Below are 922746 nucleotides of genomic sequence, written 5' to 3' on the forward strand. Positions count from 1 at the left end.
CCGACGAAACGCTGGACTTTGGTGAAAAATACTACGAAGAAATTATCTATGAAACTCACCAAGTACCAACACGCAGTCAAAATTGGCATGATTTATTTGGCGCGCTTATTTGGTGTTTATTCCCAAAAACAAAAGCACTGTTAAATGCGTTACATATCGAAGAAATAGAACAGTTTGGCTTAAAGCAGAGAAGTAAAAAACGCAATGCCCTTACGTTATTTGATGAATGTGGTTTGGTATTAGCAATAGATGATGACATGTGGCGAGATGCGTTTAAAGCCCACGATTGGCAGCGTGTATTTTATGACAACAAGTCCCAGTGGCCGCAAAGTTTAAAGCCTTTTGTATTTGGTCATGCAAATTATGAAATGCTAACGGATCCCTTTATTGGGTTGACGGGAAAGCTGGTGTGTATCAATGTTGATGCTGCTTTTTGGCAGCTTTCACTTGCTCAGCAATATATTTGGCTCGATACCAAACTGGTTGAACTTATTAGTGACGGTTTACTTGAGGACAATACCAAAATGTCGCCAATTCCACTGCTGGGGATCCCAAATTGGTATGAACCACAAGACCTTGCATTTTATCAAAACACGGACTATTTCAGACCGAAAAGAAGGAAATAGCATGATAGCTATTAGCGGACTAAAAAAACGTTTTGCCCTAACTCGCGAACATAAAAAGAAAAAGAGTCAGACAGATCCTCGAGAGCGAGATGGCTTTTTCCACAGTGTGGAGGAGGTGAACCTACACTGTGGTGAGGGAGAGGTACTGGGTCTACTGGGGCCAAATGGAGCAGGAAAGACCACAACTTTGCGTATGCTCTCTACTGCACTAACCCCAGACGATGGCACTATTTTGGTTGACGGTCAGGATATTGTAAAAAAGCCAGTTGTGGCGCGTAAGGCAATAGGCTTTCTCTCTGGTTCAACGGGGCTATACGGCCGTCTTACAGCCAAAGAAAATGTAGAATACTTTGCTCGACTTCATGGATTAAAAGGAAAAGCGCTAAAAGCCAGATGCGATGCACTGTTTCAACGCTTGGAAATGGAAACTTTTCTAGATAAAAGAGCAGAGCATTTGTCGACTGGAATGAAGCAAAAAACAAATATTGCACGAGCAGTAGTGCATAACCCCAAGGTGGTGGTGTTAGACGAGCCAACTACGGGGCTTGATATTATGACTACGCAAACCGTAATCTCATTTATCCGTGACCTTAAATCAGCTGGCACACCCGTTATATTCTCAACTCATCATTTAGATGAAGTGGCACTGTTGTGTGACCGAGTGTCTGTAATTGACAAGGGGATAACCTGTTTCGATGGCAGCCTTGCAGAATTTAAAACCAAAGGCCAAAGTCACGAGCTAAACCAAGCATTTTTGAATTTATTAACGGGAGCTGCGCATGTTTGAAGTATTTTTGAAAGAGCTCAGGGAGCTTCTGCGCGACCGTAAAACACTATTTTTCGTGATAGCCCTACCCATGCTCGTGTTTCCCGTGATCATGGCATTAGTAGGGTTTATGGCATCACAAGCCGCGATGGAAGCAAAACAGGAAGTGCATACGTACTATATTGTGAACGAGTCCTTTGCCGAAAAGTTTTCAGAACAAGTTTTTTATCATAAAAGTTTTAAAAAATATAATGGAGAACTAGCACTTGATAGTGTTGAAGCGCTCAGTGACGCTGTCCGTAATGGTGTGATTGATGTGGGGATATTTATCCCCGCTGATCCTGCGAAAAACTTAGAGTCGGGCATTAAAAGCGAATGGAAAATAGTGTTCAATGATGCCCAATCGATTAACTTTATTTATGACCGTTTATCTAAACTGGCAATGTCATTTTCCGATGAACTTAGAGCATTGAAATTAGCCGCTTTGGGATTATCTCAAGAGCAGCAAGCTGCTGTTTTACAACCTATTTCAATTACCAAGGTAGATACTGCGGATAAGCGTGAAAACTTAGGTGAAAAGTTAGGTGCATTTATCCCTTACATGCTTATCCCATTAGTGCTGATGGGTGCGAGTTATCCGGCAATAGACTTAGGTGCAGGAGAGAAAGAGCGTGGTACTTTAGAGACGCTATTATTGACCCCAATTTCTCGCACTGAATTGGTATTAGGAAAGTTTTTAACTGTACTGAGTAGTTCAATATTCTGTGCCCTTATTACGGTCTCTAGTATGGCGTTGTGGATTGGGATAGCGAGTCGTTTCGTCGAGCTTGATGTCATTAAAACTGCTTTTTCTTCGGTGGCCATGATGGACTTTGTCTTAATTTTTGCATTGCTACTGCCAGTTGCAGTTATGCTGTCATCACTGACATTGGCTATTTCCATTTACGCAAGAACCTTTAAAGAAGCACAAAACTATATGGGGCCACTGAGTATGGGGATTTTTATTCCCATAGTGATGTCTTTAATGCCAAATATGGAATTGACGGCTAAGACGGCCTTGATCCCCATAACTAATGTTGCGTTGGCCATAAAAGAAATCATTAAAGGCACCGTTGATTATAGCTATGTTGCTCTGATATTTGGTGCATCAGCGGTATTAGCAGCAGGTCTCCTTGTCTGCTGCGTCAAGTGGTTTAATAAAGAAACTGTACTGTTTAGGTAAAGTACAAGGCAGCAGTAATTATTGAGAATTATGGCGTTTTTCTGTACGATTAGCGCCTTAATACATGCCGGAGTTGTAGTTAACTTAAACTCGTCATAATGTTTACCCCGACTTCAGGTTAGTTTCAGGATAGCGGGCGGAAGTTTTAAGCTTCAATATTTGTCACTCAAGGAATGTAAAGATGACATCAACCACAGAACTAAAGTCTGTCAGTGAAACAGTAACTAGCGGCATTGCAATGTTATTGTTGTTATCGTCAGTGCTGCATTTTTTCACTTCAAGTTTCATCGAAGCGCTGGTCTACTTAATCATTGCCTTGGTGCTATTTTCATACTGTCATCGCTTAACGTTTGATCCTTTTAAAAAACAAGTTGTGATCACAAAGCAACTGTCGGTGCTAAGTAGAAACATTTGGACAATACATCAATCTCTAATACCACTTAAAACGGTAACTGACATGTCAGTGGAGGGGAATAAACAGCTCAGTTATTTAGGCATTAGCTACCTTGCTAATGGTAAGCGGCCTGCCATCTATTCGTTTTCGTGTTTGAAGCAAACCAGCCAACTTGACGAGATATTGTCAGGAGTAGGTTTTGATCAAAACAAAGGTCAAACTGGAGCTTCCTATACTGACGGAGCAGCGCGTGAGACCCCAGTAACTCTTGCTGAGTTATTTCCTTCATTTATGAGAAATAATAGAGCGATTGAGGCGTGCTTTCCAGTATTACGATGCGCACTACCAACACCACGGGAGAAGCGCCATATTGCTTGGATGGTAGTAGGGGGCTTTGGTTTTATGACTGGCGCTGTGCTTTACTCATCTCAAAATTATGTAGCGGGTTTAGTATTGTTGGTGCTCACCTATTTGAGCTACTGGTTGACGTGTGTGCTTATCAGTAATAAACACTATTTTGTTTATCATTCTCCCTGTAACGAAATTGAGGTTGAGAAAGACAGCCTATTGCTACCCGCGTTACTGTTTAAAGATAAACAGCCTCGAAAGGTAAACAAGGGCGAAGTTAAAAGTATTAAAGCACACTGGAATACATTCACGGTCAGTGACCTAGATAGATTAGCCGCTTCTACTCGTCGTAATCATATTGTTGAGTTAGTATTTGACACAGAATACGGCACGACGGTCTCACTCTCTGGCATGAGCGTAGAAGCCGAGCCACTTCTGCTAGCGTTAACGCATTGGCAGTATCCGCTGTCGGTAGCGCATACGAATAAAGCGGTTTTCCCAATAGTGAAACACTTTAAATATGGTATCCTTGTCTTTATTTTAGGTATAATTGTTTGGGCAATGACGACATATGTAATACCAATCATCTTAAATAAGTGAGCTATTTTCTATCGCCAAAATAAACACTTTGCTGTTTATTCGTTTTTTCAAACTAAGCAAGCATGAAGACTAATATAATACAGCCAACATGGCAAAAAGCTCAGATAAGTGCAAAAAATGCACTGTGCTAACACTAGGTATAAACACTAAATATGAAACACAATCAGGATTATCCTCAGGCTTTGGCTGAGGAAATGTTGCAAAAGGAAGCGACACTAAGAGAATTTATCTCGCTGCGGCCTAACAATAAACAGCGATTCTATCAAAGTGCAGGTATGCTAACGGCAGTCGTATTTTTGGTATATTGTTATCCAGAAATTATCGAAAAACCTATTTTATACATACTGCTGATCCTGATGATGAGCTTAAACGCTCAGGCATACGTGCAAAATAAGCGTACTAATAAGCGCATCGATTTACTGCATAAGCTATTAAAGGATGAGTGATTAAAAAGAAGCCGCTAATTAAGCGGCTTTAACATTATTGGTTTCCATACTTTCCATTTCAACGACACTGAGGACAGATTGTACGTCTGACCAATGCAGCAACTCGATACGACCAGCTTGGTTTTCTACCAATGCTGTGCAGTTCTCTATCCAATCACCATCATTACAATAAACGATGCCGTCTACGACACGGATCTCAGGCTGGTGGATGTGCCCGCAGATAATACCGTCAACGCCTTGCTTTTTCGCTTCATGAATAGCGGCATTTTCAAAAGCTGCAATAGCTTCTCTCGCCTTATGTACACGTTGTTTAAGCCAAGATGCCAGTGACCAATAATGGCCTCCGTATAACCGTCGTACACGATTGGTCCAACGATTTAAAAACAATAAAAAGTCATAAGCGGTGTCACCAATGAGGCTGATCAGTTTGTTGTAGCGAGTTGCTGAATCAAAGTCATCACCATGTAGCAGTAAAAAGCGTTTACCTGCCGAAGTGGTATGAATGAAGGTTTTGTGTACTTCGACTTTAAAGAGTGTTTGTCCGCCATAATGCCTAAAGGTTTCATCGTGATTACCGGGAATGTAAATAACGCGAGTACCAGCTTCAGCTTTTTTTTGTATACATTCCAATACCTGATAATGAGAGGGATCCCAAAAGAATTGGCGTTTCATTGACCATAGATCAACAATATCACCCACTAGGTATAGTACATCACATTCTGTTTTGTTGAGGAAATCTAACAAGAACTTTGCTTTACAGTCCTTGTAGCCTAAATGGACATCTGAGATCCAAATACTCGGATAGTACGTTGTTTTCATGGCCTGACTCTTTAGCGTAATAATAATAATGCTAAGAGGTAAAGGTGACAGATACAGGGCAATTAGAAGAAGGTAATATGACAAAGGGGCAGACAAAAGAATGCCCCTCTATTGGAAACTCAAGCGTACTTATTTGCTTTTAATTGCATTAACGATAGTGTCTACCGCAGACTCAATATCAAGCATTAACTTTTCGCCAGTATGGCGGTTTTTCAACTCAACCTTATTTTCATCAAGGTTGCGCTCACCTATTACTAAGGTATACGGTACGCCAATAAGCTCCATATCGTTAAACATAACGCCAGGACGCTCCTTACGGTCGTCAAATAATACATCTATACCCTTAGTTTGCAGATCTGTATAGAATTTCTCTGCTATCTCAGGGATACGGTGAGACTTGTGCATGTTCATTGGCACGATAGCAAGTTCGAATGGCGCAATGGCAACAGGCCACTTGATACCGTAGTCGTCATTATTCTGCTCGATTGCCGCGGCAACGATGCGTGAAACACCAATACCATAACAGCCCATGGTCAATGTTTGGTTTTTACCTTCTTCACCGAGGACACCGGCTTTCATCGCTTCTGAGTACTTTGTACCAAGCTGGAATACGTGACCAACTTCTATACCGCGTTTGATCAGGATTTTACCCTTTCCACAAGGGCTTGGATCGCCCTCGACTACGTTACGTATGTCTTCAACAGTATAGTCGTTTACGTCTCTGTCCCAGTTGATACCACTATAATGAACACCATCTTTGTTTGCACCAGCTACAAAGTCTGCCATTACTGCGGCACTGCGATCTACGATAATAGGCATTGAAAGACCAACAGGGCCCAGTGAACCAGGTTTTGCACCAATTGCCTTGACGATATCTTCTTCGCTCGCCATTTCAAGTGGTGAATCGACTAGTGCTAGTTTTTCAGCTTTGAGTTCATTTAATTCATGATCGCCACGAACAATAAGCGCGACAAGACCACGATGACCATCTTCATTTGGTGCCCCATACACAATAAGTGTTTTGACGCCACGGTGCGGTTTCACGCCATGCTTTGCTTTTAGCTCTGCGATGGTGAAAGCTTCCGGCGTGTCAAATTTATTGAGCTCTTTATTTGGGGCTGGACGAGCTTCAGTTGGCGCTAGCGCTTCAGCCTTCTCAATGTTTGCCGCATAATCACTATCGTCACTAAATGCGATAGCATCTTCACCAGACTCTGCAAGTACATGGAACTCGTGCGATAAGTTACCACCAATTGAACCGCTGTCTGCGATAACTGGGCGGTAGTCAACGCCTAAACGATCAAAAATGTTACAGTAAGCTTGGAACATCTTATGATAGGTTTTTTCAAGACATTCATCACTCATATGGAATGAGTAAGCATCTTTCATGGTGAATTCACGTGCACGCATTACGCCAAAGCGTGGACGAACCTCGTCACGCACTTTTGTGCTCACTTGGTAAAGTGTGATTGGAAGTTGTTTATAGCTATTAATTTCGCGACGTACAAGATCCGTGATCACTTCTTCATGTGTTGGGCCCAGCGCAAAAGGGCGGCCGTGACGGTCATTAATACGTAAAAGTTCAGGACCAAACTGCTCCCAACGACCAGACTCTTCCCATAACTCTGCTGGCTGGATCACTGGCATGAGAAGCTCAATCGCTCCCGCTTTGTCCATTTCTTCGCGGACAATTCTTTCGACTTTGCGGAAAACTTTTAAGCCTGATGGCAGCCAAGTATAAAGTCCAGATGCAAGTTTACGGATCATACCCGCTCTAAGCATTAACTGATGGCTTACCACTTCGGCATCAGACGGCGTCTCTTTTTGAGTCGCCAATATATATTCACTTGTACGCATTCTTATTCCAGTATAAGTTACTTATTGTTCTCTTATTAGCGGCTATTCTAGCAGTGCTATTGCCGCTTAAAAAGCTTTAATACCTAAACATTTTCATAATTTAGTAGTTTATTGGTAAGCTGCGGTGTTCACTATTTAGCTGACGAAATCTCAGTGACATGATTGTGCTCACCATCTACGCTCCAGCGGATATTATAATCATATAAACTCATACCATAGCTCTGTTGTGATGCACGTTTTTTCTTGTATGCAGGGCGAGGATCTTGTTTAAGTACGTTCGTAATAAACTGTTTTAGTTCTGGGTATTGTTTTTGCTTTTCGATAAAGGTTGCAGCATCATCTGAAAAACTGACTGACATTTGTGTTTCAGGTCTGGTGTCTGCAAAGCCTGCGGTAGCATCCACCAAGGCATCTGAGTATGGAAGGTATGGCTTGATGTCAATAATGGGTGTACCATCTAATAGGTCAATTCCAGATAATAATAAATCTAGTTGACCATTTTTGTATTCAATACCCTCGAGTTTTACTGCACTCATGCCAATGCCATTAGGTCTAAAAGTTGCCCTAGTCGCAAATACACCTTTGCGTTCATTACCACCTAATCTTGGTGGACGAACGAGAGCAGAATAACCTTTATCAGCCGTTTCATGGAAACGAAATAGCAGCCAAATATGCGTAAACTCGTCAATCCCACGAACAAATTCTTCGCGATTAAATTCGCCGACAAAGCGCAACTTGGCTTTTGCTTCAGGGACAAGCCTTGGTTGTCTTGGAATAGCGAATTTTTGTTTGTAAGGTGATTGAATATAGCCAATGGGCTGAATTTTGACAGGTTCCACCGTTTTCTCTATCTAAATCTAAGTAGCGTGAGTTTACTATCAATTGTGTTTTTCACAAAATCTCAAAAGGGTGCCATCGCTGTAATGTGGTGTAATTATTTTATTTTGATTTTTAGTATAAAGTTGTAAACAAAATAAGATTGATTCTCTCTCTATGGATAAGCAACAGTTATTTTACCAACTTAATGACAATTCACAGCATCAGTGCGATAAAATTCTTGGTACCCGTGCGCACGAATATAAAAAACTCGTCGCTGAGATTAAGCCTATTCAAGGGCTAAAGGAAAAGCTTCGAGCGCAAAAAATAAGAAATGGTATATAGTTGTCATGGAATTTTATAAAAAAGTTCATCAAAGCTGCCAACAAGCCCTATGCCATTCGTCGCCACTCAGACCTATACTGATAAGCGCAATTTCAAATCGTCGCGCATCACTACAAGCTATCGTGTCAAACTTATCCGATGGTGTAGTTAGTCCCAAAGAATTAGATACTTTACTCAGTCAAGAAGCAGAAAAAGTGAGCGTACAACTACTAAAAGAAGGGAATTTAAGTAAGCAAGAGGCTATTGCTGCAAGTGAAAAGGTGATATTTACACTAGCGCGAAATCTACTTTAATACCAAAGGCGGAAGCTACTAGTAGGTTTAATGATCGTTATTGACTTCGTCAGGTGCTTGCTTATCTAAGAAGTCCAACAACGCGTCAACGCTAACTTGAGTTGTCTCTGAAAATGCCTCTAGATCAAATCTAACACCAAAGAGACAGTCCTTTACCCGCTCATCGTTTACTTCAATGCGCACGATAGTGCCGTGTAGAGCGGCTAAATTCAGTAGTGTTAAGCCGGTATCGTGCTCGAATGTAACGTCAAACTTGGTCGTTTGGAATAATTTTAATGCTTCAGAATAGGGAGCTTGTAGCTGCATACCTGTTCGGCTAATGTTTGTAATTTGTCCATTGATAAGAGTGCGTCCCGAGTATATCAGCGCCTTATGTGGAGGTAGCGCTGAGTGTCGAGTAGATTGGCGTTTGCTTGCACTATTCCATGATTTGTTAACAGCTGCTTCTAGTTTTTCAGCTTTGAATGGTTTAACGACAAAATGGCTTACTCCGTTTTGTATTGCTGTAATGACAAAATCGCGGCCGCCGTTGGAGGTCATCATGATGAATGGAATATCTTTTAGCTGGTGATTGTTCCGGACATGATATAGTAGTTCCTCGCCATTCATTTCAGGCATATTCCAATCTGAAATAATAATATCAATCGGGTGAGACTCTAGAATTTGAGTAGCATGCACACCATTTGTCGCTAGGATGACTTTGTCTGAGCCCAAGCGAGTATGGATGATGTTACGTACAAGATTGCGCACTGTTAAACAGTCGTCTACTACTAAAAATTGTACATTTCTCACCACAAACCAACCTAAGCCAAAAAATTCGGCGCGGATCCTACCACAGCTATGACTAATTAGTAAGCATCAAGAACAAAACTTAAGCGTGAATGATGTCAAAAAATAAGCAACTCACTGATACCTATTTAAATAATATGAGCTAAAATATTCTAGTGATTACTCTCTGTGTTGTCCTCGCTCGGGTGTATCAGACTTTATGCCAGTCAACTGTGGGAAGCGACTCTATAACTGGTTTGGCAAAGTAGTAACCTTGGAACAAGGTTAGTCCAGCCTGCTTGAGATACTCGTATTCAGCCCGAGTCTCTACTCCCTCTGCGAGTAGCTTCACATTGAGCATATCACAGGTGACAATCATGCCTTTGAGAATAGCTTGCTTAGCATGATTGTTTTGAATATCAGTGATCAGCGACATATCAAGTTTAATAAGATCAGGTTGAAACCCACTAAGCAAGCTAAGGCCAGCATACCCTTCACCAAAATCATCAATAGCAGTCTTGAATCCATTCTCTCTATATGTTTTGAAAATTGTTGTGAGAAAAGAGCGGCTAATCACTTGCTCTTGCTCGGTTACTTCAAAAATAATCTGTTTCGTTGGAAACTGACATCGTTTGGCACTTTTTATGGTAGTCTCGAGGCAAGCTTGAGGTTCATAAATAGCTTGCGGCATAAAATTAATGTTGAGATTATCCGTTTGGCTCAGCGCTGAAAACGTCTCAATCGCAGTTACTCTGCAACGCTGATCAAAGGCATATAGGTTATCTTCATTGACATTGCTTAATATCTCGAACGCGCTCTCTCCGTTTTTTCCTCTCACTAGTGCTTCATAAGAGAATATCGACTTGGAGTTAATATCAACGATCGGCTGAAAGGCCATGGTGATATCAAAATTAAGCTTTTGCTTACATAAGCAGCGTGTTGCTGAGGTATGTCGCATATAGTTAGCCTTTTTGTTGATGCCTGCCGGCACTAGACTCAGCAAGTACTTGATGCTTTATTGTTGTCTTTTGATCAGAATTATTTGTCGCTCAATGTTTGCTCTAGTAAAGACTCTGTTTGGATAGCGATCTCTTTCATTTTTACCGCATACGCTTCTAACTTTTTATCTTCTTCTGTTTTCGCCTTAAATTGCGGGATCTGAATGGGGTATCCTGCTTGATCCATGGCAATAAAGCTGATGATGCAGTGATTGGTTTCGACCAACCTTTGAGTTTTTGGGTCTCCACAGCGGACTTGTATAAAGATCTGCATGCTCGTATTGCCAGTATGCGCAATGCGCGCGGACACCTCAACGATTTGACCAACTAAAATCGGACGATGAAAACGCATACCTGCCACTGAAACGGTGACACAATAGCTGCCGCTCCAACCAGCGGCGCAAGCGTATCCAGCTTGATCTATCCATTTCATGACCATCCCACCGTGTACTTTGCCGCCAAAGTTGACATCAGTAGGCTCTGCTAAAAATCTGAAGGTGACGGACTGTTGCGACATAGGTTTAGCTCTAGTTCCGATGACTTTAAGCTAAGTATAGGAAAGAAAGGGGCATTTCGCCCCCGCAATTTAGGATAAATTAGTACTACATGTTGGGATAGTTTGGACCTCCAGCGCCTTCTGGCGTCACCCAAGTAATATTTTGGCTCGGATCTTTGATATCGCAGGTTTTACAATGAATACAGTTTTGCGAATTAATGACAAACTGTTTTTCGCCTTGCTCATTTTCATTGACTTCATAAACGCCCGCTGGGCAGTATCGTTGTGCTGGCTCGTCAAACTTCGCTAAATTAACTTTGATTGGAATATCAGAATCTTTTAATTGAAGGTGACATGGTTGTACTTCCTCATGATTGGTATTCGATAAAAATACAGAGGAAAGTTTGTCAAAGCTTAATTTACCATCTGGTTTTGGATAATTTATCTTTTTGGATTTCGATGCCAGCTTAAGCTGCTCATGATCAGCATGTTCATCTTTAATGGTAAATGGTAGTGAGCCTGAAAAAATATTTTGGTCGATCATATTATAGGCTCCGCCCATAATACGGCCTAACTTATGCATTGCTGGACCAAAATTACGAGACTGATAAAGTTCATCGTAAAGCCAACTCGCTTTGAACAGATCTGCAAAGCTTGCGAGATCTGATGGGGCATGCTCTTGCTCTAGGGCGTCAATGATAGCATCAGCAGCCAGCATGCCAGATTTCATTGCAGTGTGGTTACCCTTTATTTTAGCAAAATTGAGAGTACCTGCATCACAACCGATAAGTAATCCGCCTGGGAAGTGCATTTTAGGCAAGCTGTGGAAGCCACCTTTTGCGATGGCACGAGCACCATATGCAACGCGCTCAGCACCCTCAAGAACTTGGGCAAAGGTGTCGTGATGTTTCATACGCTGGAATTCATCAAATGGACTCAAGTGGGGATTTGAGTAATTAAGGTCAATAATGAGTCCGACTACGACTTGGTTATTTTCTCCATGGTACATAAAAGAGCCGCCATGGGTGCTGTTGTCAAGTGGCCAACCTGTGCCATGAACCACAAGGCCTTCTTTGTGTTTGCTTGGGTCAACTTGCCAAATTTCCTTGAAGCCGATGCCATAGTGTTGAGGAGAAGCTTCTTTATCAAGCTCAAATTCTGAGATGAGTGATTTACCTAAATGGCCTCGGCAACCCTCTGCAAAAATCGTGTACTTTGCTCTGAGTTCCATACCTGGCATGTAACTATCTTTTGGCTGACCCTTCCTATCAAGACCCATATCTCCGGTAACTATACCTTTTACTTGCTTGTCCTCAATGATCAATGAATGGGCACTAAAGCCTGGGAATATTTCAATTCCAAGCTGTTCGGCTTGTTCAGCGAGCCAACGGCATACATTCCCCATTGAAACAATATAATTACCTTCATTCTTAAATGTTTTAGGCACAAGTAAATGTGGCAATTTGGTGGCGCTGTGCTCATCTTTGAATAAATAAATATCATCACCGGTGACTTTAGTGGTTATTGGTGCACCTTTTTCAGCCCAATCAGGGATCAGCTCGTCTAGTGCTTTAGTCTCAAATACGGCACCCGATAAAATGTGTGCGCCGACTTCAGAGCCTTTCTCGACTACACAAATCATTAATTCTTTTTGTTTTTCCTGGGCCTGTTGAGCGAGTCGGATAGCGCAGGATAAGCCCGCGGGGCCTGCACCTACTATCACAACATCAAACTCCATGGTTTCTCGTTCGACCATAATTAACCTCACACTATTTGACGGTAGATTAACTAAAGAGAGGCTTTAGTTTGAATTTCGTTAAACTAAGGTTATTTGAGGTTGACGTTTACGTCAACAGGAAGTAGTCTGAATCCAGCAAAATAATTTGTTGACGTAGACGTCAGCTTAGAGAATAACCAGATGATGGAGTAACCATGAAAGTACTTGTGCCAATCAAACGCGTGATTGATTACAACGTAAAGGCAAGAGTCAAACCTGACAACAGTGATGTTGATTTGAGCAACGTAAAAATGGCAATCAACCCGTTTTGTGAAATTGCAGTTGAAGAAGCAGTGCGCTTAAAAGAAGCAGGAACCGCAACTGAAGTTATAGCGGTATCTATCGGTGACAAAGCTTGCCAAGAACAGCTAAGAACAGCACTTGCCCTCGGTGCGGATAAAGCAATTCATATTGAGTCAGATGCAAAACTTGAATCTTTGCACGTCGCAAAACTGCTAGCCAAAATCGTCGAACAAGAGAGCCCAGAACTGGTTATTCTAGGCAAACAGTCTATTGATTCAGACAACAATCAAACGGGACAAATGCTTGCGGCGTTAACTAAGCGTGCTCAGGGCACTTTTGCCTCTAAAGTTGTAGTTGACGGCAATAAGGTGCAAGTGACGCGTGAAGTTGATGGCGGGTTGCAAACAGTGTCGCTATCACTACCAGCTGTGGTGACAACAGACTTGCGTTTGAATGAACCGCGTTATGCTTCACTGCCAAATATTATGAAAGCCAAGCGTAAACCACTAGATGTAATCACTGCGGATTCATTAGGCGTTGATTTAGCTCCCCGTATTGAGCTGGTAAAAGTTGAAGAGCCAGCCAAGCGCTCTGGTGGCGTGATGGTTGAGAGTGTTGAAGAGCTAGTAAACAAGTTAAAAACAGAAGCAAAGGTGATCTCATGAGCGTATTAGTTATTGCTGAGCACGAAAGTGGTGTACTAAAACCGGAAACCGCTAAGGTGGTTGCTGCTGCAACAAAAATCGCAAGCCACGTTACCGTATTAGTTGCAGGTCACAACATTGCCGAGGCTGCGGATCACTCAGCTCAGATTGCAGGTGTACAGAAAGTAGTAGCAGTTGACGATGCGTCATTCGCACACCAATTGGCAGAAAATACATCTGAGTTGGTTGTTGAGTTAGCAAGTGACTTTTCGCACATTTTGTTTTCAGCTTCTACCACAGGTAAAAATATCGCGCCACGTGTTGCGGCGTTATTAGACAAATCGCAGATCTCTGAAATTATCGATGTAATTGATGCTGATACTTTTAAGCGTCCAATTTATGCAGGTAATGCAATTGCGACCGTGAAATCACTAGACTCGCAAAAAGTCATTACTGTACGCGCATCAGCATTTGATGCCGCTGATACGCAAGCTGCATGTGACATTGAAGCGCGCTCGCAAAGTATTGCCTCTCAAGTGAGTGAGTTTGTGAGCATTGAACAAACTGAATCTGAGCGCCCTGAATTAACTGCGGCACCGGTTGTTATTTCAGGCGGCCGTGGTATGCAAAACGGTGAAAACTTTGCTTTGCTAAATGGTATTGCTGACAAACTAGGGGCTGCGATTGGTGCATCGCGTGCTGCTGTTGATGCGGGCTTTGTGCCTAATGATATGCAAGTTGGCCAAACCGGAAAGATTGTGGCGCCTAACTTATATATTGCAGTTGGGATCAGTGGCGCAATTCAGCATCTTGCTGGTATGAAAGATTCTAAGGTCATTGTTGCTATCAACAAAGATCCAGAAGCCCCGATTTTTCAAGTGGCTGACTACGGTCTGGTTGCGGATCTTTTTGATGCGTTACCTGAGCTTGAGCAGGCGCTGTAACGCTTCTTTTTGTAGCTAGCCTACATCAAGAAAAATAATTCTGGTTGTTAAAGCCGTTGTACCTTTGGTCGCGGCTTTTTTCATTTGTAGGGAGATGGACATGCTAACAGGCTTAAATCACATAACAATAGCTGTATCTAACCTCAAGACATCAGTAGACTTTTATTCTGGTTTGTTAGGGTTTGAACTATGGGTATCTTGGGATAAAGGCGCGTATTTAAGTCTCGGTGATGTATGGCTTTGTTTATCTTTGGGAGAGCCCGCTCCGAGCTCAGATTATAGCCATATAGCGTTTAACATTACCGCTGAAGACTTTACGGCTTTTTCTAAAACGATATTAGAAAATGGGGTTGGGGTGTGGAAAGAAAACAGCAGTGAGGGAGATTCTTTGTATTTTTTCGACCCAGATCATCACAAACTTGAGATCCATAGTGGTAGTTTGCAAAGTCGGTTAAAAAGTTTGCAGCAGCAACCATATTCAGGCCTCACTTGGCATAAAGCGGTGTGATTCTATTTTCTAGAATGCTTGTATCTTTAATTGCGCATTTTACTTCTGGTTACTGAGCTCCATAATAAAACAAAACATGATGGAGCAAAGTAATGGCAATTCAACTAAATGGCAAAGCACATGATATCGGTGGTCTTGCAGTAAACCGCGTGCTTCCGCAGCGCGCCAAACGCATGGTAGGTCCTTTTATCTTTTTTGATCAAATGGGACCCGGCATATTCAGTATTGGTGATGGTATCGATGTAAGGCCGCATCCGCATATTGGGCTTGCAACCCTCACTTATTTGTTTGAAGGTAACTTGCTCCATCGTGACTCTCTTGGGAATCAACTTGAGATCCATCCTGGGGATGTAAATTGGATGGTTGCAGGGCGTGGCATTGTGCACTCGGAGAGAGAGTCGTTTGAAACCAAAGCGCAACCCCATGCTATCCATGGTTTGCAATGTTGGGTCGCGCTTCCTGAAGATTATGCTGAAATTGATCCGAGTTTTTCACATGTCAATCGAATGCAGCTACCAACAAGACAACTCGATGGAGTGATGACAAGAGTCATTATAGGGAGTGCTTATGGATTGCATGCGCCTGTACCAACGTTTTCTCCAATGTTTTACGTAGATGTGATGGCAAAGGCTGGCAGCTATCTTGAAAGACCAAATCAATCACAAGAAATCGGCATATATGTGATCTATGGTGAAGTAGAGGTGTCAAATACATCTTATGGATCACAATCGTTTATATTACTTGAAGAGGACGATATAAAATTACACTTTAGTAAAACAGTCGTGTGATATTACTCGGAGGACAAGCTTTTTCGAAAACGCCGTATATAGATTGGAATTTTGTATCATTTAGCAAAGCGCGTATTGAGCAAGCCAAACAAGATTGGCGAGGAGGGAAATTTGCTACGATCCCTGAAGATAAGCTCGAACATATTTCACTGCCTTAGCAAGGAGCGCAGCACCAAGAAGGTGAGCGCCCAAACGTTGCACTTAGTAGTCGTAACTTATGTGTTGAAAGAAACGCACATTGACATCTTGTTTCTCGATATTGATGGGTAGTTGAGCGACGAAGCGTTTTATTGCAGTCTCTACGTGATTCATAAAACGGCCATAGCCCATGTCTTTTTTATCCTTGTCATTGGCGACAATAACAAAACGCAGAGTATCTACCAGGTGTGTTTCATCAAATAGTGAATAAATTTGGTGATCATCTGAGCTGGTATTAAAACTTAACTTTTGCAGTTCTCGGTTAGTATCGGACTTATCGATTTTTGCACTTCTAACAATCGGTAAACGCCCATCTGCTACCATGGCTACCATATTGAGCTGTTTGTCCGCGCAGGCAGATAAAAACGCATCTTCAAGTGTGCGGTAGAATTGTCCGTAATCACCTGAGCGCATTTGGCTTTGAAATTCAGTTTTGATTGCACGAGACACAGGAATATTAAACGTTACATAAGTCATTTCACTGTGTACATCAGGCAAGGCACAGTGCCGAGCTTGATAACGTGGGTACAAGGCTCTTAGCTTATAGCCATAAGACTCCTTGTCACCCTTTGCTTTTGCAAATACGTCGTAGGTCAAGTGTTGATGGTCTCGCACTCTAAACTGTGGCTCTACAGAAGAGAAGCCGTCTTTAAGCGCATCCAGTACTTTTTTTACTTTGTTATGAAAGTGTGCTGCATTGGCACGTAATTCATTACCTGTGGCTAAAAATAGCAAGCGAATTTTGCGTGCTTGATAACCATCACCGAGATAGGTTTGGTGCGCTTCATGAAATTTAGGGTTATAAAAAAACAAAATTTGTTTGTCGGTTTGCATGGTGTAGGCTTCATCATGATATCGAACGACCGGTAACTTATCATTGGCGATAACATGAACATTATGTAATTCATATTCATCACACAGTGCAAATAATTGGCGAGATAAGCGCTCGTAACATGCTGCAACAGAGTCAAAACACGCATAAAATTTATCGTCCGGCTTAAACTCGGCAAGAATATATTGGTTGTTTCTAGCTTTAGTTGAGATGTAAACACGATTTAAATTCATTGAAGCCATTACTTTGTCCTTTCCTAGGTAACGTAATTTAAGCAATACTCGGTGGTTGAGTACTTTAATGGCGCAACTATAGGATGAAGTTGTGAAGGAAATATTGCGCTAGAACAAAATTTGTCACAAAAAGCTGATTAATACTTAACCTAATGAATAAATCCTGATACAGCGCAGATAATTGCTGTAAGTTCGGCTAAGTTTTTGTAATAATGCCGAGGTTAACTTAGAGCATAATTCAGAGGAAAGATTTCCTATGGCGGAAACTGAAAATCGCCCATCAAACTTTATTCGCAACATTATTGATGCGGATCTTGCCAGTGGCAAACATGCGTCTACGCACACACGTTTTCCACCTGAGCCAAATGGCTTTTTGCATATTGGTCATGCAAAATCAATTTGCTTAAATTTTGGTATTGCCCAAGATTATCAAGGTAAGTGTAACCTACGTTTTGATGATACCAATCCAGAAAAAGAAGACATCAACTACGTTAAATCTATTCAAGAGGATGTTCAGTGGCTTGGCTTTGAGTGGGATGGTGAGATTTGTTATTCATCAAACTATTTCGACAAGTTGTACAGCTACGCCGTAGAGCTAATTGAAAACGGTAAAGCGTATGTTTGTTTTTTATCTCCCGAGCAAGCGCGTGAATATCGTGGAACGTTAACTGAGCCGGGCAAAAATAGCCCTTATCGTGATACGTCACCGGAAGAAAACTTAGCCTTATTTGAAAAAATGAGAAATGGCGAGTTTAAAGAGGGTGAATGTGTACTGCGCGCTAAAATTGACATGGCAAGCTCATTCATGGTGCTTCGCGACCCGATTATTTACCGAGTACGTTTTGCCCACCACCATCAAACTGGTGATAAGTGGTGCATTTATCCAATGTATGACTTTACGCACTGTATTTCCGATGCGCTTGAAGGGATCACGCATTCACTATGTACACTAGAATTCCAAGATAACCGCCGTTTGTACGACTGGGTATTGGATAATATCAGCATCGAGTGTCACCCGCAGCAAATTGAGTTTTCTCGCTTAAACCTCGAATATACAGTAATGTCAAAGCGTAAGCTTAATGATCTAGTTGTAAATAATCATGTTGAAGGGTGGGATGACCCACGTATGCCGACGATTGCAGGTCTTCGTCGTCGTGGTTATACACCTGCCGCTATTCGTGAATTTTGTAAGCGCATTGGTGTAACCAAAATGGACAACATGGTTGAAATGGGTATGCTTGAAGCGTGTATTCGTGACGACCTAAACGAAAATGCACCACGTGCTATGGCGGTACTTGACCCTGTTAAGTTAGTGATTGAAAATTTTGACGCAGATAAAGTTGAAATGCTTCGAGCGCCTAATCATCCTACATTAGAGATGGGCGAGCGTGAGTTGCCGTTTACGCGCGAAATCTATATTGAACAAGAAGATTTCCGCGTAGAAGCGAATAAAAAGTTCAAACGTTTGGTGCTAGGTAAAGAAGTACGTCTTCGTAACGCTTATGTGATTAAAGCTGAGCGTATTGAAGAAGACGAAAACGGTAATATTACGACAATTTACTGTAGCTATGACCCTGATACTTTAGGTAAAAACCCGGAAGATGGTCGCAAGGTGAAAGGCGTAATTCACTGGGTATCTGCTTCACATTGTATCGAAGCGCCAGTGCGTCAGTATGACCGTTTGTTTACGGTACCAAACCCTGCTGCAGCTGATGATTTTACGGAAGTATTAAACCCAGACTCTTTGGTGACTATTGCTTATGCTAAACTAGAGCCTGCACTTGCAAACGCAAAACCAGAGCAAGGTTATCAGTTTGAGCGCTTAGGTTACTTCTGCCGTGACAATAAGTCAGAAGCGCTGATGTTTAACCAAACTGTTGGTCTGCGTGATTCGTGGGCTAAGATAGAACAGCAAGGTTAACTCTTGATGAGGTCGACTTATGTCGGCCTTTTTTATAGCCTTTTCGTTATCCGATATTATGTCTGAAAAATCCATCCAGCACTTTTATATCAATGAGCAACAGTCTATTTATCTACTGTCTCATATTGACGCAAAAAAACACCGTCAGTGGCTTAATATTTGTAAAAAGCAACTGAGTCTACTTGGCTATAAAAACGTTGAGGTGATTGGATCTGGTGCATTTGGTTTTGTATTCGCAGGTACAAGTGATATTGGCAAGGAGTGGGTGTTTAAATTTTCTCGGATCACACTTGCCCAAAGTGTTCGCGACAGGCTTGAAGACGAAGGTTACATGTTGTCGCAACTTGACAATCCAATGATCCCTAAGTTTTATGCGTTTGAGCGAGCAAAAAAGCAAGGTATTTTAATGATGGAGCGTGCGCCAGGAGAAGATTTAGAGAAAATCTCGCTCAGGAAAGGCCGCTTTCAAGCGCATGAATTAGTAAGTCTTGCTTTGAAACTGAGAAACGTATTGGTTGACCTACGTGAGCGCCGCAATGGCATGTCTCCTCAGCCTATTGTACACGGAGATATAAAACCATCTAATATTGTCTGGGATGAGGCGACAGATAATTTCTCCTTAGTAGATTGGGGTAGCTCGGTTTATGCGCAAGTCGATATTTTCGGTGAGCCTATCGCGAGTAATATTATGGACTTGATGTCATCTGATGTGAGCACAACCAATGCTAGGATGGGAGATGTTTATTTTATTGGTGATGAGCAAATGTCAGGGGCGCAGTCTTCGCCACGCTTTGATGAGCAAGGAGTAGCATCAACAATTTATGCGCTGGCAAGTGCACAATCATGTCGGTTTGGCGCAAAGGTACTCCCAGCCAGCGCTCTGGGGCTTCCCAAGGTATTTGCCCAAGTGCTGGATGGCATGCTTAGCAAAGACAAAGCAACGAGAGACAGTGCAGGGGATTACTTTGTGCGTAACATGCCTGCAATGGCGAAAATGTATCTGCCAGAGTTAATCCTTTCAGAAAAAAAATCTCGCATCCCATTTTGGACACATGAGACTGAAGTAAAGCCAGAAACGGTAGTATATAGCTCCCGAAAGCAGTTTTTGCGCCGTGCTGACGATAAGCACAATCTAAGAGATGTAAATGATGCGCAGCTCGACAGATACTATAAAGAGTTTTTATTTGATACCGGCGACACCGAGAAAGCGTTTTTGGCGTCTATCAGCCGTTTGGCAAAATATCCTGTAGTAGGTGGCTTGAGTTTTCACTGGAAAGATACTCAAGTATTTGTCGAGTCAAGCCTGATTTTACACGATGAAACATTGAATCTGGCATTTAAAGACGCGTTGAACGCCGCCGTAATGATTGCACAGGGGATAAAACAAAAAGGTTTGTTTAAATGCTGCTTGTTCGACGCGCGTCAAACTATTCAATTGACTCGTGACGGCACTAGTGCTTTTCAATTTGAACAACTTCCTGAGCTCGAATATAGTGTCAGTGACATATCAAGTAATGAAATTACACGGCCACACTCCTATTTTGAAGACGGTAAAGACCCTGATGAGCAGCTTCAGCTTCCAAAACAGATCATCCAATGTGTGTTCGAACTCAATCAAATTCACCATACTGGTTGCATCATTTTTGAATCTTTACAAGATAGGATGAAAATTCACTATTACTACCGACTACTTGACGCCAATAAAGAAGCACAGTTTAAATCGTTATTGACTCGGATCATGCAGTACGCTGTTAGCATTCAAGATTATGGTGTAGCGGGCTTTATGAAGCTTCCTTACAAGAACACACGTGAGTTTGACTTATGCGAGCGCCAACCTGATAGCTTTTTTCCAAAAAACCCAAAAGCATTTATGTCATCAAGCGTGTGATACTAATTGGTATAGTTAAACGAACTGATGCTACACGTTATACCAATTAGACTTAATACTTGCTCAATTTGAAGGAGTAAATCTGACGCTAACAGGTCGCGTTAGCGGAGTTATCGACAAGGTTTTCTCGCCTCAATATAGACCACTCAATTAAGATAATTGGTATTAATTTCCTCTACACAAGAAAATCAATTTTGAATACAAAAAAGCCAGCTTAACGCTGGCCTATTGCTTAAAGAGGCAAAAGATTTGGTTAATTACCATTTTCTTCTGCGTATTTCTTACAAGCTTCTTTATCTTCACATTCACCATATAAATAAAGTGAGTGGTTGGTAAGTTTAATACCATTATCGCTGGCAATTTCTTCTTGTCTTGTTTCGATGACGTCATCTTCAAACTCAACAACTTTGCCGCATTTTAAACATACCAAATGGTCATGGTGTGTGCTACCAGAAAGTTCGAATACAGATTTACCGCCTTCAAAGTGGTGGCGTGTGACAATCCCAGCATCATCAAATTGGTTTAATACTCGATATACTGTAGCGAGTCCAATTTCTTCACCTTTATCTAAAAGGATTTTATATACATCCTCTGCACTGATATGTTGATTATCAGGAGATTGAAGGATTTCTAAAATCTTGATACGTGGCAGTGTTACTTTTAAACCAGCCTTTTTAAGCTCTAAGTTGTGATCAGTCATTAAATCTGTCTCAATCTGTTGGTTATAATTTGTCTTAGGTCAATATTCACGACGCTAAACCTAAGAATAACTTGCTAGGGCAACAAGTGCAAAGCAAATGGATTAATCTTCCAACTCGCTTAGGCACATTTCATCGTATACTTGCGCACACCATTGTTTAACACGCTGCTCTGTCAACTCAGGCTGACGATCTTCATCAATACCAAGGCCAACAAATTTACCGTCTTCTACAACAGCTTTAGATGCTTCAAAATCGTAGCCGTCAGTTGACCAATGGCCAATCACAATAGCGCCACGCTCGGAAACGATGTCGTTGATCATACCCATTGCATCAAGGAAGTACTCGGCATAATCTTCCTGATCACCACAACCGAAGATAGCGACTAGCTTACCTTCAAAATCAATTTCTTCTAACTCAGGGAAAAAGTCATCCCAATCACACTGTGCTTCACCGTAGTACCAAGTCGGGATCCCAAAAAGGAGTAAATCAAATTCAGCAATTTCCTCTTTACTGCTCTTTGCAATGTCCTTTACGTCTACCAGTTTTTTGCCCAGCTCTTTTTGAATCATTTTAGCAACGTGTTCAGTGTTACCAGTATCGCTGCCGAAAAAAATACCTACGCTTGCCATTAATTGCTTACCTTCTATCTATTAACCGCTAACTTTTCTTGTAAGATGGTCTCTATGAGTGCACTTCGACTAATGTTTTGCGACTCAGCCATATCACTTAGCGCTTGATATAACTCTGATGAAACCTTAAATTCTACTCTTTTTAGACCACGAGCACGATCTCTTTTTATTTGATTGCGCTTGTTAACCTTTAACTGCACTTCTCGAGGAAGCGGGTTTGTCTTCGGACGCCCGGGACGTTTTTCATTTTCAAATAAGTCAATGGTCGTTCTATCTGTCTCCGCTTTGGCCATTATCCCACACCTGCGCCTTGCCAAAATACTTGGATCAGACCTTTAGCGATAAAACCTGAACAGCCTAGAAACAGTACGAGCCATACAATATAACGTCCGAACTTTGGTACATCGCCTTTTTTCAGTACGTCTTGAATTGCCATACCGATGAAAAAGAATATACCTGCTAGCGCAAACCATAGCCCTAGCGTTTCAAATTCATTTATAAATTGACTGACCATCTGAGCTCTACTCAATATTTAAACGGCGGCTACTATATCACAATCTACATGCATAAATTAAGTTTATAACGGCAAATCGATTTGTTTTATTGAATAAAATCAATAATTGAACGATTTACCGCATCTGGTTTTTCTGCATGTAGCCAGTGGCCTGCACCTTGTATTATTTTTGCTCGGGCGTTAGGAAAGAGACGCGCGATGCTATCTTTATGTTCTGGAAGGATATAATCTGAATTATTCCCTTTGATAAACAAAGTATCGCACAAACAAGAATGAGATTCATTAATGTTGTCTGTTATTGTGTCGTACTTTTCGGTAATTACATCTAAATTAAAGCGCCATGCAAGCTGTCCAGCTTCATTTTTAGCTAAGCTTTTGAGCAAGAACTGACGTACGCCTGGGGTGTCTATATAGGTAGACATAATGCCATCTGCTTCGCTGCGGCTAGATACTTGGCGTTGTTGTACTTCATTTAATGCGGCAATAATTGCATCATGTCGAGAGTGATAAGCTACAGGGGCGATGTCTAAAACAACCAATTTATCAACTTGCTCAGCAAATAACTGTGCAAACTGCATGGCGACTTTTCCCCCCATAGAGTGACCAACGAGGTGGACTTTGTCTAGCTTTAACTCGTCAAGCAGTATTTTGATGTCATTGGCCATCACAGGATAGGACATATCAGCATCGTGAAATGACCGGCCATGATTTCGCAAATCGACATTGATCACATTAAAATTCGATGCGAGTGCTCTTGCGACGACGTTTAAATTTTCAAGGGACCCAAACAGCCCATGTATAATGATAACGGCAGGGTTTGTTGCGTCACCAGTTTGTTGGTAGTTTACCAGCATGCTTCCTCCAAATTTGCGGGTAATTGTGACATTGAAGAGGAAAAATGCAAAGCCATAGAGTAATAAGCTAAATTTGGATATACTACGTGACAATTGAAATGAGTTGCTCCTAATTAGCATAGATGACAGGAAACGCATGAAAAAGATAGAAATAGATGACGAGCTATATCAATACATTGCAAGTAATACTCAAAGTATTGGAGAAAGTGCTTCGCAAATCTTACGTCGTTTATTAAAACTTAATTCTGGGACAGAATCCAAACCCAACTTACAGCAGGAAGAAGAGCAGGCTCAAACAGCAGAAAAAGAGGCTCAACCAAAAGTGCAAAGCCAGCCTGCAAAACCAGCTGCAAATGTCTTTAATATTCTAAATAAAGAAGAATTAGCGATGCAAAAGGGAGTTGTAGGGCGCTTTTTATTTATACTTTCAGCGCTACATCGCACCCACAAATCTGAGTTTAACAACGTGCTCGAAATTAAAGGTCGAGATCGGATTTATTTTGCAACCAGTAAAGAAGCTTTGCTTGAAAGCGGCAGCAGTATGAATCCAAAAAATATTGTTGATAGTGAATACTGGGTAATGACAAACTCGAATACAACGAGAAAGAAAATGATGCTTCATGAAGTAGCTAAGGTGTTAGGTTACACAGATGAAGCTGCCGAAAAAATCAGAGACTACCTATAAGTAAGGAAATCTTATGGCGATCCATCCGCAAGCAGGTAAGAAGGTAACGCAAGAGCAGTTAGTTAATATTCCTAAGCTGGTTTCTTCATACTATTTGAATGAACCTGATTTAGAAATACATCCGGAGCATTGTGTTGCTTTTGGCACCAGTGGCCACCGAGGTTGTTCACTTCATTTCAAATTTAATGAGTCACACATTCTAGCCGTGACTCAAGCTATTTGTGACTTCCGTAAAAATAACAATATCTTTGGCCCACTGTTTTTAGGTAAAGACACACATGCTTTATCGGAAGCTGCTTTTAATTCGGCTATCGAAGTGTTAGTGGCAAATGAAGTGCAGGTGATCACGCAAGAAAATGATGATTATACGCCGACTCCTGTTATCAGCCATGCAATTGTATCGCACAACTTAACACACCCTCATGAGCTTGCTGATGGTATTGTCGTGACGCCATCACATAATCCGCCAGAAGATGGAGGCTTTAAGTACAATCCACCGAATGGTGGCCCAGCAGACACCGATGTCACAAAGTGGATTGAAGATAGAGCAAATCAATTATTACAAGAAGACCTGGTTGAAGTAGAGTTATTTCCGTTTGCAAAGGCCAAGCGTTCAGGGTTTATAAAATATGAAGATCTGATCACCCCCTATGTTGCGGACTTAGGCAATATTATTGATATGGAGGCGATAGCCAAGGCAGGAGTCAATATAGGTGTAGATCCACTTGGCGGCTCAGGCATTAACTTTTGGCCGGTGATTGCTAAGCACTACGGGTTGAATCTTAGCGTAGTAAATAATGTAGTTGACCCCAGTTTCGCATTTATGCCTCTTGATAAAGACGGCAAAGTGCGTATGGACTGCTCATCACCCTATGCGATGGCCAATTTGATAGCGTTAAAAGATGACTATGATATTGGTATTGGTAACGATCCAGACTTCGACAGGCATGGTATTGTCACGCCAGATGGTCTGATGAACCCAAACCACTTTTTAGCGGTGGCAATTGATTATCTGATCAAGCACAGAACTTGGAATAGCTCGATAAAAATTGGCAAAACTTTGGTATCTAGCGCCATGATTGACAAAGTGTGTGGTGCAAATGGTCGTGAAGTTTACGAAGTGCCTGTTGGGTTTAAGTGGTTTGTAAGTGGGCTTGCAACAGGGGAACTAGCGTTTGGTGGTGAAGAGAGTGCAGGCGCTGCTTTTCTGAGAAAAGATGGTACTACTTGGTGTACAGACAAAGATGGCTTTATCATGGGGTTACTCGCGGCGGAAATTTTAGCCGTAACCGGAAAATCACCATCTGAGCATTATTTGGCATTTGAGCAAGCATTTGGCGCGCCGGTGTATAAACGCATTGATGCACCAGCGAGCAGTGAGCAAAAAGCAAAGTTAAAGGGATTGAGCGCAGATAACATCAAAGCAGATACGTTAGCAGGTGATAAGATTACTCAGGTGTTAACTAATGCACCTGGTAATGGTGCTGCGATTGGTGGTCTAAAAGTCGTCACCGAAAACGGCTGGTTTGCGGCGCGGCCATCGGGCACTGAAGATATTTACAAGATTTATCTTGAATCATTTAAAGGTGATTCACACCTTGCTGAGTTGGAGCAAGCGGCAAAAGCGCTTGTGGATTCGGTAATTAGTTAATAATAAAACTTCTGAAGCCATACAGTTTGTATGGCTTTTTTGTATCCCAGTAAGGGCTACTCAACAAGATCAATTTGGAATTATGACGTACTTAGCAGAATTAAAACAAAACGGTGACTTTCTTACACTCACAAGAAATAACGAATTTACTCTAGAACCTGTCAGTTTCACATTAAACAATGGCACCTTAGTTGAAGTGCTCGATACCGGTGTGATCCAGTTTACTCCAGTGGGTGAAACGACAAAAGACATCGTACTGTCTAGCGCTGTGCACGGAAACGAAACAGCACCGATAGAGATATGTGACGAGCTTATCCAACATATTATCACTGGTAAGCTGACGTTAGCGCAGCGTGTGCTGTTTATTTTCGGTAACCCGAAATCCATAAACATTGGCCAGCGCTTTGTCGATGAGAATTTAAACCGCTTATTTAACGGCGCACATAATCAAGAAATAGATAACCCCGAAAAGGTTAGAGCGCAAAAACTAGAGGGATACGTTCGAGCCTTCTTTGAAAAAGGTGGAAGCGAGCGCTACCGATGTCATTACGATCTTCATACTGCTATTCGGGGTTCGAAAAACGAAAAGTTTGCAGTATACCCCTTCTTACATGGTAAGCCGTGGAAGAAATCACAGCTGCAATTTTTATTGTCATGCGGTGTCAACACCGTGTTAATGATGCGCTCGGCGGCAACGACATTTAGTTACTTTTCTTCTTACCAGTTTGGGGCCGACGCATTTACCATCGAACTTGGGCAGGTAAAACCATTTGGTGAAAATAATATGGCGAGCTTTGCAAAAACCAAAGAAACGCTAAAAGCATTAATTAGCCAAAAAAATGTAGAATATAAAGAATTTAATGCAGATGAGTTTGAGTTATTTATGGTACACCGTACTATCAATCGGACACAGCCTGAATTTTCTTTCCCATTCTCTGATTCTGCGGTGAATTTTACTGGATTTGCGAAAGGCGAACTATTGGCTACTGACGGAGAACAACAATACTTTGCAGAGGTCGACGGTGAGGCAATTATCTTCCCTAATGCCAATGTTGCACTGGGTCAACGTGCATTATTAACGGTAGTACCATTAGAAGTGGATGAAAACTTTATATAAATCAATAATGTAAAAATAAGCCTTCCATCGTATCGAAATCTTTCCAAAAACATTGATGTATTTTGGCGGTTATTCATCTAGGATTAGTTGAATAACCGTTTACGTTAACGTAAAGTTGAATAGCTTTAATTTAATTTACTTACTTAAATCGCAAATATTATTCAGTCTTTGATAAGTTGTTAGACCAGTTACTCACGCTAACCACAAAAGTCATTAAGACCAATTAACACAATCATAAATGCGAGGTGAGTTATGGCTCTTTTCGTCTTACATCAGCTGTACTCTGGTTGTATGTGAGGGGGCAGGGGTTGAGCTCAGTAAGTTTGTTATGACAACAAGAGAAGGTAGGTTATGACTAACCCCAATAATATATCCTTAAATATCAGCCATGCGCTGGAATTTATAGATGGTCATGCACTCAATATCCCTACATTAAAGATTTTAAGTGACCAAGGCGATGTTTTAGACGGTGCAACAGCACCAGAAATTGATAAAGAAACGGCATTAAGAATATATTCCACAATGCGTTTTATTCGTTTACTTGACGAGCGTATGCAAGGTGCTCAGCGTCAAGGGCGTATTAGCTTCTATATGCAGTGTCTTGGCGAAGAAGCAGCCGTTACGGCAAGTGCCGCAGCGCTAAAAGAAGATGACATGATCATGGCTCAATACCGTGAACAAGCCGCAATCCATTATCGTGGTTTTTCATTAGAAGAGTTCATGAATCAGCTATTCTCCAATGAGAAAGATTTAGGTAAAGGTCGTCAAATGCCTGTGCACTACGGATCCAAGGCATTGCATTATTTGACAATCTCATCGCCTTTAGGTACCCAGATCCCGCAGGCTACCGGTTATGCTTATGGCCAAAAGCTGAAGCATATTGATAAAGAGACCGGGGAGTTAACGTCTGAAATAGAAAACGTTACTATTTGCTACTTTGGCGAAGGAGCCGCGTCTGAAGGTGATTTTCACGCAGGTCTAAATATGGCGGCTGTGCATGGCTCACCCGTCATTTTTTATGCTCGCAACAACGGCTATGCTATCTCCACACCAGCGGATGAACAATTTAAAGGCGACGGTATCGCTGCTCGTGGTGTTGGATATGGAATTAAAACGATTCGAGTAGATGGTGCTGACGCTCTTGCAGTATATGCTGCGACACAAGCCGCGCGTAAAATTGCTGTAGAAAATGGTGAGCCTGTGATGATCGAATCTATCGCATATCGTTTGGGTGCTCATTCTACTTCTGATGATCCTTCTGGTTATCGTACAAAAGATGAAGAAGCTGAGTTTAAAAACAGCTGTCCGGTAAATCGGTTTAAGCAATGGCTCCTAAAGCAAGACTGGCTGGATGAAGCGCAGGATGATCTCGAAAAAGAAAAGATCCGCGAAGATATTCTAGCAGCGTTAAAGGTAGCAGAAAAAGTACAAAAACCTGCGCTAGAAGATTTGGTTTCTGATGTCTATGACACCCCAATTCCATCATTACAAAAACAATATGAAGAATTGAAGGCACATATTAAAACCTATCCTGACGCATATCCAGTTACCGCAGGGAGAATAAAATAATGGCTAAAATGAACATGTTACACGCCATTAATTCGGCGTTAGATATCACCATGGCAGAGCACCCACAGGCTTGTATTTTTGGTGAAGATGTTGGCTACTTTGGCGGTGTATTTCGTGCAACTTCTGGTCTACAAGAAAAGTATGGTAAGCACCGTGTTTTTAATACGCCGTTGACCGAACAAGGTATTTTGGGCTTTGCCAATGGCCTAGCGGCATTTGGTGCTCCTGCACTTGCTGAGATCCAGTTTGCTGATTATATCTTTCCTGCGTTTGATCAGATAGTAAACGAGTCTGCAAAATTCCGTTACCGCTCGGGTAATGAGTTCAATGTAGGTAACCTAACGGTTCGCACGCCATACGGTGGCGGAATTGCAGGTGGCTTATATCACTCACAATCACCAGAAGCTTATTTTGCCCATACACCTGGTCTTAAGATTGTCGTGCCTCGTAACCCTTACCAAGCTAAAGGCTTACTACGTGCTGCGATTAAAGACGATAACCCGGTTATTTTCTTTGAGCCGAAGCGCTTGTATCGAGCGTCTGTTGGTGAAGTACCAGAAGAAGATTACAGCATTGAGCTTGGCAAGGCGGAAGTCATAGAGGAAGGATCGGATATTACGCTTCTTGCTTGGGGTGCGCAAATGGAGATCATCGAACAAGCAGCGCAAAAAGCAGCAGAGGCAGGTATTAGCTGTGAAATAATCGACTTAAGAAGCATTCTTCCTTGGGATGTTGAGACGGTAGCAAAATCAGTAATCAAAACCGGCCGTTTAGTTGTGAGCCACGAAGCGCCAATTACTAATGGTTTTGGTGCAGAAATCGCGGCTACCATTCAAAAAGAGTGTTTTTTACATTTAGAGTCGCCAATTGAGCGGGTTTGTGGATTAGATACGCCATATCCTTTAGCACTGGAAAAAGAATATGTGCCAGATGCACTTAAAGTGTTTGCTGCTATTAAACGTTCTATGGAGTTTTAAGGATAAGTTATGGCTAAAGAATTTATCTTACCCGATATTGGTGAAGGCATTGTAGAGTGCGAAATCGTTGAATGGTTAGTGGCTGTTGGTGACGAGGTAAAAGAAGATCAACCAATTTGCGATGTCATGACTGACAAGGCACTAGTGCAGATCCCAGCGGTACATGATGGTGTGATCACAAAGCTACATTACGAAAAAGGCGAAATTGCGAAAGTGCACGAACCTTTGTTTGCAATGGACGTTGCTGGCGAGCAAACATCACCAGCGGAGCAGTCGGCACCTCAGTCTTCATCAGGCACTTCAACAAACTCAGTATTAGAGGATTTTATTCTACCAGATATTGGTGAGGGAATCGTTGAGTGCGAGATTGTTGAATGGCTTGTCGCCGAGGGCGATGAAATCAAAGAAGACCAAGCCGTTTGCGACGTGATGACGGACAAAGCACTGGTGCAAATCCCTGCAAAATACGACGGTATTGTGGAAAAGTTACATTACCAAAAAGGTGAGATTGCACAGGTACATAGCCCATTATTTCAGATGAGGTTGGCATCATCACATGCTGGAAAATCAGATGATCCAGTGGCGGACATCCACAAGCCCAAAGAAAGCAAAGAGCAATCTGCGACGGTAACTGGTGATGCGACGCGAAGTCTTCCAAAAAATGGTAAAGCGATTGCTTCGCCAGCAGTGCGCCGAAAGGCACGTGAAGTAGGCGTTGACCTGTGTGAAGTGCCCGGTTCTGGTAAAAACGGTCGTGTATACAAAGAGGACATCGAGCATTTCCTTGAGCACGGCGTTAATCTTGATACGGCCAAATCTGAGTCAAGTAAAGCAGCACCAGTTGAAACGCCAAAGCCGCTGTCTACCTCAGAAGGTGGAACAAGAGTTGAACCTCTGCGCGGTATGAAAGCCGCAATGGCAAAACAGATGGTGGCTTCGGTATCGACTATCCCGCATTTTACATATTGTGATGAGATTGATCTGACGGATTTAATTGCACTGCGTGGAACCTTAAAAGAGCAATATGCTAAACAAGGTATCAAGCTGACGATGATGCCATTTTTTATCAAGGCGTTATCACTTGCAATCAACGAGTTCCCTATCTTAAATGCAAAAGTAAATGATGATTGCACCGAAGTAACTTACTTCGATGACCACAATATTGGTATGGCTGTAGATAGTAAACTGGGTTTATTGGTGCCGAATATTAAATCATGCCAAAACAAGTCTATTGTGGACGTCGCCCAATCAGTTACTGAGTTGACTGAGGCGGCTAGGGAAGGGCGAGTATCTCCTGATTCACTTAAAGGCGGTACTATCTCTATCTCTAACATAGGCGCAATTGGTGGTACGGTCGCTACACCTATTATTAATAAACCTGAAGTTGCTATTGTTGCACTTGGTAAGGTTCAGCAGCTACCGCGCTTTGATGCCAAAGGGAATGTGGTTGCACGTTCAATTATGCAGGTAAGTTGGTCTGGTGACCACCGTATTATTGATGGTGGTACAATTGCGCGATTCAATAATTTGTGGAAGTCCTTCCTAGAGGAGCCAGCTAAAATGATGATGGCAATGCGCTGATCTTTGTTTTTGCTAGTTTCTACTTGTTGCAAAGGGTCATTATGACCCTTTTTTATTGGCTATCGGTTGATCATTTGTAGCTCTAGAAAGTATAAACTGTCATCATATACCGGTAAGTAATTCTCACGTCATAAAAGATAAGCTATAAAAACAAGCGGATATTAACCTCCATAAGCGCCCGCAGTATCGATGTTTCTGTCAGTTATAACTGCCTTCTTCGGCGCTAAGTTAGTCTGAAGTTGGCTCGCAGCCTGTGCAGTTTCAATACTCATGAATTATATCAGATAGAGTCACCCCGAGCGCGATTATATATCTCAGCCCGTTACTCAATCGTTTACTAGCGGTTTAGTTCGAGTGAAAAATTTGCAGTAGAAAATTTTTAGTGATCCATTGGAAACTTTTTATCGAGAACAGTGTGAAGTAGATTGTTTCTAAAAATAAAACAATTTCTATATCTCATAAAATAGAGTTTAATCCATATTTCAACTTGTTTAGATTTTACCGAATAGGTTTAAGGTCTGGCTATGTCTTAATCAGCCAAAATTATCATTCATAATTAAGCACTTCTATAGCTAGCTCTACAAATTTGACAGTTTGTTAATTTTTACATTTTTACTACAGGCTCTGTGGTGTTTTTAAAAATATCCATTTATTTCATGTGATTAGAAATAGCTCCCATTTTGGTTAATTTGTTTTGATAAGTTTACGGAAGTGAGCGTATATGACACAAAATGTGAGAAAGTGTGCTTTTATTTTGTTTTCAAAAAAGGTAAAAAGAAAGGGTTAGTTTGGTTGTTACCAAGTCTAAACATCGCAAAAACATTATTTAAAATAATAATTAATATCAACAAAGGGAAATTCGATGTTTGCTAAAAATAAAATTCTTAGCTCAATTCAAATGTCTTTTCTTGCTGCGGCAACGTTGTCTGGAACGGCATTAGCCGAGCAGAATGATAACGAAGCCAAGGAGCTTGAAAGAATTCAGATCACAGGTTCGCGTATTGCGCGGTATGAGCTTACTCAGCCTTCACCTACTATTACTTTAACAGGTGAGCAAATCGAACAAGCTGGTATACCTGATTTAGCACAGGTGCTTTCAGAGCTACCAGCAATTGGTGCGACAGGTACGTTAAGAGCTAACACTGGTAGCAGTGAAAATGCGGGTTCAAGTACAATCGACTTACGCCGTTTAGGTACAGATAGAACACTGGTACTTGTAAATGGTAAGCGTCACGTTGCAGGTCAGCAAGGCTCGGCCGTAGTTGATTTATCTACAATCCCAACATCAATGATTAAACGTGTTGAGGTTATCACAGGTGGTGCTTCTGCGATTTACGGTTCTGATGCGGTATCTGGTGTAGTAAACATTATTACCAGAGATGACTTTGAAGGGCTTGAACTAAAAGTTGGCTATAGTGACTCACTGCACGGTATTGGTAATAAAAACAAGACATTTAGCTTAGTGGGCGGCGCATCTACAGCAGACGGTAGAGGTAACGCTACAGTATATATTACTAAGGATTCTGTTGCTGAAGTAATGGAGCGTGATATGCGCCATTATACTGAAAGTAGCATTGCTGATAATCCAGCAGATACTGGAGAAGATGATGGTATTCCTGATAAGGTGTGGGCACCAAATGTCCTATCAGAGTGGATCAGTCAGACTGCGGTTTTAGATTATAATAGAACGAATTACACTTTTGATAACGCAGGCAACGGTCAATTAATGCCTACGAGAGATTTGTCTAATTCGCAAGCTTTTGGTAGTTTTCCTGATGGCTGTGAGCTATGTTTTTCAACATCAAGATATGAAAACTTCCTTCCAGAGCGTGACAAGGTCACAGTAGGGTCGTTCTTTAACTACGAAATCAATGACAACGTTAAGTTTTACTCAGATGTAAAATACGTGCGCTCTGATATTACTCAGCAGGCTCAGCCAGCGTATCGTTTTGGTGATGGTGATACCGTTAACTTATTAGAAAACCCTTTTGTATCGCAAGAAACACTAGACTTCTTCAAGGCTAAAGCGGCGCAAAATGATAAGGTTAACCTAGAAGAAATAAGTATAAATAAGTTTTTTGACGAGATCGGTAACCGAGAAGCTAGAAATAAACGCGAAACATTTAGACTTGTTTCAGGTGTTAAAGGTGATTTTACCATCAGTGACACCCTGTTTGACTATGATGTCTATTACTCTTATGGGCGTACGGAAAATGACCGAATTCAAGCTAATGATCTAATTATAGGTAATTGGGTTGCGGCATTAGATGCAGTGATCAACCCCAAGACTGGTCAAGCAGACTGCCGCGCAAATGTACCATCTATGCAAGGTGACGACTATTCAAGCCCTGCAACCGTTGATGTGAAAAACTGTGTACCGTATAACCCATTTGGTTATGATCAAGTTTCTGATGAGGCGAAAGCTTGGGTGAGTGCTAACGTAACTCGCCAAGATACAATCAAACAAAGATACTTTGGTGGTTCATTGTCATTTGATAGTGCTGAGTGGTTTGAGTTGCCTGGTGGTGCAATGGGAATGGCACTTGGCTATGAAAAACGATGGGAATCATCTGGTTCAGTTACCGACGAATTAACCAAATCAGGTGCATTGAATGAGGTTGCTACACCAGATACATATGGTGAATATGATGTGTCAGAGTGGTTTGTAGAAGTAAACCTACCAATTCTATCAGATGCTTTCTTAGCACATGATTTAAGTATTGACGGTGCGTTTAGACGAGCAGACTACTCACATGCAGGTGAAGTTGATGCGTGGAAGGTTGGCTTTATGTGGTCACCTATTGAAGGGTATAGTCTTCGTGGTACCTACAGTGAAGCGGTACGAGCACCAAACGTAACCGAAGCATTCTCACCTCGTAGCCCTGATTTTGCTCGTGTTTGGGATCCATGTGATAAATCAAGACTGGGAAATAACCCGAATCGTGCAGCAAACTGTGCGGCACTTGGTATACCAGCGGATCATGTCGGTCAAGATAATGCCAGTAAACGGGTAATCCTTGGTGGAAATCCAAACTTGACAACGGAAGAATCTACTTCATTTACAGTCGGGTTTGTTGCAACAGCGTTTGAAGACTTTTCATTTAGTATCGATTACTACGATATTGAAATTGAAGATGCGATTCAGTCAATTAAACCTCAAGCAGTCGTGAATAACTGTGTTGATGGTCCAGCACTTGACCCTATTTACTGCTCGCAAATTACACGAAATCCAAACAACAACTCTGTTACGTTTGTTGAGTCTGGTTACCAGAATACCGCAAAACGCGTTTTATCGGGCGTAGAGGCTGACTTTAGCTATAATCTTGATCTTGCTGATTTCTCGCTTCCGGGTGAAACTAAGTTTAACCTATTTGTAAACCATGTGTTTGAGTATGATACTTACGCGTTCCAAAATAACCCTGATAAGCCAGATCGTCAGGATGGAGAGCTAGGTGATCCATCGTGGCAAGCAACCTTCAGAGCAACATATAGTCTCGATGATTTATCAGTGACTTGGAGCAGCCGCTTTATCGATAGATCTGCTATCATTGACTTGAAAGAAACGTATACGGTGGATGGTAAAAAAGAAGGCGATACGCCTGAAGATGCTGCTTACCCGTATGCACCAAGCACGGTATATCATGATTTATCAGCTCGTTACTTAGCAACAGACGATCTTTCCGTTGAGCTAGGTGTGCGTAACATTTTTGATAAACTTCTACCTGAGTATGTCGGCGGTTCTGGGGTGGACTCAGCAATTTATGACCCGTGGGGAAGAAGAGCATTTGTTAACTTCACCTACAATTTCTAAGTTGAAGCATTAACAAAAAAAGGCCACTTTGATGTGGCCTTATTTTTTCACTGAAAAGGGGTTACCTTTACTCAATCCCTTTTTTTGAATACAGCGTTACTTTATCTGAAAGCAGTGTAACTTTGATATGTTTATCGTCACTTCCCCAAATACAGTTAGTGTGAAGTGTTTTTTCTTCACAGTTATCTGCTGAACCGAGAATTTGCTCTAGTTCAGTTTTGTCCATACCAACTTCTAGTTTATTGTAGTTTTCAACGGTTACTTTAGAACAGCCTGTAAGGCCGAGTAATATCGATGCAAGTACTATTTTTTTCATTATGCTGCCCATCTAATGTTTATATTTTCTTATCTGGAAGATCACACCAAGTTTTGGGTGGTCTAAGTAATGTATATCTCCACTATACACGCGAGTATATTGAGACATTCTTGCGGTACGAGTATCTTGACCTTCTTCGTATCGTAAATCTAAGTTTGTTGTCACGTAAAGGTAATGCCTTACATGGATCTTGATTTGCCCTTCTAGTTGAAAATGCGCTTGAGGATTATGCGCCTCAACATCGAAAGGGCGAGTAAGGGCGGAAAAGCTATCGCCGCTTTGTGTAACAGTATAGCTCAACGGTGGCTTATGTTGCTTACCCGCGATGATTTCAATATTTGGTGCGCGTCGTTTGCTTTGTTCTGGAAAGCGCCACCCTGTATGTAATATGGGGTTTAACCCTTTGCGTTTCAGCTCATTAATCTTGTTTGTAAAATTTAGCTGAGTTTTGTCGAGCAAATAGATAGCATTCATATGCTCTTGTGGTTCAACACGGGGTGTAAGAGGTAACTCGTCAAACTTTGCAACATAGTCTACATCAGGGTTACAGATAGTAGAGTAATTGCCCTGTGTAAGGGCCTTTATCAAGTTCGGTTCTATAAATTGCTCGCTGCCTTGTAAGCATAATTGATGACCGGTGTTATTAAACCCTTCAAGCAATAGCGGTTTAATATTTTTGCGTGGCAGAGGCGTAAGTTCAATACTAAAGTCCTCTTTCAGTGCGTTGGCTGATGCTTGCTCAAACGCGATTATTTCAACCTCAAACCAGCGTACAGCATGAGCATACTGGCTGCTAGCTAGCGCTGCCAATAGGCTTATGCTTTTTATTATTTTCATGCTACCGCCTTTTTCTCAAAGTCATCTATCATGGCTTTTATTAGCTTTAACCTTTCTTGGCCATTCTTTTCTTCAATCATAAACTTCAGTTTATTTGCACCTTCCATCCTATAGGTTGAAGGGCTACTTTGTATCAAGCCAATGATGAATGTTGGGTTAACTTTTGTATGACTACTAAACTCGAAGAAACCACCTTTAGGGTTTGCTTCAACTTTGTTGATGCCAAGTTGAGTTGCTTTTAGCTTAACAGATTGTACAGCAAATAAATTTTTCGCTGCATCCGGCAGTAAGCCAAATCGGTCTATTAGCTCTATTTGCAATTCATCTAATTCTTGTAGAGATTTAGCACTGGCGATCCGCTTATACATGCTTAAACGAATATTAACATCATGAATATAGTCATTAGGAAGTAGGGCTGGGAACTTAAGGTCAACCTCACTTTGTTGTTGAAGTAAGTTATCAAGAGTTGGCTCTTTACCGTTTTTGAGGGCTTCAACGGCTTGTTCCAGCATTTCCATGTAAAGTGTAAATCCAACCGTTTGGATCTGACCACTTTGATCATCACCCAATAGTTCTCCAGCACCACGGATCTCTAAATCATGGGTAGCGAGGGCAAAACCTGCTCCAAGATCTTCTAACTGTTCTATTGCCTGCAAACGTTTTACTGCGTCTTTGGTCAATGCTTGGGAATTTTTTGTTAGTAGGTAGGCATAGGCTTGATGATGGCTTCGGCCAACTCGCCCACGTAGCTGGTGAAGCTGCGCTAAACCAAGCCTATCAGCTCTATCCATAATGATAGTATTAGCTGATGGTATATCTATGCCAGTTTCAATGATGGTGGTACAGACAAGGACATTGTACTTTTGATGATAAAACTCTCCCATCAGGTGTTCTAGTTCTTTTTCACGCATTTGCCCGTGTGCCGTTGTTACATTCGCTTCGGGAACTAGGGCTGAAATGTCAGCACTTATTTTATCGATAGTCTCTACATTGTTGTGTAAAAAGTACACTTGGCCACCGCGCTTGATTTCGCGCAATATTGCCTCGCGGATCAACTCGTCATTTCGTTCGCGGACAAAGGTTTTCACTGCTAACCGCTTTGCCGGTGGCGTAGCAATAATTGATAAATCTCGCATGCCACTCATGGCCATATTCAATGTACGTGGAATAGGGGTTGCTGTGAGCGTTAGAATATCAACATCGGCTCTGAGTTGTTTGATTTTTTCTTTTTGCCTGACCCCAAAACGGTGCTCTTCATCGACAATTAATAAGCCTAAATCAGCGAATTTTATATTTTCTTGAATAAGCTTATGCGTGCCAATAACAATGTCAATTTTGCCTTCTTCGAGCTTTTGCAGAGTCTCTTTTTGCTCTTTTGCTGAGTTAAATCGGGATAATACGCCCACTTCAACAGGTAAATCTGCAAATCTATCTTTGAAGTTCTCAAAATGTTGCTGAGCAAGCAAAGTGGTAGGGACTAAAACCGCGACTTGCTTGCTGTCATTAACCGCAACAAATGCAGCGCGCATCGCAACTTCCGTTTTACCAAAGCCAACATCACCACACACGAGCCTGTCCATTGCAAGACTTGACTGCATATCAGCCAATACCGCGGTGATGGCGTTGCGTTGGTCGTCGGTTTCTTCGAATGGAAAGCTGTCGGAAAAATCTCGGTAGGCGTTTGCATCAACCTTGAAAGCATAACCGGGTTTACTTTGACGCTTTGCGTAAATATCCAGAAGTTCAGCAGCCACGTCTCTCACTTTTTCAGCCGCTTTACGCTTTGCCTTTTCCCACGCGTCATTGCCAAGTTTGTGCAGTGGTGCTGAGGCCTCTTCACCACCAGAGTAGCGACTGAGCATGTGCAGCGATGACACTGGCACGTACAATTTTGCTTCATTGGCATAGGTGATTGTTACAAATTCAGTAGCAACACCGGCGGCATCTATTGTTTCTAGCCCTAAGTAGCGACCGACACCGTGGTCTAGATGTACAATCGGCTGGCCTGCTTTTAATTCAGCTAGGTTTCGGATCAGTGCATCTTGACCTTGTTCATATTTATGCTTTCGGCGGCGTTTTTGTGAAATTTTTACACCAAGCAGCTCTTGCTCGGTGATAATAGAAAGGGAGCGAGTCTCTTGCACTCTGACACTGGTCGCCAGTGGGGTGACGATAATGCCAACATCAGCATCACAGGCTATAAAATCCCCGATCCGTTTGAAGGGAGTTAGTTTTAGGCCTGTGGGCTTGAGTAGAGTTAATAACGACTCTCGTCGTCCTTCAGACTCCACGCTAAATAGTACTCTGGATTTTTGTTTCTTTTGTTTAGTGATGTAATCAAGCACTTTTTGATATGGATTACTCTGCTTGTGCTCAATACGGACATCATCTATCAACTCTGCATTGATGTTATGATGGCCAGCCTTTGTCCCGAGTTTTGCTTGACTTAGCTTTATTCTCGGAAATCGATTTATGCCTTCAAAGAGTGTTTCTATCGGTTGGTATAGCTTGGCAGGTGCCAACAGTGGACGAAGCGGATCTACTTTTCGGTTTTCATAACGTTTTGATACATCTTGCCAAAATGTGTGAGCCGCAGACTCAATATCCCCAAATGGCATAATGACGGCGTCGTTAGGTAAATAATCAAATATAGTAGCGAGTGAATCAAAAAACAGCGGCAAGTAGTATTCTATACCAGCAGGCCAGTTGCCCTTGCTAACCTGCATATAAATACTGTCTTTTTCACTGCTTGCACCAAAAGCTTCACGATAGCTGATCCTAAATCGCTCAATATCTTCGGCATTGGTTGGAAACTCGTGAGCTGGCAACAGATCTATCGCTTCGATTTCGTCATTTGAACGCTGACTTTCAATGTCAAAATGCCTGATTGAGTCAAGCTCGTCATCAAAAAAGTCTAATCGAAAAGGAAGAGGGCTACCCATAGGGTACAAATCTATAATCGAGCCGCGTACTGCAAACTCGCCATGCTCCATAACTTGTTGAACGTGTCGGTAACCTGCTTGTGTAAGCGTCTCACGGAGACTTTGGGCATCAACGGTATCTCCCTTTTTAACCTGCAAGCTCATACCATGAATAAAGCTCGGTGGCGCTGTGCGCAGCATAAGTGTTGACACAGGAATGATCAGCACTGACTGCTTCTCATGCTTTAACGTGTTTAGTGTTGCTAGGCGCTGCGAGATGATATCTTGATGCGGTGAAAAGTGGTCATAGGGCAGAGTTTCCCAGTCTGGAAACATCATCACTGGCGTGTCGTTTAACAGGTACGCCAGCTCATGCTCAAGACGAAGTGCAGAAGGAGTATCAGGAGTAATGAGCACCACGAGGTTATCGTGTTTTTGAATGCTTTCACTTAAACAGAGTGACAGGCTACTACCAACTAGGTTACCCCAAGTGATTTTGTCCTTATTAGATTTTACCCATGGTAAATTATTCCACTGCACGTTCGCCATTGACTACTCCTATTTATTAATCGCGATAGATTTTACAAAGATCTTGGTAGTGATCGATTCGTCTGTCTCTTAAATACGGCCAGATCCGACGAACTGATTCACTACGAGCCAAATCTATGTCTACCACACAGACGGCTTCGTCTTGTTCCGAAGCATGTAATAGCATCTCACCTTGTGGACCTGCCACGAACGAGTTACCCCAGAATTGGATCCCTTCGCTTTGTCCTGAAGGATCCGCTTCGTGACCAACACGGTTAACACTAATCACCGGAACACCATTAGACACGGCGTGAGCGCGTTGAGCAATGATCCAGGCATCGCGTTGGCGTGTTTGCTCAGCTTTGTCGTCTCTTGGATCCCAGCCTATTGCTGTTGGGTAGATAAGAAACTCAGCTCCAGCCATCGCCATCAAACGTGCACCTTCAGGAAACCACTGATCCCAGCACACTAAGACGCCAAGTTTACCCACTGAAGTTTGGATCGGTGTAAAGCCCATGTCGCCAGGCGTAAAGTAAAACTTTTCATAAAAGCCTGGGTCATCGGGAATGTGCATCTTACGGTATTTACCAGCGATAGTACCATCAGACTCAAGTACAACCGCAGTATTGTGGTAAAGCCCTGTTGCACGTTTTTCAAATAACGAGGCAACAATAACTACATTCAACTCTTTGGCTAATGCACCTAAGGTCTCAGTGCTTGGACCTGGGATAGTTTCTGCCAAATCAAATAGATCGGTGTCTTCTGTTTGGCAAAAGTATAAGCTGCGATGTAGTTCTTGCAATACTATTAGTTTTGCGCCTTGCGCCGCTGCGGCTTTGATGCCATCACAAGTCTTAGCAAAGTTGCTTTTTAGATCAGCCGAGTTGCTATGCTGCACAACACCGACTTTTATGTTTTTTTCAGCCATGATACTTACCTTAAAAAACCTTTGGGTAACTGCATAGTAATACAATGCAAGCTACCGAATTGATGAATGATTGGTAAACAGTTTACGCCTATTACTGTTCTTTCAGGGTGGGCAAGGGAGATTTTACCCAGTGCTTCTTGGTCTTTTTCATCACCATAAATTGGCACTAAAACCGTTTTATTTAAAATAAGGTAATTTGCATAAGTGGCAGGTAATCGCTCCCCGTCACTATCATACTTAGCACTAGGCCACGGCAGGTCAATCAGCTTGTAGGGATTGCCGCATGGCGTACGAAACGAGCGTAACTGATGTTCCATTTTATTCAGCGCATCGTAGTGCTCATCACTTTTGTCGTCGCATTTTACATACACTAAAGTGTTGTGTGGTGCAAAGCGCACTAGGGTATCGATATGGCTATCTGTATCATCTCCTGCTAGGTAGCCATGATCAAGCCACAAGAAAGACTCTGCACCGAACTCTTTTTGCAATACCAGCTCTAACTCGGTTTTACTTAAATGTGGGTTACGATTCGGATTCAACAAGCACTCAGATGTTGTCAGTAATACTTTATGCTCGTTTATCTCAATACCGCCGCCTTCAAGTACAATATCCACAGGTTCAAAGGTGCAGTTGGGGTTTAACACTTGTGTGGCAAGCTGTTGATTGATTTTGTTATCGAGTTCAGCGGCAAACTTATCACCCCAACCTGTAAACGTGAAGTCTTTTACACACAGTTCCATGGTGCTATTTTGTGTTGTTAGCGGGCCATGATCACGTGCCCAAGTGTCATTACAGGGCGTAACGACAAACTGGCATTGGGCTATGTCAACATTGGCGTCTGCTAATAAACGTTCAATGTGTTTTCTTAGCGATTCATCATGCGCCACAATAACCACTTTTTGAACTTGAGTAATATGTTGGCAAAGTACGACATAGACAGGCTCTACATCGCTGAGAATATCTCTCCAGTCAGTTTGCGAATGCGGCCAAGTGAGCATCACGGCATCTTGTTCTGCCCATTCAGGGAGTAAAGTAAAACTCATTAAATCATCACCATAGAATAATAAGCCTATAGTTTATCATTAACCTCAGAGGTGTCAGTAAATTTTGACGCGTTTAATTGAGGTTGCTGAGTTTGATTGTGTGATTTTTACTCCTTTTGCTGTTTTTGTTTTAGTTGCCTGGTTTGTGCATGTAAACTGGCGCGAACCAATAACTCTTGATCAGCTTCTCTGATAGCGGTGAACACTAAGGTATACTTTGATTGTTGCTTGGCCAGTACTTGGGAGTAGCAAAAAATAGCACTAGCTTCATTGCGTAAAAATACTTTCGTTCGCAGCGACTGACCTACTTCATACTCGTCTTCTAATGTAACCGTTAAGCCTCCACCACCATAGCTGTCACAGTATAAGCTGCTGTCGTCAGGCTCTTCAGTGGCAAGAATGTGGCTAATGATTAGGTCAATTTTGCGTGATTGTGCTTGTAAGTAGGCCGCGAGTTCATTAGCGGTATCGCCTAGGTTGCGTAGGGGCCTCAGGGCATTAAGGTCCAGTGCATTGATTTCATTGGCAAGCTTGAATAGTGGGGGAATGGCAGCCTCTAATTGGTACTCATTTTCAGGTACCATATTATCGTCTACTGGGTATAGGTTTATTTGAACCTGCTCCGCTACTTGAAAGTACTGTTCAAATAATTCCTGCAAATTTGCTTTCATTTTAATCTCTTGGCACTACGGCGCTTACTGCCTCTATTACCTCTATAGTAACGGTTTAGTTTAGTGATAATCAAACTTTGAATTGCTCAAGTAATTGCTCTTGACCAGTAATTTTATCAACTTGTGACTGCATGGTTGAATCAACACTTCTCGCTTCATTGTATACTGACTCAGAAATTTCTTTTATTGATGCGCTACTATTATTAACGTTGCTTACAATGTCATTTTGCTCGTGTAGCATATCGGCAATACGAGAGTTAAGTTCAACAATATGGCGAATAGCACTTCTCATATCCTCTAGCGCGTGGCGAGTTTGCTCAGCTTTATCTACGGTTTTCTCTACATAATCTTGGCTTTGCTTCATAACGGTAACTGCGTTTTCAGATCCTGATTGCAGTTGGTTTATCATGCCTCTGATCTCGGTTGTGGCCTCTTGAGTGCGCTGAGCAAGCGAGCGTACCTCATCGGCAACAACCGCAAAGCCTCTACCTGACTCGCCAGCTCTTGCGGCTTCAATTGCTGCATTTAAGGCAAGTAGGTTAGTTTGCTCTGCAATACTGTTTATCACAGAAAGGATTTGTTCGATGGCAGTAGATGAACTTTCAAGCTCTGTGACAACATTCATCGCTGAGCTGATTTGATTCGATAATGCTCCAATAGTATTGGTAGTTTCGGCAACGATAGCCTCACCCTGAATAGCAACCTGATCGGTATCTTTTATCGCTTGTGCTGCCTCTTGGGCGCACTTAGTTACTTGATGCTCTGTTGCAGACATATGTGTCGTCGCATTATTTAATACCTTTATCGTTTCTAATTGTGTTTCTATGGCTTGACGAGACTGAGCCGCGACGTGAGATGTGTGCTGAGCATCGCTGAGCACTTCATGCCCTGAGCGTTGAATATTTACAATAAGTGTTCTTAATGTGTTGGTGAAAGCGTTAAAGTTCGTTGCTAAGGCAGAAAACTCGGGTTCATGGTTTGTGTTTAGTCGTACCGTTAAATCGGCATTGCCTTTTGCAATGGCAGCCATTGCAGTGTTGATTTCATCGAGAGGTCTTAATAGCCAACTTATAACGAGCGATAACAACAGTGTTGCCAGCACAACGGAAATAAACGCAAACACAGCTGCATTTCTTCTTAGTTGTGAGAGAGCGGCAAACACGGTGTTTTCGTCTAGTATGACCCCTAAATACCAGTCTAGGTCTGTCACTTCTTTAAATAGCACCAATTTATCTTCGCCATCGACCTTAACGTATTGTAACGACTCCGATGGTTTGATTTGGCCGAGAAATTCTGTTGAAGGCTTACCATTTAGGTTGACATCGGGGTGTGAGATGGTTGAGCCATCTTTGCTCACCATAAACGCATAACCTGCATCGAGCAGGTTAAATGAATTAATCATCTCGCCAAGTTTAGCTAAACTCACATCATAGAAAATAGCACCGCTAAATTGTCCTTGTTTAAAAACAGGCGCGCCTATCGACACAACGATTTCATTGCTGACCGCATCGGCATAAGGGGAGGTAATGATGAGTTCACGTGCATTTTTTGCATCGGTATACCAAGGCCGTTTTCTGGGATCCCAATTAGCACCAGGGTTCCAGCCGGGGTCGCTGGCAACGTATCGACCCGTTTGCTCTTCACCATACCCGATAAGTAGAAAAGCGTCGGTAAGCTGTGGTTGAGAAAGTATGGGAAAAGCGCCTTCTAAAGTATCTGTTGCAGCGACTAGGTTGGTTGTGAGCGCAGCTAAGTCGGTTGCCCCTTTCATTTGCGCTGTGACGGTATTACCAATCCCTTGAATTATCTCATTGATGCTCTGCGCCGTTTGCGTTTTTATTGCTGCACGTACTGATAGGTACTGAATAACAGATAAAACGAGTAACGCGAATAAAAGTACAAACGCAGAGACGGATACAACTTTGTGTTTAAACTTCACAGCCATACTCCAACAGTATTGATACATTAAAGTTATGACAGTTAATGAGAAAATGCCAAAACTTCTGCGCGACATTTGAAGGTATTTCGAATTATTGCGTTTTTATCAGTTATTTATTCATGGTGCATTTCCTATTCTTTAAGACTTACAAGAGGAGAAAGCACCATGTACAAAGCAGTATTGGCAACAATTGTCTCGGCAATGATTCTCGCTGCATGCGGTGGCGGTTCAGGTTCCGACTCAAACGACACCACCACTACGCAACCAACCCAAAAAATCAACTAGCCTTTTAGGCGTATTGCTACACAGTAATAAAACAGGACTTCATTTGAAGCTCTGTTTTATTGTTTAAGGGAGGTAAATACTTCAGTTGATATTACAGGCATGTACATGATTACTTCATCCAGAACTTTGCTACTCACTAATAGCGCTTGAATGAAGAGTTTGACTCTATTTATGACCTTCGATGTTTATTGAATATCGCTCTATACCGCGTGATCTAATCCCTAAATATTCACCAACAGGAATACTTTTATTACGCATCTGATTTATTACTTCTCATGAAGCCTAAAAAGCGAGGCTATTTACCATGAAAGCAAGTGGCGCCTTTTTAACAATAAAGAAATTGGGTGTAATAGGGTGTAATTGACATTATCAAAACAATGCTATTTAATGGGAAAATCAAAATTCCTAATTTTTTATCAACTAATTCATAAGGTTAATGTGGGGGCTTTTAATGTCATTGAATCTTGTTGATACGATATGCTCGCGCTACTTAGAATGAGGTTACTAAAAAGAATTATCGCACATGAAAGTTTATATGGTTTAACTGGCTTTAAATCATAATGCAAGTGTGCCGCCGTGTGTATTGTCATATAGTGTCCACACCTTCACGAAGCTTAGGAAAGCGAATATGAAAAAAAGCAACGAACCATCTCAAACTTGGGGTGAAAAGCAACAGCTCAGTTCTGTTGATCCAAGCTTAGAGCGACTATTTAACCAATCACTGCGTAGTCAACTTACCCGCCAATTAAAAGGCGATGCGTTTGCTAGCAGTAGTGTCTTGATAAAACACTGCTGTAGCGTTGTTGAAACTTTACTTGCTAAAACACAAACACATGATCAGCTGGTGGCGGTTTTTGCTGATTTTTCAGAGTCTCTACTAGAACTTTATCAAGAACTTGCGCTTCCCGAAGAAGAAGTGACACATTCCTACGTCAACGCCACAGGGTTAGTGATGGCTGTTAAAGATGCGGTGTCGACAGTCAATGATATTTATCGGGTCAAAGCGTTTATTCGCGGGCTTGATAAAGTGCTATCAAAGGCTGAAGGACAAAGCCAAGAGCCACTGCATCTGGTTTATCCTGCTTGTGGTCCATTTGCCCCACTTGTTTTACCGCTTCTGTGTTATGTCAATGCACATAATCGTTATCAGCGCCCGTTAAAGATTACATTAATAGACATTCAGCCCGGTGCAAAAAAAGTGTTGGAGCGTACTGTAGAGAATCTGGGTCTGGACACCGACAATATTGAGATACTCTGTATGGATGTAATGGAGTATAAGCCAAGTGAGCCGATTGATATTTTAGTTATAGAGGCGATGCAGCATGGTTTGAGTAAAGAAGGACACATGAGTTTTATGCGCCACCTTGCAACGTTTCTAGCTGATGATGCTTACCTCTTGCCAAACGAAATAGTTGTAGAAGCGCTACTTACTGTGCCACAACGGGAATTTGTTGATCAATGGAAAGAACAAGAGCGCAGTCACTCAAGTTTTATAAACGAACAGATCCGCGCTGAGCGCATCTCCCTTGGTACCATTTTTACACTTAATATTACCACCTTAAAGCAACTTGCCATTATGCCTTTGGGCGATGGTTTTGATTTGATTGAGGCAAATCAAGTGACCATCCCACATAATGTGGAAGATATGCCTAAGCGTATTTTATTGCTCAGCGCCAAGCTGTATGTCGATGGCGAAGAGGTGATTGATCAATATGACTCTGGGATCACGCATCCGTTGGCGGACATGTCGGTGTGTATTGATTTTAAACCCAAGGCGTCTGAACCAGACGATTTACTCGTTAAAGGGGGCGATAAGCTCAAGTTTTATTACAAGCTCTGTGGCATGCCTGGCTTTTTACCTACTTTGGCGTAAGGGATTAATATGGAAAAAGTGATTTTATTGGCCAGTTCACCAGTTGCAACTCCGGCAATTGAATGCTTAGCTCAGATGAATGCTCTTGCTGGTATATTAAGCGTGTATTGCCCTGAGTCAGTTGCTCAACAACATGCTGCGGCGGCGCAGCACTTTGATGTGCCACATGCCTATCATACAAATTTAGATGAAGATGTTTTGGCTTCTGCTCAGCAAACTTGGCAAGGGAGTCGATTCATTAGTTACCATTTACCCTATGAACCTCTATGTAAGTTACAAAGCGCACAGAATATTGTGCAGGTTCAAGTTGCACAAAACAGCAATGCAACTGTTGAACATGCAGTGTTTCATAGTATTTATAGTCAGCAATCTAGCTGCGCGTTGATAGCGGTGTGTGTAAAAAAGCAAACCGTTTTATTGAGCCATGATGTCACGATAGATAGCCACGATACTGCGGGCACCCTACACAAAAAGCTAATCATGCAATTACCTAACCTGTTACAACCGCTTGTTAGTGATGTCGATAGCTTGGAGCAAACTGCGCTTTGCCGACCATTTGTCCCAAAGAATTTGCCCACTCTGAATGAGGCAGATTTGTTTGTTCATTTGCAAACCGACAGTGCAGAGCAAGTTGTTAACTTAGTTCGTGCTGCAAATCCGTATTTTGGTGGCGCACGGTTACGTATTGGCCACGCGGTTTGTCAGTTATTACAAGTGACGATTAGCCCGCAGCCAACTTACGGCGTAAAAGCGGGCACCATTATTACGTTATCAACCTCTGGCGGCCTAGTGCTTGCCCTAACAAATAAACAAGCGGTAAAAGTAGATGTGGTAAGCAGCAGTGAAGGGGTGTTTGATGGATACCGCTTTGCTATGCAGGCCAACTTACAAGCCGGAATGAATTTAAAATAAAAAAGAAGGAATAAAAAATGAGTGATGGTGTATATATTGGTGAGATCGAAATGGTCGGTTACAGCTTTATACCTCGTGGTTATTTCGCTTGCGGGGGTGGAATTATAAGTATCGGCTCTAGTTCGGCCTTATACTCGCTATTGGGCACTATGTATGGTGGTGATGGCCGTGTCAGTTTTGGTTTGCCTGATTTTCGAGGCCGTGGTCCGATTGGGGATGGGGCCGGTCCTGGTTTGACATACAAACCACAAGGGGGGGTATTTGGTTATGAAAATAATTATTTGAATGTCACTCAGCTGCCAGCACACAGTCATACAGCCATAGCCACAGCTGAAGCGACAAGTGTTGCACAGGGTTTTGTTGGCAACTTAACCGTAAACGCGAAAAACGGTTTGGGTAATACAGATGATGCCAATGGGGCTTATTGGGCAACTGGTGAGCTTGTTAATGGTCGAGTAACAACGCCTATTACCAAGGCGTATTCGACTACATCGGATGTGCAAATGGCCGGGGATGCAGTACAAATCAATGGCGGATTTAGTCAGATAAATACTGCTGTTGATGTTAAAGTCGATGTAGGAAGCACTGGCGCATCATCGCCAATACCCAATTACCAACCAAGCATTGTTGTTAAGTTTGTCATTGCCGATATTGGCATTTATCCATCACGAAGCTAGTGGTTTTTAGGGCGCTTAGATATGAGCATGAGCGCCTCATTATTTTTAAGGAATTAGTTATGTATAGCGGCCAAATTAAGGCGAGCTGTCGTCAATCTGCCTTGAAAGGGTATATGCAGTGTTATGGAGATTATCAATGAGCATTGTTAAAATGCTGAATACGCTAGCTGTTTTGCTTATCACATCAACGTCTTTTGCTATTAGTGCAAGTACAGAGCAAACAATCCGCTTCGCTGACATTGGAGGCGTCGATTCTGGCGGCACAGGGTTCAGGACATTAACCAACTATAGTGGCTATTTGATATCAAATAATTTAGCAGACCCAGGTGATGACACTATTAGTCCGGTGAGTGGAGGCTCGCCACAAACCTTTATATTTAAAGCCAATGGAAGCAACGTAACACATTTTGATGTCACTGATATTAAAATACATGCTTATGGTTCAACACAAGTCAAACTGACTACAGCTACTCAGGTCGTTTTTAAAAATGCCAATGGTGATACACTTTCAAATTCAACATTTAAACTGACCGAGCTGACTGAACTTTCAAACAGTACTTCGGCTGGTTTAGCTGACCTTTTTGGTTCTTTCTCTCCTGTTACGGGCGTCTCTTCTATTGAATTTACAGTACATGAAAACGCGGGTGGAGAAGATATTCGTAACGTCTCATTCCTTAGTTTGGTTGTTGACAATGTCAATGCGCAACCCGACACTGACACCACGCCCCCTGTTGTTTCTTCTATCAATCTAAAAGACAGTCCAAGTGAAGGCGACTCATCCGTCACCTATACCGTGGCTTTTGATGAGTCAGCTTCAAATGTCTCAATTGATGACTTTACAGTTACCACCGTATCGGGAAACGCTAGAGGGTTTGTGAACAGTGTGTCGGGCTCTTCTGGCAGCACGATTGATGTCACAGTGGGCAATATCAGCGGTGCAGGCACTTTAAGGCTGGACTTAAACAGTAATACTAATATTGTTGATGGCGATGGTAATGGTAATAACAATAATGGTTATGTGGCCAGCTTTACTGGTGCGGTGCATACGGTAGATAGAGCTGCTCCAAACCTAGATATTGCGCAGTCAAGCCCTCAGGATGGCGCAACCAGTATTTCACGTAGCGCAGATATCACGGTAGCATTTAGCGAAAATATCAAGCTTGGCACGGGTAATATCACCTTATATAACGTTAGCGCAGCCAGCTCAGAAATCTTCTCTGTTACCACAAATTCGGATGGCACAACCACCACTCCTGGCGCAGGCAAGGTGAGTATCAGTGGCAGTAAATTGTATATTAATCCAGCAAGCGATCTTGCCTATAGCACAAATTACGCGGTTAAAATTGATAGCGGTGCCATATTAGACAGCTATAACAATGCCTTTGCGGGCATCAGCGATAACACCACTCTGAACTTTACCACCGAAGCGGCACCTAATGCAGCGCCGACAGTATCTGGCTCGCCGTCAGATATTAGTGTGTTAGAAGATACTGCAAGTAACGTTACTCTATCTGCAGTGCAATTTGCGGATGTCGATAACGATGCCCTCACGGTAACCTTAACGGTCAATAACGGCACATTTGAAAGCTTATCGAGCGCTGGTACGTTAACTAGCCGCGCACTTTCGAGTGATAAAAAAGTGATCACCCTCGCTGGCAGTGCTGCGAATATTAACGCCTTTTTAGATACCGCAAGCAATATCACGTATAAATCAGCAACTGATGCCAGTGGTGACAACCAAGCACTGATCACCATCACCGCCAACGATGGCACTAATAACTTGGCGAGCAACCCAACGGTAAACGTTGATATTACCGAAGTGAATGATGCACCAACGCTGAGCTTGGGTAGCAATATTTCAATTGGCGGAGACGCAGCAGCGGGTAATCAACAAGTGGTTGCTAACTTTGCGTCAATGAGCAGCGATGGTGACGCGAACGCAGTACAATCGGTCACTAGTTACTTGGTGAGTGAACAAAGTGATGCGAATAATGTGGTCACCAATGTAGCAATTAACACAAGTGGTCAGTTATCTTACACGCCAGCATTGAATGTGAATGGCACTGCAACTATCGCGGTGCAAGTACAAGATAATGGCGGTACGGCCAACGGTGGGGTGGATACCTCTGCTGAAAAAACCTTTACCATCACGGTTGATACAATTAAGCCGACGGTAAGCTCGGTTACTACGTCCACGAGTGCAAGCTATAAAGAAAATGACATCATTGATTTTGTGGTTAATGTATCGGAAGCATTGGATGTAACCACAACCTCTGGCACTTCACGTATCGCCCTAAAAGTAGGGAGCACAACGCGCTATGCAAGTTACCATAATAGTAACGGCAGCAAAACCGCGCTGACTTTTAGATACACAGTACAGGCTGGCGATAATGATACAGATGGTCTAGAGCTGGGCAGTATGGTAGATACCAATGGTGGCACAATCCAAGATGCGTCGGGCAATAGTTTAAATGTATCGCTGGCCAATGTGGCTGATTTAACGGGTGTACGTGTTGATACTACACAACCTAAAGTGTCTTCACTGATGCCACCGAGCAATAAAACCTATACAGCGGGTGAAACGCTTGATTTTACCGCGACGTTATCCGAGTCGGTGACGCTAAATACTTCCGCAGGTAAGCCTCAACTTAATCTGACGATTGGTAGCAAAACGGTTGCACTTGATACCAGCACAACCACATCGCCTACTAGCCAATTACAATTCTCTTATACTGTGGTGCAAGGCGATGAAGATTTAGATGGAATCAGTATCACCAGTTTTGCGCTGAACAACGCAACTCTGAACGATACGGCAGGCAATACCTTTGATACCACGCTAAGTAGCGTTAATACTGACAACGTACTGGTTGATACCATTGCCCCTACGGTTTCGAGTGTTTCTTCCTCAAAAGCTGATGGTACTTATAAAGTGGGTGATGAAATTGCGATTCAGGTGACGTTTTCTGAAAATATCACTGTAACAGGCGCACCCACTTTAACGCTTGAAACCGGTGATGTTGATAGAGTTGTACACTTCACGTCGGTATCTGATTCTGTTGTAACCTTTAACTACACCGTGAAAACGGGTGATGTTAGCAGTGACCTTGATTATATTTCAACGACTGCGCTGAGTTTGAACGGTGGCACAATTAAAGATGCGGCGGGCAATGATGCAACATTAACGCTGGCAACACCAAGTGCGGCCAACTCGCTTGCTGCCAGCAAGGCGTTAGTTATTGATGGTGTGGCACCTGCTATTGACACTGCTGGCTCCTCAACTGCCAATGGTGGTTTTGGTGTTTCAGCAACTGGTGACTTAACGCTGAAGTTCACAGAAGCGATGCAACTTGGCACTAGCGGCACTATCACGTTGGTAGATAGTAACGGCAATGTAATTGAAACCTTTGCAGTTGACAGTCCTAAGATCAGCTTATCAGGTGATACCTTAACGATTAACCCAAGTGCTGATCTGTCAGCAGGGTTGCGCTATGCCATCCGTATGGACTCAGGGTTTTTAACCGATGAAAACGGTAATGCCTTTGCAGGTTTCAGTAATAATACCGGCTTTGCCTTTACGGTTGCGCCGAATGTAGAGTTGAGTGTTGATAATACAACGGTCAGTGAAAAAGGCGGCATTGCAACGTTAACGCTTTCTTTGAAAGATTCAGCTGGTAACGCGGTAACAGCAACCAATGCGGTAACGGTCAGTATCAATGTAACAGGCACGGCTACAGGCTCAGGTACTGATTACAGTCTCTCTGACAATATCAGCAGCAGTGTGGCAATTGCCGCAGGCAGCGCCTCTAAAACATTTAAAGTAACTGCGGTGGATGACAGTGTTGTTGATGATAACGAAACTGTGATCATCGACATTGCAGCAATCACAACAAATAATGCTGTTGAGTCTGGTACACAAACCGTGACTATTACGTTGGATGAAAACGATGCGCCAGTCTTTGCTGATCTTGATGGCACCCCTACATTTACTGAAAATGGCTCAGCAGTGATCTTAGATGCTAATGTATCGGTATCGGATACGGAGCTTGATGCTCTGAGCAGTAACAGTGGTAATTATGATGGTGCAAGCCTGACTATCACACGAAGCGGTGCGGCCAATGCCAGCGATGTTTTTGCCAACACAGGTGCGTTAGGCACATTAGTGCAAGGCCAGAATATTGAGTACAGTAGTGTTGCCGTAGGTACGGTTACCACTAATAGCGCTGGTACCTTGAAGTTGACCTTTAACAGCAGCGCCACAACGTCCATTGTTGCAGGTGTATTGCAAAGTATTACTTACTCAAATAGCTCTGAAGCGCCAGATACATCAGTCACACTTGTGTGGGCATTTAACGATGGTATTGCAAGTAGTGCGGGTACAAATCAAACGGTTGTTAGCATTACGGAAGTGAACGATGCACCAACATTGGATGATACCAAAACGCCTGTATTTACATCAATTATTGAAGATGTATCAGATGCCAATAACGTTGGTGTTGATATTGCTACGCTAGTGGTTGATAACTCAATCGGTGATGTTGATGGCAGTGCCGTTGAAGCCATTGCCGTTACCACAGTCGATAATACCAATGGTAAATGGCAATATACTACGGATAACGGTAGCTCTTGGGATGATTTCAGTGTGACATCAGACCAAATTGTTGACCTAACAGCCGTAGCTCGCTTGCTAGATGGGTCGCTCAGTGGCGCAAATACACATAAAGTACGCTTTGTTCCAAATGCAAACTACAACGGTACATCAAGAATGACTTTTGTTGCGTGGGATAAATCGGCGGGTACAGCTAGTGGCACGTTTGATGCTACATCTAAAGGTGGGACTTCCGCATTCTCAAATACCTCAGATACAGCAACAATCACTATCACATCTGTCAATGATGCACCAAAGCAGTTACGCAACTCTGGCTTGAGCATAAGCGAAGGTAGCAAAGGCTTTATCCTAAAAGATAGATTCATGGCTGAGGATGTAGATGATGATAGCGAAAGTTTGACTTATACAGTGACTACATTACCGTCACATGGCGATTTGTATATCGATGCAAATAAAGATAAAAATCCAATTGACAGCGAAAAACTGTCGCTCAACGCAACCTTCACGCAAAAAAATGTCAACGACAAGATGCTAATTTATGTGCATGATGGCAGTGAAACCACATCAGATAGCTTTGTATTCTCGCTTGCTGATGGTGGTGAGGACAATGCGGCACCAGTGACTGGGCAAACCTTCAATTTTACCGTGTATCCAGTTAATGATGCTGTGTCTGTAACGACACCGCCTGCCAATGTTTCTGTAACAGAAGATGCGAGCTCAAGCTTGGATTTATCGGCTATAACGATTATTGACCCAGATAGCGCGAGTGTGACATTGACGATTAAAGTGGATAAGGGGTCATTTGATACACCTGCTGATGGTTCAGCGATTGGTGTAACTGCTACCTTATCATCAGATGGGAAAACCATTACTTTAACAGGAGCACCGAGTGCGATTGATGCCTACCTCAATACGGTTTCAAATCTTACATACACAGGTGAGGCTAATAGCCAAGGTAATGATCAAGCACTGATCACTATCAGCGGCAGTGATGGCAGTAGTTCAGGGCAGCTGGCAACAGTGAATATTGATATTACCGATGTCAACGACGCACCTGTTATCAATAACCTGAATGGTGATCAGTTTGATTACAATGCCTCAGCGCAAAACTTTGTGATTGTTAATCAAAACAGTGCAGTTACTGTTACTGACATTGATACTGACACCTTCAATGGTGGGATGTTAACCGTGTCGATTGCCAGTGGTGCACAAACTGCGGAAGACGTCTTAGCAATTGATGACAGTAGTACTGAAATCTCGCTTAACAATGGCCAAGTTGAATACAACCAAACAAGTGTAGGTAGCTACACAGGTGGTAGTAACGGCAGCGCGCTGACCATTACGTTTAACAACAATGCGACCAATGCGATTGTTGCAACTGTGATTAACGCAATAGAGTATGATAACAGCCAAAACTCAGCAGGTACGGCGGGCGAACGAGTCGTGCGTTTTGTCCTAACTGACGGTGAAGGTGGTACTTCTGCTCACGCTGATGTGACGATTAATGTTTCAGTGAACACTGCGCCTACTTTGGCTTTAGCCGATTCTGTAGAATACACAGAAAATGCTGCGGCAACAGTACTTGACTCTCAAGCAACTGCGGATGACGCAGATGGAGACAATAGCTGGCAGGGCAATGGGGCTAAACTAGTTGCCTCAGTGACAACGAATGGATTGGCGCAAGATAGCTTAAGTATTTCCACAAATGGCGACTTTAGCATCAGCAATGGCAACATTAGTTACCAAAGCACAATCATCGGCGCTATTGAAGAGGCAAGTGGCACCGCGAATGACGGTGTGGTGACTGCGAGTGATAAGTTAACTGTGCACTTAAGCGCAGCGAATAATGCTATCGTACAATCGCTCGTTAGAGCGCTTCGCTATGAGAACACATCAGAGAATCCTTCCACATTGAACAGAAGTGTTACCGTGGAACTGACTGATGTACTCGCAGGTACTGTTTCTGATTCAATCAGTATTGTCATTAAGGCGGTGAACGACGCACCGACGATTACAGGCACCCCAGTGACGACGGTTGCGCAAGGGGCTGCATATTCCTTTACTCCTACCGGACAAGATGTTGACTCAACTCAGCTTACTTACTCTGTTGCTAACCACCCTCAATGGCTAAGCATCGATAAAAACACCGGTACTTTGACAGGTACTCCAAGTAATGCGGATGTTGGTGAGAATAGCGCCATTGTTATTACTGTGTCTGATGGTGAACTAAGCGCTAGTCTGGCGGCATTCAATTTGACTGTCACAAATGTCAACGATGCGCCAACAATTACAGGTTCGCCAAAAGTACAAATCAATGAGCGTCAGTTATATACGTTTACACCTGAAGCGGTAGATATTGACGGTGACAAGCTGACATTCACCATTACCAATAAACCAACCTGGCTTACTATTGATAGTGCGACAGGTACATTGTCTGGAACGCCAGGACAAAGCGATGTAGGTACGACCGGTGAGATGGTGATGACAGTGTCTGATGGTACATTACAAGCAAGCCTTGAAGCCTTCTCTGTGACCGTAATCAATGTCAATGATGCGCCTACGATCTCAGGTCAGCCTCCACGTTCAGTAGTTGAAGGAGACCGTTATAGCTTCACGCCTAGCGCATCGGATATTGATAGCCAGAACTTAACGTTTAGCATCACAAACAGACCGTCATGGGCATCATTTAATCCGCAAACTGGTGAGCTATCAGGCACGCCTACGGGTAGTGATGTTGGTGTGACAGCTAATGTGTTGATCAGTGTATCAGATGGGGCACTGTCAGATTCATTAGCGCCATTTAACCTCACAGTGACTGTACGAAATACAGCGCCAATTGCAGATGACCAAGCAGTACAGGTTAATGAAGACAGCCGTGTGAATATTGTCGCCAAGGCTAGTGATGCACAAAACGATAGTTTGACATTAACGGCGCAAACGCAGCCTCAAAATGGTGTATTAAGCGCAGTTGAAAATGGCTGGATTTATATTCCTAATGCCAACTTCAATGGTCAAGATAGTTTTACATACGTAGCCCGTGATGAAGCGCTTACGTCAAATGTTGCAACGGTCACAATTACAGTTAACCCTGTGAATGACGCACCGACTGCACAAGACGATAGTTTAACACTCAACAAAACGGCTAATGATAACTATACCATTGCGGTATTAGGTAATGACGCCGATATTGATGGTGATGTACTGAAAGTTGAAGGAGTGACAGCAAGTATTGGTGCCGCAACGGTAAGCGGTGCAACAATAAGTTATCAAGCACCTGACGATTTTACAGGCTCAGTGTCACTGTCATATTCGGTAACCGATGGCAATAAAGGTCGCGCGAGTGCAAAAGTTAACTTGGTGATAGAGGGCAATGATAATACTCAAGCACCAACCCTTACAGTACCGGCGGATCTGACGGTAGATGCCACAGCACTTTACACCAAGGTAAACCTAGGTGTTGCCTCAGCAAAAGATGCACAGGGTAATGTACTGCCAGTAGCTTTAGTTGACTCAAAAATGGTATTTGCTCCGGGTAAACATGATGTCTATTGGCGTACTGTGGATAGCTCTGGACTTGAGTCTATTGAACTTCAAAGGCTGAATGTAAACCCGCTTATCTCTTTGAGTAAGGATCAAATTGTATCTGAAGGTTCAGCGGTGACGGTACAGGTACTGCTAAACGGAACTTCACCGACTTATCCACTAGAAATTGGTTATACCATTGGTGGTACTGCATCTTTTGACGACCATACTGCACGAAGTGGAACAGTCGTTATAGATAAGGGAACACAGGCGGAAATCAGTTTTGATGTCGCAGCCGATGGTGCATCAGAGCAAGACGAGACGGTAACGGTTAGCTTGTCATCTGCATTGAACTTGGGCAATAAACATCAAACTACGATTACTATTCGTGAAAGTAATGTGGCACCAACGTTAGATCTCAACGTTTGGCAACAAAACGAAACGAGAATCAAGGTAAGTCAAGCTGGTGGACTTGTAACCATTAAAGCAGCGGCCAAAGATGCTAATAAAACCGATACATTAACGGTAAGTTGGTCATCAGATTTAAGTAACCTCAGTACCGAACCTGCGCAATTTGTGTTTGATCCAACCGCTACAACGCTTGGGGTACACGCGGTGAAATCAATGGTAACTGACAATGGTTCACCTAGCTTAAATACCTCTGAGACAGTCTATGTTGAAGTTGTCGAGCAGTTAGCTGCTTTGAATGATACGGACACAGATGGTGATCTTATCCCGGATAGCGAAGAGGGTTACCAAGATAGTGATGGTGACGGTATTGCCGATTATCTTGATGCGATTAACGAGTGTAATGTCGTACCTGCACAAGTTAATAATCAAACTGCGTTCTTAGCTGAAGGTGAGCCAGGTGTTTGTTTACGTCGTGGAGCGGTTTCGGTACTAAGCAGCAGCGGTGGCTTGCAAGTTGAATCTGGATCGCAAACTGGACTTGTAAATGATACACAAGCGACTAATATAGGTGGTATTTATGACTACATCGCTTATGGGTTACCTGAGCAAGGTCAAAACTATAGCTTGGTGCTACCGCAGCAGTTACCAATTCCAGCAAATGCAGTTTACCGTAAGTTTACCCAAGCCAAAGGCTGGAGCGACTTTGTTGAAGACGAAAACAACCAAGTGTTCAGCTCTGCTGGTGCTATCGGTTACTGTCCTCCACCGGGAGCTACGCAGTGGCAACCGGGTCTAACAGAAGGTCATTGGTGTGTTCAGATTGTCGTACAAGATGGCGGACCAAATGACGCAGATGGAGAAGCTAATGGTACCGTGGTGGATCCAAGTGGTGTTGCGGTTTACCACAGTGATAATGCTAAGCCAGTAGCTAATGCAGACAACGCAAGCTTACCTTGGAATAGCAGCATTGAAATTGATGTGTTAGCGAATGATAGTGATGCTGATAACGATAGTTTATCTCTGTCTCAAGCTTCTGCTCAGTTTGGTGAAGTGACAATTACTGCACAGCAAACACTGATGTATGTTGCAGCAGAGCAGTTTGTTGGCACAGATGTAATTACTTATAGTATTACTGACGGCCAAGGTGGTACTGCGCATAGTCAGGTAGTGGTGGAAGTAATGGGTAACCGAGCGCCTGTTGTACAGGGTGAGCTAGTGACAGCCATGCACCACAAAGCGACAGTGATTGATGTATTAGCAAATGACAGCGACCCAGATGGTGATAGCTTGACCGTTAGCTCAGCTTCAGCGACTAATGGTACAGTAACAATTGTATCGGGTGAGAAGCTCAGCTACTTGTCTAACCTTGGGTTCGCTGGGGTTGATACAGTTAAGTATGTAGTGAGCGATTCGCAAGGAGCAAGTAGCAACGGTACGGTGCAAATTCAGGTAATTGCTAATCGTCTACCAGTTGCAAAACCAGACTTAGCTCAGGTTAATGCTGGTGCTAGCATTAACATTGATGTGCTAGCAAATGACAGTGATGCTGATGGAGACACGCTAACGATTATCGAAGCGTCAGCGGCTCAAGGTACGGTCAGCATTTCTCAAGATGGGGTGTTAACCTATATTGCAAAAGCTGGATTTGTTGGTGTTGACACTATTACATACATGCTTAGTGATGGTTATGGTAACGCTGTTGCTGGTACCGTTAGTGTGACTGTAAAAGCTTCGGACAACCATAATGTTAAAGTGCAAAACAAATCGTCTGGTGCGGTATCGATATGGATATATTTGATCATGCTACTGGCGGTATGTAGAAAGCACTCAACAAACCGCTTTCAAAAGTGGTGAGTAAGACAGTGCGACAAGTAGCTTGAACGGTTAATCGAACAACGTTACTTTCACTGCTAAAAGGCTGCAACTAAGGTTGCAGTCTTTTTTATTGGTGGCGGATCACCATCATCCATTATCTAAAGAGCTTGGGCTTGCGTGTAGTGTGATGACTTTTTAATAAGTAATACCAATTTGCTTAATTAAGTGGTCTATTTTGAGGCGAGAAAATCTTGTCGATAACTCCGCTAACGCATCCTGCTACCGCTAAGGTACCTACATCCATATAGGCAAGGCAAAAATTTTGCTATTTAGTTGTTCTAAATGAAAAATTTTTAACGCTGTTAGCGTCAGATTTACTCCTTCAAATTGAGCAAGTATTAAGTCAAATTGGTATAAGCTTTGCGAGAGGACGTTGGTAATTTAGCAGGTGTGCAAGATTGTGTGCTCTTGTGACTAGTAAAAATAGAAAACCCAGATAAGCACATAGAGCAAGACGCCGGTTAGCTTCTACTTCAAAGTTTTTATTCTTTTAATTGGAACGAATGACAGGGATTGGGAAAATGACAATAAAAAAACACCACAGATCCGAAGATAAGTGGTGTTTTAAGGTGTGTTGTATCAATCGCGATTAAGCGTTTTCAAGTGCCGTACGCGGGTCAACATATTCCATGTTGAAGCCTTCAGCTACTTCTTTACACGTTATCTGACCTTTTAGAACGTTTAAGCCGTCCATGAAGTGCTTGTCATTTAGTAACGCTGCTTTGTAACCCAAGTTTGCAAGCTTGATGATGTAAGGAAGCGTTGCGTTATTTAGCGCGAATGTTGAAGTGCGAGGTACTGCACCAGGCATATTAGCTACACAGTAGTGAACTACGTCATCAACAATATAAGTAGGCTCTGCGTGTGTTGTCGCTTTAGACGTCGCAATACAACCGCCTTGGTCGATAGCTACGTCAACAATTGCTGCACCAGGCTTCATTGCTTTGATGTGTTCAGCAGTCACAAGCTTAGGAGCTGCTGCGCCAGGAATTAGTACGCCACCAATTACAAGGTCAGCTTCTAATACGTGCTTCTCTAGTGCATCAGCAGTAGAATAAATAACTTTAGCTTGGCTACCAAACTGTGCATTTAGTGAACGTAGTACGTCGATGCTACGGTCAAGGATAGTAACGTCTGCACCTAGACCTACCGCCATTTGTGCTGCGTTACGGCCAACCATACCACCGCCGATCACAACAACTTTAGCGGGTTCAACGCCCGGTACACCACCAAGTAGCATACCACGACCTTCACGTGACTTTTCAAGCGCTTGAGCACCAGCTTGGATAGACATACGGCCAGCCACTTCAGACATTGGTGCTAGTAATGGAAGACCACCGCGTGTGTCAGTTACTGTCTCGTAGGCTATACAGATTGCACCGCTCTTAACTAGATCTTCAGTTTGAGGAAGGTCTGGTGCAAGGTGAAGGTAAGTGAATAGAATTTGGTCTTCACGTAACATCGCACGCTCAACAGCTTGAGGTTCTTTAACCTTAACAATCATATCTGCTGTTGCAAATACTTCAGCTGCAGTGCCTAAAATTTTAGCACCAACCTGAACATAATCTTCGTCAGTAAAACCAATGCCGATACCAGCATTGGTTTCAACAACAACTTCGTGACCGTGATTGATTAGTTCACGAACGCTCGCAGGAACCATACCAACGCGGTATTCGTGATTTTTTATCTCTTTAGGTACACCAATAATCATAATATTCGCCTCAAAATAAGAACGGAGTAAAATTTTTGACTATTATATTTACCTATAGCCAGTGTGTCTCACTGTTTTAATATTTAAAGGTAGTGATATACTCTAAAATAACAAACTATTCAGGATAAAAAACTACCTTATGCACCAACAACTAGACAGAATCGACAGAAAGATTTTAGTCGAACTTCAAAAAGATGGCAGAATTTCTAACGTAGAATTAGCAAAACGCATTGGTTTAAGCGCAACACCTTGCCTAGAGCGGGTCAAAAAGTTAGAACGCGAAGGTTTTATACGCGGTTATAAAGCCGTAGTTGATCCTGCTAAACTCGGGCAAGGGCTTTTAGTGTTCGTGGAAGTGACAGTGAATAAAAATTCACCAGATGTGTTTGATAGATTTAATCAAGCGGTGAAGCAACATGACGAGATCATAGAATGTCATTTGGTTTCTGGTAGCTTTGACTACTTACTTAAAACACGCGTAACCGATATGTCTGAATACCGTGGGGTATTAGGTGAGATACTCCTTAAATTGCCAAATATAAGTGAGAGCCGTACTTTTGTAGTGATGGAAGAAGTAAAAGGAGAGGAAGGAGAAGTAATAAAACCTTGTGCACCTTGAGGTATTTCTTGGTAAGGTGTAAGTATATACAGCAATACTAACGCAAATCACTAATTTGCTGACATTTTGGGCTTGATATGCCCAGAAAAGAAACAAAAAAAAGGTTTAATTACAATGCGCTTAAATGGTGTGCAACGCCTCTTAGAGACAGGTCTGATTGTAAGCACGGCAGCAGCAATATTTATGTTGTGTGCGTTGATAAGCTTCGACCCAGCAGATCCTGCTTGGACTCAATCCGGCGAATACGTAAAAGTAAATAATATAACCGGTGCTGCTGGTGCATGGTTAGCAGATATTTTGTTGCTGAGTTTTGGGTGGCTGGCATTTTTGATCCCCGCAGCAGTGCAATTTCTTGGCTATTTACTGTTTAAAAAGCCACATAAGCTCCTTCAGCTAGATTATACAACCCTTGGGCTACGCCTTATTGGTGCGACACTTTTCATCACCTCAGCAAGTGCCATTAGCAGTATTAATTTTGATGATATCTACAACTTTTCATCTGGCGGTGTAGTAGGGGATGTTGTCGCCGGCGCCATGATGCCTGCCTTTAATTTTACGGGGACCTCTATATTACTGTTATGTTTTTTCTTTGCGGGTATGACATTACTTACCGGTGTTTCTTGGGTGGAGTTTGTTGATTATCTTGGAGAAAAAGTCGTCGCTGGGCTACGCTGGTTGGTAAACAAGCTTACCACTAAAGATGAGCAACCAGCAGATAAACTGGATACTGTAAAAGCTGAGCCGGAATTATCAACGGCTAGCGCGCCTGTTGATGAACCGAAATTCAGTGAAGGTCTTGGTGATGCCATGGAGCCTGTCTTAAACGATGACATTATCCACCAGGAGTCAACAAATGATGAAGAGACACCAAGTGGTCTTGGCAAATTAAAAGATAAATTGTTCAGAAAAACCAACGATACAGCGATTCAAACCTCAGCGTCAGACACAGTTACAGAGGCGGCACCTAAGCAAGAGCCATGCGTTTTCGATGAGCTTGACGATATCTTGGAGCAAGAGATTAATTTTTCCGCAATTGAGGATGAACCATTAGATACCGTAGCTGCGCTCAATGCGCTCGACGAAGCGCCGGTTCATGAAACTAAGGTTGTATCCCCAGCACGGCCACTCAGAACAAAAAACAGTGAAACAACGAGCACAAAAGGGTATCAGCCACCACCGAGCGCAAAAGAGCAGTTCGAAGCATTATTAGAAGCCCAGCCTCCGGCAGACCCATTACCGTCACTGGAACTTCTTGATAGGCCCGATAAAGCTAAAAACCCAATATCACAAGAAGAGCTTGATCAGGTTTCACGGTTGGTAGAAACCAAGTTGTTAGACTTTAATGTTCAAGCCAGCGTGGTGGGAGTTTATCCAGGTCCTGTAGTAACGCGCTTTGAACTTGACTTAGCACCAGGTATTAAAGTTGCAAAAATTACTGGTCTTGCCAAAGATCTCGCTCGCTCTTTGTCAGCGGTGAGTGTGCGAGTGGTAGAGGTAATACCAGGTAAGACTTATGTAGGTTTGGAGTTACCTAACAAACACCGTGAAATTGTACGTTTATCTGAAGTGATAGACGCGCCTAAGTTTGAACAAAACCCATCACCGCTGACCATGGTGCTAGGTAAAGATATCGCTGGACAACCCGTAGTGGCAGACTTAGCAAAAATGCCACACCTGTTGGTTGCAGGCACCACTGGCTCTGGTAAGTCAGTGGGCGTTAATGTCATGATCTTAAGCTTGCTATATAAATCTCCTCCAGAAGATGTGCGCATGATCATGATAGACCCAAAAATGCTTGAACTTTCTGTTTATGAAGGGATCCCACATCTATTATGTGAGGTTGTCACTGATATGAAAGAAGCTGCGAATGCGCTACGTTGGTGCGTTGGGGAAATGGAACGTCGCTATAAGCTGATGTCAGCGCTTGGTGTGCGTAATCTAAAGGGTTACAACCAGAAGATTAAAGAAGCAAAAGAAGCGGGACACCCCATTGTTGACCCACTTTTTAAAGACACTGATGGTATGGCGGATGAGCCAGAAATGCTGGATAAGCTCCCGAGCATCGTAGTGGTCATCGATGAATTTGCTGACATGATGATGATTGTTGGTAAAAAAGTGGAAGAGCTAATCGCGCGTATCGCTCAAAAAGCACGAGCTGCTGGGATACATTTGGTGCTGGCAACACAGCGCCCTTCGGTTGATGTAATTACCGGCCTAATTAAAGCAAATATTCCAACGCGAATGGCCTTCCAAGTATCGAGCAAGATTGATTCACGAACTATTTTGGATCAACAAGGCGCTGAAAATTTACTTGGTATGGGGGATATGTTGTATTTGCCTCCAGGTACCAGTGTACCGATACGTGTCCATGGCGCGTTTGTTGATGACCATGAAGTGCACGCGGTAGTTAATGATTGGAAAGCGCGAGGTAAACCTAATTACGTCGAAGAGATCCTATGTGGGGAAGCAACGGAAGACATCTTGTTACCAGGAGAAGCGCCAGAAGGTGGAGATGACGAGTCTGATCCGCTGTACGATGAAGCGGTTGGCTTTGTAATAGAAACAGGTAAAGTGTCAGTGTCGAGTGTTCAGCGTAAGTTACGAGTGGGCTATAACCGTGCTGCTCGACTGGTAGAGCAGATGGAAATGTCTGGTGTCGTGAGTGCACCTGGACATAATGGCGCACGAGAAGTATTGGTAAAAGGCGGAGCCAATTAATGAAGAAGTTTAATAAAATAGCATTACTTGTGATGCTATCTAGCATAACGATGCAACCAGCTTGGGCCGATGAAGCCGCAATGCAGAGCCTAAAGGCCAAGCTTGCTAATTTAACCAGTTTTCAAGGCGAATTTTCGCAAGTAGTTAAAGATCAAGAGGGCAATGAATTACAGTCAGGCACAGGTAGCATTGTACTTGCACAGCCTTTGAAGATCCGATGGCAGCAAGAGATGCCAGACGATACGCTTTTTGTCTCAAGTGGCACAACGACCTATTATTATGATGCCTTTGCAGAACAGGTTACGATTTTAGATACAACTAAACTGATTGATACAACACCTTTTGTTCTGTTAACAACGCAAGATAATAGCCAGTGGTCTAAGTATGCGGTAAAACGCGAAGGCGACGCGTACTTAATCACACCCAAGAACAGAGTTGACTCTCAAGTTGAGCAATTGGCGTTGATGTTTGATGTTACCAATGAGGGGCTCGCACAATTAACGGTGAACGACATTTCAGGCCAAATCTCTACATTTAATTTCAGACAAAGCAAAGTTAATGCGCCCGTCGCTGAGCGCACTTTTGAATTTGTTATCCCTGAGGGAGTGGTCGTGGACGACCAAACAGGCGTTGACTAGTTTAGGCTTTGATTTTACCCCAGATGTTAGACCGTTGGCCGCTAGAATGCGGCCAACCACGTTAGCGCATTATGTTGGCCAGAGCCATATTTTATCAAAAGGCTCTGTATTGTATCGAGCGATCGCCTCAGGTCGCTGCCATAGTCTTATTCTTTGGGGCCCACCAGGTGTTGGTAAGACCACGCTTGCACAAATTATTGCTAATTACGCAGATGCGGAGCTTATTCAACTCTCAGCGGTCAGTGCTGGAGTAAAGGAAGTACGCGAAGCGGTGATTGATGCTAAAAATCGACTTGCTCAATCTGGTAAACGAACATTATTGTTTGTCGATGAGGTTCACCGATTCAATAAGTCGCAGCAAGATGGCTTTTTGCCCCATATTGAAGATGGCACCTTTACTTTTATTGGCGCCACCACTGAAAACCCATCTTTTGCTCTGAATAATGCTATTTTATCGCGAGCACGGGTATATACTTTGCAACCCCTAGATGAAGCCGAATTAATACAGGTACAAAAAGATGCACTAGCCAGAGATGTGCAACTTTCCAAACACGCAATTGAAATCGACCATGATGCGCTAAATCTGATAGCCAAAGCTGCCTCAGGTGATGCCAGGAAAGCACTTAATTTACTGGAGCAAGCGATAGACTTAGGGTTTGACCCAGATATAGATCGCTATGTAGTCAATGAACCAATATTGCAGCAGGTATTGCCAAGTCAACTATCAAACTATGACAACAAAGGCGACCTCTATTACGACCTAATCTCTGCGTTTCATAAGTCCGTTCGCGGCAGTGCTCCTGATGCTGCACTTTATTGGTACTGTAAAATATTAGCGGGAGGGGGCGACCCTTTATATGTTGCCAGACGGCTACTTGCCATTGCCACGGAAGATATTGGCAATGCTGACCCAAGAGCCATGCAAGTTGCGCTCAATGCGTGGGATATTTATCATCGTGTAGGTCCAAGCGAAGGAGAGCGTGCAATAGCACAGGCCACGCTATATCTGGCCAGCGCCCCAAAAAGTAATGCTGTGTATATGGCGTTTAATCAAGCAAAACACGACGCTCAGAGCGACCCTAATTATCCAGTGCCGGAACACCTTAGAAACGCACCGACAAAATTAATGAAGGAAATGGGCTTTGGTGAGGAATACCGCTACGCTCACAACGAGCCTGGTGCCTTTGCAGCAGGAGAAAACTACTTTCCTGAAGCCATTCATGAGCGCCAATACTATCAGCCTACGCAAAGAGGCTTGGAAAAACAAATAGCGGAAAAACTTGAATATTTGAAAGCGCAAGATCTACAAAGCACTAACAAGAGGTACAAGTAAGGATGTTTATTAATTACCTTACAATTGCGCTTGGTGGTGCTTTGGGAGCCATGTTACGGTTTTTTATCAGCGATATATCAATAAAACTCTTAGGTAAGGGATTCCCTTTTGGGACGTTGATCGTTAATATTCTTGGTTCATTATTGATGGGTGTGCTTTACGGTTTAATTGAAAAAGAAGTAATTGCAGCTTCACCCGCTAAAACGCTAATAGGTATTGGCTTTTTAGGGGCGCTGACTACTTTTTCTACATTCTCAATGGATTCCTTGTTGCTACTCCAACAAGGGCAATATGTGAAAATGGCGTTTAACGTCACCCTAAATGTGGTGGCGTGTATCTTTATGGCCTGGGTTGGTCTCTGCCTCATCATGCAAAAAGGTTAAAAAAACAATGTTAGATTCTAAATACTTTCGTCAAGACATCGAGGAAGCCGCTGCGCGTTTGAAAAAGCGTGGTTTCGAACTTGATGTTGCTAAGATCACTGAATTAGAAGAAAAGCGCAAGGCGCTACAAACCAAAACTCAGGAATTACAAAGCGAGCGTAACAGTTCTTCCAAAGCAATTGGTCAAGCCAAAGCGAAAGGTGAAGATGTTCAGCCGTTACTAGATGCTGTTGCTAATCTTGGTGATCAGTTAAGTGCAGCCAAAGAAGAGCAAGATAAAGTATTGGCAGAGCTGAATGATTACGCTATGTCTTTACCAAACCTGCCAGCTGAAGATGTTCCAGCAGGTGCTGATGAATCTGAAAATGTAGAGATCAGCATTTGGGGAGAGCCAAAGCAATTTGATTTTGAAGTAAAAGATCATGTTGACCTAGGTGAAGCGTTGGACAAAGGCCTAGATTTTGAAACGGGTGTTAAGTTAAGTGGCTCACGTTTTACCGTGATGCGCGGTGGCGTTGCGCGTATGCATCGAGCGCTTGTTCAGCTGATGCTAAACACGCACACTGAGCAAAATGGTTATACAGAAATGTATGTACCATATTTGGTAAATAAAGCGAGCTTATTCGGTACGGGTCAACTACCTAAATTTGCAGAAGATCTATTTCATACTGAAGCCTTGTCTGAAGATCAAGATGGCTTTAGCTTGATCCCGACTGCGGAAGTTCCGCTCACAAACTGCGCTCGTGATGTAATATTTGATGAAAAAGAGCTACCTGTAAAAATGACAGCCCACACACCATGCTTTAGAAGTGAAGCTGGTAGCTATGGCCGTGATACTCGTGGACTTATTCGTCAACATCAATTTGATAAAGTTGAGCTTGTGCAGTTAGTTAAGCCTGAAGATTCGATGGCAGCATTAGAAGAGCTTACAGGACACGCAGAACAAATCTTACAGTTATTAGACCTACCATATCGAAAAGTAGTCTTGTGTACTGGCGACATGGGCTTTGGTGCAACTAAGACTTATGATTTAGAGGTGTGGTTACCTGCACAAAACACATATAGAGAAATTTCTTCTTGTTCAAATATGTGGGATTTCCAAGCTCGTCGTATGCAGGCTCGTTTCCGCCGCAGTGGTGAAAAGAAACCAGAACTATTACATACATTAAATGGTTCAGGGCTAGCGGTTGGCAGAACTTTGGTTGCAATCCTTGAAAACTATCAACAAGCAGACGGTTCGATTGTTGTTCCTGACGCATTAAAGCCTTATATGGGCGGGTTGGAAGTGATTAAGGCGAGCTAAGTGCCAAGCACTTAACCGAGCAAATGCTTGCATTGAGATACAAGTTATTGAAAAAAGGCTGGATCTATCTGGCCTTTTTTTATGACTATCTTATGAATGTTTTTTTACAGGAATTACAATAAAAACAAGCCCAGATTAAATGCAAATTTAGCTTGCCTATCCAACTTATGATTAATCTAAAGCAAATTTATGCTTTTTGCTGCTGTACATCCAAGAATTACAATTATGATCATTGCATGACTCCCCTAGATATGATTTATTGAAGGTATGGGTTTGGCCAAATCTCATCGGTAAGTAGCGCATCTGTATTTTTATGATGTGGCTAGTGTTTAACTTTTCTCAATAAAATCTAAGTTTTAGTTTATTAGTTAGATGAGCAAAACCACGTTCGTGGATACTCGGAAAAGTGAGTTTTGTTCTAATCAAGTTTGAACTACGCAGTATCAGTACACTCAAAAGCTGATAGAGAAAAAGGTGAGGATATTACCTATGAAGAGACAGAAAAGAGACCGTTTAGAAAGAGCACATTCACAAGGATTTAAGGCTGGATTAGCCGGACGGTCGAAAGAAAATTGTCCCTATCAACAAGTAGAACACAGATCAGAATGGTTAGGCGGATGGCGAGAAGCGATGGACAATCGCAACATCTTTAAAACCTGATACCGAATTTTAGGAGAACAAAGCCCCGCTAGGGGCTTTGTGCGTTTTACAGAAAATCGTGAGATTATACCAATTTGACTTAATACTTGCTCAATTTTAAGGAGTAAATCTGACGCTAACCGCGTTAAAAATCTCTTATTTAGAACAACTAAAGAGCAAAATTTTTGCTTGCCTACAGGACTTAGGTACCTCGGCGTGAGCAGGACGCGGAAGCGGTGTTATCGACAAAACTTTCTCGCCTCAAAATAGACTACTTAAATAAGAAAATTGGTATTAAAAAGCGCTGGTGTCTTGGAAAAGGCCAACTTTTAAGTCTTTTGCTTCATAAATAACACGACCATCTACTTCAACGATGCCATCAGCAAGTCCCATAAATAGTTTTCGCTTTATTACACGCTTCATTTCAATACGGTAAGTCACTTTTTTCGCTGTCGGTAATATTTGTCCTGTGAATTTTACTTCACCAACACCAAGAGCGCGACCAAGGCCAGGGCCACCAGACCAACCAAGGAAAAAGCCAACTAGCTGCCACATTGCATCTAAACCTAAACAACCAGGCATAACCGGATCACCTTTAAAATGGCAATCGAAGAACCATAAATCTGGATTGATATCTAACTCTGCTATGATTTGGCCTTTGCCGTGTTCACCGCCATCATCGTTAATTTGGACAATGCGATCCATCATGAGCATGTTGTCACTTGGCAGTCGGCAGTTGCCTTCACCAAACATTTCGCCGCGACCACATAAAATAAGTTCTTCTTTTGTATAGCTGTTCTTAGGTTCCATAACTTTTCTTCTTAGCTTGCAAATTGACGCTACTTTAGCGTACAGATGTACGCTAAACAACTCCGAACAGTTAAAAAGCGTACGCTGACTTGTAAACTTTGCGCTAAGGATATGTCTATTTGATTAAATTTCAAAAAATTGAAGAGATTAAATGCAAATCAGTTCTGATTAGGGGCGATTTATAGTGGGAAAATCATTATAATCAACATTGATTTTTTGTAGGCTATTTTGGGTAATTTATGATCCTTTTTGTTGACTCTTTAACCGTGATTGATTTTTCGTACCTTTGCCCTCGTCGTGGTGCGGTAGGGGAAAGTTGGATCACGGATATCGTATTACATGGCGACTTAAACGCTGAGTCTATGGTGCTAGATTTTGCGAAAGTCAAAAAACAAATCAAACAAATTATCGATGAAAAGCTAGATCACAAATTAGCAATACCTAGCGCGCTTAGCGCTAATACCAAACACACAAATGGTCGATTTGAACTTGATCTTCATATTGGTGATAGTCATTTAGCAATGAGTGCGCCAGAGCAAGCTGTGTGTATGATTGAAGGTGAAGAAGTCAACGAAGTAAATACAATTGCCTATCTCAAATCAGTGATCTTGCCTCACTTACCGGATAATGTGAAAGATCTCGATATCACTTTACGACCAGAGGCGACAAGCGGCTTCTATTATCACTATAGTCACGGTCTTAAAAAACATGATGGTAACTGTCAGCGTATTATTCATGGTCACCGTTCACTGATTGGTATCAAGCTAAACGACGTCAGTATGCCGAGATTACAAAAGCAATGGGCAGATAAATGGCAAGATATATATCTCGCAAGTGAGGAAGATTTGATATCCTCAGCTGAGCTCAAACATATCGTAGCGGAAGAGGGAGATTACGCGTTTGCTTATACGTCATCACAAGGCTACTTTGAGCTTGCGATAAGTAAATCGCGCTGTGATATTTTGCCGTGCGATACCACCGTTGAGTGCATTGCCGAATACTTGGCAGGTCAGATAAAAGTGCAGCATCCTAACGATCATGTGCAAGTGCGTGCCTATGAAGGTGTGGGTAAAGGAGCGATTGCTTATGCTTAAAGCGCTCATGTTTGCCGTAATTGCAAGTACAGCACTTTTTACTGAAGCATTAGAACTAAAAGGCAATTTAACCCAAGGTGGTATGGTCATTGGTAAACTGCCACAGGCCAGTAATATAAAGTTAAATGAAAGAGCAATAAAGCGTTCAAAAGAAGGCTACTTTGTTTTTGGATTTGGTCGCGATGCTGAGTTAAGCCATACGTTAAGCTGGCAATCTCAAGACGGCAAAAAACACTCTCAACCTCTGCTTATTACTAAACGTGATTATGATATAGATAAAATTACAGGGGTGGCTAAAAAATATGTTTCACCGCCTGAGTCAGTCCTCAAACGTATTCGTGAAGAAGCGCAAGCTGTGTCGAAAGCCAGACAAGGTGACTCAGATTTATTGTATTTTAAAGAAACAGTATACCGACCTGCCAAAGGCCGAATATCAGGCATATATGGAAGCCAAAGATACTTTAATGGTGAGCCGAGACGCCCTCACTTTGGTTTAGATATAGCGAACAAAACAGGTGAGCCAGTGTATGCACCTGTATCCGGTGTGGTTGTTTTTGCAAATTCAGATCTATACTACAGTGGTGGCACATTAATTATCGACCATGGTCACGGTATTACGTCAACATATATTCACCTCAGTAAGTTAGATGTAAAAGCAGGCGACAAAGTTACAACAGGTGACAAAATTGCTGAGATAGGTGCTACGGGAAGAGTAACCGGCCCTCATTTAGATTGGCGATTTAATTGGTTTGGGGAAAGACTTGACCCAGCTCTACTTATGAAAGAAACATTAGCAAACAAAGCAGTTAAAAAATGACAGAAGAACAAAGAAAGATAATTATAGAGCAGCGTATCGCAAGCTCTATTACTCACGTAACCAAGACAGTGTTTCCTGGACGTACTAATCATCACAACACTTTGTTTGGTGGGGATGCACTAGCGTGGATGGATGAGGTGGCGTTTATTGCAGCCACACGCTTTTGCCGTAAACCGCTTGTAACTATTTCTTCTGATCGTGTTGATTTTAAAGAGGCGATACCAGCCGGCACGTTTGCTGAACTGGTATCAAAAGTAGTGCATGTTGGTAATACAAGTTTGAAAGTAGATGTTGAGATTTATCTCGAGAGAATGCACAAAGACGATAAACACCTAGCAATAACGGGGAGCTTTACCTTTGTTGCAGTAGACGATAACCACAGACCAACCCCAGTGGTATGTGACAAAATGCTAAATGGCTTTTGATGATTTTAACAAGGCATAGTCTTTATATGTCTTGTTAGTCCCTTACAACAAAAAGAACACATCATACAAATTGGTGTTAACTCAATATACGGTACGGTTTTGTGGAACTTAATCTTAATGTGCAAGTAGAAACCTTGAGTGATAGGGTCTATCAGACCGATATTTTCAGAGTTAGCGAACTATGTTAAACGCATTTTTGAATTCAACGGTTGGATAATAAAGCTTAAGAAAGGCACCATGATACAAGGTGCCTTTCATCAGTCAATATTTTGATAATTTATAGCACCATTGCAGCTATCCAACCAAAGCAGAGTAGAGGTATATTAAAATGAATAAATGTAGGTACTACAGAGTCCCAAATATGGTCATGCTGCCCATCAGCATTTAACCCTGATGTCGGACCTAGTGTTGAGTCGGAGGCTGGGGAGCCTGCATCACCCAAGGCACCAGCAGTACCGACCAAAGCTGCCGTTGCCATGGCTGAAAAGCCGACTTCCAATGATAGAGGCACGAACAGCGTCGCTATAATTGGCACTGTTGAAAAGGAGCTACCAATGCCCATCGTGATCAGCAGGCCAACTAATAGTATCATTGCTGCTGCGAGAGGTTTGTTGTCGCCAACAAAGTTTGCGCAACTAGAAACTAGGCTAGCTACATCACCTGTCGCTTTCATCACTGAAGCAAAGCCTTGTGCCGAAATCATAATAAAACCTATCATTGCCATCATGGCAACTCCTTTACTAAAAACGTCAGAGTTTTGCTCCCATTTTACAATACCAAATAAGCTGAAAATCATAACACCAACTAGTCCGCCTAGAATCATCGAGCCACTGATATTTTGCGCAATAAGCGATACAGCTACAGCAACAGCGCCAACTAGCATCACCTTTTTAGCTTCTTTGCCCTCGGGCAAAACAGGTGCTTGCTCGCTTTGCAGTTGACCTACTTGATATTCGCGTTTTTTTCTATAGCTAATGAATAGGGCAATGATCAATCCCAGTAACATACCAAGCGCAGGAATAACCATTGCGTAGGGCACATCAAACTTTGCGAGTGTTAAACCATTATCAATGAGGTTTTTATGTAAAATAGAATATAAATAAATACCTCCAAACCCATATGGAAGCACCATGTAGCTAGTCGCAAGGCCAAACGTCAAGATACAAGCAATGGCGCGGCGATCAAGCTTTAATTTATTCAACACTACAAGCAAAGGTGGGATCAGGATTGGAATAAATGCGATATGAACCGGGATCAGATTTTGCGATGCCACAGAGCAAGCTAAAATAACAACCATAATAAACATACTCAAGTATGTTGAACCTTCATTGCTATTAGCATTAACAAGCTTAAGGAGCCTTTGTGCTAAAATTTGTGTTAAGCCTGATTTCGAGATAGCGACAGCGAAGCCGCCAAGCATTGCATAACTAAGCGCGATCTCTGCACCACCAGATAACCCATCATTGAACGCATTGAGTGTTGTCTTTATGTCTAAACCAGCAACAAGTCCGGCAGCCATAGCACTAATAGTCATTGCAACGATGACATTAATTCTTACAAGGGTTAGCCCCAACATGAGCAACACGCCCAAAATAACAGCATTCATTTACTTCTAGCCTTTCTTTTTTATTTGCCTGTATAAGGTCTTTAATTTTTTTAACTCAGTTTTAGATAGTGGTTTTTGTTGATACTGTGACTTCTCAAATAACGCATAGAACTGCCAAAGTACCTTCTCATTCTCCGGAAGCAATTGTGTTAATTCCTGAATATTCTGTCGAACGCTACCACTGTGTGAGTCCCTATTCAAATAACGCACTATATCATTGTAATAAGCCAACTCGATAGGGGGAGTAGCCCTACGTATATAGTTTACCAAGAAGAAGAGAATGACTGACAGTATCGCAAATATTAGTAATGATATAATCCCAGCCCACAGTGTGCCGTATTTACCAAACCAATTTTTGAACAACCTGCTTTGTTTGTCTCTATCAAAGTTGATGACAACTCTAGTCCACTGATAATCTAGCTCTTCTAGTTTTAATCGCACCCAATTAATTGAATGCCAATTTGAAAAAGCGATTAAGCTGTATCCTAATCCTTGTTGAAACTCATTAGACAATTGCGCTAGCTGTGACAGGCTACCTGTCATGCGTTCTGGTGCTATCCATGCTGTCGGATCTAACCGTTGCCAACCTACTCCAGGCGTAAAATACTCGACCCAAGCGTGAGCATCATATTGATAAACACTATAATAACCTTGGTTTTTGTTTTGCTCACCACCTAAATAACCCGATACCAAGCGCGCTGGAATGTTTGCGCTTCTCAGCAAAAATGCAGCTGCCGAGGCGTAGTGCCCACAAAAACCATTTTGTGTATTAAACAAAAATTCATCAACTCTGTTATCAGACTGACTAGGTGTTGGGGTCAGAGTGTAAATAAATTGATTATTGAGAAAATACAGCCTCATTTTCTCAATAAACTCGCTTGTATTTGACGAACTCATTACCCAAGTTTGAGCTAACTGGGTTGTTTTAGGGTTAAACTCTTTAGGGATCTTTACATTACGTTGATAATACCAAGGTTTTAGCGTGCTTTCAGGTGAAAAGTCGCTAACCATAATTGAGTACTCAATAGGCTTTGATGTGAGACTTTTGAGGTAAACTGTGCCAAATACATTGCTATTTAACTTTGGGTTATTTGAGTATGAGTAGGATAAACCGTATAACCAAGGAATGTGACTTGGTTGAGCAATGATTGTTGCATGCTCGCCTTCATCGAGGGAAGGTGGCTTCATATTCGTTCTTTGATATTCAGATATTTTCCAGCGTTTTCCGTCAAATTCATCATGAATGATGGCTCGCCAGTAGTAAGGCCCTTCAATCTGCTCATTTTCAAAGGTAGCTCGGAATACGAGTTCTTCCGATTGCGATAAGCTAACAATATCAAACGGATCGACATTTTCAGACAGGCCTGTTTTAGCTTCCTTCTGGGGTTGTGGTAGCTGCCAAAATGCCGGTAACTTTGGTAAAAAAACCACTAAAAATGCAGCCACCGGCAACACTATTATCAAACCTTTGATACTTACTTTCAAAGCCGGTTTTAATTTTAAGTTCTGCTCTAGGTTAAGCATAATAGCTAGGTTTACAGCCAGCATGCAAAGCACTAACAAAGCAGCAAACAGGCTTTGTGTGAATAAAAATAAGCACGGATAAGTAAAAAAATTCAAAATACAAATTTGCGTGAACTGGTTTGCCTTTGTGGCATGTATCTGTTTCAGCAAGGAGGCTATTAACATGAGCGCGACGAAAACATTTACGCTATTTTTCAGACCAATTAAGCTTGCAGTTGTAACTGCCCCAAGTAAAGTAACGACATTAATGAATCGCACACTCAATATTGTTGGTGTTGTGAATATGCGAATGGTTTGCCAAAGCATCAGCACGCTTACTAAACCCGTAAAGCCAACCCCAAAGTCATCAATCAGAATGAGGCTAATCAACCAAACAAATACAGAGGTGCTATAGTACCATACTGGAAACTTAGAACTCACTCAGCGCCTCCAAGCATTTTTGCTTATGTGCGTTCCCGCTACCCAGTGGTATACGCAGTTGTTTGAGTTTTAGTGCATAATGAGCTTGCTGTTTATCGGCATCTAAAATTTGTGTGCAAAGCTTACCCAAGCGTTCCTCTTTTGTGCCAAGTAATAAGTCATAATCAACGACGGTTTGATTTGAAAAGTGGCCATTAGAGTTGTGTGTTTTAACTAACATCTGCTCGGTTTTGGCGTAATGTTTCCAAGCGACCCTGCTAAGGCTCATCCCTTTTTGATAAAGGGTAAGGTGGTCAAACTCAGATGCGCTATCCTGCTGTTGTGATAAAGTTTCGTTTTTATCTGGTATATGACTTGGTTGTTGCTCTTTTTCATCTAAAGGTAATGGTGTAGGGTAAATATAAAAGACATCATTTGGTCTTAAATAAGACCATGTCCGGATCAGCCCAAGTGGAAAGTAACTCATTATTTTAATGGTGCCTGTTTCATATTTACCCCGTGATAAGTTGGTAATAGGAAGCGCTATTTGTATCTCATCTTGAGTAATAGGAATATGTGAAGGTGTATGGTTGTATTCACTAGTGAGCCTTAGCGACTGTATCTCTGAGCTTGATGACAACTTTAAATTAAGGGTAGGGTGATAAGGGCTAAAGTTATCCTCAGCGCCCAAATACTGAATTTTAGCATTGTTAAAATTAAAAAAAGCGATAAACAAGGCCACGACCATGATCACGGCCATTATGTATGATGTCGCGAGGATCAGGTTATTTTGATAATTTATCCCCAAAATGAAGTTAATGAGTGCAACTGTGACAAAAAAGAAGCCATCTTTAGATGGCAAGATATAGATATTGCTGTGTGAAAACGTGAGTTCTGAACTTTGGTGCTTTTTATATATGTGCTGTTTGACTTGAGCTCGCAAGCGTTTGAACATATTTAATGTACCGGTACGTTATCAAATATTTGCAATTTGAGCTGGGCTTCATTTGTGCTCGTTACACCCAAACGATGTGCGCAAACAGAGGTAAAAACAGCTTGTACATCATCTGGGATGACAAAGTCTCGACCATTGATAAATGCGTATGCACGGCTTGCTGAAGCCAGTGCAATACTGGCGCGTGGCGATAGTGGATCGCTAAACATGCCTGAGTTTCTCGTATACGTGATCAAACGCAAAATATAGCTAACTACCGCGTCACTTAAAGTAATAAGAGGGATTTTTTGCTGAAATTTCAGTAGGGCGTCACTATCTATTACTTGCTGAGTCTTGACTGAGGCGCGAGGTATGCCAGCTTGGTGAATTAGCTGTACTTCAGCGGCCTCTGATGGGTAACCAAGACTAATCCTCATAAAAAACCTATCCAACTGAGACTCTGGTAATGGGTAAGTTCCAGATTGGTGTTGTGGATTTTGTGTTGCAATTACAAAAAATGGGCTAGGGAGCTTGTGACTCTCACCATCTATGGTCACTTGATGTTCTTCCATTGACTCCAATAACGCACTTTGCGTTTTTGGGCTTGCTCTATTTATCTCGTCCGCGAGTAAAACCTGTGTGAAAACAGGGCCTGGGTGGAATTCAAAAGATTGTTGTTCGCGGTTGAAAATAGAAGTCCCGGTAATGTCTGATGGCAGAAGATCGCTCGTAAATTGGACTCGCCGATAACTTAACCCAAGTACATCTGCCAGTGAATGCGATAAAGTTGTTTTACCCATACCCGGTAAATCCTCGATGAGTAAATGGCCTCGACAGAGCAAGCTACAAATCGCCAGTTTAATTTGCTCAGGTTTTTCCAAAATCACAGCAGAAAGAGAGTCTAAAACATCATTAATGACCTGGTTCATGTTACCAGCTCTAAACGTTTCATTACAGAGTCGACTTTGTGTGCATTGAAGGGTTTTGCAATAAAACCTTTAGCTCCTAACTCCCAAGTGTTTTGAACATTTTCCATACTGTTATGGCCGGAGCACATGATGACATGAGCTGTTGGAAAGTTTTCATTGATGTAAGCTAGAATTTCAGTTCCATCAGTATCTGGAAGCTCAATATCTAGAAAGACTACGTTGGGCTGTTTATGCTTTAGTAGCGGTTTTGCTGAATCGAAGTTTTCACAGCCGTAGACTTCTTCAAAGCCTAAATTTTCTAAAATTTGAGTAAGAAAATCTCGGATTTCAACAGCATCATCAATAATCAAAATGGGTTCTAGCGGTCTTACAAATTCCATATGTCGATACTTCAAATTACAAATTCAATCACATACTATAAAATGCTTATCCATAGCTCAACAGTTATTGTTGTAAACTTTATAGAAATGTCCGATACCGTCTAGTATTGGACATATTGCAGTAACGATAGTGCGTATAATGCAATCCACACATAACAACCCATAATTTATATTATGTTAAATAAGGTGTTTTATACTGCCAGCTGGATTCCTACTTCTCTTTTGCCATCTATGTGTTGCTTTAAAAGAAATACCGCACGCTCTAATGTCACATCATTACCATTTTCGTCCATATCACCTGGCATTATCACTGTCGGTTCGAAATCTTCACGGTAACGACCATCTACGTGATATAAACGTTCAAACCCCAGTTCAATCCAAGCATCGCTTTTGTCGAGTGATAATCGTTTTATGCCGCCCAGTAAATCAGCCATTGGAGTGCCAACCACAGCAATTGCACCAAGCGCGTCTAAACCGATTGTCATTCCTTCGCCTATGCTACCTGTCCATCTCCCAGCCAACGCAATAAATGGTATTTGAATACTTGGCTGCGCTGGTTGAGTGTTTGCTGTCTCAACTTGCGCGCGCTGGTAATGAATAGTCGGAGTTTGTATACGGTACTTTTGATATGCTGCAGCTGTGGTGGAAAAATGACCTAATATAGGCTCTGCAACACCCGTATTTCCACCACTTGGCGTATTGCGTAAGTCTATAATATACCCTTGAACTTGACCAAGTGCTTGCAATGCAGCTTTAAAGTCTGCAACGGTATGACTATTTCCCATGGCATTGTTAAAGCGAATGTAACCAAGTTCTTCAATTTTTTTGTATAAAACAGTATCTCCTTTAGAAAGCGCATTAATGGCGTCATAACTTGCAGGAAGTAGCATCTCAGATGTTCCCTGTTTCGTTATTAGCTTAAACCTTCTAGGTTGATAGCGCTTGCCGCCAAGCGCGATATTCAAAGCGTAATTTTTCTGAGCATCTGTTAGCCTGCTAAGCTCGACCTGCATTACATCTTCAATAGCACTCACTATTGATTGGCCATTCACTGTTGAAATTTTATTTCCTGGTCTTATGCCTTCAATGTCGGCTGCGCTGTCTCGTTTTACGTCCAAGACCACCGCTATATTTTCTTCAAACACGGCAAAAATATCTGCGCCAGTTGGATAAACAATATAGTCATCTTCATTTAGTGGGCCTAAATTGAGGTGTGGGTCGGTGAAGTGGCGTAAATAAGACTGGCTCAAATCGATAAAATCTTGCTTGTTGTAGACACCGTTTAACTTTTTTCTAAACGCTTGCTCAACAGCTTGATGATTTTCTGCATCCTCAAGATAAGCATAATGTGTTGCTAGTACCGTGTTTAGTTGTTTCCACGCGCCATTGACATCAAACGTCTTTGCTAAAGCGGCATTTGTGCTAAACAGCGCAAAGCCAAAACACCAAGCATGTACCGTTCTCATGTAGTGTTATCCTTGTCGTTATTTTTAGTTCCTAAGATAAAGCTTAGTGAAGTGCCGAGGTAAAAGGGATGGACTTACAAATCTCCGCTTCTGCAATTAAAATTTCTTCGAGCCGCTGGTCGATAATATGCTTGTCGAAATATTCATATCCAAGCTCTACAAATAGGTTTTTATGTTTCTCTTCTGACTTGGCAATGGCTACGTAAAACTCTTTCTCTTTGCCTTTAGGTAGTGCTTCAGCAACCAGTGAAAATCGTTCATGTCCCCTCGCCTCTATCACTGCGCCTATTAATAGCCTGTCAATCAGGTATTCATCACTCCCTTGACGAAATAATGCACGCATCTGTTTTATATAGGGATCTTTTTGGTCATTACCTAACAATGTGCCACGTTCTGTGAGTATTTTTAATACTTGCTTAAAATGTATCATTTCTTCTATGGCAAGATCAGCCATCGCTTTCACTAACTTTATTCTATCTGGATAATGTCCAAGCATTGCCATTGCCATGCCTGCTGCTTTCTTTTCCGCCGCAGCGTGATCTTGTAGAAAAGTATCGAAATCAGCTAAGACTGCATCAGTCCAGCTAAATGGAGTGTGATATTTTAGTTCAAACATAACTTCTTTTTAATTTTAAACCTTTAATTACTATTTTTAGATAACGTTATTGTATAGTGTTGCGTCTTTATCTGACTTTCCATTTCTTGTGGAGTCAATCTTATTTGAGTGTTGGAACCACTTCCATGCTGTGACTTTACCGTTAATGTTAACATGCGGGATCCGGATGTTTTGTCCAGGACAATCCATAAACTGTGCTAGTTTAGTCGTTATATCCGCATCAGTTAGCACCACCTCGATGTTTTCTATCTGGTTTGAAGCAACAAAATGACGAACTTTTCTTGTATGCTGGTTATAACATGTTAGCCAGTAATCATCATCTTCAAAGTGTTGCTCAAAATTTGGAAAGGTAGCTAGGTAACAACGTTTGATAGTGTCGTTAAACCCTCCTTGCTGAGAGAGTAAATTTGCACGCATTGATGACATTAACCGTCGAATTGAAGGCAGCCATTGCTCAAATTCTCGCGTTAAATGGATAATCTTAGAGCTTGGATACAAGGTATACAGCTTTTCAAAGTCTGCGAACACTGGCGTATCTGCTAAAAAGTTAGCGTCTTTTATAGCCTGTTTTGTATAGGCTGTGTGAGCTGTTTTATATCCTAAATTGAGGGCTGTAATACATAAGCTCGTGGTGCCAGTTCTAGGAAGTCCAGTGACGAGTATTTTCTGTGTGGCCATTATATTAACTAAATAAAATATAGGTATAAATTGGACAGAGATAAGGTAAGGATAACGCCATAGGTAGTGGCCATTGACACTTTGCGTATAGAGAAGTTATTGCGCTGTAGCGCGATAAAATGAGCAACTCGAGAAAAGACAAATGCCGCACCTAAAATGTGAACAAATAAAGCGCTAATATCTTGTAGTTCGAGCAGTAACATCATAATCAGCACAAACGGCGTATACTCAATGAAATTAGCATGAATTCGAATGGCACTACGCAATGTATCAATATCACCATCACCGAGTGAGATCTTATGTTTGTGCCTCAATGAAATGATATTAAAACTCAATTTAATATATAAAAGCGCCAACAGTGCCGCATATAATCCTGTAATCATAAAAAACCCTCCGATTGGAGGGATAGTTTATAACTTTACGGTATTGGCCGCTAGCTCTACTTGAGTAGATAAACGGCATAAACTTCAGCGTTTAGTGTTATTGAGCCTGTGTTATATGCGTCTTTATACGATCCTCGATCAGCTTCCATCGCCATAGCTGCTGTGCGAACATATGGTTGGATGGGTGTTTGCATAGGTTGGAACGACACAGAGTAAAGCTTGTCTAACTCGACTTCAAACTCGCCTGCTAATTCTTTGGCTGCTTTTTTGGCGTCTTTTATCGCCGCTTTTTTAAGGCTTTGCAGGTATTTACCTTCATTTTCTACACTAAACTCAGTGTTATTAAACTGATTAATACCACTATCTACAAACTCTTGTAAAAGCTTTGGGTATTTCGCAATGTCTTTGAGTTTTACTGTCAAACTGCGGCTGACCCGAAACCCATCAAACTCTTCTTCATTGGTTTGACGGTTATAACGCGTTTGCCTGTAAATGTTTAATTGATCTGCGTGAATATCACTTTCCTGAATGTTGAAATCTTTTGCTATTTCGATAGCTTTTGCCATGACTTTGTCCACATTTTCCTTGGCAGTTGGCAATGACTTGTGATTTTCAGTTATTGCCACGCGAACGGTAGCAACGTCAGGCTGTACTTGTATAAAAGAAGTTCCCTTCACATACAGGTGAGGTGAATCAGGCAAGCTGCTTGCCTTTGTAATGCTACTAAAGATCAAAATTAAGGGGAATAAAAGTAAGCGCTTCATATACACGTCTCGTAATGGTTTGGTCAGTAAAGTTTATTAGACCATAACTGTGTTAATCATTGCTGAACGCTAAACGCATTTTCCAGTGACTGGATTATATAAGGTTCCTCTAATTCAAAGAAAAGTCCTTTGTGAGCATCAATTATTTTTGCTTGCATTCTTGGCTCGGATAGAGCCTGTTGAAACAAACGAATTGCTGCTTTACCCTCGTCGCTTCTTGCGCATGCTATGTACCCAAAAATAGTGAAGTCGGCTTCTGTAATTGCATGAAAGCTATACTGATTGAGCGAATGTGCTGACGGGTGCTCAGCTATAAACACTGAACTGTATTCAATTATGCCATCCAACTTCCCTTGGCTTAGCATCGCTCTTAAGCGATAAGCGCTTTGGTTTCCCTCTGCGAACCAAAACGTGTCTTTGTGTTGTGATATTAAGTTATCTATTTTGTTACCGTACGAGCGGCCATCGGAAACCCCTATGCGCAGGCCTCTGTCTATAACAGTTGCCAGTGAGACAATGTCAGGTATCTCTTTTTGATTTCGCAGTATAAGTCGGTTGGCAGGAAATGACATCAGTGGTAAGTCTGTAAAAACCGCAACTTGCTCTCGCTCTGCTGTTTTTACTTTATTATAGAGGCAAGCGTTGGGGTTTTGGCTCAGCTCTCTCCACTCCCTTGCTCGACTGGCTGCAATAAATGACATTGTCATTGCATTACCCAAGCTTCTTTCCAATTTGATTAAGAGTTGAGTCGCTAAATCGTTTGGTGCGGTTTGCCTGTCGGGGTCGTAATCGGACACCACTTCTATTTTCAAATCAGCGGAGTACACAAATATACTGAAAATAGCTGCAAACAAGGCGACCAAATAGCGCATGCCATTCCCCTTTCAATAAACAACATGCAGTGATGCATATGCTCCTTGACCGAGTAACTGCATTTAAACGCTTAAGTGCTCCTAGCACCGTTGATTATAGAAGTATGGCGCAACTTTAACCATTGCGCCAAAATAAAGCGTTTAAATACTGCAACGCTTGTAGTTTCTGTATTCAGGCGTCCAATAGTTTTTCTCTAATGCTGCCCAAATGGCATCATCATCCATTTCAAGTGCGACGCCCTCTTCCATCGCCTTTTTCGCAACAGCGAATGCGATACGTTTACTCAACGGTTCAATTTCAGTGAGCGCAGGTAAAAGGCTTCCCTTGCCAGTGTTTGCACGTGGCGATGACTCAGCGAGCATTTCACTTGAAACCATCAGCATGCTGTCTGTAATGCGTGTAGCTTTAGCTGCTAACACACCAAGGCCAATACCTGGGAAGATATAGCTGTTGTTACACTGAGGGATAATAATAGTTTCGTCACCGTGTACCACAGGCTCAAAAGGGCTGCCAGTCGCAACGATAGCTTGGCCATCAGTCCACTCAATCACATCTTTTGGATGCGCTTCGACTTGCCTTGACGGATTACTCAATGGGAAGATAATCGGCTGTGCGCAGCCACTGTGCATAGCTCTGATCACTTGCTCAGTAAACAGACCTGCTTGACCCGATACGCCAATCAAGATGTCTGGTTTTGCACAGTGCATAACGTCTAGCAAAGAGGCAAACTCTCCGCTGTACGTCCAGTCATCTAAATTAGCTTTTTGCTGCACAAGGGCTTGTTGGAAGTCTCTTAACCCTTCCATTCCTTCTGTTAATAACCCAAAACGGTCAACCATGAATACTTGGCTTCTCGCTTGCTCATCTGTTATCCCTTCAGAGATCATTTGACTGATAATCTGTTCAGCAATTCCACACCCTGCCGAACCGGCACCAACGAAGACAACTTTTTGTTCAGAAAGCTTAGCGCCTTTCACGCGACAAGCCGCAAGTAGAGAACCCACGGTTACTGCTGCTGTTCCTTGAATGTCATCATTGAAACTACAGATTTCATCGCGGTAACGTTTTAGTAAAGGCATCGCATTAGGCTGAGCAAAATCTTCAAATTGTAGCAATACATTTGGCCAACGACGCTTTACTGCTTTGATAAATAAGTCAAGAAACTCATCATACTCATCTTGGCTAATACGTGGGTGTCTTGCACCCATGTACATCGGGTCGTTGAGTAGTTTTTCGTTATTTGTACCCACATCTAACATTACCGGTAGTGTATAAGCTGGGCTGATCCCACCACACACTGTGTAAAGCGCTAATTTACCAATCGGGATCCCCATACCACCGATACCTTGGTCGCCCAAGCCTAGAATACGTTCACCGTCAGTAACTACAATGACTTTTACTTTACCTTTCGTTGCGTTTCGTAAAATATCGTCAATCTGATGGCGCTCTTCATAAGAGATAAATAAGCCGCGAGAACTTCGGTAGATGTCAGAGAATTTTTCACACGCGTCACCTACTGTAGGCGTGTAAATAATAGGCATCATTTCCTCTAAATGATCACGTACTAGACGGTAGTACAACGTTTCATTGTTATCTTGAATGGCGCGCAGATAAATATGCTTATTAAGGTTATCACTGAAGCTTGAGTACTGCTGGTAGCAACGCTCAACTTGTTCTTCAATGGTTTCATAGCGAGGAGGAAGAAGACCTGCTAAGTTAAAATTTTCCCGCTCACGTTGAGAAAAAGCACTGCCTTTATTTAGTAGTGGCGTTTCTAAAAGTGTAGGTCCTGAATATGGAATGTAGAGATAATTTGGATCGGTTTGTTTAGTCATATTTACAAGCTTGACACGAATTTTTTAGTCTAAGGGTTTATTATTGTCGAAAAGGATTAAATTACAATGAATTTAGTGCTCATCAGACCAATATTAACGCGCTCCAGAGCGCATCGATGAATCGTTTTCTGGAACGCGAAATTATAGCTTAAAAGCACCTATATAACTATGGCTTATTCACTACTTTCACCAAGCGCGATGCCTTCTCTTCTTGGATCGGCACCACCTACTAAATGACCACCTTTAATCTCGATGGCATGCAGCCCTGAGTTTAAGTCACGGATCTGTACCTCGTGTCCCTTTTTTTCAAAAAATTGCACGTGACCTACAAGCTCGGTGCCTTTTTCAAGGGTGGTATATTTATTGCGGTTGGTAATTTTAGGCAAATCAATTGCAGCTTGAGGAGATAAACCCCAATCTAATACACCTACTAAGGTTTGTGCAACGTAGTTGATGATACGGCTTCCGCCAGGAGAACCAACAACGAGTTTTAGTGAGCCATCCTTATTAAACACCATGACCGGTGCCATGGAGCTTCTTGGACGTTTATGGGCTTCAACACGGTTTGCTACCCATTTATCTCCCGATTTAGGAGAGAGTGCAAAGTCCGTTAGTTGATTGTTAAGCAAATAGCCATTGACCATAACAGTTGAGCCAAATGCCATTTCAATCGAGCTAGTCATGGAAATTGCGTTACCGTCAGCATCGACTATTGATACATGGCTTGTAGAAGGTAACTCATAGCTATCATTCATAGCATAAGCCAGCTTCCCAGCAGTTGGATCGCCTACTGGAAAATCATGGTTATCCATCTCACTAATAAGTTTGCTTCTACCTTGTAAATATTGCTCATTGAGTAATTCGTTTGTAGGTACTTTAACAAAGTCAGGATCTGCTACATAAAAGTCCCGATCCGCAAACGCTAGCCTTGAAGCTTGAGTAAACAGGTGAAGCGCTTCAGGGGCATTGGCTTTGTATTTTCCTAATTCGAATGGTTCTAGCAACTTCATCATTTGTAATACAGCAATACCACCGCTACTTGGTGGTGCCATAGAGCACACTTTATAAACTCTATAGCTGGTACAAATTGCCGACCTTGTCTTGCTTTCGTAGTTTGCTAAATCACTTAACGCTAGTGTGCCAGGTGCAATCTCAGACTTTTGTACCGCTTCAATTAGCTGAGTAGCATTTTGCCCTTCATAAAAAGCTTGAATGCCTTGTGTTGCCAGTTTGAAATATAGATTAGCCAAAGGTTGGTTCTTGAGTAAGGTGCCAGTTTTTAGCGCTTCACCATTAGGGTAGAAATATTCTTTCGCAGGGCTTAGCTTTGTCAAACCTGGATTTAGCCTCTTCTCAAGTAACATATTTAATCGTGGTGATACGATAAAACCATCGCGGGCAAGCTCAATTGCCGGTTTAAAAAGCGTTTGCCAGGGTAGCTTTCCGTACTTGTCATGAGCAGACTTAAAAGCATGTAAGATCCCGGGAACACCGACTGAGCGCCCTCCAACAACGGCTTCTATCCATCTAACAGCGTTTCCTGAGTCGTCAAGGAATAGTTCAGGGCTTGCGCCTTTTGGCGCTGTTTCTCTACCATCAAAAGTAATTAATTCTTTGCTCTTCTTATCATAGTGCAAGATAAAAGCACCGCCGCCTATCCCCGAGGATTGCGGCTCTACTAAAGTTAACACCAGTTGCGTGGCTATCATGGCATCGACGGCACTACCGCCTTTTGACAACATCAGTTGTCCAGCTTTACTAGCATATGGATTTGCGGCTACCACCATATACTTTTCAGCAATGCGAGCTTCTTTTGACTGAAAGCCTGTCGCTGCTTCTGGCTCTCTAATTTCGGTTGTTTTTTCTTCAGCTAAGGTGTTTGTTGAAAAGCTGAATGCGGCTATCACGCTGAGTGATGCAAGTGTATGTTTCATAATACCCACTTTGCTAGCTACTAATATTTGGCATCATAAAAGCAATTAGGCACAATATGCAAAAAGAATAATGCGAAATTGTATGTTTGAGCTTCCGACCAACAAAGAATATGTCATAGCACCACTGTCTCTGGCGATTTTATCAACAGTATTAATGCTATTCAATCTTGGTTATTACCTAGATTTTGACCGAACAGCGATTGCCAATGGCGAGGTTTGGCGTTTATTAACAGGGCAATTTACCCACAGCAACTGGTATCATTTGTTACTCAACATATTGGGTATTGTGTTTATATGGTTATTACATGCTGAGTACACAACAATCAAAAAGTATTGGGTCAACGTCGGCCTTTTAGGCGCGTTTACGGGACTTATGATCTGGTTGTTTGCACCAAACATAGTTGTATATACAGGGTTGAGTGGCTTGCTACATGGTTTAATTGTCTGGGGGGCGCTTGAAGATATAAAGCGTAAGCTAACCACTGGATACCTGTTGTTGATTGGTGTTTGGGCAAAGGTTTTATGGGAGCAATATGCTGGCGCAAGTGCTGATGTTGCTATGCTTATAGATTCGAGAGTCGCCATTGAAGCGCATCTATTTGGTGCTATTGGAGGCGTACTGTTAGCCATTATTTATTTATTCTACAAAACAAAAAAGCCAGCTTAAGCTGGCTTTTTATTTGCGAGATATTGTACTAATTTAACTTGATACTTGCTCGAGTTGAAGACGCAAATATGCCGAGAACCGCATTAAATGTTTTTCATTTAGCATAGCTAGATAGCCATCTAACCATATGATTCTCGGCAAAGTTTTCTTGCCTCAATATAACGCTCTTCGTTGAGCAATTGGTATTATAAGTTTTCCTTAAACAGCTTGTATATACGACGGTATTCATCCAACCAACTTGATGGCTGTCTGAAACCATGTGGTTCCACCGGATAAATTGCGGTTTCAAAGTCTTCCTTTTCTAACTCAATCAAACGTTGTACAAGACGCACGACATCTTGGAAAAACACATTATCATCGACCATAGGTGCGTTGATGAGAAGTTTGTTTTTCAACCCTTCAGCATGGTAGATAGGTGAGCTGCGCTCGTATGCTATTGGGTCAACATCCGGTCGGTTAAGAATATTTGACGTGTAAGGGTCATTGTAATAAGCCCAATCGGTTACCGGACGCAGTGCAGCACCTGCTTGGAACAGGTCAGGCTGAGTGAATAACGCCATAAAGGTCATAAAGCCGCCATATGAGCCGCCGTAAGTTCCCACTGCGCCACGGTCAACGTTTGCATTATCAACCATCCACTCTACACCATCTGCCAAATCTTCAATTTCTGGTTTACCCATATGGCGATAGATAGCAGTTCTCCAATCACGTCCGTAGCCTTTCGAGCCACGATAGTCCATATCCATGACAACATAGCCTTCACTAGCTAGGAGTGAGTGGAACATAAACTCTCTAAAGTAGTTGGACCAACCCATATGCGAGTTTTGCAAGTAGCCCGCACCATGGTTGAAGATAACCGCTTTACGATTTTTACCGGTTTCACCTTCTTGATAGTCGGCAGGGTAATATACTTTTGCATAGACAGGCTCACCTTGATGACTAGAAGGTACAGCCACAATTTTTGGTGCGATTAACTTTTTATTTAAAAATGTGTCTGAAACAGTGTTTGTTAATCGAGATACTGAGGCTTTTGGTGCTGCATCTGCAACGTAAAGCTCAGGTGGCATCATGATTTTAGAGTGTGTAAGTAAAAGCTGTTGTTCATTTGGACTTAGCTGATAATCCGTAAGGCCATCTAAATCTGTGATTTGCTCGTCTTGCCCTGTCTCTAAGTTTACACGATAGATTTCATACAAGCCCGGATGCTCTTTATTCGCCTTATAGTAGATAAACTTGTTATCTGAAGTTAAGGTCGGCTCTGAGACTACAAACTTACCAGCAGTCACTGCCTTTGCTTTGCTATTAAGTGGTTTCAGATATAGTTGGCTGTAACCTGACTGTTCAGAAAGGTAATACAGTGTATTTTGATCATTTAGCCAGCCAAAATCATTGTAGGTATAATTGATCCACGCATTGTCATGAAGACGGTGCTGTGAGATGAATTGCTGCTTATCGAAATCCACCGTGGCGATCCAGCGATCTTTATTATCCCATGCGCCTAACATGACAGCTACCTGTGAGCCATCACTGTTCCACCGGATAGCAGATTGATTCCAACCCCAAGTATCTATCAGGTTAATGTCACGAGGTACCTTTTTGCTGTTATAGGTTCCGCCGTTAGCCTCAGCATTTTCACGTTTAACCTCGGCTAATACGTCCTCATCAAAACCAGGTAATGTGTCGTAACTTAGTGTTACTTGCTCAGCACGGTTTAAATCAATGAAAATGACTTCCGAACTCATTGGCTCTGTATCAGCCACTCGACGGCGTGCTTTAACCGGATCGATATCGCCATTTTGACTCACGTAATTAGGCATAATGTCGGTATCTGCACGACTAGGTTTGTTATCGGTTATGACAGCAATAAGCTTATCTCCTGTCGGAGCTAAGCTTACAGACACTAATGCCTTGCCTTTGCCTAAGTAGAATTGGTTGCCTTGAATACTGGCATTATTGGTGTCAATCTCTTGCGCGCGAGCTTCACGGTCTTTACTATTTTTATGCGTTAGTGCCACAAATTGAATAAGCTTGTGCTGTTGCTCAGCAATATAGCCACTGGGCTCTTTCACCCCTTGTGGTTTATCGGCCAAATGTAACTTAACTAGCTCTTTGGTTAGGCCAGTTTTTAAATCCACGGCAAATAACGCATTACCAGCGCGGTAAGCTAAACGATTGTCTGTTAAAAACTGCGGTGCATATTCATAAGCTGATGAGTGAGTAACTTGTGTTAAATCGCCTGACTCTATGTTTTTTACGAATATGTTTCCTTTGAACTCATACGATTGCAATGTTCTATCCGAATTGTAAATCGCATTTTGGGCACCAACCGCGTGTAATTCAGCAAGTGACACCTTTGTACTTTTTTGTTTATTGCTAACTGCAAAAAGATCCCTTAACTCGTTTCCTGCTTGCTTGCGTTTGTAATAAATCGTGTCGCTATCAGCACCCCAGAATGCACTTTCAGGCTGACGTCCTAGCCAGTCAGGATGTGCCATTGCTTGTTTTAAAGTGATCTGCTCACTGCCAAAATCAACAGGAGTCGTTACAACAGGCGAAACGGAATTATTTGTTGCAACATCCTTGGTTTGCTGGCTTACTTCGGTCGTTTGGCAACCTGAAAGAAAAAGGCTTGAGGCTACAGCCACTGAGATAAGAGAGAGTTTTAACATGTGCTTTCTTATAAGTGATTAAATTTGCCTAATTTAAGCAGAAAGCCAGCGGAATATCGAATAATTTAAGATTAAAGACCACATGGGTGGGACAAAAAAAGGCCAGCATGGGATGCTGGCCAAATACTCTCTGCGCTCACATAGTCGTTGATGGACAACGAGTATGAAGTGAGGCCTATCCACGCCTCATTAAAGTAGACAGTACATTTGAAAAAGAGTTCCAAAAAAACAGCAAAAAAGTAAACTTTTTTAATGCTATCAAAAATTGCATTTTTATCAGGGAGCTAGAGCCACTAGCAAGCTTGTGAGAAACTAAGTGCTGAAGGAGTTAATAAAAAAACTTAACTCCTTCTAAAATGTGTTAATTTAAGACTAACTGCTGTGCAGTGTCCATCACACCGGGGTAATGCTGCTCTGGTAAAATGTCGGCCAGCTCAGCCAGTACTTCACCTAATTTATGTAAAGAGTCTGCTGAAACATTAATGTGTCCAACTTTGCGTCCTGGTTTTGCAGATTTACCATACCAGTGGCTAGTGACTCCAGGTATTGCGAGTACTTGTGGTGGGATATGCGCTTGTCCTAACACATTTATCATAGCAGTTGGACGCAGTAGATTTGTATCACCGATAGGTAAACCCGCTACAGCACGAATGTGGTTTTCAAACTGACTTACGTGAGCGCCCTGCTGAGTCCAATGACCTGAGTTGTGAACTCTTGGAGCAATTTCATTAACCAGTAGCTGTCCTTCAACATCAAAGAATTCGATAGCTAAAACACCGACATAATTCAGCTCATTGGCGAGCTTGGAAAATGCTTCTTCTGCTTGAGCTTGAATACTCGCCTTTTCTTTACCTGCAAGAGAAAGCGTCAGTACACCATTTGTGTGCTGATTTTCTGTCAGAGGATATATTTTGCAATCGCCCTCTTTTGTTCGAACACCAATAATTGATACTTCGCGATCAAATGGGATCATTTTTTCCGCAACAATAGAGTGAGGCTGCGCTTGTGTACCTGCTTGCAAAAATGCTGACATTTCATCCCAGATTGCATCGATTTCTGCTTCTGACTTTACTCGCCATTGCCCTTTTCCATCGTATCCCGCTTGGCAAGTTTTAACCACCAATGGCATACCAAGTTCATCAATTGCTTCAAGAAAGTGGGATCTATCTGTGATAATTTTAAACGGTGCACATGGTACTTTGGTCTTGTCCAAAAGTGCTTTTTCTTTTTCTCTGTCTCCACCCGTCGCAATGGCTTCAGCACCGGGATAAAACTTACCACTTTGTTGGCACAAAGCCAGTATATCCAGTGGGATATGTTCAAACTCAGCAGTAATCGCATCGGCACTTTCGATTGCTTGTTGAAGTGACTCTGATGTCGTTGTAAAAGTAACGGGGTTTATTACTGTTTTACTACCAACATCGTAAGCAAGCACTTTGATATCTAGATGAGTTGCTGACAGACTCATCATACGAGCCAACTGGCCCGCACCTAAAACAAGAATATTCATGTTACTTCGCAGGGTCTGGGTTAGCTAATACGGTGTCTGTTTGCTCTTTTCTGAACGCTTCTACCTTTGCAAATATTTCAGGCTGTTGACAACCTAAGATTTGAGCTGCTAACAATCCTGCATTTGCAGCACCGGCATCACCAATTGCAAGCGTGCCTACTGCAACACCTTTTGGCATTTGGCAAATAGAAAGTAATGAATCAACACCGTTTAGGGTCTTCGATTTTACTGGAACTCCAAGTACCGGTAAGCTAGTGAATGCGGCTGCCATACCAGGCAAATGCGCAGCGCCGCCGGCACCGGCAATAATTACTTTGATCCCACGCTCAGCTGCTGTCGAAGCGTAGTCAGCCAGAAGCTGAGGTGTGCGGTGAGCAGAAACCACCTTTGTTTCATACTCGATACCAAACTTTTCCAACATTTCGGCTGCATGCTGCATTGTAGGCCAATCTGATTTTGAACCCATAATGATGCCAACGGTCATAATAATTCCTCGACTAATTTTGAACGATACAGAGCTAAGGCCCTTCATGCCTTAGCTCGGCGCATTATACCTGAGTTCGTCTTTAATGCGAAGAATCAAGTTATTGGAACAATCGGAGCAGTGATTACCAATTCAAAACTTACTTTTTTGCAGTTATTGGACTGCGTAGTAACGTAATTCTATCCGTGTACAGCCTTACGCACTGACTATTCAACATATGGAAACACGAATTTAATGAGTGAAATAAAGTTTGAGCTGTGCCTAACCTCGGACTCTATTATCATTAGTTTGTACTGTTAATTCTAGACCTTTTGCCCTTTTAAGGTGAGCAAAGAAAGATTTTGGCCCCATAATCAAACACAAAACAGCCAACCCCCCTGGCAACAAAACAAGCTTCAATATTGGTCCTAGTACATAGCTATAAAAGCCAATGAACGGCATAAAAAGTATATATCCTATGAATAAATGCAACTGCTGCATGGTCGAGACTCCTATCTTTTTTTGAGCGTGCTCAATTATAATAATGAGCGCGCTCAAAAAATGCAAATTATATCTGAAATTACTTATAACCGTGCTACAATTGCCTGCAAATAAAATGGTAACCTTATGAAAAAAAGAGAAATTACATATAAGAAGATCCTAGAGTCAGGTTGGCTGCTGTTCCAGCAAAAAGGCTTTGAAGAGACCACTACAAGGCAAATTGCTCAACAGGCAGGTGTTGCCACGGGCACGGTATTTGCGCACTTCCCTACTAAGCTAGAGATTTTAAAAGTAGCGATGTACGAACAGATAGAGCAGCTCATAGCACAAGCCCAAAAATCTGATACTCAACACAGCGCCAGCTTGAAGCTTAGGCATTATACTAAATACTTATTTGCCTTTTATCTTGAGAATCGCGCGTTTAGTAAAGAACTAATAACTGGGATAATCTGGCAGAGCCATTTTTTCTCTGCTCAGTTGGACTTATTTAAGCAGCTACTTTTTAGTGAGCAGGAATATGATGAATTAAAAGCTTCGGTAATGATGGATTGCTACTTTATGACGGTAATTGAAGGGTTAAATGATGAGACCTCTTCTGTTGATGATCTTATCTATAGATTATCACAAAAGTTAAAATTAATTAGCCATCAGCATGTATGATGTGTTCCTTTTGAAATATTCATGTAATTTAACTTGTACTTTTGTACAGATGGCCATATAAATGCAGCAAGGGCTGATGTAATAAGCAAGTGCTTGGGAAAAGTTACTTAGTTCCTTACTTTGTCTAATGAGGTCAAAATGAAACGCGTCATCTTATTCTTGATAACTAACTTAGCAGTTATGCTGGTGTTAGGGATCGTGCTATCTATTATAATGTCTGTATTTGGCATATCTAGCCGTAGTTACACTGGCATTATGATTATCGCCGCCGTATTTGGGTTCGGTGGTTCCTTTATTTCATTGTTTATGTCCAAATGGGTGGCTAAAAAGTCCACTGGCGCAGTTGTTATTGAACAGCCACGTAACGAAACTGAACATTGGCTAGTATCAACTGTAACGCAGCAGGCTAAAAAAGCAGGAATTGCTGTGCCTGAAGTTGCAATTTATGATAGTCCTGAAATGAATGCTTTTGCTACAGGCCCTAGTAAAAATAACAGCCTAGTTGCTGTTAGTACAGGCCTGCTGCATAACATGAGTCAAGACCAAGCCGAAGCGGTATTAGCGCATGAAGTATCACATGTCGCCAATGGTGATATGGTTACGCTTACGTTGATCCAAGGCGTGGTTAATACCTTTGTAATCTTCTTTGCCAAAGTATTAGCTGGGATTGTAGATAACTTCTTGAATAGTGATGAAGAAGAGTCAGGCGGTAGTTGGACGTATTTTATCTTCGATATGATCTTCCAAATACTGTTCGGAATTTTAGCCTCTGTCGTCGTTGCCTATTTTAGCCGTAAACGCGAATTTGCAGCTGATAAAGGCGCAGCAGACTTAGTTGGTGCACATAAAATGCGTTCAGCTTTAGAGCGTTTAAAGCATAACCACGAATCGCAGCTTGAAGGCTCAATGATGGCTTTTGGCATTGCATCTGGTAAATCAGTGGCTGATTTCTTTGCATCACATCCACCGCTAGATGAGAGAATCAAAGCATTATCGTGATAGAATGTAGATAGATTACAGGGCAGCGCTTAGCTGCCCTTTTTTATAGCGAAATACGATATAACCCGTCACTTACACAGCAAAACCCTAATCGTGATAATAAGTTAAGCGAGCGATGATTTTTAGGAGATACCCTTGCTAACACTGTAGAACAAGCAAAAGGTAGTTGTTTTGCTTGTTTAAATAGGTGACTGAGCGCTTCAAACATCAACCCACTCCCCCAATACTCAGGTGAAAGTTCGTAGCCTACATAAATGCCATCGGGCTCTTCATGTTCTAGATAAAAGCCAACACACCCAATGATCGTGTTGCTCTTTTTGCAAATAAGGCAAAAACGTCCTCCAATTCGTTCATACAATCGCTCAATATCCATCTGGATCATACACTTTAAATCTACTTCCGTGAGATTATCACCATAATCATTAAAGGCTTTGACTTGTGGTAAATTGAGTAACGGAAGTAATTGACTACAATCTCTATGACGAATTGGTCTAATAACCAGTCTATTGGTTACGAATTCCATTTAAGGCCTACACAAATAAGTGATTGATGCAATAGTAGCACTATTGGTAACGATTGGATCTTTCAATTTTATGATTTATTGGAATGTTTTATAATATCCATTTTTGGGAATAGTATAAATGAGCGAAGAATTCAAAGTCATCCCACCTACAACAAAAGTTTATTGCCCAGAGCGAGGCGAAGGCTGGACATTAACAGGTATTACAGGAATAGATGAAAACGCGTCAGTGATGTTTTCTGGGGTGCGTTACACTATCTCAGCAAAAGAAATCATAGGTTCTTTATTGCCCAATTATGAAGCAAAACACAAAGCCGAATAAATACACCTTAAAAGCGGCTAAAATAAGCCGCTATCAAGTTCACTTAGCTATACCGAAGACGGCAAATTAAACAACGATAGCAGCGAAGCACGCAGTTGTAGTTTTGGCGTACCGTCACTGTATGGTGCAGTTGCAAGTAACGGACAATCTAAACGCTGTTTAAGGCTATCAAGGTTTTCTTCAAACACAGCCATATTAGGATCCACTTGATTGGCAATCCAACCCACCAAATTAAGCCCTTTTTGTTTTATCGACTCCGCGGTTAAAAACGCGTGGTTTAAACATCCAAGCTTCATACCTACCACCAAAATGACCGGAAGCTGGGCTCGCGCAACCCAATCATATAGATATTCTGTGTCATTGATAGGGAGCGCCCAGCCACCTGCGCCTTCACACAATATATATTCGGCCCCTAATTGGCTTAGATCTTCATATCGAGCTTGTAATTTATCAACGGTGATCTCAACATTCACCTGCTTTGCCGCAATGTGAGGAGCAATAGGCGGAGCAAAACAAAACGGATTCACTTGTTCGTAGGTACCATGCACAGTCGCCGCTTCCATTAGACTGATAGCATCAACATTAACTAACTCACCAAACGCCTCTTCTGCATCAGCTGCAATGGGTTTAAAACCGATAGCTTGCTTAGTATGCTTTGCTAATAGCCTTAACAACAAGGTAGAGATGTAGGTCTTACCTACTTCGGTATCTGTTCCGGTTATAAAATATGCGTGTTTCATTTTTGTAGTTCCAAAAAGCCCACTTGATAACTTACATCAAAACCGCAGCCACTTTGCGGATAATGTCCTAATAAACGCCTAAACGCCGTCTTACCCAATAGTCCTTGGCGCTTTGTTGGCGCTTTAACGTCATTGGCACCGATTTTTTTAACTGAGCGCAACGCCTTGAGCGCAGAATCATATCTATCGATTAAGGTTTCTTCTTGTGTCCAAACTACCTTAAACCCTGCTTTTTCAGCAAATTTGCTAAGTTGCGTTAAAGTATGGAACGTATTGACATGACTACACTCATCAATTGCTTGCCAAGCAGTGTTGATTTCGGCTAATGAGCCAGTTAATACCGAGCTAAGTATCACACGCCCCTGATTTTTTAATACTCTATAAAGCTCTTGAAATAGCATTTCAGGTGAATTGGACCATTGAATAGCAAAGTTACTAAACACTAAATCGATGCAGTTTGCTTGCAGCGCTAATTTGTCCATATCGCAGCAAACACTCGCGCTCAAATTTACTTGGCTTGCGAGCATTGTATAGCTTAGATCTGCACCTAGATATTGGGTGGTATACCCTTTGAGTCTGTGGTAGTTTTCATGAGGCCCACACCCCAAATCAAGCAAACAAGGAAACATACGCACTACCCCCGGCTCGCTATTGTTCTGAGCTAAACGAGAGAACAATATGTTTGCGGCTTGCTTTTGTACATTGGCGTGTTGTGAGTACGTTTTCGCGGCTTTAGAAAAACACTTAGCAGTTTGTGTTACTTCTGCTTTTGCTTTACTCATGACACCTCCACTAGAGCAGAAACTAGATATTCAATATCTTGAGTGCTGTGTTCTGCCGTGATTGTTATACGTAAACGCGCTGTATTTTGAGGTACGGTCGGCGGCCTTATCGCCCCTACCCAAATTCCTTTTTGCTTGAGCTTATTTTGTGCTGCTATCACATTTTCGCTCGTGCCGAATACCAGTGGCTGGATGGCTGTGTCGCTTGGAATAGGTGATAGCTTAGTGCCACTAATTAATTTTTTAAAATACGCAATGTTCCTCGACAATTTGTCCCTAGGCTCTGTAGCCAACAGCAATCTATTAAGCTGGTGTAAAGCCACACTGGCCATAATTGGCGATAATGCCGTGGTATAAACAAACTCACGGTTAAATTGCACCAAATATTCGATAACCTGCCGACTGGCTAATACTGCTGCCCCTTGGCTGCCCATTGCTTTACCAAACGTTACCACTAGTATTTCTGGTTTAATACCTGTATCTACTGTTCCTAGGCCATTTTCACCAATCACTCCAAAGGCGTGGGCATCATCAACCATTAGCCATGAAGAATGGGATTGCGCAAGTTTACTTATTTCAACAATAGGTGCGGTATCTCCATCCATAGAAAATACACCTTCCGTAACAATCAATTTATTGTTAGCTTTTGTTTTTTCCAGTCTCGACCTTAAGTGGTTCAGATCATTATGGTTAAAGCGCACAAATTTAGCATTTCCGGCTAATCCACCATCTATTAAGCTGGCATGATTTAATTTATCTTGAAACACCGCTGCACTAAATTGCTTTTCTCCAGAGGTAAATAATGCCTTGAGTGTGCTAGTATTCGCAGCAAAACCACTTGGAAATAACAGCGCAGCTTCATAGCCAAGTGCGTCACACAGTTGACGTTCAAGCTGTTGATGTACGCTCAAATACCCTGTTACCAATGCCGAGCTTCTGCTTCCAGCCTCTATAGAGACCAGCTGAGTAGCATCTAGTTTAGTCGCAAGGCCGAGATAATCATTGCTCGCAAAGTTAAGGTATTGCTCACCGGCAACAGTAATTCGACTTGCACACGCATGCTCTACTAACACGCGCCGCCTAAACAGCCCTTCGGCGCGACGCGTTGCAAGGGCTTGCCTTATATATGAAAATGACATCAATTAGTTTGCTTCGTAGAACAACTCTGACGTCGCTTTATCGGCAATAGCTGAACTTAACGATGCTTCATAGGCTTCATCTGAATAGTCTTCGCGCGTCTCAGGGTTCATGCCCAACTTTTTGATCAGATTCATATCTGCATCTGCTTCTGGATTCTCTGTGGTCAGTAGCTTATCGCCGTAGAATATAGAGTTTGCACCGGCAAAGAAACACATAGACTGCATTTGTTCATTCATTGCAGTTCTACCTGCAGATAAACGCACATAACTATGTGGCATCATAATACGCGCGACGGCAATCGTACGAATAAACTCAAAATGATCTAAGTCATCAACATTTTCAAGTGGCGTGCCCTTAACCTTAACAAGCATATTAATCGGTACACTTTCAGGTTGCTTTGGTAAGTTTGCAAGTTGAATCAACAGACCATAACGATCAGATGCCTGCTCTCCCATTCCAACGATACCACCAGAGCATACCTTCATGCCTGCGTCTCTAACATGATCAAGCGTATCTAAGCGGTCTTGATATGTTCTTGTGGTAATAATTTGTTCGTAATACTCAGGAGAGGTATCCAAATTATGGTTGTAATAATCAAGGCCCGCCTCTCGTAGCGTATGTGCTTTTTGATTATCAAGCTTACCCAAGGTCATACAGGTTTCTAGGCCAAGCTCCTTTACTTCTTTGACCATTTTGGCGATGTAAGGCATATCCCTGTCTTTAGGATCGGACCACGCTGCCCCCATACAAAAGCGCGTCGCCCCTTTTTCTTTCGCCAGCTTTGCTTGAGTTACAACCTTCTCCACTTCCATCAAGCGCTCACGCTCTAGATCTGTTTTATAGTGGCCTGACTGCGGACAGTATTTACAATCTTCAGGGCAAGCTCCCGTTTTGATAGACAGCAAAGTTGAGATCTGTACTTCATTGGGGTTGAAATTTTTGCGGTGAATGCTTGCAGCATAAAAAAGTAAGTCATTAAAAGGCATAGTGAACAGCGTTTTTACTTCTTCATGTGTCCAATCGTGTCTTAGCGCGCCTAATTCCATATTTTCATTCTCTTTTTATTCTTGCCTAAATTTAGCGCACGGATACCGTGTGGTGGTTAAATTTAGAGCATTCAAACTGACGGTGATTGGCTTAGTCTACTTCTTAGCTTAGTATTGTCAACGTTGCATGCGCCCACAAGGTTTACAAATGAACAATAAAAAAACAATTGATATTGAATTTGATCGCCAGCACATTTGGCACCCCTACACCTCAATGATTGACCCTTTACCTGTTTATCCAGCCAAAAGAACGTTTGAAAACAAAATTGAGCTTGAATCTGGTGAAATACTCATTGATGGTATGGCCTCTTGGTGGAGCGCTGTACATGGCTATGGACACCCAGAAATAATCACGGCAATAAAAAACCAAGCCGACACCATGAGTCATGTCATGTTTGGTGGTCTAACCCACCAGCCTGCCGTTGACTTATGCAAATTACTTATAGAGCTAACCCCTGCACCACTTAATCGAGTTTTTCTCGCCGACGGCGGCTCTGTGAGTGTGGAAGTATCAATCAAAATGGCTATTCAATATTGGCTGAGCAAAGGCAAAAAAAATAAGACCCAAATTATGACGGCCAAAAAGGGCTATCACGGTGACACATTCGCAGCCATGAGTGTGTGTGATCCTGTCAACTCCATGCACGCGATGTACCAAGGCTTTTTACCTGAGCAAGTGTTCGTCAACGCTCCTAGTAGCAAATTTGAAGGCACTCAATGTCAAGAAGAGCTCAACCAGCTGGAAGCCGCTTTTGCAACCCACCATGAAAATGTGGCGGCGTTTATTATCGAACCCATTGTGCAAAATGCAGGAGGCATGAACTTTTATCACCCTGATTACCTAAAAGCGCTTAGGAAGCTATGTGATAAATATGAAGTGCTGCTGATTTTAGATGAAATAGCCACTGGGTTTGGCCGTACTGGTAAAATGTTCGCTTGTGAACACGCCGATATTTCACCTGATATCATGTGTGTAGGTAAAGCACTAACCGGTGGTAATATGACACTAGCCGCGACCTTGGCTACAGAGGACGTGGCATTGGGTATTAGCCAAGGTGAAGCTAAGGTATTAATGCACGGCCCGACTTTTATGGGCAACCCACTTGCCTGCGCTGCTGCCGTCGCCAGTTTAACACTCCTAAAGCGTAAAGAGTGCGACGCCAATATTAAACGAGTATCTAAAGCGCTAGAGGCACTCAAGCATTGTGAAAATCTACGTGCAGTAAAAGCAGTCAGAGTGCTTGGTGCAATCGGTGTTGTTGAAGTAGATAGAGTGGTCGATGTCGCCAAAATTCAAAAGTTCTTTATCCAAAAAGGCGTATGGATAAGACCGTTTGGCAAACTTATTTATATCATGCCTGCATATATTTCATCTGATAAAGACATCTTAACGTTAGCTGATGCCATTTATGCAGCAATTGCAGATGATCATTTTTAATTGGTAATTTTAAAGGAGTTAGGTCTAATTAATGAGCTAACTCCATTAAACTAATCCAAAGAGATTACCACAAAGCTGTGAAGTTGCATTTTTTCGAACTTTCCGACATTTGTACCTGAAATGATAATAGCAGCATGTTACCATGCTCGTTTTTATAATTTGCAAGTGAGAAAGAGACAAACTAAATATGCAGCAAACCGTCAAATTGCAGCCAGCTGAAGCTTACCAGCCACCTCGTTTTACCGTTTATCAGCACCGCCAGATCGATAAGATTGAGCAACTAGATAAACTGCCAGAGCATCTGCGCTTTCAAATGAAAGTCGTTGCCAACGTATTTCCTTTTCGCGTTAATAATTTTGTAATTGAAGAGCTTATCGACTGGGACAAAGTGCCTAACGATCCTGTGTTTCAATTAACTTTTCCACAGCGTGGTATGTTGGATGACGAGTCTTACGATAAAATGGCTGCGCTGTTGAGAAAAGAACATACCCCAGAAGAGGTATTTAACCTTGCGACTGAAATTCGCCAAAAGTTAAATCCACACCCTGCTGGGCAAATGGAAAAAAACGTCCCTGAATATGAAGGTGAGCGTGTAGACGGGATCCAGCATAAATATAAAGAAACCGTTTTATTCTTCCCATCTCAAGGTCAATACTGCCATTCATATTGTACATTTTGCTTCCGCTGGGCTCAGTTTGTCGGCAAAGCAACGAGATTCAATAATAATGATGCCGAGCTACTTCATAATTACTTAGCACAGCACACCGAAGTGACGGATCTCTTGATGACTGGTGGCGACCCTATGGTTATGCGCACTGTTAAACTACGAAAATATCTAGAGGCATTGAAAGAGCCAAGGTTTGATCACATTCGTACTATCCGTATCGGTACGAAGTCCCTCACCTTCTGGCCATTTAGATACGTAACTGATCCGGACGCACAAGATTTGCTAAAGTTACTAAAAGAACTTGTTGACGCTGGTAAACACGTATCAATTATGGCGCATGTTAATCACAAGCAAGAACTTCGTACAGAAGTCACCCGCGAAGCAATCAAGCTCATACGTAAGACTGGTGCTCAGATAAGAACACAGGCGCCTCTTTTAAATAATATAAACGTAGATGCAGATATGTGGGCCGAAATGTGGAAAGAGCAAACTCAGCTTGGCATGATCCCATACTACATGTTTATCGAGCGTGATACAGGAGCCAAGCGCTACTTTGAAATTCCACTACATAAAACGTGGGAAACCTTCCGTGAAGCTTACAAACAGGTCTCTGGAGTCAGTCGTACAGTGAGAGGTCCTTCAATGAGTGCAGGCCCTGGTAAAGTTGAAGTGTCAGGTGTGACTGAGATAGCCGGTGAAAAGGTATTTGTGCTGCGCTTTATTCAAGCACGAAACCCTGACTGGGTGCAGCGCCCATTCTTTGCCAAATTTGATGAAAATGCTCACTGGCTAGATGACTTAAAGCCAGCATTTGGAGAAGAAAAATTCTTCTGGCAAGACGAATACGACGCCATGTAAATGTAAAAAAATCAAAAAAGCCAGCAAATTGCTGGCTTTTATTTGGCGCATGGCTTGGATACAAAATGAGTTCACTCATTGCCTTTAAAATCACATTAAAGTATTTCCTTATCTAGCCAGGTAATTTTGCAATAACTGCTTGCTAAAAGCGTTAATTTGATGCTCAACACCGAATTTGCCTTCTATCGTCACATTGTATTGTACAGCAATTTTTTCAACGCCTTCCGACTCAAGAATTACCTTATAAACCTTGTGAGTTAACAACTTTTAATCTTTCGAAGTTTTACAAAGTTCCAATTTTTATTCTTTGGAAATAACGTCCTGATTGATGCGTTTGTCAGCTTGTGTTGCACGAATAAAATCAAGATCACTAGTGATAACTCCAATACCCGATGCCACAACGTCATTGTATGGTTGAGTGATCGGTTCATGTCGAGACCAAAGGTAAACATCCGAACCATAGCTCTGAAGTCTTGATGCTAGGCGTTCAGGATAGCCCCAGAAATACTTTGTCATCGAGGGAGGTATAAAAAGAACAGTGTTCCTACAGGACTCTGGAACTAACCCTGCCCATCCAACTAAAAGATAACCTATTGCGCAATTCTTGACACTATCAACGCTTGCTAACCGCAAAGATGGATCCTTATTTCGAAACCATTCCATACCTTTTGAAGAGGTGATGACAATATGGTTAGGTATTTTTCCTGATAGATACTCATATAGAGTTTCGAATGAACGTATGTCGTTATTCTTTAGGTTTAACCAAAACTCATACTTTGGATATCGTTTATAAAACGCCTCTAACTTGGAAATCTCAAAACCTTTCCCTCTAAATGGGAAGGTCGCACCATCGTCAAACGTGTATCCATATCCTGCATCAATACTTTTCAACTGCTCAAATGATGTTTTATGTACCGGCCCAGAGCCGTTTGTAGCACAATCTAATGTCCAGTCATGAAAAACTACCAGTTGATCATCACTAGTTTTGTGCACATTTAGATGAATTACCTTAGCTCCGGCTGCGATGGAAGAAGCCACAGCTTCTAATGTGTTCTCAACTGAATTGGCCCTTGATGCTTTTATAGAAAGGGAGGTACAGCCAGTTTTATTTAATTCTTCATAGTTAACTGCGCTTCCGCCGCCTCGATAGGCTACAATCTCGCCATGTCGCCGTAGGTCAGGAACGAATACATAAGCATTAATAACCCCTAGAGTAATTATGCAAGTAAGAGGAATCAAAAATATCTTAACTATTTTTATAAACATTTATTATCTGAATCCTTGATAAATAATCGATGAAAGCTAAGGCTCAATTAATAGGGTTAAAAATAGTGGGCTAAAATTTGTAACGCATGAACAAAGCCAACTGTTATTTGTCCGCGTTTACAACTTTGTTAGATGACACTAATTCAGTAATTATTGGAGGCTCATGAGCTAGGATTGATACGCACTCATTCAAACCAATAATTAGATACTCCCGTGCTTCACAAAGCTTGCCTGTCACGAAATGAGCTCGCGTTTTTTCTAAAGAGTTCCAACCACCTTCAATTACTTCAAAACACCAACCTTTAGTCAAATCACATTCGGACCAAAACTCACCCAAGTCACCTTCATCAAGAACCCTAAAGCCCCATGATGCATCAAAATTGGCTTTTATTTTCCAACTCTTTGACTCAACGGTAATATCTAAACCGTTATTAGATAGTTTAACTTCATCAACTATCGTACTGCGATCTGATTTATATGGTGATTCAATTAATAGCACCTTAGGTTCGAATATCATCATAGTCTTCTAACGCCAAATTAAGGTGTGAACAACGCTGACACCTTACCTAAAGCATTGTGCCATAAACACTAAACTGACTTGAAGTGACGGCGCCAAGCGTTGTGAATCACACTTAAATTTCTTGTTAGGTTATTCTGCGCCACTCAGATTTCAATCGACATTCGCTTCGATCTGCTTCGACAAAACGTATAAAGCTGCGGATTCATTGCGAAGGACTCTAGCAATCTCTGCTAGGTCTTTAATTGCTAGCTCTTGGTTTAAGTCACTAAAAAACACATCACTATCCACATGCTCCAACAATTCGTTTAGCGATGAGTTTACTTCTCTTCTACCTACTAAGATTCGCGCAACATGATTTGTAACCACGTCTATCAGATGTTGAGAATTATTATTACCTAACGATTTAGAAATACTTTGATAAAAATGCTCAATCCTTGTGTAGGGGATGCTGTTCTCAGGAATCCACCGACCTGCACCTAGCTTTCGTAAACTCTGCCTGTCAATCTCATTCCCAGCAATAAGCGACTTAACTATTTCCTCCCAAATATTCGCTAAGTCATCAGCTTCGATAGCAATACGCTCAATGAACTGTTGTGCATTCTCATTTTTTCTTCGTCTTCGTGAATCCAAAATATTAATTATTTCTAGAGGGTTAATTGTAATTTCCATATACCATCCTAACCTAACATTTTATTCGTGCGCATGCGCGTTTACCTCGTTGGACCAGTGAAAACGCGCGCAGTTAACTATCAGTATGTAAAGAACTTATCAGCATTCTTCTAAATATACCATCTAGAAAAATGCAAATAACAGTGGGTGTCACTTGTTTCTTTCTTTTGTTTTTGTCCGCCCTTTTTGATTTGCCTTGTTATACGTTTTGTAAACGTTGTTTTACTTGTTCATAAAACTCTGAATATCCTGAGCTACCTGGGCGGCTAAGATCGAGCTCTCTATTTGAATAATAAGTGAAAGTTTGATGAAATTTGCTGTTTTCTGAAACGACTACTTCATTGATACAATCATCGTATTGGTCAGCTGTAATATCAACTATTACAGAGCCATTTACAACTAACCATACATGAGAATCGCTTCCAATTTCACTTGGCTCTCTCTTAGGCCTTTGGTTGAAAGTTGCTATGACATTTTCATAGCCTAATTCGAGTAAATATAAACCCAGCATTTGGCTTGTTACTTCGCAAGAAGCTATCGGAAACGTATCTAGCTCCCCTCCAACATACCCAGATTCGCTTATGGCTTCATTTATTGCGTATCTAAATTCACGCGCAATTCGCTCTATTTGTTCCACATAGCTACCTTAACGTATAACGCCGCCTTAAGCGGTGAGTAATTGTTGGCTAAAATGTGAAGCGAAGCGGAACCGAGCCAACTGTTACGAATCCGACTTTAAGGTCTTGTTAGAGCAACAAACGAAGGATCATACCAAGACCAGATAAGCTTAAACCTGTGAAGAAGAACCATTGTTGCACTCTAGGATGAACTATGCTCGGCGCTTCTTTTGTAAGATAGTCTTTATTCAAAGGAGTAAAAAACATATTAGGAGCGAACCCCATACCTATTAGAATTAGAGTCGCACCTATAGACATTACCAGTTCTGCTGGAACAAACTCAACAATTAAAAAGTCATATGCTCCGCTTACCAGAAGCAAAGCAGCTAATGTAAAGCATACGCAAACAACGACCTTTTCCTTCATAAAAAAACCTCTCATATCTACTAACTCCAACAAGTTTGCTCTAACGCACAAAGCAGCGGTGCGAAGTATCCGCTGGCTTTGCTTGTTAAATTTCATTCCATTTCTTGGTGTATGAACTTAATGTCATAAAAATTACCAGAACTTCCATATTTCTCTATAGCCTCATCACTTGAGTAGAGCAAGAGACAACAAGGTGGATTCGACCTAGCTACAGTTTGAGGCCATTTTTTGAACTTTGTATTTCTCGACTCATTGATGAAACTCATCTCTCTTCTAACACCTAGTATTTCTTTTAATATCCCTTTCCTCATTCCGGTATTTTTACACTCTACACCAAGCCAAATTTGTTGTGGCAGTGGGTAAGAGTCTAAATTCGGGTCAACCATAAGGATATCCAGTTCATGATAGTCGCCATATCGAGGTGTTGTTGAACGATGATATTCAGAGGTGTTTAGGTAACTCTGAGATATAAAGCACACGTCAGTCCAAATTTCAGCCACTAAATCATCATCGCGATAAGCCTCAATACATGGATATGCTCTATTTATAGGCCCTGTACCGCGTTTCAAGTAGACTTTCTCTCCAACACTTAGTACTAGCCTCAGACCTTCCTGACTTTTTAAAGAGCTACAAACAGAGGCTAAGACGTATGCTTCGTAAAGCTTTCCAGCTTTTTCATCGTCTTTTATGACTTGGTAATCAGATTCATCTGGTGCTTCGATATTGTCTTGAAGCATGTTAACTATTTCATTTTTAAGGGAAGCTAGGTCCATTACTTGGCCCTCTTGGTGAATTTTCTGGGGTGTTAGATAGTGTGTAGCTAAAACTCTCTATTCTGGATATTAAAGCTGAATAGTCCCTTCCTTTTCTAATGTTTTCGGAATTTCTGTTATAGCGCCTAGCTTCTTCTTCGGTAAATGATACTTCAATATCTTTGATAGGTTTTCCTGACTTGGTTTCAATTGAGTAATTGAGGAGATCGAGTATAGAGTCACCGATTTTAGTATTTCGTTCTTTAAGCATCTTCAGTAACCACTCAATATATTTTTCAACTGAGTCTTTACCATCTAAGTGACGAGTGAATTCCATATCTATAATTTGATCCAATTGACTGAATCCTGCGGAAGAAACCTCTTGGCGAAGAAAGAGATATAGTTCATTAAATTCATCCTTAGTCAAAATCTACTCCCGTAAATTTAACGCCTTACTAATGGGCGCATAAATACTTGGCTAAAATTAGCGACGAAGGAGCACAAGCCAAGCGTTTTGCGTCCTTTTGAGTAACGTGTTAGCACTACTTTAAATGCTTAAGAACCGACTCTCCAAACTTTACTTTAAATACACTGGTAGTTGTATTTACCGACAAAAATAGATTTTTATAAGAGCCTGAACATCTATTTTTAACATAATCGTTTATATGTTTTTTAAAGTCTGAAGATAAAACGAATGTAGCTTGTTGACCATATGCCAAAGAAACAGGTATCGGTGAGCTTAAATGGGAAAACTGTTGTATGCACATTGCAACTGTTGAATCAGCAGAGTGAATGGTGATTGAATTTATATAACTTGGCTTATTACCAATACTTGTTACATTGACAGCTAAAGCGTCATTTGGCTCACCTTGAATGACAAAAACATCGAAAACACATTTTAATTTTTCACTATTATTTTTCCTTTGTTGCTCAGCAAGCCAAAGCGATGTAAAAACGGCTGCTAAAGTTCCAAAGCCAGCCACCCAGCTCCCCATTGCACTTAGAGAAGGGATCAATACATCTTTTAATGAGTCTTGCTCAAAAGTAACGCCGAAACTAACTCCAATCACAAAGCTAAGGGCTGCAATTAAAACGACCACAACAGCAACTGAAATTAACTTAATATACTTCCAACTCACAAAACCTTCCTTGTAGTGCTAACGCCTTAATAAACGGCGAAAAATAGCAGGCCAGACTAAGCGAAGAATGAGCGCAAGCCTGCTGTTTTGCGTCCACTGTTTAATTAGTTTGTTATACGGCTACTCTTCAAAAATGTTACTGACTAGTTTTTTTAATTCCACCAAGTGGTCTAAGCCTCGTTGTTTACTGTTATAAGTCGGAGTCCAGTAACAATATTGACCGTAATTTAGACCGCTCTTAGGTTTAAAACACCATTTTGAGCCATGAAAGCCAATCACTGTATCATTGTTTAGTCTAAGAACCGCCAGCTCATACTGCGTCTTAATTTTATTTGCCAAGCTATCCGGTAATATTGCAGATTTACTATATTTCATAAAAGTCTCCGATATAGAATCTATAGCCACTGGCTCATATAGTTCGTAAAACAAGTGGCTTTGTTCTGAGTAGCAAAACTTATATACAGCCTTATATATACCATATCTGCCCCAACTTAATTCAAGCTCAAATAGCTTCCCATCAAATAGTTTATCTGTAGCACAATCCTCTTGATTAGCTTCAACACAGGGACTTATCAACATTAATAGTAATAACAGAAATCTCAATATGTTCGCCTTGCTGTATAACGCCGCGTTAAGCGGTAAGTAATAGTTGGCTAAATTTATGGAGCGAAGCGGAACCGAGCCAACTGTTATGAATCCGCCTTTAACGCCTTGTTATGCTTCGCTCTCCCACGGTAGTTGTAGGTAAATTAGTGACGCAGTAACAAAAATTATTGCAACGAAAAACTGAGCTAAGCGTATATTAATATCTGTTGCATCAAGAATGTTTGCGACTATGTATAGAATAATCGTTGAAACAGATATAACTGACCCAAAGATTACAGAGCAAATATATCTATTTAAAGAACAAATTTTAAGTTTTGTATAAGTAAAAACACCTAGAATCATCACAGGTAGAAACACTAAAAAATATAGAGGGAAAAATAGATCTTCCTTACTTTCATCGTGAACAGCATCAAAAATTATCTTAATGCTAATTCCTACAATGACAATGCAAATAAATTTAGAAGTAATTTTTAAATTGGACCAAAACTTATTTTTGAACTCATCTATCAATTAAAACTCCATTCTCTCAAGACGCATAACGCCTCAATAATGGGCGTAAAAATGCTTGGCTACAATTAGCGAAGTATGAGCGCAAGCCAAGCGTTTTGCGTCCATTTCATTGACTTGTTTGGTGTTCTTAGCGCCATACTTTTCGTAAGCAAGATCATTTTCGAACACGTCCAACTGGACAATGAAATCAACTTCATCTGACCAGTCACCATTTTTTAGTTCGTACCATTCATCAGTTGCAGGCTCAAAATGATCATCAGCATATGGCAGGTCAACTTGACCGCCTCCAACTCTATCGACAACAACAGTATTGTCATTGAATGTATTAACCACACCAAAAAAAGTGTCGAATTTTATATTTTCTTCTTCGTCTATATGTTTAAGAGACACTAAGAGAACTTTATTGTGCAGATCTAACATAGACACCTAACGCCTTGCTAAGAGGCGCAAAACGCTTGGCTAAAATTAGCGACGCAGGAGCGCAAGCCAAGCTTTTTACGTCCTACTTGAGCAATTTGTTAGGCTTCGAGCTACGAACCCACTTAAACAACCCAATATTTATAAAACAAGCAATTATAAAAATAAACAAGCTTGACCATAAAAGAAGATTACTAGCGTGATTAAGTTGGAAATAGCTAGAGCTTGGCTTATAGGGTGAACCAAACTCGTTGTCTAAAGCTCTTTCAAGGTAATCGCAGTAATGAAGAAACCAGCTAGTTTCGTGAACAAAATTTTCAGATACGTAATTAGCGAACATTACTTTCTGAGGATACCAGCCTTGAATAAATACATACTCACCAACTTCCCCTTTCCACACGCCCAATACCTTATGTTTACTTACGCGATCTTTTAACTGCTCAATTGGTTCACTAACCTTAATTACAACATCTGATTGTTTGTACAAATTAATAACAAATTCAGACTCTTGATTGTGAAATGCGGCTTGCATACATGGCGGAGGTGAAGAAAGACCATAAGATGATAATGAATATAATGCCAGAATTATTAAAACAAAATATCTCATAGAAGCCTAACATTTTATTCGTGCGCATGCGCGTTTACCTCGTTGGACCAGTGAAAACGCGCGCAGTTAACTATCAGTATGTAAAGAACTTATCAGCATTCTTCTAAATATACCATCTAGAAAAATGCGCATGCGCGTTTCCCAAACCTATTATCTCAAATCGAAAATAAATAACCTCCTGATAAAAATAACATTTTTAATTTATTCATGCGAAAACGCGCAAAAATTTTTTCATTATTTCCCTTGATATCCAAGAACTTTAGATAATACTGTATACATATACAGCACTGTGAAATAAGGAGTTATCATGAGTCTAAAAAGCCCATTTCTGAAAGGTCTTCAGGAAGAAATGCGTATGCGTGGTTACAGCATTAGAACAGAAAAAACCTACCTATATTGGATTAAGGCATTCATTAACTTTCACCACAAGCGTCACCCTGAGACAATGGGAACGGAAGAGGTTACACAATTTTTAACTTTCCTTGCCAACCAACGAAATGTGGCTATCAACACACAAAAAATTGCACTTAACGCGTTAGCCTATTTGTATCAGAAGCATTTGCACCATGAGCTTGGGGATTTAGGCTTTTGCTATGCCACTAAACAAAGACATTTACCTACAGTGTTATCCCCATCAGAAATCTCACTAATACTAAATGAACTTGATGGCCGCGATAGACTAATAATAGAACTACTCTATGGTAGCGGACTAAGAGTTTCAGAATGCCTCAGGTTACGTATCCAAGATATTGATATTGTTAGAGCTTCGCTGACCGTTAGAGACGGAAAAGGGCATAAAGATAGGCAAACCATCCTCAGCAATAGATGCTCAAAAAAGCTCACTACATATATTGAAATGGCTATTAAGATTCAACAGGATGACAACCTTCACGGGATAGGTCCATCTTTGCCAAATGCAGTAGAACGCAAGTATCCCAACGCGTTTAGGCAACATGGGTGGATGTTTATTTTCCCTTCCAGCATTACTTGTATCAATCCTTATACAGGAACACTTTGCAGGCACCATTTACATCAAAGTGTTATTCGTAAAGCGCTCGGGAATGCCGTGCGTAATATTCAAATAAATAAACGCGTCACCTGCCATACGTTTAGGCATAGCTTCGCAACCCATTTGCTTCAAGCTGGTCGTGATATAAGAAGTGTTCAAGAATTACTGGGCCACAATGACGTTAGTACCACACAAATCTATACACATGTACTTGGCCAACATTTTGCAGGTACAACTAGCCCGTTAGACACAATATAAATGTCAGAGCCCTTTCGAAACTCAGTAGCATTACTAAAATTAGGTCAACTGAAGCTAAAAAAGTTGGTTGCACATTCCACTGCTGAAACGAAATTGGGCTGGAATGAGTTGACTAACCGGCCGCTATGTAGAATGAAGCTAACATTGACGACCGTCTCTTGTTTGCTCGAAGGCGAACTCTAAACCCGCTCTTTTTGACTGTAAGATCGGATATTGTACTACCCTGTTTAACTGCACGAGCATTGTTAGCGTTACACTTCCCTAAGCTTTATCACCATTCGAAGAGGTGTGCCATTTTCGAAATCGTTTTCAGCCCAACGCCATGGCTATTTCGTTTGGCGTATAAATGTTGTAGTGACTTATCCCTAATTTCGCCAACGATCACTTCTTTAACTTGATAACCCATCGCAGTAGCCGCAGAGGCGTAAGCAACAAATTCCCACTTTTTAATATTGGTGTTATCAACGACCACAAGCGGGATCCCCTCTGCTAGTGCGTTTATAAAACGGGCAAGATTTAAATTGTGGTACTCGGACAAGCGCTGCTTTTCAAAGTAATACTCACCATTTTCATTAACGAAAAAGTCGTCCGTTGAGCAAATAAAATACTGTGTTTCATCACCAGCAACTAAGTCATCAGCTAGCGTTTGCGCGTAATGCGATTTACCAGAGCCTGGTAGCCCCCTCAAAATAAAAACTTGTTTCATCGAATTTTGAACGTCACTGTTAGTATTATTTAAGTAATTTTTATCATCGAATGTTCATAATGCCACAACATCGGTATTTTTTCATGGTTTTAGTCGTTTAATTGAGTGTAGTTTTTTGCATTTCAGTGTTTTTTTATTTGTTCATCGCAGGTAAGATACGGCTTACATGACGATAAGACATTCTGTCTTTTTAATTTACAAATAAAAAATAAATCATTTGGAGTAAAGATGAGCCACACAGCGATAACGGAGCTACTAGCAGGCACCGTTGCGGTTGACAGCCAAGTTACAGTAAAAGGCTGGATCCGTACACGACGTGATTCAAAAGCAGGTATTTCATTTCTAGCCGTTCATGACGGCTCTTGTTTTGACCCTATTCAAGCCGTAGTCCCTAATTCGCTGAATAATTATGACGAAGTGACTCGTCTTACTGCTGGGTGTTCAGTAGCGGTGACTGGTGTGCTTGTACAATCTCAAGGTCAAGGCCAATCTTTTGAGATCCAAGCTAACAGTGTTGAGGTATTAGGCTGGGTCGAGAATCCTGATTCTTACCCAATGGCGGCAAAGCGCCATAGTATTGAATACTTACGCGAACATGCACACCTTCGCCCGCGCACTAACGTAATGGGCGCAGTGACACGTGTGCGTAACTGTCTTGCACAAGCAATTCACCGCTTCTATCACGAGCGTGGCTACCAGTGGATCAGCACACCTATCATTACCGCGAGTGACTGTGAAGGTGCAGGCGAGATGTTCCGTGTATCTACACTTGATATGAACAACCTACCACGCACAGACAAAGGCGATGTAGACTATTCAGAAGACTTTTTTGGTAAAGAAGCATTCTTGACGGTATCAGGTCAGCTTAACGGTGAAACCTACGCCAGTGCCCTTTCAAAAATCTACACATTTGGCCCGACATTCCGCGCTGAGAACTCAAACACGTCTCGCCACCTAGCTGAGTTTTGGATGGTTGAGCCTGAAGTTGCGTTTGCCGACCTGAACGACATTGCAGCACTTGCAGAAGATATGTTGAAGTATGTGTTTAAAGCAGTACTTGACGAACGTCGTGATGATATGGAATTTTTCGCACAACGCATCGAAAAAGATGCCATTACTCGCCTAGAGTCATTCATCGACAAAGACTTTGCTCAGGTAGATTACACAGATGCTATCGACATTCTTAAAGCATGTGATAAAGAGTTTGAATTCCCTGTTGAATGGGGCGTCGACTTACAGTCTGAGCACGAACGCTACCTAGCTGAAGTACACTTTAACGCACCAGTAGTAATCAAAAACTATCCTCGTGATATTAAAGCGTTCTACATGCGTCAAAACGAAGACGGTAAAACCGTTGCCGCAATGGACGTTGTTGCACCTGGTATTGGTGAAATCATTGGTGGCTCACAACGTGAAGAGCGTTTAGATGTGCTAGATGCGCGTCTTGAAGAAATGGGCTTGAACAAAGAAGATTACAGCTGGTACCGTGACCTACGTAAGTATGGAACAGTGCCTCACTCAGGCTTTGGTCTTGGCTTCGAGCGTTTGGTTGCATATGTAACGGGTATGGGCAACGTACGTGACGTGATTGCGTTCCCACGCACAAAAGGTAGTGCAACGTACTAAGTCTTAGTAATACCAAAGTTGTGCTCTTATCGACTTTGGTTAAATGTAAAAAGGCCTTCATTTAGAAGGCCTTTTTGTTTGTGTAACAAATACTATTTATTACAAAACTTCTAGTAGCTCAACGTCGAAGATTAACGTTGAGAAAGGTGCGATTGATGCACCCGCACCGCGCTCACCGTATGCAAGCTCGTGTGGAATGTATAGACGCCATTTAGAGCCAGCAGGCATCATTTGTAGTGCCTCAGTCCAGCCTTTGATAACACCATTTACAGGGAATTCAGCTGGCTGACCACGCTCGTATGAGCTATCAAACGTTGTACCGTTAATAAGTGTACCGTGGTAATGAACGCGTACTTTTGATTCCGCTTCAGGCTTAGCACCCTCGCCTGTTTCAACAACCTCGTATTGAAGGCCAGACTCAGTTACCGTTACTTCTGCACGCTTTGCATTTTCCTCAAGGAATGCAATGCCCTCAGCAGCCAATACTTTCGCTTCTTCTTCACGACGCTGTTGGATCTCAGCATTGATCTTTTCAAATGCTGCTTGGATTTCAGGGATCTCAACGCGGAAGCTGTCACCAGCATAAGCGTCTTTCATACCTTCGAATACAGAGTTAAGGTTTAAGCCTTCGAAAGGATTCGCTTTTAATTGCTCACCCATCTGTAAGCCAATACCATAGCTCGCTTTATCTGCGTCTGTGTTGAATTGAGACATAGTCTTTCCATATTTTTATTTAACAAGAATTTATGATTGTATCACAGCAAAATTACTCAAGATACCGAAGCTGCTGGAATATCAAGCACTCGAGCTCAGCTGCAAAGACAAAAAAACCGCTAACTAGCGGCTTTTTCTTCGGCGTATTGTTTGAGTTTTTTCATCACAAAGGTTGCAAACGGTAGTAACAAAACTAAGCCAACATTTAGCTCGTCACTGTATTCACCTAAGCTACCAGTAAAATAGTGACCAAAACCAATAACACCACACAATGCAATAACCACACTCGCCAATTGCGGCCAGCTCTTTTCATATTTTGTTATTAAGTGGCCTGCCAGACAATTAAATAAAAACACATGTAATAGTGTCATCGTTATGTCTGGATCTTGTTGCGAGTCAATCGATAGCGTAAGCGCCATGTTGAGACCACTAAGATAAAAATAACTAAATACAATCCAAAGAGAACTATGTTTTATTATTACAATATTACTAGCCGCTGACATGTACGCCTCCAAACGAAAAAAACCGCCAAATAAAGGCGGTTTTGGGAATGAGGTGGCGGAGAGATAGGGATTTGAACCCTAGATACGCTATTAACGTATGCCGGTTTTCAAGACCGGTGCTTTCAACCACTCAGCCATCTCTCCGTTGTTGGCGCGCATTTTATGGATTAAATACCCGCTTGTAAAGCTCTATTTTGATTTTTGCATTTAATCGAGCAAATTACAGTCAATAATATTGTTTTGGTCTCTTAGCTATATAAGCAAACACACTACTAGCCACAACCACTCCAATAATAATGATCCCCGAGTCAATCATACCAACAACGGCATTTTTTGCCGGTAACACCCGCTCAATGATGACAGGTATTGTCGACACTAATACCACGGTACTAAGGACTTTAAATGCTCTAGAAAAGTCGAATCGCTTGGTATAACTCATCCATGTAGTTAATACACCTAATACTATGATCGGTGCAAGTAGGCTCATCCAAATTTGGCTGGTATAGCTTGAAAGCATCACAGTCGCGGAGCATCCTATTAGGCTCCAAATGATCCAGGCAGTCCAATTTTCCCGTTCTTTTAAAAATAAATTACCCATGACACATCTTCTTTCAATTAGCTTATTATTTTTTATTGTTATAGAAAACAGGATTTACTGTCTTAGAGTAGCAAACATAATGGCTATAAAACAACCACATCGACTGAGACAGTTTAATTTGTGGAAAGTTCAAGAAAAAATACCAAAGTATCCGTTACCACAGCATTAATCATTGCACAAAAAAAGCACAGCTATTGCTGTGCTTTTTAGGGGTTATTTTGAAGTGATAAAGTTAACTGTCTGCTTTATCAAGTTCATCTATTAATAACTTGGTTTCATCGGCTCTTGGTTTAGTGAATCTAGCTAACCCAAGATAAACGACAGGTGTGAGGTATAAAGTAAAGAATACAGCTAACCCAAGACCACCAAACACAACCCAGCCAATCGCATTTCTCGACTCAGCACCTGCGCCAACCGATAAAATCAACGGTAATGCACCTAGTAATGTCGACACCAATGTCATCATGATCGGACGTAAACGTATTACCGCAGCCTCTTCTACTGCTTGCCTAACAGTACGTCCTTTGTCACGTAATTGATCCGCGAATTCAACCAATAAAATTGCATTTTTAGCAATTAGCCCTATCAGCATGACTAAACCAATTTGAGAATAGATATTAAGTGAAGTGCCGGTTAGATAAAGTGCGAGTATCGCTGAGGAGATCCCAAACGGCACGGTTATCATCACAACAACCGCACTATTCACGCTTTCAAATTGTGCAGCAAGTACTAGCAATACAATTAAAAAGGCCAACACGTAAGTCAATAACACCTCATTAGCAGTCTCTTCAAACGTTAACGCTTCCCCTTTGAACGCCAAGGTTACGCTATCCGGTAAGCTACGCTCTGCTAGCGTGCGTAACTGTTCAACTACTTCAGCCATTGGTATTGCTTCAGGCTGCTTCATATCAAGCTCAATACTACGACGCTGAGCATGACGCTCAAGCTCAGCCGCAACGCCCTCTTCTACAATTACCGCGAGGCTACTGAGTGGGACTAACGCACCAGAGCGACTACCCACGTAGAGATTGGCCAAGTCACTGGGATCTCGAATAGTATGATTTTGTGCTTGGAGCATGATAGGAATAGATTGATCGCCAACATTAAGGTCGGCAACATCATCTCCATTGATTGCAGCCCTGAGAGTGGTTGAGATGTCACTCAAACTCACACCAAGCTCTTCTGCTCTGCGGCGATCAATGTTAACACGAAGCTGAGGTTGCGAAGGTTGATAAGATATTTGCACAGGAGCCGCATCCGGCATTTCTTTTTCAACTAAAGCAGCAAACGTCTGCGCTGCTTTGAATATTTCAAGGTAGTCATTACCAAGTAACGCAAGTTCAATTCCCCCACCTTGACCTCTTAGGTTTAGGCTATTTGCGCCAAAAGCGCGTGCCGGGGCACCTGGAATATTACCAAGGGGAGCTCGGATTTTGTCAATAATCTCTTGTTGTGAGAAATGCCTTTCATCCCAGTGCTTTAATGGCACAGTAATAAACACGATATTGGGATCCCACTGGCCAACTACAGTGTAAATAGACTCTATCTCGCCACTCTCTACAAACGGTAACAAAATGTCTTCCATTTGCTTGGCTTGCCTATCCATAAAGTTAAGACCAACACCGTCAGGCCCTCTAGCGAATATTCGGATCTTACCTCTGTCTTCTGATGGTAATAGCTCATTGTCTAGCTGTGTATACAGCGCGCCTGATAGTCCAGCGACAATCACAAATATGCCAAACGTAAGCCAAGCATGATCTAGTACCCAATGGATCGTACCACGGTACCAAGTCGCGAGCTTAACTCCCGCTTCAGAGAAAATGTGCTTTTTACCATCTTGTTTTAATTTTAGCTTTGAAGTCAGTGCCGGTACTAACGATAAAGCTACAAACGAGGAAATAATCACAGCACCTGCCAGCACACCACCAAACTCTCTAAATAATCGACCAGCCGTTGAGGGTAAAAAGGCAATGGGCACAAATACCGCAGCCAATACTGCTGTTGTGGCCACCACAGCAAAAAAGACTTCTCGGGTGCCTAATACCGCCGCTGCACGACGGCCAACCCCTTCCCCGCGACGACGCTGGATATTCTCACTGACTACGATGGCATCATCAACAATAAGCCCTGTCGCCAAGACTAATGCCAGCAGAGTAAGAATATTCACTGAAAATCCCAGCGCCCAAATAAGTGCCAGCGAGCCGATCAGCGCAACTGGGATGGCAAAAGCAGGGATCAGCGTTGCACGCCATGAACCGATAAAAACCCACAGTGTGAACACGACTAGTAATATAGTTATCACCAAAGAGCTAAGCACTTCATCCACTGACGAACGAATAAACTGGGCATCATCAGAGGTAACAGAAAGCGCGAGATCAGGAAATCGTGCTTTAGTTTTCTCAACAAGCTGTAGCACTTCATCGGAGATCTCAATGGTGTTGGACTGGGCTTGGCGAATAATTTCAAGACCAATGACAGGTTCACCATCTAGCCGCACCATAGAGCGAGGATCTGCTGGACCGAAATACACAGACGCAATGTCTCCAACGCGTGTATCACCTCGAATGATGATGTCACTGATCTGCTCTGCGGTAATAGAGGTCGCGTCTGCACGAACAATCAGCTGCTGGTCATCTGATTTCAAGCTACCGGCAGGCACATCAAATGGCGCTTGTTTAAGTGCAGCTGCTACATCTGGCACTGTTAAGTTAAAACTCGTCAACTTGAGTGGATCAAGCCTTACCCTAAGCACTCGCTCTCGGTCACCGTTGAGGCGAACATCTGCAACACCTGGAATGGTTAAAAATTGTGGTGCTAAATCTTTCTCAACACGCTCGGTTAGACCTTCAAGTGTCAATGAAGCCGAGCTTACCGTTAAAGACACAACAGCTTCAGCGTCATTATCCGCTTTTATTATCGAAACACGCTCAACTTCTTCAGGCAACTCTCTTTGTACTCGCGATACAGATTCACGGGTTTCGTTTGCCGCATCATCGAGGTTAATCCCAGGACGAAACTCAACAACAATGCGCGCATTATTTTCTTCGCTTTGCGCACGGATGCTTTTGACTCCGCTTACCCGAGCTACTGCGCCCTCTAGCTTACTGGTTACTTCGGTATCGACGGTTTCGGGAGAGCCACCAGGAAAAGAAGCTGAAACAGTTAATCTTGGCCTATCTACATCAGGCAATTCCCGTACTTCTACACCGGCTATTGCCGCAATTCCCGCAATAATGATTAACAAATTTAAAACGACGATAAGTACCGGACGGCGAATGGCCATTGACGGTAAATCTTGTAGTTGTGGTAAATCAGGCTTGGTCACAGTTTATTCCCTCGCCAGCGCATTTGTAATTGCAATCTCTTGACCAGGACGAAGTCGTTGCACCCCTTCAACAACTAATAACTCTCTTGCTGCTAACTCCCCAGACACCAGTAACTTGCCGGGTAAGCGTTGCTGGATTTTCACATCAACCCGTTTAGCTTTACCATTTTCTTCTTTCCATACATAAGGACCTGTTGCCCCCCACAGAAGCGCAGCTTCTGGAATAACTGCAAATTCTTGGCCTAGCAAAGTTAGAGATACTCTAAAGCTCATGCCCGGTAAAAACCGCGCATTTTGATTGTCGAAAATGGCTTTCACTCTCAAGGTTCTTGCTGTCGGGTCTATCCGCGAGTCCATCTGAGCTATATCAGCACTAATGCGGGTGTCATTATCATTCCATGGTGTTAGTAGAACGTTATCAATCGCTTTGAGCATGCTGTAAGCCGATTCAGGTGCGGCAAATTGAACGTAAAGTTTGTCGAAATTATCAATACTGGCAATCGCGGTTTGTGTTGTAATACGGTCGCCCACTTCAACGTCAGTTAACCCCATCACGCCACTAAACGGCGCAATAACGCGGCGATCTTCAAGCTCGTTTTCGGCTTGTACTACTGCAACTTTTGCAAGATCACGCTCTGTTACCGCCTTATCTAACTCATTGATAGGCACGGCTCCGCGCTTTTGGCTGTCGGTCAAACGCTCAACTGTACGTTGTGCATCAGCCAAGCGAATTTGTGCTTCTTTCAGCGCAGCTTTTTGACGGCGTGAATCTAATTCAAGTAACAAGGTGCCTGCTTCTACATGGTCGCCCGGACTAAAATGCACGGCGGTTACCTTGTCTCCTGTTGCGGGATAAAGTATGACTGATTGGATCGCTTCTGCATTGCCTACAGCTTGGATTTGCTCACTGCTACTTTCAAATTGAATTGGCTCTGCAATCACTTGCGAAGGTTTTGCCTGCACGGCGCTGGTTATCAACATGGTAGCTACAATAGCTACCAAGCGCGTTACTTTACACATATTAACCTTATAAACTACCTTTATTTTAGCTGCTTTGAGTGTAACAGTTATTCACTCAAACCAAGATAAACTATTCGATAACACACAGTATAAGTGCGATAAAATGCAGTATGCCTTACAGTGGCCTAAAGAAAAGATAAGCCCATGTAAAGTAAGGTAAAGTTATGTAAAGATAGTGCTCAAAATGAGCGCGATAGGCATTCGCGCTGTGGTGTTTTATTGCGCGGCTGCGCGCATTAGCCTGTCATTCACGTCTCGCCACTTAGGCGTACGTGGAGGTGCTTCCAATAAAATTTCTGTTGCACTAGATTGGTCTAACTGATGCAGGCCGTAATACAGCCCTTGTGCATACTTGGTTTTTTCCGCACCAAGTTTTAGATCCACCAGCTCATTTATATCGCGATGCTCCGAGAGTATTGACTCTATTTCTGAAGAATAATATAAAATTCCCGTATTGGGCGCACATCCTAGCTGCAAGCGAGACGTCAGCGCTTGAGTTGATAGAATAGTAAGACGTTTGCTGGGCTGATAATGCGCTTTTACATTACCAGGCACAGCCACAGTGTGGACATCAGGTTCTTCCACTTCCATATTTAGTACCGCTTCAAGATCAGCTTTGGTAATAGGCCCCGCCCTTAAGATCCTTGGTGTAGGCGATGAAATATCAACAATGGTCGACTCGAGACCCACTTCACAGGAGCCACCATCTAAAACCGCAGCAATTTTACCAGACAAACCAAATAATACTTGCTCGGCAGTGGTCGGACTGATTTTCTTGTAGGGATTCGCTGATGGCGCAGCAAGTCCCGACTGCACTTGTTGTAACAATGCTAACATCGCTGGGTGATTTGGTACTCGGATCCCAACTGTTTTGTGACCGCCAGTAACTACATCGCTGACATGTGCACGCTTTTTAGCAACTATGGTCAACGGTCCTGGCCAAAATGCGTCAGCCAAGGCATCAAAATAATCAGGCAAGGTTTCAGCCCATTGGGTTACCAAAGACTTGTCGGCCACATGAACAATGAGAGGGTGATCAGCTGGGCGCCCTTTTGCTGCAAAAATTTTTTTTACTGCATTTGGCTGATTAGCATCAGCTGCTAAGCCGTAAACGGTCTCAGTTGGAACCGCAACCAGTTGACCATCACGTGCAAGCTCAGCCGCTTGAGTCACCGCGGTTGGATCTGTTGCCAATAAATGTAAGGTAGTTAAGCTCGCTTCACCCACGTTGTCTTCTCACTGTAAAAAATGGACGCGAATTATAACCAATTTAAAATGCAAAGAGCCAGCATTACTGGCTCTGGTATACATCTATAGTCAAAAATACTTAACTTGAGATTTGGATAAGGAATGCTCCAACTCATTGTTGCTATCGCACAACTTAGTTGTTCCCTTGTCTAGCCAGAAAGTTTTAGGGAAGACACCGCTTCCGCGCCCTGCTCTCGCAAAGGTGCCTACATCCTGTAGGCAAGGCGAATTTACGCACCACTAGCTGGCAATTGGAAAGACTGGCTGCTAGAAGGCATTGATTATCCGCGGCTCAAGTTACTTACTGTGCATTTGCAACCATTACCGTTTTCACATTAACAAATTCCTTTATTCCAAAACCACCGTGCTCTCTGCCATAGCCGCTGTCCTTTACCCCACCGAATGGTAAATTGGGCTGTGCAAGAGAATAACCATTTATGTTCACCATACCTGTGTCGAACTCTTTGATGGCAAGCTCCGTTGCATGCTGCGTATCTTTGGAGAAAATCCCACCACCTAAGCCATAGCGCGAATCATTAGCCACCATCATTGCTTCAGCTTCATCTTTTACACGGATCAAAGACGCTACTGGCCCAAATAACTCATCATCATACGCAGGCATACCGGGTTTAACATCTTCTAAAATAGTGACCGGATAATAAAAGCCTTTGTCCTTTGGAATTTTGCCACCAAGTGTGCACCTTGCACCAGCGTCAATAGATGCTTCGACTTGCTGGTGTAACTCGTCACGTAAGTCTTTGCGTGCCATAGGACCAAGATCTGTGTCTGCCGCGCTCGGATCTCCAACTTTTAACTGTTTAAACCATGACACAAAGGCATCTCTAAACTGATCATAAATTTCATCAACAATAATAAAGCGCTTCGCGGCAACGCAGGTTTCACCGTTGTTGACAATACGCCCTTGTATACATGCTGCTACTGACTTTTCGATATCGGCATCCGCCAACACGATAAAAGCATCGTTACTGCCCAGTTCCAGTACTGTCTTTTTGGACAGCTCAGCAGAGCGCTTCGCAACTTGCTTTCCTACTTTGTCACTACCCGTAAAGGTCACACCACGAATGTGGTGATTTTCGATCAGTTCACCTGCTGTCTTTCCGTCAATGAGTAAAGATTGAAAACAGCCTTTTGGAAACCCAGCTTCTAAATATAACTCTTCAATTAGTTTCGCCATCCCAAACACATTAGATGCATGTTTCATGACAGTGGTATTGCCCGCCATCACATTTGAAACACTATACCTAATAACTTGGTACAGCGGAAAATTCCACGGTTGGATCCCTAGAATCACACCAATTGGCTGGTACGTGATAATCGCATGACCCTGTTCAAATACACGATGTTCATCTTGGAGCTCACTTTCTCCTTGCTCCGCTGTATAACGGCAAATCTTTGCACATAATGCGACCTCTTGCTTGCCTTGCTCCGTTACTTTGCCCATTTCCTCGGTCATTAACGCAACTAACTTGGGGGAGTTTGCCTCAATCAAATCAGCCAGTTTATTTAACTTTTGAGCCCGTTGTGTAAAGGTAGTTTTTTCCAAAATTGATAGCAATCATTCGCTAAATCTACCGCTTTATTTGCTTCATGCAAATTCATCAATTGATATTCGTTTACTGGTTGCTCGTTGGCGGGATTAATTGTAGTGACCATATTTGGCATCATGAGACTCCTTCAAAGATTGTAACAACGTAAATCAGTATTAGTGATTTACTGCTATTGCCTTTAGCTGTTGCAAAGAAAGCGCCATCAAGATATAAACATGTAACAGCATGATTTTTAATTAATTTATTTTTATTATGTGTCTTAAGAATAATAATGGGGATAACTTGGTTAGAAAAGACTACACACTGAGTATGAAAAGTTTGCACATCTCATAGCAAAAAGGAGCCATTGGGCTCCTTTTATTCATTTTATTAAAAGCAGCGCTTAAGACTTTTGGCGCTGAGCTTCTTTTTGCGCTAATTTTTCTTCTTTACGCTTTCTAATAGCCTCTTGAGCATCATGGCCAATATGCCCTTCACCACGTTGTTTAGCCAATTCAATCTGCTTTTGACGCTCAGCAAAACGGGCAATTTGCTCTTCTGTTAGATCTTTGTGGCAATGATGGCAAGACACGCCTTCCATATACTCATCACGTTGCTTTTCTTGTTCGGTGATTGGCATACGACAAGCATGACATTGATCATAAGAGCCTTTATTCAAATCGTGATCAACCGCTACACGGTTATCAAAAACGAAGCACTCGCCTTCCCACATCGTTTCTTCTTTAGGCACTTCTTCTAAATATTTTAAAATGCCGCCTTCTAGGTGATAAACCTCTTCGAAACCTTGCTCTTTCATGTATGCTGTTGATTTTTCACAGCGGATCCCGCCAGTACAGAACATCGCTACTTTTTTGTGCTTTTCTGGGTTTAGATTATTTTGCGCCCACTCAGGAAACTCGCGGAACGTCTTAGTCTTTGGGTCGACGGCATTTTTAAACGTACCAATCTCAATTTCATAGTCATTACGCGTATCAACAAGTACCACATCAGGGTCTGAAATCAATGCGTTCCAATCTTGCGGTTTTACGTAGGTGCCAACCACTTCTTTAGGGTCGATACCTTGTACACCCATGGTGACGATTTCTTTTTTAAGCTTTACCTTGGTGCGATAAAATGGGCAGGTTTCGTCGAATGACTCTTTGTAAACAATATTATCAAGGCCAGGTTGCTTGTCTAACCATGCTAGTAGTGCATCAATACCCTCTCGCTTTCCCGCAACAGTACCGTTAATACCCTCTTCGGCAAGTAATAACGTACCACGAACTTCGTTCGCTTCCATGACATCATGAAGGGGTTGTCTTATCTCTTGATAATTAGGTAAAGAGACAAACTTGTACATAGCACAAACAACGTATTGTTCTGACATTGTATTTTCCTAGATTTAAGCTTTGATTCGCTTACACATTAAGCATGACGATGTGTAAAGCATGAAAACCGAGTCGTAAACCCGGCGCTGAGGCGCGTATTCTACGGATTTTTGATTAAAATGCAAAAAACACAAATTCTATATCCGATAGCGTCTATGCTTTGGTATAATCTCGTGTTTTTAAAATTCAAGACTTGGAGAAATTGACTTGAGATTCACTGAACTTGGGATAGATACGCGCCTAGAACAACAATTAGCTCACCAAGGGATCACGGAACCGACCGAGATCCAAGCGCATGCCATCCCAACGGCTTTAGCTGGCCACGATGTTTTTGCGCAGTCTAAAACAGGCTCAGGCAAAACCCTTGCCTTCTTGCTGCCCGCCGTACAGCGTGTAATGAAGCAAAAAGCGCTAAGCAAACGCGATCCACGCGTGGTTATCGTCGCCCCAACTCGTGAACTCGCGACTCAAGTATTCTCTGAATGTCGTGCTTTGTGTGCTGGCACAAATATTCAAGTCTGTAAGGTTTTAGGTGGTGAGAACTACAACGATCAAGTAAAAGCGCTTCGCCGCGATCCACATTTTGTGGTGGGTACACCGGGACGTATTGCCGATCATGTTGAAAATCGCTCTTTGTTTTTGGGCGGCCTTGAACTGCTTATTTTTGATGAAGCAGACCGTATGTTTGACCTTGGCTTTGAGAAACAACTAGACATCATTAATGACTCTGCGGATCATCGACAAAGACAAACCCTTCTGTTTTCAGCCACGCTAGACCATACTCAGGTTGAAGCGTCTTCGCGTCAACTACTGAAATCGCCAAAACGCATTATGCTAAGTAATGCCCACCAGCAACATGAAGACATTAAACAAGCCCTGTACTTTGCCGATCATTTAGATCATAAAGAAGCGCTGCTGAAACACTTCATCACAAAAAGTGAGGTTGGCCAGTGCATTATATTTACTGCAACCCGTGGCGACACAGACAGGTTAAGTAAATTATTAAACGACATGTCGATTAAAGCGGTATCACTCTCAGGCGACATGCCACAAAGCAAACGCTTAGATATCATGGAAAGCTTTAGTCGTGGCATTTATAAAGTGTTAGTAACCACAGATGTCGCTTCCCGCGGATTAGATTTATTGTCAGTAACGCATGTTATTAACTTTGACTTACCTAAGCAGGCTGAAGAATACGTGCACCGTATTGGTCGTACAGGCCGAGCTGGCTTCAAAGGTCATGCGATTTCCCTTGTGGGTCCAAAAGACTGGAATAGTTATGTGGCAATCAAGAACTATCTTGATGAACCATTGCGCTTTGAAGAAGTGGAAGGCCTGGTTGGTAAATTCAAAGGGCTTAAACAAAAACCACAGCATGGTAAAAATCGTCCTGCAAATGTAGCGCCTAGCAAAACGAGTAAACCAAAGAAAAAGCCTGTGAAAAAAGCACAGCCACGAAAAGTGATCCAGCCACCAATTGATATTGATGGCTCAATGCCACTACGTCGCAAACCAAAACCACAAACTGACGAGGAATAATCATGCTAGGTCAAATTAAGATGTTAACCATTGAAGAACTTACCGCTGAAGGTGCGTACTTGAACGGTGGTGAACTTGGCGATGTGTTTCTTCCGCGCACAGAAGTGCCAAAGCACATGGAAGAAGGCGACTCTGTTGAGGTTTTTATTTATCAAGATAACCTTGGGCACGCTACCGCAACGACGAAAAAGCCGTTAGCGCAAGTTGGAGAGTTTGCCCTACTGCGTGTAAAAGAAATCAATAAAGTTGGTGCCTTTTTAGATTTGGGCATAGATAAAGACGTGCTTGCTCCATACAATGAGCAAAAACCGAAAATGCGCGATGGTTACAGCTATTTAGTGAAGTTGTATCTAGATAACGCCAGTAAACGCATTTGTGCATCCAGTGCACTGGGTAAATTTTTGGGTAAATCGAAAGCTCAGTATGATAAGTTTGAAGAAGTAGACTTGATTGTCGCTGCAAAAACTGACTTGGGCTATAAAGTTATTGTCAATGAAAAACACTTTGGCTTGGTTTTTTTCAACGATGTGTTTAAGCGCATGTACATCGGCCAGCGGATGAAAGGCTTTGTTAAAGCAGTTCACGACGAAGATAAGATTGACGTGGTATTAGAGAAACCTGGCATAGGGAAAGTAAAAGACCTAGCAGAGGAAATATACAGTAAACTAGAAGAAAGTGGCGGCTATTTACCATTGGGTGACAAGTCAGATCCTGACGCCATCAAACGCACTTTCTCTACCTCTAAGGCTAACTTTAAAAAAGCCATTGGTGGTTTATTTAAAGATGGCCGAATTGACATTGAAGCGACTTCTATTTCAATTCGCAAGTCTTAACCGATAATCATAGGTAGCAAGTCTCAATCTGAGATTTGCTATTACATCGGGCTGGCTTCAAACATATCACGCCACTTATCTACTGCCTTTAGCCCTAATTCAAAGCCCAATTTATAGTCTGACTTTAAGGTCTCGGAACTTGATCCTAGTACCATCGACTCTAGTGTTCTAGTTGGCGCAATTTGAATGACATTAACGTCCTCTGGCGGAGCCTTCATAAAGTTAACTGCATCGGCGTAGCGACTTTGATAGTGATGATACATTTCAAACATTTTGGGAGATTGGTTAACCCGTCGCATAATTGGTTTTAACCGCTCAAGCACTGGCATTTTGCCATCGTCGTGGGCCTCTATTGTCCTTATCACCCATATATTTTTTGCACCTTTTTGATGCGCCCAGCGAACAGGTAATGGATCGGCAACACCGCCATCCATCAAGCCATGTCCTTGCACATTCACACCAGGGCGATATAAAAATGGAATTGCACTCGACGCTTTAAGGTGCGTAAACATATTGTCATGCCACGTATGCAAATAATGTGGCGCTAGTGATTCAAGATCACTTGCTACCGCATAAAAGTTACTCTTTGGCGTTAAATGATGCGGCTCTGTAGGAAAGCGTACCTTAGTGCTGTGCTCGACTTGATGAAAATACCAATCGAGATCAATAACATTCCCCCCAGTAAAAAAGCGTGCGGGGCGAAAGAATTGCTGCTCTGTCGTTAGTGATTCAATGGCTGTTTGCGCATACTGGCTAGCACGAGCGCAATATGCAGCAAGATTTTGTGCCCCAGCTGATACTCCCACTTTTAAATCAAACGGCGTAAACCTTTTTTCAAGAAAAGCATCAAGCACTCCCGCAGTAAAAATACCTTTTTGACCTCCGCCTTCAGCAATAATTGCGGAGCGTATATTATTTGCCATAGTGTGCTCTTTTGTTATGAAAAACTGTGCTTCACTCTATTTACTGAGGACAAAACCCTGTAAATTCAAGTTTTCATTCGGTAATAAAAATGCCCTGCTGAGCATCAAAGTTCAAGCAAGGCATTTATAGTACTCTCTGAGTGACAAGGATGAGATTAGAGTTTGCTTACTGAACTCTCTAATGGCCTTTTTAAAAAGGTGACCAATAACGCAGGTAAAATGGTGAGTGTTACGATAGTTGCCATAGCAATACCGCAAAGTACTATCATACCCACTCCCCGATAAAGTTCAGAGCCTTCTCCTGGAATAAAGACCAAGGGTGCAAGACCACATAGCGTCGTCATTGTCGACATGACAATCGGTTTTAATCGTGTTTGCAGTGCAGAGATCACAGCTTCATAAACACTCATTGAGGTGTTTTCCAGATTTCTACGACTTTGATCAACGATTAGTATTGGGTTATTTACCACAGTTCCAAGCAAGATTAAAAAGCCAAGCATAGTGATCATGTCAAAAGGCTGATGAAAAGCTCCTGTAACACTTCCAAGACCATTGATAGCAATCAAACCCAGTAAACCGCCAGCCATACCGAGGGGGACTGTTGCCATAATAAATAATGGGTAACCCCAGTGTTTAAAAATAGCGACCAACAATAAATAACAAAGTGCCAATGCAACGATAAAATTACTACCTAACGTTTCTTTTGTTTTGTCTAGTTGGTCGGCTGCCCCACCAATACTCACATTGACACCGGGCAACAGATCGCCTTGTCTCTGAAGCTGTGGTAACAACTCAGTTCTAACCAACTCTTGTGCTTGCTCAAGCGCCACATTTCTTGGTGGAATGATATAAACAGTCACCGTTCTACGACCATCAACTCGGCGTAAACTATCGCTGTCAGCTTTTTCTTGCAGATCCGCTAAGGAGCTTAATGGGATTAGGCCTGCTTTTGTGACAACGGGCGACTGCGCAAGTTGTGACAGGCTTTGCTGATTTCCTGCCTCTGAAAACAAGAAAACATCCACTTTATCGTCGCCTAAAATAAGCTCATCGACATAAGCACCATCACTCAAGGCCGCGACTGTGTAGCCTAATTCATCTGCACTCATACCGACCTCAGCGAGCCGCTGCCACCTAGGTTGAATCTCAATGAGAGGTTGGTCAAGAGTCAGTGAAGAAGGTGCCGAATCTATCTGAGGGTTATCAAACACCTCTCCTGCCAATCGGTAAACCGCATCTGCAGCACGATAAAGTGCTGTTTGATCTGTGCCGCTAATGTCCAAGGCAACAGCTCTAGAACCACCATCATTACTTGAAATGATAGATCCTCTAGAAGAAAATGCACGCATGCCTGGATAGCTTCTGAATTTACTCGTGATCGCATCCATCATCTCGTCAATGTATTCGCCATTATACGGCTCGCTTAATAGCCAAATACTGCCAACACCGACGGACATTGAATAATATTTAAGAGGTGGTAACTGTGTTTTCCCCGCAACAAAATCACTATCGTCATTTTCCAGATGCTTGTTTAAGTAAGGGAGTATTTCGTCACCAATCTTCTGCATATGACTAAGGTTATACCCTGGCGGCGCTATCATCATCGAAAACGCTTTGGGCTCTTCACCTTCTGGTAGATACTCAGCTTTTGGCATAAATAGCCATGCACCACCTAGCAGTAACACACTCCCCAAAACAATACACCCAACACGAGCAGAACTGCTTGATAGCATAGCTGGAACAACTTTTGGCAACGTCAGTGTTGATAGCATGCCGCTGGTAATATTCTTGCACGCGAAATTCGCATTTGCAGCAGGCACGACGAATAACGCAACTAGCATAGAAGCGATGATCGCAGCGGAAATTGCAATAGCGACATCTGAATATAACTGCCCTGCTTCTTGCTGAATAAATAAAATCGGCGCGAACACAAGCACGGTAGTCAGTGTTGACGCCAGTACGGCTGGCCACACTTCTTGTACACCAGAGATAGCCGCTTGCAACTTATCGAGCCCACGACGTCTGGCTTGCTCTATATTTTCAAGCACAACGATAGTGTTATCAACCGTCATCCCAATAGCAAACGCGACTCCAGCTAAAGAAATAACATTAATCGTCCTATCAAAAAGTAGTAATCCCAAAAACGCTGCAATAGTACAAATAGGTACGCCCATTACACCAATGAGTGTAGAGCGTGGGCTTTTTAAAAACCAAAACATCACCAAAGTGGCGAGGAGCGCGCCTAAAATGAGGTTGGTCCATACGTTTTCAACAGATCCTTTGACATAACGAACGTCGTCGCTGAGCAACGTTAGCTGTAAACCATTGTGTGAGAGCATGTCACGATTGATACGCGCCACTACCTGCATCATTTCTTCTTTTATCGCCATCACGTTAGAGCCACTTTCTCGTCTAACCGAAAGCATTAATGCTCGCTCGCCGTTGTTATATGCAACATCTCTGACCTCGTAGTGGTCAAGCTTGACTTCAGCAATATCTTTCAGTTTGATAGTTGTATTCTGGCGTTGACTGACTACCAATTCCTCCAGTGCTTGTGCAGATTGAAAACGACCGACCATCCGCAGTAAATAGCGACGTTTGCCACTGTCTATATCTCCAGCTGACGCATCTTGGTTGCGACTTCTTATCGCATTTCTAACATCAACCAAACTAATTCCGCGACTTGCTAGTTTTTGTTGGTCGACCAAGATTTGCACCTGATAAAGTGCACCACCACGGACGTTAACTTGAGAAACACCGGAAACTCTTTCCATCTCTGGACGAATAAAGTCTTCGGCATAATCACGCAGCATATCAATATCGATGTTAAGCGGATTACCTGATTGTGGCTTTAAGTTAAAGAACATAAACGCATTGCTCGAAAATGAGCTGCTATACAACACTGGTTGATCAACATTTTCAGGATAATTTGGCACTTGAGACAATGCGTTACTGACATTTATCAGTGCTTCATTTACATCAACACCAAAAGGAAACTCTAATTCAATCTCGGCTTCACCAGTACTTGCATAACTCGACATCCGCTTGAGATTGGCAAGGGAGCGTAGGTATCGCTCTTGCTCTATTAATATTTCCTTCTCTACGTCTTGAGGTGTTGCCCCAGGCCAATTGGTAACAACAGAGATTGTTCTTACTTCCAGATCAGGGATCATTTGTACGGGGATCTTAAATGCAGCAACAATACCTAATATTGAACAGATTAATACCGTCACGGCAACGAGAATGGCATGCTTTACACTCGCTTTTAACATGACTACTCCTATAGCCTCGGCACGATATTTAACAGCTGATCGGCTTGTAACAGCTCATTGCCTTCCACTACCACTTGATCACCAACCTGCAAGCCTGAAGTCACTTCAATATATCCGTTTAATCTACTACCTACTTTTATGTGTTGGCGCTTTGCTTTACCGTTATCTACAACGAATACGCTGAAGCCACCATCAGGGTGACGCAGTACTGCATCATTTGGAATAACGACACTTTGTTGTGCATCGACCAGAGGCAGTTGCGCTGTCGCTGAAGCGCCGACTCGCAGCCCGCTATCTGTTGCTACAACCAGTCTAAGTAGAAAAGTCCGGCTAGCTTGGTCGACCACAGGAAGCTTAGCTAATACTTTTGCTTGATGTACCAAAGAAGTATCACCAGCGACATTGAAATTAACTGCGCTGCCAACTTTAACCAGTTGGAAATACTCCTGAGGTACTTGTAAATCAAGCCAAAGTGTTGCTTCGCTTACCAATTCAAAGACCGTTTGGCCTCGGGTTACCCACTCACCTAAGTCAACCGTACGTTTTGCAATAACACCGGAAAAAGGTGCGCGTAATTGGTGTCTATTTAACAATTCTTGTTGATATGTAATATTTGCTCGCGCTTCTAATAACGAGGCCTCTGCTAATTTCAGTCTAGTGTTTCGCTCTGCAAGCTCTGTTTGTGCAAACAATTTTTGTTTTGATAAGGATTTGGCTTCGTTTACGAGCCTTAATGCGTTATTTCGTTCAACTTGAGCTCGCTCTAGAGCCGCTTCTAAACTTTTAAGCTCCGCGTTTATCAATGCGGCATCTAAACCTAGCAGGACAGTTTGTGCAGTAACTATATCACCGGTTTCAGCTAAAATAGTTGTCACCACGCCATCCGTTAAGCTTGATACCTCAGCATGCTGGGCGGCGCTGATCGATCCTGTTAAAGATAATGTTCGTTGAAGTTTCTGTTGTTTCACTTCTGCCACTACCACATTGGCAGCATCAGCAAATAAATAGAAAGGCAACAGGAATAAAATTAAGCAAACGCTTTTCATATTACATTGTTCCAAAATTATTTGACCATAACCCTTTGAGTTCACACTCGAAGAATACAAGCAGATTGACAAACTGTTCCGTCCAATACGTAAAGTTGCCAAAACGAGGACACATTAACACAAATAGCAATCATTACCATCCAAACATGTTAAATGGAATAAAAAGGTAGTTGATATGATGTTAAAGGTAGCAATCAAAAAGCGACTAGCAATAATCTTTTACATATAAAGTTGTGCATAGACAAAGTTTGATTGTATATATCTTGGTTGAAACTGACCCGAAGAGCGTTAAAAATCGATTGTGAACGATAGTCCCTGACTAGTGAGCTAGGAAACGTGTTTAAGCAACAGGCAATCTATTCATTTCATAGTGAACGAAGCCGCCGAAGAAAAGATAATCGGCGGCTTTTATAAAAGTTATAGTGGTTGTGTTAAATCTAACTGATACAACGCAAATCCATTTTCGTTGGTTTTTCCGGTAGGGAGAATATGAATAAACTGCTGGCTATATAACTCTGCATCAGTGCTCGCTGAGCTAAAAAACTCAATATATGCGCCAACCACAGGAGAAAATGACCAGTTCATATCAGCGGATGGATCTAAACCCTTTGCACCATTTTTTTCACTGACATACGTAATATAATCTGCAACGACCTGACGGTTCTCATTTGGTGAATCCACCACTATTTTATCAGCTGATACGTTTGGAAAGTTACCGCCGCCCGAAGCGCGATAGTTATTTGTTGCCACTAAGAAAATTTGCTCATCTGTTACTAGTTCGCCTTGATATTTAAGTGCTTTGATCCGATTGCCGTTAGAGACCTTGTCACCATTTGCTGCGTAACGCGCAGGCTCGGTCACATCAATCTGATAAGTTACGCCATCTAACACGTCGTAATTATAAGAAGGAAAATCGGGGTTGATCAACGCCTGAACCCCCTCAGTGTTTGCTGTGATCTGGTTAAATTGTCCAGCAGACATTTCAAGCCATTCACGAACTTCAGCACCCGACAGCTTCAGTACTTTGAGCACATTTGGATAAATATACATATCAGCTACGTTACGATAAGCAATGTCTCCGGCAGGAATCGCGGTGAAATCATCGGGCCCACCTCGACCTGCGCGAAATGGTGCACCAGCGGAGAGAATAGGCAGACCTTCCAACTCCGTACCTTGGACGATTTTTGCGGTATACCATGCTTGTGCATCAGTAACGATCTGAATAGATGGATCGTCATTAACCAAGGCGAAATAGCTATTAACGGTATTGGTAATTTTTGCGAATGGTTCATTGACCCAAGTCCGCGTTTCATTATGCTCATGACGAATCGCGGCTTCAATAGTTGCATCGCTCTCTACCAAAGAAACAGTATTACGATTATCATCAGTCTCGTAAATTGGCCTGAGCATTGACTGAGAATCGACCACAACCCATTCTCCTGAATTAAACCGAACATCTAAGTCAATTATACCTAAATGATTTCCCCAAAACCCCGGCATCACCGCTGCAACACCATTAATCGTACCCTTTTCGTTATCAATACCATAAGCTTGTAAATCGCCGTAGCCAGATCCGGGAAAATTAGCGTGTGCATGGCCGAACATAATGGCATCAATACCTTCAACTTTCGATAGCGCATAAGAGGCATTCTCAGCCATTGGTTTATCCGCGCTTACATCTAACCCTGAATGTGGAATAGCAACAATGATATCAGCACCCTCAGCTTTCATTTTGGGTATATAATGTTCCGTCATTTTTATAATATCTTTGGCTATCACCTTACCTTCAAGGTTGGCCTTATCCCACTGCATAATTTGCGGTGGCACAAACCCAATAAACCCAACGTTAATCACTTGCTCCTTACCAAGTTCATCAAGAAACCGTTTTTCTTTAACAATGTAAGGGGTAAAAAAAGGGACGTCATTTGATTCGTCTTCGTCGTCATCAACTTTAAACACATTGGCGCTAATATAAGGAAAATTGGCATCATTAATTGCCTCTTCCAAAAACTCTAGGCCGAAATTAAATTCGTGGTTACCAATATTTGCAACGTCATACGCTAATGTATTCATCGCTTTATAAACAGGATGAACGTCACCTTCCTTTAAGTCTTTTATCTTAGCTATATAATCACCAAGTGGGCTGCCTTGGATTAAATCGCCATTATCAACAAGCATGGCGTTTTTCACTTCGCTTCTAGCATGGTGGATCAAAGCTGCGGTTTTAACTAGTCCAACTTTGTCATCTTGCTTGTCAGAAAAGTAGTTGTAGTTCAGCATGTTTGCATGTAGGTCCGTAGTCTCTAATAAGCGTAGAGAAACCAAAGTGCCCTCTTTGGGAAGCTCAGCTACCTTAGGTGTATTTATTTCAACGTCATTATCAGAGTCTGAGCAAGCAGTTATTATACTTGCCACACCTAAAAGCAGTGCTATTGGGAGTCGTGTTGTATTCATAAGTCCTTTCTTAGCGTTATCTGCATACTCACGTATGCTTAAGTGAATTTTATACCAACTTTCTTAATTAAGTGGTCTACTTTGAGGCCAGAAAATCTTGTCGATAACGAGGCAAAAATTTTGCTATTTAGTTGTTCTAAATAAGAAATTTTTAACGTGGTTAGCGTCAGATTTACTCCTTCAAATTGAGCAAGTATTAAGTCAAATTGGTATTAGTATTGCCTATCAATATCAAGCCATTGCATTTTGCATGGCGGATGTCACTATACGAGGTAAAAAAGTCAGAGAAGCTAAAAATTTGTGGCAGTTAAATGCAACAAATATGACGTTACTAAACCTGTTAGTTGATGATGAAAAGAGCCTCTGTATGACAGAGATTTATAAGCTGTTGGACAATTTATCCAACTGACAACATTTGCACACTAAACTGAGTTAATGTTAATTTGGGGCAGCTGAATGAATAATCGTTTTACTCTATTTCAACCTTGTGTAGTAGCAAAAGCAAGCTAGAGTTATTCGCTAGCTTTGAGTGTATATAATTTATTTAATTAGCTTGATGCCATAAGATTTCGATAAATAGTTTGTAACTTTCAGGCTAAGCGTCGATAAGTTAGCCTTCTCAACTCTTCAGGAATTGATGAATTTGACTGTCGCTTGGAAGGTAACAGCTATGGATAGTAATATGAATACTTTAAATAAAAGCAATAAAATTATAAAATAAAAACATAACTGAAAGTTTAAACGGAATAGAATGTATATGGAATTCACTGAAGATAGTAATATCAAATTCAATGTATCTTCCTGCCTTGATGAAAACGCATTACAGCAAATTGAGACAAAGTTTTATGGCGGCGATGCAAAAACCGCATGTAATCAGCAAGTCGAGTTATTTTTTAAACAACCCACACACCTTTCTTTAAGCTTTTCCAGAAATAGCACCCAGTTTTCACATCAGAAATTTATAAACGAAGCTTATGATGTGGCACAAAAGCTTGGCTTTAGGGCAAATTCAATCCCCAACAGAAGTACCTTAATAGTGCTGGGATTGGGTGCTGGCTACCATGTACCACTATTACTTGAGAAGTTAAACTACGTAGATGTAATTGTTATAGAAAATAACAAAGCGCTAGAAACTATTGCACATAACAATATAAATCTCAATTCTTTACGCGAAACATGTATAAAAAGAGGAGGAAATTTAAAAGTTCTACAGTGTCAAAACTACTCATCATTTTTATTTCAGATAAAGCAGTACTTAACCGAGCGGCATTGTGGAATACTTGCTGACATTAGCTTGTATCGACACTACAACAACGAGCTATTTGATGAAATATATGAAAAATTCACAGAGTGGAGGAACTCTCTTGTGAGCATGTGGGGATATGCTGAAGATGAAATCATAGGTATAAGACACACGTTAGCAAATAATGATAGCTTAAGAGTATTTAAAAAATCAGACTTCTCTTGCTTTTCTAACACAACAGCATTAATTGTTGGAAACGGCCCATCATTAGACTTAGTCATCCAAGATATAAAAAGCTTTAAAGGCCTAATCGTTTCCTGCGGTACCTCTTTAGCTAGCTTACTAAAAAATAATATCACTCCGCATATACATGTAGAAATGGAAAGAACTGAAAGTAATCACACGTTGAAAGAGCGTTATCTAAGTGATCCGGCATTAAAAAATACAGTTTTGCTGACATTAAACACTGTTTCACCAAAAACATTATCTTTATTTAAAAATAAACTTGTTTTTTTCAAAGCTAACGATTCAGCATCAGAAATAATAAAGCTAAGCAATAATATTGATCTTTTGCATCACTGTAACCCAACGGTAACAAATGCAGCTGCCGCAGCGTTAATCTACATGGGAGTTGAGAAAATTATATTGTCTGGATGTGACTACGGGTTTATTGATGAAAAAGAACATCATAGTATACATTCTCAATACTACAATGAAAGTGACCGCCTAAGTAAATCCAAATTTAAAGGTAGCTTTTATGTAAAAGGAAATAATACCGATAAAGTACTTACGACAAGAATATTTAATGAGTCAAAGAAATCATTAGAATCATTGTTTAGAGTAAACCCAAAGGTAAAAATTTATAATATAAGCAATGGTGCAAAAATAGATGGTACGTTACCTACTCAGAAGTTTCCATGTGACGTCGCTGAATACAATAATGAATACCTTTTACATACAATATCTACATTTAAAACTGTCAATTCAACTCGTAAAGCTATAAATAAAAATGTCTCATCTATAGTTGAGGTTATTAACAGCCTAAATAGGAAAATATTATCTTCTTTTAGCTATGGGGAGGTTGTTAACGGACTTTCAAAAACTATCAGAGAGTTAGAGGAAAATACCTATGATAGAGCAGCAATGATCCTTCTATCAGGAAGTCTTAAATATATTTTGTTTTCAATACAAAACCACACAAATCACATATCAAAAAATAGTGAGGATATATATATAAGAGAAATAAAGGAACAGCTTGTAAAAGCTATCACACAAATAAAGTTAGAAATTATAAATTTAAATAAGGATAGATAATGAAATTCAACATCTTTGCAGTTCTACCTCTCTCAGTCATATTAGTAAACACAACTCAATCAGTGGCCTCTGCTGCAGACAATATCAGAGAAACCGCGCAGCATAGCGCTGCATATCAAGTAGGTTCTGAATATAGCGCCGATATATTTAGCACAGGCGACTCATTTGGTACAGGTGACTCATTTGGTGCAGGCGACTCATTTGGTGCAGGCGACTCATTTGGTGCAGGCGACTCATTTGGTGCAGGCGACTCATTTGGTACTGGTGATTCATTTGGTACTGGTGATTCATTTGGTACTGGTGATTCATTTGGTACGGGCGATTCATTTGGTACTGGCGATTCATTTGGTACTGGTGATTCATTTGGTACTGGTGATTCATTTGGTACTGGCGATTCAACTGGTAGCTCAACGTTCCCATATTCTAGTACTGAAATAACAAAAGGCGTATTACACGTTGAATATGAGCAATATGGGTTTAGATCCCCTCTTTATGATATTTGTGTCAGAACAAATAAAAACTTAGTTATAGCTAGGGCGACAGAACAAACAGAGATTGATAGGGGTGCAGACTTTATTGCTAGAGGCAATTATAAAGTTAAGAAAAATATTTTAACTTTGAAGATTGGCGCTACCGATGCTCATAAATTAGAGAAGTTCATCTTTAAGACAAGCGAAGATCCAAATTATACCTTTATGGGTGACTGGTACATCAATAAAAATAATAAGACGAGAGTATATGCACAATATCTCTCAGAAGATTATTACTATGCTTATGGCTGTGACTTAAAACTAGGACAATAAAAAAAAGCCAACGCTCATGGAGCGTTGGCTTTTTCTTCGTTATATAACAGTATTTTTTTATGAGGCTACAATACTATCGTTAACCGCTTTTAGTGCTGCTGCAGGATCTTTAGCTTGTGTGATAGGACGACCGATAACAAGATAGTCACTACCAGCTTGCACAGCTTTTTGTGGTGTCATAATTCGCTTTTGATCGCCAGCATCAGTTCCTGCTGGTCGGATCCCTGGTGTAATAAGCTTAAACTCTTCACCAAGTTCGCGTTTCAACAATTCTGCCTCTTGTGCAGAACAAACGACTCCATCAAGACCTGACTCCTTTGCAAGTTTTGCTAAATACAGCACTTGCTCTTGCGGAGTCTTTTCAATTCCAAGTTTAAGCAATTGACCCTGATCCATACTGGTTAAGACTGTAACGGCAATAAGTAGCGGTGCTTTATCACCGTAAACTGTTAAGGCTTCTTTCGCCTTCGACATCATTTCATGACCACCACTTGCATGAACATTCACCATCCATACCCCTAGCTCAGCAGCAGCTGCTACTGCTTTTGCGACTGTATTGGGAATATCGTGAAACTTTAGGTCCAAGAATACATCAAAGTCCATGTCTACAAGTTTTTTTACAAACTGTGGGCCAAAATAGGTAAACATTTCTTTACCCACTTTCAATCGGCATTCGTCAGGTGAAAGTTGAGAAACAAATGATAATGCAGCGTCTTCATTATTATAATCAAGCGCAATCAAAACCTTTTTAAAATCTTGTGTCGACATAGTTACCCTATTTGGCCAAATCAAAAATTTAATAACCGTCTAATCCACGGCTTGGAGCAAGAGACTCCCAGTGTTTACATGAGGGACATAACCAATACATCGTATGGCTTGTAAACCCACAATGACCACATTGATAATTTGGTTTAGTCGCAATATAAGACTTAACCAGTTTATCAATTTCTTGCAATACGTGATCAATTTTAGCATCTTTACCACTTAAAAGTTGTAGCAAATAACTAAAGCCTCTAATTGATGGTTCACGCTTTAAACTATCAGTTAGAAACTCTACGGCCTCTGAGATTTTCCCTTGTCTTACCATACCTTGGCAAAACTTTATTCTAATCAATACCCCACCTTTCTCTAATAACTCAGATATCAACTCAAAGAACTGTTCGTGAATGTTTAATTTAACATAACAAGATTCAAGCTCTTCTAACACTAGAGGAGCCATAAATACAAACTGACTTACAAGTTTACGCCAATAATATATACACTTAACATAGTCATCGTGTTTATACGCATCTTTTCCCATTTCATAAAGAGGTCTAACCGTTTCATGGGCTAGAGAGGTCGCCTTTTCAAATAAGCTTGGATTATTTTCGAGAACGGCAGCTTCACAGTAAAAATTTGCAATCGTTGCACAATGGGAATTTTTTTTGAATAACTCAGAATGCGCCTCATACATATGCATTCCTTTACGCCAGTCTCTAGTTTGAGAGTAGAGGTTTAAAATCGGATCAAGCGCCTCTTTAAAACCCAATTTTACTAGAATAACTAAGTGCTCCTCGGCACTATCTAATAAACCTGCCAATATGTAATCTTGAGCAAGTTCTAAACGGCATGATTTAACAACTTCTTCATCAAGATTTGGCTGTTTAAGTAACAGTTCATGAATTTTGATTGCTCTATCTAGCTCTCCTCGCTTCCTAAATAAAGATGCAAGGGTAAGATAATGATCTACTGAATCTGCAGAGACTTCTAAAAGTTTGGTAAGATGTTCAAGACCTTGATCTTCCTCTCTATCTAATAGGAACTTCAGGCCTTTACTATATTCTGAGGTGATCTGCCTGCTTTGTTCTAGTGCTTGATTTTTAGCACTATTTTTACCCATAACATAACCGTATGCAGCGGCCACAGGTAGTAATAAAAACAGCAGCTCGATCATGACTAGCGTTCGGTTGCTTGGCTAAGCTTACTATTACTTTTTTTTAGGCGATGGTTCTGCCATTTAAGCTTAGATAAAACCGGTGCGGTTACCAATAAGCCAATCATTATTCCAAACGCTAAACAAATGCTCATTAAGGTTGCGAGTGGTAACTCTGCACTTGCAATTACAAAATTGACACCAACTACTTGTGGATTTTGTGTTCCAACTAAAAATGCAATCAGTATGGCAACAACAGCTAATCCCTTTTTCAATACTGCAACCAAGTTTTGCTCCGTTAGACTTAATTATTTAAGCTTTCGTTTACTCTATCGCGCAGTTCTTTGCCTGGCTTAAAGTGCGGGACATATTTACCGTCTAATTCAACTGTTTCGCCAGTCTTAGGATTACGACCAGTACGAGGTGAACGGAAATGAAGCGAGAAACTACCAAAACCGCGGATCTCTATGCGTTCCGAGTCTGATAATGAGCCAGCCATTTGTTCAAGGATTTCTTTTACCGCATTTTCTACATCTTTAACAGGAACATGAGCGTGCTGCAGTGCAAGTTGTTCTATCAATTCAGACTTTGTCATAATGTTTCCTTTAAGGGTATAAGGAAGGGCTAAGCGCCCTTCCTAGTGTAAAGACTTATTAATTAGTCTTTTTGAGCATTTTTGAAAGCTGCAGCCATTGCGTTTTCGAACGCAGGCTCTTCTTTCTTAAGCTTCTCTAGAGCTTCTTTTTCTTCAGCTTCGAAGATAGCTTTAACTGATAGGCTGATAGTACGATTCTTACGATCAACACCTACAAATTTAGCTTCGATTTCGTCACCTTCAGAAACAGCAGCAGTTGCGTCTTCAACACGCTCCTGTGCGATGTCAGCAACACGGATGTAACCTTCAACGCCTTCACCTAGCTCTACAGTTGCGCCTTTAGCGTCAACTTCAGTCACTTTACCTTTAACAATAGCACCTTTTTTGTTGGCGTCTAGGTAGTTAGTGAATGGATCAGCATCGATTTGCTTAACGCCTAGAGAGATACGCTCACGCTCTGGGTCAACTTGTAGAACGATAGCTGTGATTTCGTCACCTTTCTTGTACTCACGTACAGCTTCTTCGCCTGGAGTATTCCAAGAGATGTCAGATAGGTGTACAAGACCGTCAATACCACCGTCAAGACCGATGAAGATACCAAAGTCAGTGATTGACTTGATCTTACCAGAAACTTGGTCGCCTTTATTGTTAAGACGAGCAAATTCTTGCCAAGGGTTAGCTTTACACTGCTTAAGACCTAGAGAAATACGACGACGCTCTTCGTCAATTTCAAGAACCATAACTTCAACAGTATCACCTAGTGAAACTACTTTTGAAGGGTGGATGTTCTTGTTAGTCCAGTCCATTTCTGAAACGTGTACTAGACCTTCAACGCCTTCTTCGATTTCAACGAAACAGCCGTAGTCAGTTAGGTTAGTTACGCGACCAGTAAGCTTTGCACCTTCTGGGTAACGACCAGCGATAGCAGCCCATGGATCTTCGCCAAGTTGCTTAAGACCTAGAGAAACACGAGTCTTCTCTTTGTCGAACTTAAGTACTTTAACGTTGATTTCGTCACCTACGTTCACGATCTCTGAAGGGTGCTTAACACGCTTCCAAGCCATGTCAGTGATGTGTAGAAGACCGTCAACACCACCTAAGTCTACGAATGCACCGTAGTCAGTAAGGTTCTTAACGATACCTTTAACTTCTTGACCTTCAACAAGGTTTTGAAGTAGTTCTTCACGCTCTTGAGAGTTTTCAGACTCGATAACAGCACGACGTGAAACAACAACGTTGTTGCGTTTTTGGTCTAGCTTGATTACTTTGAACTCTAGCTCTTTACCTTCAAGGTGAGCGGTGTCGCGAACTGGACGTACATCAACAAGTGAACCAGGTAGGAATGCACGGATTGAATCAACTTCAACTGTGAAACCGCCTTTAACTTTACCGTTGATAACACCAGTAACAGTCTCTTGCTCTTCACAAGCTTTCTCAAGACGGATCCAAGCTTCGTGACGCTTAGCTTTTTCACGAGAAAGGATAGTCTCACCGAAACCGTCTTCGATTGCATCTAGTGCTACGTCTACTTCGTCGCCTACTGCAACTTCTAGTTCACCAGCAGCATTTTTGAATTGCTCTGCAGGGATTGCACTTTCAGACTTAAGGCCAGCGTCAACAAGAACAACGTTGTTCTCGATAGCGATTACTGTACCTTTAACGATTGAGCCTTGCTCAACTTCAAAACCCTGTAGGCTTTCTTCAAATAACTGCGCAAAATTTTCTGACATACTAAATACGTCTCTATAAAGTTAAATTACCAATTAGCAACCATGCTGCATGGGGTTGTTAAATAAACACTAGCTTCCTGCCTGTGTCATTAAAAAACTACTTCGGCAAGCAACTTTTAGGAAGCTTACCTGCCACAATGGCGTCTTGGATAAAAGACATAACCTGTTCGAACACTTGCTCAGCGTTATGCTCTGTTGTGTCAACAACAATAGCATCACTGGCAGGCACTAATGGGGCAACCTTGCGATTCATATCGCGATCATCGCGAGCTTTAATGTCTTCCAACAGACCACTTAGTGTAACATCATGGCCTTTTTCATTCAACTCAACAAATCGTCTACGAGCACGTTCTTCTGCGCTTGCCGTTAAATAAATTTTGAGCTCTGCGTCAGGGAACACTACCGTTCCCATATCACGTCCATCTGCTATCAAACCTACTTCGCTTCTAAAAGCACGTTGACGACGCAGTAAAGCTTCTCTCACGCGAGGAAGTGCCGCAATTTTTGATGCTGCCGCACCAACTTCTTCATTGCGAATGGTGTTTGTGACGTCTTCACCTTCAAGTACAATTTTGCTTTTTTTAGTTTCTTTATCTATTGAAAATTGTACATCCAAATTGGCAGCGAGTGGGACTAACCCCTCTTCGTTGTCTGTAGCAATTTGGTGGTGTAGTGCAGCCAAAGAAAGTACGCGATAAATCGCACCACTGTCCAACACTTCCCAATTTAATGTTTCAGCTAACAAGCGACAAACAGTTCCTTTGCCTGAACCACTTGGGCCGTCTACGGTGATAACTGGCATAGCTGCCTGCATTTAGACCTCCTAAAAATGCTCACCTGAATTTGACGGCGCACAGTATACGTCAATTTGCTGAATATATCCTTATTTACCTGTCATTTTTTGTTATATGTCAAATTATTAGTGCCATTAAATACCGTAAGACATAAGCTTTTGGCATAAAACCAACCATCAAATTTATACAAATAATTGTTAGAACAAGTTACTTTTTAGCTGAGGTAAACTGAAAGTTGATGCCGAAGAGACTCGGCATCAAGGTAGATCTCAGTACTGGCTAATACTTTCTAGTACTGAAAAATAAGTGGGAAAAGTCTTGGCTGTACATTTAGGGTCGTTAATAGTGATAGATTGCCCTCCTACCGCAACCATAGAGAAACACATCGCGATACGATGATCGTTATATGTGTCCACATCTGTAAAGTTAAAATTAACAGGAGGAGTCACTTCGATATAATCATGCCCTTCAACTACGTGCGCACCAACCTTTTTTAGTTCAGTCGCCATTGCAGCCAACCTATCAGTTTCTTTGACACGCCAGTTGTAAATATTTCGAATCGCCGTTTTACCACTGGCAAATAACGCTACCGTTGCAAGTGTCATTGCCGCATCAGGGATTGCATTGGCATCAATGTCTACACCATTTAACTGGCCTTTACGAACCACAATACGTTCATCATACCACTCGATATGCGCACCAACCTGTTCCATCACTTTGGCAAAACCAATGTCCCCTTGCACACTTTGTTTACCCACTCCATTGATCTCAATTTCCCCCCCTGCAATGGCTGCTGCAGCAATAAAATAGGACGCCGACGACGCATCTCCTTCAACCATGAGTGTACCTGGAGACCGATACTGCTGACCGGCCTTCACAACAAAGTACTGATAATCGTGGTTTTCTACATGAACCCCAAAGTGAGCCATCACGCCAATGGTAATATCAATATAAGGCTTAGATACAAGTTCACCTTTAATCCTGATCTTAGTATCGCCACTGAAAAGTGGCGCTGCCATCAGCAGTGCTGTTAGAAATTGACTTGAAATACTGCCATCAATTTCAACTTCACCACCGCTAAGTTGCTTACCGACAATCTTTAGCGGTGGATAATCTTTGTTTTTGAGATATTGAATATCTGCACCAAGCGTTTGCATGGCATCAACAAGATGGCCAATTGGGCGCTCTTCCATTCGCGGCTCACCAATCAGTTCATAATCACCAGATATAGCAGCAAGCACAGCAGTTAATGGCCGATACGCCGTACCAGCATTGCCTAAAAATAGAGGGGCAGTAGGCGTAGAAAAGTTGCCACCGTTACCCTTTACTATCGCGACAGTGTTGTTTTCTTCAAGCGTTACAGCAACACCAAGTTGAGATAACGCCCCTAGCATATGGCGAATATCATCACTATCTAATAAATTTGTTACTTTTGTTGTGCCTTCGCACAAAGCTGCTAGCAACAAAATACGGTTTGATAGGCTTTTTGAACCAGGTAACGTGACACTGCCACTAACTTTGGTTATAGGCTTAAGCGTTAACTGTTCCATCAACCATTCTCCTTGGCAAACTTGTCCATAAATGCAACTAAGGCTTTAATCCCTTCAATTGGCATTGCATTATAAATACTTGCACGCATGCCACCTACAAAACGATGGCCCTCTAGCGCTATTAAGCCGTTTTGCTCAGCTTCAGCTAAAAATTTGTCGTTGAGACTTTCATCATTTAGCCAAAATGGTACATTCATTAGCGAACGGCAATGTTTAGCCACTTTGTTTGAGTAGAAATCTGAGCTATCAATGTAATCGTAAAGTACAGCAGCTTTCGCTGTATTATGCGCTTCCATTGCTTTCACGCCACCGATACTTTCTAAGTGCTTGAATACTTCAAAGGCAAGATACCAAGCAAATGTAGGGGGTGTGTTGTACATACTTTGCTGTTCAGCTTCAATAGCGTAGTCAAGAATCGCAGGCCTAGGCAAGCCCTCTCGTTTTAGTAATGTTTTACGAACAATTGCAATACTTAATCCTGAAGGGCCAATGTTTTTCTGCGCACCTGCGTAAATCAAATCAAAATCATCCACATTGATTTCGCGTGAAAGGATGTTGGAGGACATATCAGCAACAATTGGTGCTGTAGGATGCTTAGGTACTTCAAATATTTCGATGCCGTCTATAGTTTCATTTGGGCAATAATGAATAAATGACGCTTCCTCCGGTAATTTCCACTTAGATACAGGCAAAATGTCAAACTGACCATTTTCGTCGGCTCGGATATTAACTGCGTGTGTTTGAGTAAACTTCGCGCCCTCTTTTGTCGCGCCGGTTGACCAAATACCATTTTCAACATACACGCCAGGCAAACCATCCACATGCAAATTCAATGGTACTGCTGAAAAGTGACCACGGCCGCCACCGTGCATAAATAACACTTCAAACTCATCAGAGATGTTCATTAAACGACGTAGGCTGGCCTCGCACTGCTTCGCCATCTCCAAATAAGGCGCAGAGCGATGGCTGACTTCCATCACTGATACGCCTAAATTTTGCCAATCTAAAAACTCTTTTTGCGCTTTTTTCATCACTTCAACAGGTAACATCGCAGGACCCGCGCAAAAATTATAAACCGTCATATTTTTCCTCATTCCTAATAAACTAGCCCATCCAAATTATCGATGAATTGTTATCATATTTTTTGAATGAACAGTGAGTTGCCCAAGCAAAAGCCGGATAGTTCGTAGCCTTAATTTATCAGGGTTCGAGCTATTGTCATAGAGGGGGAGATTGAAAAAACTGACATAAAGAAAAAAAGCGACCGAAGTCGCTTTTTATATTAAAGATAAGGTTGTGTTATTCCTCGGTGTCCGAATCAACCGCTGGGGTTGCTTCACCTTCAGCTTCAACAATTTCACCTTCTGGCAAGTCTTCTACTTCAATTTCTTCAATCCGTTGAAGACCGACCACTTTTTCTTCTTCCATCGTACGAATTAGGATAACACCTTGAGTGTTTCTTCCTACCGTCGATACTTCGTTTACACGTGTTCTTACTAGTGTGCCACGATTTGAAATCAACATGATTTCATCGTTATCATCAACTTGAACAGCGCCAACCACCGAACCATTTCTTTCAGTCACTTTGATAGACACAACACCTTGTGTCGCGCGACTCTTCGCTGGATACTCTTCAAGTGGAGTACGCTTACCGTAACCGTTTTCAGTCACGGTCAAGATTGCACCCTCTCCTTGCGGTACAATTAGCGATACAACTTTCACATCGTCTGGCATCTTGATACCACGAACACCTGTAGCGGTACGACCCATAGGACGTAAGGCTAGCAACTCTTCACCTGTTTCAGGGTCACGTTTCACTTCACCCGTTTCCGAGTCACGTTGTTTCTCATTGAAGCGGACAACTTTACCATGCTCTGTAAACAGCATGATGTCATTTTCGCCTGTGGTAATGTTAGCACCGATAAGGCTATCGCCTTCGTTCAAGTTGATGGCAATAATACCACTTGCACGCTGACGGCTGTATGCTGTCAGAGGTGTTTTCTTAACGATACCACTTGCCGTCGCCATGACGATAAACTTATCCTCTTCGTATTCGCGAACCGGTAAAATTGTCGTGATGCGTTCATCGGCTTCTAATGGTAATAAGTTGACGATTGGTTTGCCGCGCGCAGCACGAGACGCAAGTGGCAATTGGTAAACTTTTAACCAATATAAACGGCCAGCGGTTGAGAAACACAAGATTGTATCATGTGTATTTGCCACCAGTAGACGCTCGATGAAGTCTTCATCCTTCATCTTAGTTGCAGAGCGCCCTTTACCACCACGGCGCTGTGCCTCGTAATCACTAAGAGGCTGGTACTTCACGTAGCCTTCGTGAGAAAGTGTAACCACGACGTCTTCTTCGTTGATCAAATCTTCAAGGCTGATGTCATGTGCAGCCGCGGTGATCTCTGTGCGACGCTCATCACCATACGTATCTTTGATTTCAACTAGTTCATCGCGGATAACTTCCATCAAGCGTTCTGGAGAAGATAGGATGTACAGAAGTTCAGCAATGATGTCGAGTAGCTCTTTATACTCAGCTAAAATTTTCTCATGTTCAAGACCGGTTAGCTTGTGTAGCCTTAAGTCAAGAATGGCTTGCGCCTGTTGTTCAGACAAGTAATATTGACCATCGCGGATCCCTAGCTCTTCAGCTAACCAATCTGGACGTGCAACATTCTCTTCTCCAGTGCGCTCAAGCATTGCTTTCACGTTACCGAGGTCCCACCCACGCGCCGTTAATGCTGCTTTCGCCTCAGCTGGTGTTGGTGAGCGACGGATCAGCTCAATAATTGGGTCAATGTTTGCAAGTGCAATTGCTAAACCTTCAAGCGTGTGTGCTCTGTCTCTGGCCTTACGAAGATCAAATACAGTACGACGAGTTACTACTTCACGACGGTGAATAATAAACGCATCGAGCATTTCTTTGAGGTTAAAACATTTAGGCTGGTTGTTGTCTAGCGCAACCATATTGATACCAAACACGGTTTGTAACTGCGTTTGTGCATATAAGTTGTTTAGTACAACCTCACCGACTTCACCGCGCTTAATTTCAATAACAATACGCATACCGTCTTTATCTGACTCGTCGCGCAGCGCACTGATCCCTTCTACTTTTTTGTCTTTTACAAGCTCAGCGATCTTCTCTATTAATCTCGCTTTGTTTACTTGATACGGAATTTCGTGGACGATGATAGTTTCTTTGTTTGTTTTTTCATCGACTTCGATTTCCGCTTTGGCGCGGATATAAATCTTACCACGACCTGTTTTATAAGCTTGTTCGATGCCTTTTTTACCACTGATAATAGCAGCAGTTGGGAAATCTGGACCTGGTATATAGTCAATCAATTCTTCAATGGTAATGTCTGGGTTTTGGATAACAGCCAAACAGCCATTGATCACCTCAGTTAAATTATGAGGTGGAATATTGGTTGCCATACCAACTGCGATACCAGAAGAACCGTTAACCAATAGGTTGGGTATTTTTGTTGGTAAAACATCAGGTATTTGTTCTGTACCATCATAGTTTGGCACATAATCCACGGTTTCTTTTTCAAGATCTGCAAGTAACTCATGTGCAACTTTCGCCATACGAACTTCCGTATAGCGCATTGCAGCAGCAGAGTCACCATCAACAGAACCAAAGTTACCTTGTCCATCTACTAGCATATAGCGCAGAGAGAAAGGTTGAGCCATACGTACAATTGTATCGTACACAGCACTATCACCGTGCGGGTGATATTTACCGATTACATCACCAACTACACGAGCTGATTTCTTATAAGGTTTATTCCAGTCATTTTTCAATTCATTCATCGCGAATAATACACGGCGGTGAACTGGTTTTAGGCCATCACGTACATCAGGTAATGCACGGCCTACAATAACGCTCATCGCATAATCTAGATATGAATTTTTTAATTCATCTTCGATATTGACTGGCAGGATTTCATTGGCGAGATCAGACATTTGACTCCACTTTCCTTCAGTGTCCACCCCTTTTATGTCACACTATTACGTGTGTAGCGCTGTTTGCTGAATATCAAATGGCTTGTTAATTGAAATGCAAAATCAAAGCACTTATTAAAAACCGAATTGCTTCAGCGTATCAGCAAGGGTGTTGTTTATTATAAAATTCGTTAGCCATGCTATCACACTTTTTAGCGTTTTACAGGTGCTATTTTTATCAAATCCCTTTTATAATGCGCTCAATTCGACGAGGAAGTTTTTTATGACCGAACATCAAAATGTAGACCCTAATGAAATAGCAAAATTTGAAGAAATCGCCGAACGCTGGTGGGACAAAGAAGGAGAATTTAAGCCGCTTCATAATGTTAACCCCTTGCGATTAGACTTTATTAACGATAAATGTGGCGGTTTATTTGCTAAAGATGTACTAGATGTTGGCTGCGGTGGCGGAATACTAACGGAAAGTATGGCGAAGATGGGGGCACATGCAACTGGTATTGATATGGGTCAAGAGCCACTAAATGTTGCCAAACTACACGCACTAGAAGCCAATATTCAGGTGAACTACCAAAAAGTGCCAGTTGAAGATTTTGCCCAGCAGCGTGCTGGTACATTTGATGTAGTTACCTGTATGGAGATGCTTGAACACGTACCCGATCCAGAGTCTATCATCCGCGCAGTTGCAAAATTAGTGAAACCTGGTGGACATGCGTTCTTTTCTACCTTAAACAAAACCACTAAAGCTTATTTGCTAGCTATTGTTGCCGCTGAAAAGTTACTGAAGATTGTGCCAGAAGGCACTCACGAACATGACAAATTTATTCGTCCTTCTACTTTAATAAATTGGGCCGAGAGTTATGGCTTAAAAGTAAGAGCAGCAAGCGGTATTCACTACAATCCGATTGGACAGACATTCACTTTAACTAAAGACGTTTCCGTCAACTACGTACTTCATTTTGAGAAGCTAGTATGATTAACGCTGTTTTATTTGACCTAGATGGCACACTGCTCGACACGAGTGAAGACTTGGGTGCTGCGCTAAATCACGTTTTAGCAATGAATAATATGGCTGTGGTTGAAAAAGCCATTTACAGCAGTGCCATATCTGACGGGGTCGCGGCAATGCTAAAAGTGGGGTTTGGCGACACCTTGCATCAATTTGATGTTAATCAACTACGCCAATCTGTACTCGACTATTATGCGGATAACCTTGCCAAACACTCTCATTGTTTTGCAAATATTGGGGCGTTATTGGATAGCCTTCGAAAGCAAAACATAAAGGTAGGGATCATGACCAATAAACCTGAGTTTTTGACGCTACCGTTATTAAAGCAAATACCAGAACTGGCAATGATAGATATTGTGGTTTGTGGCGATACGCTTTCAGTCGCAAAACCACACCCAGAGCCGCTCTTATTGGTTGCCTCAAAATTGGGGGTTGATCCCAGTCAATGTATGTATGTAGGTGATGCAGAGCGTGACATTATTGCTGCAAAATCTGCAAAAATGAAAAGTGCTGTTGCGATGTGGGGATTCATCCCTTCTGAACAAGTTGCTAAGTCTTGGAATGCGGATCTATATCTTACTAACCCGTTGGATGCAATATCGCATATCTAGTGCTATAATTTTTTCAAAGCACAAGATATTGTGCTTTAACGATTATAGAAACGAATTTGTGTAGAAAAAAATCACTTAAACTTTTTTTTTATTTTTACTAAAAAGCACCATCTTTAAGTTGATTTTTCTTTGTGAGCAGATAAGCGGATTGTCGAAGGTGAGTGGGCACTAACATAAATAAATTATCCCAAACTTATCCACAATTCTCCTAAAGTTGTTCTCTTGCAAATTCGCACTAACCCCACTATCTTGTGATCCCTAGCCGCTATAGCACCATATATAGTGGTGGTTTGCTAAACAATTTTTAATTCGTGCGATATCTAAAGCGCGTTCCTAAGGAATACAGGCACATAACATGAACCAACAGCTATCTGTATGCAAAAGAAACGGTCGCAAAGAGCCGTTAGATCTAGACAAGATCCATCGTGTCATTACATGGGCCGCAGAAGGCCTAGATAACGTCTCAGTTTCTCAGGTTGAGTTAAAGTCACACATTCAGTTTTATGACGGTATTCGCACTGGTGATATCCACGAAACGATTATAAAGGCTGCAGCGGATCTTATTTCAAAAGAATCTCCGGACTACCAATACCTTGCAGCTCGACTTGCTATTTTTCACCTACGCAAAAAAGCATATGGATGCTTTGAGCCGCCTCACCTATATCAGCATGTGGTAAAGCTTGTTGAAGACAAACGATATGATCAACACTTGTTGACTGATTACACTGAGGCTGAGTTCAACGAATTAAACGATTATATTGACCATAATCGCGACATGAATTTCAGCTATGCGGCCGTTAAGCAGCTGGAAGGTAAGTACCTCGTACAAAACCGTGTTACAGGTGAAATCTACGAAAGCGCACAGTTTTTGTATGTGTTAGTTGCTGCAAGCTTATTCGCAAATTATCCAAAAGAAACACGCTTAGATTACATCAAGCGCTTTTATGATGCCGTCTCTACGTTCAAAATTTCACTACCAACGCCTATTATGGCTGGTGTTCGTACGCCTACACGCCAGTTTAGTTCATGCGTATTAATTGAATGTGCTGACAGCTTAGATTCAATTAACGCTACTTCATCTGCAATAGTAAAGTACGTAAGCCAACGAGCAGGTATTGGTATCAATGCAGGACGTATCCGAGCGCTAGGTAGCCCAATTAGAAATGGTGAAGCATACCACACAGGATGTATTCCATTTTATAAGCATTTTCAGACTGCAGTTAAAAGCTGTTCTCAAGGCGGTGTACGTGGTGGTGCGGCTACCCTATTCTACCCACTTTGGCATTTAGAGATTGAAAACCTACTTGTACTTAAGAACAACCGCGGTGTTGAAGAAAACCGTGTCCGTCATTTAGATTACGGTGTGCAGTTCAATAAAACCATGTACAGCCGACTGATTAAAGATGACTATATTACCCTGTTTAGTCCATCAGACGTACCTGGGCTCTACGATGCTTTCTTTGAAGATCAGCAAGAATTCGAAGCGCTTTATACAAAATACGAGCAGGATGAATCTATTCGTAAAAAGCGCATCAAAGCAATTGAGCTTTTCTCAATGTTTGCACAAGAGCGCGCAAGTACAGGTCGTATTTACCTACAGAATGTTGACCACTGTAATACTCACAGTCCGTTTGACTCTAAAGTAGCACCAATTCGTCAGTCAAACCTGTGTCTTGAAATTGCATTGCCAACAAAACCGTTGAGTCATGTTAATGACCCTGAAGGCGAAATTGCACTGTGCACGCTTTCTGCATTTAACCTAGGTGCGATCAAATCTTTAGATGAATTAGAGGAGCTTGCTGAGCTGGCAGTTCGTGCGCTTGATAACCTGTTGGATTATCAAGATTACCCAGTACCTGCTGCTTACAACGCAACTATGGGTCGTCGTACTCTAGGCATCGGCGTTATCAACTTTGCTTATTACTTAGCAAAAAATGGTGTGAAGTACTCTGATGGTAGCGCGAATGGTTTAACCCATAAAACATTTGAAGCAATTCAATATTATCTGATGAAAGCCTCGAATGAACTTGCCAAAGAGCGTGGTGCTTGTCCTAAGTTCAACGAGACAACTTACTCACAAGGTATTATGCCTACTGATACGTACAAACGAGATCTAGACAAAGTTTGCGCTGAGCCATTGCACCTTGACTGGGACGCGCTCAGAGAAAGCATCAAAAAGCATGGTATGCGTAACTCTACATTGTCTGCTTTAATGCCTTCTGAAACTTCGTCTCAGATTTCAAACGCTACCAATGGTATCGAGCCACCACGCGGTCACATCAGCGTGAAAGCAAGTAAAGATGGTATCTTGAAGCAAGTAGTACCTGAATATGAAAGACTGAAAGACAGTTACGAGTTACTGTGGGATATTCCTTCAAACGATGGCTACTTGACATTAGTAGGCATCATGCAGAAATTCATTGATCAGACCATTTCTGCAAACACGAATTATGATCCAAGTAAGTTTGAAGCGGGTAAAGTACCTATGAAGCTACTTTTAAAAGACTTACTAACTGCATACAAACTTGGTGTTAAAACCCTTTACTACCATAACACCCGTGATGGTGCGTCAGATGCTCAGGACGAACTAAAACCTGAAGTAGAAGATGATGGCTGTGAAGGCGGCGCTTGTAAGATATAACGTTTTATGCGGGTGTGCTTCACCCGCTTTTTTAGGTATTGAGTAACACATTTATGGCATATTCAACGTTTAGCAGAAATCATAACGATCAACTAAAAGAGCCGATGTTTTTCGGACAGACAGTTAACGTATCTCGCTACGACCAGCAAAAGTACCCGATTTTCGAAAAGCTCATTGAAAAGCAACTTTCTTTCTTTTGGCGCCCTGAAGAGGTTGATGTAAGTAAAGACAGACTTGATTTTCAGGCTCTTCCTGAGCATGAAAGACACATTTTCCTTAGCAATCTTAAATATCAGACGTTGTTAGACAGTGTTCAAGGTCGCTCGCCAAATGTTGCGCTGTTACCCATCGTTTCTATCCCTGAGCTAGAAACGTGGATAGAGACATGGGCTTTCAGTGAAACGATACATAGCCGCTCTTACACGCACATTATTCGTAACGTTACACAAAACCCTGAGATTATATTCGATGATATTGTTGGCAATGACAAAATCGTTGAACGTGCAGATGCGGTTACCAAGTATTATGATGAACTCATTGAAAAAGTTAGCCTGTATAACCAGTATGGTGAAGGCAAGCATGAGATAAATGGTAAAACGGTTGTCATCAATCTGTTCGAGCTTAAAAAGCTACTATACCTTTGCATCATGTCCGTTAACATCCTAGAAGCAATACGTTTTTATGTCAGCTTTGCATGTTCATTTGCTTTTGCAGAGCGTGAGTTAATGGAAGGTAATGCCAAAATCATCAAATTAATTGCGCGCGACGAAGCCCTTCACCTTTCAGGTACTCAGCATATTTTAAATATTATGCAAGAAGGTAAAGACGATCCTGAGATGTCCATTGTTGCGGCCCAATGTCGCGAAGAAGCAATCAAGATGTTTGTAGAGGCCGCTGAACAGGAAAAAGAATGGGCCGAGTACTTATTTAAAGACGGCTCTATGATCGGTCTGAATAAAGATATCTTGTGTCAATATGTCGAGTACATAACCAATATTCGTATGACCGCTGTTGGTTTACCTTCAAAGTTTGAGACCAAGTCAAACCCGATCCCTTGGATCAACGCTTGGTTAGTATCAGATAACGTACAGGTTGCACCACAAGAAGCAGAAATAAGCTCTTATCTAGTTGGTCAGATTGATTCAGAAGTAGACGCTGCTGACTTTGGCGATTTCGATTTGTAATGGTTGAAAAGCCAATATACCTCATTCAGGTTAATAATATTGAGGAGCCACTGAAATATGTGGCTTCTTCATGTTCAATATTAGAGACTTTAGAAAACGCCAATATCCAAGTGTCTTACCAATGTCGAGAAGGGTTTTGTGGCGCTTGCCGTGCAAAATTGCTAAATGGAAGCACGCAATATTCCAATGAACCATTAGCGTTTGTCCGCGAAGGCGAGATCCTGTTATGTTGCAGTAAACCGCTCAGTGACATCACAATTGAATTGCCAGAGTAATATAATTTACTGCGATTACATTAATTTTGTCACCGGTGTTCGAATGTAGTGTTCGCCATCTGTGACGCTTACCGCATTGGTCTCAAATATTACATCCCAATGCAAGCTTCGAGTCAACATATCGCTAAGCTCATCAATAAATCGCTCAGGAATATTAAATACAGAGAGTGAGTCAATAAATTCAAGCTGTGATTTGCGTGCATCAAACCACTGCTGACCTTCTAGGCAGAAAATAACAACCTTAGGAAATAGTTTTTCATACTTAGTAATTTCAGCTACTTCAAAATTGCCAATAAAAAGTGCAACCTCAACGTCATTATTATCATTAACTATCCAGACATCGGGCCAGTTTTTTCTTTCCTGTTTACTCCATTTCACCGGTTTGTTAAACGACAACGCACAGATCCCAATAAGTTTAATAGCAAAGTGTTTACAGCTCTCTTTTGACAACATGGCTGCTGTAAATGCTTCTTCATGATGACTGTGATGAAATAAATCAGCAACTTTAATTCTTGCTTTGAATACAAATGGTTTGTTCATCATGGCATGCCTAGTTATGCGCATCTACTAACTATAGTACCTATATTAATTTCAACAATAACTAAGTTATAGTATAACGTTATTGATCCACCTAAACTGTAGTGTTATATTATAACTCTATTGCCTAAAGGGCTCACTCGTTCAGTAAATAATCTAACTCGTGGTAAAATAAATATGTTTAAGCAGTCTCTTATCGCCAGCGCGTTATTCTCGTTACTAGGCACTTCTCAGGCCTACGCAGGACAATTAACCGGAAAAGTCGTTGATGCCAACAATCAGCCTCTAAGTAATGCGACCGTTCACCTCCATGGTAAAAGTAAAACCGTCAAATCTGACAAAAATGGGCAATTTACAATTGAAGTAGACTCTGATGCTCAATTACACATTACAAAACCAAACTATTTAGACAACCGCGTTAATATCACTGAACAACAAGGGTTTGTACGTGTACAACTTGAGCCAACATCAGTTGAGAGTATCGTTGTTTATTCATCGGCATTACACAAAAATAGTATGGAGATGACCTCTCCTGTTAGTGTATTAAGTGGTGATGAATTAAAAAACCGTGCTAAGCCCACACTAGGGGAAACATTAAAAGGTCAACCGGGTATTAACGCCAGTTACTTTGGCCCAGTTAGCTCAAGCCCAATTATTAGAGGCTTAGATGGACCTCGTGTCAAAATCACACAAAATGGCCTAGACAGCAGCGATGCTTCAAGAGTCGGCCCTGATCACGCAAATACCAATGACTCACTGGCAGCGCAACAAATAGAAGTACTCAGAGGACCTGCAACATTGCTTTACGGCTCTGGTGCTATTGGTGGCGTAGTTAACGTTGTAGATAATCGTATTCCTACAGATGTCATAGATAGCTTGCAAGGCGCTGCGGATTACAGCCATGACACCAATTCGAATACCAACACATTTGCCGTATTACTTGAGTCAGGGTTTGATGGTTTTAATTTCCACTTTGATGGTGTTAAGCGCAAAGGCGGCGATTATGAAACGCCTAATTTTGCACAACCGCACGACGATCATGAGTCACATGACGAACACGAACACGAACACGAACACGAACACGAACACGAAAGTGAATCACATGAAGTCGAATATGCGAATAAAGTAGATAACACTTTCATCGATTCAGAGCAATTTAACTTTGGTACAAGTTACGTTGGCGATCACCTCACTCTTGGTTTGTCTTACGGCCGTATTGATACTGACTATGGGATCCCTGCACACTCGCATGTTGGCCATGACCACGCGCATGATGACCATGACCACGAAGCGCATGATGATCATGACCACGAAGCACATGATGATCATGAGAGTGAAGAGACCCATGCAGAAGAATCAGTCTTTGCCCGAGTTAAGCAAGACCGTTGGCAAGGTCTTATCAACTATGCGGTACACAGCGATTGGCTAGAATCAATAGGATTACGTGTAGGCTACACTGATTATGAACATGCTGAGATCGAACATGGTAATATTGGCACAGTATTTGAAAATGATACTACAGAGCTGCGTTTAACTGCAGAGCACCGCTTGGGTGAGTGGCATGGCACCGTAGGCTATCATTTTTCTGACAGTGATTATTCAGCAAATGGTGAAGAAGCATTTACGCCTTCAACTCAAACTAAAACTCACGCTTTCTATATTCTTGAAGAACGCCGTTTCGGTGATTTTACATTAGAACTTGGTGCAAGAGTCGAAGATTATCAGCTTTCTAGCAAAGGTGATTCATTAGAAGATGACCATGACCATGACCATGACCATGACCATGACCATCATGATAGTGAGATAGAAACTGGATTCATAGCTTATGATCTTGATATGACAAACTTGAGTGTTTCTGTCGGCGGTGTATATGACTATACAGCAGGTAGCAATGTTGCTGTTTCATTATCACGCTCAGAGCGTGCACCTTTAACAGCCGAGCTACTTTCAAATGGTATTCATATCGCTACAAGCACTTATGAGCTTGGCTTAGGCTATGAACTTGAGGGCGATCATTTACATTTTGAACCACAAGATATTGAACAGGAAACATCAACTAATCTAGATGTTAGTTTCAGAAAGTTTTCTGGTGATTTTGGCTATACGGTTAATTTCTTCTACAACGATATAGAAAACTTCTATTATCAAGCACTGACTGATTACATTTTTACTGCTGAACATGGGCTAGAAGTCGCAGATCACGCTCATGATGACGCAATCCCAGTATTTAAATTTGAAAGTAGCGATGCAAAGTTATATGGCCTTGAGTTTGATGCTCACTATAAGCTTAATCGCTTCGCCCGAGTCAAAGTTTTTGGTGATTCAATCACAGCTAAATTAGATAATGACGAATACTTACCTCGTATTCCTAGTAATAAACTAGGTGTGGATTACGAGCACCGTTATGAAAATTTAACGGCAAACTTTACCGTTACTCATTATTTTGACCAAGACAATTTTGCCCGCTATGAGAGCGAAACTAAAGGCTATACTATGGTTGATGTCTCGTTAAATTATGACTTTGAGTTGATGGGCAATGATATGGTTGGTTATCTGAACCTAGACAACCTAACGGATGAATTGGGTTATGTGCATAGCTCATTTATCAAAGAGCAGGCACCATTGCCTGGTCGCAATATTAAGCTTGGGATCAGAGGCTACTTTTAACAGTTCCTTTCTTTTATAGAAACCAAAAAGCTACCTTCTCGGGTAGCTTTTTTATTAGCTAATCACGTGTCTTACTGCTCAACCATTCAAGAATTTGAAACTACTCTGTCCACTCCCCCGTTAGTGAGACACCTGTAAACTAGAGTTTTCCAACTTTGCTCGGTAAGCTGCGGGCGGCAGGTTACCAAGGCTTTCATGTGTGCGTTCTTCGTTGTAATCTAATCGCCAGAACCACACCATTTCTTTTACTTGATTGATACTTTCAAACAAGTAAGCATCTAAAAATTCTCGTCTAAATGAGCCATTAAACCGCTCAACAAACCCGTTTTGCTGTGGCTTCCCTGGCTGGATATAAACTAATTCGATGTTATGCGCTTCGCACCAATCAGTTAAACGTGCTGAGATTAATTCAGGCCCGTTATCTACTCGAATTTGTTTCGGTAAACCGCGCTCTGCTTTCAATTGTTCAAGCGTTCGAACAACTCGTTCTGCTGGTAATGAGGTATCTACTTCAATCGCTAAGCACTCACGAGTGCCTTCATCAACAATATTGAACGTTCTGAATCGTTTTCCGCAGTATAAAGAATCATGCATAAAATCTAAGGCCCACTGATGATTAGCTTGAGCGACAACATCTAATAGCTGTGCAACTCGTTTTGGCAACACGCGTTTCACTCTACGCTTTAAGTTCAAACCCATTTGGCAATACACCCGATAAACGCGCTTATGGTTAAACGGATAACCTTTAAAACGAAGACGCCCATAGCATTTCCAGAATCCAGCTCTGGGGGACTTTTTTAATTCTGCATTGATGGCATCAATGACAGCTGCGTCAGCCTTTCGCCAGTCTCGTTCTGGGCGGTAGTAGGTAGCGCGACCAATACCGACAAACTTGCACGCTTTTAAAATACTTATACCCGCTTGAACCAGTGTGCTGGCGCAACTTCGCTTCTGCGCTGTCACCAACCCTTTTTTGCGAATAACTCCTTTATCGCATGATTTTCCAAATTGACATCTGCGTACATCTTTTTAAGCTTGGCATTCTCTTCTTCGAGCTCTTTCAGGCGCTTAACATCTGACGCTTCCATACCGCCATATTTAGCTTTCCAGTTGTAGTAAGTGGCGCTACTGATCCCATGCTTGCGGCACACTTCTTCAACCTTCATACCCGCATCGGTTTCTTTGAGCACAGCTATGATCTGAGATTCTGTAAAACGTGACTTTTTCATCGTTGTCTCCTTTTTGTGGTATTACAGAAAACTCTAATTAAACATGTCTCATGTTAAGGGAAGTGGACAACTCCCTCACGTTGAGCAAGTATTAACGTATGTTGATGTTATACCAATTTGCTTAATTAAGTGGTCTATTTTGAGGTGAGAAAATCTTGTCGATAACTCCGCTACCGCGTCCTGCTATCGCCAAGGTACCTACATCCGTGTAGGCAAGGCAAAAATTTTGCTATTTAGTTGTTCTAAATAGCAAAATTTTAACGTTGTTAGCGTCAGATTTATTCCTTCAAATTGAGCAAGTATTAAGTCAAATTGGTATTATGCTCTAGTACCAAAAATTTTATCACCAGCATCACCAAGCCCAGGAACAATATACCCCTTTTCATCAAGATGGCTGTCTAGCGATGCGGTATATATCTCAACATCTGGATGTGCTGCCTCAACTAATTTTACGCCCTCAGGTGCAGCAACAAGCACAATCGCTCGGATTTCCTTGCACCCTGCTTTCTTAAGCATATCTATTGTGGCGACTAGAGACCCACCTGTTGCTAACATTGGGTCTATCACTAGTGAGAGTCTAGCATCTATATTACCCACCAATTTTTCAAAATATGGTACTGGCTCTAATGTCTCTTCATTTCTTTGCAGGCCGACAACACTTACCTTAGCAGCTGGAATAAGTTGTAATATGCCATCAAGCATACCAAGACCAGCTCGCAAAATAGGTACTAGTGTAATCTTTTTGCCAGCAAGACGCTTCACAGTCAACTGTTTGCCGTCCCAAGCAGAGACTATCTCATCACCGAGTGTTAAGTCTTTAGTTGCTTCATAAGTCAGTAAGTTTCCAACTTCTGATACAATCTCACGAAAATTCTTGGTCGATACTCCCTGCTCTCGAAGTAACCCAAGTTTATGTTGAACCAACGGGTGGTCAATTACATGTAATGCCATTGGGGGATCCCTTATAAACTACTGAAAAAGTCTTCTGGCTTGTGTCTAACTGGCTTTGTACATAACACTGTTGGCTTACCTAAGTATAAATAGCCAACAATCTCATCTTTTTCATCCAGTCCTAGTTGCTTTTTAACTTCCACACTCTGCGCAAAATAACCGGTTCTCCATACACCTGATAAACCTTGTGCAAAGGCAGCTTGCTGCATCGCTAAAACACTACAACCTGCGCTTTGGATCTGTTCAATACGAGGAACTTTAGGGTGTTCTTGATACGGTGAAACAGCAATAATAAGCATTGGCGCACGCTGAGGTAGCGCCTTCGCCCTATCTATGACTCTTTGTTCTTGCTGCTCCTTTATAGCTGCTTGATAATAAATATCACCCAGCTTTTCACGACCTTGCTCTTCGACCACAATAAACCTAAACGGCGTAAGGCCACCATGATCTGGTACCTTCAAAGCAGCTTTTTTAATTATCTCTAGTTGCTCTGGGTTTGGTCCTGGATAAGAAAGATTGCTATCTGATTGACGTGTCAAAAGTAATTCTATTGCGTCCATTAGTTCGTTCCGTATTGTACCTTCAAAATCGGTATCATTAATATGCGCTTAGTCTACCATTTCAAAGCGCCTGCGACTATGCAGCACGCTTAAGTTTACAGTGCTTTGTTTTATATGATCATCGATACTGTATACTTTTTGATTGGCTGCTCATTAGCAGTTTCAACCAATAGTCGATACTGACGTAACGTCCTCCCCCCATAAAAAATAGCGACAGTAACAACACAAAATAGGTAGCGGCAAATTCGATGCCATTGTTCAATATGACTATGTTTCCTTTTTCGTATAGGTAATCCGGCCGCCCATGCTCTGCAACCAACCCTTTGATTATGTCTAACCTCTGTTTTACCTCTAGGCTATTATCTAAACTATTTTTTGCCTGCTCAACACCCAACCAGTGTACAACCTTAGCTGCACTGGTATCAGGGTTTGATGGCGCAACTGAAAACCAGCCGTTATCAAGGTGCACTGTTACTGCTGCAACCACCATAGTTATCATTAGCGGGATCGTGACTAAACGGGTTAATAAGCCAACCAAAATCAGCCAACCACCTAAAAATTCAGTCCAAGCAGCCATAAATGCTAATAAGTCAGGAACAGGCAGCCCCAACCCCCATTCACTATTACCAAACCACTCTACTACACCAGGGTCTGGAAGCAGTTTTTGGTAAAGTTCGATGTCTTGGTGCTTAAAGTTTAGTTTATTGTACCCAGCGATAATCATCACTGGTGCGAGGAGTAATCGGATGAGTAAAGGGGCAAGCCCTGAGAAGTGTTCCAACGTTAGTTTAGTGTTGTTATAAAACTTTAGCAGGTTTACAAGCATAAGATAGGCAGTCCATAGTTGATAGTTACAATATCAGTATAGACCGCCTAATTCTTAGGGTTATTACATTAAATTTTTCTCGCGACCTGAAGAGCTTCAGCTATCGCTCGTTTTGCATCGATTGCAGCAGCAAGTTTCGCTCCACCAATAACATGATGGTTTTCTGGCAATGTTTCTTTATCAAACAATGTATCGTTGGATACTTGGCCGATACATGCAATAACAGTATCAACGTCAAGTATCTGCTCATCGTCTGCGACTTTGATAGTCAGCCCTTGACCATCAAAACGAATGTACTCACTTTGTGCAATTTGTTTAACGTTATGGTGCTTTGCAACCGCTCTGTGGATCCAACCTGTGGTTTTGCCTAAATCTTTACCAAAGCGACCAGCTGAACGCTTTAACATATAAATTGTTTTTTGCTCTTGGGATGGTTTAGGATCGCATTCGATACCCCACTGTGCCTTAAAGTCTGAAATAGATTGCTCTCGCGGTTCTGTCAGATAGGCAACCATATCAAAACCAATACCACCCGCACCTAAAATCGCGATTTTATCACCGAGTTCTACTTCTCCTTTAATCACTTCATCATAGGCAAACACGCGACGCCCATCAGCACATTCGATTTTGGACATTCGTGGACTTACACCAGTTGCAAAAACGACATCATCAAAAGCATCTGCCATAGACAATTCATAAGATGTGTTTAGACAAAGCTCTACTCCAAGGCGGTTAATTTCGCTCACATAGTATTTTAGCGTGTGTTGAAAGTCTTCTTTTCCAGGTATACGCATCGCTAGGTTAAATTGTCCACCTAGTTCGCTTCCCCTATCAATGAGCTTAACTTGGTGTCCCTTTTTAGCCAAATAATAACTCACTGATAATCCAGCGGGGCCAGCTCCCACCACTAATACCTTTTTCTTTGTAGTTGCTTCTTCTAACGGGTAATCCAGCTCAAACCCTGCTTGAGGATTAACTAAACAAGTAGCCCGTTGCCCTTTAAATACATGATCTAAGCAGCCTTGGTTACAACCGATACAAATATTAATTTGCTCTTCACGTTGTGCTTGGTACTTATTGAAAAACTCAGGATCAGCAAGCAATGGACGCGCCATAGAAATAAGATCAGCGTCGCCTTTAGCTAAAATATCATTTGCTAGCGTCGGGGTATTTATTCGATTGACGGCCACAACGGGTATGTCAACAACCTGTTTTAACCTATTTGACGCTTCTCGATACGCGCCTGGTGGTACCATTGAAGCAATTGTAGGAACTCTAGCTTCATGCCAACCAATTCCAGTATTAAGAATATCAACACCGGCAGACACTAGCGCTTTTGCCTGAAGCGTAACTTCTTCTGCTGTCGAACCATTTGGGATTAGATCCATCACTGACAAACGAAATACGATAATAAACTTATCGCTCACCTTCGCCCTCACCGCTTTTACGATGTCAGTCGCCAAACGCATTCTATTTTCTAGACTACCACCGTATTCGTCAGTACGTTTATTGGTGTGATTCGCCATGAATTCGTTAATTAAATACCCTTCAGAGCCCATGATTTCGACACCATCATATCCGGCCTTCTCAGCTAGCTTTGCTGACTGTGCAAAATCTTTAATGGTACTTTTAATAGCGCCCAAGCTCATCGCTTTTGGCGTATAAGGATTTATTGGTGCTTTGATTGCACTTGGTGCTGTATTAAAAGGGTGGTAAGCGTATCTTCCTGCATGCAGTAGTTGTAAGCAAATTTTTCCACCATTTTGGTGAACCACGTTGGTGTATGCTTTATGCTTTATCACATCATACCGCGAGTTAAAAGAAGACGAAATGGGCGTCAATTTACCGCGTAAATTTGGACTATAGCCACCAGTGATAATTAACCCCACCCCTCCTTTTGCACGTGCTTCATAGAACGCAGCTAAGCGCTTTCGATTGTGCCAACCTTCTTCAAGCCCGGTGTGCATCGATCCCATCACCAAGCGATTTCGCAAACTTGTATGTTTAAGTTTTAGTTCTTTTTCTAACATTTGCCGCCCCACAAAACTGGTCTTACCTGTGAACATTAACGTTTTTTTATTATTTGGCAAGTCTTAAACAGAAAGAAATTAACGAACCTAGACTCATTGCTGATATTTCACGCATGAAAATACTTAGTTACGTTTTTCTATTATCTATGAAACCGACTCTGATATATGATAAATAAATAGTGTTTTATTGATGTTAAGCATAAGGGATCGATTTGAAACTGATAGCGAATATTTTTAAAGGCATATGGGCCACCTTGAACTTTTCTAGACGATTGATTTTAAATCTGTTGTTCTTATTCATTCTGATTGCCATTGTGATTAATATTATATCCGGTGAAGACCAAGTCCAAGTGGAAGATAAAAGTGTCTTACGCTTAGATCTAAATGGCATCATTGTAGAGCAACTAACCTATGTCGATCCGTTTGAAGCGGCAATAAGCGGCAAGTTTGGTGACTCAGAGCAACCTGGTGAGATTTTACTTGATGATATAATTGACGTAGTCAACAAGGCAACGCAAGACCAACAAATATATGCAATGTACCTAGACTTACAACGCATGCACAGCGCACATTTAGATAAACTCCGCGACATTAGAGATGCGCTGGTAAAATTTAAAGCTGCAGGCAAAAAGATCTATGCTCACGGTGCATATTACACTCAAGCACAATATTATTTAGCCTCTATTGCTGATCAAGTAACCTTACACCCATACGGTGGTGTCAACATCACCGGTTTTGGCATGTACCCTCTTTATTTCAAAGAAGCCCTAGATAAGCTAAAAGTGACTCAGCATATTTTCCGTGTTGGTACCTATAAATCTGCCGTTGAGCCTTTCATCCGCAGTGATATGTCACCAGAAGCAAAACAATCTAACCTTGGTTGGATAACACCACTTTGGAGTCAATACAAATCAGAAGTGGCTGAGAACCGAGGTTTCGATGTCACAAATTTTGATGAAACATTCGCTGCATTGACGGATAAAATGGAAGCTGCACAAGGCGACTCTGCTAAATATGCAATTGATAACCAATGGGTGGATGAACTGGTTACAGATCAACAGTTCGTACAAAAGTTGATTGATGAAGTGGGGCTAGATGCTAAAGGCAAATCGTTCAAGCAAGTGTCCTTTGAACAGTATCTGTCAACACTGCCACCAAAAGAATTTGCTGAAAATCCATTTACAGAAAAAGTTGCAGTGATCGTTGCTAAAGGTCAAATATCCGATGGTAAACGTAAGGCTGGTGCCATAGGCGGAGATTCAACAGCTGCACTGCTCAAAAGAGCGCGTCTAAACGATAAAGTAAAAGCGGTTGTTTTAAGGATAGATTCTGGCGGCGGCAGTATGTTTGCTTCAGAAACGATTCGTAATGAAGTATTAGCATTAAAAGCGGCAGGTAAACCCGTTGTCGCATCTATGGGCTCAGTTGCGGCTTCAGGTGGCTATTGGATTGCGGCCTCAGCGAATGAAATTTGGGCCTCGCCGAGCACAATTACTGGGTCAATTGGCGTTTTTGGCATGATAATGACTTTCGAAAACGCGGCTAATTCACTTGGTATTTATTCAGATGGTGTAGCAACGACAGAGCTAAAAGGTCAATCACCATTTAGAGGAATTGAAAGTAATTATAAACATCTTATTCAAATGGGCGTTGAAGATGCCTATGACAAGTTTATCTCTATGGTTGCAACTGAACGAAACCTTGAGAAATCAGCGGTTGATGAAGTAGCGCAAGGCCGTGTATGGCTTGCAACTCAAGCGCTAAATTTTGGTCTCATTGACAAGTTAGGCAATAAGAATGATGCCATTAACGCAGCAGCCAGTCTTGCAAACTTGGAGATGTATGATGTTATCACCATAGAACAAGCGCTAACTGAGCAGGAAAAGCTAGTGCAACAGTTATTTGGTGCTACGATAGTACAAAGTGCTGTTGACGCCATTATGCCTGAGCAATCGATATTTGCAAAAACAGCGTTAAACGCACTAGATGATATAAGTCATACACTAGAAGCTCAGAGCAAAGTACTCGGTCAATTAAATGACCCAAATCATGTTTATACCCTGTGTTTAGTATGTAATGTATCGGCTGAATAACCCTGAATAAGACTGCAATTGCGGATACACAATTGCTATAATAAGCCCAGATTTTATTCTGGGCTTATTTATGAAAAGAAAAAAAATATACATTGCTTATACCGGCGGTACTATTGGTATGAAGCAATCGAGTCGTGGTTATGTTCCTGTTGCCGGCTACCTTACCGATACGGTGAAGAATAACGCTGAGTTTACACGCGATGAGATGCCACTTTTTGATATTCACGAATACAGTCCTTTAATTGACTCATCTGATATGTCTCCCCATCATTGGCAACTAATTGCTGATGATATCCAATCAAAGTATCAGGATTACGACGGCTTTGTCGTACTACATGGCACAGACACAATGGCGTATACCGCTTCAGCGCTGTCTTTCATGTTTGAGAATCTGACCAAGCCTGTGATTGTAACCGGCTCACAAATACCACTATCTCAACTTCGTTCGGATGGTCAAGTAAACCTGCTAAATGCCATGTACTTAGCGGCTAATTATCCCATTGCGGAAGTTAGCTTATTTTTCAATAATAAGTTGTATCGTGGTAACCGAGCAATAAAAGCTCATGCTGACGGGTTTGATGCCTTTGCGTCTCCAAACTTATCACCCTTAGCGCAAGCGGGGATCAACATACAGCTACTAGAAGGAAAGCTCAGCCCTTATGTTGAGCAAAGTTTGCAAGTAACCCAGATTTCCCCACAACCTATCGCTGTGATGCACCTTTATCCCGGAATTTCAACTGAGATCCTTAAGAACCTCATGAAAGGTCAAATGAAGGCATTGATATTATTGAGCTTTGGTGTTGGAAATGCGCCACAAGACGAGCACTTTTTAAGTGAGCTTAAGGCAATAAGTGACAGCGGAGGGGTGATCATTAATCTAACTCAGTGTATCCAAGGTAAAGTGAATATGGGCGGCTACGCTACTGGCAACGCTTTACTCAATTGTGGAGTGATCAGTGGTTATGATATGACTTTGGAAGCATGCTTAACAAAACTACATTATCTATTCAGCCAAAAGCTCGAAATAGAAACTATCCGCCACCTTATGCAAGATAGCCTGCGTGGTGAACTCACTAGGTAAAGAAAGATAGAAGAAAAGAAAAGTAAAAAGCCGCAAGTGGATACTGCGGCTTTGTCATTTCTAGTGTCGACGTGACTATCTTACTTTTGCATCAATCTCGACAAGATCAGTGAGGTGACACGTTTCACCACTGTGCGTCTTAACGCCATGTTCACCAAAGTAATCACGTTGTGCTTGTACTAAGTGACCATTGCTTGGAGTGCTCAACGTCGCAATGTATGTTTGCGTCGCAGCAAGCACAGGGAAAGATAAACCTGTTGCAATCGCTTTACCGGTAGTGCGACGAAGTGCCAGTGCTGGCTCCTCTAATGAATCGATAAACTCAACACCCTGAGCAACATCATCTAGGTAGTCGGCACGAATGATACAACCGGCGCGCCAGGTTTGAAGTGTCTTATTTAAGTCGACTTTCCATTGGTGAGCTCGTGACGCACCTTTAATTAATGCAAGGCCTTGACGATAGCATAGCAAGCTCGCGAAATAGAATGCTTGTTTCAATTCGTCTAAATCAACTTCAACCGACTCGGTAGATTTGGCAGCATACGTCATTTCTTTGGCCGCTGGCGTATCTATCGTATTAGTTAAATGGCGAGCTTGCACCGCTGCGACCAAAGATGGGACGGCAATCCCTAATTCTAACGCATTTTGTGCTGTCCAAAGGCCAGTACCTTTAGCACCTACTTTGTTATCTATAAGGTCAACTAGTGACTCGCCCTGTTCTGTTTCGAGGCTGAGAATATGACTCGAAATAGCGAGTAGGTAGCTATTTAGGTTACCCTCTGACCATGACTCAAAAATTTCAGCGACTTCTTTCGGTGAGCGGCCAGTACCATGACGAAGTAGTTGATACACTTCAGCAATCAGCTGCATTAACGCATATTCAATGCCGTTATGTACCATTTTTACAAAATGGCCACTTGCAGATTGACCCACGCGAGCAAAACATGACTCGTTATTGTAGCTTGCCGCAACTTTCTCAAACCAAGGTTCGATACGTTCCCATCCGCCTTCAGAGCCACTCGCCATCATCGCAGGACCGTGACGCGCCCCTTCAGCTCCGCCAGAGATCCCCATGGTGGCAAACTCAAATTTATTTTGATATTTCAACTTACGAGCAATACCATCTTTGTAGTTACTATTACCACAATCCACAATGATATCTTCTTTCTCAACCCCGGCTTCAACCAAGTCGCTACAAACTTTATCTACTAATTCACCTGCTGGAACCAGTAATAAAATCGAGCGAGGAGTCTCAAGCCTTCTGATCATATCACCGAGATCAGACACTATGTGTAAGCGCTCCGCCATACCTAACGACTGTGCGCAACTTAATAATTCCGCACCTACTTCGGGGTTCTTGTCATATGCGACTAAGGTCATCCCCTTCTCTATTAGATTTAGCGCGAGGTTTTTACCCATCACACCCAAACCAACTAATGCAACCTGCATTTAGTTTCCTCCTCGGTAACATCAAAACTTTATGCGTTCGTGTATGTGCATTATACCTTAGCAACCATGATTGACCAGCGAGACACACTATTCGCTGGCTACTTATCAGTTACAAAAATATGACAGCTAACACAATTCACTGTATAGCAATATAGTGACAGCGGCGCGCATTCACCACTATTTGTGATTAATCACAAATATTCTCTTATCATTAAAAGGTAAAATATTCGAGATTGACGCCCACTGACACCGGTGTCATAATGATGACATATAGATCATATAACTTAATGAGAGTGTTAAAAAGGGTATTTGCATAATTCTTTATGCTCAAGTTAGTTAAATAATGGTTTCACAATGTGTGATGTGTAAAAAGACAGCAAGTTTAATTTATTTTTAACACATTCATAAGTTTTTGCTTACCTTGATAAGCTTACAGGAGAATCTGATGCTTAGACGCACTAAAATCGTTGCAACTCTGGGGCCCGCAACTGATAGAGATAATAATTTAGAAAAAATAATTCGTGCCGGCACCAACGTAGTCAGACTAAACTTTTCACACGGCGTTGCTCAGGATCACAAAAACAGAGCTGAAGCGGTACGCGAAATATCTCAACGCTTAGGTGTGAATGTCGCTATCCTAGCTGATTTGCAAGGACCTAAAATCCGTGTTTCAACCTTCAAAGAAGGTAAAGTATTTTTAGAAGTGGGTGCAAAGTTTACTCTAGACGCAAAAATGGAACCTGGACAGGGTCATGTTGAAGCTGTTGGTATAGATTACAAAGAGCTACCAAATGATGTAAAGCAAGGTGATTTGTTATTGTTAAACGATGGTCTGATCCAACTGGTTGTTGAGCAAGTGCAAGGTCACTTAGTCCATACCAGCGTCAAAGTAGGTGGTGTGCTATCTAATAATAAGGGTATTAACCGTTTAGGTGGTGGGTTAACGGCACCGGCATTCACGGATAAAGACAAAGAAGATTTAATCACGGCAACGGAAATCGGTGTTGACTACATTGCAGTATCTTTCCCTCGAAGCGGTGATGACATGCGTTATGTCAGAAGCTTAGCTGAAAAAGCAGGCTCTAATGCGCAATTGTTAGCAAAAATAGAGCGTGCAGAAGCTGTTGAAACTGTTGAAGCAATTGATGACATTGTGCTTGCTTCTGATGCGGTGATGGTCGCACGTGGCGACTTAGGGGTCGAAATTGGCGACGCTGCGCTTGTGGGTAAACAGAAACAAATTATCAGCCGTGCTCGTTCATTAAACCGTACTGTCATTACAGCAACACAAATGATGGAATCGATGATTGACAACCCAATGCCAACCCGTGCTGAGGTGATGGACGTAGCAAATGCTGTATTGGACGGCACAGACGCGGTTATGCTCTCTGCAGAAACAGCTGCGGGAGATTACCCAGAGCAAACAGTTGCAGCGATGGCTCGCGTTTGTTTAGGCGCTGAGTCGCAACCACAAATTCACATTTCTAAACACCGTCTAGATAGTCGCTTTGCAGACACTTGCGAAACCATTGCGCTTTCGGCCATGTATGCAGCTAACCACTTAGACTCAGTAAAAGCCATTGTTGCATTAACGGAATCCGGCAATACTGCGAAATTAATGTCACGTATTAGTTCCGGTTTACCAATTTATGCCCTGTCTCGCCATCAATCCACACTCGGTCAAGCCTCGTTGTATCGTGGCGTTTATCCGGTAAGGTTTGACTCTACCCAATGTTCTGATGATAGTGCGGTTAGAGAAGCACTAGACACTCTTGTTGCAGCAGGATCTTTAGAAAAAGGCGACACAGTTATCATTACCCATGGCGATAAAATGGAAACTATCGGTGCAAGTAATACACTAAAAATTATTACAGTATAAAAACCACAACGAACTGGGTAGCCACGCTACCTAGTTCTGTTATTTCGCCCGTGTGAGTGCGCGTAAAAGCTGTATCGATAATAAAATGAGGAAACAGCGCTAATCACTTGGCGTTATTTTATACCATTCTCTTGTTGTAACACTTTAATAAAACCAAACTGCCTAATGTGAGGCAGAACGTTTAGCTTAAAACCGAGCAAAGCTTTGTTATCAACAAGTTGCTCTAAATAAGACATTTTATCGCTTGTAGCGCCACAATAGCTTCTTCTAACTGAGCAAGTATTAAGATTAATTGGTATTAGCTTGCTAATGCTGCCTTCACTTTATCTCTGTAGCTTCTGCTTACTTTTAGCTCTTGACCATTTTCAAGCACCAACAAGTATTCACCACTGCTCTGGGTTACTAGCTTACTAATTTGTTTAGTGTTTACGATAGCAGAGCGATGCACGCGTACGAATAATGTTGGGTCCAATTCTTGCTCTAAATCCTTCATTGTTTTTCGTAAGATGTGTGTTTGACCATCACTACAATGTAGGCACATGTAATCTCCAGCAGCATCCACCCACTGAATTGAGCCGGTAGAAACACGAATGATCTCTCCTTGCTCTTTTACCGCAAGTGACTCAGGGAATTTTTTATCTTCGATTGTATCCCCTGTCGCTAACTTCTTTAGGATTTCTTCACAATTGTTACCTGTGATCCCTGCAACAAAGCTGGCTAGCTTTTTCTTATGCGCATTGTCTTGTTGTGTTTTTAAATAGCTTTGCACTTTTTCCACCGCCTGTTTTAATCTGTTGTCATCAACGGGTTTTAAAATGTAATCTAACGCATGGATCTCAAATGCTTTGACAGCATATTGATCAAACGCAGTTACAAAAACGATAGCAGGCAATGGTTTGACACTTTCACTCAAGGCCCTCGCTACTTCAAAGCCATTCATGTTTGGCATTTGAATATCAAGAAAGACTAGATCTATGTCCTCAGACTTACATAAATCAATAGCCTGTTGGCCACTGCCACATAATTCTACAATTTCAATTTCAGGAAAATCTCTTAACCTTACCGCCAAGCCTTTTCTGGCTAGCGGTTCATCATCTACGATTAATGTTCTAATTTTGTTCATTACTTCTTCGCCCTTTCGTATGGCACGCGAATGTTTACCTTTAAACCCGAAGGCTCATTGTTTGACAGCACAAACGAGTAATTGTTTTCATATAATGTTTTTAGGCGATCTTTGGTATTCGCTAAACCCACTCCTTGTGCACTTTTCAACTGCCCATCTTCCAACTCTGCGCCTGGACCGTTATCACCTACTTCCAAGAGTAGCTCATTGGCAAAAACCTGTGCTTTAATCTCAATTTTGCCGCCATGTTCAATATGTGCAATAGCATACTTGATGCTGTTCTCAATCAATGGCTGTAAAATTAAACTTGGCACTAGCGCTTGTTCTGCCTCTTCTGTTACATCTAACTCAATTGACAACCTTTCATCAAAGCGTACTTTCTCAATTTCAAGGTATAACGTTAACGCATGTAACTCTTGCTCTAGTGGTACTTTTTTGATCGGATCTGTATTTAAGGTGTGTCTCAAAAAGTCACTAAGCCTTGATACCATTTGATTTGCATCTTTATTCTCTTCAACGAGAATAAGTGTTGAGATTGCGTTGAGTGTATTGAAGAGGAAGTGAGGATTAAGCTGATACCGAAGCATTTTTAGTTGTGCTTCATGAGCCATCGTATTGGCTTTTAGTGCCTTTTGTCTCTCACTTTGTAATAATTGATAGTACTTTATACCGAAGTATAGTCCGCTCCAGCATAAAACGATATAGACGGAGTCTAGACCTTGCTGCAAATAATAAAACCATTCATCGGGTCGATAACCATGACGGTATATTTCCCAATGATTGAATTTTTGCACCACAGCCCAGAGCGTTCCGGTTAAATATGATGCAGTAAATACGACCAAGATTAAGACAACTGGAGAGGCGTTCCATATCTTACGATACAAATAACGCAGTGGTACTGTCATCAAACAACCGGCATAAGCATTTAATGCAATAACAAATACATAGATGTCGCGCATTTCAAATACTTTCGAGCCAATGTAATTCACCAGCGCATAACCCAACCAGCCGGCTATTTGTAATACCCAGAAAAACCTCTGCCTGTTATCAACCAGTGATTGCCACTTCAAAATGATTATACCTCTTCTATCTTAACTGGATTATATCTCAGCTCGTTGCATTTATTCACTGCTGATGGTCTCAGTTTTTACACGACCTACCGCAAATAAAAAAAGACACCGCAGTGTCTTTTTTAAGATAAATTATAATGACTTATTTAATTTAACCGCTCTGTTTTGGAACACCAAAAAAGTGCTATTAGGTTGTTATGAATAAGAAATATAACAACCCCTTAGCTTCAATCTATGTTCCCTCAGGTTAAGCAGTTCTACACAAATTGCTATAAATGCCTTGTCTTGTAGACTGTATTTACGCCAGCTTATCTGAAGCGACTTTATATGTTGGATCGGCTTGACCATCTAATTCGACTAAGTCTTTAGCCTTTTCGAGTAACACTTTGCAGTCTTGGCTCAAGTGGCGCAGATGAAGTGTTTTTCCAGCTTTTTTGTAGCGTTCTGCTAACGCATCTATCGCTTCAATCGCGCTGTGATCAGCAACTCGGCTATATTTAAATTCTACAATAATGTCGTCGGGGTCATTATTTATATCAAATAATTCAGCAAAGTTTTTTACAGAGCCAAAGAATAGTGGTCCGTGTAATTCATAAACCTTTGAGCCATTTTCATCAATATAATTATTGGTGTAGATATGTTTTGCATGTTCCCAAGCAAACACCAATGCCGATACAATTACACCGACACAAACTGCAATCGCGAGATCTGTGATCACAGTCACACCAGATACCAATACAATCACAAAAGCATCTGATTTGGGGATCTTTCTGATCAGTCTAAAGCTAGACCATTCAAACGTACCTAGAACAACCATAAACATCACACCAACTAGTGCGGCTAATGGGATCATTTCTATTAAGCTAGCAGCAAATAGAATAAAGACCAATAGTAGAAGCGCAGCTGTTATTCCCGACAAACGACTACGGCCACCAGAATTAATGTTGATCATTGACTGGCCTATCATCGCACAGCCGCCCATCGCACCAAATACGCCACAGGTAACATTTGCTGCACCTTGACCGATACACTCACGATTACTATGGCCACGTGTTTCTGTGATCTCATCAATCAAAGTGAGCGTCAACAGCGACTCTATCAAGCCAATTGCTGCCAATACTAACGCATAAGGGAATATGATTTTAAGTGTTTCAAGTGTCCATGGTACATCAGGAATATGAAAAGCAGGGAAACCACCTGCGATAGTCGCATCAGAGTTGCCAGACATGTCTTTAAGATAGTCAAGTACATTCCTCGCATCTAGGTCCAGGCCTATTACGATTCCAGTTACTACAAGGATAGCGGCAAGGCTTGAAGGTACTGCTGTCGTCAACTTAGGGAGAAAATGAATGATAGCCATTGTAAGCGCAACTAGGCCACACATAATATAGAGCGCTTCGCCCTGCATCCACGTCAAGTTACCTTGCTCATCAAGCACCTTGAACTGCCCAAGTTGTGCTAAGAAAATCACAATTGCCAGGCCATTTACAAAGCCGAGCATAACTGGGTGAGGCACCATGCGAATAAACTTGCCGAGTTTAAATATACCGGCCAATATTTGCAAAAAGCCCATCAATAAGACTGTCGCAAACAGATATTCAACACCATGCTCTATCACCAAGCTAACCATAACGACTGCAAGTGCACCAGTTGCACCAGAGATCATACCGGGTCTACCACCGAAGATTGAGGTAATAAGACCTACAATGAATGCCGCATATAAGCCAACCAAAGGGTCTACTTGCGCAACAAAAGCGAAGGCTACAGCTTCTGGCACCAACGCCAGTGCAACTGTAAGTCCTGATAGTACATCGTTTTTAGCAGAGCTAGGCGCTTTGCTGATCAGATTAAACATCTATTTCCTCTGGTCTGAATTGACAATGAACACAAAGGCTGCGGATTCTAGCAAAAAGCAGCAATTTAAACAAATAGCAGACATCTAGCATTTAAAGCAGATTGGTTTGTATGCAATAAATTCTAGTATAGAACAGTGACAGCAGGATGTTAGAAATGCACTATTTCAGCTAAAAGGCAGGCCAGTAATCGTCTGCTCACTATCATTTAACAAGCAGACGATGATGCTGTACTAAAGTGGTAAAGAGGTACTGCGTTTTACGCAAGTCATGGTTACATTTGAATGTACTTCTTGGACAAACTCAAGGTTAAGTAAATTGTCTCGAACAAACTGCTCATAACCTTCAATTCCCTTAGATATAATACGCAGCATGAAGTCCATCGTGCCTGCCATTGAATAACACTCTGTCACTTCGTCGTAGCTCAATATAAGTTTTTCAAACTCAGCGAGGTTATTTCTGCCATGGTTCGACAAGCGAACGTGTGCATAAACCAGCATATCAAATCCGAGCTTTTTCTCGTCTAACAGTGCGACTTTACCTTTGATGTAACCATCTTGCTCCAATTTGGCGATACGTCGCCAGCAAGGAGATTGAGAAAGCCCTACTTTATCTGCAATTTCGGCGGTCGAAAGACTCGCATCTTGTTGTAACAATGCCAAGATTTGGCGATCTACTTGGTTTAATGACATATCTATTCTAGTTTAATTAGCACATTAGCTTACAAAGCCAATGTTGATTATTATTCCCTGACGTATAGTAGACTAACTTATTGTATATGAATACTACTTAGCGCCTACTATTCTACCCAAATCGGCCACTCATAAAGGGGTTTGTAGCCTTTTCATACCCTATCGTGGTATTTTCACCGTGCCCTGAATGCACAACGACTTCGTTAGGTAACGAAAATAACTTACTCTCAATGGAGTGCTTCAGCTTTGCTGCGTCCCCTTTAGGAAAGTCAGTTCGCCCTACTGAACCTTTGAACAAAACATCACCTACCAACACCTGCTGTGAGACAGGTTCATAAAAAACAACATGTCCAGGCGTGTGACCAGGGCAATGCCTAACTTCTAACTTTAGCTTCCCTACCTCAACTGTATCACCATCATTTAGCCATGATGAGGGTAAAAATGCAGCGTGGTTTTCAAAACCAAACATTTGTGATTGCATTGGTAATGCTTCAAGCCAAAATAGGTCATCTTTATGAGGGCCTATGATTTCAATATCATAATACTCCCCCAGTTTCGTACTTGCCCCCACATGATCTAGATGGGCGTGGGTGAGCAAAATCATCTTCGGTTTAAGCCCCTCTTCAGTCAAGCGCGCGATGATCTTTTCCGGCTCGCCACCTGGGTCGACAATTGCGGCGATTCTGCTTGTCGGGCAAACTAATACACGGCAATTTTGCATAAACGGCGTAACAGGTATTGTTAATACTTGCATTGTTAATTTGCTCCAAATGCCATCAAAACAGGATACTTCAAATAAGCGCTGTCATAAAATGGTGTCCGAGCGTACAGCCACTCCATTCTCGCTTTAGAGTCGTTGGCAAACTTTTTGTCTTCACGAATTTTTTTATCAAATGCTAATGCCATTGCTGGATTTTGTTTTAGCATCTTTCTGGCAAACGGTTCAAGCGCATAATTTTCAACATATTCTGTACGTTGAAAAATCGTATTAAACTCACCCCAAGCAAAGAAAGAGTCCGGGGCTTTAGGGTGCAGTAAGTGAGTTGCTAACTCTCCCGAAGGTTGCGCTGTTTCAACTTTATACCAGCCACTTACATCCACTTTTTCTGGCAATACGTTAAAGTTAAATGATGCCTCTACTCTAAAGCGACCTTCAAAAGGCACACTGTCGAACTGATAGTCACTTACCGCTGCCTGACTGACATTGTCAACTACTGACGATGCTGGCAATTTAATGACTTCAACACCATGAAGCTCTAGCTTTTCAACGACTTCGGGATACGCTGGTGGTATATAAAACTGCTCTGGAACATTAACTATCGTTTTTACTTCTTTTTGCCAATAAATCGGTAATTTCTCATAGTCGACTGGCGTACCAAGGTATTTTGCTTCTACATGCCCAGAAAGTGCACTTTCGAATTGCTTGTATTCGATACCTTTAAATTGAATGAAATCAGGAGTTTTAGCGTAGCTACGCTCAACCACTAATTTTTTGGGCAAAAACTCAGCTTCTTTTTTCACAGCTTCTCGTAATATATCTATATTGTTGGCCAGTCCATCAATGACGCCATCCATAAATACATACGTCCCTAAAACACGCTGTTTATACGGTTTTAAAGAGTGATTTTCCACAAGTATTGTTGGTAGCCCTTTTAAGTCGCCCCAACCATTTGAGAATCTTGGTGTTGCTACCCAACCTGCTAAACCCTGCTTAAAATCACGCTTGTCCATGACAAACACCAAAGGTCCGGGAATATGCCCCTGTTTGCGAAGTGCTTTATCTATTTCAGGAGAGAGTTGACTTTCCAATACTTGGGCAATTGCTGGAGATTCACTGGCAAAACTTGGATTAAAGCCGTAGGTCACATCATACTGGTAATCCGCACCGTCAGTAACATGAACATCAATGTATAGGTCTGGCTTATACTCATTGATCACAGACATGATCGCTCTAATACCAGGAGTATCTAGCTTTGTATAATCACGGTTGAGATTAAGATTTTTACCATTCGTCCTAAATCCCATCACCGCTGGGCCGCGCTGATTAATACGGTTATATTCGCTGCGACGCTCATGACCATCGACATTTAAAATCGGTACAACTAGTAAGTTGACTTTCGCTAAAATGTCGCGACGTTTCCCTGTGGCAATATCACGCAGCAACATAAACATGGCATCTTTACCATCAATTTCACCGGCATGAATACCCGCTTGAACTAAAATAGTCGGTTTATCGCTATTAATGACTTTAGATTTGCCACCACCTTGCTCAGTGGCAACAATCATCTTGATAGCGCGATGACTATCACTAGTACCTATAGTTTCAAGCTTAAACTGTGTTGGATTGGCCGCGACTAGACGGTCAACAAACGCCATTGTATCTTCATAATTTGGGGAATCGGTACCATCACTAAGTTCGAAATCAGTCGTCAATGGGCCTTGTTGTTGTAATAGTTGTTCACTGTTACCCTGCCACTCCATTAGCGGTGGCAAATGACTATTCATACCTAGCATTGCAGTAAGCATAATAATGCTGGAACTCATCATAATTCTCTATTCCTCTGCTTTTATCCGTCAATTATATCAATATTTTATCTATCGGCTTACAATGTGCGGTGATTCAACAAAAATTTGCAGTTAATCGCAGATAACTATCACTTTAGGGAACAAATGAGCGTACAAAAATCAATTTTAATCACTGGTTGTTCTACCGGGATTGGTTATTACTGTGCATTGCAGTTGTCAAAAGCCGGATATCAGGTCATCGCATCAGTCAGAAATGCAAAAGACCTGAATAAGTTTGAAGGTACAGGTGTTCATTGCATCGTATTAGATCTAGCTTGTGAGCAAAGTATCAAAGATGGATTTCATCAGGCACTTACAATCGTCAATGGGCAATTGGACGCATTATTTAATAATGGCGCCTACGGTCAACCTGGTGCGGTCGAAGATTTGCCTACAGATATATTAAGAAGGCAGTTTGAAGTTAACTTTTTTGGTTGGCACACACTAACATGCTTGGCTGTCGCGCAGATGCGAAAGCAAGGTTCAGGCCGAATAGTTCACAATTCTTCAGTGCTTGGCCTTGTTGCATTACCCTATCGAGGAGCCTATAACGCTAGTAAATTTGCACTGGAAGGGTTAACCGACACATTACGCATGGAACTCGCCAACACCAATATCCAAGTCAGTTTAATCGAGCCAGGTCCAATCGTATCAAAGTTTAGAGAAAACGCGAAACGCGCATTTTTAACTAACATCAATCATCAACATAGCGCACATCACAACGAGTATCAGGCGCAGCTTAATCGCTTAGGCGCTGAAGACGCACCACAGAAATTTACCTTAGGGCCTGAAGCGGTTTATAAAGCCCTGCATCACGCATTGAGTGCTAAAACTGCGAAGCCAAGGTATTACGTAACGTTCCCTACATACTTGATGGGGTATCTAAAACGAATATTGAGCAGTCGCATGCTAGATAAAATATTGATGAAAAACCGTTAAGGGCTGAGTAATTTATGAGTATAAAACTAAAAAAGGAGCCAACGGCTCCTTTTTAATACAAGATCTAGTCCTAAGACTAAGTCATGCTCTGCTTATTAAGCAGCTAGACCGTCTTTTGCTTTAGCAACTAGTGCTGCGAAAGCTACTTGGTCGTATACTGCGATATCAGCTAGGATCTTACGATCGATTTCAATCGATGACTTTTTAAGGCCATTGATGAAACGGCTGTAAGAAAGACCATTTTGACGTGCAGCTGCGTTGATACGTGCAATCCATAGTTGACGGAAAGTACGTTTCTTAGCACGACGGTCACGGTAAGCATATTGACCAGCTTTTGTTACCGCTTGGAAAGCTACGCGGTAAACGCGTGAACGCGCTCCGTAGTAACCTTTAGCTTGCTTTAATACTTTTTTGTGACGTGCACGTGCAACTACGCCGCGTTTAACTCTTGCCATTTCTGATATCCTCTATTAAGCGAATGGTAACATACGATCGATTAGGCCTAGGTCATTCTTATGAACCATAGACTTAGCACGAAGGTGTAGTTTACGCTTTGAAGACTTCTTAGTCAGAATGTGACGAAGATGCGACTGTTTACGCTTGTAACCGCCTGAAGCAGTCTTTTTGAAGCGCTTTGCAGCACCTCTGTGTGATTTTAGCTTATAAGCCATTTGCAATAACTCCGAATGATATTGCTTAACACTATGTAAGTAGGCGGAGATAAACTCACTTGTAGGCCTAGCTTACTACCTAAAACCGGTGAAGGATCAAGTCCTTACTTTAAAACCGGATAACGCAGGTGGCCGAAGCACTTGAAACCTGCGTTAAATTCGATGCGTATTATGCCGAGATTAAGACTTTTTAGCAATAGGTGCCATCATCATTATCATTTGACGGCCTTCTACTTTCTTCGGGAAAGACTCTACTGAAGCAATCTCTTCCAACTCTGTCTTGATACGATTTAACAGGTCGATACCAATTTCTTGGTGCGCCATCTCACGACCACGGAAGCGAATTGTGACTTTAGCTTTGTCGCCACCTTCCAAAAACTTGCGAAGGCTACGTAGCTTAACTTGGTAATCACCAACATCAGTACCAGGACGGAATTTAACTTCCTTAACCTGAATTTGCTTTTGCTTTTTCTTTTGTTCTTTTTGGATTTTTGCTTTTTCAAAAAGGAACTTACCGTAGTCCATCACTTTACAAACTGGTGGCTCTGCATTTGGGCTGATCTCTACTAGATCTAAGCCTGCTTCATCCGCCATGTTTTGTGCGTCTCTAGTTGAGACAATGCCAGCCTGCTCGCCTTCAGCGTCAATTAAGCGAACCTCTTTCGCTGTAATCTCTTCGTTAATACGATTTTTCTGAGCGTTATTTTGCCCTTTTTTGCCGCCTCTAATGGTACGTTCCTCCAAAAAATTCAAAAGTAGTTGCGTGTACCAGAAAAAGTGAAGTACACGCAAGTTTATATTTATAGTCGATTTTTAATCTCTTCGCTAACTTTCGCGATGAAATCGTCAATCGAGAATTTACCTAAGTCTTCACCAGTGCGAGTTCGAACAGCAACTTCTTGTTGCTCAACTTCTTTGTCACCCACAACTAACAAATAAGGTATACGTTTTAAAGTATGCTCGCGGATTTTAAAACCAATTTTCTCATTTCTCAAGTCAGCGCAAGCTCTTATTCCAAGTTTATTTAACTTTTGTACAACTTCGTGAACATAATCGGCTTGTTTATCCGTAATATTCATGATCACAACTTGCTTAGGCGCAAGCCAAGTTGGGAATTGACCCGCATATTCTTCTGTTAAAATGCCGATAAAGCGCTCTAACGAACCAAGAATTGCACGGTGGATCATAACTGGCGTTTTACGCTCGTTATTTTCCGCAACATAAGTAGCCCCTAAACGCCCTGGTAATGCAAAGTCTAGTTGTACTGTACCACATTGCCATGCACGTTCTAAACAGTCATACAAAGTAAACTCAATCTTCGGACCGTAGAATGCACCTTCACCTGGTAAATATTCAAACTCGATGTCGTTTGCTTTCAACGCATCTGCCAATGCAGCCTCTGCTTTATCCCACATCTCATCTTCGCCGATGCGTTTCTCAGGGCGTGTAGATAATTTAACAACGATCTTTTCAAAGCCAAAGGTTGAGTAAGTATCATACACCATTTTGATACAAGCTGATACTTCGTCCATGATCTGTTCTTCTGTACAGAATACGTGCGCATCGTCTTGTGTAAATCCACGAACACGCATCAAACCATGTAGTGCACCCGACGGCTCATTACGGTGACAACAACCAAACTCAGCCATACGCAGTGGTAGATCACGGTAAGATTTTAAGCCTTGGTTGAAGATTTGAACGTGGCCTGGGCAGTTCATCGGCTTAATAGCATATTCACGCTTTTCAGACTCCGTAGTGAACATCGCATCTGAATACTTGTCCCAGTGACCTGACTTTTCCCACAAACCACGATCCATCATCAGTGGACCTTTTACTTCTTCGTACTGGTACTCGCGTAACTTTTCGCGTACAAAGTCTTCAAGCTCACGGTAAATGCTCCAGCCATCATTATGCCAAAACACCATTCCTGGTGCTTCTTCTTGCCAGTGCCATAAATCTAGTGCTTTACCAATTTTACGGTGGTCGCGCTTTTCAGCTTCTTCTAAACGCTTAAGGTAAGCTTTTAATTGCTTTTTATCTGCCCATGCAGTGCCGTAAATACGTTGCAACATTTTGTTTTCTGAGTTGCCACGCCAGTATGCGCCTGCCACCTTCATAATCTTGAAGTGATGACAGAATTTCATATTTGGTACGTGAGGACCACGACACATATCAACATATTCTTCGTGGTGGTATAAACCTGGCCTATCATCTTTAGCGATATTCTCGTCTAAGATTTCCATCTTGTAGGTTTCACCACGTGCTTCGAATGCGTCGCGGGCTTCTTGCCAGCTTACCTTTTTCTTCACTACATCGTAGTTGGTCTTAGCAAGTTCCAACATACGCTTTTCAATCGCTTCAAGGTCTTCTTGCGTCAATGAGTGGTCAAGATCAACATCGTAGTAAAAGCCATTGTCGATAGTCGGACCGATCGCCATTTTTGCTTCAGGGAACAATTGTTTAACTGCGTGACCAATTAAGTGCGCGCAAGAGTGGCGAATAATCTCAAGGCCATCGTCGTCTTTAGCGGTGATAATCTCAAGCGCAGCATCATTTTCAATGATGTCACACGCATCAACACGCACACCATTGACGCGACCAGCGATAGTTGCTTTTGCAAGTCCTGGACCGATGTCTTGAGCGACGTCTAGAGTAGTTACTGGGTTTTCAAAAATACGCTGACTGCCGTCAGGGAGAGTAATAACTGGCATGATAAATCCTATTTACAGTGGTGACACCTACAATGCGCCACATGTATTTAATTAATTTTAAATGTAAAGTGTGCCTATCAACGCTTTTACGAATAAGCATTGTCTTGCGCGACTTATCGCGGCTCATTCAAGGTCTTTCGTATGAGAGACACTATTCTCGCGTGTAACTTGGCTAAGTGCAAGCCTAGGGCTAAAATTAATCTATTAATTTACAAAAACTATTTCGGGATCCTCTGTGGCCAAAAAGCGATATCGATTTGCAACCTTTAATCTATTGAATTTTACAGCACCACCTTTTTCGTTTTATCAACTTCATGAGCATTATAACGACACCCAATGGCAAACTAAGACCCAGTTCATCACCGGTCTTATTCAACATATCAATCCTGATGTGATTGTATTTCAAGAAGTGTTCACACCCGACGCATTACAGATAATTTGTGAAGATTTAGGGTTAGTTCACTTCGCCACGGTAGACTCACCCAGTCCAGACCACGTTTACCCAAATGTTCTATTTAAACCTGTCGTCGCTATCGCCTCTAAGTTACCTATAAAGTCTTTCGCTCCGCTTGAGCCTTGCCCTGAATTACTTGAATACCTAAATAACCAACATCAGTTCAAGTTCAACCGTACGCCAATAAAATGTAAATTTGATATTCCCGGATTTGGGTTACTCGCATGTTATGCCATACATCTAAAGTCACAACGTGTTCACTCCATGGCGCACATGTTGGGAGAATCACATCAAGATGACCCTCTATTGACGCTATTACATGAAACTGTAGGCACAATGCAATCACAAATATCTCGGTCACTAGAAGCCTCTATTATTTATTACGATGCCTTGAAAACACAACGCGAAAAACAGGCAGCCACATTAGTAATGGGAGATTTTAATGATGCGTTAGAAAACCCTGCCCTGTCTTTTATGACTCAAGCTTTTCCGCCGTTGGCAAATAGCAGTTTTGATAGCGTTGGATTATTTGACAGTTTTTTTTACGCTGATAATAGCAATGGCAAAAAACCACCTAGCCACTACTATCGCGGGGAAGGCAATGTGCTGGACTACATTTTATGCTCCAAAGAGTTTAATCCCAATCGCGCGGAACAAAAAGTGACCTCGCTGAACTACTATAGTTATGATGCTCATCTAGATCCGAGGCGTATAGATGAAGATATTTGTTATTCTGACCATGCAGCAATAGCAATAGAAATAACACTGTGAGATAATTCAATTTTTGCATAATCTGGACACGAAAATGAGAACACTTGGGGTTGAAATTTCTGGCAGCGAAGCGCTTCTTTGTTTGCTAACTAAAGAAGATGATGTTTTTGATATCAGAGATATTCGTCAGCGACGCTTTACTTTGGGCAACCAAGGAGCTGACCTTGAGGAAATGCGCAAATTTCAATTCGACTTTGCAAAACTAATACAAGATTATGGCGTAGACTCTGTTGCCATTCGCCAGCGTCCGCACAAAGGTAAATTTGCAGGTAGCGCCGCAGGGTTTAAGATGGAAGCCGCTATCCAACTTATCTCTGATGTAGATGTGCAACTCCTCGCTGGAACCGAAGTAAAAGAGCAACTAAAAAGAAACCCTATTCCTGTGGACTTTGAAGATACTGGATTAAAAAAGTTCCAAGAGCAGGCTTTTACTAATGCATACGTTTATATCCTTCGTAAAACATACGCAAAAGATGAATAGCTAAAACGATAAAGGTCAGTACGCTGACCTTTATACCCTACTGCGTTACCAACATTTCTCGACAGACCAGACACCTTCATTGCAACTCTCTTCCTAATTAATTCAAGATAGCTAAACTCTGTGCTCGACTGCTAAATAGTATTTTTAGGACACTTGTAATAATGAGTGCTTGCAACACAACGGAGTCATAGTAATTTGCTTCACACACTAACCGGTTTTGAGTTTGTAACACGATAAGTCAACTAGCTCCTTGTCCTAATATCAAATGAATAAATCACAAGCTATTTGTGCAAATTTAGCACCAATCTGTGACTCGCGCATGGCGCACTATCAAGGTAGACTAGCTACTGAACAAATTTAGGGATTATTCATGTATCGAGTTTTTGAACGCTTTACCAACCCATTTCCAGAACAAGAGGTCGGTCAGCCGCCACAAGGTTTACTGGCATTTTGTCGTTTTTATACCCAAGGTATGGGATGGCCGCTTTTCTTTATGTCACTTAGTGCTGCGATATTAGCAGTATTGGAGGTTACACTCTTTGGTTTTATGGGTGACTTAGTTGATTGGTTATCCAGTTATACGCCAGAAACGTTATTCGCTGAAAAACAAACCGAATTGATCAGAATGTCTTTGGTCACCTTAGTTGCTTTACCGTTGATCGTTTTCTTCCATAGCGCAATTTTGCACCAAAGTTTACTGGGTAATTACCCGATGGCGATCCGCTGGCAAGCACACCGCTATTTGCTAAAGCAGTCCATGACATTTTACCAAGACGAGTTTGCTGGGCGTATTGCGACTAAAGTAATGCAAACAGCACTAGCTGTGCGAGAGTCCGTCATGAAGCTACTTGATGTACTGGTATACATATTGGTTTATTTCACCGCTATGCTTGCGCTCGTTGCCAGTAGTGATATGCGTTTGATGATCCCACTTATAGTATGGCTTGGATGCTATATAGGCTTTCAGTTCTATTTTGTACCTAAGCTAAAACAAGTCTCTAGCGAACAAGCTGATGCGCGCTCAGAAATGACAGGCCGAATTGTTGACAGCTACACCAACATCTCGACAGTCAAGCTATTTTCTTACACTAAACGTGAGGAAGAGTATGCCAAAGATAGTATGGATGTATTCATCCAGCCTGTTTATAAACAAATGCGTTTAGCAACTAGCCTTAATGTAAGTATTCAGACGTTAAACTACCTTCTCGTTTTTTCGGTTGCTGCGTTGTCTATTTATCTTTGGTCTTTTAATGCCATTAGCGCTGGTGCAATTGCCATAACTGTTGGCCTAGCGCTGCGGTTAAACGGCATGGCACAGTGGATAATGTGGGAAATTAGCGGCCTATTTGAAAATATAGGTACCGTTGCAGATGGCATGAATACTCTCTCTAGACCACTTGAAATTGTCGATCAAAAGACCGCTGCACCATTGGCTTTTAAAGCAGGAAAAATAGATTTTTGTAACACAACTTTTGCTTATAAACGAAAAGATGCTGCACGTCAGCATAATGTTATTGAAAATCTTAACCTCAATATTAAACCTGGGGAGAAAATAGGTGTTGTTGGACGCTCAGGTGCTGGTAAGTCTACACTCGTCAACCTATTACTAAGATTTTATGATACTGATAATGGTAGCATTAACATTGACGATCAGAATATCGCAGAGGTTAAGCAAGAGAGTTTGAGGCGTTATATCGCCATGGTGACACAAGACACGTCACTGTTGCACCGCAGCGTGCGAGACAATATTCTTTACGGTCGCCCAGATGCCTCAGAAGCAGAATTAATCGCAGCAACAAAAGAAGCTCAAGCGTACGACTTTATTCAAGATTTAGAAGATAGTCATGGAAATACAGGTTTTGATGCTCAAGTCGGTGAACGTGGCGTCAAATTATCAGGAGGACAGCGACAGCGTATCGCTATTGCCAGAGTGTTATTAAAAAATGCGCCTATTTTGATATTAGATGAAGCAACATCGGCGTTAGACTCAGAGGTTGAACAGGCAATTCAAGAAAGCTTAGATGCACTGATGGAAGGCAAAACCGTAATCGCCATAGCTCATCGTCTTTCCACCATAGCGCAAATGGATAGACTAATAGTAATGGACGAAGGCAAGATTGTTGAAGAAGGCAGCCATCAATCCTTGCTAGCCTTGGGTGGCATTTATGCCAAACTTTGGTCCCACCAAACAGGCGGCTTTATTGGCGTTGAGTAACACCGTTACAAAATAATGCCACCGCCTTTTCAACTAATATGTCAAGCTCTGCTTCAGGAAGTGGAGCTTGCCATTTAATCGCCCGCTCCCAGTACCCAAGCTTTTTGAGCGCTCCCCAGAAGTACGCGGCCGCAAGATCTGCATCAAAATCCCCTAAACAGCCTGCATTTGCTGCATCCTCAAACCACTGGATCATTTCAGCTTCACAATGGCTAAATTTGCCATTCAAATTCTGAGCTTGTTCAAAGCTGCGCATAGATTCAATCATCACAATTCGTGATAAGCGCATGTAATCTTCATCATTTAACAACGTCATCGCGCTTTTTGCGAGGTGCTGTAGTTGCACAGAAAAATCATAATTCGGAATAAACTGTATTGCCGTTATAGGTTTTATCCGTTCAATCAACAATTCGACAACAGCATCAAACAATTCATCTTTTGTTGAATAATGTTTATACAGTGTTCGTTTGGATACTTCAGCTGATTGGCTGATCGACTCCATCGTGGTTGCTTGTAAACCTTTTTGCGCAAATTCTTCAATCGCTGCGCATAAAATTGACTGCTGTTTTGGTGAAAGTTGCGTCATCTACTTATTCTGTCTTTAATTAATAGTGGGAAAAGCGAGCCATCTACATAACCTAACGTTTGGATAAGCAAAAGGTCATCACTTAGGATGCCAGTATCTCATGGTTTATTTTGTTAGCCTGTGCATTTTTGACTACTGAATTTTACGAATTATCAATACCAGATAAAACGTAAATGGTAACAGTTGACCTAAAAACTCGCTCAAGCACCGCCCACACCAATGGGCAAAGGTTATTTAGCTGTTAAATCACATGGTAAGTTGTATACCAAGTAAGGCTGATATAGAGATAAGCCCTCTTTGTAATAAATCAACATTCCCTTTATTTTAATCAAAAAAGTCGTTAATAAAAAGTACACATGATCGTATACCTAAACAAAAGAAAAGTACACGGAGTCGTTTACCTTTTATTTCTTTAAGTATACACTAGCGTTTACTTGCTTAATTGTCGATCAAAGTGCCTTAACTTTGGTGTGGTTGAGACATGGAATTGCGTCAGTTGCCTATGTGATTATAGGCAACTGTTTGTTATTAAAGGCAAATTGCAAGATATTCCCAGTAAACCCGCTGGGCAGCATAAAATGATAATATAGGAATTGGAGTGTTCATGTATCCAACATCAATACGTAGTCGTGCAAAACACCTATCTTTTTTAATGCTCACGCTTGGCGCTTTGTCCGCGTGTTCAGAAGCACCAAAACAAGGAGGTGGCCATGCAATGCCTCCTGCAAAAGTGAGCGTGCAGCAAGTTACCACCCAATCGGTTCCATTTGATATCGAGTTACCTGCAACGCTTGCCGGTGATAAGGAAGTAGAGATCCGTTCTCGTGTTTCAGGGATCATCGAGTCGAGAAATTTTGAAGAAGGCCAGTTTGTAAAATCTGGGCAATCGCTATTTACCATAGAGCTTAAGCCTTTTGAGTTAGCCGTAGAAAAATCAAAAGCAGCACTGCAAGCAGCAAAAGCAAACGTAGAGCAAACTAAACGCGAACGTGACAGACTTGAGCGACTAAAAAACGAGCGTTCAGTATCCAAACGCGATTTTGATAACTCTGTTTCAGCATATGATGTTGCGATTGCAAACCTTGAGTCTGCCAAAGTGGCATTAAGAGAAGCTGAGCTGGACTTAGAATACGCAAAAGTTGAGGCTCCGGTTTCGGGTATTGTTGGACGAGAGCTGATGTCTGAGGGCAGTTATGTTTCAGGACCTAGCGTATTGTTAACAGAGCTAACTGATACTAGCACTATCCGCGCTCGTTTTGGCTTTTCAGAGCGCGAGCAATTAGCGATGCGAAAAGACGTGGAAAGTGGCTTATTGTCTTTACCAGAACACAATGAGTTTGATACCACAATTATTCTTCAAGATGGGTCGTTATACGCTCAAGTGGGTAAAGTAAACTTTAGCGATGTTCGCGTAAATCGTTTTACTGGCACCAGTGAACTGCAAGCTCGCATCCCAAACGAAAACGGTGAACTAAGACCGGGGCAATTTGTACGAGTCAAGTTATCTGGAGCCGTGCGAAACAATGCGATTGTGTTGCCACAACGAGCCGTATTGGATAACGGCACTGGTAAGTTTGTATACATTGCAACTAAGAACGAACAAGGTACGACCGTTGCCCTACCCGCACCAGTTAAAGTTGGTGAATGGGTCAAACTTAACAACGAAAATATGTGGGTGATCCGTGAGGGCCTGCAAACAGGTCAACCTGTGATTGTCGAGGGGATGGCTAGAATTTTCTTCCCCGGTATGCCGGTCTCTGTGAGCGAGCAAGGAGAATAACCTGATGTTCTCCAAATATTTCATAAATAGGCCTATTTTCGCCTTTGTTATTTCAATTGTGATAGTACTGGCAGGTCTGGCAGCAATGCGCAGCTTACCAGTCGCTCAGTACCCTGAAATTGCCCCACCTCAAGTCGAGGTTCGAGCAGTGTACCCTGGAGCCTCCGCTGATGTGTTAGAGCAAACTGTCGCGACCCCTATCGAAAATGCCATAACGGGTGTCGAGGGCATGATGTATATGACATCGACAAGCACCAACTCTGGCGTCACAACAATAGCGGTGACATTCGAGATTGGCACAGATGTCGACCAGGCTGCGGTAGACGTAAACAATCGTGTAAAGCAGGTTGAAGCTCGACTACCTGAAGAAACGAGACGTCAAGGCGTGGTTGTTCAAAAAACCTCTTCTAACTTCTTACAGGTTCATGCGTTTTATTCGCCAGATGGCACTCGAGATAGTCTTTGGACATCAAACTACGTAACGATGAATATCCTCGACCGTGTTAAGCGAATTCCTGGAACGACCAACGTACAGATCTTTGGTGCTAAAGATTATGCCATGCGTATTTGGTTGCGCCCAGATATTATGAGTCAGCTTGAAGTTACAGCGGATGAAGTTGCCAGTGCAATTAGAGAGCAAAACTCTCAGTACGCTGCGGGTAGTATCGGTGCAACTCCAACCTCTCAAGACGCGCAGTCTTTGGTATACAGTGTTACCGCAAAAGGTCGCTTATCTACCGCAGAAGAGTTCGAGAATATTATTGTTCGTGCAAACCCTGACGGCTCAACACTTCGCCTTAAAGATGTTGCACGCGTGGAACTAGGCTCAAAAGACTATAACTTCCAAGGTACTATCAACGCTAAAGAGGCTGTATTACTCGGTGTGTTCTTACAACCAGGTGCAAACGCACTGGATGTAGCAAAGGCTGTAGAAGCGGAAATTGAACAGATCAAACCTCAGTTCCCTACCGGTCTTGCTCACGTCAATTCTTATGACACCACAAGATTTGTAGAAGTTTCAATTCGAGAGGTGTTAAAAACACTAGGTGAAGCAATGATCTTGGTATTCTTAGTGGTCTACCTATTCTTGCAAAACTGGCGTGCAACGCTAATTCCAACACTTGCGGTACCAGTATCTTTACTTGGCACATTTGCAGGGCTCTATATGCTCGGTTATTCAATTAACACATTAACCCTGTTTGGCATGGTACTGTCTATTGGTATCGTGGTAGACGATGCCATCGTAGTACTTGAAAACGTTGAGCGTATTATGCACGAGCAGGGCTTACAGGCTAAAGAGGCTGCGGTTAAAGCCATGCAGGAAGTAAGTGGCCCTGTCGTTGCGATTGTGCTGGTGCTATGTTCAGTGTTTGTACCTATCGCCTTTTTAGGTGGCTTAACAGGTGAACTATTCCGCCAATTTGCGATCACTATTTCGATCTCGGTTAGCTTGTCTGGTGTGGTTGCACTGACGATGACGCCTGCGCTTTGTGTGTTGCTGCTTAAGCACGAGCACAAACAAGATGCCAAGTTCTTCCTGTGGTTCAATGACTGGTTCCATCGTGTAACCGGACGCTATGTTGGTGCGGTTAGCTTTATGGTTCGCCGTGGTTTTGTTGGCCTAACATTGATGGCAGCCATGATTGGTGCAACGGTATTTTTGTGGCAAAAAACACCAAGCTCTTTAGTACCTGACGAAGATCAAGGTTACTACATGATTGCTGTATTTTTACCTGATGGCTCTTCACTAGAGCGCACCGCTAAAGTAGCCAATGAAGTCATCGCAGCTGCGAAATCAAACCCAGCTAACGAAAACGTTGTGGCGTTTACGGGAATGGACTTCATCGGCGGAGGTTTCAAAAATAGCGCCGCGACGATGTTTGTGACACAAACACATTGGGATGAGCGAGACGTGTCAGCGAAAGAACTTGTTGGTGAGCTATTTATGAAGACCGCACACATCAACGAAGCATTGGTACTTGCTTTTAATCCACCTCCTATCTTTGGATTGGGTACTACAGGTGGGTTTGAAGTCTTCTTGCAAAATAAAGGCGGCTCTGATCCTGCTAAATTAAAGCAAGGCATGCAGATGATCATGGCTGAAGCCCAGAAGAGTCCAATCCTTACAGGTATTCAAACGCTATGGCGTCCTGATGCGCCGCAGTTGAAAGTGCATATGGATCGTGAACAAGCCCGTGCCATGGGAGTTAATATCAATTCAGCGTTTAACGCTCTGGCAGCTAATTTGGGTAATTACTACGTTAACGATTTCAATAAATTTGGTCGTGCATGGCAAGTTATTATGTCTGCAGAAGCCGAGTTTAGAATGACACCGGAAGATGTTGGACGCATATATGTGAAAAACAATCGTGGCGAAATGGTTCCTATCTCTGCCTTTACAGATATTGAATACAGCCGAGGTCCTGAAACCATGAACCGTTATAATAATTTATCAGCGGTGAAGTTAATGGGTGAAGCCGCGCCAGGTTACAGTTCAGGACAAGCTATTGCTGAATTTGAGCGTATCGCTAATGCAGTACTCCCCCAGATATGACTTACGAATGGACAGGCTCTGCGTTCCAAGAGAAGCAAAACTCTGGTACCACTGGTATTGCCCTAGGTATGGCTGTGATCATGGTATTTTTGATCCTCGCGGCACTTTATGAGCGTTGGTCATTACCGGTCTCTGTGATGCTAGCACTACCATTTGGCACCTTTGGCGCACTAGTATCGATTTGGATTGCAGGACTCACCAACGATGTCTACTTCCAAATTGGTTTAGTGACGCTACTTGGCCTTGCCAGTAAAAATGCTATCTTGATCGTTGAATACGCATTGATGAAATACCAAGAAGGATGGAGTCCTGCCACTGCAGCACTAGAAGCCGCTAGACTACGCTTTAGACCCATCATTATGACTTCTCTTGCTTTCATCCTTGGTGTTGTTCCTTTGGTGATGAGCTCAGGCGCAGGTGCAGGAGCAAGACACAGTGTTGGTACAGGGGTTATGGGTGGGATGCTCTCTGCGACTTTCCTCGCAGTATTTTTCTTACCATTATTCTTCTATTGGCTAATGGCAAGGCGACTATCAGAAAAACGCTCCAAACAAGCGCTTTCAGATGAGATTGCCAAACACCACAAAGAAGAGCATGTAGAAACAGATGAAGGGCTGGTGTAACCCGCCTTAATCGCAAGCCAAAGTAAAACGCCTGAATTTCTCAGGCGTTTTTTATCCTAAGCAATCTGAGCTTCGGATAATTATACCAACCTGCTTAATTAAGTGATCTATTTTGGGCGAGAAAATCTTGTCGATAACTCCGCTAACGCGTCCTGCTATCGCTAAGGTACCTACATCCATATAGGCAAGGCAAAAATTTTGCTATTTAGTTGTTCTAAATGAGAAATTTTTAACGCTGTTAGCGTCAGATTTACTCCTTCAAATTGAGCAAGCATTAAGTCAAATTGGTATTAATACCAATTATCTTAATCAAGTGGTCTATTTTGAGGCGAGAAAATCTTGTCGATAACCCCGCTACCGCGTGCTACTATCCCCAAATCTCTCGGACTAGACAAGGAAAACTAAGTTGCGCTTTAGCAACAATGAGTTGGAATATTCCTTATCCAAACCTCTGGTTAAATAACAAGCTTATTATTATTTTACTCCCATGCTTTATTACTATCCATTAGTCGTAAATTCATGCTTTTCATCCAATTAAACTTGATTTTGTCGACAATTACGTTATCACTGAATGTACATAACGATAATAATACCAATTTGCTTAGCTAAGCGGTCTATTTTGAGTCGAGAAAATCTTGTCGATAACTCCGCTACCGCATCCTGCTATCGCCAAGGTACCTACATCCGTGTAGGCAAGGCAAAAATTTTGCTATTTAGTTGTTCTAAATGAGAAATTTTTAACGCTGTTAGCGTCAGATTTATTCCTTCAAATTGAGCAAGTATTAAGTCAAATTGGTATAATTACCGATCAACAGCAAGGACATGTCATGACTACAGAGAGCAAAGAATTAAATAACTACAAGCTTACAAAAAGTTACTTTACAGGATCTCAAACAACACCATTAACTAATCTGACAATAGGAGAGTACTTCGACAACATTGTCGACAATCATTCACAAAGAGAAGCGATTGTTGTTTCTCATCAATCAATTCGTCTGACTTATCGGCAGTATCTCGATAAGATCAATCAACTGGCCGCTAGCCTATTGGCAGTTGGCATACAACCTGGGGATAGAGTTGGTATTTGGTCTCCCAATAACCTTGAATGGAGCTTGGTACAATTTGCAACAGCCAAAATTGGTGCCATTATGGTTTGCATAAACCCCGCCTATCGACCAAGCGAGCTTGAGTATGTACTCAATAATGTAGAATGCAAGATGCTAGTGATGGCAAAATCGTTTAAGCATAGCCATTATGTCGATATGATAAGAGAGCTAGCACCAGAATCTTATGACTGTATGTTTGGTGAGCTAACCTCCAAACGTCTTCCATCTTTGAAACAAATTGTACTGATTGATGAGGATAGTGAACCTGGGTTCATGAATTTCTCAGCTCTGCTAGAGATGGCAAATGACGCCCACTATTTAGAGGCAAGCGCAATCGCAGCTAACTTAAATGCAGATCAGGCAATCAATATTCAGTTTACTTCTGGCACCACAGGAAACCCAAAAGGCGCCACACTGACACATCGAAACATTCTCAATAATGGACTACTGGTTGCCAATGCCATGAAACTCACAGAGCAAGATAAGCTTTGCATTCCTGTCCCACTTTATCATTGCTTTGGCATGGTACTTGGCAACTTAGTATGTTTAAGTAAAGGCGCTTGCGCTGTATTTCCAAACGATAGTTTCGACCCGTTAAAAACACTTCAGGTTGTCGAGCAGGAGCAGTGTACTGCGCTTCATGGTGTACCAACGATGTTTATTGCTCAATTAGAGCATCCTAATTTTAGCGAATTCAATTTGTCCTCCCTGCGCACAGGCGTGATGGCAGGCTCAACTTGCCCTGAAAAAGTAATGCGCCAAGTACAAATACAAATGCACATGACTGATGTGCTAATTGGCTATGGCCAAACTGAGTGCAGCCCCATTAATAACATTACCGAGATTGACTCTCCCATCGACAAGCGCGTCCAAACTGTCGGTCGGGCCATGCCGCACACCGAAGTTAAAATTATTGATGAACTTGGACATATCGCCCCCATTGGGACGCCCGGAGAAGTATGTGCGAGAGGTTACTGTGTAATGCAAGAATATTGGCAAGACCCTGAAAAAACAGCTGCGACCATTGATGCTGATGGCTGGCTACATTCCGGCGATTTAGCGGTAATGGATGAGCAAGGGTTTGTGAGTATTGTCGGCCGTATTAAAGATATGATTATTCGCGGCGGCGAAAATATCTACCCTCGCGAAATTGAAGAGGTAATGTATCACCACCCAGACATTCAGGATGCCGCAGTATTTGGTATTCAAGATGACAGGTATGGTGAAGAGGTATGCGCCTGGGTGCAACTCAAGCCCGGCCACTACATTTCTGAAGATAATATTCGTGAATTTTTAAAAGAAAAGCTCGCTTACTTTAAAATACCAAAACATATTAGATTGGTAGATGCTTATCCCATGACTGTAACAGGGAAGCTACAGAAATTTAAAATGCGAGATCAGATGGAGCAAGAGCTACACCAAACCGCATAGTCAAAGCGTGAAATAATCAACACCGCTGAGCTATCAATCCTCATGCTAACTGCGCTGTGCTTTTAAATAACCACCTTTAGCGCAGCTAGCCTTCAAATCACTGTTATACCAATAGCCGCTGTAGGAAGTGAATTCAACGCAGTTAGTGCTAAAACTGGCAGCTAGAAAGGCATTAATTATCCGTTGGCTCAGGTTACTTAATTAAGCTTTCTGTGCTGAGGCAAGACAAGCTTTTCGATAACTCCCCCTGCTATCGCCAAGATACCGATATTCGTATAGGCAACAAGGCGGAAAATTTAGCTTATCGCCACCTAGCACTTTTAGGCTGAGTAAGGAAATCATTTAGCCTAATATTTAAAACCATGGGTTAGCTAATTTCTTTTCTGTACAGCAAGTTACTTGATACGTAGCGAGCCAATCCCCCTACCAAGGAACCATTGCGTTATTGCATCAAATTTCAGCTAAAAAGCGAACAATCAGAAATAACACCTAATACCAAACAGTAAAAACCATAAATTATTATCATTTTATTTAAACTGTATCGACATTTGTACCCAAAAGATATAAAACAGTCTTGTTAATACATACAGGAAAATAACAATATGTTTAAATTATCAACAGTAGCCAGCGTTTTGGCATTGAGCTTTACATCGGGTGCAATAGCACAAATTTCTTACCTTGAAGACACGCGTAACCAGATCAGCGTTCAAGATTATAGTTATGAGCAAAAAGCATTAGTCGCTGAGCAAGCAAAACTGCTACTTGACGGTTTATACGTAAATAAATATGCCAAGAACCTGTACTATGGTCTCTCTCCAGCAGGCCACTTAGATCCTGTGGTCGCAATTGATGAGTTAATTAACAACATGGGGAACTTGAGCTCTACTCAATTCCACCAGCAGCTGCAACAAATCTTCTTGTCACAACGAGATTTTCATTTGGACTATAACTACCCAGCGCCAATGAAAAACTTTATTTCGTTTGTACCGGTTCACTTTGCCCAAACAGTCAGCGCAGAAGGTAGTAAAGAAGTACGCGTAAACCGAATTTGGCAAAATTACACCGTACTTGCGCCAGAAATTGCCTCTGTATCTTTAGGTGATAAGGTTGTCGCTTACAATGGCCAGCCGATTATTGAAGCGGTAAACAATAATTTATTTAAAGGTGGCGGTGCCAACCCTGACGGCGGATTTGTTGGGGCTGTCAATACGTTAACTATCAAATCACATAACAAACACTTCCCACCACAACAAGATGCGTTAACGATTACACTTGAGTCCTATGAAACAGGTGAAACATACTCCATTAACGTGCCTTGGTTAGTATTTAATTCAAAACCCAACGCGCCTGCCACAGCACAGGATGAAACGGCACAATTTACTCAAAGTATTAACTATGAGTTTGCGACATTTAAAGAATTGGAAGCGGCAGCGCAAGATGATACCTTTATGTTAGCTGCAAATGGTACCGCAGAGCCGACCGTGACGTGGAATAAAGTACAGGTTGACGGAGAGTCAGTAGGCTACATAAAACTCGCATCATTCTCACCTACAAACGGTGTTAACACTGCGCTCGTCGCTATTATTGATCTTTTAGATAATAAACTTAACGATACCAAAGCGCTTATCATTGATGTTCGAGGTAACCCAGGTGGTAACATTGTATACAACGACTACTTGTTGCAGTTGTTTACACCAAAACGCGTAACGCCTTCACACGCACGTTTTATTAATACAGATGAGAATCACCATATTCTGAATAACTCGCAATTTGGCACCTTTCTTAGCGACAATTGGCGTCAAGTGTTAGCTGATGTTAAAGGTACGACTGAGCAGTATTCAGCTGCCACTTCATTTATCACCAAAGACGCTGCCAACCAAATTGGCCAAGCATACTATGGTAATGTTGGCATTTGGGCCAATGCCAACACTTATTCAGCAGGTGATATGTTTACATGTGGTATGCAGGATAACGGCATCGCGACGGTATTTGGCCAACATGAACGCACAGGTGCTGGTGGCGCGAACGTGCTTGAACACAATGTATTTGTACAATACGTTGGTGCGCCATACCAAGCACTTCCTTATGAGCAAAGTATGCGCGTCTCATGGCGTCAATCTGTACGTCAAGGTCATCATATTAATGCACTCATTGAAGACTATGGCTGTGTCGCAGATGAACTCGTTAGCTATAACGTTGAAGACATCTTTGACGGCGACACGCAAGACTTCAACACTATCGCCCGCAAGTTGCTTGCAAAACCAACCGCTCAGGCAACAGTCGTATTTGAGTCCGATAGATTCGCACCAATTGCGCAGACGAATGGCCTGTATAGTTTTGACGTAACAAATACTGAATATGTAGATGTGTATATTGACGGCACAAAAGTAAAACGTATTCCTGCATTTGTTTATGGCGCACAAGCTAAAACACTGAGTTACACATTACCAGCTGATGTAACCAGCGGCACTGTGCAGTTTGTTGGATTAGATAGTGGTAAAACACGTCTATGGAATTCAACAAGGTTTTTCTAAGCTTTTATACCAATTTGCTTAACTAAGTGGTCTATTTTGAGGCAAGAAAATCTTGTCGATAACGAGGCAAAAATTTTGCTATTTAGTTGTTCTAAATGAGAAATTTTTAACGCTGTTAGCGTCAGATTTACTCCTTCAAATTGAGCAAGTATTAAGTCAAATTGGTATTAGTTAACATTCATTCCTAAACTCGCAGCGGGTAAACCGCTGCATTTCAGACAACTATACAGTATCTTACCCGTATGCAAATCCTACTTCCCTTAACTGGGAAAATAACTTTCACTATGAAAATTTTTCTCTGTAAATTCCTCCATAACGATTAAATTAGAAATATAAGCCAATGATAAGTATGAATTTTTAACCTGGCTTAGTTTTTGCTCCCTTCAGCGCTATATTTTACATACAAGGAAACGAGCAATGACGAAATGTCCATTAACGACCACCGCAGGTAATCCAATCGCCTATAATCAAAATAGTTTGACCGCAGGCCCTCAAGGTCCACTGCTGGTTGAGGATTACCAGTTGATCGAAAAACTGGCGCATCAAAATAGAGAGCGGATTCCAGAGCGTACCGTTCACGCTAAGGGATGGGGTGCATTTGGAACATTTACAGTAACAAACAACATAAGCCAGTATACCAAGGCAAAACTGTTTGCTGAGGTTGGCAAGCAAACCGATATTCTGATGCGCTTTTCAACGGTAGCTGGCGAAAAAGGGGCTGCGGATGCTGAGCGTGACGTAAGAGGTTTCTCGATAAAGTTTTACACTGAAGAAGGTAATTGGGATTTAGTTGGCAATAATACCCCCGTCTTTTTTGTCCGTGATCCGTATAAATTCCCAGATTTTATTCACACCCAAAAGCGTCACCCAAAAACTCACCTGCGCTCTAACACCGCGCAATGGGACTTTTGGTCTCTGTCACCGGAAAGCCTGCATCAAGTATTAATTTTAATGTCTGATCGTGGCTTGCCAACGGATGTGAGACACATGAATGGCTATGGCTCTCACACCTTTAGTTTGATCAATGAAGAGAACCAAAGAGTTTGATCAATGAAGAGAACCAAAGAGTTTGATCAATGAAGAGAACCAAAGAGTTTGGGTAAAGTTCCATATGAAAACCCAGCAAGGCCACCAGTATCATACTGATGAAGAGTCTAAAGCGGTAATTGGCGAAAGCAGGGAGAGTTTTCAAGAGGACTTGCTAGCGGCGATAGAACGCGGAAATTATCCGAAATGGGATATGAAAATTCAGGTGATGACTGAAGCGCAAGCAAAACAGTTCCAACACAATCCGTTTGATCTAACCAAAGTATGGCCACATGGCGACTTTCCCCTCATCGATGTTGGTACACTCGAATTAAATCGCATACCAGACAATTATTTTGCTGATATAGAACAAGCCGCATTTAGTCCGTCTAATGTAGTATCTGGAATTGGATTTTCTCCGGATAAAATGTTGCAAGCACGCATTTTCTCTTATGCTGATGCGCACCGCTACCGACTCGGTACCCATTATGAGGCATTGCCTGTTAATCGCCCAAAATGCCCGGTGCATCATTACCACAAAGACGGTGCAATGCGGTTCTTTAACAATGAACCCGGTGGCAACGAAGATGCTTACTACGAGCCTAACTCAATGGGAGGCCCAAAAGAGAGTCCAGAGTATAAACGCCCAGCTCTTGAACTTTAGGGAATGGCAGATAGATACGACCACCGCGAAGATAATGATGACTTTTCACAGCCTCGTGCTTTATATTGCCTATTTGATGATGCCCAAAAGCAGCGCTTGTACGGCAACATCGTGCGCGCGATGGCGGGTGTACCTGAACATATCATAGAACGCCAACTTGGGTTATTTAAATCTGTTCACGAAGAACTTGAAGCCGGTGTTAGAACAGCACTGGATCAATAAGGTTAGCTCCCCAATCTGAATAAAAGCTAGCACCTGAAGTGCTGGCTTTTAAAACGGCTAAATTTTTGACCAAGCTTTTTTGGTTCCAAGCGCAAAAGCGCCGCCTATGACCAAGCAAATGGAGGAGCTCACCCACCAAAATGTCATGCTGTTATCAGGGATAGTTGGCATGATAAAAACAAAGCCAACTCCTCTTATTAAGAAAATTAAACTTATTACACACAAAGCGGTTTTCATCAAAGGTAATTGCCGGATCAATTTTGCCCCTGAAAACGCATAGCATGACCAGAGCAGTAAAATTGTAGCGATAACGGCAGTGATAAGGTGAGGATAAATAAGCCCTTCCTCGGCCATAGTAGCCATTTCTTCGCCGGCACCAAAAAATCGATACCAAGATGCACCGAAGATAATGCAGCCAATGTGCGCCACTGCGGCAATCGCTGTACACACGCCGGCAAAGAGTAAAAAGTAGTTATTGGTTTGAGTTTGCGCGTTCAAGTTTATATCCCTATATGGTCAATTTGCTTGAGTATCGCTGCTCTGCCTTTGCCTGTCGATAGATATGCGCTCAACAGGAGTTATTTGTAGGTCGTGATTTACCACGACAAAGATTTCCGCCGCTTAGGGTGCGGCATTACAACCTAAAAGATCGCGGGGTGAACCCGCTCCTACCAGATATGAGCTTAACAGAAAGTGAGGCCAGCAGGCTAAACCTGTGAAGCTTGTTATTTGTAGGTCTTGATTTATCCGAGCAAAAAGATTTCCGTGGCATAGGGTGCGGTATTACAACCTAAAAGATCGCGGGGTGAACCCGCTCCTACCAGATATGGGTAAGTGTCATTACAAAGCTATGCTTTTGGTGCGACGAGTGGTAAATCAAACTGCACCATTAAGCCACCTTTTTTGCGATTAAATAGCTTAAGTTGTCCACCGTGGGCAATGGCGACTTCATTACAAATACTCAGCCCTATACCTGTACCACTTGGTTTTGTGGAGAAAAATGGCAGTACTGCATTTGCAAGCTTTTCTTCTTCCATTCCCGCCCCTCTATCCACGACTACAACAATGAGTCGTTGATAATCAACCAGCAGCTTCACGCCTATTTCATCTATCTTAGACCCTGATTCATGCGCATTTTTAACTAAATTAATCAACACCTGCTCTACCTGTATAGGATCGAAAAAGGCACTTTCTACAGGGAGTGGAGCCAGCAAAGTAAAGTCATAAAGTTTGCTAACGGTATCAAGTAAAGGCTGCAAGGGTTGCTCTGTAATATTTGGCGCAGGTAATCTTGCAAATTCGCTATATTTAGCCACAAATTCACTGAGGTTTTCCGTGCGGCGGTTAATCGTCGAGAGCATGTCGGGCAATAGTTGAATAAGGGCGTGGTTTTGCTCTTTGGCGCTGCGCTCTACAATTGTATTTGCCGAGTTGGTCAACGAAGAAATGGGCGCTAATGAATTATTAAGCTCATGACTTATCAGCCGAATGGCGTTTTTCCATAGCTCCACTTCTTGACGGCTCATTTCGCTGGATAAGTTTTGACACATTAACAATACATGTGGCTGGTGGTTGAGCGTTATGCTCTGCCTTGAAAAGTAATAGCTTTGCTTTTCATCATTGGCTTGAAAAGTCACAAATCCGGATTCTTTTTGTAGCAAAATAGTTTGCAGCTTTGGGTCTGCATTTGCAATGGCATGATGAAGCACTAGGCCGCTTAACGACTTATTGTTATTAAGTAATTTTCCGGCTTTGTCGTTAGCGTATATGACTTGGTCAAATTGGTTGAGCAACAAAATAGATACCGGGGACACTTGTAAAATCGTATCGAGTAACAACTCTCGTTGGCTTGTGGCGTGGCGCTGCTTTTTTAGTGTTGTCGATAAACGATTATATTCTAGAATTAAGTCAGCCATTTCTATGCTGTCAAAATGGGTAATTTGAATTGAGAAATCTTGATCTTTAAAGCTACGAAGCCCATTTGTCAAACAATCGATTATTCGCTGCTGGCGTCCAATACAATATTGAACGCTTAATAGTCCCACAAGCGCTGCACTAAGGAGCCCAGCTGACAGCGATAATGTGATAGGCCACAATAAAGCCGAAGCAAAGCCAACAACACTTGCAAATACTAACAATGAGATAAAAACGCATGCAGACACTGCTGCTTGAAGAGATACCGTCATTTTAAACCAAACTTCTCCATTCTGCGGTATAGTGCCTGTCTGCTTAGCCCAAGCTTTCTTGCAGCTTTACTAACAACGCCATCCGCACTGTCTAACGCTGCTTGAATATCTGCTTGTGTGTACTCAAGTACAGTTCCATGCTGCGGCGTTTGAATCGCCAAATGCGCGCATTCAATTTCTTGTCCTGAGCTCAGCAGCACTGCGCGACCTATGGTGTTTTCTAGCTCTCGGACGTTACCCGGCCAAGAATGATGCTTTAACTGCTTCATTGCCGCGTTGCTTATTGTTTTACTGCTAGGTAAAAAGTGTTCTACCAACTCGGCTATATCTTCTTTACGTTCAGACAATGGCGGCAACTTCAGCTCTATCATGTTAATTCGGTAATACAAGTCTTCTCTAAAAGCACCTGCACGGATAGCTTCTGGTAAATTACTATTGGTAGCACTTATTACCCTTACATTGACCTTTTTTGTCACCGTACTGCCAACACGTTCAAACTCACCGCTTTGCAATACTCGCAGTAATTTTTGTTGACCAGCCAAAGACAAGTTACCTATCTCATCCAAAAATAGGGTTCCGCCATCAGCCGCTTCAAAGCGCCCAGCTCTGGCTTTTTGTGCGCCTGTATACGCACCACTTTCAACCCCAAATAATTCGGCCTCAATCAGGTCAGCTGGAATAGCTCCAGCATTTACCTTAATAAAGGGCTTATGTTTATAGCTGCTATTGGCTTGCACGATTTCTGCAATTTTTTCTTTACCTGCCCCGTTTGGTCCTGTGATCAATATTGGTGCATCAGAATGGGCAACCTGAGTTGCCATTTCGAGCAAGCTCAACATGGCAGGATCGGCAACCACCACACCACACAAATCATATTGTGCCTTTAATTTTTGCACTCGCGCATTACGCTGATTTGCCGCGCTACTCACCTGCTCTTGCAATTCACGCATTTCGAGCAAATTTTTCACTGAGGTGATCAACTTATGGTCTTTCCAAGGTTTAGCTAGGTAGTCTGCCGCACCATCTTTAATAAGCTCTACCGCCATTTCTAGGTTTGTCCACGCGGTAAGCAAGATGATAGGCAAGTCAGGCTCTATATCTCGAATCGCTTTATACAGCGCTTTGCCTTCGTCGCCACTTGTGGTATCCCGCGTAAAGTTCATGTCTTGAATGACCAAGTCGAATTGCTTACTGCGCACCATCTCTAACCCTTGCTGAGGAGAAGTGACACCTTCACACTGAATATCGTTAAGCAACAGAAGGACTTTAATGGCTTGAATTACATCTGGATTATCGTCAATTACCAATACACTCATGAACGCTTTTTGATCCTAATTTATAGATTTAGCCCCATACGGGGCTTTGTTGTTTTTATTATTAACTCGATTTGGTTACTTGAGCCGGTGACACTTTAGCCGCCTCTTTGGCTGGCACGTACACCGCAAGAGTGCTTACAAGCCAAGTGAAAATAGCAACCCCGACTAATAACGGGATCTCCACCACACTTTGCACGCGAACGTTGTGCATCAAAAAATAGTAAAGCAAAATCGAGAGGCCAAAGCCTAACACTAAACCGATAAAGACTAAAATTGTATTTTCTTTTATTAAAGACCACATTACTTGACCTTTAGAAGCTCCCAGAGCACGCAGTATGCCGTGATCTTTTTTACGTAAGCTAACAGAAAAGCTAACGAGTGCAACGATGCCAAGTGCTGTTACCACACAAGCAATCAGGCTGATCCCTGCCATGGTGAGCGCAAAGGTGCTCCGGCCATCCCATAAACGTTTTTTAGCTCTGCCTACAAACTCGACTCGGTCAACCATTCGCCCATCTGTATGATAGAGTGCGGTTTCGACGTCTTCGAGCACCCGCTCAGACACTCCAGCTTCGACTCTGACTAAGTAATTTACCCGCTGACGATTGCCCCAAATAACTTCAGGAACAATTCCGGAATGATATGGCTGTTGGCTATACGTTGCACCTTCTCCCAGCATTTTGCCTTTATATACACCAATAACTTGATGCGCGATGCGCTGCCTTGAAATGTACACGGATTGACCGAGCGCAGAGCTATCACCAAATAACGACTTAGCTAGCTCTTCACTTATCATCATAACCCCTGCATTTTTGGTTGTTTCATCTCCTTTAATATATTCACTGGCATAAAATTTACGCCCCTCAACAAGCTCAAGTCCAAGTACATCTGCGCCTTTTTCATCAAGACCAAAATAACCAAATACACGGTAGTCAGTTTCTGGTTGGGTGTCTTTAAAAATAGTCCATCCTGGGCCTAAGCTATTCAATACCAACTCTCGACCAGCATAAGACGCTGCAATAACACCAGGCACTTTTTCAATCGCTTGAATGTCCTTTTCTATTAGGGCTGGGACGTCGGTTGAGGTATCAAATACCCGCGTCGTGACATTGAGTATTTGACGCTCTTCAAGCTTTGATGGGATCAACCAATTTTGTAATGTTGCGTAGCTGATAAATGCGGTATTGCTGACAATCATCACTGTGATAGCTATTTGTAAAATAATTAATAACGCAATACTTTTTTGCTTTAGAATTAAGCTTAGAATGTGTTTAATCGCCATGTTTATCCCCTTAATTCCGATGCTGGTGATACGCGGCTACTGCGGTACACCGGATATAGTCCAAACAGTCCGACTGCCAAGAAAATACCTAGCGTTGTCACAAGCGCCAATTCACTATCGAACTGATAGATTTGCCTTACTTGCTCTGCTATGGCCATATAGTCAGTTTGGTACATGCGTAAATGGAACATCAATTCAAGACCTGCGAACGCCAATATAAACCCAAGGACAATGGCAGCTAGGGTTAACATTAAAATCTCTAAAAAGTGAATGATCATGATCACGCTTTGGTTGGCACCAAGTGCCCTGTATAGGGAAATAAGTTTGCGATTAGCTTGAAATTTAGCCAGCAGAATACCAACGGTATTGACTAAACAAATACCAAATAATAAGTAAGAAAAAGTCAGGTAAATAGCTTCCCATGCCATAAAGCGCTGGATCAAAATATACAACTCGCTCATGCTATAAAAGTCGGTAAGGTTTTTATGTTGAAAACGACCAAGCGCTTGCTGCTGCTTAATATAATTATTCAACCATGTTTTTAATTCGGCCAACTGCACCAATTCTACGTCATTGTGGTACTGAAACCACACCGTCAAATAACCACATTCTGCACTTTTCAGCATATCGATACTGCCACTACGAGGACTGATTGTTGTGTATAAGTCGTCGGTTCTACACGTTACCTGTCCCGTTCTCGGAAAGTTTTGCGCATAAGCATAATTTAGAGGGATAAATACGTCGTGATTATAATTATTACTAAAACTTAAATCTTGAAAGCGACGTTTATAGCGCGTTAGGTCGACTACACCAGCAACTCGTATTTGCTCTCCCTGAACCTGAATAAACTGCCCTACAGAGTCTACTCCACCAAATAAGTGATCGTTGGCATGTTTGCTGATAACAGCGATTGCTTCGCCACTTTTCTCGCTTTGCGCATTCCACGCGGTACCATAGATAAACGGCACATCAAGCACATTAAACATCCCACTATCTGTACCTGACGCCTCAACACTTATTGGCCTAACTGAATTATCTGCAAGCCCCACGATAAATTCAGTGGTATAGTTAAACGATACATATTCATACGGTAAATTCGCTTGTTGAAGGGCCTGAGCATCTTGATACGTCCAACGAGGAAACTGCCTAAAGTCGTTCACGTCTTCATCGACGTCAAAATAGTTGAGGCCAGCTGTGTATAAGCTATCCCCCTTGTAGCCAATTACCTCACTACTGCTTTGTTTCACAATAGCTGACATCGTTAACATTAATGTGATCCCAACTGCTAGGTTGATCACCATCAGTGCACTGAGCTTGGGCTTTTGTTTTAACCCTTGCCAAGCTAAAATTACTAACTCTTTCATTGCCTGCTCCTACACTGCCAGATCAGTTAGCTGAGATTTAGTGATGTCAGTGAGTTCGCCATCAAGAATTTGAATGTTACGACCAGCTCGTCTTGCCAGCTCATTGTCATGCGTTACCATAATCAATGTAGTACCCGCTTGGTTTACTTCTTGTAACAAGTCCATCACTTGCCTTGCCATTAAGCTGTCTAAATTACCTGTTGGCTCATCTGCTAATAAGAACCGAGGTTTTCCAGCTAATGCTCTGGCAATGGCAACACGCTGCTGCTGTCCACCACTTAGCTGTGCCGGGTAGTGTTTCATGCGGCTTGCAAGCCCAACGAGCTCAAGTGCTTCTTCAATGCGCTTTTTGCGCTCACTGGCTTTTATTCCTCTGAAAATAAGGGGAACTTCAACGTTGTTATATAAAGATAAGTCGCTGATAAGATTAAAACCTTGAAAGATAAAACCAATTTTTTCATTTCTTAGCTGTGACAGCTTTTTATCGTTAAGATTGGCAACGTTTTCACCATCTAAATAGTAGTCTCCACGTTCAAAGCGCTCTAATAAACCGGCAATATTCAAAAAAGTCGTTTTGCCTGAACCTGATGGACCGGTAACGGCAATAAACTCCCCCTCATCTATGCTCAAATTCACATTGCTCAGCGCATGGGTCTCAATCAGATCAGTGCGGTAAATTTTGCTTACTTCATTCATTTTTAACATTACTTATTCCTTCTCATTCTTATTTGATGCGCGGCTGACTTACTTACCGAGTAACACTCGCGCTTTGTTATTGAACGGCTCTAAACTTGAGATCACGATTTCTTGCCCCTCACTCAAGCCATCGATAACCTCAACTTCAGAAATACTTTTTACACCAAGCTGAATGGATATTTGATCTGCCTGCTCACCGACAACTGTGTATGTAAAACGCCCAGCGCCTGTTTCAACAAATGCACCTCTTTTTACTTTGAGTACGTCTTGCTTTTGCGACAGAATAATTCTGGTTGATACTTTTTGATTTTGACGAAGACCACTTGGCTGCTCGTCAAATCGCACCCGTGCACTCACGCGGCCAGCTTCAATTTCAGGGGAAATTGCAACTAGCTTAGCGCTGTATTGATATTGATTAATGAATACCTCAGCGGCCATGCCTGCACCTAGGTTTTCTGCATAAATTTCAGGAATTTGTGCTTCCACTTCAAGCTCTGAAAGGTCAACCAATGATATGAGCGCCGCATCTTGCTGCACGAACTGTTTTTGCTGCACATGTACCGTACCAACAATCCCCGACAGCGGCGAAACAATATTAAGTGCAGCAACCTGACGCTGCACTTCTTCTAGAATATGTTGTTGTCGAGTTAGACTGAGTTCGCTACTTTTGAGCTCAAACGCGAGCCGCTCTTGCTCCAGTTTTAAAGACTCAATGGCATGCTGCTCTTGCAATTGTGCGCGCTTTAGCTCGACCATGGACTGCTCAAGCTCTAGCTTTGAGATGATTTGCTTTTCGATACTTTGTTTTGATCGCGCCATTTCCCGCTCAGCGGCTTCCAGTTCTACTTTCGCCATTTCCATGCGTTGTTTGGTATCGAGTAGCTGCTGCTTGATTGAGATCCGCTGGCGCTCAACTTCTGTTTGAAGCCGTTCAAACGTCGCTTCCTCTTGAAGTAGACGATTATCCAACTCAGGACTGTCAATACTGAGTAAAATTTGCCCTGCAACTATGTTATCACCTGGTTTAACGTTGAGTGTTACCGTACCTGATGCAATCGCGTATAAATCAGGGTTATTCGCAGCGAGCGTACGCCCCTCAACACGAATATCTTCGCTGATATCACCTCTTACGACTGTGGCAAGACGTATTTGCTCCCGCGACACCGCCTGCTCGGCAGATAAAATCGTGTTAATGCTTGGCCAAGCACTGGTTAATCCACCTAAGGTGATCCCAAGGGTAAGTAAAGCGATAACTGGCTTTTTTATGGTTCTTTTTTTGGCGACTTGTTTGTCTTGCGCACTTGTATCTTTAATCATGCTACCTCCATGCGGACAAGCTGGTGTCCGCTAATATGATGAATAATTAATAACAAGTAACGTGCCAGAATTTATATTATTGTTTTATATAGATTTTATTAATTTTAACGATGTAAATTAGAGAAGTTGGACGGACACCGGACAGTTTGCGGACAGCGGTTGGTTGTGTTGGGTTGTTGTGATGATGGATTTTTGAGAGAGCTGTATTAAAGATTGCGGGGTGAACCCGCTCCTACTCAACGTCGGTAACCCTCTAAACAAAGTTCACTCTGTTAGCTCAGCAGCATAGGCGACCATGACTTAACGTGATATTAGGTTAAAACGATAACCGTACTCAAAAGATCGCGGGGTGAACCCGCTCATACCTGAGGTATATTTTATCGCGGGATAAACCAGCCACATTAAATATTGAATGTTTGGCATTGGAGTAACCCGCTGACATACAAAACTATTGGTACTGACTCTCGCCCCACAGCTGTTTTAATTCTTCAATAATGACTGGGTCATCAATGGTAGACGGTACGATAATATCTTCTCCATCCACCAGCTGGCGTAAGTTCTTTCTAAGTATTTTACCCGAACGGGTTTTGGGTAAACGCTCAACGACTCTAATAGTTTTAAGACAGGCACAACCCAGCCAATGTCGGATGCTGCCCAAAATACTTCACCGGGCTCCATGCCGTAAACGGTTTTCATACTGTAGTTTAATGCCACAGCGTGACCCCCCTGCTCTCGCACTACTCCTTTGGGTGTGCCTGTGGTGCCAGAGGTATATAAAATATAAAGCGGATGCGTGCTTGGTAAAGGCACAGCATCAAAAGATTCTGGTGTATTTGCCACCACCGTCCAATCTAGATCTCTTGGCGAAGACATCTGTGCTTGGTATGCTTCACGCTGTAGCACAATGCAATGTTCCACTTGATGCTTTGCCAACGATAAAGCTTCATCCAGCATAGGTTTGTATTCAATAGTGCGACCTATTTCAATTCCACAAGAAGCACTGATCACTAGCTTTGGTTTAGCATCATCTATTCTCACCGCAAGCTCATGGGGCGCAAAACCGCCAAACACCACAGAATGAATAGCACCCACGCGCGCGCAGGCAAGCATAGCAACAACCGCCTCAGGCACCATGGGCATATAAATTACCACCCTATCACCTACGCTAACATCAAGTTGATTTAAGCCAGCCGCAAAATGGCTCACTTGAGAGAGCAATTCTCGATAGCTAATTTTGCGTTTGGTATTCGTCACCGGCGAGTCATAAATTAGCGCGGTTTGCTCGCCTTGGCCATGGTGTACATGATGGTCGAGTGCCAAATAACTGGTATTCATCAAACCATCACTAAACCAATGACTTAGCCCCTCTTGGTCTTGGTTATGTCCGATTTGTGGTGGCGTATGCCAATCAAGCCGTGCCGCTTCGTTGAGCCAAAATGCCTCTGGGTCTTGGGAAAATGTGTGGTATACCTGTTGATAGGTTGTTGTTGTCATAATAAGTTACTCAGTTTGGCTGGAACTTAGTAAAGATAGATAAAAAACCGCCAAGTTTTGATGAGACTTTAGTCTTGCGAGGATGATGTGGATCAATGTTGGGGGCGTTAGGTATGATTATGTCTGTGCAATACATGTAATTACAGCGTCCTGAACAACAGTCATGGTAGTAAATATGACTACGGTTCAGAAATCCACTGAGATTTATTTAACCAAATTTACCTATTGCTCGCTTTCAAGCTTTAGTAGCAGCGCTTTAATATCATCTTTTGCGCCAGTGATATGCTTTTTCAAAAAGTCACAGGCACCTTTGGTATTTTTATCGCGGCACAGCTCTAATAACTGGCGATGTTCCTCGGGCGCAGTTTTAATGCCACCGGCAAGAAGGATGTGCATGCGCACGTAGCGCTCAGAGTTTTTACTGTACACATCCACCAACTCGCGAGTTTGTGGGCGCTGTGCTTTGCTGTAGAGTTTACTGTGAAATTCGGCGTTGAGTTTACCCGTTGCCAACTGTGTATCACCAGCGGCAGTGGCTTCTTCAAGTTCAGCTAAGATGGCTTCGGCTTCTAATAGGTCGCGCGCGGTTAACTTTTCGATTGAGTGACGTAATAGCTCGGCTTCTAACAATGCGCGTAAGTCAAATATTTCATCAATTTGTTCGGCACTTAAACGCGTGACTGTCGCACCTTTGTGCGCTTCAAAGTTAACTAAGCCTTCAGCTTCTAGTTGCAGAAGGGCTTCTCTAACTGGGATACGACTGACATTTAACTCATCCGCCAGTGCGGCTTGCCTTAGCGGCTCGCCCGCTTTGATTTCGCCAGTGAGGATTTTTTCACGAATTGCTTCAGCAACTAATTGAGTTCGAGTTTTATGTACAATCGCCATAATCTTTAGTAATTATTGTTTTATGAACCCATTATAAACGTATCTGAATGCAAATTGCATGTTTGTCTTAATTAATTACAGGGTCATGTATTGAGTTATCAGTGGCTACGCAAAATTAGGTTTATGTTTATTGTACCGAGTTTCGCTTTATGGGTTACCTGTAAACGAACAAATATATTTGCTCTTCGTCATTAAGTCGAACCCAGCAATATCGCATTAGGAACGACCCGTATAACGATGACTTTATTAGTGAACACAAGTCTCTAGTGCGTAGTCGAAGCTTCCCCCAGCGTCTAAGCAGTTGTCAACCGCAATAAAATTACTGGTCAGGACAAAAAATACAACAGTACCGACTAGCGCTATGACCCCTAAAACCAGCGCTAGCTTGAACTTGTGCTTATTTGAGTTGATTGGTGAATTAGGCTTTTTATCTGTGTCTTTACAAACCATGGATACTATGACTGTTCCGATTATTGTTATGAAAAGCGCTAACTTATCACTCTATACATATCCACTCAAGCAAAAAAACTCTTAAGTACCAACCTACAGCTCAACCTCGCTATAAGCATGAACACCGCCTTAAGTACAATACAGTAAAAAGCCCATAGCGGTACTATGGGCTTTGTTTGCTTAACTTTGTATACAAATTGGTCTTACGAATCGTTTGAGCGCTTCTAACCCTACCGATGTTGAGCGTACATCGGTTGATGACGGAAACGGCCCACCATGGTTCATGGTGGCACACACTTCAACGCCTGTTGGCATTTGCCCGTAAATCAGTCGACCTACACGGTATTGTAGCGCTTCTATGATGTCTTTAGCTTGATGTAGGTCAGACTCAGTGCCGTGAATGCTGGCGGTGAGCTGCCCATCTAAGTCTGCGATTAAGTCTTCAAGCTGCGCTAAGTTGTCATAGCTCACCACTAAAGCACTTGGCCCAAAGACTTCTTCTTTAAGCCTTGCATCGGTTGCAAAGCTTTCGCTATCCGTCAGGAACAAGTGAGCGCTGGCGTGAAACGGCTGTGCTTGCTCACCAGCGCTCAACAACGTTACTTGAGGGTGTGCTTTTAGCGCCGCGATGCTGTTTTGATAAGCTTTTAAAATGCCCGGAGTCAATAAGGTATCTGAAGGCGCTTCACTAATATGTCGCTTAGTTGTCTCGATAAATGCTTGCGAACTATTACTTGGCACCAACCAAATACCGGGGCTTGTACAAAATTGACCATTACCCATAAGTAAAGACTGGACAAATTGTGCACCAAGCTCTGCGCCTTGTGCCTGTACTTTTTCAGGTAAGACAATTTGCGGGTTCACGCTGCCAAGCTCAGCGTAAAGCGGAATAGGTTCATGGCGCTTCGCGATGGTGTCTTGCAATGCTTTTGCAACGCCAAAGGAGCCTGTAAACCCAACTGCTTTGATAGGCTTAGCTTCCACCAGCCAATGCGCAACATCGTACGCTTTGGCTTGCAGCATTGAAAACACCCCGCTTGGCATATCGCACTTGCTTATTGCTGTGGCGATGGCCTTAGTCATTAGCTCACACGTTGCCGGATGTGCTGGGTGACCTTTATATACCACAGGGCAGCCAGCGGCTAACGCAGCTGCGGTATCGCCTCCGAGCGTAGAAAAGGCATACGGGAAGTTTGACGCGCCAAACACCGCAACAGTGCCAATTGGAATATGCTTAAGCTGTGTTTTTGGCTTAGGCAGCGGAGTGCGATTTGGGTCAGCTTGCTCTTCTCTATCTAAACTGAGCTCTGCTAGGTTATCTCTCAGCGCTGCGGCAAATGCGTTTAATTGGTTGACCGTGCGGCCACGCTCGCCCTCAAGCCTTGCTCGTGGCAGGTTAGTTTCAGCCATCGTGGTAGTTATTAGCTCATCACCTAAGGCGAGAATCTCTTGTGCTATGGTCTCTAGAAACTCTGCACGAGCAGTCATCGACGTTTTACGATAAGCCTTAAAAGCCTGCTCTGCTGCATTAACGGCTTCCTGTACTTGTGCTTCACTGGCGTTAAAAAGTGCTTGCGTTAACGGTTCATTGGTTGCAGGACAAAACGCATAAAATGTTGTTGCATTTTGCGCAGCTTGCCACGCACCGTTAATGTAGCTCTTTCCTGATAAATTCATTGTTAGCTCCTGTTTTCTTTCAGTCTTAATGGCTAGAGCACCTGAAAACCAAATGCGTAAGGATCTTCGTCATCTACTGTAATGCAGTTACTCCCCGTTTGACGTGCCCAACCTTGAATACTTGGTTGAATAGCCACTTTTCCAGCGACCTCAGTTGTGCCTTCGACCTTACCGATAAATTGACTGCCTATGATGCTCTCGTGAACAAATGTATCACCCTCTTTTAGCAGCCCCTTTGTATATAACTGCGCCATTCTTGCACTTGTGCCTGTGCCACAAGGTGACCTATCAAGTGCTTTATCGCCATAAAATACCGCGTTTGCAGCATGACTATCTGGATGTTGTGGCTTGCCTGTCCACAACACATGGGAGGCGCCGCACACGGTAGAGTCTTCAGGGTGGATAGGGTTTATTTGCGCGTTGACTGCCGCGCGCACTTTGGGGCTCCATGCCAGTAATTCAGCGGCGCAACTTTGATCCACGCCAGCAAATAGACTTTGAGGCTCAACAATAATGTAAAAGTTACCGCCGTAAGCGATATCAACAGTAAGCTCTCCTAGTCCATCAATGTGGATAGGCACCGCTTGATACGCCAAAAATGCCGGTACATTATAGAGTCTTACCCAAGTCACTTTACCTGCATTCATTTCATAATAAGCATTCACGCGCCCCGCTGGAGTATCAAGCTTGAGTACACCATGTTCTTTTGGAGTAATAAGGCCACTTTCTAGGCCAAAAGTGACTGTCCCGATAGTGCCATGTCCGCACATCGGCAGACACCCAGAGGTTTCGATAAATAGGATTGCCACATCCCCATCAGCAGTGGTCGGTGGATATAAAAAGGCACCCGACATCATATCATGGCCTCTGGGCTCAAACATCAGTGCGCGCCTTATCCAATCGTAGTCACGTAAAAAGTGTTGGCGCTTTTCACTCATACTCTCACCCAAAAGCGTTGGATGACCGCTTGTGACCAAGCGCACAGGGTTGCCACAGGTATGGCCATCAATACAATAATAGGAGCCCAAAATCATACGCTTAGTCCAAGTTAAATTGGCTTAAGTCAATTCGATTTGCCATTGCTTCATCGAACAAGCGACTTACATAGGCTTTTTCTTCTTGAGTGAGAGGTAATCTTGGCGAGCGAGTTACTTCACTACCTCGTCCAGCTAGCTGCTCGGCATATTTAATGCACTGCACCAGTGTTGGGATTGTATCTAAGCGTAACAAAGGTAAAAACCAACGCCACAGCGCGCGCGCTTCCTCAAAACGACCTTGCTCAGCAAGCCTATAAATAGTCACTGACTCGCGTGGGAATACATTAGTCAATCCCGAGATCCAACCCGTTGCGCCAAGCATCAGGCTTTCCAGTGCGATGTCATCAACACCACCAAATACCACGTAGCGATCGCCAAATGCGCTAAATAGCTCGCTAATACGACGAGTATCTTCCGTTGCTTCTTTTACAGAAACAATATTGGACTCTTCAGCTAAGGTTTTCATGCCTTCGATTGACACGTCGACACCATAGGTCACTGGGTTGTTGTAAATCATAATAGGTAACGCGGTGCTGCGCGCCACCTGTTGGTAATGATGAATAGCTTCGCGCTCGGTTGAACGGTAGACCATTCCCGGCAATACCATCAGCCCATCTATGCCAAGCGCTTCTGCATCCTTGGCAAACTCAATAGCCAGTGCTGTTGTGGTCTCAGCCACACCACTAAGTAGTGGCACTCTATCACCTACCACTTCTGTAGCAGCTTTTAAGACTTGGCGTTTCTCGTCAGCCGTGAGTGAGCAATTTTCACCTACGGTGCCTAATACTATGATGCCATGAACCCCTTCGTTAATCAGGCTATCTATCATCGCTTTGGTGGTATCAAAGTTGATGCTTTCATCATCATGGAATTGAGTGGTTACCGCTGGATATACACCCTGCCAATTTACCTTCATGGTTCTCGCCTTTCATTAAGTTGTTTAGTTATTGTGCTTGTCATCATAGGTATATTGTATACAATAATCAATATTCAACTTGAGATTTTTTAGCCATCCACTCAAATGATTGGCTTAACTCTCTGTAGTCTTATGATTTATATGTAATAAATTTTTCTTCTTGGTATTTAAACGAGGCCTGATTGATGGCTATGTAGAAATACAATTTAAGATGGTGAGGTAAATCGTGGAAAATAATAATAACATTGCAGTGATAGGTGCAGGAATTATTGGGATCACCTCAGCGCTGCAACTAGCTCGACGAGGCCACGCTGTTACCTTGATCGATAAAAATCAGCCCGCAGAGGGTTGCTCTATGGGCAACGCGGGGCATTTTGCCACAGAGCAAATATTTCCCATGGCAGATGCAGATATACTCACAAAGGTGCCTAGCATGTTAGTCAATCCGCTTGGGCCTTTGCGAATTGAGACTACTTCTTTACTCAAAAATATTCCTTGGTTTGTACGATTCTTAAAGCAAATGAAAAGTAGCTGCTTCCATAAAGGTACAATCGCACTTAGAAGTTTAAATGAACGCGCACTCCCCGCATATCAACGTTTGCTTGGTGATAAGTATCATACACTTATATCTAGCAACGGCAGTTTACTGGTATTTGAAGGCGCCGAAAGCGTAGCGCGTCAAAGCTATCACAAATACGCCGAGCAGGACATTTCAGTGAGCTTACTTACCGGTGATCAAGCCCGAGAAATGGAGCCGAGCCTATCAAATACTATTACCTCAGCTCTGTATTTTGATAAAGTCGCGCATAGCACAGATCCCTACGCACTCTGTTTGACGTTATATGAGCAGTTTATGCAGCTAGGCGGTACGTTCAAGCAAGGCTCAATCGATAATATTACCCACACAGGGCATGGCTATACACTTCACTCCAAAAGCCACAAGATAACCTTTAACAAAGTAGTCGTGGCAACAGGTGCTGCAAGTAAAACGCTCTGTGCGTCTTTAGGTTACTCACTGCCCATGATTGCCGAGCGCGGTTATCACAATATGTTGGCAGTGAATAACACGCTTACCAGACCCGTCGCATCAAGTGAACGAGGGTTCATTATGACGCCAATGACAACAGGGTTAAGACTTGCCGGTACAGTAGAATTTGCCACACTGGAGAGTAAACCCAACTACAGCCGTGCTCACGCGTTATTACATCATGCACGCATGCTGTTAAACTCATCGCTGCCACAGGAAAATGATAACTTGTGGGTTGGTTGCCGCCCTTCACTCCCAGATTATTTACCCGTCATCGGACAAGCGCCTAATCATCACAACCTTTATTTTGCACTAGGTCATCAACACCTAGGACTGACCCAAGCCGCAATTTCAAGTGAATGTATCGCAGATCTTATTGACAACAAGCCCAACGACATCGATCTTACTCCTTTTAGTATTGCTCGATTTAATTAAACAAGGAGCACAAAAATGAAAGGTATTGCATACCAAAGTGCGCAGCAAGCGCTAGATAACCTAGAAGATATGACCAAAGGCGTGGCACCGATTGGCGAAAGCGAGTATTTAGCAAGAATAGAAAAAGCTCAACACTATATGCAGCAAAACAACATTGATGCACTCTATTTAAATGCAGGTACAAATTTAAAGTACTTTACCGGTTTACAATGGTACACCAGTGAACGTTTGGTCGGCGCTATTTTACCCGCCACCGGACAGGTCCAGTTTATCGTCCCATTTTTTGAAATTGGTTCTATTAAAGATTATTGGCTGATTGAAGGCCCTATCCATGCTTGGCAAGAAGAAGAATCTCCTTACGAGCTTGTCGCAAACGTACTTAACACACTCAATATTGATAGCACAGGTACACTCGCCATTGACGAAAGCACTGCGTTTTTTGTTGCTGATGGGATCAGACTCGCGGCTCCAAAGCTTTCGCTTATTAATGCAAAGGCAGTAACCGCACATTGCAGAATGCATAAATCGGCAAATGAAATTGCCCTTATTCAACGCGCAATGGACATGACACTTGCCGTACATAAAGCGACGGCATCTATGCTGTATGAAGGGATCACCACAACCGAAGTGGAAGCCTTTGTTAATGAAGCGCACAAAAAAGTGGGCGCACCGGGCAATTATTTTTGTATTGTGTTATTCGGTGTCGCGTCCTCATTCCCACATGGCGTGAAAGATCCGCAAACGTTGAAAAAAGGCGATGTGGTTCTCGTCGACACTGGCTGTAAGTTACACGGCTATCTTAGTGATATCACCCGTACTTATGTTTTTGGCGACCCCAGTGAAAAACAAAAATCCGTTTGGCAAATCGAGAAGCAAGCACAACTTGCAGCATTTAACGCAGCCAAAATTGGTGCGAGCTGCGGCGCTGTTGATAAGGCCGCAAGAGAATATATTGCCAGCAATGGGTTAGGTCCTGACTATCAACTACCAGGTTGCCCGCATCGCACTGGGCATGGTATCGGCTTAGATATCCACGAATGGCCTTATTTAGTTAAAGATAACCCAGAGCCGCTTGCCGCTGGAATGTGCTTTTCAAATGAGCCTATGCTGGTTATTCCTGACGAATTTGGCATTCGCTTGGAAGACCATTTCTATATGACCGACGATGGTCCGCGTTGGTTTACTGAACCTGCGCACAGCATACACAACCCTTTTGGGGTCGAATAGCATTAGCAGTAAATGATGAGTTGTTCTGATGAATAACTCATTATTTATCATGATTGATTTGAGCACAGCTTAATTGGTATAAACTTCACACCTACAATTTACTGCGCCACAACTTATGATTGCAACGACTCCACCACCCCCCTATTACGCCGTAATTTTTACCAATATAAAAAATGAAGACGACGAGGGCTACGCACAAACCGCGTCGAGAATGGTCGAGCTTGCTAAGCTTCAACCCGGATTTTTAGGATTAGAATCAGCACGTGAAGAAATTGGGATCACGGTTTCTTATTGGCGAGACCTTGAGTCAATCAAAGCATGGAAAGCGAATGCTGAGCACATTGAAGCGCAAAAAAGCGGTAATAATAAATGGTATCAAAGCTATACCACCCGTATCGCTAAAGTGGAAAGAGAATACAGCTTGTAACGGCACAGTAACGATGAGCTTGATACATGCTCAATTTTAAGGCGTGAACCTGACGCAAACAGCGTTAAAAATTGCTTATTTACAGCAACCAAATAACCTCAGCTCCGGGTAATTAATACCTTGCCTACATGGAGTTCACTTAATTGAGCGAATTAGTAATATAAGCCATCATCGAGATCAAAAAAAGGCTCCATAAGGAGCCTTTTTAAAACGATGGTATTAACTTACCAACCCGCTTTCTCTTTTAGTGCAGAACCGATTTCTGCAAGAGAGCGAACGGTCTTAACACCCGCAGCTTCAAGTGCTGCGAATTTCTCGTCAGCTGTGCCTTTACCACCTGCGATAATTGCACCAGCGTGACCCATACGCTTACCTGGAGGCGCTGTAACACCAGCAATGTAAGAAACTACTGGCTTAGTTACGTTGTGCTTGATGTACTCAGCCGCTTCTTCTTCAGCTGTACCGCCGATCTCACCGATCATTACGATAGCTTCAGTTTGCGGATCGTTTTGGAACATCTCAAGTACGTCGATGAAGTTAGTACCTGGAATTGGGTCACCACCGATACCAACACAAGTAGATTGACCGAAGCCAGCGTCAGTAGTTTGCTTAACTGCTTCATAAGTCAAAGTACCAGAACGTGACACGATACCTACTTTACCAGGCATGTGGATGTGACCAGGCATGATACCAATCTTAGTTTCACCCGGAGTGATAACACCTGGGCAGTTAGGACCAATCATGCGAACGCCAGTTTCTTCTAGCTTCACTTTAACATCAACCATATCTAGCGTAGGGATGCCTTCAGTGATACATACGATTAGCTCGATACCTGCGTCAATCGCTTCAAGGATAGCGTCTTTACAAAAAGCAGCTGGTACGTAGATAACAGATGCAGTTGCACCAGTTGACTCTACCGCCTCACGTACTGTGTTAAATACAGGTAGACCTAGGTGAGTTGTACCGCCTTTACCAGGAGAAACACCACCAACCATTTGCGTACCGTATTGGATAGCTTGCTCAGAGTGGAAAGTACCCTGACCACCAGTGAAACCTTGACAGATTACTTTAGTATCTTTGTTAATTAGTACAGACATTATTTGCCCTCCGCAGCAGCAACTACTTTCTCAGCAGCGTCAGTTAGTGACTCAGCTGCAATGATGTCAAGGCCTGAGTTAGCTAGTACTTCACGACCAGCTTCAGCGTTAGTACCTTCTAGACGTACAACTACTGGTACGTTTACGCCAACTTCTTTAACCGCACCAATGATACCTTCAGCGATCATGTCACAACGTACGATACCACCGAAGATGTTTACTAGTACTGCTTTAACATTGTCATCAGAAAGGATGATCTTAAACGCTTCAGATACACGCTCTTTAGTTGCGCCGCCACCAACATCTAGGAAGTTAGCTGGCTTACCGCCGTGTAGGTTTACGATGTCCATAGTACCCATTGCAAGGCCTGCACCGTTAACCATACAACCAACGTTACCGTCTAGTGCAACGTAGTTAAGCTCAAAGCTTGCTGCGTGTGCTTCACGTGCGTCTTCTTGTGAAGGATCGTGGAACTCACGGATTTTAGGCTGGCGGAATAACGCGTTACCGTCAACACCAATTTTGCCGTCTAGGCAGTGTAGGTTACCAGCGTCTGTGATTACTAGAGGGTTGATCTCTAGAAGTGCAAAGTCGTGGTTGATAAACATTTGCGCTAGACCCATAAAGATCTTAGTGAACTGCTTAACTTGAGTTGGGTTCAAACCTAGTTTGAACGCTAGCTCACGACCTTGATAAGCTTGAGGACCTACAAGTGGGTCAATCTCAGCTTTATGAATTAGTTCAGGCGTTTCTTCTGCAACTTGTTCAATTTCTACACCACCTTCAGTTGATGCCATGAACACGATCTTACGTGAACCACGGTCAACAACAGCACCTAGGTATAGTTCATTTGCAATATCAGTGCAGCTTTCTACTAAGATTTTAGCAACTGGCTGACCTTTCTCGTCTGTTTGGTAAGTAACTAGGTTTTTACCTAACCAGTTTTCAGCGAATGCGCGGATTTCGTCTTTGCTGTCTGCAAGTTTAACACCGCCAGCTTTACCACGGCCGCCTGCGTGTACTTGACACTTAACAACCCACTTGTCTCCACCGATTTTACCAGCAGCTTCTACTGCTTCTTGAGGTGTATCACAAGCAAAGCCTTCTGATACAGGTAAACCATATTCGGCAAAAAGTTGTTTTGCCTGATACTCATGCAAATTCATGATGCTTTATCCAATTTTTTATACTAAAAAAGCTGAATATTTATGCAAATAGTCAGCTATCCCAAATTGCGCACATAGTATAGATCCCAAGGCTTCTGATGAAAACCCCACTTAGACCAAAGGCGCAAAAAAAAAGCTGTATGCGAGCATACAGCTTATTCTTTAAACAAATATTATACGTCTAGCAGTAGACGTGTTGGATCTTCAAGCAACTCTTTAATTGTCACTAGGAAGCCAACTGACTCTTTACCATCGATTTGACGGTGGTCATAAGAAAGCGCTAGGTACATCATCGGTAAGATTTCAACCTTACCATTTACTGCCATAGGACGCTCTTGGATTTTGTGCATACCCAAGATTGAAGACTGTGGTAAGTTGATGATAGGTGTAGAAAGTAGTGAACCAAACACACCACCGTTGGTGATTGTGAAGTTACCGCCAGTCATATCATCAACTGTTAGTTTACCGTCACGACCTTTGATAGCCAGTTCGCGAATGTTCTTTTCGATTTCAGCAACTGATAGCTTATCGCAGTCACGTAGCACCGGTGTAACCAGACCACGAGGCGTAGATACCGCGATACTGATATCGAAGTAGTTGTGGTAAACGATATCATCACCGTCGATAGATGCGTTCACTTCAGGGAAACGTTTAAGTGCTTCAGTTACCGCTTTCACGTAGAAAGACATGAAACCTAAACGGATACCGTGACGCTTCTCAAACACTTCTTGGTATTGTTTACGAAGATCCATGATTGGCTTCATGTTTACTTCGTTAAACGTTGTCAACATTGCTGTTGAGTTTTTCGCTTCTAGTAGACGGTTAGCAATTGTCTTACGAAGACGTGTCATCGGTACACGTTTTTGTGTACGCTCGCCAACAGGGGCAGCAGGTGCTGATGCAGCTGGCTTAGACTCTGCTTTTGCTGGCGCTTTAAGGAAGGCGTCAACGTCTTCTTTTGTGATACGACCGCCTTTGCCAGAACCTTTGATCTTAGAAGCATCAAGGCCTTTTTCTGCGATAAGGCGACGAACAGATGGTGTTAGTACATCTGAGTTTTCGTCAGAAGATGCTGCTGGTGCTTCTTCTTTTTTCTCGCTAGATGCTGCCGCTGGTGCGCCACCGGCTACAATTTTACCGATCACTTGTTCAGCAAGTACGGTATCGCCTTCAGCGTGAATATGTTCACCCATCACACCGTCTTCAGGTGCAACAACTTCAAGAACCACTTTATCTGTTTCAATATCAACTAAGTTCTGGTCGCGGCTAACCGCTTCACCTGGTTGAACGTGCCAAGTTGCGATAGTAGCATCTGCTACTGACTCAGGAAGTACAGGTACTTTAATGTCCACTTCTTTACCTTCTGATGCTGGCGCCGACTGAGGCGCTGCTGTTTTTTCATTTGATTGTGCAGGCGCTGCTGCTTCATCAGCAGCACCTAATTGTGCAATAACCTGTTCGCCAAGAACGGTTGCGCCTTCTTCTTCTGAAATTGCAACGATAACACCATCTTCAGGTGCTACGACTTCTAAAACGACTTTATCTGTTTCGATGTCAACTAAGTTTTGATCACGAGTCACTTTATCGCCAACGCTTACATGCCATGTAGCAACCGTTGCATCAGCAACAGACTCAGGAAGAACAGGAACCTTAATTTCGGTTGTCATCTCTTATTCCTTATTTCTTGATTGTTAAAGCGTCAGCAATTAACGCGTTTTGTTCTTTAGTATGTGTAGACATGTATCCACATGCTGGAGCAGCTGAGGCCTTGCGACCTGCGTAAGTTAAATTAGCGCCAGATGGAATAGCTTCCCAGAAATGATGCTGTGAACAATACCACGCACCTTGGTTTTGTGGCTCTTCTTGACACCAAACAAAATCTTTCACGTGCTGGTAGCGAGCCATGATCTCGTCCATTTCTTTGTGAGGGAACGGATATAGCTGTTCAACACGAACAATAGCAACGTTGTTCAACTCTTGCTTACGACGTTCTTGTAAAAGTTCGTAGTACACTTTACCGCTACAGAATACGACACGCTCAACATTTTCTGGATTGATATCATCAATCTCGTCGATCATGTTGTTGAACACGCCTTCTGAAAGCTCTTCTAACGTAGACACAGCTAACGGATGGCGTAGTAGTGATTTAGGTGTCATCACAATCAAAGGACGACGCAATGGACGTACCGATTGGCGGCGCAACATTGCATAAACTTGTGCTGGTGTTGATGGCACACATACTTGCATATTGTGGTCAGCACATAGCTGTAAATAACGCTCTAGACGTGATGAACTGTGCTCTGGGCCTTGACCTTCATAACCATGAGGTAGAAGTAGTGTTAGACCGCATAAACGTCCCCACTTTTGCTCACCTGAGCTTAAGAACTGGTCGAATACAACTTGAGCGCCATTTGCAAAGTCACCGAACTGTGCTTCCCACAGTACCAATGACGTAGGTTCTGCTGTGGCATAACCATATTCAAATGCAAGTACCGCTTCTTCAGAAAGCACCGAGTCATAAACCTCAAATACGCCCTGACCTTCACGTACGTTTTGTAGCGGAAGATAAGTAGCGGCATCTTGTTGGTTATGCACGACAGCATGACGGTGGAAAAATGTACCACGACCAGAGTCTTGACCCGTTAAACGAACATCAGTACCTTCGTCAACTAACGTTGCATAAGCTAACGTCTCTGCCATACCCCAATCTAATAGCTTTTCGCCCTTCGCCATTAATTTACGATCGTCGTATATCTTTTTCACACGCGATTGTGCTTTATGCGTTTCTGGGTAATTGGCAATCTTTTCGCCGAGCGCTTTGAGTTTTTCTAACTCAACTTTTGGCTCATATGGCGCGTCCCAGTCATGACCGACATATTTAGACCAATCCGAAGAATGCTTAGTTTCTTTTTGAATTTCTTCTACTACACACACGCCTTTATCTAAGCCGTTACGGTAGTCTTCAGAAATTTGTTTTGCATCTTCTTCAGAGAACACACCTTCACGTACAAGCTGCTCAGCATATAGCTGGCGAGGTACTGGGTGCTTTTTGATCTTTTGATACATCAGCGGCTGTGTTGCATTTGGCTCGTCCGCTTCATTGTGACCGTGACGACGATAACATACTAAGTCAATCACTACGTCACGCTTGAACTTGTTACGGAAATCAAGTGCCACTTGTGTAACGAATGCAACCGCTTCTGGGTCGTCAGCGTTAACATGGAAGATAGGTGCTTGAACCATCTTCGCAATGTCAGTACAGTATTCTGTTGAACGTGTATCTTCACGCTTTGACGTCGTGAAGCCAACTTGGTTGTTCACAACAATACGAATTGAACCACCAACACCGTATGCACGCGTTTGCGACAAGTTGAAAGTTTCTTGAACAACACCTTGTCCAGCGATCGCTGAATCACCATGGATCGTAATAGGTAAAGCCTTTGATCCGCTTTGGCAATTTAATCGGTCAAGACGAGCTCGTACAGACCCCATAACAACAGGGTTCACAATCTCAAGGTGAGATGGGTTAAACGCCAATGCCATGTGGACATTGCCGCCTTTTGTACCAAAGTCTGACGAGAAGCCCATGTGGTATTTAACATCACCAGAACCTGCATGTTCACCGTATTTACCAGCAAACTCATCAAATAGTTCTTGTGGGTTTTTACCCAATACGTTAACCAATACGTTAAGGCGACCACGGTGTGCCATACCAATAACAGCTTCTTGCTGACCGCTCTCACCTGCTCGGTGAATTAATTCTTTCAGCATAGGTACTAAAGAATCACCACCTTCTAACGAGAAACGTTTTGCACCTGGAAATTTTGCCCCCAAGTATTTCTCTAAACCATCAGCGGCAGTAAGGCCTTTGTAGATTCTTAATTTGGTTTCTTTGTCGAATTGTGGCTTAGCGAAGGTCGATTCTAAACGCTGCTGTAACCAACGTTTTTCTTCGGTAGACGTGATGTGCATGTACTCTGCACCGACAGAGCCACAGTATGTCGCTTTTAGTGCAGCGTACAAGTCTTTTAGCTTCATCGTCTCTTTGCCACATGCAAAAGAGCCGACGTTAAATTCTTTTTCTAGATCTGCGTCAGTTAAATCATGAAAAGCGGGGTCTAAATCGCGAACGCGTTCTCGCTCCCAAATCCCAAGTGGATCTAGGTTCGCGTTTTGGTGACCCCTAAAACGAAATGCATTTATTAACTGCAGAACTTTAACTTGCTTGGCGTCAGCAGAACCCTCTGTTGATACCACGACTTCTCTGTGTTTGTTTTTTGCAAGTTCCGCAAATTGCGCTCTTACTTCGGAATGTTTTGTATCAACATCCACACCATCAACTTTAGGTAGTTGATCAAACACCTCTCGCCATTCTTCTGGCACTGAAGCTGCATCATCTAGATACGCCTCATATAGATCTTCTACGTACGCAACGTTGCCGCCGTACAAATGCGAAGATTCTAGCCATGCCTTCATCACACCTTCGTGCATCTATTAGCCCTTTTATCTAGCGCAGAAACTCAAACGAAAACAAGATGGCAAGCGATTGCTTGCCATCTTAGCTAGTAGTATGTGTTATACCGAGCGGTTTAACAACATTGATTTAATTTGTCCAATTGCCTTAGTTGGATTAAGACCTTTAGGACATACGCTAACACAGTTCATAATACTGTGACAGCGGAATACGCTGAACGCGTCATCAAGATCTGCAAGGCGCTCTTCTGTTGCTGTATCACGGCTATCAGCCAAGAAACGATAAGCATGTAAAAGACCCGCAGGACCGATGAACTTGTCTGGGTTCCACCAGAAAGAAGGACAAGACGTTGAACAACATGCACAAAGAATACATTCATACAAGCCATCTAGTTTTTCGCGGTCTTCAATAGACTGAAGACGCTCTTCACCACCAGTTGGCTTGTCGTTGATCAAGAAAGGCTTAACCTTCTCGTATTGCGTATAGAACTGACTCATATCAATTACTAGGTCACGAATTACTGGTAACCCCGGTAATGGACGAATAACGATCTTGCCCTTACCGCCTTTCTGCACTGCAGAAATTGGGGTAATACAGGCGAGGCCGTTCTTACCGTTCATGTTTACACCGTCAGAGCCACAAACGCCCTCACGACATGAACGACGGAAAGATAAAGTTGGATCTTGCTCTTTTAACTGCATCAGAGCATCCAACACCATCATGTCACGACCTTCCTCTACTTCTAGAGTGTAGTCTTGCATACGTGGTGCTGAATCTTCATCAGGGTTATAACGATAAACTGATAATTCTAAAGTAGCCATCGCTGAACTCCTAGTATGTACGTGCTTTTGGTGGGAACGCTTCACGAGTCGTAGGCGCAAAGTTAACCTTACGCTTAGTCATCGAATCAGATTCCGGATGATGAACTGAGTGGCACAACCAATTTTCATCATCACGCTCTGGGAAGTCAAAGCGAGAGTGAGCACCACGACTTTCAGTACGGAAATTAGCAGCTACTGCTGTTGAGTATGCTGTTTCCATCAAGTTATCAAGCTCTAAGCATTCGATACGCTGCGTGTTGAACTCTGATGACTTATCATCAAGGCGTGCAAACTTAAGACGCTCGCGGATTTCTTTAAGCTCTTTAAGTCCTTCTGCCATTGCATCGCCTTCTCTGAATACTGAGAAGTTAAGCTGCATACACTCTTGCAAGTCTTTCTTAATTTGTACTGGGTCTTCACCTTTACCGACCTCAGACGACTCCCAGCGATTGAAACGTGCAAACGCATTATCAACGTCATCTTTAGACGCATCACCTGTAGACTCAAAGTCATTCAAGTAAGTACCTAAGAAGTTACCAGCTGCACGACCAAATACAACGAGGTCAAGTAGTGAGTTACCACCTAGGCGGTTTGCACCATGTACAGATACACATGCAATTTCACCTACTGCGAATAAACCTTCTACAATACGCTCATCGCCATTTTCACTTACGCTAAGCACCTGACCATTAACGTTTGTCGGTACACCACCCATCATATAGTGACAAGTTGGAATAACCGGAATAGGTTCTTTCGCTGGATCAACGTGTGCAAATGTCTTAGATAAGTCACAAACACCAGGAAGACGAAGGTTAAGCATTTCCTCACCTAGGTGATCAAGCTTAAGCTTAATGTGCGTACCCCATGGGCCTTCACAGCCACGGCCTTCACGAATTTCAGTCATCATTGCACGTGCAACAACGTCACGACCAGCAAGGTCTTTGGCGTTAGGCGCGTAACGCTCCATGAAGCGCTCACCGTCTTTATTCAGAAGGTAACCACCTTCACCACGACAACCTTCAGTCACTAGTGTACCAGCGCCAGCAATACCGGTCGGGTGGAACTGCCACATTTCCATGTCTTGCATTGAAATGCCAGCACGAACAGCCATACCTACGCCGTCGCCCGTGTTGATGTGTGCGTTAGTAGTCGATGCGTAGATACGACCTGCACCGCCCGTTGCCAACACAACCGCTTTAGACTTGAAATAAACGACTTCGCCGCTCTCAATGTCAATTGCGGTAACACCGACTACGTCGCCTTTATCATTTTTAACTAAATCAAGCGCGTACCACTCTGAGAACACGTTGGTTTTGTTTTTCACGTTTTGCTGATATAAGCAATGTAGCAGTGCATGACCAGTACGGTCGGCCGCAGCCGCTGTACGTGCAGCCTGTTCACCACCGAAATTCTTAGACTGACCACCGAAAGGACGCTGATATACGCGACCATTTTCAAAACGAGAGAAAGGTAAACCCATATTCTCTAACTCAGTGATAGCTTCAGGACCCGTTTTAGTCATGTATTCGATGGCATCTTGGTCACCAATGTAGTCTGACCCTTTCACCGTATCGTACATGTGCCATTCCCAGTTGTCCTCATGCGAGTTACCTAGCGCAACAGTGATACCACCTTGTGCAGACACTGTGTGAGAACGAGTTGGGAAAACTTTTGAAATAAGAGCACAAGTTTTACCTGATTCTGAAATAGCGAGTGCCGCGCGCATACCCGCGCCACCAGCACCAACTACAACTGCGTCAAATTCGCGTACGTTATATTTCACTTAAACACCCCACAGAACAAACAGGCCAATAGCTACGTAAGCTAGCGCCATAAGGTTTAATACAAAGCTAAGGATAGAGCGGGTTGTTGAGTTCTTAACATAGTCAGTTAGAACCTGCCATAAACCAATACGTGTATGTACCATCATACATACTAGCGTGATCATGGTTGCTGCTTTCACAGCCAAGTTTGAGAACAACCCTGACCATGCTTCATAAGTAAGTTCAGGTGTGATTAACAGATAGCCTACGATGAATACCGCATAAGCTAGGATAATTAACGCAGTCGCGCGCAATGATACGTAGTCTTGTACGCCATCACGCTTCAATGTCGCTTGATTTAAGACCATATCCATACTCCAGCTAAAATTGCTACGATAACCCAAAGTGCTAATGCAATCTTCGCGCTATTGTTGCCTGATTCTAATTCTTCCCAATGTCCCATATCCTGAATCATGTGACGGATACCACCGATAATGTGGTAAGACAATACAGTTAGGGTGCCCCATGCGATGAATTTCGCAATAAAGCCAGACATCAGTTCTTTTACAAACTCGAAGCCTTCAGGAGAAGAAAGAGATTCAGACCAAGCCCAAATCACAAAGGTTAAAGCGAAGAAAAACGCAACACCGGTTACACGATGAAGGATCGACGCTTTAGCCGTTGGTGGCATAGATATAGTCGTAAGATCTAGATTTACAGGTCTTTGCTTTTTCACAGTTACTTGCCCATCTTTGCCCACAAAGGAGCTCATCTACTTGTTTTTATGAAACCCACCTACATATTGCAAATGTAGATGGCACACTCTAGATAAACCAATTAGGACACCAAAAAGTTCACTGGAGTGTAAAAAATTGATGTAAAAATAGGTTTACCCACAGACGATACGGTATAAAACCGTTGACAGTATATAAGGCTACGCGGCCTTTTACAATTCTTGTTTAGATAGAGACGCTTGCGAATTAGCGAATGGTCTAATATTTAATCGCTATAGAATATTTATTATACATTTATGCATAAATCACATAAAAATTGACTTTTAGCCTAGGTTATAAGTTAGAATGATCTGAATTTGCTTAACATTAGTATCACAACATAACAATCAGAATATTGTTATTAAATAGGAGACAAATAGATGGCAGATAAAAAAGCCACAGTCCATATTGATGGTCACGATCCGATTGAGTTACCAATTTACGAAGGTACAGCTGGTCAAGACGTAGTTGACGTTCGTTCATTAGGCGCTCACGGGCTATTTACGTATGACCCAGGATTTATGTCGACTGCCTCTTGTGACTCGTCTATCACTTACATTGACGGTGCCAAAGGAGTACTGCTTCACCGCGGCTACCCTATTGAGCAACTTGCTGAAAATTCTAACTATATTGAACTTTGCTACTTACTACTTAACGGTGAGTTACCAAGCGAAGCACAACTAGCAGAGTTCTCAGATGAGATCACTCGCAACACCATGATGCACGAGAAAATTGCTGCGTTTTTCCAAGGCTTCCGTGTAGACGCTCACCCAATGGCTATGCTGTGTGGTGTTGTTGGTGCATTATCATCGTTTTATCATTCAGACCTTGATATTTCTGATGAAGATCAACGCATGCGTTGTGCGGTTAAGTTGGTTGCAAAACTGCCAACTATCGCTGCAATGGCATACAAATACAACGTTGGCCAGCCGTTCGTGTATCCGCGCAACGACTTAAGCTACGCTGAAAACTTCCTGCACATGATGTTCTCTGTGCCAGCGGAAGATTACAACGTAAGCCCGGTACTTGCTAAAGCAATGGACCGTATTTTCATGCTTCACGCGGATCATGAACAAAACGCGTCAACGTCGACAGTACGTTTAGCAGGTTCTTCAGGTGCAAACCCATACGCATGTATTGCAGCTGGTATTGCATCACTTTGGGGCCCTGCACACGGCGGCGCAAACGAAGCTTGCTTAACGATGCTTGAAGAAATCGGCTCTGTTGACCGTATTGACGAGTATGTTGCCAAAGCAAAAGACAAGAACGATCCGTTCCGTCTAATGGGCTTTGGTCACCGCGTTTATAAAAACTTTGACCCACGTGCAACAGTAATGCGTCAAACGTGTCATGAAGTGCTTAAAGAACTTAACATTCAAGATCCATTGCTTGACGTGGCAATGAAACTTGAACAAATTGCATTGGAAGACCCGTACTTCATCGAGAAGAAACTATACCCTAACGTAGACTTCTACTCAGGTATCATTCTTAAGGCAATTGGTATTCCAACAAGTATGTTCACTGTTATCTTCGCGATGTCTCGTACTGTCGGTTGGATTTCACATTGGAACGAAATGCTTTCTCAGCCAGGTCATAAGATTGGTCGTCCACGTCAGCTTTACAAAGGCTACACAGCACGCGACTATAAATCACAAAGCGACAGATAATACTGACGTTTTATTGCAAAAGGCCGCTTAACGCGGCCTTTTTTGTTTAACTATGAACAGTTATTAGCTAAAATCCCGCTGCCAAATTAACTCAGGTACGTTATGACTGATATACATTCTCTGCGCGACGACTTCCCTATTTTAGGCAAATCACTAAATGGGCAGCCGCTTTGCTACCTCGACTCAGCTGCAACTGCACAAAAACCGAACAAAGTTGTTGATGTCATCAAAACTTTTTATCAAGCTGAGAATTCAAATGTACACAGAGGTTTACATACACTGAGTGAAAACGCGACAAATCGATATGAAGCCGCACGTGAAACTATCGCCAAATTTTTAAATGTTTCTGCAAAAGAAATTGTCTGGACCAGTGGTGCCACAGAATCACTAAACTTTTTGGCTCATGGCCTCAGCCAAGCATTAAATGAAAACAGTAAAATAGCGATCAGCCCATTTGAGCATCATGCTAACATCGTGCCTTGGCAAGAAGCATGTAAGCGTACCGGCGCACAGTTGTTAGTGTTGCCAATGCTTGAAAATGGTGTGCTTGATGAAGCGGGTGCTATTTCGCTATTGCAAACACATAAACCAGATATCTTATCGATAGGACATGCTTCTAATGCGCTTGGTAATATACACCCCATCGAATCTCTTATAAAAGCTTGTAAAACGCTTGGTACGAAGACAGTCATAGATGGCGCACAGTCTTTTATGCACTTACGGCCTGATTTGGTAGCATTGGATTGCGACTTTTATGTTTTTTCTGCTCACAAGGCGTTGGGGCCTACAGGTGTTGGAGGATTATATGGTCGATATAATTTGCTCAATACCCTGCCCGTATATAAAACGGGAGGAGAAATGATCCAAGAGGTAACGTTTGCACACTCCACTTACCGTGATGCTCCTGGTAAATTTGAACCTGGCACGCCTAATATCTCTGGCGTCATAGGATTGGCCGCTGCGGTTGATTACTTGAACAACATTAGCCCGTCGGCACTTCAGCGCTACGAACGAGCCCTCTATCAGTCCCTTTTACAACAGTTAAACCAAATTAAAGGCGTAACCGTGTATGGTGACACGCAGAACAACGTGGGAATTGTCAGTTTTAATTACAAAAATGAGCATCACTATGACCTTGCTACACTACTCAACACCTATGGTGTCGCCGTCAGAAGCGGACATCATTGTGCTCAACCGTTGATGAACATGCTTAATGTCAATGGAACAGTGCGAGCAAGTTTAGCATTTTACAATAACGAAGCTGATGTCGAGCATTTTATTAATGCCTTAAAAGCCACAATTGAATTACTAGATTAAACGATGAATATTGAAAATATCACAAAAAAGTTATCAGAAAGTCATGGCTGGCAAGCCAAGTACCGAGAAATAATGCTTTTTGGTAAACAACTTCCTGAACTTCCAGAGGCACTAAAAGTTGGATCTGCATTAGTATCGGGCTGTGACAGTAAAGTGTGGTTATACGTCGACTTAGACGAAAGTGCACAACAGCTTGTGCTTATTGCAGATTCAGATACGCGGATCGTGAAAGGATTACTTGCAATTATCATCGCAGCATATGCAGGGAAAACACCGGAACAGGCAAGCCAATTTAGTGCTTATACGCTTTTTGAGTCCTTAGGATTAATCAGCCATTTAAGCCCTTCAAGAGGCAATGGTATACGGGCGATTGTCGACCAGATCCAGATGCAAGCGAATAGGTTAGCGTAATACTAACCTGAGCTGCGGACAGTTAACAACATAAGCGTTCAAGGTGCTCATATGAGCACACTTACTTGCTACTTCTGCTTTGCTTATCTAAATACTTTCGTATCGCTTTAGAGGCCGCAAAGAAACCGAAACTCCCCGTTACCATCGTGGCTGAGCCAAACCCTGTGGCACAGTCCATATTTTTTCCACCTTCAGCTTGCTGCTTGGCTTTACATACGGTGCCATCGCTACTTGGATAAACCAGCTGCTCAGTTGAATAGACACAATCTACGCCAAACTTGCGTTTTGGATTATCGCTAAAGTTATATTGCTTTCTGAGAATATAACGAACTTTTGCTAGTAATGGGTCATGCGTAGTCTTTGCAACGTCTGAGTATTGGATCTGACTTGGATCGGTCTGTCCACCTGCACCACCTGTGGTGATCACGGGTATTTTATTGCGTTTACAATGGGCGATTAACGCCGCCTTTTCTTTAACAGCATCAATACAGTCAATAACATAATCAAAATCTTGGATGTAGCTTCTAATATTATCTAACATCAGGAAGTCATCAATAAGGATGACCTCGCAAGCTGGATTAATCGCAATACAACGATCCCGCATCGCCTCAATTTTCTGCATCCCGATACTTTCACTATGAGCATGCAGCTGGCGATTAACATTAGTGATACAAATATCATCCATATCAATAAGCGTTATCTTGCCTACCCCAGTTCGAACTAGCGCTTCAACAGCCCAACTGCCAACACCACCAATACCAATAACACAAAAGTGTGCCTTGCTTAATGCTTCTAACTCTGCGTTACCGTATAGACGAGCAATACCGCCAAACCTAAGTTCTGTATTTGAATCAGTCATGTTACCACTCTAATTGACTTGGCTTTTGCCAAATTGCAAATATTTCATGTGTTAAAAGGTGAGTAAATGCGCCTTCTTCTGGAGGACAAGCTTGGTAGCTCACCAACTTATCATGCCACTCAAACTCCAAACAAAAGGCGTGTAAATATGTTCTGTCCGCAGGTTCCCCACCATACGCAAGATCGCCTAGGATCGGTGCACCAATACTTTTCAGTGCAACGCGGATCTGATGCGTTTTACCTGAAAATGGTTTAATAATACATCCACGCAAATTAACGCCAACGGAGTGAGAATAAAAGCGAGTTATAGCTGGGTTTAGCTTGGTTTTCATTAGCTTAAATGTACCACGCCGAGACTTGGCCATATCACCCTTTATCCAACCTTGCTTTTTTTTGGGTTTGGCTTTAATCATTGCAAGATAATATTTATCTATTTTCCGCGACGTGAACATCTCTGTAAACTGCTTTGCCGCTTGGCTCGATTTAGCCAGTAAAATAAGGCCTGATGTTACCTTATCTAAGCGGTGGACTGGAAATAGTTGATAGCCTAGTTGCGTATTTAGTAACGATACAAAGCCAGGGCCTTCTTCACTGTGGAAGTTAACCCCACACGGCTTATAGGCTACGATATAATCCGCCTCATCAGCAATCAGCTTAAGCTTATCCATTTAGTATCTCTTGGACACGCTGCAAATCTTCAGGCGTATCAACGCCGCTGTGCACAGGCTTTATCGCCTTAGCTACTTTGATTTTATAGCCATGATATAACACACGTAGCTGTTCTAGCGATTCTTGTAACTCTAGTGGTGAAACACTGAGCGACAAATAGGTTTTAATAAAGCCCGCGCGGTAGGCATATATCCCTACATGGCGATTAAAATGATTTACAGGGACATTATTTTTGTCGAGCTTTAACATGCTATCACGCTGAAATGGAATGGACGCGCGTGAAAAATATAGCGCGTTTTCATGAATATCAGACACCACTTTTACTGCATTTGGATTCAGCACTTCTTCTACATCATCAATATCAACACACAATGTCGCCATTGGTGCATCGGAATGATGTAATAAAGTAGCTACTTGCGCGATATTTTCAGGCTCTAGCAGCGGTTCGTCCCCTTGAACATTCACCACTAAAGTTTGCTCATCAAGTTCAAGCAGCTCTACAACTTCAGCTAATCGCTCAGTCCCAGATTGATGATCATCTTTAGTCATAAGTACGTTATCAGTAAATCCTTTTGCTGCATCAAACACCGCGCTGTGATCAGTTGCAATATAAACTGCTGTAGCACCGGATTGACACGCTTGCTCATACACGTGCTGGATCATGGGTTTGCCTGCTATATCAGCTAGGGGTTTACCTGGTAATCGACTAGACGCATATCGAGCAGGAATAATGACTATGAATTCCACTGTTCAACCTCATCACTGCTTAGCTCTCGCGCTTCATTTTCTAGCAACACCGGAATATCTTCTTTTATTGGATAAGCAAGTTTAGCCGCGGTGCTAATGAGCTCTTGGTTTTCTTTGTCATATCTTAATTTACCTTTACACACAGGACAGGCAATTATTTCTAGTAATTTGGTATCAAAGGCCATGATGGATCCCTTTATCTTTAAGTAATTCGAGTATTGCTTTTTCAAGCGCTTGTGTTGGTTTGGCATCCACTCTCAAGTAATACCAATTATCTTTTGCAAAGGTGCGACACTTTACCGCATCTTTCTCTGTCATAAAAATAGAATCACCACTAAACGGTGAAAAGTCCGACGGTTGATAAGGGTGATGATCAGCAAAATGTAGACAATGAGTTAGATCAATGCCCTTCTCTCGTAGTGTATGCTCAAACCTTTTTGGATTGCCGATAGCACATACAGATACACCTTCAGTGTGTACTTCATTTGCCAGCGAATTGTCTGTGACATGGAAAAACCCGGTACCCTCTAAAGCATATGAAAATGCTTCTGAGCCACCGTTATAAACTGTTAAGTCGACGGTTTTCGTTCTACTAGGTAGCTCCCTAAGTGGACCTGCTGGGATCCAATAACCGTTACCAAATTTACGTTCGGCATCTACAATACAAAACTCTATATCTCGCGCCAGTTTGTAGTGTTGTAATCCGTCATCACTGACAATAATATCAATATTATGGTGTTGTAGTAATGATTCAATACTCTTTTGTCGGTCAGCGCCTATCATCACTGGACAAGCTAATCTTTGAGCAAGCAAACAAGGCTCATCACCGCCTTGCTCTGTTGGCGTGTCTTTGGTCACCAAAAATGGCGTAGTCGGAGGATTTGCACCATACCCTCTGCTGATTATCCCCACTTTCAAACCAAGCCGCTCAAGAAAAGGAACCAACCAAAGTACAAACGGTGTTTTACCATTTCCTCCGACACTAATATTACCCACAATAATAACTGGCACTGACGCTTTGTATTGTTTAGTTACACCAAGTGTATAAAGCTTTTTTCGCACAACACTTATTAGGCCAAACAATAATGCCAGCGGCAGTAGTAATAAAGTCAGTAGCCCAGGCTTTTTATACCAGCTTTGTTCGATTCTTGACGCCATTTATTGTTCACCAAATTGCATCTTACAAAGTGCGTGATACATCCCCTGCTGGGCAACGAGCTGTTGGTGTTCTCCTTGCTCAATAACTTTACCTTTATCTAATACGTATATTTGGTCGCAATGCTCGATTGTCGACAGGCGATGGGCAATAACAATACTGGTCTTGTCGTGCATTAACTCTTCTAGGGCTTGCTGAATTAAGCGCTCTGATTCGGTGTCTAATGCTGATGTAGCTTCATCCAATATTAAAATCGGCGCGTCTTTTACAATTGCACGAGCAATTGCAATACGTTGACGCTGACCACCTGAAAGCATCACTCCGTTTTCTCCAACTAGAGTGTTCAAGCCTTCTGGTAAATCCTTAACAAACTCCCAAACATGGGCTTGCTTTGCCACACGCTCTAGCGCTTCATCCGATAACGGACGTTCGAGTGAATACATAATATTATTAGCGATAGTATCGTTAAATAGTACCACTTGCTGAGATACAATTGAGAATTGTGCACGTAAATCCGCCAGCTTGTAATCACTGATATCAACCCCATCAAGTTCAATACTCCCAGAGTCAATATCATAATAACGTGGCAATAAATTTGAAATTGTAGATTTGCCAGAACCACTTCGGCCAACAAAAGCAATGCTTTGCCCTGCCTTTATATCTAAGTTTAATGCGGTAATCACTGGATCATTTTTAGACGGATAAGTGAAAGTCAGATTCTGTATTTTAATATCACCGTTTGCACGCACCAAAGGCTGCGTGCCAGTGTCCTTTTCTTGCTCTAAATCAATCACGGCAAAAACACTTTTTGCTGCCGATATACCTCGTTGTAAATCGCTGTTGACATTAGCGAGCTGCTTGAGTGGGCGAAGCATCATCATCATTGAGGTAATGAGCGTTACAAAGGTGCCTGATGAAATCTTATCCACCATAGAAGGCATGGCGATAATAGCAAGAATAACGGCCATGGCACTTGCTGCAATGAGTTGGATAACCGACACACTCAATGCCTTGGTTGCATCCATTTTTACTCGTTGTTGGCGGTTATGATTATTCACTTTGGCAAAGTGCGAAATGGTTTTATCTTGGCCACCAAAACCATGGATCACCTTGTGACCAGACATCATTTGCTCTGAGCTCTTTGTCACTTCGCCCATAGCATCCTGTATATTCTTCGATATTTTTTTAAAACGTTTTGAAACAATGGTGACAATAACAGCAACGATTGGCACAACAACTAGAAAAATTAGCGACAACTGCCAGCTAGCATAAAACATAGTGATCAGCAGAAAAAAGACAAATGCCCCCTCTCTTATCAAGACTTGCAACGCCTTAGTCACGGCCTGCTGCACCTGCTCCGTATCAAAAGTGATCTTAGAAATCAGCTCACCATTAGAATGTTGATCATGAAAAGATACCGGTAAGTACAACATATGTTCAAACAATTGCTGTCGCAAGCTGCGTACGACTTGTGAACCAACATAAGACAAGCAATAAGAAGCCATATAATTAAATATGCCACGGCCTACCACCAGAGCAATCACAACAAACGGGGCGAGTTTAAGTACTTCTCGGTTTCCAGCAGTCAACCCCTCGTCTATAAATGGATCCATCAGTGCAACGAATGAGGCATCCATGGCTGCATACCCTATCATTCCAATGACAGAAAATATGGCTGCAAGTTTAAAGTCTTTTACGTAACTAAATAATCTAGTGTAGATTTGCTTATCGGTTGGTTGCATTGCCAGCCTCAATTTTTCTATATGGCATTATTGTAACTTTCAAATCACTAAAACTGAATGGATTATCTGAGAAACCAGTAATTTTCAACCAGTCGGCCTCGTTGAATTGCTATTTTTTGGTCAAAAATCAAAATTCTAATATGTCCATCCAACGCTGTATCTAAAAGTGTTGCGCCTATTCGCTTGTATCTATTAACCACCTGCTCATTTGGGATCTTCCATGGCGAATGAAACGCTCTTGAAAATACAGCAAACTTGGGCATAACAGCCTCTACAAATGCTTCGCTTGAGGAACTGGCACTACCGTGGTGTGGCACCAATAAAATATCCGCCTTTAATGACTCGCGCGCTTCATTAATTAATTTTGCTTCTATTCGTTTTTCAATATCTCCCGGTAACAGTACTGAGAACTGCCCGTCACTCACCCGAACCACACAAGAGTTGTTATTATCATTGCCAGACAATTCGCTTGGCCAAATTATTTGTACGTCAAGTCCTGCAAACTGATGCTTACCAAGGTTACAACCAAGCAGTTGCTCATTGTTATGAAATTGCAGTAACGACCGTCCACCATCATAAGCATACAGGTCATCAAGTCCGCCATTGTGGTCGCCATCATCGTGACTGACAATCGTGGCATCCAACTGAATACGTTTGTTGCTAAGGTAAGGCTTAATTACAAATTCAAATATTGAGAAATAACCAAAATATTTTGCACCTAAATCATATAGCAAACCTTTTCGGTTTTTAGATATTAACACGGCCGTTCCATGCCCAACATCAAACACATCAAGCTGCCAGTTTGGTTGTACTTTAGTCAAACTGCTCAGTAGATAAAAGAATAACGGTAGTACACTCAAGTAATGTCTGAAAATAACAAAGAGCAAGACGCTCAGGTAAGTACAAATTAGTAACTCTGCGGATACACTTGAAAGTGCTAACCAGTCAACAGGAAGGTGCTTGAAGCCTAAAAGTGCCATTGTCAACACAGTATCCACCAAATCCAAAGGTAGTTGCCAATCAACATAATCAAATACACAAAAATGAAGTATGAGTAGAGGAAAGACGATTATTGAAATAAAGGGAATGATAATAAGATTCGCGAAGGTTGAGACCACACTAACCCCTGCAAAAAAATACAGGTTAAGTGGCAGTAGGAAGACAAATAATGCTACTTGTAGTTTAACTAAGACAAGCAGTTTCCCAACCACCCCACGCCCTGACTTGGGCAGTAAAGTAAGGATAATGGCAACTGCAAAGAAAGAGTAATATAAACCGGGGTTGAGTAATGCAAATGGGTCGATTATCAGTACCACGACCAATGCCGTCGTAAGGATCTGCACGGCACTCACCCTAAGCGTAAACAGATAGCAAGCAGTCCATGCTGAAGCCATGACCAAAGCTCTTGTCGCTGAGACGCTATAGCCGCATACAAACACATATCCGGCGCATAATAACACCGCAAAAATTAAGCATATTTGATGCAGATTGATATGTTGTGGAATAGTTATGGGACTACAATAGAGCAGCATTTTTAGTGATAAAAACGCTAAGCCAAAGACAATACCAATGTGTAAACCTGAAATTGCCAGTAAATGACTCAGCCCTAGTTGCCTGAACTGCCGTTTGTTATCAAATGTCGCTTTACTAGTGTCACCAGTCAGTAGAATATAATAAAACCAACCATATTCTGTACCTTGTAATTCACTGGCGATATGTTGGCGATACAATGTTCGCCAATCTGGACGACTCTCTATTTGCTGTATACGTAAGATATTGCCTTTAAAATAATGATGCTTTCTGAAAGCATGGAGCTCAGCATTAAAAAGTCCGATATTAATTCGACTACGAAATCGTTTAAGCTTTCCTAATACCTCAACTTTATCACCGATACTAAATACAATGTTGGAGTCATTCTGATAAAGCTTAGCGCGAACACTTCGCCAGCTGTCAATGTCTTCAGAGGCAATTTTTTGCATATCAATTACAACAGCGCCACCACTGGGCGTATTTGAGACCTCAATCACCTCTCCAACAATTATAATGGGGCCGCTGAGCCATTGTTGTGGTATATGTAATTTATAAAAAACGACATAATGACAAAGAACTACAGAAATCCCTAAAATAAATCCTGCCAATATCTGAGAAAAAGGCTTAGAATAACGCCCCATGAAGTAGAGGAATAAGCTTGTTGCGGCAACACGCCAGTTACCAAGAAAAAATACTGCGCAGAAGCTCCCTAGGATTATTCCAAAACATATCAGAATCCAAGTAGACGGCAGCTGCAAATGGCGAAAAAAACGATCCAACGCTTTTTACCTGATCATAATAAAATCAAACAACAGAAATCATTAAAAATCTTCGGTAAATTATTACATGATGCTAACTTGTGGCACCTCAACCGGCGCTCGGCAAGAGGGGCTTTTTCAGTGGGGTTATTTTTCGCTTTCATCCCTGTTCCTTTTCAAATGGTGCTTGCTGCAGCCCTCGCGATCCCTTTTCGCGTTAACTTACCCTTATCTATTGCGTTAGTATGGATCACCAATCCATTAACCATGCCACCCATTTTTTACTGCTCATATCTGGTTGGTGTATTCGCACTCGGGCAAGAGCAGCAACCGTTTCATTTTGAAGCAAGTTGGGAGTGGCTTGCACAAAGCCTAACGACCATCGGCCCTGCTTTTATCGTTGGCTCGTTAATTTGTGCGAGTATCGCTGCAGTTATTGGCTTTTTTGGTATTGATTATTTATGGCGACGCTCAGTCAATAAAGCTTGGCAAAACCGTGGACAAGATTGATTAATCTCATACCACCAGATCTTAATACTAGCTGCGTTAAAAGTTTCTTATTTAGAATAACTACATAGAGTATAGACAAGATCTTCGCTACATTAGTGTTAAATATAAAAAAAAGCCCTTCAGGGCTTTTTTTTATTGGCTAGTACCAGCTTTATTTACGTCTTCTTCTCAGCGCAACCAAAGGTAGAGCTAGCAAACTAAGCCAAGACCAACTTGCTGACTGACGCTCATACGTTTCAGCTTCAGGTGGAGTACAAGTTTCAGGCTCACCAGAGATAGGAGTTAATACAACCGGTAAGGTGACTGACTCATATTCTATTTCACCCTTACTGTCTTTTTCTATCTCGCCTAATGTGTTACGTCTTTCAACGGTTTTCGTTGCAACAGCGTAGATTTTATTATCATCGGTGATTTTGACCGCTTCCGCTATAGTGTAAGGAAAATCATCGCTCTTACATGGAAGAAGAGAGTTTATATTCACCAACTTATCTGCACCAATTTCATATAAGAATGCTTCACGTCGTCGGCTAGAGCCTGACTTTTCAACAACCCCCTGACCAACAACAAAACCATTGTTATTAATATCATTAACTACGGTTACTGAGTTTTCAAAATATGCCGGCATTTCTTTAAATTCGGAGGTATTAGTATCGAAATAAAAACCCGTTGAGTCATTCTCTTTGGAGCCATTCGCTGTCCGACCAAAAGCACCAATAATGATGCCATTGTCATTTACATCAATCGCTTGGCTATATTCATAAAAGCTTTCAACTTCTTTAATACGCTTAATTTCGCCCTCTTTAAAATAAACCGCTTGATCATTCGGAAGCAAATCATCATTGCTTTGTCTTCGTGCACGTGAATCACCTACAGTCAGTCCATTTGCATTGGTCGCAATTGCAATACTTGAATAAGCAATCTCACTGTCTTCATCCGGTGTAAAAGCCAGTCCTAAATCAGTTGCACTGGTTAAATTAAAGTCATTATCGAACGTCCACTTGTATGCTCGAGTATGGTATGGATTAGAAAGCCTTTGAATACAGACCTCAACAGGTTCGTCCACGCCATCACAATTATCTTCAATGCTTTCTATCGTACGTTTTGATAACGATGTTGAACTTTGTCCAACTACCACATACCCACCATCATTGGTTTGCTTTATGTCGGTAGCTAAAGATAAGCCGCCATGCTCAGCAAATGCAGGTTCTAAAGCAATTTTTTCACCGGCTGGCGTAATTAGAACACCCTTATTACGCCAATCCCGAACAAAGTAGGTATCTACTTCTGTTTCACCTTCTTTGGTGAAGGTGATCTTTTTGTAAGGCGCAGAGCCCCACCCAACAATAGTGCCGTCATCTGCAATACCGGTTAAATAATTGCTTACAGAGCGAGTTAACCCTTGATAATCCGGTGATTGCTCATCAAATACAACAAACTCTTCTGCTGTATTATTGTTAAACATAAGCGAAATAGAGCGGTTAACCTGCTGATACTCCAATGATGCTGAACGACTCGCCGACGTGATGTAAGACAACATAAACGCATGCGCTTGTGCATTAGTGTTTGCGGCATTGTTATTTTGAATATCATCTAGTGTAAACGTGATGGGTTCATCAATTTTCTCGTACTGCAGCTTCGCGTTGTCGTAATAGTTTTTTAAATTTGAATCGTCAAAATCAATATAAGATACATCAATTTTTACACCAAATAAGTTTGATGCTTGACCAATAACTTCACCCGCCTCATTCGCGTCCGATACATTGGTATATTTACTGTTTGCGTGTCTTGGTAATTCTGTTAACTGATATGTTGCAGCGACCGCTTGTTGTGAAATGGCAACAGCGATACTCGCGGCTAAAAGTTTAAATTTCATCTTAATCCTTACTGCTGATTCTGTAATGCTTCTAATTCTTCCCAGCGCTCAAACGCGGCTTCCAGCTTCGACTCTAGTTCAGTCAATTGGTTCAATGCCTCGTGGGTGGTTTGCTGATCTTGTTTAAAGAAGTCAGGATCACTGACCAGCGCTTGTTGTTTATTCACTGCCTCTTCAAGTTCCTCTACTTTACTGGGCAATGACTCTAATTCAAGTTTTAATTTGTAACTCAGCTTGTTTGCTCGAGTCGTAGCTGGCGCCTTTTTGAGCGGCGCGGTCTGTTGCTTTTCTTGGTCAACTTTTTGGGCATCTTTTCTTTGTTGGTCGCGCTTTTGCTGATACAGCTCAAAATCGCTGTAACCACCAACTATTTCAGTCACTTGACCTTCGCCTTCAAAAGCCCACACACTGCCACAAGTATTGTCAATAAACTCTCGGTCGTGACTTACCACCAAAACAGTACCTTGATATTGATTTAAAATTTCTTCGAGAAGTTCCAGTGTTTCAATATCCAAATCGTTGGTTGGTTCATCCAGCACTATGATGTTAGAAGGCTTTAAGAAAAGCTTCGCAAGCAATAAGCGGTTCTTTTCTCCGCCTGATAAAGCCTTTACTGGCGTTCTTGCTCGAGCTGGAGGAAACAAGAAGTCTTGAAGATAACCAAGTACATGGCGTGAGCGTCCTCCCATCATGACTTCTTGTTTGCCTTCGGCAACATTATCTTGAACAGTCGCTTCCTCGTCTAGCTTTTCGCGGTATTGATCAAAGTATGCAACTTCTAGGTTAACCCCTTGTTTTACTGAACCAGAATCTGATGAAATATCACCAAATAACATTTTCAATAACGTGGTTTTACCAGCACCATTAGGCCCAACCAATCCAATACGATCGCCACGCATAACCAAAGTAGAAAAGTCCTTTACAATGACTTTTTGTTGGAACGCTTTGTTCAGATGCTTAGCTTCAAACACCAACTTACCTGAGCGCTCAGCAGTCTCGATGTTAAAGTCTGTTTTACCTTGTTGCTCGATACGTTGCTTACGCTCCACACGTAATGCTTTGAGGGCTCGCACACGTCCTTCATTACGTGTACGTCGAGCTTTGATCCCTTGACGGATCCAAGCTTCTTCTTCCGCTAGCTTTTTATCAAATAGCGCATTTTGCTGTTCTTCAACTTTCAAATCATGGGCTTTTTGCTCTAGATACTGTGCGTAGTTTCCAGGGTATGAAACCAGCTGACCACGATCTAAATCTAGGATGCGAGTTGCCATAGAGCGAATGAAGGCACGGTCGTGTGAAATAAACACGATTCCGCCTTTAAATTCTTTTAAAAATTGCTCTAGCCAAATAACACTCTGCATATCGAGATGGTTCGTTGGCTCATCTAAGAGTAATAAATCAGGATCACTAACAAGTGCTTTTGCCAGTGCGACCTTGCGTAACCAGCCTCCTGACAACTCTTCAAGCCGCATATTAGCATCCAGCTGTAACTGACTCAGTACTTGCTTGATCCTTGACTCAAACCGCCAAGCATCCTCGCTTTCTAATCTTTGCGTTAGGCGCTCAAGCGTTGTCATTAATTTATCAGACTGGTTAGTTTGCAGCTTCTCACTAATTTCGTGAAATTCAATCAGCAATTCAGCGACATCGGGTAATCCATTAGCAACGTAGTCAAACACCGAGCCATTTGCCCCTTTTGGAGGGTCTTGCTCCAGCCTTGATACTTTCAGACCACCTACTCGGTTTATCTCACCATCATCAAGTTGAACTTGATCATCGAGTACTTTGAGTAAGGTAGACTTACCTGCACCGTTTCGTCCTACAATACAAACACGCTCCCCTGACTCAATCACTGCATCAGCCTGATCGAGTATAGGGTGCGAGCCAAAAGCCAGTTGTGCTTTAGCGATTCGAATAAGATCCATACTATGCTATAAATTCTTGTAATTGTTGTTGAGAAAAGGGCCAGCCAAGTTCGTGCCCTGTTTCGATTTTTTTGATAACGGGAATACGATATTGATATGTCGTCATCGTTTCTTCGTCATCAACGATATCTATTAATTCAATTTCTGCTTCAGGTAATAGCTGAATGAGCATTGCTAATGCTTCTTCACACAAATGACAACCTTCGGTGTGAAATAATGTGCACTTAATCATGGCGGATCAACCAACTGTTATGAATTTGTTTGTTGCGCTTAAAGTCTGGGGATAGGGTTTGCGTAGAATACTCTTCAGCACTTAACCCCAAGGCCGCGAGTCCAACCTCATCGATTTTAAAGCCACGCTTGTTATTAGAAAACAAGAGTACGCCATTAGGTGCCAAGATTTTTTTAACCCAGCCAAATAATTTTAGGTGATCTCTTTGTACATCAAAGGCATCTGACATTCGTTTTGAATTTGAAAATGTTGGAGGGTCTAAGAAAATAAGATCATATTGACCAACTGCTCGCTCGAGCCATTTTAAACAATCAGCTTGCTCAAATCTGAAACGAGGATTCTTCAAGCCATTAAGCTCAAAGTTCTCTTCCGCCCATTTCAAATAGGTTTTCGACATATCAACCGTAGTGACCGATTTAGCACCACCAACAGCTGCATGTACCGAGGCGCTTCCTGTGTATGCAAACAGGTTCAATACCCGCTTATCTTTTGCATGTTGTTGAATAAATTTACGTGCTAAGCGGTGATCTAGAAATAACCCCGTATCAAGGTAATCAAATAGATTGACTTTAAACTTTGCGCCATATTCTTCTACTATTTCAGTACGATTTTGCTTGTCTAATGCCTTGTATTGGTCTTGACCTTTTTGACGCTTTCTTACTTTTACCGCAATGTTAAGCGGATCAATATTAAGCTGTTCGGCAGTCAGTGTGATCACGTCCTGTAGACGTTTTTGCGCTACCGTATCGTCAATTTCTTTCGGCGCCTTATATTCAAAAATCACCGCACTATCGTTATAAACATCTACCGCAACGTTGTATTCTGGAATATCCGCATCGTAAACTCGATAAGCCTTTACGTTTTCTTTTTTTAACCACGACTTAAGGTTCTGCACATTTTTCTTGAGGCGGTTACCAAATGCGCTAGACCCTTCAAAGTTTAAACCACTACTTTGTTTATTTTGTTGTACCTGCGCATCGTTCATTTCATACAGGTTTAGCAGCACATCTAATGGGCCATTTTTAAACTTATATGATTTTTTACGTGCTAGCTTTAGTACTTTTAGCAAGCTCTCTTCACTGGCCAATAAAGCCAAATCCCAGCCTCTATAATGCTTTTTGAAAGCAATACCCATATTGCGGTAAAGCGTGATTATCTCCGCCATTCCACCTAAGCGCTCACCGTAAGGTAAGTTACTGAGTACTGTACCTGGACGCTTGGCGGCAAGGCTCAGCTGGTTGGCATCTTCAAACTTAAATTTGATATGTGACTCAAGTCCAGCTCGCTTGGCATTGCGCTCTGCTATGGCAAGTACACGTTCATCTATATCGCTACCTATTAACCATAGGTTTTTCTGTTCTGGGGCTACGTTAAGCTGCGCTTTTAACTCGCTAAACTTGCTTTCACGAAAGCTTGGCAAACGTTTAAAAGCAAAATCCTTGTTTGGATTGGCTGGTAATCCAAGCGCCATTGATGCCGCTTCAATCAACAACGTACCCGAGCCGCAACAGGGGTCAAATAGTGGTTTATTGGTATCTTGCAACCAACCACTGCGCTTCACAAGCGCTGCGGCTAAGTGCTCACGGATAGGTGCTTTACCTTGTTTATCACGATAGCCTCTGTCAGACAAACGCGGGCCAGAAAAGTCAATATAAAGCGCACAACCTTGTTTGGTCAGTTTCGCAATTATGCGAATATCTGGTGTTTGCTTATCCACATCGGGGCGCTGTTCGAACAGGTCATTAAAGTAATCAACAATACCGTCTTTTACAACTAAACCAGAGAATTGAGTATTTTTTAGCGCATTGTTGGTGCCATTAAACTCAACAGCAAACGTTTGCTTAGGACTAAACCAGTCTTGCCAAGCTTGAAAACGCACAAATTTATACAGCGAGTCTTTATCGTTTACTTCTGGCTTGTCATCAATCAGCAACATTACGCGTGTTGCAAATCGAGTCATCATACAAAACTTTTGTACGTCTAAATTAGTGCCAGTGAACTTTACAGACCCAACCGTTTGCTTGTTAATTTCAAAACCGAACTCGGTTAATTCTTCTACCAGTAGCTGCTCTACACCAATAGATGTCAATGCGATAAATTGCAATTTGAATACCCTTAAATTTCAACTGAGCGCAGTATAACACACAAGTTATGGTTAGTTATTAGTTGACTTTGATTGAAGACGATAAATAGCAGGAGCACTGTTATTATATGCAAATTAACTTTAGACAAAGCCAATCCGTCTGTTTTTATTGCCAATTTCAAACTCGTTAAGACAATATGTTAAACAAATTAAAAATATCTAGCTTGTCTAAGATACTCGTGTTGCTATTAACGCGTTGGTAATTTTGCAACAGTGCCTGTAACTCCCCTGCTTCAAACCAAATACTGGCACAACACGGACATTCACTAAACGACGCATTATTGAGCTGATACGCAACAAGCTTATGGCCATCATCCGGACATGATTGTACAGCGTTCTGTTTGAGTGGTGTTCGGGTCGCAAGAAAGTCTGCGTATGTAAAATGGTAGGTATGTTTAATCGCTTCTACAAATTTACGAGGAAGCCAAACTGCATCACAAGATGGGCATTGATAACCGCAATAGCCTTCAATGTCGGTGTAGATCAGCTTTAAAGTTTTGTCGCAAAGACAGTTCATAGTTATTCCCTTAATTCATTGCTACAATGATTTAACACCAATTATCTTAATTAAGTGCTCTATGTTGAGGCGAGAAAATCTTGTCGATAACTCAGCCACCGTCTCCTGCTATCGCTAAGGTACCTACGCCCTGTAGGCAAGGAAAAAATTTTGCTATTTAGCTGTTCTAAATAAGAAATTTTTAACGGGTTAGCGTCAGATTTACTCCTTCAAATTGAGCAAGTATTAAGTCTAATTGGTATAAGGTACAAGTTAATACAACATAACGGCTCGGGTCAATTAGACTTTATAAAAGCTAATAGCTACCTTGTGGAGAAGTGCTTTGATTGGGAGCTAGAGTATGGTTATGGGCGAGACATTACGTTGTGTTATTCCTTAACTCAATATCGCTACGCGCTTCGGTGTACTAGGTTCGATAAAACTAGGGGAGATAATCTATCATTCAGTACCTTAATTGCTTGAAATTGCTCAAGTTCAATTCCTTCATCTAAGATAAATTGTTGACTTAGACTTAGACATAGGCTTGCTTGGCCGTCATGCTCTATTATCAAAAACTCGCCTTGGCTTTGTTTTGAACGCAAACAAACCACAGCTTCACTAACGGGCTCGCACCCATTGTACGGTTTGAAAAACCAGCTTTTAGCTTGCATTGGCTGAAGATGGAATTTAGCAGCGGTTGCATTCAAAGCAATTTGACAGCATTGTGGTTCACTCCAGACAGAAAAACCACAAAGGTAATCGAATACGTTTTGATAAAATTCGGCCTCGTTTAGGCTAAAGGTCGGGCTTGATGCAGAGTCGTCGGTCAGGTGTCGAATTCGAAAAGGCGTACAAAGCTGAAGCTCTTCACCTAAGTCAATTAACAGCCTATTTCTTTTCTCGCAGCGTATCCATTGCCACTCTTTTGAAGCTTGCAAAACGACTCTCCCACAAACTAATTAACTATGACCAGTAAGTGGGAGTATAACGCGAAAAGCGCAATGATGAAATTTTTTATAATAACGTTTTGTTTTCGATCATTTTGTTATATGAGCGATCCTTATAAGGACGTAACGATCCTTTTGACCAATTCTGGTCCCTCGTAAATAAAGCCAGTATACACTTGAACAAGATCAGCTCCCGCTGCAAACTTCTCTTTAGCAGACTCAGCACTGTCGATCCCACCAACACCGATAATGGGTAGCTTACCTTCAGTAATACGCTTTAGTTCGCTAACAACGTGCGTTGATTTCTCACGAACCGGTCGACCAGACAGGCCTCCAGCTTCATTTCCATGCTCTAAGTTTTCTACGGCATCACGAGCTAATGTTGTATTTGTTGCAATAACACCATCGATACGATTGTTCACAAGAGACTCAGCAATTTGAGCTAGCTGAATACCATCAACATCAGGGGCGATCTTAACCAGCATAGGCACCGACTTGTTGTGCTTAGCTACCAGATCCATTTGTTCATTTTTCAAGCTTTGTAACAGATCATCTAGTGCTTCACCATATTGCAAATCTCTAAGGCCCGGTGTATTAGGTGAAGAGATATTGACAGTAATATAAGACGCATGCTCAAACACTTTTCTCATACAGTGAATGTAGTCATCTTTACCTTGCTCGTTCGGTGTATCTTTATTTTTACCGATGTTGATCCCAAGGATCCCATCGTATTTTGCCGCTTTAACATTGTTAACTAAGTAATCAACACCCTTGTTATTAAATCCCATGCGATTGATAATCGCATTTGCTTCAGGTAGACGAAAGATCCTAGGTTTATCGTTGCCAGCTTGTGGTCTTGGCGTAACAGTGCCTACCTCGATAAAACCAAAGCCCATTTGTGCGAATGCTTCGATACACTCAGCATTTTTGTCAAGACCCGCAGCGAGCCCTACTGGGTTTTTAAATTCTAATCCCAAAAAGTTAACTGGTTTGTCTTGAACTGATTGAGACCATGCAAGGCTCATTGGCGTATTTGCAAAGCGACGAAGGTTGCCTAGGGCAAAATCGTGTGCCCACTCCGCATCTTTGTTGAACATAAAACGACGCGCAAGATCGTAAAACATGGTAGCTCCTCAGTATTGGTACGTAATCGATTTAGCTAAAACCACCTTTTTGTGATTTTAGCTAAATGGATTATGGCAATGACATTAGACAAAAAAATACCCCAGTCAAAGCTGGGGTATTGTAGCGATTTCTAGATTATTTGGAAGTATCACAGTTATGGCTTAATAACATTAGCTCACGCAGTGCAACCGAGAACTTAGCAAAGTCATGGCTTTGCGACGTTTTAAACTCAGTTAGCATTTGCTGCCAACGGTGTAATAAACCAGCTTGTTTATCCATCCACTGCTCAATCTGTTCATTGATGTCACTATCATCACCGGCAAAGCTATTTAGCACTACCTCAGATAGTGAGCGTTGCTGCCAATCAAGTTCTTCACGATAAGATGCACGAGCAAGTGCTTGCCAGTGGTTTGCCACAGGCTGCGCTGTAATTTGGTCAAGGAACCAATGTAGACCCATGTTTGCACCCAGTGTGAAGTAAGTGTTTGACACAACGCCAATCTTACGACCCGCACTATGAGCTACTTCTGCTAAGTCCATTACCGAGAACAAGCTTGAAAGCGATACGATGCGCAGTGCAATCTCAGCTGGTACACCTTGAGATTCAAGGTCGCGCGCTTTATCTACAATTTGCTCGCTTTCGTTTGCAACCATGTAGTTGTGTAAGTTTGCACTTAAATCTTTGAATGTAGGAGCAAAGAACGCGATAGTTTGCTCGATTGTTTCAGACTTATCACGATGACGTAAGAACCAACGCGTTGCACGACGAACCGTACGACGTAATTGATACAACATTTCCGTTTGGACTGCTGCCGGGATCTTATTATCCAGTGAAGAAATAGCTGACCACGTTTCTTTCATTTCAAAGATAGCGCTTGCAATAGAGTAACAAATCGCAATCTCTGCATCTGTTGCTCCTGTTTCTTCGTGCATACGAACCATAAAGTTAAGACCCATGTCATTAACGATATTGTTCGCAAGTTTAGTTGCAATGATCTCTTTACGTAGCGGGTGGTTATCCATTGCAGCATTAAAACGCTCACGTAGTGGTAACGGGAACGAGTTAACTAAAAGCTGACGGTAATACGGGTTTTCTGAGATCTCATCAACCACTAACGTTTCTTTTAGTACCATCTTGGAGTAAGAGACTAACACTGAAAGCTCTGGACGAGTTAGGTCTTTACCTGCCGCTGCGCGCTCTGCTAGCTCTTCATCTGTTGGTAAGAATTCGATTGCACGATTTAGCTTGCCATCTTTTTCAAGTGCATGGATAAAGCGTACTTTCTCTTTTAGCGTAGCTGGACCTTTAGACTTCGTGATCGAAAGTGTATGCGTCTGACGGTAACAGTCTTTTAATACCAACTCTGATACTTCATCAGTCATCGAGTAAAGTAATTCATCTCGCTGTTTCTTCGTCAAATCGCCTTCAGCGACTAAGCCATTCAGTAGGATCTTAATATTAACTTCATTATCCGAGCACGCTACGCCACCAACATTGTCGATAAAGTCAGTGTTGATACGCCCACCGTTTGAAGCAAACTCTATACGTCCTAACTGAGTAGCACCTAAGTTACCGCCTTCACCAAATATCTTCGCACCAAGTTCACCGCCGTTGATACGCAGTGCATCGTTTGCACGATCCCCAACTTCAGCGTCAGTTTCAGATTTAGACTTGATGTAAGTACCGATACCACCATTCCACAGTAAATCAACTGGCATCTTCAACAATGCTTTGATCAACTCGTTTGGTGTCATGCTAGATTTTTTGGTGCCTATCATCTTCTTCATTTCAGCGCTTAGCGTAATTGCTTTGGCTGCACGAGAGAAGATACCACCGCCTTCAGAAATCAGATCCTTATTATAATCTTCCCAGCTTGAGCGTGGCAGATTAAATAGACGTTCACGCTCTACATATGAGCTTGCTGCATCTGGGTTTGGATCGATAAAGATGTGCATGTGGTTAAACGCAGCTTGCAAACGAATGTGCTTAGAAAGCAGCATCCCATTACCAAATACGTCACCACCCATGTCACCAATACCAACCGCTGTAAAGTCAGTTGTTTGACAATCAATGTCCATCTCACGGAAATGACGCTTAACCGATTCCCACGCACCTTTTGCAGTAATGCCCATCTTCTTATGGTCATAACCGATCGAGCCACCAGAAGCAAACGCATCTCCCAACCAGAAGTTGTAAGACTCTGCGATACCGTTTGCGATATCAGAGAAGGTAGCTGTCCCCTTATCTGCTGCAACAACTAGGTATGGATCGTCTTCATCATGACGAACAACATCGATTGGTGGAACGATGTCACCATGTACAATGTTATCTGTGATGTCGAGTAGACCACGGATAAAGATCTTGTAACACTCTTGGCCTTCTTTGAAGAAAGCTTCACGCTCTGTTGGCAGTTGTTTGCAAACAAAACCACCTTTAGATCCCACAGGCACGATAACCGTATTTTTAACCTGCTGCGCTTTAACTAAACCAAGTACCTCTGTGCGGAAATCTTCGCGACGGTCTGACCAACGTAGGCCACCACGAGCTACTTTTCCACCACGCAGGTGCACACCCTCTACACGTGGTGAATAAACGAAGATTTCAAACGCTGGTAGTGGCAATGGCATATCTGGCACTGCACTTGGCTGGATCTTAAATGACGTGTATGACTTATTCGTACCATCTGCTTCTTTTTGATAGAAGTTAGTACGTAGCGTTGCATTAATCATGTCGACGTATAGACGAATAATACGGTCATCATCAAGATTCGCAACGTTCTCTAGTTCCTGGTAAATAGCATCAATGACTTTAGTCAGTGTTTTTTCTGATGCCGTTTTCTTCGGAGAGAACTTCTTGACGAACAGATCAACGATCATCGCCGCAATGTGCGGGTAGCGGTCGAACGTGTTTTCAATGTAGGATTGCGAGAAAGTCACGCCAATTTGACGCATGTATTTCGCGTACGCTCGTAAAATAGACGCTTCGCGTCCAGTTAAGCCCCCTAACAAAACTAAGCGGTTGAAGCCATCGTTCTCAAGACGATTATTCCAAACATTCGTCAATGCAGCACGGAAACGTGCAGATACTTTGTCAAAGTCGGTGATCCCCTTGCTGTCGATAAGCATAGAGAAGTCCATGATCCAGTTTACTTGACCATCAGTAGTCTTCACTGCATAAGGTGTCTCACCAATAACGCGCAGACCAAAGTTTTCAAGCATTGGCATCACGTCTGATAAGTGAATTGGCTCAGCTTTATGGAATAAACTTAAACGTACTAATTGAGAGGTCGCTTCTTCTTGAGGTCTATAAAACAGCATCTCCAGTTTATTGTCTTCGTTGAGCTGTTCAAGTTTCTCGATATCTACTACCGCAGCACTTGGTAATACTTGGTCTTTATAAGCAGACTGGAACGCATTGGTGTATTTACGGTTTAACTCGTTACCACGAGACTCACCCGCTCTTTCAAGCAATGCACCTTGTAGCTTGTCTTCCCAAGTACGAGCGGCTTCAACCAAGTTATTTTCAATTTCTTTCACGTTATAATCTATATTGTTGTCATCGACACGTACAATGTAATGTGTACGCGCTAGCGTTGATTCTGAGAAGAAAGTAGTGAATTCTACTTTATCACTCGATTTAAATGCACGCGCCAGCAGTTGCTGTGTTTCACGTCTTAATGCAGTGTTGTAACGCTCTCTTGGTACATAGACCATACAAGAGAAGAAACGACCGTAGACATCTTTGCGTACAAAAAATCTACACATGTCGCGTTCTTGTGTTTGTAGTACGCCCATGGCCACTTCTAGTAACTCACTTTCACGTGCTTGTACTAACTCATCACGCGGATAGGTTTCTAGAATATTTAACACGGCTTTGTAAGCATGAGTGCCTTTTGCAAAGTCACACTGCTCCATGATACGGTTAATCTTACTCTTAAGTACCGGAACGTCGGCTGCACTATTGTTGTAGAAGCTCGAAGAGAATAACCCGATAAAACGGTCTTCACCAATCACGTTGCCTTTGGTATCAAATCGCTTGATACCAACATAATCTATGTACGCAGGACGGTGTACACGCGACAGCGAGTTAGTTTTTGTTAAGATTAACAAGTTACTACTGCGAGCTTCTTTTCTAGCTACCTCAGGTAACTCTGAAAGTAAGCGGCTATGATCATCTCCCGAGTTTTTCATCAAACCAAGACTTGTGCCTTCGACTGGTTTTAACTCGTAGTCACCTTGAACTGGTGTAAGGTCATACTGACGATAGCCCATGAAGGTAAAATTATCGCTCACCAGCCAGTCCAAAAACTCAACAGCTTCTGCAACTTCTTCTTTTGAACAACTATAATGACGAGTTGGCAGCTCTTGGCTGACACTCACCAGTTTGTCACGAATGGGCTTCCAATCAGCAACCGCAACAGACACATCATTTAAAACAGATTCAAGCTCAGCTTTAAATTCAGCGATAGCTGAATTATCTGTCTGCCTATCAATTTCAATGAAAAATACGGTTTTAGTAGAGGTTGATTCTTGCTCTGCTTTTAAGTTAGAAAGCGCTGTGATTGCACTATCGTCGTTTCTTTGTATCTTAAGTGGAGCGTGAAGTAATAGGTGAGAGACAATATTTTTGCGATTCATTGCCATACGCACTGAATCAACTAAAAACGGCATATCTTTAGCAATTATCTCAACAATAGTATGCGAAGATTGCCATCCATCTTTTGCCACCTCAGGATTAAAAACGCGAATGACGGCTTCGTCAGACTTATTTTTATCTAGGGCGTTCCAAAGGCTCAATGCTGCGCCGTATAAGTCACTGTCGTTACGATGTGCCAAATCCTCTTTAGACATATTGCTGTACAAGGTTTTGGCAAACGTTTCGACAAGTGACACTTTGTCAGCATGGACTTTTTTGTGGATTAGCTTGCATACGTTATCTAGGATAACAGAAGCCGTGCCTTCATTTTGTGTCATTATGTGTTCCTTAATCTATACCACCTTTGAACGGTAGATTATTTGTACAGCCATTTATTAGCGTGGAGTCAGGTAAATTCTAACCTTTCTTACGCTAATAAACAGCCTTTTTGACGAAAACATTTCAAGCTTTTCAGCTGTTTGCTCAACTATTCACAAAAAATAGATATAAATCGCCAATACCAAATAAAAAGGAGCACAATTATTCACATTATTTTTTCTGGTCAGACCAGAGAAGCGTTCCAATTGCCGGTAAAAGCAACACAGCACCCAGCATATTAACCAAGAACATAAAGGTTAATAAGATACCCATATCAACCTGAAACTTAAGCGCAGAGAAGATCCATGTACTTACTCCGATAGCAAGTGTTATACCCGTAAACAGTACAGCACTACCGCGCTCGGCTAACGCATTACGATAAGCCGCTGACAACGGCATACCTTGCTTAAGCTGTCCCATCATAGAGGATAGAATATAAATGCCGTAATCGACACCTATTCCAACACCAAGAGCAATCACAGGTAGCGTTGACACCGTTAGTCCTATCTCTAATTGCACCATCAGCGCTTGCGCAAGTGTTGATACAATGTACAGTGGCAGCACAACCGCGATGGTCGCTCGCACGCTTCTAAAGCTTACCAAGCACAATAAGATCACAGCACCATAAACATAGATCATCATAGGTACCTGTGCTTGTGACACTGACTCGTTCGTCGCGGCCATCACCCCGATGGGGCCTGATGCTAATCTAAACGCAACATCATCCGTGCCCTCTTCTTGAGCAAAAGCTTTGATCTGAGTAATAACGTGATCTATCGACTCGGCCTTGTGGTCTTCCATAAAAATAATTATAGGCATCACTGAGCAATCGCCGTTTAAAAGCCCTGAGCTAGTCTCAACTCGAGAAGTGGCCTGTACTAAAGAAGCACTATTTCTTGGTAGTGCCTGCCACTTCAAATTACCCTCGTTGTACCCTGCATTCACAGCTTGAGCTACAGAGCTCAAAGAGACCGCTGATTGCACACTAGGGAGGTTTTCGATGCGCCATTGAAAACGGCTAATACGTGCCATCGTATCGTGATCAGTACATGCTGCGGGGAATGCTTCGACTATCACTTTAAGGATGTCTGACGAAATTGCATAGCGGTCTGAAATTAAGAAGGTGTCTTGGTTGTATCTGGCATCTTCGTGTAAAGCAGGTGCGCCAGCATGTAAATCCCCAATGCGCATTTTATCTGATTGCCAGTATCCAAACGCAAAAAGTAATACACTGATGAATAAAATCACACGAGCTACTTTTTTGTCCGTTGTCTTAACAAGTGTCTCTCGTATTGACTCGAACACATCGTGACTCGTACTCTTACCGTCTCCAATTCGTTTGATATTCGCTGATTCGAAAAAAGACGCCATAACTGGCAGTAATACTAAGTTAGTAAAGATAATAACTGCTACACCTAAGCTTGCTGTAATGGCTAGCTCACGAATAATACCTATATCTATCGCAAGTAAGGTTAAAAAGCCCACCGTATCTGATAACAGCGCAATACCACCTGGGATCAACAACGCTTTAAAGCTTGCTTCTGCTGCAACTTTGCTTGATACGCCTTCAGCCACCTTTTTACCAATTGCATTGATCATTTGCACGCCATGGCTTACACCGATTGCAAATACCAAAAATGGTACCAAAATAGACATGGGGTCAACACCAAAGCCTAGTGTGCTTAATAAACCCATCTGCCAAATAACCGCGATAAATGAACACGCTATCGGCAATAAAGTTAGCTTAAAGCTTTTACAAAACATCCAAACCATGATGAACGTAAATGCGATGGCAAGTGCAAAAAATAACACCACACCTTTTGCGCCATCGGCAATATCACCGGCCATTTTCGCAAAGCCAATAATGTGAATGCTAACTTTATCAGTACTCAGTGGTGCTCTGATTTCTGACTCTAGTTTTTGTGCAAATGCCAACGTATCTAGCTTTTCTTGTGTTTGTGGATCAATTTCCATTAACTGTGCTGTGACCATGGCACATGAATAGTCGCTGGCAACCATGCGGCCAACTACTTTAGCTTTTTCAATATTTTGCTTTACAACACTAAGGCCTTTTTCATTTGGTTGAAAATTGGCCGGAATGATAGGTCCGCCTGCAAAGCCATCTTCAACAACTTCAACAAAGCGCGCGCTGGGTGCAAAGATAGAATTTACTAACGGGCGGTTTACCCCAGGAATAAAGTAGAGTTGGTCATGAACCGCTTTTAGCTGGGTAAAAAACGGTTCATTAAAAATATCGCCGTCTCTATCACACACCGAAATCAGAATACTATTTGCACCACCAAATTGCTTCTCGTGCTCTAGGTAGACTTTCATATAGTCATGATTCAATGGAATATTTTTATTAAATGACGCATCTAACTGAATTTGGGTTGCCTTATACCCCAAAAATAACGTGGTCAAAATAAAAAATGTGACAACGGTAATGCGATGCCTAAAGATGACATAAACTAACTGATTTAAAAATGATTGCATTAGTTACCCACCTCTATTTCAGCAATCCCCTGTTCAGTCGCAAGGACTAAGCTCTTGTTTTTAAGCACGCCAGATAAAATTGAGTGGCCATTTTTTAATTGCTTTGAAGTAACTTCACCATTTTTAATACTAAAAATGACACCGCTGTTGGCGAGCATGTAAGTCGTTGAATCATCGACAATAATATTGTTAATTGTGGCAGTTTTATCTGTTTTTAATTGTTGAACTTGCTGCCCACTACCGATAAACGCGTTGCCACGAAGCCCCGCTACGACGAAGTGATTATCTTTGGTTTCGTTGATAGAAAAAAAAGAACCTCGATAAAATGAGTCAAACTTTTGCCATGTTTTGCCCAGATCTTCACTTTGAGCAACCAAGCCCATTTCTCCTGCAAGGTACATGTTATCGTCCGTGATAAGTAAGCGATTAAAGTGCGGTAGAATAAATGCAGTTTCTTGTTCATAACCAGCCGGATCTTGTTCTTTTAAGTCATTTAGGTATTCAACATCATCGGGATGAACAAACTCGCTAATAAACCGCTTATTCCAAGACTCTCCACCATCAAACGTTTCAAAAAACATCCCATAAGCACCTACTGCAAAACCGTGCTGCTGGTTAACAAATTCAATGTCTAGACAAGGCTTTTCGAGCTGTGGCAAATACTGCTTCACTGTCCACGTTTTGCCGCCGTCTGTGGTTTTTAAAATACTGGCATCATGGCCACAGGCCCAACCTATATCATTACCTTTAAATGTCACTGCAGTTAGTAAGGATTGAACTGGCACTGATGCCTGTGTCCATTTTTGCTCTGCCTTTTTATATATAATTGTGCCATGTTTACCCACTGCGACTAATGCTTTACCTGTGTCGGTAATATCTGTAAATAGTGTCTGTTCTGGGTGTGCGACCATTAAGGCTGACTGCGGAGCAATCTGATCGCTGCTTTCGGCCACAGCTAAATGCGCCATAGTTAATATCGAGGCTGCTACTACTTTCTTAATCATGAGAAAACACTCGAGTTGTGAGAGGAAAGGAGGAAGAAGGCTGAAGCGAGATAGCTCCAGCCTGATGTTTCACTAATTAACGACGACCCTCACGGCGCAAAGCACCCTGAGTAAATTCGTTATCATTGAAAGATTGACTGAAGTCATACATGTCTTCTTCATTATCTAAACCAATCGCAAGATAACGACGAGAGTTCAGATCGTAATAAACATCTAACGTACTCCAGTGTGTAGGCACTTCATAATAGTTCAGACCATGTGCCATCGCTACTCGATACATCTGATCACGATTATCGTATATATCAGCTACGTGGATTTGCCAGCTATCCTCATCAATATAAAACACGCGTTTTTTGTAAATATGACGAGTGCCTTCTTTTAGGTTAGCTTCAACTACCCACACGCGATGCTTTTCATAACGAACATGTTCTGGGTTAATATGACCTGCCATCAGAATGTCTTCGTACTTCAATTTATCGCTATGTAGCTTGTAACTGTTATACGGAATATACATTTCTTTTTTGCCTACTAGCTTCCAATCATAGCGATTTGGTGAGCCGTTAAACATGTCAAAATCATCTGTTGTACGTAAGCTGTCTGACGCTGTTCCAGGTGCGTCATAGGCAACGTTTGGCGCGCGTCTAACACGACGCTGGCCGGTGTTGTATGTCCAGGCCTGACGAGGAGTCAAAATTTGGTCCATGGTTTCATGCACCAATAAAGCCGTACCAGCTAGACGCGCAGGTTCGGTTACACGCTGCTTGAACTTAAATAGAATATTTGACTCTTGCAACGCTTCAGGTGTTGCATCCGTCGCTGAATACTTCACCAATAACTGTTCATCGAAACCAATAATATTGTAATCGCCAGACTCTGTTGGCATTGCCTGACCACCATAACGGGCAATAGACAAACCACGGAAGCGCAATAGGTGGTTCCAAATTGCTTCTAAGCCGTTTTTAGGAACAGGAAATGGGATACCAACAGCGGTATTCTTGATCCCGTTACCCCCTTCAATTAGTTCAGCTGTTGTCGCATACTTTTTCGTTGCATCGTAAACAAACTGAGGATAAGACGCGCTTCGTCTCGTCGGGTAGATATTCATTTTGAACGTATCTGGGTACGTTTCAAATAGAGCAATCTGACCTGGACTCAATAACGATTTGTATTTATCGAGGTTCGATTTGTCGATTGTAAATAGCACCTTGTCATCGGCAAATGGATCTGGGTGGTGCATTCCCACCTCATAACCTGCTGGTGGCGCAGTAATACCACCATTCCACGCTGGAATGCTACCATCAGCATTACCTGCCTTCTCAGCACCGATTGGTGTTAAATCTTTTCCTAAACGTGCAACTTCATCTGGGCTCATTTTAGCCATTGCACTACTTGCAGACATCATTGTAATTATTGTTGCTGCGATAAATGTAGGTTTTCTAAACATAACGAAAGCCCTTAAATTGAATACTTAATATTGAATGAGACAAAGTCACGATCTGCGAAGGTATTTGTTTTACCACCACCCCAGAAGGTGTTGTAGCCAAAATCAAATGACCAAGTGTTCAGGTAGTTAAAGTTTAGGTTAATCCCAAGTGATTTACGATCTTCAACAAATAAGAACATTGGATCTGGTGTTATACCATTCACATCATGCGAAAACACAACCTTTGGTGAGAAGTTAACGCCACTAAATAAGTTGTTGTATTCCCCTTTAGCAATCAGTCGATAGCCCCATGCTGATGCAGATGGGAATGGATTTGTTTCAGGTCCATTAGAAACCGCCTGATGTATTAATCCATACTCTCGACCCGATACACCTTCAATTACTCCGCTTCGACCAGTACCGGCCACGTTCAAACGAAGTTCATCATACTCTGGCATATCTTTGATTGTTACGGCACCGACTTCACCGACAACAGCCCAGCTGTCAGCCCCCAAAGATGGGCCAAATAGATGTGTTGCTGTCAACTGTGCTTGGATGGTGTCTCGTAATATATAACCTTGCGCAATTTCTCCAGGGTTTACGAAGGCAATATCATCACCTTGGCTTAACTGTGAGAAACCTTCAAAGTCTTCTCTTATCCCTGCAGCTGCAAGTTGTTCAACCATACCTGCATACAATAACTCAACATCATCAATTTGGAGAGGCTCATCTTCTCGGTACGCAATTTCACCAGATAGCGCAGTTTCACCAAGCGCCGTATTAAAGCTCAAACCATAAAGTTTGATGTCTTCAGGGTATGTGATCTTTGCTTGCGTGAACGCATTTAGATTTGTGATGTTGTCTTCTGTAATAGGATTATTTCTAATGTAATCCAGATCAGCAGCTAGCGCGGCACCAGTAAAGTTAGATGCCTTACCTGAAATAAGCGGTCTACGGCTATGGTAGTTAATGTAATATAGCGCAAATTCAGTATCATTAAGCTCAGGCGAGAATATGCCTAAACGTAGTCCATATTGGCCACCATCATCAGGCTCGCTGATACCACTTGCACCCTTTCCTTTAAGCGCTACTCTCGTTGGATATGCCATGTACATCGCAGCGGCTGTCTGACCTATTGTTTCGGCAGTTGGCACAACCCCTTGTGCAACAAGTGAAGCTGTTGCGTCGGCGTATAAGCTATTAAGTGCATCGGTCAAGTGATACAAATCAATATCAGGGTTTGAGGTAAAACCAAGCTGAACGTTTTGCATGTAGCCGTTTTCAGAAGCAAAGTCATTAGTTGAGAAGTAGCTGCCGGTAGCTGGTAGTCTTGTTTCGTGCCATTGATACTGATAGAAGCCTTCAAGGTTTACGTTTTCAGATAAGCCAATTGACGCCCAAAGCATACCAACAGGGATAAAAGCTTCTTTGACTTCTGAACCTGGTGCTTTGAGTCTATCGATATCAACCGGGTTAACATTGATACCATGTGATATCAGCGTACTCTCACCCCAGTTTACTACCTGCTGGCCTAAACGTATCGATAGTGGGTTTTTACCGTCATTCAGATCAAAATCAGCCCAGATAAAGGCATCAAGTAAACGAAAGTCTGAACAAACTTGTTCTCTTGTATTATCATCTTCACACGGGTCTACTTTCTTACCAGACACCGGGTTGGCATATGCAAAGTCTCCGTCTTCCATCGCAAAATCATAGAAGTACATAAAGCGTGTAAATAAACCAAAGTTGTCTTTGGTTATTGCGAGATCGTGCGTCCCTTTCAATAATTGTGAGAAGGTATCGCCTGAATCAAAATTCAGATTACCAGCATCACCATTATTTGAATAGGCGCCCTGTTGCGACCATATTTGAGACGAAGAGTAGATCGTATTGCCAGTCGTTGCTTTATAACCATCCCAATTAAACTGAGGATGATTACTCTTACCGATGAAGTCAAAATTACGGTCTTCTACACGAATACTTTGACCATAAGAGAACGTTGAGTCGAAAGTGATATCGAACTCACCAACTTCAAAACTAGCAGCTTGTACTGATGTCGCGGCAGCTCCCATGATTGCCGCACTAAGACCGAGCATGATTTTGTTTTTCACAAAGAGCGATCTTTTTATCATTATTTCTCCCCCTTTTGGCGGGTCTTGTCTAGAGCTTAAGCTCTTAGAGTTATTGTTTTTTGTTGTCTAAACGATAGAAGCGAAAGCGAGAAAATACAAATACTACGCCATTAAATCAACGCTTTTTCGCCTCTAGGGGCGCATTTTACTCTTGGTAAGACGTCCTACCAGATAATTTATAACACGTATTTCAAGCTTATAACAAACTCATTTAACAAAAATAAAATATGTTTTTCAGTTTGGCTGATACTAAGTAACTTTTTCTAACGACAGAAACTTGTTGCTATCATCCAAAATTAAGCGGAATCTGCCTCTGATCCCAATCGATGAAATAAATGGACGAATACGCTCAGCGGGAAAGCGTATCGTCTTCCCGCCATCTTCGATCACTTGTACTGAAGTATAGTGCCCATGGTAATAACCAAGGCACTTGTCATAACTCAATTCCATGTAAAAGAAGTACTCTTTCATTTACTGCGCCAACGCCTTTTCTACTTTTTCATATAAATCATCACTTAGCCCTTCTAGGCTCGCCAAACGCTCCAGCTGTGTTCTCATCAGCTTCTGACGCGTCTCATCATAGCGTCGCCAAGACATAAACGGCGTGATCATGCGGGAAGCATTTTGTGGGTTGATGCCATTTAGCTCGATTAGAAGGTCGCCAAGTAGCTCGTAACCTTTGCCGTCAATTCGATGAAATTGAGCCGGGTTACTGCGGGTGAAGCTACCAATGAGTGCTCGTACTCGATTTGGATTGCCTTTTTCAAAACATGGGTGGTCATAAAGTGTATTTATTTTCGTTATCACTTCATCATTTGGCAAGCTTGCGTGTAGTGCCAGCCATTTATCCATTACCAACGCGTCGTGACGCCACTGACTGTCGAACTCGCTGAATAAGGCTTCCATCTTCTCGTGCTCAGCTGATACCACAGCTTTGAGAGATGCAAGTTTAGTGGTCATATTATCTGACGCAAATTGTGTCCTCAGCGCATCTTCAACGAGTGTCGAATCAGTTCTAACCAAGTAGTATAAGGCTTTATTTTTAAATGCCCGAACGGCCACATCCTGCGCATCTAAAGAACCTGACTCGGTTGATGAAGTATAAGCGAGTTCCAAGTCTTGCTGTAGTGCCTGAGCAATCTGTGACTCAAATGCCTTAGATACATTCACTAACGCGTCTACTGGAATTGTCTTAAACTGACTCGCAAGCGTATCAAAAGTAGGTAAACTTAATAACTCTGCAAGCAGTGCAAGATCTCCTTCTAGGTGCTTAACCAATGAAGATAAGGCACCGAGTACCTTACTGTCTAAGCTATAATCACCAGAATCAATCGCAGCTTTGACGGCGATCATAAATATCTGCTGCATCGCTTCCCAGCGAGCATAGTCGCTTCGTGCAAAACGCAAAATATGTAGCAATTCATCAGTGGAATAATTGTATTCCATAATTACCGGTGCAGAGAAATCTTCTAATAGTACAGGTACAGGTTTTGTTGCCACTTGCTCAAATTCAAAGCGTTGTTCAAACTCAGTAATATCGAGTGCTCTTTGAATTTCACCCTTTTGCGTCAATAACGGGATGCTCAGCCCTTGCTCATCAAGCAATTCCAATTTGAATGGAATATGTAACGGCGCTTTTATCGGATCGCTATCTGCATGCTGCTGTGTAACTGTCATTGTATAGCGCTGTGCAGCACTATCGTATTCTGTCACTACATTTAGTCTAGGCGTTCCATGTTGTTCATACCACAGCTTGAACTGCGTTAAATTAACGCCAGAGGCATCCATCATAGCATTGACAAAATCATCACAGGTCACGGCTTGACCATCATGTCGGGTAATGTAAAGCTGCATCCCTTTTTGGAAGTTCTCTTCACCGAGCAAAGTATGCATCATGCGGATCACCTCGGCCCCTTTATTGTATACAGTCACTGTATAGAAATTATTCATTTCTATTACTTTTTCAGGCCTGATTGGATGGGCCATTGGGCCAGAGTCTTCAGCAAATTGATGAGTTCTCATCGCCATTACCGCGTCTATCCGATTTAACCCTCGAGACCCCAGATCGCTACTAAATTCTTGATCTCTAAATACAGTAAGCCCCTCTTTTAAGCTCAACTGAAACCAGTCTCGGCAGGTAATGCGATTACCAGTCCAGTTATGGAAGTACTCATGGCCAACGATTGATTCAATAGTGTGAAAATCTCGGTCTGTTGCAGTTTCTTGGCTTGCAAGTACACAAGCACTATTGAAAACATTGAGGCCTTTGTTTTCCATTGCCCCCATGTTGAAGAAATCTACTGCCACTATCATATAAATATCTAGGTCATATTCTAACCCAAAACGCAGCTCATCCCATGCCATTGCTTTTTTCAATGAAGTCATAGCATGTGGTGCTTTGTGTAAATTACCCTTATCTACAAATAGCGCTAATTTAACTTTCCGCCCAGACTTGGTTTGATAAGTATCTTCTAAAATATCAAAGCTGCCTGCAACCAAAGCAAATAGATAGCTGGGTTTTTTATATGGGTCATGCCACTTGGCAAAATGTCTGCCATCTTCAAGTGTGCCCTCTTCCACTTTATTGCCATTCGACAACAAAAATGGATACTTAGTTTCTGCGATAATAGTCACAGTGTAAGTGGTAAGTACGTCGGGTCTGTCCATAAAGTAGGTGATCTTACGAAAGCCCTCAGCTTCACATTGTGTGCAATAAGCACCATCAGATAAATATAACCCCTCAAGAGAAGTATTAGTCTGTGGAGATATGTGAGTCACAATGGTGAGTTCAAATTCAGCTGGCAGCTCATTCAATATAAGCTTAGCCTCTGTTTGCTCACGAGTGTGCCACTCTTTACCGTTTACTTGACAGGATTGCAGTTCTAAATCAACCCCATCCAATACTAGCTGTGATGCGCCAGCAGCTGCACGAAATTTACTAACAGCAGTCACTATGGTATTTCGTGGACTTAACTCAAAGGTCAAAGACAACTCATCGACTTGATGGCTAGGTGCAATATAGTCCTTACGATATTTAGCTTGTGGTTTTTGAGTCATAGATATTCCTTACAAAAACGCCCCAAATTGGGGCGTGTGATTAAATAAATTCATTTACGCCCATCTTCAATCGTTGTAGGCGATTTTCGCTTTTGGATCTGAGCTACCGTCGATTGTCATCAGTAACCTTGTAGCTTCTTTTCAAATCTCAGCACTTACTTTGATCCTTCAACCTTCATCTCTGGTGGCGTAATTTTCAAAATTTTAATACCAAGATACGCATAGATAACCGCTAATAATGGGTTAATCAAATTAAAAAACGCATACATGGCATAATCAAATGGATTGATCAGAAGTACGCTCTGCATGTAGGCACCACAGGTATTCCATGGAATAAGTGGACTGGTAATAGTACCGCCATCCTCTAACGTACGAGAAAGATTGACACTTTTTAAGCCTCGCTTTTTATATTCTTCTTTGAACATTCGTCCTGGAACAACTATCGCTATGTATTGATCGGCAGCAACCAAGTTTGTGCCAACACAGGTAGCTATTGTTGACGCAATAAGTGAGCCCGTACTCTTCGCTATTTTTAAAATACTGCGTACAAATACATCTAAAAGACCCGTTTTTTCCATTATCGCGCCAAACATCAGTGCAGTCATCACTAACCAAGTTGTGGTAAGCATTGAGGACATTCCACCACCGCTGAGCAAATCATCCATTTTTGCATCGCCAGTTTGTAGGGCAAAACCATCAAAAAAGGTTGCCCATACGAGTTTAATATAGCCAACTAATTCACCTTGGCTGCGATCAATTTGACTCGCAATTAACTCTCCTTGAAACAAAACAGCCCAAACAGCACCGATCACAGCGCCAATCGAAATAGCGGGAAAGGCGGGCATTTTTCTAATCGCAAGTCCCAGAAGCACTAATAGTGGAACTAGCATGAAAATATTTATATTAAAGTTGCTTTGTAATATAGAAACGATCTCATCTATGCGTCCGGCCTCGCTATTTACCTCAGCGTTGAAGCCCATAAAGATAAAAATAATAAGTGCGATGACAAAGCTTGGGACTGTCGTCCACAGCATATGTTGAATATGATCAAACAAATCGCTTCCAGCTACTGCTGGAGCGAGATTAGTCGTTTCAGATAACGGGCTAAGTTTGTCACCAAAGTATGCTCCGGATATAACAGCGCCCGCCGTGACCACCTGGTCTAGCCCTAAACCTGTCGCAACACCAAGCAGTGCAACACCAATAGTGGCAGCCGTTGTCCATGAGCTACCGATACTCATCGCGACCACACCACAGATCAAGCAGCTCGCGGCATAGAACCAGCTTGGATTAATAACCTGCAAACCGTAATAGATTAACGTCGGAACAGTTCCGGATAGTAACCATGTGCCGATTAAGGCACCAACCATCAACAGAATGATAATTGCACCAAGGGAAATCGTGATCCCCTTGATCATCGCTTCTTCCAAAGTTTTCCAAGTGTAGCCATTTTTCAAGCCAATTAATGCAGCTGTGAAAGTAGCAAATAACAATGCTATTTGGTTAGGACCCGACGAAGAACTATCACCATACAGATATACGGCGGCCCCCAGTAAAGTGACAAGCAGCGTAATCGGGATAAGCGCGTCGACAAATGACGGCTGTTTTTGTTGTTTCAAAAGGAATACTCCTATGCACGACGACTCATGCTTATAATTATTTTATTTGTAGTATACCGTTTTGAGCCGTTTTGAATATCCTTGTACGATGTGGACAAACCACATTTAACATTCAAAAAGCCTCAAAAAAGTATTAGCCCAAAAAATTTCGCAGATCATAGCAAAGATTGTAAAATAAAAGTAATACCAATTTCACTAATTAACCTGAGGTTTAGATAAGGAATATTCTAACTCATTGTTGCTAGGACACAACTTCGCTTTCTCCTTGTCTAGACAGAAAGTTTTAGGGGACCCCCTTCCACGTCCTGCTCTCGCTAAGGTAACTGCGCACCAATAGCTAGCATCAATTATCAGCAGCTAAGGTTAGATAGGATGATACAAAGATAAAAGGCGCTTGAAGCGCCTTTTATCAGTTACGAACCTTGTTTGGCTATTCGACCATACGATATGAGATCTTGTGTGATCAGTGCTGCCTCTTCTAGATAGGGATCTAGCTCAGATATGACTTCAGGTGCATCGTCTAAATCTTCGACGGGTTCCAAACCAAGTCGTTTCAAGCGCTCATTTGTACGTTTCAGTACGAGTGCATCTCGCTCTTCACGCTCTTTAATTCGCTCGGCTTCAACCAAAGATATAGATTTATCGTCTTTACGTGCCTTGTATTGTTCAATATCTTGATAGACATAAGTGAACTCAGGCTCTTTTTGAACTCGCTCGTCATGGCGCTTACTTAAATATTGGATCATAGAAGATAAATTATCCAAACTTGAGTATTTGGCCCTAACGATGCTATCCCAAGGTAATGCGTTATCTTCCTGACTTTCCCCCCAATCTTCAGGGTTGACAGCTGAAGGCAATAAAATGTCTGGAATCACGCCTTTGTGCTGCGTACTACCACCATCAATACGATAAAACTTAGCAATGGTATAAGTTACGCTTCCCAAAGGATTTTCAAATAAATCGTAATTCTTACCCAGCCCACGATGTTGCTGAACCGTACCCTTACCAAAGGTTTGCTCACCAATCACAACGGCACGGCCATAATCTTGCATCGCAGCGGCGAAAATTTCAGATGCTGATGCGCTATAACGATCAACAAGTACAGTTAAGGGACCATCGTAAAATGTAATGCCATCTCTATCTTGTTGGCTTTCAACTCGATTATATGCTGTGTGGATCTGAACAACAGGGCCTTGGTCGATAAAGAGACCTGATAGCTGTGTCGCCTCATACAAAGAACCACCACCATTTTGTCGTAAATCGACGATCACACCGTCAACTTCTGCTTCTTTTAATTTGGCAAGTTCAGTTTTTACATCTTGAGAAAGGTTGTTGTAAAAACTTGGAATTTCAATAACTCCAATTTTGCTCTGCAGATCAGAGTACTTAGCTTCAAATACCTCTGACTTTACTGCGCGGTCTTCAAGTTTTACTTTGTCTCGGACAATCTCAACCACTTTTGGTGTACCGTGGCTATCAGCTCCTTTCAAGTACTGTAAACGTACTGTAGTGCCTTTTGGTCCTTTAATGAGATCGACAACGTCATCTAACCGCCAGCCAATCACATCTACAAATTCTTTTTCACCTTGCGCGACACCGATAATTTTATCTTCTGGTTTCAGCTTTTCAGTTTTATCTGCGGGCCCACCAGGCACTAAGCTACGGATAACTGTATAGTCTTCATCATAACTCAACACCGCCCCGATGCCTTCAAGCTCAAGATCCATGTCCATCTTAAATTGCTCGGCTCTTCGAGGGGACAGGTAAGAGGTATGTGCTTCGATGCTACGTGCAAAAGCGTTCATAATGACTTGAAACGCATCTTCACTGTTAGTTTGGGCCAAGCGCTTTTGTGCATTTTTGTATCGCTTGGTGAGTATTTCTTTAATTTCTTCCCAGTTTTTACCAGTCAGTTTCAATCTCAGCGCATCTGATTTAACACGCTGACGCCAATACTCATCAAGCTCAACCATTGAATTTGCGTAGTTATCGTCTTCTCTATCAAAGATGAACTCGTCTTTTTTCTCAAAGTCCATTTCTTTTTCGAGGAGACCTATTGCAAAATCATAACGTTCAAAACGTCGCTTCATACTCAAATTGAACATGTCATAGGCAAACTCGAGTTTGCCTGAAATCAATGCGTCGTCAAAGCGCTTTCTGTATTGCTGAAAGCTTTCGATATCCGACTGCAACAGCAAGGATTTATTAAAATCGATTGCTTCTACATAGCGGTCGAATATCTTATCAGACAACGCATCATTAAAGCTGAAGCGTTTATAGTGTTGTCGAGTAAATAAGTTGGTCACTCGCTTACTAGCCGTTGTATGCTGCGCTTCAGGTTTAAGAACCGGCAAGTCTTTAATGGTGACTGTGCTTGTCGAGGCTAAAGAAACACTCGATACGAACGCTGCGACTAGGGAAATGAGTGGTAACTTTTTACTCATATACAACTCCTTATTGGATAAATAGGCTGTCTGCTTTGGTCTTAACTTGCATTCCTGTTACAAGCTCTACGTGCACTTCGTCATTTTTAACTTCAGTGATAGTAGCATTAACAAGCGCTTGACCAAGCTTAACTTTTACTTTGTTATTAACCTTGACCTGTTCTGCTGGTAAAGGTTCAACTTTACCACTGCGCTTAGGTTTAACTTCAGCAGGTTTATTATTCATTTTAGGGCGTTTTTGGTCTTGACGATCCCTTCCATGTGGTTTCTTTTTGTAAGATTTTGTTTCGCCATCACGATTGTTTGGACGCTGTGGCTTTTTGCGTTTAGCCATTTTAGCGCGGCTCTCAGCAAGTGCCTTTTCCGCATGCTCCACATGTTCCTGCTCAACCTTTTCGGCTTGATTACCATCAAGGTCAATACGGAACTCATTTTTAGTGACAGCTTCTAAATAGCGCCAATTAGATGTGTATTTACGAAGCGCTTGACGTACCTGAGTTTTACTGACTTTGTCAGACCCTTCAATACGCTCTGCGATATCTTTAAAAATACCTACTTTAAGTGGTTTGATCCCTTCCTTTTGCTTAAAGCACTTAGGAAATTCGGAAAATAAGAAGTCTAATACTTCATTTATGTCTTTTAGCTTGTTTGTGGTTTCCATTTTTAAACCTATTAATTACATCTGCTCATCGAGCGACGAGTTTATATAGTGTGTTACCCAGTCAGTTAGCTCTTCTATATCTGCTTCAAGAAGTGCCAAATCACCGCGAAGATGTTCCCAAATGCCTTCGATGAGATTATCAATTGTATCGCAATCTAAATCTTCAGGGAGTAAATCCCAGGCGTGATGAATAAGCTCATTTAAGCGCTCTGCAACCACCTCTTCTTCGCCTTCCCAATCACCAACATCGGCATAGGAAAACAAATAATCTTGTACCTGAAGCATATCCTTCATTAAAGTGTTTCCTCAAAAACTTTAACAAATGCTTCTAAGCCTTTTTTGTCTTGCTCATCAAATCTTGCCAGACTAGGACTGTCGATGTCTAGCACAGCTATCACTTTATTATCTTTGAAGACAGGGATGACGATTTCTGAATTTGATGCCGCGTCGCATGCAATGTGACCCGAAAATGCGTGAACATCTTCAACCAGCTGCGTTTCGCAGCTTGCCGCAGCAGTTCCGCACACCCCTTTTCCTACTGGTATACGGATACAAGCTGGATTACCTTGAAATGGTCCAAGTACAAGTTCATCTGCACTGTCCATAAGATAAAACCCAGCCCAGTTGATATCCTCAAGGGTTGTAAATAAAAGCGCACTCAAGTTAGCCATATTGGCAACCATGTTATGCTCACCACTGATCAAGCCCTGAGCTTGTTTCACTAAAGTTTGATAAAAATCTTGCTTTTGCATTACCATCAAATTCACGAATTGAACGACAAAAGCTAAAGGTACTCTTTCGGAGAAATAATTAAAACCTTTTCGACTGAAAAAGTATTAATTATCTGTAAAAGCTACGCTACTCGGTCAATTATCACTCAGTTTTATGATTGCGTGCCCGCAAACCAAACAAGAAAAGCCCTGCTGCTAGCATTGACATTAAGGCGTTAACAATAAAACCCACTCCCGATTGTGTGGAAAAAAGATAGCTGAATAGCGCACCACCAAGTAAACCCAATGTTAGCAAACCGCTATATTGCACCTTGTTGTACTTAAACATGAGGATATATCCAGGGACAACGAATAGGCACATGGCAAGACCAACGATATAAGCATTCGAAATTGCACTAAGTAGTAAGTTAAAGAACATCTCACTGCGACCGAGTGTAAAGCTGTAGTAGATACCAAGTACACTGCCTACGATCAATGGGGACAATAAAGAAAACCCTACCCCTTTGCCAACTTGTTTCATATTCAACACTCTCTACACATATTATTTATTCAACATGATAGAGTATTGTGCAAGCCAAGACCCTGCACTAGCAGACTTTGGTCTAATAGGGATTTTAATCGAGTATATACGGCTGAAAATATAGCGCGGAAAAACTTGATACTAGGAACAAAAAAGCCCTCGAATTCGAGGGCTTGAAATGTGGCGGAGAGATAGGGATTTGAACCCTAGATACGCTATTAACGTATGCCGGTTTTCAAGACCGGTGCTTTCAACCACTCAGCCATCTCTCCAAAACCTAAAATTTACGCACTATGGCATAAATCAAAAATAAGTGGCGGAGAGATAGGGATTTGAACCCTAGATACGCTATTAACGTATGCCGGTTTTCAAGACCGGTGCTTTCAACCACTCAGCCATCTCTCCGCAGCGGGGCGAATAATAGATAATCCCCCTGCGCTTGTGAAGCTTTTTTTTAAATTTTTTGACTGTTTGCGTAAATTTCGCCCCTTTCGGATAATTAGCAATCAAAATTAAGCTGTTTGCTGTGTTTCTGCGAACTTATCACAATATTCAATGTCTTAAGCTAAAAAGAAACTATGATATATACAATCACATTAACAGCGATATTGATCTAGAAACCATTGCCCCAACATATAACTATTGATACTCTTGTCCGAGTTATTTTTGGGACAGCATGTTTTACTAAGGAGCTTGAATCATGGCATTCAATCATTCATACAACACTGCAAAACCGCTAATGTCGACAATGGAAACCAATAAAGTGTTGAAAAACACTTACTTCCTATTGGCTATGACATTGGCATTTAGCGCCGTAACCGCTGCAATTTCTATGACAATGGCACTTCCGCCAATTACGGGGATTGTATGTTCACTTGTGGCTTTTGGCTTGTTATTCGTAATAGGTAAAAAGGCAAATTCTTCATCCGCGATAGGTTTGGTCTTCTTGTTCACCGGTATTCTGGGTTTTGGTTTAGGTCCGATGCTCAACCATTACGCAGCATTACCAAACGGTGGTATGCTAATCGCACAAGCGCTTGGTACGACCGCACTCATTTTCTTTGGTTTATCCGCTTATGCACTAACAACCAAAAAAGACTTCTCGTTTATGGGTGGCTTTTTAACGGTTGGTTTAATCGTGGTTATTATCTCAAGCCTAGTAAACTTGTTCATTGGATCGAGCATCGCGTTTATGGCAATTAACGCGGCAGTTGTTTTATTAATGTCTGGCTTTATCCTTTATGATACAAGCCGAATTATCAACGGCGGCGAGACAAACTACGTGCTTGCAACTGTGAGCTTGTATTTAAGTATTTATAACTTATTTACCAGTATCCTTGCCCTTTTAGGTTCGTCGGATGACTAACTCAGAATTTCTGATAAAATAAGCCCCATTACGGGGCTTTTTTTATGAGTAAAATTTGAGTCAAATAGCCATATCAGTGCACTTTGGCGTAGCTGCACAATCAAAGTTAACTTTACTAGAGCGGTATGTCGATGCCGCTATTAAAAGTGACCATCAAATCGCGTGTATCTTTCTATACCAAGATGGTGTTTATCACGCCAGTCAAAATATCATACACGCTTCCGACGAATTGCAACTAAACGCACTTTGGCAACGCATCAAAGATAAAGGGATCCCCCTGTTGCTGTGTGTCACCGCTGCGGAAAAGCGCGGCGTTAACATCGAAGACGTTAGCCCTTTCACCGTTGCTGGCCTTGCGGAGTTTGCCATGATCTCGAGTAAGTCTGATAAGTGGGTGCAGTTTAAATGAGTAAAAACGTGTTAATTATTTCTCAAACCAGTCCATTTGACCAAAATAGTCTGAAAGAAGCGCTCGATGTCGCACTAATCTATGCAGCGATTGATCAACAAGTAAGTTGGCTTTTTACCGGTTCTGCTGTGCTATCGCTCCAGAAAGCCCTTAATGCTCCACTACTGGGTTTAAAAGACATGTTTAAGCAATTAAAAACTCTGGAAATTTATGATGTCGAGCGGGTTTATGCCTGTCAGTCAGCGATGGAGGAGTTCAACGTATCGGCACACTCCCTTGCTGTTGCTACTGAAATCAAAAATCAACATGAAATCCTTGCGTTAATCAAACAACATGACTTTGTGGTGACACTATGAGTACGCTACATATTATTTCTAGTATCGAAGCATGCAATCAGCTGCAGTTTGTATCCCATCACGACACAATTTTATTATGTAATGATGGCTGCTTTGGGCAAACGCGTATCTCAGCTGGGGATGCAAATGTGGTGATGCTGCAAACTTGCGCCAGTGCCAGAGGTATTGTCCCAGAAGCCGGAGTAAAGCTTATTTCTGACAAAGACTGGGTTGAGCTGACCATTACGATGAACAATTCAATTACTTGGTAATCATCATGCTAGAATTTAACAACCACACTATAGAGACAGATAAACAAGGCTATTTGCTAGATCATACTCAATGGACTAAAGATTTAGCACCCCTTCTAGCCGCAGAAGAAAATATTGAGCTTTCAGATGCACATTGGGAAGTCATTGAATTTGTAAGAAATTTTTATCTCGAATACAATACCAGCCCCGCGATCCGCATGCTGGTAAAGGCAATGGCTAAAGCACTAGGCGAAGATAAAGGTAATAGCATCTATTTATATAAGCTATTTCCAAAAGGCCCAGCCAAACAAGCAACAAAAATAGCCGGATTGCCAAAACCCGCCAAATGTATTTGATAATACTTGATAAAAAATATGAAGCTTATTACTCCATAAGCTTCATATTTAATCATAATAAGTTAAAATTAGTTTGAAGCAATTACCCCATCAAAAACTTTATCAATCATTACTTGAGCCAACCGTTCATCTATAGACAATGGTTCAGGCACTGCATAATCAATATCCACAACGCCATTGTCCGTCAATACCAACTTAGATGCTATTTGATATTTTGACAAGCTTCGTGAGCTATAGTCATAGACATAAACCTTTTCTCCTAATTGCCCCGTATGCGCTCTAATTGCCTCACTTTGTTTTTTTAAATCGGAGCACATATGACAGCTGGTTAAGACATTATATTTAGCTTGAAAACCACAGTATGCTATAAAGCTCACTAATGAGAGAAATATTAATAATAGCCCTAAAAGATATTTTTTCATATTGGCTCCTAATTAAGCATTTGGAATCAGTTCTCTTAGTACGTTTCCAACACGTTATGCTGGCTATCGTAAGCATTAAGTACTTTAAAATCCTCGCCGTCACTTTGCTCACTTTCAACCGCAAGCACATAACTTCCATCGGTAAACACTAATTTATGAAGGAGCTTTAAATCTACAAGTTCATTGGTATCCATATCCAAAATATCTCTAATTGAAATTAGCAAAGGCTTGATACGACTTTTTAGATTAACAATAATTTCCTTATTTAAGCTACTTCTCATCGCCGATGTTAAGATAAAGTCATTTGCATTCTCCTTGCTCCAATCCCCTTCAACCTGGTGAGCTGCTATCAAGTAGGGTGATTCGCTCAAATAGCTACCATAATTCAAGCTTTCCAGAAATAATGATTCTAGTGGTTCAAGCGCCATTGACTCTTTTTCAGTTAATGAAAGTACTCTGTATTGCGGTATGTAAACTTGCTCACTCTCAACACTCGCTTTATCATGATAAATTTCGACCTTGCTCAAGTTTCTATTTACAAAATCATAAATAAAAACAATGCCATTATTGCCTATGCCTAATATTTCTATTGCAACACTTCTAGCCTCAATATCTTGGCATCCATGGCAACCACCTAATAATCTAAATTGATTACTACTCACTTTCTCTGTGCTTGAATGGCAAATAAAACTGAAAAACAAGATAAATACAAATGAGATCTTAAAGTTAATATTCATAATTATTCCTTTTTATATATAATATTAATGAGTTACAAAGTCACTGACTAACTACAAGACGCTAAGCAGGTCATCCGACTATTGTCAGAGGAAATAGTGCAACTCGTCTTTATTCTCGGGCAAGAGCGAGACAATTCAGCTTGTCGCATTCTTAGGCCTAGCTCTGACACATACTCTTTGAAATTTTCATAACGAGCCCATTGCCTATGCTGATAATACTGTGGTGTATTGGGGGGCGTGACAGGGATGGTGTTGCCGTCTCCATCTTTAACTTCAACTATGTTATAGGTTTGTCTATGTAGGTTAGGTTCAACTTTTACGTATGAGCCATCTGGAAAAATTATATTAAAATCAAATTTCTCTGAAAAGATCGCAAATCTTTTTATGTTAAGAGCAGAAGTAATCCTATTTACTAAGGTTGAAACTCTATTATATCCAAGCCGAAAGTGCGTATCAAATAATTCATCTCGCATTTGTGAACTCCGAACAAAGTCATAAGCGTTGTTACCATAGGAACTTGAGCTAACAACTAAATCAGTATGGAGAGAGCCTCGGTTAACTTCATAGGTTAATGAGCGCTCTTTAAAATCATTAAAGACTTGAACAATATTTTGCCCATACTCTCTTTCTCTAGATGATAATACTTCACCTCTCACTCTTTTTTTGGGACTCGCAGGGTAGGGTCAACTTGGATCCACTCATAATATACATAATACTTTTTAAGTGTTCACGCTGGGTATTTAATACGAAAATAGTGCCACTTTCCCCAGGTTCCCATGCGTCTTTAGCGGCAGATTGACTATAGCTTTCGCTACATCCATGGCAGGCTGTCATATTATGTTTAAGATCAGTGTTTAGTTCAGAATTAGCCTGAGCATTACAGCTGAAGACTAAGGCAAAAGCAAAGTAGATTATAAAATCATTTATTCCAAATGTTCTTTTCATATATTTATCCTTAAATATTTACTTTAAAACCAAACCAAGGGTAGTTTAAAAAACAACCAAAATCAACATTAATAAAAAGAGAGTTTTAAATATTTTAGATTATTATATTTTACACAACAATATAATTAAGATAGAGATTTCAACTCAGTGTGACGGTGCCTGATTAATCTCAACCTAAACTTCGCTATATACTAGTGAAAAAAGAAACAGGCGCCTATATAGTTGCTTTTCGGGCTAATGAAAAAGTGCGCTAACAGGGGAAAGCTTAAGCAAATTGCGCACATAGAACAGGCGCTAAATGCGAGGCCGAGAAAATTCCTAGGGCTTAGGCAATCAGCCGTGATATTTCGATGAATTACGCAAAGCAGCCTAATTTAACGAGAAGTACGCTTCGGGCTTGAATTCACGATTACATAACCTGTTTGAAAAATAGCAACGCTATACAAAGCTATTTATAATTTAAAAAGCCTAAAACCTTAGACTATTTTAGGCTTTTTAAGCTATTCTTAACTATATTACTTCGTATACGCTCTTGGCATATCAGAATCTGTCGTATATCTGTCTCTTAGTTTATCGTGGCGTGACTCGGTAGACACTTCCTCGCCATTGATCCAGATCTTATCAATTGTAGTGCTAAATTCAAAAGGATCTGCGCTCCACATCACAATATCTGCGCGCTTGCCAACTTCTATTACACCACCATCAATACCAAGCGCAGCCGCTGGGTTTGCAGTAATTGCCTTTAATGCGCCAGCATGGCTCATACCATTTGCTACAGCAATACCTGCATCAAAACGCAGCTGGTAAACATTGTGACTTCCATCACCACCAATGGACAAAATAACTTCCACCCCGGCTTTTTCTAGCTTTCCAGCATTATCAAGGCTTGCGTGCATAGAATCAAAACTAGAGGGTAAATTTGACACCGCACTGAGGATAACTGGCACGTTAGCTTTAGCTAACTCGTCAGCGACTAATACAGCATCATTAGCACCTTTAATGATTAGGTCAAGGCCAAACTGCTCCTTAACTTTAATCACTTCTAATATATCTGAAGCTCGTGATACCGAAGCAATAACTGGCATTTCGCCCGCTAACACTTGAGTTAACACCTGCTCTTCAGCGGTTGGTTTAGCTTTGTCTTTATCATCCTTTTTATTTTGCTTTTCTTGGTGCGACGCAAGCTTTTTGACGACATTATCTAATGACTTTGCACGAGACCCTTCGCTTTTGGCACCCAAGTGAATAACTAAAGCGCTTTGCCTATCAGTTACGCTATCAAACGTACCCGATAAATCAACCACAAAGCCAAGCCCTGCGAATTCACTTTTGCCACCCCAGGGCGTAACTAAGTTTTGTGTAACACCACCCTTTCTTGCGTACGCGATCAAGCTACTACGAGGGTTAAATGCAGTACTTGCATCAAAGTCTATACCAGCTGCGTCATCACCGGCGTCCCGAGAGGCTGCGACTGCCCCCACCTCAACCAAACCTAGTTGGTTCATGGAGCCGATAAACCCTGGCGTGATAATTTTACCACTGGCGTCAATCGTCACATCAGCATTTATGTTATTTGGACTAATCGCTTTTATTTTACCGTTTTCAATTAGTAGCGTGGCCCCCTCAATCACCCCTTCAGCCGTCGCGGTGTGTAGAGTGGCATTTGTAATTGCAGTGACTTCTGCAAATGCAGCCGAATGAGCAAGTAAAGCGCTAGTGATCATGGCTAATTTCATGGTTTTCATCTCATCAACTCCTTACTTTTGACCTAACATAAAGTCACTAACTGCTTGGTATTTTTCATCGTTGCGGTCATAAACTTTGCCACCATCTATAAATACCTGCTCTGCTTGAGAATAAACACTAAAAGGATTCGTGTTCCAGATCACCACATCGGCCTGCTTACCCTGCTCAAGCGATCCAGTTTTGTCTTGGATCCCAAGAGATTTTGCTGCATTGGCAGTGATCCATTTGATAGCATGTTGCTCACTAATATTGAAGCCTGACTGATTAGCTGTATTCATCACTTTTGATGCTTCATGATTTAGGCGCTGGATAGTTGTACCTGAATCTGAGTGAACCACTGCACAAGAGTTCTTCACTGCATCAACAATAGCAACATTCTCCTGAACCATATCGTACGCTTCCATTTTGAAGCCCCACCAATCTGGCCAAAGTGCCGCACAGTTACCATTTTCAGCCAAAAGATCAGCAACTTTATATGCTTCAATACCGTGATGGAATGTCCCTGCGTGATAACCAAACTCTTTTGACAAGTCGATCATCATGGCCATTTCTTCAGCTTTATAACAATGGTTATGAATTAAAATCTCGCCGTCTAACACTCCACGTAAGGTATCAAGTTTGATATCACGTTTCGGTGCATCTGGATTCAAGCCAGCAGCATATTCTGCTTCATATTGTTCCCAAGCGCGCTTGTATTCACCGGCTTCAATCCACGCTTCTCGATAGCCAGCCATATTACCCATACGAGTATACGGTGCGACGCCCTTTGATCCATATACGCGCTTAGGGTTTTCACCACATGCCATTTTGAGGCCGTAAGGTGCATCTGGAAACTTCATCGCTTGCATTGTTGGTGCTGGCACATTTTTCAATGTAACCCCTCTACCCCCAAATAAATTGGCTGAGCCTGGTAAGATCTGTAATGTAGTGATCCCCCCTTCCCGAGCTCGGTTAAACCCGGGATCCTGAGGCCAAACAGAATGTTCGACCCAAACTTGTGAGGTATTTGGGTTAACTATCTCGTTACCATCACTGTGTGACTCTACACTTGGGCTAGGGTAAGCACCAAGATGTGAATGCACGTCAATAATGCCGGGCGTGACCCACTTACCTTGTGCATCTATTGTGGTATCAGCTGTGACGGACAAATCTTTGCCAACTTGTTGGATTTTCCCGTCAACAATAAACACATCACCTTGCTCAATCTTATCACCAGTCCCCGTTAACACAGTTGCATTAGTAATTAAAGTGGATCGTGAAGGTACTGCTTTATACGTGCTCGGATAGGGATTTTTTTCTATTGTTACTTTTTCTTTCTGAGGGCCGTTGTCCTGACAACCCATCAGCGCAGCGGCAATACCAGCTACAACTATGGAGGGAGTATATTTAACCATTTTTGTCATCTCTATTGTTTTTTTGTGACTTTAACTTGTACACCACTAATTTACGCAATTATGCGCTTTAGTGACAAGTAATTACGACGAACGCCCCTTATTATAACGTATGTTTTGACATTCGGGAGAGACAAAATCTAACCATTGATCTGGAATGTAAATTAACGTCAGTATTGACACGTTTTGACATATTTCCGTCCATTGGTTAAAAAATCGCATGCTTTTGTGAGATGCCGCATTAATTAAATGTAAATATTCTTATTTTGATAAAAAAACTTTTCCAAATATGACGGAGTGGAGAAAAAAATACCTTTTAAAACAGGGAAGTAAAAAACAAATACACACTTGTAATACTCTATTACATTCCGAATTACTTGATTTACAGCATTCACGAGGATCTTTGGCAATACTAACTAGGTGTCCAAGAGATAGCCAAGGAGCTAATCATGAAACTGTTCAATTTAGTATGTCTTACTTCACTTTTTGCTGCCGCTAGCGCATCAGCTGCTAATTTCAGTCCCGCAGACGACTCGATCGCCACCAAAGTATGTATGTCTGTCGTTAAAGACAACAAGCTACATCTACATAACACACTAAAAAGTAGCCGTTTAGATAAGCGTATCATTGAAGACAAGCTACACTGTAACGATCTTCCTGTCGGCGAATTTGCAGCCACCTATGGCTTCAATACTGTAGCAAAGTATTTAGGTGCTGATGAAAATGTAAAAACGAGCATCAAAGACATAGCAAAAATCTCTGACAAAACCATACATGTCTCCGGCTCAAGGTAATCACTAAGCCGGCGACCCTAAGTTAGCAATTAGTATCCAAGGCGTAGATACCCTGACTACGCCTTTATCATTATCCCCAGAAAACTGCGGTGACTTGAGCATTAACCCATTGAATAGGTCAAACTAACGCTGTTAGTAAACCAAACGATCCACCGAAAACACCACCCCAAACTACGAGCCAGCCTAAGTGTGTTTTAATCATATTTTGTATAATCTCCTTTACCATCTTAGGAGTCAGTTCGTTCAGTCGTTCATCTACTGCCGTTTCAATCGTCTTGTGAATGTCATCTCCCATTAGTCCAGCACTCAAGGCTTCGCTAACAGCAGCGTCAAACTCGGGTTGTTCACCAAGCTCAATAATAGCGACGCGCATTTTCTCAATAAATGGTTCCCTCAGTGGCTGGACGGCTTCTGTACCACCGAACATCTGTAACATTGCACCAAATTGAGAGGCCTCTATCACGTTGAGTAATCTGTCGAATGCAGGGTTTAGGTCAACTTTGTTCGCTATTGGAGTTAAATCGAATTTGGGATGTTCATTACTTAAAAATTTTTCTAACTTTTCTTTGCTGAAAAACTCACTCAAAATAAGTTCTCGAATAGATGCTTTAAACGACTCAAACTTTATCGTGATAATCCCCGATCCGTATAGGAATGGTACCTTTTCGAATAACATATGTATCGCCAACCAATTTGTCATCGCTCCTGATAACGCAAATAGCCCTATTGAAAACACCACATCCTGCTGCCACACCAGGCCGCATACTGTGATGACCGCCGCAGTCAAATTGGTAATGATATTTTTATTCAATGTACTTCCTTTGGATAAAATCGCTTGACCGATATTCTATTTTTTTTATAAAAAAGCCTCAAGTATTTGTGATCTTGAGAATTTCAACCATATTTTAAACTAAGTGGCTCTGTTGGATCTTACTTATGTGGAACAAGGTCAACCAACAAATCTCTGAATCTCTTCATGAAACATTTGAACTGTCTTCAAAACAGACACTTAAAAGCTATGGCTCTAAAAAGCTATACAAAATTTCTAACCAGCATCATCAATTTCTGGTGAAGGTGGCTCCCATACAAGCGCTTGAGCGTTTTGAGTGTGAAGTAAACAACAGAGAGAAGCTCATTCGCGATTCGGACTTTTTAATCGCAGACACCATTACCCTCGGTACCAGTGTAGAATTTTGCTTTTTGGTATTAGAGTGGCTAGAACTTGATCATCGTAACGAAAATTGGCTTGAATGCGGTGAAAACCTAGCAAAACTGCATCAACGTCACGAGCAAGAGATGTATGGACTGGAAGAAGATAACTATATCCATGAGCTACCTCAACCAAATCAGTGGCACAAAAAATGGGAAGTATTTTTCGCCGAGGAAAGAATCGGCTGGCAGCTTCAATTACTCGCTGAAAAAGGCGTTGTATTGACCGATATAGATACGTTTGTAGAGCACCTCAAACCGTTATTGCCACATCATGTCGCGCCCTCATTGGTTCATGGTAACTTTTGGCATGGCAACATTGGTTTCAGTGAGCGCAAGCCAGTGTTATTTTCACCGGCTTGCTATTATGGGGATAGGGAGATCGATATCGCTACGGCTTCTTTATTTGCCCCACTCCCAGAGGCATTTTATCAAGGTTATAGTTCAATCTACCCACTTGCTGACAATGCGTCGCAAAGGTTAGCAATTTATAGGCTATACCCGCTGTTAGTTCAAGCTAACCTATTTGCTGGCAAATACCTACGGGATGCCGCAGAGCAGGTAAATGCAATACTCAAGTAATTGCCATATTTTCGTCATAATGAACTATAATTAGTCGGAGTACATCTTGGCCAATATTTGTGGGGGGCCAATGAAAAATCTATACCAGCAACGTATCGAATGCCCGCACTGCGGGCACCATATTTTCGTTAGCCTAGATACCAGTGAAGGTGATCAAGACTACTATGAGGACTGCGCAGCATGCTGTAGCCCAATACATCTAAATATGCATCTCGATCATTTGCATAACAAACTTGAGTTAAGAGTTGATAGCGACGATGAGCAAATATTCTGAGTAACTTAAAGTGTAGGCTCAAAGATACGGACTCGCTTGCTTAAGATTTCTTTTTTGAAGCGAGAAAGTCTTGTCGACAATACAGCTTTCCCTAAAACTCTCGGGCTAGATAAGAAGGTAAAGCAAGTTGTGCCCTGACAGTAAAGAGGTAGAGCACTCCTTCTCCAAACTTCTGGTTAAATAAATGTTTATCGCAATCCGCGTCAGATTCATTCCTTGATATTGAACAAGTATAAAGCCTAGTTGGTTTCGTATCGTCAGCAAAAGTCAAAAAAGCGAAACACCCACGACACCATTTAATCGCTAACATGCTCCAGCAAGGACTGCTTTTTCATGTAATTTTCTACGGTATTTATTATCGTGTAGGTTTGCTGGTCGACCTCAATATTAACAGTATCATTCTCACTACAAGTACCTAAATTGGTTAGCGCCAATGTTTCTGGTATTAGGTGAAGCCAAAAGCCATGTTTGTCCACTTCCCCTACTGTAAGGCTCGCCCCATTTACTGCAATAAAGCCTTTATACATAACATATTTTCGCCATGCTTGCGGTAGAGCAATGTGCATTTTTACATTGCCAGCACTGCGTTTAATCACGCTAATATGGCCAGAAGTTTGAATGTGCCCTGAGATAATATGTCCGCCAAGCTCTGTGCCAAATGTCATTGAGCGCTCGAAATTAACCTGCTCTCCTCGCGTAATATTGCCTAGGTTTGTTAACGTTAACGTTTCATCAATCACATCGAAGCTAACCTGACCGACCACATCATTGTCTAATCGTTCAAAGTGCACTACGGTGAGGCAACATCCATTAATCGCAATACTTGCACCTAATGTGAGTTTATCTAAATATTTGCTGCCAACAGACACCACTAGCCTGACTAGGTTTTCTTCTCGTTTGGCTGATACAACTGTCGCTTTGGTTTGAACAATTCCAGTAAACATATCTACCCTCATGATTTCAGAAACTGGATTGTAACTAAATCAACTGAAAAGGTGTACTCAATATCCACATGATATTTTACCTCCAGTTAGTTTAACTTGGATCGCAGCCCAGACTAGAAAACAATTAAGCCTTCGGATATAAACCGCATGTATTAAACCGCAAAGTTTTGCTATATGTCTTTTGCTAAAATAAAATAACGTTTTATTCCTCAAGCAGTACCGCATCATGAATTTCTCAACTTGGGAAGCTAGACGTTTGTTACAGTTGGCTATCCCCGTTTTTCTTGCACAAGTAACTTTAGTACTCATGACCGTTGTAGATACTATGATGGCAGGCCAGGTAAGCGCTGAAGACCTCGCCGCTCTTTCCATAGCGACGGGTGTTTGGAACCCTTTAATATTCAGTTTGCAAGGTATTTTGCTGGCATTAACGAGCATAGTGGCACACTGTCATGGTGCTAATGACCAAGCTGGCATAAAACAGTTTTTTCAGCAAAGTATGTATTTATCTTTAGGGCTGTTTTCTATCGGGATCTTAATTGCTAATTATACGCCAGTTGTTTTTAGCAACATCGGTGCTAGTGACAACGTGCAAGGTCTCGCACAAGGTTACATCGATTTTGTTAAATGGGGACTCTTAGGCTTTTTAATATTCACAGTTTATCGCAACGTAACAGAAGGTGTAGGACAGACCAAACCCGCATTCTATATCAGTGTCGTGGGGCTTGGTATCAACATCATTGCGAACTACATATTTATTTACGGAAAATTTGGCGCGCCAGCCCTCGGTAGCGCTGGGTGTGGTTTAGCCACCACAATTGTGCTGTGGTCTATGGCAATCGTTCAGTGGCTTTACAGCCTAAAAAGTAAACATATTCCAGGTAAGGCTCTGATTACTGGGTTTTCCAAGCCAAATCTATCGGTCATGAAGTATATTGCCGCACTTGGCTTTCCCATTGCCCTAGCAACGTTTTTTGAGGTCACGCTGTTCGCTTGTATTCCTTTATTTATTGCGGATTTAGGCTCAATAGCTGTCTCCGGTCATCAGATTGCAGCAAGTGTAACCACCATGTTGTTCATGATGCCTCTTAGTTTATCTATGGCTATCGCTATACGTATTGGAAATTTAACTGGACAAGGAGCAACAGCCAACCTTCGAGTTGCAATAAAAACAGCCTTTACTTTGGCAATCTTAATTGCACTATTTGTCGCGGTGGTGACGTATATAAGTAGAGATAGTATTGTGTGGCTATATACGAAAAATGAGGAAGTTGCTGCTCTTGCGACCAGTATTATGGTTTTAGCCTGTTTGTATCAATTACCAGACGCGTTACAAGTCTCTGCAAACGGCGTGTTAAGGGGATTAAAATACACCAAGCCAATATCGTGGGTAACATTTATATCTTATTGGTTAATTGGATTTTCTCTGGGGTACATATTGGCAAAGACAGACTGGATCACAACAGCGATGGGGCCACAAGGGTTTTGGATTGGTATCATAATCGGGTTGAGTACCGCAGCGGTGTTGCTGGTGACATGCGTGAATAAGAGGGTGAATTTTGAAATTAGCAAAGCAAATACTTAGTCTAATTATCATATTACTTGTGACTGCTTGCTCAAAGCAGCCGTCGGATACGTTTGCAGATTATCAAAGTAGACTTGCTTCAGCCAGTGATATTGAAGTGGTTAAGCCTCAACCACTTCATAACATTGACATACAAACAGTATCTCAGCCGCAAAGCGAGCTGAGCATTTCTGTTTTAGATATTGCCCAAACTGGGCATTGTAAAATAACGAACTTAATTGCAGCTCAGAACAACCAATTAGGGAAAGTAAGTTATCCGAGTGAGCGATTAAAGTATACCATTGAGTTCCTTCAGCATGCTCCCGACTGCATTACTCATCCCAAAACCAAGAAAGAACTCAGCCAAATCTTGATCCAAGCTCTGGCAGAAAAGCGAACGCAACTGCCTTTGTTTTTTCTACATATGATGACTAATGAAAAAGAGCTCGCAAGCCTTGGGTTATTAACTACCTCAGAGATCCCACCAGAACCAACCGCACTAATGGGCGACACATTAGCGGCTGTTAATATACTCGCTGATGTGGCTGTCAATATAAATGATCCCGATCAGATTGCAGCAACCACCATAACGCCTGCATTAAAAACGTTATCTCACCGATTTATATCGTCACTTTTGACCAGTTTACGTAAACAAACACAGTTCAATACCGCTGCCACTTTACAAATGAAAAATCTCAAGCTAGAAGAAGGCGTGTGTCGCAAAGGGAGTAACAGAAAACAGGCACACATTATTAGTAATGTTTTCTCTAAGTACTACCTGAACGATATACAGCCATATCAAGCAATGTTAACATCAATAACACAGCAGCTCATCCGAGACTGGCAACCTATTCAGATAGTGTTTGAAAAACATGGCATTTCTGATCCGCTCATGCTGCAATCGCATTTAGACGAACTCAAAGCTTCTGCTAAAGCGCACGTCATTTGGTGGCAAAATTTTTATAAACTGTGTGAAATAACACCATCATGAGCAAAAAAAAGGCAAACAATCAAAAAATTAGGAAAGGCGCTTGATCCAACCGCTCAGTCACTATATATTACAACGCGTTGACAGGGATTCCCCTGATAAACGTCAGTACGACCGTAGCTCAGTTGGTTAGAGCACCACCTTGACATGGTGGGGGTCGGTGGTTCGAATCCACTCGGTCGTACCAAAAACACCTCAAAAAATTGTACAACCGTAGCTCAGTTGGTTAGAGCACTACCTTGACATGGTAGGGGTCGGTGGTTCGAATCCACTCGGTTGTACCAAAACTCAATAAGTCTTAATATATCCAATACTTCCTTATCTCCATAAAAATTTTTGCAAAATATATGTCTATTAAAATATTTCATTAGCAATATTTTTAAAAAAGGAACAAAGTAATACCAATTTTTTAATTAAGAAGTCGATATAACATCGCTAGGCACTTCAAGGAAAGAAAAATAAATGGATAGGTATACAGTGTATGATGGGTTAAGGGGTTGGCTTCTTATCATTATTACCTGTAATCATTTATATGGTAATTTCATTCCGCAGATCACCCGAGCACCATTAGGACTTGTGTCTGCAGCCGAAGGATTTGTTTTCTTGTCAGGCTTTATTGCTTACTTGGTTTACTCACGATACAGCGAAGACAGCGCTAAACTCAAGACTAAAATTTGGCAGCGTTGTTGGACTATCTATAGCTTTCATATATTAGCTATCACGTTAACCTTTACATTAGTCGGAATATTTCCGATATACGTATCGCAATGGTCAGGATTTTTTAACGCAGCGAACTGGTTTGTCAGCCCCACGCAGAGCTATTTTTTAGCCTTGCTATTGTTAGAGCAACCGGGCTACCACGATATTCTAGTATTGTATTTAGTCCCTATGATCTTACTTCCTTTTGCTATTAGTGCCATCAAACGAGGGAATGCGACTAGGGTTGCAGCCATCACCGTCTTTATTTGGTTGATGTCTCAATTTGTAACTATGCAGTGGTTTACACCGTTGCTTGAGCTATTAGGTTTAGATGTATCAACGAATGTTAGCTACTTTAACCCCTTTTCATGGCAAATTTATTTTTATATGGGTGTCCTCCTTAGCTACTTAAAATATGATAAGAATATAAAGTTTAGCTTTCCCTTGGGCATTAAAGTTTTTCTACTTTCGTTGCTCGGAACTATAGTCGTCATTAAACACACGGCTCCTGAGTTAATGCAGCCGTACGTCTATGGTAGCGGTAGCGCTTCGCTCGTATACCAATTCAACTTATTGCTTGTCATCTATCTCTTTATGTTGTTAATGCGTAGTGTCCCTTTTGTCTTTACGTTGAAATATCCAGTTTTTTTAGGGCAACATGCCCTACCCGTCTTTAGTTTTCATACCATTGTTATTTACTTTTTACAGCCTTTCAGCCAGCCATATACATTAGCATATTGGTATTGGGATCTGCTCACTTGCTTATTTTTTCTGGCGCTACTTGCTCTACCCGCCAAGATGGACCAAATATGGCGGGCAAGCAACCTAAGAAACCAATTTATTCAGTGGTATCGGTTACCAAGTTAACTAACCCACACTTTGGCTATACGATAAAAGCTGATTGATATTAGCATACTCTTACAACGACTTTACCTCGATTCAGATTTTGCTCTAAAAGCTCATGTGCTTGTTCAATATCATCCCAGTGTAGAATTTTGTATATCGGGATCTGCATCTCAGGCTCTGCAAGTCGACTGCTAAACATGGAGGTAAAACTAGCAACTAATTCTGTTTTGTATGCGATTGAACGGTTCCGAAGTGTGCTACCGTGTAGATTAAATCTCTTTGCTAACACTTTTGCGAAGTCTAGCTCTGCGTATCTTCCACCCAGCATTGCCAATAAGATACAACGGCAGTCCATTGCAGCAACTTTTAGGTTGGCTTTAAGATAATCACCAGCTACGGGGTCTAGTATTACGTTTGCCTTTAAATTACGTCTTTTCATTTCTTCAGCAAAGTCAGACTCAGAATAGTTAATCGTATGATCTGCACCTAAGGAGATAGCATACTGGGCTTTCTCTTCACTGCTTTGGGTAGTTACCACTGTAGCACCAATATGTTTGGCGATCCGAATAGCTGCACTGCCAACTCCAGATGCTCCACCATGGCAAAGCAGCACATCATCTGCTTTTAATTGGCCTACTCTTATTAGCGCATCAAATGCCGTCAGGTATATCTCAGCGAGTCCTGCACTATAGCTATGACACATACCTGAGGGGACAGGGATAAGTAAAGCGGCCTCCGCAACCACATATTCTGCATAAGCACCACCTGAGGTTAAACAAAAGACATCTTTCCCCAACAAGTGTTCAAGTGCCCGATCAGCAACTTTAACTACAACACCTGACGCCTCCAAGCCTAATATTTCGCTATCCCCTTGAGGTGGCGGATATTTACCTTGACGTTGAAGAATATCGGCACGATTCACACCAAAAGCATGTACTTTGATTAAAACTTGAGTGCCCATGGGAGCTGGTGTATCCGTGTACTTATTTTGAAATTTGGAAGATGCGTGACAAATGTAACGCATCTTAGCTGGGATTAATCGACTTTTTTCCATACTTCCCTTTCAACAAACTTACCATCTTCATAAAGCTCATGATGCCACAGTTTCCCATCAACTTTATAGTTGAATGACATAGTTCTTCCTAGTAAAGAAGGAATATTCCCATACTCGTACGTTTCAATAAATTGATCGCCTTCTAGCTTATAGCTACCACCCCCCGCATGCTTAAACTCGCCTCGACTTTGAGTGATATAACTATGATGAGTTTCTGTGATAAGTTTGGTCGATGTTAATTCGGGAGCTTTTGCGGTGATACGGCCATTTGGCGTTGCATATTCCCCTTCGACAAATTCCCACGTCCCAAGTAGTGGGTTTGATAAGGCAGCAGTACTAACCATGAGTATAACTAATTTCATTAAATTTCCTTGGTTGATGTTTTGTATAGTTTTACACAATAGACTGTTCAGTTCAGTTGAGATAATCTCAACTGAACTATTCAAGTGAACCTGTGCGTTAGTGCTAACCAAAAAGCGATAAACATGAGATTTTATATTTTATTTGCGCTGGCCTGCATTACAAATAATGTAGGTGCAACACACATTGAATTAATGTATTCAAGCTGGGTAAGTAATACAGATCAGAAGCACATCAACACTTGGGTTTCGCACAGTATAGAGGCCACTGAAAAGACATTGGGCGCTTTGCAGCAAACCAAACTCAACATTACGGTTGAGCCTGTTTTCTTAGCTTCCGAGCCAGTACCTTGGGGGGCAATAAAGCGAGGGGAATATGACTCAGTGGAGTTACATGTTAAACGTTTCACTTCTAGTGAGGTATTACTTAAAGATTGGACTATTTATCATGAAGTTGCCCACCTCTATCATCCATTACTAGATTATCCTGACTTTTGGCTAGCCGAAGGGTTAGCCACTTACTTACAAAATATCATCATGCTTGACAATGCTGTGTTTGACATCGATGAATTTAACTTACGACTACGCTCGGGATTAAAGCGTGGCAGAGACAATACCAAGGCGGCACCAGGCACTTTATCATCTGTCAGCGAAAACATGTGGTCTTTGAACGCGCAGCAGCGAGTATACTGGAGTGGAGTCGCCTTTTTTATAGAGGCAGATTTGGCTCTATCTACAAAGGGGAAATCAGAGTCTGTCAGAACGTTGATTGCACAATTTCAACGCTGCTGCAAAATGACACACCCTTCAGGACAAAGGCACAGTGCTCAACTATTTATTGCACACCTTGATCGGCTATCTAAAACGACTATTTTTTCTAACCTTTATGCCAGTTACAAACTTAGACGCGATTTTCCAATCATAAGTTCATCTCAGCTAAATGCGCTCCAGCCACTGCGCTAGCATGTTCACGCTTGTTCACTTTTTTGTTTCCCAGATTCAATTGCGCGAGTCATCGCACCTAGCAAATCATGTAACTGGGTATCTATATTTTGTAACTGTTTATTTTTCAACTTTTCATCAAGTTGATGGGCAATTTTATGTATATCAATACAGTCAAACATGGCAGCCGTGCCTTTGATTGCATGTACCGTCTTCGCTAAGGCCTCGTAATCTTGATACTTAGCTTGGTTCTTAATTTGTATGATTTGTTCGTGTAATCCCGATACATATTGTTGTTTCAGCTGATTAAACTCAGCTTCTGGCAGGTCAAGCTCTTCTTCTACTTTAATATCCAGATAGTGCGCTATTTTTTGACTAAAGATAAGTCTATCAATTGGCTTTGCAAGGTGATCGCTAAAACCTAACTTCAAATAACGATCGATTTCATGCTGCATGGTGTTGGCGGTAAGTGCAATCACTGGTGTACTGCACCCTGTCGCTTGAATAAAGCTAAACGCTTGTTCACCATCCATAACCGGCATCTGAATATCAAGCAGAATAAGATCAAATTCATTGTCCAGCACCGCTTGTACTGCAAGTTGACCATTTTCCACAGCAGTAACTGATAATCCCATTCTTTCTAAGATCCGTTTGATTAACTTACTGTTATCGGTATTATCCTCCGCGAGTAACACCTCTCCTTTTAATGCCTGAGTAATTTCTTCTGGCACCTTGATATGCTCCCGTACATCCCCAATTTGTGCTAAGCTTTCTACCCACCTAGTTCTCTCCGTCGTATATAGCCCTAACGACAATGTAAATGCTGTGCCCGAGCCGACCTCACTTTCAACAAAAATATCTCCATCTAACTTATTCGCGAGACTCTTTGAAATGTTTAATCCAAGCCCAGTTCCTCCATACTTTCTTGAAGTAGAAGAATCAGCTTGGTAAAACGCACTAAATAACTCCTTTTGTTCATCTGCGGTCATTCCTATCCCAGTGTCACGCACCGTGATCAGTAACCTTTCATTTTGGCACGCAACATCGATTGAGATTTTCCCAACCGTGGTAAACTTCATGGCGTTAGAGGTTAAATTAAGCAAAATTTGGCGCAACCGCGTGGGGTCTATTACAACAAAATCAGGTAATGGGAAATGATAATTTAGTGCAAATTCCAACCCTTTATCTCTTATCTGCTTACCCAGTAGAGAGTCCACATGTGCAATCGCCTGAAAGAGATTAGATTCAACCAATTCAACTTCGAGTTTATTCGCTTCAATTTTAGACATGTCTAAAATATCATTTATCAAGCCTAAAACATGTCTCGAGTTTTGCAAAATAACTGATATTGCATGATTCCGCTCATGAGGTTTTATATCTCCAAGCATAATGCCATCGGCATAACCTATAATGGAAGTCATAGGAGTTCTAATTTCATGGCTCATATTTGCCAGAAAACGGCTTTTTGCCTCACTCGCATCTCTAAGTTCTGCAGCGACCTGTTCTAACTCATAAGTGCGCTTCAGAACTTTTGCTTCTAGGTTTTTGTTTAGCTCAATATTCTCCTCACTGGTGATCCTAAATTTATCAGCAACGGCAAAAGCCAATAAAAGTGCATCTAGTGCCGAGCCTATCAGCCCATACAAATACAAATTGCTTGATGACTCAGGAAGTAAACTGAGATTAGTAAAATTACCAATCATATTTGGCACAGCCATAGCAACATAAGCAAAAACAAAATAGCGTGCGGGTTGAAACCCTTCAGACCACCGCTTTACCCCAACAAATAAACCAAAACACATTGCAAGACCAGTCACTAAGGTTGCCCAAATAAAGCCAAACCCTGGAAAAAGAATGCAAAATGGTAAACCCAATGCAGCTATCACCCCTAACCAAATTGAAATTGAAACATAATTTGGATGGGCATCTTTAAGCTTTAATAGGTGTATGTAAAACAGTGCGTTAGTAAGCGGTGCAAGTGCAAAGCCCAACCAATGAAGATTAGCTGAATAAAACCCAAACAATTGGTCTGGTACGTGAAAAAAATGACTCCATGCAAACACCCAAACACAAGTAAATAGCGCGTAATAAAGGTGGGTAATATCTTTCGATCCGATATAAATAAGTAGATTATATAACCCCAGCACAATGCCAACCCCAAAGCAGAGTGTCATTATTAAGTTTTCATATACGATTTTGCGTTCAAAGTCCCTGAGCGGCTCAATAGTCAGCTTGACGGGTGTATAGAAGAAATCGCTCTCAAATAGAGTAATAATATAATATTCTTGGTTAGGCTCTAGATGAATTTGGTTTCCATAGTGAAATGCAAACTCGTTTTCGACCACACCGCCGGAAAATACACTGATAACAGATTGGGGCGTGTATATCCGAGACTCAATTTTGCTCAGCACGGTGTTGTAGGGGTATAACACAAACTCACTAAGTGGACTTTGATTCTTCACTTTAGTCACTAAAAAATACCGACCTGAAAATAAAGCTCTTTTCTCAAAGGGTTGTTGGGTGGATTCCCAAGTCTGTATCTCATCCCAATTCTGAGGAAACCGGGTGCTAGATGTTGCCTCATAGATGCGCCCAATATTGTGAAGGTTTTGATAATGCCAAGGTTGTGAAAGCGTCAACGATTTTTGATCAGCAAAACAGGCTCCCGAAAACCAAAAAATACAGAGCAAAATAGATAAAAAGCGCATGCTAACGGGCATCCCTTTTCTATGAGCAGCTTTCTTTTCACCTAATTTGCGCAATTTTATACCTCAAAAATCTAATTACTATTTTTCCACGAATTAAAACTTAAAAGTGGTAGGTAACATCAAGTCCAATTCTTCTTCCTTCCCCTTTAAAATCTTCAAGCATGCCTATAAAGCTACTTAAGTCGAAGATTAAATGACTATATTCTTTATCAAGAAGGTTTTTACCCCACACTCCCACTTGCCACTTATCATATTTGAACTGTAAATTAGCATTCCACAGAATATAACTCGGCTGAGAGGCGTATAGCGACTCATTTTGATCGAAATAGTATTCACTTTGATAATCAAAGCCAACTCTCGCTTTTACTCCGACAGAGTTCCAACTAAATTTATGCTCAGCATGGCCTGCAATATTCCATTTGGATGTGAAAGGGAGCCGATTGTCTGTTAAGGCAACTCCGAGTGGGTCCACAAATTCTTCAAAGTTAGCCTCTGGAATATAACCAACATCTAGTGAAACCTGAGTTTGTTTCGACACGCCCCAAGTGTTTTCTAGCTCAACTCCATAAATAGTCGACTTGCCCACGTTTTTTAATAGTTGATAAGGGGGCGCTCCAGGGATCTCTGAAGCTTGATTCATAAAAACCTGTTGATCTTTATAATCATAATAGAAAGCCGCAAAGTTAGTGCGTAGGTCAATCGGTTCGAACATTAACTTTGCGCCCAGCTCATGCGCAATCAGCTTTTCTGGTCCGTAGCTAGCTCGTAAAGCAGCCGAGCGAGACACCAAGAAACCACCATTGTATCCACCACTTTTAACCCCATTTGCAAGGCTATAATACAAGCTTTTAGTTGATTCGAGCTTATGGATCACGGAGAATTTACCTGATAGATTGGTATCCGATGTTTCACCTTGTATGTCGTATGAAGGAACTAAGATCCCAGCAGTGTTGTCGCCAAAAGGGATGTTCATGTAGGAAAAAGTATCGTAGTCGACTTTTTCATCACTATACCTCAAGCCCAATAATAGCGCGGTTTTCTCACTCAGCCTGTACTCATACTGACCAAAAATTGCATGCGAGGAGATCTCTATATCGTTATCATAGTAGAAAGTTGCTGCACTCGAGCCGTTTTCGGTTCCTCGTAAGTCGCGTAAAAGATCATTGTAGTTATCTTGGTAAATACGCTCTTCAAGTTGAAATAAACCCAGCGTTAAAAACCCACGTGAACTGCCTTGCTCATATCGCAGTTCATTAGTTAACTTTTCAGTTTTTAGCCCTAACTCTCCCTCGCATAGTGAAAAAATACTACCATCGCAATTAAACCCATGTATGCGATCCAACCGATTAAAAGCGCTCAAATATACAAGTTGCGACTGTTCAGCCAGTTGATAAGTTAACTCTCCGGTGACCCCTTTGCTCACGCTGTGATGTTGCTGATAGTTATTCACTCTTACAGCCCAAAAATCGTCGCTGCCGCTATTAAAGCCAAATAGATCGACACAATTACTGCTGCCAAGCTGTGAATAGGCACATCTCGTTCCATCAGCAGGGTTTGCGTAAATACCAATGTTACCAACTGGCTGTACCAAACCATTCCAATGACCATAATCAACCTTTATGAAAAGGCTAAAATCGTCAAATTCACCAAAATAACTTAACCGAGCATCATTTTGTTCCATACCAGCTTCAGGAAAGCGATCATCAAGATTGTATGTGGTGTAATCGTACTTTTTGTGGCTTCCGGCAAACCTCATCGCACTATCGTTAGTAAGACTCAGATTGATTACTGTCGAGGCACTTGAAAGTGAGTCAGAGCCAATCCCGGCGGTAAGATAAGCATAATCGCCATCCTCAGGACGCTTAGTCCTTAGCAAAATAGCACCACCTGTCGTGTTGCGCCCAAACAGCGTCCCTTGTGGCCCTTTCAATACCTCTATTTGCTCCATATCAAATAGATTAATGATTTGATTATTTGCAGAGCCAACAGAAATTCCATCAAGATATAAACCAATGGGAGAAGTATTCGCGGTGTTATAATCAACCAGCCCCACCCCTCTTATGTTTATCGCAGGTGGTGTACCCTCTGCCGCGTTTTGGCTAATTTTTACATTAGATACGAGGCTTCCAAGCTCAGTTGTGTCTTTCACCGCGGCATCTTTGATTAGACTGCCAAAAATAGGTTTGACGGCAATCGCAACATCATTAATGGATTGCTTTCTTTTCTGTGCATAGACTTCGATTATTTCGATATTTTCTGCTTTGGCACTTACCTCTGAAGAGATAGCAAAAAGTAACGCAAGAGTAACCGTGTTCATCAGCACATTTGAATGTGGCATAGTTTTAATCCCTAGCTATATCATGCAATTGCACTTTCAGTATAGCTGAATTAAAACGACCCCCAAGTAATTACACTTAATTAACCAGAAGCCTCGGTGTGCAACAAGCTAAGTTATTGTTTTTTAAATAGCTCCTTCCAGCGCTGTCTCATCTAAAAGTTTTACAGCGACCCCAACATCTTGGTATCAAGTACGGTAGTTTCCGTACCCGATAACCAAAGTTAAAACCTCACACTAATATCGTTATTTGAAATATCGAGTGGTCATGGGTCTCATTTTCCACCGCATATCAGTCAAATGGTGCAAACCCTTGCTCACCACTGATTTGCTCTGGATAACCTGTAATTGCTCTACTCGTTTGCATACCCGCCATTACAGCGGCCTCTACACACCCAGCATTCACTCCTGTTTTTATCCAATCCCCCGTCAGATAAAGATTACTAAATACAGTCTCATTCGTTGCTAGGCGGAACTTACTACTGCCAACCACGCTTAATACATATCGCTCACTAGGATCTACATTAACCCGCCAATATTGTGCGTCAAACCTTGTCGCGCCAGAAGTATTACCTCTATCAAACAACACGTTCCAGTCGAAGTCATCTCCATGGTAAGCTTCTGGCCAAAGTGGCTGCATCTGACTGGTTAACTTCTTTAAACCGTTTTCTTTTACTTCAGCTTTCATACGCTCGGGAAAATAATGATCTGATGGTGGCGGATAATTGGCACAGGTAAATGCACTACAAAAGTAAGCTATATTCCTCGGCTTTTGGTCTTGCCAATCCTCAACTTCAAGTAAATTAGACATCGCAGCCCATGTATCAAAAGGCTTCGAGAAAGCACTCAAAATTGGCCTTTCATCGCTTTGTGAAGGGTCATGAAAACCCAATTCACTGTCTGTTTTAGTCAACCATAGCTGCATCGCTTGCGTGGCTACTGTTTTAACATTTGTTGCTTGTTGCTTTAACTTTTCATCTTGATCCAATAAATTTTCACAAAGTGGCGAAAGTCCAGCCACAGATATTCCAAAAATAACTAAATCAAAATCTACAGCACGCTTTAGCGTTTTCCGCGGAAGTGGCTGTCCAAATGTGTGTTGGTATATCGACTCCCAATTGGACCAATAAGATTCCAAGTTCACCTCATGCTGTTGGATCAATTCAACTTGCTGTTGGTCAATTTGCCCCCAAATCGGTTCGCTTGGCCAACATGGCAAGTCTTTCACAGGCATTAATGGAGAATATGACTGCGCTGAATTTAATTTTACCTGTTCAATAATAGTGATTTCATCAACATAATTGCTTTCACCGCAAGTCACGCCTTTGAGCGCTTCAACTTGGTTGAAAAATTCGAATTTTACTCCTCTTGCTTTTAATAATTCGTATATGGGTGCAAAGATAATATCTCCCATACCAGCCTGCATTTTCCACATCACACCGCCGCGGTAACACAGCATAATTCTCAGCATAGCAAGAGAAGCGACTCCAGCTTCAACATTGGGCTTTTCAAAGTCACCATCCTCGTAGCCAAACACGAGGTCATAGAATCCCCTTACCGGAGCGGACTCTACAGACAGTGTTTCATTAGCACCATTACGCCTGAGCCATTGTTTAAAATCATATTTATCAATGTATCCAAAGCCTCTGGAATACACTTTATCGCGCAATAATCCGATAATCATAGCAATACCTAGGTCAAGACATATATATAAACGTCTTATGATCGGATTATCATCAATTAAGTCATTTACCTCTGATTTCAGCCAACGCCTAATTTTACGCACCATGTACCATACTACTAGGTGATCTTTCTTGTTTCCTAAACGATGGTCTGATCCTCTTACTGTTAAAAAAGCATCTAGTTGAGCAATCAATAATTTAGGAGTCGACAGCACTTCCTGAATTTGTTGCTCCGCGTCATCAAACAAACGCTTCGCTTTGTCCTCAATATCATCAAAGAAATTACTGACTTCCTGCCCTAAATGTGCCAATAAACTTTTATCTCTATTTTTTCTTGTTATGAGTTGTGTTGTTTTATGTGTCTTCACGACTTCATCTTCTATATCGTCAACCCATTTATGTAGCCACGCAGCAAGAAGTTTTAAAATCTGCCAAAAATGTAAATCCAATGTACCGTTTGCTGGATTGCCTGGGATAGTTGGAAAGTCAACAGACCAAGTCTGCCACTGCCTATCTATGTATTCTTGAAGTACAACCAAACTATGTGGTTTTAAGGCTTGCTCCCACGTGTGGATGGGCTTGTTACTTGGGCGAGCTAGTTTGTCATACACAGTCTCAATCATTCGAAACGAATTTACATAGGCACCAAACCACACATGTAGACCATGCTCTTCGATGCGCTCACCATGTTTTGGATTGCGTCCACTCGCACCTTTACCTCCTAACCGCCAGCCTTGCTGATATATTGTAATGTCATAGCGTTCTTGCCAGTTTTCTTGCTCTGTCATATATACAGCAGCTGTCATAGCAGAAACGCCGCCCCCAAGGATAGCCACTTTCTGTTTGTTCATAGTTATTCCATTCACGTAACATTAGTTTAATGCACTCAATAATGAGGCTTAGCAATACCGAGAGACCACTTAACAGACGTATATCGCTTTTGAGCTTCGATTATCTGCGTTGAGTTGTTATGCCTGAAGTCGTCGATACAATCTCCTCTACACCCGCTTGATCAAAATCCATTTTTACATAGTACGGAAGTTTTAATTCACTTTTACCGAGTGGGATGCCAAACATCTTGTTTAACGGAAATGAATCTAGGTGTTGAAGATCAAGATGCAGGTCATCCTTTATGAAGCCAATTTTATGAATTTTCTTTACTTCAGACGGTGAGTGTACCACAGCTGAATACACGGCTTTTTCACCATAACCATCAGGAATTTGTTTGAACAGGATTTGATCCATTTGTGGATGTGTGAACCCGGACAGAAACTGCTTCAAAAATTGGCTATCCACATCTAAATCACATACAGAAGCTTTAAAAAGGGTTGCTATTTCGTCACCAACTTCCAACACCTCTTTTAACCAAGATTCACCATCATCTTCTGGATAAATTGATAATAAGTCATGCCAATCCATCTTGGTGCTTGGGTTAAATGTTTTGAAGGTATCTAGAGAAAGAGAAAAGTGCAGTGGCTTGCCAAATTGCTCAGGCATTCGATAACGGCACAAGTATTTGTTGTAACCCCAAATCTCTCTGCCATTGATAAGTGCATTTATGTTATTCACCGCAATAAATGCTGGATACCAATAAAGGTGTTCAGCCTTTCGGGTCTCAAGACTGACCTTGAGTATCGGTAACCAAATAATAATATCCGTTTCCTGCATATATCCATAATCAGAAAACGGTGCCACTTTTGACGCAATATTTTCAATGTCAGTAAACGTTAGCAAACACCAATTAGTTAGTGCCTTGAATGTGAAATCACTACTTGGCACTGTATTTAATGTGCTATCGATATAAGCCTGAATTTTTGCTTTTTCACCTTCAACAAAAAAGCCATACATTTGCGCATTAAGCATTCGACAAGGAGGCTTTGCAATAGGATTACTATAAAAATGTCGATAGTCTGGTAACTCTGGATACATCTTACACTCCTTTAATATAATCAAGAAAAACATATAACTAGTGTCAGGTTTAGTTCCAAATCACCTATGCTTCAAGTCCAGGTAGCATAAAGTTGGCTACTGTGAGGGTGTTAACTCCCCAGTCTTCCAGCTGACTACAAAGTAACAGGTTCAGCCAACACTGGGGTTGAGCTAACCCGTCCTTCCCTTTGGCAAAAATATTGATAATGAGAATATGCGTAAGAATCAAAGTTAGTAGATAGCTTATTCATAAAACCATGTAAATATCTTGTCCTCACGCAACTTACTCCCTTTTTACACCGAAGCGTATCAATAACAGGCTCAACATCAAAATGTGGTTCAACTTGGGCAAAGAATATAGAAACATCACAATTAGGCTTATGCTGTAAGTGATTTCTCAGTTGACTTGGGTAAAAAGCAATCAGATGCTCGACCGAATTGACACTACTGAATTCAGATAAGGCAACCCAAGCAGCTGCGCCGCCTGCACTAAAGCCGATAATTAATTTTGGATTGAGAGCATCAATAGCTGCGACGACTTTTTCGGCAAAACGTTGATGGCCACATTGAGCTAAAAAAAATTGATAGCATTCAGCCTCTGTGACATTCGTTGGCTCCTCAACATAAGGTGAAAGTACCTTTACATCTCTACCAAGGCTATTAGCAAACCGATTAACATGCTCTGTGTGGCCAAATATGTCGGTTACAATCAGAATAGTCATAGATTTTCCTTATAATAATTTATCGTTATTGGTTTGACTGGCTTCCTTACCTTTTTGGTCTCATGATCGTCAAATTAGCTTGCAGTATGCAGAAATGGTTTACTTAAATAGCCCGTGTTGCGCCATAGTAGGCTCGCTACAAAAGCACACTCCCATTAGCTAACTAAAAAACGATTATAAAAACGAGATACTATCTTAGCTTGGTATAATATGCTTTATAAATCAGAACAGTAAAATAGGTCATGTACACAATAGGACATGTTAGCGCTAAACATTTTCAAAAGAGTTCGGCTACTTGCTACAACCATTCTAAAACGTCTATTTTCCCAAAACTAAGACTTTATTTAAAACTAGCACACCCCTCCCTACTGTAAACATTAAATACAAATTAAATATACATTAATTTAATCATCAATAACGCAGGTGATGCTAAGCTTAGTATATGCGCGTTAAGGGCTTTAAAGTTTGATTAAAATCATATTGTTTTTTCTCACAATAACATATGTCAGTATGAGTCATGCTAAGCAAATTACATGGATAGTCATCGACTTTGCGCCTTATTATATCCTTGCCGATCGATTAGAAGGCCAAGGAAGAGATGAATTACTAATTCAACTCATTCAACAATATATGCCTGACTATACCTTCAACTATAAGTTATATCCCGCTTCAAGAGCGATACACGAATTATCAAATGTTAATAACCAGTATTGTGTCATCTCTTTGTATAAAACCGCAGATCGTCAGCAGCACATCGCATTCAGTGACGAGTATTCGACCATCGGATTGTCAACATCAGTTGCGCTGCGCAAAGATGTCGCTCACGCTCTAGGTGTTAAAGATAAGGCCATCAACCTCGCTTCACTGGTGACAAAGCATAAGCTAAATGTAGGCATTGCGGCTAACCGCTCATTTGGTGATGAGCTCGACACATTGCTTACTAATTTACCCAATAAACAAGTGTCAATAAGACCAGGGCGTGATGCTCTGGCGAGCTTAACGGTCATGTTAATTAAAAAGCGCGTTGATGTGATATTGGGTTATCCAAGTGAGCATTACTATCATAAATTACATGTAGACAAACTTGATGAGTTAACTCAGGTTAGGCTTGACCTTACGTCTCAAATAACAACAGGATTTGCTGGGTGCAGTAAAAATGCGAAAGGTCAAGAAGATGCCGCGGCAATTAGTTTGGCTTTAGGGAATGTCCATAAAGACGAGCGCTACAGATTGACAATGTCTCGCTGGCTACCCGAGCAATTTAGACCTCAATTGGCAAGTGTTTTTAATAAGTGAAAACCGCTTAGCGTAGATAGCAAAGCGGTTTATGACATCATTACAAATGAATTAAATAAGACTAGCTCTTAGTTCGTATTATTTGCGGATCCCCTCCAAATGCAGTCCAATAGTCACGTGTGTGGAAGCTGGCCCCAAATCATAGTCAATGCCGTAATCTGCAAGTTTTAGCTGTGTTTCGCCTTCAAAACCAACTCGATAGCCTCCCCATGGATCTTGACCCTCTCCTACTTTTTTAACGTCAAAAGCTATCTCTTTGGTCACCCCATTTAATGTAAAAGTGCCAACAACGTTTGCGTGTGTTTGGTCACTAAACGTGATGGACTCACTTTTAAATATGGCCTTTGGATGTGCTTTCACGTTTAAAAAATCACTGCCTCGTAGGTGTTTATCACGCTCTGCATGATTTGAGTCAATAGAGGCTGTATCAATAACTACATTTATCTTTGAGGTATTTGGGTTTTTGGCATCATAACTAAACTCCCCCTCAAAGTTGTTAAAACGACCATGTAACCAACTATATCCCAAATGCTTAATCTTGAAATTAACAAACGCATGTGCGCCCTTGGTATCAATAGTATAATCAGCAGCACTGGCACTCACGGCCATTGTCAAAGCTGCAATACCAGCAGCTAAATATGGTGTTTTCATGTGTTATTCCTCATGTTTTTTTGGAGTCATAACCTTAATCATGCGCGCTAAGGTCTGATCTTTGTTTATAAAATGATGCTTTAAGGCGCCTAAGATGTGGATTAAAACGACAGCTATTAGCCCCCACGCAACGTATAAGTGAATAGTGCCCGCTATATCGCTTTGACGATCAAATAGCTCACCCGCACTTGCGACGGAAAACCAACCAAACACCTCTATACTTCTGCCATCAGAGGTCGAGATCAGGTATCCAGATAAAAATAAAGTAACTAAACCTAAGTACAAAACTAGATGAACACATCCCGCCAGAATGTTTTGTAGCCTTTGTAGAGGTGTTGCTGCGCTTAAAGGTTTAACCGCGGGATTTAACAACTTCCAGACCAAGCGCAGTAGTATCAATATGGACAGTAATATGCCAACGCTTTTATGAATGTACAGCGCATCCCGATAAAATGGATCATAATAGCTTAGCTCTACCATATATATGCCAAGGCAAAACATGCCGAATACTACAAAAGCACTGAGCCAATGAAATATGATGGCTATTACCCCATATCTTTGACGTGTATTTTTAAACATAATTTAGCTAATAAAACTCATTCTCAATAACATACATAGTAAACGCTAATAGTACGAAGAGAAATAGCGATATTTAGCGATTGGATGTGCATTTATGCACATATAAAAAAGCGCCCTACTAGAGGGCGCATTACGTCGGGGGAGTGTAATACCAGTTCGGCGTAATACAGCATCAGTATAAGAGAGTAAACCTGACTTAACTGGCACTAAAGGCACTCGCTAAAGAAGGACATAGCAAGACTTTTATGTGGCGGTTATAGGATTACTCACCTCAACTAGATTTCTGATTAGTCAAATTGGTATAGGGAAAATCAACACCTTGAGTGATTGTATTAGCCACACTTCGCAAATCTATCTAGCTTGTGTAGCTCATACAATCAGTACTCAATTCATTAAATCGTGCTAGTTTTTATAAAAATAGCTATCTTTTGTAATACTAATCGTTGCATCTTGTTGCGACTCAATCGTAAATTGAATTGGGAGCCGCTTACCTTTTAAGTCATAACCATCAGCTGTCACTGTTACTGGGATCAATGCCATATCTCCACCAGCAATGTGGGTTGTCATCGGTGCGGTCAATTTGGCATTTGGCAATCCTTTTAAACTTACCGTATACGTCAAGTCATGCTGTGTTTTATTTATCACACTCAAGGTATAAGGGTTCTCGACTAACCCTTCATAATTAACACGGTACAGTGCATTACGGTCACGGATCACTGATGCTTCTATCGGTGTACGATTGAATGCCCAAATTACCATAGTAACCATGATCAATACCGTGATCGCACCATAACCAACAATTTTTAGCCTAAATGGATTTGATTTTTTACCTGCTTGCTGGTGTTCGCTTTGATATTTAATCAGATCTGGTTGATAACCAAATTTATTCATCGTTTCATTACACGCGTCAATACACAACCCACAGTTTATACATTCATATTGCAAGCCATTACGAATATCTATACCAGCGGGGCAAACTTCAACACACAGGTTACAATCAACACAGTCACCTAACCCCTTTTGCTTTGGATCATCCTTACGTTTACGACGACCTCTGTTTTCACCACGCCCGCTATCATAAGTTACAACGAGTGTATCTTTATCAAACATAACGGATTGAAAGCGCGAGTATGGACATGCGACGGTACACATTTTTTCACGCAGAAAGCCCGCATTACCATAAGTACAAAATGCAAATAAAAATACCCAAAAGCAGGTAAGGCCACTCCACTGTAATGTAAACATGTCCAGATATAGCTCTTTTGCAGGAATAAAGTAAGCCATAAAGGAGGTGGCAGTGAATACTGAAATGAACAGCCATATAGCATGCTTAGCCGTTTTTTTAGCGATTTTTTTGCTATCCCAATCTGATTTATCAAGTTTTATTCTTTGGTTGCGAGTCCCCTCAACTCGATGTTCAACCCAAGTAAACATGAGCATCCAAATTGTTTGTGGGCATGTATAGCCGCACCAAACGCGTCCAAGCCATGTTGTGACAAAAAATAGCGCAAACGCACCCACCATGAAAATCCATGCCAAAATCATAAAGTCTTGTGGTAGGAAAGTGGCTCCGAAGATCTTAAACTGCTGAGTACCAAAATCGAGCAATATGGCCTGTTGCCCGTTATATGGGATCCAAGGAATAAGAACGAAAGTTAACATTAAGAACCAACCTAGGTTTCTCCTTATTTTTTGAAAAAACCCTTTTTGCTCTCTGACGTAAATTGGCCCCTCTTGCTTGTAGGGCTTAATGATCATGTCTTCTTCTTTGATATCAAACTTCATGTTATTTGCTACATTGGTAATACACAAAGTTCATATTGCAACTTTCAGACCAATCTGAAAGTTTATAAATAATTGATTATTAACAATTTTTAAAATCGAAAAAATATTAAATCGCGAAATATCACGAACAACCGCGAAATATCACGGATCTTTGCTAATTTTCAGCTTTTTCATTTTAGACCTTAGCGTACTTTCCGGTAAACCCAGCTTCTCTGCTGCGCCATTTGTGCCTGATATTTTCCAATTGCACATATCAAGTACCCTTGTAATATGTTCGGCTTCGGCTTGCGCGAGTGTTAATACACCATGCTCTGCTCTTGTTTGCTCAGATAGGTTGAGTGATTGAGATAAATCAAGCAACCGCCCCTTAGATAAAATAGCCTCTCTCTCTAGTATATTTTGTAACTCGCGAATATTTCCCGGCCAATCATAGCCTTGTAACGCATAGAGTGCTTTTTTAGAAATACCTTTTAGTTGCTTACCGAGCTTTTTATTGAGTTGCATAATGAGATTGTTTGCCAATACAGGGATATCTTCAATACGCTCACGTAGTGCAGGTACTCGAATAGGAAAAACATTTAAGCGATAATAGAGATCCATTCTAAAACTCCCCTCTTCAACCATCTGCCGCAGATCGCGGTTAGTCGCAGCAACAATACGGATATCAACTCGAATAGACTTACTCCCACCAACTCTTTCAAACTCGCGCTCTTGCAAAACTCTCAATAACTTACTTTGTGCTTCTAATGGTAATTCACCTATTTCATCTAAAAAGATTGTGCCCTTATCTGCCAGTTCAAACCGCCCTTTTCGTTTTTCATTGGCTCCAGTAAATGCCCCTTTTTCATGACCAAACAGCTCTGATTCTATTAATGTGGGAGAAAATGCAGCGCAATTCACTTTGACAAACGGCTGTGATGATCGCTCACTAAGGCGGTGTAAGTTTCTTGCAACTAGCTCCTTACCAGTACCATTTTCACCCAAAATCAATACTGTACTGTCGGTCTTACTCACTAACTCTAGCTGCGCTAACATAGCTTGAAATATATCGCTGTTACCGACTAATCCAGAGTCTTGCCAATTTTCATTTAAGGTTTCTAACAAGTAAGCATTTTCATCTTTGAGCTGCTCGGTAAGTACTTGAACTTTATTTAATGCCTCGCGTAATGCGTTTTCCGTATTGTGCTGCTGTGAAACATCGCGAAATATCGCGACTGCTCCTATAATTTGTTTATCTTTATATATAGGCGTAGACGTATACTCCACAGGAAAACAACTACCATCCTTTCGCCAAAACACCTCATGCTGTACTTGGCGTGTTTTACCATCAAACATCGTTTTATATATTTTACATTCATCTGCGGGATACTCACTGCCATCAGCGTGACTATGATGATGGTATTGATGGATCTTTTTGCCCAGCAATTCGGCACTTTGCCAGCCCGTCATCCGCTCCGCTGCGGGATTAACAAACACTGCGTTTCCAGATAAATCAAAACCATAGATCCCTTCCCCCACTGCATTCAACAGTAGTTTGGGATCAGCCAAAAAATGTTTAATAATAGACATACAAAACCTCGCGATATTTCGCGAACATTCTATCTCTATTTGCAAGTGATGTCAGCCAGTTGTTCAAAAACGCCTACATAGGTAACAAATCTGCATTTTTCCAAGCTAATTGGTATAAAATAGTGAAAAACTTACAACCTGAGTTTACTCGTGGACAAAACAACTTATATTCCTAACGACTTCATAGATGATGTAAAAACTTATCTTCCTGCGCACCTGAGTATTGATGATTTTATTGCTACCTGTCAGTCACCGCTGCGTCGAGCAATCAGAGTGAACACATTGAAAATGTCTATCACTGAATTTTTGCAATATTGTCGCGAGAACGACTGGCATGCTCAGCCTATCCCATGGTGTGAAGAAGGCTTTTGGATAACAAGAAGTGATATAGAAGAAGCGAAATTGGCGATTGGTAATACAGATATTCATTTGAGTGGTTGTATCTATGTTCAAGAAGCCAGCTCGATGTTACCGCCAACAGCGCTCAAAACCACGATTACTGACAATGATATCAATCTCGATATGGCCTCAGCACCAGGTTCAAAAACGTCACAACTTGCAGCATATATGGGCGGACATGGGGTGTTAGTCGCCAATGAACTATCTTCATCACGTTTAAAAGCGCTTGCGGCCAATATGAAACGCATGGGAATACACAATGTTGCCTTATCTCATTTTGATGGCTGTATTTTCGGTGACTATATGTACGAATGTTTCGACAATATTTTACTGGATGCACCATGCTCAGGTGAAGGGACTGTACGAAAAGACCCTAATGCACTAAAAAATTGGTCTATTGAGTCTAATGTTGAAATTGCGGCCGTACAAAAACAACTGATTGATAGTGCGTTTCAGGCATTAAAGCCAGGTGGTAGTCTTGTCTACTCGACATGCACATTAACGCCCTTAGAAAATCAACAAGTTTGTCAATATCTAGTAGACAGTTACCCCGACGCTGTATCAATAGAGAGTCTAGCAACGTTATTCGAAGGCGCTGAAGATGCTGTGACACCCGAGGGGTATCTGCACGTCTGGCCTCAAGTTTATGATAGCGAAGGTTTCTTTATTGCCAAATTTACGAAGATCATGAGTGTTCCTGCAAAGGATCCGAAACAAAAAAAAGGCGTATTTCCTTTTAACCCCGTTGATAAAAAAACCGCTCAAACCTTTTCCAGTGTTTTAAAGAAGCAATTTGGTATCAGCGAGCTTCAAGGTACATTAATGGCAAGAGACAAAGAAGTATGGCTCTTTCCCAATGGTTTTGATGCAATTCAAGCTCGGATAAAATATGCTCGTATCGGTATTTTAGTGGGTACGACTCACAAAAATGGGATAAGGCTAGAACACGAATTTGCCACCGCATTTGGCCATCTTGCAACGCAAAACATACTTGAACTAACAAAAACTCAAGCCAGAGATTATTTCAACGGCAAAGACATCCGTTTAGATACAACAACAACCCTGACCGGAGAAGTCGTACTAATGCTATGTGGCAGTGCCATTGGACTGGGTAAATGGCAAAAAAACAAAGTGAAAAATAGTTTACCGCGTGATTTGATTAAAGACGACCTGTTAATAACTTGGGTATAACCTGAATATACCCTTTTGATATTTTTAATATCGATTAAGAATATCACAGGTAACACTATGTTTTTTATAAATTTAATAAATAGTTCATTTATTTGTAAAAACGCTGAAAGGTTAACTAAACTTAACGTTACTTTCTACTTCTCCCTAAAGTCTTAGAAGGTGTTTTTAGTTAGCGCACGGCTCAACCTTGAGCCTTTCCCTAAGCCCAGAGCTTGCAGGTAAGTCTCTGGGCGTTTTTTCTAAAAATAAGGTTTCGCTTAGCATAAAACCTTTTCATACCGTGCTTCTTCGAGCTGTGATGGTAGATTTAATTACTACCAAAATAAAGACTATGGAAGGTATGATCCAAGTATAGGGCTTGTAAATTTGACGCTGTCTATATCACGGGATCTAAAGATTATCATAGGTACGTTTGTGAAAGTGACGAGCATAAAACAGCCTAAATAGTTTTGCCTTACTTGCCCGAACATTCAAACTCTAAATCAGATATAGTAACGGAGACTACCAGCCCTGAGTCATATCGTTTATTTTCTATATGAACTGTTCCACCTAAACGGTTTGAAACAGTATTTACTATCGCAAGACCCAATCCAAAGCCACCGCTTGATTTACTTCTGCTAGAATCTAGCCTTGAAAATGGCATTAAAATATGAGCAATTGAGTCTTCTGGGATCCCTGGGCCATCATCCTCGACTACAAAGCTAATCAGGCTGTCTACTTGAGCAAGCGTTACTTTTATCTGAGTCCTAGTGTATCTAATTGCATTGGATATTAGATTATCCACTATCAATTCAAAATAAAGCGGTATGCCCTTTAATTTGATTTCATCTGATATTTTACAGTCAAAGTGGATGTGCTGGTTATTTCCTATAAAAAATCTAATCCTCTCTTTAATGATATTAGAGAAATCACAAATTGAGAGCCGCTCATTACTCTGCGAGCTTGACACACGTGCTAGTGTAAGAATGTTGAGCGACAAACCTTCTAGCTCATTAGCGTAACGCTTTAGTTGAAAGAAAGCAGTATCATCTTCTAGAAAAGCATGTTTACGAGTAATCACCTCTATCGCAAGTGCAAGGCCATTGAGAGGATTTCTCAATTCATGAGACATGGCGTAGGACATTACCTGCTGCTCTTCCATCATCTGCTGAATATCCTCAGCCATTTTATTCATCGTCTGTGCAAGTGAGAAAAGCGGCTCTGGTACTTGAGCTTGAATGCGTGTTTGAAGCTTACCTGCACGCCAGTCATGACTGGCAAGCTCTATTGGCTTAAGTATCCGTTTCAACCATAGCAGTAACAACATAAGTATTAGTGCAAGTGCTGAGATCCCAGCAATCAGTACCGTAAGCTGGAATCTTGCGTAAAGCATTTCTTCTTGTTGATGAAATTCCTCTTCCTTTTTCTGAAACTCAGTAAGTAAATGAGGCTCTTGAGCCGTACTAATTTCTCTAATCACGAGCGAACGATTTGAAATTACTCGTGTTTGAATTGCTACAAGTACGTCCAGCTCATCGCTAGTATATACCTCTACCCCTTCTAGCGTTTCTAAATAGGTCAATTTACGCTTGTACTCTTGCAGATTGTCATCATCAAGAAAACAAACATAAAAACCATGACCATCAATGTCATAGTTCCATTTACTTTGAGAGAACGCGACCGGATCATGCTCTTGTAATACCTCAACTGATATCTTTTGTATGTCGATAACAAAAGCCTTTGTGGCATATTTTTCATCTACACTTGTAAAATAGCAGATGGTAATAAGTAAAATGCTGATCAGAGCCAATAAGATCCAAAAAAAGAAATGCCAGAATATATGTATGCGCCTATTCAACCTAATACACCTTCAATAACGCCAATTAAATTTATTACCCCATAAACTTGAAAGAGGCATATCTAACTTATGGTCTTAACGCTATGTCTTTGCGAGCATATAGCCTTTATTTCTCACTGTAACAATGATCGAATCGCCGATTAGCGCTGTGGAGAGTTTTTTTCTGAGACTTGATACCCGCATGTCTATTGAGCGGTCTTGAGCATCACATTCAATACCTCTTGCCAACATAGAACATTGATCACGAGATACTGTGCTACCAGCATTTTCTGCAAGGAGGTGTAATACATCAAACTCTGCGGAAGTTAAATCGAGTACTTGCCCTGAGCTTAAAGTCACTATTCTTTGATCCGGGAAAATATTCAACCCGCTTACTGAAAGGCACCGACCAACCTCTTTGTTCACCTCGTTTAGCCGCCTTAAAATAGAACTGATACGTGCAATTAAAACAAGAGGCTTTAATGGTTTTAGTATGTAGTCGTCTGCACCGGCTTTGAGTAGCGCAACCTCAGAAATATCATTATCCTGGCCCGTTAGCACTATCACTGCGCCTTGATAAAAGCACCGCAACTCTTTACATATCTCAAGACCTGATTTACCCGGTAACATCAAGTCTAATAAAATCACATTAGGAGTATGCACTCTAGCTTGTGCAATAGCCTCCTCACCATCAGTGCAAATTTTACACTGATATCCTTCTGACTCTAATAACATGGCGGTCAATTCAGCCATTTCAAAGTCATCTTCAACAATCAAGATAGAAGTATTCATAATGTTTCCCGTGTTCTAATTTTCTTGAGGGTCTGTGATGGGCAGCGTGAGCCTTTACCAGGTTGCCGCATAATTGAATTGTTGATAGCACGTTTAGAAATGAGTGAAATATTAGCTATGAGCAAATACAAAGCATTGCAACATTCAGCTAGCCCCTTAAAAATAAATCTCACATCATGCTCAAGACTAATAACCGCTCCCCAAACATCACTCATTTAGTAGCAGACGACCTAAAAACGGTAATGAAAAGATTGGGTTTAAATATCATAGCAAAGCTAATCATTGACTGAAGTACACTTCCTGATATCCAAAAGCTGTCAGCTGCAGTACTCGAAATTGCACTAAAAAACGCAAAGTATATTTCACTTGGTAATGTACTAACACAATCAACTAAGAAATACAGCCCGACAAGCTGGATCAAAAATGCTTCTGCATTTTTATTAAACGGTTTTGCGTCTACATCATCAATATGCTGTGCTATCTTGCCTGAAATCTTAAAAATAAAATAAGCACAGATAAGGCCACTTAAGATAGAGGAAGAAACCACAGCTAAATACGCAAAGCCGTCGTTGCCGGTTACTTCGTCTACTCCACTGGTTAAAAAATAACTAATGATTCCGGGCATGTTCATGCATACCTGGATCAGCATCCATATTGCCACCACCCGCAGTGATAGCGCTGTCAGTTGTTTGGTATTCATATAGTTGTCCACTTTAAAGTGCTAAGTTGAATAGCTTTCTACGAAGGAGTATGACTTTTTATGCTTGAATGTAGGGATAAGATGAGTAACTTAGCGTCAGTGCTCGCGCTTAGCTACTCTTCAATCTCTATCATAGTAAAAGGCTAATCTTTGATTACATGTAAGTACAATCAACTAGCTCTTATCCTATTCAAATCTAAAACTTAGAATGAGTCTTTACTAATGAGTGTACTAATAATGCTGTTCTCGTGGTCTGTTGCCAATAGCAGTGTATAACGGTGATTAAGGATAAATTTATAATCTATCACAACACTATTTGAACCTGACTTTGCAGTTAGCGACACCAGTTCTGAATTATTTTTGCACGAAACAATATGGTGAATATCGGAGTCACCAGGCACTAAGTTTGCACTTTGGCCATCAGCACATTTACCCTCCAAATTCAATGTTGCATTTTCTGATAAATCGAACGCATCTATCACAATAGCGCTTTGTGAGGATGGCTCAAAATTGGTATGAATAAGCGACTGAGATAGCTCGGTTTCACCGTTGTGATACGTGACCAAAAGAGTAGATGTATCATCGATTTGTTCGTTAAAGGCTGTGCTAAAGCCCGACGTGAGTTGCTCTTTATTGTTTGCGTTGTTTGCTGTCACGCTGACTTTATTTTGGCCAGGAAAGCCTAAGGTGAACTTTACTGTTTCATTTACTTTAGGTAAAAACACACCACCTGATGTAACGTATGGCATGATACTATACGTAGTCCGCTTAACTTCAGTATGAGAGCCGCCCACTGACTTCACATAGTGGTAGTTATGGTCTAATTCAATGTTCGTCATATTGATGGCGGTAATACCTAGGATGCTCTCAGTCACGTTCACCGTGTTATCAGTGGTCGTATCAACTCCCGATTTCACATCCACCTCTTCAACTTTTTTATTTTTATCGCTGCCGCCACCGCAGCCTGCAAGAGTAGTAAGTAGTATAAGGCACGACGCAGTAATATGTATTTTCATTAATCCCTCTTTTTGTAATATTTTATCTAATGCAACATTTGCATTAAATCATATTGTAAATAGCACAACTGTTATAAAGTGTTATAAATAGTTTGAATTTAGAGCAAAAAGCTCAATTAAATAATTCAACCAGTTGGTTCTTAATGGAAAGTTAAATTCCCAGCCATGTTAAAAGTGGTAATATTTTATATTTATGATTCAGAGTTCAAAGTAATTCCAGCTATTGAGCACTCAAAGTGTAACTCCCCCAAAAAGTTCACACAGTTCGTGACATACGCTGGATCCATGACGCATACTCTTTACAAGCAATGAGTTATTATGATGTAAAACACCCAAGGAGTAGAGTGTCGGTGCACAACACCCTCAGTCCAAAAGAATGGCAGAGTTAACAGCAGCAGTGTAAGCGAGGTAACGTTAGTCTCCTTAAAGCCATTCGCGGTGTCAAACACTCATCAACTAACGACAACAATGAAAGTATCGTGTAAGCGACCCCAACAGTAAAAGGATAGACCCAGTTATGAGTCTGGGTCTATCACCCCTTTGAAGCCAAAGTGTTTAAGCTTTAGTTGCATATGGCTATGTTACCAGCCGGCATATCCTAGGTTGTCTTCACTGTCACTGGGACTGCCAACAATATTACCAAAGCAATTTACATGGGCACGATAATCATCACTGGCCCACGCTTTTCCGTAACCGAACCCTTGGTCGGCACCACGTACATACACGTCTTGGCGATTATCAATCATGGATTCAATATTACGCCAGACCGTCCCATCTCGTTTACTCACGTTATGCCAACCGGCACCTGGACTTGAAGCTTGAATACGCACCTCTGCATCTGGTGGGAATTGACCGCGCTCAAACTCAACATATTTACCATCACCTATACGGGTATCATTAACCAAAATAATACCGCCAGAACGGACACTGTAACGCAATTGATGGCTTGTACAGAACTTACCGTCAATCCCTCCAGTAGTGGTGTAAGCATCTGTATATGATAAGTAGCCGTCTTTTCCGTCACCTTGGAAGAACACACCAACTCGGCGTTTTAAGCCACCCATGTTGGCTTTAATTGCAGTTTCAACACCTGTACTTGAGGTAAAATCGTCAACACCAAACACGTTTAGTGGATAGCCTCGGGTAACATACCAACGCAGCATGTCATTGATACCTTGATGATGAACCGAAGGCAAAGAAGTATATAAATCATTGTTACGGGAATCCATCCCTTCGCGGTTGGCTTTCTTTGCCATCTCAATCAAGTTGCTCGCCGTACCCTCAAAACTCATTGAGGCCGCAAAAGTGGGCATCGCTGGCGCTGCTAATCCACATACGGCAGCTGCTAATGGCGCTAATGGTCCCGTTGCAAATGCCCCTGCACTACACATACCGGTGATCATGCCGACAGAACCCGGATCTCGCAGTAGGCCACCAATAATATTTGCCGTATCAGGTGTGACAGCAGCGGACATATAGCTCATGGTATCTTGTGGATCTTGTAAATATTCTTGTAACTTACCAAGTCTCTCGTTAAATAGGCCTTCAGGGTTTGTTTCACCTTTAAATTTATATCGAAAGCCATTTGTCCAGAACTTGTCATCATGAGGGTTGTTACTCGTATTACCAGAAATCATCACCATGATATTCTTACCGGTCGACAGTAACTGCGAAACCGTAGGGTTAAAGTTGTTGGCAAGTGAACTTTTGGTCACCATTCTGTCACCCATCACTGACACAACCTTGTCAAAAAACGCTTGTTTTTCAACTTCAGTCATACCATCAACTTTATTACCGCCAGTACCTGGTTTATGAAAACGACTCATTTCTAACAATACAATTTCATCGGGGTTATTACTGGCAAAGTCAGCAATCTGTTGCAGCGATGTAGTTAAATCATTGCTTCCAGCTGCACTGTGAAACCACACATATTTTAGCTTGCCATCAGCTTGAGGCAAGCCGGCAACGCGTAAGTCCAAATACCTAAAACCGGCTTCTAGTTGCGCTTTAAAGTCATCAGTCTGAGTCTTATCCCAGTTAAACACTATTTCTTCAAAACCAAGCTCGTAAGCCTTGGTGAAAATATCCTCTTTTTTCACCAAAGGGTTGCCTTGTTCAATATCATAAGAACCACTATCATGAGTTCCGGGGATCACAATTTGTGAGAGTTTTTTGTCTTTAATATGCTGATATATTTCACTCATCCAGCGTTTTTTATCAATACCAAAAACCCCAGAAACAATTTGGAACGAATCAATTTCATCATTAAAGTGAGACATTTTACTGATAGGATAATCAGTCTCAAAAGTCACGCCTCTAAAGTCATCATAACTAAAGCCCTTTAAGCCAATCCCAGAGCCATGCATCGAAATAGCAGAAGTGCCATTTTTAAAGCGATGCATATTGGACACTTGCTCACCTTCAGCGGCACAAAATGCAGTACCGCGATATTCTGGATGTTCCCACAGACAAATATAATTATTACTCGGGCGGTGTGCTACTTTAAAAGAGTCAACATCATCATCAAACTCACCAAATTCGGCGATATCTTCGTAACTGGTAAAACTTTCGCCACTAAAGTTTGAGTGAGAGTACCCCGTAAACGTCACCTCTCCAGAAAGCCGCAAAGACGAATTAGAATTAATCATGTTAGTCAGGTTACTAACGCTCTCCCCTGCCTCTGCGCATTGTGCAGAGCCACGATAATTTGGATGCTGCCAAATACAGGCGAAGTTATTGCTACTGCGCTTTATTACTTTAAATGAATCTATATCATCGTTAAAGGAACTCATCTCGGCTACAGGTAACATCATAGTCATTGTCGAACTAGAAAAATTAGCTCGTTCATAACCGATAATTTTTACATCGCCATGAATACTCACCGATGAAGTTTCATTCTTAAAGCGATTAAGATTTGATACTGACTGACCCTCCGCGGCACAAAATGCGGTACCGCGTTGATTTGGATGCTGCCAAAGACATGCAAAATGTTGGCTTGGCTTATTAAATACAACAAAAGAATCCATATCATCGTCATACTCCCCAAGCTCTTTAATACTAACAAAACTAGTAAAGTAATCATCCTGCTGATGGGAACGCTCAAAACCAGACATGGCAACATCTTTACCTACTTTTATGGATGACACTTTGTTTTTCTCATTCATATCATTGTAAGCGCCTACACCATAACACCCCATTAAGTTATTAAAACCAGGATCACGGTACAAACAAACTTGATCGTCATTAGCCCAGCTATGTCCAGACATAACGAGTAAATAAAGTGGAACTATTTTTCTCAAGGTTATCCCCTTTAAATTGAAATTCTAAAATCACATGCCCCACTGAAAACTCAAAAAATTAACAAGCAGGCATCTTTTTTTATCATCAAGGCAACGCGAAAAACAGAGCAAAAGACAAAAGCAAACAATTAAAAATATCAGTAGGTTAATGCTTACAATTAACGACAGCAAACGACATAACTTGACAGACGAGCACGGCAAAATTTGGCAACATTAAAACTGAAAATGCTAATAAAAGGTTTATTTTTTGTTATTTAACGAAAGGAGTAGTAAATATGAAAAAACCAATTTTGACATCAGCTATTGCACTTGCATTATCTAATGCAACGCCAGTTATGGCAGATTGGGCAAGTGATGCGCTAAGCCATCAATCACGGTTACAGAAGCAAGTACCGTTAGTTGATGGTATTTATGCTGGTACTCATAATTCGTACAGTTCAAATGCTTATAATTTAAAACTTTATGAAAACCAAGATATCAGTATTACAGCACAGCTTAATGCTGGAGCAAGAATTTTAGAACTCGACATTTATCGCACCCGCGACGTTGAGTACGGTGCATTATATCTATGCCATAGTTCAGGTCGCTGTAGTACAGCAGCCGGTACTCTTAGCGAGTATATCTACTTTGATACCGCACTACGAGAAATCGCAACATGGGCGAAAGCTAATCCAGACCAAGTGCTACTTATTAAGATAGAAAATGGCAATCTAGAAACTGAAGATTGGGTATATTTCCGTGAAGGTATACAGATGCAAATTGGCGATATTGTGTACCGTCCAGAGGGTCGCTATAGCTCAATCCCTTCAGACCTCACACCAAAACATCTATTAGATTTAGGTAAGCAAATATTATTTTTCGGATGGTCAGCGGACAAGAGTGATATCTCAAAAGAATGGATGTTTCAATACAATGGCATAGAAGAAGGTAATGAAGGTCCTTGGAGTAACTGTTCTAAACATGCTGGCGAGGGTAAGTTTTCCTTGTTTTTTGAACAGCGAGACGAAGATAATCCAACACCCGATACTCATATACGCCCAAACGAAGTGAGCGGTAGATCAAAATGTGGTGGCACGTGGTTCGGCTTTGATTGGTTATCGGCGCAAAATGATGCTCGTATGAAGGCAGCAGTTTGGAGTTGGGCGGAAAATCAACCTGATGCTATTGCGGGTACGGGTGGCACTGACAACGTCTCTTGTGCTGTGAGCCATCAAGGTAGATTTTATGATGATAGCTGCGGCTTGAGTTTTAAGTTCGCTTGCGAAAACCCAGAAGGAGAATGGAAAATCACTACTACCACCGGCCCTTGGTCTACAGGTGAATCTCAATGTCAAAGTGAATTTGGTGATGATTTCCGCTTCTCAGTGCCAAAAACGTCTAAGCAAAACGAGTCGTTAAAAATGGCTTCGGCTTTGACCGATCACTGGGTTAACTACTCAAAAGGTCACGGCGAGCACTGGTTAAGTGGAGAAGACCGCATCGCGCTGAGCGACGAGACGCGGCAAGAGTCACTTTTAAAAGCGGCGATTGTCACCGATTATACTTTCAATTATTCAGATGAAGATACGGATGCCGGATTAAACTTAGCCATCTACCGCCCTAAGCTTCCTGGTGCAAATTGGTATATGCTTGGCGATACCCCAGCCTTTGCCGCAGATGGCCCTCACGCCTCTGGATATGCACGCCACCCAGGTCAGTCAATTGTGGTTTATGATGATGGTTCAGGAAAATTGGCAGATCCAATTCGTTATGATTGGAAGTGGAATGATTGGAAAACTGGTGGTAAATACGATACCACCTTTTGGCACCCAGTTGCTCCTAGCGGATATACCTGCCTAGGCGATGTGGCTGTTCGCTCTCACGACAGAAGTCGTCCAAATCTGCCAATCAAATGTGTTCGCGATGATTTATTAGTCGACGGACAAGCACATTTTTATTGGAATGATAACGGTTCAGGTGGTGAATATAATGCCACAGCTTATCTCACCATCGCAAAAGGAGATGCCAATGTTAATCATACTACAGTAGCAAACACCATCAGGTTAAGTGGTGGAACTGCTCATAAAGTGCTTAACTTTGATAAAATTGACATTATAAATGGCCCCAAAGCGATCATTGATAAACAATACACCGAAATAAAGGCACTCGGTAAGTGTATTGAGCCAAGCAATGACGCTTTCTATGACGGCTTGAATGTTCAATTATGGGATTGTAACACCACAGCACGACAAAAATGGGCATATGATGAGGCAACAGGGTTTATCAGAAATCAACATAACCCACTATACTGCCTTGACAGCACAGGTGCCACCGGTGACTTTGATAGTGTTACTATTTATCAATGTACTGACCATATTAACTTGAAGTGGAGTTGGACAGGTGAGCGTATCAAGCCACTAGCCAATTCAGCTTTATCTTTAGATGTACTCGAAGCCAATTCGGCAAATGGTACGGATATTATTCAGTATCAAGATAATAATAGCGCCGCGCAAGTTTTTACTAGAGGCAATTAAAACATAAAATCAAGAGCTACCTTGGGTAGCTCTTACTATCCTGCGCTCGATTACCAAAAGCAAGTAAGACTGACGTAAAACACAGACGACACAATAGCGAGCAAAATACTAACTATACTACAGAAGCCGGTATACTCTCTGGTTACACTAGTACGATTTTAGTTACAGGAGACGAAACCAATTCCTGTCTAGCCTGTTAAACTCTCTAATTCAATAAGGTATGTATACGCATGCTCTTTGTTGTTGAAACAAATGTCTATATCGACATCGAAGTCCAAGCAGACTTTAGGCCTTTCTGGTTTTCCAAATAGCTTACACAAATCATTATTATCTAGCTGAACACATCGAACACCTGAAGGCTTTCCATCGGGCATCCCTGGAATAGGTGTTGTAATGGACGGTGCCACACAGCATGCGCCACACCCTTTTCCCACCTTATCAATACACGGGGAACTATCTGTAGCTATGAATGTACCAACCGGCATACTTGCACCACCTGAGGTTTTTAAAATTGATGTATATTTTAGTACATTCAATTCTTACTCATCAACTCTTTATACGTAACCAACAAACGCCAACCTATAAAATAGTAAATCTGATAATTCAGGTTTCGTCGTAGTAACTCGCTCACCCTTTTATGTTTAAAAATAAAGTATCAAAAAGGAGATGTTATGATTTATCTTACTGATTGATAATCTTAGATTTTCCTTAGAGCCAGAGGCAACGCTGCCTTAGAATGTAACGATTAATTTAGGTACGCAAAGCTTTGTTACATATTCCCGTAGGATTTAAACACCTCGACATAACTATTCGCGTATCCTTAAGCTTATCGATGATCCAGAGCCGTTAATCTGGATTATTAAAAATCATTCAACAGGAAGGATTTTAACGTGGCTAGTAAAAAACAAATCATTCTACCGGTTGCCGTTCTCGCGGTGGGTATTGCAGCGGCTGTTGCCATGTCTGCAATGAAACAGCCTCCAGAAGAAAAACCAGAGGAAATCACTCATCCACTGGTGCAGGTTCAACCAATTGAAGTTGCACCAGTTCGACTCAACGTCTCTTCATACGGTGTCGTCGCACCTAAGTATAGTACCGAGTTAGTCGCTCAAGTAAGCGGCCAAGTTATTGAGCTTGATGAGAAATTTGTAAAAGGCGGTTTTGTCAAAGAAGGTGATATACTGGCGCGTATCGACCCTAATGACTACGAAGCTGCGCTTATTGAGGCCGAGGCTGCACTGGCACAGGCAAGTTCTGCGCTAGAAATAGAACAAGCTCAAGTGCAAGTTGCCAAAGCTGAGTGGCAACGAATAACCGCCAACGCGAACGAAAAAATCCCATCAGAGCTTTATTTGAGAAAGCCACAGCTTGCAGAGAAGCTAGCACGCTTTAAAGCAGCACAAGCTGCGGTAAAACGTGCCAAGCGCAACTTAGAACGTACTTATATCCGCGCCCCTTACGATGCAATTATTGAGTCTCGTACTGTCAGTCTTGGTAGTGTAGTAAACCCAGGTAATGGCTTTGGTAAACTGAATGCAACTTCTGTCGCAGAAGTTAGACTCCCTGTAGCAGACAAAGAGCTACAATACCTACCTCAACAAGGCGTAGGCGCTGAAGTAATGTTAACCGCCGACGTGGCTGGTCAGTCTATGAGCTGGAAAGGACAAATTGTCCGCAGTGAAGGAGTAATAGATAACAAAAGCCGGATGACATACCTTGTGGCTCAAGTTGAGCAACCCTACAGTCATTTGCTAAAACCACTTCGGTTTGGTGCTTACATTAATGCTGAAATTCAAGGTCTATTAATTGAAAATGCAACACTTATCCCTCACCACTTAGTTAAATCTGGGCGCGTAGCGACGCTCGATGACCAAGATAAACTCAGCTATAAAAAACTTAACATCATCCGTGAATATAACGGTATGGTCGTAGTAGATAATGGCGTTAGCGCCGGTCAACAGCTTATCACCTCAGCCCTAGACTACCCTTCAGAGGGAATGCAGCTACGCATAGATGATGCTGTCATGCAAAGTGCCAACACACAGCTGGCACTTAAAGAGGAGTAAGTGATTATGCAAAGCACAGAAAAAGGCCTAATCGCTTGGTTTGCAAGAAACCCTGTCGCTGCCAACCTACTGATGATTTTTATTATCGTAGGAGGACTGCTCACCGCATTCTCAATTCGCAAGCAGATGTTTCCGCAATACGACAGTAATTGGATTAGTGTCCAAGCTATATACCCTGGTGCAGCACCTCAAGAAGTCGAAGAAGGTATCACCATAAAAATCGAGGAATCCATGGAAGGACTCGAAGGAATAAAACGACTAATTACTTACTCAAACCGAGGTTACTCTCAAACATGGATAGAAGTGGATGAACAGTACGACACCAAAGAGGTGCTTGATGAAGTAAAAATGCAAGTTGATGCTGTATCAACATTCCCTTCGGGTATGGAGCGCCCTATTGTTCGCCATGACAAAGCAACACAAGAGGTGATGTGGCTATCATTAAATGGCGATCTCACTCCTCATGATCTCAAAGAACTGGGTAATCGTATTCACGAGGAGATGCTATCACTCCCTGGTGTCAACCTAGTGCGCTTTGATGGCGGGCTGGATTACGAAATATCAATAGAGATAAGCCCCGATAAAATGCGTGAATATGGGCTGAGCTTTAGAGCCGTTGCTGACGCCGTTAAAAACTTTTCAGCAAACATGTCCGCAGGACAAATCCGTTCTGAAAATGGTTACATTTCAATGCGCGTCGAAAATCAAGCATACCGTGGTGATGAATTTAGAAAACTCCCCCTGTTGACTCTACCGGATGGCGCGCAAGTCTATTTAGGTGATGTAGCCATCATTAATGATGGTTTTGAAGAAGGTTTACAGTACTCGAAATACAATGGTAAAAATTCTCTTGTGTTTGAGGTGAGTGCCTCTAAAGATCAGGACATTACCAAAGTCGCCTCTGTGATAAAAAATTATTTGGAGGCTAAAAAAGGCGCTTTACCACAAGGTGTTGAACTAGAACCATTTATTGATTTGACCTACTACCTAAATGGCCGCCTTAACATGATGTTAGAGAATATGGCGCTTGGTGGCGTATTGGTTATGTTAATGCTTGCGCTATTCTTACGTGTTCGTCTAGCATTTTGGGTTATGATGGGGCTGCCAGTGAGTTTTTTGGGGGCATTTTTAATGATGCCTATTGGCTTTTTAGACGTCACAATTAACTTAGCCTCACTGTTTGCATTTATCCTCGTGTTAGGAATAGTAGTCGATGACGCCATTGTTGTTGGTGAATCCGCTCACGCAGAAATCGAAAAGCATGGCCATAGCTTAGATAATGTTGTTCGAGGAGTGAAGCGAGTCGCAATTCCTGCAACGTTTGGAGTACTGACAACAGTTGCTGCATTTTTGCCACAAACCCTAGCAACAGGACCAACAGCTGCATTTTCTAAAGCCATTGGTGGCGTTATTATTCTTTGTTTGTTGTTTTCTTTGGTTGAATCTAAGCTAGTTTTACCTGCCCACTTAGCAGCAATGAAGGACAAACCTAGCAACCCAAAAAACCCGTTTCATCGGTTAAGAGAAAAGATGGATCGTGGCTTACAAAGTCTTATCGAAAACAGCTATCGACCTTTTATTAACCGCTGTATCCATTACCGTTATACCGTCATTGTTGGATTTTTGGCTGTACTTATTGTCAGTGCAGGAATGTTTGCTGGTGGCTTAGTTAAGTTTGTTGCTAACCCTAAAATTCCACACGACTTTCCAAGAATTTCTATTGATATGAACTTATCGTCATCAGAAACAGCAACGTTGAACTCGATCCAAAAGATAGAACAGATGGTGCTTAGTGTTGATAAAGAAATCGAAGCTGAATATGGAAAAAAGATGATCCGTGATTATATGGTCAACATGAATGGCCGTACCAGTGCTAACATCATGGTTATCTTAGTTGAACCAGACGCTCGTCCAATCGACACTTTTGCATTGAGTGCTAAGTGGCGTGATGCAATGCCCACGCTGCCTGGAGTGAAGTCGTTAAACATTCAAGATAGTATTATGAATGGTGGACGTGATGACGGCGATATTAGCTTTAGGTTAGAAGGTAGAGAAAAGGCTGCACTACAAGAAGTCGCAGCTAAATTAAAAGATAAATTAGCCACCATCGAAGGGGTTGGTGACATTAACGACTCGATGCAATCTGCAACCGATGAAGTGCAGTTAGAGCTTAAGCCACTGGCCTACAGTCTTGGGCTCACTTTGGCGGACGTCGCCTCTCAGGTTAACTTCAGTTACTATGGTCTTGAAGCTCAACGTATCTTACGCGATGGTGAAGAGATTAAAGTGATGATCCGTTATCCAAAAGAACATCGTGATACAATTAGTGACATCCAAGATGTTCGCATCTTAACACCACAAGGCGCTGAAGTTCCGCTAGTGGAAGTCGCTGATGTAAAACTCGTCGATGGTGTTAATCGTATCCGTCGCGAGAATGCCAAACGCACTATCAACGTATGGGCTTCAGTAGATACAGAAGTAGCTCAGCCATTTGAAATTGCTAAACAAATTCGTGATGAATACTTACCGAGCTTACTCAAAAATTACCCAAGTGTACAAAGTGCTGTTGCTGGGCGAGTTCAAGAAGAGATGGATAGTGTTGCCGAGCAAATTCGCGATTTTGCGCTCTCGTTGATGATCATCTTTGCCTTACTCGCAATACCACTGCGCTCTTACTCACAACCACTTATTATCATGTCGGTTATCCCATTTGGAGTAGTTGGTGCAGTATTTGGTCATATGGTTTTAGGGATGACCATGAGTAGCCTATCTTTCTTTGGGATCATCGCAGTTGCTGGTGTCGTGGTGAATGATTCCCTCGTTATGGTCGATTTCGTCAATAAAGCACGCGATGCAGGAACTAGCTTGAAAGATGCAGCGGTTGAAGCCGGCTGCAAACGCTTTAGAGCGATTCTCTTAACGTCGCTTACCACGTTTATCGGTTTGGTACCTATCATTATGGAGACTAGTTTACAGGCTAAGATAGTGATCCCGATGGCTGTTTCGCTGGCCTTTGGTGTACTCTTCGCCACAGTGATCACATTGGTGCTTATTCCATGTCAGTATGTTGCGCTGGAGGATGTTAAACGCCTTGGTCGCAAGTGGCTCAAAAAAGACGGGCATGAGCAATCAAAGGTAGCAACTGAGTTGAAATCTAACACCAATTAAACTCTGAGCATTTCGTTTGGATTGGGGTGAACTACCCCTCTTCGAATTTTAGTTCTAAAAATATATTTACATTACTAGCCCACCAAAAAGCTCGGAAACTTTTCCGAGCTTTTTATCGTTTGTAAAATGCGTTCTGCAAAGTATGAGTTAGTTAGCTAATTACCCGAGTCTCAGGTTAAGTAAATAATCTATTTTGAGGCAAAAAAATTGCTTTTTAGTTGTTCTAAATAAGAAATTATTAACACACCTCATGCCAGATTTACTCCTTTAAAATAAGGTGGTATTAACTCACTTCTATGCTTTTACTGACGATAGTGAGCAAAGAAGCGCTTTATTCGCTCCATTGAAGGCACTAAATCGTCTTTATGTGGTAAGAACACCAGTCTAAAATGATCCGCTGTTGGCCAATTAAAAGCTCGCCCATGAACCAGCAAGATTTTTTCTTCTTTTAGTAAATCCAGCACCATACGTTCATCATTTTTAATATTAAAGCGCTGCATGTCTACCTTAGGAAAAGCATACAGTGCGCCTTTGGGCTTCACGCAGCTTATCCCTTCAATGTCATTCAGGCCATTGAACGCAATATCACGCTGTTCATACAATCGCCCCCCGGGTTCTACAAGCTGATCGATAGACTGGATCCCACCTAGCGCCTGCTGAATTGCAAACTGCGCAGGCACATTTGCACAAAGCCGCATGGAGGCCAACATTTCAAGTCCGGTGGTGAGATCTTGCATAACCGAAAGTTTCCCACTTAATACCATCCACCCCATGCGGATCCCCGCAGCTCTATATGTTTTGGCAAGACCATTAAACGTGATCACTGGAATATCGTCACATAAACTAGCTATCGAAAAGTGCTCGGCATTGTCATAAAGAATTTTTTCGTATATTTCATCACTTAGCAGTAAAAGCTTGTGCTCTCTGGCGATATTAATGAGAGATTCAAGAAGCGCCTTATCGTAAACTGCACCTGTGGGATTGTTTGGATTAATAAGGACAAGTGCTTTTGTTTTACTTGTGATTTTACTTTTTATATCTTCAATATCCGGAAACCAATCTTGTTGCTCATCACAAAGGTAGTGAACCGGTTCACCTCCTGATAACTTCACTGCAGCTGTCCAAAGTGGATAGTCTGGTGCAGGAATTAACACTTCATCTGCATCATTAAGTAACGCTTGTGCCGTCATTTGAATTAGCTCACTAACACCGTTACCAATAAAAATATTATCGACGCTTATATTCGGGAAGCTTTTTTGTTGATAGTACTGATAGACAGCCACTCTGGCAGAATATAACCCCTTCGAGTCGCAGTATCCTTGTGCCGAGTAAAGGTTCTTTATAATGTCTCGGTGCATATCCTCTGGCATATCAAAGCCAAACGCAGCAGGGTTACCAATATTTAGCTTGAGCACTTTCATGCCCTCATCTTCCATCTTTTTTGCCTGCTCTAAAACTGGGCCACGAATGTCGTAACTTACCCCGTTTAATTTATTACTTTTTGTTATTTGTAGCATTTATTCCCCCCTCAATTTGCTCAAGCATATATCACAATGCTGTATTAATGCTACGCTGGCAATCACTTTTTGTGCGGTAAAAATTACTACAAGATACGGAGTATTAGACAAGTACTGACTGACGACAATGACCAAAGCTGAGCACTATGTTGTTTCAACCTCAGCAAGCAATATTTAGGATGTAATGGTAATAATCTGACTTGGCGTTGAATGATACCATACGTGGCATTAGTGCTCTGTCGATTTTTAAGCGAAAAATATAACTAAACACGTTGTTTAGAACGACGCGGGATGAACATTCTGACCCAAAAAGGAAAAAGAGGTCGTATCACCGACCTATATTCAGTCTAGCTATGTTTTGACACTCAACCATTGCTCTAGCTTAGATTTTGAACCTACAACTTGGGAAGATAACTCTTGGATCGCATTGTCAACAACGCCCTGATCGTTTTGTATTAGTGCATGTTCTAAGGTTTTTGCTAGGTCGCTCAAGCTAGACGCCCCAAATTGAGCTGCGTTAGATTTTAAGCTATGAGCATGACGAATAGCAGCCTCTTGGTCGTGATTCAAACTTAACATTAATTCCGATGCCAAACGCTCAAATTCCGAACAACAAAAATGAACGGTGTCTTCAAACTGCTCCCCTAGCAACATTTGCATGTTTTCTAAGGCGCTTTCATCTATTACGATGCTCATAATTTTCCTTAAATTTTATATGCTATTACTTATGCTAGCCAAATCTAGTTTCTTGTGCAAAGTAAATACGCAATAGATATGGTAAAATATGCCATCTTTTTTAAAACTTTTTGTCTTTATGAAGCGTAATACTTGTCCTGTTTGTGCCTTTCCCCTTCAAACCTGTGTTTGTTCATACATCAGTGAATTAATAGATAACTCAATTGAAGTGGTTGTTATGCAGCATCCGAGCGAGGCAAAAGTAGCAAAAAACACCGCAAAGTTACTCGCTTTGCAATTACGTAACATACAAATAGTGGTTGGAGAAAATGAACGAGACTTCGATAATCTAAAAGCATATTGCGAACAAAAACACGTCGCGCTGCTTTACCCTAATGACCAAGCTCAATCGCTGGTTCAACAACGCGATGAATACGCTAACTTACATGCTGTTATTGTCCTTGATGGAACCTGGAAAAAAGCGACCAAACTTTATCAATTAAATCCATGGCTACACCATTTGCCAAGTCTCAAATTTGATACGGTTGATGCCAGCGAATACACCATCAGAAAATCAAAGCATAAGTACAGTTTATCAACTTTGGAGGCTACAGCGCATTTTCTTAACCTCATTGACTCCTGTAATGTGGATGCACTTTATACATTACAAAAAGGCATGGTCGAAGAGCAGATGAAATTAATGCCTGTCGACGTAAAAGCGAGATATTGAATTACCGATGAACCAGATCACAAAACGCTCAAGATTGCACCAAGGATATGGTCGTAATGGTCCAGATTATCGCTTTGGCGATCAGGTCGACTTTAGCGAAATAAAGCTGACTTTCGGATTCAAAACCATGACTATTGGCAGCTGGGTAACGCCTGAGGAGTCACGCTTATCTGCAAACTTGATTTATGATTCCCTTGCCGATCTAGCACAAATTCTTGGGGTTCCACCTACAGTAATAGGGCTAAGAGGAACCTTGAACTTTGCCTTTGGAACAGGCGGAAGACCAGGAGTACAAGCACATTACGCCCCAACAGCCAGAACACTTGCACTCGCAAAAAACGCCGGTGGTGGTGCACTTGCCCATGAGTGGTGGCACGCTTTTGACCACTATATTTGTCAACATTTGATCAAACAGCCAACACAGGCTTTTGCATCTTCAGCATGGCTTTTATCCACAAATACAATCGCTCACCCTCTCAATAATATCTTATCTGATTTTTATGCTGCCGTGCTACTGACTGAGAACAAAGCGCAGCCAAATGAGTATTTTCATATCGCTAAGCTTGCTGATAAAGCAAATAAACAAGTCTACTACGCGCTGCCAGAAGAACTCACTGCACGAATGTTTGAAGCGGTGATTGCCTATCATGACGACATTGAAAACTCATTTCTCGCAGGAGGCATAAAAGGCTCTGAGCAAGAGAAATTGGGGATCTACCCACTCCAAAGACACAGAACGCACTGTGCAAAGATAATTCATCGCTACTTTAGCGAATTAGGAACGATTTTATATCAGAAGCAGAGTTAACTTTTTCCAGCCAACTTAAAAACTCATTAAACGGTAACGGCCGAGAAATAAAATAACCTTGAGCGTAGTCACAGCCATAAGCCTGCAAGCGAATATAGCTATTGATATCTTCGACACCTTCAGCCACCACTTTTGACCCCAAACTATGTGCCATATCACACGTTGCTTTACAGATAGTTTGATTGCTTTTTGAGGTTTCTATATCCATTACAAAGCTTTTATCGATTTTTAATTCATCAAAACCCAATTTACTCAAGTAAGCAAGCGATGAGTATCCTGTGCCAAAATCATCTATCGCAACTTTGACTCCTATCGAACGATAATCATCAAGCATACCTTTAAGCTCAGTTTCATTACCAATCGTCACAGACTCTGTAATTTCAATCATTATTTGAGACGGTGCCAGTGATAACTCATTGATAAGCGTGATGAGCTGCACTGATAATTCTCGGCGGCTAAGATCTCGTCCCGAGACATTTATAGAAATTACATGCTCAGGAATTTGCTTCGTGATCTGAGCTTGGTATTTTAACGCCTGCTCCACCACCCATTCGGTGATCTCGTAGATTTGGCCGGATGACTCAGCAATCGGTATAAACTCATCGGGTGGTATATAGCCAAGATCAGGTTGCAACCACCTAATTAACACTTCAGAGCCAAACACTCTTCCTGTTTTAAGGTCAACTTGAGGCTGGAAAAATAAGCTAAACTGTTCTTGTTCTATTGCACTTTTTAAAAAAGAGGTCAATTTTAATTGACGCTCACTAGACATTGAACTTTCAACGTCAAACAAGTGCCATCGTTGGCCATTGTGCGTTTTGGTATTTAGCGCCTGCAAGGCGCGTTGTACCAGCTTTTCAGTTGTTTTGGCGTGCATTGGATAATTTGCTACACCCACATCCAAGCTATCGACAATTTTGGTATCTTTATACCACACCCCTTCCTCAAAAACGGATGATAAAATACAAACATACTGTTCAACTTGACTGACTTCAATTTTACCATCAAGCACTATCGCGAAGACTTGGTCTTCCAGTCGGTAAATATGTGTATCTCCTTTATTTGCAACAGCTGCACTACCATACGTATTAATTTGCTCATGCACTTCTTTAAAGAGTTTACTAATATGTTGATTCGCAAACGTCAGACCAAAATTCAGTCGAATAGATGGTAATATTAACGGTTTAAAAAGCAATAACGTATGGGGCTTATTCTGCTCTTCAAGTTTTGCAAGAGCACCGAAAAGAGCGAACTTATTAGGAAGTGCTGTTTCTTTATCAAACTGTGCATAATGGATATAAATGCGTCTTTTTTCAGCATCATGCCAAATTACAAACAAAAGCAGCAATATCAAGTGTAAAGCAATTAGAATGTCATTCACTATCGACACATGCTCTGTGGTATTGTTGATAGTCTGGCTTGCCGCAAACCCTATTAATACAGCCACTATAGGAGACCAAATCGCCACACAGAAATACACTTCTTTTGCACTGCTTTTATCTTGACTAGCTAAAATAATGGCGCTCAAAACGATCGCCACAATAACCATTGTTGACTGCATCGCAAACGGTAAATCAACGTTGGCAACGGCAGCAGCAATCCCAATCAAAACATATACTCCAGCTATCAACTTGATTCCTGATTTGAACTTTCTTGCTAGCCGATTTTGCGTCAGAAAATAATGAAAGAACAGGAGACAAAATCCAAGTGAGAAGCACATGAAACTATCACTAAAGTGCATAAAATTAGCACTATTTTGATAGCTTATCACAACGTCAGTGAGTCCTTTATGAGCAACATATAATAGTGCCAAAGATAACAGGTACCCACCGACGGCGAGCAAACTGGTGCGCTTTGAAATTATTCCTGTACTCAACATAAAAATACTGATCAGGCACATTACTCCAAAAAACACTCCCATGAAAAACAGCCGTACATTGGTCGTTTTCACGTAGTTGCTGTAAGGTATAATCTCGACCTCTGAGGTAGAAACATAAGGTGAACTTATTTTGGCGAATACAACACGGCTTGACGTGTTCGGCTCAAAGATAAAATGAGGGGAAAGATTGGGTAGCGAGGGCGAATTATTAAGCTCACTCACAGGATATAAACTATCATCTGTCGCCATCAAGTAAAACTCTACACCACCAAGCGAAGGTCGCTCAATAGACACCACTACTTTGCTGTTTAGCATCGACTCGGGAACTTGAACACGAAGCCAAACGTCAACCCCCTTGGGTATTGACACAGTACCCTTTGATGCTGTGAACGTAGCGTCTGAGAAAGCGCCGTAACCCGCTGATATTTCAGGGTTTCCATCTATTGCTTTTAGCGTGTACTGGTTAAGCGTTACAGATGCAGCTGTAAACACACAATATATAGTAGCGAGCATCAGTGCGGCATATCTAGCTACGCTAAGCCACATACTTTTTCTCCTTGCTTCACTTTTATACCGAGTTACGTATTTAACCGGAGGTTTGGATAAGGAATGCGTCAACTCGAATGCGTCAACTCATTGTTTTTGAGACCACATTAAACTACGCTCTTATCTAGCCAGACAGTTTTAGGGACAACAAGGCGAATTTACGCACCAATAGCTGGCTATTGGGAGTCAATTCAACGCAGTTAGCGCTAAAACCGGCAGCTAGAACGACATTAATTAATTATCCGAAGCTCAGGTTGTTTTCTAATCGTTTTGCTGTTCACCATGACGGTGACTACTAACATAAGTATGGTGAGGTTCAGAGTAAATGCAAAAATATTATTGAATTTAAATCGTTATGGAGAGGTTTGAGAGACAGTCTAAGATTAATGTAACTACACAGCTTATCAGCCGGGTATAATTTTATCGCCCTTTCCTAGCACCTTATTTGAGGGCCGTGTTGAGCCTATCATAAGAGCGGGCTGTCGTGTAGCCTTCGCTTAAAATACCCTCGTTGTCTGAAATGTCAGTGTAGTGAAAAACATTTAATACCAACTGTGCAGATAGAGTGATGGCATTGACAGACTATCAAAGAATAGTTGCGCATAGTTAATGGCAGTCATTGATAGCCAGAAAATTTGATAATAACCGAGCTCACGGGAGCTGCGAGTAAGTATTAATTACCAGCAGCTAAAGTTAGTTATTTATCATCACTGATGCGAGACGCAACGGCGCTATTTTGATCTTTATACTTTGCGTCTTTACGTTCATTGTATGGAAACTCAGCGGCGCAGGTCATAGTTTCAAAACTCATCGCACCGATTTTCATGTTTGGTCTAAGTGCCAAAGGCAACTTGCCTGAATTGTAGAACTCTAGAACAATATTGCCTGACCAACCGGGGTCAATACGATGCGCGGTAACGTGAACCATTAAACCAAGCCGTGCCAAAGACGAACGGCCATCAAGCCAGCCAACGAGATCAGCAGGTAGCGTTACTTTTTCAAACGTCATCGCCAGCGCAAGCTCCCCAGGGTGCAAGAAAAAAGCTTGACCATCTTCTAACACAATTTCATCACTCATGATTGACTCCATCGCGGCATTGATCTGATCTTTTGGGCCACTGAGATCTACATAAGGTGCGGCATGATCTTGGAATACTCTAAACTTGTTACCAAGTCTCAAATCTACCGTTACCCCTGAAATCATATCTGGTTCAGGCGTAGGCTCTATAACTATACGCTTTTGTTCTATCGCTTCTCGAATGTGGGTATCCGATAATCTCATTCTTAATCTTCCGTCATCACAATCTCAACGCCCGACGTTGAGTTTGATTGATAATATAACATACTGGCAACCAGTTGGGCACAATCAACATAATGATCGGCTATATCATGATTATCCGTTTCGTTTTGTTGGTTTGGCTGATGAGCCAAAGCAACAATATCTTTACCTTGTTCTGTCGCTACTCTGATTTGGTCATTAAGCGGCACTTCCGCGAGTAAAGGTACACCATATCGACTTGCCAATGCAGTACCACCTGAGTGACCAAAAATTTGGTTGCGGCTGCCACACTGCTCACAATTGAAGTAACTCATATTTTCAACCAGCCCTAAAATAGGCAACTGCACCTTTTCAAACATCGCGATACCCTTTTGCGCATCCGCCAGCGCCAGCGTCTGAGGGGTAGTGACGATCACAGCGCCACTGGCTGGCACTTTTTGCGTCATTGTAAGCTGAATATCCCCGGTGCCAGGCGGCATGTCTACAATCAGATAATCCAGCTCGCCCCACTCTGTTTCATTTAGCAATTGGGTAAGTGCTTGAGAAGCCATTGGACCTCGCCAAACTGTGGCATTTTCTGCTGGAACCAAAAAGCCGATAGACATGGCTTTAATTCCCGCCTTTTCAATTGGTAGTAAGGTTTTATCATCTTTTGCCTGAGGTTTTTCGTCCTCAAGAGCCAGCAAACTTGGTAATGAGGGCCCGTAAATATCGGCATCTAAAACACCCACTTTTGCGCCTTGAGCACGCAGCGCGTAGGCTAGATTAATCGCCGTCGTTGACTTACCCACCCCGCCCTTGCCTGAGGCAACAAGAATAATATGTTTAATGGCTTTAAATTTTGGTCGACCGACAACAATAACGTCAGATATCACCTCAACAGGCTTATTTAGATGTTGCTTCAAGTAGCTAGATATTTCTTGATCACATTGAATAGCAAACGGGAAGTTAATATGTACTTGAATTTGCTTGTTTGACTCTTGTACTTTAATCACCCAATTCGCATCAATTCCCACTGGTAATGCAGCACTGCGATAGCCACTTAAAAGCTCAATTATTGCTTGTTTGGTATTTTTTCCTCTGGCAAACCATTTTTCCAGTCCAAACATACAAATTAAACTCCTCTGGGTGATGAAAATAGCCTCGGAATTATGTAACATTCAACACATTAAAACCAGTCAATTCGCGGTTCATGGTCTGAACAAAGGTAAGTCACCTCACGCACTTGTGCATTCGAGCGCCAATAAGGTGAAAAATAAGCCAATTCAACACCATCAATTAAAAAGATCGCGCTAAATTCATGGAATCGTTATGACGAAGAGAAAAATTCTCATTACCAGTGCATTACCATATGCAAATGGCCCAACACACTTAGGCCACTTGCTTGAATATATTCAAACCGATATTTGGTCTCGCTTCCAAAAGCTACAAGGCCATGAAGCTTATTATGTCTGTGCAGATGATGCGCACGGCACGCCAATCATGCTTAATGCACAGAAGCAAGGTATTACGCCAGAAGAAATGGTTCAGCAGGTAAGCATTGAACGTCAACGTGACTTTGCCGATTTTAATATCGAGTTTGATAACTACCACAGCACACACAGCGACGAGAACCGTGAACTAAGCGAGCTTATTTACACTCGTTTAGACGAAAAAGGTTATATTAAAAAGCGTACAATCTCGCAGCTCTTCGACCCTGAAAAAAGTATATTTCTACCAGATCGCTTTGTTACTGGTACTTGCCCTACCTGTAAGTCTGAAGATCAAAATGGCGACAGCTGTGATGCCTGTGGTGCAACCTATAGCCCGACAGAATTAATTGAGCCTAAATCTGTAATGTCTGGTGCGACGCCAATTTTGAAAGATTCAGAGCATTACTTCTTTGACTTGCCAGCGTTTGAAGACATGTTAAAAACATGGCTGCGTTCAGGTAGTTTACAATCGGAAATGGCAAACAAGCTAGACGAATGGTTTGCAGATGGCCTACAGCAGTGGGACATCAGCCGTGATGCACCGTATTTTGGTTTTGAAATACCTGGTGCCCCTGGCAAGTATTTCTATGTGTGGTTGGATGCGCCAATCGGTTACATGGCAAGCTTTAAAAACCTATGTCAAAAACAGGGCTTGAACTTTGATGAGTTTTGGGGTGAAGGCTCTGATGCTGAGCTATATCACTTTATCGGTAAAGACATCATCTACTTCCACAGCCTATTTTGGCCAGCAATGCTAGATGGTGCTAATTTCCGCAAACCAAATAATGTTTTTGCTCACGGCTTTGTCACCGTAAATGGCGCTAAAATGTCTAAGTCTAAGGGGACTTTTGTAAAAGCTCGCACCTACCTTGAGCACTTAGATCCTGAATATTTACGTTATTATTACGCTGCTAAACTAAACAGTGGTGTTACTGATTTAGACCTAAACCTAGAAGATTTCGCGGCACGCGTGAACTCAGACTTAGTGGGCAAAGTGGTAAACATAGCAAGTCGCTGTGCAGGCTTTATCACCAAAAAGTTTGGTGGCAAACTAAGCGATACTGTCATGGACGAAGCGCTACTAAATAGCTTTGTTGCTGCAAAGGATTCAATTGCGACACACTTTGAAAACCGCGAATACAGCCGCGCTGTACGTGAGATCATGACTCTTGCTGACAAAGCAAACCAGTTTATTGACGCCGAAGCGCCTTGGGTACTTGCAAAGAATGAAGAGACTCTTGAGCGTGCACATCATGTTTGCTCCATGGGTCTTAACCTATTCCGCGTACTGCTTACCTACTTAAAACCTATCCTTCCAGGTATGGCGAAAAATGTAGAAGCTTTCTTAAACACTGAGCTTACTTGGGAGAGCATTGACAGCGCCCTTGTTAATCATGAAATCAATAAGTTTAAAGCGCTAATGCAACGCGTTGAACTTGATAAAGTCAATGCCATGATTGAGTCTTCTAAAGAAAGCCTCGAAAAGAAAGTGGGTGGTCAGTCTGTTGAAGCCGATCCAAATAGTCCGCTTGCCAAAGAGCCAATCGCAGCAGAAATCGAATTTGATGATTTTGCTAAAGTTGACCTGCGTGTCGCGAAAATTGCAAACGCAGAACATGTTGAAGGTGCAGATAAGCTACTTAGGTTAACCCTTGATTTAGGTGGCGAAACACGTCAAGTGTTTGCAGGTATTAAGTCAGCGTATTCACCTGAAGATCTTATCGGCAAGTTAACCGTAATGGTTGCCAACCTCAAGCCTCGTAAGATGCGTTTTGGTATGTCAGAAGGCATGGTGCTAGCGGCAGGTCCTGGTGGTAAAGAGATTTATATCTTGAATCCAGACGAAGGCTCACAGCCTGGTATGCGGGTGATGTAATCACCATATTACTTATATACAAGTAAAGGCTTCTATTTAGAAGCCTTTATTTTTGCTGATACCAGACCTCAGTGCCAAATTTTATTATCGAAAATTAGCCAAACCGCGACAAGATACAAACACCCACCGTAAAATCGTTCCAAGTATTTATTATAAACAGGGTTGTTCGATACTCGCGCCAACAAGTCACCTGCTTTAATCCAGACCAAATGTACTGAAATATTGAGTACCGCGAGCCATAACACCAGAATTAAATTTCCCGCAGCGCCGAAGGCATCATTCGCTTGCTCGCTAAAAAGCGTAAACATAATCAAAACTAATACCCACCCTTTGCTGTTCAATACTTGCAGTAATACTCCATCCATAAAACCTAGTGTTTTGTTATCACTTGCTGAAATGTTCGTAGATGCGCCAAAAAATTTCGTCGCCATATAGATAAGGTAAATAGACCCCATCAGTTGCAGAAAATTCAAAGCCATCGGGTGAGACTCAATCACTTTACCAAGGCCATACCCTACCAAGAGCGACTTGAGGGCGTACACTATGTCAACGCCAGCTAAGAGTCCTAATGAACGTCTCACTCCGACATTGGCACCTGATGCAGCAAATACAATATTTGCAGGACCTGGACTAAAAATTAACGGGAACATGGCACTAAACCAAATGATAAACAAACTCATTGTCAAAACTTCTCCTTTGTGAAAGCACACAAAGTACAAAAATCGAAATGTTTGGTCTTGTACAAAATTGAAAATACGCCTGAAGTGTAGATATCAGCACTTGTAATTAGATGGTGATACCCCGTATGCCCGCTTAAAATTGCGATTAAAATGGCTTTGATCATAAAATCCACAGAATAGCGCGGTATCAACACAAGTCATGCCTTTGGCAAGCAAACTCTTGGCTTTTTGTATTTTGATCTGTAAGAGGAATTGATGCGGGGTCAGGCCAAATGTTGAGTTAAAACTTTTGATTAACTGGAATCGAGTACTGTTCGTTAGCCCCTCTAACTCATCGAGTGAAATATTTTCCTGCCAGTTGTCAAAAAGATAGTCTCTTGCACGAAACACATTATGCGTATCAATAAAAGTGGTGCGTTCAGGGTTGCTTACTTCACCGTACTGGGTAAACACCTGTTCTAAGGTTATCAACAACAGTGATTCCTTCGTCAACGTGAAGCTCGTTTGCTCCATCGCTTGATGAAGCTGTAACAAGCCTAAAAACAGACGTTTATCATCAATAATGGTGCGATTAACAACAGGCTCTAAGTGCACGCTCATTTTGTCAAAAACTTGCTGTAAAAATGCGAGATCAAAATAAAACATCCGATAACGCCACCCACTTGGCACACCGGGGAATCCGGTATGCACCTCAGCGGGGTTGATTGCCACAATGTGATGTTTAGGCACTATCAACTTTTGCCCGCCATAGAGAATACCTTCAGCGCCGTCTTCTATCACACCGATGGCCAATTCATCATGCCAATGTTTGGCAAACTCAAACTTGGTATACTGCGCTGATAAGAGCTCAACCCCTACAACAGACTTGTCTTTCCAAATTTTAGACTTTTCCACGTCCCCCCACCTGGTATATCTTGTTCAGTAACCCAGCACTGATCTACTTCTCGCTAACGATAACTTTCCCAGCTAACCCTAGTAGCAACATGCCCGAAACGCCTTCAAGAGCACGAGAATAGCGTGTTGCATTAGGTCGATTAAACAACCAGCTGCCAGCAACTGCATACGCTAAGTTACAAACCGTAGCCAAAAAACTAAATAGTATCCCTAGTATTAAAATTTGTAGCGACGTTGATGGTGCTGCAAGATCCACAAATTGCGGTAAAAAAGACAAAAAGAACAAGGCTACCTTAGGATTCAGTAAACTGACTAAAATACCTTGTATAAAAACATTACCAGTTTGAGTTTCTGGTTTTTTCGGCTGTAGCAGGCTGTCGCCACGCCACATTGACCGTATTGATTGAACGCCTAAATAAACTAAATAGGCCGCGCCAAGCCATTTCACCACGCTAAATGCAAAAGCCGAACTCAAAATAATTGCCGACAATCCTAAACAAGCAGCGATGGTATGAACAAAATAGCCTGTACCTAAACCAAGTGCAGCCTGCATTCCTGCCGATATTTTGCCTTTCATGGTGTTAGATACAATATAAATAACATCAGGCCCGGGGATCAGGTTAATTGCTAAGCAAGCAATAGCGAATAACGTGAGAGAGTGTAGCTCCATAAAAATTTCCTTTTACATAGTGGTTTTTTTAAAATTTAAGTGCCCGAGTCATATTTTTATCAATTTTATGTTTCGGTTGCTAGTGCTAAGCTATCTGCACCAGCGTTCGCAGTCTCCGATTTCGTTCTTACGTATGCTTTCTATTGAGTTTAAAGGAGTATATTTTTGCACGCCCAACACCTCCGAGGCAATTCCTCTAGTCGGTATATTTTCAAATATTTGTCAGTAAAACTTGCGTATAGGTAAACCTCTTTATAATCACCTAAGTTGTAATTCTCTGTAATAGTCAATCGCAGAAAACTAGACTACATTCTCCTTAGCTCGCGCTATCACCCACTCTTATTAAGGAGAGCACTCAAATGAAAGAAATCATGAATATTTTACGTGTTGTTAGTGAAAGTCGTCAGGCAGAAATTAGCCCTGAGGATAACCATAAGGTTGAGCAAATTGTAAAGTGGCAAAAAGAAACTTTGACTCAAGCTGAACTGGCTTTTTCTGGTAGCTATGAACCCGCAGTTCAGGCACTTTCGGATTACCTTTCATGCACACCGAGTAGCGACAGCACCGCTAGGCGTTTCGCCACCCAGATGTTAACTGAAGTACCCGAGCCATATCGAGCTTTTGAGACTCTGTCGCAATGGCTCGTTGCTATTAACTACGTTATTCAACGTGCCCCTGAGTTCGAAAAAGAAACTTTCCCTATGTCCAAACTGTTTGTTTTCTACATGTTTGTTCCATCAGGGAATAAGCTATTCGTTATGAATGAGTTTAATGCTAGGCTTACACAAGTACTTCAAGCGTGGCAGACTTACTTAGACTCAGAAGAGTCTAAAGTTGTGCTCAATCCTGAAGGCACAATCCCCGCACCGACGGGCTGGCTATCTCAAAGTGCCCAAGAGCAACTTTGTCTATCTCAGGCAAAAAACTATGCAGATAGAGCGCAAACTTACTGGGGCTTTACCTCATATAATGATTTTTTCCATCGAGAGTTAGATCTTGACACTTATCGACCACTTCCTGCCAATGACTCCAATAAAATAGTCGTATCTGCAAATGATGGTACTGTTTATCGCATAGCAAGAGACGTGCAATACTGTAACCAGTTCTGGTTGAAGGGCCAGCCCTACTCATTGTTTGATATGCTCGGCGGTAACGCGATTAGCAAAGAACACGATGTTCCCACCCCTTCTTATCTCATCGAGCCTTTTGTTGGTGGAGATGTGATGCAATCCTTCCTCTCTGGCGCGGATTACCACCGTTGGCATGCACCAATTTCAGGTAAAGTCGTGCGCAAACAAACTATTGAAGGATTTACCTTCAGTGAATTGCGTAGTGAGGGCTTTGATGCCAGTGCTGGCACTGAATCTCAAGGTTATCAAGCTATGGTAAACACGCGTGGTATTGTTTTTATCGAAGATGAATTCGGTAGAGGGCTGGTTGCTGTGATCCCAATTGGGATCACCGAGATTTCATCGGTAGAAATCACAGTTGATGAAGGCCAATACGTCAAAAAAGGTCAAGAGCTGGGTTATTTCAGCTATGGTGGCTCAACCTTAGCATTGGTATTTCAGCGCGGTATGGTAGCGTCATTTATGGCAGAGCCAGCCAGCGATGATGCGCAGTTCCCAGCTTGTAAAAGTGCAGAGAATTGCCCTGCAGAAAAAGGGTGCCTGCGAGTACGCTCTGCGATTGCAAAATTACATGACCCGCAAAAATGTTAAGCTTTATCACTGTGCTACAAAGCGCTATTTAGCTCCTCTGTGGAGGAGCTAACGTGAGCTTGCTGTATTCTATGGTGATACGCCAGATTAAAGAGGCGCATTAGCACCTCTTTAATCGCTCAATTACCTCTTTTGGATACTCAATCACTTCATTGTATTGAATGCCATGTCATCTTGATCGCACGTTAAATAAAAACTGGCACACCTAACACCAACTAAGGAAGAGTCATGGCGCTCATAATTGACAAGACTGAAATATCACAACCGCAACAATTTTCAGATAAGATACAGACATTGCTTCAGCTTATTCACCAGGGTATGCCCTGCACCGAAGCACTCATAAAACAAAAACAAATCGTAAAGTGCAACTCAGAAGAACAATTTATTGAAATGTTATGCCTAAAATTAATGGGATCTACTTTACTTTATTTACACCAACTTCATTTATCGGTGGGCACTGGAAAACTGTTTGAGTTGCATAACCAAGACCTCAGGACACTAGCTGTTTTAAATAGCCACAATTCAGAGAAAGAGCGCATTATTCTCTCGGAGATATTGACTAAATACCACCTAGTTGATAGCAACGCTTTAAATAAAATAGCGCGTTTTTATCACCGTTATAACTTAGACTATCCAGCAATAAATTCGGGCGCATCATTTGATGAAAAGCTGACCTTATATAATGTTATTTGTTATTGTGAACAGGCATTTACATTGTCTGAAGAAACAGTGACTACAGCTTATCATTGGGCGACGCAAAAAGCACAAAACCTGGGTGATTTTGCCCGCTATTTTTGTCTTTATTTAGTATGGGAAAACAGCCAATCAAAAACACTCACCTCACCGGATCATCTCATTGAGACACTGGCACCTATCGTAAATAGTAACTTAAACCACCCAATTGCCAATTACGAACTAGACGTGATTACCCTGCAACAAATGATAAAAAGCTGGTATCAAGATGGAAATAACCTTGGGTTTAGTGGCTTCACGTCAGGACTACTTAGTATTGTCCTGAATATAGATCTTAACTCTGAGGACGTGGTAAAAGATGCTAGTGCTTACCTTGACGCACTGCAAACTACATTACGTAGTACCAGCTGCAACGCCTGCTATATGTCTCAGTCTGGGTTATCCCGTCATTATTCATTCAATTCACAACGTGGTGAAGTCATTCTCAAACTAGACAGGCAGGGTTACCTGAGCCTATTTAGCCACTGGCCAAGCACTTCTATATTTAATCTACACTTATGAACTATTTAGCAAACCGGCTATTTATTGTAATCCCCTGTAATTTCATATATCGGAAAACTTAGCTAATTTGTAATAGTCGATTGTCTTTTCATAAAAGGAACTAGCATGTCAAAAACGATTACATACTACAATTCAGGCGCTATCCCGCTTATTAATGCCAGCGAGCTGCCCTATGACGTGGTTAACCTCGCATTTTTGTCTGCAACAAGTGACAGTCCGTTTACTTTAATACTGAATGGTGCGGTCGCAGCCACTCACTCCAGCTTCACCAACGCAACCGTTGAGGCAATCAAGGCTATGCAGCAAAAAGGGCAGAAAGTGCTTATCTCTTTTGGTGGTGGAGACATGGATTATAATACTTATCGTCTACAATCCACAGATACAGCACAGTTAGCAGAAGCGCTCGCAAAATTTGTAAAAGACAACCATCTCGATGGTGTTGACATTGATTACGAAGACAGTGCGGCATTCATCGGCAAGGCTGGATACGACGGCGCACAGTTTTTGATTGCCTTAACTCAGGAACTCAGAAGGCAACTACCAAGCCCAGACTTTCTTATAACCCATGCACCTCAGCCTCCTTATCTGGAGCAAGGAGGTGCTATGGCAGGATATATTGAGGTAGCAGAACAGGTAGGGCAAGATATAGATTGGTTAAATGTGCAGTTTTATAACAACCCACCTTGGAGCGCCAACCCAGACCAAATAGTTAACTCATATCTTAACTATATTAAGTTGCCGAATATGTCACCTGAAAAGATAGTGTTAGGATTCCCCGTTACCATGCGCGACGCAGGCTCCGGATACATGCCAGCAAGAACCATAGTTAACGAGGTGATTATGCCTATTCAAAACATTGCTAAACTGGGTGGCGTTATGAATTGGCAATTCTCCAGCGACCAAAACGGTGATTGGATCAACACCATTTCAGAAGCACTGAATAGATAAATGTACGCCAGTGAAACAGATAGCAGGCTACCTTTTGTAGCCTGTTTAGAAGAGACATTAATGTCGGTAAAAGGTGTTTGACGAATGCGACACCGGCCTTGGGCTGCTTTATTACCGCTTCTCTACTTTGCCGTCTTTCATAACAAAAGTGACATTTTCCATCACACCAATGTCTTTAAGCGGATTGCCTTTAACCGCAATAATATCAGCAAGTTTCCCCGCCTCAAGCGAGCCTAATTGTGTGTTTTGCTTGAGTAACGTCGCGGAGTTAATGGTAGCGGCCTGCAAAGCCTGTAGTTCAGTCATGCCAAATTTCACCATACGGCTAAACTGCTTGCCATTGTCGCCGTGAGGATAAACCCCAGCATCAGAGCCAAACACCATATTCACGCCCGCTTTTACCGCTTTTGTGAAACTGGCACGCTGAGTAGCCCCAACTTTACGTTCTTTATCTAAGCTCTCTGCTAAAATTCCCGCTTTTTCGCCCTCGCCTAGAATATATTCAGTATTGTAAATGTCCATAGAGAAGTACGTGCCTTTATCTTTGGCCAGCTGAATGGCTTCATCATCAACAAAACTGACATGTTCAACCGAGTTCACACCCGCTTTAATTGCGGACTTGATACCGTCAGTACCATGAGCGTGGGCTGCAACCGTTAAGCCGCGTAGGTGCGCTTCGGTTACTATCGCCGTCATTTCCTCTTGAGAATATTGCTGAGCTCCCACTTTAGTGCCTTTAGACAATACCCCACCCGTTGCACAGAACTTGATTAAGTTAGCACCATATTTAATATTTTCACGTACTTTTTGCCTTACCGCCCAAGGACCATCTGCAACCCCTTCTGAAAAGACTTTATGCTCATGGGTTAAAAGGTTGTTGTCACAATGACCGCCGGTGATCCCAAGAGAAGGGCCTGCTGCATTTACACGCGGGCCTGGTACGTCACCATCAATAATGGCATCTCGCAGCGCGATGTCAGCATAGCCAGCAGCACCGAGGTTACGAACAGAAGTAAAGCCCGCATCCAGTGTGCGCTTGGCGTTTCTAACACCGGTGATCGCTGCTCGAGGTGCGGTACGTTGCAACCTTTTGTAGCCATGAACATGAGCATCTGAAGTTAAGTGGACATGCATATCAAATAGACCGGGTAATAATGTGTGACCGCTTAGGTCTATCACCTCTGCGCCCTTTGGATAGGCTTTACGATTTGACTTTCCGACTGAGGTAATTTTATTGTCTTCAACGACCACAGTGGCAGGTGAGATAAGCTTGCCTGACACCACATCAATCGCAGAGTCAGCGTGTAAAACATACGTTTGCGCATACACACTGCTGGAAACAAAAAGCACTGTGCTCATCCATATTTTTTTATTCATCTTACTTCCTCATTTTTTGCTCGAGTGTAGAAAGAATATGGCTTGCAAACAAACCGATCGCGACCAATAACTGTTCCCATTTCAATAGTGCTATGTTTTTCTGTCTATTATCACTTTGTTGAACCAGAATAATGCAATGGCAGTGATAAACGCGATAGCGGCAAATAGTCCCCACATTAACTCAGGTGCCGCCATTTCTTGTACTAACACTTTATAGCTCCAACCAGATAAAAATCCAGCAAATAAGAAACCCAGCGCCATAGAAACAAAGTAGTATCCCATATACAACGCAGCTTGAGATTGAGGCGCGATACTCGCGACATACTCTTGGCTTTTAGGAGAGGCAAGCATTTCACCCAGCGCGATAAGTAATATGACAGTGACAATGAGCTGACCGCTTAACCAGTCGCTATCGCTAAGTAATGCGATAAACGCAACCGCCATCACCAGTAAACCTGTGACTAGCACATAAAATGGTCTAAATCGCTGACAGACAAAACTCACCAAAATTTGTGCGACCACGATCGCTGCAAAGTCTAAGTTGATGAGATACTCAGGATTGATTTGACGATATTGTACGAGTTGCTTAGCAAGGGCTTGCGCTTGGTGCTGTGAAAGTGTCTGTCCATTATCGTGAAGCGCGTTTAGCGTTTGTAGTATCAACTGTATTTGCTCATGGGGGACATTCACTTTGAGGTGAACCCATTCCAGCCTAATGGTTTCAATGGATACCGTGCCACTTTCCTTAAGCTCATTGAACAGCGTAAAAATAGCAGCAGTTAACTTATCAATATCAACATGCGCTAAAAACGCGACGCCAGAATCGCCAAACCACGCCAATATATCTCGGGTATCTGCATAATCACGGATATACACAGGTAAAGTATAAAACAGCTGATTATAAACAGTCCAAAAGCCTGCAAGGATCAGCAAATATAACGCAAACGGCAGGTTGCTCACCTTCATCGGTTGTTGCCACCATGCTTTAGTCGACGCTCGATTTATAAGCATTCTGTCCCACACCCAGTTAGCTACTAACCAGATTGCAATCCAAGTAAACGCCTGACTGTAGTCAGAAAACCCAACGCCTGCCGACATCAATAGCGCCAGTGCGACAAACAGCGCAAGTGCTAAACGGGTATTACCCAGCACCGACTGTGCCGTTTTTAATACTTGAGTAGGAGATTGCTTGGTTTTAGGTAATGTTTGCGGGTCTTTGTAAAATAACATCAAGGGGATAAAGTTTATGGCAATCCAAATCGCCGACATCATAAATACCGCATCCCAGCTAATGGCGCGCATATACCCAGCAACCAAAGGACCTAAAAACCCACCAATATTCACCATGGTATAAAAAATCCCAAAGCCCAGACCACGATTACCATCGTTTGTGCTGTGGCTGACGGTGCCAACAACCACAGGCTTAAAGCAAGCAGCCCCCAGCGCAACAAAACTCAGCGCTGCAAAAAATGGCCAAAAACTCTGTGCCTGTCCCAGTAAATAATAACTTGGTGTCATAACCAAAAATGCAAAAAAGAACATCTTTTTATACCCGACGCGATCTCCCAGCGCACCAGTTACAACAGGCAAAAGATATAAAAAGAAGGGAATAATTCCCTGCACTGCGCCACGCTCTATATCAGTAAAGCCAATACCACCTTGTGATTTTGGGGTTGTCATATAAATTGATGACACAGCGAAAAAGCCATACCAAGCTAGCCGTTCAAATATTTCCATGATATTCGCAATGTAAAACGTGCGGCCAAACCCAGAAGACGAAGTTGACCGATTTGTCTCATTGAGATCTGGCTCACACCACTGCTGCTGATTTTGCATAATGACAATACCTGTTATCTTTGTTATTTTATATTGCATACAATATACACAAATAATAACGAGAGCAAAGTATCATGTCTTTATTTTATTTATTCCCAACCATTTCCTTTTATAGACGAATACTCTTCCTGCAAAAGCAACAACTTGTATTTGCTCCTTTAATTGCATTACTTGCTTTACTCAGCGGATGCCAAACTACGCGAAGCAATATCGTCGCTATTCCAAGCCCTGCTGATATGCGCTCTGAAGTGAGCGTTAATGGCCGAGTTAGTACACTGAAGCACATCGATATCCAACACGTTGGTAAACAAATTCCGCTCACTTATAGCGAAGGAAAAATAGCTAACTCGCGGGGATATGACTGGTGGGTGAGTAAACATTTTGCACTCAAAAGTGACCTGCCTGAAGACAAAGTAAAACTTTATTTAGAATTACTTGAAATGTCTTATCCTCATTATGTTGAATTGTTTGGGATGGCACCCGCCGCGATTGATAAGAAGAGAATCGCTGTCGTTTATGGCAGTTCACGCCAACGTACAAAAGAAGCCATGCTGGACGATGGCTTTTTGCGCGGCGTACATAAAACAGCTGGCGGCGAAACGATGTTTTATAACCGTGCAGGGTACAACTTTCCGAGTCATCGCCAGCATCACCAACGCTACATCGTGATCCATGAAACTATGCATGCGTTTCATATGGCACTGAACGGTCACTCAACTTGGGCACCGAATTGGATCACTGAGGGGATGGCTGATGCCATTGCAAGCCACGTATATGATCCAAATAAAAAGCAGTTAACTGTGATGGTTTTTGACCGTGCTCCAATGAATTATCTGCACTTGGGTTTACAGCAGTATTATCAAAATGGCCAGCCATCTTTTGAAGCCATCAATGACGACCCATCGCTCAAACGCGGGCTCAACTTCTTTATCGTACATTTTTTATTGAGCGATCCTGAGCGATATCAATATTTTAAACGCTTTATCGGCAAATTAATGGACGCAAATCCTCACTCTGAAAACACCTTGCCAACTGCCAATGCACTCTTAAAACAGACCTTCCCCGATTGGCCTCAGCTTGAACAGCAGTTTGCAGCGTTTGTGCGCTCTGCCACGCCAAGTTTTTATATTGTCGATGGGCCTTGGGAGCAAAACGGTGCCACATATTGGCTCAGAAATACCGAAAGCAAAACACTTAATCGTCTCGATATTCATCCAAACTTTTCCTCTACACATGCCGTGATGGATTTTCCCGCCCCCGATAAAACACCTTTAATCAACTCACTTGATGAGCATAGTGTTGCAGCACTAATCGACTTAGAACCAGAGCAGAGTAAACGAGGGGAAATTGGCTTTGCGTTAATCGCTGATTTAACAATCGAGAGCTTAGATGCGCGTCTCGGACGCGTTAAACCAAAAGAAATTGATTTTAATAAAGACACTCTACTGCAATTTACCCTTCAAGAAGGGATGAAGTTAACAGTTTCTAGCAATCAAGAGTTATTTCCCGCAAAATCCGTCGCACTGCTGCCGCAATTACGCAACGATATTAAGCTATATCATCAAGTGGCGCTCACGCTTTCAAAGCGGGACGATGCACTGATTATTAAAATGAAAACACAACACCATGAGCAACTGGCTAGGCTACCGTTGATCCAAATTGGTGTTTCAGACCTTAGCTTGCAAAAAATAAGCCTTATTGGCCGAAATAACAATCATAGAATAACGCCGTACTTTGCTGCGCATGACTACTTGATCACGAATGAACAAACCACTAACCCTTGGCACTTTAACGATGCAGCGCTACTTCGCAGAGCCTTTAACACTTGTGTGAAATATAGCGCTCAGTTAAGTGGTTGTATGACCCCACTTCGCGAAATCTTTAACAAACAGAAATCAAGAATAGTCACGGAAACTGAGCATAAAACCCTCAATCGCTTACTGCAGCAATGGCAATCAACACTTGGCGACAATGCGCTCTTTACCCTAAGTGGTATCAACATCCAAAGCTATTTTTCTGACGAAAAGCACTATCTGTACGTCAACAACCCTAGTAATCATCATATGACACTAAGTATGGCTAACTACTCTGAAACTCTGGATTTTGGTGAGCACCGTATTGAATTGCCAACACCAAGCGTTAAAAGCTTAGTGATTCATTGGAACGGATTAACACAACAAAAGCCACTTCTAACGCCAAAGATACCTTTTGATGGTGTTCAAATGAAAGTTAGTGTTCGTGATAATATCACTATCACACTTAACGGCCCCTATTCAGGTGCGTCAAGTGGTGTATTGCGTGTTAATTTTATTCCATTTTACTCATTCAAAAATGATGAGCCACTTTGGCAGCTGCCCGTTACCTTTGCACCTTATGAAAGTAAAACTTTTAGCGTAGATAAGTTACGGGGATTAAAAGATGGCGTACTTAAAATAACCGGTGAGTTTGACGTTGATGGTGAACCACTTCAGTTGACTAAAACCATTAACCTGTAATGCTAACCCCTTGTAGCGAGCAGCGTATGTAAAAACGCTACTCGCTCCGATGAGACGCCATTATATTGAAATCTGAAGCCGAAGTTATAGCGCCGATAATGTACGCTTTACAAACGGAGCTTTGGCTTTGCCATAGTCATCTTGTTGAGCAATACCTTGTGTTATGATTTGCCGCTTTTGTTCCTCATATTCTGAGCGAGCTTTGACATTATCAAGCATGTACGCTTTAAATTGCACCTGCTTGCGATGTTCTTCACTGTCCTGTTCGATAATATGAGCATGAATTTGGAACAGTTCACCTTGAAACCGTACCGCAATATCCTTACGTGGCCTAGTAGGAGGAAATGGTTTGTCACTATGCTGATTTTCAAAGCCAAGCTTGGTTAGATAGGCAACTGCTTTTGTTAATTGACCGGGCTGATACAGCACAGATATATCAATGATCCCTTTACCTGCAACTTTAAACGAGCTTGAGCCAAAGTGTAAAAAACGAAGCTCTGGATGTGCAATTTCCTTTATCACTTCATCAGCGACTTCAATAAATATTTCGCGCCATGGATTAAAGCTTGCTGGCATTAACTTGTATGGTACAAATTCAATGACTGACATACACACTCCTACGTTGCCAAGTTTTGAATCGCAGATATCGCTTTACTCGCATCATCTGCTGGTACAAAGATGTGATCATGATAAAAACCCGCGAAAACATTTGCGCTAACATTGACCTCTTTTAACGCATTTGAGAATGCTGCGGTCAGTCCCACCGCTTCAAGGCTAGAGTGGACTTGTAAAGTGATTTTATTCATCACACATGAATAAGCCAGTTCATGAGCATCTGCGACCGATTGTTTAACAACTAATGTTAGCCCTTCGTGTTCAACAAAAGTGGCGATAGGGTCTAGTGTTAGACACTCGAGCAAAGGTTTGTCTACGGTGCAAAAAACATAAGGTGTGCTATCTAACTGTGGTGCGATCTCTTTCAATAACCGCGAAAGTTCATTAATTCCTGCCACTGTTGTCTCCTGATGTTAAAGTTATACCAATTTTCTTAATTAAGTGGTCTATTTTGAGGCGAGAAAATCTTGTCGATAACTCCGCTACCACGCCCTGCTATCGCCAAGGTACCTACCCCCATGTAGTCAAGGCAAAAACTTTGCTATTTAGTTGTTCTAAATAAGAAATTTTTAACGCTGTTAGCGTCAGGTTTACTCCTTCAAATTGAACAAGTATTAAGTCAAGTTGGTATTAAATCTCGATTCGGTTCAAACGCATCATATCGCGGTAAGCAGTCGTCTAAATCATCCCAATTGGCTTTGGAAGAGACAAAATTATGCGACATTGGGCGTTCATTAATATCTGAATCTACAATGCCAAGGCGGAGCCTAATACGGTTAGGGTCTGCATCGTTTGAACTATAGATTGGGCTTGCGCAGTGTACGCAAAAATGGCGCTTTCGTCCCGGTTTGACTGTATATGCCTTGAGCGAATCTTTACCACTTTGCACTATAAATTCGTCTGCTTTAACAAAGCCGTTGGTTGCATAAGCGGTTCCTGTTGACTTTCGACACAACGAACAGTGACAATGGATGATGTCAGAGATAGCACCACGGATTTCAATTTTTACAGTTTGACACAAGCAGCTCGCTTTGTAGCCCATATTTAATCCTTTTTATTTCTGGTGATCCAAGTATCTAATTGATTTGCGAAATTTTGTTTATCAGATTGAGATAATGGCGGAGGACCTTGTGTTTGTACTCCGCTGGCACGCATAGTATCCATAAAATCACGAATGTTTAAACGTGATTTTATATTTTCTTTGGTTAACAACTCACCGCGAGTGTTTAGCGCAGTGCATTTTTTTTCAATAACCTCATCAGCGAGCGGAATATCACCCGTGATCACAAGATCCCCCTTATTGACACGCTTCACTATTTCATTATCAGCAATATCAAAACCCTTTGGGACTTGTAGTTTCTGAATAAAAGGAGATGGCGGGGTCTTTAGGTACTGATTCGCAACCAAAGTGACAGTGGTAGAAGTACGCACTGCCGCTCGAAATAACATTTCTTTGATAACCACGGGGCAAGCATCAGCGTCAACCCATATTTGTTTTGTCATAGTGACTCTTTTTCAATTTAATGCTGAATACCTTTGACACTCAGCTAACCTATTAATTTGAGCAATGGTTCAAGCCCTTACTTGCACTAAAACCTGATATCTACTCGTCATCAATGTCAAACATGCCTTTGGCATATAGTACACCAAACCCAGACACAATCACATTCGCGCCCGTTACCTCACAAAATAACTCTCCACCACGTTTAGAGAGTTGATGCGCATGAAGATTATATTTTCCGAGTACATCTGCCCAATATGGTGCAAGGCCCGCGTGAATTGAACCCGTAACGGGGTCTTCATCACCACCATTGGCGGGCCAAAAATAACGAGATACAAAGTCAACACTATCGCCTTTTGCAGTAACAACAACATCATGTGGTGCAAGCAGTTTCAACGCTTCACTGTCATATTTACAATCACGTACCTGCTGCTCGTTATCTGCAATAACGAAGTAAGCTTGGCGATTTTTGAGTACTTGAGTGGGTGTTATGCTAATTCCTTTGAGTAGCGCATCTGGTACATCCGCTACAATTGGTGCTAGATTCGGAAATTTCATCACAATTCTACCGTCAGCGGATTGTTGGATGACAAGTGTTCCAACCTCCTGAGTATGAAAGAGTATTTCACCAGAGTTTCCTCTACAGTTAAATAATACATAAGCCGCAGCTAAAGTAGCGTGTCCACAGAAATCAATTTCAGTAATGGGTGAAAACCACCTGATCTCATAATTACTTTTATCTAAAGCCTTAACAAACGCGGTTTCAGACAAGTTATTTTCAGTGGCTATTTGCTGCATCAACTTATCACTAAACCACCGCTCAACCTCTACCACTGCGGCGTTGTTACCTCCAAACCGCTTACGAGTGAAAGCGTCTACCACAAAATACTCGAACCGCATCTGTTACTCCTTTTAGAAATATCTGAAAGTAGGATATAATTTACTCCCATTGGGGACGAATACATAATTAAATGCACTGCTGTTCAGGGATCTATATCAATTAGCTTAATAGAGTTGTCTATGTTGAGGTACAAAAACCTTCGTCTAAAACATCGCTTTTGGATGCCCTCATCATCAAGATATTTATATGCTTTGAATCAAATTTACGCCCTAAGATTGATCATGTATTAAGTCGAAACGGTATAACTAGCCTATCGCAAATCAATACGTGCAGTGCCATAACCGTCTGCTAAAAAGACACTAATACCAACCTATAGTCGAGGCTTATATGTTTACAGATGCTGTTTTATCTATCTTATGTTTATACTCTCTAGCTATGTTGATCACGAGCTTATTAATGATAGCAACAACACCCAAAGACAATGAAGAAAAGCGCAAACAATCAATCACTGAATACACCATGTTCGCACTGGCATCCATCGCCACTTTCTTTGTGTCGTTTTATACCCTGTAGATATAGGTTTTATATACCAGCTCACCGTTGGCAATAAAGTTATTTAGAAAAAATGGGGTTATGCTGGTGGTACCAGTGCTGTTTTAGGTATCAGCTTCGATACCTCTACATCTTTTAAGTCAAGTACATACTCGCCAGTAGAGGCTTTATTGGCGAGTATATTGCGAATATTGACACTGTGGTGATGTGATCAGTGAGGTATAAAACCAAACGCGCTTGATTGCATAACATCAGGTTGATAACGATAAGACACTCTCAATATAGGGCTTGGACTAATTAAATTTGGTGATCTCTAAACCTGCAATCCATTGACCGTCTTGTTCTTGACTGCAACGTATCACGGTAGCATGGGCACTCAAAGGCTGGATCATATCACCACTTGAATCAATAAAAATATCAACAACAGTATTTGCTTCTACAGGGTCTGATATTGTTACAGAAAGGCCAGTAGCACTAAGATCATGACACACTCCTTCGTGTGTTTTTCCGGACTCTAGCTCTCTTAATTGTGCCACCGCATCCACAGACATACGCATAAAGCGACGTTTATCTTCATTGATCATGTGTGCTCCTACACCATTGATTTTATTTTTTCTAATAACGACTGCATCGAAAATGGCTTAACTACGTACGCATCACAGCCGGCATCAAAACCTGCTTTTTGTTCTTTTTCAGATTCTAAGCCTGACACCATCAACACTGGAATGTTCTTCGTCTCTGGCGTGTTTTTCAGCATCCGACATGTATCATAGCCATCAAGCCCAGGCATACATACATCTAATAAAATTGCATCGGGAGGATCTGCAATTGCATTAGATAAACAGCTGGTACCTGAATTGGCATAACTAAGCTCAAACACCCCAGACAATGCGACCTCGAGCATTTCATAATTAAAATACTCGTCGTCAACCACTAACAGGTGCGGCGTATTTTTCCTTTTCTCTCGTGTGGACATAACCAATGCCGCTTCCTTCTCACAATCCAAAACTTTACTTCCTCATATAATAAAGTAACTGTCGTACTCTAAAATGCAAGTTTATATTTCACACTCTTTTATTGCGTTAAGAACACGTTTAGCCGAAATAGGATAAGCGGTTCCTAATGTTTGAGCAAACAAAGACACGCGAAGTTCCTGTTGCATCCAAAAAATATCTTTAAGCGATGGTGGTATCGGGAATCCTGATGGGACTTTTGCTAACTTATCTTGATAAGCCGCCGCTACCTTTTCCAATTCTAGTACACATAACCTATCTCTATTTGGATCTACAGCAAGCTTTTCAAGTCTTTTTTCTATGGCTTTCATATAGCGTAAAATGTCTGCGATTTTTTGTGCCCCGTGTGCTGTTACAAAGCCCTTAAAAACAAGATCAGATAGCTGCGATTTAATATCACCATGCGCAGTGATCATGGTTAAATCAACACGTCCTTTCATGCGTTTATTGATACTATGAGCCACGCTGAGCAGTGATTCAACTTGTTTTGCTATCTCAACAACCGTATCACCTAATTCAGCTCGAATGTATTCTTTAGCCTGTTCAAATGCGTTGTCATCCCGCACCTCACCAAATTCGAGCAACAGCTTATCCACTCCAGCAGCAGTACAGTCGTCTATTAAGTCTTGCACTTTACCAAAAGGATTAAAATATAAGCCAAGCTTTGCCCTATTAGGTAAATGTTGCTGTAAGTACTTCACGGGTGAAGGTACATTAAGCAAGATAAGTCGCCGTACACCAGCCTGATGTGCCGCTTGTGCTTTTGTTTCATTATCAAAAAGTTCTATTGCTGCGCTTTGCTTTTTATCAACCAACGCGGGATATGCTTTAATCTCATAGTTCCCTTGTTTTTTGGTGTACTGCTCTGGCAACTCTCCAAAATTCCACTGCTGAATATCGGTTTGCTCAATCCCCTGTTCGGCGACTTGAGAGAGCGTTTGTGTCACTTGCCCCTGCAACTTGGCCTTAAGCGAACTTAAATCAAAACCGTGAGCGATTACTTTTCCGTGTTCATTCACTACTTGAAACTGCATTTTTAAATGTGGTTCAAGCGAACTTGTATCCCAGTCGGTCAGCGCAACTTTCACTCCAGTCATTTTAAGTAGACGATTTGCAACCGCTTCCAAAAATGGACCTTGCATTACCTCCACAGAGGCAAGCACGGCATCAGCATAGTTTGGCGCGGGAACAAAGTTCCGTCGTAAGGCTTTTGGTAAAGATTTAATCAATCCACATACCAGTTCATGCCTAAGTGCAGGAATATGCCAATCAAAACCCTCATCGTTAATTTGGTTTAGTAACGCCAGTGGTATATTAACCACCACGCCATCAAGCGCTTGGCCAGGATCAAAGTGATAACTTAGCGGCAATATCAAGTTATCTTGTTGCCAAGTATCGGGGTAATCTGTGGCATTAATATGATCCGCACCATGCTTCATTAGCAGTTCTCGGGTCATGTGTAAAAAGCGCTTGTCTTTTTGCTTTTTAACTCGCCACCATTTGTTAAATGCAGCGCGGTTATTCACATCCTGTGGAATTCGGTCATGGTAGAATGCCACTACATCTTCTTCGTCAACCAAAATATCGCGACGCCTAGCTTTGTCTTCAAGTGCTTGCACTTCATCAACTAACTTTTGGTTTGCAGTTAAAAAGCCTTCACTTTGCCCAAGTTGCCCATTGGCTAGGGCTTCTCGAATGAAAATTTCACGGCTAACTACAGGGTCTATCTCGCTATATACTGTGCGCTTACGACCTACGATAATCAAACCGTAGAGAGTTTGTTGTTCAAATGCGATTACTGCACCGGCCTTTTTTTCCCAATGCGGTTCACTATAACTGCGATTAACCAAATGCTTGGCTAAAGGCGCTATCCAGTTCACATCGATTTTTGCATTGACCCGTGCATACAGTTTACTGGTCTCTACCAGCTCTGCCGACATCAACCATTTTGGACTTTTTTTGAATAAACTTGAGCCCGGGAAAATATGAAACTGACTATTGCGCGCCCCTTTAAAGACCTGCTTTTGTTTTTCGTCTTTTACCCCTATATGGCTCAACATACCACTGAGTAAGGCTTGGTGAATAGCTTCATCTGCTGCGGGTGTATTATTGACTTTAAAACTCAGCTCTTCACACACCGTTGTGAGCTGATACACAATGTCTTGCCATTCGCGCACTCGCATATAGGCTAAAAAATCTTTTTGACATTGCTTTCTAAACTGATTTCGGGTTAGCGCTTGTTGCTGGGCTTCAATATAGTTCCAAAGATTAAGATAGGCGACAAAATCAGAGTGCTCGCTCTCAAAACGACTATGCTTTTCGTCTGCTACTGCACGCTTATCCTGCGGCCGCTCACGGGGGTCTTGAATGGACAAAGCCGCAGTGATTACAATAGCCTCCCAAAGTGCGCCATTTTGCGCACCAGACATGACCATTTTGGCAAGTCTGGGGTCTATTGGAAGGCGACTTAGCTTACGCCCAGAATCAGTGAGTTGAGCTTTTTCTCTACGTTTTGCAGGTACAATCGCTTCAAGTTCCTCGAGTAGCGACATACCATCTTTTATATTTCGGCTGTCAGGCGCTTGAACAAATGGAAATTGACTAATATCACCAAGTCCAAGTGCAAGCATTTGCAGGATAACTGACGCAAGATTTGTTCTTAAGATTTCAGGGTCAGTAAACTCTGGGCGGCCAAGAAAATCTTGTTCACTATACAAACGAATACAAATACCTGATGCCACCCGCCCACAGCGACCTTTTCGCTGATTGGCACTGGCTTGAGATACAGCCTCAATCGGTAGGCGCTGAACTTTGGTGCGATAACTATAGCGGCTGATCCGCGCAGTACCAGGATCGATAACATAACGTATACCAGGTACAGTCAAAGACGTTTCTGCCACATTTGTCGATAATACGATACGGCGCTGGCTGTGCGGTGCAAAAATACGATTTTGTTCAGCGTTTGAAAGGCGCGCATAGAGGGGTAATACTTCGACTCCTTTTAAATTACGCTTTGCCAAGGCATCAGCGGTATCACGTATTTCACGTTCCCCGTTCATAAATACCAGAATATCACCTGGCCCTTCTGCACACAGCTCATCAACTGCGTCAAAGATCCCTTGTAGCTGATCGTTCTCTGCTTCGCTATTTTGTGGGTCAATATCTTCGACTGGGCGATATCTTACTTCCACCGGATAGGTTCGACCTGAGACTTCAATAATCGGCGCGTCATTAAAATGTTTGGAGAAACGCTCAGGGTCAATCGTTGCAGAAGTAATAATTACTTTTAAATCTGGGCGTTTAGGCAGGAGCTGTTTTAGATAACCTAAAATAAAGTCAATATTAAGGCTACGCTCGTGCGCTTCATCTATGATGATGGTGTCGTATTGATTTAGGAATCTATCTTGCTGAATTTCAGACAGTAAAATACCATCAGTCATTAATTTTACGTAGGTGTTATCGGAAACTTGATCTGAAAACCGAATTTTAAACCCTACTTCTTGCCCCATTTCACAACCAATCTCCTCTGCAATACGAGTCGATACACTTCTAGCGGCAAGCCTTCTAGGCTGAGTGTGGCCAATGTAACCATCCACACCGCGCCCAAGTTCCAAACAAATTTTTGGTAACTGAGTGGTTTTACCAGATCCGGTTTCACCAGCGACAATCACCACTTGGTGACTAGCAATCGCTGCTTTTATATCTTCTTTCTTTTGACTTACTGGTAACTGTTCAGGGTACTCTACTGCCGGGATATTTGCGCTTCTCGTTACCTTTAGTTGCTGGCTTTTTGCAATTGCTGCTGCGATTTTTGCAATAACCTGCTTTTGTTTTTCTTGATCGGTAATTTTTTTTGCACCATGAAGGCGCTTTTTGAGGACGAAGTGATCCTTTTTAAGACATGAATTTAGCTCTTTAAACAGCGAGTCAACCTGCACTACACGACACCTTGTGATTACATAAAACGCCGTGTAGTTTAGCAAATCAAGTAGGACGAACCCAACTAAATTTCATCAGTACGTCTTATTTTGCGCTAATAAATGTATTACTAAAGACGTTATACGTATCGTTGCCCAGACATATAGGTATCATGTAAGTGTTTATCTATTGCGAGTAATACATTCGCCCGGCTGATCACGCCCAGTAAGCGCTTATCTTCGTCAACAACAGGGTAGATTTTGGGCTTATTACAACTCATCATATCTGCGATTTGCACGATACTATCTTCACAATTTACACATAACGGGTCTTTTGTCATCACATCAGACACAACACTATGAGACTCATTTTGATACGTTGCCTCTAACATTTTTTTAAGGCAATCCTGTTCAGACAAAAAGCCGATGACTCGTCGACTTTCATCGATGACAGGGCCACCAGATTGTCCACTTTGAAGCAGTTTTTCAACTGCAGCCTCTATGCGCATATCTTGATTAAATGTTACAGGTCGATGATTTAAGTAGTCTGCGACTTTTATTGATTGCATTGCCCATCTCCATTAAAACGCCAGCTATCATAGTAATAGTAGTTGGCGTTTTAAGAAGTTGCTTAATCTAATATTGTTTTAGTCGCGATAAATACCTACGTACGTTTCGGTGCTTGAGGATTTACTTGCTCGATACATTCCTGCTGTATTAAACGGCATGCTGATATTGCCATTGGGATCTACAATTATCACACCGCCGGTGCCACCAACAGGGTAAAGCGTGTCAAAAATAACCTCTTTGCCTGCTTTTTCTATCGACTTACCCTGATAAGCAACGCGAGCGCAAATATCGGCCGCAACATTATACCGAATAAAATACTCGCCATGGCCCGTTGCAGACACTGCACAGGAGCGGTTATCTGCAAATGTGCCTGCACCAATCACGGGTGAGTCACCTATTCGTCCAAAGCGTTTCGCCGTCATCCCACCTGTCGACGTTCCTGCAGCTAAATTCCCATGCTTATCAAGCGCCACTGCACCGACAGTCCCCATCTTGTATTCGCTCTCTAATTGCTGATGTGCTGCTTGATAGTCTTTCGTGGCGGCTTCTTTCATCTGTAATCGCTTTTTCGCCTTTAAGAGCGACTGGTAACGAGCATCAGTGTCAAAGTAACTATTTTCCACTAACTCAAAACCGCGTCTCTTAGCAAAATCTTCTGCACCATCACCACTTAGCATGACATGTACAGAGTGCTGCATGACTTCTTTTGCCAGATTGATGGGGTTTTTAATGTGCTTTACGCCAGCCACTGCGCCTGCTTGACGGTTACGACCATCCATAATTGATGCGTCTAATTCATGACCTTCATCGTAGGTGTATACGGCACCTTTCCCCGCATTAAAAAATGCAGAGTCTTCAAGAATATTAATGGCTGCCGTTACTGCATCAAGACTTTCTCCACCTTGTGCCAGTACCTTATAGCCAGCCTCAACGGCTTCTTTTAATTTAGCTTTGTATTGTTTTTCTTTTTCCGGCGTGAAGTTACTACGCTCAATTGTGCCCGCCCCGCCATGAATAGCGATTGCAAATGGCTTTGATTGCGCCTCAGCCATCACACCTGTTGTCGTCAACGCTAGCATGAATGCAAACAAAGAAGTTTTATTCATTTTTTTACCTTGGTTCTTTATTGTGCCAACAGCATGTGATGAACTATAGAAGGATGCAAGTATTCACGTTGAAATGTTTGTGCATTATTAAGTTAAAGATGATTTTTTATAACAATTATCTTAATTAAGTGGTCTATTTTGAGGCGAGAAAATTTTGTCGATAACCCCGCTTTTGCGTCCTGCTCCTGCCGAGGTGCCTATGCCCTGTAAGCAAGGAAAAAGATCAATTCGATTAGTTTTATCGCTTGGAGCATCAAGACTTACAAAGAGCAAAGGTGTGACTGTTAGAGCATAAAAAAAGCGCTTCCTCTGGAAGCGCTTCTATCGAATCATTCTATATCTAAAAGCGTTTAGCTAGCTTCGCGCTGTGCTTTAATACGAGCTAGACGCGCCACTTGATGCGTAGAAGTCAAAAATGCGAAGATCGGAGCTAAATAGCCACGTTTACGTAGCTCTAGGAAATCTTCGTCACCTAACTCATTTAACTTGCGCTCATCTACAAGATAGATACCGTTGATGTCTTTCTTCTCACCACGGATCTCTACAGTTAACGTTTGTTGAACTAAAAGCTCTTTGTCAGCAAGATACTGAGTGAATGCTTCAGTTACACGAGCAAACTCAACGTAGCTTACTAACGCTTCTTTACGACGTGCTAAATACTCAGTCTCTTTACCGTCTTCAAAAAGCGCATTGCCTTCTTCTTCACCAACTAACGGGCTTGCTTCATCAATCACAATACCAAACTGATCTTGCTCTGGGTGCTTAACTAAACCAAACGGGTAACGAGCTGCTGCCATTGGTACAAAGCTACCAGTCCACTTGTCGCCTTCAACAAATAGATTTTCGTTTGGCTGAAGACCAAACATAGCAACCGCTTGAAATTGACCAGTTTCTGAATTTTTAACAAAAGCCATTGGGAATTCAGTCGCTACACGTGCAAATTCGTGTGCAACCACTGGCATTAAGTGCTGAGTTTTAAGGAATTCAACATTCACGCCGTTTTTAACTTTAATGTTAGCGTGCTTCTCGTTGTGTAAAGGCTGCACTTGTTGCTCTGCCATAATACTGCTCCATTATTTTACGTATTTGTTACTTTATTTATTGCCCCTAAGGCTAGCGGTTTTCGGGGCAAATTGGAAGTTAAATATTTATTTAACCTGAGCCTTGAATAAGGAGTGAGCTAACGTTGGGATTGTTAAGACTCGCTATATTTAGCTCTCTACCTAATTAAAAAGTTGTATTGTTGCGACCGTCATCTTCTTTTTCTACTAAATATGCAACTTGTTTATTAAGACCATAAAAGGTATCGACTCGAAGTTAAGAATTGGTTGTAAACTCATATTGGTAAGCATCAATACAGGCAATAAAAGAACTCGCTATTAAACGCAAATACGATGTTAATACACGCATACAGGTGCTACCCATAAAGCTCTTCACATTACAGTGTCCCTGCTGGTGTTGAAAATGATTAACAACATAACACGAATAAATCACCTTCCCAATTTAAAAAACATTAACCACATACATATCGAACCTCATTGATGAACAATATTCAACCAAAAAAGACGAACAAAAAAACAACAACCTTAATAATCATTAGGTTACTAAATACACATAAAATAACAACTTGAAAAAACCGAATAACATATTGACACCAATAATTCACATATTAAAAATAACGTATCCAATTTCGGTGCTAACTTTTGCGACGATTGCAAATTCAAAGGAATATAAAAATGAAAGATTGGAGACCAGGGATCAGCGTTATTATTCCCACTTATAACCGCAGCCAATTATTACAACTCACATTACAGAGTTTAGAAAGACAAACTCTTAGTAACGTTTTCTTTGAAGTTATCGTGGTAGATGACGGCTCGAACGATAATACAAAAGACATTGTTGACTCATACACAGATAAGCTACCGATACATTACTACTTTCAAAGTGATCAAGGATTTAGGGTTGCTCGAGCACGAAATATCGGCATATTAGCGGCGCAATTTGAGCATGTATTATTTTTGGACTCAGGTGTCATTGCAGAAGCATCATGTTTAGCCCAACATTTGAAGCAATACCAGTCGAGTAACATTGATGTATTAATTGGACTGTGCTTTGGGTTTGAAGAACTCGAAGAGTCCAGTATACGGGCTTTTAAGCATCGCTTATCCAATAATAATATTTTTGCTGATCACACTTTTTTAGACCAATTTCAAGATTGTCGCGCCCCTTACTTACACACTCATGGGTTGTCACTACAGTATATCGCTGAACCTTGGCTTATCTTTTGGACTTGTCACGCGTCGTGCAAAACACAAGCGCTTTTTGACATCGAAGGCTTTGATGAATATTTCACAAGCTGGGGGGGTGAAGATGTTGAATTAGCACTTAGGCTCCACGGTATAGGTGCTAAATTTGAGCTCATCACTGATGCAAAAGCAATTCATTACCCACACCCTAAAGTAAAAGCTGATACCTATAAAAGTGCAAAAAAAAATATCAACTATATTCACGACAAACACTGTTCGGTTGCAACGTACCTACTACAACAAGGAATGAGTTGGCAAGACATACTAACCGCCCACACTCGCCCCAATGATGCGCTGAAGGGTATTTTATTCAGCCAAGCCCATGCCACATCATTTAGCCAAGCCATGTAAACACCACCGTATTTTGGAGTAATAACAATGAACAACAATCAAGCTGCAACTATGCCAAGCAATGACATCGCTGTCATCGGTGTTTCATGCCGGCTCCCCGGAGACAACAATGCACCTTCTGACTTTCACCAGTTTTTATTGGCTGGCGGTAATGGCATCACCGAAATACCAAAAGAGCGCTGGGATATTAGTGCCTATTATGACAGCGATCGTGAAAAGTCAGGGAAAATGTATGTAAAAAATGGTGGATTCTTATCTGGTTTATCATTATTCGACGCCCCATTTTTTGGCATTTCACCAAAAGAAGCCCCATATATTGACCCTCAACAACGCTGGGTACTTGAAGCAACTTACGAAGCGCTAGAAAACGCAGGGCTAGACATCGAACAATTAAAAGGCAGTGACACCAGCGTATTCATGGGGCAATTTATGCACGACTTTGAGCAACTGCAAACTGCAAGCTGCGCACATGATTACGTTTCAAGTCACTCAGCAACGGGCTCATCGATGACGCTGACGGCAAACCGAGTGTCTTATTGTTTTGATTTCCATGGTACTAGCTTAACTCTCGATACCGCCTGCTCCTCATCACTCGTAGCGCTTGATTTAGCATGTAAGGCAATCCTAAACGGAGATAGCCGTATAGCACTTGCCGGTGGCGTCAATCTGCTGCTTAGACCTGAAATGACAATGTCCATTTGCAAAGCTTCTATGCTTTCACCTGATGGCTTATGTAAAAGTTTTTCGAGTGACGCGAATGGCTATGTTCGAAGTGAAGGCGTTGCAGTCGTGGTATTAAAAAAACTCGCGGATGCAATCAATGATCATGATCCAATCCTAGCTGTTATTAAGGCAAGTGGCACGAATCAAGACGGGCAAACAAATGGGATCACAGTACCAAATGGTCTAGCGCAGCAGCGTTTGTTATCAAAAACATTAGAATTTGCAGGTTTGAGTGGCCAGGATATTGATTATGCCGAAGCACATGGCACTGGCACAGCTGTGGGTGATCCTATCGAGGTCAATGCTTTGGGTAGTGTTTTGGGCATTCGAGATAACAAGTTAATGCCATGCCTAATAGGTTCAGTTAAAAGTAATATCGGCCATACAGAGCCCACCGCAGGATTAGCTGGCTTAATTAAAACAATTAATGCAATGAATAGCGGTGTAATCCCAAAAACACTGCATTGTCACACCATAAATCCAGCCATCAATGAGGCACAGTTAAATATAAAAGTAGTCACGGAAAATACGCCTTGGCCTGATAGAGCCGACGATACACCTCGGCGTGCAATTGTGAATTCATTTGGATTTGGTGGAACAAATGCAAATGTAGTGGTAGAGCAAGCAACTCTAACCCCTACCTCAAACCCCGATCATGCAGGTGTGCTACAACTTTTTGTTAGTGCAAAGTCGGCAGCGGCATTGACAGCGCAAGTCTCAGCGTATTTAGACTATTTAGCGCCTTTAGCAACTCATGAGCTCCCCGACTTCTGCCGTAACTCGGTACTATTGCGCACCGCTTTTAAAAACAGAGTGGTATTCACAGCCAAAGATAAGCAGACTTTGATGGCACAACTTGAAGACTTCATTTTCGAGCGCCCCAATAAAGTCTTTCAAAGTGCAACTTCTCAGCAGAGCGCATCATCTCCTACTGCTTTGGTTTTTTCCGGTATGGGAACTACTTGGCAAACGATGGGCAAAGCCCTGTATTGCAGCAGCAAAATATTTAAACAAGAGATAGATAAAGTTGATAGCGCATTGCAGCACTATGTGTCGTGGTCATTGATCGATAAAATGCACAATGGCGGTGACGAGATCCATGAAACCCAGTATGCACAACCTGCAATATTTGCCTGTCAAATCGCTTTGTTTCAATTGTTAACTTCATACGGTATCAAAGCCGATGCCATCGTTGGCCATAGCGCCGGTGAAGTTGCCGCAAGCTATTGCGCTGGAGTGTACAGCTTCGAAGACGCTATTCGCATCATCTACCATCGTAGTCGGCTACAGCAAACGACCACAGGTGAGGGAAAGATGCTGGCAGTTGGGATTTCGCAAGCACAAGCACAAACGCTTTGTAACGAATATCCAAACAAAGTCTCTATCGCAGCTATCAATAGTAGCACCGCCGTCACACTTGCTGGTGATACCGACACACTTAGTGAAATTGCAGCACAGTTAGATGCCGAGGGCGAGTTTGCAAAGTTTCTCAATGTTGACGTGCCCTATCATAGCCCTGTTATGGATAAGCTAGAGCAACCGTTGTTAGATGCTTTAGCCCTACTGTCTCCATCTGAGCCGAGCATTGCACTGTATTCCACAGTGACAGGCTCACTTACCCAACAGCAAGATTGGCACGCTGAGTACTGGCCGAAGAACGTCCGCGAACCTGTTTATTTTGAAAAAGCGATAAATACACTGCTTGATAACGGAGTAAGAAACTTTATTGAAATAAGCCCTCACGCCGTGCTCTGTAACGTGATCAAGCAAGTTGCTTCAGACCTTTCTGTGTTCACCACACCGCTTATCCTTCGAAATGAAGACGATGAAGTCCAGTTTGCAGCCGCATTAGGCGCATTAGCGGTATCTGGTTTGTTAGCTCCTAAGCTGGCACTCAACGCAATAAACTGCTTTCCAAATCACACTATCAAGCTTCCTAATTATCAATGGCAGCACCAATCATACTGGCTTGAACATCCTGATGTTCAACTCGCACGGGTTGAAAACAAACAAAAACGCGATGCTTTTTCTGACCTCTGTTTACCCACACTGGGTCAACAGTTACTCAGTCATCAACCCATTTTCCAAACCAAAGTTAACGTGAAAAAACAGCCATATTGGTCAGGTCACCAAGTTGGTACTGAGGTGATTTATCCTGGTGCAGCCTATGTTGAAGCGGCACTACAATTTGCCCGCACGCAACAGCCAGAGCCACATGCTCAGTTCACGCTCTGCGACATTGAATTTAATCGGCCTCTGTATCTTGGCGATGAAGATATTACCATAGAGACTCGCTACCATACTCAAAACGGGACAATTTCATTGTCTAGTTTAGAGGCTGATACTTGGCATCAACAATCCCGCTTTACCTTAGATACGCATGAAAGAGACTGCCATCAAGGTGACACTTTAAGCGACACTATACAACAATTTCCACAAGCCATAAGTAAGGCCGACTTCTACGCCCATTGCCACCAGCTTGATATGAATTACCAAGCGCAATTTCAAAGTGTACTACAGTGCTGGAAGTCATCATCACAAGTCATCGTCGAAATACACTGTGAGTCTCAAGATGACTCACAAGTACTGCTAAGCCCAATGTTACTTGATGGCGCTTTTCAGAGCTTTTTTCAACTTGTTAATAAGTCCTACTTACCGGTTAAAATCAGCGAGTTTACCTTTTACAAAAAGCCCACAAATCGTTGCTTTTCAGTGCTTGACATTACCCTTCTCAGCGATCCAATTTGCATTGGCGATCTCCATATTTATACTTTGGACGGCCAGCTCTGTGTTGCCATTAAAGGGATTGAGTTAAAACCTAATACTCAACATCAATTAGACTCATTAAAGGAGCTCAAATATCATTACACTTGGCAACACGCTCCAGTAACGCAGGATGCAGGAGATACTCAGCCAAATACCGTGAGTATTTTAGCTGAAAATACTGATTTCTCGGCTCTTCACGTTCTTAAAAATAACTCAGTGGTGCATATCACGTCAGATGATGACTCAGCGTCACTCATTGAAAAACTACAACCCTATCTCAGTCACACTGAGCGCTTGATTGTTGATGTTCGTCATTTAGCAAATATAGAAATGCGCCATGGTAGCCTCTCACAAACGGTTATTGAACGTGCTTTAGTTGCGCCACTTCATTATTTTCAAGCTATCCAAGCTGTCAATTGGGGTAAGTCATTAGAAATCGTGATTATCACCAAACATTCACAAGGTGCTGGAGACACAGAAATTAACCCGCTGCAAAGCGCAATATGGGGTATGCTGAGAGTATTTTCTACAGAAAACCAACAATTTAAAGTAACCTTACTCGATATTGACGCTAAGCCTTCTAGTGCTGAAACACTTAACCAACTGCTCCTCGCACAACAACTGAACGATACGGAAATGGCTATCCGTCATGGCGATGTTTTCGTACAAAAACTTGCCCACTTAAGCTCCGAGGCCTGCACTGAGTCAAAAGATTTCACCATTTCCACAACGCCCACCGGCCATTACCAGTGGCTCATGGATGACAACTGTTGGGTGGCCTATGCACAAAAGAATGATGACAAAGCCATCACCCCCGTCCGTGCGGTATCAATTAGTCGAGCAGCATTAAGCAATAGACCAAGCTGCTTTATTTATCAGCTTGCGGATCACACAAAACCTAAGCTTGTATTCGCCAATGCTGGTGTAACCAATTATATCGATGACGCTTTGCCGTTTGTGTCACTGCCTGACATAAGTGCGACATGGTTAACTGAGCACTTAGCTGTATTACACCGAGCTTTGGCGTTAGTGCAAACACTGCTTACACAAACCACTGCTGTCAGCTTTTTTAATCCGTCCACCATTGAAAGCTTTGTCGCGATATCTTGTTTAAAGATCGCAGGGCGCGTTGTGCATGTTATTGACTCCACAGACAAGAGTGAGACAACTGAATCAATTGCAACTTTAGTGCTAGATCCGGCCACGAGCATACCAAATTCGATACAGGCGAGACTATGTTATGGTGCCCATATCATCTGTATCACTCCTCCACCAACAACACAGTTAAGTCATGATGACTATACTTTTATCAAGCCAACCATACAGTTAGATAACAGCCAATCTATCCACGCACTACATGGACTGACAGTACAAATCGTTGAATTGCTCAACAATGATGACCGAGTACTGAAACAACCCTCAGACTGCATTTCTGTTAATGCCCTGCCGACTGAGCTAGCAGCGGAATATTTGTCAGTTAAGTTCGACACATTACCGACTTTTGCACGTAAGCGGCATACACCGTCAGAGCAATTTGATAAGAGCAGTTATCTAGTTACTGGAGGGCAAGGAGGGATTGGTCTTGAGATTGTGAACTGGTTATACGAAAAAGGGGCAAAGCATATTTTTGTTTCAGGTAGAAGCGCCCTTAGCGATAGCCTAAACGACACAATCCAAAAAGCTGCACTGTCGGGGTGTATTATTCAATACATTCAAGCTGATATTAGCCAGTACGACGATGTCGTAAAAGTCATCGAGCATATTGCGCATTCAGGTGCGCCACTAAAAGGAGTTTTCCATGCCGCTGGTGTCTTAAAAGATGCAACATTTTCATCCCAAAGTGCAGAACACATGTATTCAGTGCTGGCACCAAAAGTTAATGGTGCATGGTATTTACACCTTGCCACTCACGCCCTGTCATTAGACTACTTTGTTTGTTTTTCTTCTATCGCTGCTATTGTTGGCTGGGCGGGACAAGCAAACTATGCGGCTGCGAATGCCTTTATGGATGGCTTGTGTATCGCAAGAAGACAGCAAGGAAAGTCTGCGCTTAGCTTAAACTGGGGTCCTTGGTTAGAGGCGGGAATGGCGGCACAACTTTCTGAATTAGAACAGCAAGCAATGCAACAAGCTGGCATGTATCCACTCACCTCAAAAGAAGGGATCGAAGAGCTAGAACGCACAATATCCAGTGCGATGTCGCAAATTGGTATTTTTAAAGTTGATTGGCAAGATGCCAAACTGGCGACTGGCAGCACAGTGTTTTCACACTTTCAGACATCAACACCAGAGCAAAACGAAGATCCCATCAAAACCCAATTACACGCTGCAAATTCAGCGGCTCGACAAACATTAATTGAAAGTCGGATAAAGTGTGATTTAGCTACTGTACTTGGGCTACAAGACGCAAATAACATTGAGAGTAGTGCTAGCGTGTTCGACTACGGTCTTAACTCGTTAATGGCAATCGAACTTAAGCAAAGATTACAAGCACTTTGTGATGATCCGTTACCCGCTTCTTTAGTTATGAAGCATGACTCGGTGGCAAAACTGACCAACTTTATTACCACGCTTTACAATGAGCAGCTGTCAGCTATCGATACCGTTACCGATGAGCAAGTTGTAAAGGTCATGTTGTAATGGAACAGTTAATTGAAAAATGCCGTACACTTGGGATTTCATTTTCGCTAAGTGCTGATGAGCAACTTGAGTTACACGCCAAAACTCAACCAAGCGCCGCACTCATTGACGAAATAAAGGCTGAGAAGCAAAACCTTATCTCACTAATTAAGCGTAATAAGCTAAAACAACTGATACAACAGCTGGCGCAGCCTATCTCGTCAAACCATGCTGTTAAACAAGCTGAGGTGTCGTTTCAGCAACAGCGTATGTGGCTGGCAGACTCCCTGCGCGAAGGCGCTACTGAGTATCATCTTACTAAAATATTTGCGCTCAAAGGCGCGCTGAACCAAGTAGCTTTTGAACAGGCGCTGAGGCAAGTTATTGATTGTAATAGTGCGCTCACGACACAATATGAAAAAACAGAGAATACCATAGTGCAACGTCAAGCACCTGCCAGTGCTGACGTCTATCGCCTGCACTTGTGTACAAAATTAAGTGAAGAGGCAATATTTAGCGCAATTCAACAGCGTGTAGAGACCCCCTTTGATTTGCGCCACCAAAGCCCTATTCGTGTCGAAGTTTTTCAAAAAGCTCCTCACGCCTATTACTTTGTGTTTGTGATCCACCATATTGCTGCTGATGGTTGGTCTATTGCACTATTTTGTCAGCAAGTAGCAAAACGATACGAACAATTAATTGATGGGACAGCTTACAAGCCACAGCCGGAGTCAATCAGCTACATTGACTATGCAAGGTGGCAGCGAGCGATATTAACACCAAAGCAGTTAGACTTACTTAGCCAGTGGTGGCAAAAAAAGCTTGAAGGCTGTGCCACGAATGTCACTTTTCCTTGCGATAACAGTCGGCCACTTCACTCTGATCTTCGCGCACATTTTTATACCAGCTCAATAAAGAGAAGTCAGCTTTCAAGTATAAAAGCATTTGCCAAAGCACATGCTTGTACGCCATTTACCGTGGTTTATAGCGTATTTAATGTGCTACTGGCGTTTTACAGTAACGAGTCCGATATTGTCATCGGTACACCCGTTGCCAATCGCGATCATGCTCAATTACAAACACTCATTGGGTTTATCGCCAATACAGTTGTCATGAGACAGCATATTGACTTTAATAAATGTTTTGCTGAGTTGCTGGAGGAAGCAAAACTTCAGACCACAGATGCTTTTGAACACGCCCACCTGCCATTTGAAGTGTTATTGGAGAAGCTACCCATTACTAGGCATCACAATCAGCCTCCTCTATTTAATGTTTTCCTTGCTATGCACAATATGAAGCCGATTGTGCCCACGCTAAAAAATATAGAAATCACCCCAACAAAGACACAATTTCGCAAAGCAAAATTTGACTTAACATTGGATATTTTTGAGCAGCCAGATTCTTTGCTGTTGGAATGGGAATATGCGTGTGATTTATATCATCATCAAACCATCAAACGGCTCGCCGAGAATTTTTCTAATGTTTTAGATACTTTACTTCAAAACGCGACGCAACCTATGTCTGCTATCACACTTATCGCGCCGCAGCAGCAAGCAACTCTGCAACAGGCTTGGCAAGGTGTACAGCGAGATTATAGCCACCGCGATATTTTACCTTTTGCGCTACAGCAATCCTTTGCTCGCCACAAAGATAAAATAGCCATAGTCGACCAATCTGGAGCATACAGTTATCAAATGCTGCAAGCGCTTGTTAAGCAATATTCAGCACTTATCCAAACCCAGTCGCTCGAGGCAAACTGCTTTATTGGTGTATATTGTCATCGTTCAGTACACATGGTTGCTGCCATGTTGGCCATTTTACATAGCGGTCATGCGTATCTACCATTAGACCCTAACTACCCCACCGCCAGAATTGCCCATATGGTAGACGATTCGGATACGCAACTCATCTTGTGCGATCCCGTATTGTTAGAACATTGCCAATCATTCGATGTCACCGTGCAATGCTTGCAGGCAAATTTTGATGTCAATACTGAAAAAAACCTGCCTGCAGTAGGTATTACGGCCAACTCTCTCGCATATATCATCTATACCTCAGGCTCTACTGGCAAACCAAAAGGCGTAACAATATCTCATTTTGCATTACGAAATTTTTTATACGCAATGCAAGAAACATTTGCGCTTGATGAACACACATCAGCCCTAGCAATCACTTCAATTTCCTTTGATATTCATGTGTTGGAACTATATTTACCACTGCTCGTAGGTGGTACCGTGCACTTGGCCACCAACGCTCAAAGCAAAGATCCGCAGCAGCTACAGTCATTAATCAATCGTGCAGGGGTTAACTTTATTCAAGCGACTCCTTCTTCACTAAATATGCTTAAAAGTTTTAATGTGCAATTGCATGAAAACACGACAGTATTAAGTGGTGGAGAAGCACTTCCCTTGGAGTTAAAACAGTACCTGAACATACAGGCTGTTGCTTTGTGGAATATGTACGGGCCGACAGAAACTACGGTGTGGTCTTCAGTTGCATCATTAGGTCATGATGACGACATCCACCTAGGCAAACCGATAGCCAATACACAATTCTATGTTGTTAATCAGCAGCTACAGCTTGTACCACGAGGTGTTACCGGAGAATTATTGATTGCTGGTGATGGTCTCGCTAATGGCTATTTGAACCAAGCTCAGCAAACCTCTGATAAGTTTATCTCATTTGCTCACGATCAGGGTCACATTAGTGCCTACAAAACAGGAGATTTAGTCAAGATAGATAGCTGCGACAGATTAATATATCAAGGACGTATCGACCAACAAATTAAGCTAAATGGTTTTAGAATAGAGATCTCAGAGATTGAGAATACGATTTCTCAATACCCTGATATTGATGCGGCTGCTATCGTGTTAAGCCAAACAGAAAAACTCTCTGCTTTTATCGTTTTGAAGCCAAACACAGAGATAAACCTCGTCGCGTTACGCCAATATATCGCAGAGCGACTACCCTACTTTATGCAACCTGCTGAAATCACAACACTACCTCAGTTGCCACTGACCCCGAACGGCAAAACGGATAAACTTGCTCTGACCAAGCAAAGTAAATACGAGAATCACGAGCAAACTACACAAGGTACGATTCAACACTATCCAAAAGTGCTCGTACAGCTTTGGCAACGTAAGCTAAACGTTGATGTTTTTGATCCGTTTAAGTCATTTTTTGAGCTTGGGGGTAACTCAATTCAAGTGATTGACTTAATTGCAAGCATCAATCATACGTTAGGGATCTCTATTACAATAAAAGCGTTTATCCAAAACCCTTGCTTAGATCACATGGCCGACCTTGTCGAGCAAACCCAGTCTGAGCATTTAGTGACTCTAGATTTGCGCCTTGATGAGCACCATTATCAAGATGAGGAAATTATCCCACTCCCCAGTTTACCAAATCGTCAATATTTACTCGCGATGGGGGGAGAGCATCACCTATGGGTTGTCAATCACTCTATGGCACTTGTGGATGAAGATAACAGACTAACCTTTGATTTGCTCAATCGCGCAATTACTCTACTTATCTCCCACCACCCTGCATTTAGAACAAGGTTTGATGTCAAAAAAAGTAACGAATATATTGAAAGTGTAAAGGTCACCCTATCTCAAAAAATTTGCTTTGATCTATCCCATTTAGCGCTTGATCAAGTCGCGGCCTTTATCACAAAAGAAGTACAAACAATCCGTTTAACATCAAGCTTATTAAGATTATTTTATGTTAAGAAAGGTAACAGTGTATTTGTTACACTGTCACTACATCATTTGATTTTTGATGGCTTTAGTATGGAGGTTTTAGCACGACACTTAGAACGTATTATCACCGCCTTAAAAGCTGGAGCCACAACATGCCAGCTCCAAAAAGATCGTTATATCGACTTTGCTAATGCGTATTATGACTATTTTAGTCAACCCTTTAGTTCGGGTAAGTGGCATGCCGATATTGCCTTTTGGCAGCAGGCCGCAAAGCAGCAAAGCGACAGGCTATTCCCTGTAGAGCAAGTGATGAAAGCCAATCAAGGAGATGCTCAGCGCCATACTGTCTCTACGCTCCCTAAAGGGCTCAGTGCACAAATTAGTGCTAGCGCGAAACAACTTGGAATTTCACAATCCACTATACACACAGCCGCTCTGGCAAACGCGCTGAAAACAACTTTCGAGCTTAACGAAGTTGCCATTGAGCTTTCTCAATTCAATCGCTTCAACCAGTACCTTGGTGTTTCTGCCGAAGCTATCGTGGGCTACTTAATTTCACCGGTGAATTTGCTTCTTGAATCATGCGCATTCGAGTCAATACACAGTACCGCTGTGCATATCGATACCTTTTTGGCATCTGCCCCTCACAACGCGACTGGATACTACGCATTGTCGCACTTAAATCCAGATGACAAAGTCAAATCAGCACTACCAGTATTACAACCTGCTGATTTTAGTTTCAATTACCAAGGTGAACTAAACACCTCAAGTAACCCCCATACTGTCACCAAGCTAGAAGATTGGCACACCAAGCTCAAGCACACAATTCCATTTGTTGTATCTGACGAAACAATGTCAAGCCCTTACAGTTTGTACATATCAACTTATTTCGAGCAAGGCCAGCAACATGTATTTGTCGGTTACAGCGCACTGCTATTTAACGAACAACAAATAACAACACTTATAGAAAAATATATAAACAATCTAAAAGGAATGTAGCAATGAGATATATTTATTTAATGGTATTTGCATTTTGCAATTTCGCACTTGCAAGTAGCAACAATACAGAGTTCAAACTTGAAGCATTTTACGACACTGACTTGTATCATCAGCAATTAGGGCTAACCAAAACTCAGTTTGATGCGGTAAATAGACAACTGAGTACTGTTGTAACACAGCAAAGTAGTCATACCATTGATGATGCAATTCAAATTACCTATTTAGAAAACCCACATGCTGAGCACGTCATCGCACTGGCTGCGATAAGATATTTGTCCAGCTCTCTTATCGCCAGCAAATCCCCTACACCAACATCGCTAGAACATAGCATAGTTGCACTCTATTACCTTGAACGCCTAGAAAAAGTGGCTACCCTTCATACTTGGGCACATCAGGTACGTGAAACGCTTGGCAGGCAAGTAAATCAAGTACTTGCTTACGATAGCCTTAATGTAAATGAGCAGCTTGCATCGCATACTCAGTTCCACCATGCGTTTAATGTCCAACCAGAGCAAGGCGTTGACGCCGGCAACGCACTCGTTGAAAGTTTAATTACAGATCCGGGCAATGTAATGACACTGACCCTTGTCGCTAGTTCAAGGCTTTGGCTAGGTAGTGAGGTATCATACTCTGATCCAAATACACTGTATTATTTCATCCTTACTGGCTTCTACAGTACTAGAGCTATTTTGCTATCTCATGAAATAGAGTTACAAGCCAAGCAACCAACCAGTACCAAAAAAACAATGCGACTTTCTTCAATTCTTGGCGGCTGGACTACCTTAGCTAGGCGCTGGTTAGCTGGAGTACATCAAGATACGCTAAGCCGCTCATTGATAGATCAAGAGCATGAACAGTGGTTTTCAGTAAGCCCCGGATTCCATTCGATAACGCTTGCCTCCAGTTACTTTAATGAGCCTCCTCGATTTTTCAAAGGCTACGGCTATTTAATGCAAGGGTTAGGTATTTGTAACCAAGATCTGCTGTTTAGAAGCTGTGGAGATGATCCTAGATTTTCATTCAATCGCTTAGTTTTTTTAACGACTGTTATGGACTATTCGATAAAAGCTGGTGATTTTGATACTGCAAGAAACTTGCTAGGGGCAAAATTCTGGCCTGATTTTCATTGGCATGAGTGGACTCAAGGTCAAGCACAGTGGCTACTTAGAGAGCAAAACATGGAGCAGTTGTATACGCAGTGGAACAATGACGACCCGTCTGACGATACACCTTTGATCATCAGAACGAATAGGCAATGGAGCGATAATACGATGACTTGCCAGACATGCCATCAAGAACAAAATCGCAGTTGGACAGCTGAAGAAAAAGAGCGGGCACGAACTCCTGCACCAAGTATTGAGTTCTTACAATTTTGGCCTGAAATCTCAACCAGCTGGACTGGGGATCAGAGCACTACACTAAAATGTGACAATATTAACTCGTGGCAAAGCAACAACGTTTACCGAGCGAAACAAAAAGCGGTTTATCAGCATGCGTTATTTGAAGCAAAATGGTGGACTCGTAATGAAGTGCCCGCGAAATCAAAACAATATGATGTGTGGCGCTTTGTTGGTTTTTGCCAATCAGGAAGCATAAAGTAGTATGCCTTCACTATCAAAAAATAGTGAATTTCACCTTCATTGGGTTGGCGTTATGCTAACCCAGATAGGTGCATATTTTACGCTTATCGCCCTGCCATGGTTAACGCTGTCTGTTGCCAATAACAATCCAACAACCCTTGCTGTGATCATGGCGTGCTTTGGTATACCGCATAGTTTGTTTATATTGTTGGGAGGATCAATCGCAGATAAATACTCTCCTCTGCTCGTAATCAAGATATCACGCTTTGGCTTTGCGTTAAGTACACTACTGTTTGCACTAAGCTTATACCTATATGAACCATCGCTCGTGTTACTCATCTCTTTCGCACTTTTTGCGGGAGGCTTTTCCGCCCTTGGTTTTCCTGCAAATCAGTCGTTTATTCCTCGTATCGTATTACCTGAACATATTCTAAAAGCCAACGTACTGACAATGGGTAGCAGTTTTGTGATCCAAGCCTGTGCACCTGTATTAGTGGGGTTTTCCCTGCTAGGCATAAAATCTTATTTAGAAGTTAATGGGCTATTTCGTACAAATATTGAACATCTTATTGTGGCATTCTTTCTAGATGCCATACTGGTGACACTAGCAGCATGCTGTACATTAAAAATCCGTCATCAAGATAAAGAGCAGTCTATGACATCCTCATCTGTCTTTCGATCGATGCTCAAAAGCTTTCAATATAGTTTCACACATCCAAATCTTAAAATTATTCTGTTGTATTTAATGTTGATTTCCATCCTTATTCATGGGCCGCTTTTTATCATGCTTCCTTACCTTGTTAAGGTAACTTTAAATATGGATGAATCGGCATTAAGCTATTTATTGGCAAGCCAAGGGATCGGCACCTTCATCGGTGCCACTTTAGTTGCGATATGTAAGCCAAATATGCAGAATTTAGGAAAATATATCTTAGTACTAGATTTGCTTACTGCGATTGTATTTATCCAGCTTGGTTTTCAGTCTTCACTCCTACTACTTTGCATCAGCTTAGTTGCCATTGGCTGTGCCGCAGGTTTTACTGTTGTTGCTGGTACCACTTGGTATCAGCTAAATGTCCCAATTGAGAAACTATCAGGTGCGATTGCTCTGGTATTATTTGCTATCCATGGCTTGATCCCACTTTCTTCAATGTTGCTTGGTACTTTGTTAGATAGATTTGAAGTGTCACAGATCACAACCTTATTGGGAGTAACCACAACGCTCATCTGTATTATTGGCTTAGCTTCAGTAAAAATTAGAAATATGGGCAAGGTTTCATCAGCGATAGCTAATCAGGCTACAAAATTAAAGGAAGTACCACATAATGCCTAAATTTTTGAACCATACCTTTCCACAGAGCACGGAGTCACACTTGTGGCTCAACCTTATACATGATAGCAATCAAATATTTGCTTCGAAGCCCAACATTTTGGGCAAACCAAAGTTTAGCTATGTCGAAATATATGAGAATACGGCTACTCTTCCTTCAAAGATCAGTGTAGAAGCGTTCACCGACTCGATTAAAATAGGCAAAGACGCACTACTAGATTCCAGTAGTGCAGCCGCATTTCCCAATGATATTGTAAAACTTACCGCGGTAAAACGCCCCGATTACGCCTGCGGCAAAATACGTATTGGTGATAATGCCTGCCTACAAGGAACGGCTATAGTGAGTTATCAAAGTGTTGAAATTGGCGACAATGCTTTATTTGGTCCAAACGTTGTCATCATGGACTGTGATGGACACACCCTAACAAACAGAAACGCCCCAGACGAAGTCTCTAAACTCATCGTTAAACCTGTAAAAGTCGGTCACAATGTTTGGGTAGGCTATGGAGCTATCATCAATAAAGGCGTAACAATTGGAGACAATGCGGTAATCGGAGCTGGAAGTGTTGTAACAAAGGACGTGCCTGCCAACACGATGTTTGCAGGCAACCCGGCTCAGTTTATTCGACAATTAGACTAGCGACTAATTACGCTGTATACCATATAGCTTTAACTTCTCTAGCAGTTCTCTATGTGGTCTCAAATTACTGTTGACCTCTTTTAGCACACTGGTTTGATATTCCTGATAGCCTTTATAAATCTGCATAGAAGCTTCTGATGTCACAACCTGAGTAGGTAAAAACTCCATACCGTATAACACATACAAGTAATTCGAGATATCAAATACCCCGAGCTTATCTGTAAAGTCAAATTTGTGTGGTGCACGTACTTTCCACATTTCAAGCTTTTGTTGAAGTGAATCAGGTATCGTATCGGTACTGCAGTTATCCAACCAAAAAGATGAATCGGTGCGCTTTGACAAGCAATAATGTAACTTAATAAAGTCACTGATGTTCAACCACATTCTCTCAACATCTCTATTAAACTTTTGAGATTCCAACGCAAAGCTAAGCTCCCCACTTGACAGTGCGTGAGCAAGCATTGAAGCTGTTAAGTCGAACACTAACAGCCCTGTCGCTTCTAATGGCTCAACAAAACCTTGCGCAAGCCCCAACGCAACCACATTTTTTACCCAAAACTGCTCTCGATAGCCACAACGCATATCAATTTTTCTAACATTGAGCTCCTGAGGTTCAACATCTAGATATAGTGCTAAGCACCTTTGTGCATCATCGTCCGATGTATGATTACTAGAATAAACATAGCCAACCCCCTTTCTTGATTGCAATTGAATATCCCAGATCCACCCATGTTCTTTAGCTGTTGCAGTAGTATACGGGTTGATTGGTGTACTATTATCCTGGTAGGGTGATTGGACCGCTAACGCCGTGTCGGCAAGCAGAGTGTTAGATAAGCTTTTAAAGCCAACATTCATGGCTCTACCAAGCAAAAGGCTTTCAAACCCAGAGCAATCAACAAAGAAATCTGCATCAAATCGCTCACCATTTGCTATTAAACCCTTGATACTGCCATCTTGGCTAATTTCCACATCATCAATAGTTTTATAGCTCACGTGTACACCAAGCTCATTAACAGCATTGTCTTTCAATAGCTTAGTAAATAAAGCAGCATCAAAGTGATAAGCATAATCAAATACACCATCATATTCTTTTTGAGTGATTGCTTTGGGACTTAAGCCCAACTCCGCAACCGTGGCCTGTGTCGACATAAAGTGTTCGAACTTACAACGGTTTGGGTTACTTAACCAAGCCCGTATTAATTGCTCGTGGCCGCTGGGATATGGCTGAAACGGATGATAGTAATAATGACCATTGTTACTTTCAGGGTTATATAACCAATCAGAAAATTTAATACCATGTTTAAAAGACCCCTCCGCATTTTTAAATATCAATTCTTCGTCAATACCAAAATGCTTAAGTGTTTCCTTCATGAAAGGGACAGTACCTTCGCCAACTCCTACTGCTGGTATACTCTCTGACTCAATCAGCTCAATATGAATATCTAGACTTAGCTCTGCATTCAACCTTTTTGCTAAATGATTGGCGGCCAACCAACCAGCTGTCCCACCACCTAAAATAATGACTTTCTGTAGTTTCATACCATAACTCAAAATATTTCTAGCTATCTAGGATTAACTTATACCAATACACTTAATTAAGCTTGCTATTTTGAGGCAAAAAAAGTTTGTCGATAACACCACTACGCATCCTACTATCGCAAAGATACCTAGCTGTATACAGGTAAGGCGAACATTTTGCTATTTAGTTGTTCTAAATGAGAAATTTTTAATGCAGTAGGCTTCAAATTGGGCAAGTATTAAGACTAATTGGTATTAAATCTTCCGAAATAATAAGAATCTATTTAAAAATAAAAAGGCTCGGTTACCCGAGCCTTTTTACAATTTCAATTAAATTAGAAGCGGAACTGAAGGCCTAAAGAGTATCTCGCCTCACCCTCATAACTATAAGATGGGTAGCCGTAAGATGTTCTTTGTTCAACAGGCAGCTCTCCAATGTCACGACCTACTTGGATACTATCTTCTTCTAGTAAGTTTGTTACGTCAGCAACAACCGTAAAGTTCTCGTTGATTTTATAACTAAAACTCAAGTCTAGCGTACCAAAGTCTTGGTGTTCACGGTTACCATAGAAACCAACTTCACGGATCATGTAATCAGAGCGCCATGAATATGCAGCACGCGCTGAGAAATCATCATTCTCATAAAACGCAACTGCATTGACCGTGTGCTTTGATGAATCAGAGAAGATATCGTTTTTATCTGAGTAGTTCTTTGCATCTGCTTTTGCATCTGCGTAGGTATAGTTAAATACCCCACCAAACCCATTTTCAAACGTATGCTGCCATTGGAATTCTACGCCGCTAATGTCGCCACCTTGGCCATCCTTAAATGACTGAACAGTCCAGCTATCTTCACCTGAGTCAGGGTCAACGATACCAATTTGTTGTCCAGGAATACTTGCAAAAGTTGTGAACGTATCAACTTGCTTGGTGAAATATGAAACTGCAACCAAACTACTTGCGTTGTAGTACCATTCTACACCTAAGTCAGCTTGATTCGCTTTAAACGGGCTTAGTGCTACAGAGCCTTTTTCTACCGATTGGTTTGTTGGAATATTATCACCATAACCTTTCAACGATGAGCTTGTAAACAAGTCATTATAATTAGGTCTAGCGATTACAGTTGCGGCCGAGAAGCGTACGATAATATCTTCACTTACGTCAACAGCGACGTTAAAGCTTGGTAGTAACTCATTATAACTAGACTCTTCAGTTACAATTTCGTTTGAATAACCATTATTTCTATCAATAATCGGGTCAACAAAACCCGGAGATAATGCATATGCGTCTGAAGAAATATCAGTGCTAATATATCTTAAGCCAATATTACCTCTCACGTTTTCGTGCGAGAAGTTAGCCATAACATATGCGGCTAAGTTATCTTCAACAATTGACGAGTATGCTGCGCGCTCTTCTACCCAATCAGATATCAAGCTCTTAGTATGAGCGATCATCGCGCCAGCATCAGGCTCAGGAATTAGGAATCCAGCTTCGCCAGCATCAATGAACTTACCCGTAACCAGCCCAGAAACAGGATCAGCACTAGATAGAAGCGGTCGGTTACCAGACTTTTCTACTTCATGGTGTACCCATCGCACGCCGGTCTTTAATGATGTGAAGAAATCTCCCTCTAGAGGGAAAGTAAAATCGACTTGTGTATAGTCTTCTTCGTCTATATTCGGCGCATTAAGAATTGAGTTCGCACCTACACCCAATTCACTTACCGCATAATTTGGGTTAGCAATATCATACTTGATTCTATCGCCTGTAGCATCAATCGTTCCTATAGTGCCGCTAACATCCGTTAAGGCAGCATAGTTAGTTTCGAAGTTGGTACCACCAGTAGCTTCAGTTGTACCGATTTGGAATTCAATCTTTACATGCTCACCTTGATAAGTCATATCAAAAGCAAATAATTCGGTTTCCATCGTTGCTTGACGTGGTCTAACATCGTAGTATGGCTGTGCCCCACCGGTCTCATCTACCCAAGCTTGAGTAGACGTACATTTGACTGGAACACCTTGTGCGTTTGTAGAGCAATTTTCGAGGTTTTGAGGAATCCAGATTTGAGTGTTTAGATTATTCGCTTTTAGCTCTAAATTCATGTAATGAAAGCCAAAATCTAAGCTATCGGTTGGAGCATATTGAAGCTGAATATCGGTTGCTGTTCTTTCACGTTCTTGCTTAAAGTTAGTTGGTGCAATACGACCGGCCCAAACTGGTAGTCCTTCATCGCCCAAACGCTCTAACGAATACTCAGATCTTGCAATTGCACCTAACACACCAAATGTTTCAGCTTCATTTTTCCAGCTGTATAACGCTGACGCATTAGGGTCTGTCTCATCTGAGATAGAAGACCTTGTAGCTTTCAACGAACCGAATACCGTATTAGCATCCAAATCTAAAGGACGGCGAGTATTCACAATTACTGTACCACCTACGCCACCTTCAACGATGTCAGCTTGCGAAGACTTGTATACTTCCATTGATGCAATCATTTCAGGTGCAAGCATTGAATAGTTGAATGAGCGATCAATTGCTTGCTCAGTATACCAACCCGTAGAAGCGACATTTTGACCATTCAATGAAGTTTTGGTTAGCTGATTTGATGCACCACGGATAGATACAGCCGAGCCTTCACCAAACTGTCTAGAAACGGTAACACCAGGAATACGGCCTAAAGACTCTGCAAGGTTATTATCAGGGAAGTCACCAATGTCTTCTGCTGATACAGCATCAACAACGGAGTTGGCAAATCTTTTTGTGTTCATTGACGCTTCTAAAGAGCGGCGAATACCGCGAACTTCAATGACTTCTACGTTTTCTTGTACTTGATTTTGACTTTCTTCTGCAGCTACAGCACCTGAAAAGCCCGCACCTAGTGCGATGCTGACGTTAACTGCAAGTAAGCTTTTTTTGAAATTATTAGCTAACACAGGATTCCCCTTGAATCATTTTGTTGGTTTTTTAAATCACTTCTGCCCAGTGATGATGACAACGCTGTCATCTAATAACAAACCATACACCGTAAATTACATATTCGCTACAATTTTTTTGGTCTGCTATTCAAAAAATATTCATATAAGAATTTATCTTGTTGATAAATATAGATTTAAATACGGCCAATATATGGTTTGTTACAAAAACAAGCTGAGAATAACATAAAAAAATTTTTTGCTGTAGGTTTTTAGGATGGAATGACGTCAAAATAGGTACGTCAAAATATGGTGAATACACACAAGGGGATGTGTATTCATTTTCCCATTCAGCTTGGGCAGAAGCTACAGATGAGAATAAATATCAATGACAACGCTGTCATTATAGTGTTATGGGTTACTCCTGTCTAGTAATTTTAAGAGAATTTTTTATGACAAATGCCCATAAACTCTGCGATTGACACGTAAGTCATTGCTCTCTTTTGCACAAATTAGAATACCCCATTATGGGACTTGCTGATAAGCTCAATGCTTAATTTTAAATAAGTAAAAACTATTGCTGTTATTCGTAAGAAGTAAGAAGTAAGAAGTAAGAAGTAAGAAGTAAGAAGTAAGAAGTAAGAAGTAAGAAGTAAGAAGTATTGTTTTCGTTTATCTGCTAAATATCCAATGATACTAAATTTTTAGATTCAAGCCACAAATCAAACTATAAAATCGGCTCTCGAGCCGACCTTATAGTCTAGCTATGTATTTGTGCATGCTTGAAGTTAAGGGCACCAAAATACAGTCAAATCAATATCAGGATGAGTTAATACAGCACGCAGTGGAACCGAATACTCTGAGCCTGGTTGCTTTGCAGCTTCATACACTGCCTTTTTCTCCTCACCAGAGATCAATAATACAACGGTTTTAGAATGAGCTATTCCTGCTAATGATAGACTCATACGCTCTGTTATCTCACCTGTGACTTCACTTTGATGCGCATTGATTGCACACACCGTATCGGTAGTTGTTAGTGCATGTTCTAGCCCATCGGCATTAGGAAATAAGCTCGCAGTATGACCATCAGGTCCCATCCCAAGAATCGTTACATCAAAAGGCCGTTTCAATGCAGCATAGTCAGACTCACACACTTGCACGCCCTCTTCTGCCGATGCAGCTCGATTCTTCATTGTTACAAATCGAGCGCCCGCCGCCTTGTCTTGTAACAATGTCGATTTGATAAATGCTTCGTTAGACTTTTCATGCTCAGCGTCTACCCAACGTTCATCAACCATAGCAACCGTGATTTTGTCCCAGCCTAGCTCGACACCACTCAGGTGACGATACGCTGGTGCAGGTGAAGAGCCACCCGAAACCAATAACACCGCTTTACCATCTGTTGCGATCCCCTCCGAGAGAGCTGTTTGCAGCAATTCAGTAAGCGCTGCTGTCATTTCGTCTTTAGAAGCAAATTCTCTTTCTGTGATACTAGCCATTACGCATGCTCTCCTGCATTAAACCAGACATGTTTATTTTCTTCTAGTAATTCGTCTGCATCCTCAGGTCCCCATGAACCAGCGCGATAAAGAGATGGTGCACCTTTACCTTGCCAACGTTCAACAATCGGATCTATCCATTGCCATGCTTGGCGCACCTCATCACGATGGATAAACAGTGCTGGATTATTCGCTGCTGCGTCTAACATTAGACGCTTGTATGCGTCTGAGTGGTAACCATTGTTATACTTTTCACTTAAGGAAATATTGAGCGTTACAGGCTCAAGTTGCATCTCAAGATTATCAAGACGTTTTGACATCAACGTTAGCTGAATACTTTCTTCTGGCTGCAATCGAATAACCAAACGGTTTGGCTGAATAGGGCCTGCCGCGTCACCATACACATTGTGAGAAACCGGCTTATACTCAACCACGATTTCAGCGCAGCGTTTTTTCATGCGTTTACCGGTTCTTAGATAAAAAGGCACGCCTGACCAACGCCAGTTATCTATATGTGCGCGGATAGCTACAAAGGTCTCAGTTTCACTTGAACCTTCACCTAACTCTTCAAGATAACCAGGAACTAACTTACCTTCCAAATCGCCTGGCACATATTGACCTCGTACCACATTATCATCGACCTGCTCACCTACCAGTGGTCGTAGTGCTTCTAACACTTTCAACTTTTCAGCACGGATACTATTGGCATTGAGTTTATGAGGAGACTCCATCGCAACCAAACATAGTAATTGCAGTAAATGGTTTTGTACCATGTCGCGAAGCGCACCTGCTTTGTCATAAAAGCCAGCTCGACTCTCCAAGCCCACAGTTTCTGAAATACTGATCTGAATATTATCAATCGTTTTAGCATCCCACAGGTTTTCAAATAATGCATTTGAAAACCTCAACGCCATCAAGTTTTGTACTGTCTCTTTACCTAAATAGTGGTCGATACGAAACACTTGCTCTTCGGCAAAAAACTCACCAATTTTAGCGTTAATCTCTTCAGCAGATTTGCCGCAATAGCCAATTGGTTTTTCCACCACAACACGAGAGTGTTCAGTGATTAATCCTTTAACTGACAACAGTTCACAACAACGGCCATATACCGCAGGTGGCAGCGATAAATAGAATACACGAGACTTTTCTTCACCATCTGCCAAGATATTTTTTAGTGTATCCCAATATTCATCTTCTTCTGTCACATTCACAACAACAGGAACTAAAAATTGCGAAAATGCAGACCAATCTTTTTTGTTGTATTCACCTTTGCCGAGATGGGTTTGTAACGCACTATGAGTCGTTTCGATAAATTCTTGTTGTTTATTTTGCTCACGAACGGTCGGTAAAATGCGAGTGCCCTCAGGTAGGTTACCTTCTTGATATGCACGATACAAAGCTGGTAGGAGTTTACGAAGTGCTAAATCACCCCCCCCACCAAAAATTACGATGTCAAAAGGATTAAGCATAATTCACTCTCATAGGTTAGGCGCGTGCTTTTTACACGCATTGTTTATTCGATTTGGCGCTACTCCAAAGCCTACCAAATTACTTAGCTAACGGGTGATGTTTCGATTGCAACATACTGTAATACCAATGTTACTTAATATCTACTCAATTTGAGGCTGAGGCCCGACGCTTATTGCATTAGAGGTTCCCAGTTTAAAATAACTAAGCTGTAAAGCATCCGCCTAGCTCCGCGTCTCAAAATAGATATTTAATGCACTTTGGTATAAATGAGCCTTAGAAGCCTGTATTTCCTCTCACAAAAATACAGGCTCTAAGCACTCCAGCGCTACCCGTTCAAAGGTATTCTGTTTACTTTAAGTTCCACTTAAAGTGTTAATTCTTTCTTTTTTGCTTATAGTAAGCCATCAATCCAGCTGTAGAGCTATCGTGAGGGTGAGTGATGCCTTCTTGCGTTAACTCAGCTTCTATATTTGAAGCTAACCCTTTACCCAGCTCAACACCCCACTGGTCAAATGAACACACATTCAAAATAATGCCCTGACAGAAAATTTTGTGCTCATATAGTGCTATTAGACGACCGACCGCTTTGGCATCAATTTTATCAAGGATAAACGAAGAGGTTGGACGGTTGCCTTTATGAATTTTGTGCGGGATCAAATCATCAATTTCAGACTCTGATTTACCTTTAGCAGCTAAATCTGTTCGCACTTGCTCTGCATTTACACCTGCCATCATAGCTTCTGTTTGCGCAAAGAAGTTTGACAGCAAAATTTCATGATGTTTTCCGACTTGCTGTTGAGGCTCAATTGATGCGATGAAGTCAGCTGGCACTATCACATTACCTTGATGTAGGCACTGATAGAACGCATGTTGGCCATTAATCCCTGTCATTCCCCATATAATAGGTACTGTGGTGTAATCAACCTGCTCACCTGTAAAAGTAACATGTTTACCATTACTTTCCATCTCACCTTGCTGCAAATATGCTGGCAGCATATGAAGTGCCTGATCGTATGGTAAAATAGCTTGGGCTTGATAGCCTAAGAAACTGGTATTCCAAACACTTAACAATGCCATAAGCAACGGAATGTTGTCCTGATTACTGGCACTTTTAAAATGCTCATCCACTTCAAATGCACCTTCAAGCACTTCAACAAACACATCAAAGCCTAAATATAACGCAATCGGTAAGCCTATTGCACTCCAAAGCGAAAAGCGTCCACCAACCCAATCCCACATGGTAAATACATTTTCATCGCTGATACCAAATGCACGTGTTTTATCTAGATTCGTGCTTACGGCAACAAAATGCTTTGCTATGGCTGATTTATCTTTCGCTGACTCTAAAAACCATTCGACAGCGGTCTTTGCATTGGTCATGGTCTCAGAAGTCGTAAAGGTTTTTGAAGACACCACAAATAGCGTTGTTTCAGCATCTAGCCCTTTGAGTACCGACGCTATCTGCACACCATCAACATTAGAGACATAATGCACATTAAGAGTATCATCAGCATAAGCTGCCAGTGCATCAGTTACCATTTGCGGGCCAAGGTTTGAGCCACCAACCCCTATCGCAACCACATTTTGTACCGCTTTACCGGTGTAACCTACCCATTCACCAGATCGAACTCGTTGACTAAACGCTTTTAGTTTTTCTAATTCCGCATTTACTTGTTCTGTGACGTTTACGCCATCAACATAAACAGGTGTATTGGCTCTATTTCTCAGGGCGGTATGTAATACGGCTCGATTTTCAGTGATGTTGATCTTTTGGCCAGAAAACATTTTTTCTCGCCAACCGGCAACATCACATTCGTCTGCTAGCTGCATCAATTCAGAAAATGTTTGGTCATCAATACGTTGCTTGGAGAAGTCGAACAATACTCCGGCAATTTGACGAGAAAACTTATCAAACCGTTGGGTATCATTGTCAAACATCGTTTTTAAGTGCTGCTGTTCAACTCGCAGCACCGACTGACGAAGCTTTTGCCAACTATCCAATTCTACACGACCACTCATTACACACTCCCCTAAGATGCGTGTTACTTCCTTATATTTCAGGAAGTAACAACAAAGAAACACTTTTAATTAAGCACATTATGCCAAAATGACAACGCTGTCAAACTGCTTCTTTTCAATTTTACATTGCGAATAATAACCTAAAATTAAATTTTTGACACCGGTATCATTCATTTATTTCTGCGAAATGTAGTGCTAAATTCTGTATATAATAAATAGCCTAAGAAAAATAGATGATCCTTTTATTAAGACGTAATGGCAAATAAGTAATTACAATGGAATACTGTGCGCTAGCTTAAACTTGCATAAAACGCTACTATTCCTCTGCGCTTAATAATGATCTACACACTCCTGTAAATAGAAGAACAACTACATGAAAGTCACTATTAACGATGTCGCCAAATTAGCTGGCGTATCAATGAAAACAGTATCGCGGGTAATCAATAAAGAACCTTCAGTTAGACAAAAGACTTATGACCAAGTGATGCTGGCTGTAAAAGAGTTAAACTATCAGCCAAACATTGCTGCAAGAAACTTAGCCGGTACTTCTTCATTTGCTATCGGGTTAGTGTACGACAATCCCAACGCATATTATGTAATCGATATGCAGAATGGGGTGTTATCTCGTTGTAAAGACGAAGGCTATGAGCTGGTAATACATCCTTGCAGTTTTAGCTCGGAAGATATGGCTGATGAACTAGTAACAATGATCAAGCGCTCGCGCTTGGCAGGGCTTGTTTTAACGCCTCCTTTATCAGAGCAACAAGCTATCATCGACTTGCTAGATGAACTTGGCATTCATTACGTACGACTGCTTTCTGGTCGAGCAAAAGAAGCACAAAGCAGTGCCAAGAATTGTATTTTTGTGGACGATTATGCGGCCGCTTATGAAATTACAGAGCATTTGATTAGCTTAGGGCACAAAAAAATAGCTTTTGTTTTGGGCGATCAGGAGCACAAATCAACCGCCGAGCGTTTAGCTGGCTACAGAGACGCCCTAGCGGCTCATAAGATACAACCAGATGACTCCCTCCTCTACCATGGTACTTACTCTTTTGAGTCTGGTGTTCAAGGTGCAAAATCTTTACTTGCTGATGGTAATCCAAACAGCATCACTGCAATTTTAGGAGGTAATGATGAGGTTGCTGCTGGCGCACTTTTTGCCGCACGCCTGATGAATATAGAGATCCCAAGTCAACTTTCGATCAGTGGCTTCGAGGACTCTCCATTCTCGCGCCAAACTTGGCCCAAACTCACTACAGCTCACCAAGCAAATAATGTCATTTCAGAGCACGCTGCACGACTGCTGTTTTCAAAAACAAGAGGCCACCGCAATAGTGACAAAGATATTTGTCACGTGTTTACACCAAATATGGTAGTCAGAGAAAGTACTGGCAGAGTAGTTCAGTAACAGCTTGGCATAGCTAAAATGCGATATGATTTGTCTTGCGCCTATTTTTAGGCGCCAGACAAATCCCATGATAAGGCGCTTTTGACTCATTCAGTGTCAACGTACGCCCAGATGTTGAACGGTATTAAACTTTCGGTTGGTGACGAAGATCCCGCTACGCCACTTGGCACCATTAATCTTGCTTTGCTATCAGTCCTTGGTTATTGCTTGACCAAGCATTGATGAGTGCTTTTACTAGCGACGCTAAAGGAATAGCGAAAAACACCCCCCAAAAACCCCAAAGGCCACCAAAAAACAGCACAGCAACAATGATGTACACTGGGTTTAAATCTACCGCCTCAGAGAATAACAGTGGTACTAAAACATTGCCATCCAATGCCTGAATAACACCATAAGCTATCACGATAGTCCAAAACTCAGGAGCAAGACCAAATTGGAATAATGCCACTGCAGCAACTGGCAGCGTTACTAACGCGGCCCCGATAAATGGAATTAGAACAGAGAGCCCAACTAACGCCCCCAAGAGCGCTGCATAACGCAAGTCTAAAAACGAAAAGGTTGCATAGCTAACTAATCCTACGATGATAATTTCAAACACTTTCCCGCGAATGTAATTCATTATTTGCTGATCCATCTCATGCCAAACTTGTGAGATAAGTTTGCGATCTTTGGGAATAACTTGTGAAATACCAGACGTCAGCTCTTTTTTGTCTTTGAGCATAAAGAAGGCAAGCAAAGGCACAAGCACTAGGTATATCATCCAAGCCACAACATCCTTTAATGAAGTAAGCGAGGCTGAAACAAGGATCTCCCCTAATTCCAGTATTTTATTCTCGACTGATGTCACAATGGCTTGTACTTGAGTCGTAGAAATCAACGTCGGGTAATATTCCGGTAAGTGTAAAAGGAAGTCCTTACCCTCTTCAATCATTGTTGGACTTTCTTGCAACAGATTACTCAGTTGTTGCCAAAGCACAGGAACGATACCAAATACTAGCCCTAAAGCGATGCTGGCAAATGCTGCCATCACTAAGATAACAGACACCAACCGGCTGCCAGTGATCCGCGCAAGCTTATTAACCGGCCATTCTAATAAGTATGCGATCACAATAGCGACCAATACTGGCATCACATAGCTACCAAAAAAGTACAGTAGCGCCACAGTTGCAACCAAAAGCAACAACAGTGTCACCGAGTGCGGATCAGAAAACTTTTTGATATACCATGCTTTTACTAACTCAAACATCCGCGATCTCCAAATACATCTCGCCGTTTTCCAATTCAATTATTCGGTACTTCACAGCAACTCCGTCTAAATAATGGGTAATATCTGTTAAATCTTGCGCTTGGTTTAACAATAATTTAAGTCTGCCCAGTGTATAATTGTGGTGCTTCAGGCGCCACTTAAATTGTACAAACAGGGCTGGACAAGTTAACCCTCTAAGATCATGAACAGATTTTGGCTCTGGACCGCTACACAATTCAGTCAATACGGTAGCCCTCAAGGCGTTGATGGTTTATTCTTAGTAACATATTCTACTTTTTGGGAATCTTAATGCCAGGCGTTAATAATAAGGCCCAATTGCCAGCCAATCCAACATTAAAAGAAATAAATTGGTACAAAAAACAAATAAATTGGGGCGAGCTTCCACCATTTTATCATCTTGTAGCCTCTGCGGTCAGCGAATGTGAGGGACTGCTCCATCATGGCTTTGATAATGCAGTGAAGCGATTATTAGACAAACGAAATTGGAATCTTGAGCTACTAGGGGGATACGAAGATGATAGTGGGATTATTCAATGTGAAAACAAACCAAAAATAGCTTTGCATCAAGTGTTTACTGACCGTGGTTTTGAACTTTGGGCATATCCAATTGCAAAAGGTACCAAAATTGACGCTTATGTAAAAGATAATCGATTTTTAGAGTTTCGTGTATGGGATCCTCATACCATGAAAAACTTGCTTCGTATCAATCAATTACATAAGTTCATTGCATTTTATTTTGAACGCGGTGACATTGCCGACAAAGCCCTTATCCTGCATGCTCACAAAGTATTGCATATGACCATTAGCTTTTTGCAAAAAGAATTGAACATCACAGGAGTTGATGGGGTCTCAATAAAAGACTTTTACCAACTTTGCGAAAAAGATGCTCGAGCATGCCATGACGAAGTTGACCTCGCTAGAATAATGCTCGGAGAGGACCTTAAAAGGGATTAGAATGCAGTTTAGACCCCTGTTAAACTCAATATTATTAACATGTGCACTCGTAACGACACATTCGAGTGTTGCACAAACCGAATTAAAATTACCCGATCTTGGCACTTCCGCGTTGCAAGTGTTGCCGATTGAAAAAGAACAAGCAATAGGCGAAGTGATGATGATGCAGCTTCGCTCTCGCTCTCCTGTGGTTGGCGATCCGGTGCTGGAAGAGTATTTGACCAGCTTGGGCAACCGCCTTGTTGCCAATGCCAACGATGTCCGCTTCCCGTTTACCTTTTTTTGGATAAACAACAAAGACATCAACGCATTTGCATTTTATGGTGGTCACGTAGGAGTACACACAGGGCTGATTGCACAGTCTGATAACGAGAGTCAGCTGGCCTCCGTCATTGGGCACGAAATTGCACACGTCACTCAACGCCACTTAGCTCGACGAGTACAAAATGCTCAAGACAATAGCGCATTAACAATCGCCGGACTCATTACCGGTATCTTGGCAACCGTAGTAGCTCCCGATGCGGGGATTGCAATTTTATCGGCAAGTCAGACACAGTCGTCGTTAAACCAGCTAACTCATAGCCGCAAAGCTGAGCAAGAAGCTGATCGCTTTGGTATGAATACACTCTACAAAGCGGGTTTTGACCCTAACGCAGCCAGCGAGTTTTTAACCAAACTATCTGACCAAATACGCTTTAAAAATAAGCCTCCAGCTTTTTTACTCACCCACCCACTGCCTGACAGCCGAGTGTCGGATGTGCGCTTGAGGGCTCAGCAGTTTGAAAAGAAACATTATTCTTCAAGTCTTTCCTATGCCCTTGCAAAGACTCGAGTACTGGCTCGCTATTATTATGATGACGACACAGCCGTTGCATTTTTTCAAAATCAACTTCAGCAGTCCCAAAAGTTAGATAAACGTGCTATCAAATATGGTCTTGCCATCGCACTGTTAGACACAAAGCAATATCAAGAGTCAGGTAAGCTGCTAGATGAGTTGTTGGCAAAAGAGCCGAATAACCTGTTTTATTTAGATGTGTATACCGATTACCTTATCGCTACCGATGCCCCGCAAAAAGCAGTTGAAATGCTCAGTGCTCAACATCAACTACGACCTAACAATCAGGTGATCACGCTAAACTATGCAAACGCAGCAATTAAAGCAAAACAGTATGAACTGGCAGAGCAGCTGCTTAAAATTTTCCTGTTAGAGAAACCGGAGCATATTTTAGCAAGGGATCTTCTCACACAAGCCTACGAGTTTTTGGATAACAAAGCGGCATATCATGAGTCAAAAGCCAGTGTATACTCACAGTATGGCGCATTTAGTAAGGCAGCAGATGAAGTACAACGTGCGCTTAACCACGTTCAAGATAATGAGGACATTAAACGGACGCGACTCAAGGCATTACTGAGCCAATATAGAAATATGCAAAAAGAAATTGCCAAGTTGTAATCTTGTCAGCCTTTCATACCATCTCGGCTTTAAAACTGTAGAATTAAAGCCGATTTCCTTTTACTTAGCTTTTCGTCAACTAGACATTACGTTATGATCAGGCAGAGTCCAACATTACTAAAATAGAGCTTAAATAATGTCTATCGAAATATATCATAATCCACGTTGTTCAAAATCACGTGAAACTCTTGCGCTACTAGAGTCTAATGGCATTAGCCCCACAGTAATCGAATACTTAAAAACGCCTATAGATGAAGAAACACTCTCGGCGCTACTTACAAAGCTTGGTTTTAGCTCTGCTCATCAATTGGTGCGTAGCAAAGAGACGTTATACAAAGAGCTAGGGTTGTCTAAAGAAACAGGTGAAGCACAACTTCGTAAAGCGATGCTTGAAAACCCAAAACTCATTGAGCGCCCAATTGTTGTTAATGACAATAAAGCGGCGATTGGTAGACCACCCGAGTCGGTACTTGAAATTCTCTAATGGCTACCGTTCTCGTTTTATATCACTCCAGCCATGGCTCTGTGGCAAACATGGCTCATGAGTTCGCAGACACTATTGTCGCCCAAGGTGGCAACGCTGTGGTGCGGGTATTTGAAAAACGTCAAGAGCATGATGTCGTAGTTTCCAAGCAAGATTTAGTCAGCTGTGATGCGTTAGCCTTTGGTACCCCCACTCGATTTGGAATGATGGCATCTCAAGCAAAAGCATTTTGGGAAACGACCAGTGATTTGTGGCTGAAAGGCGCGTTAATCGATAAACCCGCATGCGTCTTTTCGTCATCAAGCAGCATGCACGGCGGCAACGAAGCTACTTTACTCAACCTATCACTTCCTTTACTGCATCATGGCATGGTGTTACTTGGAGTACCCTATGATGTACCCGAGTTATTAGCAACAGAAAGTGGCGGTACTCCCTATGGTGCAACACATATTTCTGGGAGCCAGAATAGTACCGTGCTTACTCAAACAGAAATTAAAATTTGTCGCGCAGCTGCCTGTCGGTTACTGCGTGTAGCGGAAAAGTTGAAATGAACACTATTGCAAAAAAGCCTATCACAAAACGCTTTCAGCTCTTGGCGCTAATAGGTTACTTTGGGCTATTAATTTTGATGCCATTGTGGCTTTTTGTACTCGCACCAAGAGAAGGTTATAGCTTAGGTTTTGTCTTCGCGGTTTACGTTTTACCACTGTTACTTCCGCTCAAGGGGATACTCCAAGACAAACCATACACATACGCATGGGCTAATTTTATCGTTATGTTTTACTTCATCCACGGATTCACACTCTTGTGGATCTCTCCCGATGAGTTGCTTTTAGTATTACTAGAAATAGCGCTAGCAACATCGATGTTTATCGGTTGTACTTACTATGCAAGGCACAGAGGTCAAGAGTTAGGCTTAAAAATCAGGAAGTTAAAAGAAGATCTAGCGGATGAGAAAGCAGCGCACGAACATAGCCAAGATCAGTGATATATTTTTTGAGGCTGAACTCATCACTTAAGCCCAGCCCCCTGACTGACTTAATACTTGCTCAATGCTGACAAGTATTAAGTCGGTATAAGAAGGTAAAATTGTGACTATGCCATTATCGCAAAGAGAGCACTGCGATTAATACCAAAACAGAGAATAAAACTTGTATTCCAATACTCACCCAAGCCAGTGCGTTTACGCCAAGTAACGACCAAGGCGTCGAGTTATTTGGATATAAAGGATTGCTGCGCTTTCGTCTTGCTATTGCAAATATCCCAATCGATGCTGCCGTAGTTACCAAAGTCGCAATGGTTTTTTCATCGACCTCATCGGTAAAAAAGAGAAATAATTGCAACGGTAACAAAATTGCAGCAAAGGCATAGAGCATGTGAACCGTTTTGATTTTTTGATACTTTGCATCATTGGATAGTTCGATGATCCCACGTTGCTCAAACGTTTGCTTTGACGTTAGCGCCTGTTGTTTCATTGCAACTCGATATGGGGTATCGCCGTAAATATCGGCTAATGTAGGATCGTCTCCATGATCAAAAATCATCTCTATCATAGCCGCTGAGTTAGATGCTGCGGCATAGTGCATAAAGTTTCGTCCACACTCGTCAAGTTCGTTGACATTATGGTACGTCAGCATCGGCTCAACAGCACTTACAAAACCATTTTCAATAGCCAGCATAATTGCTGAGCGCCCTTTGCTATCTTTTGCTACCCCTTTTGCTCCTTGATTAACCAGCGTGAGAATAGCGGATTGTTTAACTTGCTGCTGTGTGAGCTGAAATAACAGTGCTTGCTCCAATTGCTTTGCCACTTCATCTTGGTCGCACATAGCGCATAGTAACTCGAATGTTTGACGGCCATCTAATAAACCATCTGTCGCAAGCTTCGCTGTCTCATCACGGTCACATACACAGGTTTGTAAATTATCAAGCAAAGTAGCATGAATTGCTTCTTCACTGTTACACCAAAGAGATACAACTTCTTCTGGTGCAAACTGAATACCCACTTCTATCAACCATATCAGTGTTTTTTCAAATTGCTTTTCGCACAGCAATTCAATAAAAGACAAGCTCTGGTTTTGGAGCTGCATTTGGATATTTGAATACTGTCCTAAGCGCTGGATAAGTGTCTTGATTAATTCATCTTGTTCAACACCGTTTTCTTCGATATGTCGCGTTACACTATTAACATATTGGCGTTGCTTGTCGTCATAATCGTCAATATGTTGAAAGTAGCAAGCTTCAAAAGGTTCCAACGGCCTGAGCCACGCAAGATAAAACAGCGGAGGAAGTATCGTAGTGGATACCCCCTGCTCGTCTTTTATTTGTTGGCAATTCGGCCATGCCTCTATGGCATCTAGAATGTAAGCACCGTTTTGTTCGATTAACCCTTTCAGTAACATAGGGTATTGGGCAGGCCAAATTAACACTTGTTCCATGAATGCGCTATTATCCTCAGAATGTAAATATATGCAGCATAATTATCGCGAAATGACTAGGTGGTGAATAATATCAACAGTCGAGGTAAAATGCCCACCTATTTCAAAACAAATTTGAAAATTTACTATTTTTAAGGATTTACCATGGGTGAACAGCTCGAGACTTGGCAAGTTGTGTTAATTATCGTCGGTGTGCTGGGCGTCATTTGGAGCAATATCGCTTTACTCAAATACTCGGCAAAGTTTGAAATGAAAAAAAAGATCGATGATCAGCTAAAACCATTTGAGCCAACGTCGCCTGAAAAGGGCAGTCAATCTTCACATAACAAGGACACAAGAAAGCCGTAAAGCGAGTATCCAGATCATAACGATACCAATACTCGCCCAGCAACCGCTCAGTAAGAACGTGTTTGCTTTCTATTTAGTTTGATAAACACCTGGTTGTAAAAGTGATTGTTACTTTAATTCAAGGTCAAGCCACACCAAGCGATGATCTGAGCTAGCATGGCGGCTTTCAACTAATCGATATAGTGGATCCGTGCTACTAGGCCAAAACACGCCGCTGTCTAAAACACGAACGCCATATTTTGAAGGTAAAACATAGTCGACCCGAGCTCCCCAATGAGCAGTGTAACTGCGACTATATTGCGCTTCACTATGCTGCTTGCCCCCTTTACTCACCGGCTCAAAAGCAGAGAACACATAGTGACTTTCTAATAGCTGTTCGATTACACCAGGACGATGTTTATCGCCTTGATCTGCAGCATTTAAGTCGCCCGCAATCACAAATCGTGTTTTCGCTTTTAGGCCACCATTTACACCACTATCATCATAAATATATTCACTCCGTTTTGGGTCTATATAGTCCGCCATCAGTCTAATTTCATCGTGATTTCTGTTGCCATTACGGTCTTCTTCACCATCAAATACTGGAGGGGTTGGGTGCATAGCAAGGAAATGAAATACCTTTCCATTTACATCAATTGGCAGATCCCAATGTGACTTCGAGCTTAATCGTAAGACTTGCCACTCGTCAGCATGATAAAAAGGTGAGTTGCTTTTTGGAGCTATGGTTTTTTTATAATTGGGCATATCCTTCCAAAGGAAATTTTGCAGTGTCCGCACTTGGCTATTTTTTATAGGATACTTAGACAACACAACCATACCGTATTGCCCTTCATAAAGGCCAAAGCCCTGCGCATCTCCAGCATAACGCGACTTTTTACCATCGTTGTCTAAATCAAATCGTGTTGGTAAGCCTGTGTTAACCGGTGCGATATAAAAGTATGGATATGATATCGGCTGCTGACCATGCTGACTTTTGTCCAAGTAGTTGTTCATAAATGCCAGCACGCCCTTCTCTGGTTCAGCAATGTAGTCAAACTCATTAAGCAGAATGACATCTGGACGAACACGTTGAATGATCTCTGCGATGTTTTTTATTTGCTGATGTTGACCGTCTTGAAGTAACTTGCTTAGTTTCTCTGGATCAAGGGGTTCACCTTGCTGTTGATAGTTCGTCGCTTCCATGCTGACATTGAAAGTTGCCACCCGAAGCGTTTGAGCACTCGCAAACGACGCCATAAATAAAAAAGCTATACTGATAAATTTCATCTATTCACCTAAATAGTAGTGATAATCCCGCATCGCTTATTTTATTCATAATCTATTGAAAAACGGAAGTTATCTCGACAAAGTAGCAAGATTTATTGTTGGCAAGTTAGCAAAGAGCAGTTAAAGTTAAAAGATTACCTTAATTACACCAACGATGTGAAATTTGTGAGTATTTTAAAAAGGCTACATCTGATAACAACAAGCCAAGAAACCACATTCGATGAAAAAGTTACCGCACTGCTCAGTCTTGGGCTTGATGTATTCCAGCTCGACATTGCTATCGTAAGTGAAATAAACGCCAATATTTACACAGTAAAACATGTTATTACGCCGGATAATAGTCTGCCTGTTGGTACCACATTTGATTTTTCAGATACCTATTGTTGGCACACTTTTAAAGCAGATAGTGCGCTGGCTTTCTCTCATGCAGGAAACAGCCAGATCGCAACACACCCCTGCTATATACACTTTGGCCTAGAAAGTTACATTGGCGCTCCCATCATTGTTGATGGAAATCGATATGGTACAGTGAACTTTTCTTCCCCTGATGCTAAACCAGATAGTTTCACTCAGGAGCATTTAGATTACGTCAGCTTGTTAGGACAGTGGATTGGCGTTGAGATTTCACGTCAAAAAACATTAAGACAACTACAGCATCGCTCTGAAGCACTTGCAGCAATGAGCCGATTAGCAGATATTGGCTCTTGGGAAGTAGATTTTAAAAAAAATAAAGTCTACTGGAGTCAACAAACCCGAGCAATTCACGGCGTATCAGAAGAGTTTGTACCGACGCTGGATAATGCCATTGCTTTTTATAAGCCGGGCTCCCATCAAAACGATATAAAGCAAGCGATTAATGACGCAATTTCCTCTCGAACAAAGTGGGATATTGAGTCAATTATCATAGACGCACACGGTAATGAAAAGTGGGTTGCCTCTCATGGGCAGGGGGAATATGAAAATGGTGAATGCGTTAGAGTTTTTGGTGCAATTCAAGACATTGATGAGCAAGTTAAACTACGTTTAGCCTTGGATCAACAAAGAAAAGAAGCTGAGCAGCTACTTAAAACTCGTAGTGACTTTATTGCTAAGATAAGCCATGAATTGCGTACTCCGTTGAATGGACTTGTAGGCATGCTTCAAGCTTGCCACAAGGAAAATGATATTGATGCGATACAAAGTAACTTAACAATTGCCCGAAATAGCGCGGATATGTTGATCACCCTGATCAATGATGTATTGGACTTTAGTAAGCTTAATAGCAATAACTTAACGCTGGACAATACGCCGTTTGACTTAACGCAACTGGTTACCCAAGTTGTTGGCTTATATCATCCAGCTAGCCAAGAAAAAGGGCTGGCCATCAATGTACACATGAACAAGCTAGCTAACCTTTGGCTGTACTCTGATCCTACCAGAATAAAACAAATTCTCGCGAATTTGGTCAGTAACGCAATAAAATTCACCCAAGTCGGATGTGTTGATATCTATGCCGACGTCTTAACAGAAAACGAACAACCCGTGCTTCAATTACGTGTCTGCGATACTGGTATTGGGATTTCCGATGAGAACCAAAGTTTGCTTTTCCAGCCTTTTAGCCAAGGTGACCCCAGTATTAGTCGCCGCTTTGGTGGTACAGGGCTTGGTTTATCCATTGTGTTTGAGCTTTGCAATCTATTTGACGGCGATATACAAGTCTCAAGTGAAGTCGATAAAGGCAGTACGTTCACCGTTACTTTTCCCGTCGATTTTGCAAAGCAGCGCGAGAACGATGATACCGAGCCTTGTCCTGTATCGACAGCTAATATTTCCTTAGCCGGATGTAAGATCTTACTGGTTGATGACAATCAGATTAATGTATTAGTGATGGAAAAGTTATTACAACAATTTGGTGCGGCTCAAATTGACATGGCATATGATGGTGTGAAAGCTGTAGAGGCGTGCCGTAAAAATCACTTTGATATTGTTTTTATGGATTGCATTATGCCCAATATGGATGGCTTTGACGCAACTAGAGCCATACGTAAACTCAATAGTAACACACAATCAATACCGCACATTATCGCTTTGACAGCCAATACATCAGAGTCGGATAAGCGAGCATGTCTAGATGCGGGCATGGACAGTTTTTTATCCAAACCAATCCAAATTGACGCGCTAAGAACGGCATTAACAGCAGTTAAAGCTATGAGCACAGAAGAAACACGGTGATTGATTTCATCGTGTTTCTCGAAACACATCTAAACAGTTAATTGTTCACTTTTTGCGTGAGTTGCAGAGGCTTTTTTCACGCCATTGTTATTTTTCGATACTTGGCCTGAGCGGTTGAAGATGCCAAGTCGAATACGAATAAAGTGCAAAATCTCTCTTGCAACATCTATGTCAACAGCCTGCTCAAGGCCTTCAAAACCTGGACTTGAGTTTGCCTCGCATATTTTGAAGTGCTCTTCATCAAACAATAAGTCAATACCCGCTACGTCTAAGTTTAGGATATTAGCCGTCTGCGTCGCTAGCCACTCTATTTCTGGAGTAATAGGATGAGGGCTTCCAGTGGCGCCGAGGCTCACATTGGCTTTGAAATTTTTACCACCTGAATTTCTCTCCATACATGCCACAGCGCGGCCACCAATAGTTAATACTCGTAAGTCTCTACCATGGCTCGATTTGATGAAGCGTTGTAAAATGATATTCGCCTTAGGGTTAGTCGCCTCAATCAGCTGCATCAAATCGTCAAATTCACCTCTTGATTTGGACAAAAACACCCCACTGCCCTGAGAGCCAGATAATGTTTTGATCACCACCGGGAAACCGATTTGCTTCTCGACTAGCTCTATATTAACTGGAAACTTAACCAACATGGTTTTTGGCGTAGGTAGATTCTGTTCAGCTAATATCTGTTGGGCATATAATTTATCTTTAACGGTTTCAATTGATTGTGACGAATTAAAGCAGTGCACACCCAAACGCTCAAGATGACGAATAATAGCAAGGGTAAAGTATGTGGTGCCAGCACCCATTCTGGGTAGCACAAAGTCAGGCAATGCAACAGGTTGCCCATCGATAAGAATGCTTTCTTCGTCTTCCCTAGTAACCAGAAGATCAAACTGATCCGGTGAATACACTTGAAGATCGATACCTTCTTCTTTTGCTACCGCCATCAATCTATCTATCTCGTAGATTTCAGGTTTCACTAAATTGGTAGAGTCTTTATAGATGATCCAACCGCGCATACAAATTACCCCTTGAAAAACAGATAACCAGAGCGACATCTACAATATAATGTAAAAACACCGCTTGGCAGTAAGTGCTATCGCCCTATAAACAAAAGCGCGATTATGTGGATTCACCTAAAAACAGTACAGCAAAAAAAATTTATCGACACAATCTAAAAAACTACTCTCGATTTTCGAAGTAAGACTGTGTCCCATGTGCCTGTAATGCGCTTTGTATTCGCTGTAATGCAAGCTTATACACAGCGTCTCTAATGTCGAGCCCTTCCTCTCGGCTTAGCTCCCATGCTTTATCAAAAGCATCCTGCATGTAATTGGCCAGTTTATCGTTCACAACTTGTTCATCCCATGCTTCTCCTTGGCGATTTTGGCACCACTCAAAGTAGCTTACAATTACCCCTCCAGCATTCGCCAAAATGTCAGGGATCACCATAATGCCGCGATCATTTAAAATGGGATCAGCATCTGCTTCTACCGGACCATTTGCAATTTCAACAATATAATTTGCAGCAATGGAGTCAGCATTTTCTTTTGTTATGGCGCCTGCTAATGCTGCTGGAACAAGTATGTCAACATTCAAGCTCAGCAACTCATCGTTACTAATGACATCATGTTCAACACTTTCACACACAGAGTCTTTACAATAAACCGCTTTGAGCGATTTACTGCGCTGCTTTTCTTGATAAACACTTTCGATATCCAAGCCTTCCTTACAGTAAATTCCTCCCTTAGAGTCACTCACTGCAACCACTTTGTATCCAGATTGCTGTAACAGTCGCGCACAATGATAGCCACCATTACCAAATCCTTGAATTGCAACTGTTTTGTCCGAGTTATCCCAGTTATTTTTATTACTTAACTGTTCAATGGTTAAAAATGCGCCACGACCTGTTGCTGATTCTCGTCCCGCGCTTCCACCAAAAATTAGCGGCTTTCCGGTGATCACCGCTGGACTTTTCTGCCTTGCAATTTTCTCATATTCATCCATCATCCAGCCCATAATTCTTGCATTGGTATAAACATCAGGTGCTGGAATATCTTGCTCCGGGCCAATGAAATCGGCATTAGCCCTAATATAGGCACGTGCTAGGCGCTCTAACTCCATTGGACTTAAGGTTTTAGGATCAACGGTTACAGCACCTTTTGCACCTCCAAACGGAACACCGACCGCCGCGCACTTGAGTGTCATCCACAGTGCTAATGCTTGGACTTCGCTGACGTTGGTGTCTTGGTGAAAGCGGATCCCACCTTTGGTTGGCCCAAGGAGGTCATTATATTGACATCGATGTGCCTCAAAGTAGTCCAACTTACCGTTATCTCTGCGGATAGAGATATTACTAGACAAGGTTCTTTGGGGTTGAGCAAGCGCTTGATACGTTGACTGCTCTATCCCTGTTTTCTCTACGATTGTGTTTACTCTTTTTAACGCGTCTTTTAATAGATCTGTGCTCATCCTTACCTCAACATTGTTAGTGTGATAATAATGGTATGCGTGTAATGTCATAAAAGATCAAGAGTGGATAAACCTTAATCACGCAATTTCTTGTAGAAAATAAGACGGTGACTCATCAGGCTCCAAAAGAAAACACTGCTTTCTTGCTCGAGTTAACGCGACATAAAATAACCGCCTCTCTTCTGCATCTGCATAACTTCCTTTTGCTGGAAGTAACGCCTCTATTATCTCTGGTACTTTTATTTTTGATGGGAATAGACGTGCTTTAAGGCCAAACACTATCGTGAAGTCGGCTTCTGTCCCTTTAGCGCCATGAAATGTATTGGTACTGATCGCCAGCTGCGGAAATAGTCGACGCCAGTTATCCACCTGCGCTTTATCAGGTAAACCCTTATGGTTTCGAGCAAGTAACAAAACTGATACCGCACCTTCGTTACGTTGCTCAATCAAATTAAGGAGTTGTTGAGCATCCATTATTTCGTCACCACTGGGGACTTTTATAACTCCTTGCCCTTTGATACCTAGTTGGTTTGAACTGATATCTTTGGCTATTTGCTCAGGATTTCGACATATAAACTCGCAAGCTGTATCCAGAATACTTTGTGGATAGCGAAAAGTTTTATCTAAATAGGTAGTTGTAGACTTTCCAAAATGTTTGGCAAATTCTGTAGTCAGCCGTATATCACCACCACTAAAGCGGTATATTGCTTGCCAATCATCACCTACCGCAAATAATTGGCTGCCAGTTTTTTTATCCAATAACGCTTGAACTAGCTTTGCTCTGACACGAGAAATATCTTGAAACTCATCAACCAAAATATAACGCCAAGGCACTCTAAATTTGTCATTTTCAACATAATGGATAGCACGTTCTAGCATATCATCAAAATCGATACAGGCCTCATTGGTTAGATACAACTGATATTCAGCAAGTACTGCCAGCGGGACCGTCATTTGATGATTAAATCGCATAATTAATGACTCTACTTCTCCCATTATTTGCGCCTGCTTTATCAACGGCAACATTTGGCTGAGTAGTTCAATGACATGTTGGGCTTGCTTTATACCTTGACCATCCAAAAATTGATGAAAGGCTTGTTCAAAGTGTGTTTCTTGTCGCAAAGACTGGATAGCATCAGAGATAAATAGCTTAAACTGCGCCTTATCTGTTGCTAGCGTTGATAACACGGGTTTTGTTCCTGTTACAGCTTCTATGATCTGCATACTCAATGAGTGAAACGTTGAACAATTCAGAGTATTCGCTATGTCATTACAACGTTCTCGCATTTCAGTTGCAGCATCATTGCCATAAGCAAGTAGTATCACTTGATCTGCATTGGCTAGCTTTCGATGCAGTAAATATCCCAATTTTGCCTTGATAACACTGGTTTTTCCAGTGCCTGCAGCAGCCAATAATAGTTGCCTGTCATCTTGAACAATGCAGGCTTTACGCTGTGCGAGAGTCAAAGGGTTGGATTCAACTTGGTCAAAATAGAGCACATCTTGCCCCAAGTAGTACGTGACAAATGCACACTGAAACTCAGCAATATCATTCTCAGTCCACGATGCAATTTCACGTATCGTCGCCACCATGGGCTCAAGTGCTTTGGGTAATATTCCCTTATCAACCTCTTTCCAACTGCACCATAATGATCCAGCCACATCAAACACTACTTTTTGTATGCTTTGGCTAAGATAGCGACTACTGAGTAGCGTTTCTATTTTTTTCACTTTGGCATGTAAGTGGTGACCATGATGCCTAATCCAGTGTTGCTGTAATGTCTGTATCAACTCATTCGCACCATGATGTTTTATCAATATCAAATACGTCGCTGTTTCAGTCTGTATTTTGAGTTCTTGATATAACCAACGGCGACTAAGAGTTGGAGGCTGACACATATCACGAAATAACACCGATGTATGTGCAGATTTTGCGCTGAGGAACACCTCCTCTTTTGAATATTTAGCGCCACGGATCCCGTGGAACAACCGGCTAAAAATATGTAGTGCAATCAATTGATAAATCAGACAAGTTAGCTCCCTTACCCACATGCTAGCACGAAACTCAAATTCTCTTTCAATGAAATTTCATCACTTTCGTTACTGTTGCCACATATATAGCGTGAAAAATATTAATCTGCTGTTTTATATACTTTTATTTTAACTCCCACGGTTCGTTTTAGGTTGATTAACGAACGCTCAATAAGTCCGCGATGCGTAATTTATAGCCCTTAGCTAAGCTATGAATAAAAAAGTACGAAATAGTACCCACTCAAACGCGCTGACGAGAGAAAGAGAAGCTTGTACCGAGCTTTACACGTGTAAGGGAATGAAATTACAGCAAATTCAAATTTAAGGTCAAGATTAGTAGCACCTAATCACCCCGTCGAGCTGTAGCTCTCTACTTTTACATGCCTTTAATTATTTTTAATATTTTCAATACGCTAGGCATATTTTCATCATAAAAAATCACTACTTTGTCATCTTATTTCGCTGCTTAATCACTTCTTTTTACAAAGGCTGCAGCATGATGAATAGATATTGTGATCAGAGAAAATAACAATGATAAATCTAGTTAATGCTAAACAATGTGTTGCCATAATCACCCTGCTATCAGTCTTTAGCTCGTTTAACGTCCAAGCGAATTGGCAGCAATTTACTCAACCCCCAACCTTTATCCCAAAGGTTACAAAAAAACCCACCATTGACGGTAAGCTTTCAGAACATGAATGGCAGGAGGCACAACACATCAATGACTTCGTTGTGTTTAGACCCAATGTCGGCAATACCCCAGATCATAATATTGAGGCTTATATCAGCTACGATAGTGATTACTTCTACGTTGCGGCGACGATTTATCAGCCTAAAGCCTCGTTAACCGACCGAGTGTTGACGCAAGGCGAATACATGTGGGATGAGGATTATTTTGGACTTATTCTAGACACTAATTTTGACAGAGCAGACGCTTATCTATTCCATGTCACTCCTTCAGGTGTTAAAGAAGATGGTTTAGTTGACGGTACCAATTATATTGCCCAATGGAAAACTCTTTGGTTTGCTAAAACACACATCGAAGAAGATAAATGGTCTGTAGAAATTGCTATTCCAATGCAATCAATTTCGTTTGAGCAAGGTGCTAAACAATGGGGCTTGCAGCTCAGGCACCGCGTAGCCAACCCTAATACACAAATTTATTGGAACCTTAATAACCCGAGTAACTTCGCTTGGCATACTAACCAGCTCGCCCCCATTGAAGGGCTTGAAGGCTTAAAGCAAGGCTTGGGAGTAGAGGTAAAACCGAGCTTGGCACTAAAAGGCAATGACGATGACAGTAAACTCACACCAGCGTTGGACATACTCTACAAAGTGACACCAAATCTCTCTGCGATGCTGACACTCAATACTGACTTCTCAGGCACAGAGGTAGATCAAGTACCGCTCAATATGACTCAATACTCTCAGTACTTCACTGAAAAACGCGATTTCTTTCTACAGGACAGTCAAATTTTTCGATTTGGTGGTATGGGAGATAGCCACGCCAATGGTATGCCTTTTTACTCACGACGTATCGGACAGGGTCGACAATCAGGTATTCTAGATATCAATTGGGGCACCAAATTAACAGGGCAGATTGGTAATACTCGCTTAGGTATTTTAAGCGTAAATCAAGAACAAGATGGTAATCAATCCGAAGAAACACAGCTTAGTGTCGCCCGTGTGACACAGCAAATTGCACAGCAGCATCAAATTGGTGCTATTGTAACCAATGGTAGCCCTGATGGCCAAGCCCAAAGAAGATTAGTAGGCGCAGACTATCGCGTCCAAGGCAATATGCTTGATCAATACCCCTTCGTCACTCACGCTTACTATCAAGAAACGGAAGCCGTTTCAACAGAGGAGATAACCAATGAGGATAACAAGTCTTACGGGGGATCAATAGAGCTGCCAAATGACACATTTTATCTTCGTAGTCGGTATCAATATATAGGTAAAGATTTTAACCCTGCTTTAGGCTTTGTAAATAGGAAGGATCTTCAATTTTACGAGGCGATAAGCCACTATCGAATAAGGCCACAGTCGGGGTGGTTAGCAGATAACATTAACTACTACCAATTTACTGGATTTTATTATCTTTGGGAAGACACCCAAGGCAACCGACAAGGGCAAAGCCTTTTTTTACGACCACTGCAAATTGATTTAAAAAATAATGATCACTTCTTTTTCAGTCATAACCGCTATCAAAGGATCTTAACAAAACCATTCAGGTTTACGGATAAGCTCACTTTTATGCCGCAAGAATATGATTATATTCAAAATGAACTGTACATCAGAAGTGCCAATAACAGGCCCCTTTATGTAACTTCACGATTTTTAACAGGGAGTTTTTATGATGCCGAGTTTGAACGCATTAGCCTAGATTTGAATTATCGTCCAAATAAGCATCTATTTTTAAATGTAAGTCGCAATATGTATTATTATCAAAAAGATGGCATCAATGACCAACTTTTTAATACCAGACTTAGTGTTAATCTAGCCTTTAACAGTGAATGGTCTTGGAATACATTATTACAGCACAATGATCAGACCAATAACTTCTCTATTTTCAGTCGCATACGCTTCGAGCCATCACCAGACGAAGTTTATATAGCCAGTATCAACCGAGGTTATAACATAGAAGATGGCTGGCATGAACGTACTGAAAATACGGATGAAACCGCAATCAAATTAGCATATACCTATAGATGGTAAGAGCAGACTCGCTAACGCGCTTGAGTGGTATATAAGTCGCTACTAAACACCCGAGTGCTCGCATAAATTAACTGACCGTCCTTTACATCGAAACCATAATACCCATCAAATGGGTTTTGACTTAAAAATTGTAGGTGACGGTCATTGAGTTTATAAATTGTTAATTCTGCCTCTATGTGGTCGCTTGCATATAACACGCTATCTTCGACTATACCTTGATGAAAATGCTCAACTTCTCCAAGCTGAACCCCTTTTTGCATTTGCCCATTGAGTAAATCAGCCAATGTAAAGCGGTATACGTTTTTGTCTTGATTATAGACATATATAACTTCTCTATTTGCTCTATCTGGCATAATACGCATCCACGATGGTGGCAACTCTGCCACCAGCTGTAACTGCCGATTATATACTCGCACACTGCGGGACGTTTTCTGTTTTACCGTAACAGCAAATAAAGTGTTATTAATCCAAGACTGAGCAAAACCATAACCATCTAAAGAGGTCTGATGGAGCACATTTTTTCGTTCGCTATCCACTATCCATAGCTGATGATTATTATGATTCACCAGCAATAACTTATCATCTGGAGATACTGCCAACTCTCGCAGCCGCATATGCTCATCCATCATAATCACTTGCGCCGCACGTTGTGCTGGTGCTTGGAAATAAATATGGTTGCCACCGGCACGGTTCGAAGTAAAGTAGATCCCTATTTGCTTATTAGCGAACGCAGGAAGTCTCTCGTTGCCGTTACTATTGTCTAATTCAAAACCGGTAAGTCGCCAATTAAGGTCTATGTTTTTGTCGTATGTTGAGTACACATAATCTTTATTATTTGGATGGCGTGCTAGCTCACAGCAAATTCGATCCGTTAAACTCGCGAGCGTACGTTCAGAACCTTTTTGTACATTAATAGATTGCAGTTGAGTTGGCTTTGATGCAGAAACCACAATCACTTGGTCACTCTCATGTCCCCATATACCAAACTCAATTTGCTGATGAGTGCTCCCCAATGCGGTTAATGTGTGAGAAGTGGTATCAAACGTAAAGAACTGACTTATTCCTTGACTGTTGTGAGCTATAAGTAGTAGCTCACTCGAGTCAGCTTTAAGGTCAAGAGAAATAAACTGCCATCCTTTAGGCAATGTTACATTAATAGGTTCTAAACCTGTCGTGAAGTCAACCTTGTATAACGTGTTTTGATGTTCGTGTTGCTTCGGGTGCCCTAGCAGCCAGATCACGTCCTGCCGCGTATCATAAGTAAATTGATGAGACACTAATTTATTACAACCAAGCAGTTGTGCCTTGCCAGCGGCGAGAGTTCGCGTTCCCTCAGCAAAGGGGACTTTGAACCAACCGCATTGCTCTTCTTGGTATCCCGTAAAAATCAGGTGAGTAGAAGTCTGTGCAACTAAAGCATCAATATAGTATGCGCCACTTGCAACCTGTGTACCGACATCATCATACTGATCATTGAGGCGCTTGACCCAAAGTGTATTCCCCTTACCTCGAGTGTCATTGAGAAAACTAACTGACTCCCCACTAGGTGCTACGACCAGACTCCGTTTAGCCCCCATTACTCTAGTTAACACATTATTTTCATTATAATTTAGCTCTGAAGATGCTCGGCTGTTCAGCATCACCAATACAACAGCCAACAAACAAACTAATAAGCTGGCAAGCCCCTTAACTACGTAGTTTGACTTAACGCTTTTTTGATCAGTATCGAGGTGGGATTTTACACCTTTAAGTACAGACGCCTCAGCAATAAAACGATAGCCTTGCTTGGGTACGGTTTGAATATACTGTGGGGATTTAGGGTCATCATTGAGTGTTTTGCGTAAGTTAGCGACTAATTTATTGATGGCATTATCGGTCACAATTACACCCTGCCAAATCACCGTTTGTAGTTCATCGCGTGTGATTATCCGCTTGGGGTTGTCTAGCAGAAATAGCAATAATGATACCGTTCTGGGATCAAGTACAATCACTTCACCCTCGCACGTTAACTCATATGACCCCGTATCAAACAGAAATTGACCAAATTGAATTCGCTCCAAACTACATCTACTCCATGTAAGGTTTATTATTGTTATTATTACCAACAAACATCAACTGTTCGTTTAGTATCAAATAACTAAAAGTTACTTGAATTATTGAGACGTTTTCTTAGGTGTAGTCTATACCAATTGTATGCAGTAAACGAACTATTATAAAAACTGCAGGCTATCATAAGCCCGCACGTCGATTAAAGTGCTACTGAGTTTAATTCGCGTCAAGTTGCTACGTTAAGCTTATTTGTGAATAGTAAAGTCGCTTTGCCTACCAGCACTAAGATCACAGCACCAGTGATGACTGGCGTAAATAAAAAACTCCACCCTTCCATTGCTAGCATTATCAATATGGGATTTGCCCCAGCTGGCGGATGCGTCGTTTTTGTTGCCAACATACCAAATACTCCAACGCCTGTTGCAGCTGCCAAGGTGAGTTCATTTACACCAATATATTGCGCAAAAATAATTCCAATTGTTGCAGTAATAATATGTCCAAAAATAACGTTTTTAGGCTGCGCTAGTGGGCTTTTTGGCACACCGAACACCAGCACTGCAGTAGCGCCTAAAGGTGCCATTAAAAAAATATACTCAGCACTTATCGTTTGACTAAACGCCAATATTGCAATGGCGATAAACGCGCCCGCTCCAGCAATTAAAGCAAGTTGTATTTCTCTCATTGTATACGTTCCCTTTCAAAGAAGTAGACAAATCTGTCTACCTCTCAAATGATAGACAAGTTGGTCTACTTCTGTCAACCTATAATCACGGTAATAAACATGGCTGACTGATGAGTACAAAAAGACAACAACTGATCGATTGCGCAATGGAACTGTTCTATCAACATGGCATTCATGCCATTGGCATTAACGAAGTATTAAAGTCATCTGGTATCGCTAAAAAGACTCTGTATAACCATTTTGAGAGTAAAGATGCGTTGGTGCTTGCAACACTTGAGCAGCGACATCACCAATTTATATCTTGGTTATCTGGTTGCCTTGAAGATGTCCAGACCAGCGAAATGCTCGAAAAGCAACTGTTCTTGGCGCTAGATCAGTGGATTAATAATAAGGTGGAGGTACTGGGCGAATTCCGTGGTTGTTACTTTATTAACACAGCGGCAGAATTTGGTGAGCTTACCAGTCCAATTAATCAACTATGCCAGCGGCACAAACTTGCGGTAAAAGCGTTACTCAAACAATCGCTCAACGACGCTGATGATGCCGCTGTCGAGCGCCTGTTTCTATTGGGCGAAGGGATTATTTCAACGGCGTATACCTGTCACGATGCTAGCGTGGCCATGCGGGCAGCAGAATTCACGAGCTAAACAGCGTGCTATTTGAAGGTTCCACTTTATGCTTATTGCTCAGGTTTATCGCCTGATTTGGGGGCTTTTTTACGTTGTTCTTGTTTGGCTTTCGCGACATTTTTAAAAACAGGTGGTGGAATAGGAAAAAGAGAAATCAGCGGCATCAATGCCAAAAATAAATAGGCGCCTTTTGGCATTTTTTTGGCCCATAGCACGACCTTAAAAAGTAAAAAGGACGCGATAAAAATCGCCATAAATAACAACAATACCTCAGCTATCCCTAAATCCATTATTATCTTCTCATCTATTCAATAAGCTTGATATGGAGATAAAATGGGTAAAAAGCAAGCGACGTAAAACAAATAAGAACGAAAAAAGGCCCTGCGGGCCTTTGGGTTTTAGTTACTTTGGGATAATCTGCGATCAGTACAGCATCGCAGAAACTGTGCTGTGATTATCAATCGCCATCGCGATACTTAGGACTGTGATATTGACTATTGAGAATGCAAATACTTGCCTCGCCCAACCATGTAAATCTGAGTCTCTTTGGTACCCTTTTAGCGCCATCAATAACCACCAAAAACTGGCTGTACAGGCCACCGCCATAAATGCTACACCGGTGTAGCCGCTAAGCGGTAGTAACATCACCACCAGTGCATAAATGGCGATATACAAAACAATATGATGCTTGGCCTTTTCAACACCTTGCGCGACTGGCAGCACCGGAATATTCGCGGCTCGGTAATCGTCAAAACGGAAAATCGCAATGGCGTAAGAGTGCGGCATTTGCCAAAGACAAAACATCAATAATAAAATGGCAGCGCCAGAGTCAAATACCCCGCTTACTGCGCAGTAACCAACCACAGGAGGCACTGCCCCTGACAGGCTACCAACCACAGTGCCATACACTGAGTTTCGCTTCATGTATAAGCTGTAAACACCGACATAAATAAAAAACCCAAATGCGGCAAAACCCAGCGCAATCCAATTGGTGAAATAGGCTAAGAGCCCAAAGCCAGATAATCCGAGTACCAGACTATGTGACAGTGCAGCAACTGAGGAAATTTCCCCAGTTACTGTCACGCGAGTTTTAGTGCGAGCCATTGCCGCATCGATATCCCTGTCGATGACATTGTTAACTACACAACCTGACGCAACGACTAAAGATAGCCCTAGCAGAGTCAATGTAAATAGCAGCCAATCAACTTCACCTCGAGAGGCCAATAAAAAGCCTCCTGCGACTGAAATCAAGTTTCCCATAATGATCCCAGGTTTTGTCACCTGAAAATAACGACGCAGCATGACTACTCTCCTGTTAATACATCATCATGGCGTTCGATTCGTAGATGATCCAGACCGACAGCCCCACTACCATCACAATAATCAACGCACTAAAGATAAAGGAAAGCGTGCTTGCCTTGCCTTCTTCGGTAACAAAATTCAGGTGTAAAAAGTACTTTAGATGCACCCAAATTTGCACTAACGCCGCTGTCACTAACGTCCAAAATGTCGTGCTAGATGACAAGCTGCCACTCATCACGGCAGCAAAAGGAATGGCTGTCAACATAACGGATAGCACAAAACCAATTAGATACGACTTCACACTACCGTGGCTGTCGTGTTCATGCTTATGAACATCAGTCTGTGCTAACGCTTGAGATCCACTATGGCTCATTACATTGCCCCCATTAAATAAACAACAGTAAATACACAGATCCAAACAATGTCTAAAAAGTGCCAGAACAAGCTTAAGCAGCTCAAACGTGTTACCGTTTGTGGCTTAAGACCACGACGTGTCACTTCAATCATCATCACACTCATCCAAATCAAGCCTGCCGTCACGTGCATGCCGTGCAGACCCACTAATGAGAAGAAAGAAGTCAGAAAAGCACTATTTTGCGGTCCATGACCGTGTACTATTAAATGATGAAATTCATACACTTCCATGCCAATGAACACCGCACCAAAGGCAAATGTCACCGCAAGCCAAGATAAGGTTTGCGACTTTTTCTGTTTGTTTGCCGCTATCATGGCAAAACCAAAAGTAATACTACTTAACAGTAAGGCTGCGGTTTCAACCGCAACAAAACCCAGCTCAAAGATATCTTTGCCAGATACGCCACCTGCGGTGTTCATGTACAACACAGCGTAAGTGGCAAAGAAGGAAGCAAACAACAAACAATCCGTCATCAGATATAGCCAAAAACCAAATACGGTATTTGAACCTGTGTCATGGTCTGCATGCTCGTGAGCATCTTCTAACGCATGCAGCGTAGCGGGAGTTATAGCACTCATGAATTAACCCTCCTGTAATGCACGAGAAAGGTGGGCAGACTCAATCTGCTCAATCTCGTCAACCTGAACATAATAATCAACGTCGCGGGTGTAACAACGCTTAATAAATACCGCGATAGCACTGACTAATCCCACCGCCGCTAACCACCAAATATGCCAAATCATGGCAAAGCAAAACGCGGTCAATGACGCACTGATAAGCACTCCTGCGGGGGTATTTTTTGGCATGTGAATAGGCTGATAGTGTGCAGGTTTTTGGTATGCCTGTCCCTGCTCTTTCATTTCTGTCCAAGCGTCAATATCGTCAACCACAGGAGTTGTCGCGAAGTTGTAGTACTGTGGGGGAGAGTCCGTAGACCACTCAAGCGTATGCCCATTCCACGGATCGCCTGTGGTGTCTTGCAATTGCTCGCGGTTTTTGTAGCTCACCACTAGCTGTACCACTTGGAAAACTATCCCAAACATAATGATAAAGGCACCAATGCACGCGATGTATAGCCAAATGTTCCACTCTGGCGTGTTGGTATGATTAAGGCGACGTGTCATGCCTAAGAAGCCAAGCACATAAAGCGGCATAAAGGCCACAAAAAAGCCAACTAGCCAGCACCAAAATGAGGCTTTACCCCAACGCTCATCAAGCTTGTAACCCATTACTTTAGGGAACCAGTAAGCAAATCCCGCCAGATAACCAAACACTGCCCCACCGATAATGGTGTTATGGAAATGTGCAATTAGGAAAAGACTGTTGTGCAGCACATAGTCCGCGCCAGGAATTGCAAGCAGTACGCCAGTCATCCCACCTACGGTAAAAGTCACCATAAACCCTAACGTCCAAAGGACAGGCACTGTGATCCGTAACCGACCGCGATACATGGTAAATAGCCAGTTAAAGAGTTTTACTCCCGTTGGCACCGCAATGACCATCGTCATGACCCCAAAGAAAGCATTAACATTGGCGCTTGAACCCATAGTAAAGAAGTGATGTAGCCAAACAATAAAGCCCAAAATAGAAATCGCACCGCTGGCATACACCATCGACTTATAGCCAAACAAGCGTTTACCTGTAAAAGTCGAAATAACCTCTGAGAAAATCCCAAACGCAGGCAAGATCAAGATATACACTTCAGGGTGACCCCATGCCCAGAACAGGTTGATATACATCATGGCATTACCACCGGCTTCATTGGTGAAGAAATGGAAGTCCATATAACGGTCAAGCGTTAGCATCGCAAGTAATGCAGTAAGGATTGGGAAAGACGCCGCAACTAGAATATTTGCCCAAGTACAAGTCCAAGTAAAAATAGGCATTTTCATTAGCGTCATGCCAGGTGCACGCATCTTAAATACGGTTACCAAGAAGTTCACGGCGGTGAGCAATGTCCCAAGCCCGGATATTTGCAGTGCCCAAATATAGTAATCAACCCCAACACCCGGACTAAACGACAACTCCGACAAGGGCGGATATGCCACCCAACCGGTTTTTGCAAACTCACCAAATGCCAATGATAAATTGATCAAAATAGCCCCACCCGCTGTCAACCAAAAGCTAAGGTTATTCAAAAACGGAAAGGCAACATCTCTAGCACCAATTTGCAGTGGCAAGATGATATTCATTAAACCAATCATAAATGGCATCGCCATAAAGATGATCATGATCACCCCATGTGCGGTAAAGATCTGGTCATAATGCTCTGGAGGCAGATAACCGGCTGCGCCGCTTGTGGCCATGGCCAGCTGTGTACGCATCATGATGGCGTCGGCAAAACCACGCATTAACATAATTAATGCCAAGATAATGTACATCACGCCTAGGCGTTTATGATCGATTGAAGTGATCCAATCGTGCCACAGCACGCCCCATTTTTTGTATTTTGTGACCATTGCCGCCACGATTAGACCAACAATCGCCACCACGGCTAACGTCACCATAATGATGGGTTCGTGATAGGGGATTGCCTCGATGGATAATTTACCAAACAACGACATAATTACTCCTCAGCCTTGCCGTGATGTGAATGCGCAGCATGCTCTGGTTTGGCGTAATAGTTCATTTCGCCATGACCCTGCATGTACTTCATAACTATGGTGTGAAATAAGCCCTGCTCTACCGAGCCAAAATACTCAACGGGGTGATATTCTGAAGGCTCTGCCAACTGCGCGTAACGATCTGCGGTTAAGGCGTCGCCGTTTGCTTTAACATCGGCAACCCAGTTATCAAAATCTGCTTTGTCTTTGGTGGCAATGGCTTTGAACTTCATTCCAGAAAAACCCGCCCCACTGTAGTTGGCAGAAAAACCGTTGAACGTTCCCGGCTCGTTAGCAATCAGGTGAAGCTGCGTTTCCATCCCTGCCATCGAGTAGATTTGACTACCAAGCTGCGGAATAAAGAAAGAGTTCATGGTGCTTTCGGAAGTGATTTTGTACTCCACCGGGACATTCGCTGGAAACACCAGTTCATTCACGCTGGCAATGCCTTGCTCTGGATAGATAAATAACCACTTCCAGTTTAGCGATACCACTTGAACGGTGAGATGTTCTCCTTTGCCCTCCAACGGCTTGTATGGATCAAGCGATTGTGTAGAGCGCCAGGTGATCACCCCAAGTACAATAATAATCACAATCGGAATGGTCCAAACCACGGCTTCTATTTTGTTAGAGTGGGCCCATTTAGGTGCATAGATTTCGTGGTCACGACCATCTCGGTACTTCCACGCAAAATATAAGGTAAGAATAATAACTGGTACTACAACGAGTAACATCAGTACAGTGGCAATGATGATCAAGGACTTCTCATCCATGCCAATTTGCCCCTTGGGATCCAAAATGCCACCATTACAACCGGTGAGCATTAGCCCCAATGAAGCGAGCGCATAATTCACGACACTACGTTTATTCAATTGATTACCCTTCAACGATAAGCTGCGGCTTATTTATAAAGCACGCTGAGTATCTATTTGTGCGAGCTACGCTGCACAAGTTCGAATTGCACTGTATCTATTAGGAAATATATTAGTGAAGGGAAACGCTTCGTTGATACCAGTCACTAACCTATTTACCAAATAATTGATTGATACAGTAAACGGACAATCACATAACCAAGCCTACAACTCGCTCTAAAAGGACGATAAGTAGCCGATTAATGTAATTGAAAGTGAATTGCTGACTGCTGATCTGCAAAGTGCAAATTGTTCCAATTTGATTAATTAAGTGGTCTATTTTTAAGCGAGAAAATCTTGTCCATAACTCAGCTACCGCGTCCTGCTGTCGCTAAGGTACCTACATCCATATAGGCAAGGCAGAAATTTTACTATTTAGTTGTTCTAAATAAGAAATTTTACGCTGTAGGCGTCAGATTTATGCTTTCAAATTGAGCAAGTATTAAGTCTAATTGGTATAAATATTGCGATTACGCAAACAGACAGCGGTATCTAAAAGGAGGAGCACGACAACCATGTGCGCTGGGCGCCGGTTGAGGGTGTATAGCCTCTGTAGAGGCGAATACCATTTTGCGTAGCACGATGCCAGCGCGTGTAGGCAAAATAGTATGGAAAACTAACCAATAAATACCAACCAGCAAGTGTAATGATAAAATAGGCTGAGCCAAAAACGCTCCGAGCATCACCACAAGAGAGTCTGGTAACGAATTATCTGCAAATAATGCTTCTAATTCAGCTACATCACCTAACATACCACTGAATAATAATACTGAGTTGGCTACCATTAACAGGCTAAGTACCGCAGCAACACGCCCAAATAACCAAACACGCGACGTGGTACTTCCTGAAACGGCAGTATCACTAACGACTGGTTTATCTGTAGCAAAGCTGTGTGAGGGCACGGATAGTCCTGATCTTTAATTGGGCTTAGTTAGTTTTGAACTTTCAGTTTAAACTGAAAATTCGCGTCGAAGTATAACAAAGTCGAAATGTGATTCAAGCGCTTTATGCAATGATCTACATCAATTTATCCTGCTTTAGCTCACTGCTCAGTTTTTTATTGAATAAACTTAACAACCCCTTTTATACTAATTTTCGCAACAGTTAACATTCACAATCCTTTACAAAAAATCATTGTTAACATTTGAGCTATCTATCAAATAGATAGTCACCTCTGTGACTGGATAGATTATTACTTCTTTACTCAGAGTATTTATTTTTGCGCTGTTCTCAGTATGATCGGCCACCAATTGACATCGCTGTCAAAACTATCAAACCATTGTTATTAGGGGATCTCATGAAGCAGATGAATAAATTATTAGGTTTAATGAAAGTGCCCAGTAAACTCAGGCTTAGCCTAATTTTATCTGTTGTCATCATTGCCCTCGTTAAACTTTCTTCAGCGCTTGCTTTACGAGATAGTTTAACTGAAGAACGACGTACTCATGCAAAAAATCTAATAGAGAATACCATTTCGCAACTTAATATGGTTGCCACTGAGACAACTCTTAGCGAAACACAAAGAAAAGAAAAAATCAAAAAGCTCATTAATGCAGCGCGCTATGGTGACTCAGGTTACTTTTTCTTGTTTGACCTACATGGCAACATGGTGACGCATCCTATCAAGCCAACACTCAATGGTGCATCGATGGTACGGCATGACAAGAGCTTTATTCGCGAAGCATTTAGTCAGTTTGTTGTGATTGCTAATCAAAACCAACAGGGGTTTGCACAATATAAATGGCCAAAACCGGGGACTCAAAAGCTGGAGAGTAAGCTTTCTTTTATTGCTAATCTAAACCACTATAACTGGGCTATCGGCACTGGCATTTACCTTGAAGACGTCGAAGCACAGTTTCATGACCAGCTTATTTCCATGACCGCGGAAACCCTCGGCTACGCTATATTGCTTATTTTCCTCTCTAGCTTGATAAGCAAAAATATTACCAAGCCTTTGGACAAGCTTACCCGTACTATGGGGATCATTTCGTCACAAAAAGATCTGACAATTTTACTTAAAAGTGAAGGCAGAGATGAACTTACACAAATGGCCATTGCATTTAACCACATGAATGCACACTTTCGTGATGTGCTTCACGATATTAATGGAAATACGCACTCTTTAGCCTCTCAAGCAGAGGAATTATCCTGTATTACCGAGCAAATCCAAGCCGGAATTGCCCAGCAAAATACTGAAACAGAGTCGGTACAAAATCGGATGCTTTCTTTGAATCAGGTAGCCCAATCGGTCAATCATGAATCTAAACGCGCCCTTGATAAAGTAATGGCAACAACAGAACTTACCACTAAAGGACTGGCGCATGTAGACGAAAACGTATCAGTCATAGCCCATGCCTCTCAGAGCGTCGACTCAGCACAACAAGCAGTGCTAGACCTGCAGCGCTCATCAACGGAGATAGGTGTGGTACTTGATGTCATTAAAAAAGTAGCAGAACAAACCAATTTATTAGCATTAAACGCAGCCATAGAAGCAGCAAGAGCCGGAGAACAAGGCCGTGGTTTTGCCGTGGTTGCTGATGAGGTAAGAACACTCGCTCAACGGACACAACAATCTACCGATGATATTCAAGCCATTATAGATAGCCTGCACCATGGCGTCGCCACGACCGTTGAAGAGATGCAAAACTGTCGTACAGCTTCCGAGAAAAGCCTTAAAGTCAGTTTGGAATGTAAGCAAGCACTAGAGCAAATAAACCACTCTATCGCAACCGTAAATGATATTAACCTCGATATCGCCAAGTGGAGTGAAAAGCAATCTGAAGACATCAATGAGATGACAACCAATATTAGCGGCATTGCAACTATCGCAAACCAAACTGCTCTTGGCGCTGAGCATACTAAAGCATCGAGTCAACAATTAAGCGAAATGTCACAGCGACTATCGCAGATGGTCAGTGAATTTAAGGTATAGTTTGATCTCTGCCCACATACGCGGAAGCACACACTTGCGCGCATAAAATAATTTAACTTGAGGTCTGGATAAGGAATGTTCCAACTCATTGTTGCGAAAGCACAACCATGGTGATGAAATACCCAATCAGAAAAACGGCTCGGCGGATAAACCGCCTATTATCGGATTGGATCCACACCAAAAAAGCTGCTTTGCGCAGCGACCTTAACACTCCATTGCCACCTCACAAAATCTGCGGCAATTAATCAGCATAAGGGTAATGCACGTGACGCTGCTCTTGTAGTGTCATACCTAAATATTCAAATGTACCCACCAGCATCTCAGTAAATGGTGCTGGCGCTTGTGCTTGGCATGAAGTTGATAAGATCGAAAAATGTTTTTCGCGCAAGGCTCTTAATTCTGGTTTAAGCGCTTCAATATCCATAAAGTCCGTGATCCTATCAACAAATGCTTTCATCCTTGGCGTTACGGCATACCAATAAACAGGTGATGCAAAAATAATATGATCAAACCCGAGCACCCATCTAAATAGGTTTATAAAGTCGTCATCGCTGTGAGAATGTTTGTAGCAATATTCCCCTATTTTGTAACGGTCTAGGTAGATAAGCTCAGCACTTTTTTCTTCTGCTAACGCTTTTGCTGATTGGTAAGTATTTCCATTTGGGTTTGAGCTTGAGTAAATAACGATTGTTTTCATAATGTTCAATTCCAGTTGCACTATTAATAAATTGGGTGCTACCTTAAAACCTCACCTTAAGTTGAGGTAAAGTACTATTTTATGAAAACTGAAAAATTATTAAGAGATGAGCCAAACTTGAGTGTTGGTAAGGTTGCAGCCAGAGCAGATGTTGCCGTTTCTGCATTACATTTTTACGAAAACAAAGGATTGATCCGCAGTTGGCGTAACAATGGTAATCAACGTCGCTACAAAAAAGACGTGCTACGTCGTATTGCCATTATTAAAGCTGGGCAGAAAATGGGGATCACCCTTGGTGAAATAAAAGATACGTTAGATACCTTGCCCGATTCAAGAACACCAACCAAAGAAGACTGGGCAAAATTATCAACAGCATGGCAAATGAAACTAGATGAAAAAATCGCCTATATGCAGCGTTTACGTAGCTATGTGGACGGCTGTATTGGTTGTGGCTGTTTATCGATGAAGTCCTGCCCCATCTATAACCCGGGCGATATTGTTGCGACACAGGCCAATGGTGCCGTGTGGTTAGATGAGCCAGACAAAGCAAATAAAGCGAAATCTTGTTATGATAACGAAAACTAATAAATAGGACACAACAATGAAAAAAACTGCCTTGTGTATGGCACTTGCCATGGCAATGGGCCTAGCTGGCTGCACCGCGCCGTCTTCTTCTACAAAGACAGTAGCACTCACGGAAGAACAAACTGTGGTGAAAAACCAACAATTTGCTCAGTTTTCAGAGCAGTTTATTGACGAACTTTGGCAACAATATCCTGAAGCCTCCTTGTGGGCAGGTTTCGGTAAATATGACGACTTAATTACCATACCAACACAGGCTAGCCGCGACGCCAATGTTGCGTTTTCAAAAGCACAGCTGGCAAGATTACAGCAATTCGACCTATCACAGCTTAGCAACAGTCAAAAAATCGACTATCACTTGATTGAAAATCGCCTACAGCGCGATATTTGGCACATCGAAACGTTTAAAAGCTGGCAGTGGAATCCTTCTTCTTACAATGTTTCCTATGGCTTTGCTACTATTTTGAACAGCCGCTTTAAGAGTGACGATGAAAAGTTAAAGCTGGTATTAAAGCGCCTTCAATATGTTCCCGCCTATTATGAAGCTGCACAGAGTAATATTCATAATCCAACCCTTGAATATACCCAACTTGCGATTTCACAAAACCAAGGGGCATTTAGCGTATTAAATGATGAGTTACTTGATAAATTAGCGACTTCATTGCTTAGCGCAGAAGATAAAGCACTATTCAAACAACGCTTTGCAGCTGCCAAATCAGCGATCAACGGCTATGTTTCTTTCCTCACTAACCTTGAAAAAGAGTTAAGTGAAAGCGGCAACGCGCGCTCCTTTAGAATTGGTGAAAAGTTATACGAAGAAAAGTTCGCATTTGATATACAGTCAGGGTATACAGCAAAACAAATGTATGAAAAAGCACTTGCTGATAAAGCCCGCATTACCGAGGAAATGGTGCAGATCACAGATCAGTTGTGGTCGAAATATTTTGCCGATACACCTCGCCCACAGTCAGACAGAGATGCCATTGCAACCCTTATCAAACATCTGTCAGTCAAACACGTCAAACGTGAGGATTTTGTCTCTGAAATTAAGGCACAAATTCCAGAGCTTGAGCAGTTCGTGAAAGAAAAAGATTTAATCACGCTCGATCCTGAAAAGCCATTGGTTGTGCGTGAAACACCAGAATATATGCGTGGTTATGCTGGCGCCTCGATCAGTGCACCAGGACCGTATGACAAAAAAGAAAACACTTATTATAACGTCACTCCCCTTGACTCAATGAGTGAAGAACAAGCTGAGTCATACTTGCGTGAGTACAACCATTGGATCCTACAGATCCTCAATATTCATGAGGCAATACCAGGTCACTATACTCAGTTAGTTTACGCTAACGAATCCCCTTCTTTGATCAAGAGCCTTTTAGGTAATGGTGCCATGGTCGAAGGCTGGGCAGTTTATACTGAGCGAATGATGTTAGAAGAAGGCTATGGCAATTTCGAGCCTGAAATGTGGTTAATGTACTACAAATGGAATCTGCGCGTTATCTGTAACACTATTTTAGATTATGACATTCAAGTCAATGGCATAGACAAAGAAGCGGGCTTAGACCTGTTAATGAATGGCGCTTTCCAAGAGCGCGCTGAAGCAGAAGGTAAATGGCGTCGCGCAACATTAAGTCAAGTGCAGCTGACCAGCTATTACTCTGGCTATCGTGAGATTTACGACTTCCGTGAAGCACAGAAAAAGGAGCTTGGTGAAGCATTCGACCTTAAGGCGTTTCATGAAGAGTTTTTAAGCTTTGGCAGTGCCCCGGTGAAGTATATTCGTCAACTTATGACAAAATAATACCAATTTTCTTAATTAAGTGGTCTATTTTGAGGTGAGAAAATCTTGTCGATAACCCCGCTACCGCGTCCTGCTATCGCCAAGGTACCTACATCCGTGTAGGCAAGGCAAAAACTTTGCTATTTAGTTGTTCTAAATAAGAAGTTTTTAACGCCGTTAGCGTCAGATTTACTCCTTCAAATTGAACGAGTATTAAGTCAAATTGGTATAATTTCACCCAATAACACAAAAAATGCCGACCTCTCGGTCGGCATTTTTGTGTATCAATACAAATTAAACCTGCAGACTACTTCACTATTTTCATTTCATCTAATAGGTTTTGTGCATTGTCGACTTTGTCCATTACCCAAAGCATGTAACGCGAGTCAACGTGAATCGAACGGTTCAGGTTTTTATCATAATCCCAATCGCCAATAATGCTTTCATAAACACCATCAAACAATAAACCAACCAGTTCAGCTTTGCCATTTAACGTCGGCGAACCAGAGTTACCACCCGTTGTGTCAACATTAGAAAGGAAGTTTACCGGTACCGTGTTCATACCACCTGTATACTGGCCATACACTTTATCGCGGATCAACTGCTGCTGTTTTTTAGGTGCATTGAAAGGATCAACATCGGTGTTTTTAGCTAGCAGCCCCTCTAGAGAGGTAAACGGTGTAGCAACTAATCCATCTTGAGGTGAGTATCCACCTACTGTGCCGTAGGTAACTCTCAATGTGCTATTAGCATCAGCATAGACAGGCTTATTTTGAGACTTGTTGTAAGCAATGATTGCTTCCATAAGCGCAGGACGTGCAGCTTGCTGCTTACCGGCTAGCTCTTTTCCTTCATCTTCAATTTGCTTCATCACAGCAAAAATCGCTTTAGCATACTGCATAAATGGATCAGCGCTTTGATTGAGTTGTTCAAGATCTAAATCTAGCATCCATAGACGAACTTTCTCATCTGCCAACTTAGAGTTTGCATACATTTGATCAAGCAGTGCTTGATGATTTGCCTTATCGAAGCCTTCTTCCAGTTGTAGTTGCTTGTCTACCTCTGCAATGCGTTTTTCTTTAGGAAGCGCAGCATACAGCTCCATAAAGTAAAGCATAATTGCTTTGTCTACGGTTTCGTCGTAACGACGTGTCATGCGCTCAAGACCTGCTTTGAGCTTTGGCATATCACGTTCTTGATAACCGCGCTCGCGCTCGGCATCAGGCTTTTGCTTTTCAACGGCAAGACGATATAACTTCCTTGCCGTCGCAATCATTTGTGAGCGGTGAATATACCCCACCATCATATCGCGCACATAGTTTTCTTGTGCTTGTGATACCAGTTGGCTCAGCTCAGTCAACACATCGCCGTATTTTGCTTTGCGCTCAGCATCGGCATTGATCCACGCGATAAGGTCACGCTCAAATTGTTGCTTAGCACTATACATACTGCCCTTTTTAAAACTCTCAATCATAGAGCCAAAGTTTTTGATGTAATTGTTATAGCTAGCAATCGTACTTTCATAAGCGATTAATGCTTGAGAGCCTTCTGGCGCGTTCTCTTTGATAAGCTCCACATACTTTGCGTTGTGTTTGCGCACCATTGGATAGACAGTGTTAAACACAAAATCTACTTCTGAGGCAATACGATAACGATTAGTACGGCCCGGGTAACCGGTTACCATAACAAAGTCGCCTTCTTGCACACCTTTAGCACTCACACTTAAGAATGATTCAGGGTTATATGGTACGTTGTCTTTAGAAAACTCAGCAGGTTTGCCATCTTTTCCGACATAAGCACGATAGAATGCAAAATCACCAGTATGGCGAGGCCACATCCAGTTATCTATATCACCGCCGTATTTACCAACACCCATCGCTGGCGTGTAGGCTAAGCGTACATCTTTAATCTCAAGTGATTTAATCAAGTAGTACTCAAGACCACCGTGGAAGGTATAAACATTACAACGATAACTTTCGTCTTGCTCACACTCAGAGACAAGCTGTTTACGTTTACTATCGATGGCGTCAAAGCGTGCTTTACCGGTCAAGGAATCAACACCCTCATTGACTTTGTCTGTGACGTTCGAGACTTCTTTCGTTACATAAATACGCGAACCTGGCGCTGCAGGTAGATCTTCGCTTGGTGTTTTCGCCAAGAAGCCGTTTTCTAAAATATTGTTGTCAGTCGTAGAGTTATATTGAATAGAGCCATACGCACAGTGGTGGTTAGTAACCACTAAGCCCTTAGGGGAAACAAATGACGCCGTACAGCCGCCAAGGCTAATCACCGCGTTCATAGGAAACTCAGTTAATTTAGAAATCGACTTAGGGTCAATCTCAAGTCCTTTAGACTTCAAGATAGATTCTAGCTCAGGTAGTTGATGTGGTTGCCACATGCCTTCATCGGCTGCAACGTACTGAGAAAAGGCCAACACCATGGCCGCGGAGATAGCTTTGATACGCATATTCCAATCCTAAATTGTTATATTATTTTAATTACGGTCGGTAATGTGACCTAAGATTATGCTAAATAGCAATTTATTTCGATAAAATTTGATAAACCGATGTAAACAAACTCTCTGAACAGATGTTGCTAAATCCAGTTTTTTCTCGTATCAAATTTCATTGGCAAATCCAGTGGCTTCTCAAGTGCCTTAAATCCACCTGATGCTTTTAAAACTTACTTTTTCTCATTTTAGCAACGCCTAATAAAGCCAGTACTTTCATCCAAATTTAATGTCTTACCAGACACTAAATGAATGTTTGCATTTACCAAACTTTTTGCATCATTTACCCCTTATAAATGTTAGGATCGCCGCAATTGTCAGTAATGAGTCAAATTTATGCTTTCGTGTAACAACATCACTATGCAGTTTGGTGCAAAACCACTGTTTGAGAATATTTCCGTTAAGTTTGGTGACGGCAACCGCTACGGCCTAATAGGCGCTAACGGATGCGGTAAATCCACCTTTATGAAAATCCTAAGCAAAGAGCTTGAGCCAAGTGCAGGTAACGTAAACTACGATCCAAACGAGCGTATCGCTAAGCTAAATCAGGATCAATTTGCCTACGAGCAATATACGGTTGTAGACACAGTGATCATGGGTCATAAAGAGCTGTGGGAAATCAAACAAGAGCGCGATCGCATTTACTCACTACCTGAGATGAGCGAAGAAGACGGTATGCGTGTTGCCGATCTTGAAACGCAATTTGCTGAAATGGATGGCTATTCCGCTGAAGCAAAAGCCGGTGAATTACTCCTCGGTGTTGGTATTCCAACCGAGCAACATTACGGCCTCATGTCTGAAGTTGCTCCGGGCTGGAAACTACGTGTGCTACTAGCGCAGGTATTATTTGCAGAGCCAGATATCATGCTCCTAGACGAACCAACCAACAACTTGGATATCTACACCATCAAGTGGCTGGAAGATGTATTGAATCAGCGTGATTGTACTATGATCATCATCTCTCACGACCGTCACTTCCTAAACTCAGTGTGTACACACATGGCGGATATCGACTACGGTGAGCTGCGTATCTACTCTGGTAATTACGATGAGTACATGTTTGCAGCAACACAAGCTCGCGAGCGTCTGCTTTCAGATAACGCGAAGAAAAAGGCGCAAATTGCCGAGCTACAACAGTTTGTTTCGCGTTTCTCTGCAAACGCATCAAAAGCAAAACAAGCCACCTCTAGAGCTAAGCAAATTGACAAAATTCAGTTGGAAGAAGTTAAAGCGTCAAGCCGTCAAAACCCATTTATTCGCTTTGAGCAAGAAAAGCCACTATTTCGTAATGCCCTTGAACTTGAGTCTTTATCACAAGGTTACGAAGAGACGTTATTCTCAAACTTAAACGCACTGGTTGAAGTTGGTGAAAAGGTCGCGATTATCGGTGAAAACGGCGTGGGTAAAACCACCCTCCTCAACACCCTTGCCGGCCGTCAAGCGCCACTGTCAGGCGCGTATAAATGGTCAGAAAATGCCAACATAGGTTACTACGCGCAAGATCACGCTGACGAATTTGAAAAAGATCTCGACCTTTTCCAATGGATGGAACAGTGGCAACAGCCAGGCGATGATGAGCAAGTCGTACGCGGCTTCCTTGGTCGTATGCTGTTTTCTCAAAACGACATCAAAAAGTCCGTGAAGGTGATCTCAGGTGGTGAGCAAGGCCGTATGCTATTTGGCAAAATCATGATGCACAAGCCTAATATTCTGCTGATGGATGAGCCAACTAACCACATGGATATGGAGTCTATCGAGTCTCTAAACCTAGCATTAGAGCAGTACGAAGGCACACTATTCTTCGTCTCGCATGACCGTCAGTTTGTATCTTCTCTTGCTACGCGTATTTGGGAAATCAAAGACGGACAGATCATTGATTTCCAAGGTACTTATGACGAATACCTTGCGAAAAAAGCAGCCGAAGCACTGTAAATCTATCCTGTTCAGGGTCGCTTACTGGCCCTGAACACGCCCCGATACCTTCCTATCATGGTGTATAGTTCTTATATATCAAATAAAAGCAGCTGAATTGTTCAATGCTCAAGCATAATACCAATTAGCATCAATGCTTGCTCAAAATAGACCTCTTAATTAGGATAATTGGTATCAGTCAGCGAATAGGCTTTATAAAAAATAAGCGCACCGAAGTGCGCTTCCAAGTTATTAACCTGAGATCAGGTTAACTAGGGACTGTTGTGCAATCGCACTCAAAACTATTTCACTCTACGTCTAAAACCCAGCGCAGCTGCAAGTAAGAAAAGACCCGCAAACATCGACCCACCAGAAGAGCCCGAATCTTGATCTGTTGACGGTTTGTCAGTAACTTGGTCAATCAAGGTATTCGCTTTTTGTGTTAATCCCACAGCAGAGTTAGGATCGTCATCTAACACTGTAATTGCATTGAGTGTTACAAAATTAGCAGCACCTGGGTCTGTTTCAGTGTCTTTACACTGCTCATCGGTAAAGTTAACTAACGGCACATTCCCACAACGTGGAATTTGGGCGATGGCTTCTAGTACTTCCATACCGTCACCAATTACTTGACCAAACACGGTGTAGCCACCATTTTCTACATCTAAATTACTACTATTATCCTCTAAGTTTATAAACCACTGACTGGTCGCACTATCAGGTTTATAAGCCACCTTAGCCATTGCAATTGTGCCTTTGACATTTGACCACTTAGGTTCATTTTTAACCGCATTATAGGTTTCAATCGCATCAAGCGGAACTTTACCTTCATAAGTAAAGCCGCCACCTTGCACGACAAACTCGGGGATCACTCGGTGGATCACAGTATCAGAGTATCGTTCGTTGTTTACATACTGCAAAAAGTTTTCAACTGTCTTAGGAGTGCTTTGATCATATAGATTCACTTGAAAACTACCGTGTGAGGTCTGAAACTCAACAATTGTCGCGTTAGCAGTAACACTTCCTAGCATCGCTGAGGCGAGCAATAGCGTATTTAACTTGAACATACTTTTCCACTTAGTTATTTCATATTTATTTGCGTCTTAGAATAAAAATTAATTTTTAACGCGGCTAGCAAATCATTGTCGATGGTAACAATTAAAAACATTTACAGACGTAGGTTTACAAAAACGACACAGCGACAACTAGGTAATTGTGCAGGTTTTAGTCAAACAAACGTATTTCACCGCATAACTCCTCTGAGTAGACGGTTTATACATGCAACTCTTAACCATTTTTTATATGATCCGCCCGATTATAATTCTAAATCCAGGACAACAAGTTTATGAGTAATTCCTCTGAGGCAACGATGGAGATGAACTCCGTCAGTAATAGCCGCTGGACAAAACATGATACCCACTGGGTATTGAGCTTATTTGGAACCGCTGTTGGAGCAGGTATTTTGTTCCTGCCAATCAATATTGGGATCGGTGGTTTTTGGCCACTTCTCATTATGACTGCCCTTGCTTTTCCAATGACCTATTTAGCGCACCGAGGGCTCGCTCGCTTTGTGCTTTCTTCAAAGCAAAAAAATGCTGATTTTACCGATGTAGTCGAAGAACACTTCGGCGCTGGTGCTGGCCGCTTAATTTCCCTACTCTACTTTTTCTCTATTTTCCCTATTTTGCTTATTTACGGTGTTGGTCTGACTAACACTGTCGATAGCTTTATTGTCAATCAGCTAGGGTTTGGATCCCCTTCACGTATTTTGCTGTCAGGTTTATTAGTGGCGGGCATGATTGCCATTATGCTAGGCGGTGAAAAGCTATTGCTCCGTGCTTTCGCTATTTTGGTTTACCCACTTGTTGGTGTACTTCTGTTTTTGTCACTGTATTTAGTACCTAACTGGCAAATGCCCGTAGTCAGTACGCCAGATGTTGCCAGTTTAACGCAGTTATTGTGGTTATCTGTGCCGATCGTGGTGTTCTCCTTTAGTCACGCAGCGGCGATCTCAAGCTTTGCTAATGTGCAACGTCGCCATTACAAGAGTGAAGCGGTGCAAAAGTCTGAAGCCATCTTGCGTATCACCTCAATTATGTTGATTGTATTTGTCTTGCTGTTTGTATTTTCTTGCGTATTTTCATTAACGCCAGAACAAATGGAAGCTGCAAAAGAATCAAACGTTTCCGTATTGTCTTACCTAGCCAACGTTTATAACAATCCATTTATTGCTATGCTTGGGCCACTGGTTGCGTTTATTGCCATCACCTCTTCATTCTTAGGTCACTTCTTAGGTGCTCGTGAGAGCTTCAATGGGCTGGCAACCAAACAAACTAACATGAGTTACAAAGTAGCTGACAAAGCGGGTATCGCATTTATGTTTGTTGCTATCTGGATTTGCTCAGTGCTTAACCCAAGTATTCTCGATATGATGGGCGCAATTTCAGGCCCTATCATTGCGATGATCTTGTTTATTATGCCGACTATAGCGGTGTTTAAAGTCCCTGCGCTACAAAAATACAAAAGCCATATTGGTACCTATTTCGTATTAATTGTGGGCTTATTGGCGGTTTCGGCATTGCTATATAACCTAAGCTTTGGCTAGTCACAGACATACCCAAAATTTTAGTGATATTGGGAGGCATCGCCTCCCGCTCCAACGCATCACCTCCATGGTAGTTAAGCGCAAATTGTGGTAGTTTTCAGTGTCTTAAAATGAACACTGCGACTGAACAATGAACTTTGACTTTGTGCCATCCACTAATGAAGAAATTGTAGCCTTAACACATCAGGTAGATGCGCTACCAGCGCAAGAGCAAACCTTGCTCTGCATTTTGGCCGTCGTTTACAAGCCAGTCTCAGCAATAAAACTCAAACGCCTAATACAGGCTCTTGTTAGTAAAGAAATTATTCCTAGCACTGAGTTTGAACAAGGAATAAGCCATAGCCAGATCATGAAGTGGCGCGCTGACGGTTTAGTCACGTTTAATGAAGATGGCGTACAAATCAACCTAAAACTCGCGACCGGTTTAAGTCAAAAAGTCATGGCCGAGGGGCAGTTTTTACCCATACTCAATACTGCCGAAGAATTTATACCGGTTCTTAATGCTTATGAATGGGAAAGACAATTTGCTGATGAACAGCGCCTCATTCGCGATTTTTTATTTATAAATCAATTATCAAAAGCACGTGCGCAACTAGGGTTTAATAAAGACCCACAAGCCGTGTGCTATAAAACCAACCAAGTACTACTGCCACTTTATTTTTATCCGTTCTCGTTGGAGCGATTTATCACCCTCCCCGAAGATTTGCAGTACCAAGCATTTTCAACCTTGCTGTATACCTTAATACAAAGTGGCCAAAGTATTGCCTTTGCGCTAGACACGCTGGAACAGGTTGAGGCCAAAACACAAAACCCACCATTAACGGCACTATTAGCAGAATACCAACTGTACACATTACAGTTAGATGCCGCACAGAGTATGGTAACTCAACATCACAGCAGCTACGAGTTACAGATACGAGCTGCGATTGCTTTTTTGCAGCAAAGTGAAGATGCCGTCTCAGAGTTTACAACAGCCCTTAAAGCGAAGGATAAAATCACCAAGCGTAAAAAGCAGTACTTAGGCAGAACCCTTGGGTTATTTCATAAACTGGCATTACTACAACAAGCCAATAACCAAGATGCTGCGCTTTTTGAAGTGTTATCACTACAATTAGAGTATGAAAACCAAGACAATAAAGCTCCCTTTTGCAATTACTTTGCCAATAACGTCTTACTCTATTGCAGTGAAAGCCTCTCGCAAAATAACCCATACAGTAGCGCACATTTAAAGTACTCTGCTTTGAAGCAGTCGCACTATTTTGACTATTACATTGGCCGCTTACTTGACTGCTTTGCATACTTTTGGTGTAACAAGACTTTAGATGCAACGGCGCTTGAACACCTTGATGATTGCGTGAACGCTTTTGAACAGCTGTCGATGTCGCTTTTTGCTCAGCTTGCTAAACAACTGCAACTTGCTCAGCATGGAGAGTTTCAGCCACTGACAAATGCTCTCAACATTAACCTCAGTACGCTTGTGGCTAAAAAGTCACCGTGGGATTTGGCGCTTGATAAACTTATCGCATTAAACCCAAGCAGTAACGCCACTCAAGCGGCCGATACGCAATACCGACTGATCTGGCAGCTTAGGCAAGGTCGCTTTGATATTGAATTTTTAGCCAGAGAACAAAAACGGGGAAAAACCGGCTGGGGTAAGGGTAAGCCTTTACCTTGTAAGCAACTTAAACAGCATCCTGAACGCTTCAGTTACATAAGCCAATCAGATAAAAAACTCATTGAGGCCATCGCATTGCAAGCCAGTTATGGCTACAGCAGCAAGTCTGATTATGTACTGGCAGGGATCCCAGCTTTAAGAGCTGCGGTTGGCGCAACAAACCTCTATCATGAGGACGACTTAACGCAGCCTATTACCATAACCGAGCAGACCCCTGAATTACACATTCGTCAGCACGGTGATGAGCTTTTACTTTCAGTGCCAAATCTACCGAGTTATTTTACCCAGCCGCAAAGCTACTCATTTTTCCAGCATGACGAACATCAGTATACGTTTATTGTATTTAATCAATCACATATACAAGTCGCTGAAATCATTGGCGAATCAGGGTTAAGCGTACCTGTTAGTGCAAAGCAAAAAGTACTGTCGAGTATTAAAGCCATTGCTCCTTATCTGAATGTTCAGTCGGATTTAGCCGACATTGACACAGGTCTTGATGTCACTGCAGCGCAGTCTACCCTCGTTATCAATATTCAACCTTACCATCAAGGTTTAGACTTTCATTGTGTGGTGATGCCGTTTGGTGAAAAAGGCCCTGTTTTCCACCCTGGTCATGGTACTGCCACGGTTAGTGCAGAAATCGACGGCAAACGCTTGTCTACCACCCGGGATCTCCTGCTTGAGCAACAAGGGCTTGATGAGCTTGACACCCATTGTCCGTTGTTTTTAGAGATGATTGACAACCGCCTCAGCTTGGCGCAAATGGATGAAGCACTGGAGGTATTGCAAGAGCTTGAGATGGTAGTCAACCAAGATCCTTGCCCTATGCAACTCAGGCTAAGGTGGCCAAAAGGTAAAAAAGTCCGCCTCAGTAACAAGCTTGAAAGCCAACATTTGCAACTGGCTATGACCAAGAAAAACGAATGGTTTGATATCACCGGCGAGCTGCAAGTAAATAATGACCAAGTGATTGAACTAAAAACACTACTCAAGATGGTTGCTACCAGTAATGGCCGTTTTATTGCACTGGACAGTGAGCAGGTCATTGCCCTTTCAAGTGAACTAAAGTCTCAACTTGATAAGCTCAATCATGCCACCGAAGGCGGTAAATTCCATCCACTTGCTACGCCTTTGATTGCTGAAGCCACCACCGGCATGCGCATGAAAACCTTACCTGCATGGGAAGAGCAAAATGATAAAATGCACCAAGCCGTGGCGTTAACTGTGCAGCTACCATCAACATTACAGGCCAAGCTTAGAGACTATCAACAAGCAGGATTTGACTGGGCCATGCGACTCGCCCATTGGGGCGCTGGCGCGTGTCTTGCCGATGACATGGGGCTTGGCAAAACCATCCAAGCACTAGCGGTAATATTGGCTCGTGCACATAAAGGGCCTACGTTAATAATTGCTCCCACCTCGGTTTGTTTTAATTGGCAGCAAGAAATTCAAAAGTTTGCACCAACGTTGTCGGTAAAAGTATTTGCCGACTCTGCAAATTCAGAGGCCAGAGCACAACTGCTCAGTGATCTGCAGCCACTGGACTGTGTCATTTTAAGCTACGGCTTATTACAGCGCGAAGTTGACATATTAAAGCCCATTGCATTTGAAACGATTGTCGCTGATGAAGCCCAGGCACTGAAGAACCCACTTGCAAAGCGCACTCAGGCAGCATGTGCACTTAAAGGCAAATTTAAACTTATTACCACAGGGACACCAATCGAAAACAACCTTACCGAGCTATGGTCACTATTTCGGTTTGTAAACCCGGGACTACTTGGCAACCTGAAGCGTTTTAGCGAAAAGTTTTCTGCGCCAATTGAAAATGCAAATGAGGACAAAGTCGCAGCGCACCGAGCTCGCAAAGGATTAAAACACCTTATCCAACCGTTTATTTTACGTCGTATGAAGCACCAGGTATTAACTGAGCTACCACCACGGACGGAGATAAATGTAGCGGTTCAGTTAAGCCAAGAAGAGCAAACCTTTTATGAAGCGCTTAGGCAAAACGCCATTGATGAAATCTCCCAGTCCGCGCAACAAGATAGCGCCAATGAGCAGCGCTTTAAAATGTTGGCAGCGCTTACTCGTTTACGCCAAGCCTGTTGTCATCCAAAACTCTTATTGGCTGAAAGCCAAGTCGCCAGTGCCAAATTAGCGGCATTAGATGAATTACTAACAGAGCTACAAGAAAATAATCATAAGGCGCTCATTTTTAGCCAGTTTGTTGGTCATTTACAGCTGATAAAAAGTCACCTTGAAAAACGTGGTATTCGCTTTCAATATTTGGATGGCAGTACCCCTCCTAAGGCGCGACAACAGGCGGTCAACGCCTTTCAAAAAGGTGAAGGCGAGGTATTCCTAATTAGTCTTAAAGCAGGCGGCTCTGGTCTGAACCTTACCGCAGCGGATTATGTCATTCACATGGATCCTTGGTGGAATCCAGCGGTTGAGGAGCAAGCTTCAGATCGTGTTCATCGCATGGGACAAATGCGCCCTGTCACGATATATCGCTTAATCGCTAAAGGAACTATTGAGGAGCAAATTGTTGAGCTGCATCATCATAAAAAAGATCTAGCAGATCAACTGCTAGCCAATACAGACAAAGTGATGAAGCTCGATGTCAACGATGTGCTGTCGATGCTTAAGGAGACGCTGTAGTACAGATCTCCGGCGCTCGATACGGTAATCCCAACAAATCAAAGTAGTTCTGACCAAGCGCGATACGACGAAAAGCATTATCGTCAAGGCTGGCCAAAACACGACTGTTAATGTCCACTTCCTCTTTGTAGTCAGCAAAACGTTTGTTTTTGCTGGCAACAAAGTCACTCCCCGGTAAAAAACGCTCAGCATGGGCATTGATAAACTCAACATATTGGCTGTTGACGGTTGGAAAGCTAAAATAATAGTCGTACAAAATTCGCCAAGAAAGATCCACTTTAAGATTTTTATAGCGGGCAAACAGCTTCTGCATGGTGCGAATATGTAAGCTGGGGTCAATACGGCTTAGCTCTTTTGAGATCCCCATGTGCATCCAGATGATGTCATTATTCGGGTAGCGCGTTAATACTTCCTCAAGTAACGGTAAGTAGCGAAGCGGCGCCTCGTTATCGCCCAAATCGGCATGCAGTGCCAGTGGAATCTTCTTCTCTTGTAGCACTTGCATAAATGGCTGCCACTTAGCGATAGTATCCAGACTTACTGCTTGATGACCGTTATCAAAGTGTGCGGCTTTCACCATATTAACCTCTCCCATCCAACGAAATAGGTCACCAAACTCTTCCTCAAGCAGCGCCATATTGGTCAGTATCGTGTCTGGTTTATGGAGATCAGCAAAGGTCATTGATAGGGTTAGATGTACTTTATCTGCCCCATGTTTTACATAGTTATTGGCATTTTTAATATCATTTTCAATACTTGGTGCGATGACATGTGTGTAGCACCCTCGCTCACCAACACATCCTGATTTGCGTGTATAGATTTGGCCAATACCATATACATTGACAAACAACACCCCAGCACGCTCCGCCCAGTTAACCAATTTATTAAAAGGGACAGCGTCGCCGCGAAACGGCTGAAAATGATGGTGGCTATCAACGACAAAATAATTAGACTGACGCTGTCTGTTATAACACTGACTATTTTTTGGGCTAAACATTGCTAAGCTGCGCGCACTTGTTGCCGATATGGTTTCACAGCTGCTGAGCAAAAAAGCACACCCCATCGCTATAAGAGTTTGTTTTATATTCATTTGGCTAACTTCATATTCCCTACCAAGGTACCTTAGCGCAGATCATATCTTTATACATAACCCAGTCTCCCATCAAGCTATATAACGGATATTGGAACGTCGCGGGTTTATTCTTTTCAAAAAAGAAGTGGCCAATCCAAGCAAAACCATACCCCGCAACAGGCAACAACCAAAGCAACGACCACTGCGCGGAAAGAATGATATAGAACAGCAGCACTAGCACCACAGTTGAACCGACAAAATGGAGCCTGCGGCAGATTTTGTTTTTATGCTCAGAGAGATAATAAGGATAAAATGATGCAAAAGAATTGAACTCTTTGTTATTGTTTTTAGTCATCTATATGTATTATTCGTTATTTGACCGTATTGCTCAGCATAGTGCAAAGCAATTACATTGAAAACAAAAAGGATTGGGCGTGGCAACAGGCTCAGAATAATTATGTTGAAACCCATATTAATATTTTCTGCCACTTTGCTATTAGCAGCTTGTAATGACACCACTTCAACCACTGATCCGCAGGCAAGTATGAATTCACAGCGCAACATTCAATGTAGTGTCGCAAAAGGTAACGACGCAACCATGAGCTATCCGGTCAAATTCACCTTTACCAACTTAGGGAACGAAGATGCTAAGTTCCTTATTTGGCATACCCCGTTTGAAGGATGGTGGAGTCAATTTTTAGTAGTAGAGCAAAATGGTAAAAAGCTCAATTATCAAGGTCCAATGGCCAAACGCCTCACGCCAGAGGCAAACGAGTTTTTGACACTTACTGCGGGGCAAAGCAAAAGCGTAGAACTGGACTTAACGCTCGCCTATGAGATAAATACCGCACAACCTATCGCTATCACCTACAATAACCAGCTTAGCCATCCACTCGCACTCACAGCAAGCTGCAACAAGGTGCTATAAACTTAGCCTGAGTCTAGATTAATAAAAATGCAGCGGCCGTACGGAAAATAGAAGAGCAACCCCTTGTAGAAGCGACTTTACGTCGCGATCTCTTCCCCACCACACAGCGCGCTCATACAAACACAATCTAAAGCTGGAAGCATATGTACTGTGCACGCAATCCCGAGTAGGAGCGACTTTACGTCGCGATCTCTCCTCGACCACACTGCACGCTCATGCAGACACAATCTAAAGCTGTAAGCATATTTGCTGTGCACACAACCCCGTGTAGGAGCGACTTTACGTCGCGATCCTTCTCGACCACACTGCACGCTCATGCAGACACAATCTAAAGCTGTAAGCATATTTGCTGTGCACACGGCCCCTTGTAGGAGCGACTTTACGTCGCGATCTCTTCTCGACCACACTGCACGCTCATGCAGACACAATCTAAAGCTGTAAGCATATTTGCTGTGCACACAACCCCTTGTAGGAGCGACTTTACGTCGCCATCTCTTCTCCACCACACAGCTCACTCACACAGACACAATCTAAAGCTGAAAGCATATATACTGTAGAAACAACCCCTTGTGGGAGCGACTTTACGTCGCGATCCTTCTCGACCACACAGCGCGCTCATACAAACACAATCTAAAGCTGGAAGCATATGTACTGTGCACACAATCCCGTGTAGGAGCGACTTTACGTCGCGATCTCTTCTCGACCACACTGCACGCTCATGCAGACACAATCTAAAGCTGTAAGCATATTTGCTGTGCACACAACACCTTGTAGGAGCGACTTTACGTCGCGATCTCTTCCACCAAAACCATCAAGGCCTTGATATTTGAATAATCACCCGACGGTTTTTACCACGACCAATGGCATTATCATTGGTGTCCACATGACGCTTTTCACCAAAACCATCTGTCATAATCTTATCCTCTGCCACCCCAAGGCTTGCCATATAAGACTTTATCGCCTCCGCTCGCCTTTTTGACAGTCGCAAATTGGTGTCTCTACCGCCATAGCTATCACTGTATGCAGAAATATAAATTTGTTCAATTTTAGGATCGTTCTTTAAGTACTCGCCTATCATATCCAAACGTTGTCGAGACGATTTTGTTAACTCACTGGAATTTTTTTTATAATTCATCACAGTAAATGCAATATCTTCAAAACTATAGGGCAATAAATTGTCTCGGCACTGCAAAAATGCCCAATAGGCTTGCTTAAAATTGACTGACGACAGTGCCACAGACACTTTGTCTACATCATTGTGCCAATCTTTATAATAAAACGTGGGAAAATACCCCTTTTCAAGCTCCGTTAGCAGCTCCCACGCCACATCATTATCCAGCTCACCATCAAACTTTTTCAGTAACTTCATCTGCCCAATACTTCTTGCAGGCTTACCGGCTCGCCACAACGGCGGCACCGACTCAAGGCCAGCAAAGTCGTAACTTTCAGGGCGCACTACCATATCAAGATTAAACGTTAAGTCTTTATTTTTACTGGCATGGCTGGAAAAAATAGCTTCACCATAATACGGAACTTCATGGTTTAACGCACAGCTCAAGCGGTTGGTTTGGTCAACTTGCCAGTGGGATGCGTCTGCCTCGGCAGCATATTGCCGCATCGCAGCATCAGCATTAAGCGTCACGGCGCACAGGGATAAACTTATCCAACTCGCTGATTTATATAACTTAATCACTTAATACCTCACTACATTCACTCATTAGTATGCCATTACGGTGTGCCAATTTTGTGTGAACCGCAATACTAAACCATTATCTACAAATCAAAAGCAATAAATATACCACTTTGAACCCTTGCAAGTCGCTCGCATCTTGCCGAGGTATCAGTATAATAGGCCGCTCAATTTCACAAACCAAGAAGATTATGTCTGATACCGAGCAAACGCTATTTTCAAAACGCTTTCGCGGCTTCTTTCCTGTAGTTATCGACGTGGAAACCGCAGGCTTTAATAAAGATACTGACGCCCTACTAGAAATCGCAGTCAGTATGCTAAAAATGGATGATAACGGCATATTAAGTTTAGATCAGACGGTACATTTTCATGTCGCACCTTTTGAAGGGGCTAATATTGAGCAATCAGCAATAGAGTTTAATGGTATCGATCCATTCTCTCCGCTTAGGGGCGCAGTTGCTGAAGATGAAGTTATCAAAGAAATCTGTAAAGCCGTTCGCAAAGCCCAAAAAGCCGCAGGCTGCCAACGCTCTGTTGTTGTAGCTCACAATGCCGCTTTTGACCATGGCTTTTTAAATGCCGCAATTGAGCGCAATAATATAAAACGTACGCCCTTTCACCCGTTTGTAAGCTTTGACACAACTTCGCTTGCTGGACTGGCGCTTGGACAAACTGTCCTTGCCAAAGCTTGCCGTACCGCAGGGATTGAATTTGACAATAGCCAAGCTCACAGCGCTTTATATGATACTGAACGCACCGCTGAGCTATTTTGTTATATCGTGAATAAATGGCAGGCATTAGGTGGTTGGCCGCTACCAGAACCAGAAGAAGAAGAAGGCCAAACAGAACAGTAAAAACTCAAATGCCAGCTAGGTTGCTGGCATATTTTTAGGCAATTTCTGCTGTTTTTGCAGTGGTAAACTGCTGCATCAGCTTACCTTCATGTAATTTAACAAAGTTTGGTGGGTATATTCTTGAAAACAATTTAGTATCTTTGGCTATTTTGACTTCAGTGCCTGGGTGCATCAATTCGTTCACCGTGACCCGGCTTAAGCGCGTAAGTCGATGTATTTTTTGTTGTACTAAACGAATGTTACGCTGGTTAAGGCCATAGTGCTTATTGATTTGCTTTTCACTGTGTTGCAACTTGGCCAAGTAAGCATCACGTTTTGGTGATTGAGAAGACGCCTTCGCCCGCTTCATCGCCAGCTTTATTTCAATTACCTTAGCAGCAAGTACCTTTTCAAGTTCTACCAGCTCACGGTGCTTATCATGTAGGCTGTCCCAATCTTGCGCCAATGAAATTCGCGTTCTTGTGCCAGAAGGCGCACCTAACTCACCGGTTTCAATTCGCATGGCATCAAACACATTGCCGCCAATTAATTTACCTCTTGGGGTATCGCCTTTACCGACTTTGATCAACCGCTTTGATGTCAGATCACAATGCAGCGCTTGACGCTCTATTAAAATGTCATGCTCACTTTCTATTTGGCAATACTGCGCATAACCCAAAGAGATACTGCGCTTGGCTTGAATAGAACATGAGAATGCCTCCCCTTCGGTTCGCTTACGGCCAATCGCCCCAAGCATTACCGTCACCGCACTACTGCTTTCTAGTACCGCAGACTCAACAAAGCCTATGACGGTAATGTCGCCCGAGGCTTTTACTCGCATCCCATCTTTGATGTCGCCACTTACAATAATGCTACCATCAAATTCAACATGCCCTGTTGTTACATCAATATTGTCGTAACACAGCACGTCATCTACACGCATCCCTCTGGGAATAGCCACAGGCACGCCTTTAGAGTCTGCAATCAATAAGTTGCTATCGCTTGGGTCGAGTTTAGTACCTTCAGACACTTCCAGCGGCGCGTCTTTACCCGGTTTTGGCTCAATCACATCGCCAAATACCGTATATCCCGGCTCACCTTCCGTTGGAGGCACTTTTTTCATCAATGGACTACCAGGTTTAACGGTGATGATTGCACCTAGATTGCGCATATCCACTTTACCACCGCTTGATTGCTGCGGGCTGAGCACTCTGTCTTGCGCTGTCATACACAGGCGCACAAATTTTGCATCACTGCCATCTTTTGCGCGTTGACCGTGGGCGACTATGCCTTTGTAGGTGTGCCCCGCAGGCAACTCAAGTTGTTGACCAAGCAGGTTATCAAGTGCTTTACCACTCACCCCTTTTTTAATACCGGCTTGTATTAATGCTTGCTTAGCTTTGCTCATACAGACCAACTTACCACCTTTTGCCGTGGTAATTTTTGCCTCCGCAAGCATATTCCCTTCTTCAATATGGACAGATATTGACGCATCAATGGCACGTGCAACCACCAAAGAATCTTGCTCTGGCGTTTCACTGGCAGTAAATAGTTGACCAATATTGGCATGGATGATTTCAAAATCCGCATACGGCGAGCCTTCAATCATCTCAACCAACTGAGACGAACTTGCCGGAAAACCAGATTCTACGGGATGAGAGAGCAAATAAACGTAGCCCTCATCCTCATCAAAGCGAAATAATGACATTCATCAACCCTGAAAAGTATGCACAAACTTATTGTTATATGTTGTTTTTAATGCAGCGACTTCATTTGAGCACAAGTTCTTTTGATTGTTAAGCTTAACATCGTGTGAATTGCTACAAAATATAAATGAATGTAAATCATTCTGTGCATCAAAAATACAAGTTATTATTTTCCCTACATTAATCGGCTTTACACGCAAAACCTTTAGGTAAACTTTTGCGTTAAACGCCAATTTCATAACTAAGTATGAGTAATGAGTAGCCTATAAGGCTGTTTCAATATAGGGTAATTGGATTTTAGGAAAAAGAAAGTGAATTTTTTAAAGCAATGGGTTATCGCAAGCTCTGAGCGACAAAAAACCGAAACGCAGTTTCACAGCTTGAGGAGGTGAAGTCATGGATCCCTGATGGAACCCAGCTACAGGAATGTATTACAGCTCAGGCTCCCATGGTTACGATGGATGTAAGATCTGACTAGTCTTAATCCCCTTCAAAGTCGGGGCTACTCATCCGCTTTCCAATTTTAGGCCGTGCACATTGATTCATCCATGAAGCGCTAACCGCTTCGGCCATCCTAGGCCTCAGTTTCAACCCTAGCCAAGCTGCGAGCACTCGCTTGTCTCGAGATGGACGACGAAAGACCGAAACGCAGTTTCGCAGCTTGAGGAGATGAAGGCATGGATCCCTGATGGAACCAAGCTACAGGGATGTATTACAGCTCAGGATTAACATGCTTTGAGGTCGGGGCTACTCATCCGCTTTCCAATTTTAGGCCGTGCACATTGATTCGTCCATGAAGCGCTAACCGCTTCGGCCATCCAAGGCCTCAGTTTCAACCCTAGCCAAGCTGCGAGCACTCGCTTGTCTCGAGATGGACGACGAAAGACCGAAACGCAGTTTCGCAGCTTGAGGAGGTGAAGGCATGGATGCCTGATGGAACCCAGCTACAGGGATGTATTGCAGCTCAGGCTCCCATGGTTACGATGGATGTAAAATCTGACTAGTCTCAATCCCCTATGTGTGCAGGGTGTGACTTTTCGTGCCGGTCACTATTGATGATTTTTCAAACGTCTCAATCCCCTATGTGTGCGGGGTGCGACGAACGCTGGAAAGGCGAAGCCAAAAGCTTTTTTGTCTCAATCCCCTATGTGTGCGGGGTGTGACTACCAACGACGATTATCTGAGTAGCTGGACTAAGTCTCAATCCCCTTCAAAGTCGGAGCTACTCATCCACTTTCCAATTTTAGGCCGTGCACATTGATTCGTCCATGAAGCGCTAACCGCTTCGGCCGTCCAAGGCCTCAGTTTCAACCCTAGCCAAGCTGCGAGCACTCGCTTGTCTCGAGACGGGTTTCAACCTATGTGTGCGGGGTGTGACGCACAAATTTTGTCTAATGGCTTTGATAAAAACGTGTCTCAATCCCCTATGTGTGCGGGGTGTGACACCGTTAAACTTATCAACATTCAACACTTCGTGAGTCTCAATCCCCTATGTGTGCGGGGTGTGACTTGAAGGGCCACACACTGTAATGCGTGTAATTAGTCTCAATCCCCTATGTGTGCGGGGTGTGACCATGCACGGTATTCGATTTTAAACCTTCAGACGGCGTCTCAATCCCCTATGTGTGCGGGGTGTGACCTTCGCTGAGCGGTTCGCCACAGTTCTCGCAGCTGTCTCAATCCCCTATGTGTGCGGGGTGTGACAAGCCAACATGTTCGACTTTTTAATGTGGTGTTGGTCTCAATCCCCTATGTGTGCGGGGTGTGACAATGCAATTACCACAGAAAGTATGGATCTTGAAGAGTCTCAATCCCCTATGTGTGCGGGGTGTGACCTAGTCTATAACTCGTTTTGAGTTAGATGTTGGGTCTCAATCCCCTTCAAAGTCGGGCTACTCAGACTTTGGAGCAAGCTATCACACTAGTGACAAAGGCGTCTTAACCCCCTTCAAAGTCGAGGCTACTCATCCGCTTTCCAACTTTAAGCCGTGCACATTGATTCGTCCATGAAGCGCTAACCGCTTCGGCCGTCCAAGGCCTCAGTTTCAACACTAGCCAAGCTGCGAGCACCCGCTTGTCTCGAGGCGTGTTTCAACCTTCAAAGTCGGGGCTACTCATCCGCTTTCCAATTTTAAGCTGTGCACATTGATTCGTCCATGAAGCGCTAACCACTTCGGCCGTCCAAGGCCTCAGTTTCAACCCTAGCCAAGCTGCGAGCACTCGCTTGTCTCGAGACGGGTTTCAACCTATGTGTGCGGGGTGTGACGCACAAATTTTGTCTAATGGCTTTGATAAAAACGTGTCTCAATCCCCTATGTGTGCGGGGTGTGACACCGTTAAACTTATCAACATTCAACACTTCGTGAGTCTCAATCCCCTATGTGTGCGGGGTGTGACTTGAAGGGCCACACACTGTAATGCGTGTAATTAGTCTCAATCCCCTATGTGTGCGGGGTGTGACCATGCACGGTATTCGATTTTAAACCTTCAGACGGCGTCTCAATCCCCTATGTGTGCGGGGTGTGACCTTCGCTGAGCGGTTCGCCACAGTTCTCGCAGCTGTCTCAATCCCCTATGTGTGCGGGGTGTGACTCACGTTTTGGTTGTACGCTATGTAGCTTAGTTGTCTCAATCCCCTATGTGTGCGGGGTGTGACTTTCAGTAATTGCACCATTGGTGATGTATTGCTTGTCTCAACCCCCTTCAAAGTCGGGGCTACTCATCCACTTTCCAATTTTAGGCCGTGCACATTGATTCGTCCATGAAGCGCTAACCGCTTCGGCCGTCCAAGGCCTCAGTTTCAACCCTAGCCAAGCTGCGAGCACTCGCTTGTCTCGAGACGGGTTTCAACCTATGTGTGCGGGGTGTGACATCCCAGACTCAATGATTAAACGGGCAGCTTATTGGTCTCAATCCCCTATGTGTGCGGGGTGTGACGTAAAGTAAAGTGCCCGACAATTACAAGGACAAATGTCTCAATCCCCTATGTGTGCGGGGTGTGACCACTGATAGCAAGGTTTGGTATGTAAACGGTCGAGGTCTCAATCCCCTATGTGTGCGGGGTGTGACGTATGGTCTATGCAACGCAAGACTATGTACGAAGTCTCAATCCCCTATGTGTGCGGGGTGTGACGCGTTTGCCATACTGCTAGGTATAAAGCTATACGTCTCAATCCCCTATGTGTGCGGGGTGTGACTCTGGCGATAGTGCGCTTTTCACCTCAGGGCGGGTGTCTCAATCCCCTATGTGTGCGGGGTGTGACAAAGTGAATTTGGTAATAAAGAATTTCTTTCTTTGTCTCAATCCCCTATGTGTGCGGGGTGTGACGAATCATCTCCGTGAAGAGGCTCTCAGAGGCTTAGTCTCAATCCCCTATGTGTGCGGGGTGTGACTAATGGTGAAAGTGAACACGAAATCAAGGGTCGTGTCTCAATCCCCTATGTGTGCGGGGTGTGACGTTACACGCAACTTGAGCTAAAAATACTCAGCAGCGGTCTCAATCCCCTATGTGTGCGGGGTGTGACGTGATTTTCACGGAAAAGTGATAGCACAGATAACTGCTTTAGTCTCAATCCCCTATGTGTGCGGGGTGTGACTGCACAATACATATCTAGCCACTCTAGATACTCTGTCTCAATCCCCTATGTGTGCGGGGTGTGACTGCCAGCGTTAAAACGTCCATTGTTAAAGAGCTGTATCGCGGTTTTCCGCTAGACGGCTCGATTGTACTGCGATTTTTGCGCTTTTTCTACTCACTTAATGAAAAGCGGCTAATTTTCATAAAGTTAATAATCGCTAGCTGAGCGGAGTTTTAATGAGTACCAGAGGGTAGCGATTCCGGCTAAAAAAAGACTAATAAGGAGATGTAACTTAAGCTTTTACAAGATGAGACCATTAAATTAAATCATAGAAGAAGCGGCTCAAAATTCGAATCACTTAAATCGGTGCAGCGTCAGAGAAGCATTGGATAACTCAGCTTAACGCTTACCTTTAAAGTAACCATTTTATTGCGCTAACTAACTAAAACAATTACTATTTATTGGAAGTATATAGTGTGGAAAGATAAATGAATAACAAATGGATTTACGCGCTGCTAGTGTGCTCTGCAATCCCATGGCTTAAACCATTTTTGCGACTTGACTGCTTTATAACTCGTTTGGATTTAACTCTACCCCACAAGTTAGAAGGCAAAAAATTAACACAAACTCTCTACCCACGTTTACTTCAATATAATAGTAAGGAAATGTCATGATCCGCAACAAGTTCAAGTTTTTCAAACAAAAAACCTCATTCAAAAATGCTTTTGCCTTTTTGTCTGGTGCCTTATCTCTCATCAGCCTAGCTTGGATTGGCGATCTGATTTTTTTTTGTTTTTACAAGCCAGATGAGTTTATTCTCTCTGCGCTGCTTTATGCCATTGCCGCCTTTTGTACTTGTAGCCTTTTAACCGCAGTTTTAGCCTTTAACTATATTCACATAAGAGACTTGTCTAGCACCAATGACCTCCCCAAAGCTAAAGTTCTCATTATGGCAGTGTCACCTATCTCATCAGGGTATCAAATACGTGAAAGTGGCGGTGTGTTTACGTTATACCAAAGGCCAATTGATGGGCAGCAAGAGCACTGGATTGAAAAAGCCCAGTTTAGTGGCTCATTGCAAAAAGATATTACCATGCTCGATACTTATCGCCTAAACTGGCAACAAACCCTACGCGCACTCAAGGCCAATATAGGTGAATTAGAACAAATTGTGCTCGTTCCAAGTGAGCAATTAAGAGAGCGCATGTATGACGAAGAGAGGCAAATTGATATTTATAAGCGCTGGCTTGCCCAATACGGAAAAGATCCTTATGCCCCCGAAACCAACTTTAAAGTTACCATCCATAAAGAAGCCGTCAACAAAGACAATATGCGTCAATACTATGGTGCTTTTGCTCATGAGATTGATCTAGCACGGTTGCAGTGTCATGATGAAAAAAAAATCCGAATAGATATTACTGGTGGCCAAGTACCCGCCAGCATTGGTGGCAGCCTAGCAACGCTACATAACAATTGTGCGATGCAGTATGTTAACAATGACAAAGTGGTAAACAACTACCGTGCCGAGATCAAACAAGTTCGCGCATAGTCATACCTACTTCTATGAGAGTAAACACATCACATTCAGGCGCAGGCCGGAAACCACTGATAAATAACTACGCTTTGCCAAACTATGAAACCATGTTTCAAAGTTTGGCAAAAAGATGAAGTATTGGGTTATGATCTTACAATATATCAACCAACTAAACTCACCTAACCTATTAGCTCGTAATGACCTAAACCAAAAGTGGTTTTACCGCCAACACTGAGTACTTGACCAATTTGCAGCCAAGGTTTGGCGGGAGCTATATCTCCATAAAAACTGAGCATGCCTTTTAGGCCGCCAAACGGTTGTTTGGCGCGCTGCTTTAGTGAAAACCGTTGCCAATTTTCAAAGTAACAGTGGTGCTGAGCTTGGTATTCACCAAGGCGCGGCTGCGCTGTATATAGTGCATTTAACAGTGTAGACTCGTCAGCGACCCAAAATTTTGTCAGCTGGCTAAGCCGCCTACAAATATGGCGATTTAGTTCATATAGCTCGGGCAAAAAGTCTGCTGAAATAGCGCCTTTGTGTTTTAAGCGTAACGGCGCTTTTAAATGCAGTGCGAGCTCACATTGACCGTCTGTAAGCTCGGTATTTATCCAGTCTTGTAGCACAGTTGTCACCACTCCGGGTAAAATCCGACCGGGCAGTACGCTAGCTACCGAAAGCAGCTTAACTGGGCTGCGGCCTTGAGAAGTGTACTCACCAATCCCAAGCCGTACGCCTTCACTCAGGGCATCAATAACCCGCTGCGACAGATGGACGGCTTCGCCAAATAAGATTAAGTCAAAGCTCAGCAGCTCGCCCTTTTGCCATTGCTGTTGGTGCTCGTCTGTCAGCTTGATAGCATAAGGTTTTGGTTGCCCTCCTTCATGTTCTGCACACAAAATATAAAACAGTTTTTCATCATGCTGCTTTATCGCCTGTCCAACCCAGCCATGAAACATAGATCCTTTAAAATCGGGCAACTGTGCTTGCGCTTGTAGCTGTAAGGTAAGCCTAAGTCGCAGCACGGGAAAGTGCTGCGTTAGGGTTAGTAGAGTCCCCAGCATATTACATTAGCTCCTTAACGCTTTTTATTAAGCGCTCTCTGTCCTTTTTTTTCTTTTTACCTACATTTTGAAAATCAACAGTCTCATCGCTAATTAAGTCAATCAGCTCACGTATTGCTTGTGGAGATAGTTGTTTTTCTAGTGCCTTATGGCACAAAACGACAACCTCTACATGAAGGTGTTGTCGCGCTAATTTCTCTGTGCGCTCAAATCGCAATTTCAGCGTTGCAATTTCTCTTACATCGTCTGGCATCGCATCAAGTGATGCTCGCTCTTGACGTTTTTCGGCCTCTTCGCTGTGCATCTTGTACCAGAGGGTCTCTCTAATTTCATCAGTAATTAAGGCCGCGAGCCGCCCTTTAGCAAAGTTTGCTGCTGTTGTCGTTGTGATTTCTTCTGGCTCTTTTCGAGGCAGTGACTTTCCTGCGACTTCAAGTTGAGGCATCGACAATTTGCCATTTTGTATCTTTTTATAATCACCTGAATTGAAGTCTATATATGTATTGATTGTATGCTCATGTGTAGCAGGATTTGCCAGAGCAATGAGATGCCTTAATTGGGGGCTATCACTCCACGTATGGTGCTCGCTGGGGTAAGCTCGCTCCATTGTCTGCACGTATCTTTCTATAAACTCTGTTGGCATACGAGCTTCACCGTTACAGCTCAGCGCTTCCACCTCAATGGCACAGGCTCCAGCACCTAAGCTTTTTCCGTGACCTATTTGATGTAAGCACTGTGATTTTTCTCCGTAGGTTAACGACCATAATATCGCGCCAAGCTCTTCAGGTTTTAGATTATGAAACACCACTCTGCCATTAAACTGAGTATCACTTGGTAATAGTTCTATTTCACTGAGTACTCTATCGTTGTCATGCTCTTTCTGATTGTAATTGCTTTCAAATTTGTTTAACGACTTGTATCGCTTCCAACCCGCCAGCTCTGCATTGTGACTGTTATAGTCAACATAATTATCCTTGAGCGGCTGTTCTAAATAGGCCGCCAAAAAACTAGGTTTAGGTGAACCTAAAATCACTTTTGTACAGGTTGGTGTAAGTTTCTTTTGGCAAATTGCATCTGTAAAGCTCACACGACTTTTTAAACTCAACCCTTCTTCTCTCAGCGTACCAAAAATGCACTCTGCCATATCGAAAATAAGCGCTTTACTTGCGTCTTTTTGTTTACGATCCACCAGCTCCGAAAAACTGTGCTTGTACATCATCCGTGGTAGCTTTGCTAAGCCTAGCGCTTTTATGTTCTGGTTTTTTTTATCTATTAATACAAAGACAGGGATCCCCTTTTCAGGGTGTGGGTTCATTTTTAAGAATTGTACTTGCTTTTCATTATGACTGCTCAAACAGCCATCCACGAGGGTGTTTATGTGGGCACCAGATACAACCTTTTGTGACTTGCCATAAAAGCAATAGCTAAACTCATAATATTCCGGCTTACCTTTAAGTTCATCAACTACTCGGTTGTTACAAAACACCATGCTTCCCTTAGTTCCACCTTGGCCAACATGTTTAATTGTGTGGGTGCCATCTTTGCTACGCTTTAGTGTGTTGGTATCAAACTCAATGTCTGTAGTAATAGGTAACGCTTGATATTTTTCAACAGCTGACATTTCATTTCGAATATTTACCCGACAATAAGGTTTGAGATCAGTGTGCTTCACTTTAGCAAAATTGCACAGGCTCAACTGCCAAACTGATGATTTATTGCAATATTTTATCCAACCGGCTTCAACTTTTGCACTATTAGACACCTCCTTTAAATATTCGCTACCAGAAGATATCGTACGATAGGAAAGACGCTGATCATCTATTGACTTAAACTTGCTAAAACTCGATATTTCTAGAGTATTTCTGATAGCACCTTTTAGGGATGTACCAGGGATCACAAACTGTCCATGCGGGTTTCTATGCCACAAGACTTTCGTTGGCTGATTTTCTTGCTGATGATGCTGACTCCCCACACACAGTGGGGTTTTATTGGTTAATGTATACTCAATACTGCCGCTAAGACCATCTTGAAAAGGAACATCGTGACTAACTAATTGCGCCCATTCAGGCATGTAAACCCATTTTGATAGCGGTACAAAATGGTATGGTGCATGTACATGGCTCATTACGCTTGCTCCTCACTAAAACCGATAAATTGCTGTGCCATTGGGTGCCAGCGTTCATCAATGAGTTGATACCAAATAAAGTATGTGGCGGGGCCATATCGGGTGATTAAGGTTTGCTTTTTGTATGCTTGCTGCTGCGTTTTTTCTGTTGTAGCTTCCATACAAACAAACGAGTATTGGTGCTCACCAAGTAGTTTGACTTTGATGGTTTTTGTCCCGTTTGACCACTCTCCCTCAATGAGGTCACGGCGGCCCGTCAGTACTGTAGTTTTGATAATCTCATCACGATACATCGCCCAACCAAACGTCGCGTCCATTGAGTTAACCGTTTCAATTACTGCGTCTACACTTTTGGTACTTTGTTCATGCTGTAACTTGGCCGCGATGAGCGTGGGCAGCAACGGTTGGATAATGGATTGAGGGTTTTCTTTTAACTTGTTATAGGTTTCGATACTCATTGACCTGACTCCAAACTTAAATGGGCTAACGTTCCTTTGGCAAATCCACCACTTGGTTTGATAAGACTAGTTCCGCGTCCTGCGCCGGCACCGAGGGACAATAAGCCATTGGTTAAGTCATTGATTGTCGCTTCAAACGCTTGCAGCAACTTGTGGTCTACCTGTTCATCACCTAGTAACCAAATCCGTATTGTTATTGTTGGTTCGTAGAGCAGCTCTTCACTGAATAAAGCCCCTCGGCGTACTCCACCTGTAAAGCGGTCAATGCTATTGTGATACCGCACTGCTACCTGCTCCGGCTTATACTCTATTGGACTGTCTTCTACGATTAATCGGCCAGCCTTTGGTGGCGAGTCTTTTTTCAACGACTCTTGGTCATCTTCAATAGTGCCAAATAAATCAGCTAACTTGTTTGGCCTTGCTTGCCACTGTTGGTGTGTTGCATCTGCAAGTGTTTCAGCAAAGCGCGCGGTAATACGGTTATAATGAAATGCGGTACGATGCGCCAAAATCCCTTTTATCGCACTACCACACAGTACGGGCTTTGGCACTTGCCAACTTGGAGTGCCATTTTGCCAAGTGACACTAGGTTCACTATAGCTGAGCATCGCGGCATCGTGATCGCTTTGATTCAAAGGCGTGGCTCCACGGCCAAAGCGCCAATATCCATCTACTTCGAGTTGTAATTCTATTAAAGGGGTTTCTTGTTGGCTCAGTGTATGAGTCGTGGGGAGTGGACTTGCAAAAAAGTCACTGATTTTGTCCGTAGGGTGAGTTCCACTTAAGTCACTCAGATCAATATGTGTTTGTTGTACACCGATGACTTTGATTTGACCTAACCCATTACGTGTATCTGCCCCAAGTGCAAATAAGCGACTGTGCCACAAGGACAAAAGTTGTTGCCATTCATCAGTATTTAATTGCTGGCTCTCAACACGAATATCAACACAAAAGCGGATCCCTTTGGGCAATAAAATTTGGTCATACTTTGCTTTGCCTTCAGCAACGCCCCTATCGTTAATTGCCACACGTTCACGGTGATGTGGACTTGCTTGCGCAAGCCGGTTAAGTAGTGTGTCATCTTTAATTTTTGAGGGTAGGATCAACCCTTTTACCAGCTTACCTTTGCTGTCAATTAATACACCATTAGAGATTTTCAATAATGACCGTTGCTTGATTGAACCAAACCATTCATCGGTGTTTACTTTGGATTGTAAGTGTTGCTTTGCCAGATGTAACCAAACTCCAGCAATACTGGTACCCGGAATGTAAGGCAGGCCATTTGCATCACGAGCTAACTGAGTGTCAAAACCGTCCTCTCGCAAACCAGAATGAATAGCCAGTGGGGTTTGGGTTTCTATTACGATACGCGCCAATGTTAACCCTATCATTAATTACCTCCTTGCGATTGGGTACTGAGATAAGCTTTAAAGCGTTTTAAGCCATCAAAGGTAGACGGATCATATTGACAAAGCTGCTCTAAAAACAGCCTCATCACCGCCGTTGAGTGGTGGGCAAGCACGGCACTCATTGTGTCAGCAAAATTGGTATACCCTGTATCTCCTTGCCACTCTATCCCCCAGCCAAACTCGTCATTTTTGGCTTTACAAATACAGTGCTCACCCTCAAATGCTTGCGCTTTCCAGTCTCCTATATCAGCCTTGACTAGTTCACCAACCTTATTCCACTGAGTTAATGTAGGCCCCACTTGCAGGTGTTTACCCATACTATTAAAGCCACGTGCACTCTCGTAGGCTTTTGCCACTACTTGCAATAACTCTAGTGTGGCTTCTTTTGCGTTCGCCTTTGATTGCTCCGCAGCTTGCTGCTCAGTTACCCACTTAAGCAAGGTAGATTCTGCAAGCATGTGATCATCTACTAACTTTTTCGGCTTCACAGGCGCTACCAATAAAGGAGAATACAAGCTACTCAAATTTAGTTGCTTGGTTTGATACCAACTGGGATTAACCATCACCCAACCTTGTCCAAATTGCTTATTAATGCCAAGGCCGCTAGTTGCAATCTTATTGAGTGTGGCTTGAGTTGGGGTATGGCCATTTAACTCAAATACCAAGACACTCCCTTTGCTTATCACTTGTGATTGGCTATCAAAGCTTTGGCGTTTTTGATTGAACCTTGCCATTGTGTGACTGCGAATATAGCTTTGGTCGATATTAAGCGTTATGCCATCAAGCAAAGGGTCAATCATTTTGCCGCTTGGCGACAAACAGCTATTGCCAAATTCATCTAAAAATTCACAATCTGCCATACACCAAAGCACCAATTGAGAGCGCAGTGCTTGTGGGTGTGCTACTTTCCCGGTAATCGGTGTAACAGTGACCCGACCAAACTCAGTGTTTTTAGCGCGCCCAATGCGGGTTACTTTACAAAGCGCGTCTTCGATAAGCGACTGGTAACTAGCAGGCGTTTCAATCCACCCAACAAATGTTTGCCCCTGCTCGATGTAGCTATAGCTATATAACTGCCCAAGCTCCACGGTGCCACTTTCATTGTTAATTGCAGTTTTAGTCACTTGCCCCATATTTACTTGCGCTTCATCCCCATTGCTGGTGATAAAACCACTGCGCAATTGTTTATATTGCGTTTCTTCACGGGCATACAACACGCTTGGGATATTCACGGTTTGTTGGTTTAGCTTGGCGTGTTCAAAGATAGGTCTACCTTTTTCAATATGCCAAGATGCCGGAATGGGTAATGCGACTTCATCTCCAACTAATGGATAGCAAGGGCTAAACTGTACAGCACCGGAATGAAATATCGCCCAGCTTGTGTCTTGTTGATCTGCAAGTTCAGGGTATAACTTCGCGGCCAGTGCCCCTAAGATGGCGCTGCCGGGAATAAAGTCGCAGGTATTATGGTTATTTGTTGTTGCGTTAGACTGGCTGACGATCACAGGGTCTTGAGTGGTAATTTGATAATATATCCGCATTATGCTGCCTCCTCTTTGGCCGTAATGCCGATCTTCACCTCTCCATAACCTCGCTGCCGCTTAGCGCCGAGCGCAAAAATAAGTCGCCCCACCCTATCTAGAGCTTGTGTAACATCGCCGCCTAATAGAGGAAGCACTTGCTGATAATTCGGGTGGTTGGTATTTAAGTTCACCCCGGCGCTCAGCGCCATAGGCACTGCCACCTCTAGCGCTCTAAAACTGCCGTCTTCAGCCACTCCGCTTGCCCCAATTTTAGTTGCGTGGATCACCCTAAATAGTAACTTTTTGGCGTTACTTCCTGACTCACTGGTAAAATAACAAGTCTCGGCAGAAGAAAGCGTTGCACTTGTAAATTGTAATATGCCTTGCTGCTGAGCACCTTCATCTCCAAACAGCAAATTTATAATGTTGCCGTCAAACCACTTAGCAGTTACCGCTCTTTCAAACGCTTCTTTATACAACCCTTTTATGCTTTTTCCCGGTACATAGGGTAAACCTGCTGCATTTTTCAGAGCTAGGGCATCGGCATAACTGCCTGTTTCACCACTACCAATGTGCCAATAGCTTTGAATATCCAATGTTATAATGAACTGGCTCATTGTGCCTCCGCTGCTTCATCTGGCTTAAAATAAAAGCGCTCAAGTACCATTAAATCCTTTAGTGGTGAAATCCACTCATCACCTTGCTGCCAATACCACGCAGTGTCATTTTGCGATTTACTGAGCATGTAAAATGCCTCCTCGAGCGCTGCCTTTCCTTCTTTTTTCAGTGTTTTCGCTCGCTCGTAAATGCGGTTTGCTTCATCCATATTGCCTAAAGACAAATGAGTTAAGACTTGTCGCCATTTACTCATGGTCATTGGTGTGTCCTTATTTAGGCATACTTCAAACAAGTCATATAAATCCTGCAAGCACGGGTATTGTTCGTCACTGTCAATTAAATAGGCGGGCAAGGCCAGTGTTAGCGTCCCGAGTTTATCAACAGTGACCGCTACATTTTGTTTTATCACTTCTTCCACGTGTTGAGTTGCTGTGTTAGACAAGCGCAAAAATGACAGCGCGGCAGGGCCAACATTGTCGTCAATTTGCTTAGTTAGGCGTTTAGCGTTAGCACACAGCCCTTCAACTACATGATGACTGTTTGTAAAAGGATGATTTGCTTTTTGGAATAACACGCCACCACTGGCAGACAAGTAGCCTTTCATGTCTTTTGTAACATCAGCATCACCATGTTCCTTGATAACAGCGAAAATGTTTGTGAGCACTTCTTGCGAGGCTTGCTGAAAAACACGACAGAACTGCTTACTCCAAGGTAGTGCCAAGTCGGCGCGGATCAACAAAGTCACGTCATCACCGCCTAGCACCAGTGGGCGCATAGCCAAGGTGTTATCCGTCTGTCCATAATCTACCACTATCTGAGTTGCAGCCTGCGCTGCTTTTTTCGTGGCACTTGCCAGTCCTTCTGAGAAGCTACGATAAGCATTGGCATATATCTTTTCATCAACTGTACTCAATGCTTTATTGAGCTTGAGCAAAATGATGCCTAACCCATTTCCGTCTATGTGTACCAATGCGATGTCTTTTCGCTCGTCGTTTTGCTTGCCCTTGTACGCGTTTTGCTCGGTACTAAAATCAAAACTTTGATCTATGTTGTCACTGTTAGACTTTTCAAAGTTTGTAGGGTAGCTGTAGGTCTGGTCATTTGGCGAGTATTTACTTTGTAAGGCACCTTGGTCTTTGAGGTTCATAACCTGGTAGGCTTGGCGATGCAGATCTGTATCTAGGTCGAGGCGTTCAGACTCCACCTCCTCTTGTGGCGCAAAACTAGCAAGTTTACTTGTTGGTACTTGCGCGTTACCAGTTCGCTGGCTTATGTTTGCAATCGCAGGGGCTAGGGGTAAAGTCACTTTAGCTTGATTGTGATCGGCTGCTAGTCGTTGTTGCGCCAACTTGACAACACTTTGCAGCGATTGCGCTCCTTCGTTGGTCGCTTTATCCATTCCACCTTCCAACGCATCACAAAATGCCAAGCCGGGAAAAAGCTGCAATACGGTAAGCGTCCACAGGTTTCGTAATGCTTGGAGCGGTGCTTTATCTTTACTATATGCTGAAAATGCAGCGCCTTTACAGCGTAAAAACTGTATCTCACCTTCTGCATTTTTATCAGCTAAATTATGGCTGTATCCCAGCTGTTCAAGCACTTCCGCCAAGACGCTGTTGTTATCATCAACCAGCATATCTAGCCGTTCACTAGCGGCAATCACGTCTTTGAGCTTACCTGTTTTAAACAAATAGCTTTGGATTGATTTTGCCTCAAATAGATAGCAATAAGTCATAGACTCCTTCCGAAAATATCAAAAAATTGACCAACACCCTATATTAGGTGTAGCGATAGTAAGCAGCGAGCAAGGTAAACACCCATAATGTATACAACTCACAAATTTGTGAAGTAATATTATTATAAAATTAACGTAGTGATGAGTGAGTATGTCTTTGATCAAGTTTCATTAAAAAATGTTTTCAATATGGGGGTTGCAATATCAACAGGATACCCTGTCGGCTACACGTTTCGCTTTAATCTTATTTTATACATAGGTACCTCCCAAACTACCTGTTATCGCTAGCCCTTGGTACTCATTAATCCCCATTCAACTAGCGATTACTAACCTTATGGTAATTAAATGTTTTTAATAAGCGAGTAGAAAAGTGGCAAAAATCACAGTACAGTCGACACATCTAGCGGAAAACCGCTGTACAGCTCTTTAACAATGGACGTTTTAACGCTGACCGTCACACCCCGCATACATAGGGGATTGAGACTTATTTGTTGTGTAATTTTATCTGGATCAAATAGGTCACACCCCGCATACATAGGGGATTGAGACACTATAGCTGCGTATAGCGCTCTTTTTAAATCAAGTCACACCCCGCACACATAGGGGATTGAGACTATTCAGATTTTACGCCTATCGTAACCATGGGAGTCTGAGCTGTAATACGTCCCTGTAGCTGAGTTCCATCAAGCATCACTGCCCTTTAGCTTTACAGTAACGAAATAGTTTTCGCCCAATATGGGCGTTGAAGTATAGAGTTATTCACTGGCAAGCGGTGATGGCACTTTTTGATTCAACCGGGAATACGGCACTGTTGTTAGACTCTGAGGCTAAAAAGTCGATGGGTTTTGTTGAAAGTAAAATAAAGCCATACTTTTGTGAGGTGTTTGCCAATGCCGTTACCGCTTGGTGAGATAAGCTTTGAATGGGTGCGATGTCGCCATGGCGTTTTGAGTCAGCCATTATCCAGTAATGTCCGGTTTGGCTCGCAGTGTACCCTGCTATGGCTTTGTAATGATCAACACAGTGATAAATGATGAAGTTTTCTTTTTGTGTGACCCAGTTAGCAATATCTGAAACAGCAATCTGCGCCAGCATATCGCCAGTTAACAAGGCGCTAAATGGTGCCACCTTGTTGGTTTTACACACACTGTTAAACAAACGAATAATGTCAAAGTTACTCATGCCTTTTGGGTCTACTAACGCCATATTTTCAGTTGCTGGGTCGGCGAAGCCCGAGACTTTACGTTTGGTATAGAACCCAGCATTAAATTGTTGATGAAAGGAGTCTTGAGTAAATTCGTCATCAAACAAAGTATTAACTACAGCGATTAATGAACAGATCCCACAAAAGTTTTTATATTGTGGTTGAATAAAGTGCGTAAATATACCCTGATCAAAATAACGCGCTTCGGTAATAGTAGTCATTAGCTTACTTCCAATTAATATAAATAAATATCTTCGTTTGACTTATTAAGCAGAATAGCTGAGACTTCTCCGGCAAAAAATAAACCGCCACAAACAAACACTATGGCATCATGAGCTTGCGCGTATGCTTTGGCTTCCATCACGGCTTGTTTTAGATCGTCTGATTGCGATGCTGCTAGCCCATGGTTTTTGAGTTTACTTTGTAAGAGTGCGGGTTCTGCGCCTTTAAAACTGGCTTTACTCACAATACAGTGCTCTGCCACCTCAGCTATTCTTGCAGTCAATACCGTCTGATCGCGCCCTTTTGAGATCCCCGCTAGCACCACAATACGCGCTTGCGGGAAGTCTTGTTTTATTGAGTCAAATAACATGTTAAAAGACTCATCGGTATGGGCACTGTCTACAAAAATTTTCGGCACATCACATACCAAGCTTAACCGGCCATCATTTGTAAACCGGTTGATTGCGTCGCTATATTGCTCAGCTGAGATAGTAAATCCCACGTCTTTTGAAAAGACTTCTGACATCAAAATAGCGGTTTTTATATTTTCTTGTGCAAACTTACCAAACGTCTTGGGCGTGATACTAAAGGGTGCATTATCATCTAATGTCACTTGATACTGATTAAAAGCGCTTGCTTGCTTATTAAGCTGAATGTCGTTATTAAAGTAGCATTGTATGTCTCTTAACTTTGCATACGCGCGTACTTTACTTTTGAGGTGCTCGTCGATATTCCCCACCACCAACTTACCACCGTGCTCACAGCCGTCGATTTTATCAAAGGCGATCAGCTCTTTGGTGTTACCAAGAATGTCACAGTGCTCAAGATCAACTGACGTGAGTATTGCAAAACGTGATTTGAGTAAGCGGATTGGGTCGTATCGCCCACCTATTCCCGCTTCCATGATAATTAGCTCAACTTTTTTGTGCTTAAACACAGTTAATGCAACTAAATATAAAAATTCAAATACCCCAAATTCTTCATTTAAGGTCGCTGTTATTTTGTTAAGGGTTGGCACAATATTTTGCGCAGCGTGATTTAACTCTGCATAGTCAACAAGCTCACCATTTACTGTAAACCGTTCGTTAAATTCTAAAAAGTGTGGCGAGGTGAATAAGCCTGTTGACTTGCCTGCACCGCACAAGATTTGATTGGTGAGCTTGGCCACCGAGCCTTTGCCGTTCGTTCCGGTGATCACTAACTTCTTGGTGGTCTCAATATATGCGTCAAGTGACAAGTGCTCAATAGCAAGTTGCAACCGTGCTAAACAGATCCCAGAGCCAAACTTAGCAAACGATTTTGTCAGTGCTAAAAACTGCGTTTTATCTGTCATGGTTAAAAATCTCTTCAATGATAAACGCCCACAGTCTTGTGACTATATCGGTCGTTGAATGCTTTTCTGCTGACTCCAAGCTCGGATTGCCATTTATTTCTAAAATTGTTAACGCCTCTGCCTGATTTATATCATCGGCTTGACTGTAAACATCTAAACCAAAAACACGCAGATTGAATAGCTTAAAGATTTTGTCGGTAAATGCGTTCAATTCATCACTAAAACACTCTGAATAATCCACCACTTCACCGCCGAGTGCAATATTCATTGCTGGTGAAAAGTTAAATGTTACCCCTTTTGCTGGAATAGATTGCAAGGTTAACTGATTAGCCGATAAATATTCTCTAATATATGAGCTGTCCAAACTTAATGAGCTATGGCCATACTGCGCTTGTGTTTGCATAAGCGCTTGTAAATGCGCCGAAACCGTTTGTACGCCATCAAACGTAATAAATGGCGGGCGACGTTTATAACCAAACCAGATTTTTCCGTCTACCACAAATAGCCGATATTCATGGCCTTGCAGAGGCTTTTCTATCCTGACACAGCTCAGTTTTTGCTGATTTTTGTCAATGTAATTTTGCAGATCTTGGTCGTTGTAGAGCTTTTCGATAAACGCGCCTCTTGAGCCGTCATTAGGTTTAATAAATAGCGGGTAACCTTGACGTTTGGCATAACAAAGCGCGTCTTGCTTTTCTTTGCCTGCGCCTCGGTACATGGCAAATGCACTTTGCAAAAAGAAGTAATCACCTTCAGGGACATTAAAGCCGCTTGCCCTTAGTACATTGACGGTGTGCGATTTATCTTTGGCTAAAAAGGTGGACGTTGCCGAATTGATAGGAAACGAACAAATATTACCAGCGCCAAATATAAACGCTTTATTCTTGTAGCTCACTTTTAAAATTTGCTCAGAGAATGAGTCTAGGTTTTGGTATGGTATTCCTAAGCTGTCGCACGCTTTTTTTAATGACTGGATCTGGTGCGGAGTTTTAAATTTGGCTGCTTGGTTCATATTGTTTTATTCGAGCGTGTAAGGCTAATTTGCGTTAATGTTTGCGCAGTTTGAAGGATCTGCTCTGGCGCTACCTTCGTTAAAAAGTGCTTATGTCGCACACCTAAGCCGTAAAATGTTTGTGTTACCCATATAGATGTCAGTACCTTGGTGTAAGCACAATACAGTAACGGTATTATCGACAAGATTTTCTCTCACTTCAGAATAGCGCTTTTATTTGAGCAAATTAGTATAAAATTTGATAGCGTAATCGCAATTGTTGCCTTGTAAAGCATGCGCATAACAAGGTTCAATCACAGGTCATTTTGAGCCGTCACTGTATTAGAAAGTATATGGTTTGTCGAGCTTTCATCGTTATTCTCAACCGCCAACAATACCCAAATTATTTGGTGCTAATTGTTATGATAATTACGCCCTATTTGGGAATAACGCTCGTTTGAGCAAGTATTAAACCAACATGTTATTCTCTCATACTTAGTCCAGCACTAATCTATCAGCCTTATGTTTTAGGTAAATAAAAACTAAAACTAACAAGGAGATCCCTAGCGAACCTAAAATCGGTAATGAAAGCAATTTAGATAAGTTAAAGATCAGGGTGTTTTCTTGCACACTAACAAACGACGCCGAAAACAGGGTCAAGGATATCGAACCGGCACTCAACAGTAGCAATAAACCGTTAGTCTTCTCAGAATTGATAACTTGTTCAAGGCTGGTGTAGTTTTCTAAATGTTGCTCAAAAGATTGGTGCAACTGTTTGGCATCGTCTAGTTTTTCTTTTAGTAAAAACTCTTCATCACTTACTAAGTCATCACAGAATGCTTTTACAACTGCATTTTTGGTTCTATTTTTGGTAAAAATAAATCGCTCAATGTTTAACAGCTTGATCCGAGTATCTAATATTGATTTGGTAAAATGGTGCTTTTCTCCGGTTCTTTTTGGTCGAAGCTCCATCGATGTTTGCACTCGGTTGATCCGCTGTAACATCAGCCATGCTGTCATATAAAATGCAACCAGCGTGGTTTTACAGGTTTTAAGCGGCACCTCTTCAAGGTGTTCAACACGCTCTAAATACCAATTTATACCGATAAAGCTATCACTTTGTTGCACTGCACAGTGCTGTAACACATCACCGCAATCAAGCGGCGCGAGCGCCTTAATAACACTTTTTCCAAGCCTGTCTCCTTTTGCGCTAGACTTCAGCTTTTCAATAGTATGATTGTTAACACTCAAGTTGATACACACAAAGCTGTTTTCTTTACTCGACATAAAGTCCGTTTTGGTTTTAAACAACTGTATATTATGAAGCGTAGCGGTTTGTTCAAGAAATTGAATTGGTTGCTCTACATCAAATATTGGCAAGCAAATAGACGAAAACACGTTATAGAGCGTCTGTCTAAACCCCATTGTTACATAGCTTGGAAAGTCAGACTCTGAAGCAGTCATGATGCGCCCAGCAATTGATGTAAAGTCCAAAGGCCTATCGCCTAGGCTAATGCAGAGATATAAGCTGTTCATTTTTAGTTTTTATTAAATCTTGGCTTTGATCGTAGGTTGCTGTTATTTAAGCACACTTACTGAGCAATTAGTAATGTTAAAAGTCAGTATGTAAAAGCACGGCTTAGGCTTTTTACGATTAAGCAGGCACCGTTGCTCAATACCTCATGCTAGTATCCACAAAGCTTCTTCCTTCCAAAACGGTGAGTAATTAATCAAACAAACTGTATACTGCGTTAAATCACCTCTTAATAGCGTGATAAGCCATTGTAAAGACATTAATCCTATGTATAATGCAAAGCATAGTTAGTACATAAGTAGTTAATTACTAACACGTACTGAATTTATTCAGGGGCTGATTAGGATTCGACGGGATTCAAGAAGCCTGAGGTGCATGTCGAGGTGCGGTTGGCCTCGTAAAAAAGCCGCATTTAAAGTAATCGCAAACGACGATAACTACGCTCTAGCGGCATAATAGCCCGCTAGCACTCCTCCATGATATTCTTGTGGATCTGGTTCTGGAGTGTCACCCTACACAAGATCGCTACGGAAACCCTGGCCGGGGTTGAAGGGCTAAAACTAAGCGGCCTCGCCTTTACTTATCGTGTTCGTCCGAGATTTAAAGGTTAACCAATAGACGATACTAAACATGTAGGACCGAAGGTCGACGCTTTCCGGACGGGGGTTCAAATCCCCCCAGCTCCACCAAATAGCGACACTGAAACCCCATCAAAACACTGTTTTGATGGGGTTTTTGTTTATTTATGGTTTGGGAATTGGTTCAATATGGGGTAGATCTGGGCTGAAATGTCCCCAGTGTGCTTGTTCACATCGTGACCACATTTGTTTTTTGAAAGTCCGTAATTTGTTTACCTTTGCCATGGCTAAACAATTTAATGCTGAGCGCATGGCCAGTTTTGTGAACAGGTTAAAGCGGATTGTGCCTACGTTAAGCATTAAGGGGCAGGTATTTAGGTGTGAATAGTGATACCAACTTGACTTAATACTTACTCAATTTGAAGGAGTAAATCTGACGCTAACAGCGTTAAAAACTTCTTATTTAGAACAACTAGATAGCAAAATTTTTGCCTTGCCTATATGGATGTAGGTACCTTAGCGATAGCAGGACGCGGTAGCGGAGTTGTCGACAAAGTTTTCTCGTCTCAGAATAGACCACTTAATTAAGCAAATTGGTATTATCTAAAATTTAGTTTAACTAATCTGAATTTTTAGTAGCCAACAAAAGCTTTACACTTGCATAAGATTCTAGTTTTGATGTAAGTATCTTTTCCAAAGTGACAACAAAATCCGCAGTGTGATTATTTTTGTTTAATAGCTTATATAAAGAATCCAGAGAATAACCATCTTTAGAGTACGTAAGAAAATCTTTAATAAATTTATACTTATCCTTTTTATCGAATGTAAAGCTAAGCACATCAAAAATTATATGCCCACAAGAATAAGCAGCAAAAAACAATGGAGTATTATCTACACTCCCTAAAGCTTCTTCATTAAGTGCTTTTAAACAACTCTTTTTGTCTCTATTATAAAAATAATCATAATAGTCTTTTGATATCATATCTAAAGAAAGCAACAGTTGATAGGATAAATATTCAGCACTTCCTTCATACAGCCATGTATGCGCACTCTTACTGTGTGAAAAAATATGGCCATTCCATAGATGTACTGCTTCATGCGCAATGGTTCGCAATACTTCATTTTCATATTTTATAGAGTTTGAAATAAAATCTTCTCCACTTAGAATCAAGACAATTTGGCCTGGTAAGGCACTCCCTTCAAACCCCAAGTAATCTCTATTTTGGTCAAAGTAAATTAACACCTCAACACTATACGGGTGATTGTAATTAAAAACACTCCCTATATAATCCATTATCTTTTCTGTTTTCTCAGATATTGGGGTTATTACCTTCTCACTTAAAATTGAACTAACTGTGAAATTAACTATTTTAGATGATTTTTCTTCCCTAGCTGAAAGAAAGTAATATTTTTTAAAATCAACACTTTTCAAATCCAAAATTTTATAACTTGAAAACTCTTCCCTATGAACATCTCTACTTATGATTTTAAATCCAATTTCTTTATTTTTTTCAATTTCAGCTTTTTTATATTTTATTTCGCTTGGCAAATAATAATCCAGATAAACACCGGTTCTGTCTTCAAAAAAGAGGTAGGGAGGGTAGGCTCGAATTTCAGATGTATCGAAACCTTTATCAACAATTATAGATAGTTTTTTTTCAGGGTTAATTAGTTTAATTTCCCCATCAAGTACTGAAGCAGTGGCTGCACCATCCTTAAAAGTCCAGTAATTTAAAACAAAGTCTTTTGGTGCATTTTCTATAGTCATTGAGGTTATTTCTTCCTTGAAAATATACTCAACCTCAAAACCATCTTTATTTATTAGTTTTGTAATCCTTACTTCTACGTCACTAGCAAAAGAACACAAAGAAAAAACACACAAAGAAAGAAAAAATATATTTTTATAAGTTTTTTCCATAATCACTACAAGCTTACCACTTCAATCACATCTTTATTATGAACAGGTAGACTTTCACCCAAGAAGTCTAATTTACTCTCTATGTCATTCACATCAAAACCACTTGCTATTAGATAGCTAACTATGTGTGAAAATAAAGCTCTAAAAGCATCACATAAAATAGATTTATTTTTAAATTGATGTAATTTACTATGTCGTGTAATACCAGCTCCTAACCCTAAACCGCCTCTACATAAGCCTTTCCAAACACATGGATCACATTCATAGGGTAAAGTCTCAAGTTGTTTTTCAATTTTTATGAATTCTTCTGAATTTATGTACTGTAATAAAGAACTATCCTTTATGCTCTGGTTGTTGGATACACCGCTTAGCCCTCTAAGCTCGTCAAAAATAATCTCACCTTCTGACGAAACCCCTATCATTAAATAATTATCCAATTGTGCTCCAACTAACTCGAGATGCTGCAAATCTTTAGTAAGCGTATTAATGATTTCGGAAAATATACGTATGGTTACATTGTTTTTGTCGAACTCTTCTACCCATGCGTCAAACAACATTATCAAATATTTTGATAATTGCATTACATCTTCTTTCTTAGCTGTGTCGTGAGTGTCCATAGGCAACAAAAAGCTAACGCTATTTTCAGATAATTCTCGCGTAAAAAACTTTAGAATATCACTTGGGCTTTCGTATGGATCAATCACACACAACAAACCAAAACTTTTAATTCTTTTATTTAACTCTGCAAACTTTAACTTTTCTATACCTTTGATGACTTCATAAAAGCTTCCTTTCCCATTATGGTCTACTCTATGTTTATCATTTATTTCCTGTGGTCCATCCAGGCTAACACCTAAAGCTATATCATATTTTTCAAATATAGAAATCCAATCATCATCAATAAGAATAGCATTTGTTTGCAGAGTTAGATTTACTTGAATAGAGCTGAAGGATTTTAGCCTCTCGCAAATTTCAACAAAACTCTTCTTTGGCATTAGCAGAGGCTCACCACCATGTAATATGATCCCTACACTTTCAATCCCAAAATCAGAAATAGCCTGTGAAATAAAGCTGACTAAGCTTTCAATATTATCTAAAGATACTCTAGCACTTCTCTTATTATAGCTGGTATCGTGAAGGTTAAAGACATAGCAATAATCACAGTCTATATTACATCTTTCTGTTATTTTTAAAATTATATCAAGGTGCTTTATTGATTTCATATTAACTTTATTAAATTATTATTTAACTAAAAGAGCACCAAGAAAGGTGCTCTGAAGAGTATTTTATACTATGGTCTTAAAGTTGTTGGGACTTCATCTGGTTTTACGTACTTTGTAAAGTTCTTGTAGTAAGCACCGCCACCCGCTGAGCTAGATACCAGATCTAATAGCTCTTTCTTGATCAAGTTGATTTTCTTGTTTCCTGAAGTCGAGCTGAAGTTATTAAGCTCAGATTGTAATTTAGACATTGAAGTTTCCTTATTATAAGAGCATGATTTACATAAGTTCATGCAAAAAACAAGTTAACATGTTACCAATATTGGTACAACAAATTAAGAGCAAATAACGTTATTGAACGGAGCTTGAAGCACTCAAGTCACAAAAAGGAGTCATAAGCCACAGCAAAGCACTGTCTTTGATGGTTTTTTATTTATAGTTTGGAATTGGTTCAATAGGAGGTAGATCTGGGCTTGGAATGTCCCCAGTGTGACACTGACAGACAGTACCAAATTATCGTGTACTTTATTTCTGAGCTGGATTTAAATGTACAGATTAAAAAGTAAACGCATCGTCTTGCATTTATTGCTTATTGCTTATTGCTTATTGCTTATTGCTTATTGCTTATTGCTTATTGCTTATTGCTTATTGCTTATTGCAGTGATTTGACTTGTAAACTGTGCTTAATACAATCAGCACAGTTTATTATTTTATTGCAGAAAATAGTTACTAAACTCTTATTGATAGAATATAGCCAGCTCCCAAATTGCTAAGAAGAAGCACGTATTTCTCAACAGATCTTCTTTATTTCTGTAACGGCTTTTTTCATAAAATAATGCCACCGTAAGTACCGCCATCTGCATTAAATTGTGCCCTGCAATGTACATAGCAACCATGATATGTGCGCAGGTTTGTACGCATTTAATCCCCTCAATAATGCCAATCTTTGCAATATCTAAATCAGCTTTATATCCCACAATACGAGGAGCCCAAATGCTGCCGCATGCTGAAAGTAATCGGATCCGAAAGTCTGCATTAGAAACAACCCCAGCGACCAAATATGCCAGCGCTCCAATCGACAAATTAGCTTGGGTAACCAGAGACGATAAGGTTTCCACCCACTTTGAAGCTGAGAATAATACTAAGCCAAAAACGAGCCAAATTAATGAGTAGCCCAATACAAAAATGAGTAAACTGCGCGATTGTCTAGCTACAGGTATTCGATTTACGATGGCACGAATGGTGCCACTGGTCATCGGGAGCATCATGGCATACACCATTATCATCCAATCTAGTACAGGCCTAAAAAATATAGTTTCAGGACTATGGTGCATGTTGTGGTGTGCGTGATGCAGGTGAGCTTCGCCACTAAAACCTACTTGTTGTGCCAGATAGTACACCCATAACATCGCAGCAAAAAGTATAATGAGCCAGTGAGGATTAGCTACCTTTAGGTAACTAATCCGCTTTAATGTCGACGTTAGCATGGGCGGTTATACAACCTCAGCCTTCACACTTACTCGTCCCACCGTCACTCTCGCCTCACCAAGCTCCCTACTTGGCTCGATCTCAATTTCTACTTTTTCGAAACTCCAGTCTGGTTGCGAACGTAACTGGTTAAATGCCTCCGTTGCATCAAGCTCAACGTTAATACCAGTACCTGCATGCCTAACACTTGGGGTTGATGCCTGAGTCAAACCAAACAGGCCAACTTTACCAACTAACACGCGCTCAGCAGCAGATGTTTTCACAAAAATACTTAATGGCGCAACAACGCCAGAGCCAGTTACGTTATCGAGCGCAATGATAACCTGATTCGGTCTTTGGCTACTCGATTTCGCAAGCGCTGAAACCTTGGCAACTTGCTGCTTTTCGGGTAGGAACTCAAGCTGTGCTGGCGTCGCTTGAGAGCCAAGTGAAAAGGATTTTGTTGTTGCGGCAATGGTATCGAACATTTCATTTCCTGCTAAAGGAGTCATTGCGAATAGCTTGCGATCTTGTTCTTGACGTACTTTTACGTCTGGATAATTTTCACTGTATGTGTACCCTAGCGCTTCCGTTGACAGCACTTGCTTCACTTGAACAGTCACAGGCTTACCATTGGCATCGTGAAACTCAAACGCCTGATTGAGCCAACTAGGATCACTGGTATTTTCACGCCCTTGGTCAATCCAGCTCTGCCATAAGCGGTCTATATTTGCATGATGCAGCCAAAATATAGGGTCGAGCGCTGCCGTGTTAGGATCCCCCATTGCACCACCGATATCCACATGGATCAAGTTGTGTGGATTATTTTCTAGCTTGCCAAAGGTACCTGAGTCGTGACTAAACCCTGTTCTTACACCACCAAAGCTTTGCGAAGGAATAGGCGTGGTAAAGTTTTTCAGCTGCATAGCAGCTTCACAGCTAGCATCGGCTTTTGACGACACTTTGTAATGTGCCCTTTCTACCATCCACAACCCAGGAAAATCTGAGTTCGGTTGCTCTGCACCAAACTCTGCAGGCAACTTCAATGCTTGTAGCTGTTCATTTTCATTGAGTGCAGGATTGTTAGCGTCGCAATAGTTCCAGTAAGGGAGCGTCCAGTCTTCTGGGCCTCCAAGTTCAACGACTGTTTTGGCGACTATTTGCTCAAAAAATTGCAAATACATTCTGTGCCAAGGTAAAAAGTACCATGTTCCATGCTGACATTGCTGCCAGTAAATACTGTCAACTAAGTCTTCTGGTGGTGGAAAGTCTGTTGCTTGTTGCCACACACTAAGCTCACTCCACGTCTTACCAGGAGCTAGATTAGGACTGTTATCTAGACCAAACCCATGGACAGCACCTTGGTACCACCAACTCGTCGGATCTTTGATGTCTTTTTGCTTCATCGCCTCTACAGCTCTTGAATACCAAAGTAGCGTACCATCACTGATGTTATTAACATTTTTCCTTACGCGCATTGTCGTTCGCTCCATAAAGTAATAGGAAAACTATGTGTACTTCGCTCGTTCATACCTCTGCTTCTATCTCGTTCGCAATGTGTGAAACCACATGATCATCGAGAAAATAAAGCGATAGAGGCTAACCAAATCTAGGTATAGCAGAGAAATGGAGCGACGCGATTACAGGACATTACACAGACTGTACCAAACCAAATTAAGGATATGAGAACGAGTGGCACTGACTTTTGAAGTGGGCTCTTATAACCTCAAAATTATTTGCTCACATCAGGATCAGTGCCACTTCTTTTTTACGGCCTAACAGGACAAACAACTGCTAATGACAACTTCCTGACATCAGCAACAACTTTGCTTATTGGTAACACTGTCTGGAAACGTTAAACGTATTTCATTGGCTGACATTTCATCTCCCGCCAATTTAGCAGTGATCGAGCGTACCTGCTCATACCCATGTAGCATCAAAAATGATGGAGCACGGCCATAAGATTTCATACCAACGATATAAAAATTGGTATCAATATGTACCAATTCTTTGGCACCATGACCAGGTACTGAACCACAATTATGGGCGTTAGGGTCGACCATACTTGCAATACCTCGCGGTGCTTCCACGACTTCGTCAAGGTTTAGCCTTATCTCTCTAAGCATGTGTAGATCTGGTTTAAAGCCTGTAGCAACGATTATCTTGTCGACATAAATATGAGAACCACAACCGTTGGATGTCAGTGATACCTTCAAGCCTTTAGCTTCGCGACTAATTTGCTTTACATTCAGGTCAGATAAAAGAGTTAACTTACCGCTATCGATGGTACTTTGCGCTGCACGGCCAAGCTTAAGACGGGCCGGCACTTTATCGTTAATACCACTACCTAGCAGTTTATCGAGGTTTTCTCCCCTTAAGCCCCAATATATTTTGGTATCAGGAGCACTGTTTTGCAATTCAATAAGGTTTAACCCTACATTTATTGCTGAATGTCCACCACCTATCAATAAAGTTGTTTTTCCCTGATAATCATCACGCGCTTTGCCCAGTACATCAGGAATGCCATAAGCAATAGCATCGCTATTCTTGGTTTCGCCCGGTACAGGTAGACCGTCTCGCCCTATCGGATTTGGTGAAGACCAAGTCCCGGACGCATCAATAACGGCTTTAGAATGAATGATATGCACATCTTGCTCTGCGTCTCGATAATGAATAACAAAGTTCTTTTCATTACGGTCTTGAGTTGTGTGTTTACTGTGACCCTCTTTTGCTATCGCAATCACTTCTGCGTTATATCGAATATACTTAGATAACTCTACCGCGTTTGCCGCTGGAGCTAAATACTGGTCTACCAACTCTTTGCCCGTGGGGGCCTCATCAAGATTAGGCATTTTCCACCCCTGATGATTTAGTATTTTTCCAACCTCTTTATCAATTAAATACGACCATTTAGTAAATAAGCGCACGTGTCCCCACTCTTTAATTGCATTACCAACTGTTGCTCCTTTTTCTAAAACCAATGGTACTAATCCATTATTTTTAGCATGAGCAGCAGCCGCAATACCAACAGGGCCTGCACCGATGATAACTACATCAAATACTGTATTCATAATAAGCTCCTCAATAACCAACTAAAATACTACTGAATACAAATAACCCGCGGCCATTGCCATGCCGAGTACCACGGTCAAAAATGCTGCTATCATTTGCTTTTCAAATATCGACCGCAACAAAATCACTTCTGTCAAACTTGCGCCCGCACTACCTATGATCAGTGCCATCACTGACCCCATTGCCATCCCTTTTTTAACCAAACCAGCACTTAAAGGAATAATGGCAGACGCCCTGATGTATAAAGGGATACCTATCACTGCGGCTATTGGAATGGCATACCACTTATTTTCTCCTGCATACTTAACAATCAGTTCTGTAGGTACAAAACCATAAATAATGGATCCAATAGATACACCCACTAATAAATACGGCAGGGTTTTCTTAAAATCTTTCCAGGTTGAGCGCCAGATTTTTATCCAACGGTTTGGTTCAGTTGATGGCTTTTCACTGCTTTTATTTGAAGGGGTGCATGATTTCTCTTGTTCGGCATACGCTTCTGGTCGCACATACTTTTCAAAACCTAGCTTTTCCAATAACACTCCCGCACTTATTGATACCACCATGGCGATGACAAAATAAAAAACAGCGAGTTGAATACTGAAAGTAACAGCAAGAATGCCAATAATTAGCGGGTTTAACAGCGGACTAGACAGCAAAAATACGATAGTTGGGCCAAATCCTGCTCGCGCTTTTAACAACCCTTTTAAAAACGGGATTGTTGAGCAAGAGCAAAACGGAGTTATCGCTCCTAGCACCGCTGCAATCACATATCCACGGCCATTCTGAGAAGCTAACAACGTCTGAACTTTCTCTTTTGGCACGTACTCTTGTAGTACACCTATTGCATAACTAATGACGATGTAAAGGATGGTTAACTCAATGGCTAAAAACATAAACATATTTAATGTTTCGTTTGCCATACTGATAAATTCTGTAGACATAAAATGCTCCTAAAACAATTTGACATTACCAGTATATTCGAAATAAAGATTCGTTCAATATTTATTTCGAAGAAATTCGAAATATCTGTTTTTACTTTGGTCTGAACCCATGAAAAATGTATACTCTACACACGGGTAATGAGGGCAATTCAGAGGTATAAATGGAACTAGAGCATGTAGCAAAAATACTAAAAGAATTAGGGCATCCTGTACGCTTGACGATATACAAAGAGATAACAAAAGTGGGCTATAGCGGTATCCCTGTTGGTGATATTCAAGCCAAAGTAAACATACCAGCTTCAACACTCACACATCACATATCTTCTTTAGTGTCAGCAGGTCTGATAAAGCAAAAACGTGAAGGTAGAGTGCTACTTTGTTCTTTGGAGTGCGGCGCTTTAGAGGCTGTCATAGAGTATTTGACATCGGAATGCTGTATTAACGATCACACTTGTTCAAACACGCTGACTGACAGCATTGACCAAGTTTAATATCCTAGTCAGGTATTAAAGCTGCTAGCAAGCAGCTTATGATCCAAAGCAGTGGTTTTATCACTTGAAGTAAGTTAACCGCTCACCGCATTTATGGCGAGCGGTTTAGTTTATCTTTTCGAGTATCCAGTTTCTCAATAAAGTACCACTAACTAGCTTAAAATTTTGCGCTGCTTTGGGCATTACATTATGCCCATCTTGGACAACCAAGAGTCCATCGGGCAGCGCTTGGCCAAGGTGATGACTTGTTACATCAAGTCCATCAGTTTCTGAGGCACCATCTATCATTTTTGTCCAGTTCGCTCCTACAGCAAAAACACCAAGATATTTGTTGTTATCATCAACTGCATAAACAGCGTATCGATTATTACCCTGACTTGAAACAATAAGGTAGTGTTGATCGTTCACCGTAAATAAGCTCATGCCTTCAATATCAGCATGCACGTCGCTTGAAGTGGTTGCTATCAATGTATCAGCCGATTTCTCGTCCAAGTTTTTCAACCATACTCCAGTTGACTCTTCACCGTAAAATAGTCGCAAGTTCTCATCATCACTAACACAGCCTTCAGGCTGACTTGGCACCGTCCACTGCATAGTCATTGTTGCGGTGGCCATATTATTGTTAAATTCAATATTGTATTTTTGAAAGCGCCCATCCGTATCGTTTACCCATACCGCCAAATCTTTGCCGTATTTACCCATACATAAGCCATAAGGATCTGCCAGATCGGTTTTTAAGTCGCCAAGCAGTGAGGGTAAGCCGGTTCCTCTGTCTATTTTAAATAGGCTAATGCTTTGAGAGGTACGGTTGCTGGCCGCAGCAATATCTACTGTTTCACCATTTACGTTAATGTTGTAGCGAATATCCACATTATTCACCCGTCCAACTGGCAGAGATTTGAGTAGTTTTCCCTCTAGGTCATAAACATTTAACCCGGACTTTTTGTCTGTGCCATAAACGAGGCTTTGTGATGGTACTTTACTATTTACCCAAATAGCAGGATCATCTGCCGCATCACCATATGATTGCACCGGCTGTGTTTGACCATAAGGTGTAAAGCTTTGCTGCGCTTCACCTTGTGTTATATCACCTTGCTTGGTTGGAATATTGCTCAATTCGATGTTACGACTGTGCCCTGATTTTTCATCGAATAGATACGCAACTAACGATGTACCCTCACGTTGTAATTGAAGTGTTTTAGGTGCCACATCATGTGTAAGCGCAATTGGGTTGAAGGTATTATTTGTAGAATCAAACAACCAGATATGATTGGAGTCCGGTGATACCACTGCAACATCGCCAAATGAGGTAGCATCTACATATTCAACTTCTAGCTCAGTGGGTAGTTGTAACAATGTACGATTTACCTCATGCTCGGGGTTGGCGGAATAACGCCAAATACCAATGTTTTCTTCTGCGATATATAGAGTTTGAGCGGTATCGTCCACGGTACAAGATTTTATATTAGGCCCCACGGTAAAATCTCTTACAGGGTGCAAATACCAGTGCTCGATATTTTTGGTATTGATGGCCAATTGCTGCACACTGCCATCTACATCCACGGTATAAAGTTCAACATGCTCAGACGAACTACCAACACATAAAGCATCGATAGCAGTGTTTTTTGCCGAAAACTCAGCCATAGCTCTAAGCTCTCCCGCGGCGACATCTACTTTTATCAACTGAGCTTTACCCGAGTTAATATCAAGCGTTGATAATATTCCCACTTGTGAAGACTCAGGAAGCCATCGAAAGTCTAAGTGCTCCGACTTTATATCAATGCTCGAAAGCACCTTGCCTTGTGTATCAAGTAGTGCCACTCCTTGTGTGCTACTGACAGCTAAGTATGGCCGTTCATCTACACCCAAAGTATTAACAGGGTAAATAAACTCTGCATGCGTTAGCCATGGCTCATCTGACGCATAAGCATTTGTTGTATGCCCATAGGTAAATAAACTACATAGAAACCAAGATAAGGGGAAAGATAAACATTTCATACTGCACTCTCATTTATTGCTCAGGTTTGTTAACTTGGCGCAGACAGTAGCTACCCTTTATGACAAAGATATTTCAGCAAACAACGCAAGCATGTAAGCTTGGCTATATTTGCTCAGATTATCGTATTTACATGGTAAATTTGAGCTAATTTGACCTTTTACCTGAAATATTAAGATAAGATTGGGGCTTAAAAATATAGATGTCGACTAACTATGACCTTTCTCGCTGTCAGCTTTGGCACTCACTTAAGACACCAATCGCATTACGTAAGCGTAAATACGTAACTATACAGTAAATAACTTGGGCTTCGGATAATTGATGTGCGCTGATCCGACCCTAGAAAGCACACTCCCCACCGCAACTTAGCTTGGCTCGGGATAAGATTTGAGTTAATCAGCTAATATTGCAAAGAAATTTAACGCTGTTGAAAGGTATAACAGCGTCAAGAGAACAAGTTATTATCGACAAGCTCATTACTTAGGTGAAAAGTCCGGTGCAACGGCACACAATTTGTCATATAGCGCTTCATCACCATTACTGCGCTCGGAGCCTGGTAAGATGATACCATGCAGCTGTGAGCGCAGCTCATCCCAGCGAGCATGCAGTACCTGCCAATTGTATTCGTCATAGGTGCCTTTAAAAATCACAGGTTTTATTTCAATAAAGGGAAGCTCACCGTTACTGGCTTGATTTGCTTGATGCGCTTTAAATTCTTTTTGCCACCGCGAGCCAATCCTGTCAACTCGTCCAATTTGCTGCTCTACCACCCCCGGATTCCACTCTGGATGTAGTAAATACACCACTCGACAAGCTCTATGGAGATTAAGCCCTTCTCGACCAACGGTCGATTGAGCAACCATGACTCTGGGGTAACTGTGCTCGCGATTAAACCCGAGCTGCATCACTTTACGACTATGCGGATCGGTATCACCATACATAAACCTAGCCATCGCACCTCTCACGTGTCCAAACTCTTTACTCACCCGCTCCTCAATCAAACGCCACTGTTCGTCAGAAACTCGCATATTAGGATTATCGCTTTCACTACATGCCGCTTTTGCACTTACCGCATCCATTAAACTCATAAAACTTTTAGCCAACTCTACCGATGAAGGGATCGACGAGGCTTTATCCGCCAGTTCAAAAATAGCGTGCATAAAAGGCGTTATGTTTTTACTCTTTGACCCGGCTTGCTGCGACGTTTGAAATTTTTCAAATAAGGCCAGAGTCCTTGAGTCAAAGACCTTTTTGGATTTTGCAATCTTCTTAATGAGGGTGTTTTTTTCCCGACTTAACCGTTTGTCATTGGCTTTATATTGCTTGCGTAGTTTTTGGTTTATTTCAGTCAGTGTCCAACTGATATTTAGCTGCTTGCATGCCATTTTCACAGCAAATTCTTCTGACTCTTCGTGGTTTTTTCCACCAGCCCATATCTTACTTTGTGGCCAGTACGTTTTCTTTTTTAGTGACTTGAGCATGGCTCTGGCGTTCAATAAATTGGTTAGCGCTCGCATCGGTCTGGTCATTTTGCCAAATACTAATACTTTTTGCCCTTGTCGCAAATCTTGTTCTATTTCATTCACCACCTTGATAATGGCAGGGTGACTATACAGTGACGCTTCGCCTGATTGGTAGGATTGTGTAATGACAGATTGCCACCAGTTTGCCCTTTGCTGCTTTTTATAAGTGGCGACGTCGGTATCTTGGGTTTTGGTGTACTTAGGCGCTTTCATTGCACTGTCTATGATTTCTGCAATTCCATGACCACTGCCAAGCGTTAACCTCGCTCTTTTTGATTTTCCATCTGGTAGCTTATGGGCAGCCGCTGAGAATCCCTCAACGGCACACACAATTTGCTTCCACCGCGGCGATAGTTCTGAAACTTCTATCAATATCGGCATATATCGCCGGTAAGCATTGATTGATAGCCCAGAGACTCTACAAAAATCACGAATATACTTATCTTGACGTTTGTCTCTTCTTAGTAAATAAGGCGAAAGTGCTTGTTCAAAGCGCTTAGATATAGCCTGATACTGTTGCACAATTTTCTGGTCTGCACGCCATGTTTTTCTAAGTTGAGTTATGGTTTGCACATATTGGTATGCCACTTTCAAAATGTCGTCTCGTTGAGATTGTGGCACACAGATCCGATTTAATATGTCGCCCCACTGCCCCACATCAAGCTCCACTGGAGTGGCGGTCATGGCAACACGACGTGCAGTGGCGGTTTGTAGTACAATATGCTCTAAGATAGCATTTAGGCTACTTTCATCACCCCGACTTTTATGCGCTTCATCAATCACGACAAGGTCAAACTCACCAAGCCCTAAGCCCACCGCTTTTTTGAGTAAGGTTTTATTTTGCTCATCAGAAAAAAAGTTGCTATCTAACATAGCGCGACGCCAATTAAACTCTTTGACTATCTCGGTCAATACAGGATGGGTATCAACGCGTTGAACAATCTCTTTGGCACAGTTTGCAGCTGTGCTAACGTGCATATCTGACCAATTTTTATATCCATTTGGGAAGCGCTTACTGATGCTTTTACAATGCTGCGCAAAAACTTGAGGTAGCAAAGCAAAACGCGCAGAGTTTGAATTTTCACTCACTCGCCAACTTGCAAAGCGCTGAGAGAGCAAGACTATTTGCTCATTTGACCACGCAGAAGCGTGTTCGGTATCACTGTAGGCATCTAAGAAGCGCCATAAACTGGTCACTACAGGCTTGGATTTTAACCATGGGTCTCGCGCAGCCAATTCAGTTTGCCATTGAAACCCCAGATTAGACGGGATAATGACCAAAACACGTCCGCCTGCTCGCTTAACTGCATTAATTATCTCCACTGCTATTCGGGTTTTGCCCATGCCTACTTCGTCTGCGATGATCACACCCGACTTCTGCAAGCGTTTAATCATTGCTCTTACACTGATTTTTTGCCCTTCATCTAGGTGGTTATTGTCATCGACTGAGTTAAGCAGTAGATCCGCAACCTGTTGCCAACCATCAAATTGCATCACCTGTTCCTATTCTATGTAATTGCGCTAGCTCGAGCTTTTTCTCAATTCGACTAAGCGTTTTTTCGTAACGTTTACCGTGCTCATTTTCTACTGTTTCAGCAAACTGAGGTCGAAACGGTGAATGCCAAAGTGGCGACAAAGGATTGACCGCAAGCTCCTTAAAATAAGCAAATGCCTCATTTTGCTTTAGCTGCAATAGCGTTTGCTCAAGTCGAGCACACCACTGTGGCCAATCTTGCTCTAACACTTGTGTTTGCTTTTCGGCAATTAGCTCAACTAATCCCATCATTGCGTTAATAAGATAGCTTTTATCTTCCGAAGACGTCGAGCTAGAAGCACTGGCAGTACCGCCGCCTTGCCCCTTTTGGTCTATACTGTCATCAGCAACACTCAGCGGATTTGGAAAGGCGCTAAACGCTTGCCACGCATCATCAAGTTCTAACTGTGGCAGCACAGTTGCGGCAATACGACCAAACTCATCGATCACCGGTATATCTGCACTCAAAGTCATTCCATCATGATGATAACTAACCGTGAGTTGTCGAGGTGCCTCTCCATACCAATTTATGCGTTCAGTATTTTTAACACGATATTGACCACGGTGGCGCTTATCGAACTTACATTTGGACGTAAAAGGGGCATTTGGTTTTAGCACACAATACTGCTGAGCTGTGTGTGTAATTACAAAGTACGCAATGGGTAACGCAATATGTTGTGATTGCTGCTCTGTAAACTCACTGCCTGATTGCAGACTGTTAAGATCAGTAACCTGGTATTCTTTTTCTAAGCACACCGGAAACTTGTTGCTAATCGCACTGTCTGGATTATCTTCGCCATCCCAAGTTAACCCCTTAGGACTGAATACGATGCCAGCCTCTAAGTTTCCCCCGCGATAAGATGCTTTTTGGGTAAAGCCTGGCTTAGTGAGATTGCCAGATCCTAAGTACACCCATGCCTGTCCACAGCTATCCCGATTACGCTGCTTATACGCAGAAAAAATAAATTTTCCGTGTAGGCTTCGGATTTGCTTGCCTTGTTTTGAAAGCGGATCATAAGCTCGGTACACTTGCCATTTGTCTTTTATTAAACTGCCAAAGCTATGCGCTACTGCTTGACAAGAGTCTGGATTAACAACAATGTGTTTTTGTGCGCCTAGACTGAGTAACCCTTGTTCCAAAAGAGTGTTATGAATATGGCTAAGTACTTTAGGCGAGCCGCGGTGCTCCGAGTTTTCGTAAAAGCCAGATCCTAATAGTAAAAGATTGCGTTTTTTATCACCACTGTGATGTTTTATAAGTGGTGCGAGCTGCGCGCACAGCGCTTGCTTTCGGTTGTCGAAAAACCTAGCTTTTATGCCTTGAGTGCGCTTTATTCCTGTCAGTATACGATGAAAGTTGTAATAATCTCGCCCACCAACTATGCCGTGGATATTTCCTGCGGCGGGATTAAAAATACGTGTATCTACATTAGTTAAGATGTCGCTCAATAAGTGATAGGCCGCGGCAATATCAGCAATACCTTGTTTATCATCACTACGTAAGTCCACATCTATCGACCACACAAAATCTAGACTGTCTTCAAGTGTCTGTCGTGTCCAGTTACCTGTCGATACGACTAACCTAAAAAGATGGTCATCAGATGCGAGTGACTTAAACCCCAGCAGCGCCACTTTACTGTGGAGTAAGTTAAAGTTTCTTTTCTCCTCACTGCGAAACGGAAGGTGAATAAGGCCAGGACATGCTGTTGGTGACAACTGTGCACGTCTTGGGTCTAAAACAAGCGCTAATCTCATCGCTCCTTGATACGCTCTTTGCATTGTTGTTTGCAGCGTGAATTTTTCACTTGCCGTGTTTAAAAAATGCACATCCGCTGAGTAACCAACAATAAGACCAAACATCCCTGCATAGCCTGCTGGCGAGATAAACTGATCACTAAGTGCTTTGGCCTGCTCCTTACTCATCAGTGTCATCCTCCTTACCTTCAAAGTCTCTATTGAGCTGATACATATTCGGTACTCTGTATGAGATATTTGGAGCAAAGCGCTGTGTTTTATTGTCTGGCTCCGAATGGACAGGATCTGGGTCGCCAAAGGCTGCCGCAGGTAAGATACATTGCTCTATGTAACGCAGCACAACTTCATCTTTTTCAACTAAAAATTGGATCACTGCTATATCACTTTGCTGAGCACATGACTTTGCAAACATTGTCGCTTCTTTATTGCCTGTGGGATCATAGGATAACGCCAAAAATGCGGTGGCAGCTTGTCTCAACAATGTAGTGGCGTCCTGAATACCGTTAGGTAGCTTAACCGACAATTTTAGCTTTTTAGACTGCAACCCCAGGATATGAACTTCAATCACATTCAGTAAATCCAGTGCCTTGTCTCTAAGCGCGAAAAAGTATGCGCCACTTTTTAGGTCGTTGAAATGAGAGGCATCAATACAATGCGGCCGTTGCCAGTTTTTCCAAGCTTTACACTCTGCGTACTTTACCCACTCCAGTATCGCTTTTCTTCTTATCACTGCGGTTTCATTACCCGACAACAGCGCTTGGCGAAAAATGGCTAAAGCCATTGTATCAAGCTTAATGTGAGGCGCGAGTACCCGAGTTAACTGATAAGGATGATGAGGGAGTTGTTTTAGACCAAGCACCCATTGAGTAAGAAAATTTGTTACGTTAATTTTCGTGATCGCACAACCTGCGCTAACCAGATCAGCTCCTTGCTCACTGAGTCTAAAGTTATTAAAACGTTCGCCTTTGGAGTTGACTAAACCAAGAGCTGGTAAAGCTTGTACCGTACTCATTCTCATTGGTTGAGTCACATAAAAGTGCGCGGCGCTAAATGTGTCATAGGTCGTATTTTTTGGCGCTCGTAACTTTGTGATCCCCCTTAAACGCCGATTTGGTTGCCAATTATTTTCTTTGTAACCTAAGTAACAAGCCAGCGCCTCAATGGCATTCGTAACCTGAAGGTTATTGACATGCTTGCCCAAATCACGCACTTGTTGAGCAACTTGTATCCCCAAACACGCAAGAAAAACAGGTTTGACATATTTTACACCGCCAAGGCCAGGGACTGCCAGCTCATTAAACTGGCGGGTAACTGAGTTAAGCCCCAGGGTGCGGGTTCGCTTTTGTGAACCTATTTGCTCTGGTGGCATGACTCCCCACTGCATCATAAAATCCTTATCATAAACTTATATCTGTGCTCGCATTACTATCAAAAGCAATCTGTTCGCCATCAAGCATTGTTAAATATTGCCCAAGCTATACTTATGTTTAACAAACTATTTAATCTGAACTCGATGTAGAATGTTAGTTAACTAGCTGAAATATATAATACTAAGCTTGCCAGATGCTTTTACCCAATACTAGATAAGCTTGCGTACTTGTCGCTAACCTCTCACACAGTTGTGAGCAGCAACAGCTTTAAGCACACAAATTACTAGCCGGTATAAAAACTATTTTTCCTATCTATTCAATCTGACCTCGACTACCATAAGACGTAGACAAACCGTGCAAGGAAACTAATGTGCCACTGCCGAGTATTTATCAAATTCGACTTCTGCCGCTCATTGCCGCACTGGCTGTACTTATCGTTGGAATGGCTTATGGACTAGTTTTATTTGAGCAAGAAAAACAGCATCATGCGGAGAAGGTTTCATCAGCATTGTCTTCCCGTTTGGCACATATTACCGAGGGAGTCCGAGAGCGGGTTACTTTATATTGGTATGGGGTTCTAGGTCTTCGCTCTGCCATCTACGCAAATCCACAGCAGTTTAATTATCAAGCTATGCAGCAATATATTCAGTCTTTTAACTTTGAGGTTGAATATCCCGGTGCTCGCGGACTTGGGTTTATAAAATATATTCCTACGGCACAGCTCGATACCTTTGTTGCTCGCGCTCAAACTGAGCGTAGTGATAATAACTTTGCGATAAAATACTTAAACCCACACTCCGACAGTAATTTTGTTATTCAATATATTGAACCTGAGATAAATAATAAACAAGCCGTGGGACTAGATATCGGCTCTGAGGAGAATCGTAGAGCAGCAGCTTTGGAGGCAGCAACAACCAACTCGCCGAGACTTACCGCTCCTATTACGCTTGTGCAAGCTGACAACAAAATTAAGTATGGCTTTTTGATCCTCGCCCCCGTTTACAACACACTTACAGATATTAGCGAGGAAACAATCCACCTTGATAACCTCGTCGGTTGGACATATTCACCACTACTTATTGATGAAATTCTCTCTACCTTGTTGTCTTTTAGACAAGATGTATCCGTTCAAATATCTGACGTCACTAACGCAGGAGCTGCAATCCCCTTTTACAACTCTATACCCAAAGGTACTGTGACAGCAACGCATATGTCAACCAAGCAGCTATATCTATTTGGTAGAGTGTGGGAGGTAACTACCTCTCCTACCCCAATGTTTATAAAATCACTAAACCTAACTTCTCCCAACTTGATACTCCAAGTCTCTTTACTGGTTTCATTTTTACTCGCCGTTATCACCTACATTATACTGTTGAGCTATCTTCAGCAGCGCCTTGCAGAAAAAGAGAAACTAGCGGTAGAGGCCGAGAAAGCGCTGTCACTTGGAAAGTTGAACTCATCTTTAGAACAAGAAGTAAAAGCCCGCACCAAAGAAATAGTCAAATATAGTCAACTTCATACAAGCATTGTTGAAGGCTCTGGGTACGCCATAATCGCAACCGACAAAAGCGGAAATATAACCCAGTTTAACCCCGCCGCAGAGCGCTTGCTTGGCTATAAAAAAGCTGAGCTAATTGGTAAATACTACCCAGATAGCTGTCACCTAAAAAGTGAAGTAATAGCAAAAGCACATGCCCTTACCGATGAACTGAAACAGCCGATCCAACCTGATTTTGAAGTCTTTATTGCAAAAGCGAAACAAGGCGAGGTAGACACTAGCCGTTGGACATACGTCACCAAACAAAATCAACATGTCCAAATAAAATTAAACGTTACTGCTTTGAGAGATGAACAAGGTCAAATCGATGGCTTTTTGGGGATCGCAAACGATCTTACAGAGCAGCTTAAACACGAACGGGAGCTATCGCAGGCAAAAGAAGCTGCAGAGCAAGCAGCAAAGGCCAAAGCAATGTTTTTAGCAAATATGAGTCATGAGATACGAACACCAATGAATGGCCTGTATGGCACCCTACAATTATTAAAATCAGAGCCGCTTAGTAACACTGCATCTGATCTTGTGGAAAAAGCCACTTATTCTATTAAAGCCCTAAATACAATTATTAACGATATATTAGACTTTTCAAAAATAGAAGCTGGCCGGATCGAGCTAGAGCAACGGGTTTTTGATATTGGTGTGTTGATAGAGCATTTGCACTCTGATTTTTTAGTACTAGCTAAAAATAAGGGATTAGATTTTAAGGTAGACATGATGCTTGAGCATAAGCATTGGTTGGGAGATGAGGTAAGGACGAGGCAAATATTACTCAATTTACTGTCTAACTCGATTAAATTTACCGAGTCTGGTCATATTAAGATACAAGTAACAACACTAGAAAATGAGACAGGTTTGCTTATCAAAGTGATAGATACTGGGATAGGCATGAGCGACACAACCATACAAAAGCTATTTTCCCGGTTTGAACAAGCCGATAAATCAACAACCAGAAAGTTTGGAGGAACAGGCTTAGGGCTATCAATTACTCGCTCACTAGTAGAACTCATGGCGGGTAAAATTAGCGTAGAAAGTAAACTTGGCCATGGTAGCGTGTTTACTGTCGAGCTGCCGCTACAAAGATCTACGCAAATAACAACTTTATCCACGCATACTGAAGACTCGGCACCAGATCTTAGTGGAGTTGCCATTCTTCTTGCAGAAGATAATCCAATCAATCAAATGGTTGTCCGTTCAATGATCAACAAATCCAATGGTGACATCACCCTTGCAAATAACGGAAAAGAAGCGATTGAGCTGGCTACTAAACACTCCCCCGATCTCATTTTAATGGATATTCAAATGCCAGAGATGGATGGTGTTGATGCCTGTAAATACTTAAAACAACATCACCCTCAAATTCCCATTATCGCTCTAACGGCTAACGCATTTGCAGAGGACAAAGCACTCTATGAGCGAGTTGGTTTTGACGGATATGTCGCCAAACCAATTGACCAAAATGAGCTCATTAATGTGATAGGCACTGTACTCAACTCTCGAAAATAACACCTTAGTATTATATAAAAGTATAGACATCATGAATTAATATAAAATAAATATCCCCTTTTTACTTTGCTGATGACTCATTTTTATATTAAAAAATGGCTTCTCAGGGCCAGTCTATAATGCCATATTCAAGTTATATTCCACTTAGTTTACTACTCATTCTTTGTGCATTTGAAGTTACCGCAACCTGTTTTAAGACGTTACGTGTTGGTTTAAATGAAATTTATTGGCCACCCTATATTGAGCACCAAGACAATACCTTATCTGGTCTTGAGATATCAGCATTAAACACCATTTTTACTCGCCCAGCGTATTGCCTTAAATACATAATTTACCCTTCATCAGCGAGAATGTTTGCAGAGATCAAAGCTGGTAATATCGACTTACTTGTTGCCGCAACTCAAACCCCAGAACGAGTAAAATATGCCTACTTTACTACAGCATATCGTCAAGAGATCATGGCGTTATTCCAACTAAAAGAAAACCCAAGAACCGATATGCATATCGAGTCGCTTCTACTTACAGACAATACCTTTGCCATCAATAATGGCAGCTACTACGGTGATACCTTTGCAACGTTGACTCAAAACCACAACAACGAGCAGGTTATCCGCCTCCCAAATGCGACACGGCGCTTTGACTTACTGCGGATTGGTAGAGTCGATTATGCAATTGAAGATAAGTTGGCTGGTAATCATTTGATCAGATCTTCTAGTTATACGGGTATTGTCTATGCAAATGTTGATGCCTTTAGCACACCAGTGCGTTATATGCTTAGTAAAAAAACCATCACCTCAGATGAGTTAAGTACGATCAATCAACTCATTAATGCGAAGCAAGCTGAGCTACATGCTTTATTTATGTCCGATACGAAAAGCGGCACTTTATAATATCAATTGAACAACCAGAGATATTGAGCGAAGCCATGACGATTGAGAAATCGCTTTCGCTCAATATTTACACCTCATTCTACTACGTAACATCAGCAAATAGCCAAACTCGGCTTGCCACATGTTACTGCAAGCGACTACATTTATTATATTGACTACGGTACTGCGAGGCAGATTTGCGACGCTCGATTGTTTTCATTCTTTGGCTGATTTGTATGATAAAAGCAGCTCTAGCTGATGACTCGACGCAGTTTGCACAAAAACTAGATGAAGCTAAGGACTATTTAACCGTTAATCCAGCTCACTCTCTAGTCATTTTGGATAGCCTAGAAGGCTTGTCAACCGCTCCTGTTGACCTTTATATTCAATGGCATTTACTAAATGCTCGTGCATCAGTTCCAACTAATCAGCAAGACCGCCTTTATGACTCAATCAACGCTGTTTTCGCTCATTCACATACAGTGACATTCAAAGCAAACCTTCCTACTGTGCTGAGTGCTCTGGGCATTTGGTTACGACACCAAGAATACTTGCAGGACGCTGAAATGAGTTTAGAGTGCGCGTATAAGTACGCAAAAAACGATCGCCAAAGATTATCTTTGATGAACAGTATCGCACTACTTGCACGCAACCAAAATCGTTATCAAAAAGCCCGTAACATTTATCACAAAGCACGTCAGCTTGCCATTGAACTGAAACAAACTCCTATCCTTGCAATGTTGGAGAGCAATTTAGGGAGTTTGGCGTTAGATCAGGGAAAAGTACCAGAGGCTGAGCAGTATTTTCGCAGTGCGCTACTCGGCTATCAGGCTATTGATAAACGAGCTGGACAAATATCCGCAGGGATCAATCTTATGTTTGTTTTTCTAATTCAAAAACATATTGTCAATTACGAACGACTACAAGGGCCAACTTCAACACTAACTAATGCTTTTCCAAATGTGGCAAAACAAGCGTGGTTACAATGGCTAGAAGCACGCTATCATCAATTAGAAGGTGAAATTATCAGTCAAGCAACAAGAGATGAACTGCAAGTCGCTTATACACAATTAGAGAGTGATAAGGTAAAAATACTGGTACATCGTTATTTAGCGAAGGAGCTAAGTGTTGACATCATCGCTCCCCAACCGATAACAGAAAAATCTTTTTCGAGTTCATGGTTTGCAAAGGTAAAACGCTGCCAATGGTAGCGGGGCATCAAATAGCATAATCGGCTACATTTAGCGCTAATACCAATTTTCTTAATTAAGTGGTCTATTTTTAGGCGAGAAAATCTTGTCGATAACCAGGCAAAAATTTCGCTATTTAGTTGTTCTAAATAAGAAATTTTTAACGCTGTTAGCGTCAGATTTACTCCTTCAAATTGAGCAAGTATTAAGTCAAATTGGTATCCGCACGTTCTTACCCTCAGTCACTGAACATAAAAAAGGCCACCCATTTTGGTAGCCTCTTATAAGTCGCTCACTTTTACCCTCAAGTATTAAGCCGACTTTGGTATTGCAAGCGGATCCGAGGTTTACTCAGCCGCTTTCGATACCATCACCATAGCAGGACGCAATAAACGGCCATTTAGAGTGTAGCCTTTTTGCATCACGGCTAGCACAGTATTTGGCGAAACGTCGTTACTTGGCTGAATAGACATAGCTTGATGTAATTCGGGGTTGAACGCTTCACCTTGAGGGTTTACAGCCTCAACGCCAAACTTTGCCAACGCATCAGCAAAAGACTTAATCGTCATATCGATACCTTCCAACACAGGCTTAAGCGTTTCATTTTCTTTGTCAGAAAACTCAATCGCACGCTCTAGGTTATCAATGACGGGTAGCAATTCATTTGAGAATTTTTCAAGTGCGAACTTATGCGCTTTTTCAACATCTTGAGCTGCACGACGGCGTACATTTTCTAGCTCTGCTGCGGCGCGAACTACGCTGTCTTTTTGCGAGTCAATGGTCTGCTTAGCCGTTTCTAGCTGCGCATACAAGCCAGCAATTTCTTCTTCTGGGCTCAACTCACTCACATTTTCAGCTTGTTCTGATTGTTGCTCTTGTGCTTCAACCGTTTCTGCTTCCACTTGCGTTTGTTCTTGATCAAGCTCTTGCTCTGTGGCTTTTGTCTGCTCAGACATGTGATTATTCTCCGATTCTTTACAACTGCCGTAATTATGGGGATTGAAATGAGAGTTTCAACCCTTTACTGAGGCAATTTTTTGAATTCAGTTAAGATTGCCTCAATCTTCGAGTCTGCGGGACAAATCGCGCAGAAACGACTTTGATATTGTCCTTTAGAAAAATAGGGCACACTTAGTACAACTACCCGACCTAAATCAAGCATACTCAGCTCCTCCCCCAATAATACCGATACGCCATCTTTAAATGCTAAGCGATCTTCAACCTGCTCTAAAAAACCAACGCCAATGTTAATTTCTTTATCCAGTTCTAGGCGGTTATATAAATAACGCTCGCCCACAACAATTGCGTTGTCAGAGCCCAGTTGCTGACTTAATTGCTTTGTCCACTGTGCCAAAATATGATGACAGCTTGGTGGCGCACTATGTGCCATCGCCCGCATCCGATGCAGTCCTTCAACCAAGTTCTGTTGGCTAAACACGGTATTCATCCACGCCGCAAACTGATAACGCAGCGCGTCGGAGTCATCAACGGGTTTATCAATACAAATATTGTGAGACTGCCCAGCCCTGTCTATTAACAGCACCAACCAATTTTTGCGATCAAAATCGAGTACTTCTACACGAAACATCTGCTTGCTGCTAACTTGTGGTAAACCAACGCAGCAACAGACCTGAAAGTTTTGGCTTAGTAAATGGGCAAACGAAACAATCGCTGACTGGTCAGGTTGCCAATGTACAGCCACGTCAGTCAGTGGGAAAAACTCTTGTAACCAAAATTTTACCCCTTGATCCGTCGGTACGCGTCCAGCTGAAGTATGCGGTGAATATAATAAGCCCTTATTTTCAAGGCGTGCCATCGAATTGCGTACAGTAGCAGAGCAAATAGAAAGCCCATCTTGCTGTGCAATTTTGCTTGATGCAACAGGTTGGCCATCACCATTACAGTAATGACGCATAACCGCGCACAGAATTTGTTCATCTCTAGGATTCAGTTTCATAAATATTTTAATATGGGTGTCAATTGTCAGTTTCAAGCACTACGCTTTTAAGATAATCTTGCTATAAAAATATCAAGGACAAATGACTGAATGACGACCACGTTTAACACTATCGGCTTAATTGGCAAACCCAACCATGAGGGTGCGGGAACGACCTTACAACGACTTTATACTTTTTTGCAAGCATTAGGATATGAAGTACTCGTTGAAGATCGTGTCGCTGATCAGATTAAAACCCTAGATGAAACGTGTGTTGTCGAATTAGTTGAATTAGGAAAACGCTGCGATTTGGCAATTGTTGTAGGTGGCGACGGTAATATGTTAGGTGCAGCAAGGGTACTTGCTCGCTTTGATGTTGCTGTGATAGGGGTGAATAGAGGAAACCTCGGTTTTTTAACTGATCTCAACCCCGAAGGGTTTGAAGCGCAGTTAGAAGCGGTACTAAGTGGTCAATTTATTGAAGAGTCCAGGTTTTTATTAGAAGTTTCCGTATACAGGCATGACCAACTCAAAAGTGCAAATTTAGCAATGAATGAGGCGGTGCTTCATGCTGACAAAGTCGCGCACATGATTGAGTTTGAAGCCTTCATCGACGATGATTTTGTGTTTTCTCAACGTTCCGATGGTCTGATAGTATCCACACCAACGGGGTCGACGGCTTACTCATTATCCGGTGGCGGGCCTATTTTGACACCCGAGCTTAATGCCATGTCATTGGTTCCCATGTTTCCCCATACACTGTCTAGCCGGCCACTTGTTGTTGATGCTGACAAAGAAGTTAAATTAAAGTTGAGCTTGGAAAATACCGATAGCTTACAGGTAAGTTGTGATAGCCATGTAGTACTTGCAGTCTTGCCCGGAGATGAAGTGGTTATAAAAAAAGCAGAGAAAAAGCTTAGACTTATCCATCCTAAGTGTTACTCCTACTACAATGTTCTTAGGCAGAAATTAAATTGGGGCAGTAGGCTTTACTAAGTACATAAAGTTACGCAAAATAACCTTGGTTAATTTTCTAAATTAGGTAAAAAATAATAAAATGGCTTACGTTGTATTTTTCACATTAGCGCTGCTTATCACTATACTCTCCGTGTATTTAGTGATTGAAAACAATAGAAGAAAAGCCCGTGAAGCTGAAAAAAAGGCCTTTAATGACCGTCTTAAAGTAATAAGCAACCACTTTAAACAGAAAGTAGCAGAGTTTGTAGAAGCAAAGATCTTGCGGCCCAAATATGCCCCGCAGATCAATGCAATTGTCGGTAATTTTTTTGTTGTGCAACCGCACTCTGAGGAAAACCTCGCTCAACTCGAAAAAGTCAGTGAACTATTCATTTATTCAGTCACGAACGAGTTAAATAAGTGCAGACAAAACGGCAATATAGATTTACTTGCCGAACAGCTACAATATTTTGTTGCAGAGTTGCCAAACGCAGGGATCGCATATAATCGCGATTTTTATCGTGAGATTTTACCTGCACTCATTGCACGTATTCAAACACCAGACACCCCCACTACTTTGCAAGATGATGAAGCCGAAAACATCCAGAACCCAGCAGTGGAAGCGCCAGAACCACCGACGCAACAAAAACAATCAGCTCCGGCTATGAAAGAGCGCGCACTCAGCTGAATACACTTAATAGTGTCGCTTAATATCTGAAAGAAATTTTATGATATAAGTTGCTAAACAACCAAATACTGTATAAATTAACAGTGATCATTTGTTAAGGTGTACAGTATGCTTTTGGCTCTGAATATACAAAATTTTGCTATTGTTAGTGCGCTAAATATCGACTGGCATTGCGGTATGACCGCAATAACTGGTGAAACAGGCGCTGGTAAATCTATCGCTATTGATGCGCTTTCTCTTTGTCTTGGCGAGCGAGCTGATCCTGCAGCAATCCGTCCGGGCAGTGAAAAAGCCGATATATCAGCTCAGTTTGATGTGTCTCAGCTCCCAGCAGCTAAGCGTTTTCTTACCGAACATATGCTAGAAAATGAAGAAAATGAATGTATTCTTCGTAGAGTGATCAGTAAAAATGGGCGCAGTAAAAGCTATATCAACGGCTCACCTGTCACGGTTGGTCAACAAAAAGAGCTTGGGCAGCACCTAATTGCTATTCATGGGCAGCATGCTCATCAGTTGTTATTGAAGCCTGAATATCAGTTACAGTTACTAGATGCTTATGCTAATCACACCACGCTCTTGCAAGCAGTTAAGGGACAATATAGTCACTATCACAAGCTACAAAAAGAATATGTCGATCTTCAAAAGTCACAACAGGCACAAGCAGCAAAAAAACAACTTCTTGAATATCAAGTCGCTGAGCTTGATGAGTTTGCTTTACAAGAAGGTGAATATGAAGATATTGAGAGTGAACATTCACGCCTAAGTCATAGCCAAACAATTTTAGAACAGTGCCATCGCGAATTATCTCGTCTATATGAAAATGACGAGCAGACTGTATTATCGCAACTACAGCAAAGCGCTCAAGTATTTTCTGAACTTACCAGCTTTGATAAAACCCTTGAAAACATTGCGCAAGTGCTTGATGAAGCAGCAGTTCAAGTAGAAGAAGCCAGTAGAGAGATCCGCAGTTATTCCGACTCAGTTGAGCAAGATCCGATGCGACTACAGGAGCTAGAAGATAGACTTTCACAAGCCTTAGATTTGGCAAGAAAACATCAAGTTCAGCCTGAGTTGCTCTATCAACATCACCAAGCACTGCAACATGAACTTGAGTCTATTACCTCTGACTCCGCAAGACTCGATGCGCTAGAAGAAGAAATAGCTGAAGCGATTAACGCCTACAACCAAGCTGCTCATGGATTAAGCCAAAGTCGCCAGCAGGCCAGTGCATCTCTTAACGAGCGTATCTCTGCGAGTATGGAAGAACTTGCAATGGGCGATGGCCAGTTTGAGATCCAGTTAACACCTAACCTAGGTGGAAAGCCGAGTCCACTTGGATATGATCACATTGAGTTTTATGTCTCTACAAACCCTGGACAGCCTTTACAGCCTATGGGGAAAGTCGCCTCAGGTGGAGAGCTATCGCGGATCAGCCTAGCCATACAAGTTATTATCGCAACACGCGTCACCACCCCTACTTTGATTTTCGATGAGGTGGACGTCGGTATCTCTGGGCCGACAGCGGCAACAGTAGGTAAATTACTGCGCCAACTTGGCCAGTCTACACAAGTAATCTGCGTTACGCACTTACCACAAGTAGCGTGCAGTGGTCACAACCAATTTTTTGTCGCAAAGCGAGTTGAGAATGGTGAAACCTTTACCAAAATGACGCCGATGGCACATAACGAACGTATCGATGAGATCGCCAGATTAATCGGTGGCGATAGAATAAGTGATACAACAAGAGCGAGTGCAAAGGAACTATTACAAGTACAAAGTGCGTGAATGCCACTTTTGACTTGAACGATTTATCATAAAGATAACTGGAGAATAAGTGCAGCGGTAACTTTGCATTGTGTGGCATGACTAACGATATACGTAGTTATGCCACTCTGTATGTAAAAACTGAGTTGTGCATTTGGCTATGGCCTTTTCTAGGCTAAGTGGTGATTCACTTTGAGCCAATGCCTTTAGATAACTTTGTCTTTGAGATATTTCGGTTAAAACTTGCTCCGCTCCAGAAATTGGATTTCCATGGGAGAGTAGTAACGTTAGCTCAGCGTAGCTTTTTAATTTTTCAAGAGAATCAAAATGTGCTTGTGCGCCACTAATATGAACAGCTGGCAAAAGTGCTTCAGATTTATTTGACGTCATAATGTCATCAGCTACGTGGATGTATTTATCATTGATGATGGTATACAAACCACACTCCACATGCCCAGAAATAAACTCAAATTTAAAATCGAACTCACCGAAATGCAAAACCGAGTTTTCATTAAGCTCGTTGAGCCCCTCAAAATAATGATGCTTAGTTTTATCTATATATTTATTTAGTGTATTTTTATAATGGTGATTTCCATATAGTTCTGGCATTGCAAGCGCTGGCAGACCAGAGATATGATCCGGGTGGAAATGAGAGAATAATACCTGCGTAATATTAATACCCTGGCTGTTTAGATCTTCATGAACAGCTTTTCCATGTGCTTCAAATCCGGTATCAAGGAGCATAGCCGTGTTGTCTTCAATAAAAGCATAAATATTATAGCCAACATGATCCCCTTCAAATGGTGGAAATTGATAGAGGTACAAGTTTTTAGTTATTCTGAATTTTTGCATTTGTTATTTTTCATTCCTTTCTATTCTTTTTTGTACGGAGTATAGTGTGAGCATTATAAAAAAACCATACTATAATACCAAATCAGCCTTAATACTTGCGCAGTTTTAAGGGAATAAGCCTGACGCTAGCTGTGTTGGAAACTTCTTATTTTAATAACTAAAGAGCAAAGGTTTTGTCTTGTCTCCATGGATGTTGGTACTTCGAAGGTAGCAGTGCTATCGATAAGATTTTCTGGCCTAAAAATAGATTGATTAATTAACGTACTTGGTATTAATTCACTGATATTCATCTCTTAAATTACTGAGCTTTAGAGTAATAGCCTAATTAAAAAACGTAAATAAAAACCCCAGTTACAATGACTGTAAGTGGGGTTTATGAACGACAAAAGTTATTTCGTCAGCTATATCTATTTACTGAATTAAGTGTTCTATTTTAGGGTGAGAGCGCTTGGAACTAACTGGGTAAGAATTATACTGCTTAGTTGTTCTAAGAGAGCTTTGAACCGAGTTAGCCGCCAATTTACGCCTTCAGGTTGAGGCAGCGCCAAGACAAAATAGGTCTTATACTTCCAAGTAATCCAAAATACCTTCAGCGGCGTTTCTACCTTCAAAAATAGCAGTAACTACTAAATCAGAACCTCGAACAGCATCACCACCAGCAAAAATCTTTGGGTTACTTGTTTGATGAGTAAATGCACCTTTTTCTGGTGCCACAATACCACCCCAGTGATTTATTGCCACATCATATTGCGCTAACCAATCAAGGTCATGAGGTTTAAAACCAAATGCCATGATCACGGCATCAGCTTCCAGTATGTGCTCTGAACCCGCTACAATTTCGGCACGTCGTCGGCCATTGGCATCGGGTTCACCCAGCTGCGTATTGACCATTTTTACACCACTTACTTTACCAGTATCGTCAACTTCAATACCCACAGGTTGCAGGTTAAATTTAAACTCCACCCCTTCTTCTTTGGCGTTTTTCACCTCACGTACAGACCCTGGCATATTCTCTTCATCACGGCGGTATGCGCAAATGACAGATTGTGCGTTTTGCCTAACTGAAGTTCTCACACAGTCCATTGCCGTGTCACCGCCACCTAACACAACAACACGTTTACCAGCCATATTTACATAGCTATGCTGTGTTTCGTCATAGCCCATGACGCGATTGGTATTGCCAATCAAAAAAGGAAGCGCTTCATAAACACCATCGGCATCTTCATTTTCCAGATTGCCCTTCATGCTTTGGTATGTCCCGACTCCTAAAAATACGGCATCGTACTGTGACAATAGCTCGTCCATTGAGATATCTCGACCAACTTCAGTGTTGAGTTTAAACTCTACGCCCATTTCAGTGAAAATCTCACGGCGGTTTTCCATAACCGACTTTTCTAATTTAAATGACGGGATCCCAAAGGTTAGCAACCCCCCAATTTCAGGGTTACGGTCATAAACTACGGCTTTGACACCATTGCGAACCAAAATATCAGCACAACCGAGCCCAGCTGGCCCTGCCCCAATAATAGCTACTTTTTTGTCTGTCCAAGTGACATAGGATAAGTCTGGTTTCCAGCCTTGTGCAAACGCTGTATCAGTAATGTACTTTTCAATATTACCGATAGTGACAGCCCCAAACTCTTCATTAAGTGTACATGACCCTTCACAAAGTCTATCTTGTGGACAAACTCGACCACATACCTCGGGCAAACTGTTGGTGCGATGAGATAACTCTGCAGCTTCAATAATCCGGCCTGTACGGATTAGTTTAAGCCATTGTGGAATGTAATTATGTACCGGACATTTCCACTCGCAGTAAGGGTTTCCGCAATCTAAACAACGGTCTGATTGTGAATGTACTTGTTGCTCTGAAAACGGCTCATAGATCTCAACAAAAGATTGCTTACGTGTAGAAATAGGCTTTTTTCGCGGATCTACACGTTGTACATCGATAAATTGGTAAACGTTCTCGCTCATTGCTCTCTCCTACTGCGCCTGAATTCGTAGCTCAGCGCTACTACGCGCTCGGTGGCCAAGTAAACTATTTAGATCGCTCGACTTTGGCTTTACCAGTTTAAACATAGGTAAATACAACTCAAAATTAGCTAAGATCTGCTCAGCTCGGGTTGAACTGGTTAAATCTAAATGCTCTGCAATTAAACCGCGTAGATGCTCTTGGTGCGATGCCAGCGCTTTGAGGTCGACCAACTCGACCAACTCAGGGTTGATGCGCTTATCAAAATCACTCTCTTCGTCAAGTACGTAGGCAAAACCACCGGTCATACCTGCCCCAAAGTTAACGCCAACTTGACCAAGCACACACACCACGCCTCCCGTCATGTATTCACAACCATTATCACCAAGGCCTTCGACGACGGCTTGTACACCTGAATTCCTCACCGCAAAGCGCTCTCCAGCGCGACCTGCTGCAAATAACTTACCGCCTGTTGCACCATACAAACAGGTATTACCGATAATTGCGGCTTGATGTGAAGCAAAACTAGAGCCAACCGGCGGGCGAATAACCAACTTACCACCAGCCATACCTTTGCCTACGTAGTCATTTGCATCTCCCACCAGCGTCATTTCAAGACCACCCGCATTCCAAACTCCAAAAGATTGTCCCGCAGTACCATGTAGCTCAATAGCTACCGGATCAGCGGCCATACCTTGATTACCATGTTTACTGGCTATATAGCCTGATAGCATCGCACCAATTGCTCTATCTGTATTGGAGATCCGGCTAACCAACGAGGTACCTGTCATATCATCTATTGCTGATTTCGCCTTCTCAAGCAAGCTTTCGTTTAATGCACCACTATAGTGTGACGGGTTAGTATGCGTGCAATATAAAGCTTCATTTGATGGATTATTTGGCTTCGCTAATAACGGAGTTAAATCTAACTTTTTCTGCTTCGCTGTATTCCCTTCAATCACATCAAGTAAATCTGTCCTTCCTATTAAGTCTGTTAATTTAGTAACACCAAGCGATGCCATAATTTCGCGCGCTTCTTGTGCAATAAACTTAAAGTAGTTCATCGCCATTTCAGGCAGGCCGTGATAATGTTTTTGACGCAACGTATCATCTTGTGTTGCAACACCCGTCGCGCAATTATTAAGATGACAGATCCTGAGATATTTACAGCCGAGTGCAACCATAGGACCTGTACCAAAACCAAAGCTTTCTGCACCAAGAATAGCGGCCTTGATAATATCTAACCCTGTTTTTAGACCACCGTCGGTTTGCAGCCTGATCCGGTGACGTAAACCATTTTCAACCAATGCTTGTTGAGTCTCTGCAAGTCCCAGTTCCCAAGGACTACCTGCATACTTCACTGATGTCAGTGGACTTGCCCCTGTGCCGCCATCATAGCCCGCTATGGTAATAAGGTCGGCATATGCCTTGGCAACACCAGTCGCAATGGTGCCGACACCTGGTTCTGAAACCAGCTTGACCGAGATCATCGCCTCTGGATTTACCTGCTTTAAGTCAAAAATCAGTTGTGCTAGGTCTTCAATAGAGTAAATATCGTGATGTGGTGGCGGCGAAATCAAAGTAACACCTGGAACTGAATAGCGAAGTTTCGCGATGTAAGGCGTCACCTTTTCACCTGGTAGCTGACCTCCCTCCCCCGGTTTTGCGCCTTGAGCCACTTTAATTTGAATAACATCAGCAGAGCGCAAATAATGCGGCGTCACGCCAAACCGCCCAGACGCAACTTGCTTGATGCGGGAATTCTTTTCAGTGCCAAAACGGAGCTTGTCTTCGCCCCCCTCACCGGAATTTGAGCAGCCACCAAGACGATTCATAGCAATAGCCAGCGCTTCGTGCGCTTCAGGAGATAATGCACCGATACTCATTGCTGCGGAGTCAAAACGCTTATAAAGCTCTGTTGCTGGTTCCACTTCCTCAAGATCAATTGAGTTCTGTTCCGTTTTGAGCTTTAACATATCTCGTAAATTGGTGACGGGACGATTATTTACAAGCTCTGCATATTTTATATAGTCCTGATAATTCCCCGAACGCACCGCTGTTTGTAACGTTTGTACAACATCTGGATTGTAGGCATGGTACTCACCACCATGTACGTACTTTAATAGACCACCATGTGATAATAACTTGCGTCTACTAAACGCGAGTTTGTTTAGCTGTTGTTGTTCTAATGCAAAATCATCAAAACATGCACCTTTAATACGGTTTGCAACGCCGTTGAAGCACAACTCTACCACTTCATCAGACAAACCTACGGCTTCAAATAACATCGAGCAACGGTAGGATGCAATTGTACTGATCCCCATTTTCGACATGATTTTGTATAAACCTTTATTTATAGCGCTACGATATGACAGTGTAACTTCCCGATATGATTTTTGAATGACCTTCTTGTCACACATATCAACCAGTGTTTCATATGCTAAATAGGGATAAATTGCGGTGGCACCAAAGCCTAGTAATACAGCAAATTGGTGGGGATCTCGAACACTGCCGGTTTCAACAATGATATTTGCATCACAACGTAGGTTTTCATTCACCAAACGTTGTTGTATTGCCCCCACAGCCATAGCAGCTGGTATAATGTGTTTTCCAGCTGCTATGTCTCGGTCGGTTAAGATCAACATAACGCAACCACTACGTGCTTTTTCTGTTGCTTCCTTACAAACTCGTTCAATAGCTGCGCGCAAGGACTCCTCTGCATTATATATTAATGAAATTTTGCAAGCGCAATAATGGTCATCATCTGCATGCAGCAATTGCTGCATGTCAGAATACGTTAACACTGGAGAAGCAAATTGTAAGCGTTTAGCGTGACCTGTAGTCTCGTTAAAAACGTTTTGCTCTCGGCCAATACAGGTAGCCAAAGACATAACATGATTTTCACGCAGCGGGTCTATGGGCGGGTTTGTAACTTGCGCAAATTTTTGTCTAAAGTAATCGAAGATTGAGCGGTGCCCCTCAGACAAAACAGCAAAAGGTGTATCATCTCCCATTGAGCCTGTTGCTTCTTGGCCATTTTCACCCATCACACGAATAACTTGATCTAGCTCTTCATTTGTGTAACCGAACTGCTTTTGGTACGTTACCAAGGCCTCATCATCTAGATCGCGTTTACCTGATGCTTGCTCATCTAACGCTTCAAATGGCGTTAACCGTTTTACATTTTGCTCAAGCCAAGTCTTATAGGGGTGTCTGGATTTCAGATCTTGATCGATTTCATCGGACTGCCAAATCTTGCCATGTAAAGTATCGACCACCAATAACTCACCTGGTCCTACACGGCCTTTTTCAATGACTTCGTCAGGTGCATAATCCCAAATGCCCACTTCAGATGCGAGGGTAATAAACCCATCTTGAGTGATCACATAGCGCGCGGGTCTTAGGCCATTACGGTCGAGGTTGCAAGCAGCAAAACGACCATCTGACATCACTATCCCAGCGGGGCCATCCCATGGCTCCATGTGCATAGAATTAAAATCATAGAATGCGCGAAGATCTTCATCCATAGCGCGGTTTTTCTGCCATGCGGGAGGCACAAGCATACGCATTGCTCGAAACAGATCCATCCCACCCGCTAAAAACAGCTCTAACATGTTGTCTAAGCTAGAGGAATCAGATCCAATCTCATTGACAAACGGCGCTGCCGTTTGTAAATCAGGTAATAGCGGTGAAGCAAACTTGTAGGCCCGAGCACGCGCCCACTGACGATTGCCTTGAATTGTATTGATCTCACCATTGTGTGCTAAATAGCGAAATGGTTGAGCCAAAGGCCATCGAGGCTGAGTATTGGTTGAGAAGCGTTGGTGAAATACGCAAATAGCGCTCGTCATACGGATGTCAGCAAGATCAGAATAGAAGTTAGGTAAATCCACTGGCATCATCAAGCCTTTATAGATAGTCACCAAGCCAGACAAACTGCAAATATAAAATTGCTCGTCCTGCTCCAACCTTTTTTCAATCCGACGCCTCGCAATATAAAGGCGTCGCTCTAAATCTTTAGGACGCCAACCTTCTGGCGCACCGATAAAAACTTGCTTAAACTCAGGTAATTGTGCTTTGGCAATAGGGCCAAGCATGGATGGATCAGTTGGTACTTCACGCCAACCAATCACCGTCAGTGTTTCTTTTTCTAATTCTTCACAAATGACTTTTTCTGCCGCTGCTGCTAGCGCTTGATCTTGATTTAAAAATATCATGCCAACCGCATAGTTTTTACCTATGTGCCACTCATTTTCGGCAGCAATAGCTCGAAAGAAGCTATCTGGTTTTTGCAACAATAATCCACACCCATCACCTGTTTTGCCATCGGCAGAAATACCACCACGGTGCTGCATACGGTCTAAACCAGTTATGGCTGTTCGGATCAGTTTATGGCTCGGCTGTCCGCTCACATGCGCAATCAAACCAAACCCACAGTTATCTTTTTCTAATTTTGAGTCATATAGCATAGACTCCTCCCCTTGCTACAACGGCCAGCTCATGACGGTACGACGAAATGCTGGCAGATACTCAAAATTAGCCTTGATTGAAAGTAGAGTCAACACAAATATGAATACATATTCATTAAGTTGAATATTTCTCATTGGTAATACAAGTTACCCAAATCAATCAAAATTTATCATTTTGAAAATATTGAATATAAATTTGCAAAATGACACCGGTATCAACAAGTATATAATGGCCACAAGATCCACGCAAGTAAACGTTTACGTAAACGTAATCAAAATTAAAATATGAATAAATATTCACACAATTACTATAAACCAAAGACTGGCTAACAAGCACTACATGAGAATGGCTATATAAATATGCAGCGGCAAACCTGTTTTAGTTGACGTACACGTCAACTAAATAAACAAAAGTTGGATCCAAATTGAAACGAGTAATTGTCTAGTGAAGGGATCAGGCGATTAATAAACGAGTAAAAGTATAAAAAGGGAGGAAGTTAACCAGAAAAATTAGGGCGGCAGAGCTTATGCTCTGCCAGGTATGACATTATTCAGCCGCTGCATCATCTTTTTTATACTTAGCAGCTGTTTCTGAGATTAGTGGTTGAAGCTCACCTTTTTGGAACATCTCAATAATGATGTCACAACCACCAATCAGCTCACCTTCAACCCAAAGTTGTGGAAAGGTAGGCCAGTTTGCATAATGCGGTAGCTCTGCACGAATATCAGGGTTTAGTAGTATATCTACATACGCAAACTGCTCACCGCACGCCATCAAAGCCTGAGATGCTTGCGAAGAAAAACCACAGTTAGGGAGTTTAGGAGACCCTTTCATATAAAGAATAATTGGGTTTTCTTCGATCTGTTGTTTAATCTTATCAATAGTTTCCATTAGTTACCTCAAAATGACGTTTTTCCGATATTTATGTACAGCACGCTAATATCGGCACTTTAGCTTGCTACTCACTATTACAACACACATTAGTAAACCACTACGCCAGCCGCACGATAGGTTAGAAGCAACGGTATAGCGCCTAAACTGAGCTCATTTATTGCCCATGTGAAGGCTGCTATTTGGCATCGGTTCACAAAGAATATGTATTATAAGTCATTAAGTCACTGGCACGCATTGCTGTTTGCCAAAACTTGAGTAAAATAGTCAGGAATTATAGTATCACTATAAAAGCCAATGGTATAGAAAAGTGGGCTAATGTTAGCTTGCTTTCGTATGAGTTGTTGGCAAATCAACCAAAAAAATGGAGATTAATATGGCATTTGAACTACCGTCACTACCTTATGCACTAAACGCACTTGAGCCGCACATCTCTCAAGAGACGTTAGAATTCCACCACGGCAAACACCACAACACTTATGTTGTAAAGCTAAATGGTTTAATTGAAGGTACTGACTTCGAAGGTAAATCACTAGAAGAGATCGTTTGTAGCTCTGAAGGTGGTGTTTTCAACAATGCTGCTCAAATCTGGAACCATACGTTCTACTGGCACAGCTTAGCACCAAATGCAGGTGGCGAACCAACAGGTAAAGTTGCGGAGCTAATCAACGCGAAATGGGGCTCATTTGCTGCGTTCCAAGAAGCTTTTAATGACAAAGCGGTAAATAACTTTGGCTCAAGTTGGACTTGGTTAGTTCAACTTGCTGACGGCTCTTTAGATATCGTAAATACTTCAAACGCAGCTACGCCGCTGACTGAAGAAGGTGTTACACCAATTATCACAGTTGATCTTTGGGAACACGCTTACTATATCGACTACCGTAACGTCCGTCCTGAATACCTAAAGGGTTTCTGGGCACTTGTTAACTGGGACTTTGCAAACAGCAACCTAGCTTAACATCAACTATCATCATTGATGCAATAATGAGGGTGCTAAGGCACCCTTTTTTGCGCCTGTAATTCAACATTAATACATAAAAAATCTAGTTTTTTTTGGGTATTATTCATATCACGACTAAGCTTTAAGTAACCTTTCCTAATCTATGATCCGCAATCCATACAAGGTAGCTTACTGGAGGTCGTTATGACAATATTTGAACATTATCAGGCCAGATATGAAGCCGCGCAAGAAGAAGAGTACACTATCGCGGAATTTCTTGAAATTTGTAAAAATGATAAATCAGCCTATGCCAGCGCCCCAGAGCGACTATTAATGGCGATTGGCGAACCGGAGATGATTGACACATCTAAAGATGCGAGGCTAAGTAGACTGTTTTCCAATAGAGTAATAGCAAGATACCCTGCATTTAACGAGTTTTATGGCATGGAAGACGCTATTGAACAGATAGTCTCTTATCTCAAACACGCAGCCCAAGGGCTTGAAGAGTGTAAGCAGGTGCTCTATTTACTCGGTCCTGTTGGTGGGGGTAAGTCTTCTATCGCCGAGAAATTAAAATATTTAATGCAAAAAGTACCGGTGTATTCGCTAAAAGGCTCACCAGTTAACGACCACCCACTTTGCCTGTTCAGTCCTCAAGAAGACGCTGACTTGTTAGAAAAAGAGTACGGAATCCCTACCCGCTATATTAAAACTATAATGTCGCCATGGGCTACCAAACGCTTACATGAGTACAACGGTGATATTACTAAATTCACTGTTGTAAAGCGGTATCCATCTATACTTGACCAAATAGCCATCGCTAAAACAGAGCCTGGCGATGAAAACAACCAAGACATCTCAGCGCTAGTGGGTAAAGTAGACATTCGTAAGCTTGAACACTTTGCTCAAAATGATCCTGATGCCTACGCATATTCAGGTGCACTTTGCCTTGCAAACCAGGGGTTAATGGAGTTTGTTGAGATGTTTAAAGCCCCCATCAAAGTGCTACACCCGTTATTAACTGCAACTCAGGAAGGAAACTATAACGGCACGGAGGGTATTTCTGCACTTCCCTTTAGTGGGCTGATCCTTGCGCACTCTAACGAATCTGAATGGCAAACCTTCAAAAACAACAAAAATAATGAAGCGTTTTTAGACCGCGTTTATATCGTTAAAGTGCCTTATTGCCTACGCGTATCAGAAGAAGTAAAAATCTACGAGAAGCTCATAGAAAATAGCGAATTGCGGCAAGCTCCATGTGCCCCTGGCACGCTAGAAACTTTAGCTAAATTTTCGGCACTGTCGCGGATTAAAGAGCCTGAAAACTCAAGTATTTATTCCAAAATGCGAGTGTATGATGGAGAGAGTTTAAAAGATACAGATCCCAAAGCTAAGTCTTATCAAGAGTATCGTGACTATGCGGGAGTAGATGAGGGGATGAACGGTCTCTCCACTCGATTTGCGTTTAAAATACTTTCACGCGTCTTCAACTTTGACCACAGTGAAGTTGCAGCAAATCCAGTTCATTTGTTTTATGTATTAGAGCAACAAATAGAGCGAGAGCAATTTAACGCAGAAGTTCAGGAGCGTTACTTGAGCCACTTGAAAGGCTATCTTATTCCTCAATATGTTGAGTTTATTGGTAAGGAATTACAAACAGCATACCTAGAATCGTACTCTGAGTATGGACAAAATATATTTGACCGTTATGTAACCTATGCAGACTTTTGGATCCAAGATCAGGAGTACCGAGATCCAGACACTGGTCAGTTGTTTGACCGCGCAGCATTAAATGCAGAACTTGAGAAGATCGAAAAACCCGCGGGTATTTCAAATCCAAAAGATTTTCGAAATGAAATCGTCAATTTTGTCTTGAGAGCCAGAGCCCACCATAATGGTGATAATCCGGTATGGACTAGCTATGAAAAGCTAAGAACCGTTATTGAGAAAAAGATGTTTTCTAATACAGAGGACTTACTTCCTGTTATTTCATTTAATGCAAAAACCTCGGCTGAAGACCAGAAGAAGCATGAGGATTTCGTCAATCGCATGGTTGACAAAGGCTATACCCAAAAACAAGTTCGCTTACTCTCTGAATGGTATTTAAGAGTAAGAAAGTCTCAGTAACTTGTAAGCATTAAAGAGGGTGTTATATGGCGCATTTTATTGATCGCCGTCTTAACGGCAAAAATAAGAGCACTCTGAACCGCCAGCGTTTTATCCGCCGCTACAAAAAGCAGATAAAAAAGGCGGTATCAGAGGCGATTAACAAACGAAGTGTGACTGATGTCTCAAGTGGCGAAAGCATTTCTATTCCACAAAGAGACATTAGCGAACCTACTTTCCATCAAGGTAAGGGGGGAGATAGAGAGCTTATTCACCCTGGTAATGATCAATTTTCTACAGGTGACAAAATTCAGCGCCCGCCTTCCGGTCAGGGAGGTGGTGGTGGTGAGGGCGAGGCAAGTGACCAAGGGGAAGGCCAAGACGATTTTGTTTTCTCTATTTCTAAAGATGAATATTTAGATTTATTGTTTGAAGATTTAGAGCTGCCTAACCTGCAACAGAGTCAGTTGGATAAACTGATGCAAATGAAAACACATCGGGCGGGCTTTTGTAACGATGGTATGCCAAGCAACTTAGACATTGTACGAAGTCTAAAAGGCTCTATGGCACGACGCATAGCTATGACATCAAGCAAAAGGCGCGAATTAAAAGAGTTAGAAGAGGAATTAGCCAATTTGTTAGCTGAGCCGGTGCCTCCGCAACAAAAGATAATTGATATCGAGCAACGTATTGAAATATTGAAAGCACAAATTGCTGCGGTGCCTTTCATCGACAATTACGATCTGCGTTTTCGTAATTACGAGCGACGCCCCCACCCCACCAGCAAAGCGGTTATGTTTTGCTTGATGGACGTATCTGGTTCTATGGATCAAGCGACCAAAGATATGGCAAAGCGTTTTTATATTTTGCTATATCAGTTTTTAACCCGAACATATAAAGATATAGAGGTGGTATATATCCGCCACCATACTCAAGCCAAAGAGGTGGACGAGCAAGAGTTTTTCTATTCGCAAGAAACGGGGGGTACTATCGTCTCAAGTGCACTGAAGCTAATGGATGAGATTATTCAAGAACGCTACGCGCAGGGCGACTGGAATATATACGCAGCACAAGCTTCAGATGGCGACAATTGGGCAGACGATTCGCCGCAATGTACTCAAATACTTTCAAGTAAACTGCTCAAAACTGTACGGTATTATGCTTACATTGAAATAACGACCCGGGCGCATCAAAGCCTATGGCGAGAGTATCAAGGAGTAGCTAATGCCTTTGATAATTTTGCTATGCAACACATTCGAAGCGTAGAGGATATTTACCCTATCTTCAGAGAGCTGTTCAAAAAGAACAAAGATAAGCAAAGCGCTGCATAATTTTGGGAGGTTGTGCGATGACCTATAAGCCAATAGACGATGGTCCTGATTGGACTTTTGATTTACTTGATACTTATCATCAAGAAATTGCTCGTGTAGCAGAGCATTACAGACTAGATACCTACCCTAATCAAATTGAGGTGATCACGGCCGAACAAATGATGGATGCGTACTCCAGTGTCGGTATGCCTATTGGTTATGCGCATTGGTCCTACGGCAAAAAATTTATTCAAACAGAACAAACTTACAAACGCGGTCAAATGGGACTGGCGTATGAAATTGTGATCAATTCAGATCCCTGTATCGCTTACCTTATGGAAGAAAATACTTTGCCGATGCAGGCGCTGGTTATGGCACACGCTTGTTATGGGCATAACTCATTCTTCAAAGGTAATTATTTATTCAAGACATGGACGGACGCGTCGTCTATCATTGACTATTTAGTATTCGCAAAAAACTATGTCGCTAAATGCGAAGAAAAGTACGGCATAGACGAAGTAGAAAACCTGATTGACTCTTGCCATGCGCTGATGAACTACGGCGTTGATCGTTATAAGCGTCCACAACGTATATCTATGTTTGAGGAGCAGAAGCGCCAACAAGAACGTGAAGACTATTTACAGTCTCAGGTTAATGAACTTTGGCGCACAATACCAAAAGGCGAAGATCAAGAAACACACGACCGTCCACGCTTCCCAACGGAGCCTCAAGAGAATATCTTATACTTTATTGAGAAAAATGCCCCACTACTTGAGTCATGGCAACGTGAAATAATACGTATTGTTCGTAAAGTATCACAGTATTTTTATCCTCAAAGACAAACCCAAGTTATGAACGAAGGCTGGGCAACATTTTGGCATTACACCATATTGAACCACCTATATGATGAGGGAAAATTAAGTGATTCCTTTATGTTGGAGTTCTTACAGAGCCATACCAATGTAGTTTACCAGCCCCCTTACAACAGTAAATTTTACTCTGGTATTAATCCGTACGCATTGGGCTTTAATATGATGGTAGATATTCGTCGTATTTGTGAAAACCCGACTCAGGAAGATAAACAATGGTTCCCTGAGTTTGCAGGAAGCAATTGGCTGGATACTCTGCACTTTGCGATGCAAAACTTTAAAGATGAGAGCTTTATTAGTCAATTTTTATCACCAAAGCTGATGCGTGACTTTAAACTTTTTACTATTGTTGACAAGCAAAAATCACCGCATCTAGAAGTTGGTGCTATCCATGATGAAATGGGCTATCAGCAGCTTCGCAGCGCACTTTCTGCACAGTATAATTTGAGTAATCATGAACCAAATATTCAAGTCTACGATGTTGATATCAGAGGTGATAGATCGCTAACTCTTAGATACATCCCACAGGGTGGGATCCCACTTGCAGGGTCGAAGCAAGAGGTGATAAAGCACCTTTATCGCTTATGGGGGTTTAAAGTTCGCCTTGAGCAAGTTGATGAAACGGGTAAAGTAGAGCAAATCGCACAATGTCCAGAAACCGAAGGTGAATGATACTTGGCTTATCGGTTTGTTCAATTAAGTGGTGTGTTTAAGGCGATAACACCACTTAATTTCACCTCCATAAAGAGAGCACTAGGTTTTATTAAAGACAAAGGTAAATAGGTAAGCAGCTGGCTTTATACTCCAAAGCCTGAGCATGTTGTGAACTTACTTGTTTTTTTAAAGTTCGCCTTAAGCCTTAATCTTGCTCTAGCCTAAGGATGTTAACTGCCCTTTCCTTTTCACCTCACGACTCGATGCCAATAGCGAAGAAGGCGCCATAGTCTTGGTTTTTATGGCAGCATCTCAGGTTAGGACTCGTCTTAGGACTCGCCGTCCATTTCCTCTGAATAAACAGTTACCTTATTCCTTCCACCTTCTTTTGAAACGTACAGTGCGCTATCAGCGGCTTCAATCCACTGCTCATGCTTGTCAAAAGTTTCTTTAAAAGCTGCAACGCCTAGGCTCACGGTAATTTTTATCTGTTGCTCATCGTAGTAAATAGACGAATTTTCTATTAGTGAACGCAGTCTTTCTGCAAATGTAACCGCACCTTTGACGTCAGTATCGAGTAAAGTAACTGCAAATTCTTCACCACCATAACGTCCTGCGGTGTCCGTTTCTCTGAGGGTTTTTCGCAACAGATCGGAAATGTGGCGAATAGCCTCATCTCCTCCGCTATGCCCATATTCATCATTGATGCGTTTAAAGTGGTCAATATCGAACATTAGCAATGCACTTTGGCCTTGACTGCGCTTCAGCCTTTTAAACTCCTGCTTGAGAGTTTCTTCCCAAAACCCACGGTTATGCAACTGAGTTAGACTATCCGTGCGGCTGATCTTTTCTAACTGTTTATTTAATGACTCTAGCTCTAGTTTATTGATTGCTTCGTCAGTTACGTCGTAAATGATCACACAGATATGACCGACATCACCAGTGACGGTTGTCAGTGGAATAAAGGTGGCATTTTGATACATATAGTCCGCTTTACCCGTAATTGGCCTATAGTTTCTAAAGCGAAATATGTAAGGTTGCTGCTCCCAAATGGTGAAAGAGCGATTTTTAAGTACAAAAACGGGCTCTGCTTTTGAACGAAACCATTGCTCATCAATACTTGGAAACAAGTCGAATATATCTTTGTCTTTTACAGCGCTTGGTAATAACCCTGAATGATTCTCCATAAAACCATTCCAGATACATACCTTGTAGTCACGGTCGAGCACCACGAGGCCAACATCTACGGTGTTAAACATATCCATTAACCAATGGATTTCATTCATGTCAAAATCGGCTGCTGGCATAGTTAATCATCCAATAAGTAGGCTACTTTATATTTTAGGGTTTTCAGCGAGTCTTCCGTGAATAATAGCATCAAATCGCAATTTATATTATGGTTTTCAATGCCATAACTTATCTCTATTGCTAACGTTCGTTGCCACCTTGCCTTGTTAGCCTTTACCAGCTCAGCAACATCACAATGCTGCCCGAGCACCACTGGATGCCCCTGACTAAATGGCATATCAAGCTGCTTTGATAAACCAGTAAGAATGGCACCAATCAAGATATTACTAATGTCCATCAACAGCTCTAACTCAACTTTTGTGTTCAACTCCCCATGGTAATTCATCAAAGAAGCGATTTCCTTAAAACTAGAGTCATTTAGCAATAGCAACGCCTCACCGGAAACACCACCGCCAATAAAACCTTGGCAAACTCCAGATGTCGTTGCGCTAGCATCTATGGCTTGTAAGGCCATGTGAAGCTCGTTAACTTCTAACACGTTGACATTCGGAATAGGTAATTCAACAAAGACGTTGAGTAACCTCGCTAGCAAATCACCGGCTTGACCCATGGCGACATTCGTTAATTCTTGATAGATATCACGAATTTCAGGGTCTATCTGCTCGCCAAGCTTATGAACCAAACTTTCTCTGATTGCTTTGTCTTTTATACCATGGTGCTCAATGATTTCAGCAAGTTTGGCGGCATCACAGGGCTTGCGGATAAAATCTATCGCCCCCAGCTCAATCACACGCTGATGAGCATTAGGCTGAATATCACCAGACACCACGACGGTAAGCACGGAGAGATCTTGTTCACTGATCGCTTGCAGCACTTCATAGCCATCCATTTGCGGCATGTTTAAATCTAAGAAGAGTATCTCCGGAGAAAGCGCTTCAATTTGTTTGATACAGTCAAGTCCGTTCTCCGCAAATTCCACTTTAATATCCCAGTCATCTGGCAGCGAACGCGCCAACTGCCGACGGGCAAGTTTTGAATCGTCACAAATTAGGACTAATGTAGACATACAAGCTCTCTTTCTGTTTCCCATTGCATATCGGCAATGTGCAGGGAAGGTTTAATTATATTTATGAGATAAAAGCTTAAAATTGCGACACATGTTAATAAAACAACGTCATTTTTACAATCTAAATGTCACTTAAGCTTGGTTCCTTACTGTCAGTATAATACACTCAAATCAATTAAGTTAACTTCAAAAGGAATACTTTATGCTCAAAGCGTTAGTTTTGGCGAGTAGCCTGTTTAGTGTGGCATCTTTTGCCTATGATTTACCTGAAAATACTGTCGATATGGGCAAAGTAAAAGCGCAAGGTAAAGCCGTTGTTTTACTTGGTCGTGGGGTTGAAACCGGTCAAGCTGCACCTGATTTTAAAGTCGCTGATGCTGACTTTACTCCGGTCACATTGGCTGACTTTAGCAATCGTGCGGTATTAATTAGCGTCGTACCAAGCCTAGATACAGGTACATGCAGTTTACAAACTAAACATTTCAATGAAAAAGTAGCGAGTCAATTCCCTGATGTCGCCATGTTGACTATCAGCGCCGACCTCCCTTTTGCACAAAAGCGCTTTTGTAAAGCTGAAAATATCGACAAAGTAAAAACATTATCTGATGCTGTATGGCATTCATTTGGTGAGAATTATGGCTTGCTCATCAAAGATATGGGGTTACTTAGCCGTGCTATCTTTGTACTCGATAAAGAGCATAAGGTGGTTTACAAGCAATTAGTTGAGAATTTGGCGAAAGAGCCAAACTATGATGATGCGGTATCTGCGTTGCAAGCCCTTTAGCCTGCTACTTTATAATTACTGAGTTATTGACATAAAAAAGGCCGGACACTGTATCAAGATGTCCGGCCTTTTTCCTCATCAAGCTAAGATGTTAGCATTCAGCTTAATTAAGTGGTCTATTTTTGTAGATCTAACATGAGTTTGTTCAAACGGCTAACGAAGCCTGCCGGGTCTTTCAAGCTGCCACGTTCAGCTAACATAGCTTGGTCTAGCAGTACTTCAGCCCACTGACCAAACTTGTCTTCGTCTTGCTCATTATTTAAGTGCTTAACTAATTGGTGTTCTGGGTTAAGCTCAAATACAGGCTTAGACTCAGGAACAGCTTGGCCCACTTGCTCCATTAGCTTTTGCATTTGCGAGCTCATGTCGTTGTCATCAGCTACCACACAAGCTGGAGAGTCTGTTAGACGATGCGTGAAGCGAACTTCTTTTACCTTATCACCAAGTACGGTTTTCACACGTTCAACTAGACCTTCAACTTCTTTTTCACTTTCCTCATGTGCCTTCTTAGTTTCTTCATCATCCATATCACCAAGGTCTAAGTCACCACGAGTAATTGATTGAAGTTGCTTCTCGTCAAACTCAGTCAAGTGGCTCATCATCCACTCATCAACACGGTCGCTCAATAGCAACACTTCAATCCCTTTCTTACGGAAGATTTCAAGGTGAGGAGAGCTTTTCGCTGCTTCAAAGCTGTCAGCCACAACATAGTAGATCTTGTCTTGGCCTTCTTTCATGCGCTCAATATACTGTTCAAGCGACACATTTTGCGTCTTTTCGTCTGTATGTGTAGAGCTAAAACGCAGTAATTTTGCAATGGCTTCTTTGTTTGCAAAATCTTCTGCTGGGCCTTCTTTAATTACATTACCAAACTCATTCCAGAATGTTTGATAGTCTTCTGGTTTGTTTTTACCCATACGCTCAAGCATTTTGAGTACACGAGACGTACAGCCCTTACGAATAGCTTGCGTGATCTTGTTATCTTGTAGGATTTCACGAGATACGTTAAGTGGCAAATCGTTAGAATCTAATAAACCTTTAACGAAACGTAAGTAGCTTGGCATAAACTGTTCAGCGTCATCCATGATAAATACACGCTGTACATACAGTTTAAGACCGGCCTGACGTTCACGGTTGTATAAATCGAATGGCGCTTTTTTAGGGATATAAAGTAAGCTAGTGTACTCGGTTTTACCTTCTACTTTATTGTGAGCCCATGAAAGCGGTTCTTCCCAGTCATGACCAACGTGTTTGTAGAATTCTTTATACTCTTCTTCACTGATCTCAGATTTGTCACGTGTCCAAAGTGCTGTCGCTTTGTTAATTGCTTCCCACTCGCCAGGCTGCGCTTCGATTTTTTCACCGTCAGGACCTTCTGACTCAGGAACTGGGTCTTTGTAAAGTTCTACCGGAATAGAAATGTGGTCTGAGTATTTAGTCACTATACCGCGTAGACGATACGTTTCTAGGAACTCACTTTCTTCTTCACGTAGGTGTAGTGTGATTTCTGTACCACGTTCTGCTTTTTCAACTTCAGCAATGGTAAAGTCACCTTCGCCTTGTGATTCCCACTCAACCGCTTGAGACTCGCCAGCTTTACGAGTACGTACAGTCACCTTATCAGCGACAATAAATGCTGAGTAAAAACCAACACCAAACTGGCCAATCAATTGTGAATCTTTTGCTTGATCGCCCGTTAGGTTTTTAAAGAAATCGGCTGTGCCTGATTTTGCAATAGTACCTAATGAACTGATCACTTCATCACGCGTCATACCAATCCCATTGTCTGAAATGGTGATGGTTTTAGCATCTTTATCAGCGCTAAGGCGAACACGTAGCTCTGCATCGCCTTCGTAAAGGTCGCCATTTTGCAATGCAAGGTAACGTAGTTTGTCAGCCGCATCTGAAGCGTTAGATACTAATTCGCGTAAAAAGATCTCTTTATTTGAGTATAAAGAGTGGATCATTAGGTTTAGTAATTGTTTGACTTCTGTTTGAAAGCCTAATGTTTCTTTTTGAGCTGCGGACATTGTTCTCTCCAATATAAGCAATTAGTGCAGTGTTCTAAATCATTATGCTAGCTATATGGGGGGAGAGAACAAACTTTCAAGAGACTAAATTAAATTTTTAACATGCAGCCCTGCTTTTTTGTGAGTTTGCTTAAAAACAGGACAATAAAAATAGTTTATAGCTTTTTACGACCGCTAAACGCGTGCATTAATGTCATCCCATCAACTAAATCAAGCTCACCACCAACCGGCATGCCATGAGCTATACGTGACGCATCAACACCATATTTGTGGCAAAGTTCTGAGATGTAATGTGCCGTTGCTTCGCCTTCAACCGTTGGATTGGTCGCTAAAATAACTTCGTTAATGTTGCCGTCATTGAGTTTGCGCTCTAGCACATCTAAACCAATTTCATTTGGGCCAATACCATCAAGCGGTGATAAGTGACCCATTAATACGAAATATAAACCACTATATTGCCCTGTTTGCTCGATTGCTAGTACATCTGTTGGCGACTCAACGACACAAAGTAGACCTGTATCTTGGCGCTTTATACTCAGGCATATATCGCAAATATCAACCTCACTAAAGGTACGGCAGCTGTTACAGTGGCCAATAGCCTGCATCGCATGACTCAAACACTGTCCTAATTGCGAGCCACCTTCTCTATCTCGCTCCAATAAATGAAAAGCAATACGTTGAGCAGATTTAGGTCCAATGCCAGGTAAACAACGTAGCGCTTCGATAAGCGCGGTCAGACTAGGTGATAATTGCATAAATGAGCTTCTCGTAGCTTGTTCGGTGCACATGCACCTTTAATAATGCCGAGATGATAAGGGATATTCATACTGATTTAAAGCGCGGCACGAAAAGCAGCAACGGCAAAACCTCAATCCCAAGCAATTTTTGCTTTAATAAAATCATTCGCCTTGAATTAACCACCAATTCAGCTCAAATGCTTGCAGCTGAGACATAATCACCGGACAATGGTAGCATTCCCGAAAGTAGTAACATTTAGCTGCAAAAAGGGCTGACTTCTCGACATAATCATAGAGAGCTAATAATGAAAAAAACAATTATCGCAAGCACCATAGCTGCCATTATGCTAACAGCATGCTCGGAGCAAAAGGTATCAACAAGTCAATCAAATACACCAGCCGAAGCAACAATCACAACTGAAAAAGCAGAATTAGGCACGTTTGGCGTAGACTTAACAGCCCGTGATGAAAGCGTAAAGCCTGGCGATGACTTTTTTATGTACGCCAGTGGTACATGGTACAATAACTATGAAATGCCAGCAGATAAGACACGCTACGGTGCCTTTACCGCGCTTGCTGAACGCAGTGAAAAACAAGTCAATGCTATCATTGAAGATATTGTTTCTCGAGAAAACCTGAATGCTCAAGAGCAACTCATTGCCGACTTCTACAACGCATTTATGGATGTTGAAACGCTTAATAAGCTCGGAATCACGCCAATTCAAGGTTTATTAGATGAGATTAAAGCAATTGACAACACTGATGGCCTAACAAAAGCCTTTGGTCAAGCTTGGTTAACTGGTGCTAATTCACCAATTGGTGGTGGTATGTGGTTCAACCGCCTAGACCCTAACAAATATGAAATGTCGATGGGAGCTGGGGGTTTAGGTTTACCTGATCGCTCATATTATTTAGAGGATGCCCAGCGCTTTGTTAATACTCGTGCAGAGTACATTAACCACATTGCCACTATGCTTAAGTTTGCAGGTTTAGACAAAACCACAGAGCGAGCACAAGCAATACTTGCTCTTGAAACTAAAATGGCAGAAGGCCACTGGCCACGTGAAAAGCGTCGTAACCGCGACCTCACCCTTAACCAAATTAAGCGTGAAGACTTAGCAAAAGAATATCCTGGGTTTAACTGGGATCTATACTTTGAGCAAACGGGTTACCAAGTACCACAACTCAACATATCTCAGCCTGATCCGATCAAAGCAATGATTGATCTTGTCAACAAAGAAGATTTAGCGGTATGGAAAGACTACCTGACTTTTCACACCATCAGTGGAAATGCTGGATTGCTATCTGAAGAAGTTTTTAATGCCAATTTTGAGTTTTTCGGTAAACATTTAAGCGGCCAACAAGAGCCTCGCCCTCGTTGGAAGCGTGCAGTAAGCCAAATGTCAGGCACACAGTCATTAGGCTTTGCAATTGGTAAAGTGTACGTAGATAAACACTTCCCTGAGTCATCAAAAGAGCAGATGTCTGAGCTAGTTGAAAACCTGCGTAAAGCACTAGGTGAGCGCATTGAAAATCTTGACTGGATGAGCGCAGAAACAAAAGTTAATGCACAAGCAAAACTCGCAGCATTCGTGCCTAAAATTGGTTACCCTGATGTATGGCAGTCATTTGAAGGACTAACACTTAAGAATAATGATTTAGTTGGCAATGTTCAAAATCTACGTCAATTCTTCAGAAACGACAGTGTGGCGAAAGAGCTTGAAAAAACAGATCGCAACCGCTGGGGTATGACACCGCAACGCGTTAACGCCTATTACAATAGCTCATTCAATGAAATTGTTTTCCCTGCGGCAATCTTACAACCGCCATTTTTCGACCCGAACGCCGATCCGGCAGTAAACTACGGCGGTATCGGTGCAGTGATCGGTCATGAAATGGGACATGGTTTTGACGACCAAGGTTCTAAGTCTGATGCAAAAGGTATTCAACGTAACTGGTGGACTGATGCTGACCGCGCTGCATTCGAAGCAAAAGCTGACAAGCTCGCTGCGCAATACAGCAAGTACGAACCTATCGAAGGCAACTTTGTAAATGGTCGTAACAGCCTTGGTGAAAACATCGGCGATGTTGGTGGCCTAGCCATGGCTTACCATGCGTACAAGCTTAGCCTCAATGGTAAAGAAGCGCCTATCATCGATGGCTTAACTGGTGATCAGCGCTTCTTCCTTGCTTGGGCACAAGTATGGAAAGAAAAGCGTACTGAACAAAGCATGTTAAACCAGCTGCGCGCAGGCACTCACGCTCCTGGCCGCTTCAGAGCGTTAGCACCTCGTAACCATGATGCTTGGTACAAAGCATTCGATGTGAAACCGGGTGATAAACTATATCTAGCACCAGAAGAGCGCGTCCGTATCTGGTAATTGGCCAAACTAAAACTTAATAACCTGCCGTCACAGGCAGGTTATATTAGACACGCTTGGGCTTGGTGATATAAGCCGCGAGGAGCCCACTTAAAAAACCAAAAATATGGCTAGAACTACTCGTTTGAGCAGAGAAGTCAAACAAGGTCGCTAAAAAACTTATATTGGCATAGTAAGTCAGCACCAACAGCGCTACAAAGCTCACGATCCCAAGAATGTCTCGATTAAACAGTGCAGCCCCTAGCAATAAGCCAAAGTAACCCATTACGATGCCTGATGCGCCAATGTGATTGGCATTTCCAGCAAACAGCCACACCAGCAGCCCTGTCGCAACCACAATAAAAAATGTTGAACGCTTGAACTTAGGTAATCTCGCAGCCAAATAACCACTGATACTTAACCCCAGTAAATTACTCATCAAATGCCCCCAGCTACCGTGTACAAAAGGTGCGGTAAAGACACTACTTAAATGGTGAATATCATGAGGCACAATCCCAAATCGATAGACGGGGAAGCCAAAAAGACCACCTAACACCTGTACAACACACATCACCGCCATAGCGTACAAAACTAGCTTAAAATTGGGCGGAAAAATCAAGGCGTATTTACTCATCTTACTTCCGTAACAGACAAAAATAGCGCCCTATTAGGCGCTATTTCTGATTAATTTGCAAACTTAACCAATTGCGTTTACAGCCTTATACTCATCAAACGGCCGACTTATTATAAATTAAGACAAAGCCAATGGGGGAAACGAAATAATATATTAACTTTTATAAATTCGGGAATCTCCATAGGAGCGCTCATGAGCTACTTCATCCTACCCGTGGCAATTATCTAGACCCCTATCTTGGTAAAGTAGATTGAGACTTTTATCTTACTTGTCGTAACGTTACTAAGCTCATCTTTTTGTACATGCACTGACACATAAGCGCACATCAATCCTTTTCCCTAGCTCCAGTAGACTACCCTTTTAGACCATTCAACATATCAAACACTACTCGTGCAAACTGAGCCGCTTTCGATGGGTCAGACAACAACTGCATCATCTGTTCTTGATGGGCTGCACTGCTATCTAAGATGAACAATAATAAACCAAGCAATAAACCAAGGACAATAAACCAAGGATAAAGTAAACCAAGGACACCCACCTCTAATTTGTGCCTTTTTTAAAAGTCGGCTACGCTTTAACTCTGCACTCAAGGATTGAGAGAAACAAGCGATGGCGACTGCCCGTAAAAACCAAATCAGCTTAACAGATACCAAATACTATCATTGCATCTCCCGCTGCGTTAGACGTGCGTATTTATGCGGTGAAGATAAACTAACTGGAAAATCCTATACACATCGCCGTGATTGGGTTGAAGAAAAGCTCCTGATGTTAGCTACCGTCTTTTGTATCGACGTCTGTGCGTATGCGGTGATGAGTAATCACACTCACATTGTATTGCATGTTGATGATAAAAGAGCAAAGCGCTTATCTGACAAGGCCATAGTGATACGCTGGCACAAGCTATTTAAAGGTAATTGGATAACGTGGAAGTTCGTTGAAGAAGAGCCACTATGTGAGTCGGAGCAATTGATACTCAGTGAATATATTGCCAAGTACAGACAGAGATTGGCAGATATTAGCTGGTTTATGCGGGTACTCAACGAGGATATTGCCCGCAGAGCAAATAAAGAGGATGAATGTACAGGCCGATTTTGGGAAGGCAGATTCAAATCTCAACCCTTGCTAGACGAAGCCGCATTAGCTGCTTGTATGGCATACGTCGACTTGAACCCCATTCGAGCCAAGTTAGCCCCAACGCCTGAAACCTCTGACTTTACCAGTATCAAAAAGCGCATCGACCATGCAAGGCGAGGGAAACAACCAAACAGCCTATTACGATTTGCAGGTAGCCCCCGAAAGAAGATGCCAAAAGGGCTGCCTTTCGAACTCAAGTCTTACTTAGCATTAGTAGAGCTTACGGGGAATTATATTCGCACCGATAAAAAAGGCGCTATCTTTGAGGCTCAACCAATTTTGTCTCGACTAAACATTGAACCTGATAATTGGATGAAACTCACAACCCAATTTTCTCGAGTTTTCCATGGTGCTGTTGGTCGAGAGCGAGTACTCACCGCTTATTGTGAAACCCTTAAAAGACGAAGGCGCACAAATCTAGCAAATTGTGAACATTTGCTGGCTTAACCAAATAGATTCTTTAGCGATAACCCCTCAAGCTGCGTTAACCACAGTGCCTTTATGGTGTGCGATACACTGACTTTAGTGTCAGGAAATACGTAAAGACTAACAGGAACCTTATTTTCTTAAGCACTTTTGATACGAGTAATAAACAATTTTTTGTGGTTCTAACTAGAAACTACCATAGGGTAGATACTAGTGGGTGTCAGTGTTGTTGTGTTGTTTTTCTAGTGGGTGTCAGTGTTGTTTTGGTGCTAAAACAGATCATTGCTTGGCGCGGAAAACCAAAGCAAATTAGAGTAGATAATGGCCCAGAGTTTACTTCAACTATGTTGGAAGCGTGGGCGGTGGAAAACAGTATTAAGCTTGAGTTTATAAAACCTGGTAGTCCTTATCAAAATGGCTTTGTGGAAAGGTTTAACCGAAGTTACCGTGAAGAAGTGCTAGATTTATACTTGTTTGAATCACTGCAAGAAGTACGTGAAATCACGGACGAGTGGTTAGATATCTATAATTATGAGCGGCCTCATGATTCACTTGGCGATATGACACCAATTGGTTATCTTGAAGCTGCATAAAATTCTACGAAAGCGCTGTACTGAATTGGGTGGAGTTACAATGTCATGTGTATGTACTCACATCAAAATTTAATATCGGATACTTTGATTTGGTATCTATTTGGTATCCCGCAATTTAAAACAAAAAAATAGCGCCTGAAGGCGCTATTTTTATGGAATTCTAAATTAGAACGGCATTTTGAAGCCTGGAGGCATTTGCATGCCGCCGGTAACTTCTGACATGCGCTTTTGTGTTTCTTCACCTACACGACGGACAGCGTCGTTTACCGCAGCGGCAAGTAGGTCTTCAATCATGTCTTTGTCGTCTTCCATAAGGCTCTCGTCGATCTCAACGCGACGTACGTTATGGCTACCAAGCATAGTGACTTTTACCAAGCCTGCACCTGCTTCACCAGTGACTTCTAAGCTTTTGATTTCTTCTTGGGCTTTTTCCATGCGCTCTTGCATTTGCTGCGCTTGTTTCATGATGTTGCCCATTCCGCCTTTAAACATATTCTGCTCTCTTATACTTCAATTTGGTTTACTGTGATAAAAGATAAGGGCTAACGCCCCTAATTACAATGCTTGGACGCTATTTTCATCCAGCATTGCGTCAAATTCTTGAACAAATGCGCTGACGAGTGGATCTTCGCGCATTGCTGTTTTTGCTTGCATCAATCTATGCTCATCAAGCTGCTGCTGCACTAAAAACGGAGTACTGCTTAGTGCTTCTATGTAATTAATTTCCAGCGATACTGGCTTCTCTAACAAAGCACTGAGGCTTTCAGTTAATTTTTCTCTCAAAACTCCAGAGTCTAAGTGCTGTTGACTTGCATCTACTTGCAGTTGCACCTGCTCGCCTTCTTGCGTAAACACGCTGTGAAGTGCATATTGACGAATGCGCCCGCCTAGTTGCATTTTTTCAATCATATTTGCCCAATCATCACTTTGGTATGCAAATTTAATGTCGCTAATTGGGCTGACAAAGTTCTCCGGAGCTGGAATTTCAACTTGTGTCTTTTGCTCATTATCATCATGTTTTACAGGTGATAACTGCTCAAGCAATTCCGGCGCTAGATTTTCTGTGATTGGCCGATGACGCGCCTGGAACGCCTCTTTCTTTGGCTTTTTTATTACCGGACGAGGCTCAACCGTTTGCGCTACCTGTGGCTCGACATGCACATTCTCCATAGCCGCAGGCTTTGGCATTTGCATGGGCGCACTCGGCGCCTCAGACTTTTTTACCTCACCATCGGCTCCCACCAATTTACCAGCACCTGAGATGTTGCGATTTTTCAAAATCCTCGCTATAGCAGACTGCGCTTGGCTTTGTTGCTCTGACACCGGGGTACTTGCAGGAGATGTTACTGACTCTACCGCATCATCTGATGATGACAATATCGCTTGTTCGCTTTGTTGTTCATCTGGTGCTGGTGAAAAAGTACTACTTGCAGACTGATACTCTGGTTGTGGTGTTACAACCTGCTCTTGAAAGCCTTGCGCTACGGCCTGTGACATCACGCTATCATATTGGCTTGCTATCTGTGTTTCGTCAGCTTCAGGTTGTGAGCTTGGCCCCACGGGTGCTGATGATATTGGCGCTTGGGGTGTGGCTGGTGGCAAAGTCGGTGCAGGTGCAACTGGTGCAGTACCCTGCTGGCTCTGTGGTGCGCTTGCAACCGAGGTATTTTCAGCCGTTGGCTTTTTTAAAAGCTCACGGAGGTTACCTACTTTGCTTGGCTTTGCCTCTGTCTGCGGTGCAGACGGCATAGTGTTCATGCCAACGTGGCTTTCTTTTTCAAACGCTAGGAGGCGTAACATCACCATTTCAAAGCCAAGTTTAGGTTCTGGTGCCCATTTTAGGTCTTTTTTACCATTTAAGAGTAATTGGTACAGTAGTTGACCTTGTTGCGGCGCTAGCTGCTCTGCAAATAACTTGATATCGTTATTATCAAAATTTGATAGGCGTGCAGCACTAGGCACTAGCTGCGCTAATTGAATAACGTGCAAAAGTGCGATCAAGTCGTCTAGCACACTGACAAAATTACCATTTTGTCGCGCTATTTTTTCTATACCGTCAAGTAATGCTTCGCCATCGTGGCACAACACCGCAGACAGAAGAATAATCGCATGCGCGCTGTCCATTAGACCAAGCATGGACTGTACAGCTGGCAATGTTAAATTACCATTAGTTTGTGCTATCCCTTGATCCGTGAGGCTAAGAGCGTCACGCATACTACCGTCAGCGGCTTTTGCGAGCGTTTGTAACGCGCTAAGCTCAAACTCTATCTGCTCCATTGGCAGTATTTTTTGCAGCTGCTCAACAATTTGGTCTTGTGTCATCGCATTGAGGTTAAATTGCAAGCAGCGAGATAAAATCGTTACTGGTAGCTTTTGCGGATCCGTTGTGGCCAGCAAAAACTTTACGTGTTCGGGCGGCTCTTCTAACGTTTTTAGTAGCGCATTAAAACTATGCTTAGATAGCATATGCACTTCATCGATAAGGTAAACTTTAAATCGGCCACGAGTCGGTGCGTACTGTACGTTGTCTAAAATCTCTCTGGTGTCTTCAACTTTGGTTCTAGACGCAGCATCAATCTCGATTAAATCGATAAACTTGCCACTTTCAATCTCAGTACACGCACTACACTGACCACAAGGCGTTGAAGTCACGCCTTGTTCGCAGTTTAAGCTTTTAGCGAAGATCCTAGCAATCGTTGTTTTGCCCACACCTCGTGTTCCTGTGAATAAATAGGCATGGTGTAGACGCTTTTCATTAAGTGCGTTTACTAGAGCTTGCTTTACATGCTCCTGCCCCATTAATTCGTGGAAATTTTGTGGACGCCATTTACGCGCCAGAACCTGATAGCTCATGCTTATTCGCCTTCGAACTCTACTAAAGAGAGAATGTTGATCCCAAGATCTTGGATTTTCTTTTCACCACCAAGCTCTGGTAACGAAATAACAAACGCCGCGTCAGTCGCTTCACCACCTAGACGCTTAACTAATTTTGCGGTTGCTTCAATAGTACCACCTGTTGCTAATAAGTCGTCAACTAATAGTACTTTATCACCCGCTTCAATGGCGTCAGCGTGTAGCTCTAGGATATCTTCGCCATACTCCAGTTGATAAGATTGGCTGATCACCTCGCGTGGCAATTTCCCTGGCTTACGTACTGGAATAAATGGAATGCCAAGCGCATAAGCAAGCGGCGCTCCAAAAATAAAGCCTCGTGACTCGGTACCAATTATCTTAGTAAATCCACCATCTTTATATGCAGCAATGAATGCGTCGATGGTTGCTTTAAATGCAGCTGGCTCTGCTAGCAGTGAAGTAACATCGCGGAACATGATCCCAGGTTTTGGATAGTTTGGAACCGTTGCGATACTATTTTTGATTAATGACATATTCTCTGTCGTCATAATTACTGTGCTTTAAGTTTATTACAAAAGAGCCAGATTATAACAATTTTCTATCAGGTTGAAACCGACTGATTGATTTTACAGGTGAGGATGAGGAAAAAGCGAACAATTTAGCGCCGAAAAGGCGATGATAATGTGATTAATGTTTTAAGTCGAGCGGCCAGGATGAATCATTTACACTCGTATATTAAGCGCCGAGAGTCAAAAAAGGCTGCGAGTGCAGCCTTATGAATTGCGTGATTAAACTACCGCGGTTGCCCAACCAAGAATAGCGTTTAGACAGCCAATTCCAGCAAAAACAGCAACAAATGCAATAAAGTATTTTGCATTAAACGGATCTTTAAAGTCACCTTTAGACATAGATACTACCTTTAATTTTATAACTCGCACCACCAGTTAATATAGATGGTATTGACCAGCGCCCTAGTCCGAGTTTAAGCACGACGAAAATCAGGCTGTATAATAGTCGATGTTACGCGTTGCTTAAAGGTTTTTCGTTTTGATAATGCCTAGTTTTGCCAATTCACCAAGGGTATGCAATGCTCCCTGAAATAGCTGCTCTTGACTAAATTGAGGCACTTGCTTGGCTATATCACTAGTAATTTCATAAAGTTGCGCCCCACCGTTTGATTCAATAACAGATAGCATTAGTGCCGTCATTGGATTTAATGCGATAAACTGTACATCGTCTTCGTCGTCACGATATAGCGCAAAGCTAAAGGTTTGACCCTCTACTTTGTCCGGTTTAAAGGTCTCGCTTATCTGATGTACTGGGTATTGATAATGGGCAATTCGAGTGGTACTTGCTAAATAGAGGTTGGCATGTCGCAGCGCATCGGCATCGAGTGAATATTCATCCTGTGATTCTACTGTTGTGGCAACATCAAGTTCCAACCATTCATAGTGCGCAAGTTCAAGCATAAACTCAGGATCTGTTGCTGTGGGTTCATATTCGCCTTGTAAAAACAGCAGAAATTCTTGACTGATCTCCAGAAAATACGGTGATTTACAATGGTGTTTGACAAAGAACAGCCTGACTAAGGCAAGCCATTGTGTTGCTGGATACAAGCTCTTAAGTACAGGAAACGCACTACTCACAAACCCTTCTATATTATTGAAAAACAGCTCTTGATATATTTTTAAACGACGAGATTCAATACCACTAGGCGCTGGCTGGTTGTCAGGATCGCGAATGTACGCCATAAAAGCTTGCTGTGTTTCGACAAATGACATGTTTATACCTTTTCTTCCACATTGAAATACTTAACTTGAATGGCTGATATTTGCCCTGCCTCAGCCAGTAATTCAGGCATAGGTGGAATATTAAAATCTCGTTCTAACAAAGTAGGAAATACGCCGTGTAACTCATAGGCTCGATGCAGCAATTGCCATACAGGCGAAGATACTTCAGCACCATGAGTGTCTACCAATAAATCATCAGCTTCCACAAAATGCCCTGCAATATGTCCGTATGTGATGCGCTCGGTTGGCATCGCTGCCAAAAACTGCTCCGCATCATAACCATGATTAATAGAGTTAACGTAAATATTATTTACATCTAAAAGTAAGTCACAATCTGCTTCTTCTAATACCGCCAGCGTAAATTCTAACTCCGACATTTCTTGACCTGGAGCGGCATAGTAAGAAACATTTTCTACCGCGATACGACGCTCAAGTATATCTTGAACTTTTTTGATCCGCTTTGCGGTATGGCGAATAGCCTCCTCGGTAAACGGTATGGGCATAAGGTCATACATGTGACCGTCACCAGAGCAATAACTAAGATGTTCACTGTAGGTATGGATATTATGCTGCTTAAAAAATGTTTTAAGCTGTGATAGAAACTCGGTATCGAGCGGTGCGGGTGACCCCAAAGACAGGGATAAGCCATGGCAAATAAACGTGTGTGCTTGAGTTAGCGCTTGAAATTGCTTGGCTAACTTACCACCAAATTTTATCCAGTTTTCTGGTGCAACTTCAAAAAAGTCAATTTGCGCGGGAGGGTTGTTTAACACATCCTCAATCATTTCTCGACGTAGGCCAAGTCCTAAATTACCTAGCTTCGCTGCCATTTACTCTCACCTTAGTGATTACTGTTGACGGATATAATACTGAAAAGCTAAAACAATTTCTGTGGTGATGTTTTGCTTAGTCTGAGGTACATCATGGCACAGCTCATCAAAATCCACTGTGCCATAAGGTAGGGTTAAGTGTGTTTTATAACCAGTAATTAGTGGCTACCACCACATTTGCCTTCGCCACACTTACCTTCTTTTTTGCCTTTAGCGTCGCCGCCACATTTACCTTCGCCGCACTTACCTTCTTTTTTGCCTTTAGCGTCGCCGCCGCATTTACCTTCGCCGCACTTGCCTTCTTTTTTGCCTTTAGCATGACCACCGCATTTACCTTCGCCGCACTTGCCTTCTTTTTTGCCTTTAGCATCGCCGCCACATTTACCTTCGCCGCATTTACCTTCGCCGCACTTACCTTCTTTTTTGCCTTTAGCATCGCCGCCACATTTGCCTTCGCCGCACTTGCCTTCTTTTTTGCCTTTAGCATCGCCGCCGCATTTACCTTCGCCACACTTACCTTCACCAGCATCTAGTTGATAACCCGAGGTCATTGTTTCAAAGCTAAATGGATTGGCGTTTGCATCAGTAGCAGTAAGACCCGCAGTGCCTGCAACCACAGCGCTTAACGTAAGCGCGATAGAGTTATTTTTAATTGTATTCATACTGTATGCTCTCTCGAAAATAGTTGATTCAATTAGTAGACCAAGCTGGCTAGAGTTTTATTTCGCTATTTTTTAAAAATTTCATGTTTACCGTATCATGCTCAAGTATGCTTGGGATAACTATCCTTTACCGTCGCGGTGTTTGTATTAAATTCACCCTACTCCAGTCTAATAGTAATTAAAAAATTAACAAAGCTCTCCCTACAAATATTACACCTTTATACCAACTTTCTTAATTAAGTGGTCTATTTTGAGGCGAGAAAATCTTGTCGATAACACCGCTTCCGCGTCCTACTCTCGCCGAGGTACCTACGTCCTGTAGGCAAGGCAAAAATTTTGCTATTTAGTTGTTCTAAATAATAAATTTTAACGCTGTTAGCGTCAGATTTACTCCTTCAAAATGAGTAAGTATTAAGTCAAATTGGTATTAGTCCAACTCCCTGCTATTAATGACTTACGTTGCACGATTAGCTAAAATGGCGCACTTTGAAGGTGTCATCTGCTGCGGCACCGTGTTGCTGTATCTGAGGTTGTTATATGAAGCTTGTTCTTGCGCCAATGGAAGGGGTCGTCGATTTTAAAATGCGTGAACTACTCACTGATATTGGAGGGTTTGATCTCTGCGTCACAGAGTTTATTCGTGTTGTTGACCTCACCTTTCCTCGCCGAGTTTTCGTCAGGTACTGCCCAGAGCTACTCAATGGCGGTTATACGAAGTCTGGAACTCCTGTTAGGATCCAACTGCTAGGGCAAGTCCCACACGCCCTTGCTGCCAATGCAAGAAAAGCTGTAAAGCTCGGCTCTCACGGAGTTGACCTTAACTTTGGCTGTCCTGCAAAAACAGTTAATAAAAGCAGAGGCGGCGCCGTATTACTAAAAGAACCGGAGCAAATATACCAAATTATTAAAGCGGTGCGAGAAGCAGTACCAACTGAGCAAGAGGTGAGTGCCAAGATTAGACTTGGTTTTGATGACGACGCAAACAGCACTGAGATTGTCGATGCAGTTCAGCAAGCCGGAGCCTCAAGCCTAGCTATTCATGCGCGGACAAAAAGAGATGGATATAAGCCGCCTGCATATTGGGAAAAAATACCGCCTTTACTGTCAAGGTTAACCATTCCTGTTATCGCAAACGGTGAAATTTGGCAAGTTGAGGATGCACTGCGTTGCCAGGAGCGTAGCCAATGCCAAGATCTTATGTTGGGTCGCGGAGCATTAGCAACGCCAGATTTAGCAGCTAAAATCAAAGCATACAAAGCAGATAAGCCCTACTCACCGCTTTCATGGGAAAATGTGGTCTATCACATATTGCATTCTTCAATGCACCAAGATGAAAATATGAGTGACAAGTACTTTTCGTCTAGAACGAAACAGTGGTTAAGCTATCTAAAGCGTCAGTATAACGATGCCCATCTTGTGTTTGACGAAATCAAAACACTTAAAAGCAAACAAGATGTCGTTAGAGTGCTTGAGAAATATGCAATATCTCCAGACCTTGATTCAAATCATAACAGCAAAGCTATACCCAAATGATAATGGGGCGTCGGATAGGAGAGCGCCCATGAATGAAAATGTAATAAACTACGAGCAAAGCCTTCAGGCTGAACTTACTGCACTGAGAAATGACTTTTTAGGTGAGTTGAAATCCTCACCCAATGAGTTTACACATAACCTTGCCAACACTTTAGAAGTTAATCCGCCAAATAAGTGGTTAGATATTGTGGTGGAAAAGATTAATCCGGAGCAATTCCCACAATACGATCGGCTGATGAAAGTCGAGGCTGCACTTTGTCAAATGGAGATCGGCCAATTTGGTTACTGTTGCGATTGTGAACAAGCGATTGAGCCTGAGCTGCTAGAGCAAGACCCTGCAACTCAGCGCTGTATAAGTTGTAAAGCTAAGGCTGCAAGAAGTGTGGATATGCAGCAAAAATAGTTGCAGGAAAATACACGATATTAGCAATCAATTGTTGTGCTTGTTGTTCATTCAGCGCTAGTCTTGAGTTGAGCACAACAAATGCTTGCTGTTGTGACCACCCTTGGTAGTGCAAGCCCAAATCTACTTCCATTATTGTTAGCAATAACATCTTATGCTGTTTTCTTACTTTTTTACATTTGGCAACCGATGCTGGCAAATTAACAAAGCCGTCTCGCCAGTTTAGCCCTTCTAACCTTTTACAACTATCTGGTAGCAACTCTAAGATGTAAGGGCGATGTAGATTTGGCATCACCAGCGGTACTGTATTTGTATCATGTACAGTAAGCTTAGTTAAGTTAGCCAATACCTTGTTAGGTGAAGTCTTTATGGAACCATAAAAGTTTAGTTTAGATTGATACCACTCTTTACCATTGGGAAGCTGATGTAAACCAAGCATTGCTCTTGGCTTGTAGCTGTTTAAGTAACTAATCAAGTCATCACGTGATTGGAGTGCGATATCAGCAGAAGTCAACTGTTCCAGTAATCCCTGGTGTTCGAGTCGGTTCAGCCTAATATTGCTTTCACTTGCCTCTACCAGCTTTGATTTGACGAATAAAAACCATTTATCAACTACTTCAGTACTCACCTTTTCTTGAATATACGTTACCACAGGTACATTACCAGGCCAGGGCAAGTAGCGCTCGGGGTAGCGCTGCTGAATTCTTAGATAATCTAATTCAGAATGTATAGCTACATTGGATGAGAGCAATTTATTTGAAAGGATTGAATGCCTACGCTCTAGATACGCTTCAGTAAACGGAAGCTCGTTGATCTTCAAGTCAGACTGTCTATACAGTGCGCTATTTAACGCGCGTAATTCTGAGCTGAACTCTTGCTCATTGAGGGAGAGGTTACTATCTCCACATGCAGTTAACGTGGAAAGTAGGATTGAGGTTAACAAGGCTAAAGAATACTTTTTCATGGCTTAACTTCATATCTGAGAATCAAAAAAGCCCCTTTCGGGGCTTTTTTATTAAAGGCTAATGCCTTTGCGCTGTGCTTTGTCTTTAATGTAGGTTTCCCAACTCTTCGCAAACTTACGAGTACTCGGGTCATCCTGCGCCTTCACGATTGCTGCGTGGGCTTGCTTAAATTTGCCCTGATAGAAGTAAGCTTCTGCAAGATCTGCATATGCACTTCCTTTTTTATCAGTACCAAGTTCAAGCGCCTTATTCAGCCTTACTACCGCAGCACTATATTTTTGTGCTTGATGTAGCAAGCTACCAGCTCGGCGATAAAGATCGGCATCATCATCCATTTTCGCTGCTTCTTCATAGAATTTTGCAGCGTCAGTGATTTCTTTAGCTTGATGATAATAACTTGCAAGTGCTGTTAGGTTCTGCTTTGTACGTTCAATCTTGCCATCTTTGATGGCTTTTTCGAAAGTTTGAGCAGCGCGCCAAGGGTTATCTGTTAAAGAGTATAGACTACCAAGGATTTTGTAGTCATTCTCTTTTGCAAAATAGCCTTTGTCATACGCAACCTTCATTACAGTCATACCTTTACTGTAATCTTCAGTTTGCAAATAAAAACCACCAAGTTGAGTCCACACTTTAGGGTCTTCTGGGAAAACTCTAACCAGTTCTTCACCAACTTTCACAGCATTTTTGAACTGCTTCAGTTCAAAATAAGCCGCTACTTTCATCAGATAGTACTGTTTATTAGGCTCTTCTACACCGGCAATTGCTTTATCAGCAGGAGCAATAACGTTTTTGAATTGCTTCAACTCATAATATGCCTGTGCAATACGGCCATATACTTTTCCATCAGTTTCACCAGTGAAATCCATCCAAGCTTCATAGGCTTTAATACCTTCTGCGTACTTTTCAGTACCCAATAAAAGGTCACCTAATAGCTTCATGATGTCCGCTTGATCTTTAAAATTAAGCGCGTCTGGTGCAATTGCTTGACGAGTATATTTAATGGCCTCGGCGTAATTTTCTTTTTGAGCATACAGCTGGCCCAGGTAGCGGTTAACCGTTGCTTTGTCAAACTCATCAGAAGGGTCTAGCTCACGAAGCATTGCTATTGCTTCATCCACTTTCTCTTCGTTATATAAGTCGAAAGCTTGGGCAACTTTTTTACCTACCCGCTCACCCATGATTTTAGTTTTTGCCGCTTTACGCTTTTCTATTTCTTCATAGTTCGGCGCAGCAGAAACTGATCCTGAGTACGTACCACCAGTCAGTGCGATAAGAAGAGCAAGAGCTGTAAATTTAGGTAAACTTTTCATATCCTGCCTCCTTAGTCTTGGTTCAATGTAAAATCAAGCTGAACAGTGATGCCCGGCTGTTTCTGTGGTTTACCATCAACAACCTTTGGACGGTATTTCCACTTACGAAGCGCACGTTTAGCTTCACGGTCAAATATACGCTTTGGTTCAGCTTCAATAACTTCGATGTCTTCAACACCACCAAGTTCATTGATTGTGAATGATAAGCGTACCCAACCTTCTTTGCCATCACGAGCAGCTTGCGGTGGATATTTAGGCTCAATTCGAACGATAGGTGTTGCATCACCATCGCGACCGAACTCACCTGGTCCAGATAAACCACCTGCTGTACCACCTAGATCAATACTAGGCATATTAAAGCCGATGTTACCACCAGTCGGATCAGCAACGTCAGGCTGAGGCGGCTGCGGCTTAGGCGGCTGTTTAGGCGGTGGCGGCGGCGGAGGCGGGACACGCTTCCGCTGCTGCACCTTCGATTCAGGTGGATTCGACATAATCTCGACTACGATCTGTTCTTTTTGAACATCTGCCCTATCCGCTCCGCCGGAGATAAGATATGACATAAAAAAGAACAAGCCGAGAGTTACTGCCCCACCTGCTAGAAGTGAAAACAGAAGTCGAATCATTACTGATCTCCAGCTATTGAAATCTTCAGGTTGTCGCCAGTCGCTTTGATCTGATCCATAACCTTCACTACTACGCCGTGTTTCGCGCCTTTGTCAGCTTGAATAATTATCACGTCTGTAGGTTGCTCGGCCATTAGACTTTCAAGGTTAGCACTTACACGTTCAACATCAACTTGACGCTTATCCATCCAAATCTCGCCGTTTTCACGGATTGCGATGAAGATGTTCGCGTTCTTAGTTTTTTGTGCTTGTGCCGCTTTTGGCTTGTTAACCTCAATACCAGCTTCTTTAACAAAAGAAGTGGTTACGATGAAGAAGATAAGCATGATGAATACGATGTCTAGCATCGGCGTCATATCTACTGCTGCATCTTCCTCTTCACGAAAACGTTGTTTACGTGCCATAGTTCAATCTCTCTCTAGTGATGAGGCAAGCTATCAACTAGCTTTTCTTTAGCCATTTTTGCGCGCGCTTCTAAACGCGTGCTAAAGAAAACACCTGATAGTGCCGCAACCATTCCAGCCATTGTTGGTACCGTAGCCATTGAAATGCCTGAAGCCATTAATCGTGCGTTACCCGTACCTTGAGTAGCCATTGTCTCGAATACTGTGATCATACCTGTCACTGTACCTAAAAGACCGATTAAAGGACACATTGCAACCAATGTTTTGATAATCAACATACGCTCATCTAATTTTTCAGACGCTTCAGAAATCCATGCATCGCGGATTCTGTGTGCGTACCAAGACGTAGTATCTTGGCGGGCGTCCCACTTAGTGACTATTTCCTTGTGTATTTTAGGAAATTCACCTAGTAGGAACCAATAGCGCTCAATCATTAAAACCCACATTAGAAAGAGTGCTATTGCGACCACGTATAATACATCGCCGCCTGTAGCAACAAAATCCCTGATAGATTCCCATATCTCCATCAGGACTAACATTAGGCTTTCTCCTTCTCCGCGTGAGCGGCAACAATACCTGCGCTTTGCTCATCTAGGATGTGTAGAACCGCTTTACTACGACCAGCAACAACAGCGTGAAGTAGAATTAGTGGTAGAGCTGCAATTAGACCTAGTGCTGTAGTTACTAGCGCTAGAGAGATGTTACCAGCCATGATCTTCGGATCACCAGTACCGTATAGCGTGATTGATTCGAACGTCATGATCATACCAACAACCGTACCTAGTAGACCTAGTAGTGGCGCGATAGCCGCTAGGATCTTGATGATATTTACACCCATCTCAATACGTGGAGTTTCACGTAAGATAGCTTCGTCAAGTTTAAGCTCTAGGTTTTCAACGTCTTGGTCTTTATTATCGTGGTAAACTTTCAAGATACGGCCAAGTGGGTTGTTTGTGTTCGGGTTATTCGCGTTTTTAATTTGCGCTTTGATTTTGCCGCTCACGATGAATAGGTCAAGCATACGGATAACCGCAATCAACGCACCTAAGATAAGTAGTGCAGTGATAATATAACCAACCGTGTCGCCTTGGTGCCAACGCTCTTCCATTGTTGCACGCTGAGTATTAAGTTGTAATAGTGAACCACGAGTTGGGTCAACTGCAAACTTAACGTATTGATCAGCAGATGCACCGATAAGGCTCGCAACACCGCCTAACTCACCACCTGGCTGCTTACCTAGTGGCACGATTTGCTTGTTCTCCGCATCATAGATAACATAACCGTCTTTTGTAACAAGGTTGAAGTTACCTACACGCGTTACTTCTTTAACGTTAATGTCACCACTTAGCTCTGCAACTTCAGCTTCAAATTTTGAAACTTTTGCAGACTCAGTCATTTCAGTCTGGAAAGCAATCCAAAGGTCTTCAAGTTCACGAGTAGTAGGAAGTTCTTTCGCTTCCGCTAGTGAACGAAGTACTTCAGCACGCCCAGGCTTTTCAGCACTTACAAGTGATGCTTCAATTGAGCCAATAGCATCAGCTGCTGAACGACGAACAACACCAAACATCTCACCTAGAGTACCTTTAGCGTTTTCTAGTTCAACTTCTTTTTCCGCAAGTGTGATTTCGTTTTGCTTAAACTGCTCGTTTAAACGATCGCCACGTGCTTTTTCAGCGGCTAAGTCACGTTTTGCTTTGTTCAATAAAGCTTGCTTGTCAGCACGGTCGTTTAAGAACTCTTGCTCACGTTGCTTGTTGATTTTACCTTCAGAAATACGGTTTTGCTTAACCTGCTCTAAAATTTTGTCTAAGGCTTCAGTGTTCGCGTGTGCATTTAGCGCGGCACCAGCAGAAACTGTTAACGCTGCAGCAACTGCAAAACCTTTAAATAGTTTCTTCATCATTAATTACTCCGCGCCAAAGATAGGTAGATCGATAAGTTCAGGAGCCGCTTGCTTACGAGCGATACGGATCATGCTCTTAACTGGCTTAAGATATTCTTCGCCAAGTTGTTCCCACTGCTTAGTACTGTTATTCCAAACCCAAGCGTGTTTTTGGTCAAACGACTGAGCAACGTATGCGATACGGCCAAGACGTGCGAAGTCAACATTGATGTTTTTACCGTTTTGTTCAAGTGAACCCTGGCTTGACACGATAGTTGTACTGTAGTCAGTTTCAATAGTATAAGCTTCAAGCACCTGACGGAACTTTTCAGAAGTCGTTACAGAAGAGTTCGTCATAATGCTACGAAGTCTCTCAACACGCTCTAGACGTGATTCTTGATTAAACGGAACGTCCGCTTTGATGAATTGCTCAAGCGTATCGATCATGCGATACATCAAAGGCACAACGTCCTGTTTTGTCTTATCAATAGTACCAATTTGACGCTCAAGAGACTCAATACCAGCATTCTGGTCTGCTACAAGGCGTGCAACGTGGTCGTTGTACACTTTTAGCAGTTCTGTTTCGTCGATAAGACCACGGTATTCAGCGATCATTTCTTGAGACTGACCATATAGGTTATCAATCTTTTCTTGAGACTTTTTAGCAGCCGTTTGAGTTTGTTGACCTACTTTTTGTATGTCATTCAAAGGATCTGCAATCACATTGCTGCTTGCAAAAGCTGTCGCGCCTAAAAGCGCCGTAGCTACAAGGCTCTTTCTGATTTTAACAGACATAGTTCCCAACCAATTAAGTAATGTTACTTTTATAATTTTTGCGCTCTTAATACGTAGTAAGAGCAACCCTGACATCATTTGACAGATATCAACCGTTCAATAATGCTAAATGCAACACGATGTGTCAACTTCGCTGTGAAAACATTTTTTGTCAATAAATAAGTAATAATTATATAGAAAACAAAAAATTAACATCAAAAACACAGCAAAAGATACAGAACTCTCGTAAAACCAACCTTTTGCATACGCTATTTACAATGCTTTACATCAGATTTATTCCAATAAGCTGAATAGATATTCCACATAAATATAATGAATAAACATAAAAAACAGCAAGATAAACAAAGTATGTCATTGTATTATGCGAAAATTATTTCATCGTCTGCAAATTAGCGCAAAATTTGTTTATCTATCCCAAATCTCTTGATCTATTTTTTCCTGTAAAATTCGTACGAATTCAGCGACGTGTAGACCATCCATTAACGCATGGTGTACCTCGATACAAAATGGCATGGTTCCATCTGCTTTGTTGTATTTTCCGAAAACAAATTTAGGAATGCCAAAGTCATCTCTACTGTGCCTTGCATGATTGAAACTAGAAAATGACAACCAGGGTAGAATTGACACATGGACACAATTTGGGGATAGACTTTCTGATAAAAACTGCTCACTAAGTAACGGCCCATCCAGTTGTTCAGCTTTACAGTGAAGATTCATACTAATGAAGCGCTTAAAGTCACGCTCAGGTGCCAACCTTACAAACCTAAAAGTTTCATCATCACGCAGAAATACACTGCTAATTTCCACTTCATCGTACTCAACAACATCACTTGACTCAATACGATAACGGATTGGGGCGTATTGCTGTAATGCCAGTTGTAGAGCATACAAGCATGTTAGTGAGAAAGGCGTTTCAGTTCGCTTACTCAGCTCGTATAAGCGCCGCATTTGCAAAGTAACAGTCACAGAGAAAAACGGCTGTTCAAACTCATTGAAAAAAGCGTAGTGTTCTTTACGGGGCCAAGCTTCTAGAGAAATTTTCTTTTTCATACAAAAAAAGGGGCTTGCGCCCCTCTCTAAATCAGTTAAACGGCTCCACTATTATAGCCCGTTTTTAATGATCTCTTGTGCTAATTTGTCTGCAATTATATGCGTAGAAATTTGCTCTTGTTCAGATCGCTTGAAGATTTCTGTCAGCGTATCGTAAATACCTTCAACATGCTTAGTTGCTGCCGCTTCATCATAACCTTCAGGTTTCGTTTCATAATAAACGTTAATGATACCGCCAGCATTTATCACATAATCAGGGGCATACAAAACGCCCTTTTCGCGAATAATTTCACCATGGCGCGATTCAGCCAGCTGATTATTTGCACATCCAGCAATAATCTTCGCTTTTAAGCGAGGGATAGTGTCGTCATTAATGGTTGCACCTAACGCACACGGCGCATAAACATCAACGTCTAAGTCATAAATTTCATCGATACTGACAGCTGTTGCGTTAAAATCATTAACAACACGCTGTACTGACTCTTGGTTAATGTCGGTAACAAAAAGCTCTGCGCCTGCTTCGTGAAGGTATTTGCATAATGTGTATGCCACAGCGCCTAAACCTTGTACAGCAACTTTAACTCCAGCGAGATCTTCGTGACCATGCTTATGTTGATATGCCGCTTTGATGCCAAGGAAAGTACCTAATGCGGTAAAAGGAGATGGGTTACCGCTTTTGCCCTCTAGCCCCATCACATAATTTGTTTCTTTATGCATGGTCATTACATCACCAGTTGTGATGTTTACATCTTCGGCTGAGTAATAGCTGCCACCTAAACGTTCTAGATGTCTTCCGAATGCACGAAATAACGCTTCTGATTTTATTGTTTTCGCGTCACCAATGATCACCGATTTACCTCCACCAAAAGGCAGTCGTGCAACGGCATTTTTATATGTCATCCCTTTTGATAGACGTAAAACATCATACACAGCATCTTCATCTGACGCATAGTTCCATAATCGGCAGCCACCTACCGCTGGCCCCAACGTAGTATTGTGAACAGCAATGATAGCTTTTAAGCCAGACGCTTCGTCCGAGCAAAACACGACTTGCTCATGATTATCAAATTCAACTTGGTTAAATACAGCCACTTTCTTTTTCTCCAAAATTATCAATCCCACTTGGGCATGCTGTTTGATGTTAGGTAATATTACGACTCATCAAACGCAAATAGCGCTGAAATTGGCTAGACTCTATCACTAACTTTAGCACCATTCCACAAATTGAGATGATATAAACCCATTTGCACTCAAATACAAATATAAAATCCAACAAATTATAAAATGAAGGCAAATATATCCCAAAAAACAGTCTTTAATCAGAATTTAATCTAAGTTATTTGAATTTCCCGAAGTTACTGTTTACGTAAACGGAAAGCACTTTGATAATGTAAACTATCTCATACAGAAAAAGGGAGGCATATGCCTCCCTTTTCTCTGTTACGATGCCTTAACTAAGCTTACTATCTAGCTCTTCAATTTTGGCTTTCCAAATAGCAGGGCCCTGAGTGTGGGCATTTTCACCGTTGCTGTCGACAGCAACGGTTACTGGCATGTCTTCTACTTCAAACTCGTAGATAGCTTCCATACCTAAGTCTTCAAATGCTACAACGCGTGACTTCTTAATCGCTTTTGCCACTAAATATGCAGCACCGCCAACAGCCATTAGATAGACGGATTTATTTTGTTTGATCGACTCAACCGTCGCAGGCCCACGCTCAGCCTTACCAATCATACCGATAAGTCCCGTCTTCTCTAACATTAAGTCAGTAAACTTATCCATACGTGTAGATGTGGTAGGACCTGCAGGGCCTACAACTTCGTCGCCAACAGCGTCCACAGGACCTACGTAGTAAATAAACTTATTAGTAAAGTCGACGCCTTCTGGTAGCCCTTCACCTGAGTTGATCATTTCTTGGAGGCGCTTGTGAGCAGCATCACGACCAGTGAGAATTTTACCCGAAAGTAATACTGTTTCACCCATCTTCCACTCTTGGATATCGTCTTTAGTCAGTGTGTCTAAGTTAACACGTCGAGTATCTTCACCGACTTCCCAAGTTACTTCTGGCCAATCTTCAAGTTTTGGTGCTTTCAAGTCGGCAGGGCCTGAACCATCAAGAGTAAAATGCACGTGACGAGTAGCTGCACAGTTAGGGATCATAACAACTGGCTTAGATGCAGCGTGGGTTGGTGCAGTTTTAATTTTGACATCAACAACCGTTGTTAAGCCACCAAGACCTTGTGCACCAATACCTAACTTATTAGCACGCTCAAAAATTTCTAGACGTAGCTTTTCTTCCGCTGTTTCAGCGCCACGCTCCATTAATTCATGGATATCGACCGGATCCATTAATGATTCTTTCGCAAGTACCGCTGCTTTTTCCGCAGTACCACCGATACCTATACCCAACATCCCCGGTGGACACCAGCCAGCGCCCATGGCAGGTAACGTTTTCTCTACCCACTCGGCTACATCATCAGATGGGTTTAACATCACCATTTTAGTTTTGTTTTCTGAGCCACCGCCTTTGGCAGCGATCATCACTTCAACTTCAGCACCTGGTACCATATCAATATGAACAACAGATGGCGTGTTGTCTTTGGTGTTTTTACGACTACCAGCAGGATCAGCGACAATTGATGCACGCAGCGGGTTGTCTGGATTGGTGTATGCGCGTCGTGTACCTTCATCTACCATCTGTTGAACAGTTAAGTCCGTTTTGTCCCACTTAACATCCATACCTACTTTAACAAAGCAAGTAACGATACCGGTATCTTGGCACAACGGACGTTTACCTTCAGCTGACATCCGTGAGTTGATAAGAATTTGCGCAATCGCATCTTTTGCAGCCTTACTTTGTTCTTTTTCGTAGGCCTTCTCTAACGCTTGGACAAAATCAAGTGGGTGATAAAATGAGATATATTGAAGCGCATCTTCAATGCTATCAATAAAGTCTTGCTGACGGATTGTGCTCATGACGGTTCCTCAATTTTCGACGGTATGGTTCAGGATTGAAACGCTACGCTGGCAATTGTTGTTATTCAGCGTCAGAAAGTCAATTTCAATACCTTGAACTATGGAATAGCAAGCAACTATGATAACCTCCTCGCCCGTTTGGGGCTAGCTTTGCAGGTCAAGTAAATGATAAATGAGCAAATAAACTGTGTTAAATTAGACATTCAACTGAGTGCAGTTGAACTTTTTGAATACTTTGCAAACGAAACGCAAGCGATCCTGTTAGATTCGTGTGATTCTGAACATATCAACAGTCGCTACCACATTATCGCTTTTGAACCTTTGCATACACTTGAAGCGCGGGACGGTGCCATTTATTTAGACGGTAAAATAATGGATCAATCTGCTTTTACCATCATGAAAAGTAAACTGGCATTAATGAATCAAAGTCAAGCTAGCCATGGTTTACCATTTACTGGGGGATGGCTTGGCTATTTTGGTTACGACTTTGGCCGCTACATTGAACAAATTCCCAGTACAGCCGACCAAGATATTTCGCTTCCTGATACGCATATCGGGCTGTACCCTGATGCACTTATTTTTGATAAAACCGCTAATGCGTGGTTCTACGTCTCTCAACCAAAAACCGATAGACTAGCAAATTACTTGAGCCGTATAGAAGCGCCCTCGTGCTACAACGCATTTACTCTCACATCAACGTGGCGTTCAAACATGTCTCAAACACAGTACGAGGATAAGTTTAACAAGATTCAAGCATATTTACTCAGTGGGGACTGCTACCAAATCAATCTCGCACAGCGTTTCAGCGCAACATATGATGGTGCTCCTTGGCTTGCCTATAAGAAACTTAGAAATAGCAATCGTGCACCATTTTCAGCGTTTTACACACTTGGAAATAGCGCAGTGCTATCTGTATCTCCTGAGCGTTTCATCCAAGTAAAAAATAATGTTGTTGAGACTAAACCAATTAAAGGAACCCTGCCTCGTTTGCCCGATGAGCAAGCCGACCTTGTGCAAGCAAAAGCACTTCGCAACAGCACCAAAGATCGCGCTGAAAATGTCATGATTGTTGATTTGCTTAGAAATGATTTAGGTAAAGTAGCTAAACCAGGCTCAGTCACAGTACCTGCTCTTTTTGATATTGAGAGCTTTCCTGCGGTTCACCACTTAGTCAGCACAATCACTTCCGAATTGGCCGAAGGCAAATGCGCGGTGGATCAATTAGAGGCCGCATTCCCTGGCGGTTCAATTACTGGCGCCCCCAAAATAAGAGCAATGGAGATAATCGAAGAGCTTGAGCCGCATAGACGTAGCGTTTATTGTGGGTCGATAGGATACCTAAGTGCATGTGGAAATATGGATACATCCATCACTATTCGTACATTAGTTTGTCATCAAAATAAAATTTATTGTTGGGCAGGTGGTGGTATAGTAAAGGACTCTCAAGCCCAGCTTGAGTACGAGGAAACGTATCATAAAGTAAACAAGATTTTACCAGTATTAAATGAAAACTGATCAAGTAATCTCGCAATTTTTACTGGCGTCATCAGCTGCGCCAGTGCAGCAAACAAAAGGCGCTGTGCATACGACTAAAAATCAAGCTGCACGAAAAAATACTGTGCACAGTGCAGTATTACTTCCTATCGTAAGCGTCCATGACCGCGCACACCTACTCTTTTGTAAACGCAGTAATATTCTAAACAGTCATCCAAGTCAGATCTGCTTCCCAGGTGGTAAAGTCGAACAACAAGACGCCAATATTATTAATACAGCGCTTAGGGAAACCGAAGAAGAAATTGGTTTGTCTATCACAGAATCTCAAGTGTTAGGTACGCTGCCCTTATTGAGCACGTTGACAGGCTATCAAATCACTCCCGTCGTAGCTAAGGTACATCAGCATGCCAAATGGCTAGGACAAAGTGCCGAAGTCCAGCATACTTTTGTGCTTCCTTTGAAACAGCTCAAGGCACAAAAAAATTGGCAGACCTTCAATTTTATCCATAAAGGAGAGTCAGTCTCTCTTGAAGGGTTTATGACGCCTCATGGTTTACTATGGGGCGCGACAGCTAAAATCGTAAAACAGTTTATCCAGCTAGTGTAGCCATAAGTGATTAGACTCATTGTTTTGAGATCTTTTATGTAGTTTCGCGCTCGCTCTCCCTTTTTTGACGTTTGTGGTCCATAAAAATAGCCTTGCCCCATCAGTTTTGCCGAATTTGGGTTACTTCCCTCTACAGACACGTTATGATGACGTCCGTTTTAAAGGCAATGTGAGTAAAATTTATGATCAGTGCATTCGATATGTTCAGTATCGGTATTGGACCTTCCTCCTCTCATACTGTTGGACCAATGCGTGCTTCTAGGCTTTTTGTTCAAGACTTATTAGCACAAGGCATTATTGATAATATCACCTCGGTGAAAGTAGAGCTTTATGGCTCATTGGGTCAAACTGGAATTGGGCATGGCTCTGGCAAGGCAGTCATTCTAGGACTTGCAGGTTACGACCCTGAAACAATTGACGCAGATCTCGTTCCTGAAATTCTTGATACTATTGAGAATGAACAAGTTATCTATCTTGATAAAAAGTATAAAGTTAAGTTTCCCAAACAAGGGGCTATTGTTTTTCACCGCAGAAAAACACTGCCAAAACATTCAAATGCAATGGAAATCAAGGCATTTAATGGTGAAGAGCTCGTCCATAGTCAAATATATTATTCAATTGGCGGTGGATTTATTGTTACAGACCAAAACTTCGAAGCTGAGAAGCAAGCGGCCCTTGATATTAGAACGGAAAATCCGGCACCTTATCCATTTAATTCAGCAGCTGAGCTATTGGAGATGTGCAAAGAGTCTGGTCTTAGTGTGTCATCCTTGATGATGGCAAACGAAAAGACGCTAAGAAACGAAAGTGAAATTAAAGAAGCGCTTTTTCACATTTGGCAAGTCATGAAAGCCTGTATTGAGCGCGGCATGAAGACCGAAGGCATCCTACCGGGCGGACTAAAAGTACGTCGACGGGCACCAAGTTTATACTTAAAGTTAAGTGTTGAGACGCATCAAGATCCGCTGCGAGCAATGGACTGGGTCGATCTTTTTGCCCTTGCGGTTAATGAAGAAAACGCAGCAGGTGGCCGTGTTGTGACTGCACCGACAAATGGCGCCGCGGGGATTCTTCCTGCTGTGTTGATGTATTACCATACCTTTATCAAAGAAGTTGATATGGAAATTGCGACTCGCTACCTGCTGACAGCAGCCGCTATTGGTATTCTATACAAGAAAAATGCCTCAATTTCAGGCGCTGAAGTTGGTTGTCAGGGTGAAGTTGGTGTTGCCTGCTCTATGGCCGCAGGCGCGCTCACTGAAATTATGGGTGGTAACGTTGTCCATGTTGAAAATGCAGCTGAAATTGGTATGGAGCACAATTTAGGCCTTACTTGCGATCCTGTTGGAGGCTTAGTGCAAGTACCTTGTATAGAGCGTAATGCAATGGGTTCAATTAAAGCGATTAACGCATCGAGACTGGCACTGCGCGGTACTGGCGATCAAAAAGTGTCGTTGGATAAAGTCATTAAAACCATGCTCGATACTGGTAATGACATGAAAACAAAATATAAAGAAACAGCTCGTGGCGGGCTGGCAGTAAATATCATTGAGTGCTAACTGACAATTGTCAGTTCACTTTTTAATATACTTAATGGCATCATGGGTTATCTCGTGATGCCATTTTTTATTGCGGATAACATTACGAAATTATACCAATTTTAATAAACTCTAGATTTGAACCTTCAAGTTGAGTCGAAACAAAGTCTAGATGATATTCTTTATAAGGAGTAATACTGTCATGTCAGGCACTACAATGGTTTTTCTCATCGTACTAATTTGTGTCGGCGGCGGCATCATTAGTGAGATGTACAAGCGACGTTTGGAATTTAAAAAAGCGGGCACTCACACTAAGGAGCAACAAGCACAGCTGCAAGCTGAAATTAATGCGCTAAAATCCCGAGTAGCAGCACTTGAGCAAATTGTAACGGATGAAGGTTACCAATTAAAAAAGGACATAGATAATCTGAATTAGTCTAAACACTGGCGAGCATAGTCAGTTTCAACATATTGGAACTTACCATCCAAGGCGCTGCCTTGCGCTTGGATAGGTTCTCCGTCTCCTCATAATAACCAGAGGCAAAGCTGGTATTTATGTGTAGAGCAAGCACTGATAAGAAAGGCCTGTAGCGAGCTGGCGTTAGGTAGTATGCTTATAGCTCCCTACCTCTCGTAGGGAGCTTACTAATGCGTTAGTTAACCAATTAACCATTTAGCCATAAGTACAATAACGGGTAATGTTACCAGCGTTCTTAGAATAAAAATCAGAAACAATTCCCATAAGTTTACTGGTATTTTGCTTCCCAGAAGCAGTGCACCCACTTCAGACATATAAATTAATTGAGTAACACTCATTGCCGCAACAATAAATCTTGTTGTATCACTTTCAATGGAGCCTGCCGCAAGAATTGATGGAATAAACATATCCGCAAAGCCTACAACGATTGTCTGTGCGGCCTTTTCTGCCTCAGCCACATTTAAAAACTCTAGGAAAGGTACGAATGGAGTACCTAGATACTGAAATATTGGTGTATATTCAGCAATGATAAGAGCAAAAGTACCCACAGCCATAACTACAGGTAACACAGCAAATACCATATCAAGTGCATTATGAAGCCCTTCTTCCACCGTACCTTTTATACCTGGTGCTGTTTTGGCCTTGGTTAATGCAACATCTAAAGAGTGGCGAAGCAATCCTTTACCTTCAGGAACCGCTTCTGAATCTTGGTTATGATCTGTGCCATCAATATAGATGTCTTTTTTAAATCTAAGTGGTGGTAGACGTGGAACAATGATTGCCGCGGCGAAGCCTGCTGCACATACGGTAAGGTAAAATGGCGCAAATAGATGCTCGAGCTTCACTTGGCCTATCACGACCAAACAAAACGTGATGGAAACTGCTGAGAAAGTAGTGCCTATGATGGCCGCCTCTCGCTGTGTGTAATGTTTATCTTCATACTGACGCGCTGTCATCAAAATACCGACGCTACCATCTCCTAGCCACGAAGCGACGCAATTTACCGCACTACGGCCTGGTACGCCAAATAAGGGACGCATCACTTTGGTGAGTAAAGTGCCAACCATCTCGAGTAAACCAAAATTAAGTAATAGTGGCAACAATAACCCAGCGAGGATAAAAACAGAAAACAGCACCGGTAACAGGTCATTAAGTACAAGTGCGCCAGTGTTTTCTGAGTGTATAGCCTCCGGACCAACACCATTGAAAGTAAGCACAATAAACACCATGCCGATAAGTCTGGTTACAAGCCAAACCCAACTGACATCAAATAAGTGTCTTATTATGTTTATTTTTAATAGTGCTTGCGGTTTAAAGAGCTTAATAATCAAACTCATCACCCCTGTGATACAAACAATAGCAACAATCATATCTTTGATAAAAGGCGCAACCTGCGCTTGCAACCACTTTGCCATCACGGCTATTGGAATAGTCATCGCCTCGCCAACAGCAACGGGCGTCATAAATAAAAAAATACCAATCAATGACGGTACGATAAACGCAAACCATGTTTGTAAGGTACTGCGTGTAGCCATAGTGCTCTGTGTCATTTTTTTACTTCCACAAAAACAAAGAAAAGAGCCGAAGCTCTTTTCGTTTCTAAATTATTATACTTGTTAGATCGTTAGACCCTTCTGCCTAAGCAGCTCAATTAAAGCCTGATGCAAGTTATTCATGGTGTTCGCATCTAGCACATTGCCTTGTCCATCTTTCCACGTAATTGATGTGCGTGTGTCTTGCGCTTCGGCAACACTTATTGTGTAGTCACCATTTTCAATAGGCAACACCACAGCTTCTTCGCCCCAGATAGAGTCCCAAACGCTGCTTTCCGGCGCTTCATAGCGAACTAACACTTCTTGTTTTTCCCTATCAACGCGGACAACGGTAAAGTTACTTCTTTCTAGGAAGTTTGAAAAACGATCCAACACCGCTTGCTGACCTTTTTCGGTAAGTAGTGCCGAATTCCCCGCTTTATCAAAGCCTAGCTCTAATGCCAACACGCCTTGTCGCTTGCGAAGCTCAACCTGAAGTAGACGATACTGATAGTCAAATTCCGATACTACTTCGTTAAGCGCTCGAACCTCTAGGTGACGCTTTAATAATGGCGTGAGCGCTTCTTCACCTTGATAATCAACTAGTTCGGCTAAAACTGATGCCGTACGTTGGTGTGCTTTTTGCTCTACCGTGAAGGTAAACTTTTGTTTAGCAGGGGCTTTGCTCTCCTCCCAAAACCAGCCATCTTTTGGTTTAATGAGCGAATACCAAGTGGTTGTTACGGTACCTTGTGCTTTATTTTCAACCTCATAACCTGCTTCGTGTAAAGCAATGACGCCATCAACAGCACGCCAGATAAACTGTGGTAAATCGTCTATACCATCGTTTTTATCAAAAAAGATCCTTGCCGCTTCTTCGCCTTGCTCAACCCAGCTACCTTGCGCAACAGTCAATACTTGTTGAGGAGCACGGTAACTGACCGGTTCTGGGGTGTTTTCATATTGCCCTACAGGCATCGCAAATTCAGGGTCGCGATAAGGCTTCTCTAGCCCTTCAGGAACCTTAACTGGCGCATTTGCTCGATAATTTCTCTCATGATGTGCATCATTTGTGAAAATACTACAGCCGCTCAAACTAACGGCAATTCCAAGAACCAGTGATTTTGGGATCCAATACTGCACTCATTTACTCCTTAGCAAACCCTATTATTATTCGAATCAAAGTTATGATTTAGGATTGCCGAATTGGTTCACACAAAGTTACCAAATATTGGCAACGTTGAACTATTAGCGCTATGACAGTATAGATTTAGCACTTTTTGCTGACCTATCTATTACATAGCCAAAAATTTGCCCTATGTTACTTGTCATGCACCAGAAAAACAAGCAACCACACAGTCATCCACGATTCTATTTTTTATTACATCCCGCTAGCGCTAAAACTCAGATATGGTAGTATTTCGCGTTAACTAATTGGGCGCGTTACATGAAATCAGAGGTTTTAAAATGGCCACGCATCATACAAACCATCAGCTAGTCTTAACAGCGATAGGTGAAGACAGATCTGGTATTGTTGGTGAATTGACACAACTTGTGAGCGACTGCAACTGTAATATTATCGACAGCCGTATCGCAATATTAGGTAACGAATTTACTTTCATTATGTTACTCGCCGGTGATATGGCCTCTATCAGTCGTGTCGAACATACCTTACCAGCTAAAAGCATGGAGCTGGGTTTGTTGACCATGATGAAACGAACCTCAAGTCATCAACAAGGGGAATTTAGTGCCGGTTATACCTTGGAGTACGAAGGGCTGGATTCTCCCGGTACATTGAGCAAAGTGACTCGCTATTTTGCAGCGCAAGGCGTCAGTATTTGTTCACTAAAATCGGATACCTTTGAGCAAGATGACGAACTTCACATGCGCTGTGAGCTTGAATTCAATATTCCTGTAGATGTTGATATCGATAACTTTAAAGTTCAGTTTGAAGATCTTTCTCACGCCTTAAACGTAGATTACATTTTTAGACGCATTCGCTAAGGATTTTACATGAACACTTTGAAAGCAGGTGATAAAGCACCATTATTTTCATTACAGAATCAAAATGACGAAACCATTGAACTTGCGAGCTTACTTAAGAGCAATCAAGTCTTAGTCTATTTTTACCCCAAAGCGCTTACACCAGGCTGCACAGTTCAAGCGGAAAACTTACGCGATCACAAAACAGAACTCGCTGCACTTAACACCGTTGCCGTTGGTATTAGCCCTGATCCTGTGAAAAAGTTAAAAAACTTTGAAAACAAAAAAGAGCTAAACTTCGATCTACTCTCTGATGAAGATCATGCCGTCGCAGATGAGTTCGGTGTTTGGGGTCTGAAGAAATTTATGGGTAAAGAGTATGACGGGATCCACAGATTGTCGTTCCTGGTGGGTCAGGATGGAACCATCAAACATGTATTCAATAAGTTTAAAACAAAAGATCATCATCAAGTCGTTATTGAGCATCTAAAAGCGCAAGCATAAACAATAGATGGTTCAACACACCCAGTAGTAAAGAGTTTTTAGGCTTTAACATAAAAAATCCGATAAACGACTGTTTATCGGATTTTTTTACCAACCTTATTCGTCGGTATATTTTGATACGTAGCAGTAATACCAACTAAGTAAGTTTTAGAACAAATGGTATTAGATCGCTGCGTTTCTGAATTCTTTAACAAACTGCTTAACAGGCATGTCGTTACAACGAAGGTTACGTACCTGTTGATTGCTAAGGCGTAAATGATTCACACCGTGACGCACAGCGTCAATACATAATCCAGTTGCTACATCAGATTTTTCAGCAACTAACTCAACTTTCTTTTCTTGCTTTTGAATACGCTGAGATGCTTTTGCAAACTCACGAATATCTTCACCATTACACTTGATGCTCGGTGAAAAGCGAGAAATAAATAAGCCTAGTGATGCAGCTTCTTTACGTGCTGCACTGAACCCCTGCTCCGCAGCAACAGCGCACACTTTTGTCGCAGGCGACGAGTCAGCTTGCGTGTACTCAACTTGAGACGCAAACGCAGTTGAAGAAGCTAGAGAAACAAGACCTAAGAAAGAGAGAGATTTAAGCATAATATACCCCAAATGAACGATTCGGTGCGGATTATAATTACAATGTAGAATAAGTAAACAGCTAAATCATGCAAAACTGCTTATTTAATGTTCTATTTACACTAGGGTAAAATTATCGCTATGGCACACCTAAACTTGTACAAAATTTAACAAGTTCATATATACCAATACCGGGACAAACGCTTTCTTCAACGACTGCGATAGCTAGGTTTTAGGTACGTTCAAATGCTACTAACCAGTTTTTCTTGTCTTAAACTGCAAAAAAGGTGTTAGGCGCTATATAAATTTTACTGTAGCGTGCTTCACTCCCCACAGCACAAGTATCATTGTCCAATACATTGGCTCAACTTGACGGATCAAATTGGTACAACCTTTTGATTGTGGTTGTGATTGCTAAAATTCACCGATAGAAAGGCAATAATTTCTCAAAGCTCAGGTTAATTGCCTTCAATCGCTGATCCTCTTCTTTTTAAATGATAAACTCTGCTACAAAACAGCAAAGTCAATAGAGAGTGCTATGAAAATTGTCTCGTTTAACATTAATGGCCTAAGAGCTAGGCTACATCAATTACAAGCATTAATAGAAAAACATCAACCTGACGTGATTGGGCTTCAGGAAATCAAAGTACATGATGAAGCTTTTCCTAAAGATGATGTCGAAGCACTGGGGTACCATGTTTATTTTCATGGACAAAAAGCTCATTATGGTGTTGCGATACTCTCCAAAAAGCCAGCCAAAGTGATTCAAAAAGGCTTTGCAACCGACACTGATGAATCACAACGTAGAATGATTAGTGGTACATTTGAAAGTGACTCTGGCGCTGAGGTCACTGTAATGAATGGCTACTTCCCACAAGGCGACAATATTAACCACGAAACAAAATTTCCGTATAAAAGACAATTTTATGCTGATCTGATGACACATTTAAATGAGTTTGCTGATCCTAAATCAAATTTAGTCGTGATGGGTGACATTAATATCTCTCCAATAGATGCTGATATTGGTATTGGTGAGCAAAATCGTAAACGATGGCTAAAAACCGGAAAGTGCTCTTTCCAGCCAGAGGAACGTGAATGGTTAAAAACGTTATTGGACTGGGGTTTCAAAGATACATTTAGAGAGTTAACACCTGATGCCACAGAGAAATACTCTTGGTTTGACTATCGCTCTAAAGGCTTTGATGACAACCGTGGATTACGTATTGATGTGGTACTCGCTACAGAGCCTTTGATGGCTAAGTGCCTTGAAAGTGATATCGATTACGAGTTAAGAGGAATTGAAAAGCCTTCAGATCACGCCCCAGTTTGGGCTACTTTTAGTCTCTGATCGTATCATATCAACGAAGTGACTTTTTTTGAGGGGAGTAAACCTTGTCAATTACGTAGCTATCGCTAAGGCAAAAGCTTATCTAGATGAGAAGGTTTTAACCGGTTAGCATCAAGGTACTCCCTCACACTGAGTAAATCTGAAAACCAAATAGGATCGCACTATATTGAGCTGTAACTCACAGTTTTGCTCGAACTAGTATTGCCAATCTCATTAACATGTGGAAGAAGCCGTGACTTTTATCGCCGCGCTCGGATTATTTTTATTTAGCTTTAATCGTCAAGAGTACCAACAATTATTACTGGTTGCAGCAAGACAAACTGGGGTGTTAAGTTGCGCTGTCGTACTCACGTTGCTGTGGCAAATTAAGGCGGGCATTTTACCACAACTTGATATTCATATTTTGGGTGTTACCGCTGTAAGCCTTATACTGGGATGGCGTTTAGGTGCGCTAAGTGCAAGCTTAGCATGTATATTACATGGTTACTTCAACGGCTTCTCATTGCCGGAGTTTGGTAATTTATGGCTCTTTACCGCTTTACTCCCAGTGTACATTAGTTACGGGTTATTTGTGCTTTGCTATCATTACCTACCGAGGCACTTTTTTGTATATATCTTCGTCTGTGCATTTATATTTGCAGGTACCGTCGGGTGCTTAAAAATCTTACTCAGCGCAATGTACTATTACACCGTCGATGCCTATACTTGGTTCGAGCTTGCAGATAATTACCTGCACTTTGCTGTCATCATGTGGTTCCCAGAAGCAATGCTAAATGGCATGGCTATCACTTTGCTTATTACATACCGCCCACATTGGGTTAAAACCTTTTTTGATAGGGAATACTTAGACAAATGATATCCCATTACCGCTGCCCGCTTTGTAAACTACCTTTGTTTCGAGGTGGTGCTAGCTATACCTGTGATCAAAATCACCAATTTGATATAGCCAAAGAAGGCTATGTCAACTTATTGCCAGTTCAGAATAAAAAGTCTAAACAGCCTGGTGACAACCAAGAAATGGTGGCTGCACGTCGTGCATTTTTTGAAACCCACCATTATGAGTTTCTAAGAGATAACCTCGCCTCTCTTGTAGCACAGAAAACGCCTGAAAAAGTATTGGACTTAGGCTGTGGAGAAGGGTTTTATACACGAGAAATTGCGAGTCACTGTCCAAGTGCCACGGTATATGGTGTAGATATTGCCAAGCCAGCAATACGTTATGCAGCAAAACGCTACGCTCAAGTCGCGTTTAGTGTCGCGTCTGTTAAGGAGGCGCCATTTGAAGATAAGTTTGCTGACGTTATCGTCAGTATTTTCGCGCCGATTTTTGATCAAGAGTTAGCGCGTCTGTGTAAATCAAAAGGCAGCTTATTTGTGATATCACCAGCAGAGCATCATCTGTTTGAGCTAAAGTCTCTCATTTACGACGATGTGAAACTACACAAAGCGCCGGACACCCCTGCTGGTTTTACATTAGTTGATCGTACCAAGTTACAACAGACTCACACTATGGACTTTACTTGCGTACAGCACCTGATCATGATGACACCATTTGCGTGGAAATTTAAGCAGCAGCACTTAGACAGATTGCAAAAAATGGATAAAGTTGAAGTGACGCTATCATTTTTTATTAATGAATATCAGCGCAACGAATAGCACTATCTTACGAACTAACATGGATATGTTGAAGTCCAAAGGTGATTCACTAAATTAGCGCTTGCACGCTGTAGCCTACCCACTGTTTTTAGGGGTAGGCTTATACATTACCTCACAGGTTTTCTTTGGTGAATGCTTTATCCATCTTTTCAAACATATCTTTCAATAATCTCGCCAATTCCCGATATCTTGGCTTTCTAGAGGATAAAGGGGTATCGTAGCCATTCGCAACCATCTTTTGGTGAAGCTCTGTGTACCAAGAATTCAGTGCTGGATTTAATGGTGTTTCCGCCCTTTTTCCTAACCATAACAGCCCTTGAACAGGCAACGATAAAAAGAACAGCGCAACCGCTATCGCCTGTGGTAAATATTGGTACCCCAACTGACTAGTTTGCAGAAATAGAGTAAACACCGCCAGCATAGGCATAGTATTTAAAGCAAGCTCTGTCGCCTTTATCACCCGAAACTCGGGGAATAGTGGTGCTAATTCCTTGCGCATAGGCCACTCTTTTGAGTATTGACGTCCAAGTTGCACTTGCGAAATAAGACTTTTTTGCATCATAACTCCTAGGTGCTAACTTTTATATAAAAAATGAGGTAAAATCGACGTCTTTACTGTCAACTATACCTTAGTCTAAATGCGTAGCTTATATGCGCTATAGCTTTAAGCTTAATACGCAATAACTGTTATTGTCAAAACGGAAAGTCATTATGTCATCTCAGCATGTTTTGGTTCTTAATTGTGGAAGCTCCAGTCTCAAGTTTGCAATCATTGATAACGCAACCGGAGAGGAAATATTATCAGGTCTGGGCGAGCGCCTCGCTGAACAAGCACCACAAATAAAGTACAAGTTCCAAGGCAACAAAGAAATCGTTCCCCTTAACAGTGGTGATGCACACCAAGTTGCAATCACTACACTTGTAAAACTCATCAAAGATCTTTCTTTAGATGCTGATCTTGTCGCTGTCGGCCATCGCGTAGTGCATGGCGGAGAGCGTTTTACACAGTCAGTCATTATTGATGACTCCGTTATTCAAGCAATCGAAGCAACGGCAAGTCTCGCGCCTTTGCACAACCCTGCCAATCTACTTGGCATACGCGCAGCACAGGCGGCATTTGCCCATTTACCGCAGATTGCAGTGTTTGATACGGCCTTCCACCAAAGTATGGATCAAACCGCATACCTTTACGCGCTACCCTACTCACTCTACCGTGAACATGGTGTACGACGTTACGGCTTCCACGGGACTAGTCATGCTTACGTATCGGCACAAGCCATTGAAGTTTTAGGGTTGCAACAGGCACTATCTCGTATTATCACTGCGCATTTGGGTAATGGCTGTTCTGTTACGGCCATAAAAGATGGTAAATCTGTCGATACTAGTATGGGGTTAACCCCACTGGAGGGTCTGGTTATGGGGACCCGAAGTGGTGATATAGACCCAGGTTTATTTTCATTCCTTATCAACCACCTAAACTACTCAACCCAGCAAATTGATACGCTGTTGAACAAGCAAAGTGGTTTACTTGGGATCAGTGAGCTATCAAATGACTGCCGCACAATAGAAGAAGCGGCTCAGGAAAATCACCCTCAAGCGAGTCTCGCCTTGGATATTTTTTGTTACCGTTTGGCTAAGCAAATTGCTAGCTTCTTAGTCCCGTTAGGTGGTTTAGATGCACTCGTATTCACAGGTGGTATCGGTGAAAACTCGGATGTTATCCGTGAAAAAGTGGTTAACCAACTGGGCTTCCTTGGCATGAAGGTAAATGCTGAGCAAAACCTCAAAGCTCGATTTGGTGGTCAGGGTATTATCACTGACGCCGCACATTCTCCGGTTGCGATGGTTATTCCAACGAATGAAGAGTGGGTGATCGCGAACGACGCTGCAACACTTGCAAAAGGAGCATAGTAATGGGACGTCGTATCATGCTCATTCCTATTTCAACTGGCGTTGGCTTAACGTCGGTTTCTGTAGGTATAGTCCGAGCGCTTGAGCAAAAAGCGGTCAAAGTGAACTTTTTTAAACCGATTGCACAACCAAGAAAAGAAGACACAGGTCCAGAAAAATCGACCCTTATCGTACAACAAGGGTCAACGATTACTCCGCCAACACCATTTGAGCTGAGCTATGCTGAGCAGATGATTGGTGATGGTAAAGGCGACGACTTGCTAGAGGAAATTGTAGAGCGCTTCGAAGGTACGGTGCAAGATGATGAGGTTGCCATCATTGAAGGGATGGTGCCCACGCGTCGTCAGCCATATGCTGGACGTGTGAATCGTGAAATCGCTCAAACTCTGGGCGCAGACATTGTTTTTGTTCTAACACCAGGAAATGACTCCATTGACGAGCTTGAAGATCGACTAGAAATCGCCGCGGGTAATTACGGCGGGGTCAACCACCCTCGTGTGCTGGGTTGTATTTTTAACAAAGTCAATGCACCACTGGATGAAGATGGTCGAGCACGTGCAGACTTAGTTGATCAGTACAAGCCTGATGAACTAGAAAATGAAATGAATCGATTAGCGTCGCTACCGATTTTTAGAAAGCACCCATTTCAGCTGTTAGGCGCAATTCCGTGGGACTTTGATCTTGTTGCACCTCGGGTTATTGATCTGAGTAATTACATGAAAGCCGAAGTCATCAATGCAGGTGACATGGAACACCGTCGTCTGCGCCGCGTGACCTTCTGTGCTCGAACGGTATCAAATATTCTGAACCACTTTACCCCAGGTGCCCTGTTGGTCACTCCAGGTGACCGTTCAGATATATTGGTCGCAGCCTGTTTATCGGCTATGAATGGTACAAAGATTGGTGCCATATTATTAACCGGTGGTTTTAAGCCCGAAGAGAAGATCATGACCTTGTGTGAGCAGGCCATGGATACTGGTTTACCTATTCTCGCCACTGAGGCCGATACATGGCGTACGTCATTACTACTACATAACTTTAATATGGAAGTACCCAGTGATGATGAGCAACGTATTGAAAGGGTGAAGCAGCACAATGCTCGCCATATTGACAGTGAGTGGCTAGAGGGTCTTGCTAAAGGCGTTGCCAAAACTCGTAAGCTGTCACCACCGGCTTTTCGTTACTTGCTCACTGATCTGGCAAGACGTGCAGGTAAAACAATTGTACTACCCGAAGGCAATGAGCCTCGTACAATAAAGGCTGCTGCGATTTGTGGCGCTCGCAACATTGCGAAGACCGTGTTACTTGGCGACCGCGAAGAAATTGAGCGCATCGCCCAGCAGCAAGGTGTAGAGCTAAATGAAAATGTGACCATATTATCGCCACAAGATGAAGTGCACAAATATATTGCGCCTATGGTTGAGATACGCAAAAACAAAGGTCTCACTGAAGTTGTTGCTGAAGAGCAGTTACAAGACAACGTAGTTCTTGGCACTATGATGTTAGCTGAAGGCAAAGTTGATGGCTTGGTATCAGGCGCAGTGAACACCACAGCAAATACTATCAGGCCGCCTCTGCAGTTGATAAAAACCGCGCCTGGCGCATCCTTAGTTAGCTCAGTATTTTTTATGCTGTTACCAGATCAAGTATTAGTGTACGGTGACTGTGCAATTAACCCTGATCCCACTGCGGAGCAATTAGCAGATATCGCCATCCAGTCAGCTGACTCAGCTTCAGCATTTGGTATCGAACCGCGAGTTGCAATGATCAGTTACAGTACTGGTACTTCTGGGCAAGGCGCTGATGTGGAAAAAGTGAGAGCTGCAACAGAAATTGCACAGGAAAAACGCCCCGACCTAGATATAGATGGGCCACTTCAATACGATGCCGCAATAATGGAAAATGTCGCGCGTAAAAAAGCACCAAACAGCAAAGTGGCTGGTAAAGCAACTGTGTTTGTCTTTCCAGATCTGAACACCGGTAATACTACATATAAGGCTGTACAACGAAGTGCGGAGCTGATCAGCATAGGGCCTATGCTGCAAGGTATGCGCAAGCCCGTCAATGATTTAAGTAGGGGTGCATTAGTCGATGACATCGTATATACAATCGCGTTGACCGCAATTCAAGCGACGCAAATCGAAGCTTAATCACTACTATTAGACGAAGGGCTCAATACTGAGCCCTTTCCTCTCAAAGTACACCTTGATTTATATCTTTTTGACAATAATTACTGGGGATGCCCTACTTCCTCATACAACGCCATAACCCTGCATTGAAATCGACACAAAAACCACGAAAATTGTGACTGAAAAGCCATTGGTTATTCTAATACCAATTATCTTAATTCAGTGGTCTATTTTGAGGCGAGAAGATCTTGCCGTAACCAGACAAAAATTTTGCTATTTAGTTGTTCTAAGTAAGCAATTATTAAGTCTAATTGGTATCAGCTCTTAATAATTAATTTTTTACTTTTACCCGTCTGCTCTGGTCTTTAATTTGACTTCACTATACTATGTTTTAAGCACTTGGTATTTTTCCAAATAAAGGGTTGGTAATGTCAAAGCAAACACTGCAGCTGCTCAAGCAAGAATTTACGATACATAGTCTAGATTGTGATGAAGCAGTACCGCAAGCGGTGTTAAACAGTGAAATTTTCTTTATAGCCAAAACATCAGATGAGCTATCCATAGTCTGTGAGTCAGGTATTAAAGTCGATAGCCTTGCAGCCGAAACTCACTGGCGCGCGCTAGAGGTAATAGGACCGCTTGGATTTTCTTTAACTGGCATTATGGCAAATATATCTGGCGTGCTGGCAAAATCGAACATCTCAATATTTACCTTATCAACGTATGATACAGACTATATTCTTGTGAAGCAGAGCCAAATTCAACATGCTATACAAGCGCTTAAAAAAGACGGGTATTTACTACTTTGATTGAACTTTCACCAACTATTCAGTATCGACCAATATCACAAATTGCCAACCCTATCGCACATATTCCTAGCCCTTTCACCGGTAAGGTGTTTCCGCTCACAGCACACTCAAACGCAGTAATTGCATCGGGAGCATTGGGAATTGGTGTATGCGTGCAGGTTCGAGTGCCACTGCTGCTTTCTCCTTGTCACGGCCAGTTACTCCAAACGCGCAGAAATGGCTGCGAGTATATTGTGCAGGCAAACAACGGCCTTAAAATGTTACTAAGCCTTGACATCAGTAGTGAGTTTACCAAGCCTGAATACCTTAAAGCTAATAGCTTTGGTAAGTCTAAGATCGCGCTCGGTGAGCCACTATGTTTTTACGATGTTCCTCTAAGTGAAGCAAAAACAATGGCGGCAATTGTGCTACTCAATGCACAAAAACTTGGTGCATGTTATTATCCTTTAAAACAAGTTACAGCGGCCAAAGAGCCGATAATAACCATTGCGAGGGCGTGTGCTTTATGACAGTTATGATGTATGGGATCAGCAACTGCGATACCATTAAAAAAGCAAAAAAATATCTTCAAGACAACAATATCGAGTTTACTTTCCATGACTATCGAAAAGAAGGGATCGACGAAACCCTGCTCGCTACTTTTTTTGAACATTTAGGCTGGGAAAATGTGTTAAATAAACGTGGTACCACCTATCGTGCGCTGAGCGATGAACAAAAGCAGAATTTAAGTGAAACGAGTGCAAAACAGCATTTACTAGATGCGCCAGCCATGATCAAACGTCCAATCTTACTTTATCAAGGTCAATACCACTTAGGCTTTAAAGCAGCCCAATATGATGAGATTTTTGCCTGATGAGTGAAGTAGTAGAATTTGCACAGACCTTGATCCAACGGGCTTCAGTCACACCCGATGATGCAGGGTGCCAGCAATTGATTAACGAGCGTCTAGCAAAATTAGGGTTCAATGTAGAAGAACACTTTTTTGTCGATACGCTCAATACATGGGCACGAAAAGGGACAAGAGGGCCACACTTTTGCTTTGCCGGTCACACCGATGTTGTACCTGTTGGCGACGAGAGCCAATGGCAGCACCCGCCATTTGCAGCAACGATTGAAGGCGATATGTTACATGGGCGTGGCGCTGCCGATATGAAAGGCTCACTTGCTGCGATGATTGTTGCCACAGAGCGGTTTATTAATAACCACCCTAATCACAAAGGATCTTTGTCTTTTTTGATCACCTCTGATGAAGAAGGCCCATTTGTGAATGGGACGACTCGCGTTGTCGACTTACTTGAGGCGCGAAACGAAAAAATTGATATGTGTTTGGTCGGTGAGCCCTCATCTCGTCATGAGCTTGGTGATGTGGTTAAAAATGGTCGTCGCGGGTCACTCACAGGACACCTTAAAGTGATAGGAAAGCAGGGTCATGTCGCGTATCCACACCTCGCTAAAAATCCAATCCACTTATCCGCAGCAGCAATTGCAGAGTTGAGCGATACAGAGTGGGATCAAGGCAATGCGTTTTTTCCAGCAACTAGCTTCCAAGTATCTAATATTAATGGCGGAACCGGTGCCGGCAATGTTATCCCTGGCACCCTACAAGTTCAGTTTAACTTTCGCTTTAGCACTGAGGTAACTGCCGAAGAACTCAAGCAGCGTGTGACTGCGATTTTGGATAAACACCAGCTTGATTACGAACTTGATTGGATATTAAACGGTTTACCGTTTTTAACTGAGCCTGGCCCATTGCTCGATGTTACCATGGCAGCCATTCAAGAAGTAACGGGAAGAACAACAACCCCTGAGACTTCCGGTGGCACCTCTGATGGGCGCTTCATCGCACAAACAGGCTGTAAAGTCATTGAGCTTGGCCCGATAAATGCGACCATTCATCAAGTGAACGAATGCGTAAGTTGTAAAGATCTAGACCAACTCGCATTGATCTATGAAAAAATCTTGGAGAAGTTACTTGCCTAGCCGCTCCTTAACGGCGGCACAGTGTATAGCATGTGGGGTGAATGAATCGCATCTCATATGCTATAACGGTCGTTATGTGCACCGAGAGATTGTGGATGATTTGGCATCCCTTATCAACGCTGCAAAACTGGCCGGTTTCACGCTTTACATGGCTTCAGCATTTCGCAGCTTTGAAAGGCAAAAATCGATATGGGAGCATAAGTTCTCCATGCGACGGCCGGTGCTTGACTTGAACAACCAAGCTGTAGATTTGAGTGAACTGTCTGAAATAGAAAAAGTCAGAGCTATCATGCTGTTTTCTGCCCTTCCAGGAGCAAGCCGCCACCATTTTGGCACAGATATAGATGTATACGCGAGGGATAGACTACCAGCACAGCAATCATTGCAGCTTGAGCCGTGGGAGTACCAGGAAGGCGGGCATCAATACGAATTCTCTGTGTGGCTAGACAGCAACCTCGAACGCTATGGTTTTTACCGACCTTACGACCGTTTTCGTGGTGGTGTTGCTGCCGAACCGTGGCATATCAGTCATTGGCGCACCGCAAAGCCACTGGCTGATTTACAATCTCCGGCTACACTCAAAGCTTTGCTAGCACACACGAATATCGGCGCAAAGACAGCAATACTTGATAACCTAGAGGCGCTACATCAGCAGTTTATCGCTAATATAGCACCCAAGTAACCTGAGCTTCGGATAATACCAATTTGACTTAATACTTGCTCAATTTGAAGGAGTAAATCTGATGCTAACAGCGTTTAACTCCCAGCCAATAGCCAGCTACTTGTGTATAAATTCGCCTTAGGTTACACCATCATTTCTTGTCGTGGATAGCATCAAGTCGAGCAAGTAGGCTTGATGTGTCGAAGCGATTTCCGCCTAACGCTTGAACGTCTGCATAGTACTGATCAACCAACGCTGTAAGCGCTAAATTTGAACCGTTACTTCTTGCCTCATCCAGTGCAATGCCCAAATCTTTTCTCATCCAATCAACAGCAAAGCCAAACTCATACTCTCCTGCTAACATGGTTTTATAGCGATTTTCCATTTGCCATGACCCTGCTGCGCCTTTGGCAATCGTTTCAATCACTTTTTCGCCATCTAAGCCTGCTTGTTTTGCAAAGTGTAGTCCCTCCGCTAATCCCTGTACTACTCCGGCGATACAGATTTGATTAACCATTTTACAAAGCTGTCCAGCACCGACTTCACCAATTAACTGGCTGAATCTTGCAAATGCAGCCATGACTGGTTGTGCTTTTTCAAACGTATTAGTTTGACCACCAACCATAATTGTTAATACGCCATTTTCAGCTCCGGCCTGTCCTCCCGATACCGGAGCATCTAGAAACTCAACCCCTTGTAATTGCGCTTCTTGTGCGACTTCACGGGCGACTTTTGCTGATGTAGTGGTATGATCCACCAGCACTGCACCAGATTTAATTCCCGCCAGCACACCATCATCGCCGTATACTATCGAACGTAAATCATCATCATTACCCACACACATGAATACAAAATCACAGTCAGTCACCGCTGCTTTTGGTGTTGCAGCAAAACTTCCTTGATATTCTGAAGCCCACTTTTCAGCCTTACTTGTCGTACGGTTATATACCGTGACTTGGTAGCCTGCATTTTGCAAATGTCCTGCCATCGGGTAACCCATGACACCCAACCCTAAAAAAGCGACTCTCACTGACATATTTCTGTCCTATTTCATTGTTATCTTAATAAGAATGGAGTTTTTATACCCGAGCACCTCTGTCATAGCAAATGAAAAAACTGCTTTGATACCGAATAACATAAAGAAAACACACGGAGCCTGAAAGGATGGAGAGTATTTATCGTTTTAGTGCACAGCTTATTGATGGACAAGTTATACCGCTACAATCATTTGCGGGTAGACCGCTGCTCATCGTAAACATTGCTAGCAAATGTAGCTTTGCCCCGCAATTATCAGCACTAGAAAAGCTACACAACAAGTACAAACAATTTGGTTTTGAGGTGCTGGCGTTTCCATGCAATCAATTTGGCCGTAATGAGCCACTTGAAGATGAAATGCTCAAAGAATTTTATAATACGCACTTTAATTTGAGCTTTAAGATTTGTACTAAAACACAAGTTAACGGACCGGATGCTCACCCTTTATTTAGCTATTTAAAATCTCATACCCGAGGTATTGCGCAAAATCGCGCGATTAAATGGAATTTTACTAAGTTTCTAATAAACTCTGATGGCATGCTAGTATCTAGATATGCGCCAAGAACAAAACCAGAAACGCTAAAATCAGTGATAGAGAGCCACATTAACCATGAGAATCGCCCTATTCAGTTCGCAAAACTATGAAGTGCCATTTTTTAAGCAAGCCATTGAGCCCTTTTCAGCTCTTGAGTTTTGCTTTATCAATGAATCTCTGAATCCAAATACCGTAGCCCTGTGCCAAGGATATGATGCCATTTGCGTTTTTGTAAATGATATTGTGAATGCCGATGTTATCGCCACACTCAAAGAATATAACATCAAAACAATTGCCCTTCGCTGCGCTGGATTTAACAATGTAGATATTAAGGCTGCAACGGCAAGCAACATAGATGTGGTAAGAGTGCCCGCTTACAGTCCCGAAGCGGTTGCCGAACATTGCATTGCCTTAATGCTAACATTGAGCAGAAAAACACATAAAGCCTATAATCGAGTCAGAGAAGATAACTTTGATCTAAACGGCCTATTAGGCTTCAATATATACAACAAGACTGTTGGTGTTGTTGGTTGTGGGAAAATCGGCCAGGCACTGGTTAGCATTCTTAACGGTTTTGGGGCGAATGTACTGGTTTACGACCCCAATATTGGTGAAGGGCCATACACCCTTGTTTCTTTGGATATTTTGCTCGCACAGTCAGATATAATCAGCCTACACTGTCCATTAAATGAACACACCTATCATATTATTGACGATGCTGCATTTGCAAAAATGAAACCAGGAGTGATGCTTATCAACACCAGTCGAGGTGCGTTATTAGACAGTAAAGCCTGTATCTCAGCACTTAAGTCAAAACAACTCGGTTATCTTGGTTTAGACGTTTATGAACAAGAGTCCGAACTTTTTTTCAAAAACCACAGTGAAGAGATCATTCAAGATGACATCTTTTCTCGATTAGTAAGCTTTCCTAATGTATTAGTAACTGGCCATCAAGGGTTTTTTACTAAAGAAGCACTTAAACAAATAGCTACTGTCACCTGCGAAAACCTTGATGCAGCAAGGGTGGGTAAACCACTATTAAACAAAGTTGAGTGAATAACAAAAAAAAGAGCACTCAACGATACTGTGCTCTTTTGGTTACTTCAAAGTCGGGGGAAGTAATTCGTTTTATGCTTTGCTCTTAAGTTCAGCGGTGACTTGTGCCAAACCTACTTCAGAGATCCGCATGGTGATTTCTTTTTGCTTCGCACTCAGTAGAGAAATGCCTTCAGCTACCATGTCATAAACTTTCCAAGTGCCATCTTTACTTTGGCGAAACTTAAAGTGCATGTCGATATCAGGCTTTGCTTGCTCTTTGATCACAACTTTTACCGTAGCAAAATCAGAGCCGTCAGAAACTGGCAACTCTTCAAATATCACCTCTTGCCCTTTATACTGCAAAAGTGCGCTGGCATAAGTTGCTACTAAATAATCGTCAACGGCATTAATAAAGTCGACCGCTTCATCTCTTTTTAGCCCTTTGATATGCTTGCCAAGCAGCTTGAAAGAAACAAACTTCACATCAATGTGTGGCATAAGGCGACTACGTACAATCCCCTTCATTTCGGTTTCAGTTGCCTTTCCTTCTTTATTTACCGCTTTAATATCTGTAAAAAGCTTATCGCCTACTTGATTGATTAGCGTGTATGGAGAAGTATTCGCCACAGCAATACTCGAAAAAACGAGTAAACTAAAAATAATGAGTAACTTTTTCATCGTTTAATCCTTATTAAACCTTGGGCACTAGTCTATCCAATTTGACGAGTGCAAATAAACATATCAATTCGCACCAAATTGATGCTGTTTTGACATCAATAAACCTATTATAAAATATGAGATGACACGATTAATACCGATCCGCTTAACTAAACGATCTATTTCCAGACAAAAAACCTTAACGTAGTTCGCGCCAGACTTACTCCCTTAAATAGAGCATGTACTAAGCGCATCGGTATAAGATCGAATAATAAGTTATACCCACTAACAGCATGGACAGAAGGATTTACTGCACTTTACTGCCATAGCCTAGTGGTAGCTTGAGTATACGGTGTTCAGATAAGAAAAAATGTCAGAAAATGTATCAAATATTGTAGAAGTGCAAGGCTGGGCTTACACGCAGCCTTGGCACCCTAAAAAGCAAGAATTAGTTAAACGGCATTTCAGCACAGAAGAAAGTAATATTTTCATCATCAGCAAGCTTATCGAGTGTCTCGATGAGAATGTCGTTATTAGCTAGGACGGATCCTAAGTGGGACAACTTTACTTCGTCTTTTTCTAGCTTTTCGGCCAGTACATTGCCAATAAATGCCATTCTTTGCTGTGCACAGACACTGTTAGAAAGCCAGCTCCCACATAAAGATACAATGCCAATATTAGGTGCCTTTTTCATCAATACATGCTGTTCAATTGCAGGTAACCCAGCTAAACAACTCACTCGTCCACAAAAAACCAAATGATTGATCAATTGCTGTGTTTGCGTGCCGGTAAGGTCTAATGCACCTTGAACCTCTGCTTCACCAAAATGTTGCTGTAACCTCTCGGCTAAAGCAGACAGACTATCTTCTGTATAAACCAGATCTGCACCTAGTTGTTCCACCAGCTTTTTATGCTTTGCCTGTGTACAAGCAGCAACACCAACTCCGAGCTGCTTTGCAAACTGTACCGCCATTTGTCCAACTGGATGATGTGCCGCTTCAATAAGTATGGTATCACCACGATTCAGCTGTAATTTGAATAGCGCGATTAATGCACACATAGCCGGCGCGATTGCCGCGGCTGCAAGTTTACCATCGACATTGGCTGGTAACACAGTTAAGGCATGACTAGGGACGATTGCAAATTCGCTCATTGTGCCCTGCTCACGTATATCTCCATGCCAAAATACCCGAGTGCCGGGTTCAGGAAAGCCTGTTTTACAAGCTTTCTCAACAGTGCCTACCGCGTCAATACCAAACACACGATTTGGTGTGTCTTCACAAGGACAATTGGCGACTTTAGTATCGATAAAGCTTAAACCAACATGCTCAACTTTGATCAAAACTTGATCATCGTTCGCCTCGGGTAAATTAATCTCTCCCTGCTCGAAGGTAAGTCCATTTGTATGTTTGAATCGGACTGCTTTCATCTTGTGCCTTTACGTTATGCTTCAAAATAATGTAATACGCTTAGAAGCTATGCGTCTATTTTCATTAAACCATTGTTAGCTATTTGCCACAACTTTATTAGTGTAAATATGCCCCTCGCAATTCCAATTGTTTAGTGTCACAATGGCATCAGTATCAGTGAACTTTTTTGCACTATGGATATTAGCAGCCGATTATTAATCTTTTTAGACGTTGTAGAACGCGGTTCATTTGCAAGCGCCGCACAACTTCGCAACATTGACCGTTCAGTCATTTCCAAGCAGATGACCAAGCTTGAAGAAGAGCTTGGAGTAAGACTAATGAATAGAACAACACGTTCTTTTTCATTAACCTCAGCAGGATCTGAAATGGTAAAAAAAGCTGAAGAGCTGCGTTTACTGCTAAGTGATACACAGCGGATCGCGCAAAATTACCACACAGAGCCAAAGGGATTGCTCAAAATCGCCAGCTCAACAGTTGTCGGTAGACGCTATGTACAGCCGGTTATTAATGATTTCCAAAAACGTTTTCCTCACGTTGAAGTCGAGCTCAGGCTAGAAGACAGGCTGGTTGACTTAGTCGGTGAAGGATTTGACTTAGCTTTTCGTGTCGGCGAGCCAAAAGACTCTTCTTTGATAGCACGGCGCATCGCACGTAATCGTTTTTTGATAGTAGCCAGCCCAACCTTTTTAAAAACACATGGCACACCTACGACACTTGAAGAATTAACTCAACTCCCAGCTGCAAGCTACGCCAGTGACGCATTACGTTTCACCAGCATTACTTATTTGGATGAAAATAACCAAGAGCAACAAATGCCAATTAAGAGTATCTTCAGAACGAATGATGGTGATACTCTTTTAGAAAGCGTGTTATCCGGAACATGTTACATCGTCGCCCCCGCATTTTTAGTTGGCCAAGAGGTAGCCGACGGAAAACTGCAGCCACTGCTTACCGAGACAAAGCTCATTGATTTTGCAGCGATGTACGCACTTTACCCTCATCGTGATCTCCCTGTAAGAACACGCCTATTCCTCGACGCATTTCGTGCTTATATAGGTGAAGAAATACCGATTTGGGAAAATGAAATACCAGGCTTTGAGCAGATGTATGGTTTTGTGCCGCCAAGACCAAAACTGACTTTTTAGCTATCGCCCATCTAGGCGCTTCATCGCTCCTTTGACCATTAATCTTGAGTTCATCCATTTGATACACTCGCTCAATGATAGTGGTTCACAAATTTGAAAACCTTGGATGTAAGGGCAACCCAAGCGGGATAAGTACTGTAAACAGGCATCGCTCTCAACACCTTCGGCGACTATACTACAGTTAAGTTTACGGGCAAGAAACATACTGGTTTCTACAATCGCTTGATCTTTCTCACTCTCATGGCTGAGACTGACAAAAGAGCCATCAATCTTTATTTGTGAGATTGGCAACTCCTTGAGAATTGAAAAGGAGGAAAAACCAGTACCGAAGTCATCAATACTCACCGAAAATCCCATTTCAATTAAGGTTTCAATTAGGCTTCGTGCTTTTTCGACTTCCTGCATTACCGTACTTTCGGTCAATTCGAAAACAACATGCTTAGGATCAATTTGGTGCGTATCTAACAACATTGCTAGTGTGCTTATTAAATTTTGCTCCACAAAGTCTTGGCATGAAAGATTAATATGCACTTCTAAACTTGAATGTACTTCCAGCAAAATTACTAAGTCCTGAAACACACGGTTAATAACAAACGCACTCAATTGCTTAATTAAGTTGTTACGCTCAGCCAGTGTAATAAACTTATCAGGCATAATCACAGTGCCGTCAGCTTGCGGCCACCGCAGTAATGCCTCCACACCATAAATATCGCCGCTTTGTGTACACACAATCGGCTGATAATAAAGCGTTAATTCCCCCCGTGCCAATGCCGTTTTTAGGTTTGTAAGTAATTGAAACTCAGCTTCAACTCCTTCGTGAAGTTCTTCGTCAAAAATAACGATACTTTGGCGGCTGTGTTTTGCCGAATACATTGCTATATCAGCTTGTTTCAATAGATCAAAGACCCCTAGCTGTCGTTGTTTTGTCCATAAGCTAGCACCAGCACTATAGGTAACATCCAGTTCTAGGTCTTCTATTTCGATCCCCGATCTTAGTTCGCTTAGCAAAGCATTATTTTGTGAATAGATACAGTTAGCATCACTGACATCCATAATGATAATAAACTCATCCCCACCCATCCTATATAATTGACTTCGCGGTAGTAGTGCAGCGCGCATTTTATTCGCAAGTGCTACCAGTAATTTATCACCAAAAAAATGGCCCTTGGCATCGTTTATCTGCTTAAAATTATTGAGGTCGACTAGAATAACACTGAAATCAACTTGTCGTAATTTCCGTTCATTTATCGCATCGATACAGCGCTGCCGATTTTCAAGATCGGTTAAAAAATCATGCTCCGCGTTATATTTTGCTTGTTTTGCTATCTCGTCTAGCTCACGCAAGCTCGTCAAGCTGAGGCAATTGACAACAAACACGAAAATTGACCCTAAGAATAAGATGAGGCTCAATCCTTGCTCAATAATGCTAATGCTCTCTAGATGAGCATACATAAAATACGCAAAGCTTACGTAACCAAGCTCAAACAAGGCCATTAGGATCAACAAAACACGCCACCCCATGGACGAAGTCAAACGGCAGATCTTTATTGCTGGAGAAAACGCTAATCCCATAATAAAGCTACCAGCAATGACCAAAGTGAGTGCAATCAAAGGATATATCGTGAAAGGAGTACAATGGTTACAGTATAGATAAGAATTTTGATCCTGCTCAAAACGGCATCAACAGAGGCAAAAGATAAGCAAAGGCAGGCATGCGGGCCAGCTTAGCCCGCATTGTTATATATCGTCACTCAGCACTTTTAAGAATGCTATATAGTTGATCTTTTAACCATAGGCGCTTTTTTTTCAGCGACTCTAAATATTCATCACTTGAGTGTTCTACACCATCCTCAATTCGGATCACTTCATTATCTACTTCGTGATAGTCTTTAAATAGCCTTGAGAAGTGTCCATCTGACAATTTAAGTTCGTGAATTCTATCTTTAAACTCTGGTAGCTCTTTTGCTAAACTATGGCGTTCAATATTCATCTTTTTAGTCCCATTAATCGTGGTGGTATAAAACGCATTCTCGTGTTTAGAAAACCCAATCAATGCGCCTTTAACAACAGTGTTCTTCAATAATCTCATGAAGTTACTGCTTGATTGGGTCTGTCTTCATAGTACGCTCCTGCCGCCACTGAATATTGATCTAACGCAAGTCAAATACCTTTACATTGAAAGCAAACATCTAGCAATTTCCTATACTAGACTCACAAATAAATCGAGGACCTTTGACCACATACAGAGGGTTTCTCGTAAAGTCGCTAGCCGCCCAGATGCAATTGTTGTAAAATGTCGGCGTTTCTAAGCAAATCTATCTAGCAACTTTTGAGGAAAACCTGTGAGCGAACAAAAACAGTCTCTTAGTTATAAAGACGCTGGCGTTGACATCGATGCGGGCAACGCATTGGTCGAAAGAATTAAAGGCGTAGTGAAGAAAACTCGCCGTCCAGAAGTCATGGGCGGTATTGGAGGTTTTGGTGCACTATGTGAACTCCCAACTGGGTATAAAGAGCCTGTTTTGGTTGCTGGCACTGACGGTGTTGGTACTAAGCTACGCTTAGCTATCGATTTAAAAAAACATGATACGGTAGGCATCGACCTAGTTGCTATGTGTGTTAATGATCTTATTGTCCAAGGTGCTGAACCCCTATTCTTCTTGGATTACTATGCCACTGGCAAGTTAGACGTTGACGTTGCAGCAGACGTTGTATCTGGTATCGGTAAAGGCTGTGAGTTATCTGGTTGTGCACTTATCGGTGGTGAAACAGCAGAAATGCCTGGTATGTACGAAGGCGATGACTACGATATGGCAGGCTTTTGTACCGGTGTTGTAGAAAAGTCTAAAATTATTGATGGGACTAAAGTTGCGTCAGGCGACCAACTAATTGCGCTTGGTTCAAGTGGTCCCCATTCCAACGGTTACTCACTGATCCGCAAGGTACTAGAGGTTTCTGGCGCAGACACCAACGCAGAGTTCGAAGGTAAAACACTGGGTGAACATCTACTAGAGCCGACGCGCATTTACGTAAAACAAATCTTAGCATTGTTAAAAGAAGTCGATGTGCACGCACTTTCGCATATCACAGGTGGTGGTTTTTGGGAAAATATTCCTCGCGTGCTACCAGAGTCGGCAAAGGCAGTGATCAAAGGGGATAGCTGGCAATGGCCCTCAATCTTCAATTGGTTACAAGAAAATGGCAACATCGCAACTCACGAAATGTACCGCACATTCAACTGTGGTGTCGGTATGGTGCTAGTTGTTCCAGCTGACAAACTAGAGCTGAGCCTTGAAATACTTAAAGCACAAGGTGAAAATGCTTGGCACATTGGTGAGATCCAAAACGCACAAACAGGTGAAGAACAAGTTGAGATCTTAGGTGGTGCCGAGTAATGGCACCAACTCGACTGGTTGTATTAATTTCTGGTAGCGGGTCAAACTTACAAGCGATTATCGACGCTTGTAAGTCAGGCTATATAAACGGTGAAATTGCTGCCGTCGTCAGCAATAAAGCCAGTGCCTATGGTTTGATCAGAGCCCAACAAGCCGGCATAACAACCGAAGTATTAGACCATAAGCAATTTGCCTCACGCGAGGACTATGACGTTGCGCTTGGTCAATTAATTGAGCGCTTTACACCTGATTTGGTTGTATTAGCAGGATTTATGCGTATTCTAACTCCATATTTAGTGCAAAAATTTAAGGGAAAAATGTTGAACATTCACCCTTCTTTGTTGCCTAAGTATCAAGGGCTGAACACCCACCAAAGAGCTATCGATGCTAACGATGCAGAACATGGTGCTAGCGTTCACTTTGTCACAGAAGAGTTAGATGGCGGTCCTGTGGTCTGCCAGGCCAAGGTTGCAATTCTTCCCGGTGATACGGCAGAGTCACTAGCACAACGTGTTCATAAGCAAGAACATATTCTTTACCCTTTGGTGGTCAAATGGTTCAGCGAACAAAGACTAACCATGGAAGCAGAATATGCTGTTTTTGACAACAAAACCTTACCAGTTCAAGGTGCGCCGTACATCAAAGAATAAAAAATGGAGCGCTGTGCTAATTGGTATTAGCGCTCTACTTTCCACCTCCACGATTGCCAATCCTCTAAAAGAATATCACGCAGAATACCAAGTTTCTCGCAAAGGGGAAGTACATGGCACAGCAACTCGGACACTCACCAAAGTAGCAGAGTCCACTTATGCAGTGCGATATAAAAGTGACATCGAATGGATGATCTTTTCAGATGTGCGTATTGAGGAGTCATTATTTAAGCTATCAGATCATGTCATCAGTCCACTTCACTATAGTATGAAGCGTGAAGGTACAGGACCTGATAAAAGCTATAAAATTAAGTTCGATCATCAAAACCATGCCATTACCTCGAGCGAAGAAAAATATCCGTTAAAAGTAAAGTGGCTCGAAAATCAACAAGATTTGATTAGCTATCAAGTACAATTGAGGGAAGATTTAAAGTCTGGCAAAACCAAATTTAGCTATCCAATTATTGACAAAAAAGGCAGTCAACGTAGCTATGACTTTGAAATTGCAGGCGAAGAAACAATAACCCTCCCGTTTGGAAATGTAAAAACAATAAAAGTTAAGCGCATTTATGACGACAGTGACCGTCAAGCCATAGCATGGTTTGCCCCCGATCATGATCACATGCTTGTGAAAATGTATAAAGGAAAGGATGGGATGGAACAATTTCAAATAGAGCTGAAAACCTTAGAGGCAAAATCAGATAGCTAGATAACCTGAGGTGTAGATAAGCAATGAGCTAACACATTGTTTCTAGATTCACATTAAGTGGCAGCCTACGTATCAATAGTTAGGTACAGTTAGCGCTTAGTCTAGCTACTGATGCGAAAAATTATTCGGTTTGACCCTTGCCAGATGCCCAACAGGCTGATGGCAAGGAACTAATGCAACTTATACCTTTTCACCGAGCTTAAATAGTGCAAACTCACCTGGCTGTAGTTTTTGCCATTGTTCATCGTTTGTTAGCGGTCGAGTCGCTATTACCGTTACCACATCGTCTGGAGTTGTTTCCTTTTGAAAGTCAACAACCATGTCAGCGTCAATAAGGGTTGCTTTGCCAAATGGTGCTCTACGCGTTATCCAATGTAAGTTATTGGTGCAATATGCTAAGACATAAATACCATCGGTGATCAGCATATTAAACACTCCTTTCTCCCTAAGTATGTGCCCAAGTTTGGCTATGTACCTAAACACTGACACCATATTTGAGGGCCTGTTAGGATACTTTTCTCTCACCTTGTCTAAAATCCAACAAAAGGCCAACTCACTATCGGTATTGCCCACTGGGCGATAAAAGTCTGTTTTTAAGTCTTTGTAATCAGACAGTTGACCATTGTGCGCATAAGTAATTTCTCTGCCCCACAATTCCCGCGTAAATGGGTGAGTATTTTCTAAACAGGTTCGGCCGCGATTACCTTGCCTAATATGACTGATCACTGATACGCTTTTAATCGGGTAGGCTTTTACCAATTTAGCGATTTCCGACTGGCAGCTCGGCTCAGGATCTTTAAATGTCCGGCACCCTTTACCTTCATAAAAGGTAATACCCCAACCATCTTTATGTGGCCCAGTATTACCGCCTCGCTCTAATAAACCAGAAAAGCTAAAACAAATGTCCGTCGGTACATTTGCCGACATCCCTAAAAGCTCGCACATAAACTACATAACCACACATATCAATTACACGATTTCACTTAATCACTCTATAGTTTAGGCAAAGAATCAACTTGCCTATTGTCGCTTTATTTATCAGCCTAACTGGAAAGCTTCAAGAGTATTGCCATTCTCGTATTACCCTAGGTATTGACCCTTGGCTCTTTGTGCTAACAGTATATTATTAAAGTAAATTAAACAGTTAGCAATGAATTAGACTATCAAAAGCGTATGACTTATCGTCAGCATAAGTTAAACATAGAAGTAACAGCAAAACCTGTGTTGTTTTATCATTTTGCGTATTATACACACTATTGTTCAGGATTTTATTGAAGCTGTAAACTTACCCTTTGCATGAAGATAAAATATTGCGGTAGACCGCTCAGAATTTGCAATTTAAAACGGCTAAATTACGTATATCCGAGTAGAGCTTAGCCAGTTACAAGAGTGATTGCCTGAGAACAACATGTAGGAAGTGGAGATGCCCTAACACAAATTTAACAAGCAACTTTAGGTATCAGTTTAAACATATTTGCAGCCTCAAGCTGATACCCAAAATCAGACTGGCCGTTTTATATAACGACGCTCTGCCATTGAAACGCCAGACTCAGCCCTGCAAGTGAAAATGCAACTAAGAAATTAATGACTTCTTTTGAACTGATAGAACGTGATTCATTGGCAAAATGCTTAGTATGTAAGCGCATACCTAACGGTTGCAGCTCAGTATCACGCTTTGGCAAAGCAATAAGCCCTGCGAGTAGTAACACCACACACAACGTGTAATGGCCTTGCGTGATAAAAAAGAAAGAAAGTGAAAATGCGGTGATCGAAAAGATCCAAGAGATAAACTTAAACATAGCAGCTCCGTTTGCTATTGGTGATATTTGCGGTGTAAATCTTGAGTTTCTTTTCCAGAACTCCCAAGAATCAGTCGAAAATTGTAGAGTTATTAGTTTAAAAAAACAAGTATACCAAAGTATTAGCCTATATTTTCGAACAATATTCATAAAACAACCAACGATACACTTCGAAGCAAGAAAAATAATAAAGTACTGTTATATAAGGAATAGTTTTAAAAAATCAGCGCTTTAAATTTAGCGAGTATAGGTACTAGATTACTACTTTTTACGTTATTTCTGTTAGGGATGTGAGAGATTGCCCTATCACTATACCGTTGTATTTAACCCTAGCTGGGCGGCGCAGCGCTTTAAGATTGCGGGAGGTATCTCCCGCTATGGCTAAAAGAAACCCAGTGGACTGGTGCTATAGCTCACCAGTAGGTTTTTGGTTTGTTGATAATGATCTAAGGCCTTTTTGTGCGTTTCGCGGCCAATACCCGACTTTTTGTAGCCACCAAATGCTGCGTGCGCTGGATACATATGATAGCAATTAGTCCAAACGCGGCCTGCTTCAATTTGACGACCAAAGTGATATGCTCGATTCATATCTCGCGTCCAGACGCCTGCACCCAAACCAAACTCTGAACTATTCGCTAATTTTATTGCCTCAGCCTCATCTTTAAAGGTGCATAAAGAAATTACTGGGCCAAAGATTTCCTCTTGGAATACACGCATCTGGTTGTTGCCTTTTAACAGGGTTGGCTGGATATAAAAACCTTGATGATAACCTTCACCAAGCTTTTCTACTTCGCCGCCTATTAAAACTTCAGCCCCTTCTTTTTTACCTATATCTATATAGCTAAGAATTTTATCAAACTGTGCTTGTGAAGCCTGCGCACCAACCATAGTTTCGGTGTCGAGTGGATTACCGCGCTTGATGGCTTTGGTTCGCGCAATCACTTTTGCGATAAAATCATCATATATGTCTTCTTGTACGAGTAATCGAGAAGGACAGGTACAGACTTCACCTTGGTTGAAATAAGCCAGTACCGCCCCTTCAATACATTTACTTAAATAGTCATCATCCGCTTGCATCACATCACTAAAGTAAATATTGGGAGATTTACCGCCTAACTCGACGGTTGAAGGAATAATATTCTCCGCCGCGCATTTCAAAATATGTGAACCAACGGGAGTTGAGCCTGTAAATGCTATCTTTGCGATACGCTGGCTAGTAGCAAGTGCTTCACCGGCTTCTCGACCAAAGCCATTAACGATATTAACGACACCATTTGGTAGCAAGTCGGCTATCAGCTCCATTAGTAACAAAATAGAGACCGGCGTTTGTTCTGCTGGCTTGAGCACCACGCAATTGCCTGCAGCAAGCGCGGGGGCAAGTTTCCAAGCAGCCATAAGCAATGGAAAGTTCCAAGGGATGATCTGCCCCACTACCCCTAGAGGCTCGTGAAAATGATACGCGACGGTTGACTCATCAATTTCACCTATTGTCCCCTCTTGCGCGCGTATACACCCTGCAAAATATCGGAAATGATCCGCCGCTAAAGGCACATCTGCCGCCAATGTCTCGCGTACAGCCTTTCCGTTATCCCACGTTTCTGCAACAGCTAAATATTCAAGATTTTTTTCAATCCGATCGGCAATTTTAAGTAAAATATTACTGCGTTCAGTAACGGATGTTTTACCCCAAGACGCTTTAGCTGCGTGCGCAGCATCTAGTGCAAGTTCAATATCAGCTGCGCTTGAGCGTGGAACTTTACAAAAAACTTCACCGTTTACTGGGCTTATATTATCAAAGTAATCCCCCTCAACAGGTGGTCTCCACTCGCCACCAATAAAGTTGTTGTATTGTGTTTTAAAGCTGACGACAGCACCCTCAGTATTTGGATTTGCGTATATCATTTTGACCTCTGCAACTTGTGTTATTTATCCTGGATCTTACTGTTCCAGATTTGTTTTTCTGTTTGACATTAGCCAAATTCAGCTTTAAAAACTTAACAAGGCGTCTTGGAATATATACACACAGTCCAAAAAGTATCGGATAAGGAGAATATTGCTTGCAGATTGCGAAACGTGTTAGTCACATTGATCGTTTGATCGAAAACAAAGTAAGCTTTGCTGCCAACAATGTTGAGCTAAGTATCTATGACACATATGAAAGTGCCAATAAAGTAAAGCTTACCTCCGGTGAAGTGCTGTTTTGCGCTATGGTAAGTGGCAAAAAAGTGATGCATGTAGACAGTTGTGATTACCATCAACCGTTTTTGCCACATCAAAGCTTTGTGCTGGCACCCGAGCAAACTGTACATATCGACTTTCCAGATGCGAGCTTATCTTCGCCAACTACCTGCTTAGCCATTGAGATCAGCCGAGAGAAAATTAAGGCGGTTAGCGACAGATTATCTCTGAGCCTCTGCGATGAAGTGACTTACCAAACACAGCTAATTCATACCGAGCACAACTGGCAAACCCAACACTGTTTGGCAAAGCTGTTCCACCTGTTTAGCGAAAATGAAAATAATCGAGAATACTTTATCGATTTAGCAATGGATGAACTGATAGCGAGGCTCCTACAACAACAAAGCCGAGATCTTCTGCTCAATGCGGTCAAACACACTCCGGATCGCAATGGGTTATACCAAGCAGTGCATTATTTGGAGACGCATTTAGAGCAGCCTTTGGATGTAGATAAGCTCTGTAAGCTCAGCTGCATGAGTCGCAGTCGATTTTTTAGTCAATTCAAAAAATCATTTGCAACTACGCCACAACAGTGGCTACAAGCAAGGAGGCTCACAGAAGCTAAGGCAAAATTAAAAGCTGGGGCTCAGATCACCGCAGTTAGTTTTACACTCGGCTTCAAGCACCCGAGTCAATTTAGCCGAGCGTTTAAACAAGCCTTTAATATTACACCAAAAAACTATCAACTTCAGACGCTAAAAGTCGATAAAAGCGACTGATAACGCCATTAATCTTGTACACAGCCAAGAGTGCCTTAACATCACGTCAAAGTACTCGAATTTTCAAGTGATAACAGTCGATAAAAGCGACTGGTAACGCCATTTGTCCACCCAAAGCCTTGTTGCACAACATACTCTCCTCCTTCTGCCTGCTTGTCTGGCTCTACCACGTTATACTTTTCCAGCAAACAACCCAGATGTGCAAAGCCTGTTTCAACAGCATAAATCCATGCTTGCATAATTTCGCTTGCAAGTTGGTTTTGACCATATGATCTTAGCCCCGATACCGCAAACCATTGCAGTGGCGCCCAACCATTTGGACTATCCCATTGTTGTGAGGTAGGGGTTAGCGTACTGACGAGCCCGCCTGATTTTAAAAAATCGTATCTTAGTTTGTCACCCATTCGCTGTGCTTGTGCTGGTGTAACCTGCTTAGCAAACATGGGGACAACCCCTGCCAGTGAAACAATTTTGGTTGGTTGATAATCATCAAGGTTAACATCATAAAACCAGCCTGTTTCATCACACCAACAGTAACGCTGGATAAGTGCACTGCGTTTTGACGCCAGCGAATCATAATGTTCGGCTTGTGTTTCATTATTTAGTTTCTTTAAACATCTTGCGAGCTGCAATTCAAGCAAGACCAGCAGTGCATTTAAATCTACGGGGATAATTTGGGTTGTGCGGATACTTGCCAAGTCATCGGGGTTTGCAAGCCAACGGCTACTAAAATCCCATCCCGACTCGCATGCAGCCCGAATATGTTGGTAAAGCACACTTGGGTCTACTGCTTTACTAGCCAATTCAACATCTTCTACATACGACTCCGGACGTGGTGCTGCCAGCGGATCCCAATAACGATTCAATGTACCGCCACAGGGCATTGTGACGACACGCAGCCGCGCATTACCCTCAGTGCTACCAACATCACCACCGGTTTGCCAAAAGTTATGTTCCTTTATTAACCCTTGGGTAACTCGCTTGAGCCACTGCATGTCATCAGACTTTTGTTGCCACAGCAAATCCACCATTAATGCCGTCACAGGTGGTTGTGAGCGGCTTTGATAATAATCTCGATTGCCATTTGGTACATGCCCGATACGGTCAATCAAACTGATAAAGTTGTCTAACATTCCCTCAACGAGATCGTTTCGATTTGCATCTAATAGTCCAAGTGCAGTGAAATAGCTGTCCCAGTAATAGATCTCATTGAAACGCCCACCCGGTACCACATAAGGGTAAGGTAACGGTAATAAAGAGCCTGTAGCAACCGTGCTCGGTTTTCTGGATAAACGTGACCAAAGTGCACTGATGTACTGCTGTGCACAAGCAAAGTCAGGCAAGGCCTCTAACTCTTTGCTGGCGACAAAATCAAAGTGCGTATGAACAAAGTTCAGCAGCGCCGCTCCTGTTGGTTTTTGCTTGGCGTACAGCTGTTCAATCTCTGCTAGTGGTATTTTTGCGATGGCGTCAGCAAAGGCTTTACTATCTGTAAACAAACCGGCCTTTTGTACTGCCTTAAAAATTTCTGTGTTGTAAAAATCTGATTGGTACTGCATGTAAAACCTCAGCTCACCTTTTGTTGACTTGGTGTGTGAGCTGGATTTGCTTGGCTAGACTCACTCATCGATTTGAAAAAATATAAACATACCGCAATGACACACATAGGAATAAGCGCGCCATAAAACGCTTGCTGCCCCCCAAAGTGCTGAAATACGAACCCTGTTATCATAGAGCCAGTGCTACCACCAAGGGCTGAAAATACCACGATTAACCCGGTCATAGAGGCATGTTGAGTGGTAGGTAAACTGCTTAGCATTACCGAATTAATCACCGGATATATAGGCGCCATAAAGAGTCCAATCAAAGGCATTAAGAAAGCTACCAGTGGCGCGTCAAATAAAGACGTTATGGCTGCCTTTTCAATATGTTCCGTCATGGGTAGAGTCAACACCACAAGTACAGCCATGGCGATAAGGCAAACATTTAACACCACATACCAGTGTACTTTGGTAAGCACAACTCCAGCACCAAGTCGACCTAGTGCTAAACAGGCTGCAAAAATACTGGTAATTTGCACGCTTATATCAACTGGTAAAGACAAGACTTCATTGTTAAACGTAGGTAGCCAAGTTCCGATACTTTGCTCAATCAATACATATAAAAATGCGGAAATGACAAACACCAGTACCAAAGGTTTTGTGACGAGCTTCAACATTGCCGTAAAAGCTGAAATATTAGATCCCGCCGCTTGTGTCGGCTCTGGTTTTGCAATGGGCGAGATCCATACAATGATTGCAGTAAATGCACTTAATACCGCCAGTACAAAATATACATTTAGCCAGCCAAGTGTGTTATCACCGCTATCGATAAAGGCCGCAAAAACCCAGTACCCGCCAAGCACTCCCAGCATAAACACACCTTCAATAAAATTAAGAAGGCTTGAATGCTGATTACTCCCCTCGGTTACTTGCCCAACTAACGCGTAAACGGACACTTTCACTACCGCGAAAGCAGCGCCCACAGAAGCAAAGACCAGTTTTAAAATCCAAAACTCAGCAACCAGTGGTGTAATGCTACAGATCAGCGCCACAACTCCTAGCACAACAGTCAAAGCGATTTTAAATCCAACTCTTGGAATGACGGAGGCGACTAAAAATGACACGATAGCAATGGGAAGATCTTTAAATGCTTCCAATGTCGCAGCTTGTGGTTTTGTAATTCCAAAGGAATGAATTGATTGTAAAATGACTGTTCCAACACTATTGAGCAAAATAGCGAACAGAAAGTAACTAACAGCCATCGCAAGTATTATACGTGCTCGGTTCATTGTTATTCTCGTTAAGACACTGTGATTCCTTTTTAGTCTAGACAGACTTTTTTGCTTTTGCAATCGTTTGCATTTCAAAACCATTAAGAGTTCCTTAACGTTATGATTGCGATAGTAATTGTATTTTCTTATTTAACCTGAACCAAAGCTAGAACTAGTGAGTCAACTAAAATACCTCTGCTTGGAAACATGCTATCACGCTACCCAGAGTGTTATTTTCTAATACGAGTTGAAAAATTAAGCTCTGCTTTAACAGCAATGAGTTAGTTCATCTCATAACCGAACTTCAGGTTAACTAGATTGCCTGATAAGCAGTGACGAAGGTACTTCTTGAGATTCACACATCTTACCACTTAGCTGTATGAGTAGTTTTTCTACTAGTAATTGCGCTGCTGCATGGGTGTCTTGTTTAATTGTTGTGAGCGCTGGAAAACTTATCTGCGCCATAGCAATATCATCAAAGCCTACAATTTTGACATCATTTGGCACGCTGACATAGCGCTCTTTTAATGCTTTTAATGCCCCAAGCGCAACCATATCACTACACGCAAAAATACCATCAAAAGTCAGCCCATTTTCTCTTAGCAATGTATTAATACTGGCATAGGCGGCTTCTGAGGTAATATCAATTCTAACCAGCTTTGCAGTAACATCGGCCTTCTCCACCCCGTGGCAAAAGCCTCGATAGCGCTCTCCCAACTCTGCGTGTGCTGGATCTCCCATAAACAGCAGTTTAGAAGCCCCCTTGGCAATTAAGTGCTCGGTAGCTGTTAACCCTCCGACAAAATTATCACTACCTACAATCGGATAGTTTGCAGAGGTTTTCGGGTCGCCCCACACTACAATGGGAGTACCAGCTTTTGCAGCTAGTTCGATTTTTGCTTGCTCCTTACCTTGCCCAACTACGATTACGCCATCGGCTCTACGACCAGAAATAAAGTAGCCGTGCCAATCCTCACCTGCCATATGTGAGTTAGACAGAAGCAACTCATACCCTTGACGATTCACGGCACGGTTTATATCACTGACAACTTTTAGCAAGAAGGGATCATCAACCGATTGCTTGGTTTCTGCTTCAAGATTGATGATAACAGCGATAACTTTGGTTTTTTGCATCCGCAGGCGACTTGCTGCAGCATTGATACTAAAGTGATGTTCTTTCGCTAACGCCTGAATACGCTCTCGAGTTTCTTTTTTTATCAGTGGGTTATCGTTGAGTGCACGGGACGCCGTCGAGGTTGAAACACCAGCTAATTTTGCCAAGTCTGATAACTTTAATTGTGTTGAAGCCAAGCAAATCCCCTTACTCATGCAGTTAACTAGAGTAGTATTCTTACAATTTTTTTGATCTTAAACCATAACTAATTGAATCTCCTATCCTAAATAAGCATAAAAGATAACCAATCAAAGTATATTTGCCATGCCTTTCATCGTTTTATGACAAATTTTTAAACAACACCATTGCAAACGTTTGCATTAAGATCTATTTTAAAAAATAGACAGTCGTAAAATACCAGTCTATGACAACAACAAGAGGGCTTTAGCCGTGATAAAAACGAACTCATTAAGCTTGATCGCCGCAGCTGTAACACTTGCGTTAAGCACAACAGCACAGGCTGAGCAACAGTCGAATAAAAACAAAGAAAAAGTAGAAACAATTATTGTATCAGGTACCCCTGGCGGTGCCGGTATAAGAAAAATTGATGCCAGTTTTGCGGTAACCAATATTGATGCCGTACAAATCGATAAGCTTGCACCCAAAAGTACAGCTGATTTACTTAAAGCTGTGCCAGGGATATGGGTTGAAAGTTCAGGTGGTGAGTCCGGTGCTAATGTTTTTGTTCGCGGCTTTCCGGGCGGTGGTGACGCGCCTTTCTTAACAGTGAGTTTGCAAGGTAGTCCTATTTACCCTGCCCCTACACTCTCTTTTTTAGAAAATACGTCAATCTTCAGGCTCGATGAAACCATTAGTATGATGGAAGGCTTGCGTGGTGGCCCAAACCCAGTTGTGTCTAACGGACAACCGGGGTTGACCACGAACTTTCAGCTTAAACGTGGTCAATCAGATACAGAAGGAACCTTCAAGTACACCACAACAGATTATGGCCTCCATAGAATAGACGGCGTATTGAGTGGCGAAATATCCAATGATCTCTATTACATGGTCGGAGGATATATCAAACGATCTTCGGGGATCCGCGATGCCGGCTTTACTTCAGAAAAAGGCCATCAATTCACAATCAATCTTACCAAAGAATTCGCTAACGGTGAGTTTAACCTTTATACCCGTCAAACCGACGATACTGGTGCGTGGTACCTACCAACTCCACTTAACGTTGAAGGTGTCGATGCTGGCTTTACTCAGTTAGGCACAAATAATCGCAAGGCAACAATTTATTTTGGTCAGCATAACACCGCCATGAACATCGATATAGGAGATGGTCGCGGCTGGAAAGGCCATGTATCAGGTGGTAGTTTAAAAGTTAATTTCGATAATGGTTGGCAGCTAAACGACCGCTTTAGTCTTACTAAAGGCGACGCAAATACAATTGGCTTAGTGCCTGCAGGCGCCGCGGTACGCTTAAGTGAAGTAGCTGATAATAGTGAAACAGCGACGGGAAGCGTCACTGGTAATGAATATAGTGGCGATACCATAGTGCAACAATATGGCCGATGGGTCGTTTTAAAAGATATTGAAGCTTTCACAAATGATTTAGCCTTGAGTAAAACCTATGGCGACTGGTCGAGTGCGTTTGGTATTTATACCGCCACCACCTCGGCACAGGATTGGTGGAGCTTAGGGAATAGTGCTTATCATGTTTTGGAGCAAGGCGGAGAAGCACTAAACGCAATAGCATGTAATAGCGATGTGACGGGTTGTGCTTTTAACTATGATATTAGCAGCTCGGGAGACGCTACTACATGGGCTGTATATACAACGCAAAGTTACCAAGCCACTGACGCATTAAAACTGGATTTAGGTCTACGCAGCGAACAGCATCAGGTAGAATATTCAGTAGATGAAGATTTGGACGGTGTGATCACCAAGACAGTTGACTATGATGAGCGAAAAACTTCATGGACACTTGGTGCTGATTACAGTTTAAGTTTGGATTCAGGGGTATTTGCTCGCATGAATAAAGGCTACAAAATGCCTTACTTTGATGATTTTCGAGACAACTACAACACTTATAAATCAGGTGAGTCACTTATAAAAGAAGTGACACAAGCAGAGCTTGGTTACAAATATATGGGTGAAACTGGCGACCTCTTTGTTACTTTGTTTACCAATGAGGTAAAGGGCGACACATTCGTTAGACGCCCAGGTGTACCAGCTGAGATCCTAACCAATGAAGCCACCGGCGTAGAAGTCGATTATAGCTATAACCATGAATCAGGTTTATCGGTCAACTTAAATGCGACATGGCAAGACACCGAAATCACTGACAGTCCGACCAATGAAGGCAACAAAGCACAACGTCAACCTGATTGGATGCTGCGTATTACCCCAAGCTATGACTTTGAAATGTCAGGTATGTACGCCACTTTGTATGGTACGCTTTCAGCTGTGGACGACCGCTTTGGTGATAATGAAAATACCGTCGTGTTAGAAGGCTACGAAAAACTGGATATTGGCCTGATCGTTGAGCCTGCGGAAGGGGTAAAACTGCAACTGGCAGTGGATAACCTCACTGACAAACAAGGGATCACCGAAGGTGACCCACGTAATCCAACCTCACCCAACGGCCGCTATATCATGCCAAGAAGCGTTAAGTTCAGTGTTGCTTACACCTTTTGATAATAGTAATGGTAACTTTTGAGCATGGGTATTTTAGTTGATTAACTCACATTTTATACCAATTTTCTTAATTAAGTGGTCTATTTTGAGGTGAGAAAATCTTGTCGATAACACCGCTACCGCGTCCTGCTATCGCCAAGGTGCCTGCATCCGTGTAGGCAAGGTAAAATTTTGCTCTTTAGTTGTTCTAAATAAGAAATTTTTAACGCTGTTAGCGTCAGATTTACGCCTTCAAATTGAGCAAGTATTAAGTCAAATTGGTATTATCCTAAGTTCAGATTAGTTGGAAAATAAAAAGCCGCTTAGCAATTAAACTAAGCGGCTTTTTTGTATTGAAACTAGGACTCGATTAATCTAGCCAAAACTCTTTTTTAAACTTAATACCAAACTCACTTCTATCATTACTGCGCATCACACCAACGAAGCCACTTTGTTGCAATCGGCCAACATCGTAGACTTCATTTAGCACATTTTCGCCGTAAAGCGTCACTTCCATATCACCTTCAGCATTGGTATACGAGATGTTAAAACCTAGTAGTTCACGAGAGTCAATATACTCGCTTGCCCGAGTAACAGACTGCCCCTGCATATCCGAGCGGTATGAGTAACTTGCATTTACAGCAATGGTTGCACCATGGTCTAGATCATGGAAGTATGATGGTGCTACCATCACTGTCCAACGTGGCGTCAGTGCTGGAGCGTCACCTTTACCAATTCCAATCACCCCTTCATCAACGTGCGTAATTTCAGAGTCTAAGTAGCCGATTGAACTACGAACTGAAAAATCGTCCGTAATTGCTATCGTTGTTTCAAGTTCAATACCCTGTGCTTTTGACTCACCTGCGTTTTCTACGATAGTAACGAAGCCGCCGCCCGCTGTTGGGTCATTAAATGGTAACGCAAGATCAGTATAATCAGTTACGAATGCCGCAACCATCATAGACACATTATCGTGAACTTGACCTTTGAAGCCGACTTCGTAGTTAATCGCTTTGGTTTCTTCAAATGCAGCAAATTGATCTGGCCCACCAAATGGGCGTGGTGGGAACCCACCGCTTTGGTAACCTTTTTGAACTTGTGCGTAAACGTTAATGTCACGAGTTAGCTGATATGACGCATTCACGTCCCACGTCACTTCGTCAAAATCTGCACTTACGTATTTACGCGTACCAAAACTTGGGAACAGTGCATCTGCTTCTTTTTTGTCTTCAGAGTAGCGTAAACCACCACCAATGCTAAGAAGTTCAGTCACATCAAAGCTTGCATTGATATACGCCGCATAAGCGTCAGTCTCTTGATTGATATCGAAATAACCGTAACCACCAAAAGAAGCTGTCTGACCATCATTTAATAAGCCGTTTGGTGTATTCCATGGACTAAATACAAATGGGCCAGAGCTGGTGAAGCCGTCTTCGTTAAAATAATAAAGACCTGATACGAAATCCCAAGAATCATAAGTACCATTTAGCTGTAGCTCAAATGAATACTGATCAGCACCACCTTCTTCAGGAAATTCAGAGAGATTAAGCGCCACGGCATCATCATCAAGACCACCGGTGTATTCAGAGCTACGCTTGCTGGCAATAAATTTGACAGAATAAACGTCACTTGCTTGCCAATCTGCTGTAATTGACCCACCCCACCCTGAGTAATCAGTGCTTTCGATGCCTGCAACTGCTGTTGCCAAATCATCAGGATTGTCTGGTAACATTGACGCATCTAATAGTGGGAAGTCACCATTAAATGGATCGTTAGGGTCTAATGGAGCTGTTAACTCAATGGTATAAGGAGACTGACCAGACTCATTTTCAACACCATCGAACGCTGCTGAAATCACTAAGTCGTTAGTTGCTTGCCATCTTACAGCTAAACGACCGCTATACTCTTGTTCCTCGCCAATTTCTTTTTCAGGATTAGCTAAATTTACGGCTTTACCAACACCGTCACGCTCTTTATAAGATGCACTAGCAGAAAAGCTTAGTGTGTCCGTTAACGCTTGGCTTGTGTATAAATCGGTCGCTAAACGGCCTCGAGAACCTATTTTTGCCTCAATACGTGCAACTTCTTCTGCACCAGGTTGTTTTGTGATCACATTGACAGCGCCACCAAGTGTGTTTCGACCGTATAGCGTGCCTTGAGGACCACGCAAAACCTCTACACGTTCAATATTTGGTAGTGAAAGGTTAGAGCCCATCTGGCGACCAAGGTAAACACCATCGACGTAAACACCCACCCCTGGATCAGTTGTGATCACGTGATCTTGTAAACCAATACCACGAATAAATACAGAAGCATGCGCCGCATTACCAACGCCATAGCGAGTGATGTTCAAGTTCGGGACGAATTTACCAATATCGTCTAGGTTACTGATGTTTGCCTTATCAATATCACCTGCACCGATCGAAGTAATAGCGGTAGGTGTTTCGAACAAGCTTTCTGTACGCTTACGAGCGGTTACTTCAATTTTTTCAAAAACTTGTTTTTCTTTCTCTACATTAGCTTGCTCAGCCAAGGCTGTGCTAGGAAGGGCTACCGCTGCTAATACAGCAGCTGAAATCGCAGATAAACCAAGACGAGGTAAAACTGTAATCATATAATCTCCAAAGGAATCACCGTGTGTGAACTAGTTACGAGAGGTCGTAAACTAGAGAAGCAAGGGTTTACTACCATTGCTTCTGCCTTATACTTTGTTCGAGTAAGGATAAGCACGATACAAATTTCAGGCATAAAAAAAGATGCGTTAGGTGCATCTATTTCCTCTGGAAGGGTATTATAGTCAGAATTGAGTAAAATTGAAATAATTATTTAATAAAAATTACTTTTTAGGTTTTTGTAACCAAAACAATACCAATTTTGGAAATTTAATTTTTAAGAAAAGTCTATATACAACAATATATTATACCAAAAACCAGTACTATATATTAAAAAATTGAAATTGCTGCTGCTATCTAGTAGCTCATACTAGCTATTGCACTATCCATCAGATAGTTGAGGTCAGTCATACCAATTAGGGTAATACCAATTGGACTTGATAGTTGCTCAATTTGAAGGAGTAAATCTGACGCTCACAGCGTTAAAAGTTTCTTATTTAGAATAACTAAAAATTGAGCTGCGGATAATTAATACCTTTCTAGCAGAAAGCTTTAGCGCTAGCTGCATTGACTTCACCTCCAATAGCCAACTATTGGTGCGTAACTTCGCCCTTCCTACAGGATATAGGTACCTTAGCGAGAGCAGGACGCAGTAGCGGAGTTATCGGCAAGATTTTCTCGACTCATAATAGACTACTTAATTAAGAAAATTGGCATAAATTAACTCGAGAGCGGTGTAGCTAAATTAAAGACGAAAAAAAACCAGCATAAGCTGGTTTTTTTATTTTGGTGCGAATGGGGGGACTTGAACCCCCACGGCCGAAGCCACCACCCCCTCAAGATGGCGTGTCTACCAATTCCACCACATTCGCAAATTCGGTGTTTTCTAACTCTTAGTTAGGAATATCAGAAGCTGGATTTTCTTCTGATGCTGGCACATCACTGTTAGCAGGTACTACTGTTGCAGCTGGTGCCTCTAGGTTTTCCCATTCACTGGTTTTCTTTATTTGACCAGTTGTTAAGTTACCTAGAACAATACTTAGTACAAAAAACACTGTAGCTAGTATTGTTGTTGTCTTTGTCATAAAGTTGCCTGCGCCTGACGAGCCAAATACTGTCGCTGATGCACCAGCACCAAACGAAGAACCCATGTCTGCGCCTTTACCTTGTTGAATCAGCACCATACCAATAAGCGCTAAAGCAACGATTAAGTAAACAACCATTAAAATTTCGTACATTTACTTATCCTTTTGCACTTTTACATATAGAAAGGAAGTTTTCAGGTTTTAAGCTTGCGCCACCAATTAAACCACCATCTATATCTTCTTGTGCGAATAATAATTCACTATTTTTTTCATTAACACTGCCACCATAAAGTAAGCGTAGTGTTTTTGCAATTTGCTCGTCTTGCTCAGACAGCAAATTACGTATAAATTTGTGCACTGCTTGCGCTTGTTCAGGAGATGCTGTTTTACCAGTACCTATTGCCCAAACCGGTTCGTATGCTATCACAGAGTTAGCTAGTGCCGCTATACCTAATTTCTTGATAACTGCGTTTATTTGTCTAGCTACAGCTTCTTCTGTCTGCTCACTTTCTCTCTCTTCTTCGGTTTCTCCAACACATAGTATCGGAGTTAAACCTTGTTCTTGAGCGTGGGCAAATTTATTCGCTACAACCTCATCACTTTCGCCATATAAAGCGCGTCGCTCGGAATGTCCGACTAAGGTGTAAGTCGCGCCTAACGAACTAGCAAGTGATGCCTGAATTTCTCCAGTGTATGCGCCTTCTTTATATTCTGAAACGCTTTGCGTTCCTACAGTGAGTCCCTTTTCAACAGCTTGTTCAATTAACATCGCTGGGGGAAATATAATTACATCCGCTTGGAATGATTCACTGTTTAATGTTTCTGACATTTGGCTAAGTAGCTCTTTTGAGCCATTCATTTTCCAATTACCAGCAACAATTTGCTTCCTAGTTGCCATTACGATACTCCGTAGCAGAAAGCGGGTGAGATACTAACGCTACTCACCCGAAGTTACAAGAAATAAATTCAATTTTCAGTTTAATTGCTCACAGATTCAACAGCTTCAGCGATTTTTTGTGCAAAATCGATGACTTGCTTCTGTTGTTGTGCTTCAACCATGACTCTTACGACTGGTTCGGTACCCGACTTCCGTAGTAACACTCTTCCCTTTCCAGCAAGTAGTGCTTCGACTTCAGACACCGCTTCTTTTACTGATTGGTGTGCTGTTGGGTCATCTTTGGTACTGTAACGTACGTTAATCATTTTCATCGGGTATTTACTGAACCCTTCACCTAAGTCCTTCAAGGTTTTGTTTTGTGCAACCATTGCGGCGAGTACTTGTAAGCTCGATACTATTCCATCACCAGTACTAATTAGGTCAAGATTAAGCACATGCCCTGAACTTTCACCACCAATTTTCCAGCCCTTTTCAGCGAGCAACTCCATTACATAGCGATCACCCACTTTACTACGCTCAAATGCAATACCTCTAGCTTTAAGCGCATTCTCTAAACCCATATTAGACATAACGGTACCAACAACACCACCACCGAGTGTACCATCACTATGGGCTTGGCAGGCAATAATGTACACAATATCATCACCATCAAATACATGGCCATCATGGTCCACCATCATCACTCGGTCACCATCACCATCATATGCAATACCAACATCAGCTTGATGCTCCAGTACTGCTTTTTTTAATGCTTCAACATGCGTTGCGCCACATTTTTCATTGATATTCAAACCATTAGGTTCACAAGCTGTGGTGATCACCTCAGCACCTAATTCACGCATTACACTCGGTGCAATATGGTAAGTTGCGCCATTCGCACAATCTAACACCACTTTCAACCCTTCAAGAGAAAGCTCTTTTGGAAATTGGCCTTTACAGAATTCAATATAACGACCATCTGCACTGTCTAAGCGCTTGGCTTTGCCCAGCTTTTCTGATGTTACGCACGTCATTGGCTCATCGAGCTTCGCTTCTATTGCAAGTTCCACTTCATCTGGCAGTTTTTTACCGTCACCACCAAAGAATTTTATGCCATTGTCATGGTAAGGGTTGTGAGAAGCACTGATGACGATACCTGCCTCAGCTCTGAAGGTTTGTGTTAAATATGCAACAGCAGGAGTAGGCATAGGCCCTAACAAGATCACATTGATCCCAGCGGCTATCAACCCCGCCTCTAGTGCTGTTTCTAACAGGTACCCTGATATTCTGGTGTCTTTACCAATGATAACTTTTTTGGTTCCTCTTTCAGACAGAACCTTTCCGGCTGCCCAGCCTAGCTTCATTGCAAATTCTGGTGTAATTGGGAACTCGCCCACCATACCTCTTACACCATCTGTACCGAAGTACTTTCTTGTTGTCATTGAGTAACTCCATTGACCGACGCTAACCATACGTTAAGTACGTCGCTTGTTTCTTTTACGTCATGAACACGAATGATATGTGCGCCCTGCTGTGCACATATTAGCGCACCGGCAAGACTCGCAGCGACGCGCTCATGAGTTTCTCGAGTAAGTAGTTGTCCAAACATGGACTTTCTAGAGAGTCCCGTCAGAATAGGTAAATTGAACGAATTAAATTGTTTCAGTCCACCTAAAATCTGAAAGTTATGCTCCAGAGATTTACCGAAGCCAAAACCTGGATCTAAGATCAGCCTACTGGTATCAATTCCGGCTTGCTTGCACGCACGGATCCTAGCTTCGAAAAACTGACTAATGTCTGAAAATAGATCATTATATTTTGGATTATTTTGCATTGAGCGAGGCTCACCCTGCATGTGCATTAGGCAAATAGGTACCTCTGCGTACTGAGCTGCTATCTCTAATGCACCTGGCTCCTGTAAAGCTCGAACATCATTGATGATATCAGCACCAGCTTCAATAGCTTGCTTCATTACTTCAGCTTTACTGGTATCAACTGAGATAACACAGTCAGATTGTGCCCTAACAGCTTTGATGATCGGGATCACGCGCTCAAGCTCTTCCTTCAACTCTACATCTGGCGCCCCTGGACGAGTAGACTCACCGCCAATATCAATAATGGTAGCTCCGTCAGCGAGCATCATATTTACCTGCTCAACCGCACTATCTAGGTGAATAAATTTTCCGCCATCTGAAAATGAGTCAGGAGTAGCATTCAAAACCCCCATTACTTGAGGCTTATTTAAGGAAAGGCTGCGGGCTCTTGGCAAGCGTAACTCGTACATTCTATACCTACATTATTACTATGTTTTGGATGATCTCGAAAGGGGCGTAGCTTTAGAACTCAGGTCTCGTTTCATACCAAGCGCTAAATGACACTTTATTTTAGGGCAAGAAAATCTGATCGATAACTAGGCAAAAGTTTTGTTATTTAGTCGTACTAAATGAGATACTTTTAACGCCGTTAGCGTCAGATATACTCCTTCAAATTGAGCAAACATTAAGACTAACTGGTACAAGTGTGTACTTATTCATACACGCATAATCCAATAATAACACCCTGAATCTATTGATACAAAAAAGCCCCGATTGCTCGGGGCTGTCATATTCTACCTGACCTTACGATTTGTCATCAAGCTCTGAGTTTGATGTGCTATCACTAGGCTGGTCATCTGCTGGCTTTTCAGCTTTTGACTCCGGTTTTAACTCTGTCACTTTGGCAGATTCAGACTCTACCTTTTTTTCTGGCTTGACGTCATGCGCATCCCTTGGTGGACGAACATCACGGCGCTCCATTAAGTCATCAATCTGCAATGCATCAATCGTTTCATATTTCATTAACGCATCTTTCATTGTGTGAAGAATATCCATATTGTCTTTTAGGATTTGCTCAGCACGTTGATAGTTACGATCGATGAAATCTTTAATTTCCGCATCAATAAGCTTAGCAGTTTCATCTGACATACCAGACATACGGTGAGAACCACCACCCATGTACATCTCGCCCTGCTCTTCTAAATACATTTGTGGTCCAAGCTTAGGACTTAACCCCCACTGCGTAACCATTTTTTTGGCAATATCAGTGGCACGTTCAATGTCGTTACTTGCACCTGTCGTGACTTTGTCGTCACCGTAAATCAACGCTTCAGCAATACGACCACCGTATAAGCTTGAAAGCATAGACTCTAGATGTTGCTTTGAGTGACTTACGCGATCTTGCTCCGGCAAATACATGGTTACACCTAAGGCGCGACCACGAGGAATAATGGATACTTTATAAACCGGATCATGTTCAGGTACTAGGCGACCAACAATAGCATGACCAGCTTCATGATACGCCGTCATTTCTTTTTCTTGCTCACTCATTACCATGGACTTACGCTCAGCGCCCATCATGATTTTGTCTTTTGCAGCGTCAAACTCAGCCATGCTTACCTTGCGCTTATTGCCACGAGCTGCAAATAAGGCGGCTTCGTTTACAAGGTTAGCTAAGTCAGCACCAGAGAAGCCTGGTGTACCACGTGCAATTACCGATGCTTCAACGTTATCATCTAATGGAACTTTGCGCATGTGAACATTTAAGATTTGTTCACGACCACGGATATCAGGAAGACCCACAACAACTTGGCGGTCAAAACGACCAGGACGCAATAATGCAGGGTCTAATACATCTGGACGGTTAGTAGCAGCAATGACGATAATACCTTCATTGCCTTCAAAACCATCCATCTCTACTAGCATCTGGTTTAGTGTTTGCTCACGTTCATCATGACCACCACCCATACCTGCACCACGTTTACGACCTACGGCATCGATTTCGTCAATGAAGATGATACAAGGTGCTGCTTTTTTCGCTTGTTCGAACATATCACGAACCCGAGAAGCACCAACGCCCACAAACATTTCAACGAAATCAGAACCAGAGATGGTAAAGAAAGGTACTTTTGCTTCACCTGCTACCGCTTTAGCAAGTAAAGTTTTACCCGTACCAGGAGGACCTACCATCAATACCCCTTTCGGGATGCTGCCACCTAGCTTTTGGAACTTTGATGGATCTCGTAAAAAGTCCACCAGTTCAGTTACGTCTTCTTTCGCTTCGTCACAGCCTGCAACGTCCGCAAATGTTGTTTTGACTTGATCTTCACTCATTAAGCGAGCTTTGCTCTTGCCAAACGACATTGCGCCTTTGCCGCCCCCGCCTTGCATTTGGCGCATGAAAAAGATCCATACACCAATGAGCAGAAGCATTGGGAACCAGGATATAAAGATATTTGCCAAGAAAGACTGCTCTTCTGGCGCTACACCTTTAATATTTACATCGTTTTTAAGCAAATCGTTGACCAAGTCTAAATCAGTCAATGGGATCACTGTTTGGAAACGATCTCCGCTAGAACGAACGCCACTAATTACGCCTGTTTGACGGTCAATACTGACCTCACGAACAGAACCACTGCGCACGTCCTTCACGAATTGTGTGTAACTCGTTTGGCGATCATATTGTTCGCCACCGTTAAAGCTCTGGAACACGGTCATTAGTACAACCGCAATTACTAACCAGAGTATTAGATTTTTAGCCATATCGCTCAAGGAGTTAACCTCTTGTATCCAAAAAAATTCAAATTCAACTTGATGCTTTCCAACTGTACTACAGTTTGTAACCTGTCGCCACTACATATACTTCTCGTGATCGAGGACGAGACGCTTTTGGTTTACGGATCTTTACAACCTTAAAACAATTACGTACTTCTTGCACAAATTGATCAAAGCCTTCGCCTTGGAAAACTTTAACCGCAAATGCCCCGTTTGGTTTTAGCACTTGATGGCACATATCTAATGCTAGCTCGACCAAATACATACTGCCAGATTGATCGGTAGACATATTACCGCTCATATTTGGCGCCATATCTGAAAACACCACATCTACATTTTTGCCGTTAATTCTATCAAGCAGTGCATTTAATACCGCTTCTTCTCTGAAGTCTCCCTGAAGGAAGTCAACGCCCGCTAACGAGTCCATAGGTAAAATATCACACGCTATTACTTGCCCATCAATATCTACTTGTTCAGCTAAATATTGGGACCAGCTACCCGGCGCGGCCCCTAAATCAACTACCGTCATACCTTTACGGATCAATTTATCCTTTTGCTGGATTTCTTCCAGCTTAAAAACCGCTCGTGATCGATAGCCACGTTTTTGGGCTTCATGTACATAAGGGTCTTCTACGTGTTCTTTTAACCAACGTTTAGAACTGGCGGAGTGTTTTTTATTTGCCATATTAACTATAACTCATTAGTAATATTGTCTAGATGGCGTTAGAATATCGATAATTCAAGCCTTTTAATAAATAAGATTGTATCAATATGACCTTATCAAATAAACAAAAGCAGTTCCTAAAAGGGCTCGCTCATAACTTAAATCCAGTTGTGCTTCTAGGCGCTAATGGCCTCACCGAAGGCGTAATGGCCGAAATTGAGCAAAACCTAAACATTCACGAACTCATCAAGGTGAAAGTACCAACAAATGATCGTGAAACTAAGCAACTGATTTTTGAAGCAATTGTTCGTGAAACAAACGCGCACAAGGTACAGACGATTGGCCACATCATCGTGTTATACCGTCAAAGCGAAGACAAGAAAATTCAATTGCCACGTAATTAATTTTCTTTTGTCACGCTGCCTTGCGTCAAAGGTGGCGTGATACCTTCAAGTAGCTCAGCTTCTTCCGCCTTAACTCTTTTAATCTCTCGCTCACTCAACACCGGCATTAAAATAGCATCTCCCGTGAGTACATCTATCAAAAAGTCATTGGTGAGTTGATTTATTACACCGCTTTCAGCATTTAGCAACAAACTAAAGCCAATGCCTAGCTCGGGAATAATTACCACGTCTGTTCTATACCCTTGCACCCAACCACTGTGGTAGTAAAGGCGTTTACCATCATATTGATAGATTCTCCAACCCAGGCCATAGTATGCGGCCTCAACATGTTCACGCCATACCCGTCGACGTAACTCACGCTTAGTTAAAGTATAAGGCATTGATTGTTTACTTAATGCCTCAGGCGATAATACGCTCGGATATAAGCCCAATTGCGCTTTCAACCACTGTGCCATATCTGTCGCACTGGCATTCACACCGGCCGCTGGTAATACTTTATAATAGTGTTGCTTCAATTTAGCAGTGTGCCAACGTTTTCTTCCCCTGACATGCGGCCACGCAAAATTATTATCCTTCGTCATTTGCTCGACTCCAAGGCCTGCATCTCGCATATTAAGCGGAGCAAATATGAACTCCTGCATCCATGTTTGATAGCTGATCCCCGTTGTTTTCTCGATAACATCACCGATCAAACTAAACATGACATTCTGATACCCGTAACACTGGCCGGGCTGACACAGAGCTTCAACCTGTAATAAGCGTTCTACAATCTGTGGGTACTCCATTCGCGATTCAATTAAATTATCGTACGCGTTTGGTACCAAACCACTGGAATGACTCAGAAGGTGGTAAAGTTTAAGTTGGCTATAGTCACCATCGATAAACTGCGGAAGATATAAGCTTACTTTGTCATCGATATTAAAATGACCTTCGCTCGCCAGCTTCGCAGCTAAGCTTCCTGCAAATGTTTTGGAAACCGAGGCTAGCCGAAAGCGAGTATGTTCATCAACACGATTGCCTTTTCGGCTTTTTGTCTGGCCAAACCCCTTTACGTAACTACCATGCTCAATATGCACAACAGACAAAGCAGCACCTGGTACCGATTTTTCTTTCAGTTTACGCTCGACTTGCTTAGAATAGCTCTTTAAAAATTGTGACCATTGCTGGTTTGGAGTTTTCGCGACCGTTATTTTTGAATAACTACAGCAAAAAATACAAACTAATGTGAGAATTAGCGACTTCATAATGACTCATTTCATTAACACTCGCTCGCCATACTAACATGATGAATTGGCGGAACTCACTAAATATAAGAAAATAACTGTTTATTTGAGGTATTTTAATGCGTTTAGTGCTAGCAGCTCTATGTACAAGTCTACTTATTGGATGTGTCACCACAGCGCCATTAGCGCCGAAACTAGCGGTGCCACAGAAGCCATTACTGAAAAAGTCAGTTTACCAAATCAGCTATAGTACTGAACTGAATTCGGCACGAATTAAGTCTGTACAACTACCTGCACACCCACTCATTCAAGGTAACACCATAGCTATCAACGCGGCTAAAGTCAGCCTTACAGATACCTTACGAAAACAAATGGTTAGTTTATTAGAGCAAAAAGGGTTACAGGTTGTCGCCACAAAACAGGCAGACTACACGCTCACTATTCACCAGCTAGATTTAGAGTTCGCGGCGAATAAAACATATGCACTAGATAAGCCTAGAAATCCGCACCCACACATTGCGGAGCTGGCACAAAATTCTCCGGCATTTCAATGTAGCAATATTGTCGCTTCAGTAAGTATGCGCTTATCACACCAAGCATCTTCTGATGTTGTCTGGTTTGCTAAGTCATCAGTCGATAGTGCTGGATTTCAAGGGATCCCCTTACAATTTACCTTCACTGAAGAAGAAAAAATTGCCAATGAGCGTGAAATATTGTCATTTATTGCTGCTCAAAACACTGAAGAAGCTCGCCGTCAGCGCTCAAGTGCTCCTGTTGAGATACCAAGCTACAAAGTAACTAAAACGCTGTCTTCGCTGGAAAAAACAGCTGGTGCGTGTACGCAAACTGAAGTTTCAGCTCTAACAGCTGACATGCAGGTACATCTTGCAGAGAGTTTGATTGAAAAGCTCAACGTCAAATAAGTACAGTGTTAAACTCAATATTTAGGAAAAGCAATTTGCCGTAGCGTTGCGACCAAAGTTTTTGCTTTTCCTAGACACTTTCCTACACCTTTCTGCTGTCTATCTAGCTTGCTATATGAGCTGAGGTTTGGATAAGGAATGTTCCAACTCATTGTTGTTGCTAAAGCACAAGTTAACTTTTCCGTGTCCAGCTTTCGCTAAGGTACCTACGTCCTGTAGGTAAGTTGAATTTAAAAAATGGAATAAATTTTAGATTACCAACCTACACTTATTTACAGACACAAGCGCTTCTGTGATTATACTCGACAGGGAAATACTAAAGTTTGGAGCAAAAGATGGAGCAATACGGTACTATTTTACTGGTTGAAGATGATATCTCACTGGCACAGTGGGTAGCGGAATACCTCGATAATCAAGGCTATAAAACTCATTGCTGTTATCGTGGTGATGAAGTCATTGAGCGCGTTAAGTCTTTAGACCCCGATCTTGTACTGCTCGATCTGATGTTACCTGGTAAAGACGGCATTAGCGTTTGTCGAGATTTACGTCAATTTTATAATAAACCCGTAATTATGCTTACCGCCAAAGATGAAGAAATGGACGAAGTCATCGGTTTAGAAGTCGGTGCTAGCGACTATGTAATTAAGCCTGTTCGCCCTCGTGCTCTTCTTGCTCGGATAAAAGCTAACGTAAGAGCAGCACAAGAAAAGCCCCTTGACCATCAAGCAGCAAAGCATGAGTTAGTCGTCGGTCAACTAACGATAGATACGCAAGCTCGCAAGGTATCTGTCGGCGCTCAAGAGATTATCGTTTCGAGCGCAGAGTATTTATTGCTACAATTTTTAGCAAGCCATGCTGGGGAAGTCGTATCTCGTGACGCTGTATTTAAAGCGACAAAAGGGCGTGAATATGATGGCCTTGACAGAAGTGTTGATGTATTGATTTCTGCATTGCGCAAAAAGTTTAATGATGACCCTCAAAACCCTGAAAAAATCAAAACCGTGTGGGGAAAAGGCTACTTGCTTGTCCCCTCAGCTTGGTAACGTCTAAAGCATACCGTTATTGTGAAAAAACTTTATATTTACCTGCTTGCCGGAGCGCTGGTTTCTATTTTTGCCCTCGGCTGGGTTATAGATACCTATAATCAACAAACTGCCCCAATTGAAAATAGCTTTGAATGGCAAAGTAAATTAATGTCAGGTTTAGCGATACAAGTCACTGAAAAGAAACCAGATGCTCGCCTTGCGGCTACAACAGTTATTGCCGAACAATTTGGTCTTCATATTACCTACAAGGATGGTGACACCCTCGCCATGCCCACTGAGCTAAAGCAGCAAATGCTATTACCTGAAGGGCTGGTAATTGAAAACGAAAATGTCTATCTACTCAAAACAACGCCCGACATGGCACCAGATTATATAGAGCTGGAGTGGCGTCCTGAAGTCGAACAAGCGGATTATGACGTTTTACTGACATTATTTTTCTATGGCGGCATTTGTGCAATTTTGTGGTTCATCTTATCACCGTTAGTTAAGCGTTTAATTGTGCTCAATACCGCAGCAAAGCATTTTGCCAGCGGCAACCTGAGTGCACGTATTACTCCAAATCACTTCACTTACATACGAGATTTAGAAAACACATTTAATCGCATGGCCAGTCAAATAGAAAAGTTAATGGCCGAAAATAAACTCATGGCTTCAAGTTTATCTCATGACATAAGAACACCAGTTGCATGTTTGAGGTTTGGGCTAGATGCGGCCCTAGATGAAGACGACATTAGCGCAATACATGATTATTTGGAAAGGATGGAGAAAGATTTAGACCAAATGGAAGACATGCTGTCTAGCTATCTTTCCTTTGCTACGCTTGAGCAGAAGTCACATTTGCTAAAACATGAAAGTACTAGCCTATCTCGCTACGGTAATGACCTTATGGAGCAAATGCAGCCCAAACTGCAAAAAAACCAACTATCGGGTCGCGTTGAGGTGCCTGAAACGTTATCAATCACAGGTGATCTCCATTGGCTCGCCCGCGCTATCAGTAACTTGATTAGTAACGCCTGTGACTTTGCTACCAGTACAGTATTACTCAGTGCCTATCGTTCTGAGCATTGGTTAACGATTACTGTTGAAGATGATGGCCCTGGGATCGCAAGACAAAACTGGGACAAAGTTTTCAGTCCATTTTTCCAAGAACAAACTCATCGTAATAGAGCTGGAAAAAGCTATGGTTTAGGCCTTGCTATCGTAGCCAAGGTCATGGATTGGCACCATGGAAAAGCTACAGTGAGTCAATCAGAGCGGCTAGGAGGGGCAAAATTTGTTCTTTCACTCCCCTGTAAAGAAAAATAATTAATGTAAATAAGTCGCTACACTGTGACATACCCATTGTAGAATTAATTGTGAAAACATTAAGTTATAAGTGCTTAAACGTGCTTTTGGTGCAACATACGAGTTACGACTAAAAATCCGCCTCAACCTTGCGCCAAATCAAGGTAATTTACTCTTTTTATTTCTTTTTAATTACAGTAGATTGTCATCGCCGTTAGCAATTTTTAGAGAAGTATAATAATTATGAGCAATATCCGAGGAGAGTTCAGCTCTCGCTTTGGTTTTATTATGGCTGCCGCAGGTTCTGCGGTTGGCTTGGGAAACATTTGGGGGTTCCCGACACAAACCGCATCAAATGGTGGTGCAGCATTTGTTCTCGTTTATCTAATTTTGGCGTTCTGTCTCGCATATCCAGCGTTAATGGCAGAGTTAGTTATTGGCCGTCATGGTCAAGCGAACGCAGTTTCTTCGCTGCGCAAGCTCACCAATACAGCCTGGCAGAGTAAGCTTGCCTTTGTGGTGGGCTTTGGTGGGATTATCTGTGCGGGTCTGATCCTGAGCTTTTATGCCATTGTAGCTGGCTGGATGTTTAGTGCGACGCTAGAGCCAATTGCAGAAATCACCGGCGCAGTGCAAGCACAGTCATGGCTCGAAGGCGCTTCAATGTCACGCAATATTGTCTTTACGGCGGCCTTTATTGCGCTTACGGTGCTTATCATCAGTAAGGGAGTTGAGAATGGCATCGAAAAATGGTCAAAACGACTCATGCCAGCACTTATCGGCATTCTGTTTTCATTGATAGCGTACGTATTAACACAAAATGGGGCTGTTGAAGGGTTAAGGGTTTACTTAGTGCCTGATTTTTCATCCGTGCTCAATCCGCAGTTATTAGTCGATGCACTGGGGCAAGCATTTTTCTCACTATCACTTGGTACGAGTGTAATGATTATCTATGGCTCCTACATTAGTAAGAAAGAGAACTTAGTATCACTCGGTGCCATGGTTACACTTATCGATGTGTTTATCGCATTTGTCGCAGGTCTATTGATTATTCCAGCGATGTACGTTGCACAGGCTCAAGGCGTTGAGATTTTTGCAGCTGATGGTGCTCTGCTCAACGAAGACACCTTAGTCTTCCAAGTACTTCCAGCGTTGTTCGATAGTATGGGTAGCATTGGTCTGTTGGTAAGCTTTGCATTTTTTGCGTTAATGAGCATTGCAGCGCTAACTTCTTCAATCTCAATGTTAGAAGCACCGGTTTCTTATGCTGTTGAACGTTTTGCTTTAGGCAGAGTTCAAGCTACTTGGATTATTGGAGCGCTGGTAACCGCTGTCAGCTTGACTATTTTGGTCAATATTGAAACATTATTTGGCTTCACGGTTAGCCTGACAACCAAATTTGGTCAACCGTTATTAGGTATGCTTTGCTGTGTATTTGTCGGCTGGATTTGGCATCGTGCAAAATTGCTCAAAGAAATCGAATCAGGCTGCCCCGAAGTCGCAAATGGCCTGTTTTGGAAAATTTGGCCTTGGTATATTCGCTTTGTCTGCCCAGTTGCGATTGCTGCAGTATTCTTAAACTCACTGTAAACACAATTTATACCAAGCTTTTCAAAAAGGGGCAGAACTTCTGCCCCCGCTATAATGATCTATGTTGTTATACCAATTTTCTTAATTAAGTGGTCTATTTGAGGCGAGAAAATCGTGTCGATAACTAGGCGAAAATTTTGCTATTTAGTTGTTCTAAATAAGAAATTTTTAACGCAGTTAGCGTCAGATTTACTCCTTCAAATTGAGCAAGTATTAAGTCAAATTGGTATTAGCTATGCTTACCCTGTGTGTACACCATATCCTGATGTGGGATCCCATCTTCCAGGTATTCTGATCCTTGTTTCACAAAACCTATTCCCGAATAAAATTTATCAAGATAACATTGCGCCGAGATAACTAAGCGTTGATGCGGTATTGATTGCTCACAGCTGGCGATGGCTTTTTCCATTAATGTATGGGCGACGCCCTTACCACGCATGTCTGCAGAAACAATGACACGACCAATTGAAGCGACCGAATCTGACTGTCGATAACAACGTGCGTAAGCCAATATTTTCGTGTCACTTTGCAAAAATAGATGCTGTGTTTCTGGTGCTCTATCTACATCATCAATCTCAGGGTAAGGGCATGCCTGCTCGACAACAAACACATCCACCCTTAATTTTAAAATCTCAAATAGCTCATCTTTCGTGAGCGTATCATAACTTTCTACCCGCCAATCCATCACTGCCTCAATAAGTTGTTATAGCCATTTGAGCTTGATGCACGTCAATCTAGGAAGTGATTCTAGCTTCACGGCTTTAGTTGCTGCATGCTCAAAGCCATGAGATTGACTGACCAGCTAGGACAAATGGTATGGTTTAAAATAAAAACGCCCAAGCATCGTTGGGCGCAAAAATATACTTGTGTCAATATGGCTTAATACCCTCTTGGTTTGCCGAGTTGCCCCTTATGAAAACAAACGTTCGAGCTGATCGCAAAGCTGAGAAATATTGACATGATCGTGCTCAATCGTTAGATCGACGTACCCATCTCCCCTAAACGCTCTGTCAAGTTCAATCAAAACATGGGTTTTATGTGCTTCTGGTACAAAAGAAAGTTCAACTTCTTGTAAACCAAACAGAGAACGTGATTGTGGCCTATATTCCAGTTCTTGATAGCAACCAGAGACAGACTGAAACTCTGATGCTCGCAAGTAGCCTTTTTCCACATCAGCCTTAACCAAGTTAAAGCCCAAACGTTCCATCGCTGTCATACATGCTTTAACAGCTTCGTTAGGATAAATATGCAGTGCATCTTTATCTGTAGGGTCAAGAGCTAAATCAATGTCCAATCCAGTTTCGACCCAAACATGGCAGCGATTAAATCCAGCATTAATCTCTGTGATTGGGGTTTCTGAATGAAGCCTTGCCTCAAACGGGATCACCTTTTGCTCCCCAGGCTCTATTGTAAAGCTCCCGCCTACTCGCCATCGGTCAATAACATGGTTGGTAAAGTACTCACCGTCTTCACCTTCAACTTTTACTCTCGTTAATAGCGCAAGCTCAAGGCCAGTTACCTCTTGGCTAACATCACCACCCTTTACTACAATTTGCGCTTGAAACTTCTGTCCCGGGTGCAAATGCTCTGTTTCCAACACAGTATCAACTTTTGCCGCACCGATACCGACAGATGCTAGGATCTTCTTAAACATTACGTCTCCTGTCCGGTATGTCCTTACCAGCATCATAACCATATTTTTTCACACTTGTCAGCGAAAATTTATAATTTATATATCAGGATGTTTTGATACACTGCTGTTATCTTGGATTAAAATATTAAGTTATGGAACTGCTCTATTTTGCTGTCGCGTTTGCATGTGGGTTTTCAGTTTACCAGTTGAAACTTCCCCCTCTCATTGGTTTTTTAATGGCTGGCTTTGTCTTAAACTTGCTTGGTCACAAAACCACAGATCTACTCACCCAACTCGCTGATCTTGGCGTCACACTGTTATTATTCAGTATCGGTTTGAAATTACGTGTTGGAAACCTAATCAAACCACAAGTTTGGGCACCAGCTAGCATGCACATCATCACGAGCAGCGCATTCTTTGCAAGCCTTTTACTGATGTTAGGTGCGATGAGCTTACCACTGTTTACTGAACTTGACTGGCAAAGTGCATTGCTTGTGGGTTTCGCCTTTAGCTTCTCTAGCACGGTGTTTGCGGTAAAGGTCCTCGAGGAACGAGGAGAAATGGCAAGCCTACATGGTAAAATATCGATTGGTATTTTGGTTATGCAAGATATTTTTGCAGTTATTTTTCTTGCGGTTAGCACCGGGAAGGCACCAAATATCTGGGCGTTAGCATTATTGATCACACTACCTTTGGTTCGCCCCGTGATGTTTTGGATATTGAGTCGCTCGAAACACGGTGAGTTACTCCCTCTATTTGGCTTCTTTTTTGCCTTAGTGGCAGGTTATCATGCCTTTGAGTTTGCAGGTCTAAAAGGTGACTTAGGCGCACTAATAATGGGCATGATTTTCGCACCTCATAAAAAGGCGGGTGAACTTTCTAAGGCGCTGCTCAATGTGAAGGACATTTTACTCGTCGGGTTTTTCTTAAATATTGGCTTGAATGCCACTATCACATTAGATGCGTTACTTATCGCTATGTTACTTGTGCTGGTATTGCCAATAAAAGTGTCTCTATATTACCTATTCACCAATATGTTTAAGCTACGTGCTCGTACCTCCTTGTTAAGCGCTTTTACCTTAACCAATTATAGTGAGTTTGGCCTTATTGTTTGCGCTGTAGCTTCAGCATCTGGCGCTGTTGCTGCTGATTGGTTAGCCGTTGTTGCTATCGCCGTATCTATCACCTTTGTCGTTGCATCCCCTTTGAACAAACGCTCAAATGAGATATATGTTAAGCTGGAGCCTTGGCTATTAAAATTTGAAAGCCAGGATCGCTTAGAAGAAGAGCTTCCTGTTAATCTTACCGATACTAAGATTGTTATCTTTGGCATGGGCAGAATTGGTACTGGTGCCTATGAAACCATTCAAGCAAGCTTTCCCAATACCGTCGCAGGCGTAGATATAAAACCTGAAGTAGTAGACAAGCACGTATCTCGAGGTCGTAGAGTATTAACTGCCGATGCCACAGATCCTGATTTTTGGCAGCGGGTAAATCACTCTGAAGTAGAAATGGTCATGCTGGCGATGCCTAAACATATGCAGAACATTTACGCCTTAGAGCAGCTGAAAGCATCAGGATACGATGGACAAGTTACCGCTATTGCTAATTATCCAGATCAGCAAAGAGAGTTAGAGGAAATGGGAGTAAATTCTACCTATAACTTCTACCTAGAAGCTGGTAGTGGTTTTGCAGAGCATGTGAAAGAAAAATTGTTCACTTAAATTCGGTAATCAGTTCTCAGTATCATTATTGGTACTGAGAACTATTTCCATATTCATATCATTAAGTTACTTCTAGACGTCTATTCTATTATTTCATTCTACTCATTATTCGATTTACAAAGCTTTACATCCAAGATGGTAATTGACACCAACTTCAGAGTAAACTGGACACATCGGATTTGCCGTAAGTATCTATTTTATGAACATAAATTGATAATTAGTGGCTTTTTTACTTCTGCTCGCCGGATTGTGAGCAAGCTATACCTTTGGGGGTTTCATGATGAAAAATAAATCAAATGGTCAATTTTCTGCAGTAGTGGATGATGTCAAGGCTGCGCCTTTTTCAGACCTCCAAGATAGACTTGATGCAATACAGGACGGTGGAATGACAGCGCTAACAATTCGCAGTGTTTTGTTCCATAAAATGCTAGATCTACACTCGGTGCCGTCAGATCACTTTCTAAGAGATCAAGAAGCACCTAGCGGACTAGAAGATCCAAAAATGCTGATAAAAAAACTAAATGAGTTGGGATTCTACCGCAGTTCGGCTTCACAGTTACATTAAAACGATTTAGGGAGCCTACTCTCCCACATAGGCTGACAATGCCCGTCGTCAGCCTATTTTCCTCTTTCTATCTTCAGTTCCTTTTGCCTTATCAACCTGAAATCTTACAATTAGCGAGGCTTTAATGGGGGATGATTTTTCTTGTTCTTTGGCAGCAAGGTTTTCCAAGCCAGCTTAAAAGGCTTTAAATAGATAGCCGTTAAGGTGTCATGACCTGCATCATATTGTCCAACACCAATCGTTATTTTTTCTGCCTTGGAAGCTTTAATCAGTGAACCATACATTCTATCCCAGATGGCCAAAGCAGATCCTAAATTGGTATCAAAGTGCGCAGGGTTATCACTATGGTGCACCTGATGTTGTGCAGGACTAATAAACCACCCCTCTATCTTATCTCCCCAACTCAGCCAAATATGAGAATGCCGTAAATTGGCACCACAAATATTAAAGATAAAAACAAACGCGTTCGCACCAAGAATATCGTACATACTGAGGCTACTACCGAATACATAGTATCCGCTACCAACGACAATTCCTTGGGTAAGCGCCATACGGCACGCATATAGGTAACTCTCAATAGGGTGAGAGCGATAGATAGTAAATGGTGTTAATACACTTGCAGAATGATGTACTTTATGAAATTCCCATAAGAATGGAATTTTATGCAGCATAAGATGTAATAGAAAACGGGTTAGATCGTCTACTATAAATAAAAATAAAGTGAAGAGTAATACAACTACCCATTCGGGTGCGTCCAAGTGTAATGCAGGACCAAACATCGCTTCAAGTGCACTAGACAGAGCGAGCGCTACAGGCACCATAGTCAATACGATTGGCGTAAAAGTCGCAGCTTTTATTAAACGATTAGTCACGAGCAAACAATAATCTAATTTTGCACTTTGACACCACCATACCCGCTTGGGGAACATAAATCTTAAAAAACCTTTGCCGCTTCTAGCTTGCTCTGCTGCAAAGTACACGGGAATCGCCATTAAGATAGCACTAAACAAATATGGCAAATACACTCTCTTATTAGCATCAAATAAATAACCTGGGAGATCGATAATGCTTTGCCATAGTTGCTCTAACATAGTTACTTCCATCACAAAATAATAATATGCTCAACTGGGCGGCTCTAGTATAAGAGCCGCCAAAAGAAAGCTTAGAATTGGTACTTATACCCCAAACTAAACTGCCTAGGTTTACCCGGGCGTGCACCATAAGGTCGACGACTGACGATTTCTGTTTCGTCAAAAAGGTTGTCTACTTTCGCATATACTTGGCCATACCGACCTAATTCATAGCTGGCTGATATATCAACAATCGTCGTATTAGGCACTTCTGCGCCCTCTAGTACAAGCTCGAAGTCTTCTGTACTTCTGCCCGCAGCTTCAGACATTTCACTGATGTATTTCACCGCTACATTTACTTTCCAGTCACTTGCAGCTAGCCCTATATTAAAGGTTGCTTGATGCGATGGTAAGTATGGAAGCTCATCGCCCGCTTTGATATAACCCCACTGAGCGAATGTTGTAGCACGCTCATTTTGGAACTCACCTTTGGTATAGGTGTATGTCAAACTATACGGAATATCTATCTGCAGATTTAATGGGTAACGCTGTGCAAACTGCATTTCTAGACCATAAACATCAACTTCACCACCACTAAACTGTTGGTCTTGCTGATCGTTTACGCCACAGTTCGATTGACCGCAGCTTTCGTTCAAGTTTTCATAATCATTAAAGAAGCTCACAATTTCAAACTGTGTTACGCCATCATTAAAGCGACCACCAAACTCATAGTTGACACTTTTCTCTAACTCTATATCTGGATCTTGCAGTGGTGATGAAGGTACAAACCCTTGATGCACCCCGAATAACAGACCCGCATCATCAGAGAGTTGATAAAAACCACTAAGGCTTGGTAACCAAATTCTAGTTGTTTTATCAATCCACACATCTGCGTCTTTGTTATCTTGATATGACATATCCATCAGCTCACCACGCAAGCCCACACCGAGAGTCAAGGCATCAAGTTGCACTTTATCTTCGATGTAGACTGACCAAGCCTTGGTGTTTTCTGTGTTGAGAGAAGTGAACTGTTTCGACCCTTCAATCAGTGTCGAGATCCCATTTTCCATGGCATAGGCTTGTTCAAAATGCTTGCGCTCAATTTCATCTTCATGAAAACGAACCCCGACTGAAATATCGTGAGTCAAGCCAAACATTGTTAAATTACTATTAGCGTCGACTTGCAGCCCTTGAGAGAAATACTCGCGGTCATTGGTTCCCATATTCAAGAAAATATTTGAGCCAGCCACAACTGAATCCCGTGCTCCTGTGATCACACCATATTCATTTGCAAACGATTCCGGGTTTGCAATAATTTTGGATAATGAAGCACCACCTTTAGCGCCTACACCATTGAGCTTTAGCCATGCACGCTCATAGTCATTGCGATAAAGTCTTGTGGTCACGTTTACGCCGTTACCGTCAAGTATATGCGAAAGCATGATTTGAGAGTGCTTAGTATCCATTTCAGCAGGTTGAGAAGCTGCGTATCGGCGGTAAGGATTTTGAGCAAAGTCTTCCTCTGTTAAGCCAAGGTATGTTTCATCAGATAGTTCATCTGCATAGCTTAGCTTCAGCCCAAACGTGTGGTCATATCCACCTTGAGAAAGTTTATAATTAAACTTTGCCAATATATCATTTTTTTCAAACCCAGTATCTCCACCGCCATCTAGCTCTTTAAAACCATCGGCTTGCAGATTTACCGCTTCAAATAGAAAACCAACATTATTCACCACAGAACCGTAGTAACCATGTGCTTTGGCGTAGCCGTCACTACCAACAGCCACGTCAATTCCGCCTTCGGTAAACTCAGGAACTTGACGGGTTACTAAATTAAGTGCGCCAGCTACCGTTTGTGGGCCATGTTTAATTGCCGCGGGTCCTTTAAAGACTTCCACAGCTGTCATTCTAGTCGGTACAGGAAAATAGTAGGCAGCGGGAGCCGAGTAAGGAGACGGGCCGATTAACACGCCATCTTCCATAATCGTGATCTTCTTGCTGCGCTCTGGTGTCACACCGCGAAATCCAATGTTCGGCCTCAAGCCATAACCATCTTCTTCACGGATATTAACGCCAGGTACGTTCGACAGAATACGGTGAATATCATCATATTCATATTCCGCCAACTGCGCCTCTGAAAGCAAAGTTGCAGAGCCTGCTTCTTTTCTCAGTTTATCATGATGACTAATAATAGAGATATGTTCTATATCTTGTTTATCGTCTGCAGCTTGTGCTTGAGGTAGCGCGATTATCACCGCTGCCGCCAGTAAAGATTTCTTTATTATAGTGCGTTTAGTCATTGTCACCTGCCGAAGTTTTTGGAAGCTCTAATGCAAGTTTCTCAATAAATTCTGTTTTCAGATCGTCAGTTACCTTTTTAACATCTGAGTGTGCCTGCGTAACTTGTTCAGCAGATGTCGCGAGCTCTGCTTTTAAGCTCCCCGTTATTGCCAACAAAGTTGCTTCTGCGGCATCAAGACCGGCAAGCATACGCGCCTTGACCTCATCACCTTGCTCAGCTTCGAGGAAGTCGTCAAAGCCCAGCGTATTTTCTGGATCTTGACCGTTACCTGTAAAAATATTCCTAAATGCACGAATATTCGCCAGTAGGTTTTCTTTTGAATGTTCAGCAATTGGCGACTCAACTGCTTCTGGACACGCTTCTAATCCACAAGCATTCGGAAAGCCCAAACCAAGAGGCGTTGCAATTTTGCCGTCTTTGAGCTCTTCAGTCATATAAAAAAGTGCTTTGGAGATTTCATTAAGTGCCAAATGTGGGGTGTCAAATGCTGAGCCTGGTTGACCCGCATTCAGTAGTTGCTTTGCGTAGCCATTATCACCACTCCATTGAGTGAGTAATGTGTCGCTATGCCCTTCGATGTCTTTAGCAACAGCAGTTGCAAATTCGCAGCGAGCAATACGCTTTTCTTGATCAGAACGGTTATTCCATGGTGCCAGTGCATCATTCACGGTTGAACAATTATGCACAAGGTTGGTGCTAAATAATAAGTGTTCAAGTGCAGTTAACCCTTTGCGATTCGCGGTACGCTGTGTAATGTCGTAAGGGTTGTTGCTATTCCCATTAATCACACCAGCTTCAAAATACACCACATCTAAATCTATGTCACAAAGAGAGCCCGTTGCAGGCCAAACATAAATATTATTTTTTAATTCTTTACTGTTGGTGGTAAGCGGTCCCACCTGCATCAACTCAACGTATTGCCACCCCATCATGGCTGCGCGCCAGCTATCTTGAGCTCTTTGCTTCAACGTCGCTACATTTTGTGCTGAGTTTTTTTCACCTGAACAGTAATTTGCAACTTCCAGCTGTTGCGTTACAGCCAGTTCGTTAAACTGTGTTACCGCTGGGGTCAGCACATTGTTTACCAAATTAGCAACCAAAGCAGCTTCATCAAACTGTGTCGGTAAGGTCGGGTTGTCAGTGCCTGAATTGTCATTGTCTTTTACCCCAGACCCTTGACTGCTTGAAGTGCTTTCTCCACAGCCCGACAATATTAACGCGACCGCAAACGCTGCGGCGCTTAAACGTGTAGATACTCTCATTAGCGTTCTCTATTATCTATATACAACAAAAGGTTAGCTGATACATCGGCTAACCTTTTTACGTTATAAAGCAAAGTGTAGATTACCAGTTGGCAACATTCTCTGCATCAAAGCCATAGGCATTTGCAATAATGCTACGAGCTTCTAGTAATGCGCTCTTATATGCTTCTACTTTATCAGCAGCAAGCTCTGGCTTATCACCCATTAGCTCATGAATTTTAGCAAAGTCAGCGTCTGTTACTGGAGAAAATGGATTAAACTGGAAGTTCAAAGCAAATCCTTTCATCTCAGACCAGTGCTTCGCGACAGTATAGAATTTATCAGCGTCAAAATTACCAGATGCAATATCGTCTAAATCGCCGTCATCATCAGAGATTGTGTCGTTAATGTAGTGTACAACTGTTGCTGCAATTGACTTTTCCCACGCAAGAAGTGCTTGGTTACGCAGTGTCTCTAAACGCGCTTTATCTTCGTCTGACCACTGAGCAACATTAGTACCAAAGTTATCTGCGATAAGTTTACGTGCTTCAATAAAGGCTAGCTGAGCCTCAGCTGTAAGATCTGTCGGTTTTGTGTTTGACTCTGTACCACGGTCTCGCTTCGCAGCGTTAGTTGAATTACCAAAGTTATACTCTGACAGTAGGTTAATTTTACCGTCTTTGTCTAAATCATGATAACCACTGCCATATGCTTCACGGCCACCTTTTCCTGCAATTTCATCATCGGTGTAATCAAGATAGTCGATAGCAGCGCCAAAGTATCCATAACCTTCGTCAAACTTGTGCTCAAGGTCAGTATAGCTCTTGCCATCCGCCAGTGCTGCATTATTTGCTGATTTATCACCAATTAGTAAGTCATCAAGGTAGTCATCTGCTGCTTGGGAAAGAGATACTGCACCGTTTAAGTGCTTTTGTACCAATTGAGCTAAGTCTAGGCCTTCTGGTGTCACGTACAATTTATTCAGGGTCACTTTTGTGCCATTGTGCTCAGCTTCGATGGTCGAGCCATTTTCAAATTGAGTCAGTTGAGCTTCTAGCAGGTCTAGATAATGTAACACTAGGCCTTCAGGAGTTTTTGGCTGCGTGCCAAAATCACTCCAGCCGATCATATTGCCGTCTTCTTCCCATGCTTTATGCATGTAAGTGCTATCGCGGCCTGCAATTTTGCCACCTTCACCAGCTACTTTTTTAAGTGAGCTAGAGATTTGTCCAAGCGTGGTTTGTTGTGCGTTAATTGCCGCAGCAAAGTCAAGTGTTTCGTCAAGTACCACTGCGTCTGTTGGCATTAAGAAGTTTTTGATTTGTGTTATTGCCGCAGCCGCTGTTTTCTGATCTGCCGCATTTCCAATCGTTTCGTTGTCTAGCTGACCCATCAAGCTCTTAACATGAACCATTGCTGCATGACGAGCAATCTGTCCTGAGTAAGATACCGAAGAAGCGCCTTGAGTATTGTTGAAAGCGTAACGGTTAACGCCTGCTTTATTTTCTTCGCTGATCTGCTGAACTGAAATCTCGGTTTCAACTTCTGTTTTTGCACCTTTGCTGTCAGTTGCAGTGATAGTTACCGACACTTTTCCGCCCTCAACCTGCTCAAAGTTTAGCGCGTTTGCAGCTTTCAGTTTTACCACACCTTCCACAATTTCAAAGCGATTATCTGAGATAGTCAAAGTTAACGCGTTAATTGCATCACTGTCGTCAGCGAAAGAAATATTTGCAACTGCAGCGCCAAGACTGTCTTCAGAAACTGAAGCGCTTTCAACTGTGATAGTTGGCGCAGCATTAGTAGCCGGTGGGGTTGTGTTGGTATTGTCATTATTGTTTGAATCGTTGCTAGAAGAGCTCCCACCACATGCAGTGAGGCCTAAAGTAGCAGCAAGGATAGCAGTCGTTAACAGAGACTTTTTAAGTGCCATTGATTTGTTCCTTTGAGACTAATTATGTTTATATTTTTCATAACTAGGCGTAAAGTATACACACACCTAAATAGCAATCAATATTATTTGCATTGTATAAATAACAATTTTTCCAACTTTGCTACCTTGATACACTTCTGCAAATCACCGTAGCTGTGGAATAAGATTGATATTATCTAATAAAAAACAACAGCATAAACTTATTAAAATAAGTTTATGCTGTTGTTCAATCGATTAGTTTAACAAATTTGTACGAAGTGTATCTTCGAAAAATTCGAAGTATCTTTTGCGCTAAATCAAATTATATTTTGCTAGTTCCAGACATCTGTTACAAACAAGTAACCTTGGCGCCATATTGTTTTTATTTTTTCAGGCCGACTTGGGTTGTCATATAACTTTTTGCGAAGGCGGGAAATTCGAACATCTATTGTGCGTGTGTCTGGTCGGTAATACTTACCCAAAATCTGTTCATATACAAACTCCCTTTTCACCACTTTGCCACCGTTACTGGCGAGTAGCCATAATAATTCAAACTCATGGGTGGTCAGATCGATGCGCTCTTGCCCATAACTTACCCGACGCGTATTTTTGTCTATATGCAGTTGACCAAAACTTAATTGTTGCGGTGTATCATCATAATGTGCATTCGCTGACTGCCTTCTGAGCAGAGCATCAAGTCTTGCTCGCCATAATCTAGGCTTGGCATCTTTAGAAATAACTTCATCTGCACCTAATTCTAAAAACAAGCTATGAACATCTTCATCATCGCTATCAAGACTCACAATAACAGGCGCTTTAAACTTTTGTCTAAACTGGTTAATTGAGTCACAGGTCGGTACAGACGCAATAGTCTGATCCAACACAATGCCGTTTATCGACTTACCAGAAAGGCCATTTAATTGACCTAACTCTCTTAACAACTCAACTGTATAGCCCTGCTCTTCGAGCATTTTTTGTTGCGATGTCAATATATTATTATTGCTTTGTGCAACCAAGATAGTAGACACGGACGCACCTCATTCATTCAACATGGATGGGCACAGTGTAGTCACGCAACCTGAATGGATGCTTTACAGCTTAAATAATCCTTTTGCCGTACCCCAAAGGGCTTTTACTACTGGGTCATATAATCTTTTATTCTTAGTTACAAGCCCTATTTCGATCTCATCCGATCTAAGCTGTAGCAACTGAACTTGATTTTTAAATGGGCTTTGGCTGATCACAATCTCTGGCACACAGGCAATCCCAAAGCCCAAACTTGCAAGTGCAACCATTGCTTCATGGCCCGAAACATGCGCATATACTTTCGGTGAAAAGTTGTGCTTTTTGCAAAAGAGATCAATACGCTCTTTTAGTACGCCTTGCTCTGGCATGATAAAAGACAGGTGCTGCCAAGGCATTTCACCCTGACTATGTGTTTCAATCAACTGTTTCAGCGGGCAATCCATCGTTGGGCCAATAAAGACTAACCGTGAACGCCCGATTGGTAAATACTCAATGCCACTTGGTAAGTGTTTGGGCTTAACCGCGACAGCAACGTCCTCCTTACCACTGGCAACCTCTGCAATAGAATGAGCCGGATCTCCGGTAATCAAATTCAGCTCAACATTTGGATATTGTGCACGAAACTGTGCAAATAAATCATAAATAAAGCTGTATGTCGCGGTTACCGAGCAAAACAAGCTAAGCTCACCGGTTAAAGGCTTATCATCATCCAAGCACTCGGTTTTAAATTGACGCCAACTCGCAAGCGTTGACTGAGCATAGTGCACAAATGCTTTGCCTTGCTGGGTTAATTCAACCGTTCGGTTGTCTCGTAAAAATAAAGCGGCACCAACTTCCTCTTCTAATTGTTTAATTTGTCGGCTTAAGGTCGGCGGACTCACAAAGCAGCGTTCACTTGCTCTTGAAAAGTGTAATGTATCTGCTAGCGCCAAGAAATATTTTAATTGTTTATGGTTCACGGTATTTCACCTTTTGAAACACTATGGTTCAAATATATCATTTTACGTAATTAAAAGTTAGCCCTACTCTGAGCTTAATTTATTTCTATCCAGAGTCAGGAAATACCATGTCGAATTACTTTAATACTTTATCTTTACGTGAGCAATTGGCTCAACTTTCGCAATGTGAATTCATGGATCCCAAAGAATTCGAACAAGGTGTCGACGTGCTAATCGGAAAGAAGCTAGTCATTGTCGGCTGTGGCGCACAAGGCTTGAACCAGGGGTTAAATCTACGTGACTCGGGGCTCAATGTAAGCTACGCGTTGCGTCCTTCTGCCATTGAAGAAAAGCGTCAATCTTTTTTAAACGCTTCAGAAAATGGATTTGTAGTAGGCACGTATGAAGAATTGATCCCGGATGCTGACTTAGTGCTTAATTTAACGCCAGATAAACAGCACACCGCGGTAGTTAATGCAGTTATGCCGTTAATGAAACAAGGTGCAACACTCGCTTATTCTCATGGCTTCAATATCGTCGAAGAAGGCATGCAGGTGCGTGAGGACATCACTGTCATTATGGTTGCGCCAAAATGTCCTGGCACTGAGGTACGCGAGGAGTACAAACGTGGCTTTGGTGTACCTACGCTGATTGCAGTTCATCCAGAAAACGATCCTCAGGGTAAAGGTCTGGCACAAGCTAAAGCGTACGCAGCAGGAACCGGTGGCCATCGTGCCGGTGTGTTAAAATCTTCATTCATCGCAGAAGTAAAATCGGACTTGATGGGCGAGCAGACTATTTTATGTGGCATGTTACAAACTGGCTCACTGCTATGCTTTGATAAAATGGTCGAAGAAGGGCTCGCGCCTGGATACGCATCGAAACTAGTACAATACGGCTGGGAAGTCATCACTGAAGCACTAAAGCATGGTGGTATAACCAACATGATGGATAGGCTTTCAAACCCTGCAAAAGTAAAAGCATTCGACTTGAGTGAGCAACTAAAAGCGCTGATGCGCCCTCTGTATAACAAACATATGGATGACATCATCAGTGGTGAATTCTCTTCCGGTATGATGGCTGACTGGGCTGAGAATGACACAAAATTACTCACTTGGCGCGCTGAGACCGCACAGACAGCATTTGAAAAACAAGCCAATGCTGATACTGAGATTTCAGAACAAGCATTTTTTGACAAAGGTATTTTAATGGTGGCAATGGTAAAAGCAGGTGTAGAGCTTGCCTTTGAAACCATGACAGCCGCGGGGATCATTGAAGAGTCTGCGTACTATGAATCACTTCATGAAACCCCATTAATTGCCAATACTATTGCGCGTAAAAAGCTATTTGAGATGAACCGAACTATTTCCGACACAGCTGAATATGGCTGCTATTTATATAACCATGCCTGCTTGCCTTTGTTAAAGCCGTTCATGGAGGCCATTACAAAACAAGAAATTGGTGAGGGGTTAGCTGGCGATGATAATTATGTTGATAACCAGAAGCTCATCGCGGTCAATCGAGCTATCCGCAATCATCCGGTAGAAAAAATTGGTGAAACACTGCGTGGTTACATGTCTGAGATGAAGAAAATCGTGTAATCAGTATAGATAAATTTGCAACAAATACAGTTCGCTTGTTAGTAACCAAGGCCGCCTTCTTCCCTGAGATCGTGGCCTTTTATCACCTACTCTCAACCTTAACTCTCATTTATCTCATCATGATTTAACACTAAGTTCTGATATTAACGTTATTTTATAATTCTAAATTATTTTTTCGAAACTAACGCCGTTACTTGTTCCGAGCTGGTTATTTACTATGCTAGAATAATCGGTTCCACGGGATTACACACACAAATCGAATGCAAAACACAGGCTTAACAATTACTCAGAGAATTACCCTGTTGGGTAGTATCATTGCGATTGCTGTCGCTTGTTTAATCGGGTTTACCTCGCTTTACAGCGCCAAGACATTAATCAACGAACGAATGATGCAGTCGGAGTTACCTAGTAAAATCGAAAGCATCAACAAGTCGTTACACATGCAAATAGATACACTAAAAAACGCAGCTCAACAGCTTTCTAGTAACCTGCTTATCACACAAGCAGCAAAACAAAATACCTTAGATGAGCAACTGTTGGTTGACGAACTCAAGCGTATCGCAACGCAATATGACTTGGTTACAGCATCTTGGGCAAACCGCGATACCCGCCAGTATTGGAATCAAAAAGGCTTTTTACGTGTCTTAGACCGGCAGCAAGATGGTTGGTTTTTTGGCTTTACCAACAGCGCTGAAGCTTACTCAATCAGCATCTACCAAGAAGCACCAGGGGATGTGAAGATGTTCGTTAACCACCAGCAATTAGCTGGGGTAGGTTTAGCTGGACTTGCAAAAAGTATTGACGATATGCAGTCAATGCTCGCCAACATGAAAATCGAGCAAACAGGCTTTGTATTCGTTGTCAATAAAGAAGGGGTTGTGCAATTGCACCCTGACGCAAGCAAAGTCGCAAAATCTTCACTTGAGGATTTCTATGGCCAACAAAGCCATGACCTAACTTCATCAAGACAATTTATTGTTAAGGAGCTCGAAGTTGATGGCGAAGCTAATTTAGTTGCCGCAAGCCCAATTCCAGAGACCGATTTATTTGTGATTGCTCAGGTCCCAACCAGTGAAGTTAACAGTGGGATCACGGCTCTGCAATGGCAAATCATCGGCTTTTCGCTGGTGATAGCTTTAGTTGCCAGCATCATTAGTATGTTATTAGCTAAAAATCTCAGTGCACCACTGAAGAAAATGGCTGAACTTTTCGAGCAGCTAGGAAGTGGCAATGCAAAACTAAACTATCGCTTGCCAGATTCCGCACAGCCTGAATTACAAGCGCTAGCTGGCGGCTTTAATCAGTTTATTAGTAAAATTGAGGAAGCGATCCACTCAGTAGCTGAAGAGAGCCGCTCAATTCGTATTACTAGTGAAGCTGTGTTTAAACAAAGCCAACAAAACTCACAATCTTTGGACGATCAAAAGTCACAAACTATGTCTGTTGCTGCCGCGATTAATGAGATGGGTGCAACAGTACAAGAAATTGCCAGCAGTGCAACGAGTACAGCCAAGCTCACTGAGCAAAGTAAAGCTTCAACCAAAGACAGCAGACTGGGTGTTCAACAAAGCCAAGAAACACTTCATCTATTGGCTGGAGATATTGATAATATGGCAGGTCAAGTGGCGACATTGGCACAAAAGACCCAATCAATTGCTAATATTGTTGACGTCATTAGAGGGATCTCTGAACAAACTAACCTGCTTGCCCTAAATGCGGCAATAGAATCAGCTCGAGCCGGTGAACATGGTAGAGGGTTTGCAGTAGTAGCAGATGAAGTGAGAGCCTTAGCAAGTCGAACTTCACACTCTACAGATGAAATTCAAGCAACAATCTCTGAACTCACTCAAGTATCTGACAACATAGTCAATCAAATACAGCAGTCTAGCACTCAAGCGGAGCAAAGTGTCCAAACTATGCAAGCCTCAGTAGAGCTAATGCTTGAGATTTCAGAAACTGCAAATCAAATAAACGACATGACTGCATTGATCGCAACAGCAACGGAAGAGCAAAGCAACGTAGTGGCCGATGTGGGTCGTAACATTGAGCAAATTAGTGAAATTAGTGATGCTGTAATGAATGAACAGCTCGACACTGAACAAGCGATTCAACGTTTAGCGGATTCTGCCAAAACGCTGGATGACTTGGTCGCCAGCTTCTAAACAGCCAAAGTAACAGCGCCTGCACCACATTGTGTGGGCGCACTTTTATTGGGTACTCTCCCCGTTGTTACATCAGGTAACAAATATAGTCGCGCATTCATAGCGCTTTTAGTCTACATTCATAACTAGAAACAGTTAATCTGTGACTTGATAAACCAAAATCGATGATACCATTTTAGCGTTCTATCAAAATAATATATGGTGGAAAATTCGACACCGACTGCCTGAAAAGCTTATAGTAAAAACTTAATTGGAATATTTTTTAGCTCATTCGGATAACTACTTTAGCGATATCAGGACACGATAGCGGAGTTATCGAGTTAGTTACAGCGAATAGAACACTGCTAGGAGGTTGTATGAAGGCGGTTACTCAGTGTTTAGTGGTTATCCTAACGGCTTTACTCAGCGGGTGTAACAGCACACCCAAAGCGACTATCGATACCTCAATTCTAAACTCAACACATCACTTTAATATCCAACAAGTTGAATCTCACAAAGATGTTTTTCAGTTGAATAATGAGATCAAGGCTAAACTAGAGCACTACTTCCATAATGAAGAAATTGGGGTAAAACGTGCAAAAATGCTAATGGAGTTTTTGGTCAATAGCGGAGATGATTCATTATCCTATTTATCAGGTGCAAACCTAACCGCTAGCCAAGCATTCAGTAGTATGAACGCCAATTGTTTATCGCTGTCAATTCTAACACATGCCATCGCAAAACAAGTGGGGTTGAAAACTCAGTTTCAGCGCGTACATATCCCAGAATATTGGGATGAAAGCCAAGGCTATAGTCTGCTCACAGGCCATGTAAATATAAAAATATTTGAAGTAGACAATACTCAAGATGCTATTAAAACCCTATATGTAAAACCCACCTCGGTAACCGTTGATTTTGATCCAAACAGTCGAAACCAACACTTTAGCACCAGTTCAATCTCGACAGGCACTATTTTGTCTATGTTTTACAATAACAAAGGTGCAATGGAGATGATCAAAGGCGATCTAGATATGGCGTACAGTTACTATCGTGCGGCGATAGAGAGTGACCAATATCACGATGGAGCTTGGGGCAATCTCGGCATTCTCTACCGGATCACAGATCAATACCAGCTTGCGGAGCGGGCTTACCAGCAGGCCATTGCAATTAATAAGGATAATCGTAATGCCCTTGGCAATTTAGCAAAGCTATATTATTTAACCGGAAGAAACGATGACGCAAAGACGATTGAAAGAAATATTCACGAACAAAGAAAAAACAACCCTTATTATATGCTGGTGCTAGGCAACGAAGCATTTAACAGTGGTGATTTTAGCCGCGCTAAGCATTTTTACATACAAGCAAGGGAGCTGGATAAAAACCTTCATGAAAGCTATTTTGGCTTAGCTAAAGTTGCTTTTGCACAAAATGACAAAAAAGCTGCGGACCGGTACCTAAAAAAAGCATATAACACAGCATCATTCGAGCACGACAAGCTGCGTTATGAAGGAAAGTTAGCACTACTAAAAAGTATCGCAAATAACCAACCTTCTGAAAACAATAATAAAGAGAGGTAAACTTCGTATGTTAGGACGTAACTTCGGCATAGCTTGTGCATGTGTCCTATTCGTCTGGGGGTCACTACCAAGCGTTCAAGCTCAAAGTGGCTCACTGATAACCGATTTAGAAACGCTCACAAGTGTCAGTCATCGTGGAAGGAAAAGTGGTAGCAAAAGTCCAAACATTAGCGCGCGGTATATTTATGACGCCTTTCGGGCGTCAGGCGCCAATCCTAAATATCAACAATTTACTTTTAGAGCGGGCATTTTTAGCAAAGATACCGGCCATAATGTCACCGCTACTCTCCCCTGCACACAGCCTCGATGTGACACCCCGATTGTGATCAGCGCTCACTATGATCATTTGGGCACGACGGGAAGAAAGCACTACCCAGGCGCAAATGATAATGCCTCGGGTACAGCCGCAATGCTTTACATCGCAAGACAACTCGCTAAAACGAATCGCTCTCGAGATATTTTATTCGTCGCAACAGATGCTGAGGAGCGCGGCCTTCATGGGGCTAAGTTTTACGCCAAACAATTAAACCAAGACATCGCCGTTAATATTAATTTAGATATGTTAGGAGTAAACAAGAGCAACCGCCTATTTGCGTTATTTTCTCCGGGGTTTAGTCAATTCAAATCGCAATTAAAGAGTATAAAGCAAGCACCGCTGAAGTTAACTGTCGTTTCATCGCAGCGAAAAATGGCACGCTATACCGATAACCCCCGTATCGATTGGCATAAAGCCAGTGACCATTACGCTTTTTATCGCAACGGGATACCCTATATTTATTTTGGTATTGGAGAGGACAAGCATCACCATACTACCAAAGACACTGTAGAAAACATGGATATTGATAAATATCAGGCTGGGGTTGCGCTCATCAGTGACTTTATCTTATCGTTGACACGCTCTCCTTTAGACTCAACCAGCTGAACCTTTTGAGCCTTGGTGAGCTGCTTAACTTGCCACTCGAGTTTGGAGGCATGCCTTCTAGAGCCCACAGCAAATTGGAATTTAAGGACAAGAGGTCCTTTTCCTCTTAGGTTTTTTGCTCCTTTACCGCTTTGGTGTTGATGAAAACGCCTCTCTACATCAGTCGTGATACCGGTGTACCAATGCCCAAAGCGTGTTTCTATAATATACAAACTCCACACTGCCTGATGATCTGCCCTGTCAGTTTGATTAAGTAAAGCTTGCCCAAGCAATTTACTTACCTCCTTAATTTGAACCTAAAACGGTTTTTTGCACCTATTGCAACTTACAGACGAACTTTTTACACTTAACGCAGTCCAAATCCGCTAAGAGACTTTACCTTCTCTGTGCAATCGGTATCATGCTAACAACTGATAATAAGGATACACAATTTCATGCTGTCTAATAAAACCCTTTCTGTTTGGCTCAGCGCTGTAGTTATGACTGTGTTTTTGTCTGGCTGTTCAAGCTGGATTTATCGCATCAACGTGCCACAAGGTAATTTCTTAGAGCAGTCAGATGTAGATAAGCTTCGAGTGCAAATGAGCAGAGAGCAAGTATTATATGTACTCGGCACACCATTGGCGAAAGACGCGTTTAACAATAATATCTGGCACTATCAATATGTGTTTAATATTGATAGACCATCAGAGGTAAGAAAATCATTCAGTGTCTATTTTGAGAATGACAAGCTAGTGCGGATCAGTGGTGACTTTGAAGAACCTGAAGAATTTAACACGCCGCTAGATTCATAACTAGTCGGTCTGTATTTCGTAGTCAAAGGGGAAATGATTTCCCCTTTTTTAATGCTCAACACCCATTCAGTGCTTGAAGCTAAGTAACCTGAGCTTCGGATAATTAATGCCTTTCTAGCAGTCAGTTAGCGTCAGATTTACTCTTTCAAATTGAGCAAGTATTAAGTCTAATTGGTATTATTTCCAGGTGTCGTTGGACGACCTCCAGTGATTTTACTCGCTCGCCCTTCCTCTTTTGCTTTTTCTGCTCGACGTCTGCGCGCTTCTTTTGGATCAGCTATAAGTGGACGATATATTTCTATTCTATCGCCATCATTCACTACTTGATGTAGCTTCACCGTGCGATTCCAAACTCCAAGCGTTAAATTATTTGCATCAATCTCTGGACACTTATCCAATATGTCCGATTGTAAAACCGCTTGCTCAGCCGAGGTTCCCTCTGGTACGTCAACTGACACAGATGTCGCTTTGTCAGGTAATGCAAAGACCACTTCAACTTTTATCATTATCTTGCTCCGTACACGATTTTAGCACGCTGAGTAAAAGCAGATACCATATTTTTGGCTACTTCATTGAATAATTTACCAAATGCTATTTCTATCAATTTACTGGCAAATTCAAACTCCAATTTTAAGCTCACCTTACAAGCTTGCTCATCCAGCTCAGTAAACTCCCAATAACCATGCAGTGATTTAAATGGGCCGTCAACTAAGCGCATTCTCACACGGTTACCATCGAATTCATTTTTGGTGGTAAACCATTTTTTTAAGCCTGCTTTTGATATTTCCAAGCTAGCAGTCATTCCCTGTTCATCGCTATTGATCACCTTGGCATCTGAGCAATGAGGTAGGAAATTAGGGTACGCATCAACATCATTCACAAGTTCAAACATTTCTTTGGTGCTATACATCACCAAAGCACTTTTTTCTATCTGTGGCATAGACACTCCAACTCTTAATAAGGGGATTTTATCAAGGTTTTGCAGATTTATCTTGTTTGCAGCCACTGACTAGGTAAAAATACACCACATTGATGAAAAAGCGCTGTCTTAAAACAGGATTTATAGGTAGACTAAGCCATTATGGCAAAGAAAAATTCAAGTAAATCAAATAGCAATACTATAGCGCTAAATAAAAAAGCGCGTCACGAGTATTCACTACATGAAAAGTTCGAAGCAGGTATCGAATTACAAGGCTGGGAAGTAAAGAGTATCCGTGCCGGTAAGGTTAATATCTCAGATACTTATATCCATATCAAAGATGGTGAAGCGTATTTGTTGGCAAGTCAGATACAGCCATTAAATAGTGCTTCAACCCACGTGATATGCGATCCACTTCGTTATCGTAAACTACTACTAAATAAACGCGAAATCTCTCGTCTGATTGGTGCAACAGAACGTGATGGCTACTCTTTAATCGCCACAGCAATGTACTGGAAAAAGTGCTGGGTCAAACTTGAGTTTTATCTTGCAAAAGGTAAAAAGCAACACGACAAGCGTGCCGATATAAAAGACCGCGACTGGTCACGAGATAAAGAACGCTTAATGAAACATAAAGTGCGTTAAAGCACAAAACATTAAAAAAGCAGGCCTAGCCTGCTTTTTTATGTCTGATACACAGTGTATAAACTTAACCTTTATACTTTTGCATCACGAGCGTCGCATTTGTACCACCGAAGCCAAAGCTGTTCGACATCACGGTTGTTAATGCACCGTCACGGCGCTGCGTTACAATATCTAACCCTTGAGCTTGCTCGTCCAGTTCATCAATATTGATCGACGGAGCAATAAAGTCATTTTCTAACATTAACAAAGAGTAAATCGCTTCGTGTACACCAGCTGCGCCAAGCGCATGGCCTGTCATTGCTTTAGTTGCACTAATAGCTGGTGAGTTTTCTCCAAATAGCTCTTGAATTGCGCCAAGCTCTTTTACATCACCGACTGGCGTTGATGTACCATGCGTGTTTAAGTAATCGATTGGTGCATTTATGTTTTGCATCGCTTGCTTCATACAACGCACAGCCCCCTCACCTGAAGGTGCAACCATATCATACCCATCTGATGTTGCGCCGTAGCCAACAATTTCAGCATAAATGTGTGCCCCTCGTGCCAGAGCATGCTCCAACTCTTCGACCACAACAATACCGCCACCACCAGAAATGACAAAACCATCTCGGTTTGCGTCATAAGTACGAGATGCAAGCTCTGGTGTCTCATTATACTTGGTTGACAATGCACCCATTGCATCGAACTCCATTGCCAGTGTCCAATGCAGCTCTTCACCACCGCCGGCAAAAAGTACATCTTGTTTGCCTAACTGAATTTGCTCAACCGCGTTACCGATACAATGCGCAGAGGTCGCACATGCAGAACTGATAGAATAATTTAGGCCTTTAATTTTAAATGGAGTGGCCAAACATGCTGATGTTGTACTAGCCATAGTACGCGGAACCATATAAGGCCCAACGCGCTTAACTCCTTTCTCTCGACAGATGTCAGCAGCTTCAACTTGATACTTAGATGAACCACCACCAGAGCCGACAATTAAGCCGGTGCGTTCATTTGATACCTGTTCTTCTGATAAACCTGAATCTTCAATTGCTTGCGCCATCGCAATATAAGAAAACGCTGCCGCGTCTCCCATAAAACGGTGTGCCTTACGGTCCACTAGAGATTTTACGTCAATATCTATATTACCAGACACGTGACTACGTAAGTTGTTATCTGCAAACTCCTGATTAAAAGCGATGCCGCTTTTACCAGCTTTTAATGACTCTAAAACTTCTTGCTTGTTGTTGCCGATGCTCGAAACGACACCGATCCCCGTAATAACGGCTCTTCTCATGGGTATATTCCCTTCGATATTACAAATTATGCGTATTATACGCTGAATTCTAGCGTCAAGTGGTCAGCTTTCCAGCGTACACATGTACTCTGAACCTAAATAAACAAAAATGCAACCAGACTATTGCGCAGAAAGTCAGTAAAATACACTATAACAAGTCAGATATAGAGTCTTTCATGATAAAAAACGCTCAAATACACTTCAATGATGCAGGTACACCAGTTGCAAATAGTTTTGACGATGTCTATTTCTCTAATGATGATGGCCTAGCCGAATCACATTATGTTTTTTATACTCAAAACCATATCGACGAGCGATTACAAAATCATGGCAAAGATCGATTTGTCATCGCCGAGACGGGTTTTGGTACTGGTTTAAACTTCCTCAATGCTTGGCATCAGTTTAACCAGCGTAGCAAAGACGCCAGTGTTAACCAACTTCACTTTGTATCTTTTGAAAAGTATCCAATTCATATCGATGATTTAGTTAAAGCACTTCAAGCTTGGCCAACTCTAGCGCCACTTGCCAAAAAACTTTGCCAACAATACCCTATGGCACTTGAAGGCTGCCACAGGCTAGAGTTTGATAGTGGCTCAGTGACATTAGATTTATGGTTTGGAGATATTCACGATAACCTACCGCAGATAAGTTTTGAACAAAACGGGATTATTGATGCTTGGTTCTTAGATGGTTTTGCGCCGAGCAAGAACCCTGACATGTGGCAACAAAGCTTATTTAACGCCATGGCTAATATGAGCCGAGACAATGCAACTTTTGCGACTTTTACTGCCGCAGGTTTTGTCCGTCGAGGACTACAAGAAGCAGGGTTTGAGTGTAAAAAAGTAAAAGGATTTGGCCGCAAACGCGAAATGGTTGTGGGCAAGCTCAAACACGCAAATCAACAATCTAATACGCCACAATATTACTCTGTTCAGCCGCGTCAGCTTAATAATATAGCAGTGATTGGTGGTGGTATTACGTCGAGCTGCTTGCTCTACCATCTCAGTAAAAGAAACCTAAATGCAACACTATTTTGTCAAGATGATGACCTGGCAAAAGGCGCATCACACAATCGCCAAGGCGCTGTTTATCCGAATTTACAAGCAGATAACACACCACCAAGTGAATTTTACGCTCATAGCTTTTTGTATGCCAAGCGTCTATATCAACACCTAGCAAGCAGTGGTTATGAATTTGCTCACGACTGGTGTGGTGTACTACTGCAATCGGTAACCAAGGCTAAACAAACGCAACACCAAAATCTAGTCGATAAAACAGCCTGGCCACATGCTTTAGTATACCCAGTAGATAGCGAGCAAGCGTCGGCTATTGCTAACACACAGCTACCATACGGTGGACTTTTTATTCCCGAAGCGGGCTGGTTAAACCCGGCAGAAGCAACAAAAGCGTTATTTGACGCAGCCAACTCTCTCACCCCAATTGAGGCACATTTCGATACAGATATTATCAAACTAGAAAAAGTGGCCCAAGGTTGGATACTTCATACCGAAGAGCAGACGTTTGGACCTTTTTCAGATGTCTTTGTCTGCGGTGGCGAGCACTCAGATCGCTTCGAACAGACTCAACATGTGCCACTGCATGGTGTTCGTGGTCAAGTTTCTCATATTGAAGCTGGTCAAGCGTCCAAGGCACTTACAACTGTACTTTGTCATAAAGGTTATTTTACCCCCGCGATGGACGAGCTACATTGCATGGGAGCCACCTTTGATAAAAACACTAAAAGTCGGGCAATAAAGGCTGAGGATAATGTGACCAACCGTGCACAACTTGAAAACTTTTATCAAGGTACCGATTTAGTAAACAGCCTTGGTGATATTGTCTCAGAAAAGGCTGCTGTACGTTGCTGCTTCAACGACCACTTACCTATGCTTGGTCAAGTGCAACATAATGAGGAATTTTGTTCCGCATTTGCCAATTTACGAAAGGGAAAACACTACGGCTTTGATGAAGCTGCGCAGCCCTATCAAGGAATTCACATTGTTACAGGTTTTGGCGCTCGAGGACTGTGCAGTGCACCACTTGCGACAGAGCATTTAGTTGCTGGTCTACTTGGCGAGGCAAGACCGTTTAGCGAGCGTGTTCATCAAGCCATTCACCCAGCGAGGTTACTTGTCAGAGATCTGATCAGAAACAAAATTTGACATTAATTTGCGTAATAAACCTAAGCTGTGGATAAGCAATGTGCATCCCCAGCTCAGGTTGCATGATAAAAAGCGCGTACAAGTACGCACTTTTACTGTCTACCTTTTATTAAGTACTCTTATTCACTCAATTGAGCGACTGTTAAGGGAATATATTGTTATTCCTTAATAAATGTAAAAGCACTCTTCGACATTTCTCCTTTCTCGCCATTCCCATCGATGAGCAGAGACTGGAAATTGTACGTATACTGGCCGGCTGGCCAATAAGCAGGAATAGTGAAGTAACGACCGGTTTGAACATACTCTTCTTTTGGTGCCAGCTTGATTTCTGATGTCCCACCTAAATTATATGCCGTACCATCTGGCATGGTGATATATTCCCATGCTTCAACAGTTGCTCCTGTCTCTTCTTGGTTAGCGATGGAGTAAGCATAGTTTACTGTGCCACCTGTTCTTGCTAGTTGCTGGTTACCCGCTTCAACGCTGGTAATTACGGACGTTGTGTTTCCAACAGTAAAGTTCGTGATATCTGCGTAGATAAATGAACGATTGTACTGGACTAAAGCTTCAGTCCAAACAAAATAATTTGGTGCTACATTCCAATCAGATATTAGTTTTACATCACGCAATTCATCAGTGATTTGCTTAAACTGCAGGTAAAAGTAGATGCTCTCACCGTTATTTGTCACTGTGTTTTCTGGAGAAAAGTTCGTATCGTAATGAACTTCGTTATACTCCGGGAACTCCATTTTGTTTGACTCGATTTTATGTACTGTGCCACCAAGGTTTTTATTTGAAGCTGTTAACCCACCTTCAAAGCTGGCAGAAAAATAACTGTTAGGATTACTATCGACGTAGTAATTATTCACTAATTCTGCCTCGGTGTCGTATGCAATCGTAAAGTTTAAGTTCTCTCCATCTTGTACCTGTGGACTTTCAGTACCGCTGGGAGTTTGTACAGATCTAACTTTTGCATCAAAGTGTACAGTTATAATTTCAGCAGATGCTGATATAGAAAACAACAAACAAGAAATTGATAAGTAGGCGCTTTTTCGATTAAACATTAAATATTCCCTTTATAAGTTTTGTTAAATACCCATTTGATTAATTAAGCAGTCTATGTTGGGAAGATGACCCCCAGTCTATACAGCATAGCTTCCTCTCAAATAACGCATATTTCACGCAGAAACTGCAAAAATATCTTAATCAAAATAATCTGTCATAGAGTAAATTATTTTAGTACCCACTTTATGAACCTGAAAAGTGTAAACTAAATGTGTATACTATCTCAAGGCAAAAATAGAAGAATTCGATATAACTATCATTTTTATTATCCGTGACCGTTGAGATAACACCCCGGCTTTCTGGGGCAACTTTTGCCGCGAGTACATATGACTCGGACAGCGCCTTCAAGCCCCCTCTCAACCCACTGAATATTCAAAATTTTTGCAACCCTCAATAACTGCGTTTTCATATGGTATGGCACAACACTTGAGCCTCCATAACTGATACACACTTGCTGTAGCTCTCCCACTAAAGTATCTGCATCTATACCTTGAGCCCGAATGGCAGGATTTAAGTCAAGACCTGCGCAGAGCACCCTAGGACGATTTGCCACATCTGTGATTTTCACTGATTCACAGCAATATAACCTTGGCTTGCCATTAACATTCAGAATAGAAAGCTGGGCACTGGCGGCATTACTATCATCATGGAACTTTCTGAAGACGGCCCAATGCTGACAAGGATCGGCAACGCTGCGCATATTACCCCACGGTAATGGGATCCCATTTCCTCGGTATACTGCTTTTAGCTTTCCAGCCTGATATGCGTCAAAGTAGTGCCAATGCGGATAAGGTGATACGGAAGTCATCCGACGCATTGCTACTGACGCAGAAATCCCCAACGACTCATGCACACGAACATCATACCCTCTACTTTCAAGTAGCTGTCGAAATGGCGTGCGAGGGCACAGCAGTGCCCCAGCGAAAAAACTTGATTCAAAGTCTTGCCAAGCACCAAGAATATCCTGTGCATTTGGCGTATCGTGGTCTGGGTTGTCACTATTCTTACGGCTTTCTCCTGTACTTAGTACACAGTCTAGTCCCTCATTATTGTGTAGCACTGCATGACCAATATGAACGGCTAAGTCATATTTCATCCTCGCCGGATGGGATTGTAGTATGCGATTTATAAACACCACATTTGGCTCTTTAAAGTAAGAAGTCACAATTCCCTCATTGAGACTTCCTGATTGCTCGAACCACTCTACCTTTCTTCCTTTGGCCTGTAAAAGAGACATCAGATCTTCACAACTTAAATATAAATTTTTACCGCCAACTTCATCGGCTACACGCTCCAAATCTGGAAAATGATTTTGGTGATGCTCTTGATGAGCACGGATCAGAAGGTGCGCAAACTGCCTACCACTAATACCAGCTTGAGAGAGCATTTCTGGAATAGCGATTTGTAAAATATCTTTCTCAAATAAAAAATTGGGCTCTAGCGCCATACCCACGATACCACCGGAGCTGCCCTTATCAGGTGCAATCTCAGGTGCCTCAGGTTGACTATCTAAAAACCACTCAATCGGCTTTTGAAATACGTTAGAGAAGTTTTCTAGCATCGCTTCGCTTGGCGTACGCTGACCCCGTTCAATCATGGATAAGTATGAAACGGATGGTGCACTACTCGGGTCTTGCTTAACACACCTTGCCGATAAATCTTCCAAAGTTAGGTGGTTACGCTTTCTTAAATTTCTTATTTTCGTACCCAAAAAGTGAGATTTTCGAATTAAACTTGCAGCTTTTGCCATTATTTCACACCCCTTTTTGTGAAATTCACACTGTGAAATTCTTTTTGTGAAATTATTTAGATATTTAACTTACACTCAAGATGTATACAAAACAACCAGAATATATTTCCCAATTTATGACAACATGAACAAGAGAGGTGGATCATGGCAGCGCAATTACAACCGCATACAGAGCAACTAATTGACGATACGAAAGCGCAACAGTCAATGCTGGCAAAACAGTATCTTGATGAACAGTGTCCTTTAGAATTTGGTTCACACATGGAGGTGACAGACTATGTGATTTACTACAACCACCTGCTTGCGTTTTTTGCCAACGGCACCCATTGTGGCTTAAAAAAGTGTAGCCAATTCGTCGCGCTTTGCGGTCACCGTGAAGCGCCGGAAGCTATTTTATTAAAGCAAGACGATGGCTTACATATTGAAGTTACCTTCAATCGCTGCGGAGCACTTGGCCAATTTGATAATGCACATATCGAAGATATCATCGTTGAAACACCATTGGCATCTGTGGTTGGGAAAAAGACTAAAACCCAGCTTCAAAAGCTGTGGATGAGCTTTTATCATGGTGTGCAACAACCCGCGGGAAGAGCCTGCTATCGTGCCAAAAATGGGGATGATTATGAACTTTGAGTAAACACTCAATGATTTGTAATCAAATCGCTCAAACATTCAGTAAGTTTTAAGCTAAGCTAATTAAAATACCGCTCTTTTTCCGACTGAGCACATGACGAAATTGCTTAATTTTCTAAAAAACATTAACTGGATGCTTTGGGCGCTCATACTTGGTATTTTTGCTGGTTTAATTTTCGGTGAACGGTTATCATTTTTAAAGCCTATCGGTACAGGTTTTGTGAACCTGATGCAAATCACTATTCTTCCTTATATCGTCGTCAGCCTCATCGTGGGGTTGGGGAAATTTAATCCAGAACAAGTTAAAAGCATTCTTGCAAAAGCGGCGCTAGTCATGCTCTCTATTTGGGTGATAGGTCTTGCTGTGATCTGGTGCTTTATTATGACATTACCAGCGCATGATGCTGGCACCTTTTTCTCCCCTGCGCTGGTTGCAGCAGCGCCCGAAATAGACTTTGTAAAACATTATATTCCCTCAAACCCTTTTGCTTCTATGGCAGAAGGTAATGTACCGGCCTTAGTCATATTTTGTATCGCTCTGGGCATGGCGCTTATTTCTAACCAAAAGAAGAACCGGTTACTCGATGTATTAGAAGTCGTCGGTCAAGGTCTGTCGGTCATTTCGAAGAAGATCATAGCCATCTTCCCTATCGGTATTTTTGCTATGACAGCAAGCACGGCAGGCACGATGAGCGCTGAAGAACTGTCTGAATTACAGGTGTACTGGGTTGTGGTTTTATGTGTCGGCGTGTATTTGATGTTAGTGCTGCTCCCTATGCTTGTTGCCGCACTCACCCCTGTAAAGTATCGCGACCTCATCATGGTTATGCGCAATGCGTGGATCACCGCATTCAGTACCGGCAACGTTTTTATTGTATTACCAGTGATCACCGAAGGGATAAAAGACCATTTACGCAAAATCAAGCAAAGCGATGAAAACTCTGATCACATTGCTGAGGTGCTCGTACCTATCGCTTATACCTTCCCAAGTTTAGGTAAGCTAACTACCTTAATTTTCGTCTCTTTTGCAGCATGGCTTACCGGCAACCAAATCGGCTTCGAACAAATCCCTAATGTGTCTTTGTCGGCGATGCTGAGTTACTTTGCGAATGTGCATATTGCTATTCCCTATTTACTGGATATTTTACGCGTTCCCGCAGACACTTATCAGCTGTATCTCTCTATGTCTGTACTGACTGCCAAAGTGGTTTCTCCTACCACTGTGGTATATATCTTTGCTTTTGTATTTTTGTGTATTTTTATCAACCGTAAACAGCTCCACTTGAAACGAGTACGATCAGTTTACTATTTGACCTTACTATCTGCTTTACTCCCGGCATTTATGTTGTTGAGTTTTACAGCAAATAATTACCTCGGCAAACAAACTAAGTCGGCAGATGAAGCGATTGCAAATATGGTGATTTCAGATACTGTGCCAGCGCATGTACTTAGCTATGTACCCAAGGCATACCAAAGCGGTGAATTATCACTTACCAATATTGACGTGATCAAAAAGCGTAATCTACTGCGTGTTGGATACCTCGTTGATAATGTGCCGTTTAGTTACTTCAATCAAAAAGATCAACTGGTCGGTTTTGATGTCAGTTTGGCTCATAGATTGGCATCTGATTTGGGAGTACGAGTAGAGTTTATTCCATTTAAAAAACCGCAATTAGCAACCTACCTCAATAAGGGCTATTTTGATGTTGCAATGTCAGGTCTTGAAATAAATATAACTGACTTACAGAATGTACGTTTTAGTGACAAAGTACTGGAATTACAACTGGCTTTGTTAGCAAAAGATCATGATTTAAAAAGATTCACAGACAAGTCCGCATTACTTACTTTGGAAAAGCTGAAGCTTGCACACATGGAGTATGCGCCAATACTCAAACAATTAGCCCTGCAAAACCCAAAAGTGCAAGTATCCAGTATTAACAACCTACAAAGCTATTTCGAACATCCAGATCAATATGACGCTTTGGTGATTAGCGCCGAAGCTGGCTTTGCTTGGAGTATGTTTTACCCCCAATTTGGGGTTGTAGTACCAAAGGGTGCTGACTTGAAATATCCCGTAGGCTTTGCAGTGGCAAAACGCAATCAAGACTTACTCAGTTATGTTAATTCTTGGCTTACTATTCAGCACACCAATGGCCATATCGATAAGACCTACGATTATTGGATTTTAGGTAAAGGCAGTATTCAGAAACAGACCCGATGGTCTTTAATGGATGAGCTGGAAATTGACCCCAATACTCTTATAGAGAAAATTAAGTTTTAAAAAAACGCCATCAGTTAATGTGTTAACTGATGGCAAGTCTACTCACTGGGCGAGCTAGCTCTTAAGCTCTCTCTAACCTTAGAACACCTCAAAAATAAAACAAGTCAATAACAAAAAATTAATAATAAAATAGATAGATTCAGATGCGGCTATTTATTGTTCAATGTGGTTGCTTGTGATACCGTTAACTAAAATTGTATCTATAATAAGGATAATAATAATGACATCAGTATACTTACGTCAGTTGATAGGTGCTCTGGTTGCGATTTTTCCGTTGTTTAGTGTCGCATCTGTAGATGACAACAATCAGCAAGTGATTGAACGTATAGAAGTCATTGGCGAAAAGCCTCAATATGTCTTGAAGCTCGAAATGGAAAGTGCCAAAAAAGACTTTTATGATTTGTACAACAAGTTTGCTTCGGATGATTCATTCAAGACTAAATGTGATAAAAAGCCGCGACATGGCAGCAAAATAAAATCATTCAAATGCGAAACTCGATTCACAAAGGAAAGTTTTCACAGCCTCACCAAGCAGCACATACAGCTTAATATCCAAGACTTAAAAAACCCCGCTTATTCTTTAAAGTATCTCTCCATGCCTGATGCTTCAGATGTTCGTTCAGTCACTAACACCAAAAGAAAGGCACAAAAAGCCGACATCCTAACGCAGATCAATGAAAACCCAGAGCTAAGAGCGGCATTTGAACGATTTGCCAAAAAGTATGATGCGTATGAAAATCGCTAACTAGCCTGATGTAATGGCTCATTCCGTAAACGAGAGTCGCTCCCGAAGGCCACTACTGCGACTCACACTGCGGTTCATGCCACTGAGTAAAACCTTATATTGTGCAACTAATTCAAAGTGTTTTTTAGCTCGAGTAATACCGGTGTAAATGAGCTGCCGATTAATGCCCTGCTGAGCGCGTTGGATTGGAGGCAAGATCATCGCGGTATGGGCGAACTCCGATCCTTGAGACTTGTGTATTGTCATTACATAAACTCGGTCAAAGCTCGGTAATCTCGCAGGGTAAAAGCGCCTCACGTTACCTTGTTCATCTATAAAAGAGGCCTGTAAGTCTCCTTGCTCATCTCGCAGAATAATGCCGATATCTCCATTAAAAAGTTTCAGCTGATAATCATTTTGCGTGATCATAATCGGCATACCAACATAAAAACGACCTGTAGGCTGGATAAGTCCCATTTGAGCGAGCTTAAGTTCAATTCGGCGATTTAGTTCGTTAACGCCATATGGCCCTTCGCGTACAGCGGCGAGCAGTTGATAACTGGCAAATTCACTGTGTATATACGCTTCGCTTTGTGCACTATTAATTGCCTCAAGATAACGTTTATAATGTGCTGCTACACGAACAATAAGCGCATTATAAGCATCGCTATTGAGTTCATGTAGTTGCAGATCAGCAAAGCCTTGCTTAATCACTGCGTCTAATTTTCGTTTATTGTTGCTATTTACCGCATATGCCAGTTGGCCAATACCACTATTACTATCGAAACGGTGGCTTTTTTGTAAAAATGCGAGATTGTCCTCAAGCATAAATTGGGCAGGTTCATGACTGCCTTTTGGTAACGCTTGCCTACTTAAGCTGGTCAATTTAGTGCTTAGTTCATGGCTATAGTTTGGCACTTGCCCCAGCGTTAAATTCTCACATAAATCACTAAGTACATTGCCTGTATCCACCGATGCCAACTGGTCTTTATCGCCAAGTAGGATCAACCGAGCATGTTTTGGTAACGCATCCACCAGCTTTGCCATTAAAGACAAGTCAACCATAGAGGCTTCATCAACAATAAGTACATCCAAGTGTAATGGATTATCTTGATTGTGACGGTAGTGCAAACTATTCGGGATCACACCGAGCAGACGGTGAACAGTTTGCGCTTGCTCTGGAAGTAGTTCGGCTAAATCAGAAGGTAAGGTAAGTCTGGCTTTTGCACCAATAATAGACTCGCTTAGCCTAGCCGCAGCTTTACCCGTTGGTGCGACGAGTTTAATCGTGAGGGGTGCACGTGCATACAGTGACTGCAAAATCGCTAATAGCTTAGTGACTGTGGTCGTTTTGCCAGTTCCGGGACCACCCGTGATCACACAAAAGCGCTTTACAACTGCCAGCGTACAAGCCACTTTTTGCCAGTCAAGCTCTTCTGTTCCCTGTTGCGGTGGAAAATAGAAGTCTAACAAGCTGCTGAGTTTTTCTTCATCTAATGTAACCTGAGCTCTTGCTAGTGTCTCAAAATAACCGGCGAGTTTCGCTTCGTAATTAGCTAAACGAGCCAAATAAAGCTTACTGCCGTAAAGCCTGAGCGGTTTATCCTCACCAATAGCCGGGTGTTGCAAGAGCGCCTGTACTGTCATGGTCGTATTTATAAAAGGTGACAATGCTTGGCTGGCATCTTCAACAAGATAGTTCAGCTCAAACGGGTCTTGCCAATTAATCTCTTCGAGCGCTAAACAACTATGCTGGCGTGAGTGCGCAATTAACAACAACAAAAAGACATATAAATAATCATCTAGGCGCTGTTCATTCAATAACTTAGCCAGCGCTAAATCGGCTTTTCCTATACGTTTATGCTCTACTAATAGAGAGATAAAACTATCATGGTCAAAGGCATCAAAGTCCATACTTAATTGACTCATACCGACTCCTCAAACAACGCATCCAATTGTAACACTTGCTCTACACTCAATTGATTAAAGAAAATACCTTGGTTATCTGGAAGCGCGCGCAAAAACAGATAATAGTTCCCACCTAGATGCTGCTGCACTTGGTAGTCAGGTAGGCGTTGCTTTAATAATCGGTGCAGCGCAACGGTATAAATCATATATTGTAGATGGTATTGATGAGAGGACATCGCCGCACTTAAGTTATCATGTTGATAATCGTCTGAACTATCACCTAAATAGTTCGATTTATAATCGAGAATAAAGAATTGCCCTTGCCATTGAAATATCAAATCAATAAAGCCTTTTAGCATGCCTTTTACATCATCAAAGTTTAAAAATGACTTTTGCCCGGTAATATCACTCAAGATCTTGTTAAGTTTCATGGCACTGAGAGGCTTTAAAGGCAAATAGAATTCCATTTCAACGATACAATGTTCTGGTTTAAGCTGAGCAAGTTGTAGTTCAGTATGAGGAAGTAGTGGCGTAGCTAAGCTACTAGCTATCCACTGCTCTGCAGGAGTTTGCCAGTCATCGGCAATACCATATTTGTCCAACGATTTGGCTACCGCCTCTGTGAGCGTGAGTTTGTCGTCCCCTTGTGGCACATGCGGTGCTGTAAAATCAATCAGCTCAAAAATTTCGTGCAAGCAGCTTCCAGGTTTTGCCCCTTTTGGAAAAGTATAGGCATTCTTTTCCCTTTCTTGGCGCTGCTCGGGTAAATCGAGTAAATGGTTTTCATCTACTGCGCCAGCGGGTTTATCACCATGGTGGGTATGATAACTAAGCTGACTAAAGCTGGTAGTACGCCAGTGCCTTTCTATGCTACCGGTAAATACTTTGGCAGTCAGTCGCGGTGGCGCTTCATTTGCCGAGGTGGTAATAATTTGATTGGGGTATTGCGCGTGCTCTACCAAAGTGAAGGCCATTGCTGTGTGTGTATCACAAAGCTGTGATAATTCTCTTTGCCATTCATTTTCCGTATCAAACGTCTGCGCGCCAAATAACACAAAGCCCAGCGCAGTTTTATGAAGCGCCGATTTTTTACTTCTGCCTTGCTGTATGTCGTATAGACCCAATTCACAGTAATGCACTGCTCGGGTGAGCGCGACGTAGAGTAAACGAATATCCTCAGCTAAGCGCTCTTGTTCAGCACTTTCTTTCGCTTCCTCACCCGCATCAAGGTCAACAACGAGCTTTCCTTCTTGATGGTACACACAGGTATCTGATTCTCGATAGCCCAGCGCAAACGGCATAAAAACAAGAGGATATTCCAGCCCTTTTGAAGCGTGCATCGTCACTATCTTGACTAAGTTAGCATCGCTCTCTAGTCGAATTTGACTGCTATCACTTTGCGCATTATTCAATTGTGATAAGAACCAGCGTAACACTCGACCGCTGCCATCCAACTCCAGCTGCTTATGCTGTAACAGCTCTGCCAAGTGGCGAAAGTCTGTGAGCCAACGCTCAACTTCAATCCCCTTTTGCCGCCAAACAACAGGAAGCTCACATACGCAAAGCAGGTGCTCTAACATCGCCATCGCACCAGAGCGATACCACAACTGAGTTAACTCACTAAATAGCTGCAAATAATGCTGCCACTCTTGTTCGTTAAATTGCAATTCAAATAATGCACGATGCTCAAGGTTAAACAAAGGCCCAGCAAGCACACCTCTAAGGGCAGCCTCATCATAGCTACCATGCAGCACTTCTAATAACTGATACAAGGCAGTAGCTAACGGCTGGCTAAACACACTATCTCTGGCAAGATAAACACTGGCAACACCACGCTGGTTTAAAGCACGTTTCATTAAACTGGCTTCAATACGGTCACGTACCAAAATACAAATATCGGCAGGTACCACTGGCTCTTCACCAATTTTAGCAAGCCCTGCTTGTCCTTTTTCTATCAAGGCTGCAACTTTCGCAGCAAACGCTTGGCTCAACCCCGCTTGTGCTGCGCTTTTATTGAGAGCTTCATCGCCATTGGGCAGTGCACTAAAACACAAGGCGGTGTGTTTTTCACCGTTAATGGTAAAGCGTGCATCCTGCGCTTTGCCTTTAGCACTGACTTCAATAAAGGGGATGTCTTGGTTATAGATAAAGCTGTTTGGGTGACGCGTGAAAATAGTGTTTACCGCAGCCACAACATCACTGTCAGAGCGATAATTGGTGGCTAGCGTAAATTGGTTGTGACTTGCAATCCCTTTTTTAGCGCCAATGTAGGTGAAAATATCTGCCCCTCGAAAACCATAAATTGCTTGCTTTGGATCGCCAATCATTGTCAGAGCGGTCTGCTCACGCTTGTAAATTTCACTAAAAATACCGTACTGCACAGGATCGGTGTCTTGGAACTCATCGATCATAGCAACAGGATATTGCAGCGCTATCTTCTCACCCAGAGCTTCACCGCTATCACCTAGCAATGCTTGATGTAACTGTTTCAATAAATCGTCAGGAGAAATTAGTCCATATTCTTCTTTGTGTGCACGTAGCAATGCACTAACCTCAGTTACTGCTTGGCGCACCAAGGCAATATTGAGACCACTACTCACTAAATGATGTAATTCAGCTAAGGTATCAAAATGGCGAATGAGTTCATGCTGCAAAGGTGTAGTATTCTTTTTATACTGTTTAGGATCAGCTAAGCTTTCGCTGCCCCACAAACCAAAGGAGTGATTGCTAGAACCAAACTCAAACCACCACTGTTCACTATTTACATAGTCTTCAAGGGCTTGTAAATTTGCCTTTCGGCCAGGCGCACGATTACCTGCCAAACCTGCATTTTTAAGTACGTTAAGATAATCCGCTTTGACTATCTCAGCCTTTAACCAAAGCGCTAGCGTTTGATACTTTTCGCGCGCGGCAAACACCGCATCTAACGACATCGCAGGTTTAATATCAGCGTTTTCTTTGCTAAGTAGTGGCTTGACTTGCTTGGCAAGTGCATAAGGCGTAGCAAATTGTTCGACCACCGCTTGGGTCTTTTCTTCGTCTAGAGGGTAAACAAAACGCCGCCAATGATCTGCCATTGCAGCTTCAATAAGTTCACTTTCATCAAGAATAAACTCAAGGTTAAATGCCACTTTAGACTCAAAAGCATGTTGCTTTAACATTCTTTGACAAAAGCCGTGAATGGTGAAAATCGCGGCTTCATCCATCGATTTAGCCGCCGCATCGAGTAGATCAAAAGCTCGCTTTTTATCTGTAACTTGAGCTAAAATTGCGGCTATCAAATCATCGTTAACTATTTCACCAAGCAATACATCTCTGGCCTGGATGATACGTTTGCGCACTCTGTCTTTGATCTCTTGCGTCGCGGCTTCAGTGAAAGTAACCACAAGAATTTGTTCAACACTTAATGGAGTGCTTTGCTCACCCGGTGTGCGCAAACCAAGTAAGTAGCGCAGATAAAGGCCCGTGATAGTATAAGTCTTTCCTGTGCCGGCACTGGCTTCAATAAGGTTTAACCCACTCAGCTGCATAGTGACGGGATTAAGTATTTCCATGAGCCACCTCCGTTGCAGTCTTTAATATCGGCTCAAGTAGAGCGAGGCTTAGTTCACAAAAGCGCAACTCATGAGTAGAGAGATCATTAAAGCAAAGCTGTACATAGGGATCCTCCCCCTCGCCACGACCAATATATTGCGGCTTAAATTTACTCGCTGCTTTTTTGAGGTCTTGTGTTTTGGCAAACTCCATGCTGGTATTTGCAAAAAAAGGAATTGGTTCGCTGAGCGCTTGTTTATAAAACGCTAGCCACTGTTGTAGATATTCAAGTGATTGCTGCTGTCCCTGCACAGCAAATTTAATGCTCTGATCTAGACCCACAATATAAGTCGTCACTTCCTGCCCTATCGCACAAGCAGCACAGTGGTTTAGAAAGCCCTTAATCAAATCTTTAGCCTTAATACTGGCGCTGCGGTAATACACTTGGCGATTTTCATATAAACTATCGAGCCATCCCACTACAATATGACTATCGAGGTGCAACTTGAGCTCAATGGGCTCTTTAGCTTCACAGAGTAAAGGAGTCAGTACTCTCGTCATAGGCTCAATACGCATCAAAAGCCCATCTAACTGAAGTTTACCTATGTTCGCTTGTGGTAATGACCCCCGCTGCAAAATTTGCTCAATATTGAGAGGTTTTTGTCGCAGTTGTGCTTCAAGAACTTCATCCAGATATTGATAGCGCTCCAAGGCATTTAATGCAAATGGTTCCTCGTCTGGAGCAAGTGCCTCTATGGGCTTTAGTTTTACACCAAGAGATTGCTGATAAAATAACTTTTGTGGTTCGCAGACTCCGCGTAGCAAATCACTAAACTCAATTTCGGTATCCAGCGGCACCTCAAGCGGCGCGTCCTCAGTCTTATTTTCAATCGCTGTATGTTGCCATAACCAGGTTTTATTATAACTTTGCAGCGAACCGGCTTTAAAATGTTCGGGATTGAATGGTTGCAATGGCAGCTGTTGCGTTAATCTAGATACGACAGGCTGCTCAGACGTATCCTCAAAATAAAAGCTACGCGCCAGATACTCAGCCAATTCACTGACCAATACTGAGGGCACTTGCACTTCATTATTGAAGCATGACCGACCGATATAACTGATATAGAGATTTTCTCTAGCACTTAGTAGCGCCTCCAAAAATAGATATCTGTCATCTAACTTTCGCGAGCGGTCACCTTTTCTTCGTGTTGAATGAGCAACTAAATCAAAGCCTATGGGCTGCACCGTGCGGGGATAGTCCGCATCATTTAAGCCAAGCATGCAAACCACTTTAAATGGAATTGCCCGCATCGGCATCAGTGTACAAAAATTAATAGCGCCAGCTAAGAAGCGTTGTCCTACTCCCTTCTCTTTTACACCTTGTTTGACCAAGTAAGCCAATATCTTTGCCGACACAGGCTCTTGAATATCACCATTCTCATAATGCTTTTCAATATTTTCGATGATCTGTTCAAGCTTGAGCAAATCCCAACTCTGCTCTGAATCAGCAAAATAAAATAGTGCCATTGCTTGACGCAAAATGGTGGCAAAATGCGCTAACGTCTGCTCCTTACTCAGGGCTTGCTTCAACCATATCAAAGCATCAATAAAACCGATCAGCTTGTTTAGCACAGCCACCGACATGCCTTCAACTTCATCAGCTGGGTAAATTGACGCAAACGAGGTAAGCTCGTCGTTAGTCGCAACACCTAAAAGCAATCTGTTTAGACCATGTTGCCATGTGTTTAACGATATTTTAGGCAGCCCATACTCATACTTATGCTGCTCGTTCAAGCCCCACTTTACGTTCACCTGCTCAAGCCAATAGCGGATCAAGTCAAATTCATGTGCTTCTAGGTCAAACTGCTCCGCAATCGGTGCCACCCCCAACAAATCTAAAATGTCAGACACACAAAAGCGATTATGAGGTAGGTCGGTTAAAGTAACAAAGGATGTAAGTATAGGTCGCTCTTGTTCAATCGCTAAATCCGAGATCGCGTATGGAATGCGAATTGCTTCATCCGTACTATCAAAAACAGCTTTAATGAAGGGTGAGTAGGCACCAACATCAGGCATCATTACGATTACATCTTTGGGGGTAAGTGTTGGGTGTTGCTCAAAAAGATTCAGTAAATAATCATGTAACCGTTCCACTTCACGCAGTGGAGTATGGCAATCTTGAAATACTAAAGTGCGGTCATGCGCTGGAATTGGTAATTTGCCTTCTTCAGAGACAAACCAGTTTGGATCGGCAGTTAATGATTCACCCTTAAATGCCAATTGGTAAATTTCTCGCTGTACCAGACCCAACAGATGATCGTTGAATTCACAATCAAAGCCATCAATCCAACTCGCGTCTAACTGTAGTAGCTGTTCAAAGTAATCTCGCCCCAGTTTCCCCCACGACGACAATAGCGGATTACCAATGTAATAATACTCACCATCTTTCGCTTCAAGCTCAGGCATTTTGGCATATTTTGCTGCAACTTTGGCCTGTGTTTTTTCATCAACCAAATCCCCCCAATAATGTTCACTGGGATTGAAAAAAAACAAAAATACATTGGTTTTCTTACCAAGCGCTTGGAAGATCTCTAGCTGGCTTGTCGCAATGGCCGACAGTCCAAAAATACAGATCCGCTCTGGGAGTTGCTCTGCTTCAGTGTGATCCAATGCCTGTAACAATTGCTCATGCATGTTAGCGCGATGATATGGGCTTTGCTCAAGCTTAGTCACGTGATTTACCAAGCGCCGCCAAAGATCTGGCTGCCAAGGTGCAATAGCAGCCACATCAACGTCTAGGAGACTATCGTGACCTTGTTCCCAAAGCTCTATCCACTCAGGTCTGTACATCAAATATTGGTCAAATACGTCAGCAATTTTTTCGCATAACGCAAATAGTTTGATTCCTGAAGGGTCTTCCCCCAAATAGCGTTTTAACGCAACGTAATTTGGGTTGTCAATGCAAGTAGGTAATATCGTAAAAAGCTTCCAAGCCATGTTACCTTTATTAAACGCGGACTCACTTGGCACATCGTCGATAAAACGTTGATATAACTTCCAAATAAAACTGGAGGGTAAAGGAAAATCTACTTGTGCGCTGATCCCCAAGTGCTGACTCATACCAAGTTTTAACCACTCGGACATACCCGGAGACTGTACCAATACAGTTTCTTTGGCAAAAGGATTGGTAAGCGGAGCGGATTTTATCAACGTGCAGAGTTGCGCCTGCAAGATTTCCATTCGGTTTGATTGAATGATGTGTAACATGTTGTCTGCCATGCAGTTTAACGCTAGGTTAAGTGTATCTGAATCTCCCTGTGAGCGGTAGTAATAGCAACTTTTAGGCTGTTAGGTGCATATAAAAACGACATACTCAATGCTTTACACTATTAAGAGTCACTAGAACAGATCAATATCCGTGTTACCTTCTGGTATTTCTATTTTATGCTCTGAAAGAAGTGCTTCATAAAAACATAGCATGTCACGCCCATTTTCTTTAGCGTAATATAATGCTTTATCCGCATTTTCTAAGACCGTAATGGGAAAGTCATAAGGGCTTATTCGAGACATGCCAACGCTTACTGTTAGCTTTTTCACGAACGGAAAATGTGTACTTCTGACAAGATCCATAAACTCGTCCATTTTCGCTTTTATCGAGTCATAATCGGTCGGTTCAAATACCAGCACAAACTCTTCACCGCCGAAACGAAAAAGTAAATCAGTAGAGCGAAAAAACTGGCGCATACGCTGAGCAAGCAAAAGTAAGACTTCATCTCCGCATACATGACCGTAGTTATCATTCACTTTTTTAAAGTGGTCAATGTCCATTATCGCAAGCCAAGATGTCGCCCCTTTATGAATTGAGCGCACGTCACCATGCCATACGGTTTTATGCTGCTTTATAACTTGCTTTTCAATGAGCTGCTTTAAGCGCTTTTCAAAGGTTTGACGATTGAGTAGACCTGTCAGCTTGTCTCTCTCGTTTTCATGAAGAATAGTGAGGTAGTTTTCGAAAATACGGCAAAACGCATTCAATAGAACCTGATCAGAACTCGACAGACCGTTACTCACTACGGCAATGGCACCGACGGGCTTATCGAGCAGACTAATAGGCACCCAGCGACGCTCGGTACCGTCCTTTGCCTGCACTGTGATAATACATGCTGACTGCAAACAAGAAATAAGCTCTTTATCAGGCTCTTTTATCAAGCTTCTTTCTTCCCAATCAAACTCTTTATCAGAGAGCTTTCTCAGCAATAAGCTTCTTTCTATTGTTATCTCACCAGGTACAAGTAGGTCTTTAAAAACAGCGACCTCTTCACACCCTATAAACTCTTGAATGGTTGATACCAAGCTATATTCGAGAGAATCAACATCTCGCGTTTTGGTGATTTTGATAACTGAATTAAGTAAATCTTCTTGCATGTTTGGCGCACTCACAACTACTCTGCTTGCGTATTATTACATAACTGGTGAACAAATAAACCGAAAAATACGCCTTTATTCGTACCAATGTTAATAATAAAGCTCTAAGCAGTTGAATAATGATTAGCAAAATATTGAGTTAACAGCCTACCTCACTCAAAAAAACAGAGCTCCTATATTTAATACCATAAGTGATAGCATGTCGGATATGCGTTAAGCTTATGCCACAAATAAAAAAATGCCAAACGTAAGGGTTCGACATTTTTAGAGTTGATTCCTTTTTATTGACGAAAATCGTCGCCTCTTTATTCTAGTGACGCCAACATAGACTCGTTATATTCCACGAGTACTTCTCCTGCTCTTACCTTTTCAACATAGTCTCCATTTGCAATAAAAGGTCGGCCAATTGCTAACAAGTCAAATTGGTCGTTTTCAATTGCTTTAGCACCAGTTTCCGCTGTATAACTGCCGACTCCTACAAGAGTTCCATCGTATACTTTGCGTAAATAAGCAGATGCACGTCCGTCTAAATAGTCAAACTCCATAGCGTCATCAAAAATACCAAGATGTAAATAAGCAAGATTACGAGCGTTCAATTCGGTGATTAAGTAATCGAAAACGGCTCTGTCTCTTTTATCGCCCTCCATATTAAAGTAGGCACCAGGTGACACTCGTAAAGCAACTCTGTGCGAACCAATGCGCTCAATCACAGCATCTGTTACTTCCAGTGCAAAACGGCTCATATTTGCTGGTGTTTCACCGTACTCATCTGAACGCTGGTTTGCTGCATAGTGTAGAAACTGATCAATCAAATACCCATTAGCACCATGGATTTCAACGCCATCAAAACCCGCTTCAATGGCATTCTCTGCCGCCTTTGCATAATCATCAACTAACTGCTTAATGTCTGCTTTTGTTGCCGCTTTTGGAGTTTGATAAGTCAGCTCACGCATTCTAGGAACAGAGCCTTCAATACCAATTGCAGAAGGGGCTAGTACTTCTCCATCAAAAAAATGCGGATGCGCAACGCGCCCCACATGCCATAACTGCGCAAACATTTTACCCCCTTCAGCATGCACAGCTTCTGTTACTTTTTTCCAGCCCGCAATTTGCGCTTGAGTGAACAGCCCAGGAGTATTCGGGTAACCTTGGCCATCAGGGCGAATAATCGTCGCTTCGCTAATGATCAAACCAGCTCCTGCACGCTTGGCGTAATATTTCACCATATCGGCTGTTGGCACGAGTTCATCATCAGCCATACAACGCGTTAGAGGTGCCATTAAAATGCGATTGTTCAATGTGATGCTGTCGTTGAGAGTTAGCGTCTCAAAAAGTACTTGGGTCATTTGGGGATCTCCTTTTTTGAATATACATTCAAGATATGTATTCTTGAATCATTATTCAAGTAATTTCCTTTCTTTTATTTTTATTGCTACCATCAAACCCAATGACATTTGTTATAATGGCGGCGGAATTTGTAGTTGATAGCCATAGGTATGCAATGAGAACAGCAGAGTTTAATAGAGAATCCGTATTAAGAAATGCAATGCAAGCATTTATGACATACGGTTACAACAAAACCAGTATGCCCAAACTGACTGAAGTCACTGGGCTACACCCTGGCTCTATTTACTGTGCATTTAAAAACAAAAAGGGGTTGTTACTTGCTGCAATAGAACAATATCAGGCAGATAGACGAGCGCATTATCAGCAACTATTTGAAAACAGTACAAGCCTTCGCTGTGCACTTGAGCGTTTTTTGCAAGATCTAACCAATGAGTGTGTTGGCGACGAGTCAAAAAAAGTGTGCTTATTGACTAAAACGCTTAATGAAATTGGTGAACAGGATAAAGAGATCCAAAGTGCACTAAGCACCCACTTGCAACACTTTGAATCGTTGATAAAACAGCAGTTTTTGACTCCATGGCCTGATAGCGAAGTCATGAGTGAGGAAGCTGCAACGAACAAAGCACGATTTTTTATTATGTGTGTTTACGGTATTCGAACATACTCTGCAACCCAATGTAACAGCGCTGAATTGCAAGCTCTCGCTGATCAAACCTTAGCCGCTTCCCTTACCCCTTGATAAGTAGACCAAGCTGATGCACCACCGTGCCAATATCCATTATCAGCAATTTGACTAAAGGCTCTGTATAATACGATTTTTATACTAGTTATCTTTGTTACGCTGTCTATTTTGAAGGCGAGAAAACCTTGCCGCTAACTCCGCCCCCCCTGCTGACGCTGAGCTCACTATACCCATGTGGGCAGAAAAAACTCCTTATTTACTTGTTGTAAATAAGAAGTTTTTAACGCTGTTATCGTCAGATTTACGCCTTCAAATTGAGCAATTATTAAAATTAATTGGTGCTAGTCGCTGTTTGCTAATATTAAGCGGGAAATTTTGTCACCTCTCCTTTTAATAGTATTAATTATCCACAGCACTGATAAGAGTGGCATTACATTTACCATTGTTGAACCGACTTACTCTGAGGTAAAATAGTCTTTCATTTACCATGAGCTTCGAACATGAATCGCAAAAAGAAAATTTACGAAACACTAAAGAAAAAAGACAAGCGTGCAAATGCTAAACTTCATAAAAGCAATAAGCCACGCTACATCTCAAAAGCTGAACGTGAGAAGATTGCAGCCCAACAAGATGCCAATGAAGCATCAAATAGTGACGAGGGCGAGCATTAATTGCTCCAGTTTTATATCAGTTGGTCTAACAGATTATGCTAACGCTCTGAGAGCCGGAGCATTAAACACACAACTTTTCCAAAATACCTTTGTTCGGTGCCTGTAATACCAATTTTCTTAATTAAGTGGTCTATTTTGAGGCGAGAAAATCTTGTCTAGTCGACATGCAGGAGCACGCATTGAATTTGAGAAAGTATCATCGTTGGTGATTAAAACTCAGTTTTAAACTTTTGCGACTAAAAAAGAGTGTAAGTGATATAAGTGATTGGTTCTAATCAGGAAGAATGGCGGAGAGAGAGGGATTCGAACCCTCGATACGCTACAAACGTATACACGAGTTCCAGTCGTGCGCCTTCAGCCACTCAGCCATCTCTCCGCACTGAATTGCGGGGCTAATACTATGAAAAGCCTCGCACTTTATCAAGTAGTTTTTTGCTTTTTGAATTTATCTGGCTATAAATCCAACTACTTTGGTATTGAAGCTGAAAAATCTAGCATACGATTTAACGAACGTAGCGCACCTTCACGCAGTTCCATATCAACAAAGACTTCTTTTCCTTTTGGACTGATAAGTGCTTCTTCAATTGCTTGTAAGCCGTTCATTGCCATCCAAGGACAGTGTGCACAGCTACGGCACGTTGCACCTTCACCAGCGGTGGGCGCTTCGAAGAACTCTTTTTCTGGGCAAAGCTGCTGCATCTTGTAGAAGATGCCGCGATCTGTCGCTACGATAAATTTTTGATTCGGCATTTCTTGTGCCGCTTTAATTAACTGGCTTGTCGAGCCTACTGCATCTGCTAAATCTACAATTTCCGCAGGTGACTCAGGATGAACAAGCACAGCAGCATCCGGATGAAGCTGTTTCATGTCTCTTAGCGCTTTAGTTTTGAACTCGTCATGAACAATACAAGCGCCATTCCACATAATCATGTCCGCACCGGTTTTCTTTTGGATATAAGAGCCTAAGTGTTTATCTGGTCCCCAAATGATTTTCTCGCCTTGTTCGTCAAGGTGCTCAACAATTTCAAGTGCACAAGAGGACGTTACGATCCAATCAGCTCTTGCTTTTACTGCAGTTGAAGTGTTTGCGTAAACAACGACTTTTCTATCTGGGTGCTGATCGCAAAATGCTGAAAATTCGTCAATTGGACAACCGACATCTAACGAGCAAGTTGCATCAAGTGTTGGCATAACAACTGTTTTGTGCGGCGTTAAGATCTTTGCTGTCTCGCCCATAAAACGAACACCGGCAACAATGATCATATCCTTGTCTTCTTGCTTAGCACCAAAGCGTGCCATTTCTAAAGAGTCGGCCACACAGCCACCAGTTTCTTCAGCAAGTGCTTGGATCTCAGGATCTGTATAATAATGGGCAACGAGTACCGCATTTTTTTCAACTAACAGCGCTTTGATACGCGCTTTATACTCTGCTTTTTCTTCGACGGTAAGAGGGGCAGGTTTTGGTGGGAAGATATAATCTTCCGGCATAATACGTTCAGCTAGACTCATTTCTCAACCACTAGTCCACATTGCATAATTAGATGGAATTATACGAAAAATAGCGTATGAATCCTAGCGATTGTTTAACTCAAAGTGACGAGTTTAAGGAAGTAATTTGAATAATATATGAAGCTTGTGAGGATGGTGGGTCATGATGGACTCGAACCATCGACCAATGGATTAAAAGTCCACTGCTCTACCAACTGAGCTAATGACCCGCTCAAGCATTTAAAATGCGAATGATGCTTTTTAAGAAAAAGTTTAGCTCATCTTCCTGATTTACACTAAAAGATAAGTTTCTAAGCTTATAACGTGGTGGGTCATGATGGACTCGAACCATCGACCAATGGATTAAAAGTCCACTGCTCTACCAACTGAGCTAATGACCCGCTCAAATGTGAATTCTAAAGCTTACAAAGTGGTGGGTCATGATGGACTCGAACCATCGACCAATGGATTAAAAGTCCACTGCTCTACCAACTGAGCTAATGACCCGCTCAAATATGAATTCTAAAGCTTACAAAGTGGTGGGTCATGATGGACTCGAACCATCGACCAATGGATTAAAAGTCCACTGCTCTACCAACTGAGCTAATGACCCGCTCAAATACGAATTCTAAAGCTTACAAAGTGGTGGGTCATGATGGACTCGAACCATCGACCAATGGATTAAAAGTCCACTGCTCTACCAACTGAGCTAATGACCCGCTCAAATATGAATTCTAAAGCTTATAACGTGGTGGGTCATGATGGACTCGAACCATCGACCAATGGATTAAAAGTCCACTGCTCTACCAACTGAGCTAATGACCCGCTCAAATACGAATTCTAAAGCTTATAAAGTGGTGGGTCATGATGGACTCGAACCATCGACCAATGGATTAAAAGTCCACTGCTCTACCAACTGAGCTAATGACCCGCTCAAATATGAATTCTAAAGCTTATAACGTGGTGGGTCATGATGGACTCGAACCATCGACCAATGGATTAAAAGTCCACTGCTCTACCAACTGAGCTAATGACCCACTTTACACAGCAGTTTTTTTTTACCAATCGCCTGCTGCGGGCGCTTATAATACTTATTTAAATTTTGAGTGCAACTGAAATAGCTAGTTTTTTTCACTTTTTATGACTAAGCGCCTAATTTTAAGGCACTCAGCTCAAAAAGTGATAATTACATCTTAGCTAAACGCTCTGTTGCCAATTTTGCAGGAGTCGTACTTGGATACTCTTTAATCAATTTATTTAAGAGCGTTTTGGCTTCAGTTGTTTTACCTTGCTCATTAAGTATCGTTCCTAGCTTTAACATAGCCTCTGGGCGCTTGTTTGACTCAGGAAAGTTCGTTACAACTGTCTCAAAGTGAGATTTTGCATCGCTACTTTTCGTTTTAATTAAGAATAGCTGCCCTAGCCAATAATGCGCATTAGGAACATAAACTGAATTTGGGTATGTCTGTAAAAAACGTTGGAACTCTGGTATCGCGGCATCATAGCGCTTATCCTTCATGATCATGTTTACTGCACGATCATAAGCTTCATTCTCAGACAAATTACTACTAAACGCTTGTTCAGGGGTAATATCTGTTGTCACGGTGCTTGTCTGAGACTGATCATAGGCCTGACTAACCCGGTTTTCAATTTCCTGATAGAGCTCACGTTGACGTTGCAAGACTTTTTCCAGTTTATAGCTTTGTTCTTCAGTTACACCACGAACTTGACTTACTTCCTCTTGCAACAGGTTGAGTTGCTGCTGGAGCTCTGCTTGTAGCAGGTTTCGGGTTCTCATCATACTTTCTAATTGAGAGATCCGTTCTTCAATTGTTTGATCTGAATTTGCAGCTTCTGAAACAGGAGCGGGAGCAGCCCAAACTTGGGCGCTCCCGCTCATGAGAAAGAATGCTGCCAAAATAGTATTCGGCTTCATAATAACTCTTTCTTAGTACACTAATACCGCACGACGGTTTTTAGCAAATGCTTCTTCTGTACGAGACTTAACCATAGGCTTTTCTTCACCGTAGCTCACGACTGAAATCTGGCTATCTGAAACACCTAAGCTTTGCAGGTACTTAGCAACTGACTTACCGCGGCTTTCACCAAGAGCAATATTGTACTCAGGTGTACCACGCTCATCCGCATGACCTTCTACAAGAACTTTTACACTTGGGTTTTTAACCAAGAAGTCAGCATGTGCTTGAAGTAGCTCTGCATATTTGCTTTGAATTGTAGATTTATCAAAATCAAAGTAAACAATTTGCTCTTGGCGTAACGCTTCATATTTTTCGCGTAGCTTCTCTTCAGCCGACTTTTCGCGAGACATAGTGTTTACGTCTACAGTGTTGCTCTCTGTGGTTGCCGCTCTGTTACTCTCATTAGCCGCACCTTCGTCAACACTTGAAGAAGAGCTACATGCTGCAAGTGTCATCACAGGCAACGCGACCATTAAAGCTTTTAAAGTTTTGTTAAGTTGCATCGAGTATGTTCCTATATCTTTATAAATCTAACCAGCAAAATTACTGTAAAAACGGCGACCAGGCTGGTGCCTTAACCTGACCGTCCAAGACCGGTAGTCTTGCCTTGAAACGGCCATCCATAGACACCAATGCCAATACCTGCTTATTATTGTGCAAGGTGCTGTATATTATCATTGAACCATTTGGCGCGATACTCGGAGATTCATCTAACCTCGTACGAGTCAACACTTGAAACAGCCCGGAATCTAATTCTTTTTTAGCAATATGGTAACGGCCAAGTGTACGGTTTACCATTATCAAACGCTTTCCGTCTGGAGTAATGGAGCCCGCTAAGTTCATATCACCGTCGAATGTAACTCGCTTAGACCGACCAGATTTTAAATTTAACTTATAAATCTGAGCATTACCACCCCTTTCAGATGTATACACAATTTCTTGTCCATTTGGATGCCAAGACGGTTCAGTATCTATACTACGGTGGCGTGTTAAGCGCGTTTCTTGCTTGGTTTTTAAGTCTATCAAGTAAACTTCTGTTGCACCGCCTGCATCTTTAGAAAACACAGCTAGCAGTTTGGTGCCATCAGGCGAAAATTGTGGAGCACCATTAATGCCAGGATAGCTTGTAATAAGTTCACGCTTTCCGGTATAGATGTCCTGAATATAAATTTGTGACTGACGGTTTTCAAAAGTGACATAAGCAAGTTTATTCGCATCTGGTGACCAAGCTGGTGACATCAGTGGCTCTTTTGAGCGTAGTAATACTTGCTCATTGTAACCATCATAATCGGCAACAACTAACTGATAAGGTTTGTCTTGTTCATCTCGAACAATGATATAAGCAATCTTGGTTCTAAACGCACCTTTTTCGCCGGTCAGTGCTTCATAAACAACATCGCTTATCTGATGAGCATAGTTTCTAAACCCACTCGCGTTAATAATGCTTTGACGTCCTTCAAGTACATGATCGTCGCTCTGCATCAAGCGGCCATTTGACATGATACGCGTTTCACCACCTGTCAACTGTGCTCTTATCACATCAATAAGCTCATATTTTACCAAATAACGCCCCGCAGATTGTTGCGTCACTGTACCAACAACCACAGCTTCAACACCAGCATCAACCCAAGCTGCATAATCCACTTCAGTATCTGTCGTTGGTAATTGTGGCATATTGCTTTCCGCAATCGGTTTAAACTTACCACTGCGCATAAGATCTGCTGAAATTACCTCAGTTAAACTTGAGGGCATCTCCCCTGTACCATTGTATTTAAACGGTACAATTGCGATAGGTCTAGCACTGTCCACCCCTTCGGTAATCACTATCTCCAACGCGGCCTGCACGTAGTGTGAAATACCAAGGGTTAAAACCAGTAATAAGGTTGAGAACTTTTTTAACATGTTCGTCCTTTATAAATTAGGTTTGATTGTTAAATTGATATTTTTAAGCTGTTCAAATACGTCTTTTTCTTTTGAAACAGGTAAAGTGTCAGCCATTTTCACCGCTCGTATTGCGGCTTCACAAACCAGTCTATCTCCGCCGAGTGATTCAACATGGGTCACCAAGCCATTGAAAGCTAATCGAATGTTAACACGACATTGCTTACCCTTCATTGTCTCATCAATCAGAAGATTAGCTTGGATACGCTGCATAATAAGGGCTTTATACTTATCTACTTCGCTCAACACTTGCTGCTGACGAATTTTAGCTCTTGCAGCTTGCTCTTTTGCTAGTTGCTCCCGTAGCATTTGCTCTTCGAGTGCTTTTTGACGCTTGCGCTCTGCTTCTTCAGCTTTTCGCTTCTCTTCAGCTTCACGACGTTTGCGTGCTTCCTCTGCCTTTTTCAGCCTATCTTCTTCTGCTTTACGTTGGGCGGCAGCTTTTTTGGCTGCTTCCTCTGCGGCAGCTTTTTCTGCTCTGGCTTTATCGGCTTGCTCACGTTGCTTTTTCTCTATCTCTCTTGCACGCTTGGCCTGAGCTTCTGCACGACGCTTTTCTTCAAGCTTTGCTTGACGCTCTTGCTCTAGCTTTTTAATACGGCGAGCTTCTGCTTCTCTGTCTTTTCTAGCTTGCTGTGCACGCTGCTCTAAATCACGAATACGCCGTTCCTCTGCGGCCTTTTTATCTGCCTCACGCTTTTTTAGATCCGCAATTTTCTTTTCGACAGCTTGCTGATCGACAGAAACAGCAGACACCACTCGCTCAGGTTGTTTGTCTTCCTGTTGCGGGTTTAGCGTCACTTCCATCACTGTCGGCGTATCCATATGAAAATTTGCAGTAGCAAGAAGCAACCCACCAATTGCACCATGAAGCAAGACTGACTTAACTACGCTGCTAGATAATGAACTCATTATTCATCCTCAAACGATTTCGTCATTAACCCAACAGAAGGCACTCCCGCCTTTTTCAAAAAGTCCATCAGATAAAGTACTTCTTGATAAGACACTTTTCCTGAGCCTTTTATCATTACTGGAGTATCGGGGTTTTGTTCGAGCTTAAGCTTAATAACTGCAGCAACTTCTACAGCATCCATTGGTGCTTCAGGATCAGTACCCACTGTAACAAAGTAGCGGCCTTCGGCATCAATCGTCGCAATAATAGGAGGCGAGTCCTTAGTTTCAACTAATTCAGATTCCTCCATTTGAGGAAGATCTACTTTTACGCCGTGCTGGATCAGCGGCGCTGTAGCCATAAAAATGATCAACAACACCAACATGACATCTATATAAGGAACGACGTTAATTTCCGCTACGGGACGGCGCTTCTTACGCTGATACATTTTGCTTAGCCTCTACTTGTGTTGCTGCTTGACGATAAAGAATATTGGCAAACTCTTCCATAAAGTTGATGTATTGGTTTTCTAACTTTTCAACATTTTTCGCAAAGCGGTTATAAGCCATCACAGCCGGAATTGCGGCAAATAAGCCCATTGCCGTTGCAATCAGCGCCTCAGCGATACCTGGAGCAACCATTTGCAGCGTGGCTTGTTTGACTTCGCCCAAGGCAATAAAAGCGTTCATAATTCCCCACACAGTACCAAACAAGCCAATATACGGGCTTATTGAACCGACTGTTGCAAGAAAAGAAAGGCTGGACTCTAACTTTTCAACCTCTCGGGAAAGCGCAACTCGCATTGACCTGTGGGTGCCCTCCAGCACAATTGAAGGCGATTGAATATTACCTTTTTTATGCTTTGCAAATTCTTTGAAGCCCGACACAAATAGCGCCTCTAACCCAGAAGCTGTTCCAGCTCTTGCGGTGATTTCATTATAGAGCTTACTTAGATCCATACCTGACCAAAACTTTTGCTCGAAATTCTTTGACTGGCTTTGGGCTTGCGAAATAATGGTTTTGCGCTGAAAGATAATTGCCCAAGAAGCAATTGATAGACCAACCAGAGTCAACATCACAAGTTGTACTAAAAAACTGGCTTTTAAAATTAAATCGACAAAATTTAGTCCCGATTCCACGTTATTATACTCCCAAAAGTGTTTCGGCGATGGTAGCCATTTATATTATTGAGCGCTTAGAGGCTGCATCTAGTGATAGACTAGAACTACTACCAAAAGGTTCAGCTAGTTTAACCACACTGTAAATACCTTACAATCTCAATACTGCGAATTCATTGTATTTGACGATAAATAACTCAAATCCTTACTGTCCTTCTATTTCATACTTTTTCTATGGTTTTAGCTCCCTGACCTACTGGTTGTAAATATGATTAAAAACTGCATAAAACACTGCTTTTATGCACAAATATAGAATAAAACCTCAAAAAACAGATTGGTCTTACCAATTAACAACAAATTATCTAATATTCACACTTTGTATGAATATAGAACAAACCTATATATTACAAACACTTAAAAAAATCAAACTCTGATCATACGGTTGAATTTCGAACTAATGAAAAACAGCAGGATTAGTTTTTTTAATCCGAAAAAAGAATTTTTCTAGTTTGATGAAAAGTCAAAACCTCTTTAATATACACCCTGTACTGAGCGAGCAGCTGAAGTTTCAGCAAGCACAGTTACTTGCAATAGGATTCTGATTTTTCGTATTGCTTAGATGGAACACTTTGCGGATAAAACCCAAAGTTGATCATCTGTTCCCTGGATTACTTCCTTCAACTTGTTGTTTTGCCCGCATTTATGTGCGGGCTTTTTTTTGCCAAAAATTCAGAGCTCAATTCTAATACCAATTATCTTAATTAAGTAATCTATTTTGAGGCGAGAAAACCTTGTTGATAACCCACTCATATGCCCTGCTATCATCAACGTACCAGCCAATCAAGGTAAGATAAAAGGTTTACGATTTAACCTGAGGTCTGGATAAGGAATGCTCCAACTCATTGTTGCTAAATCACAACTTAGTTTTTTCCTTATCTAGCCAGAGAGTTTTAGGGAAAACACCACTCCCGCGTCCTGCTCTCGCTAAAGTACCTACATCCTGTAGGCAAGGCGAATTTACGCACCAATAGCTAGCAGTTAGCGCTAAAACTGGATGCTAGAAAGGCATTAATTATCCGCAGCTCAGGTTATTTAGTTGTTTCACATAGCAAATTTTAATGTCGGTGGTATTAATCTTTCTCCGTCATATCGAGCTAGCATTAAAACAAATTTGGGTTAATCTACATTGCTGAATTAGATTAACCATGTCGTCATGAACCTTGCTTGAATTGTCAGGAAATGAATAGCCTGAGCTTACGCTTTGAAATGATAGGGGATTTGCGCGGCTATTCATGTTAGAGAGAAAACGGCCACGTAAAGTAATGTATAAATAACTTAGGGCTTGAATAAAGAATTACTGAGTGCAGGTTCGCTATTTGCTAGGGAATAACAGGTGAGAAACATCGCCGTTCCTTCACCTCATTATGTCAAGATATCTGCTTAGCCCAAAGCTAAATTACTCAGGCTTAGACAAATCAAAATGCAAATACGCTTTATCTGAAACAATACGCCCTCTTGGCGTACGTTGAATAAAACCTTGTTGGATCAAAAATGGTTCAATGACATCTTCGATGGTCTCTTTTTCTTCTCCGATTGCCGCCGCGAGGTTATCGAGCCCCACCGGGCCACCGGTAAACTTTTCAATGATTGCCAGCAGATATTTGCGATCCATATAATCAAATCCGCATTTATCAACATCAACCATATCCAGTGCTAAGTGGGCAATCTCTTCAGTGATAGAGCCATCCCCTTTTACTTCAGCAAAGTCTCTGACTCGACGCAATAAACGATTTGCGATCCGTGGTGTACCTCGCGCACGACGAGCAACTTCTGTCGCACCAGATTCGGTGATCTCTAGATTTAAGTGATACGCTGAGCGAGTAACAATCGAAGATAAGTCTGCAACCGAGTAAAACTCTAAACGCTGTACAATGCCAAAACGGTCTCTCAATGGTGAGGTCAAAGAACCAGCGCGTGTCGTAGCCCCTACTAGAGTAAAAGGCGGTAAATCCAGTTTAATTGAACGTGCAGCTGGACCTTCTCCTATCATGATGTCCAATTGGTAATCTTCCATCGCAGGATAAAGAATTTCTTCCACCTGAGGGCTTAAACGATGGATCTCATCAATAAATAACACATCACCTTCTTCAAGGTTAGTCAGTAACGCAGCAAGATCACCTGCCTTTTCAAGCACCGGCCCAGAGGTAGTTTTAATATTGACCTCAAGCTCGTTTGCAACAATGTTCGCAAGCGTCGTTTTCCCTAAACCTGGCGGGCCAAAAATCAGTAAGTGGTCTAACGCTTCTTGCCTTGAGCGCGCTGCTGCAATAAAGATTTCCATTTGCTTTTTAACATGCGGCTGACCGGTATAATCGTTTAGTAATTTAGGCCTAATCGCCCTATCTACTACGTCTTCATTACCTTGGATCTCAGGCTCAATTAATCTATCTGCTTCAATCATAGTTACATCATCGATTTAAGAGCATCTTTGATGATACTCTCTGTCGTCATGCCTTCTTTGTTCACGGCTTTTACCGCTTTTTGTGCTTGAACTTGTTTATACCCTAATGCCATTAATGCCGCAATCGCTTCATCTGACGGGGTGTCGCTTACCGTTGGGTTTTCTTGCGGAGCAAGTACAGCAGCATCACTAAATGGTGTGAGCAAGTCATTGCCAAAGTCTTTTAACTTGTCTTTCATCTCAAGTACTAAACGCTCAGCGGTCTTCTTACCAACACCTGGAATTTTAACCAAAGTTGTCGCATCACCTTGATTAACACAACTAACGAATTGCTCTGCCGACATGCCCGATAAAATCGCAAGCCCAAGTTTGGGTCCTACGCCATTTGCTTTAATTAAGGTTCTAAACAGCGCTCGTGCTATCTTACTATTAAAACCAAATAACAATTGTGCGTCTTCACGAACGACAAAATGGGTAAACACCGAGACTGCTTCTCCCACATTTGGTAGCTCGTAAAAGCAGGTCATTGGCATTTGCACTTCGTACCCAACACCTGCAACGTCGATTAGTATTTCTGGAGGCTGTTTTTCTAACAGTGTACCGCTTAACTTTCCAATCATAGTTATCTTAACCTTCCTCTTACTGTTTTACGTGCGGCTCCGGCCATCTTTATTAAATTTTGCCTTGAGTGGGCATGACAAATTGCTACAGCTAAGGCATCAGCGGCGTCAGCTTGAGGCGTGCCTGGCAGCTTTAGAATGCGCTTAACCATCTCTTGTACTTGGTTTTTATCTGCGCCACCTGTCCCTGCAACCGCTTGTTTAATTTGCCTTGCAGAATACTCGCTGACATTAACCGACTGCATTGTCGCTGCCACGATGGCCGCTCCTCGGGCTTGACCAAGCTTTAGCGCAGAGCTTGGGTTGTGTGCAACAAACACTTGTTCAATTGCAAAATCACTAGGCGAAAACTGCTCTATCAGTTGGGTGATCCCTTGATAGATCATTTTTAAGCGGATGGGAAATTCATGTTCACCCACTTTAATGCAGCCGCTTCCCAAATATTGGAACTTTGCGCCCTGGTGAGCAATCACGCCATATCCAGTAAATCGTGAACCCGGATCAATTCCTAAAATGACAGCCAAAAGCATTGTCTCTTTGTTTTTTGGTTATAATGCCAAAATACTGTATAGATTACCAGTTATAAGCTAGTACATAAGATCAAAAAAGGCGACCTTAGTCGCCTGTTTATATTTGTGCTGAAATGTTATTCGTCTGCATTTTGCTCGGCAAGCTGCTTTTCAACTGAAATAGCAAGCTCTTTAAGTGCATCTGGGTTTGCAGGGCTTGGCGCATCAGTCATCAAACATGATGCCTGAGTTGTTTTCGGGAATGCAATCACATCACGAATATTATCTGTGCCACACAGTAACATCACCAAACGATCAAGACCAAACGCAAGGCCGGCATGTGGTGGAGTGCCATATTTTAGTGCATCCAATAAGAAGCCAAACTTCTCTTGCTGCTCAGCTTCTTCAATACCTAAAATTCTAAAGGCAGCCTGCTGCATTTCATTGTTGTGGATACGAACCGAACCGCCACCAACTTCATAGCCATTAAGTACCATATCATAAGCATCAGAAAGCGTACCTGCTGGGTTTGCTTCAAGCTCTGCCGCACTGACGCCTTTCGGTGCTGTAAATGGATGGTGCACAGCGTGTAAGTTACCTTCGTCGTCTTCTTCAAACATAGGGAAGTCAACAACCCAAAGTGGTGCCCACTTTGATAAGTCTGTAATTTCTAAATCAAGACCAATCTTAAGGCGTAGCGCGCCCATGGCTTCGTTTACAGTATTACGCTTGTCTGCGCCAAAGAGAATAATGTCACCTGTGTTTGCGCCTGTGCGCTCAAGCAGTGCATTGATCACTTCTTCGTTCAAGAACTTAGCAATTGGCGACTGTACGCCTTCGATACCAGCATCACGGTCGTTCACTTTCATCCATGCTAAGCCTTTAGCGCCATAGATGCCTACAAATTTAGTGTACTCATCAATTTGCTTACGAGAAAGTTGTGCCCCACCAGGTACGGATAGCACAGCTACACGACCTTTTTCGTCATTTGCAGGGCCACTTAGTACTTTAAACTCAACATCTTTTACAATGTCAGCGACATCGATCAGTTCAAGTGGATTACGTAAATCTGGTTTATCTGAACCATATTTACTCATCGCTTCGCTGTAAGGCATCACTGGAAACTCGCCTAAGTCAACGTCTAAGAAAGATTGCCACATTTCGCGAACCATCTTCTCTGTAACGCCACGTACTTGGTCTGAACTCATGAATGACGTTTCGATATCGATCTGAGTGAATTCTGGCTGGCGGTCTGCACGCAAATCTTCGTCACGGAAACACTTAACGATTTGGTAGTAACGATCAAAACCAGACATCATCAACAACTGTTTAAATAGCTGCGGTGACTGAGGCAACGCGTAAAAGCTGCCTTTATGCACACGGCTAGGCACTAAGTAATCACGTGCGCCTTCAGGTGTTGCTTTTGTCAGTACTGGTGTTTCGATATCTAAAAATTCGTTTTCATCTAAGAAGCGACGAACGAAACTACTAGCTTTTGCACGCATTTTGATGCGGTCGCTCATTTCAAGACGACGTAGGTCTAAGTAGCGATATTTAAGACGACGCTCTTCCGAGTTTTGTTGGTTAAAATCAAGCGGTAAAGGCTCTGAACGATTGATGATCGTCAGACCCGTACCGAGTATTTCAACTTCACCTGTCGCCATGTCTTTATTCACTTGGCTTTCAGGACGCGCACGGACAACCCCTTTGATCTGAACACAGAACTCTTGGCGCAACGTATTCGCTTTATCCATTAAGCCTTCCACTTCTGGATCGAATACCACTTGCACAAGTCCTTCTCTGTCTCTTAAGTCAACAAAGATTAGGCCGCCAAGGTCACGACGTTTATTGATCCAACCACATAGTTCAACTTCCTGATCTACATGGCTCTTATTTAGTTTTCCGCAGTATATAGAGCGCATAAAATTCCTGTCAGTCCAGTTTGCTCTTACGACTAATCATTTCTCACCACACAATATGAATTCACACTATTGGTAAGGCAGTCGCTAAGACTCGTTTTCAATAACCGACAATTATATAAAAATACGCTGCATTGTCATCCTCAATCTAAGATCTGATACACTATTGGCACATTTAATTGGTATTTTATTTGATATGTTGTATCTGGGTTGTCCACAATGGAGCAGCACACATTGGAAGGGTCGCGTTTTTAGCACGCACTGCAATGCCACAAATATGCTCAAAGAGTATGGTCAAGTGTTTAATAGTGTTGAAGGGAATACTACTTTTTATGCCGATCCTAACCCACAAACAGTACTAAAATGGCTTGAGCAAGTACCTGATGATTTTCGTTTTACGTTTAAGATCCCAAAGCGATTTAGTCACGAAATGGCACTTAGCCACTGCCAAGATGAATTACTTGCTTGGTGTAATACAATGGCACCACTATTTCCTAAAATCGGTATGTTAATGCTGCAATTACCCGCGCAGTTTTCGCCAGAGCAGATAAATAAAATACGACAATTTTTGTCTTGGCTACCCAAATCGCTAACTGTTGGTGTTGAAGTACGGCATTGGGATTTTTATCGCAAGGGCGATGCTGAGCGCAGATACAACCAATATTTAATTGAAAATAATTACAACCGAATCGTAATGGATACTCGCGCACTCTTTAGCGAGCCTGCCAGTACCCCTGCGATTATAGATGCACAGCAAAAAAAGCCACGATTACCTGTGCACGCAATTGCCACAGGGAACAACCCTGTCCTACGCTTTATTGGCTGCTCCAAACTTGAGTCAAATCGAGAGTTTTACCAACCTTGGTTAGTAAAGCTTACTCAGTGGCTCAACGAAGGTAAATCACCTTATGTATTTTTTCATACCGCTGATAATTTTGATGCACCATTTTTAGCAAGACAATTTATCGCTGACTTGAATATGCAGCACCAAGTAAGCAATCCATTCCCCGCTGAAAAAGAAGCAAAGCAAGAGGCGCTGTTTTAATGCCCCATCCCTATTTTTTACACTACTCTGAAGAAGTTCAAGCTCAAGTAACTCAACTAATTGAGCACAAGAAATTAGGTACTTTTTTCAAAAGCCGTTACCCAGAACCACATCAAATAAAAAACGATAAGTTGCTTTACGAATATGTCGAAGGGTTAAGACAACAGTACTTAAAAAATACTCCAAGGGTTTCGCAAGCTAAATTTGAGAAACGCCACAACATGGTAGTTAATGCCTTAGGAACACATACTTTTAAAACCACACGACACGGTCACAAACACAAAACTTCACACCAAATACACATAGCGGCTCAGCTAAAGTACGCACCTGAAGCGATATTGCGGGCGCTAGTTGTTCACGAGCTAGCACACTTTAAAGAGAAGGATCACAACAAAGCATTTTATAAGCTTTGCCAGCACATGGAACCAAGCTACCATCAGCTCGAGCTAGAATTACGGCTGTTTATATTAATGTGTGAAACTGAAGGTAACACCAATTACATTTAACTAAACTGCAATTGGCGCATTTATAAGCTCGATAAGTGCTGAGGATAGCTAGCGTTTACAGCTTGGAGTAAAGCCACTAGCTCTGGCCTTATTCGCGGTTGCCTTAGCAGTGACCATATTTGCCTCAAGCTGCTTTATGCGGTTTTCTGGCGCGGGGTGTGTAGACATAAACTCTGGTGGGCGCTGCTCACTCATTTTGGCCATGTTTTGCCAAAGCGCAACAGAACCTTCTGGGTTAAAACCGGCCTTAGCCATCAAGTCCAGACCTATAACATCTGCCTCACTCTCATGTGAGCGACTAAACGGTAACGCAACACCATATTGCGCCCCCAAGCCCAACCCCTGTAAAATCGCATTTCGGTATTCGACGTTATTCATTTCAAGCACAGCGGCACCTGCTTGAAGCCCTAATTGCAAAATACTGCTTTGAGACACTCGCTCATTTGCGTGTTCTGCAATAACGTGACCGACCTCGTGACCCATCACCGCCGCCAATTGATCTTGGTTTTCAGCTACATTTAGAATGCCAGTATGTACGCCAATTTTGCCCCCAGGCAGCGCAAATGCGTTCGCAGAGTCATCCTCAAATACCACCACTTCCCATTGCTGATTTGCATAGTGCGTTGGCAGTTGCGCTATTAAAGCATTTGCAATACACTTGACGTAGCGATTAGTATTTGCGCTTAGGTAAACCTTTTGCTCCTGTTTCATCTGCTCAAAGCTTGCAACACCCATTTGGTCCATTTGTTGTTCTGAGTATAGTGCTAACTGAGTACGTCCAGTAGGCGATGTTTTACAGCCAACCAGCGTTGCTGCAACCGCGATCGCGAGAACCAGTTTTTTCATAACTTGTTCCTTTTCTTATTTTACAACCAAAGTGTTCTAAGTTTACCGCAATTTCGTCACTTAACGAGACTAACTTAGTACAATATAAAAAATTTTTCATGAACCACGGCTTATCAGAACAGCATTTTTAATCGTACTGCTTTAGCGCGTACGGCTTCTTCATCATTTTAAGTTCATCTGATGAGTATATTTTTTGTTAGAGCAATAAGGTAACAATACCAACATATGAAGTCATCAACACTCCCTGCAATTCTATTACCGTTATTGGCTAGTATTGTTGCAATTACGCCCTTGGCTATCGACCTTTATCTCCCTGCGATGCTTGCGATTGCTGATAGCTTGAATAGCCCACTTGAGCAAGTACAAGTCTCTCTCAGTAGCTACTTGGCAGGCTATGCAGTCGGCATGATGGTATTTGGTCCACTTGCTGACAAGTTTTCTAGGCACACCTTGGCAATATTCGGATTGGCTGGATTTACCGCAGCGTCTGTCGGGCTCGCATTAACCAATGACATCGATATGTTTTGCCTCTTACGTGTCGTTCAAGCATTTTGTGGTGCTGCTGCAACGGTGGTTGTGCCGGGTGTAATACGATACTACTACAAAGAGCACACCGCCAAGGGAATGTCCTATGTCTCGATGATTATGATGATCGCACCACTTGTTGCTCCGTCTTTGGGTGCTGTGATTTTGCTGTACTTTGATTGGCATGCTATTTTTTGGTTTTTAGCACTATATGCAGTTTTGGTAGTTGTTGCCTTACAGTTTTTTTGTATTGCAATTCCAACCAAAGCTGACGTACCGCTTAGCTTGTCATTTTTCCTGAAAAACTATCGTATAGTTCTGACAGAAAAAAAGGCACGCTACGACATTCTGTCTTCGATGTTGGCCTCATTCGCATTCTTTTGTTTTTTAACTTCAGTTTCATTTATTTACCTTGAATACTACGGTATCACAGAGCAATTGTTCGGTGTGCTATTTGCTATGAATGTAATCGCCCTTATGTTGGGTAACTTCGCGAATACGCGCTTAGTTCCAAGATTAGGCTCAAGAAAAATGCTCAATATTGGCCTGACAATTGGCGTTATCTTTTCCACACTTTTGGTCATATTGAGTAGTCAGTCAGTGTCAGTATGGGTGCTAGCCTCTGCAATAGCACCATTGATGATGAGTCTTGGCATTATTGCCAGTAATGCTGATGCGTTAATACTATTGCAATTTGAACATCAAACAGGCACGGCAACGGCTGTAATTGGAACGCTGAGGTTTGGTAGCGGCGCGTTGGTCGGCCCGCTCCTTGCACTAGCGACTCCTGAGTCACCTTTACCGTTTTCTAGCTTTATGTTTGCAGCTATTGTATTGATCATCGTCTGCCAATTGCTCACTCGACGTTTTGAAAAACGGCTCAAGCGTGAAAACGTCGCCGAATAAAAAGAAAAGCCCCGTCACTATTCGGGGCTTCTTTTAAAGTTATACCAATTTTCTTAATTAATTGGTCGATTTTGAGGCGAGAAAACCTTGTCGATAACACCGCTTCCGCGTCCTGTTAGCGTCAGATTTACTCCTTCAAAGCGAGCAAGTATTAAGTCTAATTGGTATTAGTTCAGTTCCTTATCTTTCCAGAATTTGGTACCTTTTACTGTTGCTTGTAAGGCCAAGCCGCTTTGTGTAAAGGTATACACAGTGACATCGCCATAATACGCCTCGCCTTCTACCGAACGCCCCTTGTTAGCAGCTTTTGCCGCAGCATCTGCGTTGCCACCAAAGGTCCATCCAGAAGTCACAAACTTATCCATTGCCGCTTTGCTATGAAAAACCATGACTATACGATAGTCCTTAACGCCCACTCCGAGACCTACGCCCCCTTCGGCCATGTTCATATAAGTATTTTGTCCAGCAGTGTTATCATGTACAACACCATAACCCGTTCCAGCTGATACAAATAACAAATTGACATTGGCATTGGAAAAAACCGCGTATCCCGGTGCTGCGGCTATCTGGGCGCGTGTATCTGGCTTTTTACTGTAGAGTTGAGTCAGTACTTCATTTTTCATATCCAAGATTGCACGTTGCTTTTGTGCTGTGTCACCATCTCCCATAGACGCACAGGCACTGAGCATCATAGCAAAGCAGCCCATCATCACAGATTTAACGTTGATCATCACTTTTTCCTTCCAGTACTATTTTTCGTTCTACCTTCTATCATAGTCAATCAGTTTGAATGCGGGATTAATACTATATTGTCTGGATAGCTTGTGATGATGAGCAAGTATTATTGTAGGTATGACTCGAGGCGAGTTAATCCTTCAATAAAGCTTTGCTTGCCGGTGCCTAAACGAAAATGACATTCACTGTTCATCACAAATAAGTTTGCAGGCAGCAGTAGCGTGCTTGTCGCTTCTGCAAATTGCCGAGACCAGCTCTTAGCATCATTAACTGAGTGAATTTGTAGTAACGAGAGCACACCACCTTGGGGAGCTACCCAGCTCACTTTGTGCGAATGTTGACGAACAAATTCACACATTGCCGCTTCGTTGCGAGCCATTATTTTGGCATTTTCTTTTAAGATAATGTCGCTATGATTTAATGCGGTTGAAGCCAGCATATCGTCTACTTGACTGCCACAAATGCTCAAGTAGCTTTTACCTGCCAACAGGAGATCGGCAAGCGCTTTGTTACCACATATTGCCCAACCAACCCGAACTCCTGGTAACCCTAAGCTTTTAGATAACACACCCAAAGTAATTGACTTTGCGTAATCAGCGAAGCGACCGCTTGCAATACGTGCATCATCTGCACGTTGTGCTGATACCTCATCACTTAAGATATAAGCATCAAAGTGCTGTGCAAGCCTTTTAATTTCCTCCACATCCTTATCAGACAAGGTAGCGCCAGTGGGGTTATGGGGCGCATTGATGATAATCAATTTGGTTTTAGTGTTTGCCTCACGCTTAAGTCGCTCGATATCAAATTGCCACTGGTTATTAGCTTGTAAAGGGATGGATTTAACTACGGCGTCAAATTGAGTGGGTAATTTTGCCAGTGATGGATAACTTGGCGTAAAGACCAATACTTCATCTTGCGGACTTAGCAGTTGCGCCATCACCGTAAAGATAGCCTCCTGCGCGCCACTAAATGTGACTATCTGCTCTTGGCTTAACACTACCTGTGGTTGCAAATGATAGGCTTTAATCGCAGCCCGCAGCATGTCGCTGCCCGCCATTGGGCTATAACTAAGCTCACGCTCAAACCAAGCTTCACCTGCCAATTCAACAAGCGTGTTAAGTGCCACGCCTTGGGCACAAGAATCGCTTAAATTAATATCAACAGGCGCTGTAAGACTTTGACCAAACTTGATGTGATCGGGTAATACTAGTTCCATTATTCAACCTAATAAGTAACATACCAGCACAGCGGCTGGTATGTTTTATTGACGTACTTTGCCATTTAAGCTCGGCACTAGACAGCGAATGGCAGACTCAAAGCCAGCCTAGCGCTAATTATTTCAGTCGCCATAACGTCAGCTGGCAACGCTCTAGCTCCACTTTGCGAGCATTTTTAGCAAAGGCAGACATGACTTCATCTTGCGCAACTAACTCAAAATCTCGGCCTAGCAAAATCTCTAAGCCATCACGCCCTGTGACATTTTCGCCACTCACCTTATAACCGCCAAGCCAATTTTCTGATTCAGTCAACGATTTGTCCCACTGATAGGCTGAGCTGATAGCCAAAATACCACCTGAGTTTAAACGCGATTTAATTTGATTTAAAAAGGTTTTAGGTGAGTATAAGTATTCCACTAAGCGATGACACAAAATCAAATCATAATCTGCAAATTGTGGCTTAAGGTTGTGGCCATCTCCCTGACAAAAATGAATACGCTCGCTCAGTTCGTTAAAGCCTAGCTGCTTTGTAGACACCTCATGAAAGTCAACTATTTCACCCTCAATTTCTGTGGCAAAGCGCACTGGCGTCCCGTCTTTTAATGCTAACGCATGCTGGATATTACGAGCTGTGAAATCAATACCATCTACTTGACTAAAATATTGAGCAAGCTCAAAACTCGCACGACCAACAGAACACCCAAGATCAAGTGCTTTATTTGTTTGACCTTGATAGTGTTTCATTAAGTGCGACACAACGCTTTGCAACGGGTTGTCAAAATTCATAACCGGTTTACCGTAGTGGCTTAGTAAGTCATTGGCTACATCCACGTCCATTTCGCATAAGTTCACTTTTTGCACCGGTACGTCTGGACTGTCACTTTCAATGTATCTAAATCCTGCATGCTGGAAGAAGTGCCGTCTAAACGCATAGCGAGAATCACGAACCGCTTCGTTACCCGTTGAGATCCACGAACCACCTTTGATCAAATTGTGTTTACCGTCAAAAGTGGGAGTCGAAAAGTCATCATACAAAGGGTGCACTTTGAAACCGGTAAACGCATCAATCGGACTTTCAGTCCATTGCCAGACATTACCAATAATGTCGAATAAACCTGCCGTTTCAAAACGGTTAACTGGGCAACTTGAAGCACTCACTTCAAGGTTGATATTGCCAGGCGCTTCGCTCCATGTAGGCAGATCGGTATCTAACTTGTCACGAAGTACCTGCCACTCAGCTTCTGTTGGCAAACGTATATGAGCTTCGTTTTGAGCTGACTTCCAATTACAAAATGCTTTGGCTTCAAGATAATTTACCTCTACCGGCCAATTGAGCGGAAGTGGGATCTCTTGTGCCAAGTTACGCTGCCAATAGCTCCCTTCTTTTGAAAGCCAAAAACGTGGCATTGTTGATTTTGTTGACGCCAACCACTTTTTGCCCTCGTCAGTCCAAAACTCTGGGCTTTTGTAACCACCGGCTTCAACAAATGCTAAAAACTCTTGATTCGAAACCAAGTATTTACTGGCTTTGAAAGGCGCGACGTTAACGTCTTGTACGCCATATTCGTTGTCCCACCCGTACGTTTGGTTTGACTCAGGCTTGCCTAGGCGAATATCGGTTCCCGCCACAGGAACCAAAGCATTTTCCGGCGCATCGCCATGCTCGTCACACGCACTCCAACCGGGCTGGAGTGTTAAATCAGCTAGCGGTAACATGCGGATTATTACAGAAGAAGTTTCAAGGTGAATACGCTCATGTTCAATTCCCATTAAAATCACCCAAGCAAGGCTGTCTTGTGTGATAGGTAAACTGATATCCATTGAATCGATAAGTGTATTAATCAACGTATTAACCTGCTGCCGATAAGCTCTCACTTCATCAACACTTGGCCAATCATAGTTATTACTATCAAGGTCGTCCCAAGACATTTCATCTACACCAACAGCACAAGTAGACTCAATATGCGGATTAAGTCGCTGATTTATGTATTTTCCTAACATCAATTTATTGATGTAAAAACAAGCTGTGTGACCAAAATAAAAAATTAGTGGGTGCCTTAACCTTTCCGCTTTTACAAAGTACGCGTCGTCATTGTTGATATTGCTAAATAAGGATTCGTATTGTTGCCAGCTATTGTTGAAGTACGCCTTAATTTGTGCGCGCTTCTTCGCCACATCATCACCCGAAAGCCAGATCGGCTTTAATGTATTTGGTCTTTCCATAAAATAATCTTCTTTAAACTTGCTAACCAGGTACACACAATGTCGCTGCATGCAGCTCTTAATCTTTTACCGATAACCTCTCACCGCACAGTGTCGCTAATACATAGCACACCCATATAGTTTGGATTTTCGCTATGTTGTAAGCCAGCTACACAGCACTCAGCGATGGTTAAGCTCGATGAATGAGGTCTATACGTACGTCCATGAAGCTTAGACCACACAAATAAACTTTTTATGACCTTAACTTATTCACATTTAATTTTCACTGCCGACGGGCTTATTTTTATAAAAAAGTTAACACAACCGCACTTGTGCCCAACTGCTCCCCTAGAAAGTAAAAAAGTGGCCGTCTAAACCACTTCTTTATAACATCCAAACGATGAATCGCTGTCACACCTTACTGTTCATTTTTACGGTGATCGAAGGTGAGATAAGCAATAATGAGCATATTTGCAATAAACCACAAATCTTTGATCACAAACTGCCCAAGTCCCGTCAGTAAGCTCGTGTCACTCAATGCCCCCATCGCTGTAAATAGAAAGGTCTGTGTCATCACAAACACCGCGATACAACCAAGCCAAGCGACGATAAGCAGTGGCCGATAATTAAACCAAATACCAATTCCCAACAGTATCGCCATCAAGAGGTCGTATATACCGATTACATTTGAAGCTTCTTGAACGGTAAATAACTCATACATCCAAGACATAAAAGGTGAAGTTTCAACTAAGGGAACAATGGCTTTGGCTTCAAGCTCAAGGAACTTCATTCCACCAATCCAAAATAATACCAAAGCGACTGGGAAATAGTTCCACCAAATTAACGTCTTTTTACTCAGCTGATGGCGACAATAAAGAAAAAGAGCAATAGGTAAGAGAGCAAAATATTTTATGACTCCCTGCCCTGAGCCAATAACTGGGAACCCACCATGTGCAGCTATCCAACGATTATCAGCAAGCAAAGTACCTAAAGTGAACAAGCACACAACTGCTATCGCGGCCAGTGGCAGAGGCGCTGCGATGCTTTTGCTTTGGTGCAACACCACAAAACCACTAGTTACCATTAATACAACGCCAGATACCATCCCTAGGTTAGATATAGGCATGACATCGGTGAGACCATAAAAATCAAATGCACTCGATACCGAATTGGCACCAGCACCAAATAAGAATGAAATACCAAGCAACACTAAGCTCACCACCAATAAGCTTGCAACGGAATAATCAACTGTTTTGGAATACATATCCAACCTCTTCATCTGCTATTGCATACTAGACCTTAGATATGAAAAAGTTCATTCACTTTTTAATGTAAATGATGGCTATACCGCGCTTGAATTGAGCTGTGCACCGATATAAATCAAAAGGTTCTTACTCAAAGTCGAACACTTTATTAAGCTAGTCGGTATAATACTGAACATCATTATTCTCGCAATGAATAGGTACGTATTTGAAGTTAGGAAAACGTTTACAAGCTCTACACGATATTGTCGATAAAGACTATCAACATATTTGGGATTGCTGCTGCGACCATGGTCAATTAGGTGCACAGTTTTTGCTCTCGAGTGAAGCACATATCCACTTCGTAGATGTAGTGCCTGAACTCATTGACAAAGTAAAAAGCAACTTACAGCGTTTTTTTGACACTCAAGTCTCACGCTATAGCCTATACGCTCTCGATGTTGCCAAGCTACCACTCGCCCAACATCACGGTAGGCAATTGGTTATTATCGCAGGCGTTGGTGGCGATTTAACGGCTAACTTGATGCGGGATATTTGTGCCAATTACGATAATCATGTTGATTTTTTACTCTGTCCAGTGCACCACCAATATACACTGAGAAACACGCTACAAACCCTAAACTTAAATGTGGTAGAAGAGCGGCTTGTGGAAGAGAATAACCGGATCTACGAAGTGCTTTACCTGAGCACGTATAAAACGGGCAGCATGATTACTACTCTAGGTGATGCAATTTGGCAGCAAGGGGAACTATCAGCACGCTATTTAGCAAAAGTCCAAACTCACTATACCCGCGTCGCAAAAGGTAAACCTGAAGCGCAGGCTGTTTTAGCGGCGTACCAGAAAGTTAAAATATAACGGCTAACGCACTTAACCACACTAATTGAGCACCGTAACTGAGGCGCTGATACAAGCCTACGCCGCGCTTTAGCTTGTAGGCTTTTGCCAACTTGAAGCTAAAACCAATGCACATCAGTACACACGCCGTAGAAAACCACGCAAAGCCTTTTTCAAGCGGGGTTACAAACCACACCAACAATGGTGCAATAAGTAAACTTAGCAACATGACAACCCCAGCCCATGAATGAATATTACATGCCTGACCTGGAGTTGTTGTATATGGATCAGCGTCCATCGGAAAACCCCCCGCTACCGCTGTTGCTATACCGTGGCACATAATTAATACGCCGGTGCTGTCAAGTGCCCAATTGCCCTGTGGATGTGAGATCACATAAAAACCAAAACCGCAAAATATCAAAGCTAGTGGATAATTATTAACTCTTGGTGATAAGTCCTGTGTTGGACTACCACAGGCCCCTAGTTCACTACAAAATTGATTAACATGACTATAATCAGGGTAACGCTTGGCAGCTAGGTATACACCAGCAAAAAACCATACGCTTGCTACCACACCTAAGTAGCTCATCCATTCTTGATACACTTTATCTATCCCTGCAACATAACATCTCGCGTCATCCATTCTATACTAAGTGTAAGAACAAACAATCTTCTTATATTTAAGATTAATGCGAATTTACTGAACGTATTTTCCACTTTTCAAGGATAGTCTGCTGTTGGCCATTTTGACGAAGCTCTGCCAACGAGTCTTGCAAACGTTTTGCTAAGTCATCTGGAAACTTTGCATTTACAGCAAGCGCCAGCTCACTTGGAAACTGCGCTAAGATAAGCTTATGCTCAATCGCTGAAGGATCCAACTCTAAGGCGCTCAGCTCTTTTTCTAACGTTAGGGTATTCGTTAAGACAAGATCAATTCGCCCTTTAAACAAAAGGTTCCACAGGCTTTCATAATTCGATACTAGTACTAATTCATACCCTTCAGTAAAACCATGTTGTTTAAGAAATGTCTCGCTATAATAGCCCCGAATTGTGCCAGTTCGGTAGCGTTTCGCGGCATTCAGGTTTTGGATAAGTGTTGGTGACTTTTTTAGTCCTATGAGCGAAGCAGATGCATGGCACATAGTCCCCAAAAATCTAAAGTGCATCTCACGAGTGGGGGTTTTTAACCAAGATAACAGCGCTACATTTGACTGACTTTCAAATTGATGACGCACTCTAGCCATCGGCATTATTTCTATTTCAGCAACTAAATTCGCCTGTGCTGCAAGTGCTTGAGCAAGGACAACTAAACCACCATCCGCTTTACCTTCAGCGTTAATAAAATGATAAGGAGGCAAATCTTCCGCCACAAAACGAACCACAGCGCGATTCTGTGCTATACATTGAGCCGAAACAAACAGCGCGATAAGCAATAATGCGACCCGAGTCATTTTATCTCTATAAGCTGAATAATCATATCATCAGTGTGCCTGTATTCACCTTATAATTCAATTTTGAGTGAACCCTAACATTGCTCATCCAACCAGCATAAAACATAACACCTTCACACTGTCCCTTTTTAACATCAACGACTACTCACAACTTGCGCTTTTTACTGCGGCCACTCCTTGCCAATCTTCTAGATCTTGATTTGGCTTTTCGGCACGAAACCGCCCATACAGTTCAATCCCCTGCTGATCTTCGAGAATATCCACCTGCACGCCTTTACTTTCTAATAATGGCTCATTGCCTGATGCGTTGGTAATATCTCCAACTACTACACGTTGGAAGCCACGCATATAGAGTAAAGTAGCACACACATCACAAGGACTGAGGCTGGTAAACAAGGTTGTTTTGCTAAAGTCCATACGGCCTGCATCTCTAATCGCTGAGGTTTCACCATGATTGTAGGGGTGGCTCTCTTGCACCAAGGTGTTGTGTCCTTTACCAACAATTTGATTCGTATTATTGTCAACAATCACAGCGCCAATTGGACATCCCCCTCATCATAGCTTTTTTGTGCGAGTAACACGGCTATACGCATAAAATCACTATCTTCAAACTTACGAGCCAACTCATCATTGATTAATACCCCAAGACTTTGAGTTGGCATATGTGCAATTGCGTTAAGTACTGCTTGCGTGATAGTTGAGTTCGCATTAAGTAATGATGTCACCTGTATTTTTTCCTTGTAATTTTAGCCATATCCTAACGCGGTAATTTGGCTCAATTATGGAGGACATAGTCACATAACTTATCTAACCAGGGTCTTACCTGCGCCAGTGGCCAACCACAATTTATACGAAGATGATCTTGGTATAAATCTCGACTAGTAAAAGCGCTACCAGGGCGTATTTCCACACCGAGTGTTGCCATATATACGACCAGTTGCTCACAATCAATATTAGGCAATTTTAACCAAAGCGCCATTCCGCCTCGTGGCGATGAAATTTTGCACGTACTCGGTAAATGTAACTTCAGATAGTCTCGATACGCGTGGCATTGTGATGCAAGCACTCGATTTAGCTCTCGCAGGTGACGCTGATAATGTCCGGTTTCAATAAAACGTGACACCGCTAATTGTAAGCAAGGATTCGGGATCCCATGGAATGCTTGTAACACTCTACTTACTTGATTTTTGTAACGCCCAGCTTCACACCACCCTACCTGCAAACCCGGTGCTAAAGTTTTCGATACCGAGCTGCACCAGATCACATAACCGTCTTTGTCCCACGCCTTGATAGGCAATGGCATTGTATGGTTGTGACTAAGCTCACCAAACACGTCATCTTCTATAATGACAAGCTGATTGTCACTGGCAAACTGTGCCAACCATTTCTTCTGTGTAATAGATAGATTATGCCCAGTTGGGTTTTGATGATTTGCGGTGATCAAGCACGCAGAGACAGGCAGCTCCTTCACCACACGCTCAAGCTCTGCTAGATCTAGTCCCTCAGGGGTCGACGGAATTTCAATCACGTTGAGTCCCAACGCACCGAGTAATTGCAACAAACCTTGATAGCAAGGAGATGATACCACCACACAATCCCCCGCCACCGTTACCGCTTTGAGCGCAGCCATGACAGCTTGAATACAACCACTGGTCACGACAAGTTGTTCTGATTTTATTGCCAGGCCTTTTTGCTTAAAATGGTTTTCTATACTGTCTTTTAATGCCGTAAGCCCTTTTGCATTTGGGTAATGAAAGTGGTGAAGTTGCGGTGAGTCAAAAGCCTGTTTCACGAATTTGGTGAGTCGCTGAGTTGGCATAAATTCCGGAGTTACCTGTGCGGTAGACAGCATCGTATTTAGGGTGAGAGAAGCACTGTCACCTATACGTTTGGGTGGCTTGATTTCACTATTAAATTGAGCAAAATCAATATGATTATTTGTGTAACTCGGTTTGCATATATAGAACCCAGACTTGGCCTGCGCGACCAAAAAACCTTTATCCTGTAACTCTTCATACGTTCGTATGGCGGTACTCATACTCACCTTATGTTGACTTGCAAACGTGCGAAGTGAAGTCATTTTTTCTCCCTGCTGACGCACACCATTGTTGATGTCAGTAATCACCTGCTCACTCAAAGCGATAAACTTTCTCGCCATCTGTACCCCTTAACTTTCACCTTTTTGTATCTGTACCTTATTTTTGCGTAAGTTACACTGAAATTCCAGTAACCGTTTCACACAAGGAATACACATGAAAGCAGCATTAAACGCATGGCATGAATTGCCGCAGTTACTCTCTGCATTTTCTGAACTCGCCACTGCATTTATTGAATCAAGTAAAAATCGCCCCGTCACAGGACAAAATATTGCGCCGCCTGAGCTCTGCCTGAGTGACTCCGGCATGACAATTGAGCACCTTGTAAAACAATTTAGTGAGCACGTAGTTCCGAACCTAAGTGTCAGTACAGGGCCGCGATATTGGGGATTTGTTACAGGTGGAGCAACCCCAATTGCCACTTTTGCCGATTGGTTGGTCTCGACCTATGACCAAAATGTGTCTAAAGGTGATGGCTCAATTGCAACGAATATTGAAAGGCAAACCATTCGCTGGTTAACCGAGTTATTTGAGCTACCCTCAAGTTTTGATGGCCTTTTTACCACAGGAGCAACTGCTGCCAATTATTTAGGGGCGGTTGTCGCTAGGCAATTTGCAGGCCACCAGCAAGGTATTAATGTCGCAGAAGATGGTGTGTTTGGTTTAGATGTTGCCGTCTTTTGCGCAACTCCACATGCCAGCATGTTGAAAGCGTTAGGCCTTGCAGGACTAGGGCGCAATCAACTTATTCGTATAAAAACCCAGCCAAATAATGAAGCCACCGACATCCGCGCACTAGAATTAGCATTAGACAACAGTCAAGCTAAAAGCAAGATTGTGATCGCCAGCGCCGCTACCGTGACAGGAACGGATTTTGATGACTTAATGCAAATCCGCGCCTTGTGCGACAAACATCAAGCTTGGCTTCACGTCGATGCCGCCTTTGGTATTTTTGAGCGAGTTATCCATGGCGCAAATGGGCGTACTAAAGGGATTGAGCTGGCAGACAGCATTACCCTTGATGCCCATAAGTGGCTCAATGTCCCATACGACTGCGGTGTGTTTTTAACTCGCCATCTTGACTATTTAGTTGCCAGCTGTGACGTGCCAGCACCTTATTTAGTCACCTCAAAGTGTGAGCCTGATTTCTTTTCAATGGGAGTCGAGAACTCGCGTCGCTTTAGAGCACTGCCGGTGTGGATGTCGTTACTTGCTTACGGTAAACAGGGCATTCGCCAATGGGTGGGTAAGAATATCGACCAAGCCCAGCAACTTGCTGACTGGTTTGCATGCTCACCTGACTATGAATTGGTGTACTACGGCAAGCTCAACGTGGTGTTATTCAAACCTAAAGGTCAAGACGATAGCGCCACCAAACGATTACTCCAAGCAATTAACGCAGATGGCCGCATTTTTGTCAGCCCGGGTAGCTGGCAAGGGCAAAAGGTGATCCGCGCAGCCTTGAGCAATTGGCAAACTGAGCAAGTTGATTTAGATATAGCAAAAAGCGCCTTAACTGAGATAATCAAAGCACTTTAATACCTATTTGCTCGGGTTATTTAACCTGAAGCTTGGATAAGGAATGGGCTAACTCTCGTTTTTTTGCTCAGATTATTTAGAGATGCTCTGTGCTAATGTGCGGCTATACTCTTCAAAATCAGCGTTGGCTAGATCTCCAAGCCCTGCCACACCGTGAGCAATAAACTGAGGTGGGACAAACAAGTAAGTACGTTTTTTAAATTTCCAGTGGCGTACAATGTGCTTTGCTTGATGCCTTGTTTCATCTAGCCCAACCAATGAAAACAAATCCTGCCAGTCACTTTGCGTGTCAGAGGGTGTGTCTGCAACACTTTGTGGCTCAATGCTCAACAAAATAGCCGACGTTTGCGGCACCCCCATTAATAATTCACCGATAAAGAAAATGCTGCCGCTGCGGCATAATTTTTTCTGCTCTTCAGACATGGAAGATTGCTCTGCCGCCCTTGCGCTTTGGTACTGCATGCCATTAAACATCGACTTCGCAAAGGGTAATTGCTTTTCAGAAAACTCTCGATTCAAAATATGCTGGAACAAGGCTTTTCCAAGAGAGCTTCCCACACCATCATGGCTGAAGGTTCCTTCTTCCACGTTTGTCTCTATAAACAAACCGGATCCGGCCAAGATATTTTTTACCGCTTGATAGTTAAATATCGAAAATGGTTTCCCAGTCACTGGGTTTATAGTTGATGTGACCGCCTTTGTCATGGCAGCAAAAAACACACTAATATCAACAAACGCACTCTTTAAGTCGACGTCAAAGCTTTGAATGCTATCTGCCGTTGCGCACAACATAATGTTACCCGTTTCATTAAACACATAATGTTTAGTGATTGGCGTGTAAATTGGTTGCTGTGTTACCTGTTTCGGCGGCGCTGTTTTACTAAACCATTTTGAGAACATTGCTTTCTCCCAAAATTAGTTGTCCTTTTTAGCCGCGTTGTCCACAGGAGTGCTTTTTGAAGGCGGCGCAATCACGCTACGCATAGACTCAATCAGATTATTAAATTCAGGATCTGACATTGCTTCATTCAACGACGCCGCCTGTTTCACAAAAGCGGGGGGCACAAATAAATAGACTGACTTGCAGAGCGTCAATTGTATTTCTGTATGACCGCCTTTTAAACAGGGACCCGCTTGCCAAATAGATTTAACATCACTTGCATCCGCAGAGATAATAATTGGTGAAATAGAAATAGCGCCAAGCAAATATTCACACACAAAAATAATGGTGCCGACCTTTTTGTCCTGACTATCTGAGTTTGCACTAATACTGACCGAGGCCTGCCCCATACCCGCTATCATATCCATCAACGACTTACCGATAGAGGCAAGGTTACCACTGAGCCCCAATAAGGTTTGGATAAGTTGACCCGATAAAGTTACACCGCTTTGCTTGCTTTCAAACTCGATATTGCTCTCTGTCACTTTGACAAACAGCCCCGAGCTTGACACCAATTTATTCAGCGCATCATAGTCATATAAGCTAGTTCCTGCCTGCGCCATGGCTTTAGTGAGCGCGGCAAAAAACACACTCACCTCGCCAAAGGCACTTTCAGCCTCTTGTGGCAACACACTGCCACCTGCTGTGCTATTGAGCGTGCTTGCGATAAATAAATTACCGGTAGCATTGACGGCAAACTGCTTGGTAGCAGGTACTTCATTGGTATTTGTTGTGGTTAAGGCTGCCGCTCTTATTTGTGCATTACTTAGTACAGTACCGGGTTGCGAATTTGGCATAATCGTTCCTTAGAGCATGATTTGGCTGATGTTATTTTTATATTGTGTTTGAGAGCAGTCAGCTTTGTCAAAAAGCTGACAACATCAATAGGTCTTAGTGTAGCTGTATTTCAAGCGCTATGATATTTTTAATATTACTTATCACTCGTGCAATTTTGTAGCGTTACATGACCGTTAACGCGCGTCAATATTGGTAGCAAAAATACGTCCAAACGCGCCATGCACCACTATCAGGCAAAAGATCAACATACTTAAGTTGAGCGCCAAAAACCAAATGCCAACTAATAATACAGGGTGGATAAAATGATAAACCACCACGCTGCTCGACCCAGCTGATAAAAGCTATTACTGCTATTTTTTGTACACCCAGTAAAACGACTTTCCAATGGAAAAGTGTCCAAGCCAATGATGTGACAATCAACAGTGTCACTAATACATTGAGTAATATTCCCCCTAACGTCCTAAACTCCTTATCGGATCTGCGTCAATACAAGCTAACCTGCAACAACAGATGGATTTATACCATATTTCAGGTACAAAAAAGCAAGCTCAGTTGAATAAAATTCAACCTCTTCACCACTCAAAAATAAACACAAAGCAGTTACAGTAATAGGCGAATAATTTCACAAGGAATACAACATGTTTAAAACCTTAATGACTGTCGCTGCGATTGCATCCCTAAATCTCGCAGTTGCCTCATCGCTCAGCGCAACACACCACGCTATTCACTATGAAGGGCGTGTTAATAAAAACTATGAAAATGGGCATGTCAGTTTTAACTGGCCAGGCACACAGCTTCACACAAAGTTGACCGGCCGGGCTTTTCATATTGCTCTAAAGGGTTTCGGCGACCAATTTGACGTATTGATCAATGGAGAGTTCTCGAAAAAATTACTGACGGATCCCAGTGGCGCTACTCAAACTTTTACGCTTTTTGAAAGTACCACAGAAGAAACCGTTATCATTAAGTTGGTCAAACGCTGGGAAAACTATTCAAATAATGCACAAATCGTGAGTGTCGACGTAGAGGGAAGATTAACACCAATACAAACGGCTAAGCCTCACATTTTGTTTATTGGCGATTCAATTAGCGCTGGATTTGGTAGTGAATCTACCCAAAGGCAATGTGAATGGAGTGAAATTGTCGACTTAAGTAATGCGCGCCACGCATTTCCCTATATAAGTGCTCAGCAGTTGAATGCAAGTTTCACCCAAGTTTCATATTCTGGCCTAGGTTTGATCCGAAATTGGGGAGGCAACCAGCCTCATCATACGCTGACACACTACTATGATAAAATGTCTGCTGTATTTACTGATAACAGCAGCTTTGAAGATAAATTTCCTCAACTCATTGTAATTGAAGTGGGTACTAATGACTTTAGTACCGATCCAACCCCTAACGAGCCATGGGAGAATATCTCAGAGGTTAAAACACAATGGGTGGACACTATGGTTGCATTTACTAAACAGTTACGAGCCCGCTACCCTGCTGTGCCCATTATTTATATGCCACGCCCTGCCTACCCGTATAACTTTATTATTCCAGCAACGAATGAGGCAATAGCAAGACTCAAGCAGCAAAATATGTCTATGTTGTTTAGTCACGTCTTTGATACCCCTTTAGAGGGTTGTATTTGGCATCCAACCGCCACAGAGCATCAAAACATAGCTGATGACCTTACCACCTTTATTAAACAAATGCGGTTAATGTAGTTAAAAAGGTACTGTTCATTTGGTTAATACTGAATGTTTAGCGACAAAATCAGGGGATACTAATCAAGGTGTATTTTAACTGATTGTTGACGTTGCACCGAAACACTAGGGGCAGTGACGAGTACTTGCCCCTTTGCACAACCTCGGTACATTTTATAGATTTGTTTGTACTCGACAAAGTCATGTTGGTGGTGCAGCTTTATGGTATGTACGTTTGTCGTTGTTGTCTCAACAATAACTTTTCGGTATCAAACGTTGCTATACAAAGTACAGCAATTTACCAGCGACCCCTATACGAAAATAATGGGGGTCAACGGTCAGACTATCTACTTCTAGTATTATTTAAAAATAGTAACTTCAATGACAGCGGCAAGGCTTTGATTTTCAAGATATCCATAAAAATGACTTATCGCACCACTTATATCTTTTATGGTTCGAGATAAGGGCAGGAAAGTTGCAAGCCTCTACTAAATCTGCTTCAATTTTTTCTGCAATTTGGAACATATTAAAAATTCGCCCGCCATCACAGAAGCGTGATTCTTTAGCTTTTGGACTATACCTATCGCTTTCCTACACATGTACCAGTTGATGGTCTAGAAACTGTCAATTTATTGTCCTCAACACAACGCGATAATATGAAAAGTTTCCAAGTTTCATGGAAATACGATATAAATGGCGTAAAAGTATTGCTTTTATTAACATCAAGGAGGTGCCAAATGTCATTAGCCAAGCACACTCTAGACTTATCACTGACGGATAAAGTTTGGTTCAAATACGTTTCTTTAAAAAACAAAAACGAATTGACTGATAAGTCTCAAGTATCGCTCAATTCTATAGCTGCTCTGGGTATGCTAAGTGGTCGCGCTGAGTTTTTATTTGCCTTACTAGTCTTTGCCTTAGCTATCACAGCGTCGGTTGTTGATGGAGCATACCCACGCTATATTGCTTTTCCAGCATGTTTATTTGCATTTTTAATTATCTTTTTTACCAAAAGAGTCATGCTGTATAAAAAGTTCGGGTTTGGCTCTCAATGGGTTATGGATGTATCAAAAGAACAGTTAACTATCTCACCTCAAGCAATTAAAGGAAGAGCAAGTGGCACGCAAAAAATTGCCAGAGAAAACATTAGCGAGGTTGTTTTTCACTATTTATTGTTAAAGGACAAAAAAAGTGGGAAACTCAAAACCACAGCCAATTTATGCTTTGCTGAAATCTTATTAAAAGATGGAACAAAAGTAGAGCTCAATGGCACCAGAATCGGCCTTTTCGACTTACTCTACTTAATGGTATTTTTCGACTATCCCTTAGTTTATCGCAATACATCTGCAGGTGGCAGTTCAGATATCGCTATCATTTTATTACGATTACTCTCCCTTTCTGCTATCGCCGCAAGTCTTGCTAAGCTTGCGCTTAACTAAACTGATTTGCGCTTGCTATCGTTTAAACTGGATAATAAGCGCTTTTCCACTTTCATCATTGATTTTCTTAATAACTTCAAGCTTTTCAGTTATTCTTTGGCAATCAAATTGATGAGTGATGATACTTCGCACCTCATCGTCTGATGGCTTAACTGCACTCTGCTAACAACGCTCAGTCACCTGTAGAGTATGAAAACTCTCTAAGAAAAGTGTTCGGCCGGAGTTGAGCAGAGCAACCTGTTATACAAGTAATTGAAGGTACGATAAGTACCTTCCTGCCACTTTTTCCCGCTTCGTTATGTAGATGTGTTAATACTGTAAGAATGGGATATAGGCTGAAGAGATTGACGACTATTACTATCAAATACACCTAATGCCAAGGCAATTACTGGCGCATCATCAATCGCACCTAATGTACTGCCACAGTTGGGGCAAAAAGCACGTGATGAGTATTGTGACGAGCGCCAGATTTTTGGCATTCCACCTTCCCCATCCCAACTTACTTCATCGCGCGCAAACTCCACCCATGCAAGCGTTAACGCACCGCTATGCCGCTGGCACATTTTACAAGAACATGTATGAGGGTTATGTGGTACTCCTATTGCAGTAAAGCGGATCTGCCCACATAAACATCCGCCTACAAAACGCTCTGCCATCCTTTTATTACCTCCTTTTACAATTAGCATACTAGTTAATTTAACTGGGATGCTGGGTCAACCTTCAGTGAGAAGCAAAAGTGCCACTTTAACTACTGTTACAGGACGTTTTATTTACTCAATTTTAGCCCGATAATTATTGACCCTAAAAAAGGATCAATTAAAGCACAGATTTGCATACCTAACCAAACGCTTTATGCTTCTGAGCGCAATATTTCAACAACCAAAAAAACCTCCCGTTCGATTTTGAGAACATATTAGTTTTGTTAAAAGCTTAAAAACAAAGGCATAGAGCTACCTTCCAATAAAAAAGCCCAACCAAAATGGCTGGGCTATCACTTATTACTGCACTATTAGTTTAGTGCCACCGCTGTTGCACTCGCGAGACAACTAGCAGTCACAATCGCATAGTTTGGCAGTGCTTTTTTGCGACGACGTAATAATAGCGTCGACTATATACAAAAACGCAGTGAAAAAAAGCGATTTATATCAAAAAACAAGAGTATTGGAGCTTTTTAGTACCAAAAAGAACAATGGTGAAATCAACACCTGTCGACTCAATATGCTACATCTAAACTTGAATTTATACACATCAAGCCCTTTGTGTTGGCTGAGCTTCATCAAAAAGCCCGATTAAATGAGACTGAACGTTTAATAACTAAGCTTCGGTAAGTGTATTATCATCTAATTTACTCACATCTGCTCAGAGCAAACTTCAGCACAATGCAGAGCAAAGCTCCAAATATATTATTTCAGAGTACTTCAGGCGAAAAAGCTACATTACCCACTTCTTTTAGCTGTTCTTTTTCTTACACACTTTGCCAGCAAATGAAATTATTACAAAACATATCAGGATAAATTTTAAACAGAAAGTTTTTATATCCAAAACAATAAAATTACAATTAAAAATCTAGATTTAATATTTTTGACCTAAATCATAAATTTTCCTTTAATAAAGTCGTTAAATAATAGCCAAGCAGAGAGCAGATAGATTATCGTTCTCAGCGCTGTGAAGGAACCATATCAACAGCATCAATTATAAAACCAAATTAACTAGGTAAAACTGGTAGGAAAGTAATTTTTCATCTCCAGTTTAGAAATTTACTCAAAAAGTAAAAGCAATCTGTTAATTAGTTAAATGATTGGTGAAGTTGGTATTTGCACGGTAAAAGATAAATATTTCATCAACAGCCTAAAAGGCTATTTATTCTATAGAAAAGGAAAATAATCATGAAAATTGGCGTATTATTCACACTTATTGCTACTGCTACAATTGCAAATGTCTCAGCTGAACCACTCCCTTCAGAGCCGGGCTATGCAAGTGTGCAAGAAGTGTTGGAATATGGTCGAAAGTATCAAGCGGTCGATACCCAGCTGTTAGATGCTGGTTATCGCTTCCACGAGTGCCATACACAAGTTATTAACTATTTTGCACCGCCAACACAAGCAGAATATAGATATGCGCAAGCTGAGTGCTTGTACTCAATGCGCTCAGGTGGTGACTTTTCACTTCAGACTGATTATGCGACAGTTAAAATAGATATAAACTACAACCAAGAGATCATTGTGTATAAAGAAGCAGATGTATTGGTAAGCTACACAACGGTGTACTAACGAACAATTAGTTTATTTATATCAATTATAATTTAGAAACAGGGGGCTTCCCTTGTTTCTAAATTCCACCCACCCCGTTAATTTAAAAAATTGAATTATAAATACATAAAAACTAAGCTTTCAAAAAAATAACGTTATAAAATTAAAAATTACAATTGAAATACAAAAACACCATCTTAAAAATAAATAAAGTTAAATAAAAATTAAACCTCTAGATGGCTATCTCGAATTATTTCAGTTGATTTTTTTGACTGTGGGTATAATAAGTTGAAAACGCATGCTCACTAAATTTAACACCTGCCCTAAATAGTTCGCTTGCTCAGTTAAGAAAGGAGCAAACATGTAACCTTGTTGTGCAAGGTTACATGTGCAATGAGTCGCTTAGTTTACAGCGTCAATACCAAAAGTATCAGGGCAATTCCCCTGCCCGTTACCAACTACGCCTGGCGCAGACAATAGGTCTTTCATTTTATCTGTGTCAGTAACGTCTTTGGGTAATGCAATTTGTAGCTCAGTTAAAATACCTTGTTTACATTGCAGTGCTACGCGGTAATAACTACCTTCACCAAACTCTTTATCAAACGCGGCTTGAAAGGCACTACGGTCAGTTTGCTTGCCAATGTTTTGATCAATATAGTCACTCACAAAGCCCGACTCATTCACCTGCTGCAATAAATTCATCGCCAACGTAAAGTAATTATCCTCACTTAATCCAGAGCAAGTACCATGTTTCCACCACTCGTGTCGTTGCAAACAAGTACCGCTGGCTTCACTGGGCATCACCTTGCCTAATCTCGCTCTAACATCGGCTGCCAAATCCAGCGCTGGATAATCACAGAATGTAGCGGGCTTGGTTTTCACTCGGCCACAGCTACCGTAGTTTCTGCCACATGACTTTTTGTTAGGCCAATAACCGTGCAAAGTAAAATGAGACGCATCCCATCGATTTGGTGTCAATGACTTACACTCAGGTTTATTACGACCGGTAAACTCACAAAATGCTGGTTGCCAACTAATGGCCAATACATGTGAGTCAAAAATACCCGGGTAATGACACTGTGGATCGCCACCTTGACGCCCCCCTCCTCGGCTATCTACGACTAATTTACTTAAATCTCCACAACTGGCCGACACCCAGCGATCAGGTGAAGGGTTATATGTTGTCTTCACTCTTACCCAATTTACTTGATGCGCCTCTTGGGCATCGACTTCAATAATAGGGTACGTTTCTCCTGGACTTGATTCCAGTGAACCGGGGTTGGTTCCTTTACGCTTAGACTGGTACATATCACATGACTGGCTTGCGATAAAACTCCCTTTGGCAGGAGTAGCAGCGACATAATGTGAGGTTAGCCCTAAGGCCAATGCGGTGGATATAATCGTCATTTTCATTTAAGTAGCTCTCATTTATATTCAGTCTACGGCTTTGGGTTGATCGCCTAGCGCCCTAATTTAGGATTGTATTGCGCTCTATTCACCAATTAAGATGGTTATAAAGTCGTGAAAATATTTGTCATTTCCCTAGCTATAAGCGAGTTCTAGATTTATTTAGTGGCAAGGGTTCAAAATTGCTTACAGCCTCCATAATGTAATTAATACAAGCTAGCGCTGAAATTAGGAGCAGTCTCAAAACCAGTAAATTCACATTAAATAAACCTTTAGTTACAAAAGATAGCAAAGCAACCTAGATAAAAGAATTACAACTCATTACAGTTATTCAGCTGCATCGTGACCCTTTATTAAATTCAGCTTTCGGTAGCATATAGCGCCGTGCACCCTGACCATTTGTAGCCGTATGTGGTAAACTCAAGCTGTTAAATTTTTTAGCTGTAATCGAGCGACGGACTCCAAGTCGCGACCCATAAATATAAGGAAATAAAATGAATGTTGAACATGTAATTCCAGAGGAGCACCAAGCACTATTGGAGGTTTGGGAAAACTCAGTTCGCGCGACACATGACTTCATCACAGAAGACGACATCGCATTTTTTAAGCCCATCATACTAGAGCAAGCTTTTCCAAACGTGACATTACACTGTGTGAAAGACAGACGTGGTGCTATTCAGGGGTTTATTGGTGTCCATGAAGGTAAAGTTGAAATGCTATTTGTTTTGGACAAAGCGAGAGGGCAAGGTATCGGCACAGCTTTGCTCATGTATGCCATTGAACAGCTGGGGGCGACTCAAGTGGATGTTAATGAACAAAACCCGTTGGCTGTTGGCTTTTATCAGCATTTAGGTTTTAACATTATATCGCGCTCACCAACCGATGATATGGGCAAACCATTCCCAATTTTACACATGAAAAGAGAACCCGCAGCCAAGCTCCCCCCTATTTGCTAAGAACAGTGTTTGGAGTCATACGCTTTGAGCACTTCCCTACACCTACTGCTATAAAGCTTCCAGTAAGACTATTTGTGATAATACCTTGTCGTCACGCTTGTGATTTTGAGTCGACATGTAGGCAAGGCAAAAATTTTGCTATTTAGTTGAGTTGCTCTAAATAAGAAACTTTTAACGCAGTTAGCGTCAGATTAGCTCCTTCAAATTGAGCAAGTATTAAGGCTAATCGGCTTTGGACAGTGCATATTCAAAAAAGTACATATTGCCGTTTGCACAGCCTTGCTCTGAAAACCCTTGCTTTTTTAATAAATGAACAGAAACAAAGTTTGATTTGTCTACACCCGCAATGAGCTTGTGCCAAGAGCCTATTGTATTTGCGGTATGAATAAAGCCTTGAAGTAATTCACTGGCATAACCTTTACCCCAATGCTGCTGTGCTATCACATAACCAATATGCGTGTTAATTTCATTTTCAGTATTAGCGAACAAAAATCCAATGGTTTCTTTATCTTTTAACGTAATTTGCAACAAACGACTTTCAGAACACATCCTAGTTAACCATTGTTCAGCCTTACTTGCCGAGTCAATATGATGAAAATAAGCAGGCAGGTGTGTTACTACATCAGCGGTCAAAATATAGGGTATCTTTGCTATCAGCTGTTGTATTTGCGCTGTTGAAGCCGAATTGTCAATCTCATTAACTTCTAGCCGCATAGTTTGAAATGATAGTGTCATCACATCCTCGTTTTTTTGCTTGTTCGCTCGATTGTTGAAAAAGTACTATTGCGGTTGAGTGATTACTGAATCAAAATTGCAGGGTCATTCGCTTAAATACACTTCATTAAAATGAGGGTTTTTAGTTATAGCCTCTAATCTGTTTACTAGCTCTAAACATACCAATAGCGGCTCATTTCCTACATGTAGTTTTATACACTCTTCACCAGCCGTGTTTCTCGCAGTATCAATGGCTTGACCTTCTATCACTTCTCCCGTCTTCAACGTCAGTTTTACCATGTAATTAAATACACAAACCATTTCTATATAATCATGTTTGTCGCAGCTGATCATCTCTTTTACTCACCCCATTAGCCGACCAAAGTATATATTAATCAATGATAATATACCGTCCTATTGGCGACTTTATTGCAATAACTTTTAGCGTTTTATTGCATGATTTTCAGACACACAAAAAGCGACTATCGCAGTTAGTACCAAGCTTACTCAGACAACCTTAGCATGAACAAGTTGAGGTTGCTTCAGCGTTATTACCGTAACAGTTCATAAACGTGCTATTAAAAAATCTTTGATCTTAACTTTCCCCCTCAGCGTATTGCCGAAAAACTAACCACCCAACGGAGATGACCGTGAATATCATTGTAAAGCTCGCTCTTGTGGCTTCGTTTAGCACACTCGTGGCATGTTCTAGTGACGATGACCCTGTTATAACGCCCGCACCAGAACCTACCGAAACTTCAATCTATGACGCTGCAAAAGCAGCAGGCTCATTTACTACATTAGTAGCAGCATTAGAAGCAACAGGCCTTGATGCGACACTAGACAATACTGATAATAAATACACGGTGTTTGCACCAACCGACGCCGCTTTTGACGTGCTCGGAGCGGAAACCATCAACGGTTTACTGGCAGATACTGACACGCTAAGCGGCATTTTGACGTATCATGTGATAGGCGCAGAGGTGAATGCTGAAGCTGCACTGTCGCTGGCCGGCCAAACAGCTGAAACTGTAAATGGTGCCAAAATAGCGCTCTCGCTCAGCGGGGATACGTTATTAGTGAATACAGCAACGGTTACGCAAACAGACATAATAACCGATAACGGGATTATTCACGTGATTGATGCCGTACTAATGCCACCAGCTGACATAGCATCAACTCAAAATATTGCTGAGATTGCTACCAATGCGGGAACTTTCACAACTTTACTTAAAGCAGTTGAAACCGCAGGGCTGACCAGTGCACTCACCGGCTCTGACCCGCTTACTGTTTTTGCACCAACAGACGCAGCATTTGCAGCCCTTGGCACAGATACGATAAACACGCTGTTGGCAAATCCAGAGGTGCTTGGTGATATTTTAAAGCAGCATATCCTCCCTGGCAGTGTTGATTCAGTCACGGCAATGTCACTTAACGGCGAGCGTGCAACAACACTGTTAAACAACCAGCTACTTGTAACCATAGACGCTGCTAGTGATACGCTCAAATATGCAGGTGTAACCGTTACGCAAACAGACATCAAGGCGTCAAACGGTGTGATCCATGTATTGGACGCCGTTGTGGTCGCAGATATTGCTGTTCCAGAGTCTCTTGGATTGATCCCCGTAGTTGCACAAAACGCAGGGTCGTTCAACACACTGGTAAGCTTACTTGGCACTACAGGACTGGATCAGACGCTTGCGGATCCCACCACTAAGTTTACTGTATTCGCACCAACAGATGCAGCGTTTGCGGCACTTGGGCAGGAAACTCTGGATGCGCTCGCCGCAGATCCACAAAAGCTTTCTGATATCTTGTTATATCACGTCGTAACTGGACAAAGTATTATGTCTGATGCAGCGGCTGCCGTAGCCTCCTCGGACACTAATATGGTAACCATGGCTAATTCAGATAACGCGGCGTTGAGCACCGTAAACAGCAAGCTATTCATTGATGACGCTGTTATAAGAACGGCCAATGTCAGTGCTGATAATGGTGTTATACACGTATTAGATAAAGTCATCATGCCACCTGCTGATAAAACACAAGCCACCAAAACGATAGTAGATGTTGCAGTGGAAACTGACACTTTATCTACGCTTGTGACTGCGCTAACGGCTGCCGATCTCGTCGATACGCTATCTGACACCAGCAAAACATTCACGGTATTTGCACCAACCAACCGTGCCTTTGAGAAGATCCCAGCAACCACTTTAAACGCACTGCTTGCAGATGTGCCAGCACTTACGAACGTACTTACACAGCACGTTCTAGGGATTGAAGCGTCGGCAACCACGGCGTTAAAACTAAATGGTAAACAAGTGGAAACGCTAGCAGGTAACATGCTCGATATTAATGTGGTCGACTTTGCAGGTTCAGCAAACACAGCATCAGATGCAGTTGCCTACGACATCAGCGGGCAAAGACTAGTTGCGGGTAAAGCACTAAACAAAGCAGGCTTCACTTTGTATGTTTTCGACAATGACCTAACCGCAGATCAAAGTCAGTGTAACGACAGCTGTGCCACGTCTTGGCCACCGGTCATCGCCAACGAGGCACAAATAAGCAACATCCCAGGACTATCTTTGATTCCTAGGCAAGACGGCACTATGCAAGCAGCGTATTTAGGCCGTCCGCTGTACTTTTTTAGTGGTGACACCGAGCAAGGTCAAAACAATGGTAATGGAGTGAACAATATTTGGTGGCAAGTCACACTTCCTACGTCTGGTTTGCAGACAGAAGGTAGCAACGTTACCCAAAAAGACATATACACCGCCAATGGCGTGGTGCATTTAATCGATACGGTTATAACCAACGTAGATTAAGCAAGTTAAGTATTATTTCCTGACGACCTTAGGTACGGCATCAGCCGTACCTTTTTTGTGAGGCAGCCTTCACTTTCCTCGACGCGCGTGTCATATCATTTACCTTAATAAAGCGGTCAAATTTGAGGCGAGAAAATCTCATCTATAACACCGCCACAGCATCCAGCTATAGCCAAAGTAACTACACCCCACGTAGGCAGACAAAATTTTGCTATTTTGTTGCTCTAAATAAGAAATCTATAACGAAGTGAGCGTCAGGTTTACTCCTTTCAATTGAACAAGTATTGATGCTAATTGATATCACAGTCATACACACCCAACTTTGCCTTGCTCTGTTACAAGCATCTAATGCACATGGGCTTTTGTAGATTTGTATAAAAAGTGCTATTGACCTAATGAACTAAGGATTAGTTTTAAATTGGATTTATAAGGGAATTAGTAAAGATTAGTGTGTTTTAAGGACTATCAATAAGACTTACACTACAAACGTCATAATTGGAGTTTGCAGTGACTTACAAATTTATAGTAGAAAGTGTACTAAATATACAATAAATATCTAAAACAATATGATGTGGTGGTAAAAAATTAGTAACCCAAAAGGAAAAGTCAAAAACATAACGATTCATTTGTATTGATCAACTTGACGCGCTTCGTGCCACTACAAACGACTTCAAGACATGAATCTGAAAGCCTGCTGGGTGGCGCCTTCGCTTAACCTACCTTTGATGTAGGTCGGCATAAGGCGCGCAGCGCCGCCATCCGACAGAAATTATGAATTTGCTCAGAAACAATGTGACTTACCGCGTTACCCTAAACACTCTTTATAGCTTTAGTCATTTCTAAAATTTCAGGGCCATGCAAACCCAGAGTATTACGATTAAGGTTAGCAGCCTTCATGTTTTCAATATGCCTAAGCCAAGTCTTATGGTGATGCCATTTCTTTTTATAACACTAATTCTAGATTCTTTTGTTTTAATTTTCGTCCAGTTATCATGCTCAGAGTCGATATAGCGATGATAAAGGTAAGAAACGAGAAAAGTAGCACCGATAGTTGTAAGCTGCTCCCCCCTTCAAACGGAAAAGTATTTAGTCACCATCACTTTCTCCAACTCAAGAGCTTCAATTATTATTTATCCACGCTATCCATAATTCTTTTAAGTAGCTTTTCTTGCTTTCCTTCCAACACATCAATAAGCTGCTTCGAGAGTTCAGTTATATTTTTTATCATCTTTTTATCTGCTCCATAAGCTTTCCAATGAACTGGCAAAACAAATGGTTCAAATCTACTTTTACCATCCACATCTTCTACGTAAAGGACATAGCCATTTTCAAATGGGTCATCACCACTATGAGCCGCAAGATTATGCCTCATTCTTCGTAACTCATCATGAACAACAATGTATTGCTTAGGTACAAGCTTCCTATTTAACTAAACTCCATGTCGCCCTTTTGTATCGGCGAAACACTTCCAGTAAGTCGTGAGCATTGACACAAATAAACTGTGCAGGATTGGGTTATTTTCAGGTGGTTGAACCTTTCTATCAAGCAAAGTCATAGCAATGTTTCCCCAACTCAACACACTTGCCAAATCAGCAATGATCAACTTATGGCCAATATAGCTTTGAGATAATCTATCACCTAGGAGTCGGGTTTTAAGAAGTTTTCTACGGTACGTCACTTTGTGAACTAACTGCCCTTTATCAGAATCAAAGAAAGCTTTAACCTCAAAACCTCCAATTTTTTCGTAGTACACTGAAACTCTCCTTTGGTGCTTACAAATTACTCCCATAGCCCGCACGATTATTAGTTTCCCGCACTTGCTAAAACCTGCTTATATTCGTCAAACATTTCTTTGAAATTAAATGCCGATTCAGGATGGCTCAGCATGTACACCTCATTAAGCCCTGACTTTGAGCTAAGGTGAAGTTCTCCATACTGAACAACAGGAATTTGATAGTTGTCTGTATAACGTTTATCTCTGCTGCCATCTTTATTTGACATTGCCCAAGTATGATCAACTACTTCAGCATCACTAGGTACGGATTCACTTTCTATAAAATTTGTCAGAGTAAATTCTACATCAACGTCAAGTAAATCAATCAGAGCGAAGTCATCGCCGCTATCGACAAAGAGAAACTGAGGAAAAATATGCAAATCACCACCGTTAGCATTTTCTAAATGGAGTGCTTTGTAGTCACATTGTATTTTGCTGTTGCTTGTTCTCTTTAAACTGATCTCTTTGCGCTCAATGACATTGTTTGCAACCGTTCTTTCTGCAACACGATCTATCGACTGCGATGTTGTAATATCCCATACTTTCTTTATGTTAAGAACCTCTGAGAACCTATCATCAAGAGTACCAAAAGCGGCTTCAAGCTGGTCAGTCAGCTCAACTTCAAGCCCCAACGTGTGATTTTCATAATCTTGTTCTTTTTTCCTTAGAACCTCGCTAGTTTTTGCTATGGCTTGTTTTTTTGATTCGATCTTACTTTGAAAAAAAAGTTTTAGAGGAAACCAATTAATCCACGAAAGCTCCGACTCCTGTTTTTTAAGCTGTTCGTTTGTGGCTTTGATTTCACTTTCGAGTTTACTCTTTCTACTCTCAATTTCAGTGAGAGTAGATTTGAGCTCATTCAAACTCTGTGATGACAACCTTCCTACTGCTTTGCTTTTGAAGTAAATCTTATCGAAATTATTCATACCTTTCCTATGAAATTACCTTGATGCTCACGCTAGCACTTTAGCTGTTACTAGTTCATTATTCGCGATTCCAATCTCTTTAGCACTGGCGACCCCGAAACAAAAGATTAGGTTCTCGACTTTTACTAAATTAAAAACTCGTAAATAGTTGCTAAACCTGTTGTTTCGCTATCTATTTTGAAGCCTATTCACTATCCATCTATAACTGCATGGTTTTAGCTCAACTAGACCAACCTCTCGCCTTTTAGCGTTAAGCGTATCAAGTTGCTCAAGAAACTGGTCATAGACCTTTTGATACCTCACCACCCTATGCGTGCGTAGGTATTCATTGATTAGGTCATGCACTTCTTGAGGCAATTGCTTGGTGCGATTACCTTTGGCTTTATGCCTGGGCATCAGGGAACAAAGATGACACCCACTGTTACCTACTCACCAAGTTATGGTAGTCTCTCGTTAGAATTACAAAGAATTATTCATTACTCGTATCAAAAGTGCTTAAGAAAATAAGGTTCTTGCTGGCATTTAAGTACCTCCTGACACTAAAGCCAGTGTGTCGCACACCATAAAGGTACTGTGGTTAACGCAGCTTGAGGGTTATCGCTAAAGAATCTATTTGGTTAAGCCAGCAAATGTTCACAATTTGCTAGATTTGTGCGCCTTCGTCTTTTAAGGGTTTCACAATAAGCGGTGAGTACTCGCTCTCGACCAACAGCATCATGGAAAGGCAGCTAACGCTTTAATATCTATTAAACACGTTCAACTCTAAAACTGTAACAACCATAGGCTGCATATCTTGCAATTACAAAGCTGACCTTTTTATTGGTTAAAAATCCCTCAAGATCTGTTTCTGCATGTTCTGGTGATGTCAATTTTGCGTCTAATATACGCTCGTTTTCACAGTATGCTTTTAATACAAATGTGTGACCTAAATAATCGGTTGCTGACCCATTTGGCAATGGCAGTTTATTAACATCAAATTCCTGACTATTTGAGTTAGCCAACACAAAAATGGGCCCATACTCTTTATACGGGCCTGTTTTAGTGAAAGGACAATAACTGGCCAATATTAGTTTCTCACCAGCCTTTGCACCACGAAGCACATCTCGACATGGTTCACCACCTTTAGCTTCCAATACTTCTACAGGCTGGTTTTGATCGTCTATACCTACATTTCTAACTTTATCTAAGAAATCCGATCTTACAGGTACTATTTTATACTTCATTTGACTCCCTCAATGGCTGACATTTTTATCGACGAAAAATGTCGCATAACAATAGCGTATTCCCCGCCGCATAACAACGGCTACTCATACACCCACTCTATTACTGTCAACCATAACAATAACTTAATCAGGTGTCATCAAATCAGAAAAGTAAAAGTGTGTCGACTATCGCACAACCATGATACATGAAAAACACCCAGAAATATAAATATGCACAAGCAAATTGATCAAAGTGGGACTTATTATGGGCGCTCTTCTTTAGCCATGTGCCAAGCCCCCATGACTAGACAAAAATATGCTAAATATACTACTCATATTGCCTAAGCTGAATAACTGAAATCATTGGGGAGCAGTTAATGAATTGATCCAAGTCTGCACATCATAAAACTTGAGTATATCTCTTTAAAGGTTTCTAAGATAACCTAGTTCGTCATGCCTTTTGCATAAGGGTCTGCTATTTGAGCTCAAATCCTATATTGAATTGGTTGGACTCACAGGCCAATGTATTCGGGCCGATAAATATGGCTATATCAACGAAGCACAACCCATACACTCTCGATTAAATATAGAGCCAGAAACTGGATAAAACTTACTACGCAATTTTCACGGTGCAGTTGGCCGATAGCGAACAACAACCACTTACTGCGAAGCACTTCAAAAGCGGCGGCGAACGAATCTAACAAACTGCGAGCGCCTGCTGGCTTAGCAAAACTCACATCCTCCATTCTAGAATTTTCTTACTGTTGCATTCGCAGCGCGTTTTCGTAACTCTGTTGGAAAGCGCCCACGACTTTTCCAATCTACGGGAACACGCTAATAAAGTGTTATTGATCTAACGAGCACAGAATGAGTGTTTTATTTGATTTAGTTTTTAAATTTAAAAAGATAGGAATTAGTATGTTTTAGTATACTTTTGAGTGCTATTAATAAGACTTACACTTCAAACAACAATGAGGAAATTTGGGTGGCAGTCTTACCAGCCACATCCCGGCACACAAGTCATCCGCTGTGGCTGCTTCCTTCCGGACCTGACCAGGTTCACGAACTATTGTTGCGAGAGGACCAATAAGACTACCATTGAGGGCCTTGTTTGGCGCGGTTTGCATTATCTCGAAGATTACAAAAGGATGCAAGGGAAAAGTCAAAAAGCGTGGTTAACTGAGTGATGTTTAAACAGTTATCCACGCTTTTATGTTTGTTAAGAGGATATTTGATTATTTGTTCAACGCGCTTTTGATTTCTTCCAAGCGCTTTTTCACTTTTTTCATATTTTCTGGACCCATTCGTAAAAACTGCTTTTGCGCAGCCGACAGCTGCTCCCATTCTGCGTAGGCATATTTATAGGTCACCGACTCTTTAATGAGCGGTAAGGCAGTATCCGGAATAGGTGTTGCAAGTAGCTCGTCGATGGCATCCGCTAAGGTGCCATTAAACTCATTCCCTTCATAGCCAATTTCTTCGTATGCTTCTTCAAACAATGGTTTGTATTGGTCATATAATCTTACAACCTGTGCTGTGCTCATCGTGTCAAACATTGCAACGTAAGGGGTGTAACGCTCATAACTATTTGGATCTGTGATAATTATATCGTCATCTATCACACTAAAGTTATCTTGTGGTTTTACTACTGGTGAATGTTTTTCTGCAATTTTTCCTTTAGCTAAATTATCCACATACACCACAGTGCGACGAATTACATCATCATCAGCTAATAACTTGACCGCTTGATTTGACATAAAATTAGCAACGGCTGCTTTTATTTCTGTATCGCTTTGTGATAACGACGGTAAAACTGGTGCTTCAGGCTCCGCGATTGCGGTGGGTGCAGGTGTTTCTGGCTCACGAGTGTCTGGTATTTCGCGCTCAGCCTCGGGCTCTACCAACACTTCTGGTTCGACTTCTGTTGCAGTATTCACAACTGACGTTTGTGCTGGTTCTGGTACCACAATATCCTGTTTAACCTTTTGATTTTCCGATGGCGGAGTATCTTTTTGTGCGAGCACAAAAACAGCCACAATAATTAATGCTAGTACAACTACTGCGGCAAACAGTAATTGGCTGTTAGAAGGTTTTTTGTTGCCTTCTCGATGATTCTCTGACATGGGGACTCCCTCTTCGTCATTGTTGATACGCGTTAATGTAAAACTATCACCAAATACTTGACTAATAACTTAATGCGCGCTGAAACCCTAAAAAAATGCGTTGTGGTGCAAACTCTGACTACACCTTGTTCAAACATTTGATCTTAATAAAAATACTTGAGCACCGAACTTAAGTTCAGTACATTGAAGTTAAACTAAATCGTCACTTCATTAAATACAAAATCGCGCCAATTAGCGACCAAATTAACGCGCTAGTTTGTTAAAATTTGTTTGTGCCACCTTAGCGTTTTAGTGCTTTACCTTCAAAATAATAATCTGGGAGCGAGTGTTTCAGACAACTTGGGTTTTAGCTTGGTTCAACTAGAATAAATAATACAATCTACAGGCGACTTAAGGACACAGTGGCACTTTATTACTAAAAATAACGTATTTACTGGAGTTATCAACTCTTTGTATCTATCGCATTACAACATCAACAAAGATAAATAACGCATAAAAAGACCAATTTGAACAGCAGGATAGCCTCTTTTGAGAAAGCACAGAACGAGTGATAAAAAAATTGCCTTACTTCTGACCGGAGGTGGTGCAAGAGCCGCGTATCAAGTAGGCGTACTCAAAGCATTAGCACAAAGTATGCCTCGCACCTCCCCTTTGCCATTTGACATCATTACGGGCACCTCGGCAGGTGCGATAAACTCGGCAGGTATTGCATGCTATGCCTCTTGCTTTCATTTAGCCGTAAAGAAAGTAGAGTATATCTGGAAAAACTTCAGCACAGATATGGTCTATAAAAGTTCATTTTCAGGTGCGTATGGTCACTTATTAGTAAACATGCTACGTAGCTTTCAAGCACAATATCTTAATCAGCCACCAGCAAGCTTACTAAACAATTCACCGCTTCGAAAACTGCTGGCAAATGTACTTGATTTAAATCGCATTGACCATAATCTACATCGCCGTTTTCTTGACGCCGTCGCAATTACAGTTTCAAGCTATTCAACTGGTAAGTCCGTAGCGTTTTATCAGGCAAACAATGCCACTCCTTGGCAACGCTCAAAACGAGTTGGTGTGCCTGGCAATATATCTCTAGATCTGCTCATGGCAAGCTCAGCCATACCTATGGTATTCCCAAGTGTTAGGGTTAAACACCATTATTATGGCGATGGTTCTATTCACCAACTTTCTCCATTAAGTCCCGCAATTCACTTGGGGGCAGATAAAATCTTTGTGATTGGCGTAGAACAGCCTAAACTGCCTCAGCCGCTTGGGTACGAGCCGCATTTCCCTGGAATGTCTGTGGTTGCGGGTCATCTCCTCGATAGCGTATTTAGCGATACCTTAAACTCAGATATTGAGCGGCTAGAACGAGTCAACCGAACTGTGAGCCTGTTGCCAGCACGAGAAAAGCATAAAGAGCTCAAACGGATCGATCACATGATAATCAACCCTAAGCTCAACTTTAGCGAAGTCGCTGATCATTATTATGATGATATGCCATTGGCCATAAAGCTATTGCTCAGGACTATGGGGGTTAAAAAACACTCACCGTCGAGTTTAACAAGTTACTTGCTTTTTGAGAGAACATACACCCAAAAACTTATTGAGCTTGGGTTTGAAGACGGCATGAATCGTTTGGATGAAATCAGAACATTTTTGGAACTCCAGTAAGATTTAAAATAATAAAAACAGGTAGTAAAATGTATAAATTTGCAATAAGCGCATTTGCATTTATCGCACTCGGAGCCATGCCATTTAGCGCGATTAGCAATACATTCGATGTGGTTCAGACCATCCAAAATAACACAGCAGGGTTTAGTGGCTTAGATAACCCTAGAACGCTGCGTTTTAACCTTCAAGGTACGCAGGCTGTTGCAGTCAGTGGCGATGACAACGCATTGGTTACATTTGCACTCAACGAAAATGGGCTCTTGTTCCAAGATCAACACTTTCAATCGAGCGATACTCAGCCACTATTACTTACTGGCGCATCTGATGCGGTATTTGTAAATAGCAACCTCATTCTTAACACTAGCTTTTACGATGGCGCCTTGAATGTGTTTGCAAAAGATAACGCGGGTAAGTTTAACCTTGTGCAAAGCTTTTCTGATGAAGTGTCTTACAAAGTGGTGTTTGATCCGACCAAGAACACCTCTGCCCAAGACACCCTGGGCTTATTTGCACCTTGGAAAATTAGCTTAAGTGATGACAAAAACGACGCCTTTATCCCAAGTTATAAAAGTAATACAGTCACTGCTTTTAAGATAACCTCAGCAAACAGAGTGACGTGGCTCGGCCCTATCGATGGCACTGAGCAGACTGATATGGGTGGGCCTGTAGATGTGTTAATAAATAAAAAGGTTGATGAGCTTATCGTTGCAGGGTACGAAGGTGATGTCATTACGCTGTGGCATCAAACCAACGGCACTTATGCGATGAAGCAGCGCATCGTTAAAAACGACAGTAACCTGCGCGCCCTCAGTAAACCACAAGCCTTGGCATCAAGCCCAAACTTTACTATTTTTTATGTTGCAGCAGCAGGCAGTAGCAGCATTTTAGTATTTGAGCGTCAACAAAACGGTCAATACCATTTGCTCCAAACCATTGATGCAAGCCAAGTAGGCAAGCCTCTAAATGGCGTATCTACCATGTTACTTGATGCTGATGGCAAAAGATTGTACGCAGCCTCTGAAAGTAGCTCTGGCATTGCTGTGTTTAGCGTTAGCGCGACGGGCAAGCTCACACATATCGAAAATTTTGATGATTTGACCAATCCCTTAGCCAATATATCAGCCTTGGCTTTTATGGCTAAAACAAATCTCTTAGCTGTACCTCTTGCAAAACAAGATACCATCAAAATACTCAAAATAAGGAAGTAGTAACGCATGTGGCCAACTAATAAACCCCTGATAGGACACCACGTCACCCTTGAACCATTATCAACAACACATATTGATGCGCTGGAGCGGGCTGTACAAGACGGTGAAGCGTGGAAGCTTTGGTATGCTAATGTCCCCACGCCACAAGATATGGAAGGCTATGTTAACACAGCGATAAGTCAAGCACCTGAAGGTAATCTTGCCTACGCGGTGAAGCTAAATAGCAGCAACGAAATCGTAGGAACCACCCGCTATTACAATGCAGATATCGCTAATCGCCGCGCCATGCTGGGCTATACTTGGTACAGCGATAAAGTGCGTCGAACGGCGGTAAATACGGAGTGTAAACTTTTGCTGTTACAGCAGCTTTTTGAAGATTTTGATGCCATTGCAGTCGAGTTTAGAACCCACTTTTTTAATCACGCTTCTCGAAGTGCTATTGAGCGCCTTGGTGCTAAGCTAGATGGTATCTTACGCAGCCACCAAATTGGTAGAAATGGTGAGTTAAGAGACACCGTAGTGTATTCGATTATCGCCTCAGAATGGCCCACCGTTAAGCAGCATTTATTGAGTAAACTCGACAAGTAACTCGAAAAAGCATAAAGATCGCGGCGAAAACCAGCTCCCACTTCGTGTTGTAGGAGGCGCTTTATGCGCCGAGCTGTGAAAACAGAAGAACACACAAGATCGCAGGGTAAAGCTGTTCCTACTGCGTTTAGTAGAAACAGCTTTACAAGCTGAGGTGTAGCTTACTGTACGATTTTACTTTTCGCTTGGGCTATCATACTTTCAAAGTAATCGTATACAGTTGGGTCATCGACTTGCTGTGTTTTAGCAAGCTGCAAGGCGTGATTAAAACTCTCCAAAGCTTTATTATAAGATTTGATCTCCAAATACCCATGGCCAAGGCTTGCATGGGCATAAGATGAGTCAGGATAACGCGTGACAAATGCCGTTAAAGTCACAAGTGCAGCGTCTAGACGCTTATGACTGGTTTGTGCGTCAGCAAGTGCTTTATATATAGACTCTGGCGCTAACACCGCAAACTCATAGCGCTTGGAAAGTTTTAGGTAGTAATCTTCAATATCAGAAATCTGTGCATATTTTCCAGATTCTTCATTGAGCTCAAAATAGAAGTCATCAAAAAGCTGCGTTAGCCCTTCATATAGGCTCGGATAAAATGTAGTTTGATGCGTTTCCGATTCTTTGAGGCTAAATTGCCATTTTACATCTGTTGAGCGAAGTGCTTTAAGGTTAGACGCAACTCGCATACCGTTAGTGTAAAAGTCACCACCTTCCCCCGCAATGCTGAGGTACAAGTTGCGGCTAAGATCATGACCTGAGTTGCTCAGAGCTTGAAACTGCAGGTCAAGCTCTTCCTCTCCCCACCAACCTGGCGGACTGATAAGCAGATAATTGGTAAAGACATCTGGCTTGCTTAAAAAGGTGTGTAATCCGTAAATCCCGCCATTGGAATACCCCACTAAAGTACGATTAGGCTTGAGTGAATATCGCGATTCAATGAAAGGAAAGAGCTCTTGAGTTAAGAAATTTGTAAATTCGGTCGTTTTACCAAATTGAGGAAACTTTTCCTTAATCCAACGCTGTCTGCTACTTTTCGGTTCACCGTTAATTGATGGTAAGTAGTCTCTTGTTCTTACCGTTGTTTTTAGTCCAACAATTATGGTAGCTGGTATTTTACCAGTGCTAACTAAAGATTCCACAGTACCCACGGTTTGGATAAAAAAGAATTCCGCATCGAGTAAGTACAACACTTGATATTGCTTCTTTGGGTCGTAGTCATTTGGTGTGTAAATCATGACCTCTCGATTTTCTTTTAATATCTCAGATGCAAAAGAGACTTCCAACCCTATCGTGATAGGTTGTTGTTTTAACGTTTGTCCATACACCTTACTTGATGTCGCAACTAGCATTATCACTAGAAAAATAATAAAACGCATGACTTTCCTTTTTAGTTTATTTTTATCAGTGTGTTACATTAGGAAAAAACAGTGCGGGAAAACAACAAAGTTTGCTGATTTTTCGCTGATAATTTGCTGAAAAAAGAATTTTGAAATGGAATTAAAGCAGTTTTTGATTGCAGATCACCTTGTGGATGTATCTCGCAATCATATTGTTATTGACCAACAGGCATATACCCTCCCCCCAAAAGCAATAGCAGTACTCTGTGAGTTAGCAAAGCAACCAGGAGAAGTGGTGAGCTTTGAGCAACTGCTTAACACCGTTTGGCACAACAGAGTTGTTTCTCTAAATACATTACAGCGCTGCATTTTCCAAGTTCGCCAAGTATTCAAATATGCTGATAGTGACTTAGAGTTTATAAAAACGCACAGCAAAAAAGGCTATAGTTTAGAGGTACCCGTTACGTCAATAGCTAATAAACCTGTCGCCCGTAAAGTGGTTCGAAAAAACCGTACGCGCGCTGCAAAATTTGCTGTAGCGGCGCTCATGGTATTGATTGTGGCTTTTACCTCTACCTTTATAGCTAAACTCAAACTCAGCCCACAAATACCTAGTCAACCTCACTTTACCCCGATAACCACAAGTGACGCATGGGATGCTAATGCCAGCTATTCACCAGATGGTAAATGGATTGCTTTTCAGCGCTTTAGCGATAATTGTCACAGTCAACTTTGGGTAAAAAATTTAACCTCGCACAAAGAATTTCGTTTAACCGCTATCCAAGGCGTGTACGGTAAACCAAGTTGGTCACCTGACACAAAGCGACTGACTTTTACCGAGCGCAGTCATTGCAAGGCTCAACAATCCTCCCCCTTTTGCTGGTCTCTAAATACACTGGAATTTGAGACTGCACTCAACACACCACAAACACCACGTACTGCTATCGCTTGTAAAGAAAAACCTATGTGGCGTGCAAATTGGATGAAAAATGGGGAAATCAGCTACTTATCGCATTTGCGCCCTCAACAAACGGTGCTTTCCCTTTTTAACCCAAAAGAAAATATAAACAATACAATCAACCATATACAGAAAGGAAAAAGCTACACTCTTGACTACCTTGCAAGTAAAAATATTTTTGCACTTGTAAGTATTGACGAACACAACTCGCATCATCTGACTATATACAGTCCAGATAAAGCAACAACGAGCACTGCAAAAATTGCGCTCCCGTACGAGCTGTCGCCATTGCAACCGATTGACATCAGTTTTCATCCAAGCGGCGAGTACTTGCTGGCTTCGACGACCAACGGACTTTATAGACTAGAAACCAGCGGGAAAATGGTTACGCTTGATACTGGAGGTAGAAAAAATCTAAGAGGAGCTGCCTTTTCAGCTGACGGAAGACATATTTTAGCAACGCAGATACACGCTGATACTGATATTTTTACCTTAAGTCTTGCCCAAATACGAAATCACCAAACCGCTATAACAAAAAAGGTTGCTAGGACAATAATGGGAGAAGACAACCCGCAGTTTCAGCCTCATGGTGATCATATTGCCTTTACATCTACACGCACGGGTTCAAGACAAATATGGCTTTACAATAGTCAAAGTGTTTCGCAACTGACCAACTCACAGCATGACAACATTAGCAAGCGAATTGCTTGGTCTCCTACGGGGAATGAGATAGCAGGCACAACGCAAAAAGGACTTACACTGTGGTCTTTAGAAGGAGAAAAAACTTTTATCTCTAATTCTCTTGCTATTGATTCCGTTATGCAATGGTTGACGCCAACAACGTTATTAGTCACAGCAAGAGAAAATGGGCAAGCTGGACTTTACATTATTAACAAAGATACCAAAGAAGCCTCGCTCGTGGTTTCTGAAAATGTAGTTTGGGCTGCACAAGTAGATGATGGACATTTTATTTATCAAGATATGAGTAAGCGTTTTTGGTTTATTAACCTAAACATATCGCCTTTCCCGACTGAGCTACGTGAGCTTCGCGATCAGTTAGCTCAACCATTTGCCGTTTATAATGACGGTATATTGTACGGTGTAAATAACAATAACCAGCTCTGGTCTTATCATCTTAATAAAAAGATATATCAACATCTTACAACAATACCCAGTAATAGCCGATATTTGGCGGACTTTAATGGTGAAACCTTTTTATTCACCCAAATGCATTTATTGCAAAAAAATATCGTATCTTTGAATATGCCAGATGCTCAAAATTAAGTCAGTGCATCCTGCACCTACCCGTGTAGTAAGAGACGCTTTATGCGGCGAGCTGTGAAAATAGAAAAACACAAGATCGCAGGGTAAACTTGCTCCTACTCCGTTTAGTGGCAGGCGCTTTATGTGGCAAGCTATGAAAACAGAAAAACACGAGATCGCAGGGTAAACCTGCTCCTACTTCGTGTTGTCAGAGGCGCTTTATGAAGCGAACTGTGAAAACAGAAAAACCCGCAAGATCGCAGGGTAAACCTGCTCCTACTCCATGTGGTAGGAGACGCTTTATGCGGCGAGCTGTGAAAATAGAAACACACAAGATCGCAAGGTAAACTTGCTCCTACTTCGTGTTGTCAGAGGCGCTTTATGCAGCGAACTGTGAAAACAGAAAAACCCGCAAGATCGCAGGGTAAACCTACTCCATGTTGTCGGAGGCGCTTTATGCAGCGAACTGTGAAAACAGAAAAAACACAAGATCGCAAGGTAAACTTGCTCCTACTTCGTGTTGTCAGAGGCGCTTTATGCAGCGAGCTGTGAAAACAGAAAAACCCGAAAGATCGCAGAGTAAACCTGCTCCTACTCCATGTTGTCGGAGACGCTTTATGCGGCGAGCTGTGAAAACAGAAAAACCTGCAAGATCGCAGGGTAAACCTGCTCCTACTCCATGTGGTAGGAGGCGCTTTATGCGCCGAGCCATGAAAAGAGAAGAACACAAGATCGCAAGGTAAACTTGCTCCTACTCCATGTGATAGGAGGCGCTTTATGCAGCGAACTGTGAAAACAGAAAAACACAAGATCGCAAGGTAAACTTGCTCCTACTCCATGTATTACGCTGATGCAACATCATTACGGAAGGCCGTCGAGCAAGAATTGCTCAGCCCTTTCAACGCGCCGGGGTTTCCCACGCAGCAGTAAAACGTCGTTCACTCGCAGTACAGTATGCTCATCAGGCTGTTCAATTTCCTCGCCGTCTCGCCTAAGTGCGGTGATATCGACACGTTTACCACTAAGTCCAAGCTCAGCTATCGACTTATCTACGGCATAGGCATTGTCTGGTAGTGCTAGCGCATGTAGGTACTCTAACCGCTCTCCTTTCATTTCATGTAAGTCACTACTTTCACCTGCAAAAAATCCATGTAAATAAGGATAACGGTTTTCTCGTTCTTGACTGACTCGACGAAAGATCCTGCGCATGGGCACGCCCGACATATAAAGAACGTGGGAAACTAACATCAAACTAGCCTCTAAGCTTTCAGGTACAACCTCCGCTACTCCCATACTTTTTAACTGTTCCATATGATTATCATCTTTCATTCGTACTAAAATTTTGACCTCTTCTGTACGGCGACGAATCGCATCCACGATAACTTGTGTCTGCTCAAAATCGTCAAATGTGATGATCACCAAACGCGCCTTGTCTATATGGGCTGATTTTAGTAACGTTTTTTGCGCCGCATGACCAAATAAAACTGGCTCTCCGGCAAGCTGAGCATCCTGAACTATTTGCGGATTACGCTCAATTGCTACATAAGGGATGGCCTCTGGTCGTAAGAAGCGGGCAATGGTCTGGCCAACTCTAGCATAGCCAAATATCACCACATGGTTTTTTAAATCTGAAGTTTTATAACCACTGGGCACTTCTGGTTGCCAGTCTTTTTCTATACGTAAGATATTAAGTATTTGTGCCGTTTTACCGATAAGATAAGGAGTGAGCGCCATAGATAAAACACCTACCGCAATCAAAAATGACACAACGTGTTGCGCCAATAGTTGGTGCTTGCTCGCCAAAGCAAGTAAAACAAATCCAAACTCACCCATTTGCCAAATCAAAATACCCGCTCCCCATGCGTCTTTTTTACGCTCACCCATGAGCTGCGCAATAGCAGCAATAACCAATACTTTAATTACCAGCACAGCAGCAAGTGCGGCGACAATGTAGATGAATTGGTCAAGCACATAGGGAATGTTTAATTGCATCCCAACAGTGACAAAGAACAACCCCATTAGAATATCCCTAAAGGGTCGTATCTCCGCTTCGAGTTGATGACGGTATTGGCTTTCTCCAAGCATCATACCGGCCAAAAATGCCCCAAGAGCCATAGATAACCCAAATGAGTAGGTCAATGCGCCGGCACACAAGGCCACCACCAAAGTTGACAATACGAATAACTCATCCGTTCTAACAAGCGCAATTTCGTTGAATATTTTAGGTAGCAACCACTTACCAACAGCCCATAGAACAAAGCAAACAATCGCGCCTTTTGCAAAAGCAAAAACTAATGCTGACGCCAGTTGTGAATTACTTGCTGAAGAAATGAGTGGAAAGGCAATCAATAACGGCACGACGGCAATGTCTTGAAACAGTAACATACCTATCCCCAATTGGCCGTGCCGAGCATTAAGCATCCCCAATTCTTTCAATAGTTTAACCACTACGGCTGTTGAGGAAAGTGCGATTAAGCTTGAGATAACAAACGCGGCAACCCAATCATGTTGCATAAAGCGCAACACTAACATACCAATTACCGTTGTGAGAATGACTTGTAAACTACCTAAACCAAAAACCACGTTACGCATTGCCATTAATTTTGGAACCGAAAATTCAAGACCCAAACTAAACAGCAAAAATACGATCCCAAGCTCAGCCATAAAGTGAATTTCATGGCTATCACTCATCCAACCGATACCATGACTACCCGCGATTACGCCTGTTAGTAAGTATGCCAAAATAGGCGGCAATCCAATCCTTTTAAAGCACCAGACTAAAATAACAGCACATAACAACAAGGCAAAAACTTGCGCGAAGATACTTTGCAATCGACCTCCTGAGCAAAAAAATGACGGGAAATTTAAGTGGATTTATTTTTCTCCCTATTAAATATAGCAAGCGTTTGTTTTTAAGCCAGTTTAGATTTTTGGCATAAAGTTCGCATAGTCTATGCGTATTGTTGTATTTAGGGGGAAGAAATATGGAAAACGTCCATATTTTGACACAAAGGCTGCCGATCAGAGGCGATTATTTGCCGTTCAATTCTGAGCAGTATAATAAGCAAAACGGTGAGCAATACGCTCGCTTAGTAGATAAACTACAAACAACGTTGGACATAGAAGAGTTACTTACAATCTATGCAGAACACGTTGCTAAAATATCGAAAATTGCTGGTATTCAGTTTCACTGTAATCTCGGTGTTTTTCAGATGAAAAATAGCGACAGCCACTACCCTGCAAATAGCTTTGATTTGGAGCTAGGAAAAGAGCACTTGGGGCAATTGGTATATTTTAGTGAGTTTCCTTTTAGTGAGGCGATTAAAGCCAAACTGGTCAAGTTACATGCTTGCCTAATCTACCCTATGCGTAATGCCTTGATGTATAACAGGGTATTACAATTAGCAACCAAGGATTCACTAACGGGCTTGTATAATCGTAGCCAATTTACAGACAACCTTGAAGAAAAGCTTGAGCGTTGTCGTCGTCAACACAGAAACTTTAGTTTGATGCTTTTAGACTTAGACAATTTTAAGCAGGTCAACGACGTTTATGGGCACAAAGCTGGTGATGAGGTGTTGATCGAATTTTCACGTATTTTACAAACTTCAACGCGAGCGACAGATGCTGTGTTTAGGTTTGGTGGTGATGAGTTTGCCATCTTAATCGACGATCCTGCGTTTACCACTAATAAAGTGATCGCAGAAAGAATTATGGATGCCGTCAGAAAGTCGACGATGTTGGCTAAATACACTGTAACGACAAGTATTGGCTTTACCTTAGCATCAAGCCATGACAATGCCGACAATATATTTGCGCGTTCCGATAGCGGGCTTTACCGCGCTAAAGCCGCCGGACGAAACTGCGCACGCGCAGTATAAACAACACGCTTTCCCCTTTTGCTCAGCGTTATCACTAGCGCTGAGCGTCTTTATCTACATACAGATAAGCGGTTAAAGTGAAAGCAGCTCCATTAAAAAACCCATTCACAACCCACGCCAATGCAAGGAAGTCGGGTAGTGTCGAAAATACGACTGCAAATAAAGGCGACAGTAAGCCGAGAATAAAGTAAAGACCACCTTTCTCATGCCAGTAAAGCAATAAAAAAACTACGCTCATCACCCCTGAAGCTGATGCAAACACTTGATTCATCCACACTACTTCACCAAATACAAACAGTAGGGCAAAAATAATGAATGTGATTGCCAAAGCGTAAGGCGCTTTTCTTGCAAGCTGTCTACCTATTTTCAGATTTTCTGTCATCATTTATTATCCAATTAATTCCATCGTTGTCAGCGTATTCAGCATTAACAAACAAATCGACTACTGCAACCGGTGTATCATTGTAATAAATTACCGCGATAGATTCACGCGTCCAGCTTGGGATACGTAGGTCTTTTAGCCAATGCTTTAATGTGTTTGAGCCAGGCTTGCCCTTTGGCCTAATTTTATCTTTTAACCTACCATAACGAACGCTGACTACCTCATCTGACAATGGTAACCGACAGCCATTACCTGACATCATCGCTAGAGGGTGACTATGTTCATTGAGTACACTGTGATCTGCAATAACGATATCTTGCTTCTTTTTAACCGGTGTAACCCAATGTAGAGCGCCTCGATAGCTACGCACAGCACCTTGTGAAAGCGCGATTTTTAGTTGGTTATCTTGCTTTGCTGAAAACGCCTGCTGCACTATTTGATCTAGCTGCTTTTGACTAGGCATATCAACATTCTGATGTGCCAGCCACCGGCGTATGACGTTATCTCGCCGCGCCGGCGATAATTGAGACAAAGAAGTAATGTCTAATGTGTTTTGGTGCTGACATTTTTTTAAATCTTCTGCGCTTATTTCATCTATGATAGCTTGCTGACTTTGTAAAATCTCAACAGTTCGCAGCACACTAGCAACAAAACCATTAAATCTCGACTTCAACAACGGAATAACTTGATTACGTAGAAAGTTACGATCAAATACATCATCTTTGTTAGACTCATCATCAATGTGGCTAAGGCCAAACTGCTGGGCGAATGCCTCGATTTCATCCCGTGTCGTATTGAGTAAAGGCCGCATACACGCTCGTCCACTTTTAAGCTGAGTGTATGGCTTCATTGCACCTAAACCCAATAAACCTGAGCCGCGTTTTAATCGCAGCAAAAACGTCTCAACCTGATCATCAGCATGTTGGCCTAACACGAGAATATATTCCGGCTGCGCGGCTTCATCTAATGCTTGGTAGCGAGCATCGCGGGCTTGAGCTTCCAAACTAGTACGGCTTTTTTGGGTAATAGAGACAGATTTAGCAGTAAACGGCACAGCCAACGAATGGCATAGTGACTGGCAAAAGTGCTGCCACTTTTGAGCATGTTCAGATAACCCATGATTAACATACACAGCTTGTAGAGCAAGACCATGCTTATCTGCATAAAGCTTACAAAGGTGCAGCAACACCACGGAGTCTACGCCACCAGATAAAGCTACACAAAGCCCTGGCGAAGTAGCAATAAATTGCTCCAGATTTCGCTGCACCTGATGGTACACGTGGCTATTTCTCATATCCTCAGCCATAACCCCAATAAAAAAACCGCTTAATAGCGGCTTTTTATCTTAAATCCAGTTGCTTATCAATACACAACTCAATTTGTACTAACAATATCCGAACGACATCAAACGCTTGTATCGCTGATCGAGCATCTCTTCTGAGCTTAACGCTTCAAGATCCGCAAGGTCACGCTTTAGCTGTGCCTTAAGGTTTTTCGCCATCGCATCATAATTGCGATGTGCGCCACCTAGTGGCTCCTCGATGATGTTATTAATCAAGTCTAATTCTTTAACGCGAGATGCAGATACACCCATAGCCTCTGCTGCCAACGATGCTTTTTCTGCGCTCTTCCATAGTATAGAAGCACACCCTTCTGGTGATATAACTGAGTATGTGCTGTACTGCAACATGTTTACTCTGTCACCGACACCGATAGCCAATGCACCACCCGAGCCGCCTTCACCAATTACCGTACAAATAGTCGGTACTTTTAGTGCAGCCATTACTTTAAGGTTGCGTGCGATAGCTTCGCTTTGACCACGCTCTTCAGCACCAACACCTGGGTATGCTCCCGGAGTATCAATAAAAGTAATGATTGGCATTTTAAAGCGCTCAGCCATTTCCATAAGGCGCAGTGCTTTACGGTAACCTTCTGGCTTTGGCATGCCAAAGTTACGCTTAATTTTCTCAGCGGTATCACGGCCTTTTTGCTGGCCAATGATCATCACGGGTTTACCGTCTAACCGTGCCACACCACCTAAAATAGCTGGATCATTGGCAAATGTGCGGTCACCTGCAAATTCGTCAAACTCGGTAAAAATGCGTTCGATATAATCGCGAGTATATGGACGAAGCGGATGGCGTGCTAACTGCGACACCTGCCATGCACCCAAGTCATCAAAAATTTTCTTGGTCAACTCGACATTCTTGTCTTTTAGGCGGCTGATCTCTTCTTCAAGGCTAAGATCTAAGTCACCCGAACGGCTAACGTTTTGTAATTCTTTGATCTTTGCTTCCAATTCTGCAATTGGAAGTTCAAATTCAAGATAATTGAGGCTCATGCTCTAAACTACCTGTTTAGTTAAATTCTAATTCTAATTCTTGCGCCGCCAACAGTGACAAACGAGTTAAAAGTTCATCACTGGGCGTCACACACCATTGTGTTCCTAATGTTAACTCTGCTAATGCATCAGGACGCTGATATTTTATGATTACTGGACATGTTCCAAATTTATATGGTTCTAGTACTTTTTTGAAATTATCAAAGAAGTTCGCGTCAATTTGAGCCATATTTAGCGTCATTTTTATTGCACTAATGCGTTTTTCTCGCGCTTGAGCAATGGTAGAGACTTCTCTTGCGGTCATTGTAATGCCACCAGAGAAGTTATCAAAGCTGACCTGTCCAGATATTACCAAGATTTGGTTAATTTGCAGCAATTCTTGGTACATTTCAAACTGTTCAGGAAATAAGCGTACATCAATTCGGGCACTTTTGTCATCTAAAGTGATAAGTCCCCAGCGCGCACCTTTTTTATTTATTAGCGTACGTGCATTAATAACTAATCCTGCTGCGGTAGCTACCGTATCACGATTACCCGGTTGCAAGTCAACCAACTTACCAGAGGTATAGTATTTTAATTCTTTACGATACTGGTTAATGGGGTGACCAGTAAGGTAAAGGCCCAGCGTTTCTTTTTCGCCATGCAGCCACTCTTTATCACTCAGTGGCGTCGCTTTAATAAAGGCCTGCTCTACTTCATCGGGTTCGACAGCCAATAACCCGAACAAGTCACTTTGTCCTAGCGATTCAGCTTTGTGATGCTGCTCAGCAGACTTCATTGCATCTTGTAGGCTTGCCAGTAAAGTCGCACGTCCAGGTTGATCTCTATCTGGCCCCAGTTTATCGAGCGCGCCTGCATAAATGAGTTTTTCAATTACACGTTTATTAAGACGTTTTAAATCCACGCGAGCACAGAAATCAAATAAATCTTTAAATTCACCACCTGCTTCACGCGCTTCAAGAATTGCCTCTACCGGTCCCTCACCGACACCTTTTATGGCGCCAATTCCATAAACTATCTCACCTTTAAGATTGACCGTAAACTTGTAAACTCCGGCATTGACATCTGGTGGTAGTAGCGTCAACTTCATGTTTTCGCATTCATCCACCAAGGTAACAATTTTGTCAGTGTTATCCATATCGGCGGACATTACTGCGGCCATAAATTCTGCAGGAAAGTGGGTCTTCATCCACAGCGTTTGATACGACACTAAGGCATAAGCAGCAGAGTGTGATTTGTTAAAACCATAACCTGCAAACTTCTCTACCAAATCGAAGATCTTCATGGCCAGTTCGCCATCAACACCATTATTTTTGGCACCATCTTCGAACGTTGCACGCTGTTTTGCCATTTCTTCGGGTTTTTTCTTACCCATTGCGCGACGTAGTAAGTCAGCGCCACCCAAACTATAACCTGCAAGTACTTGTGCAATCTGCATAACCTGCTCTTGGTACAGGATGATCCCGTAAGTCGGCTCTAGAATAGGTTGTAAACTATCATGTTGATATTGTGCGTCAGGATAAGAGACTTCCTCTCGACCATGCTTACGGTCGATAAAGTTATCTACCATTCCCGATTGCAGTGGACCTGGGCGGAATAACGCAACCAATGCGATCATGTCTTCAAAACAGTCAGGTTTTAAGCGGCGAATGAGGTCTTTCATTCCGCGAGATTCTAGCTGGAAGACCGCCGTAGTTTGGGCATCGAGTAGTACATTAAAGCTTGCCGGATCGTCTAAAGGGATTGCTGCAATGTCAACGGGTTCGCGGTTCTCTCTGGCTAAACGCTCATTTGCCATATCGAGCGCCCACTGTAAAATAGTCAGCGTTCTCAATCCTAAGAAGTCGAACTTAACAAGGCCTGCGGTCTCTACATCGTTCTTGTCAAACTGAGTAACCGGAAACTTACCCTCTTCGTCACAATACAGTGCCGCAAAATCGGTGATCGTCGTAGGCGAGATAACAACACCACCGGCATGTTTACCGGCATTACGCGTACAACCTTCAAGAATACGACATTTATCAATTAGCTCTTTAACTTCCTCATCACTGTCATACGCTTCAGGTAAACGTGGCTCAACATCAAACGCTTTTGCCAAGGTCATACCAGGGTCACCCGGTACCAGCTTAGAAATCCTATCTACAAAGCCATAGGGATGCCCGAGTACACGGCCAACATCACGGATCACGGCTTTTGCCGCCATAGTACCAAAGGTAATGATCTGAGATACTGCGTCACGGCCATAGAGTTTTGCAACGTGATCGATTACCTCATCGCGCCTATCCATACAAAAGTCGACGTCGAAGTCAGGCATAGATACCCGTTCTGGGTTGAGGAATCGTTCGAATAGCAGATCAAACTCAAGCGGATCAAGGTCAGTGATCTTCAGCGCATAAGCGACCAAAGAGCCCGCACCAGAACCACGACCCGGGCCTACAGGTATACCGTTATCTTTACTCCACTGAATGAACTCCATTACGATTAAGAAATAACCAGGAAATCCCATTTGGTTGATAACGTCTAGCTCAATTTGCAAGCGCTCATCGTACTCACCGCGTTTTTCTTTACGTTCGTCTTCTTCAGGAAATAAGAACTGTAATCGCTCTTCTAGACCATCGCGCGACACTTTTACCAAGAAGTCTTCAATGGCTAGATCGCCGGTTGGATAGTCAGGTAAGAAATACGTACCAAGTTGTACGGTAACGTTACATCGCTTGGCGATCTCAACCGTATTTTCGAGCGCTTCGGGTATATCGCTAAAAAGCGCCTGCATTTGTTCAGACGTTTTTAGATACTGCTCTTTGGAAAAGCGCTTAGGTCTATTTTTATCCTCTAATGTGTAGCCATCATGAATAGCCACTCGGATTTCATGGGCATCAAAATCTTTTTCGTGGAGAAACACCACTTCATTAGTCGCTACAACCGGTAAGTTTCTTGCCGCTGCAAGCTCTACAGCGCTATGGAGATATTCTTCTTCTTGTGCTCTGGAGGTACGTTGTAACTCGATATAAAAATGATCGGGAAAGTGTGTTTCGTAAAATTCGAGTGTTTCTTCAATAAGTTTCGGATTGCCTTTTAAGATGGCTTTTCCCAAGTCACCGTCTTTGGCACCTGAGATCAAGATCAAGCCTTCTTTATATTTTGCTAACCACGCTTTATCAATAACCGGACGGTGAAATACGTGACCACGAAGATAGGCGTCCGAAATGAGTAAGGTAAGGTTTTTATATCCTTGGTTGTTTTTAGCTAGCACTAAGATCCTGCTAGGCTCATCAGGAAACTGATCTGACTTCAACCAAAAATCCGCTCCGATGATTGGTTTGATCCCAGCCCCATGTGCGCCACCATAAAAGCGTACCAAACCACATAAATTCATTTGATCGGTAATGGCCAGGGCTGGCATTTCAAGCTCTTCAGCTCTTGCAACAATCGGCTTAGTCTTGGCTAGGCCATCCACCATTGAAAAATCACTGTGTACACGTAAATGGACAAACTGCGGGGCTGGCATACTTACTCCTTCCCAGCTATGATGCGCTGCACAGGCTTAAAGCTTGTGCGATGATGGGGTGTTACCCCATGTGCTTCAAGCGCAGCAAAGTGGGCTTTCGTCGGATAGCCTTTATGGCCTGCAAAACCAAACTCAGGATATTCAGCATCCAGTGCTAACATCTCGTTGTCTCGAGTCACTTTCGCCAAGATAGAAGCTGCACTAATTTCCGCCACAAGGCTATCACCTTTGACCACTGCGGTCGCTGCAACATTCAATTTGGGCAATCGATTACCATCTACAAATACATGCTGAGGCTGAACTTCCAAGCCTTCCACCGCTCGAGTCATCGCCAACATGGTTGCATGGAGAATATTTAGCTCATCGATTTCGGCAACCGTTGCTCTGGCAATATGGTAGCACAGCGCTTTTTCTTTTATTTCTTGTGCCAATGCGATGCGTTTTTTTTCTGACAATTTCTTAGAGTCAGTCAAACCCGCAATCGGCTTATTTGGATCTAAAATAACGGCTGCTGTCACAACGTCGCCCACTAATGGGCCGCGCCCGACTTCGTCAACGCCTGCAATATACTGCACATCAGGACGTTCAATTTGCATCTATTAACTCCATCACTGCTTGAGCCGCTTGCTTGCTGGCATCTAAGCGTATGTTTTCGTGTATTTCGTAAAATTTTCTAATAAGTTTGCTGTTATCACCTTTTAACATCGGAAACAGTGCATCAGCAAGCGCATCAGGGTTACATTCTGCCTGCAAAAACTCCGGCACGAGCGGCGCATCGGCTAGTAGATTTGGCAAAGCAAAGTATTTGATATTAAAGGTAAAAAAGGTATTAAATATCCAGTAGCTCTTCGGATTTAGTTTATAGCCTACAACCATAGGTTTTTTATAGAGCATCGCTTCTAGTGTCGCTGTGCCTGACGCCAATAAAACGGTATCAGCCGCTTGCATCGCCAATGCAGACTGACCATCTAGCATAATTGGATTAAGCTCTGGTGCGACTTCTTGCAGCGCATCTAAGAACTGCGCTTTGCGCTTTTCATTTACCAGTGGCACAACTATTTTTAAATTGGGAATTTTATCAACTAATTTTTTTGCCGTTGCAAGATAAGTACGACTTAATAATCCCACTTCCGAGCCACGACTTCCAGGCAGTAAAGCCAATACTGTATCGTCAGGGCTGATATGTAGCTGCGCCCTTGCACCTTCGGTATCCGGTTCAAGAGGGATCTCATCCGCCAGCGTATGGCCTACGAATGTACAAGGTACTTCATGTTTGTCGTAAAAGGCTTTTTCAAAAGGCAACAGGGAGAGCACTAGGTTAGTCGCTTCAGCGATCTTGTGAATACGCTTTTGACGCCACGCCCAAACACTAGGGCTTACATATTGAATGGTTTTTATCCCAGCGGCTTTTAATGGCTTTTCAACTCTAAGGTTAAAGTCTGGAGCATCAATACCTATAAATACATCAGGTGGATTATCGATGAAATAATTCACCAATTGCTTTTTGATTTTTAGCAGACGAGGTAAGCGACCAAGTACCTCGACTAGCCCCATGACCGCTAATTCATCCATATCGAATAGACTGTTGCATCCTGCTTGTTGCATCTTAGGTCCGCCAATGCCCACAAATCGAGCGTTGGGGTAATGAACTTTTAGAGCATTAATAAGGCCTGCGCCGAGTATATCGCCTGATAATTCCCCTGCAACCACGCCAATGGTAATGTTTTTTTCGTTAGCCATTATTGTCTTTCAGTATAAAAAAACGCCATACAATTTGTATGGCGTAAGTATAACTCTTATTGCGGTTCAAGTTTAGCGGATCAAGCCACGGTTAGAGGTCGCAATAAAGTCAATCATTTGCTGTACGGCTGAGAACTGTGAAGCTTCTTCTTTTAAAGCTTCTAGCGCATCTTCTAGGCGCAAACCTTTACGGAATAACGTTTTATAAGCGCGTCGAGTAGCCATAATTTCATCTGACTCAAAACCACGACGTTTTAAACCTTCAGTATTAATCGCAACAGGTCTCGCTGGCGTGCCTGTGGTTGTGACAAAAGGTGGGACATCTTGATTAACGCCAGAGTACATACCAACAAAAGCATGTGACCCTACTTTACAAAATTGATGCACCCCTGAATTACCAGCTAAGATAACCCAGTCACCAATATGCACATGCCCTGCCACACTGGCATTATTGGCAAAAATAACATTACTGCCAATTACAGCATCATGAGCTACGTGAGTGTAGGCCATGAATAAGTTGTTACTGCCGATTTTGGTGATCCCTTCATCTTGGATTGTGCCACGGTGAATCGTGGCGCACTCGCGAATAACGTTATTATCACCAATGATCAGCTTGGTTGGTTCATCCTTGTACTTTTTATCTTGGCAGGCTTCCCCTACTGACGCGAATTGGAAAATGTGGTTACCTGAACCAATCTCAGATGGCCCTTTAATCACAACATGTGATTCAATTTTACAGTTATCACCGATGACAACATCGTTGCCAATGTAACTATAAGGACCTACGGATACATTTTCGCCTAAACGCGCGCCTGACTCGATAATTGCGGTAGGATGAATAGACATTAAAACTCTCTTCTAGCACACATGATTTCAGCTGAGCACACGATGTTACCTTCAACTCTAGCCTCAGCACTAAACTTCCAGATATTACGGCGTTCTTTTACAAAATTAACGTGCAAATGCATTGTATCGCCAGGAAGTACTGGCTGTTTAAAACGTGCATTGTCGATCGCTGCAAATAAGTATAGTTCATTTTCACTGCGATTCTCGACAGTTTTAAAACCAAGTAAGCCCGTCGCTTGTGCCATTGCTTCTAGGATCAGTACTCCAGGAAAAATAGGCTGCTCTGGGAAGTGACCGGTGAAAATAGGTTCATTGATGGTCACATTTTTAATCGCATGAAGATGCTCACCCGGTTTATAGTCCACCACCTTATCAACCAATAACATGGGATAACGGTGTGGAAGAAGTTTTAAAATCTCTTGGATATCAAAGCTGTTTAATTCGTTAGCCAAAATAGCTTCCTTATTCTACATCAGTATCTTTAAGCTGTGCTGTTAGCAACTCAAGTGCCTTCAGACGCGACTTAAAGTCAGATAAATTGCGTAAGTGTGCAATCGACTTACGCCACTCTTTATTCGTTTGGTGAGGCAAACCAGAAGAGTAGATCCCAGGCTGCGTAATGCTTTTGGTCACCATACTCATACCGGTAATAACAACACCATCACAGACCTCATTGTGGCCGTTTATCGCTGACATACCACCTATCTGACAGTATTTGCCGATTTTTACACTACCCGCAAGTACCGTGCAGCCAGCTATTGCCGTGCCATAACCGACCTCAACATTGTGAGCAATCTGAATTTGGTTATCTAAAATAACATTGCTGTGGATGATGGTATCTTCAAGTGCCCCTCTATCTATAGAGGTGCTTGCACCAACTTCAACGCGGTCACCTATAATTACTGTGCCAACTTGTGGAATTTTAACCCACTCGCCTTTTTCGTTTGCGTAGCCGAAGCCATCACTTCCGATAACAGAACCAGATTGGAATAAGCAATCTTCACCAATCTGAACCTCATGATAGACGGTTACGTTCGCCCAGAGTTTAGTCCTTGTGCCTATTTTGGTATATTTACCAATAAAACAACCAGGCCCTATCTCAACACCATCACCAATCACTGCACCATCTTCAATAACAGCATTTGCACCCACACTGACATCTTTGCCTAGGGTTGCTGTAGCTGAAATAATGGCTGAATCATGAATACCATCTGCCGAGCGTGGCGTAGAATCTAACTTTTGCGCCAGCTTTGCATATGCAACATAGGGATCCGCAATAATAAGTTTGTTACCGGAGAAATATTCCGCATCCTTTTCGCTCAGGATCACGGCACCAGCAGCTGTACTATCGAGCTGACTACGGTACTTACTATTGGCTAAGAATGCGATTTGGTCTTCTTGCGCCATCGCCAAGGTGGCAATATTCCTAATTGGTTTATCGCCATCACCCTGTAGCTGAGCACCTAAGGACTCAGCTAGTTGAGATAAGGTGTAAAGTTTTGTCATTACTTGCTGCTAACCGCTTTTACCACTTCATCAGAAAGGTCGGCTACTTTATCAGGATTAAAGTAAATTGTCGTATCTTTTACTTTAACTTCGTCAAACTTACCTTTTTTAGCAACAGACTCAATTGCATCTACAATTAGCTTCTGTACTTTTGCAAGCTCTTGGTTCTGACGAACTTTAATTTCTTGCTCTAACGGACGACCTTTTTCAGCCAGTGTTTTCTGCATCCCTTGAATTTTTTCGCGTAGCGCTTCTTTTTGCTCTTCGCTCATCGTTGTTGACTCACGCTTGAACTTTTCTGCTTCAAAACGAATGTCACCTTGAATTTTTTCAAGCTCTTGACGACGCTCAGCAAATTCAGCTTGAAGTGTTTGCTCAATTTTCGCCATCTGTGGAATTTGTTTATACACTTCTTGCATATCTACAACTCCAACTTTATGTGCAAACGCACTACCTGATGCACCCATCATAAGTGCTGCTGTCATCGCTAGTGTTGATGATTTGATAAATTTTTTCACAATAAAACTCCTTAGAATGTATTACTGATGTTGAAGCTGATCGTCTTCGTATCGTCTTCTTCTTCTTTTTTAAGCGGGTAGGCGAAACTGATCAGCATAGGTCCCATTGGTGAGATCCACTGAATCGATAGACCCGTTGACACTCTGAACCTCGTTGGATCAGAGAAATCAGAAAGTAATTTGTATTGATCTTCCGTCAAGTTGTTGTAGCGGTCTACATCAAATTCGGTATCCCAAACGTTGGCCGCATCAACAAAGAAGCTGGTTCTTACTGAACTGGTGTTTTCTTCATCTAAGAATGGCGTTGGCACAATTAGCTCAAGCCCTGCAAGCGCTTTGGCATTACCACCAATACGGCCACCTAAAGATAACGTGTCGAACTCAGGATCAGCACCGATACAGCTACCAGCACTACCGTCTGGTTTAGCTGTACCTGGTAGACATTTAGGCGCACGCTGAACCGCTCTAGGTAAAATAGTATTACGATCAAAACCGCGTAATTCTTGTTCAGAAATACGGAAGAATTCCTGGAATGGTAATACTTGTTCAAAACCATTGGTTTCGCCATAACCATTACCATAGCCTAAGCCTGCTCTTGCTGAGAATACCCAGCGGTGGTCGTTACTAATTGGCCAGTAAAAGCGAGAATCATAGTTGATCTTAAAGAAGTTAAGATCCGAATTTGGTGTAGTCACACTTAGATTCACACTTTGGCGAGAACCGGCGGTTGGGAACATACCACGGTTAACCGTAACTCGTGACCAACCGGCACTTAGCTCATATTTCGTAAAGTCATAATCAGCATCTGGGTCACTTTCGTTTAAGAAGCTTTCACGTAGTACTCGAGTTTGCTCAAAGTCTGAAATTTGCGATAGGCTTTCTTCTATCCAACGAATACCAAAATTAACACGGTTTATGGCATTGATAGGGAAACCAAAATTAGTACCTAAACCATAGCTCGTTGATTTATAGTCGACGATACCAAACTCACTGGCGTCAAACTTACTGTAGAAAATACTACTACCTTGTGACACACCATCTGGCGTAAAGTATGGATCTGTGTAGGAAACGCTATAACGCTCAGAGCCACGTGACGTGTTGATATTGAACGCCACTTGATTACCAGAGCCAAGGAAGTTTGATTCACTAACACCAATGTTAAATTGCAGACCCGCATAGGAGCCATACGCAACACCGGCTTGGAAGCTACCCGCAGGCTGCTCTTTTACGGTAAAGTCAACATCGACTTGGTCTTCTACACCCGGAATTGGCTTAACTTCAAACTCAACCGTTTCCATATATGGCAAGCGTTGTATTTGTAATTTAGAGCGTTCAAGGTTTTGATTAGAAAGCCAAGCACCTTCTAGCTGAGTCATTTCACGACGAAGTACTTCATCCGCAGTATTTTGGTTACCGTTTACTACAATGCGACGTACATATACTCGCTTGCCAGGGTCGACAGACAACGTTAATTGTACTTCTTTATCTTCATCGTTAATTTCTGGCACGGTGCGAACTTCCGCATTGGCATAACCGAAGCGCGCAAGATAGCTCTTAATAAAATCTTCCGTTGCGGTCACTACCGAGCCATTGTAAAGCTCACCGGCACGCAGTGGCACGATTTCTTTAATCAGATCTTCACGCCCTAGTAAGTCACCAATAAAGTCAAACCCTTTGACAGTATATTTTTCACCTTCAGTGATATTCGCGGTAACGTATACCGACTCACGCTCTGGACTTACTGAAACTTGTGTCGAGTCAATATTAAAGCGCAAATAACCACGGTCTAGGTAGTAGCTGCGGATTTTTTCTAAGTCACCTTCAATGGTTTGCTTCTGATAACGGTCATTAGATAAAAAGCGCCACCAAGGTAAGTCTTGTTGTGACTCAATGAGATTAAGTAACTCTTCATCTGAAAACAGCTCATTACCAACAAGGTTGATTTGACGTACAGACGCGGCATCACCTTCTTCGAATTTAAGCTTCAACTTTACACGGTTGCGAGGTAACTCAACAATACTGACTTCCACTTTCGCATTGTACTTACCAATACTGTGGAAAAACTCTGTGAGACCTTTTTCGATGCTATCAAGCACTGTCTTGTCTAACGGCTCACCTTGGCGAATGTTTTGCTGTTCTAAGCTTTCGTTGAGCTGTTCATCTTTAATGTCTTTGTTACCATCAAACTCAATAGAGCTGATTGTAGGACGCTCTTTGACTTTAAAGATAATTTGGTTGCCATCACGAAATACCGCGATGTTGTCAAAATGCCCTGATTTGTACAGCGCCTTGATTGTGCGTGAAATCGTAAACTGATCAATATTGTCACCAACGTTGATCGGAATGTGTGTTAATGCAGCACCTAATGCTACACGCTGCAACCCTTCTACTTTTAAATCTTCTACGATAAAGGAGTTTTGCCCTAAGGCAGCAAAACTAGCGCCCAGTAAACTGGTTACTGCAATGTGTTTTTTTATAGGCATTTTATTATCTTTATCCTTTACAACAATTTTGGCGCGATACGCTAAGGCCCATTACATCACAACATTCAAACGTTACAGCTTGTGTATTGTGTTTTCCGTTGTATGTTTAACCAAACCTGCAAACATTTAAACTGTATGTTATGTGCGCTTTTTAGCACCGCACGGCTTAAAGCCGGGAAACGTCATTAAATAGTGCAAAAAACGTTAAGGCAAGCAGAAGCGCAGCTCCTATCTTAAACCCAAACTCTTGTGTCTTTTCAGAGACTGGTTTTCTACGAATTAGTTCAATTAAGTAATACATTAAATGCCCACCATCTAAGACAGGGAGCGGTAATAAGTTAAAAACCCCTAAGTTAACGCTAATAAGCGCCAAGAAGCCTAAAAATGCTACTAATCCGTAACTAACGCTATTTCCAGCGCTTACCGCGATCCCCACCGGCCCACTTAAGTTTTTAACTGAGACTTGACCGGTTAGTAAGTTACCAATCATATCAAAACTAAGGGCAATGAGATCGTAAGTTTTACGAATGCCAAGCACCATACTATCTAGAATGCCGTATTGTCTAGTTTCAATATACCCATCCGGCCATTTTTCCATCACGGGCACTACACCAAGATAACCTTGGACAATACCATCGGGAGATGTTTTTGCTTGTGGAATAACAGTTAAGGTTTGAGTCTGACCATCTCTTAGAATATCGACAACCAATGACTGATTGGCAGATTTTTGCACCCGACTCACCAGCTGCTGCCAGGTCTCTAACTGTTCACCGTTAATTGCAACGACGGTGTCTTGTACCTTAAAACCGGCTTTATCTGCAGCGGCACCCTGTTCGATGTAACCCAACTGCAATGTTAGTGGTGGCCGATATGGCGATATACCAACTGACGTTAACGGCGCTTCATCTTGTTTATCTAGCTTCCAGTTGGACAAGGCTAATGTGCGTATTGCCAAGCTACCTTTTTCATCTTGTACTTTTGCAACTAAGCTAGGTTCACCGAGATGTGCCATCAGTTCAAAGGTAACATCTTGCCATGAATGTACTAACTCGTCGTTAAGTGCAATGATTTGGTCGCCAGATCTAAACCCCGCTTTTGCGGCGATACTTGCTGGTGTGATGGCACCTACGACGGGTTTAGCTGACTGCACTCCAATCATGTACATGGCTGCCAATGCGATGATGGCAAATAAAAAGTTAGCGATTGGACCTGCTGCTACCACAGCAATACGTGACAAGACCGGCTTATTGTTGAAAGCTAAGTGCTTTTCCTGCTCTGCGACATCATCAACACGCTCATCGAGCATTTTGACATAGCCGCCCAGTGGAATTACTGCGATGACATATTCAGTTTGGTGTTTGTCATACCACTTAAGCAAAGGCTTTCCAAAACCAATAGAAAATCGTAGAACTTTAACACCGGCTTTTCTGGCAACCCAAAAATGGCCATATTCATGCACCGTAACTAAAATCCCTAGAGCAAGAATAAATGAACCTAAGTGCCAGAAAAATTCAAACATAGTTACCTCAATGTTGTAATGATTTGCTTAGCTCGATAACGTGCAGCTTGGTCTGCTTCCATAATAGACTCAACGGATTCTAATACGCCAAGCGTGGTTTGCTCAAGTGTTAAGGCGTTCACTCGGTAGATGTCACAAAAGCCTATTTGTTTATCTAAAAAGGCTGCGACCGCTACTTCATTAGCAGCGTTAATCGTCGTTGTCGCAGCTTGACCACTACGACAAGCATCAATTGCTAATCGCAAATTTGGATAACGTTCAAAGTCTGGTTTTGTGAAAGTGAAATCAACTATTTGTGAAAAGTCCAAAGGCTCAACGCCCGCATCAATTCGCTCTGGGTATGCCAACCCATAGGCAATGGGTGTACGCATATCAGGTTGCCCCATCTGTGCAATAACAGAACCATCACGATATTGCACCATAGAATGGATCATACTCTGAGGATGGATCACCACGTCAATATCATCCGCAGAACAATTAAAGAGCCATTTAGCTTCAATAAACTCAAGCCCTTTGTTCATCATAGTTGCTGAATCAACAGAGATTTTTCGACCCATAGACCAGTTTGGATGGGCTACAGCTTCTTCAACAGTAACATTCGGTAGCGTCTCTAATGACCGCTGCAAGAATGGTCCACCGGACCCGGTTAATAAGATTTTACTCACACCACTTTCGTGAAGGGTGTTGCTTTGCCCTGTTTGTATTGAGTTTGGTAAACATTGGTAGATGGCATTATGTTCGCTGTCTATAGGGAGCAAAGTCGCGCCATGCGCTTTTACTTTATCCATAAATAGCTGACCACTCATAACCAAAGATTCTTTGTTTGCAAGCAGGACCTTTTTGCCTGCTTCAACCGCCGCTAGGGTAGGTAGTAAACCCGCTGCACCGACGATAGCGGACATCACAATATCAACATCATCATGTCGCGCCATATCTGCCATCGCGCTAACACCACTGAGCACCTCGGTAGCTGTATGAGCTAAGTGTTGAGCAAGCTGTTGAGCGGCCAGCTCAGAATTCATTACTGCATAGCGTGGTTGATATGCTAAACAAAGCTCTGTCATTTTCTCAACATTTTGACCAGCAACTAAGGCAAAAACGCGATACTGATGTGCATTTCTACTCACAACATCGAGTGTTGATAGTCCAATGGAGCCTGTTGCACCAAGTACGACCAAGCTTTGTTGATTCATAGTACAACCGTCCACGCGTAGCAAAATGCAAAAATCGGCGCTGCGGCAGTAAGACTGTCTATGCGATCTAAAATGCCACCATGGCCTGGCAAGCAACGACCAGAGTCTTTAAGGCCAACTTCACGTTTGAACATGCTTTCTAGTAAATCACCTACCGCGGAAAAAAGTGCAATAACCACTGTCATGACCGCATATATCGGCCACATATTCATATCAATCGCTGCAAAATGGCAGAAAATCAATACAAATACCACAGCGGTAACCAAGCCGCCAGCTAAGCCTTCAATGGTTTTGTTTGGGCTGACTTTGGGCATAAGCTTATGCTTGCCCAAGTTTTTGCCAGCAAAGTAAGCACCAATATCGGCACTCCAAACAATCCCTAGTACGACCATAATGAGCACCGAGCCAATATGCTCGCCTTCTTGGTATCCCGCACTTCGCATCACATTCAGCGCCAGCCAAAGCGGGATCAATGTTAATACTCCCGCGATTGAACGCATCATAATACCTTCGTTCCAAGCTCTCGCAGCACGAGGGTACTTTACCACCAAGAAAGTTGCGACTAGCCACCATGCAAACGCTAACGTAAAAACGTAATTTGCATCTGCAACTAAGCGCCCTTGTTGCCATAACTCTTGTATCGGCCAATGGCTATTAAGCACTAGTATTAATACAGCCATGACACCTACAAAAGCAATTCGCTGACGCTTTTGACACAGACCAGCAAGCGCTGACCACTCCCATGCACCCAGTAAAACGATAAGTGCGGCAATGGTACTAAACATTGCCAACGGCGTATAAAACACCAAAAGTAGTGCCAGAGGTGCAAGCACAGCTGACGTTAAAATGCGTTGTTTTAACAAATTTGAACCCTTAACTTGTTGCGTCTTTCTCTGCAAGGAGTTGCTTAATTTGCTCTCCCGTACATCCGAAGCGTCGCTCTCTAGACACGTAACAAGCAATGGCTTCAGAGAATGCTTGCTCGTCAAAATCAGGCCATAGCGTGTCGGTAAAATAGAGTTCAGCATACGCTGCTTGCCAAAGCAAAAAGTTACTAATGCGGAAGTCACCTCCCGTTCTGATCAACAAATCAAGACTTGCTTGCTCAGACATAGTCATTTGCTTGGTGAGTGCATCTTCGGTTATATCGCTGGCTTGCAATTCACCCGAGGCGACTTGCTGAGCGAGTTGTTGTGCAGCTTGTGTGATATCCCAACGCCCACCGTAATTTGCAGCAATGTTTAAGTTAAGCCCAGTATTGTTTTGGGTCAATGTTTGAGCTTCATGAACTCGCTGCTGTAGCGCGTCTGGAAAACGAGAAAGATCGCCAATAATGGTTAGCTTTACGTTGTTCTTATGTAATTTTTTAACTTCTTTAGACAGCACATAAATGAATAGCTCCATCAATGTGCTTACTTCGTCTTCTGGCCTACGCCAGTTCTCACTACTGAATGCAAATAGTGTCAAAGACTCTATACCCAGTTTGGAACAGAATTGCACAGCACTTCGGACAGAGTCCACACCCTTTTTATGCCCAAAGGCACGAGGGCGCCTACGAGCTTGAGCCCAACGACCGTTGCCATCCATTATTATCGCAACATGTTTTGGCAGTGACTGCTGAGAAATAACCTCTGCTTTTAAAACCATAATTCCAATTTTAGTGAAAAAAAACGCCGCCTAGTATACCCTAGGCGGCGCTTCAAACCTAATAAATTTGTCCTTGTACCTAGGCAAAAATGCGCTAACTGCTCAGAAACAAAACAGATTTTTCTACTTTGTTTTAATGAACTCTGTACACACCTGCTAGGCAAAAGACGCTTAGATTTCCATTAGCTCAGCTTCTTTAGCACTTAGCTGTGTATCCATTTCTTTGATGAACTTATCTGTTAACTTTTGAATTTCATCTTCAGCTTGGCGTGCTTCATCTTCCGAGATTTCTTTGTCTTTTAGTAAAGACTTTACATCACCGTTAGCATCGCGACGGATATTACGAACAGCAACACGACCACCTTCGACTTCACCACGTACGATCTTGATCAGATCTTTACGACGTTCTTCAGTAAGTGGAGGAAGCGGAACACGAATAACAGTACCAGCAGACATTGGGTTCAAACCTAAATCAGACGATAAAATTGCCTTTTCTACAGCTTGAGCTAGAGACTTGTCAAACACACTGATAGCCAGTGTACGAGAGTCCTCTGTGGTTACATTTGCTACTTGGTTTAATGGTGTATCCGCACCGTAGTAAGAAACAGAAATACCATCTAATAGCGCAGGGTGTGCACGACCCGTACGAATTTTAGAAAGCTGGCTTGCAAGGGCTGCCACACTTTTTTTCATGCGCTCTTGAGCGTCTTTTTTAATATCTTCGATCACAATACTTTCCTAGTCTGTTCTTGTTATGCCAGATTATACTCGCAATTTAGAGATTCGCTACTTCACCTTCACGTCGGTTAATTAGACTCCGTCATCTAAACTATGCGTTGCCAAAATCGACGTTAGATTATTCTGCAGCCTGAGAAGAGATCAGCGTCCCCTCTTCTTCACCCATGATGACATTTTTCAATGCACCTGGTTTGTTCATGTTGAATACGCTAATTGGCATATTGTGGTCACGTGCCAATGTAAAAGCGGCTAAATCCATCACTTTCAATTCTTTGTCGATAACTTCGTTATACGTCAACGTGCGGTATAACGTTGCCTCTGGATTTTTCACCGGATCGTCGCTAAATACACCTTCAACTTTGGTAGCCTTAATTACCGTATCAGCTTCAATTTCGATACCACGCAAACATGCAGCCGAGTCGGTTGTAAAGAATGGGTTGCCCGTACCTGCAGAGAAAATAACCACACGGCCAGACTTTAACAAGCTGATTGCTTCAGCCCAGTTGTAAGCATCACACACGCCATTTAATGGAATAGCAGACATCAGGCGTGCATTTACAAAAGCACGATGTAGCGCATCACGCATCGCAAGCCCATTCATAACCGTTGCTAGCATTCCCATGTGATCGCCAACAACACGGTTCATGCCCGCTTCAGCAAGTGAACCACCACGTAAGAAGTTACCGCCACCGATAACCAAACCCACTTCTACGTCGAGCTCTACTAACTCTTTGATTTCTTGTGCCATACGATCCAAAACTTTTGGATCAATACCAAAGCCTTCATCTCCCATTAAAGCTTCACCACTAAGCTTTAAAAGAACGCGTCTAAAAACAGGTTTTTTATTGATAGTCATAATATCCGGGCCAATTAAAAGTGAGGTAAAAAATAACCGCGCTTATGCTAGACATAAATGCGCGGTTATTTTAGAGAATTTTCAGCAATGACGCAAAGCTAATGTCAGCTTTTACGTCATTAGGCATCACCGTTGGTGATTACTCGCCTTTCGCCGCAGCGATTTGTGCTGCAACTTCAGCTGCGAAGTCTTCTTCTTTCTTCTCGATACCTTCACCTACTTCTAGGCGAATGAATGAAGAAACAGATGCACTCTTCTCTTTAAGGTAGTCACCTACTGATTTCTTAGGTTCCATGATGAAAGCTTGACCAGTAAGAGAGATCTCACCAGTGAACTTCTTCATACGACCAACAACCATTTTTTCAGCGATTTCAGCTGGCTTGCCTTCGTTCATTGCGATTTCAACTTGAACCGCTTTTTCTTTTTCAACTACTTCAGCCGGTACATCTTCTGGGTTTAGGTAGTCAGGCTTAGACGCAGCTACGTGCATAGCAACGTGCTTAAGTGTTTCTTCGTCAGCTTCACCTGCAACAACAACACCGATGCGCTCACCGTGACGGTAAGCAACTAACTTTGCACCTTCGATGAATTCAACACGGCGGATGTTCATGTTCTCACCAATTTTAGCAACTAGTGCAACACGCGTTTCTTCGAACTTAGCTTTAAGCGCTTCGATGTCTAGCTTTTCAGCTAGTGCAGCGTCAGCAACTTCATTAGCAAAACCTAGGAAGCTTGCATCTTTTGCTACGAAGTCAGTTTGACAGTTAACTTCAACCAGTGCAGCAACGCCTTCGCTTTGCTTGATGATGATAGTACCTTCAGCAGCGATGTTACCTGCTTTTTTAGCAGCTTTTGCAGCACCACTTTTACGCATGTTTTCGATAGCTAGATCGATATCACCGTTAGTTTCAGTTAGTGCTTTTTTACAATCCATCATACCAGCGCCAGTGCGCTCACGAAGTTCTTTTACTAGGGCAGCAGTTACAGCCATTAGAATATCCTCAAATCTGAATTCAGTTCTTGATAAAACCAACCTTTAAGTTGGCTGAATATCAAATCAAGTACAGCACGCCTCAATTTGATAAAAATCCGTTATCTTTCAAGGTCTGCTTGGCAAACAACGGGGTAAGCAGTCAATCGCTTATAAAGAATATCAAGTCTTCACCAAAAATTTGATGAAGACTTGATGACAGCTAATACCTAATCAGGTAATTACTCAGCTTCAACGAAGTCGTCGTTTTCTGCTTGAGCAACGATGTTGCTTTCACGGCCTTCAGTGATAGCCGTTGCTACTGCACCAGTGTATAGCTGGATTGCACGGATAGCATCGTCGTTACCTGGAATGATGAAATCAACACCATCTGGGTTAGAGTTAGTATCAACAACAGATACTACTGGAATACCTAGGTTGTTAGCTTCACGGATAGCGATGTGCTCGTGGTCAGCGTCGATAACGAAGATAGCGTCAGGAAGACCGCCCATATCTTTGATACCGCCAAGGCCTTTTTCAAGCTTTTGCATTTCACGAGTAAGCATTAGCGCTTCTTTCTTAGTAAGCTTCTCAAAAGTACCGTCTTGGCTTTGAGTCTCAAGCTCTTTAAGACGCTTGATTGATTGACGAACTGTTTTCCAGTTAGTCAACATACCACCTAACCAACGGTGATTTACATAGAACTGCTCACTTTGGATAGCCGCTTCTTTAACTGCTTCGCTTGCAGCGCGCTTAGTACCTACGAAAAGGATTTTACCTTTGTTTGAAGCAACGTTCGAAAGAAACTTAAGAGCGTCGTTGAATAAAGGTACTGTTTTTTCTAGGTTGATGATATGAACGCGGTTACGTGCACCGAAGATGAACGGCTTCATCTTAGGGTTCCAGTAACGTGCCTGGTGACCGAAGTGAACACCAGCTTGAAGCATATCGCGCATTGAAACGTTTGCCATTGTATATTTCCTCTAATAGTTTAGGGTTAGGCCTCCACATATCCCATAGCACCAACACGAAGTTTTTAAGCTACATGCACCCAAGTGTATGTGTCGATATGTGTGTGTGTTAATATTAATTAAGTGTGTTGTCTTAACTACAAACATTCATATTCACCAAGTGATGAAGAATTATTTGTAAAAAGACGGCGCGCTTTATACCATATATAAAGAATTAACTCAATCTTATGCGTAAAATTTGTGCATAATGAATGTTCATCTAAATTGACTTGGAGTCTAAATGAGTGCAGTGATCAAAACCCCTGAAGAAATCGAAAAAATGCGTGTTGCCGGGCGCTTAGCCGCTGAAGTATTGGAAATGATCGAGCCGTATGTTAAGCCAGGGGTGACCACAGACGAATTAAACACCATTTGTCACAATTACATTGTTGATGAGCAAGGTGCTATTCCTGCGCCACTAAATTACCACGGCTTTCCAAAGTCAATTTGTACCTCAGTTAACCACGTTATCTGTCATGGTATTCCAAATGACAAGCCGCTCAAAGAAGGTGATATCATCAATATAGACATTACCGTTATCAAAGATGGTTATCATGGTGACACTTCAAAAATGTTTTATGTAGGCACACCGACTATCCAAGGTAAACGCCTAAGCGAAATTACACAAGAGAGCCTATATCTTGCAATAAAAATGGTAAAACCAGGCGCTCGTTTGGGTGATATTGGTGCTGCAATTCAAAAGTACGCAGAAGGCTTTAATTATTCTATCGTTCGCGAATACTGCGGGCATGGCATTGGTAAAGAGTTCCACGAAGAGCCACAGGTAATGCACTATGGTAAGCCAGGTACTGGTGAAGTGCTTAAAGCGGGCATGTGTTTGACTATTGAGCCTATGGTCAATGCAGGTAAGCGACAATGCAAACTACTTAAAGATGAATGGACAGTTGTAACTAAAGACCGTAGCCTTTCAGCTCAATGGGAACATACTCTGCTAGTGACTGACAATGGCGTTGAAATATTAACGCTGCGTAGTGACGAAACGATTGATAGAGTGATCGAACATACAGCGTAAATTACTAATAACAATAGCAATAAACCTGAAGCCAACGCCATGTCGTTGGCTTTTTAATTTCTCTCACTGGCGATGATTTTCTGTTGCTACAAATTTGCATTCTACCAGTTTGTTAATTCAAAATGAAAAGTAGCGTTATCATCACCATTCTCTGAGCACTTTCAGCTTAGGATACAACCTAGCCTAACATCTCTCCCCTGAACTCTATCCCGATACCACCGACATACGACCGTCTTCCAAAAATGATAATATTGTTTGAGGGTGTGGGCGATTTTCATCAAATAGGTAACTGTACTTTTTTAGTATGGCTTTTCTGGCTTGCTCATCCTTAGCCATTGCCATTTCATCTCTGAATGGTTGCGACTCCATAAGGCCCTGATATTGGCTGGCAATACCAATGGTTGCTCGCACAGCATTGAGTACTTCAGGCTTTGCTTCAAACGCAGCGATTAGTTCATCTTTGTATTTGTAGTCCTTCGGCAAAACCAGCTTTCCCTCATCATCAAAGGTGATGCTTTTTGGCGGAAATGGGATGTCGTGTTCAGCGAGTAAAGCTTTTACTTTCATCTCAGAATAGGCTGATAAATTATCAACATTTTGTTTAGTCGGTAAAATAAGTACAGCTTTGGTTAACGCTGTACTGCCTGGCACATTGGCCGCTGCTTTAAAATGATTATCTAAGTTCAGGGCTGTCTTGCCCTCATTTGTCATCATAGTGTAATAGCTATTACTACTCGTTGCTGCCTTGCCCTCATTACTCTCACTGTCAGTGTGAGCCACTGACAGTGCCGTGGCAAAATCACTCTGAGCAGAATGTTGCTTACGGTGAGCAGATTGATTTAGTGTGGCAGCTTGTGTTTGCATGGTTTGCGTAATATTCATACTAATCCTTTTGTGTTGAATGTATTCATCTTAAAAAAAACAAGCAACCTTCAAGCCAGAAATAACACTTCAACAAAATCCTATTAAAACCTTTAATTACAAAGATTTAAACTTCATAAGCTCCACGCGGTACAATATCAATGGTAACATTAAGCGGCAAACATTCTCCTCATCACCGCAAACATGGTAATACTCATGATCAACTTTCTTATCAACCGCCTTTTGCTGCAATCCGAGGTACTCTCAAACAATCAAAACCGTCTCCAACTCCTTTTCGCGCTCTTTGGTCTAACATCATTGTGCAATCTTAATTATTAGCAAGCGAGCTATATAGTAAATTAGTATTAACCTCAATATCGAGATAAACGTTTCTATCTCTGAAACTAAATTTAACAAATACAACACCCTACAGCATCACAACTAACAATCACTTCGATATAAAAACTGCCTCCTTGTACCCCACCAGCAAAATAACTTAATAAAAATTTAATGCTTAAAAATTAGAACCTTAATCTTTAAGATTTAGATAGTGCTGGTCAAACCAGCCTGCGCAGTCAAGCGCAAAAAAAACACCATCAAGACATCTAGACACAATATGTAATCAATTGATTAAATAATTTGACCATTGTGAAAAAAAAGACCATTATCTGCATAAGTAAACAAAAAAAAACACATTGAATACAAAATGAAACAAAATTGTTAAGGAAAGCAACCATGTCAAACACAAATAACGAGCTGATTGTAGTAACGTCCGCGATAATGCAACTAAAAGCAGCCGCAAAATACAAGAATTTTAATCATGATACGTTTCAGAGCGTCATGTCTTTTGCCAACAATTCCGGCCTGTATATCGCGTTAGTAAAGAAAAAAGAAAGAAAAGTAGTCTCAGACATCAATATATCAGCTTGCAGCCAATTAGTGAAAAAATTACAAGAAATGATTTACAACGATGAGTTCCCGCTGGAAGAGTTACGCGATGTCTGTAAAACCAGCAGTATTTTGTCCGATGTAGCACTTTATGGTCAGGACGATCCCAGTGCTGCATTTATGTTGCTGGTCATTTTCCAAAATAGCCTTTCTAGCACTTTGACACCCGCATCATACCTTATTGATTTGATCACTCCTTATTTACACAAAGCATATACCACAAGCCTAGAACCTAAATGGGCGGAGCAACACCCGCTAGATGCTTTGACAGCAAGAGAGAAAGAAGTATATGACTGGCTTTCGGCAGGAAAAACGAATAGAGAAATAGGCCTTATTCTTGGGATCAGCCCTTTCACAGTGAAAAATCATGTGGCGAGTATTTTAGATAAGCTCAATGCTCCAAACCGCTCTGCGGCCTTAGCACTGTGCAACTAGCGCATAAAGAAGCCCCTATATGCTGGATATGGGGCTTCAGAGGGGTAATTATTATTCAGAGGCTTTTTTATTCACATTGCAACCCATCTCTGAGCCACCTTTACATAATTAAAGAAATACAGACTTTTCGACATAAGATTTTAAGTCGCCATTAGTGCTTTACGGGCATATTTGCCGTTACGTGTTAATGGCAATTGCGACCAGATCTGTAGCCTGTCAATCAACATGTACTTTGGTAACAACTTTGCACAATACATTTTCAATTCAAGCAAGGTCGGTGCTTTTTCCTTGATTGTAATGTGGGCATGTAATTGTTTATCTTCATTTAGTACTACAACACATTCTGCTACGTGCTTGTGTTGATTCAAAGCATGCTCTACTTCACCTAAATGAATGCGATAGCCCTTTACTTTAACCATATGATCTTCTCGACCGTTGTACATAAGTTCACCGAACTCGTTAAAGTAGCCTAGATCCCCTGTATTATAGTATTCACTATTCTGAGCAGTCTTTCCCCAGTATCCGGCAAATACGGTAGGCCCTGAAACACAAATAAAGCCCCGTAAACCTTGTGAAAGTTTGTCTCCTTGCTGGCTTCTAATGGTGATAACGCTGTTACTGGCGGGATAGCCAATAGGAAGAAGATCAGGAACATGCTTACCCACTTCATAGTAGGTGCACACATTAGTCTCTGTTGGGCCATAAAAGTTGTACAGTCGCGTATCCGGTAATTGTGCTCGTAATACTTTTAATGCTTTTATCTCGAACGCCTCTCCAGCAAAAATAACGTGTGTTAAGCGTTCACAGCGCTCGCCAAATAGTGGTTCTGCTTCTAACATAAGCTTAAGTGCAGTAGGCACTGAGTACCACACTGTTATCTTTTGCTGCTCAATGAAGTCGATTAACTGCTTTGGCACATAACTTAATAACTCAGACACCAAATGTACGCTTGCACCAGACAGTAAAGACACATAAATATCGAATACTGAAAGGTCAAAATGCCATGGAGCATGGTTTGCAAACCTATCTTGCTCACTCAAGGTGAGCTTTTCTTTCGCCCAACCAATAAATGCTAGCGCATTTTCATGGGTTATCTGGACACCTTTTGGTGTACCTGTAGAACCTGATGTATACAACATATAGGCTACGGCCTGCGGATTGACCTTTACAGGGGATGAAAGCCTCGTCGCTTGCATCGCATCATTCCAGCAAGTCAATGACGAGATAAGTTCAGCTTTGCCATAGTACTCTTCATTCAGCACAATAACCTGACACTGAATCGAAAAGTCGCGAGTGCACTGATCTAACTGCTCAGCTGAAGTAACTAATACACTAAGCTGGCAATCCTTTCTTATTTCCTCAACACGCCGAATTGGGTTTGCAGGGTCTATTGGCACGTAAATCGCGCCAATATGAGTAACAGCAAGCATAGCAGCGAGGGCACGGCATGACTTGTCTACCCATAAGCCAACACGGTCACCAGAGCGGACTCCCAAACGCTCTAAATGTCCTGCAAAATGGAAAACCGCCTCGCACAGTTCATCATAATCCATGCTTAACAAACCATCATGAACAGCCAACTTGTGTTCACCAGCAATAGCCTTACCTTGGAGTAAAACCTCATTTAGATTTTTCATAGTAAGCCCAGCCTGTTACATATTAATTCTCTTTGAATATCAGACGTGCCAGAAAAAAGTACTGACCCTAACGCATCCTTAATGCTTCCATTTACGCCGCCTTCATCAAGATAACCCAGTGCTCCATGTATTCTAATCACATCTAGTCCTGATTGGACGAAAGCTTCACTGATGGCGAGTTTACTCATGGCCACTGCTTTGGTGTTGTCTACATCTTGCGACTTCTGCCAAGCGGCAAAATAAAGTAATAATCTTGCGCTTTGAAGTCTCACTTCCATATCGGCGATACGGTGTGATACCGCCTGAAATTTACTTATCGTCTTATCGCCCTGCTTTCGCAAGTTTGCATACTCAATACAGCAGTCTATATCGCGTTGCATCACACCAATAAATAATGCAAATAAGCAACAGCGTTCCCAATCCATTGATGCCGCAAATATCCTCGCACCTTGGCCTTCGTCACCTAATACGTACTTTTTGTGGACTTTCACATCATCAAAAAACACCTGATTTAGCTGAGCCGAGTGCAAACCCAGCTTTTTATAACTATTACCTACCTCTATTCCTGGTAAGTTAGCGGGGATAACAAATGCTGTCTGACCGAGGTACCCATACTTAGCATTGGTCGTTGCATAGGCAATAAAGTAGTCAGCAACACTGCCATTGGTCACATAGGACTTTGCTCCTTTGATGATATAATAATCACCTTCAAGACGTGCCGTTGTCGCTAACTTCGCGATATCAGAACCTGCTTCTGCTTCTGATATCGCATTTGCTGCAATTTTTTCTCCTGTGGTGAGCGAAGGTAATAGCTCTTGCTTTATCTCCTCACTACCATGTTCGTAAATTGGCATGACACAAGCAAAAGTATGTGCGGCTCCTGCAAACAATAACCCTGTGTCTGCACCGCCTTGCCCTAACCCTTCTAATACTTTTACTGTCGTTAAAATATCTAGGCCAGAACCACAAGGTGAGTATTTACTATCGACAGGTAATCCAAAGTAACCGAAATCACCTAAAGATTTCCATAAATCAAACGGAAATTCCCCTGCTTTTTGGGTGGTCGACCTTAAGTCAGACGAATAACTTAAAGCATGCTCAAATAATGACAGCTGTGCCTCATTCCATTCAAAATTCATTTGTATCCCCTACTTGTTATACGTTATTGGGTAATTCCCTTAACTTGCCATTTGTTTACGGTCGTATTCTTCAATCGCATTTCTAAAGATGGCAGGCGCTTTCCACCCTTCACAATCAAAACAACAGCCACCGAGCAGACGGATAACTTCATCTCTGAGGTCTGGGTTTTGCATTTGATAGCCAAAGAAAATAGGGTAAATCCAAAAATAGCGGATCAGATCAGCTGCAATCTGCTGACCGCCATTACTCCAATCACGATAAGCATAGAAAGGCGCTTTCCAATCCTGCCCAGCAACAACCTGTGCAATTGCTTCTGCAGCTCGGATCCCTTCTTTCATCGCGAATGACACACCGTAAGAGAAAATGGGATCTAAGAACCTATGTGCATCGCCGATACACATCCAACCGTCACCTACAAATGGCTCAATTCGGTATGAGAAATCAGCCATTGACTGAGAGTCACCTTGACGTTCAGCATTTTTAAAGCGTCGCTTAAGTTCAGGACTAATATGCTCCATTCCCCATGCGATCGCATCATCTGGGTTTTTACACTCTTTGTAATAAAGATCTTTTGGAATAACCACACCCAAGCTGTCAGTATCTGGTGAAATTGGGATGATCCAAGACCAGTGATACTGCTTTGAATACAGTATGGTGGTATTGGTCGAAAATGGTGGCAAGTCTCGCTCCACACCTTTGTAGTGAGCAAATGATGCAATTTGTTGTGAGAAAAACTCGATTTGTCGTTTTCCAGCCACGCCTTTTCTCGATAAGAAAGTATTCTGACCGCTGGCATCAACCAATACCTTTGACCTAACTTGGTGTTCGACGCCATCGGCTTTGTAAAGCGCACCGACCACTTTCTCTCCATCTTTAATCACATCAGTGACCATACCAAGCTTATACTCCACTCCATGCTCAACGGCTTTGCGCTTGATCATATCGTCAAAGTCACTTCGACGTACTTGCCACGTGGGTGCAAGAATAGGGATGAAGAATTCATTTTTTGACAGTGAGCCAATTACGTTTACGCCCGGTTTGTCAGGAAAGCCCGCAGCATCCATATCCTCCGCTAAACCTAAGTCACGGATAATTTGTCCTGCATTTCCTGTTAACGACTCACCGATATGGAACCTTGGAAATTGCTCTTTCTCAATACACAAAACAGATAGGCCTTTCTTACGGCATTCTATTCCACACAAGCTACCAGCAGGTCCACTACCGATAATTACCACGTCATAATGTGTAAATCCGTTCATTACATTGCCACCTTATTTAAAAAATCTTCAACTACCCATACAAACTCTTCTGGTCGCTCTGAGGCAGAAAAGTGTCCACAACGTGATAAACGCGTAACCGTCGCATTTTCAAGGCGCTCGGCTGCTTTTTCACTCCACTCAGGAGGAATAATTTGATCATGGTTACCGGCAATAAATAAAGTAGGTACCTTCACGTCATCAAACGTAGTTGCCATTGATTTACGTGCATATTCATCGAGGAAAGAATGATATGCAGGGCGAGAAAGTACATCATTAAGTAAGTCTTCCAGAGCCGGTGTCATTTTTGGAGGATGGTAGTACGCAGCAGCTAAAAATTGTTCTGGGTTTGAGGACATTTTCTTCAGATCACCCCACCAGCTCTCGACATCATCAACCAAACCAAAGCCTGTACAAACTAGTGCTTTGACTTTATCAGGATAACGACGTGCTACTTCTGTTGCGATCATGCTACCAGCTGAGTTGGCCACTAATACCCACTCCTGCTCTTCCAACGTTTCTAGATACTGTAAGGTAAACTCTACATGGTCTACGTATGATGGTGCTTCGTTTTGACTCTGACTCAAGCCAAATCCTGCTAAGTCTAATGCCACTGCATTATGACGACCTTGCAAAGAGCGCAATGTTGAAGACCATGAGGTTGAAGGGTTACCAAGTGCCGGAAGCATGATCCACAAAGGGCCTTTGCCTTTGACTCGTAGCGTATGCTGTTTAAATCCATTGCCTGCATCCACAAGCTCTCTTTGGATCCCGTAGCTCTCTTGTAGACAGACTAGACGCTCCAACTCTGATACATCATCATTGCGCTCAGTGTCATCAACTCCAGATAACGATTTAATTAACAGTGAAAGTGTTTTTATATTTTCAAAATGCACTGGTGTAATATTATTCTCAGGGATTTTTGCACCGTAACGTTGATCGACATGTGCAAGTAACCGAACCATAGATAGAGAATTTAATATACCAAGTTCAAGTAATGGTGTATTTTCATCCAAATCTGGCGCTGCACCTTCGAGTAGATCGTTATTTATAAAGTCTATTAATTCTTTTTCCACCTTTAAAACTCCATTAGATTAAAATTCAAATAAAACAATATAGAAATATTAAAACAATAAAATAGCCAAGTGGGACTATAAAATTAGTTACATCGGACTATATGAAAAAACAAACTAACAGGTAATTTATTAGTTCTTATTTTAAAAATTAATAATGGAGTTACTATGCTAAAAATCACATTTATTCAGCATGACGGTGAAACCATCGAGACCGAAGTGGAGCCTGGGATGTCTATTATGCAGGCTGCAATAGAAAACCTAGTGGAAGGTATTGAAGGAGAATGTGGTGGTTCGGGAAGCTGTGCAACCTGTCATTGTTATTTGTCAGAACAATGGTCAGATAAAGTGACGCAACCTGACAATAATGAAAGCCAAATGCTGGAAATGGTTAACGATACAACAGCTTTTAGCCGCCTAAGTTGCCAAGTAAAAATTACCAAAGAGCATAATGGATTAAGCGTTACGCTGCCCGAGTCTCAATATTAAAAAAGGAAGCACAATGAAAAGGTGTATTATCGTTGGTGGTGGCCATGCTGGAGCAGAAGCCGCTTTTGAGCTGCGCAAAAAAGGCTGGCAAGGAGAAATCATCATAGTCAGTGCAGAGAGTTATTTACCCTATCATCGTCCTCCTATTTCAAAAACTTATTTAACGGGAGAGACACCTCTCAAGCGGCTGTACATTAAACCAGCGGCGGCCTACGAAAAAGCACATATCAGTATCAAGTTGACAGCACAAGTAATTGATATTAATGCACTAAAACATACTATCACTTTAGATTCAGGTGAGTTACTTAATTATGATAAGCTGATCCTATGCACAGGTTGTAGTTCAAGAAAACTGACTGTGCCAGGCGCTGAACTTGGCAATGTATTCTCAATTAGAACATTAGACGACATCGAACATATTGCACGCGCACTTGGGAGTAACCAGCCCCCTAAACATATCGTCATGATTGGTGGTGGGTATATAGGCTTGGAAACTGCTGCATCTTTTAAAAAGCTAGGCCATCACGTCACTATTTTGGAGAGAGGCAACCGCATTTTAAATCGTATTGCAGCCGAACCCATTGCCGCCCATATCACAAAACTACATCAGTCTCAGGGCGTCAGTATTTTCACCGACAAAAGCGTCATCGCATTGACTGGAGAGCAAACTGTGCAAGCAGTTCATTGTAGTGAAGGAGAATCTTTTAAAGCAGATATCGTTGTGATCGGCATAGGTGCAGAGCCAAACACTCGCCTAGCAAACCATGCTGGCGTCATGACAAAGCAAGGTAGAATAGAAGTCGATCAGCAAGGAAAAACCTCTGTGCCTGATATTTATGCGGCTGGTGATTGCACTGTTGGTATTGAGCCCTTTAGTGGCCAAAATACCACTTTAGAGTCTGTACCTAGTGCTGTGCAACAGGCCAAAATGGTAGCAGCAGCGATATGTGAAGTCCCCCAACCACAAATACAAGTGCCGTGGTTTTGGTCTGATATCTTTGATTGTAAATTACAAATAGCTGGTTTGTATCAAGGTTACGACACGGTAATTGAGAGAATATATAACAGCGATAGTAAGAGCTACTGGTACGTAAAATCTCACAAAATAATTGCAGTTACGTGTATTAACTGTCCTGCTGATTTTCAGGCTGGTAAGAAGGTTTTAAAAGAAAATATTACGCTCTGCTTATCAGAACTAAAAAACATAGATAATCCCATTATCCCCAAAGCCAATACTATACCAGCTTAATCGCATGCTGGGAGTATAATAATTATATCTTCCAGCACTACTGAATTAAGTCTTAACCTATGCCATTTATAAATAGGTTATAGACGTAGTCAGCCCATTCTTTACCAGAGATTTGATCATCATTAATATCCCAAACTCCCTTCCTAATATCATCAAGCAAAAAAGGCGATATAATTAAAGAAACCAGATTAAATGCTGCAAGATTTGCCTTCACCTCATCTTCAATAGAGGTTTCTTTCATGATCAGTTTGGGGAGTAATTCAGAAACTTTTCCAGGAAAAGCATTGATAAAAGCGTCACTCAACGGTGTTGATTTAAACATAACTTCTTCTTTTAAGATCGACACCACTGCTGGATTAAAACTTATAATATCACTTAATGTTATTATAAATTCGTATAGTGGCCTATTTTCACTCTCTATTTTTTCAAGCTTATCCAGTAAGGGGGCTGACAAGCTCTCTACAACTGCAATAAAAAGATTTTCTTTGCTGCCAAAATAATATTTTATCATTGCTGAGTTTAGCTGTGCCTCATTTGCAATGTCTCTGATTGTAATTTTACTGTATGGCTTATTGTCTAGTAATGACTTTCCTGCTTCTATTAATTTGTTTTTTTGCTTGGCTTGTCTTTCACCGTCAACCGGACGACCTTTCTTTGTATTCTTCATAGATAGATTCTTGTTATTATTATAGAACTAGTGATAGTGTAGATAAATATGATAGCTTGTTGATCCAACCTCAGCCGCGATTAATAGCAATAAAAAGCTAACGAGTTGGCCGACGCTCACTTTTGAGCAAACGTATGCACCGAGCGGCGCACCAATAACCACAATGGGAATGGCAGCCAACAGGTAGCCCTGTATTTGATGGTCAATTACATTTAAATGCCATGCGTTAATAACACTCCCCAGTACAGATACAAACGCCATAACAATAACAGAGGTTGCTGTCGCTTTTTTCATATCCGCATGACAAAAAATAACTAAAAACGCGAATAGTATGATGTCCGAGCCAGACCCCACGAGTCCGCTTGCAATGCCGCCAATCAAGGCAACCATCATAATCTGACGTTTTTTAGGTTGTATTGAGAAACATGTCACTTGATGGTGTAACTTTCCTCGGATCCTGTAGATCATTGTGATAGCAAAACAAAGCAATAAAAAGCTAAAAATAGCTTTGACAATAGTGCTTTCAACTATCGGAGCCAAAATGATTAAACTCAGTGCAATACCTACTGCCGACATCGGCAAAGCGACTAAGACTTCACGTCGGTAGTAAGGTATACCACGAGAAATAATAGTTAATGCCGCCGCAGTCATACCAAAACTCTGTATCGCTAGAGAAAATACTTTCGCTGTGTACGGTTCAATATTCAGTACTTTAGTCATAATTGGAAACGCGACGGCACCACCGCCTAGCGCCGTACCACCAGCCACGAATGAGCCAAATACCATAGTCAAGGCAATTTGAAACTCACTCACGATTTGATATAGCGCAGAGCTAAATCCTTGCAGCCATATTAGTGACAAATAAACCAATAGGGTGAAATATAAAGGGAAATAGCTTGTTCGGTATAATTTATTTAAATAGACCATTTTTATTTATAAAATTTCAAAAATATAAATAAATACTACACAACAAATATAAATAAAAAATAGTCAATATGGACCATGTTGACTAACGCCACATTCAACTCATTTTTAAGCTTTGAATAATAGTAAGAACTCTTTTTTTATTTTCATCGCTTCAACCTTTATATCTTCATCAGCATTTTCCAAGGTGCGAGCAAGGATTGCATTAAAAAAACAGTTACTTTTAGAACGAGAAATAATAAATTCTGCAGCATCACTAGGGTCTACTGCCTTCAATTCCCCTTTGTCAATCTCAACGGCAAGTGAATTAGCAAGCTTTGAGACTCCTTTTCTAGGCCCAAACCGTAAAAATGCTTCTCCTATCTCATCAAAGTGTCCAGAATAGTAAATAGCATTTCTTAGCAAGTTTACATACCATGGATCGGTGATAAAACTGATGTACTCAAAAGCCTTTTTGTAAATAAAGTCCTCTAATGTTTGCTTGTCACCACGCGGTTCAAACATCTTTTCTATCTGCTTTTCACACTCACCAATTAAGATAGCGACAAACAACTTTTCCTTCGTTTTATATCTAGAATAGATAGTCGGCTTACTCACTTTAGCTGCTTTGGCGATGTCATCGACTGATACACCATCCAAACCATTTTTGATAAAAAGTTTGGTTGCCGCATCTTTGATAGCCTTGTCTTTTTGTTCTGCTCTGGTACTCAAATATTTTCTTCTCCCGATGATGTGAGTGGCTGCTCATTAATCTCAATGCTATTGCTGGCATCACGATGAAAGACTTTTTCTTTGCTGGTTAGAATTTCATATAATACTGGGATCACAAACAAGGTTAATGGCGTCCCGATCCCTAACCCAAACGCAATAGCGACAGCCATGGAAAAAAACAATACATCATTGCCCATAATGAGTGGCAATAACCCCACTATTGTTGTAATTGATGTGATCAATATTGGTCTCATCCTTACACTGGCCGCCTCAACAAGTGCTTCTCTAAACGACACACCGGTGTTTTTACGTTCAATGTCGGCACGGTCAATCAACACAATTGCATTATTGATAATGATACCCGCAAGCGCGAGTAAACCAAGGATCACAATAAAGCCAAACTCTCCTCCCATCAGCTGTAGTCCACTGCCTGCACCAAATACCACCAAAGGTATGGTCAACAATATGACTATTGGTCGCCTAAATCCACCAAACTGTGAAATCAATATCAAGACGATGATACAAAATGCCAATGGAAAATTAGCCGCCAACGCCGCTTTTCCTTTTTTAGAATCTGCAATGATACCATCAAATTCAATGGAGTAACCCTCAGGTAGATGCGCATTTAGCTCTGTGATTTGCTTCTGTACCATCGGTGCAAGATCTTCTGGTGAATATTTCAAATTACGCCCTTCGATTGTCACCGTAGGTATACCATCTTCTTTTTCTATTACTGGAAACCCTGTTTCATAACTCACGGTAATGAGTTGTTCCAATGGAATTGGTTCACCTGAAAGAGGTGAAATAATTGTCTCTGCTTTTAATGCAACCACATCTAGATGTTCAGCTCCTCTTAATACCACCGGCACGTTGTCATCGTCCTGCCTAGATACAGACACAACCGTGCCATTCAAAAACTGAGAAATAGTAGTAAGGACTTGAACCTCTGAAATGCCAGCTTGCTCTGCCAATATCTTGTTAACACTAATATTGGCTCTTGTCGATAAATTGAACCAATTTGACCAAATGTGTATCATATCAGGGTACGATTCAAACATTTTGATCACTTTCTGTGATCCGTTAAAGACTTGGGCGTAATCAGGGCCTTTATACTGGACTTGTAACACCGTCGGATCAGAGGGACCTGTAAACATCCCGGATACCCTAAATTGCACATCAGGTATCACAAGCTTGGCAACCTTTCTAAGCTGCACTAATGTTTCCTCTACCGCTTCACGGGATGTTAAATCGATAAGCAAAAAGCCAACGTTATTTGCAGGATCTAATGGCGCAAGGGAAAAAATAAACCTTGGTCCGCCAAATCCAACATATCCCATTACATGATTCACATAAGGAAAAGTGCCGTCATCATTAAGTGCTTCTGTCAGTTCTGTCATGGCCGCCTCTGTGACTAAGGTAGAGCTTCCCGCTGACGTATTGATATAAGCTAAGAGTTGATGCCGCTCGCTGGATGGAAAAAATTGCTTTGGCGTTGATGAAATTAGCTTTACACCGACAAAAAATAGCGCCAGCGCACCCAATATCACCCATTTTTTATGGTTAAGTGCAAGCGTTAGTAGCGTTCGGTATTGTGTTTCCAGCTTTTTAAATACTCGCGTGACCGATGTTGTTTGTACCGGCTTTTTAGAGACAAAGAAGTAGCACATAGTAGGGGTAACTGTCATCGCAAATAACCATGAAATTGCCAATGATATCAATACTACCAGTGAGATATTCCGAGTGAACTCACCAGCCCCATGTTCAGCCATCATCAACGGAATGAATACAATCACTGTCGTTGCTGTTGAAGAAAGTAGCGGTAATGCTAGTTCTTTGCCGACTTCAGCTAACGCGTGATATTTATCTTGGTGTTCTTCGTACCGTCGTTTAAATTGCTCTGCCACGACAATTCCATTATCCACAAGCAAACCTAGCGCAATGACTAAAGTGGCAAGACTCATTCGTTCTAGCTGCATTTCAAAAAGTCCCATTACCGCAAGTGTGGCTAGCATCACACACGGTACTATGGCACCAACGATTAGCCCCATCCGAAGACCCAAAAAGACCATCACTACTGCCAGTACAATAAACAGCGTTTGCAACACGTTTAGAGACACACCGTAAACCGCTTTTTCCACTTCAATACTCTGTTTTGAAACAATATTCAGTTCTATTTCTTGGGATAAGTTTTTCTGGATATCGGATAATGCTTGGTCGAGGCGTTTAGTGTAATTGATCACACTTTGCTCTGGTTGCATCACCACAGATAACACAACGGCTCGCGATCCGTTAAAGAATGCCGCTTGTTGATAGGGACTTTTCGTTGTTTTAGTGACAGTCGCGACATCGCCTAGCGTGATGATCCCATGCGGAGCAGTATTGCTTTTATCGCGAATTAAAATGGGTAAGTTCAGTAACTTGTCTTCTCTATCCAATCCGATATTGGCGCTCACAAGAATAGAATACGCATTGGTATTTACAGCTCCAATCGCTTCATAGTTATTGTTCTTTTTTATCACTTGTGAAATTTCATTTTTGGTCAGCCCAAAGGCCTCTAGTGCAGCATCATTAAAATCAATATAAAACACTTCTTCAGGGCTACCATGAATGCCTACTCGACGCGTCCCCTCGATAAAAACTAGCTGATCTCTGATACCTTGTGCAACATCGTATATGTCGTCCAATGCTATTGACTTTGATGTCAATGCAAAGGTCATAACAGCCACATCACCAAAGTCGTCATTAACTACCGGTTTACTCGCACCTTGAGGCAAGCTGAGGCTAGCAAACTCCACGGCTTCGGCTAGTTCATCCCATATCTGGTCAAGTTCACTATACTTGTCCTCAACCTTCGCATGGATAATAGAGCGTCCATCCATAGAGGAAGACCTGACTTCATCCAGTTCAGGCAAGGTAACGATGGCAGCCTCTAATGGCCTTGTAACCAACCTCTCTACATCTTCGGCCTTCATATTTGGAAAATTAGTTGAAATCACAGCCTCTCGGATGATCACCTCGGGGTCTTCCCTTGCTGGTAAAGTGAAAAAGCTCACTATTCCAAAACACATGGCTAGTAATACTGAGGTCAAGATTAACGCTCGTTGTTTATACGCGATTACCGAAATAGACATAACTGGCTCCTTACAAGTTAACTAGCTCAACAGCTTGTCCACTTGCAAGCCCCTGACCACCATGTAAAATAATTTTGCTATCTACTTCTAATTCACCATGTATAAATACTCGGCCGCTGCGGATCCGCGCGATTTTCACGACTTTTTTGGATACCGTTTGGGTGTCAGGCTCTAAAACCCAAACAAAGTGACTATTATTGGTATCACGACGTAATGCTGTGACTGGGATAGAATAATTGTGCTGCGTGCTTTTAATATTCAATGAAACATTAACTGGAGCGCCCGGCACCACAAACTCTGAATACTTACTCTTTAATACGATTAACGCTTCAATAAGGCCATTGGCACTTGCCTGGCGGTTAATGCTCTTGATCATCCCGTAAAGTTGATGCTGCTCTAAGGTAGACATGGATACCTGCTGACCTACAGTAAGCTGATTAACATGTTGATACGGGATCCGCGTCAATACTTCTAGCGTGGTATTGTCTGATTTTACTGATAATATGGCTTGATTGGCTGATACATGCTGATTTTTTTGCGCGAACTTTCCAGTTACACTACCATCAAAAGGCGCGATGATTTTAGTATCCAATACCCCTTTTTTTGCTATATCTCGTTTAGCCTCAAGTAGGTTCACTTGCGCCAATGCACTGTCTACTTTTAATTTCCATAAATCGACTTCAGTATCGGGAACTAATGAGCGTTTGCTCAGTGCTTTTCTTCGCTCCAATTCAATGACTGCGTTTTCTAAATCATATTTAGCTTGATTTACACTCGCTTCTGCTTCTTTCAAAGCAAGCTCAGAGGTAATTGGGTCTAATCTTGATAGTATCTGACCTTTGCTAAAACTATCACCGATGTCCAAATCCAATGAAATAATTTTACCTCTAACCTCAAAACTTAACTCACCGCGGTCATGCGCTCGTACATAGCCCAAATAAGATTGCTCAATATAGTCATTACCAGGCTCTACCCGCGTAATGCTCACTTGAGGTCTTTGTTCAACCTCGTCTTTATTTGGTGCAGCACTGCCACAGCCTAATAAATGTAACGCCAAAAAACCAACCAAATAAAGGCTATTAACTCTCGATACCAACATAATTTATCCCTTATGCCTGTGAGTAAGTTTCTTATCGTGAACAGTAAATGGCGCCACTGATCCGACGTGAGAAATGTATATGACGGCAAAACTATACTACACGGTTTAGTTTATTTGCAAGTTAAACTAAAACGAACAAAATAACTGCAACTTAGTAGCAGTTAATTTATTACTTCGCGCCAGTTAGCCGCTTACTGATCAAACCTTGCCCCATCGTGCGCTCATCACTCGCAATTGTTATCTAATTAGTGTAAAACAGGTTTCTATTGATGTTGCGTGCACGATACAGGATCCTAAGTGGCATTACCGAACAAAGTAAAAACGCTCCTTGATGAAGCACAAGCGTTGTCAGATTATCGAGACTGCCTGGCTTATTTTTATAAATGGTTAAGTAACCAGTTTTCCAAACAGCCCGTTCGAAACCTAATTAACTCGCGCGCTGAGTTTATCGACCGACTACTTATCAAATTATTTAATGATACCGGTCTTGCACAGCACCCTGACCTTGCGCTTATCGCAATCGGCGGCTACGGGCGAGGAGAATTACACCCGTTTTCTGACATCGACTTCCTGGTACTAACCAAAGATACTCCTTGCGAGCAAGTGACCACTGGACTTGAGCAATTTGTCACATATCTTTGGGATCTCGGTCTTGATATTGGTCATAGTGTGAGAACACACGAACAGGTACTTGATCAAAAACAGAATGATGTGCACTTCACTACTAGTCTATTAGAGAGCCGTTTGATCTGCGGTAATCACATTGAATATGAGCGCCTTAAGCGACACATCATAGAAACTCCTATTTGGCAATCGAGTGACTTTTTCATAGCTAAGGTCAACGAACAAAAAATTCGCCACAAAAAATGTCATGGTACCGCGTATAACTTAGAGCCAAATATCAAAGAAAACCCCGGTGGTCTGAGAGACTTACAGACTATATTCTGGGTAGCCAAAAAGCACTTTCATGCTGAAACCCTCGAAGAGCTAATTAACCATGGTTACCTCACTCATGAGGAGTACCAAGAGTTACTGGAATGTATCGAAAACCTCTGGAATATCCGCTTTGCACTGCATTTAGCAGCTGGGCGCAGCGAAAATAGATTATTGTTTGATCACCAGCCTCACGCAGCAGAACTACTTGGGTTTGGCTCTGAAGGTAAGGCATCCGTTGAACGAATGATGAAGCGTTTATTTAGGATCATGAGCCGAGTACGCGAAATGAACCAAATGCTGCTGTCGTATTTTGAGCAAAGTATTTTACCAGAGCAGGTTGAACTTGAAGCCATTCCTCTTGATAGAAATTTTGAGCGGCTCGGTAATAAGATCCGAGTGAAAAACCCCTCAGTATTCTTTCGTCGTGAAAACCTCTTTGTTCTTTTTGAGCATATTGCGGATAACCCAAGGATCACCCAAATTGACCCAAGTACCATCCGTACGATGCGTCAGGTAAGACGTCGTTTATTGGGCGACTTGCAAGATTATGCAGGGTGTCGAGATGCCTTTTTACGCTTGCTCAAACATCCAAATGGCATGGGTAGAGCCTTTACATTAATGCACAAGCACGGTCTTATTGCCGCTTACTTACCGCAATGGCGCAATATTTTCGGCCAAATGCAGTTTGACCTATTCCATGCCTATACCGTTGATGAGCATACGCACAAACTTATCAACAATATTTATCGCTACTTTGACAAAGAACACATCAGTGAATTTCCCATTTGCTCTGAGATAGTTGCCCGCATGGACAAACCAGAGCTGCTGTACTTAGCCGGTATTTTTCATGATATTGCCAAAGGCCGGGGCGGCGATCACTCCGAACTTGGGGCAGTAGATGCCATGGCCTTTACTAAGATGCACGGATTTACACAGTCAGATGCGAAGCTTGTGGCGTGGTTGGTGCAGCACCATTTATTGATGTCAGTGACGGCTCAGCGCAAGGATATTAACGATCCTGATGTTATCGCGGAATTTGCACAAAAAATAAAAAACGAACGTCAACTAGATTATCTTTATTGCTTAACAGTTGCCGACATTAGAGCCACCAATGACAATCTTTGGAATGACTGGAAAAACACGTTATTACGAGAGCTATACCTACATACTCAACGCGCGCTCAGATTGGGTCTTGAAAACCCTATGGATATGCGCGATCAAATCCGGGATAAAAAGCGCCAAGCAAAACAGCGGTTGATTAATTTAGGCTATTTTGAGGAATATATTGATTTAATTTGGTCACGCTTTAAAGCAAATTACTTTACTGCCTTTAGCGAGCAACAAATTTCGTGGCACTCAGAGCACTTACTGCAATCAAACGACCTTAGCCAGCCAAGTGTTATTGTTTCAAATAAACCCATGCACGGTGGCACGCAAGTATTTGTGTATAGTCCCTATGAGTCGGCACTGTTTGCCAAGCTAGTCAGTGTCATTGGCTCTAAAAAAGCACAGATCCAACACGCACAGGTAATGACAACCAAAGACAGCTACGTCGTCTTTAGTTTTGTCATTTTAGAAGTGAACGGCGATCCGCTCAGTACCAGCCGTGCAGCTGGCATCAGAAAAGGTCTGGAAACGCTACTTAAAGATCCGAAGAAAAAAATCCGAATTAAAAAGAACCGCTCGCAAAAGTTTAAAGACTTTAACATCAGACCAAAAATTATTTTGCGCCCACATGCACGCGAAAATCGTAGCCTAATTGAAATTCAGGCTATTGATATTCCTGGACTGCTGACTAAAATTGCTGAGGTGTTCCAAGCCTATTCACTTCATATTCATGCCGCACGCATTACAACCGTCGGCGAACGTGCAGAAGACTTTTTCGTGGTCTCGAACAAAGACTATGAGGCGCTCGACGAAGTACAAAAAGCCGAGCTTCACCGAGCGCTACTTAAAAAATTAAATGCTGAAACAGAGTAAAGAGGAATTTATGTCTGATTTAAAAACGACGATTGAAACCGCGTGGGAAAACCGCGATACCATTACCCCAACGGCAGTATCAGACGAAGTAAAGCAAGCGATTGTTCAAGCGCTTGAGCTTTTGGACTCTGGTGCTGCGCGCGTTGCTGAGAAGATTAGTGGTGAGTGGGTTGTGCACCAATGGCTAAAAAAAGCGGTGTTACTGTCTTTTAGAATTCGTGATAACCAACCGATGAGCGATGGTGTAAATCAGTTTTACGATAAAGTGCCACTGAAGTTTTCTGATTACACACCTGAGCAGTTCCAACAAGGCGGCATGCGCGTGGTACCAAATGCGGTGGCTCGTCAAGGTAGCTTTGTGGGTAAAAACGTTGTGCTGATGCCATCTTACGTAAATATTGGTGCTTATGTTGATGAAGGCACGATGGTAGATACTTGGGCTACGGTAGGATCGTGTGCACAAATTGGTAAAAACGTTCATCTATCTGGCGGTGTCGGTATCGGCGGTGTGTTAGAGCCGTTACAAGCTAATCCAACCATTATTGAAGATAATTGCTTTATCGGTGCTCGCTCTGAGATTGTCGAAGGGGTTATTGTTGAAGAAGGCGCCGTTATTTCGATGGGGGTATATATTTCACAAAGTACACGTATTTATGACCGTGAGACTGGTGAAATCCATTATGGTCGAGTACCAGCTGGCGCAGTTGTAGTGCCAGGTTCACTTCCAAGCAAAGATGGCTCTCACAGCCTATACGCGGCTATTATTGTGAAAAAAGTGGATCAACAAACGCGTGAAAAGGTCGGCATTAATGCACTACTTCGCTCAATAGACGATTAATACCCATTACTTTAATTATGTGGTCTATTTTGGGGCAAAGAACTCTTGTCGATAACAACGCTTTCTTGCCCTGCTCACAGCGAGGTACCTACGCCCTACTGTAAGCAAGTATTAAGACTAATTGGTATAACAATCACACTTTTAGTATGAGGGAGCTTGAGGCTCCCTTTTTTCAGGTATTACCAACGATAATCTAGTGAAACGAGGACATTTCTCGGCCTACCAGGAAAATACCTTTCACCGCTGAACGACGTATAGTCAGCTCGCTCTGCGTAACGCGTATCCGTGAGGTTTTTCACTCTCATAGTCAGTGCAAGTTGAGGGCTGATCTGCCACCTTCCTCTTAGTGTAAGCAGATCGTGACCTGCGTAACGATGTTGGTTTTCAGGATCAGTAAAATAGCCTCCAACATGATGCCAAGCTAACGACCAGCGTAAACTTTCTAATGCCTGCCAATGTAGTTGCACATTCGCTAAATGCCTTGGTGCTGAGTCTAAATCATTCCCGTTGATATTAATGCCATTGAGGATGCTGTTTTGCTCAAAGGTGTGTTTGGCATGAGTCGCTGCCAGGTCAATCTTCCAATTTGATGATAGCTGATAGCGTAATTCTAATTCCATCCCTGCATGTTTCGAACGTCCATTATTAATATAGAAAAAATCACTATCACGGAAAATCAGGTTTTCTTTTTCCATGACATAAACGGCTGCCTGATATGTCAGTTTTTCTGTGCTACCCTTTACGCCAAACTCAATGTTGTTAGCGTTCTCCTCTTTGAGCGATGCTTTGCGCTGTGCTCGTTGCAACTGATATAACTCAGCGGCTTGTGGGGCACGATAACCACTAGATATATTCGCGTAGGCTATATGAGACTGCGCAAACGCATAACGTATCGCAAACTTTGGGGAAAAATAATCAAAGCGGTCTATGTCACTGGCTGGGCGACTATAACGACACCCCCCTTTGCTACATTCTGAACCATCTTCTTTGGTTCGTCCTACCGGTAAGAAGTTATGATAGTCATAACGCATTGATTCATAACGCCCGCCTAATTCAAGCAACCAGTTATCTTGCTGCCAGGTGAATTTTGCAAAAGGTGCGATTTGGCGAGCATCTACTTCATAGTCGTAGTGTCTTCCCGTTGGGATCGTAGCTTGTAAAAAAGGAGAACCTTGCGTTGGGGTTGGTTGATATTGCAACATCTCACCTTGGGTATACTCGGCATCTAACCCCCAGTCTAATTGAATATTTGTGCTTAGTTCACTTTGCACTAGAGTCTGCAACCCGACACCCGTTTGACCATTTTCTTCAAAGGGCTTACCTGGTAAAAAATGTTTAACAAACTCCATCTCCTGCCAACGTAAGTAAGGTTTTAGTAATACTGTATCGGTATTATTCCAAAGCCAAGAAACTTCACTCCATGCCCGAAATGATGAAGCTTTTCTAAATGCCTCAGGGTTTTCATTTTGCTTTGCTAGTGTCTCATCTTTATAACTATCAGCACCTGTTATATAGCCTGCAGTTTGCTGGTCTAAATGAGTATACGTCATACCTGAAACAACACTAGCAAACTGACCTTGGTGTTTGTGCTTGAGGCTTAACTTCTGCTGTTCTACGCCTTCACCATCGCGATAACCAGTATCTTTTGTGATCGTCAGCGCTGAGCCGAGCCCTAATGACTCACTGCCCGCTTGCATACGTGCTCGACTATAGCCATACGAACCAATATCCAAGCCAATACGTGCTTCATCCGAGGTAGTGTCAGAAGTGATCACGTTTACCACCCCATGAATGGCATTAGAGCCATAAAGTACGCTGTTTGGCCCTTTCAGCACTTCTATACGTTTTGCTGCTTCAAAATGAGATTCAAATAGTTCATTGATATTGCAAAATCCAGCGGCTCTAAGCGCAATGCCATCCTCCGCCGTTAAGAGTCCTCCACAGGCTCCGGCACCGGATAGTACTTGTGATCTTAGCGCTGGCAGATATTCTTGCCCATTTCCATGCTGCATATTGGCACCCGCTACTAGTCTAAGCGCCCTTTCAATATGAGTAACACCGATATCCTCTAACTGCACCTCGGACAATACTGACAGACTAACGGGGTTCTCTGTGCTAGTAACCGCCAGCCGTGATGCGGTTGTGGTTATAGTTTCCAATTCATTACTTGATGCAGCGATACTTAACTGTGGCGCAAAACCAAGCACTGCTAGAGCAGACACTAATTTTTTCATTCTATTACCAATTCAATTAACTTAATTAAGTGCTCTATTTGAAGCGAGAAAGCTTTATTGACAGCACCCCTAGCGCATTTTGCAATCTCCCAAGGTACTATCAGACAAAAAGAAAGGGCTACTCAGCCCCTTATCATAATGCTTTACTTGGTGTTACGCTTGCCTTGCCTCTAGCATCAATCGCTTCATGTCGCGGACTGCCTTTTCTAAGCCATCAATCGCCGCCCTTGCGATAATCGCATGACCAATATTTAGTTCATAAATTTCTGGCATTTCTGCGATCGCTTTCACGTTGTGATAATGAAGACCATGCCCTGCGTTCACGATAAGCCCTAAACCGTGTGCATATTGCACACCTTCACGGATCCGTTCTAGCTCAGCCTTCATTTCAGTGTCATTTTCAGCATCAGCATAAGCACCGGTGTGGATCTCAATATAAGGTGCACCTGTTTCCTTTGCAGCGTCTAGCTGCTTTTTATCAGCATCAATAAATAAACTTACTTTAATACCAGCGTCAGCTAAACGCTCGGTTGCTGCTGTGATCTTTGCTAAATTTCCAGCCACGTCTAGACCACCTTCAGTGGTAAGTTCTTCACGTTTTTCTGGCACGAGGCAAACGTATTCTGGCTTTACTTCACAAGCAATGTCGAGCATTTCGTCAGTCACTGCAATCTCAAGATTCATACGTGTTTGGATGGTTTTAGCCATCACATAAACATCGCGGTCTTGAATATGACGGCGGTCTTCACGTAAGTGAATGGTAATACCATCTGCGCCCGCGTGTTCAGCAACAGCTGCCGCATGTGCAGGATCTGGGTAACTTGTACCGCGAGCCTGACGGAGCGTCGCAATATGATCTACGTTTACCCCAAGTAAAATATCTCTCATTGTTTATCCCTTGATAATAATATCAATTTTCTTAATTAAGTGGTCTATTTTGAAGCGAGAAAATTTTGTCGATAACCCCGCTACCGCATCCTGCTATCGCCAAGGTACCTACATCCTTGTAGGCAAGGCAAAAATTTTGCTATTTAGTTGTTCTAAATAAGAAATTTTTAACGCGGTTACCGTCAGATTTACTCCTTCAAATTGAGCAAGTATTAAGTCAAATTGGTATAAGACATTGTGTGCGATTCATCGCCCACCACTGCAATACTGGTATTATTGTACTGCGCTTTGTTAAGTGATTTTATTTCTTTGAAATAAATAGTTCTCTGCTTTTAAGGCCCTGCTTACCAACCAAAGGCGCCATTAGCTTGCGAGTTAGCCACTTTGCCGCCCTGCGTACCGCAAGGTCTTCATAATCATGAGCAGCAATTGCCAATAGCATACTACCTGGTATCGTATCAGGTTCCCGACCAACTGCAATAAAACCATATTCAGCAATATACTTATACGCTGCTTTTGGCTTGATTGGATTACCATCTGCATCAAATTCTAATTCGACTGCAAACCCGAGTTCTGCAAGCAGTTGTAGTTCAAAACTGCGCAATATTGGTTCAACATCGTCATCTTCGGCCAGACGAGTAAGATGAAGCTGATACAGCTCAAAAATTTGCTCTAAAGGTTCGTTTGTTGGCACAACTCGTTGTGTCAATTCGTTAAGGTACAAACCACAATAAAGCTGACGGCCAAGTAACTGTATTTGATTATCAGTAGGTTCAAATCGATTTACGTACTTGAAGTCATATTTACCGGCATATTGCAGCAATAGTAGGGAAAAAGGTCGCAGTTGAGCGTTATGTTTGAGGGCTTGCTTGCCCTTGACGCGGGCAAGCATTTTGAGTTGTCCAACACCTTCGACAAGCACATCAAGCAGCACCTGAGAATCGCTATAAGGTCTGCGATGCAACAGGTAAGCCTGCCGAAAGTCGCTGTCCAATCAGTCTTCTCCGTATCCTAAGCTACGAAGAGCACGTTCGTCATCTGCCCAGCCAGATTTTACTTTAACCCAGCATTCTAGATAAACTTTATTATCAAGCATGTTTTCAAGATCTTTACGCGCTTCGCGACCAATGACTTTTAGCTTCTCGCCTTTATTTCCTATGACCATACGTTTTTGCGACTCTCGCTCAACTAAGATCAAAGCATTGATCTGCCAAACTCCGTTGTCCTGCCACTTAAACTGTTCGATTTCTACGGTAACTGAGTACGGTAGCTCATCGCCCATAAAGCGCATTAACTTCTCACGCACAATTTCCGCCGCTAAGAAACGCATAGAGCGGTCTGTCACATAATCTTCTGGGAAATAAAACTCACACGCAGGTAGGCGTTTGTGTACTTCCTCTTTGATCATATCAACGTTCTTACCTTGCTTAGCCGAAATTGGAACTATGCCGATAAAATCGCCCTGCTCACTCAGCCATTGAATATGTGGCATCAACAAGTCTTTATCTTTGACTTGGTCGGTTTTGTTCATGATAACCAAAATTGGACGACCACTGTCTTTTATCTTAGTTAGCACCATCTCATCATCAGCTGTCCAGTGCGTCCCCTCAACAACAAACAATACCAGCTCTACGTCACCGATAGAGCTTGAAGCGGCTCGGTTCATCAAACGGTTAATGGCGCGTTTCTCTTCAATATGAAGTCCAGGAGTGTCAACATACACCGCTTGATAGTTACCCTCAGTGTGGATCCCCATAATGCGGTGGCGTGTCGTTTGTGGTTTGCGTGAGGTAATACTTACCTTTTGCTCGACCAACTTATTTAATAGTGTCGATTTACCTACGTTAGGTCTACCGACTATGGCAATCATGCCGCAATGCGTATCAAGCGTCATTCTTTAAAATCTTTAGCGCTTTTTCGGCAGCTTTTTGCTCAGCTTTGCGTCGCGAGCTGCCTACTGAAATTATACTTTCCATCCCTTCCACTATACATTCAACCGTGAATGTTTGGTTATGAGCTTGCCCTTTTGTATCAATGACAGTGTAACCTGGCAGTGGCAATTTGCGTGCCTGAAGATACTCTTGAAGCAATGTCTTTGGATCTTTTTGATTGTGGCCTGGCGAAATAGCAGTCAGTCTTGACTCATACCAATTTAACACCAAGTTTTGGCATACCTCGATATCTGAATCAAGAAATACCGCGCCGATGATTGCTTCTACTGCATCTGCAAGTGTCGATTCTCGACGGAAGCCACCACTTTTCAGCTCGCCTGGACCTAAACGTAAGTAGTCTCCAAGCGCAAACTCCACTCCGAATTCAGCTAAGGTTTGGCCACGAACCAATGTTGAGCGCATGCGGCTTAAATCACCTTCACGCGCTTTAGGAAATTTGTGATACAACGCATTGGCGATCACAAAGCTTAAAATAGAGTCACCCAAAAATTCTAGACGCTCGTTGTGCTGGCCTTTGTGACTGCGATGCGTCAAAGCCTGCTCAAGCAGCGCCTTATCAGAGAAGTTGTACCCTATTTTATTATAAAGTTCTTCTACATTTCTTTTCATTGTTACTGAATACTACCTAGGCGTTCAAAACGAACACCAGTTGGAACCCACCCTGGCAAAATACTGTCTGGGCCATTATCAAAGTCAAAGCTTAGCCAAATAAATACCGCTCGGCCAACCAGATTTTCGTCTGGTACAAAGCCCCACATACGACTATCTTGGCTATTATTACGGTTATCTCCCATCGCAAAATAACTGCCCTCAGGCACTACCCACTCATCGCGGCGAGTACCAGGTTGCTGATAGTAGCGATCTGTTAGCTCTAATACTTCAGGGTTAATTAAAATATCATGCTCTACATTAGGCAAATGCTCAGTTAAACGCACTAACTGCATTGGCCCTTGTTTAAATTCGTCGCGGTTAACAATATCGACATCAATCTTATTGTACTCACCACACGTTAGACCATTGACTTCACTTTGTCCTTCATCACACTTTGGCTTTATGTAAAGCTGGCGATTGCGATAAACTATATGATCGCCGGGTAAACCAACGATACGTTTAATAAAATCAATACGTTCGTCTAGCGGAAACTTAAACACAGCAATATCACCACGCTCAGGTGTACCTGTTTCGATGAGTTTGCTACGCCATACCGGATCTTTTATTCCGTATGCGTACTTTTCCACCAAAATAAAATCACCATCCAACAAAGTTGGCATCATCGAACCTGACGGGATTTGAAACGGCTCAAATATAAACGAACGAAAAATTGTGATCGCTGCAATCATCGGGAAGATTGATTTTGCATTTTCAACAATGGCAGGTTCAGGTGCAATCTCTGCAATGACGTCGTCATCTAACTGTGTGTCAGACGTACCTTGCGCGATAGCAAGCCTAGCTTGTCTTTTTGGCGCGTACACCAAATGATCGATCAACCAAATAAGGCCTGAACCGACCGTGAGTAGCACCAATAAAATTGAAAAATAACCTGCCATTTGTATTTCCTGTTACTTGCCTACTTTCAATATTGCTAAGAATGCGTCTTGTGGCACTTCAACGTTACCAAGTTGCTTCATACGCTTCTTACCTTCTTTTTGCTTTTGCAGAAGTTTTTTCTTACGACTGACGTCACCACCATAACATTTAGCGATTACGTTTTTACGTAGCTGTTTAACGGTACTACGAGCAATGACGTGGTTACCAATTGCAGCTTGAATTGCAATATCAAACATCTGGCGAGGGATTAATTCTCTTAGCGCTTCAGCAAGCTGACGACCTCGGCTTTGCGAGCCATCACGGTGTACAATGATTGCAAGCGCATCAACGCGGTCGCCGTTAATAAGAATATCTACACGTACCATGTCTGATGCTTCAAAGCGCTTGAAGTTGTAATCCAACGATGCAAAACCACGGCTGGTAGATTTTAGCTTATCGAAGAAATCCATCACGACTTCTGACATTGGCAATTCGTAGGTTACCGCTACTTGCTTACCATGGTAACTCATCTTGGTTTGCACGCCACGCTTCTCAACACATAACGTAATTACATTACCCAAGTACTCTTGAGGAACTAAGATATTCGCTTCAACGATAGGCTCACGGATCTCAATAATATCATTAACTGGAGGCAAATCTGATGGGTTATCAATTTTTACCACACCGTGCTTAGTTTCTACTTCATAGATTACCGTCGGCGCTGTGGTGATAAGATCCATGTCATATTCACGCTCTAGACGCTCTTGGATGATTTCCATATGAAGCATACCAAGGAATCCACAACGGAAACCAAAACCTAGCGCCGTCGAGTTTTCAGGTTCGAAGAATAGCGACGCATCGTTTAGGCTTAGTTTGTTCAGTGCATCACGGAAGTTTTCGTAATCATCTGAAGAGATAGGGAACATACCTGCATAAACTTGCGGTTTTACCTTTTGGAAACCTGGCAAACGCTCTGTCGCTGAATCCCGAGCCATGGTAATAGTATCACCAACTGGTGCACCATGAATGTCTTTGATACCTGCGATAACAAAACCAACCTCACCCGTTCTTAATACTCCGGTATTGGTCTGCTTTGGTGTAAAGATACCGACCTTGTCTACTTGGTGAGCTTGCTCAGTAGACATAATCTTGATCTTTTCACCCGCTCTTAACTCACCATTTTTTATACGTACTAATGATACAACACCTTGGTATGGGTCAAACCACGAATCAATAATCAGGGCTTGTAAAGGCGCGTCAATATCCCCCTCTGGCGGCGGAATATCGCGCACAATGACTTCAAGCACTTCATCGATACCGATACCGGTTTTAGCACTACAACGAACGGCTTCTAATGCTTCAATACCAACAATATCTTCAATTTCTTCGGCTACGCGAAGTGGATCAGCTTGTGGTAAGTCAATTTTGTTCAAGACCGGGATCACTTCCAAGTCCATTTCAATCGCTGTATAACAGTTAGCGAGTGTTTGTGCTTCTACACCCTGACCAGCATCAACTACAAGTAGAGCACCTTCACACGCTGCTAAAGAACGTGACACTTCATAGGTAAAGTCAACGTGTCCAGGTGTGTCGATAAAGTTAAGCTGGTAAGTTTCACCATCTTTGGCTTTATAATTAAGCGTCACACTTTGCGCTTTAATGGTAATGCCGCGCTCACGTTCGATGTCCATCGAATCCAGTACCTGCTGCTGCATTTCGCGGTCTGTTAAACCTCCACAAACTTGGATTAAGCGGTCTGATAACGTCGATTTTCCATGGTCAATGTGGGCAATAATAGAAAAGTTACGGATATGCTTCATATACTGGATTCAATACTTCTGTTAGTCACAAATAGAGATTAAGGTCTCGATTTTACATTTTATTTAGTACAATCACCATCTATTTGCGTTATTGCTAGACTAATTGGGTAAATTTTTATCACTTTTACCTGATGTTTCAATGAGTCCCCCTTCATTTTGGCTAAAAAGAAACCAACCGAGGCACTTAAAAATGCACTTACAATTTGTAAGGGTTCACTGAGGTTAAGGACAAGCGCAGTAAAAAACATCGCAATGAAGGCAAAAAGTAGCGGCAACATGTAAACGTAAAAGGCGTGCCTAACCACATTAGAGTCGTCAAGTGCAAGTTTAATTTTTTGTCCGACAGCAACAGAAGACTCTGGTAGTTCAATAGGAAATTGCTTCTTATGCGTGCCGAAAAGCTTAGCAAATACTTGTGACCCACACTTACCATTACAGCCTTCGCAAGCGGGCTTTGGTTCAGCCTCGAGGTATACAGTTGCCCCCTTAATGGCTGCAACTGTCAATGTTTGTTCAATCATAAAGGTCTTTTTACAGACTCAGCTATTGCCTTCGCGGTCATTGCAGGAATATTTCCCACTACAGATACATCAAACGCACCAGTATTGTGAACGTATACTGTAGTTGCCCCTGATGACAGTGCACCGCTTGGGCGCTGGCCTGGTAATGGGCGCTGCACGAACACCGATATATCTACTAAACCATCTGAAAACAAATAGTAGTCTGCTAACTCATTATTCAAATCTAATTTATGTCTATCAGATTTTAACAGCTCAAAGCCTTGAGGCAACCATCCAATTTGCCAGTTACTTTTGGCACCACTATCAATTGTTTGTAACAGTCCAGAGATCGGCGCTGGAAATTGCTTTTTTGATAGCTCAAGTAATTGTTCTGTAGGGTTCTCAGTGACACTTATGTGGGTAAGCTGGAGTTGCTCTAGCAATTCCCCTTGTTGATTAACATAGGCAGACTTAAGTAGCAAAGAAGACTCTGTATCAATCCAAAGCCAATAGTTGTATTTTGAATCATCTTTTGCTTCGAGCCTAACCAATTGCGCTGGTCTATCAACGATACGCCCTTTTCCGCCTAAAACAAAATCATAGCTGTCTTTCAAACTATCGATATTCTTGAATAGCACTTCAGGTATGGGGCCTGCTATAGAATCTGTTTGAATAGTATAGGGGTCAGATTTAGGCTCAAAGTAAGTTACTTTGTCGCCAATGCGAACCATTTCAAGCCCTGCACCATTGAGCAAACTCAATAATTCAAGCTCGGTTCCACCTAAATTGCCATGCAGCCAGCGATATGGCTCCATTGACTTACCTTTGACCACAACAAATGAGGCATCAAAGTTGCGATGATGCACAGCATTTGCCATATCCTTTAACAGCTGTTTGGCTGAGATATTCTCATTTGCCCACAGCCAACTAGAGAAAAATACACTTAATACAACTACCAGTGCTCTCATTTATTGCTCTTTTTCCTCTTGTTTGATCTGCGTCTCTTCACCCGTCTGTTGCAGTGCATAAGCCATCCGAGACTGCCTTTGATGTTCAAGCACCAACGCGCCAATTCTTTGTTGCTGCAGCTCTCGGATCCCTTTCGCTGCTGACTCAAGGGCAGGCTCAGTAGATAAACTTACTGGTGATACACCACCAGCAAAGGGGGTTGATTGTAATTGCAAAGTATCATTAACCGGCTGCGCTGGATCACTACTCATGGTGTTAACGCCTAATATGGCGAATAACGAAACGCTCGCAGCGATGGCAACTTGGGCAAAAGGCTTACGCCACGCGCTTAATTCAACTACATTACTTTTTGTCGCAGGCGTTTCCTGCTGTGGTACTGAAACACTGTGTACTGCTTCATTCTCCAGCGCGATTGCAAAGCTTTTTGTTATATCAATACAAGGTGCTTCTTGTTTGTCGCTGCGCATTACATCGCCAATTAGCGCGTACCGCGCAAATTTTTGCTCATCTAGGCGAGCTTCCGATCCCGCATTGAGTGGCAGCTCACCGTCAAAAATTTCCGATGTTGTTAGCTCTTCAGCCACTTTATTTTCAGCTTGTGCCATATTTAAGACTCACCTATTAATGGGTTCAAATTGTTATCTATCGCTTCCCTTGCGCGAAAAATTCTAGAACGGACAGTCCCAACTGGGCAGTCCATAACAACAGCGATTTCTTCATAGCTCATTCCCTCGATCTCACGCAACGTAATTGCGGTTTTCAAATCATCGGGTAAACGGTCTATCGTTTTAAATATCACTGCTTTTACTTCATCACTTAGTAGCAAGTTTTCAGGTGATGCGTTTGACCTTAGCTGATCAGCACCATCATAAAACTCTGCTTCTTCTGCATCTACGTCATTGGCAGGTGGTTTTCTGCCTTGCGCTACTAAATAATTTTTTGAACAGTTAACCGCGATTCTATACAGCCAAGTATAAAATGCGCTTTCTCCCCTAAAGTTAGGTAACGCTCGATAAGCTTTAATGAACGTTTCCTGTGCCACATCAGCCACATCGCCTTGATTTGCTACATAACGAGAAATCAGCGCTGCAACTTTATTTTGATATTTAGCAACTAACAGGTTGAATGCGTTTTTATCTCCCTGTTGAACGCGTTTAACTATATTTAGATCTAAATCCTGCTCGCTCATTCGAGCCGGTACTCCTCTTTGTATTTTTCTAAATCGTAACTAGTTGCCATCATTTACAGCTACTCTGACTTAGTACCGAATAAAAAGTTCTGTTTTTTTGTATTTTTTTTTAAAATAAACGAATTCATCCATCTTTGCGTACTAATTCACGGCAGCTTTTTAGCGCTAACGCGTAAGCTATCTCACAAAAAGTTCTAAATGATTCTCATTAAACGGAACAAACTCTCTGCCTTCTATGATAGCAGATGTGATATAAATAACAGAATTAAACGTAAAAACAGTTAAGATCTTCGAATATGAAAAATACGACTCACCATAGTACCGATGTTGTTATTATCGGTAGCGGCGCAGCTGGCCTCTCGCTCGCTTTATCCCTAGCGAATCACTGTCAAGTCACAGTGATTAGCAAAGGTGCTTTAAAAGAAGGTTCTACGCTATATGCTCAAGGCGGTATTGCTGCGGTATTTGATAAGAAAAACGATAGTATTGAGTCTCATGTCGAAGACACCCTTGCGGCAGGTGCGGGCTTGTGTGATCGCGAAGCGGTACACTACACAGCCTCTAATGCAAGAAATTGCCTTAACTGGTTAATAGAACAGGGCGTTCCGTTTGATATGGAAGTCGACAGCAAAGGAAAAGAGCGATTTCATCTCACTCGAGAAGGTGGCCACAGTCACCGCCGAATTTTGCACGCCGCCGATGCCACTGGCAAAGCTGTGCAAACCACCTTAATTAGCCAAGTACAACTACATCCAAGAATTAACATATTAGAACAGTATAATGCGATTGATTTAGTCCAAGACAAAACCGCAAACCCAAGCTTTATAAAAGGAGTTTACGTTTACAACCGTAAAGCGGATCGGGTCGAAAGTATTACAGCTAAGTTTGTCGCTTTAGCCACCGGTGGCGCGAGTAAAGTCTATCTATACACCTCAAACCCCGACGTGTCATCCGGTGATGGCATCGCGATGGCGTGGCGCGCGGGTTGTAAAGTCGCCAATATGGAGTTTAATCAATTCCACCCAACGAGCTTATACCATCCAGAATTACAAAACTTTTTGATCACAGAAGCCATGCGTGGTGAAGGTGCACTGTTAAAACGTCCTGACGGTACACGCTTTATGCCAGACTTTGACGAGCGTGAAGAATTGGCACCTCGAGATGTAGTTGCTCGTGCAATCGATTATGAAATGAAGCGGTTGGGCGCGAATTGCGTTTATCTCGATATTTCTCACAAAGACAAAGAGTTTATTATTGAACACTTCCCTACTATCTACGCTAAATGTCTAAGTGTAGGGTTGGACATTACCAAAGAGCCGATACCCGTTGTTCCAGCTGCACATTACACCTGCGGAGGAGTAATGACTGACTTTAACGGCCGAACCGATATAGACAATTTATATGCCATTGGTGAGGTTGCGTATACAGGTCTTCATGGAGCAAATCGCATGGCAAGTAACTCACTCCTTGAGTGCATCGTCTTCGCACATGCAGCGGCCAAAGATATTTTGGCAAAAATAAACGACAGCAAAGCGCCTGCTCTTCTCCCTGACTGGGACGAAAGCCGCGTCAGTAACTCTGATGAGGAAGTGGTGATCACCCATAATTGGCACGAATTAAGACTATTTATGTGGGATTATGTAGGGATTGTGCGCTCTACAAAACGGCTAGAACGTGCCTTGCGACGCGTCGAATTATTGCAACAGGAAATACACGATTATTATGCTAACTTCCGAGTAAGCAATAACCTATTAGAACTGCGCAACTTGGTGCAAGTCGCTGAGCTAATTATCCGCAGCGCATTAGAGCGCAAAGAGAGCAGAGGGCTGCATTACACCCTAGACTTTCCAGATATGACCGACAACCCATCACCGACTATATTATCACCAGAAAAATAGCCCAAGATTTGGCTAGTAGTTTTGTAGTGGAGGCGCTACCACCGTTCCACTACACTTCCTGATATAGCAAATGTGTACTAAGAATAGTTTGCTTTGGCTCCCTCCTACCACCTTGGTATCTGTACCCTTTAGGCAACGCGACGTTACGTACCAATAGCTGGATAACTATTGGTAGTGGAGCCTCAAAATAAACTACTTAATAAGGATAATTGGTATAAGAAAGGGATTAACATGCGAAGTTCAGGTTACCTAGCATTTAGCATAAGACGACAAAGCAGTCGCCAATCCGACTCTCGAACGGCGTCACGTCTGATAAACACCCGCTGTTTTAGATGGTGTGCATCCTGTAACTTGAGCTCAATTTGAATGTCAAACCAGATTGTTGCGGCCATTAACCGCCCAGCCACATTCATCGCTGGGGATTGTACCTCTATATAGTTTTTTTCTGGCAACAACAACAAAGTTCCACAGGTTGGCGTGAGAGCTTGATACTGTCTCCAGCACCAATAACTGAGCACAAAACATACTGGTGTGATGAACCACCAAAGCAGAGGGAATAACAATAAAAATAGGAATGTGAGGCACAACGCTAGAACCACAAAGAACTTGTGGCTCTGTTGGTTATACTGAAATTCGACTCTAGACGCGGATCCGACCAAGGATAAATGTAACCATACTTTTTAGCTCTGGATCGGGACATACTTCATGACCCATAAACCAAGCGAACAAATCTGGATCTTCACAGGTAACTAAGCGCTGAAATACATATTTACCCTCGTCAGACAACGCATCATATGCCTCATCAACAAACGGCCCTAAAATAACGTCTAACTCTAACATGCCACGACGGCAAGCCCATTTAACTCGAGCTTTTGGCAGCAACTCAACCATAAACTGATTAACCCCTCATAAACTAATGATAAAATTATACCCACTCTACTGTGCTTATGCCATAAAACTTATAGAAATGGCGCCTTGAAATCGACACTCCCTATCTCCACTTCAGTTTTTACGATAACATTACGAAAACACTTTTATACGGATCAACATTATGTCTATTGCTCGTGCTTTTAAGCTACCGCTTCGGATTATTCGCATTTCAGGTCAAGATAAACTGAGCTACTTGCACGGTCAGGTTACCCAAGACATTAACCTTATCAAAGACGACAACTTCATGTGGTCAGGGCATTGCAGCCCAAAAGGTAAGTTATGGGCGGTATCTCGTATCACCCGCTTTGAAGATGAATACTTGATGATAGCAAGTGAAGCCGAAGCAGAGACTTCTCTACGTGAGCTGAAAAAGTATGGTGTCTTCGCTAAGGTTGAAATCGACTTCGCTGAATGTGAAGCCTATGGCCTGCTCGTTGAAGACACCCAGACCATAAAAGACGCATTTGACGTTAATTTAGACACAGACTCAACAGCATTTGACGTCGAAAACGGTAAGTTACTCAAGCTTGATGCACACCGCTTTATCCTCCTTTCATTTAACAATGCAGGTATACCTGCATCGCTGTCTCTGGAGGCTGACTCTACCCCGTTTATTACAAGCAGTATTCTCGCGGGCGAGCCTGCTCTGAGCTCTGAACACCTTGACGAATTTGTACCACAAATGGTTAATCTCCAAGCTTTAGATGGGATCAGCTTTAAAAAAGGTTGCTATACTGGTCAAGAGACAGTGGCACGCATGCGCTATCTCGGAAAGAATAAGCGTGCAATGTACATTGTTAGCGGAAGTGCGAGTCAACACATCGAAGAAACAGATATCGAGTTACAAATTGAAGATAACTGGCGTCGTGGTGGCAAAATAATCCATCAGACCTTTGACGGCAATACTAACCGGTTTTATGCGTTAGCAGTGATGCCTAATGACACGCCTGCGCATGCAATACTAAGAGCAAAAAATTCACCTGAGGTAGACCTTACCATTCAACCTCTACCCTATTCTTTAGAAGACAACTAACGGGATCTTATATGATTATTGGCCCTAACTCAGTAGTAACTATTCACTACTCAGTTCAAGACAAAGACAACAATACAATTGATAGTACATTTGATGATGAGCCAGTGGTGGCCATGCTTGGCTCTGGTTACTTGATCCCAGGTTTAGACGATGCACTGCAAGGTAAACAATCAGGCGACACCTTTAGTGTCACGATTGAACCTCAAGAAGGCTACGGTGAGCGCTATGATGAGTTAACACAAGCTGTACCTAAGTCCATGTTTGAAGGTATGGAAATTGAAGTCGGGATGCAGTTCAGAGCAACAACAGATGAAGGCGATCAAGTCGTTGTTATCATCGGGATTGAAGATGAAGAGGTCATTGTTGATGCCAATCACCCGCTTTCAGGGATCACACTAAACTTCGACGTAGAGGTCATTGAAGTACGCGAAGCTACAGCAGCTGAGGTTGCACATGGCCATGTACATGGTGAAGGTGGCTGTGGTCACGACCACTGATCTGCATCAAGCAATCAGAGTACTGAAGTGAACGAAAAAGCGCTGACTATTCAGCGCTTTGTTTGTTAATCAATTTACTTTCCATCGCAGCTACCAACTTTGTTTTATCATTAGTACCAACACGATACTTAGTGCCATCTTTCATGACCACCTCAAGTGCATCAAACCCCGCCACAGTATAGACCCAACCATCGGTGCTGATCCGCATGCCTAAGCCATGGCGTAATGAATTCTTCACAGGTTGTACGTAATCAATATCATCAAATTTCAGCGTAATTTTGGCAACCGATGGACCAAACCACCAGCTCAACGTTTGTTGCTGTTGGTTAACCTCAACCGTTAACCCATAAAAAATAAAGGCAACTATCGCGAGGATCACCAAAAATCCAACAAAAGCTATATTTGTGCCCGTAAGGTAGATTGCTAATGTGGTAAAACTTGCGATAAACGCCAGCAAAAGCCAAATGACCCATGCAAATTGAGTATTTCTATACATTTCTAGTCTTCTTTAATTAAAGCTGTAAACCAATGTCGCACCGAGCTCAGTATCCACTTTCTCTTTGTCGTCTTCAGGTTGTGAGTTATAGCGGTAGATAAATGCAAACTTCAACGCAATACCACCTAAAACTTGAGTAACAAGTGCTGATTCAGCAAAAAGCCGAGAGTTTAGGCCTGATAAAGATTGCTCGTAGCTCACATCCTGATTAAAACGAGTGCGCTTTGATACGTTCCTCTCCCATTGCAATGCCATCCGTAACAACTGACCTTTCTCTGTTCTTTTCTCATCGGGTTCCAATGCTATTTCATTATCTACCCTTGAAATAGACATACCAGGGCCTATATCTATATCAACTGTATTTTTCTTTCCCTCAAACATACGGCTACCATAGCCCAGGGCAACTGTTGAGGTGTATTCTTTGCCGTTAAACCTGTCCCGCTCATAGTCTCCATAAACGAAGAATGACGATTTATCATTGCCAAGCTTGTAATTCCCTTGCGCTGAGCCAAAGTAACGAGAGGCAGAGACATCCTCGACTCCCGTTTCAGTATCTTTTTCACGCCGATACAAGCCATCAAATTTATACTGATTACGCCACGTGGGTAGGTCTTGGTACAAATTACTTTTTAGTTTAAATGAGGTGTTTTGCGTATTGCCTTTGTTAACAATAAATCCAAACTCAACATCTCCATAAAGCATTTCACCCTGATGTTTTGTGTGTATCTCGTCATCAGGCATATTGCCATACTCATGAAAGTCTTCAAATGGATCGGTAGCCTCACTTGGCGATGATAACAGGCCAATGAACACAAAAGTTATAAATCTATATAATGCCACGCGTAACTACTTTTGACTCACTGCTTCCAAATAATATGACAAAAAGGTGCGTCTAAATCTCTGCTGATGAGGATCTTCGCATACACCTGATCAGAATCGTCAAACTCAATACCCACCAGTACTTGAACAAAGTGTTCAGGCTCGGCTTCTTGTTCGTATGTAGTGACACTGGACCAGCTTTCGTCCGGCTCACTCTCCTCAATAAACCCCCGGGCTTCACGATGTTCATTAAATGTTTCTATATCGTGTTCCTCCAAGTTATCTGGTGCTAACTCAAGGAAAATGTCATATGCTTGGTGGGTTACTTCTTCGATTGTACAAAGTCTTGCTGTCATGGTGCTAGCCTGTGGCTTTTACATTAGCGCAATAATAGCAAAATGTGCAAAAACATAAATATCCCGTCGCGATAATCAAACATAAATTAGCGCTAAGTGGTGAAGAAATATCACGAACAGTTGGATCTCAAGACGCTTTTAAGTTATTACTCTAAAAACAGCGCTTCATGCCATAATAAAAGACAGGGACATTTCACTATGATTTCATACACTGAGACTAATAATATCGCTTATGTCACTTTATCTCGTCCCGAGAAACAAAATGCACTATCAGTAGATATGTTTGTTGGTTTAGACAATGCAATAAAAACTATTTCAAAAAACAAAGCTATCCGTGCGGTTGTGATCCAAGGTGAAGGCGCACACTTTTGTGCTGGTCTCGATGTCAAAAGTGTATTAAAGAAACCAACAGGTATTTTAAAATTATTAAGAAAATGGCTCCCAGGAAATGCGAACTTAGTACAACGTGTTGTCCTCGGTTGGCAATCGTTGCCTGTTCCTGTTATTGCTCGCATCACAGGAAATTGCTTAGGGGGAGGCTGTCATATTGCCCTTGGTGCAGATATTCGTCTCGCTGACAACAGCGCCCAGTTCGCTATTATGGAGGCAAAGTGGGGATTGTGCCCTGACATGGGCGCAAGCTTATTATTGCCGGCTAGTATGAATAAAGACAAAGCATTAATGATGACCATCCACGCACAGCGAATAGATGCACAAAGTGCATTAAAAGATGGCTTAATCTCAGAACTATGTGACGACATAGATACGAGACTAGACCAACTACTGTGCCAATTCAGCAACCGCTCGCCTGACGCCATTGCTGCAATAAAGAAAGTATATAATCAAGCCTACAATCAGCCATCTAGGAAATTACTGTGGCTTGAAACTTGGTCACAGATTAAATTACTGGTCGCCAACAACACTAAAATAGCAATGAGTAACGCCTCATCAACAGAGCAGCAGCCTTATCAACCGCGCAAAAAGTGGTAAGTCCCGAGCGGTGTCCAAAAGTATGATAGCTTGCACAACCAAAATACGTAAAATAAAGACTTCACAATCACTTGGGAGCATGAAGTACTGATGCAAAGGTTGCAGTTCATCATTAAATTTTCATTCGGCTTTGCTATTATTTTAGGATGCTTATTGGGTGCCAAATGGATCGTTATGCTGAGCGAGATTAAGCTACCAGCGGCACTACTTGGAATGGGTTTTTTGGTCATATTGTTATTTCTTGGCGTGGTAAAACCTGAGTGGATAGCACCTGCGGCCAACCCCATTTTGAAGTACATGGCGCTATTTTTCATTCCTGCCGGTGTTGGTGTCGTTGAGCATATTGACTTATTTCAGTCCCAATGGGTAATGCTGGCATTACTACTTACTATCGTGCCGACTCTCATATTGACGTCGTTAAGTCCTATCGTTAAACGTATTAAGTTCCGTGATTAATATACTGATTTACTCAACACTCACCATCGTATTGTTTGTCACAATGCGGGCGCTATATCAACGTTTCCCTATAACATTGTTCAACCCCGTATTGCTGTGTATTTTGACTATCTCTACTTTTTTATTACTCACTCAGTTTGAGTATAAAACTTATCAGCAAGGTACGTTGCCAATTCACTATTTACTTGAACCTGCAGTGGTTGCCCTTGCTTTTCCGCTATTTAAACAATTTCACCAAATTAAGCCGGTATTTTTTGCATTGTGCTTTACCAGTTGGCTTGGCGTTTCTTTATCAACCTTGAGCGCTTTTTTGATTTGTAATATGTTTGCATCAGATGACGCTATCGCAGCTTCAATGGCGGCATTATCTGTCACCACACCAATTACATTATTGATAAGCGATTTTCTTGGTGGGATCCCTGCTGTAGCGGCAATTATGGTGATCCTTATTGGCGTTTTTGGCGGCGTTTTTGGATTGCATATATTGCACCTTTGCAACGTACAATCCATGCAAGCGAAAGGTATTGCGTTGGGCATCGCTTGTCATGCAATTGGTACCAGTGCGGCAATGGAACATCACCCAGTAGCAGGCGCATTTTCATCCGCAGCTATGACAAGTACTGCCGTGATCACAGCATTATGGGTTCCTGTATTTTATAATTTGCTAGATAGCGTAAACTTTGGATGAGATGGTAAGTAAATAATACCAATTTGACTTAATACTTGCTCAATTTGAAGGAGTAAACCTGACGCTAACAGCGTTAAAAATTTCTTATTTAGAACAACTAAATAGCAAAATTTTTGCCTTGTTATCGACAAGATTTCCTCACCTCAAAATAGACCACTTAATTAAGAAAATTGGTATAAGCTTTGTCTATCGAGTATTTAGCTCAGCGTAAAAGCCAACCGTCAGAAAATAAATTAACCAACAAATATGAGAAAGTATCGTGATTAATCAAGAGATTGAACAAATTGAGCGCTATTACAACATCATTCGTGAATACTTGGTGACTTACAGCTTCCAATTACTCGCCGCAATCGCTATTTTTCTGCTTGGTTTGTGGCTTTCTAAAAAGCTCTCGAAAGCCACCGAAAAATTGATGCTGAAGCACAGCATCGATCCTGCACTTACCAACTTTGTGGGCAATGTTATCAAAGTCTTGATAATCGCCATGTTCGTAGTAATTTCTCTTGGTAAAATAGGGATTAGTATCACTCCTTTTGTCGCTGCCATCGGTGCGGCTTCCTTGGGTGCTGGTCTGGCGCTACAAGGGATGTTAGCAAACTACGGTGCTGGACTTGCTATTATCGCCACACGCCCTTTTGTCATCGGTGATACCATCAGCATTAAGGGGGTGAGCGGACAGGTCAAAATGATAGAGCTTGGACATACTACCCTGATCAATGAAGACAACGTTGAGATCACGATTCCAAATAAACATATTGTAGGGGAAATATTACACAACTCATTTGAAAACTCACTTGTAAAAGGAGAAATTGGTATTGCCTACCATGCCGACTACGAGCAGGCATTACTACTTATCAATAATGCGCTTGCCAATAACAGTAAAGTCAGTCAATCTCCTAAGCCACAGGTTGGTATAGAAACATTTGCCGACAGCGCTGTAGTCTTAAGCTACCGTTACTGGGTACCAACCACTGCGCTAATTGAAACTAAATTAGAGATCAATAAGGCGGTATTCGCTGCCATTAACAATGCCAATATAGAAATACCCTTTCCGCAACGTGTAATTAAACTTATTCAGTAGGCTGTGTAGTAGAAAAACCACTGCGTAAATGAAGATCTCGTTGTGGAAACGGGATCTCAATTTGGTATTTGCGAAACGCATCATCAATCGCCCATAAATAGTCAGAAATTAGGGCTGTCGGCCGCTTTACTTGCTCAGGCTGTACCCACACTCCCAGTGTAAAGTTCAAACTACTATCGCCAAATCCCGTCATCCATACTGTTGCCTCCCTCCCTGCAGTATTGAGTGTATATTGAACATTTTTAGCAGCTTCCAATGCTGCTCTCTTAACGAGCGTTTTATCACTGCCATAGGCAACAGAAAAAGGAATACGAAAGCGGCGGTACTTATCTGACATGGTCCAGTTTGTTATGGTGTTTGATACCATTTCTGAGTTTGGGATCAATAAGTCCACATTGTCATTTGTGCGGATCCAAGTGGAACGCATATGAATGGCAATAACTTCACCAACCATACCATTGTTTAGCTCAACAAAGTCCCCAACCTTAACCGTTTTTTCTAACAGTAGTACTAGCCCTGAAACAAAGTTATTTACCAAACCTTGCAACCCAAGACCAATTCCAACCCCCAGAGCACTGGCCACGAGGGCCAGTTCAGTTATCTCAAAACCAAGTGCGGTCAGTGCAATAATAAACCCGATAAACAACACAATGTAGTGGATAATGCGACCTATCACGTAAGCAGATGTGTGCTGAATAACACCCTGCTTAGACGCAATTCGGTTGAACGCCAGACGCAACACCTTGGAAATAATAAACGTCGCTATCACCACTGTCACAAAAGACAGCGCCTCACCGATTTCTAATGAAAACTTGCCTAACGAAAATAGTTTTTGGTCAAGCCATGGAATATCCATATCTATCTCTTGGGGCACTTTTATCATCACTTTTTTACTTTAATCCTAGTTATACTAAGTGTGCGTGGCTCACACCAGAATTACAAGCATGTATCGCACTGTATAAACCCTACATACTGAGTTGCTTACTCTTTTCGAAGCTCATACCTAAATAACAAATCAATACCACAAAGCCATGAAAATACAGCGACGTTGTATTACCACTCACCGCCACTGGGGAACCCATTGTTTTGGAATAGACTAAAAGTAAAGCTACATTAATTCAGCTAGCCCTTAAAACAAAAAAGCCTTCTGCACAATGAAGAAGGCCTTTGGTAACATCTTTTCAGTATGGCTATGCTTTACGCCATGTCGTTTTTCCCGCGCTATCTTCCAATACAACGCCCATTGCAGTTAGCGCATCACGTGCCTCATCAGCAGCAGCCCAGTCTTTACTTTCTCGAGCAGCTCGACGTTTTTCGATCAACGCTTCAATTTGTGCAACTTCATCATCGCCTTGCTCACCTTTAAGGAAAGATTCAGGGTCTTGCTGGGCAATACCAAGTACCTCAGCCAGTTTTACAAGAATGTATGCGTACTCGCCCGCAGCTTGCGCATCGCTATCTTTTAAGCGATTCACTTCTTTTGACAGCTCAAAAATCACAGGAAGCGCTTCCGGTGTATTGAAGTCATCGTTCATAGCAGCTTCAAAACGCTCAACATAAGCGCTTCCTTTTAGCTCTACTTCCACCAGTTTTACACCACGTAACGCAGTATAGATACGCTCTAGTGATGAGCGCGCTTGCTCAAGGTTTTCTTGTGAGTAGTTTAACTGGCTACGGTAATGACCATTAATTAAGAAATAACGTACCGTTTCTCTGTCAAAAGCTTTTAGTACTTCACGTACAGTAAAGAAGTTACCAAGAGACTTTGACATCTTCTCTTTATTAACTTGCACCATACCGGTGTGGATCCACGTATTCACGTAGCGGCCATTATTTGCGCAGCACGATTGCGCAATTTCATTTTCATGGTGAGGGAATTGTAAATCTGAGCCACCACCATGAATATCAAAAAATTCACCTAAGTGCTTTGAACTCATTGCGCTACACTCGATGTGCCAACCAGGACGACCTTCTCCCCAAGGTGACTGCCATGCTGGCTCTCCTGCTTTAGCCTTTTTCCATAATACGAAATCAAGCGGGTCGTCTTTACCTTCAGCTACTTCAACACGCGCCCCAGCCTGAAGCATGTCTAGGTCTTGTTGCGAAAGTTGGCCATATTGCGCAAACGTTGATACGTCAAATAATACGTCACCATTTTGCGCGACATAAGCATGACCTTTTTCTATTAAACGAGCTATCATATCGATGATTTCATCCATGTGACCCGTCACTGTCGGTTCTATGTCTGCCGGTAACATATTCAATGCGTCAAAATCTTCGTGCATTGCTTTGGTCATGCGGACAGTTAACTCATTAATCGACTCGTTGTTTTCAGCGGCACGTTTAATAATTTTATCATCGACATCGGTAATATTACGTACGTATGTGACGTCATATCCGAGGTACCGTAGATAGCGATTCATTACATCAAATGAAACATATGTTCGCGCGTGTCCTACATGACAGAAATCATAGATGGTGATACCACACACGTACATATCAACCTTGCCTTCTTTGAGCGGTTTAAAGGGGGCTTTTTGACGAGTGAGTGTATTGAAAATCTGCAACATGTAGTTTTCTTCCTAAATACGTTCATTTTTAACAAAAGAGTTGATGATCATATCACCTACATTGCAACGCCTCTAGATTTTAATGGCGTTTTAAGACAGTTTTTTGATTTTTTACACCGATTATTACGGAATGCTTTTTCACACCCGCTTAGTTGTTATAAAATAGAGTTTTAACATTCAACACAATGGACACTAACATGGTTGTTTTAGAAACAAATCACGGCGAAATTCGCATTAATCTTTTCGCTGACAAAGCACCAGAAACGGTTGCAAACTTCTTAAATTACGTAAACAGCGACTTTTATAACGGCACTATTTTTCACCGCGTTATTGATGGTTTTATGGTTCAAGGTGGTGGATTTGCACCAGGCATGGAACAAAAGCCTGTTGAAGCACCAATTAAAAATGAAGCAAACAACGGTGTTGCGAACAAAGTAGGTACACTTGCGATGGCACGTACCCCAGATCCACATTCAGCTACTGCACAATTCTTTATCAACGTGAATGACAATGACTTCCTCAACTTCTCGAGCGAAACGTCGCAAGGTTGGGGCTACTGTGTATTTGGCGAAGTCGTTGAAGGCATGGACGTAGTGAATAAAATTAAAGGGGTTGCGACTGGCTCTGCTGGCTTCCACCAAGACGTACCACTGGAAGATGTAATCATCGAAAAAGCGTACGTTGCTGAGTAATACCTGTTCGCTTAAACAAATACTCTACTTTGAAGCGAGAAAATCTTGTCGATAATACCGCAACTTCGCCCTGCTATCGGCAAGATCCTTACATCTATGTAGGGAAAGAAAGAATTTTTAACGCAGTTAGCGTCAGATTTACGTCTTCAAATTGAACATGTATTAAGACTAATTGATATAACATCACCACTTTTTTGTTCAAGGCCAGTGCGTATGCTGGCCTGCGTAGTTTTGAGGTCACATGGGTAAAACCTACTTTATCGCCGACTTACATTTAACCGAACACCGCACAGATATCACCGAAGCGTTTTATGCGTTTCTTGACCACCATATGACAGTGGGCGTCGACGCACTGTACATTCTGGGGGATTTTTTTGAAGTGTGGATTGGAGACGATGAAAAGGATCCATACGCCCTAAGGATTGCACAAAAAATAAGTGCACTAAGCGACTTAGGTATTAAAGTATTTTTTATTCATGGCAATCGTGACTTTTTAATCAAGCAAGATTTTGCCAAAGCCTGCAATATGACTTTATTGCCTGAGCAAGCAGTCATTAACCTATATGGTACGCCAACGGTTATTTTACATGGAGACGAGATGTGTACGCAGGATGAAGTGTACCAGCAATTTCGCAAAAAAAGCCGTGGCTGGTGGTGGCCAAGACTAATGCTTGCGATGCCGCTTTGGTATCGCCGCCGCGTTGCTGCCAATGCAAGACGAAAAAGCATCGAAAACCAAAAAGGAAAGCCGCCTGAAATCCTCGATGTTACCGAAGAAGCGGTAGCGCAAATGTTTGTTCGGTATGGTGTAAAAAACATGATCCATGGCCATACCCACAGGCCAAAAGTACATGAATATAGTGAAGGGAATGTTCGTACAGTGCTAGGAGACTGGTACTCGCAAAGCTCGTACATTGTTGCTGATGAACATGGTCAACGGCTTATGTGTCACCCATTTAATGGGTCTTAAAAGGCCTACTGCCGGCGTAGTAGACCACTTAATTAAGAAAATTGGTATAACAACAGTCTTACGCTGGTCGTAAGTCTTTTACACAAGAGTAACAAGCAGAGTTATGTGAGTATGGGCAATCCCCCTGCGGGTTTGTAGGTGGTAAGCCAGCACCGCCGATTTGAGGTGTTTGCGCTTTAGGAATAGATTTACCTTCTAGGCTAAGTAGTTTGATTTTCTTTTTCTTAAGTTTCATTTCAATTCCTTAAATTATTATTCTTAATAACAGCTGTTTTGTTACCAGCTGTTACAAAACACTATCAACAACAAAATCAACTGTCAACATATCAGGGACTCAATATTAACAAAAAGATAAAGTTATATTTAACTAGAAAAGGTTGATATACTTTTACTCACAAATTTCTCATGTGATTACTCATGCTGCCAAATGAGATGGATTCAGGATAAATCACTATGCTAATCAGAAACGACATGCTACGTCGCGCCATATTCAAACCTTAGTTTGAATAATAGGCATAGAGGACAAGTCAAGCTAGCTGAATTTCTAGAATGCAATCAAACAAAACTAGGAAGTAAGTAAGCCGTAATAAAGCGCACTTACTTCCTTTTTGTTATTGTGCAGCTGGAGCGCCGGAATGAAATTTAAAGTCAGGATCGGCTGAGCTTATCAGTTCATTTTCAACTTGACGGAATAACTGGATCCGCCCAGCTACATCACAGCGTTTGGGATCTGTAGCATTGGCAACTTGATGCGCTAAGTCAATGTAATCTTGATAGTGCCTTGCTTCGGAACGTAATAAAGATATATAAAACTTGCCTATTTCTTCATCTAAACACGGAGCCAACTTTGCGAAACGTTCACATGAGCGCGCTTCGATATAAGCACCTATAATCAATTTATCTACTAAGGCCGCAGGTTCAAAAGTACGTATGTACTTGATCATACCGGAAGCATAACGTGATGCCTGAACATACTCAATTGGTATATTCCGAGCTCGTATTATGTCTAATACTTGTTCAAAATGATGAAGCTCCTCTTTAATCAGCCTCACCATTTTGCTGAGAATATCTTGATTGTAAGCATATTCGGGTCTCGCAGTAAGCTCCCCTATCAGCTCATTTTTACTGCCTGAGAAGTCTCCTTCACCAATACCACGATAAATAAAGTCCTCGTAGGGCTGCAACCAGCTCAATAGCGTCTTTGCAGAAGCATCGTCTATTGCATATTTACGGATCAAAAAAGCTGCGCTTTGTGCCGCTTTTAGCTCACAATGCATGTGATCGATAAGCAACAAAGATAAATGCTCGCTTTGACTCGCTTTTTGTATCCAAGTGTGTGGTGTTTCACAACCCAAAAACTGGTTTATTGGTGTCAGTAAATCTGTGTACTTTTCTAGCATAACAACAAAGGACTAATGTGTTTGCGCTATTTTATCATAACTTCTCGCGACAAGGTGCACCATAGAGGGACTCGCTGATAAGTTTTAGATAATTCTGAAAATAGTAATATTGCTATTCTGCTACATTTTCTTGACAAAAATTATCTCATCTCCCATAACTAGATTGAGTTGTACAAAAATAGTACAAACCGATTCATTGAGGGGCTAACTATGATCTTTAATCATCTATGGGGCTTATACGCTCACCCACAAGAAGAATGGCAAACAATCGACAATCGTCACGAAAGCATCTTTTACAGTTTGTCACATATCGCGCTCGTCGCGCTAATTCCCAGTATTATGGGGTACTATTCATCTGTTTATCTTGGTTGGAGCGTAGGCACCGGTGAGCCTGTTTACTTAACCCATAGCTCCGCACTACTGATTGGTGTAGCGATGTATTGCGCACTCATTGTCGGGGTGTTTATTTTGGCCTATCTTGCCCACTGGATGGCTATTACTTTTGGTGCCAACCCTACTTATACACAAACGTTGGAATTGTCAGCATATACTGCAACGCCCATGTTTATGTCAGCATTTGCAGCATTTTATCCAGAGCTTTGGTTTGTGGTCTCTGTTGGTATGGTAGCACTGGCCTACTCAGTATATTTGCTCTATACAGGAGTTCCGATTCTGATGCACATCCCTGAAGAGCGTGGGTTTATCTATGCAAGCTCTGTGGTAACTTGTGGGTTAGTGTTATTAGTAATTATTCTAGCCGCGACGGCCATTCTATGGACAAATGGTATTATTAGCCCTACCTTTACGTAGCGTCTTCTTATTTTAAAGTTGATGCGAAAGCGGTCTATAAGACCGCTTTGCTTTTATCCTAAATTATGAGTAAAACGGCGCTTAGTTTGCGCCGTTTTTTTATGCTGCTCACTTTGGCAAAAAGGCATGGTCGTTGTAACCACACCTTCTGCACTGTCCTTCAGAACTTACAGCGACGCAAAAACCTCATCAGTTTTTGCTGCACAGATAAAGTCATTCTTGTGAAGACCTTTAATAGAATGACTCCACCACGTCACTGTGACTTTACCCCATTCGGTCAGCAAACCTGGGTGGTGACCTTCTTCCTCAGCCATATCACCAACTTTATTTGTAAACGCGAGTGCTTGCTTGAAGTTCTTAAACTTGTATACGCGCTCAAGCTGCATAATGCCATCGCGTACTTCAGGTACCCAATCAGGGATCTGTTTCACGAGAACGGCGAGCTCTTCATCTGATACTTTAGGCGCATCTGCACGACACGCTTCACATTTTTGTGCACTTAAATCAGACATTGATAATTCCTCAACTTGCTAGTTTTTCTTTTGGGGGAAACTTAGGTTCAAATAACCCTAGCTCTTTTGCTTTTTCAACCAACGACATAATATCCATTTTTGATATTTCAAATAAGTCGTTGATCGAGGTAATTGTGTAGTAAACCGGTTGCATAATATCGATGCGATAAGGTGTACGTAATACATCTTGTACTTGCAACGGCTTAATCTCTGGTTTGTCAGAGTATACGTATTGTGTTTCTCCAGGGCTGGATAAAATACCACCGCCGTAGATGCGAAGACCTTGCTCGGTTTGCATTAGGCCAAACTCAACGGTAAACCAGTACAAGCGTGCAAGATATACCCGGTCTTTTTTCTGTGCCGCGTAGCCTAACTGACCATACTTATGTGTAAACTCTGCAAACGCTGGGTTCGTTAGCATGGCACAGTGGCCAAAAATTTCATGGAAAATATCAGGTTCTTGAAGGTAATCGAACTCTTCTCGTGAGCGGATAAACGTTGCTACTGGAAATTGCTTATTCGCGAGCAATCTGAAAAATTCATCAAAATCAATCAATGCCGGCACTGGTGCTACTTGCCACCCTGTTTCTTTCTCAAGTGCTGCATTTAATTCGCTTAACTGCGGGATCCGATCGTGTGGTAGGTTTATTTTTTCAAGCCCAGCTAGGTACTCGTCACAGGCTTTCCCCTTTATACACTCTAGCTGACGCGCAACTAACTCAGACCAGATTTGATTCTCTTCATTCGTCCAAGCGATAACGCCATTTTCATCCGGCTGCTTAGAGACATATTTACTTGCTTTAGCCATTTTTCATTCTCACCTAATTCACTCCAATTAATACTTTCGCAATCTGAGTTGTAGTCCTGTTGAGTAGTTTGGAGTGCTTCAACTTGTGACTTTGATACTAAGTAAAAGTGACATAAAGTTTAATAGGCAAGGCGTTTATCAACTTTTGCACAACCCCTAAAAACGTAAATAAATATGAACACCAGTGTAATGTTAAATTTACGCACATACAAAAAAGGGGCTATAACAGCCCCAAAGTAAACTTATTTATACATCTATATTTTATCAAATGCTTGCTTCAAGTCATCAATAATATCTTCGACGTCCTCAAGCCCAACAGAAATACGAATTAACCCGTCAGAGATCCCTGCTGCCAGCCTTTCCTCTTGGCTATACGGAGAGTGCGTCATAGAAGCAGGATGCTGGATCAGTGTTTCAGGGTCGCCAAGACTCACCGCTAGCGTGCATAATTCAGTTGCATTTATAAACTGCTCTCCTTGCTCAATGGAGCCATTTATTTCAAATGCAATCACCCCTCCGGCACCTTTCATTTGCTCTCCAAGATACTGATAACCCGGATGCGAGGGTAACCCTGGGTAATAAACGGTATTTACTTTTGGATGAGCGTCTAAAAACTCTGCAACGGCCTGTGCACTTTGGCAATGACGCTGCATTCGTATTGCGAGGGTTTTTAGTCCACGGTTAATCAACCATGCGTCATGTGGGCTGATAGTCGCGCCAATATCTTTCAATACGGTAAGCTTGATTAATTCGATATGCTCTTTAGAGCCACAAACTAGCCCTGCTACTACGTCACCGTGTCCGTTTAGGTATTTGGTCGCACTATGGACAATAATATCCGCACCAAAATTAACAGGTTTTTGCAGTAGTGGGGTCATAAATGTATTATCAACAACAAACAACATCCCATGCTGTTTGGTGACCTCCCCCAACATTTTTAAGTCTATAACTGTCATGTTAGGGTTGATTGGAGTTTCAGCAAATAGCAGCTTTGTATTTTCCTTGACGGCATCACGCAACGCATTCTCGTCGGTCAAGTCAACAAAAGAAACCTCAATACCAAACCTTGGTAGCATATGCGCGAATAATGCAAAACTACAGCCATACAGTGCGCTTGATGCAATCATATGGTCGCCTTGCTGCAAAAAGCTCAGTACAGATGCCGAAACAGCCCCCATACCTGTAGCTGTTGCCGCAGCGTCTTCCATTCCCTCAAGTCGAGCAACTTTTTCTTCCAGCTCTCGTGTCGTTGGGTTGCCTAAGCGAGTATAGATATAACCGGGCTCTTCACCGGCAAACCTTGCAGCTCCTTGCGCCGCATCTTTAAAATGGAATGTTGAAGTTTGGTACAAAGGTGCGGTTAATGCCCCATGCGGATCATCAAAATGATTAGGTCCGTGAATACACTGACTGTCATCTCTTAATTTTTTCATATTGTCCTGCTGATTTTATTATTGCTAACCAAATAAGCACGTTAGTGAATTAATTAGCGTAGTTTTTTTGTCATGGTCAATATTTAGGGTAGTTTGGAGCAATAAACAAGCATGCCAGATGGGGAGATGGCTAGTTCACTGGTTGTGACTAGCCAGTTTTACTTAAAGAGGTGTATAAAATTGTTGCCGTTTAATCTTTTTTACTACGTCTTAGTAGCACATCAACAACTGAGCTAATCGCACTTTTCAACAGGCTTTGTTTGTGCTCCAAACGTGGTAACGGACGACAAAGCTCCATTGCCTTATACCCTAGTCGAGCAGTAAATATCCCTGCGCTTAGCCCTTGTGCTGAACGAGTAGAGAGCTTACCAAGTAATTCTGCGCCTACACTGGTTGCAGCAAGGTCGCTTACCAGTTCACTCGCGCCAACAAACACCATTTGCTTGAGCAGCATTTTGTATAATGTAATGCGACTACGATAAGCCAATCGAATACCATAGTGCTTGCTGACCTTTTCTACCAGCACGACTCCACGCCAAAGCACCGCCAACATGTCCACAAGCGCAAGTGGACTTAGAGCAACTAAGAGTGCTGATGTTGTTGCATGCTCTTGAATTAGTCTTTTAGCTTCAGCATCTTGCTCCCGCAGCAAGGTTTTTTCATATAAGGTGATGATTTCTTTGTCTGTATGATGGGATTGTAATGCCTCTTCAAACGCCGTAACCTTTTGCTCTGGATGCACTTTTAACAAGGGTGTGAGCCACGCTCTTGCTTCACCGATCTGGTCACTTTGTAACAAACGCTGTGCATCATGCTTAATTTGCTGATGTTGTTTGAGTTTGCTAAGTGCGACGGCTTCCGAAAATAAGAACTTGAATAGTGCGAGTAAACCAAGAGACAACACGGTGGTGTAAAGCGCAAATAGTAGGATATTTTGCTCATAGCTCTCAATCAAAGTCAGTGCCGCTTCAACAATAATAAGTACTAATAACGCCAGAAAAAAACACTGTTTAAACCCAAATCTCCAAGGCGACTCGTAGATGCGTTCAATTTTGGGCAGTTCCGGCTCAGGCACTGTCTCAAAGCTACTAGTTACCAGCAGTTCATCGTCAAGGACTTTGCCTTCACCACCCAAATGCTGAAATTCATCTTGGCTTTGCGTGTCGATATTTAAGCGCCTACCCGAACCTTGATAGGGTTTTGTTTGATCGGTCATCTTAACTTATCTCCAATTAAGAACTGTAAAGCATGATCAAGCCTAATATGCGATAAATTTCCGTGCTTAGCAGGCAGGGGTTCAAACGCTATGAACTCAAAGCCCCCTTGAGGCCAAGCATTTGCTTTTGGGATATGGTCTGGCGGTGTCGGTGGCACATAATTGATAAACTGCTGCTCGCCGACCGGCTTACCATAAATACATTGCACATGTTGTCCCCCCTCCTTCACCGCTCTAGACTCAACACTTCTCACCGAAGAAAGCGACATGGTATCAACCGTTACCCCATTGAAGCGAAGCTCATTGGCACTGTCCACCAGCATTTCATTTAACAACCTTGTTAAATTGGATTGCTGCTCGTTCAAAACGCCATCACACTTATTGGCAGCAAATAGGACTTTGTCTATTTTTGGATTAAATAAGCGAGATAACAAACCGCTTTTACCGTGAGAAAACATGGCTAAGATCTGCTTTAACGCAACTTCTTGCTCTTTCAGTGTGTCATAACCATCACTTAGACTCCCCAGTAAGTCAACTAATACAACTTGGCGGTCAAACTGGCAAAAATAATCTTTGTAAAATGGCGCGACCACTTGCTTTTTGTAGGCTTCAAAACGCTCAACAAGCTGTTGATATTGTGAATGCTCGGTAATCTCATTTGGGTGGCTTTGTACTGGGAAAAACAGCAGTACGGGTGCCCCCTCAAGATCACCTGGGATCAACGCTCTACCCGGTTGCAAATTAGATAAACGGGTGTCTCGCTGCAGCTGTGCTAAAAGCGCATGGTAACTTTGTGCAAGCATTTTTAGCTTATTCTCATCCACCGCTTGCGTACTATCAAACTGCTCAACTTGCTGTAAAAATGCTTGTGCAAATGGCTGGTATTTTGGTTTTTTTAGTAGCGCAAACTGCTGCTCACACCATTCGGAAAAAGTCATTTTTAACAGCGGTAAGTCCATTAGCCACTCACCTGGGTAGTCATATAACTCAAGATACAGGGTATGAGTTTGCGCTAAATGCTGTTTCAGACCAAGCTCACTATGATACCTAAACGCCAGTGTTAACGTATTGATGCGCTTAGTTGATGCAGGCCACGTTGGCAATTCTTCCAGTAAACAGCTTATGGCTTGCTGATAATCAAAAGTAGGTACTGCTAGCGCTTTTTGTGGCTCAGGACGACATGCCACAAGACGACCTTCACTCAACACATCTAAGAAAGGTAAATTATCTGTGCTGGTTTGGGTTGTGAGATGTTTGATAAGTGCCGTTATAAATGCGGTTTTACCACTGCCGCTGAATCCAGTCACTGCAAGTTTGATATGCTTATCAAAAGAACGGTGAAGCGTTTTTTTGGCTTGTTGTTTTAGCTTATCTAGGGAAGATGGGGTACGAAAGCGTGACGTAGTCATAAATAGAAAATTGCCCCTTTAGAAAATGCCAAGGCGGCTAAAACCGCCTTAAAGCTTGTCGATTTCTCTGCTAACCGTAAATTCAGGGGAAGTTACATAGCGTTCCATATTCTGAATGCGGCCATCAAGTCGTGATAGTCTGTCTTTCAGGTCATAAAGTGCCTGTCTTGGCGGTTCACCTTTTTGCCATACCTTAAACTTCACTGATACCTTATCTTCATCTTTCGCATCAGGTGAACGATTTGGCATCATTTCACGCTTATCTAAAATAAACCAGCAAGCCACATACACGACGATAAATAATGGACCACCAGAGAGTAGCACAGCTGTGATGAATAAAATCCGAACAAGCCACAACTCCATATTAAAGTAGTCACTAAGCCCTGCGCATACTCCGGCTACCTTTCCGCGACTCGGATCACGATATAGTTCTCGCTTTGATCTACTCATAGCTTGCGTCTCCATTGTGGCGACTCTTGATCAAGTAGAGCTTCCAGCGTTTCAACACGCTCTGCCATTTTCTCCGCCTTGTTAGCCAGCTCTATCAATTGACGATGTTCATGCTCACTCAACCCTTGACTGACCTGCTTTTTACTACGGTAATGTAAAATCAACCAAAGCGGTGCCACAATGATCATAAAAATAATCAGCGGAGCCATTAAAACTTCTGCATCAAACATAATTCTCTCCTGCCTTCAACTTGGCTGTTATTATTGTAGTTGGTTGGCACCTACCTAATAGTAGGTGCAGCTATTTTCACTTTTCAGCCATTTTCTTTTTCAGCTGCTCAAGCTCATCATCGATTTTTTCGTTCTTTTGTAAATCGGCTATCTCATCTGCAAGAGATTTTTTACCAAGATCATAAGACTCAATTTGTGACTCTAGACCATCAATTTTGCTCTCATAACGCTCAAAGCGATTCAAGGCATCATCTACTTTACTGCTGTCTAGTGCTTTTTTCACCTCTAATCGAGACTCAGCTGAGCGTTGGCGCAGTACAATCGCCTTTTGACGCGCTTTAGCATCCGCTAACTTATCTTGAAGTGTACTCACTTCCTGTTGCAGCTTTTCAATGTGCGTATCGACATGTGCTAACTCTTTTTCAAGGGCAGCCACATCCTCTGCAGACTTTTGCTTCTCAAGTAAAGCGGCACGCGCTAAATCTTCACGCTCTTTGCTCAGTGCAAGTTCGGCTTTAGTTTGCCAATCATCTACTTGTGCTTTGAGCTGATCAAGACGGCGTGTTAACTCCTTTTTCTCAGCTAAAGTTTTTGCTGAGGTCGATCTTACTTCAACTAGTGTATCTTCCATTTCTTGGATGATCAGGCGAACCATTTTTTCCGGATCTTCTGCTTTATCCAAAATCGCATTAATATTAGAATTCACTATGTCTGCAAAACGAGAAAAAATTCCCATAGTGGTTACCTCTTTGGTTAATAGCTAAATTGCTTACTAACTATGTATCAAATAGCTTGCCAACTTTATCAGATTTAAAAATACAATAAAATCATGTGGTTATTTTATTTTTAAAAGTCCTTTAGTTATCCTGTTTTTTGAAATACACTAGTTATTAGCAAAAATAACTAAGAGTTAGGCAATATGAGCCGTTTCCGTCAACAGGATAATCTATTAGGTCAATCCGACAGCTTTTTAGCGGTGTTAGATAAGGTATCTCAGTTAGCCCCGTTAGAAAAACCAGTATTAATTATCGGTGAGCGCGGTACAGGTAAAGAGTTAATTGCGGCTCGCCTGCACTATCTTTCTGAGCGCTGGGATCAAGAGTACGTCAAACTTAACTGTGCAGCGCTAAACGAAAACCTCTTAGAAAGTGAATTATTTGGCCATGAAAGTGGTGCTTTTACCGGTGCAAGCAAACGCCATGAAGGCCGCTTCGAACGAGCTAATGGTGGTACCTTATTTTTAGATGAGCTTGCTAATACCTCCGCTATGGTGCAAGAAAAACTGCTTCGCGTTATCGAATATGGTGAATTTGAGCGCGTAGGTGGTAAACAAACGGTAAAAGTCGATACTAGATTAGTATGTGCAACCAATGAAGATTTGCCAACACTTGCAGAAGCGGGAGAGTTTAGACACGACTTACTTGACCGCCTAGCCTTTGATGTAATAACACTGCCTCCATTAAGAGCCAGAAAAGAAGATATCCTGCTACTTGCTGAACATTTTGCAATTAATATGGCGCGGGATTTGGGCTGGGAATTATTCAGTGGCTTTACTAGAAAAGCAATTGAAAAACTGTTGGACTATCCATGGCCTGGTAATATTCGCGAACTTAAAAATGTAATTGAGCGCAGCCTGTACCGCCATGGTAACGACCAGATACCTGTACATGACATTATATTCGACCCATTTGCGAGCCCCTTTAGACCGAGTCAACGCATTAAGGCGCCTTCTACTCAGTCTACCATCCCTCAAAGTCAACCTTTAGAATCGACCGTGGTAGCAGAGCCGCTTGTTAAGCAGACTGTGGAGCACGAGCTGAATTTCACTTTTCCTTGTGATTTAAAATCACTCTCTAATGAGTATGAAATCACAATGTTGCAAAAAGCACTTGAATTTAGTCAATTTAATCAAAAGAAAACTGCACAAAACCTCGGTTTGACGTATCATCAACTTAGAGGGTATTTGAAAAAATACAACCTGTTGGATCAAAACCAAAAACAAGAGGCCTAGTGGTGCGTATATGGTTTTTTGGTGTGTTGTGTACTGCGCTATTTGGCTGTACAGACCAGACACCAAATAAAGTGAATGATAAGTCGCAAGGCTTGGTATATTGTGCAGAAGCAAACCCTGTGTCATTTAATCCGCAAGTGACCACAACAGGGTCGACGATAGATATTATTGCCAATCAGCTTTTTGATACTCTGATCAGTATCGACCCAAATACAGGGGAGTTTTTACCAGAGCTTGCTAAGTCTTGGCAGGTGAGCGCAGACGGAAAGTCATTTACGTTTACGCTAAGAGATGATGTTCACTTTCACGACACTTTGTATTTTACTCCCACGCGAACAATGAACGCAGATGATGTTGTGTTTTCATTTAATCGCCTATTTGACGTATACAATCCTTACCATTTTATTGGTGATGCAAACTACCCCTATTTTCAGAGTATTGGACTAGATCAACTTATTCGCCAAGTAAAAAAAGTGGATGACTACACAGTACGCTTTGACTTGTTTAATGCCGAAAGTAGCTTCTTATCGAATATTGCCACTGATTTTGCCGTTATTTTGTCTAAAGAATACGCAGATAAACTGGTCTCTTTGGAACGCAAACAAGATTTCGATCAAAAACCTATCGGTACAGGCCCATATAAATACCGTGAGTTTATGCGCGATAACTTAATTCGCTACTACCGGAATGAACAATACTGGAAACATCCTGTGTACATGAAGCAGTTGGTTTATGATATTACAACTAACGGTACGAGTAGAATTGCAAAAATGCTTACTAAAGAGTGTGATATCACCGCTCACCCGAGCGCAACACAACTCACGGTACTTGAACAACGCAAAGACATTGATGTTGAAAAAGCCGCCAATCTCAATATTGGGTACTGGGCTTTCAATACAGAAAAACCGCCATTTAACGACCCACTAGTACGAAAGGCATTAGCTCATAGCATTGATTTTGAGAAAATCATGCAAGCTGTGTTTTACAACAATGGAATTATCGCTCGTTCAATCCTCCCCCCCTCGTCATGGGCGTTTCGAGCACAAGCAAACATGCCTTCATACGACCCACAAATTGCAAAAGCATATTTAAAACAAGCTGGGTTCGAAGATGGCTTCACGATGACTCTATGGGCAATGCCTGTGTCGAGAATTTATAATCCTAATGCTCGCAAAATGGCTGAGCTGATCCAACGAGACTTGAGAGACATTGGAGTGACGGCGAGAATTGTTGAATATGAATGGAATACGTTTATTGAACGTGTTGGTCGTCACGAGCACGACAGCGTGCTGTTAGGTTGGGCGGCAGATACTCCTGACCCTGACAACTTTTTCAGTCCGCTGTTAAGCTGCACAGCTACATTCAGTGGCAAAAATCCTGCAAATTGGTGCAATCCAGAGTTCGACTTATTATTGACACAAGCCCTCGATACCAATGACATGGAAGCACGTAAGCATTACTACCGACAAGCACAAGAGATGGTTGTTGAGCAGCTGCCTTTGGTTCCCATTGCCCATGGTTTGCGTTTTCAAGCGACTAGCTCTGATATTGAGGGGGTTTCTTTGCGGCCTTTTGGTGGTATTTCTCTAGCAAAGGCAAGGAGAGACTAAGATGTTTGCAAAATATGCTTACAGGCGTATTAGTCTCCTGTGCTTTATGCTCTTTACCCTAACAGTGTTCACCTTTTCACTCAATTACTTGTTTCCAGGGGAGCTAATTACGAACTTCAGTGGTGAGGTGAACTCAAGTTATGCCCAAACACAGGCCCTGGTCGATAAGTACCGAATCGAAGATAATATTATTGTTCAATATGGTGCCTTTATGGCACGGATGTTTGAAGGTGACTGGGGGTTGTCACTCTCTTCAGGCCAACCTGTACTTGGCCATGTTAAGTTATTGTTCCCTGCAACTTTAGAGTTATGCCTGTACGCATTAACTGTCGCTGTAATAATTGGTGTGCCTAGTGGTGTTATTGCCAGTGCATACCATAAAAAATGGCCTGACAAGATTATTAATTCCCTTAGCTTAATGGGCTTTTCTATCCCCGTATTCTGGCTTGCGTTGCTCTTAATTATGGTGTTTTGCCTTGGCTTAGGTTTATTTCCCATGTCTGGGCGCATTGGCCTGTTATATGAAATACAGCCAGTCACACACTTTATTCTTATCGATATTTATTTAGAGGGCTTTCCATACGGTGGAGCCTCGTTTTGGGATGCAATTCATCATTTAGCACTTCCAACCACCGTACTGGCTATGTACCCAACGACCGTACTTATTCGTTTTACCCGCGATTCAATGTTAGATGTACTTGATCAAAATTATATCAAGACTGCCCGAGCTAAGGGTCTAAATCGCAGTCAGCTTATCCTTCACCATGCACTTAGAAATGCCCTACTGCCTGTGATCAAGCAAATTGGCCTGCAATTTAGTACACTGATTACATTAGCCATGATAACAGAAGTCATATTTTCTTGGCCTGGTCTTGGTCGCTGGCTCATCGAGAGTATCTATCAACGTGATTATCCAGCGATACAAGGGGGCTTATTGGCTGTATCCTTTTTTGTCATTATTGCCAACATGATGTCAGACCTTGTTCACTCTTTACTCGACCCTATCGCAAGGAATCAAGCGCATGGCAAAATTTAGTTTGTTTACTGAGGAGTCTAATCGCTCTCCCTTATTCAGGCTTTGGCGAAAATTTCGCTCAAACCATGTTGCATTAGTAGGCCTTTGGTTATTTTTGGCTCTGACAGTTTTGGCACTAACTGCACCTTTAATCGCGCCATACGGCGTCAATCAACAACATGCAGATGCCTTGCTCCTTCCTCCGTCTTGGCATGATGACGGTGATGTACGATTTATTCTCGGAACTGATGACCTTGGTAGAGATATTCTATCGCGACTGATGAATGGCGCGACCTATACATTCGGTCTGTCAATTATCGCAGCACTCGTGACAACAGCGCTTGGCGTAGTGCTCGGTACACTCGCAGGAGCCAGTCGAGGACTAAAATCTAGTCTATTAAACCATTTGCTTGACATCACTCTAGCGATCCCATCCCTATTATTGGCGATTATCATTATCGCTATTCTGGGTCCAGGCCTTATGAATACCGTATGGGCAATTATCTTTGCATTGCTTCCGCAATATATTCATTCGATTCGAAATCTTGTGGTGGCTGAGCTTGGTAAAGACTACATTATCGCCTTTAAACTGGATGGTGCAAACCGTTGGAGGTTGCTGGTTCGTGGCATATTACCTAATATCTATGAGCATATTGTGGTAATATTTACCATGGCGCTGTCGACTGCGATACTGGATATTGCAGCTTTAGGCTTTTTAAAATTAGGCGCTCAGCCTCCCTCCACTGAGTGGGGAGCTATCCTTCAAGAGAATTTGAGTTTGATATATCTCGCACCGTGGACCGTGGGACTACCAGGCGTTCTTTTATTCATCGCGGTATTATCCACCAACCTTGTTGGCGATGGTTTACGTGAAGCTTTAAAAAATCGGAAGGCCGATTAATGCAATTGTTAGACATTAAGAACCTTACTATTGAACTTCGTACCGAAGATGGCGTTATTAGAGCGGTTGATAAGGTCAATCTAAGCCTAAAAGAAGGCGAAGTACATGCGCTAGTCGGAGAGTCCGGCTCGGGTAAAAGCTTAATTGCTAAGGCCATTGTGGGTGTACTTAATCAACGTTGGACAGTAACTGCTGACAGAATGCACTGGCGAGGTGTCGACTTAATGCGACTTTCACCGGAAAAGCGCCGTAAAATTGTGAGCCAAGATATCGCGATGATTTATCAGGAACCAAGTCGAAGCCTGGACCCTCTGGTGAGCATTTTTGATCAAATCGCTGAATCTATTCCTGACAGCGCACTTAAAGGCGGCTTTTTCGGTCGTCGCAAAGCTCGCAAAGAAAAGGTACGCGCTTTGTTACATAAAGCAGGTATTAGAGACGATAAAAAGATTTGTAGTAGTTACCCGCATGAACTGTCTGAGGGAATGTGTCAGAAAATAATGATAGCCATGGCAATTGCGAGGAGTCCAAAATTACTGATTGCTGACGAGCCTACAACAGCACTAGAAAGCACAGCCCGAGCGCAAGTATTTAGGCTATTAAAAGCTTTAAATCAGCTCAAAAACATGTCAATTTTAATGATTTCTCACGAGCTAGAGGAGATATCTGACTGGTCACATGCTATGCACGTACTGTATTGTGGCCAGATGGTAGAGGCAGGCCCTACCCGTGCTATCTTTAAGCAACCACTGCATCCATATACGCAAGCGCTGGTAAAAAGCTTGCCTGATTTTGGTCAAGGGCTCGGTCATAAAGAACCATTTTATGCGCTAAAAGGCACTATTCCACCTTTACAACACCTACCAATTGGATGTCGATTGGGGCCTAGATGCCCACAAGCACAAAAAGAGTGTGTGGTAACACCAAGACAAAGTCGCTCTCACGGCCACAGTTATGCCTGCCACTTTCCACTCATTAAGGTGAAGCAAAAATGCAGCCCGTCTTAAAAGTACAATCTCTCAATAAATCTTATGTTTCGCGCCAAGGTCTGTTTAAGCGCCACTCTATGAAGGTGCTCAGGGACGTTTCATTTGCATTGGCACCCGGACAAACATTGGCAATTATCGGAGAAACAGGCTCAGGTAAAAGTACCCTAGCAAAAGTACTTGCGGGTGCCGATATCGCAGACTCAGGACAAATACTACTCAATGGGCAAATAGTCGAAGACAGTGGCGTACGAGAACATGATTGCCGCACTATTCGCCTTATCTTCCAAGACCCTACCCGTTCGTTGAATCCAGGACTTACAATCGGCGACATGCTTGATGACTGCTTGCAATATAATACTGAACTTACCGAGGATCAAAGGTATAAGAAAATTAGGGTAACGTTAAGTCGAGTCGGCTTGCTTGGTGAACATATTGACTACTACCCTCACATGTTTAGTGGCGGGCAATTACAGCGCGTAGCATTAGCAAGAGCGTTAATACTAGACCCAAAAGTATTGGTATTAGATGAAGCGTTATCATCTCTTGATCCATCGGTTCGAGCGCAAACCGTTAACCTTCTACTTGAACTGCAAGCCGCAACAGGTTTAGCTTATGTCCTTATTACCCATCATTTGAGCTTAGTGCGTCATATGAGCGATGGGATACTAGTATTAAATCGCGGTAAAGTAGTTGAATATGGTGAAACCGAGAGTGTATTTAGTACACCTAAGTCTAAAACGATGCAAAAACTCCTCTCAGCCTGAGCCACTTCAAATACAAATATGGTAATAGTCCCCAGCTACTGCCATATTTTTATCTCAATGTAATGACTTTAGTGCTGCATGTTTAAATACAGCAAAATTATACCAATTATCTTAATTGAGTGGCCTATTTTGAGACGAGAAAATCTTGTCGATAACTCCGCTACCGCGTCCTGCTATCGCTTTGGTACCTACATTCATGTAGGCAAGGCAAAAATTTTGCTATGTAGTTCTTCTAAATAGGAAATTTTTAACGCCGTTAGCATCAGATTTATTCCTTCAAATTGAGCAAGTATTAAGATTAATTGATATAAATGTACTTTGTATCAGCTTTGCTTTCTAGAATTAATAAGGTGCTCCGTTAGATCACATTTATATACACATAAAAAAAGCGCCAACGCGGCGCTTTTTCATTATTGAGTTGCTATTGCTGCTCAGCTAATTGTAGCTGTGGCCTAATTACTTCGGCTTTAGCTTCAAGTGCAGCCAGTAGTTCTAAATAATTTTTATTAGCAAATGAGGAAGTGATTGATTGTTTCTGCTGCGGATCTATCTGTCCATCCACGTCTGGAGTGGTTACTGATTTAAGCACCACAAATGCAGCATCACCATTACCTAATTCAACCAACGCAGGGGAAGATTGCGCAACACCAGGTTGAGGAAGTTTAAATGCTTCAGTTGCAATCGCAGGAGGAACATCATAGCTTCTACGCTGCAGCTCATTGACACTTTTAACCTCAATGTTTTGTGCTTTGGCAATGTCTGCCAGTATCGTGCCATTTTGCAATTGCTCAAACAGTGATTGAGCTTTCTCAGTAATCAAGCTTGATGCTTTCTCAGCAACTAGCTGTGCTTGAATTTGCTCACTGACTTCTTCTAGCGGTTTAGTGGCCGCAGCTTTATGATCCGAAACACGTACAACGACAATGTGTTCTGGCGCAACCTCTAAAACTTCTGAATTCACTCTGTCTTCGATTAATTCAGGAGTAAAAATAGTATTATTTATAGCTGGCATGTTTAATGGCTCAGGAAGCGCATTACGGCTTACTAACTCGGTAGACTTAACTTCTACGCCAGCAACTTCTGCTGCATCTTGAAGGGAGTCCGCCATTTCAAAGGCCAATTCAGCAACCTGAGTTTGTTTTTGGTAGAAAGCATCTATTTTAGCTGCCTTTTCAAGCTCAGCACGCAACTCATCTTTAACATCATCAAAAGATTGGGCCTGTTGACGTTGAATATCAGTCAGCTTAATGATGTGATAACCAAACTCAGATTCAACCACCTCTGATACATCACCTATTGCTGCAAGCGAAAACGCTGCGTCTTCAAATGCAGGGTCCATCATCTCTCGTTCAATCCAGTCTAAATCACCACCTAGTTCTGCACTGACAATATCATCTGATTTTTCTTCTGCAAGAGTTGCAAAATCAGCACCGCTATTTAGCTCCGCTAGCAGCATGTCTGCTTTTTCTTTTGCAGCTGCAGCATCTTCACCCAAATCTACTAAAATGTGTGAAACGCGACGCCTTTCAGGCTCTAGATACTGGTTCTTTTGTTCTTCATAGTATGTTTTAACGGCCTCTTCAGTAACAGGCTCAGCAGGCTCTAAATCTTCTGCTTTCAACTCAATATAGTTCACAGCCACCAACTCCGGTGCTTGGAACTGATTCTGATTTAGATCATAGTAGCTCTGAACCTCTTCTGGTGAAACTGAGACTTCATCTTTTACTAAATCTTTACTTAAGACGGCATAATCGATTGCACGGGTTTGCTGCTGTAACGCAAGAGAATGTTGTAATTCATTTTCTAATACAAAGTCACTGCCAGCTACCGCAGAGATAAGTTGTGCTCGTGTCATTTCATCGCGTAAATACTCACGGAAGCTGTCAGGTTGAAAATTCATCTGGCGAATAACTTGGAGGTAACGGTCATTGCTAAACTCACCACCGATTTGGAAGTAAGGCATCTCAACAATCGCTTTTTTTACCTGCTCATCACTCACTCGAAGACCAAGTTCCTTTGCCAGTTGTGACTGTAGTTCTTGCTGTACTAATTGATCTACAACACCTTGGCGGATTTGTGCCATGTAATTTGGATCTGCTGCTATTTGCGCAAAATACTCACCAAACTGCTGCTCTAAACGTGCACGCTCATTCGAGTAAGCACGTGAGAACTTTGTCTGCGAGATCTTTATTCCATTGACTTCTGCGACAGGTTGCTCAGTGGTTTGACCTAGGTAACCACCGATCCCTGCTAACGCAAAAGATAAGATGACTAAACCTAATATGATTTTAGCCGCAGGGCCCTGTGAGCCTTCTCTGATCTTTTCAAGCATTTATTGTTTCTCTTATCTAAGTCAAAGCACATAAGCACTTTGTATTGCTAGATTTGGGTTAAGCATCACACCACCGCCACGAGGTTTGAGGTGGTATAAAAAAAGCGTATCTTAGCAGATACGCCTTTTATCTTGAAGCAGTTCGCGATGACTCTGCATCGCCTAATCCAAAATGAATTAGTTTACTGCGTCTTTAAGCGCTTTACCCGCTTTGAAAGATGGGATGTTAGCTGCTGCGATTTGAATAGTCTCACCAGTTTGTGGGTTACGACCAGAACGTGCAGCGCGCTCACGTACTGAGAAAGTACCAAAACCTACAAGTGCAACAGAGTCACCTTCTTTAAGTGCACCGGTTACCGACTCAATGAATGAATCTAGCGCACGACCAGCAGCCGCTTTAGAAATGTCAGCATCAGCTGCGATTTGATCGATTAATTGAGATTTATTCACAATATCATCCTCTTCCATAGTTATTATCAAAAGTTACTTCTATCTGATAACTTTTGCTATTCATTTAGAGACATCACAGCGACTCTCTAATTCTCGAAATCTTTCTCAAGCCTAGTGATTACGGGGCTTGCGAACCACCAAGCTTGAATACAGTGCCTAACTTAACACACCTTTTAGATTTGAAAAGCCTTTTCACTTAATTTTTTGGCTTTTTTCTTAGTTTTTTTGTGATTCTACACTAAAACTGTCTATTGGCTGCGCTAATGCTAATGATAGAACTTCGTCAATCCAAGACACAGCATGAATATCAAGTCCTTCAAGGACATTTTCAGGAATTTCTTTTAAGTCACGCTCGTTCTTTTTCGGTATTAAAACTCGTTTAATTCCACCACGATGCGCTGCAAGTAACTTTTCCTTTAAACCACCAATTGGCAGCACTTCACCACGTAATGTGATTTCACCGGTCATCGCGACATCTGCACGCACTGGGTTGCCTGTTAAACTTGACACTAAGCCTGTTACCATGGCGATACCCGCACTTGGTCCATCTTTAGGAGTCGCGCCTTCAGGAACATGCACATGAATATCACGCTTCTCGTAAAAGTCGTCGTTAATACGAAGCTTTTCAGCACGATTGCGTACCACCGTCATCGCAGCCTGAATAGATTCCTGCATCACATCACCCAAAGAGCCAGTGTACGTCAGTTTGCCTTTGCCTGGTACAGCAGCACATTCAATGGTTAATAGATCACCACCAACTTCTGTCCACGCTAGACCCGTAACTTGACCAACACGATCACCATCTTCAGCTTTACCGTAATCATGGCGCTGAACACCTAAAAATTCTTCTAGGTTTGTTTGGTTAATCACAACTTGCTTTACATCTTTGTCTAGCAAAATATTTTTCACCGCTTTGCGACAGAGTTTAGAAACTTCGCGCTCTAGGTTCCGTACCCCAGCCTCTCGAGTGTAATACCGGATAATACCAATAATCGCACTGTCTTCGATGTTAATTTCAGATTCTTTCAGACCATTACGCTTGATCTGTTTAGGAATTAAGTGCTGTTTCGCAATATTAAGCTTTTCATCTTCGGTATAACCCGACAAACGGATCACTTCCATACGATCAAGCAGTGGGCCTGGTATATTGAAGCTATTTGATGTCGCAACAAACATCACGTCTGATAAATCGTAGTCTACTTCTAAATAGTGATCTGCAAAGTTGCTATTTTGCTCAGGATCTAATACCTCTAATAGAGCGGATGCAGGGTCGCCGCGCATGTCCGATGACATCTTATCGATTTCATCTAATAAGAAAAGCGGGTTCTTCACGCCAACTTTCGACATACTTTGAATAAGCTTACCCGGCATTGAGCCAATATAGGTTCTTCTGTGACCACGAATTTCAGCCTCGTCGCGCACGCCACCGAGCGCCATACGCACATACTTACGACCTGTAGAACGCGCGATAGATTGGCCTAAACTGGTTTTACCAACTCCAGGAGGGCCAACTAGGCACAGGATAGGGCCTTTGAGCTTATTGGTGCGTTGTTGTACGGCAAGGTACTCGATAATGCGATCTTTTACTTTTTCTAAGCCATAATGGTCAGAGTCTAGAATCTTTTGCGCACCTGCTAAGTCCTTTTTCACCTTAGAGCGTTTTTTCCATGGGACATTTATCATCGTCTCTATGTAAGAACGCACCACAGTCGCTTCTGCAGACATCGGTGACATCATCTTCAGTTTGTTCAGCTCGGCCAGTGCTTTTTCTTCCGCTTCTTGCGGCATTTTTGCTTCGCTAATGCGTTTTTTCAGCGCTTCAAATTCATCTGGTACGTCGTCTAACTCACCAAGTTCTTTCTGAATTGCTTTCATTTGCTCATTCAGATAATACTCACGCTGTGACTTCTCCATTTGCTTTTTCACGCGAGAACGGATTTTCTTTTCTACTTGAAGTAAATCGATCTCACCTTCCATCAGCGCCATCAAGTACTCAAGGCGTTCTGTTACGTCATGAATTTCCAGTACCTTTTGCTTTTCAGGCACTTTAATTGGCATATGCGCAGCCATTGTATCAGCAAGGCGTGCGGCCTCATCAATACCTGAAACTGACGTCAGTACTTCAGGTGGAATTTTCTTATTAAGCTTTACATAGCCTTCAAACTGGCTAATTGCACTACGCACTAATATATCTTGCTCTTGCTCATCAGCATCCTGTGAAGGGATGTACTGTGCTTGCGCTAAGAAATATTCGTCTGTAACTAAAAATTCGTCTATTTTGGCGCGCTGCGTGCCTTCAACAAGTACTTTTACCGTACCATCAGGCAGCTTTAATAGTTGTAACACCGTCGCAATAGTGCCTGTTTGGTAGACATCATCAGTGCTAGGGTCATCAACTGAAGCGTCTTTTTGCGCAACCAAAAAGATTTGCTTGTCGTTGTCCATCGCTGCTTCTAGGCATTTTATTGATTTTTCTCGACCTACAAACAGCGGGATCACCATGTGCGGATACACGACTACGTCGCGCAGCGCTAGCACAGGAATTTCTACTCGATCCGTTCTTTCAAGCGTCATTATGTTCTCTTCGCACTTAAATTAATTTTGGGAATACTGAGCTATATGGGGATAACGCAGATAAAGTTCAATAGTTTATAGTAATCCACATCAAGTAGGGATCAATTTAAGGCATAAAGCAATCAAATATCAGTAAACTAAAGCTCCAGCTTATTTGCAATGATACCAATTTTCTTAATTAAGTGGTCTATTTTGAGGCGAGAAAATCTTGTCGATAACCAGGCAAAAATTTTGCTATTTAGTTGTTCTAAATAAGAAATTTTTAACGCTGTTAGCGTCAGATTTACTCCTTCAAATTGAGCACGTATTAAGTCAAATTGGTATAATAAGGGACTATATCGACTTCTTTCACAGCGTCGTATGTCTAGAAGCGACTTTTCCACTTAAAAAATAAACGGTTTATCAGCCCTGAGGGTTGAGCAAGTATTTAGCTAACTCATTGCTTCTCAATAGCATTGAATTACTCTCTTATCTAGCCAAAACGTTTCAGGGATAGCGTTGCCCTTGCCGGTTTCCAGAAAAGTATGAGTTATCCAAAGTTCAGGGTTTTTAGTTCAACTGGTATCATATTGGGGCAATACCTATTCGCTTAATTAAGCTTACTATTTTGAGGCGAGAAAACTCTGTCTATTACTATGCGAAAACTCTCCATTTAGTTGTTCTAAATAGAAGATGTTTAGCGCAGTTAGCGTCAGATTTACGCCTTCAAATTGAGCAAGTATTAAGCATAATTGGTATAAGCTCTGGTGAGGGAAAATACTGATTTAGCTTACCAACCATGAGCTAGCCTCGCAGTTTACCTTATACTTTTTGTTAGCTCCTAACTTAGATGTAAAAAGGAGCACTAGGCTCCTTTTATTTTAATTCTGAGCTACTCAGATGCCGCTTTTTCTTTACCATTGTTTTCGTAAATCATAATCGGATCTGACTCTCCTTTGATAACGGTTTCGTCAATAACTACTTTACTGACTTCTTCCAATGAAGGTAACTCATACATAGTGTCGAGCAATACGCCTTCAACAATCGAACGCAATCCTCGTGCACCGGTCTTTCGCTCCATCGCCTTATGCGCAATCGCTCGCAAAGCGTCTTCACGGAACTCAAGATCCACACCTTCCATCTTAAACAACGCTGCATATTGCTTTGTTAAGGCATTCTTTGGTTCGTTTAAGATCTCAATAAGCGCATCTTCGTCAAGTTCGGTCAAGGTCGCAACAACCGGTAAACGACCAATAAATTCAGGAATTAAACCGTATTTGACCAAATCTTCAGGCTCAACATCTTTAAATGTTTCGCTCAGTGAACGCTCAGAATCTTTTGACTTAACTTCAGCACCGAAACCGATGCCTGTATTTTTAGAACTACGTTGTTCGATCACCTTATCAAGGCCAGCAAATGCACCACCGCATATGAATAAGATTTTCGATGTATCAACTTGCAAAAACTCTTGTTGCGGATGTTTTCGGCCACCTTGAGGCGGAACAGATGCAACCGTACCTTCAATCAGTTTAAGTAATGCTTGTTGTACACCCTCACCCGATACATCACGGGTAATAGATGGATTGTCTGATTTTCTCGAAATCTTATCGATTTCGTCGATATAGACAATGCCACGTTGTGCCTTTTCTACGTCGTAGTCACATTTTTGTAGCAGCTTTTGAATGATGTTCTCAACATCTTCACCAACATAACCAGCTTCAGTTAACGTTGTTGCATCTGCCATCGTAAATGGTACATCAAGAAGTCTTGCAAGCGTCTCGGCCAATAGTGTTTTACCACTACCTGTTGGACCAATTAGCAAGATATTACTTTTACCTAATTCTACATCACCCTTACCACCTTGGTTGCGTAAGCGCTTGTAGTGATTGTATACAGCAACGGACAGCACTTTTTTCGCATGCTCCTGACCGATAACATAATCATCAAGGTGATTTCTGATCTCTTTTGGCACAGGTAATTTATCAGACGCGTCATGCTTAGGCGCAATATCTTTGATTTCTTCCCTGATAATATCGTTACAAAGTTCAACGCACTCGTCACATATATAGACAGATGGACCGGCAATTAACTTACGAACTTCATGCTGGCTCTTGCCGCAAAATGAGCAATACAGCAGCTTGCTATTCTTATCGCCGTCTGTTGGAGTGTCTGACATTCAGCTACCTCATTCTTTTGTTGTTATCTGTCGATAACATCGTATTTCTTTTAACTATACCAAAGAATAAAAGCTTTGGCATAGCAGTAACCAATGATTTATGCTCATTGGTTACCGACTAATCACTTCAGTTCGCGACGTGAATGAACCGCGTCAATTAAGCCATATTCTAGGGCTTGGTCAGCAGTCATAAAATTATCTCTATCGGTGTCACGTGCAACTACATCGTATGGTTGTCCAGTATGATCAGCCATCAGACGATTTAACTTTTCTTTAATAGACAAGATTTCTCTTGCATGAATTTCAAAATCTGATGCCTGACCTTGGAAGCCGCCTAAAGGCTGGTGGATCATCACTCGAGAGTTTGGCAAGCAATAACGTTTACCTTTAGCGCCGCCTGAAAGCAAAAATGCTCCCATACTCGCTGCCTGACCAACACAAACCGTACTAACATCAGGCTTAATAAAGTTCATTGTATCGTAGATAGACATTCCAGCAGTCACGGAGCCACCAGGTGAATTGATATACAAGAAAATATCTTTGTCCGGACTTTCCGACTCCAAGAACAACATCTGTGCCACGATCAAGTTGGCCATATGGTCCTCTACTTGACCTGTCAAAAAAATGATGCGGTCTTTAAGTAGTCTAGAGTAAATGTCATAAGAACGCTCGCCTTTAGCCGTTTGCTCCACGACCATAGGTACTAACGCATTGATTGGATCGATCATACCATCATTCATGTTTTTTATTCCTTACTAGCACAGAATTTGTTGCCTTATTGTAATAGGTAACTTAAATCGCTTGCGACTCAAGAGACATTCTGTCATTCGGTTTTAGGCTAATACTTTTTTGAGCGAAATGGAACGAGCATTTCTAACAGCTCGTTGTGATAAGCACATTTTGTCTTATACCATCAAGTATAGCTAATAAAATAAGCCATGCCTCAAGATATAAGTACTTTATGCTTCAATATCAAGGTGTAAAAACAAAAATGGCCCGAATTCTCTCACCGAGTAACTCGAGCCATTTAAACTTCAGCTTAGCTGGAAGTCAATGATTTCTTCAAAGACTTATTGAGCAGCCTGTGGGTTCATGATGTCATCGAATGATTTTTCAACATCAGAAACAGTTGCAGCTGCAAGTACAGCTTCAACAGCAAGCTCTTCCATTGCTACGTTACGCATCTGCTGCATAAGTTGATCGTTTGTTTTGTAGTATGAAACTACTTCACTTGGATCTTCGTATGCAGAAGCAACAGTCTCGATTAATTCTTCAACCTTTGCATCGTCTGCTTTGATGTCATTCGCTTTGATTACTTCACCTAAAAGCAAGCCAGTTTTTACGCGAGTAACAGCTTGCTCATGGAAAAGCTCAGCTGGTAGCTCAGGCATGTTTTGCGCGTTGCCGCCAAAACGCTGTGCAGCCTGTTGACGAAGTGCGTCGATTTCTTGATCAACTAGTGCTTTAGGCACTTCAACTTCGTTAGTGTCAAGAAGACCTTTGATCGCTTGATCTTTTACGTTTGCTTTAACCGCTTGGCTAAGCTCACGCTCCATGTTCTTCTTCACTTCTTCTTTAAGTGCGTCAACACCACCTTCAGCAACACCAAACTTAGTTGCGAACTCGTCAGTTAGTTCAGGAAGCTCTTGAACTTCAACTTTCTTCACAGTAATTGTAAATTGAGCTGCTTTACCTTTTAAGTTTTCAGCGTGGTAGTCTTCAGGGAAAGTCACATCAGAAACGACTTCGTCACCTGCTTTCTTACCAACGATACCATCTTCGAAACCTGGGATCATACGACCTTGACCAAGCTCTAGAGGGAAGTCTTCAGCTTTTCCGCCTTCAAACTCTTCACCGTCAATTGTACCAACGAAGTCAACCGTTACACGGTCTTTTTCGCCAGCTGCTGCGTCGCTTTCAGTCCAAGTAGCGTGTTGCTTACGAAGTGTTTCAAGCATGTTAGCAAGATCTTCGTCAGTTACTGAAACAGCAGGCTTCTCAACTGCAATTTTATCTAAGTCTTTAAGCTCAACTTCAGGGTATACTTCAAAAGTTGCATCGAACTCTAAATCTTTACCAGCTTCTAGTGACTTAGGAGCAAATGTAGGTGCACCCGCTGGGTTGATTTTCTCAGCAATGATTGCTTCGATGTAATTACGCTGCATAATATCGCCAGCAACTTCTTGACGAACAGCTGCGCCGTAACGCTTAGTGATGATTGACACTGGTACTTTACCAGGGCGGAAGCCATCGATACGCTGTGTTTTTGACAGTTGTTGTAGGCGTTTTTTAACTTCAGTCTCAACGTTCTCTGCAGGAACGGTGATGGTCAGACGGCGCTCAAGGCCTTGAGTCGTCTCAACAGAAACTTGCATGATTTACCTCAATCTTCATTTTTGGGCGACAAAGCGCCTTCCTTACTAACAAGACAACCATCATGCTTTTGTAGGCCTTCGGCTAAACTGCCAAACTCTCCGTTGCATGTGACGCTTGTTGCCTGCCCTACGGGCACTACGTTAATTAATAGACGCGGCATTATAACCTATTCAACGACGGAGTCGAGCAATCAGGTTAAATAATTAGGCATATTGGTGCTAATTGATTAAAAGTTAGTAAATTTGAAATAAATTACTGAGATACTGATAGAGAGAAAGTGGTCGGCGATGCAGGATTTGAACCTGCGACCCCTTGGACCCAAACCAAGTGCGCTACCAAGCTGCGCTAATCGCCGAACATAAGTATTTTGTAGAAGTGGTCGGCGATGCAGGATTTGAACCTGCGACCCCTTGGACCCAAACCAAGTGCGCTACCAAGCTGCGCTAATCGCCGACTAATTTTGGCATGTAGATGGGGCGACTGATGGGACTTGAACCCACGACAACCGGAATCACAATCCAGGGCTCTACCAACTGAGCTACAGCCGCCACTACATGTGGATTAAAATAAGATGGCGCACCCTGAAGGATTCGAACCTTCGACCGACGCCTTAGAAGGGCGTTGCTCTATCCAGCTGAGCTAAGGGCGCAAACTCGAGTAAACATCTTCATGCTACTATCTTATTTTAAAAGTGGTCGGCGATGCAGGATTTGAACCTGCGACCCCTTGGACCCAAACCAAGTGCGCTACCAAGCTGCGCTAATCGCCGACTGTGACCTTGGAGAACTAAGAACCTTTTTATCGGTGAGTCCTCGTTGGCAACGGGGTGCATAATAGTGATTTGCCCCCAGCAGGTCAAATATTTTTTTTAGTTTTTGTTTCAACTGCCTAATTTTACCACAAATTGTTGATAAAACAGCTGACTTAATCAAATTTTATACGCTCTTACCTAGGCAAGTTGTGAAAACCTCCGGTTTTACGCAATGCTAACTTGGCGGGCTGGCTGTTTTTTGCGAAAATAGCGGGCAAATGTCCTCTATCAAACTAATTAGCAGGACATATAAATAGAGCAACCCCATTATTTTTCTTTACAAGCAGAGTCATCACTCAATAAAAGTACTTGTATAGGAGAATTTAAAGGCTCTATCATCGTTCAAGTTTTTTAACCCTTAATATAGGTCAATCATGACGGCAAACATCATTGATGGCAAAGCTATCGCGAAACAAGTTCGTTCTACTGTTGCACAACGAGTTCAAGAGAGACTGGCACAAGGTCTGAGAGCACCAGGCTTGGCAGTTGTGTTAGTAGGTCAGGATCCTGCGAGTCAAGTTTATGTTGGTTCAAAGCGTAAAGCCTGTGAAGAAGTTGGATTTGTTTCTAAATCTTTCGACTTACCAGGTGACACGAGCGAAGCGCAACTGCTCACGCTTGTTGACGAGCTTAATGCAGACCCTGAAGTTGATGGGATCTTAGTACAATTGCCACTACCTGAAGGCCTAGACGCGGAGAAAGTGTTAGAGCGTATAGATCCTCACAAAGACGTCGACGGCTTCCATCCTTATAATGTGGGTCGTCTTGCTCAACGAATGCCAGCACTAAGACCTTGTACGCCAAAAGGGATCATTACCCTACTCGACTCTACCGGTGTGCGTTATAAAGGGATGCACGCTGTTGTGGTTGGTGCTTCAAACATTGTAGGTCGTCCAATGTCACTTGAACTGCTACTGGCAGGATGTACCACAACCGTTTGCCATAAATTTACCCAAGACTTGGAAGCCCACGTTCGTCGTGCAGATCTACTCGTCGTCGCAGTCGGTAAACCTGAGTTTATTCCGGGTGACTGGGTTAAAGAAGGTGCCATTGTCATTGATGTAGGTATTAACCGATTGGAATCAGGTAAGTTAGTCGGTGACGTGCAATATGACATCGCGGAACAAAACGCGAGCTTTATCACTCCAGTGCCTGGTGGCGTAGGCCCGATGACAGTAGCTAGCTTGATTGAAAACACCCTTGAAGCGTGTGAAAACTACCATAGCTAAACAGTATTGAGTTATAACACTGATAAAGGCCTCTAATGAGGCCTTTATCATTTTGAGCCTCACTAACTCAGTAGCGTGTCCTTGTTCGCTTTGTTTTCTTCTTGAGTTACCGCATCTCTCATTGCTTCTTCTAATGCAGCCATACGCTCTTCTAATTCTTCGGGTGAAATTTTTCCCTCGGCTGCGAGCTTTTCAAGCTCTGCCATTTTCTCTTTTAATTCATCAATTTTCTCTTTATTTGCCCCTAAGCGGCTAAACATTACCGCTTCTCTCATTTTTTCGAGAAATGTTTCATTACGCTCCACTACTTCATATTTAAATGGCTCGTCTACTTTATGGTCGAGTGCACGAGAAGATTGTGCAGCTATATTCGCAGCCGCGACATACGCTTGCTCTTGAGCACTTGATTTAGCTCGATTAGTTTGGGTAGGGCTGTGCTGCTGCGAAGCAGACTCTACAGTACGAGTTGCAAAGTGAGATTGATAAGTGATCATGATTGCTCTCCTTGATTTGTTCAAGAAGAGCAAACACTGTGCCAGAACAACCTGAAGTCAAATAACCCCAGGACGCCGAATAAAATCAGAGATGGCTTGAAATGGGCTTGTGCGGCAAATTGACGTCTTGGTTTTGACCGCGGTGACGTAATAGATGATCCATAAGTGTTATGGCTAACATCGCTTCCGCTATAGGGATGGCACGAATGCCCACACATGGATCGTGGCGGCCTTTGGTAACTACCTCTTGCGGTTGATTTTGGGTATCAATGCTCTGCCCTGGGACTGAGATACTTGAGGTAGGTTTTAGCGCAATTGACGCGATAATGTCCTGCCCTGTTGAAATACCTGCTAATACGCCACCTGCATGGTTTGAGGTGAAGCCCTGCGGCGTCAGCTCATCTCTATGCTCAGAACCTTTTTGTTCAACCACATCAAAGCCGTCACCAATTTCTACACCTTTTACCGCATTAATGCTCATTAGGGAGTGCGCAATTTCGGCATCCAGACGGTCAAAAACAGGCTCACCTAGACCTACAGGTACGTTTTTCGCCACAACTTTAACTTTCGCGCCAACTGAATCACCTTCTTTTTTCAGCGTACGCATATATTCATCTAACGCTTCAAGCTTAGACTCATCAGGAAAGAAAAAGGGGTTGTTTTCCACAACTGACCAATCATACGTTTGAGCTTTAATAGGGCCTAATTGGGAAAGACAAGCATTGATCTCAATGCCATGAGCTTGTTTTAGATATTTTTTCGCTATCGCACCAGCCGCAACTCGGATCGCTGTTTCACGGGCAGAAGAACGTCCACCACCACGGTAATCTCTGTGGCCATATTTGTGCCAATAGGTGTAGTCGCCATGACCCGGACGAAATAAATCTTTGATGTTAGAATAATCTTTGGAACGTTGATCGGTATTTTCAATTAACAGTCCAATACTAGTTCCGGTCGTCTTACCTTCGAATACACCCGAAAGGATTTTTATCTCATCACCTTCGCGTCGCTGTGTTGTGTATCGGCTTTGACCCGGTTTACGTCTATCCAAATCAATTTGTAAGTCAGCTTCAGTTATCTCAAGCCCAGGTGGTACACCATCCACCACGCCACCAAGCGCAGCGCCATGGCTTTCACCAAAGGTCGACACCTTAAATAATTGGCCAATGCTATTGCCTGCCATCGTTTTTCCTCATTCCAAAATAGACGATAGAGAGCATTGGCTCCCTATCAGTTTTTAAAGTATTCCAACAATTGCTGTTTGGATACCACAAAGACCCCCAGACCACCGTGGTCAAACTCTAACCAAGTGAAAGGTGCTTCAGGGAATTGCTGTTCCATATGTACCATAGAATTGCCGACTTCGACAAATAACAAACCGTCATCATTTAGATGATCCGCAGCTTCTGCTAACAAAGTACGAGTTACGTCAAGGCCATCCTCTCCTGACGCCAAACCAAGCTCTGGCTCATGATGAAACTCTTCAGGCAAGTCAGACATGTCTTCAGCATCAACGTAAGGTGGGTTTGCTACGATTAAGTCATATTTTTGGCCCGGTACACCACTGAATACATCAGACTGGATGGCAAACACTCTGTCGTGCATCATATGCTGATTGATATTGTGATCAGCCACTTCTAAAGCTTCAAAAGAAATGTCTACTGCATCTACTTGTGCACGCTCAAATGCTTTGGCAAGTGCAATTGCAATACAACCAGAGCCCGTACACATATCTAAAATACGGTTTATTTTGTTAGGCGATGCCACCCAAGGAGAAAAATGTTTTGCAATTAATTCTGCAAATGGAGAGCGTGGTACTAATACGCGCTCATCAACATAAAACGGCATACCAGCAAACCAAGCTTGATTGGTCAAATAAGCCACGGGAATACGCTGTTCAATACGTGCTTTAATGTAGCCTATCAAGTGAGATTTTTCACTTTGCGTCACACGGGCGTGCATAATTTCTTTAGGTGCATCAATAGGCATATGGAGCACAGGCAGCACCAAACTTACCGCTTCATCCCACGGGTTATCTGTTCCGTGACCAAAAAAGACCTCATTGCTGACAAACTGAGTTGCAGTCCATCGTACCCAGTCTTGGATGGTATGGAGGTCTTGAAACGCTTCATTTGCCATTTCGTCGGTGATTAGTGGTTGTGACATTTCCGTCATGAAGATTCTCTAAGATCAAACTATATGGCGACATTGTAGCGGTTTTTAAGCTAGGTTTTTATGCTTTTTTTATTTAAAATGTCACCATGAACAAAGAATCTAACACTAATGCTGACCTAAATGATGATTTCGCGATGTTTCGCGAGTCCTTGAATGGTGTAAAACCTCTTAAGCAAGATCAGGTGCAGCTCAAACAAACGAAAAAAATTCAGAGTGTAGAGCTGAAACAACAAGTGAAGCAGCAACAGTCAGAGTTTTACTTTTCGGACGAGTATATTCCTGACATCGATACTTCGGGAACTATTAATTATGTTAAGGCTGGCGCTGACCGCTATCTCGCTAAACAGCTTAGGCGTGGTGATTATGCACCAGAGCTGATATTAGATTTACACGGTTTGAACAAAGAGACCGTCAAACAAGAGCTTGCTGCGTTAATTCATGCTTGTAAAAAACAGCATATTGCTTGTGCCTGCATTGTTCACGGCATTGGCGAGCGAATACTCAAACATAAAGTGCCGCAATACCTTGTACAACACCCTGATGTCTTAGCGATACACCAAGCACCGTTAGAGTACGGTGGTAAAGGTGCTGTATTGATCCTTGTCGACCTACCAGACGATCCAAGTTTTGGCCGTTAATTCGGCCTCATTACGAGCTCAACCTCCTCTTTATATATTTGACTAAAACTTCGTTATTTTTGTTATGTCACCTTCGTCAAATTCACCAACGTCTTACGTTAACTTCTTCATAGAAAACTAAATTGACTTAAAAATCAAAGCTTTAAAAAATAAATTCACGTTGGCACAACCTTTGTAACAGTTATTGCGACTAACAAATTACAAGGAAACTTATTATGACTACTTTAGCGAAACTAACCATGACTACGTTACTACTAACAGCTAGCATGACAACTACTGCTACAGAAATAGACGACTCCATCCTACAGGATGTGAAAAGCAAAATATCACAAGCGATCAGTGAATCAATAAAGGCCAACATCGAAGAGCTGAGAATCGAAACCAAACAATCATTGCAAGCAGCATTTCAAGCTGAAAATACTAACAAGAAAGACGAAAAGGAAAAGCGTAATGATTAATGAACTTACATTTTTGAGTTTACTAGCAACTCCAGTGATAAGCTTATTTGCAGCGTACCTAAGCATTCAACTAATAAAGTCGCTCAGTCAGTACATTAATTTTAACTAGCATGGCACTTGCTAAAGAGGCAGGGCTGCCGAATAGTCAACGTATTACCCTGAGAAAGCCGCCGAGAAATCGAAAGCAATTAAAAAAACCCGCTAACTAGCGGGTTTCTTTTTAATATCTTATAGATATTACGTAGCAGACACTAAATTATAGTGCGCCTTCGTTCTCAGATAGGAACTTCGCAACACCTTCAGGGCTTGCGTCCATACCTGCTTTACCTTCAGTCCAACCAGCTGGACATACTTCACCGTGCTCTTCGTGGAATGCAAGTGCATCAACCATGCGCAGCATTTCGTCGATGTTACGGCCAAGTGGTAGATCGTTCACTACTTGGTGACGTACGTTACCTTCAGCGTCAATTAGGAAAGAACCACGGAAAGCAACACCAGCCTCTGGGTGCTCAACGTCGTATGCTTGACAGATTTCGTGTTTAACGTCAGCAACTAGATCGTATTTAACTGGACCAATACCACCTTCGTTTACTGGAGTGTTACGCCATGCGTTGTGTGAGAATTGAGAGTCGATAGAAACACCGATAACTTCAACACCACGCTTTTGGAACTCTTCGTAACGCTTGTCAAATGCGATTAGCTCTGAAGGACAAACAAAAGTGAAGTCTAGTGGGTAAAAGAAAACAACCGCTTTTTTACCTTTAATACGCTCGTGCAGGTTGTAGCTATCTACGATCTCACCGTTACCTAGTACTGCTGCTGCTGTAAAGTCTGGTGCCTTGCGGCCTACTAATACACCCATTTTTATCTCCAATAGTTAGGTTTATTTCCAATCTTGTTTTGTCTCTCTATCGAGTTCAAAACATCTGGTACTTAATATTGTGGCATGCTTATAAAAAAACAACCTTTGCATTTAGCGTTCACTAAAGTGCCTTGTGCTTTTTTACTACCAAAAACTTTGACTAGTGTATTGGCGTAGGAACAGAAATAACAATCGAATTAACCGATAGCATCAATCTATAAATTCGATTGCCGGAAAAAGTAGCAAATATCTTGCAAACCAACACCTGAGATCAAAAAAGGCTTCACTATGAAGCCTTTAATGTATAATTCTGTGACTAATTTAGTCCATGATATTTTCAGGCATATCACCACGGATCTGCTGCCAAATTTCGCCAGACTGATGACCATATTTACGCATCAGAGAGATTGCACCATCATGTTCTTGGTTTTCTGCCAACGTGGTAAGGTCTGCGTAAAACTGTCTAGCGAGATCTCGCGTTCTTGAATCAGAGAAATAATGACAACCAATCTTAGAATACAACCCTTTGAATCCATTTAAGATAAGTACATAAATTTTGTTCTGACCTGCGCCTGCCAGTTCATGGTGCACCTGATAGTCATAATCGGCAAATGCTTCGGCGGTGTCCGCTAATTCTGCATGTTTGGATAAGATATCAATAACACGTTGAGGGTTAAACTTGATAGCAGCACGAGTATAGATGGCGCTGATATTGGTTCTAGCAGACAACAACTGATCGGTTAGTTCAGGCATTTTATCTTCATCAAGACGCGCTAGTGTCTCGAGAATATTTAGCCCTGACGTTTCCCAAAAATTATTGACTCGAGTTGGCTTACCATGCTGGATAGTCAACCAACCATCGCGTGCCAGCCTTTGCAATACTTCGCGTAGTGTTGTTCTAGTTACACCAATGAGTTCAGAAAGCTCACGCTCAGCAGGTAGGATTGATCCCGGAGGAAATTCGCCGTTCCAAATTGACTCAACAATATATTCTTCAGCAAATCCAGCTGGGCTCTTGGCTTTGAAAATTCTCATCTCACACCACTTTATTATTACATCAATGCCTATATTGGCAGGTTGTGCTCGTTAATCCACTGATTGTACCAGATGAAGCTCAACTAACAAGCAACAAATCACCCAAGCCAGAAATTGATGCTACATAGCAAAGATAATCTCCGGAAGTAGCAGCACAAGGCTCGCTGTATTTATTGCCTTTTTTGAGATATAGGTAACACGTCTCGTACCTCAACGGATAGCCACGATTTAAGTTCATCCATAACTTTGCTCGAGGTAGGTTATTCTACCCGCTCCTCCAGCTGGGCTTGTATACGCTTGAGACGTCGTTGCCATTGACGTTTAAACTCATGATCAGTAAAGCGAGAAAAATAGAGCTCAATTGCAAAGAAGCTATCGTTATAATCTGGAAGCCAACCATCATTGAGTAAATCAGTGAGTGCTTGTTTAGCACGGAGCTCTTCGTTATTAATAGTAAACCACAGCGCTAGCAAGGAGGTGTCAAGCACCTTATCTTGGGCGAGGTGATTCGAAATTAATGTGTTTACTCTCTCATACTTATTTTGTTGTTCCGTGAGCTTTAGCATTAAGGCATAGATGAGGTACTGCCCAGTATGCTCTGAAATAGGTGCCAGCAAAGAGCTAACTTCATTAAAATGACGCTCAAAAAGCTCCTTTGCTAATTCAGATTTGCGGTTCGCAATTAGTGCCATCACATAGGGCATGACATAGTGCTTGGCGTTTGAGCCTAGCGCATAACGTTGCTTTAAAAGCGTTTCGGCTTTTTCTGCATTACCTTGTTGCCAAGCCACCCCCGCTTCAACATATAGTCTGAAGGATGCTGAAGTGGCCGTGAACTGTGTGGCTTGCTGATACAACGTATTAGCCTCTTGTGTACGTCCTAAGCTGAGCAACATCAATATATGGCTTAGCTGTTGTGCTGGGTAGAGCTTATTGTGATCAACATGATTTTCACGATACCACTGTAGGTACTGGAGCGCCCGCTTTTGACTCAAAGGATAGAAGTCTAACTGGTAAAGTGGGTTATTCTTGGTGTGGGGTGCGATGGCAACACTGCGTTCAAAATATTTCCTCGCTAAGCTCATGTCTCTAAAGTTTAGATGGGCGTAGGCTAAACCGCGAACGATAACGGCATCATTTGGCGCTAATCGATACGCTTTTTGGTGTGCTACTACGGCACCTTCTATGTCATTGCTCTTGCGAAGAAATCGTCCATACCAATGCCATAACCTCGGATTGTCTATTGATATTTCAAAACCACGAATAAAATATTTCTGTGCTTGTATATCGTTATTTTCTATTACAGCGAATCGAGCCAAGGAGGTGATAACTTCAATATTTTTCTCTTCCAATCCGCGTGCTTTTTCCAGTAAAGGACGGCATAGCGCCAATAACTCATATTCTGATATTTCACCAAATAAGCTAAGCCCCATATAGGCATTACATAACCCACTTAGCGCGTCTATATTTTCTCCTTGCTTAGACAGCACCTGTTGATAAAGGCTTTTTGCTTGCTCTAATTCTGCAATATTAGTGCTTTTAGATAAGTGCTTTGCAAGCGTAACCTCATCAAAGTAAGGGTCATCCTCTGCGCTATTGCGAGTACTTTCGTTAAAGATAGATGTCAAAATCGCAAGCAGTAGCGCTAATGTAAAGCCGACACTTGCAAACCAGATCCAACGACTGCTTTTTACCGAAGTGTTTATACTATTTTGAGTGACGAGTACATTCGGAGCTATCCTATAACCATGACCTGATATTCTCTCTATATACTCTTTATGTTGTGGGTCTGAGTTTAAGATCTTTCTTAACTGTGCTACGGCTTGGTAAACTGAGCTGTCAGACACTACTTTTGGTTTCCATACCAATTCAATGATCTCGTCAATGCTAAGCGGCTGTGCATCCGCCTCGATCAAAACAAGTAACAGCTGCATCATTTTTGGCGTTACTGTGTACTCTTGCCCGTTGGGATACTCAATAATTTGATTCAACTTAGGCATAACTAACCAATTACCTAGTAACAAATCTTTCAACTCAAAAACACCTTATATTATTGATTATTATAGTTTTAATTAAATTTAGAAAAATTTAAGAGTTTATTTATATGAAAATTAGTTCAACAACTGTAAACCAATTTATGCTCGGTAACTCCTATTACAACACAAACAAATTTTTATTATGAAAAAACAAATATTATTTGCCGCGACATACTGCATGCTATTTTCTAATGCGTTATTTGCAGCTGTCGACCTTAGAATTGACAATGCTATCATTTTAAACCCTGTTGATAAGCACCAAGTGAATATCATTTCAAATCATTGGATAGCGATACAAAATGGCAAAATCATTAAGGTATCCAATGCACGTAAAAAACCGCGTGCAAAAACTGTCGTTGATGCGAAAGATAAATACCTTATTCCGGGGCTCACCGACAGCCACGTACACCTTAAAACTATGCCTGGGTTACTCGCTTCAGATCCAAACGCCAAACAGATGCAAAAGGCGTTTTTGCAAAGGCAAGGAAGAAACTATCTATATTATGGCGTGACGCAAGTAATCGATCCGTCAAATACAGCAAGTGGCATCGCTGATTTTATGGCTAATGTGCCTGCACCGAATGCTTTTTTTTGCGGTGCAATGCCAGTTTATCAAGGTTATAACGCCGAAGGCTTAAGCTACGCTAAGCTACATCATCATAAACCTTATTTTATTGCACAGCATAATGACCCAACACATGAACTCACGCCATCACAGGTACATTCACATCAAGGTAGTCAACCGCTTGAGCGCATGAGGTCAGATGGCGCAAGTTGTGCCAAACTTTACTTTGAAGATGGCTTTGGAGAAAACAGTAATATACCGCTTATCTATCAAGGTGATGCAAGGCGCTTGACCGAGTCTGCCAAGGCAATAGGATTACCTTCCATGGCTCATGCCAATGCCGTTGATATGCAGCAACTTGCCGTAGATGCCAATGTTGACATAATGGCTCATGGTCTTTGGAACTGGTTAACGCCTAATATCAACCAAGCTACAAACGTTCTGCCACCAACAGTAAAAGCGGTACTTGATAGCATCATTGAAAAAGACATTGCATATCAGCCGACGTTGACTGTAATGGACTCATTGGCAAAAGTAACTGACAGCACATTCTCTTTCACTGAAGAATATCAAACTGTGCTCCCTTCACCTGTGATTGCTTGGTATCAAAGTGAACCTGGTCGTTGGTTTTTTAAAGAAATGAACCAAGGTTGGGGCAGCATGAGTAATCAGAAAAAAGTCGCTAAGCTGAAACGCATTTTTTCCCAAGGGCAGTTAGCACTTAACTACTTATATAAAAATGATGCCACATTGCTACTTGGTTCGGATACACCGCCAGCACCAACCTATACATCACAACCTGGATTATCTACATATAAAGAATTGACTATGATGCACCAAGCTGGCGTAGGCTTGGCTAGCTTGCTCAGTGCAGCGACCATAAACAATGCCAAAGCCTTCTCTTTAGATGATAGATATGGCAGTGTAGCTGTAAATAAAATTGCCAACTTACTACTTTTAAACAGCGACCCTTTAAAGTCAGTAAGCGCTTACAACGATATTGATTCTGTAATTGTAAATGGCACCATGATTAAGCGCGCTACACTACATATCAATGCCTTAGGAGCGCGGTGAAACAGATACTAGTGCTGCTGAGCGCTTAGTTGACCTTTGGCAAGCTCTTTTCAACCCGATATATTGAGAATTGAGCGCAAAAACGCTCAAAGGTAGCGCCCACTCACGATGGAAGGTTGCTCTGATAGGGCCTGATAAAGCATAATAAAACAAAAAGAGGTTCTTCATAATGAGCATTGCATCTTTTCACCTTTCAAAGCAGTCTTGGGGATTGCTTGCGCTCTCAGCAGCTATTTTTGAGGCTGTGGCGCTTTACTTCCAATATGGTATGGGGTTAGAGCCTTGTATCATGTGTATTTATCAACGTTTTGCGATGCTCGGGTTACTCGCTGCTGGTTTAATCGGTATGATAGCACCGCGTAATTTTGCCGTGCGAAGCCTAGCATTTACTTCGTGGGGAGTCGGAAGCATTTGGGGGTTCTTGATTGCACGCGAACATATAGAGATGCAAACAACCACAGACCCATTTGCCTTCACCTGTGACTTTATACCTAATTTCCCATCTTTTATGCCCCTTCACGAATGGCTGCCAAGCTTCTTTGCTGCAACAGGTGATTGCGGTAATATAGATTGGTCTTTTGCAGGACTGTCTATGCCTGGTTGGATGGAAATCATTTTCGCATTTTACAGCGCGGTGTTTATCTTGTTTTTATTCTTCCATTTCACAAAAAGAAGTTGAGATAGCAAATTCATGTATTTTAGGTTAAGCCAAATAGCACAACTTGATGAATTTAAGCTCCGTGAAAAACAGATGATTTTACGTATCGCGTTGAGTCATCTTGATGCCAAAACTAAGGTGCTATTACGGATCGCTAAATTAATACTATTAACTCCATTTTTTGCATCGTTAGTAGTATTTGAAGGGTGGCTCCTATTGCCTGTCTTATTCGTTGCAGGATTGATCTACCCATTACTTACTACACCGCTAGAAATTTATTTTGGACAACCCAAACTGACACAAGCAATAACAGAGTTTACTTCAGCACAAAAAGTAGACTAAACAGTTAAATTAGTATGCGGACAACTAAAATTAGCCCGCATACTCCTGTTCTATCAAACTTTTATCTTGCCCTCCAGTTTGGCCAGTATTCTATTCCCGATACCTTTTACCTCAAGCAGCTCTTGTATGGATTTAAAGCGGCCGAGCTTTTCGCGATATTCAATAATAGCTTCAGCTTTATGTATACCAATCCCTGGTAAAGTTGACAGTGCATCCGCATCAGCTGTGTTAATGTCTAATACACTGTGGTTTTGTGATTGCACTGTGATGACTTGCTCTGGAGGTTTAGCAACGGTCACAGAGTGACCAAGGCCTAGCGCAAGTAAAATGGATAGTGTGATGGTTTTTATCAACATAAATAACACTCCTTGTGTGAAAAGATCCAATCCCTCATTTATCACCTGCATTCTCACTGATGATTAATAAGGCCATATAACTAAAGTCAGTGTTTTATGATTTGTCAAAGCCACTCATTGTTCAATAAATAAAAATTATTGATAACCTCCTGTTTTAATTTAAGTTATTAAAACAAACTAAACTCATCCGAACTTGAAAAATTTTCAAAATAACTTGCGTATTATGGAGTTTAGGATTACTGTATATAAAAACAGTGACAAGGGGAATAACCATGGCAGTTATCATCAAATATGTTGTTGAAAGAAATGGAGTCGAGCGTATGACTTTCACATCTAAAAAAGAGGCTGATGCTTACGATAAAATGTTAGATGTCGCAGAGGCACTAGAAGATATGCTGACTAAGGTAGACGTACCACTAAGTGAACAACAAGTCGAATCCCTAGCACTTGAAATTGCAAAACAAAAAGATGACTTTGTTTCCGTATTAAAAGGTGGCAAGGTATCAACAAAAGCCAGTGCAAAAAGTAAAGTTGAGACTGAAAATCCCTCAGATAAAGTAACTAAAATTAAACAAGCTTAAAAGGATAACATTTAGTCTCCGGTAGCATCTATTCCATGTAAAATTTGCGTAAAGTAAATTCGATTCATGCAATTCTACACACAAAAAAACCGCAGCAAATTGCGGTTTTTTTATCACGCGTAATAAAGCTTATTTAATTACACTTGCTACAGCATCTGCAAAATAATCGATATTATCTTTGCTTACACCAGCGACGTTAACACGGCTAGAACCTACAATATATATAGCATACTCATTACGAAGCCTGTCGATTTGCTCTTTGTTTATTCCTAGGAATGAGAACATACCATGCTGGCGATCAATAAATGAGAAGTCTTGGTCAACGCCTTTTGCCGCTAAGCTTTCCTTTATCAATGTACGCAAGCCATTGATGCGACCACGCATCTCATCCAACTCATCATGCCACATCTGCGTCAGCTCAGTACTACTTAAAATTGTATTTACAATATCTGCACCATGCGCTGGTGGCATTGAATAGATACTACGTACCACGCTTAGCATTACCGAATTCGACACATCAGCGACATTGCTGTCTTTGGCAACAATAGAGCACGCACCAACTCGCTCACGATACAGACCAAAGTTTTTCGAGCATGAAGAACAGATAATCATTTCATCGACCTGATCAGCAACCGCTCTTAACCCTTGTGCATCGGCCTCCAAACTAGTGCCAAAGCCCTGATAAGCAATATCAATAAGAGGCGTAAAGCCCTGCTCTTTTGCAAGCTCTGCCACGGTTTGCCACTGCTGTTGATTCAGGTCCATACCGCTTGGGTTATGACAACAAGCATGAAGAAGCACTACATCACCTTTGGGCACTTGTTTTAGCGCATTGATCATTTCGTCAAATAGTAACCCTTTATTTTCATAGTCATAATAAGGGTACTCTTTTACCGTCAAGCCAGCGGCTTCAAATAAGCTAATGTGATTTGCCCAAGTCGGGGTAGTCACCCACACAGTTGCATTAGTATTGCAACGTTTAATAAACTCAGCTGCGACACGTAAAGCACCAGTGCCACCAGGTGCCTGTGCTGTACGTACACGGTTTGCCAACAGCGCGCTATGCTCCCCAAGTAATAAAGACTCTATTTTCTGACAAAAGTCTAAATTACCAGCTAAACCAATGTAGCTTTTCGTTGTTTCGTTTTCTAGACGAAACGCTTCCGCCTTTTTAACCGCTCTGAGAACAGGTGTATTTCCCTGTTCATCTTTATAAACGCCGACACCAAGATCTATTTTTTGTGGGTTTTTATCCTGCTTATAAGCGGCCATCAGGCCTAAAATAGGATCTGTTGGGAGTGGTTTTAGCTCTGAGAACATAGCTTATCTCTTTTATTTTAATTAATTCCAATTCGGATGATTGACATCCGATTCCAATAGCGTTGATGGTAACATACAGATTTGTTACCAGTTACCATATTTATCTAGAATTTTATTCATTTTTGTAAACTTGTCCGCACCTAAGCAGAGGCAAGTTTACAGACTAAAATATCAAGTGGTGCTAGTTATCTTAGGGCTGCTACGCTACCAATTGAATAAAGAAATAGACTGGTCATTTTGGTAAATACTGTGGGATGCGAATACATGCAGCGGCCAAGAACGCGAGTATTTCCTCATCAAAAAAAGCCTCTGTAAATGCTTCAGCATCAATAATACCAATACATTGCTCGTGCTCATTAAATAAAGGCAAACACACCTCAGCTTTAACTTTAGGGTCGCACGTATAATATTCCCCTCCCCTAGCAACATACGCCGGTATATCGTTAATTACCCGTGCCTTTGCACTTAGTACCGTTTGAATATTATTTGACGTTGCTGCAAAAGCCTCTGTTATTGGAAATAGTGGTCTGCTCGGCGCACCATGGTAAGCCAGTTTAAGCAGCTGCTTACTCTCTTGAGTTTCCCTAGCTTGATAGATCCCAAACCAGTCTACTGCGCTATGCGCAACCACAGCCGACACTATTGTTTGCAACTTGCTCAACGCATACTCATTAGATTCAGCTTTTTCTATATATTCCTGCAATAAAAAAGGCGTGTCTTGTAGGTTGCCAAATAAACTACAACTACCTCCTTCACCAAGCTCTGGGATTTGATAAGACCACACCGCCGAACTTGTGTTTTGCTCAAGGAATGTATCTACTTTGACTAGTTGCTGCTGTAAAAGCTCAGGTTGGATTGATAACCCACTTAAAGAAATATAACGTGACATTTTAGCCATCTAAACATCCAGATTGAAATTAATGCAAGACTAACACGCTGGTGTCACATTGCCAACTCAAAAGTAGTAGTTTTATAGCGGTTTTCAAGCTTTGGTATGAGTATAATAAAAGAGCGTCTGAGTTTGCTTTAAATAGATTCGGAGGTAAGTGAATACACCATTTCTAACTCATTCCCAGCGCTGTTATAGCTGACACTTTGTGCAATTTCCCCCAGCAAACTTACGCCCCGACCATGACTATACTCCTGCTTCACTTGATTACGTGTGCCCGCTTTAAAACCATTTCCGGAGTCACAAATAGAAAAATACAACTTAAGCTCTTCAGGGCTATAACGTACAGAAATAATGATCAATGCTTCTTTCAGCTCTTTTAAAACGCTCTCTCTGAGACAGTAATACTCAAAAAAGCCGTCTTCTTTATTTTTTATTTCTGAATCAAGACCCAATACACCATGATCAAGTGAGTTATTATATGCCTCTGATAATAGTAAGAAAATATTGGAGCGATGTGCTGAAATACCATCTACTTCGCTTAACAAATCAACCAACTCAAGCACGGGATCGGTTGTTTTCATCTGCTGTGCATCCAAGGAGAGTGATATATTGAATGGAAGGCTTGAATAATGAGATGGGACTGATGCCACAGATTCACTCGCCACACAGTTGATGATTGCAATGCTTAAATCATCTTGCTGCTCCCCACTTCCTGTAAACTCCCTCACTTCAGAAATGATTTGCTCGGTTGAAATAACAGGTCGGCTTGCTAGCAAACGTTTTAGTCTTCTCTCTCCATACATGTCCCCCCTATCAGATTCTGACTCTATAATACCATCTGTTGCCATGACCAAACGTTGTTCAGGGTTTACCTCAAAGTGCAATAAGTTTCGCTCAAATTCCTCTGTGTCCAGTATCCCCAATGCCATATGCTGGCTTTCTATTGTTTTAATCAACTTGCCGTTTCTGTCAATAAGATAAAGATCTGGTAACCCACCGATCCAAGCAGAAATACTCTTACCTGAACTACTTAATTCAATGATGGCTGCGGCGCAAAACATATGCCCAGGTAATAATTCATTCAGAGCTGTATTCAATTCAACGGCAATATCACTTACCGCCATCCCTTTTTGAACCATGGTATAAAAGATCCTTGAAGCGGGTAATGCCCCCACTGCCGCAGCAAGTCCATGCCCAGTAAAATCGCCTAGTAGACAATAAAATCCTCCCATCGGACTTTTTGCCATTAAAAACATATCACCGTTAAACATAGAGGCTGGTGATAAATGATACTCGCATATCTCAGGATACGTTGTCTGTTGGGCTAGAGCATTACTGAATATATGCTCGACAATTTCATGCTCTCGTTCGATTTGATTGTAGTGATACTCAAGCTGTCGTTTTTGTTCGTTACTTTGTTGACTAAGCCTTCGAGTTCTCGCATGTGCTTTTATTTTCGCCGACAAAATGACTTTATCAAACGGTTTGTGAATGAAATCATCCCCACCTACAGCGAGACACTTTTCAAAACTACTTTGATCTTCCAATGCGGTAATAAAAATGATTGGTAAGTACACATTTCCGGCATGTTGTTTTATTTTTGGCGCGGTTTCAAAGCCATCCATCACTGGCATCAACACATCCAACAAGACAATATCGATGTCATGAAGCGCGAGAATTTTTAGCGCCTCAGAACCATTATGAGCACAAAAAACAGTGTAAAATTGCTGCTCAAGCATTGTCGTGAGAAGTCTGCAATTCAGTATTTGATCATCAACAACCAAGATATTCATGAGGGTTTAATCTTGCTGTGATCAGTCAATATCGAACTTTTTATCAAATCTTGATATTTGAAGGATTTTTTTGAGTTGAGGGCGACAGTTACTTATATGAATACTAGAAACGGAAGTACCGAGTGTTTTCTTCATGTTCAGCAGCATACCCAGTGCAGAGCTATCCATGTAATCAGTTTCACGCAAATCGACCACTACCTTTTCGGTTTGATCGCTGACTTCCGCATAGGCTTGTCGGAACGACTGCACCAGATTAAAGTCAAACTTTCCCCTGATTTGAATTGTTAATGTTTTACCATCAGCAGAAGCATTTTTACTTAAGCTCATCTTTAAGCTCCTAAATTATTTTGATTTGTTTCCCCTCACCAGTTTAAATATAACGCTTAAAAAGCATTTAGCAAAAAATAAAAACATCTAATCTGCTTTTTGTTATCATCTTATAAAAGAACCAGCTATAAGGCCAAATTAGATGTCAGAATCTAGACTCGTATACTCGACAGATATAGGTCGTATCGATACAAAAGAACCTAAAAAACAAATACAAGGAAAAGTATTTAAAGATGGTGCCGTACGCATTGAAAGGCAAACAAAAGGCCGAAAAGGTAAAGGCGTCATGTTGGTAGTGGGTATTGATGGTGAGCAGCACGACCTAAAAAAAATAGCTAAAACGCTAAAGTCCAAAATGGGGCAAGGTGGTGCAGTCAAAGAAGGAGTTATTGAAATCCAAGGTGATGATAGAGACAAGCTTAAACAGCTTCTAGAGGGTCAAGGTTTTAAGGTAAAAATCGCGGGCGGTTAATTGTTATAATACATAGATTAAGACTTGTACGGTGTATCGCGTGCAAGTCTTATCAAACTAAAAAGCAAAGCAATATGGATACCAATCGCAGTTAGTGAGCGGACCAATACAATCACAATAAACTATATCGTAGGAACGAACTTAAATATATCGGCTTCACAAAGTGGTGGGCTGTAGTAGTAACCCTGCACAATATAGCAATTGTTTTTCGCCAGGAATGCCATTTGAGCTTCGGTTTCCACTCCTTCAGCAATTACCTGTAAATTTAATTTTTGCGCCATTGCAATAATTGCTGCGGTAATTTCCATATCATTAGGATCTTCAGGTATATCTTTTACAAATGAGCGATCTATTTTGAGTATATCTACTGGAAAGCGCTTTATGTAGCTAAGCGAAGAGTAACCGGTACCAAAATCATCAATAGACAACGACACTCCTAATGATTTTATGTGCTTGAGCTGAGCAATTGCTGCTTCGACGTCTCCCATTAACATACTTTCTGTCAACTCAAGGTGCAGCTGCGTTGGTTCTATCTTTGTTTTTTCAATAATATCCGACAACGTTTTAATAAGCTGTGCATCTTTAAACTGCCGCGCTGATAAGTTAATTGATACATTGCCAATTTTACCAGCTGTTTTCAGTCGACGAGAAAAGTGACAGGCTTCTTCCAATACCCAAGCACCAAGCTCAACTATCAGCCCTGTAGCCTCTGCTATTGGAATAAATTTACTAGGAGGGATAGCCCCCTCGATTGGGTGAAACCAGCGGATCAACGCTTCATAGCCCACCACTTCAGTGGTTTCACTGTTTACCTGTGGTTGATAATACAGCGTAAACTGCTTCATTTTTATTGCCGTACGTAATTCATTTTCGATATATAATCGTTCATTTGCTGCGGCATCTAGATCTTGGCTATAGAAATGATAGGTATTGCGGCCTTTGGCTTTGGCTTGATACATGGCCAAATCGGCATGTTTTAGGAGCTGCTCTTCTTCTTGGCTATCAAAAGGAGCCATTGTTATGCCAATACTCGCACTGACTATAACCTCGTTATTACCCAATTTGATTGGCTGTGAGAGCGTTTTTTGAATAATATTTGCCACGTCCATGGCTTTTTCTCGTTCATTAATACCACTGAGCAGTACCGCAAATTCATCACCACCTAACCTTGCAATGGTGTCCTCGGCACGAAGACGTTTTTTCAATCGTGTCGCGACTTCAAGGAGTAGGCGATCCCCAGCATCATGCCCTAAGGTATCATTGATCCGCTTAAACTCGTCTAAGTCAAAGTAAAATAAAGCAAAGGCGTAATGACCGCGCTCTGCAAGCGCCATCGATTTGCGCAGCTGCATTCTGAAGAAGGTACGGTTTGCAAGCCCCGTTAGCGTGTCAAAATATGCAAGCTCCTCCATCTTGCGCTGGCTTTCTTTAACAAACGAGATATCTTGAGCTGAAGCAACATAGCTTGAAATTGCACCGCCCTCTTCACGGATAGGCGAAACGCTCAAACTCACCCAAATAGGTGCTTCTCGATTACCAGCAAGCATTGTATCACCGCGCCAATAGTTACGACTGCGCAAATCAATATCAATGTCATCAATTAAAATTGCCATGTCTTTTGAAATAATACTCAAAAGAGGTGAGCCTATAAAATGCAGTTCATCATAGCCTGTCATTTCTTGCATCTTAGGGTTTACATACTCAATTTGAAAATGCTCATTAGTTAACACCACCCCTGTGCCCGAAAAAGCCACTGCTTTAGATAACCTGTTTGCCGCTTTTTCGGCTATTTCTTTTTCGGTAATACGCTGATTTAGGCCGTTGACAAGTTGCCTGATCTCTACGCTCATATCATTAAAAGAGGCATTAAGCTGACCAATTTCATCGTCAGTGTTTGGCAACGTTGGCATATCCCATTGACCACGACCGAACCCTTTTACCGCTTTAACTAGCGCATTGATACGTTTGAGCACCAATTGATATAAAACTTGATGTAATAACAGCGCAACAAAAATCGCGTAAAGAATAAACAAGCCAAAGAACTTCACCTTTAGTTCTTCTATTGCTGAAATAGCAGAAGCACGCTTTTTGTATATACCAATGTACCAATCTAAATTGGCAATATGGGTAACGTGCATAATATGCCATTTATCCCTGTGCTTAAATTCATCTTGAATATTAGGTAGCTTGGTGAATAGTGCTGCTTGTACAATTTTGCTTAACCCCTCGGGCAGCTCAGTGTAGTCTTGGAGTTTGCCAGTGATAGCAGTCGGTTGAAGTAAACCAGGCGCAGCTAATAAGCGCCCCTGTTTGTCAAAAACAATAAAATTTTGTTGTTGATCAGAGCGCGGAAGTTTCTCAAGTAGCGTCTCTAATTCAATATCACTCCCAGTTAGACCAATGTAGGTATCATCAAGATAAAGTGGAACCAAAATGCTGATCACCCATTTGTTCCATACTCGATCAAAATAAGCGCCTGACCACACGGCCTCGCGCGTTGGGTTTTGATCTGCATGTAGTATTGGCAAATTATGTAGCTGGTTATTGACTAACCGAGGGTCTTTGGCCAGCAGTGCATTTGGGGGCGCGACTCTCACAAAACCATCTTTTGTAGAAAGATAAAAGTTAAAGAAATCTTGTAACAGTGGAGGCGCGAGTATATTCCAAAGTAATTCCGACTCTGAAAAGAGCTTTTGCATTGCTTGTGAATCATTGCCATCAGTATACAGAGCAGCGGATAAGCCATTTCTTGCAGTGCTTGCAAGGTTATCACCCCGCTTTTCTATATTCGCGGGCGCGCCAGAGAAGTCTTCACTGCTGTAAAGAAGGTGCTTGGCGACAACAGAATTTGCTTGCTCAGCTAAGCTAGACTTTAACTCTAAGTAGCTTGAAAACTGACTGTTAACCTGTGCGCTGAAACGTTTTAGCTCATCATATTCTTCGTAGATTAACTGCTTTTCTTCAGATTTTAGCATCAATGCGGCCGCAAAAACGCCAGAGATCAGGCATATTGCCGAGATCAGCATCGATAATTTTACACTTAAGGAGTTCGCACCATATCTGGATGGTGGGCGACGATTACCCACAAGTTAGCCTATCTTCTATTTGTAGTGGTGTATTGCCTGAATATATCAGAATATTTTTCGACTCGCCAATAAGTTACGTTTGATTAACCTATATATAAGTCAAACAGATGAAGTGTCTCTATTGATAGCCCCTAAGAATTTTTTCCACCACATTCAAACTAGTACTTGTGTTTCGTTTTGGTTCTATGTTAATAATGTATTCGATTTCAAAATAAGGTTTGAAAAAATGAATTTCATCACACGCAACGCATATTTCTTTTTTGGCTTCTTTAGGTGAAGAGGCTTGACTGTTCGCGAGTGAAAAAGAATAGCTAAGCCTCCCAACATCGGGGGGCTTTTTTTTGGCTAAATGGGAGTGAGGACCTATGACACAAGACACATTAGATGCCCTTAGGCATGACATCAATGAGATAGATTCAGAGTTATTAATACTACTGGCAAAACGCCGCCGCATTAGTCACGGCGTGCTTGAATATAAAATAGCCAACAATAAGCCAATCCGTGATGAAGCGCGTGAGCAAGCACTGCTAGAGAAATTAATCCGCTATGGTAAATCTCTGGGTCTAGATGCTTTTTACATAAACAGCGTTTTCCAAACCATCTTAGAAGACTCTGTATTAAACCAACAAGCCATGTTGCAAAAGAATTTAAATCCCGATGCTGTAGGTGATACACATCGCGTTGCTTACCTTGGCGGACAAGGGTCTTACAGCCAACTAGCATGCCATAAATATTTTAGCCGTCGTCCCGGCAAGCTTGTGGAAATGGGTTGCCAAAGCTTTGATCAAATCACCGAGCAAGTAGAAAAAGGCCAAGCCGATTTCGGCATTTTACCCATTGAAAATACCAGCTCTGGCAGCATAAACGAAGTATTCGATTTACTACAGCATGCGCAAGTCTCCATTGTGGGCGAAGTAACGCATACCGTGGAACATTGCTTACTAGCACTGCCTGACACAGAGTTACAAGCTATTGAAAAAATCTATGCGCACCCACAACCTTTTGCCCAGTGCAGCCGTTTCATTCAAGGCCTTGGCGATATTCAGCATGAAACATGCGACTCGACTTCAAGTGCGTTAAAGCATGCGGCTGAGCATCCAAATAGTGCAGCTATCGGCTCAGCTCAAGCAGGAAAAAACATGGGTCTTGAGGTAGTCAAGGCGGGTCTTGCAAATCAAACTGAAAACCATAGTCGTTTTATTGTGGTCGCAAGAAAAGCACTTCAAGTGTCCACTCAAATCCCAACTAAAACTAGTTTAATTATGGCCACCAAACAGCATGTTGGCTCACTTGCCGACGCGCTAATGGTATTTAAACAGCATAATATCAATATGGTTAAGTTAGAGTCACGCCCAGTACCTGGTAACCCTTGGGAAGAAGTTTTTTATGTAGATTTGCTTGCCAATATTGCAGACTCACAAGTCCAAGTGGCACTTGAAGAGTTAAAAGATCATACCCAGTTTGTACGCTTACTGGGCTGCTACCAGAGCGAATCGCTACAAGCTGTGGATGTATTATGATCCCAATTTAACTCAATACTTGCTCAATTTGAGGGATTAAATCTGACGCTAGCTGCGTTAAAAATTTCTCATATAGAGCAAATAGCAAAATTTTTGCCTTGCCTACAGGGAGGTAGGTACCTTGGCGATAGTAGGACGCGGTAGCGGGGCTATCGACAAGATTTTCTTGCCTCAAAATAGACCGCTTAATTAAGTAAATTGGCATAATCAACCATACTAAATCACTCTCATTGAGAAAAATAAAAAGCCAAAGCGCAAATTGCATTCTGGCTTTTTTGGTTGAGATTTATTTAACCTTAGGCTAGTCGCCGCTAAGACCAAGGAGCTCAATTTCTGAGATCTGTACTAAGCCATCGTTATTCGCATTTTTGCTAATGTTTAGACGATAACTGCGATAGGCAAAAGCATTGGAGAAAGTAAACACTCTTCGTTGTAAGCGTTCATCCCAGCGCTCACCTACCCAAACCGCGACTTCTGTCCACGTCTGACCACCATCATTAGATCCCAGTAGCTGAAAGTTTTCGGGATCGCGTTCTGGCGCATCATTGGCACTGGTGATAGCCAAACCACTCACAATCTGTGACGCAGTAAAATCAGCTTGGATCCAAGATGGTGATCCCTCTGTTGGCGGGCCTTGCCATTCATTGTGATCTAGCCATTTTGTCTCGGTATCATTATCAAACGCTTTTTGTTCACTTTCCGCATCTCCAATACGATTACGCGCGGTAAAGCTTGTTCCAGCCAAGTCAGACAAGTCTTCAAGTGCATACTGAGGTCCAGCGAGTTCAATTTCAGCTATTTGCACTAACCCATCATTATTCGCATTTTTACTGATAGACAAGCGATAATGTGTGTAAGCCAAGCCATTAGCAAACGCAAAGGCTCGACGTTCAAAACGCGATTCAAACGGCTCCCCTACCCAGGTATTTAATAATTGCCATACTTCCCCATCGTGAGATGCCAAAAGTTGGAAGTTTTCAGGGTCACGCTCCGGCGCATCATTGGCGCTGGTAATGTACAAAGTATTTACCGCTTGCGCTTGTGGTAAGCTTACTTGAACCCAAGCTGGATCTTCAGCAGTGGGAGGCCCCTGCCAATCGTTGTGATCGAGCCACTTAGTCTCAACATTTTTATCAAAGGCTTGCGCTGCGCTCTCTGAATCGCTAATACTAAAACGCGCCGTGTAACTCGCACCTTGAACTTGTGCATGATCTAATCCAGAGATTTCTGGGCCGATTAATTCAATCTCAGCAAGCTGCATCAAACCATCATTATTTTTGTTCTTGGTTATCTCAAGGCGATAGCTTTGATATGACAATTGATTCGCTACCGCAAAGCTTTGGCGCTCTCCTCTTGCTTCAAAAGATTCACCAACCCAATTACTCAACTGCTGCCATGTAACTCCGTTATCGTTAGAGCCAAATAAAGCAAAGTTCTCAGGATCTCGCTCAGGAGCATCATTGGCGCTCGTTATCGCAAGCTGATTAACTGCCACCGCCTCATTAAAATCTACTTGGATCCATGAAGGCGCTTCGACAGTAGGTGGGCCTTGCCAATCATTATGATCCAGCCACTTAGTGGTTGGGTCGTTATCAAATGCCTTATCTTGGTTTTCTGCCTCACCGATACTGTTGCTTGCCGTGACCGCAAACGTCTCAGTATCCGTATGGTCAACGCTCGGATAAACCGGCCCAACAAATTGAATTTCTCCAATTTGCAGTAAACCATCGTTATTTTTGTTTTTTGTCACAGCAATTCGGTAGCTGGTATATTTTTGCGCATTACCAAATACAAAGCCTTGACGTTCAAAGCGCGCTTCAAACGACGCCCCAACCACATTGCCCAAATTAACCCAACTCGCGCCCTCATCGTTTGAAGCTAATAACGAGAAGTTTTCTGGATCTCGCTCTGGGGCATCGTTAGCACTGGTAATGTAAACACCACTAATTGCTTGTTGAGTGGGAAAATCCACTTGGATCCAAGATGGTGCTTCCTCTGTCGGTGGCCCCTGCCAATCATTGTGGTCAAGCCATTTAGTTTGCGGATCGCCATCAAATGCCTTGTCTGCACTCTCGGCGTCACTAATCGCATTTCTTGCTGTAATAGTGGCACCTGATGTCACGACTTGCAGCATGGGTCCGGTGGATACCGGCTCATCAAATAGTGGTAGTGCTAAGTCCATAATACTATCGGCACTAAGACCTAGCTGCTTCGTTAATGGGTGAGCTTGCAGCGCGTTGTAGATTGGCAATCGAAGCGCTTCAAGTGCAGCTTCATCACCGCCAAGTGCGGCGCTAAGATTACTAGCAGAGTCGCTTAAGATACCTTGCAAGGAACCTTGCTCGTCAAACTGTGCAAACGCAGCATTGAATAGGGAAAGCTTTTGCACACTCTCGGAAACATACGTCATCTCGCAACTTTGCTCACCAGAGTCAGAGGTTATGCAAGTTTCCCCTAATTCAAAATTCGTTAATTGGTCAGCGCTAACCACAGGTAACTCAAAAACATTAGTGTCCCCTGTTTGCCAGCCAAGAGCCCGAAGCAATATCGCAGACATCTGGGCTTTTGCCAGTGCCATTAATTCGGGAGTGGAGACATTACGCCCCTCGGCAATCTGCTGCTCCACCAGCATGGTTGCTAGTGTCGTCAAGGCGTTAATTTGTAAGGTAGCATCAGCACTACCATCGGCATTTGAACCAAACGGCACGGCAACATGACTTAGAGTAGCCAAAGTCACACCAGAAATGTAATCGCCACTTACCTGCTCCCCAATACCTACTGAGCCACAGCGACTCGCGTCGCAGCGCATCTGCGAGCCTTCGCTCGTTGTGGCGGTCACTTTAATAGTAGAATTAATACCAAACCCAGCTTTACCAGTCAGTTCTATAAACCATTCCCCCGTTTGACTGGTTGTCGAGTTCTCATCCATCATCATGCTAGAGCCATTGAGCGCCGTCACCGAAATGCGGGCTTGACTCAACGCGCCTTTTATCACTGAACCTGATACTTCTGCCGTCGTCACAACAGGGGTTACTGGCACTTTTTCAACTTTTGGAGCATCGCTCCCGCCGCCACATGCAGCCAATAAACTGCTAACGGCAATGAGCGGGATCGCATTTCTTATTTTATTTAACGTGTTCATATTTATCCCTTCTTACATATCAACCAACTCGTGTGAATAGGTTGATATAAACGCACCACAAGCAGGTGATAAGCCGTGATATTGTTTCTCGTTGTACTGACACGACTTCACCCGGTTTGCATTACTTTATGGTTATCGCCAAAGTTAAAATCGGTAGGTGATCCCGGCATAGTAGCGCTGCCCGGTGTAGCTGCTGCTGCGCAATCTCGCTTTAGAATCTTCACCATAAAAGGTTCTCGGTTCTTCTTTGGTTAGGTTGATAACAGACGCGGTTAGGATCAGGTTTTCCATCAAGTTATAAGAAGCGTTCACATCAACTTGTTGATATGGTTCCTGATATACAGTGAGCCCGTCGGCAAGCCCCAAAGCGGTCTCTCCTCGGCGGTTATATGATGCTCTGACACTGAAAGTGTCATTCTCGTAATAGACGGAGAAGTTAAATTGATTATCTGCACTACCGACAAGTGCAGACTCACCGACCTTTTCACCGTCTACGCTAATGTCTGCCTGATTGGTATCGTTTAGGGTGTAGTTAACGTTGAGACCAAAGCCATTATCGAACGCATGTTGTGCAAACAGCTCTACTCCCCGAGAGGTTGCGTTTGTACCATTGGCGGTGGTGGTAAACGGCGTGACGGTAATATCACCCGGCGGCACAATTTCAACACCGGTAAAAGGGTTATTAAAGCCCTCAAACGGCCTTACTGAGGTAATGATCAAGGGCACGATAAAGTTATCTACGTCTTTGTTGAATACCGCAATACCAACCGCAGATCCTTCGCCATAATAATACTCCGCAGATAAATCCATCTGTACAGATTCAAATGGTTTTAGCGCTTTGTTACCCCCTGAACCACGCCATCCAGGCTCCACAGGGTTGCCTCTAAACTCGAGCCTGTCGTCTGCCCATTCTTGAGAGATAAAGGTTAACTGCTCGGGTGCTCCCATGTCGTTGAACGGGGCTCGAGACATCGTTTTGGCGATAGCACCTCGTATAACAAGATTGTCGCTGGCATCCCAGACAATATTGAAGCTAGGTAAAAATTGCGAGTCGGTTACGGTACGCACGGTGGTGGTTTCAACGTCAATAAGGCGCTCATCACCTAAGATATCTTCTTCGGTGACATCATCAATGTCATCTAAAAAGTAGTTAATTTTATCCGATGACATAATCTGCGTTTCAGTCTCGACATAGCGTACCCCAATGTTTCCTCTAAAATCTCCAAAAGAAAAATCGGCTTGTAGATAGGCGGCCATGATCTCTTCTTCTATGTCGAACACAAAATCAGGCTCACGGCGCGTGTGCTTAACATATTCACTGGTCACGATTTCGCGGTATCTATCCCAATTGATCGTGGGCATGGTATTTACTTCAAAGCCGCCTGGGATATTTTGTTCAGACGTTGTATTCAAAATATCTTCCAGTTTTGGCATACCACCAACCCACTGGTAAGACACCTCATCAATGGCACCTTGACTGAATGGATCAAGCTCGCCACTGGCAATTCTGTCAGCCCCATCTTGAGTGATGAAGAAGGTGTTGTTGGTTTCGCGGTGCAGTGTCGCTTTACGATATTTAGCACCAACATGCAGCGTATCAACGATGCCGTACCCGACGCGATAATCAAGGTCTAACTGGGCATAGTCCTCTTCTAAGTCACTGACGACAAAGCTTGAACCTGTCGAACCCGGGTCGGGATCGCCGGCAATACCAGCCTGAAGGTTAGACAGCAAAGCGGGATCGGCGTACAGCGACACTCTGTCGCCTAATCGCCACCCAGCAAATGAAGCGGCGTTTTCAATCTGTCCAGAATCGCTGCGACTCGCAGGTTGGCCGCTTTTATACGCCGCGCTCCAAGATTCTGAAGGGCCTCCGCTGGCTTCAGTGTGACCCAATTTACCACGTAAATCATATAAATCACCGGCATATTCAAAAGCGAAGTCGTAGGTATCCGAGGTGTCTTTTTCTACCGTGTAACTACCAATGATCCAAGGAAATTCAAGATTCCCTTCAGTGCCACCAGCGCCACTGGTGAAGTCCATGCCTGTCACAATCGTACCGGTTTCGTCTAGGGTAATACCGGTAAGGTAATCTGGGCTGTACTTCCACTCTGGGATCCACATTTGTGACGTGGTGCGATTTTGCCCAAGCTCAAAATGAAAATGATTGAATGTTAAAGATAAATCGTCTACTGGACGCCATTGAATGGTGGCTTGTAACCCCTGACGTTCACGTTTTTCTTTGGTTACCCCAACACCTGCAACTTGCGGTGCCCAAACACCATCATAAACGTTACCATAAGCATCTTCTAACGCTGCAAATCGACGTGTACTATCAGCAATCACATTGCCCGCCGTGTCCGTTGCTGGTAATTCTGAACTTGTTGCCCAACGCCAACCGCCACCGCCCGACATATCACCGCCTAAAGACCGGTTGGTGCGGTCTTGATTGGTATAACCAACTAGCAAGCCAAAGGTTTCTTCTTCGTTTTTCCAAGAATAAACACCGCTAAAATTAGGCTCGTACTCTTCAGTCACATCAGCGTAGGTATATTCAACATTTAACGCCCCAGAATTTGCCTCCATATCCAGTGGTTTACGGCTGTGTAGAATAACCGTGCCGCCGACCCCACCTTCATCTAAACGCGCCTCAGAAGACTTAAACACTTCAACCGATTGCACCATAGTAGAAGGCAACAAAGAGTAACTAAAAGAGCGCGACGGCGAGCCCGGAGAAGAAGCAATAAAATTGCCGTTTAACTGCGTAAAAGTAAGATCAGAGGAGAGGCCACGAATACTGACGTTTTCCCCTTCCCCGCCACTACGAGAAATCACCACACCGGGTACACGTTGCAGTGAATCCGCCACATTTTTATCGGGAAACTTGCCAATATCTTCTGCTGTAATGGCATCCACAATCGCGTTTGATAAACGCTTAATCGCCAAGTTTTCAGCCATAGATGCGCGGATCCCGCGCACCTCAATCGTTTCGATTTCCTGCGCCTGCTCTGTTTCGGCTTCTTCAGCCATTGCCCAGTTAGTCGCTGATAATATCGCAAGAGCGAGTACAGACTTGCTAAATTGCCGTGAATTTCCTGCTGCATGGCTTCTGTTATTATTATTGGCCATTACTATCTCCAAATTTTTATTTTTATAAAATCATGCGTCCCTTGCTGCTCCATGACGGATGATCTTATGACAACCCTTTTTGGCTTCCTTAAAGGGGGGCAACCAATTGTAATACTCGTTCAGCATAGTGAGTGCATTAACAAAAGTGATAATAGAATATCGGTTTGGAATAAAACAAAATCGGCGTAAAGGTTAAAAAAGATGCAAACCTTCATACGCTTCATTACCGAAGAAGTATGCGCTATATTCACAAAATACGACGATATTGGATAGCTTTGTATCAGGATGGGAATAGATAACCGCAAGAAAAAAAAGAAGAAATAAAAGAGTCCTGAACTTCACTTGCCCAAATAAAATATTTAATTCCAATAAATCAACCAAAGAGAATAAAATGATTCTGGTAAAAATGGTACGTATGCCAACTTTGGGTTCTACTAGTCTGTGAAAGCTGACCACCCAAAAAAGAGATAAAGTGCAGTAACCACTAAATAGCCTGAAGTGCTAATAACAAACCTATTAACGCTTATTGTAAACAACAGTGGTTTATGCCCCAAAAACCACGTTCAGCACTAAATCTAACGCTGCTGGCGCTGCAACTCGCTAGTCAACTGACGCTAATTTTTTGCGTAGCTGTGAAGGAATATCACCAAATAATCGACGAAATTGCTTACTAAAATAACTAGGCTCTGAAAAACCACATTGATAGGCAACCTGCGACACAGGTAAACGGGTTTCAACTAATAGCTTTCTGGCATTTTCTAATCTGACTTCATTAATAAACTGGTTTGGGGTTTTTGCTAGGTGCTTTTTAAACCTACGCTCTAGTGCGCTCACGGAGAGGTGAGCTACGTCTGCTAATTCTTCGATACAGATATGACGATGATAATTGGTGCGAATAAATTCAACAGGAGCTTCGATTGCTCTAACATGAGAGAGCGCCTTTGACGTTTTTTCAAGATGCCGAGTGACACCATATGTACCCAAAGTATTACCATTTTCATCTAATAGCACATGCTTAGATGTAGAAAACCATGCCAAATCACCGCTACTCGTTTGATTTAACTCTAGTCTATCTGTCACTATGTACCCTTCCATCACCCGCTTATCATCATTTACATATTGAAATGCCAAATGTGGTGGCGAGAAGTCGAAATCGGTTTTGTACAATATTTGTTCTAATGCTTTATAACCTTGGTGCTCAACAAACTGTTGATTCGCGTGCACTATCCTACTGTCTGTATCTTTCACCCAAAAAAGAATATCTGGGATCAAATCAAACGCCGCTATTAGTTGATTGACCCCAGCTTGAGTCAAAATGCTTTGCTCTATCACACCCTTTCCCATCTTAACAAAATGAACTAAACCAATTTATTTAAACGCCGATTTTGTTGCATTGTCAACCGAATTTTTATTACCGCTGAGGTATGGCACTTCCCTATTATCAATAGCATCAGATCAACTCACCTTGATAACTCGATGGAGCTAAACAATGGATAATTGCAAAATCCGTATGGCCATGGTTGGTGGTGGTGAAGGTGCTTTTATAGGCGCTGTACACCGAATTGCAGCACGTTTGGACGGCCAGATAGAATTAGTAGCAGGCGCTTTTAGCTCAGATCCACAGAAAAGTATAACAATGGGTAAACAGCTAGGGTTAGCACCAACACGTTGCTATGATGACTACCACATGTTATTGCAATCTGAAGCTGCGCTTCCTGAGTCTGAACGCATTCATTTTGTCGCTATTGTGACACCAAATCACCTGCATTTTCCGATAGCGGCAAAAGCTATCGAGTATGGCTTTCATGTATTAAGCGACAAGCCTGCAACGCTGAATTTGTCCGAAGCATTACAACTACAAACCTTATTACAACAGACAAATTGCCTGTATGGGTTGACTCATACCTATACAGGTTACCCCATGGTGAAAGAGGCACGCCACCGTATTGCCACAGGAGAACTTGGTAATATTCGTAAAGTCGTTGTTGAATACAGTCAAGGATGGCTTGCAAGTGAAGATGACGAACAAAGTAAACAAGCAAGTTGGCGCTTAGATGCGAGTCAATCTGGGATCAGCTGCTGTATGGGTGATATTGGCGTACATGCAGCCAACCTCACCGAATATGTAAGTGGCTTAACTATCACTTCTCTTTGTGCAGATTTAAACACCGTTGTTTGTGGGCGCCAGCTAGATGATGACGGCACGGTATTATTACGTTTTGATAATGGTGCAAAAGGCGTGCTACTAGCAAGTCAAATAGCACTTGGTGAGGAAAATAATCTCACGTTAAAAATCTATGGCGACAAAGCCAGTATCGAGTGGTCACAAATGGAGCCTAATAGCCTCTGGCTACGCATGAAAGATGCACCGGCTCAGTTACTCCGCACAGGAACCGGCACGCTTTGCCACGCCGCGACCAATGCGACCCGTGTGCCAGCAGGTCACCCTGAAGGCTATCTAGAGGCCTTTGCCAATATTTATCTTAATTTTGCCATGCTTATTCAAGCGCGCCAGCAACAACCGGATGTCCAGCCAGAAGACTTTGACGTACCGAGTATTCAAGCGGCAGTTCGCGGTATGGCATTTATAGAAAACGCAGTTGCTGCCAGTGCAAAAGAAACCAAGTGGCACCCTTTTAACATCGGATAAAATACACATGAAACAAATCAAAGGACCGGCAATTTTTCTCGCGCAGTTTGCTTCTGAGCAAGCACCATTCAACGACTTTAGTAGTATTTGTCAATGGGCAAGCCAATTAGGTTACAAAGGGATCCAACTACCTAGCTGGGAGGCGCGATTATTTGATTTAAGAAAAGCCGCTGAAAGCCAGGATTATTGCGATGAAATTACTGGCATTGCCAATGAGTATGGCCTTACTATTTCTGAGCTATCTACACACTTGCAAGGTCAGTTGGTTGCCGTACACCCAGCATATGACCAGATGTTTGATGGATTTGCACCAAAAGAGGTGCATGGTAAAGCACAAGCAAGAACACAATGGGCTGTTGATCAATTACTGCTTGCAGCCAGTGCGAGTGAAAAGCTAGGGCTAACCGCTCATGCCACTTTCTCAGGCGCGCTGCTTTGGCATACTGTTTACCCTTGGCCGCAAAGGCCCAGTGGACTTGTTGAGCAAGGCTTTGAGGAGTTGGCTAAACGTTGGCTGCCTATTTTGAACCGTTTCGATGAGGTAGGTGTAGATGTGTGCTACGAGCTTCATCCCGGTGAAGATTTGCATGACGGGGTCACCTTTGAGCGCTTTTTAGCAGCGACCAATCACCACCCCCGAGCCAATATTCTTTATGATCCGAGCCACTTTGTTTTACAGCAATTGGATTATTTAGCATTTATCGACATCTATCATGAGCGAATAAAAGCATTTCATGTAAAAGATGCCGAATTTATCCCCAACGGCCGCTGCGGTGTATACGGCGGATACCAAGGATGGCAACAACGGCCAGGACGGTTTCGTTCATTAGGTGACGGACAGGTCGATTTTAAAAAAATATTCAGCAAGTTAACACAGTACGGTTTTGATGGCTGGGCGGTGTTGGAATGGGAGTGCTGCATTAAACATCCCGAAGATGGCGCCAAAGAAGGGGCTGAATTTATTAAACAAAACCTGATCAGACCCACAGAGACAGCCTTCGATGACTTCGCAGGCAGTAGTACAGACACCGAGCGCAATAAGCAAATACTCGGTTTAATATAAACAGGACAGCGACCATGAAAAATAACAATTATAATCGTATCGTCTTCCATCTTTGTTGCCTAGCATTGGTTGTGACGTCAATGACATTTGCGATCCGAGCGGGTATTTTAGGACAGCTAGGCGGACAATTTGGCCTTTCCGACACAGAGCTGGGCTGGGTAAACGCGATGGCATTTCTAGGCTTCCCTGTAGCAACCATGCTCGGTGGTGCTATTTACAACGCCATCGGTGCTAAAAAGCTTATCGCTTTAGCCTTTTTTTGCCACTTTGCAGGGTTAGTTTTAACCATTACCGCAGATGGTTTTTGGCTTTTGCTCATCTCGACCTTTTTGATTGGCTTTGCCAATGGCTCTGTAGAAGCTGGCTGCAACCCACTGATCGCTGAAATGTACCCCAAAAATACAACCACCATGCTCAACCGTTTCCACGTTTGGTTCCCAGGCGGCATAGTGATTGGTGCTCTGGCATCGAGTGCCATGACGACATTGGGCTTTAATTGGCAGTGGCAAGTTGCTTTGATATTAATTCCAACGCTGATTTACGGTGCGATGATGATCAAATCACAATTTCCGGAATTTGATCGCACAGATCATTCTACCACCAGCAACCTTAAACACCTGTTCTCGCCATTATATCTATTTTTAATCTGCTGTATGACCTTAACAGCAACAACCGAGCTTGGCACACAACAGTGGATTGAGCGTATTTTAGGGGCTTCTGGCGCATCTCCAATGATGATCCTTGCACTTATCACAGGACTTATGGCATTGGGCAGATTTTTTGCAGGGCCCATTGTCCACCGCTTTAACCCAACAGGCGTACTGCTCGGCTCTGCTGTATTAGCAACGGCTGGTATTCTTATGATGAGTCAAGTGCACGGAGCAGCCGTTTACCTAGCCGCCATTTTATTTGCTTTGGGTGTCACGTATTTTTGGCCAACGATGCTGGGCTGTGTTGCAGAGTACACACCAAAAACGGGGGCTCTGGGCATGTCTTTGATGGGGGGCGCTGGTATGTTTGCCGTTAGCATGTGGAATCCTGTAATTGGCAGTTGGATTGATTCAGCAAGGCGTGAGGCGCAAACCGCAGAATTAACGTCACAGCAATCTGAACTTATTGCCGGTCAAGCAGTGCTTGAAAACATCCTGTTATTTCCAGCGATTCTAATTGTGGCTTTTATCGGCCTTTATCTTTATATCAATAAAAATAAGCGCGTAGAGAAATACGCGTAATACCAATTCGCTTAATTAAGCTTGCTATTTTGAGGTGAAAAAGCCTTGCCGATAACAAGGCGAAAATTTTTCACGCAGCCAACGTTAGGTTTGCGCCTTCAAATTGAGCAAGTATTAAGACTAATTGGTACAAGTAGCAACAAGTAAAAAGTGAACAAACGAGGTTCCATTATGCTCAACTCTATAAAAATGCTCACGCTGGCATTGACTGTTAGTTGTACCGCTTGTGCGAGTACCACTGATAATCAATTGAGCCAACAAGAGCAACAAGCGGGATGGCAATTGTTATTCGATGGCAAAGACATGTCTCATTGGCGTAACTTTAAACGCGACACTCTTGACCCAAAATGGCAAGTGAAAGACGGGGCAATGACGTTAACGCAAGGGGGCGGCGGCGACATTCTAACCAAAGAAATATATCGTAATTTTGAGTTACAGCTCGAATGGAAAGTGTCAAGAAGAGGCAATAGTGGGATCTTTGTGCTGGTCGATGAAACAGGCAGTGCAATTTATTCACGAGCACCTGAAATCCAGATCTTAGACAACGAAGAGCACCCTGATAACAAAATCGACTCTCATCTGGCTGGCTCTATCTTCGACTTGATTGCCGCACCAAGTAAGGCACATAAGCCTGCTGAAAAATGGAATCAAGTACGTATTAAAATGCTAGATAATCACCTCCAAGTATGGCAGAACGGAGTCAGTACCACCAGTGTGGTGATAGGTAGCAGCACATGGAATACCCTAGTCAAAGACAGCAAGTTCGCGACATGGGAAGGATTCGCTGAAGGCAAAAAAGGCCATATCGGCCTGCAAGACCATGGTGACCAAGTTTGGTTTAAAAATATCAAGATCAGGGAGCTGTAATGATGGCGGAATTTAACCATAAAGTACTCGTCGTTGGCTCCGGTGCAGGTGGTGCAATGGCTGCATACACTCTAGCTAAGCTTGGACATAAAGTGTTGATGCTAGAGGCCGGTAGAAATTACGATCCTAAGAAAGAAACCCCCATGTTCCGTCGCAATAGCGAAGCACCTTTGATGGGAGCAGGTAACAAAGATAAAAACTTTGGCTTTTACGATGCAACCATTGATGGTGGCTGGCAAGTACCTGACGAACCTTATACACACGCTGAAAATACCGACTTCTATTGGTGGCGAGCCCGTATGCTTGGTGGTCGCACTAACCATTGGGGGCGCTATTCGCTGCGCTTTAGTGAACATGATTTCAAGGGGAAAAGTCGTGACGGTCACGGGGCTGATTGGCCGTTCGAATACCAAGATATTGCACCTTGGTATGATAAAACCGAGGAAATAGTTGGAGTCTGTGGCACGAACACTGGGCTTGATGATATGCCCCCCTCTGCCCCTGGGATCTTGCAGCCACCGCCCAAACCAAGAGTACCCGAGCTACTTGTTGCCGCTGCGGCTAAAAAATTAGGGATCCCAGCTGTACCCATGCACCGCGCAGTACTTACCCGTAGTAAAGGCGATCGCTCAGCTTGCTTTTATGCGACGCCATGTGGCCATGGCTGCTCTATTGGCGCGGCTTTTCAAACCACCACTTCACTAATTCCGATGGCAAAAGCTACGGGCAACCTTGAGGTGATCACCGACGCCATGGTGAAATCAGTGACTACGGATGAAGAAGGTAAAGTTACCGGCATCACTTATGTCGATAAAAAGTCTGCACAAGAGCACGCTCTTAACGCCGACGTTGTCATACTCGCTGCCAGTGCTTGTGAATCTGCACGTATTTTACTGAACTCAAAACATACTAAACACCCTAATGGATTAGCCAACTCTAGCGGCCACGTTGGACGGAACCTGATGGACTCCACAGGTGCGTGGCTTGGTGCGCAAATACCCGCGTTAAAAGGCCGCCCTCGTTATAACGAAGATGGCCATACCGCCAACCACCTATTTATTCCTTGGTGGGGCCACAAAGCACAAGAAAAAGGTGAGTTAGCCTTCCCTCGAGGCTACCATTTTGAAATTAGCAGTGGCTTTAGGGAACCGGGCTCTGGCGTTTCAGGCGACAAGCAAGGTTATGGCCCCGAGCTAAAGCAGCAAGTACGCGACGCGTATGGCTCTTATGTTGGATTTGCACTACGCGGAGAAATGCTACCTAACCCAGATTCTTACATGGAAATTGACGAGAGTGTCAAAGACAAATGGGGGATCCCAGTTGCCAAATTCCATTTCAAATGGTCTGACAGAGAGCTAAAGCAAATTGAACACGGCCTTATAACCGCAAAGCAAATCCTTGAAACCATGGGCGCCAGGGTCGGCGAACTACCTCCTGCGGAAAAGGCTATTTCAAAAGGGGGTGAGATCATTCATGAAGTCGGCACCACAAGAATGGGCAGTTCACCCAAAGATTCCGTCACCAACCAATGGGGCCAAACTTGGGACTGTAACAACCTATTTGTAATGGACGCAGGGGTCTTTGCTTCAAACCCGCATAAGAACTGCACCTTAACCATTATGACTTTGGCGATGCGAAACTCGACTTGGCTGGCTGAACAGATTGATAAAGGAGTGCTGTGATGGATACACCTGATAACCTTAACCCTTACAGATATGTTTCAGGTATGACGCGCCGCGAGTCATTAAAATGGTTAGGCTTGCTTGCAGCAGGCTCAGCGCTCACCGTGACCGCAGGTTGTAGTAAAGTGGTAGAAGAGACGATTACGCCAAATGCTGGACACTGGCCCGATGTTGATATTAAACCCGTAACTGCTAAAGGATATGGTACAGATCCCAACATGGTGATCCCACCAGAATCACCATGGCCATTAACCTTAACCGAAGCACAACTTACCTTAGTGGCTGTCCTTGCGGATTGGATTGTGCCAAAAGAAGAGAGCCATCCGTCTGCCTCTGAAGTACAAGTGCCAAGTGTTATTGATGAATGGGTAAGCGCGCCATACCATGGCCAGCAAAAAGACCGAGTAACAATATTGCACGCATTAACTTGGATTGATGATGAATCACAATTACGCTTTCAGCAGCAGTTTGTCGCGCTTGCAACCGCTCAACAGCAAGCAATAATTGATGACATTGCGTATTTTGATAAACACACACCAGAGCAATTTCAACGAATTGGTAAAGCTTTTTTGCGCTTCAAGGATCTCGTCCTCGGCGCTTATTTCTGCACACCAGAGGGCTGTAAGGATATTGGTTACCTTGGAAACGTGCCAATTGCAGGCGATTACCCTGGGCCGACTGCCGAAGCCAAAGCACATCTAGATGGCGTACTGGCTGAGCTTGGACTAAGCCAGTATGCGTACCGTGACTAACCCTTGAGTCATTTTGTTATGACGAATCGAAGCAGAGTTTATCTCTGCTTTTTCTTTTGGAGTAGATGATGTTTGTTAAAAGCACAAAACGATTAACGCAGGCACTACTGTTCATTGCTTTAAGTTTTATCTCACCACTGTATGCCAAGCCAGCTCTGCAATACTTACCTGTAAGTGTTCAGTTATGGTCGGTAAAAGATGAATTGACAAAAGACTTTGACGGTACCTTGCAAGCACTTGCAAGCATGGGATTTGAAGGTGTTGAATTTGCCGGAAACTTTGGCAGCTATACCGATAACCCAAGTAAATTAAAGCAAAGACTAGCTAAACTCGGCTTAGTTGCGAGCAGCGCGCACGTCGGCTTTGACGCGTTAGCTGAAGACAAACTAACAAGCACCCTGCTCTTTTACAAAACCTTAGGCGTATCTACACTCTTTATCCCTTGGGATGAAAGAGCGTGGAGTAACAATCATGTCCCAACATTTGTAAAGCAACTAAACCACGTGCACCAAGTTGCCAAACGTTACGATATGAAGATCGGATTTCATAATCATCAAAAAGAATTTAATGCTTACGCTGCTAGCACTTTTTGGGATTACATCGCCACCAATACCCCCAATGACTTGCCACTACAGCTTGATGTTGGCTGGGTGAATTACGCAGGTAAATCAGCCCGCGAATATGTTAAGCGATATGCAGGAAGAACTGTATCGACCCATATTAAAATACGCACGCACCAAGGGGACGGCAAAAGTCCAATTATTGGTGAAAACGCGTATCCGTGGAAAACGCTCATCCAAACTATGCAGCAACACGGCGGCACGCAGTGGTTAGTAATTGAACAAGAAGAATATCCAAATGGCCTGACACCACTAGAAAGCGTCGCCCGTTCAAAAGCGAATTTAGATAAGATATTAGGTGAGCAATAAGCTGGAATAAATCTACTTGTAATGGTTAGCTAGAGCTGTCACGCAGGGTTAATCAAACCTGATTGTTTTCACTGTTGTAAGCGCGAGTGGGGTGACAACTTGCTAAGTTGTGGGTAACTACCGCGACACTCAAGCCAACCGAACAAAAATGCCAAAGGTTAGCTATCAACCTTAAGCAATTTTATTATGCTTCAATGTGTTATAGTATCACTTTGATTATTCATTAGAAACACTGTGAACACTATGACAAAGAAAATCACCCGTAGCTATACCGAAAAAGATCTGAAACGGCTGGTTGCATCAGCAGGAGGTCGATGTTCTTATCGTCACGAAGGAGAAATTTGTAAAAGGCTACTAATTAGTAACAACTCTGTGGTTGGCGAAAAGGCTCATATTGAAGCGATTGGTAAAAAAGGAGCACGTCACAACCCAGATCTATCAGAAGCTAAAGTCAACAGCTATGACAACCTTATGTGGATGTGCCCTACACACCACACTATGATTGACAAACTTGACAATGAACATATTTATACCGTTGACGTACTCAGAAAGATGAAGAAGGCTCATGAAAAGGACATTGATCAAGGCAATTACAGCACAGGAGCAACACTGTACGATACTGTCATTCATGACTACACCGCTCTCAGTACTCTGTTTTATTACGTCGATATAAACAAGCTCTATTCCAGCTCTATTGATTTACCGCGCTTCTACGGTGTTCATTTTGGTGAATTAAATGAAACGGTTAAAAACTACAAGCTAGGATTTGGGAGTTTCGGTTTACAAGATAAGTACCTCAACAAGCTATTCACCAAACTTTTAGATTCAGAGCGAATGCTATGGCAAAATATAAAAAACACCTTCGATATTGACTTTGTATTAAATGGTGATAACCCAATAGAAAAATTTTCTTGCCAACTTCGAGACGGTAAGAGCTCAAGATATATAGAGTGGATCAACTACCTAACTTGCTGCTATCAAGAAAATGTTGATATTTTTGTACATGCCGTCCGAAATAGATACCCAGAAATACTGTTTGCTCCAATTTTTGAGTCATCTCCTGAAGCATGACCACTCATTAGCGTGTATTCCTGAATACCTCATTTATCCACAAGTAAAAATTACAACCTCAACACATAAGTCACCTTTACCTTGGGCTTTAAAACCCACGAGGAGTCAAAGTTTGCTACAATTTTCCAATAGCTTGACCCCTCGATGATCTTTAACCCAATGTCTAAAGAGAGCGTCAGCAACCACCGTACTTTGATCTGGCCTATATACTGACTTAATTTTCAATGCTATAGGTTCGTATATCATTAAGGCGTGCTAAGGCCGTAATAAGCGGTGAATAATTGTTGACTACAACGTACAACGAAGCCAGCGATTACAGCTCAGACTTTAAAGCTTTTTTATATTCAATTAAATGGTCAAAAACCTTATTTGAAATAGCTTCTAACTTTGGTTGAGTATTTTTTCCAGCTACATTGGTTGCAATGAAAATACCAATTTTTTTCTTCGGATAAATGGCAAGCCAGCTAGATGTGCCCATTGAACCACCACTATGGTATAGAACTTGTTCATTTGAATCATAGTTATTTGTGTACCAAAAAAATGCCATACCATGACCCGTCCAACTTTCATTCAAAAGTTGATGAGAAATAGCTACCTCAGGCTCTGCCGAAAGTTGGTGTTGAATATACTGCGTGATAGATTCAACGTTTGTAGTCAACCCTCCCCCAGCAAAACTATATGCACTGGACAGAGGCACTTGTTCACCATCTCTTATACCCACAGTAATTTCGCCTGGCTTAAAGTGAGTGCCTCTAAATTTCGTGTGCTGCTCTTTAGACTTAGCTGTGATGAATTCAGAAACCAATAAAGCAAAAGGTTTTTGATAAACAGATTCCAGAATATACCCTGCTAAATTAGTACCAACGCTTGAATACAAATAGTCCTCACCAGGTATAGAATTCAGCTTTACTTTTTTAAGATCCTCAAAGTAATTATCTCTGGAATAATTTGACATTTTTTCAAAAGCAACTGCAACGCCTTTAGCTTTGTCTTCACTGTTGTAAGCAAACTCTTGTGGGAGACCACTAGTATGAGTCATAAGGTGTCGTAATGTTATATATTGATTAGACAGCTCTAAATTTTTGTATTCATTATTTTTGAGGTAATGACGAATATCTTTATCAAGCTCAACCTTCCCATCCTGAATGGCTTTAGCAACAACTAAACCGGTATAGGTTTTAGTTATAGAGGCAATTTCATATATTGTCTGGTTATCAGGTGTATCTCCATTCCTTAACGTCCCTAAGTGATATTGGTAAGTATTCTCTGCATCTACAACAGAAATTGAGACCACCTGCCCAGGATTGTCATCAATAAATTCTGTGATTTCCGCTTTCGTATTGGACTCAAAATTAATGGCATCATAACTTGCGCAAGAAGCCAACACTGCCATTAATGAGATGACAAATATCAATGATAAAGACCGGGTTATTAATCGATTCACAAAAACTCCTAAATTTGAAGTGTAACCGGCATCTAGCGCTCTAATCAGAGACAACAAAATAACTGGTTAAAATTAGCATCAAAGAAGCAATACCAACCGTTTATTGTTCTTTGAGTTGGCTTGCTAAGCACTGTTACTGCTGCTTTGAGATTATCATTTCCTTTGCGACAAGTGCGGCTGAGGGTAAAAACATTGTTGAGATAACCCGTTGATCTGCGATCACTGCGTGTTTATTTTTTAGTGTTTTCTTATTTTGAGCGATAGCACCATTCTTATTAAGCTGACTTTCAATAAGAAAAGGCAAAAGTGTTCCTTGCTTTGCCCATGGCTTAGATAGTTCTGTGGAGTTAGGGAATCCTGCTACTTTTTTCCCTTTCACCAAAAACTCCCCATTAGATAATGTCACGTTTGCAATGCCTGCTGAACCATGACCACCAACACCGACCATACCACCTGACTCATAGATGCTACTTATAATGGAGTGAATTTTTTTATTATCTGCAACGTCAAACATGACACCGTAGCCACCACCGATGAATACTCCCCAATAGTCATTCGGTTCAATTTCAGAGGGTTTGAGTGAATTGTTTGCTTTTTCTAAGAAGCCCTCATATTTGATGGTGTAACTACTTATCCCTAGCGGATCCATCATGAACTTAACTTCACCGCCATTGGGTGATACAAAATCAACTTCAAAGCCGTGGCTAACAAAAATATGATACGGAGGTGCAAATTCCCATAAGTTGTTTCTTGCATCATGTTTTTCAGGGTCTCCCATATCTACCATATTAGAAGCCACCATTAGTATTTTCTTTGTAGGCGCTGCTATGGCGCTGGTAGCAGATAAGGCAGCTGCTAGCATAATAGCGATAAAGAATTTCATAGTTTTCCTTTATAAATAACTAAAATCATTCTTTAGACGAGGCAAATGAGCAAAAGGTTTAAATTCTGAATTAATCTGGGAAATTAATGCCATCGTGACTAGCTAAAGTGACCTAGTGCGTGATTATTACTCATGTTTACATTGCTTAAATATTGATAGTGAAAAGGCGAAGTGCCTGTCAGAAAAGCGCAAGTGATACGATGGCATACTCTGTTTAAGGACGAATATACCACGTGCATTATCTAGAAGTTTACGGCAATAACGTCGGCTTTAACGAACGGCTCCCAGACGTGATGCCTCAGTTGATAAAGCTGAGATAAATTGTTCGGCATTATCTACCCCAATGAAAACACTTTTAACACTCCCCACAGGTTCTACCAGTGTAATTTCAACATTAGGGAAACCCGAATAGTTATAGCGCTTTATAGACTTAGAGCGCCCCACAAACCCTGTGCTCTTCTGAATTTTTGCTATATTACTTAACGGTATAACGAATGGTTGATAAAGGCCGTATCGAATGAGTAAATGATTTCCCATCAAAGAAATAGGCCGTTTTGCAACAGCACGGTACTCCGCAAAGAAAAATACCAAGCTAAATATCGTCAGCAAGGTGACGATATTTGCCGCAAACGGAGACCAGATAAAATGCAGCAATAAATGTGCAATTGGCACTTCAAGTGCAATTAAAAAGATAAAACCAAGCAGATTGCTTTGTGCCCCATCTTTGTTGTGATACGTGAAGTGCTGCTCGCCACTGAAGTTTTTTGGCTGCACTCGCTTAGAAAAAAGCGCATAGGTCCACATTCGGGTTTCAAAACTCAGTAACTTTGCAACAGGGCCGTCACCAACATATTTTTTAATCGGTTTTTCAATGGCTTGGTCGGGGTCTTCAGACTTGCAAATGGCGGCTTTAATCGCAAGGTATACAGTTAAAATTGCAGCTAGTTCAAAAGCAAGCGTGATAGCCAATAAAACGTAGCGCCCATTTTCAAGATAATGCCAAATTAGCTTACTTTGTTCGGGAATAATGTAACTGCCGATAAGTACAGCCAAACACACTAAAATAACCGACTTTAAGAAGGCTTCTTTTCTATCTTCTATACAAAAAAAGCAGATAATTGGCAGCACAATCAACGCATCTAAAAGAAACAACCATTCAAAATTTGCACTGCCATAATCAGTAAGCGAGCCATTAGATTGGTAATAGAACCCCCACCATAACGAAATACAAACAAGAAATATTAGGGGCAATTTTGACTTAATGGAACGATTCACCGATACCTCCTTATCCAAACCTCAGGTTATGTACGTGTTACTTAACGACTCTATGTTAGTTGCAGTAAATCCCACTTGTTACCATAGAGATCTTGAAATACCACTACTGTGCCATATTCTTCAATTCTTGGTTCTTCATTAAATATAACACCTTGTGCCTTCATTGACTCATAGTCACGCCAGAAATCATTTGTTTTTAGAAACAAGAATACACGACCACCAGTTTGATTTCCTACTGCTTGCATTTGTTCTGGTGTACTCGCTTGAGCCAACAGTAAGTTCGTACCATTGGAGTTTGGAGGGGAGACTTGAACCCAGCGTTTACCGCCTCCTAAATCGCTATCTTCAACTAGCGTGAATTGAAGTTTTTGCGTGTAAAACTCTATCGCATCATCGTAATTCTCAACGACTAAAGCGATGTTTCCGATTTGCTGCTGAACCGTGTTAGACATGATCTTTTCCACAATTTTAAGACTTTTTAAAAAAGCGCATAATACCCGGTTAAAGTGTAGGCAGTCTAATAACAATGTGAGGTCAACATTAAAATTGGTGGTTGCAGGAAACCAAAAAATTGCACTGATTGCCTGTGTTAGGAAGATAATTGTGATCTTAAATTCGATACTCAGAGACGGGATAATGTGGCAAGCACCACAAGCATAAAATTAGCTATTGACGCCATGGTCTCTTATTAGACACATAATTCAAGCTCCATATAAATACTCAATGGATCATATAGATAGCTTCCAAACTGTTTTCTTTTTCTAAAACCAAGTTTTTCATACAGATTAATTGCCTCAGACTGCTTGATACCTGTTTCGAGCCTTATAGCTGGGAACCTTTCTTCTTTAGCATACGCTATCAGAGCATTCATTATCGATTTCGAAATTCCTTTACCACGATAATTTGGCTTTACGTAAATACGCTTTAATTCACCATAAATACCATCGTTGCATTTACGAACAATTGCCCCACAACCTATAACTTCCTTACCATTTTTGACCCCGATAAAATAAACATCGTCGCTCATTAACTCTTCAATCGACAACAACTGATTGCTTTCCTGAGGATAAAGCGAGTTCATCAAGTCGTCTATCTCATTTACAACCGACTTCACACTTTCGGACTTAGGATCTAGTTCAATTATTTCCATATTCTTCCATGCTACGTTTGGCGCTCAACTGCTCATTAGCGTGTACTCTTGAATATCTCACTTACCCAAAAGATAAATAAAAATGAAATTCAAGTGAGCTTTATTTAATAATTTTAGAAAGTTAACAGTCGATGGTTAGAAATTCAATACACAAATTGCCCGCTACACACAAAAGCGACTTATCCGAGCTATTAGTTGGCTCGTTAAGAACAAGTTGCATCTCGCTGGTATTGTATTATTGACCTTAAGCCAGATAACAACGGGGATCAGCATCAAAAAATTGTTGTCGCCAAGCGATAAGCTTACCTGCACTTTCAAATATCCGTTTTGCTGACTCTTTGTGCTCTAAAAAAAGCAATTTGAATCTGCTCAAAGTTGATAATATCGGCAAGTCTTGTCTACATTGCTAAATTTTGTGGTGAAAAATTGAAAACGTCATAACAACCAAGTTTAATTGCAGCTTATCTAAACTTTGAAGGACTTTGTTTAAAAGTTCGAGAAAAGGCCTCAGCACTGTCACACTTGGTTTCAAGTGCGGACATATTGGGCCTTTCATGACGATATGGTGGTCTATTAGCCAAATTTCATGCTCAATCTACATTGACACGTTTGTCACATTTTCCACTAACTTCGGCAGCCTGCATGATTTGGCATAACTGGTCATTTACCCAAGACAACGTAACTACATACCCGACATCATCCATAGGCTCCTCAAATATTTCACAACGCCCTAAAGAACCGATGGTTGTCATTACTTCTCCAGGTACTCGTGTATTCCAGTGTTTATATAACTCGCTAACTTCACGGCAGTACTGGATAAAACCGCTACTTTGTAGAGTGTCTTCTGAGAAATCACCTGCTTGCATCAAGTTTTCTAGATTAAGCAGCGGATCGATAAAATCATAGTAAGCAATATACTTCCCATACATTTCTTTACGATATTGTTCTTTTGCAGTCCAAATACCTGTTAAGAGAGCTATAGCCGCCACTCCAAAAGCAAGCCAGCCTACCCCAGTGACTTTTCTGATTCCTGACTCGGCAGAATTCCATGTTTCACCACGAATAGACAACACTGTAGCTAAAAATGCTAATAATGGGACTAGAAAGCTTGCAAACATTGCTATTTCCCTAAATCTGCTAAACATAATGATTTTATGGTGCTAGCCTCTGCATTTCCTAATCGGAGCTAGCAACTTTATAATAGAGTAGATAACGAATACCCACGTCAAACTTTATTGATTTATAGCCAAAATGACGGTGAATATCGGCATTAAATTTTTACAATCGTAACTAACACTCTCTTTTACGATGCTTTCCTACTTGGCTCACTTGATATTGAGCAATGAGCTTGTCCATCACTTTAGCTGCACTTGCAATATCACGTGCGGCAATGCTTATCTGCTCTGCACCGGATACATTTTCCGTGGCTTTTTCAAATATTGCAGAGATATTTTTGCTGACCTCATCAATTGCATTGCTTTGTTGTTGCGTGTTGTTTGAAACAGACTCTGTGACTAACTCTACTTGTTGTGCCTGTTCAACAATTTGTTGCAAAGCTATTTTGATCTCTTTTGCACGTGCCGCAGCTTCTAGCGCGTTTTCTTTGCCCTGAGTGATAACATTGGATGCTTCTGATGAACTACTTTGAAGCTCAGATACGAGCGCGGAAATTTCTTCAGTCGAGTTTTGAGTACGACTGGCAAGGCTGCGCACCTCGTCTGCAACAACAGCAAAACCTCTTCCTTGTTCTCCAGCCCTTGCAGCTTCGATAGCTGCATTCAATGCCAATAAATTTGTTTGCTCAGCAATACTTCTAATCATATCAACCATCGATGAAATACTACCCACTCGATTGTTAAGTTCATCCACCGTAGTTGCGGATCGCTCCATATCATTTGATGCTTGCTGAATAACATTTACAGCATCCTCCACAACTTGCTGTCCTTGTAAAGACTCTTGTGTCACAGTTTTAGCTGCGGTGGCATTTTCATGCATGGAGTTTGCAATGACTTGTATGTTAGCGCTCATTTGTTCTGAAGCAGATGCAATAGTTTGGATCCCTGATTGTTGACTAATTAGGTTATCTTGGCTTTGCTGAATGGCAGTAGCTGTCTCTTCTGACGAATTGGTTATGCCCATTGAGACTCTAGCAAATTCAACCAAATCGTCCTCAAATTGCTTCGTTAGATTGTTAATGCTTTTTGCTGATTGCCCTAACTCATCCTCGGTGACTACTTTAATTTCATGACCTAAGTCTTTTTTGACTCGAGCAATTTCAATACCCTCAGCAATCATTGCTGATTGTTGCTTACGCAGGCGAATCGCAAAAAACAATGCTGCAGTAATAAAAAAGCCAATTATTAATATGATAAATTCTACTACCAAGACCATCACGGCATGCTGTTGAATATCAATAGCTGTTTTATCAACCAATGTTAATGCTTTTTCTTCTGCCTCTTTTAGTATATTGATTCGCTCTGTCGCAGCTTTAAACCATGCTTCAGCGCTGAGGTTAAAGCCGTCATTTTTATCAGCCACACTTTGCCTGAAGACGTCAACGGTGCGCATCGATGAATGATTCAACGCTTGTTTGAATAATTCACGCATTTGTGGAGGAGAGGCTTCTAACGCTTCTTCAAGGTATACGGCTTGTTTGGTTATCAGAGCAACATATTTGTTTTTCAGTGAAGGTGTAAATGTATTAGCACTAAGCACATTAGACAAAACGGCGCGCTCTATACCAGCTGATTCCTTGGCATTTGAAAAGTTATATATTGCGACTAATTCAGTAGATATAGTGTGATCGTTGCTCAGTCTCGAGGCCTTGATAACGATATGTAGAGCCTTTAGGTTAATATCTGTGTAATACTTTAGCGCTTCTGAAATAGGCATAGAAAGAGAATCGATACTAGAACGTACACTAGATAAACGAGAGAATTTACTCTCAAACTCTATCAGCTCTTGTGCCATTTCTGGCATAAGATCCCACTTTTGCTGTTGTTGCTTTAGTTTTGCAATTGCACTATCGGTAAGATTACGTTGCAGCCTTAAGTTTTGCTCAAACTTAAGGCCTTGAGAGCCAATGAAGCCTGCTGATGCTCCCCGCTCTTTTTGTGTTTCATGGATCACATTTAAAACTGCATGGCTTAAAAAGGCATTATACTCTGCGTCATATGCGTCCTTCATTCTTTTGGCAGATACTGATACATCATAAAAAATGACAGCGCCAAGTAACATACATGGCATCAATACCATTAACGTCATATGGCTGGAAACAACACGAGCGAGAGATTTAAACATTATGCCACCACTAAAAGTTGGAGTAACAAAAAATTTAACAGCGATGATGACTATACGTTCACCGTTGCATACAAAAAACAGCCGGAATAAAAGATCAGGATGGCGAAATATCACCTCTACATGTCATGCAAAGAGTTATCGTTGAGTGTTGTAAAGAGATAATCTGGCGAGTATAAGCGCTGAAAAAATATAAAGGCATCATTGATTCTACTTCAAACTTATTTATCTTTTTATAGTCTCTAGAAGTGTTTGTTGTCAATAAATGCAAGGCTAATCCTTACAGATAATTAACCTTTTGAACTGATAATTTAATATAGTCCAAATAAAATGATACTGTAGTCATCAAGTTAGCGGTAACTTACGCAAGTTACTCGGAAGAAACTTTTAGAGTAAATGCTATCTATAATGGTTTAAAAAATTCAAGTTTCTAGTTAGAGAACCACGAGAAATATTTCACCACAAACCCAAGATACCCAGCAGTAATTACGCACTCTGAAGCTATGATGTTTGTCATGGTAAAAACACCCTCATGTACAAATCAATCACACCTACGCAACATTCGTTTGCCGTGATAGAGCCGTTACTACTTTGCCCTGAGAACAAACAAAGTATTACATACCAGCTCAAATTGTTGTCCATAATGCTTCGGTGTAAAGCTATAATGTTTAACTCATTGAACTGGCATACCTAAAAGCTAAATACTTTCCTCATAATCCAACACTTTAGCGTCATTGGCCTTGTTAAGCAGGCCGCGGCTTTGTGATAGAAAGTGTTTCGCGCTTTCTGAGAAATACTGTTTGGCCTCTGAAAAAGACTGCATTAGGCCTTCTTTGTCGCCCTGCTGCAACTTCGTCAGTGTTTGTTCGAAGGTATCTTGATAGCTTGCTAAAAGCCCTTCAACATCATTAAATTGCGCAAGCATAATATCAGAGTACAGCTCTGGCGATTGCGCAAATAGACGCCCGACCATCATCAATTCTAATTGGTAAATTGGCGATGAGCAGCTTCTTAGCTCCTTCAGTGAATGGCATTGCTTAGATAAAAACTGCCCGTATACAAAAGTGGTTAAGTGACGCATAACTTGGATAATCTGCATAGATTGATCATGCTTTTTAGCGTCCGTTGGCACCAGCTGGCTTCCCCAAATTCTCAGCTGTTTGATTAGCCCTTCACACTGTTTTGGCATGCGTCCTTCACACACAACTATGGTCTGTTTAACCCAATGTGATATATCAGGGCCGAACATTGGGTGCAGCCCCACAACAGGGCCGCTATGCTTGTTCAATAGCACTTTTAGCGGCGCTTGTTTCACCGAGGTAATATCAGCGAGAATACAATCATCAGGTAGCGCAGGCAGTGCATTAACAACTTGCTCTAGTGCGTTAATTGGTACGCTCACCAACACCAGTTTTGCATCACTTAGTAACGCAGTAGCCTCTGATTGATTATCTTTATCAAGTATTCGTACCTCATAACCGGAGCGTTTAAACTGTTTCGCAAACAGTTTACCCATGGCACCTTGACCCCCAACGATCACAATAGGTGACATTATTGGTGCTGCACACGCAAGCTCACTTTGTTGGTTTTCGTAGGCTTCTCGCATCATTCTGCGCAGAATATCCTCGACAAGGTCAGGGTTAACCCCTTTGTTCTCGGCTTCTACACGGCGTGCTTTGATAAGCTCAGCCTCGCGCTTTGGCACGTGCAGTGGCGCGCCTTTTTGCTGTTTTATTTTTCCAACTTGCTCGGTCAATACTTTACGCTTTGCAAGTAATGCGACAAGTTCGCTATCACACTCATCTATTGCAACGCGTATTGCTTCTAAATCATTAGCCCCATTCATGATGTAAACTTATATATACAGTAGTAAATTAAATAATACACCGAGTCTAACAAGAAGTAAGCCGCATTAAAAGTAAGCTACCATGAAAATATCATGACAAAAGATGTGATATGAGAGTGAGTATTTACAGAATGGGAATAATGAGCAGGGCTAAAACCAAAACAGGCCGCATATAGCGGCCTGTTTTATCTGCATTTGATAAATGCGACGTATTAGTTAAGTTTCTCTTTAATACGTGCAGATTTACCAGAACGCTCACGTAGGTAGTAAAGCTTAGCACGACGAACCGCACCACGACGCTTAACTGTTACGCTGCTGATAAGAGGGCTGTGCGTTTGGAATACACGCTCAACACCTTCACCGCTTGAAATCTTACGAACAGTGAAAGATGAGTGTAGACCACGGTTACGCTTAGCGATTACAACACCTTCAAAGGCCTGTAGACGCTCTTTGTTACCTTCTTTAACGCGTACCTGTACAACAACTGTATCACCAGCGCCGAACGCAGGTACGTCTTGCTTAAGCTGTTCAGCTTCAAGCTCTTTAATAATATTTTGGTTTACTTTTGCCATTTTATTTCTCACATTCCTAGGTGTAACTGTCTTCTAGCCACAAGCTTGGTCATTCTCCTGCTGAAACTCAGCAAGTAATGCCGCCTGCTCCTCAGTCAGAGCTAGGTTACGCAACAAGTCAGGACGACGTTGCCAAGTTCTACCCAAAGACTGCTTTAAGCGCCATTTGGCTATCTCTTGGTGGTTTCCGCTGAGTAATACAGCAGGCACCTTTTTATCATCCAATGTTTCCGGCCGAGTATAATGAGGACAATCTAACAAGCCATCCGAGAATGAATCTTGTTCAGCTGATTGGTTGTGACCTAGTACGCCTGGCACTAATCGTGCGACTGCATCAATTAATGTCATGGCAGGTAACTCACCGCCACTCAGTATAAAATCACCAATGGACCATTCTTCATCTATAAAAGACTCGATGATCCGCTCATCAATACCTTCATAACGACCCGCAACTAGTATCAACTTTTCAGATTTCGCCAATTCTGACGCACCTTGCTGATCTAGTTTTCGCCCTTGAGGGGACATATAAATTACTTTAGCACCATCACCTGCTGCCGCTTTGGCATCAAGAATGGCTTTTTTGAGAGGCTCAACCATCATTAGCATTCCAGGACCACCACCATAAGGTCGGTCATCCACAGTTCTATGCTTGTCAATGGCATAATCTCGGGGGTTCCAGCAATTAAACTCAATCAAGCCGTTTTTCACAGCTCGACCCGTTACGCCTTGCTGAGTTATCGCATCAAACATTTCAGGAAAAAGTGAAACCACCCCAACCCATAGCTTTTGCTGATCACTCATTAAAACGCTGGATCCCAATCTACAGTAACTTTTCTCTCTTCATGGTTAACGTCCAAAACAACAGAGTCTGTTAAGAATGGAATTAACCTTTCAGATTGCCCAAACGCATCTTTTTTGTTTGCTTTCACAACCAAAACGTCATTTGAGCCTGTCTCCATCAAGTCATCGACTACGCCTAAGTCGTATCCTTTATTTGTTACGACCGACATGCCGATAAGATCTCGCCAATAAAACTCCCCTTCAGGTAATTCAGGAAGCTGCTCAGCATAAACAGCGATTTCCGCATTGGTATAAGCCATTGCCTCATCTCTGTCGTTTACTTGCGCAAATTTAGCGATATATCCCTTGTTGTGACGACGCCAGTCGCTCACTTCAAGGTTTTGCCATTTACCTTGTTGCCCTATCAACCATGGGCTGAAATCGAAGATCCCTTGGGGATCATCAGTAAATGAATGCACCTTAAGCCAACCCTTGATGCCATAAGGAGCACCAAGCTTACCAACAACGATTGTCGAGGTTTTACTTTGACTCATGGTTACACTTACGCCTATTAAGCCGCTTTACGAGCGTCTTTAACCAGCTTAGCAACGCGATCTGAAAGAGATGCGCCTTGACCTACCCAGTGATCAACACGAGATAAATCTAAACGTACTTTTTCTTCCTGACCTGCTGCGATCGGGTTAAAGAAACCTACTTTCTCGATGAAACGACCGTCACGCGAGAAACGGCTATCCGCAACCACGATTTGATAGAATGGACGCTTTTTAGCGCCGCCACGTTGCAAACGAATAGTTACCATACCGTCCTCTACATAGATTGACTGTTTTCATTAATAAGTTTGTACTTCCCACTACGGGAAGCTCGGGCATTTTACGCATTTTCACGCGCAATGCAAGTAAATTCCAAAGCCAAGCGCAGATTTCGCTCAGCAAAACGCAAAAGTAAAGTTTACCTCAGCACCACCGTCTCATTTTAGGTACAAGCACAGACGGTATGTAAGCACGGTAAAAGTCAAAACGCACTGTTATTTTTTGTTATTAAGGAAAGTAATCACATGATCCGAATAAAGATGAAAACACACCGCATAGCACAGCGCTTCATCGGCGTAGCTCTTCTTGGTACGGCCAGTTTAACCACACACTCAGCTTTCGCCGCAAATAATGACACAGCGACAGCCTGTAAGCTATTACGCTTTGGTGACTACTCCCAACTGGAAAATGGTAACGCGGCAACAAGTATTACTAATGCTGAATATATCCCAAGCCAAACCCTTGATGCCGATACTGAGATTTGGACGTATAAATATAGTCGGTTATTAGGTGCCCCAATCCCCAAAGGGACAAACACGCTCCCTGCACACTGTTTAGTCGAAGGCTATGCAGCACCAACGATACGCTTTCAGCTGAGATTGCCACTGGATCAAGCTTGGAATAAACGCTTTTTACTCAATGCTTGTATGGGTTTTTGTGGCGAAGTATCAAACTACCCCACGATGGCAGGGATCATACGTAACTACGCCACCATGTCTCATGATGGCGGCCATACCGCAGCCGGATTTGATGGCTTGTGGGCTAAAAATAATGTGTCATTAAAGGAAGATTTTGCCTATCGAGCAAATCATGTGGTAGCGGTTGCGGCAAAAGCTATTATTGAACGCTTTTATGCCAAGCCTCCAACCTACTCATTTATTTCAGGTTGCTCAAAAGGAGGTCATGCAGGCATCATGGCTGCTAAGCGTTACCCTAACGACTTTGATGGGGTAATCGCCAGAGGACCAACAATTAACTACACCAAAGTCAACCTGATCAACTGTATGGATAATGCCAAAGCAATATTGGATGAAAACGACAATGCACTGCTCGACGCCAGCTACACGGATTTTATCTCACAGGCTGTCATGGCAGCTTGCGATCATAAAGATGGTTTGGTTGATGGGTTGATCAGCGATCCAAGACGCTGTGATTTTGACCCGCAAACGCTGATATGTGAAAACAACAGTTCTAGTAAGTGTCTAACACCACGTCAGGCCAATGCAATCAAAGAAATATATGCCCCTTCCTACGACCAACAGGGCAACGCCATTTATGGTGGCTTACCTTATGGCTCTGAACCGGAGTGGACAGGTTGGCTATTCCCAGAAGCACCATTTATCAAACCTTACCACTACTATGCCGCAACCGAATATTTGAAATACCTTGCGTTTCCTCAAGAGAGATATCACCAAGGCAATTGGAGAAGTTTTTCTTATAACAATGAAGTCGGCGAACTCTCGTCTATTTCAAGCTTTATGGATGCTGACCACCCTGATCTGACCGGATTTAGAAATAGCGGCGGCAAAATGATAGTACTACACGGATGGTCAGATGCGGCAATTCCTGCTTACGCAACGATTGACTGGTACAACGCAGTGATCAACTACATGGGCAAAGATAATACATACGACTTTGCGCGGCTATTTTTACCCCCTGGGCTTGTTCATTGTGGTATTGAAGGGCCTGGTGCTGAAACCTTTAATGCCATAGCTGCGTTAGAACACTGGCTAGATACTGGGGTAGCACCAGATGCACTGATGACACAAAAAGAAGATACGCAGGGTAATATTATTTTCACCCGCCCAGTATATTCATATCCGCAAGAGGCGCAGTACATCGGTAGTGGTGATCCTAAAAAAGCTGAAAACTTTAAACCCTTTGTGCCCGATTTTACTAATAAATCAATATCCGTTACCTCTAACGAGTCCGGCGATATAATTGGCAAACGAGTTAGATAAAGTAAAAAGGCGAGCAGTGAGGTGCTCGCCTTTTGTAATATAAACAGTGTTAGAACTTAGGTCCACCACCACCGAACATACCTGGTGGCATCATCCCTTTCATGTTCTTCATCATCTTCATCATGCCGCCCTTACCCTTCATCTTTTTCATCATTTTTTGCATTTGGGTAAATTGCTTCAGCAGCTTGTTGATGTCTTGTACTTGTGTACCAGAACCGGCTGCAATCCGCTTCTTACGAGAACCTTTGATGATTTCAGGACGCGCGCGCTCTTTAGGTGTCATTGAGCTGATAATGGCTTCCATTTGATTAAAGGTCTTGTCATTCACTTGGCCTTTTACTGCATCGGGAAGATTTGACATGCCCGGAAGCTTGTCTAGCATCGACATCATACCGCCCATGTTTTTCATTTGACGTAGCTGCTCTGCAAAGTCTTCCAATGTGAAGCCATCGCCTTTAAAGACTTTTTCAGCCACTTTTTGAGCTTTGTCTTTATCGACTTTCATCTCTACTTCTTCGATAAGGGACAATACATCACCCATACCTAAGATCCGAGACGCAATTCTATCTGGATGGAATGGCTCAAGCGCATCCGTCCTTTCACCTACACCGATAAACTTTATAGGTTTGCCCGTAATGTGACGAATTGACAATGCTGCACCACCTCGTGCATCACCATCTGTTTTGGTTAAGATCACACCACTTAGCGGCAGCGCTTCATCAAACGCTTTTGCCGTATTTGCAGCATCCTGACCCGTCATTGAGTCGACCACAAACAAAGTCTCAATAGGATTAATCGCAGCATGTAAATCTTTGATTTCATCCATCATGTCTGCATCAACGTGCAAACGACCTGCGGTATCTACAAGTACCACATCAATAAATTTTTTCTTAGCGTGAGAAATTGCACCCGTTGCGATATCAATTGGCTTTTGTGAAATATCACTAGGGAAAAACTCGACGTCGACTTCAGCGGCTAAAGTTTCAAGCTGCTTGATAGCAGCGGGACGATAAACGTCAGCACTGACCACCAGCACAGATTTCTTTTTGCGCTCTTTTAGGAACTTAGCCAACTTACCAACACTGGTGGTTTTACCCGCACCTTGAAGGCCTGCCATCATCACAACCGCTGGCGGTTGAGCATTTAAGTTCAGCTCTTCATTGGCCTCACCCATAGACTTTTCAAGTTCTTCACGAACAATCTTGATGAAAACCTGGCCTGGGCTCAGACTTTTTGTGACTTCAACACCAACCGCACGTTCTTTTACTTGTTTTACAAAGTCGCGCACAACTGGCAAGGCAACGTCAGCCTCAAGTAGCGCCATGCGGACTTCACGGAGTGTTTCTTTAATATTGTCTTCGGTTAATCGGCCACGGCCACTAATGTTTTTGAGCGTTTTTCCTAAACGCTCCTGGAGGTTTTCAAACATGTATCGGTTCCAAAATCTCGAAATTAACGGGCATTATACTGATATGCGAGCGACTAATACAGTATTCAAGCTGATTGTTCTGCTTTTTACGCTTTGATTGCACTAAAATAAGAATAAGTTAATAGATTGAAATAAAACTCTATGCAAGCGAAGTGGCTTTAAATACAATAGCCATAAAGGAAAACCAAAAAATTGAGCATTTATCTTTATGTTGATTGTTAGCTTGTCATTAATCGCCTGCCTTTTTTATTCCATGGCCACCAGCCATGTTTTGTCGCGCTTATTTGACAAACAAGGACCTAATCAAAAGAAGACTTTAATACTAAGTACCGTTGCTATTTTGACCCACATGCTTGTGTTGGTAAACTCAGTATTTACTCATCAAGGTCAAGACCTCAGCACGGTAAATGTCGCACTATTAACCTGCTGGGTTATTGTGGTTTCAGTAACCACGGTATCCTTACGTTTTCCTGCAACCTTACTGCTTCCCGTTGTGTATGGATTTGCGGCGATTTTACTCTTAGCTAGTCTGTTTATCCCGCATCATATTATTATGGATACCATAAACGTAGATATTGGCTTAGTGCTACATATTTCATTATCACTATTGGCATACTGCGTACTTATTATTGCGACACTTTACGCTATCCAGTTTATGTTTATCGATAAGCGTCTAAAACAAAGAGACTTGGCCATTATGACTAGCCACTTACCACCGCTTATGCAGGTAGAAAGGCAGCTTTATCAGCTATTGTTTGTGGGCACTGGACTACTTACGCTAGCTTTGGCTTCTGGTTTTTACTTTTTAGACGGCATGTTCGCCAAAGAGACTATCCATAAAACCATATTGTCTATCGTGGGCTGGCTTATCTATGTAGTAATAGCTTTTGGACATCGTGTGTTTGGATGGCGTGGTAAGCCGGTTGTTATCTCTATCATCACCGCTTCTGGTGTCGTTACGCTTGGGTACTTTGGTAGTCGCTTTATACAAGAAGTGATTTTAGGCAGGTTTTAAACTTTAACTTGACTATCGTAACTCACTAACGCTTAATACGCTTTCGTAAGTAAAAAAGGGATCCACTGTTGGAAGACATATCGACCAGCGCCTTGTTTATTATACTCGGTGTGCTCATTTTGATGTCGGCTTATTTTTCTAGTTCAGAAACCGGTATCATGTCAATCAACCGTATTCGCCTGCGACATCTTGAAAAAGAGAATCACCGTGGCGCGAAGCGTGTAAGTAACCTCCTCAACCGTCCAGACAGACTGATTGGTCTGATCCTGATCGGAAATAACCTTGTCAACATAGCCGCCGCTCAGGTCGCAACAATTATCGGATTACGCCTTTATGGCGACATGGGTATTGCTGTCGCGACTTTCGGTCTTACACTTGTGGTGCTTATTTTTGCTGAAGTCACACCAAAAACATTAGCTGCGCTATATCCAGAAAAAGTCGCATTCCCTAGCTCTGTTATTCTTAAAGTATTATTGAAAGTACTATTCCCTTTGGTTGTTGCAACCAATTGGATCACCAACGGCATGCTACGTTTGGTTGGTATCACACCACAAGAAATTGAAGAGCATAGTCTCAGTAAAGAAGAATTAAAAACCGTGGTGAATGAGTCCAGTGCAATGTTGCCTTCCAACCACCAAAATATGCTGACTTCTATTCTCGATTTAGATCATGTTACTGTGGAAGACATCATGATCCCACGAAGTGAAATCAATGCCATTGATATTAACGACGAGTGGAAAGACATTGCCCGTCATTTAACCAATGCTCAGCACACCCGTGTACTACTTTACCGTGACCAAATTGATGATGCAGTAGGCTTTATTCATGCCAGAGATGCACTACGCCTACTGACCAAAGAACAATTTGATAAGCCATCGCTACTGCGAGCAGTGCGAGAAATCTACTATGTCCCAGAGAATACCTCGTTAAATACTCAGCTCATCAAGTTCCAAGAAGCAAAAGAACGCATCGGGCTTGTGGTTGACGAGTATGGTGATATTCAAGGCTTAGTAACGCTTGAGGATATACTTGAGGAAGTTGTGGGCGACTTTACGACAACGCAGACGCGTGCACCGAGTGAAGACGTCAACATGCAACACGACGGCACAGTAATGGTAGAAGGCAGTGTCAACATTCGTGACTTAAACAAAGAGATGGATTGGGACTTACCTACAGAAGGCCCTAAAACCCTAAGCGGCTTGATTGTCGAGTACCTCGAAGACATTCCTGATGCCCCGCTAAGCTTACGTGTCGACAACTATCGTATGGAAGTGGTTGAGATCAAAGAGAACATGATTAAGCAAGTAAAGGTCTCACTAGAGACTGAAGCAACAAAATGCAGCTAATACTAAAAGGCGAGCTAGTTAGCTCGCCTTATTTGTACTTAGCTGTATCTGCTAGGCTTTGTTACCATACTATCAAAAGCCATTACTGCAGGAAGTCAAAAGGCCCAACCAAGGTGTAACGCTCGCAATACCAATGCCACATCACCTTAATCACTACAATGAACGCATTTAGGCTAATTAATCGCTATTTTTTGTAAAGTAACGCGTGACTAACGAGTTAACTGAGTATAGCGTGACAGTTGTTAAGGCAGAGACATGACTTGCTCTGATAATCTCTATTCAGCCACTTGTTAGAATTCTCATGGTGTGTCAACAAGCTCTCATTCAGTGCTGTAACTGTAATGAGCATTTCAACAGTGCCGGGAAGTAAGTATCTCTTATTTTTGTATTTCTTTCCTCCTCAGAATTGCTGGTAAATTCAAATACGCTAATCCTTAAAGTCCCAGTATCAGGCAGGTCTTCATAAAATGTGCCCTGGACGCCAAACTCGTCCTAGACTTCCCAGTTCGTGAGGATTTGAAATGAAATGGCATCTCGATAGTTGACTGTTTTCATATCTTGAATTTCTAACCCATTAGCAAATGGAGTGAGAGGTACAAACAGAAAAGATAAAATACTCATACGTAGCATTTTTATCATAAAGAGAATCCTAACGCCGCTTTAAGCGGCAAGTAGTAGCTTGTCAAAGTATGAAATGAAACAGATCAAACTGTTTCGAGTCCAACTTAAAAACCCTTGCTAGGTTTTGTTTCTGTATGCCAAAATTGTTTTATCGATCCATTGATTGTATGACGAAATCCTGACAAATACGGAAACAGCGCCATACTTTCCTCCGACATACCCCTCTAAATCACCTTCGTACTCTTGCCAGCTTGCTAATCCGATCAGCAAAGGTATGCCATTTCGTATCATAATTGCAGGACCTCCACTATCACCAGAACCAACATTACCTTCTAGAGGAAGTGCATCATCAGCTTTATCGAACCGGAACATAAGCCAGCTTTCATTTGCTGACTCTATAATATTTTTATAATTATTGAGTGTTCTATTAGCTTGAGTTTCGTCTAGATCTGTAAACGGAGATCTTATCGTGTTTGAAATACTTTCCCAAAGAGAAGGCGCTTTAGTTGTCAATATTTCTCCCGTCAGACCTGTGCCAGTTGCTCCCCTACCAAATATCGTGACTTCCTCACCTATTTCTTTATTATCATAGTATCGAGATATAGGTTTTAAGTGTTCAACTGGTTCAGCTAATTTGAGTAGCACTATATCATCTCGACTGCTCAAAAAATCTATTAATGGCTTAGCAGCTCCTGGCCCCCAATTACCTGGATCTTCTTTGTATCCATGATGAAAGATAACCCTTTCAATTCTATTTTCTACGCCGTGCAGCATTATAGGTTTATCGTGATAATCGTAAAAGACTACATGCGCAGCAGTGACCAACCAGTATTTATCAATAAGAACAGCAGCTCCTTCATGCGGCATATCAATAAAAAAATCAGGGTTCTTTTTAACTTCATACATTTCTGGCTGAACATCATGTCGTTTAACAACTGCAGGGCAAGCGAATGAAATTATAAGGAATGTAATAGTAAGTATTTTAATCATGCTTATTCCTTTGAGTAAGTACTGACGCGTTAATAAATGGCGTAAAATAGCTGGCTTTACAACGCAAAGAGTGAGCGCAAGCCTACGGTTTTACGTCCACTTTTTAATTAACTTTTTATATTCCTAATATTCTTCGCCTTCATCACCAATGACTTTTGCACTAAGTAGCTGAGCTAGTTTTTTAGCTTTTTTAATTTGAGCCTTATCGCTACCGAAGGTGATACTGCCATTAGTATAACTAAAGTTGTACTTTCTTCTTAATATTGGGCTCGTCCAGATGCAACTGTTTGGTGTTTGAATTTCAATAGCTTCTCCCGTCTGTGGGTTCGTGGTTATAGCAACATGCTGAACCGTTAACGATGAGTCACTTTCACAAATTGCGAGCCATTCGGTCTCAGAGATTTGGTTTTCACGCTCAATATGTAAGGTATAAGACGCCACAACATTCCAACTTGTTAAAATGTAAGCACAACTAAAAGCTTGAGTATATTTGCCTAGAAACATGACATCCTGTTACGGGGCTGATAATATTTGACTAAAATGTGTAGCGAGGCGAACCCGAACCAAATGCTAGCAGTCTCACTTGAACAGCTCGTTATGTCATACTTAGCCACGAGTTAATTAAGCGAATAAATTTTTCAGCCAGTCAAAAGTAAGTGCGGTGGTAAACACTTTTAAAGCGATTAAACCAATAAAAACAAATACGAGACCAACCTTAATTGCTTTGCTGTCAATCTTATTCCAAAACAATAATTTAGCTTTTGCCTCATTTTTTAATTCATTCATAGCTGCTTTCATAAAGCTCCTTTTTATTTAATCTTATATTAATTTCTGAGCTTATTTTCCGTACAACATAACCCTTGCTGTAAACGGCTTTGTTAACTGTACTTTACCAGAACTTCTTTAGCAAACCGATAAAAACAAACTGCGGCTAATAGTGTGAAAATGGAGGGTATAAGAAATACCGAAACCTCAATTAAGCCAAGCTCTTCAGAATTCTCTACAATTGAGCTCGCTACAAACGAAGAGAAAATTGTAGCAACAATAGAGATTTTAACTCCTTTGGCATGCTTACTTTTTGTAACTTTATCGAGCTTAACAAATGCGAAGAGTACTATGAAAAGAGCAATTAAATAAGTAAAAGTATCTACTATCATCACTGCTAACTCAGCCAGTGATATCCCATACATATTTTTGATAATTTCTACGAACATTTCCACTACTCGGTTTTCCTTGTACAGCTAACGCTAAGATAAGCGGAAAAATACAGTTCGACTAAACTGCCCGGAGCGCTAGCCAACTGTAATTTTTCCGTTTGAGCACCTTATTAGCTTTCTTGCATTAATTTTGAAAATTCAGGGTGATTGACTGTTGCTTTAATTAAATCTTGTACTGCTGGGGATAAGGCATCTGCTGTAGCATTACACGCAGTGATTGCGTCAAAACCACTCTTAAATGAATATTTATTATTAACAGTTAAATTAGTTCCATTCGTTGATTTCAATTTGAGACCAATTTCCCAATACCCACTGGTTAAACCTGAAATTGATGAAAATTCAATTTTTGTAATATCACCCGTAATTTTAACATTATCTTTTGAATATTTATCAGCCATCTTCAATTCATCATTGAAAGCTTTAGTAATAAATTGCGGAATCGATAAACCATCCGCAGGTTCAATTGGCCCCATTAGACGACAATTTGAACTAAATTTTGCAGGTTGATTTAATGATGCAAATTCGCCTTTAATCTCCGTTAGACTTTTTAAAGTTTGAATATTATCTACAGAAACAGCGTAGCGTGGCGGTTGCATTGTTGAACACGCACTTAATGCTAAAATACTTGCTGCTAATACTACTTTTTTCATTTTTCTGCCTTTTTGTTTTTCGAATGTATGATTAGAACCCGATTGAAAACAACGCCCCTAAAAGCGGCGGTTAATAGTTGGCTAAAGCTGGCGGCGAAGGAGCGCGAGTCTGCTGTTTTGTGTCCTTGGCTTTACAGCATTGTTAACTTTTTGTTTTTGCCACATATTCTTTAATATCAAAAGTTTCAAATTTCTGTTGAATATGTTGCTCATCAGAATACTTATCAATGTAATTTGCACATAATATTAAGCTAACTGGGCATAATATTATACTTTAAATCTATAGGAAGTAATATTTGTAACGTCTGGATCATAAGGAATTGTGTAAAAAGCAAGATAACTTTTAGGGTTATCAAAGTGAAATAGAAATGATAGCCTTTTTCTATCTCACTTCATTGAACCTTATCGAGCGTACCGGCAGGGATTAAACAATATAAGTGAATATGCTGACTTAAATTTTGCCTCCAAGTATGCGCTATCACCTTTTCTAAAATAAGGAAAACACGCCTCTAAGAAAATAGCCTTTCGAACCAGTTTTTATCTAAATCATCTTCACAGCGTTTTAGCTGAACGGCGTATCTTGCCGCGCGATGTTTCACTTTATTAGCGACCTGCATGAGCCATTTTTTCTTTTTATAGGTGCCACGGCGATAGCCACCCCAACCTTCATGGTAATTTAAATATTGCGCATAAGCATCCCACTTAGACACACCATTTACTTTATTGGTTTTGTAAACGAACCAAGCCATAAAATCGATAGCATCGTCGAAGTCATCACGATCTGCCCCAGAATTACCCGTTTCTCTAATATAGTCTGACCAGGTGGGAGTTTTGGCCTGAGAATAGCCATAAGCTGAGCTGGCACGGCCAATGGGAATAAACCAAAGGAAATATTCCATCGGAGGTGCAGCATCATGACGAAAAGAGCTTTCCTGAAACATCATGCTCATCAGAACATGTTTGGGCGATCCCCATTTTTCTTGGGCATCTCGAGCGTCATAGTACCAATCTTCTTTTTCCTCAAAAATCTTGCAAATATCATGAGGTTGCTTTGGTGGTGCAGTCGCACATCCAGATAAAACAGCAATAAGACTAACTAAAATTAATTTTTTTTGCATTTTTTTCGAAACCTAATGAACTTTAACAATTTGCATTGGTCTGAACTTATGAATGCAGCAGTTTAGCATTGTTTCATCCCTGAAATTTATTTGCGCAGCCCTATGGCTGCGCTTTTTTATGCTCGAGAAAAATAATCATCTAAGAAACTGGTAAAATCAACTGTATCACCAGCTCTTACTGCTTCTTCATCCTCAAATGATTGCTGCGCAAATGCTGCAAGTTCTGCTTCATCATAGTAACCATATTCTACGTCTTGATGCAGCTGCTTATAGTTGTTTGCAAGCTCAAGTCCCATTGACCCCTGTTCAAGGGTTCGGTTTTGTAATTGCGATAGCAACTGTCCTGAAAAGGTCAGTGCAGGTGCCTCTATCGCGCGCGATAGCTTTTCAATCACTTCTACGTAAACAGATTTACCACTATTAGAATCTAACATCCGTGCGACACGACCTAAATCAGCGAAGATCTCTGACCCCCACTGCTTTACTGTGACTGGTACACCTTCTCTTTCCAATTCAAGCTCAGTACAGCGCCCTTGGTTTACTACCTGACGTAAGTTTTTACCTGCTAATTTTTGCGCATCAAAGGTCAACTCAGCACTTGGCTTTAATAAGCAGTAAGTTAAGAAGACATCCAAGAAATGAATTTGTTCAAGGCTAATACCGGTATGTTCAAATGGGTTAACATCTAAGGCACGGATTTCGATGTACTCAATGCCACCACGTTCTAGTGCCTGAGTTGGCGTTTCACCCGATTTCGCATTACGCTTTGGTCTAATTGGCGAGTAGAATTCGTTTTCTATTTGTAGAATATTACGATTTAACTGCTTTGGCTCTGCTGCACGGTAGTCTGGGATCTCATGATATAAATCAGAGCGACATCTAATCGCTTCTCTAAGTCCAGCGATATACTCATCCAAGTCGTTATACATCACTTTCAGCGAGCTTTGCGCGCTATTGGTATAACCTAAATCACCTAGTCTCAACGCAGTACCATATTCTAAGTAAATAGCACCGTTTTCTAGTGTCTTAAATGGTAGGTCGCTTTTCTTACCTTGCAAAAATGATGGGCACAGCGCCGGTGAAGCACCAAAGAGATAACTGATCAGCCACATTTCACGCTTAAAGTTGCGAATTAAGCCTAAATACTGTTGTGAGATAAACGTTTGCTGAGCTTGTTTATCTTCTGATATGGATTGCAGGCTTTGCCATACTTGCTCGGGAAAAGAGATATTAAAATGCACCCCGGCAATGGCCTGCATCATACTACCATAGCGGTTTTTTAACCCTTCACGATACAGCGTTTTCATCTTCCCAATGTTGGAAGTACCAAACTGCGCCAATACAATATCTTCTTCATCTTCAATGAAGCATGGCATAGATAAAGGCCATAATAACTCATCGCCCATATTGGCTAGCGTAAATTTCTGTAAATCAGACAACTGCGCTAGCGTCTCTTCAGGATTTTCACTGACTGGAGTAATGAACTCTAATAAGGATTCAGAGAAATCCGTGGTAATATGACCATTAGTTAGAGCATGGCCAGTCTTTTCTGGATGTGGAGTTTTTGCTATCTTTCCTGACCCTTGGATCCTCAAGGCCTCTCTCTCGATACCCCTTTTGATACCCTTAAAAGCGCCGCGATGTACACCGCCAGACAACAAATCCAGCTTAGTGTTTAAGTCTAATTGTTTCAAAAATTCTTCCTCGAACCTACAGGCCAATTTCAAGTTTATGGGGTCGAAATTAGTTTATACCAAGGGTGTTGATAAAAAGAGTGAGGCTCACTGTCCATCACTGCCTATCTCACCACGGTCAGGCTTTAATAATAACTTTACCGACATATTGCGCATTTTCCATATAAGCATGCGCAAGCGCAATGTCTGCCAGATCAAAATAATGACTCACATTGATGTTGATTTTGCCAGCTTGGTACGCCTGATACAAATATTTCAGGTCATCTAAATCAGGCGCAACCAACATTCCCTGTGCCGTTATCCCTTTTATCGTGGCTTGCTCACAAATAAGTGCCTTGGTCACACTGGGGACTGTAACTAATTGTGAGCCACTGCGAAGTGCATTCAAACACTGTAGTGCTATTTCACCACCAATCAAATCTAATAGGTCGCATTCAACATCACACTGATAAAATTCATCGTAACTAATCGCGGTAACATTTAGCTGAGCCAATAGTGGGTGTTCTGCACGAGTGGACACAGCAACTACGTTACGTCCTTGAAGTTGTGCTAATTGAATAGCTAAGTGGCCAACCCCCCCAGTAGGTGCCAACACATATAAGGGACGCTCGTACTGGGAAAATTTATCAAGGGCTTGCTTTGCAGTTAAGCCTGCTAAACATAGACCAGAGATCGCTAGACTTTCTTGCGCTGAAACCGCTAATAATTCAGTTTCATTGGCAACCACATAATCACTGTAGGTACCAGGGTTGTTTGCAAAACCAACCATGCCTATAACATGTTGACCCACTTGAAGTTGTGTACCAGAGTCAGATACTCCCACCACTTCGCCAAATAAGTCATACCCCAAAGGTAGAAAGGTACCTGCCTCTTTTTGTTCTGCAACATAGCCTAAGCCTTGTCTTGTTTTAAGCTCGATTGGGTTAACACTGGTGCTGAGTACCCTCACCACTACCTGCCCGTTGTTAAGGGCTGGCAAAGTACGAGTGAGCGGACATAATTGGCTGCTATCACCAAATTCATAAACACCGTAAGTAGTTGACTCATTTATCATAAGAGATTCAGTTTTAGAGAGAGCTTGTTGTTTTTTAGAATACGCGAAAGAAGACGCAATTTACAACAATGAAAAACGCGCTTGCCTTACTCCAGCAAGCGCGTTTGTATACTGTTAGTGGTGGATAGTTTATGCTTTATCCAAATCTCGGTTAATGATTAAAAACGATTTGGTCATCCACTACATCGACTTTGATAGTATCTCCTGTCACAAATTTACCTTGTAATAAATCCTGTGCCAGCGGGTTTTCAATGTACTGTTGTACAGCACGTTTTAATGGCCGCGCACCATAGACTGGATCAAAACCACTTGCAGCAATTTTATCAAGCGCAGCGTCACTTAGTTCAAGCACAAAACCTCTTTGCGTTAAGCGCTGGCTTAATCGCGCTAATTGGATACTCGCTATCTCTTTAATATGCTCATTAACTAACGGGTGGAACACAACGGTTTCATCAATCCGGTTTATAAACTCCGGTCTAAATTGATTTGCCAACACTGCCATCACCCGCTCTTTAAGTGCGGCATAATCATTACTACCGGCCTGCTCTTGAATTACATCTGAGCCTAAGTTTGAAGTCATGATGATCACTGAGTTTTTAAAGTCTACCGTACGCCCTTGTCCGTCAGTTAAGCGACCATCATCCAAGACTTGCAGTAAGATGTTAAACACATCAGGGTGAGCTTTTTCTACTTCATCAAGTAACACCACTGAGTACGGACGGCGACGCACCGCTTCAGTTAAATATCCACCTTCTTCATAACCAACGTAACCCGGAGGCGCACCTACCAACCTTGCCACCGAATGCTTTTCCATAAATTCAGACATATCAATCCGCACCATGGCATCTTCGGTATCAAACATAAAGTTGGCTAATGCTTTGGTTAGCTCCGTTTTACCAACACCAGTTGGGCCTAAAAATAAAAACGAACCAATTGGACGATTAGGATCAGCAAGCCCAGCTCGAGAGCGGCGGATAGCATTGGCAACCGCATTCACCGCTTCATCTTGACCAATGACCTTTTTGTGCAGCTCATCTTCCATTTGGAGTAATTTTTCACGTTCACCTTGAAGCATTTTAGCCACCGGGATCCCTGTCCAGCGAGAGAGAATTTCAGCAATTTCATCTTCGCCAACCTGATTTTTCAGTAGACTCATTTCTTGCATCTCTGCTTGGGATGCCAAGTCAAGCTTACGCTCTAGTTCAGGAATACGGCCATATTGCAGCTCAGACATACGTTGTAAATCACTTGCTCGGCGCGCGACTTCCAAATCTAACCGCGCTTGCTCCAGCTCCGCTTTTATCACTTGTGTACCCTGAAGCGAGGCTTTTTCAGCGTTCCATACTTCGTCTAGCTCACGATACTCCATTTCTAATTCATTGATGAGTGCTTGCATCTCGGTTCGACGCTTTTGGCTGGCTTCATCTTTTTCTTTGGCCAGTGCACTGTCTTCCAACTTCAGTTGAATAATACGACGTTCAAGTCTGTCTAATTGCTCCGGCTTTGAGTCTATTTGCAGTCGAATTGATGAACCGGCTTCATCAATTAAGTCAATGGCTTTATCTGGAAGCTGTCTATCCGTAATATAACGGTGTGACAGGTTCGCCGCAGCTACGATCGCCGGATCAGTAATGTCGACTGAATGATGAAGTTCGTAGCGCTCTTTTAAGCCACGGAGTATGGCAATAGTGTCTTCAACGGTTGGCTCTGCGACAAATACCTTTTGGAAGCGGCGCTCAAGTGCAGCATCTTTTTCAATATATTGTCGATACTCGTCGAGCGTCGTGGCTCCGACGCAGTGGAGCTCTCCACGCGCAAGTGCAGGTTTGAGCATATTGCCAGCATCCATTGCACCGTCGGTTTTTCCGGCCCCAACCATAGTGTGAATTTCGTCAATAAACAGAATAACTTGCCCCTCTTCTTTGGCAAGCTCGTTTAACACCGACTTTAAACGCTCTTCAAATTCGCCACGGTATTTAGCACCAGCGACTAGCGCCCCCATATCCAGTGATAGTACACGCTTATTTTTCAGCCCTTCTGGCACCTCACCGTTGATAATACGTTGTGCAAGTCCCTCAACGATAGCTGTCTTACCAACACCCGGTTCACCGATAAGTACAGGGTTATTCTTAGTACGGCGCTGTAGCACCTGAATGGTGCGACGAATTTCATCATCGCGACCAATTACCGGGTCTAGTTTACCTTGTTCGGCTCGCTCAGTAAGGTCAACGGTGAATTTCTCAAGTGCTTGACGTGTATCTTCTGCATTGGGATCGTCAACCTTCTGCCCGCCTCGGATCGCTTTAATCGCTTGCTCGATTTTTGCTTGGGTAATATTCAAAGTTTTGAAAATTTCACCCAAAGCTCCTTTGTCTTCAACTGCCGCAAAAACAAAAAGCTCACTAGAAATATATTTATCTTTGCGTTTTTGAGCGTATTTATCACATAGATTGATAAGTGAAATCAGGTTATTCGAAAGCTGGACATCTCCACCTACGCCTTCAACCTTAAATAATTTTTCAATGGCTTGAGATAGCTTGGTATTGAGTTCATCAGCGCTTACACCTGCTTGCGCCAATAACGCTCGTACACTTGAGCCACTTTGCTGTAGCAGAGCGTACATTAAATGAACAGGTTCAATAAATTGATGGTCACGCCCAAGCGCGAGTGATTGCGCGTCAGAAAGCGCAGCTTGAAATTTGCTTGTAAATCTATCTAAACGCATGATTTATTTACCCATATAAAATATTGAATTACTTTATTTATGGGTATTAGTGGAGCGAAGATCAAGCGTTAAAGTAATAATTTAACCTGATTATTTGCGCCAAATCAAAGTCGCCATACGGCCTGTTATGTTGTCTCTACGATAAGAAAAGTACAGCTCAGGCAAACTGACTGTACAGTGTCTCTCGCCGTAGCATTTTGTAACACCTTGTTGGCGCAATAGTGTTTCAGCAAGCGCAAAAATATTACCAAGGTACTTACCCTTTTTTGTAGCTTTAAAGGCCGTACTTTTTTGTGCTTCGAACGCATTTACTACATCTTCACCCACTTCAAAAGCATCAGGTCCTATTGCAGGGCCAAACCATGCGTGAATTTCTTCAGGGGCACAACGAAACTTAGCAAGTGTATTTGCAATAATACCAGCGGCGAGCGGCTTCCAGCCACCATGGATAGCTGCTACTTCTTCGCCATTTTCTGATGCCAACAAGATCGGCAAACAGTCTGCCGTCATGATAGCTAGAGGCGTTTGCCGTAAGCGCGTATAGAGTGCATCTGCTTGATGGACTTGCGCCGCCTCAAACTGCTCATCAACCACCACAACCTCAGCGCCATGGACTTGTTCAAGCCAAACAATGGGGTTGGCAACGTAACCATGCAAGATTCGACGGTTTTCTGCAACATGTTCGGCATTATCGCCAACATGAGAGGCAAGATTAAAACTGTCGAAAGGCGGTAGAGAAACACCACCTTCGCGCGTTGTCGATAGTGTCCCAACAAGTTGAGAAAGTGGCCACTGAGCTAGCTGCATCTTACAGCGTCAAGTCTGGGTTTTCTTTGGTGTCCTCTCTTAGCGCCGTCACCAGATTTACCATATCTTCAGGCACTGGCGCTTCCCATGTCATCATCTCACCCGTAATTGGGTGAGCGATACTCAACTTTATCGCATGTAGCGCCTGACGTTTAAATGCTCTTAACTGCTCTGTAAGCCCTTGAGTGGCATTTCTCGGTGGACGAGGACGACCACCATACAACTGATCGCCAATCAGTGGATGATTTAAATATGCCATATGCACACGAATTTGGTGCGTTCTACCGGTCTCTAGTCGCAGACGAAGCCGAGTGTGTGCACGGAATTTCTCTGCAACACGATAATGCGTAATAGCAGGTTTACCCATTTCATGTACCGCCATATGCGTACGTTTTGTAGCGTGGCGCCCTATTGGCTTTTCAATCATGCCACCAGCTGTCATGGTACCGTTACAAATTGCTTCATACTCACGAGTGAAGTTTTCACGCGCCTGTAAGTTTTTCACCAAATGTGTTTGCGCTTGAATGGTTTTCGCCACAACCATTAGACCGGTCGTGTCTTTATCGAGACGGTGAACAATACCAGCTCGAGGTACGTTAATAATTTCTGGGTGATGGTGCAGCAGAGCATTTAATACTGTGCCATCGGGGTTACCGGCTCCAGGGTGAACGACCAATCCCATCGGCTTATTTATCACCAGAATATCATCATCTTCATAGACGATATCTAGGTCTATATCTTGCGCTTCGTATTCACGCTGGGCTTCGATAACCGTTTCAATGGCGACGCTTTCACCACCTAATAACTTTTCACGAGGCGTGTTGAAAACTTCACCATCGACGGTGACCTTATCTTCAAGGATCCAAGTTTTTATTCTTGAACGAGAAAAATCCGGGAACAATTGCGCCAATATTTGGTCTAGACGTTTACCACCGAGTTCGACTGGAACCTCCGCTTGGAGGGAAATTTGCTCTGACATCTGAAACTTTACCTAATTTACCAGTGCAAGCCGTGCTCGACTGGGTTAGAATCGTATAAATGCATAGTTTACTCGGTTTTGCCGAGTTGGCCTAGCCGAAGAAAACAAAGGTAGTAAAATAAAATGATTAAAAACTTAAGGACACACGCCTTTAGGCTGGCGTTAGCCGCGTCTGTTTTAGGTTTGGCAGCCTGTTCATCCGCACCAGAACAAGAAGATATAGAACGCGTACCAAACAAATCTGCACAAGCACTGTATGAAGATGCAAAGCAAACTTTAGATTCAGGTCTTTATGCACGCGCCATTGAGTTACTTGGCGCAATTAACGCAAGATACCCTTTTGGGCCATATGCAAGACAAGTTCAAATGGACTTAGTTTATGCTTATTACCAAACAGGTAACACAGATCAAGCACTAGCGACAATTGACCGCTTTATCCGTTTAAATCCAAACCATAAAGATCTTGATTACATGTACTACATGCGCGGTCTTGTAAGCATCAAAGCTGATGAAAACGCATTTCAGGAGTACTTTGGAGTGGATAGGGCTGACAGAGACGCAAATCGTACTCGTGTAGCATTTCAAGATTTAACCACACTCGTTAAAAATTATCCCAACAGTCCTTATGCACCAGAAGCCAAAAAGCGCATCGTCTGGCTATTAAACAAAATGGCGCGTTATGAATTAAAAGTAGCTGAATATTACTTTGAACGTGAAGCGTACCTTGCAGCAGCTAACCGAGGTAAATATGTGGTGGAACACTACTCACAAAGTAGTTACTTAAAACAAGCTTTTGATATTATGGAAAAGAGTTACCGTAAATTGGGGTTACAGGATCTTGCAGAAAACGTAAAAAAAGCAAAATCAGCTAACCCACGCAGTAAATAGATACACTAGTCAGTCGCGACTACATACTGGTCGCGACTGACTACACTACAATAGCCGACTCACTGGCTTAAATCGCTTCTTCGTCTTCTTCACCGGTACGGATCCGCACCACACGCTCAACATCAGTCACAAATATTTTGCCATCGCCAATTTTGCCTGTTTGTGCTGTTTTCAAGATCACTTCAATGGCTCTATCAACATCTTCGTCTGCCGTGACTATATCAAGTTTTACCTTGGGCAAAAAATCTACCATATACTCGGCACCACGATACAACTCAGTATGGCCTTTTTGACGACCGAAGCCCTTTACTTCACACACTGTCATCCCCGTGATCCCCACATCCGAAAGCGCCTCTCGGACATCATCTAGTTTGAACGGTTTAATTATTGCTTCTATTTTCTTCATGACTATCTCGATTCCTTTGGTATAGCGTCGATTTTAGACAATACACCTGTTCAAGGCAAACAAAGACATTGAAAGTTGAGGTGATTTCACGCAATAATACTAATATTAAATTATTAATTTTTGGTTGTGAGGCAGTAATGAAACAATCAGCGGGATTCAACCTGTTAGAACTTATGATAACAATTGCCATTTTAGCAATTGTATTAGCTGTTTCATTTAGCTTTGATGGCAACCTGTTGCAACGTGACCGCGCGCAATCTTTTTTACAAGAGTTACAGCGAAATATTGCCTTTGCTCGCGTCAAAGCTACAGCGTCTGATGAGATTGTCATTCTATGCCCAGCTCCCCCTGAAAGTATACAAAACCGGGCTCCGTTCGCTTGTGCAGATGATTGGGCAACAAACCGAATTTCCGTTTTTGTCGATAGGAATAATGACGGCCAATTTAACAATAATGATACGCTTCACAGAGTAATGGAAGTCGTAAATACCAGTGATAATATGGTATTTTCTGGCGATAATCGCCTAAGATTTGACTCTAGTGGGTTACTTAGTGGCGCAGCTACTGGTAATTTCACCTATTGTCCGGGCAGTGAAGATAACAATCAACAACTTAGCGTGTCTCAAGCTGGCACAGCACTCTATAGAGGCGATACTGAGGATCAGTGTAATTAACCTGATTTCGGAATAAACAGTGAGTTAATCAACTAACGTAACCAGGCAGCCTATTTTCTGTTTAGACATCATGTCAGTTAACTTGAAAGCTTTTCACTTTCCTTGTTTTTAGCCATAGTGACGCTACGCTCCTTTATATGATCATTTCGAGGCAAAGGATATGCGTCGTCAATTTGGTTTCTCACTTTTAGAAAGCTTAGTTTGCATCACCATTATTCTTATTGTTAGCGCGTTGACGCTACCATTTCTTAGTTCGTCGTTACGCGCTAACAATGCTGAATTTAAGTTAGAGGCATTAAGGCGTGCAATTAACTTTGCTCGTATTAAAGCTGTTGCTAATGATGCGACTGTCACACTTTGCCCCTTAAACAAAGACCGTTGCGACAAACGTGATTGGCATAAGTCTATTACGATATTTGTAGACTATTACCCTGTAGGTATTTTTACAGGTAAAGACGTTAAGTTAAGTGTATTTGACTCAACAACGCGTGGAGATACATTAGTTTATCCTCGCCATGCTGTGGTATTTCGCCGTTTTGGCCACCTTGCAGGGTTATATAATGGTACGTTTATTTACTGCAATAGTAGCAATACATCAGGACTTGCACTATCAGTTAGTTACACTGGACGTAGTACACTTAAAGATACTGAGAAGTGTAATCAATGAGGGAGTGACATCTCCCTCATGATGTGTGCTTATCGCTCCCAACAACGATCAATTTGGGCTTGCCCTACTACGCCAGCTACGCCACGCACACCAAGCTCGTCAATTGTTAGTGCTGGACATTCTTGGTCTCCTCTTACTGGGCCCGCAGTTGCAGTTGCAACAACCCTGAACGTATCTACAGTGACATTTTGTAAGGTAATAACAAAGTAACCATTACCTGTTTCCCGAGGTACTCCTATTGCACCTAAATCATTGGAGTAGCGACGATTATCAACAAAAAACTGTTCTTGCTTATTTGCTGCATCGAGCAACACAGCCATCGCCTCAGCACGTGCACCTCGTCTGACGTAGTCAGTATAATTAGGGTACGCTATAGCTGACATGATGCCAATTATTACCACCACTATCATGACTTCGATTAACGTAAAGCCCCGACGATTATGAGGTAGCCCGTTAATTTTTCTCATCACTTTCTTCCCGTTTATAGATGTAAAGCTGCCTAGTTCTTATTCCTGTACTTTTACTTTTAAAAATTTCGATTAAACCATTTTCTCCGACGACAGGAACCGGCTCACTCGGAATACTTGGTGGCGCAAATGGCGTACTTGCATCAGGACCGGCTTCAATACCAGGACCTGGGATATAAACCACGTTTTCTCTCACGATCATGGTCGGTGTATCAGGTAAGTCTTGTGATGTAATATAGGTTTTACCTGTTCCATAATGAAGATGAAACATATAAAGCTGTCCTTTACCACCTGTCAATGTGCACTGTTGTGTTGTCTGATCAGCTGGCGTGAAGGAAGTATAATATGCAACTCCACCAATAACTGTTGTCGCAGCTAAGGACTTTTCGCCGCCGGATAGCTGATATTTCCAACCTTTAAATTTACTAAGTTCTACCTCTAGGTTGATAAATGTATTTAGATCGCTAACAGCATTACCAAATGGGTCGTTTTTCATTTCCATTAACTCTTCAACCACAATGGGTTCGGGAATATCATTAACGAACGACTGTGTTTTGGTGTGTATATCTCGGATCATAAATAAATAGTCAGTCACACTTGAATCTGTTGGTTTGGAACGGTTGCCACTACCAATGACAATAGCGTCAAATGGCGTGTCTTTCCTATCGATTCGAGTATCATTAACATTGTCTCTGTTCACTGTCTTTGTGACTTGGCTATAGAATGTCCTTGCCACAGTCGGGCGATAGAAAAAACGCCTATCTTGATCAGCTGCGGAGCTGCCTAAACGGGCAAGCTCAAAGTGTGTCCAAGGCTCGTCGCTATCATTGGGATTTGGACCAGGAATATCAATTCTCCAAATACTACCTGCGGTGTCGGCCAAATATATTCTGTCAACAAAGCCATCATAATCAGAGTCAGTCAGTGTTGGCTCCGCTACGATACTATGCTTTCCTTTAAAAGCATCACCTGTTAGTGACCAAACAATATCAGCATTGCTAGACATAATATCAACCATGTAAAGCCCTACGCCCTTATTGTCTTTATCTTCTGATCTCGAGACATTATCTTTATTCGTGTTATAACCCGCGGCGAATATTAATACAGGCCTTTCTTTTTGTTTTTCAATAAAAGAAACAACCGGCTTCGACCACGTTTGTCCTAGGTGATTAAACTTGGTCTTGTCACCAGAAATAGGCCCACCCCACAATAATTTAGGCGAATCAGGGTCGGTAATATCAAAGCCATAATACTCATTCCCGCCGCGTCGCAAACCAACAAACGCCCAGACTTTATCACCATTATCTACTTTGTGGTTCTTATTTAGGTCATGAAAATAAGTCGTAATTGGACCATCGACCCCATAAATTTTTGTTTCTGGTTTTTGTGTCTTAACTGAGTTTAAGACTGGCAGCAGCTCTCCAGGAATAAACGCCCAGCTCTCACTAACACTATTACCACTGTCTTTAAACATATGCAGCATACCAGCATTCGTACCGACGAGAATACGGACGTCTCCATTACCATAGTCAACCGTAGCAGGCTTTGAGTGAAGTGGATCGGCGAAAATATCCGCTCTTCTTTCTGAGCGGTTACTGTCGCCATCATCATCGTCAACATCTTGACCCATCGCCCAATCAAAAACTTCTTGTAATTGGCCCTCACTTGCCCCACTCATCTCCATAGCTGAAGCTAAACTAGCATGATCTCCGTAGGTATTTTTACCATTAGTATAGGTAAAACTAACCAGTGCACTGCCACCAAAATCAGATAGTACTTTTCTGCTGATCTGATTTTGAAGCGCGTAATTTACTCCGCCTTTTTCTATATTGTTACCATCTTTTGAGCCTGGTTCAGACCAGTAGGTTGTAACGTTAGTTGAAATGGCTCCTTTGCTGTCAATTGCTGACGTTTTCTCTTGGCCAATTATCTTCTTGTTCTCAAACTTTAGCTTTTTTAAGTTACCACGCCAGCGTGTATGAGTTTCAGGCTTGAACAAAGTATAATAAAGCGCATCACCAGTTTGCGTTTGATCTTCTGCATTAGCAGAAACGGTTGGCGAGCTGAAGCTAGCGCTAATGTTACGAATGTTGGTGATGGTAGTTTTTAGTACGTCTGACAACTCATTTGCGCTATTAGCATGTAGGTATTGTCCACCGCCCTGCTCTGCGGTTTCAGCAAGTAAATCCTTACCTAGCTCTGACATCCCATTACCAAATCCAATGGTAAATACACGTGCAAAATCATGTTCATCTGGGGTAGTCGGATATAAGTCAACCTTTACCTGCGAAGTACCACGCATGGCTTTTGCTAATGCTGGTAAGTAGTTTCTGGTAACGCCAGAGCCTGCATTTACATCAAAATAATCCGGATATGCGCCATACACAGAATAATACTCATTGACTATGCTATTATTCGAGTCGGTATCACTAGTTGGATCGCCATCTGTCATCAAGATCAAATTTACAGATGTATCACAGCGCTCTTCTGCACCGGGCTGACGCTTAAATGCAGAAATGTAATCACCACCACTTTCAATACTTCTATCTCGGTCATAGCCACCATTCTCTCCCCAATATACATCTCCGCCTTTTAAGTAGTTATAAAGCTCCCACAGCGTTTCTGATAGCGGAGTTGACCCCGATGCTGGCAAGGCGTTTATTTTATCTACAATATCAGACTGGCTGCTGCCAATGCCATTTAAAATATATCCACCACTTGATGAATACAGACGAGATAAGCCAAATTGAATGTCATCATTCTTAGTTACTAAGTTACGCATGGCGTCTTTAGCAACCTTTAAACGGCTATCGGCACAACCTTGAACAGCTTGGTTATATTGGTTAGCTTGGTAGCAATTACTACCGTTAAAGCACTCGGCCTCTCGATAGCCATACCGCCAGCGCCCTCGATACCTGTAGGAGTAGCGTTCATAGCAGGTTTTACCATTTTGTGAATCCCAAGCCATACTGCCTGAGGTATCAAAAAGCATCAAAACTCTCGGCTGCTCCCGAGTTGACACATTGTGTTTAACATAAAGTTCTATATCTTCCGCTTTTGCAGTCTGTAGCACTATTGCTATAACGGTAATAACATAAAAGAGCTTATTCATAGTCTGTACTCGAGAAATACTAGTTAGAAACACTGACAATTTCTTGGCCTATTCCCATCACAATTGTGACATTGTGACGACCCTTATCACCATACCCCACTGTGGCCTGTACCTCTGTCATGTTGCAAACAAAGCCTGCGGTATAATCAAATTGGCGTGGGCAAAATAGCTCCAGCTCACCATTGTTTAAATTCGTTACCGTAGCTTGAAGACCGCCAGGAGTCTGTACTGTTGCACCATCATCAGCGAGCTGCTGCCGTGAACGTAAAAAGACGTTGTCTGCCGCCCTTTGTTCTTGCCTGATCAGACGCTGCATTTCACCAAATAACAGGCTTTCAGCTTCTTCTCGCTCCATCACCGCATGTGTCATTTTAATATCCAGTGTACTGGTGCTCATCAGTGTCACCGCTATCGCCATCACAGCCACAACCATTACCATGGCCATGATCAAAACTACTCCTCGCTGTCTTACATTTCCCACGATGAGCCTCCCATGTTGTACATTGAAATAGTGGTTGAGAATACGGTGCGACGAATAGCGTCGGTGTAGGTCAGCTCACGTCTATTTGGGTCATTTCCTAAAGTGTATGTTCGTGCCTGTACGCCAAAGTCAGGATCTGGTTGCAATACCCTAACCAATACAAAAAGCTGTAACGACAAAATACCGCGGGTGCCTTCCCAATCGGTTTCAGACATATTGGCTGTGTGTCGATACCTATCAACGCGACCGTCATAGTCAGTATCGAGTCCGAAAACAAAGCGGATTTGTTCAACCCCCTCAATGACCAGCTCATCACTCATTCCGCCATTGACGAGCAAACGTTGTCGCCTTAACACCGGAATGGTAAGGGTGCGATTATTGATCACTTGCTGTTCTTCACTGACATAATAAACGTGATGACTGTATGGCCATAACGTCGCGTTGACACTTGGCATATTAGCGATATTACCCCCAGCAATAAATTCAGCTTGCTCTTGCTGAGCAATAAAGTAATACCTTGTGTCTCGGATCGCCGCCATGTCAGGGACAAGCCCTACTGTTGTGACCGGGTTTCCTTCCAGAAATTTTACTTGTAGTACTTCTGATTGTGGTCTTGCAGATGTGACACAGCCGAGCGCTGTAGCATTAGTCGTAAATGTGGCCCAAATTGGTCTAAAGTTAGCTGGTTGGTTGTTCGGAAAACTGCCATTGTTAATCCCACCAGAACAGTCATTACCAGGGTTTGCTGGCGCACTTTGGTTATCCAGTGTAAACCCTTTGTCGTAAAACGTGCCCCAAAAACCAACTTGTTCAATATCACGACGCATAATTGACAACGCTAAACGCCCTTTTTCCTGAAGCTCTCCGATTTGTATGGTATCGCTTGTCGTGGCTTTCATTCCAACATAGGTGGCAATAACGCCACCTAAAAGCATGGCACCAATAAACATAGCTATCATGATTTCTAGCAAAGTAAAGCCAAGTACTTTTCTCATGGCTCACTCCTAATGAGTACAAATGTCTGCATTACAACCGCCCTGCGCCTATCGTCAGCCACACCACAATCACCTGCGGGGTTATTCTCTAGCGCTGTCATCGCTTGGCGACCGCGCCATGTTACGATAACCTCTACATTGATCCCCGAGGCGTCCGCCCCTGTCGTTGGATTAATACATACAACTGCATTATCCAATGCGCCTGTGTTTTCTCGCGCTCTAATCGCTCGGCGCCAATTCGCAATATCCGTCTGTGCAATGGCTGCGGCATTACAAAAGTTGTTATAACATGCCGTTGTGTCTTGTACCGCTTCGGTACTATTAAAATCAACGTTGTATAAAGTAGCGATATTCGTTGCATCGTTACTACGAATACGGTGCATAATGTCGCTGGCCAATTCAACTGCTGCCGCTCTTTGCATTGAGTCAAAGCTTGCTTGTTTTGCTTTTGCTTGCAGCGCCACCGCGCCTAATAACCCAAAGCTCAGAATCATAAAGGCAATGAGCACTTCTAACAGAGTGAAGCCTTGCTGCCTGTATTTTATCCTCATAGTGGAACCAGAATATTATTATCCTAGGTTCAGTGTAAACAGGAGGATCTGAAACTCAACGTGAAATGGTCTGAAAGGTTTATTAAGCCGATGAACGGTTTATTACAGTAGCGCTTTTAATTGGGAATAAGCTCTTCTACTCACTTCGTATCGTGCAGATAACGACTTTAAACCAACAAAGTGCTTGTGTCCCTGCGACTCCAATACAGCGATATCATTACGATTGACAAGCGTGCTTCGGTGGATTTGTACAAAGTGTGTGGGGAATTTATCCATCAATGCTTTGAGTGATATATCGACAAGTGCATCTGTCCCTGACTTTAACGTAATACGAGTATATTTATCATCTGCTTGTGCCACAAGCACATCGGCTAATTGCACATGACGAAGCTCATTTCCGACATGATAGCTAATCGTTTCTACTTCTGGGAAAATAGTCATCAATAGAGCCGTCAACTTATCTTCGCGCAGCGGTTTCACCAAATAGCCATTAGCATGCAAATCAAATGCCTCAAGTGCATATTCTGGGTGTGCTGTTAAAAAAACAATTTTTATCCGAGGAAACCGCTGTCTAAGTTCAGTGGCAAACGTCAGACCGGACTCGCCTGGCATAGAAATATCTAAAAAAATAAGTGTGACCACCATTTCATCAAGTACTGTTTTAGCACTTGCTGAGCTATTCGCTTCACCCACACAGACAAATCGCAACTGTTTGTCCATCAATCGTCTAATGCGAGCTCTTGCGAGTGGTTCATCATCCACAATGAGGTAAGGTATTAACGTATTCATAACGGTATACAAATAGAAACGGTAAAGCTGTCTTCACTGGCATTAACCTCAAAATCAACAGACGGTTCATAATATAGCGCCAAACGACGCTGGATATTACTCAGACCAATACCATGACCTTGGTGAGTAGGTTGTAATGTTGGATTGTAGGAGTTGGCAATCACTATCGTCAATATGCGCCCAGCTCGATGGATAGAAATTTTAATATCTGCACCAATGGGGTTTGGCTCAACAGCATGGCTTACTGCATTTTCTACGAGCGGCTGCAAAATAAGTGCAGGGATACGCTCATCTCCTATGATATTTTCTAGTATCCAGTCATCCCTCAAGCGCTCAGCAAACCGCCAGCGTTCTAGATCCAGATACGCTTTACACATTTGAATTTCATCGTCTAAACGTACAACACTTTGGGTTGACATCGCTGCACGGGATAAATCAGCTAGTGCTAGCGCTGATTTTTCTGCATTGCTCGGATCCAGATGTATCAACTCAGCAACTGTATTTAACGTATTATATAGAAAGTGCGGTCGGATCCTTGCCTGCAATGCTTCTAGTTCAGCCCGAGATAATGCTTCTACCTTGCGGATGTTGTCTGTAAAAATTGCGAGAAAGTGAGCAAAGATAGTCATAATGCACAAACACATTGCAATGTTCCGCCAAAGGTTGATCTCAACTTTGGCTTCATCAATCCATCCAAGTAGCGTAAATAAGTAAGGAAAGAACCAACTGGTGAGCGCCGTTGCCATCACAAACACTAAGATAAGTATGCCTGCTTCAACAAGATCAGAGCGAGTTTCTACGAAGCGACGTATCACTACTAAGATAGTGAGAGATAAAAAGCTCGTGAAGTGAATAAATAAGCTAACAAGACCCAAACTCTGCCAAAATGGTCCTGAAATGATCAAAGAGTATAAAAAAGCAAAGAGCTGCGAGGCAACTAGTAAAGCCAGTATGCCTCGTTCTGATAATAGTGCTGACAACAACCTAATTCTCGGTGTCATCGCCCTATCCTGCTATCTCAGCTCGACAGGAACTGCAAAGACAACATTTTCTTCTTGCCCTGGATTTTCAACAACGGTTTTACCGCCAAGTTCCTGAAGCCGAGTTATAACTTGCTGTACTAATACTTCAGGTGCCGATGCTCCTGCTGTCACACCAACTTTTTCGACATTTGATAACCATGACTCATCGATGGAAGAGGCGTCGTCAATCAAAAAAGATTTAGTGCCCATTTTATCCGACAACTCTCTCAAGCGATTCGAGTTTGAGCTGTTTTTAGCACCAACAACAAGAAGTAAATCAACTTTGTCTGCCAAGTCACGTACCGCATCTTGACGATTCTGGGTCGCATAACAAATGTCATCTTTACGCGGGCCACTTATGTTCGGGAACTTCTCTCGCAGAGCGTCTATAACGTCAGCTGTATCATCGACAGAGAGTGTCGTTTGGCTACAATAAAACACGTTATTGGCATCTTTAACTTCAAGCACCGCTACGTCTTCGGGTGTCTCAACAAGATAGATACCACCATTAGGGTTGTCATATTGCCCCATCGTCCCTTCAACTTCAGGGTGACCATGATGTCCAATCAGCACACATTCAGTGCCTCTTCGACTAGCGCGAGTTACTTCCATATGCACTTTGGTCACTAACGGGCAAGTAGCGTCAAACACTTTTAGCTCTCTGCGCTTTGCTTCGTTACGGACTTGCTGAGAAACACCGTGTGCACTAAAAATGACGATACTGTCATCGGGTACCTCATCCAGCTCTTCAACAAACACGGCTCCACGAGATTTTAAACCATCCACCACATACTTGTTGTGCACAACTTCATGACGGACGTAGATGGGCGCAGTAAAAATGTCGAGCGCACGCTCAACAATACTGATGGCTCTATCAACGCCAGCACAAAATCCTCTTGGGTTTGCGAGCAAGATTTCCATTAATTGCTTACCTCTAGGATTTCAACTTCAAATGTCACTTTTTGACCCGCAAGCGGGTGGTTGAAATCCACCGTTACCGAATCACCAGCAACTTCTCGGATCAACCCAGGTAGATCAGTACCATCAGGTTGAGTAAAGGCAATAATACTACCAACCTGAGCCGGTGTATCTGCACCAAATTTACTTCTATCAACGTAGTAAATATTGTCAGGGTTTGGTTGCCCAAACGCATCTTCTGGCTCAAGCTCAAACGACTTTTCATCGCCTGCTTTTAGTCCCAGTAAGCATTTTTCGAAGTTTTCAGTTAAGCTGCCATCGCCCATAAAAAGCTTGGCTGGTTTGTTATGGACCTTAGTCGAGTCGGCCGCTGAACCATCTTCTAACTTTATTGAGAAGTGAAACAAAACCTCTGATTTTGCTCCAATCACTTGTTCATTCACGATTGTTTCTCCTGTGGTTTATCGCCACTGGTAAAGGCATCAAAAATAAGCAGTGCTGCACCACCAACAATTGCCATGTCCGCAACATTAAATGCCGGATAATGCCAATCCTGATAATAAAAGTGCAAAAAGTCGATCACATACCCGTGGATGATCCGGTCGTATAAATTGCCAACTGCCCCTCCGAGTACGAGTGAATATGCAAGACCTAACTGCCAATTCGAAGCCGGAAGTTTGCGCAGCCAAAATACTAATAACGTACTAATGGCAATAGCAATACCACTTAAAAAATAGCGCTGCCAACCACCCGCATCACTTAAAAAGCTAAATGCAGCCCCATAATTGTGCATATAGGTTAAATTGAAGATAGGTAGGATATCGATGGACTCATAGAGATCCATTTCGGTCATTACCAGTGCTTTGGTGAAGTAGTCTACTGCAAAAAGCAGTAGACTAAGCCACAACCACACTAGACCACTTTTCTGTGTAGTTTGTGTCACATTTGACTCCTAGGCAAATTGGCGTTGCTCGCCATCACCTTCAACATTACTGATACAGCGACCACAAATATCAGGGTATTGTGAGTCACTACCGACATCATCAGTATAATGCCAACAACGGTCACACTTTTTAGCTTCTGTTGCAGTAACGCTGATAAACAAACCATCTATTTCTGTTGAGATAGCATGTTCAGGCTGGCTATTCACCACCTCTACCACTGCTTTTGAAGTCAATAGTACGAAGCGCAGTTCATCACCGATAGCATTTAATTGCTCAGCTAAATCACCACCCGTGTACAGCGTTACTTCAGCTTGTAAAGTCGCACCAATTACTTCTTCTTTACGCGCATTTTCAAGTACACGGTTCACTTCGTCACGTACAGCCAGTAAGTTCTGCCAGTATTCGTTATTTAGTGACCCTTCTGTTGCACCTTCAATTGCATCATACCAAGTATCAGTAAATACGAACTTTCCACGTTCACCCGGTAAAACTTCCCAGATTTCTTGTGCGGTAAAGCTCATGATCGGCGCCATCCAACGTGTCATCGCCTCAGCGATATGATAAAGCGCTGACTGACAAGAACGACGAGCGTGGCTATCACTTTTCGCGGTGTATTGACGATCTTTAATTACGTCAAGATAGAAAGAGCCAAGCTCACCAGTACAGAAGTTCATAAGCTTTTGTGTAACTTGCAACATCTGATACTTGTCATAGGCTGCTTTGATCTCAGTTTGTAGTTGTGCTGCACGCGCTACAATCCAGCGGTCTAGCTCAACCATATCTTCTATCGCTACTAAGTCAGTTTTTGGATCAAAACCGCTTAGGTTAGCAAGTAAATAACGACTTGTATTACGAATACGGCGATAACGATCCGCTGAGCGCTTAAAAATTTCGTCAGATACCGTCATCTCAGCAGTATAATCTGTTGACGCAACCCACAGGCGCAGAATGTCTGCTCCCAGTTTATTCATAATATCTTGCGGTGAAATCACATTGCCCAATGACTTAGACATCTTGTGACCTTTTTCGTCTACCGTAAAGCCATGCGTTAGCACTTGCTTATATGGCGCATGACCGTTGATAGCAACAGAAGTCATCATTGATGACATAAACCAGCCACGGTGTTGGTCAGAACCTTCTAGATACAGATCAGCAGGACCGCTTAACTCCTCGCGGGCATCTACTACACAAGCGTGTGTTACACCAGAATCAAACCAAACATCGAGTGTATCTTGTACTTTAACGTATTGCTGCGCATCTGCATCGCTCAGTAAAGTTGTCGGCTCAAGGTCATACCAAGCCTGAATACCTTTCTCATCTACTAACTTGGCAACGGCTTCAATTAAGCTTTCTGTATCTGGGTGCAGGCTACCTGTGTCTTTGTCAACAAATAGCGCGATTGGTACACCCCAAGTACGTTGACGAGAAATACACCAATCTGGGCGACCTTCAACCATGTTTGCAATGCGGCTTTCACCCCACTCTGGTAACCATTCGGTCTTTTTGATTTCATTCAGTGAATCTGTGCGTAAGTTCGCTTGATCCATACTCACAAACCACTGCGGCGTCGCACGGAAAATAATAGGAGTCTTGTGGCGCCAGCAATGCGGGTAGCTATGCGTCAGTGCCTTATGGCGGAACAGCACACCTTTTTCGTTCAACAGTTCGATAATGCTGTCATTCGCTTTAAACACGTGCTGACCTGCAAAAATTGGCGTGTCCGGTAGATAAACACCATTTGCACCAACAGGGTTTGCAACTTCAAGGCCATAAGCCTGACCTGCTACAAAGTCTTCTTGACCGTGACCAGGTGCCGTATGAACAATACCAGTACCTGAATCTGTTGTTACGTGCTCACCTAAAATCACTGGAACATCAAAGTCCAAGAATGGGTGTACAACACGAAGATTTTCAAGTGCTGCGCCTTTTGCATACCCTAATACATGGAAGTGCTTAAAGCCAAAACGGTCTACTGCATCTTTGACTAACTCAGAGCCAAGTACAATTCGCTGCTCTTGACCTTCATCTTCGATTTGTACCAACGCATATTCTAGTGCACCATGTACCGCTACAGCGCGGTTTGCAGGCAATGTCCAAGGTGTTGTAGTCCAGATTGCAGTACTTACTTCGCCTTTGCCCTCATGGCCATCGGTCAAGCTAAACGCGTCGACAATTGCTGCTTGGTCTGCAAATACAAATTTTACGTCGATAGCTGGAGATTGCTTATCTTGATATTCAACTTCCGCTTCAGCAAGTGCCGAGCCACAGTCTGTACACCAATGAACTGGTTTTGCACCTTTGTGTAGGTGGCCATTTTTGATAATACGACCAAGTACACGAATAGCATTGGCTTCAAAATCAAAATTCATGGTTAAGTATGGTTTGTCCCAGTCACCCAAAACACCAAGACGCTTAAAGTCTACCTTTTGGCCTTCAACTTGCTTTTTAGCATAGTCACGGCATTTTTCGCGAAACTCAGCAACTGATACCTTTTTGCCTGGCTTGCCAACTTTCTTTTCAACTTGTAGCTCAATGGGTAGACCATGACAGTCCCAACCTGGCACGTAGGGTGCGTCAAAATCTGAAAGCGTTTTTGACTTAATAATAATATCTTTTAGGATTTTATTTACTGAGTGACCTAGGTGAATATTACCATTTGCATACGGAGGACCGTCATGCAAAATAAATGGCTTTTTACCTTTTTTCGCAATGCGAATTTGACCGTATAAGTCTTCTTCATACCATTTTTTCAGCATCTTTGGTTCGCGTTGCGCCAAATTACCACGCATCGGAAACTCAGTTTCCGGTAGATTTAAAGTATGTTTGTAGTCGCTCATTTATCCTACTTTCCGTATCGGCTACGTTAAAGAAAAACACTGTTTTGCATGACTAACATCTCGGCTGATTTGCTCTGTTAGTTGCGACAATGTTTCGAATTTTTGCTCATCGCGAAGCTTTTCAATCAGCTCCACCTTCATAAATTGACCGTAGATGGTCTCATTAAAATTAAATAGATGCACCTCTAAGAGGGCTTTAGTGCCATTTAACGTTGGTTTAGTACCAACATTAGCTACACCATAATGTGTTTTTTGATTTACCGTTGCAATTACCGCATATACCCCACATACGGGACTGACCTGGCGTTTCAAGGCGATATTTGCAGTACGAAACCCAAGCTCTCTACCTTTTTTCCACCCATGGATAACACGACCAGAGATAGCGTAAGTATGACCCAGCATTTCATGTGCTTGGTTTAAGTCTCCCTGTGCCAGTGCGCTACGGATTAAGGTACTACTCACTCGGCAGTTTTGTTTACGAAAGCTTGCCGTATCCTTAACGTGCATACCAAGTGGTTCACCCACCCGCTTTAGCATCGAAAAATCTCCGGCTCGTTCACGGCCAAAACGAAAGTCGTCGCCAATAGTCAAGGCACGAGTACCGAGCTTAGCTATCAACACATCCCTAATAAATTGCTCGGCATCTTGTGATGCAAACTTATGATTAAAGTTCACACATATCACCCGTTCTATTCCCAATTTTTGCAATAAAACGAGTTTGTCACGCAGTCGAGTTAATCTTGCCGGCGCTTTATCTTTTGCAAAAAACTCCAAAGGTTGTGGTTCAAATAACATCACAGTGCTTGGTAGTTGGTAGTGTTTTGCATCGCTAATCAGCCCTTTCAAAACTTCTACATGTCCCAGGTGAACCCCATCAAAGTTTCCAATCGTCAACACACAACCAAAGTGATGTGGTCGAATATTATGGATCCCTCGGATTAGTTGCATAGTGCCGTGCCTTTGTGCAGCAAATATCAAAGAGCTCGATTATACCCAAGTTGCTTAAAAATGCGAATCAAGCATCACGGATTGTGTTGAATCTTACCCCTAGCATAAATAGTAGACTGAAATAGCTCACTATCGCGACCGTTAATAAACCACAAAGTAATAAAATTTGATCTATGAGTCCCCATGCTAGCCAATCAAATTGTATTGCCAAACTATATACCGAGATAGCCATAGCCACCGCCGATACCAAGCATTTTGCCGCAAAAGTTAATGAGAACCCACTTACCTTATACACCCCTTGACGAGATAAATGTCGATATAACAAAAACGCGTTGCAAGATGCAGATAAAGAAGTCGCAAGAGCTAAGCCAAGGTAACCAATAAATGGTGCCAACATCAGATTAAATACCATATTGAGCGCCATTGCGATAATCCCAATACGAACCGGTGTTTTGATGTCCTGCCTTGCATAAAAGCCTGGAGCTAAAACCTTAATTAACATAAAGCTAAGTAAGCCAACTGAATATGCTGCGACCCCCATGCTAACTTTATTAATGTTGTCTGCATCTTGCGATACGAACTCACCGTGACCAAATAAAACCGAGATGATAAGTGGGCTTATAACCATTAAACCAAGCATGGCAGGCAACCCCAAAAAGATCACAAAACGCACTCCCCAATCAAGCGTTTTTTGAAAGTCGGAGCCTTTGTCACCCGCATGCAGCTTAGAAAGTGCCGGTAAAATAACAGTAGCAATACCAACACCGAACAGCCCAAGTGGGAACTCAATCAGTCTGTCCGAATAGTACAGCCATGCAATAGAGCCTGTAACTAAAAACGAGGCAATCATAGTGTCTAATAATAAGTTAATTTGACTCACCGACACGCCAAATAATGCAGGTATCATTAACGTCCTCACTTTTGTCACCTCAGGACTTTGCCAAGCAAACCGCGGACGGCTTAAGACACCAAGCTTTAGCAAAAATGGGAGTTGAAAAAGTAGCTGTACAATACCACCAATAAATACACCTAAAGCCAGTGCATACGCGCCTTGCTCAAATTTATCATGAAGGAAAATAGCGCAAGCGATAATGGTAATATTAAGTAAAACTGGAGTAAACGCCGCGGCCGCAAAGCGGTTATACACATTTAATACTGCGCCACTTAGTGCAACCAAAGAAACAAAAAATAGATAAGGAAATGTAAGTTTTAATAACGCACTTGCAAGGACAAATTTTTCAGCATCGGCTCCCTCTTGCATCCAATCTATAAACCAGCTTGTGCCAAATAATGCAGCAATGACAGGAGAGCCTATTACGCCTAAGATAGTGACACACAGTAAGACGGTTCCCAAGGTACCAGCGGCTTGTGCAACGAATAACCGTACTTTATCGTCGCCATGTTTTTCTTTGATTTCTGATAATACAGGGACAAATGCTTGAGCAAAGGCTCCTTCAGCAAATAATCTACGTAAAAAGTTAGGAATACGGTTGGCGAATAAAAAGACATCGGCGGCCAACCCTGCGCCCAGTAAATTTGCTACCACAGCATCGCGCACCAGACCGAGCACACGCGAAATCATTGTCATCGCGCTGACAATCATACCTGATTTAAATAACCCTTTTATCACCTTAACTCCTAAATTCAGCGATTAGCAGCAAATTATGCCACAGTCGTTGTGCATTTAGCACTAGGCGCGCTCGGTCAGCTTTGCTACAATACGCGCCATTAACCTAAGTAAGCCTATTGCACGTTAGTGGAATATAAACTGTTTACTCTGGTTCGAACCTGAGATTTTCAAGGCACCATGCAAAGCTACGGCTTTTCATTTTTGTGCAACTTGGGATATTACGGGTTTACTTGCCTGTGTTAGACAAAAAGCATTACCTTACAATGCCTTTTGCTTGCAGGTTAAGAATTGAGAATAGCCCAAGTCAAGTCTTGGGTGTTGAACATTAGGCCGCGCTTGTTAATTTATATTGACTTTTGCGATTAAAACAGGCATATTCCTCGGCCTTTAAATTAAGCTTATTTTAAGATTGTTAGGAGCAAACCTTGGCTAACATCAAGTCTGCAAAAAAACGCGCTATCACTAGCGAAAAGCGTCGTAAGCACAACGCAAGTCGTCGTTCAATGATGCGTACATACTTCAAAAAAGTAATCGCTGCAATTGAAGCTGGTGATAAAGAAGCTGCAACTCAAGCATTTGCTGTTGCTGCACCTATCCTGGACCGTTACGCAACTAAAGGTCTAATCCACAAAAACAAAGCTGCTCGTCATAAGAGTCGTTTAGTTGCTAAGATTAAAGCACTTTAATTTGTTGCTGGATTGAAAAAACCGACGCTTAGTCGGTTTTTTTATATCTGTAATTCACATGTGTTTATGTCAATGAATGAATTTGGTATAACCACTACACCAATTCTAGATCTGGGTAAAACTTCTTCAACATAGCTGCGATTTTCTTAGGTGAGAATGGCTTTACAACAAACCCTTTTGCGCCACGTTCAATAGCATCTTTTACATTGTCTACCGTTGAGTGGGCGGATACCATAACCACATTGACATTCGGGTTAATCTCGTTAAGCGTCGCAATTAACTCTTTACCATCACCGTCTGGTAACTCAATATCCAAGAAGACAATATCAAAGTGCTGCTCTTCACATGACTTTACGCACTGTGTTGCTGTTGAGGCTTCACGCACATGGTCAATGCCTAAGTGCATCAAGGTTTGATGTAAAAAACTGCGAACTGTCCCTACATCATCAACAATTAAAATAGAGATACTTTGATCCATAGTCCTTTCCCGTAGGCTGTAATGTAAAAATAGGCTATTATATTTAGCATAGAAGCATTATAGAGACCTGCAACTAAAAGGCTACTTAAAGCATGGCAAAAACATCAAAAAAACAATCGCTTTTAGGCCAAGTACAGCCCAGCACCAAAAAACCAATAAAGCGCAAGGCACAAAACCATCGCACCTCACCGCAGCAGGTAGCTGCACTGAAAGCGCAACAAGCAGCAGCACTTCAAAATCAACAAAGTAGCCTAAATGAGGAAAAACCAAAACGCAAAGCAAAGTGGATAATACTTGGTGTGTTACTCGCTTTATTTATTGTTTTTCCAAAGCCAAAGTTAATTACTTATGAAAAATTAGGTCTTGTTGCAAGCAGTGTTTATTGGCCAGGGCTACCAGGGATAGATCCTGTGCTATTTGATTCAAGTTTACACCCTCAGCCCGCGCTTGAGCGTAATACACTATACCTATGCCACGATTTGAAAAAACCAGACACGTGCCAAAAGTACCAAATAATCAAACAAGAAGGTTTTATTGCTGCAACCATCAAATTGATTAAAGGATAGCAATAATTATATCTTAAAAGAGGCATTTAACTTTTCAGCGATAAGATTAATTGCATCCACGCTCATTGCCACTTCCAAAAAATGGGTGCAATACCAGCAGTTGATTATTAACAGTAATCTCAATAAAACTAACGCCAACAGCGGGGAGCCAAAAAACATTTATTTTTGAAACAATAGATGCTTATCGAAAAGCGCGTGCTTTAATAGTCATCGCTTCTAGTAACTCAGTTCTATCAATCAACTTTCCTGCTATCACATGTACAACCTCCCCCTCTTTTTCCAGTATGCCCTTTACTTCTAGTAGTTGGGCTCCCATATAAGCCTGTTTTTGTGCTCTTGCTGTGCCAGACCAAACAATTACATTCATATTGCCCGTTTCATCTTCCAACGTAAAAAAGGTGACTCCTTTTGCAGTTCCAGGCGATTGCTTTCCAGTGACAAGACCTACCACTGTTACTAAGGACTTATGTGTGCGGTAAAGTAATTCATTTGCTTTCACCGTACGACTGATCAATTTAGCTTGTTCAAGTTGCTTAACTGGATGGGTTCGCAGGGAAACTTTAGTGGTATTGTAATCTTCTCGAAGCTCCTCAAACTCACTGGTTTGAAAATGATTATATTGGGGTGCAGATTCTTCAAGTTCAACAAATAGTGGCAAAGCCCTACTTTGATCTGCCAAAGACCACCTCGCGGCATAACGACTATCAACAAAGCGATGTAAAGCATCTGCTGAAATCAACTTTTCAATCGTGCTTTTCGCAATACCAACTTGTTGTAACTGTGCGATCCGATGAAACCCGCTGTCAGGTCTTTGTTGTGTGATATGCTGCGCCTCAGTCTCACTTAAGCCCTTTATTAGCCTGAGTCCTAACCGAATAGCAAAAGTGTTTGTGTTATCTGCTTTCACAACTAGGTGATGATAGTCTGAGTGGTTTATACAGATAGGTAGAATAGTCACATTATGTCTAGCGGCATCTTGCAACAGCTGTGAAGCCGAATAAAACCCCATTGGTAAGCTATTAAGTAACGCAGTATAAAACATAGCTGGGTAATAGTATTTCAACCATGCAGAGGCATAAGCCAGCACAGCAAAAGAGGCTGAGTGGCTTTCAGGAAAACCATATTCACCAAAGCCACAGATCTGCTCAAAAATACGCTCAGCAAACTGTGCTTCATAGCCCCGCTCCAACATGCCTCGAATGAGCTTTTCTTTAAACTGCATCAGCTCTCCGGTTTTTTTCCATGACGCCATGGCTCGGCGTAGGCTATCTGCTTCTCCTCCCGTGAATCCAGCTGCAACCATAGCTAGTTTTATCACTTGTTCTTGGAAGATGGGAACCCCCATGGTCCTCTCTAATACCGATTTAACCGCTTCAGATGGATAGCTTACCTGTTCTTCTCCCTCTCGGCGCTTTAAAAATGGATGAACCATATCACCTTGAATAGGCCCTGGCCGTACGATTGCAATTTGAATCACCAAATCATAATAGCAAGCAGGCTTGAGCCTTGGTAGCATACTCATTTGAGCGCGTGACTCCACTTGAAATACCCCGATGCTATCGCCTTTTTGCAGCATTTTGTAAACCAAAGGGTCGTCTTGCATACGCGTTAATTGGGCTAAATCCAAGCTTTTATCTGTATGTTGAGCTATATAACCAAAGCACTTGCGTATTGCGCTTAACATTCCCAACGCAAGTACATCCACTTTAAGCAGCTTTAGTGTTTCTAAGTCATCTTTATCCCATTGAATAATCGTGCGCTCGGGCATGGCTGCATTTTCTGTGGGAACTAGCTCATGCAGCGGGCTTTGTGAGATCACAAAGCCACCAACATGCTGTGATAAGTGCCTTGGAAAACCAATAATTTCATTTACAAGTTGAATAAAATGCTGTCCCTTTAGCGAACTTGGTTCAAAACCAAGCTCAACCAACTGCGCTTGCCAATCAAGTCCTTTATCACGCCTATTCAAGTGCTTAATAAAGTACTCTATTTGCGCCATCTCAATGCCTAGAGCCTTACCGACATCACGCATTGCACTTTTTAAACGATATGTGATCACCGTTGCAGCAAGCGCAGCCCGTTTGCGGCCATACTTATTGTAAATATACTGAATAACTTCTTCGCGGCGTTGATGTTCAAAGTCCACATCAATATCCGGCGGCTCATTGCGCTCTTTACTGATGAAACGTTCAAATAGCACGCCCACTTGTCTAGGATCGACTGCGGTAATTTCCAAACAATAACAAACGACAGAATTTGCCGCTGATCCGCGTCCTTGATACAGGATGTCATGTTGCTTGGCATACATCACAATATCGTGAATAGTAATAAAGAAAAATGGATAGTCTAGCGCTTCAATTAGTGCCAACTCTTTTTCTATTGTCGCGGCAATTTCTGGCGGCACACCATCTGGAAAACGAGTTTTTTTACCTTTTTCAACCAGTGAACGTAAGTAAGCCATAGGTGTTAATCCTTGAGGCACAAGCTCTTGAGGGTATTGATACGCTAAATTGGCTAAATTAAAATCACATTGCCTAGCAATATGCTCACTCTCTTCAAGTAAGCTAAGTGCATATAGCTTTTTGAGCTTGGGAATAGGCCTAAGCGCAAACTCAGCATTGCTGATCATAAACTCTGGAATATCACTGATCACACGATTCAAGCGGATAGCCGTGAGCGTATGCTGTAGCGCCAGTCTGGATGGACAGTGCATTAATACCCCACCAACTGCACATAGAGGTATATGATAGGCTTTTGCAAGTTTGATACAATGCGCAAAATAACGGTCGTCTTCTACAGCTAATTTGCGCTGATAAGCAATCCATACTCTGTCGTGATGATATTTACAAAGCCACTGTACTGATTGAGTATCTTGGATATTACCCTGTGGTAGCCACAATAGTAAAACATGCTTAAGGGACATAATATCCCATTCACTCAGTTGATAAGCGCCCTTTTCACTGCGTCTACGAGCGTTGCTAATCACTCTACATAGTTCAGAATAAGCAAGTTGATTTGGACAAATCGCAACAAACTTAATGTTCTGGTATTTTAATAAGCTCCCTATAATAAGCTTTATCTTGAGCTTATGCTCTTGTATATAGGCGTGAGCACGAACAATACCCGCTAATGAACACTCATCGGTAATAGCAATAGCACTGTAACCTAAAAAGTCCGCTTGTTTTACCAGCTCTTCTGGTCGTGAAGCTCCGGTTAAAAACGAAAAATTACTCTGGCAAAATAGCTCTGCATACGACATTAACTAAACACCCCATGGATATACCATTGATTACTTTGCTCGCGAAATACCCATAAATGCTGGTCTTGTTGGTTTTGCACAATAAAATAATCACGTTGAACTGGCTCACCATCCCACCATCCGGATACTATTCGCTCAGGGCCTGAGATGACTCTGACTTTTTCACATAAAGGCCGTGGCTCAGACAACAAAATAGTCGGCCTTGGTGGAGTTTGAATATTGCTAATATCAGGTGTACGACTATACGTACTGGCTTTCTCGGGGCGAGGATCTCCCGTTAATTTTAGGTGCTGCACAGCTTGATCACCAAGTTTTGTACATAAGATAGATAATAACCCCTGCTGGGATATCGCACTTTGTTGGGCTGAAAATAAATCCCGCACCGTAGCATGTTGTGTTTCTAATTCATCGGCTTTTAACGATACGCTTTGTACTGGGGCCTCGAGCGTAATAGACTCCAGTTTTAGATCTAGCAGTCGTCGCCAATATGATATTCGATATTCGGGCTCAGCACTGTGTAACGTGACCTCCAAAGCGTTTTTGTCTCTCAGCACAAATGTAAAGTTGACAGCTCTTGTCACTAGACTGCGTTTTTGTAAAAACATCGATAAACGTGATAATAGATACCCTATTGGCTTATCTAGCCACGCAACCACTTCCACTTCATAGAGTAAAGGGGCTGTTAACTCGAATACCTCAGGAGGATGATAAAAAGTGGGAGTTTCTCTTAGCTTACCAAATAAGCAACCAACATAATGCACCAGCTCAGTATCAAACCGTTTTGCTAATTCAGACAGCGTAAACTGTTCCAGCTGCGCTACCGTTTTCACGCCTGTGCGCATCAGCTTATCTATCACTTTTTCTGCAAGAGTCGTGTGCTGCAAGGTCACTTTACTCAACGCATAACGAGTTTGTGAGGCGGTTAATTGCAAAGTATCGTTGTGGCTCCGCGCTAATAGCTTAGCCATGGTTATTGATGCGCCAACACCATAGTGATAGCTGACCTCTAATTGGCGTAGTTGCTCGGTAATCACGAGCCAATAGCAGCTCAAATCTTTGTGTAAAGACAACATGCCATCCACTTTAAGCGCAATACCATTAGGTGACTCTATCACCAAATCAGCGCTAACTTGGTACAGTGCATCTGCAATTTCAAGCAACTGTTGACGCTCTAGCTGGCTATCATATGCTAAAACATGAAGCTGCATACATAATGCGCAGGCCGTACCTAATCCCATGCCAATTTTTATGCCTTTTTGCTCTGCAACAGAGTTTAATTGCACTACCTGATTCTTGCGCCCATCAATGATAACAACAGGCGAGATAAAATCAGTTGTAGTTGCTTGCTTACTTATTCCCTCCAGCTGCAGCATTGGAAAATAAAGATATATCCACATAATTAGCTCGTTAACCGCTGATCATATCCACAAGGCATGGTGATACTCTCGTCAATATTCGGTAAGGTTTGCTTTTCAAGTTCCGGCCAGTAGTTTGTATTACGCAGCTTAATGGCATGCTGGGAAAAAGACCCTCTTTGCTTTTTTATCGACACCTGTAAGGCACAGGGCTTTGCCTCTAGTACCAAAGAAAGAGAAAAAGGCAAGGTACTCATGTATTGCCCTTGATGTAAAACAAATAACCGACTATCGCCAGATTGCGCAGCTAACTGCAAACGCTTCACCACAGCGATAGAAAGCGCATCCTGCCAAAGTACTACAGCACTCGATGCTCCACTTTTTAAACATTGCTCAGCAGCCCATAATGCTTCGCTATCGCTTTTTGGCTGCAATATTACAAACTCACTTAAGTCTAGTGATAAGTAATTAATTGCAGCAGCCTGCACTCGACCCGGTGGGTTAATTAACACCTTTAAGCGCTTTTCTTGTGTAAAATGAGGCAGTATTAAACGCAGCTCCCCTATACCAACAGCCGTTTGAATATCTATCACACCATGCTTAGGCCAACCTCCTTGCAAAGCACTATCAAGCAAGGTAAACCCGGTACTTACCGCTTCAGGCTTACATACTCGACCACGTCCGCGCCAAAGCAAATTTTTACGCTCAAGAAGCTCTAGATAATTAGCCATAACCCACCAATACTGTTTATATATACAGTATATTTGAATCTGTAAGGATCGCAAGTAGATCATAAAAAATCGAGATAGGACCTCGCTCAAAAGCATAGGAGTGAATATGGGTTCAGCCAAAAACTTATGTTAGTTTGTTTAGAAACATGAACTATGTTGAAGCAAAAGGTTTGCTACTTACTTGTTCTAAATAAGAAATTTTTAGCACTGTTAGGCTTGGATTTATATCTTCACATTGAGCAATGTATTAAGAAAAATTGGTATATACCACCTTTTGACATCATACAGACAAGGCGTAAAAATAGATTTTAGTATACGGTGAGCTTTTATTTAGGTTGTGAATAGATTCAATAAGAAGGGACTTTTACTTTGAATAATTAAGTTTGCTTAGAGGAGACAATGCAAACTGGCGGAGTGGACGGGACTCGAACCCGCGACCCCCGGCGTGACAGGCCGGTATTCTAACCAACTGAACTACCACTCCGCAGTGATAGATTTGCAAGATATCTTAATGGCGGAGTGGACGGGACTCGAACCCGCGACCCCCGGCGTGACAGGCCGGTATTCTAACCAACTGAACTACCACTCCGCAGAGATATCTTAATGACATTATTTTACTCGTTTTGGTGTTGGCGGAGTGGACGGGACTCGAACCCGCGACCCCCGGCGTGACAGGCCGGTATTCTAACCAACTGAACTACCACTCCAGCGAGTAAACAAGCTGTCATAAAGCTTGAATATAGTTATGCGATACATTGGCGGAGTGGACGGGACTCGAACCCGCGACCCCCGGCGTGACAGGCCGGTATTCTAACCAACTGAACTACCACTCCACTGAGTATTCGCATTTTTTGCTTCGAAGTGTTGGCGGAGTGGACGGGACTCGAACCCGCGACCCCCGGCGTGACAGGCCGGTATTCTAACCAACTGAACTACCACTCCATAAGAAGCAAATGCACGTTTGTAATAAGTATTGGCGGAGTGGACGGGACTCGAACCCGCGACCCCCGGCGTGACAGGCCGGTATTCTAACCAACTGAACTACCACTCCAGCGCGACTTATTGATACTACGAAGATATTTGGCGGAGTGGACGGGACTCGAACCCGCGACCCCCGGCGTGACAGGCCGGTATTCTAACCAACTGAACTACCACTCCGCGTCATATTCTTGCAGTGTTTGCTGTAAGGTGTGCTCCCTGACAGCGGCGTGAATAATACGAATGACCCCCTCATGAGTCAACCGTTTTTTGAAAAAAAACCGTGTTTTTTAGTTATCTTTCATCGAAAGGTTCAAAATATCACCTGATTTATCATTTTTTGAACCATTTGCAGTTGTGTTATTTTCATCTTCCCCCAAATCATTCAGATCAATCACTTCTTCTGTTTTCTTAAAAGGGTTCTTTAGTGCGGGTAATTTAATCTTTATTGGTTTTTTCTGAACAAAAACTCGGATCGCAAGCCAACCAATGAGTAAAACCACAAGGTTACCTGCCACAATAATGCTAATTAATAAGCCTGTACTGATTGTTGGTTCTGGCTCAGGCTCAGGCAGTGCTGTTTGCGGTAATTGCGGCGCTTCTAATTCTGGCACCTTTTCTATCGGTCTTTCTATTTCAAAGTTATAGTTTGGTAATGTCGCCATAAACTCACGACCATTGATGTTTTCTCCAAATGCTGAAATCTCAACGCTATATCGTCCCCAATCATAGTTTTTTATTGCAAGCTGGCGATACAGACGTTCTTGTTTGTCTAAAGTGAACATCTGCTCTTCACCGTTAGGGTAAAAAATCTTACCTTGCAAAATGATTGTTTCTGGCTTCACCACCGACTCATCAATAGAGATGGTGAGGTCATGTTCAAACTCATTCTCTCCCGCTAACATCAGTTCAAAATTAAATGGTGGCTCTGCAATTATAATTGGGGGCTTGATGACTCTACGTTTGAGAATGGGAGTTTCTATAAAAAACTCAGGTTGCCACTCGCCTGCCGGAAAGTTAAGTTTAAACTCCCCAGTAAAAATACCGTCTAGTGGTCTTTCGTCGAACTCTCGACCATCATCTTTAAAATCCGTTACGCTTTGTGTACCAGCACCAAAGTTTGCATATTCATCATTATTGGTGCTAGAAAACTCAACATATAATGTAACGACATCCCGAAAATAGCCAACTTCAATTGGCTTGTCGTCATTGGTAACACGCCCTGTTACCTTTAGTACTTCACCACGAAAAAGAAGTGGCGGTAACGCCTCTACCTCAAGCTCAATATCTCCAAGTACCATGATCCGACTGTTTTTTTGAATTTGCCCAATCACTTGCCAAGGGCCCGGTGTGGGTTTTTTTAAAATGATCAGATCATAGCTAACTTCGTCATACCACTGTAAAGCGTCGTTATCCAACGAGCTTGTTGCATAGTATTTGCTACCATCTGGTTTTACCAATACAACAGCAGGCGTACCAGGAGCTCGAAAAAATAGCAGTGTTATTTCTTCAATGTTATGGTCAATTCGAAAACGGTTATCTAGCAGCGGAATTTCATTTGCCTTGCCATCTCGCTGTAGCATGGTAATTTGCGGTGTTTGCGCACTCACCACCATACTGACAAACAAAATAAGCACCAAAAAAAGCCGATGTAAAACCATGCATTAACCTTAATATCACTTTGGTGGAAAAGTTGACTGTATCTCTATCGCTATTGTTGCCACAGACTTTGCCCGCAAGCTTTATTGACCAGCTCCAAGCGTTCTGAATGTGCTAACTCTTCATCGGCAGAGGCGCGTAAAACTTTAAGCGCAGGACGATTACTATCCAATCGAATAATACTTCCAGCTGAATTAGCTTGGTTACCTTTGTTCTGGTTTGCCAAATTCAGCTTTTTTTGTCCTCCCGTCATCGACAGGTAAACATCTGCTAAAATCTCGGAATCCAGCAAAGCGCCGTGTAGCGTACGCTTTGAGTTATCGATATCGTAGCGTCGGCAAAGTGCATCGAGGCTATTTTTCTGGCCTGGGTGAAGATCTCGTGCCATTACGAGAGTATCTAGCACTTGGCAATATTCATGGGTTGCCGGAAAACCTTGGTTTAGTTTAGCAAACTCGTGATCCATAAAGCCGACGTCGAACGGTGCGTTATGAATAACAAGCTCTGCCCCTTTAATATAGTCAAAAAACTCTTGAGCAACTTGATGAAAAAATGGCTTGCCACGTAAAAACTCATTGGTAATACCGTGAACGTCAATGGCTTCTTCTTCAATGTCACGTTGGGGGTTAATATAAACGTGGAAATTATTACCTGTTAGTCTGCGATTAACCAGCTCAACACAACCTATTTCAATGATCCTATGTCCTGCTTTCGGATCAATACCTGTGGTTTCTGTATCCAGTACTATTTGCCGAGTGTGCATATCGTTGCTCGCTTAACTTTGCTATTATTTTACCCTATTCGCACATTTTACATAAAAATAGGCAATTCAGTGCAAAAAACCGTAGAGATTTATACCGATGGCTCATGTTTAGGCAACCCAGGTCCTGGAGGTTATGGTATTTACCTTTCCTATCAAGGGCATGAAAAAGAAATGAGTGAAGGGTATAAACTCACCACCAATAATCGCATGGAGATGCTCGCCGCTATTGTTGCACTTGAAACACTAAAGCGCCCATGTGAAATTACCTTGTATACGGATAGTCAGTATGTGAAGCAAGGCATAGAGTCGTGGCTAGAAAACTGGAAAAAACGCAATTGGAAAACCGCGGCGAAACAACCGGTTAAAAATGTAGATTTATGGCAGCGGTTAGATGCTGCAACTAGCCGCCACATAATCCAGTGGCGCTGGGTAAAAGGTCACGCAGGAAACAAGTACAATGAACGGGTTGATGACTTAGCGCGAGAGGCTGCATCAGGTTCTAATCTACTTGTAGATGAGGGCTACGAAGCCAGTATTTGATACGCCCTCAGGAGCAGTGTTCCCTGTACCTGCTCCATTAATAATTAACTTGAGTCACAAAGCTACTCTTTATCTTGACAAGTTTGTCTAAGTCCAGCCCCTTTGACTGCTGGTGTCCACTTAGGTTTGACGTGCCACTTAGGTTTAATGGGTGTCAGAGGCATTACTCGCTTTCTGGCCACCAGCATATACACACTACCCATCGGCTTTAAGTAATGTCGACAAAATCGCCGCCAAGGGGCAAAACGAGATAATCTCGACCCACGTGCCAACGAAGCATGAATAAAGCGCTCATCAGCAACGATTTCAAAACCAAGTAAATCTAGCCAGTCTTTTACTCGCGATGGCGTAAAAAAGCGTCCTGACCAGGGCAGCTTCTCTTTGCTGAAGGGCAACATTTGCGCTACGCCACAAAGACTGAATGGGTTAAAGCCTGAGATAACAATATAGCCACCAGGAATTAATGTCCGATGGGCTTCTCGTAGAATATGATGTGGGTCGGAGTGATACTCTAAACATTGACTCAAAATACACGCATCTACCGAATTCTCATAAAATGGTAGCTCATCAATTTCGGCAAAGACCCCCACATGCTTACCTTGCGGCGCAACACAAACTTGATGTTTAATGGGACTTGCAGAGGTATCCATTTGACCACTCAAACACCCCAGCTTTAGCATGTGATAGCCGAACATTCTCGGTAACCATTCATCCAGTCGTTTTTGGATCCCTACTTTTAAGTAATCACCGTGAGGGAAGTCATGCCACTCATCCGGTTTAGGTCCTTGTAAAAAACTTAACGCTGGTTTCATTTACTAAGCTCGTTATACTGATGTTATTAATCACTTTATAGAGCATTGCGTTATGGTGCAAGTCGATGCAATCAAAGCATTTGATGATAATTATATTTGGGTGATAAAAGACTCTACCAGCTCAAGCTGCTGGGTCGTCGACCCCGGTGACGAAAAACCTGTTTTAGATTATTTAAATCAACAAAACCTTACCCTTGAAGGCATCTTGGTTACCCACCACCATTGGGATCATACTGATGGCATCGCACCACTGCTCACGAGTTTTCCACACCTTCCCGTGTATGGGCCAAAAAACGGCAAGTATCAAGGGATCACGCGTCCACTCGTAGAGCACGATACCATTACCCTAGCTGGTATTACCCTAAAAGTTATCGCCACACCGGGACATACGTTAGATCATATTTGTTATGTTAATAACGAGGTCGCCTTCACTGGAGACACTCTGTTTAACGCAGGATGTGGCCGGTTATTTGAAGGGACGCCTGAGCAAATGTGGCACTCATTTAATAAACTCCTCTCTCTCCCTAACTCATGCCAAGTTTACTGCACACATGAGTACACCCTAGCTAACTTAGCATTTGCCCACGCCGTTGAGCCAAATAACCTCGCACTCACTGAGTATCATCAACAAGCGCAAAAACTGCGCCAAGCTGGTAGAAGTACTATTCCGACTACCATTGGTCAGCAAAAAGCCATAAATCCATTTGCACGCGCGGCTAAAGCTGACATTCTTGCATATACACCTAGAGAGTTTATCAGCAATGACAGCACACCCGAAGCTCACTTTGCTGCTTTGAGAAAGTGGAAGGATAACTTTTAACATATTCAACAGTGACTCAATGTAACGTCAATGGCTAGCTATTTGGCGTTACCTTGCTTTATCTCCACTGGAAAACCATTTATTTCTCGCGCTCACTACGAAGTGCTGCTTGCGTCATATTTAGACGGCTATAAAGAAAATAGCAAAGAAGCTTTAAATGCAGATACAAACTCGGTAGTATTGCCGAGTTTTTGTCCGAACCTCCAAACGAAAGAACGCATTTATGAAAAAGCTCGCCCTCGTTGTTGCATCTGCAACAATTTTAAGTGGTTGTGAAATCACTCAAGAAACTCCCTTAGAGACTGCAACAGAGCAAGTTAAGCAGGCTAATTTAGACCATGCGAGCCCTTATGATATCTCTCAGACACTGAGTACCTCATGGCAAGATGAGGACGAAGAAGTTGCCCCTGTATTTGACGATGTATGGGAGCGGATCCGCTATCAGCTCTCTATCGAAGTACCACAAAACCGCCCAGTAGTTGCTGAACGTAACTATTATCAACGCCACCAAGCTTACTTAGACCGTATAGCTAAACGCGCAGAGCCATACCTTTACTACATTGTAGAAGAAGTAGAAAAGCGCAACATGCCAGTAGAAATTGCTTTGCTCCCAATAGTAGAAAGCGCTTTTGACCCTTTTGGATATTCTCATAGAACCGCTTCTGGTATTTGGCAGTTTATGCCCCAAACAGGTGAGCGCTTCAACTTAAAGCAAAACTGGTGGTATGACGGTCGCCGCGATATTGTTGCCTCAACACAAGCAGCGCTTGATTACCTCACCTATCTACATAAAACATTAGAAGGTGACTGGCTCAATGCCATTGCAGCCTATAACTCAGGTGAAGGCAGATTGCTAAGAGCCATCAGAAAAAATCGAAAAAAGCACCTTCCTACTGATTTCTGGTCTCTTGATTTACCAAGAGAAACCACCGCATACGTACCAAAGTTACTCGCTTTGTCAGACCTGCTGAAGCGCTCAGATGAATTCAAAGTGACTTGGCAGCCGATTATTAATGCACAAGTTGTAGATACCGTTGAGGTAGGCTCCCAAATCGATTTAGCTCTGGCGGCAGAAATGGCAGACATATCTTTAACCGAGCTTTATCGCTTAAACCCAGGCTTTAATCGCTGGGCAACCGATCCTGATGGTCCGCACCAGTTGCTATTACCGATGGAAAAAGTCGATGCCTTTAAAGATAAGCTAGCAAAAACCGAAGTTAAAGATAGATTACGCTGGCAATATTATACGGTGCAAAAAGGCGATAGCCTGTCGGTCGTCGCAACTAAGTTCAATACCAGCATTGGCGCTATCCGCTCACTCAATAATGTAAACGGAAACATGATACGTGTTGGCCAAAAGCTCCTTGTGCCACTGAGTGACGGTGAATTACAAAGCGAACATTTACCACCTGAAGTACGCCTAGCAGCTAATAAAGTGACGAAGCAAAAGCTAAGTCATACTGTGAAACCTGGCGATACCTTGTGGGATATTAGTCGCGAGTACGATGTCACTGTGAAGCAGTTGGCCAGCTGGAATAAGTTAAAAACTAATGCGGTACTACGCTTGGGTCAAAAGCTCACAGTGTTTAAAAGTGAAAAAGCACCTCGCCAAACAGCCCTCGTTGATACGCAGCGTACAATTACCTACAAAGTGCGAAAGGGTGACTCGCTTGCCCGTATTGCTACTAAGTTTAATGTAAGCGTCAATGATATTGTAAAATGGAATAATTTAGCTGGGCAAAAGTACCTTCAGCCGGGTCAAAAACTAAAACTAACCGTACAAACTAAACGAGTGTAATACCAATTATCTTAATTAAGTGGTCTATTTTGAGGCGAGAAAATCTTGTCGATAACTAGGCAAAAATTTTGCGATTTAGTTGTTCTAAATAAGAAATTTTTAACGCTGTTAGCGTCAGATTTACTCCTTCAAATTGAGCAAGTATTAAGTCTAATTGGTATAACACCCGTTTATAAGCAAAGATAGAAATAGAGCCTACGGGCTCTATTTTCTTATAGTTTGTCGGCTAGTGACTGTAGCCAAGGCTTAGCTGGTTCCCATGGCTCAAAATGCTCACAAGCATCGATATCCAAACGTGCTTGCACCCGAGTGGCATTTAATTCCTCGACCAAGGCGTCAATCTGCTTTCCTGCGCCACAATAGGTATCACCGTAACTCCTATCCCCTAACGCAATCACTGCTACTTGCTTACCAGTGAGCATCGGAAACTCACTTTGCATCTGCAAAAACAGAGGTAATAAATTATCCGGAATATCACCTGCGCCGGTTGTCGACGATATAAACAAAATATTCTCGGCTTGTTTTAGATCCGCTAAGGTTGCAGGCTCAACCACATGTGCTTCATGTCCAGCTTGGTTCAAAAGCTCAGCGCTATCGTTTGCCAAGTTTTCAGCATTACCATACATACTACCCACAAAAATAGAAATTTTTGCCATTATTTATAATCCTTCTCATTGTCTGACCACCCTAGGCGAGAAAATACATCGAGCGTATCTTCTCCGAGATCGGCGGTAATTGAAATCTCAACGTTGGTGTAAGGATGAACAAATTCCAGCCGTGTTGCAAATAACATTAAACGACGTAGGCCAAAGTGTTCAACGAAAAAATGATTATGCTTGTTATCACCGTGGTTCACATCACCAATAATGGGATGTGTTAAGTGATTTAGATGACGCCTGATCTGATGTTTACGCCCGGTATGTGGAAAACACTCAACCAAAGAGTAACGAATACTCGGATATTTACCAAAAGCTATTGGCAATGTAGCTTGCGCCAAACAGTTGACCTGTGTTTGGGCTTCTTGCGGTGCTTTATTCTGATCGGCAAATTTGTCCGCTATCTTATCTAACTCTTCTTTTAACGGCTTATCAACAAGCTTAGAGTCAGGTGCAAAGCCACGTGTTAAGGCCAAATAACGCTTTTTAATTTTACCTGCAATAAAGACTTCATTCATCGCTCGTGCAGCCTCTGAACTCAGTGCAAACAGCAGTACACCAGATGTAGGTCTATCTAAACGATGAACAGGAAATACATGTTGATCGAGCTGATCACGTAGCATCTGCATTGCAAATTGGGTTTCACGTTTGTCTAAAAAAGAGCGATGAACGAGTAACCCAGATGGTTTATTGATGGCAACATAGTGTTCATCTTGATACAAAATTTCAAGCATTAGCACTCCTTTGCAAATGTACTATCTAAATTTTTCAAGCACTGATGCACAGCATTAAAATATAGGTGGTCACTTAATACCATTTCAGCCATTGGTGCAATGGCCATGTTGGTCGGGAGTGCCTCGCCTTTTGCCACCATATCCCGTATTTTGTTCAAAAATACAAACTGCAACCACTGCTCGAATGCCATGGTATCGCAGCAAAATGGTTCAACAGAGGACAAGGCTTCTGCTGAAATCGGTGAATCTTGCCAAAGACCAGCCGCTTTCAAACACGCTTCTAGTTCGTCTAACTGAATTAATACTTCCGAGTTCATCGGTACTTTCTCATTTTCAATTTTAGACATTATAACTATATGCGTGATCACTCAGCCAGCCAATTCTCGCATCTGCCCTTTTTATGAGACTTATCAGTACCAATAAAAACCGCTATAATTGCCGCTAATTTCAGTATCAGTAACAACAGAGTATTCATGACAGCGCAAATCTCTACTTTAGGTGAACTATTAACTAACGCCGGTACACAGTGGCGTGTATACGACATAGGCCGTCGCATCACAAAAATCGACAAAAAGCAATTTGCGCAAATTGAAAATACTCAAGCCCCTTACCCATACCCTTTAGCTGGCCACGCTATCATGGCGATTCAGTTTTGGGATAATCAAGCAACTGTTGACCCCTATGTTTGGTTCTTAAAGTTTCCACTGGATGAACAAAGTAAGTTGATCATCGCCAGCAGAGATCATTTTGCTTCAATGGTGATCGAAGCCTTGGGCACTCAATTAACCGGAGAGGCCGCACAAGGGAAACTGGACAACAACCCCTATGTTTTTACCCCTAACGCGAACAAACTCGCTGCGTTCAATGCACTATTAAAGCGTGATCTTAATCGCCCAGCCTCTCAATATTACGAGCACGCCGAACTCTACTTTTCTGGCAAGCTTGGATTCGATCGTTGGCAAGAGATAGCGCTACAAGGTATTGCAGACTTCGCTCTACGCCTAGACCATGGCCAAAACTCAAGCAACCTGCAACAGGCATGGCCTATTTTGCCTGTAGAAGTTAAGACCCCATTAGCCGCCATGCTTGAACACGTTACTGTCTCAACGACACAAACCGAAGACTTTTTAGCCGTTTTAGCTCACGCCTGCCAAGAACAAAATAAGGATGCCGTAGTCACTAATTTACGCGCGATGTCGGGCAGTCATGCACTTGGTTTAATCGCACAGGCAGTAGATACGATTTTAGCTTCTGAACTGGCCACCGATGCAGACTGCTTGCTCACTATTGCAGGTCGTACTTGGGAAACACTCACCGATCAAAATAGACTACATAGTTATTTGGAGAAAGCCGCTGAGCACGATCAAATTGATGGTCTTTTCAGCAGTATTTTCGCAGATTTAGTTGCAATCCCAATGTTACGCCCACATGTTTTAGGAATAATTAGGGCAGAGAATCGTAGTGATACTTTGTCACGTGCAATTGGAAGGCTATTTTCTTAAATGACAACACTCTGGCTTTTTATCATCGTATCATCTGTTATCGCGCTATTTTGGTATAGTCGTCAAATTGCAGAAGCCGCAACTAGACACGCCCAGCATCAAGCCGAGAGCTTGCAAGTGCAATTATTAAGTGTAGCTTGTACAAAACGTAGAATTGGTGTGTTGAAAAACGGCAAACTAGGTATAAAGAGCCAGTTTATGTTCGAATTTAGCTCTGACGGTGAGTCAGCCTATCAAGGTAAGCTTTACTTAGAAAATGAAAGGTTGGTACGAAAAGAGTTGCCAGCGTATAGGGTCACCAGCTAATTATGCATTTACGATTGTTGACGTATTGATAGGTAATTTTTGCAAACATAAAAAACCAAGGCGCCAGCCTGTTTGCCGCGCCTCAATCCTGACGTTTATCCCAAGAGGTATCCAATTCCTCTGCTTTACCACTAAAAAGCAATCCGCCAATTTTTCATCCCCTGAACGGGTATGTACTCCGACTTACCCTTGCCTCATCCTTGTATCGTCCATTTGCACTTCCAGTGCTGTTTCCTTTTAGCCACCTTGGCCTCCACTTCGCGTCCTGCGCTCCTACGCCAGCTTGGCTCCACTTCACACTATCCTTATGTGCTCCATATATAACATCCTATGTTACTTATCCACTTCGTAGTCATCCTGACCACGCTCCCTCATCCTAAAGCCTTGCTCATCCTTATTTATCTTCCTTGTTCCACTTCGCTTCCCGCGCTCCTTGTCATTCCTTATGACTCCTTATCCCTAATGAAGCTCCGCTTCATACTCTCTTCCTAGAGTTCCATCCTTCCTTGCCTTATGTACTACTTCCTTCTGTTGTCGTCATATTCCTTATCCTTTGACGCTGAGCTCCTGCTCTTGTGTTTCCTTACATTGTTAAGTTTACGGGGTTCTTAATTTTTTGGCAGATAGGCTCAGACAATCTTTTTGCTGTAATTTTAAAGCAAAAAACATAATTTCTTTTATAAATAATAAGATAGACTTTGAAAACACACCAAACTCGGTATGACAAAACGCCTTTACCCACATTACCGTAGGAGATATCTCACACAACAATTTCCGTTGTTGCTATTTCACTGAGACTTAAGACACGACGTAGTTATTTACACTTAGAAGCTTGACGCAAGTTCGTAGTTGTTTCTTGATATCAGAGATGTGTTTACAGCAGCCAAGCCATTGCAAACACATTCAATGAAGGTAGTAAGGGGCAATAATAACTAGAAAGGAAAGGTGCAACCCAAATGCAAAAGTTACTTTTTCTTAAACAGCAGCGTCCCCTCAACACTACTAAATACAAAGTTTTTTACAATGTGGTAGTCATGTGCTGTAAAGAACGCTAAGTGGTCTTGCTGTGTGATAAACACAGCCATACCTGTGGTCTTATCATGCTGCGATAACAAGTCATCTAAGGCTATTAGTAAGTAATGTCCATACCCCAACCCTTGAACATGTGGGTCAACAGCAATAAAAGATAAGAAGTGATACGGCTCATGAGCTTGCAACTCCTCTCTAATTACTCTTTCCTTTTCAATAAGCTGTTGCGTCTGTAAGTACCCAGCACTCATCATCAGCCTAAGTCGCCAATGCCATTGCCGACTCGCTTCTAACTCATTACTATCGGCGATAACACAGGCCACTGCCATCAGCCTAGCTTGGTTGTATAATCCTACTAAAGGTTGGCCGGTGTGACCAAATGCTGATAGTTCCTCTCGTATTAGCGCTCTGAGCTTTTTCTCAAAGCTAGCTTCGTGCTTTGCTTGCAACACATGCTTTAGCAAAGGGTCATCATGATACGCTTGGTACAATACGCTTGCTGCTACATTTATATCTTCTGGGCTTAAGAACTTTACTGCTAAATTATCCATTTTAGTTTGTACTGACATAGCCGAACCTTATTATTGATTATTGACACAGTTGACCAGCTGAAGCCGACTTCAACAGCGTTTACGCTATGATTGATTTGACACAAGTCATGCTTTATTCAGCCATAAGCGGTTATATTGTACTCTCTTGGCTTACTAGTTGATCAATTCGAAGGAGTAACCTTCACTAAGAATTACTTTTTAAAACAGCTAAATAGCGAGTTTTAACCTTGTCGAAATCGCCACAAAAATATTGCTGTGCGCAAAATATTGTCGCGGGGCTATAGACAAGACTGACCGCCTTAAAGGAGGCCACTTAAATTAAGCAAATTGTTATTAGTTGCGATATTCACACCATGACTTTTTACCCATGATGACTTGCTAAAGGGTTGGCAACCACCTTTACTATAGTTAACCAAAACTTGGAATGACAACTTGTACTTTCACAACGGTTATACCAACAGTAGTAAGTTTAATAAGCCAAAGTAAGTAAAACTCAATTAAATGAGGGAGTACGATATGGATACAAGCCGCCACACAATGAGCACATTATTTGCCCAATTAGGGCTAGATAATGATCCTAAATCAATCGATGGTTTTGTTAAGCAGCACCGCCTTCCTGACGAGATGTTACTGAGTCAGGCACCATTTTGGAATGAAGGCCAACGGCATTTTATTGAAGAGTCGTTGCGGGAAGATGCGGACTGGAGTGAAGTGATTGATGAGCTTGACGCTATGTTAAGGTAACCTCTTGTTATTAACTTGGGTGCCTGGCAAATAGCGCCCAGCATCACATGGTGATATGATCTCTTTCTTGTTTCTGGATTCAGGAAGATTTATGCACCCAGTTGTTGCCAACGCCATTAAGAAGTTAGTAGACAGTGGAATCACGCCAACCGTTGCGTTGACCAAGAGTAAACTAACTCAAAGTGTTGCAATGCCCGATATCATTGCGGGTATTGCGGCTTATAAACAAGATCCCACTTGTATAGAAGACTCTCAAGCAATTGACAAGCCCACAGCCCCTGCTTCTCAGAGCCAATTAGACCGCATAGAAGCAAAACTGGATAAGCTTATCGAATTACTGGAGAAGTCATAGTGTTTGTCATTGATCTCATCTTTGATTGCTACGAGGAAACTACCTTAGATGCCGCCGAACAAGCAATCAACCGTGTTGTAAATGCGCTGCGCTTCAATGGTCAAATTATCGGTGATGAGTTCCCAACAGTACTCAAAGAGGGATATTTCATCACTCGAGTCATGTGTCCTGAGGAAGACTCACTACACCCCCTTAATCATAGTCCTTTCGTGAAATTTGCCATAGATGAACTCCAAAAATCAGGCTTACTTGCACCTAAGGTTAAGGTGATTGGTCAAGACATCCACGCCAATAGTGCCGACGCTTGCCAAACACCGTCTAGCTACATCCTCTATACGACTTATGTTCATACCTGTAGTCCGTTATATTGTGGCGATGATTTCTTACCTGTACCGCTCTATAAAATCCCAGCCATAGCCAATGGCGACTACAAGGCGCTGATAAAATGGAAAGAGGATTGGCAAGCCTGTGATCAGATCCAGATCAATGGTGCTACACGCTGTGAGTTTGCTGCGCTTGAGGAAATATCTAGTACCGACAGTGACCTATACAGAAGAGGAATGGATTTAAGTAAGCGTATTCGCTACCTCACTCAAAAGCCAGTTTACTACTATCTTTATCGAGTAGGTGGAGAAAGCCTTGCGACTGAAAAAGCACGAAAGTGCCCAAGTTGTAATGGTGAGTGGTTATTGGAGTCTCCTTGGTTTGGGCTGTTTGATTTTCGCTGCGAGACGTGTCAATTAGTTTCCAACATCTCTTGGGACTTTCAGTAATACCATATATGGCATAAGGAGCCTAGGCTCCTAGCTCGTTAATTTACTCTAGATAATTCGCAATCAAGCAATCTACAAACTCTGCGATTGAGTCTGCCAGCACATGATGTTGTTTTTTCCCAACAAATTCCAGCCCGACTTGCCCCGTCGACACATCCACTGACACCAATAAGTCATCAGCTTCGGTTAATCCAATAAATACTGTATCTGGCTGCTTGAGTCTGCGTTTCATTAAGATGTGCCCTGTGATATTTTGCTGAAGTCTATCAAAGTCATCCGCATTCCACGCCTGAAGTAACTCAATTTTTTTACCATCTATGAAGGCTGTTATATTACCTGAAAAAAAATCCCCATATAGTGTATTCAAACCGTCAGGAAATTGTGTTTCAAGTGCTTTTGCTAACTCGTCAAAAGTCCCCTTAGGATTACGCTTGACAGCTTGCCAATTAATCTCATTGAGTTTATTAGGCTCACCTTGCTCGCACGGGCTTGGCCAGGCTTCGTCATATTCTGTACTCGGTAATGCTTTAAATGTGCGGTGATAATAATCCGCATGGGCTTGATGAAGGCATGCCATATTCACAGGCTGAGTCATAAGTAAAGCTCTCTTTATTTTCTGTTCACATTTTTAGGTAATACCGTCAAGGGGGTATTAATCCTCAAGTGAACATTCGCTATAATATGAATATTGTAACGAGATTTGAGTTAACATGACAGACTACAACAATGCACCAGAGCTGCAATCTTCTGTGCTTGGTAAAACCACAGAATATGCCAGTGTTTATACCCCGAGCTTACTTCATCCAATTGCACGAAAGCTTAATCGTGACCAAATTCACGTAGACGAAGCTGAGCTACCATTCAAAGGTGAAGATACGTGGACAGGTTATGAGTTATCTTGGTTAAATACTAAGGGCAAACCACAAGTCGCCGTTGCAACCTTTGTTTTTCCTTGCCAGAGTTCTCATATTATTGAGTCAAAGTCATTCAAACTTTACTTAAATAGCTTTAATCAAAGCCGATTTGATTCGATGGAAGTAGTGCGTCAAACACTGACAGAGGATTTATCCGCAGCTTCAAACAGCGAAGTTAACGTCACACTTTTTGGCGCTGGTGAATTTGATTGTATTCCATTCTCATCATTACCTGGTGAGTGTATTGACTCTCTTGATATAGAAGTAGACACCTACACACCAGACCATAATTTACTTAAATTAGCGTCTGATAAAGTAGTGCAAGAGACGCTTCACAGTCACTTGCTCAAATCAAATTGCTTAATCACTTCACAACCTGATTGGGCGAGTATCGTCATTAGTTATCAGGGCAAGCAAATTGATAAGGCCGCGTTACTTAAGTATCTGATTTCGTTTCGTGATCATAACGAGTTTCATGAGCAATGCGTAGAGCGTATTTACTGCGAGCTGTGGCGCACATTTAATCCTGAGAAACTCTCGGTATATGCGCGCTATACTCGCCGTGGCGGATTGGACATCAATCCATACCGCTCAAACGAGCAAAATAAGACGCCTTATGCCGTGCGAACTAACAGGCAATAATACCAACTCCATTACGCAGTTTGCGATAGGTACAAACTGCGTAATGGGCACCGATTAAGATAAAAAACAGCAAATAGCGACGCTTTATCCCAAGCTATAGGTGATCTTAATTTGCCGCCTCTTGCATTTCTAAAGGGACGGGCACCGAGCATACATCAGTATGATTTGGAGTATCGACAAACCACTCACCAGCTCTATTTTTACGCGCTGATATTAACTCTGCAAATACCTCGGTGTCCGTTCTTAGTCGCTTGAACGTTGGTGCATTTTTTACATCCGCAAGTACTGAAACACCTTCGATCACATTATAAGCTTGTCCCGCCACTGGCTGGCGCTTTAGCTGCTGTACATGTTCCATCCCAGATAGCAACTGACCAAATACGGTGGTATTTTTGTCAAGATAGCGCTGCGGTGTGAGGGTGATATAAAACTCAGTACCGCCACTGTTTACATCATTGCTTCTTGCCATTGCAAAAGCACCAACACAGTGGGTCATCCACGTTTTTGTACCAGATTGATTTTGTGCCACCGCAAATCCATTTCGAAAGCCTGTACGAGGAGCGTAACCATCTACAGCCTGCACAGAGGTAATCGGTAACCCTGTGTCGGTGCTATGGTAAAACTCCGCAGCGATCGTCTTTTTTCCTTTTTGGGGAATTTTTTTATCTGACATGTCTCCCCCCTGTGCAACAAAATTTTCGACAAATCGATACATATTTAAATTGGTATAAAACCCTTCTCGCGCTAATGCCTTGATATTTGCTACATGGTTAGGTGCAAGTTCAGAATTTAGTGAAATGTACACCGGCCCCGTTTGTAATTTAATTTTTAAGATATTTTGAGGGTCTAGCTCCTGCCAATCCGACTTTTTTGCTCCCGCAACAACTTCTGATGGTGACTTTGTATATGGCGTTGCCGCCACGATGGATGAAGCAGTAATACATGCGGTGAGAATTAAGGCCTTTTTCATTATTATTTTCCTTGTGTGTGCCAGTAATGCGGTATTTCTAGCGGTGCGCTTGGTGGCAAAGTTGGATTACTCAATTCTATAATTGTTTTATTTTCGAGATCTAGTGCTTTGACTCGGCTAGAAAAGTGTTTTAAAAACAGCGCTTCAAACTTACCATCTTGTAGCGCTCGTTTTAGACCTTTTTTAAGCTGTTCATATAATAGCTGATCATCATGGGATACAAAAAAGTACACCGCAGAAGGGTAATAAAATGCGACATAGTGATCTGCGTGTAAGCGCGGATCACTGAGTGCGCTTTCAATACTCACAAAATCACTGGGTAAAATATCAAATCTTTTTTTAGCTAACATTTCATAGCCACTTTGCTCTTGCGAAAACGACATGACATGAAGCCCATTTTGCTCAAAAATTTCATGATCCGGCCAATCACTACGAAGACCAAACGTAAAGCTTCGTAAATCACCAATGTAACGTATAGCACTGAGTGCGTGGCGATTATCTCGATGTACTAGCGGGATCCGATAACCTAATAAACCTTTGACTAACGGAATACGAATGGCTCTTGCCGCTTTTTCACGTTGAGAGTTAGTCACCAGCCAACTAACATCTACCCCAGACTTTTTCCCAAGTAACCTGATAGCTCGCGCTTGCGACACCACATTGCGCACCGACACTATTTTGCTCGGCGTTTGTTCATAAGATAAAGCTAAGGTCAATAATTCGACAATATAAGGATCTGCGCCAATACTGATCCGTATCACCCTAGCTTCTTGAGCAACCGCTGGTAACCACAATAAGCTAAATGTCAGTATCAACCACTTCATTGTTGATCCCAATCGAACTTATATAGAAAATCTATGCTGTTATATAACCCACTGGTTGCTTCTACATAAAACTTAGAAAAAACCCGATAGCGCAATGCAATTTCATTAATTGATTCAAACACACCCACTCGATAACTTATTTGTATATTGGGGGTAAGATAGCCTGACACTTCAACTTGTGTATCATCACCACTGCCTTTAGCTGATAAGTTAACGTCGGAAAAGCCGAGTGATTCACCAGCCTTGCTAAAAAAGCTTTCGCTTCGATCAATTCCTTGTGAGAGTAAAAATTGAGTGAGGAGCGCATTATTTGAAGTCTCTGACTTTCCTAGCGGTTGGCCGTTTAGTAAATATGATAATGCTTTAGCTTGATCCATGGTGGGCTCTGAAAACACAACTAAACGCGGTGAAGTAATACTACCGGTTAACTCTACTCCAGCGGTTACATCATTCGCTGTAGTCACTGGATTTCGGATCGCACGAATATTTAAATAGGGCTTATCTAACGCACCATTAAAGCCAATTTGCCCTGTACGGATAAGTAAATCTTGGCCAAACGCTCGGTACTTTCCTTCTCTGAGTTGCAGCTCCCCAGTTGCTAACATCGGCGTTGTTATTTGTTTATCAACTTCGATAGCACCAGTAACAAAGCTATCTAAGCCCAGAGCATTAACCCTAAAGTTATCACCAACTATTAGCTCTAAATCTATTTCATGCTGGACAGGCACTGACATTTGCTTTTTTACCTTAGCATCGACAATAATTTCATCGTCGCTTGGTGAGGTTACGCCCGCTGGCAATGACTCGATATTCACTCGACCAAATGGCACTAAAATCTCTCCAAAGACACGTGCTACTTTGTCTTTATAAGACAGCGTTAAATCAGGATTTGCCGTTAACTCTATTCGCGAACTCGGCTGTAAATATAATTCATCCCCCTGCATACTCACTTTAGCGGATAATTCCGATGACCAATCAGCGTCACCTGTGAGTACTAATTTACCGCCTTTGGTAGCATTAAGCTCGGCCTTGAGCTGTGCAGACGTTGTATTAAAATCGAGATTTATACTGCCTTCGTCGATTTCTATCGGCAAAGAGTCAGATGACATAGATAAATGTTGAGCACTCAGCTTACCATTAACCTCAGGTGCCAATAGTGTGCCTGCAATATCTATATCTCCAGACACCGTGCCCTGAAGATCAAAGCTTTGATCTGTTACTCGATTTAATAAAGTAGACAACTTGGCCAGCACGATAGACTCGACTTTAATCTTTCCGGCCAGCGTTGGAGTCTGCTTATTTAGCGGTAGACGCGTCGTACCACTGAATTTACCTAGTGTCTCAGACATCATACGCCAATCGGCATTGAGTTGTTTGTTATCGGTTTTCAGCTGTGCTTTAAACTCAGAAATTGAAACTCTTTGACCATGTGTAGCAAGCTCTACATCAACGATATTTAGCTCACCATTTGCACGTATTATCTGACCACCTTTCCATGCAAGTTTTGCTGTAGCATGGGTTTGCCCATTTAACGTCAATTCATTTGGTAACCAAGCTTGTAATGTAGCCAGCGCTAATTTATCAAGTTTAAACTCTGCTTTTCCTTGTCCACTTTGCTGCTCGGCGGCGAAACACAGCGTGCTACCCGCCATTTTCCAGCACTGTGATGCAACACGCTGAGCAGATCCACTTAGCACAATTACAGCTGGGTTTTGGAGTGTTATCGTTTGACCCGAAGCGGTGATTTCACCTGACGATAATTCTCCATACCAAGCTGACTGCTGGGTCTTACCACTGACTTTTAGACTGGCAACGACGCGCTTATCACGAACATCCAATGCGATATTATGCTGCTTTTGATCTCCTTTCACCGTAAGGTGAATACCTTCAAACACTTCAGTGTCGATATGCAGGCGATCTAAAGCCAATTTCATTTGACCAGACAGCACATTGGCTATATCAACTTTCCCGCTTGCCGCCAAACCGTGTAATGTTTTATCCTGATAACGTAACAAATCAAAATACAGTTCAGTCTGAATGCTCGGCTTTGTATGATCACCCCGAATAAAAACTTCACCGCCACCCACAATATCCGCAGGGAACAGCGCGTTTGCTGTTTGCTCCAGCTGTAGATCAAGATGTAAATCTAGCTGCTGCCCAAGCTCACCACTTAAGATGAGCTTATTTTTGCCATAAGTTAAATGTGCATGACTCAGCTCGCCGAGCAGACTTTGGTCAACAGTAAACTTAACTTCTGCCTGTATTGGCAATCCAGCAAGTTGTCCTTCTGCTGTAAAGCGCTCGATATTAACCTGCCACTGCTCTGCGTGGCTGGAAAAGCCCAGAGCAAACTGGCCATTTAACACATCATCTTCGACCATCTCTACATTCGATGGTAGCAGGCTTAGCAACTTATCTATGGGCAGCTGAGTAAAGTCTCCTTTTGCGCTGGCTTTCAGCCCAGTCTGCCAATTTATCTCTCCAGACACCTCGGCCTGAGCTTTGTTGAGTAAAAGCGCGCCTTTAGCCAAGACAAATGCGTCTATCCCTCCGTGACCATCAAGTGTAGCGCTAATATCACCAATAGACTGCGCATTAACAGCCAACGATGTAGACATTTTATAGTTTGTAATGTCTCCTTGTAGACTAAGGGTGGCACTTTTCAGCGCCACTGGCTTTGCAGGGGTAAGACACTTTTCAACTTTTCCTTGCAACGTAAACGGCCAATTTTTTTGCGTTAAGTTTGCATGCGCTTGCATCGATGAAAACACCGCACCTTTGGTGTTCAATGAGAGTGTTAAGTTATGCGGTTGACCTACTAGGCTGGCAGTTATTAGTCCTTGCGGCGCGCTCATCGTGGCATCTAATGTCACCGTCCAGTTATCTAAGGCGATGTCTGCCGCTGTTGATAAAAACCATTGCTGATAGTTGAGCTGCGCATGTTGCACTTTCACGGTCTCAGCCAGCTCGACTCCAGAGACTTTTATATTAGTGATTGTCTGTTCATCAATGGAGAGCCTGTTGAGTGTCAATTCACCTAGCATCGCTGTAAACGGTAACGCTACTTTTGGCAATGGAAGTGGCGCTATTTCACGTAATGGTGCTGATGCTTGAGCAGAAGCTGGCGGCTTAGCCACTTTGGTGTTTATCAGCACCGAGTCAATAGATAAAGCACTGACAACAATATGTGAGCCTGCTCCTGATAGCTGCGTATCAAAATTATGTATCTGTACATTAAGCTCAGGTGTCTTAAGTGAGAGCTGCTGAATTTGAGCCTGCTGAATAGCAAATGAAAATGGCAAATCAAGCATGCTGCTTTGGGAGGGTTGCGTATCACTTTTACTGATAGATTTTTGTTCTACTGCTATCGTCTTAGCATCTATAGACAGACACACACTTGCGCAGCTCCACCACGTCAGAGCTATCTTGGCGCCTTTGAGACGAACATCTATGTTTTCATTCTGGTAACGTAAGTTCAGATTTGCACCCGACAACAAACGTTTGTCTATCCCCTTTATCTCAAGGCCTGCAACTGATTTATTCGCGACCCAAACTAATAGCTGTTGCCCGGGTAAAGTAAAGCATAAGCAAACTAGCAGTATAAACACACTGATTGAGGCGGTGATAAGTTTGATTTTGAAGCTTCTAAACTGCATTAAATTTCAGGCCCTATGACAATACTAAGACGAGTACTTTTACTTTCTTTGGTAAGCCCCCACGCATGGTCTAGGCGGATTGGGCCTACTGGTGTTAGGTAACGAAAACCAAAACCAGCACCGACTTCCCAAGCATCGGAGAAGTCATTCGTTGCAGTCCCTGCATCAATGAATAACGCCGCTCTCCAACTTGGGTGAAATTGGTAATTGTATTCCAAAGTGCCTGTTGCCAGGTACTTACCGCCTAAGATCCGCCCCTCGTCATCTCGTGGACCGACTGACTCGTAGGCAAAGCCACGGATACTCTGATCGCCGCCTGCCAAGAAGCGGTGAGTGAAGGGTATTTTATCGATATCTTTAGTTACAATGGCACCCAGATCGATACGGCCAAAAAACAAATGTCTAGCCTCCACACTTCTTAGCCACTCATTGTTCCAACGCACTTTTAACATATTCGTCGAGGACAATAAGGAGTCAGCAGCTCCCTCTATGGAAATTAACCTTTTATTACCCCAATACGGCAGCGCGCCACCTTTACTCTCCTTTTTTAAATAGCTGACTCCTGGTATCAGCATTTCGGTTTTTTGCGTTTCATTTTTTTGCTCTGTAGATTCATGCTCACGCTTGATAAAAGCTGTTCTTATCCAATTATCATCGGTTAGCCACTGCCGCTGTACCTGTACATTCCAGATCCGGCTATCAATACCCTCAGTAACATCATCTTGTAATTGATACCCTCCTAACACCCGCCATAAATCATCGTTTGGGTTTTCCACGGGAATAGTGTAGCTAGCTGTAATATCCTGTTGCTTCTGAGAGATCCTAAGGTTTGATTCAAAAGAGTGACCCGACTTTGTGATCCACGGTTTAACCCATTTAAAACGTGTTTTGGCGCCAACATCATCGCTATATCCTGCGCCTAACTCAAAGCTATTTGCAGGCTTGTCTTCAACGTGAACACTCACTGGAATTTGCCCACTGGCACGCGCTTTTAATAATGGGTATACCTTGATAGCGCTAAAATAGGGGGTTTCATTTAATGCTAGATTAAAATCAGATAGTAAACCTGCCTCAAACGGCTGCCCTTTGGAAAAAGGACTCAAAGAACGGATATAATCAGCTGCTTTGGTGCTTCGTTCAATCGTCAAACCACCAAACTGATAGCGTATTCCTGTGTCCAATAAAAGTCGAACTCCAGCGTATCGATTGCCTTGATGTATGATCAGCTTAGATTCTTGCCATTGATAGTCAAAATACCCTAGCTCCAGCAGTTCACTTTCTAAACGACTTTTCGTTGCTTGGTAATCGCTATGATCCACCTGTTTACCGATACGTACAGGCACATCTTCTATCAAAGCTAACAACTCAGCGTTTGCTTTGCCTTCACCGATGAGATCAATATTCACCGTTTTCCATTTTAATGGCGCTTCGAGCTTTATAGTAACAGCAACGGCTTGGCTATCTTCACTAAACTGTATCTCAAAATGATAGTAACCCAAGGCATTTAACGAACGGCGTATATCCGCTCGCATAGACTTGAGGACTCGCGGTGTTTTTGTTTTACCTTCATACCCTTTCAAAAAACCCAATACATTATCTTTTACCGTGCTGTTATCTAGGTTAACCACAATACTAGTGATATGTTCTGCTTCTGGACGAGACTCGGTTTCTACCGCAAAAGCAGAGAAGCAACATGTTAACAATACAATTTTCAGACAAAGAAAAAACGGCTTCATTAAAATAATACGACCTAAATATAGCGACTTAACAACACAGGTAGTGTCATTGTGCTTGTGAAATTGGAGACTGTAAAACGACTTTTAAAATAAAGTGTTATTTTGCCGCCCTTAACCTGAACATCGGGTTTATTTTGTAATATTGCCGTCGTTGCTATCACACATTTATTTACAATCATGCTTTTTATTTTGTTACAGATGACGGACAATAGCGATAATTGAACCTGCAGAGTAAAATTATGCAATTCCCAAATGATGATAATGGCGAGCTTCTTGCCGAGATTGCCGCTGCTGGCGTTGACTTAACGCAGATGCAGAATATTGACTTTTATATTCTCTTCGAAAAAGCAGATGATGCAAAACGCTTCATCGACACTATTGAAAAAGATGAGCTAGCGCCTAAAACCCAACTACAAAAATGCCCAGATACCGGCGTGTGGGAAGTGGTCACAACAGTAACTATGGTGCCGCTACATGAACTGCTTAGCCAAACAGAGCAGTACCTAGAGAGCATCGCAAATGGGCATGAAGGCTATGGCGACGGTTGGGGATTGATGGCTGACGAATAGCAGGCTGTTATACCAATTATCTTAAGTAAATATCTTGTCGATAACTAAGATACCGCACCATGCTACCGCCAAGGTGCCTACATCGATATAGCCTGAATAACCAAGCACACCTAAAGGTTTTAACAACATTTAATAGGTGTGCTGATACCTAGACGACTAACTTTTATCTGCTTTTCTAAAACTTCCTTGATAATCAAATAACTTTTCGGAAACCTGCCAACCAAACTTTTTATGTAATTTGGCGATAACAAAATCTGGCGCGATGAGATCTGTCGTCGTTACCTGTGCAGCAGATAGCCACTTTGCAGGCACAGGTGTTGACTTTCTTCGTTTTGCAAAAAGCTGGTGGAACACAAATACACTTTTTTGATTAGAAAAATCATACACCTCACTACAGCTGGCACCATCTTCATCAAAGTAAGTAACTTTTAACTTATTTTCGCTAAACACTTCCCCACTTAAGCCGCTACACCTTAACACCATCGCATGTTTTAAATTTAGGGCAGCACGGAGCTTATCATCTGGGTCAGCCATTACCCCGCCACACTGATGACATTGCCTTGCCGCAATATCGTTTTCAGCACCACATGCGTCACATTCTTTGAATTTGAAGCGAAAGTCACATTGTTGTGAATCCCCATCAATATCCTCCAACAGCCCCTGGCAGCGTCGCCCAAAATGCTCTATCACTTTGCCCTGCTCATCCACTTTCCCCCAAAATATGTTTGCAAAGCCACAGCCTGGGCAAAGTACCTGTACCGGTTCATTGTCATTACTCGGCTTTTTGCTGCCAACCTCTGGCGAAAATAAGTCGAAATCATTTCCCGCATAATCTAAAACCAGACAATCCACTTTATTGTCATCCAGCCTAAGTCCTCTGCCTACAATTTGCTGATACAGGCTTACTGATTCTGTTGGGCGTAAAATTGCGATAACGTCTACGTGGGGAGCATCAAATCCAGTAGTCAATACCGACACATTAACTAGGTATTTAATTTCTTTATTTTTAAATTTCTTGATTAACAGATCACGCTCTGTAGATTTGGTTTCACCGGTAATTAGCGCACTACACTGCTCCGGTAAGTAACCTAACACTTCCTTTGCGTGCATGACGGTGGCTGCGAAAATCATTACCCCTTGTCGCTGTGTACTCAAACCTATCAAGTGCTCAATAATACTTTTTGTCGCACGAGTCTGAGCATTTAATAATGTATTCATATCTGATGCTGAATAGCGCCCAAATGAATCTGTACTTAAACTGGAAAAGTCATAGTTTTCTACCGCAGGATCTATTTGGTTTGGTGGGGTTAGGTAGTTGTTTTTGATCATATACCTAAGCGGTAACTCATAAATACAATGTTTAAATGGTGAATTAGCTTCACCTCTCACGAAACCATGATAATGTTTTTGGTATATCCACCCCATGCCCAACCGATAAGGCGTTGCAGTGAGGCCTAGTATTTTTAAGTTTGGATTTAGTGTCCGTACTTGCTGCAGGATTTGCTGATACTGGCTGTTATCCTCGCCGCTTACTCGATGACATTCATCAATAATAACGAGGGAATAGAATTGATCGAGCTGAGAGACATTTCTCGATAAAGATTGCACACTGGCAAACGTGACTTGATGCTGTAACGACTTTTCTTTTAAGCCAGCGGAAAAAATACTCGCCTGTAAACCATAACTTTTATATTTTTGTGCATTTTGTTCAACTAACTCTTTAACATGAGTTAATACCAGTATTTTATGTTTAGCAAGCTTTGCTAATTCTGCAATAACTAAACTTTTTCCAGCTCCTGTCGGTAATACTATGACAGCAGAATCATTACTTTTACGAAAGTGAACCAAGGTATTTGTTACGGCTTCTTTCTGATAAGGTCTTAATACGTAAATAAGCGCCTCAAATATAACTAATTGATCCAAAAAAGGCGTATCTATTGAGATACGCCTTTCATGTAGGCTTTATCAGTGCAATATCTAACTACACCAATAATCGGCTATTTATTCGATTAGATAATCATCTAAGTTAACACCTTGGAATACCTTAGGTGTTTTACCGCGACCCGTCCACTCTGTTACCTCACCGTCAATGATTATACGGTATTTAGGTTTTACTTTTGAGCGACGATCAGCTGCGCCTTCACCTACTAAATCATCAAGCGTAAGTCCTTTTTCTTTCAACATTGCCATTACTTCAGCTTTGGCTTGTTGTTGTTCCTTTTGCTCATCCAGCGCTTTTTGAATATACTCCAATGCTTTTTCTAAATCACTCGGACTTGCAGTTTTTACAAAAGACTTGATCTCACGCATTGACACTCTCTCATTTAAGCTAGTTTTAATATTAATATTGAATACTATATTAAAATTTTAAAAAAACAAATTCTATTCTATATACCTAAAGATTTTAACAAAAAAAAGCGCCATAATAGCGCTTTTGTATGTGATTTAAGAAATTTTAATTACATTTTGTTTAAAACTCAATCTACTTTCCAGTCAATTGTCCCACCTGCTTTAATAGGAACTACTGAGCCTGTGCCGAGTGTGTAAGAGTCAGGCACCACCCATGGTGATTTTGTTAACGTAATCGTATCTTGATTTCGTGGCAAATTATAAAAGTCAGGGCCAAAGTGACTTGCAAAGCCTTCAAGCTTGTCAAGTGCTCCCGCTTCTTCAAACGCTTCAGCGTAAAGTTCAATAGCGGCATGCGCCGTATATGCACCAGCACAACCACATGCGGCTTCTTTTTTGTCTTTTGCATGAGGCGCGGAGTCAGTGCCTAGGAAAAACTTTTTACTGCCACTCGTTGCAGCTGTAATCAAAGCCTGCTGGTGAGTATTACGTTTTAAGATTGGCAGACAATAGTAGTGAGGGCGAATACCACCAGCTAGCATGTGATTACGATTATATAGTAAATGATGGGCTGTAATTGTAGCGGCAACATTGTCCGGTGCATTGGTAACAAAATCAACAGCATCTTTTGTGGTGATATGCTCCAACACAATCTTTAAAGACGGGAAGTTGTCTACTACCTTAGAGAGCTTAGTTTCAAGAAACACTTTTTCTCGGTCGAAAATATCGATTGAAGAGTCTGTCACTTCCCCATGCACTAGCAGCAACATACCAACTTCTTGCATAGCTTCAAGTGCAGGATATACATTTTCAATATCCGTGACACCCGAATCTGAATTAGTCGTCGCACCGGCTGGATACAATTTAGCCGCAACAATGTGACCAGTTGCCTTTGCTTTTTTGATTTCCTCTGGCGTCGTATTGTCTGTAAGATAAAGCACCATTAAAGGTTCAAAATTACCTTGCGGATTAGCACCCATGATCCGCTCGCGATATGCCAAAGCACTGTCGGTACATGTTGCTGGGGGCACTAAGTTAGGCATAATAATCGCTCGCCCCATGTAGCGACTAATGTCTCTTACGGTATCAACCAATACGTCACCATCTCGCAGGTGAACATGCCAATCATCCGGTCTTGTGATTGTTAGCGTTTGTTTGCTGCTCATTGCTCTCTTCCACTACTGAATTTGCCCGATCATAGGCCGCGATTTGGTGTTAGTAAAGTTTTTAAGACGAAGCTTAGTTTATTTCAACTCAGAGGTATGGCTCTCTGTAGCGCAATAAAACAAACACTTCAGTATTGGTAAATAAGTGCAAATTACGTTAACGTAATCATAGTCATTTATGAGAAATATGTATGCTATCTGAAAACCAAAAACTAGAATCAAAAACAGAGCAGCTTAGCATCATCAACCAGTTTTCCTCGTCACTGCTGCACCTGACCAAGCTCGATGAATTATTTGAATACGTTACAACACAAGTCGTTAGTAAACTTGGCTTTGTTGATTGTGTGATTTATCTTGCAGACCCTTATCAAGAATACCTTGAAGTAGCTGCAAGCATGGGCGTGTCGGAAAATAATAACGACTATCGAGTGGCACAAACTAGGATAAAAATAGGCTCAGGTATTACCGGCCAAGTGGCAATGACAAGAACGCCCTTTATTTCTGGAGATGTCGCTTCTCACCCTATGTACATCGCAGATCTTCGCCCAGCTCTGTCAGAATTATGTGTACCGTTGGAATATGAAGACCACTTGATTGGTGTAATTGATTGCGAGCACCCTGAAGCGGATTATTTTACTGCTGCACACTTACAGATTTTATCAACCGTCGCGCATTTATTAAGTGCAAAAATACATCAACTTAGAACACTGGAAAATCTACAATCCACCATTGCTCAATTACATCAGGCTCAGAATTTAGAAAAGTCTTTGTTGAAAATCGCTAACATCACTTATCGCTTCGAGAATTTAGAAGCTTTTTATGATGATCTATATATGATCATTGCATCCCAACTAAGTGCGGAAAACTTTTTTATTGGTTTATACGATACCCAAGAGGACGTGCTAGAAATCGTTTACTTGGTTGAAGGTGCAGAAAAATGCAATGCGCACCAGCGAGTGTCAAAAGATCAAATAAAACATAGCGCATCTTATTTTATATTAAAAAATCAGCGACCACTTTTATGCGACCATCTCCAGTTTAACACGCACATAAAACGGGGATATTTTAAGATGATTGGCCGCTCGCCCCGCTCTTGGCTGGGTGTGCCATTTATTGTTAATAGCCAGTATCAAGGTGTAATCGTCCTACAGAGTTATGACAATGACCACGCCTTCGTCAACCACGACCTTTCTATTTTGACTTATATAAGCCGTCAAGTCAGCATGGCAATTGACCGGCAATTATCAAGGCAAGCACTTGAACACCGCGCGCTACATGACGACTTAACAAGTCTGGCGAATCGATACCTGCTATTAGAGCGGATAAAACATGCTATTTTAAGACTCGCTCGAGGCTCATCTTCTCACATGCACTGCCTTATTTATCTAGATTTAGATAGGTTTAAAAGTATCAATGATTCGCTTGGGCATGATGTTGGTGATCACTTCTTAATTGCGATTGTGGAAAAAGTTGGTACTTGTATTCGTAAAACAGATACATTTGCTCGCCTTGGTGGCGATGAATTTGCAATTTTTTTAGAAAATGTGTCGGATAAAAAGCAAGTGAGTGTCCTCCTTGATAGGATCACCAAAGCAATTACCAAGCCCCTACATATCGACGGTCATGTGCTACAGGCATCAGCAAGTATAGGTGTTGCCTTTACCGACAAAGACTCTGATAGCGCAATCAACCTATTGCAGCAAGCTGATGCAGCTATGTATGAGGCTAAGTCCTCAGGACGAGGACAAGTGTGTTATTTTAATAACGCGATGCGTAAACGCCTGAAACAACAAGCAGATATAGAAAATGATCTCCAGCATGGCATTAAAAATAACGAATTTGCTTTGTACTACCAACCGATATTTTCACTCAACACCGGAGCGATTGTTGGTTTCGAGGCATTAGTCCGATGGTTTCACCCAAAAAATGGCCTTGTTTCTCCTGATACCTTTATTCAAATAGCAGAGCAAACCGGGCAAATCATCGAGCTGGACTTGCACCTTCTAACCCTAGCTGCAGCACAATTAAAGCGCTGGAAAGATCAAGGTCAACCGCCGATACGAGTTACCGTCAATGTCTCTTCTCGGCATTTTGCCAGCCTAGAGTTTGTAGATACAATCAGAGAGCTTTATCAACGTTATGAGCTGCATTCTGGCTCACTATGTTTGGAGATCACAGAGTCAGGGCTTATCGCTAATTTAGCGCTAGCGACAAAAATAATCCATGGACTGGCTTCCCTTGGCGTCAAGCTTTATCTAGATGACTTTGGTACCGGATATTCAGCACTTGGTTATTTACATCAATTACCTATACACGTGCTAAAAATAGATAAAAGCTTTATTGATCAGCTCACTGAAAAAGAAAACCCACTCGTAGATGCAATTTTAAAGCTTGCTCAATCACTCAATTTAACTGTGGTTGCTGAGGGCATAGAGCAGCAGACACAATGGCAGTTATTGAAACAAAAAGGCTGTCAGTTTGGCCAAGGGTTTATTGTTTCTCAACCGCTGCCAGCAGATCAAGCGATGGCTTTTGTTTTTAGCTACTCTGAAAACATAGGCAAAATTTAAAAACAACCAGCTCGTTCATCTTTAAGCCAAACCTTTGATTAACGTACCAAAGGTTTGGAGAAAATTTGACTTTCATTATATGAATAAAACTAAACTATAATTTTTTGCAATTTTTTTACAGAATTGGTGACAACGCTGTCATTTTTAGTGTTATAGTGGATTTGTGAATTTTTGAACAATTCACCATAGGTATTTAGACGTCTAGACATTGATAATAAATAAATAGAATCGTAATATTGAGTAAAGCTGAGATTTACTCACTTCAAATATGAGAACTGTTGATAATGATTGATATAAAGCACCTAAAAACTATCTCCACCTTGAAAGAAACTGGTTCTCTTGTGAATACAGCACGAGAGCTTTTCCTGACTCAATCTGCTTTATCTCATCAGATCAAAGATCTCGAGAGCAAACTTGACTGTCAACTATTCGAGCGAAAGACCCAACCGGTGCGATTTACACCTCAAGGTATGTTGTTGCTAGAACTTGCAAATGAGGTATTGCCAAAAGTTGAAGCTACTAAATGCCGTCTAAAAGAAAGCCTGAATCAACCGATTTCACAGCTAAGGCTCAGCGTCGAATGCCATGCTTGTTTTCACTGGCTATTGCCCACGATAAAAGAGTTCAATACGTTTTGGCCTGATATTAAAGTGGATTACGAGCGTGGATTTAGCTACGACGCAATTCCAGATCTCATGGATGATGAACTTGATTTGGTACTTACCTCTGATATTCGTGAACCAGAAAAACTAGAGTATGCGCATTTATTCGACTTTAAGTTAAAGTTAATTGTCGCACCAGATCATGAGCTTGCCAAAAAAGCCTATGTGACCGCGCTAGATTTAAAAGATGAAACTATCATCTCTTATCCCATACCTCGTGAAAGGCAAGACATTTTTAAGCACTTTATTCAAAACGCTCGCTTTGACGGTACACTCAAAAACGTAGATCAAGGACTACTTATTTTTCAGCTTGTCAGTGCTGGAATGGGAGTTGCCGCGTTACCTGATTGGTTGGTAACGCCATACGAAAGTCAGGGGCTAATTAAGTCAATTCCACTTGGTGCGCTTGGACTGAGCCGCCCAATGTATTTGGCCATGAAAAAAAGCATGAAAGACAATCCTGTATATCGGCACTTTTTGAACACATGCAGAAAAACAACCGCACGATAAATAGTTGCGCGCTCGTTTGCTTTTTTGCTCTGTCATAGCGGTCGAAAGTCTCGTAGCCGTAGCTGGGCGTTTTTAAATAGGCGCAGAAGCGACGGCTGTAAATATGATGTGATTGATTTCTAGAACCCTCTTCTCATGCTAGCATACCCTTAAGTTACACATGCTAGCACAAGGATTTTCCATGTTTGAAGTGAAAAAGGTTCTCGGTCAACTACTCATGCCATTACCTTTGTCTTTAATTCTGTTGATGGGCTTATTGCTGTTTGTCGCAAAAACTCGAAAAGCACCATACATTTTTTGTTGGCTGAGCTTACTGTCTATTTGGAGTTTATCTACTCCTTATGTAGCACAGAAAATTATCGAGACAGATGCTCAAATGCTCACCGCGCTTGACCCAAGAAAACATCAAAGTATCGACAAAATTGTCGTGCTGGGTTGCGATTTATATCCAAATCAATCATTACCTAGTAATGCACAACTTGGCGGTTGTAGCCTTGCTCGCTTAGTTGAAGGTGTGCGTTTAGCGAATCTCTACCCTAGTGCACACCTATTTGTTTCAGGGTATGGCTATGGTCATGCCACTAGCGCAGGGTTAATGGCCAAGACAGCTCAAAGCCTAGGTATTGAAACTTCGAGGATAAAACAGAACCCAAATCCAAAAGACACCGCCGACGAAGCCAAAATGCTCGCACCTATGTTAATTGATTACAATGTAGCACTTGTCACCTCAGCTACACATATGCAACGAGCGATGGATCTTTTCAACGCTCAAGGGGTTGAGACCATCCCTGCACCGACAGAATTTTATAATTTTGCTCAGCATCCATGGAGTCGACAGTTTATCGCCAACCATACCGCACTCGAAGTCGTAACTAGAGTTTGGCATGAACAGGTTGGCAAAGTATGGATAGCTATTCGACGCACGATTGACCCAGAAGCACTCTAAATGACGAAAAAGGCAACAAAACAAGGCTAAATCCCGATAAATTGGCGCTGAAAAACGTAAAAAATTGAAAATTCACGCAAATATGGGTATAAATAGAGTTTAATCTTAACCCGCGTATCCGCGTACAACACGACTAGGATCTACGATGAGTAAACTAGATAAAACTGAAGTACTAAGCGCTTTCGAAGCTGCGTACGAAGCTGCACATGGCAAAAAGCCTGAAATCACTGCGAAACCAGGTTGGTATAGCATCGATGGCGGCAAAAACATGCGCCTTGCAGAGGTAGCGGCATTAACCGAAGAGCTAACTTCAGGGTCAGCTGTAGCAAGTGAGACGACGCAGGCGCCTGCTAAAAAAGCGAAAACGACTAAAAAGGCCCCTAAAGCAGCTGTAAAATCAGTAAGCTTTGCTGTCGTTAAAGAAAACGAAGAAGGCTTTAAAGCGGAAGAACAGTGGATTGCAGAGCTTGCTGCAAAAGACCATGACTGCCGCCTACCTCGTGGTGTTGTGTAACTGGTTTGCACATATCATGAATAAAAAAACCTCGCTCTGTCGAGGTTTTTTTATGTCTGTAACAGTAATATAGATTTACTCTTTCAAATTGAGCAAATATTAAGTCTAATTGGTATAAGTATTAAGACTAATCGGAATTACACCTTAAAAACGGAAACTTGCTTATTAAGGCGCTCCGATAAAGCCTGAAGATGGTTGCTGACATCAGCATTACTTTTTGCACTGTTGGTAATTTCAGAAATGCTACTGCTGAAATCGTTAATATTCTCACTAATTTCGGCAACCACCGTGGTCTGCTCTTCTGTAGCAGTCGAAACCTGAATATTCATACCAACAATTTCATCTACCGCTTGATTAATCTCTGCCATGAGTTTTGCTGACTCATTGGCTCGATTGACTCCTGATGCAGCACTACTTTGTGCTCCTTCCATTGAAGATACTGCGTGTTGCGCTGTACCTTGCAGCTTTGAGATCATCTCTCTTATAGATTCAGTCGCTTTTTGAGTGTTATGTGCAAGCTGCCTCACTTCATCAGCCACCACAGCAAATCCACGGCCTGATTCACCTGCCCTAGCCGCTTCAATCGCTGCATTTAATGCCAGTAAATTGGTTTGTTCTGCGACGCCTTGGATCATTAATACCACTTGATTGATTTCGTTTGATTGATCATTCAGTGCCTTTATTAGTTGTGCATTGTCTCCAACTTCACCAGCAAGCTTTTCGATGGTTTGAATATTTTGTGAGATAACCCCAACACCTTGTTTTGCCAACTCTCCTGAGACTTCAGCTTTATTCGCCGTGTTCATTGCACTGTGTGCAACCTCTTGAATAGCACTGCTCATTTGAGTGGTCGCGGTTGCAATCATTACCGTTTGTTGTTCCTGCTGCTGCGATGTCCCTACCATAGATTGACTGATTGTGTTCAGTTCACAAGCCGTCTTGGACAAACTATTTACCATAGTGACTAAACTTTTAACTAAGTCATGTAAGCTGGAAATCATACTGTTAAAATCGCGCCCAATTTCACTCAATTCATCGTTTCCTTCAACAATGACCCTCTGAGTCAAATCGGCATCTCTGGCAATGTTGCCTATGCGCATCCGTAGCCGCGTAAGTGGCTTATTAATGGATTTAAAAATCAGCATTCCTATCGTTAACATCATAACAATAATGGCAACGGAGGAGATGAGCATAGCGGCCTTTGTGGCATCCGCTTCAGCACGTCCCATACTACGTAAACTATCTGCTTCTGTGAGCTGTAGTTCAATTAACGCATTATAGCTTTCACTTAATGGATCAAACGCTGCGTACAAGTCATGGATAAATACATCATAGGGGATTGAGTTAAAGGTGTTTGCTCTGACCCTGGCGATGTAATCGTCGAGTAATCTCTCAACCACTTGCTCTGCCTTTTCAGACGCACTAACTAAATCTCGCTCCTGCTTTGTTAATCCTGTTTGAAGGTAGTTTTTCCATTCACCCTGCGCCGTATTTTTAGCTGCTTCTATTTGTTCAAGCGCGGCGCGGTCAGACAGTTGTTGGCCCCTTAACTTATGAAAGGTATCCACAATCACGACCGCGTAATTATCAGAAACCACTTTTATCTGCTTTAATGGCACAACTCTATCGTCATATATGCGGTCAATGTAACTGGTTAGGTTTGAAAGGGTAGCGATTGTAAAAATGGTGGCAAATATAAAAAATATAGCGGGAATGCCTGAAAGCGACAACAACCTGCTTTTAACTGAAAACCTATTTAACATCGACATTTTCTTATTGGGCAATACTAAGTTTTAGTATTACCCAATACTTTATTATTTCAAGAAAGAATGTAATTTAAACAATGTAGAATTGATTAAGGTCATTACACAGTGTTTTGATCAATTCTAATGAACACTTTTCTGAAAGAGTTTTTATATTCTATTGATGACTGGCATTACTAGCTAAATGCAGCCTTTCTAGAGTGTAATATTTCATATATCCACGGGCTGGTTGAGTCCCTTTTAACAAAAATTCACGTTTCTAGCTGCCTAAGGCACTGCCACGTCTAGCGCATGCTTCTGGATCTTAATCTCAATGTCTTTTGCACTTAATATTTCGCCATCGAGTGCATAATGCTGATCCGTCGCAAATGCAATATTTATTTTTTCACACTGAGCTGTGCGTATATTAGATGATGCGTCATCTAATTTTGGAAGAATAAGCTCAGCAACAGTTAAATTCTGAGCGCCTGAGGGCTCAGCAGGTAAAATAGTAACATCTAACAGACCATCATCGTAAATAGGCTCGCCATGATCCTGAGCGAGTATTGTCGTTTTTGGCGCGGCATTAGCAATGACTAAACTAACACACTTCATCGTAAAGTGCTCACCACCATCAAAACTCACTTGACATTCAAAGGGTTTATTTTCGCTGACGGCTTGCCACAAACCACGAATGTACGCCAGTTGACCCGAGTGATTCTTTTCCTCGCGGCTTGCTCTTTCGATCATTTCCTGACCAAAACCAACTGCAGCAACTAATAGGGCGGCTCTGCCATTACAGTGCATGATATCAATCGCTTTGGTTTTGCCCGCTAAAATGGCTTCACACGATTGATTAACAGGGTCAAGCTTTGACATCGGACCAAGTAACACGGTTGCCAAAGAATTTGCGGTGCCAAGTGGTAGAATGCCAAACAAGGTGTCTTGTTGATATATACCATGAGCGACACTGGCTAATGTTCCATCTCCACCGCCTGCAATAACAATGTGGGGTTGAACCTGTGACACCAAATGTTGGGCAAGCACTGAAACATCAGTGTCTTTTTCTGTAAGACTAATCGACAGGCGATATTTTTCAGTCAGCATGCCAACTATCTCATTTTCGTATTCAGACCATTTTCCTGAGCCCGATACAGGGTTAACAATTAACACTGCACTTAACTCATGAGAGAAGTTTTTGTTTTGATGGAGCTTTGTCAGCCCCCTTAGTTGCTGCTTGTTTAATCGCGCAGTTTCCCGTTGGTTTTGAATTTTTTCTAAAGCTTCACGAACACTATATTGTGGGTTGGTCAACAACAAATATGCCGTACAAAAAAACACTGAGCGGCCACGACCAAGCGCACAATGCACCACAACTTTACGATTGAGTTTATGTTGCGCCTCTATCCATGCCATTGCGTGAGCTAATTGCTCTGGTGTTGGTACTTGATGATCGAGCACAGGAATATTTAAGTAGTGTAACCCTTGTTGCTCTGCCGACCAGTTTAAGCCGTCGAATTCGGCTGTTACATCTAAAATTGCTTCTATACCCTCCGCTTTGAGCATATCCACATCACTTGGGAAAAGTCGACAAGCAACAAAAAGATCTTCTGTTAGCGGTTGAAATGTATCTACAACATCCCTGCCGCGCTCTATTGCATTATACAAGTGCACAAAACCAAGATAAGGCCAGAAAAGCCAAGTGACATACCATGGAATAGTTCCTGTTCCATGCTTTCTAAATATATGTGGATAGTTCGTCGCATAAGCAAAAGTGACTAACGACACTGACACAGTAAACCAAGCTAATGGTAGCATTAGCCATGATCCCAAACTGTATATTGTCAGCGCAGCCAGTACGCAGCTAGCTAACAAATAGTACTTGAGCATTTTCATTGCCTTTCCTTAATTATTTTTTATAGCGCTCAGCTTGTTCTGATCACGCTTCAGGGTTCTGTAATACACTCTCGTAATTAAACCTTAGTATATATATTCATATATTAATCCACGCTGATAAAAAGTTTTTTCCATTACAATCATAGCCATAGAAGCAAATCCACACGTTATCCTTGCTCAGCCACTTACACCTAATAATACTTTCAGCACGACTTATGCAAAATTGTGTACATAACTATTCAGCAGACATTAATCCATAAAAATTTCTAATGCGATAATTATAAAATTTATCAGTTGAATGAAGCATTATTGATCACCATAATGGCGATCCTTTAGACATATTTGGAGAACCAAACAGACAATGGCAAACGAGCTCGACTGGCTACTTAACTTAGTATTACTGACTTTAGGTTTTGGCGCCTTTTTTATTAACCATAAAACGCTACTAAGAGTAGCTGCTGTGTGCGCATGTGGCGTACTTTTTATCTCGTTTAGCCTTGATCTGATGAACACTAGTGTGATTTCTAACCTTAGCCTGATTCTGATAAATACATTTTATCTTTTTAAAGTCTATACTTTCGGTCAACTAGAAGTTCACTAGTTCCTAGCGACTAGTTCCCAGCGACTAGTTCCATAATTTAATTTGGTGCGCTAAAATCATGGCTATCATTGCTTGTTAATGGAGAAGCAGTATGGCCATGACTGATGAAGAGCTATTTTTGGCATCCATGGGCGACGTAACTCCGCTCGCCCAAGATAAAAAAGCACAACTGCGCCGTATCAAAAACGAACCTACCATTTCACAACTCGCAAAACGAAAGGCAGCAGAGCAAGAACTTGAGTTCGATCCCAACTACCTCTCTACAGAATATGTTGATCTTCTCGACCCTCATGACCTGCTCGCATTCAAAAAAAGTGGGGTACAGGATGGGGTTTATAAAAATCTTAGATTAGGTAAGTACCAAATTGATGCGACTTTAGATCTACATGGCAAGCCATTTCATGAGGCTCGCCAAGCTTTATTTAATTTCGTTACTGACTGTCATACGAAAAGCATTCGAGTGTTATTGATAAGACACGGGATCGGTTTAAACAGCAAGCCATTTCCAGCCGTGTTAAAGAGCTACACCAGCAAATGGCTGCAAGAAATTCCACAAGTGCTGGCCTTTCATTCTGCTTTAAAATGTCACGGCGGCAGTGGTTCTACTTATGTACTACTCAGAAAGAGCGACGAAAAGAAACAAGAAAACAGAGAGCGTCACGCCAAGCGCTAAAGCCCAAATAGCCGAAGTGCTTCGGCTATTTGCCTCTGAGACAGATGCTGTTCCTCATCTCTGTCATTTTCCCAAGGTAACAGTCTCTCTTTGAAGCTCACTGGCACCTGCTTGATTAAACCACGCAGATACCCCTAACAAAATAACCGAAACGACGACTATTGATAGTTTCGCGCCACCTTGACTTTGCTTCATGGACTAGACCTTTTTATTATTGTTTTTTTGTTAAATTAATGCATCATTCATAAACTCTCAAGATGTTTTTTTATACAGTATTATCCGTGCCTTCAAGCTCTCTAGTAGCCCTTTTTCTTTTGCACTATGTGCATTAACTCCCTACCCTCTGTCATCGCAAGATAGTTATTTGCAATTTGCAGTGCAGCTGTAGATAAACTTGTTAATGCAGCAACGTGAGGAGTCACGGTAATGTTAGGATGTGACCAAAAAGCATGCCCTGTTGGCAAAGGCTCTGTTTCAAATACGTCTAAAACAGCTCCACCAAAAGTCTCTTGAGTGATAGCTGTAAGTAAATCCGCCTCATTTAAGTGCAGACCTCGAGCAACGTTAATTAGTACGCAATGAGCAGGAGAGGCAGCAAAAACTTTGGCATTGAGGATACCTTTTGTTTGTTCCGTAAGTGGCAATAAACAGACGAGATAATCTAAGTCCTGTAAAAATGCGCCAAGCTCAGCGTCACCGCAAAAATGTATTATCCCTTCAAGGCTTTTCACCGAGTTCGACCACCCCTTTACGGTAAATCGATTAGCATTCAGTTTATCAGCCACAGCTAAGCCAAGCTGACCCATTCCCATAATACCTACCGTTCTGCCTGACTTGGCTCTACGGGGCTTCCACGCTTGTTGAGCCTGTTGCTTAAGATACATATTGATACCGAGCTTGTGACTCAAAATGTGACCAAGCACATATTCGGCCATATCATCAGCTAGGTTTGGATCAACAATACGTGCAACCTCTACGTGCGGTGGTAATAGTTGTACCGGAATACTATCAATGCCTGCACCATAGGAATGCACCACTTTTAGATTAGGCAGCTGCGACCATAATGCCTCAGGCGCATTCCATGCCAACACAAACTCAACCTTCGCTAGTAAGCTTGCATCATCAACAGGCCATTGGAGTATCGTTTGTTTTGGCAAAAGCTCGCTCAGTTTAGCGATTAATTTGTCATTGTTGCGTCCAGTAACACAGATAAGTAAAGCCATATGATTCCTTTTTGTTATTACACACTATCACTGCAAAGTAAATGACATACCAATGCAACATGCTTGTCATTAATAGTTTTTACTCTTGCAAAAAAGCGCCAACAGGTGATGAAAAATGATCAGTGTAGATAAAGTCATTGAAGCAAATCTTCCGCAACTTGAAAACTCCCCTAAGGTAAAAGGTTTAGTAAAAAAAGGACTTGGTTACTTATTACATGAGCAAGAATTTGTCGCTTTTGCCGACACATACCCTCACCTTGAGGGTCTCGAGTTCGTTGAACAAGTCCTCGATGAATTAGATTTCGATGCTCGCTTTAAACCAAAGCAAATTGAGCACATTCCCAGCGAAGGCGCTGTCGTAATAGTTGCAAATCATCCGATAGGCTCTTTGGATGCCCTTGCCCTAATAAAAGTACTTGCGCAGATACGGCCAGATCTTAAAGTGGTTGCAAATCGCATGCTGATGTCAGTTACACCAATGCACCCCCTACTCTTGCCCGTGGATAACCTATCTGGTGCCAGTAAAAAGCAAGAACTTGCAAATATCCAAAACCACCTAAAGTCTGAAGGGGCACTTCTTATTTTCCCTGCAGGAGAAGTTTCTCGTTTGAGCCCAACAGGCATTAAAGACTGTAAGTGGAACTCAGGCTTTCTGCGCATGGCTAAAAAAGCCAATTGTCCCATTTTACCTATTTTTATTAAAGCTAAAAACAGCCCGCTGTTTTACGGCACAAGCATGATTTATAAGCCTTTAGCCAGCTTACTACTGGTAAAAGAGATGTTTAAACAAAGGCAAAAGTCATTAGAATTTGAAATAGGTGCAAGTATCCCCCCAGAGTCTTACCTAATTGACAATCTCAAAGACAAAGAAATTGTCGCACTGATCCGTAAGCAGCTTTATCGGCTTGCGAGTAAAAAGCCCCTTCCACTCAAAACTCAAACGCCGATTGCAATGCCAGAAAATCGTAAAGAGCTTAAAAAGGCGGTGGAAGCCTGTGAATGTATAGGAGAAACCCCCGACGGGATGCAAATATATGTCTATCGCTATACTGGTAGCTCAGTGGTATTTAGGGAACTTGGGCGCTTAAGAGAAATCGCGTTCAGAGCAGTAGGAGAAGGGAGTGGAAATCGTCGTGATATCGATAAATACGATATGCACTACCACCACTTGTTGTTATGGGATACAAAACAACTCGAACTTGTTGGCGCTTATCGCCTTGCCAGCGCTAAACACGTGATAGAAGAGCATGGTCAAGCAGGACTTTATACAGACAGTCTATTCTCATATAGCGAAGCCATGACTCCTTATTTTGAAAAAGGGCTAGAGCTTGGTCGCAGTTTTGTACAGCCAAAATATTGGGGACGAAAGAGCTTAGATTATCTTTGGTATGGCATTGGTGCATTTGTTAAGCGTTACCCTGAGCACCGCTACATGTTCGGTGCGGTAAGCTTATCAAATGCGTTACCTGATGAAGCCAAAGCGATGCTGGTATATCACTACCAACATTACTTCTGCAATTTAGAGGGCATCGCCACGCCTAACAATGAGATGAAACTAACTAGCGATCAACTTACACGCTATCAGCAAATATTTTGTGGCAGTGATATTAAAGAGGACTTTGCTGAGCTCAAACATATTCTCGCGAATATGGGCGCGCAAGTACCGACCTTATTTAAACAGTATACTGAGCTGTGCGAAGCGCAAGGGGTCAACTTTCTGAGCTTTAGTATAGATCCCGACTTTAATAACTGTATCGATGGTTTAGTACTGGTTGATTTAGCTAAATTGAAAGAGCAAAAAGCGAAACGCTATCTGGGCGATAACCCTTACGGTTAACCCCAAAAACGTTGGTCCTATGCAATAAAGGTCGCTACACTGCGGTCTTTATTGTCGTATATTGTTATCATGGGATCATGTGTATGCTCAAGCTACTTGGCCAAGCTTTCGTCATTGTGCTGGTGTTTTTCGCCGTTTCCACCTACCAAGAAAGAAACATGCTGCCCGACTCAGGAGCGCAAATGGCACCGCCATTTCATCTTCACATGTTGCAGTCCAAGCAAACTTACTCCTCTATTCAACTCAAAGGGCAACAAAGCGTCGTGTATTTTTTTGCACCTTGGTGTGGCGTATGTCGGGTGAGCATGCCGAATATTGACAAATTACATCAGCAAGGCAAAGTCAAAGCGGTGGCGATTGCACTGGATTATCGCTCGACTGAAGAAGTAACAAAGTTTGTCAGCGACCTACAATTAGAGATGCCCGTGTTACTCGGTGATCAGGCCACAGCAACAGACTATAAAGTACAGGCTTACCCTACGTATTATGTACTTGATGAAAATTTTATGATCACCGAGCGCTCTGTTGGCTACTCTTCTGAGATAGGGATCCGAGCGAGATTGTAAGAAACTGCGGCAAACCTCTTACAGTTAATTACAACTCTCTGAAGCTAATCAACATTTATTTCATTTAGGCTAAAGCACATCTTAACAAAGGATGAATAGGAAGCCTACCATGCGCCATGCGCCACACTTTACGCTCAGCAAAATTTCACTCCTGGTGCTCTGCACTACCCTCGCAAATAGCGCAGTTGCACAGGAAAATAAAATTGAACACATTGAAGTTATCTACAAACGCAGCTCCGTTATTTCAGAAATTACCGAAGATGCACAAAAACTTGTAGATATGCCAGGAGCCATGGGCGACCCTCTCAGGGCAGCATTTGCCTTACCTGGTGTGGTTGCTGCAGGTGGCTCTATGGGCGCACCTGCGGTGCGGGGCTCTTCACCTGATGATAATATCTTTGAAGTGGACTTTATGCCTGCTGGGTATATTTTTCATGATTTTGGCAGCTCCATTTTCAACCGCAATACTATCCAAGACTTTCAATTAAATTCAGCTGGCTTTGGTACCAGTTACAGTAATGCCACAGGGGCAGTATTTGACGTCACGCTTCGTAACCCAAAATACCAAGATATTGCCACCACGCTAGATTTAACCATGTTTAATGCTGGTATTTTTGTTGAGGGCGAAGCAACGGAGAACTCTGCATTCTATGTCTCAGCCAGAAAAAGTACCCTACCGCTTTTTTTCAATGATGGCGAAGAGCTGGAGGACGATGATGGCAAACCGACGGGAGTAATCATTAACGATCCACCTGATGATCACGATTATCAAGCTAAATGGTTGTGGGATATTAACGCAAATAATTCGATTTCAATAAATATCAATGGTGCGGAGGACTCTGTAGCCGCTGGGTTTTCAGGTGCATCACACCTTGCTCTTAAAACCCCAGAGTACCAAGGTGACGCTCGCTACACTCGCAAATTCAACAGCCAGAACATACTGTGGGATCATTACGCTAAAGATCTACACATTCGTGCTGGGGTGGGGTATCTGAATCATAAAGCCATAATGCGATATGGGCAGCGTGCGACGCTATCTGATGGCTACTTTGAAAATTTTGAAGAAGAGCAGCTCAGCTATAAAATTCGCGCGAATTATAAGCTTCATAAAGAGCATCGCCTAATAGCAGATGCTGGCTATTACGACAAAAAGTCCACTTACCGCTACGACGCTTTTAATTATGTTTGCACCGAGTTTGACCCCGACTGCGACCTAAATAAAGGTGAAAGAATTAAGGGCACATCGAGTGCTGGAACAGATTCTGCCTTTATTGGGCTTAATCACGTTTGGCAGTTTTCCCCAAAATGGCAAAGTGAATTAGGAATAGTAGGCGAATATTATGACTACAGTGATGAGACCATTGTCCATCCACGTCTTGCGCTCAATTACTTCTATAACGATGACACAGTGATCTCAGCCAAGGCAGGCACCTACAGCCGCATTCAAGACCTTGAATATATTTTGCCTGTAGTTGGTAACCCAGACCTCGAAGCCCAACGTTCAACGCACTATACCTTAGGCTTCAAGCAGGAACTTAAAGATGAATGGTCATACTCCATTGAGACCTATTATAAGACCATGGACGACCTGCCTAAAAGTGCTCCTTTATCTCAAGTAAACTACATCAATGGGACTTCCGGTACAGCGTACGGTGTTGATTTTATTGTTAACAAAAACAAAACCGATGACTGGTATGGTTGGGTTGCTGTCAGTCTCGCAAAAAGTGAGCGTGAGGATGAGTTAACCGGCATTAAGCGTGACTACTATGCCGATACCCCTTTTATTCTTAATGCCGTGCTTCATTATGACTTTGGCGAAAAGTGGTCTGGAGGCTTTAACTTTACCGCTCGCAGCGGTCAAGCCTACACCCCGATTGTGGGAGTAAAAGAGAACCCTGAATTTGCGAACCGCTATTTGCCCGTGTATGGCGACCCATTTTCAGAGCGCTTTGACACTTATCACCGCCTCGATATTCGCTTTGAGCGTAAAACGACATTATTTGGCCTTGATGGCAAACTCATCTTAGAGCTAATGAACGCATACGGACAAGACAACACCGCCTATGTCGACCTTGACTATGACAAAGTTAATTCAGTCAACGACTTAGTAATCGAAGAGGAAAATGATGACTTTGAAATGCGCCCCTCTATCGGCTTTAGTGTAACATTTTAACTTGCCACAGGCGCACAAGCCCTGCATGATCGCTTTTATTTTTACAATGAGAGTCTTTTCATGCCTAAAGCGTGCGCCTATCACATCCTAGTCAAAACCGAAAAAGAGTGTTTAGCGATTAAAGCCAAACTTGCCAAAGGTGCTGACTTTGGCAAGTTGGCTAAACAACATTCCCTCTGCCCTTCAAAAAAGCGTGGTGGTGACCTAGGCGAGTTCAATAAAGGAGATATGGTAAAGGCCTTTGACGATGTGGTCTTCAAAAAGCCGTTATTTGAAGTACATGGTCCGGTAAAAACTAAATTTGGTTTTCACCTCATTAAAACGGTTTATAGAAGCTAATCGATTTTTTAGATTAGCACTATCACTTTAATACAATTTACCTTCAGGATGCTTCCTCTATACTGTAGTCATTCAATTAGAGGAGAAAGAATATGTTTACTGTTATTTTTGGTCGTGAAGGTTGCCCTTTTTGCGTTCGAGCTAAAGAAGTTGCAGAACGATTAACACAAGAACGCGATGATTTTAACTTCCGCTATGTCGACATTATTAAAGAAGGCGTGAGCAAAGCCGACTTAGAGAAGTCAGCTGGTAAACCTTGCCCCACTGTACCTCAAATATTTATCGATCAAGATCATATCGGTGGCTTTACCGAGTTTGAAGCATACGCAAAAGCCAATTTAGGCCTTTATCAATAAACTTTGCAAACTTGATTAGGTTAAATTTTAACCAATATCAGTCACATATAAAATAGTGTGATTTTATGCAAGCATTTGCTGTGGCTTTCCTGTACAATGCGCGCCTCTTTAAAATAGTTGAGGCGCATTAATGTCAGAACCAGTTACGTTTGAATCTTTAGACCTTTCTCCTGCAATCTTAAAAGCAGTCGAAGAGCAAGGATATAAAACACCTTCTGAGATCCAAGCTCAATGTATACCGTTATTGCTAGAAAGAAAAGACGTACTGGGACTAGCGCAGACGGGTACAGGTAAAACGGCAGCATTTGCACTGCCATTGTTAAACCAAATAGACGCATCCGTTAAACAACCGCAAATTCTTGTGCTTACGCCGACGCGTGAGCTGGCTATTCAAGTTGCTGAAGCATTTCAGCAATATGCTAAATATACTAAAGGCGTTGAAGTACTCGCGCTTTATGGTGGTCAAAGCTATGGCATTCAGCTAAGTGCTCTACGTCGTGGTGCCCAAATTATTGTGGCTACACCAGGCCGTTTGATTGACCACATCAACCGCAAGACCATTGATCTTTCAGGTCTTAATGCGCTTGTACTTGATGAAGCAGATGAAATGCTACGCATGGGCTTTATCGATGATGTTGAAAGCATCATGGAAAAAACACCAGAAGAGAAGCAAACTTGCTTGTTCTCTGCGACTATGCCTAAGCAGATCCAATCAATCTGTAATAAGTATTTAGACAACGCCGAACAAGTTAAGATCACTCCGCGTAACTCTACAGTATCTACGATCGAGCAAGTTTACTGGCGTGCAACAGCACACAAGAACAAAGCAATCGTACGTTTCTTAGAAGCGGAAGATTACGACGGTGCTATCGTGTTCGTACGTACACGTAATGACACTGTTCAGCTTGCAGAGTTACTAGAGCGTGAAGGTTTCTCAGCAGCACCGCTTAATGGTGACATGAACCAACAAGCACGTGAGCGCACAGTAGACCGCCTTAAAAATGGCTTACTAGATATCGTTATCGCAACTGACGTTGCTGCACGTGGCCTTGACGTAGAGCGTCTAAGCCTTGTTGTTAACTACGATATCCCACAAGACTGTGAAGCTTATGTTCACCGTATTGGTCGTACAGGCCGTGCTGGTCGCCAAGGTAAGGCAATCTTGTTCGTTAAGAACAACGAGCGCTATTTACTTAAGAACATCATGCGTCATACGCGCTCAGATATCGCACAGGTTGAATTACCAAGTGCAAAAGTAGTTGAAGAAAAGCGTATTGGTGCATTAGAGACAAAGATTTCTGCAGCGCTTGAGCACAAAGACATTGAGTTCTTCTCAAAAGTGGCTTCAGGCCTTGCTCAAAAGCTAGAGCTGAGCCAAGAAGACTTAGCAGCAGCGCTATTGTGTCTTGCACAGCAACAGACACCACTAAAAGTTGAAGATATTCAAATTCAACAACGTGAGCGTAGAGAGCGCGATGATCGTCGCGGCGACCGCCGAGATAGAGACGGTAACCGTGGCGAGCGTGGTGAACGCAAATCTCGTAGCCGTGATCGCGCAGCAGGCCCTATGGACACTTACCGTATCGAAGTGGGTCGTGAGCATGGTGTTCAAGTTAAGAACATTGTTGGTGCTATTGCGAACGAAGCAGATATCTCTAGCAAGTTCATTGGTGAAATCCGTCTGTTCAACGAACACAGTACGGTACAATTACCACAAAACATGCCAGCTGACGTACTTAGCCACTTCAAGAGCGTTCATATTTGCCAACGCCCTATGAACATGACCAAGAGCACCCACCCAGCCGATCAAGGTCAGGGCAGAGGTGAAGAGTCAAGAGATCGTAAGCGCAGCTTCAAAGACCCTCGTAGTGGCGGCGGTGATAAACGTCGCTCAGAAGGTCAAAGAAGAGACCGACGCGAAAGAAAAGAAATTAGCTTTTCTTAATCGACGCTCTTAAGAAAAACCGCTCAGTTGAGCGGTTTTTTTATTTAATACCAATTTTCTTAATTAAGTGGTCTATTTTGAGGCGAGAAAATCTTGTCGATAACAAGACAAAGATTTTGCTATTTAGTCGTTCTAAATAAGAAATTTTTAACGCTGTTAGCGTCAGATTTACTCCTTCAAATTGAGCAAGTATTAAGTCAAATTGGTATAAGTGCTTTAATATCGTTGCCAGTCCCTTGGCTCAAACTGATAGTAGTCTTTTAACAAATTGTATAGCTCTGGGTTTTCCTGTTTGAGTTCATAGGGTTTTTCAATAAATGTTTCCGTTACCACGGCGAAAAACTCCGCTTCATTTGTTGCACCGTATGAATGAATAGCATGAGGCATATTGTAGGACAGCTGCATTTTTAAGTGCTGGTACGCCTTCGATAATACCCTGCCCCAATCCTGATAGCTTACCTTTGCTGGCAATATGGGTGTTCCATTGGTTACACCGGTCTGCTGATCCAATTGATGGGCAAATTCATGAAAGACTAAGTTATGACCATCTTCAGGTAATCTATTTCCCTCAAGTACATCGTGCCAACTCAACACTAAAGTACCTCCAGGCCAAGACTCTCCTTGACGAACCGTTTGATGAAAGCTGACCAAGCCGGCACCATCTCTTGAGGTTTGCGGGGCATAATAGCTACTTGGATATAGTAAAACTTCTTTGACGTTGGGATACAGTGGCCAAGCTTGCTTGAGCACGAGTAAGCACGCATCTGCCGCGATAATTAAACACATCAGCCGTGATACCACTAACCCATCTCTACCAAGTACGCGCTTTTCTCCCAGAAACCAGACAATATGCTTTTCTAACTGCTCACGGTCGGCATCTGTCATATTGCGATAGATAGGCATGTACTTTAGTAACACCTGCTTGTCAGATCCACTTAATGCTTGGTTTTGATATTTTTTTTGCCACCTGAATTGCTGAACTTTATCCCAGTTCCAATACAAGAAAACAAATAGAATAAGGCCAGTAATAAGCGCTATTTCTATCATGGTTTTTGGCCATTTTTGAATAAGTCTTCAAAGATAAATTGGTTCCATCACCCGATTTTTCAAGCAAATTTTGTTACTATACCGAAAAATGTAAATAGCCAATAAGTAGTTATGTCCTTACCCATCGAGTCCGTTCAACCTCAATTTACTAAAACCTTAAGGGAACAAAATACTGTTGTTGTCTGCGCCACAACAGGCTCTGGCAAGTCAACTCAACTGCCATTGTGGGCGACAGAGCACGGTAAGGTTTTAGTTATTGAGCCAAGGCGGATCGCCTGCACTTCTCTAGCTGAATATGTCTCGACTCAAAGTGAGTCTAAGCTTGGTGAAAAGGTTGGTTTTGCTATTCGCTTTGAAGGTAAGTTTTCAGAAGATTCACAGGTCATCTACGCAACTCCAGGCGTCGCATTAAGGTGGTTTTTTGATAATAAACTTGCTGATTTTACTGTCGTCATGCTGGATGAATTCCATGAAAGACGCTGGGATATGGACTTACTACTGGCCTTGTTAAAGCAAGCACAATCTCATAAATTAATTGTGACGTCTGCCACGTTAAATAGCCAAAAGCTTGCTACCTATTTAGACGCACAGGTTATTGAATCAGGCGGAGTGCTTTACCCTGTCGCCGAGTATTTTCATGCGCCAGAGCCTCGGGCGATGCCTCATAAAGAGCAGCTGGAGCAGCGCGTTTTTAGCGCATGCCAAGAAGCACTGATAAACTGCGACGGCGATATTTTAGTCTTTTTACCGGGCAAAGCCGAGATCCAAGCATGTTTATCAAAAGTGAAATCATTACCCGCTATTGCGATAGGGTTATATAGCGGCTGCAGTCCTAAGGCGCAGCAACTAGCGTTGGCAGCGCATAAGGAGCGCCGTATTATCTTGGCAACCAATGTCGCTGAAACCTCCCTTACTATTCCTAATGTCACTTGCGTAATTGATTCAGGTCTAGAGCGCCGCACACATTTACGCTTAGGCAAAACAGTATTAGGCTTAGATGCCATTGGCAAAGATTCAGCTAAGCAGCGTCTCGGCCGCGCTGGACGAACACAAGCTGGTATGTGTATTAGGCTATATGGCCAACACGCACCACTTATTGATGCGACTCCCCCAGAAATCCAACGGGGATCTTTGACAGAGCTGGTATTGGCCTCAGGCTGCGCTACTGAGGGTGTCTCATCTTTACACTTTATCGATCCTTTACCTGAACGTTCAGTTGAAGTTGCAACACAGCAGCTCAGAAAACTCGAAGCGATAGACGCGCGTGGTATTGCAACGGAGCTTGGCAAGCAGCTCTACCCTCTACCCATCGACTTTGAATTTGGCTATGTCATTAGCAAGTTAAACAGCAATGCACTGCGCCAAGCCGCAATAGACTTATTCTCGGTATTATCGGTTCCGGCTCGTGTTTATCAACTCCCAAATGATGCCGAGCGCCAAACAAGATTAAATACCCTTTTTCCTTATGGCTCTGACATAGAAGTCGCTATCTCTGTTGTAAGAGGCGGAGCTGAGGATTTAGTCGATATTACACCTGATGCGCTTCAAGAAGCCCAACAATTTAGTGCTCACTTGCGCGACCACTTTTCCTTGCCATCATTAGATAAGGCTGCAAGTTTCAACCATGATAACTTGCTTCTTGAGTTGGCGAGCTTAATACCTAACTGGGTATATATTAATAAAAATAATCGCCGCCATGGTTTTAATAATGGACAAAGTGAGGTTGTTCTCTCAAACCATACTCGTATCTGTGAAAATGCAGAAGCAGTACTGGTGCTAAACACATTCTCATTGGCAGGAAAAGGCACTAAACAAGCAAAAACGCTTGCAATGTATAATGCTGCGTTGACGAAAAAGCAGCTCCTTAAAATAGGTATTGGCAACGAAGTTCTGCACGCAGCCTATGTAGATGACAATGTACTTTGGGGCGAATTTATTACCTTTTACGGCGAAGAAGCCTTAGGTCAGACAACAAAGCCTTTGAATACACCTCAGGACACGATTTCGGCATTGGTGATGCTTATCCTAAATAACACACTTTTTATAGGATTAGCCAATCAAATAGAATTGAAAATCAGCTACACCCAATTATTTTATCAATACCATAGCCGCGATATATCACTTCCCACCGTTGAAGGGTTTCTGCACCAAAAGTTAAATATACTGGGTATCGAAAGTTATGAAGATATTGCTCTCATTGACGAGCAAGATTTACAGTTCGATGAGGTTGAGTCGTGGGAGTTAGACCCATTTATAGACAGATTTCCGTTATTCTGGTCCATTCCAGAACTGAGCATGTCGGTCAACTATAACTTTAAAGGAAAAAGGATAGAGTTAACATATATCCGTGGCGCAAGAAAAGATGCACCTAAAAAGTGGGAATTGCCAGCTTGGAGTGGCTTTAAAATCCGTTATAGAAGAGCCAGCAAGGTCGTTGATGTTATTTAGCTTTTCCAACTAAATACTTAGACAAGGAATAGGATTACTTAGCGCTTATTCCAGTTTTCTCAAAGTAATATGCTTCTTGAGGCATAAAAAAAGCCGCTGTTAAAGCGGCTTTTTAATACTATAACACGTAATTATAGCTTGATGTTTACACCAAATGTTGCGCGACGACCAATTGGATCGTACCAGCTAGTGTCTTCAAACGCTAATGGGTGTCTAGGTGGTGTTCTGTCGAACATGTTCTGGATACCAAAACGTAAGTCTACATTCTCAAGCACACGGTAGTTCATTGAAAGATCGAATGTTGTGTACGATGGAATATCGTTGTAATCGTGCTGTTCGATGTTCCAACCATTACGGTCATTTACTGCACTGTGACGGTAGTTAGTGACTAATACCGCTCTGAAATCACCGTATTCGTAGCTTGTATTCAAGCGAGCACGCCATCTCATGTGATCTTGCTCACCAGTATTCACAAGTAGATCGATAGGGTTTCCAGTTTGATTGATTTCGTAGTTTTCAACATACGTTGCAGTTAGCTTAACGCCAAATTCACCGATGCTAGTTTCAAAATCATAAACAGACTCGATATCGATACCACTCTTCTTCTCTTCAGCTGCGTTTAGTGAAGTTTGGAAGAAGTCTACAACTTCAAAGTTGTCATCACGAGTGATAAAGCCACAGAATGGATTATCTAAACTATCAGCACGGTAACAGTTTTCAGCTAGCTCACGATAGTTATAGTTTTCGATAGCATTTTCAATCTCGAAGCTCCAGTAATCAACTGTGATGTCGAAGCCTTCGATTGCTGTTGGCGTGTACACAAAACCAAATACAATATCGCTTGATACTTCATTTTGTAGTGTGTTGTTACCACCAAGCTTACCTTCGATACTACCGCCATCAGTCCAAGCTTGAGATGGTCTCCAACCTTCTGGAATACCCGCCGCTGCACAGTTCTTGATTACATTTGCGCGATATTTTTCATCAGTGTTCTGGATTGTATCAGCTGCACATTGGTCAAAGCGAGTGCCGTAGAACTGTGTGCCTGCCGCAGAATATAGCTCTTCGATGTTAGGAGCTCGAACAGATTCAGCCATTGTTGCACGGAAACGAATGTCATCGTTCAGCTGGTAAGTTAGACCTACTTTATACGCTGAATCACCGCCTGTTGATGAGTAATCCATGTAACGATACGCAAGCTCTAAGTTAAGCTCTTGCGCCCATTCGTGATCAACAACTAGTGGTAAAATAATCTCTGTTGAGTATTCTTTCACATTTAGCGAACCAGAATACGCAAGGCCTGAATTACCAAAAATAAGACCTTTACGGATGCCTGTTCCTGGTTCTTCGTATGCTGAATCTCTACGCCATTCAAAGCTAAATGCACTACCGACAGGGCCTGCTGGCAGCTCAAATAAGTCACCAGTTACCGTTGCACCAAAGCTAGTTTGCGTGCCACCATGCTCTGCGGTTGCTACCGTTGTAATATAATCAATCGTATCTTGTGAATGCTGACCTGGTGCACCCATTACATTGATTGGTGTACAACCTGAAATAGCACCAACCACTTCACCTTCATCATTACGATTTGCACAAACAATGTTGCCATTTAGCATTACAGCATCAAGTGCATTCTCAAAGTTTTCTGTGATTACTTCACCGAACCATGAGGTGTCTTGCTGTAGACGACCATGCTGGAAATACGTTGAATAAGACCAGTTATCGTTAATGAAACCGTCTAGACCCACTGAAGTACGGAAAGTCGAACGCTCTTGATTATACTTACGCGGACCAAAGTCATTTGCTAAGCGACGCATTGTAATTGATTCTACTTCGTTCTCTTCCATCAATTGGCGAAGGTCATCTTTTACAAAAGCATTGTCTTTACGTATGTTCAAACTACGCCAGAACACTGGGGTACTTTGACCAAAAGCTTCACTGAGTGAGTAAACTGTATCAAAGCTTAGCGTATGGTTTTCGTTTATCTCGTAGTTACCGGCGATGTTAAACGTATGACGCGTCAGTGGTGTACGGAAGAACTCATCAGCACCTTCTTCGATACCATCTTTATATTCACCTGCGTAATAACGGTAAAGTGAAGACGTTGGATCGCTTGGGATATAGCCATCACCATTATCAAATGGACGTAGATTTCGGTTTTCATCGAATGTCCAGTGATCGCCACCTAAGAAGAACTCACTTGACTCATCATAAAGTGCGTAATGTTTTTTGCCTTCATAAGGGATGCGAGCTGGGATACCATCGTCACCACCTGTGTTATTCGGGTTTGGTACTGATGAAACTGGATTGTCATACCACCATGACTTGTCACGCTTAGCCATTTGTTTTTGGTCAGCAAAGTCGTAGTTGAAAATGAAGCCGCCACCATCAAACTCTTTACCGAATACCAGTGATGCAAATGTTTGCTCACCACCGCCTTCAAATGGGCGTGTGGTCGCAGCATCAATTTCAAGACCATCGAAAGAAGTACGAGTAATGATGTTCACAACACCAGCTACGGCATCTGCACCATAAACAGCAGAAGCACCACCGGTAGAAATTTCGATACGCTCGATCATTGATGTTGCAATGTTGTTTAAGTCAACGGCGTTATCACCCGCTGAACCACCGATAAAACGGCGACCATTCACAAGCACAAGTGTGCGGCTAGAACCTAGACCACGAAGATCCGTAGTATTCAGACCATTTGCGTAGATATAGTTATTTGAGTTTTCTGGACTCAAACCAACTTCTGCAGATGGCATTTCTGATAGGAAGTCGTTGACGTTGCTGACACCTGCGTCTTCAAGCTCTACCCTACCGATAACAACAACTGGAGTTGGTGCTGTCGCAGCAATACGCTTGATTTTCGAACCAGTTACTTGAATGCGTTCGACTTCTTCTGTTTCTGTATTTTCTTCAGCTGATACAGCTGTGCTTGCCAATGCTGCTGTAGATGCAGCACCAAAAGCAATTGCTAAGCGAACCGCTTTGCTTACTTTATTGTTGAACATGATTGATCCCTGCTTTTATTTTTATAAATAAATTTTTATTAAACAAAGTGTTAAATAAGAACTAACCCATTCTTGTAAGCAAACATTAGAGTTCCAATTTTAGCAACAAGAAAGTACCCATTTTCGCAACTTTTGTTCAATATCCTTTATAATACTTTTATCACTAACATAGGGTCAACAAGCATTTCACAGATTTCAGTACAACTGGCAACCAAAAATCTAAGATGGCACACTAAAATCAAATAAAATCATACTTTTACACGGCTTATAAGAAAATTTAATTTAATAGAAACAAATAATTCCAAAAATCGGAACACTTGCGATATAAAGGAGATCTAAATGACACATAAGCAACACCACAATAAACTTGTCGTGCTAACTTAACTGGTACTTATAGCATACAGAGTCAGGCCAAAAGCTGACCAAGCATATCTTCTGAAGCGGAAACAGGAAGCGGTGGGAAAAGTCTTATAATCTGTTAGAGGTACTTAGTAGAAGTCTGTAAGAGCAACCAGACAACAGCCTTAAATGCTCCCACTTGGTATTACGACTTAATCTTAGCAAGAGCAGAATGCGGGAGCGGTGTTATCACCAAAACTCTCTGGCTAGATAAGGAAACAACACAATGTGATTTTAAAAACCAGGAGTTAACGCATTCCTTATCTAACCCTCAGGTTACTTAGCCGTCAGTCGCTATAGAGGAGCTATTGTTTAATGCTTCTCGTGTTAAGCGCCGCGCATTTTCTTTTTCATATTCGGCTTGTTTTTTATCAATACAGCGCTTGCGCTTTAATTTGCTACCAGTCATAGAGCTGACCTCGCACTCTAATTGACTTTTTTTGCTCGCTGTTGTTGCATCATTTTTAGTTCCAGATGTTGAGCTACACGCAAATAGAAATGCAGTAGTAAACAAAATTATTATTTTTTTCATCACAAGTCCTTCTTTATTTATTGTAATTAACTGGAATTTTGGGAAGTGGTAAGTAATTCAATCTTACCAAAATAAAGTTAACGATAATTTGTATTAATTTCAATATATTAATTATAAAAAAACACTTAAATTATATTGTGCAGTTTTGGTCGTCCATATACAAAAAAAGCGGGGAAACTTCCCCGCTTCTATTAAGTTTATAAATTAAAACTTAAATGTTGCTTTTGCATAGTATTCACGGCCAGTTAAGCGATGAACACGGATAAGCAGTCCGTTATCACCTTGCGATACATAAGGTGGCTGCTTGTCAAATAGGTTGTTGACACCCAAAGACAACGTCAACGTATCTGTTGCATGATAGTAACCAGATAGGTCGTTATAAATAACAGAGCCTACACTGCTAGATAGCTGATTTTTTGCTGGTGCTACATCATCAACAGCACTTTGGTACTGCATAGTGTGTGCCAGACCCCAATTATCACGGTCATAAGACACACGTAAGTTAGCACGCCAGTCATTAAATGCACCACGTCCACCATTCGCTATATCAGCACCGTAGTAGCCATCTAAGTCTTTAACCTCTAGGCCTTCAGCTTCAAGCGAAGTTTGTTCTAGTAGGTGCGTACCTGCAAGTTTGAAGCGAAGGTTGCCACCTAGAGCTTCCATTGCGTAGTTAAAGTCAAAGTCGATACCTTTTGAGTTGAAGAAACCTAAGTTTTGTGTTGATAAGTCAACACCAACAAGGTTGCCATCTAGGTTACGACGAGGACTGATACCTTTAGTTCCGTATGCCTCAGGGCCTTTGATAAGGTTACAAACTGGCGAAGAGAAGTTTTCACTCTCGTAGCATGTCTGAGCAATTGTTTCTAGCGTTAAGCTAGAGATTACATTGCTGATCTCAATGTCATAGTAGTCAACGGTAGCACTAAAGCCTTCGATAAAGTCTGGCGACCATACAAAACCAAAGGTCTTACTTTCAGAGGTCTCTGGACCTAGATCAGGGTTACCGCCCCACCATGAACCTGATTGAGCGTTTGGCTGTCCCCAGTTACCAGGAAGGCCGTCTGCTGCACAGTTGGCTTTAAATGTCGCTGAAAGATCATTGTTTGAGCCGTAGTTTTTACACGGATCACTGTATGAATCAGCTGATTGTGTAAATGGACGGAATAAGTCAGTAATCGACGGTGTACGGAACCCTTCAGAGTAGTTAGCACGAACCATTAACTCTGAGTTAGGACGCCATTCAAGCGCTATTTTCTTAGTCGTCTCAGCATCTTCAATTAGATTTACCTTGGTACGTCGAGCAGCAACGGTTAAGTCTAAGCGCTCAGCGAAAGCAACATCAGCTAATAGTGGGATATTGGCTTCAACATAGTAAGCTTTGGTGTTGTATTTACCAACTGAACCGCCAGGTGCAGTACCATAGATAGCGCCTAGGCCAGATGCACCGTCAACAATCGCTTCATAAGAAGTCGTAAGGTGCTCGTAACCTGCTGCCCAAGAAATTACACCGGCTGGTAATTCGAAGTCACCCGAATCACCCGTAATGTTAATTTGTAGCTGAGTGTCTTCAGAAATCTTAGTGTCTGTAAGAGGAACAATCACCCAATCAAGCATATCCTGAGTTAGGCTACCATCAACAAACGGGTTCCAAATGCCATCCGGCGTACCAGCAACAGCAGCAGCACATGCTTTTGAATCATCTGAGCTGTTATCTGCATTACAAAGCGCTGGATTTACCAACATATTCATGCGCTCTTGGTGTACACGGCCATCGATGAACTCATTAACACGACGATGGTTAAAGCCGTAGCTAAAGTCCCAATACCAGCCATTTGAGAACTCACCTTCAAAACCGGTTGTGATCAGGTACTCATATACATCAAAGTCTGTACGGCGGTTTCCTGACTCAGTAAGACGACGGTTTACATAAACCTCATCGCCCGTATTATTATTAGGGTGACTTTCAGGAACCGTCATGCCCCAGAACGTACCTACTGGCGCTAGATTTGTCGTGTTACTACGGTGAGTGAACATCGACTCAGAGAAAAACTCGATAGAAGAGAAATCTGTTTCAGCTAACTCATAACGACCTGCTGCGAAAAGGTTATAAGTTTCGCGCGGTTGATAAAGAATACTTGTAGAAGAATAGTTGTAGCTATCAGACGTAACAAACGGTCTTGGATTACCATTTTCGTCCATTACAAATCTGTCAGTCGTGTTGCCTTTTAGCTTGAATGTACCTGGTGAAGAGGTTGTTGAACCACCACATACGATTTTACCATCTTCTTCTTGGCGAGGACAGCTTGAAAAGTCACGGTCTTTACCATAAATAGCTTCACGCTTGTCATAACCTGCTGAGATGATTAGGCTGCCTTTGTCACCTTCAATACCGGTTACAAAGCTAATTGAGTCTGACTCGCCATCACCTTCAGAAGTTTCTTGGTAACGGAACTCTAGTTCAGTACCAGTGTAGTTTTTAGCAGTGATAAAGTTTACAACACCAGCTATCGCATCTGAGCCATAGATAGTTGAGGCACCATCACGAAGTACATCAACTCGTGCGATTGCAGCCATAGGAATAGTACTAATGTCACCACTGAAACGACGGCCGTTTAGTAGTACCAAAGTACGGTCAGAACCAAGGCCACGAAGGTTCATACTAACTGTACCATTACCGCCGTTATTTACGTTTGAACCATAACTACCACCGCTGATTACTGGTAGCTGCTGAACAAACTGCTCAAGAGTAGGTACACCTGAAGCCTTGATATCTTCCATTGAGAAAGAACTCACTGGCATTGCAGTTTCTAGGTCAGTACGCTTGATACGAGAACCGGTTACTTGAATTCGCTCTACGCTTTCAACTGATGCTTCTTCTGCAGCTGCGGTTGCGCTAAATACAGCTGTTGACGCTGCTCCAAACGCTAATCCAAGGCGTACAGCCTTGCTTACTTTATTATTTAACATTGATTGCTCCCTGATTATTTTTATGTGCCATGAAAATATATCCCTAGATAACATATAGTTAGGACTCTCGAACATAACTAACTTAGGGACAAGTCACTGCATGACGCAGCTATACTACTTTCTGTAACAACATAGGGTCAACATTCATTTTCATAATTTAAACCAAAGAAGAACCAGCATTAACATAAAAAATTAAAAAAATAATTAGTAAATACAGTAACTTATTAAACATCAAAAAAGTTCAAAAAAAATATATTTTTTTTAAAAAACCCCAGTCAACGCCCCAAACCAGGTACAGTAACTTAACAAAATGACGGACTTTTTTTCTTTTTTGATCGATTTGCGTACTCCAAAGCTTGAATTCTACTCAGAATAGACTAAGAGAGTATGGCGAACGAAGTGAATGTTAATGGTAAACAGCGAAAAAGCCGAGCCAAAAACAGCAACAAAATTAACATATAGAAGCAAAGCTATTGCTATAATTGGAATTTAACTGTTCTAAAGTAAGCTAAGACTTTGCTGGCCGTCGGGGCGTATGCTTAGCTGTGCAGCGTTCGGCAACATTTCATAGATAGGCAAAATTTGTTTTTCAATATACTGATAGTAATCAATATCTTTTAACTTATCTGGCACAGCGAACCTAGGTCCGTTGGTACTTAAATAATATGGTATTTGCGTACCTTTTCTAGCGCTTGTTAAAAGCCCTTCTTCAATCGCTTGTTTTGCAGCTCTTACTTGAGGTGGTATGTTTTTGGTATATAACTCCACTGATTTGCCCAGTTTTTTCCGATATACAAGCTTTTCATCGACTTCACCAGCAAAGATACGACTAATATATTGGTGTGTAATCACAACAGCGTCTTCTCCATCAAACAACGCTCGAATAACAGCTTGTTGGTATTCTTTTGCGATTTCAGTCCAGTCACTGCGAACGGTTTCCATCCCCTTAAATACTAGTTTCTTTTCACCCGCTTCAACAACTTGACCAACATAACGCTTTTTTGAGCCAATTTCTTGGCCACGGATTGTCGGCATAAAAAACGGGCTATAGTGCGTTTCAAATTCTATTTCTAGATAACTATCAAGACCAAAGCGCTCCACTAATTGATTACGCCACTTATCATTGATGGTATGCATTAGCTGTTTTCCAACAGCTTGGCACTCGTGACTCGCTAAACACTCAGGTAAGCAAACGAAAGTGGAGTCCGTATCGCCATAGATAACCTCATATCCTAACTGTTCAATCCAGGTTCTAGTTTGCTGCATAATTTGATGTCCGCGCATCGTTATTGAACTAGCAAGACGAGGATCGTAAAATCGACAGCCCTTTGATCCTAGTACGCCGTACAAGCTATTCATAATAATTTTAATAGCTTGTGACAACATCATATCGCTGTTCAATTTTGCTTTTTCACGGGCGCTTGCAAGTGAGGCAACTAAGCCAGGTAAATGATGTTGAGTGCGACTGAACTTACCTTTGTTAAACCCTTCAATTGCGTCGTTGGGAGCTTGTAACCCCTCAATTAATCCCATAGGGTCAATACAGAACGTGCGAATAATAGAGGGATAAAGGCTTTTAAAATCCAAAACCAAAATATTTTGGTAAAGCCCGGGTTTTGAGTCCATCACATAGCCGCCAGGGCTATCAAAGCTAATACCATGCTCTGATAAATTAGGGGCGATATAACCACTTCGATGTAATAGTGGTAAGTATAGATTAGTAAATGCGGCCACAGAGCCACCCATTTTCTCAAGCTCCAGTCCTGTCAGTTGCGTGCGCGCAAGCGCAAACTCCAATAAGTTTAGCTTGAGAAATATATCTAAAACTAGCTGGCAATCCTGCATATTATATGCGGCCAAAGCAGGCTTATCATGATGGAATTGGCGGATGATCTCTTCGAGGCGGTCATCTTGCGCAATAAGCTTTGTGCGCCCAAGTATTTTCTCCGCCACAAAGCTGAGCTTGAAAGTTTCAAAGTGGTAGGTGGCATTTTTCATAATATCTATGCCATCTAGCATAACTCTGCCCGGAATTAACACTCGGGTGTAATTCCCTTTAAATATCGACATCGCACCACCGTCTCGCCCAATAGACAATACCACTCCGTTCGCTTGTGCACGCTCAGCTAATATGCTTGCATCGAACTCAATCACGTTCCAGCCAATTAAGACATCTGGATCCAGTCGGTTTATTTGCGTCACTAACTCTTGTAATAATGCGATTTCATCATGAACCCAAATCACATCAACGGTGGCTGGTTGTGGTTCACCTATCATGATGACAAATTGCTCGAGCTTAGTAACAAGTCCGATTGAAAACAACACACCTTCACCGTTGCATTCAATATCTATTGATAGCATGTCAAGATTTGGCCGATAATCATCTGAGGCTTTAAATTGTGCTTGGGTAATTTCAACGTAACCTTGTTTGTGTGTCGCATGCCCCTTGACCCAAGCAGCTCCTTTAATAAATCGCTCCATTAAATAGCGGTCAGTATGACGAATATCTTCTTCATATAATGTAACTTGGTTTTCAAGCAGCTGCTTTGCTTCGTAGAACTGAGGTAAACTACGAAACTTCACGACACAAACGGGGTTCTGATCAAAGTGCTTTAGTTGACTGGAAAAAATGTCAAAGCGTACCTGACTCTGATTGAGGATCTCTGTTACTTTGGTGCGCTGCGTGAGCTTTATAAAAAATAGTGGCTGCTCACCATCCACCCATACCTTCAGCAAATGCTGGTGTGACTTAAGCCAATAGCACAAACGCAGCTTACCGTTTACTTGTATTTGCTGTCTTGATAATACAAAGCCCTGATATATCGCTTGTGCCAACTCCAATACCACCCTAAAATAGCTCAATCACTGTAATTATATCCACCTGTTTATTGAACATAAAGGCGTTTACAACTAAACCGACCTAATTAGGATAACGATTAAACACAAATTTAGTTCAAGTGGTAGGCTTGTTCCATCTTTGCACACTAGGCCAGATACATTATGCTCTCAGACAAATTAAAAAAAACCATCCGTCAAGCACATCAGCAAATAGCGTCTGCTTTAGATGGCTTTCGCCCGCGTCCGAGCCAAAACTATCTAGTTGCCGAAATAGCCAAAACGCTGAGTGGCGATTATCATCGAACTCAACGTATATGTGTAATCGAAGCTGGAACCGGCACCGGCAAATCTCTCGCGTATTTGTTAGGCGCGCTACCAGTTGCACTTTCTAGCAAAAAAAAACTTGTGATTTCAACGGCAACGGTGGCTTTACAAGAACAGCTCATCAACAAAGAGTTGCCTTTTTTGCAGGCTCATTCGGGTTTGGATTTTAAGTTTGACTTGGTTAAAGGTCGCCAGCGCTATATTTGTGTACAAAAGCTTATGGCAGCGGTAAGTGATGATGAAATGCAGTTGTCCATGATGCCGACAACCAGTAGTCCATTATCAAAAGCCGAACAAAGCTGTTTAAGAGAGCTTGCCCTCGCTTACCAAGAAAAACGCTGGCAAGGAGACCGAGATAGTTGGGAAGATACCATTCCTGACAAGGTCTGGAACATCATTGCTTGCGATAAACATGCTTGCCAACGTCAGCTAAAATCTCATCACTTGTGCCCTTTTCATTTAGCAAGACAGAAGATCGCACAAATGGATGTGTTGGTAATAAACCATGCGTTACTACTTGCAGATCTTGAGTTAGGTGGCGGGACTATTTTACCTGAACCTGAAGACACCTTTTATGTGATAGACGAAGCACATCACCTTCCCCATATCACCCGTGATTTTTCCTCTGCTGCTGCAACAATTAAGGGGACTATTGAGTGGCTTGAAAAGCTCCTCAAGTTTAGTGGAAAAATGGCCAACACTGTGGTTTCACAAAAGGCCATAGGACAAAACTTTAAGTTAAATGATGCCGCCAATGACGCCGCGAAATATCTAAAAGCAGTACGAGATATTCTCGATCAAAGTGATTTTACTTACAATGATGATGACACCTACCGTTTTAGCCATGGAGAGGTGCCTGAAAGCCTAACAGTAAAAGCAAAAGATATTGCTGATGCTACGCAAGACGCACTACGTTGCCTCACAAAAATGCACGATGCTTTATCTGGTGATGTCTCTGATGGTGATGTGCAAGCATTTTTAGCAGATCCATTACTTGTGGAAAGTGGTCAGTATATAAACCGTTTAGAGCAGCTGAATAAATTGTGGTTCAGCTATGCGAAAAAGGGAGAAAACGTCCCCCATGCAAGATGGATTAAGCGTTTAGAATACAAAAATCATCATGACCACCTGTTGTGCGACTGCCCTATTGAAGTAGGCTATTACCTAAAAGATAATCTTTGGCGAGAATGTGCAGGTGCCGTGTTGTGTTCAGCAACACTTAGTGCACTGGGCAACTTTGACCACTTTGCTCATGAAAGTGGCTTGGCAAAAGAACCTGGGGTCAAATATATCAAAGCAGATTCTCCATTTGATTATCCAAATCAAGCCACCTTACATTTGCCCAAAACACCAACCGATCCAACCGATAAAGCATTTAGCGATTACCTTGGCGAAGCGCTACCGAATTATCTAGACACGAATAAAGCAAACCTTGTGTTATTTGCATCTTATTGGCAAATGAATCACGTTGTAGAAAAGCTAAGAAGCAAAAAGCTTAATATTTTAGTACAAGGGGAGTTGTCTCGTGATGCTTTGCTCACCCGCCATAAAGCCAATATCGACTTGGGTCGTGGCAGTATTTTATTTGGCACGCAGAGTTTATCCGAGGGTTTAGATCTCCCCGGCAAGTACCTAGAAAACCTTATTGTAACCAAGATCCCTTTTGCCGTCCCCACCTCACCTATTGAGGAAGCGCAAGCCGAGTTCATACAAAGTAAAGGCGGCAATCCATTTTTATCTATAACAGTGCCTGATGCTGCGAAGAAATTAGTACAAAGCTGTGGTAGACTGCTGCGCAAAGAATCAGATTCCGGCCGTATCACCATCTTAGATAGACGCTTGGTTACCAAGCGGTATGGTAAAGCCATGCTTGATACTCTGCCACCTTACAAAAGGCAAATTGATTAATAATGTTTGAACTCGCGTTAGAACCCACTACATGGGGGTTACTTTGCTTAGTCGCACTGGCTGCTGGATTTATTGACGCTATTGCTGGGGGCGGTGGACTACTAACTGTGCCCGCGTTGTTGACAGCCGGACTTCCACCACATTTAACGTTGGGCACCAATAAACTTGCCGCCAGTTTTGGCTCACTTACGGCCAGTTTTACTTACTATAAAAAGCAGCTGTTTAAGCCTAGCTTTTGGATAGGTTCTACTATTGCGACTGCTATAGGCGCGGTATTGGGCACTCTACTGGTCGATTTTCTTAGTATCGAGTTTTTAAATAAGTTGATACCTATCATTATTATTGTTGTTGCAATATACAGCTTGGTCGGCAAACTAAGCCCAACCGATTCACATACATTGCCCGAAGCTAATCGAGCGCTAAAAATAAAACAGTGGGCTCAAGGTCTGTCTCTCGGGTTCTTCGATGGTATGGCAGGACCAGGGACTGGTACTTTTTGGACGGCTTCAAACAGCATGCTATATAAAATGAGCTTGCTGTTGAACTGCGGCCTTGCTCGTTCAATGAACTTTGTTTCTAACTTTATTTCATTGATCACTTTTGTCGCTTTGGGACACGTAAACTTTTTATTGGGTGTAACCATGGGGGCATTTTTAATGTTTGGCGCATGGCTTGGCGCACACTCAGCCATAAAATTTGGTAACAAGTTGATCAAACCGTTATTTAATACCGTCGTCATTATTCTTGCTGGCAAGCTTATTATTGAGGCTTATTTTTCATGAGTGTGGGGCTTATCAAACTAGAACAGCAAATTAGCCGCTTGAAGCAACAAGCCGTGAAATTTGATGCTGCCAAATGGTTTGATAAGAACCGCTATATGCAGGCGCAACCGAGCTTATTCGATACTCGAGTGTTTCGAACCAAAAGCTTAAAGCTCAGTGATTATGTTGATGAGATCTCAGAAGCAATGACTCACCTGCCACCTAGCGAGCAACGTCACGCTTTTGCATTTGCAATAGAGCGGATAGGTTCGCAGATGGAGGCGGTGTTAAAAGTATTAAAATCAACCCCTGTATGGGCCAAAGAAAATAAACTCAACACTCCAAAGAAGGCCAAAGTTTATAAAAAAGCCGTACAAAAAATCATGCAATCCTCTCATGAGTTATATCAAGAGCTCTCGCAAAATCATGAGTTTGAACGTAGATTACAAGAAATGATAGACCTGAGAAGGCTACAAATGGACAAGGCGAACGGCAATGAAGCTGCTAAGCTTAACGCCGAAATTTTAGCCCTCCATGCTCGCCTTGGTCGTTGCAGAAAAGCCATTACGGCCACCGAGCAAAAAATTCAAGAAGTAGAAAAAAGTCAAAATCGATAATGCTTTACTACCACCCAATTTACAGCGCCCTAGCTTTACCAAAGCATCACCGCTTCCCAATCAGCAAATATCAAAAATTATATCAACGATTAAATAACAACAAGTTTGCCGAGCATATCAAGCAGCCTGAGCAAAAGATTACCCGCGATGCACTCCTTCTTTGCCATGACAGCGGTTACGTTGATGCCTTTTTAGCAGGTACCCTGAGCGACAAAGCTATTAAGAGAATGGGCTTTCCTTGGAGCCGACAACTTGTGGAGCGTACCTTGATTTCTTTGGGTGGCAGTTTAGCAGCAGCTGAGTATGCACTAACGCATGGCATTGCAGCCAACCTAAGTGGCGGCTATCATCATGCTCATCGTGAGTTTGGCAGTGGTTTTTGCATTTTTAATGACTGGGTAGTTGTTGCCGCGACCTTAATTGCACAACATCAAGCTGAGAAAGTGCTGATCTTTGACTGTGATGTCCACCAAGGTGACGGCACCGCAGCCCTAGCCAAAGGGCGTGATGATATTGTCACCTGCTCTATTCACTGTGAAAGCAACTTCCCAAGGATCAAACCCAATTCAGATTTAGACTTTGCATTACCGGTGGGAACAGAAGACAAACAATACCTTGAAACTGTTCAAGAAGCGATAACGCTAGCTACACGTATACATCAGCCAGATATTATTTTATATAATGCTGGTGCAGATATTTACCAAGGCGATGAATTAGGCCACTTCAATATCTCGCTCGAGGGCGTATACACCCGTGATTCAATTGTAATTGACTGTGCCGTTACACAAAATATCCCCTTAGCTATCGCGCTCGGTGGTGGCTATCAAAGAAACATCGACCAACTTATAGATGTACATCAACAAACCTTTTTGGCTTTGTTAGGTAACCCCGCTATTATGATATAAACTAAAAAAGGAATGTGCAGGAGGCGGTATGAAATTACATGACGATATACATAATTATTACGAAAAGCTGGTTGTTGAGCATATTGTTCGTCGTAAACTAGATAAAGTCTATGATGAAGATGTTATGGCTGATTTTTGCTGCACTGTATTAAATCAGCTGCCTTCACGTTACATTCGCTATGATGTAGATATGGAGTTTTACCTCCCGCAACCAGAAAGAGAAAAAATGGAAAAGGCAGTTGACGTCGCCATCGAATTTGCTGTTGCCCAAATCGCCAAAAAGAAGCAGTTTCAAGAATGAGTACTCCGTTAGAACAAGCTCCAACCCATGTAAAGCTCGCCATTGATCTCATCATGTTGCTTGAACAGCATG

General features: G+C 42.2%; 754 protein-coding genes, 27 tRNA genes, 2 other RNA genes, 10 pseudogenes and 3 CRISPR repeat arrays (2 of these 796 running past the window's edge). Of the genes and pseudogenes, 281 read left to right on the plus strand and 512 right to left on the minus strand.

The annotated features are described in order from the left end of the window. From J8Z24_RS07900 to J8Z24_RS07920, 5 genes are all read left to right on the plus strand, one after another. Positions 1-626: the 3' portion of a DUF3025 domain-containing protein gene (locus J8Z24_RS07900; RefSeq protein WP_128729686.1), read on the plus strand. Its footprint begins 175 nt before the window's first position; only the last 626 of its 801 coding nucleotides appear in the window; the start codon falls outside the window, past its left edge; its stop codon occupies positions 624-626. 1 nt (position 627) lies between these two features. Next, positions 628-1413, plus strand: a complete 786-nt coding sequence (locus J8Z24_RS07905) for an ABC transporter ATP-binding protein (RefSeq protein WP_125251432.1) — start codon at positions 628-630, stop codon at positions 1411-1413. Then, positions 1406-2614 (plus strand): ABC transporter permease, encoded by a 1209-nt coding sequence (locus tag J8Z24_RS07910; RefSeq protein ID WP_128729685.1) that lies wholly within the window; start codon positions 1406-1408, stop codon positions 2612-2614. Before J8Z24_RS07905 ends, J8Z24_RS07910 begins: the two co-directional genes overlap by 8 nt. Positions 2615-2795: 181 nt before the next feature. Continuing rightward, on the plus strand, positions 2796-3956 hold the full coding sequence (locus J8Z24_RS07915) for a hypothetical protein (RefSeq protein WP_176031700.1): 1161 nt from the start codon (positions 2796-2798) through the stop codon (positions 3954-3956). A gap of 152 nt (positions 3957-4108) precedes the next feature. Beyond that, positions 4109-4402, plus strand: a complete 294-nt coding sequence (locus J8Z24_RS07920) for a hypothetical protein (protein WP_176031701.1) — start codon at positions 4109-4111, stop codon at positions 4400-4402. 18 nt (positions 4403-4420) lie between these two features. On the opposite strand, the gene J8Z24_RS07925 is transcribed toward J8Z24_RS07920, so the two are convergent. The 3 genes from J8Z24_RS07925 to tsaA form a co-directional block, all read right to left on the minus strand. Beyond that, on the minus strand, positions 4421-5221 hold the full coding sequence (locus J8Z24_RS07925) for a UDP-2,3-diacylglucosamine diphosphatase (protein ID WP_128729682.1): 801 nt from the start codon (positions 5219-5221) through the stop codon (positions 4421-4423). 129 nt (positions 5222-5350) lie between these two features. Further along, positions 5351-7078 (minus strand): proline--tRNA ligase, encoded by a 1728-nt coding sequence (locus J8Z24_RS07930; RefSeq protein ID WP_176031702.1) that lies wholly within the window; start codon positions 7076-7078, stop codon positions 5351-5353. 131 nt (positions 7079-7209) lie between these two features. Then, complete coding sequence (gene tsaA / locus J8Z24_RS07935; RefSeq protein WP_128729680.1) at positions 7210-7917, minus strand: tRNA (N6-threonylcarbamoyladenosine(37)-N6)-methyltransferase TrmO; 708 nt, start codon at positions 7915-7917, stop codon at positions 7210-7212. A gap of 327 nt (positions 7918-8244) precedes the next feature. Here tsaA and J8Z24_RS07940 point away from each other — a divergent pair, with 327 nt between their 5' ends. Further along, positions 8245-8532 (plus strand): hypothetical protein, encoded by a 288-nt coding sequence (locus tag J8Z24_RS07940; protein WP_125251425.1) that lies wholly within the window; start codon positions 8245-8247, stop codon positions 8530-8532. Positions 8533-8559: 27 nt separating this feature from the next. Here J8Z24_RS07940 and J8Z24_RS07945 read toward each other — a convergent pair whose 3' ends face one another. The 4 genes from J8Z24_RS07945 to J8Z24_RS07960 form a co-directional block, all read right to left on the minus strand. Next, entirely contained in the window at positions 8560-9324 is a 765-nt protein-coding gene (locus tag J8Z24_RS07945) for a response regulator (RefSeq protein WP_128729679.1), read from the minus strand. Between the two features lie 187 nt (positions 9325-9511). Continuing rightward, positions 9512-10258, minus strand: coding sequence for an EAL domain-containing protein (locus tag J8Z24_RS07950; RefSeq protein WP_125251423.1), 747 nt, complete (start codon positions 10256-10258; stop codon positions 9512-9514). A gap of 80 nt (positions 10259-10338) precedes the next feature. Continuing rightward, positions 10339-10815, minus strand: a complete 477-nt coding sequence (locus J8Z24_RS07955) for an acyl-CoA thioesterase (protein ID WP_125251422.1) — start codon at positions 10813-10815, stop codon at positions 10339-10341. Positions 10816-10900: 85 nt separating this feature from the next. After that, entirely contained in the window at positions 10901-12550 is a 1650-nt protein-coding gene (locus J8Z24_RS07960; protein ID WP_147390557.1) for an electron transfer flavoprotein-ubiquinone oxidoreductase, read from the minus strand. A 176-nt stretch (positions 12551-12726) separates the two neighbouring features. On the opposite strand from J8Z24_RS07960, the gene J8Z24_RS07965 reads away from it, so the two are divergent. The 5 genes from J8Z24_RS07965 to J8Z24_RS07985 all read left to right on the plus strand — a co-directional run bounded on the left by J8Z24_RS07965 (position 12727) and on the right by J8Z24_RS07985 (position 15856). Next, positions 12727-13479, plus strand: coding sequence for an electron transfer flavoprotein subunit beta/FixA family protein (locus tag J8Z24_RS07965; protein WP_125251420.1), 753 nt, complete (start codon positions 12727-12729; stop codon positions 13477-13479). Beyond that, positions 13476-14402, plus strand: a complete 927-nt coding sequence (locus tag J8Z24_RS07970) for an electron transfer flavoprotein subunit alpha/FixB family protein (RefSeq protein ID WP_147390559.1) — start codon at positions 13476-13478, stop codon at positions 14400-14402. Before J8Z24_RS07965 ends, J8Z24_RS07970 begins: the two co-directional genes overlap by 4 nt. Positions 14403-14502: 100 nt before the next feature. Then, positions 14503-14910 carry a fosfomycin resistance glutathione transferase gene (gene fos, locus J8Z24_RS07975; protein ID WP_128729676.1) on the plus strand — a complete coding sequence of 136 codons (408 nt, stop codon included), beginning with the start codon at positions 14503-14505 and terminating at the stop codon, positions 14908-14910. Between the two features lie 92 nt (positions 14911-15002). Next, positions 15003-15698: a pirin family protein gene (locus J8Z24_RS07980; protein WP_252095576.1), complete on the plus strand. Its 696-nt coding sequence runs from the start codon at positions 15003-15005 to the stop codon at positions 15696-15698. After that, on the plus strand, positions 15695-15856 hold the full coding sequence (locus tag J8Z24_RS07985; RefSeq protein ID WP_252095577.1) for a pirin-like C-terminal cupin domain-containing protein: 162 nt from the start codon (positions 15695-15697) through the stop codon (positions 15854-15856). Before J8Z24_RS07980 ends, J8Z24_RS07985 begins: the two co-directional genes overlap by 4 nt. A gap of 43 nt (positions 15857-15899) precedes the next feature. Here J8Z24_RS07985 and J8Z24_RS07990 read toward each other — a convergent pair whose 3' ends face one another. Then, positions 15900-16970 (minus strand): DUF3083 family protein, encoded by a 1071-nt coding sequence (locus J8Z24_RS07990; protein WP_176031705.1) that lies wholly within the window; start codon positions 16968-16970, stop codon positions 15900-15902. A 247-nt stretch (positions 16971-17217) separates the two neighbouring features. On the opposite strand from J8Z24_RS07990, the gene glnS reads away from it, so the two are divergent. Together glnS and J8Z24_RS08000 are read left to right on the plus strand one after the other, a co-directional pair. Further along, on the plus strand, positions 17218-18882 hold the full coding sequence (gene glnS, locus J8Z24_RS07995) for a glutamine--tRNA ligase (RefSeq protein WP_252095578.1): 1665 nt from the start codon (positions 17218-17220) through the stop codon (positions 18880-18882). 58 nt (positions 18883-18940) lie between these two features. Then, entirely contained in the window at positions 18941-20770 is a 1830-nt protein-coding gene (locus J8Z24_RS08000) for a protein kinase domain-containing protein (RefSeq protein WP_128729687.1), read from the plus strand. A 253-nt stretch (positions 20771-21023) separates the two neighbouring features. On the opposite strand, the gene fur is transcribed toward J8Z24_RS08000, so the two are convergent. The 5 genes from fur to J8Z24_RS08025 form a co-directional block, all read right to left on the minus strand. Continuing rightward, complete coding sequence (gene fur, locus J8Z24_RS08005) at positions 21024-21470, minus strand: ferric iron uptake transcriptional regulator (protein WP_125251414.1); 447 nt, start codon at positions 21468-21470, stop codon at positions 21024-21026. 102 nt (positions 21471-21572) lie between these two features. Further along, positions 21573-22100 (minus strand): flavodoxin FldA, encoded by a 528-nt coding sequence (fldA, locus tag J8Z24_RS08010; protein ID WP_125251413.1) that lies wholly within the window; start codon positions 22098-22100, stop codon positions 21573-21575. A gap of 14 nt (positions 22101-22114) precedes the next feature. Beyond that, entirely contained in the window at positions 22115-22393 is a 279-nt protein-coding gene (gene ybfE / locus J8Z24_RS08015; RefSeq protein ID WP_010372698.1) for a LexA regulated protein, read from the minus strand. Next, on the minus strand, positions 22393-22614 hold the full coding sequence (locus tag J8Z24_RS08020) for a DUF2788 domain-containing protein (protein ID WP_010372701.1): 222 nt from the start codon (positions 22612-22614) through the stop codon (positions 22393-22395). The genes ybfE and J8Z24_RS08020 overlap by 1 nt, the downstream gene beginning before the upstream one ends. 86 nt (positions 22615-22700) lie before the next feature. Then, positions 22701-23468 (minus strand): alpha/beta fold hydrolase, encoded by a 768-nt coding sequence (locus tag J8Z24_RS08025; protein WP_176031707.1) that lies wholly within the window; start codon positions 23466-23468, stop codon positions 22701-22703. Positions 23469-23604: 136 nt separating this feature from the next. Between J8Z24_RS08025 and seqA the strand changes: the two genes are divergently transcribed. The 7 genes from seqA (at position 23605) to J8Z24_RS08060 (ending at position 34859) form a co-directional block, all read left to right on the plus strand. Further along, complete coding sequence (gene seqA, locus J8Z24_RS08030; RefSeq protein ID WP_147389689.1) at positions 23605-24153, plus strand: replication initiation negative regulator SeqA; 549 nt, start codon at positions 23605-23607, stop codon at positions 24151-24153. 13 nt (positions 24154-24166) lie between these two features. Then, positions 24167-25804, plus strand: coding sequence for a phosphoglucomutase (alpha-D-glucose-1,6-bisphosphate-dependent) (pgm, locus tag J8Z24_RS08035; RefSeq protein WP_147389691.1), 1638 nt, complete (start codon positions 24167-24169; stop codon positions 25802-25804). An 82-nt stretch (positions 25805-25886) separates the two neighbouring features. After that, positions 25887-26921, plus strand: coding sequence for a succinylglutamate desuccinylase (gene astE / locus J8Z24_RS08040; RefSeq protein WP_252095579.1), 1035 nt, complete (start codon positions 25887-25889; stop codon positions 26919-26921). Between the two features lie 351 nt (positions 26922-27272). Further along, positions 27273-28490 (plus strand): thiamine pyrophosphate-dependent dehydrogenase E1 component subunit alpha, encoded by a 1218-nt coding sequence (locus tag J8Z24_RS08045; protein ID WP_125251408.1) that lies wholly within the window; start codon positions 27273-27275, stop codon positions 28488-28490. Beyond that, positions 28490-29467, plus strand: coding sequence for an alpha-ketoacid dehydrogenase subunit beta (locus J8Z24_RS08050; RefSeq protein ID WP_125251407.1), 978 nt, complete (start codon positions 28490-28492; stop codon positions 29465-29467). The genes J8Z24_RS08045 and J8Z24_RS08050 overlap by 1 nt, the downstream gene beginning before the upstream one ends. A 9-nt stretch (positions 29468-29476) precedes the next feature. Continuing rightward, positions 29477-31048, plus strand: a complete 1572-nt coding sequence (locus tag J8Z24_RS08055) for a dihydrolipoyllysine-residue acetyltransferase (RefSeq protein WP_252095580.1) — start codon at positions 29477-29479, stop codon at positions 31046-31048. Positions 31049-31910: 862 nt separating this feature from the next. Then, complete coding sequence (locus tag J8Z24_RS08060; RefSeq protein WP_147389697.1) at positions 31911-34859, plus strand: TonB-dependent receptor domain-containing protein; 2949 nt, start codon at positions 31911-31913, stop codon at positions 34857-34859. 67 nt (positions 34860-34926) lie between these two features. On the opposite strand, the gene J8Z24_RS08065 is transcribed toward J8Z24_RS08060, so the two are convergent. From J8Z24_RS08065 to J8Z24_RS08095, 7 genes are all read right to left on the minus strand, one after another. Further along, positions 34927-35175 carry a DUF3862 domain-containing protein gene (locus J8Z24_RS08065; RefSeq protein WP_128729666.1) on the minus strand — a complete coding sequence of 83 codons (249 nt, stop codon included), beginning with the start codon at positions 35173-35175 and terminating at the stop codon, positions 34927-34929. Between the two features lie 12 nt (positions 35176-35187). Beyond that, the gene (locus J8Z24_RS08070; protein WP_176031713.1) at positions 35188-36012 is read right to left on the minus strand and encodes a CsiV family protein; all 825 of its coding nucleotides are present in this window, start codon (positions 36010-36012) and stop codon (positions 35188-35190) included. After that, positions 36009-39482 (minus strand): transcription-repair coupling factor, encoded by a 3474-nt coding sequence (gene mfd / locus J8Z24_RS08075; RefSeq protein ID WP_252095581.1) that lies wholly within the window; start codon positions 39480-39482, stop codon positions 36009-36011. The genes J8Z24_RS08070 and mfd overlap by 4 nt, the downstream gene beginning before the upstream one ends. 16 nt (positions 39483-39498) lie before the next feature. Continuing rightward, positions 39499-40389 (minus strand): carbon-nitrogen hydrolase, encoded by an 891-nt coding sequence (locus tag J8Z24_RS08080; protein WP_147389703.1) that lies wholly within the window; start codon positions 40387-40389, stop codon positions 39499-39501. Between the two features lie 5 nt (positions 40390-40394). Next, entirely contained in the window at positions 40395-41432 is a 1038-nt protein-coding gene (locus J8Z24_RS08085) for an agmatine deiminase family protein (protein ID WP_252095582.1), read from the minus strand. Between the two features lie 107 nt (positions 41433-41539). Next, complete coding sequence (locus J8Z24_RS08090; RefSeq protein WP_125251399.1) at positions 41540-42103, minus strand: PilZ domain-containing protein; 564 nt, start codon at positions 42101-42103, stop codon at positions 41540-41542. A 70-nt stretch (positions 42104-42173) separates the two neighbouring features. After that, the gene (locus tag J8Z24_RS08095; protein ID WP_252095583.1) at positions 42174-44048 is read right to left on the minus strand and encodes a methyl-accepting chemotaxis protein; all 1875 of its coding nucleotides are present in this window, start codon (positions 44046-44048) and stop codon (positions 42174-42176) included. A 907-nt stretch (positions 44049-44955) separates the two neighbouring features. Between J8Z24_RS08095 and J8Z24_RS08100 the strand changes: the two genes are divergently transcribed. The 4 genes from J8Z24_RS08100 (at position 44956) to J8Z24_RS08115 (ending at position 58182) form a co-directional block, all read left to right on the plus strand. Further along, a complete protein-coding gene (locus tag J8Z24_RS08100; RefSeq protein ID WP_252095584.1) occupies positions 44956-46200 on the plus strand; it encodes an SAM-dependent methyltransferase in 1245 nt (414 codons plus the stop codon). A gap of 9 nt (positions 46201-46209) precedes the next feature. Continuing rightward, a complete protein-coding gene (locus J8Z24_RS08105) occupies positions 46210-47112 on the plus strand; it encodes a hypothetical protein (RefSeq protein WP_252095585.1) in 903 nt (300 codons plus the stop codon). 17 nt (positions 47113-47129) lie between these two features. Further along, positions 47130-47789 carry a phage tail protein gene (locus J8Z24_RS08110; protein ID WP_252095586.1) on the plus strand — a complete coding sequence of 220 codons (660 nt, stop codon included), beginning with the start codon at positions 47130-47132 and terminating at the stop codon, positions 47787-47789. A gap of 136 nt (positions 47790-47925) precedes the next feature. Next, on the plus strand, positions 47926-58182 hold the full coding sequence (locus J8Z24_RS08115; protein WP_252095587.1) for an Ig-like domain-containing protein: 10257 nt from the start codon (positions 47926-47928) through the stop codon (positions 58180-58182). Between the two features lie 610 nt (positions 58183-58792). On the opposite strand, the gene ald is transcribed toward J8Z24_RS08115, so the two are convergent. Next, positions 58793-59914 (minus strand): alanine dehydrogenase, encoded by a 1122-nt coding sequence (gene ald, locus J8Z24_RS08120; protein ID WP_147391188.1) that lies wholly within the window; start codon positions 59912-59914, stop codon positions 58793-58795. A gap of 139 nt (positions 59915-60053) precedes the next feature. On the opposite strand from ald, the gene lrp reads away from it, so the two are divergent. The 7 genes from lrp to rmf all read left to right on the plus strand — a co-directional run bounded on the left by lrp (position 60054) and on the right by rmf (position 67568). Next, complete coding sequence (lrp, locus tag J8Z24_RS08125) at positions 60054-60533, plus strand: leucine-responsive transcriptional regulator Lrp (protein WP_125251392.1); 480 nt, start codon at positions 60054-60056, stop codon at positions 60531-60533. Positions 60534-60647: 114 nt separating this feature from the next. Further along, positions 60648-63251 carry a DNA translocase FtsK gene (locus J8Z24_RS08130; protein WP_176031721.1) on the plus strand — a complete coding sequence of 868 codons (2604 nt, stop codon included), beginning with the start codon at positions 60648-60650 and terminating at the stop codon, positions 63249-63251. Further along, positions 63251-63889, plus strand: coding sequence for an outer membrane lipoprotein periplasmic chaperone LolA (gene lolA / locus J8Z24_RS08135; RefSeq protein WP_176031722.1), 639 nt, complete (start codon positions 63251-63253; stop codon positions 63887-63889). Before J8Z24_RS08130 ends, lolA begins: the two co-directional genes overlap by 1 nt. Continuing rightward, complete coding sequence (locus J8Z24_RS08140; RefSeq protein WP_252095627.1) at positions 63882-65222, plus strand: replication-associated recombination protein A; 1341 nt, start codon at positions 63882-63884, stop codon at positions 65220-65222. Before lolA ends, J8Z24_RS08140 begins: the two co-directional genes overlap by 8 nt. Before the next feature lie 2 nt (positions 65223-65224). Further along, the gene (gene crcB / locus J8Z24_RS08145) at positions 65225-65605 is read left to right on the plus strand and encodes a fluoride efflux transporter CrcB (RefSeq protein ID WP_176031723.1); all 381 of its coding nucleotides are present in this window, start codon (positions 65225-65227) and stop codon (positions 65603-65605) included. Between the two features lie 7 nt (positions 65606-65612). Beyond that, entirely contained in the window at positions 65613-66908 is a 1296-nt protein-coding gene (gene serS, locus J8Z24_RS08150) for a serine--tRNA ligase (RefSeq protein ID WP_125251387.1), read from the plus strand. 489 nt (positions 66909-67397) lie between these two features. After that, the gene (gene rmf, locus J8Z24_RS08155) at positions 67398-67568 is read left to right on the plus strand and encodes a ribosome modulation factor (protein ID WP_010372771.1); all 171 of its coding nucleotides are present in this window, start codon (positions 67398-67400) and stop codon (positions 67566-67568) included. 273 nt (positions 67569-67841) lie between these two features. On the opposite strand, the gene fabA is transcribed toward rmf, so the two are convergent. Beyond that, positions 67842-68357 carry a 3-hydroxyacyl-[acyl-carrier-protein] dehydratase FabA gene (fabA, locus tag J8Z24_RS08160; protein ID WP_010372774.1) on the minus strand — a complete coding sequence of 172 codons (516 nt, stop codon included), beginning with the start codon at positions 68355-68357 and terminating at the stop codon, positions 67842-67844. A gap of 239 nt (positions 68358-68596) precedes the next feature. On the opposite strand from fabA, the gene J8Z24_RS08165 reads away from it, so the two are divergent. The 3 genes from J8Z24_RS08165 to J8Z24_RS08175 are packed head-to-tail and all read left to right on the plus strand — an operon-like array spanning position 68597 to position 70693. Beyond that, the gene (locus J8Z24_RS08165) at positions 68597-69451 is read left to right on the plus strand and encodes a 6-carboxytetrahydropterin synthase (protein ID WP_176031725.1); all 855 of its coding nucleotides are present in this window, start codon (positions 68597-68599) and stop codon (positions 69449-69451) included. Beyond that, entirely contained in the window at positions 69444-70268 is an 825-nt protein-coding gene (locus J8Z24_RS08170) for a M23 family metallopeptidase (protein ID WP_147391456.1), read from the plus strand. The genes J8Z24_RS08165 and J8Z24_RS08170 overlap by 8 nt, the downstream gene beginning before the upstream one ends. Beyond that, complete coding sequence (locus J8Z24_RS08175) at positions 70265-70693, plus strand: acyl-CoA thioesterase (RefSeq protein WP_125254139.1); 429 nt, start codon at positions 70265-70267, stop codon at positions 70691-70693. Before J8Z24_RS08170 ends, J8Z24_RS08175 begins: the two co-directional genes overlap by 4 nt. Positions 70694-70970: 277 nt before the next feature. On the opposite strand, the gene J8Z24_RS08180 is transcribed toward J8Z24_RS08175, so the two are convergent. The 13 genes from J8Z24_RS08180 to ggt all read right to left on the minus strand — a co-directional run bounded on the left by J8Z24_RS08180 (position 70971) and on the right by ggt (position 85014). Then, positions 70971-72299 carry a Na+/H+ antiporter family protein gene (locus J8Z24_RS08180; RefSeq protein WP_176031726.1) on the minus strand — a complete coding sequence of 443 codons (1329 nt, stop codon included), beginning with the start codon at positions 72297-72299 and terminating at the stop codon, positions 70971-70973. A gap of 6 nt (positions 72300-72305) precedes the next feature. After that, positions 72306-74243: a transglutaminase TgpA family protein gene (locus J8Z24_RS08185; RefSeq protein WP_252095588.1), complete on the minus strand. Its 1938-nt coding sequence runs from the start codon at positions 74241-74243 to the stop codon at positions 72306-72308. Beyond that, positions 74233-75177 (minus strand): DUF58 domain-containing protein, encoded by a 945-nt coding sequence (locus tag J8Z24_RS08190; protein WP_176031728.1) that lies wholly within the window; start codon positions 75175-75177, stop codon positions 74233-74235. The genes J8Z24_RS08185 and J8Z24_RS08190 overlap by 11 nt, the downstream gene beginning before the upstream one ends. Before the next feature lie 2 nt (positions 75178-75179). Next, complete coding sequence (locus tag J8Z24_RS08195; RefSeq protein ID WP_176031729.1) at positions 75180-76085, minus strand: AAA family ATPase; 906 nt, start codon at positions 76083-76085, stop codon at positions 75180-75182. Next, positions 76082-76465 (minus strand): response regulator, encoded by a 384-nt coding sequence (locus J8Z24_RS08200; RefSeq protein ID WP_125254144.1) that lies wholly within the window; start codon positions 76463-76465, stop codon positions 76082-76084. Before J8Z24_RS08200 ends, J8Z24_RS08195 begins: the two co-directional genes overlap by 4 nt. Before the next feature lie 191 nt (positions 76466-76656). Beyond that, on the minus strand, positions 76657-77931 hold the full coding sequence (locus J8Z24_RS08205; protein WP_252095589.1) for a S41 family peptidase: 1275 nt from the start codon (positions 77929-77931) through the stop codon (positions 76657-76659). Between the two features lie 43 nt (positions 77932-77974). Beyond that, positions 77975-78547, minus strand: a complete 573-nt coding sequence (locus tag J8Z24_RS08210; protein ID WP_176031731.1) for a tRNA-(ms[2]io[6]A)-hydroxylase — start codon at positions 78545-78547, stop codon at positions 77975-77977. Positions 78548-78583: 36 nt separating this feature from the next. Further along, positions 78584-79225, minus strand: coding sequence for a sulfotransferase (locus J8Z24_RS08215; protein ID WP_252095590.1), 642 nt, complete (start codon positions 79223-79225; stop codon positions 78584-78586). 8 nt (positions 79226-79233) lie between these two features. Beyond that, positions 79234-79608 carry an MAPEG family protein gene (locus tag J8Z24_RS08220; RefSeq protein WP_125254148.1) on the minus strand — a complete coding sequence of 125 codons (375 nt, stop codon included), beginning with the start codon at positions 79606-79608 and terminating at the stop codon, positions 79234-79236. A 56-nt stretch (positions 79609-79664) separates the two neighbouring features. Further along, positions 79665-80309 (minus strand): SIMPL domain-containing protein, encoded by a 645-nt coding sequence (locus J8Z24_RS08225; protein ID WP_225740719.1) that lies wholly within the window; start codon positions 80307-80309, stop codon positions 79665-79667. A gap of 119 nt (positions 80310-80428) precedes the next feature. Further along, positions 80429-81244, minus strand: a complete 816-nt coding sequence (locus J8Z24_RS08230; RefSeq protein ID WP_176031733.1) for an ABC transporter substrate-binding protein — start codon at positions 81242-81244, stop codon at positions 80429-80431. A gap of 141 nt (positions 81245-81385) precedes the next feature. Then, entirely contained in the window at positions 81386-83080 is a 1695-nt protein-coding gene (locus tag J8Z24_RS08235; RefSeq protein WP_147389497.1) for an NAD-dependent malic enzyme, read from the minus strand. 173 nt (positions 83081-83253) lie between these two features. Next, on the minus strand, positions 83254-85014 hold the full coding sequence (ggt, locus tag J8Z24_RS08240) for a gamma-glutamyltransferase (protein ID WP_147389498.1): 1761 nt from the start codon (positions 85012-85014) through the stop codon (positions 83254-83256). 82 nt (positions 85015-85096) lie between these two features. Here ggt and rrtA point away from each other — a divergent pair, with 82 nt between their 5' ends. Continuing rightward, positions 85097-85681, plus strand: coding sequence for a rhombosortase (gene rrtA, locus J8Z24_RS08245; RefSeq protein ID WP_147389499.1), 585 nt, complete (start codon positions 85097-85099; stop codon positions 85679-85681). Positions 85682-85866: 185 nt separating this feature from the next. On the opposite strand, the gene J8Z24_RS08250 is transcribed toward rrtA, so the two are convergent. The 4 genes from J8Z24_RS08250 to J8Z24_RS08265 form a co-directional block, all read right to left on the minus strand. Next, positions 85867-88350: a S9 family peptidase gene (locus J8Z24_RS08250; protein WP_176031734.1), complete on the minus strand. Its 2484-nt coding sequence runs from the start codon at positions 88348-88350 to the stop codon at positions 85867-85869. 361 nt (positions 88351-88711) lie between these two features. Next, entirely contained in the window at positions 88712-89860 is a 1149-nt protein-coding gene (locus J8Z24_RS08255; protein ID WP_176031735.1) for a 5-(carboxyamino)imidazole ribonucleotide synthase, read from the minus strand. A 1-nt stretch (position 89861) separates the two neighbouring features. After that, positions 89862-90344 (minus strand): 5-(carboxyamino)imidazole ribonucleotide mutase, encoded by a 483-nt coding sequence (purE, locus tag J8Z24_RS08260; protein WP_125254160.1) that lies wholly within the window; start codon positions 90342-90344, stop codon positions 89862-89864. Positions 90345-90605: 261 nt separating this feature from the next. After that, a complete protein-coding gene (locus tag J8Z24_RS08265) occupies positions 90606-90824 on the minus strand; it encodes a hypothetical protein (protein WP_252095591.1) in 219 nt (72 codons plus the stop codon). Between the two features lie 126 nt (positions 90825-90950). Between J8Z24_RS08265 and J8Z24_RS08270 the strand changes: the two genes are divergently transcribed. Further along, positions 90951-91484 (plus strand): TetR/AcrR family transcriptional regulator, encoded by a 534-nt coding sequence (locus J8Z24_RS08270; RefSeq protein ID WP_252095592.1) that lies wholly within the window; start codon positions 90951-90953, stop codon positions 91482-91484. A 138-nt stretch (positions 91485-91622) separates the two neighbouring features. Beyond that, positions 91623-92483: a protease HtpX gene (htpX, locus tag J8Z24_RS08275; RefSeq protein ID WP_252095593.1), complete on the plus strand. Its 861-nt coding sequence runs from the start codon at positions 91623-91625 to the stop codon at positions 92481-92483. Positions 92484-92526: 43 nt separating this feature from the next. Here htpX and J8Z24_RS08280 read toward each other — a convergent pair whose 3' ends face one another. Beyond that, on the minus strand, positions 92527-93006 hold the full coding sequence (locus J8Z24_RS08280) for a GNAT family N-acetyltransferase (RefSeq protein ID WP_125254164.1): 480 nt from the start codon (positions 93004-93006) through the stop codon (positions 92527-92529). A 118-nt stretch (positions 93007-93124) separates the two neighbouring features. On the opposite strand from J8Z24_RS08280, the gene J8Z24_RS08285 reads away from it, so the two are divergent. Continuing rightward, positions 93125-93325, plus strand: a complete 201-nt coding sequence (locus J8Z24_RS08285; RefSeq protein WP_125254165.1) for a hypothetical protein — start codon at positions 93125-93127, stop codon at positions 93323-93325. A 47-nt stretch (positions 93326-93372) separates the two neighbouring features. Here J8Z24_RS08285 and bioD read toward each other — a convergent pair whose 3' ends face one another. From bioD to bioB, 4 genes are read right to left on the minus strand one after another with little or no spacing between them, the layout of a single operon-like run. After that, positions 93373-94065 carry a dethiobiotin synthase gene (bioD, locus tag J8Z24_RS08290; RefSeq protein ID WP_252095594.1) on the minus strand — a complete coding sequence of 231 codons (693 nt, stop codon included), beginning with the start codon at positions 94063-94065 and terminating at the stop codon, positions 93373-93375. Further along, positions 94062-94847 (minus strand): methyltransferase domain-containing protein, encoded by a 786-nt coding sequence (locus J8Z24_RS08295; protein ID WP_176031739.1) that lies wholly within the window; start codon positions 94845-94847, stop codon positions 94062-94064. Before J8Z24_RS08295 ends, bioD begins: the two co-directional genes overlap by 4 nt. Then, entirely contained in the window at positions 94844-95986 is a 1143-nt protein-coding gene (locus J8Z24_RS08300; RefSeq protein ID WP_252095595.1) for an aminotransferase class I/II-fold pyridoxal phosphate-dependent enzyme, read from the minus strand. The genes J8Z24_RS08295 and J8Z24_RS08300 overlap by 4 nt, the downstream gene beginning before the upstream one ends. Before the next feature lie 3 nt (positions 95987-95989). Beyond that, positions 95990-97033, minus strand: a complete 1044-nt coding sequence (gene bioB / locus J8Z24_RS08305; RefSeq protein WP_125254169.1) for a biotin synthase BioB — start codon at positions 97031-97033, stop codon at positions 95990-95992. A gap of 148 nt (positions 97034-97181) precedes the next feature. Here bioB and bioA point away from each other — a divergent pair, with 148 nt between their 5' ends. Together bioA and J8Z24_RS08315 are read left to right on the plus strand one after the other, a co-directional pair. Next, entirely contained in the window at positions 97182-98471 is a 1290-nt protein-coding gene (gene bioA / locus J8Z24_RS08310) for an adenosylmethionine--8-amino-7-oxononanoate transaminase (RefSeq protein WP_252095596.1), read from the plus strand. Positions 98472-98658: 187 nt separating this feature from the next. Continuing rightward, positions 98659-99996, plus strand: a complete 1338-nt coding sequence (locus J8Z24_RS08315; RefSeq protein WP_252095597.1) for a KamA family radical SAM protein — start codon at positions 98659-98661, stop codon at positions 99994-99996. Between the two features lie 300 nt (positions 99997-100296). Here the strand turns inward: J8Z24_RS08315 and J8Z24_RS08320 are convergent, their stop codons facing one another. The 12 genes from J8Z24_RS08320 to J8Z24_RS08375 all read right to left on the minus strand — a co-directional run bounded on the left by J8Z24_RS08320 (position 100297) and on the right by J8Z24_RS08375 (position 107525). Beyond that, complete coding sequence (locus J8Z24_RS08320) at positions 100297-101262, minus strand: glycerophosphodiester phosphodiesterase family protein (RefSeq protein ID WP_252095598.1); 966 nt, start codon at positions 101260-101262, stop codon at positions 100297-100299. A 103-nt stretch (positions 101263-101365) separates the two neighbouring features. After that, positions 101366-101782, minus strand: a complete 417-nt coding sequence (locus J8Z24_RS08325; protein ID WP_125254173.1) for a hypothetical protein — start codon at positions 101780-101782, stop codon at positions 101366-101368. Between the two features lie 150 nt (positions 101783-101932). Next, positions 101933-102451 carry a hypothetical protein gene (locus J8Z24_RS08330; RefSeq protein ID WP_252095599.1) on the minus strand — a complete coding sequence of 173 codons (519 nt, stop codon included), beginning with the start codon at positions 102449-102451 and terminating at the stop codon, positions 101933-101935. Between the two features lie 199 nt (positions 102452-102650). Next, complete coding sequence (locus J8Z24_RS08335; RefSeq protein ID WP_252095600.1) at positions 102651-103088, minus strand: hypothetical protein; 438 nt, start codon at positions 103086-103088, stop codon at positions 102651-102653. Between the two features lie 109 nt (positions 103089-103197). Then, the gene (locus tag J8Z24_RS08340; RefSeq protein WP_252095601.1) at positions 103198-103590 is read right to left on the minus strand and encodes a hypothetical protein; all 393 of its coding nucleotides are present in this window, start codon (positions 103588-103590) and stop codon (positions 103198-103200) included. Continuing rightward, entirely contained in the window at positions 103587-104267 is a 681-nt protein-coding gene (locus J8Z24_RS08345) for a hypothetical protein (RefSeq protein WP_252095602.1), read from the minus strand. The genes J8Z24_RS08340 and J8Z24_RS08345 overlap by 4 nt, the downstream gene beginning before the upstream one ends. Next, positions 104248-104673, minus strand: a complete 426-nt coding sequence (locus J8Z24_RS08350) for a hypothetical protein (protein WP_252095603.1) — start codon at positions 104671-104673, stop codon at positions 104248-104250. Before J8Z24_RS08350 ends, J8Z24_RS08345 begins: the two co-directional genes overlap by 20 nt. Positions 104674-104788: 115 nt before the next feature. After that, positions 104789-105385, minus strand: coding sequence for a hypothetical protein (locus tag J8Z24_RS08355; RefSeq protein ID WP_252095604.1), 597 nt, complete (start codon positions 105383-105385; stop codon positions 104789-104791). Positions 105386-105505: 120 nt separating this feature from the next. Further along, positions 105506-105760: a hypothetical protein gene (locus tag J8Z24_RS08360; protein WP_252095605.1), complete on the minus strand. Its 255-nt coding sequence runs from the start codon at positions 105758-105760 to the stop codon at positions 105506-105508. Between the two features lie 339 nt (positions 105761-106099). Next, the gene (locus tag J8Z24_RS08365) at positions 106100-106501 is read right to left on the minus strand and encodes a hypothetical protein (RefSeq protein WP_252095606.1); all 402 of its coding nucleotides are present in this window, start codon (positions 106499-106501) and stop codon (positions 106100-106102) included. Positions 106502-106534: 33 nt separating this feature from the next. Beyond that, a complete protein-coding gene (locus J8Z24_RS08370) occupies positions 106535-106921 on the minus strand; it encodes a hypothetical protein (RefSeq protein WP_252095607.1) in 387 nt (128 codons plus the stop codon). Positions 106922-107003: 82 nt separating this feature from the next. Next, positions 107004-107525 (minus strand): hypothetical protein, encoded by a 522-nt coding sequence (locus J8Z24_RS08375; protein ID WP_252095608.1) that lies wholly within the window; start codon positions 107523-107525, stop codon positions 107004-107006. A 307-nt stretch (positions 107526-107832) separates the two neighbouring features. Here J8Z24_RS08375 and J8Z24_RS08380 point away from each other — a divergent pair, with 307 nt between their 5' ends. Further along, positions 107833-108792, plus strand: a complete 960-nt coding sequence (locus J8Z24_RS08380; RefSeq protein WP_252095609.1) for an integron integrase — start codon at positions 107833-107835, stop codon at positions 108790-108792. A 271-nt stretch (positions 108793-109063) separates the two neighbouring features. Here the strand turns inward: J8Z24_RS08380 and J8Z24_RS08385 are convergent, their stop codons facing one another. Next, positions 109064-109498, minus strand: a complete 435-nt coding sequence (locus J8Z24_RS08385; RefSeq protein WP_252095610.1) for an AAA family ATPase — start codon at positions 109496-109498, stop codon at positions 109064-109066. Between the two features lie 228 nt (positions 109499-109726). Here J8Z24_RS08385 and asnS point away from each other — a divergent pair, with 228 nt between their 5' ends. Continuing rightward, entirely contained in the window at positions 109727-111124 is a 1398-nt protein-coding gene (gene asnS, locus J8Z24_RS08390) for an asparagine--tRNA ligase (protein WP_125253939.1), read from the plus strand. A gap of 99 nt (positions 111125-111223) precedes the next feature. Here asnS and bamJ read toward each other — a convergent pair whose 3' ends face one another. The 9 genes and pseudogenes from bamJ to trhO all read right to left on the minus strand — a co-directional run bounded on the left by bamJ (position 111224) and on the right by trhO (position 121466). After that, positions 111224-111838 (minus strand): BamJ family beta-barrel-assembly machinery protein, encoded by a 615-nt coding sequence (gene bamJ / locus J8Z24_RS08395; RefSeq protein ID WP_125253938.1) that lies wholly within the window; start codon positions 111836-111838, stop codon positions 111224-111226. Between the two features lie 119 nt (positions 111839-111957). After that, positions 111958-112341, minus strand: a complete 384-nt coding sequence (locus J8Z24_RS08400; RefSeq protein ID WP_125253937.1) for a hypothetical protein — start codon at positions 112339-112341, stop codon at positions 111958-111960. A gap of 53 nt (positions 112342-112394) precedes the next feature. Then, a tRNA-Ser gene (locus tag J8Z24_RS08405) sits at positions 112395-112485 on the minus strand. Between the two features lie 82 nt (positions 112486-112567). Continuing rightward, on the minus strand, positions 112568-112939 hold the full coding sequence (locus J8Z24_RS08410) for a hypothetical protein (RefSeq protein WP_125253936.1): 372 nt from the start codon (positions 112937-112939) through the stop codon (positions 112568-112570). A 232-nt stretch (positions 112940-113171) separates the two neighbouring features. Then, positions 113172-116222 (minus strand): efflux RND transporter permease subunit, encoded by a 3051-nt coding sequence (locus J8Z24_RS08415; RefSeq protein ID WP_252095628.1) that lies wholly within the window; start codon positions 116220-116222, stop codon positions 113172-113174. Between the two features lie 45 nt (positions 116223-116267). Next, on the minus strand, positions 116268-117284 hold the full coding sequence (locus J8Z24_RS08420) for an efflux RND transporter periplasmic adaptor subunit (RefSeq protein WP_125253934.1): 1017 nt from the start codon (positions 117282-117284) through the stop codon (positions 116268-116270). A 216-nt stretch (positions 117285-117500) separates the two neighbouring features. Next, positions 117501-118511, minus strand: coding sequence for an L-threonylcarbamoyladenylate synthase (locus J8Z24_RS08425; RefSeq protein WP_147389514.1), 1011 nt, complete (start codon positions 118509-118511; stop codon positions 117501-117503). 322 nt (positions 118512-118833) lie between these two features. Then, positions 118834-120215 (minus strand): annotated as a pseudogene (locus tag J8Z24_RS08430) (NAD-dependent succinate-semialdehyde dehydrogenase). Between the two features lie 267 nt (positions 120216-120482). Then, positions 120483-121466, minus strand: coding sequence for an oxygen-dependent tRNA uridine(34) hydroxylase TrhO (gene trhO / locus J8Z24_RS08435; RefSeq protein WP_176031754.1), 984 nt, complete (start codon positions 121464-121466; stop codon positions 120483-120485). 208 nt (positions 121467-121674) lie between these two features. Here trhO and J8Z24_RS08440 point away from each other — a divergent pair, with 208 nt between their 5' ends. Together J8Z24_RS08440 and J8Z24_RS08445 are read left to right on the plus strand one after the other, a co-directional pair. Then, the gene (locus tag J8Z24_RS08440; protein ID WP_125253931.1) at positions 121675-123006 is read left to right on the plus strand and encodes a DEAD/DEAH box helicase; all 1332 of its coding nucleotides are present in this window, start codon (positions 121675-121677) and stop codon (positions 123004-123006) included. A gap of 2 nt (positions 123007-123008) precedes the next feature. Further along, entirely contained in the window at positions 123009-123839 is an 831-nt protein-coding gene (locus J8Z24_RS08445) for a CvfB family protein (protein ID WP_125253930.1), read from the plus strand. Positions 123840-123880: 41 nt separating this feature from the next. Here the strand turns inward: J8Z24_RS08445 and J8Z24_RS08450 are convergent, their stop codons facing one another. The 4 genes from J8Z24_RS08450 to J8Z24_RS08465 form a co-directional block, all read right to left on the minus strand. Continuing rightward, positions 123881-124762 (minus strand): patatin-like phospholipase family protein, encoded by an 882-nt coding sequence (locus tag J8Z24_RS08450; RefSeq protein ID WP_176031755.1) that lies wholly within the window; start codon positions 124760-124762, stop codon positions 123881-123883. A gap of 155 nt (positions 124763-124917) precedes the next feature. Then, positions 124918-128034, minus strand: coding sequence for an efflux RND transporter permease subunit (locus J8Z24_RS08455; protein WP_252095611.1), 3117 nt, complete (start codon positions 128032-128034; stop codon positions 124918-124920). 8 nt (positions 128035-128042) lie between these two features. Further along, positions 128043-129080 (minus strand): efflux RND transporter periplasmic adaptor subunit, encoded by a 1038-nt coding sequence (locus J8Z24_RS08460; protein ID WP_176031757.1) that lies wholly within the window; start codon positions 129078-129080, stop codon positions 128043-128045. Between the two features lie 417 nt (positions 129081-129497). Next, positions 129498-131534, minus strand: coding sequence for a bifunctional 2',3'-cyclic-nucleotide 2'-phosphodiesterase/3'-nucleotidase (locus tag J8Z24_RS08465; protein ID WP_252095612.1), 2037 nt, complete (start codon positions 131532-131534; stop codon positions 129498-129500). Between the two features lie 97 nt (positions 131535-131631). Here J8Z24_RS08465 and J8Z24_RS08470 point away from each other — a divergent pair, with 97 nt between their 5' ends. The 3 genes from J8Z24_RS08470 to J8Z24_RS08480 all read left to right on the plus strand — a co-directional run bounded on the left by J8Z24_RS08470 (position 131632) and on the right by J8Z24_RS08480 (position 134894). Next, a complete protein-coding gene (locus J8Z24_RS08470; protein ID WP_176031759.1) occupies positions 131632-131943 on the plus strand; it encodes a hypothetical protein in 312 nt (103 codons plus the stop codon). A 348-nt stretch (positions 131944-132291) separates the two neighbouring features. Continuing rightward, positions 132292-134091, plus strand: coding sequence for a motility associated factor glycosyltransferase family protein (locus J8Z24_RS08475; protein WP_252095613.1), 1800 nt, complete (start codon positions 132292-132294; stop codon positions 134089-134091). Then, positions 134091-134894 carry a hypothetical protein gene (locus J8Z24_RS08480; protein WP_252095614.1) on the plus strand — a complete coding sequence of 268 codons (804 nt, stop codon included), beginning with the start codon at positions 134091-134093 and terminating at the stop codon, positions 134892-134894. Before J8Z24_RS08475 ends, J8Z24_RS08480 begins: the two co-directional genes overlap by 1 nt. A gap of 57 nt (positions 134895-134951) precedes the next feature. Here the strand turns inward: J8Z24_RS08480 and pyrF are convergent, their stop codons facing one another. From pyrF to gyrA, 9 genes are all read right to left on the minus strand, one after another. Beyond that, positions 134952-135662, minus strand: a complete 711-nt coding sequence (pyrF, locus tag J8Z24_RS08485; protein WP_125253923.1) for an orotidine-5'-phosphate decarboxylase — start codon at positions 135660-135662, stop codon at positions 134952-134954. A 28-nt stretch (positions 135663-135690) separates the two neighbouring features. Next, on the minus strand, positions 135691-136827 hold the full coding sequence (locus tag J8Z24_RS08490; RefSeq protein WP_147390633.1) for a lipopolysaccharide assembly protein LapB: 1137 nt from the start codon (positions 136825-136827) through the stop codon (positions 135691-135693). A gap of 2 nt (positions 136828-136829) precedes the next feature. Further along, positions 136830-137093, minus strand: coding sequence for a lipopolysaccharide assembly protein LapA domain-containing protein (locus tag J8Z24_RS08495; protein WP_125253921.1), 264 nt, complete (start codon positions 137091-137093; stop codon positions 136830-136832). Between the two features lie 17 nt (positions 137094-137110). After that, the gene (ihfB, locus tag J8Z24_RS08500) at positions 137111-137401 is read right to left on the minus strand and encodes an integration host factor subunit beta (RefSeq protein WP_010377033.1); all 291 of its coding nucleotides are present in this window, start codon (positions 137399-137401) and stop codon (positions 137111-137113) included. A gap of 62 nt (positions 137402-137463) precedes the next feature. Next, complete coding sequence (gene rpsA / locus J8Z24_RS08505; protein WP_125253920.1) at positions 137464-139131, minus strand: 30S ribosomal protein S1; 1668 nt, start codon at positions 139129-139131, stop codon at positions 137464-137466. Positions 139132-139228: 97 nt separating this feature from the next. After that, complete coding sequence (cmk, locus tag J8Z24_RS08510; RefSeq protein ID WP_128730591.1) at positions 139229-139945, minus strand: (d)CMP kinase; 717 nt, start codon at positions 139943-139945, stop codon at positions 139229-139231. A gap of 249 nt (positions 139946-140194) precedes the next feature. After that, positions 140195-141475: a 3-phosphoshikimate 1-carboxyvinyltransferase gene (gene aroA / locus J8Z24_RS08515; RefSeq protein WP_176031762.1), complete on the minus strand. Its 1281-nt coding sequence runs from the start codon at positions 141473-141475 to the stop codon at positions 140195-140197. Then, positions 141475-142557 (minus strand): 3-phosphoserine/phosphohydroxythreonine transaminase, encoded by a 1083-nt coding sequence (serC, locus tag J8Z24_RS08520; protein ID WP_176031763.1) that lies wholly within the window; start codon positions 142555-142557, stop codon positions 141475-141477. Before serC ends, aroA begins: the two co-directional genes overlap by 1 nt. A gap of 217 nt (positions 142558-142774) precedes the next feature. Further along, positions 142775-145447: a DNA gyrase subunit A gene (gene gyrA, locus J8Z24_RS08525; RefSeq protein ID WP_125253916.1), complete on the minus strand. Its 2673-nt coding sequence runs from the start codon at positions 145445-145447 to the stop codon at positions 142775-142777. A 262-nt stretch (positions 145448-145709) separates the two neighbouring features. On the opposite strand from gyrA, the gene ubiG reads away from it, so the two are divergent. From ubiG to yfaE, 5 genes are all read left to right on the plus strand, one after another. Beyond that, positions 145710-146420: a bifunctional 2-polyprenyl-6-hydroxyphenol methylase/3-demethylubiquinol 3-O-methyltransferase UbiG gene (ubiG, locus tag J8Z24_RS08530; RefSeq protein WP_125253915.1), complete on the plus strand. Its 711-nt coding sequence runs from the start codon at positions 145710-145712 to the stop codon at positions 146418-146420. Beyond that, complete coding sequence (locus tag J8Z24_RS08535; protein WP_147390637.1) at positions 146417-147064, plus strand: HAD family hydrolase; 648 nt, start codon at positions 146417-146419, stop codon at positions 147062-147064. The genes ubiG and J8Z24_RS08535 overlap by 4 nt, the downstream gene beginning before the upstream one ends. A 355-nt stretch (positions 147065-147419) precedes the next feature. Beyond that, positions 147420-149705 (plus strand): class 1a ribonucleoside-diphosphate reductase subunit alpha, encoded by a 2286-nt coding sequence (nrdA, locus tag J8Z24_RS08540; RefSeq protein ID WP_125253947.1) that lies wholly within the window; start codon positions 147420-147422, stop codon positions 149703-149705. A 53-nt stretch (positions 149706-149758) separates the two neighbouring features. After that, positions 149759-150889, plus strand: a complete 1131-nt coding sequence (gene nrdB / locus J8Z24_RS08545) for a class Ia ribonucleoside-diphosphate reductase subunit beta (protein ID WP_128730586.1) — start codon at positions 149759-149761, stop codon at positions 150887-150889. Beyond that, entirely contained in the window at positions 150889-151164 is a 276-nt protein-coding gene (gene yfaE, locus J8Z24_RS08550; protein WP_128730585.1) for a class I ribonucleotide reductase maintenance protein YfaE, read from the plus strand. The genes nrdB and yfaE overlap by 1 nt, the downstream gene beginning before the upstream one ends. A gap of 15 nt (positions 151165-151179) precedes the next feature. Here yfaE and J8Z24_RS08555 read toward each other — a convergent pair whose 3' ends face one another. Continuing rightward, positions 151180-151707, minus strand: coding sequence for a YaeQ family protein (locus J8Z24_RS08555; RefSeq protein ID WP_225740698.1), 528 nt, complete (start codon positions 151705-151707; stop codon positions 151180-151182). 171 nt (positions 151708-151878) lie between these two features. Between J8Z24_RS08555 and J8Z24_RS08560 the strand changes: the two genes are divergently transcribed. Next, positions 151879-154368, plus strand: coding sequence for a TonB-dependent receptor (locus tag J8Z24_RS08560; protein ID WP_252094524.1), 2490 nt, complete (start codon positions 151879-151881; stop codon positions 154366-154368). Between the two features lie 120 nt (positions 154369-154488). Here J8Z24_RS08560 and J8Z24_RS08565 read toward each other — a convergent pair. The 5 genes from J8Z24_RS08565 to J8Z24_RS08585 all read right to left on the minus strand — a co-directional run bounded on the left by J8Z24_RS08565 (position 154489) and on the right by J8Z24_RS08585 (position 159964). After that, positions 154489-155597, minus strand: a protein-coding gene (locus tag J8Z24_RS08565) for an IS3 family transposase (protein ID WP_252094525.1) whose coding sequence is annotated in 2 segments (ribosomal slippage) — positions 154489-155351 and positions 155351-155597 — 1110 coding nt in all. Because the reading frame shifts where the segments join, the coding sequence is not laid out codon by codon here. A gap of 318 nt (positions 155598-155915) precedes the next feature. Further along, complete coding sequence (gene upp, locus J8Z24_RS08570; RefSeq protein WP_147390041.1) at positions 155916-156548, minus strand: uracil phosphoribosyltransferase; 633 nt, start codon at positions 156546-156548, stop codon at positions 155916-155918. 11 nt (positions 156549-156559) lie between these two features. Beyond that, positions 156560-157108 carry an NAD(P)H nitroreductase gene (locus tag J8Z24_RS08575; RefSeq protein ID WP_252094526.1) on the minus strand — a complete coding sequence of 183 codons (549 nt, stop codon included), beginning with the start codon at positions 157106-157108 and terminating at the stop codon, positions 156560-156562. A 118-nt stretch (positions 157109-157226) separates the two neighbouring features. Further along, positions 157227-157934 (minus strand): HvfX family Cu-binding RiPP maturation protein, encoded by a 708-nt coding sequence (locus J8Z24_RS08580; RefSeq protein ID WP_252094527.1) that lies wholly within the window; start codon positions 157932-157934, stop codon positions 157227-157229. Positions 157935-158002: 68 nt separating this feature from the next. After that, positions 158003-159964 (minus strand): FAD-dependent oxidoreductase, encoded by a 1962-nt coding sequence (locus J8Z24_RS08585; RefSeq protein WP_176031766.1) that lies wholly within the window; start codon positions 159962-159964, stop codon positions 158003-158005. 212 nt (positions 159965-160176) lie between these two features. Here J8Z24_RS08585 and sppA point away from each other — a divergent pair, with 212 nt between their 5' ends. Continuing rightward, positions 160177-162057 carry a signal peptide peptidase SppA gene (sppA, locus tag J8Z24_RS08590; protein WP_252094528.1) on the plus strand — a complete coding sequence of 627 codons (1881 nt, stop codon included), beginning with the start codon at positions 160177-160179 and terminating at the stop codon, positions 162055-162057. A gap of 70 nt (positions 162058-162127) precedes the next feature. Continuing rightward, positions 162128-163138, plus strand: coding sequence for an asparaginase (gene ansA / locus J8Z24_RS08595; RefSeq protein WP_128732819.1), 1011 nt, complete (start codon positions 162128-162130; stop codon positions 163136-163138). A gap of 75 nt (positions 163139-163213) precedes the next feature. Here the strand turns inward: ansA and gnd are convergent, their stop codons facing one another. Beyond that, positions 163214-164587, minus strand: a complete 1374-nt coding sequence (gene gnd / locus J8Z24_RS08600; protein ID WP_252094529.1) for an NADP-dependent phosphogluconate dehydrogenase — start codon at positions 164585-164587, stop codon at positions 163214-163216. Between the two features lie 445 nt (positions 164588-165032). Between gnd and pyk the strand changes: the two genes are divergently transcribed. Next, positions 165033-166466, plus strand: a complete 1434-nt coding sequence (gene pyk, locus J8Z24_RS08605) for a pyruvate kinase (RefSeq protein WP_128732817.1) — start codon at positions 165033-165035, stop codon at positions 166464-166466. 298 nt (positions 166467-166764) lie between these two features. Here pyk and J8Z24_RS08610 read toward each other — a convergent pair whose 3' ends face one another. From J8Z24_RS08610 to J8Z24_RS08635, 6 genes are all read right to left on the minus strand, one after another. After that, the gene (locus J8Z24_RS08610; RefSeq protein WP_125253959.1) at positions 166765-167589 is read right to left on the minus strand and encodes a LytR/AlgR family response regulator transcription factor; all 825 of its coding nucleotides are present in this window, start codon (positions 167587-167589) and stop codon (positions 166765-166767) included. After that, a complete protein-coding gene (locus tag J8Z24_RS08615; protein ID WP_128732816.1) occupies positions 167589-168659 on the minus strand; it encodes a sensor histidine kinase in 1071 nt (356 codons plus the stop codon). The genes J8Z24_RS08610 and J8Z24_RS08615 overlap by 1 nt, the downstream gene beginning before the upstream one ends. A 298-nt stretch (positions 168660-168957) precedes the next feature. Next, positions 168958-170514 carry a SulP family inorganic anion transporter gene (locus J8Z24_RS08620; protein WP_147390046.1) on the minus strand — a complete coding sequence of 519 codons (1557 nt, stop codon included), beginning with the start codon at positions 170512-170514 and terminating at the stop codon, positions 168958-168960. 231 nt (positions 170515-170745) lie between these two features. Beyond that, a complete protein-coding gene (locus tag J8Z24_RS08625) occupies positions 170746-171204 on the minus strand; it encodes an Lrp/AsnC family transcriptional regulator (RefSeq protein ID WP_010376979.1) in 459 nt (152 codons plus the stop codon). 112 nt (positions 171205-171316) lie between these two features. Next, positions 171317-171958, minus strand: a complete 642-nt coding sequence (locus tag J8Z24_RS08630; RefSeq protein ID WP_147390047.1) for an MBL fold metallo-hydrolase — start codon at positions 171956-171958, stop codon at positions 171317-171319. 2 nt (positions 171959-171960) lie between these two features. Beyond that, positions 171961-173748: a M14 family metallopeptidase gene (locus tag J8Z24_RS08635; protein ID WP_252095629.1), complete on the minus strand. Its 1788-nt coding sequence runs from the start codon at positions 173746-173748 to the stop codon at positions 171961-171963. Positions 173749-173874: 126 nt separating this feature from the next. On the opposite strand from J8Z24_RS08635, the gene J8Z24_RS08640 reads away from it, so the two are divergent. After that, positions 173875-174708, plus strand: coding sequence for an SDR family oxidoreductase (locus J8Z24_RS08640; RefSeq protein ID WP_147390049.1), 834 nt, complete (start codon positions 173875-173877; stop codon positions 174706-174708). A 95-nt stretch (positions 174709-174803) separates the two neighbouring features. Here J8Z24_RS08640 and rplT read toward each other — a convergent pair whose 3' ends face one another. The 4 genes from rplT to thrS all read right to left on the minus strand — a co-directional run bounded on the left by rplT (position 174804) and on the right by thrS (position 178090). Then, positions 174804-175163, minus strand: coding sequence for a 50S ribosomal protein L20 (gene rplT, locus J8Z24_RS08645; protein ID WP_010376973.1), 360 nt, complete (start codon positions 175161-175163; stop codon positions 174804-174806). 15 nt (positions 175164-175178) lie between these two features. After that, positions 175179-175379, minus strand: a complete 201-nt coding sequence (rpmI, locus tag J8Z24_RS08650) for a 50S ribosomal protein L35 (RefSeq protein ID WP_010604868.1) — start codon at positions 175377-175379, stop codon at positions 175179-175181. 180 nt (positions 175380-175559) lie between these two features. Further along, positions 175560-176123 carry a translation initiation factor IF-3 gene (gene infC, locus J8Z24_RS08655; protein ID WP_125253974.1) on the minus strand — a complete coding sequence of 188 codons (564 nt, stop codon included), beginning with the start codon at positions 176121-176123 and terminating at the stop codon, positions 175560-175562. 56 nt (positions 176124-176179) lie between these two features. After that, positions 176180-178090 (minus strand): threonine--tRNA ligase, encoded by a 1911-nt coding sequence (thrS, locus tag J8Z24_RS08660; RefSeq protein ID WP_128731720.1) that lies wholly within the window; start codon positions 178088-178090, stop codon positions 176180-176182. A 235-nt stretch (positions 178091-178325) separates the two neighbouring features. Between thrS and J8Z24_RS08665 the strand changes: the two genes are divergently transcribed. From J8Z24_RS08665 to J8Z24_RS08675, 3 genes are all read left to right on the plus strand, one after another. Then, on the plus strand, positions 178326-179315 hold the full coding sequence (locus J8Z24_RS08665) for an endonuclease/exonuclease/phosphatase family protein (RefSeq protein WP_128731719.1): 990 nt from the start codon (positions 178326-178328) through the stop codon (positions 179313-179315). Positions 179316-179349: 34 nt separating this feature from the next. Further along, positions 179350-179796, plus strand: a complete 447-nt coding sequence (locus J8Z24_RS08670) for a DUF3010 family protein (RefSeq protein WP_176031769.1) — start codon at positions 179350-179352, stop codon at positions 179794-179796. Between the two features lie 370 nt (positions 179797-180166). Then, positions 180167-182011: an ABC transporter ATP-binding protein gene (locus J8Z24_RS08675; protein WP_252094530.1), complete on the plus strand. Its 1845-nt coding sequence runs from the start codon at positions 180167-180169 to the stop codon at positions 182009-182011. On the opposite strand, the gene J8Z24_RS08680 is transcribed toward J8Z24_RS08675, so the two are convergent. Continuing rightward, positions 181995-182597 carry a TetR/AcrR family transcriptional regulator gene (locus J8Z24_RS08680; RefSeq protein ID WP_128731716.1) on the minus strand — a complete coding sequence of 201 codons (603 nt, stop codon included), beginning with the start codon at positions 182595-182597 and terminating at the stop codon, positions 181995-181997. The two genes, J8Z24_RS08675 and J8Z24_RS08680, sit on opposite strands and share 17 nt — an antisense overlap. A 604-nt stretch (positions 182598-183201) precedes the next feature. On the opposite strand from J8Z24_RS08680, the gene J8Z24_RS08685 reads away from it, so the two are divergent. The 7 genes and pseudogenes from J8Z24_RS08685 (at position 183202) to J8Z24_RS21950 (ending at position 194537) form a co-directional block, all read left to right on the plus strand. After that, complete coding sequence (locus J8Z24_RS08685) at positions 183202-184377, plus strand: efflux RND transporter periplasmic adaptor subunit (protein WP_252094531.1); 1176 nt, start codon at positions 183202-183204, stop codon at positions 184375-184377. A gap of 4 nt (positions 184378-184381) precedes the next feature. Continuing rightward, positions 184382-187554 (plus strand): annotated as a pseudogene (locus J8Z24_RS08690) (efflux RND transporter permease subunit). An 827-nt stretch (positions 187555-188381) separates the two neighbouring features. Further along, a complete protein-coding gene (locus J8Z24_RS08695; protein ID WP_176031774.1) occupies positions 188382-190091 on the plus strand; it encodes an AMP-binding protein in 1710 nt (569 codons plus the stop codon). A gap of 602 nt (positions 190092-190693) precedes the next feature. Further along, the gene (locus J8Z24_RS08700) at positions 190694-192625 is read left to right on the plus strand and encodes a S41 family peptidase (protein ID WP_252094532.1); all 1932 of its coding nucleotides are present in this window, start codon (positions 190694-190696) and stop codon (positions 192623-192625) included. 417 nt (positions 192626-193042) lie between these two features. Beyond that, positions 193043-193672, plus strand: a complete 630-nt coding sequence (locus J8Z24_RS21940) for a catalase (RefSeq protein ID WP_502934626.1) — start codon at positions 193043-193045, stop codon at positions 193670-193672. 64 nt (positions 193673-193736) lie between these two features. Then, the gene (locus J8Z24_RS21945) at positions 193737-194315 is read left to right on the plus strand and encodes a catalase (protein ID WP_502934627.1); all 579 of its coding nucleotides are present in this window, start codon (positions 193737-193739) and stop codon (positions 194313-194315) included. Between the two features lie 3 nt (positions 194316-194318). Continuing rightward, on the plus strand, positions 194319-194537 hold the full coding sequence (locus J8Z24_RS21950; RefSeq protein ID WP_502934628.1) for a catalase-related domain-containing protein: 219 nt from the start codon (positions 194319-194321) through the stop codon (positions 194535-194537). Positions 194538-194594: 57 nt separating this feature from the next. Here the strand turns inward: J8Z24_RS21950 and J8Z24_RS08710 are convergent, their stop codons facing one another. From J8Z24_RS08710 to J8Z24_RS08765, 12 genes and pseudogenes are all read right to left on the minus strand, one after another. Then, the gene (locus J8Z24_RS08710) at positions 194595-195035 is read right to left on the minus strand and encodes a hypothetical protein (protein ID WP_252094533.1); all 441 of its coding nucleotides are present in this window, start codon (positions 195033-195035) and stop codon (positions 194595-194597) included. 350 nt (positions 195036-195385) lie between these two features. Continuing rightward, positions 195386-196723, minus strand: a complete 1338-nt coding sequence (locus tag J8Z24_RS08715; RefSeq protein WP_252094534.1) for a sensor histidine kinase — start codon at positions 196721-196723, stop codon at positions 195386-195388. Next, a complete protein-coding gene (locus tag J8Z24_RS08720) occupies positions 196720-198039 on the minus strand; it encodes a sigma-54-dependent transcriptional regulator (protein WP_176031778.1) in 1320 nt (439 codons plus the stop codon). Before J8Z24_RS08720 ends, J8Z24_RS08715 begins: the two co-directional genes overlap by 4 nt. Before the next feature lie 61 nt (positions 198040-198100). Next, positions 198101-199321 (minus strand): ABC transporter permease, encoded by a 1221-nt coding sequence (locus tag J8Z24_RS08725; protein WP_128731363.1) that lies wholly within the window; start codon positions 199319-199321, stop codon positions 198101-198103. Between the two features lie 2 nt (positions 199322-199323). After that, entirely contained in the window at positions 199324-200685 is a 1362-nt protein-coding gene (locus J8Z24_RS08730; protein WP_252094535.1) for an ABC transporter permease, read from the minus strand. 9 nt (positions 200686-200694) lie between these two features. Continuing rightward, positions 200695-201390, minus strand: a complete 696-nt coding sequence (locus J8Z24_RS08735) for an ABC transporter ATP-binding protein (protein ID WP_176031781.1) — start codon at positions 201388-201390, stop codon at positions 200695-200697. Between the two features lie 39 nt (positions 201391-201429). Continuing rightward, positions 201430-202698 carry an efflux RND transporter periplasmic adaptor subunit gene (locus J8Z24_RS08740; RefSeq protein ID WP_252094536.1) on the minus strand — a complete coding sequence of 423 codons (1269 nt, stop codon included), beginning with the start codon at positions 202696-202698 and terminating at the stop codon, positions 201430-201432. A gap of 627 nt (positions 202699-203325) precedes the next feature. Next, positions 203326-204192 (minus strand): annotated as a pseudogene (locus J8Z24_RS08745) (AMP-binding protein); the annotation flags it as partial. 222 nt (positions 204193-204414) lie between these two features. After that, on the minus strand, positions 204415-205080 hold the full coding sequence (locus J8Z24_RS08750) for a GntR family transcriptional regulator (RefSeq protein ID WP_128731358.1): 666 nt from the start codon (positions 205078-205080) through the stop codon (positions 204415-204417). Positions 205081-205710: 630 nt separating this feature from the next. Further along, positions 205711-207207, minus strand: a complete 1497-nt coding sequence (locus J8Z24_RS08755; protein ID WP_252094537.1) for an aldehyde dehydrogenase (NADP(+)) — start codon at positions 207205-207207, stop codon at positions 205711-205713. A gap of 32 nt (positions 207208-207239) precedes the next feature. After that, entirely contained in the window at positions 207240-208241 is a 1002-nt protein-coding gene (locus J8Z24_RS08760) for a 4-hydroxyproline epimerase (protein ID WP_252094538.1), read from the minus strand. Positions 208242-208245: 4 nt separating this feature from the next. Next, positions 208246-209160: a dihydrodipicolinate synthase family protein gene (locus J8Z24_RS08765; protein WP_252094539.1), complete on the minus strand. Its 915-nt coding sequence runs from the start codon at positions 209158-209160 to the stop codon at positions 208246-208248. 226 nt (positions 209161-209386) lie between these two features. On the opposite strand from J8Z24_RS08765, the gene J8Z24_RS08770 reads away from it, so the two are divergent. From J8Z24_RS08770 to J8Z24_RS08780, 3 genes are all read left to right on the plus strand, one after another. Beyond that, entirely contained in the window at positions 209387-210622 is a 1236-nt protein-coding gene (locus tag J8Z24_RS08770; protein ID WP_252094540.1) for an NAD(P)/FAD-dependent oxidoreductase, read from the plus strand. Between the two features lie 15 nt (positions 210623-210637). Beyond that, positions 210638-211849 carry a M24 family metallopeptidase gene (locus tag J8Z24_RS08775; RefSeq protein ID WP_252094541.1) on the plus strand — a complete coding sequence of 404 codons (1212 nt, stop codon included), beginning with the start codon at positions 210638-210640 and terminating at the stop codon, positions 211847-211849. Between the two features lie 115 nt (positions 211850-211964). Beyond that, positions 211965-212276, plus strand: a complete 312-nt coding sequence (locus J8Z24_RS08780) for an antibiotic biosynthesis monooxygenase family protein (RefSeq protein ID WP_252094542.1) — start codon at positions 211965-211967, stop codon at positions 212274-212276. 224 nt (positions 212277-212500) lie between these two features. Here the strand turns inward: J8Z24_RS08780 and sucD are convergent, their stop codons facing one another. From sucD to sdhC, 8 genes are all read right to left on the minus strand, one after another. Further along, positions 212501-213373 (minus strand): succinate--CoA ligase subunit alpha, encoded by an 873-nt coding sequence (gene sucD / locus J8Z24_RS08785; protein WP_099641555.1) that lies wholly within the window; start codon positions 213371-213373, stop codon positions 212501-212503. Next, on the minus strand, positions 213373-214539 hold the full coding sequence (gene sucC / locus J8Z24_RS08790; RefSeq protein ID WP_010371452.1) for an ADP-forming succinate--CoA ligase subunit beta: 1167 nt from the start codon (positions 214537-214539) through the stop codon (positions 213373-213375). The genes sucD and sucC overlap by 1 nt, the downstream gene beginning before the upstream one ends. A gap of 173 nt (positions 214540-214712) precedes the next feature. After that, positions 214713-216206 (minus strand): 2-oxoglutarate dehydrogenase complex dihydrolipoyllysine-residue succinyltransferase, encoded by a 1494-nt coding sequence (gene odhB / locus J8Z24_RS08795; RefSeq protein WP_128731350.1) that lies wholly within the window; start codon positions 216204-216206, stop codon positions 214713-214715. A gap of 10 nt (positions 216207-216216) precedes the next feature. Next, complete coding sequence (gene sucA, locus J8Z24_RS08800) at positions 216217-219030, minus strand: 2-oxoglutarate dehydrogenase E1 component (RefSeq protein ID WP_147389638.1); 2814 nt, start codon at positions 219028-219030, stop codon at positions 216217-216219. A gap of 84 nt (positions 219031-219114) precedes the next feature. Continuing rightward, a complete protein-coding gene (locus J8Z24_RS08805) occupies positions 219115-219834 on the minus strand; it encodes a succinate dehydrogenase iron-sulfur subunit (RefSeq protein ID WP_125252747.1) in 720 nt (239 codons plus the stop codon). Between the two features lie 10 nt (positions 219835-219844). After that, positions 219845-221617: a succinate dehydrogenase flavoprotein subunit gene (gene sdhA, locus J8Z24_RS08810; RefSeq protein ID WP_125252746.1), complete on the minus strand. Its 1773-nt coding sequence runs from the start codon at positions 221615-221617 to the stop codon at positions 219845-219847. After that, positions 221618-221965 carry a succinate dehydrogenase, hydrophobic membrane anchor protein gene (gene sdhD, locus J8Z24_RS08815; protein ID WP_128731348.1) on the minus strand — a complete coding sequence of 116 codons (348 nt, stop codon included), beginning with the start codon at positions 221963-221965 and terminating at the stop codon, positions 221618-221620. Next, complete coding sequence (gene sdhC / locus J8Z24_RS08820; protein ID WP_125252744.1) at positions 221956-222333, minus strand: succinate dehydrogenase, cytochrome b556 subunit; 378 nt, start codon at positions 222331-222333, stop codon at positions 221956-221958. The genes sdhD and sdhC overlap by 10 nt, the downstream gene beginning before the upstream one ends. A gap of 417 nt (positions 222334-222750) precedes the next feature. Here sdhC and J8Z24_RS08825 point away from each other — a divergent pair, with 417 nt between their 5' ends. From J8Z24_RS08825 to J8Z24_RS08835, 3 genes are all read left to right on the plus strand, one after another. Continuing rightward, positions 222751-224037, plus strand: coding sequence for a citrate synthase (locus J8Z24_RS08825; protein WP_128731347.1), 1287 nt, complete (start codon positions 222751-222753; stop codon positions 224035-224037). A 102-nt stretch (positions 224038-224139) separates the two neighbouring features. Next, positions 224140-225354: an aminotransferase class V-fold PLP-dependent enzyme gene (locus J8Z24_RS08830; protein WP_176031785.1), complete on the plus strand. Its 1215-nt coding sequence runs from the start codon at positions 224140-224142 to the stop codon at positions 225352-225354. Between the two features lie 3 nt (positions 225355-225357). Beyond that, the gene (locus J8Z24_RS08835; RefSeq protein WP_125252741.1) at positions 225358-225765 is read left to right on the plus strand and encodes a SufE family protein; all 408 of its coding nucleotides are present in this window, start codon (positions 225358-225360) and stop codon (positions 225763-225765) included. A 61-nt stretch (positions 225766-225826) separates the two neighbouring features. Here J8Z24_RS08835 and tcdA read toward each other — a convergent pair whose 3' ends face one another. The 7 genes from tcdA to J8Z24_RS08870 all read right to left on the minus strand — a co-directional run bounded on the left by tcdA (position 225827) and on the right by J8Z24_RS08870 (position 233246). Next, positions 225827-226624, minus strand: a complete 798-nt coding sequence (tcdA, locus tag J8Z24_RS08840) for a tRNA cyclic N6-threonylcarbamoyladenosine(37) synthase TcdA (protein WP_125252740.1) — start codon at positions 226622-226624, stop codon at positions 225827-225829. Between the two features lies 1 nt (position 226625). Beyond that, positions 226626-227291 carry a pseudouridine synthase gene (locus tag J8Z24_RS08845; protein WP_176031786.1) on the minus strand — a complete coding sequence of 222 codons (666 nt, stop codon included), beginning with the start codon at positions 227289-227291 and terminating at the stop codon, positions 226626-226628. Beyond that, positions 227284-228039: a 3-deoxy-manno-octulosonate cytidylyltransferase gene (kdsB, locus tag J8Z24_RS08850; RefSeq protein WP_176031787.1), complete on the minus strand. Its 756-nt coding sequence runs from the start codon at positions 228037-228039 to the stop codon at positions 227284-227286. The genes J8Z24_RS08845 and kdsB overlap by 8 nt, the downstream gene beginning before the upstream one ends. Continuing rightward, positions 228027-228224: a Trm112 family protein gene (locus J8Z24_RS08855; RefSeq protein ID WP_125252737.1), complete on the minus strand. Its 198-nt coding sequence runs from the start codon at positions 228222-228224 to the stop codon at positions 228027-228029. Before J8Z24_RS08855 ends, kdsB begins: the two co-directional genes overlap by 13 nt. Beyond that, positions 228214-229197 (minus strand): tetraacyldisaccharide 4'-kinase, encoded by a 984-nt coding sequence (lpxK, locus tag J8Z24_RS08860; RefSeq protein WP_176031788.1) that lies wholly within the window; start codon positions 229195-229197, stop codon positions 228214-228216. The genes J8Z24_RS08855 and lpxK overlap by 11 nt, the downstream gene beginning before the upstream one ends. After that, positions 229198-230937: a lipid A export permease/ATP-binding protein MsbA gene (gene msbA / locus J8Z24_RS08865; protein ID WP_176031789.1), complete on the minus strand. Its 1740-nt coding sequence runs from the start codon at positions 230935-230937 to the stop codon at positions 229198-229200. 62 nt (positions 230938-230999) lie between these two features. Next, positions 231000-233246 carry a DNA internalization-related competence protein ComEC/Rec2 gene (locus J8Z24_RS08870; RefSeq protein ID WP_353506997.1) on the minus strand — a complete coding sequence of 749 codons (2247 nt, stop codon included), beginning with the start codon at positions 233244-233246 and terminating at the stop codon, positions 231000-231002. Here J8Z24_RS08870 and J8Z24_RS08875 point away from each other — a divergent pair. Beyond that, complete coding sequence (locus tag J8Z24_RS08875; protein WP_125252734.1) at positions 233226-233735, plus strand: DUF2062 domain-containing protein; 510 nt, start codon at positions 233226-233228, stop codon at positions 233733-233735. The two genes, J8Z24_RS08870 and J8Z24_RS08875, sit on opposite strands and share 21 nt — an antisense overlap. Before the next feature lie 151 nt (positions 233736-233886). Here the strand turns inward: J8Z24_RS08875 and J8Z24_RS08880 are convergent, their stop codons facing one another. The 22 genes from J8Z24_RS08880 to J8Z24_RS08985 all read right to left on the minus strand — a co-directional run bounded on the left by J8Z24_RS08880 (position 233887) and on the right by J8Z24_RS08985 (position 263979). Next, complete coding sequence (locus J8Z24_RS08880; RefSeq protein WP_176031790.1) at positions 233887-235608, minus strand: DUF3466 family protein; 1722 nt, start codon at positions 235606-235608, stop codon at positions 233887-233889. Between the two features lie 8 nt (positions 235609-235616). Beyond that, entirely contained in the window at positions 235617-237533 is a 1917-nt protein-coding gene (gene uup / locus J8Z24_RS08885; RefSeq protein WP_125252732.1) for an ATP-binding cassette ATPase Uup, read from the minus strand. A gap of 1 nt (position 237534) precedes the next feature. Continuing rightward, positions 237535-237765, minus strand: a complete 231-nt coding sequence (locus tag J8Z24_RS08890; protein ID WP_128731339.1) for a glutaredoxin family protein — start codon at positions 237763-237765, stop codon at positions 237535-237537. Beyond that, the gene (rlmKL, locus tag J8Z24_RS08895; protein WP_176031791.1) at positions 237758-239869 is read right to left on the minus strand and encodes a bifunctional 23S rRNA (guanine(2069)-N(7))-methyltransferase RlmK/23S rRNA (guanine(2445)-N(2))-methyltransferase RlmL; all 2112 of its coding nucleotides are present in this window, start codon (positions 239867-239869) and stop codon (positions 237758-237760) included. The genes J8Z24_RS08890 and rlmKL overlap by 8 nt, the downstream gene beginning before the upstream one ends. Before the next feature lie 166 nt (positions 239870-240035). Then, on the minus strand, positions 240036-240425 hold the full coding sequence (locus J8Z24_RS08900) for a TFIIB-type zinc ribbon-containing protein (protein WP_128731337.1): 390 nt from the start codon (positions 240423-240425) through the stop codon (positions 240036-240038). A 389-nt stretch (positions 240426-240814) separates the two neighbouring features. Further along, positions 240815-241342 carry a cell division protein ZapC domain-containing protein gene (locus tag J8Z24_RS08905; protein ID WP_176031792.1) on the minus strand — a complete coding sequence of 176 codons (528 nt, stop codon included), beginning with the start codon at positions 241340-241342 and terminating at the stop codon, positions 240815-240817. A gap of 122 nt (positions 241343-241464) precedes the next feature. After that, positions 241465-242475 carry a quinone-dependent dihydroorotate dehydrogenase gene (pyrD, locus tag J8Z24_RS08910; protein ID WP_147390423.1) on the minus strand — a complete coding sequence of 337 codons (1011 nt, stop codon included), beginning with the start codon at positions 242473-242475 and terminating at the stop codon, positions 241465-241467. 136 nt (positions 242476-242611) lie between these two features. Next, positions 242612-247450 (minus strand): NAD-glutamate dehydrogenase, encoded by a 4839-nt coding sequence (locus tag J8Z24_RS08915; RefSeq protein ID WP_176031793.1) that lies wholly within the window; start codon positions 247448-247450, stop codon positions 242612-242614. A 211-nt stretch (positions 247451-247661) separates the two neighbouring features. Next, complete coding sequence (locus J8Z24_RS08920; RefSeq protein WP_176031794.1) at positions 247662-249983, minus strand: efflux RND transporter permease subunit; 2322 nt, start codon at positions 249981-249983, stop codon at positions 247662-247664. Then, on the minus strand, positions 249983-250987 hold the full coding sequence (locus J8Z24_RS08925) for a WD40/YVTN/BNR-like repeat-containing protein (RefSeq protein ID WP_252094543.1): 1005 nt from the start codon (positions 250985-250987) through the stop codon (positions 249983-249985). The genes J8Z24_RS08920 and J8Z24_RS08925 overlap by 1 nt, the downstream gene beginning before the upstream one ends. A gap of 76 nt (positions 250988-251063) precedes the next feature. Further along, complete coding sequence (locus J8Z24_RS08930) at positions 251064-252431, minus strand: DUF1329 domain-containing protein (RefSeq protein WP_125252724.1); 1368 nt, start codon at positions 252429-252431, stop codon at positions 251064-251066. A gap of 11 nt (positions 252432-252442) precedes the next feature. Next, positions 252443-254542: a DUF1302 domain-containing protein gene (locus J8Z24_RS08935; protein ID WP_128731331.1), complete on the minus strand. Its 2100-nt coding sequence runs from the start codon at positions 254540-254542 to the stop codon at positions 252443-252445. 249 nt (positions 254543-254791) lie between these two features. Next, entirely contained in the window at positions 254792-255013 is a 222-nt protein-coding gene (locus tag J8Z24_RS08940) for a DUF2835 domain-containing protein (protein ID WP_125252722.1), read from the minus strand. Then, a complete protein-coding gene (pepN, locus tag J8Z24_RS08945) occupies positions 255014-257599 on the minus strand; it encodes an aminopeptidase N (protein ID WP_252094544.1) in 2586 nt (861 codons plus the stop codon). A gap of 155 nt (positions 257600-257754) precedes the next feature. Continuing rightward, complete coding sequence (nhaC, locus tag J8Z24_RS08950) at positions 257755-259218, minus strand: Na+/H+ antiporter NhaC (RefSeq protein ID WP_128731329.1); 1464 nt, start codon at positions 259216-259218, stop codon at positions 257755-257757. A 413-nt stretch (positions 259219-259631) separates the two neighbouring features. Beyond that, positions 259632-261662 (minus strand): carboxy terminal-processing peptidase, encoded by a 2031-nt coding sequence (gene prc, locus J8Z24_RS08955; RefSeq protein WP_128731328.1) that lies wholly within the window; start codon positions 261660-261662, stop codon positions 259632-259634. 10 nt (positions 261663-261672) lie between these two features. Continuing rightward, positions 261673-262323, minus strand: a complete 651-nt coding sequence (gene proQ / locus J8Z24_RS08960) for an RNA chaperone ProQ (RefSeq protein ID WP_128731327.1) — start codon at positions 262321-262323, stop codon at positions 261673-261675. 15 nt (positions 262324-262338) lie between these two features. Further along, a complete protein-coding gene (locus J8Z24_RS08965) occupies positions 262339-262617 on the minus strand; it encodes a hypothetical protein (protein WP_125252717.1) in 279 nt (92 codons plus the stop codon). Continuing rightward, positions 262617-263075, minus strand: coding sequence for a free L-methionine (R)-S-oxide reductase MsrC (msrC, locus tag J8Z24_RS08970; RefSeq protein ID WP_125252716.1), 459 nt, complete (start codon positions 263073-263075; stop codon positions 262617-262619). The genes J8Z24_RS08965 and msrC overlap by 1 nt, the downstream gene beginning before the upstream one ends. 121 nt (positions 263076-263196) lie before the next feature. After that, entirely contained in the window at positions 263197-263574 is a 378-nt protein-coding gene (locus J8Z24_RS08975) for a hypothetical protein (protein WP_128731326.1), read from the minus strand. Between the two features lie 181 nt (positions 263575-263755). Then, positions 263756-263846: transfer RNA gene (locus J8Z24_RS08980), tRNA-Ser, on the minus strand. A 42-nt stretch (positions 263847-263888) separates the two neighbouring features. Then, positions 263889-263979 (minus strand) — tRNA-Ser (locus tag J8Z24_RS08985). Positions 263980-264274: 295 nt separating this feature from the next. Here J8Z24_RS08985 and J8Z24_RS08990 point away from each other — a divergent pair. The 5 genes from J8Z24_RS08990 to J8Z24_RS09010 are packed head-to-tail and all read left to right on the plus strand — an operon-like array spanning position 264275 to position 266291. Beyond that, positions 264275-264940 (plus strand): Bax inhibitor-1/YccA family protein, encoded by a 666-nt coding sequence (locus J8Z24_RS08990; protein ID WP_252094545.1) that lies wholly within the window; start codon positions 264275-264277, stop codon positions 264938-264940. A gap of 55 nt (positions 264941-264995) precedes the next feature. Next, positions 264996-265349 (plus strand): sulfurtransferase complex subunit TusD, encoded by a 354-nt coding sequence (gene tusD, locus J8Z24_RS08995; RefSeq protein WP_176032398.1) that lies wholly within the window; start codon positions 264996-264998, stop codon positions 265347-265349. Continuing rightward, on the plus strand, positions 265346-265705 hold the full coding sequence (locus tag J8Z24_RS09000) for a DsrE family protein (protein ID WP_128731323.1): 360 nt from the start codon (positions 265346-265348) through the stop codon (positions 265703-265705). The genes tusD and J8Z24_RS09000 overlap by 4 nt, the downstream gene beginning before the upstream one ends. Then, positions 265702-265956 (plus strand): DsrH/TusB family sulfur metabolism protein, encoded by a 255-nt coding sequence (locus J8Z24_RS09005; RefSeq protein WP_128731322.1) that lies wholly within the window; start codon positions 265702-265704, stop codon positions 265954-265956. Before J8Z24_RS09000 ends, J8Z24_RS09005 begins: the two co-directional genes overlap by 4 nt. A gap of 5 nt (positions 265957-265961) precedes the next feature. Then, positions 265962-266291: a TusE/DsrC/DsvC family sulfur relay protein gene (locus J8Z24_RS09010; protein ID WP_252094546.1), complete on the plus strand. Its 330-nt coding sequence runs from the start codon at positions 265962-265964 to the stop codon at positions 266289-266291. Between the two features lie 68 nt (positions 266292-266359). Here J8Z24_RS09010 and J8Z24_RS09015 read toward each other — a convergent pair whose 3' ends face one another. The 3 genes from J8Z24_RS09015 to J8Z24_RS09025 form a co-directional block, all read right to left on the minus strand. Beyond that, positions 266360-266713, minus strand: a complete 354-nt coding sequence (locus J8Z24_RS09015) for a hypothetical protein (protein ID WP_128731320.1) — start codon at positions 266711-266713, stop codon at positions 266360-266362. Between the two features lie 35 nt (positions 266714-266748). Then, complete coding sequence (locus J8Z24_RS09020) at positions 266749-267450, minus strand: hypothetical protein (protein ID WP_252094547.1); 702 nt, start codon at positions 267448-267450, stop codon at positions 266749-266751. A gap of 645 nt (positions 267451-268095) precedes the next feature. Further along, the gene (locus J8Z24_RS09025) at positions 268096-268395 is read right to left on the minus strand and encodes a hypothetical protein (protein WP_252094548.1); all 300 of its coding nucleotides are present in this window, start codon (positions 268393-268395) and stop codon (positions 268096-268098) included. A gap of 267 nt (positions 268396-268662) precedes the next feature. Here J8Z24_RS09025 and J8Z24_RS21955 point away from each other — a divergent pair. Next, positions 268663-268768, plus strand: a pseudogene (locus J8Z24_RS21955) (IS30 family transposase); the annotation flags it as partial. 142 nt (positions 268769-268910) lie between these two features. On the opposite strand, the gene J8Z24_RS09030 reads toward J8Z24_RS21955, so the two are convergent. Together J8Z24_RS09030 and J8Z24_RS09035 are read right to left on the minus strand one after the other, a co-directional pair. Beyond that, entirely contained in the window at positions 268911-270140 is a 1230-nt protein-coding gene (locus tag J8Z24_RS09030; RefSeq protein ID WP_252094549.1) for an amidohydrolase family protein, read from the minus strand. Between the two features lie 12 nt (positions 270141-270152). Continuing rightward, positions 270153-271535, minus strand: a complete 1383-nt coding sequence (locus J8Z24_RS09035) for an amidohydrolase (protein ID WP_128731316.1) — start codon at positions 271533-271535, stop codon at positions 270153-270155. A gap of 446 nt (positions 271536-271981) precedes the next feature. On the opposite strand from J8Z24_RS09035, the gene J8Z24_RS09040 reads away from it, so the two are divergent. Then, complete coding sequence (locus J8Z24_RS09040; protein WP_176032395.1) at positions 271982-272326, plus strand: DUF3718 domain-containing protein; 345 nt, start codon at positions 271982-271984, stop codon at positions 272324-272326. A 118-nt stretch (positions 272327-272444) separates the two neighbouring features. Here J8Z24_RS09040 and J8Z24_RS09045 read toward each other — a convergent pair whose 3' ends face one another. Next, entirely contained in the window at positions 272445-273137 is a 693-nt protein-coding gene (locus J8Z24_RS09045; protein ID WP_147389890.1) for a DUF445 domain-containing protein, read from the minus strand. A 125-nt stretch (positions 273138-273262) separates the two neighbouring features. Between J8Z24_RS09045 and J8Z24_RS09050 the strand changes: the two genes are divergently transcribed. Together J8Z24_RS09050 and J8Z24_RS09055 are read left to right on the plus strand one after the other, a co-directional pair. Next, complete coding sequence (locus J8Z24_RS09050) at positions 273263-274117, plus strand: fructosamine kinase family protein (protein WP_147389891.1); 855 nt, start codon at positions 273263-273265, stop codon at positions 274115-274117. Between the two features lie 70 nt (positions 274118-274187). Further along, the gene (locus J8Z24_RS09055; protein WP_125252704.1) at positions 274188-274391 is read left to right on the plus strand and encodes a CPXCG motif-containing cysteine-rich protein; all 204 of its coding nucleotides are present in this window, start codon (positions 274188-274190) and stop codon (positions 274389-274391) included. A 296-nt stretch (positions 274392-274687) separates the two neighbouring features. Here J8Z24_RS09055 and J8Z24_RS09060 read toward each other — a convergent pair whose 3' ends face one another. Continuing rightward, a complete protein-coding gene (locus J8Z24_RS09060) occupies positions 274688-275335 on the minus strand; it encodes a riboflavin synthase subunit alpha (protein ID WP_176032394.1) in 648 nt (215 codons plus the stop codon). 226 nt (positions 275336-275561) lie between these two features. Between J8Z24_RS09060 and J8Z24_RS09065 the strand changes: the two genes are divergently transcribed. From J8Z24_RS09065 to opgC, 5 genes are all read left to right on the plus strand, one after another. Next, positions 275562-276920 (plus strand): MATE family efflux transporter, encoded by a 1359-nt coding sequence (locus J8Z24_RS09065; RefSeq protein WP_252094550.1) that lies wholly within the window; start codon positions 275562-275564, stop codon positions 276918-276920. Then, positions 276895-277890, plus strand: coding sequence for a DUF3080 family protein (locus tag J8Z24_RS09070; RefSeq protein ID WP_176032392.1), 996 nt, complete (start codon positions 276895-276897; stop codon positions 277888-277890). The genes J8Z24_RS09065 and J8Z24_RS09070 overlap by 26 nt, the downstream gene beginning before the upstream one ends. Before the next feature lie 107 nt (positions 277891-277997). Next, positions 277998-278074: transfer RNA gene (locus tag J8Z24_RS09075), tRNA-Val, on the plus strand. Positions 278075-278094: 20 nt separating this feature from the next. Further along, positions 278095-278171 (plus strand) — tRNA-Val (locus tag J8Z24_RS09080). Positions 278172-278349: 178 nt separating this feature from the next. Beyond that, positions 278350-279453, plus strand: coding sequence for an OpgC domain-containing protein (gene opgC, locus J8Z24_RS09085; RefSeq protein WP_176032391.1), 1104 nt, complete (start codon positions 278350-278352; stop codon positions 279451-279453). A gap of 40 nt (positions 279454-279493) precedes the next feature. Here the strand turns inward: opgC and J8Z24_RS09090 are convergent, their stop codons facing one another. Further along, entirely contained in the window at positions 279494-280486 is a 993-nt protein-coding gene (locus tag J8Z24_RS09090) for an NAD(P)H-quinone oxidoreductase (protein ID WP_176032390.1), read from the minus strand. Continuing rightward, positions 280468-280848: a hypothetical protein gene (locus tag J8Z24_RS09095; RefSeq protein ID WP_252094551.1), complete on the minus strand. Its 381-nt coding sequence runs from the start codon at positions 280846-280848 to the stop codon at positions 280468-280470. Before J8Z24_RS09095 ends, J8Z24_RS09090 begins: the two co-directional genes overlap by 19 nt. Before the next feature lie 123 nt (positions 280849-280971). Between J8Z24_RS09095 and J8Z24_RS09100 the strand changes: the two genes are divergently transcribed. Then, a complete protein-coding gene (locus J8Z24_RS09100; RefSeq protein ID WP_252094552.1) occupies positions 280972-281808 on the plus strand; it encodes a hypothetical protein in 837 nt (278 codons plus the stop codon). 5 nt (positions 281809-281813) lie between these two features. Here the strand turns inward: J8Z24_RS09100 and J8Z24_RS09105 are convergent, their stop codons facing one another. From J8Z24_RS09105 to J8Z24_RS09125, 5 genes are all read right to left on the minus strand, one after another. Then, positions 281814-284507, minus strand: coding sequence for an ATP-binding protein (locus J8Z24_RS09105; protein ID WP_444428304.1), 2694 nt, complete (start codon positions 284505-284507; stop codon positions 281814-281816). 88 nt (positions 284508-284595) lie between these two features. Further along, positions 284596-286833, minus strand: coding sequence for a TonB-dependent receptor (locus J8Z24_RS09110; RefSeq protein ID WP_252094553.1), 2238 nt, complete (start codon positions 286831-286833; stop codon positions 284596-284598). Between the two features lie 289 nt (positions 286834-287122). Continuing rightward, the gene (locus J8Z24_RS09115) at positions 287123-289363 is read right to left on the minus strand and encodes an NAD(P)-binding protein (protein ID WP_252094554.1); all 2241 of its coding nucleotides are present in this window, start codon (positions 289361-289363) and stop codon (positions 287123-287125) included. Positions 289364-289463: 100 nt separating this feature from the next. Beyond that, entirely contained in the window at positions 289464-290441 is a 978-nt protein-coding gene (locus tag J8Z24_RS09120) for an acetoacetate decarboxylase family protein (protein ID WP_125252694.1), read from the minus strand. Positions 290442-290575: 134 nt separating this feature from the next. After that, a complete protein-coding gene (locus J8Z24_RS09125; RefSeq protein ID WP_147389901.1) occupies positions 290576-291163 on the minus strand; it encodes a dienelactone hydrolase family protein in 588 nt (195 codons plus the stop codon). Between the two features lie 510 nt (positions 291164-291673). Between J8Z24_RS09125 and J8Z24_RS09130 the strand changes: the two genes are divergently transcribed. Then, complete coding sequence (locus tag J8Z24_RS09130) at positions 291674-292459, plus strand: transporter substrate-binding domain-containing protein (protein ID WP_147389902.1); 786 nt, start codon at positions 291674-291676, stop codon at positions 292457-292459. A gap of 78 nt (positions 292460-292537) precedes the next feature. On the opposite strand, the gene J8Z24_RS09135 is transcribed toward J8Z24_RS09130, so the two are convergent. From J8Z24_RS09135 to J8Z24_RS09150, 4 genes are all read right to left on the minus strand, one after another. Continuing rightward, the gene (locus tag J8Z24_RS09135) at positions 292538-293110 is read right to left on the minus strand and encodes a YceI family protein (protein ID WP_125252691.1); all 573 of its coding nucleotides are present in this window, start codon (positions 293108-293110) and stop codon (positions 292538-292540) included. Between the two features lie 3 nt (positions 293111-293113). Continuing rightward, positions 293114-293689, minus strand: coding sequence for a cytochrome b (locus tag J8Z24_RS09140; RefSeq protein ID WP_125252690.1), 576 nt, complete (start codon positions 293687-293689; stop codon positions 293114-293116). A 402-nt stretch (positions 293690-294091) separates the two neighbouring features. Continuing rightward, positions 294092-295474, minus strand: a complete 1383-nt coding sequence (gene ccoG, locus J8Z24_RS09145) for a cytochrome c oxidase accessory protein CcoG (protein WP_176032387.1) — start codon at positions 295472-295474, stop codon at positions 294092-294094. A 141-nt stretch (positions 295475-295615) separates the two neighbouring features. After that, positions 295616-297043 carry a sigma-54 interaction domain-containing protein gene (locus tag J8Z24_RS09150; protein ID WP_147389904.1) on the minus strand — a complete coding sequence of 476 codons (1428 nt, stop codon included), beginning with the start codon at positions 297041-297043 and terminating at the stop codon, positions 295616-295618. Positions 297044-297193: 150 nt separating this feature from the next. Between J8Z24_RS09150 and rsmF the strand changes: the two genes are divergently transcribed. Next, the gene (gene rsmF, locus J8Z24_RS09155) at positions 297194-298633 is read left to right on the plus strand and encodes a 16S rRNA (cytosine(1407)-C(5))-methyltransferase RsmF (protein ID WP_176032386.1); all 1440 of its coding nucleotides are present in this window, start codon (positions 297194-297196) and stop codon (positions 298631-298633) included. Positions 298634-299087: 454 nt separating this feature from the next. Here the strand turns inward: rsmF and J8Z24_RS09160 are convergent, their stop codons facing one another. The 5 genes from J8Z24_RS09160 to J8Z24_RS09180 form a co-directional block, all read right to left on the minus strand. Next, complete coding sequence (locus tag J8Z24_RS09160; protein ID WP_176032385.1) at positions 299088-300422, minus strand: sensor histidine kinase; 1335 nt, start codon at positions 300420-300422, stop codon at positions 299088-299090. Positions 300423-300551: 129 nt separating this feature from the next. Then, a complete protein-coding gene (locus tag J8Z24_RS09165) occupies positions 300552-301241 on the minus strand; it encodes a response regulator transcription factor (protein WP_045989012.1) in 690 nt (229 codons plus the stop codon). A 211-nt stretch (positions 301242-301452) separates the two neighbouring features. Then, positions 301453-301941 carry a hypothetical protein gene (locus J8Z24_RS09170; RefSeq protein ID WP_176032384.1) on the minus strand — a complete coding sequence of 163 codons (489 nt, stop codon included), beginning with the start codon at positions 301939-301941 and terminating at the stop codon, positions 301453-301455. Between the two features lie 203 nt (positions 301942-302144). Next, positions 302145-302957, minus strand: coding sequence for a hypothetical protein (locus J8Z24_RS09175; RefSeq protein WP_176032383.1), 813 nt, complete (start codon positions 302955-302957; stop codon positions 302145-302147). Between the two features lie 581 nt (positions 302958-303538). Next, the gene (locus tag J8Z24_RS09180) at positions 303539-306256 is read right to left on the minus strand and encodes a hypothetical protein (protein WP_252094555.1); all 2718 of its coding nucleotides are present in this window, start codon (positions 306254-306256) and stop codon (positions 303539-303541) included. A 275-nt stretch (positions 306257-306531) separates the two neighbouring features. On the opposite strand from J8Z24_RS09180, the gene J8Z24_RS09185 reads away from it, so the two are divergent. Further along, complete coding sequence (locus J8Z24_RS09185; RefSeq protein WP_252094556.1) at positions 306532-308769, plus strand: ricin-type beta-trefoil lectin domain protein; 2238 nt, start codon at positions 306532-306534, stop codon at positions 308767-308769. Positions 308770-308957: 188 nt separating this feature from the next. Here the strand turns inward: J8Z24_RS09185 and J8Z24_RS09190 are convergent, their stop codons facing one another. Beyond that, positions 308958-309254, minus strand: coding sequence for a YkgJ family cysteine cluster protein (locus J8Z24_RS09190; RefSeq protein WP_125252769.1), 297 nt, complete (start codon positions 309252-309254; stop codon positions 308958-308960). 405 nt (positions 309255-309659) lie between these two features. Here J8Z24_RS09190 and J8Z24_RS09195 point away from each other — a divergent pair, with 405 nt between their 5' ends. Both J8Z24_RS09195 and J8Z24_RS09200 read left to right on the plus strand, forming a co-directional pair. After that, on the plus strand, positions 309660-310835 hold the full coding sequence (locus J8Z24_RS09195) for an efflux RND transporter periplasmic adaptor subunit (protein ID WP_176032379.1): 1176 nt from the start codon (positions 309660-309662) through the stop codon (positions 310833-310835). A gap of 6 nt (positions 310836-310841) precedes the next feature. Next, positions 310842-314003, plus strand: a complete 3162-nt coding sequence (locus J8Z24_RS09200) for an efflux RND transporter permease subunit (protein WP_176032378.1) — start codon at positions 310842-310844, stop codon at positions 314001-314003. Positions 314004-314305: 302 nt separating this feature from the next. Here J8Z24_RS09200 and J8Z24_RS09205 read toward each other — a convergent pair whose 3' ends face one another. Both J8Z24_RS09205 and J8Z24_RS09210 read right to left on the minus strand, forming a co-directional pair. Further along, a complete protein-coding gene (locus tag J8Z24_RS09205) occupies positions 314306-315520 on the minus strand; it encodes a pyridoxal phosphate-dependent aminotransferase (protein WP_125252679.1) in 1215 nt (404 codons plus the stop codon). A 351-nt stretch (positions 315521-315871) separates the two neighbouring features. Continuing rightward, positions 315872-316216 (minus strand): Hpt domain-containing protein, encoded by a 345-nt coding sequence (locus J8Z24_RS09210; RefSeq protein WP_125252678.1) that lies wholly within the window; start codon positions 316214-316216, stop codon positions 315872-315874. An 88-nt stretch (positions 316217-316304) separates the two neighbouring features. Here J8Z24_RS09210 and J8Z24_RS09215 point away from each other — a divergent pair, with 88 nt between their 5' ends. After that, a complete protein-coding gene (locus tag J8Z24_RS09215) occupies positions 316305-316925 on the plus strand; it encodes a tRNA-uridine aminocarboxypropyltransferase (protein WP_247652029.1) in 621 nt (206 codons plus the stop codon). Positions 316926-316932: 7 nt separating this feature from the next. Next, complete coding sequence (locus J8Z24_RS09220; RefSeq protein WP_252094557.1) at positions 316933-317733, plus strand: CLCA_X family protein; 801 nt, start codon at positions 316933-316935, stop codon at positions 317731-317733. Here the strand turns inward: J8Z24_RS09220 and J8Z24_RS09225 are convergent. The 3 genes from J8Z24_RS09225 to apbC form a co-directional block, all read right to left on the minus strand. After that, complete coding sequence (locus J8Z24_RS09225; RefSeq protein ID WP_252094558.1) at positions 317693-320158, minus strand: EAL domain-containing protein; 2466 nt, start codon at positions 320156-320158, stop codon at positions 317693-317695. The genes J8Z24_RS09220 and J8Z24_RS09225 overlap by 41 nt on opposite strands. A gap of 697 nt (positions 320159-320855) precedes the next feature. Continuing rightward, positions 320856-321440: a dCTP deaminase gene (gene dcd / locus J8Z24_RS09230; protein WP_147390691.1), complete on the minus strand. Its 585-nt coding sequence runs from the start codon at positions 321438-321440 to the stop codon at positions 320856-320858. Between the two features lie 2 nt (positions 321441-321442). Further along, positions 321443-322546 carry an iron-sulfur cluster carrier protein ApbC gene (apbC, locus tag J8Z24_RS09235; protein ID WP_252094559.1) on the minus strand — a complete coding sequence of 368 codons (1104 nt, stop codon included), beginning with the start codon at positions 322544-322546 and terminating at the stop codon, positions 321443-321445. Between the two features lie 202 nt (positions 322547-322748). Between apbC and metG the strand changes: the two genes are divergently transcribed. Beyond that, the gene (gene metG / locus J8Z24_RS09240) at positions 322749-324785 is read left to right on the plus strand and encodes a methionine--tRNA ligase (RefSeq protein WP_252094560.1); all 2037 of its coding nucleotides are present in this window, start codon (positions 322749-322751) and stop codon (positions 324783-324785) included. Positions 324786-324853: 68 nt separating this feature from the next. Here the strand turns inward: metG and J8Z24_RS09245 are convergent, their stop codons facing one another. The 3 genes from J8Z24_RS09245 to J8Z24_RS09255 form a co-directional block, all read right to left on the minus strand. Beyond that, complete coding sequence (locus J8Z24_RS09245) at positions 324854-325465, minus strand: LysE family translocator (RefSeq protein ID WP_176032373.1); 612 nt, start codon at positions 325463-325465, stop codon at positions 324854-324856. Positions 325466-325558: 93 nt separating this feature from the next. After that, positions 325559-326359, minus strand: coding sequence for a helix-turn-helix transcriptional regulator (locus J8Z24_RS09250; RefSeq protein WP_252094561.1), 801 nt, complete (start codon positions 326357-326359; stop codon positions 325559-325561). 43 nt (positions 326360-326402) lie between these two features. After that, complete coding sequence (locus J8Z24_RS09255) at positions 326403-327029, minus strand: LysE family translocator (RefSeq protein WP_252094562.1); 627 nt, start codon at positions 327027-327029, stop codon at positions 326403-326405. A 359-nt stretch (positions 327030-327388) separates the two neighbouring features. Here J8Z24_RS09255 and J8Z24_RS09260 point away from each other — a divergent pair, with 359 nt between their 5' ends. The 3 genes from J8Z24_RS09260 to J8Z24_RS09270 all read left to right on the plus strand — a co-directional run bounded on the left by J8Z24_RS09260 (position 327389) and on the right by J8Z24_RS09270 (position 330952). Continuing rightward, complete coding sequence (locus J8Z24_RS09260; protein ID WP_128732197.1) at positions 327389-328750, plus strand: phosphatidylserine decarboxylase family protein; 1362 nt, start codon at positions 327389-327391, stop codon at positions 328748-328750. Positions 328751-328978: 228 nt separating this feature from the next. After that, positions 328979-330004: a hypothetical protein gene (locus J8Z24_RS09265; RefSeq protein ID WP_176032371.1), complete on the plus strand. Its 1026-nt coding sequence runs from the start codon at positions 328979-328981 to the stop codon at positions 330002-330004. Positions 330005-330109: 105 nt separating this feature from the next. Further along, positions 330110-330952, plus strand: a complete 843-nt coding sequence (locus J8Z24_RS09270; RefSeq protein ID WP_176032370.1) for a glycosyl hydrolase family 18 protein — start codon at positions 330110-330112, stop codon at positions 330950-330952. 111 nt (positions 330953-331063) lie between these two features. On the opposite strand, the gene J8Z24_RS09275 is transcribed toward J8Z24_RS09270, so the two are convergent. Together J8Z24_RS09275 and J8Z24_RS09280 are read right to left on the minus strand one after the other, a co-directional pair. Further along, the gene (locus J8Z24_RS09275) at positions 331064-332329 is read right to left on the minus strand and encodes a Xaa-Pro dipeptidase (RefSeq protein ID WP_125253907.1); all 1266 of its coding nucleotides are present in this window, start codon (positions 332327-332329) and stop codon (positions 331064-331066) included. Positions 332330-332419: 90 nt separating this feature from the next. Continuing rightward, positions 332420-334165, minus strand: coding sequence for an MFS transporter (locus J8Z24_RS09280; protein WP_176032401.1), 1746 nt, complete (start codon positions 334163-334165; stop codon positions 332420-332422). A gap of 74 nt (positions 334166-334239) precedes the next feature. Between J8Z24_RS09280 and J8Z24_RS09285 the strand changes: the two genes are divergently transcribed. After that, a complete protein-coding gene (locus tag J8Z24_RS09285; RefSeq protein WP_176032369.1) occupies positions 334240-336660 on the plus strand; it encodes a hypothetical protein in 2421 nt (806 codons plus the stop codon). Between the two features lie 84 nt (positions 336661-336744). On the opposite strand, the gene J8Z24_RS09290 is transcribed toward J8Z24_RS09285, so the two are convergent. The 11 genes from J8Z24_RS09290 to J8Z24_RS09340 all read right to left on the minus strand — a co-directional run bounded on the left by J8Z24_RS09290 (position 336745) and on the right by J8Z24_RS09340 (position 347836). Beyond that, entirely contained in the window at positions 336745-337269 is a 525-nt protein-coding gene (locus J8Z24_RS09290; RefSeq protein ID WP_128732203.1) for a GrpB family protein, read from the minus strand. 8 nt (positions 337270-337277) lie between these two features. Further along, complete coding sequence (locus J8Z24_RS09295; RefSeq protein WP_176032368.1) at positions 337278-337673, minus strand: ACT domain-containing protein; 396 nt, start codon at positions 337671-337673, stop codon at positions 337278-337280. Between the two features lie 221 nt (positions 337674-337894). Next, entirely contained in the window at positions 337895-338317 is a 423-nt protein-coding gene (locus tag J8Z24_RS09300; RefSeq protein ID WP_128732205.1) for a GFA family protein, read from the minus strand. Between the two features lie 2 nt (positions 338318-338319). Continuing rightward, positions 338320-338778 (minus strand): YaiI/YqxD family protein, encoded by a 459-nt coding sequence (locus tag J8Z24_RS09305; protein ID WP_252094564.1) that lies wholly within the window; start codon positions 338776-338778, stop codon positions 338320-338322. Positions 338779-338878: 100 nt separating this feature from the next. Then, a complete protein-coding gene (locus J8Z24_RS09310) occupies positions 338879-339676 on the minus strand; it encodes a PhzF family phenazine biosynthesis protein (RefSeq protein WP_176032367.1) in 798 nt (265 codons plus the stop codon). Between the two features lie 786 nt (positions 339677-340462). Then, entirely contained in the window at positions 340463-340753 is a 291-nt protein-coding gene (locus J8Z24_RS09315; protein ID WP_128732724.1) for a PilZ domain-containing protein, read from the minus strand. Positions 340754-340761: 8 nt separating this feature from the next. Beyond that, entirely contained in the window at positions 340762-341145 is a 384-nt protein-coding gene (locus tag J8Z24_RS09320) for a response regulator (protein ID WP_125253912.1), read from the minus strand. An 81-nt stretch (positions 341146-341226) separates the two neighbouring features. Next, positions 341227-345120 (minus strand): ATP-dependent RNA helicase HrpA, encoded by a 3894-nt coding sequence (hrpA, locus tag J8Z24_RS09325; RefSeq protein WP_176032366.1) that lies wholly within the window; start codon positions 345118-345120, stop codon positions 341227-341229. A gap of 119 nt (positions 345121-345239) precedes the next feature. Continuing rightward, on the minus strand, positions 345240-345668 hold the full coding sequence (locus J8Z24_RS09330) for a CBS domain-containing protein (protein ID WP_125253897.1): 429 nt from the start codon (positions 345666-345668) through the stop codon (positions 345240-345242). A gap of 78 nt (positions 345669-345746) precedes the next feature. Further along, positions 345747-346775, minus strand: coding sequence for an isoaspartyl peptidase/L-asparaginase family protein (locus tag J8Z24_RS09335; RefSeq protein ID WP_252094565.1), 1029 nt, complete (start codon positions 346773-346775; stop codon positions 345747-345749). A 350-nt stretch (positions 346776-347125) separates the two neighbouring features. Continuing rightward, on the minus strand, positions 347126-347836 hold the full coding sequence (locus J8Z24_RS09340) for a SapC family protein (protein WP_125253895.1): 711 nt from the start codon (positions 347834-347836) through the stop codon (positions 347126-347128). Between the two features lie 675 nt (positions 347837-348511). On the opposite strand from J8Z24_RS09340, the gene J8Z24_RS09345 reads away from it, so the two are divergent. The 6 genes from J8Z24_RS09345 to J8Z24_RS09370 are packed head-to-tail and all read left to right on the plus strand — an operon-like array spanning position 348512 to position 363790. Then, the gene (locus J8Z24_RS09345) at positions 348512-349432 is read left to right on the plus strand and encodes a glycosyltransferase (RefSeq protein ID WP_176032364.1); all 921 of its coding nucleotides are present in this window, start codon (positions 348512-348514) and stop codon (positions 349430-349432) included. 27 nt (positions 349433-349459) lie between these two features. Then, complete coding sequence (locus J8Z24_RS09350; RefSeq protein ID WP_252094566.1) at positions 349460-355561, plus strand: type I polyketide synthase; 6102 nt, start codon at positions 349460-349462, stop codon at positions 355559-355561. Continuing rightward, positions 355561-360240, plus strand: coding sequence for a non-ribosomal peptide synthetase (locus J8Z24_RS09355; RefSeq protein WP_252094567.1), 4680 nt, complete (start codon positions 355561-355563; stop codon positions 360238-360240). Before J8Z24_RS09350 ends, J8Z24_RS09355 begins: the two co-directional genes overlap by 1 nt. Positions 360241-360242: 2 nt before the next feature. Further along, a complete protein-coding gene (locus J8Z24_RS09360; protein WP_176032361.1) occupies positions 360243-361841 on the plus strand; it encodes a hypothetical protein in 1599 nt (532 codons plus the stop codon). Between the two features lies 1 nt (position 361842). Beyond that, entirely contained in the window at positions 361843-363153 is a 1311-nt protein-coding gene (locus J8Z24_RS09365) for an MFS transporter (protein ID WP_176032360.1), read from the plus strand. Then, positions 363146-363790 (plus strand): acyltransferase, encoded by a 645-nt coding sequence (locus J8Z24_RS09370; RefSeq protein ID WP_128732714.1) that lies wholly within the window; start codon positions 363146-363148, stop codon positions 363788-363790. The genes J8Z24_RS09365 and J8Z24_RS09370 overlap by 8 nt, the downstream gene beginning before the upstream one ends. A 3-nt stretch (positions 363791-363793) precedes the next feature. On the opposite strand, the gene J8Z24_RS09375 is transcribed toward J8Z24_RS09370, so the two are convergent. The 5 genes from J8Z24_RS09375 to pgi form a co-directional block, all read right to left on the minus strand. Beyond that, positions 363794-365329, minus strand: coding sequence for a tryptophan halogenase family protein (locus J8Z24_RS09375; protein WP_176032359.1), 1536 nt, complete (start codon positions 365327-365329; stop codon positions 363794-363796). Positions 365330-365643: 314 nt separating this feature from the next. Beyond that, a complete protein-coding gene (locus J8Z24_RS09380; protein ID WP_176032358.1) occupies positions 365644-368244 on the minus strand; it encodes a TonB-dependent receptor in 2601 nt (866 codons plus the stop codon). Positions 368245-369011: 767 nt separating this feature from the next. Beyond that, complete coding sequence (gene pgl / locus J8Z24_RS09385; RefSeq protein ID WP_147389112.1) at positions 369012-369722, minus strand: 6-phosphogluconolactonase; 711 nt, start codon at positions 369720-369722, stop codon at positions 369012-369014. Further along, positions 369722-371191, minus strand: a complete 1470-nt coding sequence (zwf, locus tag J8Z24_RS09390; RefSeq protein WP_147389111.1) for a glucose-6-phosphate dehydrogenase — start codon at positions 371189-371191, stop codon at positions 369722-369724. The genes pgl and zwf overlap by 1 nt, the downstream gene beginning before the upstream one ends. A gap of 373 nt (positions 371192-371564) precedes the next feature. Further along, positions 371565-373211: a glucose-6-phosphate isomerase gene (pgi, locus tag J8Z24_RS09395; protein WP_252094568.1), complete on the minus strand. Its 1647-nt coding sequence runs from the start codon at positions 373209-373211 to the stop codon at positions 371565-371567. Between the two features lie 373 nt (positions 373212-373584). Between pgi and J8Z24_RS09400 the strand changes: the two genes are divergently transcribed. Then, positions 373585-374622 (plus strand): LacI family DNA-binding transcriptional regulator, encoded by a 1038-nt coding sequence (locus tag J8Z24_RS09400; protein WP_128729923.1) that lies wholly within the window; start codon positions 373585-373587, stop codon positions 374620-374622. Positions 374623-374794: 172 nt separating this feature from the next. On the opposite strand, the gene J8Z24_RS09405 is transcribed toward J8Z24_RS09400, so the two are convergent. Next, entirely contained in the window at positions 374795-375868 is a 1074-nt protein-coding gene (locus J8Z24_RS09405; RefSeq protein WP_125253842.1) for an AI-2E family transporter, read from the minus strand. Between the two features lie 309 nt (positions 375869-376177). On the opposite strand from J8Z24_RS09405, the gene J8Z24_RS09410 reads away from it, so the two are divergent. The 5 genes from J8Z24_RS09410 to J8Z24_RS09430 all read left to right on the plus strand — a co-directional run bounded on the left by J8Z24_RS09410 (position 376178) and on the right by J8Z24_RS09430 (position 379768). Then, positions 376178-376843, plus strand: a complete 666-nt coding sequence (locus tag J8Z24_RS09410; RefSeq protein ID WP_128729926.1) for a hypothetical protein — start codon at positions 376178-376180, stop codon at positions 376841-376843. Between the two features lies 1 nt (position 376844). Beyond that, positions 376845-378296 carry a beta-barrel assembly-enhancing protease gene (gene bepA, locus J8Z24_RS09415; protein WP_252094569.1) on the plus strand — a complete coding sequence of 484 codons (1452 nt, stop codon included), beginning with the start codon at positions 376845-376847 and terminating at the stop codon, positions 378294-378296. Positions 378297-378432: 136 nt separating this feature from the next. Continuing rightward, on the plus strand, positions 378433-378780 hold the full coding sequence (gene arsC / locus J8Z24_RS09420) for an arsenate reductase (glutaredoxin) (RefSeq protein ID WP_252094570.1): 348 nt from the start codon (positions 378433-378435) through the stop codon (positions 378778-378780). Then, the gene (gene wrbA, locus J8Z24_RS09425) at positions 378780-379331 is read left to right on the plus strand and encodes an NAD(P)H:quinone oxidoreductase (protein ID WP_128729929.1); all 552 of its coding nucleotides are present in this window, start codon (positions 378780-378782) and stop codon (positions 379329-379331) included. Before arsC ends, wrbA begins: the two co-directional genes overlap by 1 nt. Next, positions 379328-379768 carry a DUF2069 domain-containing protein gene (locus J8Z24_RS09430; protein ID WP_125253836.1) on the plus strand — a complete coding sequence of 147 codons (441 nt, stop codon included), beginning with the start codon at positions 379328-379330 and terminating at the stop codon, positions 379766-379768. The genes wrbA and J8Z24_RS09430 overlap by 4 nt, the downstream gene beginning before the upstream one ends. A 115-nt stretch (positions 379769-379883) precedes the next feature. On the opposite strand, the gene J8Z24_RS09435 is transcribed toward J8Z24_RS09430, so the two are convergent. Beyond that, a complete protein-coding gene (locus J8Z24_RS09435) occupies positions 379884-381218 on the minus strand; it encodes an ankyrin repeat domain-containing protein (protein WP_176032355.1) in 1335 nt (444 codons plus the stop codon). A gap of 144 nt (positions 381219-381362) precedes the next feature. Between J8Z24_RS09435 and J8Z24_RS09440 the strand changes: the two genes are divergently transcribed. Next, positions 381363-381566: a DUF2897 family protein gene (locus J8Z24_RS09440; protein ID WP_176032354.1), complete on the plus strand. Its 204-nt coding sequence runs from the start codon at positions 381363-381365 to the stop codon at positions 381564-381566. A 108-nt stretch (positions 381567-381674) separates the two neighbouring features. Here J8Z24_RS09440 and J8Z24_RS09445 read toward each other — a convergent pair whose 3' ends face one another. Next, positions 381675-382832 (minus strand): endonuclease/exonuclease/phosphatase family protein, encoded by a 1158-nt coding sequence (locus J8Z24_RS09445; protein WP_252094571.1) that lies wholly within the window; start codon positions 382830-382832, stop codon positions 381675-381677. A 165-nt stretch (positions 382833-382997) separates the two neighbouring features. Here J8Z24_RS09445 and J8Z24_RS09450 point away from each other — a divergent pair, with 165 nt between their 5' ends. Next, entirely contained in the window at positions 382998-385043 is a 2046-nt protein-coding gene (locus J8Z24_RS09450) for a response regulator (RefSeq protein WP_252094572.1), read from the plus strand. A gap of 29 nt (positions 385044-385072) precedes the next feature. Here J8Z24_RS09450 and J8Z24_RS09455 read toward each other — a convergent pair whose 3' ends face one another. The 3 genes from J8Z24_RS09455 to J8Z24_RS09465 form a co-directional block, all read right to left on the minus strand. After that, a complete protein-coding gene (locus J8Z24_RS09455; protein ID WP_252094573.1) occupies positions 385073-386062 on the minus strand; it encodes an ATP-grasp domain-containing protein in 990 nt (329 codons plus the stop codon). Between the two features lie 163 nt (positions 386063-386225). Continuing rightward, complete coding sequence (locus tag J8Z24_RS09460) at positions 386226-387515, minus strand: Glu/Leu/Phe/Val family dehydrogenase (protein WP_176032350.1); 1290 nt, start codon at positions 387513-387515, stop codon at positions 386226-386228. 78 nt (positions 387516-387593) lie between these two features. Next, positions 387594-389567 carry a UvrD-helicase domain-containing protein gene (locus tag J8Z24_RS09465; protein ID WP_252094574.1) on the minus strand — a complete coding sequence of 658 codons (1974 nt, stop codon included), beginning with the start codon at positions 389565-389567 and terminating at the stop codon, positions 387594-387596. Positions 389568-390077: 510 nt separating this feature from the next. Here J8Z24_RS09465 and J8Z24_RS09470 point away from each other — a divergent pair. Continuing rightward, positions 390078-392264: a carbohydrate binding family 9 domain-containing protein gene (locus J8Z24_RS09470; RefSeq protein ID WP_252094575.1), complete on the plus strand. Its 2187-nt coding sequence runs from the start codon at positions 390078-390080 to the stop codon at positions 392262-392264. 11 nt (positions 392265-392275) lie between these two features. On the opposite strand, the gene J8Z24_RS09475 is transcribed toward J8Z24_RS09470, so the two are convergent. Continuing rightward, on the minus strand, positions 392276-394324 hold the full coding sequence (locus tag J8Z24_RS09475) for a winged helix-turn-helix domain-containing protein (protein WP_252094576.1): 2049 nt from the start codon (positions 394322-394324) through the stop codon (positions 392276-392278). Between the two features lie 215 nt (positions 394325-394539). Then, positions 394540-394995, minus strand: coding sequence for an HPP family protein (locus J8Z24_RS09480; RefSeq protein ID WP_147389096.1), 456 nt, complete (start codon positions 394993-394995; stop codon positions 394540-394542). A gap of 110 nt (positions 394996-395105) precedes the next feature. Here J8Z24_RS09480 and J8Z24_RS09485 point away from each other — a divergent pair, with 110 nt between their 5' ends. Further along, on the plus strand, positions 395106-395642 hold the full coding sequence (locus J8Z24_RS09485) for a TetR/AcrR family transcriptional regulator (RefSeq protein ID WP_176032348.1): 537 nt from the start codon (positions 395106-395108) through the stop codon (positions 395640-395642). 32 nt (positions 395643-395674) lie between these two features. On the opposite strand, the gene J8Z24_RS09490 is transcribed toward J8Z24_RS09485, so the two are convergent. The 7 genes from J8Z24_RS09490 to J8Z24_RS09520 form a co-directional block, all read right to left on the minus strand. Continuing rightward, on the minus strand, positions 395675-395914 hold the full coding sequence (locus tag J8Z24_RS09490) for a hypothetical protein (RefSeq protein WP_125253825.1): 240 nt from the start codon (positions 395912-395914) through the stop codon (positions 395675-395677). A 133-nt stretch (positions 395915-396047) separates the two neighbouring features. Continuing rightward, the gene (cyoE, locus tag J8Z24_RS09495) at positions 396048-396926 is read right to left on the minus strand and encodes a heme o synthase (protein ID WP_176032347.1); all 879 of its coding nucleotides are present in this window, start codon (positions 396924-396926) and stop codon (positions 396048-396050) included. Between the two features lie 13 nt (positions 396927-396939). Then, positions 396940-397299 (minus strand): cytochrome o ubiquinol oxidase subunit IV, encoded by a 360-nt coding sequence (gene cyoD / locus J8Z24_RS09500; RefSeq protein ID WP_128732182.1) that lies wholly within the window; start codon positions 397297-397299, stop codon positions 396940-396942. After that, positions 397299-397919, minus strand: a complete 621-nt coding sequence (cyoC, locus tag J8Z24_RS09505; RefSeq protein ID WP_128732181.1) for a cytochrome o ubiquinol oxidase subunit III — start codon at positions 397917-397919, stop codon at positions 397299-397301. Before cyoC ends, cyoD begins: the two co-directional genes overlap by 1 nt. Before the next feature lie 3 nt (positions 397920-397922). Next, a complete protein-coding gene (gene cyoB / locus J8Z24_RS09510) occupies positions 397923-399905 on the minus strand; it encodes a cytochrome o ubiquinol oxidase subunit I (RefSeq protein WP_125253821.1) in 1983 nt (660 codons plus the stop codon). Between the two features lie 2 nt (positions 399906-399907). Next, positions 399908-400768, minus strand: a complete 861-nt coding sequence (gene cyoA, locus J8Z24_RS09515; RefSeq protein ID WP_373865576.1) for a ubiquinol oxidase subunit II — start codon at positions 400766-400768, stop codon at positions 399908-399910. Between the two features lie 557 nt (positions 400769-401325). Beyond that, complete coding sequence (locus tag J8Z24_RS09520; RefSeq protein ID WP_225740695.1) at positions 401326-401757, minus strand: hypothetical protein; 432 nt, start codon at positions 401755-401757, stop codon at positions 401326-401328. A 395-nt stretch (positions 401758-402152) separates the two neighbouring features. Here J8Z24_RS09520 and J8Z24_RS09525 point away from each other — a divergent pair, with 395 nt between their 5' ends. Then, on the plus strand, positions 402153-403787 hold the full coding sequence (locus J8Z24_RS09525) for a methyl-accepting chemotaxis protein (RefSeq protein ID WP_252094577.1): 1635 nt from the start codon (positions 402153-402155) through the stop codon (positions 403785-403787). A gap of 241 nt (positions 403788-404028) precedes the next feature. Here J8Z24_RS09525 and J8Z24_RS09530 read toward each other — a convergent pair whose 3' ends face one another. After that, on the minus strand, positions 404029-404484 hold the full coding sequence (locus tag J8Z24_RS09530; RefSeq protein ID WP_125253819.1) for a flavodoxin family protein: 456 nt from the start codon (positions 404482-404484) through the stop codon (positions 404029-404031). Positions 404485-404565: 81 nt separating this feature from the next. Between J8Z24_RS09530 and soxR the strand changes: the two genes are divergently transcribed. Next, positions 404566-405069: a redox-sensitive transcriptional activator SoxR gene (gene soxR, locus J8Z24_RS09535; protein ID WP_125253818.1), complete on the plus strand. Its 504-nt coding sequence runs from the start codon at positions 404566-404568 to the stop codon at positions 405067-405069. Between the two features lie 16 nt (positions 405070-405085). Further along, positions 405086-406870: a DUF885 domain-containing protein gene (locus J8Z24_RS09540; RefSeq protein ID WP_252094578.1), complete on the plus strand. Its 1785-nt coding sequence runs from the start codon at positions 405086-405088 to the stop codon at positions 406868-406870. Positions 406871-407156: 286 nt separating this feature from the next. Here J8Z24_RS09540 and J8Z24_RS09545 read toward each other — a convergent pair whose 3' ends face one another. Next, complete coding sequence (locus tag J8Z24_RS09545) at positions 407157-409316, minus strand: S46 family peptidase (RefSeq protein WP_252094579.1); 2160 nt, start codon at positions 409314-409316, stop codon at positions 407157-407159. Positions 409317-409694: 378 nt separating this feature from the next. On the opposite strand from J8Z24_RS09545, the gene J8Z24_RS09550 reads away from it, so the two are divergent. Continuing rightward, entirely contained in the window at positions 409695-411290 is a 1596-nt protein-coding gene (locus J8Z24_RS09550) for an ABC-F family ATPase (RefSeq protein WP_125253815.1), read from the plus strand. 281 nt (positions 411291-411571) lie between these two features. On the opposite strand, the gene J8Z24_RS09555 is transcribed toward J8Z24_RS09550, so the two are convergent. Then, complete coding sequence (locus J8Z24_RS09555) at positions 411572-412336, minus strand: peptidylprolyl isomerase (protein ID WP_252094580.1); 765 nt, start codon at positions 412334-412336, stop codon at positions 411572-411574. Positions 412337-412614: 278 nt separating this feature from the next. Here J8Z24_RS09555 and J8Z24_RS09560 point away from each other — a divergent pair, with 278 nt between their 5' ends. Both J8Z24_RS09560 and J8Z24_RS09565 read left to right on the plus strand, forming a co-directional pair. Next, positions 412615-413874 (plus strand): SLC5/6 family protein, encoded by a 1260-nt coding sequence (locus J8Z24_RS09560; RefSeq protein ID WP_125253813.1) that lies wholly within the window; start codon positions 412615-412617, stop codon positions 413872-413874. A gap of 130 nt (positions 413875-414004) precedes the next feature. Then, complete coding sequence (locus J8Z24_RS09565; RefSeq protein WP_252094581.1) at positions 414005-418210, plus strand: DEAD/DEAH box helicase; 4206 nt, start codon at positions 414005-414007, stop codon at positions 418208-418210. Here J8Z24_RS09565 and J8Z24_RS09570 read toward each other — a convergent pair. Both J8Z24_RS09570 and J8Z24_RS09575 read right to left on the minus strand, forming a co-directional pair. Next, on the minus strand, positions 418194-419300 hold the full coding sequence (locus tag J8Z24_RS09570; RefSeq protein WP_252094582.1) for an amidohydrolase family protein: 1107 nt from the start codon (positions 419298-419300) through the stop codon (positions 418194-418196). The two genes, J8Z24_RS09565 and J8Z24_RS09570, sit on opposite strands and share 17 nt — an antisense overlap. A gap of 19 nt (positions 419301-419319) precedes the next feature. Continuing rightward, a complete protein-coding gene (locus J8Z24_RS09575) occupies positions 419320-419637 on the minus strand; it encodes an Mpo1-like protein (RefSeq protein ID WP_128732314.1) in 318 nt (105 codons plus the stop codon). Between the two features lie 102 nt (positions 419638-419739). On the opposite strand from J8Z24_RS09575, the gene J8Z24_RS09580 reads away from it, so the two are divergent. Next, complete coding sequence (locus J8Z24_RS09580; protein ID WP_125253809.1) at positions 419740-420210, plus strand: protease; 471 nt, start codon at positions 419740-419742, stop codon at positions 420208-420210. An 811-nt stretch (positions 420211-421021) separates the two neighbouring features. Here the strand turns inward: J8Z24_RS09580 and J8Z24_RS09585 are convergent. Further along, entirely contained in the window at positions 421022-421900 is an 879-nt protein-coding gene (locus J8Z24_RS09585; RefSeq protein WP_252095632.1) for a flagellar protein MotY, read from the minus strand. 191 nt (positions 421901-422091) lie between these two features. On the opposite strand from J8Z24_RS09585, the gene rnt reads away from it, so the two are divergent. Beyond that, entirely contained in the window at positions 422092-422754 is a 663-nt protein-coding gene (gene rnt / locus J8Z24_RS09590; protein WP_147391486.1) for a ribonuclease T, read from the plus strand. 34 nt (positions 422755-422788) lie between these two features. Here the strand turns inward: rnt and J8Z24_RS09595 are convergent, their stop codons facing one another. Next, positions 422789-424441 carry a flagellar assembly protein A gene (locus J8Z24_RS09595; protein ID WP_252094583.1) on the minus strand — a complete coding sequence of 551 codons (1653 nt, stop codon included), beginning with the start codon at positions 424439-424441 and terminating at the stop codon, positions 422789-422791. Positions 424442-425852: 1411 nt separating this feature from the next. Continuing rightward, positions 425853-426275: a CRISPR direct-repeat array (repeat unit 31 nt; unit sequence GTCTCAATCCCCTATGTGTGCGGGGTGTGAC). Between the two features lie 465 nt (positions 426276-426740). Further along, positions 426741-427096: direct repeats of the CRISPR family, unit length 31 nt; unit sequence GTCTCAATCCCCTATGTGTGCGGGGTGTGAC. Positions 427097-427345: 249 nt separating this feature from the next. Next, a CRISPR array of direct repeats spans positions 427346-428101; the repeat unit is 31 nt; unit sequence GTCTCAATCCCCTATGTGTGCGGGGTGTGAC. 587 nt (positions 428102-428688) lie between these two features. Here J8Z24_RS09595 and J8Z24_RS09600 point away from each other — a divergent pair. Beyond that, positions 428689-429567 carry a hypothetical protein gene (locus J8Z24_RS09600; RefSeq protein ID WP_252094584.1) on the plus strand — a complete coding sequence of 293 codons (879 nt, stop codon included), beginning with the start codon at positions 428689-428691 and terminating at the stop codon, positions 429565-429567. 164 nt (positions 429568-429731) lie between these two features. On the opposite strand, the gene cas6 is transcribed toward J8Z24_RS09600, so the two are convergent. From cas6 to J8Z24_RS09655, 11 genes are all read right to left on the minus strand, one after another. Further along, positions 429732-430613, minus strand: a complete 882-nt coding sequence (gene cas6 / locus J8Z24_RS09605; RefSeq protein WP_252094585.1) for a CRISPR system precrRNA processing endoribonuclease RAMP protein Cas6 — start codon at positions 430611-430613, stop codon at positions 429732-429734. 1 nt (position 430614) lies between these two features. Then, positions 430615-432738, minus strand: a complete 2124-nt coding sequence (locus J8Z24_RS09610) for a TIGR03986 family type III CRISPR-associated RAMP protein (RefSeq protein WP_252094586.1) — start codon at positions 432736-432738, stop codon at positions 430615-430617. Next, positions 432738-433196 carry a hypothetical protein gene (locus J8Z24_RS09615; protein WP_252094587.1) on the minus strand — a complete coding sequence of 153 codons (459 nt, stop codon included), beginning with the start codon at positions 433194-433196 and terminating at the stop codon, positions 432738-432740. The genes J8Z24_RS09610 and J8Z24_RS09615 overlap by 1 nt, the downstream gene beginning before the upstream one ends. Next, positions 433193-434587: an RAMP superfamily CRISPR-associated protein gene (locus tag J8Z24_RS09620; RefSeq protein WP_252094588.1), complete on the minus strand. Its 1395-nt coding sequence runs from the start codon at positions 434585-434587 to the stop codon at positions 433193-433195. Before J8Z24_RS09620 ends, J8Z24_RS09615 begins: the two co-directional genes overlap by 4 nt. Next, positions 434587-436146, minus strand: coding sequence for a hypothetical protein (locus tag J8Z24_RS09625; protein WP_252094589.1), 1560 nt, complete (start codon positions 436144-436146; stop codon positions 434587-434589). Before J8Z24_RS09625 ends, J8Z24_RS09620 begins: the two co-directional genes overlap by 1 nt. Beyond that, positions 436146-436745 (minus strand): RAMP superfamily CRISPR-associated protein, encoded by a 600-nt coding sequence (locus tag J8Z24_RS09630; RefSeq protein WP_125252504.1) that lies wholly within the window; start codon positions 436743-436745, stop codon positions 436146-436148. Before J8Z24_RS09630 ends, J8Z24_RS09625 begins: the two co-directional genes overlap by 1 nt. Further along, positions 436742-438481, minus strand: coding sequence for a hypothetical protein (locus J8Z24_RS09635; protein WP_252094590.1), 1740 nt, complete (start codon positions 438479-438481; stop codon positions 436742-436744). The genes J8Z24_RS09630 and J8Z24_RS09635 overlap by 4 nt, the downstream gene beginning before the upstream one ends. Positions 438482-439240: 759 nt before the next feature. Then, positions 439241-439906 carry a hypothetical protein gene (locus J8Z24_RS09640; protein ID WP_252094591.1) on the minus strand — a complete coding sequence of 222 codons (666 nt, stop codon included), beginning with the start codon at positions 439904-439906 and terminating at the stop codon, positions 439241-439243. A 14-nt stretch (positions 439907-439920) separates the two neighbouring features. After that, on the minus strand, positions 439921-441240 hold the full coding sequence (locus tag J8Z24_RS09645) for a glutamate ligase domain-containing protein (RefSeq protein WP_252094592.1): 1320 nt from the start codon (positions 441238-441240) through the stop codon (positions 439921-439923). Further along, positions 441230-442252, minus strand: a complete 1023-nt coding sequence (locus J8Z24_RS09650; protein ID WP_252094593.1) for an ATP-grasp domain-containing protein — start codon at positions 442250-442252, stop codon at positions 441230-441232. Before J8Z24_RS09650 ends, J8Z24_RS09645 begins: the two co-directional genes overlap by 11 nt. Before the next feature lie 474 nt (positions 442253-442726). After that, complete coding sequence (locus J8Z24_RS09655; protein ID WP_252094594.1) at positions 442727-443767, minus strand: hypothetical protein; 1041 nt, start codon at positions 443765-443767, stop codon at positions 442727-442729. A gap of 330 nt (positions 443768-444097) precedes the next feature. On the opposite strand from J8Z24_RS09655, the gene ssrA reads away from it, so the two are divergent. Beyond that, positions 444098-444454, plus strand: a transfer-messenger RNA (tmRNA) gene (gene ssrA / locus J8Z24_RS09660). 508 nt (positions 444455-444962) lie between these two features. Here ssrA and J8Z24_RS09665 read toward each other — a convergent pair. The 7 genes from J8Z24_RS09665 to J8Z24_RS09695 form a co-directional block, all read right to left on the minus strand. After that, entirely contained in the window at positions 444963-446261 is a 1299-nt protein-coding gene (locus tag J8Z24_RS09665; RefSeq protein ID WP_252094595.1) for a M1 family aminopeptidase, read from the minus strand. A gap of 5 nt (positions 446262-446266) precedes the next feature. After that, entirely contained in the window at positions 446267-447484 is a 1218-nt protein-coding gene (locus tag J8Z24_RS09670; RefSeq protein WP_252094596.1) for a radical SAM protein, read from the minus strand. A gap of 68 nt (positions 447485-447552) precedes the next feature. After that, positions 447553-447732 (minus strand): hypothetical protein, encoded by a 180-nt coding sequence (locus tag J8Z24_RS09675; protein ID WP_252094597.1) that lies wholly within the window; start codon positions 447730-447732, stop codon positions 447553-447555. A 486-nt stretch (positions 447733-448218) separates the two neighbouring features. Further along, positions 448219-448968 carry a DUF2182 domain-containing protein gene (locus tag J8Z24_RS09680; protein WP_252094598.1) on the minus strand — a complete coding sequence of 250 codons (750 nt, stop codon included), beginning with the start codon at positions 448966-448968 and terminating at the stop codon, positions 448219-448221. 6 nt (positions 448969-448974) lie between these two features. After that, a complete protein-coding gene (locus J8Z24_RS09685; protein WP_252094599.1) occupies positions 448975-450426 on the minus strand; it encodes a tyrosinase family protein in 1452 nt (483 codons plus the stop codon). A 336-nt stretch (positions 450427-450762) separates the two neighbouring features. Continuing rightward, the gene (locus tag J8Z24_RS09690) at positions 450763-452019 is read right to left on the minus strand and encodes an NAD(P)-binding domain-containing protein (RefSeq protein WP_252094600.1); all 1257 of its coding nucleotides are present in this window, start codon (positions 452017-452019) and stop codon (positions 450763-450765) included. A gap of 21 nt (positions 452020-452040) precedes the next feature. After that, on the minus strand, positions 452041-452964 hold the full coding sequence (locus tag J8Z24_RS09695; protein WP_125252479.1) for a permease: 924 nt from the start codon (positions 452962-452964) through the stop codon (positions 452041-452043). Between the two features lie 161 nt (positions 452965-453125). Here J8Z24_RS09695 and J8Z24_RS09700 point away from each other — a divergent pair, with 161 nt between their 5' ends. Then, a complete protein-coding gene (locus J8Z24_RS09700; RefSeq protein ID WP_128730969.1) occupies positions 453126-453455 on the plus strand; it encodes an ArsR/SmtB family transcription factor in 330 nt (109 codons plus the stop codon). Positions 453456-453560: 105 nt separating this feature from the next. Here the strand turns inward: J8Z24_RS09700 and J8Z24_RS09705 are convergent, their stop codons facing one another. The 4 genes from J8Z24_RS09705 to J8Z24_RS09720 all read right to left on the minus strand — a co-directional run bounded on the left by J8Z24_RS09705 (position 453561) and on the right by J8Z24_RS09720 (position 461650). After that, positions 453561-455453, minus strand: a complete 1893-nt coding sequence (locus J8Z24_RS09705) for a phytase (RefSeq protein WP_252094601.1) — start codon at positions 455451-455453, stop codon at positions 453561-453563. Positions 455454-455927: 474 nt separating this feature from the next. Beyond that, entirely contained in the window at positions 455928-458468 is a 2541-nt protein-coding gene (locus J8Z24_RS09710) for an SNF2-related protein (RefSeq protein WP_252094602.1), read from the minus strand. Further along, a complete protein-coding gene (locus J8Z24_RS09715; RefSeq protein WP_176032329.1) occupies positions 458458-460440 on the minus strand; it encodes a phospholipase D-like domain-containing protein in 1983 nt (660 codons plus the stop codon). The genes J8Z24_RS09710 and J8Z24_RS09715 overlap by 11 nt, the downstream gene beginning before the upstream one ends. After that, complete coding sequence (locus tag J8Z24_RS09720) at positions 460424-461650, minus strand: hypothetical protein (protein ID WP_176032328.1); 1227 nt, start codon at positions 461648-461650, stop codon at positions 460424-460426. The genes J8Z24_RS09715 and J8Z24_RS09720 overlap by 17 nt, the downstream gene beginning before the upstream one ends. Before the next feature lie 353 nt (positions 461651-462003). Between J8Z24_RS09720 and J8Z24_RS09725 the strand changes: the two genes are divergently transcribed. From J8Z24_RS09725 to J8Z24_RS09735, 3 genes are all read left to right on the plus strand, one after another. Further along, positions 462004-464691 carry a CHASE domain-containing protein gene (locus J8Z24_RS09725; RefSeq protein ID WP_252094603.1) on the plus strand — a complete coding sequence of 896 codons (2688 nt, stop codon included), beginning with the start codon at positions 462004-462006 and terminating at the stop codon, positions 464689-464691. Positions 464692-464810: 119 nt separating this feature from the next. Then, positions 464811-465581 carry a substrate-binding periplasmic protein gene (locus J8Z24_RS09730; protein WP_252094604.1) on the plus strand — a complete coding sequence of 257 codons (771 nt, stop codon included), beginning with the start codon at positions 464811-464813 and terminating at the stop codon, positions 465579-465581. Between the two features lie 215 nt (positions 465582-465796). Then, positions 465797-466771 carry a tetratricopeptide repeat protein gene (locus tag J8Z24_RS09735; protein WP_444428303.1) on the plus strand — a complete coding sequence of 325 codons (975 nt, stop codon included), beginning with the start codon at positions 465797-465799 and terminating at the stop codon, positions 466769-466771. Between the two features lie 326 nt (positions 466772-467097). Here J8Z24_RS09735 and grpE read toward each other — a convergent pair whose 3' ends face one another. Both grpE and J8Z24_RS09745 read right to left on the minus strand, forming a co-directional pair. Further along, the gene (gene grpE / locus J8Z24_RS09740) at positions 467098-467706 is read right to left on the minus strand and encodes a nucleotide exchange factor GrpE (protein ID WP_176032325.1); all 609 of its coding nucleotides are present in this window, start codon (positions 467704-467706) and stop codon (positions 467098-467100) included. Between the two features lie 65 nt (positions 467707-467771). Next, a complete protein-coding gene (locus J8Z24_RS09745) occupies positions 467772-468707 on the minus strand; it encodes an HrcA family transcriptional regulator (protein ID WP_176032324.1) in 936 nt (311 codons plus the stop codon). 90 nt (positions 468708-468797) lie between these two features. Between J8Z24_RS09745 and nadK the strand changes: the two genes are divergently transcribed. The 3 genes from nadK to recN all read left to right on the plus strand — a co-directional run bounded on the left by nadK (position 468798) and on the right by recN (position 472116). Continuing rightward, a complete protein-coding gene (gene nadK, locus J8Z24_RS09750; protein ID WP_125252470.1) occupies positions 468798-469682 on the plus strand; it encodes an NAD(+) kinase in 885 nt (294 codons plus the stop codon). A gap of 61 nt (positions 469683-469743) precedes the next feature. Further along, on the plus strand, positions 469744-470331 hold the full coding sequence (locus J8Z24_RS09755; RefSeq protein WP_125252469.1) for a hypothetical protein: 588 nt from the start codon (positions 469744-469746) through the stop codon (positions 470329-470331). Between the two features lie 108 nt (positions 470332-470439). Then, positions 470440-472116: a DNA repair protein RecN gene (recN, locus tag J8Z24_RS09760; protein ID WP_125252468.1), complete on the plus strand. Its 1677-nt coding sequence runs from the start codon at positions 470440-470442 to the stop codon at positions 472114-472116. Between the two features lie 81 nt (positions 472117-472197). Here the strand turns inward: recN and J8Z24_RS09765 are convergent, their stop codons facing one another. From J8Z24_RS09765 to J8Z24_RS09780, 4 genes are all read right to left on the minus strand, one after another. After that, positions 472198-472947 carry an MBL fold metallo-hydrolase gene (locus tag J8Z24_RS09765; RefSeq protein ID WP_147391323.1) on the minus strand — a complete coding sequence of 250 codons (750 nt, stop codon included), beginning with the start codon at positions 472945-472947 and terminating at the stop codon, positions 472198-472200. 561 nt (positions 472948-473508) lie between these two features. Then, positions 473509-474924, minus strand: a complete 1416-nt coding sequence (locus J8Z24_RS09770; RefSeq protein WP_128730483.1) for a glutamate synthase small subunit GltD family protein — start codon at positions 474922-474924, stop codon at positions 473509-473511. A 9-nt stretch (positions 474925-474933) separates the two neighbouring features. After that, the gene (gene gltB / locus J8Z24_RS09775; RefSeq protein WP_252094605.1) at positions 474934-479391 is read right to left on the minus strand and encodes a glutamate synthase large subunit; all 4458 of its coding nucleotides are present in this window, start codon (positions 479389-479391) and stop codon (positions 474934-474936) included. Positions 479392-479938: 547 nt separating this feature from the next. After that, a complete protein-coding gene (locus tag J8Z24_RS09780) occupies positions 479939-480283 on the minus strand; it encodes a Grx4 family monothiol glutaredoxin (RefSeq protein WP_125252464.1) in 345 nt (114 codons plus the stop codon). A gap of 376 nt (positions 480284-480659) precedes the next feature. Here J8Z24_RS09780 and J8Z24_RS09785 point away from each other — a divergent pair, with 376 nt between their 5' ends. The 4 genes from J8Z24_RS09785 to J8Z24_RS09800 all read left to right on the plus strand — a co-directional run bounded on the left by J8Z24_RS09785 (position 480660) and on the right by J8Z24_RS09800 (position 486180). After that, entirely contained in the window at positions 480660-481241 is a 582-nt protein-coding gene (locus tag J8Z24_RS09785) for a Fe-Mn family superoxide dismutase (RefSeq protein WP_125252463.1), read from the plus strand. Positions 481242-481427: 186 nt separating this feature from the next. Continuing rightward, positions 481428-483350: a PrkA family serine protein kinase gene (locus J8Z24_RS09790; protein ID WP_125252462.1), complete on the plus strand. Its 1923-nt coding sequence runs from the start codon at positions 481428-481430 to the stop codon at positions 483348-483350. Between the two features lie 26 nt (positions 483351-483376). Beyond that, entirely contained in the window at positions 483377-484660 is a 1284-nt protein-coding gene (locus J8Z24_RS09795; protein ID WP_125252461.1) for a YeaH/YhbH family protein, read from the plus strand. A gap of 17 nt (positions 484661-484677) precedes the next feature. Next, positions 484678-486180 carry a SpoVR family protein gene (locus J8Z24_RS09800; protein WP_125252460.1) on the plus strand — a complete coding sequence of 501 codons (1503 nt, stop codon included), beginning with the start codon at positions 484678-484680 and terminating at the stop codon, positions 486178-486180. 311 nt (positions 486181-486491) lie between these two features. Here the strand turns inward: J8Z24_RS09800 and J8Z24_RS09805 are convergent, their stop codons facing one another. Together J8Z24_RS09805 and J8Z24_RS09810 are read right to left on the minus strand one after the other, a co-directional pair. Continuing rightward, on the minus strand, positions 486492-487469 hold the full coding sequence (locus tag J8Z24_RS09805; protein ID WP_125252459.1) for a sensor domain-containing diguanylate cyclase: 978 nt from the start codon (positions 487467-487469) through the stop codon (positions 486492-486494). 2 nt (positions 487470-487471) lie between these two features. Beyond that, the gene (locus J8Z24_RS09810) at positions 487472-488476 is read right to left on the minus strand and encodes a response regulator (protein ID WP_128730487.1); all 1005 of its coding nucleotides are present in this window, start codon (positions 488474-488476) and stop codon (positions 487472-487474) included. Between the two features lie 202 nt (positions 488477-488678). Here J8Z24_RS09810 and tpx point away from each other — a divergent pair, with 202 nt between their 5' ends. Continuing rightward, the gene (gene tpx / locus J8Z24_RS09815) at positions 488679-489260 is read left to right on the plus strand and encodes a thiol peroxidase (protein ID WP_125252457.1); all 582 of its coding nucleotides are present in this window, start codon (positions 488679-488681) and stop codon (positions 489258-489260) included. A gap of 116 nt (positions 489261-489376) precedes the next feature. On the opposite strand, the gene htpG is transcribed toward tpx, so the two are convergent. Together htpG and recR are read right to left on the minus strand one after the other, a co-directional pair. Then, positions 489377-491290 carry a molecular chaperone HtpG gene (htpG, locus tag J8Z24_RS09820; RefSeq protein ID WP_125252456.1) on the minus strand — a complete coding sequence of 638 codons (1914 nt, stop codon included), beginning with the start codon at positions 491288-491290 and terminating at the stop codon, positions 489377-489379. A gap of 155 nt (positions 491291-491445) precedes the next feature. Next, complete coding sequence (gene recR / locus J8Z24_RS09825; RefSeq protein ID WP_125252455.1) at positions 491446-492045, minus strand: recombination mediator RecR; 600 nt, start codon at positions 492043-492045, stop codon at positions 491446-491448. A gap of 287 nt (positions 492046-492332) precedes the next feature. Here recR and J8Z24_RS09830 point away from each other — a divergent pair, with 287 nt between their 5' ends. Continuing rightward, entirely contained in the window at positions 492333-494408 is a 2076-nt protein-coding gene (locus J8Z24_RS09830; RefSeq protein ID WP_252094606.1) for a M13 family metallopeptidase, read from the plus strand. Between the two features lie 46 nt (positions 494409-494454). Here J8Z24_RS09830 and J8Z24_RS09835 read toward each other — a convergent pair whose 3' ends face one another. Together J8Z24_RS09835 and J8Z24_RS09840 are read right to left on the minus strand one after the other, a co-directional pair. Then, entirely contained in the window at positions 494455-495021 is a 567-nt protein-coding gene (locus tag J8Z24_RS09835; protein WP_128730491.1) for a rhomboid family intramembrane serine protease, read from the minus strand. Positions 495022-495373: 352 nt separating this feature from the next. After that, a complete protein-coding gene (locus tag J8Z24_RS09840) occupies positions 495374-495559 on the minus strand; it encodes a hypothetical protein (protein WP_252094607.1) in 186 nt (61 codons plus the stop codon). A 71-nt stretch (positions 495560-495630) separates the two neighbouring features. On the opposite strand from J8Z24_RS09840, the gene J8Z24_RS09845 reads away from it, so the two are divergent. Together J8Z24_RS09845 and J8Z24_RS09850 are read left to right on the plus strand one after the other, a co-directional pair. Beyond that, positions 495631-496602, plus strand: coding sequence for a transposase (locus tag J8Z24_RS09845; RefSeq protein WP_252094608.1), 972 nt, complete (start codon positions 495631-495633; stop codon positions 496600-496602). A 236-nt stretch (positions 496603-496838) separates the two neighbouring features. Continuing rightward, positions 496839-497174: pseudogene (locus J8Z24_RS09850) on the plus strand (transposase); the annotation flags it as partial. 165 nt (positions 497175-497339) lie between these two features. On the opposite strand, the gene J8Z24_RS09855 reads toward J8Z24_RS09850, so the two are convergent. The 6 genes from J8Z24_RS09855 to J8Z24_RS09880 form a co-directional block, all read right to left on the minus strand. Continuing rightward, positions 497340-497666, minus strand: coding sequence for a YbaB/EbfC family nucleoid-associated protein (locus J8Z24_RS09855; protein ID WP_010368987.1), 327 nt, complete (start codon positions 497664-497666; stop codon positions 497340-497342). Between the two features lie 63 nt (positions 497667-497729). Continuing rightward, on the minus strand, positions 497730-500027 hold the full coding sequence (gene dnaX / locus J8Z24_RS09860) for a DNA polymerase III subunit gamma/tau (RefSeq protein ID WP_252094609.1): 2298 nt from the start codon (positions 500025-500027) through the stop codon (positions 497730-497732). A 2-nt stretch (positions 500028-500029) separates the two neighbouring features. Then, a complete protein-coding gene (apt, locus tag J8Z24_RS09865) occupies positions 500030-500575 on the minus strand; it encodes an adenine phosphoribosyltransferase (RefSeq protein ID WP_128730500.1) in 546 nt (181 codons plus the stop codon). A gap of 483 nt (positions 500576-501058) precedes the next feature. After that, complete coding sequence (locus tag J8Z24_RS09870) at positions 501059-501808, minus strand: HvfC family RiPP maturation protein (protein WP_252094610.1); 750 nt, start codon at positions 501806-501808, stop codon at positions 501059-501061. 2 nt (positions 501809-501810) lie between these two features. After that, a complete protein-coding gene (locus J8Z24_RS09875) occupies positions 501811-502647 on the minus strand; it encodes an HvfB family MNIO-type RiPP peptide maturase (RefSeq protein WP_125252446.1) in 837 nt (278 codons plus the stop codon). 158 nt (positions 502648-502805) lie between these two features. Further along, the gene (locus J8Z24_RS09880) at positions 502806-503309 is read right to left on the minus strand and encodes an HvfA family oxazolone/thioamide-modified RiPP metallophore (protein ID WP_252094611.1); all 504 of its coding nucleotides are present in this window, start codon (positions 503307-503309) and stop codon (positions 502806-502808) included. Between the two features lie 537 nt (positions 503310-503846). Here J8Z24_RS09880 and J8Z24_RS09885 point away from each other — a divergent pair. Together J8Z24_RS09885 and J8Z24_RS09890 are read left to right on the plus strand one after the other, a co-directional pair. Beyond that, complete coding sequence (locus J8Z24_RS09885) at positions 503847-504842, plus strand: tRNA-dihydrouridine synthase (RefSeq protein ID WP_176033222.1); 996 nt, start codon at positions 503847-503849, stop codon at positions 504840-504842. Between the two features lie 28 nt (positions 504843-504870). Next, positions 504871-505245: a TraR/DksA family transcriptional regulator gene (locus J8Z24_RS09890; protein ID WP_125252443.1), complete on the plus strand. Its 375-nt coding sequence runs from the start codon at positions 504871-504873 to the stop codon at positions 505243-505245. Here the strand turns inward: J8Z24_RS09890 and J8Z24_RS09895 are convergent. The 10 genes from J8Z24_RS09895 to J8Z24_RS09940 all read right to left on the minus strand — a co-directional run bounded on the left by J8Z24_RS09895 (position 505208) and on the right by J8Z24_RS09940 (position 515254). Then, positions 505208-506209: a hypothetical protein gene (locus tag J8Z24_RS09895; protein ID WP_252094612.1), complete on the minus strand. Its 1002-nt coding sequence runs from the start codon at positions 506207-506209 to the stop codon at positions 505208-505210. The genes J8Z24_RS09890 and J8Z24_RS09895 overlap by 38 nt on opposite strands. A gap of 51 nt (positions 506210-506260) precedes the next feature. Next, the gene (locus J8Z24_RS09900) at positions 506261-507520 is read right to left on the minus strand and encodes a tetratricopeptide repeat protein (RefSeq protein ID WP_147390192.1); all 1260 of its coding nucleotides are present in this window, start codon (positions 507518-507520) and stop codon (positions 506261-506263) included. A gap of 11 nt (positions 507521-507531) precedes the next feature. Continuing rightward, positions 507532-508146, minus strand: a complete 615-nt coding sequence (locus tag J8Z24_RS09905; protein ID WP_125252441.1) for an energy transducer TonB — start codon at positions 508144-508146, stop codon at positions 507532-507534. Continuing rightward, a complete protein-coding gene (locus J8Z24_RS09910) occupies positions 508146-508550 on the minus strand; it encodes an ExbD/TolR family protein (RefSeq protein ID WP_010606404.1) in 405 nt (134 codons plus the stop codon). The genes J8Z24_RS09905 and J8Z24_RS09910 overlap by 1 nt, the downstream gene beginning before the upstream one ends. Before the next feature lie 14 nt (positions 508551-508564). Beyond that, positions 508565-509089: a MotA/TolQ/ExbB proton channel family protein gene (locus J8Z24_RS09915; protein ID WP_125252440.1), complete on the minus strand. Its 525-nt coding sequence runs from the start codon at positions 509087-509089 to the stop codon at positions 508565-508567. Continuing rightward, positions 509089-510450: a MotA/TolQ/ExbB proton channel family protein gene (locus J8Z24_RS09920; RefSeq protein WP_128730527.1), complete on the minus strand. Its 1362-nt coding sequence runs from the start codon at positions 510448-510450 to the stop codon at positions 509089-509091. Before J8Z24_RS09920 ends, J8Z24_RS09915 begins: the two co-directional genes overlap by 1 nt. A gap of 6 nt (positions 510451-510456) precedes the next feature. Then, complete coding sequence (locus J8Z24_RS09925) at positions 510457-511227, minus strand: DUF3450 domain-containing protein (protein ID WP_125252439.1); 771 nt, start codon at positions 511225-511227, stop codon at positions 510457-510459. Between the two features lie 405 nt (positions 511228-511632). Next, positions 511633-512277 carry a CatA-like O-acetyltransferase gene (locus J8Z24_RS09930; RefSeq protein WP_128730505.1) on the minus strand — a complete coding sequence of 215 codons (645 nt, stop codon included), beginning with the start codon at positions 512275-512277 and terminating at the stop codon, positions 511633-511635. A 51-nt stretch (positions 512278-512328) separates the two neighbouring features. Then, positions 512329-513369 (minus strand): Leu/Phe/Val dehydrogenase, encoded by a 1041-nt coding sequence (locus tag J8Z24_RS09935; protein WP_252094613.1) that lies wholly within the window; start codon positions 513367-513369, stop codon positions 512329-512331. Positions 513370-513727: 358 nt separating this feature from the next. Next, positions 513728-515254, minus strand: a complete 1527-nt coding sequence (locus J8Z24_RS09940; protein ID WP_125252436.1) for a fumarate hydratase — start codon at positions 515252-515254, stop codon at positions 513728-513730. 165 nt (positions 515255-515419) lie between these two features. Here J8Z24_RS09940 and pabB point away from each other — a divergent pair, with 165 nt between their 5' ends. The 4 genes from pabB to J8Z24_RS09960 all read left to right on the plus strand — a co-directional run bounded on the left by pabB (position 515420) and on the right by J8Z24_RS09960 (position 519329). After that, positions 515420-516769, plus strand: coding sequence for an aminodeoxychorismate synthase component I (gene pabB, locus J8Z24_RS09945; protein WP_147390189.1), 1350 nt, complete (start codon positions 515420-515422; stop codon positions 516767-516769). Then, positions 516759-517355 (plus strand): NUDIX hydrolase, encoded by a 597-nt coding sequence (locus J8Z24_RS09950; RefSeq protein WP_252094614.1) that lies wholly within the window; start codon positions 516759-516761, stop codon positions 517353-517355. The genes pabB and J8Z24_RS09950 overlap by 11 nt, the downstream gene beginning before the upstream one ends. A gap of 182 nt (positions 517356-517537) precedes the next feature. Beyond that, positions 517538-518914, plus strand: coding sequence for an L-serine ammonia-lyase (locus tag J8Z24_RS09955; RefSeq protein WP_252094615.1), 1377 nt, complete (start codon positions 517538-517540; stop codon positions 518912-518914). Positions 518915-519095: 181 nt separating this feature from the next. Beyond that, a complete protein-coding gene (locus tag J8Z24_RS09960) occupies positions 519096-519329 on the plus strand; it encodes a hypothetical protein (protein WP_128730510.1) in 234 nt (77 codons plus the stop codon). A gap of 221 nt (positions 519330-519550) precedes the next feature. Here J8Z24_RS09960 and J8Z24_RS09965 read toward each other — a convergent pair whose 3' ends face one another. Both J8Z24_RS09965 and bamC read right to left on the minus strand, forming a co-directional pair. Further along, positions 519551-520921: a YjiH family protein gene (locus J8Z24_RS09965; RefSeq protein WP_147390186.1), complete on the minus strand. Its 1371-nt coding sequence runs from the start codon at positions 520919-520921 to the stop codon at positions 519551-519553. Between the two features lie 66 nt (positions 520922-520987). Continuing rightward, a complete protein-coding gene (bamC, locus tag J8Z24_RS09970; protein ID WP_125252430.1) occupies positions 520988-522046 on the minus strand; it encodes an NlpB/DapX family lipoprotein in 1059 nt (352 codons plus the stop codon). 324 nt (positions 522047-522370) lie between these two features. On the opposite strand from bamC, the gene J8Z24_RS09975 reads away from it, so the two are divergent. Together J8Z24_RS09975 and bcp are read left to right on the plus strand one after the other, a co-directional pair. After that, positions 522371-522907, plus strand: coding sequence for a glycine cleavage system transcriptional repressor (locus tag J8Z24_RS09975; protein WP_176033227.1), 537 nt, complete (start codon positions 522371-522373; stop codon positions 522905-522907). A gap of 9 nt (positions 522908-522916) precedes the next feature. Next, positions 522917-523390 (plus strand): thioredoxin-dependent thiol peroxidase, encoded by a 474-nt coding sequence (bcp, locus tag J8Z24_RS09980; protein WP_176033228.1) that lies wholly within the window; start codon positions 522917-522919, stop codon positions 523388-523390. A 162-nt stretch (positions 523391-523552) separates the two neighbouring features. On the opposite strand, the gene J8Z24_RS09985 is transcribed toward bcp, so the two are convergent. After that, the gene (locus tag J8Z24_RS09985) at positions 523553-523987 is read right to left on the minus strand and encodes an exonuclease III (protein ID WP_176033229.1); all 435 of its coding nucleotides are present in this window, start codon (positions 523985-523987) and stop codon (positions 523553-523555) included. A 517-nt stretch (positions 523988-524504) separates the two neighbouring features. Between J8Z24_RS09985 and xthA the strand changes: the two genes are divergently transcribed. The 3 genes from xthA (at position 524505) to rlmA (ending at position 526970) form a co-directional block, all read left to right on the plus strand. Beyond that, positions 524505-525314, plus strand: a complete 810-nt coding sequence (gene xthA / locus J8Z24_RS09990; RefSeq protein WP_125252426.1) for an exodeoxyribonuclease III — start codon at positions 524505-524507, stop codon at positions 525312-525314. Positions 525315-525546: 232 nt separating this feature from the next. After that, a complete protein-coding gene (locus J8Z24_RS09995) occupies positions 525547-526170 on the plus strand; it encodes an energy-coupling factor ABC transporter permease (protein WP_125252425.1) in 624 nt (207 codons plus the stop codon). After that, positions 526167-526970, plus strand: coding sequence for a 23S rRNA (guanine(745)-N(1))-methyltransferase (gene rlmA, locus J8Z24_RS10000; RefSeq protein ID WP_252094616.1), 804 nt, complete (start codon positions 526167-526169; stop codon positions 526968-526970). Before J8Z24_RS09995 ends, rlmA begins: the two co-directional genes overlap by 4 nt. A gap of 112 nt (positions 526971-527082) precedes the next feature. Here rlmA and yfbV read toward each other — a convergent pair whose 3' ends face one another. After that, positions 527083-527529, minus strand: a complete 447-nt coding sequence (yfbV, locus tag J8Z24_RS10005) for a terminus macrodomain insulation protein YfbV (protein WP_125252423.1) — start codon at positions 527527-527529, stop codon at positions 527083-527085. Positions 527530-527681: 152 nt separating this feature from the next. Between yfbV and J8Z24_RS10010 the strand changes: the two genes are divergently transcribed. From J8Z24_RS10010 to J8Z24_RS10040, 7 genes are all read left to right on the plus strand, one after another. After that, a complete protein-coding gene (locus tag J8Z24_RS10010; protein WP_252094617.1) occupies positions 527682-528881 on the plus strand; it encodes an acetate kinase in 1200 nt (399 codons plus the stop codon). A 2-nt stretch (positions 528882-528883) separates the two neighbouring features. Beyond that, positions 528884-531031 carry a phosphate acetyltransferase gene (gene pta, locus J8Z24_RS10015; protein WP_252094618.1) on the plus strand — a complete coding sequence of 716 codons (2148 nt, stop codon included), beginning with the start codon at positions 528884-528886 and terminating at the stop codon, positions 531029-531031. A 407-nt stretch (positions 531032-531438) separates the two neighbouring features. Next, complete coding sequence (locus tag J8Z24_RS10020) at positions 531439-531819, plus strand: ACT domain-containing protein (RefSeq protein WP_147391450.1); 381 nt, start codon at positions 531439-531441, stop codon at positions 531817-531819. Next, positions 531816-532328, plus strand: coding sequence for a PTS glucose transporter subunit IIA (locus tag J8Z24_RS10025; RefSeq protein WP_128730519.1), 513 nt, complete (start codon positions 531816-531818; stop codon positions 532326-532328). Before J8Z24_RS10020 ends, J8Z24_RS10025 begins: the two co-directional genes overlap by 4 nt. Then, positions 532325-532672, plus strand: a complete 348-nt coding sequence (locus tag J8Z24_RS10030) for an ArsC family reductase (RefSeq protein ID WP_128730520.1) — start codon at positions 532325-532327, stop codon at positions 532670-532672. The genes J8Z24_RS10025 and J8Z24_RS10030 overlap by 4 nt, the downstream gene beginning before the upstream one ends. After that, positions 532672-533799 (plus strand): succinyl-diaminopimelate desuccinylase, encoded by a 1128-nt coding sequence (gene dapE / locus J8Z24_RS10035; RefSeq protein WP_147391448.1) that lies wholly within the window; start codon positions 532672-532674, stop codon positions 533797-533799. Before J8Z24_RS10030 ends, dapE begins: the two co-directional genes overlap by 1 nt. Further along, complete coding sequence (locus J8Z24_RS10040) at positions 533768-534481, plus strand: M15 family metallopeptidase (protein ID WP_252094619.1); 714 nt, start codon at positions 533768-533770, stop codon at positions 534479-534481. The genes dapE and J8Z24_RS10040 overlap by 32 nt, the downstream gene beginning before the upstream one ends. Positions 534482-534611: 130 nt before the next feature. On the opposite strand, the gene J8Z24_RS10045 is transcribed toward J8Z24_RS10040, so the two are convergent. Next, positions 534612-535496, minus strand: coding sequence for an NAD(P)-dependent oxidoreductase (locus J8Z24_RS10045; protein WP_252094620.1), 885 nt, complete (start codon positions 535494-535496; stop codon positions 534612-534614). A 128-nt stretch (positions 535497-535624) separates the two neighbouring features. Here J8Z24_RS10045 and J8Z24_RS10050 point away from each other — a divergent pair, with 128 nt between their 5' ends. Beyond that, positions 535625-536140, plus strand: a complete 516-nt coding sequence (locus J8Z24_RS10050) for a glutathione peroxidase (RefSeq protein ID WP_125252415.1) — start codon at positions 535625-535627, stop codon at positions 536138-536140. After that, the gene (locus J8Z24_RS10055) at positions 536106-537086 is read left to right on the plus strand and encodes a 2-hydroxyacid dehydrogenase (protein ID WP_128730523.1); all 981 of its coding nucleotides are present in this window, start codon (positions 536106-536108) and stop codon (positions 537084-537086) included. Before J8Z24_RS10050 ends, J8Z24_RS10055 begins: the two co-directional genes overlap by 35 nt. A gap of 72 nt (positions 537087-537158) precedes the next feature. On the opposite strand, the gene J8Z24_RS10060 is transcribed toward J8Z24_RS10055, so the two are convergent. Both J8Z24_RS10060 and J8Z24_RS10065 read right to left on the minus strand, forming a co-directional pair. Continuing rightward, positions 537159-537746 carry an MlaC/ttg2D family ABC transporter substrate-binding protein gene (locus J8Z24_RS10060; protein WP_125252413.1) on the minus strand — a complete coding sequence of 196 codons (588 nt, stop codon included), beginning with the start codon at positions 537744-537746 and terminating at the stop codon, positions 537159-537161. Positions 537747-538173: 427 nt separating this feature from the next. Beyond that, positions 538174-539154: a zinc-binding dehydrogenase gene (locus tag J8Z24_RS10065; RefSeq protein ID WP_176033232.1), complete on the minus strand. Its 981-nt coding sequence runs from the start codon at positions 539152-539154 to the stop codon at positions 538174-538176. Positions 539155-539328: 174 nt separating this feature from the next. Here J8Z24_RS10065 and J8Z24_RS10070 point away from each other — a divergent pair, with 174 nt between their 5' ends. Then, the gene (locus tag J8Z24_RS10070) at positions 539329-540300 is read left to right on the plus strand and encodes a LysR substrate-binding domain-containing protein (RefSeq protein ID WP_125252411.1); all 972 of its coding nucleotides are present in this window, start codon (positions 539329-539331) and stop codon (positions 540298-540300) included. On the opposite strand, the gene J8Z24_RS10075 is transcribed toward J8Z24_RS10070, so the two are convergent. Together J8Z24_RS10075 and J8Z24_RS10080 are read right to left on the minus strand one after the other, a co-directional pair. Continuing rightward, positions 540301-541872: a putative bifunctional diguanylate cyclase/phosphodiesterase gene (locus tag J8Z24_RS10075; RefSeq protein ID WP_225740691.1), complete on the minus strand. Its 1572-nt coding sequence runs from the start codon at positions 541870-541872 to the stop codon at positions 540301-540303. 175 nt (positions 541873-542047) lie between these two features. Next, positions 542048-542389 carry an HP1242/YdcH family protein gene (locus J8Z24_RS10080; RefSeq protein WP_373865588.1) on the minus strand — a complete coding sequence of 114 codons (342 nt, stop codon included), beginning with the start codon at positions 542387-542389 and terminating at the stop codon, positions 542048-542050. 253 nt (positions 542390-542642) lie between these two features. On the opposite strand from J8Z24_RS10080, the gene purM reads away from it, so the two are divergent. The 3 genes from purM to J8Z24_RS10095 are packed head-to-tail and all read left to right on the plus strand — an operon-like array spanning position 542643 to position 545054. After that, positions 542643-543695 (plus strand): phosphoribosylformylglycinamidine cyclo-ligase, encoded by a 1053-nt coding sequence (gene purM / locus J8Z24_RS10085; RefSeq protein WP_128731216.1) that lies wholly within the window; start codon positions 542643-542645, stop codon positions 543693-543695. Next, the gene (gene purN, locus J8Z24_RS10090) at positions 543695-544345 is read left to right on the plus strand and encodes a phosphoribosylglycinamide formyltransferase (protein ID WP_147390526.1); all 651 of its coding nucleotides are present in this window, start codon (positions 543695-543697) and stop codon (positions 544343-544345) included. The genes purM and purN overlap by 1 nt, the downstream gene beginning before the upstream one ends. Before the next feature lie 13 nt (positions 544346-544358). Further along, positions 544359-545054 (plus strand): DUF3108 domain-containing protein, encoded by a 696-nt coding sequence (locus J8Z24_RS10095; RefSeq protein WP_128731218.1) that lies wholly within the window; start codon positions 544359-544361, stop codon positions 545052-545054. Between the two features lie 180 nt (positions 545055-545234). Here the strand turns inward: J8Z24_RS10095 and J8Z24_RS10100 are convergent, their stop codons facing one another. The 3 genes from J8Z24_RS10100 to exaC all read right to left on the minus strand — a co-directional run bounded on the left by J8Z24_RS10100 (position 545235) and on the right by exaC (position 548755). After that, on the minus strand, positions 545235-545999 hold the full coding sequence (locus J8Z24_RS10100) for a class II glutamine amidotransferase (RefSeq protein WP_176033234.1): 765 nt from the start codon (positions 545997-545999) through the stop codon (positions 545235-545237). Positions 546000-546568: 569 nt separating this feature from the next. After that, positions 546569-546853, minus strand: coding sequence for a hypothetical protein (locus tag J8Z24_RS10105; RefSeq protein ID WP_128731219.1), 285 nt, complete (start codon positions 546851-546853; stop codon positions 546569-546571). Positions 546854-547234: 381 nt separating this feature from the next. Continuing rightward, positions 547235-548755 (minus strand): acetaldehyde dehydrogenase ExaC, encoded by a 1521-nt coding sequence (gene exaC / locus J8Z24_RS10110; protein ID WP_252094621.1) that lies wholly within the window; start codon positions 548753-548755, stop codon positions 547235-547237. A gap of 155 nt (positions 548756-548910) precedes the next feature. Here exaC and J8Z24_RS10115 point away from each other — a divergent pair, with 155 nt between their 5' ends. Further along, entirely contained in the window at positions 548911-549810 is a 900-nt protein-coding gene (locus J8Z24_RS10115) for a helix-turn-helix transcriptional regulator (protein ID WP_176033236.1), read from the plus strand. Between the two features lie 41 nt (positions 549811-549851). Here J8Z24_RS10115 and J8Z24_RS10120 read toward each other — a convergent pair whose 3' ends face one another. From J8Z24_RS10120 to J8Z24_RS10130, 3 genes are all read right to left on the minus strand, one after another. Continuing rightward, positions 549852-551369: a trehalase family glycosidase gene (locus J8Z24_RS10120; protein WP_176033237.1), complete on the minus strand. Its 1518-nt coding sequence runs from the start codon at positions 551367-551369 to the stop codon at positions 549852-549854. Between the two features lie 8 nt (positions 551370-551377). After that, on the minus strand, positions 551378-552640 hold the full coding sequence (locus J8Z24_RS10125; protein WP_252094622.1) for an MFS transporter: 1263 nt from the start codon (positions 552638-552640) through the stop codon (positions 551378-551380). Between the two features lie 291 nt (positions 552641-552931). Further along, the gene (locus J8Z24_RS10130) at positions 552932-553933 is read right to left on the minus strand and encodes a LacI family DNA-binding transcriptional regulator (protein ID WP_176033239.1); all 1002 of its coding nucleotides are present in this window, start codon (positions 553931-553933) and stop codon (positions 552932-552934) included. Between the two features lie 253 nt (positions 553934-554186). On the opposite strand from J8Z24_RS10130, the gene J8Z24_RS10135 reads away from it, so the two are divergent. Beyond that, complete coding sequence (locus J8Z24_RS10135; protein ID WP_252094623.1) at positions 554187-556439, plus strand: TonB-dependent receptor; 2253 nt, start codon at positions 554187-554189, stop codon at positions 556437-556439. A gap of 349 nt (positions 556440-556788) precedes the next feature. Here the strand turns inward: J8Z24_RS10135 and J8Z24_RS10140 are convergent, their stop codons facing one another. From J8Z24_RS10140 to rlmE, 8 genes are all read right to left on the minus strand, one after another. Next, positions 556789-559032, minus strand: coding sequence for a TonB-dependent receptor (locus tag J8Z24_RS10140; RefSeq protein ID WP_176033241.1), 2244 nt, complete (start codon positions 559030-559032; stop codon positions 556789-556791). A 785-nt stretch (positions 559033-559817) separates the two neighbouring features. Further along, a tRNA-Leu gene (locus tag J8Z24_RS10145) sits at positions 559818-559902 on the minus strand. 21 nt (positions 559903-559923) lie between these two features. After that, positions 559924-560268, minus strand: a complete 345-nt coding sequence (secG, locus tag J8Z24_RS10150) for a preprotein translocase subunit SecG (protein ID WP_176033243.1) — start codon at positions 560266-560268, stop codon at positions 559924-559926. A 4-nt stretch (positions 560269-560272) separates the two neighbouring features. Further along, positions 560273-561013, minus strand: a complete 741-nt coding sequence (gene tpiA / locus J8Z24_RS10155; protein ID WP_252094624.1) for a triose-phosphate isomerase — start codon at positions 561011-561013, stop codon at positions 560273-560275. Positions 561014-561093: 80 nt separating this feature from the next. Next, positions 561094-562434, minus strand: a complete 1341-nt coding sequence (gene glmM, locus J8Z24_RS10160; protein WP_252094625.1) for a phosphoglucosamine mutase — start codon at positions 562432-562434, stop codon at positions 561094-561096. After that, positions 562431-563276, minus strand: coding sequence for a dihydropteroate synthase (gene folP / locus J8Z24_RS10165; RefSeq protein ID WP_176033246.1), 846 nt, complete (start codon positions 563274-563276; stop codon positions 562431-562433). The genes glmM and folP overlap by 4 nt, the downstream gene beginning before the upstream one ends. 334 nt (positions 563277-563610) lie before the next feature. Continuing rightward, positions 563611-565569 (minus strand): ATP-dependent zinc metalloprotease FtsH, encoded by a 1959-nt coding sequence (ftsH, locus tag J8Z24_RS10170; RefSeq protein ID WP_125252865.1) that lies wholly within the window; start codon positions 565567-565569, stop codon positions 563611-563613. Between the two features lie 67 nt (positions 565570-565636). Next, on the minus strand, positions 565637-566266 hold the full coding sequence (gene rlmE / locus J8Z24_RS10175; protein WP_099028807.1) for a 23S rRNA (uridine(2552)-2'-O)-methyltransferase RlmE: 630 nt from the start codon (positions 566264-566266) through the stop codon (positions 565637-565639). A gap of 86 nt (positions 566267-566352) precedes the next feature. Here rlmE and yhbY point away from each other — a divergent pair, with 86 nt between their 5' ends. Beyond that, entirely contained in the window at positions 566353-566649 is a 297-nt protein-coding gene (gene yhbY, locus J8Z24_RS10180; RefSeq protein WP_099640497.1) for a ribosome assembly RNA-binding protein YhbY, read from the plus strand. Here the strand turns inward: yhbY and J8Z24_RS10185 are convergent. Then, positions 566646-567893: a serine hydrolase domain-containing protein gene (locus J8Z24_RS10185; protein ID WP_128731229.1), complete on the minus strand. Its 1248-nt coding sequence runs from the start codon at positions 567891-567893 to the stop codon at positions 566646-566648. The two genes, yhbY and J8Z24_RS10185, sit on opposite strands and share 4 nt — an antisense overlap. 98 nt (positions 567894-567991) lie before the next feature. On the opposite strand from J8Z24_RS10185, the gene J8Z24_RS10190 reads away from it, so the two are divergent. The 4 genes from J8Z24_RS10190 to J8Z24_RS10205 all read left to right on the plus strand — a co-directional run bounded on the left by J8Z24_RS10190 (position 567992) and on the right by J8Z24_RS10205 (position 572715). Next, entirely contained in the window at positions 567992-568795 is an 804-nt protein-coding gene (locus tag J8Z24_RS10190; RefSeq protein ID WP_252094626.1) for a hypothetical protein, read from the plus strand. Positions 568796-569130: 335 nt separating this feature from the next. After that, a complete protein-coding gene (locus J8Z24_RS10195) occupies positions 569131-569838 on the plus strand; it encodes a response regulator (RefSeq protein ID WP_147390816.1) in 708 nt (235 codons plus the stop codon). 21 nt (positions 569839-569859) lie between these two features. Continuing rightward, complete coding sequence (locus tag J8Z24_RS10200) at positions 569860-571146, plus strand: sensor histidine kinase (protein ID WP_252094627.1); 1287 nt, start codon at positions 569860-569862, stop codon at positions 571144-571146. Positions 571147-571368: 222 nt separating this feature from the next. Then, positions 571369-572715 (plus strand): sodium-dependent transporter, encoded by a 1347-nt coding sequence (locus tag J8Z24_RS10205; RefSeq protein WP_252094628.1) that lies wholly within the window; start codon positions 571369-571371, stop codon positions 572713-572715. Positions 572716-572944: 229 nt separating this feature from the next. Here the strand turns inward: J8Z24_RS10205 and J8Z24_RS10210 are convergent, their stop codons facing one another. Together J8Z24_RS10210 and J8Z24_RS10215 are read right to left on the minus strand one after the other, a co-directional pair. Further along, positions 572945-573400: a GNAT family N-acetyltransferase gene (locus J8Z24_RS10210; protein WP_252094629.1), complete on the minus strand. Its 456-nt coding sequence runs from the start codon at positions 573398-573400 to the stop codon at positions 572945-572947. Positions 573401-573625: 225 nt separating this feature from the next. Beyond that, positions 573626-574369, minus strand: a complete 744-nt coding sequence (locus J8Z24_RS10215; protein WP_125252858.1) for a sporulation protein — start codon at positions 574367-574369, stop codon at positions 573626-573628. Positions 574370-574500: 131 nt separating this feature from the next. Here J8Z24_RS10215 and J8Z24_RS10220 point away from each other — a divergent pair, with 131 nt between their 5' ends. Both J8Z24_RS10220 and J8Z24_RS10225 read left to right on the plus strand, forming a co-directional pair. Then, entirely contained in the window at positions 574501-576072 is a 1572-nt protein-coding gene (locus J8Z24_RS10220; RefSeq protein ID WP_128729845.1) for a cation:proton antiporter domain-containing protein, read from the plus strand. Between the two features lie 277 nt (positions 576073-576349). Then, the gene (locus tag J8Z24_RS10225) at positions 576350-576637 is read left to right on the plus strand and encodes a hypothetical protein (RefSeq protein ID WP_125252856.1); all 288 of its coding nucleotides are present in this window, start codon (positions 576350-576352) and stop codon (positions 576635-576637) included. Between the two features lie 110 nt (positions 576638-576747). On the opposite strand, the gene J8Z24_RS10230 is transcribed toward J8Z24_RS10225, so the two are convergent. From J8Z24_RS10230 to ilvY, 6 genes are all read right to left on the minus strand, one after another. Further along, the gene (locus J8Z24_RS10230) at positions 576748-577728 is read right to left on the minus strand and encodes a sterol desaturase family protein (RefSeq protein ID WP_176033253.1); all 981 of its coding nucleotides are present in this window, start codon (positions 577726-577728) and stop codon (positions 576748-576750) included. 71 nt (positions 577729-577799) lie between these two features. Next, positions 577800-580007, minus strand: a complete 2208-nt coding sequence (locus J8Z24_RS10235; protein WP_176033254.1) for a TonB-dependent receptor family protein — start codon at positions 580005-580007, stop codon at positions 577800-577802. Then, entirely contained in the window at positions 580000-581271 is a 1272-nt protein-coding gene (locus J8Z24_RS10240; RefSeq protein WP_176033255.1) for an imelysin family protein, read from the minus strand. Before J8Z24_RS10240 ends, J8Z24_RS10235 begins: the two co-directional genes overlap by 8 nt. Positions 581272-581353: 82 nt before the next feature. Then, on the minus strand, positions 581354-583183 hold the full coding sequence (locus J8Z24_RS10245; protein ID WP_176033256.1) for a DUF4856 domain-containing protein: 1830 nt from the start codon (positions 583181-583183) through the stop codon (positions 581354-581356). Positions 583184-583494: 311 nt separating this feature from the next. Further along, a complete protein-coding gene (locus tag J8Z24_RS10250) occupies positions 583495-584190 on the minus strand; it encodes a response regulator transcription factor (protein ID WP_147390659.1) in 696 nt (231 codons plus the stop codon). Positions 584191-584253: 63 nt separating this feature from the next. Next, positions 584254-585147: an HTH-type transcriptional activator IlvY gene (gene ilvY / locus J8Z24_RS10255; protein ID WP_176033257.1), complete on the minus strand. Its 894-nt coding sequence runs from the start codon at positions 585145-585147 to the stop codon at positions 584254-584256. A gap of 107 nt (positions 585148-585254) precedes the next feature. Here ilvY and ilvC point away from each other — a divergent pair, with 107 nt between their 5' ends. The 4 genes from ilvC (at position 585255) to J8Z24_RS10275 (ending at position 591367) form a co-directional block, all read left to right on the plus strand. After that, a complete protein-coding gene (ilvC, locus tag J8Z24_RS10260; RefSeq protein WP_128729850.1) occupies positions 585255-586727 on the plus strand; it encodes a ketol-acid reductoisomerase in 1473 nt (490 codons plus the stop codon). A gap of 260 nt (positions 586728-586987) precedes the next feature. Further along, positions 586988-588889: a methyl-accepting chemotaxis protein gene (locus J8Z24_RS10265; protein ID WP_176033258.1), complete on the plus strand. Its 1902-nt coding sequence runs from the start codon at positions 586988-586990 to the stop codon at positions 588887-588889. Positions 588890-589245: 356 nt separating this feature from the next. Next, positions 589246-590445: a tetratricopeptide repeat protein gene (locus tag J8Z24_RS10270; protein WP_147390656.1), complete on the plus strand. Its 1200-nt coding sequence runs from the start codon at positions 589246-589248 to the stop codon at positions 590443-590445. Positions 590446-590452: 7 nt separating this feature from the next. Further along, the gene (locus tag J8Z24_RS10275; RefSeq protein WP_252094630.1) at positions 590453-591367 is read left to right on the plus strand and encodes a M20/M25/M40 family metallo-hydrolase; all 915 of its coding nucleotides are present in this window, start codon (positions 590453-590455) and stop codon (positions 591365-591367) included. Here the strand turns inward: J8Z24_RS10275 and J8Z24_RS10280 are convergent. Next, positions 591295-591639 (minus strand): GIY-YIG nuclease family protein, encoded by a 345-nt coding sequence (locus tag J8Z24_RS10280; RefSeq protein WP_206644475.1) that lies wholly within the window; start codon positions 591637-591639, stop codon positions 591295-591297. The two genes, J8Z24_RS10275 and J8Z24_RS10280, sit on opposite strands and share 73 nt — an antisense overlap. Positions 591640-591801: 162 nt before the next feature. Here J8Z24_RS10280 and J8Z24_RS10285 point away from each other — a divergent pair, with 162 nt between their 5' ends. Further along, positions 591802-592161: an outer membrane protein assembly factor BamE gene (locus J8Z24_RS10285; protein ID WP_176033260.1), complete on the plus strand. Its 360-nt coding sequence runs from the start codon at positions 591802-591804 to the stop codon at positions 592159-592161. 167 nt (positions 592162-592328) lie between these two features. On the opposite strand, the gene J8Z24_RS10290 is transcribed toward J8Z24_RS10285, so the two are convergent. Together J8Z24_RS10290 and J8Z24_RS10295 are read right to left on the minus strand one after the other, a co-directional pair. Beyond that, the gene (locus tag J8Z24_RS10290) at positions 592329-592667 is read right to left on the minus strand and encodes an RnfH family protein (protein ID WP_252094631.1); all 339 of its coding nucleotides are present in this window, start codon (positions 592665-592667) and stop codon (positions 592329-592331) included. Further along, complete coding sequence (locus tag J8Z24_RS10295) at positions 592667-593101, minus strand: type II toxin-antitoxin system RatA family toxin (protein WP_176033261.1); 435 nt, start codon at positions 593099-593101, stop codon at positions 592667-592669. The genes J8Z24_RS10290 and J8Z24_RS10295 overlap by 1 nt, the downstream gene beginning before the upstream one ends. Positions 593102-593242: 141 nt before the next feature. On the opposite strand from J8Z24_RS10295, the gene smpB reads away from it, so the two are divergent. Beyond that, entirely contained in the window at positions 593243-593725 is a 483-nt protein-coding gene (gene smpB / locus J8Z24_RS10300) for an SsrA-binding protein SmpB (RefSeq protein WP_099640520.1), read from the plus strand. A 64-nt stretch (positions 593726-593789) separates the two neighbouring features. Here smpB and fabB read toward each other — a convergent pair whose 3' ends face one another. Next, a complete protein-coding gene (gene fabB / locus J8Z24_RS10305) occupies positions 593790-595004 on the minus strand; it encodes a beta-ketoacyl-ACP synthase I (RefSeq protein ID WP_176033262.1) in 1215 nt (404 codons plus the stop codon). Between the two features lie 176 nt (positions 595005-595180). Between fabB and mnmC the strand changes: the two genes are divergently transcribed. Continuing rightward, positions 595181-597166 (plus strand): bifunctional tRNA (5-methylaminomethyl-2-thiouridine)(34)-methyltransferase MnmC2/FAD-dependent 5-carboxymethylaminomethyl-2-thiouridine(34) oxidoreductase MnmC1, encoded by a 1986-nt coding sequence (mnmC, locus tag J8Z24_RS10310; protein WP_252094632.1) that lies wholly within the window; start codon positions 595181-595183, stop codon positions 597164-597166. 158 nt (positions 597167-597324) lie between these two features. Here mnmC and J8Z24_RS10315 read toward each other — a convergent pair whose 3' ends face one another. Together J8Z24_RS10315 and J8Z24_RS10320 are read right to left on the minus strand one after the other, a co-directional pair. Then, on the minus strand, positions 597325-598230 hold the full coding sequence (locus J8Z24_RS10315; RefSeq protein WP_252094633.1) for an RbmA family biofilm matrix protein: 906 nt from the start codon (positions 598228-598230) through the stop codon (positions 597325-597327). A 266-nt stretch (positions 598231-598496) separates the two neighbouring features. After that, positions 598497-599981 carry a DUF3612 domain-containing protein gene (locus tag J8Z24_RS10320; protein ID WP_252094634.1) on the minus strand — a complete coding sequence of 495 codons (1485 nt, stop codon included), beginning with the start codon at positions 599979-599981 and terminating at the stop codon, positions 598497-598499. 144 nt (positions 599982-600125) lie between these two features. On the opposite strand from J8Z24_RS10320, the gene J8Z24_RS10325 reads away from it, so the two are divergent. The 3 genes from J8Z24_RS10325 (at position 600126) to J8Z24_RS10335 (ending at position 603640) form a co-directional block, all read left to right on the plus strand. Then, on the plus strand, positions 600126-600614 hold the full coding sequence (locus J8Z24_RS10325) for an aldolase/citrate lyase/malate synthase family protein (protein ID WP_125252838.1): 489 nt from the start codon (positions 600126-600128) through the stop codon (positions 600612-600614). Positions 600615-600708: 94 nt separating this feature from the next. Then, complete coding sequence (locus tag J8Z24_RS10330) at positions 600709-602895, plus strand: cation:dicarboxylate symporter family transporter (protein WP_125252837.1); 2187 nt, start codon at positions 600709-600711, stop codon at positions 602893-602895. A gap of 220 nt (positions 602896-603115) precedes the next feature. Further along, positions 603116-603640 carry a hypothetical protein gene (locus J8Z24_RS10335; protein WP_252094635.1) on the plus strand — a complete coding sequence of 175 codons (525 nt, stop codon included), beginning with the start codon at positions 603116-603118 and terminating at the stop codon, positions 603638-603640. Between the two features lie 18 nt (positions 603641-603658). On the opposite strand, the gene recD is transcribed toward J8Z24_RS10335, so the two are convergent. The 5 genes from recD to J8Z24_RS10360 form a co-directional block, all read right to left on the minus strand. Then, entirely contained in the window at positions 603659-605548 is a 1890-nt protein-coding gene (gene recD / locus J8Z24_RS10340) for an exodeoxyribonuclease V subunit alpha (protein ID WP_252094636.1), read from the minus strand. Further along, positions 605545-609081 carry an exodeoxyribonuclease V subunit beta gene (gene recB / locus J8Z24_RS10345; protein ID WP_252094637.1) on the minus strand — a complete coding sequence of 1179 codons (3537 nt, stop codon included), beginning with the start codon at positions 609079-609081 and terminating at the stop codon, positions 605545-605547. Before recB ends, recD begins: the two co-directional genes overlap by 4 nt. Then, the gene (gene recC, locus J8Z24_RS10350; RefSeq protein WP_252094638.1) at positions 609068-612328 is read right to left on the minus strand and encodes an exodeoxyribonuclease V subunit gamma; all 3261 of its coding nucleotides are present in this window, start codon (positions 612326-612328) and stop codon (positions 609068-609070) included. Before recC ends, recB begins: the two co-directional genes overlap by 14 nt. Before the next feature lie 132 nt (positions 612329-612460). Further along, positions 612461-613486, minus strand: coding sequence for a GGDEF domain-containing protein (locus J8Z24_RS10355; protein WP_125252888.1), 1026 nt, complete (start codon positions 613484-613486; stop codon positions 612461-612463). Positions 613487-613791: 305 nt separating this feature from the next. Then, positions 613792-614832 carry an alkene reductase gene (locus tag J8Z24_RS10360; RefSeq protein ID WP_147390382.1) on the minus strand — a complete coding sequence of 347 codons (1041 nt, stop codon included), beginning with the start codon at positions 614830-614832 and terminating at the stop codon, positions 613792-613794. A gap of 155 nt (positions 614833-614987) precedes the next feature. On the opposite strand from J8Z24_RS10360, the gene J8Z24_RS10365 reads away from it, so the two are divergent. Together J8Z24_RS10365 and J8Z24_RS10370 are read left to right on the plus strand one after the other, a co-directional pair. After that, positions 614988-615572: a TetR/AcrR family transcriptional regulator gene (locus J8Z24_RS10365; protein ID WP_176033272.1), complete on the plus strand. Its 585-nt coding sequence runs from the start codon at positions 614988-614990 to the stop codon at positions 615570-615572. A 443-nt stretch (positions 615573-616015) separates the two neighbouring features. Then, complete coding sequence (locus J8Z24_RS10370) at positions 616016-616186, plus strand: DUF2986 domain-containing protein (RefSeq protein ID WP_125252830.1); 171 nt, start codon at positions 616016-616018, stop codon at positions 616184-616186. A 285-nt stretch (positions 616187-616471) separates the two neighbouring features. Here the strand turns inward: J8Z24_RS10370 and J8Z24_RS10375 are convergent. The 20 genes from J8Z24_RS10375 to aspS form a co-directional block, all read right to left on the minus strand. After that, a tRNA-Ser gene (locus tag J8Z24_RS10375) sits at positions 616472-616562 on the minus strand. An 89-nt stretch (positions 616563-616651) separates the two neighbouring features. After that, positions 616652-617695 (minus strand): quinolinate synthase NadA, encoded by a 1044-nt coding sequence (nadA, locus tag J8Z24_RS10380; protein WP_125252829.1) that lies wholly within the window; start codon positions 617693-617695, stop codon positions 616652-616654. 133 nt (positions 617696-617828) lie between these two features. Beyond that, a tRNA-Lys gene (locus tag J8Z24_RS10385) sits at positions 617829-617904 on the minus strand. Positions 617905-617999: 95 nt separating this feature from the next. Next, positions 618000-618075: transfer RNA gene (locus J8Z24_RS10390), tRNA-Lys, on the minus strand. A 30-nt stretch (positions 618076-618105) separates the two neighbouring features. Continuing rightward, positions 618106-618181, minus strand: a tRNA-Lys gene (locus J8Z24_RS10395). A 30-nt stretch (positions 618182-618211) separates the two neighbouring features. Beyond that, positions 618212-618287, minus strand: a tRNA-Lys gene (locus J8Z24_RS10400). A gap of 30 nt (positions 618288-618317) precedes the next feature. Further along, positions 618318-618393 (minus strand) — tRNA-Lys (locus tag J8Z24_RS10405). A 30-nt stretch (positions 618394-618423) separates the two neighbouring features. After that, positions 618424-618499 (minus strand) — tRNA-Lys (locus J8Z24_RS10410). Between the two features lie 30 nt (positions 618500-618529). Beyond that, positions 618530-618605 (minus strand) — tRNA-Lys (locus J8Z24_RS10415). 30 nt (positions 618606-618635) lie between these two features. Beyond that, positions 618636-618711, minus strand: a tRNA-Lys gene (locus J8Z24_RS10420). Positions 618712-618860: 149 nt separating this feature from the next. Further along, a complete protein-coding gene (gene ybgF / locus J8Z24_RS10425; RefSeq protein ID WP_125254368.1) occupies positions 618861-619610 on the minus strand; it encodes a tol-pal system protein YbgF in 750 nt (249 codons plus the stop codon). A gap of 12 nt (positions 619611-619622) precedes the next feature. Beyond that, entirely contained in the window at positions 619623-620156 is a 534-nt protein-coding gene (gene pal / locus J8Z24_RS10430) for a peptidoglycan-associated lipoprotein Pal (RefSeq protein ID WP_125254369.1), read from the minus strand. Positions 620157-620196: 40 nt separating this feature from the next. Continuing rightward, positions 620197-621555, minus strand: a complete 1359-nt coding sequence (gene tolB, locus J8Z24_RS10435; RefSeq protein WP_125254370.1) for a Tol-Pal system beta propeller repeat protein TolB — start codon at positions 621553-621555, stop codon at positions 620197-620199. A gap of 9 nt (positions 621556-621564) precedes the next feature. Continuing rightward, positions 621565-622506, minus strand: coding sequence for a cell envelope integrity protein TolA (tolA, locus tag J8Z24_RS10440; RefSeq protein WP_125254371.1), 942 nt, complete (start codon positions 622504-622506; stop codon positions 621565-621567). Further along, positions 622506-622934: a protein TolR gene (gene tolR, locus J8Z24_RS10445; RefSeq protein WP_099643373.1), complete on the minus strand. Its 429-nt coding sequence runs from the start codon at positions 622932-622934 to the stop codon at positions 622506-622508. Before tolR ends, tolA begins: the two co-directional genes overlap by 1 nt. Further along, the gene (gene tolQ, locus J8Z24_RS10450) at positions 622921-623625 is read right to left on the minus strand and encodes a protein TolQ (RefSeq protein WP_125254384.1); all 705 of its coding nucleotides are present in this window, start codon (positions 623623-623625) and stop codon (positions 622921-622923) included. Before tolQ ends, tolR begins: the two co-directional genes overlap by 14 nt. 1435 nt (positions 623626-625060) lie before the next feature. Then, positions 625061-626065 (minus strand): Holliday junction branch migration DNA helicase RuvB, encoded by a 1005-nt coding sequence (gene ruvB, locus J8Z24_RS10455; RefSeq protein WP_125254372.1) that lies wholly within the window; start codon positions 626063-626065, stop codon positions 625061-625063. A gap of 2 nt (positions 626066-626067) precedes the next feature. Beyond that, positions 626068-626685 (minus strand): Holliday junction branch migration protein RuvA, encoded by a 618-nt coding sequence (gene ruvA, locus J8Z24_RS10460; protein ID WP_125254373.1) that lies wholly within the window; start codon positions 626683-626685, stop codon positions 626068-626070. Positions 626686-626687: 2 nt separating this feature from the next. After that, on the minus strand, positions 626688-627209 hold the full coding sequence (gene ruvC / locus J8Z24_RS10465) for a crossover junction endodeoxyribonuclease RuvC (RefSeq protein WP_125254374.1): 522 nt from the start codon (positions 627207-627209) through the stop codon (positions 626688-626690). Between the two features lie 122 nt (positions 627210-627331). Further along, positions 627332-629116: an aspartate--tRNA ligase gene (gene aspS, locus J8Z24_RS10470; RefSeq protein WP_128731819.1), complete on the minus strand. Its 1785-nt coding sequence runs from the start codon at positions 629114-629116 to the stop codon at positions 627332-627334. A 193-nt stretch (positions 629117-629309) separates the two neighbouring features. Here aspS and J8Z24_RS10475 point away from each other — a divergent pair, with 193 nt between their 5' ends. Beyond that, positions 629310-630158 carry a DUF72 domain-containing protein gene (locus tag J8Z24_RS10475; RefSeq protein ID WP_286037149.1) on the plus strand — a complete coding sequence of 283 codons (849 nt, stop codon included), beginning with the start codon at positions 629310-629312 and terminating at the stop codon, positions 630156-630158. Continuing rightward, positions 630158-630664 (plus strand): M48 metallopeptidase family protein, encoded by a 507-nt coding sequence (locus J8Z24_RS10480; RefSeq protein WP_176032680.1) that lies wholly within the window; start codon positions 630158-630160, stop codon positions 630662-630664. The genes J8Z24_RS10475 and J8Z24_RS10480 overlap by 1 nt, the downstream gene beginning before the upstream one ends. Before the next feature lie 48 nt (positions 630665-630712). Here the strand turns inward: J8Z24_RS10480 and J8Z24_RS10485 are convergent, their stop codons facing one another. Then, the gene (locus tag J8Z24_RS10485; RefSeq protein WP_176032681.1) at positions 630713-631510 is read right to left on the minus strand and encodes a M48 family metallopeptidase; all 798 of its coding nucleotides are present in this window, start codon (positions 631508-631510) and stop codon (positions 630713-630715) included. Positions 631511-631735: 225 nt separating this feature from the next. On the opposite strand from J8Z24_RS10485, the gene J8Z24_RS10490 reads away from it, so the two are divergent. Beyond that, positions 631736-632941, plus strand: a complete 1206-nt coding sequence (locus J8Z24_RS10490) for a Bcr/CflA family multidrug efflux MFS transporter (protein WP_176032682.1) — start codon at positions 631736-631738, stop codon at positions 632939-632941. 167 nt (positions 632942-633108) lie between these two features. Here the strand turns inward: J8Z24_RS10490 and J8Z24_RS10495 are convergent, their stop codons facing one another. The 4 genes from J8Z24_RS10495 to J8Z24_RS10510 all read right to left on the minus strand — a co-directional run bounded on the left by J8Z24_RS10495 (position 633109) and on the right by J8Z24_RS10510 (position 638359). Continuing rightward, the gene (locus tag J8Z24_RS10495) at positions 633109-633672 is read right to left on the minus strand and encodes a lipid-binding SYLF domain-containing protein (RefSeq protein WP_176032738.1); all 564 of its coding nucleotides are present in this window, start codon (positions 633670-633672) and stop codon (positions 633109-633111) included. A 110-nt stretch (positions 633673-633782) separates the two neighbouring features. Beyond that, positions 633783-634892 (minus strand): aminotransferase class I/II-fold pyridoxal phosphate-dependent enzyme, encoded by a 1110-nt coding sequence (locus J8Z24_RS10500; protein ID WP_252094640.1) that lies wholly within the window; start codon positions 634890-634892, stop codon positions 633783-633785. Positions 634893-635010: 118 nt separating this feature from the next. Beyond that, positions 635011-637116: a 5-histidylcysteine sulfoxide synthase gene (gene ovoA / locus J8Z24_RS10505; RefSeq protein ID WP_147390549.1), complete on the minus strand. Its 2106-nt coding sequence runs from the start codon at positions 637114-637116 to the stop codon at positions 635011-635013. Between the two features lie 397 nt (positions 637117-637513). Continuing rightward, positions 637514-638359, minus strand: coding sequence for a DUF417 family protein (locus J8Z24_RS10510; RefSeq protein ID WP_125254382.1), 846 nt, complete (start codon positions 638357-638359; stop codon positions 637514-637516). Positions 638360-638565: 206 nt separating this feature from the next. Here J8Z24_RS10510 and J8Z24_RS10515 point away from each other — a divergent pair, with 206 nt between their 5' ends. Beyond that, the gene (locus tag J8Z24_RS10515; protein WP_147390550.1) at positions 638566-639213 is read left to right on the plus strand and encodes a tRNA (adenine(22)-N(1))-methyltransferase TrmK; all 648 of its coding nucleotides are present in this window, start codon (positions 638566-638568) and stop codon (positions 639211-639213) included. Here the strand turns inward: J8Z24_RS10515 and J8Z24_RS10520 are convergent. The 4 genes and pseudogenes from J8Z24_RS10520 to J8Z24_RS10540 form a co-directional block, all read right to left on the minus strand. Next, positions 639203-639796 carry a DUF998 domain-containing protein gene (locus J8Z24_RS10520; protein WP_252095633.1) on the minus strand — a complete coding sequence of 198 codons (594 nt, stop codon included), beginning with the start codon at positions 639794-639796 and terminating at the stop codon, positions 639203-639205. The two genes, J8Z24_RS10515 and J8Z24_RS10520, sit on opposite strands and share 11 nt — an antisense overlap. 82 nt (positions 639797-639878) lie before the next feature. Further along, positions 639879-640643, minus strand: coding sequence for a transporter substrate-binding domain-containing protein (locus tag J8Z24_RS10525; protein WP_252094641.1), 765 nt, complete (start codon positions 640641-640643; stop codon positions 639879-639881). A 141-nt stretch (positions 640644-640784) separates the two neighbouring features. After that, positions 640785-641368 (minus strand): annotated as a pseudogene (locus J8Z24_RS10530) (nucleoside deaminase). 50 nt (positions 641369-641418) lie between these two features. Further along, positions 641419-642801: an aminotransferase-like domain-containing protein gene (locus J8Z24_RS10540; protein ID WP_252094644.1), complete on the minus strand. Its 1383-nt coding sequence runs from the start codon at positions 642799-642801 to the stop codon at positions 641419-641421. A 94-nt stretch (positions 642802-642895) separates the two neighbouring features. Here J8Z24_RS10540 and J8Z24_RS10545 point away from each other — a divergent pair, with 94 nt between their 5' ends. Beyond that, entirely contained in the window at positions 642896-644278 is a 1383-nt protein-coding gene (locus J8Z24_RS10545; protein ID WP_252094645.1) for a pyridoxal phosphate-dependent decarboxylase family protein, read from the plus strand. Between the two features lie 72 nt (positions 644279-644350). Here J8Z24_RS10545 and J8Z24_RS10550 read toward each other — a convergent pair whose 3' ends face one another. After that, positions 644351-645178 carry a hypothetical protein gene (locus J8Z24_RS10550; protein WP_252094646.1) on the minus strand — a complete coding sequence of 276 codons (828 nt, stop codon included), beginning with the start codon at positions 645176-645178 and terminating at the stop codon, positions 644351-644353. Between the two features lie 15 nt (positions 645179-645193). Further along, a complete protein-coding gene (locus J8Z24_RS10555) occupies positions 645194-646015 on the minus strand; it encodes a hypothetical protein (protein WP_252094647.1) in 822 nt (273 codons plus the stop codon). A gap of 639 nt (positions 646016-646654) precedes the next feature. Here J8Z24_RS10555 and J8Z24_RS10560 point away from each other — a divergent pair. Beyond that, the gene (locus J8Z24_RS10560; protein ID WP_176032688.1) at positions 646655-647728 is read left to right on the plus strand and encodes an SGNH/GDSL hydrolase family protein; all 1074 of its coding nucleotides are present in this window, start codon (positions 646655-646657) and stop codon (positions 647726-647728) included. A gap of 635 nt (positions 647729-648363) precedes the next feature. After that, on the plus strand, positions 648364-649146 hold the full coding sequence (locus J8Z24_RS10565; RefSeq protein ID WP_252094648.1) for a hypothetical protein: 783 nt from the start codon (positions 648364-648366) through the stop codon (positions 649144-649146). A 296-nt stretch (positions 649147-649442) separates the two neighbouring features. Here J8Z24_RS10565 and J8Z24_RS10570 read toward each other — a convergent pair whose 3' ends face one another. Next, the gene (locus tag J8Z24_RS10570; RefSeq protein ID WP_252094649.1) at positions 649443-649802 is read right to left on the minus strand and encodes a GFA family protein; all 360 of its coding nucleotides are present in this window, start codon (positions 649800-649802) and stop codon (positions 649443-649445) included. Positions 649803-651032: 1230 nt separating this feature from the next. On the opposite strand from J8Z24_RS10570, the gene J8Z24_RS10575 reads away from it, so the two are divergent. Further along, the gene (locus J8Z24_RS10575) at positions 651033-651416 is read left to right on the plus strand and encodes a hypothetical protein (RefSeq protein WP_128731254.1); all 384 of its coding nucleotides are present in this window, start codon (positions 651033-651035) and stop codon (positions 651414-651416) included. Between the two features lie 381 nt (positions 651417-651797). Here J8Z24_RS10575 and J8Z24_RS10580 read toward each other — a convergent pair whose 3' ends face one another. Continuing rightward, entirely contained in the window at positions 651798-652808 is a 1011-nt protein-coding gene (locus J8Z24_RS10580; RefSeq protein ID WP_252094650.1) for a ribonuclease T2 family protein, read from the minus strand. 488 nt (positions 652809-653296) lie between these two features. Here J8Z24_RS10580 and J8Z24_RS10585 point away from each other — a divergent pair, with 488 nt between their 5' ends. Then, positions 653297-653758 carry a GNAT family N-acetyltransferase gene (locus J8Z24_RS10585; protein ID WP_125253081.1) on the plus strand — a complete coding sequence of 154 codons (462 nt, stop codon included), beginning with the start codon at positions 653297-653299 and terminating at the stop codon, positions 653756-653758. A gap of 222 nt (positions 653759-653980) precedes the next feature. Here the strand turns inward: J8Z24_RS10585 and J8Z24_RS10590 are convergent, their stop codons facing one another. Both J8Z24_RS10590 and J8Z24_RS10595 read right to left on the minus strand, forming a co-directional pair. Next, positions 653981-654493, minus strand: coding sequence for a GNAT family N-acetyltransferase (locus tag J8Z24_RS10590; RefSeq protein WP_176032695.1), 513 nt, complete (start codon positions 654491-654493; stop codon positions 653981-653983). An 84-nt stretch (positions 654494-654577) separates the two neighbouring features. Next, on the minus strand, positions 654578-654826 hold the full coding sequence (locus J8Z24_RS10595) for a Rho-binding antiterminator (RefSeq protein WP_125253083.1): 249 nt from the start codon (positions 654824-654826) through the stop codon (positions 654578-654580). A 296-nt stretch (positions 654827-655122) separates the two neighbouring features. Here J8Z24_RS10595 and J8Z24_RS10600 point away from each other — a divergent pair, with 296 nt between their 5' ends. After that, positions 655123-657297: a fasciclin domain-containing protein gene (locus tag J8Z24_RS10600; protein WP_502934629.1), complete on the plus strand. Its 2175-nt coding sequence runs from the start codon at positions 655123-655125 to the stop codon at positions 657295-657297. 1126 nt (positions 657298-658423) lie between these two features. Here J8Z24_RS10600 and J8Z24_RS10605 read toward each other — a convergent pair. The 4 genes from J8Z24_RS10605 to J8Z24_RS10625 all read right to left on the minus strand — a co-directional run bounded on the left by J8Z24_RS10605 (position 658424) and on the right by J8Z24_RS10625 (position 661220). Continuing rightward, entirely contained in the window at positions 658424-658669 is a 246-nt protein-coding gene (locus J8Z24_RS10605; protein WP_252094652.1) for a hypothetical protein, read from the minus strand. A 57-nt stretch (positions 658670-658726) separates the two neighbouring features. Further along, the gene (locus tag J8Z24_RS10610; protein WP_252094653.1) at positions 658727-659050 is read right to left on the minus strand and encodes a hypothetical protein; all 324 of its coding nucleotides are present in this window, start codon (positions 659048-659050) and stop codon (positions 658727-658729) included. A gap of 50 nt (positions 659051-659100) precedes the next feature. Beyond that, positions 659101-659997 (minus strand): hypothetical protein, encoded by an 897-nt coding sequence (locus J8Z24_RS10615; RefSeq protein WP_252094654.1) that lies wholly within the window; start codon positions 659995-659997, stop codon positions 659101-659103. A 746-nt stretch (positions 659998-660743) separates the two neighbouring features. Then, positions 660744-661220 carry a DUF1203 domain-containing protein gene (locus J8Z24_RS10625; protein WP_176032697.1) on the minus strand — a complete coding sequence of 159 codons (477 nt, stop codon included), beginning with the start codon at positions 661218-661220 and terminating at the stop codon, positions 660744-660746. A gap of 445 nt (positions 661221-661665) precedes the next feature. On the opposite strand from J8Z24_RS10625, the pseudogene J8Z24_RS21895 reads away from it, so the two are divergent. Beyond that, a pseudogene (locus tag J8Z24_RS21895) lies at positions 661666-661926 on the plus strand (transposase); the annotation flags it as partial. Between the two features lie 265 nt (positions 661927-662191). Here the strand turns inward: J8Z24_RS21895 and ffs are convergent. Beyond that, an RNA gene (gene ffs / locus J8Z24_RS10630) (signal recognition particle sRNA small type) lies at positions 662192-662288 on the minus strand. Positions 662289-662434: 146 nt separating this feature from the next. After that, positions 662435-663322, minus strand: coding sequence for a DUF3014 domain-containing protein (locus J8Z24_RS10635; protein WP_252094655.1), 888 nt, complete (start codon positions 663320-663322; stop codon positions 662435-662437). Between the two features lie 528 nt (positions 663323-663850). On the opposite strand from J8Z24_RS10635, the gene J8Z24_RS10640 reads away from it, so the two are divergent. Genes J8Z24_RS10640 through J8Z24_RS10650 form a run of 3 tightly spaced genes read left to right on the plus strand, consistent with a single transcriptional unit; the run spans position 663851 to position 666786 of the window. Then, the gene (locus tag J8Z24_RS10640) at positions 663851-664990 is read left to right on the plus strand and encodes a patatin-like phospholipase family protein (RefSeq protein ID WP_128732249.1); all 1140 of its coding nucleotides are present in this window, start codon (positions 663851-663853) and stop codon (positions 664988-664990) included. A gap of 29 nt (positions 664991-665019) precedes the next feature. Then, the gene (locus J8Z24_RS10645; RefSeq protein ID WP_252094656.1) at positions 665020-666198 is read left to right on the plus strand and encodes a beta-propeller fold lactonase family protein; all 1179 of its coding nucleotides are present in this window, start codon (positions 665020-665022) and stop codon (positions 666196-666198) included. A 6-nt stretch (positions 666199-666204) separates the two neighbouring features. Then, on the plus strand, positions 666205-666786 hold the full coding sequence (locus J8Z24_RS10650; RefSeq protein WP_252094657.1) for a GNAT family N-acetyltransferase: 582 nt from the start codon (positions 666205-666207) through the stop codon (positions 666784-666786). 161 nt (positions 666787-666947) lie between these two features. Here the strand turns inward: J8Z24_RS10650 and J8Z24_RS10655 are convergent, their stop codons facing one another. Next, complete coding sequence (locus J8Z24_RS10655; protein ID WP_252094658.1) at positions 666948-668159, minus strand: alpha/beta hydrolase-fold protein; 1212 nt, start codon at positions 668157-668159, stop codon at positions 666948-666950. Positions 668160-668274: 115 nt separating this feature from the next. On the opposite strand from J8Z24_RS10655, the gene J8Z24_RS10660 reads away from it, so the two are divergent. Next, positions 668275-670362 carry a winged helix-turn-helix domain-containing protein gene (locus J8Z24_RS10660; protein WP_252094659.1) on the plus strand — a complete coding sequence of 696 codons (2088 nt, stop codon included), beginning with the start codon at positions 668275-668277 and terminating at the stop codon, positions 670360-670362. Between the two features lie 840 nt (positions 670363-671202). Here J8Z24_RS10660 and J8Z24_RS10665 read toward each other — a convergent pair. After that, the gene (locus tag J8Z24_RS10665; protein WP_252094660.1) at positions 671203-673173 is read right to left on the minus strand and encodes a monovalent cation:proton antiporter family protein; all 1971 of its coding nucleotides are present in this window, start codon (positions 673171-673173) and stop codon (positions 671203-671205) included. Between the two features lie 152 nt (positions 673174-673325). Between J8Z24_RS10665 and J8Z24_RS10670 the strand changes: the two genes are divergently transcribed. Next, on the plus strand, positions 673326-674222 hold the full coding sequence (locus J8Z24_RS10670) for a GGDEF domain-containing protein (protein ID WP_128731468.1): 897 nt from the start codon (positions 673326-673328) through the stop codon (positions 674220-674222). Between the two features lie 34 nt (positions 674223-674256). Here the strand turns inward: J8Z24_RS10670 and J8Z24_RS10675 are convergent, their stop codons facing one another. The 19 genes from J8Z24_RS10675 to rpsB all read right to left on the minus strand — a co-directional run bounded on the left by J8Z24_RS10675 (position 674257) and on the right by rpsB (position 695440). Beyond that, entirely contained in the window at positions 674257-674607 is a 351-nt protein-coding gene (locus J8Z24_RS10675; protein WP_252094661.1) for a hypothetical protein, read from the minus strand. Beyond that, positions 674579-675898, minus strand: coding sequence for a tRNA lysidine(34) synthetase TilS (gene tilS, locus J8Z24_RS10680; RefSeq protein ID WP_252094662.1), 1320 nt, complete (start codon positions 675896-675898; stop codon positions 674579-674581). The genes J8Z24_RS10675 and tilS overlap by 29 nt, the downstream gene beginning before the upstream one ends. A gap of 90 nt (positions 675899-675988) precedes the next feature. Beyond that, the gene (gene accA / locus J8Z24_RS10685) at positions 675989-676945 is read right to left on the minus strand and encodes an acetyl-CoA carboxylase carboxyl transferase subunit alpha (protein ID WP_125253095.1); all 957 of its coding nucleotides are present in this window, start codon (positions 676943-676945) and stop codon (positions 675989-675991) included. Between the two features lie 16 nt (positions 676946-676961). Then, positions 676962-680453, minus strand: a complete 3492-nt coding sequence (gene dnaE / locus J8Z24_RS10690; RefSeq protein WP_252094663.1) for a DNA polymerase III subunit alpha — start codon at positions 680451-680453, stop codon at positions 676962-676964. A gap of 2 nt (positions 680454-680455) precedes the next feature. After that, positions 680456-681049: a ribonuclease HII gene (rnhB, locus tag J8Z24_RS10695; protein WP_125253097.1), complete on the minus strand. Its 594-nt coding sequence runs from the start codon at positions 681047-681049 to the stop codon at positions 680456-680458. Then, positions 681039-682193: a lipid-A-disaccharide synthase gene (gene lpxB, locus J8Z24_RS10700; RefSeq protein ID WP_176032705.1), complete on the minus strand. Its 1155-nt coding sequence runs from the start codon at positions 682191-682193 to the stop codon at positions 681039-681041. The genes rnhB and lpxB overlap by 11 nt, the downstream gene beginning before the upstream one ends. Positions 682194-682265: 72 nt before the next feature. Beyond that, entirely contained in the window at positions 682266-683039 is a 774-nt protein-coding gene (lpxA, locus tag J8Z24_RS10705; protein ID WP_125253099.1) for an acyl-ACP--UDP-N-acetylglucosamine O-acyltransferase, read from the minus strand. Continuing rightward, positions 683039-683491, minus strand: a complete 453-nt coding sequence (fabZ, locus tag J8Z24_RS10710) for a 3-hydroxyacyl-ACP dehydratase FabZ (protein WP_125253100.1) — start codon at positions 683489-683491, stop codon at positions 683039-683041. The genes lpxA and fabZ overlap by 1 nt, the downstream gene beginning before the upstream one ends. A 10-nt stretch (positions 683492-683501) precedes the next feature. After that, positions 683502-684545: a UDP-3-O-(3-hydroxymyristoyl)glucosamine N-acyltransferase gene (gene lpxD, locus J8Z24_RS10715; RefSeq protein WP_128731463.1), complete on the minus strand. Its 1044-nt coding sequence runs from the start codon at positions 684543-684545 to the stop codon at positions 683502-683504. Next, complete coding sequence (locus J8Z24_RS10720; RefSeq protein WP_125253102.1) at positions 684545-685063, minus strand: OmpH/Skp family outer membrane protein; 519 nt, start codon at positions 685061-685063, stop codon at positions 684545-684547. Before J8Z24_RS10720 ends, lpxD begins: the two co-directional genes overlap by 1 nt. Before the next feature lie 11 nt (positions 685064-685074). Then, positions 685075-687546: an outer membrane protein assembly factor BamA gene (gene bamA / locus J8Z24_RS10725; RefSeq protein ID WP_125253103.1), complete on the minus strand. Its 2472-nt coding sequence runs from the start codon at positions 687544-687546 to the stop codon at positions 685075-685077. Positions 687547-687712: 166 nt separating this feature from the next. Then, a complete protein-coding gene (rseP, locus tag J8Z24_RS10730; protein ID WP_176032707.1) occupies positions 687713-689065 on the minus strand; it encodes a sigma E protease regulator RseP in 1353 nt (450 codons plus the stop codon). A gap of 2 nt (positions 689066-689067) precedes the next feature. Then, positions 689068-690258, minus strand: coding sequence for a 1-deoxy-D-xylulose-5-phosphate reductoisomerase (gene ispC / locus J8Z24_RS10735; protein ID WP_252094664.1), 1191 nt, complete (start codon positions 690256-690258; stop codon positions 689068-689070). Beyond that, positions 690255-691121 carry a phosphatidate cytidylyltransferase gene (locus J8Z24_RS10740; protein WP_252094665.1) on the minus strand — a complete coding sequence of 289 codons (867 nt, stop codon included), beginning with the start codon at positions 691119-691121 and terminating at the stop codon, positions 690255-690257. The genes ispC and J8Z24_RS10740 overlap by 4 nt, the downstream gene beginning before the upstream one ends. Before the next feature lie 10 nt (positions 691122-691131). Next, positions 691132-691905 (minus strand): undecaprenyl pyrophosphate synthase, encoded by a 774-nt coding sequence (gene uppS, locus J8Z24_RS10745; RefSeq protein WP_252094666.1) that lies wholly within the window; start codon positions 691903-691905, stop codon positions 691132-691134. A 171-nt stretch (positions 691906-692076) separates the two neighbouring features. After that, positions 692077-692634: a ribosome recycling factor gene (gene frr, locus J8Z24_RS10750; RefSeq protein ID WP_125253108.1), complete on the minus strand. Its 558-nt coding sequence runs from the start codon at positions 692632-692634 to the stop codon at positions 692077-692079. Between the two features lie 127 nt (positions 692635-692761). Beyond that, a complete protein-coding gene (gene pyrH / locus J8Z24_RS10755; protein WP_125253109.1) occupies positions 692762-693499 on the minus strand; it encodes a UMP kinase in 738 nt (245 codons plus the stop codon). Between the two features lie 139 nt (positions 693500-693638). Beyond that, positions 693639-694490: a translation elongation factor Ts gene (gene tsf, locus J8Z24_RS10760; RefSeq protein ID WP_125253110.1), complete on the minus strand. Its 852-nt coding sequence runs from the start codon at positions 694488-694490 to the stop codon at positions 693639-693641. A gap of 221 nt (positions 694491-694711) precedes the next feature. Continuing rightward, positions 694712-695440, minus strand: a complete 729-nt coding sequence (gene rpsB, locus J8Z24_RS10765; RefSeq protein ID WP_128731458.1) for a 30S ribosomal protein S2 — start codon at positions 695438-695440, stop codon at positions 694712-694714. A gap of 280 nt (positions 695441-695720) precedes the next feature. Between rpsB and map the strand changes: the two genes are divergently transcribed. After that, a complete protein-coding gene (gene map / locus J8Z24_RS10770) occupies positions 695721-696512 on the plus strand; it encodes a type I methionyl aminopeptidase (protein ID WP_125253112.1) in 792 nt (263 codons plus the stop codon). A gap of 204 nt (positions 696513-696716) precedes the next feature. Here map and J8Z24_RS10775 read toward each other — a convergent pair whose 3' ends face one another. Then, the gene (locus J8Z24_RS10775) at positions 696717-697394 is read right to left on the minus strand and encodes a hypothetical protein (protein WP_252094667.1); all 678 of its coding nucleotides are present in this window, start codon (positions 697392-697394) and stop codon (positions 696717-696719) included. 714 nt (positions 697395-698108) lie between these two features. On the opposite strand from J8Z24_RS10775, the gene J8Z24_RS10780 reads away from it, so the two are divergent. Further along, on the plus strand, positions 698109-698756 hold the full coding sequence (locus tag J8Z24_RS10780; protein WP_125253114.1) for a helix-turn-helix domain-containing protein: 648 nt from the start codon (positions 698109-698111) through the stop codon (positions 698754-698756). A 140-nt stretch (positions 698757-698896) separates the two neighbouring features. Here J8Z24_RS10780 and J8Z24_RS10785 read toward each other — a convergent pair whose 3' ends face one another. The 4 genes from J8Z24_RS10785 to J8Z24_RS10800 are packed head-to-tail and all read right to left on the minus strand — an operon-like array spanning position 698897 to position 703865. Further along, positions 698897-700393, minus strand: coding sequence for an amino acid adenylation domain-containing protein (locus tag J8Z24_RS10785; RefSeq protein WP_176032711.1), 1497 nt, complete (start codon positions 700391-700393; stop codon positions 698897-698899). Next, positions 700390-701532 (minus strand): acyl-CoA dehydrogenase family protein, encoded by a 1143-nt coding sequence (locus J8Z24_RS10790; protein ID WP_128731455.1) that lies wholly within the window; start codon positions 701530-701532, stop codon positions 700390-700392. Before J8Z24_RS10790 ends, J8Z24_RS10785 begins: the two co-directional genes overlap by 4 nt. Positions 701533-701571: 39 nt before the next feature. Beyond that, complete coding sequence (locus J8Z24_RS10795; protein ID WP_252094668.1) at positions 701572-702792, minus strand: NAD(P)/FAD-dependent oxidoreductase; 1221 nt, start codon at positions 702790-702792, stop codon at positions 701572-701574. Beyond that, positions 702792-703865 (minus strand): alpha/beta fold hydrolase, encoded by a 1074-nt coding sequence (locus J8Z24_RS10800; protein WP_176032714.1) that lies wholly within the window; start codon positions 703863-703865, stop codon positions 702792-702794. The genes J8Z24_RS10795 and J8Z24_RS10800 overlap by 1 nt, the downstream gene beginning before the upstream one ends. 165 nt (positions 703866-704030) lie before the next feature. On the opposite strand from J8Z24_RS10800, the gene J8Z24_RS10805 reads away from it, so the two are divergent. Next, entirely contained in the window at positions 704031-704351 is a 321-nt protein-coding gene (locus J8Z24_RS10805; RefSeq protein ID WP_125253119.1) for a 2Fe-2S iron-sulfur cluster-binding protein, read from the plus strand. A 13-nt stretch (positions 704352-704364) separates the two neighbouring features. Continuing rightward, positions 704365-705600, plus strand: a complete 1236-nt coding sequence (locus J8Z24_RS10810) for an NAD(P)/FAD-dependent oxidoreductase (RefSeq protein ID WP_252094669.1) — start codon at positions 704365-704367, stop codon at positions 705598-705600. A gap of 52 nt (positions 705601-705652) precedes the next feature. Here the strand turns inward: J8Z24_RS10810 and J8Z24_RS10815 are convergent, their stop codons facing one another. The 5 genes from J8Z24_RS10815 to J8Z24_RS10835 all read right to left on the minus strand — a co-directional run bounded on the left by J8Z24_RS10815 (position 705653) and on the right by J8Z24_RS10835 (position 712132). After that, positions 705653-706267, minus strand: coding sequence for a TetR/AcrR family transcriptional regulator (locus J8Z24_RS10815; RefSeq protein WP_252094670.1), 615 nt, complete (start codon positions 706265-706267; stop codon positions 705653-705655). Between the two features lie 27 nt (positions 706268-706294). Beyond that, positions 706295-707128 carry a sulfite exporter TauE/SafE family protein gene (locus J8Z24_RS10820; protein WP_241651647.1) on the minus strand — a complete coding sequence of 278 codons (834 nt, stop codon included), beginning with the start codon at positions 707126-707128 and terminating at the stop codon, positions 706295-706297. 171 nt (positions 707129-707299) lie between these two features. Beyond that, positions 707300-707902 carry a TetR/AcrR family transcriptional regulator gene (locus tag J8Z24_RS10825; protein ID WP_161972738.1) on the minus strand — a complete coding sequence of 201 codons (603 nt, stop codon included), beginning with the start codon at positions 707900-707902 and terminating at the stop codon, positions 707300-707302. Next, complete coding sequence (locus tag J8Z24_RS10830; protein ID WP_252094671.1) at positions 707899-711033, minus strand: efflux RND transporter permease subunit; 3135 nt, start codon at positions 711031-711033, stop codon at positions 707899-707901. The genes J8Z24_RS10825 and J8Z24_RS10830 overlap by 4 nt, the downstream gene beginning before the upstream one ends. Before the next feature lie 10 nt (positions 711034-711043). Beyond that, positions 711044-712132, minus strand: coding sequence for an efflux RND transporter periplasmic adaptor subunit (locus J8Z24_RS10835; protein WP_252094672.1), 1089 nt, complete (start codon positions 712130-712132; stop codon positions 711044-711046). A gap of 297 nt (positions 712133-712429) precedes the next feature. On the opposite strand from J8Z24_RS10835, the gene glnD reads away from it, so the two are divergent. Next, the gene (gene glnD, locus J8Z24_RS10840; RefSeq protein ID WP_176032719.1) at positions 712430-715048 is read left to right on the plus strand and encodes a [protein-PII] uridylyltransferase; all 2619 of its coding nucleotides are present in this window, start codon (positions 712430-712432) and stop codon (positions 715046-715048) included. Positions 715049-715058: 10 nt separating this feature from the next. Beyond that, positions 715059-715886, plus strand: coding sequence for a 2,3,4,5-tetrahydropyridine-2,6-dicarboxylate N-succinyltransferase (dapD, locus tag J8Z24_RS10845; RefSeq protein WP_125254434.1), 828 nt, complete (start codon positions 715059-715061; stop codon positions 715884-715886). Between the two features lie 179 nt (positions 715887-716065). On the opposite strand, the gene J8Z24_RS10850 is transcribed toward dapD, so the two are convergent. From J8Z24_RS10850 to rpoE, 11 genes are all read right to left on the minus strand, one after another. Beyond that, positions 716066-718120 (minus strand): TonB-dependent receptor, encoded by a 2055-nt coding sequence (locus J8Z24_RS10850; RefSeq protein ID WP_252094673.1) that lies wholly within the window; start codon positions 718118-718120, stop codon positions 716066-716068. Positions 718121-718273: 153 nt separating this feature from the next. Next, positions 718274-719008 carry a pyridoxine 5'-phosphate synthase gene (gene pdxJ / locus J8Z24_RS10855; protein WP_176032721.1) on the minus strand — a complete coding sequence of 245 codons (735 nt, stop codon included), beginning with the start codon at positions 719006-719008 and terminating at the stop codon, positions 718274-718276. Between the two features lie 301 nt (positions 719009-719309). After that, positions 719310-720002 (minus strand): DNA repair protein RecO, encoded by a 693-nt coding sequence (recO, locus tag J8Z24_RS10860; protein ID WP_176032722.1) that lies wholly within the window; start codon positions 720000-720002, stop codon positions 719310-719312. Next, entirely contained in the window at positions 720003-720902 is a 900-nt protein-coding gene (gene era / locus J8Z24_RS10865) for a GTPase Era (RefSeq protein ID WP_125254430.1), read from the minus strand. Further along, entirely contained in the window at positions 720892-721569 is a 678-nt protein-coding gene (gene rnc / locus J8Z24_RS10870) for a ribonuclease III (RefSeq protein ID WP_125254429.1), read from the minus strand. The genes era and rnc overlap by 11 nt, the downstream gene beginning before the upstream one ends. A gap of 2 nt (positions 721570-721571) precedes the next feature. Then, a complete protein-coding gene (lepB, locus tag J8Z24_RS10875) occupies positions 721572-722507 on the minus strand; it encodes a signal peptidase I (RefSeq protein ID WP_252094674.1) in 936 nt (311 codons plus the stop codon). A gap of 12 nt (positions 722508-722519) precedes the next feature. Beyond that, entirely contained in the window at positions 722520-724307 is a 1788-nt protein-coding gene (gene lepA, locus J8Z24_RS10880) for a translation elongation factor 4 (protein ID WP_147390821.1), read from the minus strand. 59 nt (positions 724308-724366) lie between these two features. Further along, positions 724367-724828: a SoxR reducing system RseC family protein gene (locus tag J8Z24_RS10885; RefSeq protein WP_252094675.1), complete on the minus strand. Its 462-nt coding sequence runs from the start codon at positions 724826-724828 to the stop codon at positions 724367-724369. Next, positions 724825-725775: a MucB/RseB C-terminal domain-containing protein gene (locus J8Z24_RS10890; protein WP_147390822.1), complete on the minus strand. Its 951-nt coding sequence runs from the start codon at positions 725773-725775 to the stop codon at positions 724825-724827. The genes J8Z24_RS10885 and J8Z24_RS10890 overlap by 4 nt, the downstream gene beginning before the upstream one ends. Further along, positions 725776-726381, minus strand: a complete 606-nt coding sequence (locus tag J8Z24_RS10895) for a sigma-E factor negative regulatory protein (RefSeq protein WP_128730996.1) — start codon at positions 726379-726381, stop codon at positions 725776-725778. Positions 726382-726383: 2 nt separating this feature from the next. Beyond that, positions 726384-726965, minus strand: coding sequence for an RNA polymerase sigma factor RpoE (rpoE, locus tag J8Z24_RS10900; protein ID WP_128730995.1), 582 nt, complete (start codon positions 726963-726965; stop codon positions 726384-726386). 296 nt (positions 726966-727261) lie between these two features. On the opposite strand from rpoE, the gene nadB reads away from it, so the two are divergent. Further along, entirely contained in the window at positions 727262-728863 is a 1602-nt protein-coding gene (gene nadB, locus J8Z24_RS10905; RefSeq protein WP_125253574.1) for an L-aspartate oxidase, read from the plus strand. Between the two features lie 245 nt (positions 728864-729108). Here the strand turns inward: nadB and J8Z24_RS21900 are convergent, their stop codons facing one another. Further along, positions 729109-729462: a protein YgfX gene (locus J8Z24_RS21900; RefSeq protein ID WP_176032724.1), complete on the minus strand. Its 354-nt coding sequence runs from the start codon at positions 729460-729462 to the stop codon at positions 729109-729111. A gap of 40 nt (positions 729463-729502) precedes the next feature. Next, positions 729503-729754 (minus strand): FAD assembly factor SdhE, encoded by a 252-nt coding sequence (locus tag J8Z24_RS10915; protein WP_125253573.1) that lies wholly within the window; start codon positions 729752-729754, stop codon positions 729503-729505. Positions 729755-729914: 160 nt separating this feature from the next. On the opposite strand from J8Z24_RS10915, the gene ygfZ reads away from it, so the two are divergent. After that, positions 729915-730826 (plus strand): CAF17-like 4Fe-4S cluster assembly/insertion protein YgfZ, encoded by a 912-nt coding sequence (gene ygfZ / locus J8Z24_RS10920; protein WP_176032725.1) that lies wholly within the window; start codon positions 729915-729917, stop codon positions 730824-730826. Positions 730827-730837: 11 nt separating this feature from the next. Beyond that, positions 730838-731323: an FKBP-type peptidyl-prolyl cis-trans isomerase gene (locus J8Z24_RS10925; RefSeq protein ID WP_125253571.1), complete on the plus strand. Its 486-nt coding sequence runs from the start codon at positions 730838-730840 to the stop codon at positions 731321-731323. 46 nt (positions 731324-731369) lie between these two features. Here the strand turns inward: J8Z24_RS10925 and J8Z24_RS10930 are convergent, their stop codons facing one another. From J8Z24_RS10930 to J8Z24_RS10940, 3 genes are all read right to left on the minus strand, one after another. Beyond that, positions 731370-731819 carry an RDD family protein gene (locus J8Z24_RS10930; RefSeq protein WP_128730992.1) on the minus strand — a complete coding sequence of 150 codons (450 nt, stop codon included), beginning with the start codon at positions 731817-731819 and terminating at the stop codon, positions 731370-731372. Positions 731820-731831: 12 nt separating this feature from the next. Continuing rightward, complete coding sequence (locus J8Z24_RS10935; protein ID WP_404824170.1) at positions 731832-732560, minus strand: DUF481 domain-containing protein; 729 nt, start codon at positions 732558-732560, stop codon at positions 731832-731834. A gap of 116 nt (positions 732561-732676) precedes the next feature. Continuing rightward, positions 732677-732994, minus strand: a complete 318-nt coding sequence (locus J8Z24_RS10940) for a DUF440 family protein (RefSeq protein ID WP_125253568.1) — start codon at positions 732992-732994, stop codon at positions 732677-732679. A gap of 198 nt (positions 732995-733192) precedes the next feature. Here J8Z24_RS10940 and J8Z24_RS10945 point away from each other — a divergent pair, with 198 nt between their 5' ends. From J8Z24_RS10945 to J8Z24_RS10960, 4 genes are all read left to right on the plus strand, one after another. Further along, positions 733193-733984: a crotonase/enoyl-CoA hydratase family protein gene (locus J8Z24_RS10945; RefSeq protein WP_147390826.1), complete on the plus strand. Its 792-nt coding sequence runs from the start codon at positions 733193-733195 to the stop codon at positions 733982-733984. 90 nt (positions 733985-734074) lie between these two features. Next, entirely contained in the window at positions 734075-734440 is a 366-nt protein-coding gene (locus J8Z24_RS10950) for a CidA/LrgA family protein (RefSeq protein WP_252094678.1), read from the plus strand. Then, on the plus strand, positions 734433-735128 hold the full coding sequence (locus tag J8Z24_RS10955; RefSeq protein ID WP_252094679.1) for an LrgB family protein: 696 nt from the start codon (positions 734433-734435) through the stop codon (positions 735126-735128). Before J8Z24_RS10950 ends, J8Z24_RS10955 begins: the two co-directional genes overlap by 8 nt. 259 nt (positions 735129-735387) lie before the next feature. Then, positions 735388-736209 (plus strand): mechanosensitive ion channel family protein, encoded by an 822-nt coding sequence (locus J8Z24_RS10960; protein WP_125253564.1) that lies wholly within the window; start codon positions 735388-735390, stop codon positions 736207-736209. On the opposite strand, the gene J8Z24_RS10965 is transcribed toward J8Z24_RS10960, so the two are convergent. Beyond that, a complete protein-coding gene (locus J8Z24_RS10965) occupies positions 736199-737092 on the minus strand; it encodes a mechanosensitive ion channel family protein (protein ID WP_176032726.1) in 894 nt (297 codons plus the stop codon). The two genes, J8Z24_RS10960 and J8Z24_RS10965, sit on opposite strands and share 11 nt — an antisense overlap. A 307-nt stretch (positions 737093-737399) precedes the next feature. Next, positions 737400-738779, minus strand: a complete 1380-nt coding sequence (cysS, locus tag J8Z24_RS10970; RefSeq protein WP_147390257.1) for a cysteine--tRNA ligase — start codon at positions 738777-738779, stop codon at positions 737400-737402. A gap of 197 nt (positions 738780-738976) precedes the next feature. Between cysS and J8Z24_RS10975 the strand changes: the two genes are divergently transcribed. Together J8Z24_RS10975 and J8Z24_RS10980 are read left to right on the plus strand one after the other, a co-directional pair. Then, positions 738977-739471, plus strand: coding sequence for a peptidylprolyl isomerase (locus J8Z24_RS10975; protein ID WP_128730987.1), 495 nt, complete (start codon positions 738977-738979; stop codon positions 739469-739471). A gap of 241 nt (positions 739472-739712) precedes the next feature. After that, positions 739713-740441 carry a UDP-2,3-diacylglucosamine diphosphatase gene (locus J8Z24_RS10980; RefSeq protein ID WP_252094680.1) on the plus strand — a complete coding sequence of 243 codons (729 nt, stop codon included), beginning with the start codon at positions 739713-739715 and terminating at the stop codon, positions 740439-740441. A 58-nt stretch (positions 740442-740499) separates the two neighbouring features. On the opposite strand, the gene J8Z24_RS10985 is transcribed toward J8Z24_RS10980, so the two are convergent. Next, entirely contained in the window at positions 740500-740676 is a 177-nt protein-coding gene (locus tag J8Z24_RS10985; RefSeq protein WP_161972732.1) for a hypothetical protein, read from the minus strand. Positions 740677-741052: 376 nt separating this feature from the next. After that, on the minus strand, positions 741053-741841 hold the full coding sequence (gene miaE, locus J8Z24_RS10990; RefSeq protein ID WP_176032729.1) for a tRNA isopentenyl-2-thiomethyl-A-37 hydroxylase MiaE: 789 nt from the start codon (positions 741839-741841) through the stop codon (positions 741053-741055). A gap of 210 nt (positions 741842-742051) precedes the next feature. Here miaE and J8Z24_RS10995 point away from each other — a divergent pair, with 210 nt between their 5' ends. Then, positions 742052-742651: a Yip1 family protein gene (locus J8Z24_RS10995; protein ID WP_128730984.1), complete on the plus strand. Its 600-nt coding sequence runs from the start codon at positions 742052-742054 to the stop codon at positions 742649-742651. A gap of 167 nt (positions 742652-742818) precedes the next feature. Here J8Z24_RS10995 and J8Z24_RS11000 read toward each other — a convergent pair whose 3' ends face one another. The 8 genes from J8Z24_RS11000 to pspA all read right to left on the minus strand — a co-directional run bounded on the left by J8Z24_RS11000 (position 742819) and on the right by pspA (position 749445). Continuing rightward, positions 742819-743163: a 4a-hydroxytetrahydrobiopterin dehydratase gene (locus J8Z24_RS11000; protein WP_125253549.1), complete on the minus strand. Its 345-nt coding sequence runs from the start codon at positions 743161-743163 to the stop codon at positions 742819-742821. A gap of 10 nt (positions 743164-743173) precedes the next feature. Then, the gene (gene phhA, locus J8Z24_RS11005) at positions 743174-743971 is read right to left on the minus strand and encodes a phenylalanine 4-monooxygenase (RefSeq protein WP_176032730.1); all 798 of its coding nucleotides are present in this window, start codon (positions 743969-743971) and stop codon (positions 743174-743176) included. Positions 743972-744225: 254 nt separating this feature from the next. Continuing rightward, positions 744226-745404, minus strand: a complete 1179-nt coding sequence (locus tag J8Z24_RS11010; RefSeq protein ID WP_252094681.1) for a trans-sulfuration enzyme family protein — start codon at positions 745402-745404, stop codon at positions 744226-744228. Positions 745405-745594: 190 nt separating this feature from the next. Then, positions 745595-746620 (minus strand): TIGR01620 family protein, encoded by a 1026-nt coding sequence (locus J8Z24_RS11015; protein WP_176032732.1) that lies wholly within the window; start codon positions 746618-746620, stop codon positions 745595-745597. After that, positions 746617-748029, minus strand: a complete 1413-nt coding sequence (locus J8Z24_RS11020) for a YcjX family GTP-binding protein (RefSeq protein WP_252094682.1) — start codon at positions 748027-748029, stop codon at positions 746617-746619. The genes J8Z24_RS11015 and J8Z24_RS11020 overlap by 4 nt, the downstream gene beginning before the upstream one ends. 48 nt (positions 748030-748077) lie before the next feature. Then, entirely contained in the window at positions 748078-748479 is a 402-nt protein-coding gene (gene pspC / locus J8Z24_RS11025) for an envelope stress response membrane protein PspC (RefSeq protein ID WP_125253544.1), read from the minus strand. Beyond that, on the minus strand, positions 748476-748709 hold the full coding sequence (gene pspB / locus J8Z24_RS11030) for an envelope stress response membrane protein PspB (protein WP_125253543.1): 234 nt from the start codon (positions 748707-748709) through the stop codon (positions 748476-748478). Before pspB ends, pspC begins: the two co-directional genes overlap by 4 nt. Before the next feature lie 76 nt (positions 748710-748785). Further along, on the minus strand, positions 748786-749445 hold the full coding sequence (gene pspA / locus J8Z24_RS11035; protein ID WP_125253542.1) for a phage shock protein PspA: 660 nt from the start codon (positions 749443-749445) through the stop codon (positions 748786-748788). Between the two features lie 183 nt (positions 749446-749628). Between pspA and pspF the strand changes: the two genes are divergently transcribed. The 6 genes from pspF to J8Z24_RS11065 are packed head-to-tail and all read left to right on the plus strand — an operon-like array spanning position 749629 to position 755999. Further along, positions 749629-750720, plus strand: a complete 1092-nt coding sequence (pspF, locus tag J8Z24_RS11040) for a phage shock protein operon transcriptional activator (RefSeq protein WP_252094683.1) — start codon at positions 749629-749631, stop codon at positions 750718-750720. Then, complete coding sequence (locus J8Z24_RS11045; protein ID WP_404824164.1) at positions 750720-752330, plus strand: ABC transporter substrate-binding protein; 1611 nt, start codon at positions 750720-750722, stop codon at positions 752328-752330. Before pspF ends, J8Z24_RS11045 begins: the two co-directional genes overlap by 1 nt. Position 752331: 1 nt before the next feature. Continuing rightward, on the plus strand, positions 752332-753366 hold the full coding sequence (locus J8Z24_RS11050) for an ABC transporter permease (protein WP_252094684.1): 1035 nt from the start codon (positions 752332-752334) through the stop codon (positions 753364-753366). Continuing rightward, positions 753353-754246: an ABC transporter permease subunit gene (locus tag J8Z24_RS11055; RefSeq protein WP_125253538.1), complete on the plus strand. Its 894-nt coding sequence runs from the start codon at positions 753353-753355 to the stop codon at positions 754244-754246. The genes J8Z24_RS11050 and J8Z24_RS11055 overlap by 14 nt, the downstream gene beginning before the upstream one ends. Continuing rightward, on the plus strand, positions 754246-755253 hold the full coding sequence (locus J8Z24_RS11060) for a peptide ABC transporter ATP-binding protein (RefSeq protein ID WP_147390249.1): 1008 nt from the start codon (positions 754246-754248) through the stop codon (positions 755251-755253). The genes J8Z24_RS11055 and J8Z24_RS11060 overlap by 1 nt, the downstream gene beginning before the upstream one ends. Beyond that, positions 755238-755999, plus strand: a complete 762-nt coding sequence (locus J8Z24_RS11065; protein ID WP_252094685.1) for an ATP-binding cassette domain-containing protein — start codon at positions 755238-755240, stop codon at positions 755997-755999. Before J8Z24_RS11060 ends, J8Z24_RS11065 begins: the two co-directional genes overlap by 16 nt. Positions 756000-756420: 421 nt before the next feature. Here J8Z24_RS11065 and J8Z24_RS11070 read toward each other — a convergent pair whose 3' ends face one another. The 11 genes from J8Z24_RS11070 to J8Z24_RS11120 form a co-directional block, all read right to left on the minus strand. After that, the gene (locus J8Z24_RS11070; protein ID WP_252094686.1) at positions 756421-758331 is read right to left on the minus strand and encodes a SurA N-terminal domain-containing protein; all 1911 of its coding nucleotides are present in this window, start codon (positions 758329-758331) and stop codon (positions 756421-756423) included. Between the two features lie 177 nt (positions 758332-758508). Continuing rightward, the gene (hupB, locus tag J8Z24_RS11075) at positions 758509-758781 is read right to left on the minus strand and encodes a nucleoid-associated protein HU-beta (RefSeq protein ID WP_125253533.1); all 273 of its coding nucleotides are present in this window, start codon (positions 758779-758781) and stop codon (positions 758509-758511) included. Between the two features lie 216 nt (positions 758782-758997). Continuing rightward, positions 758998-761355, minus strand: coding sequence for an endopeptidase La (gene lon / locus J8Z24_RS11080; protein ID WP_128731976.1), 2358 nt, complete (start codon positions 761353-761355; stop codon positions 758998-759000). Between the two features lie 871 nt (positions 761356-762226). Then, positions 762227-763510 (minus strand): ATP-dependent protease ATP-binding subunit ClpX, encoded by a 1284-nt coding sequence (gene clpX, locus J8Z24_RS11085; protein ID WP_125253531.1) that lies wholly within the window; start codon positions 763508-763510, stop codon positions 762227-762229. Between the two features lie 122 nt (positions 763511-763632). Further along, the gene (gene clpP / locus J8Z24_RS11090) at positions 763633-764250 is read right to left on the minus strand and encodes an ATP-dependent Clp endopeptidase proteolytic subunit ClpP (protein WP_125253530.1); all 618 of its coding nucleotides are present in this window, start codon (positions 764248-764250) and stop codon (positions 763633-763635) included. A gap of 330 nt (positions 764251-764580) precedes the next feature. Further along, the gene (gene tig / locus J8Z24_RS11095; protein WP_125253529.1) at positions 764581-765885 is read right to left on the minus strand and encodes a trigger factor; all 1305 of its coding nucleotides are present in this window, start codon (positions 765883-765885) and stop codon (positions 764581-764583) included. A 279-nt stretch (positions 765886-766164) separates the two neighbouring features. Continuing rightward, positions 766165-766241, minus strand: a tRNA-Pro gene (locus tag J8Z24_RS11100). A gap of 21 nt (positions 766242-766262) precedes the next feature. After that, positions 766263-766339, minus strand: a tRNA-Pro gene (locus tag J8Z24_RS11105). 19 nt (positions 766340-766358) lie between these two features. Then, positions 766359-766434 (minus strand) — tRNA-His (locus J8Z24_RS11110). 24 nt (positions 766435-766458) lie between these two features. Beyond that, positions 766459-766535: transfer RNA gene (locus J8Z24_RS11115), tRNA-Arg, on the minus strand. Positions 766536-766578: 43 nt separating this feature from the next. Further along, a tRNA-Pro gene (locus J8Z24_RS11120) sits at positions 766579-766655 on the minus strand. Positions 766656-767071: 416 nt separating this feature from the next. Between J8Z24_RS11120 and folD the strand changes: the two genes are divergently transcribed. Then, positions 767072-767926: a bifunctional methylenetetrahydrofolate dehydrogenase/methenyltetrahydrofolate cyclohydrolase FolD gene (folD, locus tag J8Z24_RS11125; RefSeq protein WP_125253528.1), complete on the plus strand. Its 855-nt coding sequence runs from the start codon at positions 767072-767074 to the stop codon at positions 767924-767926. Positions 767927-767988: 62 nt separating this feature from the next. Here folD and J8Z24_RS11130 read toward each other — a convergent pair whose 3' ends face one another. The 3 genes from J8Z24_RS11130 to prmB form a co-directional block, all read right to left on the minus strand. Next, positions 767989-768420: a hypothetical protein gene (locus J8Z24_RS11130; protein ID WP_147391147.1), complete on the minus strand. Its 432-nt coding sequence runs from the start codon at positions 768418-768420 to the stop codon at positions 767989-767991. 85 nt (positions 768421-768505) lie between these two features. Then, positions 768506-769603 carry a chorismate synthase gene (gene aroC, locus J8Z24_RS11135; RefSeq protein WP_147391148.1) on the minus strand — a complete coding sequence of 366 codons (1098 nt, stop codon included), beginning with the start codon at positions 769601-769603 and terminating at the stop codon, positions 768506-768508. A gap of 47 nt (positions 769604-769650) precedes the next feature. Continuing rightward, positions 769651-770586 carry a 50S ribosomal protein L3 N(5)-glutamine methyltransferase gene (prmB, locus tag J8Z24_RS11140; RefSeq protein WP_147391151.1) on the minus strand — a complete coding sequence of 312 codons (936 nt, stop codon included), beginning with the start codon at positions 770584-770586 and terminating at the stop codon, positions 769651-769653. Between the two features lie 95 nt (positions 770587-770681). Between prmB and smrB the strand changes: the two genes are divergently transcribed. Both smrB and J8Z24_RS11150 read left to right on the plus strand, forming a co-directional pair. Continuing rightward, the gene (gene smrB, locus J8Z24_RS11145) at positions 770682-771233 is read left to right on the plus strand and encodes an endonuclease SmrB (RefSeq protein ID WP_125253524.1); all 552 of its coding nucleotides are present in this window, start codon (positions 770682-770684) and stop codon (positions 771231-771233) included. A 215-nt stretch (positions 771234-771448) separates the two neighbouring features. Continuing rightward, a complete protein-coding gene (locus tag J8Z24_RS11150; protein ID WP_147391149.1) occupies positions 771449-771691 on the plus strand; it encodes a hypothetical protein in 243 nt (80 codons plus the stop codon). A 256-nt stretch (positions 771692-771947) separates the two neighbouring features. Here the strand turns inward: J8Z24_RS11150 and J8Z24_RS11155 are convergent, their stop codons facing one another. From J8Z24_RS11155 to J8Z24_RS11165, 3 genes are all read right to left on the minus strand, one after another. Further along, positions 771948-772553, minus strand: coding sequence for a peroxiredoxin C (locus J8Z24_RS11155; RefSeq protein WP_099641288.1), 606 nt, complete (start codon positions 772551-772553; stop codon positions 771948-771950). A gap of 321 nt (positions 772554-772874) precedes the next feature. Beyond that, complete coding sequence (gene fadR / locus J8Z24_RS11160; RefSeq protein WP_125253522.1) at positions 772875-773588, minus strand: fatty acid metabolism transcriptional regulator FadR; 714 nt, start codon at positions 773586-773588, stop codon at positions 772875-772877. Between the two features lie 260 nt (positions 773589-773848). After that, on the minus strand, positions 773849-775621 hold the full coding sequence (locus J8Z24_RS11165) for a winged helix-turn-helix domain-containing protein (RefSeq protein ID WP_252094687.1): 1773 nt from the start codon (positions 775619-775621) through the stop codon (positions 773849-773851). Positions 775622-775766: 145 nt separating this feature from the next. On the opposite strand from J8Z24_RS11165, the gene J8Z24_RS11170 reads away from it, so the two are divergent. The 3 genes from J8Z24_RS11170 (at position 775767) to J8Z24_RS11180 (ending at position 778263) form a co-directional block, all read left to right on the plus strand. Further along, positions 775767-777263, plus strand: coding sequence for an amidohydrolase family protein (locus J8Z24_RS11170; protein ID WP_252094688.1), 1497 nt, complete (start codon positions 775767-775769; stop codon positions 777261-777263). Between the two features lie 169 nt (positions 777264-777432). Further along, a complete protein-coding gene (dsbB, locus tag J8Z24_RS11175) occupies positions 777433-777942 on the plus strand; it encodes a disulfide bond formation protein DsbB (protein WP_128731984.1) in 510 nt (169 codons plus the stop codon). Between the two features lie 12 nt (positions 777943-777954). Continuing rightward, the gene (locus J8Z24_RS11180; protein ID WP_125253518.1) at positions 777955-778263 is read left to right on the plus strand and encodes a DUF6170 family protein; all 309 of its coding nucleotides are present in this window, start codon (positions 777955-777957) and stop codon (positions 778261-778263) included. 53 nt (positions 778264-778316) lie between these two features. Here J8Z24_RS11180 and J8Z24_RS11185 read toward each other — a convergent pair whose 3' ends face one another. Further along, the gene (locus J8Z24_RS11185; RefSeq protein ID WP_128731985.1) at positions 778317-778619 is read right to left on the minus strand and encodes a ComEA family DNA-binding protein; all 303 of its coding nucleotides are present in this window, start codon (positions 778617-778619) and stop codon (positions 778317-778319) included. Positions 778620-778891: 272 nt separating this feature from the next. On the opposite strand from J8Z24_RS11185, the gene J8Z24_RS11190 reads away from it, so the two are divergent. Then, a complete protein-coding gene (locus J8Z24_RS11190; RefSeq protein WP_125253516.1) occupies positions 778892-779200 on the plus strand; it encodes a YebG family protein in 309 nt (102 codons plus the stop codon). A gap of 129 nt (positions 779201-779329) precedes the next feature. Here the strand turns inward: J8Z24_RS11190 and J8Z24_RS11195 are convergent, their stop codons facing one another. From J8Z24_RS11195 to J8Z24_RS11210, 4 genes are all read right to left on the minus strand, one after another. Further along, a complete protein-coding gene (locus J8Z24_RS11195; RefSeq protein WP_252094689.1) occupies positions 779330-780520 on the minus strand; it encodes an amino acid aminotransferase in 1191 nt (396 codons plus the stop codon). A gap of 232 nt (positions 780521-780752) precedes the next feature. After that, on the minus strand, positions 780753-781418 hold the full coding sequence (locus J8Z24_RS11200; RefSeq protein ID WP_252094690.1) for a GAF domain-containing protein: 666 nt from the start codon (positions 781416-781418) through the stop codon (positions 780753-780755). 128 nt (positions 781419-781546) lie between these two features. Further along, positions 781547-783205 carry a fused response regulator/phosphatase gene (locus J8Z24_RS11205; protein WP_176033646.1) on the minus strand — a complete coding sequence of 553 codons (1659 nt, stop codon included), beginning with the start codon at positions 783203-783205 and terminating at the stop codon, positions 781547-781549. Positions 783206-783226: 21 nt separating this feature from the next. Further along, positions 783227-783532 (minus strand): STAS domain-containing protein, encoded by a 306-nt coding sequence (locus J8Z24_RS11210; protein WP_128731259.1) that lies wholly within the window; start codon positions 783530-783532, stop codon positions 783227-783229. 142 nt (positions 783533-783674) lie between these two features. Between J8Z24_RS11210 and J8Z24_RS11215 the strand changes: the two genes are divergently transcribed. Beyond that, positions 783675-784004, plus strand: a complete 330-nt coding sequence (locus J8Z24_RS11215) for an SUI1 family translation initiation factor (RefSeq protein WP_176033647.1) — start codon at positions 783675-783677, stop codon at positions 784002-784004. Positions 784005-784126: 122 nt separating this feature from the next. Here the strand turns inward: J8Z24_RS11215 and J8Z24_RS11220 are convergent, their stop codons facing one another. Continuing rightward, positions 784127-787090: an EAL domain-containing protein gene (locus tag J8Z24_RS11220; protein WP_252094691.1), complete on the minus strand. Its 2964-nt coding sequence runs from the start codon at positions 787088-787090 to the stop codon at positions 784127-784129. 365 nt (positions 787091-787455) lie between these two features. On the opposite strand from J8Z24_RS11220, the gene pheA reads away from it, so the two are divergent. Continuing rightward, positions 787456-788610 carry a prephenate dehydratase gene (gene pheA, locus J8Z24_RS11225; protein WP_125254099.1) on the plus strand — a complete coding sequence of 385 codons (1155 nt, stop codon included), beginning with the start codon at positions 787456-787458 and terminating at the stop codon, positions 788608-788610. 301 nt (positions 788611-788911) lie between these two features. On the opposite strand, the gene J8Z24_RS11230 is transcribed toward pheA, so the two are convergent. The 3 genes from J8Z24_RS11230 to J8Z24_RS11240 form a co-directional block, all read right to left on the minus strand. Further along, positions 788912-791752, minus strand: a complete 2841-nt coding sequence (locus J8Z24_RS11230; protein ID WP_176033648.1) for a discoidin domain-containing protein — start codon at positions 791750-791752, stop codon at positions 788912-788914. A gap of 144 nt (positions 791753-791896) precedes the next feature. Continuing rightward, a complete protein-coding gene (locus J8Z24_RS11235) occupies positions 791897-794881 on the minus strand; it encodes a TonB-dependent receptor (RefSeq protein WP_252094692.1) in 2985 nt (994 codons plus the stop codon). Positions 794882-795481: 600 nt separating this feature from the next. After that, positions 795482-796213, minus strand: coding sequence for an AraC family transcriptional regulator (locus J8Z24_RS11240; RefSeq protein ID WP_176033650.1), 732 nt, complete (start codon positions 796211-796213; stop codon positions 795482-795484). Positions 796214-796370: 157 nt separating this feature from the next. Between J8Z24_RS11240 and J8Z24_RS11245 the strand changes: the two genes are divergently transcribed. The 8 genes from J8Z24_RS11245 (at position 796371) to J8Z24_RS11280 (ending at position 805127) form a co-directional block, all read left to right on the plus strand. After that, complete coding sequence (locus J8Z24_RS11245) at positions 796371-797531, plus strand: Gfo/Idh/MocA family protein (protein ID WP_252094693.1); 1161 nt, start codon at positions 796371-796373, stop codon at positions 797529-797531. A 7-nt stretch (positions 797532-797538) separates the two neighbouring features. Beyond that, the gene (locus J8Z24_RS11250; RefSeq protein WP_128731267.1) at positions 797539-798594 is read left to right on the plus strand and encodes a sugar phosphate isomerase/epimerase family protein; all 1056 of its coding nucleotides are present in this window, start codon (positions 797539-797541) and stop codon (positions 798592-798594) included. A 14-nt stretch (positions 798595-798608) separates the two neighbouring features. Continuing rightward, entirely contained in the window at positions 798609-799826 is a 1218-nt protein-coding gene (locus tag J8Z24_RS11255; protein ID WP_252094694.1) for an MFS transporter, read from the plus strand. A gap of 171 nt (positions 799827-799997) precedes the next feature. Further along, positions 799998-800693 carry a 3-keto-disaccharide hydrolase gene (locus tag J8Z24_RS11260; RefSeq protein ID WP_252094695.1) on the plus strand — a complete coding sequence of 232 codons (696 nt, stop codon included), beginning with the start codon at positions 799998-800000 and terminating at the stop codon, positions 800691-800693. Beyond that, on the plus strand, positions 800693-802375 hold the full coding sequence (locus J8Z24_RS11265; RefSeq protein ID WP_252094696.1) for a GMC family oxidoreductase: 1683 nt from the start codon (positions 800693-800695) through the stop codon (positions 802373-802375). Before J8Z24_RS11260 ends, J8Z24_RS11265 begins: the two co-directional genes overlap by 1 nt. Further along, entirely contained in the window at positions 802375-803127 is a 753-nt protein-coding gene (locus tag J8Z24_RS11270; protein WP_252094697.1) for a gluconate 2-dehydrogenase subunit 3 family protein, read from the plus strand. The genes J8Z24_RS11265 and J8Z24_RS11270 overlap by 1 nt, the downstream gene beginning before the upstream one ends. 65 nt (positions 803128-803192) lie before the next feature. Beyond that, positions 803193-804056: a sugar phosphate isomerase/epimerase family protein gene (locus J8Z24_RS11275; protein ID WP_252094698.1), complete on the plus strand. Its 864-nt coding sequence runs from the start codon at positions 803193-803195 to the stop codon at positions 804054-804056. A gap of 243 nt (positions 804057-804299) precedes the next feature. Next, positions 804300-805127, plus strand: coding sequence for a hypothetical protein (locus J8Z24_RS11280; protein WP_252094699.1), 828 nt, complete (start codon positions 804300-804302; stop codon positions 805125-805127). Between the two features lie 313 nt (positions 805128-805440). Here the strand turns inward: J8Z24_RS11280 and J8Z24_RS11285 are convergent, their stop codons facing one another. The 4 genes from J8Z24_RS11285 to J8Z24_RS11300 all read right to left on the minus strand — a co-directional run bounded on the left by J8Z24_RS11285 (position 805441) and on the right by J8Z24_RS11300 (position 809181). Further along, complete coding sequence (locus J8Z24_RS11285; protein ID WP_176033656.1) at positions 805441-806571, minus strand: serine hydrolase domain-containing protein; 1131 nt, start codon at positions 806569-806571, stop codon at positions 805441-805443. Between the two features lie 133 nt (positions 806572-806704). Next, positions 806705-807454, minus strand: coding sequence for a type 1 glutamine amidotransferase domain-containing protein (locus tag J8Z24_RS11290; protein ID WP_176033657.1), 750 nt, complete (start codon positions 807452-807454; stop codon positions 806705-806707). A 270-nt stretch (positions 807455-807724) separates the two neighbouring features. After that, positions 807725-808729, minus strand: a complete 1005-nt coding sequence (locus J8Z24_RS11295; protein WP_176033658.1) for a hypothetical protein — start codon at positions 808727-808729, stop codon at positions 807725-807727. 50 nt (positions 808730-808779) lie between these two features. Then, positions 808780-809181: a VOC family protein gene (locus J8Z24_RS11300; RefSeq protein WP_252094700.1), complete on the minus strand. Its 402-nt coding sequence runs from the start codon at positions 809179-809181 to the stop codon at positions 808780-808782. A 61-nt stretch (positions 809182-809242) separates the two neighbouring features. On the opposite strand from J8Z24_RS11300, the pseudogene J8Z24_RS11305 reads away from it, so the two are divergent. Further along, a pseudogene (locus tag J8Z24_RS11305) lies at positions 809243-809389 on the plus strand (IS110 family transposase); the annotation flags it as partial. 28 nt (positions 809390-809417) lie between these two features. Here the strand turns inward: J8Z24_RS11305 and J8Z24_RS11310 are convergent. The 8 genes from J8Z24_RS11310 to rpsP form a co-directional block, all read right to left on the minus strand. Further along, positions 809418-809879: a GNAT family N-acetyltransferase gene (locus tag J8Z24_RS11310; protein ID WP_176033659.1), complete on the minus strand. Its 462-nt coding sequence runs from the start codon at positions 809877-809879 to the stop codon at positions 809418-809420. A gap of 590 nt (positions 809880-810469) precedes the next feature. Further along, complete coding sequence (locus J8Z24_RS11315) at positions 810470-810997, minus strand: hypothetical protein (protein WP_252094701.1); 528 nt, start codon at positions 810995-810997, stop codon at positions 810470-810472. A 172-nt stretch (positions 810998-811169) separates the two neighbouring features. Beyond that, on the minus strand, positions 811170-813179 hold the full coding sequence (locus tag J8Z24_RS11320) for a methyl-accepting chemotaxis protein (RefSeq protein ID WP_176033661.1): 2010 nt from the start codon (positions 813177-813179) through the stop codon (positions 811170-811172). A gap of 694 nt (positions 813180-813873) precedes the next feature. Further along, entirely contained in the window at positions 813874-815022 is a 1149-nt protein-coding gene (gene tyrA / locus J8Z24_RS11325; RefSeq protein WP_252094702.1) for a bifunctional chorismate mutase/prephenate dehydrogenase, read from the minus strand. A 212-nt stretch (positions 815023-815234) separates the two neighbouring features. Next, positions 815235-815594, minus strand: coding sequence for a 50S ribosomal protein L19 (rplS, locus tag J8Z24_RS11330; protein ID WP_125254081.1), 360 nt, complete (start codon positions 815592-815594; stop codon positions 815235-815237). A gap of 33 nt (positions 815595-815627) precedes the next feature. Further along, positions 815628-816395 carry a tRNA (guanosine(37)-N1)-methyltransferase TrmD gene (gene trmD / locus J8Z24_RS11335; RefSeq protein WP_128731398.1) on the minus strand — a complete coding sequence of 256 codons (768 nt, stop codon included), beginning with the start codon at positions 816393-816395 and terminating at the stop codon, positions 815628-815630. Next, a complete protein-coding gene (gene rimM, locus J8Z24_RS11340; RefSeq protein ID WP_176033664.1) occupies positions 816395-816928 on the minus strand; it encodes a ribosome maturation factor RimM in 534 nt (177 codons plus the stop codon). The genes trmD and rimM overlap by 1 nt, the downstream gene beginning before the upstream one ends. 17 nt (positions 816929-816945) lie before the next feature. Then, entirely contained in the window at positions 816946-817194 is a 249-nt protein-coding gene (gene rpsP / locus J8Z24_RS11345) for a 30S ribosomal protein S16 (protein WP_017216164.1), read from the minus strand. A 255-nt stretch (positions 817195-817449) separates the two neighbouring features. Here rpsP and J8Z24_RS11350 point away from each other — a divergent pair, with 255 nt between their 5' ends. Further along, positions 817450-819165, plus strand: coding sequence for a tannase/feruloyl esterase family alpha/beta hydrolase (locus tag J8Z24_RS11350; RefSeq protein ID WP_252094703.1), 1716 nt, complete (start codon positions 817450-817452; stop codon positions 819163-819165). Between the two features lie 49 nt (positions 819166-819214). Here J8Z24_RS11350 and ffh read toward each other — a convergent pair whose 3' ends face one another. After that, positions 819215-820594: a signal recognition particle protein gene (gene ffh / locus J8Z24_RS11355; RefSeq protein WP_125254078.1), complete on the minus strand. Its 1380-nt coding sequence runs from the start codon at positions 820592-820594 to the stop codon at positions 819215-819217. Positions 820595-820802: 208 nt separating this feature from the next. On the opposite strand from ffh, the gene J8Z24_RS11360 reads away from it, so the two are divergent. Further along, a complete protein-coding gene (locus J8Z24_RS11360; RefSeq protein WP_125254077.1) occupies positions 820803-821609 on the plus strand; it encodes a cytochrome C assembly family protein in 807 nt (268 codons plus the stop codon). Between the two features lie 68 nt (positions 821610-821677). Then, positions 821678-822955, plus strand: coding sequence for an HlyC/CorC family transporter (locus J8Z24_RS11365; protein WP_252094704.1), 1278 nt, complete (start codon positions 821678-821680; stop codon positions 822953-822955). A gap of 492 nt (positions 822956-823447) precedes the next feature. On the opposite strand, the gene J8Z24_RS11370 is transcribed toward J8Z24_RS11365, so the two are convergent. The 13 genes and pseudogenes from J8Z24_RS11370 to rluD form a co-directional block, all read right to left on the minus strand. Next, positions 823448-823594, minus strand: a complete 147-nt coding sequence (locus tag J8Z24_RS11370; protein ID WP_176033666.1) for a hypothetical protein — start codon at positions 823592-823594, stop codon at positions 823448-823450. Between the two features lie 99 nt (positions 823595-823693). Continuing rightward, entirely contained in the window at positions 823694-824566 is an 873-nt protein-coding gene (locus J8Z24_RS11375; RefSeq protein ID WP_252094705.1) for a trypsin-like serine protease, read from the minus strand. A 123-nt stretch (positions 824567-824689) separates the two neighbouring features. Next, positions 824690-825007 carry a hypothetical protein gene (locus J8Z24_RS11380; protein ID WP_167508208.1) on the minus strand — a complete coding sequence of 106 codons (318 nt, stop codon included), beginning with the start codon at positions 825005-825007 and terminating at the stop codon, positions 824690-824692. A 180-nt stretch (positions 825008-825187) separates the two neighbouring features. After that, on the minus strand, positions 825188-825364 hold the full coding sequence (locus tag J8Z24_RS11385) for a hypothetical protein (protein ID WP_167508207.1): 177 nt from the start codon (positions 825362-825364) through the stop codon (positions 825188-825190). An 80-nt stretch (positions 825365-825444) separates the two neighbouring features. Further along, positions 825445-825780: a hypothetical protein gene (locus J8Z24_RS11390; protein ID WP_176033673.1), complete on the minus strand. Its 336-nt coding sequence runs from the start codon at positions 825778-825780 to the stop codon at positions 825445-825447. A gap of 113 nt (positions 825781-825893) precedes the next feature. Beyond that, the gene (locus J8Z24_RS11395) at positions 825894-826433 is read right to left on the minus strand and encodes a hypothetical protein (protein WP_128731392.1); all 540 of its coding nucleotides are present in this window, start codon (positions 826431-826433) and stop codon (positions 825894-825896) included. 395 nt (positions 826434-826828) lie between these two features. Beyond that, positions 826829-826912, minus strand: a pseudogene (locus J8Z24_RS21840) (transposase); the annotation flags it as partial. Between the two features lie 30 nt (positions 826913-826942). Beyond that, positions 826943-827551, minus strand: a complete 609-nt coding sequence (locus J8Z24_RS11400) for a transglycosylase SLT domain-containing protein (protein ID WP_125254238.1) — start codon at positions 827549-827551, stop codon at positions 826943-826945. 116 nt (positions 827552-827667) lie between these two features. Continuing rightward, positions 827668-829245, minus strand: a complete 1578-nt coding sequence (gene gshA / locus J8Z24_RS11405) for a glutamate--cysteine ligase (protein WP_252094706.1) — start codon at positions 829243-829245, stop codon at positions 827668-827670. A 118-nt stretch (positions 829246-829363) separates the two neighbouring features. Further along, positions 829364-830299, minus strand: a complete 936-nt coding sequence (locus J8Z24_RS11410; protein ID WP_252094707.1) for a zinc-binding dehydrogenase — start codon at positions 830297-830299, stop codon at positions 829364-829366. 151 nt (positions 830300-830450) lie between these two features. Continuing rightward, positions 830451-833024 carry an ATP-dependent chaperone ClpB gene (clpB, locus tag J8Z24_RS11415; RefSeq protein WP_147388836.1) on the minus strand — a complete coding sequence of 858 codons (2574 nt, stop codon included), beginning with the start codon at positions 833022-833024 and terminating at the stop codon, positions 830451-830453. A 90-nt stretch (positions 833025-833114) separates the two neighbouring features. Then, positions 833115-833831: a peptidoglycan editing factor PgeF gene (gene pgeF, locus J8Z24_RS11420; RefSeq protein ID WP_176033670.1), complete on the minus strand. Its 717-nt coding sequence runs from the start codon at positions 833829-833831 to the stop codon at positions 833115-833117. A 1-nt stretch (position 833832) separates the two neighbouring features. Beyond that, a complete protein-coding gene (rluD, locus tag J8Z24_RS11425) occupies positions 833833-834810 on the minus strand; it encodes a 23S rRNA pseudouridine(1911/1915/1917) synthase RluD (RefSeq protein ID WP_147388834.1) in 978 nt (325 codons plus the stop codon). A 123-nt stretch (positions 834811-834933) separates the two neighbouring features. On the opposite strand from rluD, the gene J8Z24_RS11430 reads away from it, so the two are divergent. Next, on the plus strand, positions 834934-835698 hold the full coding sequence (locus J8Z24_RS11430) for an outer membrane protein assembly factor BamD (RefSeq protein WP_128731386.1): 765 nt from the start codon (positions 834934-834936) through the stop codon (positions 835696-835698). Positions 835699-835765: 67 nt separating this feature from the next. Here J8Z24_RS11430 and glnB read toward each other — a convergent pair whose 3' ends face one another. Beyond that, positions 835766-836104 carry a nitrogen regulatory protein P-II gene (gene glnB, locus J8Z24_RS11435; RefSeq protein ID WP_010371023.1) on the minus strand — a complete coding sequence of 113 codons (339 nt, stop codon included), beginning with the start codon at positions 836102-836104 and terminating at the stop codon, positions 835766-835768. Positions 836105-836241: 137 nt separating this feature from the next. Here glnB and J8Z24_RS11440 point away from each other — a divergent pair, with 137 nt between their 5' ends. Together J8Z24_RS11440 and J8Z24_RS11445 are read left to right on the plus strand one after the other, a co-directional pair. Next, positions 836242-836778 carry a GspH/FimT family pseudopilin gene (locus J8Z24_RS11440; protein ID WP_225740684.1) on the plus strand — a complete coding sequence of 179 codons (537 nt, stop codon included), beginning with the start codon at positions 836242-836244 and terminating at the stop codon, positions 836776-836778. Between the two features lie 160 nt (positions 836779-836938). Further along, on the plus strand, positions 836939-837445 hold the full coding sequence (locus J8Z24_RS11445) for a GspH/FimT family pseudopilin (protein ID WP_176033897.1): 507 nt from the start codon (positions 836939-836941) through the stop codon (positions 837443-837445). A gap of 29 nt (positions 837446-837474) precedes the next feature. Here the strand turns inward: J8Z24_RS11445 and J8Z24_RS11450 are convergent, their stop codons facing one another. From J8Z24_RS11450 to murJ, 13 genes are all read right to left on the minus strand, one after another. Next, complete coding sequence (locus tag J8Z24_RS11450; RefSeq protein WP_176033896.1) at positions 837475-837912, minus strand: type IV pilin protein; 438 nt, start codon at positions 837910-837912, stop codon at positions 837475-837477. Then, complete coding sequence (locus J8Z24_RS11455) at positions 837899-841024, minus strand: pilus assembly protein (protein ID WP_194086967.1); 3126 nt, start codon at positions 841022-841024, stop codon at positions 837899-837901. Before J8Z24_RS11455 ends, J8Z24_RS11450 begins: the two co-directional genes overlap by 14 nt. Positions 841025-841043: 19 nt before the next feature. Further along, positions 841044-841505 (minus strand): pilus assembly protein PilX, encoded by a 462-nt coding sequence (locus J8Z24_RS11460; protein WP_252094708.1) that lies wholly within the window; start codon positions 841503-841505, stop codon positions 841044-841046. After that, a complete protein-coding gene (locus tag J8Z24_RS11465) occupies positions 841493-842500 on the minus strand; it encodes a PilW family protein (protein WP_252094709.1) in 1008 nt (335 codons plus the stop codon). The genes J8Z24_RS11460 and J8Z24_RS11465 overlap by 13 nt, the downstream gene beginning before the upstream one ends. Next, positions 842497-843051 (minus strand): type IV pilus modification protein PilV, encoded by a 555-nt coding sequence (gene pilV, locus J8Z24_RS11470; RefSeq protein ID WP_147388830.1) that lies wholly within the window; start codon positions 843049-843051, stop codon positions 842497-842499. Before pilV ends, J8Z24_RS11465 begins: the two co-directional genes overlap by 4 nt. A 102-nt stretch (positions 843052-843153) precedes the next feature. Beyond that, positions 843154-843840, minus strand: coding sequence for a LytR/AlgR family response regulator transcription factor (locus J8Z24_RS11475; RefSeq protein ID WP_252094710.1), 687 nt, complete (start codon positions 843838-843840; stop codon positions 843154-843156). Then, positions 843837-844841 carry a sensor histidine kinase gene (locus J8Z24_RS11480; RefSeq protein ID WP_128731377.1) on the minus strand — a complete coding sequence of 335 codons (1005 nt, stop codon included), beginning with the start codon at positions 844839-844841 and terminating at the stop codon, positions 843837-843839. Before J8Z24_RS11480 ends, J8Z24_RS11475 begins: the two co-directional genes overlap by 4 nt. A 12-nt stretch (positions 844842-844853) precedes the next feature. Further along, positions 844854-845783 (minus strand): 4-hydroxy-3-methylbut-2-enyl diphosphate reductase, encoded by a 930-nt coding sequence (gene ispH / locus J8Z24_RS11485; protein WP_128731376.1) that lies wholly within the window; start codon positions 845781-845783, stop codon positions 844854-844856. Beyond that, positions 845783-846223, minus strand: a complete 441-nt coding sequence (gene fkpB, locus J8Z24_RS11490; RefSeq protein WP_125254255.1) for an FKBP-type peptidyl-prolyl cis-trans isomerase — start codon at positions 846221-846223, stop codon at positions 845783-845785. Before fkpB ends, ispH begins: the two co-directional genes overlap by 1 nt. Beyond that, on the minus strand, positions 846220-846723 hold the full coding sequence (gene lspA, locus J8Z24_RS11495) for a signal peptidase II (protein WP_128731375.1): 504 nt from the start codon (positions 846721-846723) through the stop codon (positions 846220-846222). Before lspA ends, fkpB begins: the two co-directional genes overlap by 4 nt. 9 nt (positions 846724-846732) lie before the next feature. Next, complete coding sequence (gene ileS, locus J8Z24_RS11500; protein ID WP_125254257.1) at positions 846733-849561, minus strand: isoleucine--tRNA ligase; 2829 nt, start codon at positions 849559-849561, stop codon at positions 846733-846735. Between the two features lie 21 nt (positions 849562-849582). Continuing rightward, the gene (gene ribF / locus J8Z24_RS11505) at positions 849583-850509 is read right to left on the minus strand and encodes a bifunctional riboflavin kinase/FAD synthetase (RefSeq protein WP_128731373.1); all 927 of its coding nucleotides are present in this window, start codon (positions 850507-850509) and stop codon (positions 849583-849585) included. A gap of 67 nt (positions 850510-850576) precedes the next feature. Next, the gene (gene murJ, locus J8Z24_RS11510) at positions 850577-852139 is read right to left on the minus strand and encodes a murein biosynthesis integral membrane protein MurJ (protein ID WP_280177899.1); all 1563 of its coding nucleotides are present in this window, start codon (positions 852137-852139) and stop codon (positions 850577-850579) included. A 425-nt stretch (positions 852140-852564) separates the two neighbouring features. Here murJ and rpsT point away from each other — a divergent pair, with 425 nt between their 5' ends. Both rpsT and J8Z24_RS21960 read left to right on the plus strand, forming a co-directional pair. Continuing rightward, entirely contained in the window at positions 852565-852825 is a 261-nt protein-coding gene (rpsT, locus tag J8Z24_RS11515) for a 30S ribosomal protein S20 (RefSeq protein WP_010370978.1), read from the plus strand. 28 nt (positions 852826-852853) lie between these two features. Further along, positions 852854-852901, plus strand: a pseudogene (locus J8Z24_RS21960) (DUF3789 domain-containing protein); the annotation flags it as partial. Positions 852902-852919: 18 nt separating this feature from the next. On the opposite strand, the gene J8Z24_RS11520 reads toward J8Z24_RS21960, so the two are convergent. Beyond that, the gene (locus J8Z24_RS11520) at positions 852920-853303 is read right to left on the minus strand and encodes a response regulator (protein ID WP_125254259.1); all 384 of its coding nucleotides are present in this window, start codon (positions 853301-853303) and stop codon (positions 852920-852922) included. Positions 853304-853395: 92 nt separating this feature from the next. Between J8Z24_RS11520 and J8Z24_RS11525 the strand changes: the two genes are divergently transcribed. Next, complete coding sequence (locus J8Z24_RS11525; RefSeq protein WP_252094711.1) at positions 853396-853869, plus strand: hypothetical protein; 474 nt, start codon at positions 853396-853398, stop codon at positions 853867-853869. A 181-nt stretch (positions 853870-854050) separates the two neighbouring features. Here J8Z24_RS11525 and J8Z24_RS11530 read toward each other — a convergent pair whose 3' ends face one another. From J8Z24_RS11530 to dnaQ, 12 genes are all read right to left on the minus strand, one after another. Further along, the gene (locus J8Z24_RS11530; RefSeq protein WP_252094712.1) at positions 854051-857128 is read right to left on the minus strand and encodes an error-prone DNA polymerase; all 3078 of its coding nucleotides are present in this window, start codon (positions 857126-857128) and stop codon (positions 854051-854053) included. Then, positions 857128-858525, minus strand: coding sequence for a Y-family DNA polymerase (locus tag J8Z24_RS11535; RefSeq protein WP_252094713.1), 1398 nt, complete (start codon positions 858523-858525; stop codon positions 857128-857130). The genes J8Z24_RS11530 and J8Z24_RS11535 overlap by 1 nt, the downstream gene beginning before the upstream one ends. A gap of 2 nt (positions 858526-858527) precedes the next feature. Next, positions 858528-859214: a translesion DNA synthesis-associated protein ImuA gene (gene imuA / locus J8Z24_RS11540; protein WP_128731370.1), complete on the minus strand. Its 687-nt coding sequence runs from the start codon at positions 859212-859214 to the stop codon at positions 858528-858530. 407 nt (positions 859215-859621) lie between these two features. Beyond that, positions 859622-859698, minus strand: a tRNA-Asp gene (locus J8Z24_RS11545). Positions 859699-859726: 28 nt separating this feature from the next. Further along, positions 859727-859803: transfer RNA gene (locus J8Z24_RS11550), tRNA-Asp, on the minus strand. A gap of 41 nt (positions 859804-859844) precedes the next feature. Further along, positions 859845-859921, minus strand: a tRNA-Asp gene (locus J8Z24_RS11555). Positions 859922-859970: 49 nt separating this feature from the next. Then, positions 859971-860047, minus strand: a tRNA-Asp gene (locus J8Z24_RS11560). Between the two features lie 32 nt (positions 860048-860079). After that, a tRNA-Asp gene (locus tag J8Z24_RS11565) sits at positions 860080-860156 on the minus strand. Between the two features lie 32 nt (positions 860157-860188). Then, positions 860189-860265 (minus strand) — tRNA-Asp (locus J8Z24_RS11570). A gap of 30 nt (positions 860266-860295) precedes the next feature. Next, positions 860296-860372: transfer RNA gene (locus J8Z24_RS11575), tRNA-Asp, on the minus strand. 110 nt (positions 860373-860482) lie between these two features. Next, entirely contained in the window at positions 860483-861853 is a 1371-nt protein-coding gene (locus tag J8Z24_RS11580) for a TIGR03503 family protein (protein ID WP_252094714.1), read from the minus strand. A 50-nt stretch (positions 861854-861903) separates the two neighbouring features. Beyond that, on the minus strand, positions 861904-862614 hold the full coding sequence (gene dnaQ, locus J8Z24_RS11585) for a DNA polymerase III subunit epsilon (RefSeq protein WP_128732554.1): 711 nt from the start codon (positions 862612-862614) through the stop codon (positions 861904-861906). Positions 862615-862683: 69 nt separating this feature from the next. Between dnaQ and rnhA the strand changes: the two genes are divergently transcribed. Then, the gene (gene rnhA, locus J8Z24_RS11590) at positions 862684-863154 is read left to right on the plus strand and encodes a ribonuclease HI (protein ID WP_252094715.1); all 471 of its coding nucleotides are present in this window, start codon (positions 862684-862686) and stop codon (positions 863152-863154) included. A gap of 62 nt (positions 863155-863216) precedes the next feature. On the opposite strand, the gene J8Z24_RS11595 is transcribed toward rnhA, so the two are convergent. Further along, positions 863217-863966 (minus strand): class I SAM-dependent methyltransferase, encoded by a 750-nt coding sequence (locus tag J8Z24_RS11595; RefSeq protein ID WP_125252325.1) that lies wholly within the window; start codon positions 863964-863966, stop codon positions 863217-863219. Between the two features lie 52 nt (positions 863967-864018). Here J8Z24_RS11595 and gloB point away from each other — a divergent pair, with 52 nt between their 5' ends. Together gloB and J8Z24_RS11605 are read left to right on the plus strand one after the other, a co-directional pair. Next, positions 864019-864786, plus strand: a complete 768-nt coding sequence (gloB, locus tag J8Z24_RS11600; protein ID WP_252094716.1) for a hydroxyacylglutathione hydrolase — start codon at positions 864019-864021, stop codon at positions 864784-864786. A 223-nt stretch (positions 864787-865009) separates the two neighbouring features. After that, complete coding sequence (locus J8Z24_RS11605; protein ID WP_128732552.1) at positions 865010-866584, plus strand: lytic transglycosylase; 1575 nt, start codon at positions 865010-865012, stop codon at positions 866582-866584. Between the two features lie 212 nt (positions 866585-866796). Here J8Z24_RS11605 and J8Z24_RS11610 read toward each other — a convergent pair whose 3' ends face one another. From J8Z24_RS11610 to J8Z24_RS11620, 3 genes are read right to left on the minus strand one after another with little or no spacing between them, the layout of a single operon-like run. After that, positions 866797-867240, minus strand: coding sequence for a flavodoxin (locus tag J8Z24_RS11610; protein WP_125252328.1), 444 nt, complete (start codon positions 867238-867240; stop codon positions 866797-866799). Then, positions 867240-867974: a tRNA pseudouridine(65) synthase TruC gene (gene truC, locus J8Z24_RS11615; RefSeq protein WP_252094717.1), complete on the minus strand. Its 735-nt coding sequence runs from the start codon at positions 867972-867974 to the stop codon at positions 867240-867242. The genes J8Z24_RS11610 and truC overlap by 1 nt, the downstream gene beginning before the upstream one ends. Continuing rightward, positions 867974-868321, minus strand: a complete 348-nt coding sequence (locus tag J8Z24_RS11620) for a YqcC family protein (protein ID WP_241651724.1) — start codon at positions 868319-868321, stop codon at positions 867974-867976. Before J8Z24_RS11620 ends, truC begins: the two co-directional genes overlap by 1 nt. Positions 868322-868447: 126 nt before the next feature. Here J8Z24_RS11620 and J8Z24_RS11625 point away from each other — a divergent pair, with 126 nt between their 5' ends. Next, complete coding sequence (locus J8Z24_RS11625; RefSeq protein WP_176032888.1) at positions 868448-869476, plus strand: DUF3549 family protein; 1029 nt, start codon at positions 868448-868450, stop codon at positions 869474-869476. Then, positions 869477-869782, plus strand: a complete 306-nt coding sequence (locus J8Z24_RS11630; protein ID WP_125252331.1) for a DUF3301 domain-containing protein — start codon at positions 869477-869479, stop codon at positions 869780-869782. It abuts the gene before it with no gap. Between the two features lie 965 nt (positions 869783-870747). Here J8Z24_RS11630 and J8Z24_RS11635 read toward each other — a convergent pair. Further along, positions 870748-871380: a GNAT family N-acetyltransferase gene (locus J8Z24_RS11635; protein WP_176032887.1), complete on the minus strand. Its 633-nt coding sequence runs from the start codon at positions 871378-871380 to the stop codon at positions 870748-870750. A gap of 498 nt (positions 871381-871878) precedes the next feature. Between J8Z24_RS11635 and J8Z24_RS11640 the strand changes: the two genes are divergently transcribed. From J8Z24_RS11640 to J8Z24_RS11650, 3 genes are all read left to right on the plus strand, one after another. Continuing rightward, positions 871879-872106: a DUF2789 domain-containing protein gene (locus tag J8Z24_RS11640; RefSeq protein ID WP_125252333.1), complete on the plus strand. Its 228-nt coding sequence runs from the start codon at positions 871879-871881 to the stop codon at positions 872104-872106. Positions 872107-872197: 91 nt separating this feature from the next. Beyond that, positions 872198-872458, plus strand: coding sequence for a hypothetical protein (locus J8Z24_RS11645; RefSeq protein ID WP_125252334.1), 261 nt, complete (start codon positions 872198-872200; stop codon positions 872456-872458). Then, on the plus strand, positions 872458-873231 hold the full coding sequence (locus J8Z24_RS11650; RefSeq protein ID WP_125252335.1) for a Zn-ribbon-containing protein: 774 nt from the start codon (positions 872458-872460) through the stop codon (positions 873229-873231). Before J8Z24_RS11645 ends, J8Z24_RS11650 begins: the two co-directional genes overlap by 1 nt. 43 nt (positions 873232-873274) lie before the next feature. Here the strand turns inward: J8Z24_RS11650 and syd are convergent, their stop codons facing one another. Next, positions 873275-873826, minus strand: coding sequence for a SecY-interacting protein (syd, locus tag J8Z24_RS11655; protein WP_252094718.1), 552 nt, complete (start codon positions 873824-873826; stop codon positions 873275-873277). Between the two features lie 115 nt (positions 873827-873941). Here syd and queF point away from each other — a divergent pair, with 115 nt between their 5' ends. Then, the gene (queF, locus tag J8Z24_RS11660; RefSeq protein WP_176032884.1) at positions 873942-874787 is read left to right on the plus strand and encodes an NADPH-dependent 7-cyano-7-deazaguanine reductase QueF; all 846 of its coding nucleotides are present in this window, start codon (positions 873942-873944) and stop codon (positions 874785-874787) included. A gap of 106 nt (positions 874788-874893) precedes the next feature. Here queF and J8Z24_RS11665 read toward each other — a convergent pair whose 3' ends face one another. From J8Z24_RS11665 to J8Z24_RS11680, 4 genes are read right to left on the minus strand one after another with little or no spacing between them, the layout of a single operon-like run. Continuing rightward, a complete protein-coding gene (locus J8Z24_RS11665; RefSeq protein WP_252094719.1) occupies positions 874894-875757 on the minus strand; it encodes a peptidylprolyl isomerase in 864 nt (287 codons plus the stop codon). Positions 875758-875759: 2 nt separating this feature from the next. After that, the gene (locus tag J8Z24_RS11670) at positions 875760-876581 is read right to left on the minus strand and encodes a transporter substrate-binding domain-containing protein (protein WP_128732545.1); all 822 of its coding nucleotides are present in this window, start codon (positions 876579-876581) and stop codon (positions 875760-875762) included. Next, the gene (gene tamB, locus J8Z24_RS11675) at positions 876578-880237 is read right to left on the minus strand and encodes an autotransporter assembly complex protein TamB (RefSeq protein ID WP_252094720.1); all 3660 of its coding nucleotides are present in this window, start codon (positions 880235-880237) and stop codon (positions 876578-876580) included. Before tamB ends, J8Z24_RS11670 begins: the two co-directional genes overlap by 4 nt. Continuing rightward, entirely contained in the window at positions 880237-881973 is a 1737-nt protein-coding gene (locus J8Z24_RS11680; RefSeq protein ID WP_252094722.1) for an autotransporter assembly complex protein TamA, read from the minus strand. Before J8Z24_RS11680 ends, tamB begins: the two co-directional genes overlap by 1 nt. Positions 881974-882212: 239 nt before the next feature. Here J8Z24_RS11680 and J8Z24_RS11685 point away from each other — a divergent pair, with 239 nt between their 5' ends. Further along, a complete protein-coding gene (locus J8Z24_RS11685; RefSeq protein ID WP_252094723.1) occupies positions 882213-882542 on the plus strand; it encodes a ribonuclease E inhibitor RraB in 330 nt (109 codons plus the stop codon). 156 nt (positions 882543-882698) lie between these two features. Here J8Z24_RS11685 and radD read toward each other — a convergent pair whose 3' ends face one another. The 3 genes from radD to pyrC form a co-directional block, all read right to left on the minus strand. Beyond that, complete coding sequence (gene radD / locus J8Z24_RS11690; protein ID WP_252094724.1) at positions 882699-884465, minus strand: DNA repair helicase RadD; 1767 nt, start codon at positions 884463-884465, stop codon at positions 882699-882701. A gap of 78 nt (positions 884466-884543) precedes the next feature. Then, positions 884544-884852 carry an H-NS histone family protein gene (locus J8Z24_RS11695; RefSeq protein ID WP_125252343.1) on the minus strand — a complete coding sequence of 103 codons (309 nt, stop codon included), beginning with the start codon at positions 884850-884852 and terminating at the stop codon, positions 884544-884546. Positions 884853-885019: 167 nt separating this feature from the next. Continuing rightward, the gene (gene pyrC, locus J8Z24_RS11700; protein WP_147389662.1) at positions 885020-886057 is read right to left on the minus strand and encodes a dihydroorotase; all 1038 of its coding nucleotides are present in this window, start codon (positions 886055-886057) and stop codon (positions 885020-885022) included. 191 nt (positions 886058-886248) lie between these two features. Here pyrC and J8Z24_RS11705 point away from each other — a divergent pair, with 191 nt between their 5' ends. The 4 genes from J8Z24_RS11705 (at position 886249) to J8Z24_RS11720 (ending at position 891259) form a co-directional block, all read left to right on the plus strand. After that, a complete protein-coding gene (locus J8Z24_RS11705) occupies positions 886249-888627 on the plus strand; it encodes an EAL domain-containing protein (protein WP_176032880.1) in 2379 nt (792 codons plus the stop codon). A gap of 284 nt (positions 888628-888911) precedes the next feature. Beyond that, on the plus strand, positions 888912-889799 hold the full coding sequence (locus J8Z24_RS11710; protein WP_125252346.1) for a LysR substrate-binding domain-containing protein: 888 nt from the start codon (positions 888912-888914) through the stop codon (positions 889797-889799). A 181-nt stretch (positions 889800-889980) separates the two neighbouring features. Continuing rightward, entirely contained in the window at positions 889981-890745 is a 765-nt protein-coding gene (locus J8Z24_RS11715; RefSeq protein WP_147389658.1) for a YdcF family protein, read from the plus strand. 145 nt (positions 890746-890890) lie between these two features. Beyond that, positions 890891-891259: a hypothetical protein gene (locus tag J8Z24_RS11720; RefSeq protein ID WP_125252348.1), complete on the plus strand. Its 369-nt coding sequence runs from the start codon at positions 890891-890893 to the stop codon at positions 891257-891259. A gap of 137 nt (positions 891260-891396) precedes the next feature. Here the strand turns inward: J8Z24_RS11720 and J8Z24_RS11725 are convergent, their stop codons facing one another. After that, positions 891397-893022, minus strand: a complete 1626-nt coding sequence (locus tag J8Z24_RS11725) for a methyl-accepting chemotaxis protein (RefSeq protein ID WP_176032879.1) — start codon at positions 893020-893022, stop codon at positions 891397-891399. A 267-nt stretch (positions 893023-893289) separates the two neighbouring features. Further along, positions 893290-894897 carry a diacylglycerol kinase family protein gene (locus J8Z24_RS11730; RefSeq protein WP_252094725.1) on the minus strand — a complete coding sequence of 536 codons (1608 nt, stop codon included), beginning with the start codon at positions 894895-894897 and terminating at the stop codon, positions 893290-893292. A gap of 361 nt (positions 894898-895258) precedes the next feature. On the opposite strand from J8Z24_RS11730, the gene J8Z24_RS11735 reads away from it, so the two are divergent. Further along, positions 895259-895498 carry a hypothetical protein gene (locus tag J8Z24_RS11735; protein ID WP_088530084.1) on the plus strand — a complete coding sequence of 80 codons (240 nt, stop codon included), beginning with the start codon at positions 895259-895261 and terminating at the stop codon, positions 895496-895498. A gap of 91 nt (positions 895499-895589) precedes the next feature. Then, positions 895590-896171, plus strand: coding sequence for a DNA endonuclease SmrA (gene smrA / locus J8Z24_RS11740; protein ID WP_147389652.1), 582 nt, complete (start codon positions 895590-895592; stop codon positions 896169-896171). A gap of 63 nt (positions 896172-896234) precedes the next feature. On the opposite strand, the gene J8Z24_RS21845 is transcribed toward smrA, so the two are convergent. Beyond that, on the minus strand, positions 896235-896366 hold the full coding sequence (locus J8Z24_RS21845) for a hypothetical protein (RefSeq protein ID WP_263972618.1): 132 nt from the start codon (positions 896364-896366) through the stop codon (positions 896235-896237). A 101-nt stretch (positions 896367-896467) separates the two neighbouring features. After that, positions 896468-897394 (minus strand): 2-hydroxyacid dehydrogenase, encoded by a 927-nt coding sequence (locus J8Z24_RS11745; protein WP_128730067.1) that lies wholly within the window; start codon positions 897392-897394, stop codon positions 896468-896470. A 115-nt stretch (positions 897395-897509) separates the two neighbouring features. Between J8Z24_RS11745 and olsF the strand changes: the two genes are divergently transcribed. The 6 genes from olsF (at position 897510) to J8Z24_RS11775 (ending at position 904610) form a co-directional block, all read left to right on the plus strand. Then, positions 897510-899231 (plus strand): bifunctional ornithine lipid synthase OlsF, encoded by a 1722-nt coding sequence (gene olsF / locus J8Z24_RS11750; RefSeq protein WP_128730065.1) that lies wholly within the window; start codon positions 897510-897512, stop codon positions 899229-899231. An 83-nt stretch (positions 899232-899314) separates the two neighbouring features. Continuing rightward, positions 899315-899797, plus strand: a complete 483-nt coding sequence (locus tag J8Z24_RS11755; RefSeq protein WP_252094726.1) for a TlpA family protein disulfide reductase — start codon at positions 899315-899317, stop codon at positions 899795-899797. 109 nt (positions 899798-899906) lie between these two features. Beyond that, positions 899907-901970, plus strand: coding sequence for a TonB-dependent receptor plug domain-containing protein (locus J8Z24_RS11760; RefSeq protein ID WP_252094727.1), 2064 nt, complete (start codon positions 899907-899909; stop codon positions 901968-901970). Between the two features lie 60 nt (positions 901971-902030). Then, positions 902031-902309, plus strand: a complete 279-nt coding sequence (locus J8Z24_RS11765) for a peptidylprolyl isomerase (RefSeq protein WP_128730060.1) — start codon at positions 902031-902033, stop codon at positions 902307-902309. Positions 902310-902401: 92 nt separating this feature from the next. Next, complete coding sequence (locus J8Z24_RS11770) at positions 902402-902665, plus strand: GrxA family glutaredoxin (RefSeq protein ID WP_010378880.1); 264 nt, start codon at positions 902402-902404, stop codon at positions 902663-902665. Between the two features lie 130 nt (positions 902666-902795). Then, the gene (locus J8Z24_RS11775) at positions 902796-904610 is read left to right on the plus strand and encodes a DEAD/DEAH box helicase (RefSeq protein WP_176032873.1); all 1815 of its coding nucleotides are present in this window, start codon (positions 902796-902798) and stop codon (positions 904608-904610) included. 216 nt (positions 904611-904826) lie between these two features. Here the strand turns inward: J8Z24_RS11775 and J8Z24_RS11780 are convergent, their stop codons facing one another. Further along, positions 904827-905657 carry a M90 family metallopeptidase gene (locus tag J8Z24_RS11780; RefSeq protein ID WP_147389986.1) on the minus strand — a complete coding sequence of 277 codons (831 nt, stop codon included), beginning with the start codon at positions 905655-905657 and terminating at the stop codon, positions 904827-904829. 111 nt (positions 905658-905768) lie between these two features. Here J8Z24_RS11780 and J8Z24_RS11785 point away from each other — a divergent pair, with 111 nt between their 5' ends. Beyond that, positions 905769-908105, plus strand: a complete 2337-nt coding sequence (locus J8Z24_RS11785) for a DEAD/DEAH box helicase (protein ID WP_252094728.1) — start codon at positions 905769-905771, stop codon at positions 908103-908105. Between the two features lie 131 nt (positions 908106-908236). Here the strand turns inward: J8Z24_RS11785 and J8Z24_RS11790 are convergent, their stop codons facing one another. The 4 genes from J8Z24_RS11790 to J8Z24_RS11805 form a co-directional block, all read right to left on the minus strand. Next, positions 908237-911119: a TonB-dependent receptor plug domain-containing protein gene (locus J8Z24_RS11790; RefSeq protein ID WP_176032871.1), complete on the minus strand. Its 2883-nt coding sequence runs from the start codon at positions 911117-911119 to the stop codon at positions 908237-908239. A 679-nt stretch (positions 911120-911798) separates the two neighbouring features. Further along, the gene (locus tag J8Z24_RS11795; RefSeq protein WP_128730805.1) at positions 911799-912050 is read right to left on the minus strand and encodes a hypothetical protein; all 252 of its coding nucleotides are present in this window, start codon (positions 912048-912050) and stop codon (positions 911799-911801) included. Positions 912051-912254: 204 nt separating this feature from the next. Then, positions 912255-915020 carry a TonB-dependent receptor plug domain-containing protein gene (locus J8Z24_RS11800; RefSeq protein ID WP_167508265.1) on the minus strand — a complete coding sequence of 922 codons (2766 nt, stop codon included), beginning with the start codon at positions 915018-915020 and terminating at the stop codon, positions 912255-912257. A gap of 498 nt (positions 915021-915518) precedes the next feature. Continuing rightward, a complete protein-coding gene (locus tag J8Z24_RS11805) occupies positions 915519-917855 on the minus strand; it encodes a DNA polymerase II (protein ID WP_252094729.1) in 2337 nt (778 codons plus the stop codon). Positions 917856-918020: 165 nt separating this feature from the next. Here J8Z24_RS11805 and dinG point away from each other — a divergent pair, with 165 nt between their 5' ends. The 6 genes in view from dinG to rsmS are tightly spaced (at most 28 nt apart) and all read left to right on the plus strand, a layout consistent with a single transcriptional unit that may run on beyond the window. Beyond that, on the plus strand, positions 918021-920090 hold the full coding sequence (gene dinG / locus J8Z24_RS11810) for an ATP-dependent DNA helicase DinG (RefSeq protein WP_128730802.1): 2070 nt from the start codon (positions 918021-918023) through the stop codon (positions 920088-920090). 2 nt (positions 920091-920092) lie between these two features. Further along, the gene (locus J8Z24_RS11815) at positions 920093-920872 is read left to right on the plus strand and encodes a TSUP family transporter (protein ID WP_125252380.1); all 780 of its coding nucleotides are present in this window, start codon (positions 920093-920095) and stop codon (positions 920870-920872) included. Beyond that, complete coding sequence (locus tag J8Z24_RS11820) at positions 920869-921468, plus strand: primosomal replication protein (protein WP_252094730.1); 600 nt, start codon at positions 920869-920871, stop codon at positions 921466-921468. The genes J8Z24_RS11815 and J8Z24_RS11820 overlap by 4 nt, the downstream gene beginning before the upstream one ends. Beyond that, positions 921468-922373 (plus strand): histone deacetylase family protein, encoded by a 906-nt coding sequence (locus J8Z24_RS11825; RefSeq protein ID WP_128730800.1) that lies wholly within the window; start codon positions 921468-921470, stop codon positions 922371-922373. The genes J8Z24_RS11820 and J8Z24_RS11825 overlap by 1 nt, the downstream gene beginning before the upstream one ends. Positions 922374-922401: 28 nt before the next feature. Further along, positions 922402-922674, plus strand: coding sequence for a late competence development ComFB family protein (locus J8Z24_RS11830; protein WP_125252383.1), 273 nt, complete (start codon positions 922402-922404; stop codon positions 922672-922674). Continuing rightward, positions 922671-922746: the start of a pleiotropic regulatory protein RsmS gene (rsmS, locus tag J8Z24_RS11835; protein ID WP_128730799.1), read on the plus strand. The gene runs 86 nt beyond the window's last position; only the first 76 of its 162 coding nucleotides appear in the window; its start codon is at positions 922671-922673; its stop codon lies off the right edge, out of view. Before J8Z24_RS11830 ends, rsmS begins: the two co-directional genes overlap by 4 nt.

The organism is Pseudoalteromonas sp. SCSIO 43201 (assembly GCF_023716725.1).
Taxonomy (GTDB): domain Bacteria; phylum Pseudomonadota; class Gammaproteobacteria; order Enterobacterales; family Alteromonadaceae; genus Pseudoalteromonas; species Pseudoalteromonas peptidolytica.

Excerpts from the sequence above, each read along its gene's own strand:
- J8Z24_RS07905 (WP_125251432.1), top strand. The coding sequence starts at position 628 with ATGATAGCTATTAGCGGACTAAAAAAACGTTTTGCCCTAACTCGCGAA.
- J8Z24_RS07910 (WP_128729685.1), top strand. The coding sequence starts at position 1,406 with ATGTTTGAAGTATTTTTGAAAGAGCTCAGGGAGCTTCTGCGCGACCGT.
- J8Z24_RS07915 (WP_176031700.1), top strand. The coding sequence starts at position 2,796 with ATGACATCAACCACAGAACTAAAGTCTGTCAGTGAAACAGTAACTAGC.
- J8Z24_RS07920 (WP_176031701.1), top strand. The coding sequence starts at position 4,109 with ATGAAACACAATCAGGATTATCCTCAGGCTTTGGCTGAGGAAATGTTG.
- J8Z24_RS07925 (WP_128729682.1), bottom strand. The coding sequence starts at position 5,221 with ATGAAAACAACGTACTATCCGAGTATTTGGATCTCAGATGTCCATTTA.
- J8Z24_RS07930 (WP_176031702.1), bottom strand. The coding sequence starts at position 7,078 with ATGCGTACAAGTGAATATATATTGGCGACTCAAAAAGAGACGCCGTCT.
- J8Z24_RS07940 (WP_125251425.1), top strand. The coding sequence starts at position 8,245 with ATGGAATTTTATAAAAAAGTTCATCAAAGCTGCCAACAAGCCCTATGC.
- J8Z24_RS07950 (WP_125251423.1), bottom strand. The coding sequence starts at position 10,258 with ATGCGACATACCTCAGCAACACGCTGCTTATGTAAGCAAAAGCTTAAT.
- J8Z24_RS07955 (WP_125251422.1), bottom strand. The coding sequence starts at position 10,815 with ATGTCGCAACAGTCCGTCACCTTCAGATTTTTAGCAGAGCCTACTGAT.
- J8Z24_RS07960 (WP_147390557.1), bottom strand. The coding sequence starts at position 12,550 with ATGGTCGAACGAGAAACCATGGAGTTTGATGTTGTGATAGTAGGTGCA.
- J8Z24_RS07965 (WP_125251420.1), top strand. The coding sequence starts at position 12,727 with ATGAAAGTACTTGTGCCAATCAAACGCGTGATTGATTACAACGTAAAG.
- J8Z24_RS07970 (WP_147390559.1), top strand. The coding sequence starts at position 13,476 with ATGAGCGTATTAGTTATTGCTGAGCACGAAAGTGGTGTACTAAAACCG.
- fos (WP_128729676.1), top strand. The coding sequence starts at position 14,503 with ATGCTAACAGGCTTAAATCACATAACAATAGCTGTATCTAACCTCAAG.
- J8Z24_RS07980 (WP_252095576.1), top strand. The coding sequence starts at position 15,003 with ATGGCAATTCAACTAAATGGCAAAGCACATGATATCGGTGGTCTTGCA.
- J8Z24_RS07990 (WP_176031705.1), bottom strand. The coding sequence starts at position 16,970 with ATGGCTTCAATGAATTTAAATCGTGTTTACATCTCAACTAAAGCTAGA.
- glnS (WP_252095578.1), top strand. The coding sequence starts at position 17,218 with ATGGCGGAAACTGAAAATCGCCCATCAAACTTTATTCGCAACATTATT.
- J8Z24_RS08000 (WP_128729687.1), top strand. The coding sequence starts at position 18,941 with ATGTCTGAAAAATCCATCCAGCACTTTTATATCAATGAGCAACAGTCT.
- fur (WP_125251414.1), bottom strand. The coding sequence starts at position 21,470 with ATGACTGATCACAACTTAGAGCTTAAAAAGGCTGGTTTAAAAGTAACA.
- fldA (WP_125251413.1), bottom strand. The coding sequence starts at position 22,100 with ATGGCAAGCGTAGGTATTTTTTTCGGCAGCGATACTGGTAACACTGAA.
- ybfE (WP_010372698.1), bottom strand. The coding sequence starts at position 22,393 with ATGGCCAAAGCGGAGACAGATAGAACGACCATTGACTTATTTGAAAAT.
- J8Z24_RS08020 (WP_010372701.1), bottom strand. The coding sequence starts at position 22,614 with ATGGTCAGTCAATTTATAAATGAATTTGAAACGCTAGGGCTATGGTTT.
- J8Z24_RS08025 (WP_176031707.1), bottom strand. The coding sequence starts at position 23,468 with ATGCTGGTAAACTACCAACAAACTGGTGACGCAACAAACCCTGCCGTT.
- seqA (WP_147389689.1), top strand. The coding sequence starts at position 23,605 with ATGAAAAAGATAGAAATAGATGACGAGCTATATCAATACATTGCAAGT.
- pgm (WP_147389691.1), top strand. The coding sequence starts at position 24,167 with ATGGCGATCCATCCGCAAGCAGGTAAGAAGGTAACGCAAGAGCAGTTA.
- astE (WP_252095579.1), top strand. The coding sequence starts at position 25,887 with ATGACGTACTTAGCAGAATTAAAACAAAACGGTGACTTTCTTACACTC.
- J8Z24_RS08045 (WP_125251408.1), top strand. The coding sequence starts at position 27,273 with ATGACTAACCCCAATAATATATCCTTAAATATCAGCCATGCGCTGGAA.
- J8Z24_RS08050 (WP_125251407.1), top strand. The coding sequence starts at position 28,490 with ATGGCTAAAATGAACATGTTACACGCCATTAATTCGGCGTTAGATATC.
- J8Z24_RS08055 (WP_252095580.1), top strand. The coding sequence starts at position 29,477 with ATGGCTAAAGAATTTATCTTACCCGATATTGGTGAAGGCATTGTAGAG.
- J8Z24_RS08060 (WP_147389697.1), top strand. The coding sequence starts at position 31,911 with ATGTTTGCTAAAAATAAAATTCTTAGCTCAATTCAAATGTCTTTTCTT.
- J8Z24_RS08065 (WP_128729666.1), bottom strand. The coding sequence starts at position 35,175 with ATGAAAAAAATAGTACTTGCATCGATATTACTCGGCCTTACAGGCTGT.
- J8Z24_RS08070 (WP_176031713.1), bottom strand. The coding sequence starts at position 36,012 with ATGAAAATAATAAAAAGCATAAGCCTATTGGCAGCGCTAGCTAGCAGC.
- mfd (WP_252095581.1), bottom strand. The coding sequence starts at position 39,482 with ATGGCGAACGTGCAGTGGAATAATTTACCATGGGTAAAATCTAATAAG.
- J8Z24_RS08080 (WP_147389703.1), bottom strand. The coding sequence starts at position 40,389 with ATGGCTGAAAAAAACATAAAAGTCGGTGTTGTGCAGCATAGCAACTCG.
- J8Z24_RS08085 (WP_252095582.1), bottom strand. The coding sequence starts at position 41,432 with ATGAGTTTTACTTTACTCCCTGAATGGGCAGAACAAGATGCCGTGATG.
- J8Z24_RS08090 (WP_125251399.1), bottom strand. The coding sequence starts at position 42,103 with ATGAAAGCAAATTTGCAGGAATTATTTGAACAGTACTTTCAAGTAGCG.
- J8Z24_RS08095 (WP_252095583.1), bottom strand. The coding sequence starts at position 44,048 with ATGGCTGTGAAGTTTAAACACAAAGTTGTATCCGTCTCTGCGTTTGTA.
- J8Z24_RS08100 (WP_252095584.1), top strand. The coding sequence starts at position 44,956 with ATGAAAAAAAGCAACGAACCATCTCAAACTTGGGGTGAAAAGCAACAG.
- J8Z24_RS08105 (WP_252095585.1), top strand. The coding sequence starts at position 46,210 with ATGGAAAAAGTGATTTTATTGGCCAGTTCACCAGTTGCAACTCCGGCA.
- J8Z24_RS08110 (WP_252095586.1), top strand. The coding sequence starts at position 47,130 with ATGAGTGATGGTGTATATATTGGTGAGATCGAAATGGTCGGTTACAGC.
- J8Z24_RS08115 (WP_252095587.1), top strand. The coding sequence starts at position 47,926 with ATGAGCATTGTTAAAATGCTGAATACGCTAGCTGTTTTGCTTATCACA.
- ald (WP_147391188.1), bottom strand. The coding sequence starts at position 59,914 with ATGATTATTGGTGTACCTAAAGAGATAAAAAATCACGAATACCGCGTT.
- lrp (WP_125251392.1), top strand. The coding sequence starts at position 60,054 with ATGCACCAACAACTAGACAGAATCGACAGAAAGATTTTAGTCGAACTT.
- J8Z24_RS08130 (WP_176031721.1), top strand. The coding sequence starts at position 60,648 with ATGCGCTTAAATGGTGTGCAACGCCTCTTAGAGACAGGTCTGATTGTA.
- lolA (WP_176031722.1), top strand. The coding sequence starts at position 63,251 with ATGAAGAAGTTTAATAAAATAGCATTACTTGTGATGCTATCTAGCATA.
- crcB (WP_176031723.1), top strand. The coding sequence starts at position 65,225 with ATGTTTATTAATTACCTTACAATTGCGCTTGGTGGTGCTTTGGGAGCC.
- serS (WP_125251387.1), top strand. The coding sequence starts at position 65,613 with ATGTTAGATTCTAAATACTTTCGTCAAGACATCGAGGAAGCCGCTGCG.
- rmf (WP_010372771.1), top strand. The coding sequence starts at position 67,398 with ATGAAGAGACAGAAAAGAGACCGTTTAGAAAGAGCACATTCACAAGGA.
- fabA (WP_010372774.1), bottom strand. The coding sequence starts at position 68,357 with ATGGAACCTAAGAACAGCTATACAAAAGAAGAACTTATTTTATGTGGT.
- J8Z24_RS08165 (WP_176031725.1), top strand. The coding sequence starts at position 68,597 with ATGATCCTTTTTGTTGACTCTTTAACCGTGATTGATTTTTCGTACCTT.
- J8Z24_RS08170 (WP_147391456.1), top strand. The coding sequence starts at position 69,444 with ATGCTTAAAGCGCTCATGTTTGCCGTAATTGCAAGTACAGCACTTTTT.
- J8Z24_RS08175 (WP_125254139.1), top strand. The coding sequence starts at position 70,265 with ATGACAGAAGAACAAAGAAAGATAATTATAGAGCAGCGTATCGCAAGC.
- J8Z24_RS08180 (WP_176031726.1), bottom strand. The coding sequence starts at position 72,299 with ATGAATGCTGTTATTTTGGGCGTGTTGCTCATGTTGGGGCTAACCCTT.
- J8Z24_RS08190 (WP_176031728.1), bottom strand. The coding sequence starts at position 75,177 with ATGTTCAAACGCTTGCGAGCTCAAGTCAAACAGCACATATATAAAAAG.
- J8Z24_RS08195 (WP_176031729.1), bottom strand. The coding sequence starts at position 76,085 with ATGAACCAGGTCATTAATGATGTTTTAGACTCTCTTTCTGCTGTGATT.
- J8Z24_RS08200 (WP_125254144.1), bottom strand. The coding sequence starts at position 76,465 with ATGGAATTTGTAAGACCGCTAGAACCCATTTTGATTATTGATGATGCT.
- J8Z24_RS08205 (WP_252095589.1), bottom strand. The coding sequence starts at position 77,931 with ATGAGAACGGTACATGCTTGGTGTTTTGGCTTTGCGCTGTTTAGCACA.
- J8Z24_RS08210 (WP_176031731.1), bottom strand. The coding sequence starts at position 78,547 with ATGTTTGAACTAAAATATCACACTCCATTTAGCTGGACTGATGCAGTC.
- J8Z24_RS08215 (WP_252095590.1), bottom strand. The coding sequence starts at position 79,225 with ATGGCCACACAGAAAATACTCGTCACTGGACTTCCTAGAACTGGCACC.
- J8Z24_RS08220 (WP_125254148.1), bottom strand. The coding sequence starts at position 79,608 with ATGATTACAGGATTATATGCGGCACTGTTGGCGCTTTTATATATTAAA.
- J8Z24_RS08230 (WP_176031733.1), bottom strand. The coding sequence starts at position 81,244 with ATGCGCTATTTGGTCGCCTTGTTTGCAGCTATTTTCAGTATATTTGTG.
- J8Z24_RS08235 (WP_147389497.1), bottom strand. The coding sequence starts at position 83,080 with ATGACTAAACAAACCGATCCAAATTATCTCTACATTCCATATTCAGGA.
- ggt (WP_147389498.1), bottom strand. The coding sequence starts at position 85,014 with ATGAAACATACACTTGCATCACTCAGCGTGATAGCCGCATTCAGCTTT.
- rrtA (WP_147389499.1), top strand. The coding sequence starts at position 85,097 with ATGTTTGAGCTTCCGACCAACAAAGAATATGTCATAGCACCACTGTCT.
- J8Z24_RS08250 (WP_176031734.1), bottom strand. The coding sequence starts at position 88,350 with ATGTTAAAACTCTCTCTTATCTCAGTGGCTGTAGCCTCAAGCCTTTTT.
- J8Z24_RS08255 (WP_176031735.1), bottom strand. The coding sequence starts at position 89,860 with ATGAATATTCTTGTTTTAGGTGCGGGCCAGTTGGCTCGTATGATGAGT.
- purE (WP_125254160.1), bottom strand. The coding sequence starts at position 90,344 with ATGACCGTTGGCATCATTATGGGTTCAAAATCAGATTGGCCTACAATG.
- J8Z24_RS08265 (WP_252095591.1), bottom strand. The coding sequence starts at position 90,824 with ATGCAGCAGTTGCATTTATTCATAGGATATATACTTTTTATGCCGTTC.
- J8Z24_RS08270 (WP_252095592.1), top strand. The coding sequence starts at position 90,951 with ATGAAAAAAAGAGAAATTACATATAAGAAGATCCTAGAGTCAGGTTGG.
- htpX (WP_252095593.1), top strand. The coding sequence starts at position 91,623 with ATGAAACGCGTCATCTTATTCTTGATAACTAACTTAGCAGTTATGCTG.
- J8Z24_RS08280 (WP_125254164.1), bottom strand. The coding sequence starts at position 93,006 with ATGGAATTCGTAACCAATAGACTGGTTATTAGACCAATTCGTCATAGA.
- J8Z24_RS08285 (WP_125254165.1), top strand. The coding sequence starts at position 93,125 with ATGAGCGAAGAATTCAAAGTCATCCCACCTACAACAAAAGTTTATTGC.
- bioD (WP_252095594.1), bottom strand. The coding sequence starts at position 94,065 with ATGAAACACGCATATTTTATAACCGGAACAGATACCGAAGTAGGTAAG.
- J8Z24_RS08295 (WP_176031739.1), bottom strand. The coding sequence starts at position 94,847 with ATGAGTAAAGCAAAAGCAGAAGTAACACAAACTGCTAAGTGTTTTTCT.
- J8Z24_RS08300 (WP_252095595.1), bottom strand. The coding sequence starts at position 95,986 with ATGTCATTTTCATATATAAGGCAAGCCCTTGCAACGCGTCGCGCCGAA.
- bioB (WP_125254169.1), bottom strand. The coding sequence starts at position 97,033 with ATGGAATTAGGCGCGCTAAGACACGATTGGACACATGAAGAAGTAAAA.
- bioA (WP_252095596.1), top strand. The coding sequence starts at position 97,182 with ATGAACAATAAAAAAACAATTGATATTGAATTTGATCGCCAGCACATT.
- J8Z24_RS08315 (WP_252095597.1), top strand. The coding sequence starts at position 98,659 with ATGCAGCAAACCGTCAAATTGCAGCCAGCTGAAGCTTACCAGCCACCT.
- J8Z24_RS08320 (WP_252095598.1), bottom strand. The coding sequence starts at position 101,262 with ATGTTTATAAAAATAGTTAAGATATTTTTGATTCCTCTTACTTGCATA.
- J8Z24_RS08325 (WP_125254173.1), bottom strand. The coding sequence starts at position 101,782 with ATGATGATATTCGAACCTAAGGTGCTATTAATTGAATCACCATATAAA.
- J8Z24_RS08330 (WP_252095599.1), bottom strand. The coding sequence starts at position 102,451 with ATGGAAATTACAATTAACCCTCTAGAAATAATTAATATTTTGGATTCA.
- J8Z24_RS08340 (WP_252095601.1), bottom strand. The coding sequence starts at position 103,590 with ATGAAATTTAACAAGCAAAGCCAGCGGATACTTCGCACCGCTGCTTTG.
- J8Z24_RS08345 (WP_252095602.1), bottom strand. The coding sequence starts at position 104,267 with ATGGACCTAGCTTCCCTTAAAAATGAAATAGTTAACATGCTTCAAGAC.
- J8Z24_RS08360 (WP_252095605.1), bottom strand. The coding sequence starts at position 105,760 with ATGAAATATAGTAAATCTGCAATATTACCGGATAGCTTGGCAAATAAA.
- J8Z24_RS08370 (WP_252095607.1), bottom strand. The coding sequence starts at position 106,921 with ATGTTAGATCTGCACAATAAAGTTCTCTTAGTGTCTCTTAAACATATA.
- J8Z24_RS08375 (WP_252095608.1), bottom strand. The coding sequence starts at position 107,525 with ATGAGATATTTTGTTTTAATAATTCTGGCATTATATTCATTATCATCT.
- J8Z24_RS08380 (WP_252095609.1), top strand. The coding sequence starts at position 107,833 with ATGAGTCTAAAAAGCCCATTTCTGAAAGGTCTTCAGGAAGAAATGCGT.
- J8Z24_RS08385 (WP_252095610.1), bottom strand. The coding sequence starts at position 109,498 with ATGAAACAAGTTTTTATTTTGAGGGGGCTACCAGGCTCTGGTAAATCG.
- asnS (WP_125253939.1), top strand. The coding sequence starts at position 109,727 with ATGAGCCACACAGCGATAACGGAGCTACTAGCAGGCACCGTTGCGGTT.
- bamJ (WP_125253938.1), bottom strand. The coding sequence starts at position 111,838 with ATGTCTCAATTCAACACAGACGCAGATAAAGCGAGCTATGGTATTGGC.
- J8Z24_RS08400 (WP_125253937.1), bottom strand. The coding sequence starts at position 112,341 with ATGTCAGCGGCTAGTAATATTGTAATAATAAAACATAGTTCTCTTTGG.
- J8Z24_RS08410 (WP_125253936.1), bottom strand. The coding sequence starts at position 112,939 with ATGGGTAATTTATTTTTAAAAGAACGGGAAAATTGGACTGCCTGGATC.
- J8Z24_RS08415 (WP_252095628.1), bottom strand. The coding sequence starts at position 116,222 with ATGGCCATTCGCCGTCCGGTACTTATCGTCGTTTTAAATTTGTTAATC.
- J8Z24_RS08420 (WP_125253934.1), bottom strand. The coding sequence starts at position 117,284 with ATGTGTAAAGTAACGCGCTTGGTAGCTATTGTAGCTACCATGTTGATA.
- trhO (WP_176031754.1), bottom strand. The coding sequence starts at position 121,466 with ATGTCAGAACAATACGTTGTTTGTGCTATGTACAAGTTTGTCTCTTTA.
- J8Z24_RS08445 (WP_125253930.1), top strand. The coding sequence starts at position 123,009 with ATGCTAGGTCAAATTAAGATGTTAACCATTGAAGAACTTACCGCTGAA.
- J8Z24_RS08450 (WP_176031755.1), bottom strand. The coding sequence starts at position 124,762 with ATGGCAAATAATATACGCTCCGCAATTATTGCTGAAGGCGGAGGTCAA.
- J8Z24_RS08455 (WP_252095611.1), bottom strand. The coding sequence starts at position 128,034 with ATGTTAAAAGCGAGTGTAAAGCATGCCATTCTCGTTGCCGTGACGGTA.
- J8Z24_RS08460 (WP_176031757.1), bottom strand. The coding sequence starts at position 129,080 with ATGAAAAGCGTTTGCTTAATTTTATTCCTGTTGCCTTTCTATTTATTT.
- J8Z24_RS08465 (WP_252095612.1), bottom strand. The coding sequence starts at position 131,534 with ATGAATACAACACGACTCCCAATAGCACTGCTTTTAGGTGTGGCAAGT.
- J8Z24_RS08475 (WP_252095613.1), top strand. The coding sequence starts at position 132,292 with ATGGAATTCACTGAAGATAGTAATATCAAATTCAATGTATCTTCCTGC.
- J8Z24_RS08480 (WP_252095614.1), top strand. The coding sequence starts at position 134,091 with ATGAAATTCAACATCTTTGCAGTTCTACCTCTCTCAGTCATATTAGTA.
- pyrF (WP_125253923.1), bottom strand. The coding sequence starts at position 135,662 with ATGTCGACACAAGATTTTAAAAAGGTTTTGATTGCGCTTGATTATAAT.
- J8Z24_RS08490 (WP_147390633.1), bottom strand. The coding sequence starts at position 136,827 with ATGATCGAGCTGCTGTTTTTATTACTACCTGTGGCCGCTGCATACGGT.
- ihfB (WP_010377033.1), bottom strand. The coding sequence starts at position 137,401 with ATGACAAAGTCTGAATTGATAGAACAACTTGCACTGCAGCACGCTCAT.
- rpsA (WP_125253920.1), bottom strand. The coding sequence starts at position 139,131 with ATGTCAGAAAATTTTGCGCAGTTATTTGAAGAAAGCCTACAGGGTTTT.
- cmk (WP_128730591.1), bottom strand. The coding sequence starts at position 139,945 with ATGCAGGCAGCTATGCCAGTTATCACCGTAGACGGCCCAAGTGGTTCA.
- aroA (WP_176031762.1), bottom strand. The coding sequence starts at position 141,475 with ATGGAACAGTTAACGCTTAAGCCTATAACCAAAGTTAGTGGCAGTGTC.
- serC (WP_176031763.1), bottom strand. The coding sequence starts at position 142,557 with ATGACGGTTTATAATTTTTGCGCGGGTCCTGCGATGTTACCTGTTGAA.
- gyrA (WP_125253916.1), bottom strand. The coding sequence starts at position 145,447 with ATGTCTGATCTCGCCAATGAAATCCTGCCAGTCAATATCGAAGATGAA.
- ubiG (WP_125253915.1), top strand. The coding sequence starts at position 145,710 with ATGACCGAACATCAAAATGTAGACCCTAATGAAATAGCAAAATTTGAA.
- J8Z24_RS08535 (WP_147390637.1), top strand. The coding sequence starts at position 146,417 with ATGATTAACGCTGTTTTATTTGACCTAGATGGCACACTGCTCGACACG.
- nrdA (WP_125253947.1), top strand. The coding sequence starts at position 147,420 with ATGAACCAACAGCTATCTGTATGCAAAAGAAACGGTCGCAAAGAGCCG.
- nrdB (WP_128730586.1), top strand. The coding sequence starts at position 149,759 with ATGGCATATTCAACGTTTAGCAGAAATCATAACGATCAACTAAAAGAG.
- yfaE (WP_128730585.1), top strand. The coding sequence starts at position 150,889 with ATGGTTGAAAAGCCAATATACCTCATTCAGGTTAATAATATTGAGGAG.
- J8Z24_RS08555 (WP_225740698.1), bottom strand. The coding sequence starts at position 151,707 with ATGATGAACAAACCATTTGTATTCAAAGCAAGAATTAAAGTTGCTGAT.
- J8Z24_RS08560 (WP_252094524.1), top strand. The coding sequence starts at position 151,879 with ATGTTTAAGCAGTCTCTTATCGCCAGCGCGTTATTCTCGTTACTAGGC.
- upp (WP_147390041.1), bottom strand. The coding sequence starts at position 156,548 with ATGGCATTACATGTAATTGACCACCCGTTGGTTCAACATAAACTTGGG.
- J8Z24_RS08575 (WP_252094526.1), bottom strand. The coding sequence starts at position 157,108 with ATGGACGCAATAGAATTACTTTTGACACGTCAATCAGATAGCAATCTT.
- J8Z24_RS08580 (WP_252094527.1), bottom strand. The coding sequence starts at position 157,934 with ATGCTTGTAAACCTGCTAAAGTTTTATAACAACACTAAACTAACGTTG.
- J8Z24_RS08585 (WP_176031766.1), bottom strand. The coding sequence starts at position 159,964 with ATGTTAGAAAAAGAACTAAAACTTAAACATACAAGTTTGCGAAATCGC.
- ansA (WP_128732819.1), top strand. The coding sequence starts at position 162,128 with ATGAAAAGAAAAAAAATATACATTGCTTATACCGGCGGTACTATTGGT.
- gnd (WP_252094529.1), bottom strand. The coding sequence starts at position 164,587 with ATGCAGGTTGCATTAGTTGGTTTGGGTGTGATGGGTAAAAACCTCGCG.
- pyk (WP_128732817.1), top strand. The coding sequence starts at position 165,033 with ATGCTTAGACGCACTAAAATCGTTGCAACTCTGGGGCCCGCAACTGAT.
- J8Z24_RS08610 (WP_125253959.1), bottom strand. The coding sequence starts at position 167,589 with ATGAACAAAATTAGAACATTAATCGTAGATGATGAACCGCTAGCCAGA.
- J8Z24_RS08620 (WP_147390046.1), bottom strand. The coding sequence starts at position 170,514 with ATGTTTAATCTGATCAGCAAAGCGCCTAGCTCTGCTAAAAACGATGTA.
- J8Z24_RS08625 (WP_010376979.1), bottom strand. The coding sequence starts at position 171,204 with ATGTCATTAAACCAAGTAGATCGCCAAATCTTGGCATTGTTACAACAA.
- J8Z24_RS08630 (WP_147390047.1), bottom strand. The coding sequence starts at position 171,958 with ATGCAAGTATTAACAATACCTGTTACGCCGTTTATGCAAAATTGCCGT.
- J8Z24_RS08635 (WP_252095629.1), bottom strand. The coding sequence starts at position 173,748 with ATGAGTTCCAGCATTATTATGCTTACTGCAATGCTAGGTATGAATAGT.
- J8Z24_RS08640 (WP_147390049.1), top strand. The coding sequence starts at position 173,875 with ATGAGCGTACAAAAATCAATTTTAATCACTGGTTGTTCTACCGGGATT.
- rplT (WP_010376973.1), bottom strand. The coding sequence starts at position 175,163 with ATGGCAAGAGTTAAACGCGGCGTAGTTGCACGTGCACGTCACAAAAAA.
- rpmI (WP_010604868.1), bottom strand. The coding sequence starts at position 175,379 with ATGGCTTATAAGCTAAAATCACACAGAGGTGCTGCAAAGCGCTTCAAA.
- thrS (WP_128731720.1), bottom strand. The coding sequence starts at position 178,090 with ATGCCAGTTATTACTCTCCCTGACGGCAGTCAGCGTATTTTTGAAAAC.
- J8Z24_RS08670 (WP_176031769.1), top strand. The coding sequence starts at position 179,350 with ATGAGAACACTTGGGGTTGAAATTTCTGGCAGCGAAGCGCTTCTTTGT.
- J8Z24_RS08675 (WP_252094530.1), top strand. The coding sequence starts at position 180,167 with ATGTATCGAGTTTTTGAACGCTTTACCAACCCATTTCCAGAACAAGAG.
- J8Z24_RS08680 (WP_128731716.1), bottom strand. The coding sequence starts at position 182,597 with ATGACGCAACTTTCACCAAAACAGCAGTCAATTTTATGCGCAGCGATT.
- J8Z24_RS08685 (WP_252094531.1), top strand. The coding sequence starts at position 183,202 with ATGTATCCAACATCAATACGTAGTCGTGCAAAACACCTATCTTTTTTA.
- J8Z24_RS08695 (WP_176031774.1), top strand. The coding sequence starts at position 188,382 with ATGACTACAGAGAGCAAAGAATTAAATAACTACAAGCTTACAAAAAGT.
- J8Z24_RS08700 (WP_252094532.1), top strand. The coding sequence starts at position 190,694 with ATGTTTAAATTATCAACAGTAGCCAGCGTTTTGGCATTGAGCTTTACA.
- J8Z24_RS21940 (WP_502934626.1), top strand. The coding sequence starts at position 193,043 with ATGACGAAATGTCCATTAACGACCACCGCAGGTAATCCAATCGCCTAT.
- J8Z24_RS21945 (WP_502934627.1), top strand. The coding sequence starts at position 193,737 with ATGAAAACCCAGCAAGGCCACCAGTATCATACTGATGAAGAGTCTAAA.
- J8Z24_RS21950 (WP_502934628.1), top strand. The coding sequence starts at position 194,319 with ATGGCAGATAGATACGACCACCGCGAAGATAATGATGACTTTTCACAG.
- J8Z24_RS08715 (WP_252094534.1), bottom strand. The coding sequence starts at position 196,723 with ATGACGGTATCTCTTCAAGCAGCAGTGTCTGCATGCGTTTTTATCTCA.
- J8Z24_RS08720 (WP_176031778.1), bottom strand. The coding sequence starts at position 198,039 with ATGAGTGTATTGGTAATTGACGATAATCCAGATGTAATTCAAGCCATT.
- J8Z24_RS08725 (WP_128731363.1), bottom strand. The coding sequence starts at position 199,321 with ATGGCGATTAAACACATTCTAAGCTTAATTCTAAAGCAAAAAAGTATT.
- J8Z24_RS08730 (WP_252094535.1), bottom strand. The coding sequence starts at position 200,685 with ATGAAAGAGTTAGTAATTTTAGCTTGGCAAGGGTTAAAACAAAAGCCC.
- J8Z24_RS08735 (WP_176031781.1), bottom strand. The coding sequence starts at position 201,390 with ATGTTAAAAATGAATGAAGTAAGCAAAATTTACCGCACTGATCTGATT.
- J8Z24_RS08740 (WP_252094536.1), bottom strand. The coding sequence starts at position 202,698 with ATGATTAAAGATACAAGTGCGCAAGACAAACAAGTCGCCAAAAAAAGA.
- J8Z24_RS08750 (WP_128731358.1), bottom strand. The coding sequence starts at position 205,080 with ATGGCGATTGTACATAAAACTCGAACTCAATTAGTTGCTGAAGCAATT.
- J8Z24_RS08755 (WP_252094537.1), bottom strand. The coding sequence starts at position 207,207 with ATGAATTTATCAGGAAAGAGCTACATTAACGGTGCGTGGCAAGCTGCG.
- J8Z24_RS08760 (WP_252094538.1), bottom strand. The coding sequence starts at position 208,241 with ATGATTTTGGGCTCCTATTATTGTATTGATGGCCATACCTGTGGCAAC.
- J8Z24_RS08765 (WP_252094539.1), bottom strand. The coding sequence starts at position 209,160 with ATGAAGGTAAATTGGCAGGGTGTATATCCAGCGGTAACCACTCAATTC.
- J8Z24_RS08775 (WP_252094541.1), top strand. The coding sequence starts at position 210,638 with ATGAAAGGTATTGCATACCAAAGTGCGCAGCAAGCGCTAGATAACCTA.
- J8Z24_RS08780 (WP_252094542.1), top strand. The coding sequence starts at position 211,965 with ATGATTGCAACGACTCCACCACCCCCCTATTACGCCGTAATTTTTACC.
- sucD (WP_099641555.1), bottom strand. The coding sequence starts at position 213,373 with ATGTCTGTACTAATTAACAAAGATACTAAAGTAATCTGTCAAGGTTTC.
- sucC (WP_010371452.1), bottom strand. The coding sequence starts at position 214,539 with ATGAATTTGCATGAGTATCAGGCAAAACAACTTTTTGCCGAATATGGT.
- odhB (WP_128731350.1), bottom strand. The coding sequence starts at position 216,206 with ATGACAACCGAAATTAAGGTTCCTGTTCTTCCTGAGTCTGTTGCTGAT.
- sucA (WP_147389638.1), bottom strand. The coding sequence starts at position 219,030 with ATGCACGAAGGTGTGATGAAGGCATGGCTAGAATCTTCGCATTTGTAC.
- J8Z24_RS08805 (WP_125252747.1), bottom strand. The coding sequence starts at position 219,834 with ATGGCTACTTTAGAATTATCAGTTTATCGTTATAACCCTGATGAAGAT.
- sdhD (WP_128731348.1), bottom strand. The coding sequence starts at position 221,965 with ATGGTCTTAAATCAAGCGACATTGAAGCGTGATGGCGTACAAGACTAC.
- J8Z24_RS08825 (WP_128731347.1), top strand. The coding sequence starts at position 222,751 with ATGGCAGATAAAAAAGCCACAGTCCATATTGATGGTCACGATCCGATT.
- J8Z24_RS08830 (WP_176031785.1), top strand. The coding sequence starts at position 224,140 with ATGACTGATATACATTCTCTGCGCGACGACTTCCCTATTTTAGGCAAA.
- J8Z24_RS08835 (WP_125252741.1), top strand. The coding sequence starts at position 225,358 with ATGAATATTGAAAATATCACAAAAAAGTTATCAGAAAGTCATGGCTGG.
- tcdA (WP_125252740.1), bottom strand. The coding sequence starts at position 226,624 with ATGACTGATTCAAATACAGAACTTAGGTTTGGCGGTATTGCTCGTCTA.
- J8Z24_RS08845 (WP_176031786.1), bottom strand. The coding sequence starts at position 227,291 with ATGGATAAGCTTAAGCTGATTGCTGATGAGGCGGATTATATCGTAGCC.
- J8Z24_RS08855 (WP_125252737.1), bottom strand. The coding sequence starts at position 228,224 with ATGGCCTTTGATACCAAATTACTAGAAATAATTGCCTGTCCTGTGTGT.
- lpxK (WP_176031788.1), bottom strand. The coding sequence starts at position 229,197 with ATGGCGTCAAGAATCGAACAAAGCTGGTATAAAAAGCCTGGGCTACTG.
- msbA (WP_176031789.1), bottom strand. The coding sequence starts at position 230,937 with ATGCAACCAACCGATAAGCAAATCTACACTAGATTATTTAGTTACGTA.
- J8Z24_RS08875 (WP_125252734.1), top strand. The coding sequence starts at position 233,226 with ATGGCGAAAAAAACGATCCAACGCTTTTTACCTGATCATAATAAAATC.
- J8Z24_RS08880 (WP_176031790.1), bottom strand. The coding sequence starts at position 235,608 with ATGAAATTTAAACTTTTAGCCGCGAGTATCGCTGTTGCCATTTCACAA.
- uup (WP_125252732.1), bottom strand. The coding sequence starts at position 237,533 with ATGGATCTTATTCGAATCGCTAAAGCACAACTGGCTTTTGGCTCGCAC.
- J8Z24_RS08890 (WP_128731339.1), bottom strand. The coding sequence starts at position 237,765 with ATGATTAAGTGCACATTATTTCACACCGAAGGTTGTCATTTGTGTGAA.
- J8Z24_RS08900 (WP_128731337.1), bottom strand. The coding sequence starts at position 240,425 with ATGAACTGTCTTTGCGACAAAACTTTAAAGCTGATCTACACCGACATT.
- pyrD (WP_147390423.1), bottom strand. The coding sequence starts at position 242,475 with ATGTTTTACGATCTTGCGCGTCGTTTTATGTTCAACAAAGATGCGGAG.
- J8Z24_RS08915 (WP_176031793.1), bottom strand. The coding sequence starts at position 247,450 with ATGACACAAAATGAAGGCACGGCTTCTGTTATCCTAGATAACGTATGC.
- J8Z24_RS08920 (WP_176031794.1), bottom strand. The coding sequence starts at position 249,983 with ATGCAATCATTTTTAAATCAGTTAGTTTATGTCATCTTTAGGCATCGC.
- J8Z24_RS08925 (WP_252094543.1), bottom strand. The coding sequence starts at position 250,987 with ATGATTAAGAAAGTAGTAGCAGCCTCGATATTAACTATGGCGCATTTA.
- J8Z24_RS08930 (WP_125252724.1), bottom strand. The coding sequence starts at position 252,431 with ATGTTTAGAAAACCTACATTTATCGCAGCAACAATAATTACAATGATG.
- J8Z24_RS08935 (WP_128731331.1), bottom strand. The coding sequence starts at position 254,542 with ATGATAAAAAGATCGCTCTTTGTGAAAAACAAAATCATGCTCGGTCTT.
- J8Z24_RS08940 (WP_125252722.1), bottom strand. The coding sequence starts at position 255,013 with ATGAAAGAGTACTTCTTTTACATGGAATTGAGTTATGACAAGTGCCTT.
- pepN (WP_252094544.1), bottom strand. The coding sequence starts at position 257,599 with ATGACTCAAAAACCACAAGCTAAATATCGTAAGGACTATATTGCACCT.
- prc (WP_128731328.1), bottom strand. The coding sequence starts at position 261,662 with ATGAGTAAAAAGTTACCACTCATTTCCCTAGTCGCAGCGTTCGTATCG.
- proQ (WP_128731327.1), bottom strand. The coding sequence starts at position 262,323 with ATGGAAACCACAAACAAGCTAAAAGACATAAATGAAGTATTAGACTTC.
- J8Z24_RS08965 (WP_125252717.1), bottom strand. The coding sequence starts at position 262,617 with ATGAAGGATATGCTTCAGGTACAAGATTATTTGTTTTCCTATGCCGAT.
- msrC (WP_125252716.1), bottom strand. The coding sequence starts at position 263,075 with ATGCAAAAGCAAGATTTTTATCAAACTTTAGTGAAACAAGCTCAGGGC.
- J8Z24_RS08975 (WP_128731326.1), bottom strand. The coding sequence starts at position 263,574 with ATGAAACAAGTTGGCAAAGGGGTAGGGTTTTCTTTATTGTCCCCATTG.
- J8Z24_RS08990 (WP_252094545.1), top strand. The coding sequence starts at position 264,275 with ATGGCATTCAATCATTCATACAACACTGCAAAACCGCTAATGTCGACA.
- J8Z24_RS09000 (WP_128731323.1), top strand. The coding sequence starts at position 265,346 with ATGAGTAAAAACGTGTTAATTATTTCTCAAACCAGTCCATTTGACCAA.
- J8Z24_RS09005 (WP_128731322.1), top strand. The coding sequence starts at position 265,702 with ATGAGTACGCTACATATTATTTCTAGTATCGAAGCATGCAATCAGCTG.
- J8Z24_RS09010 (WP_252094546.1), top strand. The coding sequence starts at position 265,962 with ATGCTAGAATTTAACAACCACACTATAGAGACAGATAAACAAGGCTAT.
- J8Z24_RS09015 (WP_128731320.1), bottom strand. The coding sequence starts at position 266,713 with ATGAAAAAATATCTTTTAGGGCTATTATTAATATTTCTCTCATTAGTG.
- J8Z24_RS09020 (WP_252094547.1), bottom strand. The coding sequence starts at position 267,450 with ATGAATATTAACTTTAAGATCTCATTTGTATTTATCTTGTTTTTCAGT.
- J8Z24_RS09025 (WP_252094548.1), bottom strand. The coding sequence starts at position 268,395 with ATGAAAAGAACATTTGGAATAAATGATTTTATAATCTACTTTGCTTTT.
- J8Z24_RS09030 (WP_252094549.1), bottom strand. The coding sequence starts at position 270,140 with ATGAAAACCATGAAATTAGCCATGATCACTAGCGCTTTACTTGCTCAT.
- J8Z24_RS09035 (WP_128731316.1), bottom strand. The coding sequence starts at position 271,535 with ATGGTTAAATATACTCCCTCCATAGTTGTAGCTGGTATTGCCGCTGCG.
- J8Z24_RS09040 (WP_176032395.1), top strand. The coding sequence starts at position 271,982 with ATGAAACTGTTCAATTTAGTATGTCTTACTTCACTTTTTGCTGCCGCT.
- J8Z24_RS09050 (WP_147389891.1), top strand. The coding sequence starts at position 273,263 with ATGTGGAACAAGGTCAACCAACAAATCTCTGAATCTCTTCATGAAACA.
- J8Z24_RS09055 (WP_125252704.1), top strand. The coding sequence starts at position 274,188 with ATGAAAAATCTATACCAGCAACGTATCGAATGCCCGCACTGCGGGCAC.
- J8Z24_RS09060 (WP_176032394.1), bottom strand. The coding sequence starts at position 275,335 with ATGTTTACTGGAATTGTTCAAACCAAAGCGACAGTTGTATCAGCCAAA.
- J8Z24_RS09065 (WP_252094550.1), top strand. The coding sequence starts at position 275,562 with ATGAATTTCTCAACTTGGGAAGCTAGACGTTTGTTACAGTTGGCTATC.
- opgC (WP_176032391.1), top strand. The coding sequence starts at position 278,350 with ATGGATAGGTATACAGTGTATGATGGGTTAAGGGGTTGGCTTCTTATC.
- J8Z24_RS09090 (WP_176032390.1), bottom strand. The coding sequence starts at position 280,486 with ATGGAAAAAAGTCGATTAATCCCAGCTAAGATGCGTTACATTTGTCAC.
- J8Z24_RS09095 (WP_252094551.1), bottom strand. The coding sequence starts at position 280,848 with ATGAAATTAGTTATACTCATGGTTAGTACTGCTGCCTTATCAAACCCA.
- J8Z24_RS09100 (WP_252094552.1), top strand. The coding sequence starts at position 280,972 with ATGAGATTTTATATTTTATTTGCGCTGGCCTGCATTACAAATAATGTA.
- J8Z24_RS09105 (WP_444428304.1), bottom strand. The coding sequence starts at position 284,507 with ATGCCCGTTAGCATGCGCTTTTTATCTATTTTGCTCTGTATTTTTTGG.
- J8Z24_RS09110 (WP_252094553.1), bottom strand. The coding sequence starts at position 286,833 with ATGCCACATTCAAATGTGCTGATGAACACGGTTACTCTTGCGTTACTT.
- J8Z24_RS09115 (WP_252094554.1), bottom strand. The coding sequence starts at position 289,363 with ATGAACAAACAGAAAGTGGCTATCCTTGGGGGCGGCGTTTCTGCTATG.
- J8Z24_RS09120 (WP_125252694.1), bottom strand. The coding sequence starts at position 290,441 with ATGTATCCAGAGTTACCAGACTATCGACATTTTTATAGTAATCCTATT.
- J8Z24_RS09125 (WP_147389901.1), bottom strand. The coding sequence starts at position 291,163 with ATGACTATTCTGATTGTAACCGACATATTTGGCCACACAGAGCATGTT.
- J8Z24_RS09130 (WP_147389902.1), top strand. The coding sequence starts at position 291,674 with ATGAGTCATGCTAAGCAAATTACATGGATAGTCATCGACTTTGCGCCT.
- J8Z24_RS09135 (WP_125252691.1), bottom strand. The coding sequence starts at position 293,110 with ATGAAAACACCATATTTAGCTGCTGGTATTGCAGCTTTGACAATGGCC.
- J8Z24_RS09140 (WP_125252690.1), bottom strand. The coding sequence starts at position 293,689 with ATGTTTAAAAATACACGTCAAAGATATGGGGTAATAGCCATCATATTT.
- ccoG (WP_176032387.1), bottom strand. The coding sequence starts at position 295,474 with ATGAAGTTTGATATCAAAGAAGAAGACATGATCATTAAGCCCTACAAG.
- J8Z24_RS09150 (WP_147389904.1), bottom strand. The coding sequence starts at position 297,043 with ATGTCTATTATTAAACATTTTTTGGCTGATCCCAAACTACTGTTGAAT.
- J8Z24_RS09165 (WP_045989012.1), bottom strand. The coding sequence starts at position 301,241 with ATGAATACTTCTATCTTGATTGTTGAAGATGACTTTGAAATGGCTGAA.
- J8Z24_RS09170 (WP_176032384.1), bottom strand. The coding sequence starts at position 301,941 with ATGAATACCAAACAACTGACAGCGCTATCACTGCGGGTGGTGGCAATA.
- J8Z24_RS09175 (WP_176032383.1), bottom strand. The coding sequence starts at position 302,957 with ATGAAAATACATATTACTGCGTCGTGCCTTATACTACTTACTACTCTT.
- J8Z24_RS09185 (WP_252094556.1), top strand. The coding sequence starts at position 306,532 with ATGAAAAAACCAATTTTGACATCAGCTATTGCACTTGCATTATCTAAT.
- J8Z24_RS09190 (WP_125252769.1), bottom strand. The coding sequence starts at position 309,254 with ATGCCGGTTGGTACATTCATAGCTACAGATAGTTCCCCGTGTATTGAT.
- J8Z24_RS09200 (WP_176032378.1), top strand. The coding sequence starts at position 310,842 with ATGCAAAGCACAGAAAAAGGCCTAATCGCTTGGTTTGCAAGAAACCCT.
- J8Z24_RS09205 (WP_125252679.1), bottom strand. The coding sequence starts at position 315,520 with ATGCTACAAATAACAAAAAGTAATAAATTAAACGGGGTAAGTTACGAC.
- J8Z24_RS09210 (WP_125252678.1), bottom strand. The coding sequence starts at position 316,216 with ATGAGCATCGTAATAGATGAAAGCGCCTTAGAAAACATGCAAATGTTG.
- J8Z24_RS09215 (WP_247652029.1), top strand. The coding sequence starts at position 316,305 with ATGCCATCTTTTTTAAAACTTTTTGTCTTTATGAAGCGTAATACTTGT.
- J8Z24_RS09220 (WP_252094557.1), top strand. The coding sequence starts at position 316,933 with ATGAACCAGATCACAAAACGCTCAAGATTGCACCAAGGATATGGTCGT.
- J8Z24_RS09225 (WP_252094558.1), bottom strand. The coding sequence starts at position 320,158 with ATGTGGCTTAGCGTAGCTAGATATGCCGCACTGATGCTCGCTACTATA.
- dcd (WP_147390691.1), bottom strand. The coding sequence starts at position 321,440 with ATGAGATTATCGGATACCCACATTCGAGAAGCGATAGAACAAAAGCGT.
- apbC (WP_252094559.1), bottom strand. The coding sequence starts at position 322,546 with ATGTTTGGACTGGAAAAATGGTTTGCCAGAGGAAAAAATACCAAACAA.
- metG (WP_252094560.1), top strand. The coding sequence starts at position 322,749 with ATGACGAAGAGAAAAATTCTCATTACCAGTGCATTACCATATGCAAAT.
- J8Z24_RS09245 (WP_176032373.1), bottom strand. The coding sequence starts at position 325,465 with ATGAGTTTGTTTATCATTTGGTTTAGTGCCATGTTCCCGTTAATTTTT.
- J8Z24_RS09255 (WP_252094562.1), bottom strand. The coding sequence starts at position 327,029 with ATGGAGCTACACTCTCTCACGTTATTCGCTATTGCTTGCTTAGCAATT.
- J8Z24_RS09260 (WP_128732197.1), top strand. The coding sequence starts at position 327,389 with ATGAAAGAAATCATGAATATTTTACGTGTTGTTAGTGAAAGTCGTCAG.
- J8Z24_RS09265 (WP_176032371.1), top strand. The coding sequence starts at position 328,979 with ATGGCGCTCATAATTGACAAGACTGAAATATCACAACCGCAACAATTT.
- J8Z24_RS09270 (WP_176032370.1), top strand. The coding sequence starts at position 330,110 with ATGTCAAAAACGATTACATACTACAATTCAGGCGCTATCCCGCTTATT.
- J8Z24_RS09275 (WP_125253907.1), bottom strand. The coding sequence starts at position 332,329 with ATGAATAAAAAAATATGGATGAGCACAGTGCTTTTTGTTTCCAGCAGT.
- J8Z24_RS09280 (WP_176032401.1), bottom strand. The coding sequence starts at position 334,165 with ATGCAAAATCAGCAGCAGTGGTGTGAGCCAGATCTCAATGAGACAAAT.
- J8Z24_RS09285 (WP_176032369.1), top strand. The coding sequence starts at position 334,240 with ATGTCTTTATTTTATTTATTCCCAACCATTTCCTTTTATAGACGAATA.
- J8Z24_RS09290 (WP_128732203.1), bottom strand. The coding sequence starts at position 337,269 with ATGTCAGTCATTGAATTTGTACCATACAAGTTAATGCCAGCAAGCTTT.
- J8Z24_RS09300 (WP_128732205.1), bottom strand. The coding sequence starts at position 338,317 with ATGGGCTACAAAGCGAGCTGCTTGTGTCAAACTGTAAAAATTGAAATC.
- J8Z24_RS09305 (WP_252094564.1), bottom strand. The coding sequence starts at position 338,778 with ATGACAAAACAAATATGGGTTGACGCTGATGCTTGCCCCGTGGTTATC.
- J8Z24_RS09310 (WP_176032367.1), bottom strand. The coding sequence starts at position 339,676 with ATGCGGTTCGAGTATTTTGTGGTAGACGCTTTCACTCGTAAGCGGTTT.
- J8Z24_RS09315 (WP_128732724.1), bottom strand. The coding sequence starts at position 340,753 with ATGATCAATGAAGATAAACGTCGCTTTATGCGTATGTCTGTGGATGCG.
- J8Z24_RS09320 (WP_125253912.1), bottom strand. The coding sequence starts at position 341,145 with ATGTCCACACGAGAGAAAAGGAAAAATACGCCGCACCTGTTAGTGGTT.
- J8Z24_RS09330 (WP_125253897.1), bottom strand. The coding sequence starts at position 345,668 with ATGCAATCAATAAAAGTCGCAGACTACTTAAATCATCGACCTGTAACA.
- J8Z24_RS09335 (WP_252094565.1), bottom strand. The coding sequence starts at position 346,775 with ATGAATAAAACTTCTTTGTTTGCATTCATGCTAGCGTTGACGACAACA.
- J8Z24_RS09340 (WP_125253895.1), bottom strand. The coding sequence starts at position 347,836 with ATGGCAGAGCAACAAGTGCAGCCTTTACACAACGAGAAGCACGCTAAC.
- J8Z24_RS09345 (WP_176032364.1), top strand. The coding sequence starts at position 348,512 with ATGAAAGATTGGAGACCAGGGATCAGCGTTATTATTCCCACTTATAAC.
- J8Z24_RS09350 (WP_252094566.1), top strand. The coding sequence starts at position 349,460 with ATGAACAACAATCAAGCTGCAACTATGCCAAGCAATGACATCGCTGTC.
- J8Z24_RS09355 (WP_252094567.1), top strand. The coding sequence starts at position 355,561 with ATGGAACAGTTAATTGAAAAATGCCGTACACTTGGGATTTCATTTTCG.
- J8Z24_RS09360 (WP_176032361.1), top strand. The coding sequence starts at position 360,243 with ATGAGATATATTTATTTAATGGTATTTGCATTTTGCAATTTCGCACTT.
- J8Z24_RS09365 (WP_176032360.1), top strand. The coding sequence starts at position 361,843 with ATGCCTTCACTATCAAAAAATAGTGAATTTCACCTTCATTGGGTTGGC.
- J8Z24_RS09370 (WP_128732714.1), top strand. The coding sequence starts at position 363,146 with ATGCCTAAATTTTTGAACCATACCTTTCCACAGAGCACGGAGTCACAC.
- J8Z24_RS09375 (WP_176032359.1), bottom strand. The coding sequence starts at position 365,329 with ATGAAACTACAGAAAGTCATTATTTTAGGTGGTGGGACAGCTGGTTGG.
- pgl (WP_147389112.1), bottom strand. The coding sequence starts at position 369,722 with ATGGCTAGTATCACAGAAAGAGAATTTGCTTCTAAAGACGAAATGACA.
- zwf (WP_147389111.1), bottom strand. The coding sequence starts at position 371,191 with ATGCTTAATCCTTTTGACATCGTAATTTTTGGTGGGGGGGGTGATTTA.
- pgi (WP_252094568.1), bottom strand. The coding sequence starts at position 373,211 with ATGAGTGGTCGTGTAGAATTGGATAGTTGGCAAAAGCTTCGTCAGTCG.
- J8Z24_RS09400 (WP_128729923.1), top strand. The coding sequence starts at position 373,585 with ATGAAAGTCACTATTAACGATGTCGCCAAATTAGCTGGCGTATCAATG.
- J8Z24_RS09405 (WP_125253842.1), bottom strand. The coding sequence starts at position 375,868 with ATGTTTGAGTTAGTAAAAGCATGGTATATCAAAAAGTTTTCTGATCCG.
- J8Z24_RS09410 (WP_128729926.1), top strand. The coding sequence starts at position 376,178 with ATGCCAGGCGTTAATAATAAGGCCCAATTGCCAGCCAATCCAACATTA.
- bepA (WP_252094569.1), top strand. The coding sequence starts at position 376,845 with ATGCAGTTTAGACCCCTGTTAAACTCAATATTATTAACATGTGCACTC.
- arsC (WP_252094570.1), top strand. The coding sequence starts at position 378,433 with ATGTCTATCGAAATATATCATAATCCACGTTGTTCAAAATCACGTGAA.
- wrbA (WP_128729929.1), top strand. The coding sequence starts at position 378,780 with ATGGCTACCGTTCTCGTTTTATATCACTCCAGCCATGGCTCTGTGGCA.
- J8Z24_RS09430 (WP_125253836.1), top strand. The coding sequence starts at position 379,328 with ATGAACACTATTGCAAAAAAGCCTATCACAAAACGCTTTCAGCTCTTG.
- J8Z24_RS09435 (WP_176032355.1), bottom strand. The coding sequence starts at position 381,218 with ATGGAACAAGTGTTAATTTGGCCTGCCCAATACCCTATGTTACTGAAA.
- J8Z24_RS09440 (WP_176032354.1), top strand. The coding sequence starts at position 381,363 with ATGGGTGAACAGCTCGAGACTTGGCAAGTTGTGTTAATTATCGTCGGT.
- J8Z24_RS09445 (WP_252094571.1), bottom strand. The coding sequence starts at position 382,832 with ATGAAATTTATCAGTATAGCTTTTTTATTTATGGCGTCGTTTGCGAGT.
- J8Z24_RS09455 (WP_252094573.1), bottom strand. The coding sequence starts at position 386,062 with ATGCGCGGTTGGATCATCTATAAAGACTCTACCAATTTAGTGAAACCT.
- J8Z24_RS09460 (WP_176032350.1), bottom strand. The coding sequence starts at position 387,515 with ATGAGCACAGATCTATTAAAAGACGCGTTAAAAAGAGTAAACACAATC.
- J8Z24_RS09465 (WP_252094574.1), bottom strand. The coding sequence starts at position 389,567 with ATGTGGGTAAGGGAGCTAACTTGTCTGATTTATCAATTGATTGCACTA.
- J8Z24_RS09470 (WP_252094575.1), top strand. The coding sequence starts at position 390,078 with ATGATAAATCTAGTTAATGCTAAACAATGTGTTGCCATAATCACCCTG.
- J8Z24_RS09480 (WP_147389096.1), bottom strand. The coding sequence starts at position 394,995 with ATGAGAGAAATACAACTTGCTTTAATTGCTGGAGCGGGCGCGTTTATC.
- J8Z24_RS09485 (WP_176032348.1), top strand. The coding sequence starts at position 395,106 with ATGAGTACAAAAAGACAACAACTGATCGATTGCGCAATGGAACTGTTC.
- J8Z24_RS09490 (WP_125253825.1), bottom strand. The coding sequence starts at position 395,914 with ATGGATTTAGGGATAGCTGAGGTATTGTTGTTATTTATGGCGATTTTT.
- cyoE (WP_176032347.1), bottom strand. The coding sequence starts at position 396,926 with ATGCTGCGTCGTTATTTTCAGGTGACAAAACCTGGGATCATTATGGGA.
- cyoD (WP_128732182.1), bottom strand. The coding sequence starts at position 397,299 with ATGAGCCATAGTGGATCTCAAGCGTTAGCACAGACTGATGTTCATAAG.
- cyoC (WP_128732181.1), bottom strand. The coding sequence starts at position 397,919 with ATGAGTGCTATAACTCCCGCTACGCTGCATGCGTTAGAAGATGCTCAC.
- cyoB (WP_125253821.1), bottom strand. The coding sequence starts at position 399,905 with ATGTCGTTGTTTGGTAAATTATCCATCGAGGCAATCCCCTATCACGAA.
- cyoA (WP_373865576.1), bottom strand. The coding sequence starts at position 400,768 with ATGCTCACCGGTTGTAATGGTGGCATTTTGGATCCCAAGGGGCAAATT.
- J8Z24_RS09525 (WP_252094577.1), top strand. The coding sequence starts at position 402,153 with ATGAAGCAGATGAATAAATTATTAGGTTTAATGAAAGTGCCCAGTAAA.
- J8Z24_RS09530 (WP_125253819.1), bottom strand. The coding sequence starts at position 404,484 with ATGAAAACAATCGTTATTTACTCAAGCTCAAACCCAAATGGAAATACT.
- soxR (WP_125253818.1), top strand. The coding sequence starts at position 404,566 with ATGAAAACTGAAAAATTATTAAGAGATGAGCCAAACTTGAGTGTTGGT.
- J8Z24_RS09540 (WP_252094578.1), top strand. The coding sequence starts at position 405,086 with ATGAAAAAAACTGCCTTGTGTATGGCACTTGCCATGGCAATGGGCCTA.
- J8Z24_RS09545 (WP_252094579.1), bottom strand. The coding sequence starts at position 409,316 with ATGCGTATCAAAGCTATCTCCGCGGCCATGGTGTTGGCCTTTTCTCAG.
- J8Z24_RS09550 (WP_125253815.1), top strand. The coding sequence starts at position 409,695 with ATGCTTTCGTGTAACAACATCACTATGCAGTTTGGTGCAAAACCACTG.
- J8Z24_RS09555 (WP_252094580.1), bottom strand. The coding sequence starts at position 412,336 with ATGTTCAAGTTAAATACGCTATTGCTCGCCTCAGCGATGCTAGGAAGT.
- J8Z24_RS09560 (WP_125253813.1), top strand. The coding sequence starts at position 412,615 with ATGAGTAATTCCTCTGAGGCAACGATGGAGATGAACTCCGTCAGTAAT.
- J8Z24_RS09565 (WP_252094581.1), top strand. The coding sequence starts at position 414,005 with ATGAACTTTGACTTTGTGCCATCCACTAATGAAGAAATTGTAGCCTTA.
- J8Z24_RS09570 (WP_252094582.1), bottom strand. The coding sequence starts at position 419,300 with ATGAATATAAAACAAACTCTTATAGCGATGGGGTGTGCTTTTTTGCTC.
- J8Z24_RS09575 (WP_128732314.1), bottom strand. The coding sequence starts at position 419,637 with ATGACTAAAAACAATAACAAAGAGTTCAATTCTTTTGCATCATTTTAT.
- J8Z24_RS09580 (WP_125253809.1), top strand. The coding sequence starts at position 419,740 with ATGTTGAAACCCATATTAATATTTTCTGCCACTTTGCTATTAGCAGCT.
- rnt (WP_147391486.1), top strand. The coding sequence starts at position 422,092 with ATGTCTGATACCGAGCAAACGCTATTTTCAAAACGCTTTCGCGGCTTC.
- J8Z24_RS09595 (WP_252094583.1), bottom strand. The coding sequence starts at position 424,441 with ATGTCATTATTTCGCTTTGATGAGGATGAGGGCTACGTTTATTTGCTC.
- J8Z24_RS09600 (WP_252094584.1), top strand. The coding sequence starts at position 428,689 with ATGATCCGCAACAAGTTCAAGTTTTTCAAACAAAAAACCTCATTCAAA.
- cas6 (WP_252094585.1), bottom strand. The coding sequence starts at position 430,613 with ATGCTGGGGACTCTACTAACCCTAACGCAGCACTTTCCCGTGCTGCGA.
- J8Z24_RS09610 (WP_252094586.1), bottom strand. The coding sequence starts at position 432,738 with ATGAGCCATGTACATGCACCATACCATTTTGTACCGCTATCAAAATGG.
- J8Z24_RS09615 (WP_252094587.1), bottom strand. The coding sequence starts at position 433,196 with ATGAGTATCGAAACCTATAACAAGTTAAAAGAAAACCCTCAATCCATT.
- J8Z24_RS09620 (WP_252094588.1), bottom strand. The coding sequence starts at position 434,587 with ATGATAGGGTTAACATTGGCGCGTATCGTAATAGAAACCCAAACCCCA.
- J8Z24_RS09625 (WP_252094589.1), bottom strand. The coding sequence starts at position 436,146 with ATGCGGATATATTATCAAATTACCACTCAAGACCCTGTGATCGTCAGC.
- J8Z24_RS09630 (WP_125252504.1), bottom strand. The coding sequence starts at position 436,745 with ATGAGCCAGTTCATTATAACATTGGATATTCAAAGCTATTGGCACATT.
- J8Z24_RS09635 (WP_252094590.1), bottom strand. The coding sequence starts at position 438,481 with ATGACTTATTGCTATCTATTTGAGGCAAAATCAATCCAAAGCTATTTG.
- J8Z24_RS09640 (WP_252094591.1), bottom strand. The coding sequence starts at position 439,906 with ATGACTACTATTACCGAAGCGCGTTATTTTGATCAGGGTATATTTACG.
- J8Z24_RS09645 (WP_252094592.1), bottom strand. The coding sequence starts at position 441,240 with ATGACAGATAAAACGCAGTTTTTAGCACTGACAAAATCGTTTGCTAAG.
- J8Z24_RS09650 (WP_252094593.1), bottom strand. The coding sequence starts at position 442,252 with ATGAACCAAGCAGCCAAATTTAAAACTCCGCACCAGATCCAGTCATTA.
- J8Z24_RS09655 (WP_252094594.1), bottom strand. The coding sequence starts at position 443,767 with ATGAACAGCTTATATCTCTGCATTAGCCTAGGCGATAGGCCTTTGGAC.
- J8Z24_RS09665 (WP_252094595.1), bottom strand. The coding sequence starts at position 446,261 with ATGGAAAAAACTTATAAAAATATATTTTTTCTTTCTTTGTGTGTTTTT.
- J8Z24_RS09670 (WP_252094596.1), bottom strand. The coding sequence starts at position 447,484 with ATGAAATCAATAAAGCACCTTGATATAATTTTAAAAATAACAGAAAGA.
- J8Z24_RS09675 (WP_252094597.1), bottom strand. The coding sequence starts at position 447,732 with ATGTCTAAATTACAATCTGAGCTTAATAACTTCAGCTCGACTTCAGGA.
- J8Z24_RS09680 (WP_252094598.1), bottom strand. The coding sequence starts at position 448,968 with ATGCTAACGTCGACATTAAAGCGGATTAGTTACCTAAAGGTAGCTAAT.
- J8Z24_RS09685 (WP_252094599.1), bottom strand. The coding sequence starts at position 450,426 with ATGCGCGTAAGGAAAAATGTTAATAACATCAGTGATGGTACGCTACTT.
- J8Z24_RS09690 (WP_252094600.1), bottom strand. The coding sequence starts at position 452,019 with ATGAATACAGTATTTGATGTAGTTATCATCGGTGCAGGCCCTGTTGGT.
- J8Z24_RS09695 (WP_125252479.1), bottom strand. The coding sequence starts at position 452,964 with ATGTCTACAGAATTTATCAGTATGGCAAACGAAACATTAAATATGTTT.
- J8Z24_RS09700 (WP_128730969.1), top strand. The coding sequence starts at position 453,126 with ATGGAACTAGAGCATGTAGCAAAAATACTAAAAGAATTAGGGCATCCT.
- J8Z24_RS09705 (WP_252094601.1), bottom strand. The coding sequence starts at position 455,453 with ATGAAATGTTTATCTTTCCCCTTATCTTGGTTTCTATGTAGTTTATTT.
- J8Z24_RS09710 (WP_252094602.1), bottom strand. The coding sequence starts at position 458,468 with ATGCAATTTGATGGTTGGCAACAGGTTGCGGATCTACTGCTTAACTCA.
- J8Z24_RS09715 (WP_176032329.1), bottom strand. The coding sequence starts at position 460,440 with ATGACACTGATGAGTAAGGAGCAGGCCAAAGCACTTAGTGATCAGTTT.
- J8Z24_RS09720 (WP_176032328.1), bottom strand. The coding sequence starts at position 461,650 with ATGATGCAGTGGGGAGTCATGCCACCAGAGCAAATAGGTTCACAAAAG.
- J8Z24_RS09730 (WP_252094604.1), top strand. The coding sequence starts at position 464,811 with ATGCCATATTCAAGTTATATTCCACTTAGTTTACTACTCATTCTTTGT.
- J8Z24_RS09735 (WP_444428303.1), top strand. The coding sequence starts at position 465,797 with ATGATAAAAGCAGCTCTAGCTGATGACTCGACGCAGTTTGCACAAAAA.
- grpE (WP_176032325.1), bottom strand. The coding sequence starts at position 467,706 with ATGTCTGAGCAGACAAAAGCCACAGAGCAAGAGCTTGATCAAGAACAA.
- J8Z24_RS09745 (WP_176032324.1), bottom strand. The coding sequence starts at position 468,707 with ATGAAACTGAATCCTAGAGATGAACAAATTCTGTGCGCGGTTATGCGT.
- nadK (WP_125252470.1), top strand. The coding sequence starts at position 468,798 with ATGACGACCACGTTTAACACTATCGGCTTAATTGGCAAACCCAACCAT.
- J8Z24_RS09755 (WP_125252469.1), top strand. The coding sequence starts at position 469,744 with ATGGCTTACGTTGTATTTTTCACATTAGCGCTGCTTATCACTATACTC.
- recN (WP_125252468.1), top strand. The coding sequence starts at position 470,440 with ATGCTTTTGGCTCTGAATATACAAAATTTTGCTATTGTTAGTGCGCTA.
- J8Z24_RS09765 (WP_147391323.1), bottom strand. The coding sequence starts at position 472,947 with ATGCAAAAATTCAGAATAACTAAAAACTTGTACCTCTATCAATTTCCA.
- J8Z24_RS09770 (WP_128730483.1), bottom strand. The coding sequence starts at position 474,924 with ATGAGCGAGAACGTTTACCAATTTATCGATGTACAACGTGTAGATCCG.
- gltB (WP_252094605.1), bottom strand. The coding sequence starts at position 479,391 with ATGCTATATGACTCAAAATTAGAAAAAGATAACTGTGGGTTTGGTTTG.
- J8Z24_RS09780 (WP_125252464.1), bottom strand. The coding sequence starts at position 480,283 with ATGGAAACTATTGATAAGATTAAACAACAGATCGAAGAAAACCCAATT.
- J8Z24_RS09785 (WP_125252463.1), top strand. The coding sequence starts at position 480,660 with ATGGCATTTGAACTACCGTCACTACCTTATGCACTAAACGCACTTGAG.
- J8Z24_RS09790 (WP_125252462.1), top strand. The coding sequence starts at position 481,428 with ATGACAATATTTGAACATTATCAGGCCAGATATGAAGCCGCGCAAGAA.
- J8Z24_RS09795 (WP_125252461.1), top strand. The coding sequence starts at position 483,377 with ATGGCGCATTTTATTGATCGCCGTCTTAACGGCAAAAATAAGAGCACT.
- J8Z24_RS09800 (WP_125252460.1), top strand. The coding sequence starts at position 484,678 with ATGACCTATAAGCCAATAGACGATGGTCCTGATTGGACTTTTGATTTA.
- J8Z24_RS09805 (WP_125252459.1), bottom strand. The coding sequence starts at position 487,469 with ATGCCAGCAGCCGATTTTGACATGAATGAAATCCATTGGTTAATGGAT.
- J8Z24_RS09810 (WP_128730487.1), bottom strand. The coding sequence starts at position 488,476 with ATGTCTACATTAGTCCTAATTTGTGACGATTCAAAACTTGCCCGTCGG.
- tpx (WP_125252457.1), top strand. The coding sequence starts at position 488,679 with ATGCTCAAAGCGTTAGTTTTGGCGAGTAGCCTGTTTAGTGTGGCATCT.
- htpG (WP_125252456.1), bottom strand. The coding sequence starts at position 491,290 with ATGTCCGCAGCTCAAAAAGAAACATTAGGCTTTCAAACAGAAGTCAAA.
- recR (WP_125252455.1), bottom strand. The coding sequence starts at position 492,045 with ATGCAATTATCACCTAGTCTGACCGCGCTTATCGAAGCGCTACGTTGT.
- J8Z24_RS09830 (WP_252094606.1), top strand. The coding sequence starts at position 492,333 with ATGAAAAAAACAATTATCGCAAGCACCATAGCTGCCATTATGCTAACA.
- J8Z24_RS09835 (WP_128730491.1), bottom strand. The coding sequence starts at position 495,021 with ATGAGTAAATACGCCTTGATTTTTCCGCCCAATTTTAAGCTAGTTTTG.
- J8Z24_RS09845 (WP_252094608.1), top strand. The coding sequence starts at position 495,631 with ATGGCGACTGCCCGTAAAAACCAAATCAGCTTAACAGATACCAAATAC.
- J8Z24_RS09855 (WP_010368987.1), bottom strand. The coding sequence starts at position 497,666 with ATGTTTAAAGGCGGAATGGGCAACATCATGAAACAAGCGCAGCAAATG.
- dnaX (WP_252094609.1), bottom strand. The coding sequence starts at position 500,027 with ATGAGCTATCAGGTTCTGGCGCGTAAATGGCGTCCACAAAATTTCCAC.
- apt (WP_128730500.1), bottom strand. The coding sequence starts at position 500,575 with ATGACGACAGAGAATATGTCATTAATCAAAAATAGTATCGCAACGGTT.
- J8Z24_RS09870 (WP_252094610.1), bottom strand. The coding sequence starts at position 501,808 with ATGTCATTTGTCGAAACACAGCAAGCTTTTATGGCGTACATTCGCGAT.
- J8Z24_RS09875 (WP_125252446.1), bottom strand. The coding sequence starts at position 502,647 with ATGGCAGCGAAGCTAGGTAATTTAGGACTTGGCCTACGTCGAGAAATG.
- J8Z24_RS09880 (WP_252094611.1), bottom strand. The coding sequence starts at position 503,309 with ATGAATACAATTAAAAATAACTCTATCGCGCTTACGTTAAGCGCTGTG.
- J8Z24_RS09885 (WP_176033222.1), top strand. The coding sequence starts at position 503,847 with ATGAAGCTTGTTCTTGCGCCAATGGAAGGGGTCGTCGATTTTAAAATG.
- J8Z24_RS09890 (WP_125252443.1), top strand. The coding sequence starts at position 504,871 with ATGAATGAAAATGTAATAAACTACGAGCAAAGCCTTCAGGCTGAACTT.
- J8Z24_RS09895 (WP_252094612.1), bottom strand. The coding sequence starts at position 506,209 with ATGAAAAAGTATTCTTTAGCCTTGTTAACCTCAATCCTACTTTCCACG.
- J8Z24_RS09900 (WP_147390192.1), bottom strand. The coding sequence starts at position 507,520 with ATGAAAAGTTTACCTAAATTTACAGCTCTTGCTCTTCTTATCGCACTG.
- J8Z24_RS09905 (WP_125252441.1), bottom strand. The coding sequence starts at position 508,146 with ATGATTCGACTTCTGTTTTCACTTCTAGCAGGTGGGGCAGTAACTCTC.
- J8Z24_RS09910 (WP_010606404.1), bottom strand. The coding sequence starts at position 508,550 with ATGGCACGTAAACAACGTTTTCGTGAAGAGGAAGATGCAGCAGTAGAT.
- J8Z24_RS09915 (WP_125252440.1), bottom strand. The coding sequence starts at position 509,089 with ATGTTAGTCCTGATGGAGATATGGGAATCTATCAGGGATTTTGTTGCT.
- J8Z24_RS09920 (WP_128730527.1), bottom strand. The coding sequence starts at position 510,450 with ATGAAGAAACTATTTAAAGGTTTTGCAGTTGCTGCAGCGTTAACAGTT.
- J8Z24_RS09925 (WP_125252439.1), bottom strand. The coding sequence starts at position 511,227 with ATGTCTGTTAAAATCAGAAAGAGCCTTGTAGCTACGGCGCTTTTAGGC.
- J8Z24_RS09930 (WP_128730505.1), bottom strand. The coding sequence starts at position 512,277 with ATGAAAAAGAAAATTTCTCTAGAAGCTTGGCCCCGTAAAGAACACTAC.
- J8Z24_RS09940 (WP_125252436.1), bottom strand. The coding sequence starts at position 515,254 with ATGAGCACAATCCGTCAGCAAGACTTTATTGATAGCATTGAAGATGCG.
- pabB (WP_147390189.1), top strand. The coding sequence starts at position 515,420 with ATGATAAATGAGCAAATAAACTGTGTTAAATTAGACATTCAACTGAGT.
- J8Z24_RS09950 (WP_252094614.1), top strand. The coding sequence starts at position 516,759 with ATGAAAACTGATCAAGTAATCTCGCAATTTTTACTGGCGTCATCAGCT.
- J8Z24_RS09955 (WP_252094615.1), top strand. The coding sequence starts at position 517,538 with ATGATCAGTGCATTCGATATGTTCAGTATCGGTATTGGACCTTCCTCC.
- J8Z24_RS09960 (WP_128730510.1), top strand. The coding sequence starts at position 519,096 with ATGTCAGGCACTACAATGGTTTTTCTCATCGTACTAATTTGTGTCGGC.
- J8Z24_RS09965 (WP_147390186.1), bottom strand. The coding sequence starts at position 520,921 with ATGACACAGAGCACTATGGCTACACGCAGTACCTTACAAACATGGTTT.
- J8Z24_RS09975 (WP_176033227.1), top strand. The coding sequence starts at position 522,371 with ATGGCCACGCATCATACAAACCATCAGCTAGTCTTAACAGCGATAGGT.
- bcp (WP_176033228.1), top strand. The coding sequence starts at position 522,917 with ATGAACACTTTGAAAGCAGGTGATAAAGCACCATTATTTTCATTACAG.
- J8Z24_RS09985 (WP_176033229.1), bottom strand. The coding sequence starts at position 523,987 with ATGCTTAAATCTCTCTCTTTCTTAGGTCTTGTTTCTCTAGCTTCTTCA.
- xthA (WP_125252426.1), top strand. The coding sequence starts at position 524,505 with ATGAAAATTGTCTCGTTTAACATTAATGGCCTAAGAGCTAGGCTACAT.
- rlmA (WP_252094616.1), top strand. The coding sequence starts at position 526,167 with ATGATATCCCATTACCGCTGCCCGCTTTGTAAACTACCTTTGTTTCGA.
- yfbV (WP_125252423.1), bottom strand. The coding sequence starts at position 527,529 with ATGCAAAAAAGTCTTATTTCGCAAGTGCAACTTGGACGTCAATACTCA.
- J8Z24_RS10010 (WP_252094617.1), top strand. The coding sequence starts at position 527,682 with ATGTCATCTCAGCATGTTTTGGTTCTTAATTGTGGAAGCTCCAGTCTC.
- pta (WP_252094618.1), top strand. The coding sequence starts at position 528,884 with ATGGGACGTCGTATCATGCTCATTCCTATTTCAACTGGCGTTGGCTTA.
- J8Z24_RS10020 (WP_147391450.1), top strand. The coding sequence starts at position 531,439 with ATGTCAAAGCAAACACTGCAGCTGCTCAAGCAAGAATTTACGATACAT.
- J8Z24_RS10030 (WP_128730520.1), top strand. The coding sequence starts at position 532,325 with ATGACAGTTATGATGTATGGGATCAGCAACTGCGATACCATTAAAAAA.
- dapE (WP_147391448.1), top strand. The coding sequence starts at position 532,672 with ATGAGTGAAGTAGTAGAATTTGCACAGACCTTGATCCAACGGGCTTCA.
- J8Z24_RS10040 (WP_252094619.1), top strand. The coding sequence starts at position 533,768 with ATGAAAAAATCTTGGAGAAGTTACTTGCCTAGCCGCTCCTTAACGGCG.
- J8Z24_RS10045 (WP_252094620.1), bottom strand. The coding sequence starts at position 535,496 with ATGTCAGTGAGAGTCGCTTTTTTAGGGTTGGGTGTCATGGGTTACCCG.
- J8Z24_RS10050 (WP_125252415.1), top strand. The coding sequence starts at position 535,625 with ATGGAGAGTATTTATCGTTTTAGTGCACAGCTTATTGATGGACAAGTT.
- J8Z24_RS10055 (WP_128730523.1), top strand. The coding sequence starts at position 536,106 with ATGAGAATCGCCCTATTCAGTTCGCAAAACTATGAAGTGCCATTTTTT.
- J8Z24_RS10060 (WP_125252413.1), bottom strand. The coding sequence starts at position 537,746 with ATGAAAAAGTTACTCATTATTTTTAGTTTACTCGTTTTTTCGAGTATT.
- J8Z24_RS10065 (WP_176033232.1), bottom strand. The coding sequence starts at position 539,154 with ATGAAAGCAGTCCGATTCAAACATACAAATGGACTTACCTTCGAGCAG.
- J8Z24_RS10070 (WP_125252411.1), top strand. The coding sequence starts at position 539,329 with ATGGATATTAGCAGCCGATTATTAATCTTTTTAGACGTTGTAGAACGC.
- J8Z24_RS10075 (WP_225740691.1), bottom strand. The coding sequence starts at position 541,872 with ATGGGATTAGCGTTTTCTCCAGCAATAAAGATCTGCCGTTTGACTTCG.
- J8Z24_RS10080 (WP_373865588.1), bottom strand. The coding sequence starts at position 542,389 with ATGAGATTATTGAAGAACACTGTTGTTAAAGGCGCATTGATTGGGTTT.
- purN (WP_147390526.1), top strand. The coding sequence starts at position 543,695 with ATGGCACCAACTCGACTGGTTGTATTAATTTCTGGTAGCGGGTCAAAC.
- J8Z24_RS10100 (WP_176033234.1), bottom strand. The coding sequence starts at position 545,999 with ATGTGCGAGCTTTTAGGGATGTCGGCAAATGTACCGACGGACATTTGT.
- J8Z24_RS10105 (WP_128731219.1), bottom strand. The coding sequence starts at position 546,853 with ATGTTTAAGTTTATCTCTTGGATCTTTTCGATCACCGCATTTTCACTT.
- exaC (WP_252094621.1), bottom strand. The coding sequence starts at position 548,755 with ATGATATACGCAAATCCAAATACTGAGGGTGCTGTCGTCAGCTTTAAA.
- J8Z24_RS10120 (WP_176033237.1), bottom strand. The coding sequence starts at position 551,369 with ATGCAGTACCAATCAGATTTTTACAACACAGAAATTTTTAAGGCAGTA.
- J8Z24_RS10125 (WP_252094622.1), bottom strand. The coding sequence starts at position 552,640 with ATGAACCGAGCACGTATAATACTTGCGATGGCTGTTAGTTACTTTCTG.
- J8Z24_RS10140 (WP_176033241.1), bottom strand. The coding sequence starts at position 559,032 with ATGATTACAGTTTTACCTCGTCTTGGTTTATCTGCGATTTCAGCTGCT.
- secG (WP_176033243.1), bottom strand. The coding sequence starts at position 560,268 with ATGTACGAAATTTTAATGGTTGTTTACTTAATCGTTGCTTTAGCGCTT.
- tpiA (WP_252094624.1), bottom strand. The coding sequence starts at position 561,013 with ATGGCAACTAGGAAGCAAATTGTTGCTGGTAATTGGAAAATGAATGGC.
- glmM (WP_252094625.1), bottom strand. The coding sequence starts at position 562,434 with ATGACAACAAGAAAGTACTTCGGTACAGATGGTGTAAGAGGTATGGTG.
- folP (WP_176033246.1), bottom strand. The coding sequence starts at position 563,276 with ATGTACGAGTTACGCTTGCCAAGAGCCCGCAGCCTTTCCTTAAATAAG.
- ftsH (WP_125252865.1), bottom strand. The coding sequence starts at position 565,569 with ATGGCTAAAAATCTAATACTCTGGTTAGTAATTGCGGTTGTACTAATG.
- rlmE (WP_099028807.1), bottom strand. The coding sequence starts at position 566,266 with ATGGCAAATAAAAAACACTCCGCCAGTTCTAAACGTTGGTTAAAAGAA.
- yhbY (WP_099640497.1), top strand. The coding sequence starts at position 566,353 with ATGACCTTATCAAATAAACAAAAGCAGTTCCTAAAAGGGCTCGCTCAT.
- J8Z24_RS10185 (WP_128731229.1), bottom strand. The coding sequence starts at position 567,893 with ATGAAGTCGCTAATTCTCACATTAGTTTGTATTTTTTGCTGTAGTTAT.
- J8Z24_RS10190 (WP_252094626.1), top strand. The coding sequence starts at position 567,992 with ATGCGTTTAGTGCTAGCAGCTCTATGTACAAGTCTACTTATTGGATGT.
- J8Z24_RS10195 (WP_147390816.1), top strand. The coding sequence starts at position 569,131 with ATGGAGCAATACGGTACTATTTTACTGGTTGAAGATGATATCTCACTG.
- J8Z24_RS10205 (WP_252094628.1), top strand. The coding sequence starts at position 571,369 with ATGAGCAATATCCGAGGAGAGTTCAGCTCTCGCTTTGGTTTTATTATG.
- J8Z24_RS10210 (WP_252094629.1), bottom strand. The coding sequence starts at position 573,400 with ATGGATTGGCGGGTAGAAAGTTATGATACGCTCACGAAAGATGAGCTA.
- J8Z24_RS10215 (WP_125252858.1), bottom strand. The coding sequence starts at position 574,369 with ATGTTTAAGAAGATCCTAGCATCTGTCGGTATCGGTGCGGCAAAAGTT.
- J8Z24_RS10220 (WP_128729845.1), top strand. The coding sequence starts at position 574,501 with ATGGAACTGCTCTATTTTGCTGTCGCGTTTGCATGTGGGTTTTCAGTT.
- J8Z24_RS10225 (WP_125252856.1), top strand. The coding sequence starts at position 576,350 with ATGATGAAAAATAAATCAAATGGTCAATTTTCTGCAGTAGTGGATGAT.
- J8Z24_RS10230 (WP_176033253.1), bottom strand. The coding sequence starts at position 577,728 with ATGTTAGAGCAACTATGGCAAAGCATTATCGATCTCCCAGGTTATTTA.
- J8Z24_RS10235 (WP_176033254.1), bottom strand. The coding sequence starts at position 580,007 with ATGACTAAACGCACTATAATAAAGAAATCTTTACTGGCGGCAGCGGTG.
- J8Z24_RS10240 (WP_176033255.1), bottom strand. The coding sequence starts at position 581,271 with ATGAGAGTATCTACACGTTTAAGCGCCGCAGCGTTTGCGGTCGCGTTA.
- J8Z24_RS10245 (WP_176033256.1), bottom strand. The coding sequence starts at position 583,183 with ATGGCACTTAAAAAGTCTCTGTTAACGACTGCTATCCTTGCTGCTACT.
- ilvC (WP_128729850.1), top strand. The coding sequence starts at position 585,255 with ATGTCGAATTACTTTAATACTTTATCTTTACGTGAGCAATTGGCTCAA.
- J8Z24_RS10265 (WP_176033258.1), top strand. The coding sequence starts at position 586,988 with ATGCAAAACACAGGCTTAACAATTACTCAGAGAATTACCCTGTTGGGT.
- J8Z24_RS10270 (WP_147390656.1), top strand. The coding sequence starts at position 589,246 with ATGAAGGCGGTTACTCAGTGTTTAGTGGTTATCCTAACGGCTTTACTC.
- J8Z24_RS10275 (WP_252094630.1), top strand. The coding sequence starts at position 590,453 with ATGTTAGGACGTAACTTCGGCATAGCTTGTGCATGTGTCCTATTCGTC.
- J8Z24_RS10285 (WP_176033260.1), top strand. The coding sequence starts at position 591,802 with ATGCTGTCTAATAAAACCCTTTCTGTTTGGCTCAGCGCTGTAGTTATG.
- J8Z24_RS10290 (WP_252094631.1), bottom strand. The coding sequence starts at position 592,667 with ATGATAAAAGTTGAAGTGGTCTTTGCATTACCTGACAAAGCGACATCT.
- J8Z24_RS10295 (WP_176033261.1), bottom strand. The coding sequence starts at position 593,101 with ATGCCACAGATAGAAAAAAGTGCTTTGGTGATGTATAGCACCAAAGAA.
- smpB (WP_099640520.1), top strand. The coding sequence starts at position 593,243 with ATGGCAAAGAAAAATTCAAGTAAATCAAATAGCAATACTATAGCGCTA.
- fabB (WP_176033262.1), bottom strand. The coding sequence starts at position 595,004 with ATGAGAAGAGCCGTTATTACGGGGATCGGTGTCGTTTCGAGCATCGGC.
- mnmC (WP_252094632.1), top strand. The coding sequence starts at position 595,181 with ATGATAAAAAACGCTCAAATACACTTCAATGATGCAGGTACACCAGTT.
- J8Z24_RS10315 (WP_252094633.1), bottom strand. The coding sequence starts at position 598,230 with ATGTTTAATCGAAAAAGCGCCTACTTATCAATTTCTTGTTTGTTGTTT.
- J8Z24_RS10320 (WP_252094634.1), bottom strand. The coding sequence starts at position 599,981 with ATGGCAAAAGCTGCAAGTTTAATTCGAAAATCTCACTTTTTGGGTACG.
- J8Z24_RS10325 (WP_125252838.1), top strand. The coding sequence starts at position 600,126 with ATGGCAGCGCAATTACAACCGCATACAGAGCAACTAATTGACGATACG.
- J8Z24_RS10330 (WP_125252837.1), top strand. The coding sequence starts at position 600,709 with ATGACGAAATTGCTTAATTTTCTAAAAAACATTAACTGGATGCTTTGG.
- J8Z24_RS10335 (WP_252094635.1), top strand. The coding sequence starts at position 603,116 with ATGACATCAGTATACTTACGTCAGTTGATAGGTGCTCTGGTTGCGATT.
- recD (WP_252094636.1), bottom strand. The coding sequence starts at position 605,548 with ATGAGTCAATTAAGTATGGACTTTGATGCCTTTGACCATGATAGTTTT.
- recB (WP_252094637.1), bottom strand. The coding sequence starts at position 609,081 with ATGGAAATACTTAATCCCGTCACTATGCAGCTGAGTGGGTTAAACCTT.
- recC (WP_252094638.1), bottom strand. The coding sequence starts at position 612,328 with ATGTTACACATCATTCAATCAAACCGAATGGAAATCTTGCAGGCGCAA.
- J8Z24_RS10355 (WP_125252888.1), bottom strand. The coding sequence starts at position 613,486 with ATGCAAGAAGATTTACTTAATTCAGTTATCAAAATCACCAAAACGCGA.
- J8Z24_RS10360 (WP_147390382.1), bottom strand. The coding sequence starts at position 614,832 with ATGACCCAAGTACTTTTTGAGACGCTAACTCTCAACGACAGCATCACA.
- J8Z24_RS10365 (WP_176033272.1), top strand. The coding sequence starts at position 614,988 with ATGAGAACAGCAGAGTTTAATAGAGAATCCGTATTAAGAAATGCAATG.
- J8Z24_RS10370 (WP_125252830.1), top strand. The coding sequence starts at position 616,016 with ATGAATCGCAAAAAGAAAATTTACGAAACACTAAAGAAAAAAGACAAG.
- nadA (WP_125252829.1), bottom strand. The coding sequence starts at position 617,695 with ATGAGTCTAGCTGAACGTATTATGCCGGAAGATTATATCTTCCCACCA.
- ybgF (WP_125254368.1), bottom strand. The coding sequence starts at position 619,610 with ATGAAGCCGAATACTATTTTGGCAGCATTCTTTCTCATGAGCGGGAGC.
- pal (WP_125254369.1), bottom strand. The coding sequence starts at position 620,156 with ATGCAACTTAACAAAACTTTAAAAGCTTTAATGGTCGCGTTGCCTGTG.
- tolB (WP_125254370.1), bottom strand. The coding sequence starts at position 621,555 with ATGTTAAAAAAGTTCTCAACCTTATTACTGGTTTTAACCCTTGGTATT.
- tolA (WP_125254371.1), bottom strand. The coding sequence starts at position 622,506 with ATGAGTTCATTATCTAGCAGCGTAGTTAAGTCAGTCTTGCTTCATGGT.
- tolR (WP_099643373.1), bottom strand. The coding sequence starts at position 622,934 with ATGTATCAGCGTAAGAAGCGCCGTCCCGTAGCGGAAATTAACGTCGTT.
- ruvB (WP_125254372.1), bottom strand. The coding sequence starts at position 626,065 with ATGATTGAAGCAGATAGATTAATTGAGCCTGAGATCCAAGGTAATGAA.
- ruvA (WP_125254373.1), bottom strand. The coding sequence starts at position 626,685 with ATGATTGGAAAGTTAAGCGGTACACTGTTAGAAAAACAGCCTCCAGAA.
- aspS (WP_128731819.1), bottom strand. The coding sequence starts at position 629,116 with ATGCGCTCTATATACTGCGGAAAACTAAATAAGAGCCATGTAGATCAG.
- J8Z24_RS10475 (WP_286037149.1), top strand. The coding sequence starts at position 629,310 with ATGTTGTATCTGGGTTGTCCACAATGGAGCAGCACACATTGGAAGGGT.
- J8Z24_RS10480 (WP_176032680.1), top strand. The coding sequence starts at position 630,158 with ATGCCCCATCCCTATTTTTTACACTACTCTGAAGAAGTTCAAGCTCAA.
- J8Z24_RS10485 (WP_176032681.1), bottom strand. The coding sequence starts at position 631,510 with ATGAAAAAACTGGTTCTCGCGATCGCGGTTGCAGCAACGCTGGTTGGC.
- J8Z24_RS10490 (WP_176032682.1), top strand. The coding sequence starts at position 631,736 with ATGAAGTCATCAACACTCCCTGCAATTCTATTACCGTTATTGGCTAGT.
- J8Z24_RS10495 (WP_176032738.1), bottom strand. The coding sequence starts at position 633,672 with ATGATCAACGTTAAATCTGTGATGATGGGCTGCTTTGCTATGATGCTC.
- J8Z24_RS10500 (WP_252094640.1), bottom strand. The coding sequence starts at position 634,892 with ATGGAACTAGTATTACCCGATCACATCAAGTTTGGTCAAAGTCTTACA.
- ovoA (WP_147390549.1), bottom strand. The coding sequence starts at position 637,116 with ATGGAAAGACCAAATACATTAAAGCCGATCTGGCTTTCGGGTGATGAT.
- J8Z24_RS10510 (WP_125254382.1), bottom strand. The coding sequence starts at position 638,359 with ATGTATTCCAAAACAGTTGATTATTCCGTTGCAAGCTTATTGGTGGTG.
- J8Z24_RS10525 (WP_252094641.1), bottom strand. The coding sequence starts at position 640,643 with ATGACTCGGGTCGCATTATTGCTTATCGCGCTGTTTGTTTCGGCTCAA.
- J8Z24_RS10540 (WP_252094644.1), bottom strand. The coding sequence starts at position 642,801 with ATGGCGAGAAAGTTTATCGCTTTGAGTGAGCAGGTGATTACTGACATC.
- J8Z24_RS10545 (WP_252094645.1), top strand. The coding sequence starts at position 642,896 with ATGAAAGCAGCATTAAACGCATGGCATGAATTGCCGCAGTTACTCTCT.
- J8Z24_RS10550 (WP_252094646.1), bottom strand. The coding sequence starts at position 645,178 with ATGTTCTCAAAATGGTTTAGTAAAACAGCGCCGCCGAAACAGGTAACA.
- J8Z24_RS10555 (WP_252094647.1), bottom strand. The coding sequence starts at position 646,015 with ATGCCAAATTCGCAACCCGGTACTGTACTAAGTAATGCACAAATAAGA.
- J8Z24_RS10560 (WP_176032688.1), top strand. The coding sequence starts at position 646,655 with ATGTTTAAAACCTTAATGACTGTCGCTGCGATTGCATCCCTAAATCTC.
- J8Z24_RS10565 (WP_252094648.1), top strand. The coding sequence starts at position 648,364 with ATGAAAAGTTTCCAAGTTTCATGGAAATACGATATAAATGGCGTAAAA.
- J8Z24_RS10570 (WP_252094649.1), bottom strand. The coding sequence starts at position 649,802 with ATGGCAGAGCGTTTTGTAGGCGGATGTTTATGTGGGCAGATCCGCTTT.
- J8Z24_RS10575 (WP_128731254.1), top strand. The coding sequence starts at position 651,033 with ATGAAAATTGGCGTATTATTCACACTTATTGCTACTGCTACAATTGCA.
- J8Z24_RS10580 (WP_252094650.1), bottom strand. The coding sequence starts at position 652,808 with ATGAAAATGACGATTATATCCACCGCATTGGCCTTAGGGCTAACCTCA.
- J8Z24_RS10585 (WP_125253081.1), top strand. The coding sequence starts at position 653,297 with ATGAATGTTGAACATGTAATTCCAGAGGAGCACCAAGCACTATTGGAG.
- J8Z24_RS10590 (WP_176032695.1), bottom strand. The coding sequence starts at position 654,493 with ATGACACTATCATTTCAAACTATGCGGCTAGAAGTTAATGAGATTGAC.
- J8Z24_RS10595 (WP_125253083.1), bottom strand. The coding sequence starts at position 654,826 with ATGATCAGCTGCGACAAACATGATTATATAGAAATGGTTTGTGTATTT.
- J8Z24_RS10605 (WP_252094652.1), bottom strand. The coding sequence starts at position 658,669 with ATGAGGCATAATCTTGCGGCTCATAGTGGTGATGACCCATTTGAAAAT.
- J8Z24_RS10615 (WP_252094654.1), bottom strand. The coding sequence starts at position 659,997 with ATGAATAATTTCGATAAGATTTACTTCAAAAGCAAAGCAGTAGGAAGG.
- J8Z24_RS10625 (WP_176032697.1), bottom strand. The coding sequence starts at position 661,220 with ATGAAGTATAAAATAGTACCTGTAAGATCGGATTTCTTAGATAAAGTT.
- J8Z24_RS10635 (WP_252094655.1), bottom strand. The coding sequence starts at position 663,322 with ATGTCAGAGAATCATCGAGAAGGCAACAAAAAACCTTCTAACAGCCAA.
- J8Z24_RS10645 (WP_252094656.1), top strand. The coding sequence starts at position 665,020 with ATGTATAAATTTGCAATAAGCGCATTTGCATTTATCGCACTCGGAGCC.
- J8Z24_RS10650 (WP_252094657.1), top strand. The coding sequence starts at position 666,205 with ATGTGGCCAACTAATAAACCCCTGATAGGACACCACGTCACCCTTGAA.
- J8Z24_RS10655 (WP_252094658.1), bottom strand. The coding sequence starts at position 668,159 with ATGCGTTTTATTATTTTTCTAGTGATAATGCTAGTTGCGACATCAAGT.
- J8Z24_RS10660 (WP_252094659.1), top strand. The coding sequence starts at position 668,275 with ATGGAATTAAAGCAGTTTTTGATTGCAGATCACCTTGTGGATGTATCT.
- J8Z24_RS10670 (WP_128731468.1), top strand. The coding sequence starts at position 673,326 with ATGGAAAACGTCCATATTTTGACACAAAGGCTGCCGATCAGAGGCGAT.
- J8Z24_RS10675 (WP_252094661.1), bottom strand. The coding sequence starts at position 674,607 with ATGATGACAGAAAATCTGAAAATAGGTAGACAGCTTGCAAGAAAAGCG.
- tilS (WP_252094662.1), bottom strand. The coding sequence starts at position 675,898 with ATGAGAAATAGCCACGTGTACCATCAGGTGCAGCGAAATCTGGAGCAA.
- accA (WP_125253095.1), bottom strand. The coding sequence starts at position 676,945 with ATGAGCCTCAATTATCTTGAATTTGAACTTCCAATTGCAGAATTGGAA.
- dnaE (WP_252094663.1), bottom strand. The coding sequence starts at position 680,453 with ATGCCAGCCCCGCAGTTTGTCCATTTACGTGTACACAGTGATTTTTCA.
- rnhB (WP_125253097.1), bottom strand. The coding sequence starts at position 681,049 with ATGCAAATTGAACGTCCTGATGTGCAGTATATTGCAGGCGTTGACGAA.
- lpxB (WP_176032705.1), bottom strand. The coding sequence starts at position 682,193 with ATGGCTAACGAAAAAAACATTACCATTGGCGTGGTTGCAGGGGAATTA.
- lpxA (WP_125253099.1), bottom strand. The coding sequence starts at position 683,039 with ATGTCTATTCATCCTACCGCAATTATCGAGTCAGGCGCGCGTTTAGGC.
- lpxD (WP_128731463.1), bottom strand. The coding sequence starts at position 684,545 with ATGACAAAACTTTACACCTTATCTCAACTAGCTGAGTCCTTAGGTGCT.
- bamA (WP_125253103.1), bottom strand. The coding sequence starts at position 687,546 with ATGCCTATAAAAAAACACATTGCAGTAACCAGTTTACTGGGCGCTAGT.
- rseP (WP_176032707.1), bottom strand. The coding sequence starts at position 689,065 with ATGTTTGAATTTTTCTGGCACTTAGGTTCATTTATTCTTGCTCTAGGG.
- ispC (WP_252094664.1), bottom strand. The coding sequence starts at position 690,258 with ATGAATCAACAAAGCTTGGTCGTACTTGGTGCAACAGGCTCCATTGGA.
- uppS (WP_252094666.1), bottom strand. The coding sequence starts at position 691,905 with ATGGTTTTAAAAGCAGAGGTTATTTCTCAGCAGTCACTGCCAAAACAT.
- pyrH (WP_125253109.1), bottom strand. The coding sequence starts at position 693,499 with ATGACTATCAATAAAAAACCTGTTTTTAGACGCGTTCTTTTAAAGCTT.
- tsf (WP_125253110.1), bottom strand. The coding sequence starts at position 694,490 with ATGGCTGTAACTGCTGCCCTAGTAAAAGAACTTCGTGAGCGCACTGGC.
- rpsB (WP_128731458.1), bottom strand. The coding sequence starts at position 695,440 with ATGGCAAACGTTTCAATGCGCGATATGCTTCAAGCTGGTGTTCACTTC.
- map (WP_125253112.1), top strand. The coding sequence starts at position 695,721 with ATGAGTGCAGTGATCAAAACCCCTGAAGAAATCGAAAAAATGCGTGTT.
- J8Z24_RS10775 (WP_252094667.1), bottom strand. The coding sequence starts at position 697,394 with ATGAATATTACGCAAACCATGCAAACACAAGCTGCCACACTAAATCAA.
- J8Z24_RS10780 (WP_125253114.1), top strand. The coding sequence starts at position 698,109 with ATGTCAAACACAAATAACGAGCTGATTGTAGTAACGTCCGCGATAATG.
- J8Z24_RS10785 (WP_176032711.1), bottom strand. The coding sequence starts at position 700,393 with ATGAAAAATCTAAATGAGGTTTTACTCCAAGGTAAGGCTATTGCTGGT.
- J8Z24_RS10790 (WP_128731455.1), bottom strand. The coding sequence starts at position 701,532 with ATGAATTTTGAATGGAATGAGGCACAGCTGTCATTATTTGAGCATGCT.
- J8Z24_RS10795 (WP_252094668.1), bottom strand. The coding sequence starts at position 702,792 with ATGAACGGATTTACACATTATGACGTGGTAATTATCGGTAGTGGACCT.
- J8Z24_RS10805 (WP_125253119.1), top strand. The coding sequence starts at position 704,031 with ATGCTAAAAATCACATTTATTCAGCATGACGGTGAAACCATCGAGACC.
- J8Z24_RS10810 (WP_252094669.1), top strand. The coding sequence starts at position 704,365 with ATGAAAAGGTGTATTATCGTTGGTGGTGGCCATGCTGGAGCAGAAGCC.
- J8Z24_RS10815 (WP_252094670.1), bottom strand. The coding sequence starts at position 706,267 with ATGAAGAATACAAAGAAAGGTCGTCCGGTTGACGGTGAAAGACAAGCC.
- J8Z24_RS10830 (WP_252094671.1), bottom strand. The coding sequence starts at position 711,033 with ATGTCTATTTCGGTAATCGCGTATAAACAACGAGCGTTAATCTTGACC.
- J8Z24_RS10835 (WP_252094672.1), bottom strand. The coding sequence starts at position 712,132 with ATGTTGGTATCGAGAGTTAATAGCCTTTATTTGGTTGGTTTTTTGGCG.
- dapD (WP_125254434.1), top strand. The coding sequence starts at position 715,059 with ATGTCTGATTTAAAAACGACGATTGAAACCGCGTGGGAAAACCGCGAT.
- J8Z24_RS10850 (WP_252094673.1), bottom strand. The coding sequence starts at position 718,120 with ATGAAAAAATTAGTGTCTGCTCTAGCAGTGCTTGGTTTTGCGCCACAG.
- pdxJ (WP_176032721.1), bottom strand. The coding sequence starts at position 719,008 with ATGAGAGATATTTTACTTGGGGTAAACGTAGATCATATTGCGACGCTC.
- era (WP_125254430.1), bottom strand. The coding sequence starts at position 720,902 with ATGACGCTTGATACGCATTGCGGCATGATTGCCATAGTCGGTAGACCT.
- rnc (WP_125254429.1), bottom strand. The coding sequence starts at position 721,569 with ATGAAAAGAAATGTAGAAGAACTTTATAATAAAATAGGGTACAACTTC.
- lepB (WP_252094674.1), bottom strand. The coding sequence starts at position 722,507 with ATGGCAGGTTATTTTTCAATTTTATTGGTGCTACTCACGGTCGGTTCA.
- lepA (WP_147390821.1), bottom strand. The coding sequence starts at position 724,307 with ATGAAGCATATCCGTAACTTTTCTATTATTGCCCACATTGACCATGGA.
- J8Z24_RS10885 (WP_252094675.1), bottom strand. The coding sequence starts at position 724,828 with ATGATTGAACAAACATTGACAGTTGCAGCCATTAAGGGGGCAACTGTA.
- J8Z24_RS10890 (WP_147390822.1), bottom strand. The coding sequence starts at position 725,775 with ATGAGAGCACTGGTAGTTGTATTAAGTGTATTTTTCTCTAGTTGGCTG.
- J8Z24_RS10895 (WP_128730996.1), bottom strand. The coding sequence starts at position 726,381 with ATGGCACAAGCTGAAAATAAAGTGGCTGAAGAGCTAACAACATCGGAA.
- rpoE (WP_128730995.1), bottom strand. The coding sequence starts at position 726,965 with ATGAGCGAGCAGGATTTAGATCTAAATATAGTTAAACGCGTTCAACAG.
- nadB (WP_125253574.1), top strand. The coding sequence starts at position 727,262 with ATGAAAAATACGACTCACCATAGTACCGATGTTGTTATTATCGGTAGC.
- J8Z24_RS10915 (WP_125253573.1), bottom strand. The coding sequence starts at position 729,754 with ATGGTTGAGTTGCTGCCAAAAGCTCGAGTTAAATGGGCTTGCCGTCGT.
- ygfZ (WP_176032725.1), top strand. The coding sequence starts at position 729,915 with ATGTCTATTGCTCGTGCTTTTAAGCTACCGCTTCGGATTATTCGCATT.
- J8Z24_RS10925 (WP_125253571.1), top strand. The coding sequence starts at position 730,838 with ATGATTATTGGCCCTAACTCAGTAGTAACTATTCACTACTCAGTTCAA.
- J8Z24_RS10930 (WP_128730992.1), bottom strand. The coding sequence starts at position 731,819 with ATGTATAGAAATACTCAATTTGCATGGGTCATTTGGCTTTTGCTGGCG.
- J8Z24_RS10935 (WP_404824170.1), bottom strand. The coding sequence starts at position 732,560 with ATGCCTGATGACGAGATACACACAAAACATCAGGGTGAAATGCTTTAT.
- J8Z24_RS10940 (WP_125253568.1), bottom strand. The coding sequence starts at position 732,994 with ATGACAGCAAGACTTTGTACAATCGAAGAAGTAACCCACCAAGCATAT.
- J8Z24_RS10945 (WP_147390826.1), top strand. The coding sequence starts at position 733,193 with ATGATTTCATACACTGAGACTAATAATATCGCTTATGTCACTTTATCT.
- J8Z24_RS10950 (WP_252094678.1), top strand. The coding sequence starts at position 734,075 with ATGCAAAGGTTGCAGTTCATCATTAAATTTTCATTCGGCTTTGCTATT.
- J8Z24_RS10965 (WP_176032726.1), bottom strand. The coding sequence starts at position 737,092 with ATGATAAAAGTGCCCCAAGAGATAGATATGGATATTCCATGGCTTGAC.
- cysS (WP_147390257.1), bottom strand. The coding sequence starts at position 738,779 with ATGTTGCAGATTTTCAATACACTCACTCGTCAAAAAGCCCCCTTTAAA.
- J8Z24_RS10975 (WP_128730987.1), top strand. The coding sequence starts at position 738,977 with ATGGTTGTTTTAGAAACAAATCACGGCGAAATTCGCATTAATCTTTTC.
- J8Z24_RS10980 (WP_252094680.1), top strand. The coding sequence starts at position 739,713 with ATGGGTAAAACCTACTTTATCGCCGACTTACATTTAACCGAACACCGC.
- J8Z24_RS10985 (WP_161972732.1), bottom strand. The coding sequence starts at position 740,676 with ATGAAACTTAAGAAAAAGAAAATCAAACTACTTAGCCTAGAAGGTAAA.
- miaE (WP_176032729.1), bottom strand. The coding sequence starts at position 741,841 with ATGCTAGAAAAGTACACAGATTTACTGACACCAATAAACCAGTTTTTG.
- J8Z24_RS10995 (WP_128730984.1), top strand. The coding sequence starts at position 742,052 with ATGATCTTTAATCATCTATGGGGCTTATACGCTCACCCACAAGAAGAA.
- J8Z24_RS11000 (WP_125253549.1), bottom strand. The coding sequence starts at position 743,163 with ATGTCTGATTTAAGTGCACAAAAATGTGAAGCGTGTCGTGCAGATGCG.
- phhA (WP_176032730.1), bottom strand. The coding sequence starts at position 743,971 with ATGGCTAAAGCAAGTAAATATGTCTCTAAGCAGCCGGATGAAAATGGC.
- J8Z24_RS11010 (WP_252094681.1), bottom strand. The coding sequence starts at position 745,404 with ATGAAAAAATTAAGAGATGACAGTCAGTGTATTCACGGACCTAATCAT.
- J8Z24_RS11015 (WP_176032732.1), bottom strand. The coding sequence starts at position 746,620 with ATGACCGATCAAACAAAACCCTATCAAGGTTCGGGTAGGCGCTTAAAT.
- J8Z24_RS11020 (WP_252094682.1), bottom strand. The coding sequence starts at position 748,029 with ATGACTACGTCACGCTTTCGTACCCCATCTTCCCTAGATAAGCTAAAA.
- pspC (WP_125253544.1), bottom strand. The coding sequence starts at position 748,479 with ATGAGTAGATCAAAGCGAGAACTATATCGTGATCCGAGTCGCGGAAAG.
- pspB (WP_125253543.1), bottom strand. The coding sequence starts at position 748,709 with ATGTTTGATGCAGAAGTTTTAATGGCTCCGCTGATTATTTTTATGATC.
- pspA (WP_125253542.1), bottom strand. The coding sequence starts at position 749,445 with ATGGGAATTTTTTCTCGTTTTGCAGACATAGTGAATTCTAATATTAAT.
- pspF (WP_252094683.1), top strand. The coding sequence starts at position 749,629 with ATGAGCCGTTTCCGTCAACAGGATAATCTATTAGGTCAATCCGACAGC.
- J8Z24_RS11050 (WP_252094684.1), top strand. The coding sequence starts at position 752,332 with ATGTTTGCAAAATATGCTTACAGGCGTATTAGTCTCCTGTGCTTTATG.
- J8Z24_RS11055 (WP_125253538.1), top strand. The coding sequence starts at position 753,353 with ATGGCAAAATTTAGTTTGTTTACTGAGGAGTCTAATCGCTCTCCCTTA.
- J8Z24_RS11060 (WP_147390249.1), top strand. The coding sequence starts at position 754,246 with ATGCAATTGTTAGACATTAAGAACCTTACTATTGAACTTCGTACCGAA.
- J8Z24_RS11065 (WP_252094685.1), top strand. The coding sequence starts at position 755,238 with ATGCAGCCCGTCTTAAAAGTACAATCTCTCAATAAATCTTATGTTTCG.
- J8Z24_RS11070 (WP_252094686.1), bottom strand. The coding sequence starts at position 758,331 with ATGCTTGAAAAGATCAGAGAAGGCTCACAGGGCCCTGCGGCTAAAATC.
- lon (WP_128731976.1), bottom strand. The coding sequence starts at position 761,355 with ATGACGCTTGAAAGAACGGATCGAGTAGAAATTCCTGTGCTAGCGCTG.
- clpX (WP_125253531.1), bottom strand. The coding sequence starts at position 763,510 with ATGTCAGACACTCCAACAGACGGCGATAAGAATAGCAAGCTGCTGTAT.
- clpP (WP_125253530.1), bottom strand. The coding sequence starts at position 764,250 with ATGAATGATGGTATGATCGATCCAATCAATGCGTTAGTACCTATGGTC.
- tig (WP_125253529.1), bottom strand. The coding sequence starts at position 765,885 with ATGCAAGTTTCTGTTGAGACGACTCAAGGCCTTGAGCGCCGTCTGACC.
- folD (WP_125253528.1), top strand. The coding sequence starts at position 767,072 with ATGACGGCAAACATCATTGATGGCAAAGCTATCGCGAAACAAGTTCGT.
- J8Z24_RS11130 (WP_147391147.1), bottom strand. The coding sequence starts at position 768,420 with ATGATCACTTATCAATCTCACTTTGCAACTCGTACTGTAGAGTCTGCT.
- aroC (WP_147391148.1), bottom strand. The coding sequence starts at position 769,603 with ATGGCAGGCAATAGCATTGGCCAATTATTTAAGGTGTCGACCTTTGGT.
- prmB (WP_147391151.1), bottom strand. The coding sequence starts at position 770,586 with ATGTCACAACCACTAATCACCGACGAAATGGCAAATGAAGCGTTTCAA.
- smrB (WP_125253524.1), top strand. The coding sequence starts at position 770,682 with ATGAACAAAGAATCTAACACTAATGCTGACCTAAATGATGATTTCGCG.
- J8Z24_RS11150 (WP_147391149.1), top strand. The coding sequence starts at position 771,449 with ATGACTACTTTAGCGAAACTAACCATGACTACGTTACTACTAACAGCT.
- J8Z24_RS11155 (WP_099641288.1), bottom strand. The coding sequence starts at position 772,553 with ATGGGTGTATTAGTAGGCCGCAAGGCACCAGACTTTACAGCAGCAGCA.
- fadR (WP_125253522.1), bottom strand. The coding sequence starts at position 773,588 with ATGAGAATTTTCAAAGCCAAGAGCCCAGCTGGATTTGCTGAAGAATAT.
- J8Z24_RS11170 (WP_252094688.1), top strand. The coding sequence starts at position 775,767 with ATGAAAAAACAAATATTATTTGCCGCGACATACTGCATGCTATTTTCT.
- dsbB (WP_128731984.1), top strand. The coding sequence starts at position 777,433 with ATGAGCATTGCATCTTTTCACCTTTCAAAGCAGTCTTGGGGATTGCTT.
- J8Z24_RS11180 (WP_125253518.1), top strand. The coding sequence starts at position 777,955 with ATGTATTTTAGGTTAAGCCAAATAGCACAACTTGATGAATTTAAGCTC.
- J8Z24_RS11185 (WP_128731985.1), bottom strand. The coding sequence starts at position 778,619 with ATGTTGATAAAAACCATCACACTATCCATTTTACTTGCGCTAGGCCTT.
- J8Z24_RS11190 (WP_125253516.1), top strand. The coding sequence starts at position 778,892 with ATGGCAGTTATCATCAAATATGTTGTTGAAAGAAATGGAGTCGAGCGT.
- J8Z24_RS11195 (WP_252094689.1), bottom strand. The coding sequence starts at position 780,520 with ATGTTCTCAGAGCTAAAACCACTCCCAACAGATCCTATTTTAGGCCTG.
- J8Z24_RS11200 (WP_252094690.1), bottom strand. The coding sequence starts at position 781,418 with ATGGCTAAAATGTCACGTTATATTTCTTTAAGTGGGTTATCAATCCAA.
- J8Z24_RS11205 (WP_176033646.1), bottom strand. The coding sequence starts at position 783,205 with ATGAATATCTTGGTTGTTGATGATCAAATACTGAATTGCAGACTTCTC.
- J8Z24_RS11210 (WP_128731259.1), bottom strand. The coding sequence starts at position 783,532 with ATGAGCTTAAGTAAAAATGCTTCTGCTGATGGTAAAACATTAACAATT.
- J8Z24_RS11215 (WP_176033647.1), top strand. The coding sequence starts at position 783,675 with ATGTCAGAATCTAGACTCGTATACTCGACAGATATAGGTCGTATCGAT.
- pheA (WP_125254099.1), top strand. The coding sequence starts at position 787,456 with ATGACACAAGACACATTAGATGCCCTTAGGCATGACATCAATGAGATA.
- J8Z24_RS11230 (WP_176033648.1), bottom strand. The coding sequence starts at position 791,752 with ATGAACACGTTAAATAAAATAAGAAATGCGATCCCGCTCATTGCCGTT.
- J8Z24_RS11235 (WP_252094692.1), bottom strand. The coding sequence starts at position 794,881 with ATGGCCAATAATAATAACAGAAGCCATGCAGCAGGAAATTCACGGCAA.
- J8Z24_RS11245 (WP_252094693.1), top strand. The coding sequence starts at position 796,371 with ATGGATAATTGCAAAATCCGTATGGCCATGGTTGGTGGTGGTGAAGGT.
- J8Z24_RS11250 (WP_128731267.1), top strand. The coding sequence starts at position 797,539 with ATGAAACAAATCAAAGGACCGGCAATTTTTCTCGCGCAGTTTGCTTCT.
- J8Z24_RS11255 (WP_252094694.1), top strand. The coding sequence starts at position 798,609 with ATGAAAAATAACAATTATAATCGTATCGTCTTCCATCTTTGTTGCCTA.
- J8Z24_RS11260 (WP_252094695.1), top strand. The coding sequence starts at position 799,998 with ATGCTCAACTCTATAAAAATGCTCACGCTGGCATTGACTGTTAGTTGT.
- J8Z24_RS11265 (WP_252094696.1), top strand. The coding sequence starts at position 800,693 with ATGATGGCGGAATTTAACCATAAAGTACTCGTCGTTGGCTCCGGTGCA.
- J8Z24_RS11270 (WP_252094697.1), top strand. The coding sequence starts at position 802,375 with ATGGATACACCTGATAACCTTAACCCTTACAGATATGTTTCAGGTATG.
- J8Z24_RS11275 (WP_252094698.1), top strand. The coding sequence starts at position 803,193 with ATGATGTTTGTTAAAAGCACAAAACGATTAACGCAGGCACTACTGTTC.
- J8Z24_RS11280 (WP_252094699.1), top strand. The coding sequence starts at position 804,300 with ATGACAAAGAAAATCACCCGTAGCTATACCGAAAAAGATCTGAAACGG.
- J8Z24_RS11290 (WP_176033657.1), bottom strand. The coding sequence starts at position 807,454 with ATGAAATTCTTTATCGCTATTATGCTAGCAGCTGCCTTATCTGCTACC.
- J8Z24_RS11300 (WP_252094700.1), bottom strand. The coding sequence starts at position 809,181 with ATGTCTAACACGGTTCAGCAGCAAATCGGAAACATCGCTTTAGTCGTT.
- J8Z24_RS11310 (WP_176033659.1), bottom strand. The coding sequence starts at position 809,879 with ATGGAAATAATTGAACTAGATCCTAAGTCCGAAAGTGTGAAGTCGGTT.
- J8Z24_RS11315 (WP_252094701.1), bottom strand. The coding sequence starts at position 810,997 with ATGTTTGCAAGCTTTCTAGTCCCATTATTAGCATTTTTAGCTACAGTG.
- J8Z24_RS11320 (WP_176033661.1), bottom strand. The coding sequence starts at position 813,179 with ATGTTTAAATCTCTCGCTCGTGTTGTTTCCAGCCATATGACGTTAATG.
- tyrA (WP_252094702.1), bottom strand. The coding sequence starts at position 815,022 with ATGAATGGGGCTAATGATTTAGAAGCAATACGCGTTGCAATAGATGAG.
- rplS (WP_125254081.1), bottom strand. The coding sequence starts at position 815,594 with ATGGCAAAAGTAAACCAAAATATTATTAAAGAGCTTGAAGCTGAACAG.
- trmD (WP_128731398.1), bottom strand. The coding sequence starts at position 816,395 with ATGAGTGATCAGCAAAAGCTATGGGTTGGGGTGGTTTCACTTTTTCCT.
- rimM (WP_176033664.1), bottom strand. The coding sequence starts at position 816,928 with ATGAGTCAAAGTAAAACCTCGACAATCGTTGTTGGTAAGCTTGGTGCT.
- rpsP (WP_017216164.1), bottom strand. The coding sequence starts at position 817,194 with ATGGTAACTATTCGTTTGCAACGTGGCGGCGCTAAAAAGCGTCCATTC.
- J8Z24_RS11350 (WP_252094703.1), top strand. The coding sequence starts at position 817,450 with ATGATCCGAATAAAGATGAAAACACACCGCATAGCACAGCGCTTCATC.
- ffh (WP_125254078.1), bottom strand. The coding sequence starts at position 820,594 with ATGTTTGAAAACCTCCAGGAGCGTTTAGGAAAAACGCTCAAAAACATT.
- J8Z24_RS11360 (WP_125254077.1), top strand. The coding sequence starts at position 820,803 with ATGTTGATTGTTAGCTTGTCATTAATCGCCTGCCTTTTTTATTCCATG.
- J8Z24_RS11370 (WP_176033666.1), bottom strand. The coding sequence starts at position 823,594 with ATGATAAAAATGCTACGTATGAGTATTTTATCTTTTCTGTTTGTACCT.
- J8Z24_RS11375 (WP_252094705.1), bottom strand. The coding sequence starts at position 824,566 with ATGATTAAAATACTTACTATTACATTCCTTATAATTTCATTCGCTTGC.
- J8Z24_RS11385 (WP_167508207.1), bottom strand. The coding sequence starts at position 825,364 with ATGAAAGCAGCTATGAATGAATTAAAAAATGAGGCAAAAGCTAAATTA.
- J8Z24_RS11390 (WP_176033673.1), bottom strand. The coding sequence starts at position 825,780 with ATGTTCGTAGAAATTATCAAAAATATGTATGGGATATCACTGGCTGAG.
- J8Z24_RS11395 (WP_128731392.1), bottom strand. The coding sequence starts at position 826,433 with ATGAAAAAAGTAGTATTAGCAGCAAGTATTTTAGCATTAAGTGCGTGT.
- J8Z24_RS11400 (WP_125254238.1), bottom strand. The coding sequence starts at position 827,551 with ATGCAAAAAAAATTAATTTTAGTTAGTCTTATTGCTGTTTTATCTGGA.
- J8Z24_RS11410 (WP_252094707.1), bottom strand. The coding sequence starts at position 830,299 with ATGATAAATGAGTCAACTACTTACGGTGTTTATGAATTTGGTGATAGC.
- clpB (WP_147388836.1), bottom strand. The coding sequence starts at position 833,024 with ATGCGTTTAGATAGATTTACAAGCAAATTTCAAGCTGCGCTTTCTGAC.
- pgeF (WP_176033670.1), bottom strand. The coding sequence starts at position 833,831 with ATGCAGCTAGCTCAGTGGCCACTTTCTCAACTTGTTGGGACACTATCG.
- rluD (WP_147388834.1), bottom strand. The coding sequence starts at position 834,810 with ATGTCAGAGCAAATTTCCCTCCAAGCGGAGGTTCCAGTCGAACTCGGT.
- J8Z24_RS11430 (WP_128731386.1), top strand. The coding sequence starts at position 834,934 with ATGATTAAAAACTTAAGGACACACGCCTTTAGGCTGGCGTTAGCCGCG.
- glnB (WP_010371023.1), bottom strand. The coding sequence starts at position 836,104 with ATGAAGAAAATAGAAGCAATAATTAAACCGTTCAAACTAGATGATGTC.
- J8Z24_RS11440 (WP_225740684.1), top strand. The coding sequence starts at position 836,242 with ATGAAACAATCAGCGGGATTCAACCTGTTAGAACTTATGATAACAATT.
- J8Z24_RS11445 (WP_176033897.1), top strand. The coding sequence starts at position 836,939 with ATGCGTCGTCAATTTGGTTTCTCACTTTTAGAAAGCTTAGTTTGCATC.
- J8Z24_RS11450 (WP_176033896.1), bottom strand. The coding sequence starts at position 837,912 with ATGAGAAAAATTAACGGGCTACCTCATAATCGTCGGGGCTTTACGTTA.
- J8Z24_RS11455 (WP_194086967.1), bottom strand. The coding sequence starts at position 841,024 with ATGAATAAGCTCTTTTATGTTATTACCGTTATAGCAATAGTGCTACAG.
- J8Z24_RS11465 (WP_252094709.1), bottom strand. The coding sequence starts at position 842,500 with ATGAGAAAAGTACTTGGCTTTACTTTGCTAGAAATCATGATAGCTATG.
- pilV (WP_147388830.1), bottom strand. The coding sequence starts at position 843,051 with ATGAGGATAAAATACAGGCAGCAAGGCTTCACTCTGTTAGAAGTGCTC.
- J8Z24_RS11475 (WP_252094710.1), bottom strand. The coding sequence starts at position 843,840 with ATGAATACGTTAATACCTTACCTCATTGTGGATGATGAACCACTCGCA.
- J8Z24_RS11480 (WP_128731377.1), bottom strand. The coding sequence starts at position 844,841 with ATGACACCGAGAATTAGGTTGTTGTCAGCACTATTATCAGAACGAGGC.
- ispH (WP_128731376.1), bottom strand. The coding sequence starts at position 845,783 with ATGGAAATCTTGCTCGCAAACCCAAGAGGATTTTGTGCTGGCGTTGAT.
- ileS (WP_125254257.1), bottom strand. The coding sequence starts at position 849,561 with ATGAGCGACTACAAACATACTTTAAATCTACCGGAAACTGAGTTTCCG.
- ribF (WP_128731373.1), bottom strand. The coding sequence starts at position 850,509 with ATGCAACTAATCCGAGGGATCCATAATATTCGACCACATCACTTTGGT.
- J8Z24_RS11520 (WP_125254259.1), bottom strand. The coding sequence starts at position 853,303 with ATGGATCAAAGTATCTCTATTTTAATTGTTGATGATGTAGGGACAGTT.
- J8Z24_RS11525 (WP_252094711.1), top strand. The coding sequence starts at position 853,396 with ATGGCAAAAACATCAAAAAAACAATCGCTTTTAGGCCAAGTACAGCCC.
- J8Z24_RS11530 (WP_252094712.1), bottom strand. The coding sequence starts at position 857,128 with ATGTCGTATGCAGAGCTATTTTGCCAGAGTAATTTTTCGTTTTTAACC.
- J8Z24_RS11535 (WP_252094713.1), bottom strand. The coding sequence starts at position 858,525 with ATGTGGATATATCTTTATTTTCCAATGCTGCAGCTGGAGGGAATAAGT.
- imuA (WP_128731370.1), bottom strand. The coding sequence starts at position 859,214 with ATGGCTAATTATCTAGAGCTTCTTGAGCGTAAAAATTTGCTTTGGCGC.
- J8Z24_RS11580 (WP_252094714.1), bottom strand. The coding sequence starts at position 861,853 with ATGGTTTTACATCGGCTTTTTTTGGTGCTTATTTTGTTTGTCAGTATG.
- dnaQ (WP_128732554.1), bottom strand. The coding sequence starts at position 862,614 with ATGCACACTCGGCAAATAGTACTGGATACAGAAACCACAGGTATTGAT.
- J8Z24_RS11595 (WP_125252325.1), bottom strand. The coding sequence starts at position 863,966 with ATGAAACCAGCGTTAAGTTTTTTACAAGGACCTAAACCGGATGAGTGG.
- gloB (WP_252094716.1), top strand. The coding sequence starts at position 864,019 with ATGGTGCAAGTCGATGCAATCAAAGCATTTGATGATAATTATATTTGG.
- J8Z24_RS11605 (WP_128732552.1), top strand. The coding sequence starts at position 865,010 with ATGAAAAAGCTCGCCCTCGTTGTTGCATCTGCAACAATTTTAAGTGGT.
- J8Z24_RS11610 (WP_125252328.1), bottom strand. The coding sequence starts at position 867,240 with ATGGCAAAAATTTCTATTTTTGTGGGTAGTATGTATGGTAATGCTGAA.
- truC (WP_252094717.1), bottom strand. The coding sequence starts at position 867,974 with ATGCTTGAAATTTTGTATCAAGATGAACACTATGTTGCCATCAATAAA.
- J8Z24_RS11620 (WP_241651724.1), bottom strand. The coding sequence starts at position 868,321 with ATGTCTAAAATTGAAAATGAGAAAGTACCGATGAACTCGGAAGTATTA.
- J8Z24_RS11625 (WP_176032888.1), top strand. The coding sequence starts at position 868,448 with ATGACAGCGCAAATCTCTACTTTAGGTGAACTATTAACTAACGCCGGT.
- J8Z24_RS11630 (WP_125252331.1), top strand. The coding sequence starts at position 869,477 with ATGACAACACTCTGGCTTTTTATCATCGTATCATCTGTTATCGCGCTA.
- J8Z24_RS11635 (WP_176032887.1), bottom strand. The coding sequence starts at position 871,380 with ATGTCAGTACAAACTAAAATGGATAATTTAGCAGTAAAGTTCTTAAGC.
- J8Z24_RS11640 (WP_125252333.1), top strand. The coding sequence starts at position 871,879 with ATGGATACAAGCCGCCACACAATGAGCACATTATTTGCCCAATTAGGG.
- J8Z24_RS11645 (WP_125252334.1), top strand. The coding sequence starts at position 872,198 with ATGCACCCAGTTGTTGCCAACGCCATTAAGAAGTTAGTAGACAGTGGA.
- syd (WP_252094718.1), bottom strand. The coding sequence starts at position 873,826 with ATGACTCAGCCTGTGAATATGGCATGCCTTCATCAAGCCCATGCGGAT.
- queF (WP_176032884.1), top strand. The coding sequence starts at position 873,942 with ATGACAGACTACAACAATGCACCAGAGCTGCAATCTTCTGTGCTTGGT.
- J8Z24_RS11665 (WP_252094719.1), bottom strand. The coding sequence starts at position 875,757 with ATGAAAAAGGCCTTAATTCTCACCGCATGTATTACTGCTTCATCCATC.
- J8Z24_RS11670 (WP_128732545.1), bottom strand. The coding sequence starts at position 876,581 with ATGAAGTGGTTGATACTGACATTTAGCTTATTGTGGTTACCAGCGGTT.
- tamB (WP_252094720.1), bottom strand. The coding sequence starts at position 880,237 with ATGCAGTTTAGAAGCTTCAAAATCAAACTTATCACCGCCTCAATCAGT.
- J8Z24_RS11680 (WP_252094722.1), bottom strand. The coding sequence starts at position 881,973 with ATGAAGCCGTTTTTTCTTTGTCTGAAAATTGTATTGTTAACATGTTGC.
- J8Z24_RS11685 (WP_252094723.1), top strand. The coding sequence starts at position 882,213 with ATGCAATTCCCAAATGATGATAATGGCGAGCTTCTTGCCGAGATTGCC.
- J8Z24_RS11695 (WP_125252343.1), bottom strand. The coding sequence starts at position 884,852 with ATGCGTGAGATCAAGTCTTTTGTAAAAACTGCAAGTCCGAGTGATTTA.
- pyrC (WP_147389662.1), bottom strand. The coding sequence starts at position 886,057 with ATGAGCAGCAAACAAACGCTAACAATCACAAGACCGGATGATTGGCAT.
- J8Z24_RS11705 (WP_176032880.1), top strand. The coding sequence starts at position 886,249 with ATGCTATCTGAAAACCAAAAACTAGAATCAAAAACAGAGCAGCTTAGC.
- J8Z24_RS11710 (WP_125252346.1), top strand. The coding sequence starts at position 888,912 with ATGATTGATATAAAGCACCTAAAAACTATCTCCACCTTGAAAGAAACT.
- J8Z24_RS11715 (WP_147389658.1), top strand. The coding sequence starts at position 889,981 with ATGTTTGAAGTGAAAAAGGTTCTCGGTCAACTACTCATGCCATTACCT.
- J8Z24_RS11720 (WP_125252348.1), top strand. The coding sequence starts at position 890,891 with ATGAGTAAACTAGATAAAACTGAAGTACTAAGCGCTTTCGAAGCTGCG.
- J8Z24_RS11725 (WP_176032879.1), bottom strand. The coding sequence starts at position 893,022 with ATGTTAAATAGGTTTTCAGTTAAAAGCAGGTTGTTGTCGCTTTCAGGC.
- J8Z24_RS11730 (WP_252094725.1), bottom strand. The coding sequence starts at position 894,897 with ATGAAAATGCTCAAGTACTATTTGTTAGCTAGCTGCGTACTGGCTGCG.
- J8Z24_RS11735 (WP_088530084.1), top strand. The coding sequence starts at position 895,259 with ATGGCAAACGAGCTCGACTGGCTACTTAACTTAGTATTACTGACTTTA.
- smrA (WP_147389652.1), top strand. The coding sequence starts at position 895,590 with ATGGCCATGACTGATGAAGAGCTATTTTTGGCATCCATGGGCGACGTA.
- J8Z24_RS21845 (WP_263972618.1), bottom strand. The coding sequence starts at position 896,366 with ATGAAGCAAAGTCAAGGTGGCGCGAAACTATCAATAGTCGTCGTTTCG.
- J8Z24_RS11745 (WP_128730067.1), bottom strand. The coding sequence starts at position 897,394 with ATGGCTTTACTTATCTGTGTTACTGGACGCAACAATGACAAATTAATC.
- olsF (WP_128730065.1), top strand. The coding sequence starts at position 897,510 with ATGATCAGTGTAGATAAAGTCATTGAAGCAAATCTTCCGCAACTTGAA.
- J8Z24_RS11755 (WP_252094726.1), top strand. The coding sequence starts at position 899,315 with ATGCTCAAGCTACTTGGCCAAGCTTTCGTCATTGTGCTGGTGTTTTTC.
- J8Z24_RS11760 (WP_252094727.1), top strand. The coding sequence starts at position 899,907 with ATGCGCCATGCGCCACACTTTACGCTCAGCAAAATTTCACTCCTGGTG.
- J8Z24_RS11765 (WP_128730060.1), top strand. The coding sequence starts at position 902,031 with ATGCCTAAAGCGTGCGCCTATCACATCCTAGTCAAAACCGAAAAAGAG.
- J8Z24_RS11770 (WP_010378880.1), top strand. The coding sequence starts at position 902,402 with ATGTTTACTGTTATTTTTGGTCGTGAAGGTTGCCCTTTTTGCGTTCGA.
- J8Z24_RS11775 (WP_176032873.1), top strand. The coding sequence starts at position 902,796 with ATGTCAGAACCAGTTACGTTTGAATCTTTAGACCTTTCTCCTGCAATC.
- J8Z24_RS11780 (WP_147389986.1), bottom strand. The coding sequence starts at position 905,657 with ATGATAGAAATAGCGCTTATTACTGGCCTTATTCTATTTGTTTTCTTG.
- J8Z24_RS11785 (WP_252094728.1), top strand. The coding sequence starts at position 905,769 with ATGTCCTTACCCATCGAGTCCGTTCAACCTCAATTTACTAAAACCTTA.
- J8Z24_RS11790 (WP_176032871.1), bottom strand. The coding sequence starts at position 911,119 with ATGTTCAACAATAAAGTAAGCAAAGCGGTTCGCTTAGCAATTGCTTTT.
- J8Z24_RS11795 (WP_128730805.1), bottom strand. The coding sequence starts at position 912,050 with ATGAAAAAAATAATAATTTTGTTTACTACTGCATTTCTATTTGCGTGT.
- J8Z24_RS11800 (WP_167508265.1), bottom strand. The coding sequence starts at position 915,020 with ATGTTAAATAATAAAGTAAGCAAGGCTGTACGCCTTGGATTAGCGTTT.
- dinG (WP_128730802.1), top strand. The coding sequence starts at position 918,021 with ATGCTCTCAGACAAATTAAAAAAAACCATCCGTCAAGCACATCAGCAA.
- J8Z24_RS11815 (WP_125252380.1), top strand. The coding sequence starts at position 920,093 with ATGTTTGAACTCGCGTTAGAACCCACTACATGGGGGTTACTTTGCTTA.
- J8Z24_RS11820 (WP_252094730.1), top strand. The coding sequence starts at position 920,869 with ATGAGTGTGGGGCTTATCAAACTAGAACAGCAAATTAGCCGCTTGAAG.
- J8Z24_RS11825 (WP_128730800.1), top strand. The coding sequence starts at position 921,468 with ATGCTTTACTACCACCCAATTTACAGCGCCCTAGCTTTACCAAAGCAT.
- J8Z24_RS11830 (WP_125252383.1), top strand. The coding sequence starts at position 922,402 with ATGAAATTACATGACGATATACATAATTATTACGAAAAGCTGGTTGTT.